Genomic DNA, 922746 nt, shown 5'->3' on the forward strand with positions numbered 1-922746 from the left:
GAAATCACATTTTGACTGCTAGCGAGTTTCACAAGTGCGGCAGGTTTATGGACATTGTCAGATTTTTTAAATTTATCACAACCTGTCAAGGTCATCGCTACCACCAAGGCGGTTGCAAATACGGCAGGTTTCATTAAGTTTGTCGATAAGGATGTCGATTTTGTTGTTGTTATGGTAGTCATTGTTTATCTCGTAACGTATGGTGAAGTTTAAAATGTTGTCAGTTAAAAGTTTTGTCAGGTTAAGATTTTGCACCTATTTTATGCTTGAGGCAACAGCAGGCGCAGATGCGGCTGCAGCGGCAGTATTTTCAGACTGGGTAGGTGCTTGGGTAGGTTTAACAAGTACGCCACCTGTTAAATCAGGTTGTTTGACGCTTAAGCCTAGGCTTTCCATTTTGATACGCAGCAATGCACGGTCTTGTGGGTTTGGGTTGTTTTGATTACGTTGTTCAATCAATTGCCAAGCCTTTTGATAATGAGTAGCCGCCGCTTTTTTATCACCTTGTTGGTTGGCAATGTCCCCCAAAATCTCAAGTTTACTGGCTTCAAAGGCAGCGGGTAAGGGGCTTTGCAAGCGTTTTTGTGCCGCATCCGCTTGATTGTCCGACAATAGCACTTGTGCTTGGCGCAAAGTGGCAATGGCTTTTAGCCCATCATCCTTCAGCGTTAACTGAGATGCTTTTTGTAGCGTCGCCGCCGCCGCTTTTAAATCATTTTTATCGGTTTGCTGTTTGGCTTGCAGCATCAAGGCTTGCCATGTATAAACCGAATTATCATGGTTAGCCACAAATTCACCCAAGTCTTTGTCCAAATTGGTTTGCGCCGTAGTCAGTTGCGCTTGTGCTTTGGTATCGCTGGCAGCTTGGGTGGTTAGGGTCTCAATGTTGTTTTGGTCGCTTTGAATTTTGGCAAAATCGTTCGCCGCTGCGGTATCTATATTGCCGCCATGCTTTTGCCAGTAAGTCCAGCCAAAATAACCCGCTAATACCAATATAATAGCGGATAAAATATAGCCACCATATTGTTTAAGCGCGCCTAAGGATTGCTGTTCATCATTTACTAGCTTAGGTTGTACGTCTTTAACCATTACATAAAGCCTTTCAAAAAATTACTGATATAAGTTACCCATCAAATTTGGCTCAATCAGATAGATTAGATAAAATCTGGATTTTTGCTAAAGAGCGTGTCACTCGCGACCGTAATTTGGTCACCGGTTGCCATTTTTTTGATGGTAATTTGCTGATTGGCGACTTCATCTTGTGCGATGATCACTGACAATTGCGCACCTGATTTGTCGGCTTTTTTCATTTGCGCTTTTAAACTCGTGGCACTCGCCATTTTCACGCGAAGATTTGAACGTCGTGTACGTAGCTCATGGGCAAATTTGATGGCATCGGTGTAAACATCAGGATGGGCGACCACAAATACATCACAGGCAGGTGTTGCCTCAAACGGCTGCACCTTTTGCATGAGTAACAGCAGACGCTCAAGCCCCATGGCAAAACCTACTGCCGGCTCGGAAGCGGCAGGTTTATCACTGCCAATGGATTTGATTTGTCCGATAAGCCCATCATAACGACCCCCAGCACATACCGTCGCTTGGCTACCTAGCTGGTCAGTCGTCCATTCAAATACGGTTTTATTGTAATAATCTAAACCCCGTACCAGTTTTGGATTAATCACAAAATTGATGCCGACTGCTTTAAGATACTGTTGCAAGGCTTCAAAATGCTGCTGGCTTGCTGCCCCCAAAAAGTCAGCAAGCTTTGGGGCATTCTCTAAAATTTGTTGGGTGTTTTTATCTTTACTATCCAAAATGCGTAGTGGGTTGGTGGTTAAGCGGCGCTGACTATCTTCATCCAATTGAGATTTTTTATCGGTTAAAAAATCCACCAAGGCTTGACGATATGCCAGTCGTTCGTCTATCTCACCCAAGCTATTAATCTCAAGTTGCACCACATCTAAAATGCCCAATTTTTGCCACATTTGGTAAGTCATGATAATGAGCTCAGCATCGGCATCCGCCAACTCACTGCCAAAACTCTCAACCCCTAATTGGTGAAACTGACGATAACGGCCTTTTTGCGGTTGTTCATAGCGAAACATAGGACCGATGTACCAAAGTTTTGGATTGTCACCCCGCAATAAGTTATGCTCCACTACGGCACGTACCGCGCCTGCAGTGCCTTCAGGGCGTAGTGTCAATGCGGTAGGTGGGTTGGATTTGTCATAAAAGCTATACATTTCCTTTTCGACAATGTCAGTGGCATCGCCAATCGCGCGGGCAAATAGCTGGGTTTCTTCAACGATGGGAATGCGAATTTGCTCAAAGCCAAATTGATTGAGCACATCGATAAGGCTGCTTTCAAGTTGGCGCCACTCACTCGATGGGCGCGTAGATTCTGTCTCAATATGTAAGATATCATTAAAACCTTTAATGGATTTTAACATGGTCAATTTCCCAAACAATGCAAACTAAAAAAATAAACGACACAAAAATTATTTAACCCGTAAAATTTCATTGGCGCGCTGCGCTTCACGTTCAGCCACTTTTTGACGGACCATGGCTTCAATCTCATCAGCAAGCTTGGTGGTATCAATCAAATGTGATTTTTCCCCATTTTTATATACTAGGCTATTTGGACTAGCACCCACCACGCCGATATCTGATTCTTTGGCTTCCCCTGGACCATTGACTTTACAGCCAATCACCGACACATCCATTGGCTCACGGATATCTTCTAGGCGTTTTTCTAAGTCCATCATCACCCGAATCACATCAAACTCTTGGCGTGAGCAGCTAGGGCAGGCGATAAAATTCACCCCATTACTACGAATACCGAGTGATTTTAAAATATCAAAACCTATTTTAATTTCTTCTTCTGGCTCAGCGGCTAGCGAAATACGCATGGTATCGCCAATACCTTCTAGTAATAGCCCGCCTAAGGCAATGGCAGACTTAACGGTACCGGTGCGGTACACTCCCGCTTCTGTCACACCTAAATGCAAGGGATTGTCAACTTGTGCAGAAATCAACCGATACGCATCCATGGTCAAAAACACATTACTGGCTTTGACTGAGATTTTGAATTGATCAAAGTTATTACGATCTAAAATATCAATATGGCGCATCGCCGACTCAAGCATGGCTTCACCCGTGGGTTCGCCATATTTTTTTTGGATGTCTTTTTCTAGTGACCCCGCGTTTACGCCAATACGCATACTAATGCCATGATGTTTGGCGGCGGCAATCACTTCACGCACTTTTTGTTCATTGCCGATATTACCTGGGTTGATACGTAAGCAGTCTGCACCCGCATCAGCCACCGCCAGTGCAATTTTATAATCAAAATGAACGTCTGCTACCAGGGGCACAGCGACTTGTCTTTTGATTTCAGCAAAGGCTTTTACACTTTCCATCGTTGGCGTGGAGACGCGCATCAGGTCAGCACCGGCATCGACACAGCGCTGAATCTGTGCCACAGTGGCATCGACATCACAGGTATCGGTATTGGTCATACTTTGCACACTAATGGGGGCGTCACCGCCTACTGCGACATTACCGACGTAGATTTTTTTGGTGAGTTTACGTTTGATGGGGTTATGCGCTGACATAGGCGTTCCTATTATTATAACTGTTATAACGAATGATTTAGCGTATTTTAAAGTGATAAGAAGTTAAGGTTTTAAAGTAAAATTGGCTTTATCGTTTTGGGCATAATTGCTTAATTTAATCGGTTGTTTGTTCAAATCCAAGCTCACATTGCTAGCTTTATCGATATTGACTTGAAACGGCGCTTGACCTGTCAATTGGTAACTACCGCGTGCTTGATCACCATCTAAAATCGTATTGCCGGTCGCATCGACAATAGTGATTTTGGTGGTATCTTTCACAAAAATGTCAATCGAAGCTTTAGCACCAGCTTGCCCAGTCGCTGCTGTACCACTGGCGTTATCAGCACTCACCGCGACACCAGTAATGGCAGATCCGGTGGCGGGTAACCCACTAGCAGTTACTGTGTTTGTCACAATCGCTGAGCCTGCATTGTTAAGCGACGCACCGCTGATTTGGTCTTGGGTTGGCATACTGGCAACAGCGCTAGCAGGCGCTTGGTCAACCGAGTCATTATGTGCTTTGCTAACTTTATTAAAAATAAAAATCGCAAGCCCCAATACCAATAAAATACCACCAATGACAAAAGGGTTAATACGCACACTGGGACGCGCTTCACGATTAAGCGTACCCATCGGCTGCATCGGGGCATTGATGACCGTGGCATATTTTTGTTTGAGGGTAGCGGGGTACTGGGCATCAAAACTTTGCGCGACCAGATTTTTATCCAAACCCAAAAAACGCCCATAGGTCGTGGCAAAACCGCGCGCAAAGGTAGGCTGTGGCAAGGCGTCAAAATCATTGGCTTCAAGCGCCCGAAGATGACTTTTTAAAATGAAAGTTTTGGCAGCGACATCGTCAATCGATAAGCCTTTTTTCTCACGGGCTTGTTTAAAACGCTGACCCAACAGTTGGGTTGTGTCATGAACAGGGGTAGAGTTTTGTTGATTGTCGGTGTTATTGCTGTTTTCCATCTTATTTCCAAGTTGACGTTGGGGTTAAAAGTCCAGAACGAATCTGCTTTGCTTCATCGCTAAGGGGATAGCGATCCAAAAGCTGCTGCGCTAATTTTTGCACTTCCATGGTATTGTTTGCAAGCTTGGCAAGCCTAATCCCTTGCGATAAAGTGCGCGGGTCAAGGTTAGATTGACCAATAATTTTAACCAAATCATTATACAGCGCCTGCGCCTCCAAAAATTTGCCATCGGCCAATAAAATATCAATCAGCTCTGTACGGGCGACGATGCTTTGGCGATTGGCATCGAGTGCTTTGATAAATGATTGTACGGCCAGTGGTTTATTTTTGACCTTTAATGCTGTACGACCTAAATTCTCTAACGCACTGGCACGACCGTCATACCCTAAGGCAGAACCCGCAATTTGAAACTGCGCAATCGCTTCTTGGTTACGACTAAGTTGGGCGAGATAGACGCCATAGTTGTTGTTTGCTTGACTAAAGTCAGGATTGAGTGCGATGGCGTTTTTAAAATAAGCTTCGGCTTTTTGCATATTGCGCGGGCTGCCTTCTTGCTGCAATAACACACCCATCATGTCATTGGCTTCTGCTGACTTTGGATAAGACTTTAATGCACTTTCTAACTGTCGTTTGGCATCGTCCAATTTTCCACCACGAATATATTCAGCGGCAATCGCGGTGCGAATCCTGGCGATTTCTTCTGGATTTTTTTCCCAACGACTGGGATCGCTTGCGGTGACTGTCTGCGTGGTGACTTGTCGGGTGGTGGTACAACCGGTTAGACAAATGGTGAGGCTTGAAAGGCCAATCATACCTGCGGCAAAAACCTTCGATAAAAAATTTGATTTGCCCGGCATTTTATCGTCGTCTATATCGTTGTCGTGTAATTGACACAAAATAGCAGGTTGACTGTGGTATAAATGAGTTTGACGTGAGTGACATGGTGGCATAACAAACTTACTCATAATCAAATGAACTAAATTGAATAATTAAAAATTTTGACAGTAGATAACCAATTTTAATCGTCGATAAAACCCAATAGCAAGACAAGCCTATCACTAAAAATGGCTATTACTATAGCAAAAAAACCGTGATAACACCAACCGATAAGGCTAACTTGCGCCTTTATCACGCCAAACTATTATAATGATAAAAGATTTAATGAGATGCTTTAGATTGTAATGTTTTGGACACTTTTTCTTGCCACTGTTTTGCTCGGCGGGTCTTATCGGTGACTTGTCCGACCAGTTGTCCACATGCCGCATCAATGTCATCGCCACGGGTTTGGCGAATGGTACAGACAAAGCCTGCTTGGTTCAAGATATTGCTAAACGCATGAATACGATTGTTACTAGAGCGTCCGTAAGGCGCATGCGGGAACGGATTAAACGGAATCAAATTAATTTTGCAAGGCAAATCTTTGAGCAGATTGACCAGCTGGCAGGCGTGTTCATCAGTATCATTGACGTCTTTTAACATCACATATTCAATGGTGACGTGCTTTTTATGACGGGGGTTTTCGTCATATACATAAGATTTAGCGGCGGCTATCAGCTCTTTGAGTGGATATTTTTTATTGATGGGTACCAGTTCGTTACGCAGTTCGTCATTGGGTGCATGTAGGCTGATGGCAAGTGCCACATCAATGTCTTTGGCGAGCTCATACATCTTTGGCACGATGCCTGACGTTGATAGGGTAACGCGGCGTTTGGACAATCCGAAACCAAAATCATCGAGCATCAATGACATACTGGCTACCACAGGCTCGTAATTTAACAGGGGTTCACCCATGCCCATCATCACCACATTGGTCACCCGATTTTCACGCTCAGTGACAGGCACATTTTCCATATAAGACTGGTTGGCCACCCACAGCTGGCCGATAATTTCGCTTGGGGATAAGTCCCGCTCAAAGCCTTGTTTGCCGGTGCTGCAAAACGAGCAGTCAAGCGCACAGCCGACTTGCGATGAAATACACAAGGTTTTACGTCCAAACTGTTTATTATCGTCAGCTGGGATAAGTACAGTTTCCACCAGCGAGCCACCTGCTACTTCAAACACCCATTTACGGGTACCATCTTCACTAAATTTTTTAAACTTGACAGTAGGTGGGGTGACAGTTGCCATTTCGTCCAATGTTTCTTGTAGTTTTTTGGACAAATTCGTCATTTGATAAAAATCGGTCACGCCAAACTGATAAATCCACTTCATGACTTGGGTGGCGCGAAACGGTTTTTCGCCCAAATCGGCAAAAAATTGTCCAAGCTCAGCCTTACTCATGCCAAGTAGATTGGTTTTGTTGGTTTGAGGTTGAAAATGTTGAACAACAGGGATTTTTTCGGTCATAGAAATAGGTTTGGTTGTAGATAATCAAACTTGCTATTATAGCAATATTTAATCAAAAAGTCATGATTAACTGGAGATGAAAATGGGTATTTACCAAGTTCGTGTTGAAGAAAATAAAGATTTTGACTTCATTCAAACATTAATTCAATTTGCGTTTGCCGATGCAGAATATAGCGACCATCAAGAGCATTTTTTAGTGCAAAAATTACGAACAGATACTGCCTTTTTGCCAAATTTAGCTTTGGTTGCGTGTGATGAGCAGGGCAATATTGTTGGACATATTATGTTTAGTGAGGCAATAGTGGATAAAACGAAAGTTTTGGCACTCGCCCCATTGTCGATAGCGCCTACCAATCAAAATCAAGGAATCGGTACAACTTTGATAAACGTTGCTCATGAGCAAATCAAAAAATTAGATTATCCGTGTGTCGTTGTGTTGGGACATCCAAATTATTATGCAAAGTTTGGTTATGAATCTGCCGAAAAATTTGGCATACAAGCTCCGTTTGAAGTGCCTGAAGGTGCGCTTCGAGTATTGCTATTAACGAATGATATACCAAAGGGTGTGATAGAATATGCTAGAGCATTTTTTTAAGATTAGTAAGTAATTGGACTATATATTTTGACACACTCACTTTTAACCGAAGCTGCTCGTTATCAAGTTGAAAATTTTGCCCAAATTGGCATGGCTAAATGGGTAAAGTATCGACGAATCAAATAGCGATAATAAGAATTATCATGATTAGGCATAAAAATGCCAATAACCACTTCCATTCAAGCGAAACAAAATCAACCGTGCGACGGACTAACCTAGCAGACCAATGGGGTAGCTGATAAACCACTTCGCCATTGACATGTTTACCGCCTCGATACCAAAGTTTAAGCTGTTTTAACATATGTTTATGCCCATTTCTAAGTCTAAATCTATGCCTAACAAATTGATGAGTATGACACTATTAAACTTCTATTGGGTTAAGTCTATATGACAAACAAATAAAAAATCGTAAAAAATTGATATAAAAAATCACCCGATTGTTTAAAAGAGGGGCAAATGCAGATTCGCACTAAATACATGATATTTTTAGCCAAAGTATGAACAATAAAAGTTATAATGTTTCCCCATTTTTGAGCCCATTATTCTTTTTTATTTATGTCCAACCATCCATTACTTACCCCTCTCAATATCGGCGACCAGACCATCGCCAACCGTATCATCGTTGCCCCGATGGCAGGCGTCACTGATAAGCCTTTTCGCATGCTGGCTAAGTCCTTTGGTGCAGGGCATGCCGTGTCAGAGATGATGACGTCTGATGCCACTTTGTTTGCCCATCACAAAACGCTGTATCGTGCCAATTTTGAGGGTGAAATCGCGCCTATTTCTGCGCAAATCGCTGGTTCAGAGCCAGAAAAAATCGCCGAAGCGGCTCGCTATCAAGTTGCCAATGGGGCGCAAATTGTAGATATCAATATGGGTTGTCCGGCAAAAAAAGTTTGCAAAAAGCTTGCCGGTTCTGCGCTACTCAAAGATGAAGACTTGGTCAAGCGACTATTAGATGCCACGGTCAATGCCGTGGATGTGCCAGTCACGCTAAAAACCCGTCTAGGCTATGCCAATGGCGAAGAAAATATTTTACGTGTCGCACAAATGGCAGAAGATGCAGGTATCGCCATGATTGTGATACATGGACGCACCCGGGAAGATAAATATCTAGGCAGCGCTCGCTATGAGTTAATTAAAGAGGTCAAAAATCTTCTCACCATTCCTGTTATCGTCAATGGCGATATAGACAGCCCGCAAAAAGCCAAACAAGTATATGAGCAAACAGGCGCTGATGGCATTATGATTGGGCGAGCAGGGCAAGGGCAGCCTTGGATTTTTCGTGATATTGCGCATTATCTAGAGACTGGTGAAATCTTGCCCAGTCCAACGATGGATGAGTTAAAAGAGATTGTATTAAGCCATTTGCAAGAGATTTATGCGTTTTATGGTGAATACTCGGGGTGTCGTATCGCTCGTAAACATATTGCTTGGTATACCTCAGGCATTGCCAATTCCAATGCGTTTCGCCAAGCCATGTATGAAGAAGATACCACCACTGGGCAGTTTAACGTGGTTGCGCGGTTTTTAAAGACCGCGAAATTTGATTAAAACCTCCACTATAAAACAGTCAATCGTAGCGCGCTTATGACTTTTTAGAAACAAAGATTCGCAAAAAGTCATTATTGATGAATTTAAAATCTGTTAAAATTTTGCTGAGTCTCTGTGATAGACCGATATCAAACAATAACCACATATTATTAATCAAATCAGATCAAATCAAATCATAAGGAGTCAGCGATGGCACAATTACGAATTGGCGACACGGCACCAAATTTTGACGCACAAACCACCGAAGGCAATATCAATTTTTACGATTGGCAAGGTGATAACTGGGTGGTTTTATTCTCACATCCGGCAGACTTTACCCCAGTTTGCACCACGGAGTTAGGACGCACGGCATCATTGGGTGATGAATTCAAAAAACGCCATGTCAAACCCATTGCTTTATCAGTCGATAGCGTAGAAGACCATAAAACTTGGGCGGGCGATATCTCAGAAACCCAAGGTTGCGAGGTGAATTTCCCCATCATTGCAGACGCGGACAAAAAAGTATCGGAAGCTTACGACATGATTCACCCAAATGCGTCAACCACGCACACGGTTCGTAGTGTATTCATTATCGATCCACAGCATAAACTGCGGTTAACTTTCACTTACCCAGCTGCCGTAGGTCGTAACTTCAATGAAATTTTACGGGTGATTGATGCCTTGCAATTGTCAGATAATTATGGCATTGCAACGCCAGTTGAGTGGCAAGATGGGGACGATGTGATTATCCCGCCGAGCGTCAAAAACGAAGAAATCGCCGCGAAATTCCCAAAAGGGCATACAGAAATTAAGCCTTATCTGCGCACCACGCCACAACCGAATAAATAACCGTGTAGTTTAAGTTTGAAATCAAAAACCTAGTCGCTTGACTGGGTTTTTTTATGCCAACTATTCCATTAAATATACTCAACTAAATTTAAAGGTACTAAACTAAATTTACAGATTAAATGCTGAATAAACAAAAATATTTGGCTAAACTTCAATTAATGGCGTAATAATGGATATAAAGAATGATAAACAATCGAGTGGTTAAATGTGGATTTAAAACCAGCGCATTGCTAATGCTTGCCCTGACTGGTTGCCAAACGGTGCATACTAAACCATCAGCACCTATTGAAAGAGTACCTGATGCCCAGCCTGCGATATTTATTGGTAAAGCACCCACTGTGGATGATTTGCAAAGTTATCATTGGCAACTGTCTGGCGTGAATGCTTATCCGAACAGTACCAATCCACCGCCATCGGAACAGTTGAAGCCGCAAATTGATAACCACAAGGTAACACTTGATTTCACCCAAAATCGAATCAGTTACAGTGTAGGCTGTAATCAATTATCGAGTGGCTATAGGTTACAAGGGGACAAGCTACAGGCAAGCACCAATGCGGTGACTACCTTGATGGGTTGCGGCTCTCTACAACAAAGTGAAACTTGGTTGGCTCAGCAAATGCAAAGTCAAAGTCAACTATCAATGATGATAATGAGCTGGCAAACACATGCAATGTTGCAACAAGATTTGGCAGACGGCACTGCGTTAATTTGGGATGGTATATTAAAGCCTGAAGTCAAATACGGTAAAGGGGAAACCATATTTTTGGAGGTCAAACCCAACTGGCAGTATTGCGATAACGTGACCGATAGAAAATGCCTACAAGTGCGTGACATCAATTATGACACTCAGGGATTAAAAACAGCGGTGGGTCAATGGTATATTCTCGATGCGCATATCATCAATTATCGTCATGATGAAAGCGCACAGCGGGTTTTGCGCTTGACTCGCTATCGCACACCGCCCACCGATACCAAAGGCTATGGTAACCTGTATAAGCTTGATAGTGTGATTGAAACCAAGACTATGGCAAAATAACCAACTCATCAAAAAAGCGATGGCTAACACGAGTCATCGCTTTTTTATTGGCAAATTATTTGTGGCGAATCGCCCACGACTGGTGAATAGGGCGTTTACTATCAAAATCAAAGCCGATGGTTTGGCTGGTCATTTCTTCAACGTGATAACGGTTGTTGATTTCGTCATCTAGCACAAACTTGGTAAAATTGTTAGAAAAATACAGCACGCCTTCAGCGGATAAGCGGTTCATGGCACGGTTGATGAGTGGTACGTGGTCGCGCTGCACATCAAAAGTACCTTGAAATTTCTTGGAATTAGAAAAAGTTGGCGGATCGATAAAAATCACATCGTACTGCTCAGTATTGCTTTTAATCCATTCAAAAATATCTTGGGCAATAAACTGGTAGCTTGGCAAATCTGGCAAACCGTTTAGGGCAAAATTTTTGCGTCCCCAATCCAGATAGTTTTGTGATAAATCCACCGATGTCACCGCTTTTGCACCGCCCAATGCCGCATGCACACTGGCAGTACAAGTATAAGCAAACAGATTAAGCACCGTTTTACCGCGTGAGTTTTCTGCAATAATTTTTCGGATGCTGCGATGGTCAAGAAATAGCCCCGTATCCAAATAATCGCTAAAGTTAACCAAAAAATACGCCCGTTGGTTGTTGGCAGTTGGCTCGCTGACCACATGAAATTTACCCGAATTGGCTTTTTTCTCATACTGCTCATTGCCTGATTGGCGGGCGCGGGTTTTGATAAACACTTGCTCGCGGTTGACTTGCAAGGCTTCACGCACGCCATGCAGCGCTAGATTAAAGCGCTTTTTGGCGGTTTCTAACGGGATTGATTTGGGCGCGGCATATTCTTGCACATGCACAAATTCGCCATACACATCCACCGCCACTTTAAAATCAGGTAAGTCGGCATCGTACACACGCAGATTGGTCACGGCTTGTTTGTGAGCAAGCTTGCGCAGATTGGCAAGATTTTTTTGTAGTCGATTGATAAAATCTTGACCTTCTTCTACGGCGATTTCACGTTTTTCAAAGCGCGTAATAAGCGGTGTGTCTTTGCTCTTTAACAGCTCACCATAACGAAAATAAACGGTGATAGCGCCATTGTGACAGCGTAGGGTTTTTGGCTCGGCAAGGGGTAGTACGTCGGCTTGTTCAACTTTGGCAGCGAGGACACCCAAAGTCACTTTGGCAGGGCTATCTACAAATAGGGCTTGTAATTTTTTACCCAGACCTTGATACAAGGGTTTAATCAATTCTTCTTCACCCAGACGCTCACCATACGGTGGGTTGGTGATAAACAAAGGATTGACCCAGCCATTGACTTGTTTTTCTAGTGCCAAATTAAGGGTCGCCAGTGAGCGCTGCTGCAAGGTAATACGGTTGATGATAGGCGTCAAACCTGCGGCGATTAAATTTTTGTGCGTGGCTCGAACCGCGCCTGAGTCCATATCAAAAGCAAATACCGCGGGCATCTCGCCATTTGCCATGGCATTTAGGCGATGATGAAAACGGGCTTGCGCGTCTTGCACCATAGCCTCCCAAAGGGCATTGTCATGATGTTGCCATGCATAAAACCCAAATTGGCTATCGGCTTTATCCAGTCCTACGGCATAATCTGCGCTCATCAGCAAGGCTTCGATAATCAGCGTGCCTGAGCCGCACATCGGGTCGACGATACTGTCAAATTGGGTGGTGTGAAAATTCACGCTATAGAGCAGGGCAGCCGCCAAGTTTTCTTTGAGGGGCGCTTCAGTCATCGCAGCACGATAACCACGGCGGTGCAAACTGGTACCTGATAAGTCTAAATACAATTCAGCTTGTTTGTCACCCACCGTAGCGACAATGCCAAAATCGGGGTTTTTATCGACATTGGGGCGACGACCGAACTGCTCGTTAAATTGGTCGGCAATCGCATCTTTAACGCGCAGCATGGTGAATTGCTGGTTGGCTTGTACGCGCTTATCTAGGGTTAAACGAATCGCAAAGGTCTGCTCCAAATCAAATAACTGGGTCCATTTGACAGTTTTGGCAAAGGTATAGAGCTGATCTGCAATATCGTACTCGGGATTGATGTTCTTTTTGCCCAGTGGTAACAATACCCGCGATGCCACACGAGACCATAGACAAACTTGATAAATCTGCGCTAACGTCAATGTCGCCATCAGCCGACCCGTGCGCTCAATTTGTGTATCTATACCAAAGCTTGCCAGCTCAGTTTGCAGGGGAATCTCTAGCCCATCGGCACAAGTGATGACAATGTGAAAAGTTTGCCCAACGGGCGTTGTATTGCTGTCTGTCATAAATACTGCCAAAAAAAGTCAAAGTTGATTAATGGCGTATTTTAGCATGATTAGCAAAGGACAAATGACAGAATGTCTGAAATTATGGAGAAGTTTTTACCGATGGGGCTGCTTCGCTTGGCATTGCGCTTGGCATTAAAAGCTGCATATGAGGGTAAGGTGTGGCAATGCCGGCATCATCGAGTGCTACTTTGATTTGTTCGCGTAGATTTTCTTTGATAAATGGCATTCGAGACACGTGTGGCGGATTGACCCAAAACCGCACGATAAAAAACACCCCAAAATCGCCAATTTTATCCACTGTCGCTGTGGGCGCAGGACGCTCTAGTACCTCTTTGGTGTTGGCTAAAATATCAAGGATAATAGCGCGAGCAGTTTCGATATCCGCTTCCAACGCGATACGCACTTCAATATCAAAACGAATCAGATTTTTGGCAGTTAAATTAATGACTTCTGCTGAAGCAACCGTTGAATTGGGGAAAATCACGGTGATATTGTCACGGGTCAAAATTTGGGTAGTGCGCAGGGCGATTTGCACCACTTTACCTTCTTTTTCATTGATGCTGACCCAATCACCGACTTGAAACGACTGCTCAATCAAAATGGTGATACCGGCAATAAAGTTGGCAAGTGTGGCTTGCGCGGCAAAACCCACTGCGATACCCGCAATCCCAAGACCTGCGACCACAGACACAATATCAAAACCAAACTGCGACATCACTGAGGCAATCCACAATACGATGATGAGCATGGACAACAAATTGTGCAGTAGTTGTTCAATCGACGCGTTTAGTCCATAATTTTTGAGCATTTTTTGCATCAAATAACCGAGGTTGTACCACGCCATATAAAAAATCACTGACCAAATACCTGCTTTGGCAGTGGCTTTGACTGTTTCAGGTTCAAAATTAAGCTGACTCATCACCGCAAGCAAACTTGAAAACAACCACATTAATCGTGCGATGAGCCTTAACGATTGGCTGTATTTACTGTCTTTGGCGATAAAACGGGCAGAATTGATGAGCAATAAACTTAACCGATAGACCACGCCCAAAATTGCCAACAGCACCATAATTTTGATGCCTGTGCTGGCAAGTTTGGAGAGATACAGCGGCCAATTAACCGCTTCGTCTTCGAGCGAACCACCGACTGCTTTATAGACGTCATAATACAAGTCGTGATAGATATTTTTAAAAAATTGGTTCACGGACATACAATGAGTGATCTCGAGTCAAAAAATCAAAATAAAATAAGGCGTTTGGGTTAATTTAGGTTAGTTTGGGTTAAAGGGTGGGCAATATCGCAAGTAATTTATCAATATGCCCCTTGGCGCGGACATTGCGCATCTCATGAACCAGTTTGCCTGCGTTGTCGAAAACTAAGGTTGAACGCACCACGCCAAGACTGACTTTGCCGTACAATTTTTTTTCAGCAATGATGCCAAAATATTGGCAAAGCTGTTCATCGGTATCACTCACCAGTGCAAAACTAATCTGTTGGTTGGTGATAAATTTTTCATGGCTTTTGACACTATCTCTTGATACGCCAATGACTTGATAGCCAAGCTGCTGCAGTTGGGTCAAATGCTGGCTAAAATCTTGCGCTTGCACACTACAGCCTGACGTGTTGTCTTTTGGATAAAAGTACAGAATCAAGCCTTTCTCTGACTGCTTGGCATACGCTGGCAGGTTGATTTGACGCTGGATAAATTGTGGCTGATTTGTAGAATGACAGCTGGTATCCGCTTCAACCGTGGTGACCAAAAAATTGGGTAGTTGAGTCATGGGCATTTCCCAAGCAAAAATTGAACTAACAATATCAGAAAGCCAGATTGAGTACAAACTTCTTCATGCGACAAAACAAAAAAAGACCAGTAAACAACTGGTCTGGTGGAGCGGCGCTATCGATTATGGCATTGATTGCAACCAATTAGGGACGGGCTTTATTAAATTTAACGCCGTTACCGCACGCTTTCATACGCGCACTGATGGTTTGGAAAGTTTTGTTTTGGCGAACATCTTTGCCACTTTTTACCCAAGTATCAAGCTCATTTTTTTGCGCTTGGGTGATTTTCGATTGTTCATCTACCACACAAGTACATACTTTTTTTGCAGAAGCGGCATCAGTGATGTGTTTTTCGGTCATTTGGGTGGCGCAAGCATTGACATATTGTGGATTGGCAGCATGTGCGGCAAACGGCAAAACCATGCTAGCAAATAGGGTCACAATGGCTGAATGTTTCATAGTTTATCCTCATAAGAGACAGCAGTATAGAACAGCAGGTGTTCAATCGTACAATGGCTAGCTTTACCGTTGACGCAATAAAGCTGGCAGGATTTGATAATGATAGATTACTGATAAATCGTCGGATCATCTATTTCAGCTTGTAAAAAACCTTGCTGACGTAGATAACAACTATCGCAGTGTCCACAGGCGCGTCCTTCGCTATCTGCGCGGTAGCATGACACGGTTAATGCATAATCAACCCCCAGCGATACCCCAAGCTTAATGATTGCTGCTTTACTTAAATGCAACAATGGCGTTGCAATGTAGAGATGATTACCCATCACACCGGCTTTGGTAGCGAGATTTGCCATGTTTTCAAAGGCTTCAATATACTCAGGACGACAATCAGGATAGCCTGAGTAATCGACTGCATTGACACCAATCACAATGGCATTGGACTGTGTCACCTCTGCCAATGCCAGCGCATACGACAAAAAGATGGTATTACGCGCGGGTACATAAGTAATTGGAATGCTGTCATTATGCTGATTATCGCTAAAATCTGTTTGTTTGGCATCGGGTACCACCAGCGAAGCATCGGTCAACGCCGAGCCACCTAGCTGTGCCAAATCAATATCGATAATACGATGGTTGACTTGGGCAGTCGCGGCAATTTTTTTGGCGGCATTAAGTTCGCTATTGTGGCGCTGACCGTAGTTAAAGCTTACCGCTGTGACGTTGGCATAATTGGCTTTTGCCCAATAAAGGCAAGTCACGGAATCTAGCCCGCCCGAGAGTAAGACGACGGCGTTTTGTGGTGTGGTTGATGTACTCATAGAGAATTTACTAACGACAAAAGGTGTATTTTATCAGAACTTAAGGAATTGTTGATGGGAAAATATTGGGAGAAAAATAGTCAACGCAATATTAGCCAAAAAACATTTCAAAAAACTGCTATCACTACCAGTAAATATTTGCGTATTTCACTAAAAAACCTTATAAAATAACCAAGAAGTTTTAAACCGGGATTTAAACTACGTTATCCGACACTTTAGCCCAGCCCCTACCACTGTAATCATTGCATCATTTTTCATTTTTTCTTTGTTTAAGGTTACTCATGATAGTTCAAACCCATTTGATTAGCCATACTGCCATCTTATCAGCCATAAGCATTGGCTTGCTGTATTTGACAGGTTGTAGTGTTGCGCCTTCAACCCCCAAGCCCCATAGCAATACTATTACTATCCCTACCACTATTCCTACCAATCAAACGAACTCAGACACACAAGCACTCACCACGCGCCCACTAGACAAGGCGCTACAACAATGCGCCAGCGAGTTTTTGGAGAAAACCCAGCCGACAATGACTGCTAAGCTGTCGCAAAAAACCTACCCACTGTGCTTTAATGGCTTTGCGGTGATGTATTCGGGGGTCACCAAAACCCCGATTTGGGTCGCTGAGCATTTGACGCGACAACGAATAACGGCTGCCAAAACCTTGGTCAGAGAGGATAATTTTCATGAAGAAACTCGCCTGCCAACCGAGGTGCGAAGCTTATTGAGCGATTATACCCGTACCGGATATGACAGAGGGCATTTAGCGCCCAATGCTGATATGGCAACCACGGACTCACAATTTGATAGTTTTAGTTTAGCCAATATCGCCCCACAAACGCCTGACAACAACCGTAAAACTTGGGTAAAGATTGAAACACAAACTCGCAACTTGACCAACCAATACGGCTCAGCTTATGTAGTGACAGGGGTGGCATTCTTAACACCGGAAGTCAAACGGCTAAAAAATCGCGTGTTGGTGCCATCGCATTTTTTTAAAGCGGTATATTTGCCATCACAACATCAAGCGATAGCATTTTTTAGCCCGAATGATGATAGCGGAACCGTTGAAAAAATTAGCCTAAGCACACTTAAAAAACGCACCGGAGTAAATGCGTTTCCCAGTCTACCGAGCAATGTAGCGACTATTTCACCATAACCAAAATCAGTAACAGCAAATCAGTAACTAAACAGGGGAAAAAGATGAGTGCTTTTAAACCATTTCAAAATGATAGCCAAAGCGTCGGATTGGGCGAATTTACCCTTGAGAATCAAGGAGAGCAAGTCAATCTCTATGGCAGTGCGACGTTTACGTTGGATAAACAAAGTTTAGCCACGGCAAAACAACTGCAAGATGTGTTGAGCCAAATCGTTGCGTATTTAGAAGCCCATCAAGCGCAAACGGTGGAAAAATCTACTATTCAACAGCAGCAAGCGTCGCACGTGGACGAAGTGAATAACCCTTTCTTATAAATAAAAAAGCGCAAATCAAACAATTTGCGCTTTTTATGGGTCAACTATTTATGGGTAAACTAGGCATCAAGCTATGCATTAAAACTGATAGTTAAAGCCAATTTTAGTTTTGCTATCGACACGGTTATCAACCAGTGGGCTGTCTTTTTGCTCATCGCTTAAATACTCTAAATGCTGACTGATAAACGCACTCCAGCGTGGTGAAATGGCGTAACTGGCGCTGACATTGACATAGGGAGTAATGCTACTATCAGCATTATAAGCTTTTATCCCGGTGCGTAGCGATTCTTGCTCAGAAACACCAAAGTAGTAGTTGTTGTACTTGTCATTGTACCACTGTAGTCCTAGCTCAGGATAAATGGTGATTTTATCATCCATTACCTTAAATCTGCTCAAGTGCGCCACTTTTGCGCTGGTACCATCACTGCGACCTAACGCATCAGTTTCCAGTTGCGCTTTAAAGCCACCATACGGGGTGATGCGCATATAGCTAGTGCCCACCATAGCAGACCATTTACGCTCATCGAGTCCTTTTAACGCCGCTGTGCTCGCATCGTCTGGATCAAATGAACGGCTATCGTAGCTTGCGGTCAATCGCCATTCATTTTGTGCATCTTTGTAGGGATAATAACCCGCTTCACTGCCTTCAATGTAGAGTCGATTGTTGTCATAAAATGCCTGTGGCATGATCGTAACATCATTGTCCTTGTCGTACGCATAATGATTGATAGACGCGTTTAACCCCAGTTTAAAGCGGGCATTGGTATCCACTGGCATGGAGGCTGCGTGGGCAAATGTTGTGCCCAGCATACTGGCAACTACCAGACAAGGCGCGAAAAATTGTTTCATAAAAACATCCTGTGAGAGTGGATCATACAAAAAGTGCTGACAGGCTAAAGCGTAGAAAATGACAACCGACTCGCCTGTGAACCATACAGCAAGGTGATAAATTTATTATGGCATAAAAAGGTCAGCGCAAATAGTTGAGTTTAAAGGTGCTATAGATGAAATCCAAGCCAGCATAAATCCTTGAGCTACCTTGAGAACACCATTAAAATGTTATAATATAACATTTTCAATACTTGATTTGACGACCCAGCATGATAAACGCATTGATTAACAAATATGCTTTTTTTAGCCGACCTTTACTATTAAGGCTACTAAAAACCCCCACGATTGCAGGGGTAACATTAACGATGAGCCTATTGGGGGGATTAACAGGCTGCCAAAAGCAAACTGATAATCAATCCCCTTCAACGCAATCAGCCTCAAATCAATCCGCATCAAATAGCTCAGCTACAACAGTCTCATCAAACCCCGTTATTGATACCCAATTACCCACCGTTTATGCCACTACCAATGTGTGGGGTTCGGTGGCTAAAGCGGTCGGGGGGGATAAAGTCAATGTGATTGTGGGGGTCGATGATTTATCACAAGATCCGCATGATTATCAAGCCACAGCGACCGACAAGCTTAATATTACTAAGTCCGCTGTCATGCTGGTCAACGGTGGCGGGTATGATAATTGGGGTATGAGCTTAGCTGAGTCGGTGAGTCATAAACCTGTAGTGATTAATGCCGTAGCACTTTCAGGACTGTCGCCTAACACGGACAATGCGGCAGATGAGTCTGCCGGTGAACAACACCAACACGACACTCAACACGAAATAAAGACCGCTTATCCGCAACCATCAGATCATCCTCACGTGCTCAGTGAGGGGCCCAGTGAAGTGCACAGCGAAGTACATAGTCACTCGCACGGTGACTTCAATGAGCACGTGTTTTTCTCCCTTGATACAGCAAAAAAAGTGGCTGAAGCGGTCAACAAGCAATTGGCTGCAACATCACCTGCCAATCAAGCAATTTATGCAAAAAATACCCAACACTTTATCCAGCAAATTGATGCGCTCAAAGTCAAAGCCCAACAAATCGGACAGCGAAAAGCCATCACTGCCTTTGCTACTGAGCCCGTCATCGGGTATTTGCTAGCAGATATGGGCATCAAGGATGTGACGCCAAAAGCCTATGCTGTGCAATCAGAGACGGATGCGGGGGTATCGGTCAAAGTACTCAATGACAGCAAAAGCCTGCTGAGCAATAAACAAGTGGGTTTGTTGGTTGTCAATGCCCAAACCGAGGATGCCACCTCAAAGCAACTAATCACATTGGCGAAGGCATCAACAGTCCCGGTTGTGGCGGTCTATGAAACCTTCCCCGATGGCGTGACAAGCTATACGCAATTTATTGAAAAAACCCTGGATGATTTTGCGGCCGCGACGCGCTAATTTTAACTAGCCTAAAAATTTTAGATTACCCATTAACGCATTTGGGTGAAAATTTGCGTTAATTGGTATAGTATTGGCTAGTTATCGCTTATAATGCTTAATTTTTAGCCTAGATTTTTTGCAATGTGATATTGCCAATCAACCATCCTTGTCGTTAATCTTGCAGTTAGGATGAAGAAGTAGCCACCATGCCCATGTCAACCACCAAAATAGCCAATAGCGAGCGGCAGTTTGCGCAGGCTATTCATTGCCAATCGTTTGTCAAACTGCCCCAATCACAGCAAGTCGTTTTGCAAGTCAAGGATGGCAGTATGCACTTTGGACAACGTCTGCTCTGGCAGGATGTCAATTTTTCGATTTTATCGGGTGAATTTGTGGCTTTGCTCGGCGCCAACGGGACAGGCAAGACGACATTGCTGCGAAGTTTACTCAAACTTGTGCCACTATCAAGCGGTTCAATCACGCTTGGCAAAGATATTCGAGTGGGCTATGTGCCTCAGCTCAAAGACTTTGCGCCAAAACTACCGATTCGGGGTAGGGACTTGGTGCAGCTAGGGCTGGATGGGGAAAATTATCTGTTTGGTCTGTTTAGCCCCAAAAAAACCTTGGGCGGTTTTTGGCAGACAGCAAAACAAAAAAAATATTTGGTGGATAAAGCCATTGCGGAAGTCGGTGGTGAGTCATTTTGTGATGCGCCACTTACCATGCTGTCGGGTGGTGAGCAGCAGCGCATGCGTATCGCCCAAGCCTTGGTCGCTGAGCCTGATGTTTTGTTGATGGATGAGCCGCTGCTGAGCCTTGATGTGGCAAGCCAGTATGTGGTCAGTGATATTTTAGCCCATCGCAAACAAGCACATCATACCGCGATTTTGATGATTAGCCATGAACTCGAGCCGATTATACCTTTGGTAGATAAAGTGCTGTGCCTTGAAAATGCGACTGCCAACCTCGGTGGTATCGACTTAATCAATCGATTTCGCTAATTTATTTGCTTCAATCAAAAACAAGCCATCACATTCGATGGTTTTTTAACTTTTGGAATTTACATGCTGCTCACGACTTGGCTACATACCATCATCAATTTTGATAACTTTGCTGAGCTGTTGCCCTTGGTATCAACGTCCATCGTGGCCGCGGTATTGTTGGGTGTGATGGCGGGATTCATTGGACCGATGGTACAGGCACGGGATATGGCGTTTGCCGTGCATGGGACAGCAGAGCTGTCGTTTGCAGGGGCGGCATGTGCTTTATGGTTAGGGTCTTCAGTGACGCTAGGCGCCGTCATTGGAGCAGTGACGGCTGGCTTGGTGCTGGGAGTCATGGGGATTGATGGCAAAAACCGCAACTCAGTAGTGGGTATTTTGTTGCCATTCGGGCTTGGGCTGGGGGTGTTGTTTTTATCCTTGTATCAAGGGCGCTCCTCCAATAAATTTGGCTTGCTTACCGGGCAAATTGTTGCAATCACGCCCGCTGAATTGCAGTCGATGTTAGTGGTTGCGGTGATTGTACTGTCAATCATTGCCATATTTGGTCAGCGCATGTTATTTGCCGCAGTTGATCCGCAAGTTGCCCAAGCGCAGCATTTGAATTTAACATTTTTATCTTTGCTATTTATGTTTGCACTGAGCCTTGTGGTGGCGGTAAGTGTGCAGTTTGTCGGTGCCTTGCTGCTATTATCGTTACTCATCACGCCTGCCGCAGCGGCGAGTCAAGTGACGGCTAGACCTATCTATGTCTATTTATTGTCCATGCTGTTTGCCATCATCGCTGGGGTCGGCGGGATATTACTGTCGTTAGGACCTGGACTGCCGATTTCACCTTATATCACTACCATTTCATTTGTGATTTATTTAAGCTGCTGGGGAATCGGCTACCTACGAAAAAAAGCAGGGTGGAACAAACGCTTAGCTACAAACTTTTCTTAATCAACAGGGTATAAAAAAAGCGCAAATGGTATCAATTTGCGCTGTTTGTATCTTACTGTGTATTAAACTTTAAACTTTAAACTTTAAACTTCAGCTAGGCTAGTAGGGGCATCGATGGTTTCAATCACGCCACCGCCTAAACAGATGTCATCTTGATAAAACACACAAGACTGACCGGGCGTCACCGCACGCTGTGGCTCGTCAAACACCACTTTTATAGTGTCGCCCGTTTCATCAAGGGCAAAAACTGTACAGGCTTGATCGGGCTGACGATAGCGCGTTTTGGCGGTACAGCGATAACCTTGGGCAGTAAACAGTTGGGCGGGCGCATCAACCACCCAGTCAAGCTTATAAGCAGTCAATTCGGTGGATTGTAGCATCGGATGGTCATGCCCTTGACCGACAATCAGGCGATTATTATCCAAGTCTTTGTGCAACACAAACCAAGGCGCCTCATCTCTATCTTTGACCCCACCAATACCAATACCGCCACGTTGACCAAGCGTGTAATACATTAAGCCATCGTGGGTGCCGATTTTTTTGCCATCATCGGTATAGATATCGCCTTTTTGAGCGGGCAAATACTGCTGTAAAAAGTCTTTAAAGCGTCGCTCGCCGATAAAACAAATGCCGGTAGAGTCTTTTTTCTTCGCTGTCGCTAAATCATATTGCTCGGCAATACGGCGTACTTCAGGTTTTTCTAACGCACCCACAGGGAACAAGGTTTTGGCGATTTTATCGCCTGCCACCGCGTGCAGAAAGTAGCTTTGGTCTTTATTGTTATCAAGTCCGCGCAGTAGTGGCGCTTTGCCAGTTTCATCGCTAAAACCGCGGCGCGCATAGTGACCGGTGGCAATATAGTCCGCCCCCAAGGTTAGCGCATAATCCAAAAAGGCTTTAAACTTGACTTCTTTGTTGCATAAAATATCAGGATTTGGGGTGCGACCAGCGCTATATTCCGCCAAAAAATGCTCAAATACGCGATCCCAATATTCCATGGCAAAGTTGGCAGTATGCAGTTTAATGCCGATTTTATCAGCGACCGCTTGCGCATCAGCAAGGTCAGTCATGGCGGTACAATATTCGGTACCGTCATCTTCTTCCCAGTTTTTCATAAACAAGCCTTCAACATCAAAGCCCGCTTGTTTGAGCAAAACGGCGGTGACAGAAGAATCAACGCCCCCTGACATCCCTACAATGACACGGGTTTGGGCAGGGCTCGCAATATCAGATAAATTAACAGCAGTTGAATAATTCATAATTTTTAAAAGTGCCAAAAGCGTTATTATAGCAAATTTATTGCTTGTTAAAAATCAATAAACCTGCCACAATACCGTTATCGGATGAGCCGATATCTAAAAAACCCAACTTATTCTCGTAAGTTGGGTTTTTTAATGCGCAAATTATATTAATTGATTTTTTCAAATTCACTGATTGGCTTTAATAGATAAAGAATATATAAAGCGACATTGTAAATTCAAAAACATTCTTTATATAACCTTTACTTATGATAAAAAATTTGGGGCTGGTATGCGTTGGATATTTCTGACCGTCATTGTATTGTTGTTTGAATTGTTTACTTATGGGGCGGGTCGAGGGCTGCAGTGGTGGGCGGGGTCTTGGTTATCCGATCGGTCTTCTCGCTATTTGATGATTAGTCTATTTGTGATGAGTAATGCGTTATTGGTATTTGGCATCGCACGATTGACAAGCTTTGGGCTCAAGCTGTCTATGACTTGGCTGACTATTTTGTGGTTTGTCATCATGTCGATGGTGGCGGTGGGCATTATCAATCTGGTGTTGATGAAAGTTGCCCCGCAATTTTTTAATTCCGTGAGTTATCAAAGTTACGGAGAACGCATTTTGTTGCCGCTGGTGTTTTTTGGCATGGTGTTGATGAGTATTTATAATGCTTATACACCCACTATTCGTCATATCAGCTTGACTGCTAATCAGCCACTTGCTAAACCTATTCGGATTGGGATGGTTTCAGACTTGCATTTGGGTCTAATGGTCGGTGAGCGGCAAATTAACCGATTAACCGATATGGTAAAAGCACAGAACGTGCAACTGCTGTTGATGCCTGGCGATATCATGGATGATAATGTTGACTATTATACCTCGCAAAATATGCAGCCCGCGCTGCAGCAACTAGCAAGTGCAGTGCCAATGGGCGCGTATGCCACGCTAGGTAATCATGATATGTATGGGCATGAAGGCGAGATTCGCGATGCGATCCAAAAAGCCGATATCACCTTATTGGCAGATGATAAAGTGTTGGTTGATAACCAGCTTTGGTTGGTAGGACGACTGGATAATCATGCCACTTATCGTAAAGCGACCAAGGATTTAATGCCGTCAAACACGGATAAGCCGATAATTTTACTTGACCATGAGCCCAATGAGATTGAACAAAACGTACAATTACCGATTGATTTGCAAGTGTCGGGACATACCCATAATGGGCAGATATTTCCTGCCAATTTTATTGTCAAATTCTTAAATCGTTTGGGTTACGGCTATGAGCGTATCAACAATACCGATGTGATTGTAAGCTCGGGGTATGGTTTTTGGGGTGTGCCGTTTCGGCTAGGCTCGCAAGCGGAGCTTTGGGTGATTGATTTAGTCGGTAAAAAATCCTAAATACGATTATTGCCATAAGAGATTACTGTATAGACACTGTCTGCATCATCAGTTGTATATTGCTACGAATATCCTCGAGTGACATTTGCTGGTCCTGCTGCAGGCAGTAACTTAAATTGTTTAATATAATCCCTGCATACGTATGCCCTTGAAAATCCAAGTCGCCTGGGCGTTCGTGGCGCTTGGCATGCTCAATATAATTTTGTTTGATTAACGCATACATGTCATCATATAAATGAATATTGGGGGTTTTGATTTGCCAAAGAGCGAGTATGCGCTGTTTTTGCGCATGTATAAACGCCCAAAATTGTTCCAAACACCTTAATAAATTCTCTTGACTGGCGACACTAAAGCGTTCGGTTAAAAACTTCTCATACACTTGGCGAAAATTACTCACCATTTTCTCTGCCAGCGCCTCTTTACTGGCGTAATGACGATAAAAGGTTGAGCGGTTGATCGATGCAGTATCTAAAATATCTTGGACAGTGATGGCGCGGTAAGGTTTCTGCTGCAGTAATGCGAGGAAAGCTTGCTCGATATGTTGTTCAGTCTTAATGACCCGTAAATCATTTTCGTTCATCGCTTTTTAGTATCCTTACGCTCTTTATCTTACGCTTTATGTCTTACCCTTTTAAATTTTAGCAATCGCACGAATCGCGCAAAATTTTTACAATAAACAACATTATCTACCTAACTGTATCCTTATGCAACATTTATGTTTTATTTGATGCTTGAAGGCTGTTTAGGATAGTTTTATATTGCCACCCATTAAGCATATTAAATTACATAATCGAGCTATTTTCTAGCATAAATCCGTCTGATAGCCGTCGGATTTTTTAGATTTTGCAACTTAAGTTTAGCGATAAGGATGAAAAAATGGCTGAAACCATGTCGACTGGGGTTGATGATAGCCCCGAACCCGCACCGACACCTACGCATAGCACAACCCAACTACCTGCCAAATCCAAACGTAAAAAAAACCTATTGGTATTTACCTTGATTGTTTTAGCCATTGCTGCGGTGACGTTATGGTTATACGTTACCCAATGGCGCTATCAAGTCAGTACTGAAGACGCCTATGTGAGCGGCAACCAAGTACAAATCAACGCGCAAATATCGGGGACGGTGACGGCGATTGGGGTCAATGACACGGATATGGTCAAAGCTGGGCAAACCTTGGTAGCGTTAGACCAAGCGGATAATGGCTTAGCCCTTGAAACCGCCAAAGCACAATTGCGCACAGCAATCAGACAGTATAAAACCCAAACCGCCAGCATTCAACAAGCTGATGTCAATATCTCGCAAGCCCAAACTGCGATGAATGAAGTGCAATCGCAAATTGAATCTGCCAAGATTGCGCTGCTTGCCGCACAATCTGACTATCAACGCCGCGCTGCCTTGATGGCAAGTCAAGCGGTATCGCAAGAAGAAGTCCAGCATGCTGCCGACACTGTCAAAAAAGCCCAAGCTCAGCTTGATGCGGCAGTTGCCAAGCAAGCCACCGCTCGCTCTGCCGTTGTGACTGCCCAAGCGCAGCGCAATGTGACAGTGGCCAATTTGGGTAAAAATGATGTACTGTCACAACCTGCGGTACAAACCGCGATGGCGAATATCCAAACCGCTTGGCTCAATCTCAACCGTACCCAAATCGTGGCACCCATCGATGGGCAAATTGCCAAACGCGGTGTGCAATTAGGTCAAAAAATCAGCGCAGGCACGCCTTTGATGGTGATTGTGCCGCTACATGATTTGTGGGTCGATGCCAATTTTAAAGAAAGCCAAATTAAAGACATTCACCTAGGTCAAGCGGTGAATTTAACATCAGATATCTATGGTAAAGAGGTTGTTTATCATGGCAAAGTGATTGGCTTATCAGCAGGAACAGGCAGTGCTTTCTCGGTTTTGCCTGCCCAAAACGCCACCGGTAACTGGATTAAAGTCACCCAGCGTCTGCCTGTACGAATTGCACTCGATAGCAAAGAATTACAACAGCATCCGCTACGCGTGGGGCTAAGTATGCATGCCGAGCTGGATAGCCGAGACCAACAAGGCAAACCGCAGGTGGCTACCGCGACCGCTAGCAACAAACCTGTTGCGCAGCTGCAGCCGCAAGTCGATATGTCAGGCGCGACCAAAATTATCCAACAAATCATCCAGCAAAACCAATCATGAGGTGAAAAATGGCGGAAGCAATTTCACCCACTATGGATACCGAGCAGCCAGCGGCTGATAATCAAGCCCGTAGTCAGCCACAAGGCGATCAGCCCGCGCCTTTATCAGGGATGCCGCTTGCGATTGTGACATTTGCGCTATCGATGGCGGTGTTTATGATGGTGCTTGATTCGACCATTGCCAATGTGGCATTACCGACCATTGCAGGGGATTTGGGTGCGGCGACCTCGCAAGGTACATGGGTGATTACCATGTTTGCTGTTTCCAACGCGATCTCTATTCCCCTCACAGGGTGGTTGGCTCGTCAGTATGGCTCTGTCAAAGTGTTTTTGGTGTCGGCAAGTTTATTTGTGTTTTGTTCATGGCTATGTGGGGTTTCACATAGTTTGACGATGCTGATTATTGCCAGGGTAGCGCAAGGCGCAGTGGCAGGCCCGATGATTCCACTGGCACAAAGCCTATTATTACAGTCTTTTGCGCTTGAAAAACGGGCGATGGCGCTTGGATTATTTGCTATGGTGGTCGTCACCGCGCCGATATTAGGTCCGATTTTGGGCGGCTATATCTGCGATAATTATCACTGGGGCTGGATATTTTTTATCAATATTCCGATTGGTATTGTCGCCATCATTTTGGCCTGGCAACAACTTAAAAACCGCGAAACGCCTGTCATCAAGACCGATATTGATAAAGTAGGCCTTGTTTTGATGATTGTCGGGATAGGTGCACTGCAGTTTTTCTTGGATCGTGGGCGTGAGCTCGATTGGTTTGCGTCCCCTGAAATCATTGCTTTAGCCGTCATTAGCGTTTTATGTTTGAGTTATTTGATAATTTGGGAGCGCGGTGAGGAACATCCGATTATTGATTTGTCGATTTTTCAAGACCGCAATTTTACCATTGGCACATTGGTGATTAGCTTGGCATTTTTGCTATATATGGGCGCCATTGTGCTACTGCCCGTCATGCTGCAGCAAACCATGGGCTATACTGCGGTTTGGGCAGGTTTGGCAGCGGCACCGATTGGTATTTTCCCGGTATTGTTGACGCCCTTAATCGGTAAATACGCGCGAAACATCGATATGCGCATCTTGGTGACGTTAAGTTTTTTAATTTATTGTGCCACCTTCGTATGGCGCAGCGATTTTAATCCGCAGATGACGTTTTGGGATGTGTTTTGGCCGCAGTTTATACAAGGACTGGGTACTGCCATGTTTTTTATGCCACTAACCACCATTGCACTCTCCAACATTTCGCATGATAAAATGGCGGCAGCGACAGGGATTTTTACCTTTGTGAGAACCTTGGCGGGCGGGATTGGCGCTTCAATGGTGATGACTGTTTGGGAAAGACGCAGCAATCATGCGCATACTTATTTGACCGAAAGTATCACCCAAAATTCCAATTTTGATGCGTGGTCAAAAAGCCTGCAAGCGTCTGGCATGAGTTATGAGCAAACGCTGGCACTCATCAACCAAAATATTAACCAACAGGCACTGATTATTGGCTCGAATGAGGTCTTTTATCTGTTTGGCTTGGTGTTCTTATTATTGATTGGTATGATTTGGCTTGCCAAACCGCCGTTTCATCATTAAAAATAAGGGTTTAAGCTACTGTGCACAAATTGACGCTGATAAAATGTTACTATCGTCAAGTACATAGATAACTTTGGTTACAAAATATAATTTAACCGCAATTTTATAATTCGACTTATAATAATCCATCTTATCAAATTGCGTCGTTAATTTATGAGTAAAGCACATGCTAAAACCTCGGTTCCTGCACTGACATTAGGGGCAATCGGGGTCGTTTATGGCGATATCGGTACCAGTGTACTGTATTCAGTAAAAGAAGTTTTTAATTCTGGTCATGTCGCCTTTAATGTTGCCAATATCTATGGGGTGCTGTCATTATTTGTATGGACTATCACCATCATCGTCAGTCTCAAGTACATCTCGTTGGTGCTACGCGCCGACAATAAAGGGGAAGGTGGTCTGATTGCGATGCTCGCTTTGGCATCAAGCGCGGTGAAACATCGCCCAAAATTGCACGCAATCATCATGACCATGGGGATATTTGGTACTTGCTTGTTTTATGGCGATGGGGTGATTACCCCATCCATCTCAGTGCTGTCGGCAGTAGAAGGTTTGACGGTGGTATCGCCACGGCTGCATAGTGTGGTAATTCCTGCCACGCTGACCATTTTGTTCCTGTTATTTTTTGTGCAAAAATTTGGTACCAAAGGTATCGGCAAGCTGTTTGGACCTGTGATGGTGCTATGGTTTTTGTTGATTGCTGGCATTGGGGTTTATCATATTCAGCACAATGTCGAAATATTACAAGCCATCAATCCCATCTATGCTTATCAGTTTGTGATGACCAATCCGACACTCGCCTTTATCATATTGGGGGCAGTTGTGTTGTGTGTGACAGGCGGTGAAGCCTTGTATGCCGATATGGGGCATTTTGGCAAAAAACCGATTCGTATCGCGTGGTTTTCCATTGTCATGCCCGCCTTGCTGCTCAATTATTTTGGTCAAGGCGCATTTTTACTCGCCAATCCCGATGGCAAATCCAATCCCTTCTTTTTGATGATTCCAGATGCCATGCGTATCCCGATGGTGGTGATGGCAACTTTAGCGACAGTGATTGCGTCACAAGCGCTGATTTCTGGGGCGTTTAGTATCACCAAACAAGCGGTGCAATTGGGCTTTTTACCGCGTATGCGTATTGTGTATACCAATGTCAAAGAAGTGGGTCAGATTTATATTCCAGCGATTAACTGGGGCTTGTTTATCGCAATTGCGTTTGCTGTGGTGATGTTCAAATCATCGGGTGCGTTAGCGGCCGCTTATGGTATTGCGGTTTGTACGGATATGCTGATTACCACGATATTGACCTTCTTTGTGATTCGCTATGCGTGGAAATATCCTTTGCTACTGTGTATTGCCGCGACCTCATTATTCTTTGTGGTGGATTTCTTGTTTTGGGCGTCGAATCTGCTGAAGCTCCTCAAAGGCGGCTGGTTCCCGTTGTTGTTAGGGGGCGTCATGTTTGTGCTCATGATGACTTGGCGAGATGGGCGTAACTTGGTGAGAATTGCCCATACCACAAGACAAATTAACTTAAAAAATTTCTTGGATGACTTGTTTGGTAGTTTTACCAATAAACGCTTACAAATAGCCCTGGAGTCGACGCAAGGCAAATTAGAAAAGCTGACCCAAGATATTGAAAACGCGCCACTTGAGAATATCCAAGAGCTGCAAAATCAGCAAGCGTTACTGCAAGAGAAAATCTTAATCAATCAGCGTTGCCAAGTGCTCTTTGAAAATATCAAAAAAATCAAAGGCATTGCTGTATTTATGGTCTCTGAAGTCGATATCGTGCCCGTGGCGTTGAAACAAAACTTAAAGCACAATAAATGCTTGCATGAGTACAATATCTTTGTCACCGTTAATACCTTAGAAACCCCTTGGGTGGGTCTTAGTAAACGTAGTGAAGTGACCTATTTGGGACACAATTGCTGGAAGGTGGTACTCAATTTTGGCTTTAAAAATGACCCTGATGTGCCAGATTCGCTCAAACACATTCAGCAATTTAACTTTGATTTCGATCCTGCCAAGGTCAGTTATTTCTTATCCCATGAGGCAGTGGTGGCATCTGAGAGCATCAAAGGTATGGCATTATGGCGTGAAAAATTGTTTGCCCATATGCACCGTAATGCCGGCACCGCGGCTGAATTTCTAAAACTTCCTAGTAACAATGTGGTAGAAATGGGCGCCAAAGTAGAAATTTAAATGCCCAACATAAAAAAGCCATTATCCTTCGATAGTGGCTTTTTTATTCTGCTTTTCTGCTTGATTGAAACTTAGTCTGTTTCAAATGCTTGATTAAGCGAGGCTTCAACGGCATCAATCCGCGCTTGGCATACTTTATAGGCGTCAATGGACTCCGCTACAATGGTCATCAGCGCGTCAATATTGGGCTCTTGGCTATTTTGCAACAGCTGTGCATTTGTTTTTAACACCTCATACGCGCTTTTAAAATCAGTTGGCTCGGTCATGGTTGTTCCTGTTGATAGATAGGTCAGTTTTTAGGGTGTTTGACATTGACAGTGGCTTGTAGATAGCCATCATGTAGCTCAATGGTTATGGTTGAATTGGGTTCAGCTTGGGCAATCGAAGTCATCACCGTATTTGATGCTGAATCTTTTGAGGCAGGATGGGAGGTTCTGATAATCGCATAGCCACGGGTTAATACGGTTGACGGGTGCTGTAACAATGTCATCTCACGCAGTCGATCGGTCGATTGACGAGCCGTGGTGATTTGCTGATAGGCAAGTTGGCGAATCTGTACAAATTGGTTGTCCATGGCAAGTTTAGCGGCAGATAATTGTCGCTGCGCTGCCGATTGTATCTTAGTAAGTTGTTGTTCGCTATCACGGCGTGCCTGCAAGATGCTGGATTTAGCAATTTGCTCGATGGTTAAAAAATGTTGTTTGGCGCTCTGGGTAATAGTGAGTAAATGATTGCGAATGCCTGCGATAACCTTGGATGGGGTATCAAAACTTTGATGTGCTACTTCATCTAGCATGACGCGGTCGCGCTCATGACCAATGCCGACCCAGACCGGTATCGGCTGCTCCGCTACCAGCGCGGCAAGTTCGTAATCATTGAGATACGCCAAATCGCCCACCGCGCCACCACCTCGGATAATCACTATTAAATCTGCGGTAATATGCTGCTTGCTCAGATTTTTCATGCCTTTAATGATGGCTTGGCGGATATCTTCAGGGGCGTGATTGCCTTGAAAGGTGGCGTGCTCATAATGAAAAATACAAGCCCCTGTGCTGGCAAGTCTATCGGCATCCGCGCGAAAATCGCCCAACCCTGCGGCTTTTTCAGGCGCGATGACGAGCACATGCTCAATATCAAACGGCATCGGGAGCGATTGATTGAGATCGAGCAGCCCTTCTTCATGCAGTCTGGTTAAAATCATTTGGTATTGCTTTGCCAAATCGCCCAGTGTGTAAGTGGGGTCGATATCGACGATGTTTAAAGAAAAGCCATATTGGGCATGGAACGTGGCTGAGACTTTGAGCAATACATTCAAGCCTCGCTCAAGGCTCATGCCAGTGTTTTTTTCAAACTTTGACAGTACTTTGGCTGCTTGACCGCGCCATAGCGTGCCGCGGCAGCTGGCAGTGACTTTGCCATCCATATCTTTATCCGCCAATTCAAAATAATAGTGACCGCCTTTGGCTGACAGACTACGAATTTCAGCTTTTACCCAAACGGTATGGGCAAACGTTTCACTAATCACCAGCTGCACAGCGGATAGATAATCGCTCAGTGACAATACAGTATCGCTTAACGCCTGTTGCAGTTGGCTATCGCGATCTTGAATGGCTAATTGTTCGCTAAAGTCATAATCGTTTAAGTTATCAACGCTTAAGTTATCAACACTGCCACGCTTTGCAGTTGCTTTATGATCAGGCTCACTATCGTCAAGCAGCGCCAAAAATACGTCATCAGCCTGGTTTAATGAGGTGGTTTGCAAATCCAGTCGTGCGAGCTGATCTTCAATTGATTTGATAACGGTTTTGGAAGCTTTTGCCATGGCGAATTCTTGTTAACTAAAAATAAAATTGTAGGCGAAAATGATAAAACTGACAACGTGACATTTGTGATTTAGGTGTGATTCAGCCTGTTAAACCGTTAATTTTAACTATTACATTATATTTTATGATGTAATATTCATAAGTGGAATATGGATAAGGAATAATATTGTTTTTGCTTGACGACGCTTTTTTTGTAAAATAGTAGGAATGAATTAAACATTTAACATTATATATTGATTTTTATACATTGAGATGAGGGGTGACCATGATGACTGTTAATTTTCAAAAAAAAACTAAGGTTCAACACAAAACCGTAGCCGTGCTATCAAGTCTAGCGTTATTAGGCGTGAGCCTAGCGGGCTGTTCACGTGCGCCCACCCAGCAAGACCAACAAGCCGCTTCAGGTCAAGCCGCCACGCAATCAAATGCAGGCGTGAGCGATAAAGGTGGTATTAAACTGCTCAATGTCTCTTATGACGTCGCGCGTGACTTTTATAAAAGCTACAATCCCCTGTTTATCAAAGACTACGAAGCCAAAAATAGCGGCAAAACCGTTGATATCCAGCAATCGCATGGCGGCTCTAGTAAACAAGCGCTCGCAGTTGCCAATGGTCTGCAAGCAGACGTGGTCAGTATGAATCAAGGCTCAGATGTAGAGCTGTTAGTGAAAAAAGGCTTGGTGGCACAAGATTGGCAAAGCCAATTCCCAAACAAAGCAGTACCCTATACCAGTGCCATCGTGTTTTTGGTGCGTAAAGACAACCCAAAACAAATCAAAGACTGGTCTGATTTGGCAAAACCAGGCGTACAAATCGTACTTGCCAATCCAAAAACCACGGGTAATGGGCGTTATGCTTTCTTAGGTGCGTATGGCTACGGCTTACATAGTTTTAATAAAGATGAAAGTAAAACCAAAAACTTTGTCAAAGCGTTGCTCAAAAACGTACCGGTGTATGAAAATGGTGGGCGTGCGGCGACTACCACGTTCTTACAACGTCAAATTGGCGATGTGTTAGTCACCTTTGAAAACGAAGCCAACCTAGCGGTTAAACAGTTTGGTAAAGGCGATGTGCAAATTGTTTATCCAAGCTACACCATATCAGCAGAAAACCCCGTGGCGATTGTCAAATCAGTGACCGATAAAAAAGGCACCAACGACGCAGCGAAAGCGTATCTTGATTATTTATGGAGCGAGCCTGCCCAGCAATTGGCGGCAGATTTATACCTGCGCCCAAGCGACACTGCGGTACTGGCTAAAAATCAAGATAAATTACCCGCGCTTACCACCTTTAGTCCTAATGCCGAATTTGGCAGCTGGACGGATATCATGACCAAATACTTCAAAGATGGGGGTGTCTTTGATCAGCTAGCCAGCCCAACGAGCACCATAGCATCGGCACCTGCGGCAAAATAGTTCGCTGTGTTAAGCTCACAAAACCAGAGTTCGGCTCTGGTTTTTTATTCTAGCTAAGAATATTTAAAGCGCATAAATATAGTTTGGAAAATCAAAGTGAGATGGTACTATAGCCGTGCTTAAGATTTTGGGTACAGAGCTTTTTGTATCTTTATTTTTGAATTTTTATTTTTGTATGTTTATTAGTTTAAATTCTGACGTTGCCTACCGATTATTAGTAAAGGAAGCCCTGCATGGCAAGCATCAATGCTAACCATCAAGCCGATTTAACATCAAACAATCAGCCTAAAACACCCAATTCACCCTTAAAACGCAATAAAAAGCGCCATATCATGCCGTTTTTTAATTTGAGCTTGGGTATTAGTGTATTGGCATTATCGATTATCGTGCTGTTGCCATTTGTGGCAATGGTAATGACGACCGCCGATATTGGCGTGGCAGGCTTTATCAAAACCATTACCGAGCCGCGCGTTAAGGCTGCGATTGAACTGTCGCTAAAAATGTCATTGCTAGCGACATTGACCAATTTGGTGTTTGGTACGCTGATTGCATGGGTGTTGGTGCGCTATGAGTTTTGGGGAAAGTCGATTTTAAATGCGCTGGTCGATTTGCCCTTTGCCTTGCCAACGGCGGTAATGGGTATTTCGCTAGCAACCTTATATGCACCCAATGGTTTAATCGGGCAGTTTTTTGCGCCATTCGGCATTAAAATTGCTTTTACCCCTATCGGTATTTGGTTGGCGCTGATTGTGGTGAGTCTGCCGTTTATTGTGCGTGCGGTGCAACCTGTGCTTGCGGAGCTGTCGCCAGAATATGAAGAGGCGGCATCGGTGCTAGGCGCTGGTAGATTGACAACTTTTAGACGGGTCATATTGCCAGAGTTGTATCCTGCTTTGCTGATGGGCTCAGGGATGATGTTTGCGCGGGCGACGGGGGAGTATGGCTCGGTGATTTTTATTGCGGGTAATTTACCGATGAAATCTGAGATTTTACCGTTAATCATTATTGGTAAGCTTGAAAGTTTTGATGTGCAAGGCGCTGCTGCGGTTGCTTTGTTTATGTTGATGATTTCGTTTGTGATTTTATTTGCCATTAATGCCTTGCAGTGGCTATTTACCAAACGTATGGGCGGGGCAAGTGTATGATAGATAGCAGCCAATATCCTTACCAAACCCAAGCCGCAACCCGTGAGCCGACATGGCTACGTTATACGTTAATTGGCATTGCGGTGGCGTTTATGACACTGATGCTAGTGATTCCGCTGATATCAGTGTTTTATGAAGCATTAAAATCTGGCTGGCAGTTGTATGTGGCTGCCTTGACCGATCACGAGGCATTATCGGCCATCAAGCTTACCTTGATTACGGCGCTGATTGTGGTACCGATTAATACGGTGATTGGGATTGCCTTAGCCTGGCTATTGACCCGATTTGATTTTAAAGGTAAACAATTTCTCACCACGCTGCTAGATTTGCCATTTTCGGTGTCGCCGGTGGTCGCAGGCTTGATGTTTGTGGCGCTACTGGGCGCCAATACGTGGCTTGGCGGCTGGCTAGAATACTTTGGTTTTCAGGTGATTTTTGCCATTCCCGGTATCGTGCTTGCCACCATGTTTGTGACTTTTCCATTCGTGGCGCGTGAAGTGATTCCGCTGATGCAGTCGCAGGGTAGCAGTGAAGAGCAAGCGGCATTAACACTCGGTGCCTCAGGCTGGCAAATGTTTTGGCGGGTGACGCTACCCAATATCAAATGGGCATTGCTATACGGTATTATTTTGACCAATGCGCGTGCGATGGGTGAGTTTGGCGCGGTGAGTGTGGTCTCAGGTCATATCCGCGGTGAAACCAATACCATGCCGCTATTGGTTGAGATTGCCTACAATGAATACAACATGACGGCGGCGTTTGCGTTGTCGAGTTTGTTGGCGTTGTTGGCGCTCGTTACCTTAATCGTGCAGCAGGCGTTGACTAAACGTCAGTCTGGCAATGATGAATAACATTGATGCAATTTAAAAAGTAAAAAAAATTAAGAGAATACCATGAGTATCGAAATCCGTGATATCACCAAACAGTTTGGTCGCTTTACTGCACTACAACCGATTAATTTAACCGTACCGACGGGCAAACTAACCTCGCTCTTGGGACCTTCAGGCTGTGGTAAGACTACCTTACTGCGCATCATTGCAGGGCTTGAGCTTGCCGATACGGGGCGTATTTTGTTTGATGGTGAAGATGTGACCGATGTGCCTGTCCAGCAGCGTCATATCGGCTTTATGTTCCAGCATTACGCGTTATTTCGCCATATGACCGTGTTTGATAACGTGGCGTTTGGCTTGACCGTCATGCCAAAAAACAAACGCCTAAGCAACGCGGAAATCAGCAAAAAGGTCAATTATCTGCTGGAGCTGGTGCAACTATCCCAAACCGCAAAAAAATACCCGCATCAACTCTCAGGCGGTCAGCGTCAGCGTATCGCATTGGCGCGTGCGCTAGCGGTAGAGCCAAAGCTGTTGTTACTCGATGAGCCATTTGGTGCACTCGATGCCAAGGTGCGTAAAGAATTACGCGCTTGGCTGCGCTCGATTCATCATGAGCTCGGTGTCACCAGTATTTTAGTGACCCATGACCAAGAAGAAGCGGCAGAATTATCCGATGAAATTGTGGTGATGAACCAAGGTCAAATCGTGCAAATTGGGGATTATGAGACGCTGGTCAATCATCCCTCGAATCATTTTGTCGCCAATTTTCTGCAAGATTCGCACGTCGAATATGTGATTTAGCTTGGTTAAATTTAGCTTAGTTTAGCAATAAAAAAAGAAGCCGCGTGCTTCTTTTTTTTGTTAAATGTTGCATAGAAAAAAGGGTATTATGTATACCCTTTTTATCGATGGATTATCTTATCGATTGATAAATGAAACCCCGCAATAATTATTTTGCAGAGTGACCTGTCAGCTCAACTTTATGTTTTTGATGATCTTCTAAGCCTTCATAGTAGTTACGAAGTACCGCTAACACTTCTGGACGGCTGAAGTTATCAGGCACGTCTTCGCCTTCAGATAAGGCTTTACGCAATTTGGTACCTGAGACTTTGACATGATGGCTGGCATCATGTGGGCAAGTTTTGGTCGATGCCATCGAGTCACAAGCGTCACACCAGAATGTCCAGTCAATTTTTAATGGTTGGGTGATTAAATCATTCGGTTTGAGCGTATCAAAAATATGCTGCGCATCAAACGCGCCATAGTAATCACCCACGCCTGCATGGTCTCGCCCGACAATCAAATGGCTACAGCCGTAGTTTTGACGGAATAAGGCATGTAATAAAGCTTCACGCGGACCGGCGTAGCGCATATCTAGTGGATAGCCTGCTTGGATGACGGTGTCTTTACGGAAATAATGGTCGATTAATGTACCAATGGCTTCTTGGCGTACCTCTGCCGGAATATCCCCAGGTTTTAATGCGCCAAGCAAGGAATGAATGAGTACGCCATCACAGATTTCAATGGCGATTTTGGCAAGGTATTCATGTGAGCGGTGCATCGGGTTGCGGGTTTGGAAGGCAGCGACGGTTTTCCAGCCATTTTGAGTAAAGATGTCACGGGTTTGTGCCGGAGTGAGGTAGATATCACCATATTTGCTCGGGAATTCGCCTTCGCTTAACACCACCACATCGCCGGCGAGATTGACATCACCTTGTGCCATTACCATGGCAACACCGGGATGCTCAAGTTCTGTGGTGCCAAAGACGGTTTGGCACTCGTGCGCTTTATCAATGCGGTATTTTTCGCTTAAGGTCAAAATTCCCATGATTTCGCCTTGGTATTCCAGCGCAATGTCATCGCCTGGGTTTAGCGTATCGGCGGTGTCAGTATCGGTCGATAGGGTAATAGGAATGGGCCAAAACACGCCCGCATTGTCGCCAGTAGTTAAATGCATATTGTCACATACGCTTTGCCAGTCTGCTTGGTTCATAAAACCATCGAGCGGGGTAAAGCCGCCAATACCGAGCATAATCAAATCACCGGCTTCACGGGAGCTGATTTGGATTTTTGGGAGATTTTTGGCTTTTTGCTGGGCGGCGGTTAGCGCATCGCCTTGGAGTAATTTTTCTTTTAATGTGTCACTACCGTGTGGTGGTACCAGTTGGCTTAGAGAATGGAGAGTTGAAGTGGCGCTTTGGCTCATCGGATTTCCTATATTAGCGGGTCAAAATTAACGTGTCAAAAAAACAGACGGTTCAAAAAAATTAAGGTAGCGTATAATAGAATATTACGGTTCGCAATAATAAATGCAGTAACTCGATATATTTATGTAAAAATGGAATTTACTAAAAACCCCTTGGGCATTTATGATAGGCAGGTTAAAATTTCACCCAGTTGAAATGGCTGCAACAGCTAAAATTTAAATTTAATTTGTAATTAGAATTTGTAATTACAATTTGTATTAGTGACATAGGAATCCGCATGTATAAATACAACGCAATTGACCAACAATTGGTAGACGATCGGGTCGAGCAGTTTCGCGACCAAACCCGACGTTATTTGGCTGGCGAGCTCAGTGAAGAAGCGTACTTGCCATTACGCCTGATGAATGGTCTATATATTCAGCGTCATGCGCCGATGCTTCGCGTGGCGATTCCTTATGGTCTGCTTGCGACGTATCAACTGCGTAAACTTGCTGACATCAGCGAAAAATACGACCGTGGCTATGGTCATATCACTACCCGTACCAATATGCAATTTAACTGGCCAAAATTAGAAGAAGTGCCCGATATTTTGGCAGAATTGGCATCGGTACAAATGCATGCGATTCAAACCTCGGGCAACTGTATCCGCAATACCACCACCGACCAGTTTGCCGGTGTGGCGGCTGATGAAATCGCCGATCCGCGCCCATATTGTGAAATCATTCGCCAATGGTCAACATTTCACCCAGAATTTACCTATTTACCGCGTAAATTTAAAATTGCGGTCATCGGTACTCGGGAAGACCGTGCCGCGACCCAGCTGCATGACATTGGACTGCATGTGGTCAAAAATGACGCAGGTGACATCGGCTTTGAAGTGATTGTGGGCGGTGGTCTAGGTCGCACCCCTGTGATTGGTAAAGTGATTCGTCCGTTTTTACCGGAACGCCATTTACTCTCTTATTTAGATGCCATCTTACGTATCTACAACCAATACGGTCGCCGTGACAACAAATACAAAGCGCGTATCAAGATTTTGGTTGAAAGTATGGGCGCCGAAGCGTTTTCACGAATCGTGGAAGAAGATTGGGAAAAATACAATAAAGACGGTGCGTTAACACTGACAGCTGAACAAATTGAACACGCCAAAACCTACTTTCCACCGCCAGCGTATCAAACATTTACCCAACAACAATTACAAGCTAGCCAAGACAAACTGTCTGCCCAGTTTGAAGATAGCGAGTTTGTGCGTTGGTTTAACCAAAATACCCGCGAGCATAAAGTCAAAGGCTATCAGGTGGTGATTATCTCACTCAAACACTTTATGCAAGACACTGGCGATATCACCGCCACCCAAATGCGCGTGGTGGCTGATTTGGCGGATAAATACAGCTTTGGTGAAGTGCGCGGCACCCATCATCAAAACTTGGTGCTCACGGACGTCAAACTTGAAGATGTATATGAGGTCTATCAGGTGCTCAAACAATACCACCTTGCCCGCCCAAATATTGGCTTATTAACAGATATTATCTCATGTCCAGGCTTTGACTATTGCTCATTGGCTAATGCCAGCACCTTAAATATCGTTAACCAAGTCAACCAATATTTCCAAGACGCAGACTTTGTCCATGATATTGGTGAAATTCGCCTAAACATGTCAGGCTGTATGAATGCCTGTGCGCATCACCACGTCGCCGACATCGGTATTTTGGGTGTGGATAAAAAAGGCGAGCATTGGTACCAAATCTCGCTGGGTGGTAGTTCGGGTCAAAACGCCAAATTAGGCGATATTTTGGGAAAATCGGTGCCTGTCGATGCGGTTGCGGCGACGGTGGATGATATCCTGCAAGTCTATCTTCAATACCGTCAAGCGGCGGATACCGACTTTGGTAGTGAAACATTTGCCGAAGTGGTCGATCGTATCGGTATTGAGCCATTTAAAGAGTATGTATATCGTGACAAATCAGAACAGCCGGTGGAGGGATAAGCCATGGCACTCATTAACCAAAGCCAAGTGATTGATAATGTCAAGTCAGTGAGCGTGAGTATTCATGAGCAAAAAATCGAGCATATCGACCCATCCCAGTATGCCTCAGATATCACTGAAATTTTGGTGGACTATCGCCCTGTCGAATTTAGCGAGAAAAATCCGCCAAAACCACAGTTAGAAGCGGATGATTTGGTAGCACTGTCTCATCGGTTGGGCGATAAAAAACTGGGTATTATTTTATCGGGCGCTAGTGATTATCAGTTTTTGCAACAGGACTTTGTCAAAGTGATGCCGCTATTGTCGGTGATAGTTATTGATTTTCATGGTTTTCGTGATGGACGCGGTTATAGTTTGGCGCAAAAAATCCAGCAACACCCCAGTTATAACTCCGCTATTGTGTTGCGCGCTAGCGGTGATATCTTGCCAGATACGTTGCAGCTACTTACTGAAGTAGGGTTTAGTGAGTTTGATATTGATGACAGTGATTTTAACCCCAGTTGGTTTGATTATTTTGTCGATATCAAACACCGTTATACAGGTCGCAGTGTGACGCAATTACCGATTTTTGCGAATTAATTGTTGAATGATGCTAAGATTGAGCGAATCTAAGGGTTCGCTTTTTTAATGTTAGCCAGTTGCTACCTTATCCTTTTTAACTTCTGGTTTCTGCATTTCAAGTTAATTTGTTAATTCTAAATTTTCATAATAATATCATTAAAAATCATTTTTTAAACATCGCATAATTGATTAGCATAGCGTATCCCAATTTTTCACCATAAAACATTAGGAAATCCAATGAGCAATAAACTAAATATCGACCTAGATAAAGCCAACGCAGAATTAAATGGCAAAACTCCAGAGGAAATCATTGCTTGGGCACTGGCACAAGGTAGTAATCCTATCATCACTACCAACTTTCGCCCTTATGAAGTGGTACTGTTAGAGATGGTTGCCAAACAACGTCCTGATATCAAAGTATTGTTCGTGGATTCTGGCTACAACACTGAAGCCACTTACCGCCATGCCCAAGATTTGATTAAACGTCTAAACTTAAACGTGATTACCTATTTGCCACAACAAACCGCAGCTTGGCGTGATGTTGAGTTCAATGGTATACCTAGTGTCAACAACCCAGCGCACGAAAAATTCACTGAGCAAGTGAAACTTGAGCCATTTGGACGTGCGTTAAAAGAAATTGCCCCTGACGTGTGGATTAATGCGATTCGTAAAGACCAAACGGAATTTCGCCAATCGCTTGACGTGTTGTCAGAAAGTAAAGACGGCGTGTTAAAAGTAGCGCCATTGTTCCATTGGTCAGAAGATGACCTAGAAGCTTACTTAAAAGAGCATGATTTGCCAAATGAACATGACTACTTCGACCCGACCAAAGTAGAAGAGAACCGTGAATGTGGTCTACACACACAATTATAATTTTTGATCGGCAGTATGTATGAAAATGTTAAGCTGAACTTCGGTTCAGCTTAATTGTTCTTGTCACTATCTAATGTTGAGAATGTCTATGAATACCTTACCGCTATTTTTTAAATTAGAAAATCGCCCCGTACTCGTGGTTGGCGGTGGGGAAGTGGCACTGCGTAAAGCGGATTTGCTCGATAAAGCTGGGGCTACAATCACCTTTGTCGCACCCAGTTATGAGCCGAGACTCACCGCGCAATTTAGTGATTCTCGTCATCAATTGATTAACGATGTTTATCAACAAAAATATTTGGATAAACAAACCATCGTCATTGCTTGTACCGATGATGAAACCGTGAATGCGCAGATTTTTCATGACTGTGAAGCCCGTTTTATCCCAGTCAATGTCGTCGATAATCCACCGCTATGTACCTTTATCTTTCCTGCCATCGTTGACCGCAATCCGATTACCATTGCGGTATCCAGTGCAGGCAAAGCCCCTGTGCTGGCAAGACTGCTGCGAGCCAAAATCGAAACAGTCGTGCCACCGCAATATGGCGAATTGGCAGGGTTGGCCGGTAGATTTCGCGATAAAGTGAAAGCTGCATTGCCCAATGTGACGGCTAGACGTAAGTTTTGGGAGCAAGCCTTTGAAGGGCAAGTGGCGGAATCGGTATTTGAGGGTAATTCAAATAGCCTAAGCAAAGCTGAAGACCAACTTGAAACTCTGCTACAACAGCACGCCAACAACCAACCGACAGATAAAGCCCAGCTTGGCAAAGTGTATATTGTGGGTGCAGGGGCAGGCGATCCTGATTTGCTAACCTTTAAAGCGCTACGATTGATGCAACAAGCGGATGTGGTATTTTATGATAATTTGGTTTCAGCGCAGATTCTTGATCTGTGCAGGCGTGATGCCACCAAAATCTACGTCGGCAAAAAAGCCAGTGATCATGCGGTAAGGCAAGAAAAAATCAATGAGCTACTCGTGGAACAGGCGCAGCAAGGAAAACGCGTGTTACGCCTCAAAGGTGGCGACCCGTATGTATTTGGGCGTGGCGGCGAAGAAGCCGAGCAATTGGTTGCAGCTGGGATTAACTTTGAAGTCGTGCCGGGGATTACCGCAGCCACCGCGGCGGCAAGCTGTGCCGGTATTCCATTGACTCACCGTGCGTATGCGCACTCTGTCAAGTTCGTTACCGCCTCTCTTAAGACGGATACCATCAATGAAGACTTTGCCAGCTGGCTCGATGATAACCAAACCGTGGTTTTTTATATGGGATTAAAACAGCTGGATAAATTGACGAGTGGCTTGATTGACGCAGGAAAAAATCCCAGTACACCGATTGCGATTGTGTCAAATGCCAGCTTGCCGCATCAGCAAGTTTTGACAGGCACGCTTGAGACCATCGTGGCAAAACAACGTGAGGCAAACTTGCCCGCCCCAGCGATTTTAATTATGGGCAATGTGGTTAAGCTACATCACAGACTTAATAAACTATCTTAATAAACTATAGCAATCTTTAATTGAAGGGCTATGGCAGTTAAAAAAGCTTGCAGATTGTGGTAAATACTTATAACTTAGATATCCGTTAGAAAAATTAACGAATTGGTCAGATAACAAAAATATTTTTGTCACAATTTAATATGACGTTTTTTGTGAAAGGATTTATGTATATTGTAGCAATACGTATTATTTTTATCTGCTACAACATCAACAAATACTTTAGAAGGATAGGGACATGCGACTAAAACCTAAACTGATTTTAACCAATCTGTCATTGGCTTTAATGTTGGTGATATCACCCATTGCCCAAAGCAAACTATTACCACAACCAGCCACCAATGCTAGCCAGTTAGCGGCAAATCGCTACGATAGCAGTAATGATATCTTTCATCCTGTCTATGGTAAAAATGGTATGGTGGCTTCCGAGCAAGGGTTAGCAACGCAAGTTGGTTTGGATATATTAAAACAAGGCGGGAATGCTATCGATGCGGCGGTCGCGGTTGGATTTGCCTTAGCAGTCGTCTTGCCAAATGCAGGCAACATTGGTGGTGGTGGTTTTATGATGTTGCATGATGATAAAACTGGCAAAGATGTTGCGATTGATTTTCGCGAAATTGCGCCAGCCAAAGCTAGCCGTGATATGTACCTTGATAATCAAGGTAATGTTATTGATGGAAAATCATTGTTCACTCATGACGCTTCAGGTGTGCCTGGTACGGTAGCTGGGATGGAATACGCGCTAAAAAAATGGGGTACCATGCCATTATCTAAAGTGCTAGAGCCTGCAATTAAGCTTGCAGACAAAGGGTTTATTGTCAGTGATGTATTGGCACAGACATTAAAAGAAGAAAAATCAACACTGGGTAAATGGGCAGCTAGCAAAGCGATTTTTTTCAAAAACGGTGAACCGCTGAAATCTGGTGATTTGTTGGTACAAAAAGACTTGGCGAAATCATTGCGTTTGATTGCTAAACAAGGGGCAAAAGCATTTTATCAAGGTGAAATCGCCACAAAAATTGCGAAAGAAATGCAATCACATGGTGGCACAATGACACTTGAAGATTTAAAAGCCTATAAAGTTGTTGAGCGTCAGCCAATTATTGGTGATTATCGAGGCTATAAAGTTGTTACCATGCCACCTCCAAGTTCGGGTGGTGTACACTTGATTGAGATATTAAATATGCTTGAGCATTACCCTATCAAAGAAGATGGGGTAAATAGTGCCAAAAATATTCACCACATGGCAGAGAGTATGAAATTAGCCTATGCTGACCGCTCAGAATATTTGGGCGACCCGGATTTTGTCAAAATCCCTGTCACAGGTTTAACCTCGAAAGCCTATGCGAATGAACTGGTCAAAACGATTGATGATAATAAAGCAAGACTTTCATCAAACATTAAACCTGGTAAACCACAACCTTATGAAAGTGACCAGACTACGCATTTTTCAGTCATGGATAAAGCGGGCAATGCCGTTGCTGTCACCTATACATTAAATCTTAACTTTGGTAGTGGCATTGTTGTAGAAGGCACAGGGATTTTACTCAATAATGAAATGGATGACTTCTCAGTGAAACCCGGTGTGCCAAATGCGTTTGGTCTAGTGGGTGGTGCTGCCAATGCGATTGAAGCAAAAAAACGTCCACTGTCTTCAATGACACCAACGATTGTCATGAAGAATAATAAACCTTGGCTTGTTACAGGTAGTCCAGGTGGGGCTCGTATCATCACGACTGTATTGCAAAGTGTGGTCAATACGATTGACCATGAAATGAATCCAGCAGAAGCGATAATTACACCACGCGTTCATCACCAATGGTTACCCGATGAGCTTAGAGTTGAAGCAGGCATTAGTCCTGATACGATAAAATTGTTGCAAGACAAAGGTCATAAAGTTGTTACTAAAGCACCAATGGGACGTATTCAAATTATTCAAGCTGATGATTCTGGGTTTTATGGCTATTCTGACCCAAGAAATCCTGATGGCAAAACATTAGGTTTCTAAACTGTTCATTAAAAAAAACGTGAGTGATGGGACTCACGTTTTTTTTACTAACAAAATATATCAAAATTATTTTTTGCAATTAGTAGCCCAGTAAATCTTGAATAATTTTATCCACTGTACCACTTTTCGCCAATCTCGCATTTTGCCCTGCCCACAGTGAGCTAAATTCATCACTACCCATGCTTTCGGCTTTGGCTTTAATGGGGTTGCTGACAAACGAGGCATGGGGAAATGGCGGTGCAGACTCGCTAATATACCCCGTTTCTTGCATAAAGCGATTGACAATCCCGCGTGCTAAGCCACCACTAAATACATTGGTTAAAGCGGTGTGTTCGGCTCGCTCACTTTGCAGCGCTTTGCGGTGAAAGTCTTTGGTATCACACTCATCTGCCAGCAAAAATGCAGTACCCACCTGTACTGCGCTGGCGCCCATAGCAAACGCTGCTTGTGCGGTAGCGTTGTCGCTGATACCGCCTGCCGCAATCACCGGTAAACTGACAGAGCGGATGATATTGGGCAATAGGCTAAAAGTGCCCGCTTGCAGCGTTACATCTTGGCTTAAAAACATACCCCGATGCCCACCTGCTTCCAACCCCTGTGCGATAATCATATCCGCCCCATTGGCTTGCAACCAGCGTGCTTCTGCAGGCGTGGTGGCGGAGGATACCACAATCGCCCCAGATTTTTTGACGACATTTAACAAAGCTTTTTCAGGTAAGCCAAAATGAAAACTCACCACAGGGACTTTTAAATCCGCCACTAGCGCTGCTTGTTCATGGGTAAATGGCTGACGTCCACCGGTCGTGGCTATCTCATCTTGCGTCAAACCAAATTCTTGATAATAAGGTTGTAGGGTATTAAACCATTTTTCTTGCATTGCTTGGGTATAGTCAGGTTGTTGATGGGCAAAAAAATTGACATTAAAGGGGCCATCAGTCGCTTGACGGATACTCGCAATTTCACTTTCGATTTTTTGTAGGCTGAGCAGGGCGCCGGGGAGTGAGCCAAGCCCGCCTGCTTGGCACACTGCGATAGCAAGTTTGCTGTCTTGGACACCTGCCATCGGCGCTTGGATGATGGGCAATTGAACTTTAACGTAGTCAAGAAAGCTATTAATCGCCTTGGTATGATGGAGCATTTTATATTCCTTGTTATTGTTTTAATGTGTTTATCTTAATGTTATGGACTCATAGGGCAAAAATCGAAAACCATTTTAGTGTATCGCCAATAGATGATATTGAAAAGTAGTATATGGAAAAGCACTTTATGGAGTAGTGCTATATGCCCGTTATAAATCGGCTGAATATAAAAAAGCCCCAGTAACGTCACTGGGGCTTTTTTAACTAGTTAATTTAGGTTGACTATTTAGGCGCTAAGCTTAGGTATTAAGCATTTGGAATCGCCATTAATAGCGCTTGTCTTGCCTCGGTATTGTGTTTGAATTCGCCCAGTAGTGACATACTGCGGGTATCGGATTTTTGTTTCATCACCCCGCGCATCATCATGCACATATGCGCGGCATCCATCACCACCGCCGCGCCTTTTGCCCCTGTCATATCCATCACCGCTTGGGCGATTTGGCGGGTTAAGTTTTCTTGAATTTGCAAACGTCGAGCGTACATATCCACGATACGTGCCATTTTTGACAGTCCAATCACTTTGCCATCGGGCAGATACGCCACATGGGCAACACCATAAAAAGGCAACATGTGATGCTCACACATCGAATAAAATTCGATATTTTTTACCATGACCAATTCATTATTGTCAGTTGGAAAAATCGCATTGTTGGTAATTTCGACCAAATCTTGATGGTAGCCTTGGGTCAAAAAACTAAAGGCTTTAGCGGCACGTTCAGGGGTGTTAAGTAGTCCTTCACGTGTTAAGTCTTCCCCTGTTGATGCAATTAGGGTACGGTAGGCATCACTGTTTTGTTGGATAATCTCGTCAAAATTTGCAGGCATAGTCATGATAACATTTAAGTTTAAAAAAATAGGCATAGCTTAACGCTTTACCACTATTTGTAAAGCGATTTTTGTCACAAACGCCATGAAAATCACTAAATTTGCTTTGTTTGGGTTTTTTGCTAGAATTAACCCCTAATTTTGAGCTATTATAGTGCATATTCGTTCACTGAAAAATAAGGAAAAACCATGCTATTAACAGGGAAGCGTTTCGTTGTTACCGGTATCGCCAGTAAATTATCGATTGCTTGGGGTATCGCAGAAGCGTTACATCGTGAAGGCGCGAGTTTAATTTTGACCTATCCGAATGAAAAAATGAAAAAACGCGTGGATATGGCAGCCGAAACTTTTGGTGCAGAGAAGGTATTGGCGTGTGATGTGGCGTTAGATAGCGAAATCGAAGCGTGTTTTGCCCAAGTTGCTGCACACTGGCCAGAGGGCATTGATGGGGTCGTACATGCCATTGGTTTTGCCCCTGCCGATCAGCTAGATGGTGATTTTACTCAAGTGACCACCCGTGAGGGCTTTGCTATTGCCCATGATATTAGTAGCTACAGTTTTGTGGCGCTTGCTAAAGCCAGCCGTGAGTTACTGGCAAAACGCCAAGGCTCGCTGTTAACCTTGACGTATGAAGGCAGTATCCATGTGTTGCCAAACTACAATGTCATGGGTCTAGCCAAAGCCAGTCTGGAAGCGAGCATTCGCTACCTTGCCAGCTCAATGGGTAGCGAAGGTATCCGTGTCAATGGGATTTCTGCCGGTCCAATTCGTACCTTGGCGGCAAGCGGTATCAAATCATTTCGTAAAATGCTCGACACCAACGCCAAAATGTCACCGCTACAGCGCAATGTCAATATTGAAGAGGTCGGCAATGCCGCGATGTTCTTGTTATCGCCTTGGGCGTCTGGTATTACCGGGGAGGTTTTATTTGTCGATGCAGGTTTTAATACCGTGGCACTCTCTGAACAAGTGATGATGCAGGTAGAAGACTAATTTTTAGGCGAGTAGTGGATAAGAGAGCGACCATGGTTGCTCTTTTTTTTGCTTGCTGTTTTTTGCTTACTTTTTTTGATTGATGTTTGGATAGGGATTGCAAAGCCGTCTGGTTAAGCTTACCATTTTTTGTCAGGCTTAACATGTTTGGCAAGTCAGCTAAAGACTGATAGATGGCGGTAGCTAATGATTAATAAATTACCTAAGTGGATTTTATGGGGTGGCTGCGTGCTGGCGTTTAATGCAGGGTGTATCAATAGCACCGCGTTAGTCGGCTTCACGCATTTATCTGCTTCGCATGTAACGGGCAATGTGACGCTATTTGCCACAGCATTGGCGGAACAGCACTACCAGCAGATGGCGATGGTTTGTATCGTGCTGTTATCGTTTTTATCTGGGGCAGTTATCAGTGGCTTTGTGGTGGGTAGTACGGCATTAAAAGAAGGTAAACGCTATGGCAAAGCTCTGTTAATTGAAGCAAGTTTATTAATCATCAGTCTAATTTTATTTAGCTATCAGTCGTTTTGGGGGCAGGTGTTTGCCGCGATGGCTTGCGGACTGCAAAATTCGATGGTCGCGACCTATAGCGGTGCAGTGATTCGCACCACCCATTTGACAGGGTTGACCTCAGATATGGGCTCAGCTTTGGGTAATTGGCTGGCAGGCAGATCGATTAATAAGAAGATGTTCGTGTTTCAAGCGATGATATGGTATAGCTTTTGCGGGGGCGGGGTATTGGGTGCTTTGGGCTATATCCACTACAAATACATGACGCTGATGCTACCCATTGTGATTGTGTTATCATCAGCGCTGGCTTATCAAACATATTTATTAACCCGTAAAAAAACGGCTAAGTAGCGACCTTAACCGTTTGATTTTATCTTATTCTTCATCTTCATCTTCGAATTTTTTCGCCTCATGTAGCATATCAAGTAGCGATTCATCAGAGCCCTTAGAGGTAGGAGTGCTCGCATTATCTTGGTTGATGTCGGTACGATTGATGCCTTCCATCGCTTCATTGGCAACATCAGATTGGGCGTTGTCTAATTGAGATTTGTCGATAGGGTTAGCGTTATTGTTGTCTGTCATGGTCATCTCCTTGTTTTTTTCTTTTATACGGTTGTTTTCTTTTATACGTTAGACCTAGTAAGCTTAATATTATAAGTAAACCAAATGGCTTACAATACTTAAAAATGAAACGTAACCAAAAATATACTCATGAGTGACGTAGGGATAAGTTTATCACTTTGTTGCGGTGTATTGCATGCTTTGGATTGTATAACTGTTAAGTAAGTTAGGGGGATTGACAAAATGCTAGCGACACTGGCTGTCGCGAATGTTGCAATTCAGGCGGTTTTTTCATTGAGCGGTGATGGTGGTGCATTTTTTTGCTGTATAATTTTTTGAGCGACCCACTCACTATCTATAAAAATTCTTGAGTATTTACTGCATGCTAACGATTGTACAAAGTAATAAAATCGATACGCTATTTGACCATTTGTTAAAGGCCTACAAAAATCCCAGTTATCAAAGCTCAATTTTTGAGCCATTTCAGGTGATTGTGCCATCTAAAGTCATGGGGGAGTGGTTAAAAAAACAAGTCGCAGATAAGGCAGGCATCAGCACCTTAGTAACCACCGAATTTTGGGGTCGCTATTTTTTGGGACTGATGCAGCGGGTGTTAAGAACCTATGCGCGCATCTCGGACGACGACGATATATTAGACGTGCCAGAAGTGGCAATGCTATCCAAAAACGTCATGCAGTGGCAAATCTTTGGCTATTTAACCCAGTACCGACAAGCTATTGTGGAGCAGCCGCAACATCCGCTTTATCCATTTTTATCCCCGTTGGTTGAAGACAAAGAAGCGGATAGCCCAAATACGACTGGTTTTGCACCTGATACACCCGCTACCATTGACAGTTTAAGTTGGGCGAATAACCAATCGCTACTGTCTAATGACGTGATTAGCCAATCTGCTGAATTGCAAACCCAAGATCAACGCATCTGGCAGCTAGCCAGTGATATGGCAAATATGCTCAATCGCTACATGACTTATCGCCCCCAGTGGCTTACTCATTGGGGGCAGGACAAGCCTGTGGCGGTGAGTGACATGATTGCCAAAAAAGATGCGCTGCATAACCGCTTAAACGGGCGGGATGCGTCCAACGCCATCGAGACGCCTGACTGGCTCGTTGAGCACTACGAACAGTTAGAAGCCGCGCAGCGATTTTTATGGCGGCAGCTGTTTGATGATGACTACCAGTTTCGCGAGCAGCTCCATCAGCAGTTTTGGCAGGCATTAAACCATTCAGAGACCCGTATCCGCAACATCAGTCGTAGCAAGTTACCAAAGCACGTGTTTTTATTTACTTTGCAGCAGTTACCGCCGACAGAGTTACTGGACTTACAACGCTTAGGGGTGCTAACCGACGTCACGATTTTACACTTTAACCCGTCAGAGCAATTTTGGGCAGATATCGTCGATAAAAACTGGCTCATGCAGATGCAAATGGAAGACGATGCTAGCAAGCATGACGCTTGGTATCTAAAAGATTATGGTCATACTTTGTTGTCACGGTTTGGCAAACAATCGCGTGAAGTGTTTGCCATGCTGGCAAGCTTATCGGGTAATGAATATGAACATGTGCTATGGCAAGATGATTTTGATAACACGCCGCCCAATACGTTACTCGAATTTATCCAACATGACATCTTGATGCTAGAAGAAGTCGCAACCACCGCCAAAATCAATGACATGCTTAAACTGGTGAAAGGCGAGGAAGCAAAGGCAGCAAAAGCAGCGAGTGAAGATGGTCGCCAAAACCTCGTGCAGCAAACCCAGCTTTTGCAGCAGCAGCTTGCCAATATTCAAAGTAATGGACTTAAAGATATTGAATCCACACTTGGTCTATACAAAGCCATCAAAGACAGACTCAAGCAAGAATCCAACAAGCAACTTGATAACGTGGAAAAATGGCGACCCAAACCACTTGATACCAGTATTGCCATTCATGTCTGTCATAGCATGGTGCGCCAGCTTGAAGTGCTACGCAGTATGATTATCGGGTGGCTAAATTATAGCGACATGCAAGCCACGCCAGCGCAGATTCCCACCGATCCTTGGGATAGACGGGCGTTATCAGATATTTTGGTATTATTGCCCGATATCGAAACGCACCAAAACATCATCGAAGCCACGTTCCCCAAACATGTGGGCGGCGATGGCTATCAGTTGCCCGCCAAAGTGACAGGCGTGGTGGCAAAAGATATCAACCTGCTTTGGCAAGCGATTACAGGGTACTACACGCTGCTCAATCGGGCAGGCGCTCGGTTTCAGCGTAGCGAAGTATTTGATTGGTTGATGCTAGCGCCACTATATGAAAGCTTTGGGCTTAATTTGGAGCAGATGACCCGTGCTTGTGATTTGCTGACTCAGGCAGGATTTATTCGCGGGTTTGATGAGCGGCATTTGCAGCAAACCTTAAGTGCTGCCGATGATGACTATCGATACACCTTTGCTTACGCGCTTGAGCGCTTGGTCGCTGGCGTGATGATGCCCAAAGCCACGGTGGTCAGTTTTGGCGAGTATACCAATAGCTTTGGCGTGGTAGAGAAGTTTGTACCACTGACTAACTTGACCATGGCGGATGCCGACATCGTCGCTGTGCTGTGTGATATTTATGAAACGTTGGATGACAATCGTCACCTAGGTAATGACGTTAAAACCTTGCCTGACTGGCTAACCCAAATAGAAAAACTCATTCAACAAAAATTTAGCCTATTTAATCAAACCAATGCGTGGCGCGCGATTTTTGCCGCACAAAATGACCTAAAAGAAAATATCGAAGCCAATAGCAAATACCTCGCTACGGTGAAAATCAAAACCGCAAAAAACCCCAACCCAGCTACCGAGCCAGTGCAGCAAATTGACACCGAGAATTTGCCACTTAAACTCACTTTTGTACTCGAAAACATCGCCCAATCGATTATCAATCAGCAAGTAAGTGCCGAGCCCTCTGGCGTAATTACCTTTGCCCGTATCGGTTCAGTGCGCAGCCTGCCGTATAAGTTGGTGGTGATGCTCAATTTGAATTTATCTGAGTTTCCAAAGCAAGAGCAGCAAAACCGTTATAACTTGATGCAGGCAGGGTTGCCGATTCGCGGTGACAGATTTCGAGAAGATGACGATTTAGGTGCGTTTTTGGATGCGCTGCTGTGCGCCAAGCAAGCGTGCTGGATATTTTATAATGGTAAAAGTACCACAGATACCCACGAGCATTTACCTGCCAGTCCCGTACAGGAATTACTCGACTTTTTGCAAAACCGAATGGCAAGTGATGACGTAATCATTGACCCCAATAACGACCAAAATAGCCTAAGCAACAATTCTCAAAATCCCCCAAATCCCCAGTCAACCAACTTTGAACAATGGGTAAAAGCGTATTTGGTCACCCATCATGCCGCCTTGCCATTTGATAAAAGTTATTTTGAATTGCCGCAAGCTGAGCAAAAAAACGAGCAAAAAAGCGAGCATAAAGGTAAAAGCATTCAAAGTCCTGAGCAAATTAATGACGATAGGGTATCCGCTGATTTACAACAAACCACAGCCACTCTAAACCAGCAAATCAAGCTGTCAAAAACTGCCCTGTACCCACCTGCCAAAATTTGGCACAATCTTTATACGGCGCTGCAAGATAAAAACGCTACGTCCACTCAGCCAATCGTGCAAGTTTGGGATACAAAGCAACTAACTGACTGGCTATCACAGTGGCAACAACTGAAAAAGCGTTTGTCCGACCTGCCTGAACAGTCGCAGCAGCATTATGTCAACTTGAGTAAAATCGTTGGCAACCTAGCCGATCCTGCCAAAGCCTTTGTGAAAGCACAAAACATTGCTATTCCTGCCCAAGGTGACAACGATAGTGGTGGCAATGATAGAAATGACAATGATAACGAGTTTGAATCGTTAACCTTGGATGCGTTAGATGGCTGGTTGTTGCGTAAATCTTTGTTAGATGCTTTTTTTGCACAAGCCTTGTCCGATAAGGGCGATAATAACCATAATATTCATAAAAATGAGATGAAACTGGCAGTAAACGCTCAACAATCAATCAACGTTGCTATTAATGAGTTATTACCAGCCGGGGTGAACCGCTACCAATCGTTGCAGCAAAATCAGCAACAACTCAAAAAAGATTTACAGGATTTTGTTCATCACTTAAAAACCATCAGTCAACAGCTTGATGCTACTGAGGCAAAGTTGTTAGGAAATTTTTATTCAGAAAAATTTGGGGCGTTAGATATACAAAACACCGATGAAGTCATCCAATGGGTGGCAACGGCGTTAACCCCCTGTGAAGAGCAGCGAATCGCTATTAGCGCCTTAGCGCTGGATAAACAAGCGGGACTGATGAGCAGTAAAGAAAGCTGGGTCATCACTGCCAACTTGCCATTATATAAACCGTATCAATCAATTGAAGATAAGGTTGCCGCAGCTGACAATCCCAGCTATTGGTTAAATTACTTGCCAACCTCTGGCAAAGAAAAATACCTGTTGCAGTTTTGGTTGCATCATTTATGTTGGCAAGTGCTTCGCCGCACCACGACTCAACAAGCACAGATGAATGATGGCTTTTCACTGTGGCAGTTTAGCAATAAAAAAACCGTGTATCTACCTGCCATCCCTTGTGAGCAAGCCTGTGGTTATTTGCAGGATATTGTGATGGTGTATCAACTCATTGGTAGCGTTGTAACCATTTTACCGCCCGCTTTTTGCCTGTCATTTTTACAAAAACAACAAAAACAGCCAGAGACACCAGCCAGCCAGCATCTAGGTGATTGGCTAAAAGACAGTAATTTTAATTTTGTGGATGTGAACCAGTTTGACTATCCGATTTGGCAGCATTTAATCGGCGATTATAAACCATCGGTGATTATTGGGTTTGCCCAGACGTTGGGTACGCTGATTTATGAACCCATGTTATCTATGGTCAAAGAATTGCACCAACTCATTGAAGCATGACACGCATTTTTATCAAAGAAATCTTATGAAACACGATCTTCATACCCTAAGCATAAAAGTAAGTAGTGAAACAAATATCGAGGCAGACATCGAAACAAACACTCAAACAAACATCGACGAAGCACGCATTAAAGAAGACGCTGAATCTTTACTACCTCCTGCAGTCACTTTGCCATTGACGGGGCGTCATTTGATTGAAGCCTCAGCAGGCACAGGCAAAACATGGACGCTGACGGGCGTGATGTTGCGACTAATCGTGCAAGCGGGGCAGCCGTGTGAAAAAATTATCGCCACGACCTTTACGCGAAGTGCCGCTGCCGAAATGCGCCAGCGGATTCGTGAGCGCTTGCAAGATTTTTATCAATTGCTGCAAATGATTAATCATTCTACATTTACACCGTTAAGTGACAGCGATTTGGATAGCAGCAAAGCTATCGCTGTGCAAAAATATGCACATTTTATTGCGCAGGTGCAAGCGCTTGCGGCACAAAAAAATTTACTGGGTAAGTACCAAGACCCTATCAATAAACACTTAATCGAGTGGATCGCCAAACAAGTCTTTGGTTTGCCAGTAGATGTAACCCCAGCAGCAAGCACAAAAGTAAGCCCGAAAGAAAGCCTAAGCACCCCAAAGCCAACCGCTGAGGATAGTGAAAACAGCACCCATAAACCTGCCAAAAATACCGTCAATTTTCGTATCGCACTGCAGCGCACCACATTGGCGCTCAACCAGCTTGATCGCTTATTTGTCAGCACTCTCGATAGTTTGTGTCAAAAGTGGCTAAGAGAATACAGTAGCGAAACTGGGTTTTCTGCAGAGGTACAAATCAGTAATGATGTCAGCGGCATCATCAAGGGTATGATTCACGACCAACTTAGGGCATTTATGGCGCAGGTCAATGCCAATATGCCTGAATTGTACCCGATGATGTTTGACAATAACGTGTTTTTACCGGTTGATGATTACTACGAGGCGGTCAATCGCGCGCTGAATTTTTATACCGCTGATATCGATACGGTAACATTGACAACGTTTGATACTACTGCTATCAAGGCGCTGATACAGTCGATTGCAGATGATAATGATAGTGGGTTTGAGGCATATTTTGATAGTGACTTTCGTAAAGCGCAAGGGTTTAGTGCTGGCAATAAACTTCATAAACACTTTAACGAAATTAAAAATCTGCAAAATTTACTCAGCACGGGTGACATTACCAATGTTTTTGCTATGTACAAAGTTGGCAATATAGCTAAGGTACTAGATGGCATTGAAGATTTATACGCCAACGATAAAGGCTTTAATAGCAAAAAAGAACAGCAAAGCGCTACATTCAAATCCTTTGATATCGTGGACAACATTTGGCAGCTTATCCAACAAACGCAAGCCTTGCAAGACTACTTTAAACAAGTAAATTTTTACTTTATCCAGTTTATCAGCCGTTATGTGCGTACCCACCTACCAAAACGACTAGAATCACAGCGGCTAACTACTTTTGCCTTACAATTGGCGCGGTTAAACGATGCGTTATCCGGCAAAAAAGGTCAGTCGTTAGCGCGTTATATTCGCCATCAGTACCCTATCGCCTTAATTGATGAATCGCAAGATATCAACACCGAACAAGCGTTACTGATTCAAAGGGTTTATTTACAAGATTTTGAGCCAGAGACAGCAGATAAAGCAGAAAAATCAAATGGAAAAAAATATCACACTCCCTCGCAATTTTTGCTGTTGGTAGGGGATCCGAAACAGGCAATTTATGGATTTCGCGGCGGGGACGTACAAAACTACACCACACTAAAAAAATTATTTCCAGAACAACCCAAGTCACTCAACCAAAACCATCGCTCATCAGCCGCGCTGATTGATAGCCTCAATCACTGGTATGGCGTTGGCGAGCAAGATATTGACCCAAATCAAGCCGACCAGTTGCCCAATATCAACCAACAGCCGTATTTTATGGGGCGTGAAATTTACTATCGTAAAATCTCTGCCACGCGCCAAACCGCTGAGCTAGTTATCGGCAATGCGCTAGACAATGAAGCTGCTAGCTTACCTGCGTTCAATCATATTGCTATCGAATATAAAGCGCCCTATAGTCAGCAAGTGATTGCAGTAGGAGAGAATGACGCTACCTCGAATGACACCGCATGCCCGAATAACACTGACTCCTCGAATGAAACCACCTTATCAAGTGATGAAAAAACGGTGGATTATGCCGATGCGATTGCCGCGCAAATTTTTGATTTATTTGATGATGGCAAGCCATTAAGCTACCAGAATCGTGGCTTGACGCTGAGCGATATTTGTGTGTTGGCAGTCAAAAACAGTGAGCTTCATACTATCGAGAAACGCTTACATCATCACGGGATTGCGACGGTCAGAGGCGGTAGTCAAAGTGTCTTTGGCGATAGCATGAGTGTAGATTTGATGACCTTGCAAAGCGTGCTGTTGACGCCATTTAGCGAATCAAAATTAAAAGCCTTGATGTTGTCTAGTTTTTTTCAGCTGACCCTTGAACAAATCAACCAGTTGTATGATGTGCTTAATCAAACTAACACCCAAGAGGCGCAAGGACAAGCTCATCCTCATCAAGCCCATCAAACCTCAACAAACACTAGTTTGGCTGAGATTCAGCAGTTGGTATTGACCGCCAGCGAGTTGTGGCAAAAACACAGTTTTTTAGTCGCGATACAGTGGCTACTCAATCAACCCCTTACTTTACCCAACCAAATCACCCTCAATTTTTGGCAGCGCCTCGCCAAACATCCAAATGGCGAGCGATTGCTCATCGATTTGCGCCAGTTGTTAGATATTATCAGCGACCAGTTCAATGGACAGGTAGGCGAGCATCAACTGTTTGAGTGGTTCTGTGCCCAAGTGCAGCAGCAGCCTAAAGAAGATTGGTCAACGCAGCAGCGCTTGCCATCCGATGAAGGCGTGCAACTGATGACGGTTCACGCGTCTAAAGGCTTGGAGTTTCCGATAGTATTTGTGGTTGGGTTTACAGGGGAGAGTAAAGCCAAGTTTCATGGTGCGCCGTTATATCTGTATGGTATACAAACCACCCATCAAGCAGCGCCCCAATTGACTCAAAAAAATGATAACCCGCTGTTAAGCCGCCGATTAACCGCGTTGCCCAGCCAAATAACCGATAACAACCCAATCAATTATGTTGCCATTGAAGACCAATCTGCCTATGAGGAACGACTGCGATTATTGTACGTTGCCCTTACCCGCGCAAAAGAGCAAGTGTATCTTGTGACTGTCGCCAAAAAATCTGCGGTAAAAAATTCTGCTTTGGCACCTTTTATGGACGATTTAGCAAAATTTGCTGTCAAAGAAACATTGACTAAAACGACAAATATCATAAATTCAAATAGCCTAAGCAAATACTATGATTCAAAGCTAAAGTTCACACCCAAAACAAATAGGCAAAATGAGCAAAACGCTGCTATCACTAAGATTGATTACGATGAAATCATCAAAGTCATCACCATCGATACTTTTAAAGGATGGGCGAATACCAGTTTTACCGCATTGTCTCGTTATATCGACCATACTAGCGTTGATACAGTGGTTAATGCCGAAGATAGGCAAGATGATGATATTTTGTCAGCGGCGCAAACTCGCTTATTGCCTACCCCCAATAGTAGGCTAGCGGGGGAGCCAAGTAACGAGGTTAATTCCATTAGATTTAACTTTGAAAAAGGCACAAACCCGGGTACTTTTTTACATAGTGTTTTAGAAGACATCGCCAATAACTACAATGAAACCCCTGAGTTGGCTATACCACAGCAAGATGCGAGAGCAGACAAGTTAAAACGCTGGTCAGTCATGGTGGATCGCACGTTAAGACGCTACCAAATGCCGAGCAATTATTTTTCTACAAAAGAGAGTAGTGCAGGGCAGTATGGCAACTGGCATGATATCAACATTGATGATTTACAGCCGGATTATATCGCGTTGGTGGATTGGCTAGATGACATCATCCATACGCCGTTAGCCGCTTCGGCAGTGCCGCTGGTCAATATAAAATATAACCAAAAAGTTGCTGAATTAGGGTTTAATTTACGCTTAAATCAGCATTTGTCATTTAGCGACTTAAACACGTTGTTCCACCAATTTGATATTCCACTGCAATTGCAGAGCCAAGAAGTCAATACCATGGTTTGGCAGTATCTTAAAGGAGAGATTGACTTGGTGTATCAGCACGGCACACAGTTTTTTATCGTCGATTATAAAAGCAATTATCTTGGCAGTGATTTCGACAGTTATAACCCAGCAGCATTATATGACGCGATGACCACGCATAGTTATTGGTTGCAAGCAAGCATTTACCAAGTAGCGCTGCATCGCTATTTAAAGTTACGACTACCCAATTATGATATCAATACCCATTTGGGTGCGGTCGAGTATGCTTTTTTACGCGGTATGTCACCCAAGCATGACACCCGTGGGAGGCTAGTTAAGCAGTTTGATAGTGCTTTTATCTTGGCACTCGATGATATGTTCGGCTATCCCAATGACAATTAAAATTTAACCATTACGCATAAAGAATTTATAATGAAAACAAACACGACTGATCCAACCGCTATAATAGAAGAAACTGCTAAATTAACCCAATTAGCCAGTTTTATTCAATACCGCAAGCAGCAAAAATCACAGCTAACTAATACAGAAACTAATAAAAATAGCCTAAGCAAAAATAATCAAAAAAACTACAAAACACTAAAGGAAAAACCGAAAATCTTGCAAATTTTTGATGGGCTCAATAACCAACTATCAGAAGGTCATACCGTGTATGAGATGACGGTCAACAATGAAGATGAAAAATCACTCATTGCAGAGTTGACGGACAATAACTGGGCAAGCGTAATAGGGGCGGGTGATGAATTACGCAACCATGATACCAATGCGCCTATTATTGTTCAAAAGCTCGTCCAAACAGTTGATGGAGTTGGTGAAACGCAAGTTAGCTACATTGTTTGGCTACATCGGCAATGGTATGCAGAACGATCGTTAGCCAAGCAGTTGATGAAAATTGCCCATAGAAAAGTTGCGGCATTTAATGGTATATCTTCATCAAGAGAAGTCGATAACGGTTTGGCGCCCAAACCCAATACGATGCAGCAACTCGCCATCGAAAAATCAAGCCAACACGCACTGAGTATTATTATCGGTGGGCCTGGTACCGGCAAAACTTTTACCGTGGCGAAGCTAGTAACCACGCTGCAAAAGGGGCACGAGCACAAAAGAAAACAGGACCCTAATTTACCGCCTTTATCTATCACCTTGACTGCACCGACAGGGAAGGCGGCGCAGCGTATGCAAGAGTCATTACGAATAAGCTTGCAAAAAAGTTTGCAAGATGAAGAAATCACTTTGGACAATGCAAAAACATTACATCGGCTGTTGGGTATTGGTAGTGATGGCATACCACGCTATCACGCCAAAAATCCATTACCCGATGATTTGATTATCGTAGATGAAGCGTCCATGTTAGGGCTTGAGCTCGCCAGTCAGTTGGTTGATGCTATCAAACCCACGGGTCGGCTTATTTTGTTGGGTGATGCAAACCAGCTGGCTGCGGTAGACGCGGGGTCGGTTCTATCAGATTTGTGCGCGGTGAAGCGTTTGCAGCCTTATATCACTGAGTTGACGGAGTCAAAACGCTTTGATTCAAATTCAGTTGTCGGTCAGTTTGCTCTCGCCATTCAGCAAAATTTGCCTGCACCTAAAAAAATTAAGCTAATCCATCAATTATTACAACCCATTGATTTACAAGCAATTAAGCCATTTCAAAGTGAAAATCCATCAGACTTGGCTGGTAAAACGCAGCAAACAGCCAATATTCCTTTTTACCCAATTGATGCGTCTTCGAGTTTGCCTGCTGTTTTCAGCCAATTAGCGAAACCTTACCTTCCATTTTTTGCGCTTATGCAGCAATGGTACAGCCAGCCCGTTAATATTTTTGAAGCGGATAATCGAAAAGGGTTGTTTGAGGTGTTTGATAGTTATCGCATTCTGTGTGCAGGTCATCAAGGACAATTGGGTACCCAATCAATCAACCAACAGATGAGCCTAGCTTTTACCGAGTTTTCCAAAATCACTCGAACCAAAGCTTACTTTTATCACGGTTTGCCTATTATTATCCAAAACAATGACTATCAGTTGGGGTTATTCAATGGCGATATTGCGATTTGTCTGTTGTACCAAGGGCAGTTATACGCGTGTTTTGCAGAAAAAGTGATACCCATCCAGCGATTAAGCCGTGAAAGTTGTGACTATGCGTATGCGATGACCATCCATAAATCACAAGGCTCAGAATTTCACACGGTCGCCATTTGTATTGATAAAGCGCATACAAGGCTACTAAGCCAAGCGCTGATTTATACAGCGGTGACGCGCAGTAAATCCGCTTTATCCATATATAGCGCTAAAGAAAATTTTGAGTTAGCTGTGACACAAAAAGCCGTGCGACAAACTGGTTTGCAATTACAATTTGATCATCTCAACAACACGCCATAAAAGATAGGTCATAGAAAGAGACATCATAAAAAGATATATTCTAAAAAAATACGCCATAAAAAAAGGTATCCAACGATACCTTTTTATTTATGACAAGCAGTTTTACACATTTTTTAACGCATAAATTCCTGGCATATGGCGTAGATACCCGTGATAGTCCATACCGCAGCCATATACATAGCGATCTGCCACATCGAGACCCACAAAATCGACTTTAAACTCTTGCACTTTTCGGTCATGGAGTTTATTGAGTAGCACACAGGTGCGGATAGATTTTGGATTTTCTTTTGCCAGCTCATCGACCACTGCTTTTAGGGTAATGCCTTCATCAAAAATATCATCAATCAATAAAATATCTTCACCTGCCAAATCAATTTCAGGTTTGAATTTCCATTCAAGTTCATTGGTGCCTTGGTTGTTGCGATAGCGGGTAGCATGAATATAGTACATACGATGGTAGAAGGTAAACTGGGTAAGCAGTTGACCTGCTGGAATCAACCCGCCATTCATCACCACCATCACAATGGGATTTTGACCTGCATAGTGCAGGTTGACACTGGCTGCCAAACGCTCATAAGCACTACTCACTTCAAAACTACTGATAAGACATTCAGAATTGCGTAGCGCTTCTTCGATTTGCTGATTGCTAAGTTGATTCATGGTGGACCTATTAATTTAAAAAAATAAGTGGGCTATTGTAACGCAGTTTTATCCAATTGAATAATAACGGTTAGCAATACCTAATCGTTAAATATTAACGCTTGGTAATGTTTGGTAAAACGCTCAAGCGATTCTTGCGGCATTTGTGGGATTAAACGGCGTAGGGCGATATCAATTACTTTGACGATGATACCATCGGTCACTGGAATTGCCGCGCGTTTGAGCATATTTAAATTGAGCGTTTTGGTAAAATCGACCAAAAAATGCTGCAAACAGGCTTTGGTTAGCTCGCCAAATAACCGAATCAAATTTTGCTGCTCTTCAAGCCCTTTACCTGCTTGGACATTTTCTATGGTAGCCAGTAAATTCTTTGCTAGCTCGTCACTCAGCGGCACCGAGATACGACGTTCACCCGATTGGGTGTGTTTTAATATCTTTTGGTCAAAAAAATCAAAGCTAGGTAACACATCTTCATTTTTTGTAGGGCTTAACAGTGTGTTAATCAGTTTGTCGCTGGTCGCTTCAATGGTTTCTGCGGTTTTAATCAAATGCGCTTTTCGTTCTGAATCATCCGGTAGCGATTCGATTAATTTAATCAGTAGCGCATCCATCAGCTCTTTACTGGTCAACTGGGTGATTTTATCGCGATAACCATCATAGCGTTCGCTACTTTTGCTAGCAATCAGCTCATACGCCTTATCAATGGTGGCGCTCAATTCTACGGAAGGGGTAAACCCAAAATAATAGCTCATAATATTTTTTCGTTATCCAATGATTTCTTCAGGGTAATCAATCACTACCCAGCCATTTTCTATCCAATCACAAATTATATCAGTTTCGACATCGGCTGCTTGCAAAATTTGCTCATCGATTGATTCACCATTGGCAAGCCGAATGAGGAGTGATTGCGCGTTAGCGGGTATATCGTCCGCGTCAATAGCACAGCCATTGACATAAATTTTTGCTTGAGTTTTTGAATCCGCTTGGGTTTGGGTAAAGATAATACGGCTAGACATGTCTTGCATGATGACTGCACCCGCTGCCAAGGCGCTTTGTATCTCATCAATATCGGCATACGTGTCAGGGAGCATCAGCTCATATTGACGCTTGCTTACCGTTTCGCTAATCGCTTCAGCCACTATTGTATCGCCAAGTTCAGAGTTTAGCAGCGCAATCAGCTGCGCTTTAATATCTTCAACACTGGCTATCGACAGCTCGCCTGCAACTGCCGGAGGTTGGTTGATTTTGAGGGGGATGGCTAAATCATCAAAATGGGTAGCGATATCTGCCAAACTATCGAGCAGCTGTAATGGGGTAGGTCGCCTAAAGCCAAAGGAAAAAGTCAAACAATCGTCAACAGCCACCCCGTAATGGGAGAGATTGGTCGGCACATACAGCACATCGCCTGGCTCAAGTACCTCATCAAATATCAGCTCGCCCATCTCATTCATCAAACGAATCGGTTGACCTGCTTCGAATTGGGTTGTTTGATCGCAATACTTGCCCAATTGCCAACGACGTTTGCCGTACCCTTGTGCCAAAAAGACATCGTAATTGTCATAATGCTTGCCAACGCTGCCACCTGAGGGCGCATACGACACCATAATGTCATCACGTTGCCACTGCGGAATAAAATCAAACGCATGCCATAGGTTGCCAAGCGCTGGCGACCATTGTTCCATATTTTGCACCAGCACCGTCCAATGTTTTGGCAGTTTTTGAAAGTCTTTGGCGGTAAGAGGGCTGGTTTTAAGTGACCATTGCTGGTTATTTTCGCTGATGAGTCGGGCAGTGGCGTCTTCATCTTGGGCAAGCCCGATGATATCGTCTGGCTCAAACATACCAACCAATTGCGGCAAGCCCTGCTTGATTAGCAGTGGTTTTTTTTGCCAGTACTCGATCAAAAATTGTTCGGGGCTGATATCGCTAGGCAAACAAAAGTGCTGGGTCATATTTTTTCGTTCAGTGGGATAGGTAACGCGCATTATAGCAAAGGCAGTATACCAAAATCCTATAATAAAATTTTTTTCATCAAAGTGTAAAACAAGCGTAAAAATATGAAACATATTGAACTGGAAAGTTTCATATTTTTTGTTGTATTGGTTATAACGCTCGTATATAGTCAATACTCACAAGGAAGTACTCACAGGAAAGTTAGACGAGCAATATTTGATTGACTCGTTGTTTATACAACAACAGTTATACCACAACAAAGGAATGTTCTATGACAGCTATTTTAAATCAGCACGAAAACTACCTACAAGCCGACCAAGCTTATGGTTTTCCCTTGCTTATCAAAAATTTATTGTCTCGCGCCAAAGTGGTCTCTGGCGACAAAAAAATCCATTACGCTGACAAAACCAGTTACACCTATCAAGAGTTTTTCAAACGTGTCAATCGCTTAGCCAATGTCTTAAAAGGCTTAAATCTACAAAAAGGCGATGTGGTTGCGGTCATGGATTGGGATACACACCGTTATTTGGAATGTTATTTTGCCATCCCGATGTGTGGCTATATCTTGCAAACCGTCAATGTGCGTTTGTCAGAAGACAAAGTGCTATATACCATCAATCATGCCAAACCAAAAGCGCTACTGTTAAATTCAGAATTTTCACCGATGATTAAAAGCCACACCCAAGATGCGCCATCGGTCGAGCATGTGATTTGGTTGGATGATAACAACACGCCAATGCCCCCATACGCCCAAGGCGAATATGAAGCCATGCTAGCACAAGCCAGCGATGAGTACGAGTTTGAAGATTTTGATGAAAACACCATTGCCACAACCTTCTATACCAGCGGTACAACCGGCAATCCCAAAGGCGTATTTTTTAGCCATCGTCAAATCGTCCTGCATACGCTCGTCGTCGCAATTGGCTGTGCGCTGAATGTCGAAGGTCAAGGGGTGCGCTATTCAGATGTCTATATGCCAATGACGCCTATGTTCCATGTCCATGCTTGGGGGTTTCCATTTGTCGCAACCATGCTAGGGCTGGAGCAAATCTATCCAGGTCGCTATGTGCCTTCCACCATGGTTGATTTGGTACAACAACACAAAGTCACCATCACCCATGGGGTGCCAACGATTTTGCAAATGCTACTGGGTGAAATCAACAAACGCCAAGAAAAATTCAACGGCTTAAAAATGGTCGTCGGTGGCTCTAAACTCAATCAAGGGCTTGCCAAAATGGCTGTAGCCAGCGGCATCGAAGTGTCTACGGGTTATGGCATGTCAGAGACTTGTCCTATTATCAGCATTGTCAAATTTGATGAAACATTCCAACACATGAGTGAAGAACAACAAATTGAGCATCGCTGCTTGTCTGGCTCACCAGTGCCATTGGTCGATTTGCAAATCTGGCATAATGGCAAACGTATGCCAAACGATGGCACATCCACAGGCGAAATCGTGGTGCGTTCACCTTGGTTGACGCAGAGTTATTACAAAAACCAAGACGCAGGCAACGAGCTGTGGGAAGGTGGTTATCTGCATACCCAAGATATCGGTTGGATGGACGCAAAAGGCAACGTCAAAATCACCGACCGTCTAAAAGATGTCATCAAATCGGGGGGCGAATGGATCTCTTCGCTTGAAGTAGAAACCATTATGTCATTACACCCAAGCGTTGCCGACATTGCTGTGATTGCGATTCCTGATGCGCGCTGGGGTGAGCGTCCGATGGCGTTGATTGTGCTCAAACCCGATTATCAAGACACCAAAGCTGAAGACATCATCGCGATTGCGCAGCAAGCGTATGAGCGCGGTCATTTGCCAAAATACGGTATTCCGCAGGATGTGAAATTTATTACGGAATTACCAAAAACCAGCGTGGGTAAAATTGACAAAAAAGTCATCCGCGATCAATATGCCCAAGGGTTATTTGCTTAGACTGTTACTTAATCATGACAAAGTAAAAAAGAAAGTAAAAAAGGTAGAATTTTTTCTACCTTTTTTATTGTTTTAGACTATTTATCGGGGTTTGTTAAGCCATTCATTAAATCATCAAACCATTAACCGTTGATTGACCTTTGCCATTGATAACGGGTAATGTCGGGCTTTGGCAATATCGTTTGCCACTATATTGACCTCATTGACATCAATTTTGTGCCAGTTAGGACGTTTGCAAGCAGATTTCTCTATCAAATTAGCGTCAACTAGCGCATCCATGACTTTATCCGCCACATCTAGGGTAGAATTGGCTTTCACATTTTCTGCCACCGCATAACGCAGCTTGGCAAACACCTGCAAATCCGCGACGCGAACGGTAATATCATCACTTGGTACTTGCTGTCCACCATATAACGCATTATCACCCGCTTGTGCAGTTCGAAAACTTGGCACAAATTCACTGACATAATCTATGGCGTTTTGGGTGCGTTGTTTTAGTGCGTTTGGCTCCCAGCCGTTTTCAATATAATTTAGATATTGTGGATTAATGGGCGGTTGGCTGCTTTCTTGTGTGGCTTTGGTCAACCCATCATTAAATAAGGTGATGTTTTCAGTCATCCCATGTAGCTGAAAAAACCCGTCAGGATAAGGGGTAAACTGCGCCATGCCGTTGGGCGTACCACGCTCACCATGAAAAATAATCTCAGGCAAACGCCCCTTATAATCACGCCATTCACTGATATAGGAAGCTTTAAATTCTACCATGCGTTTGATATGCACACCTGCTTTGTCATCAATAATACCGGTTCTAAACCCGCAAGCATTGACCACAAAATCAGCATAGATACGCTGAAGCTCGCCATGCTCATCAGTAAAAGACACTTGCCAGCCATCCATATGACGTTTTAAATCATCAACTTGGGCATTTAGATGTACCTGAGCGTGCTGTAGGCGCTGCAATTGTAAAAAAGCACTGGCAGAGAGTCTAAAGATATTCCAGCCAAATTCTTGCACCGCGATGATGGGATATTGCAGTTTTTCCAAATCCATTACTTTAAGAGCCGCTACAACCCATTCATCCGTGGTGGTCGGAATGTCTTTAGCTTCTAATTGAATTAGCTGTTGAATTTGCTGCTTGTCATACACTCGGTAATAATCTTCGACATTGCCCAACACTTGGTTGCTAGGGTCAGCATCAACCAATGATTGATAGTAAGCCGTTAACATATCAAGCCGTGGCAGTAAGTCAGTGGCGGTGCTGTTATCGCGTTTTGGCACCGTGATGAGGGTGGGGCGCACATCAATACTCTCTGGATACAACTTGGCAATATCAATACATTGGCGCATCAACATGCGGCAATCTTCATCACTGATTTCGCGGTACAAATTGCCACCTGCATGCAGATGACACATGGGCGGGGCGTTGATAAGGCTGGCATTTTTTTCAATCAAATGCACATGGATGCCCGCCATCGCCAGCCGTATAGCAATCGTAGAACCTGCTGAACCACCACCAATCACTGCTACAGTCGGTGATTGCGTACTTGAATTAACGTACATAATTTTGCCCTTATGCGTTGCCCAAAGTTAAGAAATAAATTGTAGCGGAAAATAATCTAGTTACTGTGACATTTATGCAGCAATTGTCGCTTTTGTTGTTAATAAATTTTACCTAATAGTATATATTAAAATAAGTAGTATTTTTTATACTTTTTAGTATAAAAATATATTGAAAATTCTAATATTATCAGTTAAAGTTAATTTAGCTTAAAAAGCTGAGCTGTATTTTATCCAACAATCATAATTAAATAAGGAAAATAAGTATGTTAAAACAAGCCTTCCTAGCAGCGGCGATTTCTACCACGTTATTAGCCGGTTGTGCCACGACGCCAACCCATACCGCTCATGCACCGATGCACGCAGCTAACATTGTTGATGTGGCAAAATCAAATCCAGATTTTTCAATATTGGTTGAAGCGGTGGTAGCCGCAGGTTTAGCCGACACCGTCGCGACCACTAAAAACATCACCGTATTTGCGCCGACCAATGCTGCGTTTGCCAATCTACTGGCTGAGCTCGGTATGACCAAAGCGCAATTGTTTGCAAACAAACCGTTACTGCAATCTGTGTTAACTTATCATGTGCTGCCAGCCACAGTGATGGCAAAAGATGTCAAGCCAGGTATGGTTAAAACCTTACAAGGTCAAAACGTCATGGTGACTTCAAATGGTAAATTACAAGACGCCAATGGACGTGTTGCCAACATTGTCACCACAGATATCAAAGCGAGCAATGGTGTGGTACATGTGATTGACCGTGTCATTTTGCCAAAAAGATAAGTTATCATAGATAAAGTTATCGCCGATAAATTGTTGTCTTGATCTATAGTTATCTTCAGTTATAGTAGCCAACAATTTATTGGTCTGATGGCATAGCGGTGATACGAGTCATCGCTATTTTTTTAACTTTCAAAAATCGTATAGAGCGGGTAAAACTATGAAACGGATTGCCATTATCGGTGCAGGATTGGCAGGGTTAACTTGTGGTAAAGCGTTGCAACAAGCAGGGCACGACGTAGTGATTTTTGAAAAATCCCGTGGCATCGGTGGGCGACTGGCAACGCGTCGTGCCGAACCATTTTATTTTGATCATGGTGTTGCCGCGTTTACTGCCAGTGACGACGATTTTCAAGGTTTTGTCAATCAATTACTCGCTGAAGGGGTGGTTGCAGTATGGGCAGTTGACCAAGCTACCCCCGATAACCCCCTTGTATCTACCAAACCACATTCCATGCCCAGAGTGTCTGGCTGTTATTCTGAGTACTATGTCGGCATACCCGCCATGAATGCCATTGGTAAACATCTCGCCCGTGGCTTAACTGTGCGGCGCAATACTAGGGTAGGGGCTATCATTGACCATCATCCCATTTTTAATAGTTGGGAGTTGTTAAGTGACAAGGGTGAAACGTTGGGTCAGTTTGATTGGATTATTTCGGCGATGCCGGTAGAACAAGCAAAAAGCTTTGCTCAAACATCGCTACATACCAAAGTGTTGAATAAATATGCCCTCATGCCCTGTAGTGTGCTGATGCTGGGATTTGATACACCGCTGGCTTTAGACTATGAGTATGCCAAAATCGAGAGTGAGGATATCGGTAAAATTATCGTCAATAGTGCAAAACCCCATCGCGAAGGCGGTTATAGCCTTGTGATTCATAGTACCCCAGCATGGACGAATAGACATATTGAGGAAGATAAAACTGCCTGTATCAACCATTTGACACGAGCGGCGAGTCAAGTATTGGGTATTGATTTATCGACTGCAGCACACAAAGACATACACCACTGGCGCTATGCCACAGGCGAAGCGGTTAACCTCCAATCAGGTGACCACCAGTTAGGCTATCTACTAGATAGCGACCAAAACATCGCTGTCTGTGGGGACTGGCTACTTAAGGGTGATGTCGAGTCTGCCTACTTAAGCGGTCAAAAACTGGCAAAAGCGATGATTGAACTACTAAAAAGCGAGTAGCGTATGCAACATATCGCCATATTTGGTGCTTCTGGCGCGATTGGAAAGGCATTTTGTGATTGTTTGGCTATCGCCTATCCAAATGCCACCATTCATGCCATTGCCAGAAAAACCCCGGCATTTAGCCACCCTCATATCGTCCCTCATCAGCTTGATTTTGATGATGAACTGGCTATCGCCGCGCTTATCAAAGCTATTAGTAGCACTCAAGCCTTGGACAGTGTTATTGTGACGATTGGGCTATTACATGAGTCTAAAATCGACGCTCAACCCATCGCGCCTGAAAAATCGCTGCGAGATATCACAGCCGATCAGCTGCATCAATATTTCCATGTCAATGCAGTATTACCGATGATGATTGCCAAATACGCCTTGCCCGCCTTAAACAAATCCTCGCAATCCCTATTTGCCGTATTGTCGGCACGGGTAGGGAGTATTTCGGATAATCGCTTGGGCGGGTGGTATGGTTATCGGATGGCAAAAGCAAGTTTACATATGGGCATTAAAAACTTAAGCATCGAGCTGCAACGAAAAAACCCCAACGCGATTATTGTTGCTTTGCACCCCGGCACGGTAGACAGTAATTTATCCAAACCATTTCAAAAAAATGTGGCAGAAGGTAAATTATTTACCCCAGCGTTTTCCGCGCAAAGTTTACTTAAAGTTTTGCATCAGCTTACCCCCAAAGATTCGGGCAAAATTTGGGCTTGGGACGGCAAAGAAATTTTGCCTTAAATCTGCCTTAAAATTGTACTTTAGCCTTGTATTAGGGCTGTAGTTGCGTACCTAGCTTAAGGCTAATCCATCAACCAGTTTTTGTAGATGACGCCCACAATCACGCAAGTTAATCCTGTGACCAAGCCGCCCCAAATGAAATCAACCAGTGCCGCAGTTTTATCATAACCTTTAAGTAATGCTAAGCTTGTAAAATCATACGTTCCATATGCCATTAGCCCAATGACCACCCCATATCCTGCCAGTACTGCCAATGACGCGTGAGCTTTTAGCTGCGGGTAGATGACCACCACACAAAGCGCAAAAACATAAAATAGATAAAACACGCCTGCTGCCGTCATATTGGGTGATTCACTGAGTAGATGTCCAATGCGCGGTGCATAAAAGCGTTGGGTCATGGTTTTAAGCCATACGGCATCAATACCTAAAAATACCATGACGGCGATCAGATATACCCACAGATAGTTTAATGGTGCCATTGCTAAATCCTTGTGTCCTGTAATTAATTGTCCTGAACCCGTTACCGCGCAAATTGGGTTAACGGTACTGGGCTTTTTCAAGGCGTACTTGCACCACGCCAATGGTTTTTTCCAAAAATCCTGCTTCACAGTACGCAAAATAAAAATGCCACAAACGCATAAACGCATCGTCATAGCCAAGTGCCTTGAGCTGCGGTAGCGCCTGCATAAAATTATAACGCCAATCAATCAAGGTACGCGCATAATCATAGCCATAATCAACCAATGACGTTACTTGCATATCGGTATGGTCACGCGCTTGGCTGAGAATTTCACTGTTAGACAATAAACATCCGCCTGGGAAAACATGGGTTTGGATAAAATCCACAGCGTGCAAATATTTTTGATACCCCCGATCATTAAAGGTAATCGCTTGTAATACCATCAGCGCATTATCTTTGAGCAGTCGATTACACTGGGCAAAAAAATCTGGCAGATATTCATGACCCACCGCTTCAATCATCTCAATACTGACCAGCTTGTCATACTTGCCGGTAAGCTCACGATAGTCTTGTTTTAGCAGGGTGATTTTGTCGGTTAGATTGGCAGCGGCAATGCGCCGTTTGGCTTCTTCATACTGCGCGTCTGAGATAGTTGTGGTGGTGACGCGGCAGCCATATTTGGTCGCGGCATAAATAGCAAACCCACCCCAGCCCGTACCGATTTCAATGACATGATCGTCAGCTGTTAACTCAGCTAATTCACAAATTTTTGCCAACTTGTGGGTTTGTGCGGCCGCCAAACTTGATGAGGGTGTCGGATAAATTGCCGATGAATACATCATGCGCTCATCCAAAAATAATGCATACATCGCATTACCAATATCATAATGGGCTAAAATATTGGATTTTGCGTTGCGTTTATCATTATGCCGATTGCGGTGTTGGCGGTGTTCCCAGCGTTTGGTCAAATTGGCAAATTTGGCTTCGATGGTATTGATGAGGGTCAAATTGCGGGCAATCAAGCGTAAAAATGCTGTTAAATCATCGGCTTGCCATAAGCCATCAATATAATCATCAGCAAACGCAATTGAACCGCCTGTTAATAGGTGTTGATACACCTGCGGTGAATGGATGGTGAGTGTCACTGCTAGAGGATGATTGCCAATTTGTTCTCCTAGCGTTCGTTGCGTATCGGTCACTGGTGACTGTGTTAGAGGCTCAGTATCCATCACCCTAACACCAAAGGTTTTATGAGTCGCTGCCTTAGTCGCTACATTGTTAGACTGATGAAAGGTTTCAATCACGGTTAGATGACCCTGTTTGAGCTTTGATAGCAATAAAAATATTATTTGCCGCGCTGCTTTTGCCGCACTTTGTTGAACAGGCGTGAGCAGATGGTCAACAATTGGGTAGGGTAGATAGTCCGTAAACGAGCGCCGCTTGGCTAAATCGGATTGACGGCGTTTCACCAAGGTCTCCTTACCATTTGATGGGTAATTTGACGGGTGAGAGGTTGCAGTGTTTTTATCCTCTAAAGAAGATGGTGTCATAGTCAATTCCCATAAAAAATTTCAGTTAACTATTGGGGTAAACGTTGGTTATAAGCTTGATAAGGGACACGTTTTAGCACGTATAATTTAAAAGCCTGCCAGTAAATTTGCAGTAATGATGTGGCACTCATCCATGGTCGGCGCTTAATTGCCGTTATCACCGAAGCCTCGTCCAATTGAACGCCTTTTAGACTCACGCCTGCATTAAACACTTTGCCGCGGCTATCTGTCAGTCCAATATCAATCACAACATCAAAGCCATTTTGCTCGGGATTGTCATTTGCCGATGCATAGCGTTTAGGGTGAATCTCAACACGCCAATGATATTGCTGATTGATGGGATTAAAAGGCGATACATGAAAACCTTTGTCATGTTGGTACAAGGTCTTTTCACCTGCGAGTAAAAAACCATAGTAATGGCGTTTGTTCCAAGGGGTGTTAGAGACTTCTGCCAAAAAATGGCTTGGCTGGTGGTTCTCATCAAAGCCAATATAAAAATTGACAGGGCTAAAATACCAACCCATATTACGTAACACGACCAAAGCCACCACCTCGCCAGTCGGCTGACTGCCAGTCAATTGCTGCCAAGTTTGTTGGGCTTTGACCAATAAACTAGCCGATGGCGCAGGTTGTCCTAACGAAGCGGTTAGGCGGTTATCTAAAGAGGGGTCTAATCGATTGATAGCAAAATAATCTTCTTGATGGAATTGATAAAGCGCCCAATGGTGCTGCGATAGCAGAGGGAGAGTCAATGATTGTTGCAGCGATTTTTTCAGCCATTTTTTTTTCAGCCATTGGGGCAACCATGTTGGCACATGACTGGCGCTCATATTTACATTAGGTAATGGATTGTCCGCTAGCTGGGTTAAATTGACCGCCCAAAACCGATAGGGGTAATGAAATTCATGAGGGGTAGGGAGTTGTCTGGCATGCCAAGTCATACCTTGCAGGATTTGATGGGCAAATGTCATGATGATTTACCTTTGAGGGGTGTTGCACAAACCATCATGCGCTAGGTTTTGGCAAAACGCATGGTTGGTCGTGGCGGTTACTTGCCGTCGTTGCACCACCAAGAGTTTTTTGTCAGCGTGGCTTGGTAACTTTGATACGGTAAATTTTGCCGACGGTTTGCTGGGCTTATTGCTTAGCTTAGACAGCCGTTTGATTTGTGCAGCGGTTGAGGCAGCTGTGATATTGGTAGTGACTAAAATGTCGATATCCACCCCCAAACTTTGGCATACCCGCAAGCCACTTTTTACCCCATCTTCATGAAACCCATTAAACCAATAAGCACCACAAAAATGGGTATGCCGCTTCGCTGAAATTTCATGCCAGCGTTTTTGGGCATCGGTCATTTTGTTGTCATATACAGGGTGGCGATAATCCACACGTTTGATAACATGCGCCTCATTAATCGGCGTATTAAGCGTCACCAAATAGTTATGTTTTGCCGTCAATCGTTCAAGGATATTCATGTGATACGTCAATATAGGTTTTTGGTCAGCCACGCGCGCGGTGGGTTTATCTATCGCGTAATTCCAACTTGCCCAAGCCAGCGGTTTTTTGGGTAGAACTTGGGTGTCAGTATGCAAAACCGCTTCGTTATCTGTATACTCAAAAGCCGCTAAAATAGCCGATTCTGTCTCAGTGATATCAGCTAGTAGACGTCTTGCGACATCGGCATGGCAAGCAAATACAACGTCATCAAACACTTGGGTCTGACACTTACCTTGATGAATAAATTCAATGCTAACGCCATCCTTGCCACGCGTGACCGATTGCACGGGGGTATTGATATACAGGGTTGTACCTGCTGCTGCAAGCCGAGTGATTAAGGCATTGACGTATTGCTTTGAGCCGCCCACCAAGGTAAACCACTGTGGACGATTGACCACATCTAGCAGACCATGATTATCAAAAAACTGGGCAAAAAAGAGTAGGGGAAAACGCTTGGCGTCATCCATTCCCATCGACCATATCGCAGATACCATCGGCACCAAGTAGTTGGTTTTAAACAACTCGCCATAGTCATGACTGTCTAAATAATCCCCGAGTGTTTGCTCGCTTAAAGCTGCTTGCTGCATTTTATCGGCTTGGCGAAAATTTGCTAATAGTGATTTGATCTCGCGATTAAAGCGTAAAATCTGCTGAACAAATTGCCAAAATCGGGGGCTTAGCACATGGCGACGCTGAGAAAATAGACTGTTTAAAGTGTGACCATTGTATTCAAAATTAATATAAGTATTTTTAACTGAAAAACTCATCTCAGCTTTTTGAAATGGCACGTTGAGTTCATCAAGCAGGCGAATAAAATTGGGGTAAGTACGCTCATTAAATACAATAAACCCTGTATCGATAGCGACTTTTTCGGTTGATGGTTTAAAAGGATTTTTAAAAGGTGAGCGCTCGGTAACAGTGACATCCAGCGTATTGACATGCCCACCTAGATAATCATTGCTTTCAAACATCGTCACTGCATGACTGTCTTTGAGATAATACGCACACGTTAGCCCTGATACACCACTGCCAATAATGGCAATCTTTGGTGTGGTAATATTTGGCTTAGTAGGCTTGGCTGCTATAGGATTAGCCACCACAGTCTTGGGGACTGTGTGATTAGAGCGCGGGGATTTTTTTGTAAACACTGCCATGTGCGGATATACCTTTAAAGCCAAGTCAAATGATTAACAAGTCAAATGATTAAGTCGTATGAGAAAGTTTTGAACCCACAAAATGCCATACTGTATCAGGTAACTTTGCCAATAGCTTTAAGGGCTGTACCAATGTCTGCGGAAATTCAATGATATTATCATCATTGGCAATCCCGTGTTGAATGGCTTGGCTGGCTTGCTGTACAGTTTGCAAAAAAGGCATTGGAAAGTCGTTCTGCAGCGTCATCGGCGTTTTGACAAAGCCCGGCACTACCAAAGCCACTTTGACCCCATAAGGTTGCAGGCTCATTTGCAAGGTTTTGCTCAGATAATGGATTGCCGCTTTTGAGCTACCATACCCCTCTGCACGCACAAAGGGCACCAAAGCAGAAGCCGAGCCGACGGTGACAATTTTACCTTTAGTTGCCTTGAGGGCAGGTAGTAGCGCTTCGATTGCATGGACTAACGAGCCGTAATTTGCGTTCATCACCCTCATGATAGACCGCGAATCAAAGTTTGGCATGTCAATATATTCGCAAACACCTGCTGCCGCGATGAATAAATCCAGCGTTTTAATGTCGCTAAAAGCTTGCATCACGGCATCATACTCGGTTAAGTCAAGCTGAATCGTTTTTGCTCCCATCGTTGCCAATGTGTGCAAAACATCGCTGTTTCGACCCACCGTATACACCTCATGACCTTGACTTAGATAATCCATTGCCAACTGTAAACCGATGCCTGAGGTTGCACCTGTAATGACGATGGATAAAGGCTTTGAGGGATTGGAGGTTGGCATCATAGCGACTCAATATAACAACTCAATACAAAATTTTGAAAACGACTTACCGCATACTATAAAAGAGTAGCGGATGGTTGGCAATAGGTTTTATACTATTTAGTATAAAAATATAATTATTAGTATATAATCAAATAATAAGTATCATAAAAACATTTGTAGTATAATATTAGCTAATTTTTAACCTCATAAATATTAGAAACCTGAAAAACATTAGAAACTTGTGATGAAAAAGTTAACGTTTAAACAGCGAATGATGCTAGAGCGTGAGTCGCTGATTATTGAAACGGTCAACCATTTGTTAGCCACCAAAGGCTATGACGCGATGACCGTCGATGAGATTGCTGATACGGTGGGCATTGCCAAGGCGTCATTGTATCGACATTTTCCCAGTAAAGAAGCGCTAGGCATGGCGGCGCTGGTTGATATCATGCATAAAGCGCTTGAGATCATCAATCAGCTAAACGCGACCGACCAAACCGCCATCGATAAGCTTAAAGCGCTGACACAGTGGGCGATGCGACTAAAACTGGCGCAAAAAATGCCGAATCTACCGAGTGAGAACTCCCAGCTGCGCGAGCTGCTAATTGCCAATGATGATTACACCAACAACTTGGTGATGTTGTCAGATAGCATCGGTGAATGGATTGAGCAAGCGCAAGCAGAGGGGAAGTTGCAAAGCAATATACCAGGACTGGCAATTTTATACACCTTGTATGCCAGAGCTTGTGACCCTGTACTGGGGTTTTTACGCTCATCTCAGCTGTATGACGATGATGAGATTATCACTATCGTGACCCGCACGTGTTTTGAAGGGTTAACCTAGATTAAGCTAACGCAGACCACTAACAATAAATAGCCAAAAATCCAAGACAGCGTAGAAAAAAAGTAGAAAAGTATGAGTAATTTTGTGATTCATCGTGAGCATGGCATCAGTAAAGCCCAAGCCTTTGGAATAACCGAAGACTGGATTGTCTCAGCAGAAAAAGACTATAAAATGCATTGCGATGTAGTGCGCAGTGATGAGCAAATACGCGTCAACTTTTCTCGTGCCGGTGTGACAGGTACGTTAACAGTAGATGATAAGGTATTTGATATGCAAGCAAAGCTTGGGTTTTTATTCAAAAGTTTTTTGCCGCTGATAGAAAAGACAGTGAACCAAAATCTTGATAACGCATTGCAAGCTGTGAAAGACCGTTAGCATATACAGTGAGCTGAGTGGCAGTTAGCGTTTAGTTTAAATTATTTTATTTAACATAATATACATTATGCGAAATAAAAGCTATCGGCGTCAAAAATGGTATATATGGCATAGTGATTAATTTAATGATGAAATGACAATTAGCAGCAAAACCATTTGCATTTATCAATCAATAATGAGTAGTATGCTCACTCAATTATTTATTTATTGTTTATCATTAAAATCGCCAAGGATTTATCATGATTGGATTTATTGCCCGTCACAGTACGATTTTTATGCCATTGTTTGGCGTGATTGGATTTATATTTCCTGACTTGTCGCATTTTGTCCTTGGGCTTCTGCCGCAGATTTTATTTTTCTTGATGTTCTTTACTTTATTGGGCATTGACCAAACCCAGCTGATTAGACGCATGACGACCCAATATGTTTGGGGATTTGCCATCTTCCAAAGTGCGCTGATGAGCTTGGCGATTACCTTGATTGCTTATTTACTGGGTGTCCGTGGTGATTTGTTGTTGGCTATCGCTGGGCTGTCAGCCACCGCACCGCTATTTGGTACGGGCGCCATTGTGAATGCAGTGGGTTTTGATGCACTATTAGCCATGGCAAAAACCATCACAGCCACGTTGGTCATGCCTATTAGCTTACTGGTCATATTGTGGTTACTTGGCAGCAAGGACGCCCATTTAGACTTTGTCCTGTATATTAAGCGGTTGTTGATTTACATTATCGCCCCCATGATTTTGGCGGTTGCGGCACGGCAATATATTCCCCGTGATAAGCTCAATACTTATTATCCAAAAATTGCCAAGTTTAACATTATTCTACTGATGATGTTTCCGCTTGGATTGATGTCGGGCTTTAGACATACCTTTGACACCAACCCCATGCAGGCGTTAAGCTTGTTTGGTTTGGGCACTGCCTTGTCGTTAGTATTTTACTTTTCTGCTTATTTTTTATACCGCCGCTTTGGCTATGAAAACGCCATTATCTCTGCGCTGGCTTGCGGTGGTCGCAATGTGTTATTGGCGTATACCATCACCACGCCGTTTATGGGTGCGATGTTTTTACCGCTGATTGGCGCGTACCAATTGCCTTCATTTTGCTTGCCGTTATTGGGTAAAAAAATGGTCAAATGGCATACTATCGACAGCCAAGCCAGCCTAAAATAATGCAGATGTTCAATCCGTTTGATTTATTCGTATGCTAACGTTTCAACTCAATCTTCTGCCACAGTTATCATCACAAGCCTTGCATGGCATTTTTAAGGCGCGCTGTGATGTTTTTGTTGTAGAGCAACATTGCGCTTATCCAGACATTGATGACACAGATTTGCTGTGTTGGCATTTACAGGGTTTTATTGATAATAGTCTGGCGTGTTATGCGCGGATTATCCCACCTGATTATCATTATTTGGGTTATGTCGCGATTGGTCGCGTGTTAACGGTTGGCGATTTTCGCGGTCACCATTATGGGCGTGATTTGATGCAAAAAGCCATTGAAATTTGCCAGCAATACTACCCTAGCCAGCCGATTTTTATCGCCGCTCAAACTTATCTGATACACTTTTATCAATCTCTCGGCTTTTGTATACAAGGTGACTGTTACCTTGAAGACGGCATTGAGCATGTCAATATGATATGGGAAGGCAAACATGATGCATAACCGTGCTGATTATCGGCTATATTTGGTCACAGATCGCAATTGCCTGCAACAGCAAACGCTTGAACAAGCCGTTGAACAAGCGATATTGGGCGGCGTGACATTGGTGCAGCTTCGAGAAAAAGCGATTGCTAGCAAAGAGTTCTATGAGCGCGCGCTGCGTATCAAAGCGATTTGCCACCGCTATAACGTACCATTACTCATAAACGATCGTGTCGATATTGCCCTAGCAGTCGAGGCAGATGGGGTGCATATCGGTCAAAGTGATTTGCCTTGTGGCGTGGTTCGGCAAATTTTAGGCAAGGATAAAATCATTGGGGTTTCCGCGCGCACCGCCCAGCAAGCCATCCAAGCGCAAGCAGACGGCGCAGATTATTTGGGCGTTGGCGCGATGTTTGCCACATCCACCAAACAAGATGCCCAAACAGTTACCATAGCGAGCTTAACGCAAATACGACAAGCGGTAACCCTTCCGATTGTCGCCATTGGTGGTATCAATCACACCACCCTGCCCGCCTTACAACAAGCACTGAAAGCTGCCGAAACGTCCACTGATGGTGTGATTGACGGCGTGGCAGTCGTTTCTGCAATTTTGGGGCAAAAAGATATCAAACTCGCCAGTGAACAGCTTAAAAAAATGATAAAAATCAAATAAATCAATCACTTAGATTTTTATCAGCCGTAGCTGACTATCAAAACGCCTTGCTTGCTGGGTAATAGGGTCAATAAACGCGATGGATTTTGCCAACAGTTGCAAAGGCTTCGTAAAATCGCTACTGCCTTGGGTCTTGACAGTCTTGACAGTGGGATAAAAATTGTCATTTAACAGCGGCATACCTAAACTTGCCATATGCACCCGCAACTGGTGTTTTTTGCCTGTCACCGGGGTTAATCGGTATAAGCTAAACGCCCCGTTATTTTCAATCAATTCAATCATAGTGTGCGCATTGGGCTCACCTTGGGCGGTCTTGGTCAAAAAAAACGGCTCGCCACGCTCAAGTCTGGAATGGATGTGAAAAGGATAACTTAAATCGCTGCGAGTCGGTGCTATGGCATGGTAAGTTTTGTGTATGTGTCTATCGGCAAACAGCGCATGATAGCAAGCTCGGCTACTTGGATTAACCGATAATAACATCACGCCTGCCGTATCCTTATCCAACCGATGCAAAGGTGAAATATCATTCACGGCTAACTGCTGTAAGTCTGGATGATTTCTTAATTTGGCTAGCAGGGTTTGGCTGACATAGCGACCTGACGGTGTAACGGGTAAAAAATGCGGTTTATCGACCACCAGCAAATGTCCATCCAAATGAAGAATATTGGGCTCAAATGGAATGATAGGCTCATTCTCAACCTGCCTATAGTACAAGATGGTTTGCCCTGCCAAATAGGGCGAATCTTGTTTAAGTGGCTCACCACGCTCAAGGCTAATTAAACCGCTGTCAAATCGTCGTTGCCAGCTTGCTAAACTAATATGAGAAAAATGCGCTGCCAAATAATCGATAAGCCGCCCACCCATATACGACTTATCATGGGGTAAATATAACTTACTGTGTTTTATGCCGCGCTCTATCATGTTAAATCTATCATCTTAAAAAATCACTTTATCGATATTGTTTTAGTTTACGCCCATTTAATGGGCTAACAACAACTGCACAGTTATCGCATGATTAATGCTTAGCACATCATTGGGCAGCAAAACATCATGTTGTTTGATAGGTTGACCGTTTCGGCTAATGCTGATATTGGGGTCAATCTCATCAATCAGCAGCTGTCCTTGAGATTCGACAATTGCAAAATACACGCCACTGGCAAGCTTTAGGTCATTGGCGGCAAATAGACGTAAGGCATGCGCGATTTGTGCCTCGCGACTGGCAAACACAATCGGAAACTCGCGTACTTTTTGTTGGTGCTCCCCTAGCCCATCCACAGATTTTATGGTCAAAACAATCTGCTGTGGATTTTGGTTCAACTGCGGCAGTTTGCTTTGCGCTTGGCGTGGCGCAGTACTAGCAGCACTAAAAGCCGGCGGGTTTGCTGCGATATGATGATTTGAGTTTGGCTGTGCCTGAGTCTGAGTCATGAATTTAACACCCAGTTTAATCTCATTGCTAAACACCTCACCTTTTTGCAAGCGTGCGTTGTCAGTTGGCGTGGCTGGCACTTTGGCTTTTAACCCAAATTGCGCTTCGTCGGACAAGCTTACCCCAATTGTGGCAAGCTTGGGTTTTAATACCTCATAGCCGTAGGATACCAAATCAATGGCATCATGCGGGGTATGGGTGGATTCGTGGGCATGATTAAAACTGTTAAATAACTGCTCTACCATCGCGGTTGTCAGTCCATCATTGGATTTTAAGGTGATTTGAGTAATGACTTGGGATTTATCCACCCATTGTTTTGCCGCTGCCATAATCGCATCGGTCAATAAATCTTGGTACGGCTTGGCTGATTTTTGGATGTTTGGCAACACAGTTATCATCGGTTTGGGCGCAGCTTTTGTCGTTTGCACTGGTGGTTGCACCCTCGTAGGTTGTTGTGGCTTAGAGGATACAGATGGCATAGGCTCGGTATTCACCAGTGGCGGCTGTATCGGCGCAACCATAGGCACTGGATTGGGGGTTGAAGGCGGTATTGTTGGCTGCACAGGCGTTTGATAAGCTTGAGCAGGCTGTGATTGTGGCGAAACAGGTATTGCGGCTGAAGGCACGGGTGGCTGAATGGGTTCTGGCAAAGTTAATTGTGTGCGCTCAGGGTAGAATCCCGCCTCGGATTTTTCTTCAACAAAACGTGGAATCAGTCGCCCTAACAGGCTTTGATATAGACTGGGTTTTTCGTCTTCATCATCTAGGGCATAGCCGTCAAGCCGTTGAATCAACAAAACGACCGAATTATCTGCTTCGCTCGCTGTGTCGTCGTCATCCGCTGTTTGGGCGGCATGGGTTTTAATCGGCAAAATATGAATATCAGGCATGGTGTATTTGAGCGATTGGGTAAATTGTCGGTAGCTTTCCGCCATTTTCTTATTGGCAGTGATATCAAAACTCGTCGGCACGGAGAGCTGAACACTCACACGTTGTAAGTCATCAATGGCGGTGGTGTATAGGCTAAAGAAATTTTCCATTTCATCAAACACATCGCTTGGGTGTTTGTCGTCAATGATAAAACGGTGATTGGTGGTGATGTAAGCCATAATTTACTCTTAATGGTGAAATTTTTTATTGATGGGTTTGTGTTTTTTTAACAGCTTGCGTAGCATCAGTCACTGGACTAGCCACTGAATCAACCAGTGGGTTGGCGTTTGCAGGACGGCTAATCGCTGAGATTTGATACATCTGTTTGGCCAATATCATGCCGGCTTGTACCGCTCGATTAATGCCATCGCGGGGGTCATCGACCAAGCCATTTTTAGTCCAGTTACGCTCAACCAATACTGCTACCGCTTTATCCCATTTGCCATTTTTATCTTTTAACCCATAGACAAACCATTTATACGGACGAGCATAACACGCCACCGATGGCTGAGTTTTGCCTGCGCGAATGTCCGCATTGTTACACAGATTTGCCACCATACTGGCGGTGACATTGGGGGTATAAAAGCTGCGACCGTTTTGGCGGGTTGGATAGTTAAAGCCGGGCGTGCCTGTTTTGCCCACTATCACGCCCTGTGTCCATGCACAGCTACCAATCGCTTGGTTACAGGCAGCAAAAGCTGTGCCGTTGCCGCCGCCCAAGCCTGTGCCTGCTAGCAGCGTACCTGATAATAAATTGAGCGCACCACGGGCGTCCGATTGGTTGATACCCAGTGGCATGGCGCCGAGTTGGCTGGTAGCTGTGGTCAATGTCTCTTGACTTTGGGCATCGCCTCGCCAGGCTTTAGGACGCAGCGGAATTTGATTGACGCCCCACAAATCCTCAATCAAATGCACGCCGCGACGCTGGGTCGCGCCATTATCGGCAATCAGCAGATTGGCAAACATATCCGACACACCCAGTACCGAGGTTTTGGCATTACCTGCGCCAAACACTTGGTTCATGCTGGCATTGAGCATATCGCCCCCTTGACGACATGCCCCATTCATACGTCCGCCATTGGCTTTGACACAGCTTGCCACTTGGCTTTCGGTAAATTGTAATTGCTTGGTGGTGTAATCTTGCTTGCCATCGGTGAGCAGTACGCCTGAAAAATAGCGGCTTTGTAGCATCGGGTCACTATTGTAGGCTTTACCAAACAATAAATCTTTAAATCCGCAATTCACTCCCCCTTTATCGGCACAATTTACACTCCAGCCCATGTCATCACTGGCTTTTTTAAAGGCGGGCATACCTGGGCAAACGCCTTGTCGGTCACGTTGCAATGACATCGCACTGGTCGTGCGGTAACAATATAAAAAATTCGCCACTTTTTCGGTGGATGAGCTTGCCATCACTTGTTTGAGATATTGCGCTTCAGGGGTTTGCATATTTTTAAACCGTGGATTAGCGCGTACCAGTGCCAATGCTTGTACGGTTTTAACGGTCGAACCTGGGTACACGGTTTGGTATAACGCATGGTTCATGAGGTTTTGCTTGCTCCAGTCTTTTTTCCACAGTATCGGGCAACCTGTGGGCTTAATCGTGGTATCGCCATTATCGGCACGGTAGCAGTTGGAGTCAGCGCTAGCAAGGGCAAGCACGCCTTGGGTTTTGACGTCAATCACCGCGATACCGATACTGCGTACCAAGGCGTTCTCATACATGCCACCCGCGACGTTTTGCAACGCAGGCGACAGCACGCTATCACAGTCCGTGCCATTGGGGTTATTGGTGACACAATCCGCTACTTGCTGGGCGGTGGTCTGTACAGCGGGATCCAGGGTTAACGCCATGTTGTAGCCGATTTTGATATCCGAGCCATCGATATTGATACTATTGATTGGCGGTGCCGTGAGTTTTTGCCACCAGCTGCGTTGATCATTTTTTTGTTGGTAGCTTTGATAAGCGTCCAATAACTGACGGTCAAAATGGCTGGCGTGAATGTTGGACAATTCGCTATACATCAACCCTAGATTGGTCGGTAAAGCAACCTCGGTTTTGCTGGTGGAGGCAATCCGTTTTTTCGGGTCTTGCGTGGGTTTGTCTTGGAGGGTTTGCAGCACGCCATTGGCTTGGTTTTGAATATCGTTTTTGGCTTTATTAAAAGCATTGTTGGGGTCAGATGATGGTGCATTTGGTAAAGTCGCCGCCCCTGTCAATGATTTAGCCAACAAGGATTTGACCGACATCGGAATCAATCTAGGGTTGTTACAAAGCTGGGTTAATGGGTCAACGTCACCTGTGTCAGTCATGGTATTGCCACGACTATCGACGTACAGGTAGCCTGTTTGATTGTCCGCCGTTTTGGCAGTTTTGATGTACACACAGCCCGGTAGCCCATACCAAGGGTTGGTTTGGGTGAGCCAATTGGTTGGCATATGGGCGACATTGGGGTCGTTTTGGTTGCGGCGATTGGGCTGTTGTTCTCGCCATTGTAGTTGCAACAATCGCTCAGGGCTGGCAAGCGTTTTTAGCGCAAAGGCTAACGCGTCTTCGTTGATATGTTGCTCACAGGCTTGTTGCCAAAGGCTGGCAGTTTGCAGTTGGTATTGGTTGGCTAGACGTTTTTGCTGATACAAGCTGAGCAGACTTTGATTAACTCGGTTGATACTGTCGGTAAAACGGGCTTGGTTTTTGGGCTGCATTAAGTCGCACGTTTTGGCAGGCGTGGCGTTGACCGAAGTTGATAGATTAGCGTTTGCACTTTGGGTATTAGTATTTTGGCTGTTGGCTTGGTTGACCACATCCGCCATACCCAGATTATCGACGACAAGTGACACGGCGTTTTCATTCGCCTCTGCATTGTACGTGGTATTTGAGGCGGTTAAGGGCGAGAGATACCACGCCAGCCAGCCGATAAGGCCGACAACAAACACCACCAAAATTACTTGTAAGTTGGTCAAAATGGTTTTGTAAAGCGCTTGAGAAACCCGAAAACTGGCAACTTTACCGTCGTTTTTGATTTTTTTGTTACTATTTTTTGTTTCAGTTGCTTGCGTATTGTCGGAGGTATTGGCAGGCGTGGCTGTTTCTTCAATCTCTGTGGTTGAATCAGTGACATTATTATCTTGTGGTAAGATGTTAGAATCTATGTTTTGAACAGTTTCTAACTTGCCACTGTTCATAGTTTCTTGACTGTTTTCGTCTTTCGGGGTTTGGTTTTCGGTCATTTTGAACCTTTAATTTTTGCAAGCCTTACTAAAATTTGACGTTTCTACAATTGGATAAGTTATTGAGCATACGGTTTATGGTTTATTGCCGTCCAACATCAGCTTTGGCTGAAACAGCGCCAAACTGAGCATAATACTATTGAGCCATAAATTACTGGTGCCATAACTTAAAAACGGCAAGGTCACCCCCGTGAGCGGTAAAATTCCTAAATTCCCTGAAATGGTGACAAGTGCCTGAAACACCGTAATCACCACCCACAGCAAAATCACCCACGCCAGCAAAAAATAACCACCCGATAACAGCCGTGATTTCATCTGCTCACTGGCGAACGCCATCTGCTGACGGGCAATCAGTACCAGCCACGCAAAATACACCATCATCAGCACCACACTTGCCCCGATACCCACCACTGCCATCACCGAGGTAATCGTATAGTCACTTTGCATTTGTAGCGGCACGCCCTGACAGCCCGACAAATGGCTGTTTGTTAAGTGATAACCACACCACGGAATATCGCCAAACCCATAGCCTATCATCGGCACACTATCGCGAAACCAATGCAAAATCGCCATCTGATCGTTGCTCGCCACAAACGGATTGACCCACGCATTGACCCGCTCGGCAGTACGCGCATCAAACCCGCTTAAATTCACCAACACCATCATCAGCAAAAGCAAAATCGCGGTACTCGACAACACGCCCAAAATGTAACCCCGTCCGCCCATTTGGAAAATTTTGTTGGATAGCGCCACGCCCACCAAAAAGGTAAACAAAAACAAAAATACCAGCATGGTGCCTTTTTCATTGGCAATACCCAGTGCGATAAATGGCAACACCACCGCAAAAGCAAGCAGCAGGGTCATTTTTTTGGAGCGGAAAAACAGATGATTAATCAAGCCGCGTTGGTTAATCGCCAAAAACACGCCCAAAAACACCATCAGCCAAATTTTTGACAGTTCAGCGACTTTCGCACTGTCACTGTGAATCAACACTGCCAAGCCCAAATAGCCCACCGCAAAGGCAAGTAGCCACACACGCGCTTTAGTCATCGCCGATTTAACATTGCCCCAACTGCTGTGTAGTAAGTTATTGGCAACGAGGATTTTAAGCCCCCAACTCAGCAAACTGCTAATCGGGCGAGCCAGGCTAATAAACACAAAACACCAAAACAAATCTTTGAAATGATTGAGGAAAATATAACGTAGTGACAAATAACTACGGGTGCTTAAATCAAATAAAATCATCAAGCCAAAGGTGGCAAAGCCTACAAACAACGGATAAATCCACATAGATGACAGCATGGCACGGTTGTCGGGGAATTTTTCCATCAACCGACGTATGGGCGAAAAAATCGTCAATACACTCAGTAGCACGCCGACGCAAAACAGCACGCCCCCCACCATCATCGGCAATATCACCGTATGGCTAACACCCGCAATGACCAATCCCCACACAGTGATGGCTATTGGCAACACTTCTAGCCAGTGCTTACGCCGCGACAGCCATAGCAAGCCCCATGTCACCCATGACCAAATAAACACTTGAGCGAGCATTCCCCAATGGGTGGGCGTGCCAATTAACGGCAGTAAATTGTTCGCTTGCAGGGCTTTTTGTTGGTTGTTATTAGCGTCATAGATACTGGCAACATCATTTGCTGATTGATTTAACAGTTTGGCAATAGCAGGCTGATTGCTAAACAAGCGATTGTAGGCAAAACGTCGATTGCCATCGGCGACCGCAAGCATTGACACGGCAAAATTAGCTTGGTCGGCAGGGGATAATTTATCGGTTTTTACCGCCATTAGGTTGTTTAAACTATCGAGTTGCCCACTAGCGTTAAGGTGTAGCCAATCTTGGCGATTGCTGAGTTTATCGCCACCCAAATTCACTTCGGTTTCATTTTCAACCAGCTCGGTTTGGCGTTGCTGTTTGCCTTGGGCTTGCCATGCGGCCGCTAAGGCTTGTTGGGTTTTGGTAAAATGTTGCTTTGCCTCACTCATTAATTGTGCGGGCTGACTGGCTTGGGCACAGGCTTGAGTCATGCCATAATTGGGGTCATTACGGTTGTCATACAGATTAGTAATGACATTGTCGCCACAATATTTGCTGAGCAGTTGCGGTTTGGCGATGCCTTCAGTATAGCTGGTGAGTTCGAGTTGATAACGCTGCAGTTTGGGTGAATGGGCGTAATCTGCCAGTAAAAATGCGCCAATTAACAGGAGCCATACCACCGCTAAAATTATGATTTCGCTCAACGTTTGCGCTTTGGCGTTAGGTTTTTTGCTGGCTTTTGTACGACTCACTATGTTTAGCATGGGGTTTTCCAAATTGATTAACTTTTTTTATTGCTATCCCTGTTTAAAAATTAATTGGGGTCATACAACACCACCGTACGCGCGATTAAATCATGCAGCGTTTGTTTACGGGCGGTAAACCACATCAAAAAACCAAATGGCAATAAGATAAGCTTTAAGGTTTCGCGGATTAACGCATGGAAAAAATTAACCCGTTGTCCCTGCATACCAAACACCCACATACCCATAATCACCTTGCCCACCGTTGCTTGTCGTCCCAAACAGGTCAATAACGTCATATAAAATAAATAAAATCCATACGCTATCAAGGCAAGCGTTTGATCGGTAAACCCACGAATGCCAAGCTGGGGTAAAATCTGTGGCAACAATAATTGATAAGCCAATCCCAATAATAAACTGACTAACGCTAAATCAAATAGATAAGCCAATGCGCGGCGCACAAAACCTGCATACAGCATGGTATAAGCAGGCTTGCGAGTCTGTAGCGCGGTTGAAGGCAGCTGACTGACAGCTGGCGTTGGGTATTGGCTAGGTTGCTGTGGCTGTACTGCGGGAGCGACATAATGTTCGGGCTGGGTCACCTGAGAGGGCTGAGGCGCGTTATAGGCACTGTCATAGGCATTATAGCCACTTGACTGTACAAACGAATTCGCTTGCTGCGGCTGAGTATGATTATCAGATTGTTGCGCAAACTGACGACTGCCACAATTTGGGCACATAACCGCAGTTTTTGGTAATTTTTGACCACATTGTTGGCAGACAATAATCATAGATGTTTACTACCCCATTTTCATATTTTCAATTTGATAAACTAATTTGACGATCCAACGACCCAGTTATATGGCGGCAAACACTCAGCGGGCACAGGATTGGCGCCGCTGCTGTTTTGCTGGTCGATAATGGCTAACACTTTCTCGGCGATGGGTACTAGTTCTGGATAGGTTTGCGGATAATTTAACATGTTTTGGCAACGTTTTTGTTGATCGTCCGTGGTATAAAACTGTGCCAATAACGACCCCACCGCGCCTTTGTCATCACTCGCTTGCAGTGCCATTGCCGCTGCCAATTCAATCATATAAGTATTGGGGTATTTGCTGCTATCACGCGGCGTTTGTAGCGCATAAAGCAAAAAAGATTTGCTATAAGGATAGTTATTTTTAAATAAATAATAAGCGAAATTGGCGGCATATTCGCCTTGGTTGGGATTGTATTTGACTGCTTGCGCTTGAAGATAAACGGCGGCTTTTGGGTCTTTTTTGCGCCAGTAATAGCTTTTTGCCGCTTCATTGAGTTGTTTGGCGAGCGTTTTATTCGTGGGCTGCTGTTTAAAATAGCCCATATCCGCGTTGCGAAAGGCTTCAAGCGAGTATTGCTTTGTCGCATTAATATCTTGGCTGTAACCGAGCTCTTGCAGCTGTTTGAGCGATGGCTCGGCAAACTCACCCACCTTGACTACGTTATCAAAAAACTCAGGGCTAATACCGAGCGTGTCTTGATACAGCTTGGCTACGCTAGTTTGCGACGAGGAAGAAAAAAAGCCATTTTGCGCTTTAAGCGCTTGCGTCATAGTGGTTTTTGCAGTCGGCAGCGATTTGATGATGGTGCTGTAACTATTTTGGCTTTTTGGTTTTTTTTGTGAATTATCATCGGTACTTGCCGCTTTGGTATTATCGGACTGATTGGTAGTGGCGGATTGATATGTTGTGGGTGTTGAGGCGGATTTTAACCTTGATACGCCATAGCCACCGATTGCCACTAGGCCAGCAATCATCGCTATCAGCCACCCTTTAGAGGGCTTTTTGACAGATACCTCACCGGTAGAAGTTGTATACGGTGGCGTAATGGATGTCGCCTCTGTAGTATCAGTGTGATGCGCAGGTTCCGTTATCGTATCTGCCATTGTATCTGGCATCCCCATTGAATGAGTCGCCGGTGTTTGGGTCGCGTCATCGACTGCACCCCCTGCACCCCCTGCATTGACTACATTGATGGGTTGGCTCGGCGTGACCCTGTGACTGTTAGCCTGAGTATTGAGCGATTGCTCAAGGCGACGATTGTTTGCCAATGTTTCATCATCCATCAAACCGCTCAAAGGCGCGCTTGGCTGATGATTTGGGTGATTTTCGGCAGTGGACGCTACAGAAGCACGGGTGGGCGGAGTTTGCCAGACGCTGGTTGTCGCTGCAGCGCTGATGGCGGGTACAGGTGTGACGGGCGTGGTTAACGGGTTATTGGGTACGGTTAAAAACAGACAGCGATGACAGGGTTTACCGACAAAATGAATGTGGCTGGCATCATTGGGATAATTTTCACACACTTTAAACTGGCGGTGTTGAACCAATCCGCGTAGATGATTTTCCCACTCGGCGGCGCTTGGACGATCAGTTGGATGGGTGGATAAAAAAGCTTTATCAAACATCGCACGGGTTTGGTCATCCCAACACACATGAATGCTATTTTTTAGCGGAGCAATCTCTGGATTTGGCTGCAAGCCGTAGGCATACAGCCGCTCTTTGATAAATTGGTCGGTGTTGCGATGGGCGGCATTTTTTAATCGGTCTGACACCGGGATAAAATAAAAAGGATGAATACCATTGTTTAAAATTTTAAACAGCTCAATCGCCAGTACAAAACGGTCGTGTTTTTCATCCAACAAACCAATATCTTTGTGTTCATGATATTCAGGACTGGTCATTTCAGGGGAGATTACAGGACTGGGATAAACGCTGCCATCACTGCCAGTAATACGATAGCTATCACAGTCGATAAACCCAACGATAAAGCCTTTATAATCATCATCCATGCCCGTGCTTGGCTCTGGCATCAGGCGCATATTGGCTTCTTTAAAATCAATAAAGGCATGCCCATGACCATGTAAATCCGCCATCAAGGCGCTAATATTGGCACACAGCTGCACGCGATAATTGAGACTCTGCTGATACGCAGTCAGTTTTGCCGCTTCTCGTGGGTACATAAAAGGATTGAGCGATAACGACCTATCAAAGTCCAGCTCTGGCATGGCATAGCCAATGAGCTCATCATGCTCGCCGACAATCAGATGTCTCACCCAAGCAAACTGGGTATACCCTACCCCATTAATCACTTCATAAATATGCTCAGGCGGGCGCGCCATCATGGCTTGTAGTTTGGCAAGGCTGGGGTTTTTGGGATCGGTGGGATTTTTAAAGATTTTTGCCACCAAATTGCCCGTGCCAAACAGATTACCAAGACGGTAGACAATGCCCATACCGCCCGAGCCGATCTCATGAGAGATAGGCAAATCAATGGTGATACGCTGATTGTTTGCAATTAAATACGGCATGGACTATCTCTTCAGATGGGCAGATGAGGTGGGTAAAGCGGCTAACTCAGTGCTAGCAGTAGCACTCATATGATTTACTGGCTCAGTAATACCCAAATAGTATAGCTGTATTTGCTGATTGCCGCTAGAATCGCTGACCGTGCTAGCAGGCAAACCCGTAGAGGCGGTAGCTGCTGTATGGCTGGTAGAGCTAGTTAAAATTTCTGCTAACCCTTTATCGAGCGTCAGACTATCCAAGATTTCCGTATTTTTGCTTAACCCAGCTATTTGGCTTATCATCGATTTGATAGGCAAGCTAATTTGGCAGTTGTAGTAATTCATGGTGGGCTGGATGGTGACACCCAAACTTGTCAAATCATGGGTATCGGTAACTGGCAAGCAGCTTGCTTTAGCGGCAAGTTTGACAGCATGATTGTTAAATTGTGAGTCGCTCAAAGTAGCCGCCAAAGCAGCATCGGTATGTTGGTTTTGCAACGCTGTACTCGCTGCGCCACTGGCAACCGTTGCAGCCGATGGGTTTTTATTAGCGACCACCGTGGTAATAGTGGCGGATAACAATGGCTGATTCACACCATTTTTGTTTTCGTTTTTAGTGTCGTTTTTAGTTTTAGCGCTGCTTGTTCGTTTGGAGTTTTGCTCGATGACATCGATAGACTGACCTTGCGGACTGGCTACTATCACCTTTAGGATGGGATCATCGCTCGGATTGCCACTATCGGTAAGCGTTGCGGCTTTGCTCAAATCAATGACATAAGAATCATCCAGTGTGTGCGCGGTCAGTGGGGGCGTTATAGCCGAGGTGGGCGTTGTGCTCGCCACCGATGCCGCAGTATTGGCATTGTTGACAGTTTGCGTGGGCAGCAAGCGATCTTTATTTATCCAGCCCAATACACCTGTGCCAATGAGCATCGCGGCGCCAGCCATCATAGCAGTATTACGCCGCTGTTTAGTTGCGTCACTGACGGACTGCGAAGGGGGCAACACCTGTGACGTTGTGGCAGCTGGCGTTGCAGGAGCACTCTGTACAACACTGGCGTGCGGCTTTGGGTTAGGCGCTATGTTATTGATGTTATGAGAGCTTATGTCATTAAATGCTACGTCATGAGGTGTGCTAGTGGCACGGGTATTTTTATGATTGACAGCATCGGTATGCCAGACCGTGGGGTTGTTTGGTGCGGTCGCTATGATTTCAGTCACTATAGTGTCATTCTCTAGGGTTTCATTTTGCCCCTCAACCATCGGTTCAAGGTTTTGATAATGCTGTTGATTTTTTAATAACACCACCAAGGATTTATCATCACCGGTTAATCGATAGGTCGCAGGGTTGCCAAGCGCCTGTTCAATAATCGCGCTGCCCTGCTGTGAGCTTTGACTTTGGGTTAAATTAAACAGCAAGTTGCCAAAAAAAGGGCGGTAAATTTTGGGCGTAACACTTGCGCCTTCAAATACCAAGTCCGCACAGCCATCCGACATCAGTGCAAGGCAATCCACTTGCGATAAATCAATGGGCTCAACCCGTAAGAAGGATTGCCAATTGTCTTGGGTGATAAAATGCGTCTCATTGACGTATTCATTCTTGCTATCGTCCCCGTACACTTGCAAGTTGGTAAAATAATCAATGTGAGGATGGCGGACAACAAATTGGCTAGTGGTGAGAGGACTATCACCGATTTGCACCAATAGTGCTTGATGATTAGAATGGATGAGTAGCCCAGTAAAGGTGGTGTGATAATCTCTTAGGCTTGATTCAGCGGGCAGCTGCGACTGCAGGTCGAGGCGTATTTGTGATAATTGCTCGATAATTTGCTGTGTAAGTTGTCCTAAATCAAGCGTAATGCCGCTGCTACTGACACTGCGACTAACACCGAGACTGAGCAGCATTTTTCCAATCGATTGACTAAAAAACGCTGCCCCCGCTTGGCTAAATTTTGCCGAGCCCGCCCCATCACATACCACAGCGACCATACCGTGTTCGGTTTTTTGCAAATAGATACTGTCTTGATTGGGCAGGTTGCTGTCGATATGGGATTTACCAATACTGGATGCGCCATACACTTGCCAAGATGATTGGACTGATGATTGCGATGTTTGCGCGAACGAATCCGTGGTTTGGTTCATCATTATCCCCAATTTTTTTAGGTTTTTTTATTGTCATGAGCGTTAAAGGTAATTGTCTTTACTATCAACTTTGAATGGTCGCCCACGGTGAGATGCTCCCTAATTGCACGGTTTCCCCAGGCGCAGATTGTGAGACGGTCTTAAGACTCGCGGACAACCACACAAAAAATTCGACAAACTTAACGGAGTTGAGATGCACAGGGGGGGTTAAAATCGACAGTTGCTTGAGCATCTTAACTTCTTGCACGCCTGCATCAATGGCAATCGGATAAATAATACATTGATTATTTTGCTCGGCTTGGTGACATTGATTGATAGCCGCCTGCCACACATCTTGGCTATCGGTGGGCAGACCATCCGTCATGGCAATAACCCAAGGACGGGTATAATTGATACCGTTGTCGCGTAGATTGATACGCTCTTGCTCAATCAAATTGAGCGCAAGTAACATACCTTGCCCGAGCGGCGTCATGCCATTTTCACGAAATTTAATGGGGAAAAAATCAATCGCATCTGTCCAGTCCATCATCAGCTCTGCGGTATCATTGACCCCGCCCACGATGACAATGGCTAAACGCACACGGTTACGGGCTGTTTCATCTTTCATCAAATCATGATAAAACGCCTCAATCCCTTCATTGAGCATATCGATACGGCGTTTGTCGCCATTGCCTGAGCGTATCGCCATTGAGCCTGACAAATCCAACACCAAAACGCACAGGGTACGCTGGGCAACGTTATTGCCGTAGTCGATTTCTCGAAACTGGGGGGTGAGGGCTTGCGGGATGGATGGTGGCGTAGACTCAGCTGGGTTTTGAAAATTGGGTATGGGGTTGTGGGCGACCATAAAGATATCCTATTTTTATTAAAATTATTGTAATCGGTATCTCAGCAAAAGCCGATACGAAAAGCAAGGTTTTTTGTGGGGATTTAATTAACAACCCTCAAAAATATTTCTACAATCTTACCAAAACGGGCTTAAATACTTCCCCGCCCCGTTAATCATAAGTCATAACCCATCACTTATAAATCGTAAGCCATACGTCATAAAAAACCCCTAACACGCGGTTAAGGGTTTTGATTATTTAAACTATCTTAGTTTTTTAACAGGCTTATCTAATAAGCTTAGTCTTTTAACACTTCTGCCATGGCATTGGCTACATAGTCGATATTGCTAGCGTTTAGACCGGCAACCGAGATACGGCCATTAGCGACCATATAGATACCAAAATCTTTGATAATGCGCGCTACTTGCTCAGGGGTGAGACCAGTATAGCTGAACATACCGTTTTGCTTGGTGATATATTCAAAACTGCGACCGGGTAATTTGGCTTCTAAGCTGTCGCGGAGTTTTTGGCGCATGTCTTTGATGCGATCGCGCATCACATACACTTCTTGCACCCATTCATTGAATAACGCTTCGTCATTCATCACGATATCAACCACATGACCGCCATGCGAAGGTGGGCTTGAGTAAATGCGGCGGATATTGAACTGCAATTGACCTTGTACCGCTTTGGCTTGTGCTTCGTCTTTACACACCACAGATAAACCGCCAACGCGTTCACCATACAATGATAGATTTTTTGAGAATGAGTTACTGACAAAGAACAACAAGCCCATGTCCACTGCTTTGCGAATCGCATAGACATCGGCATCCATGTCTTCACCAAAGCCTTGATAGGCAATATCCATAAAGGCAAGCAAGTTTTTCGCTTTTACCACTTCAAGCACTTTATCCCATTGCGCTTGGGTCAAGTCAACGCCCGTTGGGTTATGACAACAGGGATGCAGCAACACCACATCATGGGCTTGCAAGGTATTTAAAAAGGCAATGAGCTCATCAAATTTGATGCCATTGGTCGCTGCATCATAGTAAGGATATTTGCCCACCGCAAAACCAGAACCTTCAAAGATACCAATATGGTTCGCCCACGTTGGGTCAGACACATAGCATTTGGCTTGTGGAAACCAAGCATGAATAAAATCAGCCCCGACTTTGAGCGCGCCTGAACCACCGATGGTCGCTGTGGTTGCCACACGCTTATCTTTTAATACTTGTGCATCTTTACCAAACAATAGGTTTTGGCAAGCAGCGCGATAACCTGGCAGACCGTCCATTGGCAGGTAGGGACGTGGTTTTGGTGGATTAGCGATTTGTGCTTCAGCTTTTTGCACACAGTTGAGGACGGGTAATTTACCGTCATTATCAAAATAGACACCCACACCCAAATTAACTTTGTCGGCACGTGGGTCTTGTTTATGCTTGTCCATCAACCCCAAAATCGGGTCACCTGCATACGGTTCTACATGTGAAAACATGAATAGCTCCTACATTTAATTGATAAGTTTGACTGCTAAAAAATTTACGCTAACGTGGCATTGCCCAAATATTCAATGTCAACGGATAAGGATAAACCTTGTAACCCAATAAAACAACCGTCACGCCTATTTTTTTGCTGGTCTAAGCGCTTTAATTAGCAAAAATTCAAGCCTATCAAAGTGTCCTGTTCAATGGGTTAATTGACCCATGTAGTTACATTTTTTCACAGCAGCTATCGCATAAATTGCAAATTTTGCGTGTTATTTACATTTATAACTTATATTTCTATCAACAATATGCGCATAATAATTTCATCAATTCCATGTGTATTTTTGAGGAAACACAATATGATGATGACCGCTATAAAAAAATCCCAAATCGTTGCCGCGTCAGTTGCGGTGATTGCCATGAGTGCCGTGGCAACGCCCAGTAATGCGCGCACCGTTAAAGCCGCCGCTAAGAAAACGACAACGGTAACCACGACCCGCGTGGCGCCAAAAACCACAACAATTGTCAATCAACATATAGATGGCACGAGCGATACGGTGATGGTTCGCCCTAATGGATTTACCATCGTTGACGGTATGCCATTTTACCCGACACAAATTGTCACCACGCCGACCTATCGCACCGTCTCTACGCCTGTCGTCACTACCACAGCCCCTGTGGTAACAACAGCACCTACTACAACACTGCCTAGTACAACTGTAGTATCAACATCGAATGTCAATACCACCACCCCAGTGACGGTACAAACAGGCTCAGGCGCGACAGTAACCGTGTCAAAACCTGCCACCGTTGTTTCTACTACCACGACAACCCCTGTATTGCTACCCGCATCAACGCCCGCGGTAGCGACAACGACCACCGTGCCTGTCACGACCGCACCGGCTATTATCGTTAATCCTTAATCGGTTATTCCATTAAACCGTAAAAAGGACTCGGCACTGATAACTTGGGTATTGGTCATAAGTTGACTAAAAATAGTAGTACGATAAAAAATTATGGGTTTGCTAGGGCTTTAGGGTGTCGAGTAGTTTTTGCATGTCTTCGGGCAGGCGTGCTTGCACTTTAATAGGCTCGCCTGTTTTTGGGTGGATAAAGCCAAGCTCATAAGCATGTAGTGCCTGACGCTGGAACTGTTGCACGATGTGTTTTTGGTCGTCATGCAAAGTTTTTAACAATATCGCATTTTTACGAGCAGCGCCATATAGGGGATCTCCGAGCAAGGGGAAACCTAAATTTGATAAGTGTACACGGATTTGGTGGGTGCGCCCTGTTTCAAGACGGACGCTGACCAATGAGACAGCGTCGCTTATCGCTGTGATTTTCTCAAGATGGGTGACAGCGGGTTTGCCACTACCCACCACCGCCATTTTGGTGCGCTGGGTCGGATGGCGACCAATGGGTGCATCAATGGTGCGATGGCGGGCAAGCTCAGCCGCGGACGCTAACACAATCGCTTGATAAAGCCGGTACACGGATTTGTCTTTAAGCTGATTAATTAGATGCAGCTGGCTTTGACTGTCTTTAGCAATCACCATTAAACCCGATGTTTCTTTATCGATGCGATGTACCAATCCTGCTCTAGGTAGCGTGCGGCTGTCAGGATAATGAAAAAGCAGCGCGTTGACTAGCGTACCCGACCCATTGCCTGCGCCAGGATGGACGACCAAACCTACTGGCTTATTGATGACTAGCACCGCCTCATCTTCATACAAGATATCAAGTGGGATATTCTCGGGCAAATCTTGCTGTTGAGCGGTCAAACTCGCTTTAAGCACCAACATATCATTGGGCTTAAGACGATATTTGGGTTTTTGCGCTGCGCCGTTTACGGTTAATTCGCCTGACTCAAGCCAATTTTTAATTTGCTCACGCGAATAGTCGCTAAACACCAAGGCAGCAATTTTATCAATGCGCTCCCCTATTTGCTCAGAGTTGACTGTATAATTTTGGACAATTTGATGACTGCCAGCATCGTGGGTCTGCAAGTTTTGAGTGCTTGGGTGTGGTTGTGACAGGTTTTCCCATTCTTCTTCGAGTTGATTGGTGTTGTTTTGAGTCATAGATTCAGTCGTAGATTCAATGTTTGATTCGATTGGATTTAAGTTGCTCGGATGTGAGGCGATTGGCGTGGTCATAAACATATCAGACTTAGGGTATATGGATTTGCAAAATTAATATGCGCGGATAGGTCACAAAGTATAACGTTTCGTGATAGACTTAGTGAAATTTTTAATACAATATTTTGCATTCAGTTTTGAACAATAAGTATTATGATGGGCAAATATTTTTGCAATAGATTTGAGGTTCGTATGCATCATCTTTCCAAAGTTGTGGGTGTCACCGCAATTACTCTGGCTTTGACCACTTTATCTGGCTGTCAAACGCTAAAAAATTCAAAATTGTTTGGTGGCAAAGACGAAGTCGTCGCGACCAAAGCTGAAAAAAGCGAACAAGGCTACTACCAAGCAGCGTCTGACAACATCAAAAAAGGCAACCTTGCTAAAGCGATTAGCCAGTTAAACGATTTGCGGACTTTCTATCCTGTGGGTGATTACAGCGAGCAAGCATTACTTGACTTAATGTACGCGCAGTACCAGCATGGTGACTATTTGGATGCCATTGCCAGTGCTGATCGTTTTATTCAGTCTTATCCATCCAACCCGCAAGTTGACTATGCTTACTATGTTCGCGGTATCTCAAATATGCAGGCAGCATCAGGCGGCGTGATGAAATACACCAAGCTTAATCCTGCACACCGTGATATGGGCTATTCGCGCATTGCGTTTAATAACTTTCAACAACTGATTAATCGCTTCCCAAACAGTGCCTATGCCCCAGACGCTGCGCTACGTATGCGTTATATTTATAACCAATTGTCAGAAAGTGAGATGGATGTAGCGCGCTGGTATATTAAACGCAAAGCCTATGTGGCAGCCGCCAACCGTGCTAAATGGGTGTTTCAGTACTACCCACAAAGCGAAGCGATTCCAGAGTCTATTGCAACCATCGCCTATAGCTATGACAAACTGGGAATGACCGATACCGCCAATCAATATAAACAACTACTTCGTATCAACTATCCTGGTCTGATTGATGCGCGTGGCAACGTCAAACTTGACAATACCCGTACCGGTTCAAACTGGTTAAATAAAGCCACATTGGGCGTGCTCGGTCAAAGCTCACAAAATGCTGCTGTTCAAGGGCTAGCCCAGCAGTCAGGTCAATACTCAGGCAACACCAAGCCACAAGTGATTCAGACTTCAATTCAGCAAGCTGCGGCAATGCGCCTGCCAAGTCCGGCTACTACGGCAAATGATGAAACACCGACAAGACCACGTGACACTACAATTGGTTTAGGTCTGCCACCTGACAATACCAGTCAAGTTAAATAATCTATAAACCCTGTTAACATTAGCTAGGTTTATCCTAGCTATTTTTTTTCAATCAGCTAATTTTTAACTGGAAATGCGCTTTTTACCATGAGTAACAATGCCATCATTGATCAAATCATTGCCAATGCCGATATCGTCAAGATTATTGGGAAGCATGTGGAGCTCAAACGTTCGGGCAATGAATTTAAAGGCTGTTGCCCTTTTCATGGAGAAAAAACCCCCTCATTTTTTGTCAATCCGCAAAAAGGGCTATATAACTGTTTTGGCTGTGGTGTCGCAGGCAATGCGCTCACCTTTTTAAAAGAGTACGAAAATCTCACCGCGGGCGAAGCACTCAAAGAACTGTCCCGTCAAACGGGGATTGAGCTGCCCAAAGAACCTGTCAACAAATCGCATACCTATAAAAAAACACCCATTCAGCCCAAACCTGCTGTAGCGCAAGCAAGGCCATCATCTCATCAAAATCTGGCTCAAAGTCCCGCTCAAACTCTCTCTGACTCAGATGTTGCCGAGCGTCCGTCTATTGCCAATGCAGAGGCTTTGTGGATAGACGCTTTTGATGACTTTCAAACGTCTGATAACTTAGATGCCAGCTTTATCCCTTTTGGTGAGTATGATGATGCAAGCGTTGGCGGGTTTTCACCCTTTGATGACTTGACTAATAGCAGTCCGCAGGATAGTTCATCGAGTTTATACGACTTACTGACCCAAATCTGCCAGTTTTATCAACATCAATTACAGCAAAATAGCTTTGCCCAACATTATTTGCTCAAACGTGGTCTGACGCCGCACACTATCGAAGAATTTGCCTTGGGTTTTGCCCCAAACGGTTGGCAACATCTTGAAGAAGCCTTCCCCCAAGACATCGAAGGGTTGAAAATCTTGGGATTGGTGCGCACCTCGCAAAATGGGCGTGATTTTGATTTGCTGCGCAATCGGGTGATTTTCCCCATCCGCGACCAACAAGGACGGGTGATCGGCTTTGCCGGTCGCACCCTATCTGATGATGAGCAGCCCAAGTATATCAATTCTTCAGATTCACCGGTATTTCATAAACAAGCCGTGTTGTATGGTCTTTTTGAAGGGCGCAAGGCCAAAGCCAAAGACTGGCTGGTGGTTGAAGGTTATATGGATGTCATCAGCCTTCATCAAGCAGGCGTGTATGGTGCAGTTGCCTCCATGGGAACAGCGCTGGCGCAATCACAAATCGAAAGATTACTGCAATTTAATCCCAGACTTACTTTAAGTTTTGATGGTGATAGTGCAGGACAAAAAGCCGCTTGGCGTGCCATGGAAGTTGGGTTGCCTGCGCTCACTGATGGCAAGGAATTACACTTTTTGACACTGCCAGATAATCATGACCCGGATAGTTATGTCAAAGCGCATGGTATGTTAGCGATGCAGCAACAAATCGCCCAAGCCGTTCCCCTATCAGCCTATTTGTACTCAAGTCTGACGCGTCAATATCCTACCAATACCCCTGAAAATCGCAGCAAAATTTTGCAGCAACTCTCTGCGCTGACCCAAAAACTGCCAAAAGGCAGTTATGGGTGGTTACTGCGTGAAGACATCAAGAACAAAATGGGATTGGGGCGAAAAAACCAAGCACGGCAAGCGCAAGATGCCCTGCTCAATTTTGATAGCGAATTGACGGTACAACTGCATCTGCAGCTATGTTTTTTGTTTCAACCAGAGCTATTAGGCAGTCTGGAAAATAACCGCATTAGCCAATCTGTCATCCGTGATATTTATCAGCGCAGCGAAGCGGCTAATGTTTTTAAACCGAGACCCCCATCTACCAAACCAACAGCCCCGATTCGATTGGACGAAAATTCAACTGGTGACACTGATGTTATCAATGGTGTTATCACGGATGTCCTCACGGATGTCCTCACGGATGCGATGAATGCGCCCTGCAAAAACTATGATGAAAGTTGCTGCCTAACTTGGCAAGCCATTGCCGATGAAGAACTATTGAAGTTGATTACTTGGATTCAAACCATTCAATCAAGATTGCAGGATTTTGATAACCCAAACTGGTCAACTTACGAGCGAATCAATGCCAAAGCACATTTTATACTGGCGGGCTTGACATCAGAGCAGCAAAATAAACTTATCAAACATTGGGCGCGGTTTTTTAAAGAACTTAGTCAGCGCAATATTGATGATATCTCAGACCTGGTGACAGAGTTGGTGGTTCAACTGATGTTAGAAACTCTACAGCGCGAACAAAAAACCCTAAAAGCAGACTTAAAGGCGCTGAGCCTATGTATCAAACACCACCAAGCGATTTCAACTTGGCTTAGAACATGGCTACAGCGCAAAGAGGATTAATTCATCGCGTGTTTATGCCATTTTAATCCGCGCATCATGAAACATATCCATTTCAGGGGCAAGTACTTTCATAAAACGGTCAAAATATAACAGCTGCTTGGTCAGTAGCGCAAAATCTCTTGGAAAGTGAATACCATGGCGTTTACCGACTTCCACCATTTCAAGCAACATTTGGTTGATTTCATCAGTATGATCTTTTAATCGGTTTGGCATGGTTTGGTCAATGGTTTTTCCCATAAACAAACTATCTTCCGCCAAGATTTTTTTCATCACTGACTCAAGGTCTTGGGCAAGGACATCGACATTGACTTGCTCTCGCGCATGGGTCATATCCATTTCAACCATATAATGCGCCATGCCGCGATAGTCTTCTTTAGCAAAACTATCCATCATCCCCATACTGGCTTGCCACGCTTTGGGTTCAAGTTTGCCTACAATCCCAAAATCAATAAAGCCAATACGACCATCGGTCAACAACATCAAATTACCGGCATGCAAATCGGCATGAAAACTATTGCACAGCATCAAGCTAGAAAACCACGTGTTTAAAGTATCTGTCATCACCTGTGCGGGGTATTTGCAGTATTGACGCATGGCAGCATCATCAATCATAGACACCCCAAAAAACCGGGTCATGACAAGTACTTTTTTGCTACTGATATCATGATAAACATCGGGCGCGACTACTTTATGATTGTCGGTTTTTTTCAAAAAATCTTGGAAATCATCAATGTTTTTGGCTTCTTGTAAGAAGTCCGTTTCTGCTGCCATGCGCAAACGGATTTCATCAATAATGGGTGAAATACTGGCAAATTTTAGCGATGGTGCGATACTATCAATCAGTTTAGTCAACCCAACCATCATGCCTAAATCGGTTTGAATGATGGTATCTACTTCAGGTTTTTGCACTTTTAACACCACATTATCGCCATTTTTTAAAATAGCACTGTGAACTTGGGCGATGGATGCAGATGCTAGCGGTTTGACCTCAATACTTTGAAAAATATCCTCTAAGGTCTGCCCGTCTTTTTCTAGTTCTTGTCTTAATACACCTTCGATATAACTGTAAGGCATGGGCGTGGTTTGATCTAGACAGCCTTGAAATACTTCAACATATTCTCGGGGAAAGATGGACGGGGTACTGGCAATAAACTGACCGATTTTGATATAGGTAGTACCCAACGCTTCAAAGCTTTGGCGCAGCAGCGTTGGGGTTATTTTTTCACCTTGGGCGATGCGCAGCCCTGCTTTGCCAGCTACGGTTGCCGTCTTCCCGACCCGCTGAATGACATTTAAGGATTTTTTCAAAAAGTGATTTTTTTGCATGATTGACTCTAGTTTAAATTACGTCTGTGATAGCGGATGGTTGGCTACAAATCTCGCAGTTAGCGTCTTTACGATAGTGAAGTTTTTTAAGATTCATGGTTTTGCCGTTCCATAGCAATAACGTTTGCGCTATAGGATTGATGCCCAGTCCCAAAAAACTTAAAGCCGCTTGGGCTTGAAGGTTGCCGATAATTTGGGTAGTACTGGCAAGCACGCCGCTAGTGGCACACGTTTGCTCATCATCTCCTGCCCCTTGAAATAAGCAATGATAGCAACCCTGCTGTGGCGTAAATAATGCCAGTTGCCCGGTTTGCGTAATGGCAGAGGCTGATAATAGTGACAAATTTGACTTGACAGCGATGGTATTAATGAGGTCTCGTGCTTTGAAGTTATCTGTGCAATCACAGATTAATTTGCTTAGGCTATTTATTTTCGCTTGTTCAACCATTTGTTGATAATTATCGGCTGTTAAACGTGCTTGTATGGCGATAACATCACAAAATGCATTAATTTGATTTAATTTAGCTTTGGCTACCAGCGCTTTAGATTGACTGATATCGTTAGGGGTAAACAACGACTGCCGCTGCAGATTGCTCTCATCAATCGTATCATCGTCAATAATAAGCATTTTGCCAATGCCAGCACGGCACAAGGTCTCTGCAAGTGGGCAGCCTAGCCCGCCCATCCCAATAATAATCGCACAGCTATTTTTTAGCCGCGTTTGTGCTTCTATATCCCACCCTTCTAGCAATATTTGGCGGGCATAGCGTAGCATTTCTGCATCGGTTAATTCTGTTTGTTCTGACATAGTTGTTAAATTTCACATATTTACTTAGGCTATTTTAGCCCATTAATTTAGTACACTAATTTAGTACACCTAGCGTTACTCGTTCATTGTCGCCATAGTCTTTGACGGTGATTACATCGCCAAAGCCATTTGACAGAAACACATCCCTAACCTGTTCACCCTGTTCATGCCCATGTTCAATCGCTAATAACCCATGAGGCTGTAAAAATTGTGGCGCAGTTTTGACAATATGACAGATGTCCGACATTCCCTTATTATCCGCGATTAGCGCGCTAATGGGTTCATCAGTTAAACCTGCCAAGTGGGGATCGTTGGGATCGATATAAGGTGGATTAGATACGATAATATCAAATTTATTGCTTTCATCTCCATGGGCTGTCATAAAGGGTTCATACCAACTGCCTTCAAAAAACGCGATATTACTAACCCCTATTCTTTTAGCATTTTGTGTTGCAACGCTCAGTGCCTGAGGTGATTTGTCTACTGCACTAACGGATGAATTTTTAAATTCTTCTGCCAGCGTGATGGCAATACAACCTGACCCAGTGCCTAAATCCAAGATATTCATTTGTTTGCTTAGGCTATTTTTATGATGGTTAAGCACCGCTTCTATCAACCTCTCAGTATCAGGACGCGGTATTAAAGTATGCTGATTGACTAAAAACTCATGCTGCCAAAAACTTTGTTTACCGAGCACATAAGCGAATGGTTTACCGGCTATCAACTCCTCTAGCGCAGCAAAATATTGAGTGACTATTGCTGCAGTTACCATTTCGCTATCATGGGTAATAAGATAAGTTTGCCCTACATGAAGATATTCACCCAGCAACTGTTTGCGGATGTGTTTTTCAACCGTGCTTGGTACAGCCAACAATGATTGAATAGTATAAGATGATACTGGATTATTCATGGGTGATGTTATCGCCTCTTGTCGCATCTTGGCTCATCACATGCTTATCTACCATATAAATCAACAACAGCACAGGAATGCCAATCAATGCGGTAAAGGTGAAGAAAGCAGGATATCCCATGGTTTCTACCATCGCACCTGAGTAGCCACCTAAAATCTTTGGTGTTAACGTCATCAATGAACTAAGCAGTGCATACTGTACCATGCTAAAGCGAATATTGGTCAATACCGATAAAAAGGCGACGAAGATGGCACTTGCTAGACCTGATGCGAGGTTATCAAACATCACCGCTGAGTACATATAAAAAAAATCATGTCCCTTGCCCGCCAAAATCACAAACAATAAATTACTCGCTGACGCTAAAATAGCACCAATCAACATAGCGTTCATGATTTTAAAACGCTCGGCAAGCAAGCCGCCTAGAATACCACCTACAATTGACATCCCCATACCAAAGGTTTTGACCGCCAAGGCGATATCGGTTTTGCTAAAGCCTAAATTGACATAAAACAAGTTTGACGTCGTACCTGCCACAATATCTGAAATACGATACAAGCCTATCAATAAAATCAGCCATACGGCTTTTTTCCCATACCGAATGAAAAAGTCTTGAATCGGTGCGACCCACATGTCAACCGCGACTTGCTTTTTGATGATTTTGGCTTTTAATAACACTAAAGCGGTGCTAATGGCGATAACAACAGCGCCAATAAATTTAATACTCTCATAAACAAAGCCCAAAAATTTTGACTCAGTCTCTGGAAGCACGTGACCGATGACAATAAAACTGGCAATCAACGCAATCACTGAAATTAAAAATAGTAAAAACAGTTGAAAATAATCCGACATCGGGCGTTCATGCTGCACCCGGGTGACGGTGGGTTCTTTAATCAAAAGGGTGGTGACAACCCCTATTAGCATCAAAGATGCCATAATATAATAGGTTTGCTGCCAAGCAGCGTAGTTGTAAGTGGCTTTGGTCGAGCCAAAATATTCTGCCAAGAACAGCGCCCCTGCCCCTGCAACAATCAGACCGATTCGGTAGCCTGCCATAAACATACCAGAGAGTACAGGCTGCATGGATTTTTCAGCAATTTCAATGCGATAGGCATCAATCACGATGTCTTGTGTCGCCGCTGAAAACCCTAACAACACGGCAAAAAATGCCATGTAATCAAGTACAACATCACTGGTGGGATTGAAACTACCGAGCATAAAAATTGCAAAGGCTACCACAATTTGTGCCACAATTAGCCAACTACGACGTTGTCCTAGCATTTTGGTTAACAACGGAATCGGCACGGCATTGACGAGGGGCGACCAAACAAACTTAAACGAGTACCCTAGCATCGCCCAACTAAACATGGTGATAATTTTGATATCAAATCCTGCTTCTTTGAGCCAAATTGACAAACTAGAAAATATCAATAGATAAGGCAACCCTGAAGAAAAACCCAATAGCAACATCACCCAAGCGCGCTTGTCCATATAGGCTTTGATGGCTTCGCCCCAAGACTTTTTTGTGCCTGTTGAGCTTTCGCTTGGTAGCGCTGCTTTGTCGTTTGACACAGGTTGTTTTGATATTTCCATGTTACCTCTCACTGATCACGCACGATTTACCACAAAACTTCATTAAAATCTTGCTATTGTAGCGGTTTTCTAGGTGTATACAAACTAAAATTATTATGACTGTCTGAAACGTCGATATCTGAAACAAGGCGGCAATACAACTGAATCAATAACTGAGTCAATGTCTACACACTTGTCATATTTCAATTTCTTAAATTTTAAGCCTATTAAATATGCCTGACGTAAGCAGCTAGGTTTTGAACCTGCTATTTTATGGTAATATGCTATACTTGACACCCTGCGGTGACTTTCAACCTTTTTGTCAGTTGTTAGCTGTTAACGGCTTTGGGGCAAATTATGCAATACCCGATTGCTATCTATCAGCAAAATAATGCCTATCATGTCACGGCACTTGATAAAGAAAGCATATCTGTAATTGATAGTAGCATGGCAGGCGCAGTGTCTAATACAGATATGGCGGTAATGCCTAGTTTTGTTAATTTTTAAGTTCAATCAAGCGCTTATAGCGAGCATTTTATTTTGTTTTTTATTCGTTTTTTTATTAAGGTCATTTTATGGCAATCAATGTTGTCATCAATCAACGTTATTTACAAATCCAACTTAAACAACTTGAAACCGTTTGGCAGACTGTGATTAATAATTACAATCTGAGCCAAGCCGCCAAAGTATTACACACCAGTCAATCCAGCCTTAGTAAGCATATTGCCGCGCTTGAAAGTCAGCTTCGAGCGGAAGTTTTTGTGCGTCAGGGTAAGCGATTGGTGGGTCTCTCCCCTATCGGTGAGCTGCTACTACCGCATATTGAGAAAATATTTGTAGAAGTAAGGTCGATTGAAAATTTAACTTTAGATTTTCAAAATCCCCATCAGGGTGAGTTGTCAATTGCTACGACGCATACCCAAGCACGTTATGTGTTGCCTTGGGTGGTACAGCGCTTTAAACAACAATTTCCCAATGTCCATCTAATTTTGCATCAAGCTGACCCTGAGTCGATTGCCAATATGGTGGCACAAGGTCAAGCCGACATTGGCATCGCAACTGAATCGCTGCTTGCGCACGATAATCTACACTGTATTCGCTATTATGATTGGTATCATCATGTGATTGTGCCCGTGGGACATGAGCTTGAGAATCACACTGAGATTGATATCCAAACCTTAGCAAATTATCCGATTATCACTTATCACGGCGGTTTTACGGGTCGTGGTGCGATTGATAGAGCCTTTAGTGCGGCAGAACTGACGCCTAATATCGTACTTACTGCTTTGGATGCCGATGTGATTAGTACCTATGTCGGTATTGGTATGGGCGTGGGCACGATCGCTGAAATGGCATTTGAAGGTCAGCATTATCGCAATCTTGTCAAAATTCCAACGAAAATTTTTGGAAAACATGTGACGTGGATAGCCACCCGTGTCGATGGCGATATCCGTAATTTTGGCAAAGCTTTCATTGATATTTGTCAGCAACAATTTGGGTGATTGATTTTTTTGGATTCGCCATTATAAAGGGACTACTATTCTTTTTATGATGACTACAGTGATGACAAAGATGACCAAACAAATCCCTATTTCATTTTTAGACCTTGTTCCTGTACCTGAAGGGAGTGACGCTAAAAACGCGCTTAAGCAAGCGGTGACTGTTGCTCAAACTGCCGAACAAGTAGGTTTTAACCGCTATTGGCTGGCTGAGCACCACAACATGCGCGGCATTGCCAGTACTGCAACCAGTGTGTTGCTATCTCACATTGGCGCTCACACCTCAACGATACGAATTGGCTCAGGCGGTATCATGCTGCCTAACCATGCGCCCTTAGTAGTCGCAGAACAGTTTGGTACGTTAGCCACTTTGTATGGCGAACGTATCGATCTTGGCGTCGGCCGTGCCCCTGGTACGGATGGAGCAACCTTCCGTGCCTTGCGCCGCACCATGAATGATGCTGAAAACTTCCCGCAAGATGTGCAAGAGCTGATGCATTATTTTGACCCGCTCGATGGTCAGACAGTGACTGCCATGCCGGCTAATGGCTTAAATGTGCCTGTCTGGATTTTAGGGTCGTCTTTATTTGGCGCCAGTCTCGCTGCTGCATTAGGCTTGCCTTATGTATTTGCGTCTCATTTTGCGCCGCAGATGTTATCGCAAGCGGTGACATTGTACCGTGAGAATTTCAAGCCCTCTAGCCATTTGCAACAACCTTATGTGATGGTAGCAAGTAACTTGCTATTGGCCGACACCGACGAGGAAGCCGCTTACCAATTCACCTCAGCGCAGCAAAGTTTTGTCAATTTGCGCCGTGGTAAACCCTCACAAATGCCAAAACCGATTGAGAATATTGATGCTTTTTGGACATCTGCAGAGAAATACATGGTTGAATCGTCGTTGGCAATCTCGTTTGTCGGTACACCTGATAGTGTCAAACCAAAACTTGACCATTTTCTTGAGACTATCCGCCCTGATGAATTGATTGTCACTTGTAATATTTATGACCAACAAGCCCGCCTCAACTCCTTATCTTTGGTGAAATCGCTTGATTTATTTAGCTTAAACAGCTAATCAAAACCATAAAAACGCAAACCATAAAAAAGCCCAAGATTAACTTGGGCTTTTTTATTATTTCAATAATTCTGATAACGTCAAATCATTGAGCCGATCCAAATCCTCTTGCGTGTCTACACCGGGCGGCAACAATTCTGAAGCAATATCAATGGCGATACGCATGCCTTGCTCCAAAATACGCAATTGTTCCAATGATTCAAGCTGCTCTAGCTCGCCTTGCTGCCAAACACTAAATTGTTGTAGCAAACTGACCCGATAAGCATAGATGCCTAGGTGTCGGTAAGCATTTTTTGGCGCGCTATTTTCCCCACTGGTTGGCTGATCAGTCAACAATGCTGTATGACGATCGCAAGGAATCGGTGCTCGGCTAAAATACAAGGCTTCCTGGTGGGCATTTTTGACGACTTTGACCACCGATGGCCGTAAAAACTCTTCAACGCTTTGGATGGGTTCAGCCAAAGTCGCCATCACGCAATCTTTTTTTTGTAGCAGAAGCTCAGTCACTTGTTTGATGAGTCCTGCAGGCACGAGTGGTTCATCGCCTTGCATATTAATCACGATATCTTCAGTTGACCACTGCTTAAGTCTGGCTACTTCAGCAAGCCTATCAGTGCCAGACGCATGGTTGGGGTCAGTCATGATGACATTTGCCCCATAGTCTTGACACAGTTTAGCGATGCTATCATCATCTGTTGCCACAAAAATATCATCGGCAATTCCCGCCGATTTCACCGCATTTGCACGATCAATCACCCATAAAATCATCGGTTTGCCATGAATTTCTAACAGCGGTTTGTTGGGTAGTCGGGTACTTTTTAGACGGGCTGGTATGACTAGATGTTTTAACATATTGTATTTCCTACAAGTTTTTTAATTGTCAGCATTGTCAGCATTGTCAGCAAGGGTAACCAATTTACCGATTTGTCGGTCGATTAACGCATAAAAGGCGGCTGATAATTCAGCTTCTACCGGTAACACCCATATGTTTGTTGCAATGTCATTTTTTTCATGACCTTGGGCGAACAAGACACGCAATTTGACCGCATCTTTATCGGTGACGATAATCGGTAACTTTGGCAAGTTGGCAAAATCTTGAAAACTATAAGTGTGATGGTCATTCAGTGCCATCGGTATGATGTCAAACCCTATTTGGCTTAGGCTATTAAAAAAACGCTGCGGCAATCCAATCCCTGTCATGGCAATCACTTGTTGGGCAGGTAAGCTATTTTGCAAAGGTGTTTTAAATAAAGGTGTTTTAAATAAAGGTTCTAATGGTTTTTGTAGCAAACGCATACGAACATCGGGTGATAGGCTATGTCTATTTTTGCTTAGGCTATTTGAAAAATGGGTTAAAGTCTGCGTATCCTGCCAATCACTTTGGTGAAATATGACGGTGGTATTGGGCTGATACAGCCGTTTAATCGGTTCGCGCAGAAAGCCTGTGGGCAATAGCTGGCGGTTACCAAAGCCGCGATCGGCATCGACGACAATCCAGTTTTCATCCCTATCCAAGGCAAAATGTTGCAGTCCATCATCCGCCAAAATAAGTTGAATGCTTGGGAATTGCTCAAGCAATAACTCAATTGCTTGAGCCCGGTTTGGACAGACTGCCATTGGCACGCCTGTACGCTGCACAATCAGACACGGCTCATCACCAACCTCACTGGGCTTTGAATTTGCTGTCACGATACAAGGCATCAGCTTGGCTTGTCCACCATAGCCACGACTGATGACGCCGACTGTCAGCCCTTTTTGCTGCAGGTAAGTTACCACGGCAATGATTAGCGGCGTCTTACCGCTACCGCCAACCGTGATATTGCCCACTACAATGACGGGCACGTTGGGATAATAAACTGGTTTTAGCCCTAATCGATAAATATTTTTATTGAGCCAAAAAACCAATCCATACAACCAAGACACGGGCAATAACAACCATAGCCAGAGAGATTTGTTGCGCCACGCCTGTAGTAGTGTCTGTTGCATTAGCTTGACAATATGTCCTCTTCAAAATGACGCTCATACAGCTTGGCATACGTACCTTGCGCCGCTAGCAAACTGTCGTGGGTACCGACTTCAATAATTTCACCTTTATCCATGACCACGATTTTATCGGCATTTTGGATAGTGGTTAATCGGTGCGCGATAACGATGGTGGTTCTGCCATGCATGACGCGCTCCAGCGCTTTTTGGATATAAAATTCTGATTCGTTATCTAGCGCGCTTGTGGCTTCATCCAAAATCAAGATAGGCGCATCTTTTAGCAGGGCACGTGCAATGGATAAGCGTTGGCGTTGTCCGCCAGATAACTGCAGACCCTGTGAACCAATTTCTGATTGGTAACCCTGCGGCAATTGCATGATAAAATCGTGCGCAAAGGCTGATTTTGCGGCATCAATCACTTGCTCCGAGGTTCGGTTAGATAATTCGCCATAGGCGATATTGTTGTGGATAGAGGTATCAAACAGCACCACTTGTTGGTTGACGCTCGCAATCTGACTACGCAGTGAATGTAATGTCAAATCTTCGATAGCGACATCGTCAAGATAAATATTGCCCTTTGTGGGCTCTAGCGCGCGCATCAGACAGTTGACTAGAGTAGTTTTACCGGCGCCACTTCGACCGATTAACGCCACCGTTTCGCCGGGATTGACCACCAAATTTACGTTGTTGAGCGCTTGTTTGCCATCCTCAAAAGTGACGCTTAGGTTGTTAAGTACTATTTTACCGGTCAGGGCTTTTTCAACCTTGCCTGTGTCTTTTTCTTCGGCTTCATCGAGCATCTCAAATATAGAATCCGCCGCCGCCAAACCTTTTTGTAAGCCTTGATTAATATCGGTCAACGAGCGCACGGGTTTACTCAGTAGCCCTGCCGCGCTGATATAAGCGATAAACTCGCCTGCGGTGGTATCGCCTAATACGTTTGGTCTTAATGCAATCCATACCACCACAGCCATCGCGCACGCCATCAATAATTGAATTAATGGCGTATTGATGCTATTGGTTACCACCACCTTTAGCCCTTGTTTAAGATTGGTTAAAGAGGCGTTATTAAACCTTGTCAATTCATTTTGCTGACCGCCATAATTTTTGACCACTTGGTAGCCTGTGATGACTTCATTGGTAATATGACTGACCTCGCCCATGGATTTTTGAATACCGCGCGACAGCTTGCGAAAGCGTTTACTGGCTTTACCGACTAACAATAAAATCGGCGGCAATACCACAAACAACGACAGGCTTAATTTCCAATTACTGTAAAGCAAAAACGCCAACAACCCAATCACGGTCAGACCATCGCGTAACAAGGTTTTGAGCGTATCAGTACCCGCCGCAGTCACTTGCTCGACATCAAAGATTAATTTTGCAGAAATCTGACCGGCATTGTGGCTCAAATAAAATTGGCTGGGTAATCTGAGCAATTTTGAAAACACTTGCATACGCAGCTGATAGACGACATTGCGTGAAATCACTGCGCTAAAGTAATTACCCAAAAATGAGCTAAGTCCTCGCAGTACAAACAACAATACGATTAAGGCTGGAAAAAGATTGATATGCGCTTGATCACGTTCATTAATCGCATCAATAATGAATTTGACTAGCTTGGCAATGCCTACTTCGGTGCCTGCATTTAAGGTAAAGCCAATGACGACTAGCGTCATCGCCCACCAATACGGCTTGAGATAACCTAGCAATCTTCGATAGGTCTGCCAACGTGGGTGAGCATTGGAAGGTTTTGAAACAGTCATGGCATCTCAATATATAAAAGAACGACTTAACAGCTATTGTATCAGTAAATTGAAAAATAAAAATTATTTGGTATGAGGGACTGGGGCAATATTACTATCGAGCGAAGTGGCGGGTATCACGGTACTGATATTTAAATTCATAAAGCCCATTTTACCCGCTATATCCATCACTTTAACCACCGATTGGTGACTGGTATCGGCATCAGCAGAGATAACAAATAGCTGCTTTCGGTCTTCACCTGCTTCTTGGCGGATCATCGCCGTCAATTCAGCTTCGCCATTACCAGATAAAGCAATACCATTGACCAAATAGCTACCATCTTTTTGCACCGCGATTTCAATGCGTTTGCTTTTCTCAGTAATCGGTACGCCCTCTGCTTGCGGTAAAATAATATTGAGTTTACTAAAATGGTTAAAGGTAGTCGACAGCAGTAGAAAAACAATCAAAAACAGCAAGCAATCAATCATTGGGGTCAGATTGATTTCTAAAGGTTCGACCGTGGGTTTACGAAATCGCATGGTTTGACTCTTTTACACAGCTATACGCCATTAACGAGGCGTGATTAGACCATTGTCCAGTAATTCTTGCATCATCAAACCCGCTTCTTGTTCAAACGCCGCATTAATATCAATAATACGGCGCTGAAAAATACGGTACGCCATCACCGCAGGTATGGCAACGAGCATACCCCCTGCTGTGGTAATCAGCGCTTGTGATACGCCAGCTGCCAGCATGGTCGGATCTTGCATTGCGCCTTCGGTAATGGCTAAGAAGGATGAAATAATCCCCAGTACGGTACCTAAAAGACCTAACAATGGCGCGATAGCACCGATGGTACCCAGCATATTAATATGTTTTTCTAATTGGTGAATGGCGATACTGGCGCGGTTTTCCATATGCATGGTCATTGAATCAATCCCATGCTGGCGATTCATGAGTCCTGCAGCAAGGATATCACCCAAAGGCGAATTGAGTTTGACATTCTCAAGCGATTCACGATCAATGTCGCCCTGCTCAATCAAATGCTGCATCAATTGTTCACGCAGATGAGCGGGTGTCACTGTACTGGCTTTAAGTTTTATCGCGCGCTCAATGATGATAATTAACATCAAAATCGAACATAGGACAATGGGCCACATCAACCAACCGCCTGCTTTAACTAATTCCCACATCGGTTATACTGCCTTTGCATGTCAATGACTAATAAATTGAGAAAACTAATCTAATGCGCAAGATTAATGCTCAAGTTGCGACTGAAACTGCACAATCAAAGCTTGTAATTCCTCTTCATTGTGAAAAAATATCTCAATACTCCCCTTTCCTTTTGAAGAGCCTTTGATTTTTACCACGGCACCGAGTTGTTCAGAGAGGTGTTGGTTCAGTCGCAGCCTATCATAATCAATTTCTTGGCTTTGTGTCGGCGCTTTTGGATTTAAAATGTCTTTGACTAAGGCTTCAGTCTGACGGACGGTCAGTTGACCTTGTATAATTTTTTTGGCAATAACAGGCTGCTGTTTGGGCGACAGCGCCAATAATGCCCTGGCATGCCCCATATCCATTTGCCCTTCATTTAACGCTTGTTTGACATCGTCATGTAATTGGTTCAAACGCAACAAATTAGAAACCGTTGTTCTTGCCTTACCGACCACATCCGCAATTTGCGAATGACTCATGCCAAATTCATCATGAAAACGCTGCAATGCGGCAGCCTGTTCCATGACGCTCAAATCTTCCCGTTGTATGTTTTCAATCAATGCCAAAGCGATGGCCAAGTCATCTGACATTGGGCGCATAATGGCGGGTATATGGGTTAGACCCGCAATTTGCGCCGCACGCCAGCGACGTTCACCCGCGATAATTTCATGGGTAATCGGGGAATTGGGCAATACTTTGGCTAAGGGTCGAATCACAATGGGCTGCATCACGCCATGCTGCTTGATAGACGTTGCCAGCTCTTGCAAGGCATCTTCGTCCAAATCAAGGCGCGGCTGATACTTGCCACGCTGCAAATACGCGACGTTGATATGCATCAAATTTAACCCAGCCACATTACTACTATCATTACTATTATTATTGGCATCGTTATTTATGGGTGTGTTATCGGTATTTGACGTTACTGTTTTGGCGGGTTTTGGGGTTACCGCAGCTGTAGGCGATTTTTTGGCTACAGCTATAGTGTCGCTAGCTTCGGCTGATTCATCATCCGCGACATTTTGCCCATCATCGCTCGATTTGGCATTTAGTTTTTCAGCGCTTTTCGCGTCATCGACAGCGGCTCGAACACTCGCATCGATTAGATTACCGGTAATCAATTTTTCTGTTTTGATTGAGCCGAGTAACGCATCAAGTCCTCGATTTGATGCCAATCCACGCTTTTTAACCATGTCGAAATTCCCAATGCCATTAAATAGTTAAAAATGACTGATAAAAAATTAAACCAATGCCGCCATTTTTGAACTGGCTATTTTAGCAGATTCGCTATTGCTTGAAAAATATTTTCATTGCTTTTGTCGGTGCGCACTTGCCAACAAATTAACAAAGAAAGTGCCTAAACAGTTTACTTTAGGCAAGTTGGAATTGGCGACTTTGCTTGATAATTTCATTGGCAAGGCGAATATACGCTTGTGAGCCTTTTGAATTCATCTCATAATCAAGCGCAGGGATACCGTGCGCGGGTGCTTCTGCCAAACGAATATTACGGGGAATGATGGTATTAAATAAAATCGGACCAAAATGCTCAATCAATTCCATAGAGACATCATTTGCCAAGGTATTGCGCGGATCAAACATGGTTCTTAATACACCGCGGATATGCAGTTTTGGGTTTAGCGACTTCAAACGCTCAATGGTTTGCGATAAATCCGCCAATCCTTCCAATGCAAAATATTCACATTGCATCGGGATAATCACCCCTGATGTGGCACACATTGCATTGATGGTAAGTAAACTTAAACTCGGGGCGCAGTCAATCACGATAAAATCATACGGCTTAGTCGCGCGGCCGTTTTTGGCAGGCATATCAGCGAGCTGCTGCATGGCTTTTGACAAAATTGCATGGTTTTCAGGCTTTTGACTTAAATGCAAATCACTGCCTGACAATTCATTGTTGGCACCGACAATATCAAACCCATTTGCGGTTTTGACAATCGCCTCATGGATTGGCAAATCATCTAATAGCACATCAGCAATACTGTACTCTAACTCGCGTTTATCTAGCCCTGATGCCGTGGTCGCATTGCCTTGGGCATCCAAATCAATCAGTAAAACTTTTTTGCGGCGATGTGCCAGTGCACTTGCCAAATTAACCGCGGTGGTGGTTTTGCCCACCCCACCTTTTTGATTAGCAATGGCTAAAATATCCATGAACTGTCTCGCAATGTGTTGATAAAAAGGTTGAAAATTGTAGTCAAAAACAGCCAGTTTTTCAAACCCTAATACCGGTAAAACTGGCTGAAATGGGGTGTTTATCTTTGCAAATAAATCAAGTGGCGTGATTCATAGAGCTTTGGCACGGTTAACACTTGGGTGTTAATTTGCCACTCATTTTGAAGCGCTTGAATCTCGTCAACAGGTTCAACCCCCTTCATGGCACAAATGATACCATTATCTGCCAATTTGCTTTGACTATGGGTGACAAAATCCACCAGCGACGCAAACGCCCTTGAGGTAATTACTTGATAAGTGCCTTCATGTGCTTCGATACGACTGGCAACCGGTGTCAGATTTTTTAACCCCAATTCACTGGCGACTTGTTTGATAAAGCGAATTTTCTTTTGGTTGCTATCGAGTGCTGTCACCGCACGTTGTGGCTGACAAATAGCAACTATCACCGCTGGCAAACCCGCACCCGTCCCAATATCTAGCAAATCACCGGCTGGCAAAAATGGCACAATCGACAAACTATCAAAGATATGTTTGATTAATGCCTGTTGGTCATCTTTGATAGCGGTCAAATTATACGCTTTATTCCAAAACAACAGCTGCTGTAGATAGTACAGTAGCTGTAATTGCTGCTCATCCGATAGTGGCAACTTTAACTCAGAGAGTGCTTGTTGCAACTGCGGTTGTAATTTTACGTACTGGGGTTGTAGCTTTACATTAATTTGCGCCATCAAAACACCCGATTAAGACCATTGAGCGCAGCAACGCGATAGGCTTCTGCCATCGTTGGGTAGTTAAAGGTAGTATTGACAAAGTATTCTAGCGTATTGCTGCCCTTACTTTCCATCACTGCTTGTCCGATATGAATAATCTCAGAGGCGTGATTGCCATAACAATGGATACCTAAAACCTCTAAGGTTTCACGGTGAAACAGTATTTTTAACACCCCACTACGCTCACCGATGATTTGTGCGCGGGCAAGGTGTTTGAAGAAGGCTTGACCCACTTCATACGGCACTTTTTCGGCCGTTAATTCTTGTTCGTTTTTACCAATGCTTGAAATTTCAGGAATGGTATAAATACCCGTTGGCACACTGCGAACAGGTTGTGCGTTTTCATCGCCCACCATATAAGCAGCGGCGCAGCGTCCCTGGTCGTAAGCTGCCGATGCAAGCGATGGCCAGCCAATCACATCCCCTGCTGCATAAATATTTGGGATATCGGTTTGGTAATGTTCATTGACTTTAAGTTGACCACGGCTGTTTGCGGTGAGTCCGATGGCGGCAAGGTTGAGACTGTCGGTATTACCTGAGCGACCGTTTGACCATAAAATAGCATCTGATTTGATGCGTTTACCACTTTTTAGATATAAAATCACGCAGTCATCATAAGTTTCTAGCCGTTCAATTTCTTCTTTGTTACGAATCAACACGCCAAATTGTCTAAAGTCATGCGATAATGCGTCAGAAATCTCATCATCTAGATAGCTAAGCAACTGCTCTTGGGTATTAATCAAATCTACTTTATAGCCAAGACCAGTAAAAATAGACGCATACTCACAGCCAATCACGCCTGCACCATAAATAATAATGCGCTGTACCACATAATCCATTTGTAGGATTTTATCAGAATCAAACACGCGAGGATGGCTAAAATCTAACAAATCTGGGCGATAAGGACGGCTACCCACAGTAATAATGGCTTGTTCAAAGGTAATGTCTTGCTCGGTACCATCACTCATATCAATATGAATGGTATGGGTATCTTTAAAACTTGCCCAACCATTGATTAAGTCAATTTGATTGCGCTCATAAAAACGGGTATGCGTTTCTACCTGATTACGCACCACTTCGCGCGCTTTGGTTAATACTTTATTGAGTGGAATTTGGTGATAGTCAATGCCTTGGTTTAAGATAGGATCGCGGCGATTACCGATAATATTAAACACTGACTGACGCAATGCTTTACTTGGAATCGTGCCTACGTGCGTACAGTTGCCCCCCACTTGTTTGCGTGGATCAATCACGGCAACTTTTTGCCCAGATTTGGCGATTTTCATCGCTGCTGCTTCACCCGCGGGTCCTGCGCCAATCACGACAGCATCATAATCATAGGCATGGCTAACGGCATCTTGACGTTTATAACGCTTTAAATTGATGCGGGTGTTATCTAGCGGGCTAATTAAATCAAAATGCACCGATGCATCATCAAAATGTTTTACCTTATCGTCGTCTTCACTGATACTGACGGTATTGGCTTTTTTATCAGAATCCGAAATTTCAGTTTTGGTTGGTTTTGCCAAAATTTCGGTAATATTTTCTTGGGGTTCAATAATTGACTGTGTGTTGGAATCACAGATGTTTTCGTTGTCATTGTTTGTAGGGGGAATTTGAGTAACTTTGTCATTAATCCGTTTTTTTGGCATATTAGCTCCCATATTTTAAGCCTTGATAATGAATAAAAAAGATAATGAATAAAAAATTTTTAAATGAAATATAAAATACGATAAATTAACCGTATGTTAAGAAATTACATTAACCAATTCGACGTTTTAACCCCGTCATCTGTAAAATACGCGTCGCGATTTCTTCAATCGACATCGTGGATACATCAATATTTGGAATCCCTTGAGAAATATAAATACCTTGAATGGCGCGCAACTCCTGCTGACATTGCTGATAACTTGCATAGCGACTACCTGCACGGCGCTCGTTACGAATTTTTACCAGTCGATCGGTGTCAATCACCAAACCAAACAGTTTGTCACGGTAGGGCTTTAACGCTTTGGGCAACGAATTTTCATATAAATCATCTTCAGTCAACGGATAATTCGCCGCACGAATACCGAATTGCAACGCTAGGTATAAAGAGGTGGGCGTTTTGCCCGAACGTGACACCCCAATCAAAATAATATCTGCCGCATCATAATGGGTGGTACGCGCGCCATCATCATTATCTAAAGCAAAATGCACCGCATCAATACGTGATTTATAGTTCTCAGAATCGACATCCCCATGCGCATGACCGGTATGCGGTGCAGGTTGTACTTTGATTTCATCGGCAATTTTACTAATTAAGCCTTCATAAATATCCAAGTTAAAGGCATCTGCACCGTTGATTCGCTCACGAATCACAGGGTCAACGATTGTATCAAAGACTAGCGGCTTTACCCCATCACGTTGGTGGGCAAGATTGATTTGATTGACCGCTTCATCGGCGCGATCAAGGGTATCAACATAAGGAATAACCCGAGTCTCAAATGGTACCGTGGGAAATTGGCTTAAAATAGAACGACCTAGGGTTTCAGACGTAATCGCGGTACCATCGGAGATAAAAAACACACTTCGCAACGACTGCGAATTTGCAAAATTTAAGGCGTCTTTATTTTGAATCGTGGCTTTGATTTGCTCAATGGTCATGAAAAATTATCCAAAAAAATGACAAGCAGCGTCCATACTAATTTAAATTAACACTGGTTTAAACTCATACTGATGGTCAACCTCACACATTAACTGCGTTTTTGGCAGTGAATGTCCTCTATTAATGTCGTTATCAGTGCCGACACTATCGTTTGTCTTACAGGTCGAGAGTTTGTTATTATACGTGACTTGTAGGCTTTAATCTAACAAATCGATGCTTAATTTGCCTTAATTAGCCATCAGTTATTGTCATTGAAGGCTTATCTACGTTTTTTCTCCCCTTAAACTCAAAGATATCCCAGCAAAATTTTAGTTGAATTGTTGATCGCTGACAGTTTTTTTAAAATTATAAATTTTTTGCTAGAAAATCATTTTTTAAGATGAATTTTCTACGAAATACCGTTATAATCTTTTCAAAATAATCTTTATTTCACGGAGTTATCACCTTGAACGCACAAGTTATCTCACTCGACAAGTTAGGCAAAAACGACATTGACAAAGTAGGCGGTAAAAACGCTTCATTAGGTGAAATGATTAGTCACCTAACAGATTTAGGGGTAAGCGTACCAGGTGGTTTTGCAACAACGTCTGAAGCGTTTAACAAATTCTTAATCGGTACAGGTCTTCAAGACAAAATCAAAGACGCGCTTCAAGGTCTGGATGTGGATGATGTGGCGGCTTTAACTGCCACGGGCAAAAAAATCCGCGACATGATTATTGAGCAAGAGTTGCCTAAAGATTTGGAACAAGAAATCCGTGATGCTTTTGCCGAGATGAGCCAAGGCGAGGACATCGCTGTTGCGGTTCGTTCATCAGCGACTGCTGAGGATTTACCAGACGCCTCATTTGCTGGTCAACAAGAAACTTTCCTCAATATCCGTGGTATTGACAATATCTTGATTGCTATTAAAGAAGTCTTTGCTTCTTTATACAATGACCGCGCCATCGCTTACCGCGTTCACAAAGGTTTTGAGCACGCAGGTGTTGCCTTATCAGCTGGCGTACAACGCATGGTACGTTCAGAGACAGGCACTTCAGGTGTGATGTTCACCATTGATACCGAAAGTGGTTTTAATGACGTGGTATTTATTACCGCAAGCTATGGCTTGGGTGAAATGGTCGTGCAAGGTGCGGTGAACCCTGACGAATTCTACATTTCAAAAGCCTTGTTAAATGCCGGCAAACCTGCGGTTATTCGCCGCAACCTCGGCAGCAAACAACAAAAAATGGTTTATGCGGACGAGCACTCAGCCGGCAAATCAGTCAAAATAGTCCCAGTAGACAAAGCGGAACGCAACCAATTTTCACTGAGCAATGAAGAGTTGGTTGAACTTGCCAAACAAGCATTAATCATCGAAAAACATTATGGTCATGCGATGGATATCGAATGGGCAAAAGATGGTGACAGTGGCAAATTATTCATTGTGCAAGCACGCCCAGAGACAGTAAAAAGCCGTGAAAGCCAAAATGTCATGGAGCGTTACATCCTTAAAGAAAAAGGCGATGTCATCTGTGAAGGTCGTTCAATTGGTCAACGTATCGGCGCAGGTACTGTACGCGTGGTCAACTCAATCCATGAAATGGATAAAGTACAAGAAGGTGACGTCCTTGTGTCTGATATGACTGACCCAGACTGGGAACCCGTCATGAAACGTGCCGCTGCTATCATCACTAACCGTGGTGGTCGTACCTGCCACGCGGCAATTATCGCGCGTGAATTGGGCGTCCCTGCCATCGTGGGTTGTGGTAACGCCACTGACCTATTGACCGATGGTCAAGCAGTCACTGTATCTTGTGCAGAAGGTGATACCGGTTATATCTACGAAGGTCAATTGGACTTTGAAATCCAAAACAACTCAATTGAGTCAATGCCAGACTTGGCATTTAAAATTATGATGAACGTCGGTAACCCTGACCGCGCCTTTGGATTTGCCCAAATCCCTAATGAAGGGGTGGGTCTAGCAAGGTTAGAATTCATCATCAACCGTATGATTGGCGTGCATCCAAAAGCACTACTTAACATGAACACCCTACCACGCGAAATCGTACAAGCGATTCAAGAGCGCATGGCAGGTTATGCTTCACCGGTTGACTTCTACGTTGATAAATTGGTTGAAGGTATTTCAACCCTAGCGGTCGCATTTAAAGATAAAAAAGTTATCGTACGTATGTCTGACTTTAAATCGAATGAATATGCAAACTTAATCGGCGGTAAACTATACGAGCCATCTGAAGAAAACCCAATGCTCGGTTTCCGTGGTGCCAGCCGTTATGTGTCAGAAAATTTCCGTGACTGCTTTGAATTAGAATGTCGTGCATTAAAACGTGTTCGTGATGAAATGGGCTTAACCAACGTTGAGATTATGATTCCATTCGTACGTACGACAGAAGAAGCACGTAAAGTACTAGAACTGCTTGAGAAAAATGGTCTTAAACGTGGTGAAAACGGTTTACGCGTCATCATGATGTGTGAGTTGCCAACCAATGCCTTGTTAGCAGAAGAGTTTTTACAATACTTCGATGGTTTCTCAATCGGCTCAAACGATTTAACCCAGTTAACGCTTGGTCTTGACCGTGATTCGGGTATCGTATCTCAATCATTTGATGAACGTGACCCAGCGGTTAAAAAACTACTGAAAATGGCTATCGATGCCTGTAACGCACAAGGCAAGTATATCGGTATCTGTGGACAAGGCCCTTCTGACCATCCAGACCTAGCGATGTGGTTAATGGAACAAGGTATTACTTCTGTTTCATTGAATCCGGATTCGGTGTTAGACACTTGGTTCTTCTTAGCAAAAACCGAAAAATAAGCTTGTTGGCATTCATAAAGCCCTTAGTTTTGACTAAGGGCTTTTTTTGGGCATTAAAAAACCCAGCATGCACATGACACGCTAGGTTTTTTTGCGCTGCAATTTATAACAACACGCGGCGTGGATCTGCTAGTAATTTTGCAATATATCGGGTAAATACCGCAGCGTCCGCACCATTAATCACACGGTGGTCATACGATAATGACAACGGTAGCATTAAACGTGGCTCAAACTCGCCTTTGGTCTCATTCCAACGTGGCTGAATACTAGATTCACTGATGCCTAAAATCGCAACTTGTGGCCAATTAACCAGCGGCGTAAAATAAGTACCGCCAAGATTGCCTTGACTTGAAATCGTAAATGACGCGCCGGTTAACTCTTTGGCAGATAGTTTTTTATCACGCGCTTTTTTGGCAAGCTCACCGATTTCAATCGCTAGTTGTTTGATACCTTTTTGCTCTACACGTTGAATGACAGGGACTGTCAAACCCTCCTCGGTGGCGACGGCAAAGCCTAAATTCACAGATTTACGGATGATAATTTGGGTATTGTCATCGCTTAAATGGCTGTTAAATTTTGGATGTTGCATCAGCGCGTAAGCGGTCACTTTCATGATGAAAGCCAGAATAGTTAGACTCACGCCTTCTTTTTTCATCTCATCTTTTAGGTCGCCACGCAATTTTTCAACATCGGTAATATCTGCCAAATCAAACTGGGTGACTTGTGGCAAATAGGTATTGTAATTAAGCTGCGGAATTGAGACTTTTTGTAGACGGGTCAAATCTTGGCGCTCAATTTCTCCCCAAATTTCCGTTTTACTCATATCGGGTAAATTAGGTAATCCTGAGCGAGCCGCTGATGGCGCAGATATATTATTTGCTGCTGCAGCTGTGCTAACTGCTTTTATTGTATTTTTGACATAAGCAAACACGTCTTCTTTGACAATACGCCCATTAGCGCCTGTGCCAGTCACCTCGCTGACATCAACACCCAATTGGCGCGTAAGTTTGCGCACCGCAGGCCCTGCATAAACCGCGGCGTTTTTGGCATTGATTTGCGACTCAGACAGTTTTGACTGTGAACTTGACTGGATAGCTGTTGTGGTAGCGCTATTAGTTGCAGTTGACGCGGTATTTTGCGTTTTAGCGACTTCTTGCTGAGCAGTATTGGTGGTCGCTTGTGGCTGTGATGCTGAACTTGATGCTGATTGCACTGACCCCACCGCTTCAATTACAACAAAGTCTTGACCATTGATGACGGTATCGCCAGCGTTAACCAGTAATTCAGCCACTTTACCTGCGACTGGCGAAGGGACTTCCACCGAGGCTTTATCAGATTCTACCAACAACAATGGCTGTTCTGCTGTGACCTCATCGCCTACTTTGACCATCCATTCACTAATCTGTGCCGACTCTACCCCAAGATCAGGCAAACCAAAGGTTTGTTTACCAGCGGGGGTGGATGATTGAGGCGCAGATACCGTTTGAGCGGGTGGCTCATTTTGGTTTGCGGCTGAAGTGGCTTGACTGGCGGCTTGTTCTGATGGGTCACTAGCTAATGGCTGTTGCGAAGCTGCTTGGGAGGTCATCACGATAAAATCTTGACCATTGGCGACCGTATCACCTGCATTGACTAAAAATTTGACAATTTTTCCACTGACAGGTGCCGGTACTTCGACCGATGCTTTATCGGATTCGACCAATACCAGCGGTTGTTCAGCAGTGACAGTATCACCTTCTTTGACCAACCACTCACTAATTTCTGCGCTATCTACCCCCAAATCTGGCAATGTATAAGTTGCTTCAGCCGATGTAGATGTGGGCTGTGATTGGTTTGACGCAGCCATAGACGGCGCTTGCGATGAAGTCGCATTAGCCTCTTTAGCCTCTTTAGCCTCTTTAGCCTCTTTAATTTCTCCAGCTTCGTTAGATTGGGCTGCTTGTTGGTCTGTCTGTTGCGCAGATTGCTCTACGGGTGTAGTGTTGGATTGGCTATTGCCTGCACTGTCGATGGTGAGAATCACATCACCTTCTTTGACCTTATCGCCGATTTGGATACTAATCGCTGTAATAGTCCCTGCTGATGTCGCAGGTACTTCCACAGAGGCTTTGTCAGACTCTAATAAGACAATGTTATCGTCCACATTGATGACATCGCCGACTTTGACCATAATTTCGCTGACTTCAGCGCTATCAACGCCTAAGTCGGGAACTTTGATTTCCATGGGTTTATCCTTAAATTTTTATTTTTACTAAGTGGGCAATCAGCCGCTAATACGTGGCTGATTACCTACTATTAATTTCTCTTATTCAGGTTTGTCGTTAAGAATTGGCGCATCGGCTTTATCTTCTGCTTTGCCGTCTGCTGAAATCGCTTCATCATCCTCTTCAACCAAGGTTGGTACAGGTTTTGGATTCGCGCCTAAAATCGCTGGTGCATCTGGGGATTGGTCGATTTGTACTTGAGGATACCAAGCAGGTGAAGCATCGGCATCAATACCCAAGCTACTAATCGCATCTTTGACCAAACGCGCATCAACTTCACCTTCATCTGCCAATAGTTTAAGCGTTGCTACCACAATGTGGGCGGCATCTACTTTGAAGTAACTACGTAATTGGCGACGACTATCCGAACGACCGAAACCATCGGTACCTAAGGTGGCATACGGACGACTGTCTGGTAGGTAGGCGCGGATTTGTTCAGAGAAAATGCGCATATAGTCGGTGGCAGCGACCACAATACCTTCATGCTGTGCAAGTTGTTCAGTAACCCAAGGCGTACGCTGTTCATCTAGTGGGTGCAAACGATTGTACTCATCACATGCCATGCCTTCACGGGTGAGTTCATTAAAGCTTGTGACACTCCACACGTTGGCATTGATATTGAATTCTTCAGCTAGAATTTGCGCGGCTTTTTCAACCTCACGTAAAATCACGCCTGAACCTAGCAATTGCACTTGTTTTGAACCATTATCTTTGAGCAAGTACATGCCTTTTTTGATGCCTTCTTCTACCCCTGTTGGCATGGCTGGTTGCTCGTAGTTTTCATTCATTAAGGTGATATAATAGAAAACCCGTTCGCCTTCACCATACATACGGCGCAGACCATCTTGTACGACCACCGCTAGCTCATAACCATAACATGGGTCATAAGTGACACAGTTTGGCACCGTGTTAAATAGAATCAACTGATGACCATCTTGGTGCTGTAAGCCTTCGCCATTAAGTGTGGTACGACCTGCGGTACCGCCAAGCAAGAACCCTTGCGCCTGCATATCGCCTGCCGCCCAAACTAAATCACCGACGCGTTGGAAACCAAACATCGAATAATAGATATAAAAAGGAATCATCGGCAACGCATTGGTTGAATAACTGGTCGCTAACGCAATCCACGCACTCATCGCACCCGCTTCATTAATGCCTTCTTCAAGCATGTGACCGTCTTTGGCTTCTTTATAACCCATCAAGGCTTCATGGTCTTCAGGGGTATAATTTTGACCCGATGCCGAGTAGATACCCAATTGGCGGAACATACCTTCAAGACCAAAAGTACGGGCTTCATCAGGAACAATCGGCACCACACGCTCTTGCAGCGCTTTATTTTTTAGCAGTGCGGCTAGCAAGCGTACAAATACCATGGTGGTAGATTGTTCTTTGCCTGCACTACCTTGTAGTAATTTGTCAAAAATCTCCAATCCTGGGACATCGAGTGGAATATGACCACTACGGCGATTGGGCAAATGTCCGCCCAGTGCTTGACGGCGACCTTTAAGGTATTGGATTTCAGCAGAATTTTCATCAGGACGATAAAACGGCAATTCTTCAAGCTGCGAGTCAGTAAATGGCAAATCAAAACGGTCACGGAAGTATTTTAATGAATCAATTTCGAGTTTCTTGATTTGGTGGGTTTTGTTGACCGCTTGGCTTTGGTTAGATAAGCCATAACCTTTGACGGTTTTAACCAAAATCACTGTGGGCTGACCTTTGGCTTTCATGGCTTCACTAAATGCGGCATACACCTTCATCGGGTCGTGACCACCACGGTCTAAATTTTGGATTTCTTGGTCGGTCCAATCTTTGACCATCTCAGCAAGTTCTGGGTATTTACCAAAGAAATAGTCACGGACAAATTTACCATCACGCGCTTTATAGACTTGGTATTCACCATCGAGGGTCTCAAGCATACGGTGTTTGAGCGCGCCTGTATGGTCTTTATCTAGCAGCGTATCCCATTTACCACCCCAAATGACTTTAATTACCCGCCAGCCTGCACCGCGAAACACAGATTCAAGCTCTTGGATGATTTTACCGTTACCACGTACCGGACCATCTAGACGCTGTAAGTTACAGTTAATCACCCAAATCAAATTTTCTAGGTTCTCGCGACCGGCTAGTGAGATAGCACCTAAGCTCTCAGGCTCATCGGTTTCACCATCGCCCAAGAATGCCCAAATCTTGCGACCTTCTTTTGGAATCAAGCCACGATTTTCAAGATATTGATGCACATGCGCGTGATAAATCGACATGATTGGGCCTAAACCCATTGACACGGTTGGGAACTGCCAATAGTCAGGCATCAAATAAGGGTGTGGGTAGCTAGATAACCCTTTGCCGCCTACTTCACGGCGAAAATTCGTTAGCTGCTCTTCAGTCAATCGACCTTCTAAAAATGAGCGAGCATACATCCCTGGCGAACCGTGACCTTGGTAATAAATCATATCACCGCCAAAGCTTTCACTCGCTGCGCGCCAAAAATGGTTAAAACCTGTTTCGTATAACGTCGCGCTAGAGGCAAACGTCGCTAAGTGACCGCCTAAGTCGTCGTCATTTTTGTTGGCACGCATCACCATCGCCACCGCATTGTAACGAATGATAGCGCGAATTTTACGCTCGAGAGTTAAATCACCGGGATACGAAGGTTGATCTTCTACAGGAATAGTGTTGATGTAAGCGGTGTCAAGGCGATTAACGCGTAACCCTTCTTGTACCGCCTTATCATAGATGGCTTTTAGTAAAAAAGTGGCACGTTTTTTTCCCACTGACTTGATCACCGAATCAAAGGCATCAAGCCATTCTTGGGTTTCTTGACTATCAGGGTCTTTAAAATACTGATATTGCATTTTTCGTTCCTTCTGGCAATGGCATCCATCCATGGAAATAACCTAGAATGGAGCTAGGTTGTAAACGACTCAAAGTATTCAACTATTAGACACAAAACATTGTTATAAATAGCGATAGCAATATTTTACATGAAAAAAATATTTATGTATTTTCGCTAATTTTTAATAGGTATTTAGCTATGAAATAAAGGTGAAAAAGACAACTGTTTTTTCTGACCGCGTAGTAAATTTATTGACAAGGTAAAGCAATAAAAGCATTAAGTCGCTTGACAGTCAACCATCAACACTTATCAACCGCTTTATGATAAGCTGGGCGAGCTTGGCATTTTTTTAGCCAATTGTGAATATTGGCGTATTTTGCCTCTAAACTATGGGTTTCTAGCATGGCGTTTATGCCAAATTCAAGCTGTATATCAGCGCCGCTAAATTGGTTGCCAGCAAGCCATTCATTACTACCCAAATGCTTATCTAGCATTTTGAGCTGTTCGGTTAATGAATGATTCAGGTAAGATTTGTCTATCCCTGATTTGAGTAATTTTGCCACTTGCTTGATACCTATCGGTGATTTTTCTATCATGGTAGCAAATATTAGTCGGATAATAAGCAAGGGCATCAACGAGCTTTCGGTAAAATGCAGCCAATATCGATACTGTTCATACGCCTCACTGCCATAATCCGGGCGAAATTTTTTATTCAGCACCAAGTGTGAGATTGGCTGTGCATCTTGCTGGTCGGTTGGCTGGTCATAGTTATCAATCAAATACTCAATGATATTGGCCGATTCAATCAGCGTTTTTTCATTATCTTGCAGGATAGGTGCCTTACCCATCGGATGAATTTTTTGCAAAGACTTGGGCGCCAAACCATGATGGCGTTCATACTTGGTTAACTGATAAGGCAGTTCTAATTCCTCTAATAGCCAAAGAATTCGGAATGAACGTGATTTTTCAAGGTGGTGTAGATGCAGTTTTGACATGGGTATACTCGTCTTATAATGTAATAGGATTGTTGGAACAAGGTAATTTTAAATTTTATAAGGCTTTAAACTTGCTGGCTGTTGCGAAATTGTAGAATTCAGCGAAAAAAACCAGCTTATTGATTGATAAGCTGGTTTGATAAAGCGAGGTTACAAATAGCAAGGCTACAAATTAGTCATCTAGCTGTTGTGCATCGGCTTCTAGTAAACCATCTTGCCGCAGCGCTTCAGACAACTCGATGTCTTGTAAATCAGCGCTGTGCAAATCCGCACTGTCTGGTAAATCAGCGCTGTCTTGCGCGATATTGTCAGCCAATTCTGACGCTACAATATCTTCGTCCAGCTCATCTTCACTACCGCCTTCAACCAAAGCAATAGATACCAATGATTCATCTGGTGAAATACGAATCAGGGTAACCCCTTGTGCATTCCGACCTGTTTGCGCGATTTGTCCGACAGGTGTACGCACCAGCGTGCCTGCATCAGAAATCAGCACAATATCATCAGCATCGGTTACCGCTAACGCCTGCACCAGCTCGCCATTACGCGCCGTGGTTTTGATGGCGATCATGCCTTTACCACCCCGACCTTTGACAGGGAAATCAGAGACAGGAGTACGTTTACCAAAGCCACGCTCACAAGCACATAAAATCTCGCCTTGCTGTGGGGCAACAACCAACGACACCACACGGCTAACCGCAACGACACTATCATTGTCTTGGTCATCGTGACTATCGTCTTCAAGCTCGGTGTCCTCGTCTTCTATACCTTGATTGGCCAGTAGCGTCACCCGCATACCGCGTACCCCTTTTGCGGTACGACCCATCGCACGGATTTTACTTTCATTAAAGCGAATGGCTTTACCTTCATTGGAAAATAACATGATGTCTTGCTCGCCATCGGTAATGGCAACGCCAATCAAGTTATCGCCGTCATTGAGTTCAACAGCGCGAAGTCCGTTGGCGCGAAGATTTTTAAATTGTGACAATTGGACGCGTTTTACCATACCCGATGCGGTTGCAAAGAACACATAGCTATTGTCATTTTGCTTGGCGTCTTCGGTCACAGGTAAGATGGCGGTGACTTTTTCATCGGCATCGAGCGCAATCAAATTGACCATCGGACGGCCACGCGAACCACGGCTGGCAATAGGCACTTCAAACACTTGCAACCCAAACACACGACCCCGATCGGTAAAAATCATCACATTGTTGTGTGTCGATGTGACCACCATATGGTCAATGACATCGTCTGCTTTCATGGCAGTGGCTGACTTGCCTTTACCACCGCGTTTTTGGGCGATATAGTCGCTGATAGGCTGGGTTTTGGCATAACCTGTACGTGAAACAGTCAACACAACGGTTTGTTCAGGAATCAAATCTGCACGGCTAAAGTCACTGCGGCTATCGACGATTTGGGTTTTGCGCGCATCGCCAAAATCCTCACGAATTTGGATTAATTCGTCTTTGATGACTTGCATTAATTGGTCAAAGTTATCCAAAATGCTTTGTAATTGCGCAATGAGTGCCAAGATTTCTTTGAATTCTTGCTGTAGCTTGTCTTGCTCTAGCCCTGTTAAACGGTGCAGCTGCATATCCAAAATAGCATTGACTTGGTCAGGCGATAGACGATAATGTTGGTTGTCATCAATCAGTCCATATGGGGCGTTTAGGTCTTCGCCTTCAATCACATCAGGGCGAATCGAATGGCTGCCTGCTGCCTCTAACATAGCAATTACGCCACCTGACTGCCAAACATTGCTAAGTAGGTTATCGCGGGCTTCTTGGCGGTTTGCCGATGCCTTAATAGTGTCAATAATACGGTCAATGTTGGCAAGGGCAATCGTTAGTCCTTCGAGCAAATGACCACGCGCCTGCGCTTTTTTGAGTTCAAAAATAGTACGGCGAGTGACAACCTCTTGGCGGTGACGCACAAAGGCGGCAATTAAATCACGCAACGTCATGATTTTAGGTTGACCTTCATCTAAGGCAACCATGTTAATGCTAAAACTCGATTCTAAAGGCGTTTGGATAAATAGATTGTTAACGATGACTTCCGCGTTTTCACCGCGTCTTAAATCAATGGCGATACGCATGCCGTCTTTATCTGACTCATCGCGAATCTCGCTAATGCCCTCAAGTTTTTTATCGCGTACCAATTCTGCGATTTTTTCAATCAGTTTTGCTTTATTGGTTTGATACGGAATCTCGGTAAATACAATACGTTCACGTTCTTTATTGGCGCCCGTTTCACTCATCGGTTCGATGTGATATTTGCCGCGCAAATGCAAGCGACCTTTACCGGTGCGATAAGCATCGACAATGCCTGAGCGACCATAAATAATACCGCCTGTTGGGAAATCAGGACCGGTGATATGCTGCATAAGCATTTCACCCGAGATGTGCGGATCATCGGCATAGGCCAAACAGGCATTAATCACTTCCGTCAGATTATGTGGCGCCATATTGGTCGCCATACCCACCGCAATCCCTGTGGCACCATTGACCAGCAAATTTGGAATACGGGCTGGCATGACGCTTGGCATTTGCTCCGAGCCATCATAGTTTGGTTCCCAATCCACGGTGTCTTTATCCAAATCACCCAGCATTTGGTGAGTGAGTTTTTGCATGCGCACTTCAGTATAACGCATCGCTGCGGCAGGGTCATCATCCACTGAGCCAAAATTACCTTGACCATCGATGAGCATATAGCGCATAGAGAAAGGCTGCGCCAAACGTACAATCGCGTCATAAACTGCGGTATCGCCATGTGGGTGGTATTTACCGATAACATCACCGACCACACGCGCCGATTTTTTGTAAGGTTTGTTAAAGTCGTTTGATAATTCATGCATCGCGTATAACACACGGCGATGAACAGGTTTCAGCCCATCACGCACATCAGGTAAAGCACGGGAGACAATTACGCTCATGGCATAGTCGAGATAAGATTGTTTTAATTCATCGACGATGCCAATCGGGCTAACGGAATCGGTGGACATGCACGCTCCTTTTATCAAGCTACTTAAATATATGAGTCATCTTATTTATTTTACTTTTCAAGGCGATGGCTAACTTAAAAGCACTGCGCAATGTAAAGGCAATGCGCATTTTTGACCAAAAGTTGCAAAAAACCCCAATCAAAACCTTTGGAAAAGTAACACAGATGATGTTATATTTTTAGGATAGTAAAAAGGAATAATTATAGCATAAAACGCATGATTTAGCAGTTAACTCACCGCCAAATGTCGACGGTAATATCAAAATATCATGCTTTGACGGGTGTTATTTTACCCCCATGATAAGCTACCCAAATTTAACCAGCTATCTTAATCAACTATTGTAATAATTAATAATCTATAAAATAAACTGTCTAATGACAAAGCCTGTTGATAAACAGGCTTTGTTAAATGGGTATCAGTTAAGTGCGTGTTGGTTAATTGGCTATAGCTTCAGGCTATCGCCAATTTAGAACTGGCTAAACTTAGAACTGGCTAAACAATGTCTGTGCCACACCCATACAATACGGCGTGACTAAATCATGATATTGCATAGCAACGGCTTGTGATGGATTGCCCCCGTTGGCAGCCGCATTTGCCGCAATATTTTGCACTTTACTAGCAAATCCTGCCTGCATTTTTTCTGACTGAGACTGGATGCTATTATTGTTGACGGTATCAAAACCTAACGTTTGATAAATCGGTTTTTGACGCGTGGCGCGATTGGTGATATCAATATCAATAATTCCCAACTTGGTCGTGCTAGTTTTGTTAGTATCTGTGTCCCAGAGCGTTTTCATCAAGCTACTATTGACGTCAAAGAACACCCACGGATCTTGGTTGCCACCACACATAATGACAGGCATTGTGGGCAAATAGCCGCGCAGGTCATTGGCTTTTAATGCTTTACGTAGTGGATGTTCAGGTGCTGTGGCAGGCACTGGGCTATAGTTGGTATTGCCTTGTAAATAAGGGACTGCCCAATCGATATTTTTTTGGGCATCCGCCAAGTACCCTAAACGGTAGTCATTTTTGACTAAATACTGCGTCGTGTCAAAGCCAAAGCTAAATGCTGGGTCAGACGGTGATATCGCATCGAGCGTTGGATTGCCCGTTGGGGCTTTTTGAAACATCGCTGAGGCAGGCAATTTGCCACTTGAAATTAGCTGCTCAGTCATACTGGTGCTAGGCAATAGCGAGGGGATTTCATCGGCATTGGCTGGCGCAAACATGTCACTGGGTTTGGTATAAATATTGCCATACTGCTCTTGATAGTTGCGAGCCATCAGCGGGACAAAAAAAGTCGCACCGAGCATGACTTTGCCACCAAATACCACATCACCAAAGGCTTCCATGGCATAGGGTCCAGAAATTGGCAGTGCTGCTGTCACAGGTTCTTTGAGCGTTTCAAGATAGCGCGTGGTTGCCATAGTGACATAGCCACCTTGAGAATAACCTGTGATAAACAATTTGCCATTGTCAGCGACATTGGTTGCACTGCCTGTGCGGCGTACCACTTCCCTGCCTGCTTTTAACGCATCTGCCATCTCGCGTGACTGCTGCTGGGCATTGAGGTACGGATGATAAGCTAGGCTTGATTTGTCATAACCTGCATAATTGGGTGAGACAACCACATAGCCTTGCCCTGCAAACAAAGCCGCTAACAATGTCGCCGCCGGTCCTGCTTCATTGTTGGCATTACCCACTTCTGCAAAATTATAGGCTTTGGTCGTTGCCGTACCATGGGCATTGAGTACAATGGGTCGATTGCCACTACAGCTTGCATCCGTGCCTGTCGGAATAAACACAGCACCCGTCGCATCGGTCTTATTACCTTTGACATCGACGGTATCATATTGCATGTATTCTACACGCACACCGCACTTGGGCGTGGCTGCAACTTTGCTAAAATCGGGATCTGTGGTATTAAATAACTGGGTTAAGGCGCTGGCGGTGAGATTTTTGGTCGTTAATGGATCTTTGATTAAATTACCTGTGGGCAGTGAAGCAACGCCTGTTTTGGCAGGTGGCGTTGTAGTGGAATCATTATCGCTACCACAAGCGGCTAAGGTTGATGCCAAACACACGGAGATAAAAATTTTGGTTAGGTTAAAAGCAGGGTGGATTAAATCAGACTGACGGTGCATCTCATACTCCTTATGAGGAAATTAATGGTTCATATTCTTGAACAACGCATCATATTACCCAAAAAAAACGGGCATGAAAGCGATACACTCATTATGCCAGTTTTTATACTATTTGAACATCCGTTTCTAAAAAAAATTACTACTGAAACAAAAAAACCTAAAGTAGCGCTAAACAGGTTTGCGTTTAAGCTTGCTCCAAACCGCAGTTACTGGGCCCGATAAGGCGTAAATCACGCTAATCGCCAGCAGTCCTGCAGGAATATTATACAGCACGATACCGAGCGCAAACACAATCAAAATCAATGCCACAAACGGGACACGCTTTTTATCAAACTCTTTAAAGCTATAGTATTTTAAATTACTCACCATCAAAAAGCCCGCAACCACTACCCAAATGGCTGCCAAAATTTGAAAAGCGGGACTGATCACAGGCAATTCAACTTGCCAATCCATATGCACCATCACAAACGTCGTGACTAAAATAGCGGCTAACGGACTTGCTACCCCGACAAAGTATTTTTTATCAACGACACCAATTTGTACATTAAAACGCGCCAGTCTCAGCGCCGCACAGGCAGCATACACAAAGGCGCAAGCGATACCAATACGCCCCAACGGCTCTAACGCATAATGATAAATCAATAACGCAGGCGCCAGTCCAAACGCGATGCAGTCGGCTAGCGAATCTAGCTGCTCGCCAAAGGGACTTTGTGCATTGAACAGCCTTGCCGCCCGACCATCTAACCCATCTAGCAATGCCGAGATAAAAATCGCCACACAGGCACGCATATAATGCCCTTCCCCCAACGCGCTTTGGGTAATCGAATAAAATGCCGCAAGCAGCGACAATAGCGTAAATGAATTGGGAATTAAATAAACGCCTTTTTGCGCAATCGTTTTGTCAGCGACACGCGCATTTTCAATGACTTCAAAGGTGAGCCCATCATAGTCATCGGTTTCTGCCAATTCACGGTTACGCTGATGCTCAAGCTGAATCGGATTGATATCCTTAGTGTGCTGTTGCGGCTGTTGCGGCTGTTGTAATGCGTCGATGGGCGTCTTGATAAGGGTTGGTTGGTTATTATTATCGTTATTCATTGATTATCCTTGCAGGTTGTCTCTTGCAGGTCGTCTATAATAAATCGTTTATTGCTAGGTGCATCGATCTCGGTAACAAATTGCAAAATTTGGCGGGTTTTGTGACTACTTAACCCGCCAAGTGTGACATTATTCGCCAACCAACCATTGTACTTTGGTGCGCTGTTCTACGCTCATTTGTGGGCTTTCAGGATGCTGCAAAATTGGCTGTAGATATTGCAAAATCTCTTCGGCTTTAGCATCAAATTGCCACGGTGGGTTAATCACCAACATGCCCGTCCCATTTAAACCCATCGGCAAATCGGGTGGGAAAATATTCAGCTCAAGCACCAACTGACGGCGGATTTCAGTACGTTTCATTTTTTTATAAAACAGTTCAACCGCATCGTTGTTTTTGATGGGGTACCAAAGAGCCAACACCCCGGTTGACCATTTTTTATGCGCTTTGACCAATAAATCTACCAATGCGCTAAAATCACGGTGTTCCTGTTCAAAAGGGGGATCGATTAAAATCAAACCACGTTTTTCTTGCGGTGGTAGCACCGCCAAAATCCCTTCATAGGCATTGCGATGTTGCACGCCAATGGGCAATTGGTGCAGTTGGTAGTTGAGTGCATCAAACTCGTTGGCTTGCCATTCAAACGCTTCGGCGCGATTGTTAATCTCTGGGTGAGCGTCTTGTTGTTTTTCGATGTGATGGGCAATAAACCAAGGCGAACCTGGATACACATGCTTATCGTAGAATTTTTTGGCGTAGCCAATATCTTGTAGATAAGTTTGCACCGCCTGTGGCGCTTGACTGTTATCTTGTGCTAGCAGTTTGGTAATGCCATGAATGGCTTCACCGGTTTTTTTGGCTTCATCACTGGCCAGTGAATACAAACCGCGACCACCATACGCATCCAAAATATAATAAGGTTTTGGCTTGGCGCTCATCATCTCAAGTAATTGGAGTAATAAAACGTGTTTTACCACATCAGCGAAGTTGCCCGCGTGGTAGCTGTGTTGATAATTCATAATAAATTTTTCGTAAACAAATTAGCAGGTATGGTAGCATAGCTATCAAAAATTGGCGAAGTTTTTGCTACAAGTTTTTGCTAAAAACTGCCCAGTTAAATGTTAAACAATGCTGAAGGAAACACAGTGCACATGCCAGAGTTGAATTTTATCCTGCCCAACTGGTTTGAAAAAATAAATGATGCACAGCTTGATGGTCTGGTTAATGACGGATTTATCGTGCTAGATGACTGTTTTGACGTCAATTTTTTGCAGGCGTTACAAAAAGAGAGTGGCTTGATTGATTACCAAGCCGCCAATTTGACGCAGGGTGAGCGAATCACTAGCATTCGCGGGGATAGCACCCGCTGGATTGATGAGCACTGTCCGATGGGTATGCAATATCTACAAGCGATTAACGAGCTCGCGCAATTTTTTAATCAAACCTTATACACAGGCATTCGCCGTAGTGAAGCCCATTATGCCCGCTACCCTGCAGGGTTTGGTTATCAGTGGCATTCAGACAACCCGCAAGGACGTGATGAACGTGTATTATCGGCGGTTTTTTATCTCAATGAGGGTTGGGGCGCGCACGATGGCGGTGAAATTGTCGTCATCGATCAGCATGACAGACAGCAACAATTACAGCCCCAAGGTAACAGATTGGTGATTTTTAATAGTAACTTAGTCCATCAAGTCGCAATCACCCATCGTGAACGCTTCTCCATTGCCACTTGGATGAGAAAAGATGGGTTAATTGGCCAGTAATAAACTTGCCGCAATCCCCCACATCACAATCCCGATGAGGATATCAAGAATTTTCCAAGACAGGGGTTTGGCAAATAGCGGCTGCAGCACACGCGCACCATAACCCAAACTAAAAAAGAAGATAAACGATGATAAAATTGCACCCAACGCAAACGCCAGTTTATCGGTAACCTGTGATGCAATCGTCCCAAGCAAAATCACCGTATCTAAATACACATGGGGATTGAGCCAAGTAAATGCCAAGCACATGGCAATCACCTGTTTTAAATTACCAACGTCTTCACCCTGCGCCACGAGCGATTGGTTTGATTGATAAGCGGCAATAAAACTTCGGGTACCATACACAATTAAAAACAACGCCCCTGCGTATTTTGCGATGGTGATAATCAGCGGAAATTGCGAAATCAGCTTGCCAAAACCAAACACGCCACCCGTAATCAACACCGCATCAGATAACGCGCAAATCAAACACACGATAAACACAAATTGTTGTTTTAGCCCTTGTTTAAGCACAAACGCATTCTGTGCCCCAATCGCCAAAATTAACGAAAAGCACACGCTCATGCCCATTAAAAAAGTAGAGATATTCATCGGTACCACAAGTCCCCAGTAACATTCGCAAAAAACACAAAAAAGCTCAGTAAGAAAAAAGCATAGCGAGAAAAAAAGCGTATTGTAGCCAAAATGCTAAGCGATTGCGAACAATGCGACCCGCTAAGGCGCTAATTTATGCTAATATGCAGCGCAAATAAGCGAGCTTTTTGAGAGATTTTTGAGAGATTTTAAGGAAACAACAATGACCGATTTTGCCAGTAACGCCACTGATTTAGACCACCTTCAAGCGCAAACCTTAGCACTAAGTTTACAGTTGATGCGCGAGCCATCAGTGACGCCAACTGACCTTGACTGTCAAAATATACTGGCTGAGCGGCTTAACCAGCTCGGCTTTGATTGTGAGTTTTTATACTTTGGTGAAAAAGGCGCGACAGGACGCGAAGCAGAAGTCAAAAATTTATGGGCAATCCGTCAAGGTCGTGGGCAGGCGCAGGCGCCCGTATTATGCTTTGCAGGACATACCGATGTCGTGCCCACGGGGGATGTCAGCCAATGGACCTATCCGCCATTTAAGCCTACTATCAAAGATGGCATACTGTATGGGCGTGGTGCTGCAGACATGAAAACAGCGATTGCGGCATTTACTGTCGCTGTTGAAAATTTTGTCGCCAAGCACCCCAATCATCACGGCTCAATTGCTTTCTTAATCACCGCTGATGAAGAAGGTCCTTCGGTCAACGGTACAATCAAAGTGGTGGAAACATTGCAATCGCGCAACCAACCCATAACCTATTGCTTGATTGGCGAACCCTCTAGCACTCACACATTGGGCGATATCATCAAAAATGGTCGCCGTGGCTCGCTTGGCGCCGTTGTGACAGTCACTGGCAAACAAGGTCATGTTGCCTACCCGCATTTGGCAGTGAACCCTATTCATTATGCCTTGCCAGCCCTATCCGAGCTTTGTAGCCAAACTTGGGACAATGGCAATGCGTATTTTCCCGCCACCACCCTGCAAATCTCCAACCTTAATGCAGGCACTGGGGCTAACAATGTGATTCCTGCAACTTTAAGCGCTGAGTTTAATTTTCGTTTTTCAACTGAGACCAACGATGAGAAACTTAAAGCGACCACCCATGCGATTTTTGACAAGCATTTTCAAGACGGTGCAGCCAGTTATCACATCAATTGGAAATTATCAGGCAACCCATTTTTGACGCCGCAAGGCAACCTCGTCGGCGCCTGTCAATCCGCGATTAAAGCCGTGACAGGGACAGATACAGAGCTGTCAACCACAGGCGGCACTTCAGATGGTCGTTTTATCGCAACGCTGAATGTTGACAATAGGTCGCCTGAAGTGGTTGAGCTTGGCGTGCGTAATGCAACCATCCACCAAATTGATGAGTGTGTAGCAGTTGAAGACTTGGGCAAACTTGCCGCAATTTATGAGCAAATATTACAAAACTTACTGTTAAACTAAATACTGTTAACCTACATATGGCATGCTAACAGCCCAGTGATACGGCTAATTTTGCTGGGGTTGGCAATCTTCGTGAGGTTGGCAAATGATTATTTACCCAAGCCAAATGACATCAAAGACCATTACTTTTTGGCTGACGCATTAAGCAAACGCGAGTCATTTTTCATGGGTAAATTAATTTAGCTGCTGCTCATTAACAATCTAGTATGAAGAAGAACCTAGCATTCAGCTTAATCTAGTTCGTCTAGCCAAGCCATTTGAATCGCTTCTAGTTGCTTTTCAGTCGATTTGGTTGGGTCATCGCCAAATTCTTCTAATTGCGTCACATACCGATGCAAATCGGTAAAACGAATATATTGCACGTCTTCATCAGGGTATTTTTCAGAAAGTAGAATGGCAATTTCTAATGTGTCGTTCCATTTGAGGGACATATTTTTCTCCAGTTACTTGATGGGGGTGAGTTTTTTGATTTCGTTAAGATTGTCTTGCCAAGTTTTGATGACAGGATGAGCTTGTTCATCTTGCTGTACAATGACGCTGGTCGGTTGCACTTGCCCATCTAGCATCAATACAATTTTGGTCAATGCCACCACATTTAAGTCATTTTTGACCCAAAACTCGTGGCGAAAATACAGATATTTTTTATCCCAAGCCAATAATTGACTGCGAAGCGCCAATTTATCAAACAAAAAGCTTTCTTTAATGTAAGTTAATTGTTGCGATGCAATCACCCAACCTAGCTTGTCCGTTGGGCGTTGCTGCATCAACCACTGTTGGATGTTAAGCTCAATAAAGCTTAAGTAGCGATAATTAGGCACATGGTGACGAAACCCCATATCATGTGGCAAAATCCGGTAGTGGCGGATGATCGCATCGCTATAGCTTGGTTTAGATGACTTTGCTTTATCGGATTTTAGCATCAAGCATAAGATAAGATAACGAAGTAATAAATTCATGAATTTTCCTTGTGATATCCGCCTAATTATAGCAAATAAAAAACCCTGACTAAACTGATTAGTCAGGGTTGATTGAAGTCAAAAAAACTTAGTGACCTGTACCATTGATATGGCGAATCATGTCTTCCACCACTTTTTTGGCATCGCCAAAGATCATCATGGTTTTGTCCATGTAGAACAAGCTATTATCAAGACCTGCGTAGCCGGCACTCATTGAGCGTTTGATGACCATCACTGTTTGCGCTTTGTTTGCTTCAAGAATTGGCATACCAAAAATCGGTGAGTTTGGATCGTCTTTTGCCGCTGGGTTGACCACGTCATTGGCACCGATAATCAGCACAACGTCAGTACCTGCAAAGTCGGAGTTGATTTCATCCATTTCTAAGATGTCTTCATACGGTACATCTGCTTCAGCCAATAGTACGTTCATATGACCTGGCATACGACCTGCCACGGGGTGAATCGCAAAACGCACGTCCACGCCTTCTTCTTTGAGCATTTCATAAAGCTCTTTTACCGCATTTTGCGCACGGCCTTGCGCCATACCATAACCTGGCACAATGACGACACTGCTAGAGTTTTCCATCATAAAGGCGGCATCTTCAGGTGAGCCTGTACGGTAAGTTTTGGGTCCGGTATCTTCTTCTGTCGCAGCGGCTGAGCTGCTTGACATACCGCCAAACAATACGTTCAGCAGTGAACGGTTCATGGCTTTACACATAATGTAGGACAAAATCGCCCCAGATGAACCCACCAGCGAACCTGCGATAATCAGCATTGAGTTGCCTAGGGTAAAACCGATACCGGCTGCCGCCCACCCAGAGAATGAGTTGAGTAGCGATACCACCACAGGCATATCACCGCCACCAATCGGCGCAATCCACATCCAGCCAAAAATAATAGCCAGAATGGTCATGGCATAAAACGCTGGCATGGATTGGGTGGTGAAATACATAATACCAAACGCTAACATCGCGATGAACAATAGCGCTTGGACAGGTTTTACCCAAGTGCCTTTAAGCGTCTTTGCCCAGCTTTTTGCCGCCAATTTACCAAAAGCAAACATTGATGCTGAAAAGGTAATTGCACCAATAAAACAGCCCACAAACAACTCAAACCGCGCGATGGTGCTATGCTCGACGCCGGTATGCAACACGCTCGCCAGTGCAATGGCAACTGCCGATAGACCGACTAAAGAGTGCATCAAAGCCACGGTTTCTGGCATTTGCGTCATGGCGACAGTGCGTGCTTTCCAAGTACCAACCACAGCTCCTAGCACCATCGCGCCAACAATTAATACAAATACCGGACTGGGTGCTAAAAAAAAGGTAGTGATAATAGCAATCGCCATACCTATCATACCGAATCGGTTACCACGGATGGCGGTTTTTGGGCTTGATAAACCCCGTAAGGTTAAAATAAATAGCACCGCACCAATCAAATAAAACCAATCCGCATGTTGGGCGACCCAATTCAAATTCTCATTCATCAAGCATTTCCTTCTTTGTTTGGCTCAGCTTTGGCTTTTTTATCTTTTGATTTAAACATCGCAAGCATACGTTCCGTCACCGAAAAACCACCAAAAATATTGATGCTGGCTAGAAATACCGCAAACGCCCCCAATAAGCTGGTTGGGGTAAACATATTGCCATCGATGCTGACGGTCTGCAGCATGGCACCGACGATGACAATACTGGATAATGCATTGGTCACCGCCATGAGTGGGGTATGCAGTGCAGGTGTTACCCCCCAAACCACGTAATAACCCACAAAAATAGCCAAAACAAAGATACTAAAGATTGCCACAAATGGGGTGGCAGATGTCGCAGACGCTAATAGGGTCAATAACATAAAACCTCCTAACCTCGATAGGTAAAATTAAATGAAAATTAGGTTAGCGACTGGCTAACAATACTTGACCTTGGCTAGTAACCAGCAAGGCTTTTTGGATTTCATCTTCTGGATTGAGCGCAAACACTTTATTGTCATCCATCAAGGTTGCAAAAAAGTTATATAAATTATTGGCATACAATGCCGATGACTGCGCCGCCAAGGTTGATGGAATATTGGGCACACCCATGATGGTGACACCATTTGGGGTAATGATATTTTGTCCAACCACTGAGCCTTCCACGTTACCGCCTGTTTCCACGGCCATATCAAGTAGAATTGAGCCAGATTTCATTTTATCGATGGTAGCTTGGTGGATCAAACGCGGGGCATTGCGACCCGGAATTTGAGCCGTGGTAATCACGATATCTGCTTGGCTGACTGCTTTATCGACAACCGCGGCTTGGTCTTTGATATATTGCTCAGACGGTGTCCAAGCATAGCCGCCTGTGTCTTTGGCTTTGGCTTTTTCCTCATCGCTCATGGGAACATCGAGCCATTTACCACCGACTGACTCCACTTGATCACGCACGGTGGGACGTAAGTCACTGGCTTCCACAACCGCTCCCAAACGACGCGCGGTGGCAATCGCTTGCAAACCCGCGACGCCCACGCCTAGGATGACAATACGCGCAGGTTTCACCGTACCTGCCGATGTCATAAACATGGGGAAAGGACGACCAAACTGGTTAGCAGCCAAAATCACCGCTTTATAACCTGCCAAGTTGGCTTGGGATGACAGCACATCCATGTTCTGTGCTCGCGACAAAGTTCGCGGCAATAGCTCCATGGCATACACTTTGGCATGGCGATTGGCATAGTCCTGCAAATTGGCATTGCGATACGGATTCATCATGCCGATGACAATCGCTTCTTGTTTTAGCTGGTTGATTTTTTCAATCGGCAAGCTATTGACCGTGAGCACCACATCACTTGTTGAGATCGCATCATCAACAATTTGCGCCCCTGCTTGTTCCAACGCATCATTGGTAATAAACGAACCTTTACCCGCATCACGTTCGACCACAATACTGTGACCCAACTTGATGAACTTTTTGATGGTATCGGGGGTAATCGCAATCCGATTTTCATATAATGCAGTCTCTTTTGGTACACCAATTTGCATACACTCTCCTCAAGCGGTTCGGTTGAATTCTCAATCCACAACTGACAATTAGCTAAGACAGTTATAAATTAAAAAAATGATAATTAAATTACCATAAATATAATTAATTATGCAAAACAATTCTAGACAAGATAACAAGTAAATTTGACTGACGCGTATAAAAAAAAGTTATCAATAAAAATTTTTACAAAATTTTCTTTTAACAAGATAGCTTTTTGAGGGTTAGTTTATTTGCGTATTGCGTTTTTTAACGTTGCCATTGTCGATTTCAAATTCATCAAAATCTTGCGCAAGCCAAAAGTTACCTTGATAACTGGTAGCAACTTCTGCCCGAATATCTGACATATTTAAAGTTTTGCTACCAGGTTTATCAAAAGGTTGAAAACGCGCGCTAAAATGGGTCAAAATCAGGTTTTTTAATTGTGACAGCTGCGCAAACTCAGCAACTTGCTTGGCGGTTGAATGCATGGGGTCAAAATAATGAGTGGCTAATTTTCGTTTATCAGCAATTGCTTGGGTATAGGTCGCCTCGTGTACTAGCACATCGGTATCTGATATGGCATCGGCTAATAGCTCAGGTGAGTCATTGTCGCCTGCGACTATCAGCACGGTTTTATGCAGCGTGGTGGTGACAAAATCCGCGGATTTTAGCAAGGTGTTATCATCTAGATTGACGTCAATACCGTATTTAAGTTTGCCCCATAGCCGTTTATCTACCACGTTAAGCTCGGTGAGTTTTTGGGTTAGTAAGGTTTTTTTGGACAGTCGCTGAGTGAATTTAAAGGCATGGCTAAGGATACGGTGTGATAGCGCAATCACATCAACTTGTAGCTGATGGTCGTCTGTCAAATCCAGCGTGATAGGTTGGTAACTATCGTCCTGCACTCTATCGTCAATGGCGATAAAATTAATGTCAAAACTTATCATCAGTGCTGTCGTGGCTTGCACGGCGGCAAGATAATCAGCAATGGCTTGTGGGGCGATGACGGTTAATGGGTGCTTGCGATCATTCATCGCCATACTTGCCAGTAAACCTGGCAAGCCATAACAGTGGTCGCCATGCACATGGGTGATGCAAATCAATTCTAACTGCATCACGGACAACGGGGTTTTGAGTAATTGATGCTGCGTGGCTTCCCCACAGTCCACCAATATCCAAGGAACATTTTTTGCTTTGCTATAAGGATTGATGAGTGATACAGCAAGTGCGGTAACGTTGCGGTGTTTGGTGGGTATCCCTGCAGATGTGCCCAAAAAAGTGAGTGTTAACATGATTGCCTCATGATTAAACGTGTTTTACATCGTTATAGTGAATGTTTATCAATTTAACTATAAAATAAAATGCGCTAACAAATTTCACGCATGGCTTTACCCGTTTACGTTTTAAAAATTTGGTAACAGATAGTAGCAATAATAATTTGGCAAGCGGGTTATTATTGAAGATGATTTCACTGAGTTTTGGTATACTCAGTGCGACTTGTATCACCTCTATATCACCTACTGAACACAATAAGGAAATGCTATGTTCAAGTTTTTTACCCCACTCTGTTTCTCATTAAGTTTATTTGGCTGCCAAGCTGTTAGCCCAGCTCAGCAAAACCCCAAACCTATGCCTCAGCCAATTAAGAAACCTGAGATGATGTGCACCATGCAATATGATCCTGTGTGCGTCAAAACTGTCAATAATGGCATCGTCCGCTATCAAACCTATGGCAACGCTTGTATGGCAAATAATGGCGTCAATGCTATGGACAAGACTATGAGTGTCACCAAAGGTGCTTGTGAGTCAGAGACTAGCAAGTGACTGAGTTAGTAAGTGACTGAGTTAGCAAATAGCTGGGCTATCATAAGTTAGCCCGCCATAACGTCTGCATTAGCTTGTTTTGCCATAGCTTACTGACGATAAAATGAGCGAAGTGTTATAATCCCTTCTAATTACATTGTGTTAAAGGTGTTGCATCTGTATGGCATTAGCGCTGATTATTGATGATGAAGTAGATTTGTGTCGCTTGATGCAGATGACACTCAAAAAAATGGGCATTGAAACCAAAGTCGCCTATGACTATGCCACCGGCATCAGCCATCTTCAAGCGTATAGTTTTGACTTTTGCTTAACCGATCTCAAACTTCCTGATGGCACAGGACTTGATATCGTTAAATTTATCAGTAAAAATTATGCCAAGACCCCCGTGGCAGTGATTACCGCTCACGGTAGCATGGATTTGGCGATTGAAGCGTTAAAATTGGGCGCCTTTGATTTTGTTAATAAACCGCTTGAGCTGTCGCGGCTGCGCCAGTTGGTCGAAAACGCCTTGAAGGTGGCGGAAAATGCCAATAAACTCAATTGTAAAGAAGTCTATGATCCTTTTAGCAATCGCCTAATCGGACACTCTAACGCCATTGCCCAGCTCAAAACCACCATCCAAAAATTGGCGCGTAGCCAAGCGCCCGTATTTTTGTGGGGAGAATCGGGCACCGGTAAAGAAGTCGTTGCCAAGCTTATTCATGATTTAAGCCCGCGCTGCTCTGCCAATTTTGTGCCTGTTAACTGCGGCGCCATCCCATCAGAGTTGATGGAAAGTGAGTTTTTTGGGCACAAAAAAGGCAGCTTTACTGGGGCTACCGCAGATAAAGAGGGGTTATTCCAACAAGCAAATGGCGGCACGCTATTTTTGGATGAAGTAGCGGATTTGCCGATTTCAATGCAAGTCAAATTATTACGCGCGATTCAAGAAAAGAAAATCCGACCAATTGGGAGCACCCAAGAAATTGCCGTGGATGTGCGCCTTTTATCCGCTACCCATAAAAATTTGGCTAAGCTTGTCGAAACGGGTGAATTTAGACAAGATTTATATTATCGCATCAACGTGATTGAAGTAAAATTACCAAGTCTCAATGAACGGCGCGATGATATCTTACTGTTAGCCAATCATTTTATCGCTTTGATTGCAGACGATTGGGGACTAGCGCAGCCACCGACATTATCCAATGAAGCCGCGGTTCAATTGGCAAACCATCACTTTGCAGGCAACGTGCGTGAATTAAGAAATATCTTAGAGCGCGCGATTACTCTAGCTGATGATAATGTGATTAAAGCCCATCATTTGAATTTGCCATTATCAGCCGCCAACGTACCGCCTGACACTCCTAGAATCCAAAAAACCCATGAAACCACAGAAAACCCCAATCACCCCGTCTTATCAACCCCGAGTCAACCGAGCGCGCCAAAAGTTGTGCCATTAGCCGAGCCTAAATCCGCCGTAAGCAGCCCCATCAATACTTCCTATAGCAGCAACTTGTTTGCAAGTGGTTATAAAGTCAAACCCAATATTCAACTTGCGCCTACACCCCAACCCAACCATGAAGCTTTAACCTTAAACGCGCCGATAGGGGGTATCAATGCGCATAATTTAGCCCACCCCCCCGCTGAAGAAGGTCAACTGCCTGCCGAAGGGCTTGAAGAATATTTGATAAATCAAGAACGAAAAGTCATTATCGCAGCGCTCAACCACAGTGGTTGGAATCGCACCCAAGCCGCTAAACTGTTAAATACAACGTTTCGCTCACTGCGCTACCGTATGAAAAAATTGGGCATTGATAGTGACAGTGATATTAATAGCGATAGCGATGAGGATTAAAAACTTCGGATAAAGGACAAATCAATATTTTTTGATAAATCCACTATCCCTACTTGGTCATAACAAGCTAGCGGAAACCGCCGGCGGATGCCTAACCACTGGTTTGCTGATTTAGCAAATAGCACAAATCGATTGCCTTTTTCATCGAGCTGATTGTCGATATTGTCAATTTGATGCAGGCATTTTACCGCAATGATATCAATGTCTAATGTAACAGCGGGTTTTTGGTACAGAAGTCTGTCTTGTTGCTGTTCAAACTTCTTGGTGAGTTGTAACCACTGCCAATAATCTATGGGCTGCGCAAAGTTTAAATAAGCCACTTGGTTAAAATAAACCGGTGTATTGGATGTTTGCTTGTTTAAATTGTCATCACTACAGGTATCTTCACTGGGATGAATTGCACTGAGGGTCAAAGTGCCAAAGTTTTGCAGCCAGTCTTTGGCTTTTGCTAAATAATAAGGTTGTTTGACATTACTGGCTAACGACAAAACACAGGCTTCGATGACTATGACATCACGCGGTGGTACACTCATACTCAAATGCTCAAATAAACATATTTTTTGCTTAGGCTAATTAGGGCGTGTCCCTAATTCGGAACAAAGTATTTTTAATGGCCTAAAAATGCCTAAATCTGGCAAAACTGCGTTAAATTGTTTGACAATATTCCAATATTATCTGCACAATTTGCCTTGTTTTGCTGGCGATTTAGTCTATTTTTAGCCTCATTATCCAAATAGGGACACGCCCTAATCTTGCTGAAAACGGGTAATTTTAACCCCGACACTATCGGCTTGTTTGATGGCGGTGGGTTTGTGAATCGTCACTGTGACTTTTTCTGGGGCAAATTCTGCCAAAATCATCTCAGCGACCAATTGCGCTAACCGCTCTAACAGCGCGACTTTGTTGGCAATGCTCACTTCAGCCACGCGCTCACTGACACTTTTATAATTGATGGCATCTTGAATATTATCAGTCTGCGACGCTTGGTATTGACAGCCCACCATTTCAATATCAAAAATCAACGGTTGGGTTATTTGCTGCTCCCACTCATACACGCCAATCACGGCATCGACTTTGAGACCCTTAACAAATACCATATCCGTTGAATTACCCGTCAGCTTGATTGGCTGATTGTTGGACTTTTCGTTTGCAATCGCGTGCAAGGCATCCGCCGCTGAATATAGCGATTCATGCATGGTTTTTTGTGTGGTAGCTTGCGTGGTGCTGTGGGGCGTTTCAAGCTTAGTTTGTTGGGTGGTTTCTGGTGTAGTCATTTTACTCTCGTTAGGTATTTCGTTGTTTGATTAAATCATAGCTAAAAAATACCAACCCTGTCCAAATAAAGGCAAAGGTAATCAATTTATAAATGTTAAAAGGCTCATGATACAAAAATATCGCCAATAAAAAAATCATGGACGGGGTCAAATAATTTAAAAAACTCAATAAACTAAAGTTGACCATTTTGGTAGCTTTATTAAACATTAATAGCGGTATCAAGGTCACTGGCCCTGCAAGCATCAATAAAAAAATTGATGGCGACAGCCAAAAATCTAGCTGACTACTAGCAACATCATGCATAGCAAACCAGCCAATAAATACCGGCACCAATAATGCCGTTTCGATAAACATCGCAGACAGCGCATCAACCGGCGTATGGCGATGCATCAAACCATACACAGAAAAGCTACTCGCCAACAATAACGATACCCACGGCAATTTACCCAGCACGACCAACTGAATCGCCACGCCTATCGCTGCCAAAATCACTGCCATCCATTGCAAAGGACGCAGTTTCTCTTTGATGACCACAAGGGATAGTAAAATACCCATCAACGGACCAATATAATAGCCCAAACTGGCTTCCAAAATCTGATCATGATTGACCGCCCACACATACACCAGCCAATTGACTGAGATAATCGCCCCCGAAACGGCAGTATAAAGTAGCCATTTTGGGTTGGCTTGAATCACTTTTAACCAGTGCCAGTTTTTAGTCACTGTCATGATTAATAAAATCGTGACAAACGTCCAAATAATTCGATGCCCAATGATTTCAATCGCATCATAATCTTTGAGTAGCTTAAAATACAGCGGGAAAAACCCCCAAATCAAAAAAGCAGCCAGTGCGGTCAATACCCCTTTGGGGGTGGTCACTACGGTTGGTTTTTCATGGTCAGTCATATCAACAGCACGGGTCGGAATGTCACTATTGATGATATCAATTGTTTGATTTTCGGGGATTTGATTTTTCATTAACACAACGATAAATTTTATTTTCTGTAAAAAAGTAAAAACTAAGAAAGTCATAGTCTATCTTAGTTTTCATGTCATCCATGTAAAGACTTGCGACAGTGATACAAGTTTAGCTCACCTAGGATTTAGTCAGTCACCACTGTAACTTGCAATCCTGCACTATTGACCAATTCAGCAAAGTTAGGGAAGCTGGTATTGACCGTCTCAGTACCATGAATGGTAATCGTATCACTTGCGCGCAAACTTGCCACAGTAAAACTCATGGCAATGCGATGATCATGGTGACATTCAATCTCACCACCGCCAAACACCTGTGTCACATCACCGCGACCTTCAATTTCAATGCCATCATCGAGTACAGTACATGCAATTCCTAAGGTTTTTAGCCCATCTGCCATGACTTGAATACGGTCAGATTCTTTAACGCGTAACTCAGCTGCGCCATGTAGCACGGTTTTACCCGTGGCACAACTTGCTGCCACAAACAGCACAGGGAATTCATCAATGGCGAGCGGCACCAAGTGCTCAGGAATCTCAATACCTTGCAATTTTGAAGATTTCACCACGATATCGGCAACTGGCTCACCGCCGACGGTGGTTTCATTGGTCAATGTCAAATCAGCACCCATCAGCTTTAGGATATCAATCACGCCGGTGCGCGTGGGATTGATGCCTACTTGTTTGATGGTCACATTGCCTTGTTGGGCGATGGCGCCTGCCACCATAAAAAATGCCGCGGATGAGATATCAGCAGGCACTGCGATATCACATGCCGTTAATTCGCCGCCCCCTGTCACACTAATTTGATTGCCATTGTGCACTTTTGACACTGTCACAGGATAACCAAATGCCGTCAGCATGCGCTCGGTGTGATCGCGCGTCACTTCTGGCTCAATCACTGTGGTAGTGCCTTGTGCCCATAGCCCTGCTAGCAGCAAACACGATTTCACCTGCGCTGATGCCATCGGCATTTCATAGCGGATACCTGTTAACGTTTGATTGCCGGTGATGCTAATCGGCGGCGTACCCTTTTCGCCCGTGGTTTGGATTTTGGCACCCATGTCACGCAGTGGCTTGGCGACTCGTTCCATGGGACGTTTGGATAAACTCGGGTCGCCCGTCATCACCGAATCAAATTTTTGTGCTGATAAAATACCTGATAACAAGCGCATACTGGTGCCTGAATTACCCATGTATAGCGGATCATGCGAGGGTTTTAACCCATGTAATCCAACCCCATGAATCACTACCCTGCCCTGATTGGGACCTTCAATCACTACGCCCATATCACGAAAGGCTTGCAAAGTAGCGAGTGCGTCTTCACCTTCCAAAAACCCTGTCACCGTGGTGGTACCTTTGGCTAACGAACCAAACATAATTGAACGGTGAGAGATAGACTTGTCTCCCGCGACAGTGTGACTGCCTTCAAATTGTTGCGCGGGGGCGATAACGTAAGTTTGCTTCATGGCTTGTTTTTCCAAATAAGGCGTTTTATTTAACATATGTCCAAAATGTTGTCGGGCGGCTTGGGCTTGGGTTAATATACCCAGCATCTGCTCAGAATCATTGGTCTCGATAATTGCTTTCAACTGGCTTAATTGCTCACTAAATTCATCAATGGCATCGAGGAGCGCGGTTTTATTGGCATAAAAAATATCATGCCACATGGTTGGGTCGCTGGCGGCGATACGGGTAAAATCCCGAAAGCCACCCGCCGCGAAACGAAAAATATCCATATTGTCGTTGTGATTGGCTAGTTGCGCGACTAGATTGTAGGCGAGCAAGTGGGGTAAATGACTGGTACGCGCGAGCACCTTATCATGATAATCCGCTGGCATGGTTACCACTTCTGCGCCAGTCTGCGCCCATAGTGCAATCACTTTTTTAACGGCTTGTTTGCTAGTGGTATCTAGCGGCGTTAAGATAATTTTATGGTTATCAAATAGTTTGGCATTACGCGCATCAATCCCTGATTTTTCTGCCCCTGCAATCGGATGAGCTGGCACAAAGCCTTTGGGCATATCCTCACCAAATACCGCACTGGCGTCTGCAATGATATTGCCTTTGGTACTGCCCACATCCATGATAATGGTTTTATCGGTAATGATGGGTTTGATTTGCTCAAAAATCTTTTTGACCGCCTGTACCGGCGTGGCTATCACCACCAAGTCTGCCCCTTGTACTGCAAGGGCAGCATCATCAAACCCTGCATCAAGCAGTCCGTAGCTGATACCTTTGTCAATGGTTGATTGTGAACGGCTGACCGCCACAATTGATTTGGCCAATTTTTTATCACGCATGGCTTGCGCCAAACTTGCGCCGATGAGCCCTAGCCCAATAAAACACACTTTTTCAAACATTTAACTTACCGATTTTTTATAATTTGCTAAAAAGACTGCCAATGCAATCAAAATCCCACCCAAAATAGTGCTGATGGTTATTGTTTCGCCCAATAAAACCACACCCAACAATACTGCAATGAGCGGAATAAAATAAATATACAGCGAGGTTTTTACCACGCCCAAATGCTTATTGGCATTGGTCCACAACACAAAACACAAGGCGGAAGCGATACCACCTAAAAACAGTAAATTTGCCAGATTGATGGGCGTAAACGCGTGAAGGTTGATAAAGGCTTCACCTGTCACAAGCATATACAGCGACGCGGTGATTATGCCATACGAAAACACTTTACGCATGCGTACCATCGGGTTGAGCGCATCTTTAATGGCACTGTTAGCAAACCCAAAGAACGACCACGCCAACCCACTTAATAGCGCCAAAATATTACCTAGCATGCCATTGGTTAAACTCATCGGCTGATTAGCCAGTACCAACGCCACGCCAACCAACGCCATCACACAGGCAATCAACAGCAACTTGCTAAAAGCATGCGTTTTAATGACAAAACTGGCAATCAGCACCGTAAACAAAGGTGATGCTGTGACTAGCAGCGCCGCGTTACTGCTATAGGTATATAGCAAGGCGGTATTTTCTAGCAAAAAGTACAGGGTGATACCGCACAGACCCGACAAAAAATACAACACTTCGTTTTTTACACTGCTAAAGGTTTGCAGTCTAGGTGACATGGCAAACAATAGCCCATAGGCAAATAACGACCGATACAGCAAAATTTGAATGGGCGACATATCCGCCAGCAGCACCTTAGTGCTTGCTAATGTTGTTCCCCAAACAATGACCACAAATAACGCTAAAAAATGCCAAAATACTTCACCATTTTTTTCTAACTTTTTTTCTAACCTTTTTTCTAACATTGGCTTAGCTCAATACCTGCGCCAACGTATCTAAAAAACGGTTAATTTCTTCAGGCAAACCCACACTCACGCGTATCCAGGCTGGCAGACCATACCCAACCATCGGTCGCACTACCACACCTTGCTCAATCAAGGTTTGGTAGATGTCCATGCCATCGCCGACATTAACCATCACAAAGTTGGTAGCCGATTTGACATAGACGACACCTAAGCTATCCAATCCATCATACAGGGCTTGTTTTTGCTCATGGTTAAACGCCAAATATTGGTTAATAAAATGTTGGTCTTTAATCGCGGCTGTGGCGGCGGCATGCGCCAATGTACTGGTATTTAACGACTGGCGCGTATAATTTAAAATCTCGGCAATGCTTGCGCTGCTTACTGCATAACCAATGCGCAAGGCTGCCAGTCCATAAGCTTTGGAAAAGCTACGTAGCACAATGACATTGTCATACTCTTGGGTCAAATCTACACAGCTGAGCGTTGGCACAAATTCGATGTAAGCCTCATCAATCACCACCAACACCTCCGATGGCACTTTTTTGATGAATTTAATCAGATCATCTTTGGCGAGCACGGTGCCGGTGGGGTTGTTGGGATTGGTGATAATCACCATTTTACAATTGGCGGTTTGATTGACCGTCTCAAGCATCGCAGGCAAATCATGAGCAAAATTTTTGGCAGCGACTTGTTGGGTTCGCTCACTAATACCCAAAGACGCCAATTCGTAATCCGAAAACGCGTATTGAGAATACACAATCACATCATCGCCATCGGCAAAGCTTGCGGTAATGTTATTGAGTAATTCATTAGAGCCATTACCCAACACAATTTGTTTTGTTTCGCAGCCCAAAAAATCAGCTAACGCTTGTTTAAGCCCCTGCCCTGCACCATCGGGATAACGCGATAATTCCCCCAGTTTTGACGTGATTGCCAAGGTCACGTGTGGTGAGCAGCCGGTTGGGTTTTCATTGCTCGCCAATTTGACGATGTCACCCAAGCCATACTCACGGGTCAGCTCTTCATTGGATTTGTCCATTTCATAAGCTTTTAACTGCTCAATACTGTGATTGACCGATTGGATCGTCATATCAAAACCTTTCGTTGATGATGGATACTGATAAAATTTTATTGCCAAAAACGGTTAAATTACCGCTTTTGGATAAGCGCCTAATACCCGTAAATCTTTGACTTGGGGACGAATCTCAGCGAGCGCGGCTTGCATATTGGCATCGTCAATATGACCAAGCATATCAATAAAGAACACATAAGCCCATTTGTTTGGACGCTCTGGGCGGGTTTCGATACTGGTCATCGACACCCCATGTTTTGCGAGTGGCTGCAATATTTGAATCAGCGCGCCCGCCTGATCTTTGGCTGACACTAAAATCGAGGTTTTATCTTGACCTGACGGCGCTACTGCTTCGCGGCCAATGATTAAAAAACGTGTGGTATTGGACGGCGTATCTTCGATATTTTCAAATAGTCTGTGCAAATTATATTCGCTTGCTGCCACTTCCCCTGCAATGGCGGCTGAGTGCCACTCATTTTTGATACGCCGCGCCGCTTCACCATTGCTAGAGACTGCGACACGCTCGACATTGGGATAATGGGTATCTAACCATTGGCGGCATTGGGCAAGCGCTTGGCTGTGGGCATAAATTTTTGAAATTGCGCCCACTTTGGTATGCTCACCCACCAAAAACTGATGATGCACCGGTAATTCTACCTCACCAATGATTTTTAAATCGGAGGATAAAAATCCATCAAGGGTATGGTTGACCACCCCTTCTGAGGAATTTTCCACAGGGACGACGCCATACATGGCAGAGCCGGCTTCCACTTCACGAAACACATCAGCAATGGTCGATAGCGGCACTGTGGTAGCGGCTTTACCAAAATGCTTCAGCGCTGCCATGTGGGTAAAGGTACCTGCAGGGCCCAAATACGCAATTTTTTGTGGCGCTTCTAAGTCCAAACACACCGACATAATCTCACGGAACAAACGCGCCATCTTATCCGCTGGTAGTACCCCGCCCATAGATTCGTTGCGCGCCATCACCTTTTTTAGCACCTGTGCTTCTCGCTCTGGGCGATAAAAAATCGGATTGTCTTCTTGCGTCTTTTTGGCTTTGGCTACTTGCACCGCATAGCCTGCTCGCTCGTTGATTAATCGCTGGATTTTTTCATCCACTTCATCAATTTTTTGGCGAAGTCCAATTAATTCATCATTGCTCATCGTTTGTTCATTCATAAAATTACAACTCAACAGTCAACACTGACCTGCGCGATAGGATTGAGGGTCATAAATCACAGGCAGCCTAGCTTGAAATATACTTTGAAATATACCTTGAAATATACCTTGAAATATACAAAGTTACCAAATGGCTTTATAGCAGAAATTGCCTAATACTAGCACAAATCACGCCTGTTAATCGAGTTTCGCTCTGCGCTTTTTCATCACAAATAGTGATATAGACACAATATTTTTGGCATACCCTAAAAAAAAATTGGATTATTCGGCTAGGCGCTTAACAAATACTGGCAAAATAGAAAAAAAAACTAGCGATTGTCACAATGTTTGTGATAGCTTTTGACATAGGTTAAACAACATTGAATGAAACTATACCATTTTGCCCCTCATAGGTTATCAGTGACATGCAGCAATTTGACATTTAGGAAAGTACATGACGAGCAGCTTAAACCAATTAAAAATGATGACAACCATTGTGGCAGATACTGGGGATTTGCAAGCGATTGCCCGCTTAAAACCAGTCGATGCGACCACCAACCCAAGCTTGATTACGAAAGCATTGTCAGCGCCACAAATGCAGCCTATTTTAATTGAGACCTTAAAAAAATACCCCAATGATATCGATGCGGTGATTGATGAGCTCACCATTTATATCGGCACCGAAATTTTAAAACTGATTGATGGTCGTGTTTCCACTGAAGTTGACGCAAGGTTGTCTTATGATACCGATGGCACAATTGTCAAAGCGCAGCAATTTATCAAAGCCTATGAAGCCGCCGGGATTGATAAAAAACGCGTACTCATCAAAATCGCTGGCACCTGGGAAGGCATTCAAGCCGCCAAAGCGCTAGAGCAACAAGGTATTCATTGTAATGTGACGCTGCTATTTGGCTTGCACCAAGCCAAAGCCTGTGCCGATGCCGATGTTACCTTAATCTCGCCATTTGTCGGACGGATTTTGGATTGGCAGAAAAAAGACGAAGGACTCGATAGCATCGAAATCAGCCGTGATAAAGGCGTGAGCTCAGTCAAAACTATCTATCATTACTTCAAACAGCATGGCTACACCACCCAAATCATGGGCGCGAGTTTTCGTAGCATTGAGCAAATATTAGCTTTGGCAGGTTGTGACTTATTAACGATTGCGCCTGATTTGCTAGACCAACTTGCCACGATGGACGTCAAAGTCGAGCGTCAGCTATTCCCAGACATGAAATTTATTGACCTCAAAAAGGAAACCCTCGATGAGACACAATTTGCCGAACAACATGCGCTTGATCCTATCAGCCAAGAATTATTATCTGCTGGTATTGAAGGCTTTATCCAAGCTCGAGAAGCGTTAGAGCAAACCTTGAGAGGCTTGGTTAACTAAGCGTTGTTAATTAAAGCTTAGTTCATTAAATTTTTGTTAGCGGCTAATCATGTCCTTTAATCATGATTAGCTCCATGCCACCCCATTAGCCTTTAGCTTGCAACACAGTATAAAGTGGTATAGCAAGCGGTTGATGCAAATCCACCAAATCAAGCAGTACAAGTGCGCCTAATACCTGATGCCCTGCGGCCTCACAAAGTCCCACCGCGGCGCTCAAAGTACCGCCTGTCGCCAATATATCGTCCACCAACAACACATTCGCCGGCGCAAGTCCCGCCTGCATCTCTAAAGTATCACTACCATACTCTAGGGCATAGCTTTTATTCGCCACAGGCGGTGGCAGCTTGCCTTCCTTGCGTACCAATACCATGCCTTTGCCTGTTCGACCCGCCAACAGACTAGCAAAAATAAACCCCCGCGCTTCAATGGCGCCAAAGCAATCAACCGCCTCAAATACTGGCTGTGGTATCGCTGCCAGTAACGCATCGATTACCGCATTGACGTGAGCGCGCAATAATGGCGTGATATCATAAAACGCAATGCCTGGTTTGGGAAAATCAGGTACCACTCTGATGATTTGCCAAAATGGGTGTGGTGAATCAGGGGTGATAGTTGATTGCATAGGATTGACCAAGTTCAGAAAAAATAAGTGTTAAGTAAGAATTAAGTAAAAATTGCTAAAGCGTGCCTCATTCTAGCAATTTTTTCCTGCTGAGCCAATCAAGGTTAGGGATGGCGTTAAGTATTTACTTTAACCATGATTAATAGGCTAGGCTTGGGCGAACTGATTTTAAAATTTTGATATGGGATTGAATGTTGCCTGTCATTGGCTTGCTTGTTTCAGTGCATACTTGTAAACTATCGCAAGTTAAATTTTTAGGTGATTGCGTAAGTTTTGCATGGTTAACATACTGCTCGGCATTGTAATTGCAATTTTTATCCTTATCTTCAATAGCAAAAGTTACCACTAATATAGGGAAAGTTATCAATGAAAAAATATCAATGTATCGTGTGTGGTTGGGTGTATGATGAGGCACTGGGTTGCCCAGAAGAAGGCATCCTTCCGGGTACACGCTGGGAAGATATTCCCGAAGATTGGACTTGCCCTGAATGTGGGGTTGGTAAAGTGGACTTTGAAATGATTGAACTATAATAAATATAATAAGGTTTTATCATGCAATCAACTCACAATGCCGATAATGCGAGTGTCGATAGTACCAGTGACAATAGTGTAAGCTTAAACAGTATCAGTTCAAATGACGCCCCTATTGCGCAACTGTCAAATACACAACCACAACCTGTAATCATTATTGGTTCAGGCATGGCGGGCTATACGCTAGCGCGTGAGCTCAGAAAGCTAACGGCTAGCTTGCCGATCGTCATGGTGTGTCAAGACAGTGGTGATAGCTATGCTAAGCCAACCTTGTCAAATGCCTATGCGCAAAACAAACTTGCTGATAGCATCGCCAATGCGAGCGCGGCAAAAATGGCAGAAACATTAAACCTGACCCTATTAAATTTTCATCAAGTCACTGATATTAATGCCGCTGAACAAGTCATTGTGGTTCGCTCGTTAATCAATGAAGCGTCTCAAACAACGCTTGCATATCGAGATTTGGTATTGGCGACAGGCGCGCATTCTAGACTGTTACCCAATCTAGCTGTCAATCATCAAACCATTTTTGCCGTCAATCATCTAGATGAATACAAAAGCTTTCAGCAGCGTCTAAACACCCTAAAATCTCAAAAATCAGCGCCCGTTAAGGTAGCGATTATTGGTGCAGGGTTGATTGGTTGTGAATTTGCCAATGATTTGATTGGTCAAAATACCGGTAACCAGACCGCTGACATCACAGTAGCTCTCTTTGATAAAGCGGCACGCCCACTGTCTCAGCAGCTACCTAGCCAGGCAGGTATCTTGCTACAAGACGCTTTGACTCAGTCAGGGGTAGCATTTTATTTAGGCACTGATATCACCAGTATCACGACAAACCTTAATAAAAATATTACTACAAATATTAATACAAGCGATAATGCAACCGTGACTATCTCGTTTGACAGGGATAAGCAATCACAAACCTTTGAAGCGGATATTGTTTTGATAGCGATTGGTTTGGTGGCTAATACTGACCTTGCCGCATCAGCGAACATTGCCATAGCATCGTCACAGCACATCAATCCTACAGTAACCCATTTACCAAGAACAGTGCAGCAAGGCATCAAGGTTGATGCGTACCTAGCCACATCGGCCAAGCATATTTATGCCATTGGCGATTGTGCCAACGTGATGGGTAGCTATATGCCCTATGTCATGCCATTGATGAACCAAGCCAAAGCGTTGGCAAAAACCTTAGCCGACCCTAACATGGCGCCGACCAAAGTGGTGTATCCTGCCATGCCAGTGGCTATCAAAACACCTAGTTTACCTTTGGTGGTATTACCCGTATCAGGGCAGTACAGTGACGATCAACTGTATTGGCAAACGACCCTAACCACTGATGGAATGGTCATGACCGCCCATCCAAAAGATGATACCAATAGCATTTTAGGGTTTGTATTAGCCGGTAGAGAAGCAGCAAAACAGCGCTTAACGTTAACCAAGCAAGTGGCGGATTGGCTTTCTTAGCTGCCACGCTCGTGCAACGAGTCATCTAATGCGGCAAGTTAATTCAACACCCCACTAGCAGATTGATATTTTTGGAATAAATTATGGATTTAGCCAAATTTAATTTTGAACCCTCAGTGATTACGGACTTTATGCAAAGTGCCATCATTGATATTGGTGATGAATTACAACTGTGTGTTGAAGTTGGTGGCAATCCTGATCATCCGCCCTTGCTGCTGATTATGGGCTTAGGCTCGCAGTTGGTGTTTTGGCCAGATAGTTTTGTCAAAGGCTTGATTGATGCAGGCTTTTTTGTGATTCGTTTTGACAATCGTGATATCGGGCTATCCTCAAAAATCGCCCGACCCTTCCCGCGTTTTCCCACCAACAATGTCAAAATGATGCTGCGTATGCAAGTGGGTTTGACGAACCGTCATTTTCCTGTGGCATATAACTTATTTGACATGGTGGAAGATACACGCCGCTTGCTTGATAAGTTAGCGCTAAACAATGTGTATGTGGTGGGGGCATCTATGGGCGGGATGATTGCGCAAATTTTGGCTGCCAAATACCCAAAACGCGTGTCGACACTGGGTCTCATGTTTACCAGTAACAACAAGCCATTTTTACCACCCACCAAGCCAAAGCAGCTGCAAACCCTACTGTCACATCCCAAAACCACCCAAATTGATGACGTGGTCGCATACGGCGTGTGGTGTATGCAGCGTATCGGCTCACCCAATCATGTGGATGAAGAGGAAGTAGAACGACTCATTCGTTTGCGGTTTGAACGTAGTTATCACCCACGTGGCGCGCTTCAGCAGCTGCAAGCAATATTAGCCACTGGCTCTATTGTTAAATTCGACCAAAAAATCAAACAGCCAACTATTATCATTCATGGGGAAAAAGATGGACTGGTGCCACCGGCGCATGGTCGGGCGATTGCCAAAGCGATTGCGCACAGTGAGTTTCATTTGATTAAAGACATGGGACATGATTTGGCAAAACCCTTTATCCCTACGATTGTCAAACTGCTAGCCGATCATTATATGAAGCATGTTTAAGGCGCTAATTTAACAACCGCCACAATACAAACACCACGGCAATCACATAAAAAATTGGTGCAAGCCAGCTACTCACCTGCCAAACGGCATGACTGGCAATCATTTGCGCGATGAATAACGCACCCACAAACCCAAGTACCGCAAGCCAATCCTGCTGGCGACTTTTGAGCATATCTGAGCGAATTTGCTGTATTTCACGCAGCCGCTGATCTTGATGAGCGCCTAGATTTGACAGACTTTGCAAACTGTTATCCAACAACTGTGGCATATCATTGAGACTTAGTAACAGTTCAGGTAATTGCTTGCGTAGCTCGCCAATTTTTTGCATCGGGTCAAATTGCTGCTTCACCCAGCCTGTCAAAATCGGTTTGGCGAGCGACCAGATATCAAGCTCAGGGTATAAATCCCTTCCTAAACCTTCCACATGCACTAGCGTTTTAAGCAGTAGCATTAATTGCGGCGGTATATCCAAATGATAGCGACGAGCAATATCAAGCACCGACATGAGCACACCTGCAAAATCAATGTCGTTGATTGGCTTACTAATCATCGGTGACACGGTGCGGCGCATATCGCGCATGAGGGCGTATTTATCGGTATTGGGTGGAATCCAGCCTGCCCGCGCGATAATATCCACTAGACCGGTAAAGTTATTGTTCATCACCGATAATAAAAGCCTTGCCACCATCATTTGGTCAGCTTTAGATAGCTCGCCCACGATTGAGCAATCAAGGGCGATATAGCGGGGATTGGGATTTGGGGTATCGGCTGGCAGCGTTTCAACAAACACATTGCCTGGGTGCATATCGGCATGGAAGAAATTATCTCGAAACACTTGGGTGAAAAAAATCGTTAATCCTTTTGCCGCAAGTGCCGCCCTATCATATCCAAGCGCATCAAATACTTGGGTTTGCGAAATCGGCACCCCAACAATGCGCTCCATAATCATGATGTTTTTGCTGGCTTGATACACTTCAGGCACATACATCATCGATGAACCCAAAAAGTTGTTACGCATTTGGGTGGTATTGGCAGCTTCAAGGGTTAAATCAAGCTCATTGAGCAAGACTTGCCGATAATCTTCAACGATATCGATAATATGTACGGCACGTGCCGCTTCAATCCGTGCCGATGCCCACCCTGCCAAATCGCGCAATAATTCAAAATCTTCAATAATCTGTTCACGGATGGTTGGGCGAACTACTTTGACTACCACTTCACGCCCATCATGCAGGCGTGCGGTGTGTACTTGCGCGATGGATGCCGCGGCTAACGGTGTACCATCAAATCTAGCAAATAGCTGATTGATAGTTTGCCCCAAACCGCCTTTTTTTGTCGATTGTTCAATTTGCTCGATAACCGTATCGACACTAAAGGGTTTCACCCTGTCTTGCAGGTGCACCAACTGCTCAATAATCTCAGGGGTGACCAAATCACGACGCGTGGAAAGCAGCTGCCCTAATTTTAAAAACAGCGTGCCCATCTCTTCAAGCGCCAGCCTTACCCCGTCTGGATGAGGTTTTTGAAAATAGCTGGCAGGGTGCATACGGATAAGCTTGGCAATGGGCTCAAGCTGCGGCGTCTCTTCAATAGGCAGATGGGTATCAACACGATAATGAGCGGCAATGCGCCACAGTTGTAGAAGACGTTTGCGATGATTTAGTAACACGTTGGCAACTCGTTAGAAAGCTTATCAATGGTGGGAATTCTAGCATGATATAAGCAATTTTTTAATGGTTAAAAAAAGACGGGGATATAACCCGTCATGTTGATTGTGCAAAAGCAACTTTTGCAATAAATTTACTTCTGCAATCTACTTTTCCAATCTACTTTTGCAATAAAGCCGCTTGCTGTTGCTTGATGGCATCGAGTTTGGCTTGTTCACGTTCAATATCCGCCCGCAGTTTTAGTAGCTGTTGCTTTAACTCATTGCCTGCATTGTCATCAGTATTTGCATCGTTGGTTTTCCACTCTCTGATATTGGCAATATCGGCAAACATCTCTTTGGCAGGTATAGCGATTGTGCCTTTTAGGTTGGCTAATAGATTAGACAGTTGACTTGCCATCGGTAGACCAATCAGAGGTTGCAGTTTACCAATGATATCAGGGTCAAACCCAGCGACTAATTGTTTGACTTGCATCAGCACTTTATAATCGCCCTCAATCGGCAGATTGCCTTGTGGCTCGCCCATCAAATTGAGCAAATGCACAGGGTTGTCCACTTTGACAACACAATCAGGTTTGCTTACCACGGCGCTACCTTTAGGTTCAAAAACATCAACCGTCACAGGTTCAAAGCGGATATGGTCATCATTAAAAATCGTATCAAATTCAATGGCTGGCTCTGTCATCATTAGGCGCAAAACTTTACCCGATAACGGTTGTAGCCCTGCTTGGGTGATGGAGTCAGTGGCAATCGCTAAATTAACCACTTTTTCAATGCCTGCGAGTAGTAATACAGTAAACATCTGATTCTCTTTTAGTATATAAATTTCAGTGAGCTATTATATTTTTCGCCATCCATTACTTTTTAAACCCACGATGTACCGCCACGATACCGCCTGTTAAGTTGTGATAATCACAATTGACAAAGCCTGCCTCTTCCATCATGCCTTTTAAGGTGCGTTGGTCTGGGTGCATACGGATAGACTCTGCCAAATACTGATAGCTTTCGCTGTCATTCGCCACCAATTTACCCATGAGTGGCAATGCGGTAAACGAGTACAAATCATACACTTTACCAAATGGCTCAAACACAGGTTTTGAAAATTCCAAAATCAGCAAGCGCCCGCCTTTTTTGAGCACCCGATACATCGAGCGCAGTGCCGCGTCTTTGTCGGTGACATTGCGTAGCCCAAAGCTGATGGTCACCAAATCAAAACTTTCATCTTCAAATGGTGCCAGCGTCTCAGCATTGGCGAGTACAAAGTCGACGTTACTACAGCCTGCATTGAGCAGACGCTCACGACCGACCTCTAGCATCGCTTCATTGATATCGGATAATACCACATGACCTGTGCGACCCACCTCTTTACTAAAGGCTTTTGCCAAGTCACCTGTGCCGCCTGCGATATCTAGCACCCGTTGACCGGCACGCACGCCCGTTAGGCTGATGGCATAGCGTTTCCACAGACGATGAATACCCAGTGACATTAAATCATTCATGATGTCGTATTTTTTGGCAACAGAGGTAAACACTTCTGCTACTTTTTCTTGTTTTTCAGCTTTTTTGACGGTTTTGTAGCCAAAATGGGTTTCTTCATTACCATCAGTGGCTTCGGTATGCGGATTGTAGATAGCTGATTTATCAAAACCGCTAGTTGATTGCGCTGATGAATTATTAGGAATAGCGTCATTGGGGATAGCGGGTGCAGGGCGAGTGAGCTGCTGACCTTGGGGCACGGATTCTGGCAAATCAGCTGTGCCAGTAAATTGACGGTTGATGGTGGTGTCAGCTGTCAGTGATTGTTGTACTTGGCTATTGAGTTTGTCATTGGCTTGGAGGCTGTCTTTAACCAAGCTGTCTTGGATTGAATTATGGTTATTGTCGTTCATGTGGTTTCCTAGTGAGGTCATCGCCAATCAAAAATTGGCAAAGTTAAAAGCGCAAAGGTACTGCAAAATTTTTTTCTATTTTATCACTAAACATCAAAGGGATGTTCTTTGCCAGCATGCACATTGGTAATGATTTGCAACTCTTTTTCACAAAATGGCTCGATAAAGGCACCAATACTTTTAATTGGTTTGATAGCAGCAAAACCTTCGGCGATAAAATCATATAACGGCTGAAAGCCTTTTTTGTACGCTGTGCCTTTGGCAAGTGAAAATGCTTTTTGTAAGATAAATGATTTAAGATATTTGTCTGTGCGATAGCACATTTGTTTGAGGTCAGCAATCTGCTGGCGTCTTGCCGACTCTGCATTGACGGACTGATAGGCTTTAATCATGGATGGCTCATCCACGGATAAATTATTCTCTTGTAAATATTGAGCAAGTTGTAAATCAAGCTTAATGGCGTTAATCGCTTCGATGATACCGGCTGCGCCTGTGCTCACGGCATTGGCAGGGATAAATTTTTCTAGTTTTTCAGCCTTTTGCACCATGCGCTCTAGCTGTTCAGCGAGCACATTGAATTTTTCGCCCCCATATAGTTGGTCAATTAAAAATTCCCCCATGGCTTGGTTGTTGGCGCTGGCAAATAACGCTTGGTGGGTTTTATGAATACGACCGCGTTGCCAGGCTTGTACTTCACTGAGTTTTTGCGCTAACTGGGTATCGCTGTGGTATGGAAGGGCGCGAAATTGTTTTAAATCTTGTTCTAATTGGCTTAAGCTGCTCATAGGGCCTCGATTTTTTTGCAAAATTTTTAAATTCAAAACAGAGAAACTGCAGTTTATCCATTGTATAAACCCACAGTAAAATGAAGTTCTGTGCCGCATTACCTTAATGTAAATCCACCAAAAATACAAATCGTAAATTGTTCACCGGTAGGATAACTGCTATCTTTTAAAAAAATGAAGCGGTCATTAGCAAAATTTTGGGTATTTCCCTAAGAAGGTCGTATGCCAACGCAAAATAGCAACAGTTTAAACAATAGCTCAAATAATAACTTAAATAACAACTTGAATAATAATACAGCCGCGTCTGCACCCACCAATCACGCTGCCAAATCTCCCAAAACCGATAAATTTCACAAAACGCCACCTGCAACGCTTGAGGCACAATTAAGTTTTGACTTGATTACCGAGCAAACCACCCTACGCGAGCAACGGGCTGGCAAAAACTCGCGCGGGTTACTCATCTTGGTGAATGGCATGGAAAATTCGGGCAAAGGCGAAGCGGTTAAAGCGCTAACCGAATGGATGGACGCACGCTATATCAAGGTTCATGCAACCATGGGACAGCATCCCAGCCACTACCAACCGATTTGGCAACGTCACACATGGCAACTGCCTAGAAAGGGTGAAATTGCCGTGTATTTTGGCAACTGGTACGCTGACTTGATTCGTTATGTGTTTGACTGTGGCGATGATATAGATGAACAGCGCTTACAGCAAATGATTGAAGACATTGAGGCGTTTGAACAAGATTTGGTCAATAACAACACCGATATCGTCAAGTGCTGGTTCTCAGTCGATAACAAAACCCTAAAAAAACGCTTGACCGATGAAGAGCCTGACCCTGAACAGTTGTACCATTTAGATTGGTTTCGAAAAAAAGACGTGAAACGTTTCAAACGCTTTAGCAGCAAGCTGATGGGGTTACAATCAAGCTGGCACCACATAGATGGACAGGATATTGATGCCTCAAATATCCAATTTGCCAATGTTGTATTAGCAGCGCTGCAGACCATGAACCAACTAGCTACAGCCGATGATGCCCAAGACAACCCAGCAAAAACTGATAAATCAGCTAACCCTAAAACGGACAAAAATCCTGTTAAACCCAACCCACTGCCTTTTAAACCCACCCCTCTGATTGATGAGTTGGTTAGCGTCGATAACCAAGCATTAGCAAAGGCAGACTATAAAAAACAACTGCATAGCAAACAACATATACTCGCTGAACTGATTCGTGAGCGAGGTCAGCGCCATATTATCTTTGTCTTTGAAGGCATGGATGCGGCAGGCAAAGGCGGTGCGATACGCCGCATCATTGCCCCACTCGACCCGCGTGAATTTACCATCCACGCTATCTCTGCACCGACCGAAGACGAATTAAAACACGCCTATCTGTGGCGTTTTTGGACGCGCCTGCCCCATGATGAAATGGCAGATGTGGATATAGCGTATTTATCGCAAAAATTCAAACGCAATAAATGCGTCGCCTTACTCAAACAACGCCTGCATAATAGCCGAGTGACCATTTTTGACCGTAGTTGGTATGGTCGTGTACTCGTTGAGCGTATTGAGGGCTTTGCAAAAGAGGCAGACTGGCAACGTGCTTATGACGAAATCAATCGCTTTGAAAACGACTTGGTACAGAGCAATGCCATTGTGGTCAAATTTTGGCTCGCTATCAGTGAAGAAGAAGAACTTAAACGCTTTAAAGCGCGTGAAGAGACGCCCAATAAGCAGTTTAAAATTACCGATGATGATTGGCGTAACCGCGCCAAATGGCATGAGTACGTGCAAGCCGCTTCCGACATGATTCATTTAACCCACCATAAAAAACGCCCTTGGTATGTGATTGCCACCGATGATAAATATAGCGCAAGACTCAAAATCCTTGACGCTATTATTTCCGAGCTATCTAAGAATTTATAACGCGTTATCTAAAAATTTATAAATTGCTAATAAGCTGCCTTTTTACTATTTTGCTATATCTTAAAACTGTCTACCCAACTTGATGAAAGATAATGATTTTGGTGGACAGTTCCCCTATAATATCGTGTTTGATTTGATTATTTAGCCTGATTAGTTATCCTTAATAAATCCATCTAAACTGCAAGTGAGCAATATGGAATCTTTACGCAATTTTTTGAAAGGTTGGATGGGCAAAGCCTTGCTCGTTCTTTTTTTACTTCCTTTAGCCATCACGGGTTTTGAGTCAATTGTCCGTAGCGGAGATGACCCCAATGCTGTCGCCAAAGTTGCAGAGTTAAATATCGATAATGCTACCTTGCAAACCATGATTAACAATCGCCGCGAAACTTTGCTTGAGCAAGTGAATGGCGATGCAAGCCTACTTAATAGCGATAAATTACGTGAGCAGATGCTGCACAATTTGATTGACCGTTATTTGATTATCAACCAAGCCAACCAGCTTGGTTTTACTGTGTCCGATGCCACCATTACCCAAATGTTGATGGCAGAAAAAACCTTCCAAGACGCCAGCGGAAAATTTTCTAACGAGTTGTTTGCTAGCTATTTAACCAGTCGCGGCATGACCAAAGAACAATTATTTGATTCGGTCCGTCAAGACTTGTTGGTGACTGCCTTTAGCCGCGGTATCATTAATACAGGGATTTTTGCGCAAGGGAGTATTGATAAACTTATGTCAATGCAGTCTGAGTCGCGCCCTGTGCAAGTGCTGCGTTTGGACTGGCACAGCTTTGCGCCGCAGGTGCAAGTGACGCCGCAAGAGATTGCAAGTTATTATCAAAAAAATCAAGCGACACTTAAATCTAGTGACATGGTGGATTTAACTTATTTAGAACTCAATAAAAATGCCCTGCCTGTTGCTGCCCCAACGGCTCAGGAATTGCAGCAACAGTATCAAACCTATTTGAAAAATAGCAACAACCAGACCGAATACGAATTGGCAATGATTTTGATGAATGGCGGTCAAGCACAAGCCACCTTAACCTCATTAAAAAGTAAGCTTGATGCCAATCAAGCGGATTTTGCGGCACTTGCCAAACAGTACTCGCAAGATGAAGGTAGTAAAAACGATGGCGGTAACATCGGTCCGATTACCCAATCGATGTTCCCCAATGATTATGACACCATCATGACCCAAATCAAGACCCTAAAAGTCGGTCAAGTCACGAGCCCCATCAAAACCAACTATGGCTATCATTTATTCAAATTGGTAAAAATCAATGGTCAAACCCCACCAACCATTGAAAGCTTGACGCCTGTCTTAACCGAACAAATTATGGCGCAAAAACGTGAAGCCGCCTATCAAGATTTGATTGGTAAAATCAATAATGACGCAGTTGCTGGCGCTACTATCACCGAGCTTGCCAATCGCTATAAATTAACCGCCAAATCGATTAAAAATTATCCTAAAACCAATAACTCGTCTGCACTGAGTCAACCTGCTATTGTAGCGGCAGCATTTGAGCCACTCGCGCTGCAAGAAGGCAGTGTGTCAGTCGGCATAGATGTCTCTGATAAAGTGGTATGGTTACAATCAACCAATCACCGCACTAGCAAACTCATGACACAAGCAGAAGCTGAGCCGGTTATCAAAGCCAAGCTTATTGAAGAGAAAGCAAAAAGTTTAGCCGTGGCAGAGGCCAATGCCATCGCTGCCAAAGTCAAACAAGCCAATTCAATTGCGGCGGCGGGTGCCCCATTCCAAGATTTGGGGATTGTGACTCGTCAAGACAGCAAACTGAGCGATGACGAGCGTGGTGTGGCATTTAGTCAACCTGCTGTTAACAATCAACTAGCGGTCATGACCCGCCCTACTGTATCGGGTGCAAGCGTGATTGTTGGTGGTGTTATCAGCAATGACAACGCCCAAATCACACCGCAAGTCAAACAACAAACTGCCCAAATCGTGCGCGAAAATATCGGTCAGTCTCAGTTTGAGGATTATTTAGCATACCTAAAATCCATCACTAAAGTTACGATTAAACCGCAGACTGCTGCGCCATAATATGCTGTGAATAAATATGCGCTGAATGAGTCAGCGCCTTGTTCTAGCAATAACGAGTGTTTAGCGATACGTAGCGCCATCAAAAAAGGCTTACTAAACATGATTAGTAAGCCTTTTTTTATCGGTTGGTATTAATGATTTTCAGAGGCGTGATTGATGGTATATTTTGGAATTTCAATGGTCAAATCTTGATCGTCGATGATGACTTGGCAAGATAGTCTTGAATTTGGCTCTAGCCCCCAAGCGCGATCTAACAAATCAGCTTCGATATCATCCATTTCCTCCAAGCTATTAAACCCTTTTCGCACGATAACATGGCAAGTAGTACAAGCTTTTGACATATCACAAGCATGCTCAATTTTCACGCCTTTTTCTAGCAAACCACGGCATAGATTATCGCCTTCATTGAGTTCAATCTCTGCGCCAGTGGGGCAAATTTGGTGATGCGGTAATACAGTAATTTTTGGCATAGCAATCTCTTAACGATTAATAGTCTTATGTATTCAAAATTAATTTGACCAATCCGCGGTTGAAGTGCCTTTCATGGTTTCATTGACCGCTTGGTTCATGATAAGTGCAGCAAAATCATCACTATGAACTTTTAGCTGCGCGCTCGCTGTTTCTAGCTGGGCTTGTTCAGCACCATCAATCGCCTGTTGAACATCAGCCATCGAGGTTTGCAGTGTATTTTTCTGCGCATCGGTTAATAAAAAGCCAAATTCTGCAAGCGCGGATGCTAGCGCCAACAATTCTCGTTTTGCTTCTACTCGACTTTCAATCAAGCTACGCTGCAATCGATCTTGCATGGCAAAATCAAAGCCTGCTTTGAGCAGTTTTTCCTGCTCATCTTCTGACAATCCATAAGACGGCTTGACTTGAATTTGGCTTGCTTTGCCCGTTGTCAACTCTTTAGCCCAGACGGTTAACTGACCATTGGCATCAATTTGAAAAGTAACTTCGATACGCGCCAATCCTGCTTTCATCGCTGGAATATCAGTCAGTTTAAACTGCCCTAACGAGCGGTTGTCAGCCACCGTATCGCGTTCACCTTGTACCACATGGATAATCATACCATTTTGGTTATCTTGATAGGTTGTAAACACCTGTTTACGCGTCACAGGAATGGGCGTGTTACGCGGAATAATTACTTCGGTAAGACCGCCCATAGTCTCAAGCCCCAAGGATAAAGGCGTGACATCAAGCAGCAACACCGTATTTTGCTGTTGTCCGATTAATTGGTCAGCATATTTGGCTGCGCCTAACGCGACGACTTCATCGGGATTGATGCGTGACAGTGGCGGCTGATTAAACGTTTCTGCCACGATTTGCTGAATCAATGGCATTCGTGTCGAACCCCCTACCAATACCACTTCATCAAGCTGGGACTTTTCAAGTCCAGCATCACGTAGCACTTGCTCACACACCGCTAATGTACGGTCAGTCACAGGCTGGATGATTTGACGAAGATTGCTTTGGGTTAACACAATGTCAAAAGCTTGACCGTTGATTGAAAGCTCGGCAGTCACTTGGTCTGTTTTTGACAACTGCTCTTTAAGCGTGCGAGCCTGTACGTTTAGCAGTTGTTTTTGATGGTTATCAATGGTTGATGGATTCAAGCCTGTTTGTTGAATGAGCCAATTAGCAATCAGGCGGTCAATATCATCGCCACCCAGTGCGCTATTGCCACCCGTTGCCAGCACTTCATACACACCGTGATTGAGCTTTAACACCGATACATCAAACGTGCCGCCGCCCAAATCATAAATGAGATGATACGCTTCGTCTTGTGCTTGGTTCAGCCCATACGCCATCGCGGCAGCCGTCGGCTCGTTTAATAATCGAATCACATGAATGCCTGCCAATTTAGCCGCATCTTTGGTCGCTTGGCGCTGTGCTTCATCAAAATAAGCGGGCACCGTAATCACCGCACCCACAATACTATTGTCAGGTAACGCCAATTTTGCCCGATCATACAGATGTTTTAACAAGATACTTGATACTTCAACAGGGTTTTTAGCACCTTGTGGGGTTTGGATACTTGGCATGACATCCACATCACCGACTAATTCATAGGGATGATTGAACTTAATATCCTTGATGCTTCGACCCATAAACCGTTTAACCGAGCGTACAGTATGATTTGGTGCTTGTTCTGCCATTGCTTCAGCATGACTACCTACCAAAGTTTCTGGATTACCATTGTCATCTAAGCCAAAATACACCACCGAGGGCAAAAGCTTTTGGCAATCGATACCTTTTACCTGATTAGCAATTTGACTGTCGTCATTGGCGTTATTGTCACTAGATTGACACTCACTAACTTTATCGCCAATCACTTGTGGCTCGCCTGAACGGACTACCGCTACCAGTGAGCGCGTGGTTCCTAAATCAATTCCTAAAGCAAAACGATGCGCATGGGGCTTGGCACTTTGATTGGGTTCAGCGATTTGTAATAACGACATAAATTGGACCAATTAAAAATAGAAAAAATAATTTGAAAATAAAACCAGCCTAGGTTATATCTTTAGCTTAGGTTGTATCTTTATTGAAAGTCAAAACGGATGGTATTATAAATTAAAAATATGATAAACCAAATAAATTAACCAATGCTAGGACGGCTTACCCTTTAATCATGATTTACACATACAAATCGTCATCATTATCAAAATTTTGCTTGGCTAATTCATCGGTGGTTTTTGCCACATCTGCTTGCAGTTTAACCAAAAACTGCAGTTTTTGAATGATATCTATCGCTTGCTTGGTTAAGGCATCATCATTGGCCTCAGCTGCATCTGAGTTATCAATTTTTTGATAAACTTCGTCAAAAGCAAGTTGATAATTACTTAGCCATTCGGTAAGTTTTTTGCTAAGCAAGGTAATACTTTGGCCATCAGCATCGTCTAAATCGATGCGAAATGACATGGCATCGTCTAGAAAGTCCAAATCACGAATCGGCTGATTAATAGATTGTGAAATGCCTTTGAGTGCCAATAAATGTGACGCGCGAGAATCGGGGTTTTTAAGCGTATTGTAGGCTTCATTAATAATAGCAGACGCTTGCTCAGGCTTTAGTGCGGATAATTTGGCGATTGATTCACGCAAAAAACCATCAGTGTTAGCAGATAGCGAAAGGGTTTGCTCAGCTACAGACGCATCAAGATTGTTATCAGGATGGAACTTAGATTGAAGTTGGCGAAGGGTCTGCTGAAGCTTGGCTATATCAATTTGATAGTGTTGGGGTACATTCATCAACTCAAAATAATTAACCATTTTCAACTTCCCCTACCGAGCCATCACTATACTGACAAAAAATATTAAAAACTAAACGGTGAAAGATTCACCACAGCCACACTCACCTTTTTGGTTTGGATTACTAAATTTAAAGCCTTCGTTGAGACCTTCTTTGACAAAATCCATTTTCAAACCATTAAGATAAACCAAGCTTTTTGGATCGATAAATACACTAACCCCGTTGCTTTCAAAACGTTGATCGTTAGGATCTGGCTCATCAACAAATTCCAGTACATAAGCTAAGCCGGAACAACCTGCGGTACGGATACCCACACGGATACCTTCGCCATGACCACGGTTTTGTAAAAAATCCCGTACATGTTCAGCTGCATCGTTTGATAATTCAATCACTTTACTACCCCATCTACTAATTTCAATCTTCAAGCGACTCACTTTAAGTAACTGAGCCAAAGTCTTATTGAGGATGAGTCAATAAGACTTTTAGAATCGTACAATCAATCAAGCATTGGCTTTAGATTTATAATCTTCAATCGCTGCTTTAATGGCGTCTTCTGCCAGCACTGAGCAGTGCACTTTAACCGGTGGCAATGCCAGCTCCTCTGCGATATCTTTGTTTTTAATTGCGCTAGCTTCATCCAGGGTTTTGCCTTTAAGCCACTCTGTCACCAATGAGCTTGATGCAATGGCTGAACCACAACCATAGGTTTTAAAGCGCGCATCTTCAATGATACCGTTATCACCCACTTGTATTTGTAGGCGCATCACATCACCACACGCTGGGGCACCGACCATACCGGTACCGACATTTTTGGCATCTTTATCTAAGTTTCCCACATTTCGTGGATTTTCATAATGGTCAAGCACTTTATCACTGTAGGCCATTTCATTTTCCTTTTGGCTGGTTACGTCAAACGTAACTGACTAATCTTTACTTATTAATTCGATTGAATAAATTTTTAATGGAAATTAATTTTTAATTCAAATTAATGTTCATTCCATTCCACACTATTTAAATCAACGCCTTCTTTATACATATCCCAAAGCGGTGATAAAGCGCGTAATTTTTCAACCGCGGTTCGCATCTCAGCAATCGCATGGTCAACATCTTCTTCGGTGGTATAACGTCCCAAACTAAAACGAATTGAACTGTGAGCAAGCTCATCTGACAATCCAATCGCCCGTAATACATAGGAAGGCTCAAGCGTCGCTGATGTACAAGCAGAACCCGATGAAACGGCAAAATCTTTCAATGACATCATCAACGATTCGCCTTCTACAAAGTTAAAGCTGATGTTGACGATGTTTGGAATACTGTGATTCATGTCACCATTAAGATAAATTTCATCAAGCTCTTTTAAGCCATCCCAAAGGCGTTGACGCAGTTTTGTCAATCTGGCTTCATCTTCTGCCATACGTTTGCCCGCAATGGCAAAGGCCTCACCCATCCCCACAATCTGATGCGTTGCCAAAGTACCTGAACGCATACCACGCTCATGACCACCACCTTGCATTTGAGATTTTAGACGCACACGTGGTTTGCGGCGAACATATAAAGCACCAATACCTTTAGGGCCATAAATTTTATGGGCAGAAAAACTCATCAAATCAACTTTTAATTCCTCTAAATCAATCGGAGTTTTACCAGCTGCCTGCGCCGCATCGACATGAAAAATAATACCTTTTTCACGTGTGATTTCACCAATCGCCGCAACATCTGTTAGGGTGCCAAGTTCGTTGTTAACCATCATTAGGGTCACTAAAATAGTATCTTCACGAATAGCCTCTTTCACTTGGTCAACCGTGATCAGACCTGTCTTTGGCTGTGGGTCTAAATAAGTAATTTCAAAACCTTCTGTTTCTAATTCACGGCAGACGTCTAGCACAGCTTTATGTTCAATTTTACTGGTAATGATATGTTTACCTTTACCACTATAAAATTGCGCCGCCCCTTTAATCGCCAAATTGTCTGACTCAGTAGCCCCTGAAGTAAATACAATTTCACGTGGATCGGCGTTGATTAATTCTGCGATTTGCTCACGGGCAGTTTCAACCGCTTCCTCAGCTTGCCAACCAAACCCGTGCGAACGCGAGGCAGGATTACCAAACACGCCATCAAAGGTCATGTATTTCATCATCTTTTGGGCGACTTGCTCATCAATTGGTGTGGTCGCGGCATAATCTAAATAGACTAATTTATTCATGCTAACAAATTCTCCCCAGAATTTTGTTTTAAGGTTTTGCTGTTATCAGCTAATGAATGATTATTACTAATATTACTAACTTTAGTGGTGCTATGCTTTGCCCGTTGTAATACGGGTGCTTCTGTCATTGGGTTTGCCGCAGACTGATTTTTATCCTGCATGTCTTCAACCATCAAAATTTGACGCTCAGAAATTTCACGGATAATTTGACGATTAATAAGTGTATCTAGTGTCACGGTGGACAAATAGTTTTCAATTTGCTCAGACAATCCATTCCATAAATCATGGGTTAAACACATGGCGCCGTCTTGGCAGTTGCCTTTGCCTTCGCAAGCTCTAGCATCCACCGACTCATCAACCGCTGAAATAATGGTCATAATCGAGATTTCATTGATGGGTTTGGCAATATGGTAACCGCCTGACGCACCGCGAGTGCTCACGACTAACCCTTTTTTACGCAGCTTTGAAAACAACTGCTCAAGATAAGAAATAGAAATCTCTTGACGTTTTGCGATATCAGACAATGACACAGCCAATTCATGTTTTTGCTCTTGCAATGCCAAATCTAGCAGCGCCGTCACTGCATAGCGTCCTCGGGTTGTCAATCGCATAGTAGCCCCACTTAAGTTAAAAATTTAAATCCGTTCAAGCACAGTAAGCTGTGAAAACACGTTTTATGGTTGGTATGGCTATTATATGAAAATCCGAGTCTTTTAGTCAAGATTAATTCTTACTAAAACACTCGGATTTATTTATTTCTCGGATTTATTTACTCAATGATAAGCGATTTTTTATCAAAGCAATTTTTTATCAAAGTAATATAGGAGAATGGGTGTTATTTTACTACCCAACCAATCGCACAAATGATGAATAATACAAAAAATGCAATTGCCGCGCGTTTCATCCATTTATTTTTACTGTTTAATTCTACAATTTGTGCTTCAAGCGCTGTGTTTTGTAGGGCTGCGGCATTAACTTGGCTATTGAGTGCCTCGACTTGTTGTTTATAGTCAGCATCGGTTTTGATAGGTTTTTTGACTTTTTGCTTGTCTTTATCACCTTTGACTGCTTTTGTGATGACTTGTAATAGCTGATTGATACCAATTTGATGTAAAAAAGCCTTCACCTCTGCCATCTTTTGTGCTTCGCCGCGGATTTGTAGCTGTTCAATGGCTTTGGGCTGATTGGTAAATAAATTCTGTGCAATTTGCCAAGTAAAGCCATTGATGGTCACATCGACCTGCTGAGAAGGCTGTAATTGACTGTCTAACAAAATGCCGTTAACGGTAAAAGTCACATAAAAAGTGACGCTTGGGATATAAGCGTGAATACGAACGACGGTATTGGTAGTGGCTAAAGGATAAACAGTCTTACGAAGATCTGCATCAAAACGTAGCAACAGGGTCAGCAAGGTTTCAATAATCACTAATACCACATTGAGCGCTGTCGTGGCTATATTGCTTGGGGCATTGGTCGAAGTTTGAAAATTATCGTTCATTAAATTTCCACAAAATTAATCAAATATGGGTTTTGTAATTTGTCGATAGTGTAACTTCAAAAGGGTATTAATAACATTAATTATTGTAAGTCTGGTACAAAACACTGTCAGGCGCTGAGTATTAGTCAAGAAATCATTGCGAGATTGATTTTTAGCCACTTTTATTCACTATAGCTGTATATATCAATTTTTAGCGGTTTTTGTTGAAATAAAATGTTATCGTTTGGTGTGCCAACCGCTATATTTTGCAAAAACACGTTAATCAATGCTTAATTGCACAGAAATTATGATTAAACTGCTTGTGAAGCCGTTGGAGTTTACTTATAATCGAATCATAATTACTTATGCAGCACTTGATACTCAAGGCTTTGAGCCTAATTACTTGTCAAGCGTATGCTTTGTATATATAACGTTTATTTTCATCCCTAAAAATTTGAAGGATATTCTTATGAATAAGTCAGAATTAGTTGATAGCATTGCTAAAAAAAGTGGTCTTTCTAAAGCCCAATCAACTGAAGCATTAAATGCCTTTATCGCAACGATTGGCGAAGCGATGAAAGCCAATGATACCGTGTCACTGGTTGGCTTTGGTACGTTTAGCGTAAAAGAACGCCAAGCACGTACAGGTCGTAACCCACAGACTAAAGAAGAAATCCAAATCCCAGCAAGCAAAGTCCCAAGCTTTAAAGCAGGTAAAAGTTTAAAAGATATGGTTAATTAATTAACCCTTATCTCTTTATAGCTGAAAAAGCGTATTTTTAATTAAATACGCTTTTTTATTGCCTATTATTTCCTTGCTAAGTATAAAAACTAAACTATAAAAACTGGGCAAAAACTTAAGTAAAAAACCACTATTTTTACATAGTGGTTTTTTATTTTATAAACTATAGTTAACCTATTTTGGCACTGTAATGGTTTGACCCACTTTTAGCGATGCTGTTGGTGACAAGTTATTTAAACTAGCCAACTCTTTAGGACTGACGCCAAAGCGTCCTGCCAAAGAGATTAAGCCTTCGCCTGGTTTGACTTTATAGGTTGTTGTGGTTTTTGGAATTTTGATATTTTGACCAATCAATAACGACTCATTACCTTTTAAATTATTTAAAGCGGCAAGCTCACTTTTAGAAACGCCATATTTTGCACTCAAGTTTGTCAGACTATCACCTGATTTTACTTGGTAGCCTTGTGCCTCACCACGACTATATTTACTTACTGGCTTTGACGCTGGCTTGTTATCATCCTCTGATTGGGTATCTTTGGCTGTTTTGGTCTCTTTTTTTGTTTCTTTTTTGCTCTCTGGTTTTGCAGAGTCCTGCTTGCTCATCGGTTCGCGGGTCGCTGTCACACTAGCCACCGTACCCAATCCTGCTTGAGGAATAACCAGTTTTTGCCCTTGAATTAAATTTGCCGTCGGTTTTAGATAATTGGCTTTGGCTAAAGCTGCTACCGTTAAATCAAAGTTATTGGCGACGCTACCTAAGCTATCACCTGGGCGTACCGTGTAGTTAATCGATTTGCCAGCTAGCGCATATTTGACCTTTTCAACTGTGACAGGCACGATGATGACTTGTCCTTTTTGCACACGATAATTGGTGTTAAAACCGTTGACATCGGCAATGTCTTTGGGCGATACGGACAGTCGATCAGCGATACCCGACAAGGTATCACCCGTCTGAACCGTATAACGACTGGATACCGGTTGCACTTCGGCTCTAGTAGGGGCAGGCTTTTGCGCTACTGGCTGTGCCACTGGCGGCTTTGGCATTTTGTCTGAAATTAACCACAAGTTTTGGTTGGTACGCACTTGATAAGTTACTGGTAAATTATTGAATTTTGCTAACTCACCGACATTTAGATCAAACTTGTCAGCGATGCCTGTCAAGGTATCCCCCGCTTGCACGATATAGCTATTGGCTTTACGTTTTGGCGCTTCTGCTACTTTGGGTTCGATAGGCTTGGCGTTGTATAAGTAAAGTGTTGAACCTGCTAGCAAGGCGGCATTTGGGTCAATTTGGTTCCATTCAGCGATATCTCGCCAATTCACACCCATACGACTGGCGATATTTGCCAAGGTGTCGCCAGCTTTGACTTGATAGATGCTGCGTGTGCCGCTCGGACGTTTTTTGGCAGCCGGCTTGCTAACCGTGACAGCATTGCTTTCACTGGCGGTATTGGATTTGCTCGTGGTCACTTGCGCCGTGTTTGGTGCTTTACCATTTAAGCTCGACGCTTGGGTAATTTTGACCTCTTTTGGCAACACCACTGGCGGCTCTTCGTAACTGAGTTTTTTGGTTTCGCCTTTGGCTTCTAATATAGCTTGCTGGGTCTGGATGGCATTGAGCTTGATATTACCATCGGTAGGGTTAATCGCTTGCTCTACTTGGGGTGCGGTTTTTTCGATTTCTTTAGCAATCAAGTTACGCTCTTGATTGGATAAAGGTGGTTCTTGCACCACGGTGTTGTTGGCAGTAACAACGGCTGAAGTGGTTGGTAATGTATTGGTAGACTGCATTTCAGCGGTCACTATTTTTTGCTCAGTGGCGGTAATCGGTGGTTCTTTGATTACTGTATTGCGGCTTTGGATGCTTGGTGTACTAGGAATGGGGGCGATATAAGTCGTGGTTTGGTTTTTAACCATACTAGTTGCCATCGCCGCCAAATCGCTGCTAGACGATGGCAAATTAACTGTTTCTTTTTTACTATAGGCTTGTTTGGCAGCACTCAGTGAATCACCCTGACTTGTGGTGGTAGTTCGGGTTTGATTGCCAAAATTTGTGGTCGGTGTGTTATAAGTCGGTGTAACAGTTTTAGGCGTGACATAGCTATTGTTTGCCAAATAACCTTGTTGACTCATATAACCATTACCGCGTAATTGGGTGATTTTACGGTCAATTGATTGATTGAGATCATTGGGAATCAAAATACGGCTTGGGCCCGACATATCTACCGTACCTGCAATCAACGCAGGATTTAGGGCGCGCAGTTCATCGTAGCTTACGCCTGTCAGGCTGCTAATTTCGTGCAAGCTCACGCCAACATTGGCAGGGACACTTCTAAAATGCTGACGGTTCGCAATTGCGGGTAAATACACATTGTAGGTGCTCGGATTTTTGACAATTTGCGCCACTGCCAAAAACCGAGGGACATAGTTCATCGTTTCAGTGGGTAATTTGAGCGACCAATAATCCGTTGGTAGACCACGTGCTGCATTATAATTAATCGCGGATTGGACACGGCCTGGACCGGCATTGTAGGATGCCAATGCCAACTCCCAACTACCAAACTGGTTATACAAAGCCGTCAAAAAGTCATAAGCGGCACGGGTTGACTCAATCACATCACGGCGACCATCAAAGGTGCTGGTTTGATTCAACCCATAAATACGACCTGTACTTGGAATAAACTGCCATAACCCTGCAGCAGAGGCATTACTATTGGCATTGGGGTCATAAGAGCTTTCAATCACAGGCAATAATGCCAGTTCTGTTGGGATATTGCGACGTTCAGCTTCGCGCACTGTGTAGTATAAATAGCGGCTAGCACGCGCTGTTAAGCGGTTTAGATAGTCTTGGCGGCTAATAAACCAACTTTTTTGCGCTTCAATACGCGGATCGTACACATTCGAGTTCATACGAAAATTGACGCGCAGTCTATCCCACAAATTACCATAGCGCTGAACCAACAAAGCGTTATTCTCTACCATGGTCATGTCGGTGGCTTCAAGCAGGCCTTCCAGTTCATCCAAACTATCCATATCCAGTAGCGCCGCATTTTCTTGCGCGCTACGCACCGTGCTTTTGCTGTGACTGGATGATCCAATCATGGGTTTACCCGCTGGACTGGTGGTGCTGGTGGTTGGCGCACTGCTACAGGCTGCCAAAATAATAGAGGAAATAGCTAAACTTAACGGTTTGATAGTTTTTTTTGATGAATGGCTTATCGAAAGCAACATGATGATTCCTAGCTCTTTTTTGCAATTTAGATGTAGGACATATATCCATCTCATAGCGTAACACTATGAAAGAATATAAGCTAAAATTTGACATTATAAATAAAAAAACGGCTGTGATTTCAAGCCAGTGAAATTAAATATTGGCGGAAATTATACTAGAATCCATAAAAAAAGTGGCACAAAACTTTTGCACCACCCTGTTTAACACCACTTTTAACACCACTAAATTAGTGCTTTTCAATCACAAGTTGACTAATCGCCCTAGACAATAACACCGAGTTACCGCTTTCAGCAAAGGTAATACGTGAAGTTGTTACTAAACGTGTCGTCAGGTTATTTTCGACGATGACTTCTGTGGTTATGGCATCTGCTTTGGCATGGTTACCGCTAAATACCACATTATTTAATTGTATATCATAGCCATATTGCGTTGCTTTTGACCAGTTGTTTTGCAAGAGGTTTAAATAATTGCTTTTATTTAAGGTGGTGGTTTTTCTTTTACGCGAAACAGATATCAATGCATCATCTGCTACTAGGTTTGCAACGCGCGAAATACTTTTGGCATTTGCTGCAGCCGCCATCGCAGTACCGTAATTGTCGATATCACGCTGGGTGATTTCAGCGTTTGCCAGCGTTGGGACGGTTAACGAAGTCGCGATGACTAGACCTAGCCATAGTTTTGACTTTACTTGCTTTCGGATTTTATCAATCGGTTGAAAATTTAACGTGATACTCATGAGATTTTCCTTCAATTGGTAACACCCAATTGTTTGACCCTAAAAGAAATAATTTGTTACAACTAAGCATAGCATAACCATTAATTTTATTGTTACGTCATTGTTAATTATCAAGCATAAAATAGTGAATAACCCCGATAAAAATTTTTGAACTTATTATCCAAAACCATCCAAAATCGCTGGATTGCCAAATCAATCATCGTTTTTACAGCGGTGAATTATTTCAGCAAACTAGGGTTAATCATTTATTAATTTGGCTAAATCGGTTATCATTATAGGTTGTTTTTATCACCATTTTATGACTAAATCTCAATTTAAGGGTATTTCAATTATGCTACTTACCGCTATTTTAGCATTTATCCAATCTGCCCATGCGGAAGGTGCGGCGGCAGCGCCTACTGGAACGGGTGCTTCCACCATTATGCAAATGCTATTGCCATTGGCTTTTTTTGCTATTTTTTATTTTATTATTATCCGACCACAAAGCCGTCGTAACAAAGAGCATCGTCAAATGATTGATGCCATTAAAGAAGGCAATGAAGTGGTATTTGCCGGTGGCTTGATGGGAAAAATCAAAAAACTTCAAGGTGAATATGCGGTTGTGGCATTAAATACTACCCAAGAGGTGATGGTGCAACGTGCCTCAATCATTTCGGTATTGCCTGTGGGTACCATTGATAGTCTTAAATAATTGCTGATGCAGCTCACCTGTCAGGTTGGCGACCTAGCATTCTGTTAAGTTGCCAACTGGCTATTATGATATTGTACTGCCTTGTTGATCGCGGTTAATAGCCCTACGGTTAATAAACCTAGTAGAACAACTAGTTACCTAAAAAAATCAAGTTTAAGAAGTCAAGATTATGCACTACCCTGCTTGGAAATACTTTTTAATCGGCATTGTGCTGCTACTGAGCACCCTGTATGCCCTACCAAACCTTTATCCAGACAAGCCCGCCGTTCAAATCACGGGGGCTTCCGCTAGTACCACATTGACCAATGATGTGCTAAAGCAAGCGGAAACCATCCTAAATGCCGCCAATATTCCAACCAAAAACAACAGTTTTGATGGTAAATCAGCTTTGTTAAAAATTGGTGATGAGTCGACTGAAACGCAGCTTAAAGCGCAACAAGTGCTAAAAGAAAAGCTTGGCGACAATTACGTGGTGGCACTAAACTTGGCACAAACCACGCCAGCATGGCTACGTAATATTGGCGGCAATCCTATTAAATTAGGCTTGGACTTGCGGGGTGGTGTACGGTTTGTACTAGAAGTCGATATGAGCAAAACCGTCTCTCAGCGTTTGGAAAACTTAACTCGAGATATCCGTACAGAGCTACGCAACCAAAAAATTGCCGTGACCAATTTACAAGCAGGGCAAAATAATCTGACTTTAAACTTTGTCGATAATGCCGCGCGTGATCAAGCCATTAATGTGTTACGTAGTCGCTTTGGGACAAATTACGAATTACAACCGCTCATCAATGCGGGGGGTCCAGCGATTAACATGACCTTGACCCAGTCGACGATTTCACAAATATCTCAAGATGCGGTCACCCAAAACTTGACGACTTTACGAAACCGTATTAATGAGCTAGGCGTGGCTGAAGCCGTGGTGCAATCCCAAGGTGCCAACCGTATTGTGGTGGAATTACCCGGGGTACAAGATACCGCAGAAGCCAAACGGGTCATTGGTCGTACTGCCAATCTAGAATTTCGTATGGTGTCTGACCAAAACAATACTTTCCAAGCCAATCCATCTGGGGTATTGCCTGCAGGCACTGAAGCCTATTCATTTGGTGAAGTCGATAGCCCACAAAAAACCTTATTGGAACGTCAAGCTGTGGTCACCGGTCGAAACGTACAGGATGCCCAAGCAGGGATGGATCAAAATGGTCGCCCCCAAGTGAATATCACGCTGGATAACGCAGGTGGTCGTTTGATGCAAAACACCACAGCAAAATCAGTGGGCAAACAAATGGCGGTGCTGTTTATTGAAAATAAGCAGCGTGTCACCTTCCAGCCAGACCCAGTGACGGGTCAAAATAAAGAAGTAAGAACACCTTACGCAGAAAGCCATATTATCAATCAAGCGACCATTCAAGGCGTCTTTGGCTCAACTTTCCAAATCACGGGCTTAGATAGTAATGCAGAAGCCTCAGAGCTGGCTTTGTTACTTCGTGCAGGTGCGCTAGCGGCGCCCATGTATTTTGTTGAAGAACGTACTATTGGTCCATCATTGGGGCAAGATAACATCCAAAAAGGTATGTTCTCTACCCAAGTCGGCTACTTACTCGTGTTCTTATTTATGATTATCTTTTATCGTTTATTTGGTTTGATTGCCAATATCGCGTTGATTTTTAACTTAATGATGATTTTAGCCATCATGTCATTGATTGGTTCTGCCCTGACATTGCCGGGTATCGCAGGTATTGTGTTAACCATCGGGATGGCGGTGGATGCCAACGTACTGATATTTGAACGCATCCGCGAAGAGCTTGCCAACGGCGCCAGACCTAAATCTGCGATTGTGGCGGGTTTTAACCGCGCATTTACCAGTATTTTTGATGCGCAGCTAACTACCTTGATTGTCGCATTTATTTTATTTGCGATTGGTACAGGCCCGATTAAAGGTTTTGCTGTCACCTTAGCCATTGGTATTGCCAGCTCTATCTTCACCTCAGTGACCGTCACGCGTGCACTGGTACAGTTAGCTTATGGCTACCGCAAAACTGTCAAACGCCTAAGTATTGGTTAAGGAGCGAATAATGAATGATGACAAGTTAGAGGATCTAGAGGGTTTAGACGGCTCAGAACCCATCAACGTCGAGCAAAAACTCTCAGAGCTCGGCGTACGTCGTAGTGATGAAATGACATCAAATACACAGCACCGCAAAACGCCGCGCCGTAATGGTAAAGGGGTGAATAAAAATTTGGTCAAGCAACCTGCCAACTCCTCCGATACAACAACCCAAAACGCTGGGTTAGCGGTGGCTAACGCTGCCAGCGCTGAATTTTCGGCAGAGGATTTTGGCGGTGAAAAATTCTTTGCCGGTCGGCGTATCATTAATTTTTTGAAAGTATCTAAACCTTTTGCCATATTATCTGCCATCTTAACGATTCTGGCTTTGGTCGCTATTTTAACCAAAGGTTTAAATCTAGGCTTGGACTTTACTGGCGGTGTGTCAGCCACGGTTGTTTATGAGCAACCCGTGCAACAAGCCCAAGTTCAGTCAGCCTTAACGAGCCATAAAATCAATGACAGTGTGGTGCAATATTTGGGCAGTAACAAAGAAATTCTGGTACGCCTGCCCCCGCAAAAACAAATCGAAGGGTTATCAAACTCTCTCGATGCTGCATTAGATTTACCCAATAACAATGCCACCATCAAGAATATTGACGTGGTTGGCAGTCAAGTAGGTAATGAGATTTATATCAGCTCCTTGGGGGCAACGGCACTGGCATTACTGTGTATGTTTATTTATGTGATGGTGCGCTTCCAAGCCAAATTAGCCTTAGGCGCGGTGTTGGCGTTATTTCATGATAGTATTATCACCGTGGGTATTTTCGCACTTTTCGGATGGCCGTTTGATTTGACCGTGCTTGCCGCGGTGTTATCACTGATTGGTTATTCGATTAACGATACCATCGTGGTCTTTGACCGTATCCGTGAGAATTTTCGCCGTGTCCGTGGTGCGAGCCCAACGCAAATTGTCAATCTATCGCTCACTGAAACGCTACGTCGTACTATTATGACCATTTCAACGGTGTTGCTAGTGGTGGTCGCGATGCTGCTGCTTGGCGGCGAAAGCTTACATTGGTTCTCAGTAGCATTGCTCATTGGCTTGATTTTAGGTACTTTCTCATCGGTGTATATCGCCAGTGCGATTCCACTGTGGCTAGGTATGTCGCGCAAAGACTTTATTGTGGAAGTCAAACCAGAATTTGTTGAGGACGAAGTGGTTTTTGAAGACCGCAATGCGCCTATCAATGCGCCTATGTACGACAACAAAGCGTTAGATAATCAATAAATGATTTGAGCGGTAAAATACCCTACTTGCTAGGGTATTTTTATGGCTAGAATCTAAACAAGAATAGCAATGATGACAAATGAATTAATGAAAAATGGGTTATGGCAACAGGCGTTTAAAGTAAGTTTTCCTGTGGCAATGGGTTATATCCCTGCGGGGATTGCCTTTGGCGTGTTGTTTGTGGCAGCAAAACTTCCTATATGGGCGGCGATTTTATCTAGTGTGGTGTTATATGCGGGTGCGGCGCAATATGCTTCTATTACGCTGTTAGCGGGTGGGGTTGGAATCTCAACCATCGCCAGCAATACTTTAGCGATAAATTTGCGCCATGCTTTCTATGCCATTCCTTTATTAAAACAATTACCAACCAATCCTATCAGTCGATTTTATTGCTTGTTTGCGTTAACCGATGAAACTTTTTCCGTGTTAACCACCCTTCATGAAAATGAACGCCAAAGACTCATACTACCTGTGAGTTTGCTCAATCAGTGTTATTGGGTTATCGGTACTATATTGGGCATTTTGCTGGGTGAAGGGCTCAATGATTGGGTGCCCCATTTGGATTTTGCGTTAGTGTGCTTATTTGCTATTTTAGCCTACGAGCAGTTTAAAGCAGTCAAGGCTTACTATCCCATCTTCATCGCCATCATTGCGTTCACAGCGGCGTTTTATTTTATATCCGATTGGCTTTTACTATCAGCGATTTGCGTGAGTTTGGGACTCATTATCATCCACTTTTTTATGAGCAATAAATCTGCTCATGAGCAAGCTCTCTGATAGTACAAGCTACCTGACAGCTCAACCGCCAAAAAAATTATCCATTAATCGTTAGAATATTATGAACACACCACCTGATAACGTTTATTTAGTCGCCGCTACTTTTGCCATGGCTTTGGTGACTTTTCTCACCCGCTTGACCCCGATAATTTTGCCAAAGCGTTTATTGGATGCCCCCTTGTTGCTCGCGGTGAATAAAGCATTGCCATTATCCGTGATGACGCTGTTGATTTTAACTTCTTTGCATTGGCAGCATCCTGAGCCTATAAGTATGAGTCTAAGCTTATCACCCTTACTTGTGGCAGAGATATTGGCGCTTTTAGTGGTGTTACTCAGCTATCATTGGAAAAAGCAATTACTGCTAAGTATGCTCGTGGGGATTGCTAGCCTTAATGGATTTTTATGGGGATTGAATCTGATAGGTTTTCAATAGCTATAAAAAAAAGCCCTACTTGGGCTTTTTTTTATGAAGGATAACTTATTTATACCTCGGTTTGCACCCCGACGATATCCACAGGCGTATCAGCCACGTCTTGTATCCCAGATTTTTTCTGTTTGGCTTTATCACTGCGTTTACGCTGTAATTCATCCAAATAATCTTCATCAATACCACCAGCGATGTATTTGCCATCAAATACCGAACAGTCAAATTTTTTGGCATCGCTGTGTTTGTCTTGTACCGCTTCAATCAAATCATCCAAATCTTGGAATATCAAACGATCCGCGCCGATGATTTTACACACTTCTTCCACACTATGACCTGAGGCAATCAGCTCATTGCGCGCTGGCATGTCAATACCATACACATTGGGATATTTGACCGGTGGCGCGGCACTGGCAAAATACACATTATTGGCGCCTGCATCACGTGCCATTTGGATAATCTCGTGGCAAGTCGTGCCACGTACAATTGAATCATCGACCAACAATACGTTTTTATTTCTAAATTCAAAAGGCACCGCGCTTAATTTTTGACGGACCGATTTTTTGCGCTGCTGTTGACCTGGCATAATAAAAGTGCGACCGATATAACGGTTTTTCATAAAGCCTTCACGGTATTTTACGCCTAGATGCTGGGCAAGTTCCATCGCAGAAGTACGTGAGGTATCGGGAATAGGGATAACCACATCAATCCCGTGATCTTCGCCCCATTCTTTGATGATCTTCTGCGCTAACGACTCGCCCATACGCATACGGGCTTTATAAACAGAAATATTATCAATAATCGAATCTGGGCGGGCAAAATAGACATATTCAAAAATACAAGGTCTAAACTCTTTGGCTTCGACACATTGGCGACTAAAGAAGTTATTGTTTTCATCAATAAAAATCGCTTCACCAGGCTTCACATCTCGAACGATATCAAAACCCAATGCGGTTAACGCAACTGACTCAGATGCCACCACATATTCAAAACCGCCATTTTCCGCTAATCGTTGACCAAAAATCAGCGGACGAATACCATTGGGGTCACGAAATGCCAAAATACCATAGCCTGTAATCATAGCGACTACCGCATACGCGCCTTCGATACGTTTGTAGACGGATGTCATCGCTTCAAAAATATCATCGGGGCTTGGATGCTGGATACCGAGTTTTTGCATCTCATGCGCTAGCACATTGAGCAAGACTTCTGAATCAGAATCGGTATTAATATGGCGCATATCTTCCATAAACAGTTCTTTGGCAATCTCTTCTGCGTTGGTCAAATTACCATTATGCGCCAAGGTAATACCATACGGCGAATTGACATAAAAAGGCTGAGCTTCCGCACTGCTAGACGTACCTGCCGTTGGGTAGCGTACATGCCCGATGCCTTGATGACCGACAAGACGCATCATATGACGGGTCATAAACACATCGCGCACCATGCCATTTTCTTTACGCAAAAACAGACGACCATCTTGACATGTCACAATACCCGCGGCATCTTGCCCGCGATGCTGCAGCATAGTCAGCGCATCGTATAGCATTTGATTAACTTCACTGTGAGCGGCTATACCGACAACTCCACACATATTTTACCCCTTTAATTTTTCACCGATGGCTATGAGACCTGATGAAAAGAGACCTGATGAAAATTGAATGAAACTACCTTATTTGGCGGCTTAGAAGATGTTAGCCGTCAGTTAAACTTACCAATGCTATTGGCCCATTTGCCCCACTATTGCCCCATTTTATCGGCAGCGGTTTTCCCCAGATTGGCAGCAAGCTGTTGGGTGATTTGGGTCGCAAAAGGTGCCATTGGCAGTAGCGCATTGGCAAACTTAGACTGCTGCCAAAAGTCACGTTGACCGACAAAAGGCGCCAATAAACTCAGCACCATCAACACAATGACCAAATTTTTGACCAAGCCAAACCCCGCGCCCGCCAATTTATCTAGGATGCTCAGTCTAAGCCCCTGCAAGGTTTTACTCATCACCCATAATACGATTTGCAGTCCCACGATGACAAATAAGCCAATTGCTAAAAATGCCGCAATAATACTAAGGCCAGTTGAGCCCGTCAGCGAAACAAAAAACGGCGCTAAAGGTTTTGCCAAATAACTGGCTAGCAGCAGTGCTAATAGCCAACCAAACATGCCCACCAGTGAGCGCATCAAGCCATTATTAAATCCCTGCCACAACCCGATAAACAATACAAACAACACTAGCATATCTAACAAAGTCATCGGGTCAAGCTCGTATCATGGGATTTACAAAGTAGACGGTGAATGTTGGCTTAAACGATAACCGTCAATGGCTTCCACACAGGTTTGAATAAGCTCAGGTCCTTCATAAATCAAACCACTATAGAGCTGAATCAAATCAGCACCTGCTTCAATCTTTTTAACCGCACGTTGACCATTGTCAATACCGCCTACACCAATAAGCGCAACTGAGCTCGGTAAGCGTTCGGCAAACTGCTCAAGAACTTGGGTACTACGGTGACTGAGTGGTCGACCTGATAGCCCGCCTGCTTCTTGACTGATTTTGTAGTCTTCTACCCCATTACGGCTTAAGGTGGTATTGGTGGTAATCAGCCCATCAATATCAAAACGCACCAATTCTTTGGCAATATAATCAATTTGGTCTTCTTCCAAATCTGGGGCAACTTTCAGTACCAATGGCACATAATACTGATGTTGGCTAGCGAGTTGGCTGTGGCGTGATTTGATGCCATCAAGCAGCGCCGTGAGCGCATCACCACTTTGCAAGTCACGCAGGTTTTTGGTATTGGGAGAGGAGATATTCACTGTAATATAAGACGCGTAAGGATACACTCGCTCTAGACAATAAATATAGTCATCTAGGGCATTTTCAACAGGCGTGCTGGCATTTTTGCCAATGTTAATACCCAAAATGCCTTGATATTTTGCACGCTTAACTTGCTCGATGAGATAATCGACGCCTTTATTATTAAATCCCATGCGATTGATAATGGCATGGGCTTCTTTGATACGAAATAGACGGGGTTTTTCGTTGCCAGGCTGTGGTTTTGGGGTAATCGTACCAATTTCGATGTAGCCAAAACCCAATGCCGCTAACGCATCGATATATTCGCCGTTTTTATCAAGCCCGGCTGCCAAACCAACCGGATTGGTAAAGGTTAACCCCATACATTCTGTCGTCAATTCTTGCTTACCGTACAAAAACCCGAGCATCCCAAATTTTTGCGATTTTTCGAGTAATGATAACGTGATTTCGTGGGCTTTTTCAGGATCGGTGTTAAATAAGAACGGACGAAGAAAGGCATACATAGTTGAATAAGCACTCACATTACATGGGTGAATCTAATTGACTCTGCCCTTTATACAAGCAGAACTAACCTATTTAGCTTGAGAGATAGCACCCGTTAACGCGCTGTCTAGACTATCTCGTCAAAATCAGAAAAGCTATTATATCAGTGTTGACGCTAAATAAACACCTGCAATTTTCTTTACCTTAACTGCTATATTAACTGTTATTCAACTGTTAACACGGGGTTTAAATTGCAGGAGTTAGCTTTTAACGTCCTATAATCAAAGGCTAAGGCACAGCTCGACCATTAGACAACGCAATCCAACCGCGAATAATGCGGTACAGATGCCATAAAAGGGTGGCGACGATTATCAAGCCGCCTAAAGCACCGACAATAAAACTACCACCCATCGTATGATTGCTATCAACGGCGGCGCCAAAAAATAGCCCGCCAGTCGCAAAAATCACCATGACAAAACCAATCACCCAAAAAAATATGCTGTACCAAAACGTTTTGATTTGCCAATCAAAGTGACTATAAAGCCACGTGTTTCTAGCGTCATCTCGCTTTAAGTAATTCATCACAATCGGAATAATCCAAGTCAGACCCGCAGTAAAATAACTAAACAGCGCCAACGCATAAGTAATGTGGTTATAACTGATTTGGCTTTGGGTCACCGGTAAGTTTTGACTAAGCTGCGTGTATTGCGGTAACGCTGATGGATAACCATTCGCCCCACTACCAAATTGTGGATTGGCTGGGTCAGGTGTGTGAGCATCTGTTGGTTTTTCTAGGTTCATTATAATTTTCCATTAATGATTATTACTTTTTTTATCGGGTCATACACTAGAATTTCAATTGATTGTTATGGACTTTAGGGTGTTACCCAAATCGGCTCTCGAATGGTAAATGGTTGGTGGTTGCTATCGGCAAACTCGATTGTCCAGCTAGCAGGCGACTGCTGCAATCTCAATGACTCAAAAGTCGGTACTGGGATGATTTTTATGCGGTTTTTTGCCGAATACAACAAATAGTTGCCATCGGGCGAAAAGTTGGCAGGTTCAGCCAATCCTTCATTATTGATAGCGATGCTTTTTTTAGTTGCCATATCTGCAAGCCTGCCTTGGCTATTATCGCTGACATAAGTGATCAAACGCCCCGTAGGACTAATCCGAGCTATGGCATTGGTTTTACCAGGCAAGTTTAAAGGCAAAAATTGTTGTTTTGCAAAATAGTATTGATAAAGTTGCGGTTGTAAAAATTTGGCTTTATCCGACGTAAATATAAAGGATTGACCATCTGGCAACCACACAGGGGCTAAATCAATTGCTGGTTGATGCGTCAGTTGTTGTTTTACATTGCCGCTGCTATCGGTCAAAAAAATCTCTGGATTGCCCATTTGGCTATTTGCTAGTAACAATTGGCGCCCATCAGGGGAGATTGCGCCACTAAAATTATGGGTGCGTCTGCCAGAAACTGCAGAAATCTCAGTGACTTGCAAAGTCGCTCTATCAAGGATAACGACTTGAGGATAACTGTTGCCTGCTTGAACCGTAAAAATCAGGCGGTCGCCTAAGCGACTGGCGGATAAGCTCATTATCGTCCCATTGACCTTATACAAAGTCTTTGGGTCGCTGCCATCGATTTGGGTTTCAATCAGCTGCGCTTGGCGATTTTCCCCAAATCCGGTTAAATAAATAAAAATCAACTTACCTGACAGCTGGCGAGCATCCATGTGCGGCAAATTGGTGGGTACAGCCTCTATGACTTTGGGCAGTGAGGTCGAACCTTGCAGGGTGTTGTTGCTAGATAAGGTTGTTGATGGCGAGCGCATGGTCTGACAGCCTGTCATCGCCAAGCTAATTGCCATGACAATTGCCATAACAGCGGCGCACCATAAACGGGGTAAGAGATAAACATGCTTCATGTTATTTGTAGCTTGGTTAAGGTAAAACATTATTGGCGTCTGGATTGAGCCAAAGTGGTCCATAAATCAAGCCATTGGGTACGCCATTTTGGGATGGGCTAATACTGATGGATTTGCCATTCGATACAATGGTAATGACATTTTTATTGGAATAAATATAGTGTTGTCCATTGGGTGAGACACCTGGGGCTTCACTTAACCCAACGTTATTTACAGCGGTTACCGAGCGCGAACCCAGATCCATCACCGCGCCTTGATTGGCGCCCGACAAATAGGACATTTTTTTACCATCATTGCTGATGCGCCCCATACTGCTCAGTCCGCCGCCCGTCAAGCGTTGTTCACTACCGGTTGCCAGATTGTATAGATAAATTTGACCTTTATTACCGCCTTTTTTACCACCGGCTCTATCTGAAGTGTAGACAAATGATTGGCCATCAGGCGCCCAACTAGGATAAATAGCCCCCACAGGGTCATTGGTCAAGCGACGAGAATTGCCACCTTGCGCCAAATAAATCTGCGGTATGCCGTTTTCAAAACTGCTACTAAATATCACACGGCCATCTTTACTCACGGACGCGCCATAATTCATGGCTTTAAAATTCGTCAAATTGCTGACTGCCCCGCTGACAATATTGGCAGACATGACCTGCGGATAGCCTAGCGTGTCGGGCTGAACTTGAAAAGTAAAGGTTTGATTGTCAGCAGAGGTATTTAGGGTTTTAATGGTACCGTTAAACTCATAAATCACTTTTGGGTTAAACCCATCCACGTCAGAAATGACCAAACGTGAGACACGGTTTTTGGGCTTGCCTGTTTCAACCACATACGCAATGCGCCCAGAAAAATCGCCTTTGATGCCTGTCAATATCTCATAGATACGGTCAGCAACCTTATGCCCTGCCATACGCAAACTTTGTGAGTTATTTTTGCTGGTGACGGTTTGCAGACCCTGCATCACCTCGCCTGTCGCCACATTAATCACTTCAAAATTGATTTCAACATTGCCACGGTTGCTGCGCGTATTGCCGACCACCAAATAAGGCACGGCGTTATGCTGCCAGACAGGCAAAGTGACTTCACTACTACTATGAGGTCGCTCTGGCAAATTACTATCCAAAGTAAATTGTCCCAAATTGGTCAAATCATTGGTGACAATCCCTGAGATACTCTCTGCGCCAGCAAATGGTACGATGGCGACTTGCAAGTTAGAGCGTGGTGCCTGCTTGACTAGAGTAAAGTCAACATTATCGGCAGCGTTCGCTAGAGGTGGCATCGCAGTGGTAGCCAAGGCAATGACTGCCGCTTTCAAAAAAGTCTTGTTCATAATTAGCCTGCAACATTTATAATTATTAAAAAAGTGATTTTAAAATAATAGCATTGTTTTGATCGCCAAAAAAGACTGGGCAAGACTAAGCGCTACTACACTATTTAGCTTTACTACTTAGATTTACTATTTAGCTTTAAAATTGCCCGTCATGGTTCTTGCGCCATTTGGCGGGGGCGGCAGTGGACTTGATTGGTTGATTGCTTGTTGTAAGCTTGCTTTAAAAGCGGCATCACTGCTACCGCGAATAGTGATATTACTAATTGTACCGTCCGCAGCAATGCTAAATGACGCCGTTAATGAATTGCCATTACTATTGGTTGGCACATTCCAGTTTGCATCAATCATCGCCATGACTTGGCTGACATAGCCTGCCGAACTCCCACCCGATGCACCACCACGTCTGCTAGAACCTTGACCGCCAGATAATTGCGATTGCGCTGCACCTGTAGATTGACCATCTTTACCCAAATCCAGTGACTTGATACTATTGTCACTTTGCCGCTCGCTATTGGCATTGAGATTTTTATTATAGGCGGCATTGTTCGCGCGTATTTCGTTTTTTACCTCGTCAATATTACTTTCGGCAATTTTATAATCTTGCAGATTTCGCTGCTGGGTTTCATTGCGCTGGTTTAATTCATCAATCACGCTTTGTCTTTCAGCTGCTACTTCCCGGTCTAACTTTTCAGCAAATAGCGCCTGCTCTTTTTCCCATTGCGCCTGCTTGGCGGCTAACGTATTTTTAACCGTTTCAATTTGATTGGTTGATGTCGAATGGGGCGTATTCATTGGCACAGTTGATAGGGTTTGCGAATTTAAAGACGGTGTGTGAGCGTCAGCCATCTCGCCAGCCGTGGCTTGGTTTTGCGCAAGCTCATTTTGTTGGTTGGCTTTGATTTGCTGTTGCATTGCCGACAACTGCTCAGGGGTAATCAACGAGGTTTCCATGGGCGCTGGCGGGGTGTTATGATAAAAGAAAAACAATAACCCAACCACCAACGCATGGGCAATGGCACTGAGAACAATCGCCCATACCGGGTAATCGGGTGTTTTGACGGGTACATAGACTGAGGTCACTTCAGCATACATCGTCTCAGTATTTCCTTATTCTAGCAAAAATGTTCAATCAAAAATTAAAAGGTCATCGTATTAGAAGGCTGCTTGATTAAAAAGCTACTTCATTAAAAAGCTACTTCATTAAAAAGCCACTTGATTAAAAGGCTAGTTGCTGGCTGGTTTTGGCGGTGCCGTTAACAAGCCAACCTTTTGGATGCCCGCTTGTTGCAAGTTTGCCATTAATTCGATAATATCCCCATATTGGTTATTCTGATCGGCATTAATCATCACATTGACATTGGGCTTACCATCGAACTGGTATTGAGGCTGAGATTGCAAATTATTCAAAGTCGCAATTAACGCCTCTTCGCTCATTGGCTCATCGGTTTTGTCCTGGATACTTAAATATAATTGTCCATCAGATTTTAGTGACACAATCACCGGTAACTGCGTGCCTTGCTGTAGTGATTTGGTTTGCGCTTTTGGCAAATCAATATCCACCCCCGTCGTTAGCATGGGCGCAGTCACCATAAATATAACAAGCAACACCAACATAACGTCAATATAAGGCACCACATTCATACCCGCATTGAGTTTTTGTGGACGGTTACGGCTGTAAGGGTTTGCTTTCATAGTGTCAAGTTGTTCAATAAAATTTATCTAACGTTCATTTAGCATTTAGCGTTTAGCATTTATCTAGCGAGCGAGCGGTGGCATCATGGCAGGTGAATTCAGCCCTGTCGGTAAATTGGTAGCCGTATCCACAGTTTGTCGCAACAACATGCCCGTCATCTCATCACAGAATAGGCTACGACTTTGATAAACTTTATCGTTTTTTGCGGTAAAATGGTTGAAAGCCAGTGCCGCTGGAATCGCAGCAAACAAACCTAGCGCAGTGGCAATCAAGGCTTCGGCAATACCAGGCGCAACCGCAGCCAGTGTGGCTTGCGCAGAAGTCGATAAGCCCATAAAAGCCGTCATAATCCCCCAGACCGTACCAAGCAGACCGATATATGGCGAGACCGAGGCAATACTGGCTAGCAACGGCAATCCTTGCTCAAGCTCGAGTTGCTGACGCCCCAAGCCAACGCGAAGTTTGCGCTCGACGCCTTCAATGATTTCACTACGCGCTTGGGTGTTTTTGAGCAGTTTTAAAAACTCACTAAAGCCAATAAAAAAGATTTGCTCAAGTCCACTTCTATCTGGGTTACCTTGAACGCCTTTGTATAGGGTTGGCAATTCAACCCCGGACCAAAAGGTTTGCTCAAAATAATTATCGGCGCGCGTGGCAATTGCCAAGCGACTACTTAAACGAAAAATAGTGACCCAACACAACAAAGAAGCAAATAATAAAATGCCCATGATAATTTTGACGAAAATACTGGCGTGCGTTACCAAACTAACGAGATCAATCGAGCCTTCCATAAAGTTATGCTTCCCCAACCATCCAAATTACTAAATATAAGTCACTAAATATAAATTACTAAATATTTTGATGCCAGCTTATTAACAGCCCGCCAGCCATACCCGATTAAAACCAAAAACCAAAAAACAAAAACTAGTGCAATTATAAGGTCGAGCACTAGAATTTACATAAGCATATTGTAACCAATAACATCTGCTAATCGTATAAAAACTTTTGGTAGATTTTATCAAGCAGCTTGACGGTCAAAGTATTAGAAATTCCCGCAGGTGACAAGGCTGCCATCAGTTGATTTTGGCGCGGGCTTCAGCCTTATAGGTGTCGCTGTGTTCTACTCTTTTCTTACTCATGGTAAACTCTGGTTTAGGATGCAAGTTTAGTAAATATTTTTCTTCCGTTTTTTTTAAGCATACCTCAAAAATTTTAAAATATTTTTTGTATAAAGCGTTAAGCTAAAGAATAGAGCTTTGACTTTATACAGATAATTGTTTAATTTAAGGGAGGAAAACACCCTCAGAAAAATTTTAGCTAATTCAATATTATAATATAGGAGATACAAATGGCTATTTCACTTAATAAAGGCGGTAACTTATCCCTGTCAAAAACAGATCCTACCCTAACACGGTTATTAATTGGTCTAGGTTGGGATGAGCGTGCCACATCAGGGGCAGAGTTTGACTTAGATGCCAGCGTATTTTTGCTTAATAATACAGGCAAAGTACGCGGTGACCATGACTTTATTTTTTATAACCAACTAAAATCTGACAACGGTGCAGTTGAACACACCGGGGACAACCGCTCAGGGGCAGGTGACGGTGATGACGAAGTGATCAAAGTTAACCTGTCACAAGTACCAGCCGATATTGAAAAAATTGCAGTCACTGTGACCATCCACGATGCCCAAGCTCGTAATCAAAACTTTGGTCAAGTATCCAATGCCTTCATTCGTGTGGTCAATGAAGAAACAGGGGCAGAGGTAGTACGGTTTGACTTAGCAGAAGACTATTCCATCGAAACTGCGATGGTATTTGGTGAAGTCTACAAACACAATGGCGAATGGAAATTTCGTGCGGTGGGTCAAGGCTATGCAGGTGGCTTAGCAGCTATGTGCCAACAATATGGCGTAAATATCGGCTAAATCGGATTTTAAGCAGCAATTTACCATTAAAATAACTATAACAAATCATTAAATAAAGGATATAAAGATGGCGGTTAGTCTACAAAAAGGACAAAAAATTTCACTCGATAAAGAAGCAGGCACGGCACTGACTCGTATCAAAATGGGTCTAGGGTGGGATGTTGCATCCACCCCAAAATCCGGTGGCTTTTTGGGCAGTCTATTCGGTGGCGGCGGTAGTAATGATAGTATCGATTTGGATGCATCTTGCATTATGTTTGACGCGAGCAAACAGCCCATCGATGCAATTTGGTTTGGTCAACTGCAGTCAAAGGATGGTAGTATCGTTCATACAGGCGATAACCGCACAGGCGCAGGGGATGGCGATGATGAAGTCATCAATGTCGATTTATCTCGTGTCCCTGCTCATGTACAGTCACTGGTATTTACTGTGAATAGCTTTACGGGTCAAACATTTGAGAAAGTTGCCAATGCGTTTTGTCGTATCGTTAATGCCGGCAATAATAGCGAAGTGGCTCGCTATAACTTATCAGCCCAAGGCAGTCATACCGCGCTGATTTTAGCAAAGATTTATCGCCACAATGGTGAATGGAAAATGCATGCCATTGGTGAAATTGCCAGTGGTCGTACCTTTCATGATTTGATGCCTGCCATTACACCACATGCCTAACGTCTAATTGTAGATAACAATACCCTATTTGACTCTATTTGCAGTCAATAGGGTATTTTTTTATTCGGATAATAAAAAAAATAATAAGGAAACACGATGCCAACTTTGGTACCTGGGGCAAATACGCCTATCCCCCAAACGCCTTGCCAAGTGACAGTAACTAGCCAAAATGCCAGTCGTTTTGGGGTTGAGATGGGCTGCGTTTGGATAGCGATGGATGCGAGTCGCCGAGCAACTACCAGCCCTGCTTATCTGCATGAAAGCAAAGATTGGGCAGCGCTGACAGTCGAAAGTGAGAAAGGCCATGTTTGGACATTAGACTTAGCCAATGTGTTTTCCCAAAATCAAACCCAGCATCTGCAACTGATCGTGTATGCTTACCAAGACGCTAGTGTGATTGCCCCAGCCGTGGAAGTCAATGATCTGGGTATCAAAGTCCTGGGTATCAAAGTCGCTAGCGATATTGACTATGCGTTTCATCCCCCAGAGCGCCATATCAAAGCCAGTATTGTACTGGAGATCTACCAGCGTAATGGGCAATATAAATGCCGAGCACTCGCGGAAACATCTAGTCAAAGTCTAGCCAATTTTGCCGACCGTTTACAAATCAGCCTTGACGCCCGTTACCCTAACAACATGACGACAGGCAACGTTTTGCACGCCATACCAGACAACAGACGTCCTCGCCCTCAGCCAGGTGACACTTGGACTGGGACGGCTTTTGCGATTGACCCCTATCATTTACTCACTTGTGAGCATGTGGTGGACGGGGCAAACCAAATCGCACTGCGTCAACAAGGCTATCCCGATATGGAATGCCAAGTGGTGCTGGCAGATGAAGGTAGTGATACCGCGTTACTTAAAGTCAATCAGCCTTTACCAAGTTATCTGCCCGTGCGAGAACGTGGCTATGATTTGCTGGGCGAGCAGATTACCACGCTTGGTTTTCCGCTAACAGGTCTTGGTAGTCAATTACAAGTCACCCAAGGCAATATCGCAGGGCTACAAGGCATTGGCAATGATATTCGTTTTATGCAGTTTACTGCGCCAATTCAGCCTGGCTCAAGTGGCAGTCCGCTCCTGCTTCCCACAGGCGAAGTGGTCGGTATGGTTACCCACACCATTGCCAATACCCAAAACATGAATTATGCCGTCAAATATCAATTATTATCCGCGCTTTTGACCAGCTGCGGTCTTAATGTAGGCGAGCTTACCCACAATATTAGCCAAACACCCCTATCCACGCCTCAGATTACCAAACAGAGTAAATCTGCTTTGTGGTTAGTTGGCTGTGGTGCGTGACAGCTTTTTATCAGACTGAACTTATCGAAGTCAGCAGAGAAGATATACAATCAAAAAAGTTAACACTTTAGACTCACAACGATTAAAAAATCACTCAATCAAGCGCTAATACTGCAGCAGATGGCTAAATGCGTCTAGATTTTTGGTGGCTATTCACGGGTCGGCAATAAAATGCTGTGTTTGGGCATAAGATTGCGCTTCTGATTTAATTAGCGCCAACCATTCATTGGCAATGACAGGATGCGACTGAAAATATGCCATCATCCAATTGGCTAACGGCTTAGGCACAGGCACAAATTGGGTGGAAGGCAAAATGGATTGGACGCCATTGCCATTGGTGTCATCGCTGTCATACACAAGCTCAACCTGTGGATTTTTTTGAATAATTTCTACCCCAGTAATCTGCCAATTGGTAAACGCATTATCAATCGCATAGGGCAACGATTCTGCTTGAGATAATTTTGATTGTAGATAGATGGGCTCAAATGTTTTGCTAGTATTCACCCAATGCAGACGCAAGGCAATATCAGGTTGTTGGTAAAACACCACCAATTTGCCAGCAAACTTTATTTGCCAAGGATTAACAACTTGGTGGAGATGAATGCCAAGCATTTGCGCAAATTGTTCTCGCGTCAGCAATCGATCAAAGCTTGCTAGCAATTGACCATTTAGCGGATGTTGCAGTTTGAGTAGGTCGGATAAATACTCATAATGGTAAATAAACTTCATAGGCAGGTGCTGTGAGATAACCCCGTCCGTCACTTGACACCGATGCACTTTCCACTGCGGCATGGTATCAGTGATAAGTGCAAGCAAGTCTATGATGGTATTGTTTTTAGTTTTAGTTTGATTATCGAGCGTTGAATCGATAATTGGCGTATTAGCATCCGTTTGAGTGACTAGCAAGCGATTTCCTTTTAACTGGTTGGTTTATCACAATTGCTTCATTATAAAACTTTTTTCATTTATTTGAGCCAAAAAAATCATTACATGGTGAAATGTAATGATTACTCAAAAAAACTGTGGTAGTTAAAAGTTACAGTTAATAATAAGCAGCGTTTAGCAACAAGGCGACCGCTAAAAAGAACCAAATCATAAAGACGGTACTAAGCCATTTACGATGATAGCGCCAAGACTCATCATCGATTTTATTATCGGTTGCCCAATCATCCACTAAATCATCTTTGGCTGATTTTTTTGGTAGCTTTGCAGACTTTTTAACGCTATGTTTAATCCGCAAGTCTTTGGTTAATTGATTGTCCTCATCTTGCATAGTAAAGAAATTAGACGGGCAATCTGCCAAATATGTTTGCTGACTATCGTAGCGCGGTAATAGGGATTTAATAGTTGCCTGACTATAATCACTCTCATCCACGTCACCAAAAACTAATTGAGAAGCCATACTTTGAGATGTTAGGCCCCTCCTTATATTATCATGTGTTTTGTTCATTTTCATGTAAAATACCCCTTTTTGATAGCTAACATTATAGGGATATCGTGCTTTAATTTAAGCATAGGTTTAATTGTGGTTTTGTTATACTTAGCTAACTTGTATTAGCAAATGTGCAGATTTGAAACCGTTTGTAAACCGCTAATAGTTAAACTTGCGTACACTTAATTTATAATTTTTGGCACTCATGATTTATACCAGGATAAAAAATTTTATTTAACCTATTTATTTAAAAAAAATTATCTTCTATCAATAAATATTTGTTGTTCAGAGGCTTTGACAAAGTCTTCATAAGAAACCACCCCTTGACTATTAGGGGCATTCGTTGTTGGATTACCGCCCGTCTGCGCGCGCTCATTTGAACCTTGATTTAGGTTATTGGAATTTGGGGAATTGGAATTTGAGCTATTAGGATTAGCGGGCGTCTGATTAGGCACACTTGGTGTGTTAGCGAGCGTGTCAGATACTTGATTGGTGGTTATAGTGGGATTGACATTCGCTGGCGCGGTGGGTTGTGGGTTTGACGCCACGCCGTTTCCTAATTGCTCACCGGTAATTACCACCGCTTTTGTTCTTAAATTCTCTGGTTGAGTGGTCGAGGCAGCAACCGCTGAAGCAGTTGCAGGCAATGCCTGCGCCGATTGGCTAGGGTTTGTTGCCGTCACAATGACATTGTTTTGAGCGTCTCTATTATTTTTCATCGCTTGATAACTGTGATAACTGTGATAACTCTGATAACTGGGCACGACAACTTGGGTTAACAAACCGATGAGTGACATGACTAACAGCGGAATCAATACCATCAGTACCGTTTTTAATTGGCTAGCAGGTCTAGCAGGTAAGCCATAATAATTGGCGCCTTCACTGCCTTTGACTGCTAGCAAGTAAAGGTAAACTAAGACATTTACCCCGGGCACTAGCATCAATAACGCAAGCCACCCCGTTTTGTTAAGGTCATTGAAGCGCCGTTTGCTAACAGCAAGCTGTAGATAAAACAAAACCGCCACACCAACACTACTTGCACCAAGCAAACTCATCGGCAACTGCTCAATACTGGCATTTACCATGCCTTGAAAGCCACCAATCATCACAAATAGTAAAGCGACCAGCATTAATGCTATCAACGCATTGAAGGTGGAATACGCTAAAAACTGAACACGGCTAACGCGACCATGCCAGTCAAAAAACCGACGATTATTAAAGCCTTCATGCAGCTCGGTTAACGTGACAAAAGACGTACCTGCTTCAGTTTCAATTATTTCATCAGCTTGCATTTCATTAACTTGATGCATATTATCGAAACTGGGTTCAATCGGGGGTAAAGACTGGGCTTTTTTTGGCTTGGGTAGACGGATGGCCATAATGAGCAACTTAATCTAGGGGTTTAAACTTTTTTTAGCGTAAGGTTTTTAGCGTAATATTTTTAACGTAGTATTGCCCAAATTTTATAATATATTGGTTAGAATATCTTGAAATGGGCACATAAATTTGACATTTTTTGTAACATTCATTGAATTTTTTGGCGTGATAGCAAACTTAATAAATCAATAAATAGCTTTTAACCCCGATAACACAACGCTGTAATTATCATTGAGTATTGATATGGATATTTCCCAACTTACCTATTTTGTGGTAGTGGCAAAAGCAGGTAGTTTTAGCCAAGCTGCCAAAACCTTGGCTATATCACAGCCATCGCTAAGCCGCCATGTCCAGCAACTTGAAAGCGAGCTGGGTGTCGAGCTGCTGGATCGCTATCACCGCCCAATGACTTTAACAGCGGCGGGGCATTTTTTTTTGGCACAGATTGAGCCAATATTGTTACAACTTGAGCAAGCCCGTGAGTTGACTCAGCGCTTTGCCCAGCCGCATCGAAGCAATCATCTCACGATTGGATTTGTCGCCTCGGTGCTATATGGTCTGTTGCCTGAAATTATTTCTACAGTCAAACAGCGACACCGAGATTTGGATATCAAGCTGGTCGAAATCAATTCGGAGCAGCAAATGTCAGCGCTAAAGTCGGGAGACATCGATGTGGGATTTGGAAGATTTCGGCACAGTGACAACTTTGTGCAACAGATATTTTTACGTCATGAACGCTTTGTGGTGGCACTGCCAATGGCGCACCCCTTGGCATCACGCCCGGATGATATCGGCATCGCATTTAAAGAGTTGCTAGAAGATACGCTTATTTTGTATCATCGCACGCCCTTGCCAATCCTGCAAAATCCGCTATTGAATGGCGAAACTGATCAACTCATGTATTTGTTTGCCCGCCACCAATTGTCACCTCATTTGACCACCAAAGTGCGCGATATCCAAATCGCTTTGGGCTTGGTGGCGGCAGGTGAAGGAATCACCTTAGTGCCTGATAGTTTAAAAACCGTCCGTACCGAGCAAATTCATTATCATCGTCTACGTCACGAAGATGCGACAACCCCGATTTTTATGAATGTGTTGGCACACCAATCCAATCCGTATATTGATGATTTACTGCAGGCGACTTACCAAGTGTATGAAGCTAAAGGCATTACCTACTCTAATCAATCGTTGAATTAAACACAGTTATATTAAAGGCTCTTATATTTAAGCCTCTAGCAAGGTTTTATTTGCTTAGGCTAAATTGACGTTCTTGGTTGACACGGCTGATAAATTGTTGGGTAAATGCTTGATAATCCACATCCGCAAAATCTGCTAGACGCAACATGGTCATGCCGGCATAGCCACAAGGGTTGATCATTTGAAACGGGGTCAAATCATTTTGTACATTGATGGCGATGCCATGATAACTAAAGCCGTGTTTTATCTTAAATCCCAATGACGCAATTTTACCAAGTTCTAAATCGTCTTGATTATACACATACACCCCTGGCGCATCCGCACGCGCTTTAGCATAAAAATCTGGCGGCAAATAAGGCGTGATGACATCAATGATGATGTTTTCAGCTTTGCTGACCAAATCGCGCACGCCCCACCCCAACGCATTTAAATCAAATAAAAAATACGCCACCAACTGCCCATGACCATGCCAAGTGACTTGACCGCCACGATCGGTGTGGATGATGGGGGTATTATCTCTTTGCAAAATATGTTCAGGTTTGCCCGCTTGACCCAGCGTAAACACATTATCATGATCCACAATCCATAACTCATCAGCGCTAAGCTGCGCCTGCTCGCTGCTGGCAGATTTTTTTTGCTCGATACGCGATAACACGCGCGCTAGCATCGCCGCATGGGTGGATTCATATTGAGCGTTTTGCAAATATTTAATTTCTAATGGTAACATCGCATTTCCTTGCAGTAGCTTTTTGCGTTTGTGTGACAAACCGCTTATTTATCGTTTGTAGCAGTAACATTGACTTTGCCCAGCTGTAAAAGAGATTTTTCTAGCACTGACTGATAATCAGTCATATCACGCTGCGCGACTGAGCCCAAATTTGTTAATTGAATGGTTAATTGGCTGACTGGCATCAGCATCGCAGGGTTGGCGATACCGCTTTTTGCAAAACCGATGGCTAAACTGGCGTTATCGCCCCCCAAATAAAAATCTTTGATGGTAAGTTGATCGTCAGTCGGCGTATGGGTTTTCTCATTGTTATTGGGCGAACTAGTTGCAAAATCCAGCGTTAAGTCCTGCTTTTCTTGAGTGACTAGGCTCAACTCGTCATAGCCTCTATCCGCAAGGTAAAGTGTATCTTTGCCACCGCCCACATTGATGATGGTATCATGACCAAATCCTTTGGTGAAATAATATAAATCATTGCCCGTGCCACCTACCAGCACATCATCACCGGCATTGCCGATGAGCACATCATCATCAGCACCGCCTAGCAGCCTATCTTGACCGCTATTACCCACTAGCACATCGTCCCCCTGACTACCCCATAATAAATCCCCTACGCCCTGCTGTCCAAGTACAGAACCGTCAATATGGTGATTGATAATGACGTCATTAGCTAAGGTGCCAAAATGCTGGTTGGCTTTATTGGCAAGAGATTTGGCTTCATAACTGTTCCAATCCAGTGGCTTGCCAAATGCTTGCTGATAATCTTGCGATATACGCGAAATGGCAAAACGGTTATTCAAGAACACCAAGGTATTGTATTCATCATACGTATAAAGTGGCGCATGAAGCTGCCCACTGGGCAACATGCTCTGGTTGAGCACTGCCAATTGGGTTATTTTGTCGTTGTCACTGATTGCTTGGCGCATGATTTCATCAACTTCATTAAACACATCTTTATCTTGCGGTTTTGCCGCGTTATCGAGCCACAAGGGTTTGACAAACCGTTGATACCCCAATTCTTTTGCCACCAAAAACTCATAATAAGTTGCCTCACCCTCTGCTTTGGCGCGTGCCATTCCATAGGCTTGTGGCGTATCAAATTGATACAAATTGTTTTTATCACGATTGATTTGTTGGTATTGACCGGTTGCGTGCCCTAGCTCATGGGCGATGTTCAAAAAATTTTTGTAACTTTTAGCAATATGAATGGTATTGCCGTAGGCTTTTGCGCCGACACCGAGGGTGGTATCTTGCTCATCAATGCGTAAGTTACCTTGGAAGCGATTAAGTAAATTGACCAAGGTAGCCGATTTTTCGATATCTTGGACATTAAACCCCGATTGAACCAAATAGACATTGTTGGGATTGTTAAGATCTAACGCAGGCATGACCTTCCTTTACGTAAGTGGCTTTTTAGGTAGTTTTTTTAAGTGGCTTTCTTTACCTGTTTTTTTTAAGCGGATCTTCTATCAAGTAACGCTTGATGACAGCAAAAAGTGAGTTTTATAGCGGCATTGACTCATGCACAGTTATTGCACAGATGCTATCGTCAGATAAAGGTATAGTAAGCAATATAAATTTTAAAAAACGTCAGCAAGCTTAATCAAATTTTCAGCCGGCTGTTAACGCGCTATTATAGCGCAATTAATGACTTAAAACGCCCTAAACAGGGGCATTTAACCGCCAGATTAGTAATGCCTATAAAAATGGAAAAATTATGAAAATCGAAAACTCGTATGCCTCGCTCGATCCAAGGCTTTATCATAAACAACCACCCAAACCGCTCACCAACCCGCAAGCAGGGCATTATAATCCGCAAGTCGCCCACCAAATTGGTTGGGCAGATGATGAGTTTTTAACACAGCATTGGGTCGAAATCTTGGGCGGTGACATCGTTCCCGACGGCTTTGAACCATTAGCCATGGCGTATGCTGGACACCAATTTGGGCAATGGGCAGGGCAATTAGGCGATGGTCGTGGTCTATTACTCGCGCAGGTAATCGATAAAGACGGACAATTGATCGATTTGCATCTTAAAGGGGCAGGATTAACCCCCTACTCGCGCATGGGGGATGGTCGTGCGGTGATTCGAAGCGTCGTGCGAGAGTATTTGGCGGGTCATGCGCTTAATTGCTTGGGCATTCGGTCTAGCAACGCGCTGGGCTTTGTGGTTTCAGATACCCCTGTCAACCGTGAGACACGCGAACGCGGCGCTGCACTACTACGTACCGCAGATTGTCACATTCGCTTTGGGCATTTTGAATGGGTAGCAAATTATGCGCCTGACTTACTGCTGTATTTTACCCGTTATGTCATCAAAACCTATTTTGCCGACTGTTTTGACAGTGATACGCCCATTCAAGATTTTTTGAGACAGGTGGTTGATAAGACTGCCAAAACCCTGGCGGATTGGCAGCTGATTGGCTTTGCCCATGGGGTGATGAATACCGACAATTTATCTATCACAGGTGCGACCATCGATTTTGGTCCTTACGGTTTTATGGAGCGCTTTAATCCGATTTGGATCAATAACCATTCTGATTACAACGGGCGTTATGTTTATCAAAACCAGCCATCCATTGGACTTTGGAATTTGTCACGTCTGATTACCTTATTTTTACGCCTTAATGGCGAAAAACTGACCGCCAATCATTCGCCAGAAACCTTGTCGCGCGAGCAATTAACCGACATTTTAGACAGTTTTGGTGAGATTTTTTATCAGTATTATCAGCAAGGTCTCTGCCAAAAATTTGGCTTACCCATCAATGAAGAAAACTGTGACTTTGCTTTGCAGTATTTAGAGATAATGCAGCAAAACAAACTCGACTTTACCAACAGCTTGCGAGCGCTAGTAGCAATCGTTGCTGACGCCAAGCCCAATGATAAATTAAACCTATTACATGAATTTAATTTACTTAATCAGTTGAAAATTTCAATTAGCAGCAGTAACGGTCAACCCAATGCCACCTTAGCGGATTGGATTGCTATCTACCATACCAAATTACAGCAGGATTCTTTACAGTTGGTAATGAGCCACAATCCCGTGTATGTGCTAAGAAACAGCATGGCACAGCAAGCCATTGAATTGGCTGAACAAAATGACATGAGCGAGGTGGATAGACTGTATCAGCTATTGGCTAATCCTTACCAAGTCAGTGCATTAGCCAAGCCGAGTGACACCGAGCCACCGTTGGCAGATGCGCCTGAAATATGCGTCAGCTGCTCATCTTGAGGTGATAGACAAAGTCGTTAGCGTGATTTTTTAGCTAACTAGTTTTATTTTTTGCGGGTACTCAACTAGTCATCAATCTGTCAATAGTGCTAGAATAGCGAACACTACGATTCGAAAATGACTGTCGCAACGAAGGATATTATGGATAAATTATCGCCGACCAACAATGGCTTATCAGACAAAGAATTATTTGAACAAGCCGCCTTGCATTATCATGCCAATCCACGCCCAGGTAAAATTTCTGTTACCCCCATCAAGGCACTTGCCAACCAACGTGATTTGGCACTTGCCTATTCGCCTGGCGTTGCCATACCTTGTCTAGAAATTGAAAAAGACCCCAAAAAAGCCGCGCTTTATACCGCTCGTAGCAACTTAGTCGGGGTGGTGACAAACGGTACCGCTGTTTTAGGATTGGGGAATATCGGTCCCTTGGCGTCAAAACCCGTGATGGAAGGTAAAGGCGTGCTGTTCAAAAAATTTGCCGGCATTGATGTGTTTGACATTGAAGTGGCACAAAACGATCCGGATAAATTCATCGAAGCAATTGCCTCTTTAGAGCCTACCTTCGGCGGTATCAATCTTGAAGATATCAAAGCCCCTGAGTGTTTTTATATCGAAAAAGAATTGCGTAAACGCATGAACATCCCTGTGTTCCATGATGACCAACATGGTACCGCGATTATTGCGTCTGCCGCGTTATTAAACGCGCTAGAAATTACCGGCAAAAAAATCGAAGACATCAAAATTGTGGTATCTGGTGCAGGTGCCGCAGCGATTTCTTGTTTGGATTTGATTTGTGCGTTGGGCGCAAAAAAAGAACACATCTTTGTCGCTGATTCAAAAGGCATCATCACCAGCAACCGAGCAAACCTCGATGAGTCAAAACAGCGTTATGCCCGCGATACTGAAGCCAAAACCCTATCGGATGTGATTGAAGGCGCGGACATGTTCCTAGGCCTATCTGCCGCTGGCATGCTGACCCAAGATATGGTAAAACGCATGGCGCAAGATCCCATTATCTTTGCCCTAGCCAATCCAAACCCAGAAATCCTACCTGAAGATGCCAAAGCGGTGCGTCCCGATGCGATTATCGCCACAGGTCGCTCTGACTATCCAAACCAAGTAAACAACGCACTGTGTTTCCCTTATATCTTCCGTGGGGCGCTTGACGTCGGTGCCACGACCGTCAACGAAGAAATGAAAATTGCCTGCGTGCGAGCCATTGCTGCCATGGCACATGTGGAAGCCACCCCACAAAAAGGTCAAAAAACGGTGGATGAAACCCAACGTTTTGGTCGTGAATACTTAATTCCGGGACCGCTAGAACCAAATTTGATTTTGGAGATTGCACCAGCGGTTGCCAAAGCGGCGATGGATTCTGGCGTTGCCACGCTACCCATCGAAAACATGCGTGCTTATCGCGATAAACTCTCAGAGTTTGTTTATAACTCTGCGTTCTTGATGAAACCTATTTTTACCCGTGCCAAACAAGAACCAAAACGTATCGTTTACTGTGAAGGTGAGGATGAAAACGTATTGCGGGCAGTGCAAGTGGTGGTGGATGAAGGCTTGGCAAAACCTATCTTGGTCGGTCGTCCCACCATTATTGCCAACCAAATCCAACGGTTGGGCTTACGTATGGTGGCAGGTGAAAATTATGAACTAGTCAACATCGAAAGCGACCCACGTTACAAAGACTACTGGCAGTTTTATTATGAGATGAACAAACGCAATGGTGTGACGGTTGAGTTGGCACGTCGTGATGTTCGCCGTAAAACTTCTTTGATTGGCGCGCTAATGGTTGAACGTGGCGATGCTGACGGTATGATTTGTGGTACGTTTGGTTCATACCACTTGCACCTAAACTACGTGCAAAACGTCATCAAAAAACAAGCAGATGCTAAAGATTTTTATGCGTTAAATGCCTTATTGATTCAAGGTCGTAACTTGTTCATTGCTGACACTTATGTGCATGAAGACCCAACTGCTGAACAACTAGCGGAAATGACGGTATTAGCAGCGCAAGAAGTCCGCCGTTTTGGTCTTGAACCGCGTGTGGCATTGTTATCACATTCAAACTTTGGTTCATCTGACTTTGAAAGCGCCAAAAAAATGCGTCAAGTCTATGATTTACTGACCGATATGAATGTTGATTTTGAGTTTGACGGCGAAATGCATGGTGATACCGCGCTTGATGACCGTATCCGCCATGCCTCATTCCCATTTAGCAAGTTGACGGGTTCAGCCAACCTACTCATCATGCCAGACTTAGATGCGGCTAACATCGCATTTAACTTATTAAAAACGGCGACCAATAGTGTGACTGTGGGTCCGTTGTTACTGGGAGCGCAACGACCTGTGCATATCTTGACATCTTCTGCGACAGCACGTCGTATCGTCAATATGACAGCTGTAGCGGTAACGCAAGCGCAAGAATTGGCAAAATAATTTTGTGTTGATTGATAAAACCAGTTTAGTGCTCTAAACTGGTTTTTTTTATGGGTTTAATTTAGTTAAAACATCGGGGTGGTCATGCAAGTTTATTTGGTCGGTGGTGCGGTACGCGATTATGTATTAGCGCGCGAGGTCACTGAACACGATTATGTGGTGGTCGGCGCAACGCCTGAGCAGATGCTAGAACTGGGATTTTCGCAGGTAGGTGCCGATTTTCCGGTTTTTTTACATCCAAGGACCCATGACGAATATGCACTGGCTCGCACGGAACGCAAAAGCGGTAACGGCTATCTTGGTTTTAACGTACACGCTGACGCAGCTGTCACCTTAGAAGAGGATTTAATCAGGCGCGATCTCACCATCAATGCCATGGCCATACAAGTCAATGGGTTGTTTGACAGTGGTTTTAAACAGGGCAAATTTGATGCGCGCGATATCATCGACCCGTATGGTGGCTTAGCAGATATTAAGCAAAAAAAATTACGCCATGTGTCAGCCGCTTTTACAGAAGATCCGGTACGTGTATTGCGCCTTGCCCGTTTTGCCAGTCGTTATGCCCCGCTCGGATTTACGGTCGATGAGTCAACCACGAAACTTACCAGCCAAATGAAAGCCACAGGTGAGCTGAGTCATCTTGTCGCTGAGCGAGTATGGTCAGAGACGTCAAAAGCGTTAACACAGGCTTGGTCGGATATTTATTTTGACACGCTTTATCAGCTCAATGTCCTCGATGTCATTATGCCAAAATTGTATCAAGCATCGAATGATAATCCTAAGCAATGGCAATTGATGTTATCTAGCCTGCGAATTGCGGGAGAGCAACAAGCGGACAACGTCATGAAGTTTGCTTTGGTTGCAACTTGCTTTAAGTCTGATCAGCAACATAACAGCCGAACCACTGAGTATATAGAATTTTGCCAAGGTTTAAAGGTACCAAAAAATGCTGAGCGATTGGGGTTATTTATTCTTGAGCATTTTGATGAATTAAATAATTTCGATCACTTAACTGCAGACCCATTGTTTGAGCTGTTAAGATTGAGTGGTAGCCTTAAAGATACCTCACTTTTAGAGCAAGCCTTGAAAGTCATTCATCTTTATCAACAGGTCAAACAAACCGCGCTATTAACCACCATCAAAACACAATTAACTCAAATTTCTGCCAAAGATGTGGCAAGTGAGCTGACCGGCAAACAGATCGGTGAAGCCATTGACAAGTTAAGGCTGCAAAAACTTGAGGAAATTTTAAATCACCCACGATAAAGGAAGCATCATGACGACAACAACAGCAATAGCAACAAAGACCCAACTAACTCATGTGTTAGTATTAAATGGTCCCAATCTTAATTTGCTTGGCAAGCGAGAACCAGAAATCTACGGATTTCAAACCCTACAACATATTGAAGATGATATAAGACAATTAGCCAGCAAGCATCAAGTCAAACTCACCTGTTTTCAAACAAATCAAGAATCTGCCCTCATTGATAAAATCCATCATCACGGTTTATTGACCACAAATCCTCACGAGCTGATTGACGCGATTATCATCAATCCCGCTGCCTTTACTCACACATCGGTAGCAATTCGCGATGCCCTACTCGCCGTAAATAAACCTTTTATAGAAGTTCATCTTTCCAATATTCACACCCGTGAGCCATTTCGACAGCATTCTTATTTTAGTGACAAAGCTGAAGCCGTCATCTGTGGTATGGGCGCTTTTGGCTATACTGCAGCGTTTAATTATCTGGTTCAAAAATATCAGTAGCAATACAATTTAGCCTAAAATCAATAGCAACATGGCAGCAAATTTTAAGTGTACAAACGTACACAAATATACCCTGCTATATCTATTTATTTTAGAAAAATCTTGTTACAATACGGCAATCTATGAATTAGTAGTCTATAAAGCGTATAATTTTAAGGTAGTTAGGATATGGATATAAGTAAAATCAAACAACTTATTGACTTAATGGAAGAGCGAACGTTAGCAGAATTAACCGTACAAGATGGCGATAAAAAGGTCTCTATTTCCCGCCATTTACCCCAAGCGAATGTTCAACCCGTCACAGCAACTACAACCACCACGACAACCGCTAATGCTGCCCCTGTAAAATCTGGCATGGTAGAAACATCACCGATGGTTGGGGTGTATTATGTTGCACCGAGTCCTAATGACGCTCCATTTATCAAGGTCGGTCAACAAGTACAAGCAGGCGATAGTTTAGGCATTATTGAAGCCATGAAAATCATGAACCCGCTTGAAGCCACCCAGAGCGGTATCATTGCAGAAATCTTGGTACAAAACGGCGATGTGGTGCAATTTGGTCAACCGATTGTCCGTTACGAGTCTTAATTTTTAACTTTTTTGTATATTTGAAGTTTGATTATCGATAAAAATTAGGGATAGCAATGATAAAAAAATTACTGATCGCCAATCGTGGTGAAATTGCGCTTCGCATTGTTCGCGCTTGTAAGCAGCTTGGCATCCAAACGGTGGGCGTCTACTCAACTGCAGATGACAACTTAATGCACCTTCGATTCGTTGATGAATCCATCTGTATTGGCAAGCCCAATGCCAGTCAAAGCTATCTCAATATCGATACTATCTTAACAGCCGCAGAAATCTCTGGCGCTGATGCCATTCACCCAGGTTATGGATTTTTATCTGAAAATGCCGAATTTGCCGAACGCGTGGAAGAGGCAGGGCTAACCTTTGTAGGTCCTGCGCCTGAGCACATTCGCTTAATGGGTAACAAAATATCCGCTATCAACGCCATGAAAAAAGCCGGTGTGCCTACCGTCCCTGGCTCAGTGGGTAGCGTCACTCTGGCTAACGCTGAAGAACAAGCTAAAGCCATTGGTTTTCCCCTGTTAATCAAAGCGGCAGCTGGTGGTGGTGGTCGTGGTATGCGCGTGGTTGAACGTCTTGAGCAGTTATTGTCTCAAGTGCAAGCCGCCAAACAAGAAGCCGAATTGTGGTTTGGGGATGATAGCGTCTATATGGAGCGCTTTTTAAAAAATCCACGCCACGTCGAAGTGCAAGTTTTAGGTGACGGCGAAGGCAATGCCATTCATTTATTTGATCGCGATTGCTCGCTACAACGTCGTCACCAAAAAGTGCTTGAAGAAGCCCCTGCCCCAGAGATTCCTGAGGATATCAAAGAACCCATTTTGCAAGCTTGCGTCCGTGCTTGTGAGCAAATTAACTATCGCGGTGCAGGGACGTTTGAATTTTTATATGAAGATGAGCAATTTTTCTTTATTGAGATGAATACCCGCGTACAGGTTGAACATCCTGTCACCGAGATGATTACCGGCATTGATGTGGTGGTTGAACAACTCAAAATCGCATCTGGCTATGGGTTATCGTATCGTCAAAACGAAATAGAAATTCGCGGTCATGCCATCGAGTGCCGTATCAATGCCGAAGACCCTGTGACTTTCATGCCCTCACCCGGTACGGTGACCCACTTTTTTATGCCAAATGGTAGCGGTGTACGTTTTGACTCGCACCTTTATCCCAACTATGCCATTCCTACCTTTTATGACTCATTGATTGGCAAATTAATCTGTCATGGGCAAACCCGCGAGCAAGCGATTGCCAAGCTTCGCCATGCCCTTGATGAGCTGATTATTACAGGCATCAAAACCAATATGCCATTGCATCGCGATGTGATTTTGCAAGACAAGGCATTTTGTAAACAAGCGCAAAACATTCATTATCTAGAAAAAAACTTATTATCTCAGCCAGATGCGTCAAAAACCGAAAAAGAATAAAGTTAATGGTGAAAAAAAGAGGGTCATTTGCGCCTCTTTTTTTTATGCAATTTTAATTCATCGCCAAATTCTTAAGAGACGCTTTAAGCAGATTTTGGATGGTTAACGGTGAATCAATGGCAGATTTTGCCAGTTTTATCGCAGCTTGGGCTTCTTTATCGCGATAACCTAATGCAATCAACCCCGCTTCGACTTCAGCAATAATAATGCCTTCATTGCCACTATCGGTCTCTAATGGCAATGAAGGGGCAAAACCTGACGTATCACCTAAGTGTTTGATTTTGTCTTTTAATTCAACAATCAATCGCTGTGCGGTTTTTTTGCCAACCCCTGGAATACGCGTCAATGCCAGCTCATCATTGTTCATCACAAACTGGTGCAACTCTTGCACCGTTACGGTTGACATCATCGCCAAGGCCATCTTTGCCCCGACCCCATTGACTTTAAGCAACAGCCTAAACACTTCCCGATCGCTATGGCTTAAAAACCCAAATAACAACTGAGCATCCTCGCGTACCAAAAAATGCGTCCACAAGGTGACGGACTGATTTAATTGTACTTGGCAAAATGCATTGAGCGGCATCTCAATTTCATAGCCAACGCCCGCTGTGGTCATCACCACTACCGTAGGTGCCATTAGATGATGCACTTGCCCTTGAATTAATCCTATCATTGATGACTCACTACAAATAATTTAATCCAATAAAAAAGTGGGCAACCTCAGTCAACCCACTTGAATGTCATGCTTTTTAGTCATTTGCTAAAACTTTAGTTCTAGTATTTAGTTATAGAAACTAACCATTTTTTCTAGGCTAATTGGGCGAATTTTATCCGCATTACCCGCCGTACCAAATGCGGTATAGCGATCGATACAAACTGCTTTCATCGCATCGATAGTCTTGGCAAAATATTTGCGTGGGTCAAACTCTGCTGGGTTTTCAGCGAGGAATTTGCGAATCGCACCGGTTGATGCCAGACGTAAATCGGTGTCGATATTAACTTTACGTACACCATGTTTGATGGCTTCTACAATTTGCTCAACTGGCACACCATAAGTCTCACCGATATTGCCGCCATTTTCATTAATCACTTTAAGCCATTCTTGTGGCACACTTGAAGAGCCGTGCATCACAAGGTGAGTATTAGGAATACGCGCATGAATTTCTTTGATACGTGCAATCGATAAGATATCATCGGTAGGTGGTCGGGTAAATTTATACGCCCCGTGGCTAGTGCCGACTGCAATCGCTAGTGCGTCGACATGGGTATCGTTAACAAATTGCTCAGCTTCATCAGCACTGGTTAACAGCTGTGAATGGTCAAGTTTACCTTCTGCCCCTACGCCATCTTCTTCGCCAGCCATACCTGTTTCAAGGCTACCCAAAACGCCAATTTCACCTTCTACTGATACACCACAAGCATGAGAGAGTTTTACCACTTCACGCGTCACTGCCACATTATAATCATAGTCTGCAGGGGTTTTACCATCACTCTTTAACGAGCCATCCATCATCACCGATGAAAAACCCAATTGGATTGAACGCTGGCAAACCTCTGGACTGGTACCATGGTCTTGGTGCATAACCACTGGAATATGTGGCCACTCTTCAATGGCAGACAAAATAAGATGGCGTAAAAATGGGGCACCTGCGTATTTGCGTGCGCCTGCCGATGCTTGCACAATCACAGGTGAGTTGGTTTCATCGGCTGCCATCATAATGGCACGCATTTGCTCTAAGTTATTGACGTTAAATGCAGGAACACCATAGTTGTTTTCTGCTGCATGGTCTAAAAGCTGACGCAAAGAAATCAAAGCCATATTACTTTCTCTTAGTAAAGTTAATAATCAATTGAAAATTTTAGAAAAATTGGGTTTTGCCATGTTGGACAAGGCTTGAGTATAACAGAAGTGCACTACAATTTAAATTCAAAAAAATAACTTTGAAATGATTGATATTATGAAAAAATAGTTAACTCAATAAAATAAAAAGCCCCAAAATGATTTTGGGGCTTTTTTAGGCTGAATGCTAAATTTAGTATTTTTGTTTTTCTGGCACGGTTGTTTGAATATCAGTATTGCTATTTGCTGCATCGTTTTTAACCGCTTCTGCACCTTGGGCTACATTGGCTGCACCAGTCGCTACAGCAGAGGCTACGTTTTCGGTGGCTTGCGCGGCGCCATTGGCAACAGCTTCAGTCGCGTTGATTGCTGCGCCTTGGGCAACCGCGGCACCCGTGGTAGCAGCACTGGCAACTGCGTCACCTGCATTTGCTGTTGCACTGGCGGCACTTGCAGTCGCGTCTTTAATGTCTTGACCCGCTGCGCTTGCTGCGGCTTCAGGTTGACCGTTAGCTGCAGCTTCTTCCGTTTTTTTACTACATGCCGTGATTGATAAAGTGGCTAATAAAGTTGCCAATACTAAATTACGTTTTAACATATTAATTCCTTAAACGCCAAACATATGGGTATACATACTTATATAATATCTTATCGACAATATATTTTTGGTGCAATTAATTACAATGTTTACCATACAAATATTAACTTAACATTACATTAATTCAGCGATGATAAATTTAAATCGCTGAATTAATGATAATGATTGTTAGCATTTAGGCACGTTGGCTCAGTGCGTGCACGGCAGGTAGGGTTTTACCTTCCACAAATTCTAAGAACGCCCCACCCCCTGTTGATGTGTAGCTTACTTTATCGGCGACCTTGTATTTATCAATCGCAGCGAGCGTATCACCACCGCCTGCAATGCTAAAGCCTTCACTTGCTGCGACTGCTTCACTGACGATTTTGGTACCTTCCCCAAATTTATCAACTTCAAATACGCCTACAGGACCATTCCATAAGATAGTTTTGGCATTTTTAATCGCATCGGCAAGTTTCGCCGCACTGCTTGCACTAATGTCTAGAATCATTTCATCATCAGCAATGGTATTGACCAATTTGGTTACGGCATCGGCAGATTCTAGCGAGCCCAAAAAATCATCAAAATCAATCTGTGATTTTTTGGCGACGACCACTTCGTCAGGTAGTAATACATGGGTTTCTTGCATAATACTTTTGGCCGTTTCCACCATGTCCGCTTCATATAGGGATGCACCGACATTGGCACCTTTGGCTGCCAAGAATGTATTGGCAATACCACCGCCTACAATGATTTGGTCACAGATTTTTGCCAATGATTTAAGCACATCCAATTTGGTAGAAACTTTCGAGCCACCAACAATCGCAAGCATGGGCTTGGCTGGATTGTCTAAAGCTTTGGCTAATGCATCAAGTTCTGCCGCCAATAATGGGCCTGCACAAGCAATTTTTGCTTTGGCGATAACGCCTTCCGTTGACGCTTCAGCACGGTGAGCAGTACCGAAAGCATCCATCACAAATACATCACATAAAGCGGCGTAGCGTTCAGATAAAGCGGCATCGTTTTTCTTTTCACCCGCATTAAAACGTACGTTTTCCAGTAGCACAACTTCACCTGGGGCTACTGTCACATTATTTTGGGCATAATCGGTCACCAATTTGACAGGTTTGCCAAGGGCATCGCCCAAATAATCTGCGACTGGCTGCAATGAATATTTGGCTTCAGGGTTTGAGGGGTCTGGGCGACCTAGATGCGAACACACGATAACCGCTGCGCCTTTATCTAAAGCCAACTGAATAGTAGGCAAGCTTGCTTTTAAGCGGGCATCATTGGCAATTTTGCCATCTTTTAACGGTACATTTAAATCTTCGCGAATCAAAACTGTTTTGCCAGAAACATCAATATCGTTTAAACGAGCAAATTGCATGGATTAACCTCTAAGTTAACAACAGGATGGTGACCCGTAGGGGTTGATAAAACGTCGTCACATGACAACAAAAATTGAATAAAAAAATAAGCGTAGATTAGCATATTTTGAGTATTTTTAAAATTATTGATGCTATCAACTAATGCTGGGCACGGCGATAACACGGTATTACTACTATATTACTACTTTATTAAGAAGGGTGTTGATGATAAGCTTATAAAAACAACAACATGAACGCAGCACTGCGTTCAATATTTTATTATAAAATTGGAGGCCGTATGGTTGACCTTGACAAAGCAAAACAACGATTACTTGACCTAAAACAAGAATACCAAACTCGCGTGTATAAAATCCAACATGATATGCAAAATCCTGATACGGATATGACCCAAGATTGGGATGACCAAGCGGTGATTAATGAGCAAAACGATGTACGTAAAAACTTGCTAGTCGAAGCCAAGCAAAACCTTGAATTGGTGAATAATGCCTTACTTCGTATCGAAAATGGTACTTACGGTATTTGCGCTGTGAGTGGTGAAGAAATCGAACCTGAGCGTCTAGAAGCAGTACCCTTTGCGACCACCTGTATGAAACACGCTAAATAGCTTACAAAACATACCAAATAGCTGATTTTGGTAGTCTTTCACCCATAAAAAAGCAAGGAAAGTTATCCTTGCTTTTTTTTCAAAAAATCAGTCAATTAATTGCGAATTGATTAGGTGAATCGGCGCATGCTTAAGTTAGCAATTATGTTTTCTGCATCGTTCCAACGGGTTTTTGAATCACTTGCACCGAGTAATACGACAATGGCTGGACGATTACCGACATTGGTTTCAAATAAAACACAGTTGCCTGCTTCACGAATATACCCTGTTTTTGACAAACCAATATTATATAACCCATCACGCACCATGTAATTGGTACTGCGAGCGGCTACGGTTCGAAACCCCGAATTGATATTATATACACCGAACTGACGGCTAGGCGTAGTACTAAACTGGGTGACTAAGTTCATCTTTTGTGCATAACGGGCAAGAATTGCCAAATCACGCGGTGATGCCACATTACGAGAGTCTAGACCTGATGGGTCATAAAAATGGGTTTGCGTCATCCCCAATTCACGCGCTTTTTGGTTCATACGGCTGATGAAATTGTCATAGCCCATAGGGTCAGTACGTGCTAATGCTTTAGCCGCGGGATTTTCTGATTTCATCATCATCATCAGTAGCATTTCAGCACGATTAAGCTGATCGCCAACTTTTAGACGGTCACTACCCGATTGCTTTGGGGTTTTAAAATCTAATGAACTAATCGTCAATGTTTCGCTCATGTTAGCGCCTGATTCCGCTACCACCACAGCCGTCATCAATTTACTAATTGACGCAATCGGACGGGCGATATCAGCATTTTTTTCATAAATGGTATTGCCCGTTAACGCATCCACTACCAAAGCACCTTTGGAGTTGGCAAAATAGCTACCCGAAGCCCGTGTGCTATCTTGAGACCACGCTGGATTGTAGCTATCATCCTCACTGTATGCATTATTATAGTTATTGTAATTACCACTATTAAAATTTGTCGTCTGTGGCGTGCTGTTATACATGATGGCACGGGCTTTGTCTAAACTACCCTGCCCACCCCAACTAACTTTAGCTTGGCTACCTGTCTGCATATTTAATTCAGCATTACTTTGTACGCCAACCAGTGCAATGACAGCACCTAACAACGTTTTCTTTAACAATGTTTTCATTTCAACACTCTCAATCAAATCATGGTTAACTTGCTGTTGGATAAAGCATACAGTTACCAAAACTACCAATATATTTACGAAAAACAGATGAACAACGATACCTTAAGCCTAATAGCCATTAAAATCAAGCTGTTAAAAGTTACAAAATCTAACAAGAATAACGGATTGATTACGCAAGACTGACTTAAATTTACGCTGAGTAGTTTAGCACAGTACAAATGTTACGCATGTAAAAAAGTAAAAAAAGCGTTTAGCTAATACAATAATAAAACCATAAGTAACAATAGGTTAAGATATCCTTTTACAAAAAAAGCTGACATATTACTATGCCAGCTAATTTATAATTTAACGATGATTTATGGTTTGAAACTGTCTTTTAAGGTCACAATACGGTTAAACACCAAATGCTCTGGTGAATAATCTTTACTATCTGCCACAAAAAACCCTTCGCGTTCAAATTGAAAACGCTCGCCTGCATTGACTTGTGATAAAGAAGGCTCGACAATGGCATCTACTTCACGTAGTGAATTGGGATTAATCTCTGCGGCTAAATTATTGATGTCAATTTTGGCGGGGTCTTCTTGGTTAAACAGCTGCTCATACAGACGGACTTTGGCAGGTTTGCCCAAGCTTGCCGACACCCAATGTATCACACCTTTAACCTTACGACCTTCTGGATTGTTGCCCAACGTTTTTGGGTCAATAGTCGCTGTTAACCCCACTACTTCACCTTTGTCATCGGTGATGTGTTCTTCAATCTTTAACACATAACTATTGCGTAAGCGGATTTCTGGGTTTTGCGGTGACAAGCGTTTATAGCCTTCAGGCGGCGTGATTTCAAAATCCCCTTTATCAATATAAATTTCTTTGGTAAAGGGAATGTCACGCATACCTTGGCTATCATCATGGCTATTTTTAGGCTGGGTCAACCATAAAACCCCATTGTCGAGTTTAGTTTTTACACTGTCTTTTTTGAGTGTTTCAACATTGGCAACCGCTTCATCAAAATTGGTAATCGTCACTTTTAGCGGGTTTAGCACTGCCATTGCACGATTCACATGCTCTAATGAGTTACGAATACTAAACTCGAGTAAGCCAAAATCCACCACACCGTCTGACTTGCTCACGCCTACACGGTCACAAAAATCCCGCAAGCCTTCAGGGGTATAACCACGGCGGCGCATGCCGGCAATTGTCGGCATACGCGGATCGTCCCAGCCGCTCACCAAGTCATCTTCGACCAGTTTTTTAAGTTTGCGCTTACTGGTCAAAATATGGTTTACGTTTAGGCGTGCAAATTCATATTGGTGTGGTTCTTTGTCAAAGCCCACTTTATCTACCACCCAATCATAAAACGGACGGTGGTCTTCAAATTCTAAGGTACAAATCGAATGCGTAATACCTTCGATTGCATCTGACAACGGGTGGGCATAATCGTACATGGGATAAATGCACCAATCATCGCCTGTTTGGTGATGCGCTTGGTGCATGACACGATACAAAATCGGATCGCGCATATTCATATTGGGGCTTGCCATGTCGATTTTGGCACGAAGCACCGCTTGACCGTTGCCATATTTGCCAAGTTTCATATCGTCAAAGCGTTGCAAATTCTCTTCAACACTGGCATCACGGTAAGGTGAGTTTTTACCTGCTTGACCAAAATTGCCGCGGTTTTCACGAATATCCTCAGGACTTTGCAAATCAACATAGGCATCGCCTTGTTTGATTAATTTCACCGCCCAATCATATAACTGACCAAAATAACTAGACGCATAGCGCGCCTCGCCTGCCCAATCAAACCCGAGCCATTTGACATCATCTTTGATATTATCGACAAACTCCTGATCTTCAGCATCAGGATTGGTATCGTCAAACCGTAGGTTACACAGCCCTGCAAACTCCTTAGCCAGCCCAAAGTTGAGACAAATAGATTTGACATGACCTAAATGTAAGTAGCCATTGGGCTCGGGTGGAAAACGGGTCACAATCTGGCTGTATTTTTGCGAAGCAAGGTCATCGCGTACGATCGCACGGATAAAGTCATTTTTTTCACTATTGGCTGCTGTATCGTCGGTTTTTGTATTTTTGTCGGTCGTCGCCGTCATTTGGTTGCCCCTTACCTATTACAAAAATGGTGAACTAATCTGCCATTCTAGCAGTTTTTTGACATTGAAAAAACTTAAATGAATTTAATTGAAACATTTAATTTTGCCAACTTTGCAAACTAAATACTGACTTTTTGATTGAAAATCGCTAGGATAGCCACAACAATTGCAAGATACGTTTTTTTAACCATAAAAACCATTAGGAGCACACAATGGATATGCCATACGTAGAATTAGAAACCACCATGGGTAACATCGTTATCGAACTCAATCAAGAAAAAGCCCCCAATACCGTGGCAAACTTCTTAGAATACGTCAAATCAGGTCATTATGATGGCACGATTTTTCACCGCGTCATTGACGGTTTTATGATTCAAGGTGGCGGTATGGACGCCAACATGACAGAAAAATCTACCAATGCCCCAATCCAAAATGAAGCAGATAATGGCTTAAAAAATGAAGTCGGCACGATTGCAATGGCACGTACTTCTGACCCACATTCAGCGACTGCGCAATTTTTTATCAATGTAAAAGACAATAGCTTCCTAAACTTTTCTGGCAAAAACCCACAAGGCTGGGGTTATGCGGTATTTGGTAAAGTGACTGAAGGCATGGACATTGTCAATAAAATCAAAGGTGTACCAACTGGTAAATACGGTTTCCACGCTGATGTGCCAACCACGCCTGTGGTGATTACCCATGCAAAAGTAATTGAGAAATAATTTTTTTGTATGCAAAGTTTTGCAGATTTGGTCACCGATAATCCCTCCGCCATTACGCAGGTTATTATCAGTGACTTACATTTGAGCATGAATGAGCCTGCCACTAATCCTTTAGGGCAGGCTTTTTTAGATTTTTTAGATAAACTGGCTTTATTGCCCAACCTAAAACAGTTTTTTATTCTCGGTGATTGGTTTGAAGCTTGGTTAGGAGATGATGTTGCCGATACAGATACCTTAGCAGATGCGCTTCAACCGATTATAGCAAAGCTCAAAACATTATCCGATAAAAACTGCCAGATTTTTATCATGCATGGTAATCGGGATTTTCTGCTTGGGCAACAATTTTGCGACAAGTTTGGCGGGCAATTGATTTTTGAGCCGTTTTATTTGACATTAAATGGCAAAAAAGTTCGCCTAGAACATGGCGATGCGCTGTGCACCGATGATAAAGGTTACCAACGCTTTCGCAAAATCATCCAACATCCTATCACTAAAAAAATTTTGCTCGCGCTACCCATCAAAAAACGCCAACAAATCGCGCAAGATTTACGCCAAAAAAGCAAAACTGATAATGCCAAAAAATCCCTGCAAATCATGGATGTCAATGAACAAGCCGTCAGACAAGCCTTGCAAAAAGCCGATATACTGATTCATGGGCATACTCACCGCCCTGCTCTTCATCAAATTGGCGATAAACAACGGTTAGTGCTCGGCGATTGGCGGATTAGAGATAATCAGGTACTTGCTGAAATTTGTCTTATTGATGAAACCTCGATTATCTTATTACCACTTTAGTCATCTTTAAAATTTTTTGACTATTAATAGAGGCTCTTTTGAAGTCCTGCTTCAATGAGTCTATTTCTGATTTCGTCAAGTGATTTTGGTTTTTTGAAATGCCCGAGTTCACCGCTTGTGAGGTATTCGAGAGGAAAGTGAAATTCATTTTGCCACCATTGAGCTAAATCAGGATGTTTAAGCTGAATTAATTGTATCATTTTTTGGGTTGGAACAATATCAAAAAAAGGTAATTGATAGCCAGTTAATACAACTGCTTGAATTACCTTACCGCCCATTGTTTCTATATAGCCTTTAAGTCCTGCTAATGTACCACCCATCGCCACTGTATCATCAACGATTAAGTATTCTCGACCACGTTCAACTTCGCCAGTAAAAATAGCTTGTCTGACGATTCGCTCATAAGCACTAGCCTTAGTATGGTTCGCTTTTACAGCTTGTACGATGTCAAAGGTGATGGGCAGATTTAACTCATTGGCAAGAATTTGACCAAATACCATTGGAAGTCTATTATTTCCCAAAAATTCTATCGCTAATACAGGAGCGATAATAGGAGATTTTCCTTGTAAGCAATGCTTGATACTTGCTATATCCTTTTGTGTCATCAATTGAGTTAAGAGTTTAATAGCGGATAATTCATTACCCGATTTAGCTTGTATATACAGGTCTTCATCGAGGTTTTTCAATGTATTTAAAGCATATAACACCAAAATGGGTGGAAAATCCACCCAAGTTGTTCTTTTAGCATATATACTATCCATGATATTGCTTAAACAACCGCTTTCACGGCTTGAATGACCGCATCAGTGGTGATGTTAAAGTATGGGAACAAGTCTTTAGCAGGGGCAGACTCACCAAAGGTGGTCATACCCACGACTTTACCATCAAGCCCTACAAACTTGTACCAATAATCGATATGGCTGGCTTCAACCGCCACACGCGCACGCACTTGGGGTGGTAACACGCTGTCACGGTAGTTGATTTCTTGTTTGGCAAACACTTCAGCACACGGCATTGATACAACACGCACGCCCAAACCTTCGGCAGTCAACTCAGTATAAGCATTCATTGCAAGCTCAATCTCTGAACCTGTGGCGATGATGACGGCACGTAGCTCGCCTTGTTCTTTGGCTAGTACATAGCCACCTTTGGCAATATTGGCTACTTGCTCGATATCTCGCGCTTGGTGCGGTAGGTTTTGACGGCTAAAAATCAGCGCGGATGGGGTTGATTTTGCCTTCAAGGCTTCTACCCATGCCACGGCTGACTCGACCGTATCACACGGGCGCCAAGTATGCAGGTTTGGGGTGGCACGCAGACTTGACAACTGCTCTACAGGTTGGTGAGTAGGTCCATCTTCACCCAGACCGATTGAGTCGTGAGTATAGACGTTAATAACACGTTGTTTCATTAAGGCTGACATACGCACCGCATTGCGCGCATATTCCATAAACATCAAGAACGTTGCCACATACGGAATAAACCCGCCATATAAGGCTATACCATTGGCAATCGCCGTCATACCAAATTCACGCACACCGTAGTGAATATAGTTACCTGCCGCATCATCTTCGAGCGCCTTGGCATTTTTAAACCAAGTCAGATTTGACCCTGCCAAATCAGCAGAACCGCCAAGCAGCTCTGGTAATAATGGCTGTAAGGCATTGATTGAATTTTGGCTGGCTTTACGCGTTGCAATGTTTTCTGGGTTATCTTGACAAGCCTTGATAAATTCTTGAGCTTGTGTCTCAAAATTTGCTGGCAAGTCACCATTCACACGGCGAAGTAATTCACTGGCAAGCTCTGGGTAAGCGTCTTTATAAGCATCAAATTCACTCTCCCATGATTGCTGTAACGCTTGACCTTTAACTGTACAGTCCCACCCTTCATAAATATCGTCTGGAAGTTCAAACGCTTCATGATCCCACTTGAGTGCTTGACGGGTAAGCAAGATTTCATCCGCGCCAAGGGGTGCGCCATGTGAGGCCTCCAAGCCTTGCTTGTTGGGTGAACCTGCGCCAATCACGGTTTTACAGATGATGAGTGAGGGTTTATTTTTTTCAGCTATCGCATTTTGGGTCGCTTGGGTGATGGCATCGGTATCGTGACCGTCAACTTTTTGCACTTGCCAGCCATAGGCTTCGAAACGTTTTTGGGTGTCATCTGAAAACCAGCCTTCAACGTCACCATCAATCGAAATACCATTGTCATCATAGTAGACAACCAATTTTCCCAGTTGCAGCGTACCGGCTAATGAGCAAACTTCATGGCTAATACCTTCCATCAAACAACCATCACCTAAAAAGCAATAGGTTTGGTGGTCGATGATTTGGTGACCGTCTCGGTTAAATTGCGCGGCTAGGGTTTTTTCTGCAATCGCAAAACCTACAGCGTTGGCAATCCCTTGACCCAACGGACCTGTGGTAGTTTCCACACCTGCGGTATAGCCATATTCAGGGTGACCGGGGGTTTTAGAGTGCAATTGGCGAAAATTTTTGATATCCTCAATGCTAACGTCATACCCTGTCAAGTGCAGCAAAGCGTACTGCAGCATTGAGCCATGACCATTTGATAGCACAAAACGGTCGCGATTTAGCCAATGTGGGTCGGTTGGATTGTGCTTTAAAAACTTACGCCATAACACTTCAGCGATATCTGCCATGCCCATCGGCGCGCCTGGATGTCCAGAATTGGCTTTTTGCACCGCTTCAAAAGCTAGGGTACGGATGGCGTTGGCAAGACGACGTTCAGAAATTGGGGTTGTCATTGGCTTTCCTATATTGCAGAATTAATTACAGAATTAAATTTTGTCGTATGTAACATGCTAAAAATAAAACTGTGACAAATTTTATCACAGTTTTGGGTCATTTTTTTAGCTTTAACCGCTTAGTTTGCTCGGCTTTCAAATAAAAGCAAAATGGCAAAAGATGCAATTTTCTACCAAATCACTTGTTAGCCGACAATTTTTGGTTCAAATTTTCTAAACGCTCAAGCGTCCCTACATCGACCCACGCCTCGCTCAGCAAATCCCCCATTATCAAACCGGCTTGCATGGCTTGTTTGAGTAGTGGCGCAAGCGGCGCAGTCTCCCCTGCCTTGACCGTATCCAATAATCTTGGTGACATAACACTAATCCCTGCAAAGGTATATTTTGGCTTACCTTCTACCTTGACCTTGCCATTTTCTAAGGCAAAATCGCCAGTTGGGTTGTGCGTCGCTTGGTCGGTGAGTAGCAAATAAGCCTGCGAATCGTTTAGCTTAAGCTGGCTTAGTTGAGCAAAATCAAAAGGCGTCCATACATCCCCATTGACCAAAATAAATGGCTGGTCTTTTAATTTGCCGCTAGCCAAAGCCAGCTTGATACCGCCTGCTGTCTCAAGCGGTTCTTCTGGTTCAATCGACCAATGAATGGTGACACCGAATTGACTACCATCCCCAATTGCATTTAGCAGTTTATCAGCAAGCCATGACACATTGATGGTGATATCGGTGATACCTGCTTGTTTGAGCGCTTTGATATGCCATACGATAAGCGGTTGCCCGCCGACTTCGACAAGTGGTTTTGGCGTGGTCAAGGTTAAAGGGCGCAGCCGAGTGCCTTTACCCGCGGATAAAATCATGGCTTGGGTGATGGTAGTTGACATGGGGTTTTATCCTTGGATTTTTTGATGAAAAGCAGGTTCAACAACGGCGGTCATCCAATCAGCAAATTTATCAAAAGTAGGACGCTCACCCCTTTGGGTGATAGCTTTTAGACAAGTTAATAAATCATTGAAAACTTTAGGCAAATTTGTCAAATAACGGTCTTTGCCATCTCGCTCGAACAAACGTACAAAAATTCCCAATACCTTAAGATGGCGCTGCATACTCATGATATTAAAATCCACGGTAAACTCTGCCAAGCTTTTGTCAATTTGCGCCAATTGGTGATAATAAGCCAGATGCGTGTTGACCCATGTTTCATCATAATTGATATAGGCATCTCGCAGTAAAGACGCCAAATCATAGGTATAGGCACCGATGACAGCATCTTGAAAATCAATCACGCCCAACTCATCGCTGTGACTTAATACCATCAAATTACGGCTGTGAAAATCACGGTGCACCACCACTTGAGGCTGCGCGATGACTTGCTGGATAATATCAGACTGCAAATCTTGCCACAGCGTCTCTAAGTCTGGGGTCATCGTCACGCCGATATAGGGTAAAAACCAGTCGCTAAACAAGCCCATTTCTCGGCGCAGCAAGGCATCATCGTAACTTGGGATAACGGCGTTGGCGTCATTGATATTAATCTTTTGAATCGCCAAAATTTCCTGCATGGCCTGCTGATAATAGCGCGCAGTTTTTGCCAGCTCGCCTGCATCCGTTAAATCCTTGGCAATGACATCGGCAAAATCCGTGTTTCCCAAATCCTCAAGGACGATAAAACCTTGCTGTTCATCCGTGGCAATCATTTTTGGCACATGCACATAACCTGCCATTAAGTTGCCCACGGCGATAAATTCTTTCACCGATTCTTTTTCTGGCGGCGCATCCATCACGATATAGTGTTGATTGTCGACGGTTAAGCGATGATAGCTGCGAAAGCTGGCATCACCAGGTATTTTTTCATGCTGCAATGATTGATTTTGAAAAACTTGGGTCAACCAAGTGTGCAGCTGTTGTTCCCGTGACTGTTGTTTAAGTGATTGTTGTTCACATGGCTGGGCATTTGATGGCGAAACTGGGCTATCGCAAGGGTCTTGGTTGGCAAGTTGTGCGGCAGGATGGTTCATAAGGTGGGCTTACTCAATAAAAATAAGTTATGCTACCGAAAATCTGCGTATCTCTCAAGTGGCGTCTATCATGTTTGCAATTTTAAACATCTTTTGCAATAGTATATTGATGACGCTAGTGATATGATGTGAAGGTTTTTATATTGCGTCTTTGGTAAATGTCTAATGAAAAAATCTGTGAAATTGTCGCCTATTTCGTCAACTTCTAATTGTTTAACTTCACATTCGTCTTTGCCAACCCAGCCTACATGCTTGCATCAATCACTACACCAAATTTATCGACATACCAATGTTTTAGCGATGACACTTGGGGCGATGTTTACTACTTTGTATTCAACCTCAGCGCTTGCGGCGGTGTTGCCGACAGCCGCCGTTACGGAATCGACTGATGCAGCGACAGCTCAAAACATTGACTCACAAAGTATCGAGACACAGGGCACTGAATCACAAATTATTAAAAAACAAAACCTTGATACCTCAGCTGCAACGCCCGATACCGATAGTAGTATCGCCACCACAGCAGACAGCACCACTACTGTCGATGTAACCACCAATCAAGGCATCACACCGATTAGCGCGCCTGACATCAAACCAAACTCTGCGCGTACTCGTCCCAACTTTACCCCAAATCAACAGCAGCAAGCCAGTCTAGAAAAGCTCAAAACCTTTTATCAACCCAAAACCCCGCAAACCACGGATGATACTAGCGCCACGGTTGCTAATCCAAATTCCAATCCAAATTTACTGAGCCCGCTCACGCCTAATAGTCAACCGTCAGGTGCTCAAGCAAATACGCAATCAAAAGCAGTCACCCGAAAAGACGCCATGTGTCATGGCAACTGGGTATATCCCACTTCGACCATCTATCAACAACAGGCATTAGCGGCAGCCGCTACCGACCAACCCAATAGCAGCTTCCCAATTTATGCCTCGGCTGACTATGGCTATTATGACAATGAAAATTATGCTGAATTGTCAGGTGATGTGCAAATCAACCAAGGTCGTCAGCAAATCTCTGCCGATAAAGTGGTCGTTAACGTGCAAGATGGCATGGCGGCCGCTCAAGGTAATGTTTTGTTGGTGGATGCCGCGCAAAGTACCCAATCGACAGACGGCAACCCACGTGTAAGCCTTAAAGATAGCCCAAAAGGGGGGCTGATTACCGTTGCCGACGAACTGGCGTACCAAACGGATAGCAGCAAAGCAACCGCCAAAGATGTGGCGTTTGCCAGCGTACCGCTACAAGCGTATGGTTATGCCAAACGGCTTAATAAAGTCGATGAAAGCCGCGTTGAAATTGACGATGTCATGTTTACCACCTGCGCGCCTGACAATCCAACTTGGCAGATCAATGCCAAAAACATCGATATCAATACCGACACGGGTCGCGGTGAGGCCTATAATGCCACGTTAAAAGTCAAAAACACCCCGGTATTGTACCTGCCGTATTTTAACTTTCCGATTGACGATCGCCGCACCAGTGGTTTTTTGTTACCACGCGGCGGCTTTAGTACAGAAGGGAGTTTTAATGTACAGTTACCTTATTACTTTAATCTAGCGCCAAATTACGATGCCACTGTCACGCCAACCATTTTTACTGACCGCAATCCGATGTTGACAGGTGAGTTTCGCTATCTGACAGAAAAATTTGGTTATGGTAGCTTGACAGGCTCTTATCTGCCAAACGACAAACAATATGATGATGAAGACCGTAAGCGCTTTTATTATGATCATCATTGGCAGTCAAAAGATATCCCTAACCTGTCCATTGATGCGCTATATCAGTATGTCTCAGATCCTAAATTCTTAAACGATTTTGAGACCTTGGGTGATGAAACCGTTCAATTAAATTTACCGCGCCGCATTCAAGCCAATTATTACAATGACTATTTGACTGCGCTTGCCAAGATTGAAACCTTTCAAACACTGGATCGTAATTTAACCAATTCAGAAAAAATCTTGGACAAAGACAAACCGTATGACCGTCTGCCGCAGTTATCGGTCAAATATCGTGTGCCTTGGGTGACCCAATTTGATTTGACGGGTATCAGCGATTTTGCCTATTTTAAACGCCCAATCGATGATGGCTCTGCGCCTGAGCAAAGCGGTGGTAGACTGTATAACAAACTCACTGCTGCCTACCCAATGATGCGGACTTGGGGATATGTGACCCCGTCAATAAGTTTACAGCACCTTTATACCCAATTCGACCAAGAATCAGCCGATGCCAATGGACTGGATGAAAATAGCAAAAGCCAATCTATTTTTGTACCGCAGTTTAGTATTGACAGTGGCTTAAATTTCTTTAAAGCAGGCACCCCATTTGGTAAATTTGATGAATCCTTGGGCGGCTATCAGTTATTAAGCCCGCGCCTAAAATATGTGTACTCGCCCTATAAAGACCAGACTGACGTACCCAACTTTAATACCCGTTTGGCATCGCTCAATTTTTCGCAATTGTATGAAGATTCATGGTTTTTGGGATATGATCGTCTCCCCGACAACAATCATCTAACCCCTTCATTAAATTATCGCTATATTGATGGCAATGGTTTGACTCGCTTGGATGCCAGCGTGGGCAAACAAATTTATTTTAGTGATATTCGGGTACATCTTGACAATACCGATGATGGGTTAAAAATTGACAATACCGGTACCGTCTTTCAGGTAAGCACCCAACCGCGTCAAGATTTTTGGGTGGATTTAGATGGCTCGGTTGATGACAACGCTGATTTAAACTATATCAATACCCAATTTCGTTATGCGCCAACTTTCAATAGCCTTTATAACTTAGGGTATATCAAACGCAATGAGAGTAGATTTGGACAAAAAGCCCTCTCTGCTTTCACCGGCTCTGCTGTTTTACCTATTAATGATAATTGGCAGTTTTTAGGGGCTGTGCAATACGATAATGAGAAGAGTCGTTTTAGTGATGTGTTAGCGGGCTTTACTTATGATAGCTGTTGTTATGGCTTATCGATTTATGCTCGCCGTTATTATGATGAATTAAGTGATAAAGACAGTGCTGACCACGCTATCATGGCAGAAATTAGCTTAAATGGATTATCCAACAAAGGTGACGGTCGACTGGCTAGCTTGATGCGTAATCGGGTATTGGGTTATGACCCTAAATACTAAACGCCTTTTACGCAAAAAACTGCCTAAAACTTGAGGTTTTTTAGGATTTATTATGATATAGACATACACCAGCAAATATTATTGTATAAAATGACCCAAGCTTTACAACATCACTTAGCAATATCATTTAGCAACCTCCAAGCCACTTGGTCAAAGACCCGTCATTTAAGCTAAATGGTTTTGCCACGATTTCTGAATGATCGAATTTACTTTTTTTATTTTTTGGTTTTTATTTTTTTTAAGGATACATGTCATGAACCATGCCGTCATGCATAATTTACCCAGTTTTCACCGTAACACCCTATCTGCTCTCACTAGCGCTTTGATATATGGCGCCCTATTGGTTATGCCAACATTGAGCGCGCAAGCCGTGACTGCAACAGCGGTAACCACTAAAACCAACACAACCAGCAGCAAAACGACGGTGGAATCTAGCAAAAAATCTAGCACCAAACCTGCAGCGCAAACCACAAGCAAATCAACCAAAGCTGTGACAGCAAACAAAACCACCAACGCTGCCAAATCAGTCAAAGCTGACACTAAAGCCAGCGGCTCAAAACCTACCACTCAAAAAACAGCAAAAACTGTCTCCCAACCTGCGCCCGTAGCATCAGAGGTCGCCAACTCATTGGTTGAGCCAGCGCCTGTCGTCACTAACAGCTCGCAAGATCAGGTCATTGATGGCGTGATTGCTATTGTCAACGACACCCCTATTTTACGCAGCCAGTTGGATCGCGCGGTTGCTCAAGCTTCTGCACAGCTTCAAGCGCAAAACAAACCTGTACCACCCGCACAGCAACTTTATCCGCAAGTATTGGATCAGCTAATTACTAAGCAAATCCAACTTGACATCATCAAACGCCAAGGACTGCAGGCTGAAGAGAATGCAGTGAATGCTGCGTTGACCAATTTAGCACAACAAAATGGGGTCGCAAGCCTTGCCGAATTCCAACAAAAACTTGACGCCCAGCGCGTAGGTAGTTACCAAGCATTGCGTCAAAAAGTCAGTGAAGACTTGGCGATACAAACTTTGCAGCAGCAACAACTTGCCAGCCGCATCAAAATCTCCGATCAAGATGTTAACAACTTCTTAAAATCACCAGAGAGCAACGCTTTAGAAAAATCACAATATCGCACCTTACATATTCGTGTGCCTTTTGAAGCCGATGCCGCAGGTAAAGCCAGCGACAAACAAAAAAAACAAGCGCTGACCGTAGCCACCCAAATTGCCAAAAATTTGCAAGCTGAGAATGCCAATATTGAGCAAATCATGACTGACGCGCAAGCCAACTATAACGCGCAAATTCAAGGGGGCGATATGGGCTACCACGTCGCGGCAGAGTTACCGACAGAACTGTCAAAAAACATCACCGCCCTTGAAGTCGGGCAAGTCACCAACCCGATTGCCACGGCAGAAGGGTATAACGTGATTAAATTGGTCGATAAACGCGGCGGTCAGCAAAAAATCATCGATCAATGGCATACCCGCCATATTTTAATCAGCCCGTCAACTGCCCTACCCGCTGACATGGCAAAACAGCAGATCGACACTATCTATGAAAAACTGCGTCAAGGTGAGGACTTCGCTACTTTAGCAAGCACCTACTCAAAAGACCCAGGAAGCGCCAGCAACGGCGGCGATTTGGGCTGGGTCAGTGAAGGTGATATGGTACCAAGCTTTGAAGCAATGATGAAAAAAACGTCGGTAAATGACTATTCTGTGCCCTTTCAATCACAATTTGGCTGGCATATTCTTAAAGTCGATGAAAAACGCCAGAAAGATGTGAGTGATGTCTATCGTAAAAACATGGCTCGTGAAATTCTATACCAACGTATGGCACCGCAAGCGCTAGATGATTGGATGCAGGATTTAAGAGCCCAAGCTTACGTTAAAATTATGCAATAATTTAGCTTGCACAAAAAAGGCAGTATGATTGATTAACACACTGCCTTTTTTTATGAGAATTAATCCATGAAGATCAGCGTTGCCATTCTACCTGTTGCAGGTAGTTGATGCTGGGTTTGCCGACGATACGAATAAAATCGTGCATCACCATGGCTATCTAAACCACTTTTATGCACCTGATGAATGCCACAAGCCTTGAGCTGTAATTCTGCTATTGCAGGCAAATCGGCAAAATAATGACCGACCTTATCAGCATTTGGCTGAAACAACTGAGTAGCGACAACCTCAGATACGTTTAACACTGATAACACCGCATCTTTGACACGACTATCCACTTCATAGCTTGATTGTGCGATGCTAGCGCCTATCCAAGCTTGCCACCCACGAGTGACCTTGTGCATTTCAGCAGGCGCATTGTCGCCCGCTGCAAAATCAAACTGGTGTACCATTTTTTGCACCGTTTTTGCAATGATATCCTTGCTAAGACCTTGCCAGCCAGCATGAATCGCCGCTATCAGCTTGTTATCATCTGCTGCATCGGTGGCTATCATGACAGGTACACAATCTGCTGTCATAATCGCTAAGGCAACGTTAGGCAAACGCGTGATATGCGCATCAGCAGATATCGCTGCTGTGCCAATTTTATCGGTAACCTGATAAACGTCATTACCATGGATTTGATTAAGCCAATGAATGCTGTTTAATGTGGGATGATATTGTTGCAAGGATTGCAGCAAGTGCGCACGATTTTCATGCACCTGCATGCTATCATCCCCTACATGCAAGCCTAGATTAAATTGACCATATATAGCATTCAAACTAGACTGCCCCACTGCATCATTGTTTGACTTGGTTGGCATAGACTCACAGCCAGATAGGGTTTGAACCACGGTTACCCCTTGGCTAGGTGCGTGCGTCAGTTCAATCCAGTGTGAGTGCTTATCTGTCATTATTGGGCTCTTAGGTATTGGGGACTTAGGTATTAGGCTATAAGTTGGCTTGTGAATGATTTGTCGATTAAAACGCATCGCCCGGCACATACACCTCACCCGCCATCAGACGGCGCGCTGAACGGCTCATAGACACTTTTTTGGCTTGCCATTTGCCATCCACTTGCGAGGACTCACCCCCGACCAGTAGCGTGCCTGATGGGTGACCAAAGCGTACTTCAGACAACGCTTTGCCACCGGCCGCTTGGTTGACTAGCGTACCTTTAATGGTCGCTGCGGTGCCAATCGCAACCGAGGCTGTACCCATCATGGCATGGTGCAGTTGACCCATGCTCATCGCGCGTGCAAGCAAATCAATATCGCCTGCCTTGACTGCTTTGCCACTAGAGGCGGTATAATCAGCGGGTGGCGCAACCCAAGCAATTTTTGGGGTATGCTGACGGGTTTGAGCTTCTGTTAACGCTGCAATTAGTCCCATTTTAACTGCGCCATGGGCACGGATTTTTTCAAGCTTCGCCAAAATTTCTTGGTTACTGTTGATGTCTTTTTGCAGCTCAGCGCCCGTAAAACCTAAGTCTTTGGCATTTAAAAAAATCGTTGGGATACCCGCATTGATCATTGTGACGTCAAATTCACCGATTTCAGGTACATCCAGTTTGTCAATCAAGTTGCCCGTCGGGAACATATCGCCATCGCTGTCCACAGGGTCGATAAATTCAATTTTGACTTCGGCTGCTGGGAAAGTCACACCATCTAGCTCAAAATCGCCCGTTTCTTGCACCTGACCATCAGTCATGGGTACATGCGCGATGATGGTTTTGCTAATATTCTGCTGCCAAATTCGGACTTCACAAATGCCATTTTGGGGCACTTTACTGGCATCCACCAACCCATTGGCAATCGCAAATGAACCGACCGCAGCGGTTAAGTTTCCACAGTTACCTGACCAATCAATCATCGCTTTGTCAATGGCGACCTGACCGAATAAATAATTCACATCATGATTGGCAACGTCTGTTTTTGACAAAATTACCACTTTGGAGGTTGATGATGAGCCATTTCCCAAACCGTCAATTTGCTTACCATACGGATCTGGACTACCCACCACCCGCAGTAAAAAACTATCTCGGGCTTGCCCTGGGGTTTGGCAGCGTTCAGGTAAGTCATCAAGCTTGAAAAAAGTACCTTTTGACGTACCACCGCGCATATAGGTAGCTTTAACAGCGATTTGTGGGGCAAAATGGGCCATGTTCATATCCTTATGGTGGCAGGTAGAGAATTGACGCATCAATTTGTTTTATGGTTAGTCACATTACTACATCAAAACATGCTAAAACAAATTGATGACTGGGTGGCATACGTTGAACACGTCATTTAACAGTGGTTTACGTTAGTATTGCTCGTTTTTTTCTTCGATGGTTAATTTTACATTGGTGTCGGTTGGGACTTTTTCATGCGATACTGACTTGGTCGATTTGTCTGTGCTGTTGCCAGTGCTAGCCGCTGACTTAGTAGCGGTTGATTTGCTATCAGCATTTGCGGTGGTTGGCTCAGATTTTTTATCCGATATTTTATCTGCGCTATCTGATTGCGTGTTTTTCTTGTCTGATGTGTTGGTCACGTCAGTCTTGGTTTTTTCGCTGTCGTTTTTTTCACTGTCTGTTTTTGGTTTTTCTGTCGCTTGTTTTTTGACAGGTTTGGTGGTTGAATTTTGGCTGTTGTTGGCAGCGACACTGGGTTTGCTAGTCACGGGTGGTAGAACGGGTATGGCACCTGCCGAAGAACCGGCTAACGGCGTATTAGAGGGCTGGGTCAGCGTTTGCGCTAATGCCGAATTTGCCATAATCTCACCGACTAGCCCAATCACATCGTCGCCTGTGGTGCTATTGACTTGGTAATTGGCGCCACTGGCTGATAGACCAAACCCAACATTGTTTGCCACCAATGTGCTATTTTGTAGTTGATAACCACGCGACGCGATTTGCTCGGCGGCGACTGGCATTTTTAGACGGGTATAGATTTTATCCGTGTTATCGAGCTGCGCTTGAGGCATATTAAACGACACCGTCGCTTGGCATTTACCATTGTTACCATTCACGCCTTCTAGGTTGATTGCTACTTGCGACAAGCCATTTTGCAAGATAGTCATATCAACAATCGTACCTGCTTGCTGCTGGATGATGTCAGACTGCTTTTTGGCTTGCTGGTCGATGCGATTGACCAGATAACTGTGAATGGCATCGGTTGCCTTCTCATTGTTACAGGCAATATCAGACGTTTCAATTGTCTTTTGCTCACTACTTGCAGCACTGCCAGTTTGCGCGTCTTTTTGCTCATTGCGACTACATCCCACGACGGTTAAGGCAAAACACGCCAACAATAACGGCGTACGCATTTTTTTTGACAACGTATTTTGTGGGAAAATCATAGACATAAGGCACCTTTCACGCAGTATTTATTACCATGCCATTATAAAGCAAAGTTTTGCAAATTGGCTAGTTGTTCACTATTATTTATAATAAAATTTAGTTGTAATAATTTTTAGTAGTCATAAAATTTTATTGTCTATTGCGAGCCATCGTATGCGCCATCCAAATCAAACGTATTATTTACTCGGTCATCGTGCTGCGCGGGCTGAAATGCTAGAGAACTGTCAAGACGGATTTGCCTACGTGCAGCAATTACAAAAACATGGTAAGCAGCTTGATGGGGTAGAATTTGATATCCAAATGACCGCCGATGGCAAATTTGTGGTGGTACATGACGAAACTTTAAATCGGCTGGCAGGACAACAATCGTGGATTGCTGATAAAACATGGGCGGAATTAGAATCCATTGTGCAATCGGACTATGGGCGGTTTTCCCAACGTTTTGAACCCGGGTTTTTAAAACATCATGTATTGTTGCTAGACGATTTACCACGCTATCTGCAATACTTTTGCCATATTGAACTGGAAATCAAAACCCATGCCAAAACTCATCCAGCCTTGTTGGTTAAAAATCTGCTTAGGCTATTATCTCAAGAAGTATGGCAAGCTTTACCCATCACTTTGACCAGTTTTGATACCGATATTTTGTACCAAATTCAAAACCAACAGCAATTTTTAACGTTTCACTTTCCGACAGGATTATTACTTGAGCCTAAAACACTTGAGCCTAAAACACTTGAACCCAAAATACTTGAGCCTAAAACACTTGAGCCTAAAACCACGCTGGCAGGCCAAATTGCTTTTTTACCGACGCCTGATGCAGCGGGTAAAAGTTTAATATTGCAAACCTTTAATCGCGCTTGTGCCTTAGGCTGTCGCCAAGTGGGCATTTATTATGCGCTTATCACCCCAACCCTGTTGGAAATTGCCAAAATTTATGGCTTAACAGTCAGCGCTTGGACAGTAAATGAGGTGGATGTGGCAAAGCGCTTGATTGAGATGGGCGTGGATTGTGTGATTACAGATTATCCTACCCAATTTTTAACCCAATTATATGATTTTAACGTTTAAATTGACCCACTAAATTGACCAATCAGGAGATAACCATGAAACTTGCAGAAGCTTTGTTACGACGTGCTGATATGCAAAAAAAGCTCGCCAGCTTGAAATCGCGCATTGCTGAAAACGTCAAAGTCCAAGACGGCGATACCCCAAATGAAAACCCGAATGAACTGTTGCTGCAAGCCAATCAAGTCATGAGCGAGCTGTATGCGTTAATCGACCATATCCATCGTACCAATGCCATCGCTGTCATGCCCGATGGCTCAACCATGCTGAGCACTTTAGTCAAGCGTGATGAACTTGCCGAACGCCATCGCCTGCTGCAAACCGCGATTGATAATGCTAAGACGGAAGGCGATCGTTATAGCTACCGAGAAATTAAATGGCAAAAAGTGATTGAACCGGTCAAACTGCAAAAACAAGCAGATGACATAGCGGTCAAACTTAGAAACTTAAATATCCAATTGCAAGCCGCTAATTGGCAGATTGATTTAGTATAAGCTAGTTTGAAAAAAGCCTACAATTTGCTATGATGGATTTGAACATACAGGGCGACTATCAGACCTTGTTTGGCGCGCTGTCCACCGAGAGGTTGAAAACAAATCGGGCACAGCTTGCAGGTCTGCGAGCAAGACCATCTTTTTACTCGTCATGCTCAGCACACCTTACTAATTAAACTCGCTCACAAGGCGACTTTAGACCTGCACTCATTACTACCGGATATTGACTGTATGTTCACCTTTTTGGTCTAAAATCCTCTGTTTGATGGGGGCAAAACTTTTGCGGTGCATGGGCAAAATACCGTAATGCTCTATCGCTTGGATATGGGCGGCAGTAGGATACCCTTTATGCTGCTCAATGCCATAATCAGGATATAACTTTGACAACGCCACCATGTCTCTGTCACGCGTCACTTTGGCAATTACACTGGCGCCACTGATACACGCATGTTTGCCGTCCCCTTTCACAATCGCTTGCTCATGCGTAATTTGCTGATAATTAGGCAAGTCAAACAACACGGGCAGTTTATTGCCATCCACCATGACGCTAAAAGTCGCCGTTGGATATTGCGCTAACATTTGCGCCATCACGCCTGCCACCGCTTGTTTCATCCCTAGCAATGTCGCTTGTAAGATGTTGAGCTGGTCTATTAAGCTGGCAGAAATTTTGACAACCTGATGCGCGCTTGCCGTTTGTTCAATCAAGGAAAATAACGCTTCTCGTTTTTTTTCTGACAGTTTTTTAGAGTCAGTTAGCACGCTTAGCGGATGATTGTAGCTAATACCCACACTATCAGCAATGTGTAAATCAGTGCTTAGGCTATCTTCTTTGATAGATAAAAGCGCCTTATCGAAAATGAGCGCACAAACCACCACATCGCCCAATAACGGCCCTCGCCCGACTTCATCCACGCCAATAATAAAATGCTTTGTCATTTAATTTAGTTCCCAAAATTTGTTACAATGCCTACCATACGGCTATTTTACATTTTTAAGGAACCAATATGAATATTTTAGTAATTGGCACAGGTGGACGTGAGCACGCATTGGCATGGCAATGCGCCAAAGATAGCAAAGTTAGCACGGTTTTTGTTGCCAACGGCAATGCAGGCACAGCGCTTGAACACAAACTACAAAATGTCGATTTAAACGTCAAAGACCATGCGGCGGTGATTCAATTTTGCCAAGACAATGACATTGCCTTTGTGCTGGTTGGTCCTGAAGCGCCACTTGTGGCAGGTATGGTCGATGACTTAACAACAGCAGGTATCAAAGCCTGGGGACCCACGGCGTATTGCGCGCAGCTTGAAGGGTCAAAAGCCTTTGCCAAAGATTTTATGATAAAACACCATATCCCTACTGCCAAATACCAAACTTTTAGCGATGCCGAGCAAGCGATTGCTTATGTGAAAGCCGAAGGCGCGCCGATTGTCATCAAAGCCGATGGTTTAGCCGCAGGTAAAGGCGTGATTGTGGCGATGAGTGAACAAGAAGCAGTTGACGCCATCAATGATATGTTATCGGGCAACAAATTTGGTGATGCGGGCAGCCGTGTGGTGATTGAGCAGTTCTTGCAAGGTGAAGAAGCCAGCTTCATCTGTATGATAGATGGCAACAATATCTTACCGATGGCAACCAGCCAAGATCACAAACGTATTGGCGAAGGTGATACCGGTGTTAATACAGGCGGGATGGGTGCTTACTCACCTGCCCCCGTGGTGACGCAGCAAGTACATGACAAGGTGATTGCCCGTGTGATTCAGCCAGTGGTCGATGCCATGAACGCCAATGGCACACCTTATACGGGATTTTTGTACGCAGGCTTGATGATTGATGACCACAATGACCCCTATGTGATTGAGTTTAATTGCCGTTTTGGCGACCCAGAAACACAGCCCATTATGATGCGCCTAAAAGGCTCAATGGTTGACTTGATAGCATCAGGGTTGGATGGCAATCTTCCCAAACAAACTGAGTGGGATGAGCGTCCTGCCTTGGGTGTGGTACTGGCTAGCAAAGGTTATCCAGAAAGCGCGAGCAACGGCGATGTCATCCATGGGTTACCAACGCTTGACTCACAATATGGGCAAACGGATATGGATGTCAAAGTTTTCCACGCAGGTACCAAAGCGTTTGACAATGGTGAGATTGTCACCAATGGCGGACGCGTACTTTGCGTGACGGCACTTGGTGACGATATTTTGGATGCGCAAACCAAAGCCTTAGCAGTTTGTGGCGCTATTAGCTTTGATGGTATGCAATATCGCCGTGATATCGGTTGGCGCGCTATTCAATCTAGCGCCGAATAACCAACAACCAATAAGATGGCATTTAGACATCTAGCCACTATGTTACGTCAAGTAGTTACGCCAAGCGTTAATCCGCTTTATTAAAAATCGGTAACAACAATCAAAGCAAATCATGTGTTAAAATGATTTGCTTTTTATTTGGCTTTTTCTTTCAAAAACATTAGGCACCCTGTATGGCAAATCCGCAAAATTACGATAACCAACCGCTTGAACAGCTCAAAACCTCGGCGCTTGACCGTCGGTTATCGATTGCCAAAGCATCGCTCAATATCGGCAGACGATGGGCGACCAATAGCGCCTTTGGATTATTTAAGTCAAAGGAAGAAAAAGCACTACAAAAACAAGCTTTTATGCGTGAGCAAGCCCAATATTTGGTGGATGAGCTGGGTAAACTCAAAGGCTCGGTGGTCAAAATCGGTCAAATGTTAGCCCTGTACGGGGAGCATTTTTTGCCCCCCGAAATCACAGAAGCCTTACAGACATTGAACAGCCAGACGACTGCTTTTTCATGGTCAATTATCGAATCAGCGCTGCAAAAAGAATTGGGCGATACCATCCATGAGTTTGATATCGACCATACCCCAATTGGCACCGCCTCACTTTCGCAAGTACATAGAGCAGTTCATAAAGCCACGGGCGAACAAGTGGTGTTTAAGGTGCAATATCCCAATATCGCTGATGCCGTAGACAGTGACTTGGATTTGTTTCGCCAACTGCTTAGAGTCACCAATGTTGTCCCACAAACCCGTCAACTCGATGATTGGTTTGAAGAAATCCGTGACCTGCTGCATCATGAAGTCAACTACCTCTTAGAAGCAGATACCACTGAGTTATTTTTTCAGCGTTTTGTTGGGGATCGTCGCTATGTGGTGCCGCGCATCCTCAAAGCTTATAGCACCGATAGGCTGCTATGTATGAGCTATGAAGATGGCGTGTCGATTTTGGATGAGCAAGTATTTGCGCTGCCCCAAGAAAGACGGAATGCGATTGGGCAGGCGTCGATTGAAATTATGCTGCGTGAGATTTTTGAATGGGGAGATATGCAGACCGACCCCAATTTTGGCAACTATCTGATTCGCCTTGCACAAAAGCCTGATACACAGCTTGACCAATTGGTGTTATTGGATTTTGGCGCGATTCGTCAGTTTGATGACAATCTGCTACTCATCGCCCGTAATTTGCTGTTGGCAGGGGTTTTTCACGACCGTAGCAAAATGCGCCAAGCGATTGATCAAGCAGGCAAGCATTTTGAATTCTTTGCTAATCTTAGCGATTCGGTAAAAAATGATATGGTAGAGCTATGTTTGCTTGCCAGTGAACCCTTTAGTTTGCCAAGTCGTAATCCGACGATTCCACCGAATGTACTGGATGTACATGGCAATTATATTTGGGCGGAAAGTGATTTACATAACCGCGTCATTAAGCTTGCCAGTAAATCAGCGACCTCAAAATCCTTTAGCGTGCCGCCTAAAGAGCTGATGTTTATTAGCCGTAAATTCATTGGCGCTTATACCTTTATGACGGTGCTTGATGCCAGAACCAAAGCCCATGATTTGATTGCAAAATTCACCTCAGAAGATTGGACGTAAATTTGCCGTCAATATCACCACGCCCAACTTGATAAAGCGTCAAATTTCGTATGGGATTTTTACTGTTTTTTCCACGTCAGCCAATTATCAATCACCGCATTGGCGGGGTCGATGTTGCTTTGCTCACGCAGCCATTCTGACGTTTGCCGTAAATCACGCAGCTGTTCATTATAGTTTTTAACTTTTAATGATTGCTGTACCACACGGCAAATATTGTCTGGGTTGGCGTCTTCTTGTAGCAATTCTGGTACGATTTCTCGACCTGCCAAGATATTAGGCAATGCCACATACGGCACTTTGACCAGCCGTTTTGCCAGCCAAAAGGTCATTTTATTGAGTGAATATACCACTACCATCGGTTTACCCAGTAGCATGGCTTCAAGCGTGGCGGTACCCGATGCGAGCAGCACTAAGTCTGACGCCGCCATCACCCGTTGGCTAAAATCCGCTTGTGTTTCATCACAGCTCACTGTGACATGATGGCGCACCTGCGCTGATTGGGCTTCTAGATATTGCTCTACGATAGTCAGTAGATGTTGGTTGACCGTTGGTACGATAAAGCATAGCTTATCATCCATAATCAACAGTTTGTGAATGGCTTTGAGCATTTTTGGAAAAATCGCATCGATTTCACTGCGTCTTGAGCCTGGCATCACTGCAATGAGATGGCTCATTTCCATCTCGCCCATTTTGACAAAAAACTGATGATAGGTGGGATTATCCCAAATCAACTCACGGCGCAGCTTGTCCATGGGCGTTGTAAGTAAATTGTCATCAATGGTCTTGAGAAGTGAATGCCCGACACACACGGCGGGATGATTATGTTTTTGATAGACAGACAACTCAAACGGAAACAAACACAGCACCAAATTGGTCGCGCGTTTGATTTTCTCAATTCGCCCTTCCCGCCATGCCCATATCGATGGGCTGACATATTGCACACAATAAATACCCGCTGATTTTAACCGTTCGCCCAATCGCAAATTAAAATCAGGCGCATCAATACCGACAAAAATATCGATTGAATTTTGTTTGAAAGCCGCCAAAATCTCATCGCGTGCTTTAAACAAATCTGGCAAATGCTTGACCACTTCCACCAAGCCCATCACCGACAAACGAGACATCTCAATCACTGAGTTAAGCCCCTGCGCTTGCATCTGTGCGCCACCCACGCCCACCCACACAATGTCATCACGCAAATTATTCATCTGGCGCATAAAGTCTGCACCCAACGCATCGCCTGAGACCTCGCCTGCTACGATACCAATGACAATCGGCTGAAACTTAGTTTTAGCAACGTTTTGCGGCAAATTCTCTTCACTTAAGTTAGAAAAGCTCGCTTCGCTGACGTTAGAAAAGCTCGCTTCGCTTGGGTTAGCAATATCGGTTGCGAGTGTGGCATTTGCAGCAAGGTCTGAAAGGGTTTGTGCAGGGGCATTAGCGTACATGGGATTAAACAGCCTTGTTTGGTTATAATTTTAAAAAAATATTTTAGGGGTAAACAGATGAAAAGTAAAACCATCAAAAAATTTAATGACAGTTATTTGTTATTTTGTACTAGTATGCTGATACAATAGTTGTTATACTATTGCTATAGGATATGCAGCTTACCCAAGCATCCAAAAACTTTGACCAAACAGATTTTGAACATTGACAAAAAATTTTATCAACTGCCAAACTAAAAGTAGGCTTTCCTACTGACTCAAGTAATGACATTATAAATTTTTTGGTTTATAGTGATTTTTTAAATTTTTGCCAACAGCCTGTGAGAATTATGACAACTTTTGCCAAAACTGATATCGCTGATGTAGATAATGTGAATATTGAAGCAATTTTACCGCTAGTGACGCCTGCGGAATTAAAAAACGAACTATCATTGAGCCCCAAAGCTATCGAGACGGTGACCAAAGGTCGCGAAACCGTACGTAATATTTTAGACGGTAAAGACAAACGTTTATTGATGGTGATTGGCCCCTGCTCGATTCATGACGTCAACGCTGCGCATGAATACGCCGATAAACTGTTGGCTTTATCCAAAGAAATTGAAGACAGTATTTATGTGGTGATGCGTGTGTATTTTGAAAAACCCCGTACCACAGTGGGCTGGAAAGGCTTAATCAATGACCCAGACATGAATGATAGCTTTGATATCAATAAGGGCTTGCGTGTTGCGCGCAAACTGCTGCTTGATTTGAATGAAAAAGGCTTACCTTGTGCAACCGAAGCGCTTGACCCAAATACACCGCAGTATATCCAAGATTTAATTAGTTGGTCAGCCATCGGCGCACGTACTACTGAGAGTCAGACTCACCGCGAGATGTCTTCAGGTCTGTCTTGTCCAGTCGGCTTTAAAAACGGTACAGATGGCGGTATGACAGTGGCTGTCAATGCCATGCAAGCGGTCAAATCTGGTCATAGCTTTTTAGGTCTATCTGCCGATGGTCTGGTGTCTATCATTCAATCAAAAGGTAATCCATACGGTCATGTGGTGCTTCGTGGCGGTAATGGCAAACCCAATTATGATGCCACTGCCGTTGCCCAAGCGGAAAATGAACTTGCCAAAGGTAAAGTCTCAGGCAAAATCATGATTGACTCAAGTCATGCCAATTCAAATAAAGACCCTTACCTGCAACCGATGGTCATTCAAAATATCGCTGAGCAAATCAAACACGGTAATCGCTCGATTATTGGGATGATGGTTGAAAGTCATCTTAAAGGCGGTCGTCAAGATTTGACCGCGGATTTGAGCCAGCTTGAATATGGCAAGTCTATTACCGATGGCTGTATCGATTGGGATACCACAGTCAAAGCGATGCATGATTTACGTGACGCCATTAAGGATGTATTACCCACTCGCCAGTTGAATGATTAAGCCTTTAGCATTTGAATAAATTTAATTAACCGCTATAATGAATTTGTAGCGGTTTTTTTGTTGATGAAATTAGGGTCTAAACATGAGCGAAAAATTGGAAAAATATGGCGTCAAAATCGTAGAACGTCCGGCCATTAAGCCCACTAAAAAACTTGATTTGTCAGGTATTTATGGTATGCAAATTATCAAATCGGAAACCAAACTAGTTCTACGCACTCATAACAAAACCTTTAAACGCCTAGCAGATATGTAATGGAGTTAATATTTTTCCCATTTGAGCGGGTTATTGAAATAAATGCCTATATCCTTTCAACAGAAAAAGGTATGAAGGGGCAAGCAGACATTGGCAAATTACAAGGTGCTTTAGCGAGAATTGATAATGCCATTGTATATGGTGAACTTAATGATATTTTTGAGATTGCAGCGAAGTATGCAACAAGTATCGCTGTAGCTCATGCATTATCTGACGCCAATAAACGAACAGGTCTTGCGGTTGCTTTAGAATATTTGTCATTAAATGATTTTGAAATCACGATTGACCACATTTTGTTAGCCGATGCGATGCGAGATTTAGTTATCGGGGAAGTGACTGAATCCGAGTTCGCCGATATCCTTTATTCTCAATATGCATTGACCACTAGACTAGGTTAATAATGCGGCGGTTTATCGCTCAACAAATCAAACGGCTGAATTTGTGAGCCTTGTGTTTGAGTTTCCAATTTTTGATAAAGTAGCTGTAATTGCCGTTGTTGGTCAGCAATCAGTTGGCTTTGCCCGGTGACGATATTATCAAGTTTATCCAATGTATCTTCCATAAACAGCACTTGCGTTTGTAAATCAATCAACGCTTGGGTTAATTTTTCTACCATATTAACCAACCCGTTTTCATCGCTTGCCTGTTTTTGGTGATCTTTTTCGCTCATTTAGAATGCCTCATAACTTTCCCCACAATTTTTTGCCATAAAGTCTGCTACAATAGCCGCATTTTCCTATTATACAAACATTTTTACTAAACTTTGAGAAAGTTATGGCACTGATTCATTTACGAGATATTCATTTGGCATTTGGTATTGCACCGATTTTGGACGGTATTGATTTTAATATCGAACAAGGCGAACGCGTGTGTTTGATTGGGCGCAATGGTGAAGGCAAATCAACCTTGTTTAAGGTCATTAGCGGTCAAGTCAAGGCTGACAGTGGCGAATTCCAAATCAGTGGCAATTTAAAAATTGCCATGCTCGAGCAAGACATTCCAGAAACGTCGGGCAAAGTCAGCGACATCGTTATGGCTGGTGCAGGCGATGTGGCAACATGGCTGACAGCCTACGAGCAAGCCAGTGATAAATGTGCCAGTGGTGACATGAAAGCCTGCGAATTGATGTCAGATTTGCAGCATAAAATTGATGATGCCCATGGTTGGGACTTGACCCGCGAAGTACAGACCATGCTGTCCATGATGAACTTGGACGGCGACGCTGATATTAGTGAATTATCGGGCGGTCGCAAACGCCGTGTGCTGCTTGCCCGTGCGCTGATTACCAAACCTGATGTGCTACTACTTGACGAGCCGACCAACCATTTGGATGTCGAAAGTATCGAATGGCTTGAGCAATTTTTACAAAACGCGCAAGGATTAACCCTGCTGTTTATCTCGCATGACCGCTCGTTTATTGACAAAATCGCCACCCGCATTGTCGAACTTGACCGCGGTATATTGCGCAGTTATGACGTCACTAAACAAGCAGGCAATGTCAATAAAGGCTATGCCCGCTACCAAGAACTTAAAGAACAACAACTCAGCGCCGAAGAAAAAGCCAATGCCAATTTTGATAAAAAACTGGCTGAAGAGGAAGTGTGGATTCGTCAAGGTATCAAAGCGCGCCGGACCCGCAATGAAGGTCGCGTGCGCGCGTTAAAGGCGCTGCGTGAAGAACGTAAATCCCGCCGTGAGCAAGTCGGACAAGTTAACATCAGCATGAACGATGGCGACAACAGCGGCAAATTGGTTGCCAATGTCAAACATCTCAATCTAGGTTATGGCGATAAAACCTTGGTAAAAGATTTCACCACCAGCATCATGCGTGGTGACCGTATTGGTATTATCGGTAAAAACGGTGTCGGTAAATCCACGCTCATTCATGCCCTGCTTTCAGAAACAGCGGATATTCCGCAGCCTGATATCACCAAATCTGGCTCAGTAAAATTAGGCACCAATCTACAAATTGCCTTTCTTGACCAACTGCGTGACCAACTTGATCTAGAAGCGACCGTGGTACAAAACGTCGCAGAAGGTTCTGATTTTGTAGAAGTGGCGGGTAAAAAGAAACATATCATTGGCTATTTGCAAGATTTCTTATTTGCCCCAGAACGTGCCAGAACACCGGTCAAAGCCTTGTCAGGCGGTGAGCGTAACCGCGTTTTGCTAGCCAAACAGCTACTAAAACCTGCAAATATCTTGGTACTTGATGAGCCGACCAACGACTTAGATATGGCAACCCTAGAGCTGTTAGAAGAAGCCGTCGATAGCTTTAATGGCACTATCTTACTGATTAGCCATGACCGTACCTTTATGGACAATGTCGTAACATCAACTTGGGTTTTTGATGAAGATAGCGATGGCAATGGTATTGTCAAAGAATATGTCGGCGGCTATCAAGACTATTTGACGCAAAAATCCCGTGAACAAGCGATTAAACCCAAAGCGGACAAATCAGAAAAGACAACAGCAAAGCCCAAAGAAGCCATTAACACTGATGCGCCAAAAACTGATACAGTGAAGAAAAAGCTGAGCTACAAAGAACAGCGTGAATTAGATAGTCTCCCCGATGAAATCGCGCTACTTGAGCAAGAGCAAGCTGAACTTCAAGACAAATTAGCTGATGGCAGCTGGTTTGTGAGCGATATGGCAGCCGCTACCCAAGCCAGTGAACGACTCAACGAGATTGATGATTTGCTACTTGAAAAAATGGCACGTTGGTCAGAACTTGATGATTAAAAATAAGTAAATAATTTATAAAGTCAAGGTTAACAATTAACCTTGCTTTTTTTTATATTTTATATTAGTTAATGTTTACAATAACCAATATAATGTAATTTATAATTGAAAATAGCCTTTTTGCTCCTATATTATAGCTATCAATAAGGAGAAAAATCATGGCCATGCAAAATAGCAAGCAAAATAGCAATAAGACTTACCGACAAGTCGACAAAATTCATGCCGCCCCACGCCCCCATTGGGTGGGTGATGGTTTTCATGTCAACCCGATGTTCAATCACATGGTGGGTGATAAACGCACCGACCCTTTTTTAATGCTCGACTATGCAGCAAAACAATATTTTGAACCCAATGCTCAAGCCCCTCGCGGTGTCGGACAACATCCACACAAAGGGTTTGAAACGGTAACTATCGCCTATGCAGGTGAAGTCTCTCACCGTGATTCTAGTGGCGGTGGCGGTACTATTAAGACAGGTGACGTGCAATGGATGACGGCAGGCAATGGCGTGATTCATGAGGAATTTCACTCCCCTGAATTTAGCCAAGCAGGCGGTGATTTTAGTATGGTACAGCTTTGGGTCAATCTACCTGCCAAAGATAAAGCCACGCCTGCCAAATACCAACATCTTGCCAATGATGACATGCCTGTGGTCAGTCTGCACGATGATGAAGGACTGCATGCAGGACAAATTAAGGTAATTGCTGGGGAGTTTACCCCTACTGTCAATACCCAAGCTCCTCAGCAGGGTGACAATAAGGCACGCGGCATTGGCACGACTTTTACCCCTATTAACTTGTGGGATATCAGTATTGAACCCAATCGCTCCATAGAAGTCGCGATTTCTCGCACTCACAATTTGTTGTTATTGTCGATGCAAGGCGATGTGATCATCAACGCCGATCACGACCAGCAAGCACACGCCAATCAATTAATCACTTTTGAGATTGAAAGTGGCGAGACGGGCGACGATTTTGTACGCTTAACGGCGGGCAAAGCGGGAGCGAAAATCTTGCTGATGAGTGGTGAACCGATTAATGAGCCGGTGGTGGGTTACGGACCCTTTGTGATGAATAGCCAAGCCGAAATCCGTCAAGCCATCTTAGATTTTAATGCAGGAAAATTTGGCGGTATTCAATAAATTTTTCGGCTAAAAAAAAGCGATATCATGGATTTGATATCGCTTTTTTATTACTTATTTATCTTGATTATTTATCTTGGTAGGTGCAAAGATAAGCCGTTTCTTCGTCAATTTTGACTTTGAATTTTTGGTTGGCATCGACAGTAAAGGTTTCATTGGCTTTAAAAGTTTGCCAGTCAGTTTGGTTTGGCAATAGTGCTGAGATAGCCCCGCTAATGACGGTCATGGTTTCAAATTGACTTGTGCCAAATTCGTATTCGCCTACTTTCATCACACCCACGGTCGCAGGTAGGGTGGCTGTTTGAAAACCGATTGATGCCACATTGCCATCAAAATATTGATTGACTTTTAGCATAGTTACTCCTCAAAATTAGCTACTATAAACCGATTATCATAAACTTTTTTGCCCAATTATCAATCCTATTTTCCAAAAAACGCTGGCAAAACTGCCAAAATCTGGCAAATACTTTTACCGCAATTTTTGTAGTATTTTTATATCAATTATTCCTTAACAATTAAAATTTCCTATTTTTGTGCTATATTCAATTTTTTTACCACAGTTGTTATGTTTGTACGCATTTGGCTTGTATTAATTGAGGTTATTGCTTTATGTATGTTAAATATTCGTCGTCTATCGTCGCTTTATCGCTCTGCTTGTCGCATCGTTTTGCTGGTCAAAAACTGGCATTGCCTGTCAGCTTGGCGGCATTGTTGGCAGCTTGTTCATCAGCACCTATTCAAACCCAACCCCAAAAATTACCAGGTACGTTACCGACTGCCCCTGTGGTGATTACGGCACCCCCGAAAGTCACGCCCGTGCCACCTGTGACTGTTCCAACCAATCAATACAGCAGCTTTTATCAGTGGAAATCGGATTTTATTGAACGCGCCGTGCAAAAAGGTTACCCCCGTGCTGATGTTGAACGCTTGCTGTCAAGCGCCAACTACAGCGAACAAGTGGTGTCACTGGATAAAGGACAGCCTGAATTTGCCAAAATGCCTTGGGAATATATTGATGGTGCCGCATCGAGTGGTCGTGTCAGTGGCGGTCAGCGCAATTTTGCCAGCCAAAGCGCCCTACTTGATCGCATTGAAAATCAGTATGGTGTGCCAGCCTCTATTGTGACTGCCATTTGGGGCATGGAATCTTCTTATGGTCAAGGCACAGGCAACTCTTCACTGGTCAATAGTTTGGCGACCTTGGCATATGATGGTCGCCGCCGCAGTTTTGCAGAGGATCAGCTGCTCGCGCTGTTGTCGCTGCTTGAGCGTGGTGATATTGATTGGTCGCAACTGCGCGGCTCTTGGGCAGGTGGCATGGGGCATACCCAATTTATTCCCAAAACTTGGTTAGATGAAGCAGTAGATGGCAATGGTGATGGTCATCGTAACCCTTGGCATACCGCTGATGCGTTAGCCTCTACCGCAAGCTATCTTAAAAATGCCGGCTGGCAACGTGGCATGGGCTCTTACTATGAGGTACGATTACCGAATGGTTTTGATTATCGCCAGGTCAGTACCAAAAAAACCATGGCAGACTGGCAAAATTTAGGTGTTCAATTTATTACCCCAAATGCGCCTATGGATGCGATGGCAGAATTGTGGCTCCCTGCGGGTAAAGAGGGTCCTGCGATTTTATTAACCAAAAATTTTGATGCTATTAAGGTATACAATAATTCCTCCAATTATGCCATGGGGGTGAGTTTACTTGCCAAAGCCATTATCGGGCAGCCAGGCTTACAGCAATCTTGGCCACGCTATGAGCAGCCACTTGCTACTTATGAAGTACGCCAACTGCAACAGCATTTGACGGCAATGGGTTATGATACTAAAGGCACAGATGGCGTCGTAGGCACCAATACCAAATTGGCATTTCAGCGCTGGCAAGCCGACCACAACCAAATTCCAGATGGATTCATCTCAAAACGCTCGGCAAGTGGGCTGATTAATTAGTATATTTCTTCATAAAAAAGCCACCGAATGCTTCAGGTGGCTTTTTTATTTAATTATCCATACTAAATTCTTCAGCGTAACTATTCCAACCCAGTTTGGTACGGCAAGCTTCAAAAAAATCCACCCCAGGTGGGTGTAATAGTGTAAGTTTGTTAGGATGCTTGTGAATCACTAAGCGCTGGTTTTGGTTGAGCGGCACCGACGGTTTGCCATCTGCACTCACCATCGGCTGGGTGCGGTTATCTTTATGGATACGGATTTTTATTTCGCTATTGCCGCTGACCACAATCGGGCGGCTTGATAAGGTATGTGGATGCATGGGCACCAGACAAATGGCATCCATACTAGGATGAATAATCGGGCCGCCACCTGATAGTGCATAAGCGGTGGAACCCGTCGGTGTGGAGGCAATCAGACCATCACTGTGCTGACGATAGACATTCAGCCCATCAATTTTTAAATGAAAATCTAGCATATGCACTGATTTTCCTGCATGCAGCACAATGTCATTTAGCGCCATATCTTCATAAATCACATGCGCACCTTGACGGATTTCCATCTTTAACAAGAATCGATCTTCAAGCTGATAATGACCTTGTAAAATACTGGTCAATTTTACGTTTAAATCATCAGGGTAAATGTCAGTTAAAAACCCTAAACGTCCGCGGTTTACCCCCACTACGGGCACTTTGTGTTTGACCAGTACTTGCGCGGCATGTAGCAGCGAGCCATCACCACCGACCACAATGACCAAATCACAAGCACCGCCGAGCAAACTGCGTTCAATAGTAGCAATCTCGCCCAAACGTGCAAAACTCAATGCCGGCAACCGTGCCGTCTGATGGTCAATTAATAAAGGCAACCCTTGCTCATGAAAAAAGTCACAAATTTGGTAGATACTTTGAATGACACTTGGCTTGTTGGCACGACCCATAATGCCGATACGCCCAAAGGCAGGATTGGGAATAAGTGTGGACGTCATAGCAGAAAATTAACTGATAAAGATTGAACTATTTTATCACAGCTTACTGGCTCACGTTATGCCCAATCAGTATTTTATATTACAAAATTGCTAATCTTCGTTGTGCAGTTTAGGTATACAAACTCGCTGCTATTTGCTAATTTAAGGTAATTGATATCTAGTTAACTTTTGAAATTTTTTAACTCTTGGGAGCAAATTTTTATGGCAAATCCGATTATATCCCGCGCTGAACTTGCGGTTAGCACGACACCGATGACGGTCAAAGGGGTCATCCGAAAAACCTCTTTTCTGTTAGGTTTGACGACCTTATCGGGTGTTGGATTTTTTGGCTATTGCCTAGCTAGTGGCGTCACTTCAGGTTTTGTTAGTGTAGCGGCTTTAGCCAGTATCTTGGTGGCTTTTGTATTGAGTATGGTAATTATCTCAAAACCCCACATAGCTAAAACACTGGCAATTCCTTATGCAATTTTAGAGGGCATCGTGATTGGCGCGATTTCTCTCTTTGCTAGCATCAAGTTTCCCACAGTTGCGCCGACGGCGTTGGTCGCAACTTTTGTAACCGCTGCAGTGATGCTGGCGCTTTATCGCAGTGGCGTGATTAAAGTCACCCAAAAATTTCGTTCTGTGATGATGTCTGCTGTGATTGCTATTATGCTGGTGTATCTGGTACAAATCGGGTTTAGCCTATTTGGTAGCTCACTGCCGTATTTGTTTAGCGGTGGCGTGGTGGGTATTGGTTTTAGCTTGCTGGTGATTGTGATTGCATCACTGAGCTTGTTATTAGATTTTGATAGCGTTGAGCGAGCTTATGCTGCAGGGGTGGATGAAAGCTATGAATGGGTACTAAGCGTTGGTATCTTATCAACACTGGTATGGATGTACATTGAATTTGTGCGTTTACTGCGTTCACTGCAAAACTAAGTTTTATCAAATAAAAAACACGGTTTAAAGTACCGTGTTTTTTATGGCTTGTAGTTTAAGGTAATAAGCGTTCCATCACCCATTGCTCGTCAGCTAGCGAATAAACAATGCGGTCGTGCATACGATTGGCTCTACCCTGCCAAAATTCAATTTTTTCTACCGTCAGCAGATAGCCTCCCCAAAATTCTGGTAAAGGAATTGGGTTGTCTCCATACTGCACAGTTAATTGAGCAAATTTGTCTTCCATTACCTCGCGGCTAGCAACCACGCTGCTTTGTGGCTCGCTGACCCAAGCGGCTAATTGGCTATCACGCGGGCGGCTATGAAAATACTGCGCGGATTGTTCACGGCTAACCTTTTGCACAGCGCCGGTAAGACGGATTTGTCTTTCTAGGCTTGGCCAAAAAAATAATGCTTCAGCATTGGGGTTGGTCGCCAAATCACAGCCTTTGGCACTGTCATAATTGGTATAAAACACGAGGCCAATGCCCGCGTTTTCCAATTGGATAATTTCACGCATCAGTAAAGTGCGCACACTTGGCTGCCTATCACGGCCACAAGTCGCCAGTGAAAACGCATACGCTTCCCCTTGCTTGGCATCAATTGCTTGTTGCACCCAAGTTTGTAGTAAGCTAAACGGCTGCTCTGGCAAGTGTGATTCGATAAGCTCGCCTTGCTCATACGATAATCGTTGACTGGTAAAATCAATACTCATGTTTTATCCTTATAAAATGTCAACTTTACGCCATCACTTGCCGTACTTTTTCAGCAAGTTCATTGGCTAGCATATCACACTCAATCTCATCATCGCTTTCGACCATTACCCGAATCAATGGCTCTGTACCTGATTGACGAATCAGTAAACGACCCCGTCCTGTCAATTTTTCTTCGGCATCTTTAAACGCATTTGCCAATTCTGGGAAGGTGTAGGGATCTTGTTTTTGCACCAATCTGACATTGACCAATTTTTGTGGTAGCTGCGTATAACCCTTCATCAGCTCTGATAATGATTGTTTGCTCTGTGCCATCACCGCAAGCACTTGCAAACCTGCCACAATCGCATCGCCCGTACTGGCTTTATCTAGCGTTAAAATATGACCCGATGACTCACCGCCCAGTACCCAGCCATTTTTCTCAAGTCCTTGCATGACATAGCGGTCGCCAACTTTGGCGCGCTCAAAGGCAATACCGGCTTTGTCAAACGCCAATTGCAGACCCATGTTGGTCATCAATGTGCCTACCACGCCATCGACTTGTTGCTCTGCTTGGGTGGCTAAAATATATAAAATGCCGTCACCATCAACCAACTCGCCTTTTTCATTGACCATGACGATACGGTCGCCATCGCCATCTAAGGCAATACCCACTTGGGCATCATGGTCAAGCACCGCTTGTTGCAAGTTTGCCGGATGGGTAGAGCCGACATTGTCGTTGATATTAATGCCATCGGGTTTATCGCCAATCGCAATTACGGTTGCGCCTAACTCACGTAATACACGGGGTGCGACGCTGTATCCTGCCCCATTGGCACAGTCAACGACGATTTTTAGGGCATTTAAATTTAGATTATAGGGGAAAGTGCCCTTACAAAACTCGATATAGCGACCTTTGGCATCCTCCACACGATAACTTTTGCCTAGCGCTTCTGGGGTGTCAATAACGACATTGATATCTTTGATTTCATCAATTTTTTCATTGATGGCTTGCTGAATGTCATCTGACAGTTTTTTGCCTTCATTGGAGAAAAATTTGATACCGTTGTCATAAAAAGGATTGTGGGATGCGGATATCACCACGCCCGCATCGGCGTGAAAACTTCGGGTCAAATGCGCGATGGCAGGGGTTGGAATGGTGCCTAGCATATGCACATCCACCCCTGCGGCGTTAAATCCTGCTTGCAGACAGGCTTCAATAACATAGCCAGAAAGCCGTGTATCCTTACCAATGACGACATTGGGACGATGATTTTCATTGAGGGTCGCTTGGTTGGCTAGCAGCACTTTACCCGTGGCATAGCCTAATTTGATTAAAAACTGCGGATGTATCGGAAATTCCCCAAACTTACCACGAATACCATCAGTACCAAAATAACTCATTTAATTCTCCTTTGCCGCCCGTTGTTGTTATCAAAATATAAAATTTTAGCATAGCAAAATTTCACGCATGTTGCGACATCTGTTTGTTTTTATGAGTCATGGCGCAACCTGTTACTTTAGGCGATAAAACTTTAGGCGATAAATTGGGCTATAAAAAAACTGGGTATTTAACCCAGTTTTAGCGCAATCAACGTATCACTTAGTTTACACGGTAATTGGGGGCTTCTTTGGTGATTTGTACGTCATGTACGTGAGATTCTTTCATACCTGCCGAAGTCACACGCACAAACTGTGGTTTGCTACGCATTTCTTCGATATTGGCACAGCCTGTATAACCCATTGACGAACGTAAGCCACCGGCTAATTGGTTGATGATTCCGTTCATTGGACCTTTGTAAGGGACGCGACCTTCGATACCTTCGGGTACCAATTTTTCTACCCCTTCTTTGGCGTCTTGGAAATAACGATCGGATGAGCCGTTTTGTCCTGACATCGCACCTAGCGAACCCATACCACGATAGGCTTTGTAATAGCGACCTTGGAATAGCTCAACCTCCCCTGGCGCTTCTTCGGTACCGGCAAGTAGCGAACCGACCATGATACAAGAGGCACCCGCTGCTAACGCTTTCGCCATATCGCCTGAAAAACGGATACCACCATCGGCTATCAGTGGAATGTCATTTTTTAGCGCATCAGCCACGTTGCTAATCGCTGAAATTTGCGGCACCCCGATACCTGCGATGATACGTGTGGTACAAATAGAGCCCGGACCGATACCCACTTTGACCGCATCGGCACCCGCATCACGCAACGCTAGCGCCGCATCAGCAGTGGCGATATTACCGCCAATCACTTGGATGTTTGGATAGTTCTTTTTCACCCAAGCCACGCGATCGATGACGCCTTTTGAATGACCATGTGCGGTATCTACGACAATCACATCCACATCAGCAGCGATGAGCGCTTCAACGCGGGCTTCGGTATCTGCGCCCGTACCCACTGCAGCGCCAACACGTAAGCGACCTTTGCTATCGCGGCAAGCATTTGGGTTGTTTTCAGCTTTGGTGAAATCATTGACAGTAATCAAGCCTTTTAATTGAAAATTGTCATCCACAACAATCACTTTTTCGATGCGGTGTTCGTGTAGCAAACGTTTGATATTCTCTGTCGGCTCGCCTTCTTTGACTGTCACCAATTTTTCTTTTGGGGTCATGATATTGCGAACAGGCTGGCTTAGGTTATTTTCAAAACGGATATCACGGTGGGTGACGATACCGACCACTTGATTACCTTCTACCACAGGCACACCGCTGATTTTGTTTTCTTTGGTGATGCGGAGCAGTTCGCCCACACTGGTATCAGGTGATACACTGATAGGATCCACAACGGTACCGGCTTCAAATTTCTTTACGCGTCGAACTTGCATGGCTTGTAAATCAATGTCCATGTTTTTGTGCAAAATACCCATACCGCCAAGCTGGGCAATGGTAATTGCCATTTGCGATTCAGTCACAGTATCCATCGCAGCAGATACGATGGGTAAGTTTAGCTCAATACCGCGTGTCAAACGGGTTTTTAAATCTACCATCTTAGGCAAGACTTCAGAATAAGCAGGTAGTAGCAGCACATCATCAAAGGTAAGTGCTTCATCAACGATTCGTAACATAAACACCTCGGAGCAGTTAAGCGTAGTTAAATAGTATTTAGAATTTTGTCGTGGTGAAAAATTTGACAGCCAAAAAACCGCAAAAGGCTGAACAGTTCCCTGCCCAGCCTTGTGGTTTAGTCTGTTGTCAGCTTAAATCGCAATTGACACCATCTTTTATTTAAGTTTTAAATTAACCGCCTATTTTAGATAAAAAACATGTCTATTGCAATCATTTTTCTAAATTACACCGAGATAAAGCGCATATAAGCTTACATAGCGGGCGGTCTTAGCAATCGTCACCAACAGCAAAAAGCGCCAAAACCGTTCACCGAACACACCGGCAAACAACGTAATCGGATCACCGATCATGGGTGCCCAGCTAGCAAGCAATGACCAAAACCCATATTTTTGATAGACACGCTTGGCTTTGGCAAGCTTGACAGCCGATACCGGAAACCAAGGCTTGTCATAAAAGCGGTCGATCTGACGCCCAAGCCAAAAATTGACACACGAACCCAATACATTACCAACGCTTGCCACCACCAATAGCAGCCAAGCCTTATAGTGTCCCTTGGCCAATAAGGTGACAAGCACCGCCTCTGACTGCATCGGCAACAAGGTCGCCGAGCCAAAAGCGGCAATAAACAGTAACCAATAAGCCAATTAAGCGATCACTTAAATAAAAGCTAGCGATTAAACACGGCGCCAAGTGGTACCGTTTTTACCGTCTTCGAGCTCAATCCCTTGAGACTTCAAATCATTACGAATTTGGTCAGCTTTGGCAAAGTCTTTGCCCGCTTTGGCTTGCTTGCGCGCTTCGATGAATGCTTCAATCTCGCTATCGCTTAGCCCGGTCGTTTCGCCCACTTTCGCTTGTAAAAAATCGGTTGGATTAAGCTGTAAAATATTGAGCGGTTGTGCCAAATCTTTTAGCAATGTTGCTAATGCTAGTGCTTGGGCATTGCCTTCAGCGGTTTCGAGATTGACCGCTTTGTTGATTTCACGCGCCAGACTAAATAATACGCTCACCGCCCCTGCACTGTTAAAATCATCGCACATGGCTTGATTAAAAGGGATTTCAAAGGGAGTTTTATCAATTTCGCCCGCTGGTTGGGTCAGGTTTTCTACAGATTTTAAGGCTTGATATAGACGCGTGAGGCTGGTTTGGGCTTCTTTAAGGGCGCTATCTGAGAAATTCACCGGGCTGCGATAATGACTCGATAAAATAAAGAAACGAATGGTCTCTGGGTGAAACTGCCCCATCACATCGCGAATGGTAAAGAAATTACCCAGTGATTTTGACATTTTCTCGCCGTCAACATTGATAAAGCCCACGTGCATCCAGTTGTTGGCATAGGTTTTACCGGTTGCGCCTTCAGACTGGGCAATTTCGTTCTCGTGGTGCGGAAACTGCAAATCATGTCCGCCGCCGTGGATATCGAAGGTGTCGCCCAAGCAGCAGGTACTCATTGCCGAGCATTCGATATGCCAACCTGGGCGACCCACACCCCAAGGCGACTGCCATTTGGTCTCAGATGGCTCTGTTTGTTTGGCAGATTTCCACAATACAAAGTCAAACGGATTTTTTTTGTCTGTCTCAACATTTACCCGCTCACTGGCACCCGCTTGCATATCTGCTAGGCGACGTTTTGAGAGTTTGCCATACTCAGCAAAATTTTCGACCGCATAATAGACGTCGCCCGTTGCGACTTGATAGGCTAACTTTTTGCTTTCCAGCGTTTGGATTAGATGCTGCATCTGTGGGATAAAATCCGTGGCTTTTGGCTCACTGTTAGGACGCTCACAGCCCAGATTATCAGCATCTTCGTGCATGGCTTTGATAAAGCGGTCTGTCAACTGATAGATACTTTCGCCATTGTCCTTAGCACGGTTAATAATTTTGTCATCAATATCGGTAATATTACGCACATAGTTGACATCATAGCCAATATGACGAAGCCAGCGCACGACCACATCAAAGCCGACCATAACCCGCGCATGACCGATGTGGCAATAATCATACACCGTCATCCCACAGACATACATGCCAACCTTGCCTGCTTCTAAGGGCGTGAATGGGCATTTTTGTCCACTCATCGAGTCATATATGGTAATCGGCATGGGCTGTGTCAGCTGTGTCATGGGATAGTCACCTTTGCAAGTTGGGTAAAAAAGACAATCGGTTATCATACCGAAATTTTGTTAAAAGTGCTATGATTTGGCATATTTCACACTTTAAGGTCTCTATAATGGGCAATCGATTATCAAAGATTTACACCCGAACGGGCGATGACGGCACCACTGGCATGGCGGATGGTTCACGCGTCTCCAAGGCAGACTTACGCTTTGACGCCATGGGCAAAATTGACTTATTAAACTCCCAAATCGGTTTATTGCGGGGCTATCTTAGTCAAGATAACCATACTCAAAATAGCCAAAACCAACCTAACCATGTTCAACCCAACCACGCCCAATTTGATGCTAAGCTAAGCCGCTTGCAGCACCAGCTTTTCAATCTAGGGGGTGAACTTGCTATGCCCGAATACCGCGGGATTTTGGCAGAGTATGCGACAGAGCTGGAAAATCAAATTGATGAGTGGAACACCCATTTACCACCCCTCAAAGATTTTATTTTGCCTGCAGGCACCATTGTGACTAGCCAAGTACATATCGCTCGCTGTTATTGCCGAGACGCTGAGCGCCTACTCGTGGCATTAAACTCGCGGGATGATAATGTCTCACCACTCAGTCTACAGTTTATCAATCGTCTGTCCGATTGGCTGTTTGTATTGGCGCGTGTCGTTGCTCGATTGGATGCCGGTCAAGAAGTGCTTTGGGATAAAAACACCCTGTCATAACGCTATCACTATACTTAAAACTTTGTATTTTAAAAAAACTATACTTTAAAAAGCTATGCTGCAATTTGACCAACTGTCCTACCAAATCGACCATCGAACACTTGTCAATCATGTTTCAGGTGAAATCCATGACCATGACTTTATTGTCATCACAGGACAGTCTGGCAGTGGCAAATCGTTACTGCTAAAGCTACTAGCAAGCCTATTACCTATGTCAGCAGGTCACATTACATTAAACGGCAAAAATTTGACCGACTTGACACCAGCTACTTGGCGCTCACAGGTGGCCTATATTGCGCAACTAAGTGAGATGATTGAGGGCAGCGTCTTAGATAACTTGACCCTGCCCTTTAGCTTTGCACTGTATAAAGACAAAAAACTCGATGTATCTTGGCATGAACAGCACCTAGTTAACCTTGGCAAATCACCCCAGTTTTTACAGCAAGATAGCCGCAGCTTATCGGGTGGCGAAAAACAGCTTGTCAACTTATTACGCACGCTACAGTTGCACCCGACCATTTTATTACTCGATGAGCCTACTGCTTCCCTTGATACCACTACCACCCACCAAGTCGAAACATTGATTAACCACTGGTATCAATCCACCCCCAATGCTAGCGTGGTGTGGATCAGCCATGAGCCGACCCAAATTCAGCGCTTATTGGCGATTGGCACTAGCCACTGGACGATGGCTAATGGTCAATTGAGCAATGACGAGTTAACAATCGATAGCAAAATACGCGCATCCATAGTACAAGGCAATCAGCCATGATGATATTAGCAATCACCATGCCCGCTATCTCCTACCTACAAGTGGCGCTAGCAAGTCTGGCATTATTACTGGTGATGGCAATCAGTGTTTGGTTAAAATTGGGTATCGTCAAATCCCTGCTCATTGCAAGTTTTCGCACGGTGGTTCAACTAAGCTTAATTGGACTGGTACTTGCGTGGATTTTTGCCAGAGAGCAATGGTATGAAGTGTTGGCAATTTTGACTTTTATGTCGATTATCGCTAGTATCGCTGCCAAAAATCGGGTTAAAAAGCCTTATCAAGGTTTATTTTGGGATACGGCGTTGGCGGTGTTTGTCAGTAGTTGGGTGGTAGCTATATTTGGTGGTGGGTGGGTGCTGTCAGACAACGCAGCTACATGGTTTCGTCCGCAAGTCATGATACCGTTATTGGGGCTGATTTTAGGTAATTCATTGACCGCTGTCTCACTCTCTATGAACCAACTTGTCAGCAGTTTTCATCGCGAACAAAGTATGATTAATACCTATTTGGCATTGTCCGCCACGCCTTGGGAAACCGCAAAACCCTATGTCATTGCTGCCATTCAAAATGGTATCACACCGACGATTAACAGCATGATGGTGGTGGGGTTAGTGAGCTTGCCGGGTATGATGACAGGACAAATTTTGGCAGGCGCAGACCCGCACCAAGCCGTGCTTTATCAAATTATTACCCTGTTTTTAATTGCCACCAGCAGTACATTAGGGTGTACAATAGCGACTTTGCTGATTTTTCGACGGTTTTTTAACCCGGAGTGGCAGTTTGTCATTCCACCCTCTGCCAACACTTCTCATTAACCGTTAATTGGCTATCTTTCATTTATTTACTAAAAATTCTAATGACCCTGCAAAATTTCTTATTTTTTTTAATCAGTACTTGCCTTATCTCGGCAGCGCCTGGCTCTAATATGCTATTAGCGTTCCAATTTGGTGTCAATTATGGCATCAAAAAAACCCTGTGGACGTTGGCAGGGCTGAGCATGGGTTTATTTATTTTATTGACAACGTCACTGTTAGGGCTAGGGCTTATCAGTACCAACGCGCCTGTTTTACTGACCATTATCAAAGTCGTGGGCGCGCTGTATTTAGCCTATCTTGGGATAAAATCTTGGCGCCAAGCTGACAGCGAATTGCACAGTGACCAGTTACAGGTGATACCGACCCCCGCGCAACTGTTTAAAACAGGGATTTGGGTGTCGTTGTCCAACCCCAAGGCGATTTTGTTTTTTGCCGCATTTTTCCCCAAATTTATCAACTTTTCCGCGCCTCTACTGCCGCAATACCTCATGCTCACGGTGGGTTTTTTTATGATTGAGATAACTTGGCAACTGGTTTATACCATGAGTGGCAAAAAACTGTCGGATTGGCTGCAATTTGGCAATCGCTTGATGTGGCTTAATCGCTTATGTGGCTTGATATTTATTATCATCGCCATCGCGCTTATTACTGAGATTTTTTGGCATTAGGTTCAAAAAAAATAGTGACGGGCGATATCGACAATCAATTTGAGCGCTATGAGGGTGAGTAGATACGGCAGGATTTTTTCTAGCCAGTCTAAACGGATTTTATGGCGCAGTCGGGTACCAAGCCATGAGCCTACAGTTGCCATGATGACCATCATCACTAGCAATTGCCAATAATCGGCAAACACAAATCCCATCGCCACATAAACTATCAATTTAGCGGTATGCACCACCGTCATCATCAAGGCGCCCGTAGTAACGACGACATTGTTATCATCATAGTACTTATTGAGCATGGCGATATTGAGCGGACCCGGTGTGCCAACAAACACGCCCAAGCCCGTTTGTGCAAATCCTACTAAAAAGAAACTTTCAAAACGGCGAATCACTCGGTTAAAAGTGCTTGACCAAGTTATTAGTAAGATATAAATGCCGATAAATAACGGAATAAGCTCTAAATGGATAAAGCGAACTAACACGCCAAATACCAACAGTCCCGTCAATGAGCCCGCCAAAAATTGCCAAAAATAGGTAAAGTCTAGGGCATCCCGACCAAACCAAGCGCGCGTGGCATTACTGACAAGCTGGGTCACGCCATGCACTGGCACAATCGCTGCTGCAGGCACAAAAAATGGCATCAGTCCAATGAGTATCATGCCGCCGCCCACGCCTGTGATAGCGGTTAGAGCAGAGGTTAATAAATTGGCTAAGGCGAGTAAGCTATCATTCAGCATTTTTTGCCCTAAAATAAAAAACCCGACGTCACATCGGGTTTTTTGATGAATAAGGGTTAGGCATCGTATGGGTCGCGTAGCACGATGGTTTCAGCACGGTCTGGACCTGTTGAGATAATGTCAACGGGGCACTCGATAAGCTGCTCAATGCGCTTGATATAAGCTTTGGCATTTTCAGGTAGCTTGTCATACTCTGTCACGCCCACAGTGCTCGTTTTCCAGCCTGGCAAAGTTTCATAGATAGGTTTCACGTTCTCGTAAAACTCCGCATCGCTAGAGCCGCAAACTTCACCACTTGGCAACTCATAACCCGTGCAGATATTGAGCTGATCAAGGTCATCTAACACATCAAGCTTGGTCAAGCAGATACCAGATAGTGAGTTTAGTACCACAGCACGGCGTAGAATCGCTGCATCAAACCAACCACAACGACGGGCGCGGCCCGTGGTAGCACCAAATTCTTGACCCACAGTACCGATGTGCTCACCGATATCATCAAATAGCTCAGTTGGGAAAGGACCAGCGCCCACGCGTGTGGTGTAAGCCTTGGTGATACCCAATACATAGTCAAAGTACAAGGGGCCAAGACCCGTGCCCGTCGCCACGCCGCCAGCGGTGGTATTTGAGCTGGTAACGAAGGGATAAGTGCCGTGGTCAACGTCAAGCAACGTACCTTGCGCACCTTCAAACATTAAGTTTTTGCCTTCTTTGCATAGCTTGTCAAGCTCGCCCGTCACATCAGCCACCAAGTCTTTTAGCGCATCACGCCATTCTTCTGCCAACTTTAAGGTCGCCTCAAAATCGACTGCGTCCACCCCATAATATTGGGTCAAGGCAAAGTTATGAAACTCAAGGTTGGTTTTTAGTTTATCGGCAAAGTCAGCCCGCAACAAGTCAGCAAAACGCAACGCACGGCGCGCTACTTTATCTTCGTAGGCAGGGCCGATACCACGACCGGTCGTGCCAATTTTGTTGTTGCCGCGTTTGATTTCACGGGCTTGGTCAAGCGCTACATGCTGTGGCATGATCAGGGGGCAGTTGGGCGAAATACGGAGTCGCTCACGCACAGGCACGCCTGCTTCAACCAGTGACTGCATTTCTTTTAGTAGCGCGTCTGGGGCTAGCACCACGCCATTACCGATATAGCAAGTGACGCCTTCACGTAGAATACCCGATGGAATCAAATGTAATACGGTTTTTTTACCGCCAACGACTAAAGTGTGACCGGCATTATGACCGCCTTGATAGCGCGCCACCGCACTGGCTTTTTCAGTCAATAAGTCAACGATTTTGCCTTTACCCTCATCGCCCCACTGGCTACCAAGGACAACGACGTTTTTTCCCGTATGTTTCATGATAAGTCACCTTTTATCAAAGTAATTGCTAAAAACAAGTTTACAACAGCTTAAAAATTAATTTTCTGCCAAATGCTCTAAGTACCAAACTCCATTCGCTACTTGCAAGCGATGGGTGGTTTGCTCAGGTTCATCGGTTTCATCCAGCGCAATCATCACCCGATGCCCTTCTTGGCGTAGTGAGTCAATCGCTTGTTTGAGCGCTGGCGCATCAGGATGATTGGGTACATGTAAAATAGTTTGTACATGGCTATAAGGCACCACGGTAAAAGGCTGCTCATGTACTTGGATATGATTTTGCCAACGGTTTAGCTCGCAGCTAAAGCCAACGCCCGAACGCACGGCATCAGTATTATCAACTTCATGATGAAAATGATTGCTAAAACGACCACCACGAATCAGCGGCAATGACTCATCTGCCACGTACACGTTAAAGACAACGCCTGTATGATAGTGATATCCTAATCCTGTGACATCGACACTGACATTGGTATCCCAGTGCTCTTCAAGATAGCTCACCAAATAAGTCAAATCAGACAAGGCTTTGGCAATGATAGCATCGTGTTTGGCTTGAGTTGAGAGCCGTTCGCTCAGTTTTTGCAAGTCATTACCTGCCTCGCCAAGCACATAAAAATCGTTGGCAAGTTCGCCAAACTGGCTCATTTTGCTGGTCAAAAGTTTCAGCTCGGGTAACGCTTTATTAGCATAGAGCTCAATTAGTTTTTCTTGCAGATGCGTAGGTACACCGGCAAGCTGGCAAAGCTGCTGAAAAATCGCCACATGACCAATATCAATATGCGAGCGTGCAATCATATCCGTGCTATCTAACAAGGTAAATAGCACATCTAATAGCTCCACTTCACTGGCTAGTGAATCGGTACCAAAAATCTCAGCGCCCAACTGTAGCGGGGTACGCGAACCAAATAAGCCTTTTGGCATGGTATAGATTACATGCCCTGCATAACAATAGCGGGAAATTGATTTTGATGGGTTACTAGTGTCTTGATTATTGTGTAGACGCGCATCAATCCGCGCAATTTGTGGGGTGATATCTGCGCGTACCCCCATGAGCCGACCGGTTAGCTGATCAATGATTTTAAAAGTTTGTAATTTAACATCTTCAGACGCATAGCCGAGCAAGCTTTCGGTATATTCAATCATAGGCGGGCTAATAAATTCATAGCCATGGCTGATTAAAATACGGGTCAATTGATAACGCAAGGTTTCTTGCTTTACCGCTTCGGTTGATAGTAAATCGACAACCCCGTCGGGTAATAGCCAAGTATTTTTTGTATTAAGATAAAAAGCAGACTGATTTGCCACACTTGTGGAATTTGATGCTAAATTTGACACAATAAATCCTAAGGATGATTAAATGATATATCACTAGACATGACAACAAGCGGCCATATGAAAACATAGACCATGAATTACCATGTAAAATCATAGAATAATCGATGAGAAGGGCACTTACAAAAATAAAATGCTAAGAATAAAATAAGGGCACTTTTCCTTTTCATTGTATCATAGCTTCACTGGGCTTAGGCATTTTTTTATTGCCCAATTTTTTATGCTAAACTCCTATAGAATTTTTTGAAACTTATTTACTAAAACTTACACCCATGTAACCAGTATAGGGAAATCCAATTCACCCATGAAACTCTTTGTCTCAACCACCTCCCCTTTTGCCCGTCTAGTGATGGTCGCCTGTTTACGCCAGCAAATCGATGCCGAGCTGATATTTGTCATGCCTTGGGAAAACCCACAAGAATTATTAGCGGTCAACCCTTTTAGCCAAGTCCCTGCGCTGCTCACCGATAATCAATTACTCATTACAGAAAGCAGTGTGATTTTGGCACACCTGATGCCGCAAATTTTTGCTGATGAAAAATCTGCTGCTTTAATAAGCCTGAGTTTAGGCATTATCAATCAAACTGTTCGTGCCTTTGCCACCGAGCGCTTTCAGCCATCAATTGCTACCCCACATCCATTTATTGAGCGCTCGACCAGTCTATTGTCTAATTTACTGCCCAATGCACCACAGCTCGATGCACAAAGCGATGCGCTCGGCCAAATCTTTTTTGGCATTGCCTTAGGGTATTTAAAATTACGTTTGGCTGCGGTGTTTGACAAGGCAGTAAGTGAGGCAAACAAAGATGCACTTGAGCAATTTTATCCGCGAGATTTTATGCAAAAAACTCAGAGCACTGCTTTAGAAAAACTACCAACATCTATCTCTCAACTTTAGCCAATCCTCCATCTAAACCAATTAAAACCTTAAAAGAGCTCACTATGTCCTATCATCCAAAAGCTGAATTAAATCAAACCAATGTACTGGGTACCGCATTAGCGAGTTGCTGTTTTGACCCGTTAACAGGTTATTATCGAAATGGTTTTTGTCATACCGGCGCTGGTGACGTCGGCTTACACACGGTTTGCGCCAAAATGACCCGAGAATTCTTAGAATTTTCTGTTGCCAAGGGCAATGATTTGGTGACGCCTTTACCCGAATTTGGTTTTCCAGGACTGCAGCCCAATGATTTTTGGTGCGTGTGTGCTCTGCGCTGGGTGGAAGCATTGGATGCAGGGGTTGCGCCGCCGCTAAAGCTTGCCGCATGTCATGAGAGTCTCTTAGAGTTAGTGGATATAGAGACACTGCAGCAGTACGCTATTTAACGCGATAGTGAAAAAATGACAGTTGCTAAGTCCATGGTTAACTAGATTCAACTAGGTTTTAGCGGTCTGTCACGTATAATTATCTTGAGATTGTCATTTTTCACTGTTATCATTATCAATCTAATTTTAGCGGTACGATTGCATTGTCAATGCATGACTTCTTTTTTATTCGTTTAAAAATCACTGAGAATTACAAAATAGCAAGAACAAACAGGCAAAGTGGCTTACTTTGATGTTTACTTGCTGTTTTGTGGTTGCTACCTTTTAGTACTTTGATAACGACTGGACACATTTATTCGATCTGATACAACTCTTTCAAATCGTGATAGCGAGGTTTTTGGTTATGACGCCACCCCACCAAAACAAAAATTTATCTGAACGCAGCGACGATTTATTAGAGCACCCCACTCAGACGACCCAGCACGTCACTCTGCCGTTAGCCTCAACACTTAATCCGCCACATGATATGTCGTCGGATTCTTTTACCCTTGCCAACGCTGATGTCATGTATGATGAAATCGCTGATGAAGAACTCGATTTGCACGGTGATGATAGTTATATCTATGGCGAAGATTATGACGATGACGGCACTGTCGAAGTCTATGCACCTACCGATGTACCACCCCCTGAGTACAACCCTGAAGCTGAAATCACCGAAGATCGCTTTAAAGGGAAAAATGAGATTGCCAACTGCTTTGCCTACTCTCGTAAATCTGGGGAAAAAATCGGCGAGATTGAGCTTGATGATGTGCGCCGCGAACTATCCAACAACAACGTATTTGTTTGGGTAGGACTACACGACCCAAGTATCGAAACCATTCGAGAAGTCCAAGAGGCATTTGACTTGCACGAACTTGCCATTGAAGATGCTTTCGCTGAACATCAACGCGCCAAAGTTGAAAGCTATGGTAATGATAGCGTGTTCGTGGTGGTACGAACCGCCAAATTGACCGAAAACACCATTCGTTATGGCACTACGGCTATCTTTATGGGCAAGCAATATATCATCACTATTCGTCAAGGTGCCTCTCATAGCTACCAAAGTGTGCGAGATTTTTGCCATCGCCGACCAGAAAAATTGCGCCTTGGACCCATCTTTGTGCTGCATGCCATCCTAGACTTTATCGTCGATAACTATTTACCTATCACTGAAAAATTAGGGCGTTATTTGCGTGAGCAAGAACGGGAAATTTTCTCTGAAAACTTTAACAAGCACACACTACGCAATTTGTATGAATTAAAATCACAGCTCGTACATATGCGTGCTGTCATCTTACCCGTACAAGATATCTGTAATTTTTTTATCAATCATAAAAAGACTGATTTGATTCCAAGTTTCCCTAGCCAAGCCAAACCGTATTTTCGCGACGTCAATGACCATCTACTGCGTGCGCTCGATGCGGTCAATGGACTCAACGAAATGCTCAGTGTTGCTATGGATACTTACATGGCCGTGGTGAATATGGGTCAGAATGAGGTGGTACGAAAACTTGCCGCTTGGGCAGGTATCCTCGCGGTTCCGACTGCCGTCGCAGGGATCTATGGGATGAACTTTGACAATATGCCTGAACTAAAAATGCATTATGCCTACTATATTTTGTTGGCATTTATTTTGACCATTTGTTTCACGCTTTACTATCGATTTAAAAAGGCAGGTTGGTTATAAATTTACCGATAGACTTTAATCATAGACTCTAACCATAAAAGCTTAACACGATCATCTGTTAAGCTTTTTTTATTGCGCTATTAATTTGTCAATGCAAAACAATTGTCTACACAACAATTAAATTAAATAACTCATCAATTTCTTCTTTCAAATGGTACATTTCGGTGTCATTCCATTTTTTGGATAAATGGCTGATGGGCAAAATCACACAGTGTAAATCGCGATAAGTAATGGCGTTAAATGTATTTCTCACAAGAGTTTTATTGGCTTCTCGCTCAAAATATTTAATGACATCCATATTTTGGGTAATGATTAAAACAGGTTTGAGAATACCATATAGCCAATCAAATACATGGGTGTGTTTATGCTGAGGGCTTAGTAAAGTCTTCTTAGGGGTGATGACACTATAAAGGTAGGTTTCAATCACCGGATGATTTGAGATTTCATCAATCAAATTTTGCTGAAATATATGGTTGCGATTCCACTGTAAATCATCATTGTAGCTCGCGATGTCATAATGCTCAGCAAACGATTCACGGTCAAATCCCATGTCATCATCCCAAATATCGGCATCAAACACGTCTAAATTAACTTCGCGCGCTGGATTGTAGCCGACCATCATAATCTTGCAATTAAGGGGCGACCCTGAACAGATAAAGGGACGCACTTTCACATTGTCTAGTTGCTGCTCGCTAAGCCGCTGCTGCATCTCTATACGGAATTTTTTTAAATCCATTTTCACAATTTATTCCCAAAAAATTTACTACCAATAAAATCCCATAATTTTTATTATATTACCTAGTCGCTATACAACAATCAATATACTTTTAGCGATAATTAAGTCAGTGATTAGTCAATAAATAGCAAATAAAAAAACCTCAAAAAGTATGAGGTTTTTTTATATTTATCGCCTATATATTTATCGCTTGGTAGCTTATGATAGCGGCAATTACAATTTGCTAGTTAGTTCTGGCAAGATTGTAAAAATATCACCTTCTAGGAAATAATCAGCCACTTGAGAGATAGGCGCTTCTGGGTCATTGTTGATAGCAACAATAACTTTTGAATCTTTCATACCAGCCAAATGCTGAATGGCACCTGAAATACCTGCGGCGATATATAGGTTTGGCGCGACAATTTTACCCGTTTGACCCACTTGTAGGTCGTTTGGCACATAACCTGCGTCAACTGCGGCACGTGATGCACCCATCGCAGCGCCTAGCTTATCAGCGAGTGGCTCAATATATTTGGTGAAGTTTTCACCGCTGGCTAATGCACGACCACCTGATACAACAATTTCTGCAGCCGTTAATTCTGGACGATCAGATTTTGCCAGTTCTTCACCGACAAATTTTGATTTGCCCGCATCTTCGCCTGCGCTTACTTGTTCTATGCTAGCTGCGCCACCTTCTGCTGCCGCTGCATCAAATGCGGTGGTACGAACTGTGATAACTTTTTTGCTTTCAGTATCTTTAACAGTTGCAATAGCATTGCCTGCGTAGATTGGACGCTCAAATGTCTCTGCATCAATCACAGCGGTCACATCAGTTAGCATATTGACGTCTAACAAAGCAGCAACGCGTGGTAAGAAGTTTTTACCTGTTGTTGTCGCTGGTACAACGATATGGCTATAATCACCTGCCAGCGATACGACGAGTTTAGTGACGTTTTCAGCCAGTTGATGTTCAAAAGCAGCGTTACTTGCGCAAAGCACCTTTGAAACACCCGCTACTTTAGCGGCTTGTTCTGCCACGGCTTCACAGCCAAGACCTGCAACTAACACAACGATATCGCCACCGATTTTGCTTGCTGCCGTTACGGTGTTGAGTGTTGCTTTTTTCAGCTCTTTATTATCATGTTCTGCATATACTAAAATTGCCATGAGATTTTCCTTAATATTTGATAATCGCTATCGTTAAATGACGAATTAAATTGAAGGTAGTTAAATGATTAGATAACTAATAATTAGATAACTTTAGCTTCGTTTCTTAATTTATCGACTAACTCGTCAACCGATTTAACTTTAACACCCGCTTTACGCTCTGAAGGTGGCGTCACTTTTACGATTTGAATGTTACTAGCGGTAGAAACACCATAATCTTCTGGTTTTTTCTCTTCTAATGGTTTTTTCTTCGCTTTCATGATGTTAGGCAGTTTGGCATAACGTGGTTCATTTAACCGTAAATCAGTGGTGATGACCGCGGGTAAAGATAACTGAACGGTTTGTAAGCCACCATCGATTTCACGTGTTACGTTGACACTGCCACCGTCGACTTTTACTTGTGATGCAAAGGTTGCTTGACCTACATCTAGTAATGCCGCTAGCATTTGACCTGTTTGGTTGTTGTCATCATCAATCGCTTGTTTGCCTAGTAAAATGATGTCAGCAGCTTCAGCTTGTGCAATCGCTTTTAAAATTTTTGCGACTTGTAGTGGACGCACAGTGTCAGTAGTTTCAACTAAAATACCACGATCTGCACCCAGTGCCATTGCGCCACGGATTTGTTCTTGTGCTTCTTTTGGACCGATAGATACAACAACAATTTCAGAGACCACGCCCGCTTCTTGTAGGCGTACAGCTTCTTCCACAGCAATCTCATCAAATGGGTTTACAGACATTTTAACATTGGTTAGGTCAACACCAGTGTTGTCCGCTTTTACACGAACTTTTACGTTATAGTCAACTACACGTTTAACAGCAACTAATGCTTTCATACGTTCCTCGTTTGTTATATGAATTAAAAAAGGAGGATAAATCCAAGTATCCCCAGTCATGATAAAATGAACATCCTATTCTTGTTAACTTAAACTAGCTTGGTGAGCTAACTTAGCAAGCTAAAAAGAATAGTTATACTGTGAATACTCACAATACCCATTATCTTCGTTAATAATATATGTTGCGATAACTTACCCAACAAATCAAGAAAATCCTATGAATTTTAAGTCATAAAAAAATGGTTGGAAAACATCAAAAATTCTTGAATTTTTCGAATATATCATAACTAAAATAATTAGGGAAATTTTTTAACTAAATATTCAACATACAATGTCTCGTGTTTGATATGAATATGGAACACAAAACAAACGCGCAAAAAAAAACAACCTATCGTCTGGTTGTTTTTCTTTATTGCAAGCTAATTAAGATAAGCAGTTAATAAACAAACAATTAAGCTTGTAGTTATTATTATTGTGCTTCGATTTGTTCGGCTTGTGGGCCTTTTTGACCTTGGCTCAATACGAAGCTCACACGTTGACCTTCTTTAAGTGTTTTAAAACCTGAACCTTGGATTGCACTGTAATGAGCAAAAACGTCTTGACCGCCATTGTCTTGAGCGATGAAGCCGAAACCTTTGCTCTCATTGAACCATTTTACAGTACCAGTAGCTTTATCTGACATAAAAAATCCTACATTAAAAATTAACTATGTTATCTATAACGCTTGCAATTACTTAGGTAAATACAGGGTGTTATAAATTGTCATCGCCAAAAGTTTGTTAAGTGTATTTTAGCGAATAATGACAGTATAGCCTAGTTTTAGCGTTTCACCTACTATTTTTTGATTTTTTTACCACAAAGTTACAATTAAAAAGGGATTTCAATTGACTTTATTAAGCTACATTAAAGGCGATAACACCGTTCATCAACATATTGATAAATATCGCAATGCTGGTCACCGTAATCACCAGTGAAAATGATAGGCTATAGTCCATATATTTGATGGGCATACTCATGTCATCGACATCTTTAATATCGCCCGCCTGGTCTTTGAGTAGATAAAATCCGTAAATCCAACCAAATATGCTATACAAAATATAGGCAAATGGCACGACTTTGGCAATGCTACTAAATGCGCCATAATATACGGCAACCACAGATACCATGAGCCACACAGTTTCTAATATGGAGCTCACACTAAATAACGTCGATTGCGGCAGTTTTCCTAAGTTTTTCTTCAAAACTACGGATTCATAGGCAATCAGTAGGGCGACAATTAACGTACCCACCAGATAAATTGCTTGCCAATTTATTGTATAGCTATCCCCGATGAGGTAATTCAAAGGATTTGCCAATGCAGGCAAAGCACTCATACCGCTAAAAGTGTGTAAAAAAGTTGCAGTCGACAACTGCCAAACAGACGCTATATTCAAAACAAATCTCATAAAATTTATATCGATACCCATTATTTTATACTAAAAAACCCTGTCTATGTAACTTTACACAGCGCAGGGTTATTGTCATTTTATTAGTTTTACCAATTGGGTATGATGCCATTGGTAAAACCAACTGAGTGCAAAACTAGTTTTTCTCTTTGTCGATGATCTTACTTGAGGTGATCCAAGGCATCATACCGCGAAGTTTGGCACCTGTTTTTTCGATTTCGTGCTCAGCGGTTTGACGACGGCGCGCTGTCATTGATGGGTAATTTGACATACCTTCAGCGATAAACATTTTTGCATATTCGCCTGATTGGATACGTTTTAGGGCATTACGCATTGCTTCACGTGATTGGTCATTAATAACTTCTAAACCTGTCACGTATTCACCATATTCTGCGTTGTTACTGATTGAGTAGTTCATATCAGCAATACCGCCTTGGTACATCAAGTCTACAATCAATTTTAATTCGTGTAGACATTCAAAGTACGCCATTTCTGGGGCATAACCTGCTTCAACCAAGGTTTCAAAGCCCATTTTGACCAGTTCAACCGCACCACCACACAGTACCGCTTGCTCACCAAATAGGTCCGTTTCAGTTTCGTCTTTGAACGTTGTTTCGATGATGCCTGAACGACCACCGCCGACGCCCATCGCGTAAGACAATGCGACTTGTTTGGCTTGACCAGAGGCATCTTGGTAAACGGCGATTAAGTCAGGAATACCGCCGCCTGTGGCAAATTCGTTACGCACGGTATGACCCGGTGCTTTTGGCGCAATCATGATGACGTCTAGGTCTTTGCGTGGTACCACTTGGTTGTAATGGATTGAGAAACCATGGGCAAATGCAAGCGTGGCACCTTGTTTGATGTTTGGCTCAATCACGTCATTGTATAATTGTTTTTGGAATTCGTCAGGGGTCAAAATCATGACTAGGTCGGCTTGCTTGACTGCTTCTTCTACTTCAGCCACTTTTAGACCGGCATTTTCTGCTTTTTTCCAAGATGATGAATCTTTACGAAGACCTACGGTGACATCAACACCGCTGTCTTTTAGGTTTAATGCGTGCGCGTGACCTTGTGAGCCATAGCCGATAATCGCAACTTTTTTGCCTTGGATGATTGATAGATCACAATCTTTATCATAAAAAATGTTCATAACTATTTCCTTGTGTAAAAAACAACTACTATTAAAAGGTTGGTAAATTTAGACGCTGAGGATTTTTTCACCCCGAGCGATACCAATAACACCAGAACGTACTACCTCTAAAATGCGTTCACGTCCCATCAATTCGATAAAGCCGTCCAATTTTGCGGTGTCACCGACAATTTGAATGGTATAGACATTGGGCGTGATATCAACAATACTTGCACGGAAGATATCCGCACAGCGCTTCACTTCTTCACGGTTGCTACCCGTGGCACGCACTTTGATCAGCATGAGTTCGCGCTCAATATGTACACTATCGGTCAGCGTGGTTACTTTAACGATTTCAATCAGCTTGTGCAACTGTTTGGTCACTTGCTCAATCTTATTTTGATCGGTATCTGTGGTCAAAGTCAAACGCGATAAAGTTGGGTCATCAGTTGGGGCAACGTTCAGTGTCTCGATGTTGTAGCCACGTTGTGAAAACAAGCCAACCACCCGAGACAGTGACCCTGATTCATTTTCCATTAAGACAGAAATTAAATGTTTCATTAGGTACGCTCCCCTTTGGCTAACCACATATCACGCATTGACTGACCCGCTAATTGCATTGGATAAACATGCTCATTTTTATCGACGAGTACATCGATAAATACCAATCGATCTTTGAGTGATAAAGCATAAGCAAGTTGTTCATCAAGTTTGGCTGGGTCGGTGATTTGGATACCGACATGACCGTAAGCTTCTGCAAGTTTGACAAAATCTGGCAATGAATCCATATAAGAGTGCGAATGACGACCTTCATAAATCATGTCTTGCCATTGTTTGACCATACCCAACTGGGCGTTGTTAAGATTTAAAATCTTTACGGGCAAGTTATATTGTAGGCAAGTTGATAGCTCTTGGATATTCATCTGAATTGAGCCTTCACCGGTGATACATACCACATCACGCTCTGGGTTAGCAAGTTTGGCTGCCATTGCATAAGGCAACCCTACCCCCATAGTGCCTAAACCCCCTGAGTTTAACCATTGACGGGGCTCATCGTATTTATAGTATAGGGCGGCAAACATTTGGTGCTGACCCACATCAGATGTGATGATAGCTTTACCATGGGTTAACTCATATAAGCGCTCAACAACGTGCTGTGGTTTCATGCCATTGCTGTCGTCTTTGTCATAGCGTAGACCATGACGTTTACGCCATTCATTGATTTGCGCCCACCAATCATTTAGCGCGGCTTGGTCAAGCTGTGCGTTATTTTCTGTTAATACGGCGAGCATATCACTTAGCACATTTTTTACATCACCGACGATCGGGATGTGTGCATTGATGGTTTTTGAGATTGATGCAGGGTCGATATCAATATGGATAATTTTAGCGTTTGGACAGAATTTTTGCGTATTGTTGGTCACACGGTCATCAAAACGCGCACCCACGGCCAAAATTACATCTGAATTGTGCATGGTCATATTGGCTTCATACGTCCCATGCATCCCAAGCATACCTAAAAACTGTTTATCCGATCCTGGATAAGCGCCCAAACCCATTAAAGTATTAGTCACCGGTAAATTAAGTAAACGGGCTAATGCGGTTAATTCTGCACTTGCGTTTGACGCAATCACGCCACCCCCTGAATATAATACAGGGCGTTTGGCAGCAATTAAGGTTTCGATGGCTTTACGAATTTGTCCTGAATGACCGCGAACCGATGGTTGGTAAGAACGCATACTGACCGACTCAGGGAAATGGTAAGGGAATTTTTCGTTAGGCGCGGTTTTGTCTTTGGGTACATCAATCACCACAGGACCTGGGCGACCAGAGCTTGCGATATAAAACGCTTTACGCACGATTTCTGGGATTTCGCTGGCATGACGTACTTGAAAACTGTGTTTGACGACAGGACGTGACACACCAATCATATCAGTTTCTTGGAACGCATCATCACCGATGAGGCTTGAAGGCACCTGACCTGAGATGACAACCATCGGAATGGAATCCATAAACGCGGTAGCGATGGCGGTAACCGTATTGGTGGCGCCTGGACCTGATGTCGCCAATACCACCCCAGTTTGACCTGTCACACGGGAATAAGCATCTGCCATATGACCCGCTGCTTGTTCGTGACGCACGAGGATGTGCTCAATGCTATCTTGTTTGAACAAAGCATCATAAATATGCAACACGGCGCCGCCTGGATAGCCAAAAATGTATTCAACACCTTCGTCAATTAGCGCTTGCACCAGCATTTCTGCACCAGACATCATGACAGGTTCACCTGCTGAGGCTTTGGCGGTTTTTTTGTCAAAATTGGGTGCAGCGTGAGCCGTTTGGTTTTCTCCCGTCATATTGGGAGCTTGGGTAGTTTGAGTCACTGTCATCACCTTTTATGGTCGTCTTCAAAAATGATACTGGGAAGCTGTTTTAGATAAACATTGCTAAATGATTAGCAAGAATCTTCAACACTGCCATAAGGTAACAGTGAACAAATCAGACGAGGGCAAAAAGCATGATAACCAAAAAAGAAAGCATCACGAAAATGACGTAATGTATAAATTGATGGCTACTTTTTGTCTTTGTTGACCGATAAGTCAGGGTTGTTAGATTCTTTTGTTTAGATTCATAAACAACAACAACGGTAAAAAATACTCTCATCCAATTGTAGAGCCTAATCAGCGGATAGCGCCAATTAGCTTAGATTTTACCAATTAGTAACCAACGATAATTGTTACTAACGACCAGTAGAGGACTTATGATGTGAGTTTTTTTAACACTTGTCAATAAAAAAAAGCTACTAGAATTTATAACTTTTAGTTATAGGTAAATGAATCGTTTGAGGCTTGGTTTTAAGGATTGGTTTTAAGGCTTGATAAACTTTAAAATCTCAGACTGGTTGAGCCAGTCGTTTTTAGAAAATTACCTTTAGGAAATTAAACGATTATCTTGTCGAAATTTACTGCTAAAAGCTATCAAGCTGTGATAGGCTATCGCATAACTTTCTCGTTTCTTGCACAGGAAAAACAATGTTAAAGCCACTGTTTTTGTTATCACTCATGTTATCACCATTCATTATGGCGAATTCAAATGCAGCCACTTACTACAAGTGGACTGACAAAAATGGTGTACCGCATTATAGCCAATATGCGCCGACTAATGGTGTTAATTTGCGACAAGTGCAAGTGGTTAATACCCGTGAACTTGGACCTAGTAGTCGTTCACCTGCAACCGCTGGCAATAGCACAGGTGCTGCTTCAGGTGTATCACCAACGCTGACCGCCGATCAAAAACGTGCTGCTGAACTTGAAGCACAAAATCAGCAACTCAAAAAGCAGCAAGATGCGGAGCGCTGTAAAGCCTTACAAAACACCCTTGCCAACTTAAACCAAGGCGGGCGCGTCTATGAGATGGATAATAAAGGTGAACGTAAATATTTAGATGGTCGTGAAATTGAGCTACGCCGTCAGCAAGTCGCGCAGACAGTGAGCCAATACTGTAAATAATTTTGCATGCTATATAACTTTAGCGTTCAATCAAAGGTTAAAGGCGTGTAAAGATTAAAGATATATAAAGGTTAAAGGTGAGTGAATTCTCACCTTTTTTCTATTGAACCTTCTTAGCCTGCCGTGATTTTAATCTTGCGTGATTTGATGGATGATGTCACCGATTGCCGATGCCATGTGATTGGCTTGCAACGCATATTCACCCATTTTTTCTGCTAACGTATCACCCGCTTTGGCATGTATGAGCACGGCGGTTAGCATGGGTGCGGCAATTGCTTGCCCCAATAAGCCCGCCATCAGACCTGCCAAGCAGTCGCCCATGCCAGCCGTTGCCATACCGGCATTACCCAAGCCGCAAATATCAATGCTGTCACGCTCAAGACTGTCACCTTCAAGCACAATTGTTTGCGCCCCTTTGATAAGCCAATTGCCCCCATATTGGTGAGCTAATGCCCGAATCGCGCTGATTTTGTCTCGATCGATGTCGGCATAAGGTTGATTGAGCAAACGTCCTGCTTCCGCTGAATGCGGCGTTAGATAAAACCGTTGGTTTGACTGCCCCAATCGTGGTTGAATGGGCGCAGTTAAACCGTCACTCGTGCCTACCCAATCTGCCAAATGGTATAAACCATCAGCGTCAATGACACATAGCTTCTGTGATTGTTTGATGGCGGTAAGATACTGGTTAAATAAATCAAGCGTTGCTTCATCCCTACCCAGACCCATGCCGATGGCAACCACATCTACCGCGTTAATCAGCTCGATGATGCTAGCGATATTATGTAAATCCGCGGTCATGGCATTGGGCAAAGCGGTGACAATGGCTGAATGAAAATCACCATGACAGGCAACGGTGACTTTGCCTGCACCACTGCTCAATGCTGCACTGGCGGCCAATATCGCCGCCCCTGCCATGCCATGCCCATCCTGTAACCGATTGCCACCGATGATGAGTACATGACCATACGTACCTTTATGGCTCACCTGCTGACGTTGTGGCAAGTTAGGTAGCGTGCAATGCAACAAGATGCCTGATTGCTCAATAGGGAGCAAAGGCACATCGATAACGCTGCCAACATAATCTTTACTATCCCCCATATGCAGTCCGACTTTTCGCCCAATTAAACAAAGTGTCTTGTCTGCTTTAATCGCAGTGTCATCGTATACTTCGCCCGTAGCGGCATTAAGTCCGCTGGGTACATCGATGCTGATGACTTGACAAGAGTCACTTTGCTTGCGGTATTGATTAATCCAATGGATGATTGTCTGATAATCACCACTAGGCTTGCCATCGAGCCCAATCCCCAATAACCCATCAATCACCACATCATAATGATAGCTTAAACCAAGCTCATAAAATGGCTGTAAAAATGCTGTCAACGTCAGATATTTTGCCGCATTTGCACAGTTTGACAGGTACATGTGCTTTGCTGTTTGGCTGTCGAGGGTGCTAGGCGCTGCGACTTGTACTACGGTAATTGACCAATGTGGGCAAAGCTGGTGAACATAATGCGCCACCAACCAAGCATCGCCGCCATTATTACCCGCGCCTGCCACTACCAATACCGATTTTTGAGAGTGACTGCTTTTTTGAAGGTGACTGCTTTTTTGAGGGGGACTGCCTTTTTGATTGCTACTTTCCTGCTTGATGATGTGTGCAAGTTGCCATGCCGCTTGTTGCATTAAGGCAAAACTGTCATTTTTGCTAAACCAGCTTTTTTCAAGGTCATAAATTTGTTTGGGGCTATATAAGGCAATGGCGTTTTGCATCACCGTATTTTTATCCGGCTGTGCATTACTCTGTGCATTACTTTGCATAAGATGTTCCAATGATGTGGTAGGTGTTTATTTTGCTATAATAGCATTTTAATTTTACCTGGTTGTTGGCATGTTGGACACTACAAACGAACTCAATGCACTCAAGCGCTGGATAAAGGCGCAAGCCAAGGCGTTGGGGTTTGCTGATTGTGGCTTTGTCCATCCCGCCAACCCCATCTTTAGCAAACAGCTTGGCGCGTTGCAAACTTGGTTAGCACAAGGTAAACATGGGGATATGCTGTTTTTTGAAGACAATCATGATAAACGTGCTAACCCTGCCCTGTTAGTTGACAAGACGCAAAGTATCATTAGCGTGCGTTTAGATTATCTGGTCACGCCGCCGCCCAAGCGCAGTGTACCAGACAATGAGCGCCCTAACTCAGCGATTATTGCCCGCTATGCTCGAGGACGTGATTATCATAAAACCATGCGAGGGTTACTAAAAACCCTAGCCAGACTGATTCAAGACAAACTGATCACCGATTATCCGCAATATGCCAACGACTTTGTATTTCGCCCCTTTAGCGACTCCGCGCCTATATTTGAGCGCGCGTTGGCTGAGCAAGCAGGTTTGGGCTGGACAGGCAAACACACCTTGCTGATTCACCCACAAGCGGGGTCATTTTTTGTGTTGGGGGAATTATTCACCAGCTTGCCTTTGGCAGAGGATAAAAAGCAAATCGAAACCATATCATCGCATTGTGGCAGTTGCCGTGCTTGTATTCATGTGTGCCCTACCCATGCCATCCGCAGAACACCCACCGGGCATTATGATGTCGATGCACGGCTGTGTATTTCGTACTTAACCATTGAATTAGATGGAAAAATCCCTGTAGAACTTCGCCCAAAAATTGGCAATCGCATTTTTGGCTGTGATGATTGTCAGTTGATTTGTCCTTGGAATAAATTTGCCAGATTAGCGACGATTGAGGATTTTAATCCGCGTCACCGTTTAGATGATATGTCACTACTTGAGTTATGGGCGTGGGATGCACAGGATTTTTTGACAAAAACTGAAGGCTCGCCGATTCGCCGCACGGGCTACGACAATTTTATGCGCAATGTGGCGGTAGCATTGGGTAATGCACCGTTTAGCCAAGCAATTATTGACAAACTAAAACAAAAACGCCCCATGTTAAGCGAAAACACACAAGAACATATTGATTGGGCGATCCAGCAACAACTTAGTAAAAGTTAAAATGACGAGTTGGGTTGTTGTAAAAAGGCGATTTCCTCATCACTGGATTGTCTACCCAAAATCGCATTGCGGTGCGGATAACGCCCAAATCTTTCAATAATGGCTTGATGCTTGTATTCAAACGCTAACGTATCGGCACTAGCGTATTTTTTAAACAATGGCAACGCCTGCTGATGAATGATTACCGATTCCGCATGCATAAAAGGCATTAAAGCAAAATTACGTTCATCTTGATTTAACTTGTCAAAATCTGGCTGTTTGACGATTTCTTGCGCCAATACTAACGCCATGCCATCTTGGGCAAAAGCTTGTGAAGAATCTCGAAAAATATTGCGCGAAAACTGGTCCAATACAATGATTTCTGCCAGTCGGCCTTTTGTACTGGCTCGCCAATCCCATAACTCGCCTCGTTTGGCTTGCTCAAGTGTGGCTAAAAATTTAGCCGTTACCGTTTTATCAAAATCCTCATCTTTGGCAAACCAAAATGGCTTAGTATTTTGCTGCAACCAAAAATCTAATACCTTTTTAGCCTCTGATGATATTGGTTGCGCTGCTACCTGTGATTGATTGGTCATTTGCTTTCCTTGTGTAGAGTAATTATAGTGACTTGTCGGGTAATGATAGTGACAAATTTTGCTAAACAAGCGCGATTTACCTATAATGTGGCACAAATTTAGATTGAGAACAACCATGTATCCTTTTTTACGACTGGGCACCCATGCCATTAAAAGCGCGATTAAACAAAAGCAAGGTCATTCGCTTCAATTAACCGATACCAGCGAAATCACCTTGACCGCTAATATCAACGACATTGACAATTTTTTTGAAATGAACAACGGGCGTATTTTTACGCTGTTTGATTTGGGGCGAAACGATCTTGCCATTCGCTCAGGACTTGCCAAAAAATTATTCAAGCATCGCTGGGGGCTGGTAGTCGCTGGTAGTACCATCCAATATCGTAAGCGTGTTCGTTTATTTGATAAGGTCACCATCAAAACCCGACTTATAGCCGTTGATGAGCGCTGGTTTTATATCGAGCAAAGCATGTGGGTCAAAGGTCAGCCGACTTGCTCTGCGCTGCTGCGCACTGGTATCACCAACATCGTGACAGGCAAGGTTTTGCCAACTAAGCAAGTGCTCAGCGCATTGGATTATAAAGATATCAATATGCCACCTGATGACTGGGTCAAAGCTTGGTCGGACGCCGATAAAATCCGCCCATTTCCTAAAGCCAATGTCCACCTTACCAAAGATTCTGCTATCACCGAGTAACCCATAAATGCCTTTAACTTTAGATGACTTTGATTATCAACTGCCCGATGAACTCATTGCCCGCTATCCGTTAGCGGTGCGCTCTGCCTCTCGACTGCTGTATTTGCCTGCCCATGGTCAACCCAAAGACCAACAATTTGTGGATTTGCCAGAGTTGTTAAATAGTGGTGACTTAGTGGTGTTTAATGACACCAAGGTCATGAAAGCAAGGCTGTTTGGGCAAAAAGCCAGTGGCGGCGCGGTCGAAGTATTGGTCGAGCGTATTTTGCCCGATGATGCTACTAGCCATCAAAAGCACACCGCTTTGTGTCATGTACGCGCCAGCCGCAGCCCAAAAGAGGGGCAAACGTTGAGCCTTGCCGATGGTAACATTCATGCCACGGTAATGGGGCGTGAGGACAATTTATTTTTACTAGCGTTCGACCAGCCGATATTGCCTGTGCTTGAGCACTATGGTGAATTACCGATTCCGCCCTATTTTGAGCGCCATGCCGATGACAATGACGAAACCCGCTATCAAACGGTATTTCATGACCCAACCAAACTTGCCAGCGTAGCCGCACCGACCGCAAGCCTGCATTTTGATGACAATGTATTGGCTGCACTCAAGTCCAAGGGCATCAACACCGCCTTTGTCACCTTGCATGTCGGTGCAGGCACATTTGCCCCTGTCAAGACAGAGGATATTTTGCGCCATAAAATGCACTCAGAATATGCCGAGTTGCCCCAAGCGACTGCCGATTTGATTAACCAAACCAAAGCCCGTGGCGGGCAAGTGATTGCAGTCGGTACCACGGTGACACGGGTATTAGAAACGGCGTTTCAAAAAACCGCCAATTTTGAAAACCCGATGCTATCGGCTTGGTCAGGTGACACCGATATTTTTATTTATCCGTCATTTAGGTTTGGGGTGATTGATAAGCTCATCACCAATTTTCATTTGCCGAAATCCACGCTGTTGATGCTGGTGTCAGCGTTTGCAGGCAGTGAGCCTATCAAACAGGCTTATCAGCACGCCATCGAGCAACGATATCGTTTCTTTAGTTACGGTGATGCGATGTTGTTGGAAAAAATGGTATAATTTCAACCTTTTATGATTTTAACCTTTTAAAAAACCTGTTACAGAAACTTTAGATTATGCAATTTACCTTACACAAAACTGCCACGGGCGAGAGCCGTGCTCGCCGTGGGACGGTTCATCTCGCTCATGGCGATGTGCAAACCCCTGCCTTTATGCCTGTCGGTACTTATGGCACCGTCAAAGGCATGCTGCCGCGCGATATCCACGAAATCGGTGCCGAAATCATCTTGGGCAATACCTTTCATCTTTGGCTACGACCGACTACCGATGTCATTGACAAATTTGGCGGCTTACATGACTTCATCGGTTGGAACAAGCCGATTTTAACCGATTCGGGTGGTTTTCAAGTCTTTAGTCTGGGCGCAATGCGTAAGATCAAAGAGGAAGGTGTGCATTTTCGCTCGCCGATTGATGGCGCAAAAGTATTTTTATCCCCTGAAATATCGATGCAAATTCAATACTCACTGAACTCAGACATCGTCATGCAGTTTGATGAATGCACGCCCTATCCTGCAACGCCTAGCGAAGCGGATACATCGCTTGAACTATCGCTGCGTTGGGGCGAGCGCTGTAAAAATGCGCATGAAAAACTGGGTAACAAGAATGCTTTGTTTGGTATTATTCAAGGCAGTATGTATCGCAACCTTCGCGAAAAATCCCTAGAAGGGTTGCTCGCTATTGGGTTTGATGGTTATGCCATTGGTGGGCTGTCAGTCGGTGAGCCAAAAGAAGAAATGATGGCGGTGCTTGATTACTTACCCGATGATATGCCCGCCGACAAGCCCAGATACTTGATGGGCGTGGGTAAGCCTGAAGATATCGTGGAAGCGGTACGCCGCGGTGTTGATATGTTTGATTGCGTGATGCCAACACGTAATGCACGAAATGGTCATTATTTCACCACTTTTGGCGCCGTTAAAATTAAAAATGCGGTGCACCGTTTTGACCAAAGTCCACTTGATAGTGCGTGTGATTGTTATACTTGTCAGAATTTCAGCCGCGCCTATTTGCATCATTTGTTTAAATGCAATGAAATGCTATCGGCACAGTTGGGCACCATACACAATTTACGTTACTATCAGCGCTTGATGGCAGATATTCGTCAGTCCATTGAAGATGATAAGTTTGATGCGTTTGTCGATACTTTTTATCAGCAGCAAAACTTACCAAAACCTGATTTGCATTTGACCTAAAAAACACCTAAAAAAAGAGCCAATTTGGCTCTTTTTTACTTTTTATAAGCTGCTGTTGATACGCTAAATAGCAACGCTATCCTTTCTTAATATCTTGTCTTAATACCTTATCTGACTAAGCCACGTTCACTATGAATTAGAGAATCCAATAACAATTGTACCAAAGGTTCTTGGGGTAATAGCTGCTCAGTCACTGCTACAATGGCTTCTTCCTTGGTCAGTCCTGAACGGAAAATCACCCGATAAGCTTGTCGCAGATAATCGATGGTTTGCTTTGACCAACCTTTGCGGCGCATGCCTTCGATATTAAGACCATGGCTTTTGGCAGGGTTACCCGATACCATGTTAAAAGCCGCAACATCTTTTAAAATCAAGCTTGCACCACCAATCAAACTATAATCATCAATGCTACAAAATTGGTGAATACCTGAATTACCACCAACAATCACATGGTTACCGACGCGGACATGCCCTGCAATCCCCACATTATTAGCCACAATGTTGTCGTTGCCAATTACGCAATCATGCGCAATATGGGTATTGACCATAAACAGATTACGGCTACCAACGCGTGTGATGCCTTTATCTTGTACCGTGCCGCGATGAATGCTACAGGCTTCGCGAATGCGATTGTCATCGCCGATTTCTAGCCACGTCTCCTCACCTTGGTATTTGAGATCTTGGCAGTCTTCGCCGATGCTAGCGAATTGAAAAATCTGGTTACGCTCACCGATACGGGTAAACTTGCTAATGACGACATGGGGGTGAAGCACAGTCTGTGCCCCAATTGTGACATGTTCACCAATAATGCAATACGGCCCTATCTTGACCGACGGGTGTATCGTTGCAGTGGCATCAATAATCGCCGTTGGGTGAATCGTCATGAAAAATCCTTATACCAGCCCACTATTCAACAAGAATTAAAAATACAGGTTTAGCTGAAACCATAGGCAAAGCTAACTATGAACAGCAGGTTAAAATAAAAACGACATTATAGCATTTTTACTAAAGTATGCCATTTTTATCAAGGATTTTGCTTAACTTAAACAGATTTTATCGGTATAGCTTACCCAAACGCGCCTTATTCAAGCCATGTAAAAATGATGTTAAAGTCATGACTGGTGATATTGGGTACGCTGCTCTGCAATGGTGATTTCGGCACTCGCTGCCAACTCATCACCCACGCACGCTGTACAACTAAATTTATAGATACTGTGACGCTCCATGGTCTTTTCGGCGCGTAAAATGAGCTGATCACCGGGGATGACTTGACGTTTAAAACGTACTTTATCGACCCCAGCGAACAGATAAATATAACCATCTCTAGGTTTGACATTTTTGCTGATAAAACCTAGCACACCCGCTACCTGCGCCATGGCTTCAATCATTAAGACGCCTGGCATGATAGGCTCTTCAGGAAAATGACCATTAAAAAAGGGCTCGTTAATGGTGATGTTTTTAACACCGGTAATCCATTCATTGGGTTTTACCGCAGTGACTCTGTCTAATAGCATAAAAGGATAACGGTGAGGCAGATAATCACGTAACACAGCGGCATTGAGAGGTAATGTCACCCCAATCTGTGCAAGGCCAGCGATGTCTTCATCAATCAACTTATCAAAATCCATGGATATATCCTTTATACTTTTAAATCATCTTTATCAAAAAAATAGATTTGTGAGAAATAGCTATTGTAACGGTTTTAAGACTGAGTTTACAGTTGTTTTCTCAAATTATTTGATGGATAAAGGTAACGATTAACTTTTTGGTTTGCCAAGTTGCTTAAAATTAATATAGGCTCTTTTCCATAAACTATTGGGCATCACTGGCATCCCTGAAGAATATACACCCGGTTGGTGAATCGATTTGGTCACCATCGTCATGCCGGTAATCGTGACATCATCACAAATTTTGATATGACCTGCAAAACCTGATGCCCCGCCAATCATGCAGCGTTTACCAATTTCTGTACTGCCAGCAATCCCCACACACGCTGCAATCGCCGTGCCAGCACCAATTTTTACATTGTGGGCAATTTGCACCAAATTATCGATAATGACATGATTACCGATAACCGTATCATTAATCGCGCCGCGATCGATACAGGTGTGGCTGCCTACGCTGACATAATCGCCCAGTATCACTCGCCCCAATTGGTGAATTTTTTGCCAACCTGCTTCATCTGTACTGCCTTTAGGGGCAAAGCCAAAGCCGTCATTGCCAATGCTGGCATGGCTGTGCAAGCTGACATGTTTACCCAATACACAATCATGCCCGATGTACACGTGCGGCGCGATTAAGCTACCTTCGCCAATCACGACATTGGGCTGAATATTGACTTGGGCATCAATTTTAACGCCATCACCAATGACGCAGTTATCACCAATTTGGCTATACGCCCCAATACGTACATTGTCGCCCAATTGCAGATTGTTACCCAGAATGGCAGTCGGGTGAATCAAACTGTCCGATAAATTAGGGTTGACTGTCTGATGATACGCTTGCGTCGGTTCAAACAATGCGGTCAGTTTGGCATACGCGGCATAAGGTGATTTGACCACGATGGCGACGCTATGGCTTGGGCTTTTTTCCTGTAAGGATGCAGGGACTAGCACGGCGCCCGCGCCCGTGGTTTGCAATTTTGATTCAAATAGAGGATTGGCGATAAACGTGATATCGCTGTCGGTGGCATCCTCAAGAGAGGCGATTTTGGAAATTTGTTTCTGCAAATTTTGGTCGGTTTGTACATCCCCTTGGTCAATGACGTCACTACCTAAAAAATCCAAAATTTGTGCGATGGTGAACGCCATTTGATTACTCCAATCGTTTGCTTAAAATTTGCCTTAATTTTACACACAAAATAAAAAACGCAATAGTCGAATATTGCGTTTTTGCTAAAACCTCTGAGCTTAAAAAATATTATTTTACTTGATCGTTAATCGCTTTGGTAAAATCTGCCGTTACATCCCATTCAGGTTTGACATAACTAACGGTTCTATCACGATTATCAATGAGCACATCAATATTTTTTTGACGCACAATATTTTCTTTAATGGCTTGGATTTTGGGGGCAATTCGCTGCATCACTTCTGACTCATTGGCATCAATGATGGACTGGATTTGACTGGCAACCTGTTCATAGTTTTGTAGGTTGGTTTGAATTTGCTTACGCAAATCATCCTTTTGTGCTTGGGTCATCTGAGCATTTTGCGTGGCGTATTGTTTTTGCAAACGCTCAATGGTGGCTTTATAGCTGTCAAGCTGCTGCTGCTTTGGTTTGACCGCCGCTTTCACCACGCCAATTTTGGTTTTGGCGATGTTAGTATTGTTGATGGCAACTTGGGAATTCCAAACCGCAACGGTATTGGCAAACACTGGCATTGCCAATACACTCAAAATACTCGCTGTGGCTAACTGAGTCATTATTTTCATATACATAGACCTTTTAGAATGTACGTCCAATTTCGAACTGTACATTGTCGATTTTATCTTTATCTTTATCGTTGAGCGGAACGGCATAGCTTAATGAGATTGGGCCAATTGGGGTAATCCAAGTGAAGCCAGCACCCGCGCTAAACCGCATGTCATTGTCTTTTTCATTTAATAGCGATACGGGATTGCCACCCACTGTGACTTTTTGGTCATATTTATTGGTGGTGTCAAACACTTGTGCCCCTTCAACAAATAACACGGGACGGATTTGGTCTGCCCAATCGCCTTTAAACGGCATCGGCAAGATTAATTCAGTACCCACTTGCGCGAGTGCATTACCGCCAATCTCTTCTGGGTAATTATCGACCCCATTATTATTTTTTACTGGATAATAACGATTACTGGTAGGGCCTAAAGTGGCATTCTGATAACCACGCACTGAGCCATAACCCCCTGCGAAGAAGTTTTCCCAGAAAGGTAAATCGTTACCATATCCCAACTTGGTATAACCGCGTAGTACGGTATTTTTTAGGAATGGGCGATAATAGTTGCCTTGGTAGACCAGTTTTTGGTAAGTGGCATCGCCAAAGGCCAGTTTCAAATTGACGTTATGTGACATACCGTTGGTTGGAAAACGTCCACGGTCAAGCGTGTTCATATTCCAGCCTAAATTTAGGCTCGCGGTATTAAATGGGTCTGATTCGAATGATTCATTGCCATCAGAGTCTGAACCTACTTGCAGAGTACCTTCGTCTTTTAAGTATTGATAGTTTGATACCGCTAACAAAGCACCTGCTTTGATTGTGGTACTATCAAGTGTGAGACCGGCACTTAAACTCTTATTTTCATCAATCGGGTAGCTAAAACCTAAGGTGCCACCATACGAGTCTGTTACATAGTTTGAAATGTTTTTTCTGTCATATTTGGTTTTGCGTGTATAGATACTGGCACTTTGCGATATCCCATCTGGCGTAAAGTACGGGTTGGTATAGCCCAAATTATAACTATCTAACGTCTGAGAACGCGATAACGAAATATTGACCTGATTACCTGTACCCAAAAAGTTAGATTGACTTAAACCTGCTTGGAAGGTGATACCACCACTTTGTGAATAACCAGCCGCAATGGTACTGGTACCTGATGGCTGCTCCTCTACTGCGACATTGATATCTACCTGATCGGGGGTATTAGGGACAGGTTTGACATCCATGTTGACAGTTTTGAAGAAGCCTGTACGCATCAAACGCGTGCGCGACAAATCGATTTTTTCATTGGAAGCCAATGTACCTTCCATTTGGCGCATTTCTCGGCGCAATACTTCATCTGCGGTTTTATTATTGCCGGTAAAATTGATACGGCGCACATACACAGGACGCACAGGATCAATAAAGAAATCGACATCTACCGTGCGAGTGTCCTCATTGATACGGGGCACTGGGCGGATTTGGGCAAAATAGTAGCCATCGTTACCATACAGTGTGCCAAGATTTTGTAAAGTTGTCGTCATTTGACGTTGTGAATAACGCTCACCTGGCTTAAATGCCACCTGCTTACGAAGCTTGTCGGTATCGTAGTTGGGCGTACCCATAAAGTTGACATTACCAAATTTATATTGCTCACCTTCAGTAAGATTGAGCTCAATAAACACTTTGTCTTTTTCTGGACTTAAATTAATAGTGGCATCATTGATGGTGAATTTGACGAAGCCCGCGTTTTGGTACATGGCGGTGACATTTTCTAAACTTGCCGCAAGCTTTTCTTTGGCATAGCGGTCAGATTTGCTAATCACATTGATCCATGAGCTTTCTTTGATGCTCATCGCCTGTCTGATTTCTTTGTCGCTAAAATGTTTGTTACCAATTACCTTGATATCGACAACACGCGCCGCTTTACCTTCAACAAAATTAAATTTAAGCGCGACACGGTTATTATCTAAAGGCGTTTGGGTCACTTTAACTTCGCTATTATAATAACCTTGCTGATTGTATTGCTGTTTTAACTCATTTTGCACTTGCTCAACTGTCGCCTGTTTTAACACATTGCCTTCTACGATACCAATACGTTTTAGGCCTTCGGTCAATGCTTCTTTTGGAATGAGTTTATTACCCTCATAAGTGACATTTGCGATAATTGGGCGCTCTACCACGTCAAATACCAATTTATTGCCTGATTGGGATGCTTTAACGTCTGAGAAATTGCCAGTTTCATAGAGGGCTTTGATACTAGCTGCGATATTGGCATCGTTTGCTACTTCACCGGTATTGACAGCAAGCACGGGATAGAGGTTATCAGCGGATACTCGTGTCAATCCATTAAATTGAATATCGCTCACGGTAAAATTTGCCGCTTGTGCATACGAGGTAACGAGTGCTAACGGTGCAACCAAAAATAACGCTGAATTTCGCATATAACTTGTTTCCGAATTGACGACTGCCCAAAGATAATGCATGAAACCTGTCACTTTTAGGTATCCAAAATTAGTTAGCCAAAGGTATTTATCTAGGTTTGTATCTAGGTTTGGTAATCTAAGTTTGGTAATCTAAGTTTAGTTTGCTAAAAATGACAAATGCTATCAAAAAGGGTGACTTGATTAAACTTCTAGTAATAGTTTGTCTTTGATGTGTAGCTTGTATTATCAAAGTACAAGAGATCCGTAAATAAATTTTACTGGCATAAGGTAAGCTAAATTTTGCGTAAAGTCTAGCGAAAAAACAAAACTATAAATCAATATTTTAGCCAAATTTGGGTCGATTAAAACAAGCGTGAGATATCGTTACCAATCGCCAACAGCATGAAACCTGCAAGCAAAACTAACCCAATATTCATTCCCATCATTTGTATTTTCTCCGGCATGGATTTACCAAAAATAGCCTCATAGGCATACATGACAATATGACCGCCATCAAGCACAGGTACGGGTAATAAATTGAGCACAGCAAGGCTTAAACTGATAATCGCCATAAACGACAATACCGCTTCCCAACCGATGCTAAAGCTTTGATTGGCGACTTTGGCAATGGTAATGGGACCTGATAGGTTTTCAACCCCAATGGTGCCGGTCAACATTTTACCCATTGATTTGAGGGTCATGGCACTTAAATCGGCAGTTTGATGCAAGGATTTTTCGACCGCTTGGATGGGGGTATATTGAATGGTTTTTATATACTCAGGTGGCGGCGTAATCTTAGATGTGGCTGCCGCTGCGCCAATTTGTCCAAATCGATTGCCCATGGTATCTTTTTTTGCTTGTGGCATGATTTGTAAGGTGATGATTTTGCCTTGGCGCTGCACTTCAAGGGTTAATAACTGCTCGGGGCTTGATTTGACAACCTGTGAAAACGCCAGCCAATCGCTCACCGGTTGACCGTTGACACGGGTGATGGTATCACCGACTTGCAGACCTTGACGGGCAGCAGCGCTATTTGGGACAATTTCACCGACCACCGCAGGAATTTTTGGTTGCCACGGAATCGCACCTAGACTATCAATCGGATTGGTTGCTTTACCCGCTTCTGCTTTCATAAAGCGCTGTATCGGCACGGCGACATTGGTTTGACCTTGCGCGCCATTCACCGTTAAATTAACTTGCCCCGACTCGCCCATACGATCGGCTAACGCATAGTTAATATCCTGCCAACTTTGGATGGGTTTATTATCGACCGCAACAATTTCGTCACCAACTGTGAGACTGGTTTGACTGACAGGTGAATTGGGCAAAATACTGCCGACTTTGGTCGCCAATACTTGGGTTGGTGTGATAAATAGCAGCCAATACAAAAAAATCGCAATTAGTAAGTTCATCACCGGACCTGCTGCGACGATGGCGATTTTTTTCCAAGGTTGTTGGGTATTAAAGGCTAAATGACGTTCAGCTGGATTGACTGTGCCTTCTCGCTCATCGAGCATTTTGACATAACCGCCGAGCGGAATCGCAGAGACAGCATAATTAATCCCAGTTTTTTTACTTGTCCAGCTTAGCAGCTTTGGACCAAATCCAATTGAATAGGTCAATACCTTGACACCGCATAGCCGAGCAACAATATAATGCCCCCACTCATGTAGCGCAACCAAAGGTCCTAGTACCACAATCGCAGCTAAAACGGTCAAGATGAAATTCATGGCTATCCTTTTGACAAAATCACAGGCTAAAAATAATTTAACTATCGTTATATTAATAAGTTATGTCGTCATTTTTAACGACTATCAACCAGTGTTGCCAACTATTTTTAAGCTTTTTTAAGCATTATTTAAGCGTTTAAGTCGGCAATACATTGGTGTGCTTGTTCACGGCTTAGTTTATCGACCGCCAAAATCGCTTGCAATGACCCAATCGGCTGTTTTTCGGCTTGCAATAGCACTTTTTCATTGATATCGGCAATATCAGTTAAACGGATGTCGCCATCCAAAAACGCTTGAACGGCTATCTCATTACTGGCATTCAAGGCGATACACGCATAGCTACCTTGTTGCATGGCTTGATAAGCCAGCCCTAAGCATTTAAACTTTTCTAAATCAGGTCGGACAAAATTTAAATTACTTAACTTAAAAATATCTAATCGTTCCACCCCACTGCTGATACGATTGGGGTATGCCATAGCATGGGCAATGGGGGTACGCATATCGGGACTGCCAAGCTGCGCTAAAAAACTACCATCGTTGTATTCAACCATAGAGTGCACGATGCTTTGCGGATGAATGGCCACTTCAATCTCAGAGACCGGCATATCAAATAAAAAACTTGCTTCAATCAGCTCCAAGCCTTTATTCATCATGGTAGCACTATCTACTGATATTTTTTGCCCCATGGACCAGTTCGGGTGTTTGACAGCTTCTGCCACGCTGGCGCCTTTCATATCGTCAAGTGTTTTGTGTAAAAATGGCCCACCTGAGGCGGTTAACCAAAGCTTTTTAATACCATGGTTATCATCATGAATGGCATTGCGTTGTTGTTGTACTGCAGTAGGCAAACATTGAAAAATGGCATTGTGCTCACTATCAATTGGCAGCAATTTGGCATTTGACTGCTTGACGGCTTTAATCATCAGCTCACCTGCCATCACTAATGCTTCTTTATTGGCGAGCAAAATCGTTTTGCCCGCGTTAGCCGCTGCCAGTGTTGACGGCAAGCCTGCAGCGCCGACGATGGCCGCAACCACCATGTCCACTTCTGCTAGCGTGGCAAGCTCAACCAGACCTTGCTCACCAATCAAAATCTTGCAGTTTAGATGAGCCTCGCTGAGCATCTGCGCAAATGTTGCTTCCTTTTCTTTGGCAACACAAACATAAGTTGGCTTAAATTGCTGACAAATACTCAACAGTTTATCCAGCCGCGAAAACCCTGTCACCCCGACCACGTTATACAAATCAGGATGCTGACTGACGACCGATAGTGTACTATCGCCGATAGAGCCAGTTGTGCCCATAATAGCAATGTTTTTTTGCGGTATAGTGTGAGTTGAAGATAGCATTACAATGACCTAGTAAGTTGGGGCAGACGGCGGTTAAACCTAACATTTTACGTTTACAGCGGCAAATTGCCACTGTGATAAGCATATTAACACGCGAGAAGATTTTTAAGCATCAATCAACAAGCAGTTGCGCAAAAAAGATTGGATGAAACACAAGCTTGCATTGATTAGTGAATTAAACAAATTGATATTGGCTAGATTGGAATTGAACAAATTAATATTAAGCAGATGTGAAAATTTTTGAAAAATAAACGCAATGTAGCATTAAATTAAGCCGTAAAATTTCATCGCCCAAAACCCCAACGCAAAAATTGGCACGGCTGAAAGCTGCGAATCAATACGATCAAGAATGCCCCCATGTCCTGGCAACAATGCCCCGGCATCTTTGACGCCTGCATGGCGCTTTAGCATACTTTCAAATAAATCACCGAACACGGACATGATGATAGTGATCAGCGATAAGAGCAAAAACACGCCAATGGCCAGCATCGACCAATCGTTTAACAACCCAAAAGAGACGCCAATCACCACAAGCGTGCCTGTAGCAAGTCCACCTAATAAGCCTTCCACACTTTTATTGGGTGAGACGTGTGGGGACATCTTGCGTCTACCAATTTTTCGTCCGACAAAATAAGCGCCGCTATCGGCGCACCACACCAATACAAACACATATAGCAGCCACCAAGCTGAAATTGACCACAGATAGTACATCGCAGTAATGGCGGATGACAGTATAATCATACCGATGAGGTATAAATGCTTACCATACCAAGCTTGCGTATTGTTGGGATAACGACGAATCCAGCCAATCGCTAGCAACCAAATCAGCGCGGCAACCAGCCAAAAAAACACCCAAGAGGCTATGCTGCCAGTTAGTTTAGCCATCACCAATAACACACTGACAATCCCTAACATCACAAGGCTATATATATAATCGATTGGCTTGGCAGGTTTGGTGGGAATTTGGGTGGTAGGCGGTACATAACTGCCGGGATTTTGTTCAAGTGACGGCATGAGCTTTGACCACTCAAAAGCCCCAAAGCCTGCACCGACTAACAATAGCGGCAACATCAAAATAGGCTCGCGGGTAGCAAACATTGCAACGCCAACAATCACTAACAAAATAATGGCGGTTCTAATGCGTTCCCACATGACAATTCCTATTGATTAATTAAAAGCCCAAACCTAATACTTGCTCGCTGGTCTTACCAAATCGACGCTCACGACCCATGAAAATATCAATCATTTGGTCTAATTCAGCCGCCTTGAAATCTGGCCAAAGCGTTTCGGTAAAAAATAACTCAGCATACGCACATTGCCAAAGGAGAAAATTAGAAATGCGGTAATCACCCCCTGTACGGATTAACATATCAACGGCTGGTAAATCCGATAGCGACAGGTGGCGTGCAAAATCGTCTTGGGTAATGGTATCGGCAGTAAGTGCGCCTTCTTCCACTTGTTTGGCAACTTGGCGGCAGGCATTGACGATGTCCCATTGACCGCCGTAGCTGATAGCAATCACCAAACTCATTTTAGTAAAATGGGCAGTTTGCTCTTCTGCATCTTGCATAATCGCGCGTAAATGCGGCGTCAAGGCATCCCTATCGCCGATAAAGCGCAAAGAAATTTGATGACGCAGCATCCGCGGTAATTGGTCATGGACGGTTTGCTCCAGTAGCTTCATTAATAGCGCCACTTCATTGGCTGGGCGCTGCCAATTTTCGCTAGAAAAAGCAAACACCGTCAACGCACGTATACCAATATCCATACAATGCTCAACCAAAGGGTCTAAATTATCTTTGCCGGCAATATGCCCGCCACCGGTTGGTAGCCCATGTGCTTTGGCATAGCGGTTATTGCCATCCATAATGATGGCAATATGTTGTGGCATTGCTGCCTTTGACTCAACCATGACCTACTTCTTATGAATTGGTTCTTTTATTGGATAAATAACGATTAAACGGCCATTAACTCTGCTTCTTTGCTAGAGAGCATTTTATCAATGCTATCAATGTATTTATCGGTCATTTTTTGGATGTCGTCATTGGCACGGCGTTCATCGTCTTCTGAGATTTGCTTGTCTTTTACCAAGGCTTTTAAGGCATTGTTGGCATCACGGCGAGCATTACGCACGGATATACGGCGCTCTTCGGCTTCATGACGTGCCAACTTTTGCATATCTTTACGGGTTTCTTCCGTCAATGCGGGTAATGGCACCCGAATCACTTCTGCGCTCATTGGGTTAAGACCCAAATCTGATTCACGAATTGCTTTGTCCACTGCCTGCACCATGCTACGGTCAAAAGGCTGCACTAACAGGGTACGAGAGTCTTCAACGTTGATGCTCGCCACTTGATTAAGTGGCATCTCAGAGCCATAGTAAGACACCATCACACCCTGCAAAATACCAGGATGAGCACGGCCTGTCCGTAATTTGCTAAAGGCATTTTCTAAGGCTTCAATCGCCTTTTTCATTTTGTCTTCGCCTTGTTTTTTAATATCGTTAATCATGTTGTATCCTTTTAAAACTATGTATGTCAAATGTATAAACTATTTTAGTGTATAAACTATCTTAGTGATTGATAACTTTGGTACCTTCTGACTCGCCCATCACCACATGAAGTAGCGCGTTGGGTTTTGCCATATCAAATACTTGCAGCGGTACGTTATGCTCACGCAGCAGGGCAATTGCAGTCAAATCCATCACCCCCAATTTTTGATCTAGCACTTGGTCAAAGGTGAGTTCGTCGTATTTGACGGCATCCTCATGGGTGTTTGGGTCTTTGTTATACACGCCATCGACTTTGGTGGCTTTTAGGATTAAATTGGCTTCAATCTCGATGCCACGTAAACACGCTGCGGTATCCGTGGTAAAAAATGGATTGCCGGTGCCTGCGACAAACACGCACACTTCATTGTTCTGTAAATAGCGAATAGCGTTGCGGCTACTGTAGTTTTCAGTCACTTCACCAATTGGCAAAGCTGACATCAAACGGCATTTGATATTACGGCGCTCCAAGGCGTCACGCATCGCCAAGCCATTCATCACGGTTGCAAGCATACCCATTTGGTCGCCTGTGACACGGCCCACCAAGCCTTGTTTTTGTAGCGCAGCGCCACGATACAAGTTGCCACCACCGACCACGATACCCACTTGCACACCCAATCCTACCAAGTGCGCAATCGCAAGACTCATGTTGTCTAACACGCCTGAATCAATCCCCATGTCATTTTTGCCTGCCAAGGCCTCGCCAGAGAGTTTGAGCAAAATACGTTGGTAACGGGGAGCTTTATCAGACATGGTTGACCTCTTGTTGGCTGTTGGATAGCAAATAATGCAAATGGCGAAATTTTAACAAAATTAACGGTTTTTAGATAGTGTAAAGATAATTTCAACAGTCATTTTAATTTTTACCCTGCTCTCACCTTGAAAATTCAGTCAGCTTTAGCCATTAAACTGTTAAGGTACTATATTAATGTGTGGATTATTAAAACGTGACTAATGCGTGGCTGAATGAGAAAACAGATTAATCACAATCACACCCAATACAATTAGACTCATTCCCGCGATGGCGGGTAAATCCAGTTTATTACCCAAAATAAAGTAACCAATGATAGCGGTCAACACAATACCTACCCCTGACCAAATGGCATAAGCAACCCCCAGTGGTATGGTTTTTATAACTTGTGAAAGAAGATAAAAAGCAATGCCAAAACAAATCATGGTGATAATAGTGGGCAAGGGTTTGCTAAACCCCTCTGATTTTGCCAAAAAAGTTGCACCAGTCACTTCACTGACAATCGCAATTGCTAAAAAACCATACGCTAACATTGTTTGAGACATGACAATTTTTATCCTTATAAGAGTTAAGCTGTGAAACTGGCAAAAAGGTCGTACTCGTTTGCTTCATCAATGGTGACGGTTAAAAATTCACCGACTTTAACTGATGCATCAATATTATCTACATACACGTGACCGTCAATTTCTGGCGCATCGGCATAGCTACGACAAATGGCGATATTTTCTTCTTCATCAATCTCATCCACCAGCACTTTTAAGGTTTTACCGACTTTCTCAGCCAGTTTTTCGGCACTGATTTGTTGCTGTAGCGCCATCAGTCGTTCATAGCGTTGTTGTTTGATAGCTTCTGGCACAGGGTTCGGCAAATCGTTTGCCGCCGCGCCTTCTATTTCTGAATAGGTAAACGCCCCTACCCTGTCTAATCGCGCCTCTTTGAGCCAGTCAAGCAAATATTCAAAATCTTCTTCCGTCTCGCCAGGGAAACCCACCACGAAGGTAGAGCGAATGACAATATCGGGGCAAATCGAGCGCCAAGTTTTGATACGCGCCAGTACGTTTTCGCTATGCGCGGGACGTTTCATGGCTTTGAGCACATTGGGACTGGCATGTTGGAACGGGATATCAAGGTATGGCAGTAGCTTGTCCTCACTCATCAGTTTGACCACAGCATCGACATGAGGGTAAGGATAGATATAGTGCAAACGCACCCAAATGCCCAGTCGATTCAGTGCCTCGCACATATCGTAGAATTTGGATTTGATGGGCATGCCATTCCAAAAACTGGTTTTGTATTTAAGATCTACGCCATAGGCTGAGGTATCTTGCGAGATAATCAAGAGTTCTTTAACGCCTGCGTTTTTGAGCGCAGCCGCTTCAGTCATGATACTGTCAATCGGGCGACTAACGAGGTCACCACGAAAGCTTGGGATAATACAGAATGTGCAACGGTGGTTACAGCCTTCGGATATTTTGACATAAGCATAATGTTTTGGCGTAAGCTTAATGCCCGCATCATTGATTAGGTCGATTTTTGGGTCGTAAGTTTTTGATGGTGCAGGTTTTGGCACATAATGCGACACGGCATTGACAACTTCTTCATAGGCATGTGCGCCAGTCACCGCAAGCACGGCTGGGTGCATGGTTTTGATTTTTTCGGCATCTTTACCAAGGCAACCGGTGACAATCACCTTGCCGTTTTTGGTAATTGCCTCACCAATGGCATCAAGCGACTCTTGCACCGCAGATTCGATAAAGCCACAAGTATTGACCACCACCAAATCTGCACCATCATAGTCACTGGCGACTTGGTAGCCATCACGGCTAAGCTCGGTGATAATGCGCTCGCTATCCACCAAAGCTTTGGGGCAGCCAAGCGACACAAAACCAATCTTAGGCGCTTTTGTCGTTACTATATCTTGAGCCAGTTGGTGCGCCGTTTGGCTGGCGCTTTGACCTACAGTACGGTTTTCATTGTGGTTGGCTTGGTGGTGGGTGGCGGGTTTAGTGGTAGATTGGGGATTAAAAACTTGCGGTTGGCTTGGCATGACTTTCACTTTTAAAAAATTTAATCTGACTATTTTACTAAGTTTTGCTGTTTTTACCAAATCAACTTTTTAATTTTTCATCGACTCAAATTAACTGTATAGGTAAAAATTTCAAATGCTAAAAAAATCAATCTATTGTTTATAACCTATTGTTCGTAAAATACCTATCAACTGTAGCACTCCCCATCATGACTATTCAATATGAACCATACCCTGAAAAAACACTATTGATCATGATTTTAGTTCAAGCAAACTTTATGAAAATTATTTTAAATCAAAATTTTATAAAAAATCCGCCAAATTTTGACGGATTTTTTTATTAACCATTCAATTCATCCCACAATTTTTCTAGGCGTTTATCTGAGACTGGCACACGGGTCTTCATTGGCTGGGCAAACAGCTGAATCCGAAACTCCTCAACCAACCAACGATACGGCATAATTGTCTCATCATTACCCTTAACAGATAGCCTCTCCATGTGTTTATCAAGCTGATACACGGCATCAAGATCGGCATCCAAATTGTGCTCAAGCCTATCAAGTCGCACCAACAATGCCTGCAAATAACGCGGATATTGCTGCCAATCTTGATAACTCATGCGATACACAAAATCCGACAAACTCAAATCGTCGAGCTGGTCTTCGATATCTTCGATACTTTCTTCAAAAATATCACGGTCAAGTAGTAGCAGTTTTTGGCGAACCTGCTGCCACTGCTCATACACCGATTTTAGTTGGGCTAGTACACTTTGCCCAACGCTCAAGAAATTGGCAAGCACCACGGCTTTGGCTTGGTTAAATTCATCCAACGTCAAAGGCAACTGATTGATGGCAATCACCAACTCTTTATCATGAATCCCTGCCGTGAATTTTTCATGGTCAAACTCTGCAACAAATTTTTCAAAAGTGGCATCAAGCGTGGCATGAATCAGCAAATCTTTGAGTCTATCAAGCTCGCCAAGCGGCGCAAAGGCAAGTTTAAAGTTTTTATCAATTTGGTTGGTAAGCTGTCGGGCTTTTGCTCCGAGCTCATTGCCGATTAAAGCAAGCAAGCCTTGACGGTGTTTGTTGAGTGCCACACTGACATCGGTAAATTGCTGAATAGACACAGCCTTTTTATCGGTATAGCTTGGCTGTCCATCAGCAACCAGTGCCGAAAACTGCTTGATCATCACGCCTGCACTGTGGCGATTTTGCATAAAGTTAAAATGCTCGGGAAACTCGCTATGTACACCTTTACCACTGGCGACAGCTTGACTTGTGGTGACTTGATGACGCAGTTTTAATGCGTCAATATCTCGCCCTTTTTCAATCAGGCGGTTTTTGTCATCAACCAGCGCAATTTGTGGCTGCAAATAGGTTTCAACCTCGCTTGGGTTAAAGTCTTTTGGCTCTACAAATTGATTGTTTGCTCCACGCACACCGCGCTGGTTTAAGGCTTGGCACAGTTGCCTTAGCAGTCCGCCATGGTGGTTTTTTTCAAGCGTATCAAAAATTTGTTTGGCGGTATCGGGCACGGGCACGATTTGACGGCGAATATCTTTTGGCAACGTCTTTAATAGCTGCAAAACCAGCTCATAGCGCCACCCTGCAATACCCCACAGTAATTCAACCGCATCAACCTGTGGTAAGGCAACGAGCGGGACTTTAATGGTCACGCCATCATCGTCGCTGGTCGGGTCAAAAATATACGACAGGGGTAGTTTCAAATTACCCAGTTGCCACGTTTCTGGGAAAGCTTGGGTAGCGGGTGCTTGTTCGTTCAGTACATCTTTATCACTAAAAAATAAAAACTGTGGGTCCGTTTTTTCTACCTCTTTTCGCCAATCTTCAAATACTTTGCGACTAGCGATATGCTCAGGCACTCGCTTGGCATAAAAGTCGTATAATTGCTCTTCATCAACCAGCAAGTCTCGACGTCGCAGCTTATCTTCAATCAAGGATACATCAGCGACTTTATCTATATTATGCTGCAAAAATGGCGGCAACTTGCCCTTTTTACCATCGCCTGTGGACGGGGCATTTAAATTGCCTAAGACCAAGGCATCTCGCAAAAAGATTTCTCGAGACTCGCTAAGGTTGACCCGCTCATAATTCATCAGTTGTTTGTGTACCACAATCAGACCAAATAGGCTGATTTGGGCGTATGCCTTGACATGCCCCGTTTTGGCTGACCAATGCGGCTCAAAATAATGGTATTTGAGCAAATCCCCTGCCATCGCCAAAATCCACTCTGGCTCGATTTTGGCAGCGGTACGCATAAACACCTGCGACGTCTCAACCACCTCAAATGCCATCACCCATAGCGGATTTTGTTTGAACAAAGTACTGGCAGGAAAAATCTTGGCTTTGTGCTGACGCGCGGTGACATACTCCCCGCGTTTGGCTTTGATTAGCTTGCCGCTTTTATCGACATCATTGACTTTTTGGGCAATAAACGACAGCAGACCCGTGAGCAATGCTCGGTGAATAGGCACATAACTGGCTGGCTCTTGGTTGATTGTTAATTTTAAGCCATCCACCATTTGCAATAACTGGCTATGAGTTTGTTGCCATTCACGTAAACGCGGCGAGCTCAAAAAATGTTTTTTGGCAAAGCTTTTACGTTGGCTGTTGGTTAATTTGTCGTTTTCATACGGGCTTTGCGCGATTGGCGCGGCTTCATCATCTAGCGTTCCATTTTTTTGATGGTCAAGACCACTGCTTTTAAATCCATCGCTTTTAAATCCACCGCTTTTAAATAAAGCCCCATGAATTGCCTGCCAAAGGCTGAGATAAAATAAAAAATCGCTGTCGGCTTGGCGAAATAATGCGTGTTTTTGGTCGGCTTGGGTTTGCTTATCGCTCGGGCGTTCTCGAGGGTCTTGCACTGATAAGCCCGATACAATCACCAATAGCTCTTTGAGACAACCGTATTGCTCACCTGCAATCAGCATACGTGCCAAACGAGGGTCTATGGGCATTTTTGCCATCATTTGACCGACTTTGGTGAGTTGATTTGGATGGCGTTTGGATTGACCTTTGCTATTATTAGATGTACTTAGGCTATTTTCAAGTTTTTTGGTGGCAATTGCACCCAATTCTTCTAATAGTTTACGCCCATCATTGACCAGTCGATTGTCAGGGGGCTGGATAAAGTCAAAGTTTTCTACCTCGCCCAGACCCAAGTTTGCCATTTGCAAAATCACCGACGCCAAGTTGGTACGCAGAATTTCAGGCTCGGTAAATTCAGGACGGCTGGTAAAGTCTTCTTCTGAATATAAACGGATACACACGCCCGCCGCGATACGTCCACAGCGACCTTTGCGTTGATTGGCGGCAGCTTGGCTAATCGCTTCAATCGGCAAGCGTTGTACCCGCGAGCGATAGTCATAGCGTGACATCCGAGCAAATCCCAAATCAATGACGTAGCGGATATTGGGCACGGTCAAGGCGGTTTCGGCAACATTGGTGGCAATGATAATGCGACGTCCGCCTGTCGGGTGAAAAATCTGCTGTTGCTCGGCAAAACTTTGACGGGCGAATAACGGCAAAATCTGGGTATGACGGGGGGCATATTGGTTTAAAATAGCTGCCAAATCATGAATTTGCGCTTCTGTCGCCGCAAAAATCAAAATATCCGCTTGGTCAGCATGCCCTTTGCTGGCAGCGTCTTGGTAGCACTCTTCCACCGCTGCGGTAATCGCTCGGGGCAAGTTTTCTTCGACATCATCAAAGCTGTCATCATCCGAACCTGTGACAATCTCCTCCGTCAACGGACGGTAGCGCACTTCCACGGGATAACTGCGACCTTCAACCACAAATACAGGCGCGGGCGTCGCTTTTTTGGTTTTACCATCAAAGCTAGAAAAATACTGGCTAAACCTTGCTGTGTCGAGGGTTGCCGAGGTGATAATCACCTTTAAATCGGGACGTTTTGGCAATAGACGCTTGAGATAACCCATGATAAAGTCAATGTTAAGACTGCGCTCGTGGGCTTCATCAATGATAATGGTATCATAGCGGCTCAAAAACTTGTCATGCGCCATTTCAGCAAGCAAGATACCGTCGGTCATCAGTTTGACAATAGAATCAGATGAGCCTTGCTCAGTAAAACGCACTTTAAAGCTCACTGTCTGTCCGAGCGTTTCCCCTAATTCTTCAGCAATGCGATTTGCCACACTACGCGCCGCTAATCGTCTTGGCTGTGTGTGTCCAATTTGCCCTGTTACCCCTCGCCCTGCGAGCATGGCAATCTTAGGTAATTGGGTAGTTTTGCCTGAGCCTGTCTCCCCTGCCACGATGATGACTTGGTGGTCTTGGATGGCTTTGATGAGTCTATCGGCTTGTTGGCTGACGGGCAAGTCTTCGTTTAGATGTATCGTTGGCAGACTGGCAATACGGCTTTGCACCCTGTCTTGCGAGTGTTTGAGTTGTTTTTGATAGCGGTCAAATCTTGACGTATAGTCTTCGCTTTCTTTGTCTTTGATTTGTTTTAATTGTTGGGCAAGGCGTGACAGATAATAGCTGTCTTTTGCCATGACAGGTAATTTTACACCATGGTGCTTGTCTGTTTGAGGTTTGTCTAGTTGAGGATCATTTAATGGTACAGCAGTCGATATAAGTTCTTTCATTCACTTAGGCTATTCTTATGGTAAACATTGCCTAGATAATGTGGTATGAATAAGCTAAAATCAAGCGTTATCCCTATTTTTAAGCTATCGGCTAATTATTTTTATGACAATTAATTTTTATGACATTTGTGTTTCACATGAAAGGAGAATTTATGAGTTTATTAAAAACGGTTGAAGTCATTCACAACCCTAATAACTTGCCGATTGACAGAGCGGTGATTTGGCTACATGGACTGGGCGCAAATGGTCATGACTTTGAACCGGTCGTCCCTGACTTAGGACTCGATGGCAACCATGGCATACGGTTTGTATTTCCCCATGCCCCCGCCATTCCTGTAACCATCAACCAAGGCTATGTGATGCCAGCGTGGTATGATATTTTGGAAATGTCGCTTGAGCGCAAAATCGACACCGCACAGATTGAACAATCCGCGGCTTGGATTGGAGAGTTAATCGCGCGTGAAGCCGAGCGCGGTGTATCGCCTGAGCATATTGTGATTGCAGGATTTTCGCAAGGTGGCGCCGTCGCTTATCAAACCGCGTTAACCTATGACAAACCATTAGCCGGACTGTTAGCCCTATCGACTTATTTAGCGACCAAAGACAGCCTAGTTTTAAGTGATGCCAATAAAAATCTAAACATTGCCATTCATCATGGCACACAAGACCCTGTCGTCCCAGTACAGCTTGGGCAAGAAGCCAAAGCATGGCTTGAGTCAAAAGGTTATCAGCCGCAGTTTTACAGCTATCCAATGGCGCATCAAGTGTGTATGCCGCAACTCAAAATTATCGGTAAATGGCTAAATGATGTGTTGGCCTAACGATGTTTTAGCATAATTTTTTAGCCTAAAAAGAGCGTACGTGACAGTGCGTACGAGACTTAGGTACGCTCTTTTGGCAATTAGCCATTCATTTTTGGCAGTCGTTTTAACAAAATAAATAGCCAGTAATTGACCCATCCTAGCAAAACAAAATCCACCAACCACACAGCCATCAATCCCCAATGCGTTTGATACCCGTATTTTAGTGCAACCATACCACTGCCCCCCAAATATACAAAAGTAAGCATACTTAGCAGAAGTAGCGCGTATGGGCTTTTGCCTTTCACGATATAAGGCGTTGATAATAGCGCGGGTATCAACCACAAAGCTTGCCAAGCAATCCCGCCGACCATAGCAGGCTTTGCACTTGCCAACCAATGCGTCAATAGCGGTACTGCCAGCAATCGAAACCCCAGCCAAACCCACCATACTATGGTTAAGCGTCGGTGGATGGGATAAATGGGTTTGGGGGCAGATAGTGAGTGCGAGTCTTTTTCTCTCATAATGCTTGTTTTCTCATAACGCTTGTAATGCCTTGGCAATTTTGGCTAAACGTTGACCTTGGGCGATGGCTAACGTTTTTTCATCCACGCTCATGATATGGTCATGCTTTGCGCCACTGACATGGCTTGCACCATACGGGCTTCCACCTTGGCTCGTGGTATTGAGCGCAGGCTCACTGTACGAAATTCCCACAATTACCATGCCATGATGCAGTAGCGGCGTCATCATGCTAGTTAACGTCGTCTCCTGCCCACCGTGCATGGTGCCCGTACTGGTAAATACAGATGCCGGTTTGTTTTGCAAATCCCCCGCGAGCCAAATTGTGACGCTATTATCCCAAAAATACTTCATCGATGCTGCCATATTGCCAAAATGGGTGGGACTACCCAATGCCAGTCCCACACAGTTTTTTAAGTCATCCATGGTGGCGTACAGGTCACCTTCATCAGGAATACTTGGCGCAACTTTTTCAGTCTCGCTACTGACCTTGGGCACCGTGCGAATCCGAGCGGCTATGCCTGTACTACTATCTTCGATACCTTGTGCGACCAAATACGCCAAATCTTTGGTTGAGCCATTTTGGCTGTAATACAAGACTAAAATATAAGGTTGACTCATGGTTTTTTCTCACATCAATTTTGATAATTGTTACGTCAATCTAGCCTAGGTGAATAAATTTTGATGAATGAATTTTGATGGCATGGTCAAGGCAATCTACTAGCCAGATTGCCAATTGCAAAACACCAAAACTGTTCACAGTAATTCAATAAACAATTTTTTTGAATATGATACCATACTGCCATACAATCACTGCCTTTTTCGCCGATTTGATGGTCAAACTTTGAAATTTTTTATCAATAAGAACTACTATGAATGAACTCATTGCCAAACTAAAAAAATTATCCATTTTTCAACATAAATGGGTACAGTTTTTGATGTATCTTATCAAAAATTTTATCGATGATAATTGTACCCAAAAAGCTGCATTACTGACGTATACCACGCTGCTGTCTATTGTGCCAATTTTAACCTTGTTGGTGGTGATTCTGTCCACCATCCCGCAGTTAGCAGAAGCGCGTGAGCAGATTCAAAACTTGATATTTAGCAATATTTTGCCCAGTACCGGATTACAGGTCACCAAGTATCTTAACCAATTTACCAGTAATTCCTCCAATTTAACCATCATCGGTGTGGGTATCTTATTTTTTACCACCATTTCCACTTTAATGACGATTGAAACCGCGTTTAACCAAATTTGGCGCGTTGAAAAAAAAGAGACCAGCTGGCTCAATCTTGTGCGTTATTGGGTGATTATCACCCTGTTGCCTATTGTGCTTGCCATCGTCATGATTATTTCAAGTACCGTGCAAAGTCTAAGTTTTTTAAATCAAAAAATTGGCGGTTATGGGATTGACTGGGCGATTTGGGTACAAATCGGCTCCATTGCGATTGTGCTGATGGGGTTGGTGACCATGTATTGGTTTATCCCGCGCTGCCAAGTACGTTTTAAACATGCGCTGGTTGCCGGTGTTGTGGTTGGGATTATCTTTGAAATCTTAAAACTCACCTTTGGCGCAATTGTTGACAACTTTACCAGTTATAAAGCAGTGTATGGGGCGTTTGCGATTTTGCCGTTGTTCTTACTTTGGATTTATATTTCTTGGAATATTATCCTGCTTGGGGTGCAAATCAGCTACTGTTTGACCATTTTTGAGACCAAAGAAATCTTTCCCCGTCATGCCTTGTTTAGCTTGATGGATATGTTAAACGTGTTATACCGTGAGCATAAAAAAGGCAATGTCGTCACCGAAGCTGGTCTGCGTGATGTGCTAGGTCGCCAAGAGATGCCAAATTGGTACACTTATATTAGCTTTTTACAAGATAACAATCTCATCACAACCAGCGACAAAGATGAATATGTCCTTAAACGCTCGCTCGATGATTATAGTTTTTGGGAGTTTTACCAAAATATGCCCTATCCTTTACCGCATGAAAAGGATTTGCGAAAACTTAAAAATAACGCGCCTTGGACTGTGCAATGGATTAATACCTTAGCCCGTGGTGAAGCCATGCTCAAATATAATTTTGATGTATCGATGGCAAGTATTTTTGATAGTATCGCGCCGCGTCAAACCCCAAATGCCGAAGACATCGAGCCAGATAAGGGAAAAAAAGGGAAAGGTAACAAACTAGCCGGTCAACGCGAAGGCTCAGGACTATCAGGGGGGCAAGTCAGTGACGTGGTCAATGAAGATAAACGCATCAAAGAAACCGACGCTGAGCAAGCGACTGGCTTTGATGGTACGCTTGACTTTAAAGGTCAAGGTAGCTTATCGAGTCAACCGCGTGATTTTAATGCCTTAAATAGCGATGAGTTATCGGATGAATTATCACATGAATCATCAGTTGCTAAGCAAGCTCATGATAACCAAAAACACTTGTCAAATGATAACGGGTTAGATGATAAACATCCGCTAAAGACGCTTGAAGAAAGCAACAGCGAATACGACCGTCATGGCGAAAACAAAGCCAATCCCTCATCCACACAAAGTGGCAATGCCACAGACGAGCATAAATTTGCGATTGATAATTATTTGAATGCCAATAATTTTGACAATATGCGTTGGGATATCAGTAACCTAGATGACACGAGTTTTAGCAATGAAATTACCACCACCCAAACAGTCAAGTCAAAAATCCTAGCGGATGAGGACAAAGCGAAAGGTGATAATACAGCGGTAATGGCTAAAATTCGTCAGATTGTCCCGGCTAGTGTACTTAACAGCCCATACAATCCTTTTAACTTTATCAAATCAAAAATTGCAGCCAATGCGAGCAAAAAATCCCCGCGTATCATTACCGAAAAAGATAAACCAGATAGCTAAACCAGACAGCTAGTTTGGCGAGTAAAAAAGGGCAGATTCTGCCCTTTTTTACTCGCTTTTTTTATCGATAGCTTAAGCCTGTGTCATCTTTTTACCCAATAACCCTTTGGCGCGCATATTGCGATAAACCACCACAACAATGACGATATTCACTAGCAGTATCAAAAAGTTAAGCCAATTGAACCGATGGCTAAATAACTCATAAACTTCAAGCGGTAAAAACACGCCGTAGCCCAAAACACTATACCAATACGCCCATATCTTATCTCGATAAAGACCGTAGGTTTCCACGAAACGCAGCAGCGCATAGCCCACGACTATCCAAAAGGCTTTTTGCCAATTTTGGTTAGCGACCCAAGCATAGTGATTCAGTGCCTCTATTTGGTGGTGCAGTGCCATACCCATGATACGATGCAGCGCCTGTGAAACCACCCGCGCAATCCATTGCAATTTATCATGCCCTACAAAAATAATAGCCGCCACCCCTAGCGCTACCAATCCTTTTACCAGCTCATAGATAGCGACCATGATGATGGAGTTCTTGGCATGATGCCTATTAGGCACTGGTGGGGCTATCTGCTTAAACGCCTTTGGCATAATTCATTACCGTATCCAATCTTGAAAAAAACTTAAAACAAGCTTCAAACAAGCCTAAAAATAGACTTGCTCGACTTTCCCTGTCAGCTCGCTATTGATAAATGGCGTATTTTTGCCTTGCGATATCATCGATTCTTTTGTCACGGTCCAAGTCAAACTAGGGTCAACCAGCACCGCCCCGCCCGTTTGATGATAGCTAGCTTCAATTCCAGCGATTTTAGCAGGATTGAGTGCGATTTTTTCTACTAGCTGCTGCGGGGTTAAAATACCCTCTTTGACCAATTGACAAGCGAGCCCCATAAAAGTATCAAAGTTGCTAATACCGGGTTTGCACTCCGCAAATGGCGCTTGTTTAGCGGTTTTTGCCAATGGCTCATGGTGGCTACAAATCGCATCAATCGTGCCATCTTGCAAGCCTTCTTGCAGCGCTTTTTTATCCGTATTGGAACGCAGGGGCGGCAACACATACGCCAAGGCATTAAAACCAATCAACGCATCATCGGTTAAATGTAACTGGTGCATCGCCACATCACAGGTCACGGGCAAGCCCCTTTGTTTCGCCCAGCGAATCAAATCAATCGAGGATTTGGTGGTTAGCTGACCAAAATGTGCCGATACGCCTGTTTCTTCGACAATCAACAGCTGCTTGGATAACGCCACCGTTTCAGCAATCCAAGGAATCCCTGCCAAACCGTGATAAGATGCGATGTAGCCATCATGGGCGACGCCGTTTTTGGATAAACTGGGTTCATCAGGGTAAAAAAATACTTTGATGCCATAGGTCGCTGCATAATCAAGGGCTTGCAGTAGTACGTCATCATTGGCGAATTTGCGACGAGCATTGCTGACCCCGATGATGCCACCTTGCTTCAGCCCAAGCATATTGGCGGGTTTTTCACCTTCAAGACCTGCGGTCATCGCCCCTAGCACATGCAGATAAATACCACCATCTTGATAAGCCCGCTCTCGCAAGCCTGCCAGTAACGAGCCATTCTCAAGTACTGGGTTGGTATCAGGTGGTATAACGACATGCAAAAAACCGTTTTTTCGAGCCGCGGCGCCTTCTGATTTTAATGTACCATGCGACTGGTGCCCAGGTTCACGCAAACGCGCACATAAATCCACCAGCGGCGGTAATAGCCATTTGCCACCGGTGTCGATAGGGTTAAGCTGCGTGGTATCAAATTGCCAGTTGGCAGGTAAAAGATTTTGAAGCGTCATGGTTTTGCCTACTTTGGTTTTGCTTACTTTGTCATTTTTTTCGCTAAATTTTAAGATGCGCTGCGTGCGGCACGTTGCCCTTGCATGGCCAGTGCCAACACCGCCATACGTACCGCAATGCCGTTATTGACTTGTTTTAAAATCACCGATTGCTCGCCATCGGCAACAGCTGATGAGATTTCAACGCCGCGATTCATCGGTCCTGGATGCATGACAAGCGCGTCAGGTTTGGCAAGGGCAAGGCGTTCGGTGGTAATGCCATACGCTTTAAAATACTCGGATGTCGATGGCAACAAAGGTGAGCCAATACGCTCATTTTGAATACGTAGACCAATGATGACATCACAGCCAACCACCGCCGCATCCAAATCGTTATAGACACTGACACCATAACGCTCAATGCCTTTTGGTAATAATGTCTTGGGCGCCACAACGCGAATTCCTTTAACCCCCAAGGTTTTGAGCGCTGCAATGTCCGAACGGGCAACACGGCTATGCTTGATATCGCCGATAATCGCTACCGTTAATTCCTCAAACGGTCTTGGCGCTTCCCGATAAATCGTGAGCATATCGAGCATGGCTTGGGTCGGATGCGCGTGCCAGCCGTCACCACCGTTGATGATGGCAATGTTTGGAGTGACTTCGGTTGCCATAAAATGCGCAGCCCCACTCGATGAATGACGCACCACAAAGATATCCGCTGTCATGGCTTCAAGATTCCACAGTGTATCCCGTAAGCTTTCGCCTTTTTGGGTACTGGATTTGGCAATATCGATACTGATGACACTGGCGCCAAGACGTTTGGCAGCTACATCAAAGGTAGTGCGAGTACGGGTAGAGTTTTCAAAGAACAAATTCATCACCGTACAGCCTTCAAGCTCATCACTGTTGCGGATGCTGTTGGGGCGACCGGCATTGTCTGTTAAGTAACCGTTGGCTTTTTCGATGATGGCCATCAGCTGCGCTTTGGATAATCCTTCTACGCCGATAAAATGCCGCAAATCACCTGCTGCGGTCAGTTCTGGCTTTGCCATCGCTTGATCAAGCTTGCTCTGTAGCGCTTCGTTAGATAAGGTTTGGGTGTTTAAAATATTCATCAGCCACCTAGATTTGTTGTTATTTGTATAAATTTTGCCTATTTTACCGTAAATCGGTTGGAATAAATACGCCAATATTTTGCGATTATCGCTGATAAGACGGGTCAAAAAGTGCTACAATTTGCGGCAAATTTTCTATATTTTTTTAAATTCATGCTGTGTAAATTCCTATAATAAGGTCTAGTTATGTCAAATCTTGAAACTTATCTTGCCGCACAAAACGCACAACCTGCCGTTGCCGACGTCATTACCACCATTACCAAAGTTGGGATTCAAATCAGCGATTTGCTCAAACGCGGCGCGCTCGCGGATATTTTGGGCGAAGCGGGTAACCAAAACGTGCAGGGCGAAGAGCAAAAAAAACTCGATGTCATTGCCAATGATTTGTTGCTAGACGCTTTGAGCGGCAATCCGCATTGCGCGGGCGTGGCTTCTGAAGAATTAGATAACGCCACCCCTGCCAATCAACATGGCGATGTATTGGTACTGTTTGACCCGCTTGATGGCTCATCTAATATTGATATTAATATGGCAGTCGGTACAATTTTCTCGATTTTACCCTACAACAACCAAGGTCACCCTGCGACGGATGAGGACTTTTTGCAAAAAGGGACGGCGCAGTTGGCATCGGGTTATATTTTGTATGGCACCTCCACTGTGATGTCAATCACGCTTGGCAAGGGTGTCGCCATGTTTAGTCTTGACCCAGACACCAAAGCGTTTGTGCAAATCAAAGACCAAGTGCAAATCAGCGCAGATACCAAGGAGTATGCGATTAATGCCTCCAACTATCGCTATTGGTTGCCACCCATGCAGCGTTATATTGACGAGTTTACGGCGGGAAAAACTGGCGTGCGCGGTAAAGACTTTAATATGCGCTGGGTGGCGGCGATGGTGGGCGATATTCACCGTATTTTGTGCCGTGGGGGGATTTTTAGTTATCCATTTGACACCAAACACCCTGATAAACCGGGTAAACTGCGTCTGATGTATGAAGCCAATCCGATGAGCTTGCTGATTGAGCAAGCAGGAGGTTTGAGTACCGATGCCACCAACCGTATTTTGGATATCGAGCCGACCAGTATCCACCAGCGGGTGCCTGTGGTACTGGGGGCAAAAAACGAAGTAGCATACGTCAAAAAGCTGCATGAAGAAGTCAAATAATGCTTATCACTTCAAAAGACAACCCAACGATCAAAACTGCCCATGCCCTACTCACAGGGTCTCGCCAGCGTAAAAAACTGGGCAAAACCGTGATTGAAGGCACGCATTTGCTTGAAGCGTATCTAAATGCTGGTCTCACACCCGACACCGTGATTGTCAGTGAAAGTGGTTTGCACAATGACGAAATCAATGCCTTATTAAACCGACTTGAAAATGTTAAAACGTTAACGATTAGCGATAATCTGTATAAAGAGATTCGCACGCTGGGCGAGAGCCTGCCCATCATGGCGATGATTGATATGCCGCATTTAGACTTTAATCAGCCCATCACCAGCGATTGCTTAATCATCAATGGCGTGCAGGATAATGGCAATCTAGGCACACTGTTACGCACCGCATCCGCCGTAGGAATTAAAACCATTGTCTGTACGATGGGCACAGCATCGGCGTGGTCGCCCAAAACCTTGCGAGCGGGCATGGGGGCAAATTTTAGTTTAACGATTTTTGAAGGCATCAGCGTAGATGAGGTATTGATGAAGGTCAAAGTGCCGATGTTTGCCACAAGCTCACATACCGATCATATTATTTATCAGACCGATTTGAGACAACCGCTAGCCTTGATTATGGGGCATGAAGGACAAGGCGTGGATGAGAGGTTACTTAGTCAATCTGCCCCGATAGCCCTACCCCAGCCCAATGGTCAAGAAAGCCTAAACGTGGCGATAGCAGGGTCACTTTGTCTGTATGAAATGTTACGGCAAAGACGCTACGCATGATTGCCATACATGATTGCCATCAATGAACGAGTGCGACATAAATAAATGACTAGACAGCCTGTGTTTAGTCTTTTTTGTCGTCACTATCGCTTGGTATTAGCCGCCTGGTATCACCGCTTTAGCGACGGCTACCGTGCCTTTGACCACCCCTTTGGTGGTCTTATAGGCAACTTTAACAGGGACAGTGACAACTTTATGCACACACCCTTGTAAGATAACAGCGGTGGTCAGCACAAAAAGCAGGGTGGTTAGTTTTTTCATTCGTTACCTTTAATTGACTTTAAGAACGATAATCAGCATTGATTTTGATATACTCGTATGATAAATCACAGGTATAGACGGTATCACTCGCCTGCCCACGACCCAGTTCAATATGAATGGTAATTTCAGGACGATTCATTACCTCGCTGCCACGCGCCTCGGTATAGTCGTGTGCCAAGCCGCCACGCTCGCAGATACGCACATCATCGAGTGATACCGCCACTTTTGACTGGTCAAGCATCACGCCCGCTTTGCCTACCGCTGCCAAAATACGCCCCCAATTTGGGTCGCTGGCAAAAAATGCGGTTTTTACCAGCGGTGAATGCGCGACTTCATACGCGATTTTGGCACATTCTTCAGAGGTTTCACCGCCTGTCACTTTGACCGTGATAAATTTGGTTGCCCCTTCACCATCGCGTACAATCAATTGAGCGATTCGAATCATCACATTGTTAATCGCTTGATAAATCGCTTGATAATGCGGGTGATTTTCACTGTCAATCATCTCCCCAACTTGTCCTGTGGCAATCAACGTACAGCAGTCATTGGTCGAGGTATCGCCATCCACCGTGATGCGGTTAAATGACTGATTCACCGTGTCGGTCAAGATATTTTGTAGCAATGATTTTTCAATGTTGGCATCGGTTGCCACAAAGCCAAGCATGGTCGCCATATTGGGGCGAATCATCCCCGCCCCTTTTGAGATACCTGTCACCGTGTAAGTTGTACCATCAATTTCCACGATTTCGCTGTGCCCTTTTGGGGTGGTATCGGTGGTCATGATACTGTGGGCGGCGCCAAGCCAATTATCTTCGGTTAAATTGGCTAAGGCGCTGTCTAGCCCCGCGATGATTTTATCCGCCGGCAAGGTTTCCCCAATCACCCCGGTAGAGTAAGGCAATACTTGCTCGGCCGCGACAGCGGTTTTTTCTGCCAATGCCACACAAGTTGTTTTGGCACGCTGTTTACCGTCTTCACCTGTGGCAGCGTTGGCGTTGCCTGTGTTGACAATCAAATAACGGGGACTGTCTTTGGCGATAAATTCTCGCAGCAACTGCACAGGTGCGGCACAAAATTGGTTTTGCGTGGTGACAACCGCGGTATTTGCGCCCGCTATGATGTCAAAAACCGTTAAGTCTTTGCGCCCTGCGTAGCGCACGTGGGCTTCGGTGATGCCAATTTTTATCCCTTTCACTGGGTTTAATTTTACAAGTTCGACATTGCCAACTGGCATGAGAGCGCTCCTTACTGTTGTTTAATTGATTAATCCAAAAAATCTGCCCAAATCGGGGCATGGTCGCTGGGTTTTTCCATAGCACGCAAATCATAGCTGACGCCTGCACCGTTGAGCTTATCCGCTAAATCAGGCGTCATCAAGATATGGTCAATCCGCAGTCCTCGTTTTGGCTCATCGTCAAATCCCTTGCTGCGATAATCAAACCAACTCAGCGCTTGACCGTCGGCATATAACGCCCGATAAGTATCATGCAAATCTGTCGCTAGCAAAGCTTGGTACCACTCTCGCTCCTCTGGCAAAAACGAGCACGTGCCATTTTTTAGCCAACGTTTGACACTATCCTCGCTAATGCCAATATCAAAATCAAGCGGCGCAATATTCATATCCCCCATCAAAATCATACTGCGATTTTCTGCTTTAAGCTGCAAGATATAAGCCGTTAAATCGGCATAAAATTTGCGCTTCATCGGAAATTTGGTTTCATGCTTGCGATTTTCACCTTGCGGGAAATAGCCATTAAGCACATCAATATATTTGCCATTAAAATCATAGCGCGCATGGATAAATCGTCGCTGCGCATCGTCGCTATCGGTTGGAAAGCCTTTTTGTACAAAAATAGGTTTTTTTCGCGATAATAACGCCACGCCATAGTGAGATTTTTGCCCAAAAAATTCGACATGATAGCCCAATTGCTGCACGCTCTGTAGCGGAAATGCATCATCATGTACTTTGGTTTCTTGTAGCCCAATGACATCGGGTGCGATGATATCGCGAATGGCTTCAAGCTGGTGTGGGCGCGCCCGCAATCCATTGATATTAAAACTGACAAAACGCGGCATGTGTTTTCCCCAAATTGATAAATGTGGCTTTGTTAAGCGTTAAATGCCGACTATATTAGCGGATATTGCCTGTAAGCTCAATTTGAAAGCAAATTGGGTCTGCAACACTGAGGTTATGCAGGATGAACGCGCAAATAGCAGGTGAAGTTTAAAAAAATTTTGGTATAATCAAAAAACCTTGCACTTTAATCACTGCCAACTTTGCAAAATATTTTTTTCAATTTTTTCTGGCGACGTGCTGACCCTAGACTTAAAAAGACAATATATGGCTCGAGTTTCTTCTATTACCCGTGTTTTAAAAATCATCGAAGCCGTGTCTGCGGCACAGCGTCCTTTATCCCCGCTGGATTTGTCTGAGATTTTGGATATTCCAAAACCGACCATGCACCGACTGATACAGCAGCTGCAAGAGGAAGGCTTTGTGCGGGTCGATATCAATGGTACGATTGTGCCTGCGTCGCGTACGCGGCATATGGCGATTCATCTATGGCAAAGCCAGCAAGTGGCGATTCAGCGGTTTGCGATTTTGCAAAGACTGGTTGATAAAATTGGTGAAACCTGTGGCATGGCGGTGCCCTATTACGTCAACATGGTATATACCGACCGCGTACCTTGTCCTTCTGCCTTACAAGTGTATATGCCCACTGATTCGCAAGCACCCATTTGGTGTACGGCGGCTGGTAAAATCTACTTAAGTACGCTCACAAAAGATGATAGAGTGACGCTACTAAAAAATTTATCGTTAACCGCTATCACCCCTGCCACGATTACCGATAGGGATGTACTCAATCAAAGCCTTGAGCAGGTAGCCAAGCTGGGCTATGCAATTTCTGATGAAGAGTATATTGCCCAAGCGGTTTCAATTGCTGTGGCAATCAATGACACCCAAGGTCGTTACATCGGCTCATTGTACACAACCGCACCTAAAACGCGCAAATCCGTCGAGGACTTGATTGGGTTTGTACCTGATATGCAAAAGGCTGCCGATGATATTCGTGATGCGTTTTTTGGGGAAATTTAAATGTTATCCTTGACAGTTTTGATAAGGTAACGTTAAAACGCGCAAAGCACTTTTACTCATAAATTGTATATAGCATGGTGGGGCTTAGTTATTTGATGGCTCATCCATGTGGCAACAAACCCAAATTTTGTAAGCCTTGATAGATGCCATCTTCCCACGCAGCTGGACATACATAGTCAGCCGCCGCTTTCACATCGGCATGGGCATTCCCCATCGCCACGCCAAAGCCGACGGTCTGTAACATTTCGATATCATTCACCCCATCGCCGAATGCCATGGCATCTTCAAAATCCAGCCCCAGTTTATTGAGCGCCTGCGCAATGCCGCGTGCCTTCGAGCCTGTCGCATCTAGAATATCGATACCGTTTTTGTGCCAGCGCATGATTTTTAAAGTCGAGGGAAATTCAAAAGTTACCTGCGTGTTGTCAGGATGAAATGCCACGACTTGATAAATAGGTATCGACAAATCAATGTCATCATGACGGGCAGTACGGTAAGCTATTTTAAGCGAATTCAACGCTTCTGCCAGCGCATCATCTTCCGCTAACGCGATAATTTCCGTATCGGTCATGTAGGCATAGGATAAATTATTTGATTCAACATAATCGGTAATCAGTTTAATTTGCGCAGGCGTCATCGGATAATGGGCTAACAATTCCCCTTGGTGATGACTGCATTGACCGTTGATGGTGACCAGCACATCGATACCCACGGTTTCAATTAGCTCATACACAGCTTTGGGAAAAACCGCACGCCCCCGACCCGTGGCGATAGCGACCATAATGCCTTGCTGCTTTAATTGTTTGAGTGCCTCAATCGCGGATTGCGGCACCCTTTCTTGCTGCTTGATGTACAAGGTGTCATCAATATCAAAAAAGACAATTTTTGGTTTTCTGGGGCGTGCTGTTGGCTTAGACATAATAACACTGATGCGATAAATTGGGATTGACGCTAATTCTACCCTATTTTTGGGTTAACATTTGAATTAACGAGCAGAAAAAAGCCAGAAAAAAATCCTAGCTTTTTGCTGAATGCCAAAACTTATTGCAGAACGCTTGCATCATAATGCGCCATAATGCTTGAGAAATCCTTATCGCCATGCTGCTCACTATGTTTGCTATACAGTGCCGTGGCTTGGTCTGCCATTGGTGTCACCACCTTAGTGTCATTGGCCGTTTGTTTGGCAAGGTTCATATCTTTGAGCATGAGTTTGCTCATAAATCCACCTGTATAACCACGGCTTGATGGCATGGCATCGCCAACATCGGGATGCGGATTACACACTTCTAGCGCCCAGTTACGACCGGTGCTCGCTGACAAAATACTGGCTAAGACTTTTGGGTCTAATCCGTTTTTGGCGCCCAAATTCATGGCTTCGGCTGTCCCTGTCATAATCACGCCAAGCAGCATGTTATTACAGATTTTGGCGACTTGACCTGCACCGACCTCACCAGCGTGAAAGATATTTTTTCCCATCGCTTCTAGCACGGGTTTGACCTGCTCAAATTGCTCAGCTTGCCCGCCCACGATAAAGCTGAGTGTCCCTGCTGCTGCCCCTGCGGTACCGCCTGATACGGGCGCATCCATAAACTGAATGCCTTTTTCTGCCGCGACTTGCGCAACTTCACGCGCATCACTCGCTGCGATGGTGCTACTATCGACCAGCAAGGTATCTTTACTCACCACATCGAGCAAGCCTTGATTACCGTCTTTACCCAGATACACCTCTTTGACATGTTGACCTGCAGGTAACATGGTGATGACCATATCTACCTCTTTGCTTGCGTCCACAGGTGAAGTCGCCACGTTTGCCCCTTGTTTGGCAAGGTCGTCTAGCACGGCGGTGTTTAGGTCAAATACGTTGAGGGCAAAGCCATTTTTGATGAGATTTTCTGCCATCGGTTTGCCCATGTTACCAAGCCCGATAAAGGCAATTTTTTTAATGGCTGTTTGTTGATTATTTGGCATATACAATCCTTGTATGTTGTGGTGTTTGTAAACTTTATACAGCAAGTTTGGCTAATTTTGCTGAGAGTGAATCGCTACCTAACCAAGCCTCAAATGGATGTTCGCTATTGGGAAAAGCTGACGCAAGATGTGACTGGATATAGCGGGAATCGCATTCATCAAGGGTTTTACGCCATTTTGGCGATTTGTCTTTATCAATCAGTAAAGCGCGTACACCCTCACGAAAATCGGGGTAATTGACACAATGTAGCGACGCATTCATCTCCATATATAGCACTTGCTCAAGCGATAATTTGCTGGCATGTTTAAACATCTCAACCGTCAATGCTGCGCTGACGGGGCAACCGTGCCGATAAGTCTCGACCGCTTTGGTGAGCCATTTATCCGTTTCGCCGTTGACTTTGGCAAAGTTGTCATCGCGCAAGGCTGCATCTATATCATGCACTGAGCCTTTGTTTACTAACCCTTGGATGGTATTAAAATGCTTCATCAAATGACTGTCTGCTAAATGCTCAGTATGATGAATTTTGGTTAAGGCTTGGCTTGCGATATCATGTAAACTGTTGTCAGCTTGCCAATTGGCTTGTTTTAGCGCGTCAAGCACTTTGTCGTATTCGCTGCTTGCCACGGCATACTCAGCAAGGCTAGAGAAAATCGCATCGTTGGCGTTACAGTTCGCCCCTGTCAAGCCCAAAAACAGCCCAATTTTGGCAGGCATACGCGCCAAAAACCACGAACCTGTGGCATCGGGGTATAAGCCGATGGTAATCTCTGGCATGGCAAAACGGGTGGTTTCGGTGACGATACGATGGCTACACATCGCCATCAAGCCCATACCACCGCCCATGACAATACCGTTACCCCACAAGATAATCGGTTTTGGGTAAAAGTGCATTTGCCGGTATAGGCTATATTCGTTTTCGAAGAATTCAACCCCGTACGGATTGGGCTGCTGCATAGGCACTTGGGGCGGAGTGTCAATCATACTGTCATACAGTTTGCGGATATTGCCCCCTGCACAAAAGGCTTTTTCGCCACTTCCCTTTAGCAAAATGGCGACGATGTTGTCATCGGTTGCCCATTTTGCAAGCTGATTTGCCATCAGTTTGCACATATCGACGCTTAGGGCGTTTAGGGCTTTCGGGTCGTTCAATGTCATCGTGCCGATGTGGTGACCACAGTGGGTGGCTATCGTTTCAAATATTACAGGTTGTTGATTTTCCTCGCTCATTTTTATTTTCCTATTATAGTCCGATATGTACTAAGCATTTATTTGGGTTATTTTCAACAATTTGACAAAACTCAACTAATTGATAAAGTTGCGTTAAAACAGTGGATTTATCAAAAGTTTGAGTTTGGTTAAAACGGTTTAAATCAAATGTTTGGTTTGCATTTTCAAAAAGTACAATCCAAGCCAAAATTAACTTTTTAAAACTAGTAATTTGATTTGGATAAAGCGTATTCACACCTTCAAAATCTAATCCTTGATAAACTACGTCTTTCTCATCAACACTAAAATTAACCCATTCTAAACTATCGGCTAAATATCTAAGTAATTTATCATTAATATAAGTATAATGATTTTTTATTAGTAGTTTATTTTCCCATTCTTCATTTAATGGGTGCTCATATGCAAAAACTAAATTGGTAATATCGGTTATGAAGAATAGTTGAATTTCACTCATAAATAGTTTTTGTTTATTTCCACTCTGGCGAGCGTTTTTCAAGGAACGCATTGACGCCTTCTTGTTGGTTATCGCCATCAAATAACTTGATAAATAACTCACGTTCCTTTATCCAGTTAAAACTTGGTGGCTGATAACGTGCCGACATAATCAAGGTTTTACTCGACGCAATCGCATCGGGGGATTGCTTCGCCACTTTTTGAGCCAATTCTAAAGCCGTTTCTAACCCTTTGCCACTTTCCACGACTTCTTCCACCAAACCAATTTGCAGCGCCTTATCTGCCTTGATACGCTCACCGCATAAAATCATACGTTTTGCCCAGCCTTCACCCACCAGCCACGGCAAGTTTTGCGTGCCGCCTGCACACGGCAACAAGCCAACAGATAGCTCAGGGAGTGCCATTTGGGCATGGCTCTCGGCAATGCGGATATCGCACGCCAATGCACACTCAAGCCCACCCCCCATCGCATAGCCGTTGATACAGGCAATCGACACGCCACGGAAATCCGATAACGCTTCAAACGCTTCTCCAAATGCCATCGCCATCTCCGCGGCTTGACCTTTGTCACCACTGGCAAAACTGTTTAAATCCGCCCCTGCGGAAAAAAACTTTTCGCCATCGCCATGCACCACCAAAGCGGTGACTTGTTTGTTGGCATTTAAGTCGCTAATGAGCTGCTTTAAACTGGCTAAGCTGTCCTTTGTCCAAGTGTGGGCAGGCGGATTATTGAGCGTCAAAACCGCAACGTGATTGTCGATTGTTAATTTTAAATTGGTGTAATTTGACATGGTAAATTCCTTTTAGAATGCCTTTAAATTCATTGCAATCTTGCCAACGCCCCATCTTCCATCATTTTGCGAGACACAATCATCCGCATCACTTCATTGGTGCCTTCTAGGATTTGATGCACGCGCAAATCGCGCACATGACGCTCTAGGGGATATTCTTGTAGATAACCGTAGCCCCCGTGTAGCTGTAGCGCTTGGTTGGCGATATCAAAACTCAAATCCGTGGCAAGGCGTTTTGCCATCGCACAATACGCCGTGGCATCGGGCGATTTGCTATCCAAATGATACGCCGCCAATCGCACCATCTGCCGAGCCGACACCAAATGGGTGAGCATATCGGCAAGTTTAAACTGCACGTTTTGGAATTGGTCAAGGGTTTTGCCAAACTGACTACGCTCCTGTACATACTGCACGGCACGGTCAAGGGCGGCTTGAGCCGTACCCACCGCACAAGTAGCGATATTGATACGCCCACCATCCAAGCCTTTCATGGCAAAGGTAAATCCTTGCCCTTCTTCACCCAGTAGATTTTCGGCAGGGACTTTGACATCGGTAAAATGTACCGCGGCGGTCGGTTGGTTTTTCCAGCCCATTTTATGTTCATTTTTGCCGTAGCTGATGCCATCGCTGTTGGCATCGACGATAAAGGCAGACACGCCTTTTGCCCCATTGTCCGAGGTGCGCGCCATCACCACAAGCACATCGGTCGCCCCTGCCCCAGAGATAAACATTTTTTGCCCAGTAATGTGGTAATAGTCGCCTTGTTTGACCGCTTTGGTTTTTAATGAACCGGCATCTGAGCCAGCATTGGGCTCTGTCAAACAGTAGCTACCCAATTTTTCGCCCGCTAATAATTCAGGCAAGTATTTTTCGGCAACCTCGGGTTTGGCAAACTCGCCAATCATCCAAGCGACCATGTTATGAATGGTCATGAATGCGGCAGTTGAGGTATCGCCATACGCCAGTTTTTCAAAGATAATTGCCGCATCAAGGCGCGGCAAGCCCAGTCCGCCAAAATCAGGGTTGGTGTAAAGCCCCATAAAGCCCAGTTCACCGGCGGCTTTGAACACCTCTTTGGGAAAATAGCCTGTGGCATCCCATTCGGCAGCGTTGGGGGCAAGCGATTTGGCGGCAAATTGGGCAGCCAAATCAGCAAAAGCTTGTTGGTCTTCGGTAAGAGAAAAATTCATGGTAAATTCCTTTTTGTGGCTAAATTACATCCATGCCATCAGTCGTTGCCAAGCGTCGCTTTAACTTAATGCAAAATCGCGACGCTTGGCTATATTGGCTATAACGTTTTTAACCTGATAGCTCAATTCAATCAGTCTTAATCACGAAATATTAATTGTTAACGTCTATTTATTTTAATGAAATGGTAGTGTTCACCCCTTTACTGGCTTCATCATCAAACCAACGGGCGGTGACGGTTTTGGTTTGGGTATAAAACTGTACCGCTTGCTTGCCATAAGGACCTAAGTCACCCAACTTACTGGCGCGAGAACCGGTGAATGAAAACATCGGTAGTGGCACCGGAATGGGTAAATTAATACCGACTTGACCCACATCAATATCTTGTTGGAACTTGTGGGCTGCCGCACCTGACTGGGTAAAGATAGCCGTGCCATTACCGTTTGGATTGGCATTGATGATGGCAATCGCTTCATCTAGGCTATCGGCATACATGATGTCAAGCACCGGTCCAAAGATTTCTTCTTTGTAGCACGTCATATCGGTGGTGACGTTATCTAAAATAGTCGGTCCGACAAAATTACCGTTCTCAAAGCCTTCCACCTTGATACCACGACCATCGAGCAGGACTTGTGCCCCTTCATCTGCGCCCGCTTGGATTAAGCGCTCAACACGCGCTTTGGCCGCTTTTGAAATCACAGGTCCTAAGTCTTTGTCATCTTTACCCGCTGCCACCACCAATTTTTTGGCACGTTCCACGATGTCACCCACCCAGTTTTTGGCCTCCCCGACTAGAATCACCACGGATAACGCCATACAGCGCTGACCTGCTGCCCCAAATGCGGCACCGGCTAGTTGGTTAAGACATTGTTCTTTGTTGGCATCGGGTAAGATGACTGCGTGGTTTTTTGCCCCCATCATACATTGCACGCGTTTGCCTGCTTGGCTGGCGCGGTTATAGACGTGTGTACCAACTGCGGTTGAACCCACAAACGAGATGGCTTTAATATCTGGGTGGTCACAAATGGCATCAACGGTATCTTTACCGCCATGCACCACGTTTAACACGCCTTTTGGAATGCCCGCTTCGAGCGCCAATTCTACCAATCGCATGGTGACCATCGGGTTTTGTTCAGACGGTTTTAATACGAAGGTGTTACCGGTGGCGATTGCCATTGGGAACATCCAAAGTGGAATCATGGCGGGGAAGTTAAACGGGGTGATACCCGCACAAACGCCAAGTGGTTGCTGGATATTATACATATCAACGCCAGTCGCCACGTTCTCGATAAACGCGCCTTGCTGCAGGTTGCCAATGCCTGAGGCGTGTTCGACGACTTCAAGACCACGGAACACATCGCCTTTGGCATCGGCTAGGGTTTTGCCTTGTTCTTCGGTGAGCATGGCGGCAAGCTCGTCCATGTTGTCACGAATCAGTTGTTGGTATTTTAAGAAAATGCGCGAGCGCGTGTTGATTGGGGTTTTGCGCCAGGTTTTGAACGCTTCTGCCGCCGCCGCGACAGCTTGGTTGATTTCATCGGGAGTAGTTTGGGGTACTTTGGCAATCACTTGTTGGGTGGCTGGGTTGCTCAGGTCAATCCATTGCTCGGTAGTTGATTCGACAAATTCGCCGTTGATGAGTTGTTTTACAGTTTGGGTGGTCATCGTAACAATCCTTGTTTTACCGTGTTGGGTGTATGGCGTTTGATAGCGTTAACGCGTTGCAAAACAGTGTGAATCAGTTGGGGGGTACTGTCAATAATACTTAATTACTTAAGTATTTTTTCTGGAGTGGTTTTGCTAGAGTAGTTTTGCTGCGCAGCTGTCATAGGGTTAATGACAATAATCTTTGAGGCTAGCTCACCTTTGCTGCGGGCGCCCAGTTTTTTCATTAAGTTGGCTTTATGTACCTCAATGGTTCTGGGGGATAAACCAAGTGACTTACCAATCTCTTTACAGGTATAGCCATTGACCATATACTGCGCAATTTGGGCTTCACGTGCGGTGAGCTGCGATTCGGACGATACTTGCGGTTTTTTTTCAAAATGCCAAATTGCCAGTTTGAACGGGTCATCTGGGGTTAAGGTGCGTCCGTGGGTGGTTGCCCAAAATATCTCCCCTGTTTTGTGACGCATAAAGCGCTCATCGCAGTAATACATATTGGTCTGTAATCCCAAACCTGTTAATGCTTCTTTGCCAATTTTTTCAAAATCTTCGACACTGGGAAACAATTTTTGCATCGATTGATTGAGTAGCTCATCGTGCGCATAACCGAACAAATTGGCAAAGGCATCGTTGAGCGCTTTGATACGCCGATAGCTTAATACCACTATCGGCGTGGGCGCGTGCTTAAAAGCCAGTAAGGCATAATTTTCCATCACAATCACCCCTGATTTTTAAGCCCTGACAACTTATTGGTGGATAACTTATCGATTGCCATTAATAATCCGCCATCGCTTGTCTGACCGCCTCAATCGCGGTTGGGTCATCCAGCGTACTCATGTCGCCTGTTTCTTTGCCTTCCGCCAGTGCCTTGATAGAGCGGCGTAAGATTTTGCCTGAGCGGGTTTTGGGTAAAGCCTTGGGAAAATAAATAGCCGCAGGTTTAGCAAGGGCGCCCAACTGTCTTGCGACTTCACCCACGATTTGCTGCTCAATGCGGAAACGGTTTTCGGTTTCTGCTACTAAGTCATGATTTTTTAGAATACAAAAGGCAATGGGTAGCTCACCTTTAAGCTCGTCATGGATGCCAACAACCGCCGATTCGGCGACTTCGGGGTGATGACCGATGGCCTCCTCGATTTCCTTGGTACCCAAACGGTGACCTGCCACATTGATAACATCATCGGTTCGCCCTAGAATATAGTAGTAGCCGTATTCATCCATTACGGCATAGTCTGATGTTGCGTATTGTTTGCCATCGAGTAGTGAAAAATAGCCATTGATAAAACGCTCGTCATTTCGCCAAACGGTGGCCAAACAACCGGGTGGTAAAGGTGCGGCTAACACCAGCATGCCTTTTTCATTGGCTTGGCAAGGTGCGCCTGTGGTTTCATTGATGACTTTGGCGTCATATCCAAACATCGGATAGCCGGGTGTGCCTTGTTTGTGCGGCTTGTGGTCGGGATTGTCTGCAAATTTTGGGGCATGGCTTAGGATGGGCCAGCCCGATTCAGTTTGCCAATAGTGGTCAATGATTGGCACGCCCATGTGACCTGTTAGCCACTGTGCCGTTGGCTCATCGAGTGGCTCACCTGCCAAGAAGAATGATTTTAGACTTGAGATATCGTGACGGCTCATCCACATTTCGTCTTGTTTACGTAGCATCCGCACGCCTGTCGGTGCGGTTAACAAAATATTGACTTTATTGGCTTCGACAATTCGCCACCAAATCCCCGGGTTTGGCGTGGTTGGCAAGCCTTCATATATGATACTGGTCATGCCGGTCAGTAAAGGGGCATAGATGCTAAACGAGTGCCCGACTGCCCAACCGATATCCGAAATCGCCCAAAACGTCTCGCCCGCTTTACCGTTATAGACAAAATCCATCGCGGTGGCTAGGGCTACCGCATGACCGCCTGTATCGCGCTGTACGCCTTTGGGTGTGCCTGTCGTGCCCGAGGTATATAATAGATACGATGGCGCATTGGACTCTAGCCAAACACAATCGACTTTGGCATTGTTATCGGCACTTATCGCCCGCTCGGTGGCATAGTCAATGTCCTGTGGCTCTGCTGTGTATGGCATAATGCCACGGTCAATCACCAGCACATTGGTTTTGACTTTGGCTTCTTCAACTGCTTTATTGACCAAGTTTTTATAATTAATGAGCTTGCCGCCGCGCAGCCCTGCATCGACCGTAATCACCATTTTCGCTTCGGCATCATCCATCCGTACGGCAAGGTTATGCGAGGCAAATCCGCCAAATACCACCGAATGAATCGCCCCGATACGCACACAAGCCAGCATGGCATACGCCGCTTCCAAAATCATCGGCATATAGATGACAACACGGTCACCTTTGTCGATGCCATGACGTTTTAGCACATCGGCAAAATAGTTTACTTCTTTGTATAAATCGTTGTAAGTTAAACGGCGTTTGGCATAGTCGGTATACAGTTCAACAGGGTTGCCGAGTGCCTTAAAAGCTTTCTGAATATTGGGGTAATTATCAATCATTTCAGCATTGATTTCGGTAGAGACCCACACAAAGGCATCTTGCTCTGCCCGGTTTTCAAGGTGGCGATCGACCATGTTGTAACACAAATTGGTTTCGCCACCGACAAACCATTTGGCAAAGGGCAGCTTACTATCATCTAAAATTTGGGTAGGTTGTTGATGCCAATAGATTCGCTTGGCTTGCTCGCCCCAGAAGGCTTGTTTGTCGTTGATGGATTGATTGTATAAGTCAGAGAAATTCATTGGCTGTCCTTAGCTAGAATCTTAACGGATGGTGAAAGTCGCTTGCAGGTTTGGTTTTTAGAGGTTGGCAAAATATCTTATTGCTTAGCAAAGCCTATCATTGCATTCATTCTTTGAATTCACTCCTTGAATTCATTTTATAAACTCAAATGATACGTTTTGTATCGTTTTGAATATAGCAAATAGACTTGCTAACGTCAAGCCTTGCCAAAATAATTTTAGCGCTGTTTATATTTCGGATTTTTAACGATTAGTATTTCTTATAGTGATAATAGTTTGTGCTAACATAATTGTCCTGTTACACTTTTTAGACTAAAGCAAATAAGGGAAAAGTCATGAGCCAGACCAACGCCAACCCAGCTGAAAATGAAAAAAGCCTTGCACCGCCTCACGTTTTAAGCTTAACCCCTTTAAACTCGCATCCGTCAAATACGGCACTTGTTGAGCTTATCGACAATGATAAAGACTCTCCTTTGCTAGCGGACACCCAGTTACTTAGCCGCGTGCTGATAACGGTCGTTGAGCAGCAAACCTCAGAACCGGTCAAACAAACCATTAATAAACTGTTAAATGGCGAAGACCCCCAGCAGACTATTCAAGCCATTTTGCCAACGCTCAACCATCAACAGCGCAAGAATCTCATTCGGGCTTGCGGCTTATTTGCGCAAGTGTTTAACATCGCCGAAGACATGCACCATGAGCGCCGCCGCCTTGCCCACGAACAAGACGAATCTGCCTCAAAAAGTAGTTTTGCCCATGTGATTGATGAATTAAAAGCCCAAGGGATTGACAGCGATGAGTTGCAAGCACAGCTTGATGATACCTTTATCAGTGCGGTATTGACCGCGCATCCGACCGAAGTACAGCGTCAAACGATTTTATCACTGCGCCGTCAAATCCGTGCTTTACTTGAGGAATACCACACTGCGATTGGCTACCAACGTCATCGTATCGAGCAGCAACTAGAAGCCACGTTATTGTCGCAGTGGCAAACCAATGAAACCCGCCATTTTAAAATTACTGTCAAAGATGAAATCGACAATGGCATTGCCTATTTTGATTTAAGTTTTTTTGAAGCCTTGCCAAGTCTGTATCGTAAATTAGATTATCAGTTAAAAGAGCGTTTCCCCGACACTGACATGCCAAACTTACTTAATATCGGTGGTTGGATTGGTGGCGACCGTGACGGCAATCCGTTTGTGTCAGCCGATACCCTTCGCTATGCGTTCAAACGCCAAGCGGCAACGGTGTTTTACTTTTATCGTGACCAACTGGGCAAGCTGTACCAAGAGTTGCCGCTATCTATCCGCCATGTGAAAGTGAGCGATGCGGTACTGGCACTCTCCGAGCAATCCAAAGAAGATAATATCTCTAGAGAAGAAGAGCCTTATCGCCGCGCCATCGGGTTTATCTCGTCACGTTTAGTCGCTACCTCGCATACGTTTGATTTGTCTTACGGTTGTCGCTTTGGACTTAGTGAGCCCTACGCTGATTGTGACGAGTTTTTAGATGATTTGTACGTTGTTTATCAGTCATTGGTGGATAATGGCAGTGAGTTACTGGCTAATGAACGACTCACCGATATCATCCGCGCCGTGGAAGTATTTGGGTTTTATCTGATGCCATTGGACTTGCGCCAATTCTCAGGGATTCATGCCGAAACCGTCCATGATTTGTTCAAACATGCCGATTTAGAAGATTATCTTTCTTTGTCTGAATCCGCGCGTCAACGTGTGCTGCTGCGTGAATTGGCAACTGCGCGTCCTTTATACAACCCCTATATCACTTATGAGCCACAAACCCAGCGCGAGCTAGAGATTTTTCAAGCCGCAGCCGATATCAAAAATCGCTTTGGTGACAAAGCGATTACCCAAAGTATTATCTCCAATGCTGAACAAGTGAGTGATTTGTTGGCATTGGCGTTGTTATTGAAAGAATCAGGGCTATTATTGGTCAAAGATGGCGTACCCGTGAGCCGTATCAATATCGTACCTTTGTTTGAAACCATTGAGGCGCTGCAAAACAGTACCCGCATCATGAGTGAATTGCTGGATAAACCTTGGTACAAATCGGTGCTAGCCAGTCGTGACAATCTGCAAGAGATTATGCTCGGTTATTCAGACAGTAACAAAGATGGTGGTTATGTCACCAGTCAATGGTCGCTATACCAAGCCGAAATTCAGCTAGTCGAAATGGCAGAAAAATATGCCATTCAACTGCGTTTATTCCATGGTCGTGGCGGTAGCGTGGGTCGTGGTGGTGGTCCGTCATTTGAAGCGATTTTGGCACAACCAGAAGGCTCAGTGGATGGTCAAATCCGCATTACCGAGCAAGGGGAAGTTATTACCGCAAAATATGCCGATGCGGGCAACGCGGAACGCAACCTTGAGACGCTGATTGCCGCAACGCTCAAAGCGAGCCTATTGCCAAGCCATAGCGAAAGCCCTGATAGTGACCTAATGAATCAATTATCGCATGAAGCCTTTAATTGCTACCGCGCGCTTATCACTCAGCCGTATTTTATTGACTATTTCTTGCAGACAAGTTTGGTCAAAGAAATTGCCAGTTTAAATATTGGCTCACGTCCTGCTAGCCGCAAGTCTTTGGCGCGTATTCAAGATTTGCGCGCGATTCCTTGGGTATTTTCTTGGATGCAAAATCGCTTGATGCTGCCAGCGTGGTATGGCTTTGGCACCGCAGTCGAAAAACTGATTGCAGATAACCCAGAAAACTTAGCAAAACTGCAACACAACGCCCAACATAGCGCCTTTATGCAAGCCATGTTATCAAATATGGCACAGGTGATGGCAAAAACCGATATCGAAATCGCCCAAGCCTATGTTGAGCTTGCCAACGATGCCACTGAAGCCAACGCTATTTTTGCTCTCATTACTGCAGAATATCACCGCAGCCTTAAAGCCTTGCTGACACTGACCAATAAAGAAACACTACTGGATGACAACCGTACATTGGCACGCTCACTTGCGCTACGCCTGCCGTATTTGAATGCGTTGAACTGGTTGCAAGTCGCCTTACTAAAACAACTTCGCGAAGCGACTGCTGATGAAGCGACTACTGATGAAAGGTCTACCACTGAAACCACCAATGAAGCGACGAGCGATAATGAAACGTCTTATACCGCAGCGCTTAACTTGGTTCATTTAACTATCAATGGTATTGCCCAAGGCTTAAGAAATACTGGTTAGTAAGTGTTCAAAACAGCCTTAAATTACTTATTTTAAAAAATCGCTGGTTGAGTACTGGCGATTTTTTTATTGATGACAATTAACCCAAATAAACCTTATCAAAATCCAAATGGTGTACCCATTCTCGTAATAGCAATACCTTTGCATAAAACGCTAGGTCATTGGGCATAGCAGGCAAATCTTGCAGCGAGCGATAGCCCGCCAGCACTGCAAAAGCTTTTTCTAGTATCTCAGCCCGAATATAGCCGCCATTGTCATCTTGCTCAAACGCTAGCAAGCGTAAATCCTCTGCCCCTATCACCTTTAATAATTCATCTTTGGGCAATCTGGGTTTTAGCGGTGAAAAAGCATCTTCTATGCGCATAATTGCCGTTTCCCATGCCAATTCGGTGGGTGGCAATGCGTACAATGTCTCTGCAATTACTTTTAGCGTAAGCCCAATGTCCCATAGGTTATCTTGCAACGTTACACTGATATGGTCAGGATTTACTGTTAACACTAACATAGCACGCCTTTTTGTGATTTTGATTCATTATAACTGGATTGTGATTAAATAGCTTGATTGTCATTAAAATGTGCTCGTCTAACCGGTGGATTTGATTTTATAAAAAAAACCCTTATCTAATAACCACATAAATAAGGGGATAGCCATGTCAGAAATTCAATTTAATGCCAACTTAAAAAAAGCCGAAAACGCTGAGCCACTGACTGAGCAGCAATTAGAAGCACTGGCACAAAAACGCGCCTATTTGCAGGATCAGGCTGAAGACATCATTGCGATTGCACAATTACAAAATAATTCTGCGCTTAACTGTTTACACAAAATTAATGTCCTAGGCGGTACTTCAGAAAAAGCTTACAGAGCCGTAAATACCCGTATCATAACCGACCAAGACCCACATGGCGCTTATCATGCGGTGGCAATGGCACAGTCAACCTCGGATTTGCCGTTTGATGTGCCTACCCTCGTAGATATTGTCATTGAGCAAGGTGAGCCAGCATTACAACTGCGGTTGTTAAAACTATTTGATAGTCAGCCGATTGCTGCCGAGCCGATTCCAAAAATTCGTGACAGTATCAATCAATTAGGCGACAAAGCGGTGATTGCACAGCTTAATCAGCATTTGTTAAATCGCCAGTGATACAAAAACAATAAAGGTTAGGAACGCTCCTAACCTTTTTTTATTGATAGATGATTTGACTTTAACAATTAGGGACATTTAAAGGTGATGGTATATTCGTAATCATCATCGCGGGCAAGGGTTTTTTTGCTACCAAACACGCTGCCAATCATGCCTATAGCTTGGTCAGCCGCGCGTCCCATGTTTTCATCCAATACGCCATTATACTGGTAGCTATCGGTCAACACGATGGGCGATTTTCCGCGGCACTGCTGGGTTGCGATATGTAACGCATTTACTTTGGCGATATTTTTGCTTTTGCCTAACCCAGTGGTTTCTAGGGTGTTGTTCGCGCGCTGTAGCACGGGTAAATTAGTGGGTGTGCTTTGACAAGCAGATAAGCTCACTGCTGCGACTAGCGCGATAGTTGTGATTTTTAATGGGGTGATGTTTAATAAAGACGATTTGAGCGATGATTTCATGATCTGCAGGCTGTCCCTTTTCAATAGCGGTGTTAAGTTTTTCATCATGTTAAAGTTCTCATCAATTATCAACAATACAGGCAAACTCACCATGTCAATAATAGAATTTGGTTGATTGCTTGTATTAGTGTGTGGTAAAAATTAAGCCGCCGCAAGTGGTCTTACAAATCATAAAATCCGCGCAACAATTGGCTGCTTTGTTGATTTTCAAACTAGCTATTTTGGGTGAAATTGGTTAGCATGATGGGTGGTTTTTTTAACGTTTTTTGCTTAGATTAGGACGATTATGCGCTCACCTGCCCACTCACAATCAACCCATTCGCAATTAATAGATGCCCCTTGCGGCAAGCTTGAAGTTGACGCGCTTTGGCAAGCTGACTCAACGGGCGCTGCCAACCCAAATGCCGCGTCAGTTGAGCGTGTTGCCATTCTTTGTCACCCAAACCCATTGCAAGAAGGCACGATGATGAATAAAGTGGTGACCACCATGTATCGTTTTGCCCGCGACCAAAACATGCATGTGGTACGCTTTAATTTTCGCGGTGTGGGTCAGTCAACGGGCGAATACGGCAATGTGACAGGTGAAATCGAAGACGCCTTAACCGTACTTCAATGGATTCATAGCCAAACCGAGGCGCGCAAGCTATGGATTGGCGGATTTTCGTTTGGCGGATTTGTCGCTGCCAAACTTGCTCAGCTTGTCAATGAACAAGGCGCATTTTTGGGCGTGGATGATTTTGACATCACGGATTTGGCCTTGATTGCCCCTTCTATTGAAAAAAACGACACCTCAGATTTGCTACTGCCCACCGCACAAACCTTTATGATTTATGGCGCGAATGATGAAGTGATTGCGCCAAGCTCGCTACAACAATTTGGGGAAAACTTTGGTATTCAAACGCACATCATTGACGATACAGGGCACTTTTTTCATGGTAAATTAGGGGAATTAAAACAGCTGCTTGAAGCGTTAAGTAGCAAATAACGCAGTTTTTATTTTATCCTTAGTTTCTGATTTGTGTTTTTGATGGGTGTTTTTGATTCAAATTTTTGCTGTATTTGACATCGTGCGCTATTTGGCACTTTAATGCCGTCAATTTAATACCCCTACGTCAAAGCACGTTGAAATGGAATTTTGACAACTTTTTAATTTACGCTGAGAGACAACATGCCTCACTCAAATTTACGACCCTTACAACGCTATGAGCTTGCGCTAAAATCTGGTGAGTTTAGCGAAGATGCACAGCAGCGGGCTGCGATGACTTATTTGGACAATGTCTATGAACAAATCATGGACAATCGCGCCAAACAACGTGGGCTATTTAGCTTTTTAAGACGTACTGAGCCGCCCAAAGGGCTATATATGTGGGGCGGCGTGGGTCGTGGTAAGACTTGGATGATGGATATGTTTTTTGAGTCGGTGCCCGCCGACAACAAAATGCGCCAGCACTTTCATCACTTTATGAAACGGGTGCACGCCGAGCTCAACAAGCTACAAGGTCAACCAGACCCGCTACAGAAAGTCGCCGATATCATCCATAATGAAGCGGATGTGATTTGTTTTGATGAATTTTTTGTCTCCAATGTCTCCGATGCGATGATTTTGGGTGATTTGTTTACCATGCTATTTAAAAAAGGCATCACCTTGGTTGCCACATCAAATATCGCGCCAAATGGCTTGTATAAAAATGGTATTCACCGTGACCGTTTTTTACCTGCCATTGCCGAAGTTGAAAAAAATTGTACGGTCATGAATATTGACAGTGGCATCGACTACCGTCTGCGCGTATTGCAGCAAGCCGAACTTTACGTGTCTCCGTTGACCAAAGAAAACATCCACTGGCTTGCCAACCGCTTTACCGCGCTAAGCAACAACCAACACATTATACAAGACCCCATTCATATCAATGGTCGTGATATCGCCATCAAAGGTCGCACCGAAAACACCTTGTACATTGATTTTCGGGCATTATGTATGCAGCCGCGCTCAGCCAGCGACTTTATTGAAATTGCTAATGAGTTTAGCACGGTGCTGGTGGATGATGTGCCCATACTCAACGATATTATCGCTGACCCGACAAGGCGCTTTATTTACCTCGTCGATGAGTTTTATGATCGCCGCGTCAAGCTTTTGGTACGTGCAGAACAGCCAATTTTACAACTGTATGATGGGCAAAAATTGGCGTTTGAAATTGAGCGCACACGGTCACGTTTGCTTGAGATGCAATCAGAAGAATATCTCAAAGCGGAACATCGTTTGGATGAGATAAAAAAAGAAGATATGACCATTTAAATAATCCAAAGACTTAAATTGTTATGCAGGTGAGTGGCTTTTACGATGTATATTCCCAAAGATTTTTCCCAAACCGATTTTGAAGCCAAATTTAAACTTAGCCAAAATAAAAACTTGGCTAATCAGCAAGGCGTGATTGGCGGTTTGACACAACTGCAATCAGCTTCAGCGGATAATATGGCAACGCTAATCAATCACACCTTTAAGGAATAAAAATGACAAATTCAGAAATTTTAGACTTTATCAAATCGCGCCGTTCAATCGGCAATCTTGTCGCCCCTGCGCCCAACCGCGAGCAAGTCGAACAAGCGATTGAAGTGGCGCTATCTGCCCCCGATCACAAGGATTTAAACCCGTACCGTTTTATTGTGCTTGAAAACCAAGCGCTCAACAACTTAGGCACGGCATTAAAAAATACCGCGATGGCACAAGGTGAAACTGATGAGAAAACCCTCACCAAAGCCGAAAATATGCCGCTACGTGCGCCGATGATTATCGCGTGTGTGACCAATTTTAAACCCCATGATAAAGTCCCCCATTGGGAACAAATAGCGGCAAGTAGTTGTGCGGTGCAAAATCTCCTGCTTGCCTTGTCGGCACAAGGGTTTGCCACCGTATGGCGCACCGGTCCACTTGCCAATGCGCCTGCAATCAAACAACTGTTTAATGTAACCGCTGATAACCAAGTCATTGCTTTTGTCTATGTTGGCACAGCCGTGTCGACCATCCCGCCGCGTTCTAAGATAGACGTCACACCATTTATTGTTTATGATAATGGCACAAACTAACGGCTAAACTAGCCTTTTTTATATTTTGCTCATGTAAAGGGTGCCCTGTTGTCAGTATTTGCAGGACAAGTGGATTCAAGGATTTTCAATGAAAAAACCCCAGTTAGCAACCAATCTAAGTGAAAATTTAGAAAAGCTGAATGTCAATCGTGAAAAAGCCAGCAAGCTGTTTGCCGACGTCATTGAAAAAGCGGTCAAAAAGTCCAAACCTGACACCACAGCGCTATTAGAGAAAGACTTAGACATAGAGACAGACTTAGGCAATCAGCTCGCCAACGAGCCTGCGCCCCTCAAAATTGCCGTGTTGGGCGGTGGTAGTTTTGGTACGGCAATGGCAAATTTATCGTCCAAAAATGGCTGCGACGTCACGCTTTGGGTACGCGATAAGCGCAGCGTCAAAGCGATGCAAAAAACCCATATCAACAAAAAATATTTGCCGGACCATAAGCTAGATGAGCGCCTGCAATTTACCCATGATTTGCAAGCAGCCGTCAAAGGCAAAGATTTGATTTTTGTGGCAGTGCCGAGCTCAGCGTTTCGCGAAACCTTACAAAAAATTGCGCCTTTTATTAGCGCTCAAGCCATCGTGTCTTTAACCAAAGGTATGGAAAAAGATACCTTTGCGCTAATGAGTGATGTAATCGCGGATGAATTACCCAATGTGGCTTTTGGCGTGATGAGCGGTCCCAATCTCGCCAAAGAAATCATGAATAATATGCCGTCTGCCACCGTGATTGCCAGCCAATCTGCAGCGCTACGGCTTGCCGTGCAGACAGCACTGCACAGTGCGTTTTTTCGCGTGTTTGCCAGTGATGATTTAATTGGCGTGGAGCTTGGCGGTGCGCTCAAAAATATTTATGCCATCGCCATGGGCATGGCGGCTGCCTATGACATCGGAGAAAACACCAAAGCCATGATTTTAACCCGCGCATTGGCTGAGATGAGCCGATTTGGCGTCCAAGCCGGGGCTAATCCGCTGACCTTTTTGGGGTTGTCGGGCGTGGGTGATTTGTATGCAACTTGCTCATCGACCTTAAGCCGTAACTACCAGATTGGTAATATGCTTGGGCGTGGCATGAGCCTTGACCAAGCCATCAAAAAACTGGGGCAAACCGCTGAAGGGATTAATACTATCCAGCAGGTGAATGAAAAAGCCATGAAAGAGGGTATTTATATGCCGATTACTCATGCCTTGCACGATATTATCTATGAAGACAAAGCGCCGCTTGGGGTTGCGTTAAACTTGATGGAAGCAGGATTTAGAAGTGATGTGGAATTTGTCATGCCGCATCAAATGCAGCCAAAGCATAACTGACAAACATAACTTTAAATATTTTTAGGTAAATACATGCAATTAATTTTAGTTCGTCATGGCGATGCAGGCGCTTATACCCTGCCAGACCATGAAAGAAATTTATCAGCACTGGGTCAAGCCCAAGCTTCACAGACCGCAAAGTGGCTTGCCGAAAACTTTGAGCCCGATCATTTTATCGTCAGTCCTTACAACCGCGCCCAGCAAACCCTTGCGCAAATCCAGCAATTTTTTCCCCATGTGCCTGTGACCACGTATGAGGGCATCACCCCTGATAACGATGCAGACATCGCCGTGGATGCGCTAGGCGAATTGGTTGGCGACTGCATGGTGGTGGTTTGTCATATGAATATCATTGCTAAAATCGCCCATATTCTCACGGATGAACCCCTAGAGGGTTTTGCGCTGGCTGAAGCGCGTGTATATGATATGGGTATATTGGCACCGAGTCTTGCCGCTGAGATCAAACGCTTTGTTCCCACCTGTTAGGTGATTTAATTTGTCAATTTTGTGTAGGACACTTCTGTGATTCATATTTGGTTGCCAACTCAGCATGCTGCCTTACGTTTATGGCAACAAACCACCCAGACTTGGCAAACGGCTGACAATTGGCAAACGCTTGCGACCCTTGCCAACCTACAAACCACGCAATCAGCCAAGCTGCAAGCCTGTCTCTATTTTCCTAGTGTCAATTTATTAACCATCCAGCCTACGCTTACAGCAAGCCAGCTCAACGCTCTGGGCGACACCGGCAGACGCTATTTATTTGAAGATATCAGCATTGGGTCAGTAGATGATTTACAAGTCAAAATCCAGCCGGCGGTCAGCAATAGCGAGTTACCTGCATTATTTGGGCTTCATGCTGCCGATATTCATTCATGGATCAATGCTGCCTCGTTGGCGGGTATTGAGATAATCGCTTTACTGCCAGATTTTTTATTGCTGCCGACCATAGATACTAGAATTGATACTAGCATAAATACGAGGGATACAGAGACGAGAGCCACGCCTATCACAAGCGCGGTGTATTACCAAGATGCAGATACCCAGTTATTAAAACTACATACTTATCACGGCATGGCAGTTAGTTTTTTACCGTTGGTACTCACCAAATTACCCATGCTAGAAACGCTATATTTAACGGGTTTTCACGATAAAACCGTTGCCCAGCAACTAGCCAGTATGCCTAATCTATCCATAGAATCGTCTGAGTTGCTGCCTATCCCAATCAAAGACCCGGTCAGACATTTTTTTAACTTTGCCACAATCAAAGGTAAAACCACGCTTGCGCCTTATGCCAAAGTCATCGCCTTAGTCACTGTTTGTGCGCTGCTGACAGCCTTTGTGGTCGATGCGCTTCGTTGGTATTATTATAACCAAGCACAAAAACAAGCCGCCACCTTGCTAGCTCAGCAATATGCCCAGTGGTTTCCCAATGAGCCGCTTAGTAGCAAACTTACGCTACAACGACAGTTATCTGGCAAATTAACCACCCAACAATCAGCCACGCCAAGCGTACTTCAGACATTGTCGTCGATACAGCCGGTATTGCAGCAATACCAACTGACTGCCAAGCAGCTTAATTTTCAAAATAATCACTTACAACTGCAGCTTTTATCATCAAGCGCCGACTCGTTAAACAAAGCCGTCAATGACATGGTAAACAAAGGGATTAAAGCCAAGCTAGGGTCTGTCGATGCTGCGATGCCCGCTGCGATGTCTTCCAATACTGCCAGTGCGGTTTCCAGTGCAGGGGCGCCAACTTCTGCTGGCAGTGCCCTTGCCATGATAGATATTGAATTGGCAGACTAAACCTACGACTGAGATGAATTTATGAAACCGCACGCCTCACTGAGCCAATCCCTGCAAAAACTAACCACGCCTTTGGGTCATGCCTTTCAAAATTTATCACGTCGTGATCAGATTGCGCTGCTGATATTGGCAATGTTCTTGCTTTTTTTTGTGGTCGGTGTCGGTGGTTGGACGCTACACAGCAAAGCCAACCTGGCACAAAAAAAATACGATGACACCATGGCAGATGTGTTTTGGCTACGCAGTCAAGCAGGCAACATCAATCCCAACCAAACCCAACAAGTCAATCAAGCCGATGCTATCAAACAAATACTCACCCAATCAGGTATTATCAATGCGCAAGTGGTCGAGAATGGCAGTACTATCCAAGTTGCTTTTAGTCACGCGCAGGCCAGCGTAATCACCAATATATTTAATCAGTTTCAACAACAAGGTATTCGCATCCAGCAACTACAAATCAACCAGCCAGACCTCGATAAGCTTGAAGTACAATCTGTCTTATCTATTAACTAATAGTAAAAGTAAGTAATAGTAAGACCATAAAAAACGATGCACTTGGCATCGTTGTTTTGGCGCATGGGGGCGCATTGGGTGATTATTTTTGCACCCACTGACGAATTTTATCACGCTCTGCTGGCGTGGCTCTCAACCATAACTGCATAAATTGATCGAGATTATCCGATGAACTGACTGTTGTCACAGGTTGATTGCCAGATTGATTACTAGGTTGATTGATAGCGGGAATCGCGCCCCCTGATTGTCCTAAGGCATTGATGGTTTGCTGATTGGCTTCAACCGCTTTTGAGCTACCACCAAACACACCGCCTAACGCATTACCCAACCCACTAAAAATGCTTGAACTGCTGCTGGATGTGGCTTGCTGACTTGCAATAACTTGCTTGCCTTGCAGCACCGCTAGTGTGGGTTGTTTGACATATTCTTTGGCGGCATTATAGTCCTCTGGTTGACCTAGCATATCCAAAACATACGTTTGATTGTCGGCAAGCTCTACTGGAACGCTAATATTGCTTGAACGTAACACATCGTGATTGTCACCGCGCAGCTCGTACAACCGATTGTACTTGGCAGTAATCACATGTTTGCCTGGCTCAAGTTTGTAGGTTTTTTGCGGTTTTGAAAGCAAGCCGTTTTTGACTTCTTGACCATTAATGGCAGTCACCACGGTATTATCAGCAACATTCAAGGTGACTTGGGCAAATGTTTGTGTGGTTGCGAACACGCCCGCAGTCAACACGGCAGCCGTCCATAAGTACTGTTTATTCATAGGATATCCTGTTGTTTTACATCAAACTGTTGATGGATTCTAACCCATTTATCACGCAATTCCTATGACAAACCCGGTCAAAAATCTAAAAAATTTTCATTTTCTGCAATTTCATCAAAATCCGCCAATTCAAAATTGAGCGTTAAATTATCAATGATATTCATCGCATCTTGAATTTTGGCTTTGCTCACTTTGTTTAATGGGGTGCGTTCCATGTTGGAAAATAATGGCTGCAATTCGTTTAACACTGCCAACATCGCGCCGATGCGGTGTGGACCTTCGTTGAGCAAATAGTCAATAATGCGCGGGTCAAAGTGCCAATGACGACGGCGTAATACCGATTCCAAAATCAGCTGTCTATCAAGCCTATCACTGCCCGTTGGCAACTGAAAAGTTGCGGCTCGCGCAAGCCTTGATAGCAAATCTCGCAGCTCAAAATTTAACGCCTTGACTGGCAACCGACTGGCAAAAATAATTTTATTACCGTATTCTTGCGATAAATTAATCAGATGAAAAACTGCTTCTTGCCATTCAGGATGACCTTGAATTGCATCCATATCATCAAGCGCAATCACTGTGGTATTCTCTAGCGATGACAACACCATGGCATCCATATTGGCGTTTATGAGCTCACGCAGCGACAGATAAATAACAGATTGGTCGATATCACGGAAGGATTCGCAGATAGCGTTGAGTAGATGGGTTTTACCTGTATCGCGCTCGCCGTATAGATATAGCTGCGTCAATAGCCCTACATGCATTTGGCGCACCACATCGATGATGGATACCCAGCCTGGACCACTAAAGTCACTGATACTCGCGGACTGCTTGATATTTAAGTTTAGACTTAATTGTTCCGACATTCATGCACTCGCAATCGGTAAGATATCGCTTTTTGAAAATAAATCATAAACCACTGTACATATAACACATAGTGCTGCCCAGTTCGCCGCCCTATCTTTAAAAGTTTAAAAGCAAAAAATAAAGCGTCTAACTAAATTTTGACTATTATAACCTAAATTTATGAAATAGCTACTCACGCGCCTTTTGCCCCGTGTTGGGTTATTTCAAATTTACTTACCTTTCTTATTTACCTTTTAAAACACTCAAGACAAAAACAGTCAGTAACATTATAGCGCTGAATGCGATGATATAACCAAAGATTGTACATGTCTTATCATTTTAGTAGTATATTTGATTATCTTTGTAATGGAGACCCCTATGTCTTTTGTTAACCAATGGCGTGATGCGAATTTTTTTAGACCATTACATATCACTTTGAGCACCTTGAGCGCTATGGGGCTAGGCTTGGGACTTGCCGCCTGCCAACCCACCCCTGAGACAAATACCCGAGCGAGCGACACTGCCCCTTCAACCGCTAATGTACCTGAAGTCATCATTGCACAAACCCCAGCCAGTATCCCACCTGCTACAGTCGGGTTAAAACGCATGGATTTTCCGGTGTATTTGGCAGGTGTGCCAAGCCTACTGCATCCGATTATTCCGTCAGTGCCCATCAATCGCAAAGCTGAAAGCGATGCCAGTGATGCTAAAAAATCACCCGTCAGCTACTTTCAAGAAGTTGCGCCCTATGATTTTCAAAGCAGTGTTTACAATATTGTGTTTGAAGGGTTAAAAACCGGGCAAGTACACCGGCTGTTTCCACACGATAACTTTGTGATAAGAGCGGTGCACACGCCCTTGGTAGATTTAAGCCAAGATGACAAAACTGCGCAGAAAAAAGCTGCCATCCCGCAAACTGCGCCTACCCAACCGCAAGCCGCTAAAGAAGCAACCAACCCATTGGCAGTCAAAGTCGGCAATACTTTACTGCTGGGCTATTTTATCTATGAAGTCAAAGAGATAGCTGATGATAATGACAATAAAACCAATCTTGATCAGCAGCTTACCTTGTATTTAAGTGATTTAAATGGCAAAAATTTATTGAAACTCACGCCCAATAATCAATATTTTAAACATTATAAATGGCTGCCTGAGAGCAAGCGTTTTTACTTCTCAACCCAAGCCGATACCAACGGCGATCGGGTGATTGATGAGAATGATAAATACTTCTATTATTTCATCGATTTTGCCAAAAACGCGCAAATAGTCACGGCGTATGATTTTAGTAAGCCAAAAGCATAAACCTTTGGTCAAATAATCCATTAAGCGCGTTTGAGACGTAACGCATTAAGCACTACAAATAGTGAGCTCAATGACATACCAATCGCAGCCAACCAAGGCGGCACATAACCTAACGCAGCGGGTATCAGTACGATAAAGTTATACCCGAGCGCCCATTTGAAGTTTTGGGCAATAATGCGATCGGTCTTGAACGCCACCTCACGTGCTTTTGCCACGGCTTGGATTTGACCATTGAGCACTAAAGAGTCACTGGAGACTTGCGCCAAATCTGCCGCACCCGCCATAGCAGTTGAGATATTGGCAGCGGCAAGTACCGGCGCATCGTTCACCCCATCACCGACCATTTGCACGATGTGTCCTTGCTGCTGCAGCGCTTTTAAATGTTGTACCTTATCATTTGGGGTAAGACCTTTATAAACCGTGTCAATACCAAGCTCGCGCGCTACCTCAAACGCCTGAGCACTTGGGTCACCGGTGAGCATCAACACCTGCGCGCCTTGTTCTTTGAGATGTTTAATGGTAGCTAAAGCGCCTTCACGGACTTTATCATGAAAATAAAAATGCGCCAGTGGTTGCCATTTTTTGCTTAGGCTATCTTGTCTCGATAAGGTCACACTGGTACTGGCTTGGTGTTTGCTCAAATTTGGCAGTAATCCATCGTCTAATCCTGATGAAGCCGCAAAACCGTAATGACCTAAACGGTAACTTAGCCCATCAATCGTAGCTTGCAGACCGCCCCCCGGAATATGTACCAAATCGCTGGTAGCGGGCAAATGCATTTGCCGAGTCATTGTCAATAACGCATGTGCAATAGGGTGACGACTACCCACTTCAAGGCTCGCTGCAATACTTAAAAAATGGTTTTTTATCTCGTCTTCGCTTTTGGCGTCATCTTCAGTAAAATCCACTGACGGATTTTGTTTAACACCATATGGTACATCCAGGGTTTCAATCGCCATCAAATTGGGTTGACCGTACGTCAATGTACCAGTTTTATCAAACGCTACATGGGTGACTTCAGCGAGTGTGGTAATGGTATGCCCCCGCGTCGCTAAAAACCCTAGGCTTGCTAGTCGATTGGTAGAAACGGTTAATGCAATGGGCGTGGCCAATGACAAGGCACAGGGACAAGTAGCGACCAATACGGCAACCGTTGCCCAAATGGCATGACTCGGCTCGATAAAATACCAGGCCAAAAACACCATACTGGCAATCACCAGTACCCGCGCGACAAACCAGCGTGCCAGTTTGTCTGCTTTTAAGGCGATTTGCGGCTTTTCACTGAGCGAGCGATTCACTAGCCTGTCAATCACGCCCATTTGGCTATCATTGGGTAATGTAGTGATTTGCATCACAAACGGCTGACTGTCATTTTGGCTACCGCCCACAATGCTATCGCCCAAGCGTTTGATGATTAAGTCACTCTCCCCGGTCAATAAACTTTCCGACACCGTGGCACTATCCGACAGCAAAATACCATCACTGATGATACTGCTACCGGCATCAATGCGGACAATATCACCCACTTTTAGCGACTGCGCCGAAACCATTTGCTCATTATCACCCCTATTAGCAGGGTCTAAACTAAGTGACTGATAAAAAAGGTCTTTATATTGACTGGCATAGAGCGTCACTTGTGAAGCATCCATATTCTCTAGCGCTAACGGCGATTCATGACCCAGCTTTGCGACCAACACAGGTTCGACGACCACCAAATCATTAGCTAAATTGGCAGCTTTTAGCCTGGCATTGTGCTCGACAAATTTGCCCGCCAATAAGAAAAATATCAGCATACTAACCGAGTCATAATAGGTCTCGCCCGTGTTGGTCAATGTCGCATATAAACTTGCCAAAAAGGTAATAACAATGGCGATACTAATCGGCACATCCATATTGACTTGGCGGGCTTTAATCGCTGACCACGCCGATTGAAAAAATGGCAACCCTGCAATCAAAAACACAGGAATACTAACAAACAGCGATACCCAGCGTAAAAATTGCCGATCGTTGACGCCGATACCTGAATATTCCCCAAAATATAGCGCCACTGCGAACATCATCGCTTGCATAGCACCCAATGCCGCAATGCCCAATTGAAACAACATACGGCGATTATCTCGCTTAAGCATCGCCTCATGGGTATCTTGCCGATAGGGTTTGGCATCATACCCAATGGCTTGCACATTTGCCAAAATTTGGCTAATCGGCAGTTTTTTCTCATCCCATACCACGCGCATCCGTTGATTGGTGAGGTTGACTTGGCAAGTGTCCATGCCATCAAGCCGATACAACTGGGTTTCAATCAGCCAACTACAGGCAGCACAGCGCAAATTGCTGATTGACAGCTCAGCAACGCTGTGCCCTTGCTGATGGTAAATAAATTGCGATTTGATATCATCGTGGTCATATGCTTGCAGCTGATATAACGAATCAGGGAGACTGGCGGTACGATTGATTTCACTGCGGTCAAGATAGTATTGCTCAAGCCCCGCCTCGATGATACTTTGCGAAGCAAGCTGACAGCCCATACAGCACATCGCCCGATCTTCACCCAATACATGGGTAAAAAATGGCGGGCTTGGCAGCGGGTCGCCACAATGAAAACAATGCCCTTCTGCTGGCAACACCAGCTCCACATCTTGATATGTGGTAGTAAATTTGCTATCCGCTTCAACAAGCATACGGCTAGGCACATCGGTTACAACCGACCGGTCAATATCCGATTGTTTTGCCCCAAATTGGCTATTGTTTGGCATCATCAAATCCCCTAGGGCAAAAACCCTAACTCACCCAAAAATGACTGTTATTGTACTCCAAAACGGTCTATTAAAGTTCAAAAATCCTGTATAAACGTGGCAAAATAGCACGATGTTGACATTGTATTTTGGCGTATTTTGGGTCATGATAAAGCACTTTTTTATACCCTTGATCGTGACGCATTTTTGTATGAATTCAACCGTTATCTCTGCCGCTAAAAATCGCCTAAACTCGCCTAAATTCCAGCATGGCTCAAACCAACAAGGGATGTTTATCCTGAGTTTTATCTTTGTGGTGGCAGTATTGGTCGGCTTGGTCTTGCTTGGGTTATATTTGGTGCGCCAAGATAATGTCATCACCCAAAAATTTGAGGGCAAACGCTGGAATATCCCTGCAAAAGTCTACTCGCAACCATTAACGTTAACGGTAGGTAATCCCCTTAGCGATGATGAATTGGAAAATTGGTTAAACTTACTCACCTATGCCCCTGACAAAAACTATGACAATGCCGGGACTTATACCAAAAAAAATGGCGAGTACTATATTCATACCCGCGAATTTAAATTTGCCGCCAACGATACTGAGCCATCGCAAATTATTAAGGTCACGCTCAAAGATAACCAAATTGAAAAACTACAAAGTACCCGTCCCAATCCATCGGGTGTGGCGCGGGTTGAGCCCATTTTTATTGGCGGTATCTATCCAGACAACAATGAAGATCGCATCGTTTTAACCATCAATGATTATCCGCAGCCATTAATTGATGCGCTGGTGGCAACAGAAGACCGCAGTTTTTATCAGCATCACGGCGTGTCTATCCGCGGGATAGGACGTGCGATTTATAGCAATTTTATGGGCGGTTCACGCCAAGGCGGCTCCACCATCACCCAGCAACTGGTTAAAAACTTCTATCTCAACTCAGACCGCACTATCAAACGTAAAGCCAATGAAGCGGTGATGGCGATTTTGCTGGAAATGCATTACACCAAAAGTGAGATTTTGCAAGCCTATATGAATGAGATTAACTTAGGTCAAAATGGCAATCACTCCATTAACGGGTTTGGGCTTGCCTCGCAGTTTTACTTTAACCGCCCCCTAAAAGAGCTTCGACTCGACCAAATGGCGATGCTCGTAGGGCTTGCCAAAGGTCCTACCCAGTACAATCCGCTACGCTACCCCGATGCTGCCCTAAAACGCCGTAACGTGGTGCTGAGTAATATGCTGATAACCGGTAAAATCAGCCAACAACAATATGATGAAGCGGTGCAGCAGCCACTGAGCATTTCTTACAATCCTGTGATTGGTAAAACGCGTTTTCCTGACTATCTAGACGTGGTCAAACGAGAACTTACCCGTACCTATGATGCCAACGATCTCAAAAACGAAGGCTTAAGAATATTTACCAGTTTTGACCCAAATGTTCAAAAAACCGCTACCAGCGCGGTCATTCAAAGCGTCAATCAGTTAAAAAAAAGTAATCCCAAACAGCTCACTAATTTGCAAGCTGCCCTAGTCAGCGCCAATCCCAACAACGGTGAACTGCTCGCTGTGGTGGGAAGTAGTCGTGATTTTACCGGTTTTAATCGCGCCGTCGATGCCAAGCGCCAAGTTGGCTCTTTACTCAAACCGATTATTTACTTAACCGCATTTGAGCAGGGTCGTTACAATTTATCAAGCAGTGTCGATGACAGCCCAATTGTGCTAAAAATGACCGATGGTAAGACATGGACACCCAGCAATTACGGTGGCGGCAGTCACGGTATTATCCCCCTCACCAGTGCTTTAGCCAATTCCTATAACCAAGCCGCGGTGCGTGTGGGCATGGAAGTCGGTATTCCCAATTTTTTAAATCAATTATACCGTATGGGTATCAGTAGTCCATTGCCTAATTATCCATCTACCTTGCTTGGCGCGGTGAATCTATCACCCATGGATATGTTGGGGATTTATCAAGTGCTGGCAACAGGTGGCTTGCGTCATGAAATTCATACCATTCGCACGATTATTGATGACCAAGGACGAGTGGTTCAGGGCTTGGAACAAAAAAATCAGCAAGTCATCAACCCCACGGCTGCCTATCTCACCAATTATGCGATGCAGCAGGTCATCAAGCAAGGTACCGCCAAAGCGGCGCTAGCGCTCGGTGACAATCTCAATCTTGCAGGTAAAACAGGGACTACCAATGATTATCGCGATGCGTGGTTTGCAGGCTATAGTGGCAATGTGGTCAGCGTTGTTTGGGTTGGTTTAGATGACAATAAACCCACAGGCTTAAGTGGCGGTAATGGCGCTTTGCCGATGTGGATGAATTTTATGAAGCAGCAAAAGCTTACCCCGGTTAATCTCATCGCGCCAGGCAATATCGAATGGCTATGGATGGAAAACGGCAAATCACAATTATCCAATGAAAAATGTCCAAATGCTATCTATGTACCTGTTGATACCGACAATCTACCGCAAGATAGTAGTGAATGTGCGGTGCAAATTTATCAACGTGAGCAAGAAGCTAGATTTGCGGCACAGCAACAACAGGCAATGAGTGACTTTGGACAAAGCCAACAACAGCGCTATGATAATATTGAGCGCAGACAAACCGATGAAGATGCCATTGGCAATAACCCACCTGCAGCCAATCGCTACCAAAATGAGGCGACTAATACGGGGAATATGCAGACCAACCCCAATACCCCTAATACCCCCAATAACGGCGGCGACCCGACCCATACCAACCAACCACTCAATGCGGCGCCGCGCTCGCAGTCTTGGTTAGAAAAATCGGTCAAAGAAATGTTTTAGAGACGATAACAGGCGAACCTTCTTATTTGTCCTTACCCTTACCGCTAGGTGTTTTGGCTTGGGTGCGCCAAGCAATAACATGGGCGTTTTCATTTTTGAGTCACATCGCATTTTTGGCTGAATGCGTTTATACTACCCAGCCAGCACGCTCGCCTTTTATTGTTTCATTATTTTATTTTTTCATTATTTTATTTGTTATTTTTAAGGACTGTTTATGCCTTGGCAGCAATTACATATTCAATGCGAAAAATCGCAAGCCGAACTGGCGGAAACCTTGATGCTAGAAGCCAATGCGCTCAGTATTAGTTTAGACGATGCGGGTGACCAACCGTTATTTGAACCATTGCCAGGGGAATCGCCACTGTGGGATGATGTGATTGTGACTGGTCTATTTGATGGCGACTGTAATCTGGAAACTGTGAGTCAAGATATCGCCAATGATGTGGTGGCGACGCGAGTTTGGACCAGCCGAGTGGATGACAAAGATTGGGAACGTGAGTGGATGAAGAACTACCATCCCATTGAATGTGCCAATGGACTTTGGATTGTGCCCAAATGGATGTCACCCCCTAACCCCAATGCAATTAACATCATTATGGATCCAGGCTTGGCATTTGGCACAGGTTATCATGCGACCACCCGTCTTTGTATCGATTGGCTGACAGAACAACCGCTGCAAGATAAAGTGGTGATTGACTATGGGTGCGGCTCAGGTATTTTGGGCATTGCGGCACTTTTGCTCGGGGCAAAACAGGTGTATGCGGTCGATATTGACCCCCAAGCGGTATTAGCCACCCATCAAAATGCCGAGCGCAACAAGGTAGCCGATCAGCTTCAGGCATTTTTACCCGAACAATTTAGTGACTATTGTAAAGAGCAGGCTATTTTGCCCGTGGACTTGATAACCGCAAATATTTTAGCCAAACCGCTAATGAGCCTTGCCCCTTATTTTGCCACATTATTGAAATCTCAAGGTAGCATTGTGTTGGCAGGTCTGATTGAAAACCAAGTGGAAGATGTAAAAGCTGCCTATCAGCCTTATTTTGAGATGGATGGCGAATTTACCTTTAGCGCGCAAGAAGATAGACATTGGCATCGCCTCTCGGGTTTTCGCCGTGATTAGGACAAGTCGCGATTGGTATAAAAAGCCTTACAAGGCGGTAAGGTTTTCTTTTCCCCGTCAAAGCCTAGTAATAGCCTAACAACATAGCTAGTAACTTCCCTAGCAGCCTAGTGAATATAAATTCTAGGAAATTTGTTGACTTTATTTTTTATTCGTCATTAAATGATTTAACACACGACATTATTAAAAATCAAAGACGCAAACTAAAAATGCTAAAAGGGAAGTGATGTTGCGATGAATTTGTACAATGCCAAATGCCCAAACTGCCAACATGCATTTAAAATCAACGATGAACAGTTAGCCGTTAAAAATGGGTACGTTCGTTGTTCCTATTGCAAAACCATTTTCTCCGCCGCCGACCAGCTAGAACAACAAAAAATTACTAACAACAATCCGCCGGCAAGTCCAAACCATCAGACGTCCTCGGCGCTCATCGATGATAAATCTGAGGAGATTTTATTTGACGATGAGTCAGGTATTGATGAAGCCGGCAATCTCATTGTCGATGAACCAGTTAAACCCATCTCACCCTATCCCTTGTCACAATCTCATACAAAATCAGCCTATGCTAAATCAAACAGCACCATAGATGACTTAGAAATTATAGACAATTTTGACCAACTGCCCATAGCCAAAAATACCAACCCCAAAGTATTGATTGGCGATGAGGACGCCGTTGAAGCGATAGACCTCGCCCAAGATAACGAGACGTTAGGCGATGAGCAGGCTTGGCTGCTAAGTTTAATGGCACAAGCGGATGACAACGAAGCAGCGGACGACACAGCCGGCGCCAAGCGAGGCATGGATGGGGTGTTTAACACAGATATTTTTGACCAAATTCCGATTGATACTCGTAGTGAGCAACAAGCAGATTTGTTAGCCTATCAACAAAAGATTGATGAACGCTTGTCACAACAAGTTTCCTCGCAGCAATTGGCGAATGCAAAAATTTTTAATATGCGCATTATTTGGGGATTAGGTAGCTTATTATTAGTCTTTTTGTTAGCCGCGCAATATATTATTTTTAACATCGACACCCTAATCACTTCAAAAACAAACGCGGCCGTGCTCTCAAATATTTGCCATAAAATCCCTGCCTGTCAATTGCCTATCGCTGATACGGGTCTTATTGATGTGCAGATGCTAGCGCTTGCCCATTCATCCAAACTAGCGGGGCAGACTGACTTGGTATTTACTCTGACCAATACCACGGATAATAATATTGTCTATCCGAGTGTTAAGGTTTCGCTGCGCAGTGGCAATACCATACTTGCGCAAACCCTACTCACCCCTAGCCATTATTTGGAAGCCGGTAACAACTATTTGATGCCGCATCAAATAAAACCCGTCAAATTGCGTATTGACTTTCCAAAAACCAAAGTTCAAGCCGCTAATATTGAGCTGATTTATTAAATTTTTTTGGCTTCATTCAATTGAGCTTCTTTTTAGCTTCATTCCAATATTGATACACCAAGCCTCCAGTATCTAGTATTTATCGCAGAATTTTACATATTGTAAACAACTTAAGCTTGCTATCAGTTTCATAATTGTTTTAGTATAAGTACTAATAACTTTATTATTCGTCTTGATATTTAAGTTTTATTTAATCTGTTGACTAACGAATTATTCAATAAATTTGTAATCAAATTTAGTTTGAGAATCTGTTATGCCCAATTCTGTTGCTTTACAAAATCGCGCCAAGTATTCCAATATGTCAGATAGCCCATCTAATCCCTACACTACCCATACCCCATCGCAAACTTCTCCTAGCGCAAGCCTAGCTCATCACATTGAGCTTGTAGTGCGAGAGTACTTTGATAATTTAAAAGAACAACAACCGACCCAGCTTTATGAGCTTATGTTGTCACAATTTGAAAAACCGCTGATCAGTGTCGTCCTTGAACATACCCGCGGCAATCAAACCAAAACCGCCGAGATTTTGGGAGTTAATCGCGGCACATTGCGTAAAAAACTCAAAACCCACCAATTATTATAATTGATAAAAATACCCGCTTTTTTATGATAAGATATCGCCATATTTTGGGATTAATAGAGTCGGGGTATGAAAGCCAATCAGTCAGTTCGTCATAACTGACTTTTTGTTTTTTCTGCACCCAGTATTTTTTTGTCAACGAGTCGAGTCAATTATGAATCAAGCTTATGCATTGCTCTCTGTTTCTGATAAATCGGGTATTGTGGATTTTGCCAAAGGTCTAATCACCCACGGTTTTCGTCTACTATCAACAGGCGGCACCTACAAACTACTCAAACAACATGACTTAGCAGTGACTGAAGTCGCAGAATACACAGGTTTTGCAGAGATGATGGATGGTCGGGTAAAAACCCTGCATCCAAAAATTCATGGCGGTATTTTAGGTCGCCGCGGCACTGATGATGCCATTATGCAAGAGCATGGCATCGACCGCATTGACATGGTCGTTGTCAATTTATATCCATTCGCCCAAACCGTTGCCAACCCAAATGTCACCAAAGAAGACGCCATCGAAAACATTGATATTGGTGGACCTACCATGGTGCGTGCCGCGGCAAAAAATCATGACCATGTCAGCATTGTGACAAGCCCCAACGATTATGCAGCAATCTTGGGTGAGCTAACAGCAAACGGCCGCATCAGTGATACCACCCGATTTGACTTAGCGGTAAAAGCATTTGAGCATACCGCACATTATGATGGTATGATTGCCAACTTTTTAGGCAACCGCCTGCAAAGCTTTGAATCGGCAGACCAATTCCCGCGTACTTTTAACGTACAAATGGACAAAGCGCAAGACTTACGCTATGGTGAAAACCCGCATCAACAAGCCGCTTTTTATGTCGAAAAAGCGCAGGTAAATGGTCAAAAAGAAGCCAGTATTGCCACTGCCAAGCAATTACAAGGTAAAGAACTATCTTACAATAACATCGCAGATACCGATGCGGCGTTAGAATGCGTGAAATCGTTTGATATGCCTGCGTGTGTCATCGTTAAACACGCCAATCCTTGTGGTGTGGCCGTGGATGCCGACTTAACCCATGCTTATCAAAAAGCCTTTGCCACTGACCCAGAATCTGCGTTTGGCGGTATCATTGCCTTTAACCGTGAATTAGATATCAAAACAGCAAAAGCGATTGTGGATCAGCAATTTGTTGAAGTCATCATCGCCCCAAGCGTTGCCGACGGTGTGCTCGATGTCACATCTGCCAAGAAAAATGTGCGCGTGTTAGTCTGCGGTGAATTACCAAACCCAAGTGAGCGCCAAGCCCAGTTTGATTTCAAACGCGTCACCGGTGGTTTATTGGTGCAAGCGCAAGATTTGGGCTTAGTTACTTTAGATGATTTAAAAGTGGTGACAAAAGTACAGCCGACTCAGCAACAATTCGATGATTTGCTATTTACTTGGCAAGTCGCCAAATATGTGAAATCCAATGCGATTGTGTATGCCAAAGATGGGCGTACCATTGGGGTAGGCGCAGGGCAAATGAGCCGTGTCAACTCAGCCCGTATTGCCGCGATTAAAGCTGAGCACGCTGGTCTATCGCCTGTGGGTGCGGTGATGGCATCAGATGCCTTCTTCCCATTCCGTGATGGTATTGACAATGCCGCAGCAGTGGGGATTAAGGCGATTATCCAGCCAGGTGGCTCAATGCGCGATGATGAAACCATCGCCGCAGCCGATGAGCATGGGATTGCGATGGTGTTCACCGGTATGCGTCATTTCAGACATTAATTTTTGTTAGGCATAAAAAAGGCGAAACTGATTAGGTTTCGCCTTTTTTAATTGATAATTTTTTTTATAGCTCTGCTAAGGTTTATAGTTTAGCTAAGGTTTGGCAAATATCGAGCATGCGATTGGCATAGCCCCATTCATTGTCATACCAAGCAAACACTTTAAATTGCCGCCCCACACTCATGGTCTGTAAGCTATCAATCACCAATGAATGCGCATCATGGATAAAGTCACTGGACACCAATGGCTCATCGCTGTAATCCATGATACCCAATAAATCTTGTTCACTGGCATGTTTTAACAGCTGATTGATAGCAGTAACATCCGTGGCTCTGTCAAAGGTAAATGTCACATCAATTGCCGCGACATCCATGGTCGGTACGCGGATAGAATACCCATTCACCTTGCCTGCCATATGCGGCATCACTCGATTGACCGCAGCGATACTACTTGATGTGGTTGGGATAATGTTATGCCCAGAAGCCCGTGCACGGCGCAAATCACGGTGGACTTGGTCAAGCACGGTTTGGTCAGCGGTCACCGCATGGATTTCGGTCATCATTGCTGATTCGATACCATAGGCATGATGCAATACATATAGTAAAGGTACGAGCGCTTGGGTGGTACACGACACGCTGGATAAAATTTTTTTATCACGGCTAAGCTCATGGTCATTGACGCCCACTACGATACTGGCATCTACATGATCAAACGGAGCAGCCCCAATCATCACCTGCTTGGCGCCCGCCATAATATGCTGCGACGCCTGTTCATAGCTGCGAAAATGACCCGTGCTCTCAAGCACCATGTCGATACCCAGTTTTTGCCAAGGTAATTTGCTGGCAATGGGCTGCTGTATCAATACAATTTTTTGCCGAAATTCTCCTTGGCTTAATAGCAAGAAATGCTGTTGTTTTTCCCCCAAATCTACTGTTTTTAATTCAATATGGATATCACTGACCGCAGATAATCGACCATGGGTACTGTCATATTTGAGTAGATGTAACAGGGTTGCTGGCTCAGCAATATCATTGATGGCGACGATATTTAACGGCTGTAATTGTAAAGGATTTTGACAAAACCGTTCGATATAAGCACGTAGCACGTTGCGCCCAATACGACCAAAGCCATTAATAGCAATGTTAAAAGGTTTGATGGTAGAAGCATTCAATCAGGGATATTCCTTACTAGACAAGTGCTCAATTGCCATGCGGTTTTAAAAACAACAAGGCAAGTTTCACATCATTATAAGAATAGGCGTTTCTTAATTCTTCGACAATCGCGCGAATTTTGATTTTGCCATCGTTATCTTTATCGCGTTTGTCATCACGTTTGGCTATTTTTTGATACGCCTTATTAATCGGCTGTAACCATTCGTCATGAGGTTGTAGATGCGCGATGTTGGCGCGGGGAAAATGCTCAGCAATTTTCTCGATATGTCCCATCACGGTTGATTGGGCGAGATTACGGGCTTGCGCAATTTCTGCAATGGTCAAACTTTCATCCAACAAGGCTTTAGTTTCCAGCACCGTGGGGGTGATAACGCCTGCCGCATCATCCGCCAAAGATTGCAGCTGCTGTACAGCATGGCGACGTTTTTCAATCAGTTTTTGCTGTTGTTTGGCGCGATTTTCATACGCAGCGATTTTTTCTTTATCCAGCGTACCCCGGCATTGAATGATAAATTCACGATGAAGGTCATTGAGCTGTTTTTTACTGCGCGTCAAAAATTCACATTCTTGCTCTGCACTGATCGCTTGAAATCGCTGGTCAGCCCCGCGCGCTAAGGGATCAAGCTGTAAGCTTAATTCATTGACGCCCAGTAATTGTAGTCCAGATAGCTGCTTTAACCGTGATAAAGCCACATAGCCCTGCCCTTTTTCAAAGGTTTTCGACAAATCCACTTCTGCCGCATCCAGCGTCATGCCTTGGCTTTTGTGAATGGTAATCGCCCACGCTAGCGTCAAGGGGATGTGGTAATAGGCAGCCAGTATTTCGCCCTCTTCATCATCAATACGCCATGAATCATATTCAGCGATGACTTTGCGGCCGTCATTGAGCTCAACCAAGGGGTACAGTAACTCCGATAGTTTGTCATCAGCCGTGTCTGTCGCGGCGGTATCATCCTCATCCCTATCCTCATCCCTGGGGTGAGTTTGTTGTGATTGACCGCCATTGACTTCATCGAGCAAGTCTGCCATATCGGCTTGTTGTTCTTGTTCGATGGCATCGAGCAAGGCACTTGCATCTGCTGCCAGCGCTTGTTCACCGAGCGGCTCAGATAGGTGATTGTCTGATGGGCTATTGTCTGATGGGCTGTTTTTTGATGCGCTATCGTCTGTTTGTTTATTTGGTTGTTTAAGGGTGGTGGCAACAAAATCAACTACTTTGCCCATGGTGCCATTTGAGACATTAAGCTCGGCGTTGTTTTTGATAAACATCACTTTTGCGCCAAGTTTGAGCACCAGTTCTGGGGTATTGCGTACGGATTTTTTTAGCGTTTCTACCAGCTTTTCATCGCCTTCTCCCCAAGCGCGAAAAGTATGCGCCGGTGTGGTAATTTTGCCAAGTTCCTGCTCATTGATAGCTTGTACATTAACATTGTGGGTAAACAGTCGGGTACGGTTATCGGCTAACACATGCTCAGCCGTGGCGGTCAAAGCAGGCATGATATGGGGGGTAAACTGCTGGCTACGAATTTGATTTAAAATTGCAGTCAAATCCAAACCATAATAGGTGTTACCTGCCACTGCTGTTTTGTCAGTTTTTTGGCGGTGCTGCTCAGATAAATAGCAAATTTGAAAATCTGCATCCAGCCAAGCTTGCGCCATAAAGGCAAATTTATCGCGGTTGCTCTCATGGGGCTCACCAATCGGCGGCAACTGAAAAAAATCCCCGGCGACCAATAGCTGTATCCCACCAAACGGCAGTGTGTTTTCTTTGATGGCTTGTAGCACTTGGTTAATCAGCTCAAATTGCTGTCGATGCAGCATTGAGATTTCATCAATCACCAATACCTTGGTGCGCTCAATGCGCTCCACAACCACCGTGCGTTTTTTGATGCGAGCGATGTCTTTGGCGGTTAGCTCGTTACTGATACCGATGCCCGCCCAGCTGTGAATGGTCATGCCGTTCATGTGGGTGGCAGCAATGCCTGTGCTTGCCGTCACCGCCACCGCCACATCCCTTGCGCGCAGATAATGCAAATACTGATTGATGGTATAGGTCTTGCCCGCCCCTGCTGAGCCTGTTAAAAACACATTTTTACCAGTTTTAAGGATATCAAGGGCGGTGGCTTGTTTCATTAGTTATACAAAGCTTTTGTAGATAAAAAAGAAGGGATTAAAAAAAACGAGTTAAAAATGAGCCTACTATAAAGGCAAAGCCGAGGAAAGGCAATGATTGACAGCGCCAAAATACGCCATCAAATGCTTCACCGGTTAGTCAATCATGGTTTTGATTTGCTTGAGACTTAAATAACCAATATGCAGCGCATCGTCAGGTAGCTGGTTTTTTTCATGCTCGGTTAATGGCTGAATGGTCAGTGCCACATCTTTTGGCAGTAAATCAGCCACACAGTGAATATCATCCAAGTCTAGTTGATGCTTATCATCTACATGACTGGTTGCCACGCCGCTTTTGGCGATATCGATATTATCAAATGTATAATCTTGATAAAATGCCGTTTTTTTAACTTGCGCCGTTGCTTTACCTAGCGTCTCGGCTACCACAAGTGTTTTATAATGGAACTCTTCAAATTGACCCGGTAGATAACCGCCTAAATTGACAAAATAAAGTTGTTTGCCCTGACTATCTAATTTGTTATCTACCCTATCATCTTCAAACCTGCTATCTGCAAGCGCTTTATCTTTTGACAATCCATCCTTTGAAAAGCTATCTGTCGACAACAAAATTTGATAATCACCCACCCGCTTCACTTCTCGCCATGCGTCTAAGTGCCAGTTGTTTTTGACTGCCGGCCAGTGCTGATTGACAGTCTCAATTGTTTCACTTAGGCTATTTGCAATCACAAACATCACATCATGCTGTTCAATGAGTCGTCCTTGGGGGCGCGCCCCGATTTTTAACATAAATAGTTTCATAGTTATACGCCCAAATGTGTCGCCATTAAAAATTAAAAACCCGCGAACTATCATAGATTTTTGTCACAGGTTTTTATCACCACAGGTTTTTATTATTTTATCTTACGGTTATTTTTTGACCATCGGCATTTTAGCGCTTTCTAACTTTGCCAAGGCATCTGGTAGTTTATCAATCGCGGTCGCTACCACCGCTTGTGCCGCTTGCGAGATGCCAAGCTTCTGCGCGATGGTCGGTTTTTGACGAGATTGAATGGCATACAATTCGCTATCTGTCATTTTTTCTAAGATATAACTGTCCGATGTTTGCAGGGCATCGACCAAATTGCGTGTTATCGCATCTTCACCGTACCAATGCTCACCGGTTGCCACTTGTTCAACATCCAAACTTGGACGGTATTTACGCACAAAGTCTTTAAATAGTTTGTGCGTTTCTTCCAGCTCTTGTTGGAATTTTTGTTTGTCTTCTTCGGTATTTTCACCAAAAACGGTTACCGTGCGTTTGTATTTACCTGCGGTAAATACTTCGACATCGATGTCATGTTTTTCTAATAAATCATGAAAATTGGGCACTTGTGCCACCACACCAATCGAGCCAACCACCGCAAATGGCGCCGCCAAAATTTTATCAGCCACACACGCCATCATATAGCCACCACTGGCGGCGACTTTATCAATACAGACCGTTAAATTTAGTCCTGCTTCTTTTATACGTGCCAACTGGGCAGCAGCGAGGCCATACGCGTGTACCATGCCACCTGAGGACTCAAGGCGCACAATGACTTCATCTTCAGGTTTTGCCACCGTCAATAGCGTGCTGATTTCTTCACGCAGTTGCTGTACTTCCGTGGCTTTTATATCGCCATGAAAATCCAGCACAAAACAATTTTTGTTGGCAGGTTTATTTTTGAATAGACCAAATTTTGAGGTTTTTTTGGGATTGTCTTTTTTCGTCAAGTCTGTAAATGCGCGGCTGATGAGTGATATTAACCCTTTATCATTCACCATTTGCAATTGTAATTGTTGTTTGCGCTGGGCTTTGACTTTATTTAAATGGGTGACTTTCATTTCAAGCGGATGTTTGGCATTTTGAAATAGCATAATAACTCTCTAATTAAGGAAAAAAATTCACACAATGGATTTTATATAGCGTTTATTTTGCTGTTTTCAATCGCTTATCCACACAATATTCGCGAAAAGTCTGTGACAGGCATGGCTAGTAGATATGCATGATAAACCGTGTTTCATATTGTGAAATTTGAGTAAACAAGGCATAATATTCGTTTATAAAAATTTTTGCTACTTCTTACATTACGAAAAATATTGGGATTGCTTCATTATGATGCGTACACACTATTGCGGGCTTGTCACCGAAAACTTAAACGACCAAACCATCACTATTTGCGGTTGGGTGCATCGTCGCCGTGACCACGGTGGGGTTATTTTCTTGGATATGCGTGACCGTGAAGGCCTACTGCAAGTGGTCATCGACCCAGATACCCCAGAAGCATTCGCTACAGCAGATAGCGCGCGTTCTGAATATGTGCTCAAAATTACCGGTCGTGTGCGTCAGCGTTATGCCGGTACTGAAAACAAAAACATGACCAGCGGTCAAGTGGAATTATTAGCGAAAGATATCGAAACAATCGCCACCTCTGAGACGCCGCCATTCCCCCTCAATGATGAGTTCACTAACGTTTCTGAAGAACTACGCCTAAAATATCGCTTTTTAGACATGCGCCGTCCAGAGATGCAAGAGCGTATGAAGTTTCGCGCCAAAGCTACTTCCACCATTCGCCGTTACCTAGATGACCAAGGTTTCTTGGATGTAGAAACCCCCATCTTGACCCGTGCCACCCCAGAAGGCGCGCGTGATTATTTGGTGCCTAGCCGCGTGTCAAACGGTGAATTTTATGCCCTACCACAGTCGCCTCAGCTATTTAAACAACTGCTGATGGTAGCGGGTTTCGACCGTTATTATCAAATTGCTAAATGTTTTCGTGATGAAGACTTACGTGCTGACCGCCAGCCAGAATTTACCCAAATCGATATCGAAACCTCATTCTTAAGTGATGAAGATATCATGAACATTGCCGAAGGATTAACAAAAGACTTGTTCAAAACCATGATGAACATTGAATTTGATACCTTCCCGCGTATGACATACGCTGAAGCGATGCGTGATTATGCGTCTGACAAACCAGACTTGCGTATTCCTATGAAGTTAATTGACGTGGCTGATATCATGCAGTCTGTGGAATTTAAAGTATTCTCAGCCCCTGCCCAAGACCCAAAAGGTCGTGTGGTGGCGCTTCGGGTACCACAGGGTAGCGACCTCACCCGTAAACAAATCGACGAATATACTAAATTTGTCGGCATTTATGGGGCAAAAGGTTTGGCTTATATCAAAGTCAACGATGTGAGCAACATCAACAACGGTGTCGATAAAGAATCAGGTCTACAATCGCCGATTATCAAAAACATGACCGATGAAGTATTAGTCGAGCTGATTAAACGTACTGAGGCGCAAACCGGTGATATCATCTTCTTTGGTGCGGATAAAGCCAAGGTCGTCAATGATGCCATGGGTGCGCTGCGTGTCAAATTGGGTCTAGACCTAAATATGCTAACCCAAGAATGGGCGCCGCTTTGGGTCGTGGATTTCCCGATGTTTGAAGAAACCGACAGTGGTGATGGGCTGGGGGGTAAATGGACGTCGGTGCATCACCCCTTCACCAAGCCAAAAGGCACGGTTGAAGCGATGAAAAACAACCCAGAAACCGCACTGTCTATCGCTTATGACATGGTATTAAACGGTACTGAAATCGGTGGTGGTTCATTGCGTATTAATACCTTAGATATGCAAAAAGCGGTATTTGAAGCCTTGGGTATTTCTGAAGCCGAAGCCGAAGAGAAATTCTCATTCTTACTTAACGCGCTAAAATACGGTGCGCCACCGCACGGTGGTTTGGCATTCGGTCTTGACCGTTTAATTATGCTAATGACAGGCTCACAATCGATTCGAGACGTCATTGCCTTCCCAAAAACCAAAACGGCTGAATGTCCGCTGACTGAAGCCCCGGCACCTGTGGATGGCAAACAACTGCGTGAATTGGGTATTCGTATACGCGAAAAAGACAGTAAACCGGCACAATCTTGATCAAGGTCACACCTTTAATTAGATGAATGCCTTTACTCTTCTCAAATATGTGCCAATGTGGATGCTGTATCTGTTGGCACATATCGCAAGCTTTATCATTTCACTTCGTCGTGACAAAAGTATCATGAAAACCGTTGATACTAACTTACGACTTGTCTATCCTGAACTTACTCAAACTCAGCGTGACCAGCTTGCCAAAGCCTGTATTGCCAATCAAAGTAAAAATATGGTGGAATCGGCTAAAAGCTGGGCGATGCCACCTGCGTGGTCGGTTAAACAAATCCATACCGTGCATCATCAACAAGTTTTGATGCAAGCCTTACAAAACCCCAATGGCATGCTTGCAATTGTGCCGCATTTGGGAACATGGGAAATCATGAATGCGTGGCTCAACCAGTTTGGTGCACCGACCATCATGTATAAACCCGTGAAAGGTGAACAAGCCAATCAGTTTGTGCTGCAAGGGCGTCAGCGAATAAATGCAACTTTGGTACCAACCGATGCCACTGGGGTCAAAGCGATTTTTAAAACCCTAAAAGCAGGCGGTTTTAGTATCATATTGCCTGACCATGTCCCTGACCCATCTGGCGGTGAAGTGGTGCCGTTTTTTGGCATTCCGACACTAACCAGTACCTTAGCTAGCAAATTAGCCAGTAAAACAAAGTGTAGCTTGGTAGGTTTGACCTGTGTACGCCGTGACGATGGACAAGGTTTTGATATTTATTGTGATGAGCTAACTGACCCCGCTTTGTATGACAAAAACATGGTGACAGCAACAACCGCGATGAACCACGCCATCGAGCGGATGATTGGCCGTTTCCCCAGTCAATACATGTGGGGCTATAAGCGCTTTAAACGTGTGCCAGGATTTCCGGTTATTTATAATGCCAAGCCATCTATCGCAGTAGCGGTTCGCCAGCGTTATCCAAAACTTGGCAATCATGATATTATCAATTCATTCACTTAATATGATAATCATTGACTTATGACTTTACCAAATTATACTTCAGCGCCTGCTTTGCCCGATGAAAACCGTTACATTATTTGTATGAAATGGGGCACCAAATACGGTGCTGAGTACGTTAATCGCCTGTACAATATGGTTAACAGACATTTAACATTACCGTTTCAAATGGTATGTTTGACCGATGATAGCACAGGGATAGATGCCAACGTCAAATGCTACCCAATTCCTGAGCTCAATTTACCCAGTAATATTCCTGAACGTGGCTGGAAAAAACTGACCACCTTTAGCCCTGAATTATATGATTTAAAAGGCACGGCGTTATTTTTGGATATTGATATTGTGATTGTCGATAATATTGATTGCTTTTTTACTTATCAAGCGCAACACGATGACAGTGTGGTGATTATCCGTGATTGGAAAAAACCGTGGCGCATGGTGGGTAATTCATCGGTGTATCGCTTTAAAGTCGGACAACATACTTACCCAAATCTGTTATCAAATTTTGAGCAAAATTTTGACAAGATTCGTAGCCAAGTACGCCATGAGCAAGCTTATCTATCCAATTATTTGCGTGAACATCATCACCTTGAATATTGGGATGCGTCTTGGTGCGTGAGCTTTAAATACCAATGTGTGCAGCCATTTCCCTTAAGTTTTGTCAAACCGCCGATTTTGCCTAAAGGGGCAAAAATGGTGATTTTTCATGGGGAAGTGAATCCACCTGATGCCATCATGGGTAAAAGCGGTAAATGGTATCGTAAGGTATTACCAACTAACTGGATTAGGGATTATTGGTATTGATATCAGTAAAGTAACCCTTTTAATTGCTTAAGCAACTGTTTTCTACTTTATGTGCGAACACCATGATGCGTCAAAATAATAAATTATTGGGTGCAACACAAATACTAGCTGCTTATCACGCGCAGACTTTTGACTCGCTACAATCACAGTTCATTGGCTTTGATGACTTGTCTATCATCGCAAAGATTTATCATGATAATGCACATTTATGTGATGAAAGTGATACTGCCATTTTTAATGCTGTGCAATTACAACATTATGAATCGCAATGCTTTGATAATTTATATCAACATTTACGTTATTTGCAGCTTGAGTTTATCGGTCAATCTGAGTTGCTGTTTTATCATACTTTGCTGATTGTCCTTTTGCGACGGGGTTATCAGCCTGAAAAGACATTTACACTATTTGAATTACTTTGGCAGACGCATAACGGCTTTTTTTTCGAAAAGCTGTCGTTAAGATGGCTGGTATCTGCAGCCGATACGTTTATTGATTTTAGCGAAAGTCCTTTGCGCCGAGCAATTTTGATGAATGTGGTCAGTGTTATTAATACCCTAAAAATTTATGAGACCCAACGATTTTTATTAACCGATAATCAAGTACCAATTACACCTAAAATGAATGCATTATATGCTAAGCATCAAGCGCTATATGACGGCTTGACCTTTTTTCGCTTAGGGAGTGATGATACGCTTGAGCAGATGCGTAGGCGTTTTTTAAAATTTGAAATAGTCGATGCATTTGCCACTCAATTTCTTTTAACTGTGTTATATCGATTACATGATACGCCCTCAGCCTTTTCGCTGATTAAACAGCTACATACCGAAGATTGGGGGTATAATTGGTAAGTTTTCCCGATATCAATTGGACGACGCATGAAACAACCAAAATCAAAATGGCAAAATCTTCTTTCCTTTAATCAACATAAAAAGCGTTTTGGCGCAGATAAAGTGGCTCAAGATATTGTCAATATAGAGATTAATCAGCTAAAAAGCACCATTATCTCAGGTGAGTTACCGAATTTTACCTATGGTTCGGATAAAGATATTAACAAGCACATCAGTAATCTAAGGGATGAGTTTATCGGACAGCCTGAATTAAATTATTATCACGCTAAACTTATCGTTTTGATACGCCGTGAATTTCAGACTGATAAGCATTTTGCAGAATTTGAACAGCTTTGGAATAATGAGGCTGATTTTCTATGTCAAAATCTTTCTACCAGGTGGCTTATTTCAGCCTGTGATACCTTTATTGATTATAGCGAAGATGCAACCTTAAAAGCCTTGTTAATGAATGCGGTCATATTAATCAATACCATTAAATTACAAGAAAGCGAGCGATTTTTGACTGACACACAAAATGCGCAAGTTGATGAGCGTCGTAAACAGTCATTACAAACCGAGCGGCTCGCATTATTTGATGGAGTGGCAGGATTCGCCGTGGGTACTGATGATACGCTACGTAATATGCGTTGGCGCTTGGATAGATTAACCCAAATGCATCCGCTTGGCTGCATCGTTAATGAAATTTTTGACCGTGTACAACTTCAAGATGCCAATACGGTTTATTCGCGCTTTCGGCAGTGGCATACTCGCGATAAAACCGCGTGGTGGAAATATTAGCCAAATTTAAATTTATCGCTTGTCACTTTTTTTCTTATAATCTATGCCTAAAAATCTGCCCTTGTATTACCCCTCCTTATACACAGCCGAGAAAAAATATGTCCATTGATGCACTGGTTATTAATTTAGATACCGCTGAGGCACGTTGGGATTTTCAGCAACGCCAGCTACAACATTTGGGCATTGCCTATCAGCGCTTGGTAGCTACTTCAACACAGAGTTTAGATAGTTTGACTTACGAACAATGGGCAAACGATTGGCAGCGCAAACTGCGCACGACTGAAGTTGCTTGTTTCCTGAGTCACTATCGGGCATGGCAAATCGTGAGCGACACAGGAAGACCTTGGTTGATCTTAGAAGATGATGCACTTTTATCTGAGCGGTTGCCGCAAGTTTTGGACTCAATTGATACCTATTTGCAGGCTGGATTGTCAGACTCACTTGCTTTTGACCATATCAGTTTTGAAACTCGCGGGCGTAAAAAGCTCTATAGCAGACATCCATTACCGCAAGTATTTTTGCCTAGTAGTTTTGGCATTAATCTTCATAATCTTTATTTAGATAAGTCAGGTGCCGCAGCATATTTGCTCACGCCAAAAGGCGCTAAAATACTACTAGACACTGTTTCGGTAACAGGTGCGGGTTTGGCAGACGCCCTACTTTGCCATAACGAATCCCTAGTGAGCTTGCAAACGGTGCCAGCCCTTGCCTTGCAAATGGACATGGTGACTCATTATCAGCTTGGGTTAACCACAGATTTAATCCAAAATCTTAGCCAAAGTAGTATCAGCAATTCATCAAATCATAAACCCACTGCCAATAACTTATCCGATACATTGCGTTTTAAACGTCGACGCCTGCTTGCCCAAGCACAACGCGCCCATAAACAAATCACTTTTCGGAACACAGCGATTTATCAAGAAATTGAGCCGATTCATAGGGATTTTGCGTATCTTAACACCTTAAGCTAACTGCCATGCAGACATAAAACGGTTAGTTTACTAAGTTAAGATAACGTTGAGCGACGGCTTTTGGTAACAGTCTTTCATCGAACGGATGACTAAAGGAAGCTGGATGATGCATAAGTTGGGTCATTTTTTCTGCTAGTGCATCAGCATCATTGACAGGTACAAGATTCGTTGATGGCAATATTTCCGCTGGGCCTGATGCACAATCGGTACTTATCACTGGAACGCCTAATGCCAGTGCCTCTGCGATTACGATGCCAAACCCTTCATAAATTGATGACAAGACCATACCGGTAGCAGAAGCTATCCAAGGATAGGGATTAGGGTGAAACCCCATAAACCATACTTTATCTTCAATACCTAGCCTTTTTGCCAATGTCTCGCAATCGGCCTGTAACCCACCTTGACCAACAAGGACTAATGGCAGCGACCGGTCAGTCAAAGCATACGCCTGCAAAAGTAGCTGATGGTTTTTTTGCTGTTTAAATTTACCCACATGCACCAAATAGCCTTGGTTTAAGGCAGGGTATGTCGCAATAATTGATGTCTGCTGTGCTTGTAACATAATGCTTTGCTGGTCGATGGGGTTATGAATGGCTGTGATTGACAACGTATCAGGCACGATTTTTCTAAAGTCGTCTAGTACGCCTTGACTTACTGCAGCAATATGCTGATGTTCATAAACGTTTCTTAGTTTTTTATCGGATAGATAGGTGTGTACTTGTTTTTCTTTGGATAATGTATTGTGAATGACAAACACACGATTGAGTAACTGGCTAAATTTTAAGGTTTGATCCACTTGCCAAAGGTTAGATAATACTAATGCCGGAGTATGACAAATATGTTTACGCACGTAGTTATCAAATTTTTTAGCAAACAATGGATGCCTGAGTGATTTTGGCAACCAACGTACTGACTGATAATCTAAAAAGTGTACTGGGAAAGCTACATTGTCATAATCGACTTGCTTCTTAAAACAGACAATATGAGGCTCATAGCCTAGTTGGCGAAAACCTTCAGCTAACGTTAATACAAAACGCTCAGCACCACCGCCTTGTAAGCTAAAAATTGTTAAGACTACTTTTTTTGAGAAGGCGAGCATCTTTTCTACTTCACTAGAATTTTCTGTTAGTGCCATCATTATTAACATCAGCGATGGCATGGATAATGCGTTTATTTTTAATTATAAAATACTTACCTGATTTAATAACAGCTGTAATAGGCGCTGACAAAGTTGCCAATCGTACCGACAGATTCTCTTTTTTGTCATTTTTATGCTTTGGATACCTTTTTCGCAGTTGCGCGGGTGTTTGCGGATTGAAAGAAATATCGGGAAAGTAGTTTTTTAAGTAATCACGATAACTTGCTCGGTAAGAATAAGTCAACGCATCATCTCGCACCCAAGGTTTATTCGCGCCAATAAAGTGAATGATAAAAGGTTGATGATTATCAATCAGGCGGTAAGTATTATCATGTAGTTGCCAATTAAATTCAAAAGGTAAAATTGGCATTTCTCCTGCTAAAGCAATATTAAGCGCGGATTGATCATGGCATCTTAGATTACTACTAGGATTAAAAGCCACCTCAAAAACACGTGAAGCAATCGAATTTTTGACATAGTTTTTGACATTAAACACGAGCACCCCAGAATTGCGATACAAATGACCTTTATCGTGATAAAAATCAAGATAGCTTTGAACCAGGGGTGTTAGTGCCTTTTTACGTTTAATTCTTAAATTAATTTCAGTGATATCAGGTGCAGCTGCGACACAAAAAGATGGATCAAACTTAGCAACTACCTTAGTTAGCGCTTGATAAAATGGCAGATTTATATAGATATCGGCATCAAGATAGGTAATTAAATCATATTCTTCGGAAAAAATATTTGGTAAAAATAGCCTTGCGTAAGCACTGAGTGATAAATGATCAACCGGTAGTTGCTCGCCCCCCTTAATATTCATCTCAATAAATCGAATAGCGCTGTCCAAGAATGGCTTAGGAACTCGCTGCAAATCCGGTAAACACACGCATAAGTCAAACCTTCTTTGCGTTTCAATTGATAAAATTTGATTACATACAAAAAGCGCGAAAGGTAAATACTTATTATCAACACAGAAGGCCACGCATTGGTTGAACTCAGCTGGCCTAGTGACCTGCCCAACTTCACAAACTATTTTATTTTGAAGCAATGAAACTTTTTTAATCACGCAATTTAGCCTTAATGTTTACAATATTGATAATAAGCTAGCTAAGTCGTCATGCTCAAGCACGCCAATGCTCTTTGACCCAATCAGTCGGCAAAATAAAATGTCTTAAATGGCGAAAAGGTCGTTTTCTTGCCGACTCTGAAGTCGCAATTAACTTAATATGCTCTTTGGCGTCATTGGGGTACTCTGTCCGATAACGACCTTCAATAGCTTCAGGGGGATTCAAAGCACCACCTGCAAAGATAATTACGCGCGCATCTTTTGGCAGCTTTGAGGGCAAAAAGTAATTAAGGGGAAACGGACGTTTACATTCAAAGCGAAAATGACGCACCCACTTTCTTGGAAAGAACTTAACACCACCTGGCGCATTTTTTGTCACAAATCGCTGCTCATAACGATATTTTTCTGCTATCCCTTGTGGATCGGACGCAAATAACTTCTGTAAAGGCACGAGTGCCCCTACAGGAAAGCGAAACAGTGACGTCTGACCTAGTTTTTCAAGCGGGTTTGTCATATTGCGGGTAAGCACAACTGGATGATTAGGCTCGTATTCAAAAAAAACATCAATATTACCAACTATTACCACATCTAAGTCTAAAAACAGCACATTACCCGTGACATTACCTAACTTTTCACTCCAAAGACGCGACTTTGGCCACTGTCCTGTAGTGCCGACAGGCATTGGATAATCAATAACTGGTAAATCTTGACATTCTACTTCAGGACGAATGCCATCGGTATTGTCGGTAAAGCAGACAAAGCGAAACGGCGGGGTGATATTACGGCTTACCATTCCATAGAGTTTATTAACGTAATCTGCGCCATATTTGGTGCCCCATTTGATACAAATAATTTGTTTAAGCGGGGTGGTTGCACTCGATGTTGTCATGTCACTTCCAAAGTACCGATAATTCTTCAAAAAATAAGGATAGTCATTTTAACATAACTATCCTTTTATTTTCACTTATCTACTTAGTTTCACTTAGCTAAAATTTTACCGATTATTCATCCACGTAGCTAAGCCAATGGGCGTATTTATCATTTTTGCCTTGTACTACGTCAAAAAATAGACTTTGCAGTTTTTCGGTGATTTCACCACGCGCGCCGCAGCCAATGACGTGGTCATCATATTCACGAATTGGGGTAATCTCAGCAGCAGTACCTGTCATAAAGATTTCATCCGCGATATAAAATTCATCACGGGTGATTCTACGCTCATGCACTTTGATGCCCAAGTCCTGTGCAAACTGTATCACCGTGCGACGGGTAATGCCGTCCAATGCACCCCCTGACAAATCTGGGGTATGCAGCTCACCGTCTTTGACCAAAAATAAGTTTTCCCCTGAGCCTTGACAAACATAGCCTTGGGTATCCATCAATACCGCTTCATCATAGCCATGACGGGTGACTTCTTGGTTTGACATGATAGATACTGGGTAGTTGCTGACGGCTTTGGCTTTACACATAGTGACGTTTGGATGGTGATGGGTAAAACTTGAGGTTTTTACACGGATACCTTTTGCCATGCCTTCTTCACCCAGATAAGCACCCCAAACCCAAGCGGCGACGATGGTGTGAATGCTATTGTCTTTGGCAGCGATACCCAATTTTTCAGAACCTACCCAAATCAATGGGCGTAGGTATGCCGATTCAAGGTTATTTTCACGTACCACGGCTTTTTGTGCTTGTAATACTTCTTCATACGAATAGGGTACAGCAAGTTGGAAAATTTTAGCTGAATTTAGCAGGCGCTGGGTATGATCTTCCAGACGAAAAATCGCCGTACGTCCATCATGGGTTTTGTAGGCTCGCACCCCCTCAAATACGCCCATACCATAGTGCAGTGTGTGGGTTAATACGTGGATTTTGGCATCACGCCAGTCTACCATGTTGCCATCCATCCAGATAAAACCATCACGGTCTGCCATGCTGGGAATTGTTGCCATTGATTACTCCTAGTGCTTTGTTTGAAATAAAAAGTTTTTTGTTTGAAATAAAAGTTTTTGTTTGAAATAAAAAGTGATGTTACATCTATTCTGGACGCTGCCCGATTAAACGATGCCATTGCGCATCAACAAAATTACGTAGTTCATGCCACTGGGCTTCATCTACCAGTATCGGCTGCTCTGCTAAAGCCAACCGATGCGTCATACTGCGGATGCGAAGATAAGCATGCGTTAGCTGTTGGCATATTTCTGCCTCGATGATGCCCGTTTTGGCAAGCGCTTCAAAGATACGCACATTGTCACTCCAAACTGCCAACGCAGGATAACTATTGGCATACGCCAAGACAGCAAACTGGGCAATAAATTCAATATCAACCAATCCGCCTGCATCTTGTTTCAGATGGAATAACCCTTGCTGCTTGGTATGCGGTTTGCTGCCCAAATGGTCTTGCATCTTATGCCGCATGGTGGATACTTCGATACGAACACTGTCTTTATCACGCGGCAGACACAATACTTCTTTACGAATCTGGTCAAATCGCGTCATCACGCGGCTATCGCCACAAATGGCACGAGCGCGAACCAACGCTTGGTGTTCCCACGCCCAAGCTTTGTGCATTTGGTAAAGTTCAAACGCATGGGTAGATACCACCATCATACCTGCTTGACCCGAGGGGCGCAGACGCATATCAATCTCATAGACACGGCCATCGCGCGTTTGGGTGGTCAAATAATTCATCAGTTTTTGGGCAAGGCGTGCGGCAAACTTCATACCGCTGATGGGTTTTTCACCGAGCGTCATCGCTTCTTCATCAATGTCATGAATAAACACAAGATCAAGATCTGAGCTATAACTCATCTCAAGCCCGCCAAGCTTACCATAGCCGATAATCGCAAAGCCATTATGCGCCTCACTCACAGGCTCGCCTTGGGCATTGACAGGATAGCCATGTTTTTTTACCAATTCACCAAATACCCGTTGCAACGCTTTTTCAAGTACCACTTCAGCGATAAAGGTGAGTGAATCAGAGACTTTCATCAACGGTCTATCCGCCAACACATCACTCGCTGCCACTGCCAAGACTTGGGTTTTTTTGAAAAAACGAAAGGCGTTGAGTAGCCCTTCCTCATCATTAGGCTCCACCCGTAACAACTGCTGACGCAGAATGTCACTAAGTTCTGCCTTATCAGGTAAATGACGGTATTTTTCACGGATAAATGAATCTAGCAAAACAGGATAGCTTACCAATTCGCTCGCAATCCAAGGGCTTGCTGCCAACATGGGAATCAATTTGGCGGCTGCGGTTGGGTTTTCGACAAACATGACCAAATAAATTGACCGACGACTTACCGCCTCTAGCAATGTCAACATTCTAGGTAACGCCACATTGATTGCATCTTCGCTTAAATCGGAATGTAACAACCCATTGATTAGAATCGGATAGGCGGCATTTAAGCGAGTTTTGGCTTCTTCACTAAGCCCTGTGATGAGCTTACTTTGCCAAAACTGGCTTAATTTATCTTTATTGTCAGCGCTTAATTTTTGCTCAAGCTCAGATAAATTGTGCTGATGATCCACTTGTAGCTGCTCATCAGACTGCTTACGATCACTGACCAGCTCGTCAAAAGGTATTTTTACCATTTGGCGGTATTCATTGAGTTTGGCTAACAATGCTGCCCAATCGGCAAACCCCAATACTTGGGCAAGCTGATGTCGCTGTTTGGCATCTTGGGGTAATCGCTGGGTTTGTTCATCATTGATGGCTTGGATACCATGCTCCAATCTGCGTAAAAAACGATAGGCTTGTGCCAATTGCTCATGAGTCAGAGCATCGATAAAGCCATGTTTTTCCAGTTGGCTCATCGCTTGTAGGCAGTTTTTTACTCTGATATCACTGACACGCCCGCCATAAATCAACTGAAACGACTGCACGATAAACTCAATATCACGGATACCACCCGCCCCAAGCTTGACATTGTCCGTATCTTGACGTTGTTCGACTTGGTTTTGAATCAGCGATTTCATCTCACGCAGGGCGGCAAAGGCACTATAATCGACATAATAACGAAATACAAACGGCTTGATAAGGGCTTTTAAGTTATCGCTAAAGGTGACAGGGTTGACGATTCTGGCTTTTAGCCAAGCAAATCGCTCCCACGCCCGTCCATGTTGGGCAAAATATTTTTCCAGTGCCGATAAATGAATTGCCAAATCACTGCCATCCCCCCAAGGACGAAGGCGCATATCAATGCGAAATACAAAACCATCTTGGGTGTTTTTATCAAGCAGATTGATGATGCCTTGACCCCATTTGGTAAAAAATTTCTTGTTGTCGATGGATTTAGCAGCTTTTGACCCTGGTGGTTTTAACGGGTCAACCACCGTCTCACCTTGCCCCTGATGAACAAAAATCAAATCGATATCGCTTGATAAGTTAAGCTCTTCTGCCCCCATTTTACCCATGGCGATGATGGCTAAATCATCCTTATGTGGTTTATTTTTTTCATCAAAAAAATACGGCTCACCATAGCGTTTGATTAAATCTTGATACACGTAGTCTTTGGCAAAGATGAGACAATAATCAGCAAATTTTGACAGCTCCCATGTCAGCTGCTCTAGGCTAATTAGATTTAATGCATCTTGCCAAATCCAGCGCACCATCAACAAATTGCGTAGATGACGCAGCCCTCGCATCACGCTTGCTTCATCCGCCAATTGGTAATCTTCATCCAGCGTATAATCGCGTATTAAATCTTTGATATGTTGGACATCGAGCGTTTGGGTAAGCGGATAGCTTTTTAAAAAGCTTTGTGCAACGTTTGTTTTAGTCTGCCAATACTGATAGCCAAAATTACTAGCTTGCTGTAATACAGCGATTTGTTCTATCGTCGGTAAGAGTTGCGGCATTTTAATTTCCGTGTGACAAATAAATAAACAGACTAAATAAACAGACCCACCTCATCGTGGTATATAGTGGTATATATAAGTACTAAGCATTCACGCTTGCGTATCGATACAATCAATCTTGTCCAATCAAGTTTGTACCATCAAGCGGGAGATTTTGCAATTAGGCTTGATTAAGTGCAGTTGATACAGGGTATTTTGCTCAAGCTTACATTGCTTAAAGTTATCCTTATAGCCTAGCACAAACCGCTATTGTTGCAAATTTTTTTAGCACACAAACCTATAAATACTCGTTTGCGCGTAGCAAAATGTTTGTCATAGAAATAAAAACGTAAAAAATATTGGTAGTTATCAAATTTTCATATATGATGAAAAAAAACAAGGAAGTAAAAGTCAATAAATTTATGTGAATATTCGGTCTATATTTTTTTGTGAGCCTGATTTCATTTACGTGTAACTGATTTTTTAGCTGCATGTTCAATTGTAAAAAACCCAACACATTTATCTTATAAACTACCCTAATCATTGAATTTTTTATTACAACCAACAATCACAACAAACAAGGAGCGTACTGTGATGACAACGGACAACTCAACTGCAAACAAAAAAATTGCCCTCGTAACAGGTGCGCTAGGTGGTATTGGCACTGCTATTTGTCATGCGCTAATCCAAGCTGGCTATCACATCATTGCAACCTACACCCATAAAGCGGACAGCACTGTCAACCGCGGCGAAGCTTGGTTAACAGAAGAAGGCATGAATGCCAGCGATTTCACCTTTGTTGAAACCAATCTCACTGACCATGAAGCAGCCACCAAAGCCATTGTTGATGCAATTGAAAAAGCAGGTCACATTGATGTGTTGGTAAATAACGCAGGTATCACCCGTGATACGACTTTCAAAAAAATGACTTATGAGCAATGGTCAGAGGTGATTGATACCAACTTAAAATCACTATTCACGGTCACCCAACCGGTTTTTAATAAAATGCTTGAGCAAAAATCTGGGCGTATTGTGAGTATCAGCTCAATTAATGGCTTAAAAGGTCAGTTTGGTCAAACCAACTACTCAGCCACCAAGGCGGGTATCATCGGCTTTAGTAAAGCGTTGGCACAAGAAGGCGCTAAATCTGGGGTGACCGTTAACGTGGTTGCACCGGGTTATACGGGTACTAAAATGGTGATGGCGGTGCCGGAAAAAGTGATGGAAAGCATCAAAGCAGGCATCCCAATGGGTCGTATCGCCCAACCGGAAGAGATTGCCGCTGCCGTGGTGTATTTGGTCAGCGATGGCGCTGCTTATATCACAGGTGAGACCATCAACGTAAATGGCGGTCAATACATGCACTAATGAGCTTGCCATCATCATCTATAAACTAAATCGGTTATAAACTAAATCTGTTATGAACTAAAAAAGACCAGTCATCGTGACTTGGTCTTTTTTGTTGTATGACAACATTACTAACAACCGTTAACTTACTGGTAACTTACTTGGCGGTTAATTTTTTTACGCCATCTGCCGTTGCCATCAGCAAGATATCAGCGCGCTGTGCGGTAAATAATCCATTACATACCACCCCAACGATATTGTTTAACTTTGCTTCAAACGCTGCTACCTGCTCAATGTCCAAGCCGATATCTAAGCCATAAACATCCAAAATCAAATTGCCATAATCGGTGACAAATCCTTCACGGTAGACCGGCTCACCGCCAAGCTGCACTAACTCACGCGCCACATATGAGCGCGCTTGCGGCAATACTTCAATCGGTAGTGGAAAGCCAACGCCTAATTGCTGCACCCATTTGCTTTCATCCACCATGCAAATAAACTGCTTAGATGCGGCGGCAACAATTTTTTCACGGGTTAAAGCGCCGCCACCGCCTTTGACTAGCTGTAAGTGCTCGTTCACTTCATCGGCACCATCAATATACAAATCTAACTCACCCGTGAAATTTAAATCCATCACCTCAATACCGAGGGCTTTGAGCTTATCTTCGGTGACCTTTGAGCTTGCCACAGCGCCCTTTAGGTTAACTTTTGGCAATAATTCAATGAGGCAGTTGACGGTACTGCCCGTCCCCACGCCCAAAATCATGCCTGATTCGATATATTTTAACGCGTCTGCTGCCACGGCTTGTTTTTGTTGTTGTTGCGTGCTTGCATTCATCGTACTCATAGACCCAGCCTTGTTAGGAATTTATCAAAAAAATAGATAGAAAACTTAATGCTATCAATTACCCAACTTATTTTACCGTAAAAGCACTTGCAAGCTAAACCCTAAAGTCCTAATCTAATCACTTATTTTTTACTTCTCTAACGATTTGCTGTGTTTTGGTTATGAAAGCACACAGAGGGTAAAAATAAATTTTCAAACGTATTTTTCAAACTTAGGTCATTATTATGTTATCAGATTGGGTACGCCTTATCCTTCAAGCGACCGTGTATGATGCTGCTATTCAAACGCCGCTTGAACCCGCCAAAAAACTCAGTGAACGGTTTAACAACGATATTCGTTTTAAACGTGAAGATTTTCAGCCAGTGTTTTCTTTCAAGCTGCGGGGTGCCTACAATCGAATTAGCCAGTTAAGCGAAGCAGACAAAGCCAAAGGCGTGATTTGTGCCTCTGCCGGCAACCACGCGCAAGGCGTTGCCTTCTCGGCTAGCCGCTTGGGACTCAATAACATTATCGTGATGCCGACCACCACCCCCGATATCAAAGTCAGTGCCGTCAAGTCCTTGGGCGGTAATGTGGTGCTATATGGCGATAGTTTTGATGAATCTAACCGCTATGCCATTGAACGCGCCCAGACCGATGGCTTAACCTTTATCCCGCCGTATGACGATGAACTGGTCATCGCAGGTCAAGGTACCATTGCCATGGAGCTAGTACAACAATGGCGTAAAATGGAATATGTGTTTGTTGCCGTTGGTGGCGGTGGCTTAATCTCAGGTGTGGCAGCATTTTTGGGGGAAGTTGCACCGCATGTCAAAGTCGTGGCAGTCGAGCCAGAAGAAGCAGCCTGTTTAAAAATCGCGCTTGATACCGGTGAACGCAAGCGCTTACCCCAAGTGGGGTTGTTCGTCGATGGGGTGGCAGTCGCCCAGCTGGGTGAAATACCGTTTGACGTCTGCCGTATGCCAAAAAGCGATCACTCAGGCCCCGTGGTCGAGCCTGATGTGGTCACTTGTAGCAATGACGAAGTGTGTGCGGCGATTAAAGACGTGTATGATGAAACCCGCACCATCGTTGAGCCTGCAGGCGCGTTGGCGGTCGCGGGTATGAAAAAATACATCGAAGATCATAATCTACCGGGCAAAAACTGTGTGGCGATTTTATGTGGTGCCAACATGAATTTTGACCGGTTACGCTATATCGCTGAACGTACCGAAATTGGTGAGAAAAAAGAAGCGATTTTTGGGGTGACCATTCCTGAGCGCACAGGCGCCTTTTTGGATTTTTGCCGCTCACTTAAAGGTCGCAACATCACCGAATTTAACTACCGAATCAACACCAACCCCAACTACGCCCATCACGCTGCCAATATTTTTGTCGGTATCGCCCTCAAAGAAGGCGAAAAAGAGCGCAAAGCAATCCACCAATTACTCAATGAAGCCGATGATGCCGCGATTGACTTGACCGATGATGAAGTCGCCAAGACCCATATTCGCTATTTAATCGGCGGACATGCGGGATTAAAAGACGAGCAATTATTTCGCATCGAATTTCCCGAGCGTCCTGGCGCGCTGCTCAACTTCCTTGAAAAATTGGGCTCACAGTTTAATATTTCTTTATTCCACTATCGTAATCATGGGGCGGCTGAAGGGCGTATCTTAGCGGGCATTCAAATGGGTGAGCAAACCGCCGAGCAATTACTTGCCAAACTACAAGACATTGGCTATGAGTGCGAAAACCTCACCGATAACTTAGGCTATCGCTTATTTTTACAATAATTTTTAACGGTTTGGATAAAAAGGGTGTCATCGTGGCGCCTTTTTTTGTGCCAAGTTTTTTATGCCAAGCTATGCACAAAATTCACTAAATTTCAGCACAGTACATAGCAAAAATAGCCATTTTCTGCTAATCTCAATACTTAAAACTTTATAATTTACCTGATAAATTAATTAAAAAATTCTGCTATAAGACAATTACTATGTCATCAAAAAAACGTTTTTTAAAACTTGCGGGTATGACTGCCAGTATCGCAGGGAAAGCAGCTAAAAATTCTATTAAGTCTTTTGCAGGCTCTGAAGAAGATAAACTCACAGCCCGTAGCGAAATGCTGCAAACCGTGGGGCTGCAAATCGCCGACACATTAGGCGAAATGAAAGGCGCGGTAATGAAAGTGGGTCAAATTGCCTCGCAGTATAAAGATGTGTTTCCGCCTGAAGTCTCAAAAGCGCTGGAGAAATTACAAAAAGACGCGCCGCCCATGCCGTTTGCCGTCATCAAACAGCAGGTGGAAAAAGAATTGGGGCAACCGATTGACGCGTTGTTTGCCCAGTTTGATCAATCACCTTTTGCGGCAGCCTCCATCGGTCAAGTCCATAAAGCCGTGTTGCCAACCGGTGAAGCGGTCGTAGTCAAAGTGCAATACCCCGACGTTGATACCAGTATCGATAGTGATTTAAAACACGTTCGCTTGGCGCTTAAGATAACTGGCGTACTCAATATGGATAAAACCTTGCAAGATAAAATCTTTGCAGAAATCCGTGATAGCCTGTATGACGAGCTTGACTACAGCAAAGAAGCCCATAATTTGGCAATTTTTGGCAGTTTCCACAGTGATGATGATGGGCTGATTATTCCCAAAGTTTTTCATAGCCATTCGACCAGACGGATTTTAACCCTATCACAAGAACTGGGTGAAAAGCTCGAAGTGGCTGCAACTTGGGACAATGACATCAAACAAAAAATCGCCACTCGCTTATTTGATTTTAGTGCCGGTCAATTGTTCAAACTCTATCGTCTGCATTGTGACCCCCATCCAGGTAACTTTGCGTTTCGCCCTGATGGCTCGGTCATTGCCTATGACTTTGGTGGTATCAAATCTTACAGCCATGACGAAGTTGCGTTATTCAAACGCTTTGCCATTCATTGCCTGAGCGGTGATGTGACAGCGCTTGAGCAAGATTTGGTCAGCATTGGCATCAAAAAAGACAATGATGAGCCACTGCCCACAGACTTTTATAACGATTGGTTGCAGATTGGTTTGACCCCGTATGGTTTTACCCAGTTGTTTGATTTATCCAAACACGCGCCTTACGATTTTGCCACCAGCCAGACCCATTTTCAAGCGATTGCCAAAGCAAAAGAGTCGCTTAAATACTGGCAAAGCTTTCAACCTGCCCCACTGACCATGATGCTTGATCGAACCATTTCTGGACAGTACTGGAACTTGGTGAATTTAAAGGTAAAAATTGATTTAAGTGAGTTGATACACCGCTATATTGATTTGCCGACATTGCCACGACCTGACGACTCGCCTCGCCCTTAGGTTTGATTTTAACTTTCAATAACATTTCCTGCGATGACATAGGTGCAACCCCCTATCAAAAATCCGGGTTGCTCGTTTATAATAGCGCACGCAAAATTTTGAAAATCAGATTGTTACGTTAGATAATTAGATAGTTAGATAAAGGATACACTCATGGCCGGACATTCCAAGTGGGCAAACATCAAACACCGTAAAGCCAAACAAGATGCGGCAAAAGGTAAAATCTTTACCAAAATCATTCGTGAGCTGGTCTCTGCTGCCAAACAAGGTGACCCAGACCCAGCGAGTAACCCACGTTTGCGTGCGGCGGTGGAAAAAGCCAACTCAGTTAATATGACCAAAGACACTGTAAAACGGGCGATTGAACGTGGTGCAGGCGGCGGTGATAATGACAACATGCAAGAAATCACCTATGAAGGCTATGGCTTGGGCGGTGTTGCGGTGATTGTCGAGACCATGACGGATAACCTCAACCGTACCGTTGGCGAAGTGCGTCATGCTTTTAGCAAAAATGGTGGCAACTTGGGTACATCAGGCTCAGTGGCTTATATGTTTAGCAAACGCGGTGAAATTACCTTTGATGATGTGTCGCTAGAAGACACCATCATGGAAGTCGCGCTTGAAGCAGGGGCAACCGATATTGAAAATAACGGTGATAGTATCACCGTGGTCACTGAGCCAGAGAACTTCGGTGACGTGATGGATGCCTTAGAAAAAGCCGGTTTAAAATCCGACAATGCAGAAGTGACTATGTCTCCTTCAACCATGGCGGATGTCACTGATGTCGAAGATGCTAAAAAAATCATGAAAATGATTGATATGCTAGAAGATTTGGACGATGTACAAGAAGTCTATACCAACGTCAACTTTACTGATGATGTCATGGAACAACTCGATGATTAAATGAAATTTTTAAGCATAGAAAAGGCTAAATGTAGATTTAGCCTTTTTTATTTAGCAACTTGTAACAATGTTGTGGTGGGATATAAGGTTAAAAACACGCGATTAAATTCACTACCGTGATGCAAGGCTTCATTTGTGTCAAAAATTAATAAGCCCTTTTCTTGCTGTTCATTGGTATGAATCAACAACCATACTTCATCCAATGCCCTTTTTTTGTGGTACGCTTGGACTTTATGCGCTTTTTTGCTCATCACCGCATCAATATCACTTTGATTGATGTAGGAATCAATCGGTAAATCTTCATTTTCATCTGCCATATCGGTAAAAAACGCACTGGGTAACCAACGCATGGTTTTGGCAATACCGTTTTGTAATTTACTACTGAGCGTAGGATGTGGCAAATTACTCGATGGCTCGATAAATTGCTGCGATATATTCGAAATATTGCGATTATCAATCTTTTGCCAATTGACCCAATTAGCCAAATTGGCTTTGATACCTACTATCTCGCCCTCACCATTAAACTGCGTCGGGGTAAATTTGGTGGACAGTTGTAATAGCGACTGCCAGTACCAACGTTTTAACATTAAATTGTCATTACCGAGTCTATCGCGTAGTCTTGGCAAAGTGGTCAATTCGATGCCAATGGTATATTCACCTTTGTCACAATAAAAAATACAGGTAAAATCAGGCTCATTACCGTCATCCGTACCTGAGATGGTCTTGGCAGGATGTAAATGCAGCATGGCTAAAAAATGTGCCAAATACACCCATTCACGCTGGCGTTTGAGCTGATTTTGCGACATCCGCATGATGCTTGGCGAATTTTTTTTGCTACCTGCCATTCATTAATTACCCGATTAGCTTATTCAATTGACTCAGCCTAATGTTTCATGGATTAAAATATACCAAAAAAATTTTACTTACTTCAACACTTTAGCTTATCAGCTCAATACGTCAAATGCATGACAATAATCCGGACGATATTAAGTTGCTATGTGTGTTTTTAGTAATTTATCTAACTATTATGACGTTTAGCCTTGTATTTTAAGCTACTAACCCTATATAATTCACAGTTCATTTGGGGATGTTCTGGCTTCGACGCTGGTAATGAAACTCAATGATGCATGTCGAGTGAGTATGTCCACTCGTAAATAAAATATACATTTTAAACTAGTCGCAAACGACGAAACTTACGCTCTAGCAGCCTAAGGGCTGCTTGGGACGGCACAGATTGCCATTGGTCTGGTTGCTCTCCTTGAAGCGAACGCACGATGGATAGCTTAAATTGTTGTCTCGCCAATTTGAGCAAAACTTAAGAGGCTCGTGGTTGGCATCCTGACTGTCGGTTCGCCAACCATTAAAGACATAGACAGAATCTAAACATGTAGAGTCATGGGCGTAGTGCTGGCGGACGCGGGTTCAACTCCCGCCATCTCCACCATATATAAAAAAGAGAATGCAATAACTTGCATTCTCTTTTTTTTGCATTTTTTATATCCGATTAGCTACTTAAGATATCATTTTTACACAAAATCAACAGGTTAGAAAAACTAGCTAATATAGTTACATAATTTATATGTTTAGCAAAATACATCCGATATTGAAGATTTTGTTTACAATAAAATCTTTGCAATAACATAACTTTGTAATTAGAATACACACCGCTTAAGTGATATTAAACAATATTACTTTGTTTTTACTATGTAAATCACGGGAAATGCCCCTTGATACCTTTAAGCAGTCAGATTATTGACCGCTTTAATTGATAAAAGGAACATCCGATGAAATATATCATTGCCAGTTTGATTGTTACTACTTTAGCCACCCAGCAAGCCAATGCTGATGTTGTTTCATGGTATGGTGGTAAGCATCATGGTCGCACCACGGCATCTGGCGAGAAATTCAATCAACATGCACTGACTGCCGCCAGCAACGTGCACAAATTAGGTAGCCTACTTAAAGTCACTAACAAAGCCAATGGTAAAAGTGTGGTTGTACGCGTGACTGACACAGGTGGGTTCGGCAAATATGGCCGTACGCTAGATTTGTCAAAAGGTGCTTTTAGCAGAATTGCTAATCCTTCAAATGGTCTTGCTAAAGTCGATATCGTTAGATTATAGCGTTATTTTTATTAATGTATTTTTGCTGTAAAAAAGGGCGCTATTGATTGATAGCGCCCTTAATGTTTTATCAATTAAAAAATTTAATCCTCTAAAAAACGGGTATCATTCGACCATTGCTGCATTTTGATACTTTCATCCAAATATTGCTCGATAGCCGGTAAGTTAAATCCGTCGTTTTCACTGATAAAGCTTATACTCATGCCTTTATTGCCTGCCCTACCGGTGCGACCGATACGATGAACGTAATCATCAGGACTGTCTGGCAAGGTGTAATTGACCACACAAGCCACATCATCCACATGAATACCTCGCCCTGCAACATCAGTCGCCACTAAAATATTGGCATCGCCTTGACGAAATTGTGCCAAATACTTCTCGCGTTTGGCCTGTATGACATCCCCTGACAATATCACTACTTTATATTGACGATTAAGTTTGTCATACAGGCGTTTGACTTGGTCTTTACGATTGGCAAAGACAATGATTTTATTGGGAGAAATTTTTTCAATAATTTGCTGTAACGCCGCCAGTTTATCCGATTCCATCAAGGTAAAAAATAGCTGCTCGATGTTTTGACTGGTTTTTTGTTCGGGCGCAATCTCTACAAAAATCGGTTGATATAACCAGCGATAAGCTAAATTCATCACATCTTGGTTAAAGGTAGCGGAGAAAAGCAGAGTTTGCCGATGCGTATTGGCAGGCATCATACGAATCAACCGTTTGATATCAGGTATAAACCCCATATCCAGCATTCTATCCGCTTCATCTAATACCAAAATTTCAAGACGATCAAGATACACATGGTGCTGAAAGCAAAAATCAATCAAACGACCTGGGGTGGCGATGATGATATCGACAAACTTTTGATGCAGCTGCTTTGACTGCGTGTCATAGTCTGTACCACCGAGCAAACAAACAGTATGCAGTTTGGTAAACTTGGTGAGTTCAAGGCAATCTTGATAAATTTGTTGAGCCAGTTCTCGAGTCGGCGCCAGCACCAGCGCACGGGTTTCACCCAAAAAACGATCGCCATCAACCTCAGGGTTTAGAGGATTATTCAGCAATTCATTGATGATGGTGAGTAAAAACGTTGCTGTCTTACCTGTACCTGTTTGTGCCTGCCCGATGGCATCTTGCCCAGCGAGTGTATTGGGCAATATTTGCGCTTGGATAGGGGTTAGCGTTTGATAGCCTAATTGATCAATCGCTTGTTTAAGCGCTGGATAAAGGGGTAATTGTGAGAAAGTTTGAAACACAGAGAGTTAACCTATTTTGACCAATCAATCATTGGCTATGAGAAACAACAAAAACCAAGTTAATTACCTCAACTTGGTTTGCAAAAAGGTCAAAAATAACACTTTAACCCCTTTTTGGCTTAACTTATTCGACTTTGGTAACTTCTTCAGCTTGAAGACCTTTTTGACCTTCAACCACGATGAATTCAACTTTTTGACCATCTTGAAGTGAACGGTAGCCGTCACCTTGAATCGCGCGGAAATGAACGAAAATATCTTCACCGCTGTTACGCTGAATAAATCCAAAACCTTTTGAATCATTAAACCATTTTACAATGCCTTGTTCACGAACTGACATATTATAACTTCCTTTAACACTATTAATGGTAGGTTTTTAAAGTAGTTTTTTAGCCAAGGCTAGTTAAGCCTAGTTAAGTTTAGCTACCCGCTACCTACGCCTGCTAATTAATGTACTAGTTAAGCTTTTGTAATAGTTTGTTAAAACATTTCTCTACAATGTCGCTTACATAGTAAATTGTTCTTATAGCAATCATAGCATGGGTTTTTTACAAAAAAAAGTAATTTCGTAAGAATTGGTTATTTTTTTAAACAGCGATTTTCTAGCCTTATTTAACGGTTTACAATAATAAAACTGCAAGGTTTGCTATTAAAATTGCCAATTATTTTAGCGTCAGTTTGCACACATTGTATGGGCTTATCTTTATCATTTATCTCATCGATGCCAATGAGTTGATTGATAACCTCTTCGCCCAATTCATCTAGCACATCATGTTTTAATTCTTTTATTAATTGCTTATCGGCATTCTGATGGGCTTTGATGGAACATTCTTTAAGTCGCCATAGTAGGTTTCGTAAAACTGCTTGATTGACTGCAGGCTTTTGATTCAACCATTGGTATTCATGCGGTGAAAAAAAGCGTGCAGCAACGTGATGACTAATTGCGCTGTCTTCAACATCAATGCCGATATTTGTATAGGGCGAAATCAACACTGCGGCATGTTGGCGGCTATGGCTAAAACTGACATACCAAGTGTAACCATCAGCGGTTATAAAATGATAAGGAAAGTTTGCCTCCATTAACTCGCCTGTCACATTGAGCGCTTGCTGTAGCTTTTTTAGCAATTGACGACAATACATCGACCCTGTTTTATGGGTTGATGCTGCTTTATTGGTTAACCCTACTTTATTGCTTGACCCTGCTTTATGGGTTAATAGGGTAGCCTGTTCACCCAAATTATGATGAATATCAATAGCAACCCAGCTATGGTGTTCGATTGGATAAAACTGCATCGGTGATGATAGTGCCTTGTTGTATAAATAATTGTATAAATAGATTTAACGATAGCTTAAAGTATTAAAGTATTTTTTTATACCAAGGTTGATTGGCTTTCTTCTTTTGTGCTTGCGCAATCGCTTTACGTTTTTTTTGATACAATACATTGTTACTAATGAGAGTGATAGCGCGAGTGTCTTGCGCGATGACTTCCCCTAAGACGTTTTCAACACTTACAGTAATGGTATAAGGGTTAGGATCGAGCGTGGTAGTTGCAATAGTATAGCTAGTGTCTTTTATGGTCGCTAAGGTTTGGTTATTGAGTTGATAGACGATTCTATCGCCTGTTTTTAAACTCGGCATCAAAGCAACGTTAATCTCAATTGATTGACTACCACGTCGCAGCGTTTGCCCTGCTTCAGGCGATACAATTTTTAATACATAATCCCCCTGCTGGCTTGCTGAGATGGATTGGGTGGATAAGCGCTCAGTTAAGCGAGCAGTTAAGCTATCACCTAAACTATCAGGCAAACGATTGTCAGTAGTCGTACTCACTGCGTTATCAACTTGATTGTTCAAGCTAGTGGATGTCGTTGTTGATTGATTGGTCGTCGATGATACTTGTGATTGGGTGGACAATTTATCTAATACGCTGATAGTTTTGCTGTTTTTATTGTATTGATAAGCGGTATTGATATTATCGGTATATACCACTTGACCCTCTGATGTGATCGTCTTATACACTTCAGCATGACTTAACTGTGACAGCAATAACACGACAGCCGTGAGTATAAAGCTATACCGCAAACTACTATTATTATCGGTACTGTATTTTGTCAAAATCATATAAGTCTTCCCCTCAAAACCCATTATTACCCATATTTTAGCAAGCTTGATAATCAATCCCTAAATAATTTTGTCTATTAGCTTAAAAATTTCCTATAAAAAAACCCAACTTAATGTGAAGTTGGGTTTTTTGAAAAGCGAACTTATTAGCAGCTGTAGTACATATCAAATTCGATTGGATGAACTGATACGTTGTAACGCTCTACTTCTTCTTTTTTCAAGGCAATGTAAGCGTCAAGCATTTCTTTGGTAAATACGCCACCTTTGGTTAAGAACTCATGGTCGTCTTCTAACGCTTTAAGCGCAACTTCCAAGTTCTCCGCCACCGTTGGGATCAATGCTTCTTCTTCTGGTGGCAGGTCGTATAAGTTTTTGTCCGCGGCTTCACCTGGATGGATTTTGTTTTGGATACCATCAAGCGCTGCCATCAACAATGCGGCAAAGCAAAGATAAGGGTTGGCTGCTGGGTCTGGGAAGCGCGCTTCGATACGTTTGCCTTTCGGGCTTGCCACGTATGGAATACGAATTGATGCTGAGCGGTTACGCGCAGAATAAGCCAGTTTAATAGGCGCTTCGTAATGCGGTACTAGGCGTTTATAGCTGTTGGTTGATGGGTTGGTGATGGCATTTAATGCACGAGCATGTTTGATGATACCACCGATTGCAAAAAGCGCCGTTTCTGACAGCCCTGCGTATTCATCACCGGCAAAGGTGTTTTTGCCATCTTTTTGGATTGACAAGTGAACGTGCATACCTGAACCATTATCACCAACCATCGGTTTTGGCATAAAGGTCGCGGTCTTACCATATTCGTGTGCAACGTTGTGCACCGCATATTTGAACTGTTGTACTTCATCCGCTTTACGAACTAGGGTATTAAATGATACACCGATTTCTAGTTGGCAAGAGGCAACTTCATGGTGATGCACTTCAACACGGCCTTCACCCATAATCGCTTCTACCGCGGCACACATATCAGCGCGCATATCTTGTGAGCTATCAACAGGTGGTACTGGGAAGTAACCGCCTTTGACGCGTGGACGGTGCGCATAGTTACCGCCTTCCATTTCTTTATCGGTAGACCAAGCGGCTTCATCAGCTGAGATGGTGTGACGGGCGCCGGACATGTCGATTGACCATTTTACATCATCAAATACGAAAAATTCTGGCTCTGGACCAAAGAATGCGGTATCACCGATACCCGTTGATTTTAGGTATTCTTCGGCACGTCGCGCGATTGAGCGTGGGTCACGGTCATAACCTTGCATGGTTGATGGCTCGATAACGTCACAGGTCACAACAACTGTCGTTTCACGAAAGAAAGGATCGACAAAGGCGGTATCAGCATCTGGCATCAAAATCATATCTGACGCTTCAATGCCTTTCCAACCAGCAATTGATGAACCATCAAACATTTTACCTTCTTCAAAAATGTCTTCGTCCATGCTGTCAGCTGGATAGCTTACATGTTGCTCTTTACCTTTAGTATCGGTAAAGCGAAAATCTACCCACTTTGCTTCGCTAGATTTGATTAAATCTAAAAATTTATTCGACATTGCTCGTTTCCTTTTACGCAAAAAATGATTAAAAAAACGTTACGCCACTTTATACTCTTTTTGGTGCTGTGACAAGAGATAAACAAAGAGGTGCTTGTTGAGTTTAAACTTTCAAGTTATGTGCCAACTTTTGCACTATCATGCTAAATATTAAATTTTTATATCAAATTCAATGAGTTATTTGAGAGTGGATTTAATGATAAAGTTGGCTGATATGACTATCTGCCTAGGTAGCCTTCAAATCGCCATGCAGCTGTAACACTTGCACCACTTTAATGAAAATTTTATCAATATTCACTTTTATGGTGCATAAAATATGTGTTTAACTATTTTAGTGAAAATCATTAACATTACTGCCTGCGACTCGGCTTCATTTATTCGGTTTCATTCATTTGCTGTCAGTGACTTGTAGAATGGTTGTGATAAAATAATTAACTAAAATAACGGTGAAGTTTTTTCATTGGCTAACCATCATCTGACAATTACAGCATAGGGTTTCTGGATTGCTACTTTTTATTGATAACTACGACAGTTTTACCTACAACTTGGTGCAGTATTTTGAGCAATTGGGACAACCCGTTGAAGTCTGGCGCAATGATGCTTGCAGCAGTGAAGATATCATTCGTTTAAATCCCGATTATTTGGTCATTGGCCCTGGACCTTGCACGCCAAGCGATGCAGGCAATACGTTGAGTTTTATCAAAGACTGTGCCGGCATTATTCCTATATTAGGCGTTTGCTTGGGTCATCAAGCGATTGGGCAAGCATTTGGCGCCAATATCATTCGATGCCCAACGATTATGCATGGGCGGGTGTCGCAAGTTTTTCATCACCACCAAGGGATATTTGCCGGACTTCCCTCACCTTTTAACGCCACTCGCTATCATTCTTTAGCGATTGCCACAGACAGTTTGCCTGATTGTCTAGAGATTACCGCATGGTGTGATGATATTTATCCACATAATTTGCTGCCATCCCCCACTGTGATGGGCATTAGGCATCAAACATTGCCGATTGAAGGGGTGCAGTTTCATCCAGAATCTATCTTGAGTGAGCATGGGTATGCGATTTTGAAAAATTTTTTAGCTAACTATCAAAACTATGAAAACTATCAAAACGCTCACCCTTAGACTGGGGTAATTGATTTTTGCAGGTTAAAGCTTGGCTTTAATGCTTGGCTTTAAAGTTTGGCTTTGTTATAGTATACTAGTACAATGATATATCAAGTCTAAGCCATAAAACTCATACGAGACTGACATGACCCATACTGTAACACCCTATCTTGGTGACATTACCACGACTATAGAGAACAACCAGCCATTAACCCCAGAGCAAACCCAACTACTGCTTACCACCGCGCTGGATCGTGCCATCAATACCATTGACCTAACTTATGCAGAAATGCGCGGCGTCATGCTAGCCATCATGCAAGGTCAATGCCCCGATGCCATGATGGGCGCGCTGCTCACCGCGCTGCGTATGAAAGGTGAAAGCATCGAAGAAATCACCGCCGCCGCCCAAGTAATGCGGGAGCTGGCGATTAAAGTGGATTTGTCGGATGTGCACTATGTCGTCGATATTGTGGGTACAGGGGGCGATGGCGCAAATCTATTTAATGTATCTACCGCCGCTACCATGGTCGCAGCAGTAGCTGGCTGTCATGTCGCCAAGCATGGTAATGGCGGCGTTTCGGGCAAATCTGGCAGTTCCGATTTGCTGCAGCAAGCGGGTATTAATTTGGCATTAAATACCGAGCAGATTACCCAGTCGATTAAAACGCATGGTATTGGTTTTTTGTTTGCGCCCAATCACCATGTGGCAATGAAACACGCCATGCCCATTCGCCGTACCCTAAAAACGCGCACGGTGTTTAATATTTTGGGACCTTTGACCAACCCGGCGGGCGTCAAAAATGCCATGATTGGGGTATTTAATCCTTCGCTGTGCGAACCGCTTGCCAATGTGTTCAAAAACCTTGGCGCGGAGCATGTGCTGGTCGTCGGCTCAGTGGATAACCTTGATGAAATCTCACTGGCGACTTATACCCACGTGGCTGAACTTAAAGATGGCAAAGTCAGCGTGTATGATATCGAACCTGAAGATGTTGGTATCGAATCGCAAACCCTTAAAGGCTTAATCATTGACAGTCCAGCACAAAGCCTAGCGCTCATCCGCGAAGCACTGGCTAACAATCCCAATAAAACCCCCATCGCCAAAAAAGCCGCGGATATGATTGCCTTGAACGCCGGTGCGACCATCTATGTAGCAGGTAAAGCAGATACCATAAAACAAGGCGTAGCCATGGCACAAGATATCATCAGCAGTGGCAAAGCCTTGCAAAAAATGGCAGCATTAGCAAGCTTTACTCAGCAATTCACCTCTCATTAAATTTTTGGAAAAACCATGCCTCATCAAGCAGTCCCCTCGGTATTACAAAAAATTGTCGACACCAAACGTCAAGAACTAGTCAGAGCCAAACAACAACAATCTTGGCACGACCTTGAGCAAATTGCCGCAACGAACCGCGATGACATCCGTGATTTTGCCGGCAGTTTGCGCAAAGCAGGCATACGTGTCATTGCGGAAGTCAAAAAAGCCTCGCCATCCAAAGGCATCATCGCCCCTAATTTCGATGCTGTCGCCAGCGCAGTCGGCTATGAACAAGCGGGTGCCGCTTGCCTATCGGTATTGACGGATACCGACTACTTCCAAGGCTCGGATGCGTATTTATTGCAAGTGCGCCAAGCGGTAAGCCTACCTGTGCTACGCAAAGATTTTATGATTGAGCCGTATCACATTTTGCAATCACGTGCGCTTGGGGCAGATTGTATTTTGCTGATTATGGCGTGTTTATCGGATGCGCAAGCCGCTGAGCTGCATGAATTGGCATTAAAGCTTGGTATGAGTGTACTCATTGAGTGTCATGACGAGATAGAAGTGGAGCGCGCGTTACGCTTGCCCGCCCATCGTCAAAACGTGTATGGGGTAAACAATCGCAATCTACATAACTTTGATGTGAGTTTGGACACTACCCTACGCCTAAAAACACTGTTTCCACAAGATAGCTTACTGGTGACAGAAAGCGGGATTCATTCGGCAGAGGATGTAAAATTGATGCTGGGCCATGACATCCATGCGTTTTTGATTGGTGAGCAGTTTATGAAAACAGGCGATGCAGGCGCGGCATTAGCAAAGTTATTGGCACAATCGCAACAAAATGCGTAAAATAGCCAAGTTAAATATTTGATGTTAGGGCGTTTCATCGATAAACGCCCTATTTTTTATACCGATTGATAGAGTTATTGTATGGCAAATTTATTTTCTAAAGAAATGCAAGACCAGTTAAAGCAGCTTAAAACCGAACTGGGTAAAGGTCGCAGCCAAACCAAAGAGACCGATGAAAACGGCAAACCGACTGAAACCGTGGGTTTATTGAGCAAGCAACAAGTCGCCAAACAAGTTAAAAAATATAATAGCGAACATCTTGATGATGATAAATTGCTATTTATGCAAGCCATGTCAGGCGTGCAGCCAATCAAAGATAAAAACTTGGCGGATAAAAACAACGCTGGTAATAAGCTTGATGCGACGACGCTAGCTAAACGCGCGGCGGCAGTCGGAGGTGACGATGATAGCGGGCATGTATTGTCTGATATGCAAGCGCTGCTCAACCCAGTATCTGGCGATGCTTATTTAAGTTATAAAACCGCAACGCTACAAAACAAAGTGTTTAATGACCTTAAACAAGGCAAGATTCGCTGGTATGATGCCGTAGATTTACACGGTGCTACCATTGAAGAGTCGCGTGAAGCCATGAGTCAGTTGATTTTGCAGGCTCAAAAAAACAATGAAAATTGCGTGAAAATTATTCATGGCAAAGGCATTGATAGTATCTTAAAAACTTGCGTGAATGGCTGGTTGCGTCAGATTCCTGAAGTGCTTGCTTTTTGCTCAGCACCTGCGGCACAAGGTGGCAATGGTGCAGTGTTGGTGTTACTCAAAAAACGCGAAAAAGCCAATCGCGACCAATAACCATTGTACGGCTATTTTGACTATAGGTTAAATTTTACGAAATCATGCTAAAACAATCCATGCATGATTTTTTTAACGAGATTTTTTAATTGTTAATAGTTTATTCTTAGTTTTTGTTTATAATAGGCTCTTTTTTTTCATGGATTAAATGCTCTGCATTAATCTAATCTCAACTGGCTAAAAACAGCGCCCATTTGTCTTTTGACAGCTGACTGTTTTTAACACCACTGGGTATAGGAGAAAGGTAGCTTTGAACAATACCCCCACTACGACTAATTCGCCCGCTAAATTGCAACGTCATTTAGCCCTTTGGCACATTATCATTATTGGTTTGGCGTATATTCAGCCCATGACCGTATTTGATACCTTCGGCTTGGTTTCTGAAGCCAGTCATCAGCACGTTCCAACATCTTATATTATTGCATTGATCGCTATTTTGCTTACCTCGCTAAGTTACGGTAGCATGATTCGTCGTTATCCTTCGGCAGGTTCGGCATATACCTATGCGCAAAAATCGATTCATCCCAATGTCGGGTTTATGGTGGGTTGGTCTTCTTGGTTGGATTATTTATTGTCACCTTTGGTGAATATTATCCTAGCGGTGATTTATCTTGAAGCGCTGTTCCCTGATGTCAACAAATGGATTTGGGTATTTATTCTGACGGGATTTATGACCTGGATTAACGTGCATGGCTCCAAAGTCGTGGCTTATTTTAATAGTTGGATTGTGTTTATTCAGCTATTGATTATCGGTGTATTTACGTGGTTGGTGTATAGCAAATTGATGGCGGGCACCAATGCGGACGGCACTATCAATGCTGCAGCTTACCAATTATGGAGCTTAAAGCCGTTTTGGAGTGATATTGCTAACATGACGGCACTCATCAGTGGTGCAACCATTTTATGTTTCTCTTTCACAGGCTTTGACTCACTAAGCTCATTGGCAGAAGAAACCAAAGATGTGCAAAAAACCCTACCAAAAGCAATTTTCTTGACCGCATTGATTGCAGGTATTGTGTTTATCATTAGCACTTACTTTATGCAGATTTATTTCCCACAAACCCCTGACAAATATTTCCCAGATGTGGCTGCTACCCAGCCAGATATTTTAATGTTGGTGGGTGGTTCTGCGTTTCAAGCCGCCGTATTGGGCTTTGCAATTGTCACGGTGATGGCGTCAGGTATTTCTGCACATGCGGGTGTCTCTCGTTTGATGTATGTGATGGGGCGTGATGGGGTCATTAATAAACGTATTTTTGGTCATATTCATCCAAAATACTTGACCCCAACCTACAATATCTATATCGCGGGTGTGATTGCCTTAACCGCGGGTTTTATTGAGTTTGATGTCATCGCGCATTTGATTAGTTTTGGGGCGTTGACGGCCTTTAGTTTTGTTAACTTATCCGTGATTGCGACCTACATCATCCGTGAAAAACGCTACCACAGTGCCTATGATTTGTTTATGTATTTGATTGTGCCGCTGTTGGGCTTTATCAGTGTTGCGCTGATGTGGAAAGAAAGTGAGCCCATCGCCATCAAAATGGGTTTAAGCTGGGCAGTAATCGGTCTTATCTATTTGGCGTTTAAAACCGGTGGCTTTAAGCGTCATCCACCGATGCACAATGAACATGAATAATGGTTAACGTGGTGAAAAGGTCAGATACGATTCTGACCTTTTTTATGTCTGTGGCTTTTGGGAAAACGGCATGTTAGAAATTTTATATCAAGATGAACACTGTGTGGCAGTCAATAAGCCTGCGGGTATGCTTGTCCATCGAAGCTGGCTTGACCGTCATGAAACCGAGTTTGTGATGCAGACCCTACGCGATCAATTGGGTCAATATGTTTATCCGATTCATCGCTTAGACCGACCGACGTCAGGGGTGTTACTGTTTGCTTTATCAAGCGAATCAGCGCGGCAACTGTGTGAGCAATTTGAAAACAGGCAAGTGCAAAAATCTTACTTAGCCATCGTGCGCGGATATTTGACAGTTAATGCGCAGACATCCCAGCAGACATCTGGGCTGATTGATTACCCACTCACACAAATTTTGGATAAAATTGGCGATAAACCAAGTTTGCGGGCGCTGCAACAAAGAAAGCTTAGTTCGACAGACATGTTTGATGAAGTCCTTAGCAGCCCTGCTGAATTAACCTTACTGCAACCTGCGCAAACGCACTGGCAATGCTTGGCAACAACTGAGCAGCCGTTTCAAGCGCGCGCACGCTATCCCACTTCACGCTTTAGTCTGGCTAGATTGACGCCCATTACCGGACGAAAACACCAACTACGTCGCCACATGAAGCATGTATTTCATCCGATTATTGGTGATACCAGCTATGGCGATCATCACCAAAATCGCGCCATCCGTCAACATATCGGCGTGCATCGATTGATGTTACATGCGCATACCTTGGCTTTTAATAGACTGACCGACAATCGCCGTGTTGATATCACGGCACCTGTGGATACAGATTGGTTAACGATGTGTGCGCAGTTTGGCTTTCATTTGCCTTGATAGTTAGCGATATCATTATTTGGCGACATCCTTTACGCAACCAAGTAATCACTTACTTTGTTACCGAGGGTCGCAAATGTTGCGCCAATGCCTGCCCCCACCAACACATCGGTGGGATAATGTAACCCAAGCACCAAGCGCGATAATGCCACCAGCATCGTAAATGGCAGCAACGCCCATAACATCATCGGCACTTGATGACCTATCATGGTAGTAAACAATACCGCTTGCAGCGTATGCCCTGATGGAAAACTAAATACATCTAAAGGCCGTTCACCTAAAGTAATGGTCTGGTGTACTTGGTAAGGGCGTGGACGTACTGTGTGTACTTTTAAATACTTATACAGCAAATAACCGCAAAAACTGCTGACGAGCACCGCACACACTTTCACAGCAACGATACTAGCGACCAGTCCTTGCGATAGTAACGCTACTAACATCACTACTGTCGATACCGCCCAAAACCAACCATCGCCTAAGCGGCTGATGGTTTTGAAAAACTGCGCAAAAAACTTCAATTGCGACAGCAAATTTACCCGTAAACATAAGCGAGTATCCCACTGCAGCACGCGCTTTTGCAAATGATATAGTTTAGGTTTACTGTGCAAAAACTGATAATAATTGCGCATTAAATTGGGTAAGTTTTCGACAGAGCTAACAGAGGTACAGGTGAATTCTGAATTGGCAAGTGACAGTTTGGATTGTTTTATGGGTTGATTCATGGATTGATTGATGGATTGATTCATGGCGCCATCCTTTTTTTTGCCTATTTGAACATCACGTTTTGGAGAAAAACGCGGCAGATTCAGCGGGTCTTTGGCTTGGGTGACTATTTTGGGTTGAGTGGCTATTTTGGATTGAGTGGCTATATCGTGGGTGGTTTTTTGCCCCGACAGTCGGCGGAACTGGCTGAGGTGTGGGGGCGATTGTCAAATCCGCGAGCGTATGTTGAGCTATTGATTGAGAAGGCAAAATGGTGGGTGTCACCGTGCTAGCTGTTAGGGTATTGGTCTGGATTGATAGCACCTCATAAAACATGGTCAACATTTCTTGGGCAGGTTTTTGCCAAGAAAAAGCAGCCACCTTGTGCCTTGCAGCTAGTCGCATCTGATCAAGCTGTTGTTGTTTGGGTAATTCACTAATCATTTGTACAAAGCGTTGTTCTTGCCCAAGCGGTACGGTTTTACCACAACTATCATCCACCAACAGCGCCGCAGCCGCATCATGATAGGCAAAAATTGGTAACCCCGATGCCATCGCTTCGGTGACGACATTACCGAAAGTTTCTACTTGACTAGCAAATACAAAAGCATCGGCACTGGCATAATAACTTGCCAGCGCCTCGCCTGTTTTAAAGCCTGCAAAAATAATGCTTGTATCATTGGCATGCCGTTTAACGAGCGCTTCTTTATATGGTCCATCACCGACAATCACTAATTTGACATGACGATGCAGCTGCTGTAATTGTAGCGCTTTGAAGCTTTTAATGACGGTATCCATACCTTTTTCAGGGGAAACACGGCTCACACACATTAACACTGTGGTGCCCTCGCCCACGCCCCAACTTTGCCGTAATGCTTGGCTACGTTTGCTCGGTGCATAGCGCGCTGTATCAACGCCACGACCGACTTGGTACAAATGCTTGAAACCAAATTCAGCGAGCTGATGTTGGGTGGTCTGGCTTGGAATACAGGTGGCATTGCAATGGTTGTGAAAACGCTTCATATACGCAAGCAAAGGCAATGAGACAACTTTCCAGCCAAAATATCGGCTAAAATCATGAAACGCGGTGTGATAACCTGAAGAGACTTTAATGCTTTGCTGTTTGCCAGCAATCAACGCCGCAAGCCCCAAAGGACCTTCCGTCACGATATGTACAATATCAGGACGAAGCTTGCGCAGCTGCTTCGTTAAAAATCGGTAACAAGGTAGCCCCATGCGCAGATGCGGGTAATAAGGAATGGGCAAACTTGGCACTTGCAAATCAGTGGTAACAGCCGCAGTATTAAGCCCTGTCGTTAGGGTATGTTGTTCGACTTCATCGCTTTGCTTGGGGCGAATCAACGTGATGCGATGCCCCATCGATTTGAGTTCGCGCATGATTTGATAAACGCTTGAGGCTACCCCATTGATATCAGGCAACCACGTTTCAGTCACCAAAGCGATATGCAATGATGGCCTATTGTCATGAAAAGGCGTGCCGGCAACTTGAGTTGAGGGATTCATGTGATTGGCTGACGTCGCCTTAGTATCAGTCAAAGCCTTGTATGTATTAGTGTTTACAGTGTTGTCACTCATAGTATGTTATCAACCATTACAACCGACTGCTTTATTTGACTACAAAAGCCGTTTCGGTAAATTAAATCAATCCTTTGTCTGGGTTAAGCTTATAAGTCGCCATTGACAACCTCATGTCAATTTGATAACAGTTTGATGACAATTGCATCGCAAATAGGGGTCGATTTTGCTAAAATAGCGAGCAGAATGCAGCTTTATAGATTAATGCCTTATTAATGCCTTATAGATGGTTAAATGACTGATTTGATAACTACATCGAATAATACCGCTATGCCCAATACTTCGACGTTGGATACACCGATTGTGATGCTGATGACACATGCGCCTAGTCATCCGCTCACCAAACGAGCGATTGAATACGCCCAATCGCTATGTGCGAACGATAGTAAAACAACCGATGAGCAAAACTCGTTGACTAGTACCGATTTTAAAATTTTCTTATATAGTGATGCGGTGATGTTGGCAAACCGATTAATTTGGCTGCCCGATGATATCGAAAATATGGCAAAAAATTGGCAACGCTTTGCTATGAGTCATGATTTAACCATTCAAGTGTGTGTGAGTGCCGCTTTGGCTCGCGGGGTGACAGATGCTGACAATGCGACTAGACATCAGCTACAAGGTGACAATTTGGCAGATGGCTTTGAATTAGTCGGTTTGGGTGAATTAGCCATGCATCTACACAGGGCAAAAACGGTTTATCAGTTTTAATTGGGATGGGTTTAGCGATAGCGGTTTACTATGAAAATTATCATTAACATTTACGCTGACACGTTTTTGCTTTGTCATGAAGCCTTGTCAATGGCGTTTGCGCTGGCGGCGTTTGATCACCAAATTCAGCTGACTATCGGTAATGGCATGCTAAACTTACTACTTGATGAGCCCACAGGCAAGCTTGCCCATATGCTAGCATCCCTTGACATGTATGATATGGCGCCCGCTTGGCTGGCGCTAGCGGATTTTGATAGATTAAAAGCGTGGCAAGCCAACCAATCAACAACCTTTGATTGGTGTACTCAAGTCTCGCTACAGCCAACCACACTACCTTATTTTGATACCACTTTTGACTTATAAACCCTATGACCCAACTTCCCCACCTTGACCAAGACGGTCATTTGATAGCTCATCAAACCTGGACACCAGATATCGCGCAACAATTGGCGAACACGCTGGATGTCACGTTAACCCCTGAACACTATCAAATCATAGACGCAGTGCGTCAATATTATGATTTATATAGTCATCCACCGACGACCCGTCCTTTAATCAAGTTTTTATCCAAGCAATTGCCCTCATTGGCGATTGATAACACCAAACTGCAAGCCATGTTTAACACGGGTCTTGTCGCGCGTCATGTCAACCGCATTGCAGGGTTGCCCAAACCTGCAAATTGCTTATAAATTTTGAAGTTATTTTGGGTCATAAGGGACGAGATTGTCATAACCGATACTGTGACCGTTATCACCGCCAAACCCCTGCTGACGCCAAACTTCAAATAATGTAATTGCCACGCTGTTAGATAAATTCAGACTGCGAGAGGTCGGCAACATAGGCAAACGCAACCAGTTATCTTGCCCAATTGCCGCGCGAATTGGATCGGGTAATCCGGCTGTCTCTGACCCAAATACCAAAGCGATATTTGCCACTTGCGTAAAATCTTCATCATATAAAGGCTTGCTAAGCTTGGTGGTCAAGGCAACGATTCTTTGTACGCCACTTTGACTTAGGCTGTCCTGTGCATCCTGCCAATTGGCATGTACTTTGACATTTGCCCATTCATGATAGTCTAGCCCTGCTCGGCGTAATTTTTTATCTTCTAACTCAAACCCTAGTGGCTCAACCAAATGTAGCGTTGCGCCGGTATTGGCGCATAACCGAATAACATTGCCTGTATTGCTTGGCATCTTGGGTTCAACTAATACTACGTGAATCATATCGACATCCCTAATTAGATTAAAATAAAACAGATTGAAATAAAAAAGCGCTAAATGCGAAGATTAATTTACAAAAAACCTATACTTATTGCGTAAATTTAAGTTTTTTTTACAACTTGATAGTTTTGGTTACATTAACGCTATAGCGACGTTAGACTAACCTGCATTACCATGACTCTACCAAGCATGTTTTACTTTATTTTAACTTCTATGAATCAATAAAGTCGCATGATTTAATCTGGTAGCTAAAAACTGTTAAAAAATAATGGATATATCTGAGGAAATTTAAAATGAAAAAATTAATCGCTGCATCAATCGCTGTTATGTTTGCTGTCACAGGTTGTAATACAGTCAAAGGTTTTGGTAAAGACGTATCAAAAACAGGTGACGCAGTAACCAATACCGCACAAAATACTCAAAATAAAATCAAGTCGTAGATTTTCTGTTTAAGTAAAAAAACCCATCTCGCTGATGGGTTTTTTATTGCCTATTTTATTGACTATCGGTTATAACCCTAGCAGGTTATAAAACTAGTCGTTTTTTGGCAAATTTTCAGGTAGATAACAACGTAGATAAGCAATCACCGCCGTAATCGCTTCTTGACGATAGGCATCGGTAATTTCTTTTTCTGAACGATAAGCTAAGATAAAAATTCCATTGATGATACCGTATGCGACTAACAATTGCTGATGAATGGTTTCTAAAGCCGGCATTTTATAGCGCTCAGACAATTTATTATACACCATTTGGGCAAGGCTTTTTTCGATTTCACTACCAAAGGCATTGCCCTCAAAATCTGGGGTATTGGTCTCATAAATCAAACGGGCAACCGTTAAATCAGATTGAATAATATCAACGCCTGTCTCAATAACTGTGGTGATATAAGCCTGCCAGCGACTAAATTGTTTGGCATCGACTTTTTCAAGCTTGTTAAAGATTTCTATCGCATTTAAAAAACGCAATGCCAAAAAAATCGCTTCAACGTTTGGGAAGAAGTGATAGGCTGAGGCTCTAGGAATGTCCGCTCGTTCACACACATCAGCCAAACTAATCTCACTGACAGGTCGGGTCGCGCTCAATTCTTTGGCAGCGGCTAATAATTTTTGGCGACGCAAACGACCTTGCTGGCTAGTGAACTTGAATTTGTTAGGAACTAAGCGGCGAGCGAGCTCAGAGTCCACTAACACATCCTCAATTTTTTCATCATAAGCGCTTGACATATTTCCTCTCTATCGACTGATTATGAATAAAGTTTAATTTGTGCCCGTACCAATCCATGATCGGTTGGGCGTTGTTCTACAATAAATTTGAGATGATCGTTAAAATAATCAACTTGTAATACTTCGCCGATGTTAAATTTACTATCAGCTAAAAATTGTTCAGATACCAAAATCTGGTCAAGCACTTCTGGCATACCTTGGTGGATATGGGTGTAGGCCACATCTTTAAGCCAGTGCATACGGCTTTGTATCGTAGAGGCATCATATAGCACGATATCCCGCATCGACTTATCATAAAATACTTCACCCGATTCGCTTAAAAGTTGACAAGTGACACTTTGCATCACATCATTCATATCCCCTAACAAAATCAGCGGATGGTTGTTGTGTGACAGTTTTTCGATGACCACTTGGCGAATGCCTGCCGCTTCCGCTGCCCGCATACACAGACTGCGCAGCTTGGCGCGGACTCGAATTAGCGGATCATTGCGATCTTCTAACGGCTCGCCTTGCGCGTTTTCTAAAAACTCAGGGCGTTTACTTTTTAGATGCGCCACAATCACGGTGACCACCATGCCATTTGGCAATCTGATGTCGGCAATCAGCGGGGGACGATTAAATTGTTGATAAAGCCCAACATCAGGAACGTCCAACAACGCAATCGCAGGCATCTGCGTGAGCAATTGGGTGTTAATAATCTCAAAACGCGATACCAAACCTACGCTCGGGGTACCAATCGCGCCTTGCCCTTGGGTTAATGGACTGTCTGGCTGATTACTGGCTAACGGCACAGTGACGTGATAGTCATTGAGACCGGCTGCATGACATAAGTCAATGAGTGCTTGCTCATCCCAAATTTCTTGGCAACCAATGATATCAGCTTGCAATTGCCGAAAGATGGGGGCAAGTGCATTAATCTTTTGTTGATATTGCTTTGGCGTATACCCATCTTGGTTTCGGTAAAAAACCCGATTGGGCAGTGCAAAGTTAAGTAAATTTGCCGTAGCGATAACAAATTGATTGTCCACTGTCATATCCTTAATGTTTAGTTACCAGTTATCCCTGCTTTGCGCCAACCTTGTCCAAAAAATTTCCTGACTTTCATCTTCGTAACTTTTATCACTGTCAACACAGTGTCGAATTTCGAAGCATTATACATTTTTTTAGTCAATTTCTACACAAAAAATCACTTTTTTTAGCCAAAATTTGCTGATATTTTTAAGCAGGGTTTAAAAATTGGGTATATAAAGTGCTTTTTTTTACTTAATGCACTTAATTGCTAACGAAAATCACTCTCGTGTCGAGTCTTTAAAAAATTTGTCATATAGTTAACTATTTGTTTTTAAATTATTTTTAGTTTTTTAGAGCTATATTAATGATTTTCTTGCTTTAATTTTGTTCGTTTAATAGTTGATTAATATAAAACTGCCAACGCTCCACGATGGCTTGGCGCTCAGACAATGCCATCTTAGGCTCAAAGATACGGTCTAGCTGCCAACTTTCACCAATGCTAGTGTCATCATATAGCCCCACCGCTTGCCCTGCTAATAATGCTACCCCTTTTGCGGTACTCTCAGTGGTCGTCGGTCGCAGCACAGGGACATTGAGTATATCGGCTTGAAATTGCATTAGGATATTGTTATTGGCAGCGCCCCCATCCACGCGCAGTTCGTGCAATGGCACAGGGCTATCTTTTTGCATGGCGATTAACACATCATAAGCTTGTAGCGCAATCGCTTCTAAGGCGGCTCTTGCGATATGCGCTTTGGTAGTGCCGCGTGTCAGCCCAATAAGCCTTGCGGTAGCATCTGCTCGCCAGTAAGGTGCGCCAAGCCCTGTAAAGGCAGGAATCAGGGTCACTCCTTGGCTATCTGGTACTTGCGCTGCCAAGGTTTCAACGTCCTCACTGCGCGCTATCATACCTAAGTTATCGCGTAACCACTGCACGATGGCACCCGCCATAAACACACTGCCTTCAAGCGCATATTGTGTTTGCGTGACGCTTGTTTTTTTATTTCGTTGTAAATTTTGTAAAGGTTTTAGCAAGTTGGGCAATTTACCTGAAGGTTCATGACGGTTAGGTTGACGAGTGTGATTCGCCTGTGTGGTTTGCCAAGCGACGGTAGTGAGTAATTGCTGATGACTGACACAGGGCTTATCGCCGGTATTCATTAATAAAAAACAGCCGGTGCCATAGGTGGATTTTGCCATGCCTGCTCGGTTACAGCCCTGCCCATACAAGGCGGCTTGCTGATCGCCGAGCACTGCCGTGACTGGGATTTGTTTGCCAAACATCCCTTGTTTGGTGACCCCAAAATCGCCATCCGATGGCTTGATGGTAGGTAACATGGTTTTGGGAATATCAAATAATTCCAATAACTCCTCAGACCAGTCGCCTGTTTGCAAAGACATCAGCATGGTGCGTGACGCATTGGTGATATCAATGCTATGCTCGCCTGTCATGTTAAACAATAGCCAACTATCCACAGTACCAAAAGCCAACTCACCTGCTAGCGCTTGCTGGCGAAGCTTAGGGTTTTGGTTTAACAGCCATACGATTTTGCTGGCACTAAAATACGGATCTATACGTAGTCCGGTAATTTGCTGGATTTTGGCGTCAAAGCCTTTATCACGCCAGTCTCTGCACCACTGATGGGTACGTCTATCTTGCCAGACAATGGCGGATGCAACAGGCTTACCCGTTTTTTTATGCCAAATTATGGTGGTCTCACGTTGGTTGGTGATACCGATGGCTGAGATATCTGTCGCCAATAATCCTGCTTTGGCAATCACTTCTTGGGCGGTACTAATTTGGGTTTGCCAGATGTCATTGGCATTTTGCTCGATAAACCCGGCTTTTGGGGTGATGATACCCAGCGGCTTTTGGGCGATGGCGATGGGTGTTAATTGGTTATCAAAGATGATACTGCGGCTTGAGGTAGTGCCCTGATCCAGCGCTAAAATAAATCCGTTTTCTGTTTTAGCCATGTTGTTGTCTCAAACGATTGTGTTAAGCGTCCATATGTTATCTTAGCAAATACTTGCCCATCAACTTTTATATTACTGCGGCTGAAACCTTAAGGCAACGATTCGCGAAAAAATAGCCATTGATTTTATCAACAAAAAACCACATCATACTGATACTTTATTACCACTTACCAAAACCTATCTGTTAACTATAAGTGACCCTAAACCTTAGATTTCAGACTTCAAACCTTAGACCCTAAGCACTGTCACTCTAACTGTCACTGTCATTGTTTATCTTTTCCACTACCGCTTTTTAATGCGTTGATGAAACTTGTTTTATGAAAAATACCCTTGCAAAATCTGTTCGTACTACCCCTGTGACTTCAAAATCCGCCGCTATCATTACCGATACCATCAAATCTAACAATTTACAGCCTGTTGCAATTTCGCACTTGCGCCGTTATACCGACCCAGCGACCTTGCCAACAGATAGCAACCATACCAAAACGCTTGAAATTGGCTTTGGGCAAGAGCGCGCCTGTAAAGCGATTGCCACTGCGCTTGATATCAATGCCAATGGTTATCATATCTTTGCTGCAGGTGAAAACGGACTGGGCAAACGCACCTTAATCACTCGCCTGCTACAAGCACACGCCAAACAAAAACCCACACCCAATGACTGGGTATATGTGCATAATTTTGTTGATGCGCGCACCCCGATTGCGCTTGACCTTCCTGCTGGCATGGGCAAGCAATTAGCAGAAGATGTCAAAACCTTTTGGCTAACCACCAAGCGTCAGCTCAATCAGCGTTTTCGCAGTGAGCACTATCAAAGTAAAGTAGAAGCCATAAAGAATGAAATTAGCCTTCGTGAAGAACAGGTCTATCATGCGCTGCATGAAGAAGGCAAACAATATTCACTTGCGTTAGCGCTGCGACCTTCGGACAATAAACCGATTTTTATCAAATCTGATTTTAGTGACAACCGAGCCGATGGCAATGACAATGACAATGACAGTTACAATGATATTGAGCCAAGCGATGGTTATTTACCAATCAAACCTGCTAATAAATGGGGTCGCCAAAAATCCAGTGGTAAAGCACCAGTTTTACCACTTAAAGCCAATCAAACCTCTAGCACCACTAATAATACCTCGAGCGCAACCAATCAAGCCAGCTTTGGCTTAACCCCAAAATCGCCGTATGTTGCCAATTATCAAGATAAGAACCACATGCAAAAACGCTTGAGCCAACTGACCGTTGAGCTTGAGCAAATTGAAGATGAAGCCAATCAGACCCTACAAGCGCTACACCACTCATTGACTCGGCGTACCTTAAAACCTCTGATTGAGCCGTTATTTGACAAGTATCAAGCCTTACCAAAGGTTCGTAAGTATTTGCAAGACGTGCATGACGATATCGTCAATCATGTAGAACGAATCATCAATGAAGATGATGAAGAGTTTTTGCCCAGCCATTTTTCGCCATTGCCAGCGCGCTATTTTGTCAATGTGATTGCAAGCCACGCGCCCGATCAAGGCGCACCGATTGTGTTTGAAGACTTACCCACCCATTTAAATTTACTCGGGCATGTCGAGCAAATTACCCATTTGGGTACTGTGTCAACAGATGTCAGTCTGATTCGCGCCGGTTCACTGCACCGTGCGAATGGCGGTTATTTGGTGCTTGAAGCAACTAATTTGCTTGAATATCCGTATGCGTGGCAAGGTCTCAAACGTGCGCTGCAAAGCCGCCAAATCAAGATGTCAAGCCTTGAGCAAATGCTGACACTAACAGGCAGTATTAGCCTTGAACCACAACCGATTAAGCTTGATGTCAAAGTCATTTTACTCGGTGAGCCAGACTTGTATTATGACCTGCTAGATTTTGAGCCTGAATTTAATGCCGTATTCAAAATTCGTGCAGATTTTCACGATCGCGTGGTACGCAGTCACGCCAACGAACAAGCGATGACCGCCAAAATTGCCGATATGATAAGCAAATACCAATTACTAACGTTTGATAACACCGCGTTGGCGTGTTTATTGGATTATCTTAGTGAGCAAGCGGAAGACCAGCATGAATTAAGCCTACATGGGGACAGATTGGCGCAGCTATTACTCGAAGCCAATCGTCATGCGGTCATCAATCAATCAGAGCTTAGCCCTGAAAACACAGTAACCGCTAGCCATGTCCGCCAAGCCATTGAGGATATTCGCCATCGCTCGGGTTATTTACGACAATTGTTCTGGCAAGAGCTAGAAAAAGGGCAACAGCTGATTAGCACCCAAGGCAAAGCGATTGGTCAAATCAATGCGCTGACAGTCATCAGCTACGCAGATAGTGAGTTTGGTATGCCTGCTCGATTGACAGCGTCAGTGCATCACAGTGCCGCGCATGCCGATATTGTTGATATCGAGCGCGATGTGGATTTAGGCGGCTCTATCCATGCCAAAGGCGTGCTGATTATGAGTAGTTACCTAAAAGCGCTGTTTGCAGAAGACCACACGCTTAACTTTACTGCATCGCTGGCTTTTGAACAAAGTTATGGCGGTATCGATGGCGATAGCGCGACAGTAGCCGAAACCTGCGCACTATTATCTGCCCTATCGCAAACCCCGATTAATCAAAGCTTGGCGGTGACTGGCTCGATGAACCAATTTGGTCAAGTCCAAGCGGTCGGCGGCGTCAATGCCAAAATTGCCGGGTTTTATGATGCGTGTGTCGAGCAAGGTTTGACGGGTAAACAAGGGGTGATTGTACCCAAAGCCAATTTGGCGCAATTGATGCTGCGTCAAGATATCATCGATAGCGTGACGGCAGGTAAATTTACCATCTATGCCGTAGAGCATGTCAATGAAGCCATGTATCTATTGACGGGTCTAGCGCCGGATGAGATGACCAAAAAAGGCAAATATCGTAAAAATACCGTTTATGGTCGTATTTATGAACGCTTAGAAACTTGGGAAGAAAAAGATGCAGATGACAAAGAATAACGCCTCATTGGGTTATTGTTTATCGCTGATAACTTGCTTGCTCTATATCAAGCAATGTTTGCTTAATCTCAATCCCACCGGTATAACCGCCCAATTTGCCATCGCTGGCAATCACGCGATGGCAAGGAATGATGAGACTTAGTGGGTTGCGACCATTGGCCTGCGCGACTGCGCGAAAGCCTTTGGGATTATCCACTTGTAGCGCAAGCTGTGCATAGCTGATTGTTTGACCGTAAGGGATTTGTCGTAATGCTTGCCATACTTTTTGCTGAAAGGGTGTGCCTGTGTAGAGGGCGATGGGCATATCAAACACTTGTCGCTGTCCATTAATATATTCGTCAAGTTGACTGATGGTATTTCGTAAGACTTTGGCATCGTCATCTACTGAGTCAGCCAAATCTTTGCTTTGTATATAGTGCGCTTGTGCAGTTAATTGCTGTAGGATTTTTTGCGTTTTTTGGGTTTGCCAATCAAGCGCGATAAGACAACCCTTATGTGCGACAAGGGTAATTGTTGGTAATTTGATTGATAGTTGGTAGTTTGTGGTAAGCATTTTATAAGACAAATTTATCTAGAAGTGATTTAAGAATTTTCTGCATTTTATAACTTTCTTCAATCAAAAATTCATTTGCACCCCGCCATTCAGACTTGTCTGAATATCCAACTGCTTCGTTTGTGATAATTATAAAACTATATACAGTTTCAGGACAACGCTCCCAATTAACAGGATATTGAAATTTTGATTCGATTTCTTCTTTATGCTGATATAAATAGTCGAATATTTTTAAAGTGTCTTCTTTATTATTATCTTTTATTTCAACTCTAATTTTTACAGATTCCTTTGTAATTACAACACTTATTCCGACACCATTTCCTAATTTAGTACCTAACCAATTATCTTTACTTGGTGTCCTATTAGCATATAAATTTTCAGCATTTGATAAAGTCGCATTGATAAATTGCGACCAAAAACTTATTAGTACGCTTTGTTTATTATTTTTGATTTGAATGTCTTCTTGTTTTTTCTCCGCAATATCTATCATAAAGCTTTCAACTTCGGGTACAGGAATAATTTGCTGAGTATCAAAGAAAAAGTCATTATTAAATTTAAAAAGTTGGCATTTTATACAACGGATATTAATACCAAAATTCATCAGCCATAATACAGCTGATGTTACTTCTTGACGGAATTCAGCAGCGACTAAAATGATTCGTTGCGAAGTTTCATTGGGATTTAATCCAATATCATCTTCTGTGCTATCGCTAAGAAATTCATTTATTTTTTGTTTAGCGCTTGCAATATAATCATCAGAGTTTTGGCTATCATATCTTCTAAGATAGTCAGCAAAAATATTTATGATTTTCTCATCTGTAAGTCGAGAGCAATAAGATGCATATTTCACAGACTGCCATACAACATCTTTACCAGAACTATCCGTTTTATTTTCAATAATGACTAAATTACCACTTTTATCTAACGCCAATAAATCTAATCTTTCAGACGTATTGTCAAACCCGTTAAATTCTTTTTGAATAATTAATAATGGCTCGCCAAGACATTCTGGATTGCTCACAATCCATTCTTGCAAATCTTGGCGCTCTCTAAAACCCACTTCACTAAATTGAATTTTATCAATATTAGTCATCTGCTTATTAGCAATATTTAAGTGATACATGAGTTACTCATCTTTTTCAAACAGGGCTTTGACAAAATCATCGGCTTGAAATGGGCGCAAATCATCAATTTTTTCACCCACGCCAATAAAACGAATCGGCACATTGGTGTTTTCAGCGATATTAAATACCACGCCGCCTTTTGCCGTACCATCTAATTTGGTAACGGTCACGCCTGTCAATGGCACTGCTTCATTGAAGATTTCTACTTGATTTAGGGCATTTTGTCCTGTACCCGCGTCGAGCACAATCATAGATTCATGTGGCGCTGTTGGATCGGCTTTTTGCATGACGCGAATCACTTTTTTCAGCTCTTCCATCAAATTGGTTTTATTTTGTAGACGCCCTGCAGTATCGGCAATCAGCACGTCAATGCCACGGGCTTTGGCAGATTGAATGGCATCAAAAATCACCGAGGCACTGTCTGAGCCATGACCTTGGGCGACAACAGGGATATTATTGCGCTCCCCCCATACTTGCAATTGCTCGGTGGCTGCCGCACGGAACGTATCGCCCGCTGCTAACATCACGGATTTGCCTTCACCTTGCAGACGTTTGGCAAGTTTACCGATGGTGGTGGTTTTACCCACGCCATTGACCCCAACGACCAAAATGACAAACGGTTTTGTGCTAGCATCCACCACCAGCGGCGCAACTTTGGGTGTCAAGATATCGGTGAGTTCTTTTTGTAGCGCTTTATACAGTGAATGCGAATAAATCAAATCACCGCGGGCTGTGGCTTCGGTCAAGTTTTTGATGATGCGATTGGTGGCATTCACCCCAATGTCTGCGACCAACAGCTGGTCTTCGACTTCTTCAAGTAGCTCATCATCAATTTCTTTGCCACCAATCAAAATATTGGTTAAGCCTTCGGTCAAGTTTTTACGACTTTTTGACAAGCCTTGCTTCATGCGGCTAAACCAGCCCCCTTTTTGTTCAGGTTCTGCGGTTGGCTCAGCCGTATTGGCAGATGGCTGCTGTATGGGTGCAGGTTGTCCTTGCAGCGTTGACGTTTGGGCGGCTTCAGCGATACGCGGCGTTTCAATAATTGGCACATCTTGCACAGGCAGATTGGGTATCGTAGCATCATCAAAATTAGTCGGTTGGTTATTAAAATTAATTACCACCTTATTAGAAGCATTGTTATTAAATTGGTTGCTACTCATATCATCGCCTATGGTTAAATTTGTCATTAAAATATTGAGATGTATAAAATTATAACAGTGTTTGTTCGCAGTTTGAAATAAACATGCTGTCAATCCCTTAAACCTATAGGATGTGTGGTATGGGAAAAACTGTCCGTTCACAGCTTGCTGCGCTAAAAACTTGCAGGGGGTATTTATTCAGATTTAATCGTGCAATGGGCTTTCAAATAGCAATCAATGCCAACATCCGTTATCATGGTCTATCTTTTATAATGCCTGCAAACCCCATTGCACCACAATCAGAAAAACCAGATTAAAGATTAAAAGTTAAAGAGAAAATATGTTAAACCGAAACCCTGTGTCAAAGCCTACATTTTTTAACCTTACCATCCTTGCTGCCGCCCTGACCTGTACGCTCAGTGTATCAGGTTGCAGCACTGCGCAGCCCATCGCAGCCAAAACCATGGCGACCAAAACTACCCCGACTGTAGCGAATACGCCTATTAACGCGCATCCAACTGCTAACGCGGCAACCGATGCAACCCAGCAAACGCCGAGCCCCACAGATTTTGACAGGGACAATGCAGCAACGCGCCATGAATATACGCTGGCTAATGGCTTAAAGGTGATTATCAAAGAAGATCACCGCTCCCCTGTGGTGATAAGCCAAGTATGGTATCGCGTGGGTGCCGCGGATGAACCCACTCATTTAGGCGGTATGTCGCATTTGCTTGAGCATATGATGTTTAAAGGAACAAAAAACGTGTCCTCAGCGGATTTTGAACGCCTTATCGCCAAATTTGGCGGTAGCAATAATGCTTTTACCAGCTATGACTACACCGCATATTATGAAATTTTCCCTGCCAATCGCTTAGCGCTCGCCCTAGAGCTTGAAGCCGATCGGATGACCGATTTACAGCTAAAGGACAGTGACTTTACCGCTGAGCGCCAAGTGGTGATGGAAGAGCGCCGCCAGCGGACCGATGACAACCCAAACGCCCGCGCCTATGAGCAGTTTAGCAAAATGGCTTATCCGAACAGCCCCAAAGGAGAATCGGTCATTGGTCCCATGGCAGAAATCGAATCCATTGGGTTAAACGACCTAACGGAGTGGTATAAAACATGGTATGCACCCAACAATGCGACCTTAGTAATCGTGGGCGATGTCAATCCCACACAGGCTATCAATGAAGTCAAAAAATACTTTGCCGATAAAAAACCGCAAACCCTGCCAACGCGCCCCAGTGTGATACAGCCAGGCTTTCGTGGTTATCAAGAAAAAACCACCCAATTGCCGGTACAAGTGCCTATGGTCATGATGGCGTTTAACGTGCCCACGCTTACCACAGCACAAGACCCCAAAACCGCCTATAGTCTATCGCTGCTAGCCGATGTGCTCGATGGCGGTCTATCTGCGCGCCTAGAAAAACGCCTAGTACGGGAAAAACAGCTACTAGCCTCAGTCGGCAGTGGTTACAGTGCCTTTAGTCGGGGCGATGGGCTATTTTTAATCCAAGCCACCCCGCGAGATGGCGTTACACTTGCTCAAGCCAAACAAGCAATCATTGCTGAAATTGACGCGCTCAAAACCCAACCGATTGCACAAAGTGAACTGACCCGTGCCAAAACCAACACCATGACCAGCTTGATTTATAGCCAAGATAGTATCAGCGGACAAGCGCAGATGATTGGCAGTCTAAACAGCATTGGGCTTGATGATCGAATGGTGTTTAACCTACCCAAAACCTTAGATGGCATCACAGAAAGTGACTTACACGCTGCCGCTAGCAAATATTTGGTTAACGACAATTTAACCGTGCTCAATGTGGTGAAAGCAAATAAACCCACGCAATAACTATAAAACCAGTAACTTAACTTATCCTGACTTAAATTGCCCACATTGCTGTCAGACCATCCTTAGAATTTTGAGAAAAAAAATGAAATCACGCTTAGCTAAAATCTTATTACTAATGACCACCATTGCCACGCAAGCGGGCTATGCTGAACCTGCCACCCATGGCGATGCTCACAGTAGTGGCAATGTTGACCCTACTGCTCCCATTGCCGCTTTAGACAAACTAACCAGTCTAAAAACGACGGCACCGTTAAAAGTGACATTACCCGATATCATCCACTTTACGACGGATTCGGGTACCCCAGTGGCTTTGGTACAAACCCACAATTTACCGATTGTGGATGTCAGTGTGTATTTTAATGCAGGCTCGGCTCGTGATGAAGCCATTAAAAAAGGCGGTTTTGGGATTGCCAGTCTGACCGCGAGTATGCTGGATCAGGGCACACGCCATAAAAGTGAAGATGAGATTGCCGAGACCAGTGAGCAGCTTGGTATTGATTTATCTGCCCGGGCTTATAAAGATATGTTTATTGTGAGCTTGCGCAGTCTATCCGATGAAGCGCGTTTATCCTCTGCGCTTGGTTTAATGAGCGATATGATGACCCAGCCTACGTTTCCGAACAAAAATTTTGAACGTACCAAAGCCCAGTATTTAATCAGCCTGCAACAAGCCAAAGAAGACCCCGATAGCATCGCAAGCAAAGCCTTTGCTGAGGCGCTTTATGGCAATCATCCCTACGCCCACCCTACCCAAGGCACGGAAGACAGCATCGCCAAAATTAATACCAACCATCTCAAAGCTTTTAGCCAGCAGTTTTTGGTGGCGAAGAATGCGAATATTGCCATTACAGGCGATATCAGTCTTGAGCGCGCGCGGGCGCTTGCCAATCAGCTAACCGCTCAAATGCCCGTTGGCACAGCTGCCCCAAAGCTTGCCGATGCCAAGCCTTTGAACGGCGCTAAAACGATTCATATTCCATTTGACAGCACCCAAACCACCGTATTGATGGGGCAATTGGGTCAAAAACGCGTGGCGGATACCTTAGGCTTGCAGCATCAAACCAACTTTGCCATTGCCGATGAAATCGTCGGGGGCGGCAACTTTCAAGCCAGATTGATGGAAGATATCCGTAAAAAACGCGGGCTCACCTATGGCATTTATAGCAGCACCACGCCGATGCTTGCCCAAGGTAGCTATACCGTTAGCTTTTCTACCCGTAACCAAAAGTCGCAAGAAGCAATTGAGGCGACCAAGCAAGTCATCAAAAATACGCTAGAAAAAGGGGTAACGCCAAACGAATTGTCTTTAACCAAAGACAGTCTAATCAACAGTTTCCCCACCAGCTTTGCTAGCAATGCCGCCATGAATGCCACGATTGGTATGATGGGGTTTTATCAGCTGCCAGATAGTTACTTGACTGAGTACGTGACACGCGTGCAGCGCGCCGACCTTCACGCTGTCAATCAAAGCTATAAAGAACTCATTGACCCTAACAAGTTTTTGATTGTGACGGTTGGGAACGCCACGCCAAACACAACAAAAACCGCTAAATAGCCCATGTTAAAGCTTAACGGGTTAACACTTGCGCTAGGGTTAAAAACGACAGGGTGATGAGCTTGAGCTATGGCTTGCGCCCCATTTTCGAAAGCCTTGTGTATCGAGATGCACTGAGCCTGTCGGATACAAGCCAAGTCCAAAACTATAAGCTTGCCCGTTGGACTGCCAAAACTGGCAAAGCCCATCAAAGGTGCTTTCTATCGCCCATTTATTGGCTTCGTTTTCAGGTATCCAAATATCAATCGCGCCATTGGTCATGTGCTTACTCTCGCCAGCGCCGCCCGCACAATCATTCAATGCAGGGTTTCGATACACGGAGCGTATCACGGTCGAATACGGCAGATAACCTTGTTTTTGCAGTTGCTGCAGCATTTGCAGGGTGGGCACGATATTTTGCCATAGTGACGCAGGCGGCACTTCATACGGCTCAAAACCACAGCGCCGTGCATCTCTGGCACTCGTGATTAACTGATCCATCGGCGGAATGGTGCCTAATTGGCTTTGCAAGTAATTTTGATAAGCCAACACTTCTGATTGCTGATAACTGTGGCTAGCTAACCAATCCTTAAAATCTGCATCATTGGTATAGACAACGCTACTATTGTATCGTGTGGTATTTTTGAGTGCGCCATAATCTATTGTAGGTCGGGTTGGGTTTTGACGGTTGAGAATAAGGCCGCGCATATTGTCAGTCTGCGTGACAGTGGTATTTTTAGGGTTTGGCTGGGTTTGATGAACGATTGGCGTAGTAGGTTTTCGGTTATCGACGGGTGTGACGGGATGATTACAGGCGATAAGCAATGTCATTATCACCCCGGAGCCAACACTGCCTGCAACAATTTTGGTTTTGGTATTCTTGGTCTTGTTAATGTTGGTTTTGAAATCGTTGGTTTTGCTATAGGAGGCTGTTTGCGCGTTGTCTTCGATAATAATTGGTTTATTTTTGGTCTTGTTTTGATGTGTCATGGACTGCCTATTCACGTCTCGTCAAAATGGAAAAACACCACGGACTTATGAGCAATTGTCAAAAAAGTAGGCTTGATAGGCTCAGTTAATCATACCCACTTGATAGTTATACTCACTTAATTAATAGCTCACTTAATATAGTGACTTATTTCTATGAAACAAGTGTTATAAACTATTACATTATTAAGACTACCAAAATCACATTAAGCCATATAAACTATTGAGCCTATTTTTGTGTCTTTTTACAGACTTATTGTCACCGGGTTAATTTGATGTTTGGTGTGTATGGTAGATAAGATTGGACAGTACCGTTTTTCTAGGCAAGCTCATCACTTTGGTAATGACAGTCTACCCTCCTTTTGGCAGCGCGTGCATTTAGACCCTTGGTTATTGATGCTATTGTTTGTCACAGCTTTGTTTGGTTTAGCCATTTTATACAGTGCCTCTACTCAAGACATGGGAATGGTCATCCGTCAAACCATTAGTTTTACCATCGCGTTTGTGGTAATGATTGTCATGGCGCAAATCCCGCCTAGTCTTTACCGTGATTTTACCCCGTTTTTTTATGTGGGTGGCGTGGCGTTACTGATACTGGTCAAAATTATTGGTGAGGTGCGATTGGGTGCGCAGCGCTGGATTGATATTCCTGGATTTGGTAGTGTGCAGCCGTCAGAGTTTATGAAGCTTGGCATGCCGATGCTCACTGCTTGGTTTTTATCCAAACGCGACTTGCCGCCAAGTTTATCGACAGTGCTTATCACGCTGGTGGCGATTGGTATTCCAGTGCTGCTAATTGCTGAGCAGCCCGACTTGGGTACCTCTATATTGGTGGCGTCTAGTGGCTTATTTGTGCTGTTTTTATCGGGTTTACCTTGGTGGATGATTGGCTCTGCAGTGGCGCTGTTTATTCCTTTTGTTTTTGTGGCTTGGGAATACCTGCTACACGACTACCAGCGCAGACGCGTGCTAACTTTGCTAGACCCTGAAAGCGATGCCTTGGGGGCTGGATGGAATATCATGCAGTCAAAAACCGCGATTGGCTCAGGGGGACTCACAGGTAAAGGCTACTTGCAAGGCACACAATCTCATCTACACTTTTTACCCGAAGGTCACACCGATTTTATCATTGCGGCTTTTTCTGAAGAGTTTGGCTTAATTGGTGTGATTTTACTGATGTTTTTGTATTTTTGTATTCTATGCCGCGCCTTATTTATTGCTTACTCCAATACTGCTGTCTATAGCAAATTACTCTCTGGCGCGATTGCCATGTCATTTTTTGTGTATGTGTTTGTAAATGCAGGCATGGTGGCAGGCATTTTGCCAGTTGTCGGCGTTCCTTTGCCATTTATCAGCTACGGCGGTACTGCTTTAATTACTTTGATGGCAGGATTTGGTTTAGTGATGTCAATTGCCTCGCATAATGTTAAATAACTATCAGCCTCTTTGCAAAACTATTTTATTTGTAAATAGCCTATTTATAAACAATTCATTATGTAACTATTTATGTAACTTGGTATTTTTAAATGTAAAAAACGTAAAAGAGTTAGCATAAAAGATATCCTTTTTATGAGTAGTTTTAAACAATTATGATGGTAAAACTTAATAATTTTTACCGTTTATCTATTTTTTTATACCGTTTATCTAAATAAATCGTGATTTTAATCGCGTAATTGCTTATTGTGGGTCATCAAGATTGAACAATTACATACCGAAACAAAGTAAAATTTGTAAACTAATTGTTAAATCTAATAAATTTTCTTGGTGCCCTATAAGCGATTTGTATGCATGACATATCAAGGCTTATGTGCTCCCAAATATAAGGCGCTCATTGTAAAGAGCGATTGTTCAGAGGTCATTATGTCAAAGCGTCAATCGAATTTAGCTAATGTAGCGACGTTACTTTGCTTTTGTGGCGTAACGGCGCTTAGCTCAACTTCCCAAGCAGCCACGAGCAATTTAGATCACGTACTTAATGAGTTAACCCGCCAGCACAACAATGCATCAGACTTAGTCAAATCAGCCCGCCAACCTCGTAACCTTGCCTTAGACAGCCAACTTATCAGCCAAGACACTTCACAAGCTAGCAAAGATTCAGACGTGTTAGAACGTCTTTCTGCCGTTGCATCTAATACAGTCAATCGCTTTAGCCAAACGGGTGTCGCCTCTTGGTATGGTCGTCAATTTCAAGGTCGTAAAACTGCTAGCGGTGATACTTTTGATTCCAATTCATTGACTGCGGCGCATCGCTCATTGCCAATGAACTGTTATATCAAAGTGACCAACAAATCAAACGGCAAAAGCGTTGTGGTAAAAGTCAATGACCGCGGTCCATTTTCAAGCCATCGCGTATTAGATTTATCGTATGCCGCCGCCAAACAAATTGGCTTAGCAAGCACGGGTACAGGCAACGTCGTTATTGAGCGTGTGGCAGGTCCAAACTAATGTTTAGCTAACTAGCAGCTTCTAGGTTACTAGCAGATTTTAGGTAAACTAGCAGCCTATCAGCACAAAAAAAAGCATGAAATTGATTTATGCTTTTTTAATTGCCTTAACAATACTACCGCGCCAAATACTTGGTCATATCTTCAATACCATGCAAGGTCATCGGGTACATATGCCCTTGCATGATATCTTTGATTAAGCCGATGGTCTGGGTGTATTGCCAGTAGCTTGGTGTCTCAGGGTTGAGCCATGCGACTTTATCAAAGTGGTTAGTGATACGTTTTAGCCACGCCTGCCCCGTATCTTGGCTCATATACTCAACGCTACCGCCGACAGATAGCAACTCATAAGGCGACATTGCGGCATCACCAACAAAAATCACCCGATAATCACTGCCATATTTGTGTAGCACATCCAATGTGGGCACGGCACTGGCATTACGGCGGGCATTTTCTGTCCAAACATATTCATACACACAGTTATGAAAATAAAAAAATTCAAGCGTCTTAAATTCGTTTTTAGCGGCAGCAAATAAGCGCTCACACGCTTCGATATAGCTATCCATGCTACCACCGATATCAAATAGCATGAGCACTTTGACACGATTGCGGCGTTCGGGACGCAGCTGCACATCGAGCATCCCCGTTTGCGCGGTTTTCTTGATGGTTGAGCCAATATCAAGCTCATCAGCCGCCCCATCACGGGCGAATTTACGCAGTTTTCGCAGTGCCATCTGCATGGAGCGGGTTTCTAACTGGTTATCCGTGTCCAAATCGCGGTATTTGCGCTGCTCCCACACCTTGACCGCTGAGCGTTTTCGGCTTTCACCACCCACGCGGATACCTTCAGGATGGTCGCCATACGCACCAAAAGGCGATGAGCCGCCTGTACCAACCCATTTGTTACCGCCTTGGTGTCGCTCTTTTTGTTCTTTTAGGCGTTCCTCTAGGGCTTTCATGAGTGCTTCAAGCGAACCATATTTTTTGAGTAGGCGCCGCTGGGCTTCGGTGAGATTGTTGGGGTCAAGTTTAAGTTCCAGCCATTCTTTGGGGATATTACCCAATTTTGCCATCAGCTCGTCAATATCGAGTGTATCAATACCTTCAAAATAATCCGCCATTGCCCTATCAAATTTATCAAAGTATTTTTCGTCTTTGACCATACACAGACGAATCAGCTCGTAGAATTGTTCACGGTCGGCAAACACAATGCCTGTTTCTAGTAAGGCATAAAGGTCTAGCAATTCACGAGTGGAAACTGGCACGCCATATGTGCGTAAGGTATAAAAAAGATTGATAAACACACCAATCCCCTATCGACTACGACGCAGCATAAAGCCCATACGTTCAAGTAAACTCAAGTCATTTTCATTTTTGAGCAACGCCCCCGCCATGGGCGGTAAGTTATCGCTTGGATTTTTCAACCGCTCAATCGCATTTTGACTGCCCGCTTGCAACTCATCTGCCATCAGCAAACTAATCCAATCTACCAATTCAGAGGTGGATGGCGGTTTTTTTAAGCCTTTGACTTCTCGTAGACCGTAGAACACCTTGAGTGCTTCATCCACCAAGTCTGCCTGTAGATTGGGGAAATGCACATCCACAATTTCGCGCATGGTTGCTTGGTCAGGAAAATCAATATAATGAAAAAAGCAACGACGCAAGAAGGCATCAGGCAGTTCTTTTTCATTGTTTGACGTGATAATAACGACAGGACGATGATCGGCGGTAATCGTTTCGCCAGTTTCATACACATAAAATGACATTTTATCGAGCTCATGTAGCAAGTCGTTAGGGAACTCAATATCCGCTTTATCAATCTCATCAATGAGCAGTACCACACGCTCAGGACTGGTAAATGCTTGCCATAGCTTGCCTGCCTTGATGTAGTTAGCAATATCATACACGCGGTCATCGCCCAATTGACTATCCCGCAGGCGTGATACCGCATCGTACTCATACAAGCCTTGTTCAGCTTTGGTGGTTGATTTGATGTGCCAAGTTAACAGTGGCATATCTAAACTTTTTGCCACTTCTTCAGCCAGTAGCGTTTTACCCGTGCCAGGTTCCCCTTTGATGAGTAACGGTTTTTGCAATTGAATCGCAGCGTTGACGGCAAGTTTTAGGTTGTCAGTGGCGATATAACTATCGGTGCTTGCAAAACTGCTTTGGGTTGCGCTGTTTTGGATGGCAGCATTTTGCTGATGGTCAGACATAAAAAAACCTATGATAATCGTCAAAAATGAGTTTCAGACTATCATAAGTTTTAGGGAAAGTTAAGCTATAAGTAAAAGGTTAAGCTGTAAAAGATTAAGCTATAAAAAGTTAAGCGGTTACAGCTTGCTGGCTTATCACTATCATAGCTTAGCGGCTAGGCTGGCTGATATTGGCGTTATTTAGCGCATGTTTTTTGTTGGTTTTATCGATGCCCATTCGAAGAATTTGCCAAATAAAACCCAAAATACAGCCCACTGTAATGACAACCATAATTGGTAGCAACCCATTAAAGATAATTGCTGGATCTTTGAGTAAAATCCCATACACCACGGAAATACTCGCTGGTGCGATGTCAGGCGGGGTGCCAAGGGAAGTGGTGGGCGTGAGCAAAATCGCAAATAGAATAATCCAACTCAAGCCTGCAAGCGTTTTTGGCAAAATCCGTACCACTAAAATCCAAAGCAGTAATACGACAATGGAAGATCCCACATAAGCATATAAGGGTAATTTGTCTGGCGGCACACCTTGAACCAGCTGCGCCCACCAAATGATGATTTCGCCTAGCACATTACCGATTTGGTCGAGTGATAAAAATGCAAACATAATTTTGCCTTGCCAAAAATAGATAGCTTATTTTAGCATGATTCAAATCATTTGGTTAAAGTTTTGCTATTGCCACTTGCTCTGCTGCGCTTCTGCCATATTCAATTTTGCTTGGCGTAACAACACGTCTTCAGGCGGCATCTGCACAAAATACCCTTGGCTTTGTAATTTTTCTAACACTTCTGCTTTATTGACCCGTGCAAGCTTTGGCGTATTTGCCAAATCCAAATGCATCACAAAGGTTTCGCGTCCAATCGCTTGGCGAAAATCCTTGGGTAACACCGATAGCCAATCACGAATCTCGTCAGTGTCATTGGGATAATTTGGACGAGCAATGTACACATACAGGTCATCTTTTTTGCTAAATTTATAAATATCGCAATGCATCATACAACTCTATTATTACTGTAAAATTTAAAGTGCCTCTATCATACCATAAAATAGTATGTCTGGAATTGCACCCCTTTTGCTATTAGCCCTGTTTACTATTAATCTAGGCATTTCACATGTTAGCCCATAAAAAAAAGAGCAACTAGGGCAATTGCTCTTTTGGGGATAAAAGCTACTGATAAATTTGCGCTTTATAAAAGCTAATTAATGATGCTCAGTATCGGCAATCTGCGCTTGTGCCAACGCAGACAATGCGGCTTTTAACATCGCTGATACAGTGCTGGAGCAAGTGCCGATACCTGAATAAATCTCACCTTCAATATTCAACTGTAAGTAAGCAACGGCATTGGCATCACTGTTGTTTTGGGTGAGCGGGCTTTGACTTTCAACCGTTAACGCATGCTCTGCATAGTTGATAACGTGAATATTTTTGTTCAATTTGGCAGAGATGGCATTAATAAAGGCAGACAACGGACCATTACCATTACCAACGACGTCTATGATATCATCCCCCATACGCACAGAGCCTGTAAAGCTTACTGAGCCAGCGGTGTTTTTGATTTCATAATCTTGCAACGCCAAAGTAGATTGGTTCAAATAAGTGTTTTCAAACACGCTAATGACATCATCTGATGTCAATTCTGACTGACGGCTCTCGGCCTCTTGCTGAATGACACGGCTAAAGTCAATCTGCGTCCAGCGCGGCAAATGAAAACCAAAGTCACGTTGCAAGATATAAGCAACACCACCTTTCCCTGACTGGCTATTGATACGCACGACATCCTGATAGCCGCGTCCGATATGAGCAGGATCAATTGGCAAGTACGCCACATCCCACAAGCCTTGGGTGGTTTCGGCATTTTGCTCGTTATAATCTAGCGATTTTTTAATGGCATCTTGGTGCGAGCCACTAAAAGCGGTAAATACCAATTCGCCCACATAAGGATGGCGTGGATGAATCGGTAACTGATTGCACTCACTCACCACTTGGGCGATTTCGCTCATGTTACTAAAATCAAGCTGTGGGTCTACCCCTTGGCTATACATATTCATCGCCATGACCATGATGTCCATGTTGCCTGTGCGCTCGCCATTGCCAAAAAGGGTGCCTTCAATCCGGTCAGCCCCTGCCATCAAACCTAACTCACTGGCAGCCACAGCACAGCCACGGTCATTGTGGGTGTGAAGGCTCACAATCACATGCTCTCGCATGGGTAAGTTTTGGCAAAAATATTCAATCTGATCGGCATAGATATTGGGCGTTGAGCTTTCTACGGTTGATGGCAAGTTAAAGATTACCTTCTGACCTAAGTCCGGGCGCCAAACTTTACACACCTCATCACAGATTTTGACCGAAAAATCGACCTCGGTTTGCGAGAAACTTTCAGGGGAATATTCAAAAATCCATTCGGTTTCAGGGTATTCTTTTGCCAAATCACGCAACAATGTTGCGCCTTCAACCGCAATCGCAATAATATCATCATAATCTTTTTGATACACTTTTTCGCGCTGCACTTTTGAGGTTGAGTTATACACGTGGACGATGGCACGTTTGGCACCTTTTAACGACTCAAAGGTACGGCGAATCAAATGTTCGCGTGCCTGCACCAATACTTGCAAGGTCACATCGTCGGGTACGTGTCCGCCTTCGATTAGTTTACGGGTAAAGTCATACTCCACCTGTGCTGCTGAGGGAAAACCAATCTCAATTTCTTTGAAACCCACTTGCACCAACAAGTCAAAGAAGCGCATTTTTTGTTCAATGCTCATCGGCTCAATCAAGGCTTGGTTACCATCTCGCAAATCCACCGACGTCCATATGGGCGCTTTGGTGATAGTTTTATCGGGCCAAGTACGCTGGGTCATCTTTGGTGCAAATGCAAAGGGTTGGTATTTTTTATGATTAAAAGCCGTATTCTTGGGTTGTATTGTCATGCTAATGCTCCACATTTAATTTTACTTAAAATTCTATAATGAAATTATATCTATTTTTTTGTAGTTGAAGTAACTAAATTTTGCTATAAAATACATAGAATTTGATATTTATGGCTACTATAATTATATTGTTTAGTTAAAATCACTAATATTGAGAATTTATGATGGCTTCATTAGATAAAATAGACAGACAAATATTAGCGCTATTACGAGAAAATGCGCGCATGAGTAACCTTGAATTGGCAGAAAGCGTAAACTTAAGCCCGACGCCCTGTGCGCGCAGAGTCAAACAATTAGAGGATTCAGGTGTTATCACGGGTTATAGTGTCACCACCGACCCTAGAAAATTAGGCTATCAACTGTCAGTCTATATTGCCATTAGCATGGATAAACATACGGCAGAACGCTTTAGCAATTTTGAAAAAAAACTACGAGAATTTCCTGAAGTGGTCAGCTGTAGTATTGTGACAGGGCGCAGCGAAGATTATCTTATCAAAGCTTTGGTCAAAGATATGGCGCATTATGAAGAATTTTTATTGCATCGTCTAAACCGTATTGAAGGTATCGCACAAGTACATACCAGTTTTGAATTACGGCAAGTGTTTGAAAAATCAATTATCTGATTGGGTGTTAAAGGCTGTTTTAAACCCTGTTTTAAAAACCTATAAAGAAACGCACTATTTTATGTATCGGTCTCGCTTATGATGCCCAGCCAAACAATAAAAAAGCCATTGATAACCAACGGCTTTTTTTATTGTCTAATCGTTATTTTTCCCAAATTCCCGATGTGATTTTGGCTTTCATGGCGGGGTATTTATTGATGTTAAAAACAGGATGCTTAACACCTGATTTGATTTGAGCGGAATAATCTTTTGCCAAAATAAACACATATTTTGACAACAGAACGATACTAACAAGATTAATGTACGCCATAATCGCCATCATCAAATCCCCCATATCCCACACCATAGGCACTTCAGCCACAGAACCAAAATACACAAAGGCGAGCACTAAAATACGAAAGATATTTAAAATCATTGGATGATTCTTAAGATATTGCACATTGGTTTCGGCATAGGCGTAGTTGCCAATAATACTCGAAAAAGCGAACATGAACAGCACTACCGCTAGGAAAATTTGCGCCCATGAACCCACATGACTTTCTAATGCCGCTTGGGTCAATTGAATCCCTGTCAAATCAGCGGTGGGTAGTTTTGATAATAAAATAATAAACGCGGTACAAGAACAGACAATAATGGTATCCACAAAAACGCCCAAACTTTGAATAAGCCCTTGTGTGGCGGGGTGAGGCACATCTGCAGCAGCAGCGGCATTGGGGGCAGAGCCTTGACCTGCTTCGTTAGAATACAAACCCCGCTTAATCCCAAGCATCATCGATTGCGATACCAAACCGCCTAACGTCCCACCCGCTGCCGCATTAAAAGTAAAAGCATCGGTCAAAATTAAATTAAATACCTGTGGAATCATGGTGATATTGGTCACAATAATATACAACGCCATCAGCAGATATACCCCTGCCATCACAGGTACTAGCATTTCTGAAATGGTGGCAACCCGTTTTATCCCACCAAAGATAATCGGTGCAGAAATGATAACCAACAATATCGCCACAATATGTTTACCAGTCCCCCATAAAGCACAGGTATTATCGCCCGTACAGCCGACCGCTGATTGTACGGCCTGGGCAATGGTATTGGCTTGAATGGCATTATATACCAAGCCAAAGCACAAAATCAGACTCACTGCAAATGCCACACCTAGCCAACCTTGCCCTAAACCCTGACGGATATAGTAAGCAGGTCCACCGCGAAAATGCCCATTGGCATCTCGCACTTTAAATAATTGTGCCAATGACGACTCAGCGAATGCCGATGCCATCCCAATCAAGGCAATAAACCACATCCAAAATACCGCACCCGGTCCGCCAACACTCACGGCAATAGCAACCCCTGCGATATTCCCTGTACCGACACGACTCGCCAGTCCTGTCATAAACGCTTGAAACGATGAGATACTCTCACTATGCTCGTGATGTTCGGTGCTCCGACTAGCCAGCAAATTCTTGACACTATGTCCAAATAAACGAAATTGAACAAACCCTGTCATGACGGTAAAAAACACACCAATACAAATCAAAATCCACACCAACCAATCCCACATGGGTGAACTGATAAGATTGACACTACAATGAATGCTATCCATCACACTTGCTTGCGCCAAGCAAGCTAAATCTTTGTTATACATCAACAAATCCAGCCTCAAAAATTGATAGCGGATAGTATCAATAAAGCAAACTTTTGGCAATGATTCGGCGAAAAAAAACGACACTAAAAGTGTCGTTTTTCTAAAGCTTACGCTAACAAATTAGAAACGGTAAGTTGCACCGATTTTAGCGATTGGGTACCATTTTGAATAATTTGAATCATCCAAATCTTGTTGTAAGTCAGATTTTAGACGATTATTATCAAATTTTGTAATTTCTTCACCGTTGGTATCTAGAACTCGTGTTTTAGCATCAGTCACTTTCAAGCCACCAGTATAAGCTGCACCGATTTCACCAAATACACCAAAGTTATTAGTGATATTAGGACGGAAACCAATAGTTAAGTATGGGTTCATAGTGTTTTTATTTTCAGCTGACGCTTCAATGTTACCATAGTAAGTGTTACCATTGATTTTAACTGGTTTGGTTTCAGTTGCTTGTTTTTTCAAAGTGATTTCATTGTCACCAAAAATGGTACCAACACCCACAGTAAACCAATTTCCAGCTGGACGTAAATTCACACCAATATACGGATTGCTTGAATCTGTTTCTAAGTCATATTCAACATCTTCAATTTCGATAGTGTCTTTTAAATCACCGATATCGCCACCAGCCCAACCAACTACAAGTTCAGTTTTATCGTTTAAAGCCCAACCAATATTAGCACCATAACCTAAGGTACCTACTTCGGCACTGATAGCAGCAGGATGTGTTACGGTATCAAAAAACGTTCTAGTACCAGTAACGACTTGAGTTGTTGTATTTTTTACTATACCTGCGTTTGGGTCGTAGGTGGTAGTAGATACGGCAACAGGCTGTGCAATAACTTGTTGATCAACAACTACAGTTTCAGCAAAAGCAGAAGTTGCGATTAAAGCAGCAGGAATAGCAGCTAATTTCAAAACTTTCATATAAATCTCCTAAGGACAGGATAAAGTAAATTTACCATTTCTCTTAAAAATCTAAAAGATTTTCAAGCGATGAATGACATATAAAGAAAAAGTAAATTAGTTGACATATTTTGTTACGTTTCTCTTAGGTATATTAAAACGTAATTTTTCAGCAATGTCTTTTAATTTTGTATAACTTTTCTATATGTTTATGTAATTACATTGGATGAAGTGTAATATTTTATCAAAAATGTTGCTTTTTTAAAAGACTTAAGTTGATGTTGCAATTAAGAGAATGACTTTTATGTTAATTTTTTTTACAATACGCCTATCGAGAGATGCTGCAGCTTAAGGTTCGCTTAATTTATATTTGCTTGCCTGCGCTAGGCTCGTTTTTTGTATTTTAACCAAAATAAATACAAAATAAATAACGGCATCTGCGTTTTTACTTTAACTTTTTTTACCGGTTTTAAGGAGTGGACGCAGTGTCCCTGTCTATCAATTCTACTGATTCAAATTTTTCTGATTACAAAGTTGCCGATATTAGCCTTGCCGACTATGGTCGCAAAGAAATCAAACTGGCTGAAACTGAAATGCCTGCTTTGATGGGTCTACGCCAACGCTACCAAGCCGAGCAGCCTTTAAAAGGCGCCAAGATTGTGGGCTGTATCCACATGACCATCCAAACAGCAGTATTGATTGAAACGCTCGTGGCGCTGGGTGCTGAAGTACGCTGGACTTCTTGTAATATTTTTTCAACCCAAGACCATGCCGCTGCCGCCATCGCAGCAGCCGGTATTCCTGTGTTTGCTTGGAAAGGCGAGACTGAGAAAGAATACGAATGGTGTCTTCGCCAGCAGATTTTTGAAGGCGGTGAGGCCACGGGCAAGCTGTGGGATGCCAATATTATTTTAGATGACGGCGGTGACTTGACGGCGCTGATTCATAACGACTACCCGCAAATGCTCGACAACATTCACGGTATCTCAGAAGAGACAACAACAGGGGTACATCGTCTAATTGAAATGCTCAATGCAGGCACGTTAAAAGTACCCGCCATTAATGTCAATGACGCAGTGACCAAATCAAAAAATGACAACAAATATGGCTGTCGTCATAGCCTAAACGATGCCATCAAACGTGGTACCGATATGCTTTTAGCGGGTCGTCGTGCGCTTGTTATCGGTTATGGCGATGTGGGTAAAGGTTCTGCTCAAAGCCTACGTCAAGAAGGTATGGTGGTACGAGTGACGGAAGCCGATCCAATTTGTGGTATGCAAGCTTGTATGGATGGCTATGAATTGGTTTCGCCATTTGTGGAAGGTGACCCTGCCAAAGGTGTCAACAACACCCTTATGCAAGATACTGACTTGGTGGTCACTACCACTGGTAACTACCATGTCTGTAATAGCGATATGTTAAAAGCCTTAAAAGCCACCGCAGTGGTTTGTAATATTGGTCACTTTGATACTGAGATTGATACCCAGTTTATGCGTGACAACTGGAAATGGGTGGAAGTGAAGCCTCAAGTACACCAAGTCTATCGATCAGAAGATGAAAACGATTACTTGCTTTTATTGTCGGAAGGTCGTTTGGTCAATTTGGGTAATGCCACAGGTCACCCATCACGTATTATGGATGGTTCTTTTGCTAACCAAGTATTGGCACAAATGCACTTATTCAAAGAAAAATTTGCTGATTTGCCTGCGGATAAGAAAGCGGACAATTTATATGTCAAAGTATTGCCGAAAAAACTCGATGAAGAAGTGGCAGCAGCCATGGTCGCAGGCTTTAATGGGGTACTGACTAAATTGACGCAGCAACAAGCCGATTATATCGGTGTGCCAATTGAAGGTCCGTTCAAACCTGATAGCTATAAATACTGATAGCTAGAAATACTAATAGCTAAAAATACTATTTGTTAAAGGTTTAATCAAAGTCATGCCCATGTGCATGACTTTTTTATGCAGTTTAACTCAATATTTATGCCAAAAAATTCAATTTTTTTACTGTTTTACCCGTTATAATGGTGCTATTTCTTATTATTTTGGATACTTTCATGACCACCATGACAACACCGTTTTCTTTTGAGTTTTTCCCCACCAAGACCGATGACGGTCAAACCAAATTATTGACAACCTTTGATGAATTAAATGCTTTAAAACCTCAATATTTTAGCGTGACTTATGGCGCAGGTGGGTCAACCCGTGAGCGCACCTTAGGCATTGTTAAGGCACTGAGTGAAAAAAGTGACACGCCCATTACCCCGCATTTATCCTGCATTGGCGATGATAAAGCCAAAATTGGCGAGTTATTGGATTATTATAAATCGTTAGGCATTAATCGCTTGGTGGCGCTGCGCGGTGATTTGCCATCAGGTATGGTAGGTCTTGGCGAGCTGCCGTTTGCTGTCGATTTGGTTAAATACATACGTGAGCATAGCGGTGATTATTTTCGTATCAAAGTCGCTGCATATCCAGAAATGCACCCGCAAGCCAAAAGCTTTGAGGCCGATATCCAAAACTTGCTCAATAAATACCACGCAGGCGCGACTGAAGCGATTACCCAGTTTTTCTACAACGCTGACAGCTATCTATATTTGCGTGATGCCCTTGCCAAAAAAGGGGTGACTCAAGATGAGTTCCCGATTATCGCAGGCATTATGCCCATCACCAATGCGTCAAATTTGATTCGATTTGCCGATGGCTGTGGGGCAGATATTCCACGTTTTATCCGTAAACAGCTTGCCGACTATAGCGATGACAAAAAAGCCATTCGTCAATTTGGGTTTGAAGTGGTGGTCAATCTATGTGAGCGTTTGATTGCCGAAGGCGTGCCGTCAATGCATTTTTACAGCATGAACCAAGTCAGCCCAAATAAACAACTGATTGAAGCGCTCGGTTTGGTTTAATTGAGGATAGACCTTAAGCACTATCTGATAGCAAAAAAAATGAGCATGACGATGTTAAATTGTCTGTTCAACATCGTAAAATTGGGGCATCGCAAGATAACGCTTATCTTAAACAATTTATCTGGAACAGTTTATCTTGAGCGGTTACTGTTCGGTAAAATAGTGCGATTGCCCTGATAGTCGGATGCTTACCTAATTATGCTTGCCTAGTTAAATGTCTTCATGCGTTAGGTTTGCGCCAGTATTTTAACTTTGAAGTGTGACCAATCCCCACATTAAAGCTGTTGGTAGGATCTAGCTTTCGATAAAAATTGGCTAATGCTGGCTTAGCAACATATAAATGACCCACATTGTGTTCTGCGGGATATTCTGCTCTACGCTCATCTAACAGCTGCCACATCTGATGTTCAATATCCAGTGGATTAGTGCCTTTTTTGACAATGTAATCTTGGTGAAATACGTGACAAAAAAAGTGCCCATAATATAATTTATGCAACATATGTTGTTCGAGATCGGCGGGGATTTTTTCCACCCATTCTCTATCGTTACGTCGTAACGCAATATCCAATGCCACAATATCCTCAACCTCTGCTCGATGGGTATCACGATATCGTATCGCCGCTCCGGCAACAGCAAAACGGTGTAAAAAAGCTTTGCGACCTTCTTCCTCCGTACAGGCAAAATACGAGCCAGTAGAATGAACGGCAAAATACTCATTTAAAAACTGCTCTGTCTGTTCTGCGCTTTGCTCATCTACTCGTAGAATCAAATGATGCTCAAAACGCTGATGAAACGCTAGCATGCGCCGCGGTAAATGACTGGGTAAGAAAAAAGTGATAGCTTGTAAAATTTGATCAGTCAAACCCCGTATCTTGATTTTTTCCAACCACCCATCAATGCGATCTTTGAGGGCTAATGCTCTGGGTATATTAACCGTGCCAAAACGCTCAATAAACAAGAAAGTATCTTTGCCATACTTTGCACCAATACTAAAAGCATCACGATGAATATATTCTCCAGCAATCGGCAAGCTGGGTAACGATGTCAGCAAATAACGTCGTATTGCTGTTAGGTCATCATGGTCATTTGAGCCGATATAAAAAACCTTACTCTCAACTTTTTCAAAGGTATCGAGTCGCACCGCAAACACACAGACTTTACCCGCTGACCCCGATGCTTCATATAATCGTGTCGGATCTGCATTAAATCTAGCAGGACTGTCTGCATCGACTTGCTTAACGTCATGGGCATAACGATTGTCTGATGCCAGCTGAGTAGTTTGCGTGGTTATCTGACCGGTTTCATAGTCTTGTTTTTGCAGTCTGGTGAGTATCTCTTCGGCGGTGTTGCCTAAATCAATACCTAGATGATTAATCAATTCTAACTTACCCGATTCATTGACACGGGCATACAACGCCATTTCAGTATAAGCAGGTCCACGACGTACCAGTGCGCCCCCTGAGTTGTTACACACCCCACCTAAAACTGAAGCGCCAATACATGATGACCCAATCACAGAGTGAGGTTCACGATTATAAGGCTTTAAAGTACGCTCAAGATTATCCAACGTTGCGCCAGGTAAACACACCACTTGTTTGCCATCTAAAATCACTTGGATGCCTTGTAGGCGCCGAGTGCTCATAATAATGACTGGACGATCATAGTCATCACCATAAGGTGTAGAGCCGCCTGTCAATCCTGTATTGGCAGCTTGCATAATTACCACACAATCTGCCTCAATAATTGTTTGTAGCGCCTGCCACTGCTCAAGTAAAGTACCTGGACATACCACAGCCAACACTTTTCCCTCACCAAAACGTATACCTTGTCGATAATGACGGGTATCTTGTTCATCGATGAGTACATAAGACTTCCCTACGATCTTCGTTAATTTATCGAGTGTCGGTTTATACTTTTTTAACATGATAAATATCCTTATTGATTAAATGAGTCATGAGGTTTTATTGGCGATTATATTGACTTGTTGATAGTTGAACCGGTCTGGTTTTATCAAAGATAGGATTGTGTTCGATGGTAGAGCTACGCATAGCGTTAACATGGTCAAGTGTGCGTTTACCATCGGTGGCTCGATTGTAGATGCGGTTATCGCTGATTTGTGCTATTAGATTTTTTATTAGGAGATTTTTTGCTACCAGATTTTGTGCTAGATGAGGCTTGGCATAGTGGCTAAGTGTGTAGTTTACTTGGGTTACCCGTAAGTATTGGCAGTGGTATAAGCGAGTGATGGGTTTTTGTTTCATCCCTTTATGCTACTATATTTTAATCAATTTACGCAAAAATTTATGTGCTTTGTATCAGTGCTCAATGTAAAAGGAGACTATTGAAGTCCCCTTTTTTTTACTGTTGTGAGTATGTTTTAGTTTGATGTTACATTTACATGGCAGCTGCGAAGATTGCTACGACCTGTTCATGATTTGCCTTACGTGGGTTAGTGAGCATACAAGCATCGTTTTGGGCATTGGTTGCCATGATGGCAAGGTCTTCTTGTTTGACACCAAGCTCAGTGAGTCCGGTAGGAATACCTACCGATTGAGATAGCTCACGAATTGCATTGATGCCTGCCTTACCTGCTTCTGCCCGAGTCATGCCTTTGATATCAATGCCCATAAATTGTGCAATATCTGCATAACGCTCAGGTGTTGAAATCAGGTTAAACTCACAGACGTGCGGTAACAAAATCGCATTACAGACACCGTGCGGCAGATTGTAGAATCCACCTAACTGGTGCGCCATTGCATGTACATAGCCTAGCGAGGCGTTATTAAACGCCATGCCTGCTAAGTATTGAGCATAGCTCATAGCCTCACGCGCTTCAATGTTTTCGCCATTCGCTACTGCTTGACGCAGCCATTGTTGAATCATTCGAATGGCTTTTTCAGCACAAGCATCTGTAATCGGATTTGCAGCAGTCGATACATACGCCTCTACCGCATGGGTTAACGCATCCATACCTGTTGCTGCAGTTAGAGATGCAGGTTTAGCAGTCATCAGTCGAGGGTCATCAATAGCAATAAGAGGGGTACAACGCCAATCTACAATCGCCATTTTGACGTGGGTATCGGTATTGGTGATAATACAAAAACGTGTCATCTCTGATGCCGTGCCTGCCGTGGTATTGATACCAATCAATGGCGTCATTGGCACTTTACTTTTATCAATACCTTCATAGTCACGGATATGACCACCGCCTGCCGTCACTAGACCAATCCCTTTTGCACAGTCATGTGACGAACCACCACCCAATGAGATGATAAAATCACAGCCGTTATCCTGATACGCTGTGACGCCATCGTGGACATTTTTGTCAGTTGGATTTGGCTCTGCGCCTGCAAATACGTAGCTATCGATACCTTGTTCGCTTAAATGTTTAATGATAATGTCTGGAACACCTGCTTTGTTCAGCCCTTGGTCAGTTACAATAAGCGCTTTTTTAGCACCTAGATCTTTGGCTTTTGAGCCTACTTCTTTGACACAGCCAGGTCCAAATAATGATACGCAGGGAATAAAAAAGCCACTGGTTTGATCGGAGATTTGCTTATAAGCCATGATTAAATTCCTTTTAATCTTGTATGTTAGGGGTGTATAGTAATTTTATTCATACGTCTAGTTTTTTGTCATCATTACAACTAGATAGGATGTACTAATATATTTTTATAAAATATATTCTTATAAAATCACTATGACTTGATTTTAGTTCAGTCATCCAATGCGCTCTACCTACTATTAACCTACCTTAGTCAAAAAGTTATTCTAGTTGATGTATTTTGAAAAAATAAAGCACGTTACTTGCGCTAAGTCCCTCATGGTTTATGCTGTCAACCTTACAGCAACACACTGCATAGCTTCCATCACGCAGCCTGACAGCAAAACCTTGAATCTCTACTGACTCCAATACGAAGCTTTTTTGTATCCGTTCACACAAAATTCATATTACTATTAAAATTGGTATTACCAATTTACAAAAAACCGTATAAATATCACTGTTTTTTTGAAATTTAATTGAATTAAAGCGTAATTTTCTTTATTATTTAACCAATTATTGATACTCAGACTATTTTGGTAATACCAATTATTTCATGGAGGAAATGATGCAACATTGGCAACAAATTTATGATCCCATGGGTAATATTTGGCTTTCAAGTGCCATTGCCCTTATCCCAATTATCTTCTTTTTTCTAGCCTTGGCGGTATTTCGTTTAAAAGGTAGTGTTGCAGGCACTATTACCGTTGTTTTGGCGTTGCTTGTTGCCCTATTCTTATACCAAATGCCGGTGACATTAGCGCTATCATCCGCGATTTATGGATTCTTCTACGGACTTTGGCCCATCGCCTGGATTATTATCGGGGCGGTGTTTTTATACAAAGTCACGGTAAAAACAGGGCAATTTGATATTATCCGCTCCAGTATTTTATCGCTGACCGAAGACCAACGCTTACAGATGTTATTGGTGGGGTTTGCCTTTGGTACTTTTTTGGAAGGTGCAGCAGGCTTTGGTGCACCCGTGGCTATCACGGCGGCGTTATTGGTAGGCTTAGGGTTTAAGCCTTTGTATGCGGCTGGACTTTGCCTCATCGTCAATACCGCCCCTGTTGCTTTTGGTGCGATGGGGATTCCAATCATCGTGGCAGGACAAGTATCTGGGGTAGAAACCCATGCCATCAGCCAAATGGTCGGACGCCAGTTACCTTTTATTGTGCCCATTGTGTTAGTGTGGATTATGGCGATTATGGATGGGTGGCGCGGGGTTCGTGAAACCTTCCCAGCGATTGTGGTCGGTGGTGGGTCGTTTGCCATTGCGCAGTTTTTGACCTCAAACTACATTGGACCTGAGTTGCCTGATATTACCGCTGCTATTGCCTCGTTAATTAGTTTGACGTTGCTATTTAAAGTGTGGCAGCCCAAGCATGTGTTCCGTTTTGAAAATCAAGTCGATGGCAAAAATCAGATGGGTGATACCACAAGCGTATCAGCACCGTTGCCAACCACCCATTACTCGCCCGCTCAAATCATCAAAGCTTGGATGCCGTTTGCTATTTTGACCGCGATGGTGTCGTTATGGAGTATTAAGCCGTTTAAAGATTTGTTTGTCAAAGGCAAAGATGGTCACCCTGATGGGGCATTGGTCGATATGGTGATGAGTATCAATGTGCCGTATTTGCACAATGCAGTACAAAAATTACCCCCAGTCGTCACCAAAATTACCGACTATGCCGCAATTTATAAATTTGATTGGTTCTCGGCAACAGGTACTGCCATCATGTTAGCGGCGATTATCTCTATCGTGATGCTAAAAATGCGTCCTAAAGAAGCGTTATCGACGTTTGGCGAAACCATTAAAGAGCTACGCACCCCGATTTATTCTATTGGTATGGTGTTGGCATTTGCGTTTATCGCCAATTATTCGGGATTGTCTGCTACATTAGCGTTAGCATTGGCACACACAGGCAAAGCTTTTACCTTCTTTTCACCATTTTTGGGTTGGTTAGGGGTATTTTTGACAGGCTCAGATACTTCAGCCAATGCGTTGTTTGCTGCCCTTCAAGCCACCACCGCTCAGCAAATTGGTGTGCCTGAGGTGTTGTTAGTGGCAGCCAATACCTCGGGTGGGGTGACCGGTAAAATGATTTCCCCGCAATCCATTGCCATTGCCTGTGCCGCTACAGGTTTGGTGGGTAAAGAGTCAGATTTGTTCAGATTTACCGTCAAACATAGTATTATTTTTACCATTATGATGGGCGTGCTTATCACGCTACAAGCGTATGTCGTGCCTTGGATGATTCCACACGGATAATGATGGGTAAGGTATGAAGGTTGCAACGCAGGTTATTGAACAATTAATTTCGCTAATAGACCGTGAAGGGCTAAAAAATGGCGATAGATTACCTGCCGAGCGCCATTTGTGTGAGCGACTAGGCGTATCTCGTACCGCACTGCGTGAAGCGTTACAGCAGATGAATAGTGTCGGTATTACCGAAAGTCGTATTGGGTCGGGAACGTTTGTCAAAGATGTGCAAACTATCAAACAGCGCCAGCCCCTTGAGGCGCTGTCTGATAATCTGATATTACAGACACTAACCCCCTTATTGGATGCCGATCCCCTGTATCGTCTAGATGTGCAAGAAGCAAGAATTGTACTAGAAGGCGGTACAGCCTGGTATGCTGCCCAGAGAGCTACAAAACAAGATATTGAAAAAATCCGCTTTTACTACGAGCAGTTAGCAAACAGTCAAGCGCATGGCGATACCGAACAAGCCGCTATTGCCGATGCCAATTTTCATTTAGCGATTGCTGAAGCCTCCCAAAATGCGGTATTGTTGCAGATGATGAAAAATGTTTTTCACCTAATGAGACATAACGTGGTATTAGCTCGGCGAAAGATTTACACCGAGCATTATGGCTTTGAAACTTTACACACGCAACACATGGCAATGATGAATGCGATTATCGCGCGTGATAGTGAATTAGCTCGCAAAGCCGTGGGTGAGCATATTGAGTTTGTGATAAAACAGGTTGCCAAGATTGATGAGGCAACGGCTCGCAGACAGCGAGTTTCCCGGTTGGCCACTGATGTTTTTTAATACTAGTGCCTGTTAATTCAGGCGCATTTTATAAACGCATTTTAGTGTAAACAGGTTTGAATGCACGTGGCTATTTCTACCATTAATAACATAGTTAAGATAGGGATATTATGATTATTTCTTCTGCCAATGATTACCGAGAAGCGGCGCGCCGTCGTTTACCCCCTTTTTTATTCCACTACATTGATGGTGGCGCGTATGCAGAATACACCCTAAAACGTAATGTTGAAGATTTATCGAGTATTGCCTTACGTCAGCGGGTACTAAAAGACATGACGCAGCTTGATTTATCCACTGAGATTTTTGGTGAACAGCTGTCTTTACCTGTGGCGCTCTCTCCAGTGGGTTTGACGGGTATGTATGCTCGCCGTGGTGAAGTCCAAGCAGCCATGGCTGCCGATAAAAAAGGCATTCCATTTACCATGTCAACAGTATCAGTCTGCCCTATCGAAGAAGTGACCCCAAAAATCAATCGCCCTATGTGGTTTCAGCTGTATGTGTTGCGTGACCGTAAGTTTATGCAAAATGTGCTAGAGCGCGCCAAAGCGGCAGGCTGCTCAACGCTGGTGTTTACCGTCGATATGCCTGTCCCAGGGGCGAGATATCGCGATGCACACTCTGGCATGAGCGGACCCAATGCTGCCATGCGTCGCTATCTACAAGCCTTCACCCATCCGCACTGGGCAATAGACGTGGGATTGCTAGGAAGACCGCATGACTTGGGTAATGTTTCTAAATATCTTGGTAAAGCGATTGGCTTAGAAGATTATATCGGTTGGCTTGGTAATAACTTTGATCCCTCTATTTCTTGGAAAGACTTAGAATGGATTCGTGACTTTTGGGATGGCGCTATGGTCATCAAAGGTATTCTCGACCCACAAGACGCCAAAGATGCGGTACGTTTTGGCGCTGATGGTATCGTGGTTTCCAATCATGGTGGGCGTCAGCTTGATGGGGTTATGTCAACCGCCACTGCCCTACCCAAAATTGTCGATGCTGTTAAAGGTGATATCAAAATCTTGGTCGATTCGGGTATCCGTAATGGCTTAGACGTGGTGAGAATGTTGGCATTGGGGGCAGATTTATGTATGTTAGGACGTGCATTTGTCTATGCGTTAGCCGCCGATGGTGAGGCTGGGGTGACCAATTTACTCAACTTGATAGACAAAGAAATGCGCGTGGCAATGACATTGACCAGTGCAAACCGAATTCAAGATATCAATCGAGACTGTTTAGTAGATTTTAGCAGCCTGACTTGATAGACTGATAGTGAATAGCCAACCTCAGCGTCTCTATGATATTTTCTTATTTTAGTAAATGCTAAGGTTTTATGGCTAAACTATAATTTTTTTAAACTAAGTGCGCCACTAAGTGCAATGAATTTATCAACTTTATGGCGCAATAACTGCTTATTGTGAGTGTCTGATTGAGCGATGGTGAATAAATTTAATATTGATACTTTTTATTTTCGATAAAAAAACCGCTCTATGAGAGCGGTTTTTGTTGCTTATGACCTATCAAATTCTAGAAGAAGCCCATCGGTTTTTCAGAATAGCTGACCAGTAAATTTTTGGTATTTTGGTAATGCTCTAGCATCATTTTGTGGTTTTCACGCCCGATGCCTGATTTCTTGTAACCACCAAATGCAGCATGGGCTGGATAAATGTGGTAACAGTTTGTCCATACTCGCCCAGCTTCAATGCCACGCCCTGCACGGTAGGCAGTATTGCCACTACGTGCCCACACGCCAGCACCTAGCCCAAACATGGTGTCATTGGCAATACGCATGGCATCATCAAAGTCTTTGAAGGTTGTCACAGACAATACTGGGCCAAAAATCTCTTCTTGGAAGATTTTCATATCATTATTGCCTTTAAAAATCGTCGGCTCGATATAATAACCTTCACCCACCTCATGTCTTGCATTACCACCGGTTAAAAGCTCGGCGCCTTCTTGTTTACCTGTAGCAATACAGCCTAAGATTTTGTCTTGTTGTTCCTGAGAGGCTTGCGCACCAATCATCGTTTCCGTATCCAATGGATGACCTGTTTTAATACGTTTTACCCGTTCTACGGCTTTCGCCAAAAAGGCATCGGCGATACTTTCATGCACTAAGGCTCTCGAAGGACAGGTACATATTTCACCTTGATTGAGCGCAAACATAGTAAAACCTTCAAGCGCTTTTTCTAGGTAATCATCTTCTTTATCCATGACATCGGCAAAGAAAATATTGGGTGATTTACCGCCTAATTCTAAAGTAACTGGAATAATATTCTCTGTCGCATACTTCATAATAAGCTGACCGACAGGGGTTGAGCCAGTAAAGGCAATTTTTGAGATACGTGGGCTTCTAGCTAAATGACTACCCACCTCTTCGCCATACCCATTCACGATATTTAAAATACCTGCTGGTAGCAAATCTTGAATCAATTCAACAAGCACCAATAAGCTTACAGGCGTCTGCTCGGCGGGTTTTAAAACGATGCAGTTACCCGCGGCTAGTGCAGGCGCTATTTTCCAGGTAGCCATTAAAATTGGAAAGTTCCAAGGAATGATTTGTCCAACCACCCCTAAAGGCTCATGAAAGTGATAAGCGACAGTGTCATCATCAATGGGTGAAACACCGCCTTCTTGCGCGCGGATTGCACCGGCAAAGTAGCGAAAATGGTCAATGGCAAGTGGTATATCCGCAGCCAAGGTTTCACGGATGGGTTTACCGTTTTCCCATGTTTCAGCTACCGCCAATAACTCAATATTTTGCTCAAGGCGATCTGCGATTTTTAATAATAAATTAGAGCGCTCTGTGGGTGAAGCCGCATTCCACTTAGTTTTAGCAGTATGGGCAGCATCAAGTGCAAGTTCAATGTCTTCTGGACTTGATTTGGCGACTTTGGCGAAGGGCTTGCCGTTGACAGGTGAGATGTTATCAAAGTACTCACCTTTAACAGGCGCAACCCATTGGCCGCCAATAAAGTTGTCATACTTTTCTTTAAAATTGATTTTAGCACCGTCAGTATTAGGGTCAGCATAACGCATAATGACATTTCCTTTTGTCAGTTGGTAGATAAACTGCTTCGTGCAGTTGGGGGGTTTACAAATTCATATTATTACAGAAACGGTAGGTAAAAGGTAGGTGTTTAATTATTCTTTACAATACGCTAGGCACATTATACTATTGAGGATAGCTTATTTTAAAAACCAAGGATTGGTTAGTGAATTAGGATATTTTAAAATATGAATAAAAATAGACTGTTAGAGCAAAGGCATCGGATTGATAAGAGGCGTTTTAATATTACCTTTACCGATAATAATGCAGACCTTATTCAACAAAGTATTGTTCAGTCATGGCACCGCTCAGACAGTGCTAACATTCCAACTGAGCGCCAACAAGCACCCATTAACGTCATCAAAAGCGATCAATCTTATTATCTAAAAAAAGCCTTAGACTATTGTCAAGATCAATTACAACATATCACGTTGCAATCCTCCATGGTGATGGCTGTGGCTGATATCGGTAGTACGATTATTTGGACGACTGCCAGCAAGTCTATGCAAAAAGCGGCAGAAGCGGTTAACTTCATCGAAGGCGGATGCTGGGGGGAAAGCCAAGTTGGCACAAATGCGCTGGCTTTATCGCTAAAAACGCAGCAATCAACTTGTGTTTTTGCCAATGAACATTATATGCCTTCGGTTCATGAATGGGTCTGTTATGCCACGCCTATCATTGAACCGCATACCAGGCAGGTCATTGGCGTCTTAGATTTATCGACCACTTGGCAAAATCACAATAATTTTGGCATATTTGCTGCTGAACGCTGTGCCAGTATTTTACAATCTGCTTTAAATGAGTGCCAAAGACACTATCTGTATATTCAAGGATTTAATGAACCCAGCGTGATATTCAATGGTAAAACCTTGCGGCTAACCCCTCGGCAAGTCGAGATATTGACAGTGTTATCACTTTGCCCCCAAGGTATGAGCTTAGATGCTTTACACCAAGCAATCTACGGTGAGCGTAAAGTATCACAAGGTACGCTAAAGACTGAAATGTCGCAGTTACGTGATACGCTTACTGGTTTATTGGGTTCTCGTCCGTACCGATTATTAATGCCAGTGGATGGTGATTTTTTGCGGGTTGAACAATCATTAAATGCAGGTTATTTAGAAGCCGCCCTCAAATTGTATACCGGTATATTTTTTAGCAAAACTGAAAGCCCTTTTTTATGCACTTGGCGCACTTGTTTGGAAGCTCGCTTGAGCCAAGCCATTTATCATTCAGATCAGGTTGACTTATTACTCATGCATCTGTCAAATTGCCCCGATGCTAGCGATGCCATAGAAAGGTTGATTGAATTAATGCCAGATAACCTCCCCATTCAGCAACATTTAGAGGTACTGTCAACTCGGTAACCATCAATTTTCCCCTAATCACGAATTTTTCGTTGAAAAAGCCGTTGCCAGGCTTTTTCGATAGGGGTGATACCCCCACCAAACCGTTGGTTGTGTTTTATTCTTGACTTCCCGCTTTACTACCCTGTCTAGGCGCTGTCCGTGCAAGTATTGCTGCAATACTATCGTTCTGTCAAAATAAAAATAGATGATGCCTCTATGCACTTTTGGGTGGTAATGCTTATGTATTTTTTAACACCAGTTTTGATGCGCTAAAACCTATTTGTGCAACTGAGCATTCAAGACATCGTAGTGATGTTGGCTTGTTATCTTATTATTTTTCTATATTTTTCTATAGGTTAGCTTATAACCTGCATCTAACTTGGTTGACTTCATTTTATGATAGGTGGCTGTAGAGATTGGGGCATTTTAATAGTTGCGCGTATCGGAATGTCTTGGTTTGTGTCATGAGCATAGAAATTATCGAAAAAACACAAAATATTATGCTAATATTGCCACTTTTTTAACTGACAATGTAAAGGATTACAACTATGTTAGCGCTGTTTGGATTATTAATTGTGATCGGGTTTATGATACTTATCATGACCCGCAAAGCGTCCCCTTTTACCTCTCTTATTTTAGTGCCTTTAATTATTGGTGTTATCGCTGGAGCCATAAACCAGTGGGGGTTCTCTGCACTTGATATTCCCAAATATGCTATTGCTGGGATGATTAGCGATGCCGATTTAAAAATCAAAGGCGTTGCAGGTACAGCACTTATGCTGTTATTTGCGATTTTATACTTTGGTTTAATGCTGAGTGCTGGATTGTTTCAGCCATTGGTCAATTTTATTGTCCGAGCAGTCAAGGGCGACCCTTTAAAAGTCTTGGTTGGCACAGCGATTCTTGCACTAGGCATCTCAGTTGATGGCGATGGATCGACGACCACCCTTGTGGTCTGTTCAGCCATGCTACCTGTATATCGCAAATTGAATATGAAAATGATGGATTTGGCGGTATTAATTGTTCTGGCAAACTCTATCATGAATTTGTTACCTTGGGGAGGACCCACCGCACGTATTATCACAGCGCTGCACGTTGATGAGGGGGAGTTATTACGTGCAATCATGCCGGGGATGATTATCGCCGCCATATGGGTCATTGCTGTGGCTGTCATACGGGGGTTAGCAGAGAGAAAACGATTGGGTATCACCAATCTAAACACAGATGGTATGGTGCATCTAATCGATACACCACATGAGGACGATGCTAAATTTACTAGACCCCATCTCATTTGGTTCAATTTTGGCTTGACGCTGCTAGTCATGATTGAACTTATTTTTGGTGGGATGTGGTTTCTACCAAAAGTCAATTCAGCATTGATTTTTGCGATTGCGTTAGCCGTTGCTTTAATGGCCAATTACCCGAAACAAGCCGATCAACGTGAAATTATTGAAAAATATGGCTCATCAGCCGTACAAGTAATTTTCATGGTGCTGGCAGCGGGGGTGTTTATGGGGATTTTATCGGGAACAGGTATGAGTCATGCCATGGGCGAAGCCCTAGCGACCTGGATTCCTGAGCGATTTGGTAATCATTGGCCGTTAATTGTCGCCTTGATCTCTGTACCTGGCACGTTTTTGCTAAGTAATGATGCTTTTTATTTGGGTGTGTTGCCGGTATTAAACCAAGTTGGGATAAAATATGGTTTTAGCTCAATGGATATTGCGATTGCTTCAACCGCTGGTCAAGCATTTCATTTATTAAGTCCATTGGTTGGATTTATCTATCTATTGCTGCATATTACAGGCGTTGAGATGGGTAAATGGCAGATTCAATCAGCCAAATGGGCGATTGGGATTTTTGTCGCATTTTCCTTAGGGATATTCACAATGGGTGGTGTGCCGCTTTGACACCCTATCATCAGGTATTTTAAGTATACAATTTTAGCAACCATTATAAATGTACGCTTTATACAAGCGTCTAAAAACGACATTTTTTTAGACGCTTTTTTATCGAAAATTTATAGTACGTAAATTCTGTGATAATTACCGTTCCTATTATTACCATTATCGCTCATAGCATTAGAAGGCTTGCGATTTCAAGCCTTTTTTCTTGGGTCAAAAGTGCTACAATGTGACAAAAAATTTTGAGACCCTTATGAATAACGCGTTATGGCTTCCTTGCACACAGATGCAAGCCCTTGAAAACAATCCCCCACTCCACCTCGTCAAAGCTCAAGGCAATCAATTGTATGATCAGCACGGTAACGCGTATTACGATATGATTAGCTCATGGTGGGTCAATTTACATGGACATTGCCATCCCTTTATCAACGAAAAAATAAAACAGCAGCTCGATACGCTTGAGCATACTTTAATCGCTAGTGTCACTCACCCGCCCATTCTGACGCTTGCAGAAAAATTGGTTGCCATCACGCCTAAATCATTCACCAAAGCTTTTTTTGCCGACAGTGGCTCAGGGGCGGTGGAGGTCGCGCTTAAGATGAGTTTGCAGTACTGGCAGCAATCAGGGCAAACGCAAAAAACCAAATTTATCTCATTGGAACACGGTTATCACGGTGAAACCGTTGGCAGCCTTGCGGTGACAGATATCCCGCTGTTTAGTGAGCAATACAAAGATTTGATTGTCAGTCAAATTCGTATTCCTTCCCCCGCGCATATTTTCAGCCCTGACGCCATCCCAGCGCAGCTGCATGAGCAAAAAAGCTTGGATGCACTAGAACGCATCTTGGCAGAAAAATCCCGCGATATCTGTGCGATTATCCTTGAACCTTTGGTACAAGGAGCGGCTGGCATGGCGATGTATTCTGCTAATTATTTGCTTGGCGTTGCCAAACTTGCGCACCATTATCACATCCATGTGATATATGATGAGATTGCCGTGGGTTTTGGTCGTACAGGTACTATGTTTGCGGTAGAGCAAATGCTAGCCTTGGCAGATGCGGATAAACAAGACGATTATTGCCCTGACTTTATCTGTCTGTCAAAAGGTCTAACGGCAGGCTATCTGCCAATGTCTTGCGTCATGACAACCGATGATGTTTATCAAGCGTTTTATGATGACAAAGTGGAAAAAGGTTTTCTACATTCGCATAGTTTTACCGGCAACCCACTGGCTTGTAGCGCGGCTTTGGCATCGCTTGAACTGTTTGAACGCGATAATGTCTTGCTACACAACCAATCGCTTATCCAAGCGATGGCTGATGGCTTACAGCAATTAGTTGATGCCAATTTACCCATAAAGTTTGTACGTCAAACCGGCATGATTGCAGCTTTTACCTTGGATTTTGCTCAAAATTTGGGCAAAGCTTTTGTCAATTTATGCCTTGATCAAGGCGTGATGATTCGTCCGATTGGCAACCATGTTTATCTTATTCCGCCTTATTGCACGACCCCAGCAGAGATTGGGCACATCTTTGGCAGATTAAATCATTGTTTGCAAAAGCTTTGTGACCATATCCCCCAAATACCCCAAGGCTCGTTGCAAGCCATTGATTTGCCTTAACACCTCTGCTAACGCCTCATGAAATTCACTGACTAATTAATTAATTAATTAATTAATTAATTAATTAATTATAAATAGATGTTGGTTGTTATCATCCATCCTCAAAAGCTAGGAATTGTTACAAATATTCAATTCTTACAGTATTCTAAAAAATTGTATTAAAATTCATAGCTTATGCTTACATTGCCCATATTTAACGTATAATCCATGAGATTATCGTCAAAAAATATTTAACTTTTGTAGGTATTTTAACCCACTTAACTTAACTCAATTGTGAAACTCACTTAGATGATTTATGCGTAGATTTTTTTATAACCAACCAAATTTGCTACAAGTTGGCAGCACTGTGCCTTTGACCGAAGATATTTTTCATCATTGGTGTAAAGTGTTAAGAGCAAGTATGGGCGAACAAGCGTTGTTTTTTGATGGTCAAGGTGGTGAATATACCGTTACTTTAACGGATATCACTAAAAAACAAGCGCTCGTTACCATCAACGATTTTAATCCGATCAATCGAGCTTTGCCATTTACTGTCAACATTGCCTTGGTGATGAGTCGTGGCGAGCGCATGGATTATGCCATTCAAAAAGCCACAGAGCTTGGGGTGTCATCGATTCAACTGCTCACAAGCCAACATGGCGAAGTACGCCTAAAAGCAGACCAAGCCGATAAAAAGCTCGCCCATTGGCAGCAGATTGCGGTATCGGCTTGTGAGCAGTGTGGGCTTAATATTGTGCCAACATTACTGGTACCAAAAACTTTTAGCGACTGGATTGACGAGCTAGCAGGCGTTCCCACTTCTAGCAACGTGACCAAATTAATTTTAGCCGTGCCTCCTGATGACAGTGGCGTAGCGACACCTTGCAATCAAATTCAAGCTGATGACATTGAACATAACGACATTGAGCATAACGATATTGAACCCATCACGCAATATACCTCATACACCAACCCATTACCCCATATAACAAACCAGTTTAGACAGTGTACTTTAGCCCAATTTTGGTTACTAATTGGGGCAGAAGGTGGGTTTTCAGAGCAAGAAATAACGCAAGCTATCGAGCGAGATTTTATGCCTTGGCAAATTGGCGAGCGTGTGCTACGAACTGAGACAGCCCCTGTCGTCGCATTGTCTTCATTGTTGACGCTACATCAAACTTTGACCCTTGCACAGGAATAATCATGTCATCGAATAATGATCCAGTCATGCCGATAGACCATCGTGATTGCTTTACGGGTGCTAACAAGTTTTGTCATGATGAGTTAAGTCAGTATGGATTTATTGTCGATAGCCATTTTTTTGACAAAAAAATTTCGCTTGAACATCAAAATGCGGTGTTTGCCTCGGTTTTTTCAAAAATCCATGATGGCATTTTTATGCTTGATGAACAGCTACGTTTTATCTGTGTCAATCAGCAATTTTTAAACATTACCGCCTTGCCACGCGATCAGGTGATAGGTAGCCCGTTTTATTTTTATCCGTATAAGACCTACGCTCCACACTTACAGCAAGCGATTGCCGCCATCATTACCAAACTGGATAATCGACAATCAATTTCGACCAATTTAGTGCTTTGTTATCACAATTCACCTGAAGTGGCGGTTTGGCTAGATATTTCCGTGTGTGAAGTCGATGATAACCGGGTGGTGTATGTAGGGCTACTCACCAATTTAACCAAAAAAGATGCGCAGCTTAGCCACACCTTACATCTCTACAATTATGATGAATTAACGGGCCTGCCCAATTACGATACTTTTTATCACAAATTAAAAAGCTGTATTGACTACTATCAGGCAGCCGATAATCAGCGTGAGTGTATGGGGGTATTGCTACGCATCAATATTGATAAATTGCAGTCTTTTAACATCAGCCTTGGCATTGAAAATACCAATACGCTGATTCAAGGTTTTGTTAAAGGGGTAAAATCCTTAAAAATTTCGGGTGCCAGTTTAGTCACTTTTTCGCGGTTTGGTGGTGATAGTTTTGCGGCGATGATTTCGGTACAACACCTTGATGCCGCGCATCGCTATGTGGCAGCGCTTAAACAGTTATTTGACTTACCTTTTAGCATTGATGATCAATCAATCTATCTAAGGCTGTCGATTGGCGCATCAGTTTTCCCAACCAATACCCAAGATGCTCAGACACTGCTCTTACAAGCAGACACGGCGTTGAAACATGCGCGGCTTATCAGTGATGAAGATTGTGTTTGGTATGATGCCAACCAGCAAAAAGGCAATTTTAAAGACATTCATTTGCTCAGTGCGTTTAAAAATGCGTTATTAAAACAGCAAATTTTGCCCTACTTTCAGCCTAAGTTAGAGTTTGCACAGCCTGACTTGCCGATGTTTGAAGCGTTGGTGCGCTGGGAGCATCCCACCCTTGGACTCCTCTATCCCAACGATTTTTTGGCGGAGGTGCTCGATAAGTCATCGCAGCCGCTATTTGAAAAAATCGTGTTAGCTTGTATCGAGCAGATTTTGACATGGCGTGAGATGGGCTATAACTGCCTCATCTGTATCAATATTGATACTCGCCAATTGATTAGTGACAAATTTATTGAGTTTATTGAAGGGATGATACAGCAGTATAGTTGGCTTGCCCAATTAATCAGTTTTGAAATCACGGAAGTCTGCAACATTCAAGATGAAGTAAAAGCGCAAGCGATGTTATCAAAACTGCGCCAGTATGGTTTTAGTATATCGATTGATGACTTTGGTACAGGCTTTGCCGCGCTGCAATATTTGATTAAATATCCGATTGATGTGCTCAAAATTGACCGCTTATTTATCACGGATATTTTACAAGACCCAAAAAAACAAGTGATTGTCAAATCAGTGATTGATATGGCGCATTCGCTATCCATGAAGGCCTTGGCTGAGGGCGTCTCAAACCGTGAAGAAATTGAATATTTGCGCAGTCTGGGTTGTGATTTAATTCAAGGCTTCGGTTTTGGTGTACCCATGTCTAGTAAAGATGCCAGTAAATGGCTCAAAGCCAACTATAAACCAAACTATTTGCTATAATTTTAAATTAGACTAATTAGATTTTTTTATGACCCTATAGTCATGTTAGTACCTTGTCACCTTTGTCAAATTTTCCTATCTTAGAGATATAAAACCTTAGTATTGGGGTAGGTTTTTTTCTTTTTAAAACACTAATCAAGGATATCGTATGCAATATAAAGCACCGCTTCGTGATATGAAATTTGTCATGCATGAATTATTAAAATTTGAAGATCACTACAAAACCATTCCTAGCTATGCCCATACGGATAAAGAAACGATTGATAGTTTCATAGAAGCAGGTGCAAGCTTCTCAGAAGCAGAATTGTCACCCCTTAACCGTTCAGGCGATGAAGAAGGCTGTCGTTTTGAAAATGGTAATGTATATACGCCAAAAGGCTTTAAAGAAGCTTATAAACAATACTGTGAATTAGGCTTTCCTTCTTTATGTGCCGATGAAGAATTTGGCGGTCAAGGTATGCCATTGTCATTGGGTTCAGCGGTCAGTGAAATGGTAGGTACGGCTAACTGGTCTTTCTCAATGTACCCAGGTCTATCTGAAGGTGCTATCCGTACGCTAGAACACCACGGTACCGATGAACAAAAACAAAAATATTTATTAAAACTCGTCAGCGGTGAGTGGACAGGTACCATGTGTCTGACCGAAGCACATGCAGGTTCTGATTTAGGTATTACCCGCACCAAAGCTGAACCCAATGAAGACGGTTCATACGCTATCACCGGTCAAAAAATCTTTATCTCAGCGGGCGAACACGACATGGCAGACAACATTGTCCATATCGTACTAGCGCGTTTACCGGGTGCGCCAGCAGGTACCAAAGGTATCTCATTGTTCATCGTACCAAAATTCAATGTCAACGAAGATGGCTCTATCGGTGAGCGTAACACCGTTACCTGTGGTTCGATTGAACACAAAATGGGTATTAAAGCCTCTGCAACTGCGGTACTAAACTTTGATAAAGCTAAAGGTTACTTGATTGGACCTGAAAACAAAGGTCTAAACTGTATGTTTACCTTTATGAATACCGCCCGTATTGGTACTGCGATTCAAGGTCTCACTGCGGCGGAATTGGCTTTCCAAGGTGGCTTAAGCTACGCCAAAGATCGTCTTGCGATGCGCGCATTAAGCGGTGCAAAAGCCCCAGAACAAGTGGCTGACCCAATCATCGTCCATCCAGCAGTGCGTAACATGGTATTAACTTGTAAAGCGTTTGCAGAAGGTGGCCGTGCCCTCGTCTACTATCTATCACAATTCTCTGATGTGGTAACTAAAGGTGAAGGCGAAACACAAGCTTACGCTGACCAAATGTTGTCTTTTTTAACCCCAATTGCTAAAGCCTTCTTAACTGAAACAGGTTATGAAGCAGCCAATCACGGTGTGCAAGTGTATGGTGGTCACGGCTTTATCCGTGAATGGGGCATGGAACAAAACGTACGTGATACGCGTATTGCTTGTATATACGAAGGTACCACTGAAATCCAGTCACTCGACTTGTTAGGTCGTAAAGTATTGGGTTCACAAGGTAAAATGCTAGCTAACTTTAGCAAAGTCATTTATCAATTCTGTGAAGAAAACAAAGACAACGATGCGATGGGTGAATTCATTCGTCCACTAGCACGTTTGAATAAAGAATGGGGCGATTTGACCGCTCGCATTGGTATGCAAGCCACTGAAAACCCTGATGCAGTGGGTGCAGCGGCGGTTGACTACATGTACTATAGTGGCTACATCACCCTAGCTTACCTATGGGCTCGTATGGCGTTAGTCGCTCAGCAAGCGCTCCAAGGCGACACCACTGAGACCAAATTCTATCAAGCGAAAATCAAAACCGCTCAGTTCTACTTTGCAAAACTATTGCCTCGCACCTTAACTTACGTCAAACGTATTGATACAGGTCTCGAGCCATACATGAGCATGGACGTTGACGAATTCCAATTCTAATTTTTTGCTAAGCTATCTAGTGTAGTAATAAAATTATGATAGAATCATTGATAGTTTATTTAATCCTTAGGTAGCAAAAGCTGTCTAAGGATTTGTCTCATTTCGAATTACGAGCTAACCCATAAAAGGAAATAATATGCCTATTTATAATGCGCCAATTCAAGACATGAAATTCATTTTGAATGATGTATTCAATGCAGCCGATTTTTGGCAAAAAAATGAACAGTTAGCGCATGTTGACAGTGACACGGTCAATATGATTTTAGAAGAAATGTCAAAATTTGCTAAAAACACGTTACTGCCCATCAACCGTTCAGGCGATGAAGAAGGGGCACAATATCTGGGTGAAGGCAAAGTAAAAACCCCAACTGGTTTTAAAGCAGCATTTGACGAATACGCACAAGGCGGCTGGATTGGTTTGGGCGGCGATCCAAATCATGGTGGTCAAGGCATGCCAAAAATGGTGACTATGCTCGCTGAAGAGATGGTATTTACCGCCAACCAATCATTCGCGCTCTATCCAAACCTATCGGGTGGCGCATGTATGTGTATCTATAACGCAGGCTCTGAAGAACAAAAACAAACCTACCTAGAAAAAATCTACTCAGGTGAGTGGACAGGTACGATGTGTTTGACCGAACCGCACGCAGGTACCGACTTAGGTATCATCAAAACCAAAGCCGTGCCAAACGAAGACGGTAGCTACAATATTACAGGTACCAAAATTTTTATCACCGCAGGTGAACATGACTTAGCGGACAACATCATCCATTTGGTATTGGCAAAAACCCCCGATGCCCCGGCAGGCTCAAAAGGGATTTCATTGTTTATCGTACCTAAATTCCATGTGAATGCGGATGGCTCATTGGGCGAGCGTAACGCGGTAAGCTGTGGCTCTATCGAGCACAAAATGGGTATCAAGGCCTCAGCGACTTGCGTCATGAACTTTGATGGTGCCAAAGGCTTTATGGTAGGCGCAGAAAATACCGGTCTTGCGTCCATGTTTATCATGATGAACTATGAGCGTTTGACCATGGGGTTACAAGGTATCGGTGGCGCTGAGTTAGCGTATCAAAACGCCACAGCTTATACCCTTGACCGCATCCAAGGCCGCGCCGATAGCGGTATCCAAGAACCAAACAAAGCCGCTGACCCAATCGTATTTCATGCCGACGTTCGCCGTATGCTGTTAAATGCCAAAACCATCAGTGAGGCCTCACGCTGCTTTGCGATGTATGTCGCCAAAGAACTTGATACCAACAAATATACCGATGATGCTGAAGCAAGAAAAGCTGCTGATGACCGTGTTGCCTTATTAACGCCAGTTGCTAAAGCATTCTTAACCGACCGTGGTCTTGAAGCGTCAATTGATGCACAGCAATGCTTTGGTGGTCATGGCTATATCCGTGAATGGGGTATGGAACAAATCGTACGTGACACCCGTATCTCGCAAATTTATGAAGGAACCAATGGTATCCAATCACTTGACTTATTAGGTCGTAAAGTGGTGAAAAACGGCGGTGCGTTTGTGACAACGTATGTGCAAGAAATGCGTGATTTTGCCAATAACATGAACGCAGACCATGCCATCAAACAAGCGATTTTAACATCAGCGGATAAACTTGAAGACTTAACAAAAGCGGTGGTAGCAGCGGCAGCGGTAAATAAAGACGAAATCAATGGCTGTGCGGTTGATTATTTACAAGCCTTTGGTTATGTCAGCTTTGCTTATATGTTTGGCTTGATGGTTGAAGCCGCAAATGGCAAAGAAGGCGATTTCTATGCCAATAAAGCAAAATTAGCAGACTACTATGTCGGTCGTATGTTGCCACGCTTAGATGCGCATATTGCGATGGTAAAAGCAACAAGCCAACCCATCACAGCGTTTGACCGCGATTATTTTGCGGCAACCATTGCTTAATCCCTACTTAAACATAAAAAAATCGGCACTAGTAGCCGATTTTTTTATGGATTAACATGTTAGCGAAGCATATCGTCATCGTCATCTGCTAACGATTCATCTTCATCAAAATCGAAGTCTTCATATTCATAATCCGCTGAGTCGTTTTCTTCAACGACAGCAACGCACTCTTCATATAATTCAAAAATATATTCTTTGATATCACTTTCTTGCTGGTGTTTATTTGGCGTGAGTTTGGCTTCTTCTTCATAGATAAATTTTGCCAAATTTAGCGCGACATAGTTATTACTTAGTTCAATCATGATGTTATCCTTATTATGTGCGGTATTATTATGTTAAAACGGTAGCGATAGCGCATCGTTAGTATGACATATTCAAAACCAGAAAGCTTAAAGCAGTTGTAAGCTCGTGTAAAATTCGAACTTTTAACAGTTTGTCGCCATAAAATATAAAACCCACCGAAGTGGGTCTATATGACTGCTTACTGCTTATCGTTTAAGCTTTGGGTAAAGTCACGCCCATTTGACCTTGGTACTTACCACCACGGTCTTTGTAGGAAGTTTCGCACACATCATCGGCATCACTTTGGAAAAATAGCATTTGCGCCACGCCCTCACCGGCATAGATACGCGCGGGCAAGTTGGTGGTATTACTAAATTCAAGAGTGACGTGCCCTTCCCATTCTGGCTCAAGCGGCGTGACATTGACAATAATACCGCAGCGCGCATAGGTAGATTTTCCCAAACAAATGGTCAATACATCGCGGGGAATACGAAAATACTCGACAGTACGAGCCAAGGCAAATGAGTTGGGCGGGATGATACATTCATCGCCCACGATATCAATAAAGCTACGCTCATCAAAGTTTTTTGGGTCAACGATGGCAGAATGGACATTGGTAAATACTTTAAATTCGCGCGCGCAGCGGACATCATAACCATAGCTTGAGGTGCCGTAGCTGACCAATTTTTGTCCCTGCTCGCCCACACGTACTTGACCTGCTTCAAATGGCTCAATCATGCCATGCTCTTGTGCCATTTGGCGTATCCAGCGGTCGGATTTGATCGACATTTTGTTTCCTCAAATTTTAAATTTAGGCAGAATTATACTGTAATTTGCTACACATAGGCGAAAAAAAACGGCTTTCGAGTGAAAGCCGTTTTTTTGGTCAGAAAATTAACTCATACGCAATTTATCAAAGGTTAAATTACCTTGAGCATCGACATCAACTTTTATGGTATCACCCGCCACAAACTCACCCGATAACAATTTGACTGATAGCGGATTCTCAATTTCTTGCTGGATGGCGCGTTTTAGCGGTCTTGCACCATACACAGGGTCATAACCCACAGCGACCAATTGAGTCATGGCTTCATCTGACAATACAATATCCATGTCGCGCTCTTGAAGACGTTTGCGTAAGCGTGACAGTTGAATATCTGCAATACCCGCCATTTGCTCTTGCCCAAGTGGATGGAACACCACGATTTCATCAATACGGTTGACAAACTCTGGGCGGAAATGCTGATTGACTGAATTCATCACTGCCGCTTTGATTTCTTCATAGCTATCGCCTGCCATCTCTTGGATTTTATGCGAACCAAGGTTTGAAGTCATGATAATGACAGTGTTTTTAAAATCCACAACACGACCTTGACTGTCGGTCAAGCGACCATCGTCTAGCACTTGCAGTAGGATATTAAACACATCAGGATGTGCTTTTTCTACTTCATCAAACAATACCACACTGTAAGGTCGACGGCGTACCGCTTCGGTCAATACCCCACCTTCTTCATAACCCACGTAGCCTGGGGGTGCGCCGACAAGACGGCTGACACTGTGTTTTTCCATAAATTCAGACATATCAATACGAATCATGGCATTTTCATCATCAAACAAGAAACTTGCCAACGCTTTGGTCAATTCAGTTTTACCCACCCCTGTCGGACCTAGGAACAAGAACGAACCGCTGGGACGATTGGGGTCAGACAGCCCGGCACGACTACGGCGCACCGCATTGGCGACTGCTTGTACCGCTTCATCTTGACCGACTACGCGCTCATGCAGTTTTTCTTCCATATGCAGCATTTTTTCACGTTCGCCTTGCATCATTTTTGCAACAGGGATGCCTGTTGCAGCGGCAACGACTTCAGCGATTTCGTTCTCGGTGACTTTGTTACGTAGCAGTTTGACGCTTGGCGCTTGCCCTGCTTGCTCTTTTTGCTCAGCCAAGTCAGATTCTTTAATACGTTTTTCCAGTTGTGGAATGGTTTCGTATTGCAGTTTTGACATGGTCTCGTAGTCACCTTCACGCTGGGCTTTTTCATAGGCGATACGTGCTTTATCAAGCTCGTCTTTGAGCTGTTGGCTACCTTTAACGAGGGCTTTTTCTGCTTGCCAAATTTCATTTAAATCTGCGTATTCTTTTTCAAGCTCGCTGATTTGGGTGTCGAGCAGTTTTAGCTGTGATTTTGCGCCTTCGTCATCTTCATGCTTTAACGTTTCACGTTGCATTTTGAGCTGAATCAAACGGCTGTCTAATTTGCCCAAGGCTTCTGGTTTACTATCAAGTTCCATTTTTAGACGGCTAGCCGCTTCATCTACCAAGTCAATGGCTTTGTCAGGTAGCATACGGTCGGTGATATAACGGTTACTCATCCGCGCTGCGGCAATAATCGCACTGTCTTGGATATCGACCCCATGGTGCAGTTCATAACGCTCTTTTAGACCACGCAAAATGGCAATGGTATCTTCCACCGTAGGCTCATCAACCAATACTTTTTGAAAACGACGCTCAAGGGCGGCATCTTTTTCGATATATTGGCGGTATTCATCAAGGGTAGTCGCACCCACGCAGTGCAGCTCACCACGCGCTAACGCAGGTTTGAGCATATTACCCGCATCCATCGCGCCATCGGCTTTACCCGCACCGACCATGGTATGAATTTCATCAATGAATAAAATGACTTGTCCTTCGCTTTTTGCTAGGTCGTTAAGTACCGCTTTTAGGCGTTCTTCAAACTCACCACGGAATTTTGCGCCCGCAATCAGTGCGCCCAAATCAAGCGATAATACACGTTTGTTACGCAAGCCTTCTGGCACATCACCATTTACGATTTTTTGTGCCAATCCTTCAACAATGGCAGTTTTACCCACACCCGGCTCACCAATAAGCACCGGGTTGTTTTTGGTACGGCGTGACAATACTTGAATGGTACGGCGGATTTCGTCATCACGCCCAATCACGGGGTCAAGTTTGCCCGATTCGGCGCGTGCGGTTAAATCGATGGTATATTTGTTTAAGGCATCACGTTGGTCTTCGCTATTTTGTGTATCCACTTTATCACCCCCACGAATAAAATTAATGACTTGTCTTAGTTTTGGCTCATTGACCCCTGCTTTTGTGAGCAGTTTTGCAGTGTCGCCTGTCTCTGCTAAGGCAACCAGCACCCAGTCAGTAGATAAGAACTGATCGCCCGCTTTTTGCGCATGGCGCTCGGCTAGATTTAAAATCTTAACCGTATTTGGGCTAAGATTGACATCACCTGTGGGTGTACCAATCACCGCTTGGTTGTTGAGTGATTGTTGTACGTCTGTTTTTAACTGGCTTAAGTTTGCGCCTGCTTGTTCATACACATTGGCATTACTCGGTTCATTGAGTAACACTGACAATAAATGAATCGGCTCAATCGCGGTATGATCACGAGTGACAGCGAGCGTTTGTGCCTGCTGAACCGCGTTTTGTAAGGCATTAGTAAATTTATCAAATTGCATTATTATTTTTCCTTTTAGCTTTTAACTAATTAGCTTTGAACTAAAATTGATATGGTGTTTTGATAAATCGTTTCAATATCCACCTTTAAATTTTTTTAATTGTCAATGTTTTTTTTGATGATTGATGATGGCTGTATTTTCAATTATAACTTGGGTCAATAGCTTGCAAAATTTATCGTGTTAGCTATTAAAAATTGACAATAAAAATGTAGATAAAGTCATGAACAACCAAATTTTCGCTTATCTTATAACTTCCAAAGGGATATACCGAGTCACTTTTACTGACTGAGTTTTTGTTGGTGGCTGATATGCATTTACTTTAGTAGCGAATTAGTAGCGGCTAGTAGCCTAGTAGCGTCTTGGTTTTTTATTAGCCGCATTAACCGTTATTTTTAAAGAATTACGCGAACTAAAGTTTAAGCCATAGCTAAAAATTGACACTAAAATTTTATGGACAATTAATAAAATTATATAATATTTTCAATGGTTTATTTTAAGATTACTTACATTACATTAACCTATCTACTACATCAATATACAACAACCATGCATGGCGCATGTTACTCTGCAAAACATCAAATGATAACGCCCCTTAACATATCAATTCAGTTCAGTTCAGTGGCGCTGCTTTATTTGGTCAAATAACAGTCAAAAAACAATAACAGCAAAACAATAACTAGGAGTCATACCCATGCGCGCATTAACCTACCACGGTGCCAAAGATGTTCGAGTCGACAATGTTCCCGACCCAAAATTACAAGCCAAAGATGATATTATCTTAAAAGTTACTGCTACCGCCATTTGTGGCTCGGACCTACATTTATACCGCGGCAAGATCCCTGCGACCGAAGAAGGCGATATTTTTGGTCATGAATTTATGGGGGTTGTCGAAGAAGTGGGCGCTGACGTCACGGCGGTAAAAAAAGGTGATCGCGTGGTGATACCCTTTGTAATTGCCTGTGGTAGCTGCTTTTTCTGTCAAAATGATTTGATGGCAGCCTGTGAAACCACCAATGAGGGTCCCGGCGCGGCGATGAACAAAAAGCTTATTCCGCCACCTTCGGCATTGTTCGGTTTTAGTCATTTATACGGTGGTGTGCCTGGCGGACAAGCAGAATATGTGCGTGTCCCAAAAGCCAATTTTGGTCCTTTTAAAGTACCAGGTTCATTGCCTGATGAGAAAGTTTTGTTCTTATCGGATATTTTGCCGACTGCATGGCAAGCGGTGACGAATGCCAATGTCACCAAAGGTTCGACTTTGGCTATCTATGGTGCAGGACCTGTGGGCTTGCTATCAGCTGCCTGCGCCAAAATGTTAGGCGCGGCACAAATATTTATCGTTGACCACAATGACTATCGTCTGCAATACGCACAAGATACGTATGGCGCAATTCCTGTTAATTTTGACAAAGTTGATGCCGCAGAAGCCATTATTGAGCAAACTGCGGGGCATCGTGGTGTCGATGCGGTGATTGATGCCGTTGGTTTTGAATCAAAAGGTAGCATAGTTGAAACCGTATTAACGACGCTTAAGCTTGAAGGCTCAAGTGGTGCGGCATTACGTCAGTGTATGGCAGCGGTACGCCGTGGTGGTACAGTCAGTATTCCTGGGGTGTATGCAGGTCCGATTCATGGTTTCTTGATGGGTGATGCGTTTGACAAAGGATTAACCTTTAAAATGGGTCAAACCCATGTACATAAATACTTGCCACAACTGCTTGAACATATTGAAAATGGGGATTTATCGCCTGAAGCGATTATTACTCATCGTATGAATCTATCGGATGCGGCAAAAGGCTATGAAATCTTTGAAAAACGTGAAGAAGAGTGTCGAAAAGTGATTTTGACACCGTAATTTTACCTTGTCATGGATTTAGCATGGTTAATTTAGAATGATAAAATGAGTGTCAATCAGCTTGATACCATGATTAATCATTCAGTCACTAGCCCCTCACAACTTTTGGTCGATAATGTAGCCAAAGTTGTGCAAGGGGTTTCTGATTTGCTACTACTATTAGATATTGATGGGACGCTTAGTGAATTTCACCCCGATCCCCAGCAAAGTTTTATCAGCAATGAGAATCTAGCAATTTTAGCGCAGTTACAAAATCATCTACCCGTTTGGCTAGTAACAGGGCGGTCAGTTGCTGATGCTAGACGTTTGACAGCGCCGTTAAAACTGCCGGTGATTGGTAGTCATGGTTTGCAATGCGATACTCTAATCGATGGCTATTCTTTGGTGGACATCGATTTAGCGCAGCTACAACAAATTAATCAAAGCGTCATTAACGCCACTGGTAATCATCCAAACTGGCGCATCGAGCAAAAACCTTTTGGTGTGGCACTGCATTTTCGTGAGCATCCCGAACTTGCCGATAGCGCTTTAACCATCATGCAAGCTATTGGGCATGATTTTAATGATTGGCAACTTAAAGCGGGCAAATGTGTGTATGAGCTATTGCCGCAAGGGGTCGATAAAGGCAGTGCCATTAACCATGTTTTAGACCACTATCACCCTCATTGCCGTCCGATATTTATCGGCGATGATGTGACCGATGAAGCAGGATTTATTGCTGTACAAAGTTATGGTGATACACCCAATAAGAAAGGTAGTGATATCAAAGGAATTGGTGTCAAAGTCGGTTATGAACCCACCCATGCCCATTATTATGTGAGCGACGTCTCAGCGGTTACTGCGTTACTTAAAGGATTATTGACCCTATGTCAAAGTTGATTGTGCTATCGAATCGGGTTAATTTACCTAATAAACAGTCACCTAAAGCCGTAGCAGGGGGGTTGGCAGTAGCGCTTCAAGAAGCCCTTGCCAAAGATGGCGGTATTTGGGTCGGTTGGAACGGTCAAGTAGTGACAAATATCAGCGATATGCCCGATACCGTCAACCAATTTGCGACTGAGCAACATGACAAAGTCACCTATGTCACGACGGCTTTTTCACCCATGCAATATGAAAAGTATTATTGTGGTTACGCCAATAATCGACTTTGGGCGGGGATGCATGACCGCACGGATTTGATTGTATCAAGTAGTGAAGATTTTAGCGTTTATCAAGCTGTCAATCGTATGTTTGCCAAACAACTACAGCAAATTGCGCAGCCTGACGATATGATTTGGATACAAGATTATCATTTTTTTGCGGTAGCAACGCATTGCCGTGACTTAGGAATGAAACAGCGCATTGGCTTTTTTTTACATATTCCATTTCCCCAGTTATGGGTGTGGGATTTTTTGACTTATGGTCAAACTTTAATCCATCAATTACTTGATTATGATGTGGTTGGATTACAAACCCAACAAGACGCTCAAAATTGTGTCGCGGTGATTGAGCAGCTACTCCCCCACGCCAACCAGATTACTCAAACAAATGCACGCACACTGATTAGCCATGGCAATCATACCACCTTAATAAAAGCCTATCCGATTGGTATCAATCCTATCCATATTCGCCATCTTGCCAGTCAACCGCTGTCAGACCAAACTGTGTTAAAAAATCTCAATTCAACCATCACCACGATTTTAGCGGTAGAACGTCTGGATTACACCAAAGGTATTCCCGAACGCTTACAAGCTTTTGCCGCCTTTTTGCAGCGTTATCCGCAATATCTTGAACGGATTCAGCTGTATCAAATTGCTTGCCCATCCCGTCTTGATATTGAGACTTATCAACAGTTACGACAACAAGTGCATACCCTAGTTGAGCAAATTAATAGCCAATTTGCTACTGCCCGTTGGCAACCGATTATTTATCAAGAAGACCCCGTCAGTCATGACAATTTAATGCCGTTATTTAGGCAATGCCAAATTTGTTGGGTTAACTCGCTAAAAGATGGCATGAATTTGGTGGCAAAAGAATACATTGCCGCACAGGATGAACAAAACGCAGGGATTTTGATATTGTCTAAAAATGCGGGGGCAGCGCACCAACTTCAGCAAGCTATCTTGGTCGACCCGAATAGCAACGACAGCATGATAGAGGGCTTATACCAAGCATTGACCATCACCAAACAACAACGGGAACAACGTCACCAATCGCTATTACAGGGCATTTATGAGACCGATATTGACACGTGGCGAGCGCATTTTTTGGCAGATTTGACCCACATGGATAAAATTCTATAACCCAATAAAACAGATAATAAAATAGACAACAAAACAGCCAATGAGAAATTCACAATGACACCAGTGTTGGATCATGCTTTACCTACCGACTATCACCAATCAGACTTGGGTAAATTAATTACCGCTATTTTGCAAGACTTTCGCAGAGCGGTTGATACCTCACCTAAACTAAGCGATGCCGCTTATGTGACACAATTAAAGCAAACTTTGTCACAGTTGGTGCTTTTGTCCGCTCAAATTGCTTTGCCTGCTGACGGTCATACTTTACAGCGCTGGCAAGTATTGGCACAGGTTGCCGCTTGTGATTTGAACTTGGTCAAATTTTTTGAGTCGCATCTTGATGCATTGGCGATTCTGGCAGAATTGGGCGTGGACGATATCGCTGAAGGTTTATGGGCAGTATGGGCAGCAGAAGGCGGTGATGAGCCACTGCGTTTTGATGGCGAGACATGTACGGGACAAAAACTGTGGTGTTCGGGTGCGACTTTTGTCGATCATGGTTTGGTTAGTTTCCGAGATGCCCAAAATAACGCCCAATTGCTGATGTTAGCCATGAACCAACCGCAAGTGACCATTGATGACAGCGGTTGGTATGCGGTAGGTATGCCCTTCACGGCGACAGCCACGCTCCATCTAAAAGGCGCTAACGCCACCCAAGTCATGTCAAATGCGATTGCCAAAGGTAGCAGCCCTTATCTCGACCGCCCAGGATTTTGGCAGGGTGCAGCAGGAGTAGCGGCTTGTTGGTATGGCGCGGCAGCCCAGTTGGCACAGTTTTTATTGGACAGCTATCAGCAAAAACCCCAAGCCTTTAAAGCACTTTATCTTGGCGAAGTATCGCAAGCACTCAGTGTCACCCAAGCGTACTTTTATCAAGTTGCGCAATTAATCGACAGTGAACCGCGCCAAAGTCATACACTCCCTATCCGTATCTTAAGAGCGCAAGTGGAGACTACCGCCATGCTAGTGCTTGAAAAAGTGGGTAAAGCCTTGGGTGCAACGCCTTATTGCAAAAACGCCCATTTTGCACGGCTAGCGGCAGATTTATCGGTATTTATCCGTCAAACCCATGGCGCATTTGACAGTGAAGCGATTGGCAAATTGACTGCCGAACAGCTTGGCGATGCACAAGGGGCATTATGGCAACTGTAGATTCTAAGCACGCCCCACTACATCCGATTGTGGGTGACCGTTTAATTGCAGGCGACGGCACCTCTGCACAAGACTGGCAAGCGTGGCAAGGGTTAGACAGTCTCACCAGACTGGATATATCGACCCATTTTTCCACCCATCGGCGCGTGTGTATTTTTGCGCCGCACCCAGATGATGAGATTTTGGGCTGTGGTGGCTTGCTGCAAGCGTTGGTGGCTCAAGGCAATCAAGTATTGATTGTTAGTGTTACCCAAGGCGAGAAAAGCCACCCTAACTCACCGCTGTATCCGACCGACAAACTGGCAAAAATCCGAGCACTTGAAAGCCAGCTTGCGCTTGAAACGCTGGGTAGCAGTTTGGATTTGCCCAATGTGTCGATGATAAGCTTGAATTTTCCTGATGGCGAAGTTTTTGGGCGACAAGCGGATTTTTTTGATAAGTTAACATCGCTGATTCAGCCCGCTGATATTTTAATCACCCCATTTGCGTACGATGGTCATCCCGACCATGAAGGCACTGGGCAAGTGGTACAGCGTTTTGCCCATGAGTTTAAAAGTCGCCTAAATTTGACTTGCTATCAAGTGCTGATTTGGGCATGGCATTGGGCAAAGCCTGGCGATAGCCGTATTCCCTGGCACAAAGCATGGCGATTTGATTTAAGCGAATTGCAGGCGCAGCGAAAAAGTTATGCCATGCGCTGTTTTAGCAGTCAAATCTATGCTGACCCAACAACAGGAACAGCGCCTATTTTGTCAGATACCACATTAACTAGACTTAGCCAACCGTTTGAGGTATATCTTCATGACTGATGTGTCAGCGTATTTTGCCCAAATTTATGCCGATAGTAGCGACCCTTGGCAATATGAAAAACGCTGGTATGAAGTGCGAAAACGCGCGATTTGCTTGTCATTGTTGCCCTACCCACATTTTGCCAAGGCGATTGAACTAGGCTGTAGCAATGGCGTATTTAGTGAGCAGTTAGCCCAGCGCTGCGATTATTTACGGTGTGTGGATGGGCAACTTGAGGCAGTCAAACTTGCCAGTGAGCGTCTGCACAATCAGGCGCATGTGCAAGTTGTGCAAGGTTTGATACCGCAGGATTTGCCCAGTGAGCGATTTGATTTGATTGTGGTCAGTGAGATTTTATACTACTTGGCGCCTGATGCACTGACCGAAGTCATCGCTTGGCTCAACACCGCATTAACCGACAATGGCGTGGTTTTAGCCTGTCATTGGCGCTATCCGATTGACGGGTTTCAACTGACAGGCGAAACAGTCCACGACTGTTTGCAACAACAGCTTCACTACCCTCAGCAAAGTCATGTGATTGACCAAGATTTTTTGTTGACCATTTGGCAAGCCAATCACCAAAGCCTTGCCAAGCAAGAAAATCTAGTGGAATAACTGAGAAAAACATCATGGCAAATACTCCAGTCACACAGCGGCGACCCAAAAAAATCGGCATAGTCATCCCTGCCCATAATGAAGCCGATAGCATCAGCGCGTGTTTGGATGCGATAAAACAGGCGATTGCTCAGCTATCAAGCGACATAGCGGTACAAATGGTGGTCGTGCTAGATAGCTGTGATGATGATACCTTATCAAAAGTACAAAACGCCCACGTAGACTGGATGCGCTGTGAGTTTCGCTGTGTGGGTAAAGTCAGGGATTTGGGCGTGCGCTACTTAATAGAACAAGGGGCTGATTGGATTGCTTGCACCGATGCCGATAGTATAGTGGAAGCTGATTGGTTAGTTGCACAAATCAAACACCTAAAAGCCGAACCCACAACTATGCCCACAGCTATGATATGTGGCGTAGTGAGTGTCGATTGTTGGGATGCGTTGTCAGAGAGTACCAAACAGCAATATCTCGCCCATTATCAAGATTGTATGAATCATCGCCATATTCATGGGGCAAATTTAAGCTTTGCCAGTCAAGATTATTTGGCGGTGGGTGGTTTCGATGAATTAACTTGCCATGAAGATGTGGGTTTGGTGAAAAAATTTGAGCAAGCCAATTTACCCATTATTTGGAGTAATTTGGTACGTGTGGTGACTAGCAGTCGCCTTGATGCCCGCGCTGAGGAAGGGTTTGCCCATTTTTTAAAGAGTTTAGAGAATCAGCCTTCAGCTTAAATGAAAACCAGCCTTTGAATGAAATAAAGGTATAAAAGTTGGCTTTAACACAGTTCACTTACAAAACTATTGTGATATTCCTTGCTATCTGCCGGTATTACTATATACTGGACAACAGCTAGAAAGCAGTCAGAAGTTTCAATCGCATTACATTAAGTCTATTCTAAGTTCGTTTCCATTACGCTTGTGTCCTAGATTTTAAGTGAATCGTGTATCAAAACTGCCGCAATTCTATCATATTGAATAGAATCGTGTTGTGGCTTAGTTCCAGCTTTAGGGTCAGATGACCACTTTTAAAATCTATCTAATCAAGGACAATCCTATGTCAAATACTGTAAACGGCACCGTAAAATGGTTTAACGAATCAAAAGGCTTCGGCTTTATCGAACAAGACAATGGCGGCAAAGACGTTTTCGCACATTATAGCCAAATCGCAAGCTCAGGTTTCAAAACCTTAGCGGAAGGTCAACGCGTATCTTTCGTTGTGACCCAAGGTCAAAAGGGCGACCAAGCTAGCAATATCGTTGCTATCTAAGGTTAACTAAGCCTACTATGGTAAATGGTCTGATATCGTGACTGCGTGAATAACGCTGCATTGATTGATTAGCCATTTGCATAGATATCAAAAAATAGCTATCAAAGAAGCGCTTATTTATTATAAGCGCTTTTTTTGTGTCTTTTGCTCACCCAACTTTTTGGCTGCCTCGGCCGATAATTTGTGGGCTGCTGTGTGCGGTTAAAAAAGGTTATTGCGCATCCACTTTACGTTTTTTTTGAAGTTTTCGTTGTAAAGTGCGCCGGTGCATTTTGAGTACCCTCGCCGCTTCACTGATATTGCCTTGGCATTCATCTAATACTTGGTGGATGTATTCCCATTCGTGATGTTCAAGTGACAAACGTTCATCTGTGGCACTACCGATTGACTTTGTAGGGGTTGCTACGATGTCCAATACTTTATAGATTTCATCCAGGCTACACGGCTTAGGCAAATAATGATACGCGCCCATTTTGACTGCACTGACGGCGGTCGCAATGCTGGCATAGCCAGTAAGCATTAAAATTTTGGCGGTGGGGGTAATAGCGAGCAAAGGCTCAATCAGATGAATACCATTGTCATCACCGATGTTGAGATCCAGTATAATAAACTTGGGTAACTGGTTCTTTGCCAGTTGTAGCGCGCTATCGGCATTGCTGGCCGTCAATACCTGATTGCCCTGCTTTTCCAACGACTTTTTTAAAATACGGCAAAACACCTCATCATCATCAATGATAAGCCATGTCTCTGCTAACAGGGGTGGGTGTTGCAACCTAGTCTCCTACAACAAACTGGCGGGCGCATCGATTACTGGTAACGTTATCTTCACGCACGTACCTGAATCATCTAACCTTTTTTGCAGGGGTGAATTTTGCTTATTGGTCAGCTCAAGGTGTCCGCCAACATATTCTATAACTGTTTTGGCAATCGTCAAGCCAAGCCCTAAGCCATGATCAGATTCGATGGCGATTTGGTGTTGGATACGCTGTACCATGCTACTGTCGATACCCTGTCCGTTGTCTTCAATTATAATCATCACGTTTTGAGCAAGCTGTACGCTAATACTAAGCATTGTGGCTTGTGCCTGCATGGCATTATTGAGCATATTCATCACAATAGAATACAGCTGTTCTTCACTCAAGGGCACATCGATCGGTTGTGGTGGTACATTGAGTGCTACTTCAACATGGGGGTTGATAAATTGCCAATCATTGACGACTTTGGGCAGTAGCGTTGGTAAATTTGATGACGTTACCCATGCCAATGGCTCTGATTGCGCTGGCGGGAGCGCATTGGATTGGATATGGGATTTGAGCTTGTGCAGCGATTGGCGGCAGACGTCGATTTGTGACTGTAACAGTTTTATGTCATCCAACAGTTCGTCGTCTTCCTCTAATTGCTGGGCAATATCATCGCTTAGTAATTGCATCGACGCAATCGGCGTGCTCATCTCATGGGCGATATTGGCCGCAAGACTACTGATGGCAAGCAACCGACGTTGTTGGTGAATGGCTTGCTGCGCTTGCTCAAGCGCCTGATAACTGCGGCTCATCGCCTGTTTAAAATAAACCGTTAAGGCGGTTAACATGATTGCCGCAAAAATAAAAACCCCAAACATACCCAGTAAATGGAGTTTTTGACCCACCGCATGATCATGGTGGTTAAGGGTCAGCGGCACATAACAATACCATAACAGCGTATATAGCCCAACTGACAGCATTGACAAGCCGATGATGTGCACGGTGCTCATCACCATAGACGCCACGGCAATCACCGTCAAAAACAAGGTAATCAACGGATTGGCCGCCCCACCCGAATAATAAATAAAGGCTGACCACGCCAGTAAATCCCCGATAAACCCCGCCATTGTGACCCAAGAGTGTTGGGGATTAAATTGTCGAATAACCATTAAGCGTTTAGTCAGTTCAACGCTGACCCCATAAATAATGGTAATCGTGAGCAGATGATTGATTTGCTGTTTGGCAACGCCCCATTGGTCGGCACAAATCATCGCCGCGACCATAATAGCTAACCAGGTATAGCGAGCAATCATGGGGGCTTTTGCGACGTTCTTGATGGCTTGATGCATGGGCAAACTTTTGACGAACCATAAAACAAGATTTTAGCATGAAGCAGCCGCACTTTGAGCGAACTTTGAGCGAATTAACGTGTCAAAAGTAAATCAATGGCTAGTCAATACTAGGATAACTACAAATGCACCAAAAGTTTTCTCCTTAAACCCTATGGATGATGGCATAATTTTTTTAATGTTAATTTTTAAAACTTTAAAGTGTGCTTATTTGCTGATTCAGTTACAATCAGATAAAGGCTCACTTTATGTTTGTAATCAAAAATTTATTTGAGTGCCAACTCACAGCTATCTTTGACGCTTTATAAATAGATGAGAAATGTACCATGGTCAATTTTCCTCAAAGTGCTAAGAATTTAACCGTTACCCTATTAATCAGCAGCCTGCTGTTGCTTGGCTGTCAAAAAATGAATGCCAAAGAAAACGCTGGCTCTGCGCGTGCTACTAGCAAAGCGGATTTATTGCCGACTGATACGTTAGCGACCTTACAAGGTTTGAGCCAAATTAACCCAAAATTAGGTAAAATGGGTCGTCATGTGATCGATCCCAACAAGCCAACTGTGGTGAAATTTTGGGCAAGCTGGTGCCCGCTGTGTTTGGCAACGCTCCAAGAAAGCGACGCATGGGCACGGCAGTATCCCAATATGAATGTCGTCAGCGTGGTCAGTCCAGGTCATTTGAGTGAAAAATCCCCGCAAGATTTTCAAACTTGGTACACAGTGCTTACTAAAGACTATGCTAACCTACCGGTGCTTATGGATAACTATGGCAAGCTGATTAAACAATTTGGCGTGCAAGTCTATCCCAGTTTTGCGATTTTAGATAAACAAGGCAATTTATTAAAACTGGTCAAAGGCAATCTTACCCCAGCACAAATACAAGCCTTATCAGACAATGCTAGCAACGACTTTGCAGAACTCAAAGCCCTGAATCAAGCAAAAACTCCGTATAGCCAGACTGCCCAAGCTCATGAGCAGGCTAATAACCAAGCTAGCAAACAAGCCGCTAGCATCAAAGCCTTAGCTCCGATTAACCATAACGGTGTGTATTATCAAGCAGATGGTAAAACCCCGATTCGCACGCATACTATCTATCTGGCGGGTGGCTGTTTTTGGGGGCTAGAGGCCTATATGGAGCGCGTGGATGGCGTGGTCGATGCGATATCAGGTTATGCCAATGGCAATAGCGCGAACCCGAGCTATGAGCAGGTGATAGCAGGCTCAGGGCACGCAGAAACCGTCAAAGTTATCTATGATATCGATAAAACCAATCTTGCGACCCTCTTGGCATACTACGTGCGAGTGATTGACCCGACCAGTCTCAACAAACAAGGCAATGATCGCGGGGCGCAATATCGTACCGGCATTTATTATACCGATGCCAATGATAAGCCAATCATTGATAAAACCCTTGCCGATTTGGCAAAAAAATATCCGCAAAAAATTGTGGTAGAAAATAAACCCTTGGCGAATTTTTATGACGCAGAAAATTATCACCAAGATTATCTAAGCAAAAATCCCAATGGCTACTGCCATATTGATATTAGCCTTGCCAATCAAAAAATTCCCGTTATCAAAGCCTTAGCGCCTGCCACGACGGTCACCGAGGCGCTCAATCCTACCCGCTATCAAAACTACGATAAAAATGTAAAAAGTCGGTTGACCCAAGCGCAGTATGATGTCACCCAAAACGCAGCTACTGAGCGCGCCTTTAGTCATCAATACGACCATTTATTTGCTAAAGGTTTATATGTGGATATCGTCAGTGGCGAGCCGTTGTTTTTATCTACGGATAAATATGATTCGGGGTGTGGCTGGCCGAGTTTTACCAAACCCATTAGCGCAAACGTCATTACCACCTCAACCGATAGCAGTTTTAACATGACACGAACGGAAGTGCGCTCGCGGGTCGCCAACTCACATTTGGGGCATGTGTTTGATGATGGCCCCAAGGATAAAGGCGGATTACGCTACTGCATCAATGGCGATGCGCTACAATTTATCGCTTTGGCAGACATGCAAGCGGCAGGCTATGGTGCACTTATGCCCTTGGTAAAATAGCCAGTCAATTAGGTAGCACGTTGACTGGTAACGATATCAAAAACGCTTTGACAAGCCATCAGCTGCCAATGCGTTTTTAATAAGGCGTTTTTGATTATGCCGAGACTTTAAAATTTTTTAAAAATGCGCTTATAAAAATTTGGTCATCACCCTGAGCGGCAATATTTTCATACCAATCCCAATCGGCAGCCAAGGCCATGCCGGGACAAAGGCTTCATCCACTTTGGCTTCAATCGCTTCGACAATCGCCTCGACGCCCTCTTCTTCTGTACTCTCAAACGGCAAATATTTGGCACCGATATTAAGTTCAGTACGGATATAACCGGGATAAATCGTGGTGACGGTAATCGGACGTTTTTCCTGCATCATATCAGCGCGAATGCCTTCGGCTAAATTTGCCAGTCCCGCTTTGGCAGCGGCATAGGTGGTAAGATGACGGGGCAAACCACGAACCGCTGACATACTTGAGATGACCACCAACTGACCGCTGTTTTGCTGGCGAAAAATCTTCATCGCCGCCTCACACTGGGCAATCGCTGCGATAAAATTGACTTCAGCGGTATGGCGATTGGTCTCAAAGCGTCCATGACCAATGACGCGGCTATCGCCCACCCCTGCATTGACGATAATTTTATCAATGGTTTTCCCTCGGGTTTTGCAGTCACTCACAAAGCTATCAAATACCGTAAAAATCTGCTTATAATCGGTGACATCCAAAGTTTTAACAGAGACTTTGACAGGGTACTTGCTTTCAATGTCTTGCTTTAACGCATTTAATCGCTCTTCTCGTCTGGCACAAATTGCCAAATCATAGCCTAGATAAGCAAATCGGCGTGCCATCATCGCGCCAATCCCTGAGCTGGCACCGGTAATCAATACGGTTTTGCCTTGACCGATACCTTGTAGCTCAGCCAATGAACGGCGATTGACCAGTTTTTTCATCACAAATTGACCGTATTTATCAATTTTTTGTAGCGCGTTTTCAAGTTTTTTCATCGTTTGGTTGCCTGTACCACTCAGTTATCGTAACAATAAATAAAAAATCATAAAAGAGGCGTTGATTTTATCATTTCGACCCTTGTCTAGCCTACTGCAAATATCGCTATAGGCGTTAAATACATAAGATAAACAAGGATGGCGATAGGGTTAATGATGACTGACACCCTTTAGCCCTACATACTGGTTAGCCCTTCACACTCATTGTTTTTATAACAGCCTTCTACTCGGTGATGTCAAATCTGTCGCCAAAGGCAAATATACAGGTTGGCAGTACCCTATATGAAGACAATAAAAAACCCAAATCAGCGCAAGGTCTCATTTGGGTTTTTTACGACTTTTTGGTTTATGCCAAACCATTGACCCATGTCAGTGGGGCGTTTTTCATCCAATCACTCATCAGTGTCCACGGTTGTTCAGGGACACACGCTTCATCAGGCTCGCCTTCAATCGCGATTGCCAATGCTTTGGTGCCGATTTCTTCACTCACTTCAAAGGGTAACGGTTTAGCACCTTCGTTGATCTCAGTGCGTATGTACCCTGGATATATCGTTGACACTTTAATCGGTAACTCAGATATCAGCATATCGGCGCGAATCCCTTCAGCAAGCTGTGCAATCGCTGATTTACTTGCCGCGTATACTGACATATGTTTTGGCAGACCACGGAATGCCGACATACTTGAGATAACCACCAAATGACCGCTATTTTGGGCACGAAAAATTTCCATCGCCGCTTCACACTGGGCAAGACCTGAGATAAAATTGACTTCGGCAGTTTTGCGATTAATATCAAAATTACCCTTGCCAATACGGCGACCCTCACCGACCCCTGCATTGATGATGATACGATCAAGCTTGCCAAACTCTTCGGCAAATTCATGAAACACTTTAAAAACCTGCGCATAATCAGTCACATCGAGTGCCTTGACACTGACTTTAATCGTCGAATTATCCGCTAACAGGTTGGCTTTGAGTTGTTCTAGGCGTTCGGTACGGCGCGCACAAATTGCCAAATTATAGCCCATGCGAGCAAAATGGGTCGCCATGCCTGCCCCCAGCCCCGAGCTTGCGCCAGTAATCAAAATGGTTTTGCCCTTGCCCACTTGGTTATCGATAAAAGGCGATAAGTCAGTGTTCGGGGGTGTCATTGTGGTTTGAATTTGCTGCAGTAATTCCGGTAGTGTTTGCATTGTTTTTCCTTAATTCTTCCTTAAATTTTTAAATAATAGGCTGATAAAATAAACCTTAGCGCCAAGTCACCATCTGCTCGCCTTGTTGATACAAATAGCTAAACTCATTAAAGGTCTGTAAAAAAACACCTTGGTCACTCACGCGAAATTGGTGAACACTAGCGTTGGCGATATGCCAGTTCAAATCAAAAGCTTGCACATCTGATAGTTTCATCACTTGCTGCATGATACTGGCAATCACGCCACCTGAGGTAAATACCATCGCGTGTTCATGCTCGCCAGTTTGCGCCATCAAACGCTCAAAACCGTTCCAGGTGCGCTGCAAAAAGTGTTGCCAACTTTCATCATAATCGCTGTCGTACTGACCGCTTTGCCAACGGCTCATGGCTTGGGTAAAAATCTCAGTAAAGCTAATTTCAGGGTGTGTTTGACTGGATAAATACGCCATAAAACTGGCTTTATCCGCAAATGGCAATCCCGCTTTATAAAGAATTTGCTCATGATTAAACTCATTAAAACTGCTATCTTCACCCAACAATAGCGGCATGGTCAAACTGGGATTTGCTATGTTTTGCACATGGTGAGTGATTTCGGTCAGTTCAATGCCTTCACGGGTGACATAATAATGGCTTAAAAAATGCTTGAGACTGTCTTTTTGGCGCGCCATGCTGCCTGACATCAGCGCGTGCACTTGCCGACCTGACTGGCGAAAACTATCACCAAGCCATTGGGTCTGAGCGATACCTTTTGGGGACAGTTGGTCATAATTGTCTGCGCCAAATGACGCTTGCCCATGACGGACAAGGCTGATGAGTTTCATGAAAATCCCTATGATTTATGATTATTTTTTTCGATAAGCTCGACACAGCGCTCGTATAAGGCATTGACAATCACGCCAAAATCTTTGAACGCTGGATTATCCGTCTGCTGATGATAATAACGGTAATAAATCTGCTGCGCAATCGCTGCCAAACGAAACACCCCAAACACTTCGTAAAAGCGCCAGTTGTCCACTTTCAGCCCCGTTTTTTGCAGGTAATACTCAACCACTTCGGCACGGGTCATCATGCCTGGCAGATTGGTCGGCTGACGGCGCGTAGCTTTCATCACTGCATTGTCATCGGCTTGAATCCAGTAAGCTAACGCACAGCCCAAATCCATCAAGGGGTCGCCTATCGTTGCCATTTCCCAGTCGAGCACACCAATGATGTTGGTTGGATTGTTTGGGTCTAAAATCACATTGTCAAAACGCCAGTCATTATGAATCACGCTAGTTTTAACATCTGTTGGGGTGTTGGCTGTTAACCACTGACGCACATCGGCAAAATCAGGCACATCAGGTGTGCGGGCTTGCTCATAGCGCTTATCCCAGCCCATGACTTGACGCTCGCAGTAGCCTTCGCCTTTGCCAAGAGCCACCAAATCAGGGTTTTGGGTGTAATCGACCTTGTGTAAATCAATCAGTGCATCGACCACCTGTCGGCATAGTTCGCTGACTTGCTGTTCGCTTAACATCAACGCTTTTGGCAAATTGGCGCGGGGAATAATGCCTTCGATGCGATCCATGACATAAAAATCGCAACCAATCACGCGGTCATCGGTACACAGGGCGACCATATTGGGGACGCGTGGGTATTGTGATTGTAGCGCTTTTTGAACTTTGTACTCACGCACCATATCATGGGCGGATTTGGCTTTGGTACCTTTGGGTGGGCGGCGTAAAATCAAATCACGGTTGGCATATTTTAGGCGGTATGTCCAGTTGGATGCGCCCCCTGAAAATTGGGTGACTTCTGGCTGACCTTGCAAAGCGATACCTTGGCTCATTAAATACTCGGTGACCGCATTGCTGTCAATCTCTTCGCCTTTGCGTACTGGGTTCGCAGTATCAAGCATAATTTCATCCTTGTTTTTATCTTGTTTTTTAACTTGTATTTTTAACTAGGTCAAATAGCAAAATGACGTAACCTGACATTACGTCTTTTTTGTTAGCTAGCTATCTTTTTTGTTAACTAGCTATTAGTTATTTGCTAGTTATTTGGTCGTCGCTTGTTGGCGTTTTTTCACTTCCAGTTTGGCAATCATGCCTTTATGCACTTCGTCAGGTCCATCGGCAAGGCGTAGGCTACGGGCTTGATTAAAGAACATCGGCAACAGCGTATCTTGGCTCACACCCATCCCCCCATGCAGCTGAATCGCCATATCGACGACTTCTTGTAATACCGTTGGGGCGACCACTTTAATCGCTGAGATTTCGGTCAACGCCGCTTTGGTGCCGAGTTTATCCATTTTATAGGCGGCATATAGGGTTAATAGACGCGCTTGGTCAATTTTGACACGGGCGTCAGCGATACGTTCACGGTTGCCCCCTAAATCAAGCAGCGGTTTGCCAAATGCGCTACGACTTAGCCCGCGATCGATGGCAAGCTCTAGCGATTTTTCTGCAGCACCAATACAACGCATACAGTGGTGAATCCGACCCGGTCCTAAGCGCCCTTGGGCAATCGCAAATCCCTCGCCTGCCCCGCCGATGACATTGCTAAGCGGTACACGCACGTTGTCAAAAAGCATTTCGCCATGTCCATGCGGTGCATCATAATCATTAAACACTTTGAGCATACGTTCAATCTTGACGCCTTTGGTATCTATAGGTACCAGTACCATGGTGTGCTGATGGTGGCGATCTTTGCGCTCATCTGGGGTGTGTGCCATAAAAATAATAAGTTTAGCGTTTGGATCACCCAAACCTGATGACCACCATTTGCGACCGTTGAGCACAATTTCATCGCCTTCGACAATCGCCGTGGCTTGCATATTGGTGGCATCACTACTCGCCACTGCAGGCTCTGTCATGCCAAACACAGAGCGAATCTCGCCTGCTAATAACGGCGTCAACCATTGCTGTTTTTGGGCGTCGTTACCGTAGCGCCAAATCAATTCCATATTGCCACTATCGGGCGCATTACAGTTAAACACATGGGGGGCAATAAGACTTCTGCCAGACAACTCAGCAATATGAGCATATTCTTGCACGCTTAATCCTTGACCGAGTTGCTCGTCTGGCAAAAACATATTCCATAAATTTTGCGCACGGGCTTTGGTTTTTAACTCTTCAAGTTTGGCAGGCCACTGCCAAGTCGTCCAATCGCCTGTGGGATTAAGCTTATGCGCCGCTTGCCAAAATTCTGCTTCAATCGGTTCGATTTCGGTTTGAATAAATGCTTTGGTACGGGCGATGTAGTCTTTTGCTTTATCGCTAAGTTGAAATTCCATTAGGCATTGTCCTTTTTCGGCTAAAACAATCATTGAATCAGCTTAACGGATTTATTATCATGAATAAAATGATTTTAATTAGTAGAATACTATGAATAAAATTCATACGGCTGGGATGTCTTAGCCAAACTATTGAGCAAATAACCGTCATTTACTTGTAAGGTATTATCCATATGTTGCATAAAAACCCGTTAAAGCAGCTTGATTTAAATTTGCTTAGGCTATTTATTTATATTTTTGAGCTTAAAAATCTTACCCATACCGCAGAAGCTTTGCATTTGAGCCAATCTGCCATTAGCCATGCGTTAGGTCGTCTGCGCCAATCATTGGGGGACGAACTTTTTTATCGGGAAAAAGGTGAACTGCACCCCACCCTGTATGCCAAACGGCTTTATCCCACCGTCAAACAAAGCTTTGAAAATCTTGAACAACTATTTCAAACTAACCATGTATTAAGCGACGATAAACTTGGCGAGCTGGCGCAGCAGAGCTTTGCTACGTTGACGATTGCCATGCATGATGAAATTGAATTGATTGTGTTTAACAAATTGGTCAGCCAAATTCATCAAGTCCTGCCCAATTGTCAAATCACCAGTAGCCGGCTCAATCGCTCAGCGCTTGCGCATGAACTAAAAGTTGGACAGCTAGATTTTGCCATTGATGTGGCGCGGGTGGTGGATAGTGAGATTGTGCATCAACCCTTGTTGCGAGATGAGTTTGTGCTGGTGTTGTATGCGCCAAATTTTGCGGCTGAATTGGCGAATGAACCGACTATCACCCAAGCCCAGTATTTTGCCAGTCAACATATTACGGTGTCATCACGGCGGCTAGGTCTGTCGATTGAAGATAGTTTATTGTCCAAAGCAGGTTGGCAGCGGCAGAGTAAAATCCGTTGTCAACATTATGCCACTGCTTTTCAACTGCTAAAACAAGACAAGCTATTGCTCACCTTGCCGCGCCAGTTAGCCACCACATTTTTGCCACCCGCCCAAGGCTGGCAGATTTTGGATTTGCCGATTGAGTTGACCCATATCGAGTTACACGGCTATTGGCACCAACAACAACAGGTTGACCCGTTGTATGGGTGGCTAAGACAACAGATTTTTAGTGCGTTTTATTAGCTGGTTGCGCTTATTCAATTATTTATAGGCTATTGATGATTTATTCAGACAATAGCTGCTCAATACGGCCAGCGTGACGCTCTTGCTGTTTAGCGAGAGTCAAACGATTGGCGATGATGATTGATTTTAACTCCGCTAATGCCACGTCGAAATTGTCATTAATCACCACATAATCAAAATTCACGTATTGCGACATTTCATTGACCGAACCGGCAAGACGTCTTTCAATCACTTCTTGACTGTCTTGTCCGCGATTGGAAAGCCGCTGGCGCAGCGATTGGCGGTCGGGCGGTAGGATAAAAATGGTCGTGGCATCGGGACGCAATTTTTGCACTTGCAACGCGCCCTGCCAGTCGATTTCTAAGATGACGTCTAAGCCATTGCTCAGCATAAATTCTACTGTGGACTGGGCGGTGCCATAGTAGTTTTCAAACACCTCGGCATGCTCCAAAAACTCACCTTGCTTAATCATATCAGCAAATATCTCGCGGCTGACAAAGTGATAATGCTGCCCATCAATCTCCCCAGGACGTGGCTTGCGAGTCGAATGCGAGATACTAACCGCCAAGTCATTGGTCGTTGCAATCAGCTGTTTGACCAGCGATGTTTTGCCAGTACCGCTTGCTGCGGTGATGATAAATAATGAGCCTTTGGTCATGACATATCCTTAGGGGTTTGATGAAGTAAGTAGTAGCCATTTTTGAATCGGCTATTTTAGCAATTTTTGCTAACAATTGCTGCGTAATTTAGCCATTGAATACCGATTCGCTGATTTTTTACGTTTAACATATTTTGCGTGTATGAACTCATGGTAAACTAGCCACATGAATCATCAATGACTGAAGAACTGCGTTATGAAAATTTTACTCGCCAATCCCCGTGGTTTTTGTGCTGGGGTCGATAGAGCCATCGAAATCGTCAATGTCTGCCTTGAGCGCTTTGAACCACCTATTTATGTGCGCCATGAAGTGGTACACAACAAGTTCGTGGTAGAAGACCTTGCCAATCGCGGTGCGGTATTTGTCGAAGAGTTGGATGAAGTGCCGGATGGGGCGATTGTGATTTTTTCAGCGCATGGCGTCTCCAAAGCCGTGGAAGATGAAGCCGAACGCCGTGATTTGACGGTGTTTGATGCCACTTGCCCACTGGTTACCAAAGTCCATATCGAAGTCAATAAATTTGCCAAAACAGGCGTAGACGCGGTGTTGATTGGTCATGCCGGTCATCCAGAGGTAGAAGGCACGATGGGACGCTTCGATCCACAATACGGTGGGCGTATTCACTTAATTGAAGATGTGGTGGATGTTGCCAATCTTGATTTACCGACTGATACTGATTTGGCTTTTGTCACCCAAACCACCCTATCGATGGATGACACCGCAGAAGTGATTGATGCGCTAAAAAATAAATTCCCAAAAATCCATGCGCCGCGTAAAGATGACATTTGTTATGCCACCCAAAACCGTCAAGACGCGGTCAAGGAGCTTGCGGCGCGTTGTCAAGTGGTATTAGTGGTGGGCTCACCCAATTCATCCAACTCCAACCGCTTGCGTGAACTCGCGGAGCGCTTGGGCGCCAAAGCGCATTTGATTGATAATGCCGGCGAAATGCAAAAAGACTGGTTTGCAGGCGTGGATACGGTGGGTGTGACTGCGGGTGCGTCGGCGCCTGAAGTATTGATTCAAGAAGTGTTAGATACCTTACAGTCTTGGGGCGGCGAAAAACCTGAAGAATTATCAGGTATTTTGGAAAACGTGACCTTTAGCTTGCCCAAAGCGTTACGCTCACCCCAACTGTCTAATTCTAGTGAATACAAGATTTAAAAGAGATATAGTATCGGTTAGATGGCAAGTAAAGCCGGGTATAAGTATGCTCGGCTTTTTATTGGTCATTTAATTATTGTTCATTTAAATCCTGCTTGCAGCATTTTTTTATTATTTAAAAATTAAAAAATTGTGCCGCTTGTGCTTGAAATAGTTTTGCATTCACCCTAACTATGACAACGAACCATCATAAATTGGGTTAATTATTTTTATTCTTATTTTTAGGAGTTACTTATTATGGCAGATTCAAACAAACCTGAGCCAAAAAAACATAGCTTTGAAGCGGAAGTCGCGCAATTATTACATTTAGTCACCCACTCGCTTTATTCAAATGCGGATATCTTTGTGCGTGAGCTGGTCTCAAATGCGTCTGATGCCTGTGACAAGTTGCGTTTTGAAGGCAATCAAAACGACGCGCTGTATGAAGGTGACAGTGAGCTACGCATTCGCATTGATATTGATAAAGATGCCAAAACCATCAGCTTTATTGACAATGGTATCGGTATGAATGAAGCCGATGCCGTAGAGCATTTGGGGACTATTGCCAAATCAGGCACCAAAGCTTTCTTAGAAAAATTATCCGATGCACAAAAACAAGACGGCAATTTGATTGGTCAATTTGGGGTGGGGTTTTATTCGGGTTTTATCGTAGCGGACACCATCACGGTGGAATCTCGTAAAGCAGGTGAGCCTGCCAGCCAAGGCGTACGCTGGGTTTCAGATGGTACCGGTGAATTTACCACCGAAACCATCGAAAAGCCTACCCGTGGCACGACAGTGATTTTACATATCACCGACGAACACAGCGAATACCTTGACCGCCACAAAATTAAATCTTTAGTCAATAAATACTCTGACCATATCAGCTTGCCAATCCAAATGCGCAAAGAAGTTTGGCAAGAAGAACTCACTGACGCGCAAAAAACTGCTAATGCAGAAGCAGGGGGCGAAACTGCCAAAGGTGAGATGCCCCAAGGTCAAATGATAACCACCGATGAATGGGAAACCATCAACCAAGCCAGTGCCCTATGGACGCGCTCACCTTCAGAAATTACAGACGAAGAGTATAAGGAATTTTATAAAAATCTTACCTATGACTATGATGAGCCGCTAACTTGGACGCACAACCGTGTCGAAGGACGTCTACAATATACCCAGCTGCTATATATCCCTAAAAAAGCGCCGTTTGACCTGTACCAACGTGAGCAAAAACACGGTCTAAAACTGTACGTCAAACGTGTATTTATCATGGATGATGCCGAGCAGTTGTTGCCGATGTATCTGCGTTTTGTCAAAGGGGTTATTGATACCGCGGATTTACCGCTCAATGTCAGCCGTGAAATCCTGCAAGAGTCTCGCGATGTCAAATCCATCCGCGATGGTAACGCCCGCCGTATATTGACCGTGCTAGCTAGCCTAGCCAATAGCGATGAAGCCGAAAAGCAAGAAAAATATAAACAGTTTTATGCTGAATTTGGCAACGTCTTAAAAGAAGGCTTGGGTGAAGACCAAAGCAATATGGATAAAATTGCCAAATTATTGCGCTATGCCACTACCACTGATGACAATGTGGTCACCAGCTTTGACGACTATAAAGGTCGTATGAAAGACGGTCAAAAGGCGATTTATTACCTGACGGCTGAAAACCTTGCCGCCGCCAAAGCCAGTCCGCAACTTGAAGTGTTCAAGAAAAAAGGCATTGAAGTCATCTTGATGACCAACCCCGTTGATGAATGGGCAATGAACTTTATGTTTGAGTACGATGGCACACCGCTACAAAATATCGCCAAAGGCGCGGTAGACTTAGGTGATTTGACCGATGAAGCCGAAAAAGAAGAAGCCAAAAAGGCGGAAGAAACCTTCAAGCCTGTGGTAGAAAAACTCAAAGGCGTGTTAGGTAGCCGTGCTAAAGATGTGCGCGTGTCAAATCGTTTGGTGGATAGCCCTGCTCTGCTCGTTACCGCTGATGGTGAACTATCACCACAGATGATGCAAATGCTCAAACAAATGGGTCAGCCTGTGCCGGAGAGCAAACCAATTTTGGAAGTCAACCCAAACCATCCGCTCATTCAAAAATTGGAAAGCGCGGAGCAGTTCGATGACCTTGCGCAAGTGATTTTTGACCAAGCGTTATTGGCAGAAGGCGGTCAATTAGACGACCCAGCCGCTTATCTCAAACGCGTCAATGCGTTGTTGATGAAGTAAGTTATTTTGCTGGCTTCAAAATAAAACTGATAAATAAAAACTGATAAACAAAAACCGAAGCCTAGGCTGTTATTTAGGCTTCGGTTTTTTTTGAAAACCACCGCCATCGTATCGGCTAGTGGCTGTAAACACTACTATTTCATCAGCGCTCTGCCAGCATACATTGTTTGGGGATTTGCTTGCGATTGAGTGAGGTGATACAGCCCCAACTACCATCGACTTTACTATCACCAATACGGTACATGGTCAGCGTCTGACCATTGAGCCAGCGATTGGGAAACGGCACGCCTCGTACTGTCGCTTGAATCATGCAATGACTGTCAGTTGGAATACTTTCTGCTTGGGTCAACACTTTTAACACCACTTTTTGGTTATCTGTGCTTAGCGGTGTATTGACAGGACATTGACCGGTGGCTTTGTAGATGGCATCGACTCGTCCCTGTGCGCTTTCTACGATATCAAGCACCTCAAACAGCGTGGCATTGGCTTTTTGTTTGGCATAAATCGGCAAAAACTGCACTTGAATCACAAACAAAGAAAACGCATAAAACCCAAACGCCAGCGCCAAACCTACCAAACTCACCCCGCCGTGCCTGCGGATATGAGCGAGCTGTTTTTCCTCATCCCGCGGATACATTTCAATGGCATCGGCAATTTCACGGCGCGCCATCCGATAATAATAAGCATCGCTCCAACGTGCCACCATCACTGACCAAAACAGCCAAATCGCAAGCCCAATGCCAATACGTAGCGGCATACGAATCGCTTCATCAAGATTGCGTATCAATAAATACTCTATCGCCACCAAAATGATGGTGACATTGAGCTGAATAAATGACCATCCCGCCACCGAATAGACAATGCTATCTAAGAATCGCTTACGGTATAACAGCCAAGGAAACGTCATCAAAAACCCTGCCCAATGCCACTTTGCCGTCAATCGCCCTGCCTGATCAAACTGGGCAAAACGCTTGAGATAATAGGCCTGAGAACGATTGCCGATAAAGGCTTTGTCGTACATCAGACGCTGTTTATCGGTTAGCTGTGGCTGCCAAAATGGCGGCGGTGACGTTTTTTCAAGAAATAACATGGCGATTAGGGATTATCCATTGGTTGTGTTCACTTGTTGAGGTTTTTACTTTTTGGGGTTTTCACTTATAATAGCCGAATTTTATCACAACCACCCTTTATCACACCAACTACGATTTTTGCAAATGATGACACCCCAACATACCCAAACTTCTGAGACAGTCACTTCAGCTAGCACCGATGCCCAATGCCTTTCTCCCAATCCATCCACTGCCCTACAACCGAGCGATGAAAACTCTTTATCCCCGCACTATCGCGCCATTCAAACTTTTATGAAGCGCAAAACCCATGTGGGCAAAAAGGCAGAAGCTGGGTTACAGTCAGACTTTGCCCATTTTTTTGTCCAGCCCAATTTGGATGCAATTCAAGCAATGGATATCGGTGGTATAACCAATTTGCGTGAGCTATTTTCAAACCCTGATGCGCCTTTGACACTCGAAATCGGCTTTGGTATGGGCACAAGCTTGGTGGAAATGGCAAAAAATGACCCAACACGAAACTTTGTCGGCATTGAAGTGCATGAGGCAGGACTGGGTAATTGTGCATTTTTGGCAGGGGAACTGGGTCTCAATAACCTCAAACTCATCAGTGGCGATGCCATTGCCCTGATGCAGCAATTACCAGCGGCGCATATTGACACGCTGCAGTTGTATTTTCCCGACCCTTGGCAAAAAAAGCGCCATTACAAACGCCGTTTTGTCAGTGCTGATCGCATGAGGGTGGTGGAACGGGTGCTTAAAAAAGGCGGCATGTTTCATGCTGCCACCGATTGGGAACATTATGCCCACTGGATGATTGAAGTCATGGATAGTTTAACCGCGTTTGCAAATGTCGAAGGCAAAAACAGCGAAGGTATAGGTAACTTTCTGCCACGTCCCGATTTTCGCCCACTGACTAAATTTGAAAAACGCGGTATAGAGGAAGGTCGCGCTATTTATGACATTATGTATCGCAAAGTTTAGCGCGTTGACAATTTTATGCCATAAACAGGATAATCAAAGCGATTATCCTTTTTTTATGCCTAAAATTTTTCTACAATGTGACTTTTCGTTATTAGATGGTATCTATCAGGATGTCGATTAGCGTGTGATGCCACGTAAAATCTCTATGACTGCTATCAATTTTTAGTGGTTTTATTACCTTGAATCGGGATGACCTTAGGAGTGATGGGATGACACCCGTTTATATTACATTTACGTTGTATTTGATTTTGGTATTGGGCATCGGGTTTGCGGCATATTTTGCCACCCGTAACTTTGATGACTATATTTTGGGTGGTCGTAGTCTGGGCAGTTTTGTGACCGCAATGTCGGCGGGTGCGTCAGATATGTCAGGATGGCTGCTGATGGGGTTACCTGGGGCGATTTATGTATCGGGGTTGAGTGAATCTTGGATTGCAATTGGCTTGGTGATTGGGGCGTATTTTAACTGGCTTTTGGTGGCGGGTCGACTGCGGGTGCATACTGAGTTTAATAACAATGCGCTGACTTTGCCTGAATACTTTCACCACCGCTTTGGCGCCAACAATAAATTGATTAAAATTGCTTCGGCGGCGATTATTTTGTTTTTCTTTACCATTTATTGCGCCTCAGGCATTGTCGCAGGTGCGCGACTATTTGAAAGCTTGTTTGAAATTGACTATGCCACGGCTATGTGGTTAGGGGCATTTGCCACCATTATCTATACCTTTATTGGAGGATTTTTGGCGGTAAGCTGGACGGATACTATTCAAGCAAGTTTGATGATTTTTGCACTGGTATTTGCGCCCATCATGGTTTATTTAAACTTAGGCGGTATGGATGAGATTCATGCAGCGGTCAGTATGGCGGCACAGGCAAATAACAAAAACTACGGTAACTTGCTGTTTGGTACGTCATTCGTCGGTATCATCAGTGCGGCTGCGTGGGGCTTGGGTTATTTCGGTCAGCCGCATATTTTGGCGCGTTTTATGGCGGCAAATTCGGTCAAATCACTAAATAGTGCCCGTCGTATCGGTATGACTTGGATGATTTTATGCCTAGCAGGCGCGGTGGCGGTCGGTTATTTTGGGCTTGCCTATATGACGGTGCATCCTGAACAAACTGCTATCTTAAAAGATAACAACGAGCGTATCTTTATCGGTTTGGCACAATTGTTATTTAACCCTTGGATTGTCGGTGTGGTATTGTCCGCTATTTTGGCGGCGGTCATGAGTACTCTCAGCTGTCAATTATTGGTATGCTCAAGCGCGATTACAGAAGATTTTTATAAAGGGTTTATTCGCCCTACTGCCACGCAAAAAGAGTTGGTTTGGATTGGTCGATTCATGGTGCTTTTGGTCTCAGCGATTGCCATTGTCATCGCCCAAAATCCAGACAGCAAAGTGTTGGGATTGGTCTCGTATGCATGGGCAGGTTTTGGCGCGGCGTTTGGTCCTGTGGTGTTGATGTCATTATTTTGGCGACGTATGACTGGCACAGGCGCGTTGGCAGGTATGCTTGTAGGCGCGTTGACGGTCATCGCTTGGAAACCATTAACCGGTAGTAGTCTGTATGAAATCGTACCAGGCTTTATTTTAGGCATGATTGCCATCTATGTGGTGTCGCTGTTAACGCCCGCATCTGACAAAGTTATGGCACGTTTTGATGATGCCAATAAAGCCTATAACGCAGCTCGTTAATATTGCATGACAATTTAAATAGTAATTTAAATGACAAAAGGGTGATACAGCTATCGCCCTTTTTTTGTTTTTCTTTTTCGTTATTTTTTTATCGTCAAATGACAAACAACAAAAAAGCCAAACATCAAAATGCTTGGCTTACTAAAATACTGGGCTTATAAAATAGCCCGCTTTAAGTTATTTGCAAATGGTGGCGATGAAGAGACTTGAACTCTTGACCTCACGATTATGAGTCGTGCGCTCTAACCAGCTGAGCTACATCGCCATGTTTGGCAAATTTGCAGGATTTAGGCAGAATTTTGAAAGTATTTCTTGCCTGTCATGGGGTGCATATTATGCGTATTTAACCCTATGTCGTCAAGCATTTTGTCACATTTTTTTTCATTTTCTCAAAATTTAATTTTTTGCCCGTCATGGCTGAGCATTGCCTGACTGTTGACTTCAAAATCACTTGAAATGACAAAAACCCGTGAACGTCACTTGAATTTTTGCATATATTTACCATAATAGTATCAACGTGCCAAAATATTATATTGGTTACTGTCATACTCCCCTAATCTCTCAACCTTATGATTTATCACAACTATAAAAACCCATAAAAGGAAGCACTCTTGAGCGATACCATCAGCAGAACGGTCGATTTATCATCTCTAAAAGCCCATCAACTCAAAACCCTATTGGGCGAATACAATAACCATATTAAGTACCTTGAACATCGTCTGTCAGTCCACATTCACCAACGCAAAACTGATTTTGTGATTTCAGGTGAGCTCGATTCAGTCGCGCGTGCTGAGCGTATTTTGGTACAGCTTGCCGATGAAGCACAAAGCAACGATGTTATCTCGCCAGAAGATTTGCACCTGCTCGTGCAAACGAGTTTTAGCCGTGAGCAAGATTTAGCGCTAGAGAATGATGCCGCTAGCGAAAATGGCAGCGAGCGCGCAGATAGCACTGATTTCACCCCAATTAGTTTGAGAACCCGTAAAGGAAAAATCATCCCCCGCGGTTACAACCAACAGCAATATGTCAAAAAAATCTTACTGTCTGATGTCTCGTTTGGCGTAGGGCCTGCAGGGACAGGTAAGACTTACTTGGCGGTGGCTTGTGCGGTGGATATGCTAGAGCGCAATGAGATTGAGCGTATTTTGCTTGTGCGCCCTGCGGTAGAAGCCGGGGAAAAACTGGGCTTTTTACCGGGGGATTTGACCCAAAAAATCGACCCTTATTTACGCCCACTTTATGACGCTTTATATGAAATGCTAGGGTTTGAAAAGGTGGCAAAACTGATTGAAAAACAAGTCATTGAAGTGGCACCCCTTGCCTACATGCGCGGTCGTACCTTAAACAACTCGTTTGTGATTTTGGATGAAGCACAAAACACTACCCCTGAGCAGATGAAAATGTTCTTGACCCGTTTGGGTTTTGGCTCGCGGGCGGTCATCACGGGCGATATGTCACAGGTGGACTTACCTCGCGGCACCAAGTCAGGCTTGCGGCATTCGCTAGAAATATTGGCGGATATTGAAGAAATTCATGTGACGCGGTTTGATAGCAAAGATGTGGTACGCCATCAATTGGTTCAAAAAATCGTGCAAGCCTATGATAAATACGATGAAGCGCAAGAAGCGATTAAAGAAGCCAAAAAACAATCACGCCTACTTGAACAAAGCCAAGCACAGTCCCAAGCCGCAAGCTTGGCTATCGGGGTAACGGATAACAATGCACCGGTTGATAACGCTTCGATTGATAACACACCCATTGATATAGGTATCGCGGAGTAGCTTATGTCATCAGCTTTGCCAACCCAAATTGATTTAGCAGGTGATTTAGCTGGCGCTTTGCCGCAAGCGCCGCTTGGTCAAGTGCCGATGAGTCAAGTGATAATTAGTTTTGCCGAAGGCTTAATTGAACTGCCAACTTTTGGCGAACTTGAAGCCTTCTACCAACAAGACAAGATTGCCGCTATTTTGCAGCAAGTTCTGCAGTATTTTGAAACCCATCAAGACACTACCGAGATACCTAGTCAACTGGGTGAATTTATCTTTCAAAAAACCGTTGAATTAGAAATTTATGTCACGGAGCCTGTGGAAGCTCGCGCCATCAATTTGGATGCGCGTGGCAAAGACTACGCCACCAATATTTTATCCTATGCCAGTGAGTTGCCTGAAGCTGTACTAGAATTACTGCCCGCACTGCCGCTAGGTGAACTAGTGATTTGCCATGCGGTGGTGGTCAGTCAAGCCCCTGAGCAAGGCAAGACAGTAGAGCAGCATCTGACCCATTTGCTGGTGCATGGTATGCTGCATTTGCTGGGTTTTGACCATGAACTTGGGCAAGCTGAGCAAGATGAAATGGAAGCGATTGAAATCGCTGTCCTTGATAAGTTATCCGTTGCCAACCCTTATGAGTAAAATTTCAATTGAGTAAATCTATCACCAAATCAGGTATTGGCATCATCTACGCGGGCGGCACTTTTGGCAGTTATGGCAAACCGCTTGCTAGCTTAGATGCTGATATTTTTTTACCTGTGTTATCACAGATTTTACAGACCCATTTTGCCACCTACCCAAACCATGCACACGACCCTGTGAATTGGCGGATATTGGATAATGATGTCATTAAAGACAGTAGCCAGTTAACGCCTGCTGATTTCGCGCATTTTTATCAATTGATACTACAAGCCATTGCGCAAGGGCTTCGCCAATTTGTGGTGCTAACAGGCACGGATACGCTCAGCTACCTCGCGGCTTTTTTGGCAGAGTGTTTTGCGGGTAGTCATATCAGTATTGTGTTGACAGGGGCGATGAGACCTTTGCTTGATAGCAATGTGTTAACCGATTACCTCATCGACCCGCAGAGCGATGCCACGCAGAATTTATTTGATGCCTGCAAATTAGCCCGTCATGGTGAGCCTGGGGTGCGGGTGTGTTTCTCTGGTGAAGATTGGCCTGCGCAAACTGTGCAAAAAATTCATAGCCATGATTTAATGGCGTTTGTGGGGCACCACCGTGCTGGTTATCCCGCCAATAGCTATACTTCAAAAATCACCCAGGCTCAGCATCAACTTTGGCTAGAAGATCGGCTGAGTGAATTACCGCAAGTCTTTGACAGCTTGTCCCATGCCAACATTGCCACACTTTATTTGACGCCCGTGGATACGCATTTGCTCGCCACTCGCTTGGATAAGTTATTGTCTGAAAAACCTGATGCCATCATTATTTTGGCATTTGGTGCAGGCAATGTGCCGTATGCCGAATCCATCAAAAGCCAATTATTACAGGCGAAAAAACAAGGTTGTCTGGTTGCAGTGACCACCCAATGCGCGTATGGCGGCGTCAGCCAAGCGTATGAAGCGGGGGCATGGCTGGCTCAATGTGAGGTTTTGATGACGGGACGGTTGACCTTACCTGCGATATTTGCGCGTCTGCTATGGTTGATTGGCAGTTATGACACCCCTGCTCGCCGCCGTCAGCGCTGGGCGCATTGTCTAAAAGATACCTACACCGTCGCCTAATAACTGATTAGTTGTTATACTAGGCTTTTTTATCGTAGGTTTTGGCAAAATTGGCTTTTTTATGACTGTAAATACTTATGCGATCAGCATTGAATTTATTGGTACTCGCTATCGCGGCTGGCAACGACAACAAGAAGTTGATAGTATTCAGCAGCATGTTGAAGCAGCGTTATCAAAGATAGCTAATGAACCCATAGAAGTCATCGCTGCGGGTCGTACTGATGCCGGCGTCCATGCGTCAAATATGATTGCCCATTTTCAAACCAGTGCCAAACGTCAGCCTTATAATTGGCTGCGTGCCGCAAATTCTCTGCTACCTGATGATATCGCGGTGCGCTGGATACAAGTGATGCCCGCTGAGTTTCATGCGCGCTTTTCTGCCATTGCGCGACGCTACCGCTATATTACCCTCAATCACCCCTTTCGACCTGCGATACTCAATCAGCAAATTACTCATGAATACGCCCCGCTTAATGTCCAACTGATGCAGCAGGCAGCGACCTATCTGGAAGGCACTCATGATTTTACCAGTTTTCGTGCCGCTTCCTGCCAATCTAATCAGCCTGTGCGCCATGTCCATTTTGCCAAATTGATTCAGCATGGTGAGCTATTGGTACTGGATATCCAAGCCGATGGTTTTTTACATCACATGGTGCGAAATATTATGGGTACGTTATTTGAAATTGGGCGCGGTGAAAAGCCAGTCGCATGGATTGAAGCATTGCTACTGAGCAAAAATCGGTCACTTGCGGCAGCGACGGCTTCTGCCGATGGGTTATACTTTATCAACGCGCTATATCCACCCCAATTTCAATCACTATTACCGGCAACAAGGCTATCCCCTATTTGGCTAAATTTGCCTGAATGACAGCGCAATGCGCGCAAATCTTTTAGCTGTTTTTTTCAATTGATTGATTTAGGGCTTAAAAGTTGCGATAACACACGCATCAGCGTATAATCTGCATTTATACATTTGACTCATAGATATAGGTATTATGGCAAAAAAAGACGATGTAATTGAATTTGAAGGCGAAGTGGTCGATACTTTACCTAACACATTATTTAAAGTGCGTTTAGAAAATGGGCATGAAATTATTGCGCATATTTCTGGAAAAATGCGTAAAAACTATATTCGTATCTTAACGGGCGATAAAGTTAAAGTTGAAATGACACCTTACGACTTATCGAAAGGACGTATTACTTATCGCGGTCGATAGTTGTTTAGGCACATATAGTCAGTAAAAAGAGGGTGTTAACTCATTGGGTTAACACCCTCTTTTTTTCGTGACTGCTCAGGTCAATAAATTCTTACAAAAATGTGATTCTATGGTTGTCAATTGTTAAAATTTTGATTATTCTTTGACTGACGAAAGGAAGGTATTACGTCAATTTTAATTTACCGATAAGTTTTTGTTAAATTAGCTGTTAGACGTGATGATTAAAATCAAACAGGGAGTTTCACATGTCATTTAAAATTTCTTCTCTTGCGCTAGCTGTTGCTACGCTTTCTACTGCTTCTATCGCAAACGCCGCCGGTCTAGACCGCTCTACCCAACCAAGCTGGGCTTTTACTGAGGAAGGTACTTTTGCCTATGTTGAGCACATTACTATTGATCCAACAATCGAGGGTAAAGACAACAAAAACGTTGCGACAACTGACGCAGACTTTGCCGCTGGTCGCAATGTCCCTGATATGGCGGATGATTACCAGTTTTTAAACTTTGGCGCAAAAGCCGATGTCAATGACACCATCAGCGTAGGGGCATTTTTTGACCAGCCTTGGGGCGCGGATGTTAATTACTCAGGTGACAATAATTTTGTTGGCGCACCAACTGCGGTTATTGACTCTTTAGCAACTCCTAAAGTTTATCCAGGTGCTACACAATTATTGCGTAACCTTACACAAAATCCAGATGCTAAAGTTGGCAATTTAACAGAGCTGAATGATACATTAGATCTTGCGAAGTCCACACTAGATAAACTTGAAAAAGCTGGTGCTACTGGAACCCCTGATTATAAAAATCTTTCAGCCACCTATAACGCTTTAAAAGCCCCAACTGATAGTTTTAATAATCTCTCAAAAGTTACAGGTGCAACCAACGTTTCTGTCAGCAGCCAAAATTTCACAGGACTGTTGGGGGTAAAACTGGGTGAAAAGAAAAACATTCAAATCTATGGTGGTCCTACGATTCAGCGTTTAGAAGGTGATGTCCACTTACGTGGTAACGCGTATGGTACTGCATCAGGATATGATGCTAGTATTGCTCGTAACACTGACTATGGCTGGATGGCTGGAATTGCTTATTTAAAACCTGAAATTGCCCTCAAAGCCGCGTTAACCTATCGCTCTGAAATCGACCACGACGTCACTGTAACGGAAAACCTGCCTGCACGCGGTGCATTGGGTGTCGGCACCAATGAGATTACTATCACCATGCCAAAATCTGTTAACTTAGATTTCCAAACAGGTCTCAATCCAACAACCCTTTTAACTGCAAAAGCGCGTTGGGTTCCATGGAGTGATTTTGCAATTAAACCAAAAATTTATAATGCAGCAGCAATAGCTAGTGGAAATGGTGACCTTAATTTGCTTGATTATTCTAAAGACGCTTGGACTGCTGAAGTCGGTCTAGGTAAGAAGCTATCACCACAATTGGCTATTTCGGGCGCTGTGGGTTATGACTCAGGCGCAGGCAATCCCATCACTTCTCTAGGACCTGTGGAAGGTAACTGGAATGTGGGCTTGGGCGCAAAATACAATTTGACACCTGAATGGGCTGTCTCAGGCGGCGTTAAATACTTGATGTTTGGTGATGCCAAAGCGAAACTACCCGATGGTAGCATTGTTGGCGATTTCCAAGACAATGATGGCTGGGTATACGGCGTACGTTTATCTTACCAAAAGAAATAAGCTAACTTTCAATAACATGAAAGCCAATCTGTTCATCAGATTGGCTTTTTTTATGTGTCTAGGTAATCAATTGTTACACAGTAAGCCCTTAATGATTATTACATAGGTGCCGCTTCAACCATATATTGTAGGGTTTAATTTGCAAGATTGGTCAGTGCTATCGTGAGATTACCAATGCTTGGTACCGTGACGCCATTGGCTTTTCTTGGGTAAAGTCTGGCTTTTTGCACTTGTTGGCAAATAAATTTATCCACCTCTGGATCACCCGATGTTTGCGTAATCCTGCATTTTTCCACGTCACCTTTGGCATTGACATTAAGTTTTACTTGCAGGCTTGATAGCTGCTTTAGTGTCACAATACGCGATAAATTGGGTGGTAACTGCGTGTTAGGTCGTTTCTGCCAACTTGCATCCGCATTGCCAAAGGTGATGGGTGTTGCTGGTTTTGGTGACGAATTAATAGCTGGGACAGCGGGGATAGCTGAAATAACTGGGCTAACGGGCTGATTTGGCGTTTTTTGTATTTGAGCACGCATCGAGTCTTTAGATGATTTAGCAGATGATTCAGCACGCTCATCGTGAGTTATAGGTTTTAAAGCATATTCAGTATTGGTATGGCTTTGCTTGGTAGTAGCTGATTTGATAGTAGCTGATTTGGGTTGAGCAAGAGATTGGCTAGTGTTTGAACTTATGTTGCGTTCTATTTGCATCGCTTGCTGTTGTTTATAGTGGGCGTTATTTTCACGCGCGTTCATTAATGGCTCGCTAGAAATATCTTGTGATTTTTTTTGGGGTTGAGTTTGGCTTTGACTTTGATTTGCTGTAGATAACGCAGTTTTAGGTTGACTGGCTTTTTGTTGGTTAGTCGAATTATCTATCGTTGGTCTGAGTTCGATTGGCTTGTGGTTATTATTTTTTGCTGGGTGATTCACCAGTTTAGCGGGTGTAGGGTTTGGTTTTGATAACGGTTTTTGCTTAATATCAGCCGCTTGTGTTTTATCGCTAGGATAAGGTTGTTTGACAGGGTCTACATGATGGATAACCACAGGCTGCGTTTGTGAATGGTAGGTCTGCGAAGGGTGTTGAGGCTTCAGCTGGATAAAGCTAATTTCGAGCGGCTGTGTGGTTTGCGGTTTGATCTTTAATGGCGTTTGGTACTGAAAAAATAGATATAGCAGCAGCCCATGCAACGCGGTAACGATGCCGACCACCACTACCCTAATATATAGTTTTGACGATTTGTTATCGGATGATAATGTAGATAGCATAACAGGGAAATCGCTTGATACACGCTTGAATGATGGCAGATGACATTGCCATCTTAATATAATTGTGCCATACATCAAATAGTTAGTTTGCTATTTGATTCTGGGTACACCTGGCGTTAATGAGTTTTTAGGGTTATTTTTTAATTTGCTACTACGGCTATTACCTTGACAGCGCTTTGAGCAATAAATGACATTCACCCAATCTTTTTCCCATTTTTTCCGCCAGGTAAATGGACGCTGACACACGGGGCAGATTTTGCTCGGTAAATCAGATTTTTTAACGGTTTTATTAGAATTTTTCATTATCCCTTTCTATAGATTTACTTAATCGCTGGCTATTTAAGGCGCGTACATCTATTAGCTATTATCCATTATCTAGTTTAGTTTAGTTTAGTTTAGTTTAGTTGACTTTTTATGTGGGTCATTGCACATTTTTGCAACGGGATAACTGGCTTTTACCGTTATGATAGCGCAATAAACCTAAAAAAATGTCTTGGGAAGCCAAGCCTTTTGTTGACATAATACCCTAACGATAAACTGTTGTATTGGGGTAAAGATAATGAGCAGCAAAACGAACTTGATGTGGTTTCGCCAAGATTTGCGCACCTTTGACAATACCGCTTTTGCGGCTTGCTGTGAGCATGCACGGCAAAACCATGCTGGCGTCATAGCCGTGGTTTATTTGACACCCAAGCAATGGCAATCACACCGCAAATCGCTGTGGCAAATTGACTTGATACTGCGGCAAATCCGCGCACTTGAGCAGAGTTTATCTCAGTTGAATATTGGTATCATCATCAGAGTGGTGGATGATTTTGCCTTGCAGGCGACGGATGTGCTTGAGCTTTGCCAGCAGCTTTCTATTAGCCATTTATTTGCCAATCTGGAATATCCGGTTAATGAAGTTACCCGCGATCAGTATATCGCCCAGCAGGCTCAGTCATTAGGCATAGTTACCCAATGGTTTGATGATAGTCAAGTAGTTGCCCCTCAGCGTATCGTCACCGACAAAGGTATGCCGTACAAAGTCTTTACCCCTTTTTACAAGCGTTGGCTTGCGATGATTGAAACTGGCGGCTTAACCCTATCGCCCACCCCTGCTGCAATGGCTATAAATACCATACAACTCGCCAAAGACAGCCGCAATACCAATACCAATACCAATACCAATACCAATACCAATGACTATATAACGATTGATGCATTTTATCGCGCTTATCTTATCCCTACCGCTGCGCTTGATAAACAACTCAATCACGTGGTTAAGTTAGCACAATTGTTATACCCTGCCGGTGAAGCGGCTGCCCAATCACGACTGGATGATTTTTTAAAAAAACATATCGCTGATTACAATACCGCCAGAGACGTGCCCGCTTTGAATAATCACTTGGGTGCGACCAGTCGTTTATCGCCCTATTTAGCAATCGGTATGCTATCACCCAGATTATGCTATCTCGAAGCCAGACAAAAGCTGAACAGTCAGCAAGGACTGGGAAGTGAGAAAGACATCATGCGCTGGATTAGCGAGCTGGCTTGGCGCGATTTTTATTATGACGTTATGGTTAACCGTCCAGATATCGTTAAAGGCAAGGCGTTTTTGACCCCACTCGATGAATCTGTGGCTTGGCGTTATGACCTAGCCGACTTTGAAAGCTGGTATCAAGGTAAGACAGGTGTGCCGCTTGTGGATGCAGCGATGCGCTGTCTCAACAGCACAGGTTTTATGCACAATCGGCTGCGTATGGTGGTGGCGATGTATCTGAGCAAAAACCTATTAATCGATTGGCGTTGGGGTGAGGCGTATTTTATGCAGCATTTGGTAGATGGTGATTTTGCCAGTAATAATGGTGGATGGCAATGGTCAGCTTCCGTTGGTACCGATGCCCAGCCTTATTTTCGGGTGATGAATCCATTTAGTCAGGCGGCAACGCATGACCCTGACGCCAGCTATATCCAACACTGGGTGCCCGAGCTTGGAACAGTGCCAGCTAACATCATCAACGATGAGCAAAAACTGCAAACCTACCTAACACAACATCCTCACATCGCCTATCCAACGCTTGACACCCCGACAAAAGTCTCACGGGCAATGGCGATTGAGGCATTTAAAAACCCAATATCATAAGATAGCTCAATCATCAGCTTTCTATAGTTAAAACTGTAATATAATAAGCATTTTAAACCAATACCACCATGCCCAAAATATACAACCAAGACTTACGAGACAGAGCCGTCAACCACTGGCAAAAGACAGGCAACAAAAGCCAAACAGCCAGGCTATTTGAAATCAACCGCAACACCCTTGATGACTGGATAAAGCTCTATCAAGAACAAGGGAATACCAAGCCAAAACCCTTTGCCCCTGTTGGCGTAAAACACATTATCACAGACCTAATCGCCTTTGAGAGCTACGTTAACGCTCAGGAATTTGACACCGCAAAACAGCTTAGAGAACAATACTTAAAAGACCATCCTGATATCAATATTTCTTATAATGCCTTTTTAGAAACCTTGCGTCGAATCAAATGGAGCTTTAAAAAAAGACCCCGCTCTTTAAGCAAGCCGATTTACTAAAGCAAATTGGGTTTAAACTGATGCTGGGTTTACTGCTATTAACCTTGAGCCTTACCGCTGACAACATCCTATTTATGGATGAAACAGGATTTTATCAAAGGCAATATTACACCCGCAGTTGGTCGCCTATTGGCAAGCCTTGTTATGCCAAAATCGATGCCAATAAGGGTAAACGCTTAAACTTAATGGGAGCCATGCGATTAAATGACTTTAAACTCATCGCTCCTGTTACCTTTGAAGGTGGTTGTAAACGAGTGACGGTTGAAAACTGGCTACACACGTTGGGACGAGATTTGCCAAAAGATGATAATGGCAATTATCCAAAACGTGTATTGGTGTTGGATAATGCCAGATTTCATCATGGTGGCGATTTAAAGCAAATTGCGGAACTTTATAATATTGAACTGACGTACTTACCGCCTTACTCACCTGAACTCAATCCAATTGAGCAGTTGTGGGCAGTGATTAAGCAAAAGGTTCGTTTAACGCTAAGCAATTTTGATACGCTTAAGGATTGTGTTGAAAGTTGCTTGGTATAATTCGGTTTTAACTATATGTATGAGCGTCAGTTGATACGGTTAATGAGCAAAACGGATATGCCCAGTTGCCGAGCAGTTGATTGAAAAAGTTGCTATTGCCAAGTGTGTCGCAATGATGAAATGGACTACCAAGACAGTTTATTGATTGCTAACTATTTATTAAATGGCTGACAAATTACGGCTTGGTTGATATTGCCTGACTGATAAAATCCGCTAATTGTGTACCCCACAGTGCGTAAGTTTTCGCACTGGGGTGAAAGCCATCTTTTGCAAATAAGTTTTTACTATCGTCCTGCTCAGCAAAACTCACTGCTAAATAATGGATTTGGGTATCTAATTGGTTATTGGTGTTTTGATGGTTTAAAATCAGCTGATAAAGTCGCTTGTCCAATAATGACGCTTTTTTGCCTATCAATTGATTCAGCGGGCTTGGCAAGGCAGGCATTTTTTGCATGGGTGGCAATCCAACAAAAATAATATGCTTAGCGGTAAATTTACGCCCTGCGATTTCAATAATAGCTTCTATATGTGCTTGCCAGTCTCTAGGCCTTGTATTTGTTACGACATCATTGACCCCGACATTGATGATGACTATGTCTATCTTTTCACTTGCCAATACATAAAGTTGCCGAAGCACATCAAAACTGGTAAATCCAGACACGGCTGCCATTTGCCATTGTAAGTAGTCATAACGTTTTACAATTATTTCATTAGATGATAAATTTTTGATTAGCTGCCCCATGAGTGCTGCTTCTTGGCTTTCCACCCCTACGCCTGCCGCAGCACTATCGCCCACGAGTAACAGGGTTAACGATGAATCAGATGCGGATTTATCTATCTTGTTGAAATCTACCACACCTTTTTTCTCAGACAGCGGCGTTGGTAATACGATGGTTTGGCGTTTTACCTGCTTGCCTTGGTAATAGTATATCGGGCTGATTAGCATATCCTTATAAGACAAGCCATTGATATGTTGTTGCATAACTTTCCTTTTTAACAGCGCTTTTTTGATTATTGTATAGCGATAATTACTATAAAAAAACCCCGTTGATTGTTTAACGGGTGGTTTAACAGATTGATACATTAACGATTAGTCGGGCAACGCATGCGCTTTCGCTAACTGATGATAAATTGGTACTGGTGATACTTTACCTTATGTTAAATAGCAGCTCTTTGCCAAAACATCCGCAACAATAGTCACGTTTAACAAAAAACGGTTAGATACTCTCTAGCCGTTTTTTATCCAAGGAAACACCTAAAATGAATAAAATTCATCATTTTTAAATTTTAATTCGTTTTTATTCATCTTGATTTTAGCGTATAACTGTCTTTGTACTTTTAGCCGTGACGATTTTTAGTAATCGTAGGGTGCTAAAAGAAAATTTTTTTGCGCTACTGTTACGGAGATTATAGACATGACTTTACCGATTAATTGTCATATCAAAACCATTGCATTTGATGAAAACTACCAACCTGCCAAAGATACTAGGCTGACTACCAACTTTGCCAATCTGGCACGGGGTGAACACCGCAAGCAAAACTTACGCAATACCCTGCAAATGATTAACCATCGATTTAATGATTTGGCACATTGGGACAATGTGACTGGCGACCGCTATCAGGTCGAGCTTGAGATTGTCTCTGCCAATCTTGAGATTGTTGGTACGGGAGATAGCTTTCCGGCTATTGAGATTTTAAAAACCGTTATCTTTGATACCCAGACCCAGCAGCGAATCGATGGCATCGTGGGTAACAGTTTTTCTTCCTATGTGCGCGATTATGACTTTAGTGTATGGCTGTTGGCGCATAACAAAAACCAGCCATCGTTTAGCGTGCCCGAGCGGTTTGGGGATTTGCATGGTAAGTTGTTTGATTATGTGCTGAACTCGCCTGCCTATCGTGAGCAATTTAACAAACCACCGGTGATTTGTCTCAGTGTGTCGACCACCAAGACTTATACCCAAACCGCCAATTGTCATCCGATTTTGGGCACTGAATATGTACAAGACGCATATTCGCTGACGGATGAATACTTTAGCAAAATGGGATTATCGGTGCGTTATTTTATGCCGCCAAAATCAGTGGCACCTTTTGCGTTTTATTTTAAAGGTGATCTGCTCAACGACTACACTAACCTTGAGCTTATCAGCGCGATTAGCACGATGGAAACGTTCCAAAAAATCTATCGTCCTGAGATTTATAACGCCAATAGCGTGGCAGGTCAAAGCTATCAGCCCAGTTTAAATCATGAGGATTATTCACTCACCAAAATCGAGTATGACCGTGAAGAACGTAGCCAGCTAGCGATTCAACAAGGTCAATACACAGAAACCCACTTTATCAAACCCTACCAAACCTTATTACAAGAATGGTTAAATTCCCAAGTCGCTTAAGCAGTTTTGCTGACACCCAACAATTAAAGAGAAAACAATGACTACACTTTTTCCAACATCAACGGCAGGTAGCCTGCCTAAACCAAGCTGGCTTGCCGAACCTGAACAACTTTGGTCACCTTGGAAGCTGACAGACAGCGCGCTTGTCCAAGGCAAACAAGACGCGTTATTGGTATCATTGCAGCAGCAATTAGCGGCAGGCATTGATATTGTGAGTGATGGCGAGCAGACCCGCCAACATTTTGTCACCACCTTTATTGAGCATCTAGATGGGGTTGATTTTGCCAATCGCGCTACGGTAAAAATTCGCAATCGCTATGAAGCCAGTGTGCCGACTGTGGTAGGTGCGGTGTCACGTCCTCAATCGGTATTTGCTGAGGACGCCAAGTTTTTACGTCAGCACACAGACAAACCTATCAAATGGGCGCTACCTGGACCCATGACCATGATTGATACCTTAAGTGACCAATACTACGGCAGCCGCGAAAAACTGGCTTGGGAATTTGCTACCCTACTCAACCAAGAAGCCAAAGAACTCGAGGCGGCAGGGGTTGATATTATTCAATTTGATGAGCCTGCCTTTAATGTATTTTTTGATGAAGTTAATGATTGGGGCATTGCGGCACTTGAACGTGCTATCGAAGGGTTGAAATGTGACACTGCCGTCCATATCTGTTATGGTTATGGTATCAAAGCCAATACTGATTGGAAACAAACCTTGGGCAGTGAATGGCGACAATATGAAGCCATCTTCCCCAAACTACAGCAATCGGCGATTGATATGGTGTCGCTAGAATGTCACAATTCGCGCGTACCGATGGAACTTATCGAATTGATTCGTGGCAAAAAAGTGATGGTGGGCGCGATTGATGTGGCGACGCATCAGATAGAAACACCTGAGCAAGTGGCAGCAACGCTACATAAAGCCTTGCAGTTTGTGGATGCTGAAAATTTGTACCCTTGTACCAATTGCGGGATGGCGCCGCTCCCCCGTCATGTGGCACAAGGCAAGTTGTCTGCCTTAGCACAAGGCGCCAAGCTTGTCCGAAATGACTATTTAGCCACGCATCAATTGGACGACCTCATAATTTAAAAAGTACTTTGGAAAAAATAATGGTTGACGTTACTGATTTTAGAAATGCCATGTCGATGTTATCGGCTGCGGTCAATGTGGTCACTACTGATGGCCCTGCGGGTCGTCATGGCTTTACTGCATCGGCGGTGTGCAGTGTAACCGATACCCCACCGACCTTGCTCGTATGCATGAATACCGCCTCACGCTCGTATGAATATTTCGTGCAAAACAAGGTATTGGCAGTGAATGTGCTGGCCGACCATCATGCACCATTATCTGCGGTTTTTGCATCAAAACTCGAAGCGCAAGCGCGCTTTGAGCATGGCACATGGCATACCTTGATGACCCAATCACCGATTTTGGACAATGCCTTGGCGAGCTTTGATTGCCAAATCGAGCAAATCCAAGAAGTCGGCACACACGGGATTTTTATTTGTCGTATCGAAGCCATACAACAAGGCAAAGACCAGACAGGTTTGGTGTATTTTAACCGTGAATACCATGCCGTCAATAAAATTAAAGTCGATACATACAACCAATCATAATGCTAAACGCTGGGTCAGATTTTGTACAATCCAAGCGAATTAATGCTAAAGTAGTCACTCTTATCAATATTTAGATAATTTAGGATGAGTGATGGCGATTATTAAGTCTTTGTTGGACACGGATTTATACAAATTTACCATGCTACAAGTGGTACTACACAAGTTTCCACAGACGCATAGCGTATATGCGTTTCGCTGTCGTAACCTTGAAGATACCGCCTATCCCCTATCAACGCTACTCAATGAAGTTAATAGCGAACTCGATGCGCTTTGTGAACTACGGTTTACAGCCGATGAGCTGCAATACCTTCGTGGTCTGCGCTTTATCAAAAGTGATTTTGTTGATTATCTTGAATTATTTCAACTCAAACGTCGTTTTATCAAAGTAACCATTGATGCTGAAGGTCGGTTAGACATTCGTATTGAAGGCCCGATGATTCAGGCAATGATGTTTGAAATCTTTGTGTTGGCGATTGTCAATGAACTGTATTTTAGTCACCTTGACCAGCAATCGGCTTGGCAAGTCGGTGAACAACGGCTAAATGATAAAATCATACTGTTACAAGACTATCGTCGCCAAATGGCGGCTTATGACGTCCCGTTTTTGGTATCAGATTTTGGTACGCGTCGACGTTATAGTGTTGCTTGGCAAGAGCAAGTGATTGAGCGGTTGATGGCAGTGCCTGAAATATTTCGCGGTACGAGCAATGTGTATTTTGCCAAACAGTTCGGTATCACCCCAATTGGCACAATGGCACATGAATTTCTGCAAGCCTTTCAGGCACTCGATGTGCGCTTGCGTAATTTCCAAAAAGCGGCACTCGAAGCTTGGGTTCAAGAATATCGAGGTGACTTAGGTATTGCATTAACAGACGTGGTCGGGATGGACGCTTTTTTGCGCGATTTTGACTTGTATTTTGCCAAGCTATTTGATGGGCTGCGTCATGACAGTGGCGACCCGTATGAATGGGGCGAAAAAGCCTACGCGCACTACCAACAACTCAAAATCAACCCAAAAACCAAAATGTTAAATTTTAGCGATGGGCTGACGTTGCAGAAGGCGTGGGCGCTGTACTTGCATTTTAACGACCGTTTCCAACTTGGGTTTGGTATCGGGACTCACTTGACCAATGATATGGGGCAAACACCCCTCAACATCGTCCTTAAACTGGTTGAATGTAACGGGCAATCGGTGGCTAAAATATCCGACAGCCCGGGCAAAACCATGACCGACAACGATACCTTTTTGGCATACCTGCGCCAAGTATTTGATATTGCCGAGTAAAAATCCTAAAGCGCTAATTGCAAAAACCAATAAGCTAAATCCCCACATTCAATCTTACGCCCAATCATGGCAAGGTATGCCATGAACTTGGACGATTGAACTATTATTGCACATCAATACACCAATACTTGGTAGTCACATAATCTTCAATCCCATACTTTGAGCCCTCACGCCCAAAGCCTGATTGTTTGACACCCCCAAACGGTGCAACTTCGGTTGATAACAGTCCTGTGTTTTGCGCAACCATACCATATTCGAGTCCTTCACACACTTTCCACGAACGCGCAACGCTTTGGGTATAAAAATACGCCGCTAGTCCATAAATCGTATTGTTGGCATGGGCAATCACTTCGTCATCGGTATCAAAAATAAATACCGGGGCGACGGGACCAAAAATCTCTTGGCTAGCGATGTCCATGTCATCGGTGATACCCGTGATAATGGTTGGCTCAAAACTTAAATCTGACGCGCTGTGTTTCTTTCCACCGGTGACCACGGTCGCGCCTTTGTTGACCGCATCTTCAAGTAACTGCTCGACTTTGTCCATTGCATCTTGGTTGATGAGCGGACCGACTTCCACGCCCTCTGTCATACCATTACCGACTTTTAAGGCTTCTACTTTTTGTTTGAAGATGGCTAAAAATTTATCCTTGATGCTTGCTTGCACATAGACGCGGTTTGCACACACGCAGGTTTGTCCGGCATTACGGTATTTGGAAGCGATAAGCCCGGTTGCTGCTTTTTCTAAGTCGGCATCATCAAAGACGATAAATGGGGCATTGCCACCAAGCTCCATTGAGAGTTTTTTGACGGTGGAGGCACATTGTGACATCAGCACGCGACCAACTTCGGTAGAACCAGTGAATGACAATTTATGGATACGTTCATCTTGGGTGAGCACTTCACCAATCACTGAGGATTTACCAGTGACGATTTGTAGCAAGCCTGCAGGTAAGCCTGCTCGTATGGCAAGTTCCCCTAGCGCCAGTGCGGTCAAGGGTGTTTCAGTGGCAGGTTTGACAATTATGCTGCAGCCAGCGGCTAAGGCAGGGGCAACTTTGCGGGTAATCATGGCGGCGGGGAAATTCCACGGGGTAATCGCCGCACATACGCCAATCGGTTGCTTTAACACCACGTAGCGTAGGTCTTTGTTGGTGCTAGGGATGATGTCGCCATAGATGCGTTTACCTTCTTCGGCAAACCAGCGGATAAAGCTATTGGCATAGCCGATTTCACCGCGTGATTCGGTGATTGGCTTGCCTTGCTCAGCGGTCATGATGGTTGCTAAGTCTTCTTTATTTTGGTCGATTAAATCTGCCCAGTTGTTTAAAATAGCTGCGCGCTCGTTGGCGGTTTTTTGTGCCCAGTCTATTTGCGCTTTGTGAGCAATGGCGACGGCGTCGATGACTTGGGATTTTTCTAGACTCGGTATAGTGGCAATCACTTGGTTGTCAAATGGATTGGTGACATCAATGGTGTCGCCTGTCGTGGCGTCTGTCCATTGGTTGCTAATAAGTGATTTGGTTTTGAGTAAGGTTTGGTCTTTAAGTGGTAGCATTAGGATGTCCTGTTCGTTATGTTGTTATGAGGATATTGTAAACTTTTTTATGATAAGCAGGTCAATGCCGTTTATTATAAGCGGATAGCAGCTGTCGGCAATAGCGTCATTATGTTGCAGCAGCTGTCTATGAAGTAAAAATTTCAGCAAAGATTAGATAGCAAATGGCATAAATAATTGGATAAAAATGCAAACCAAGTCGGTTACCTCAACTCGGTTATGATTCTTTCATCGCATTTGAGGCTAATGGCTCAGCAGTGGTATGCCTTTGACTGCATGATTCTGTGAAAATTGCCGCTGCTTAAAAGTTTCTCTTTATACTTTTTGTTGGAAATTCTTCTCAACGCGCTGTTAGCAAATGCCGCTGCATAAAATCATTGACCTTGTTAAAGGTGGGATAAAACGACTGTAACGGTGTTGCCAGTCCAATGACGACGCCTGCGTGAGTGGCAGGGACTTGTACCCGCTCCACGTTGCCGCCTGCTTGGGTCAGCGCTTTTTGTAGGCTATCAGCATTTTGTGGGTAGACAAGCGTGTCTTTACTACCTGTGACCAACAAATGCGGAGGTACATCTTGGCGGATATGATACACAGGCATCACTTGCTGGCGGGTGCTATCAGATGGAAAGGCAACTTTGGTAGTACCGCTACGAAAATCATAATCATACGGACCTGCTAGTCCAATCACACCTAATATTGCCTTGTTGGGAATGCGGGTTGTTGTCCAAAAACGGTTATCATCCACCGCAGATACCACATTAAACGCACCTGCCGAATGCCCCATAACAAACAGTTGATTAGGATTGCCGCCATATTGAGCGATATTACGATACACCCAACCCATGGCACTGGCTGTATCAAGCACATAATCTGGGAATACGTTTGCAGGGGCTAAGCGATAATCCACCACCACTGTGGTGTAGCCCGACTTGGCAAACTGCTTACCGACAAAGCCATAGGTTTGACGTTTGCCATGTTGCCAGCTGCCCCCATATACAAATATCAACACAGGGTGACGCTGACCATCTGCAGGGGTATAAATATCGAGTTGTTGGCGGGTATCTGTGCCATAGGCAATATTTTTGATGGTTTTAATACCATTTGACACAGTGCTAGTGCTATCAGCTTTTGCTGCGATGGGTGCGTTTTTTGTCGCCATGGCCTGACAGCCTATCAAATTTAACCCCACAAGGGCTATAGCCGTAGCAGCTCCAAGTTTGTATTTATTCAAGCGGACGGTGGCAGGTTGATAGTGTTCTTTAGCATGGATAGATGAATTTGGCATAGGTTTCTCTTTGTTAAGGGTTTCTCTTTTTTAAGGTTTTTGCTTTTTTAAATAAGTAAGTTTTCAAGTTAGGACGTTAAATTTGAAATTATTAAATATTTATGTAAGAAAATGGCTTTTTGTTAAGTATAATCGCTTATAAGCGTTAATCAAATTCCTGCTGTAGTGAATTGGTAACAGCGGTAACCTTATGTTGGATATCGTTATGTGTGATGCTATTTATTATTTAACTTACACCAGTAAAATCACCTTACTGGGCGCGATTAATCCTTTTACTTTCAAAACTATCGAGCAGATTTCTAGGCAAAACAATCATGCCCAACATATCACGGGATTTTTGCTATTCAAACATGGGCATTTTTTTCAATATTTGGAAGGGGATAAGGCATTGGTCACTCACCTGTACCAAGATTTACTTAAAGATTATCGCCATAAAAATTTAAAAATAATTACCGAGGGTCATCGGGAACAGCCGCGGTTCAAAAAATGGGATATGTACTGTATTGACATTGATAAGGATGTGAATAATTTATCCATTAGCCGACTATTTCAAGCGTTTAACCCCACCGATTGGCAGTCACCGGAGGTGAATGAGCTAATCACAGATATGCAAACACAGCATCATAAAAATAATTAAATTTTTACCCTAAAAAGATTTATAAACTTTAATTTATTTTTGTATGAATTAAGGGTTATACTTTAGTTTTAATAAAAGATGCTAAATTAATAATAACATTAAAAATTATTATGCTACACTCAAAGTAACATATAAAGAGTATGGCTGAGGAGTTCTACGATGATGTCTCCCCCTACTTATTACCTGACTTATACCAGTTCGCTTACTTGGTCAGCCGCTTTAAAGCCCAGCACATTTACCCAAATTTATCAAAGTGCGAGAGATAATAATCAAAAAACCGGCATCATGGGTTTTATCCTATTCAAAGATGGTCGCTTTCTGCATTTTATGGAAGGTAGTGAAATGTATATAGCGAATTTGTACCTCGCTATCACCCATGATAAACGCCACCATAAAATTCATCTTATCCATCAAGGTACGACCCATTCTAAACGCTTTAAGCAATGCGATATGCTATGCGTGACACCCAGCATATCCCATACCACCCCAGTGATTAGTAAGCTGTTAGCACAGTTTGAAACCTACCAATGGCAGACCGAACAAGTCGAGCAATTACTCAATGAGATGGTCGCATTCTATGAGCGCGATGCGGCTGATATTGCGCCCTACCAAGTCAAAGCGGAAAGCTACATCGGCGCCATCATCAAACACCATGTCAAAAAACACCTTTTTTTCATGCTCACCATCATCACGGTTCCATGGTTGGTGATATTTATGTTGTTAATTGACCTGTAAATTTTTGCCAATCTGATGGCGAAAAGGCTAACCATTAAACGCTTACGCAAGCGCAAGATAGCGACGCGGTTTAAACTCAATTGTTTCGACGTCTTTATTGGGTATTTGGTAGTCGTCACTGTCGGTTTATACCCTATCGCGTTAATCAATGTTTGCTATTAATAGTTGCTTTTTAGGAACAATAAACTGATGAAAAACATACCTAATATCAGCAGTTGAATGATTAAATATTTTTTATTCTGCCGCATAAAGCGGCGATAAACCACCGAGAAAAAACTGCCTGTTTGGGGTGTCATGCCAAGCAAATGGTTTTTTGCCATTAGTGACATCACTTCATGTACGTGAGCTTGGCTCCAATGATAAATATCAAAGTCGTACACCATATCTGGAAGATTAAGCAGTTCAAGGGTTTGGGTTTTTTCGTCCATGTTATAACAATTCATCAGCCATTGCTGATAATAGCGTTTTTCTAACTGTCCCTGGTCTAACACCACTATCTCTTTATGTCGTCGGTCTTGCTTTATCGTGTTAAATAATTGTTCACATACCGCTTTTTGACCTTCAATATACTGCAAAAATTTGCCATCCTTAAACAATAAAAACCCCGTAATATGATGGTGTTGATTGTTGGACTGGGCTTGCTCGCGAATATCAGTGAATAAATTGTGGTCAAAAATTTGGGTCAAATTTATTTTACTGGCGTAAACATAATACTGAATTTGATGATTCATGACATTTTCCGAAAATTTGTGAGGGAAGCCAGTTACAATAAATTTTCATCGGTTAAAAAAACTTAATCTTATGAAACCTAGAATTGGTCTCATAAAATTAAGCTACAATACAGCATCAAGCGCAGTGCTAAAATGAACTGGGAAATTGCCATTTAGCATCTTTAGGTCTGCATAAAAATTGTACTATGATACTGTCAATCCGTAGTAGTTTATATAAATGGCATTCTACATAAATTTTTCAACCAAAGATACGTCAAATTTGGCTTTGGCAATCTTGTTTGCCTGAGCCAAAGCAATATCTGCATCAGTAGGCCCCGCCCATTGACACGCTTGCTGATAAAATAATGATAAGATAGTTTTAAACCCTGCTGTATCCGCATCGGTCAACGACATTGTCAACGCACTTTGTTTGTCCCCACCAAAAAACTGATCAAAAAAGTGAATCATGGTTAAGGTTAAAGCCTGATTGGTTTCTGCCTTGCGAGCTAATAGCCCAAAACCACGGGATTTTGATGAATTATGATGCTGATGAATCGTCTGCTTGACACTGTCTAAAATTTGGCTGCCCAATAATGGTGAAAATTGCGCCATAAAACTATCAATCAGTAACTCAAAGGCGGCCATTTGGTTAGATGTTTGGCTAAATATTGGGCTAGATATTGCGTCAGGTTTTTGGTTAGAGATAGCTACTTGACTGGATGATGGGTAAGTGACTGGGCTATTTTGCCCCAAATTAGGGATATCATGGGTCATCGATTGGGGGTTGGCTGCACCCATTTGGTAATCACTCAGCGCTTTCATCAAACTTCGACGGATATTTGAGCGATATTCTTTGGTTTCGTTGTCTTGCGTAATTTCATGGACAAAACGCTGGATTTGGTAAGGCGTAATATCGGCATAATCTTTATGAAAGATGTCCATGGCTTTACGTATATCAGCATCTTTTAAAAACGGTGTTAACGCAGATTTGATAGTAGCTTCTTTGTTCATGACGGTGCCAAATATTTAAAGTTAATAAAAGTACAATTGACGCAAATGACTGTGGTGGGTCGGGTACCTGTGACGACAGAGCAGACAGGTACCGCAAAAATTTAAAACTAATGCCGCTCAGTTAGCGTTTGCTGACTAAATAAGCTATCTTGGAATTCAGGGTAAGCCCCTTCGGCATGTTCGGTAAAGTCAAGCCCGCGTTGCTCATGCTGTGCAAGTACCCGTAGACCGATGGTTTTTTCTATCACAAAATACACCACCATACCCAGTCCAAACGACCAAACAAACATTGCCCCGATGCCCATCAGCTGTACGATAATACGATGGCTGTCGAATAAATCACCTTCATAAAACAGCCCTGCTGCCAGCGTACCCCACACACCGCCGCCCACATGCACGGCAACGGCATACACCGCATCATCCATTTGAACATTATCCAATAACCGCTTCACTGCCAAATACGCCAAACATGCACCACCACCGGTAACAATCGCATACACAGGTGACATGGTTGCACAGCCTGCGGTAATGGCGACCAACCCTGCAAGGCTGATATTGACCGTATCACTCAATAAAATTGCCTTACGCATCACCCCTGAAATCAGCAGATAAGCCGTCACCGCACTCACCCCTGCTAGGTGGGTATTTAGCATGATTTTGCCCAAATTGCCTGAACTAGTCAGTGTAGAACCTGCGTTAAATCCAAACCACGCCAACCATAGAATAAAGCCGCCCAATGTGACAAGCGTGAGATTATGACCGGCAATCAAACGCGGCGTGCCATCAGGGGCAAAGCGACCAATACGCGGTCCAAGGACGATAATACCCGCCAGCGCTAGCCACCCACCGACAGAGTGCACTACCGAAGAGCCTGCAAAATCAATAAATCCAAGCTGGGCAAGCCAGCCTTGACTGCCATAATAGCCGCCCCATGCCCAACTGGCTACGACGGGATAAATCAATCCGCAAGTCATCAACGTACCAATCAGATACCCTGAAAATTTAATGCGCTCCGCCATCGCACCACTGGCAATGGTGGCGGCGGTGGAAGCAAACATCATCTGAAAAAACAAATGTGCCCATTGCATATTGCTAAGCTGCTCTGGTAAAAACTCGCTTTGACCCACGTAACCTGTCGGGTTGTTGCCTGCCATCAAACCGTAGCCCAAGATATAAAAAATTAACCCGCCAATCGCCATGTCGGTGTAGTTTTTCATCAACACATTCACGGTATTTTTACTACGCACTGAGCCTGCTTCAATGAGCGCAAAGCCCGCCTGCATAAAGAACACCAGCAAACCACCAATAACTACCCACATCACATTTTGGTAGTCATATAGCTGCTCATTGGTGGGCGTCGCAGCGTACACCGAGGAATGTTGATAAAAAACCATCACGGATAATAGCCATTTATAGGCTTTATTAAGCCGTTTACCCGTATGCCGTTGAACCGTATTGTTTAACTTTCTCATGAAGCTTTTACCCTTATGCTCTTATGCCCTCGATAAAAAACTATCGCTCAAGTATTAATCAGTTTTGCCAAGACAAGGAATGCAAATTGTGTACCAAATAAGAAAATGATTAAAAAATAGCGGGTTTTGACAACGCATAAAAAAGCGCTTTAAGCCGTGATGACTTAAAGCGCTAATAGTTGAGGTTAATGGCTATAAGGACTCGTTATCTGAAGTCTTACCTGTTTTATGGATATCTTCAGTGGGATTGCCTTCTGTCACCGTACCATCATTGGTGGGATTATCGTCCTTAGCTTTTGGATTAAAGGCTTTATTACGCGCATCGGCATTTTCAAGCCATAGCGCGTTTAAAATCGCCAATAATACCGCAAACCCCAATCCTAATATCCACGCAAAATACCACATTGTGTTCTCCTATTGAGTTGCCTTGATTTGGGTCAGTAAAGTGAATGCTCTTGCTCTCGAACATAAGCCTTGGTCACTTTACCGCGCATCACGCTATATGCCCAGCTGGTGTAGCCTACAATCATCGGTAATAACACCACCACGACAAACAACATAATCATCAAGGTAAGATGACTCGATACACTGTCCCAAATCGTCAAGCTTGAACGTGGATCGCTAGAGGATGGCATGACAAACGGAAATAATGCCACCCCTGCGGTCATAATCACACTAAGCACAGCAATACTGGAGGCAATAAATGCGGTTAAGGTTTTACGCGCTTTTAACAATATCGCCGTGACAATCGGCATGATGACACCAAGTACAGGGAATGCCCATGCCAGCGGATACTCATGATAATTTGCCATCCATGCGCCCGCTTGACGCGTCACCTCTTTATTAAGCACATTTGGTAAGGCTTGGGGGTCAATGTGGCTGGTGATACGATAGCCGTCAATCGATTGTATCCATACCCCTGCTATCACAAACAGTACTGCCATCACCATACTACTGATAGCAGCGTAGTTAAGGGTACGATTTTGTACCTCATCAAGGGTGCGATGCGCCAAATACGCCCCACCTTGCATAATCAACATAGACGCGCTGATCAAGCCGCACAGTAGGGCAAATGGATTAAGTAATGCCCAAAATGAGCCTGTATAAGTCGATACCAAATGGTTATTAAAACTAAAAGGCACGCCTAAAAACAAGTTGCCAAATGCCACGCCAAACACCACAGCCGGGATAAATGAACCGACAAACAACCCCCAGTCCCACGCTTTGCGCCAGGTTGGATTGTGTATCATACTGCGATATTTAAACCCCACCGGGCGGAAAAATAACGCCCACAATACTGCCATTAACGCCCAATAAAAACCGCTAAAAGCGGTGGCGTACACCATCGGCCATGCCGCAAAAATCGCGCCACCTGCCGTGATAAACCATACTTGGTTACCCTCCCAGTGCGGACCAATGGTATTGATAATCACCCGCCGCTCTTCATCATCTTTGCCGACAAAAGGCAGTAACGAACACACGCCCATATCATGCCCATCCATGATAGCAAACCCAATGAGCAGCGCACCGACTAATAACCACCAAATAATTTTGAGTGTTTCATAATCAAACAACATGATTCACCTCGGCTGTATCATGGGGCAAATTTAATGAAGGACTCACATGAACCTTGTGAGTATCTTCGCCGTAGTATTTGCCTGTACCTAGACTTGCGGGTCCTTTACGGGCATATTTCACCATCAAGTACATTTCAATCATCAGCAGCACCGTATAAAAACCAACAAATCCCGCCAGCGAGGCATACACATTCGCCACGCTAATGTTGGAGACTGAAAAATAGGTCGGTAACATGCCATAAATCGTCCAAGGTTGACGCCCATACTCGGCAACAAACCAACCAAATTCCGCAGCAAGCCAAGGCGCAGGCAGCATTAATAATGCCCAACGTAACAGCCAAGGTTTTTGGATAAAGTTATCTTTGACACTTGACCAAAGACTAATAGTAAACAATGCCAACAATAAAAAACCCAAGCCCACCATGGCACGGAATGACCAAAACATCGGAATAATAGGTGGAATAGTGGCATCGGTGGCCTGTTTAATCATGGCAGGCGTGGCTTTGCTGACATCTGGCGAATAGCGTTTGAGCAATAACCCAAAGCCCAAGTCTTTTTTTACCTTTTCAAATTCTGCCACTGTCACAGGATTTGGGGTTGAACCTGGGGGCGCACTGCGTAATTGATCCAGTAGTACCACCGCTTTTTGACCATTGATGATGCGTTTTTCATTGATGATTTTGATGTCATGGATGCCCAAAATCGGGGTATCTAGCGAGCGCGTCCCAATCAAGCCCATCACATACGGAATTTGCACTGCCCAGTTGTTTTTTTGCTCGGCTTGGTTGATATCGGCAATCAAATTAAAACTGGCAGGCGCAGGCTCGGTTTCCCACATCGCCTCTATCGCTGCCATTTTGGTTTGCTGTGCCAAACCAATGGAATAACCCGACTCATCACCCAGTACGATAGTGCTACAAATCGACGCAAAACCAAATGCCGCCGCGACTTGAAAGCTGCGTTTGGCAAATTCGACATCGCGTTTTTTGAGCAAATACCACGCTGAGATGGCAAGCACAAAGGTCGCCCCCACCGTATACCCGGCAGAGACGGTATGTACGAATTTGTTCTGCGCCTCAGGGTTAAATAATACTGCGGCAAAATCGGTCATTTCCATGCGCATAGTCTGGTAACTAAACTCTGCGCCAACCGGATTTTGCATCCACCCATTGGCAATCAAAATCCACAATGCGGATAGATTGGTACCCAGCGCCATCAACATAGTCACTAGCAAATGCTGTCCGCGTGACAGTCTATCCCAACCAAAGAAAAACAGTCCAACCATGGTCGATTCTAAAAAAAATGCCATCAAGCCTTCAATGGCAAGCGGCGCACCAAAAACATCGCCGACATATTGTGAGTAGTACGCCCAGTTGGTACCAAACTGGAATTCCATGGTGATTCCGGTGGTGACACCCAAGGCAAAGTTGATGCCAAACAGTTTGCCCCAAAAACGCGTCATGTCTTTCCACACTTCTTTGCCTGTCATCACGTACATGGATTCCATGATGACCAGCAGCCACACCATGCCCAGTGTGAGTGGTACAAATAAAAAATGATATAACGCCGTGACTGCAAATTGCAGACGGGAGATATCGACTAGATGTTCTGTTATCATGTTGACTCCTTGGTTTGACAACCAATTCAGATGTCAATTACCCTCATGCGTGGTTAAAAAAGGGTAATGTTTTTATTTACAAACATTATATAAATCTATAAATTATTTGTCATGCGGCATAATGTCGCACCTGACTACAAAATACTATGATGAGTATGGCGTTGCTGCTACCATCTTCTCATACCCTGTCAAAGATGGTGATAGTTGAATGAGTGATAGTTTATGGGTCTGTTGAGGGTAATATTTTAAAGTGGGGTCGTTCATCGCTTTACTTATTTAATTGTCTTTTATATGGCTTTTTATATGCCTTTATCAAGGTTTTATCAACCCTCATTGGTAGGCAGTGTGTTTACACTTTTTTATCTCATTGCCTTGATGAGCATGATTTGTCGTACCTAACCCGTGCTTGATACGCTATGATATGTCCATTGATTTTATCGTTACTGTTAACCAACCATGTCTGAAACTTCTGCTGTCAACCAAACCCTTCGTCACTATGCCGCTATGGCAAAGCGACCGATTTATATGGCATGGGGACTGTCAGTTGTGTCCACGCTAGTATTGATCGTGCAGTCTTGGCTGATTGCGGTCATCTTTGCAGATTGGTTAACACAAATCGCCCATCACCGCCCTGCCACTGACGTATTTTTTGATTATCTGCCGTGGCTGATGGGGTGTCTGTTGCTACGTCCTTTACTGCATTTTTGCAAAGACCAGCTGGCGTTAGACGCGGGGCTACAAGTAGCCGGCATCCTACGAAAAACGCTAGTTGAAAAACTGGCACAAGTAGGTGCAGCGCGGGACCAGTATGGCAGTGATGGCGGGCTTGCCAGTATGGTGATTGAGCAATGTGACGCCTTAACGGGCTATGTCAGCCGTTTTTATTTGCAGCGACTGATTGTGGTGACCACGCCTATCATGCTATTAGTTGCGGCAGCGACCCAAAGCTGGATGGCGACGCTGATTTTACTGCTGACAGCACCGCTAGTCCCTGTATTTATGGTATTAATTGGTCATGCCACCGCCCGTAAAAGTCGGCAACAATTTGCCGCGATGGCACAGCTGAGCGGGCGATTTTTGGATTGGTTACGTGGCACAGCCACACTGCAACGGCTGGATGCTGTCGGGCACGCGAGTCAAGATATAGACGCCTCAGCCGAAGCCTACCGTATGCGCACCATGTCGGTACTCAAAATTGCGTTTTTAAACACCGCAGCGCTAGAACTGTTAGCCGCGCTGTCGATTGCGCTACTTGCCGTGTATTTGGGTTTTGGTTTAATCGGTATTTTACCTTGGCAAAAAAACACGGTGCCTGTGCCTTACCAGTCGGCGCTATTTTTACTGCTGTTGGCACCTGAATTTTATGCCCCGCTACGTCAGTTGGGCGCGGATTATCATGTCAAAGCGCAAGCGGAAGGCGCGATTGCCGAATTATCACCCTTGTTAGCTTTTCAGTCAGCGGAAAACACAAAAGCTAACCCCTCTATCTTAACTGCGCCCCCTGCCATTGACGCGGATAATATTTGGGTCAATCATCAGCAACGCACACGGCTCGCGCCGTTAAGTTTTGCTATTGCCGCAGGGGAACGGTTGGCGATTGTCGGTCAAAGTGGCAGCGGCAAATCCACCCTATTGCAAATTTTTTTGGGTTTTTGTGCCTATCAAGGCGATATCTTTATTAATAACCAAAATTTTAACACCATCAATTCCACGCAATTTCGCCACCAAATCGCCTATTTGTCACAGCAAACCATGCTACTGCCGATGAGTATCGCCGATAATTTGCGCCTGCCAAACCCAACCGCCAGTGATGACAAACTATGGCAAATTCTTGCGCAAGTGGGGTTAAAACCTTTGATAAAAGCACTGCCAAATCAGCTAGATACTCAGTTAGGTGAACGTGGTAGCGGCTTGTCCGGTGGACAGCAGCGACGATTGGCAATAGCCCAGTTACTCTTGCAAGACGCACAGCTTTGGCTACTCGATGAACCCACTGAGCATTTAGATAGTGACACCGCAGCCGAGATTAATGCGCTATTACAACAAGTGACGAGGGGGAAAACCGTGTTATGGGTGACGCACGATGCCACAAAACTGCCTTGGCTGGATCGGCAAATAAGCCTTGATATTGCATCTACTTTGGCGAAGGCGTAACGGTATGACAGACTCTACTAGTGAAAAAAATAGCGAAAATAAACTTGCTAGTGAAAATAGGCTTATTAATCAAAATAGCCGTGTCAACACTCACCGGCAAAAAAAATCAAACAGTCATCAAACCTTTCGTTTAACCCAGCTGTTTAGCACGCAGCTAGATAAATGGCTCATTGCTGCCTGTTTAGCCATGATGACTGCGTTATCCGTGATTGGCCTATTGATGACGTCAGGGTGGTTTATTTCTGCGGCAGCAATGACAGGGATGGTGGCGCTGGGCTCACACAGTTTTAATTATCTGGTACCGGCAGCGATTATCCGTGTGATGGCGATGGTACGTACCGCAGGACGCTATGGTGAAATGATGGTGTCCCACCATGCGGTGTTTGGTTTGTTGCAGCGGCTGCGAGTGCGTTTTTTTAACCAGTTTTCACGCCTGCCACTGGCAAATTTATCAATTACCTTACAATCTACCCATGCCATGCACCGTTTAACCCATGATATTGAGGTACTCAATGAGTTGCCACTGCGCGTGGTATCGCCTTGGCTAGTCGCGACAACCGCGAGCTTGCTAGTAGCCACCTTACTTTATCAGTATGAGGTTAGCCCCGTCTTGATTGCCATATTTTTAATCGCCGGTTTGATGTTGCCTACCATGCTGACATGGCGCAGTATCAAGCATGCCCGCGTTCATCAAGCATTGGCAGAGTCCAGACGCGTCAGTTTGCTCAATCCGCTATCGGCACTTACCCATTTATTGATTTGGCAGCGCTGGCAATCCGAATTGACTGCTTTTAACACCCTCGACACTCAGCATACGCATCAGCAAAAGCGCATCCAGCGCGCCCAGTCATTGGTCATGCTGATCATGCAATGGCTGATTGCCGCGGTTTTGGTCGGCTTGTTAGTGGGTTTTTACCACACGCCCCTTATCATCAGTGTGCCGATGTTGCTTGCGCTATTCCTCGGTATCATGGGCATGACTGACTTGCTAGCGCCGTTAGTCACCCACTCGCTAGCCCTTGGCAATAGTTTGGCAGCAAAACATCAACTCAATGAATTACTCAATCCTTTGCTACAACCTAGCCATCATTTAACGCCTGATTTAACCAATCACTTAAACCATGATTTAGCCCCTTTACCCATCGATGTTGCGCGCCTAAGTGCACCACTCACACTCACCATCCATCAGCTAGCTGGCAAAATGCCGGAGGCGATTGTCGGTTTTAAAGCTCTCAGCTTGACTGCCACCCAAGGCACCCCTGTATTGATTACTGGGCGCTCGGGCGCGGGCAAATCAACACTGTTACAAGTGTTGGCTCATGAACTAGCACCACAACAAGGCAGCATCAAGCTCAATGGGATGGACTGGCTAGCCTTACAAAATACGCCCGCGCTCACAGGTTATCTGGGGCAACAGATTGATATTTTTGACCAGACCTTGGCGACAAATCTAAGATTGGGCAACGCCGATGCCAGTGATGAACAGCTTTGGCAAGTGCTGGGTAAGGTTGGACTCAAAGACTGGGCGCGCAATCAGCCGCTACAATTACAGACCCCGCTAGGGGAATATGGGCAAGCTATTTCCGGTGGACAAGCCAGACGCATTGCCTTGGCACGGCTATTACTTAGCCCAAAAAAAATCTTGCTGCTAGATGAGCCGTTTGCGGGACTTGATAAAAAAAGCCGTGAAGCACTGTGGCAAATGCTGGTACAGCATCAGCAGCAAGGCATTTTAATCATTGTCACCCACCATCTTTGGCAAACTGAGTGTCCAATTAATATCGTGCAATTACCTGAGCCTGGTGTTTTTATTTAACCTGTCAGGGGTCAGGTTTGATTTGACAGACAAAAAAATTGATAAAAACATTTTTGAACGTTGCTGTGGGCGTTTTGCAAAGCAAATTGTTTAATCCGATTGCCATAACCTACCTAGCCTGATTCTGCGTTATCGCTAAGTTTCTGCTGTCTTAATTTCTGTATGATAGTACTATCCAATCAAGGGTTATCAACAACTATATTAACAACCGCAGGAAAACCTATGAACTTAGCAAAATTTAACCCCTCATTTTTAGCCACTGGACTTAGTGTAGCTCTGCTTAGCATCGTTACAGGTGCGACAGTCACCGCCTGTGCGAGCACCTCAGCGGCACCACAAGCGCAAAAAATGCAAAAGCGCCATCCAGCCAATGCCAAGAACTTTGAGCAACGCTTACAAGCCATGCAAGCCAACGCCCGAGCAGCCGCCAATGCGAGCATCAGTGCCTCTCAAGCGGTCGCCTTGGTACAAAAACAAACCGCGAACACACGCATTGTTGGTGTACATTATTATGACAGTAGCAACCGACCCAACCCAAACCCTGCCCGTATCGCCAACAACGCCAATAACAACATCGTCGGCTACCGGGTCATGACCCTTAATGCGAATGGTCAGCCACAGCTATATATCGTCAATGCCTCTAATGGTCAAGTGAGCCAAGCAACTATGCCATCATGGCCATCACGGCCATCACGCCCAGCGCGTCCGCCACAACCTAATACCCCCAATAACATGGGCAACCCCAACAATCAACCGCCTGCGCCGCCTGCCATCAATATCAGCCTAGAACGCGCCATGCAATTGGCAGCGAACCAAGTCGGTGGTGAAGCCATTGGCGCCCATTTAGGTGGGAATAAAATGGGTGGTCATGGTCCTCGTGACGGTCAACGCCGCCCTAACAGAGACCCACAAATGGACAATACAGGCATGCCGCCTGCACCAAACCCTGCCCAGAATCAATCACCAAGAACCCCAAGCTATCAGATTGAAGTGGTAAAAGGTAAAGAAGTCTACCATGTTAAAGTTGATGCCCAAACAGGTGCCGTGAGCGATGTCAAATCATTGAACGACTTCAAACGTCGTGCGCCCACTCAGCCATAATTGAGCGACAAATGGCAACCTTGCCTATGAGCAACACCGTCATTCTTAGAATGGCGGTTTTTTGTGTTATAGTCTATTTATTGAACAGTATTCGTGTATAAAGGTAACCCAATGAGAGTATTACTCGTCGAAGATGACGTATTCATTGCCGACAGTCTGATTGATAGTCTAGAAGAAGAAGCCTATGCAGTAGACTGGGCAAAAGATGGGCGAGAAGCGATTTTGACCCTCAAAGTCGAATCGTATGATGTGATTTTGCTAGATTTGGGCTTGCCAGAAATTGACGGCATGAGCGTGTTAGAGACGCTTCGCAGTGCCAAAATCGATACGCCTGTACTGGTGCTGACCGCCCGAGACCAAATCAAAGACCGCGTGAAAGGACTGAGAGCAATGCCATTGAATTTTTAATCTATGGACTGCGCAAAAAAATTGGTCAAAAACGGATTAAAAACATCCGTGGTTTGGGCTGGTATATCAGCGCCGAATCCCAAGACTAACAAAAAGCGATAGAAAAAAGGCTCAAAAATATCCAGACAATGACCGCCAAGTACCCGCGAAAATGACCATGGCTAACCCTACAAAAACCGCCCTACCCTTGCAAAAATCGTTGCAAAAATCACTACAAAAACAATTGCTGGTTTGGATACTTGGCACGTTACTATCGATTGGCATTTTGGTACAGATTGCGGTATTTTGCTATACCTATCAAGAGTTTAACACCTCACAAGAAACCAATCTTAGCTATCTTGCTGAGCTGGTCGGCTCTCGCTCAACGGTGCGACCACCCCCGCATGAACTAATTCCCAATAGGCGAAACCTAGACAATAATCTTTTACCGCATGACTTACCACCGCCTAGACCACCTATACCCGCTATGATAGCTTCTGCCCCTAGCAGTAGCACGCCGACCACTGTTTTCTCACCCAATGATGAAGGCAACGTCCTACAGTATCAAGGCGTTAAAGACGGTGTGCAAGTGGATATCTTCCCTGCCCGTTTTGGCAAAATTGACACCAATTTTATTACGCCTATGGCTCATCCGCAATTAATTAACACCCCTATCGGTTTTAGTGAATTAACCCTCGATGGTGAAATTTGGAAAGTCTTTCGTAAAGACACCCCAAGGCGGGTAATTTTTGTGCGTCAACCTGTTGAATGGCAGAAAAAAATTGCCCTAAAATCGGCTTGGCAATCCATTATTCCAATTTTACTAACGACCCTGTTGCTGCTTGCACTATTGCCTTGGGTATTAAAGCGCGTATTGCGTCCGATTCAGATATTAGCTCGGCAAATGGCAAAACGTCATGGTCAAGACCTCAGCTTGATCGAGCTGCCCACTGACAGCCAACATCGCTCAATTCTGCCCAGCGAGCTCGTGCCTTTGGTCATTGAAATCAATGCGTTGTTACAACGGGTTGACACGCATATCCAAAACCAAAATCGCTTTATCGCCGATGCGGCGCATGAGCTACGCTCGCCATTGACCGCAATTTCGCTACAGGTACAACAACTGCAAAAATACAGTCAAGACGCGGCGATGTATAGCGACCCTGCAAGGCAAGCCAAATTCAAACAAAACATTCATAAGCTCGCTGTCAGAGTGAAGCACAATCAACATTTGGTGGAACAGCTACTCACCCTTGCCCGTATGGACGCCCAGCAATCACAGCTGACCGAGCGCACCCGCACGCCCACCAATTTAATTGCCGTGCTACGAGAAGCCATCAAACTGCTATTTCCGATTGCCGATAGTAAAGACCAAACCCTGTCAGTTGACAACCATCTAACCGCGCTGGGTGCGTCCGCGACGCAGGTCAGTGTAGATGAAACCGCCTTGTTTATCCTGCTCAAAAACCTACTGCAAAATGCCATTTTATACACCCAAGCCACAGGCAATATCGCTGTTGTCATTGACCAAATGACTATCGAAGATTTAACGCAGACGTCAAGCAGCACCGATTCCACTTATGCCACCCAAGACACCTATGCCACCCATGCCAACTTCGCTAACCCATTGACCCCGACCCCTGTGTTGGTGAACAACGCTAGCAACAAACCCAATCACCGCGCAAAACGACTCATCGTCCAAGTTGCCGATACGGGCATTGGCATTGATGCAGCCCATTATCAAGACGTCTTTCAACCCTTTTACCGCGTCAATCAAAATGCGTCGAGCGCATCCCTAGCACACGGACAAGGACAAACAAGCAGTACACAAACCCATAGCGATACTGCCAAAAAATCTTTTTCCACCAAAGACACAAGTACCCATTCAGGTTTCACGGTGATTGGCGGTACCGGCTTGGGTTTATCAATTGTTTATCAAATTTGTCAACAAGCCCATATCGATATTTATTTGAGTCCTACGCAAGTGGTTGAGAATAACGCCCAAACCACTGCCACCACCCAAGGCTTAACGGTAACCTTGGTGTTTCAGCCTGCCTCAAAAACAACGTAATTTTATCAAATCATCGCTGCTTTTTTTAAATCATTGCTCAATCTAGTTTTCTCAAACGTATAATTGCGGTATAAAGTACAACAACTATGCTTGGGTAAAACGGAAGTCAACTTTAAGATGTTTGATTTTATATCGAAAAAAAATAAAAAAAATGCGCTAGACTCAATGCATGACAAGCCATCGGGTGTGTTTAATAAACTGGTATTTTATAGCGGTTTATTCGCTGTATTGCTTGCGATTATTGAGACAGGGTTTGTTTTTAAAGTTTGGTTGCATGGCGTGGCTTCGACGCTTTATTTGCTAGTACTTGGGCTTAATTTTATTGAGTTATTGAGTCAATATGTGCAAAAAGGTATACGCTCAAAGCTTGTGCTCACGTTTGATTTGTCCATTGCTTTATTAGTCATTGCGTTATTGGTGACACATTTTTTTGCTGATAACAGTTCTTTTTTATACAAATTCTTGTTTGAAAAATCGCTGATAAAAATTGCGTTGTTGGTTTCTTTTATTCGTCAGTTATTGGTGATGGAGTTTAGCTTTAAGATAGTCGTTGCCCATCCTGCCCAGTTGTTTATTTTAAGTTTTTTATTGCTTATTTTGCTCGGCACGTTTTTGCTGATGATGCCAAATGCCACGTATGGTCATATTGCGTTTGTTGATGCTTTATTTACTGCCACGAGTGCAGTGTGTATTACGGGTCTCGCGGTAAAAGATACCGGCGCTTTTTTTACCCCATTGGGTCAAATCATTATCATGTGTTTGTTTCAATTGGGCGGCTTAGGGATTTTGACTTTTGCCACTTATTTTAGTTATTTTTTTCGGGGACGCATCAGTTATCAGACACAGCTACAGATTGGGCATGTGACCTCAGCCAATCGTATGAGTGATGTACTAAAGACGCTCAAAGTAATTTTTGCGGTCACCTTTGCGGTGGAGTCCGTGGCAGCCATGGCGATTTATCTCAGTATGCTTGATGTCCCTATGAGTATCCATCGCCGCATCTTTTTTTCGGTTTTTCATGCCATCTCTGCATTTTGTAATGCAGGTTTTTCAACGATGAGTGATAGCTTATATGAGTTACAACTGCGCTTTAATTATCCGTTACAAATGGTTGTGGCGGTGACGTTTTTGTTTGGGGGGTTGGGGTTTGCGATAGTTGCCAATGTCGTGGAATATTTGCGCCATCAGGTGATGCGCCTGTTGTTTCCTAACCGCTCACGATATGGCGCCAAGCCGTGGTTACTGAGTATCAATAGTCGCATTAGTCTAGTGACGACCCTGTCCTTGCTAGTGCTTGCCTTTGTCAGTGTGCTTGCCTTTGAGTGGCAAGGCACCTTAACTGAGCATACCAGTGTCATAGGCAAACTTGTGACAGGGTTTTTTGTGGCAGCTGCACCGCGCTCATCAGGAATCAACGTGGTAGACATGGCACAGCTAGCGCCGCCGACCGTGATGCTTACCATTGCACTGATGTGGGTTGGGGCATCCCCAAACTCTACAGGCGGTGGTATCAAAACCACGACTTTTGCGGTCGCTGTGCTCAATATTGTGTCACTGGCACGCGGCTATTCTCGTATCGAAATATTCCGTCGTGAAATTGCGGATATCTCAGTGAAGCGGGCATTTGCGATTATATGTTTATCAGTAATTATCATTGCGTTTGGTTGTACGTTAATACGCTGGGCAGAGCCCAATATGAGTATGACAGAAGTGTTATTTGAAAGTGTTTCTGCTTACACCACCACAGGGTTAAGCTTAGGTATCACCCCGCATTTAAGTGCGTTTAGCAAATCCGTCCTGATTGGGCTGATGTTTTGTGGACGGGTTGGGGCATTGACCATCTTAATTGCCTTGTTAAATCGCCCAAGGCATCAAAGCTATCGCTATCCCAGCGAAGAGATTATTATCACCTAAAGATAAATTGATAAGGGTTAGATATGAAATACATCATCGTCGGTCTAGGCAATTTTGGCTCATCACTCGCCACCAAACTCACCAGTCAAGGACATGAGGTCATTGGTATTGATATCGATATGGATAAAGTTGAGCGCTACAAAGAATCCATTTCGCACACGATTTGTATCGATTCTACCAGCGAAAACGCCGTCTCGGGCTTACCCATCGCCCAGACAGATGTGGTGCTCATTACCATTGGCGAAGACCAAGGGCAAAACGTGATGGTCACTGCCCTATTCAAAAATCTTAATGCCAAATATATCATTAGCCGAGCCATTAACCCACTGCATGAAAAAGTGCTACAAGCATTGGGGGTTGATGATATCATCCAACCTGAAAACGAGGCGGCAACGCACTGGGCAAAAAAGCTCTCGCTAAATGGCTTAATTGATTCGTTTGAACTCGATAACGATTATAGCATCGTTCAAATACAGACACCGCCTACATTTTACGGTAAAACAGTTCACGCGCTTGATTTAATCAATCAGTTTAATGTGATGCTGTTAACCACCATTTCATTTCACCAAAACCAATTTGGTTTTGGTCGAAATCAAACGCAATCCAAAATCGATGGCATTGTGCATCCAGATTTTGTCATTGAGCCTAATACAGTTTTAGTATTATTTGGGGAAACCAATGACTTAAGACGGCTGTTCAAGTATATGCACGCCTCCCAGAATAGTTGACAATACTCCATCAAAGCATCTAGTCGTTGTGGCTAATTTTTTGATTTTCGCTAGGCTTCTTGTGTTTGAACAACGGCTTGCGACCTTGTAGGTCGTGAGCCAAAATTTTTGGTCACAAAATGGTCACGTTTTGGTCACAAGCCTTTGGTCACGTTAGTTTTACTTAAATATTAAAAATAGATATCTTTTCAACTTAACAATAAAAATCAATTTTCCTAATCACATCAAGAGAAAAATATATAAAACAATATATTTTTTAAAATCAATAACTTGGTATAAAATCTAAGCCAAAAAAAACCTCAAATCAGGGGAGATTTGAGGCATAAAACTTTAAAAATTTCGTTTTTAGTTCCACTAAAATAAGTGGCGCAGCGGACGGGACTCGAACCCGCGACCCCCGGCGTGACAGGCCGGTATTCTAACCAACTGAACTACCACTGCACGGTAGCTGATAGCGATGATATAGGTTGGTGGGTCGTGACGGATTCGAACCGCCGACATTCTGCGTGTAAGGCAGACGCTCTACCAACTGAGCTAACGACCCTGATAGGCAATCTATAAGCCAATCAAGTTGCTTCAATATCATCGAAGTGACGCGTATTATATAGACTTGTCATGGATTGTCAACTAGTTATTTAAAGATTTTTTCGATATCTTTTTGCAAGCTTGGCATCGCTTTTTCAAATTGGCTTGTGTCACCTATCAGGGTCGGCATCATCACCTGCACAAACTCACTGGAAACTTGCGATTGTTTGCTCAAGATACGTTGTCCCATTGGGGTCTCATAAAATTGGTTGAGGGCATCGACTTCAGCTTGGGTATAGGTTTTTTTGGCAATTGCTTGATAAGCTTGTTGCAGTTGCTGTTTAGAGATAGGTTGGTCTAATTGCTGTCCCAAGACGGTGCTATATTTAACAAAGATATTTTTAAGTTGTTTTTGCGCATGACGGCTAAAAATGCCCGCGTTTTCATCCATAGGCAATTCTTGGGGTAGCCCTTTCATCATATTGGCCGCTTGCTGGCGTTGGGCAATCATTTCATCAATCATTTTATCGATATGTAGCACCTTGATAAGCTTGTCAAGCGATGCATCCGTGGGCTGGGTTTGCAATTCATTGAGAGTCGCAATTGAAGGTTGGGCATTGACTGCATTGACTGGGTTGTTTTGAATGATTAATTCGGCGTAAGCAGGATGAACCAACGTCGTAATACCAGTCGATGTCAACAAGGCTAGCAAGGCTAATTTTTTAGCATTTAATGAGCCTGATAGAATTAACGGTGTGTTGGTTTTTTTAGCGGGATATTTATGACGCATTTTTCTGTCTACTCGATATCACATTGGGGAATGTTGTTACTTTGAAAACGCAATGCTTTACGCATCTGTGCGGCTTTTTGGCGGCATTCTTGCGGGCTATCTTTGATTTCAAGGGGTGGTACACGGGTGGGCTTGCCATATTTATCCACCGCTACCATGGTAAAGTAACAACTGTTGGTATGGCGTATCGTACGGTTTTGGATATTTTCTGCTTGCACTCGAATACCCACTTCCATCGAAGTTTTGCCCACATAATTGACGCTTGCCAAAAAGGTGACTAACTCCCCTACATGAATCGGCTCACGAAAAATCACTTGATCCACCGATAGCGTCACCACGTAGCTACCGCTATAGCGACTGGCACAAGCATAAGCCACTTGGTCAAGCATTTTTAATAAATCACCGCCATGCACATTGCCGGTGAAATTTGCCAAATCAGGCGTCATCAGCACAGACATGGTAAGTTCGTTTTGTAAAGGGGCAACTTGCAAATTTTGATTTGATTCAATGGCGTTGGGCACAATGACGATCCTTCTTAATTTATATAACAACTATCATAAAAAATTATCAACCTCGGCAGCCTAGCTGTGAATCAACATAGCGAGCGGTGAGAACGTAGCTAGGAAGCAACGTAGCTGGGAGGCAACTTGGCCAATACAGCGATGCATTAACCGCTAAAGTAGCAAATTCGCCTTATCATCACAATAGCCAATCAGTAACTGACTGCTTACTAGCCACTATCTGGTCAAAAATAAAAATTTCCAAAGATTTTTTGATATAGGGCTTGACAGTCACGGTTAATTTGCTAAAATACGCACCACTTAAACGCTGCGATGATTTTTGCAGGTTTAACAAAAAATTCTACCGCTTATTCTCCAATAGCTCAGTCGGTAGAGCAATGGACTGTTAATCCATGTGTCCCTGGTTCGAGCCCAGGTTGGAGAGCCATATTAAGAAGACCTTTAACATCGCTTGTTAAAGGTCTTTTTTTTATGTAGAATTTTTCTCTATCGTTATTGCTATGAATTATTTTGATTGCTATTATTCATTTTGCATCATGAATTTTTTGCTAAAAATGCTTGACTCATTTTTTAAATCTCAGTAATATACGCACCACTTGATTATCTGTTCTCCAATAGCTCAGTCGGTAGAGCAATGGACTGTTAATCCATGTGTCCCTGGTTCGAGCCCAGGTTGGAGAGCCAATCAAGCCAGATTCTGTTGTATATTTTGAACCCGTTCCCTTGTGAATGGGTTTTTTTATGAGCAAAGTTTAGCAATTTGCTGTTTACTACGCCTTTGTTTGATACCCTATTATCTCACTTGCTAAAGTACTACTAGTACTACTATAAGATACTATTGATAAGATACTACTTATGACACTGTCGTTTTCCCCTACCCAATCTCAATTTTTAGCCCTGCAACAAGCGATTAATAAAGACCGCATCACCCAGCTAGTAAGCGATCAGCAGCAAGGTAAACTGTCGCCAGATGATAAATCTTACTATGAAAACTTAATCACCCAATTTATTGAGCTTATCAAGCTGCCTGATAGCGCGCATTTAGCCATGCAGCTTTTACCAGAATTCAAAATCACCGTGCCAGCCTTGCTTGATGGCATGGCTTATCGCGCAGTGTCCGATAAAAGCCCGAAAGCGTGTGTGTTTGCGGCATATATGATTGACCAATCGCTGTTGCAGCGCGATATGACGCCCCTGTTTAATGTGATTATTGAACTCGGTACGCCTGAGCTGTGGGTTGAATTGGTAAAAAAAGTGAATAATGCCCCTGCCGATCGCATCGTTGAGAAGGTTTATCAATGTGATAAATCGGTACAGGCCTATTGGGAACAACAAATTTTGTAAAGAAATTTCGCCTGATTGTCGCGTGCAGCGTTAAGCTAATGCAACATTTGGCTAAGATTTTTGTAGGAATTTTACGTTTGCCTTGCTTGTTTCTCGCCAATGAAATAATTACACTAGGTTAAAGATATCTAATTGTGCTAAATTTTCCGTCTAATTGATAAACTGGTTACATCTAGCTTCATTGCTAAAAATTGATCACACGCGAGGCATGCAAATGATTACTAAAATCAAAAAAAATCAACAAGTCATGGTTCCTATTCATATCAAAATCACTGAAGAAATGCGGGATTTGTTAACCCAAGTCGCCAAAAATCATGGTTTTCCACGTATTCAAGGCTTGATTCGCTTATATATTCGCCGGGGACTCGATGCCGAGAATGTCGGCTACTCACTCGCCAAAGACAGCCGTTTTATCGAAAAGCTGAAGCGTCAAGGGGTGGCTGATGAGGTGATTTTTGAAGCGATTGATGAGACAGCCAATGAGCCAGAAGCCAAAGCCAAAGCCAAAGCCAAAGCAAACGATACGGCAAAACCTTAAGCATTTTTAGCCCCATAAAAAAACCCAAAACGCAAATGTTTTGGGTTTTTTACGATTAACCAACGCTTTTATACGCTTAACTTTTCTAGGGTTATTCTTTATACAATTATACAGTGGGATGATGCTCAATAGGCGGTAATGGCTGACCATTGAGCGCTGCGTCCAAACGCTGTTTGTCTAGCGCATTTTCCCAACGTGACACGACAATCGTCGCACAGGCATTACCGGTCAAGTTGGTCAATGCACGGCACTCTGACATAAAGCGGTCAATCCCTAAGATAAGTGCCATCCCTTCGACTGCTGCCTAACACCAATAGTAATTCATCTTTGATGTACTTGATCATTTTGATGACTGAAAAGCCATTGTAACGTGCCAGAGCAGCGAGTTATTAACAATGTGATAACATATCAGCAAGGTAATTTTCAACATTATTGTTAAGCTGTAATGGGTCACATGGAGGCACTAAAACAATCCGTTGTATCAATATTTTTAGACGCAGGATTGATGGGTTTTTGAGCGTTTTTTGCCTCAATATGTTGCTTAACATTAGCGCAAGGTATGAAGCTCAAGTATTAAGCCAAAATTTTCAGCATAGTTAGCCAACTTTCTGTTTAGCTTTCTATTTAGCTTTCTTTTGCTAATATTTTTTGCATTAACGTAAAAAAATGCTTGCATTGTTATTTCACTTGTATATAATAGCCACCACAATTTGGAAGCTTGGCAGAGCGGTTGAATGCACCGGTCTTGAAAACCGGCAAGGGTGCGAGCCCTTCGAGAGTTCGAATCTCTCAGCTTCCGCCATATTAAAAAAACCCCTGACTTAATTAAGTTTTGGGGTTTTTTATTGCCTAAGATTTATCCCTATGAATATCATTCTTTTACCACAAAATACCTTATCGACCGCTATTATTGATGATAAAACGAGCGTGATGCATTTAAAACAGGTGCTTAAAGTGACATTGGGCGATACGGTGAAAGTCGGTATCAAAAATGGGCATTTAGGCACAGCGGTTGTGAGCAATATCCACGATTCAAGTATTGAATTATCGCAAATCCACTGTACGACCCCCCCACCTGCCAAACTGCCACTGACGGTTATTTTGGCAATTCCCCGCCCCAAGGTATTGCGTCGGCTATTTCTGGACATGACGGCGATGGGTGCCCAGCATATTATCTTGGTCAATAGTTACCGTAGTGAAAAGAGCTACTGGCAAACCCCATTTTTAACTCAACTTGACACCTATATTCAGGAAGGCTTACAACAAGCCTGCGATACCGTAAGCCCGACCGTGAGCCTCAAAAAACGCTTAAAACCCTTTGTTGAAGATGAACTACCTACTTTAATCGCGGGTAAACAGGCGATTTTGGCACATCCTTATGCCAATGAGCCGTTTACCCAAGTGTGGGACAATGTCTTGCCACATGTGCTAGTGATTGGGGCTGAAGGCGGCTGGATCGATTATGAAGTCGAATTGTTCAAAACCGCTGGCTGCCAAGTGGCGCATATTGGCAATCGCATCTTACGCACTGAGAATGCCGTGAGTGTGCTATGCGGTCATGCAATGTTAACCCGCCAATAAAATAGCCCATAAGAACAGCCCTACCTTGCCGTCAGATAACCTGCTATCGCCAAAGTTAAGCCGACGCGAGTCTGAAAAAATCATTACAACAACATAACAATTTTGTCTTGGGATTGATTTTGCATAAGGGTGTATGATATTTCCTGCTTCATGTCATAACGATAAAATTAAATAATATTGCATAACTAGATAAAATAACGAGATAAAAAGGAAAGCTGATGAAAGCGAGTGATATCTTAGATAACGCGACGTTTATGCCTTTTACTGATCCACCTTGTTCGAATGGTCCTTACGAATTTTTTGACCGCGAATACTTTATTATCACCTACCGCACAGATCCCGAAAAACTGCGCGCTATTGTACCTGAGCCACTCCAAATCACTGATGACGCGCTGGTGAGTTACGAGTTTATTCGCATGCCTAACAGCACAGGTTTTGGCAACTATACCGAATCGGGACAAGTGATTGAAGTGATTGATGCTGAAGGTCGTCATGCCAATTATACCCATTGTATGTTTTTAGATGACTTTGGACCCACCGCAGGCGGCCGTGAGCTGTGGGGTTTTCCAAAAAAAATGGCATCGCCTGTATTAACCGTCGACAACACCGACACCCTACTTGGCACCCTCGACTATGGTAGTGTGCGCGTAGCTACAGGCACTATGGCGTATAAATATGATGAGCTGGACAAAGCCACCGTCAAATCCAATATGGAAAAAACGCCCAATTATTTGTTAAAACTTATTCCCCATGTCGATGGCACGCCGCGGATTTGCGAGTTGGTGCGCTATTATTTGACCGATGTAGAAGTTAAAGCAGCCTATACAGGACCTGCTACCTTACAGTTATTTGACCATGTGATGGCACCCGTGTCAAAATTACCTGTGCTAGAAATCGTCAAAACCTCTCATATTATTGCTAATCTCACCCTTGCGTTGGGTGAAGTAGCGGTAGATTACATTGCTGATGCGCAAGCCCGTCCCGATAGTAACTTTCAATAATTAATTTTCAATAATTAAAACCGTCATAATAAAACCACTTTGTCATAAAAACTTAAGGAGAAAAATATGGCTACTCAACTCACTACCGATTTAACCGGTAAAGTCGCACTCGTCACTGGCTCTGCAAGTGGTATCGGCCGCGATATCGCAGAAACCTACGCCAAAGCAGGCGCTGCGGTAGGTATTGCAGATATCAACCCAGATGCGGCGCAAGCAACCGTGGATGCAATTAAATCCGCAGGCGGCAAAGCGGTTGCCATTGTAATGGATGTGACCAATGAAGATGCGGTAAATGCTGGCGTGGATAAACTGGTACAAGAATTTGGGGATATTGATATTTTAGTGTCCAATGCCGGTATCCAAATCATCAATCCAATCGACCAATTTAGCTACGCTGATTGGAAAAAAATGATTGCCATTCATCTAGACGGTGCTTTTTTGACTACCAAAGCGGCACTTAAATACATGTATCAGAATGACAAAGTAGGTACCGTTATTTATATGGGCTCAGTCCACTCGCATGAAGCATCAGCCCTAAAAGCGCCGTACGTCTCTGCCAAACACGCGCTATTAGGTCTAGCCCGTGTATTGGCTAAAGAAGGCGCCGCTCACAATGTGCGCTCATATGTGGTATGTCCGGGCTTTGTCAAAACCCCACTGGTTGAAAAACAAATCCCAGAACAAGCCAAAGAAAAAGGCATTTCTGAAGAAGAAGTGGTGAAAAACGTGATGCTGGGTCAAACCGTTGATGGTGAATTTACCACAACCGATGATATCGCTCAATTAACCTTATTTTTAACGGCTTTCCCAACCAATGCGATGACCGGTCAATCATTTATCGCAAGTCACGGCTGGTTTATGAAATAGCCGAATACTGGCTTATAAAACCAAACTACAAAAATAAACTACAAAACTGACTGATAAAAAAGGACTAGCTTGGCTAGTCCTTTTTATTTTTGCATTTGCAATCTATATAAATGGTTAATGCATAGATTACAGATCGTCAATGAACTTTCGACCATCACTCGCCACAGGTTCATGGTCAATTTTTTGAATCTCTGATTTTATAAGCTGTTCATTGTTATCAGCGATACATTGCATGATCATGGCAAGTTGTTGCTTGGTCGCATCTTGATATTTTTCTGCTAAGATTTGCCCGACGTGACCTGCAGTTTGGGCGGATTTTGGATTGGCAAGCCAGTGAGCCAGTTGCTGCGTTAATTCATCACTACCATTGGCTTGCGCCAATGCACCCGCTTGTTTTAACTGATCTACAATCAGTTGGCAAGATTGGGTATATTGCCCCATAATAATTGGCTTGCCGACAATGGCTGCTTCAATCGGATTATGCCCCCCGATATTAACCAAAGACCCACCGACAATGGCAATGTCTGAAAGAGCATACCACACGCCAAGTTCACCCATACTATCTGCCAAATAAACGCTCTCACTTTTGGCAGGTTCACCATCTTGACTACGACGAATTACCGGTAAATTTTTGGCATCAATCAATTTGGCAACATCATCAAACCGCTCGGGGTGACGTGGTACGATAATGAGTAGCGGATGACGGTTGGCATACTGGGCTTTCACGGTTAAAAAGCTGTCTAAAATTGCCAATTCTTCGCCTTCATGGGTGCTGGCTGCCAAAATCACGGCACGATCTGACAAGTGCCAACTTTGTTTTAACTTTTCGGCACGGCTTAGCATCAACGGGTTAGTTTTACTAGACCATTTAAGCGAGCTGGCAATGCGGATTTTGTCACTGGTAGCGCCCAATTGGCGAAAGCGTTTGGCAGAATCGCTGTCTTGGGCGATGATAAGGCTTAGATTCTCCATCATACTTTGGCTAAGTTTGGCAGCTTTTTGATACCCCTTAAAAGATTTTTCTGACAAGCGACCATTGACCAAAATCGTGGCAATTTGACGATTGTTCAGTTCAGCAAGCGTGGTGCCCCACAATTCAGTCTCGATAAATAACGCGGCGACGGGTTGAACATGCGCCAAAAATTTATCAATCACCGCTTTGCTATCGACAGGTACAAAACTATGGTACACCTTGCCGGCTGCTATTTCAGGCGCAAACAGCTGCTCGACGCGGTTATAGCCTGTATGGGTGGTATTGGTCACCCACAGGGCATAGCCTTGCGCGAGCAAATCTCTTAAAATCGGTTCGGCAGTATTGGTTTCACCGAGTGACACCGCATGACACCAAATTATCGGCTGGCGGGTGTGAATCTTTGGAAACACTTGACCAAAGCGTTGCTGCTTTTCATTAGGCAAGGTGGTTTTGCTCGCAAGTTTTAGTTGGTATAGTGGCTTTAACAGCGACATAGCGAGACGATAGTATAACGGTGTGGCTTGCATAACGACTCTTGAAACAACTTAATAAAAAATGCCGTCATTGTAAAAAACGAGGGCTAAAATAGCAATAAAAAAACCCTACTTTGTAAGTAGGGTTTTTGAACTTAGACGTTCGCAAAATTCAACACCAGCCATTAGGCTTGTTCTGTCCAGCGTTTTTGTGATTCTTTAATCACCGCTTTGGCTTCTTCAATGTCGCCCCAGCTTTCAACTTTGGTTGTGCCCGCTTTTTTCAAATCTTTATAGTGATTAAAATGGAACTCGATTTGCTTAATCAGTTGCTGTGGTAAATCTGCTAGGGTATTGATAGCGTTACCGTTGTTGCGGTCATCGGCAGGTACTACCACCACTTTATCATCTACTTCACCATCATCCACGAATTTCATCACGCCAATGACTTTGGCTTCGATAAAGATGCCTGTTGGTAGCGGGGTGTCAGTGATGATCAGTGCGTCTAATTCGTCGCCATCTTCATCAAGGGTTTGTGGGATAAAACCATAGTTGGTAGGTTTGGCAAATAATTGTGGCTCTACGCGGTCAAGTTGCATCACGCCAAGTTTACGGTTCCATTCGATTTTGTTGTTTGAGCCCGCTGGGATTTCGATAACCACGTTAATCACGCCGCCGTCAACGTCGCCCGCATCAAGAATTTGGTTAAAATCTGCCATGAGTTTTTCCTTTTTGTTAGTAAAGTTGTTTATAAAACTGCTTGTAAAAAAGTAGCCTAAAAGTGGGTTGATTATAGCAAAGTCTGTTGGCTTTCTCTATTTTTTCCCGCCGCAACTTCTAGGAGATTATGAATATGCATAGGCAAATTTGGAATTAAAAAATTGGTCGTTTAACATCCTGTGTCAATTTAAATCCACTTACTTTTCAATAAACTTGGCTTTGTCTTTAAACATACATTCGTCATACACTGGGCATTTGCCACATTCGGGACTTCTAGCTTTACAAGTATAGCGTCCATGCAAAATCAAATAATGGTGCGCGTCCAATATATAGTCCTGTGGTATGCGTGCGATGAGTTTATCTTCCACTTCTCGCACATTTTTACCCGTTGCCAAGCCTGTGCGATTGCCGACACGAAAAATATGGGTATCCACTGCCATGGTGGGCTGCCCAAAGGCAGTGTTAAGCACCACATTGGCAGTTTTTCGCCCTACCCCTGCTAGGCTTTCAAGCTCGTGGCGGGTTTGCGGTACTTCGCTAGCAAATTTATCCACCAAGTCTTGACAGCATTTCATCACATTTTTGGCTTTGCTATTATATAGCCCAATGGTTTTGATATAGCTTTTTAGCCCAGCTTCACCCAAATCCAACATTGCTTGCGGGGTATTGGCGACGGCATATAGTTTGCGGGTAGCCAGATTGACACTGACATCGGTGGCTTGTGCCGACAGTATGACCGCGATCAACAATTCAAAGTTGCTCTGATATTCCAGTTCCGTCTCTGGTTTTTCAATGGCTGCTGCTAATTTTTGGAAAAACGGCAACACGTTTTTATTGGGCATGCGCCGTGATGGCGGTGTCTCTGCAGTTTTGGGCACTTGGATTTTTGGCTTAATGTTGGCAACCATCATGCACTCTTTAGGTTATGGCAGTGTCGCAAGTTGCTGCTGCAAGGCTTGCACCAAGGCTTGTTTGTTGTCATCAGCGCGTACGGCAAGTTGTTTTTCTAATTTTTTGATTTGGGTGCGTAGTTTTGCCGCTTCAATGGCGTTTTTAGCCGCTGCTTCATCGATATCCACTTTGATATCATTGAGTTTGGCTTGTACCATACTGACCACAGGTTTGGCATTGGTGTTGTCATTGACTTGGCGTTCGATACGGTCAAGGTGGGCGTAATAGCGCGCGCGTAAGCCGTCTTGCTCGGTTTGCCTTGTCGCGTCATCCAGCAACCGTGTGAAGGGCACCAGCTCGATGCAGTCCACTGGACAGGGCGGCAAACACAGCTCACAACCTGTGCATAGGTCGGTAAAAATGGTGTGCATACGTTTGCCTGAGCCAATAATGGCATCGACAGGACACGCAGGGATACATTTGGTACAGCCAATGCAATCTTCTTCTCGAATGATGGCTCGCATTTCCATCGGACGATTGGTAGCGGGATCGGTTTGCCACTTTGAGGCTTCAGCCGTCAGTGGGATACGCCCAAGCAATTTGCCGATTTGGTCGGTGACTGATTGCCCACCGGGCACGCATTGGTTATGCGACTCACCCAGTGTGACAATGGCGGTGGCATACGGCAGACAGCCTTCAGGATGACCGCATAGCCCGCATTGGGTTTGTGGCAGGACTTGGTCGATTTGTTGTATTAATCGTTGATGCTCGATACTTAGGCTATTTAAGTTTAAATTATTAAATAGATTGGGTACCTTGAAAACAGGTTGGCTATCAGACATGGCTCAATTTTTATTCACTATAATCATCAGTGTATATTTTACCATAGCTCATACCTATTTCGCCTATAACCTATCAAGACAAATCATCAAGAAAAATCATCAAGAAAAACTACTGAATCAATCTATTTAAGATTGGTAATGCTGTTTGACCCATTCGATCAGTTGGTAAGCAATCGTGCCTTTTGGCGGGATGATAGGGCCGTTTTCATCTAAGCTATCTATATCAAAAAACTGGGCATCCATCAGCTCATTGTTATCTATACTGATATCGCCACTTTGGTACTCTGCAATAAACCCTACCATTAAATTGCTGGGAAAAGGCCACGGTTGGCTGCCAAAATAGCGCAAATTGCTGACAGATAACCCCACCTCTTCCATCACTTCACGATGCACGCATTGCTCTAAGCTCTCACCGACTTCCACAAAACCTGCCAGCACGGTATACATTTTGCTATCTGTCGCCCGTAGATGATGCGCCAACAAAATCTGTGGTTTGTCCATGGTGGTTTTGATGATGGCGGTGATCATACAAGGCTGCACTCGGGGATACTGGTGATAATGGCAGCTGGGGCAAACGGTGGCATTTTCAATGGGGTGTAACTCCGTGGGCGTACCACAGCGGCTACAAAATTGATGATCTTGACGAAAGCGTAACAACTGCATGGCTTTGGCTAATTGGCTGGTTTGTAGGGCGTCAAGGCTGCCAATCAGATGCCGAAAGCGCAGAAACTCAATCTGTCCTGTACTCTCTTCTGGCGATTGTGACAAGTCGATATCTTGATGGGCAATGGCATAAATACTGTTGCCTGCCTCATCGGTGTTCACTTTAACGGCCTGAGCGGGCACGTCCTCACAACAATAAAAAAAAGGAAGTCCGCCTACACAAGCGAACTTATCGTTATCACAAATAAGCAAATAATGGTGTAATGCGGTCATATTGGTTACCAAATCACCCTAAGCCACAAGCATGTGTTGTAAGCTGCGATAGCCGACATACATTGCATGGTTGCCTGCGGGTTTGTTCGTTTCAAGACTTTCTAGATAATAATCTGCTGACATCACAATATCGGCAATTTTAGCAAGCTCATGCTCTGACAACTCGCGACCCTGTTGCTCAGTTAAGTTTTGTAGCACTGTGGCACCGCGTTTGAGCAGTTGGCTTTGTCGAGGTAAGTTTAAAAATAAGCAAGCACCCGAGATAGTGCGCATGATATCAGGCACAGGCTTGATATGTAGAATATCTTTGTCGGTGTCATTTAGATAATCATTGAGCGCAGTTTCAATGGTGGCAATGGCGGTACGGCTTTCTTGGACGAGCGTGTTATGAGCCGTTTCGATTTGATGTAGCGAAATAGTCTGGTTGTACACGGGCAATGTTACCGCACCCGGGGTATGTGATTTTGCCAGGTTAATTGCCGCATTTTCCGCCATCATTAAAGTGCCAAGCAATTCATCAAAATCATCAGGCGTTGGCTGCGTCCAAGTTTTTACTTTGCCAATTTGTTGAGTCAGCGCTGCACTCACCTCATTTAAATTTAAGGTTCTAAACACGCTACTTAAATCATGCAAACGCTGCGCCATACTATCAATCTCATCTGGACTTGAATTGAGATTAACTTGGCGGGCATAACTGTCACTGGCAGATTTTATCAAATCAATTTCTTGCTGGATGAGCTGGTTAAGCGTACTGGTCACTTCACGGTCTGGTCCAAATAAGAAGCGGCGCATGGTTTTTAACTGGGTTTCATCTAAAGTATTGGCCGAGAATTTGTGCTGAACTTGCAAGGCAAGCTGGCTATCTCTTGAACTGGCAAATTGCACCAAATCAGCAAAACGAGAATCATTGACAGGTAGATAATCATTAAATTGTTGTTCAACAAAAATAAGCGCCCGCTTTTGCAGGTTACTAAGCGGTAACACCCCTGCCAAATCTGATACAGCCGCATCAGCGGCATGCCAAAACAAACTGTCGGTACGTTTTGAAACCATTTCACACGCCGCTTGCATGGCTTTGAGTTTTTCTAGCTCTTTTGGCGATAATTGATTGCTCTGTGCAGTGAGTGCCACGCTCAGACCTGCGCGATAAGCTTCCACCAGTTTTTTTGGGTTAATGCCGAGTGATTTTAACGGTTGGTAATTTTGTTCTGGATTGGCAATGACGATACTGCTGTTTTTGTTGGCAGTTAAGTCTGATAGCTGCAGCACTGGCTGATTCAAATCGCTGTGAAGTTGATTGATAATCGGCAACAACAACGAAGGTTCAATGGTCTCTTTAAGTAATACAAACTCGATATAACGCGCCAACGTCATGATACCTTCTGACACATCCATCATCATGTCATTGCCAGCTTTGTCACGGTTGGGTTGGTCGCGCTCGTCATAGAGTTTTTGCAGTCCTGCCGATAGACTATTGGCAAGTTCATAGCCTTCCTCTAATTGAATCAACCGCAATACTTTTGCCAGTTGCGCCAAGGTATCCACGGAATCAAGTAGCAAAGGCGCTTGACTACTGTCGTCATTAAACTCACTTAAATGCATCTCGGCATCGTGTAGCGTCACGGCAATCTCAGGTCTTAATAAATGCAATGAAGGCAAATCAAAATTGGTGGCCGTTAGTTTTTGTGAGTTAGGACTTGGCAGACTCATGTTTTTTTATCCAAAATGACTTTAAGTTGATAAAGGTAAAATGACAGCTACGCTTATTGCTGATTATTGTAAGACGTCCCTATGCCAGTGTCTATGTCAAAGTGTTAACACCCGCACAATAATTACACTCTATCATGAAATTTTGCCCATCAAAGAAATGCCTTTACAAAATTTAATGAGGCATTGTTTATTGTTAAACACTCGCCCAGTTTTCAGCCAGCTGCGGGTTGTTCTCTTTTAAGGCGTTAAGCCATTCAAGATGCGCCTGCTCAGCCTCGCTACTTGCCAAAAAGCGCTTGATAGTCGTGCTAAAACGCTGATGCTCAGTTGCGCCGCCGACACCGCCGCCGACCTCATCATCGATGGCTAACGCAACCTGTCCGCCAGTCATCGCCAGATACACTTCCGCTAAAATCTCGGCATCGAGTAACGCCCCGTGGAAGGTACGGTCTTGTTTACCGACATTAAGACGTTTTACCAGCGCGTCCAAGGTATTACGCTGCCCTGCGAACATGCGTTTGGCGATGGCAAGGCTGTCTGTCACAGTGACGGTTTGGTTGATATCGGGCAAGCCAAGTCGCGCAAACTCAGCTTGCAAAAAGCTCATGTCAAACCCCGCGTTATGCGCGATGAGTTCTGCGCCTTGCAAAAAATCATAAATCGCTTCACCGACTTGCTCAAACACGGGCATATCATTTAAAAACACATTGTGAATGCCATGAACGCGAATGACTTCCTCACCCATCTCAATTTTGGGGTTGATATAGACATGCAGTTTTTCACCGGTAAAACGTCGATTAATCATCTCAACGATACCGACCTCAATGATACGGTCACCATTTTGCGCTTCAAACCCTGTGGTCTCAGTATCGAGAATCAGCTGGCGATTGGCAGTCCCTTTGTGTTTGGCGATGGGCAATAAAGGTATAAAAGTCGGGTTGGGCTGACTGGTAATACCGTTAAACACGGGACGCTGGGCAATCAAGCTGTCATCTTGCGCGACAAATTGCCCTTGTGGGTTGGTGAACACCGCAAAATGTGGGTTAGCACTTGTTGGTAAGTCAGTTGCCTGCCCCCCTAACGATGACTGAGTTGATACATCGACACTTTGAGTATGGCTAGCTTGAGTATGGCGGGTTTGAGCCTTGCTTGTTTGGATAGTGCTTGTTTGAATAGTGCTTGGGGCTGGCTCACCGTCAAGTGCCTGCAAAAAGATATCACCCATCATCTCACTGTCGGCAAACGCCATATCTTGCGCGTCATCAAAAGACGTATCGCTAAAATCGCGGGTTAACGCTGAGTGAGTGGGGACTGGGTTGTTATCGGTTGACATTGGGTTCATGGGCGGGTCTTTTTTTTTATCATCAAAATCAGGGTTTTTATCACCAAAATCCGATTTTACATCGTTAAAATCAGTGGTGAGATTGGGTGGATTTTTAATTACTTTGTTAAAGCTTTTGGGCAGTTGGTCTATGCCTTGGTTTGCAAGCTTATCGGCATATTCATTGCCATCATGACCGGCGTGTCCTTTGACCCATTGCCAGTCAATTTGTCGCTGCTTACACAGCTTATCAAGTCGCTGCCATAATTCCACATTTTTGACATTTTTCCAATTTTTCTTTTTCCACCCTGCCAGCCATTCGCTGATACCTTTGATGACATAGCTAGAGTCTGACCAGATTTGAATCGGTAACGTTTTTGGGCTGTTTTCCAGTGCCGCAATCGCACCCATCAGCTCCATGCGGTTGTTGGTGGTATGGGCCTCACCCCCGCAAATATCAATTTGCTCACCCGTCGGTAAAATCACCACAGCGCCAAAGCCCCCCTTACCAGGATTGCCACGGCAGGCGCCATCAGTATAGGCAAGGGTTCGACCCACAAGGGGCGTTAAGGCATGATTTGACATAGATAACAACCCATATGAAACAGCAAAACAATCAAAAAACAGCCCTCAGTATAAGAAAAAAAAGCACAAAAAGCCATGCTAAAACGTCTATAATAACCGCTTATCGTTGCTATCTGCAGGTTTAAAGGACGTCTATGCAAAACAAATCTCGTGCACTCGTGTCACCTGTGTTGACCAAGGTGGGTATGGCTATGGTCTGTGCGCTAAGCCTAAATTTGGCGGCTTGTAACAAGCCCCAATCCCCTGCAACCACTAGCAGCGATGGCGCAAAACCGTCGCCAGCGTTATCACAACCTGCCGCTAGCGATGATGTGTTTGTGGGCTGTTACACAGTCAGCCATACGGAACCTGCGCAAATCAAAATCATCAAAAATGGTGACAACTATGCCATGCAAATGCGCGAGTTTAACGACCCCAGCAAAAACTGGGACAAGCCTGAAGCCATGCAAGTCATCGCAACAGACAGCCCAGATATACAAAAATACTTTGACATCAAAGCCGATGAACATCAATACTTAGAAAAAGTCATCGCCCGTCCCGACCGCGTGTTTGTGCTTGCCAAAATCACCGATAGTTTTGCAAGCCTAAACCCGCAATTTGACAGCCCGTATCTGGGTTATATCTACAAAGGTAGCAATACGGTCTATAAAGTGGCATGCGAGCAAACCACCAAACTTTAATTACCTAAGTTGTTGCTTGATTTGATGAGCTCGACTTGATGAGCTTGGTTTGCTGCTTGATTTGATGCTTGAATTAATACATTCCATCCAAATTTTAACCCCAAACGATTGATAGAGAATAAGCGATGAATTTTTTTGCATGGTTAGTGCTGGGCTTGGTGGCATACACTAGTGGCTTTAGTATCCGTCATTTTCGATACAAAGGCACAACCCTCCCAAATAATAAAAAATGGCAATACGTGGCTATTTTTTTTGTGCTCGCGCTCGTGGTCTTTGCGCTATTGAATGTATATGTTATGCATAAAGCTGCGCTTGATATGATGTTTGTGTTGGTATCGAGTTTGGTGGCGACAGGGGTTTTTTATTATGGTATTTCGGCAGATACCAACAACAAGATGAATATACCTGATTAAACATACCCGATTAGTTGAACCATGATTTTTGTAAGTCGATGAATTTGTTTGGATAATAAAATGTCTCAAAAAATGGCGAATACTCACGCCCACATGACTGCCACCCACTTGGCTGGCTTGACGCGGCGCCGACTGCTAAAGACAGGCATAGCGCTATCGGCAGCGACGGTAACGGGTGCAAAAGCAGATTTGACAATAGGCGGGCAAGTGATTAGCCAACCTTCACAGCGGTATGGGTCAAACAATGACCCTAATAACATGGCTTTTGGCGAGCCAAGCGCTATGCCCAATGGCAATACGCCCATGGAAACATTGCCCATCAATCCCCAATGGCCCCAATGGCCCCAATGGGACTTTGCGACCATCAAAGCCAATTGTGAAGCCCTCAAAGGTCGCGGTGTCCACCTCCATTTGGTAGCGCCATCGGGATTTGGTAGTGATGAACAGCGTAACTTACTGGCGATTCACCGACTCACCCAAGCGGGATTTTATATCGACAATCCAGAAGTGATTAGCCGACGTTATTTGCGCTTTGCAGGTTCAGACAGTGAGCGCTTGGACGATATTACCGCGTTACTCAATCAACCTTTACACCAATTGCCCAAGGTATTACTCGGCGTGCGTGGCGGCTATGGTGCAATGCGTTTGCTCAACAAACTAAGTGATCAGCAGTGGCGAATGCTGACGCAAAAACTCAAAGAGCGTGGCACACTACTGATGGGTTTTAGTGATTTTACTGCCTTGCAGCTTGCCATGTACGCCAAAGGTCATCTCCCCTATGTGGCAGGGGCAATGCTCAGTAGTGACTTTGGCAAAACAGAGGTGAATACCGATACCATCCAAAGTTTTATCAATCTTTGTACCCAAAACCAGCTACGTATCCAAGTGCCAGAAGCTCAGCTTTATCGTGACACTGCGCGTCCTTTGGCTAAGCCGATAAAAGGCACCTTATGGGGCGGTAATCTTAGCGTGTTATCTGCAATGGTGGGCACGCCGTATATGCCAACTGTTGACAATGGGATTTTATTTTTGGAAGATACCGGTGAGCAGCCTTACCGTATCGAGCGTATGTTACAAACCTTGGTGTTATCAGGTATTGTGGCAAAACAGCAGGCAATTGTGTTGGGCAAATTTAATTTTAGCGGCATCAGTGATGCTTACAATGGTGATTACACTTTTGATACCGTCATCCGTACCATCCAACAAACCACAGGGCGACCCATCTACACAGATTTCCCCTTTGGGCATGTGGCAAGACGCATTAATTTTCCGCTCGGTGTGCCTGTGACACTTGACAATGTGGGTAGTGGTTATCAAGCGACATTCAACCAGTTTTATCATCTTAAAACCGATGCAAACTTTGGCAATTTAGATTTACGCCAATTGTTGGTCTAGGGTATAGCGGTGTCTTATGTATGTTAGTTAAAACCTGTTTGTATGCTACCCAAACAGGTTTATTTAACACATATTCTTTGACTGTCCAATCGCGCTAGAAAATCCGATTGTTATCATGCGTTTTGGCAAATTTGGCGATATTGGCTTCGATATTTTTAGCGATATTGAGATAATAGTCGGCAAATTCATCGCCTGCGCCTTGATTGGCAATGACGGACGGCTCGCCCTTATCGGCTTGCTCGCGGATGCCTTTTGCCAGTGGTAATTGCCCCAGTAGTGGCACTTGATACTGTGCTGCCATTTTATCACCGCCGCCTTCGCCAAAAATCGCTTCGGTATGACCACAGCTACTACAAGTATGCAGCGCCATATTCTCTACCACGCCCAGCACAGGGATATGGGTTTTGCGGAACATCTCAATGCCTTTTTGCGCATCCAGTAAGGCAATATGTTGGGGGGTGGTCACAATCACCGCACCGGTCACAGGAATACGTTGGGCGAGCGTCAACTGAATATCCCCCGTCCCAGGTGGCATATCAATCACCAAATAATCCAGATTTGGCCAGTTGGTTTGATTGTAAAGCTGCATCAGTGCGCCTGTGGCTTTGGCACCGCGCCAAGCAATCGGGGTAGTGTCATCGCTCAACAAGCTACCGATAGATAGCATCGGCATACCTTGCGCTGCAATCGGTACAAATTGCTCATGCTCCAGCTGCGGCTGCTGACCTGCCACGCCAAGCATACTTGGAATACTGGGGCCGTAGATATCGGCATCCAGCACGCCCACGCGTTTGCCCAATTTTTGCAGCGCCAAGGCGATATTCACTGTCGTCGTCGATTTACCAACGCCGCCTTTGCCCGAAGCCACCACAATAATATGCTCGATACGTGGATGCGGTGTTAATTCAGCTTGGGTGGTGGCTTTTTTGGCAATCGCAGGTTCAGGGGTTTCTGTGACTAATTTGTCACTTTGTGGCGCGGTCTGAGTGACAGGTGGCATGGCATTGGTGGTTTTAGGTAGGGTTGAGCCACTGCCTTTGGTCGTAGGTTTTGGCGCAGTAGTGCTGTCAAACAAGGTAATATTCATATTCACTTCACTGACCCCATGGATATGCAGCTTTTGGCTCAAATCATGATGGATTTGTTCAGGATTGCAGTCATCGGGCAAGCGCAAATCCAATGTCAGACTATTACCTTGCTGTTTAGCCCCTTTGACATAGTGGCGAATTGGCTGGTTATTGACATGATATTCATCAAATAACTGATTAAGCGTGGACTCATCCACTGTAGCCACGGTTTTTGGTTTGATAAAGTTGAACATGATAGTTGCTTACCCCAATGTTGTTATTTTAACGATTTTAACCACTGTTAAGTGGGGTTTATTGCCAATTTTCACAGAGACAGATTGAACATATCTGTGTGAAAAGTAATTTTTCTTGTTTGATTGATGCCCATTGGTTGGGAAATGATGCGATTTAAGCTATCATACAGCAATAATGACATTTTTTTAAACAAATCAATAACAGGTGTATTGTGAGAAAAATTTTAGTTACTAGCGCCCTACCCTATGCCAATGGTCCGATTCATTTGGGGCATTTGGTTGAGTACATCCAGACCGATATTTGGGTACGCGCCATGAAATCACTGGGTCATCAAGCGACCTATGTGTGTGCCGATGATGCCCATGGCACAGCGATTATGCTCAAAGCAGAAGCCAACGGTGTCACCCCTGAAGAGCAAATTGCCGATGTCAAAGCCTCCCATGAAAAAGATTTTGCGGGATTTTTGGTTGATTTTGACAACTACTACTCAACCCATAGCCCAGAAAATGAGCATTACTCTCAGCTGATTTATAATCGCTTGTATGAAAACGGTCATATCTCGCACAAAGCAGTTGAACAGCTGTATGACCCAGAAAAAGGCTTGTTTTTGGCAGACCGTTTTGTCAAAGGCGAATGCCCAAAATGCGGCGCAAAAGACCAATACGGCGACAACTGCGAAGTCTGCGGCACGACCTACAATGCCACCGAACTCAAAAATCCCTACTCAACGCTTTCAGGTGCAACGCCTGTTTTGAAATCATCCATCCATTACTTCTTTAACCTGCCAAACTTTAGCGAATTTTTGCAAAATTGGACGCGTAAAGAAGGTCGCCTGCAGACCTCTATCGCCAACAAATTACAAGAATGGTTTGATGCAGGTCTTGCCAGCTGGGATATCAGCCGCGATGCGCCGTATTTTGGCTTTAAAATCCCAAACACCCCAGCCAGTGAACCAGACAAGTATTTTTATGTGTGGCTCGATGCACCCGTCGGTTATATGGCAAGTTTCAAAAACTTGTGTGACCAAGAAGGTGCGCAGTTAGGCTTAAATTTTGATGACTATTGGTCAAAAGAAAATCATAACAACACCGAAGTTTATCATTTCATCGGTAAAGATATTGTGTATTTCCACGCCCTGTTTTGGCCAGCGATGCTTGAAGGCGCAGGATTTAGAACCCCAACTGCCATCAACGCGCATGGCTTTTTGACTGTCAATGGCGAGAAAATGAGTAAATCTCGCGGCACCTTTATCAAAGCCGATACTTACTTACAAAACCTTGACCCTGAATACTTGCGTTACTACTTTGCTAGCAAATTATCAGCCAGTGTCGAAGATATCAATCTGGATCTTGAAGACTTTATGCAAAAAGTCAATTCAGACTTGGTGGGTAAAGTCGTCAATATCGCTAGCCGCTGCGCAGGATTTATCCATAAAAATCATGGTAGTAAACTGGCACTGACAATCAGCGAACCTGCTTTGGTGCAACAAATCATTGATGCGGGCGAAGATATCGCTGCCGCTTATGAAGCGCGCGAATTTAGCAAAGCCATGCGTCTGATTATGGCGTGTGCAGACAAAGCCAATGAGTACATCGATGACAAAAAACCGTGGGCTCTTAACAAAGTCGAAGGTCAACAAGCCGAAGTACAAGCGGTGTGTACCGTCGCGCTTAATATCTTCCGTCAATTGGTGGTTTATCTTGCCCCTGTATTGCCATTGATGTGTGAGAAAGCACGAATTTTTCTCAATGTTAACAGCCTAGATTTTGATAGCCGTCATGCGTTATTGGTCGGGCATACCATCAACGCCTTTACCCCATTGATGCAGCGTGTTGACAAAGATAAAGTTGCTGCGATGGTGGACGCTTCAAAAGAAGATTTAAACAAACAGCCTGCTATCGCCAATCAAGCCTCAACTGGACAATCTGCCGCTAGCGAGCAATCCACTGGCGATATAGCATTGATTGGTATCGATGACTTCGCCAAAGTCACAATGACCGTAGCAAAAGTACTAGCCTGCAATAACGTGGAAGGTGCAGATAAATTGCTGCAATTTACCCTAGATGTGGGTGAGACAGATGCGCAGGGCAATGTGAAAACGCGCAATGTGTTTAGCGGTATCGCCAAATTCTATAACCCTGAACAATTGGTGGGCAAAACCGTGGTCTGCGTCACCAACCTTGCGCCACGAAAAATGAAGTTTGGTATTTCTGAAGGTATGATTTTATCGGCTGAAAAAGCGGGTCAATTGACCGTGGTTACGCTAGATGACCATATCCCTGCGGGTGCGACCCTTGCTTAATGGGCTTAACTGGCTTAACTGTGATTGATTGCGATGAGCTGAAACATTTTGACACATTCTTAATCATTTTTTTGATCACAACAAAAAACCGCTGATAATTACCAGCGGTTTTTTTATTAAGCTATCCTAAATATCAAAAAATCGATAATGTAGCCCGATTAACGGTCGCTTTTGCTAACGCTAATGCGAACGGGTATAGATTTTCGATTGGCTCTAACCGGATTAGCTGACTTATTGTATTGGCAATAATGGGGTGCTTCAGCCGAAGGTAGAATAGCACCAACTACTAATACGCCTGCCATCAAGTTTGATGAGTTCATATAGCCTCCTTGTTGAGTTAGTGTACGATGATTCCATCTATGAATCATTTACCTTTACTAAGCACAGACATGTTTAACTTAATCAACGCTGCAACGAATCGTTTAAAAAAGATAAATAATGCTGCGAGTAGAAGTTGTATTCTAAAAGATATCGAAAGATTTTCATACCATTTTATTATGACAATTTCATGAAATATTAAATAATATTTATACTTTATGTTTCAATTAAGGACTTTATGTAATTAAACCTACTCATATAGTGGTATTCATAAAAGGTTTTGTTAATAAGCTACTGTTTATCAAAGAGCTTATAAAATCTTCTAATCCATAAAAATTTAGCCATAGTCGCAAACTTTTATTTATGTTATAGCAAACTAGTACGTTGAAATGATATACTCTGCTTACAAAACAATTTTGATGATTGGGGAATACTATGTTGTCATTCACACACGGTCAATTGTCCGCTATCTGCGCCATTATTGGATTATCTTTAGCCGCCTGCTCACCTCAGAAACCACCCGCGCAAGCTGCAGACACGTCTAGCAAACCCTCAGCCACTGCCAGCCAAAAACCCAATAAAACCATCGCCATTTCTGCGATTGTGGCACACCCATCGCTCGACGCCATTCGCCAAGGTATTATTGATGAATTGGCTGCTGAAGGGTATATCAAAGGGCAAAATCTAACCGTAAATTTTCAGTCAGCACAAGGCAATACGGCAACGGCAGGACAAATCTCCAAGCAATTTGTCGCTGATAAACCTGATGCTATCGTGGCAATCTCCACCCCTACTGCCCAGTCGTTGGCTGCCGCTAGCAAAGAGATACCGATTGTTTATACAGCTGTGTCGGATCCTGTGGCTGCCAAGCTTATTACTCAACAAAACACCCCGACTCAGCCCAACATCACAGGTTTATCCAGCCAATTACCGCTAGCACCGCAGCTCGACTTTATGCAAAAAATCATGCCGTCAGCTAAATCCATTGGCTATGTGTTTAGCGCAGGTGAAATGAATTCGGTGGCGCTGCGAGATAAACTCAGCATTGCGCTACCAAAGCGTGGCATGAACTTAGTGGATATCCCAGCCAACCGTCCCACTGATATTGCCATGGCAACTAACAGTCTTGGCGGCAAAGCCCAGTTGATTTATACCTCAATGGACAATAATGTGGCGTCGGCATTTGAATCAATGGTGCAATCAGCCAATGCGCTAAAACTTCCCATCATCGCCTCCGATGAGTTTAGCGTCCGCCGCGGCGCTACGGCAGCACTCGGTGTCAATGATTATGACTTTGGGCGTACCACAGGCAAAATGGTAGGCAAAATTTTGGATGGTACACCTGTCACTCAAGTTAAACCCGAAGTGATGAACCAATTAACTTTATACGTGAGCCCAAAACACGCCCAAGCACAAGGCGTAACACTAAATCCTGAACTACTAAAAGGTGCCATTAACGTTGATACCACACCCGAGCGAAAAATTGACAAATAATCGCTATGATTAAATAAGAAAAAACCCGCCTAATTAAATAGACGGGTTGTTCAAGCTGGGCAGTGAAATGATGCGCTACTTAAAGCACATTTAAAAATTTAAAGCACATTTAAAATAACACGTGTCGCTTCAATGACATCAATTACACGGTTGTCAACACGTAGGCGCACTTCACCTGGACGCGGGCGACTGATAACTTTTGCCTGGCGATAAGCATTGTTATTTAACACATAGACATTACGGTCATTATATCGCTTGACTGTGTAATAACGATTGTCTAGTTTTTTTGCCCAGCCTGGTGGTACCGCTTTACCATGTGCAACATTTTTTTGCAGACCTGGGGGCAATTGGCGATACTGCTCGTGGGTTAGGTAGCGACCCGTACGACTATCGTAGTATCGATTGTCGCCTCTGTCGCGGTCTCTATCATGGTTCGTGTTGTAGCGTTGGTTTTCTTTGCGGTCATCTTTATAGTGTTTTTGTTGCTGTTTCCAGTTTTTTTCTTGTTTATATTGAGCTTTACCATGACCGGGGTCTGCCAAAACAACGGGTGAAGCCACGAACGAGCCCGCTAAAAGTAAGCTAGTTAATAATGTCGATTTTTTCATTGTCATACACCTTTATCTGTACCTTGTATAAGTAATTTTGTATGAAGCTATATTATTATGAAATTAAAATGTAACTTAATATGACAATGCTGTGGTAATTTTCTTTCTACTTAAAAACAATGCGCTATGACTTATTAGTTAGCTGATGACTTAGCGAATTATTATTAAAAAATGATACATTAGCGAAATGAGGCAAATTGTTATGTTATAGCAATTTATCAGAAAACACCTTTTAACCAGTAACCTAAAGCTTTAATCATAGTTGGCAAACTTGCCTGATACATATATAACGCTATGCGACTGCAAAATTAGCTGATAAAATGTAAATAATGTTTAACAATGCTGTATGATATTGTTATTGAAGTGTAAGATTTTCCTTTTTTAAGATTTACCTTTTTAATTGTTACCCTATGGATGGATTTTTGGAGTGATATATGTTGAACGCTACATTTGGTGTTTCTCGTTTGACCAAAGCAATGATGCTAGGTGGAATTTGTATGGCAAGCCTGATGGGTTGTAGCCAATCTAACAATAAAACAGCTGATGCCAATACTGCAAGCACAGCAAGTGCAACGACAGCTGCGTCAGGCGATACCAAATCTGTTGCTATCACGGCAATCGTTGAGCACCCAGCATTAGATGCCGTTCGTCAAGGTGTGATTGAAGAGCTTGGCAACGAAGGCTTTAAAGAAGGTCAAAACCTAAAAGTAAATTTCCAATCAGCCCAAGGCAATACGGCGACTGCCGGTCAGATTGCCAAACAATTTGCCGCGGATAAACCCGATGCCATCGTTGCCATTTCCACCCCATCGGCGCAATCCGTCATTGCAGCGACCAACTCAATTCCTGTCATTTTCTCTGCAGTTACCGACCCGGTCCAAGCGAAACTGATAAAATCTTGGGAAGCCTCTGGCACCAACGTGACAGGCGCATCAGACATGTTGCCACTTGAGCCACAGATTGAGCTGATGAAAAAAGTGGTACCAAATCTCAAATCCGTCGGCTATGTATACAGCCCAGGGGAAGTCAACTCAACTGTGGTACTCAAAGCGCTTGAAGCAAAATTTAAACCGATGGGCATTAGCATCGTTGCAGCACCTGCACAGCGCACTACCGATATTCCCCAAGCGGCTCGTGGTCTACAAGGTAAAGTTCAGCTCATCTATACCTCACTTGACAACAACGTGGTATCCGCCTATGAGTCGCTTTACCAAGCAGCTAAAGAAATCAAAGTGCCCCTAGTGGCGTCTGATACTGACTCCGTTGCCCGTGGTGCAGTCGCGGCGATGGGTATCAACTACAAAGACTTGGGCATCGAAACAGGTAAAATCGTTGGACGCGTCCTAAAAGGCGAAAAACCAGGTACCATCAAGCCTATCACGATGAATAAGCTTGACTTATACCTTAGCCCAAAACACGCGCAAGAAGTTGGCATTACCCTGCCACAAGATTTAATTAGTCAGGCAGCCCAAGTAGAGCCTGCGCCAAAAGCTAAACAATAAATCATTGGTTAATGTTAGCTGTTTTAATGTGATTGCAAATTTAATTGCCCAGTGGCAACTAAAGTTTCAAAGCGCGTATTTGTACTTTAGTCGCATTACGCTTAATGCCACTTGGTTTACCTTAACACCTGACTGCTTGTTGAATTAACAAGCGGTCTTTACTTTTTTGTGTGAACAGTTATGTCGTTACTTGCTTTATTTGGTGCCCTAGAAAGTGGTCTAATCTATGCGTTAGTGGCTTTGGGCGTATACATTTCATTTCGGGTGTTAGATTTTCCAGATTTGACCGCGGATGGTAGTTTTCCCTTAGGCGGTGCTGTCGCAGGCGTGGCAATCATCGCGGATGTCAACCCTTGGCTGGCTTGTATCTTTGGTATGCTTGCTGGTGGTGTTGCAGGTTTGGTAACGGCTTGGCTACATGTCAAACTTGGTATTTTACAGCTGCTCTCAAGTATTTTGGTGATGGTCGCGCTGTATGCGGTCAATTTGCGTATTATGCAAGCGCCAAACTTGGCATTGCTCGGTGAACCAACCATATTTGGCGAACTGGTGACCGATAGTAACGGCTATTGGATGCGCTGTGTGGTGATTGGTGGTGTGGTGATTGCTGCCAAGTTTTTCTTGGATTGGTTCTTTAGCACTGAGGTGGGCTTGGCGATGCGAGCAACTGGCTCTAACCTTAGAATGTCACAAGCACAGGGGATTGCTACCTCTCGAAGTATCTTGCTTGGGATGGCGATTTCTAACGGGCTGATTGCGCTTGCTGGTGCAATTTTTGTGCAAACCCAAGGCGGTGCTGATATTTCCATTGGTGTGGGCACCATTGTGATTGGTCTTGCTGCCGTTATCATTGGTGAAACCATCATGCCTGCCAAAAAAATGCGGTGGATTACCCTATCTGCTATTGTCGGGGCGATTCTTTATAAATTCTTTATCCAAATTGCGTTGTCAAATGATACCTTACGTGCGATTGGTTTTGGTCCTCAAGATGTTAACTTAGTCACCGCACTGCTGGTGGTGATTGCTTTAATCCTACCAAAAATCAAATCAAAAATTTTAAGCAATCGCCATAAGCATGCCGCTTAACTTGGTATCAAAGAGTTGATTTTAATTTTGGCACTTAACAACTTATAAAGTAAAGTAAAAGGACAATGCCTTATGATGAACGCAGACAACCTACGATTGACCTTCAATCCTGGTACGCCGATTGAAAACCCTGCCTTACGTGGTATCAGCCTGCGTATTGAAGCAGGTGAATTTGTCACGGTCATTGGTACCAACGGCGCAGGTAAGTCGACGTTTTTAAATGCCGTCGCTGGCACGATTCGGGTCGATAGCGGCAAAATTACCTTAAACAATATTGACGTGACCAAAAAATCTGCCCACCAACGGGCACACTGGGTAGCACGCGTTTTTCAAGACCCAATGGCAGGTACTTGTGAAGCCTTAACCATTGAAGAAAACATGGCACTTGCTTACAAGCGCGGCGAATCGCGTTTTTTAAAAGGCGCATTGAATCACAAAAACCGTGAAATTTTCCGTGAAAAACTGGCGATTTTAAAATTAGGGTTAGAGAATCGGCTTACTGACCGTATGGGTTTATTATCAGGCGGGCAACGCCAAGCGGTTAGCCTATTAATGGCATCGCTGCAGCCGTCAAAAATTTTACTACTCGATGAACACACGGCCGCCCTTGACCCAAAAACCGCCGCTTTCGTCTTGGAACTGACCGATAAAATCGTCCAAGAAAACAATCTCAACACCATGATGGTCACTCACTCCATGCAGCAAGCGCTCAATCATGGCACCCGCACCGTGATGCTCCACCAAGGACAAGTGGTATTAGACGTATCAGGCGATGAACGCAAAGGCATGACTGTCCATGATTTACTCAATATGTTTGAACGCACCCGCGGCGAAGTGGTAGAAGATGACAGCTTAATTTTGAGCTAATTAGCTTTGCGCAATTAAATACGATGGGTTAAATGCGCGCTAACGCTTAACAAGATGAAGATGGATAACATAAGTTATCCATTTTTTTACACACAGTGATAGATTAATTCTTCATAATAACAGTTGATAAGTAAGCAGTGACAATACTGCTATTTTCTCTAAATGTTAATTATAAAAAACACTATACTTTGAGGTCATTATGTTTGATTTAAAATCACTTGTTACGAAAGCTGTCGAAGACAAAACGTTAAATGTCAATGAATACATCTTTATGCCAGAGCGCGTGGATATGATGGTAAAAGATGGACGGCTAAGCTGTGTACTAAACACCAATGGTAAAGTCGATTTTATTTACCATAAAAGCGGTATCACCGAAGTGCGTTCAGGTCTACGTAAAAGCCCGTTTACCTCGTTTCGCAATGAACTTCACTATGGGGTGTATGATGATGTGGTGGATGAAGTGATTGAAGCGGTTGAAAAAATCATTGGCAGTCAGTCAAAATACTTTAATTTTGCCGCAGATGCAGAATAAATAAGTGAATCATAAAAAAGCTGAAAAGTAACATTTCAGCTTTTTTTATGTCTTTTATTTATAGATGATTCCTTTATTTATAGAGAATTAAAGGCGCTATCAATCGCATCATCTAATCGCTCAACTGCAATGATTTTGAGACCTTGATATTGCTCTAATTGCGTTTTTGGGGCATTGGCTTTGGGTACAATTGCATGAGTAAAGCCATGTTTCACCGCTTCTTTTAGACGCTCTTGACCATTGGGCACAGGTCTGATTTCACCCGATAGGCCTACCTCACCAAATACCGCTAGGGTATAAGGTAAAGGCTTTTCCTTGATACTAGACGCACAGGCCAATAAAACCGCCAAATCGGAGCCGGTTTCAAGTACCTTGACCCCGCCTACCACATTGACATACACATCTTGCCCATTGGTTTGGATACCGCCATGACGGTGCATGACTGCCAGCAACATGGCTAAGCGCTGATAATCTAAACCTAATGCCATGCGCCTAGGTTGTCCTTGCGATTCATCGACCAGCGCTTGTACTTCAACCAGTAGCGGTCTGGTACCTTCACGGCTAACCATGACCACTGAGCCTGCAATCGGTTTATCATAGCGACTTAAAAATATCGCCGATGGATTTGCCACTTCTTTGAGTCCTGTATCCGTCATGGCAAAAATCCCCAGCTCGTTGACGGCACCAAAACGATTTTTCACCGCACGAATCATTCGAAAACGGCTGTCCGACTGCCCTTCAAAATACAGTACCGCATCCACCATATGTTCTAGCACGCGAGGGCCTGCCAGCGCCCCTTCTTTGGTCACATGCCCGACCAGAAATAACGCTGTACCCGTTTGCTTGGCATAGCGCGTCAAAATCGCCGCTGACTCACGGATTTGACTGACACCACCTGGCGCGGATTGGATGGCTTCGGTAAACAAAGTCTGAATTGAGTCAATGATGGCGACGGCTGGTTGCTCTTGGGTCAAGGCTTGGCAGATCATTTCGACATTGGTTTCTGCCAATACTTTTAAGTTATTATTGGGTAACCCCAAACGACTAGCCCGCATCGCCACCTGTGACAACGATTCTTCACCCGTAATGTACAGCGCACTGCCGGCTAGACTGTGATTTTCTGCCATATGAATCGCCGTCTGTAGCAAGATAGTGGATTTGCCAATACCAGGATCACCCCCAATCAGCACCACAGAACCTGCCACTAAGCCACCGCCTAACACCCGATCAAACTCACCAACACCCGTTGGTAGCCTAGTATCAAGTGACATAGGCACGGCATTAAGTGGCATGACGCTCGATTGTTCGCCCGCGTAGTTGCTGGCTTTTTTGGTGACAGGTTTATGATGTGGCATGCTGACCGTCGGCGCTTCGACAAGGCTATTCCATGCGCCACATTCGGCACACTGTCCCGACCATTTACCGAAGTTTGCGCCACATTGTTGGCACACGTAGGATGATTTTGATTTTGCCATAGAGTCCAATTTGCAATGAAAAATTTAAAAATAAAGAAAAATTTAAAATAAAAAAACTTAAAGCGTATTGGTGGTGGTGAGAGGTATAAACTATGCAATGAAATTAATACGATGACATTAATGCAATGAAATTAGGGATAGCGAGCTATGTTTGACACACAAATTTTGACCCGCAAGATTGCTGTTATTTGCGACTATATTTATGGGCGACCAAGTCATAAATCCAGTAAAAAATAAACCCATATACCAAAATAAGTAAGGTCAACGAAATATCGAGCATAAACGCCTGCCACAGTCCAATATTCATCACCCACATTACCAGTGGTAAGGTAAAGCCCAACAAGCCACTTTCAAACCCCACTATATGCAGTACCCTTAGCCATAGCGGTCGAGCCAGTTTTTCACCGGTAAAAAATTTATCAAACAATAAGTTATAAACAAATGTCCAAATCATGGCGATGAGCGAAATGCCAATCAGCAGCGCCAATATACTTGAGTTATGCTGCGATTCACTACCCGTAAAGCCAAAAAAGCTGAGTAATTTTACCCAGCCTAATGATAGCAGTATGGCGATTGTCTCAAATAAAATCGCTTGCCCGATGCGTGCTTTGGTGGTCATCACGTTTTGCTTGCAACCATCTTACTAAACCCTGCTTGCTAGACCATGAAGTTTTCACCCAAGTAGACCTTACGTACCAACTCATTGTCTAAAATATGCTCTGGCGTGCCTGCCGCAATAATTTGTCCTTCACTGACAATATAGGCATGTTCACAGATAGCCAAAGTTTCACGTACATTATGATCGGTAATGAGCACGCCGATGCCGCGCTGTTTAAGCTTGATAATCACCTCTTTGATATCGCCTACCGAAATCGGGTCAACCCCAGCAAAAGGCTCGTCAAGCAAAATAAACTTGGGATTTGAGGCAAGGCTGCGGGCAATCTCACAGCGTCTGCGCTCACCGCCTGACACGCTCATCCCTAATGAATGGCGCACATGACCCAAATTAAATTCCCCAATCAGCTGCTCAAGTTGCTGCTGCTGCCCCGCTTTATCCAAATCTGTGCGAGTCTGCAAAATCGATAAAATATTTTCTTCAACGGTTAATTTGCGAAAAATTGACGCTTCCTGCGGTAAGTAGCCAATGCCTGCTGCGGCGCGCTCGTGCATGGACAATGCCGACAAATCTTGATTGCCCAGCTGTATCTGCCCTTTGTCCATATTGACCAGACCAACGACCATATAAAAGCTGGTAGTCTTACCCGCCCCATTTGGACCGAGTAACCCAACCACTTGCCCTTGTTCTACGGAAAAAGACACATCTTTAACCACCCAACGCTTGCCATAGCGTTTGGCAAGGTGCTGCATGATTAGAGTCTGGTTGGCTTGCGGTTGCGACATAATAAATCCTAGAACTAAACAATGGCAATAAACAAAGCGAAAGCAAGTTAAAAAACACTAGCGATTACGAACGCCCACACGGTTGGTTGATTGTGGCGGAAACACCAACTCAACACGTTGGTTATTCCCTGCTTTTGCCTCAATATCACCCACTTTTAGACTGTAATGGATGACATTCCCAGAAAAACTACCGCCATTTTGGGTCAAGCGCGCATTACCCGTGAGGGTGACAAGCCCTGTTTTGACATTGTAATCAATTCGATTCGCCTGACCTTTCGCCAAGCCCTTCTCTTGTGTCACAATTTGTTGGATAGTGGCAGGACGCCCGGTTGCGACTGCACTTTCGATGGCGCGGGTTGGCGTCAAATTGACGGTTAAATTATCCGCCGCCATTTTGAGCGTGCCTTGGGTAATGGTGACGTTGCCTGTATAGCTTGTCACCCCAGAGCGCTCACTGTACGTCGCTTTGTCTGCCAACAACCGAATCGGCTCATTGGCGTCTGATGGCAAGGCGTTTGCCACGTTCGATGCCGCAAGGATGCCAGCAATTGACACACCGCCAGCCATTATTAATTGTCGAGTCTTCACCACAATCATGTTAAACCTTTTATATAAAAATTTTAAAATCAACAATATAGATTAAATTAGCACCGAAGTTAAAGATTTTTGATACTCACTTAAATCCCGTCAACATCGCAACTGAATGACTATCTTAACAGTAGCCACTCTACTCCATAGAGATAGGGTTAGGGTTAGGGTTAGCTACTGTGCAGGTTGAATCATCACACTCACTTGTCCAAAACCGTAATCACCCGTTGCCAAGTCACCACTAAATTGTTTGGCATCAAACCGATTATTCCCATGAATAAAGGTAAGCGGTTCATTAGTCATTACTGTATTATTGACCAAATCACCGACAAAGTTTTTACCTATCATTTTAACGGGCAAATTCGACATACTAGTATTTTGGGTGAGCAACGGAACGCTGGTTAAGGTCACGTTACCTATCAGTTTGGCAATCTGCTTATTTTCATCCAATTGTGCTTGGTCTGCCACCAAGGTTACTTCACGCTCATTTTTTGGACGGATAACAATCTGTGGCTTGGACATCACGGCGGTATTGGCATTTTGGTAATGGGTTACCTGCGCCGCTGTTAACTGATAGCCGACACTACCTGTTTCGGTCGTTTGTAGCGCTTTAATTTGCTCTGCTTGGTAATCAATATCGGTCGGTTTGAGTGATACTTGGGTCAAGCGAGCATCGTTTTGCGTATAAAAATAGGCCGATACGATAATAAATAATAAGCCTAAAATAAATAGCGTTTTTGTTGACACGATTGCCACCTAACATTGCCAAAAAATTTGATAAAAATGGACGTTACCACACTAAGCCGCATACGCCAAATCACTTAAAACAAATTGCTTAAACTAAATCACTTAAACTAAACCACTTTCAAAAAAAATCACTTAGAACAAATCCCTTAGCATAAATCCCTTAAACCAAGTTATATGACCTAAACCACATAACTGGCCAAAATATCATCGTAATGACCCGTTGCTTTTAAAATCAAATCACATAACTCACGAACTGCCCCTTCTCCGCCTGAGCGCGTGGTAACCATGTCGACCCGTTTGATGACTTCGCCATTAGCATTTGCCACGGCTACAGCAAATCCGACGGATTGCAAGGCTTTGATATCTGGCCAATCATCACCGATATAAGCACATTCTGCTAGCGAGATACCAATCTTAGCTAACAATTCATTGAGCGCCGTCAATTTGTCTTCCCGCCCTTGCACTAGATGGGTAATTTTTAATTCTTTGGCGCGATGCGTGACAATGGCGCTAGTGCGACCCGTTATAATGGCAGTTTGAATACCTGCTTGGTGAATACGCTGAATACCAAAGCCATCTTGAACATTAAAGCCTTTGGTTTCAACACTGTTGGCATCATAGATAATTTTTCCATCAGACAGTACACCATCCACATCCATAACCAATAGTTTAACGTTTTTTGCTTTAGTGAGCAGACTTTGCATGACCTTATCCTTATTATTGTAAGCCTAGTTACTTTAAAAGTAGTTATTTTAAGCCTATTAATTCACACCCGCATGCAGTAGCTCATGCAAGGTCAAAATACCCGCTAAAGTCTTATCATCATTAATGATTAATAGCTGATTTATCTTTTGTTCATTCATTAATGTCAGCGCATCAGACGCACGCATATCAGGATTGACGGACTTTGGATTGGTTGACATTACCTGACTAATCGGCGTATCAAGCCCCAATTGGCGCGCTAAGCCACGGCGCAAGTCGCCATCGGTGAATACGCCCACGACTTGATTGTTCGTATTGGTAATCACCGTCATCCCCAGTCTGCCACCCGTCATGCTAAACAAGGCTTCGTTAAGCGTCGAATGCTCATCAATGGTTGGCAGGTTATTTACATGCATCAAGTCTTTCACTTGGGTTAATAATTTGCGACCCAATGCCCCTGCAGGGTGTGATAAAGCAAAATCTTCTGAGGTAAAATGCTTACTATGCACTAGCGCTACCGCTAACGCATCTCCTAACGCCAAAGTAGCTGTGGTACTTGATGTCGGTGCCAAACCAAGGGGACAAGCTTCTTCAGACGCCCCTAAAGTCAAAGCTACATCGGCAGATCTTGGCAAAATACCACGTTTGTCGCGGCTGATACTAATGAGCGGAATGCCCAGTTTTTTTACCACAGGCAGTAACGTGCGGATTTCATCTGACTCACCTGAGTTCGAGATGGCGATTAACACATCGCCTTTGACCAACATGCCAAGGTCGCCATGACCCGCTTCACCAGGATGCATAAAAAAAGACGGCGTTCCCGTTGAGGCAAAAGTCGCTGCAATTTTGCGACCAATGAGCCCTGACTTACCCATGCCTGTCACCACCACACGCCCCTGACAGTTTTCGATCAAATGGCAAGCGGTCACAAATCGTTCATCTAGCTGTTCAATCAGCAAATCTAAAGCATGTTGTTCTGTTTTGATAGCGTCTCTGGCATGCTTTAAATAATCAACCGATGCATCCAAGATAATTCCTCACTAATTTTTCAAAATCACTTTTTGTGCGCTTAATCGCTCAGCCATCAGCAACCTTAAAAGCTAAAATTTAAACTTTTTCAAACTGTATCATAGCGCAATTTAAGCCAATATTCACGGGATAAGTCCGAAAATACATATTTTGACAACATTTCATCGAGTTTATATTAACAATCTAGGCATTGCTAAATCAGTTCCAAATAAACTATAAAAGACAAGTTATAAAAGCTATAAAAAATGGCGAACACTGATAGGGTTCGCCACGTAATATCATGTTTGGAATTTAAAAATTAAAACTTGTCTTCACCATTGCCGTTGGCATCATCGTCAAAATTAGTATCATCTTTGGCAGGCTCAAAATTCATAGTGTCATAGCCGCTATCAAAACCACGGTCAGTAAAACCACTGCGATCATACGGTGCTTGCGCAAACCCTGTACGCTCGTGCGAATAGCCACGTGGGTCATTGTCATAACCACCATCAAAGCCGCGGTCACCAAAGCCCCCACGATTAGCAAACCCTGTGCGATTTGCGCCATAGCCCTGTGGTTCAAAACCGCCTGTTTGACCAAAGCCCAGTTGGCTAGATTGGCCGTATCCACTTGCCCCTGGCATTGGCGTGGCTGAACGTGGATTGCGGGCTGGTACTACCGTTGAAATGGCGTGTTTGTAGACCATTTGACTGACAGTGTTTTTAAGTAACACCACATATTGATCGAAAGATTCGATTTGACCTTGAAGTTTGATGCCATTGACTAAAAAAATAGACACTGGAATACGGTCTTTGCGTAAAGAGTTTAAGAAAGGGTCTTGTAGTGTTTGACCTTTTGACATAGGTTTCTCCCAGAAATAAACAGAAAGTTGGTTAAATTATTATATTTTTAAACGAATTTTTAATTATACCTTATTAGCTTAATATGGATTGTCGAATCACCATATTAGATAAGCACTCAAATAGTATCACTCAAGCATGTCACTGCTGTTAACTTGTTTTTATTAGCAAATTTCTTGCTTGATCAATAGTTGCCAAGGGTCTGATATCAAAACGCTCAACCAATTGTTGTGTACTTACTAGCTTACGCATCCATGTATATTGGCGTTTTGCTAGCTGCCTTGTAGCATATAATGCCTCATTTTGCATAGTTTGTCTATAATCTTGAATTGGGGAGCTGTGCGTGTTTAGTAAAAAACGCGCCACATCATCATGAAAATTTTCTTCATTATTATCATATGTAAACAATGTTGTATTTTGTATTTTTTCTAAAAAATCCCAAGCTTGCCGGTAGCCAACGCAGCGCATGGATGGCAGATCAGCCGTGAGGTGATATTGTTGTCGCAGGGCAATCACTTCCTGCAAAAAGCCTTGTTGCCACATGATATCTAACCGAAGTGCGATACGCTTGTGTAACCAATCACGATCTGGCATCACGGCTAAAATTTGCCAACGCTGATGTGGATTGTCGGCTAACGCCCTAGCGGGCTGATTCTGCCAAGCGCTTAATGGCTTACCTGTTTGCAGATAAATTTCCACCGCTCTGCCAATTCTTTGTGTGTCTGTGGTTTTGAGTTGCTTAGCAAGGATGGGATCTACTTGGGTCAAATAAGCATGCAGCTGTTCAACCCCCTGCTCGGCAATCAGTTGGGTGACTTGTTGGCGAATCTCTGGCAAGGTTGCTGGGATATCATTGATACCTTGAATCAGTGCCATATAGTACATCATCGTTCCACCCACTAGCACAGGTGTTTTATTTTGCTGATGAGCAAGATTGATATGATAGTCCACATCGCTGACAAACTGGGCAACGCTGTAGCTTTGCTCAGGACTAATGATGTCAACAAGCGCATGTGGATACTTTGCCAATTCTTCACGTGTCGGTTTGGCAGTCCCGATATTCATATCCCGATAAATCAAGGCAGAATCTACCGAAATAAGACGATATTTGCCTGTTTCGTAGAGTTCGTATGCCAACGCTGTTTTACCGCTGGCAGTAGGTGCTATAAGGCAAATCACGTCTTGTTTATCGGCTGTTATCATAGCTTATTCTGGGGATTGTTAAGGTGAATAGGGAGGTAACTAGGGATTAGGTAAATGCGACTGCGACAGCAGCCATTGTAGCATGTCAGTTTCACTGACTCGAATGGCATTATCGGCAATTTGGGTAAAATCAGCTTGATTCAAATAAGATTGAACATAGGCTTTATCATCACTGTCTATATGATGATATTGTAAATCAATCAGATAAAAATATCCTTGCCAAAGAATTAAAGCAAAAGTTTGATGCTGGTTTTCACATTGATGCTGTCTTTCAAATTCATGCTTGTTTTCAAATAAGGTTACTAGCTGTATCGAGTCGCTATCCGTTACCCTATCGACAGCACCCTTTATTGCTAGCTGATTTCCCATCTGGATTCCCAGCTGATAAAGCGACTGATTTTCGGCAACGTGAGTTATGTGATTGGTGGGTTTGTCATTAGGCTTTATATACTGAATGGACGTAGCTTTACCCGCAGGCAAGTTTTGAAATTTATCGACGTTACTGTCATCAGTATTTGTCATGCAAGCTTTTCGTTGCAGGGTGTTTAGCTCCATCATTTTAGGCGGCAATTGCTCTAGCATATGCTGAGACAACCAAGCTAATATATTGGTCAATGGTTGGATTTTGACTTGTTGTTTACTCGGGTGAATATTGACATTTATCCACTCAGCAGGCAGCTCAAAAGACAACGCATAGCCCATTTGTAGCGAATTATCGATGCCAATCCCTAGCTTGCGACCCACTTTTTGTATGGCTTGGCTAATCGCCAAATCACTGACCAAACGATGATTGATATAAATCAGTTTTGGCAGATTATTTTTATGGGCGATAAAAAACCAGCCAGTGACTTGGGCCCTTAAATCCTCTGCCTGTGCTTGTAAACCTTGCAGCGATAAATAAAATGGCTGTGCAATCTCAGCCAATGGCAAATTTAACGCTTGTTCAAGCCGCGCCAAACTAAACGCGGGCAAAAAAGGCAATGCAGCACCCTCTAAATTTTGGTGAGGGGCTTGGGCTGACTGCGTTAAGCTAAAACGCAATTTGTCTTGATGATATAATTCAATCTGCACATCGGCAAAACTAATCGCTAATCGCTGCACGACTTGTTCAATATGGGCAAATTCTGTGGCGATACTTTTTAGGTGCGAGCGTCTGCCTGGCACATTGAAGTACAAATCGCGAACGCTGACACACGTGCCGCGATGTTTTACGATAGGACGAATAGTAGCTTGGCTTACCTCACTACCGCTCACGCTCAGCTGTTGCCCTATACCGCTGTCATTGTGACTACTGGTTAATGTCAGATGCGATATCGCCGCAATGCTCGCTAGTGCCTCACCGCGAAAGCCTAAACTATGAATACCAACCAACTCATTGACATTAGCAAGTTTACTGGTGGCATGGCGAGTGACTGCAAGCGTCATGTCATCAGGATGAATTCCCATGCCGTTGTCACTAATTTGAATCAACCCAAGCCCGCCTTGCTCAATATCGATTCGAATATGAGTAGCGTTGGCATCGATAGCATTTTCAATCAGTTCTTTGACCACAGAAGCAGGGCGCGTCACTACCTCGCCAGCGGCGATTTGGTTAATAAGCAGTGGGGATAATTTATGAATACGGTTTTCAGGCAAAACTTATCGTCACTTCTCGTTGTTCGTCATCTAGGCGTTTGATATCAATGCTTGCATTGGGCGGCGTCAAATAGCCTGCTGCACGACTCGCCCATTCAATAATCACCAAACTATTTGGCTCATCTTGATATTCATAAAAACCGATAAATTCCAATTCTCCAGGATCATTGAGGCGGTATAAATCGGCGTGGTAAACCGGCTTAATTGTACCATCGTCCTGCGTAATACGATAAGGTTCAACCAGGGTAAAAGTCGGACTTTTTACCGCGCCTGTATGACCCATTGCCTGTAGCCAATAGCGGGTAAGCGTGGTCTTGCCCGCACCCAAATCACCCGACAGCCAAACGCTACCGGTCACATTCATTTCGGCAAGCTCTTTAGCTAAGGCTTGGGTGTCGGTTTCGGATTTTAGGAGGATAGTTTTATTCATGTCGATTAATTTCCCAACTTGCCCAATGTTTGTCCTAAATCAAAAATCGTTACAACAACCCCGTCAGATACCAACAGCTTAGTCAACTTGTAACACCACTGTCGGATTGACAAATTTTTCGCCTTTTTTTAATTTGTCATACATGTTTGGGTCATGCCATTCGGCTTTTACTTGCTCGCTAAATTCAAAATCACCCAGCGTCAACGCGCCCATTTGGGCATTATCGACATCGTCTTCAAAGCATTGGGCATAGCCTGTCGCTGTTTCGTGGGCGATGACGGAATACACTTTGACATCGGTTTCACCGTTTTGCATTTGGGTTTGTTTTAAGATTTCTCTTGCCCAAAAAAACACCACGCGGCTAAACTGCTCTGCCGAGGGCGAAACAGGCAAACTAATCCAGCGCGCGCTAAATTTTTTGCAGGCGTCAATATAGTCAGGGTCATCTTTATCCCAAAAACAAATAGCATGATCAAAACTATCAATGATGTCTTTGATCGATGATTTTAACAGCCCAAAATCATACACCATTTGTCCGTGATCGAGTCGGTGCGCTTCTAAAATCAGTTCGATTTGGTAACTATGCCCATGAATCGAGTACTTGCAGCGATCGGAGCTACAATTGCGCACGATATGGGCATTTTCAAATTTAAACAGCTTTCTAATTCTCATAATGGGATTCGCATTTTTTTAGCAGTAATAAAGGTTTGAATGCTGACTATTATAAAGCTATTGGGCAAGTTAAGCGAATTTTCGTCATATGCGCAAATTTGTCTACCTAAATTTACCCATAACCCAAACAAAAAATCTCGTCACATTTAAGACAGTAACTCACGTCTTAAATCGCTAACTGTGCTAATATAAAAACTTGGGGATAGACAGTTATTTTTGAAAAATGAGTTTTTTTTAGCTGATTCTTTTTTATATAAATTTTTGTTGATATAAAGTCTTGTTAATATAAAGTGTTATTGATACAAAACTTTGTTGGCATAAAGATAAGCAAAGATAAGCGCGGTGGAGATAAAAAATGATGATTAGAGTATTGGTCGTTGACGATCATGATTTAGTCCGCATGGGTATCGTACGGATGTTGTCAGATAGCCCGGATATTGATGTGGTTGGTGAAGCTGCTGATGGTGAAACCGCGATTATCAAAACCAAACAATTAAAACCCGATTTGGTGTTACTTGATGTCAATATGCCTACCATTGGCGGGTTAGAAGTCACCAAGCGCTTGCTGCAAACCGATAAAAACACCAAGATTTTGGCGGTCAGCTCTCTAGTTCAGCAGCCCTACCCATCCATGCTCATCAAAGCAGGGGTGAGTGGCTATATCACCAAAGGGACACCGCTTGATGAGATGATTAAAGGCATCAAAAAAGTCCACCAAGGCGGGCGTTATTTTAGCGCCGATGTTGCCGAGCAGCTTGCTGATATTTTATTCACTGACAATTCAGAGTCGCCATTTGATGCGCTAAGTGAGCGAGAAATGCAGGTGGCGATGATGGTGGTCAATTGCAAAAGTCCACAGCAAATCGCCGATCAGTTGTTTGTGAGTGTCAAAACAGTCAATACCTACCGTTATCGTATTTTTGAAAAGCTTAATATCGACAGTGATGTCAAACTTACCCATTTGGCTATGCGTCACGGTTTGATTCAACCCTAAACCATGATTACCAATCCTGCGTTTTCATCGCTATTTGACAAGCCAAGTACCCACGATAAAACCAAAAAAATCGGTAACGTCTACAATGGTTACCGTATTATTATTGCTATCTTTTTTTCCTTTAGTTTTATGTTGGCACTAAAAAATGCCCAGCATGACTATTGGGTATTGATTAATCTTTTTCCTACCTTTTTCTATTTTTTCTTTAGTATTGCTTTATTTACTTTGTATTACTTTTATCCTAAAAATCCGCTGTTGATGGTCGGACTAACTGTTGATGCGCTAGTACTCACTACTTTGTTGTATTTTAGCGGTGGTAATGACTTACAAGTCATTTTGTTGTTTTTGGTGCAAGTCGCGGCGGCCTTTATGTTGGTGCGCTCCAACCAAGCTATTTTGCTCACTATTTTTGCCATCACGCTGGTTATTTATCAGCAGTTTTATCAAACCCTAAAAAGCGATGTGAACTACGCGCTAGTCAATAACGTGGCTTCAATGGCGATTAGCTTTATCGGGGTGGCTTATTTAAGTTATACGTTATCCAAACGGCTTAAACAAATTGAGCGGCTCTCTGAGCGCCAAGTCAATGAAGTCAATGCGCTAAATGCCATCAACAATAAAATCGTGCAAATCATTGACCAAGGGGTGGTGGTATTATCCCACGATTTAGAAATTTTTATCGCCAATGATACCGCACTCGAACAACTACATCTGCCCAAGGCCCTTGATAATTTTAATTTACTAGACATTTCCCCCCTATTAGCCGCGAGACTTGCACCCATCATCCAAGAGCCTGAAGAAACTTTAATAGTGCGGCTCGGTGCAGCGACTGCTAGCACACCTTTGGCCGTTGGCATTGAGCCCAATCACCAAAGCTTTAATGACTTGCGACTTCGTATCACCCAATTAAGACAGCAATATGCCATTATTTTTATTGAAGATTTACGTGATGAGTTTAGCCGCGCGCAGCAGTTAAAACTTGCATCACTAGGGCAATTATCCGCCAGTATTGCCCATGAGATTCGTAACCCGCTGGCAACCATTAGCCAAGCCAGTCAATTATTAATGGAGGAAGTTAATGAGGCTGACAGCGGCTTATCCGATGATAATATCCTGCTATATGAGATGATTTATCACCAAACCATTCGGGTCAATAAAATCATCGAAGATGTGCTGAAATTATCTCGTCAGCAGCGCCCTAATTTTGTTTATATTGAACCCAAAACTTGGCTAAACGATTTTATACAAGAAAATTTTAGCGGCCATGATATTTTTCTGCACTGCCATACTGATAAAGGCTTTATGTTTGATAACTATCAGCTAGCACAGATTTTGGTCAACCTCATCAATAACGGGCTGCGTTTTAGTAGCAAAACCGAGCCCCATGCTTTTGTCACCCTTCAAGTGTATGAATCTGGCAAATCTATCCATATCGATGTGATAGATACGGGTCACGGCGTTGCCAAAGAAAATATTCAGTATTTATTTAATCCGTTTTTTACCACCGATAGTCAGGGCACGGGTCTGGGGCTTTATTTGTCGCAGGCCTTCTGCCAGGCAAACTATGCCAATCTAGAATATGTACGAAGTGAGGGGCAAACTTGCTTTCGGATGATTTGTCAAACCAAAACTTTACCGTCCGTCTAAAATATCTTTGTAGCTAAAATTTTTAATTGAATTTTTTGGCTAAAGCATTCATATTACAGTAAGTTTATCGATATCAATTTAGCAAAATTGTCGGGAATTTGAGTGTATATGTGTTCACTTTTTTCCATTTTTTCAGTACAATATAGCGTCAATGATTAAAAAAATACATGTCGTATTTTGATCATCCTCAGGACATTTATCTCTATGGCACAACCTCAATCTTTTGAAAACGCGCCCATCAATTGGATCCCTGCGTTTGTCTTAATTAGCACGCCTTTGGCGGCTTTATTGATTGTACCTTATTACTTGTGGACACATAGCGTCAGTTGGCAAGTTTGGGCAATTTTCGCATTCTTTATGGCTTGGAATGGGTTAAGTATTACTGTCGGTTATCACCGTTTATGGTCACATCGTACTTACCAAGCGCATCCGATTGTCAAATGGTTCTTTCTGATTGGCGGCACGTTAGCTGTTCAGGGCTCAGTATTTGACTGGTGTGCAGGACACCGTTTGCACCACCGCCACGTCGATGATATCTATCAAGACCCCTACTCTGCCAAGCGTGGCTTTTGGTTCTCACACATCGGTTGGATGCTCAAAAACTACCCAAGCGGCAACTATGACTACAAAAATATCCCAGATTTAAAAGCTGATCCTGTGTTAGTGGCGCAAGATAAATATTATGCTCTGTGGATTTTATTGGCCAATATTGGCTTGCCAGCGCTGTTTGGTTGGATGGTGGGTGATGTTGCGGGTACCTTAGTACTTGCAGGACTACTGCGTTTGGTGTTAAGCCATCATTTTACTTTCTTTATCAACTCGCTTTGCCATATGTTTGGTACCCGTCCTTATACCGATACCAACACCGCGCGTGATAATCCGATTCTGGCGATTTTCACTTGGGGCGAAGGCTATCATAACTACCACCACTTTTTCCAATACGACTATCGCAATGGGGTAAAATGGTGGCAATATGATCCTAGTAAATGGATTATTTATGGCTTGTCAAAAATCGGTTTGACTTGGGATTTAAAACGTGTCCCAGACGTCACCATTCAGCATGCACAAACAGAAATGGCATTCAAACGTGCTGAGAAAAAAGTTGCGACTTTTTCAGGGAATTTAACCAGCGATTTCCAAGTGATAAAAGATCGTTTAAACAGTGAACAACAAGCCTTCAAACAAACGATTGCAGAATGGCAAGCGTTAAAAACGCAAGCCATTGAGATGAAAAAAAATGAGTTTGCCCAGCGTATTCATGAAGTCGATGATAAGCTAAAAGACCAGTTTAGTGGCATTGAGGATAAACTTCGCAATCATGCGCAGCAAATTGAAAATTTGGTTAATCATTTAAAAGGTAAGCATGTTTGATTAAAACATAAATATGTTTAAAGGTTGACTGTGTCAAAAAAGGTAGGATAAAGTCCTACCTTTATTTTTGTTGTTTTGTTGGGTATCGATTAGTCTTTTAACGGATAAGAGGGTGAAAATGGGTCTAACAATTCAATCAATCGGCGTTCATAGCACTGCCCGCGCCAAATAAAATGTACTTTTGCGTCGCTAAAGGGTTTATCATCAAACCACAAAAATACCCCTTCCATCATTTTTGGCCAGTCATCCCAGCTAATTTCACCCACGCCCATCATCACCGCTAAGAACGCTGATAACAGCGTATCATGACTAACCGCCAGTAATAAATGTCCGTGCTTTGGCTGGTGCTGAAATAAAAGCGCTAATAAATCCAAACCGCCTTTATGTGGCGCTTTAATCCCTGCCATGTCGCCCGCCAAAAAACGATTGATAAAATTGAGCGCACCAATTTGTTTGAATACCTTGCTCACTTCTTCATGGTCAACCACCAAACTACCTGGCTCTACCAACAGTGATTGGTGCGACACATTCCTTGAGATGCCGGCCCCTGCTTGCATTAAAATTGCGGTATCAATACAACGTTGTATCGGGCTACTGATGCTGTCTACATCCATCGAGTAATCTAAGTTGGCAGCCAACCAACGTCCCCAAGACTCCGCCAACACTCTGCCTTTTGATGTCAATGGTAATGCATAACTGGCAAAGCCATTTTTATCTGACATTTCGCGCAATGAATGACGGGTAAATAAGATTAATCGCTCATTTTTCGGCAGTAGCTTAACCGAGTCAATCATACTGGGCGGTAAATGAGCAGGCATGGTATTGATTGAGTTAGACATTTAAATACGCATTCCTTATATCTTTTTATCTTTGCACCATAAATTGATACTATAAATTGATGAGGTCAAAAATTTAAGCGATTAAATGGGATGTTACTGCGGCAAACGCGCCAATCATACCATGACTTCAATGACTTTATGCCAGTCAAAAACTATCCCGGTACTACTGATTTCATTAGGGTAGGCTCTGGGATTGACAATAACACGTGTATGACCTTGCTGATAATCAAACGCTTCATGGGTATGTCCATGCAGCCAAATATTAGGTGCAAAATCGCGCTGTAACCATTCGCTCAAATCAACCACAAATCCTGCATTACTGGGAAAATTGGCATATTTTGGCGCGATAGATAATGGGCTAATGCTGTGATGTGTCATGACCACGGTGGGCATAGCATCTTTTTCGCTTTGTTTTAAGGCATTCTGCAGCCATGCCCTCTGCCGCTGATGAATAGCTACGGTATCTTGGGGCGTTAACAGTCGGTTATCATAATAAATCTCGCGATAATCGCGCATAAACTGCTGAGCAATCTCCAACGTATTATCTTGTGGTTGATAGTGATAATCCGTCCAAAGCGTTGTACCAATAATTCTGACACCCATAAATTCAAAGCTCGTGCATTGTAAAAAATGCACTTGCGTATCTTTCGTCAATGCTTTTATCTGCTCATCGAGAGTAAGAATGTTATGACCAAAATACTCATGATTGCCCACAATCACAAAAATTGGTTTCTCAAGTCGCTTTGATTCGCCGATGAGCCATTCGATGCCCAAAAGCCCATTGGACGTGTCGCCCGCTACTAAAATAGCATCGGCGTTTGTGTAAGGGATTTTACCAATGGGCAAATCTCTTCTTGCATAGCTATCAATATGTAAATCACTTAACACTTGAAAACGTACTGGCATACATGACTCGAAATGGGTTATTTTAACGTATCCAAGATATAGTGCAGTTTGGCGGTGGGATCCGCTGCTGCCGTAATTGACCGCCCAATCACCAAATAATCAGATCCATTTGCTATGGCATCTTTGGGCGTGCAAATGCGGGTTTGGTCATTACTGGCATCTTCTGGCAGCCTGATACCTGGCGTGACTAACAGAAAATCCTTGCCGCAAAGCTGTTTAAGCATATTGGCTTCTTGCGCAGAGCAAACTACCCCATCAAGCCCTGACTGCTGCGTCAATAATGCTAGTCGCTTGACATGATTTTCTACTGAGTCGGTGATGCCCACTTCAGCCAAATCTTGCTGTGACATAGAGGTCAGCACCGTCACCGCAATCACTAAGGTTTGGTAGTGTTGCGCTGATAAACGCGCTTTCACCGTTTGCATGGCGGTACGCCCCGCACTGGCATGTACATTGACCATCCACACCCCCAAATCAGCCGCTGCTAAGACCGCCTGCGCGGTGGTGTTGGGGATATCATGAAATTTTAAATCCAAAAACACCTCAAAATCACGCTGATGTAAGGATGTCACTAAGCTATTACCATATTTGGTAAACAGCTCTTTACCAACTTTTAATCGGCACAAGGTAGGGTCTAACTTATCCGCCAAGCTTAATGCCTGACGGTCATCCATGTTATCCAATGCCACAATAATGGGTGACTTGATGGCTGATTTGATGAGTGATGTTGCTTGCGGTACTGCCACTTGATTCATAACAAACTGACTCTTTTTTTTAACATGATAGTATGGATTGCTTATCGTACGGGTGGTAAATTAGGGTTGGCTACGGTAGGTGCAATCGTTGCATTGCTAGTTTGCGCTAAATGCTGTTCATAATTATGCTGCGTTTGCATCAATTTTTCTTGGGTTTGCTTTAACTCTTTAGATAAGCGCTGATTTTCCAGTTTCATTTGTAACACACGAAATAAAATCACACCTATCAATAGCCCCGCAATGACCCCTAAAACAATGCTAATAATCAGCAGTAGCCCCAAACTCATTTGTGGTACTTGGCTAAACAGTAAATTTACTTCGACTTGGTTGTTATTCACCAATACCAGCATCAATGAATAACCAACGACCACGAACAACAAAATCGCTAACAGATAACGCATATTTTTCTCCTTGGTTATTTTAATTAATCTACATTTTTGAATGCCACTATTATTACAGATAATTCAAAAAAAAGAGTGGATTTTTTGTCCACTCTTTTTTGATCAATCATATATTAAACCATAGCGTAAGTTCAACAACGTTAAATGACTCAAAAACCGCAACTAACGATGATGATTGACTGCCTCTCGCAATGCTTTGCCAGGTTTAAAATGGGGTATCGCCGTTGCTTTCACGGTAACTTTCTCGCCTGTTTTAGGGTTGCGCGCCACACGTGGCTCACGATGATGCAAACTAAAACTACCAAAACCGCGTACTTCGACGCGTCCGTTTTGAGATAAAGTATCGACCATCAAATCAATGATTTGCTTGGTGGCTTCCTCAATGGTTTTTTCTGGTATATTCTCACATTCACTTGATAATCTAGTGATCAAGTCAGATTTGTTTAACACTTTTTCCATACTACCCCTAACACGCTAAACGTAACTGTCATAGTATAAATTACAGAATGATGGTTTTAAAAACTTCGTTACACTCCAATTTCATCCAGCAATCTATTAACAATTCTAATAATGAAAAATTACATTTCATTACTTTTCTTCGCATATTATAACAAAACCGCACTAAATTCGTCGTCTTTTTTTAGACTAAATATTCCATTTGATTACCTAAAAGGTGAAAATAAAAAAAAGCGACTAAATTAGTCGCTTTTTTTATCGCTAGCAAAACCGATTATTGGTTTTGTTGTTGCTCTTTGATTAAGTCACCAATGGTTTTTGGTTGTGTATCAGCTGCTGCATTTGAACTTAATGCTTTGATAGCATCACGTTGCTCTGCTTCGTCTTTTGCACGAACTGATAGATTGATACCGCGAGTTTTGCGGTCAACGCTGATAATTTTCGCTTCAACTTCATCACCGACATTCAGTACAGTGGTCGCATCGTCTACTTTATCTTGTTGGATTTCTGAAGCACGTAAATAGCCTTCTACATCGTCAGCTAGTTTTACTTTAGCGCCTTTGGCATCAACGTCAGTCACTACCCCTTTCACTACCGCACCACGATCATTTGATACTAGGTATTCGTTGAATGGGTCGCTGTTAAGTTGTTTGATACCTAAGCTGATACGGTTAGCTTCTGCATCTACAGACAAGATGACCGCTTCAACGGTATCACCTTTATTGTAGTTACGAATCGCTTCTTCACCACTTTCAGTCCAAGAAAGGTCTGATAAGTGAACTAGACCATCAATACCACCTTCTAGACCGATAAAAATACCGAAGTCAGTGATTGATTTGATAGTACCCGATACTTTGTCGCCTTTTTGGTGGTTCTTATCAAACTCTTCCCATGGGTTTGGCATGGTTTGTTTGATACCTAAGCTAATACGACGACGGTCTTCATCGATATCAAGGATTTGAACCATGATCTCGTCACCGATTTGTACCACTTTTGAAGGATGGATGTTTTTGTTGGTATGATCCATTTCAGAAACGTGTACCAAGCCTTCGATACCATCAGCGATTTCAGCAAAACAACCATAATCAGTAAGGTTAGTTACACGTGCTTTAACGTTAGTACCTTTTGGATAGTTGTTAAGAACGTCTTGCCATGGGTCAGTGCCTAGTTGTTTTAGACCTAAGCTAACACGGTTACGTTCACGGTCAAATTTTAATACTTTAACTTTTAATTCTTGACCCACTTCAACCACTTCTGATGGGTGCTTGATACGGCGCCATGCCATATCGGTGATGTGTAATAGACCATCGATACCACCTAGGTCTACGAATGCACCGTAATCAGTCAAGTTTTTCACTACGCCGACCACTTCTTGACCTTCTTCGAGGTTAGATAGTAGTGCCTCGCGCTCTGCTGAGTTTTCAGATTCCATCACAGCGCGGCGGCTAACAACGACGTTGTTGCGTTTTTGATCCAGTTTGATGACTTTAAATTCTAGCTCTTTGCCTTCTAAGTGCGCGGTGTCGCGTACTGGGCGAGTGTCCACCAATGAACCTGGTAAGAACGCACGTACTGAGCCGATATCAACCGTGAAACCACCTTTAACTTTACCAGAGATAAGACCGGTTACGATCTCATTGTTCTCATAAAGTTTTTCAAGTACGTTCCAAGTTTCAGCACGTTTTGCTTTTTCACGTGACAATAGGGTTTGACCCATACCATTGTCAACCGCATCTACAACGACTTGAACTTGGTCGCCAACTGCTACTTCAAGCTCGCCTTGTTCATTCAAAAATTCTGAACGCGCAACGATACCTTCTGATTTTAGACCCGTGTCTACGGTAATCCAGTCGCTATCAATCGCAACTACTTGACCAGAGATAACTGCACCGCGTTCTACGTCAAGTGCTTGGCTTGCTTCAAACAGTTCAGCAAATGATTCCATCATAAAATTTACCTTTGTATAGCCGTAGCCTGTCCAGCACAGTACGGTTCAATTAAGATTTTTTATAAACATAAGGCTGGTTTTAGTGCCTATAAAAAATCGATAAAACTTTTAAAAACAGTTAGTTAATTGTCAAACCACGCTCAACACACAGTTGCCAAACTTGGTTAAACACTTGCTCAGCATCGATCGCTGAGCTATCAATCACTATCGCATCATCGGCAGGCTTAGCCGGTGAGGCACTGCGTGTACTATCACGCTCATCACGGGCAATAATTTGTGCCAAAATTTCGTCAAAATCTGCCTGTTTGCCAGCGTTGGTTAACTGACTGACTCGGCGCTCGGCTCGTGCCTCAGAGGATGCGACCAGATAAACTTTCAGCGTTGCATCGGGAAAAACCACTGTGCCCATATCACGCCCGTCTGCAATCAAACCCTTTTTTGGGTTGCCTTGCGACGTTGCCATATTTTTTTGTAACTCTAATAGCGCTTGACGCACCTTCGGGAATACCGCGACTTTTGATGCAAAGTTACCCACTTCTTCGGTGCGAATCACTTCGCTCACATCGTTGGCATTCACGAGCACTGTCACATGCTCAGAACCCGCTTTTGCGGCTGCAAACTCAATTTTTAACGATTGGGTTAAATCAGCTAGCGCAGTTTCGTCAATGCTGTTCGTTAACAAACCCGCTTGGTGGGCTGCAAGCCCCACAATCCGATACAGCGCTCCTGAATCCAAAATTTGATAATCCAGCAGCTTTGCCAGTCTTGCCGTCAATGTACCTTTACCTGCACCACTTGAGCCATCAATGGTGATGACGGGCAGGCTCGCGGTTAGATCAAAAGACGGTTGGGTTAACAATTGTGACATGCCATTCTTAGGAACAAAGCAAAAATAGTCGTATATTTTACGCCTGAAAGCTATTTTATACAAGTAATTTGACACAAGGATTGACTACAGTGCGTATTATTTTTGCCAAGGAAAAAATAGGCAAAAAATACACAATGCATCGAACGTCAGAGGGATGATTAACAATTGACCTATAAAAGAAAAGCTAGCGACTTACCGGATTAAGCATAAGCTCACCTTTAGCAATCGCTGGCTTCTAACAATCACAGGCTAAAACTGCCAGAATTTCCAAAATTTATAGCGTAAAGGTGGGTTTATCTGAGCTGATATGACCCGCTAGAAGGCGGTCGACTTCGTTTTTGATACGTAACCCTGCTTCGTCTTTGCCAAGCTGTAACGCATAGCCTGCAGGGCGCTGTGCCTGTGCGCGATGGTTGACCCACACCACTTTGCCATGCAGCGGCATTCTCTCACTCGAATTTGGCAAAGTGATTGCCACAAAGGTTTGACTGCCTAGTTGTTGCTGCTGGTTAGTAGGAATAAATAACGCACCGTTTTCAATAAAAGGCAGATAGCTCGCATACAATTTTTCGATCGTATCATAGTTAATGGTGGTGATACCGCCACGAGATGGCATTGCCATAATCACTGTTCCTTTTACTAACGCATGGGGTTACTAACGCATGGTGAATGATAAGTAATATAGCTAATTGAATAGATTAGCAATCAAGCATGGTGCTAAAAATTTTATCATAGCATAACTTATCTTGGATATGTTGCTGTCTATCTTGCCAGATTTGATCGATAACCCGCTGCAACTGGCTAATTTGCCTTAATGTCGGTGGTGGCTGCAGCTTGCCAAAATCCAAGTCATTGGCGGACGCTGAGATACCGACGGCAAATTGCCCCAATGGTACTAACAAGGCTTGCGACAAGTATAAAAAGTCTGTCAATGTCAGTGTTTTTTGCCAATAGTTGCTGGCTTGTACAGGCGTACGTTGCCCGCTACGAACCGCTTGAAAGCTGTTTATCCAAGTCTGGCGGTGTTGATACCATTCGCTGTGTAACATTTGCAGTGCCAAAAAGGGCGCATAACCAGACAATTCACTCACTTGTTGTAGCGTTGCAGTATCGGTATTTGGCAATAACTGCTGCATCGCTTGCATTGACTGAACGGGGGTCACATGGCTTACCGAAAATGCCTGTAGCCGCGAGCGAATCGTTGGCAGTAGCTGCGAAGGACTATCGCTAATTAACAGCATCAACACATTTTCGGCAGGCTCTTCTAAGGTCTTAAGAAGCGCGTTACTGGCGGCTAGGGTCATCGCATCCGCTTGGTGAATAACCACGATTCTTAATCCGCCGCTCGACTGCGTGACAAAAGGCTGCAATTCCCGAATTTCGTCAATCTTGATGCTATAACCTGACTGATGGGTTGGGGCTTGCGCCACGAGGGCGTTGTTTGCTTTAGATTTAGGCGAGGCGTCACGCGCCACGGTGGGTGTTGGAATTTGATAAAGATCGGGGTGGGTATTGGCGATCAGCCATTGGCAACTTTGGCATTGCCCACAGGCAGTTGTAACACCTTGTGCATTGTCGCGTTGATTCTCACACAAAGCCCATGCGACAAACCGATACACAAAGGCACGTTTCCCCGTCCCTGCATTGCCTGCAAACAACATCGCGTGCGGCAAGGCATCTAGATGGGTGGTCAAATACTGCCAAGTTGGCTGTTGCCACGGCAGTAAATCCATAAACAGCCACTGCTGTATCACCTGCTGGCTGACAGGGTCTGGATAGTAATATTGGGTTACCTCATTGGGCGTTGATTCGGTATTGGGTTGTTTGGTGCTTTTTGATTGGGTGGTTATAGTCGATGGCATAGAAAAAAATCAGTCAACAGAGTAACCATAGTATAATCGCTGCGGCTAGATAATCAATTAGGATAATCAGTCAGGTTGTTTTCTCGAATACATAAATGCGGTAACGCGTCGCGTTATTTTATCCCTTACTGTCTTTAAACCTTGGCCCATAAGATTTTTGTTGCAAATAAATGATGGATTTTTTTTGATGAGTCGATTAAATTTTCATCTTAGGATATCTATTTTCGTATTTTTTCTTATAGTTGTGATTCACCCTATTTAAAAAAACGATTCAATTTTCTGTTTACTTCGAGGTTAGTTTGACGAATTTATCGCAACCTAATAATCAAGATACGTTACCCAATGCCCAACATCGTTATGATGCGGCGGATATGGCAGACCAATTAAAGGTGATGCCAACCTTAGAAGCGCGTTTAACTACTATTTTAAACGAAATTAATGCGCTGCGTGATTTTCCGCAAGTTGCGCTATTTAAACAACTGCTAGATACCTTGCGTAACCGTGCAAATGATGCTACGACCGCCAATGAACAGATGGCGCTATTTATTCGGCTACTACGCGGCAATCGTGTGTGGGCAGAAGGGTTTTGTGTGTTTATGCTTACCTTGATTAATCGTTATCGTCAGGTGTCGCTATACACGGATTTGGGTATCTTGTCAGATGCTGGCTTTACTTCGCAATTTTTTGATTTGGTCGGTGAAAAGCTATTACCCTCTGTACCCGATGACCGCGATTTGATTGCGCTATTTAATGCGTTTTTTGCCACACCAAAAACCCGCTACTGGGTGCGCTTAATCAATGAGCGTCGGTGGATTGAACTGATACTCATCCTTAAAGTACCTGCAGGCAAAGAAGCATTGGTGCAAGCGCTTGAAGCCAATGTGCTCAAAGCCATTACTATTTTAACTGCGCGTATCAACGGCATCGGGCTCAATGCCGATTTAATAAAGGCATTTCCCAATCCGATTGACAATCAAGATACTTTTATTGCGCTAAATCGCGAAGTCGCTGAATTTGTCAGTCAATACCAGCTCAGCATGCAGCCAGGGGATGAGCAAGCGATGCCACAGCCTGAGGTGGATAGCAGTCAAATTTTAGTGTTGACCGACCAAGCGCGTACTATGATGCAAAACATCCGTCGCCGTATACATCGAACCGGTATTACTGTGCGTACCACCAATATGTTGGTGCGCCTTGAGCAAAGCCTGCAGCGTCTTGAATTGTTGGTGTCACTGCTATCTGACAACGATCATATCAAGAAAAAAACCATCATAGAGCTCATTAACACGTTGTATGAAGATTCATACCACCGCAGTAGTTTTAGATATTTATTTGGCATCAATACCGCGCTCTTGTCGCGCCGTGTGACTGAGACTGCCAGTAAGGTCGGCGAGCATTATATCAGTACCGATAAAGCGGGCTATCGCCGTATGTATAAAAAAGCAGCATTGGGTGGTCTACTCATCGGCTGTATGGCGACCCTTAAAATCCTAGGGAAATCCTTACCGCTGGCACCCTTTGGCGTGGCTTTTTTAAACAGTATGATTTACGGTCTTGGCTTTGTGGCAATTCATATCATTGGCGGTACAGTGGCGACCAAACAGCCTGCCATGACGGCTGCCGCGATTGCTTCAACCATCTCAGAGGTAAAAGGACGCAAAGCGGCACGATTTACCAAATTGACAGAATTGGTCGTTGATATCATGCGCACCCAGTTTATTGCCATTATGGGTAATATTTCAATTGCAATGCCCATTGCGCTACTGATTTCATCCATGTGGCTGTATGGACTGGGTCGTCCGTTAACATCGGAAGCTAGCGCAGAGCACTTGCTGCATGATCTCAACCCGTTTACCTCGCTTGCTATCTTTCATGCCGCGATTGCTGGGGTGTATTTGTATATTTCAGGGTTGATTGCAGGCTATTATGATAATCTTGCGGTACACAACAAAATTGGTGAGCGTATCCGCAACCATCCTACCCTCAAACGGATAATGAGACCTGTGACGTTATTGCGTTTTAGCGATTTTATCGAGCGCAATCTGGGTGCGATTATGAGCAACTTTTTATTCGGCTGCTTTTTAGGTAGTACGGCGACCATCGGTTATATTTTTGGCTTACCGCTCGATATTCGCCACATTGCCTTTGCGTCTGCCAACTTTATTCACGGGATTTTTAACATTTATGCCAACACGGGCGAGTTTCCAGAAATCGGTATTATTTTGGTTAGCCTATTTGGAGTGATGGTCATCGGTATGATTAACTTGTTGGTGAGTTTTTCACTCGCCTTAATGACCGCCCTACGCGCCCGTAATGTAAAAGTCTTTGAGTGGAAATTCTTATTTGAATTGGTCACCTCGCATTTGATGACCCAACCCTCTGACTTTTTTATCCCACGTAAACAGCCGATGAACTATGCGCTCATCGATAGCGATGGTAATATTATCTATGATGATAAACCGATTGCAAACGATGGTAAAAATAGTAAAGGGCATAAAACCACCCTAACATCGCAGACAGAAGAACATCCGCATGCTACTACGCCCCATATCGACAATATCAGTCATACGGAAAAACTGACCGATGAAGAAATTGCAGAGAAAAAACAGGCAATTAAAGAAAAAGTGGTGCAAAAGGCGGTCGACAATATCACCCCAAATGACACGGCAAGCAAGCTACCCAAATAATTGATGAAACACTGAACACGATAGAAATATGATGACTTTTTCGCAAACTACAATGAATCAACCCGCGACCTCAATGAGTCCGACTCAATTGGCTCATCGGTTAAATGAGCTGTTAAAAATTAATGAATTCCAAGATTATTGTCCCAATGGTCTGCAAGTGGATGGTGGACAGCCGATACAGCACATCGTCACCGGTGTCACAGCCTCTGAGGCATTGATTGAACAAGCGATTGCGCACAACGCCCAAGCGATTTTGGTGCATCATGGCTATTTTTGGAAAGGTGAACCTGCGCCGTTAATTGGCATGAAAGGCAAGCGTATTCGTTTGTTGATGCAACATGGTATTTCCTTACTGGCTTATCATTTACCGTTAGACGCCCATCCCCAATTGGGCAATAACGCCCAATTAGCGCTAGCGCTAGGCTGGACTGATTTGTCACCGTTGTACCCTGACGAAAAACATCCGATTGGTAATATCGTGGATTTAGCAGCGCCGTTGTCGATTGCAGCTCTCACCAACAAACTATCGACTACCTTAACCCGTCCGCCCCTACATTTATCCGGGGGTAATCAAACAATTTCGCGCATTGGTCTGTGTACGGGTGGCGCACAGGATATGATTGAGCAAGCGGCACAAATGGGTTGTCAAGCCTATATCTCGGGTGAAGTATCAGAGCGAACGACTCACATAGCGCGTGAGCTGGGTATTGATTATTTTGCCTGTGGACATCATGCCACCGAGCGAGGTGGTGTGGTTGCATTGGGGAATTATGTCAAAGAAAATCTTGCTTTGACCGTTGATTTTGTCGATATCGATAATCCTGTGTAAAATCGGGCAATTTATTGACTAATTATTACCCGTTAATTGCATTTTAGCGGGTTTTTTACGCTTTTTATCATAAATTTGCCTTTCGTTACCGTCAACCAGATGACGCGTAACTTTAATTTCACTACAATACCCCCATTGTTTCATATAACTAACTGTAATGCCATGCAGTAAATATTGTTATTATTTATTTTATGCGTGCCATACGTTACCCTACGTTAAATTCTTTAGGTAAGTGCTTGGGCTTATTAAACAATTTTTAATTTGCCAGCACTTACAAAAATTTTAACCCTTTTTCGGGTTGTACTTGATTATTATTTATTTCGATAATTCTCTACAATGGATAGGGATTTATCACCGTCCTAGGTATAAGGGGAGCCAACCTGTTTGGCTCTTTTTTTAGCGTTAAGTTAATAACGACCTATTTTGGATGGAAGCTTTTTTGGTGAGATTTAGGATAGAGTTAGATAGTTGGATTAAGCCATATACTTATTTGGCTTGGCTGACTGGTGCTTAGTTAACGGGTACTAGGTTTAGCTGGTGCTTAGTTTGACGAGTACTTAGTTTAACGGTTGCTTAGTTTGACAGGTACTTGGCTTGACTATCGATTCGGTTCTTAGTTTCATAAAATGTTTTCATTTGGCATAGTTGTTTTTTATTAATTTAACGTATCTAACGTATGTGCACCGTGGAGTGACACATGCCGCTAAACTCATCATTTGAGCATTGTGATGATTTGGCTTTGACCTATCCTGCGTCGATTTCGATGTCGGTCAAAGCATTTTTAAGCCCTTTAACTTTATACCCGTTTCAACACCCTTTATTACGCTTTAGTAAATACGCGACCCAATTTAAACGCTTGCAATTCTTCCCGATTCAACTCAAACCTTGTTTGGGTGGGGTGATGTCGCCAAAAATTGCCAAGTCCCGTGTACCAGCGGTATCTAGCCATGTGCAAGATTTGGCGCAACTGGCTAATCCTTCCGCTAGTCTTATTGAGCGCTTTATCAAGCCGCTAAAATGGTTGAGTGCCAGTAAAAAGCTGGCAGCTGTGATGGGGATTGGTTTGCCCTTAGCTTATGTTGCCACCCAGGTGGGCATCACTGATAAAGTCGACAATGCTTATACCCTTGCCTCACCTACTAGCATGGTTGCGGCACCAAAAATGGCGACTTTTGATAGTATCCTATCTCAAAAGCAGCTGCGTATTGCCACTGTTAATGGTAATACCACTTATTTTGCTCAAGATGGTTTTGAGCACGGCTTTGGCTATGATGTCATGCGCCATTATGCCAAGCGATTGGATGTTACCATGAGCACACAAGTGTTTGCCACGGATGCGGACGCAATGGCGGCTGTCAAAACGGGCAAAGCCGATATCGCCTTGACCAATGGGTCAGATTATCAAAACGCGACTGCGTTATCATCGCTGAGTCTAAGCTGTGGCAAAGATTATTTATCACAGCAGGGTCTCAGCGAACATGTTGCTATACAGCTAAACCCCAATGATGTCAAACTCAACGACGATGTAAAAAACTTCCTTTGTGGCGGTCAATCGCTCACCCGTAACCAACATTTAGCCGCGTTTTATAGTCAAACACCATTGGCAGAGCCGTTTAATCAACAACATTTTGCCGATACCATGACACGCGTATTGCCCATCTATGAACCATCTTTTAAGCAGACCGCAAACAAATACCAGCTTGATTGGGAACTGCTTGTGGCAATGGGGTACCAAGAATCGCATCTAGATGCAGAAGCCATTTCGCCAACGGGTGTGCGCGGTATTATGATGCTCACCAATGCCACTGCCAATGCGATGGGCGTTGATAATCGGACTGACCCGACGCAGAGCATACAAGGCGGCGCTAAGTACCTCAGTCAGCTGCAACATGAATTTGCCCAAGTGCCAGCATCAGATCGGGTATGGTTTACCCTAGCGGCATACAATATGGGTCCACAAGCGATTAAAGATATTCAGCAGATTTTGCAAAAGCGCGGTATTGATGGCAATAATTGGGCAGCCGTGTATCAGTATTTGAAAGTTAATAGTCAAAGCAATAGCCGTTACGTGCAGTGCTTAGATTACGTCACCCATATCCGCAGTTATTTGGAAGCGTTAAAATTAGACAAAGTCAATCATCGTCAATTGACTTGATGCGTGTGGGTATAAAAACTAAACATTTTCAAAAAAGAATGGTTTAACACCATTCTTTTTTTTATGCTATCACTTTGTGGTTTTTAAAAATTACTGACTTATTGTTAACATTATTAACCTAAGGATAGCACGTGACCCAGCTCCAGAATCAGCCCCACACTCAGTCAAGCAATCAGCCTGTTTATGCCACCCAATACCGTATTTATTTAGAAGATAGCGATGCAGGCGGGATTGTGTATCACGCCAATCATTTAAAGCTGTTTGAGCGTTGTCGCCGTGATTGGTTACGTGAATTGGGGATGAGCAGTTATTTTTATCAAGCGCATTCAGCCGAGGCTGCAAGTCACGTTACTCACCATAGCGATAGTGGCAAAGCTGATATCCAATTTGTAGTGAACCAAGCCAACATCCGTTATGTGCGTCCGATTCTGCTTGATAGCGAAGTCACCGTTGTGATTGAGACGGCAGACTGCAAATCTGCGTCATTACAGCTTGAGCAGCGGATTTATGATAGCCACCAGCAGCTGTTAAGCCAAGCCGAGATAAGTATTGTATGCGTGGCTACTAGTAAAGATGAAAAAGGGCAAACCCAAGTTCGACCCACCCGTTTGCCCAAAGCGTTTGTGCAGCTGCTGCAGCTCGCTCGGTAACTCTAGGGTCATTTTGGTTTACAAAGGTTATTTTGCTTTACAAGTTTGACAGGTAACTTGCTCATCTTCTAGGCGGTATGCCATCATACTGCCGCCCCACACACACCCTGCATCCGTGGCTCTGGCATTTGCCAAATCGACTTTGGCTTTTAGCGCCGCCCAGTGACCAAATAAGATTTTACGTTCGCGCGGCACTTGCCATTCAAACCATGGACGAAACCCCTCTGGCATTTTATCATCCAAACTGGATTTAAAGCTAAACTCTAGCGTGCCGTCCATTTGACAAAGGCGCATACGGGTAAAATAATTGCAAATCGCCCGCATACGCGCGTAGCCTGTCAGCATATTTGACCAAGGAACAGCGGTATCGCTATACAGGTTTGGCAGCAGTCTATCGAGTTGCCATAAGCTACTTCGTAGCTGAGTTTGCAATTCTGACGCATGCATGGCTGCTTGGGTGATACTCCAGTTTGGCGGGATGCCTGCATGCACCATCACGGTTTTATCATTGGGATAGACAAGCAGCGGCTGGCGACGAAGCCAGTTGAGTAATTCATCACAATCTGGGGCGTCAAAAATCGCTTGTGTTCTATCCTTTTTTTTGATCTTTATGACACCACGCCATACCGCGATCAAGTTAATATCATGATTGCCCAACACCATTTCGGCAGCCCCGGCTTGGCAAAGACGTTTTACCAGACGCAGCGCGCTCAGCGAGTCTTCACCGCGTGCCACGATATCGCCGACAAACCATAATTTATCTTGCTGTTCATCAAACCCAATCTGCTTGAGCAGTGCCTGCAAATCGGCATAACAGCCTTGAATATCGCCAATGACAAATTGATGTCGAAAACCCATAACACCTCTTACATCTTCAAAGTAAAATTTTAAACAGCTATAAAAAAATTAACCATTTGCCGCGATGCTGTTTGCCGCTATACCATTAGCCGCGATGCCATTAGACAAGGTCACAAAATCTTGTACTGATAACGTTTCGGGACGCGCCAGTGGATTAAGTCCCCATGCCACAAGCTGGTGTTCTGTGACCGCAGGCAAAATCGGCGACTTTTTAAAAATCGCGCGCAGTGTTTTACGGCGATGATTAAATGCCTCACGCACCACAAGGGCAAACAGCTTTTCATCGTCAGCCACAATCGGTTTTTGTTGATAAGGTCTGAGCCGAAATACCGCACTCGTCACTTTGGGTGGGGGGTTAAATGCCCCATTTGGCACCGTCAGTAAATAATCGGCTTCACAATAATACTGCATCATGATGGATAAACGACCATATTCTCGGCTATCCACCTCTGCGGTGATGCGATCAACCACTTCTTTTTGTAGCATAAAATGCATGTCTTCAATGACATCGGCAAAACTTAATAAATGAAATAATAACGGCGTAGAAATATTGTATGGCAAGTTACCGACAATGCGCATTTTCTTGTCGGTGGTATGATTGGGGTTATCGCCAATGACTTGCTGGAATAGCGCATGGTAATCCACTTCCATGGCATTGGCTTTGACAATGGTTAAGCCCTCATTGCTATTGGCGCCAATACGAATGCGCAAGCTGTCTGCCAAATCGGTATCAAGCTCGACAACGGTCAAGCGATTGACTTCCTTGAGTAGCGGCTCAGTAATCGCGCCCATGCCTGGACCAATTTCAACCATCAAATCATCGCGACCTGCATGAATACTGTCAATAATTCTCCCAATAATCACCTGATCATGTAAGAAATTTTGCCCAAAACGTTTTCTAGGCTGATGCGATAAAAAAGCAGAGACCGTCACTCAAAACATTCCTATAAAAATGAAATAATTATCAATGTTGCGCAGTACACGATAACCTTCACCGTCATCAGACACAAATCACTATTAAACTGATAATTATAGCATAGCTTGACGCTCCATTATGACAATTTCATGACAACAATCTGCCCAATCGCTCAATTTGAATTTTTGTAGTTTATATCATGCTACAAATTTTTGATGGGTTAAATTTTTGATGGGTCAATTTTTTGATGCGTCAATCGCCTGTCGAATTCTGATGACTAAGTTGTTATAATGCAACAAATTTAACTAACCCTTTATTTAGTGAGCATTGTATGGGCTTTAATTGTGGTATCGTCGGACTGCCAAATGTTGGTAAATCAACCCTGTTTAACGCATTGACCAAAGCTGGAATTGCGGCAGAAAACTTCCCGTTTTGTACCAAAGATCCCAATACTGGGATTGTACCTGTACCCGACCCACGTCTCAAACAACTTGCCGATATCGTCAAGCCTGAGCGCGTTGTGCCCACCTCAATGGAATTTGTGGATATCGCAGGTCTAGTGGCAGGCGCCTCCAAAGGCGAAGGCATGGGTAACCAGTTCTTAGCCAATATCCGTGAAACCGATGCGATTGCCCATGTGGTGCGCTGCTTTGATGATGACAACGTGATTCACGTCGATGGACGCGTCAACCCATTATCCGATATCGAAACTATCAATACCGAACTTGCGCTAGCTGACCTTGAAGCAGTGAGCCGTGCGCTTATCAATGTCGGTAAAAAAGCCAAAGGCGGTGATAAAGACGCCAAAGCCATGCTGGATGTGTTTAACAAAATTGAGCCATTTTTAGCCGATGGTAAGCCTGCGCGCATGGCAAATCTGGACGAGGATGAGAAAAAAATCATCCGCAGTTATGGTTTAATCACCCTAAAACCGACCATGTATATTGCCAACGTGAGCGAGGATGGCTTTGACAACAATCCTTATCTTGACCAAGTACGGGAATTTGCGGCAAAAGATGATGCGTTGGTGGTCGCGCTATGCAACCAAATCGAATCTGAAATCGCCCAGCTGGATGACGATGAAAAACAAGAGTTTTTAGAAAGTATGGGTATGACTGAGGCAGGGCTTGACCGTGTGATTCGCGCAGGTTATGAGCTGCTTAATATGCAAACGTATTTTACCGCAGGGGTTAAAGAAGTACGCGCTTGGACGGTCAAAGTCGGTGCGACTGCCCCTGAAGCAGCAGGCGTGATTCATACCGACTTTGAGCGTGGTTTTATCCGTGCCGAAGTGATTGCGTTTGATGATTTTATTGAATATAACGGTGAAAAAGGCGCGGCAGCGGCGGGTAAATCTCGTCTTGAAGGTAAGACTTATATCGTGCAAGATGGCGATGTCATGCACTTTAGATTTAATGTTTAGTTCAAACATTTTTACTTGATAAATGGGTTATTATGATATAACCCATTTTTTTGGCTAAATTTTGATATGAAAAGGTTTCCAGAATTCGTCACTACATTTCTATCTTATTATTTGGCTCCGGCTGCTATCACAGCGCTTATGATGCTAACGGTTTTCTCCTTTGTTATAGAACTTTTTAATAATTTAACTAAAGACTTTTATTTTATTATTACTTCATTTTTATATTACCTATTGTTAATTGTACTTGCTTTGTTCTATTATCCCCATCGCAAAAGGCGAAATTATCGCATAATTACGATTACCACCGTTATTGTTATTCTATTACATAAATTTTTGATAGGAAATTTGATTTTAAGTATACTTCATTACTCAATTAGTAGCATTGTTTTAGCGAATGTAGTCGTAGGCTATTTACTTGATAAAGATAATCAAAAAAATGCGTTCATTAATTTAATAAAGGTTGGCAGTTTAATTTATGCTGGTGAAAGCATATGGAATAGTATCCTTTATTACCAGAATATTAATACCCATAAAACTATCTACGAATTTTTTTTAGATAAAGTTCATGATTTAGTCATATTACCATTCGCTTATTATATAAGCTATTTGCTAGCGATTTATGCGTTTTATCTTACTTACCCGCTAGTGATAAATATTCGTTTAAAAATTTCAGGTTTTGAAGTAATTTTTGATATACTAAAAATTTTATTAGCACCAATCGGTGTAATAGCTATTTTATTTGCGCTTATATTTGCTTAAATATAATAGTAGGTTTTGAAAAAATATTACTAAATATCAACCTATCATATTGCAACTTCTTGACACAATCCCTATAATATGCGTTCGTAATTTTGAGAGCCCTCGTTTCCCAGACACTCACTCTCAACTATTAACTCAAAAAGGTTTTTAAACATGAAAACTATCAGTGCTAAACCACATGAAGTGACACACGATTGGTACATCGTCGACGCTGAAGGTAAAACATTAGGTCGCTTGGCGAGCGAAATCGCATCACGCTTACGTGGCAAGCATAAGCCTTCTTACACCCCTCACGTTGACACAGGCGATTATATCGTTGTGATTAATGCTGAGAAAGTTGCTGTGACTGGTAAAAAAGCGCAAGACAAAAAATACTACCGTCACACCGGTTACCCAGGTGGTATCAGAGAGACTAACTTTACCAAACTTATCGCACACAAACCTGCTGACGTACTTAACAAAGCGGTTAAAGGTATGTTGCCAAAAGGCCCATTGGGCTATGCGATGATTAAAAAGTTAAAAGTTTACTCAGGTACTGAGCATCCTCATACTGCTCAACAACCTCAAGTATTAGATATCTAAGGAGTAACACATGGAACGCAATTACGGTACAGGTCGTCGTAAAACTTCAACAGCTCGTGTGTTCTTATCTGCGGGTACAGGTAACATCGTCGTCAATGGTAAGCCACTTGATCAATACTTTGGTCGTGAAACATCAGTAATGGTTGTTCGTCAACCTTTAGAATTACTGGATGCCGCTAGCAAATATGATATTTATGTGACTGTAAAAGGTGGCGGTATCAATGGTCAAGCGGGCGCGATTCGCCACGGTATTACCCGTGCATTGATCGAGTCAGACGAAACTTTAAAACCAGCGCTTAAAGAAGCGGGCTTTGTCACTCGTGACGCGCGTGAAGTTGAACGTAAAAAATTGGGCTTACGTAAAGCACGTAAACGTCCCCAATTCTCAAAACGTTAATATTTTTCGTGGTCGAAATTCTCGTATTGACCGCGTTTTTTGGCGTTTACAAAAAAGACTCTTGTTTACTGCAAGGGTCTTTTTTATTTACCTTAGGTAATTTATTTTATTGCAAAAATAGCATAAAATAGCAAAATTAGCGTAATTTAGGCACAGCTAAGGTGGCAATTCTGTAACAACTGATTTACAATAGCCACAAACCCAGTGTGGGAATATGGTTACCCACTTCATTAATCTGGAGGAGTTCTTAATGAGCCATGCCGAAGGCGTCGACGTTAAGCGTCGAAGAGTTTTAATCGCATCCACTGCCGCTATGGGCGCAGTCGGTGTCGCTGCTATTGCTACGCCGTTTGTGCGTTCATGGTATCCAAGTGCAAAAGCAGAAGCTGCGGGCGCACCTGTTAGCCAAGACCTAAGCAAACTCGAAGCAGGACAAATGATTGTTATCAAATATCGTGGTAAACCAATTTATCTTGTCAAACGTACCAAAGAGATGATGGATAATTTATCAAAAGTAGAATCATCACTTGCCGATCCAAAATCAGAAGGTTCATTACAACCTGACTACTGCAAAAATAATAGCCGCTCAAAAGACAATAGTGAAGTTCTAGTGTGTGAAGGGGTTTGTACTCACTTAGGTTGTGCACCAGGTTATCGTCCTGATGTCGGCGCAGCAGATTTGGGTGGCAGCAGTTGGGTTGGCGGATTTTTATGCCCCTGTCACGGCTCAAAGTATGACTTAGCTGGCCGTGTTTTTAAGGGTCAACCTGCGCCTCGTAATTTGCCAGTTCCTGAGTATAGCATCAGCGGTACTATCTTAACGGTGGGGGCATAATATGAGTGCAAAGAAATTTATGCATTGGGTGGATGCGCGCTTTCCAGCGACAGAAACTTATGAATACCATATGTCAAAGTATTACGCACCAAAGAATTTCAACTTTTGGTACTTCTTTGGCGTATTATCGATGGTGGTATTAGTCAATCAGTTAGTGACGGGTATTTGGCTCACCATGATGTTCAACCCAAGTGCAGAAGGCGCATTTGCTTCTGTAGAATACATTATGCGTGATGTACAAGGTGGTTGGTTAATCCGTTATATGCACTCAACTGGTGCTTCGGCATTCTTCGTGGTCGTCTATCTGCATATGTTCCGTGGCTTGTTGTATGGTTCATACCAAAAACCCCGTGAACTTGTTTGGCTCATCGGTATGGGTATCTATCTGTGCTTAATGGCAGAAGGTTTCTTCGGTTACTTATTACCTTGGGGTAATATGTCTTTCTGGGGTGCCCAGGTTATTTTAAACCTACCAGCAGCGATTCCATTTATTGGTGATGCATTGGGAGAATGGGTAAAAGGTGACTATATCATCTCTGGTATTACCTTAAACCGTTTCTTCGCGTTGCACGTCGTTGCGATTCCTTTGATTTTAGTGGGTCTGGTATTTGTTCATTTGGTAGCATTACACCATGTTGGGTCTAACAACCCAGATGGTATTGATATCAAAAAACTTAAAGATAAAAATGGTGTACCCCTTGATGGTGTGGCTTTCCACCCGTACTACACCGTACATGATATGATTGGTATTGTGGTATTCTTTATCATTTTCTTTACTGTGGTATTTTTCTTCCCAGAAGGCGGCGGTTTCTTCCTTGAGCCACCAAACTTTGAAGCAGCAAACCCACTTAAAACACCTGCTCACATTGCCCCTGTTTGGTACTATACGCCTTTTTATGCGATGTTACGTGCAACTCCGTCTATGTTTGGTTCAGCCCTGCCGGGTGTTATTGTGATGGCAGCATCAATCGCCATTTTATTTGTATTGCCTTGGTTAGACAAATCGCCTGTGCGTTCAATGCGTTATAAAGGTATGTTGTCAAAAATCGCACTTGCTATCTTTGTTGTTAGTTTCTTGATCTTAGGTTACTTAGGGGTAATTCCATCAAGTGATACCGCAACGCTTGTGGCACGTATTTGTACTATTTTGTATTTCTTGTTTTTCTTGCTAATGCCAATCTATACATCGATTGAAACTTGCAAACAGCCACCTGAACGTGTAACTGGAGGTCACTAATGAAAGCGGTTAAAAAATTAGTTGCTGGATTGGGTTTGACAGTTGCACTAGGTTTGGGCGCGACAGCCGCACAAGCTAGCGAAGGCGGCTGTGGCACCTACAAAACAGTTGAGGGTAAAGAAGCGCATTTGGCTTGTGAAACCGCTCCTGTGGATTTGACCAATAAAGCGTCCATTCAACGTGGTGCGTCATTATTTATGAGTTACTGTGCAGGCTGTCACTCAGCACAGTATGTTCGCTACTCAAAAATGTACAAAGACTTGGACATTCCAAAAGAGTTGGTGGAAAAATACTTGATGCTGACCACTGACCAAGTCGGTGACCATATCAATGCAGGCGTGGACCCAGAGCTTCAAAAAGCTTGGTTTGGTGCCCAGCCACCTGATTTGTCACTTGAAACCCGTCTACGTGGTAATGATTGGGTTTATACGTACTTGTTAGCCTTCTATGAAGATCCAAGTCGTCCTTGGGGTGCCAACAATATCGTACTGCCGAATGTTGCTATGCCGTTCGTCCTTCATGATATGCAAATGAACACCTCAAAAGAAGAATATCGTCGTAATATTGGTGATATCGTCAACTTTATGGCGTGGATGGCAGAGCCGCAAGCGCACCAACGTAAAGTATATGGTTTTTGGGTCATCTTATTCTTACTTGCGTTATTAATTCCAGTGTACTTACTCAATAAAGAATTTTGGAAAGACGTTAAATAAGGATTGATATAAAAAAAGGTAGCTTAGGCTACCTTTTTTTATGCGCATTTATTGCTTGATTGGTATGATAACTTTCACAGTTATTGCTAATTCAGTCATTTTAAGCTAGGCTTATCCTTTACGCTGATACAGCTTATTATTTTTAACTATGTTGACCCCTACTTCGAACACCCCGTTGATTTATGCCGATGATGGCTACCTAAGTCACCAATTAAGACTGGTTTTACTTGAGAAAAAAATAGAATTTAGCGAGACGAACATTCGTGATGATGAGGATTTTGCCGAAGATTTACCTGATATCAACCCTTACAACACGCTGCCGGTATTTATTCATCGTGAATTGATTTTATATAACAATCGCATTATTTTTGAATACCTTGAAGATCGCTATCATCAGAACAAACTGCTACCTGAAAATCCGATTGAAAAGGCACAATACCGTCAATTATGGTGGCGCATTGAGAAAGATTGGATTAAATTGGCAGATACGCTATTGACCGATAAGGATACATTAGATGTCAACCAAGCAAAGATTGCAAGAAAGCAACTGACTGAATCACTGGTTACCATAGCGCCGCTGTTTGCCCATAAAGCTTTTTTTCTTTCAGACACTATGGGTATATGTGATTGCATTTTGTCATCGATTTTATATCGCTTAAAACCCATGGGTATTGAATTGCCGCTGCACCTGTGCCGTCCGTTGTATCAATATATGGAGCGGATGTTTAATCGCCCAACCTTTAAAACTAGTTTAAAATAGTAATCATTAAAATAAGAGAATCATCATGGAAAACGACTTTCAACTCACCCCGACTCGCCCTTATATGGTACGCGCTATTTTTGAATGGCTTGAAGACAATAACCTAACTCCACATATCATGGTCGATACGACGCAGCCCAATGTTACGGTGCCTGTCGAATATGTGCAAGATGGTCGTATCGTACTTAATATCGCCAGCCGCGCTACAGGTAATTTGGTCATTAATAATGATTTTATTCATTTTCATGCTCGATTTGGCGGTGTTTCACAAGAATTATGGGTACCAATGCAAGCGGTGATGGGGATTTATGCCAGAGAAAATTCACAAGGCATGTTCTTTGACCCAACGGAATACGATAATGTGCCGCAATCTGAAATCAACGCCAGTCAACCAGCCGAGTCCACCGAAGCACAACGTCCAAAACGTGAAAACAAAGCAGGGTTAAAAATCTTGGATTAGTGCATTGTCACTGGCAATATGGGTTTAATTTTGTTAAAATAATCAATTACTTTTTTAGTTTTGAATAGGATAACCATAGTCATGGCACGTGTCACTGTAGAAGATTGTCTAGAAAATATCCACAACCGTTTTGATTTGATTCTTATTGCCAGTAAACGTGCGCGCCAAATCGCACGCGGTGTATCAGAACCTATGGTTGAGCGTGAAAATGATAAACCAACCGTACTTGCCCTTCGTGAAATCGCTGAGGGCCTTGTGACTAAAGAGATTTTAAATCAACCTGAGCGCGAATTGCCTAACAAATTTCACCATGTCGATTTGAGCATTTCAAGTGGTCATGGATTCTAACGGTAGCTTAAGCCACTGTTAATAGTTAGCGACTATTATTTTATAAAGAGTCACCTTTTTTAGGTGACTTTTTAGTTGAATTAAACGTGGAATGAAACGTGGAATTATATGTAACTTAGCTTGACAATTCACGGTAATTTTGCGAATAATTAAGATATCTTTATAATACGTTTTTACTAAGTTTAGCTGGTTTGATGCCAGCTATTTTTATCCAGCCGTTTTTTATGATAGAGTTAACTGCTGACCAGAACACTATGACTTTTTAGCAGGTTAAACCTATCGATCGTACGTTGAGGGCACATTTTTGAATATATCAACTTTACCAAAATTAAGCCATCCTGATGTGGATATTGCACAGTTTGACCTAATGCGTGTATTGGATTATTTGGATGATGACGAACAGCAAATTGTTCTCAAAGCCTGTGCCTTTGGCGACCAAGCCCATATCAAAGATAAACGCAAATCTGGCGAGCCTTATATCACCCACCCTATGGCGGTAGCGGAGATTTTGGGTAGTTTTCGCATGGATGTCGATACCATTGTGGCGGCGATTTTGCATGATACCGTTGAAGATACGCCTACCACTGAAGAAGATTTGACCCGAGAGTTTGGCAAGGCAGTTGCCCAAATCGTCAATGGTGTCACCAAATTAAAATCCTCCAATGAAAAACACATCAATAAAGCCGCGACTTTTTATCGCATTATTACTGCGACGCTAGAAGACCCGCGCGTGTTGATTGTCAAATTGGCGGACCGCCTGCACAATATGACCACCATTGAAGCTGTGCCTGAAAAAAAACAACAGGCAACCGCACAAGAAACGTTGGATTTTTATGTGCCGTTTGCTCGTACGCTTGGGCTTAATGATTTAGCCGACTATATCGAGATTTTATGTTATCGCAGCCTAAATGCGCCTATGTATAACAAGTTATCCGATAAGCTTATGCAGCATGGTTTGGGGCGCACCTTTCAACAAGAAGCTATTCATAACTATTTAAATATCGTTTTGAGCCGACTGGATGTTAAAGGTTATGTCAAAGATGTCGATAATCGCGTGACCTTGTTTCGCCAGTTTTTTAAAAATCGCGGCGAAATCACCGATTTGCTGTGGCATTATGAATTTATGCTAGTCATGGATAAAGTGGAAGACTGCGACCAAATCGCCAAGTATTTTATCAATAAATACCAAATTGCGCCTGAGTGTATCGAAGACAATATCCGCCATCCGCGTGCGGGGGGCAACCAATCACTGACCATTACCTATAAAAACGGCCATGATACCATCAAAGTGGTCATTCTGACTAAAACCATGCTCAAAACCACCCGTTTAGGGATTTTGATGGGTGAAGCAGCATCGCCGCTTAGCCAGTCGGTAATTCAGGCCTCTCTACGCAATCTGCAAAACTTGATTGCCGACAATCAAAGCGATATCGAAGAGCAGCCATCTGATGCGGTGACGGTGGTCGATAAACTGATTGATTATCTTCACGAACGTAAAATTATTTGCTATACCCCAAACGGTGATGCTTATGAGTTGCCGCGCGGCTCCACAGCGCTTGACTTCGCCTATACTATCAGTACCCATATCGGTAACCGTGCAACCGGCGCTGAAATCAATGGCGTAGAAGCCAAACTGGGTACGATTTTGAAAACCGGCAATAGGGTCAAAATTCATACCGACCCCAATGCGATTCCAAAAGCGGAGTGGCTGGGTTTTGTGGCAACCAATAAAGCGCGCCGTGCGTTGTTTGAATGGTTAAAAGGCTTAAATCCTGAGCAAAAAGAGCACGAAGGTAAAACCGCCTTTGAGCGCGCGCTTAAAACCCAAAATCTTGCACTCGCTGATGTGAGTGATGAACAATGGCAATTGCTACTTGATTGGCGTGGCTTACAGGATAAAAGTGCGTTCTTTATGGAGTTTACCACAGGTAAATTGCTACCGCAGATTGCCGTTTCGCGCTTATTGACACAAGAGCAGCTTGCCAAAAACCAAGCCAGCGCCCATGCCGCTAACCAACCACAAAGCTTGATTGCGGATGCCGCCAATATGGAAATGACGTTTTCAAGCTGTTGTCATCCTGTGTATGGCGACCCGATTGTCGGGCATATTTCAAAAAATGGCTTGGTGGTGCATCGACACAAATGTTTTTCAATTGATGAAATTCGCCGTGTCAATGAATACCAAGTGATTCCGCTACATTGGCGGGTATCTAACAGTGAGGATGAGATATCGAAGCGTATTTATTTTGATGCCGCGCTAAAAATTAATCAAAACCTGACCGATGAGCAAATCAGTGATTTAATCTTTATTGTACGTGATACTCAGGCGGGTTTTGAGTATATCGAACAGCGTAATGGCTATACCTTGATGTTTGTGGTGGTGCAAAGCCGTGACCAGATTGCAAGCTTAATTCAGCGCCTACGTACCTTTTTGGGCTACCCCAATATTGTAAGACTGTATCAATGGAATGACGAAGTGCTACTTTCTCAGAGCCAAAACACGTCTGCACCAAAAAATAAAGATATTTTATAAACTCATCATACTGTAATAGGAAATAATATGAGCCGTGACATCATTCATACTGACAATGCCCCTGCTGCGGTAGGCACTTATTCACAAGCTGTGAAAGTTGATAAGACTGTCTATATTTCAGGTCAAATCGGACTCGACCCAAACACCATGACCCTAGCCGATGGCTTTGTTAATCAGGCCAACCAAGTCATGTCAAACATCGAGGCTATCTGCCAAGCCGCAGGTGGTTCGTTTGCCAATGTGGTGAAATTTAACGTCTCCCTCACCGATTTGGCAGATTTTACTGCCTTAAATGAGATTTTTGCGGCGCGTTTGTCTGCCCCTTACCCTGCCCGTGCCGCGGTGCAAGTGGCTGCCTTGCCAAAGGGTGCGGTGGTCGAAATTGAAGCGATTTTGGTTTTAGATTGATTTTGGTTTTATAATGTTAACCCGCTCAAATGGAAGGTGAGTTACAAGACTTGCCTTTTTTTATGTCAAATTTTTGCCCATCTGACCACAATTTAATGCCTAGAATTGGGCTATAATTCAACCCTATAACAATTTTTAAAGGTGTGTTTTGCTAATCCAAGTTGCCTTACCTGTGCCCATTGATTCGGTGTTCGATTATCGCGTTGTGGGCGATGCGCTGCCCGCGATTGGCTGCCGCGTCCGAGTACCGTTTGGTGCGCGCAAATTGGTCGGCATTGTGGTGGCGCATATTGAGCACAGTCAGCTTACGCAAAATGCGATTAAACCTGTATTGGACATACTTGATGAGCTGCCAATTGTCGATGAGGCATTGCTAAAACTCGCGTATTGGCTGTCTGCTTATTACTGCTATCCGCTTGGCGATGTGTTTTCTGTCATGCTGCCGACGTTAATTCGCCAAGGGATGACGCTTGACTACCGACAATTATGTTGGCAACAACTACGCGATGCCACTGACGAGGATTTTTCCGCCAGTGCAAAAAAACAACGACAACAATTTGCTTTATGTGAATTGGTCATCAACTCGCATGGCAATTCGCATAGCAATTCACATAGCAATGCCACAAAGCTTGTAAGTGAGTTTGCGCTGATAGACCATGGTGTTGAGCCGGCTTATTTAAAAAAATTTGAGCAAAAAGGTCTAATTGCGCCTGTTTATCAAATGCCGTCTTTACCCAAGCTTGCTAAGCTTGCCACCACGCCGCTCACCTTAAATTTACAGCAACAACAAGCGGTGCAAAAAATCACCCATGCCTGCCAGCAGCCACACTATGAAGGTTTTTTGCTCAATGGGATTACCGGAAGTGGTAAGACCGAAGTGTATTTGCAAGTGATGCAAACGGTGCTAGCGCAAGGCAAACAAGTGCTGATCTTAGTGCCAGAAATTGGGCTGACCCCACAGACCACACAGCGATTTGCCGAACGATTTGAAGCCCAAGTATTGACGCTACATTCGGGACTTAATGACATCATACGGCTTGATGGCTGGCAACAATGCCGACTGGGCTATGCGCAAATTATTATCGGTACGCGTTCGTCAGTGTTATACCCATTTGCCAATTTAGGGCTGATTATTGTCGATGAATCGCATGACCAATCTTACAAACAGCAAGACTCACTGCGCTATCACGCCAGTGACGTGGCGCTCTATCGAGGGTTTCAGCTTAATTGTCCGGTGATTTTGGGCACCGCGACGCCATCGCTTGAAAGCCTGTATCTGGTCCAACAAGGTAAACTCACCGAGCTTACTTTGACCCAGCGTGCAGGCGATGCCAAACCTGCCGCTATGCAGCTGATTGATGCGCGCCAGCAGGCATGGCAAAACGGTTTGGCACAAAGCTTAATTCAAGCCATTCGGCAAACGTTGGATAAAGATGAGCAAGTATTGGTATTTTTAAACCGTCGTGGCTACGCGCCTATCTTATTGTGTGATGCCTGCGGTTGGCAAGCAGACTGCCCGCGCTGTGATGCGCATTTGACAGTGCATTTTCAGCCAGTGGCAATGCTAAAATGCCACCACTGCGATTGGCAGCAAGCCATCCCGAACCATTGCCCCAGCTGCGGTAGTAGCAATCTTGACCCTGTGGGCATGGGTACGGCGCGGATGGTTGAAGGGTTAACTGAGCTTTTCCCCGATGTACCTGTGATTCAAATTGACCGCGATACCACACGTAAAAAAAACAGTTGGGAGCAAGTGTATCAGCGTATTGCTGATAATCCCAAAGCCATTTTGGTGGGCACGCAAATGGTGGCAAAAGGGCATCATTTCCCCAATGTGACCTTGGTGGCAATTCCCAATGCTGACCGTGGTTTTTTATCGTCAGATTTTCGCTCGCCTGAGCATACCGCCCAGCTGATTATCCAAGTGGCAGGTCGTGCAGGTCGTGCCGATAAAGCAGGTCTGGTACTGATACAAACCCTGCAACCTGAAAATCCCGCGTTACTGACTTTGGTACGTGAAGGGTATCTGAGTTTTGCCCAGCAATTATTGGTTGAGCGGCGCATGTTGGGATTGCCGCCATTGACTTACGCTTGTTTGGTACGGGTGGAAAGCAAATCGTTAGAAAACAATCAGCAAATTTTGCATCAAGCGATTGCGCTGCTGCCATCACGCCAACACATGACAGCCTTGGGCATTGCCATTAATGGCCCGGTGGATGCGCCGATGGCAAAGAAAAACAGTCGATATCACTCGCATTTATTAATTTTGACCAAAACACGCCACGTTCGCCAGCAGCTATTGTCGGACTGGTGGCGACAGACAATTGCGTTGCCATCGGCAAAGTATGCCAGACTGTCGATTGACATTGATCCGATGAGCTGGTCTTAACCTGACTTGCAAAACCATTGCTTTTGCTAAAGCGCTTATTTCACGCTGATGTTTAAATGGGCTTTTTTCAAGTCGCTGATTGGGCTACAATTTAGCTAATTTTTACCATTAATTAGGGTAAGTAAATAACAATGACCCCAAAACCGCTTCAAGATTCAAAGCAGCCCACTGGCGCGCACCCTAATGAGCATAATCATGGCAACAATCACCGCCATGAGGACGCTGACCACAGCCATAGTCATAGTCACAGCCATACCGATAATCAGCGTATCATCACCATAGCTTTTGCTATCATTGCAAGCTATATGGTTGTTGAAGTCATCGGCGGTTATATTACTGGCAGTTTGGCGTTGTTATCAGATGCAGGTCATATGTTTAGTGATGCGGTGTCACTTGCCATGACTTTGTTTGCATTTATCATCGGTAAAAAATCTGCTACCTCCCATAAAACTTTTGGCTATCGCCGTTTTGAGATTTTGATTGCCCTCATCAATGGTCTGACGCTACTGATTATCAGCGCAGGTATTATCTATGAAGCCGTACTGCGTTTTCAGCAGCCGCCACAAATTGCCACCACGGGTATGCTGGTTATCAGTACTATTGGGCTTATCGTCAATTTGGTAGTCGCCAAACTGATGCACGGTGGTGATACTGATAATCTAAACATGAAAAGCGCTTATTTACATGTATTAAGTGACTTGCTAGGCTCAGTGGCTGCAATTATTGCCGCTATCGTGATTATGCTGTTTGGCTGGGTGTGGGCAGATGCGGCAGTGAGTATTTTGGTGGCGCTACTGATTGTTCGCAGTGGTTATGCTGTCGTCAAAAATGCCGCCCATATCTTGATGGAAGGCGCGCCCAATCATATTGACCAAAGCGTTATTATCCAAACCCTCTCTGCCCACCCAAATGTGTTATCGGTTCATGATTTACACGTCTGGACGATTACCAGCGGCTTACATAGTTTATCTTGTCATATCATCGTCCCAAGCTCGCTTACCCTGCAGCAAACTGATGCGCTATTATCAGACTTACAGCATGAGTTACAGCATTTAGGCATTGGGCACAGTACCATTCAATTTGAGAGTGATTTGCATGCGCACTCCGCGCAGTTTAATTGTGACATTACCAGCACACCCCCTGTCCATGCGCACGCGCACTAACCGACTTTTTGACCTAAGGTGCCAAAAAATCGGTGCTGCCGCTGAGCGTTTTTAGTTTTTGTTTTGTGGAGTTTGCTATTTGCTTGCTTAACTTTTCTTACGATTAATTGCGTAATATTGCGCATTACTTAGGCTAAATATGTTAGGATGAATCAGCACCATGCTGTGGCAAGCCTTATTTGCTAAATACTTGCTAAACGTTTGCCAAACAATTAAACATCTGTATGTAATATCTATTTAAGTTTCTATTAAATCTATATAAAAATCATTAGCTTACTGGAGGTAAACGCGTATGACACACCGTTCTGCACCTTTCGTGGCACCCAATTTGCATCTCACCCAATCTGATGGCTCAGACAATTCAGATAATAGCAATCCCTCAGCATTACTGGTTGATGAAAAGGCGCATAAAAAACAGGTCAAGTTATTGCTCTCCACCTTGCAAGCTGATATTGCCCAGTTTCGGGATAATTTTTTTCCGCCCCCCTATCTCACCCAAATTCAAGACTTGCCTATTTATGCAGGCAATTTGGCGGAGGTGCAAAGCTATGAGCAAACCTGGCAAGCTTTGATTGACCGCGCCAAAGGCTTTTATCCTTCAGCAGGATTGCCGCCTGATTATCTGCCATTACCCGCAAGCCTTGAGATACCGCAGTTTATTTATCATGTGCAAAAACTGCATTTGACCCGTACCAAAGCCAAAGAATCCAAAAATTTTGGGTCAGTGGGTGCACTGGTTGAAAAATGCGGTCCGTATGAGGATGCCCAGTTGATGGCGATGGAAAATGCCCTAGCCAAAGGCAAAGACGTGCGGCTGGTGGCGCATCGTGAATTCATTGATTTACGTGCTTATGTGTTTTGTCGCAATCCCAAAGGTGAATTGCTAGAGCCTGAACGGATTCGTTTTTATCGCACAGGTTTGGTCATTCAAACATTAGCAGACTTTAAAGTAGTGGACAGTCGGCAAACTCCCCGTAAAAAACGCAATGACGCCTATAAAAATGCGATTGCGGATAACGGGATTTGGAAAATTTTTGTTAAAAATTAAAAATAATTGAGGTTTTGTATGTTTGTGCTTGCTGCCAGTGCTGATAGTTCTATGATGCTTGATGCAACTATCTTTTTGGGTGCGGCAGTGATTTTGATACCGCTTGCGAAGCGTTTTGGTATCGCCACGGTATTGGGTTATTTGTTTACAGGCTTATTGCTGGGTCCAAGTTTTTTAAAAGTTGCGGGTAACCCCGATGATTTGCTGCATTTTTCTGAATTTGGGGTCGTGCTGCTATTATTTATTATTGGTTTGGAGCTACAGCCCTCTCGGCTTTGGGCACTTAGGCAACAGATTTTTGTGTTAGGCGGGCTGCAGGTGATTGTCACGGGCGTGGTGCTGATGCTGCTATCGTGGTATTTTTTAGATATTCGGCTATCAAATAGCTTTGTCATCGGTTTTGGCTTGGCGCTGTCATCAACGGCGTTTGTGTTGCAGTTATTGGGTGAAAAAAAGCAGCTTGCCACCACGCATGGTCAACAAGCCTTTACTATTTTATTGTTTCAAGATATCGCGGTTATTCCTTTACTTGCCGCATTGCCATTTTTGTCGGGCGCGCAAGAGCAAAATTACGATTGGATTTATTTTGCCAAAGTCATCAGTATTTTTGCTGGCATGATATTTGTCAGTCGGTTTGTGGTACGTCCTTTCTTTAAGTTCGTGGCCTCTAGTAACGCCACCGAGCTGCTCACCGCCACGGCGTTGTTTATCGTACTGGGTGTGTCGCTATTGATGAATTATATAGGCTTGTCAATGGCACTTGGGGCATTTTTAACCGGGGTGCTACTGGCTGACTCTGAATACCGCCACGAGTTAGAGGCAAGTATTGAGCCATTTAAGGGGTTGCTGCTTGGGCTGTTTTTTATGTCAGTTGGCATGCTCACCAACGTCAAATTAATTGTCGCCAAGCCCTTTCTCATCATTGGTTTGGCAGTATTGCTGATGCTCATTAAGTTTGTGGTGCTGACAATCATTGCGCGGCTCATGGGCAACAAAAACGAAAGCAGTATCCGTCTTGGGGTGACGCTAGCGCAAGGCGGGGAATTTGCGTTTGTACTGTTTAGCGTGGCGACCGCCCAGCATCTGTTAACCCGTGAACAACAAAATATCTTAAACCTTGTGGTAACTGTTTCAATGGCAATGACACCACTGGCATTTTTATTACTGGAAAAAATTGGTAATCCGATATTTGCCAAAGCTAAGCCCAGTAAAGAATACGACAAAATACCCAACCATGAGCACGCAGTGGTGATTGCAGGATTTGGACGTGTCGGGCAAATCATCGGCCGTGTGCTACGCATGCACAATATTGAATTTACCGCGATTGAAAAATCTGCCAACCAAGTCGATTTCGTCCGCAAATTTGGTAACCAAGTATACTATGGCAATCCCCAAAATCCTGAAATCCTACGCGCGGCAGGGCTTCAACGAGCCAAAGTTTTTATTATTGCCATTGGCGATATCGAGCTGTCTGCAACGGTGGCCGATTATGCCGTACGCAATTATCCGCATCTGACCATCTTGGCACGTGCCAAAAACCGTGAGCATTATTATCGTTTGCGCGATGCGGGGGTTAAGTATATTTGGCGAGAAACCTACCTATCTTCGCTGGATATGTCACGCGAAACCTTGGAAGTATTGGGCATGGAGCCAAAAACCGCACGAAAAACCGTGCAAATGTTCCGCGATTATGATGACGCATTGATTGAACGGCAGCGCGCCATCTATGAAGATGAAGCCGAGATGATTGCCTCAGCACAATCGGCGATTCAAGAACTCGAAAGCTTATTCGATAGCGATATGACCACCGCGAAACATGAACTCCATAAAGAAAAAGAACGATTTGAAAAATTAGCCGAGGAATCCTACTCGCAAACAAAAAAATAACCCAAACAAACCATCAAAAGAAACGAACATTTAAAATGTTAAAAATCATAAGGAGTACAAGCATGCAAATCCGTGTCGTACAACAAGATATTACGACCCTAGCTGTTGATGCGATTGTCAACGCTGCCAACAATTCATTGCTCGGTGGTGGTGGGGTTGATGGCGCTATTCACCGTAAAGCAGGTACGTCACTACTTGCGGCTTGTCGAGTGATTCATGATGAGCAAGGCGGTTGTCCTACTGGCAAAGCCGTGACTACCCCTGCAGGGAATTTGCCCGCCAAATATGTGATTCACACCGTCGGACCTGTTTGGCATGGCGGACAGTCAAATGAGTCAGCGCTACTAGCAAGCTGTTACACCGAATCGCTGAAACTTGCTGAGCAAAACGGCGTTAAAACCATTGCTTTTCCCAATATTTCAACCGGTGTGTATCGTTTTCCAAAACAACAAGCCGCACAAATTGCGGTAAACACCGTAAAAGATTTCGTCAAACAAAACGAAAATCATGAATTTGAAGACATTATCTTTGTCTGTTTTGATGCAGAAAATTATCAGCTTTATCTAAATTTAGTCCAACCCGAAAATTAAAATATGCAAATTTTACATGATGCCGAAGCCTTAACTATCGCAAAGCAGTATCTAAATGCAATATCCAAATCCATGGGCGACTGCCAACTTGCAATCATGAAAAATAAAACAATAAATCGCCTAAGGGGTGCATGATATCCGAGCCTGCATATACTACGACCAGACCTGCCAAAGGCGATTGTGTATAAATCTTGGGTCATTTTTGCCGACAATCATTGCCAATATTTACAAAAATTAACAATTCAATTTTTGATAAAAAAACAGCCTAATTTTAGACTGTTTTTTACCGATTTATAGCGTTAGCAAGGGCATCGCTTCATGCTACCGCCATTACTCGGGTAGCGCGCATCGACGCAGTAGCGAAAAAAGGTCTTTTCATCCATCGGCTCTAGGTCAGGATGCTGCTCCTGCATATGGCTGACGTAGGTCGCATAATCAGGGACACCGACCATCAAACGAAAGCTTTGTTGCATCCGTTTGACCAGCGTGATTAGGCGGGTCATATTTTTTGGGCTAAAAATTATCTCCTTTTGCGCCTTTAAGGTCATTTTAATCAAGTTAGCGATTAACGCATTATTACTCATGTGACTCTCCTTCTATCTGCGTAGCATGGTTTTGGTGAAATTCAAGCAATTGCACGATATAAGTGCAATTGCTGGTAATTTTTCACTAATGCGGTGCAGAAATATTCAAGGGTTTCGGATCTTCATAAATCACCTCACCTTCAACCACGGTAGGTTTATCACTTGCCAAGGCTTTTGTTAATGCGCGAATCGTACCGAAAATCATCACAATCATGACAATCATAAAGAAGCCACAAAGCACGGCATCCACATAGTTTGAGAATACGATGGTTTGCATCTCATCCAAGGTCTTGGCAGGTTTTAAAACTTCACCTTTGGCAATCGCGGCGCTGTATTTTTGTGCTTGTGCTAAGAAACCAATCGCTGGGTTTTCATGGAAGATTTTTTGCCAACCTGCCGTCAAACAGGTAATCAATAAGAAGACCGTGGGTGCCACAGTGACCCAAGCATATTTTTGTTTTTTCATTTTAAATAAAACTGCAGTGCCTAGGGTCAATGCCATCGCTGCCAAGATTTGGTTACCGATGCCAAACAGCGGCCACAATGAGTTAATGCCCCCAAGCGGATCAATCACGCCTTGGTAGACAAAGAATCCCCAAGCGGCTACTGCAATCAAAGTCGCAAGCAAATGCACGCCGAGATTGGTTGAGCCACGTACCGATGGCACCACGATGCCAATCGTGTCTTGTACCATAAAACGACAAGCACGCGTCCCTGCATCGACTGCAGTCAAAATAAACAAGGCTTCAAATAAAATCGCAAAATGATACCAAAACCCCATCATCGCGGTACTACCAAAGATAGACGATAGGATATGTGCCATCCCAATTGCAAAGGTCGGTGCACCGCCTGTCCGTGAGATAATGGAGCTCTCACCCACTTGCTGCGCTAGTGTCGTAAGCGCATCGGGGGTAATTACAAACCCCAATTTTTGGATAGCGGCTGCCGCTGTCTCTGGGGTTGTACCTAAAAGCGCTGCTGGGGCATTAATCGCAAAATACATACCAGGGTCAAGAATGGTGGCACAGATCATTGCCATGATGCCAACCATCGACTCCATGAGCATACCACCATAACCAATGGCGCGAGTATCTACTTCATTATCCACAAGTTTTGGGGTCGTACCACTCGATACCAATGCGTGAAAACCAGAGATAGCACCACAAGCAATGGTAATAAACAAGAACGGAAATAACCCGCCTTTAAATACGGGACCTGTACCATCGATAAATTTGGTAACCGCAGGCATTTTTAACTCTGGCATGGTAAAGACAATCGCCAGTGCCAAACCTACAATCACCCCTATTTTTAAAAAAGTAGATAAATAATCACGCGGCGCAAGCAGCAGCCACACAGGCAATACCGATGCTACCACACCATAAATCATCAAAGCCCAAGTCAGCTGGGTACCTGTCAAGGTAAACAATTCAGCCATCGCAGGGTCTTTGGCAATATCGCCACCAAATACAATCGCCGCCATCATCAACACAAAGCCGATGATAGACACTTCCATGATTTTACCTGGGCGTAAATAACGCATGTAGATGCCCATCAGTAGCGCGATAGGAATCGTTGCCGCGATGGTAAATAGCCCCCAAGGACTGTGTGCCAATGCTTTGACGACTACCAGTGCCAGTACTGCAAGAATGATGACCATCACGCCTAGCGCACCGAGCATCACCGTAATACCCGTAAAAGTACCCAGCTCGTCTTTTGCCATTTCACCCAGTGATTTGCCATCACGGCGGGTCGAGATAAATAGTACAGTAAAATCTTGTACCGCACCTGCAAATACCACACCAATGATGAGCCATAGCGTACCTGGCAAATAACCCATTTGTGCCGCTAAGATAGGACCGACTAATGGGCCTGCCCCAGCAATCGCAGCAAAGTGGTGACCAAATAAGACGTATTTATTGGTAGGCACATAATCTAAGCCATCTTTTAGGCGATGAGCGGGTGTCACGCGGCGAGGATTGAGCTCAAAGACTTTTTTGGCGATAAATAAGCTATAGTAGCGATAAGCAATGCTATACGAACACACGGCAGCAGCAACAAGCCACACGGCATTGATACTTTCGCCGCGGTGAAGGGCAATTGTCCCTAATGCCACTGCGCCAATAACTGCAACAAGTAACCATACTATCTTTGATAGCATGGGGGAGTTACTTGTCATTGCGGAATTTGTCTGCATGTCAACTCCTTTTTATATGAAGATCATCCTAGGATAGAGATAAACGCAAGTATGTTAAAAAGCAATTGTGTTAAATGGAACTAAATCAACATGTAATTACGTTAAATAATCATTGCTAGTTTTTTGTAATATTTTGCAAATTGTAACATGGATTAATGGTTATTCGTCATTCAATGTATGACTGTTACCCAATATATACTAAATTTACTGGCTTTAGCCTGCGTCGTTGTTTGGTATAATGACCCAATCGGCTTAAATGCCTGTACATTTTAGCTTATATTTTTTGACCAGCTTTACAAACTTAATCGACCGAGTCACTGCCACGGCATTTATTTTTGCATTTTTTATGTCTTTTCTTATATTTTTTTATGCTTTTTTTAATGAAACATACCCTATGAAACCAACCCAAAATCATAAGCCCCAAATGTTTGACCCAACAGCCAAAATGCCTCCGGTTGATACTGCCAGTAATGCCGATGCCAATCTGCTACATCAGTCAACTGTAACACTTGAAGGCATGCCAAAGGTGAGCGAGTTGCAAAAACTGCAATCAGATAACCGTACAGCGCGTAAGCCTTTTCAGTGGCAGTTTTTGTTGCCGCAATATTGGGGGATTTGGCTTGGGGTCGCGCTGATTTTGCCATTGATTTATTTGCCGTTGCGCTATCAATTTAAAATCGGTCATTTTCTGGGAAAATTGTTATTTGGACTGATTAAAAGCCGCCGAGCCGATACTTTGACCAATTTGTCATTGGCGTTTCCAGAGCTTAGCGAAGATCAGCGTTTAGAAATGGCAGAGAAGATTTTTATCAATGCCGGTGTGGGTGTGTTTGAGAGTCTGTGTGCGTGGTATCGACCTGATGTATTTACCCGCTGTGTCACCGTATCAGGGCTGCACCATGTCAAAAACGCCCAATCGCAAGGTAAAGCGGTGATTTTACTCGGCATCCATTCAACTTTGCTCGATTTGGGTGGACGGCTGACCACGATGTTTACCCCGCTGGATGTGGTGTATCGACCGCAAAACAATGCGCTGCTTGATTGGTTCATTTTTAATGCTCGCTCAAAAGTTTATAGCGACCAAATCAGTCATCGCAATATGCGCCATTTTGCCAAAAACCTTAAAGATAATCATGTGGTATGGATCACCCCCGACCAAGATTTTGGGCTTAAACAAGGCGTGATGGCAGACTTTTTTGGGGTACCCGCTGCCACTTTGACTGCACCACGTCGTATGGCAAAACTGGGCAATAAAGCCAATCTGCCTGCCGTGATGATATTGCATTTCTATCGGGAAACCCCGGATGAGATGCCAAAAGGTCGCAAACCGCATTATCACATCATCTTCTCGCCTATTATTGACAACTACCCAACCGAAGATGAATTAGCGGATGCCAATCGCATCAATCAGCTATTAGAAAATTATATCCGTATCGACCCGACCCAATACATGTGGTTTCATCGGCGCTATAAAACCCAGCCTACTGGTATCCGCTATTACCGCTAATTTTGCTCATTTGGCTCATGGAGCTCAGCCAATTTTTGGCATGAATTTGTAGTCAAAACCCGCTATACTAACGGACAATTTTTTTGCCTATTTTGTACTTTTTTTGCTTTTGTTTGGAATTTTGAATATGAATGATAAAACTGCCGCGCCGCGCCGCATTTTAACCGGTATTACCACCAGTGGAATTCCCCATCTTGGCAACTATGTCGGTGCCATTCGTCCAGCGATACAATCGGCAATACAAGGCGCCAGTACGGGAGAAAGCGATGCTTATTTTTTCTTGGCAGATTTGCATGCACTCATCAAATGCCATGACCCTGAGGCGATTCATGCCTCGACCAAGGCAATTGCCGCGACGTGGCTTGCATGTGGTCTCGACCCTGAACGCGTGGTGTTTTACCGCCAGTCGGACATTATCGAAATTCCAGAGCTAACATGGATACTCAACTGTAACTGTGCTAAAGGTTTGATGAACCGTGCGCACGCCTACAAAGCCGCCGTAGATGCTAACCGTGAAACGCCAGACACTGACCCTGATTATGGCATTTCGATGGGGTTATTTAGTTATCCTGTGCTAATGGCTGCGGATATTTTGATGTTCAATGCCACCCATGTCCCTGTGGGGAAAGACCAAATCCAACATATCGAGATGGCACGTGATATGGCAGGTACCTTTAATTTTCGCTATTGTGACCTAGAAAAACCGATTTTTGTATTGCCCGAAGCCATGGTAGATGATGACACGCCGCTACTGACGGGGCTTGATGGTCGTAAAATGTCAAAAAGCTATGGCAATACCATTCCGTTGTTTGGCGACGACCCACAAATAGATGGTGAAAAAGCGCTGCGAAAAGCCATCATGCGTATTGTTACTAATTCACAGTTGCCAGAAGAACCCAAAAACCCCGATGAATCCACGATTTTTGAGATTTACCGTGCATTCGCTAGCGTGGAAGAACAACAACTACTGCGTCAACGTTTTGAACAAGGTATCGGTTGGGGGGATGCCAAAGAAGTGTTGTTTGAAAAAATTAACAGCGAAATTGCCCCTTTCCGTGCCCGTTACAATGAATTGATGGCGAATCCAAAAGAATTGGAAGAAATCCTACAAATGGGCGCAGAAAAAGCCCGCCGTGATGCGCGCAAACGCCTTGAAAAAGTACGAAAAGCCATTGGTATCAAACCCCTTGCCAAACTCAAAAAATAACGAGTCACTCATGTCATTTGCCCACTTTAAAGCCTATACCGATAGGCTTTATCAAACCGATAAAGCCTTTGACGATGCGCAGCCCAACCGTCTCAACCGACATCGCCACCTTGAGCCTGATTCAGCCGAGTTTCTTGCCAGTCTGGTTATCAGCAAGCGGGCTAAAAATATGTTAGAAATTGGCACATCAACGGGCTATTCTACGCTATGGCTAGGCTATGCGTTAGCCCAAATCAATCGCGCCAATACCGCGAATAGTGCCACGTTGACCTCGATTGATATCGACGAGTGGCGATTACTGACTGCTCGCAACCACCTGCGTACCTTGCAGTTTGACCACAATATCACGCTACAACAAGTCGATGCGAAGGATTTTTTACGTCAGTCGACCGCTCATTTTGATGTGATTTTCTTGGATGCAGAGCGTAGGTTTTATGGCGACTATGTGGCTGACTTTAAGCGGTTACTGACCTTTGGCGATATGCTGATTGTCGATAATGTCATTTCTCATGCCGATGAAGTAGCAGCGTTTTTGTCAGCCTTTGAACAGGACAGCAACTATTTGTGTTCTACCCTATCAATTGGGGCAGGATTGTTTTTAGCAGTTAAACAATCAAAGGATTAATAACAAAATGCTATGGGAATTATTAAAACAAATTTGGTGGTTAATTCCTCTTTTCCTTATCATTAGTTTTTTAAAATCGCCTACTTTTAAAGGTTGGTTTGGCGAAAAAATGGTTGAAAAAGCTGCTAATCGCAAGCTGCCACATGATAGCTACCATGATTTTCAAAACGTCACTTTAGCAACTGATGAAGGTTCTACGCAAATTGACCATATTTATGTGTCGCGTTTTGGTATTTTCGTGGTTGAAACTAAAAACTATAAAGGGTGGATTTATGGTAAAGTCAAAGATGCCAAATGGACGCAAAACATTTATGGCAAAAAACATCTTTTCCAAAATCCGTTACGACAAAATTATAAACATATCAAAACATTAGAGAATTTATTAGATTTACCGAATGACGTTTTTTATTCAGTTATTGTATTTACAGGTGAATGTGAATTAAAAAGTAATTTTCCAGTCAATATCTGTCGCTTGGGAAACTTCACAGATTATATTTTGTCATTTGACCAACAAAAACTCAGCGACATACAAGTTCAGCAAATCTGCCAATTATTGGCTAAAAATCGTCTTGATAATACGCTTAAAACTCGCCATCAGCATATTCAAAACCTAAAAAAACAACATCACAAATGACCAATTTAGCCATTCGAATTTTTGAGACGCCTGTTCAAAGTCTGCCCGAAGACCTCTATATTCCGCCCGAAGCCTTTGCCATTTGGCTAGAGCAGTTTGAAGGTCCGCTGGATTTTTTGTTGTACTTAGTCAAAAAAAATAACTTTGATATCACCACCACAGCGATTTTGCCGATTACCGAGCAGTACCTGACTTATATTGAGGAATTGGATGACAATCATTTTGAGTTGGCAGGCGATTATTTACTGATGGCAAGTACCTTAATTGCTATCAAAAGCGAATTGCTGCTACCAAGCCCTCAACGACCAGAAGATGAAAAAAACCCCACCAAGCAGCTGATTGACAGACTTGAACAATACGCCCAAATCAAACACGCCAGTCAGCGTATCGATGCGTTAATGCGCCTTGAGCGCGATGTGTTTTTGGCATATGCCAGTTTGCCAAGCCCTGATATATTAGCCAAAGAGATGGCACCCTATCCTGCCACCATGCTTGCCGACAGCTTAATCAAAATGCAGCTAAAACCCGATTACCAAATGCACCATGTCAAAGCCGATATCGTGCCTTTGGCAGAGCGTATGGCAAGTATTAGCCGTATATTGGCAAGTCGTGGTCAAGGCACTTTCCACGACATATTAGATAAATCACAAGGCAAACTGGGTGTGGTGGTGAGTTTTGTCGCTATTTTGGAATTAGCCAAACAGCGGATGCTAAAATTTGTCGCACAAGAGGATGACAACGCTTCCGATGTAAGCGAACTAACCTTGATATGGGCATCGTCATGACCGATTTTAACCAACAACATCAGCTTGCCCAGCAGCATAGCAAATCTATTGAAGCGATTTTGCATGCTTCAGAAACCCCGATTACTGCCAAACAGCTATGTCACTGGCTATCGATTAATCCAAACCAACTGAGCATGGCGCTCACAGTCTTGCAGCAGCGTCTATCACAAGGCGCGTTAACCTTAGCCGATACCGCAAGCGGCTACCGATTGCAAATCGCCAATGACTTTAGCCCACTTATTCAGCAAGTTTTTCCCCAGCGTCAAGAAACCTTAAGCCAAGCGTTATTAGAAACGTTAAGTGTGATTGCTTACAAACAACCAGTGACGCGTGGCGATATTGAGCAAATTCGTGGTGTGACTGTATCGAGCAATATCTTACGGCAACTATTTGATAAAGGCTGGATTATTGAGCAAGGCTTTCGCGATACGCTGGGACGTCCTGCACTACTGCATACCACCGCAGCGTTTTTAGCCGCCTTTGGGCTTAAAAGCTTGCAAGATTTACCAAAGCTAGCTGATGTGCAACAGCTTGAGATATAAAAAAGCTACCGACTGGGCAGCTTCTTAAAGACCCTGCATCAACAACACCCTGCGTCAAGGCAAGCGGCGAGCAGGAGCGCCCCACTGGTTGACATTCGGTTTGGTATCTGTGCAATACCACACCAGCAGCATAATCCCGCCAACGATGGGGATAAAGGCAATGAGCATCCACCAACCTGATTTATTAACATCATGTAAACGGCGAACAGCTACTGCGATATTTGGAATCACCAATGCCAAAGAAATAAGCCCCGCCACAATACCATCAGTACCAATCATATAATCAATGATTGCCCCACCCAGATACAACATGAACCACGCCAAATAAAAATACCAATATTCTTTACGTCTAGCACGCCCTTTAAAATTGGCATAATTGCTGAGACTTTTTTTAACCCAATCAAAAAAGCCATAATTTTCTTCAATCGCCCATGCTGGATTGACGGCATTCATGCCCGCTGCGTTAGTAACTTGACCATAGTTGGCAGTTGTAGGGTTGTCTGTATAGCCGTGGGGGATGGGAGGAATCGTGCTATCTATCGGTTTGTTCAGATTGACTGCATTGCCTGCGGCAAGACCGACAACTGCCACTGCATAACCCTGCGCATCGACACTAAATTCTACTTGTTGTCCTGCCGTCGGTGCTGTGGCTTGTTGCCATTGTTGGCTAGTAAATGGGTAATTTTTTCCGTCCTCCGCCATGATGATACCTTGACCATGTTGCGGCGAAAAATTGGCTATTTGCCCTCTCATTGTTATTATTCCCTGTGCTGTTATTGATTTACTTATGTCGATGATTATAACGTAAAATAATTTTTACAATGTGACATTATTTATGTTCAATTTTTGATTAAAATACTGGTTAAAATTTAGCCACATGACTTTATACTAGCATTCAACCATCGCTTGTCCTACAATAGGCACAAGCATGAAGTTTCATGCTATCACAACATTGTGAAATGTTGCTACCTATTAAAGGATTATTGAATGAAAGACGAAAAACTGCAAAAAGCGCTCGCCCGTCTAGGCTTAGGTTCGCGCCGCCAAATGGAAGATGTGATTCGCGAAGGTCGCGTCAGTGTTAACGGGACTGTGGCTACCATTGGTGACCGTGTCGGACAGGGCGATGAAATCCGAGTCGATGGACGTTTGCTACGCTATACCGCAGAAAATGAAAAACGCCGCCGTATCTTGATGTATTACAAGCCAGAAGGCGAAATTTGCTCAGCCCATGACCCAGAAGGTCGTCCCACGGTGTTTGAGCGCCTGCCACCCCTAAATCATGACCGCTGGGTAATGGTGGGTCGGTTGGACATCAACTCAACAGGTTTATTGCTATTTACCAATGATGGCGAACTGGCTCACCGTCTGATGCACCCATCAAATGAAATAGAGCGCGAATATGCGGTGCGTGTGATGGGCGAAGTCACCCCTGAGATTATCTTAAATCTCAAACGTGGCGTCATGCTAGAAGATGGTATGGCACAGTTTGATGACATCGTTGAAAAAGGCGGTGAAGGTATCAACAAATGGTACCAAGTCAAACTCAAAGAAGGTCGCAATCGTGAAGTGCGCCGCTTATTTGAATCACAAGGCTTAAAAGTAAGCCGATTACTGCGTATCCGTTACGGCTCTGTCAGTCTCCCAAGGGAGCTTCGCACGGGTCGCTATCTTGAGCTAGATCGCCGTGAGATTGACACCTTAGCAGGGCTTGTCAACATTCGCCCGCGCCAAGGCACAGGGCTTTATGGCATTGCCAAACGCCGCCAAGAACGCTTTGAGAAAAAACCGCTAAAAGCGCGCCGCGGCGGTCATCACTTACGCCGCGATAAAGAAAAAAGAAGTAGCTAACCGCTATAAAACTTACAAAAAAGCAACTTACAAAAAAGCAACTTACAAAAAAAGCGTATCAAATTGATACGCTTTTTTCATTTTAATGTACCAATGTTAATCTACCATCAACTACGTGCGATTTTTGACATAGCGATAAGTTGACGCAAATTGCTGGCTGACTTCATGAAACATCTCATTAAGCAATTCATCTAATTGCCGATTGACCCGATCCAATACCTCAATCAGCATCTCGCCTGCGGTCATCTCCCCCTGAATTTTTTGATTGAGCTGACTGGGATGATATTTGGCAATTTGGTCATACTGGTGTACAGCTTCGGGAATCGTCTGCTCAATCAAGCGGTTGACCACAAACTTATTTTCAGTCAACCATTGGGTTTGCGGGTGGTCTAGTTGGTTGGCTGACTGGCTTTGGTCGCGTTGCCACGCCTGATAACGAATGAGTTTGTCATGGATGGTATCAAGCAGCATCACGGCAGCTGTTGGCATACGTTCAATTGACGCGCCATCAATACCCAAAATCGAAGGTGAGGATAATCGCTGTTGTTGATTTTTTGCTTTAAACCATTTTTTGTCGCGCGCATTTTTGCTAGCACGTGGCATTAAGTTAAAACGGCTATCACTACCGAAGGTATTAGGAATTGGCAGGGTTGATTGGTACGCCAAGCGCATGGTTTTCGGTTGTGCCGGCGCTGCTGTGGGCGGCACAGAGTATTGAGACATACCGACCTCAATACCTGCCATGTCATGCAGTTTATGCCAAGCCAGCCTTATCCATCGATAAACCACAAAGCTTATCAATACAGTCAACAATATACCGAGCAAAATATTCATCTATACGCCCTAACAGCTTGTCTATCAATAAAAGCCTGCCTATAAAAAGCAAATATAGCATTACTATGACTGCAACTGTTTAAAAATTCAAGCATGTTAGCGTTGGCTAAGCCTAAAAATTCATCGGTCAAAAAAAGTATTGCGCAAAACTTTTAGCTATTAAATGCTACCCTAAATCGTCATATTTACATGGTATGCCAATAGCGAAGTTTATTAATTTCAAATAAAAATGCCACAAACATGCCGAGATAATACGCCAGTTTAAGCTCAAAACTGTCATCCCGTAACTTAAAAGGTAATGCGCAAAGGGTGACGGCAAGCGGAATCCACAATAGCATAAACACCCAATTTTCGATGACATTAAGCCAGCCTTGCATTCCCTTGCTACTGCGTAAAGCCGCCAACCCTAACAACAAACAGGCAACTATCAGTGTATTGATTAAGCCTTTTGGAAGATTGCTGGGATAAATCGATAATTCTTGCTTAGTATAATGTGGCAATGCCATTCAATAAATTCCTAAATAATTATTGGGTACTAACGTTGTGTGTAGCATCAATGTCTAGCGTCAATTTATGGCGTTAATGTCAATGTCTTGGAGTGCTGACTCGCCGAACGAACCGTTACGAATATGCCGCCATCATCCATAGCATCGCCACACAGCTAAATAACAAACCCAAGGTTAACGCATTACGGTTTTGAATCGGTGCACGCCCTGAGTAGCGATTTAACACCTGTGAGCCCACGACAAAAGCCAGTGGAATACCGAGCCAAAAAATCGCAATGGTACTCACCAGTGAGGGCAGCATTGATGATAAACTATCGCCAAACATCAACCTAAAACCAAAACCTGCCAACCCTAGCAACACCGCAAATATTGCCAGTCCAATTGTCAGCCCTTTGGGTACTAAAGACGGGGATTGAACGTCCATACCAATTTCCTTGTGTATCATTGCTTGTGTAGCATTTACGCTGGCAAGCGACCGACCAAAGCCAGTTCGGCACGCATCGCGTCAATCGCTTGACGATAATCAGGTTGATTAAATATCGCTGAACCTGCGACAAACATATCAGCCCCTGCTTCGGCAACTGCACGAATATTACTGGCTTTGATACCGCCATCGACTTCAAGGCGAATATTGCGACCCGATAGCCTAATCATTTCGCGCACCGCTTCAATTTTTTTGAGGGTGCCATCAATAAATGCTTGTCCACCAAACCCTGGGTTGACACTCATCAATAAAATCTGGTCAACTTTATCCATCACATAGTCTAGATAGTGGAGCGGCGTGGCAGGATTTAGCACCAATCCACAGTCAGCGCCGCCATCTTTGATGAGTTGTAAAGAGCGATCGACATGTTGCGTGGCTTCTGGGTGAAAGGTAATAATGCTGGCGCCCGCTTTTAAGAACTGCTCAATCATACTATCAACTGGTGACACCATCAAATGCACATCTATCGGTGCAGTTACCCCATAATCACGCAGCGCCTGACAAATCATGCTACCAAAGGTTAAATTTGGGACATAATGATTGTCCATCACGTCAAAATGCACCACATCCGCACCCGCGGCGATAACCTTGTCGACCTCCTCTCCCAGACGGGCAAAATCTGCCGACAAAATCGAAGGCGCAATCAAAAATTGGCTATTATTAGTTGGATGGGCAAATTTATTAGGGGCTTGTTTAGGTGAGTCTTCAAGAATTTCAGACTGGTTCATCGTCATTGTCCGTCAGCTTTGATTAAAAATTGCGGATATTTTAGCAAAGATTATTTTAAAAAACTTAGACTATTTGGTGACAGTGACGATTAACAGCGACTATTTAACAGCGACCATTGGATGTCCGTGAAAATAAATACCGTCACAAGCCTTGCAGAATTTACATTTAAGTAGTCAAAACAAGCAAAAAACAAGGTAGCTAGACTATGCTAGATTATAATTGATAAATACCAAAAAAGATAAAACCCAAGTCTTAGGGCAATAGACTTGGGTTTTAGGGCACTTCATGTCAACTATGTTATTATTATTGGCTTTCCATGATATTACTCATCCTGAGCGTCTCAACACTACCATTCCTTGGTATCATCCTTGTGTTGATGAGTTCATTGTAGGTTGTTGCACGGTTGCTTACTAGCCGCAAAAGGCGGAATCTGTTGTAAGCAAATGCTTACATGGGGTTTTAGCTTGCTCACTACTAGCTTTCTAATGCGCCTTTCAATAATTTACTAGCATCATTAGCGCTATCAGTCTGAGCTTCCGATAGCTTTTCGCCTTCTTTGACCCCTTCTTTGATGGTCTCTTTCGCCTCTTGGTGATCGGCGATGCTTGGCAAAGGTTCAGGCTGCTCATCCATGACTTCAGGTTCATATTGTAAAGTAGTGAGCACGGGGAAATGGTCGGAGCCAATATTCGGCATACGCGCCATGGATACTAGGGTAAAGTGATTGCTGTGAAAAACATGGTCAAGCGCCCAGCGCAAAAATGGGTAACTGGCATGAAAGGTATTGATGAATTTTCGCCCAATGCGAGGGTCTAGTAGCCCTGAGATACGCTGGAACATGCGTGTGGTATGCGACCAAGCCACATCGTTGAGATCGCCTGCAACAATCACCGTTAAGTCGTTGGCATTGATGTGTTTGCCTACCATTAACAGCTCAGCATCCCGTGTTACCGATTTATCGGCTTCGGTTGGACTCGGTGGCATGGGGTGCAAGCAGTATAGCCAAACAACCTTCCCCATGGCTAGTCGAACTTGGGTATGAATCGATGGGATATCATCCACCACCAGATATTTTACTTGCGGATTGATAAGCTCAAGCTTTGAGTACAAATGCATACCATACAAGTTATCGAGTGGCACTTTGACGTTAAATGGATAGTCAGCTTCGATTGGGCTTAAAGCGTCTTGCCACGCTTGGTCAGTTTCGAGCGTCAATACAATATCGGGTTGATGGGTATGGATAAGGTCAATCAAAGCTTGTTTATTTGGATTGGTCGTCAACACATTGGCAACCAACAATTTCACTTGATAATCGCGTGATTTTGGCTTTGCCGTTTGCACTTGTTTCTTCCACAAAAACGTATATGGCAACACCATGTACGCCTGCATAGCCAGCGCAATAACCAGCAGCAAAATCAATCCCATCTGCCAACGACTGTCAAAAGCGCCCAGCCAAAGTAAGCCAATGAGCGCCACCACCCCCAAAAAAATCAATTGATTTCTGGGAAAATCAGCAATCCTAAACCACCATTCAAACCTAGGGATGGTTGCCCAAAAAGTTGCAAAAACCACAAAACCTGCTAGCAACTGTAACAACAGCGTCATTGTCTATCCTTTCATGTTATATTGCGGTTCACATTGGTCAATATTAGCTTGTTATCATTAGCTTGTTATCATTAGTATGGCGATATAGTAGCCACAAAAATACGGCTGATAAATTGCAGTTGTGTTGCCAAACGCTATTTTTCACCCTGACATCGCTATCAGCATATCATCTATAGCTAAATAGATGCCCCATGTAAAAAAAAATTCACTTGCAAAACCTTACAAATACAGGCAAGGTAGCAGGTTACTAATTGAAAAATCAATGTGGATTTTCTGCACTATTTATTTTATTTTGTTTACAGTAAGGAAGGGTTATCATGAGTCAGCTACGCGTAGGTTTGGTCGGATGGCGTGGAATGGTCGGTTCGGTATTAATGCAACGTATGATGGATGAAAACGACTTTGAAGGGATTACCCCAGTGTTTTTTTCTACCAGTAATGCCGGTGGCGATGCCCCTACCCCAAATGGCATTGCCCCTAGCAAGCTTGAAGATGCACATGACTTAGCGGCTTTATCGGCTTGTGATGCCATTATTACTTGTCAAGGCGGTGACTATACTAAAGAAGTCCATCAACCGCTACGTGCTAAAGGCTGGACCGGTTACTGGATTGATGCAGCAAGCACCCTACGTATGACTGACAATAGCATCATCGTCCTAGACCCAGTCAACCGCAATGTCATTGACGACGCTATCAAAAATGGTCAAAAAGACTTTATCGGTGGTAACTGTACGGTATCTTTGATGTTGATGGCGATTGGCGAGTTGTTCAAACGCGATTGGGTTGAATGGGTATCTGCGATGACTTACCAAGCGGCAAGTGGTGCGGGCGCCAACAACATGCGTGAGCTTATCAAGGGCATGGGCTACATCCATGATGGCGTCGCAGACGAACTCAATAATCCGGCAGGCGCAATTTTAGAGATTGACCGTAAAGTAGCCGAATTACAACGTAGCAGCGAATTCCCAAAACAATACTTTGGTGCGCCGCTTGCTGGTAGCTTAATTCCTTACATTGATGTACAACTAGAAAACGGGCAATCAAAAGAAGAGTGGAAAGGCTGTGTTGAAACCAACAAAATCTTAGGCAATGATGCAGACAAGACTAATGCCAACATTGTGCCGATTGATGGTATCTGCGTGCGTATCGGTGCCATGCGTTGTCACTCACAAGGCTTGACCATCAAACTAAAAAAAGACATCCCTCTAGAAGAAATTGAAGCTGCGCTTCGTAACAGTGGCAATGAGTGGCTAGATGTGGTAGAAAATGACAAAGCAGCAAGCGTTGAGCGTTTAACCCCAGTCGCGGTCACGGGCACCCTTAAAGTTGCCGTAGGTCGTCTTCGTAAGATGAATCTAGGTGGCGAATATTTATCCGCCTTTACTGTGGGCGATCAGTTGTTATGGGGCGCGGCAGAGCCACTACGCCGCACACTTGCGATTATCCGCAATCAATTATAAAGCCAAGGTTTTATAAAAAAACACGCTGATTAGGGCGTGTTTTTTTATGCCTGAGTAGATAAACCTGATAGTGTTAATCCGTTATTTACCCCTAAAAAACGCCATGACCAGTAGACAGGGATTGGCGTTATCAGGGTATTGTCAGGGTATTGTCAGGGTATTGATAGTACAGCGTCATTATCCAAGCATCAATCCACGCTCAAATTGCTATCAACAGCGGGCTTTATGCCAATAATAAGCGAGTCAGACTATTGAGAGTTTTGGACAAAAAGTGTAAAGTTGAGCAGATAATTTGACTGAAACTTTTGTCAAGTTGTTGGACTATCGATTAATTCGATGTTTGAATATTGCCTGTCGGTATATTGACTACCATGCGACCACACAAGTAGGCATTTTTTAACACCCCTAACTAGGCTATGATACCTTCAGCAAGGATTTTTTATGTCTTGGCAAAAATACTCTGTACACTTGGTATTGGGTTTTCCCTTATCGCTTCCCATTGTCGCATATGCTGTCAATATTGGCGATACTTATGTACAAACCCAACAAAATCAGCCACTAAACGCCAGTATCAATGTCAGTGATGTCAATCCAAGAACTTTTTCTGTCACAGTCGCCCAAGCTAATGTGTATCGCCAGCTAGGTTTGTCAAAAGATGCCGATATTCAAATCAAATTTGTCCCAACCAGTAGCAATGGCGGTCAGATTGTATTGACCACCAAACGTGCGATTAATGCCCCATTTACCGATGTGGTGCTCAATATCACGGAAAATGGCGTGACCAAAACGCTGCCAAAAACCTTGTTGATGCCCATCGACAGCGCACAAAAAATCACCACGCAAGCCAATACCACGGCTTTGCAATCACCTGGGCAAAACATCGTCATAGGTTCGGCTAATCCTGTGCAGTTGCCTGTTATGTCGCCCGACCCTATGCCCATGCAGCCGATAACGTTGCCATCAACCACCATCAACCAGCTGCCTAATTTACCTACGACTGGTATGCCCGCCGGTGCCGCCCCAATGACCCTGGCTAGCGAAAACAGTGACTACTTGCGTATTCAAGAGACGCGAACGGTTCGAGCTATTCGGCCAAATGGCACTGTCTATACCCCAGCCGTGCCACAAACGCAAAACCCCATCCCAACCAGCGCTGCAGACAATCAATTACCAAGCCCGGCAGCTAGTTATGGCAATCAACCTTCAGACAAGTCCAAATTTAAGTATAGCGCCAAGAACCCGCAAATCATTGGCGAGACAACCACTTATACACTACAGCGCAATGACAACCTTTGGACCATCGCCAGTAATATCGCAGCGGCAAACCGCAAAGATGTGGATCAAGTGATGGCAGATATCATGTCAGCCAACCCGACCACGTTCCCAGATAATGACCCAAGCAAACTTGTCGCCAATACCCAATTACAAATCCCAAAATACAAAGTAGTCCCTTCACAAATTGGGATAAAATCAGCCAATAAAGCGCGACAACAATATCGTCAAAATAAAAGACGTGTCGCAAGCAAAAAATCTGTCATCGCACCAAAATCTGCTGCCAAACAACCAGCCACCCCAAAAACGACAAAAAAGACACTTAAAGCACAAAAAGCACCGCGGCCATACGCAGCGACTAAAAAATCTGAAATGACCATCATCGCACCTAATCATACCAATGGTTCAGTACAAGGTCAGAGTACTAAGAACAAGGTAAGCAAAGGGATGTCATCCCAAGTGGCGGCTCAAGTGCAGCAAAAACGCCAAGCCACTGCCCAGCAAGCCACTAAAGTTAACAAACTCAATCAAGACTTAGTGGGCGCTGAAAATCGCTTGAAAATACAAAACACCAAGCTTGCCCAATTAGAAAAACGCTTAAAAGAGTTAAACAAAAAATAATACAGCGCGTGGATGATATTGCCTGTGTGCTGTGTCATTTCATACCGTACAACAAATTTGTGGTGATTCATTAGTCGCATAAAGCGGTAGCTTATATCTTGCTATGCCCTAATGATCACTATCTACCGTAACGATGAGGTGAAAGATGGATCCAATAATGATAGGTATCGCAGCAGTAGTGATTTTGGTAATTGTTGCTGGCGTTTTCTTGATGAAAAAAGGTAAGAGCCAGACAACGGTTGATACTCAGACCCAAGTCAAACGTCCAAAAACCTTGGCTGAACAGCAACGCGAACTAGAACTGCAACGTCAATCACAGCAACCAAGCCCCTATGCTGCGCCTAACCTGCCGCAATCGACTTTGCAGGCTGCTCAAACCCTCAATACCGCCGAGAGTGCGCAGCATGAGTTACAAGCGGCTGAGCAATTGATTCAAACCCAAGACTATGATGGCGCTATCACAACGTTACGTCGTGCGCTAAAAAATCATCCCTCACATAGTGGGTTGAATTTTACTTTACTTAATAGCTATGCCTTGGCTAAAGATTATCAGCACTTTAATAGCTTCTACTCAGAAGTATTGGCACTCAACGATGCTGATCTCACTACCCAAGCCAATAACCTAAAAATGCTGGTAGATGAAGAACAATCGATAAATGCACGCAGCACAGTGATGACCCATACCCCTGAAGCTGTTGAATCAGATGTACTTGATTTTGATTTGCCAGGCTTTAATAAACAAGAAAGTGATAAGCCAGCCATCAACAGCACTTCACAGGTTGCCATGCCCAGCGTCACTGAAATGGCACAGCCAGCAACCCTAGCTAATGGTGCTAGCAACAATGCCGATAATGAATTAGATTTTGACTTTGCACTCGATGTGCCTGAAACCAAAATCGCACCTGTTACACCTGTCCCGCCTGAAACTAAGCCTACTACTGAAACCACAGCGGCGCAACCACAATCAGATGAGTTAACTTTTGACGATTTTGATTTTGATCTACCTAGCAATGAGCCCGCGACCGCTAAGACTGTCGCTGCCCCTGCCCTAGAATCGCCTACCGAAATTTTTGCGCCGATAGATGAACCTGTTACAACCGCGTCAGCAAGTAACGTCAATAACGAGGCTATTAGCGACAGCGATTTTGATTTTGACTTTAGTTTACCAGAGACGCAATCAACACCTACCGCTACTGCTGTAGAACCAATGATAATGACCCAAACGGCTGCACCGAGCGCTGACAACATCGCAGATGATTTTGATTTCGACTTTGATTTGAACGCTGAGCCAGCGGTTACTCCAACCAATGACGCTACTACAGAAACCGCCTTAAGCTTTGGCGCGTCAGATACCAAAGCATCTAGCAATCTAACTTCCGATGCAGCAACCTCTGTACCGTTTGCAAGTGATGAAGCTACAGATATTGCATCGTTTGCTTTGGATGATGAATTAATACTTCAAGCAGAAGCAGCCACATTAGCCACAGTTGCTACCCCATCAGTCACTGAGCCTGTTGTTGATTTGGCAGAAGTCAGCGCTCCTATAGAAGTCAAAGCCCCTAGCCAGTCTGACTCGCTACTTATCTCAGATGATATGTTTGATTTTGCGCTAGACGATGACACGACCAAAGCGCAAGACGCTACGTCAAATGTCTTGGTCACTGAGCCTACCCCATCAGATGACTTGATTGATTTGTCCTTTGATGATACAGCTACTCAAGCAACTAATCAGACAACTACGACCCGAACCGCTAGTCTTGAAACAACATCGATAGCAGATAACGTAAGCCTAACAACGGCACCAGTTGTTGAGGATTTATCAGCGATACTGGATGTGATTAAGGATATCGACACGGATACGTTAAACGTAGATTTGGCAGAACAGTATGTGAATTTAGGGGAATACGACAGTGCCAAACGCTTGCTTGATGAAATCAAAGACAGCAACAACACGGCGTTGGTAGAACGTGCGGCAGCGCTGAGACAACGTATTGCTTAATCATGTATTGCATAAAAAAAGGATAGTAAACTGACTATCCTTTTTTTAGTCAAATTTTTTTTGAATTACTTTATAACAACTTAATACGCAAAAAACTTAATACTCAATCGCTATGGGTTTAAGTCCCGTTTTAAAGGCATTTGCTTTTTCAACATAATGTAATGCGGATAGCTGAAGCATCACTTCGCGCGCCTGCGGCAAGGTTTTGACAACTTTAGCTGGGCTACCCATCACGATGGAATTATCTGGGATTTTCATATTTTCGGTAACAAGCGCATTGGCACCGATGATGCAGTTTTTGCCGATTTGGGCATTATTGAGCACAATCGCACCGATACCAATCAAGCTATTATCACCAACAGTGCAGCCGTGTAGCATCGCCAAATGTCCAATCGTCACGCCTTCGCCAATGGTGACGGCGATACCTTCATCGGTGTGTATCACACTGTTTTCTTGCACATTACTATTTTTGCCCAAATAAATCGGCGCATTATCGGCGCGTATCACCGCGCCAAACCACACACTGACGTTATCAGCTAAATGCACATCGCCTATGACTTCAGCGGAGTCTGCGACCCAGCCTGTGAAGGGTGCCTGATAAGTGGGTTTTTTGTCTTGCCATTGGTACAGCATATCAAATCCTTATGAAAAAAAAAGAGTGTCAACTAAAAAATTGACCCTCTAATTTTAGCAAGTGCGGATAAATTAGCAATGGGTTATTGTAGGCAGCGCAGTTAAATCAAAGCCCTGCTTTTAGGCTCGCTTCGATAAATTTATCAAGGTCGCCATCTAGCACCGCTTGGGTATTGGAAGTTTCCACCCCTGTTCGTAAGTCCTTAATCCGCGAGTCATCGAGCACATACGAGCGAATTTGACTACCCCAACCGATATCCGATTTGGTTTCTTCTAGCGCTTGTTGCTTTTCCATACGCTGCATCATTTCACGCTCGTACAGTTTGGCGCGTAGCATTTTCATTGCCGTGTCTTTGTTGGCATGTTGGCTACGTTCATTTTGACACGCCACCACAATGCCTGTCGGTTGGTGGGTGATACGTACCGCAGAGTCGGTGGTATTAACGTGCTGACCGCCTGCACCGCTTGAGCGATAAGTATCGATGCGTAAATCGGCAGGGTTGATATCAATCTCAATATTATCATCGATTTCAGGCGATACAAACACCGCCGCAAACGACGTGTGGCGACCGTTGTTGCTATCAAACGGTGATTTTCTCACCAAACGATGCACGCCGATTTCGGTACGTAACCAACCAAACGCATAGTCACCTTTGACATGAATTGATGCGCTCTTAATCCCTGCGACACCACCTGCTGATAGTTCCATGATTTCGGCTTTAAAGCCATGTGATTCACACCAACGTAAATACATCCGCAGCAGCATCTCTGCCCAGTCTTGGGCTTCGGTACCGCCTGAGCCTGACTGGATATCAACATAGCAATTGTTGCCATCCATCTCGCCGCTAAACATACGTTTAAACTCTAAATCTGCGACTTTGGCTTCGGCCTCATCGAGTTCCGCTTGTACGTCTACCAGTAGCGTTGCATCATCGGCTTCCACCGCTAAGTCAATCATGGCTTTGGCGTCTTCCAACTTGTCATCTAAAGCGGTAATCACGCCAATGACATTATCAAGCTGCGATTTTTCTTTACTGATTTTGGTGGCACGCTCTGGGTCGTTCCACAATTCTGGGTTTTCAAGCTCTAAATTGACTTCTTCCAAACGCTCTTGCTTGGCTTCGATGTCAAAGATACCCCCGAAGCTGGTTGCCACGGTCTGTTAAGTCTTTGATATGCTCTAAATACGGGTTGATTTCCATGCGATGTTACCTTAACGTGTTACTATGAAAAATGAGCCATTATACCTGAATCTGCCACTGAATTCATCTTAGCTGTCGCCATTCATCTTAGCTGTTGCCTACTACGCCTGCGCTTTCATCGACCAATCTTCTACCGCCCAGTGGTGCGCCAGTGCATGCGCGCGCAACGTATCATCAGGGCATACCGCAATCGCCACATCCGCCCATTCTAATAGCGGCAAATCATTTTTTGAATCCGAATAGGCGTAGGTTTTGGTATAAGTAATACCTCGCGCGTTTTTTTGAGCAATCCAATTTTTTAAATGAATGATTTTACCTTCTTTAAAGTTTGGCTGCCCTGCGACTTTACCCGTGTATCCCTGCTCGGTGACTTCAAGCTCAGTGGCTAAAATATTATCTTCCGCTACCAAAAATAATTTGTTAGCAATCGCTTTGACCACAAAGGCATTGGTGGCAGAAATTACCACCACATCGTGCCCTGCTTGTAAATGTGATTGGATAGCGTTAACCGCTTTTGGACGCACTTTTGGCGCGATTTCATCTTGCAAATATTGCTCACGCCATTCGTGTAACTGGGCTAAAGTATGCTGTTTTAAAAAGCCTGCCACAAACTCATTATAGACGACCGCATCGAGCGTCCCTGCGATATAGTGCTCATAAAACTCCCGGTTTTTAGCACGATACAGCGCTTCTTCTACCAGATGATGTTTGACCAAAAACTCGCCCCACATATAATCACTGTCGGTATCAATGAGGGTGTTATCGAGGTCAAATAGCGCCAATTCTTTGTGTAGTACGGTTGACATAGGACAGCCTTTAGCATAGTTATTGAAAAGTTAAAATGCGGGGTTTTGGTCATCGACGGTTAAGGTATCACCAAATCGCCAAGTACGGATAATGCGCAGCTCCAAATAATCTTGCATTTCCTTTGAGAACTTACCAAATGGCGCGGCTTTACGCACCGAATTTTTTGCTGCTTCATCCAAGATGGTAGCGCCTGATGACTGTAACACTTTGATGGATTTGACTTGCCCGTTAGGCTCAATAATCACCATCAGCATGACATCGCCTTTGATGCCTTTGGCGCGGGCTTCTTGCGGATATTGCTGGTTGCCAATATGATAGGCTTGTTGGCGAAAATTCTCGATATAGCGCGCGGCTTCACCGGTGGTGGTGGAGTTACTACTGATAGTTTTGACCGCAGATTTTTTGGCTAGTAATTGGCGGTTACTGCTGATTTTGGTTTCAAGGGTGGCGATTTGTGCCTGTACCCGTTGTTCTTGCGCGGCTAGATTTTCGCTATCGTCTTGTTTTTTAATGTTATTTTCTCTGCGGATTTTTTCAAAGCTTAACGTGGTACGTAGATAGCTTTCTTGAAACGCTTGTTGACGCGTTTGGCGTTCTTGACTCACGATATCATCGGTGTCATTGATTGCTTCGTCTTGTAAGGGGCTTATGGTATTATTTTCAAGCCGTAGCTTTTCGTTGGACTCACCGCCACCTTGCTGGCCGGCATTGGCGATAAAATCGGCTTTCTCATTCTTTTGCAGATTTTCGGTCAACACCGTGGTGACTTCTTGCACCGCTGCGGTTCGTGAGCTTTTATCTTCAAATTGGATACCAAAAATAACAGCCGCATGAATTGCCACTGCCGTAATGGTAGCAAATAGCATGACGCTGTCTTTGCAAGCCGCAGTATGTGGCATTAACTTATGAAAAACATCACGGTGACTGTCTTTGCTATACACCAAACTATAACCCTTTGAACGATTAGGACACTATCACTAGGAAACTAGCACTAGGAAACTAGCACTACAACCTTGCTAAAAAAATACAAATCACTCATGTATTATAACGCCCAAATACTATAAATTAAAAAATTAAATTATTATAGATTAAATCAAACATTGGCTGAAGCTAAATTCATACGCCATTAGCAATGAGTGGTGAGCAAGCAATAAGTAGCAATCAATATTTAGTAATCAATGTTACAATATTTCTTGTAGACAGAACCGCAAGTTGATTAGCAGCTTTACAAAGCCTAAGAACTGACTACAATAATAGCTTTCAATATAAATATAAAAAAACTGAGAAACGATAGTGATAACGAGCAAAACGCAACTGGATGAATTTTTTGCCACCCATTCTGAAGAAATCGCACGTGAACTGATGCAAAAATCACAAACGTGGTATGAAAAAATTGAAGATTTTGCCGGTCAAGAGTTTATCGTGCCCGCCACCGAAAAGCAGCTGAACGATGCCATTCAAAAATTTGTGGTTGAAAAAGTCAAAGCGATATTGAGTATGCATCTAGAGATTCATGAAGGCTGGCTTCGACTGTATGCAACGATTAACTATAATGGCATTTTCGCTGACCTTGCTGTCAACTTGGGTGTGGTACATGCCCAATTTGACCGTTATCGCCAGCGCTTGGTATTTCAGCAATTGACTGACACCGATGTCATTAGCTTGTATTCAGATTCCTATGTTAAATCAAAAGCGATTCGTGCGGCGCTTTGGTTTTTCAAACGGGTGTTAAAAAAAGACCCGCTCGGCATGATTTTGGAGAAAATCAATTTGGTGCACCAAAAAGATGATATCTTGTATCTCGATATTGGTCGCTGGCTGAAGAAAAACGAAAAAATCATGGCAACGCTGCGCAAGGTGCAGGTGAATCATGGCTATCTTGCTGAACAGCAGCTCCTAATGAGAGCCAATGCCAACGTCGGTGAAATTCTCAATATAGGTAGTAGTGACCAATTGATTACCGAAGCGGATAACCCTGCAGTGACCAATAACGCAACAAAAGCGGCTTAGTATTTTTTCACGGGTATCAACCCTCACCCTTTACCGCTTTTGCTTTACTGATTTTTTACCGATTATGCTTTGCCAATTAACGAGATGCTTACCAATAGTTTTCAACGGCAATATTGCCTTCGCCGCGCCGATTCATGGTCAATCCAATCGATTTTAAGGCTTCTTTGGTATCTTCGACCATTTGTGGGTTACCACACAGCATCACGTGACTGCGCTCTTTATCCAGTTTTTGCCCTACCAATTGGGTTAACTTGCCCGACAATATCAAGTTAGGAATCCGCGCTTTTTCCCCGGCATAATCCGCTTCCCGCGTGACAATAGGCAAGAATACAAACGCCGCCCCATTGTCGCCATAGATTGACTTAATTGAGCCAATCTCCGCTTGATAAGCCAGCTCTTGCGAGGTGCGTGCGCTGTACACCAAAATAATGCGCTGATATTGCTGCCATACATCAATGGTCTTTAAAATCGATAAAAATGGGGCTAAACCTGTGCCTGTTGCCAGCAACCATAAATCATTGGGCAGGGGTAACTGGTAGCGGGCTAAGGTCAAATAGCCAAATGGCGTGGTATTAAGCAATAAACTATCGCCCACTTGGATATGATTAACCTTACTGGTAAATTCCCCTTCAGGAATGACCACCGAGAAGAATTCAATAAATTCATCATAGGGTGAAGATGCGACGGAATAGGCGCGAAACACATAGCCATCAAGGTCAATGGGCTGACCTTGCGCCTCATGACCTTGCTCCTCATAAACTTGCGTCTCAGAAGTTATTAGCTTGGTCTCATGGTTTTGTGCAAAATATTGCAAATCTTTGCCATGGATACCGAGCCTAACAAATTGCCCTGCGGTAAATTTAAAGCCATCGGGACGCGTGACTTTGAAACTTAGCAAAGTGGGTGCCCAACGGGTCACTTCAATCACTTTAACGCGAATACTTTTATCATCTGACATGTTATCTTGACCATTTTTTTGCATCATTATAAACAAAAAAGCGTACCTTAATGAGCTAAGATACGCTTTTTTATGTCGCAGTGTTAAAATTGGATTAATATATGCGAACTAGGGTGATAATTTTTGATAACGTTTCGGGGAAAATACCGAAGTACAATACCGCTAACGTCACCAACAATACCATGATGCCGCCTGCTTGAACACCCCAATGATTGACTGCATCGTGCGGCTGCACGGCTTGGGGACGTCTAAACAAGGTGACCATAAGATTTAGATAGTAATACAGGCTAATTGCACTACCCACGATAATCATGGCAGTGAGCCACCAACTTTGCGCTGAAACCGTAGCAAAAATCGCAAAGAATTTGCTGATAAAGCCTGCGGTCAATGGAATACCTGCCAATGATAAGAGCATCACAGTCAATATGGCGGTCAGTACAGGACGTTGCCAAAAAATCCCTTGGAAGTTGTCAACCAATTCCGCTTCACCTTGACGTTTATACGGGCTTGACATAATAGTCACGACACCGAACGCTCCAATAGTAGTAAACGCATACACTGCCATGTAAAGGCTGACAAAACCTGCTGACTCAACTTTTACGGCGCTGATGATGGCTAACACATAGCCGATATGCGCAATGGAAGAATAAGCTAACAGACGTTTTATATTTTGTTGACGAAGCGCCAGTACGTTACCGATAATCATGGATAAACTGGCAATCACTACAACCAAGGTATTGATGGCGGGCAAGGCTAAGGTTGCCGTAGACAGTAAAAAACGTAACCCTAACGCCATCATAGCCACTTTGGACACACTGCCTAAGAAAGTCGCCACAGGCGCAGGCGCACCTTGGTAAACGTCCGACGTCCAAGTGTGAAATGGTACCGCTGAGAGCTTAAAGGTGATACCAAATAGCATTAATGCCGTACCCACCACCAAAATCGGCATAATCATACCATTTTGAAACATGGGGACGATTGCCATACCAATTTGACGGAAGGATAAAGTCCCTGTGTTTGCGTAAATTAATGCCATACCCATTAACATGGTAGCAGAGGCCGTCGCCGATAAAATGAGGTATTTGAAACCCGCTTCTAACGATTTACCACGCGCATAAGTATAAGCCAACATACCATATAGCGGTACCGACAATAACTCTAAGCTGACAAAGAAAGAGGCTAAGTTATCAGCGCATACCATAAACAGCGCGCCTAATGTCGAGATAAGCATTAGCAAATACAATTCTTCTTTGTTGTCGCCATAGCCCCCAATGTAACCATACGCTAAGGTAAAACACGCAAGCGAGCTGATTAAAATAATCACCATATTGAACTGGGCAAAACTATCCACCACAAATAAGGGAGCAATCAAACCTTGCGATGGCGTAAATAATTCATACAGACCATGCAACATACTATCAGCATTGCCACCCAATAATTGTATAAGGACAACAAACAAGGCGGCATTAAGACCAATGACACTAAGGGTGCCTGCCACAAAATTTGAACGCTTCATGGCGATGGCAATCATCACCACCGCCGTGGTAATTGAAATTAAAATCATTGGAAACAATGGCATGAGCACATTGCTAGCAAATGGAATAATAGGATTCATCTATTTTACCTCCATATGAGCAAATGGCTCTTGAGAAGTAGGTACAACTTGCTGGACATGATATGCCTCACTAATCCACTGCATACTGTGATCGGAGGTATCTAAGAATGATTGCGGATATAGACCTAACCATATTAAGCCAAACGCAAGCACCAACAAGATTGCCGCTTCACGCGCATTGATATCACGCATTGGTGACATTTTTTCAATCGTTGCTGTTGGTGTACCAAATAATGCTTTATAAATCATAATTAATGCGTATAAACCTGCAACGACTAAGCTAAAGGTGGCAAACACCACTGCCACGGGATGCGAGGCAAAAGACCCTAGAAGAATTAAGAACTCACCAATAAAGTTACCGGTACCTGGAATACCTAATAACGCCGCGGCGAAGAACATAAGTAACGGTGGGAAATAACGCATTTGACCCCACATACCACCCATTTGGCTCAAATCACGGGTATGTAGACGCTCATAAAGCTGACCACTCATGATAAATAATGCCGCTGAACTAAGACCATGTGCCAACATTTGAATCATCAAGCCTTGGAAACTAATTAAGGTACCGGCATACAACGCAAGTACCACAAAACCCATGTGTGAAATACTGGTATAAGCAAGTAACCGCTTGATATCTTGCTGCATAAACGCAAGCCAAGCCCCATAAAAAATACCAATACCGCCCAAGGTAATCGCAATCGGTGCAAACTGGGCACTGGCTTCTGGGAATAGAGGTAGGACAAACCGCAATAGACCATACGCCGCGGTTTTAATCAAAATACCCGCCAAATCCACCGAACCTGCAGTCGGTGCTTGCGCGTGCGCATCGGGTAACCAACCATGCAGTGGGAAAATTGGTAATTTAACCGCAAAGCCAATAAAGAACATCAGCATGATGGGGTATTGCCATTTACCAAGATCTGTACCTAGCAAGTCCATATAGTTAAACGTTATTTGACCTGTGGTTGATGCATGAATCATCACCAAAATCAAAATACCAATCAACATAATCAGACCTGATGCTTGGGTATAAATAAAGAATTTGGTTGCGGCATATTCTTTGGTTTTACCACCAATCGCATTGTGTCCCCAAATTGCAATCAAGAAATAGATAGGAACTAACATCATCTCCCAAAAGAAGAAGAACAAGAACATATCGATTGCTAGGAAAACACCAATAACACCGCCCAGACTCCAAAGCAGATTAAGATGGAAGAAGCCCACACGGCGAGTAATCTCACCCCATGAACACGCCACCGCCATCATACCTAAGAAGGCTGTTAGGCTCACCATCAACAGCGATAAACCATCAATGGCTAAATGGAAACTGACCCCCAATGAGGGCATCCAAGGTAATTGAAACTCTGCCAACCAAGTCGGTTTAGCAGTCACCTCAGCAATGGTTTGTGCTGAACCAATAAAGTTACCGTTTTGCCAAATAGCTACCGTAATCAAAAACGTTAATAGCATGCCAAGAAACGCAATCCAACGCGGAAAACGTTCATCAACTTTTTCAACCAACCAGCACAGAAAACCTGCAATGATTGGAATAAATATCAAGGCGGGTAATAAGAGATTATTTTGCATAACTGTTACTTCCCTATCATCATCATTACCAACACCAACAACACTGCCATGCCAAGACCGAAGCTTGCAGCATACCCACGAATCGAGCCTGATTGGAACCATGTCGCCACTCGGTTACCTGCCAGCGATAGGGCTGGTAAAATATTCCAAGTGCGGTCAATCGGATCATTTTTGATTAATTTACCAATCAATAAGAATGGTTTAACAAATACAATGTCATACAAAGCATCAAAGCCTAAACCATGATAGCACCAGTAATTAAGCGCACGGCCTAAACCTGTTTGGGTAAACTTACTCACGATGCGACCTTTATCTAGGGCAAACAAGAAAGCACCAACAATCAAACCCGCCAACATCGCAGCCATCACAATCATTTCTGCCGTGTGCTTACCATGTTCTACTTCAGGATGAATCACGCTAAAACTCTGTGGCAATACACCTGCTAATGGTGGATGAATCATCGCCCCCACCGCAGTTGATAACACTAGCAATACCGCGAGCGGCAGCCAGTATGTCCAACCCTTAAGATCGTGAATAGGCGTTTTTTCTTCCCCAAAAAACACAATCCAAATCATACGAAACGTATAAATCGAGGTTAAAAACGCACCCACCACGGCCATCCAAAATAAATTCATATGACCTGATGCAAAGGTTTCCCAAATGATTTCATCTTTTGAGTAATAACCCACCGTAATCCAAGGAATCGCAGCAAGTGCACCACCACCAATCGCAAACACCGCAAATAGGAATTTATTTTTATAAAACAAGCCACCCATTTTAAAGATGTTTTGCTCATGATGGTAAGCCAAGATAACAGCGCCCGACCCTAGGAATAATAAAGCTTTAAAGAACGCATGGGTCATCAAGTGGAAAATCGCAACTTGCCAAGCGCCTACCCCTAATGCCAAGAACATATAGCCGATTTGACTCATGGTGGAATAAGCTAATATACGTTTGATATCGGTTTGTGCCAGCGCACAGAAACCAGCAACCAACAATGTTGTTGCCCCAACGATACCCACCCAACTTGCCAATACATCAGGGGTCAATAAGAACACAGGATGTAAACGAGCAATTAAATACACACCTGCGGTAACCATCGTTGCCGCATGAATCAAGGCTGAAACAGGCGTAGGACCTGCCATCGCATCGGCAAGCCAAGAATGCAGTGGAATCTGTGCAGATTTACCCATCGCACCCAGCACTAACATCACAGCCGCAACTTTGATGGTAGGATAGCTATGACCAAAAATCGTCACCGTTGACCCTGCCGACGTTAGCATTTGCGATACATTGGCATTGATATCTGAGATATTTAACGTACCCAATTCACGGAACAACAAGAATAAGCCAAACGCTAAAAACACATCACCCACACGGGTTACAGTAAAGGCTTTCATCGCGGCACGGCCATTGGCGCGCTCGTGATAATAAAAACCAATCAATAAGTAAGAACAAATACCAACGCCTTCCCAACCTAAGTACAACAGCACTAAATTGTCAGCAAGCACAAGTAACAACATACTGGCGACAAACAGGTTCATATAGCTAAAAAATCTTGCGTAGCCTGTTTCACCGCGCATATACCATGACGCAAAAATATGAATTAAAAAACCGACACCGGTAATCACGCCCATCATGGTCACGCCCAAACCATCCAACATGAGACCAAATTTTGGGGCAAAACTACCGACTTGCATCCACGTCCACAATGGCTGATTAATGACAGCGCCTTGTGGGTGGTTCATTAAAAAATCACTGCCTGCCATCAAGGCACACAAAGCAGCCAAACCCATACTACCGACACCGACCACTGCGGCTGCGTTTTCGCTTAAGCGGTCACGCATGGTCGCTAGAATCAGAAAGCCAATCAGCGGCAGCATAAAGGTTAAAGGTAACATACTCATTTTGATTTCACCCTTTCATCTCATTTGCCGTATCGACATCTAAATGACCACGCTTATGATAAAACTGTAAAAGAATAGCCAACCCAATTGCGACTTCAGCGGCTGCCAAAGTTAGCACCAAAATAAACATAATTTGTCCGTCAGGACTGACCCAGCGACTACCTGCCACTACAAATGCTAAGGCAGCAGCATTCATCATAATCTCAAGACTCATCAACATAAACAAAAAATTACGTCGTACCATCACACCACAAAAACCAATGGCAAACAAAATCGCTGACAAGATTAGACCGTGCTCTAATGGCACATGCTCTAATGGAAAGTGTCCCATTATGCCTTCTCCTCCTGAACTTCGCGTAACACAGCCGGTTGGCTGGGCTCTTGATCAATAAAATTCGTTAAGGCAGGTTGTATGGTATTACCAAGCTCACTATTATGACTTTCGTTTTCATCATCCAAGGAAGATTTTGCCAAATGATAAGCCGCCACCAAACCCGCTAGTAATAAAAACCCTGCAATTTCGACCAACAATAAATATTCGGTAAATAATTTGGCACCGATCATTTTTGGCGTAACTGGCTCCACCCCGATAAACGCAGGCATCATTCCTTCAAAACCATGTTTCATGCCAATCAAACTAAACAAGGTCAAACCCACAATAAATGCAAGTCCTGCCGGCACTGCCCAAGCTGAGGATGTCAACCAGCTTTCTTCTTCTAAGGTACTTTGGGTACCTAAGTTTAGCATCATCACCACAAACACGAACAATACCATAATCGCCCCGGCATACACGATGATTTCAAGCGCACCGGCAAATGGCGCACCTAAGGCAAAGAAAATACCTGATAATGCCAGCAGCGTGACAATCATGTTTAATAACGCATGCACAGGATTGGTGCGAGTAATCACGCGCAAACTAGCCAAAATAGCGACAATCGCTAATAAATAAAACCCTATCGTTGCTCCGGTTATCATGGCAATAAACTCCGTAAATCAATCGGCGCAGACTCATTTTGGTGTGCCCCTTTAGGTTTATCTTTGGTCGCCATCCCAGTCACACGGTAATAATTGTAGTCAGGAAATTTACCCGGGCCTGAAATTAACAAATGCTCTTTTTCATACACCAAGTTTTGACGGTTATATTCACCCATCTCAAAATCTGGCGTCATCTGAATGGCCGTTGTCGGGCACGCTTCTTCACACATACCACAAAAGATACAACGCGAAAAATTAATACGGAAAAACTCTGGATACCAGCGTCCGTCTTCACGTTCTGCTTTTTGCAGTGAAATACAACCCACCGGGCAAGCGACAGCACATAGGTTACAGGCCACACAGCGCTCATCCCCATCCGGGTCACGTGTCAGTACAATACGCCCCCGAAAACGCGGCGGTACAGGAACAGGTTGTTCTGGGTATAAAATCGTATCACGTTTACGGGTCGCATGACTTGCGACCATGATTAGGGTGCGCAGAATTGAGCCAAAACCCGTAATCGTGTTTTTTACCATAGTCAAATACATACGTTAATCTCCACCTTACCCTACACCATGTGTGCGCCATAATACATAGGCCGCCGTCGCGAGTAAATTAATCAAGGTAATGGGTAGACAAATTTTCCAGCCAAAGTTCATTACTTGGTCATAACGTGGACGCATCAACGCCCCACGCGCCAATACGAACATGGTCATGAAAAATAGCGTTTTTAACATGAACCAAATAATCGGCGGGATAAAACTCAGTCCATCAAATAATGGCAACCAACCACCAAAGAATAAAATAGTAATCAGCGATGATACCAACACGATATTCACATACTCACCGACAAAGAACATACCAAATTTCATACCTGAGTATTCAACATGGTAACCTTCTGCCAATTCTTGCTCTGCTTCTGGCTGGTCAAATGGGAAACGGTGGGTGACTGCCACACCTGCTACCATAAAGGTTAAAAACCCTAAAATTTGACCAAATACATTCCAGTGCCAAAAACCACCGGCTTGTGAGTATACGATATCGCGTAAGTTAAATGACCCTGCCAACGCCACCACACCCATTAGCGATAATCCGAGAAAGACTTCATAACTAATGGTTTGGGCAGCAGAGCGTAGACCACCAAGCAAGGCATATTTATTGGCTGATGCCCAGCCACCAAACATCACGGCATAAACCGCCAACCCTGCCATCGCAAAGAAGAACAAAATACCGATGCTCCAGTCTGCGCCACCGAGTGATGGCGTAACTGGTACAATGATATAAGCGGCTAAAGCGGTAAACAATGAAATCGCAGGCGCCAAGACAAAGATAAATTTATCGGCAAATTTGGGGGTCCAGTCTTCTTTAAAGAAGATTTTGAGCATATCCGCGGCTACTTGTAGCGAACCTTGCCAACCCACACGGTTTGGACCATAACGGTCTTGCCAAAGTGCCAACATGCGACGTTCATAAGGAATCATCAACGCGGCAAAAATCACCACCGCCAAGAAAATAACAATTGATTGCACTGCCAAAAATACAATTGACCAAGCTTCAGGGGACATTACCCCAGCCAGCCATGCAGGTAAATCGGGCATCTGTCTAACAGAATAATCCATTATACCCCCTCCCCTGGAGTTACTTGAGCTGTCACGCCACCATTATTAGCTGCTGGTGGTACGACAGTGTTGGTAGTTGCTGATTTTACGATACTGATGTCGGTATAAGGCTGCGCTAGCAAGGCTTCTAATGCACCCGCCTGACCCACAGGATAGCCCACACAGCTTTCGGCTAAGTAATCGACAAGCTGCACAGGTAATGTGGTGGCTACACCCTTCACTGTGACCGTTAACATATCACCTGAGTGCAGCTGCCATTTATCCGCATCATCCGTTGATACACTAAAAGCAGCTGGCAGCAATTGTGAGGCAACAACTTCACTACGGGCAGTGAGTTCATCACTCGCAAAAATATTATACACAGGCACTAGCTGGGTTGAACCTTGTTGGCTAGCTGCAGCAGGCGCAATATACTCACGTTTTGGCAATGCGGTTAACGCATCAAAAATACGCACCCCTGGATCGCCATGTTTTAAATGACCACCCACTTTATCTTGGTATTTATTCCAAGCTTGCGGTGAGTTCCAACCTGCTGACCAAGCAAATGGAATCATTGATGAATCCGTTTGGGTGCCCACATAACCTTCTTGTGAGAAGGTGAGGCCCGTATCGATATCTTTTGGCTGCTCTGGCTCATGCACAGAAATCGGCGCCCGCATCGCTGTACGACCGGAATAACGGCGTGGCTCACGCGCGACTTTTAGACCAGTAATACGGTAATCGGCTGATGGCGCTGCTTGTCTGATTGCGGCTAATTGTGGATTGGTGTCTGCGACTGCAGTAATCACATCATCAAGCTGCGTCCAGTCAATCGCACGGCCATTGAGCTCAGACTCTACCGCATGTAACCAACGCCAGCTTTCTTTGACCATGCTTTGCGGGCGATAGTAAACAGGATCATAAACTTGGAAGAAACGCTGTGCACGACCTTCTGCTGAGATTAGTGTACCGTCGGCTTCTGCAAAGGTTGCTACAGGTACGATCACATCAGCCTGGTTATGCCATTGATAAGCTTCATGGTCGAGTACAATCAGTGATTTGTTGGCCACCAATTGGTTCATTTGCTCAGCGGTTAGGCGGCGGCTGATGTCATTTTCCATGACAATCACCACATCGGCATCATCATCTAATTCATCAATCGCTTTACCACCGAGTAAGTTAACGCCTATGCTATTGGCAGCAGGTACTGACAAGTACAAGCCCGCTTTTTCTTGATAGCCTTTGGTTGGGTTCATACGGCTTGGGCGTTTAACTTGCTTGGCTTGTTCAGCAAATGCCGCTTCATCCATCTCTTGTTTGAGCTTAGCTTGCTCTGCATCGATTTTGGCAATCTCTGCATCCACTTGGACGTTGTGGGCATCAACCACGCCTTTTTCATAGATGACCACTTCACCGCGTTTTTGCTCAGCGATATTGGCAATTTGTGCCGCCGCTTCTATGATGGCGGTGTGGTACAGTGACGAGCCTGAGATAATAAGGGGTTTGGTTGCTTTAAGCAGCGTCTGCGCGATATGTTTAGCAAATGCTTGCATATCAGCATTATCGTCTTCATCGATGACCAAATCTTTTGGTAATTGTGAGGTAGCCAACGTTTTCATGTGCTCAGCAATGCTAAAGCCTAGTTCAGCGATATCGCTTGGGGTAGCAACGCAGCTTACTTTGGCGATATCATCAAGGCGCGTATCTTTGACATCCACAATAAAGATTGGGCTGTAGTCTTTTTGACCGATACGAGCCACAGGCTCTGCCAAGAAATCTGGCGTTTTTAGCGCATCTGCCATTTGTTTGGCACGATTTTTTGCCGCTTGACGTACTGCCAGTGCAATACGTGGACTGGTTTGGGTAATATCTTCACCCAAAATCAATACCGCATCATAATCCTCAATCTCACGCATGCTTGGATTATGGATATTTTCTGTGGTCAACACATCGATACATTTTTGTACCACGGTTTTTTCTTGACTGGTAATACCAATGCTAAAATTTTCGGCACCGACTAAGCGTTTTAGCGCATGGTTTGATTCAAGGCTGGCAACAGGTGAACCAATACCGATGGCTTTTTTACCTTGCAAACGGTTTTTGATGGCATCAATAGTATGGTCAATGCTCAAATTGGTTTGTTTACCGTTGAGTATTTCAACCGCTTGAATTGGGCGGTCTTGGCGGTTGACATAGCCATAGCCGAAACGACCACGGTCACACAGGAAGTAAGCATTGACTTCCCCATTAAAACGGTTTTCGATACGGCGCAATTCACCATAGCGCTCACCCGCTGAGATATTACAACCGGCCGAACAGCCATGACAAATGCTTGGGGCATATTGCATGTCCCATTTACGATTGTAGCGATCCGAGTGAGTTTTGTCGGTGAATACCCCAGTTGGACAAACTTCGGTAAGGTTACCTGAAAATTCACTTTCAAACTGACCGTCTTTATCACGACCAAAGTACACACGGCTTGCTGATGCGTAAACGCCCAAATCTTCACCACCCGCGTAGTCTTTGTAATAACGCACGCAGCGATAACAGGCGATACAGCGGTTCATTTCATGATTGATAAATGGACCCAAGTCTTGGTTTTGGTGGGTACGTTTAGTAAAGCGGTATTTACGATGATTGTGACCTGACATGTAGGTCATATCTTGCAAGTGACAATGACCGCCCTCTTCACAGGTTGGACAGTCATGGGGGTGGTTAGTCATTAAGAACTCAACCAAGCTTTTACGGAAGTTTTTCACTTCTGCATCCGTCACTGAGATCCACATGTCTGGTGTCGGATTGACCATACATGACATGACCAAACGACCACGACCGGCTTCATAATCTTCTTTGTTATTATATTGCTTGACGGCACATTGGCGGCAAGAACCCACCGAGCCCAATGCTGGATGATAACAAAAATAAGGGATATCGATGCCAAGCGATAAACAAGCTTGTAGCAAGTTATCGGCACCATCAACTTCGACGTCTTGACCGTCTATATGAATAATTGCCATGCTAATTCCTTACACTGATTGCCCATTGGTGGCCTTAACCGGTTGATACACTTCAACTTTTTCGCTGTTTGCGAATGAAGGCACGCCCGTTGGGGACAATTGTTCTTCAGGCACCACATTGTTACCAATTTTAGCTTCAAATTCTGGTAAAAAGTATTTTAACGCACTTTGTAATGGCTCAACCGCACCCGGTGCGTGGGCGCAAAAGGTTTTACCTAACCACAAATCTTTGGTCAATTGGCGCAATACGTCAATATCGACAGGTTGACCATTGCCTGTATCGATGGCATGCAAGGTTTTGACTCCCCATGGCAACCCGTCACGGCAAGGCGTACACCAACCGCAGGATTCACGGGCAAAGAATTTTTGCAAATTGAGCGATAGTGACACCATATCTTGCGCTTCATCTACGACCATAATCAAGCAGGTACCTAAACGGCTACCCGCTTTCATGATGGGTTCAAAGTCCATTGGCAGGTCTAAATGCTCATCACTGGCGGTTAAGAAGTCAGTTGACGCACCGCCTGGCAACCAAGCTTTTAGTTTACGGCCGTCTTTCATGCCTTTGGCATAATCAAAAATAATTTCGCGAGCGGTAGTACCAAATGGCAGTTCCCATAGACCGGGCTCATTGACTAGACCTGAACAACCCATGATTTTGGTGCCGGGGTTTTCTGATTTGCCTTGTGCAAGGCCTTTATACCATTCTACGCCATGCAGCATGATGCCCGGCATGTTGTTTAAAGACTCGACGTTATTGACCACAGTGGGACGACCCCATGCCCCTGATACTTGTGGGAAGGGTGGCTTAGTACGTGGATTGGCACGGCGACCTTCAAGCGAGTTAATAAGCGCAGTTTCTTCGCCACAGATATAACGACCTGCACCGGTATGCACATGTATATCAAAGCTATAGCCTGAACCTAAGATGTTATCACCTAAATACCCTTTGGCACGGCATTCATCCAATGCATTATTTAGACGTTTAGCGGCTTCAATGTACTCACCACGGATAAAAATATACCCTGCGGTTGCGCCAATGGCATAGCCTGAGATAATCATCCCTTCAATCAGCTGAAATGGTAGGCGCTCCATCAATAGACGGTCTTTAAACGTGCCTGGCTCCATCTCATCTGCGTTACAAATCAAGTAACGGGGTCCGCCATCGGGTGGCGTCATAAAGGTCCATTTAAGACCTGCATTAAAGCCTGCACCACCACGTCCACGCACGTTGGCATCTTTAATCATGTTGCCCACTTCTTTGGCAGATTTAGCCAAGGCATTTTTTAGACCTTCAAACCCTTTTAGGCTTTCATAGGTTGCCAAATCTAGCACTGAGTCATAATGCGCCAAACGCCAAGTCAGGGGCTTGGTTTCACTGGTGGCTGTTGCTTTATCACCATAAATAGGAATGCTTTGCTCGCCCAATTGACTGGGTGATTTGCCAATTTTTCGATTATTAATTTGACGGGTTATATTCATGCGTATTGCTCCAGCAATTCAGCAATCTCTTCAATTTGGACAGGACCGTAGGTATCTTCATCAATCAAAACCGCTGGACCTTTATCACAGTTGCCTAAACAACAAATAGGTAACAAGGTAAAACGATTGTCTGGGGTGGTTTGACCAAAACTAATACCTAAAGTGCGCTCAAAAGCTTGACCTAAACTCTCTGCACCTACCAGATAACAACCAATTGAGTCACAGACCAAAATCACATGACGACCAACCGGTGAGCGGTAGATACGGTTATAAAATGTTGCAACCCCTTCCACATCGGTGACTGGGATTTTTAAGATATTAGCAATCGCGTTGACTTGTGCATCATCCACCCAGCCGTTACGGCGTTGGACAATTTTTAGCGCATCAAGGGATGCCGCGCGGCTTTGTGGGTAATGATGCATAAATTCATGAATGTCGTGAATTTCTGCTTCGGTTAGAATGCTTGCGACATCCACCTTTGGGGTTTTATCAGTTACAATCTTCATCGGTGGTTTTCTCCTAACGGTCAACGTCTGCCATAACAACGTCAATCGACGCTAGATAAATAATTAAGTCAGAAACCAAGCTACCATTAATGACTGACGGCATTTGCTGTAAATGCGCAAAGGTCGGTGTACGAATACGGGTACGGTAACTCATGGTTGAGCGATCAGACGTAATATAATAGTTGGTAATACCTTTCACTGCTTCCACCATAAAGGAGGACTCGCCTTCTGGCATGACAGGACCCCACGATACTGAAATAAAGTGGTTAATTAAGGTCTCAATGTCATTTAAGGTGCGGTCTTTGGGGGGTGGTACAGCCAGTGGATGATCGGCTTTGTATGCCCCCATTGGCATGTTGTTGAGACATTGCTCAATGATACGCAGTGACTGACGAATCTCTTCAATTTTGACCAAACAGCGGTCATACGCATCGCCATTAAACTCAATGGGCACTTCAAAATCAAAATTTTCATAGCCAAGATAAGGACGCGCTTTACGCACATCGTAAGGGATACCGGTGGCACGTAGACCATGACCTGATACGCCCCAAGCCAGTGCAGATTTAGCATCGTATTGGGCAACGTTTTGGGTACGCAGTTGTAGCACCTTGTTTTTCATGGTGGCTTTGACGTATTCATCGATACGTTTTGGCATCCAATCTAAGAATTCACGAACCAGTTTGTGCCAGCCGTTTGGCAAGTCCATCGCGGTACCGCCAATACGAAACCACGCTGGGTGCATACGATAACCGGTTACCGCTTCAATCACATCATACGCTTTTTGACGGTCGGCGAACATATAAAACACTGGCGTCATACCGCCCGCATCCTGAATGAAGGTGCCCCAGTACAGCAAATTATTGGTGATACGGAAGAACTCACTCATCATGATACGAATGGTATTCGCGCGGTCTGGTACCGTAATACCTGCCAGTTTTTCCACTGACATGATGTAGGGTAATTCATTCATCACCCCACCAAGATAATCGATACGGTCAGTGTAAGGAATAAATGAATGCCAAGTTTGGCGTTCAGCAATTTTTTCAGCGCCGCGATGGTGATAACCAATATCTGGGATACAGTCGATGACTTCCTCACCGTCTAGCTGAAGCACAACGCGAAATGCACCGTGCGCAGAGGGATGGTTAGGACCCAAGTTTAGGAACATAAAGTCTTCATCACGGCCACTACGTTTCATGCCCCACTCTTCTGGAACAAATCGTAGATTCTCCTGCTCAAACATCTGCTTGCCTTTATCGAGATAATAAGGCGGTACTTCAGTCGCACGAGAGGCGTATTCTTTACGCAGTGGATGACCTTCCCAGTATTTTGGCAACAGAATACGGGTTAGATGGGGGTGACCATCAAAGGTAATACCAAACATATCCCACGCTTCGCGCTCATACCAGTTGGCATTCGGCCAAATACGGGTTGCCGTAGGGATGTGCAAATCAGCTTCTTTGAGCGCCACTTTGATACGGATATCCGTGTTGCGTTCTAATGACATTAGATGATAGAACACAGTGAAATCACTGTCAGGTAAGGCATTGCCATCCCTGTCTTTACGATGTTGGCGTAAGCGCTCATCAATCGCTGAAATATCCAGTAACATCACGTAGGGCTGTGGCAAGGTGCGAAGGTACAGAAGTACTTCGATGACCTGTTCACGGCTGACCCAAATAGTGGGAAAAGCGTCAAAGGTTTTTTGTACAACAAACTGCCCCTCAAACTTGCGATTTAATTCTGCAATCACTGCTGGGACATCAGTTTGTGCTTGATTATCAGTTACCGTTACCATGAGTGGCACTTTCCTCATTCACAATTATTAAGAAGGTAGTGGAATACCTTTTTTGTTTTGAACGCAATTCGCTAAGCTTTTACTTAGCGAAAATTCATCCTAAATCTATCCAGAGATTGACTCTAGCATTAATCAATCTCTAGCATTACTCAATGTTATCTGGGCTGCGTAGATTTTTGACCGCGATGCGCTCGGCTTGTTTACGGTCACGTTCTGGCTGCATGACAGGTTGGTAGATACCTTGGTCATTGACATGAATACCGAGTGGACGACGTTCTTTAGTAATCGATTCTTGCAGCAGCATGATAGCTTGAATCAAAGCTTCTGGACGTGGGGGGCAACCAGGGATATACACATCGACGGGAATGATTTTATCAACGCCTTGCACCACTGAATACACATCGTACATGCCGCCTGAGTTAGCACAGGCACCCATAGAGATGACCCATTTAGGCTCAAGCATTTGCTCATAGAGACGCTGAATAACAGGCGCCATCTTCATAAAGCAAGTACCTGCCACAATCATCACATCAGCTTGGCGCGGTGACGCACGAATAACCTCAGCGCCAAAGCGCGACAAGTCGTGCACGCCTGTCAATGTCGTTGCGTATTCTACATAGCAGCACGAGGTACCAAAGTTAAATGGCCACAATGAATGCTTACGACCCCAGTTTGCAAGGCTATGGGTCAAATCTTCTAATCGCGTCATGACGACGTTTTTATTGACTTCCTCTTCGTCAATAATTTGACGGGTTTGGGCTGGAAATCTGTCGGCATCTGGATTGGCTTTGGTTAATGTATATTTCATAATGCTCGATCACCTTGATTTTTAAAGCAGGATTTCGCTCTATGTCACTACAAATGCAAAAGACCTTGCAACATAGATTGCAAAGTCGGTTTATTATTTTATCGCGTTATTATTTGGGTTTTGGTTCATTGCGCCAGACAACTGGGCAGGAATTTTACCAGTCGGATCAACTTCTAACTCTTCAACACCATTAAAGCGGGTAATATCCGCCAGATTAAAGCCCGCAGGCGCAGCAGCCAAACGTTTTGGTTTTGGCTTTTTGTCTGCAGGTGACCAGTTAAGTGCCCCTAGTTTGAGCAGATAATATAGACCGATTAACAACTCTACCACAAATAGCACAGCGGTCCAAAATCCCAGCCAACCTGCTTCTCTGACCGATACCGCATAGGTATATAGGTATAATGCTTCTAAGTCAAAGATAACAAAGAAAATGGCGACGATATAGAATTTTGCAGATAAACGGATTCTGGCGGAACCAGCACTGACCACACCCGACTCGAAATTTTCTTGCTTTTGAAAGCCTTTAGAAGTACCACCTAACAATCTTGGTACAACAAGCATGAAAATACAAAGTCCTATGGCTGCCAAAATAAATACAATTGCAGACCAATCAATGACTGGAATCATGAGGATACTCCTGGGCAATACGACTAACCGTTACGTAGGTTAAGCACTTCAAGTTGGGACGATATTTTTGATACTTCCACCAAGCCCTTCTGGCTTAAGCGTAATATCACAAAGACGATGGCAGATAACGTCTTAAGAACTATTTTCCTTAAGATTACCTCGTACCAGCTAACAAGCTGCCCCGCTGCACATCCATTGACCATTATTGTAATCGGTGAGTGATTGGCTAGTTACTAAACAGGCTAGTCAAATATATTGCTAAAACCACGATGAAAACCTAATATAAAGTAGCATTACATCACTTTATAAAAATGCGTATTCTAACAAAAGTAACTATATATTGCTGTTAACTGGCTAAAACACAGATAGTTTACTCATTTTATGTAAAAAATGCTAGTAGCAGGCTTCAATCTTCCGGTAATTAACCGTTAATTAAATAGCAACACTTTAGCAAAAAAACCCTGCCATAAGCAGGGTTTGTCAGCCAAAAATCATTTAAACAATTCATTGAATGAAATAGTTAAATACTTATTGGTTAATCACATCAACGCCTTTAGGTGGTGTGAAGCTAAATTGATTACTGGCAATTGAAGCATTGCGTTTCACATTGGAGAATCGAATAGTGGTGGTTTGTCCCAAATTATCATTTAATACCATCATGACAGGATTACCGCTGTTAAAAGCGATACCTAAGCTTTTAAAGTTGGCATTGCCACTTTTTGGATAGAGCACATAATAATTTTTTGAGGCAATCGGCTGGGTTACATTAAAACTATTGGCGATTTTGCTGGGATCGCCTGACAAAATCAGTGCTGGGGTATCCCCTACTTGATTGCTCACGCTTTGCTTGGTCGCCTGATTTAAGTCTTTATCGTACACCCAAAGCGTATTGCCATTGGCAACAATCAGTTGCGATGCCGTACCATCGATCTGCCAACGAAACTGGTTTGGACGTTGCACAGCCATGTTACCTGAGAAATTTCTTGATGCCTTACTTAAGCCCTTACCACCCGTGCCAGAGGTGGTTTGACTAAAATTAGCGGTCATGCTTTTGACATTTTTAAGTAGGTTGTTTAAGTTTTTTGCCGCAGTTGATGAATTGGCGACAGCGGCATTGGCTGATTGCATGGCGACTGTCATCGGCATACTGGTAAGCAATAATGCTGATAATGTACCTGTGACTAACTTTGTGGCTAATTTACTGATAATTTTATTGGTAGATGTTGTCATGGTAGGTTCCTCATTCAATAAAAATTGTTAAAAGTTTAGAAAAAGTATTCAAAAATAATATTAGCCCAACTGGCTAATCAATCAATTAAAAATTAACAAGTTTAAGCTAAATTCGCTGACCGATATTGTCGCTAAATTTTTCTTACCCTACTAGACGCCCCATGCAATGATTGTTGTTGAAGTTGTAACAAATGTAACAATAGCTGAGTGATAAGAAAGTTTTGACTAGATAATGACTAACCACAGCCAAGCCATTGAAGACTATCCAAAACACGTTAACACGCTTAGCTATAAGCAATAAAAAACCCAATAAGTGAAAATTATTGGGTTAATTTGTTTAACAACAAGCTGAATGATTATTCAGCTGCGCCTTCAACAAATACGTAGCGACGATTGAATTTACCTTTAACGGCAAATTTTACCACGCCGTCAGTTAAAGCAAATAATGTATGGTCACGACCCATACCTACACCTTCACCTGCGTGAAATTCTGTACCACGTTGACGTACAATGATGTTACCAGCAACAACTTGTTGACCGCCAAAGATTTTTACGCCAAGCATTTTTGGGTTTGAATCACGACCGTTACGGGTAGAACCTGCGGCTTTTTTATGTGCCATGTCGATGTCTCCTAGAGATTAATGTGTTTGAAATAGTCAATTAAGCAGTGATTGCTTTGATTTTTAACAAAGTATACCATTGACGGTGACCTTGTTCTTTATGGTAGTGTTTACGACGTTTGTGTTTGACAATACGTACTTTTTCGCCACGACCATGTTCTACTACTTCAGCTTCGACCACTGCACCGGCAACCACAGGTTGACCAATTTTGATATCGCTGCCATCAACGACCATTAAAACGTCTTCAATTTTGATGGTATCGCCTTTTTCAGCTTTTAGCAATTCAACTTTTAAAAATTCATCTTGAACGACGCGATGTTGTTTACCACCACTTTTGATTACTGCATACATCTTGGTTGCTCCAATAAACCCGTACACCGTGGCTACCAAGGGCGATAACACTTCTACGACGGATACACAGGGAAATATAAGGTCGCGATTTTAACGTTTTTATTGTTTAAAATCAAGTAAAACTTCGCGGATGCGGGTGCGATTTTGGCTGATAAATTATTGCGCGTTTCTCAACGTAATACCTGCTCAGTAATACAAGTCGCCAATAAAAATACACAGCTATAACTTACACAAAAAACGGCAGTATGGTATGATTTTGCCGACTTTCACCACAAGCCAAATTTCACAAATTTTCACTCCAAGCTTTGAGCCAACCTATGCTAGACAATCAACAATCAAATCCTACATCCACTGCTATCAATGCAGGTGTTACCAAAGACAGTAACAGCACGCCTGTCACCTATCAGCAGATTCAATCTATTATCGCTGACGATTTCGAGATTATGGATAAGCAGGTGTATGGCAGTCTAAGCTCTAAAGTCAAACTGGTCATGTCGGTGAGTCAGCATGTCATCAATGCAGGCGGCAAGCGTATGCGCCCGCTCATTTCGCTGCTTTGCTCACGTATTTGTAACGATCAGCCCTCACAAGCTGCCATGCACTTGGGCGCAATCACTGAGATGCTGCATACCGCAACGTTAGTACATGACGATGTGATTGATGCCTCAGGTATGCGCCGCGGTAAGCCGACTGCGAATGCAACGTGGGATAATGCAACGGCTGTACTGGTCGGTGACTATCTGATTGCCCGTTCATTTAATCTTTTGGTGGGTTTTGGCTCGTTGCCGTTATTGCAGTTATTCTCAGATGGCACCTGTGATATCGCTGAAGGGGAAGTATTGCAGCTACAACATCAGCATGACCCCAAAGCTACCGAAGCCGATTATATGAAAATCATCGACGGCAAAACCTCTCGGCTATTTATGATGGCAAGTCAAGGTGTGGCTATTTTGGAAAATCGCCCTGAATATAATGACGCCTTCGCCACATTTGGTCAGCACTTTGGTAATGCCTTCCAAATCATTGATGATATCTTAGACTTTGTCGGTGATAGTGAGGTGCTCGGCAAAAACGTGGGTGATGATATCGCTGAAGGCAAGCCAACCCTACCCTTGATTAAAGCATTGGAAATGACCACGGGTGATACGCATGAAAAATTGCGGATTGCCATTCAGACAGGTCAAGTAAACGATACCCACGAAATTATTGAGATTGTCAAAACCAGTGGTGCACTGGCATATTGCCGTGACAAAGCGATGCAAGAAAGCGAGATTGCTAGACAAGCCGTACTGACCTTGCCTGATTCACGATACCGCCAAGGCCTACTCGATTTGATTACGCTTGCTAGCCAACGGCTTTATTAATTATTAATAAAGGCTGGGTGGTGATTAGTTTGATGTCCAATTCGAGGCGCGGTAAATCATACGTCATTAAATCGTCATACAAGTTTGCTAATTTTTGATAGTTTTTTGATTGATGGCTTTTTGATGGTTAGCTTTTTAATTATGGACGCTGTATGTCTAATACCACCCCCTCTTCATTACCCGATATTAAACAACAAGTTATCGAAGATAAAGCCAAAAAAATTCAAGCGCAATCGGCATTAGACACCATTCAATCACTTGCCACCATCGACCCTGCTAACCCTGCCACCATCGACATTAAATTTCGACCTTCCAAACACGCGGATTTTATGCAAGCCGCCAAGGTACACACCCCAAAGTATAAATTCTACGTGGAAGTCGGTGGCGATCCTGCTCACCCTACCATCGTACTGATTATGGGGCTAGGCGCGCAAAGCTTGGTATGGCCCAATGAATTCTGCTATGCGCTAATCACTGCTGGATTTCGGGTCGTGCGATTTGACAATCGCGACATAGGCAAATCCAGCAAACTTAAGCACAAAAAACTAACCCCCGCTCATGATTCGCCCATTTATAAAGCCAAATTACTGGGCAGATTCGGACTGGGTTTACCGCTTAAAAACCTGCAAACTCCGTATGATTTGTACGACATGGCAGAAGATGCCTATCAACTGCTCAAAATGCTAGGCATCAAAAAATACTTTGTGATTGGTCAATCGATGGGCGGTATGATTGCGCAAATCATGGCGGTGCGTTATCCCCACCAAGTAGAAAAATTGGGACTATTATCCACCAGTAACAATCGACCTTTTTCTCGTCCACCCGCCATTGAAGCCATCAAGGCCTTTACCCAGCCACTACCCAAAAGCCAAGATGCTGACGCATTGACCCAGCAGTTTGTGCAGACCATCAAGACCATCGCCAGCCCCGATTACTTTGATGAACAAGCGGCGTTCAGCAAAGCTAAAAAACTGTTTAAACGGCGTTTTTATCCAAAAGGTACGCAGCGGCAGTTACTGGCGATTTTGGCGACGGGGTCACTGGTCGATCTTGACAAACAAATCCACCAGCCCACTCTCATCATTCATGGCAAACAAGACAAACTCATTCCATTTAGTCATGCCTATTCGCTTGCCAAGCATATTGCGCACAGTCAATTGATACTCATTGATGAGCTCGGTCACGACATGCCCGTGGCACTGGTCGAGGTATTAGCAAGTTATTTTATTAATCATTTTCGTTATGATAGCCAACTGGGCTAGCTTTTTATGATGTCCAGCATTTGTTGCCAATCCATTGGCAAGTTCTTCGGTGATGGCAACTCCCTTTCATAAAAGTATTTCAAACTTGCCATAAAGATAGTTGCCATCATGGTGGCTTGGTAATCAATCGCCTCAGCCGTTAAATAATCTGTCGCCTTTTGTTTTTTAGCCAGTTCAATAAAGTTTTGTTTACCCATCAAAAACATATCATGATAAAGATTGTGGTGTTGGGTGCGGATTTTCCACAGGGCAAGCATCTGTTGGCGGCGCTCAAACAGCTTTTGTAAATGGTTTTCCATAATCATTTGCAGCATTTGACTATCGGCATTGAGCCTGTCTTGAAATAGCTGGCTGACTTCCTGCTTGAAATCATCAATCATCTGCCCAGCCAAATCACCCTTACCACTGTAATATTTATAAAAAGTAGCGCGATTGACTTTGGCGCGCTCCAAAATTGCTTGGATAGCAATATCGTTGTACTCCTGCTCGGACAACAACATAATAAAGGCTTCACGGATGGCTTTATGGGTTTTGACAACACGTAAATCAGGTGACTTGTTACGATTTAAAGTCATGCGCAAATGCTTCCTTATTAAAAAAATCTATCAATGGCTTTGACATTTTAAAATTTTTATCCATACAAATAGGTAATAATTGTTGCTTAAACACTTACTTTGTTTAATATTGTTGGTTTCGCAATCTAAGATTTTTTTTTAAAATAATGGCTGCCGATAACTGGTAGTAATGTAGCTATCATTTAGTTATCCTAAAGTTTTGTGTCTTATCGTAAATATTGCAACAACAATGTCGCATTTATTTTATAATATTTTTTTTAAAATTCCCTACTTTTTATGAGGTTGGTATGAGATACCCAGTGTTGTTCATGGTGTCATTAGCGAGTTGTAGCTTATTAATCGGGTGTAATAAGTCAGACACAGCAGCCCAGCAACAAAGTGGCGGCGGCGGTGCAGGAGCACAGGCGCAAATGCCACCCACAATAGTCAATGTACAGCCTGTAACATTCCAAACGATTCCACTTACCAAAGAGTTATCAGGTAAAGTTGTCGCCTATCAAGAAGCCACCGTTACGCCGCAAGTGTCAGGTATTATTGACCGCCAGTTGTTTCGCGAAGGCACTTTTGTCAAACAAAATCAGCCGTTATATCAAATCAATACCGATAGCTACACCAGTGTACTTGCCGGTAGTCGCGCAAGCCTTGACCAAAGCCTTGCTAGTGTCAATACCGCAAAAGCCAACTATAATAATGCCTTAGCGGTGCTAGAAACCCGCCAAGCCGAACTTGCGCTGGCTCAAACCAATTTAAACCGTCTAAAACAGCTACGTGGTACTGAGGCTATCTCAAGTCAAGAATATGACCAAGGGGCAACCGCCGTGCGTACCGCTCAAGCAGCGGTTAAAAATGCGCAGGCGCAAGTCGGGGTGGCACAAGCCAATATTGATGCCGCCCAAGCAGCGGCTCGCGGCGCACAGCAATCAGTGAATAGCAATCAGCTCACCATGAGCCGTACTGTGGTTAAAGCGCCTATTAGTGGTATCACCAGTCGCTCAAATGTCAATGTCGGTGCGCTTGCCACCGCGGGCACGACGCAGATGGTAACCGTCTCGCAACTTAATCCAATTTATGTCGATATCAGTCAATCATCTGCCGAGTTATTGGCGCTTCGTCAGCAATTTGCGGCTGGTAAACTTAGCACACCGCGTACCGCACAGGTTCAGTTAAAGCTCGCTGATGGCTCAACCTACCCGATGGTGGGGCAACTTCGCTTCGAAGAAGCTAAAGTGGATAGTACCACAGGCACGGTCAATCTACGTGCGGTATTTAGCAATGATAACTTTGTGTTGTTGCCCGGGATGATGGTGAATGCCCAGTTGATTCAAGGTATTATCAATAATGCCGTATTATTGCCACAAAGTGCCATTAATCGTACAGCCAAAGGTGAATCAACCGTGTATGTGGTTGACGCCAATAATAAAATCCAAGTACGCCCAGTTACGGTTCAAGGTACCCACCAAGGTCAATGGATTGTCACTAGCGGTCTAAAACAAGGTGAGCAAGTGGTGATGGTTGGTGGCGCCAAAGTCAAACCAGATCAGCAAGTCAAAGCCATGCCTTATGTGGCATCGCAACCAGCCTCAACCGCGGTACCGACCAATGCTTCTACCACGACGACGACCAAAACGACCGTAACAAATAGCTCAACTACCGCCAAAACTGCGCAACCATAAGCACGGGAGATATCATGTCACGCTTTTTTATTGATAGACCCATCTTTGCTTGGGTGATTGTCATGCTCATCATGCTGATGGGTATCTTAGCAATTTTTAAATTACCGATTGAGCAGTACCCACGTATTGCCCCACCTACCATTAGTATCTCAGCAACTTATCCAGGTGCCGCTGCCCAAACCATTGAAGACTCCGTCACGCAGGTGATTGAACAAAAAATGAAAGGGCTTGATGGATTGATGTATATGTCCTCAAGTTCATCATCAAGTGGCGCTGCGCAAATTACCTTGACCTTTGAGAACGGGACAGATCCCGATACGGCACAAGTCCAAGTCCAAAACAAACTGCAATCTGCCATGAGTTCGCTACCAGAGATGGTGCAGCGCATGGGGGTCAACGTCAATAAGTCCACGAGTGGCTTCTTGATGGTACTGGCGATGACATCTGAAGATGGCAGTATGGATCGTGCCGATATTGCCGATTATCTCAACTCCAACGTGGTTGACCAGCTCAGCCGTGTCGAGGGTGTGGGTAACGTCAATGTGTTTGGCTCTGCGTATGCCATGCGTATTTGGTTAGACCCTGAAAAACTTCGTACCTATGGCTTAATACCCTCGGATATCACCAGCGCAATTCAAGCGCAAAACGCGCAAGTATCAGCCGGTCAGCTAGGACAAACGCCGACTGACGAAGCCCGTCAAGCCATTAATGCCACAGTGACCGTGCAAAGTTACTTACAAACCCCAGAGCAATTTCGTAATATTTTGCTTAAAAGTAACACAAATGGCGCGCAAATTCGCTTGGGTGATGTCGCCAAAGTGGAAATTGGTAGTGAAAGCTACAGCGAAATTGCCCGCTACAATGGCAAGGATGCGGCAGGTATCGGTATCTCACTGTCATCTAGCGCCAATGCTTTAAGCACACGTGATGCCGTAGAAGCCAAACTTAAAGAGCTTGAACCTAATTTTCCTGCGGGCTTAAAAGCCTCAGTTGCCTATGACACCACGCCATTTGTACGTTTGTCGATTGAGGAAGTGGTCAGAACACTTGCTGAAGCGATTGCGCTGGTATTCTTAGTGATGTTCTTGTTTTTACAAAGCTGGCGCGCAACGATTATTCCTACGTTGGCAGTACCTGTGGTAATACTGGGTACGTTTGGTATTTTGTACGTATTTGGCTATAGCATCAATGTGTTGACGCTGTTTGCCATGGTGTTATCCATCGGTCTATTAGTCGATGACGCGATTGTCGTGGTCGAAAACGTTGAGCGTTTGCTGGAAGAAAATCCAGACATGACGCCACTGGAAGCCACCCGTGAATCGATGCGCGAAATCAGTAAAGTGGTCATTGGTATTTCCTTGGTTTTGTCGGCGGTATTTTTACCGATGGCATTCTTTGGCGGCTCAACTGGGGTGATTTATCGCCAGTTCTCCGTGACGCTTATCAGCAGCATGGTACTATCTGCCCTAGTTGCCTTGATTTTCACCCCTGCCCTATGTGTGACTATCCTCAAACGCACTAAAGCCCATGACAAACACAGCGGGCATCAGACCGGTTTCTTTGGCGCATTTAACCGTATGTTTATGCGTCTTAGTAAAGGCTATGAAAGCTTTGTGGGTCGCAGTATCAAAATGCGCTGGCTATATATGATTCCTTATGCCTTGGTGATTGTGGCATTGGTGTTCTTATTTACCCGTATTCCAAGTTCATTTATTCCCGAAGAAGACCAAGGTGTGCTGTTCACATTGGTGCAACTGCCTGCCGGTAGTACCCAAAATCAAACGCAAGCGGTTATGGAAAAGGTCAACGCCTATTATAAAACCCAAGAAAAAGACCTTGTAGAATCTGTATTTATGGTCAATGGCTTTAGTTTTGCCGGTCAAGGGCAAAACATGGGATTGGCATTTGTGCGCTTAAAAGATTGGGATGAGCGCCCGGGTAAAGAAAATACCGCGCAATCGATTGCCAAACGCGCCATGGGTTATTTTATGACCCAAGTCAATGAAGCCCAAGTATATGCCATTTCACCGCCTGCTATTCAAGGTTTGGGTACGGCAACGGGTTTTGATCTGCAGCTACAAGACTCAGGCAACTTAGGTCACGAAGGCTTGCTGCAAGCCCGTAACATGCTACTGGGCATGGCGGCGCAAAATAAACAAGTCAGTGGCGTGCGTCCAAATGGACAAGAAGATTCACCCCAATATAAAGTCAACGTCAATTATGATTCTGCTGCGGCTATGGGTGTCGCGCCGAGCCTGATTAACAGTGTTCTTAGTACCGCTTGGGGTAGTAGCTACGTCAATGACTTTATGGATCGTGGTCGTATCAAAAAAGTCTATATGCAAGGTGAAGCTGAGAGCCGTACCACCCCAGAGGATATCAACAAATGGTATGTACGTAACAGTGACAATCAGATGGTTCCGTTTAGCTCATTTGCTACCGGTGAATGGCAGTATGGCTCGCCGACCCTCACGCGTTATAACAGCTTGCCATCAATGAACTTGCAAGGTAACGCAGCGCCGGGATTTAGTACCGGTCAAGCGATGGCAGCAATGGAGCAAATGATTGCCAAACTGCCAAAAGGCATCAGTTACGAATGGACAGGTTTATCCTTAGAAGAGAAAAAATCTGGCGCCCAAGCACCTATGCTGTACGCGATTTCGATTGTCGTGGTGTTCTTATGTCTAGCCGCGCTGTATGAAAGCTGGTCAATTCCCTTTGCAGTGCTACTTGTTGTGCCACTTGGGGTATTGGGTGCTGCGCTGTTTACCGGTTTACGCGGGCTTTCAAACGATATTTATCTGCAAGTGGGTCTGCTGACCGTTGTCGGTTTATCTGCCAAAAATGCGATTTTGATTATTGAATTTGCCAAAGAACGACAAGATTTGGGACATAGTCTATATGACTCGGTTACTGTCGCTGCTCGCCAACGCTTACGTCCGATTATTATGACATCATTGGCGTTTGGTATTGGTGTGGTGCCCTTATTCTTGGCAACGGGCGCAGGCTCAGGTAGCCAAAATGCGATTGGTACAAGTGTATTAGGCGGCGTGGTCAGTGCGACTATCCTAGGGGTGTTCTTTATCCCAATGTTCTATGTGTGGATACGCTCACTGATTAAAGGTAGCAAACCGCATGACCCCAATGATGGTAATGATGGTGACTTACAACCCGTATCACCTTACTCGCCTAATCCTGCTGAACCTGTCGCTGTCACACAGCCAACACAGGTGAGTATCTATAAGCCTGATGACAGTTCACAATCAAACCATCAATAAGACATAAATGGGTAAACATTTTACCCATTTAATCTTTTACAATAACAAACACATTATGTTTATACAGGTAAGTTATATGGATTCTACCTTTCGCCTAGTGCCCCTGACCGCTATAGTAGCCACCCTACTATCGCTCACCGCTTGTCAGACCATTCCAAAAGCCAAAACTGAGCCTGTCGTGGCGCAGCCGCATATCGCAATTAATCAGCCTTATGAGACCTATGACAGTCAGACCGTCAGCGGCACCAATCAGCCGAGCATCGCGTCTCAGCGTTGGCAGGATTTTTATAGTGATGCCAAGCTAAAACAACTGATTCAATTGGGGTTAGACAATAACAAAGACATCAGTGCCACGATTTTAGCGATTCAAAAAGCCCGCGCGCAGTATCAAATCCAAGACATCGCCGATGTGCCCACTATCAATAGTTCTGGCTCATATTCTTACGGTGCAACAAATTCAAGAGATGCGAATCCTAGTAGTACTTACAATGTCGGTCTGGCAATGTCAAGCTACGAGTTTGACTTTTGGGGACGTATTGCGAGCCTCAAAGATGCCGCCTTACAAAATTATCTTGCCACCACTGCTGCCAAAGATGCCGCGCAAATTAGCTTGATTAGTAACATTGCGCAAAGCTATGTGGCGTACAGCTATAGTCTGGCACAACTGCAACTTGCCAAACAAACCTTAGCCACGCGCCAAGATTCACTTCGCATTAACCAGCTGCGTTTTAAAGCAGGTCTTGATTCGCAGCTAACTAGCGTACAAGCCCAAGCGGCGGTTGAAGCCGCCAAAGTGTCTATCGCCCAAGCACAAACCAATTTGTTGACCAACCAAAATGCCCTACGCTACCTAGTAGGCGCCCCGGTGGATAATAGCCTACTACCTGCAGCGGGCATTAGTAGCATCACCAATAATCGTATTTTTGGCACGGGCTTACCCAGTGATTTATTATTGTATCGTCCTGATTTGCGTCAAGCGGAATATAACTTAAAAGCCGCAGGGGCAAATATTAACGCCGCGCGCGCGGCGTTTTATCCAATCATTAGCCTATCGGGCAATGTGGGTGCTGCCAGTTCAAGCTTAGGCGATTTGTTTAAAACAGGCGCATTTAGCTGGGGTTTTGGACCGAGTGTGAGCTTGCCGATTTTTGATGCAGGTCTACGTAAGGCCAACTACCAAGTGAGTGAAATCGAGCAACAACAAGCGCTAAATACTTATGAAAAAGCGATTCAAACCGCTTTTAAAGAAGTCAATGACGTATTTGCCAATCGCGCAACGTTAAATCAGCAGTTGACCGCGTACAACCAGTCGCTCGCTGCCAACCAAAAATACTATCAAATTGTTCAAGCCCGTTTCAAAGCAGGTTTAGACAATTATTTGGGCGTATTAGATGCACAGCGTTCGATTTATAGCAGCCAACAAAGCATTCTAAATACCAAGCAGTCGCAATTGCTCAGTCAAATCCAGCTATACCAAGTTTTAGGTGGCGGGGTGAGTCGCGATGTGCCGCTCGAAACACCCACAGAAAAACATACGAATTACAGCACCAAGTTGTCACAGGTTGCCAATAATGCCCAGCAAAAAATTACTGATGCAGCCCATCAGCCTGCCCAAGTGACTACTAAAACGACCTCAACAACGACTACCACAACCACCGTGCAACCCTGATACATTAGACCTTGTCCATTAGACCTAGTGCATTAGATTAGCCGTAAGCTGTTATAGTAAAAAACCCACATCACTGTGGGTTTTTTATGGGTTTTTTACTATAAATGGCTGTTTTAAAATGCATAACTGGCGATGCCATGCGCGATGAGCTTTCCTTCATCATTGACCAACATCATCCGCGTGGTACAGCCTTTGCGTCCCATACGAATTACTTCGGCTGTGACCATAAACTCATGACCGCGCCCAGGGGCTAGATAATCAACACGCAAATCGACGGTTGCCATGCGTTTGATTTTTTTGGTCTGCTCTTCAAACGTGCCTTGGTCACGACGATAGATTTCCAGCATGCCCTCAAGCCCGCCTATGGTATCTAATAGCGTCGCCGTCATACCGCCATGCAAAATCTCAAAATTTGGATTGCCGATAAGGGCGGGATTAGACTTGACCTTGCCATATACTTTACCATCTTCATAATGATAGGTAGTAAAGGTATGCGCCACAAATGGGCTTTGGGACATGATGTTGGCGAGCTGCTGCCCTAGCACATCAATACTAGGTTTGCTGATAGCGTGATGCTCACTGTCTTCATTGAGCTGCAGTTGCGACTCGTTTGCCAAATCAGAATGCTCGTCATTTTCTTTAGACATCGTGTCAGCCATGTTAGTGCTATCAGTCGATGACTGAGCGGCTAATTGATTGGCATTTACAGGGTTTAAACTCACGGCGCCCTCCATGCGTAAGTAGATTGTGTTAAGATAGCTTTTTAAAAAATGATCATTCTAGCAAATTTTGCTTATTTAGCCTTATACAATTTCAACGTTAATTGATAACGTTACTTGATAATAAGTGTCACTCGATAATAAGAGGTTTTTATGAGTTATATTTTTAACCGTTCATTCCCCAATACTCGCTTACGTCGACTACGTTACAACGATAATGTCCGCGCTATGGTGCAAGAAACCAGCATTGAACCCAAGCATCTGATTGCACCCGTGTTTATCATTGAGGGTAAACAGCAGCGCCAAGCTGTGACAAGTATGCCAGGCGTTGAGCGTTTGAGCGTGGACTTGCTGATTGAGTATGCCAAGCAACTACTCAGTCTAGGCGTCACCACCATTGATTTATTCCCTGTCATTAGCCCAAACCTTAAATCGCTACAGGCTGAACACGCCTATGATGAGAACGGTCTTGCCTGCACTGCTATCAAAGCAATTAAAGATGCCTTACCTGAGATGGTGGTGATGACTGATGTGGCGCTTGACCCGTATACCACCCATGGTCAAGACGGTATTGTCGACGACAATGGCTACGTGCTTAATGACATCACCGTTGACATACTCGCCAAACAAGCCCTGAGCCACGCCCGTGCAGGGGCGGATATCATCTCACCAAGCGATATGATGGATGGTCGTATTGCCGCGCTACGCCAAGCATTGGATGGAGAAAATTTTATTAATACCGCCATTATGGCGTATTCTGCCAAATACGCGTCTGCCTATTATGGACCGTTTCGTGATGCCGTCGGCAGCGCAGGCAACCTTAAAGGCGGACACAAAAAACAATACCAAATGGATTTTGGTAATCGCGCTGAAGCCCTGCATGAAGTCGCCCTCGACATCCAAGAAGGCGCGGACATGGTAATGGTGAAGCCAGGTCAGCCTTACCTTGATTTGGTACGTGAGGTCAAAGATACGTTTGGCGTGCCGACTTATGCGTATCAAGTATCAGGTGAATATGCCATGCACATGGCAGCTATACAAAACGGCTGGTTAAGCGAGGACGTTATTTTAGAATCGCTGTTAGGGTTTCGCCGTGCAGGTGCCGACGGTATCTTAACTTATTTTGCAATGACGGCTGCCCAAAAGCTCAATCAATAATGTTCTAAGCTTGATTAAAACTTAAAGGCGACACTGGTTTATCAATCAATGTCGCCTTTTTTGTGATGTTACACTCGTTAACTTAAAGCCATCGAGCGCGCTAACAAGCGTGATAAAAAGTTACTTAATGTCATAGAGAATAACAAATCTGCTAACTTTTATTATTTTTTTACCCATTTATTTACTAAATAGAAACTTAGTTTATCCCTCAATTTCATGCACAATAAGCTAAAGTAAAGATGCTAAAGCAAAAATACACACTCTTATTTACCCCTATTGACTAAGCTTACTAATTTTGGACGAGTCATTTTTAGCGTTTTGCAATAATTGATTACTTTTTGGCATTATATTTTTGAAAAAAATAAGCAGATAATGAGGTTAATAACAAATAAAAGACGAGAGTGGTATCTGCTAGCTGATTAATCGAGGATAAGATGATGAGTAATGCACCAATTTCTAACAGTTCGATTGCTAATAGCCCAATCAAAAACGCCATGATGGCAGTGGCTATGATGTCATTTTTGGCACTCAGCTTTAAACTGTCAAGCGATTTGACAAAGGATACTCAGCCATCGATAAGTCCGACTGATGCGGTTGTTAGTACCTTAAATCAGCCGAGCCAACAGGTGGTATTGTCTACCCATAATTAATATATTGTTATCAATTTAATTAACAGAAGATGCGATGCCGCATCTTTTTTTTATGGCAGTCATTGACGACCACCGGCTTATGGATTATTGCACGGATTAATTCTTAAAATTTTACCGTCAACTATGCCCTTATCTTTTGCGCTTTAGACTATAATAGTCGATTGTCCATTTTTTACTGAGCAACTTTTATTAACGGTGGAAGCGACTATGAGCCAATTAAACCCTCGCCAACAAGAAGCCATGCAATATGTCTCTGGACCCTTGCTGGTATTGGCAGGTGCAGGTTCGGGTAAGACATCGGTGATTACTCGTAAAATCGCTTATCTGATTGAAGAATGTCAAATGCCAGCCGAGCGTATTACCGCGGTCACCTTTACCAATAAAGCGGCTCGCGAGATGAAAGCCCGTGTGCAAAAATTATTGCCAAGTGACAAAACCAAAGGCTTAACTGTCTCGACGTTTCACCAATTTGGCTTGCAGTTTTTACGTTACGAGTTATTGCATACGCCGCTTAAAGGCAATTTTTCCATCATGGATGCCGAAGATAGCAAGCGGCTGTTGATGGATTTGATGGTACGAGATAACATGAGCGGTGCCGAGAGCCGCGAATTGGTCGGTAAAGCTATCAAAATGATTTCGGATTGGAAAAATGACCTCATCCCTCCTGAAAAAGCAGCGGATACGCTGACCGACCCTGAAGATATGCTATTTGCAACGCTGTATCAACTCTACGAGCGTAACCTACGTGCGTACAATGCGGTGGATTTTGATGACTTAATTGTAATGCCAACACGGCTGTTGCAAGAAAATACCCAAGTACGTGACAAATGGCAAAATCGCATACGCTATCTATTGGTAGATGAATACCAAGACACCAATACCGCGCAGTATGAATTGATTAAACTGCTAGTTGGCGTGCAGCCGCGTTTTACGGTGGTGGGTGATGATGACCAATCCATCTATGCATGGCGTGGGGCAAAACCTGAAAACATGGCACTGCTGCAAGAGGACTTTCCCAAATTAAAAGTGGTTAAGCTTGAGCAAAACTATCGCTCGACGTCGCGTATTTTGCACGCTGCCAACTCAGTGATTACCAATAATGAGCATTTATTTGAAAAAAAATTATGGTCAGATAAAGGGCATGGCGAGCTGATTCGCATCATCAATTGTCGTAACGATGATGATGAAGCAGAGCGCGTTGCCAAAGAAATCATCACCCACAAACTTCGCAATGCCAATGAATGGCAAGATTATGCGGTACTGTATCGTAGTAACTTTCAAGCGCGTATGTTGGAAGCCCAGCTACGTCAGCTGCAAATTCCTTATAAGTTATCGGGCGGCACGTCGTTCTTTGCCCGTAGTGAAATCAAAGACATTATGAGCTATTTGCGCTTGATTCTAAATCCTGAAGACGACAGTGCTTTTTTACGCATTATCAATACCCCAAAACGTGGGCTTGGACCTGCCAGTCTTGAAAAGCTCGGACTATTTGCCCAAGAACACCAAGTCTCGCTATTGATGGCAAGTGGTCATAGTGGACTGACACATGTACTACCCAAAAAAGCCAGTGGCGAGCTTAAAGAATTTGCTGATTTTATTGAGCGTTACACCCAAGAGCTCTACCAGCATCCCGACCCTGTGCCGCTGGTCAAGCAAATGATTGATGAAACTGGCTATATCGATTTGGTACGAAGCGAAGCAAAAACCCCGCAGCAAGAAAAAATTCGTATTGATAATATCGAGACGCTTTACGCCAGTATCCAAAACCTGATTAACCGCGCCGATGATGACAATGATCGCACCATTGATGCAGTTATTCGTAAGCTTGTGTTACTTGATATGCTAGAGCAGCAGCAGGAAGAAGAAAATACCAACAAAGTCAATCTGATGACGCTACACGCCGCTAAAGGGCTTGAGTTTGATTATGTCTATATCATGGGACTTGAAGAAGAACTATTACCGCATAAAAACTCCATTATTGCTGAATCCATCGAGGAAGAACGACGTTTGATGTACGTGGGGATTACCCGTGCCCGTAAAGAGCTGACCATGACGCTGGCTGCCCAGCGCCGTGCAGGGGGTCAAATGAAAACCACCACCCCTAGCCGATTTATCGACGAATTGCCGACAGAACATATCGATGCCCCTGGCATGAAAAAATCAGCGGCAGCGCACCAACCCAAAAAAACCGCAGAGGATTATTTGGCCAATATTCAGGCGTTACTCAAAAGCAAAGCCGCCAAATAATTAATTGATAAAAAAACGGCATAAAAGAAAGGGCGTAGAGGAAAGGGCAAAAAAGGTGACTTTAAGTCCTTTTTTTATGCAAAAACAGCCCGTATGACAAATATTTGACCCAAGCATCCAAGTAAATGTAACTAAATATTTCTTAGAAATAGGATGCTTGACAGGAGATGTAACAAAAAATTTCAAATAAGTAGCTTATTTACCTTTTTGGCAAATTTCATTTCATAATTTAACGTCCGACCTGTTAAACACCGACAGTAATCTAAATTTATTTTGCTATGATGGCTTTAACAAAACAAGCAGGGCAATAACTGATCGATTAGTAACCTAGTTAAATTAGTAAGGTTAAACAGTCACTAGATATTGCCAACATCCAAATTAACTTAACTAATAATTTTACATGGCTTGTTGTGATGCTTTTCAAAAAACTTCTAAAGGAGAAGACGATGAAAACTTTAAATAAAACCCTTTTAGCCTTAATTGCAGGTACAGTTGTGACTGCAGGTGCAAACGCTGCCCTTTATCAAACCAATACTGTTGGCTACACCGGTCAACCCTATGTCGGTGTCAAAGCGGGTCAATTTAATACTGATGTTGACCGTCTTGATACTGACAACCAAACCGCTTATGGTGTGTATGCAGGTTATAACTTTACCCCTAACTTTGGTGCGGAAGTTGAATATGTAGATTCTTCAAAAGAAGATTTAAAATATCGCGGTACGAAAGTAGGTGAAATTAGCACTAACACTGCAGGTTTATATGGCACTTATAAATACCAATTCCCAGCATCGAATGTTTATGCCAAAGGTAAACTAGGTATTGCGCAAACCCAAGTTGATTTTGGTGATGATAAATATGACAAGTCGGGTGTAGCAGGTGGTGTCGGCTTAGGTTATAACCTTTCACCAAATGCATCTGTAGAAGCTGAATATACGCGTCTGCCTTCAGTTGACGTAACAAATAATGTTTCAGTTGATACAGACTTAGTCACTGTCGGTGCTCACTATAAATTCTAATTGAATTGCTAATTGAATTAATAGATGAATACTGGATATCAATACAAAAGAGTAGCTTATCGCTACTCTTTTTTTGGTTTCTCTTTTGGTTTTTTCTTTCTGGTTAAGAAAACTTACTTTGGTATTCGCTCAATATGGTGCCAATTAGGTTTATAATAGAGTGGTTTTTATACATCTTTTTATAAATTTAAGATAAGTTGGTGAGCATGAAGCAAGTACAAGTCAAGATTTTAAACCCCAAAATTGGTAATGATGATAAATTTCCCCTACCTCATCGCGCAACAGACGGCTCGGCGGGTATAGATTTGCGCGCTTGTATCGATGAGCCTATCACCATAAAAGCTGGTGAAAGCCAGTTGATTGGTACAGGACTCGCCATCTACATCCAAGACCCGGATTATGTCGGTTTTATCATGCCGCGCTCAGGGCTGGGACATAAGCATGGCATTGTACTGGGTAATCTGACGGGTGTGATTGATGCGGATTACCAAGGCGAATTAATGGTCTCTATCTGGAACCGTAGTCAAACCGATTATGTGTTACAACCTAGCGAGAAAATGGCGCAGTACTTGGTCGTGCCGATTGCGCGTCCGACTTTTGAGATTGTAGCGGAGTTTTCTGATATCAGTGTACGCGGTGAAGGCGGCTTTGGCTCAACGGGAACCCATTAATTGTTACCGTTTTCTCATTTTTTTTTAACAATTTATAACAGAGTATTTAATTATTTTGCCAAATTTCAATGCTATGATTTTGGTAGTATAAAATCAGTTAGATGTTTTTTTTATGAATACTCTGTTTATTCATCCTTTTTTTCCGCAAAAATCCCTTTTTAAAGCTTACGATATTCGTGGTGATGTCACCTTATTTACTGATGATTTTGTCTGGTCATTGGCAAGGGTATTTGCTGAGCTTTTTGTCTATGCTCACCAAACGACAGCAACAACGCCAACTTTAGCGGCGCCCAAACCGACGGTTATCATCGGTTATGATGCTCGCCAGCAAAGCCAAGAAATTGCCAAATATATGGCGTATGCTTGCCAGCAAGCCGGTCTAGTAGTGCAGTGGTTGGGATTGACAACCACGCCGATGATGGCATTTATGGCACAGCAATTTTCCGGTAATGGGCTGATGGTCACCGCCAGTCATTCGCAAAAACATATCAATGGCATTAAATGGCTTATCAATCATGAGTCGCCAAGCGGTGATGATGTGCAGCAGCTTTATGAGGCTTTAATTGGCTACAAAGCCATCGTGCCTGATGACAGGCTTATTGATGCCATCAGGCAAACTACTTATTCAACGCCCAAAGATTTTTTTGCAGCTTATATCCAAGCTATCGAGCAGGCTTTTACTCACATCAATCAAGCCAAACTCACTCAGACCACCTATTTTCATGCCCCACAGCAAATTGTCATCGACTGTATGCATGGTGCGACCAGTGATTTTGCAGAGGCTCTATTTAGCCAGCTTGGCTATTATTGCATCATGCTAAACGCCTCCCCCGATGGCAATTTCCCCCAAGGTAACCCAGACCCAACGCAATCCAATCGCTTGACACAATTAGCTCACACAGTCAAAGCTACAGGCTCAGATATCGGCTTGGCGTTTGATGGCGATGGCGATCGGGTGATGGTAATTGATGCACAGGGTCAGATGATTAGCCCTGACAATTTGCTTTACCTACTCTCTCGCATTGCCATTGAAGAATTGCCCAGTACGTATACATCAACTGATAAAAAAGTCATTTTTGATGTCAAATGCTCGCATCACGTACCCAATCTCATCGCTTCGCATGGCGCCGCCCCGATAATGACCAAAACTGGCAGTAGCTTGATGCGAAAGTCGTTACAAAACAAATCAGACAACGCGATTTTTGCAGGTGAGTTATCAGGGCATTTTATTTTTAACGATGGCTATTTTGTGCTACATGACGACGCCATGTATGCGGCTGCCCGCTTGCTCAATTGGTTAAGCCATCAACCTATCAGCCTCACTGATATCCTAGCGAGTTTGCCCACTTGCATTAGTACGGCGGATATGTATTTACCTATTGCGGATAACCATTATGGTCAAACCGTGATTGCTCGTATCACGGCACTGGGGAAAAAGCCGTTTAAACGGTTAAAATCCTCATTTGCGGTCAAAAATGTCAATACGATTGATGGGTTACGCTTGGATTTTGCGGAGGGATTTGGTATTTTACGCAAGTCAAATACGGGCAGTTTTTTGACCGTGCGTTTTTCTGCCAATGACGTCGCCGAGCTGCGGCATATTCAATCTATTTTTGTTGACTTATGTCGTACGATTGATGACAACCTTGCCGAACAAGTCGCACAAATTCAGCCTGTATAAACCCCGCTGTTAAAATCGCATTTTAAAAAACGTCTCTAGCAAAATTATATAAGGATTTGAAATGGCATTAGATCTTGAGCAAGCCATGCATACCGCTGACGTATTGACCGAAGCACTACCCTACATCCAACGTTTTGAAGGTAAAGTAATGGTAGTCAAATACGGCGGCAATGCCATGACTGATCCGATATTAGAGAGTTCTTTTGCCAGAGATATCGTCATGTTAAAAACCGTAGGCATTCATCCTGTGGTCGTCCATGGCGGCGGTCCACAAGTCGATAACTTGCTTAAAGAATTGGGGCGCAGCTCTGACCGTATTGATGGCATGCGAGTGACCGACAAAGCCACCATGGATGTGGTGGAAATGGTACTTGGTGGTAGCGTCAACAAATCTATCGTCAATCTCATCAACAAACACGGTGGTCGTGCTATTGGCTTAACCGGTAAAGATGCCAGTCTCATTCGCGCTAAAAAATTACCCATGACCAAAACAGATGAGCAAGGCAACCAACAACAAATTGACTTGGGATTTGTGGGTGATGTGGTCAGCATCAATCGCGATGTAATTGGTTTGATGATTGCCTCTAACTTTATTCCTGTCATTGCACCGCTTGGCGTGGATGATGAAGGCAATACTTACAATATCAATGCTGATGTAGTGGCGGGGAAAGTCGCTGAGTTCATGCTCGCGGAAAAACTGATTTTGCTCACCAACATCAAAGGGGTGCTTGATAAAGAAGGCAATGTTGCCACTGGGCTTACCCCTAGCAAGGTGGATGAGATGATTGCCGATGGTACTATCTCTGGCGGCATGATTCCAAAAATCAGCTATGCGCTAGAAGCGGTAAAAAACGGGGTAAAAAGTGCGGTGATTGTCGATGGTCGTGTCCCGCATGCGACATTGCTAGAGGTCTTTACTGATAAAGGCGTTGGCACCCTCATCAGCCGCCATCCTTGAAGTAACTTTTGCGTTACTTTTGGATTATTTCTGAGTTGTTTTTGGGTTGCTTTTGGGTTAATAAGCCGCTGATTCAAGCGGTTTTTTTTCGCTCATGATATGGGTCAAATATAGGATAGATTTTAGAATTACAACACAAATGTAATTGGTATTTTTTCTAATTTTGACTATCATGACTATTTTAATTTGCAAATTTATATAATGTTGCAAGCGGCTCTAGCGGATAGTAGCAATTATTTGGAATTCATATTCACGTACCACTTACCAAGGACTATTGGGATGTCACAAAAATACTTTATGGCTTATTGTAGTGAGATAACGCTGACTGCGGCGTTAAATCAACATACATTTACCCACATTCTGAACCAATCTATCAAAAACAATACCAACTCTGGTATCACTGGTTTTTTGCTGTACGATGCGGGTAAGTTTTTTCAGTATTATGAAGGCGATGAGTTAGCGTGTGCAAACTTGCTGCATGCTTTAAAACAAGATAATCGCCACACCCATCTCAAACTCATTGGTCAAGGCTATATTTCAAGCGCCGTATTTAACAACTGGTTTATGGGCTGTTTTGATTTATCCAAGCATTCCTATCTCTTTAAACACCATGCTTTTATAGAATCATTTGATGTCTATAGTTGGGACATGCAAGAAGTCGTTAAGCTGATTAATATCATGTCAGAGCAAAGAATCACTTACATCACGCCGCAAAAACCTATCAAGTCACTGTTTAGTAAACGCTTTATGCGTATTCGAAATTTCACCCTGCCGTTTCAAGGTTAGTGGCTAATGTCAAATCTACTAATTCGGAAAGTTAAAACGGTATTATTGTCATCCACAAAAATAAAAAACCTATTGATAACAATAGGCTGATTAAAATAAGCATGGCAAACCGATAAGCCGGGTTCTGTCTAGGACGAACATTCATCTAGGCGTATCGTTACCAATACGCTCAAGCAACCTACCCGTGTCCAACGCGGGCAACGCCATACGGACACCTATTTGGTCTTGCTACGAGTGGAGTTTACCTTGCCATGAACTGTTACCAGTCATGCGGTGGGCTCTTACCCCACCCTTTCACCCTTACCTTATTGCTAAGGCGGTCTACTCTCTGCTGCACTTGTCGTAGGCTTACGCCCCCCAGCCGTTAGCTGGCACTCTGCCCTGTGTAGCCCGGACTTTCCTCCCTACCGCTTGATAAAATCTTGCGGTACAGCGTTCGTCTGGTCTGCCAAGGCAAGCATTATAACAGGCTTTATCTATTTAGTCACGGTCAGCAGGCAACGCATACGTACCGACTGCATGCGCCACAGGTCTGTCATCACCTTCTGAATAAATCAATACATCGCCTACCGCAAGCGTGCGCCCCACTTTGATAAGCTGGCATTTGGCGATAAGGTTGGCTTGTGCAGAGGGTTTTCGCAGAAAAGACACGTTAAGATTGGTAGTCACTGCCAATGGTACGATACCGATTTCGCCCAAAATAGCCACATATAGCGCAACATCAGCCACTTTCATCATCACAGGCCCTGATACCGTGCCACCGGGTCGTAACTCATCGTCACCAATAGGATGCGACACAATGGCTTGACCGTTACCAACCGATTCGATATGGCAGTTGGCTTGGGGGAAAGATTGCTTCAGAAAAGCACTCAATTCTGCTTTATTGGCGGGCATAGACATTCCTTATCTACAATAGCTTTGTTAAAAATCGACGTTATTAAAAATAGCGGTTATAAAAATTTATTGACTGGTTTTAGTTTGAGTAATGCGCTCAAATTTGAGCATTAACTGCGCTGGCGTCTCCAGATAGTTCGGATCTTTGGGGATACAATTAGGTACGGGACAAAACAGCGAACACTGCGGCTCATCAAAATGACCGACACACTCGGTACACAGCGCAGGGTCAATTTCATAAATCAGCTCGCCCACATAAATCGCATCGTTGGGGCAAAGTGGCTCGCAGACATCGCAGTTGATACATTCATCAGTGATTATTAATGCCATAGCTTTTAAAACGTTTACCAAGAAACCTTTATTTTACCACGACTTACCAACCCTGTTGTTTTTTTCGTTCAAATGCTTCTTCAACACACGGCGGTACAAATTTACTCACATCACCGTCTAATTTGCCAATTTCGCGCACCAGCGTTGAAGATATAAAAGAATATTGCTGCGATGGGGTCAAAAACACCGCTTCAAAGTTTGGGTCTAGTTCACGATTGAGATTGGCAAGCTGAAATTCATACTCAAAATCTGACATCGCCCGCAATCCACGCAGCACACCTGTGGCTTGTTGATTCTTTGCCAAATCCACCAACAACCCATCAAAGCCAATCACCGACATATTGCTCAAGCCTTTATCATGACAGGCTTTTTCTACCAATCCAATCCGTTCCTCTAAAGTAAATAACGGTTTTTTATGATGCCCAATCGCCACCGCGACAATCACCTCATCAAACAGGCGGCAAGCGCGCTTAATCAAATCAAGGTGCCCTTTGGTAATCGGGTCAAACGTGCCGGGATAAATAATTTTGGTATAGTGATTGGCAAATGGCTGGCTGGCTGCTGACATGGCTGTCTCTTTATGATAAATAATGCGCTATTTGGCGCTAACAATATGATTAAAACAAAGATTGCTAGTTTGTTGCTAATCCTAGCAAAATTTGACCCCAATTAACAATCAAATCTCACTATCAATTTGTGTTTAGCGTGTTATCATGACAGCTTTGCAGCATTTTACCCAAAGCTTAATTAAAATTTAGGGTAAAGGATAATAATCAAAAACCTAGCAATTAAAAACTTAGTAATCCAAAGCCCAATAATCAACAACTTAAACTTAGTAATCAAAATCTATGAATTGATTTATTGGGATTTATCGCCATATTAAACGGCTTGTCATACTGATTTATAGCAACATGATTGTTGTAATAAGATTATGGCAATAACATGATTAAAACACGCTGTGCAGCATTGGGTACGTCCGCGATGCTGCAGCAAGGAAACCTAAATGACTAAAAAACCAAAAATGCCTAGCCTGATTGCTAGCAACAAAAAAGCGCGTCACGAATACTTTATTGAAGAAAGCTTTGAAGCAGGGCTTGAGCTACTCGGCTGGGAAGTCAAATCCATCCGTGCCGGTAAAATGCGTATCACCGAAAGCTATGTGATTTTTAGAGATGGTGAAGCCTTTTTGTTTGGCGCGCACATTCAGCCGCTACTATCGGCATCGACTCACATTGTCGCTGACCCCCTTCGCACCCGTAAGCTGCTGCTGCACCGCCGCGAGATTGATAAGCTCTTTGGCATGGTCAACCAAAAAGGTCATACCTGTGTGGCCCTCAAAGTGTACTGGAGTCATGGACGCGTCAAATGCGAAATAGCCCTTGCTAAGGGTAAAAAACTGCACGATAAACGCGCTACCTTAAAAGAGCGTGACTATCAACGCGAAAAACAGCGCGGACTGAAAAATCTTGTATGATGAACCAAAACCGCAATTTTGATGATATCAGCGCGCATTTTGAAAAAAAAATTTACGGCGGTTTAAAAGGTGAAATTCGCCTTGCGGTGCTGCGCCATGATATTTTTGGCTGGGTAAAGTCATGGCAACAGACACACACCCGACCGCTTCGCGTATTGGATGTAGGTGCAGGCTTGGCGCAAATCAGTATTGAGCTTGCCAAAGACGGGCATGACGTCACCATCAATGACATCTCTGCCAATATGCTTGAGATTGCCAAACAAAACGCAGGCGAGGCGGCACAAAATATCACTTGGCATACCTGCCCTTATCAGCAATTGGATGATAAATTAACGGGCAAATACGATTTGATTCTGTGCCATGCGGTGCTTGAGTGGTTGGCTGAGCCCAAACTGATTATGGATTTTTTTGATCGGTGGCTTGTCGATGATGGCGCTGAAAAAGGAGTGCTATCGCTGTGTTTTTATAACCCTGCCAGCTTTGTGTATCGCAACTTGGTGATGGGCAATTTTAATCTACTACATAACAAAGATTTTAAAGCTGATAATGGCAGTTTGACGCCCAATCACCCGGTGGCAAAAGATGAGGTGATTGCGTGGATTGGTGACCATCACTACCAAATCTTGCATACCTCAGGGTTACGGGTGTTTCATGATTACTCACCGCTCAAGCGTGGTGGGCATACCAATCCACAAGCGGTGATTGATATGGAAGTCGCCTATAGCGGACAAGACCCTTACAAATGGCTAGGGCGTTATTTGCATTTTTTGGTGGGCAAAGCTAATTAGTAATAACCTGCTTGCTGCATGGAATCGACTGCCATCGCTTGTCTTTCGCCATACAGTCTGACAGGTATCGGGCTAACTTCGATATCCCCCCAAGACTTGAGTAATACTGAGGCTTCGGCATTGGGGTCAATCGGAAAGGTGTTACTTAAACTGGCATACAGTGATTGCTGATCTTTGGCAGCCAGCCATTCAATCAGCCCCAGCGCCAACTCGGTATGCTTGGCGGCATGGGGAATGGCAACCCCTGTAATGTTGGTACTGACGCCGCCGTAGCCCTTATTGATCCATTTGATTTTAATCGGGGTATCGGGATGCGCTTGCAGATAGCGTCCGTAGTGGTTGCTGTTGACCAGACCGATTTGGCATTTACCGCTTTCTATGGCCTTTAGCACTTCACTGTCATCAAGCAGCACGGGCATGCTTAGATTGGCAAGCCAGCCTTGCATCACTTCTTGGGTGCGTTTATCGCCCAGATTGTTGATGAGATTGACCACCAATGATTGATTAGGGATGTATTTGCCTTGGCTTAGGCACAGTTTTTGTGACCATTTTAATTTAGACAAATCAGCATAGCTTGAGATATCATTGGTATGGAGTACACGACTATCATACACTGCGGTACGTGCGTAGCTAGATAACGCAATCCAATTGCCATCAGGATCACGGTAACGCTCTGGGACATGCGCCACTGCTTTTTCGGCATTAAAGGGTTGTAACAAGCCTTCTTCGGCTGCGGTACTAAAAATACCCGCATCCTCAGTCAAAATCACATCCGCAGGGCTATTGGCACCTTCTGCTTTCAACCGTGCCAAAATTGACATTGGTTCATCTTGCACGATATGAATCGGCACATTGATTTGCCTAGCATAACTAGTTAATAACGGCTCAAGCGCTGCTTTGTCAATGGAGGTGTAAATCGTGAGTTGATTGGGCACTGCAGCAGCCGCACTCGCAATACTTGCATTTGGTGTCGCATTGGTATTACTGGCATTATTACCATTAGCAGTCGAAGCCGATTGTGACGTTGTGGATGGCGGCGTCGAGGAAGGACTACAGGCAGTTAACGCACCCGATATACTCACCAAGGCAATTAACAAAGCGCTGATGGCTGATGATTGCGCATTGACATTGGTACGCACCTTATGACCCATCATACAATCCATCACATCACTTGCTTTCAACACAGCTTAACCTTCTTCAACAGCTTTGCCTGACCATCGCTCAATGGATGATGGCTAAATACATCATCGCTCAATAGAGCGCCTAAAAAACTTTGGATGATTATAGCATTTTGCCCCAAGATAATTCTTAAAAAAACTTTGAATTGACGGGTTTTTAACCCTAGTTTGTCTCAACAATTTTTTGTATGCAAAAAATGCCCTTGTTGCAAAAAGTGATGGATTTGCATCGCTACTTCATCATTTATCAGTAATCCCGTATGAGACGCATTGACGGTGATATGGTCTTTGGCAGCAGCAAGCTGGGTTTCATGCACAAATACCGTGCCGTCATTGGGCTGCAGATGCGGCTCAAGCTTGGTAAGCTCACGGTTACGGGGTAATACCACTTTGCCAAGCCCCACCGAACGAACCCCCGCAATACTACCTAGCTGTACTTCATCGTTGAGTGCCGGCACATTGCCATCTAGCCCCTGCAGATACGAGCGACCGACGAATTTTGGCAGGATTTTGACGATGTTATTGGCACTGATGCTGCCATTATGCGGCGTCCCAAGTGTCACACAGCGAGTAATCTGCCACTGTGGATAGCGCTGCAAAAAGTCTCGAATGACCAACCCACCCAGACTATGACCGACCAAATAAATTGGCACATCCGCTTTTTCATGTTTGGTCAGCCAGCGGTGCAAACGGCGGCTATGGTTGGCAAGATTATGCGCGACGCTAAAATACCCAAACCTATGACACTCGTAGCCGAGTTTGGTGAGTTTTTTGGCAAGCGGTCGCATCGCCCAGGCATGCATGTGTAAACCATGAATGAGGATGACAAGCGGTTTGGGTTGGCGTTTTATCATAAAGCCTTTTGTATCTATAATTTTTATCTATGATGCTAAAAATTTGGCGAAAATACCTCTCGCTTAGCTTATCATTTTCTGGATTACCCCGACGGATTTGCAAAACATTGTTACCATTTCACACTATAATTGCGATTTGTGAATTGATGATAATGATTTTATACAGGCTTTTTTCTTTTGAAATTTTGGCTTAAATTGGCTTACACTTAAATTGGTTTACATAAGGCGCGCTATGGCATTTGAATCCCCAATCCAACAAGCTTTACAACACTACCCTATCACGTTGGCGTTGGTGGTAATTTGTGTTGGAGTGTTTGCCTTACAGCTATTGTTTGGCGTCAATCCGACCAACCCCACTAACCAATCGTTGATTGCTTGGGGTGCCAATTTTTTACCCTTTTCACTGGGTGAAGCGCCGTGGCGATTGGTGACCAGCCTGTTTTTGCATATTGGTTTTATGCATTTGCTGTTTAATATGTTTGCTTTATATTATTTTGGACAAGTGGCTGAGCGGATGTTTGGCGCTGTCAATTTTTTAGCGTTATTTTTGTTATCAGGGGTTGGCGGCAATTTGCTCAATAACTTTTTGGGCTTGCATAGCGTGATGGCAGGTGAGCCGCCGATTATTAGTGCCGGTGCGTCAGGTGGTATCATGGGTATTGGGATGGCGCTATTGGTGACAGCGCTAACCAAAACATCATTCAATAATTTTGCGTTAAATTTTCGCTCGTTACTGATAGTCATGGCGATTAATTTAGGCTATGGTTTTTTGGTGGGCGGTATCGATAATGCCAGTCATGTGGGCGGTGCAATTATAGGTGGCTTGCTGGGTATGGTGTATGTCATGCAGTATCGCGTTATCCGCCAGCAGCAGCTATTCGCCCATAAAGCTAGTAGCACACCTTGGCCACCCAATCATCTTGGCGATGGACCAATCTCTGGCAGCACTGCCCCATTCATCCCGCCTTCTTTAGTGGTGTTAAAGGGTAAAATCATCACCGCAAGCTATGTAGTGTTGATAGCGGGATTTATGGCGATGTATGGCTGGCTACATACCAGTTTTATGCAATTACTCAATCATGCATTGCCAAGTATTATCCACTAACTGTTAATAATTCTTTAACGGGATAAAAATTTTAGCGGTTGACCGTTTAAAACGCTTATTCCTGCGCCCTTTTGCCAATCTTGTTTGCCAATCTAGCAAGTGACAATGCTATAATAGCGCCACTATTTAGCCAGTGAAAAGGACTAGCCAATGACCGTCATCAAGAAAGACGACTTTATCAATTCTATCGCCAACGCCTTTCAATACATCAGTTATTATCACCCAAAAGACTTCGTTGATGCTGTATATGAAGCATGGCAAAAAGAAACCAACCAATCTGCCAAAAACGCCATGGGGCAAATCCTCACCAATAGCCGTATGTCAGCGATGGGTCATCGTCCGATTTGCCAAGATACCGGTAGTGCGGTGGTGTTCCTTGATATCGGTATGAATGTGCAATGGGACTTAGGGGATGACGCGAATATGAGCGTTGAAGATATGGTTAACGAAGGGGTACGCCGTGCTTACAACAATCCAGACAACCCATTACGGGCATCCATCCTAGTAGACCCAATTAGTAAACGTCAAAACACCAAAGACAACACGCCAGCAGTGGTTCACATGAGCGTGGTACCGGGTGACAAAGTTGATGTGATTTGTGCCGCAAAAGGTGGCGGTTCAGAAAACAAAGCAAAATTTGCGATGCTAAACCCATCAGACTCGATTGAAGAATGGGTGTTAAAAACCGTCCCACAAATGGGGGCAGGTTGGTGTCCACCCGGTATTTTAGGTATCGGTGTCGGCGGCACGCCAGAAAAAGCCATGATGCTTGCCAAACGCTCACTCATGGAACACATCGATATTCATGATTTACAGGCCAAAGCCCAAAGCGGTGCCGAGCTTGATAGCGTTGAACGCTTACGTCTCAATATGTACGACAAAGTGAACGAGCTTGGCGTTGGCGCTCAAGGTCTTGGCGGCTTGACTACGGTACTCGATGTAAAAGTACTAGATTTTCCTACCCATGCCGCAAGCAAAGCGGTTGCCATGATTCCAAACTGTGCGGCGACTCGTCATATTCACTTTACCCTAGACGGTCAAGGTGAAGCAGCCTTGCCGGTACCTTCACTATCAGATTGGCCAGAAGTGTCATTTGGCTCCGATGATGTGATTAAAGTCAATGTTAACGACTTAACCAAAGAAACCTTAGGTCAGTTTAACATCGGTGATACCTTACTACTTAGTGGTAAAATCTTAACGGGTCGTGATGCCGCCCATAAACGCATGGTAGATATGCTTGCCAAAGGTGAAGCGCTACCCGTTGATTTACAAAATCGCTTTATTTATTATGTCGGTCCTGTCGATGCCGTGGGCGATGAGGTGGTCGGTCCGGCGGGTCCCACCACCTCAACGCGTATGGATAAATTCACCGACACAATCTTGGATCAAGGCTTGATTGGGATGATTGGTAAATCCGAGCGTAGCCCTGCGACCTGTGAAGTCATTGCCAAACATGGCGCAATTTACCTCATTGCCGTGGGCGGTGCCGCTTATCTGGTATCAAAAGCTATCAAAGGCGCTAAAGTGCTTGCCTTCCCAGAGCTAGGTATGGAAGCGATTTATGAGTTTGAAGTAGAAGATATGCCGGTGACGGTCGCTGTTGACAACCAAGGTAACAGTATCCACCGCTTTGATAAAGTCGCAGAACGCGCCCAGCAAGTGATTGCCGAGCCTGTGCGTTTTGTGCCTTAGTCAATTTTTTCAAGATTTTTAATATAAACAAAAGCCTTAAGCATTCCCTTAAGGCTTTTTTTAGGTTAAAAAAATACCCAGATAATGTAATATCTGGGCAGGAGGAAAAGTGGAGAAGTTTATAGTTATTGTTATAGCTAATTGTTATTATTTATAATATTTCTTTTTTTAACTGTTTAGCTTTGCTACAAATAAACCAATACACCCATCAAACCGTACGATAGGAGCTTTGGGTAGCATTTGGCATGACAATCCATAACACGATATATATCAAAATGCCTGGTACTGCGACACTTGCAGTTGAGATAATCACAAACAACAAACGCACTAATGTTGCATTCCAGCCTAAATACTCTGCAATACCCCCCATCACACCTGCAATCATACGATGATTCTGAGAGCGATGAAGTTTTACCAGTTTATCTGCCATTCAATTTTTTACCTGTTAAAAATAAAGAAAACCACTTACAACTTAGTTAAAACCTAACATCTTTAAAATTTAACGCGTTTAAAACTTAATAAAATTATTGGTTAAAGATGCTATGTTTTGGTTACGATTTATTATAAGCAAATGCAGGGTTTAGTTGGGTGACAAAACGTAGAATGATGTTTCTTTTGGTAACTTTTTCTACAGCATTATTATCATGAGCGATTATGAGGAGCGCTGTTATCGTGGCTATATAGCGTGTGTGGTAGCGTTTGTGCACCGATTCTTACAAATTGTGATACTAGCGTTACAAACGATTGTAACTTCATCCGGGCTAATCGATTATCATAGCGTTACTTTATATCCTCACTAGGGGATATCTATCCAAGTAATAAAAAAATCAAGTCGATAAAAAATAGTTAAAAAAACCATGATGAAGTATTGAGGAAAGCATGATGCAAGATGTGGGTATCATTATTGGACATTTTGAGCCGCTGCATTTGGGGCATGTAAGAACGATTTTACATGCGTCTGGGCAAGTCAAAGATTTATATATTTTTATTACCGCTCACTCTACGCCAAATCCGAATTTTTCCATTGATTTAAAAGATAAAGCGCGCTGGATGACCATGGCATTTGCTGATTTGCCATTTGTGCATATAGAGATTTTACCTGATTTGGTAACCCCCTCGTATGAAGACAATTATCAAGATTTAAGCGTTGATCAGGTCAATGCGGTATTAGCGGATTTGCAACAACGCTACCCTAAGTTGAGCGCGTCTAGCGATGCGGCAGGGACAGTAACGCCTGTGGTGTTTATGGATGAAACCCATCCGTTTGTCGATTATGATTTACCTTTACCTGTGGTGATGACGCCACGCCAACATGGTTTTGATAGCCGCAAGATTCACAATAACCCCGCGCTGTATTGGTCAGCCATTCACCCGCAAGCGCGAGGTGACTACACCAAAACTGTGGCATTGGTGGGTGGTGAAAGCTCAGGTAAAACCACACTACTGCATAAGTTAGCCAACTATTATGGTGCAAGCTATGGCTTAGAAATGGGACGTTTGTTTGTACAAACTGATTTGGGCGGTACTGAGCTTGGTATGCAATACGATGACTATCCGCTCATGGCAACTGACCATGAACAAGCGATACGCGCCGCCAAACGCTTTGCCCCTGCCCCAATCACTTTGGTGGATACGGATTTTGTCACCACGCAAGCATTCTGTGAAGAATATGAAGGGCGTACCCACCCGTTTTTGACCGCTTGTATCGATGAGTTTCGCTTAGATTACACCCTGATGCTTGCCAATAACACCCCTTGGGTCGCCGATGGGATGCGCTCTCTAGGCAGCGAGTCCCAGCGTGAGCGTTTTGAAAATCGTTTAAAACAAATCTTTGCCCGCCATCATATTGCCCCGCTGTTTATTGATAGTCCAGACTATCACCAGCGGTTCTTGGATGCGATTGCGCTCATTGATGCACACGTTTTTCACCACTACCAAGATATCGAGGCATAAAATAATTTTCTAGACATACTTGGTAGACATGCTTGGTAGACATGCTTGGTAAATATGCTAAAAATTTTTGGTTTTATTTTTTGAAACTTAATTAAAAAATGTTGTTATGGTTGTAATGACTGTTGGAGGCAAAATGCGAATTGTAATTTTGGATAAAATTACCGGTGAATGGGCACAAGAATGGACGGTGGCATGGTTCTTTTTTGGGGTAATTGCACTGGGTACCGGTTTTTGGTTTACCACAGAACATCGAGCGTTAGACTGGTTTTATTTGGGGGTGTCTTTTATCGGGCTATTGTGTGTGGTATCGCTGAGCTTTCGCCGCAATATCGCGGGTAATGGCTTTGGTATGTTGGCAACGGCGGGTGAAACCATTGTACAGGGAACCGCGGGTGCGGTGGGTTTGATGCTTGCGCCGCTGTTTAACTTTTTTACCCATTTGTATGGCATTTTTTATTGGTCAAAAAATACCGATGGCGATGGCAATATGATTCCCAAATCAGCCAATAAAATTGTGTGGTTGGTAACCATTGCCTTTATCGCGATTGGCTTGGCATTATTTCCAACTGTCAATAATTGGCTAGCGTCGATGGGTTATGGTGTGGTCGCCAACGATGGCAGTAAATTTTTGGGCGTGATTGATTTTTTTTGGATTAATGTGTTGGCATTTGTGCTATCCATCACAGCGCAAGCCACGATGATTTTACGCTATTCATTTAACTGGTGGTTATGGATTGTGGTGAATTTTGTCTGGCTGATTGTCAACTTGATGTCGCAAAATTATATTTTTGCCATTCAAACCATGGTGTACCAAATCAATGCGTTTGTGGGTCTGTATGAGTGGTATCGCAGTGAGCAAAAAGCCAAAGGCTTGGCGTAATAGTCACTGCTATTAAAAGCCACTGGTATAAAAAGCCATTGATATCAAAACCTATCAGGGTAAATTCGCTGATTTGACAAACGACTAGGGTGTGATACGATTCAGTGGTAACTGATGGGATTCACACCCATTTTTTATCAGCAATTTTTTTCATTGTCTTTATTATCTTTAAGGAAGAAGATTATGGCAAGCGTGACCCTGCTTCATTCAAAAAAATCCCTACAAAGCTGGCTGGCTGACTACGCCGTGAGCCACCAACATCCTATCAATAAAAAAATTCATTGGCTGTGCGTGCCCACGATTTTTGCCAGTATCTTAGGCATGGGAATGTCATGGCAGGCGGCGTTTACGTTGGTATTGATTGCTTTGGTAATGCTGTTTTATTTACGTCTGTCTACGCAATTATTTATTGCCATGGGCATGTTTGTGCTGTTTTGCTTGGCAGCGATTGCTATCTTGCCAGTTGGGTTTAAGTTTTGGTTTGGCGTATTTGTGGTAGCGTGGATTGGGCAATTTGTCGGTCACAAAATTGAAGGCAAAAAACCGTCATTTTTTGAAGACTTACAATTTTTGTTGATTGGTCCTGCCTGGGTTGCGAATTCGTTGAGTGAAAAATTGGCAAAACCTAAAACGTCATAAAAAACTTCATATTCACTAAGAAAACTCAACATATTACAGCGGCTATTTCCTAGATAATTGCAATGGCTTTGACTATCGCTAGGCTTTTTGGCGATGTTTGGTCGACCTACTCATTTTGAGTACCATATCACTTGTTAGCTTGCTGTTATTATGATTAGAAAAGTATCCAACCGTTGGCAACGTATTGACGTGCCGCAAACATTACCGACTATTCACGCGGCTTTGGCTTATTGTAAAAGCCAATTAAATAATTTGGGGGATAAAGGCTTTATCCAAATCAAAATTGCCGATGGCGAGTATTATCTAGACCAAGTTGAAATTGATTTTTTTAGTGATCGGGTAGAGATTGTTGGCAATTTGGACAATCCTGATAAGGTGCAGTTACATTTTGATGATACCTATAACCGCTGCGGCTTTTTGATGCAGCGGGGCAATGGTATTTTTAAAATCGATGGCATGACTATCAATGGCACTAAGGCGTTTTTGGGCTATGGACAGTGGCAAGATGAAGGCTATGGTGCCGGTATCATGTGCAATTACAATAGCCAAGTGCTCGTGGGTTCAAAGGTCCGTATCAATAAGTTTTATTATGGGGTTGCTGCCCGCTTTGGCTCAAGTATCCGCTGTGAACCTGGGGTGATTGTACAGTTTGCGGGGGATGTCGGTTTTTTTGCGTATGGGGGCTCGATAGATGCCCAGCAATGCGAGGCGTATCACTGTGCGCATTTGGATGAAGAGTTGGGTTTTGGATTTTGCGCGGAATCCAGCGGCTTTGTCAATGCCGATAACAGCGTGTCTGCACACAACCATATCGCAGGGTTTTATGCACTCACCAATGGCTCGATGTGGTGTCATGATACCAGTGCCAGCGAAAACAAACATGGCTTTTTGGCGCTGCACAATGGTATGCTAAGCTGCAACAGCATCAACCGACGTACCAATGCCTTTCGCAATTATGGCTATGGCTATTTTGCTGACAATGGCGGGCGTATTTTGGCCAATCGCAGTCTTGGCAATGAAAACGTGGTCGGTGGCTATTTTGCGCGTCATCACGCCAGTATCGATATCACCCACGCCAATGCCAACCACAATCAGGGTCACGGCTATACCGCAATCAATGCTACCTTGCTCGGTAACGGTGCTGAAGCGCGATTTAATCAAGGTAATGGCTTTGTCATAGGGCAGTCAGGTTTTTTGGATGGCAGTTTTTTGATGGCGTATGGCAATGCAGGCTATGGCTATCACTTAGATCATTGCCAAGCCTTTATGCCCTATGCCCGTGGCTGGAAAAACGCGCTGGGTCGTATGTACAAAGTCCATAGTTACGTCGCTATCAAATAAATTTTAGAATCTTTGCTACTGGTTTTTGCTTACTGTTGTTTCGCCTTTTAATCTTTTAGCCTGTAGCCTATCAATCCATCATTAATAAAAGCCAATTTTTTATCAAATCACAACCTATTTCATTTAGATTCGTCAGGCTCTCACCCGTTTTCCTGCTCTGGCTTATTCTCAAAAATTGTCAACATCGATTGATTGATTGGTTAAAAACGGTTTAACCAATATTAAGCATTGTGATTAAGCACTATAATCGATTTTTTTCTCGCATTCTTACCTAAAATTACAATAAGTAATGAATAAGTAATATCATTTGGTAGGGATTCGTTTTAAGGTATTGAAGTTAAAATAACAATCAACTACTTGATTTTATTAAAAATACAAAAATTTTTAGTTTAAGTCTATCACTACCATATTAGGAATATAATAACAATGAAGCGGCTAATCTTTGACCTAGATGACACCCTATGCACCACACAAAACGGCGACTATGCCAATGCCCAACCCATCACCGAAGTTGTCGAAAAACTTAAAGAATACCATCGACAAGGGTTTACGATTATCATCAATACCAGTCGCAATATGCGCACCTATCAAGGCAATATTGGCGCTATTAATAAAAACACCTTGCCAATTATCATCGATTGGCTGGCACGACATGATATCCCGTATGATGAATTATATGTGGGTAAGCCTTGGTGCGGCTTTGAAGGGTTTTATGTGGATGACAAAGCTATTCGACCCGATGAATTGGTCAAGTTAAGCTATGCAGAGATTTGCCAGCTGCTTGATTTAACACCTTAATAAAAAATAAAAATAATAACAACGTTTAAGGTAATTTAACGCCATGATACTCATTAACGCCTCTTCCTATGTCAATGCCGAATTTGAGGCAGAAATTGGGCGCATTCCGCCTTGCATGCTGCCCATCGGTAATAAAAAACTATTACAGCTGCAAGTCGATGTGGTACGCCAACAATTCCCCCATGAAAAAATTCTCTTGTCACTACCCGAAGCTTATACCTTGACCCTCAATGAAAAAGCAGTGATTAAGTCACTGCCCATTGAAGTGGTGACAATCGCTGAAAATTTGGCATTGGCTGAGACGATTCTATATGTGCTTAATCTAGCCATTGATAAATCTTACCAGCATATTCGTATTATCCAAGGGGATGTATTTTTACCCCAGTTACTTGATTGCTCAGATTGTATTGGCGTGTCGGATAAAACGCGCCAATATGACTGGCAGCAAACCAAAAAAGTGAAGGAAAGTCCCACTGATTGGATTGGGTATTTTGCCTTTTCCTCACGGCTGGAGTTGATTAAAGCCCTAGCAATTAGTAAGAAAAATTTTGTGCGGGCGATTTATTTGTACCAACAGACTATGCCAATGAAATCGGTCAACATTGAGTCGTATTATGATTGCAGTAATTTTGTGCATTATATTCATGCCCGCGCCAATATGACCACCGAACGCGCCTTTAATTCACTGCAGATTCGGGAAGGCATTGTCACCAAAAGCAGTGACGACAACAACAAAATTGAAGCGGAAATTTATTGGTACACCCATATTCCTGCGCCACTTAGACGTTTTACCCCGCAGTTGATTGATTATCAGCAAGTGGACGGACAGTTTAGTTATAGCTTAGAGTTCTTGCCGTTATTACCGCTCAATGAGTTGTATGTGCATGGGTTAAATACCACTGAATTTTGGCAACATATTTTTCAGTTATTAAAAGAATTTTTTAGTATGGCCAATCAGTCCGACGTGCATCGGCATATCGAAACCGGGTTTGCCAAATCGTATGCCGAAGATTTGTACCATAAAAAAACCTTAAAGCGGCTGTATGCGTATGCCGATGACGCCGATGTCGATTTGAATAAACCTGTAATATATGATGAAACGATGCTTGGCAGTACGCTAGAAATTGCGCAGGACTGTATCGACAAAGCCTTGGCACTGCCAAACACCGTGAGTGTCATGCATGGCGACTTATGTTTTAGCAACATCATGTATGACATGCGCGGTCGCCGGGTAAAAGTTTTTGACCCACGCGGCACGGATTCTAATGGCAATTTTAGTATTTTTGGTAACGCAAGCTATGATTTAGCAAAGCTCACCCATTCTGTGATTGGTATGTATGATTTTATCATCGCAGGGCGTTATGAAATTATCGACAGCCCTAGCGGTAGCGATATACGATTTGACATTGATAAGCGTTTGGAGCAAATCCAACAAGAATTTTTTGCAGGCACCTGGGTCAATGACATGACCACAGAATCTATCATGCCAGCGGTGGTGTTATTGTTTTTATCCATGCTACCCTTACACGCAGATAGACCCGATCGCCAGCGCGCCATGCTGCTCAATGCGTATCGTTTATACAAAATGTATGTGATGGAGGCGGTGACATGTTCGTAATTCCAATGGCAGGGCTAAGCAGTCGTTTTTTTAAGGCGGGCTTTGAGGTGCCTAAGTATCAATTGTCGATTGCCGATACCATTGTATTTGATTTGGCAATCAAGTCGTTTGAGCGCTATTTTAGTACCGATTTATTTTTGCTTATCGTGCGCGATGTGTATGATACCCCGCGATTTGTTGCTGAGCGATTAACGCGCTTGGGTGTGCGCAATTTTATGATTCATACCCTTGATGGCGAGACAGCGGGACAAGCTGAAACAGTAGCGCTTGGACTGGGACTTGAACAGGGACTCGGTAATCCTAGCATTGATGACGATGAGCCGATTTATATTTTTAACATCGATACCTTTCGCTATGGGTTTGAAAAACCTGACTGGGTAGAGTCTGTTGATGGCTATTTAGAAGTATTTGAAGGCGAAGGCGATCATTGGTCATTTATCGCCGTCGATGACCATGACAGGGTGATTAAAACCACCGAAAAACAGCGTATCTCCAATCTTTGCAGTGATGGCTTATATTATTTTAAATCCAAGCAGCAGTATCTATCGTTGTTTCAACAAGCGGTTGCCCAACAGTTGACGGTTAACAACGAATATTATATCGCCCCGATGTATAATTTATTAATCGCACAAGGCGGCCGGGTTGGCTATGTCAAAATCACGGATGACGACATTGATTTTTGCGGTACGCCGGATGAATACCAAGCGCTTAAAGCCCACGGTTTAAAGATTGATGTTTAAAGGCTCATGGTTAAAGGTTGATGTTTAAAAATTGGCGTTTAATTGTTTAACTGTTGAAAAAAAGCTTACCATCTGTTGGGTAAGCTTTTTTATTTAGCATATTTAGGGATAAAGACGCGAGAAAATCTGCTGTTGATCGACTGGGCTGTTTTGATAAAACTCTGCCGCGGCAATACTTTTCATCACCGCTCGTTCATCCGCATGCGCCAAGCGGGTTTCGTCGACTTGGTTGGGATACCAATATTGATAAAACAACTGATACCAGTCATCATGGCTGATGCAGTTCATCGCCATAAAAGCATCGGTCAATGTCCACTCGTATTTGGGTAACCGCAGCCCGTAGTCTGTCATATCAAGCACAATCACGTCACTCGCCAAAAATGCCTTGTGCGCGTCTAGAATCTGCTCATTAAGTTCATTGTAATAGCTTGGCGTGGCAGCGTAGCCGATTTTATTGGCATAATGACTGGCAATATGCTGCTCAACAGCCAGCCGCGTGCGAAAAGTATTGTCCGCAAATTTGGCATCGATATCTTGTGCATGCGACTCAAAATAAGTAGCATTGTCTCTACTCATAAGAGGTGCCGACCAAAAAGCCTGCAGTCGATCGGTCTTGCCAAACTGCGCCCAATCGCTGATATGAAACGCCATATGCTCAAACATGCTGGGGTCAATGGTAAAAAACGACGGCACTACAATCGGCGAATAGTCGGTTCCTTTACTTTTTGAGGATAAATGGCGCTGGGAATGTAACGTTACTTGCTGGGTATAATAGCGATAAAATTGTAGTAGATTGTCATTGAGCAAGTAGCTATCGGTGCGCAGTTTGAGCGCATATTCGGTGCTGACTTGGCTTAACCCCGCTTGTGTAGAGATGATTTGTCGATTGACGTTGTTAGGGGCGTCGTAGCCAAATTTGATATTGGGCAGACCCCCAGGATCTGGGTTTAAAATCAGCTGATCGATACCCAATTTGTCGGCGGTGTCAAACTCGGGCGGCAACGCAAGCGTATCCCAAGTCGATAATACAATGGTCGCATGGGGCAAGGCTGCTCGGGTTTTAGCGACGTTAGCCAAAAAATCACTGCCGTCATCGCCGCCCTGCCCTAGCTGATGAACGTTGATACTACCTTGAAAAATAACCGTCACTGACTGACTGGGGAGAGTATTTGCTTGCATAGGTTTCCATGATGCTGGTTATCAGTTAAATTGTTATCATAAATTATTGTTATCTGCTAACCCGTCATCATACCGCAATTTTGTTCAATTATCGGTCAGTGATTTGTTATCTGACTTTGATGTGACAAACTGTTAGACAGTGGCTTTTAGACCTTGGCTGTTAAACCTTAGCTTTTAGACATTGGCACGCAGCATCACACTGGTCGCCCACGCGCGATGCGTGGCTGGCTCAAGCATACTGTTATCTTGCTTAAACACCGCCTTGGCATCAACAGCAAGAATCGCGGTGGCTTGACTGCGCTCTATGTCGTTGACATAAAAAGCTTGCTTGACTGCAGCAATTTGCTCAGGGTGAATGATGGTTTTTCCCACCAGCCCCAAGGCGACATCTTGACGCAATTCTTCAGCAAACAAGGCAGGTTTATCCAAATACTCAAACACAGGCGCGGTCAAATAAAAACCTTGCGGCACAAAACACGCAATTAACTGATAGATGAGTATGCCGACTGGGGTTTGATAGATCGTCACATCAGACGGACGACGCAAGCGCAGCGAGGCAAATAAATCATTGCCACCAATACGCAGTGCCAAAATCGACTGGCTAAACCCTTCGCTAAAAGCTAGCGCCAATTCTTGGTTGTGTATCGGGTTAAAGATGAGCCGAGTCTCAAGGGTCGGCATCAATAGCTGTGTCGATGGCAATGCCTGACAAGCCAATCGCCAATCGGCAAGGCTTTGCATATCGATTTTTGGTAAAACAAAGCCATCCACCAAAGCAATCGTCTGCCAACTGGCAAGCTCGGTGAGCATCAAGGCGTTGCGCGGTCGGATAAATACCATCGGCCGTGAAATTGGACGTGATTCATCGCCAAAACCATCCGTCTGGGCGTGCTGAGTCCATGTCGCAAGCAGCTGCTTTAAGTTTGCGAGCGCGGCAGGAATTTCACTTTCACTTACCGCATCTTCCAAACAAATCACGATACTATCAATCTCAGCCAATTTTTGCTGGCTAATAATTTGCCAAATATCTTGGCGCGTGGCTGGCATATAAAGCGTCGCACCCAGTTGGTAGGGATTGATAGTCGGTGCAACAGACGCAGGTAAAAAATGATTTACAGGGTGTAATAGTGTCATAAAAAGTACAATGTGCGTAAAAGAGCGGTTAGGATAAATGGGCGGTTAACAAGGTCGATGAGCGCAAAGATGCGGTTATCATTGGCTTCTGTCCTTAATAATGGTGACAGCTTGGTAAGGTGCAATACTGGTATCTGCAATTAATTGAATATTTTTTTCCTCACAAAGATGACGCAGTAATGCTGTATCTTGTCCGTCTGCCATCTCATTGACCAATACACACTCAGGGTCGCGCCGTAATATCGCGCGGGTCGCCTCGGCGATGGTGGGTTTAATACGGTTGCGATTGCTGATGGCAAAGCGCGCCGCTAAGTCATCTATCACAGACTGGGTGGCAAAAATCGGCAATAACTTGCCCGTTAGCGGTGTTGATAAGGGCGTTTGCTGACGCAGCGCATCAATGGTTTGGATAAACTCGCCACTGCGATCCCAAGGCTGTAACTTGTCATAATACACTGCTTGGTGCAGTCCATCACTGGGCTCACGATACAGGGTACGCGATATCAGCCCAGAGACAGTGCTATTGAGCAAACTTGCGGGCATTAGCCAATCATCATTACTCGCCGATAGCCAAGCCACCCCAGCAGGATCGGCCAACGTCACCAGTGGAATCACCCCGTCACCTTGGTGAAACAGTTGCGCTTGTTGCCGCTTATCAGTGATTTTGGCTAAACTTCGTTGCAACTCACCATAGATAGCTCCTTTCCCCGTCCAACCATCGACAAACACAATCGGGCTACGCGGATGCTGCTGCAAAATATATTGCAAGGCAACAGGGTCAAGTCCGCGGTCACGGATGATACTCACCCCGTAATGCTGACTGGCTAACGCATAGCTGGCAGATGCATCACTAAGCGCTTTTTGTAGCAAGACCCCAATCGGCAATCCTGCCCGCACGAGACTGACCAATATCAGCGGCTGCGAGGCACTCACGCGAGCATGAAATAGCTGATGTAAGCTAAAGGCAAGGCTTGTGACATCATTTGCCATGCGTTGTTTGCCTGCCATCAATGCTTGATTGTACAAGGCTTCATGCATGGCGCTGGGCGGTTTTTCAAGCGTCAGCATATCTGAATAATGGCGCTGACCTGATTGGATTAACGCTTCTTTTTGCGTTGGGCTGATATCATTGACGCTATCAGCATTGACGATATCGAGCAGCAACGTAACCTCAGAAGGTAAATAACTACCCGAAAAATTTGCCTGAATTGTCATGATTATAAACACCCTTGACTGATAGCATCATGCAGTTGTCCTCGATTGGGCGTACCATACCAGTCCAATAATTGTAAAAACGGCAAATCCGCCAAACTATCACCAAAACCAAAACAAGGGCGGTGCTTATCCAAATGATAATCGAGCAAAAAACGCATCGCGTGATGCTTGTTGACGACGTGCGGCAACAGTGCCAAGTTATTGGCATTGACATGGATATAAAACTCATCGCCCAAATCAGGCGCCTCATTTAGCACATTCGGCAGCTGTGCCGCAAACTGCAGCAGAGCATCGTGGTCTTTATGCCGATGTTTGATGGCGACATACACCATCAAATCCGTCGCGTTATTGTCTACTATAAAGTGTTCATAATGTGGGGTTATGCGTAGTGCTTCAAACCTTGCCAATCGCGCCATAAGCTGGCTTAGTTTGGGTTGTAGCGCCACCAATTGCCCTGCCATTAGCCGCTGCCAACGCGCACAAAGCTGCCCCGACGGCGCTACAATCACCGCACCATGGGTCAAAACTTGCCAACTATCAAACGGCAGTTTAACGCGCACAATCTCAGTGGTATCTCTTGCGGTGACGGGGATGAGCTCAGTTGATTGGGATAACCAATTAAAAAAATGGCGCTGCTTTGGGGTCAAAAAGCTCAATGGTGCATTCTGCTTATCGACGGTCGCCGCCACCAACCCATCCATTGGCAATTGCCAAGCTGCAATTTTTCGCTGGGTTTGAAACAAGGTATCATCCAAATCCATCAAAGCATAAGGCTTGACTAGCGCGACTTTTGATTCAAAAAAACGGGCTTCGGGTTTAAAAAAATCGGTCATTCACACTCACTTTTATCAAACTTAATTTTTATCGATTATCGATTTTGTGGCTGATTAGCTTTCGGACTTCAGATATAGGACTTTGGTTGTCAGTTTTAGAATGTCAGATTTCAGGTCTCGGTGAAATTACCATAACATTATCAAAACGCTGCCAAATCTCATCCACGCTATCTTGGGGGGTTTCCACGCACAACAGCACCCAATCCCACGCCTCAGGCGTCACGTTGTAAACAAAATTGGTCATGCCCAAGCCATAATGGTCAAAGAACTTGATGACGCTAGTCACGGCGCTATCAGCATGGATGGCGATAGGTGACCGCGTTAAGGCAGAAAATTTGACATCCGCTTGATACTGCGCCAAGCGTTCGGCAAGCAACAACGGCAACCAAACAAACTCATTACTGCCCAGCACCAAGATTTTTTGATGGGCGAATGACGCTAGGGTCAATTGTCTTTGGCTCAGCGTATGATGCAAACCTTGCAGCAAAAAATCCAATCCCGATGTACTATCGCGTGTCGGTTGTCTACCCCAATCGCCGGTAGGCAGCAGTGGCTGACTGCCTGCCTCTGTGGTTGACACATTTGGCATGGTAACCGCGGGCGCATTCACCTTATCTGTCCACGTCCAATCTCCTGCCAGCAGATGATGGCGAAAAAAGGCGATGTCATTAAAAATATTACTATCCGTTTCCCCCAGTTTTTTGCCCAGTTTTTTGCCCAGTGACCAATCAACCAGCGTCGCCAAATGCACTTGCTCAAGCTTACTCATTCCTGCTTGACGCAGGGCGTTGACCACATTTTGACAGGTATTACCTGTGGAGGCTTCGTCATCGACCATAATCAAGGTTTTGGCGTTTTCAACGTTCGCTTGTAGCGTGCTGTCATCACTTTGGTAAATCAAATGCACACTGGCATGACTATGATCTTCGCTAAACGTGGTGAAAAGCTCTCCTGCCTGTGCATGCCGCGTCGAGTTGAGCAAAATAGCCTGCGGATAACGCGCCTGCAGCACTTGATGCACCCCTGCCGACAGTCCGACTGCGGTCTCAGCCATGCCAATTACCACAATTGGCTCGGGCAAATCATCGGGTATGAGAGTTGCCAACTGGGTGAAGGCTTGTCGCATATTATCGGGGGATACCGGAATATGTCGCCCCAATACTTTGGATACAAACAAAAATGCGCGCTTGGGATTGATACGCTCAGCAAACCCCAACAACTCATCGAGTTGATAATCCGCGGTGGTTTGATAACGTAAAGTAAGCTCGCCACGCGATAACGAAATGGCTTTTTGCTCAGTCATGGCGTCTGTTGTCCTGTTATTTTTGCGTTAGCCGATTTTGACGCTGGTCATCAGCGGACGCACGATGCAAGGGGTGATGGTATCACGTACCGCTGCCAGATGTGGTTTGGCAATACAGCCTGACCAATAGGCAAAAGCTAATTGGGTTAAATTCATCGTGCCGTTGTCAAAGGCGTGATCGGTGTAACCAATCCCACCTGACGCACGGCTATTGATTTCCAGTACCTTGTGCATCCCATTTTCATCAGCCTTGGTTTGGATGCTCACAATACCATCGGCTTTTAGGGCTGCCACTAGGCGCTTGACAAGTGCCATCACTGCCTCGTCATAGCCCACATGCTGTTCACTGCCGTCTTTATAGCGCGTCACTGCGGCTAACACTTCCCCTGTCTCACATACCACATCAATCGAATATTCTTTGCCTGCTAGATATGGCATCAGCAGCATGGCAATGGGTTTGTCAGTTACCATTTGGCTATGGTTATAGGCGTGTAAAAATTGTGCAAGATGAATTTTTTTAGCATCGGTGAAGTATAAATGCTCAAAACTATCCCACGCATCGACCGCTCCCGTATCGAGTCGCCAAAACCCTTGCGCAAATATGCCTTTAACGGGTTTTACACATAACGGCTGCTCACCATGCAAGGCTAGCAGTGCCATTAATTCATCTGCATTATCGAACTGCCAGCCACTGGCCACAGGGATGTCATGTTGCTGGCAAAAAGCTGTAAAAGCGGCTTTATCGTCCATTAATTCAAGCGTGGCTGTGTCAGTTGCGCCTGTCAACAACCGAATACCGGCTGCTTTGAAGTCTTGACGTCTGGCTTCGTAATCTTGGCTATTGCGCCCTGTCAATATCACTTTGCTATTATGCTTTTTGGCCTGTTCAAGTACAAATTCAACCCGCTCACTTGGCTCGGATGGCTCTTGGCACGCTATATCGGCACAGTTTAAGATTTCTGGTCGTGGTTGTCGATGGGATGCCACGATGGTCATCGGTAAGTTATATCGGCATTTCATGGCTTGCATGGCAAGTAGCATCTCACGCTGGCTTGACTGCCCTTCTGCCAACCAAATTGAAAACGGGGTATTACTGGGGTTTAAAATCATTCAATTTCCATTAGCAAATCTTCATACAACTGTAATCGATTGTCATTGAGATATAACATGCTGAGTGTGTAGCAAGAATTATATAGCAGGTGGTGCAAAATTTTAATGTATCTTGCTAAATAAATCGTGGCTGCCACTGCAGGATATGCTTGACTACTTGTCTTTGCTTAACTTTTCTTTGCTTAGTAGGTAAGACTTATTATTTTACCAATCACATAGGTATCTTATATCTATACGCATGAGGGGCAACTCTTATTGGCGTGCTTTGCCAAACAATATTTGCCAAACAACGTTTGCTACACAATGATAGCTATATTGAGACCCGTAGTGTTTCGATGTTTCGAGGGTGAGGGTGCTCGATAAAAGTTATTGTTTTAGCCATAAAACGCAGTATAATCCATAATATTTTTTTTACTCACCATCAACTTTTGCTTTTACATGGAGATTTGCCCATGCAAGTTCAGCCTATCGGTGATATGTATGCCAATCACAAAGAATTGACGCTAAGGGGCATTATTCTTGGGGCATTAATCACTGTCATCTTTACCGCGTCCAATGTATATCTTGGACTTAAGGTCGGGTTAACGTTTGCCTCGTCCATTCCGGCGGCGGTGATATCAATGGCGGTTTTAAAATTTGCCAAAGATAGCAATATTCTTGAAAATAATATTGTACAAACCCAAGCTTCGGCGGCAGGTACTTTATCGTCCATTATCTTTGTGTTGCCAGCGTTATTAATGCTTGGTTATTGGACAGGGTTTCCGTTTTGGCAAACCACTATTTTATGTATCGCTGGCGGTATCTTAGGGGTGATTTTTACTATTCCGCTTCGCTATGCGATGGTCGTTAACAGTGATTTGCCCTACCCTGAAGGCGTTGCCGCTGCTGAAATTTTGCGGGCAGGCGAACAGGAAACAGCAGATGATACCCCCGCTCAGTCAGATGCCTCAACAGGCGCCAAGGATATTGTGATTGGTGGCGCGTTATCAGGCATTGTAGCGTTTTTGACCGGTGGACTTAGGGTATTGGCAGATTCGGCAGGCTACTGGTTTAAAGCAGGCTCGGCGATTACCCAATTACCCATGGGGTTTTCCTTGGCGCTACTTGGCGCAGGCTATCTAGTTGGAGTAGCAGGCGGTATTGCTATTTTGCTGGGTATCGTTATTGCTTGGGGTGCAGCGGTGCCGATATTGACGAGCATGACGCCTCAGCCCAGTGACATGGAAATGTCGGCATTTGCCATGAAAATCTGGAAGGAAAATGTCCGTTTTATTGGTGCAGGTACCATTGGTGTTGCCGCGATTTGGACGCTACTCACGCTTATGAAGCCAATGATTGAGGGATTAAAAATTTCCATGCAGGCGCTCAAAGGTGGCAATTCATCAAACCTCAGTCGTATGGAGCAGGATTTATCGCCCAAGGTTATGATCGGCTGGACGGTGGTAATGACGTTGTTATTGGCGGTTAGTTTCTATCAGTTTGTGGCAGATGCAAGCTTGCCAGCGGGTTTGGCATGGCTCCTAGTATTGGTTTGTACCGCGGTCACCTTTATCATTGGTTTCTTGGTAGCGGCAGCGTGTGGTTATATGGCGGGTTTGGTTGGATCGTCGTCTAGCCCAATTTCAGGTATTGGTATTATCTCGATTGTGGTGATTTCGCTCATTTTATTGCTTGTTGGCAATGCCTATCCACAATTGTTAACCACGGGTGATGGCAAATTTGTCACCGCGTTGGCGTTGTTCTGTGGTTCGGCGGTATTATGTGTGGCGACAATTTCAAATGACAATTTGCAAGACTTAAAAACGGGTTACTTGGTAAAAGCCACACCTTGGCGTCAGCAAATTGCCTTAATGATTGGTGTCGTGGTAGGTGCCTTGGTAATCTCCCCTATTTTAGAACTACTGTACAAAGCTTATGGTTTTACTGGGGCATTACCTCGCCCTGATATGGATGCCTCGCAAGCCTTGGGCGCACCGCAAGCAACCTTGATGACTACGATTGCCAAAGGGATTTTTGCGCATAATTTAAACTGGGACTTTATCCTTATCGGTGTGCTGATTGGTGCTGTACTGATTGTCGCTGATACTTTATTACGCAAAACTTCAGCGGGTAAATACAGCTTGCCAGTATTGGCAGTGGGTATGGGCATTTATTTGCCACCTACCATTAATATGCCGATTTTTATAGGCTCAGTATTGGCATGGTGGATTAAAAACCATATCACCAAAAACAGTGCGGCGGCGCAACGTGAGCGCAACTTAAAGCTTGCAGAGCGCAAAGGTACGTTATTTGCTGCAGGTTTAATTGTGGGCGAAAGCTTGATTGGCGTTATTATGGCGTTTATTATTGCCGCATCAGTCACGACGGGCGGATCAGATGCACCGCTCGCGCTTAAACTTGCCAATTGGGATAACATTGCCCAATGGTTAGGATTATTGGCATTTGTATTGGCTATCGTGATACTAGCAAGACGCGTGTTGAGCAGTGCCAAAACATCGGCATAACAAGCATTAAAATCTAATATCCCCATAAACTAAACCCTTGAAAATCAGTGTTTTCAAGGGTTTTTTATGTATCGCGGCTTGAGAAAATAGGCTCAAAACCATAGATTTAAAACTTTAGCCTCAAAAATATAAACTCAAGACCTTAAATTCAAAACCTTAGCGACGACATTTTTTCACAACTGTGATAGCAGCATGAGCAATCATTAGCAATTACAAAACTTTTAATAAGTCTAATAACACCTGCCAAGTTTTTGCCACGCTGGCGATTTCTACGCGCTCTTTGGGTGAGTGCGCCGCACGGATATTTGGACCAAAAGAAATCATGTCCATGTTTGGTGCTTTACCTTTAAATATGCCGCATTCAAGACCGGCATGAATCACCTGCAGCTTTGGCTCGCCTGAAAAATGACTCGCCATCACAGATTTTGCCACTGCCAATAGCTTGGAATCTGGGTCAGGTTGCCAGCCTGGATAATCATCGCTTAACTCTAGCGCTGCACCTGCCAAATCTGCTAAAGCTTGTAGCCGCTGGGCGATGTCATCTTTCGGGGTTTCACCCAAAGATCGCATCAGACAACGTATCTCAAGGGTGGCGGTGTGATTATTGTCATGAGTTTGGCTAAGCTTTACCACGCCCGTGCTAATTGATGTATCTACCACGCCGGCAAAACTATCGCTCATGCGTATGACGCCATTGGGGAGGCTACGCAGCAAGTTAAGCACACGCTGACTGTCGGCTATACTAAGAGCGGACAGGTTGCTAGATGCAGGTGACAGCGCGTCCGTGGCTACTAATTTTTCAACAGTGACGGTGAGGTTGGGTTCCGTGATTTTATATTCAGCTTGTAGCGTTTGCAAGATAGTGGGAAGCAACTGGCTGATACGGTCAAAATCACCCAACACCGCCGCAGAGGCTTCGCGCGTAATCACATTTCGCAGTACCCCACCTGTCCAGTGTTGTAGATAAAAAGGCGATGATCCAAACAGGCTTGCCAGCACGCGCGCCAGTAATAAGTTAGCATTGGCTAAGCCTTTATGAATATCAATGCCAGAGTGCCCACCTTGTAAACCGCTTACCTTAATCACCATCGGCGTGACATCCTCGGTTACGGTAATAAGCGGACAAGTTAACTGGAATGTTGCATCACGCCCGCCAGCACAGCCAATAAACAGTTCACCTTCATCTTCTGAGTCAAGGTTAATCATCGCAGGTGCGGTCAGCCACTCTGGGTGAATGGCTTGGACGCCGCCCATGCCGATTTCTTCTTCACAAGTCAAAATCAACTCAAGCGGTGGATGGACAATATCATCACTAAACGCCACCGCCAATGCCATAGCAAGCCCAATACCATTATCTGCCCCAAGCGTCGTATCGCTTGCCCAGACCCAATCGTCTTTAATAACAGGCTTGATAGGATCAGTGATAAAATCATGGTTGGTGGTTTCCCCTTTTTGTGCCACCATGTCAAAATGCGCTTGGATAGCCACCGCAGGACGGTTTGCCATATTGCTATCAAGCTGTACGCTTGCTGGTTTATAGATAAAAATATTGCCTTTTTCATCTTTTTTGACCGTTAACCCGTATGGTTGTCCGCGGGTTTGGACTGCTTGAACAATAAAGTCACCCAAAGCGTGTTCATGAAAAGTAGGATGTGGAATAGCACAAATTTGATCAAACCATTGCCAAACAGCAGTGGGTGACAGTTGAGAAAGATTGGTTGTCATGGTATTGCCTGATTTTTAGTGTATTAACTATCAAAGGCAATATTGTAGCGAATTTTACATACGAATGGTCAGCTTATTTCTGGTTAGCTTAGTTATAGCGCGATTGGCAAATGCACAGTAATATTCCATTTTAGAAAATGAAATATTGTTAATATTATTTTACAGAATATAAAGGTTTTTACATAATAATTCACCTACAGAATATCTATGATGAATTAAAATGTAAAAATGACTAAGAAAAACAAATTATTCGCCGAAGGATTGACGGCAACGCACAATATTATTCAATCCTTTGCGCAACAGCGATTTGGCAATATCACCGAGGGCTTTGCCCAGTGGCAACAAGCCCAAATTGACAACCCGCCTGTGAATACCGTGTTTATTTATAACCCGCTTTTTTCATTAGCATAATCGCATGGCGTTGGTTTTTACCAGCCACGGATACATTGATAATGTCCTGCTTAAAGCTGCCCCATCTGGCGACTTTTGGATCTGGTGCGATGCGTGGGTTGGCTGGGTATTCACTGTTCAAGTCAGCAAATAAATTCTGTGCCTCTGCGCCACTGAGCCATTCCATAAATTTTTGTGCTTGTGCGGCGTTTTTGCTGTGTTTAACTATGCCAATACCCGATACATTGACATGGGTGCCTTGCCATTTTTGGTTAGCAAAATAGGGTTTGACCTTAATGTTTGGCTTGGTATCAAGCAGCCGACCATAGTAGTAAGTATTGGCGATACCGACATCACAGCGACCTGCGTCAATTGCTTCAAGCAGCGCTGTGTCATTGGCAAATGGCGCGGTGGCTAGATTACTGACCCAACCTTTTAAAATACGCTCCGTTTGTGGTAAGCCGTTGTGATGAATCATGGTGGCAACCAAAGATTGGTTATAGACATTGTCCGATGTTCTTAAACACAGCTTGCCTTTCCACTTGGGGGTAGATAAATCTGCGTAAGTTGATAGCTGGCTTGGATTGATTTTGGTTGGGTTGTAAAAAATGGTACGGGCGCGCACTGACATACCAAACCAACGATTTTGTGGGTCTTGGAATTGCGGCGGGATATTGGTTTCAAGTACTTTTGAATTGACAGGTCTTAAGATGTTTTCTTGCGCCGCTTGCCATAAGTTACCGCCATCGACTGTGATGAGTAAGTCAGCTGGGGTATTAGCACCTTCTGCTTTAATTTTTTCGATCAGTACGCCTGCTTTATCGTTGACCAGCTTGATTTTTACGCCTGTTTGCTGCTCGTATTTTGCCACAATCGGCTTCAACAAATTATCAGCGCGCGCTGAATAAATCACCAAATCACTTGCTAGCGCAGGTGTTACCGCACCCATCAACATACCAAAAGTCATCAAGCGTTTCATAACTTACCCTTTTATTCGTCCTAAAAAATTATACCGAACACCCTACTAAAAAGCAGACCTTAACGATGCGACGGTGCAAGTTAAAATCGCCGCCAAACGTATTGGTTTCGTAGTATAATATAGAATATTTATTTAAACAATAATAATTATTATTTACATTAAGGTTAACGATTTGGGTGCACATGAATAAGGGTATTGGTTTGGCTCGGTTTTGGCTGGTGCTATGTTCGACTCTAGTATTGCTGCCGCTTTTGGTGGTACTTACTAGCTTTGGTGAGATTGACCAAGAGATTTGGCAGTTTTTGCTTGATTATCAGTTGGGGTTACTATTTAAAAACACCCTGATATTGCTAATCACGACGTCCGTTGGAATTTTGCTGCTTGGCGTGACCACTGCATGGCTGACGGCGATGTACCAGTTTCCAGGACGTAAGCTATTTTTTTGGGCGATGATGCTGCCACTTACTGTACCTGCCTATGTATTGGCGTTTGTGCAATTGGGTATGTTTGACTATACAAGTGCGATGAGTACCTATTTGCGAGAGCAGCAGGGGTTTGCACAAGGTCTGCCCGATATCCGCAATATTTGGGGATTATCGATTGTGCTGATACTAGCTTTTTATCCCTATGTGTATCTTCTCGCTCGCAACGCCTTTACCAGTATGGGGCAACAGGCGCTGGAGATGGGCGCATCGCTTGGCTTGACGCCGCGCGAATCGTTGCTCAAAATTGCCCTACCGATGGCGCGTCCATGGCTCATGGGTGGCTTGTTGCTGGCGATGATGGAAGTCCTCGCAGATTTTGGTGCGGTATCTGTCTTTGGGGTAGAAACCTTTACTACTGCTATTTATCAAGCTTGGTTTGGCTTTTTTTCCATTGATACTGCCAAACAACTGGCTTCTTTACTGGTGCTATTTGTATTTGTCATGATTGTGCTAGAGCAGCTGAGTCGCGGCCGCCGTCAATTTGCCACCAAAAAATCAACGGCAATTCAGCCAAAGCCGCTACCTAGTGGTTTGGGTTGGCTGACAACGATGTATTGCGGTGTGATTTTGCTGGTCAGCTTTGTGCTACCTGTCATCCAGTTGATTGTTTGGGTGGTCGCGCATTGGCAGCAGGGCGATGTGAGCGCGTTGCTCCAGCCGATGGGCAATTCATTAGTGATTGGGCTTGTTGGTGCGGTATTGGTCATGGTTGTGGCATTGCTACTTGTGATTGCCAAGCGCAGTGATAAGTCATTGTTTGCCACGATTTTGATGCGTATTACCACGCTCGGCTATGCCATCCCTGGTTCGGTATTGGCGATTGGTATTTTTATCCCAATTGCAGCGATGGACAATCTGTTATTACAATTTTTGCCCGTCAGTGATGGTACGACCGCTGTCATCAAAGGCACGTTAATTGTGATGCTTTTAGCCTATATTATTCGCTTTTTAGCGCTGGCAGTGTCGAGCATTGAGGCAGGTTTTGAGCGTGTCCGCCCAAGTCTTGTGGAGTCGGCAGTCATCCTCAATGTGCGCGGTGTTGCGTTGATTCGCCGTTTGTATATCCCTTTGGTCAAAAGCTCGCTAGGCGTTGCCGTACTTATGGTGTTTGTCGATTTGATGAAAGAAATGCCCATCACGCTGATGACCCGACCTAGTGATTGGGACACACTTGCGGTGCGAATTTATGCCTTTACCATGGAAGGGCAGTTTCAGCAAGCCGCATTGCCTGCACTGGTCATTATACTAGCGGGACTGCTGCCCGTGATTTTGTTTTCCAAGGAAAGTAACGTAACATGAACTTCAATGATTTATCGCAGAACGCGGTATCGGATGCGCATTTGACTGTGAATGAGTTATCGCTCAGTTATCACCCGTCTAGCAAAACCGTCCTCGATCAGATTAGTTTTGAGTTGCCGCAAGGGCAAATTGCGTGTTTGGTCGGTCAATCTGGCTGTGGTAAAACCAGCCTGCTACGCTGCATTGCAGGTTTTGAAACCCCGACAGCAGGCTCAATTCAATTTGGTAAGCGGACGCTATTTGATAGCCGCACCCATATCAATATCCCTGCTTATCAGCGCCAGATTGGCATTGTGTTTCAGGATTATGCGCTGTTTCCGCATTTGACGGTGGCAGACAACATTGGTTTTGGGCTTCAACACTTGTCAAAAACTGACAGACAGGGCAACATTGATGCTTTACTTACCTTGATAGGACTGGAACATTTAGCATGTCGCTACCCGCATGAATTATCTGGCGGGCAGCAGCAGCGGGTGGCATTGGCACGGGCGATTGCCCCCAATCCGCAGCTGATTTTGTTTGATGAGCCATTCTCAAGTCTCGATGCCGATATGCGAGAAGCGTTGGCGATGAGCATTCAGCAGCTACTTAAAGCCAAACAAATCAGCGCCATTGTGGTGACCCATGACCAGCAAGAAGCCTTTATGATAGCCGATAAAATCGGTATGTTGGCAGATGGTCGATTGCAGCAATGGGACACGCCAATTCAATTGTATCAAGCCCCCAGCACCGCCACGGTGGCAAAATTTGTCGGCAAAGGCAGCTTTCTACAGGCGCGGCAACATGGCAATGAGTTGCTGACCGCAATCGGTGCGTTGCCAATGAGCAATTATCCTTATTTTGCAGACAGTCACCAAGTGCTGATTCGACCAGAATGGCTATCGGTGGTACCCCAAACAAACAGCGCGGTTAATGGGTTGATTACCGCCAAGCAGTTTAAAGGCAGTCATGTGGTTTATGAAGTGCAGCTTGCTAGTCAAGAGCGTGTGTTGGTCTACTCACCCACAGATGTTGCCATATTGGGCGAAACCGTGGGGCTGCTGATCACTCACCTGCCTACAAGCCGTCAATAAAGGTGAACCGCCCCGGAATTGTCGGAGACCTAAAACCTTGAGACAATACCCTTATGAAAACCAAAAAACACCCAACAGAAGTTAAAAATAGAGCCGCCGAGTTGCTGATCGAATTGCAAAAGATTATCGTTCACTATGGGCAGTCATACAAGCAATTACATTCTACCAATGGATATGTATCGCCTATTATGTATCCATAAAAACATGAATAAATTAAAATCCTCATGAAATCAATAATTTAGGCATTAAGAATGGTGCGCTCGGCGGGTGTCCAACGCTCCAATCATGATATCCCATAGTGTATCAGATACTCTTTAAATTCAATAATTTAACAGATAGCTCTGTACATTTTATCTCATGCTATCTTACCTAAGCTCTGCATTTCATGTACCCTAGTATGTACCCAAAAAATTGGGTCAGTTTTAACACAGGTATCGAATATGCGTAAGCCAATTACCACCGATAGAAGTATTATCGCACTCCAGCCAGAAGAGAAAGAATATTTAGTCAGTGTAAAAGGACATCAACGGCTTTACCTTCGTGTGCGTGAAAATGGCACAAAGTCTTGGAGCTATCGTTACCTATGCCCTATTACCAATAAGGCTCAAAAAATTTCTATTGGCACTTACCCCAATATCTCATTGGCTAGAGCAAGGGAAATTTGGTCAGAGTATGAAGACAGCTTATCCAGAAATGTGAATCCCAAAACAGCGAGAGAGAAACAAAAACAACAAGCGATGGCAGTTCAGCAGAACACCTTTGATTACTTTGCCGAACAATACTTTAACAGCTTAAAAGGCACATTGAAAGCCAATACCTTGAATCGCAAGTATAATTGTGTCAAATTGCTCAATAGCTATATAGGCAGTTTACCGATTAACGAGATTACCTCACCGCAAATGCTTGAGTTGCTACTCGATATCCAAGCTAAGTTTCCCCAAGTCAAATCCAATAAACCCTCGGAAAAGGCAGAACGCTGTGCCAGTATTGCCAGTGACATTTTTAATTATGCTATTGCTCGGGGGCATTGCCAAATCAATCCTGCTTTGTCTATTAAAAGCCAACTGATCAAACCCCAATACGGTCATCGTCCAGCTATCGTTAAGCCTGATGCGTTTGCAAAATTGCTTAAAGACATTGAATCATTAGCCAAAAATGTTGATTCTAATACCATTAGCTCACTAAAACTTTTGCCGATGCTGTTTGTGCGAAATGGCGATTTGAGACAGATGCGTTGGGTAGATGTTGATCTAAAGGAAGCCAAATGGCGTTTTCAACCGTTAAAAGGTGAAGGCAAAGACCATATGGTGCAAGATATGATTGTGCCACTACCCTCACAAGCGATTGAAATTTTGCAAAATCAATTCAAGCTAAATGGTCATAGCGAGTTTGTGTTCTACAGCCCTTCCGCTAAAAAGCACGGTATTATTTCTGATAACACCGCTAACAAGCATTTAAAAGAATTAGGCTATCAGGACATCCACTGCGTACACGGTTTTCGTGCGAGTGCCAAAACTATGTTGCAAGAGCAATTAAAATACCCTGCGGTATTGGTTGAAATGGCATTGGGTCATGTCACCAAAGACCAAAACGGTTCAGCTTATGGACGTTTTGAGTTTTTGGATGATAGAACGGAGATGATGCAAACGTGGGCAGATTACCTTGATGCATTACGCAATGGTGCCGATGTGACACGTTTTAAAAATCGCTCATTAGCGAATTTCAATACAAGCAGTCCTGAAGAGCTGATGAAACTAATGATTAAGCAGCTTGGTAAAGATAAAATATTAGAATTAATAAAATGATATTTTATTATTAATAAAATATATATTATTTATAAAAAACCTTTTTTTGAGAAAATCATACACAATAAACTACCTATTAACATCTATGACTTGCTTTTACAACGTACCATTGAAAGCGAACGTATTGAATATAAAGCCGACTGGAATCCAGAGAGCGTGATGCACACGTTGTGCGCCTTTGCCAATGACTTTCACAACCTTGGTAGTGGCTATATTGTCATCGGTGTGGTAGAAGACAATGGAAGACCCATGTTACCGCCTGTGGGCTTGTCGCTAGAGAGAATTGATAAAATTTTAAAAGAATTGGTGCAACTTGAGAAAAATACCATTATGCCAACATACAACACGCTTACCGCCACCTATGACATTGAAGGTAAAACAATTTTGGTGATATGGGCGATTGCAGAGGAAATCCGACCTTACGAGACCAAAGTTTACCAAAGCAAAGAGTTTATTCACTTTAATACAATTTTCAAATAGGTTAAATTTAGCCCAGCCATAATTTAACGAACTTTGCTTGGGCTAAGGTGATGGGTTGGAAGTTGGCACACATGTAATTATTTATCCGATTACCTTGTTTTATAAGGAGTAAGGTTATCCTCTAAATAACCTTCGTGTCCTAAAAAGAATCCTTTTAATGTCACCCTATCAAAACTATAAACATGAGCATGAGGGGCTTCACGACAACGACCCACTAATGGAGCTTTCTGATCTGGTTTGCCGTCTGATAACTCAATCGGAGCTGAACAGATTGGACAAGTAGCAATAAATTCGGTGACTCTCGCAACTTTATACCCATCCTTTCCTTTATACATTTCAATATCAGCATTATCTATATTAGCATTTAAAAATAACTCAGGAGCTTTAATAATTCGATGAGTTAATAGATTATGCAATGGACGAAAGAGCCCGACCCAGCTTAAATAAGCCATCGGTATAAAGCTACAAAAAACTAAAAGCTCCCATAACTTTAAAGTTTTTAAATCTCTGATTAGTAAAAACATAATGAATGCAAAAACTAATAACAAGAACTCTACAAGCAAGCCAGACATAAAAAAAAGCATAACAGCAATACCTTTAATACTCCGCATTTTTAACTCATTATTTGTGAAGATAAGTTTAGTGAACAGAGAAGGCTTTATTTCATCGATATTCTTCCTTGAATAATTAATTTTAAAAATATCATTAGCAATTTCAGTAGCTGAATCAATTTCGTCTGATTGTTCTTCAAAGTGATACTCAGCTATATTTAACCAGAGTAAGCTGTCTTTTCCTCTCCCCCCTACAGACTTTTCGAATTCTAATATTGGTCGAAAGCCAATAGTCCTAAAATTTGATTTCGAATCTATCTGCCTTTTTACAAATTCATCAAGTAATTGTCGTAATTTATCGACTTTTACTTCTTTATTGGCATCTCTACTGTCAACCGCATCTAAAGATTTTTTATGGAAAATTGCATAAATAGTTTTTCGTGAAATCCTATCTGGAACAAAACCATCGCCATTATTTTCATCTAAATTTTTAAGTCTTCTTTCAAGTATTATCTTTAGAAAATCATAATCATCTGATTCTGAAGGAAAATAGTCAAGCAATCTCTCCAATTCCTTGAATACTTCTAAGTATTTGTTTTTCATAATATTTAAACTATCCAAAACCGTTTCACCCTAGTTTAAGGGGTGTTTTTCAATATTTCTGCTAGTCATAATTCCCTCACAACCTTAACTAACCAAAAGGATCGTAACTATGACGATGTCAGTCGCTTTAGACAAAACCAATAAATTAATCAGTATAGAACACGCTGAACGAGGTCTCGCTTGTGACTGCTTTTGCTTTGAATGTGGTGAACCAGTTCTTGCTAAAAAAGGAGAAAAGAACGAACATCATTTTGCTCATATCAGCAATAAAGAAAGCTGTTTTATCAACCCTGAAAGTATACTACATAAGTTTGCTAAGCAAGTGATTATTGAAGCGAATGGACTCTTACTGCCTGCTTTGCCAAATAGCCAAGAGACTGAAGCAAAATTGTGGCAATTTAGCCAAATTACACCCGAGGTCAGACTTGGCAATATACAGCCTGATTTAATGGTGATGGTCGATAAAGATACTTACTTTATTGAGATAGCCGTTACCTCATTTGTGGATGAATTCAAGCTTGAACGGATCAAAACTTTTGGTACACCAACAATTGAACTTGACTTAAGGGAGTTATTAAAGAGTGAAACTGCCATTCCTAGCGATGAAGCAAAAAACTTTATATTAAATCAGTTAGAGCATAAACGGTGGCTTTACCCTATCGCCCAAGTTCAAGAAGAAGCAGTAAATATTGTCTCGACTACCTCAGCATCTACGATTTGCCCAAATCAATCTATCAATGAGCAGGCAGCGACTATGCCAAGTGAAAGCTCTGGTAAGTCGTACCAATCCTACCTATTTACCATTCATGGCATGTGGATAGACGTCAAAGCCTTTGAGTCAGGCATGCTGGCGGTTAAATCGGTGTCATATAACCATGAAATAAAGGAAATGCTAAAGGCATGGAGCCGTGAAGGACGAGGTAGATTTAGTGACCAGTATAAAACTTGGAATTATTTTAAGCCCTTTTCAGCAACTGTATTAGAACGCTTAATCGCCCTTGATGAAACTCCAAAACAATGAGGATGCACCATGACAATTAATCTATTAATTCTGCTAGTAATTATTTTGGCTATCGCTTTATTTCTCGTAATTAAGCAATTACTGGCTCTGAAGCAAGTCATTAGCCAACAGGCTATCACTGTTGCCACTGCAGAACAGCGAATGGCTGAGCAACAACTAAAGCATGTAGAAGAGCTTGATTCAGCGGTTGCTAAGGCTAGAAAAAAATCCTTAGATGCTCAACGGAATTTTGTCAGAGGGCAAGTGGGTGAGCATTTCACCCCTTTTATGCCCGATTTCCCGTACAACCCGACGGCTTGCCAGTTTTTAGGTAAACCAATCGATTATGTCATTTTCCAAAATGTGAGTGAATGTGTGGAGGGGCTAGTGGGTATTAGTGAAGTGCAAATCATCTTGGCAGATGTCAAAACAGGCAATTCTCGACTTACCAAAAGCCAAGAAGTTATCAAAAAGGCTATTGCCAATGGGCAGGTCTATTTCAGGGAATTTAGATTAAAAGAAGCGGATAATAATTTCAGAATAATTGTAAATTCTTAAGCTTTATATTGATTAGTCAATCTGATTTACTAAAATCTCAATTCGTACCAGTCAAATTAAACTCATAAACTAAGACTCATGATTTAATAAAACACTGGTACGTTTTACTAAATACAATTTCGAATTATATCTCTAAAACTTTCAAGGAACAAAGTTGTAGGAATGTTTTTGACATTTAGAGAAGAATTTGACTTTAGCTCAATCCATCCTCCAGAAAGTTCTTTACTAATAAAAGTACCTTGGAAAGATTTAAACTTATAAAATTTTTGATTGAGTATTTCATTTTCTAATAAAGTTCTTGAATCTACTTGACTTTTAATAGTTAAAATTCCTAAGCCCTTATTCTTTATGTTAATATCTGTAACTTCAATTTTACTGATATTCAACTTTCCAAGTTTAGATTCAATCTCATCTATAACCAATCTAAGATTAATATTTAATTCCTCAATATAAAAATTGAATCCAAAAATCTTAATTAGCATATTTAAAAAGGGTTTGATTGACCTGCCAGGATTTTCTATTTCAATTAACCATTGCTCATCTTCAAATATAGTGAATACTGTAGTCTCGTAACTTACAAACTTAATAACATTTTCATTTCCAAAAGGGTCTTTAATTTTGCTTTCATTATTCTTCTTTGTTACAAATTTGCCACTAACACTATTTTCCCTAATTTGAGCTAAAATAAAACCATTGCCATCATTTTCATCATAGATATGCATTGAAAGTTTTTCAACAATTCCCCTTATAGGCATGGGAAAAGAACAAATAAGCCACTTATAAGTTTTCATGACTTTACTCACTATTTGTAATAGGTGTAGTTGAATTTTCACCATTAGAGTATTTAGCAGTAATTTTTTTATGTGAACTTATTGCTCCCTTCTCTAAAATACTTAGTAAATCAGCTTGTACAGAAGGTAACATATCTGAAGGAGTCAAATTATAATCACCATTATCTTTAGCCTTGAAGATTCTCAGGGGTGCATAAAGAAAATTATTACAATTTTTATGGTCTTTAAATTCGGCAAGAAACTCAACTTTTTCACCCTTATACATAGCCTTATTTGAACTCCACTCAATTTTGGTTATATAGTAACCTTCTGATTTTAAGTCCTGAAACCTTTTAGAATTAGTGACCGCATTCCCATTTAAGTCCAGACGATTAACATGAGGTAATAGTTCACCCTCTTCAGAGATGTTGGCTTCGTTGATATTAGCAGTATAAATTGACTTTACATTGATATTTTCAAACCCTTCTAACGATTCTAATAAGGTAAAGAAAAACTCGTTTCTTATTGAAGAATCAGGAAATGCAGATAATTCTATTAAATATTTATCTGCACTTTTATCAATTTTTCTTACTTCATCAGTAATTTCATTTAGTAATTGAGCTGTTTTATTTGAATTTGAAGCTCTTACACTTATTAACCCTTCATCATCTTCCCAAATTTTGAACTCAACTGTTTGGGTCAAATTTTGTGACATAACGCTTTTTGAGTAATCAGCCTCAGTATAGCTTGATTTTACGACATACGAGCCATCTTGATTTCGATGTATATCGATAATTTCAGAATGATTTGTCTCTCTATTTTTTTTTATATCTTGTACCAAATTGGCAATAAATTCTTTAGTATCAATCTTTTCATTTCCGTTCAGCAAATTGGCTGATATTTTTGTTGTTGTAAAAGTTTTTCTATTACTTTGTTTATTAAGTGTGTCGATAATAAATCTCTGGTCATGATAATTTAAAAATAAAGGACTGACGTACTCAATTAAATCATCTTTTTCATCTTCAGAGGAAACTAATATACCTCTATCTTTAAGTTGCTGAATGATTTTGGCTTTACTAAACTTTTGACTATGCAAGGCATCAAATACATCCTTATCAGTCTTATAATAGAGGTATCCGTTACTCATTGCTTATTCCTCTTATATCCATACCAATTTCAAATTCATTATATTGAACTTTAAGAATAGAAGTAATACTAGAAGGTTTTAAATTTTCTAAATCTTTTTTTCTAGATTTATCAAGATTCCAACTCTGCAAATATAAATCTTTAGCTTTTTCAAAAAAGCTCACCACATTTTTATGAGAATTATAAAACCTAACTTGCACTTCTTTGTCACTTGAAACTAGCTGATAAGCAGACAACGTATCTATTAAGTAAATGAATTCATCAACTGAATCTCCCCTTCCATTATAATAAACGATATAGCTTTCTTTGAATTTACTTGAAGGATTATTATATTTTACAATTAGCCAAGGTGCTGTTAATAATTCATAGGTTGCTGGATTTTGCCATTCATCATCATTAGTATTATGCCTTCTACTTTTCTTCAAATCTGGATAAAAAAAAGTATAGTCATCAAATGACTTAAACTTTTCCTGAGCTTTAAAATTTTTGATATCATTAACTATTGTGTAGAAGTAATCAATCTCTCTTGGGCTAAAAATGATAAGTCTTTGCCCTTTCTTTATATTAATTTTATCAATTTTTAATTGGTTTAAAATATCATCTAGTTCCTTACCACTTGAATTGTCATGATTAAATATAAATAACAAACCGTCTATTATATAGGGCTTATCAATAGCAACTACGAAGTTATCTTTCCATTCAGAGCTTATTTCAGCACATTCAATGGATTTACCTAAGCTATTAAGTTCATCTGTGAAATTTTTTCCACTTAATGTAGATTTTGCATAACTTTTTAAATCAGTATTCAAATAAACTTGCTTGCCACTGTATGGATTAAAATAAGTAAAAACTGCATCGATCGGATGAGTTTTATTATTATGCTTCTCCTTCAATACACAATTGAAATCCACATTTGTTGTTCCAACTCGTTTCCATTTAAACCATTTAAAAATTTCATCAGCTAGGAACTCCGCCATCCTAGCTGTATTTTGAGTCTCACCCATTTTTTCTCCTATTGTACGTTATTTATAAAAAAAGACTATGCAAACAAATTCCTAAACGTCAGGTTTTGTCGCATTGTTTTTACCCAATCACCGCATTAATCTGCTCTTCAAGCGACCGCCCAGCTTCATCCTGCTTTTTCGCCATCAAGAATTTACGCTTTCCGTTGCTGTCCTTCGCCCACTGCTTGCCGATGTCATTTTTGATGCGAGCATCATCCGCCGTGTCCAAATGCCCACCCTTATACTCTAACACAAAGATTGAACCATCTTCGAGTTCTGCGACGAAGTCAGGATAAAAATAATCTTTTTCGGTGGGTAGCCAAAATGACGAATGTGGCTGTTTAGGGATATTACGAACCCAATATTTTACTTTTGGGTGCATATCAAGTAGCCTTGCACAGATAAATTCTTCAGAAAATGTGCCTGTCGAAGTCTTCTCAATCAAATCATCCACTTGGGCATAAAAGTGTTTTTTAAACTTCCAACTGCCACGGTACGGTTTTTTGGTCGGATAAACCCCTGCCTTAAACTCAAAAGTGTTATAAACTGTCATATCTTCACTCACCTTTAGATGCTCAAATAAATCTCCCTGAAAAGCCTGCTTGCGAGCTAGGCTAAATAAACGGTCTATTTCTTGATTGACGGCTTGTACAAGCTGAAACTGGGCACGATGCAGACTGGTTAAAGTAAACTTTCTATCATGGATAAGATATCGGATTAATTTGAGCAAATAGGCTCTTAGCTGAACTTGGGTAACACCATTGCGACGAGTTTTTTTATCGAGCCAATTAACCAAATCATCTTCGCTGATCGTGGTCGGCATGGCTTCAAAATGCAGTTGTTTGGTATCGACATAGCTATAGGTAACTTGCTCACTATCGATATCCATATCAATCTCAAAGCTATTCGCTGTTTCACGGATATTAAATTGCTCTAGGCTAATCGGGAAATCTAACAAATTCCATTCAATGCTATCTTCAATGGCTTCTTTATCTGCCAGTTGCCAAAAGCCATCGACAAACAAACCTAATTGTGGAATAGGGGCAAAGGTTTTATTCCAGTTTTCAGGGGCTATCGCTGCTTGCCGTGTTGCTCGCCCTTCTTGGAAAGACGTTTGAACATGGTTTTGCTGTTTTGATGTGGTTGCTAAGTTTGTGACAGCTTGCTCGATTTTATCAAAATTATCGTCTGATAAACCCTGTGCAATCACAACTGCTGTGCCTTGACTGGTTTCGTAAGTTTTGACGTGTGGTTTTAGTTCTACTGGCAGTTGCTCAACTTCCACCTTAAATGGCACAGAAATCAGTACTTGTGGCTCGATTGGTTTAGTTGTCGTAGAGTTAGTATCGGTTAAAGGTAAATTATGTTGTGGATTGGCGACAATCGCAGATTCTGCTTCCCAACGGTTAAAACCCATATTCTCGACCATGCGGTCTTTCAGATTATCAGTCGCTTTAGCGGTTGAGTCAGAAATAACATGGGCATAGGCTTTGTTTAGTTCGTTCTGCTTTCTGAGTTTGGCGTACGGCATTCGTAGCACACGCCCCAATAACTGCTCAACATCAATCGCTGATTGGATATTTTGTAGACTTGCTAATACATAGGCAAATGAACAATCCCAACCTTCTTTTAAGGCAGCAACGGTAATGACAATCCGAATCGGACAATTAGGGGAGAATAAATCAATATTATCAAGTTCTTTGGTATCCCCTGTTGATATCGCTATCCATGATTCTTCAATATGACTTTCTTCTGTCAAAAACTGTTTTACCGCAGGGATATTCGCTTCGCCGTTTTTATCTTGGGCTTGAATCAGCAAAATCGGACGCACATAGTCGATTTCTTTTTGGGCGATGAGTTCTAACTCTTGACGTTGAATGAGAGCGTCTCGTACACAGGCTTGCCAGTCGTTCGGATGTTCGGTCAAGACAACAGGCAGTTTAATCATTTCAGACGCTTTGAGTTCAGCGGCGGATACCGAATAAATCACGTTATTGTCTTTTGGTGTGGCGGTGAGTTCAATAAGGCATTTTGGATTGAGACGTTGCAAGGTCGCAAAAACACTTTTACTGCGGTTTTTGTGGGCTTCATCGACAATCACAACGGGTCTATGTAGGTGAAAAAAATTGACCAAAGAATGTTTGACTCGCCCAATATCTTGTTGGGTCAAAAATGGCTGATAATGCAAGGTGTCTTCGGTGACTTTATCCAAGTTTACGGTTTGGCTAGGGGTTAATCCTGTAAAGTATTCGCTCAAATTTTCATCAAAGGCATAAGCATTACGTTGGTGCGTTTTGTCTTTGTCAATATTAAAGGCTTGAATGGTGGTGACAATCACCACGCACGATTTGCCGATGTCATGTTTGCTTAGGGTTTGCAAGGTTTCTAAATCGCATACCTTGACACGATCGCCATAGTAGCTATGCAGAGCTTGGCGGTATGGGTGATGTAAGTCGTTTAACGCCCCGAGCGTTTGTACTCGAATCATATCCGTCGGCACAATCCAAAGCACAATCGGCGAGTCGGTATTAGCATATTGCCCAGCGGCAACGGGTATGCTGTGGCAACCGAGCAAGGTTTTACCACCACCTGTGGGAATACGGATACAGACACTTGGAATACCGCCTAATCTGTCGTTGTATGGGACAGGTGTCATGGCTTGCTGTTGCAGGGTACGCTCAAAGGCTCGCTCTGCTCCGATAGCCGATGCGACACTAAAGAATTGTTCTAAGGCTTCAAGTGATTGTTTTTGATATTGTTTTAGTTGCATAGGTTTTATCTCACTTGCGTTATTTGGATTGCGTGCCGTAGAGTGCGTAAGGAATTTGCTTAAACTCGATATTAAGCGTGTCTAGTCGGTTTTGGTTGATACGGCTGGCTTCACCAAAAATCACTCGTTTACCATCGTTGCCAAGTGGGTGTGGGAAACTTTCTTCCAGATAACGCAAGATGGGCATGGTTAGGACATTGCCACCGTTGGGTCGACGGTCGCCTAAGATACCGTTATACAGTAGATAGTAAGCAACGCCGTCATGTACGCCAAATAATGGCGTAGTCGGTGCTTGACTGGTAGGGTAAGCGGTTTTGGTGTCGAGCCACCATACATAGCTGGCTAGGTCGGCAAATTTGACATTGGGGTTTAAAAATCCGTGTTCGTCAAAGACAGGTGAGCCTAGGGTATAAAAGCTAAATCCGCCACCGCCTTGCCAATTAACGGCTTTTGAGATACCGCCTTGTTCGCCATTGATGACTTGCTGAAGGCGAGGGATAACGTGGGTTTTGGCATGTTCGCCCATTTCGATGCCGATGTAACGGCGGTTCATTTTGTGGGCGACAGCACAGGTTGTGCCACTGCCAAGAAAACTGTCCAAAATTAAATCATCTTCATGCGTTGCGATATGCAAAATTCTTTGAATTAAACGTTCTGGTTTTGGCGTTGAAAATGTATCATCACTATTGAATGCTTTTGCTTCATTTTTGGCTTCATGATTATTTCCAACTTCTTCATTTAACCAAACTGTCGAAGGTGGACGACTAGGATTTTCTTCAGCAAATTGTTTTACAAAAATATCCCATTGACCATTTTTGTTTGAGAACTCAACTAAACCCAGTTTTAAATTTTCTTGATATGTATCTCTTGACCAACGCCAATTACCTTCAGTATTGGTTGAAGGTCTTATGGGATAAACTAAAGAGCCATCAGGTGCTTCAATTCCGTACCAAAGATTGGGGCGGTCTTCACGTCTCGAGTTAGAACCTTCTTTCCTTAATGAACGTTTACGATAATATTTGCCAGTAGCTTCATCAAAGCTATTAAACTGCTTTAGATTTTGCTCAATAAAAACTTTATTTACATTGAAAGCTTCTGATTTTCGATAAACCAAAATATTATCGTGGTCAGTGCTGAACATTTTAGCGTCCATTCGCTGGCTATAAACCTTTTGCCAAATAACATTAGAGACAAAATTAGCCCGACCGAAAATTTCATCACACATTACTTTTAGATAGTGCGACTCATTATCATCCAACGTAATCCAAATTGAACCTGTGTCGTGAAGCAAGTCTTTTAGTAATTGTAAACGTGGATACATCATCGACAACCACTGAGCATGTTCCAACTTGTCATCATAATGCTCAAACGCTGACTGCGTATTGTACGGTGGGTCAATAAAGATACATTTCACCTGTCCGCCGTACAAAGGTAGCAACGCCTTTAACGCCTGCAAATTGTCGCCTTGGATAATCAAATTATCCCTTGCCATCGTCTCATCGCCATACGCTTGCTCAAACTTTAGCAGATGATAAGGCACAGACTCCGCCGTCTGCTCCGCTTGATTTCGATTAACCCAATTCAACTCCGGCATGGCAACAACCTCAAAAAAATAATAGATAAATCATAAACGATTTTTGAAAAAAATTGGGAGAAAAATGAAGCGAGTTAATGTGTCGCTTTGAATCAATATTGCTTTGAAACTCAAATAGAAAAATGTAGGCTAATAGATAATTTTTTTTCTGATTTGAAGATTAACATGCAACTTTTAGAAGATTACAAATATATTTGGTCAAGTGGAAATAGTGGCTTTGATATATTTAGAATGATTTGTTTTGGTTTAGTTTTATTAAGTATTCCAACGGTTTATATCACTATTACTTTATCTGAATATCTACAGTTATACTTTTCTCTTTTTCCTCACATCATCTTTTAGGCAAAAATAATGATTCATTTAAAGTAGGAATTCTTTTAGGAATTATTCTGTTTGTAAGATTCGGTTTTGCTATATTTGCCAATTATTTACTAACACTTTATTGCGTAACAACATTAGCATGGCTATTTATACAGGATTGGATTGTTAGAAGTTCTTATAAGTTAAAATATGGCTATGGTCATCAGCTTGAGGACAGCTTTGGTATCAATGATTTTAGTCAAATAATAGCTACTATTTGTTATGTATCTATGTTTATTATTAGCGGATATATTGCTTGGAAAAATTTCGATATGGAAAGTTATTATCATTTGAAAGAAGTAAATTTTAATTTCAATGAAGACTTTATAACTCAATTATCGAAAAATGACTATACACAATTAATTGCGAGCGCTCAATGGTTTAATGGCAAGAAGCAAGCATTAACAGCCTTGTATGAAATGATGGGGAATTATGGACTTGCATTAAGTATTATTACTGGAATTTTTACCACAATCATAAATTTTTTTAGTTCCGATTCGTAATTAATTCATGACATTGCTCTATGCATGACTGGTTCTACTTTTATAATGCAATAGCATAACGCAAAACTTCGTCTTTAAATTTTGGCGGTAAGCTATTGTCGGTGACAACATCAACTTTGAGATTGAGTAGCTCCTCTAATTCAATTTGTAGTCCAAAAATATCAAAAAGTGTGGTTGTAGGGCTTGCCTCAACAAGTAGGTCAAGGTCGCTGTTTTCAGTGTCTTCTCCTTTAGCGACAGAGCCAAATATACGAAGATTTTTTATCCCAAATTGTTGAGCAAGTTCTTGAATTTTTTGTTGATGTTGTCGGATTTTCTGTGATGGTTTCACTAGGCTTCCCTATTTAGTAAAGTTAAGTTTTTTTGTTATTGTTGTGCCTACAGTTTAAACAAAAAAAATAAGCCTGTATATCACAGGCTTATTTATGCCATCAGTCATGCAGACCGACTAGCAATTTTGTGATGAATCCATTCCGCTACTTCACTAGCCACCCACGCGACCCGCACTTGAGAAAGCTGTACCTTTTTTGGGAAAGTTGGGTCGTAGTGATCAGACTTTTCATCAATCATGCGATAAATCGTGGCACGGCTTAGACCAGTGCATTTAATAACATCTTGGATTGAGATAAGCTGTGGCATCACGATTGTTGTTAGCTGAAGGTTGGTTGGATTGATGGTTTTCATGATTAACTCCTACATTGATACAAAGGGAAGTTCCTTTCATATCAATGCGCTGTCTCATATTTTTTTACGTCATCTCATCTTAGCTAACCTTCCTCACACTCCGCCGAAGCTCATCCTCAAGCGACTGCCACTGTCCATCGGATGAATGACTATCACTCCCCACTGACCGAACAATCGCATCGCTATCGGCATCCGCATTGTAAAACTCCTCCACGATTGCCAAGCCCTCATCTGAATCCACCTCAAACGCTGAATTGGCATAGCCAAGCTTAGCCACCTCCTCTAACGCCTGCTGATTGAAGCCAGACTGCAATTGCTGGGCATGAATCGCCTGAGCATTTTCCACCGCATCCTTTAAGCTCACATTATCCTGTAAGGTCAAATCCACGTAGTAGATGGGCGTCCGATAGCTTTGTGTGGTGCTCTTACCACGAATGGTTAGCTGTAACGGTAAGCAAGACAACAACCCACCTGATACCGCATTAAAGTAGCTGAGCCGCGCCATCAGCGTTCTGATTGAATTGTAGCCCGTGGTACGAAAGATAAATGAGCCTAACTCATCGACATCATCCAAGTTGGCATACAACCGACCAAATACCTTACAGTTACCGTTTTGCCCGATTGGGCATAATTCTGGACTCGGGCAAGGCAATTGCTCAACGCCGTTTTGGGTACGTCGTTGGCACAGCTCACCATTACCCACACAGATAGGTCTGCCTGTTTGTCGGTCAAATAGCGTGTACTCAGCACGTAGGTTTAACTCAGGCGTGTTAAACAGCATCCGTACAGGAATATGGCGTAATTTACCATTACTGGTTAATTTGGCATTATCCCTAAGTTTGTCATCAAGTGGATGCTTAATCCAACCGTCTTTACTCTGTACTTGGCTGGTAATGGTGAATTGGTCATCTTTCTCCGGTAAGCGTTTACCATTTTTCTCAACGACTTTACCAATGGTGATTCTGCCTAAAATAGGCGGTGTGATGGTTAACCCTTTAATCATGGGTGTTCTCCTTGGTTTAATTTAATAGATTGGTTTAAAAGGCTTGCTTAATTGGCTGATTGAATAAAATAAAAAGCCCATGCTTGACCGGCAAACATGGGCGATATAGTGATTGGGATAATGGGATGCTTGTTAGCTTGAATTACGCCTTGGTATTCACCAGAAAACGACGACTGCCTTGCCTTACCTGTGGATATTGATTAAGTAGCTCGGGTTGGTCTTTGAGCAGTGCCTTCGTATCTAAGCTCACGCTATCTTTAGCTTTCTTCCAACTCACTGAGCCATTGGCAAAGGTCGCAAGCTCTGCTGTTTTCATGACCTGCTGAATTTGCTGTTTGAGAAAATCAAAGCGGTGTTGATGGTGATCAATCAGCTTTTTCTGCTCGGTCAATTGATTAAACCAAGTGTTTAAGATGTCATTGTCCCGATAGTCGATGACTTCACCCTGACTATTAGGGTAAAGCTGACTTAAGGCTTTTGCGGCTGATTCACTGCCATCGGCAGGCGGTGGTACATCCTTTTGCACGTACTCCCAAAACCGCCGCTGTTGGTTAATCAATTGGTTAATGATTAACTCATCGCGTTTGATTTCATACACCCGAGCTTCATGCCCACAGATGAGTACACAGACATGCGCTAAGCTTTTACCGGTTACCGCTAACTGGTGCTGTACTTGGCAAGTGACATACAGCGGTACGCCATGTTTCCATAGCTTTGCGCCATGCTCCCCTGTGGTTTTAATCTCAAGAACGCCCACTTCTGATTTATTGACGGCATAATCAAGATTGGCAAGCATAAAGGATTTATCGGGGTCAGGATGTTGCAGGACTGCGTTAACACGGCGAACTTTATTGCCTGTCTTAGCGGTGTAGTACTTGGCAATGAGTGGCTCAAGCTCTTTACCCCAATATAGCGGTGAATAAGCATTTTCTATTAGTCCTTCGGATAGATCAGGATTTTGTCGTCCTGTCTTGATGAGCCACAGCTCAAGCATAGACATATAAGGATTAAGTCCACAGGCTGCGGCGGCATCACTGCCACCAATGCCTGTGTTGCGAACGGCTAACCACTCTTGATGGCTTAGGTTTTTAGTATCAGCGAGGCGTCTAGCCGACTTGGGTTCATGTCCCGCTGGGCGTACCTTTACTAATTGGCTATCATTTGCGGGGGTGGCTTGAATAGGTAGGGTTAAATCATTCATGCGGTTATCTCCTTTGGTTAAATGTTTGTAAAAAAAGGGCATAAAAAAACCACGCTTTATTGCTAAAGCGTGGTTGTTAGAGTGGATAAGTTACTGTTAGGCGATCAGTCGCATCGCTTCTTCAAGTCCCTTTTGCTTTAAGTTAGCGCCTGTGCCAAACCAAGCTGAGTCTAACCGATGGTCGGTAGACATAGCCCTGCGTTCATGGTCAACAAATTCAGTCACGGCACACAATAAGCCATAAGCGGTATCCCGTGCTGAATCAAGATCAGCACCCCGACCTTGACCGTTAAACATGGTCATAATTTGGTTCATGGCTTTGGCATTGGGGACTGCCTTTTGGGTTTTGTTATTGGTTGGGAACATAATCAGCGTATCGTCAACGTCATTGAACAATCGGTTGAGATAGTTGGTGGCTTGTGCTTGAGTTATCCGCCGTTCAGTGAGCTGCTTCATTTGGTACATATGTTCATTCCACTGATTGATGGAAATCCCGAGTTGGTTTTTCACCTTACTGGCATCAAATACGGTTGAGTGTGGCACTTTGACCACGCCACCAGACTTATCGGCTAATGAAATAGCTAGGGTGTTATTACACACCACCCGAATACTGGTAAATTGGGCAGTCGTAGCCAGTGTCCCATCACAAGCGGTTGCCAGTAAGATATAGCCATTACTAACATCTTTGCCTTTTAATGCTGTGGATTGTCCTGTTTTCGCCAGCGCCCAGAACTTACGACCGCCTTTGAGTACACCTGCGGTTTCAAGCTCAAAGTCGGCTTGCTCAGTCAAATCCCGATAAAACTCCAAGATTTCACGTGGCTGCACTTCTTGATAGCGCTGACTCACCACGGATAACGGCTCTAGGGTGTCTGAGCGATACAATACTTTGTTGTCAGGGAAAGGCATAATGAGCTTACCACCTGCGGCATGATTGGCGTAGTAGCTGACATCGGATGATTCGATTGTCCAGTCCATGCCTGCTTGTTCTGCCCAAACTTCGATGGGTTGATTTGGGGTAAGCTCGTTACCTAAACCGTGCCAAGGGGTTTCGCCAACATATGCCATTGTTTGTACTTCGTGTGCCATGGTAATTACTCCTTTGATGAATGGGTTTAATAAATGGGTTAGTTGGATGATACCAGCTGAGTTGGACAGGCAGTGTCCGTCACAGGTTGAGATAAGGTGCGATTGTCAGTATCAAAGACTTGGTTGCAGTTGCGGCAGTAGTAACTACTACAAGCAGTTTGGCGATTGCCTAGATTACTTAAGGCAATGCCGATAATTGTGCCTAGGATTGTGCCAACCATTGATGGTACTGTGGTTTGCTTACAAAGGCTTGCTCCCACACTGGCTAACACGGCAGGTGATAGCAGGGCTGGGTCTAGTGATTGGGGGAAGTTTGGATTGGCAGTTGTCACAGGGACAACCTGACTGCTAAAGCAGTTGGGACAGAGGGTTTTCATGTATATTGCTCCATATGAATTTTAGGGCATAAAAAAGGTCTGCTTTTGATGGCAGACCTCGGATTTAACGCTGTTTACATAAGCCATTGTTAAAGCTAAATGCTTATGTCATGTGGGTAATATATATCTAAAAAAATCTAAGGATTGGCTACATGTCATTAATCCCACATCGTAAATTGATTTAAATTTGTCCCTTCCCAAAGGTACGCATGCCTTTGGGACTAACAACAAGATATTGGTCAATTTTGGTAGGCTTGGTTAAATACAAAGCAGTATTCACGGCATTCTCAATTTCCTGCTGAGAATTGCGATGGATTCTGCCAATGCCTAATTGCCCTATGCTCTCATACAAAGCTTTAATTTCGCTCGTATTTGAATTGTGGTATTCACCTAAGCCATTGGTAATTTTAAGCCATTTCTCGCCCACTGCTTTGCCAATATGAAAATCCGCTTGACGCTTTGAGCCATCATAGACAAGCCATAAATGACAATGAATCCCTTTATCAATGCCTTGTTCAACTGCCCAAGCAAAACCAGTCAAATCCTCGAAGCACGTCTGCTTATTTGATATATGCTGTCGTAGACGCTCCATATGATTAGCAAAATCATCTAGAAGTACTTTATCCCGAGAGTCGAATGCATAGGATAAATCAATGCGGATAACAAGCGACTTTGTGTATTTGTCCAATACTCGACGAACATAGCTTTGCAACTCTACTTTGTTATTATTTTCTTGCACCATTTGAGAATAACTTTGTTGCTTTATGCTTAGTGCATAAAATCGCAAGTAAGTTAGAAAATCATAAGTGAATGATGCTTCCCATATTGCTTGCTCATAGGGTACAGGTGCCATGCTAGAACGAGTAGCATCAACAAATGCATGGATGGATTGAGCATACCAATAGGTTGGATCATAGGTTTTTAGAAAAGGGACGTATAAGCGATTTAGTTCATCTGTTGCCCAAGACAGCATGTATTCTGTAAAGGTCTCACGACCTTTGATTCTATCTAGGCAGTTTTTAACAAAGCTATCTACTTCATGAAAAATATACATTGATTGTACGGTGATTGGTGTCATGTCTTACTCCAGTTGATTGTTCTCATAATCAAATGGGTAATCAGTATTTTTATATTCTAATATTGGACTATCAAAATACTAAGGTTGCCTAGATTCACATAGTCTGCTTAGCAATCAGCTAAATCCTATCAGTGATTAATAAATATATACCTGCTTCATAACCCTATTAAATCCTCTCAGTGATATTCATATTAATAAATAAATGTACACCTAATTCACAATATTACCCATAAACTCAGTAATTTCCCGCAAAACTTTAATCATAGCCCTTAGTTTCACAAGAGAATGTGCAAGTTGCGAAATAATGGAGTTAGCCAATTTTTAAATGTCAAATTTATGACATTTGTCTTTCGGATTCAAAAAAATTACCACTCCAAATAGCACCAAAGCTCCTTATGCTTTCTTTACATGGGTTGAATTATTGGCGCTATAAACACTTGAGATTTTAAATAGTGTCAAAAGAATATGCCTTTGCTACTTACTACTCTTTAACATAAACTTCCAAAATTTGAAGCAGGCTGAAATTTATATTGCGTTTTCCAGCCCTTATGAACTACTATTAAGCGAATATCAATCAAAATCACCCTAATGTTTTATGAATAAATTTTAGGAGCTAAAAGGTGGAACAAGACGGAACAAGAAGAGAAAAACTCATGTTAAACAGAGAAAGGCGACTTGCTGAGCTTGATAGGTTAAAGGTAATTTTGAGCAAATTACCTGAAAGGGAGTTAAATTGGATACATAGAAAGTTTTACGGAATGAACAAAAATACATATTCGTTATCTACGCCATTAAATCATAGGAAACTTTTCGAACAGGCAATTTACAGAAATTTTGAAAAAAATGTTACAAATGGTATTTTGTTCGCATGGCAAGAATTATATAAGGCTTGGATGGAACACTTCATACCGAGTGAAAATTTCAAGTGGTTTTCCAGCAATATTCAGATACAGCTTTTTATACTCTATCATTTGAAAAAATTAGGGATAGAGCTTAAGATTCTTGAAACTCATGAGCTTAAAAATACAATTATAGAAATTATTGAAACCCATTATTTTGAAATAGAGGAGGGTATTTTTAAAATAGATGAATTACCAGTTTTACAACTTTATCCTGTAGATGTAGTGGACTATAAAAAAAATTGGCTAAAATTTTTTGATATCGCTAAATCAGAATGGAATGATTTCCAAAAGAGATATATAAAATTTCGTTGGATTAATAGAAAAAATACTGCTCTGCTAAATTGGATCTATACTTATAAAAGAAGGGATGGAGAAAAATTTTTATTAAATTTTTACAAGCCTACAGACAGTGATTATGATGGTAAATATGCACATATATTATTATCACTTAATCTCCTAGATAACACACCAAGAGAGAGAATGTATCTCAATAGCGCTAAAGTTGGCAAAAAATATCAAGAAAGCTTCCAGCAAAATGTTTTAGAAAAACTGCATGCTTCATGGGAGAAACATAAGGAAGCTAAACGAAAAAAAGAGAATAAAACACCTATCAAGTTCAATAAAAAAACGTTAAAACAACTGGATGAAATTATTGAAAAAGAAAGGACTACGATAAAGAAAGCGATTCAAAAGGCTGTTGATAATTATTATAAAAATTTGAAAGCTAATGAACCTAAGCCTAGAATGAGAAATAGCAAAAAGAAAAAACTGAGAGCTTTTCTGTCAAAGCAAATTTTTGGGTATTATATTTATAATTATAATCTTCCTAATGATAAACTAAGCAATTACCATTATGTGCCATGTACCCTACTAAGTACCCATAAAAACATGAATAAATCAGAATCCTCATGAAATCAATAATTTAGGCATTAAGAATGGTGCGCTCGGCGGGACTCGAACCCACGCCACAGGCTTCGGAGACCTGTACTCTATCCAGTTGAGCTACGAACGCTTTGATTGGGATTGAAAAAAAGCAGTGGGCTATTTTAGCAAACTTTTCGTACAATAAGCAAATCATCAAAATTACTGCTAAAAACTGCTCGGCAAAGTTGATAGCACACATCAAATAAGCATAGCTTTTTCAGATAATTTTCCCTTATAATAGTATGGAAAATAAATCTGTGTAACATTTATCGCATCAACGGATACAATCGAGCAATCTAATGGCTCATATTGTCCGTTTTAAAAGTATTACGATAATTTAATTCACCTGTTTGAGAGAACGTGACGAATGAAAAAAGTAGTGATGTTATCAGCGGTTACTATGCTAAGTCTTGCGGGTATCGCTGTCAGCCAAGCTGAGGATAAAGCCAGTGCCCCTGCAGCGGCATCAGCTACCGCTAGCGCTTCAAGTACCGCGACAGCCTCAAGTACTGCAACTGCTTCAGCCCCTGCATCCTCTGCCGCTCCCGCAAAAAAGGAAGCAGAAAAAGCACCTGAAGACCCACCTCAAGTTGCAAAATTGGTTGCATTATACCCAAATCTAATCGCACGTATTGCCCCACAAGGTAAAGTTTGTTTTGAAGGTAAAGAGTGTGATATCACTATTGCCGCTGCATTGGGTGCCGCTGATCCAGATAAACCACGTGAAGGCAAAGTAATTTATGAAGGTGTTTGCCATACTTGTCATACTGCAGGTCTGTTAGGTGCACCAAAATTTGGTGATAAAGGCGCTTGGGGTCCCCGTATCGCTAAAGGTACCGCTACCCTTCACCAACACGCGCTACAAGGCTTTAATGCCATGCCAGCCAAAGGCGGTAACGCTGATTTGCTAGATGTGGAAGTGACCAATGCGGTTGATTATATGGTGTCTCAATCCAAATAGTCATTTTTAGTCCAGATGAAGCCTATCAACTGATAGGCTTTTTTAATTGTATCATTGATATAATTTAACTTAACTTAGTGCATTCAAATCTTTAAACTGTCCAACCCATCCCCATTAAGGTCTCACCTTTAACCAGAACCTGCATTGCTATGGCAAATTTTGACACTACCATCCCTGCTCTAAAAATCTCCCAGCTTACCAAAACCTACCCAAATGGTTTTGCTGCACTCAAAGGCATTGATTTGACCGTACCCCAAGGTGGATTTTTTGCCCTACTTGGTCCCAATGGTGCGGGTAAATCCACCACCATTGGTATTATCAGCTCGCTATTTAAACCCAGCTCAGGCTCGGTAGAAATTTTTGGGGTAGATTTGCTTAAACAGCCTGCCAAAGCCAAGCAGTTCTTAGGCGTGGTGCCGCAAGAATTTAACTTTATGCAGTTTGAAAAAATCGAAGATATTTTGATTGCCCAAGCAGGTTATTTTGGTATACCTACCAAGGAATCTCGCCCGCGTGCCGAAAAACTGCTTAAAGCATTGGGTCTTTGGGAAAAACGCGATGACAAAGCGCGTATGCTCTCTGGCGGCATGAAACGCCGTTTGATGATTGCGCGTGCTTTAATGCACCGTCCCAAACTGCTGATTTTGGATGAGCCGACTGCAGGGGTGGATATTGAACTGCGCCGCTCGATGTGGGATTTTATGCAGCAAATTAACACGGAAGAAGGTACGACCATTATTTTAACCACCCATTACCTAGAAGAAGCTGAGCAGCTGTGTAAAAACATTGCTATCCTTGACCAGGGTGAAATTCGTATCAATACCGATATGAAAAGTTTGCTTACCAGCCTTGATGTGGAAAGCTTTGTGTTTGATTTGGCGCAACCTTATCCCGCACGCATTGCGTTAACCAATGTGGTAAAAACCAAGCAGCCAGACCCGTTGACCCTTGAAGTCACACTCAAAAAAGGCGACAGTCTAAATGACGTCTTTGCCCAGTTAACTGCTCAAAATATTCAGGTAGCCAGTATGCGTAACAAAGCCAATCGCCTTGAAGAGCTGTTTTTGGGGATTGTTGAAAATAATTTGACTGAAAAATTGGAGAATTAACATGGATTTTCAGCACCAGTTGGTCGCATTTAACACCTTGTTAGTCAAGGAAATCCGCCGAATTCTTCGCATTTGGCCGCAAACGCTGTTGCCCCCTGCCATCACCATGAGTTTGTATTTTATCATCTTTGGTAAAATGATTGGCTCTCGGGTTGGCGATATGGGCGGTGTCTCCTACATGCAGTTTATCGTGCCTGGCTTGATTATGATGTCGGTGATTACCAATAGCTACTCCAATGTGGTATCGAGTTTTTTTGCCACCAAGTTTCATGGTAATATCGAAGAAATGCTGGTCAGTCCGATTTCTAAACATACCATTTTACTGGGCTTTATCGCAGGCGGTTTGTTTCGGGGATTGACCATTGGCGCGATTGTGACGGTGCTCGCGTTGTTTTTTACTCAGTTATCACTGGTGCATGCATTTGTCACGATTTTTACTGTGGTGATGACCTCAGCATTATTTTCGCTGGGCGGTATGATTAATGCGGTATTTGCGCGCTCGTTTGATGATATTTCCATCGTACCCAGTTTTGTGTTGACACCTTTGACATATTTGGGCGGTGTGTTTTATTCACTTAAAGATTTATCAGGATTTTGGCAAAACATATCGCTACTCAACCCCATTGTTTATATGGTCAATGCTTTTCGCTATGGTATTTTGGGTCATTCAGATGTCAATGTATGGTCATCTTTGGTGGCGATTGGGATTTTTACCGCGATATTTTATGGCATTGCGTATTATCTTTTAGCAGATGGCTCACGCGTTCGTTTATAACTTAGATAACTTAGTTAAATTAAAAAAATATGAAACCACTTGAAACTCACGGTATTTTGGGTCAATCCACCAGCTATCCAAAAACCTACGCCCCCGATATGCTCTACCCCATTCCCCGCGCATTAGGACGAGCAAACCTAGCGCTGCCTGCTGACGCCTTAAGTATTGGCATGGACTGGTGGCAGGTTTTTGAGATGTCTTGGCTGAATTCGCAAGGCATTTCACAGGTGGCAATGGCGCGCCTTGCCATCCCTGCCACATCGGACTATATTGTCGAATCAAAATCGCTCAAACTGTATTTTAATAGCCTAAATTTCACTGAATTTGACAATCAACAAGCTGTTAAAGCAACGGTGGAAAAAGACTTATCGGCTTGTCTAAAAACCGATGTGACGCTTGAGATTTTTGAAGTAAACATCGCAAATAGCTTACCCATCAGCGCGCCACAGGGTGACTGCATTGATAACGCGTTGGATAGTAGCGATAAAAAAATCGCCATTGTCAGTGATGTCGATCCTTCAAGTTTGACCGTTGCCCATCAAGGCGCCTCTGATAGCCAGTTACAAATCTTGCATTCGCATCTGCTGCGTTCAAACTGCCCTGTCACCAATCAGCCAGATTGGGGAACACTGGAGATTCAGATAGATAGCCAACAAATTGACTGCGCAGGACTGCTTGAGTATATTTTGAGCTTTCGTCAGCATAATGGCTTTCATGAACAATGCGTGGAGCAGATTTTTAGTGATTTAACCCAAGCCTTTGCGCCAAAAACGCTCATGGTACGCGCATGGTACACACGCCGTGGCGGGATTGATATCAATCCTTGTCGGGTGAGTGATGTCAGTTTGTTGCCGTCACCATCACGGCTCAACCGTCAGTAATATTCGCTAATAATAATCGCCAGTAAGCTAGTCGCATTTTTATCAAAAAAAGCGTATGCTATGTTTTTCAAAATTTTCCTGCCTAAAACTAAGTTTACCTAGTAGTTGGCGGCAAGCAATACCCAGAAGGATTACCGCATGCAAGCAGTCGGTCAACTCATGCTCGATATTGAAGGCACAGCGCTTAGCCTAGCAGATGAAGCACTGCTACGCCAACCGGAAGTTGGCGGCGTGATTTTGTTTGGACGCAATGTAGAAAGCCCTGAGCAAGTACGCGAACTGACCGATAGTATGCGTGCCATCAAGCCCAATATTCTAATTGCCGTTGACCAAGAAGGTGGACGTGTCGCTCGCTTGCGCGCGGGTTTTTCGCCGCTACCTGCGATGGGTAAACTTGGTGAAAGGTTTGAGCATGACCCGATCACTGCGCTTGATCTGGCTTATTGCGCGGGCTATTTGATGGCAAGCGAAGTACTAGCAGTTGGGATTGATTTTAGTTTTGCGCCTGTACTTGATATCAATGGGGTGAGCCGCGTGATTGGGGATCGCGCGTTTCACGCCCATCCGATTGCAATCACTGCCTTATCTGCTGAATTTATGCGAGGCATGAAGCTTGCTGGAATGGCAACCACGGGCAAGCATTTTCCCGGTCACGGCTCAGTTGCACCGGATTCTCATGTGGATGATGCCACCGATGAGCGCAGTTATGATGAGATTCGCCAATACGATATGCAGCCATTTATTCGCAACAAGCCGCTACTGGATGCACTCATGCCCGCTCATGTGGTATTTAGCACAGTTGATAACAAACCTGCAGGGTTTTCATCGATTTGGCTGCAGCAAATTATCCGTGGCAAACTAGGGTTTAATGGGGTATTGTTCTCCGATGACCTGTCGATGAAAGCGGCACATGTTGCAGGCGATGCAGGTGACCGTATTGCGGCTGCTTTAATAGCAGGTTGCGATATGGGACTATTGTGTAATGACCGCCCTGCTGCCTTGGTCGCGCTTGAGCGTTTGCAAAAACAGCCGACACTGCTCAATACCACCAGCCAACATCGGTTATCTACCATGAAAGGCAATATCAAAGGCTGGCGGGGCTCACTGGCTGACTCAGCCAAAGACTGGTCACATTGGCAAAGCAGTCAGCGTAAGGTGCTAGAAAATTTCTTTGCATGACTTTTGTTAAAACAAGCCACTTTGAAAAAATCGAATTCAAAAAAAACAAATTCGAAAAAAAGCACCTTTCAAAAAAGGCAACGCGGCAACGTTGCTTTTTTTATGGCTACTTTTTCATAGCTATTTTTTTAGCTACTTTTTGATTCATCAATTGACATAGCGTAATTGGCCAATCAGTTTTTGCAAATGCTCACTACTTAACTGACTCCAAATGTTATAAAAACAGCCATTGTTTAGCACTAGGTAAGCCAGCATTTTACCCTGTGGGTTATTGCCCTCTCGCCCAAGCGTCACATAACTGCCATCGGCATAGTTTTTATGATAGGCCCAGCCCCCATACAAGTCACGCTTAGACGTCGTACCGGCATTGGCTACGCCGTAAGCACTGCGCAAAGGCCTGCCTTTATAGTTCTTCAAATCATACGCCACTGCAAAGCCACCTGAAAAATTGGCAGCGCGTGATTGTGCAGTTTTAACATTCACTGATGAATGATTAGCAATGGCTAAAATTGGGCAATATTTATAATCAGATTGTCGCCATTGTTGTTGATAAATTGGGCTAACTTGGCTACTTTTGAGTGACGCATGCGATTGCCAAGGTGATTTTGGCGGCCTAGTAGTCGCTTGGGCTGTATTGACAACTATGCAGCCACTTATCGCAACACTGGTCATAGCAAGTTGATAAAACATCGTTGTACTTCGTATCATATTCAGGGTCTCACGCGATTTTATTTTAGGTTTGTTATCAGGTAAAGTTACGCTATTGGCAATTTATCTTTACGAGCTTATCTTCTAGTACACTATATGACCCTAGTATATAGAGTAGATAATTGTTCATCCTAAAAAAGTGTAGCCCAAACGTTGTTTTTTATAACAAATTTGCAAACGCGATAAATAGATAAGGCATAAAAAAAGCCTTTAATTCATTGAATTAAGGGCTTTTTTAGAATATGGGGCGAATGATGGGACTCGAACCCACGACAACCGAGATCACAACCCGGGGCTCTACCAACTGAGCTACATCCGCCATAAGGTAGGTTTTACAGACTAGCAAAATGCGCGCCTGACAGGATTCGAACCTGTGACCACCCACTTAGAAGGCGGGTGCTCTATCCAACTGAGCTACAGGCGCATAAAAAAAGCCTGCTCGGCTCTTGATTCATCTTTTTAACTTGGGTAAGTGTAAAAGATAAATGGTCGGAGTGAAAGGATTCGAACCTTCGACCCCCTGGTCCCAAACCAGGTGCACTACCAAGCTGTGCTACACTCCGATTGCCTAACTAGGCTTAATTGTTACTTCAACACCTTAGCAATGGTGAGCTTAAAGGCTATCATCGCTAAGTGGTGCGTATATTAAAGCAAGTTAGTTAGGCTGTCAACGACTTTTTTCAATATTTTAAAAACAGGTTATGGTTATTAACGCCTATCTTTTGAGCGTGGCGCCAAACGCGAGCATACGATCTAGGGGTTTTTTAGCTTGTTCGATTAGCTGCGCATCAACAAAAATCTCGTGCGGTACGGCGTCAGGCGTGCCTACTTTCTCCAGTGCATGGATGATTTGGTCTAAATCATTCATCGCCATCCACGGGCAGTGCGCACATGAACGACAGGTTGCACCTTCCCCACGCGTCGGCGCTTCGATAAACACCTTATCTGGCGCGGCTTGCTGCATTTTATAAAAAATACCGCGATCGGTCGCGACGATGAACATCTTGTGCGGTAGGGTTTGCGCCGCTTTAATCAGCTGACTGGTGCTACCCACGGCATCTGCCATTTGGGTCATCTCAATCGGTGATTCAGGGTGCACTAGCACCGCCGCATCGGGGTACATCTCTTTCATAGTTTTTAGGCTACGGCTACGGAACTCTTCATGCACAATACAAGCGCCATCCCACAGTAGCATATCTGCGCCCACTTTTTGCTGGATATAACGCCCCAAATGCTGGTCAGGTGCCCAAATGATTTTTTCACCTTGGCTGTCTAGATGGTCAATGAGCTCAACCGCGATACTCGATGTCACCACCCAATCTGCCCGCGCTTTAACAGCCGCTGAGGTGTTGGCATACACCACCACAGTACGGTCAGGATGCTGGTCACAAAACGCGCTAAAGTCTTCAATCGGACAACCCAAATCTAGTGAGCAAGTAGCTTCTAGGGTTGGCATTAATACCGTTTTTGCAGGACTTAGGATTTTAGCGGTCTCGCCCATGAATTTGACGCCTGCAACAATCAGCACATCAGCATCACTATCACGCCCAAACCTTGCCATCTCTAAACTATCCGACACGATACCGCCAGTGGCTTCGGCAATTGCTTGGATTTTTGGGTCGGTGTAGTAGTGAGCAATCAACGTGGCATTATGCTGTTTTAACAAATCGGCAATGCGCTGTTTTTTTTCTGCAAATTCGGCATCGTCAATCTCAATATCTTGGGGTATACCGAGTTTATCGAGATGTTGTTTGACAATGTCTTTGGCGGACACTGCTACTAGTTGCTCATTATTCGCTAATAGAGGATTGGCTAGCTGTGTAGTTGCTTGTGGCGTACTTGATTGTTGCATGAAAAACTCCTTCTCATGAGATGACTTACCCATGTCTATCACAGGTAAGTAGCAATTCATTGATTCTCCTGCTGTTACTATAGCAAACTTTTTTGCACAAGGTGAATCAATGGCGACTAGTAACTGATATAAGGGTAATTTGGCTAAATTAAATACTGTGACCCATTAAAATCTTATTAAGGTTCATTCATGACGCTTTTGCTTTTACCAAACGTTTTAACAGCGCGCGCTCGCTATAGCCGATTAAGCCAATATAGACCAGTAATAAGGTATTGGATAACCAAAAATTCATTTGAAAAGCACTGACGATTATCACGCTAAACAGCATCAGCGTGCCCAAAAAGAAAACGATTTTTTTGGTTCGGTAAGGTATCGGATAAAAATGCTGTCCAAGCGCGTACGATACTACCATCATGAGGAAATAAACAAAAAGCGTCACCCATGCCGACACCATAAAGCCGTATTGTTTTAAAAACAGCATATGGAGCAAAATAGTCAGCCCCGCCCCAAGCCACGAGATGGCTGAGCCAATCCCAGTACGGTCAGTTACCTTATACCAAGTTGATAAGTTGTAATAAATCCCAAAACATAGGTTCGCAATGACGATAATGGGCACGATATTAATCGCTGTCCAATAGCTGGGATCGGTGATAAATAACCGTTTGAGCCATGAAATATTAGCAATAATCCCAAGCGCCACCACCGATGCAAATAAAGCAAAGTACTCTGTCATCATCGCATAAGTATGTTTGGCATTGGCGTGGTGCATTTGTTTGAATAAAAAAGGCTCAATCCCCATCCGATACGCCGTTACAAACAAAGTCATTAATACCGCCAATTTATAGCAGCCACCGTATGCCCCCGCATCGCCTTTATCAATCATATAATATTGAATGATTTTATCGAAGTTTTCATTCACCATAAACGCCAACCCTGCCAGCATGACCGGATAAGAATAGCGAATCATACGTTTGAACAAGGCTTTATCAAAATGCCAGCGTACTTTTTTGATAATTGGAAACAGCATCATAAAAGTGGCGAGACTGGCAACTAAATTGGCAAAGAACGGATACGCCACTTGCTCGGTCAAACCGAAACTTTTGGCAGCCTCAATAGGCACAAAGCGAAATAGGGCAATAACCACCACAGTCTGTATCAAAATCGACACCACACGCACCACCGAATATTTCACAGGCTGGTTGTGATAACGTAGCCAAGCAAACGGAATGGTACAAATCGCATCAAAAAACGCAATCCAAGCAAACCAGCGCAAAAATTCAGGATGATTGCCATAATCCATCAGGATTGATAGCGGATTGCTAAAGAGCAACACCATGACCAAAAAACTGCCTGCCAACATGGCAATAAACCAAAACGCCGTGCTAAACACATTTTTTTCGGCGGCGCCTGTTTTATCTTCTCCTGAAAAGCGAAAATAAGATGTTTCAAAACCAAAAGTGAGCACAATATTGATAAAAGCAATCCAAGCATATAGGCTGGTAAAGATAGCAAAGGCTTCTTTATCAATGTAATTGATATACAACGGATTGAGTAAAAAGGTAATGACACGGGGTAAAATCGCACCGATACCATAGATAATGGTTTCACCTAACAGTCGTTTGATATTCACAGGCTATCCAAAGTTAATGTCGCTTGATGGGTTTTAAGGTTGGCTAATAATAAGGCTTTTGGCGTTGTAGCGCTAACAAAGCGTGTTGCACTTCTTGCACTTTTTTCTCGGTCAATAAATTGCTGATATTAATCCAAATCCAGTGAAAGCCATACCCGCCGTCCTGCATTTCAATTTTGGCATGCTCAATCGTCCAGTTTTGTACCAAAATGCGATACATAGCAACGGTAATACCCGTGCGATCTGAGCCGTGATAACAATGCACGAGCACCTTGTCGCCACGCGCTTGGTGCCACAAAATATCATACAAAATTTCAGCAAGTTGCTGCGGCTTAATCGCCCAAGTCATCAATGGGTGATTGATAAAGGTCAGCGGTAAGTTGGCTAAATTTTCTTCGTTATCATCGCGATCAAAAAATCGTAAATTGATAAGCGTATTGATGCCGTATTGCTGGATAATACCAATATCATCGGGCGTCAGCTGCTCACTACGAAACAGCTGCTCATCGATTTGATAAAGATTGGCATGTTGACACCGTAATTTTGCCCAAGTAGCGGGACGAAAATGCTGCGCAAATGGCATGTCATTGACCTAGTAGTATGATGAATTTATGCGACATAATAGCCCAAAGTGGACAAAAACGCACCGAAATTTACCTGTAAAAAAACCCAATCGATATTGGGTTTTTTGACGTAATTAACAGCAATTGTTAGCTAAAGAAGTTTCACGCTTAAACATCCAAGTAATCTAGGATACCTTTAGCGGCCTCACGACCTTCCCAAATCGCGGTTACCACCAAGTCTGAACCCCGCACCATATCGCCACCTGCGAAGATTTTTGGATTCTTAGTTTGGTACTTATAGGTTTGTAATTCAGGTGCAATCACCCGTCCGCTATTATCCATCTCAATGCCTTGGGTGGTAAACCAATCAGCAGGGCTAGTACGGAAACCAAATGCCATAATCACCGCATCGGCTGGCAAGATTTCTTCTGAATTGGGAATAGGCTCTGGGCTACGACGACCACGGTTATCAGGTTCGCCAAGTTTAGTGGTTACTACTTTAACACCGGTTACTTTACCGTTTAAACCGATAATTTCAATCGGCTGACGGTTAAATAAAAACTGTACGCCTTCTTCACGCGCGTTACGCACTTCACGGCGTGAGCCTGGCATATTCTCTTCATCACGGCGGTAGGCACAAGTCACAGAAGTTGCACCTTGGCGGATACTGGTACGGTTACAGTCCATCGCAGTATCACCACCGCCAAGGACGACCACTTTTTTACCTTGTAAGTCGATGTACTCTTGTGGGTTCGTTTCCCAACCTTGGCAGCGGTTGACGTTTGCGATTAAAAAATCTAACGCATCATACACGCCAGATAACTCTTCACCGGCATAACCGCCACGCATATAGGTATAGGTACCCATACCCATAAACACCGCGTCATACTCAGAGAGTAACTCATCAATAGTGACATCTTTACCGATCTCGGTATTTAAACGAAATTCAATGCCCATGCTCTCGAAGACTTCGCGGCGGCGACGCATGACATTTTTTTCCATTTTAAATTCTGGAATACCAAAGGTCAGTAGTCCGCCAATTTCAGGGCGTTTGTCAAATACCACAGGTTTGACGCCATTACGGACCAATATGTCAGCACAGCCGAGACCGGCAGGACCTGCGCCAATCACCGCAACTTTTTTATCCGTCCAAGTCACACCGCTCATATCTGGACGCCAGCCTAGCGCAAATGCAGTATCGGTGATGTATTTTTCCACGTTCCCAATGGTGACTGCCCCAAATCCGTCATTGAGAGTACAAGCCCCTTCACACAGACGGTCTTGAGGACATACTCGCCCACAGACTTCTGGCAACGTGTTGGTTTGGTGGCATAAATCTGCCGCTTGGAAAATATGACCTTCGGTAGCCAGTTTTAACCAGTTTGGAATGTAGTTGTGAACGGGACATTTCCATTCACAATAAGGGTTACCACATTCAAGACAGCGGTGCGCTTGGTCAGTTACCTTGTCTTGCTCAAAGGGATAGTAAATCTCAACAAACTCGTGAGTACGGGTATTAATGTCTTTTTTTGAAGGGTCGACACGTGCGACGTCTAAAAACTGAAAATCGTTGTGTAATCGTTTTGCCATGCCCCAATGCTCCTAAAGCAATGCTCCTAAGTGAGTGGTATCCAGCGATTCACTGTATACCGACCTGCTTGACAGCGAACTTTTAAAATTTAAGTTAAAGGTAGAGCGCTGGTCACGCGCTACCTTTAGCAATCCAATATCATCAAATTATGCTACACAATCGCTTATTGTGGGTCTGCCATGGTCGTTTTTAGTAGCGAAGTAATGTTCGCGGCTTTTGGTTTGACCAAATAGAACTTACGAACATAATGCTCAAAGTCGTCAAGGATGGTTTGACCCCATTGGCTACCTGTTTTTGCCACGTGAGTTTTGATAATCGACATCAAGTTGATACGGTGATTTTCTGTTTGCTCACTTGAAATACGATGCATATCGATAAGCTCATGGTTACAACGGTCAAAGAAATCGCCATCTAAATCAAGTACGTAAGCAAAACCGCCTGTCATACCAGCACCGAAGTTTAGCCCTGTTTTACCCAACACCGTCACCACACCGCCCGTCATGTATTCACAGCAGTGGTCACCGGTACCTTCAACCACCGCAAAACAACCTGAATTACGCACCGCAAAACGTTCACCTGCAGTACCTGCTGCATATAGATGACCACTTGTGGCACCATACAAACAGGTGTTACCGATGATAGCGGTTTGCTGGCTAGCAAACGTCGAGCCTTTTGGTGGGTAAATCACGATTTCACCCCCTGCCATGCCTTTACCGACGTAGTCGTTGGCATCCCCCTCAAGCTTAATGTTTAAACCGCCTGCATTCCACACACCTAAACTTTGACCCGCGGTGCCGGTTAAGTGCAAGTTGATTGGCGCGCTTGCCATACCATTGTTGCCATGCAGCGCAGCAATCTCCCCTGAGATACGCGCACCGATAGAACGGTCACAGTTGCCGATACGATAGCTAAAGTCACCGCCTTTGGCTGATTTGATGGTATCCATCATATCCATAACCATTTGTTCAGCGAGCAAGCCTTTGTCAAATGGCTCATTGCGCTCAACTTGGCAGGTTTGTGGTTTGCCATCGCCTTTGCTATGGGTAAATAATAGCGGCGCTAGGTTTAGGTGTTGTTGCTTGTTGGTAGTGCCTGACATGACTGATAGCAAGTCGGTGCGACCCACAAGCTCTTCCATTGAGCGTGCGCCCAATGCCGCCAACCACTCGCGGGTTTCTTGTGCCACAAATCTAAAGAAATTAATCAGCATGTCGGCTTCACCGATGAAATGCTCATCGCGCAGTTCTGATTTTTGCGTTGCCACACCCGTTGGACAGTTGTTTAAGTGACAGATACGCAAGTATTTACAGCCCACGGCAATCATTGGCGTGGTACCAAAACCGAAGCTTTCCGCCCCCAGTATTGCTGCTTTTACTACGTCTAAACCCGTTTTTAAACCACCATCTGTCTGCACGCGCACTTTATGACGTAACCCATTAACACGAAGCGATTGATGCGCTTCAGATAAACCTAGTTCCCAAGGCGAGCCTGCATAGTGAATTGATGATAAAGGAGACGCTGCGGTACCACCATCATACCCTGAAATGGTAATCAAATCGGCATACGCTTTTGCCACACCCGTTGCAATAGTGCCTACACCTGGGCGCGACACCAGTTTGACTGACACAAGCGCGTTTGGATTGACTTGTTTTAAGTCAAAAATTAGCTGCGCCAAGTCTTCAATCGAATAAATATCATGATGCGGTGGCGGTGAAATTAAGGTCACACCTGGCACTGAGTAACGCAAACGCGCAATTAAGCTATTTACTTTACCACCGGGTAACTGACCGCCTTCACCGGGTTTTGCGCCCTGCGCGATTTTAATCTGCATCACTTCTGCCGAACGCAAGTAAGCCGGCGTAACCCCGAAACGACCTGAGGCAACTTGTTTGATTTTTGAGTTACGAATCGTGCCATAACGCGTGGGATCTTCACCGCCCTCACCCGAGTTTGAACGTCCGCCAATCGTGTTCATCGCGGTTGCAATCGCCTCGTGTGCCTCTGGTGACAAGGCGCCTAATGACATACCTGCTGAGTCAAAGCGTTTTAGGATTTGTTCAATAGGCTCAACGTCATCAACACTGATGGATTTACTGGTATCTAACTGCAACAAATCACGTAACGTCGCTACGGGTCGGCTGTTGACAATCGACGCATATTCTTTGTAGTTTTCGTAGTCGCCCGTGCGTACCGCTTTATGTAGCGCTTGAATTACATCTGGGTTAAAGGCGTGGTATTCTTTGTTAAAGACGAATTTTAACAAGCCGCCTTGGTCAAGCGGTACACGTTTGGTAAAGGCGTTTTTTGCCAAGATTTGTTGGTCAATCGCCAAATCGTCAAACGTGGCACCTGAGATACGGCTTTCAACCCCAGTAAAACAAAGCTCAACCACTTCTTCTGATAAACCCACCGCTTCAAACAATTGCGCGCCGCGGTAAGAAGAGACGGTCGAAATACCCATTTTTGATAGGATTTTTAACAAGCCTTTATCCAAGCTTTTGCGGAAATTATTTTTGGCGTACAACGGGTCACCGAGCAAGTCGCCTTTATCGACCAAGTCTGCAATCACATTGTAAGCCAAGTAGGGATAAACCGCGGTAGCCCCAAACCCTAACAAGACCGCTAATTGGTGCGAATCACGTACCAAACCTGTTTCGATGATTAAGTTGGCATCGGCGCGTAAACCCACATTAATCAAGTGATGATGCACTGCACCTGTCACCATAATGGCATTGGCAGGTACTTTACCTTTTTCGATATTGCGGTCAGATAATACAATCAATACTTTACCTGCACGTACCGCTTGTGCAGCTTGCTCACAGATGTGTTTGATGGCATCGTCTAAGGCCATTGATTCATCATAATTTAAATCAATGGTTTCAATTTCAAAACCTGGTTTTGTGACGCTGCGTAGTTGCATCATTTTGCTCGATGACAACACAGGCGATGACAACACGATACGGTTAGCGTGGTCTGGGGTGGGTTCAAAAATATTTTTTTCGCTACCCAAACAAGTTTCCAGTGACATGACAATCGCTTCGCGCAGAGGATCGATTGGTGGGTTGGTAACCTGAGCAAATTGTTGACGGAAGAAATCAGCCACGTGACGAACTTGTTTTGACAGTACCGCCATCGGGGTATCATCCCCCATTGAACCAACGGCTTCTTGACCGTTTTCGGCTGAAGGACGGATGATTTCTGTGCGTTCTTCATTGGTGATATGAAACATTTTTTGCAGCGCTAACAGGTTCTCGCCTGTTTCACGTTGCTCATAAGCTTTTTCTTCTAGCTGTTCATCATCCCGTAGACGTACCGCATTTTCCCGTAACCATAGGCGATATGGGTGGGCTTTTTTCAGCTGACGACCCACTGCTTTGGTGTCCATGATGTTACCAGTTTCAGTGTCAATCACTAGCATTTGACCGGGTCCGACGCGACCTTTGGCAATCACGTCTTCGGGCTGATAATCCCAAGTACCGATTTCTGAAGCGACGGTGATATAGCCATTTTTGGTAGTCACCCACCGTGAGGGACGTAAACCATTGCGGTCAAGCATACAAACCGCATAGCGACCATCTTGGATAACTAAACCGGCTGGACCATCCCACGCTTCCATATGCTGTGAGTAAAACTCATAAAACGCGCGTAAATCCATGTCCATGGTGTCAACATTTTGCCATGCTGGCGGCACGAGGATAGACAGCGCACGGAATAAATCCATGCCCCCTGACACCAGTACCTCAAGCATATTGTCTAAGCTTGATGAGTCAGAGCCCACACGGTTGACTAGTGGTTGTAATTCTTGCAGCTCTGGAATCAAATCAGTGACAAATTTTGGTGTACGCGCGACTGCCCAGTCACGGTTACCATCAATCGTGTTTAATTCACCATTGTGGGCAAGATAGCGAAAAGGCTGTGCGAGTGGCCATCTTGGCAGGGTATTGGTTGAGAAACGTTGGTGGAATACCACAATGTGTGACGCCAAACGTTCGTCTTGCAAATCCAAGAAGAATGCGGGCAAATCGGCAGGCATGACTAAGCCTTTATAGATAACCACTTGTGAGGTCAATGACGTCACATAAAATAACGGGTCATCTTTCAGTGCGATTTCTGCTTTGCGGCGTGCAACGAATAATTTACGGTTAAAGGTCGCCTCGTCCATATTGATTGGGCAATTAACTAAAATTTGTTTAAAACCTGGGAGTGATTCACGGGCAATGTCACCGACGATACTTAAATCAACCGGCACATCACGCCAGCCAGCGACTAGCAAACCTTGTGCTTCAATCGCTTGGCTTAGGGTATCTTGGCTATGCTGTGCTAATGCTTTATCAAGGTTAACAAATACCGTGCCGACGGCAAAAATTTCGTTTAGGGTAAAGCCATTGTCTGAAGCAATTTTTTTAAAAAACACTTTGGGCGTCGCAATCAATAGACCACAGCCATCGCCTGTCTTACCATCGGCTGCTACGCCACCGCGGTGGGTCATACAGCTTAAACTATGAATCGCTGTTTGCACTAAGTCATGACTAGCTTCACCATGGGTATGCGCAATCAAACCAAACCCACAGTTGTCTTTGAACACATCGGGTTGGTAAAGATTATGCTGATCTGAATACTGATTTAAAGACATAAGCGTGTTCCCTTAACAAGCTGGTAGCAAAGAAATGGGCATACTATAAATATGTGCAATGTTTGCTATTGAATCATAAAAGATTGGAATAGATAACCGCCATGTTTGTTATCTATATATACCATAAGAAATAAAAATGATACCCTTCGTTATATTAACGAAAAAGGGTGGAAAAATCCACTGTTATTTGAATCCCAAAACTCACCAACTCATCTAAAGTCACTAGTTGTCTTGGGACTTCTGCTTGATTAACTCGCCCATACTATCCTTTGAGGCTTCTTTGGCTTTTGGCTTGTCTTCAGCCGGCTTGCTATGGGTTTGTTTGGGTTTGACATCAGCATTATCATTCTTGCTATTGATAACTTTTGGTTCTGAGCGGGTGACATTTGAGTCGTTACTGTTGCTTTCAGCAATCACTTTACCTTCTTGGATAGAAAGGGTCTCTTGCGGATTGGCTGACTTTTCAATGCTAGTTTTTGGTGCTACGCGTTTTGGTTCTGCTGCTGTGGAAGTCGCAGCTTGTGGTTGCCGTTCAACTTTGGCTTTTGGCGCAGGCAATAATTTTGGTGTGGAGGTTAGTTTGACTTCTCGCGCGGCTGTCTTACCGACATCACGAAGGGGCGGCGCGACTTCATACTCATCCATTTGTGGGGCATACATTTTAAATTCTTCAGGAAATGCTTTGACCCCTTTTGGTAAATTAAAATTCACTACTTTAGCCGCGCCAACCGCTTCTTGTACTGAGCCAAATACGCCATAGGTGACAACAAAGCGTTTTTGGTTATGGGCATCGACGATACGAAAATAATTAAATTTATCACGATCGTCACGGCTATTTAGGTAATCGGTGACCACTTCGTGCTCCACCACGTTCATGACTTGAACTGTCCATTTACCGTTATTGGCCTTGATAAAGCGACTGTCCTTAAATTCTTTGGGATAGTTACGCATATCACGAATCACCGCATCAAATTTGATGGGTCTAACTTCAGTATTAAGCTCTTCAGGTGTTTTGGCCAATAGTAGCGCGGTGGGATCTTGATTTTGATTGGCATTACTCGCCGCTTTCACCGCACTTTTGGCAGGCTTTACCGCAGAGGCAATCCACACCACGACCGTCAAGCCCCCTGCAATCGCCGCTAAAATCAGCCAAGTGGTCACTTTAAATGCCCATGAACGATACAGCGTAGATAAAGAATGCACCATAAAACAACCTTCTGTCTGAAGTAAGGTTAACGCCCGATAGGACGCTTTAACCCATCTATAAAATTTATATCAATTAGGTTTGTCACTCAAAGCCAGCACGTCTGTTAGTAACGCTGGATCATACGCTGACGTTAATACCGCTTGTCCCAATTTTTCTAGTAATACTAGACGAATTTTGCCGGATTTGACTTTTTTATCATGACCCATCAAATCCAGTGCCGTATTCACCTCGATGGCTGGCGGATGGGTGGGTAAATCAGCACGGGCTATTAAAGAACTGGCTCTGTCAACATCATCCGCGCTAAGCCACCCTTGTTTTTGTGACAACTGCATCGCTTGAATCATGCCTACCGCGACTGCTTCACCGTGCAGCCAATTGCCATAACCTTCATGCGTTTCAATCACATGACCAAAGGTATGACCAAAATTAAGCAGCGCACGCGTATTAGCTTCAAACTCATCTTGCGCCACAATATCCGCTTTATGCTGGCAAGAAATCAGTACAGCTTGGGCTAACAAATTCAAATCGAGCGTGCGTAAGGACGTCATATGGGTTTCAAGCCAAGCCAAAAACGCCACATCGCCGATTAACGCGTATTTAATGACTTCTGCTAACCCTGCTGATAATTCACGCGGTGGCAAGGTTTTTAAGGTGGTCATATCTGCCAAAACAAGACGTGGCTGCCAAAACGCGCCAATCATATTCTTGCCCAAGCGATGATTGATGCCTGTTTTGCCGCCGACACTAGAATCCACTTGCGATAACAACGTTGTGGGAATTTGGATAAAATCGACACCGCGCATAAAACTTGCTGCCGCAAAACCCACCATATCACCAATGACGCCACCACCAAGGGCAATCAGCGTACAGTCACGGTTAAAGTGATTTTCCATCAACTGATCATAAATACGGTCAATGCTTTGCTGGTTTTTATACTGCTCACCATCAGGTAAAATACAAGTTTTAATGAGTTTATCGGCAGGCAGACGTGCGACGAGTTTATCAAGATATAAGGGTGCAACTGTCTCATTGGTGACCACCAATACTTGTTTGCCACCAATATAGTCAGCAAACTCAAAGGTTTCGATGAGATTTTCCCCAATAAAAATGGGATAGTCGTGTGAACGTGTATGGACAATTAACTCACGGCGCATGGCGATACTCATATCAATGTTATCTTTTTGTCATCTAGCAGGTTGTCATCAATTAGCTTGTCATATCGAGAGTGCTACATTTAGACGGTTATATTGGCGTCTTGCAATTGCAGCAAAATGTCATGCACCATTTTTTTTGGGGAACTGTGACCCGTAACAATGGTGATGTCGGCAAGCTGCTGATAAATTGGGTCACGTTTACAAAACAGTTCGGTTAACTTTTGCTTAGGATTGTCTATTTGTAATAACGGACGGTTGCGGTCACGACAAGTGCGTTCATACTGAATATCAACTTCTGCGCGCAAATAGATGATAATCCCACGTTTTAAAAAATGGTGATTTTCAGCGATCGTTACTGCCCCACCGCCTGTGGCTAGTACGACATGATCCAGCTGGGTTAGTTTATCAAGTACACGTGTTTCGCGTTGACGAAATCCTACTTCACCCTCTTTTTCAAAAATCCAGCTAATACTCGCGCCCGAGACGCGTTCTATTTCCTGATCACTGTCATAAAACGTAAATCCAAGTTGCTGCGCCAACAGTTTACCAATTGTGGTCTTACCCGCACCCATCGGACCAATCAAAATAATTAACGGCTTAGGTTGATTACACTCCATAAAAAAACCACAAATCACTCTATAATATATTGAAAACATTATACTGTGATTTGTGGCAATGTGCTATAAGACTATTTTGTTATACAACAGCTCTATTAGGGAGTAAATTAATTAACACGGCCCGTGTCATTCACCAATTTTGGGGTCACAAAAATCAATAATTCTTGCTTGTTGTTGGTTTTTGAGGTGCGTTTAAAGAAGCGATCAACATAAGGTAAATCGCCTAAGAAAGGGATTTTAGTCACATCGTTACCTAAGGTATTTTTAAACACGCCACCGAGCACAACCGTTTGACCATCATCGACGACCACGTTGGTTTTAATCGAATCTTTAGAAACCGCTGTCGCACCATTGACGATAGTTGGTGAACCATTTTCAATACTCAAATCCATGCCAATACGACCTTCAGGGGTGATATTAGGGGTTACTTCAAGACTCAATGCCGCTTCGACAAAGCTCGTTGAGGTCGCCCCACTGGCAGAGGCTTCTTGATAAGGGATTTGCGTGCCTGACATGATTCTGGCGGTTTGTTTGTCGGCGGTTAGCACTTTTGGACTGGAGATGACTTCACCTTTGTTATCCGCTTGCATGGCTGACAACTCTAAATCTAATAGTAAATCTGAAATGCTCAACAAGCCAAAAGCAATCGAGCCTGCAGGGTTAGCTGCACCTAGATTGACACTGAGGTTATTAGCGGCAGTGAGACCGCTATAGACTGGATAGGTAGTACCATCGGCATTTGTAGCCGTGGTATAAGTCTTAAGGCTATCAATGGTACTTAAATTACCGCCCACCAGCAGGTTACGATTACTTGCCGCGCCTTGTGATAAAATGCCCCATTTTACCCCAAGTTCTTTACTAAAGGTGTCTGTCGCACTCACAATACGGGCTTCAATCATCACTTGTTTGACAGCGATATCGATTTTACTAATCAAATCACGGATGTTGCTGATGGTTTCAGCGGTATCTTTAACAATCAAGGTATTGGTTCTGGCATCGATTGTAACTGTACCTCTGTCTGTTAACAGTGAGGTATTGCTGCTCGAACGATCGGATGTTGCTCTGCCTGCTTCAATCAATGTTCGTACATTTTCTGCTTTCGCGTAGTTAAGTCGGATATATTCGGTACGCAGTGGGTCTAATACTTTTTTCTCTTGTTGCGCTTTTAACTCATCGGCTTCTTGTTTGGCAAGTTCTGCCGCGGGTGCCACCCAAATTACATTACCATTAACCCGTTTATCCAAATTTTTACTTTTTAGGATAATATCTAGGGCTTGATCCCAAGGCACGTTAATCAGACGCAAGGTAATATTACCACTGACGCTGTCACTGGCAACAATATTGGTATTGGTATGTTGTGCCAACACTTCTAAAATCGTACGCACGCTGACATCTTGAAACTCTAGTGATAAAGGCGCCCCGCTATAGGTACGCTCCTCAAGGGTCGGCTCGCGCAGACGTTTGGGGGGATCGATATTGATATTTAGCTGATTACCTGTTTGAAAGGCTCTATAGTCATAATCGCCTGTCATGGTAATACGAATCACGCCATTGCGTCCTTGGTTGGTTGCGATAACATCACGCACCAAGCCGTTACCTACGGTCATTTGTTTTTGCAGGCGACTGGGAATGGTAGCGCCTGTCAGACGAATGACTAACTCATCACCCATGCGCTGTACATCCACAGGGATGCTGTCATTCACCAAATTAATGCTAACATTACCGCCGCCGTTCGAGGTGCCATTAAAATTAATCGCCGCTAGGCCATCATAGTTGTATTGTTGAACAACGGCGGCAGCAGGATTTAATAAAGGATTGACTTTGACTACCATCGTATTGGCGGGTGGGGCGACTTTTGGTGTTTGGGTCACGACGGCAACAGGTGGCGGCGTTTGCACGACCACAGGTGGCGGTGTAGCAATCACAGGCGCAGCTTCAGTCACTACGGCAGCAGGCGTTACCACCGCGGGCTGACTCACAACGGCCGCTGTAGTCACCACAGGTTTAACGATAGCTGGATTGGTAGCTGCTGTGGTTTTCGGCTGCATTGATACTACCAGGCGATTATTAATCACACGTGTACTAAAGGTCGCTTGATTTGACAACTCAATAATCATACGTGTCATACTGTCATTGGTCAGCGTGGTGATATTTTTGACATAGCCTTGGTTATAAGTTTGCATCCGTGATGCAATTTGATTATTCACATTGGGGAAATCCAACACCAATCGTGTGGGTGAGGCAAGTTCATAAGCCGTCGGCGTCACAGCACTGTTAGCGAAGTCGATATTGAGTTCTGTTAGCACAGCGCTCGGCGTGGTAACCGAGATATTTCTAATGGTATCAGCTGCAAACACACTGCTAGATACTAACATCGCACTCATCGCTACCGCAAGCTTAGACGTTGAAGTTCGAAATGGATAGGCATTAAAATTCATTGAATTATCCCTTTGTTTTATTGACTAACTGCGGCAACAATTGAGTTTGCTTTTTCGACATAGCCGACACGACTGTCTGGTATGATTTCAATTAAGTTAATTTGGGTTGGGGTAATCTCTGCAATACGCCCCTCATTTTTACCCATATAATTACCCACTTTGACACTGGCAATCCCCCCATCTGGGCGTTGCACAAGACCATACACCTCGCCAGATGATGACACCATCGTACCTTTATAGGTAAGCTCATTCAACTCAAATTGTTCAAGTGGCTCTTTGAGTCGGGACACATCCGGTCTCACCCCTTTCATTTGCTGTACTTGATTGGCTTGCAGCATTAAACTGGGCGGCATAAATGGACTACGCAGCGGTGAAGCGCTATAATTAAACTCCTGTACCACTTCGGGTGTCGGTGGTGGCTTTACCGGTTGCGCAGGCTGGTTACGGATGTCCTGCATTTTTTGCTCTGCCAAACCGACACGGTCGGTACAGCCAGATAACAGGGCTAATAGGGCTAAGCAAATAGTGAGCGGTTTTTTATTAATTGCCATTATTCGCTTCCTTATTGTCAGACCCAGCTGGATTTTTTTGATTATCTTTTTGTGCCTTCTTTAATTCTTCTTCAGTTAACTCTTTTGAACGATAAGTTTTAACGTTCAAAACAAGATTGGTTTCTGGTAGCTTGTCTAGGCTAGGACTAGGGTTGGTGACCTCAAAGTCATGCAGGGTAATAATCCGAGGTAGTTTAGCAAGCCCACTAATGAATGAGCCAAATTGGTGATAATCTCCTAACGCGGCAATACGAATTGGCTGCTCAATAAAGAATTCTTGGGAGACTTCGGGTTCAACTTTAATATCCTGAAATTTAATGTTACTGCCCACACCAACCATATTAATGCCATCCACCAAGTCAGAAATACGGGTGTCTTTGGGTAATTGATTGAGCAGTTCTTTAAAATCAGACTGCATTTTTGATACTTGCGCCTGATATTCTTTTAGATGACGTGCTTTGGATTCTTTTTGGCGATATTCATCTAACAAGGTTTGCTGCTCGGCTTCGGCAGCGGCAATCTCATCACGTTTGGTACTAATCGGCAAAAACCAAGTTAAAAAGGCGATAACAGCGACCATAAATAGCAAGACGGTAACCTTAACAGGCACAGGCCAGCTACCATAATTATTTTGGTCTAGTGATTTAAAGCTTTCGGTAAAGGCTTTAACATCAAACGATTTTTTTGCGGTAATGTGAACGGGTTTTTTGACGAGTTTCGGTCTTTTTAGCGGATTGGTTAATTTCACCGTTATTTCTCCTTACTCGCACTTGCTGCAACGCCACTTGCAGCGGTGGCACTGGCGATGTCGGTTTGCTTAACCATGGTTGTTACCACAAAAGTCACGTAATTGGCTTCTGGTAATGTTGCGCTGGTACTGCTAGCACTGATGTTACCAGCAGCAGGTGCGGGTGTGGGTGCTTGATAAGCCACCGCATTGGGCCGCTGTATACTGACCACAGCCGATTTTTCTAACCACTGCGTCCCATCAAGACTGCGCATAAATGTTGAAATCACATTCGGGTTGTCGGCTTGACCGGTAAAGGTGATGGTATCAGCTTCACGCTTCATACTGGTTAAATACATTTGTGCGGGGATAATTCTGGCAATATCTTCCCAAATACGGACAGGGACAGGGCGACGGCCTTGCAAGTCTTGAATCACTTTCATACGCGCGATGATATCATCACGCTGCTGCTCAAGGGTTTGGATTTCTTTTAACGCCTTATCTAAATTAGCGTTTTCTTGTTTGATGCGCTCATTAGCAAGCTGCTGGTTTTCTAGGGTATTTTTATAGTAACTCCATGCCGCAAAGGCACCGAGTAGTGATAATAATAATACCGCAACCACTAAAGTCATAAACTCACGGTTTCTTTGTTCACGAAGTTCTTGACGCCAAGGAAGTAAATTAATCTTTGCCATTAATCAAAACTCCGTAACGCCAAGCCACAAGCCGCCATCAGGCTTGGCGCGTCCATAATCAGTAATTCAGTGTTGATATGGTTATTAATCGTCATATTTGAAAATGCATTGGCGATACCTGTGCGGGTACCAAGTTTTTGTTCAACCATGCTCGCTAGACCCGCAATGCTGGCACTACCACCGCCCAACAAAATATAGTCTACTTGGCTATTTTGGCTGGATGAAAAATAAAACTGCAGCGAACGGGTGATTTGCTGCACAATAGCATCTAAAAATGGCAGTAACACATCCGTATAGTAATCATCCGGCAATGACAGGGTGCGCTTATTAATCATCGCCTCCTCGAACGTCAAACCATAACGATTTTGAATACTTTCAGTTAACTGGGCGCCGCCAAAAAGCTGTTCACGGCTGTACACAAACTCCCCGTCCTTTGCAATATAAAGCGTGGTTTGGCTGTGCCCGATATCAATAAGGGCTATATGCTGAGGTTGACCTGGCAAGCTATCGACCATCAATTGAAAGGCGCGTTCAACTGCGTAAGACTCCACATCCACAATTTTAGTATCCAGCCCCGCCAAAGCACCCGCGTCGACACGTTGGTCAACGTTTTCAGTGCGAGAGGCAACTAACAATACCTTACACATATCAGGCGTAGCTGAAGGGCCAATCACTTCAAAATCTAAATTAACTTCTGATAAAGGATAGGGAATATATTGGTCAGCATCTAGACGTATAAGGGATTCTCGTTCAAGCTCTGTGAGATCCGCTTCCATCTCAATGATTTTGCTAATAACCGAAGAGCCTGCTACGGCTGTCGCAATATTTTTGCTGGAAAAACCTCTGCTACGAGATAATCTTGCGAGGGCGTCACTGACCGCTTCAATATCTACAATATTTTTATCAACAACAGCACCGCGGGGTAACGGTTCAATGCCGTAATTTCTTAAATGAAATAGACCTTGCTGCCGTGTTATTTCAACCATTTTGATCGCAGTGGTGGTGATATCTACCCCAACGACTAGCTTGTTGTTTTTTGTAAATAACCTCACAAGTATGTTCCTTGTATACTAAGTTCAGTAACGTGATTTTTACTACGCTACAATACTTTAGAAATTTATTTGATTCAACCATTAGTTGTCACTAATTTATTGGGTGGTTTAAAAACAAGCGAAAAGCAAAATAGATTTTTCACAGAACTCAAATTTTTTTAGGTATAATAAAGCTTTATTTTGCTTTGAGCTAATGACTTTATGACCCAGTCGACTGCTGCTACCTTTACTTGGATGAAATTTTTACTCAATCTCTTGGTTGCAATTTTAGCGTTTCTTTTTATTTTGGTATTAGCTTTCCCCATCGGTTTTTATGGTATGGCGATGTATATATCACCTAGCCTACCAAGCTTAGATGATCTTAAAAAAGCCAAGCTGTCAATGCCACTACAAATCTATACCGAGGACAACCAATTAATTGGTCAATACGGTAATGATATGTCTTTGCCAGTGAGTTATGAGCAAATTCCCAAAAATATGGTGAATGCTTTTTTAGCAGCCGAAGATTCGTCATTTTTTCAGCACAGTGGTATCAGTATTAAGGGCATTGGGCGCGCACTGACCGAAGCGGTTAGCGACGACGATAGCCAAACAGGTGGGTCGACGATTACCCAACAGGTTGCCAAAAATTATTTTTTATCCTCCGAACGTACCCTTAATCGTAAATTAACGGAGTTATTTTTAGCCCGCAAAATTGAAGAAAAGCTGTCTAAACAAGACATCATGACCTTATATGTTAATAAAATTTATTTGGGTCAAGGTGCCTATGGGATTAAAGCTGCCGCTAAGCAATACTATAGTAAATCATTAAATAACCTAACCATTGCAGAAATGGCAATGATTGCCGGTCTGCCAAAAGCGCCCTCAAAATACAATCCTGTTGCCAACCCTGAGCGCGCGTTAGAGCGGCGCAACTGGATTTTGGGTCAGATGCTTAAAAATGGCGCAATTAGCCAAGCGCAACACGACGAAGCGGTTGCCGCACCCATTGGACTGCGCCTATACCAAGCAAAGCTTGATAAAAACTTACCGTATTTGGCGGAAATGACCCGTGCCTCATTGGTGGAACAATATGGCGAAGCTGTCATCAATTCGGGCTGGCGCGTGAAGCTTACCATTAATAGTGAAGCACAAGAAATTGCAGAAAACGCCATTAAACGCGGTTTATTTGCGTATGATCGCCGCCACGGTTGGCGTGGCGCCCCTGCTAATACAAAAGATAAAGAAAAACTTGGTAAGCTTGCCAATTTCCCGGTTATCCATTCTTTTTATCCGGTTGAAGTCACCAAAGTTTATCCTGGCAATGGCTTTGATGCGGTCATGAAAGACGGCACTCAGATTAAAGTGCCTTGGTCAAACATGCGCTGGGCGACGCTGCACTACCGTAATCCAAACTCAGCATTTATCTCCAACAACATCGTCAATCTGCATGATATTGTGTATGTCACATCAAATGCTGACAACAGCAGTTGGAGTTTGGTGCAAATTCCAGCCGTTGAAGGCAGCCTGGTATCTGTCAATCCAGAAACTGGCGCGTTACTTGCTGTCGTTGGTGGATTTGATTTTAATAAAAGTAAATTTAACCGTGCCATTCAAGGCTATCGTCAGCCTGGCTCAACCATCAAACCATTAGTTTACGCCACCGCCTTAGAAAAAGGCTTTAGCCCAGATACCATGATATCTGATGATCCATTAACCGTCGGTTCTTGGAAACCCAAGAACTCAGATGGGCGCAATTTGGGGATGATTCCACTGCGTAAAGGTTTATACCTATCACGTAACCTAGTATCAATTCGGGTACTACGTTCAGCGGGTATCTCTGATACGCGTGAGCTACTCAATGAATTTGGGTTGGAAAAAGAACGCATGCCAAACACGTTGTCATTGGCACTCGGTTCTGGTGAAGCGACCCCATTACAGATGGCTACGGGCTATGCGACCTTTGCCAACGGCGGTCACCGTATTCAACCTTATTTTATTCAGCAAATTTTTGACTACAACGGTAAGCTGCAATACCAAGCCAATCCAAAACAAGCCTGTGCAGTATGTTTTAACAATGATTTACAGCAAACCAATGAAGATAACTTAACCGCCTTCCAAGAACAACAAACTGCTTTGTTAAGTGGCCAAAGTAAAGACACGCAAGCAGGCGATAAAGCGACTGAAAAATCTGATTTATTCAACGCAAACCCACTGGCTAAAACCAACGAAAAAGACAGTTTAAACAAACAAGATAAGAAAAAACTTAGCAAAGAAGAAGCGGCATTAGAAGCCAGCACTCAGCAAATGCTAGCACGCCAAGCGTCGCTTGAAGCGCAATTATATGATGCAGGTCCCGACACTGATAAGCTAAAACCCATGCCTATCCAGTATATTCCAGCACAGCAAGCGCCGCGTATTATTTCTTCTAACGTGGCATTCCAAATGGCCAATATCTTACGTGATGTCATCCAGCGCGGTACCGCGGTTAAGGCGCGGGCGTTAGGTCGCTCAGATTTGGGTGGCAAGACAGGTACTACCAATGATGCCAAAGATGCGTGGTTTGCCGGTATCAACCCCAGAATGGTGACGACAGTTTGGGTCGGTTTTGACCAACCTATCGGTATGGGTAAAAAAGAATTTGGTGGCGTGGCGGCGCTACCCATTTGGATGGATTTCACCTCTAAAATGCTCAAAGGTCAACCTGTGGAATGGGTGTCAGTCAATAATCGCGCAAAATCCAAAAAACAAGAGCAGGAAACCATTGAGCTGACTGACAATGGTACTAGGCGTGTCGATAGCAAGGGCAATGAAATCACCAGTGACGACAGTAAACCCCCGCAAGCGGTCACCCAAAAACGCCCTGAGGAACAAGCATCCGTGCCGATGCCAACAACGGGTAACAATATTAACTACGCTCAGTTAAATAACAATAAACCACTGAACCAATGAGTCGTTAATAAACCTTAGTTTATAAACCTTAATAGAAAAGCTCGATTAATTATCGAGCTTTTTTATGATCTTTGATAAGTATTAAAGTCGTAAGCACCAAGTTAATAAATACCAAAATTGATTAAACGATTAAAACTCAACCATCCCTTCTCGCAAACTATCAATGGTATCAACCAAATCACCACGCCACTGACGAATCATATCGACTGAAATATGGGTACTTGAGGGACTTGCCATAACATCAATCACTGGCAGTTTGGCATTTTTATTGCTTTCATCACTCTCATTGCCGAGGTTTTGGGGCACAGGTTTATAGATGATTTGCTGCCAGGCTTTTTCGATATCGCCCAAATAATCATTAGCTAATAGTTGCTTTAACCGCATGACTTCAGGTGACACTTGGGTTTTGGTTTCCAAGGCATCACTAATTGATTGCAGACTCGGGTTTGGCATAGTTAAATTATAATAGCGCGCCACTTCTTGTAAAAATGCCAAATACCCGCCGTACAAATGCATGAGCGCGCTTTCAATATGCGCCTCTTGTAACTGACCCTTCTGAGTCTGCTCAGCTTGCTGACAATAAATTCGGCAAAAATACATTTTTTGATTGGTTCTATCTGCTTGATAACGTGCAACACGACCTGCCATAGTTTTTCCTTAGACATTTGATACGGATATTTTGATGAAAAAAAAGGCCAGTTGCAAGCACCGACCTTTTTATGACTAATTAATAATTATTTTGCATCTTGGCTATTAAACTCTTCGGCAAATTGGTCTTCAAATGACATTGACGCAGGTTCCATGGTTTCGGCAAACAAGGTGTCTAATGCTTCTAACTGGTTTTCACCAGCCTCTGCCGCGGTTGTTTTACCACCCTCTAGACGCTGTGCATGGTAAGCTAAACCAGTACCTGCTGGTACCAAACGACCGACTACCACGTTTTCTTTTAGACCACGTAAGTCATCAATCTTGCCAGTAACCGCTGCCGCCGTCAATACACGGGTTGTCTCTTGGAATGACGCCGCGGAAATAAAGCTTTCAGTTGCCAATGACGCTTTGGTGATACCGAGCAATAAACGTTCAAACTTGACTGGGAATTTGTTTTCTTCTTCGAGTTTTTTGTTCGTGGCTACGATATCAGCGTATTCAGCTTGGTCACCTTTAAAGTAACTTGAGTCGCCGCCATCGGTAATTTCAACTTTACGCAGCATCTGACGAATAATCACTTCAATATGCTTGTCGTTGATTTTTACCCCTTGTAAGCGGTAAACGTCTTGTACTTCATTGACGATGTAGTTGGCAAGCTCAGTTTCACCTTTTAAGCGTAAAATATCGTGTGGGTTTTGTGGACCATCGGCAATTACCTCACCACGCTCAACACGTTCACCCTCAAACACGTTGATTTGACGCCATTTTGGAATCAACTCTTCATGCACTTCGCCGTCATCATTGGTAATGATAAAGCGGTTTTTACCTTTGGTGTCTTTACCAAAGCTTACTGTACCACTCATTTCCGCCATAATCGCATGATCTTTTGGACGACGCGCTTCAAATAAGTCAGCAACACGTGGTAGACCACCGGTAATATCTTTGGTACCTGATGATTCTTGTGGTACACGACCTAAAATAGAACCTGTTGTTACTTCATCGCCTTCACGCACACGAATGATGGTTTGCTGTGGTAAGAAATACACCACTTCTTTACCCTCTTTGGTATCAAGGATAATCGCAGGACGTAAATCTTTACCCGAGCTTGGGCGGTCTTTGGTTGCCAAGATTTCGTATGAGCTCATACCTGTTGCTTCATCGATTTTCATGGTAGCGGTTAAGCCATCGGTGATTTCGCTAAAGCGTGCGGTACCTGATACCTCGGTAATGATTGGATGGGTATGCGGATCCCATTTACCAATAGTTTGACCTGGGGTAACCTCAGTGCCATCAGCCACTAGAATTGACGAACCATACGGTGCTTTATAGCGCTCACGCTCACGGCCCAATTCATCGGTAATACTAATTTCTGCAGAGCGAGAGACCACTACCAAATGACCATCGGCATGGCTTACAGATTTCAAGTTTTGGAAGCGAACAGTACCGCCTTTATTAACCTGAATACTGTTTTCCACGGCTGCGGCGCTCGCGGCACCCCCCACGTGGAAGGTACGCATGGTTAGCTGGGTACCCGGCTCACCGATTGATTGCGCCGCCATAACACCCACAGACTCACCAATATTGACGCGGTGACCACGTGCTAAGTCACGACCATAACATTGTGAACAGACACCATGTGGCACTTCACAAGTAATCACAGAACGTACCCAAACTTCGTCAATACCATGTTCATCAAGTACTTTTACCCAATGCTCATCCAGCAAGGTACCTGATGGGATGGCTAGTTCGCCTGTTTTATTTGACATCACATCTTTGGCGGTGACCCGGCCCAGCACGCGGTCAGCCAATTGTTCAATGATTTCACCACCCTCAATGTGTGGCTTCATCAAGATACCTTTATCGGTACCACAATCAGGCTGGGTGATAACCAAATCTTGCGCAACGTCAACCAAGCGACGGGTTAAGTAACCTGAGTTTGCTGTTTTGAGTGCCGTATCCGCTAGACCTTTACGGGCACCGTGCGTCGAGATAAAGTACTGTAAAACGCTTAAGCCTTCACGGAAGTTAGCTTTAATTGGGGTTTCAATAATCGAGCCGTCTGGTTTTGCCATCAGACCACGCATACCTGCCAACTGACGAATCTGCGCCGCACTACCACGCGCACCTGAATCCGACATGATATAAATCGAGTTAAACGATTTTTCTTTTTCCGCTTCACCTTGGCTATTGATAACGGTATCTTGTGATAGGTTATCCATCATCGCTTTGGCGATTTGGTCATTGGTACGTGACCAAATATCAATGACTTTGTTATAACGTTCACCCGCGGTCACGAAACCTTGTTCAAACTGGCTTTCAATCTCACGAACTTCCGCATCCGCCGCTTCGATGATTTTGTTTTTGGTAGGTGGAATGAGCATATCTTCCATACCAATGGATACGCCTGACAACGTTGCTTGGGCAAAACCCAAATACATCAATTGGTCAGCAAACATGACGCTGTCTTTCACGCCCATTTTGCGGTAGCAAGAATTGATAAGGCGAGCGATGTTTTTCTTGGTCATCTCTTTGTTGACTTCGTCAAAGCTCATACCTTTTGGGGTGATATTCCAAATCAAACAGCGGCCGGCAACGGTGTCAACCATTTTAGTAACGCTATTGGCATTACCTTCATCGTCATACGTGATTTCTTCAATGCGTACTTTAATTTTGGCATTGACGCTTAAATCACCAGTACCTAGCGCACGATACACTTCTTTCACGTTGGAGAAAGTCATGTTTTCGCCTTTGGCATTGATATGCGAACGGCTGATGTAATATAACCCCAATACAACGTCTTGTGATGGTGTGATGATTGGCTCACCATTGGCAGGTGACAAGATGTTGTTGGTTGACATCATCAAGGCACGGGCTTCAAGTTGGGCCTCCAAAGTTAACGGTACGTGTACCGCCATTTGGTCACCATCAAAGTCGGCGTTGAACGCGCTACAAACTAGCGGATGTAGCTGAATCGCTTTACCTTCAATCAGTACAGGCTCAAATGCTTGTAAACCCAAACGATGGAGGGTCGGTGCACGGTTTAGTAGCACTGGGTGTTCACGAATCACGCTGGCAAGCATATCCCACACGGCCGGTTCTTCACGCTCAACCATTTTCTTAGCAGCTTTGATAGTGGTCGCAATGCCATTTTGTAAAAGTTTGGCATAAGTAAAGGGCTTGAACAGTTCAAGTGCCATTTTTTTAGGCAAGCCACATTGGTGTAGACGCAGGTATGGACCCACGGTAATGACCGAACGACCTGAATAGTCAACACGTTTACCAAGAAGGTTTTGACGGAAACGACCTTGTTTACCTTTAATCATGTCAGCTAAAGATTTTAATGGACGTTTGTTGCTACCTGTAATCGCACGACCGCGGCGACCGTTGTCAAGCAGCGCATCCACTGACTCTTGTAACATACGTTTTTCATTACGCACGATGATGTCAGGCGCATTGAGCTCTAACAAGCGTTTTAAACGGTTGTTACGGTTAATGACGCGGCGGTATAAGTCATTTAGGTCTGAAGTGGCAAAACGACCCCCTTCAAGCGGTACCAATGGACGCAAATCAGGTGGCAATACAGGCAATACGGTCATTACCATCCACTCAGGCTTGTTGTTTGAATCACGGAATGACTCAAGCAATTTTAGGCGTTTTGACATTTTTTTAAGTTTGGTTTCTGAACCTGTGTTAGGAATTTCTTCACGTAACTGGTCGATTTCCAAATCCACATCAATATCGCGCAGCAAGTCTTGAACGGCTTCAGCACCCATTTTTGCAGTGAATTCATCACCAAACTCTTCAAGTGCTTTGAAGTAATCTTCATCATCGAGCAACTGATATTTTTCAAGGGTAGTTAAACCTGCGTCAGTGACGACATAGCTTTCAAAATACAATACGCGCTCGATATCACGCAAAGTCATATCAAGTAATAGACCAATACGGCTTGGTAATGATTTTAAGAACCAAATATGGGCAACTGGGCTTGCCAGCTCAATGTGACCCATACGCTCGCGGCGTACTTTAGCGGCGGTCACTTCAACACCACATTTTTCACAGATCACGCCTTGGAATTTACGGCGTTTGTATTTACCACACAAGCATTCGTAGTCTTTAACAGGTCCAAAAATTTTGGCACAAAAAAGACCATCACGTTCTGGTTTGAAAGTACGATAGTTGATGGTTTCAGGCTTTTTAACTTCCCCATGCGACCAAGATTTGATGGTGTCAGGTGAGGCAAGAGAAATTTGAATGCTGTCGAACTCTTGGTTACCAGAGTCGGCAGGGCTTTTCATGATGTCTAATAAGTCTTTCAAACTGCTTCTCCATCGATTAAATTGAAGGTCGCTACAGATTGACTTTCAATTTAAGGTTAATTTTTATTCGTTTGTCATTAAAAAGGTAAACTATTGAGTTTGAGTATGACGACGTTATTAAAGCCGCCATACTCACAATCATGACTTAGTTTTTACTTTTGCTATGATCTTTTAACTCAATATTGATACCCAATGACTTAATCTCTTTGGTCAATACGTTGAACGATTCTGGCATACCGGCTGACATGTTCTGTTCACCATCAACGATGTTTTTATACATACGGGTACGACCTTCGACGTCATCGGATTTCACCGTCAACATCTCTTGCAATGTATAAGCAGCACCGTAAGCTTCAAGTGCCCAAACTTCCATCTCACCGAAGCGCTGACCACCAAACTGGGCTTTACCACCCAATGGCTGCTGGGTAACCAGTGAGTAAGAACCCGTTGAACGTGCGTGCATTTTGTCATCAACCAAGTGGTTGAGTTTGAGCATGTACATATAACCCACGGTCACAGGACGATCAAACTGTTGACCGGTACGACCATCAAACAATACTTGCTGACCTGAGGTTGGCATACCCGCTAATTCTAGCAAGCCTTTGATTTGCTGTTCTTTAGCGCCATCAAATACTGCGGTACCCATTGGTACGCCTGCACGTAGATTTTTTGACATGGCAATGATTTCTTCATCACTGATGCTGCCTAAATCCACTTGCTCGCCGCCAATTTGGTTATAAATTTTGTCTAAGAAATCACGTAACTCAGCAACTGCCGCTTGTTGTTTGATCATCTCATCAATCTTGATGCCCAAACCACGTGCTGCACCGCCTAAGTGAGTTTCTAGAATCTGACCGACGTTCATCCGCGATGGTACACCGAGTGGGTTTAGTACCACATCCACTGGGTTGCCGTTTTCATCATATGGCATGTCTTCAATCGGCATGATACGTGATACCACCCCTTTGTTACCATGACGACCCGCCATTTTGTCACCTGGCTGAATACGACGTTTTACTGCCAAATACACTTTGACGATTTTTTGCACACCATGCGTTAAGTCATCACCTGCCGTTAATTTGCGTTTTTTCTCAGTGAATTTTTCATCGATTTCTTTTTGTTTATCGGTTAAAAAGTCACCAATTTGTGATAAACGCTCTGCGGTATCTTCTTGGGTTGGCTGAATATCCAGCAATGTTTCAAGTGACATGTCTTGCATTGAGTCTTCACTCAATACCGTACCTGATTTTAAGCCCGCGCCACCACTGACAGTCTGACCGTCAAGCAATGAAATAATGCGACCGCGTGCGGCGTTTTCAAAGATACGCAATTCTTCTTTTAAGTCTTTACGATAGCTATCAAGCTGGGCTTTTTCGATAGCTTGCGCACGGCTGTCTTTTTCTACACCATCACGGGTAAAGACTTGGACGTCAATCACCGTACCTTTGGTAGAAGAAGGCACTCGCAACGACGTATCTTTAACGTCCGCGGCTTTTTCACCAAAAATTGCACGAAGTAGTTTTTCTTCAGGGGTGAGCTGCGTTTCACCTTTTGGTGTCACTTTACCTACTAAGATATCGCCACCTTGTACTTCTGCACCAATATAGACGATACCTGCTTCATCCAAATTAGCTAGGGCTGCCTCGCCCACGTTTGGAATATCGCCAGTGATTTCTTCCGTACCCAATTTGGTATCACGCGCCACACAGGTCAATTCTTGGATGTGGATGGTGGTAAAACGATCTTCTTTAACCACACGCTCAGATAACAAAATCGAGTCTTCGAAGTTGTAACCGTTCCAAGGCATGAACGCCACACGCATGTTTTGACCCAATGCCAACTCACCCAAATCGGTTGATGGACCATCTGCCAAGATATCCCCACGCGCAATGACATCACCTTGGTTGACGATAATGCGTTGGTTAATACAGGTATTTTGGTTTGAACGGGTGTATTTGATTAAGTTGTAGATATCAATACCTGCTTCGCCCGCTTGCATTTCATCTTCATTCACTTTTACAACGACACGGCTCGCATCCACGTCCATAATGACGCCGCCACGTTTGGCAGTCACACACACACCTGAATCACGGGCAACGTGACGCTCCATACCAGTACCAACCAGTGGTTTGTCAGAACGTAAAGTGGGTACCGCTTGGCGCTGCATGTTTGAACCCATCAAGGCACGGTTGGCATCGTCATGTTCCAAGAATGGAATCAAACTGGCTGCCACAGACACAACCTGACGTGGTGATACGTCCATATGGGTCACTTTCTCTGGTGCCATCCGTACAAATTCGCCATAGTTACGCACAGAGACATAATCCTCTGTCAACTGACCGCTTTGGTCAATCGGCGAATCCGCTTGTGCAATCACAGTGCCTACTTCTTCAATCGCTGATAGATATTCGATTTCATCCGTCACTTTACCGTCAACTACTTTACGATACGGAGTCTCTAAAAAACCAAATTCATTGGTTTTAGCGTAGACGGCTAGAGAATTAATCAGACCGATGTTTGGACCCTCAGGGGTTTCAATCGGACACACACGACCGTAATGGGTTTGGTGTACGTCACGGACTTCAAAGCCTGCACGTTCACGTGTTAAACCACCTGGACCTAAGGCAGAAACACGACGCTTATGGGTGATCTCTGACAATGGGTTGTTTTGGTCCATGAACTGTGACAATTGTGATGAACCAAAGAACTCTTTAATGGCGGCTGCCACAGGTTTTGAGTTGATTAAATCTTGTGGCGATAAGTTATCTGTTTCAGCTGAGCTTAGACGCTCTTTGACAGCACGCTCAACACGGACTAAACCCACGCGAAATTGATTTTCTGTCATCTCACCGACTGAACGGACACGGCGGTTACCTAAATGGTCAATATCGTCCACTACCCCACGACCATCACGAATTTCAATCAACATTTTTAATACGTCGATAATGTCTTCGTTGGTCAATACACTGCGTTCACGCTGCACATCAGGGTCATTGGTTGGCTCATAGACCCGGCCCAAACGACGGTTGAACTTCATGCGACCGACATTTGATAAATCATAGCGATCCGCGTTAAAAAACATCGATTCAAACAGTTTTTCAGCTGTATCAAGTGTTGGTGGCTCACCTGGACGCATCACTTTGTAGATTTCAATCAACGCTTCTTCACGGCTCATCGCCGTATCCGCGCGCAGTGTATCGGCGATATATGAACCATGATCGATATCGTTAGTGAATAAAATATCAAATTCTTTAATACCGTTATTGCTGATTTTGACCAAAGTCTCGTGATCGAGCAATTGGTTAGCGCGTGCAATAACTTCATCATCCACCACGATATCGTGCGCCAAAATACGCTCATACAAGTATTCATCAGGCACAGGTAATTTAGTCATACCGGCTTGTTCGATTTTACGAATCGCGCGCGCGTTGATACGTTTGCCCTGTTCGACAATCACTTCGCCATCCGGTGAAACGATTTCAAACTGCGCCATTTCACCGCGTAAACGGTCAGTGACAAGATCGATTTCAAATTGCTCATCACCCTTATACACGTGGGTTTTTTCATAAAACGCATCTAAAATTTGCTGTGTATTCATTCCAATGGCATGCAAAATCACCGTTGCCAATAATTTACGGCGGCGGTCAATACGAGCAAATACCAAGTCTTTGGCATCAAATTCAAAGTCTAACCATGAACCACGGTAAGGAATAATACGGGCGTTATACAGCACTTTACCACTTGAATGTGATTTGCCTTTGTCATGGTCAAAGAATACGCCTGGTGAACGGTGTAATTGCGATACGATGACGCGCTCAGTACCATTAATCACAAAGGTACCGTTTTCCGTCATCAATGGGATTTCGCCCATATAGACGCTTTGTTCACGGATATCTTTAATTGCCGCTTTAGCATCTTTGTCTTTAACATCTTTGTCTTTGATGACCAAACGGATTTTGACACGTAATGGCGCTGCATAGGTTGAACCACGTAAAATACATTCGCGCACATCAAACTCTGGTGTACCTAGATAGTATTCAACAAATTGTAGCTCGGCATTGCCAGTATGGCTTTCAATAGGGAAAATAGAATTAAAAGCGGCTTGTAAACCAATGTTTTCCCGACCTTTTGGCTTTTTATTTTCTTGCAAAAATTGCTCATACGAGTCAACTTGGATGGCCAATAAGTATGGCACATCCATGACGGTGGGCAACTTTGCAAAACTTTTACGAATGCGTTTTTTTTCAGTATACGAGTATGCCATTAAAAGTCCTTAAACATTCAAAGCGTTAATGCCTACCCATCTATCAATACTTCAGTGCACTGATACCGCTATGCACTGATAAAGCCGCAAATCACCACATTTCCTGTTGGGAAATTAAGTTTTTTGCGCATTTATTAACGATGGAATCTATTTTTAAAAGATTTGATGACCCAATCCCTACAGTCTTAAGTCACCAACTTAAATCCAATTTCCTAACGGAAATCTTAAAACATTGCTCAATCAGCGGATAAGTTAATCATCACACGATGTATTACCCAATCAGCGCTATAATATAAAATCGATACAAACAAAAACTGTAGAGACGACAAAAAGCCAAACACCTTTGGGGTATTTAGCTAAAGTTTTTTACGCATTACCAGACTTTCTAACTTGCATGGAACAATTCTGTCCTTGGTGCGTGTGCCATCTTATATTCAATCAGACACGAAAGGTCAAGAGAATGATTATAATAAAAAAAAGCTATTATTGCAAGTGCAATAATAGCTTTTTGAAGGTTAGAAAACTTAAGTGCGAGAATTATTTCAATTCTACTGATGCGCCTGCTTCTTCTAATTTTTTCTTCAATTCTTCAGCTTCAGCTTTCGCTACGCCTTCTTTAACAGTTTGTGGTGCGCCTTCAACTAGGTCTTTAGCTTCTTTTAAGCCCAAGCCAGTGATTTCGCGAACTGCTTTAATAACAGCTACTTTCTTGTCGCCAGCGCCAGTTAATACAACGGTGAAGTCGTCTTTTTCTTCTGCTGCAGGTGCATCACCGGCTGCTGCAGGTGCTGCTGCTAGTGCAGCGGCTGATACGCCAAATTTTTCTTCCATTGCAGAGATAAGATCTACAATTTCCATTACTGATTTTTCAGCGATTGCATCAAGAATTTCTTGGTTAGTTAATGCCATGATGTGTATTCCTAAATAAGTGAATTTGGTTTAAAAAATCCTAAGCGTAGCTAAGTTTGCTTAAATAAATTAAGCGGCTTCGCCTTGCATTTTGTCGCGTAATGCTGCCAAAGTACGAACAAATTTGCCTGCAGCGGCTTCTTTCATCGTACCCATTAAGCGCGCAATCGCTTCGTCGTAAGTTGGTAAGCTTGCTAAACGATCGATATCTTTAGCAGCGATAAACTCGCCTTCAAAAGCTGCGCCTTTAATTTCAAACTTATCGTTTGTTTTAGCAAATTCTTTGAACAAACGTGCCGCAGCACCTGGATGTTCAGTTGAGAATGCGATAAGTGTTGGACCTACAAATACGTCATTTAACACAGAGTAGTTAGTGTCTTCTAACGCACGACGTAATAAAGTATTACGCACGATACGCATATCAACACCCGCTGCACGAGCTTCTTTACGCAGTTGGGTCATTTTACCTACTGTTACACCACGAGCATCGGCAACAACAGCAGAAAGGGCACCTTTGGCAGATTCACTTACTTCAGCAACAATCGCTTGTTTGTCTTGAAGATTTAATGCCATGGGTTGTCTCCATATTATCAGTTTCCTAGTTATGATTAACTTAGGGCACCAATAAACCTAGTTAATATAATAAGTTAAAGTACAACTTATTATCACTCCGATACGGTGGCAGTCAATGGTAAATTAAACTGCCATCCCGTCTGCGTAGGCTGTGAAAAACTTTCACAATTAAACTATTTACGATTAAACCAATAGAATTATGATTAAACCAATAGAACCTACGGTCTTAGACAGCACAACCCGTTTGTGCTGAACTAAATTTAAAATATATTAAAAATCTACCATCAAGCGTGATAGCTTAAGCATTACGATAAGGTACTGGATCTAAGTTGATACCAGGGCCCATCGTGCTTGATAGAGTGATTTTCTTGATATAGATACCTTTTGAGGTCGCAGGTTTTGCTTTTTTCAAATCAGCGATTAATGCAGACGCATTTTGCTCGATTTGTTCAGCACTAAAACCTACTTGACCAATCGTGGTATGGATAATACCTGCTTTATCAACACGGTAAGTTGCCTGACCCGCTTTGGTATTTTTAACCGCTTCAGCAACGTTAGGGGTAACTGTACCTACTTTAGGGTTTGGCATTAAGCCACGTGGACCTAAAATTGTACCTAATTGACCGACAACGCGCATTGCATCAGGCGACGCAATCACAACATCAAAGTCCATGTTACCCGCTTTGATGCTGTCTGCTAGGTCTTCAAAACCTACGATATCAGCACCTGCTTCTTTTGCTGCATCCGCTGCTGCACCTTGTGCAAACACGGCAACGCGTTTGGTTTTACCGGTACCTGCAGGCAGGTTAGTAGCACCACGAACCACTTGGTCAGATTTACGTGGGTCAACACCTAGATTGATAGCAATATCGATTGACTCTTTGAATTTTGCTGGTGGCAATTTGTTTAGGATTTCCACCGCTTCAGCCAATGTGTATTGTTTGTTCGCATCATAGCTTTCAGCGATTGCTTTTTGACGTTTAGTTAATTTAGCCATTTACACACCCTCCACGTCAATACCCATTGAGCGAGCAGTACCCGCCAATGTGCGAACCGCAGATTCTAAGTCAGCAGCAGTTAAGTCAGCGTTTTTGGTGTTAGCAATTTCTTCTAACTGTGCGCGGTTGACTTTACCCACTTTAGTTTTGTTCGGTACGCCTGAACCTTTGGCAGCACCTGCAGCTTTGCGAATTAAGAACGCCGCTGGTGGTGACTTCATGATGAAGGTGAACGATTTGTCGTTGTAAACAGTGATTTCAACAGGAACAGGTAGACCTGGTTCCATGCTAGAAGTAGCTGCGTTGAACTCTTTACAGAATGCCATGATGTTCACACCTTTTTGACCCAATGCTGGACCAATAGGTGGTGATGGATTAGCTTTACCAGCTGGCACTTGTAGTTTGATGTAACCATCAATCTTTTTAGCCATGATAGACTCCTGTTATGGGTAATAGCGCTAGACTCCCACTCATCGAATGGCTATCTGGCTCCCCGGGTGATATTGTCAATCTTGCAGACAACAGAAAAAATAAAGTGCCATATTATAAGCGAATTTTTACTTAGGTAAAGCAAAAATTGCTAAATTTGGCACTTAGTTACAATTTTAGGGCCAAAAACCCCTGAAAAAGAAAACCTATCAGAAATTAGTTAATTTTTTCTACTTGTTTAAACTCTAGCTCAACCGGGGTTGGACGGTTAAAGACATTGACGGTCAACTGTAAGCGTGATTTTTCGTAATCTACTTTTTCCACCAAGCCTCTAAACTCGGTAAACGGACCATCGATGACCAACACCTCTTCACCTGGTTCAAATAAGGTTTTTGGACGTGGTTTGTTTTCGTTGGTATTTAAACGATTTAAAATGGTATCGGCTTCTTTTGGGGTAATCGGCGCAGGATTTTCTGGCGTACCGCCAATAAAGCCCATCACACGTGGACAGTCTTTAACTAAGTGCCATGTATTGTCGTTCATATCCATTTCAATCAATACGTAACCTGGGAAGAATTTACGCTCAGATTTGCGTTTTTTGCCATCCCGCATTTCGATAACTTCTTCGGTTGGGACAAGTACTTGACCAAACGATTCTTTGTATTCGCTGCGATTGATACGTTCAATCAATGAACGCTGCACTTGTTTTTCAAAGCCTGAAAATGCTTGTACGATATACCAACGCATGGATAATCTTCCTCTAATTCATTGCTAAACACATCGCCTACTATACCAAATATGAGCAATGCAGGTAAAATATTGATATTGCTAGATAGATAAAAACCCACAGATGTGGGTCAAATAAAAGGGTTTGGCCAAATTTTTGCTATTGACCAATGACGTATTGAATCAACTGGCTAAATACGGTATCTAATAACCACACAATAAAGGCTAATATCCCAGCCACTACTGCAACTTGCCAAGTGTATTCAAGGGTTTCTTGTTTGCTCGGCCAAGTCACACGGCGTAATTCAACGAGAGAATCTTGCAACAGTGTCTTAAAAGCACTGCCTTGGTTGGTCAATGCCAGTGCCAATAATGCAGCAATGATTAGTCCAGCAATAACAGCCACGCGCGTCCATAAACTGCTAGCGGGTTGCCAATATGCGGGTAAATATTGATTAACTAAAGTTGCGCTGATTAATGCGACAAAAGCAAAAATCCACAGGGCAAAATCTTTAGGGGAGTGTCGTTTGGCAATCTCAATAGCAGCAGGTTCGTGGACAACCACTTTTTCACCAGACATCCTTTTGCCATTGAGCTCTGCTAGTTTGTTCTCTAGCATTTGTTTCATAAGGCTGCCCTGTCTATCATTAAAACGTATTTTATTATTAGAATACAGCGTATACGCTAACCTAACTAAAATGTGGCAGGCGATGAGGGACTCGAACCCCCAACATTCGGTTTTGGAGACCGACGCTCTACCAATTGAACTAATCGCCTATGTTGAGTTTGAGTATTATAGCGAGTTTTTTTTTGAATGCAACACTTTCTATAGTTTTTTGCGATTTTAATCTTACCCTATCACTGCTAAGATTTTACGGCGTAAAAGCGCAGCGTCCGGCATGGCTTCCCCATTGATTCGTAGTATCGGAATACCTGCACTCAACAGCGCTTTGTCTTTTTTTTCATCTTGCTGCTGACGGCGGCGAGTGTTGTGCGTCCAGTCGTCTAATTCAATTGCCAATAGTACGGTTTGCTTGTCTTGATCGACCAGCACATAGTCAACACTCATACGGCAAATACGATTAAACCAAAAGCCTTGGTCAGTATCGTCATCGTCATTTGGCATGATAATACGTGATAGCTGTACTTGCCCAAAAATAATCAGCTCAGGCACGGCTTGCTGCAAGCGATTAAAAAATATCACTTCGGTGGGCGTCATGATTGGCATCGGCTCAAACGGCCATACCGCTAATTCATCTCCCCGAACTGGCTTAATAACCTCTTCACGGCTACTACCACTACTACGAAATGCAAATACTAACAGGATAAACACCACAAACGCTAACACTAAAAAAATTGTCACACTAACCACACACTCATATCTATAGGATAATTACCACAAGGGAGCATTATTCCTCTATTGGGTGATTTTCACAAGCACATAGACAAACAATGCGACACAAAATGTCGCATTGTTTGGGTTGTTTGGCCTTGTTTGCATAGTTTGGCTTCAAAAGGTTAAATAGGCTTACCAGTAAAGCACCCAGCCACTATTGACATCCACGCGGCTATCGTTATTGAGCTTGTCTTTGAGCGCCAAGGCAGCGACTTTGCCTTTTTCTGGACCTACGACAATACGTACCCCTTTGCTCGTTTGGGTGGTTTTGACTTTGTAGCCTGCCGCTTGTAATTTTTGGGTGATTTCATTGGCTTTTTTCTCGTCGGTTGCCAATGCGACTTGTACCCCAAACGTACCTTTGGCATCCGTTTCTTTTACCGTCTGACGCGCCTGCCTTAAATTGTCTTGTGCCGCTTGGAATGCTTGTTTTTTCTGGGCTTGTTGCTGAGCTTCTAATTTTTTCTGGGCGATTTCTTGTTGACGTTTTTGCTCTTTTAACTGGGCTTCTTGCTTTTTACGGGCGATTTCTTGCTGTTTTTGCGCGGCTTCTTGTTTTTTACGGGCGACTTCTTGCTGCTGCTGCAGTAGCGCCTGTTGCTTTTTTTGTTCAGCTTCTTGTTTTTTGCGGGCAATGTCATTTTGACGTTGTTGCTCTCGCGCTTGGGCTTGCTGGGTGATACGGTTGACTTGTGCCGCAGTCGGGATGGTGATAGTTTGCCCGACACGTAAGCTGCTGGTGGTGTTGAGATTATTGACGCTTGCCAATACGTCGACTGGCACATTGTAGCGACGTGATAACCCTATCAACCCATCGCCTGCCTTGACTTGATAGGTGCCAGGATTGCTAGGGGTGGCTTTTGCCGCGGGCTGCGGCTGTGCGACGGCGGGTGCTGTCACTGTGGGCTTTGGCGTAGCTGCTTGTTCTTTAGTTTGCGTAGCGCTTCGAGTTTGCGCAGCACTTTGGCTCTGTGCGCTATTTTGTACGCTATTGGGTACTGCAGCTTGCGTTTGTGGCGGCGCGGCGACCGTGTCAACGGGTCGGGGCTTTACCACAGGTTGGGTAATCGCGGTCACTGAGCTGGCAACCACCGAATTGGTATTGGCGGCATTTTTGTTGGCATACAGTTGATTTTCAGCACGGCTACGCGCCAAAGCTTCCGCTTCAATCCGCTGTTGCTCGGTCATGTATTGCTGGGCTTGTTGTTCTTGCGCAGCGACCCGTTGCTCACGTTCTTTTTGTTTTTGCGCCAGTAAATTTTTTTCGGTTGCGATATCGGCGGTGAGTGGCTCGTTGCTGATTGTTGATTGTTTCTCTGTCGTGGGTTTAGCGATAACTTGTTGGCTATTGACTGCAGGTTTGGCAGGCGCGTTCAAGACTTGGTGCATAGTGGCATATAACAACACGCTACCGCCTAACAATACCGTTGTACCCAATAATGCTTGCTTAGAAAATTTCATGCCAATTACCCTAATTTATGTGTCTTGATAAATGATTTTTTCAACCTATAAAAATCAACGAATTTTGACTAATCATAGCAAAATTCGCGTTAGCAGTTTTTACCATTGTTGAGATATTAACTGAAAATTTTGAAAAGTAAAATCATTTGACGCACAAATTCGTTATTCACTGAGTGATTGGCTGGTCAATACACCGCTGATGGTATAAAAAGAACCACACACCAAAATCAGGTCATTATCTTGGCTTTGGTCAATCACAGATTGAGTCGCCAAATTCAAATCCTCAAAAATAGACACAGAATTAAAGTAGCGTGGTAGCAGCTCAGTTAAGCGTTCTTGACTACTGGCTCTAGGGTGAGATATAACGCCGCTGTGAACACTGTCAATCGGCATTACCGTCTGAGAGAATTGTTGTAGCTGCGCAAGCACTGGCTCAATGTCTTTATCAGCGAGCATGGATATCACCAAATGCAATTTGGCGGTTGGATGCTGGCGTTGGTAGGCATGTACATACGGCGTCAACTGCTTGAGCAAAAACTGCATCCCATGCTCATTGTGGGCAACATCAAACACCCATTGGCGAGCTGACATGCGTCTGCTGTCAAAACGCCCAGCCAATTTTACCTTCGGTAACGCAGCTTGGATGTGGTCTTGGGTTATGGTCAATGGGCTGGCTAAGAGGGCGGTGATAGCCGTTGCGGTATTGTGCAAAGACAAATTGGGCATAGGCAATGATAAAGTCACCGCGTTATTGCTATATTGCCATGTCGCTGCACCGTCAATATGGCGGTAGCCATAATCTTTGCCATACTGTAGCAAATGGGCATGGTGCTGTGCCATCAAAGGCGGGATGGTCGAGGGCATATCGGCTTCGCCATACACCAATGTTAGATTATTACGCAAAATACCGGCTTTTTCTACAGCGATTTTTTCACGGGTGTCGCCGAGCCATTCGACATGGTCGATACCCACATTGGTAATGACCGCAAGGTTTGGCTCGATGACATTGACGACATCGAGGCGGCCGCCTAACCCCACCTCCAATACCCAGACATCACAATGGTTTTGGGCAAAAATTAAAAAAGCGGCAAGCGTCGTCATTTCAAAAAATGACAGTGTCAACCCACAATCCAATCTCGCCTGCTCGATTTTGGCAAACGCATCAATCAGGGTTTGGTCATCGACCATTTTTCCATTGATTCTGACACGTTCGTTAAACACCAGTAGATGCGGTGATTGATATAAAGCGGTTTTATAGCCCGCTTGTTGACAAATCTCAGCAATAGTGGCGGTGGTTGAACCTTTGCCATTGGTGCCTGCCACGGTAAACACAAAGGCATCGGTTTGCTTTATACCCAATGCTTGAAATACGGGCATCACCCGCTCAAGCCCCATATCAATCGCGGACACATGGATGCCTTGCATGTAGTTTAGCCACTCGGTTAACGAGCTTGAAACGCTAGGCGGCAATGGGGATGGTGAGGGTGCGGCGGGTAAGCTTGACTGTTGCATGGATAAAACCGTGATAATAATGAATTAGTGAGCCTGACGAAAATAGGTCATTTTTTTGAGTAAGCGATGAATCGTTTCTTTCATTTGTAGACGATGGACGACCTGATCGACCACACCATGCTCTACCAAAAACTCAGCGCGCTGGAAGGGCTCGCCCAGCACTTCGCGAACGGTTTGTTCAATCACCCGTTTGCCCGCAAAACCAATCATGGCTTTGGGCTCCGCCAAATGGATATCGCCTAACATCGCAAGCGACGCCGTCACGCCGCCATACACAGGATTGGTCAGTACCACAATATAAGGAATATTGGCGTGTTTGAGTTTCTCAATCGCTGCGGCAGTACGCGCCATCTGCATGAGTGATAACAAGCCCTCTTGCATACGGGCGCCACCCGATGCGGCAAAACACACCAGCGGGATTTGTTCTTTAAGTGCCGTCTCGGCAGCGAGCACAAATCGATCACCTACCACAGAGCCCATGGAGCCACCCATAAAAGCAAAATCAAACGCACAAGCCACCACGGGTAGCCGCTGGAGTTTACCTTTCATGACGATAAGTGCTTCGGTTTCTCCCGTCTTGGCTTGCGCTTCGCTCATCCGTGTTGGGTAAGGTTTGCTATCGACAAAGTGTAATGGATTGCCTGCTTGGTACTGCTGACCCAGCTCGTCATCGACTTGGTCAAAAAACCAGTTCAGACGCGTGCGGGCGGTCATGCTAAGATGTTCATCACACGATGGGCACACGTAATTATTAAAAATCAGCGCTGTATTGGTGATGATTGAATTACAGTTGGGACATTGAGTCGATGGTTCGGTCTCAACCGCCGTCAGTATTTGCTTGGCACGCGGCTTGATGGTGGGTAATGGGCGTTTTAACCAAGTTTCTTCCAGTGTCTGTCCCATCGGTTGAGGCTTCATATCAGTGCTCATAATAAGTCCCTATTAACAGTGCAATTTAAGAGTGCCAATGAATAGTAGTTTTTTGAGTGTACAAGTACAAACTCATTTTATAATGCGTATGCTAACTGATTTTAGCAATAAATGAAATGATTAACCTCAAGTACCTCAAACCATTCTATCACTCAAGACTATCAATCGCTTCTCTTAGCTCATCCATTTTATCTAAGATGGCTTTTTTAGCATGGGCGATTTTCTGTTCATCATTGCCCACATCCGCAAAGTTTTTCACTAGCTCACTACCGACAATCACACCATCCGCATATTGTCCGACTGCTTTTGCCGATGCACCATCACGAATACCAAAACCAACACACACAGGCAAAGCAGTTTGTGCTTTAATCGCTTGGACGTGCTCGCCCACATCTTGGGCATCCAATGCTTTTGAGCCTGTCACGCCTTTGACCGATACATAATAGATAAAACCACCGCCATGTTTTAGCACTTGTTCACGGCGTTCTGGCAAGGTGGTTGGCGCAAGTAAAAAGATTTCGTTCATACTCGATGCGGCAAGTTTTTGGGTAAAATCGCCTGCTTCTTGCGGCGGTAAATCAACCATTAAAACACCGTCAATCCCTGCATCTTGACAAAGGCTGATAAACTTGTCATAACCGATGATTTCAATCGGATTCAGATAGCCCATGACTAGCACTGGCGTGGTGGTGTTGGTTTTACGAAACGCTTTTACCATCTCAATCGCTTGGCGGGTACTGGTGCCACCTGCCATTGCGCGCTCGCCTGCGAGTGCGATAGTTTCACCGTCTGCCATCGGGTCGGAAAATGGCAAGCCAACTTCGATGACGTCTGCGCCGTGGTCAACGAGTTCATGCAGTAAGCTGACGGTAACACTTGGGTTTGGGTCGCCTGCCATCACATAAGGAATTAAAGCTTTTTTGTTTTGCTCTCGTAACGTGTTAAATGTGGTTTCAATTCGGGTTGTCATAAATATACTCTCAACAAATTTTATTTAGTGATGGCTAATTATTTTTGTACCAAGATATAGTTTGCATGCGGTCATCACACTGGCATATACAGCCACGCACGTCAAAACCAGTCCAGATAATTTATTGATAACATTTGCCAATTTATTACTTTTGATTTTGGAAAACATTACGGCATATATACTTAAAATCCCATAGTCAAGCAGCATCCAAATCCCAACCAGTAACGCTATACTTAAGACTTTATCATTGCTAATCGCAAAAAATAGCGGAAAAAATGCGATAAAAAACAAAATATCTTTGGGGTTTGAAATGCCAACAATAAACCCATCTTTAAAATGGTGTTTACTCTCCTGCCTTGGCAAGGCAGCCACTTGTTCTAAATTAACGCGGTCTTTTAAAATATTGATAGCAAAATATAGCACATACAAAGAACCAAACAACGTCAGCCACAGTAGCGCTTGTTCGCTGATGGCAAATATGCCTTGAATCACCGCAAACGATGCGCCAATCAAAATGAGTGATGCGCTATTGGTACCAGCAATGGTGGCAATACCTGCTTTGATACCATGTTTGACGCTGGTGTTAGCGACCATCACCGTGACAGGTCCAGGCGTTCCTAAAAATAAAATGATGGCTGAAACATAGGCAATAACTATCGTAAAATTAATCTGCATCAATCAAATCTCAATCCCATCATGTTTCATGACCGTGTGCAAATCCTTATCCCCACGCCCCGACAGATTGACAATAATCGACTGGTCTTTGCTCATGGTTTTGGCAAGTTTCAACGCATACGCAATGGCATGCGAGCTTTCTAGTGCAGGAATAATGCCTTCTTTTTGGGTACATTCACGAAATCCCACCATCGCTTCTTCATCGGTACAAGGTACATACTGCACACGGTCGATATCTTTTAAGAAACTATGCTCAGGACCCACGCCAGGGTAATCAAGCCCTGCTGAAATCGAATGGGTGCCCAAAATCTGCCCATCATCATCCGCCATCAAATACGTGCGGTTGCCGTGTAATACGCCCACTCGACCGACGGTAAGCGGTGCAGCATGGTTGCCTGTCTCGACCCCATCACCGCCGGCTTCGATACCATACATTTTGACGTCTGTATCATTTAAAAAGTCATAAAACAGTCCGATGGCATTACTACCGCCACCGACACAAGCGACCAACGCATCGGGGAGTTTGCCTGTTTTTTGGTAGTGTTGTAGTTTGGCTTCTTTGCCGATAATGGCTTGAAAGTCACGCACCAGCATGGGGTATGGGTGCGGACCTGCGACGGTACCAATGACATAATAAGTGCTATCGACATTGGTGACCCAGTCACGCATGGCTTCATTCATGGCGTCTTTGAGCGTGCGAGTACCCGAGGTGACAGGTACGACTGTCGCCCCAAGCAAGCGCATACGATACACGTTCATGGCTTGGCGCTCGACATCATCCGCGCCCATATACACCACGCACTCTAAGCCTAGACGCGCTGCGATGGTGGCAGTTGCTACGCCATGTTGCCCTGCACCTGTCTCGGCAATGATGCGTTTTTTGCCGACCATTTTGGCAAGCAAGGCTTGACCGATGGTGTTGTTGACTTTGTGAGCGCCTGTGTGGTTTAAGTCTTCACGTTTAAGATAAATCTGCGCGCCACCGATATCATCGCTTAGGCGCTTGGCATGATAAAGTGGCGTTGGTCTGCCAACATAATTGACCAAGTCATCTTGAAAGGCTTTCCAAAATTCGGGGTCAGCTTTGGCAGTGTTATAGATATGCTCAAGTTGTTCCAGTGCCGCCATCAGGGTTTCAGAGACAAAGCGTCCCCCATGAATGCCAAAATGTCCGCTGGCATCTGGGTATTGATTGAAGTCTTTTACTTCAGTTGGGTTTTGAATGTTCATTATTTTCTCTCTAATTTTATAAATCTTTAACGACTTTTAAGCCTGCAAAGGTTTGTGCGGTTGGCATGACTTCGATACGGTTGATATTGACGTGTTTGGGCTGTTCAATCAGCCATGCCACCATATTGGCGATATCTTGAGGGGTGACATACTGCACGCTGTCATAAACTTGGGCAGCTTTGGCGTCATCGCCATGAAAGCGAATATTGCTAAACTCTGTGCCACCACATAGTCCTGGCTCGATATTACTGACACGGATATTTTTACCGACCAAATCGGCACGTAAGTTTAGGCTAAACTGGGTCACAAAAGCTTTGGTCGCGCCATACACATTACCACCAAAATACGGATAACTGCCGGCAGTTGAGCTTAAATTAATAATGTAGCCGTCGTTATTGGCGACCATACTAGGCAGGATTTCATGGGTTAAATGAATCAAGCCTAGAATATTGGTATTGACCATTTGTTGCCAATCGGCAAAGTCTGTTTTATCCGCGGGTTCAAGCCCGAGTGCCAATCCTGCGTTATTGACTAGCACATCTAGGTTGTTAAGTACATCGCTTGGCAAAGTTTGTATCGCGGTTTTGGTGGCGGGCAAGTCCGATACGTCAAAGGTTAGCGGGATAAAGTTGTCGCCCAGTTGGCTCTTTAGTTCATCCAGTTTTTCTTGGCGTCTGCCAGTGCCGATGACGGTATGACCTTTTGAGATAAGTAATTCGGCAATTGCTTTGCCAAACCCTGCGGTTACGCCTGTGACCAAGATATTCATAGTGATTCGTCCATCATATAGTCTTACGTTCTATTATACTAGTACGTTAGTATATACCAATTTATTTGAAAAGCAATCTTTAATCCTTGCACGATTTATTTGCGAGTTTGTTCAATAAATTTTTGCATTTTCGCCAAACTTTTCACCCCTTTTGCTGACTCAATCCCGCCACTGACATCCACGCCATACACGCCTGTTTGTGTAATTGCGTCACCCACATTGTCTGCGGTCAATCCCCCCGCCAAAATAATCGGTAAAGGTGAATTTTTGGGGATTTTATCCCAATCAAAGCTATCACCTGTACCGCCAAATTTATCGGGATGATAGGCATCTAGCAGCACGCTACACGCCCCAAAGTCTTTAAGCTCTTGGATTTGGGTAACAATCGTCTCCGGGGTGTCATCATGGCTGATGCGTAATGCCTTTATCCAACGTTTATTGATTCTATCCGCCATCAGCTTGCATTCTCGCGGCGATTCATCCCCGTGAAACTGCACGATATCAAATGGCACGTGATGCGATAGATAAACCAATTCTTGCTCGGGGATATTGACCACCAATGCCACCACCGTGGTAAACGCAGGCACCGCTTTGGCAAGCTCACAGGCTTGCTCGGGGGTCACTGCTCGCGGGCTTGGCTCATAAAACACAAAACCCACCGCATCCACGCCAAGATTGACCGCATTTGTAATATCTTCAAGTTGGGTAAAGCCGCAAAATTTGACCGCTGTATTTTTCATTGAGTTGTGTTTGTCTTGAAAATAATAAAAGCTAGTATAACGAAAAAAGACACCCAAACGGATGCCTTTTCTCAGTCTTTTATTAGGCTATAACGAATGTCACATTCGCTTAAATTAAAACCGCCTAGATTAAGCCTCTTTTTTTTCTGATTGTTCTGACTTTTCCGCCTTGTCTGCATCGTCAGCTTTCTTGGCGTCTGCAAGTTCTTCTATTTTTTCCTGAGCAGTCTCTTTAAGCGTGGCTGCTTTTTCTTGAACTGTTTCTTTTAAGGTTTCAGCTGTTTGCATGACACTGTCAATCACGGTGCTTTTGTCATCAGCGCTATCTTTTGCATGGTCTTTGGATTGCGCTTTAGAGTGTTTTTTGCTATCTGCTGCTGATTTGGCGGTGTTGATACCTAGCATGCTATAACAAGGACAATGACCCGTCGCCCCTGAAATTAAGGGCGCTAGGGCTAATAATTTCATTTTTTTTGATTTTGACGATTTTAAGATTGCAAGACCCGCAATCACGCGCGCGATACGCTCTTTGTTGCCCACATTGGTTTTCATTTATTATTTTCCTTATTTTATGATAATTGATTTAAGGGAATTTTAAGGTAGCGAACGCCATTGTCTTCTGGTTTTGGCAATTCACCTGCATTGATGTTAACTTGTACCGATGGCAAAATCAAACGTGGCATTGCAAGTGTTTTGTCACGTTGGTTACGCATTCGTACAAATTCTGCTTTAGGCGTGCCTTGTTTGACATGAATGTTGCGTAATTTTTGCTCACCGACACAAACCGTTGCAATATGCTCACGCCCGCCCTTGGGTGGGTAATCATGGCAAAGATACAGCAAAGTATCATCGGGCAAGGCTAATAAACGCTGCATCGAGTCATACAAATCCTCGGCACTACCATGGGGAAAGTCACAGCGTGCAGAGCCGACATCAGGGGCAAAAATAGTATCACCGACGAATACAGCGATTTTCTTTTTGTCCCCGCTTTTATCCGTCACTTTATATGCCATATCGGCTGGGGTATGACCCGGTACATGCATGGCCGTAATGCTCAAATCACCCAGTGTTAGCTCGCTGCCTTCCTCAGTCAAAATATCAAATTGACTGGCATCGGTGGCTAGGTCGTCAAAGTTAAAAATGGTTTTAAAGGTTTTTTGCACCTTATCGATATATTTACCCATCACTATTTTACCGCCTAATTGCGCCTTGATATAAGGCGCCGACGATAAATGATCGGCATGGGCGTGGGTTTCGATGATATAGTCTAAGGTCAACCCTTGTGATTTGACAAACCCAATGACGTTATTGGCATTGTCATAGCTAATTTTGCCGGCGGCTAGGTCAAAATCCAATACTGGGTCGATGATGGCACAGTGTTTGCTAGCTTCATCAACTAGAACGTGGGTAAAAGTTTCAGTGTCTTTGTCTAAAAAAGAATGAATGTTCATAAGTCTTCCTGTTATCTAAAAACGCTTTTGGCATATCTTTATGGCAATTTCAACTGAAAAAACACTTTATACTTTTGTATAATAGCCGTATTGTAAGGCGTTGCTTAATTCATTATATTATTTTATAATATGTTTTTCAATATATTGTATTGGCGCAAACGTTTATTGATTTTAAAATTATGTGATAAGTTTGATGGTAGCACCAGTTAGTATCAGCGATTGCGTATCAGCCATCAAAACACCTTGGGGAAAAGTCATGTCTGAAATTGCCGAACCGCAGTCCGATGCGCCTGTGTCGATGGATGCTACCATGCTCGATCAAATGCACGCTGCCGCAGGAAAAGCCAGCCAGTTGTTAAAGTCGTTATCTCATCCTGACCGCTTGATGCTGCTGTGTCAATTGACGCAAGGTGAGCATTGTGTGAGCCAGCTTGAAGAGAAAGTGGGACTGGGTCAGCCAAGTCTGTCTCAGCAATTGGGGATTTTGCGTAAAGATGGGTTGGTCAACACCCGCCGCGAGGGCAAACAAATCTATTATTCAGTCGCCAGTGAGGATGCTTTGGCAATCCTCAATGTACTGTATGATCGCTTTTGTCAGACAAAATAATTAAGTCTAAAGTTAACCAGTCTGCCAATTTATTGGACGCTAATTTATTGGAATAACCACTGTATCGGGATAACCACCTTGCCATTACATTTAGCCAACTTGCGACGCTTACCCCACTGGGTAACGCACTATAACAAGGCAAATCTCAGTCAAGATTTGTTGGCGGGTGTTATCGTGGGTATTTTGGTGATTCCGCAAAGTTTGGGCTATGCCATGCTGTCGGGTTTGCCCCCTGTATATGGGTTATATTCAGCGATTGTGCCGGTACTGGTGTATGCGTGGATTGGCGCAAGCTCGGTCAACGCCGTCGGTCCTGTGGCGATTACGGCGATTATGACCGCACAAGCGCTGCAGCCCTATAACGAATTACCGCCCATGCATTATGCCATTATGGCGTCGTTTTTGGCGCTGATAACAGGGGCACTATTATGGCTAGCAAGCGTGTTTCGGCTCGGCTGGATTACCCAGTTTATTAGCCGTGGCGTGACGGCAGGGTTTATTAGTGGTGCGGCAATTTTGATTTTGGTCGGGCAAATCAAATATGTGACGGGTATCGCGATCAGTGGCAATTCACTGCTAGAGAATGTTGAAACCTTTTTGTTTCATCGCCGTGAGTTGCAGGTGCCCACCTTTATGGTCGGCGTTGCGGCATTCACCGTACTAATTATCAACCGCTATTATCTTAAAACTTGGCTCAAGCCTTTATTGGCTGCCAAAGTCATTGAGGTCATCACGCGCATGTTACCTCTTGGGGTACTGGCAATCGGTATTATCGCCAGTCAAGTTGGCAATTTTGCCGATATCGGTATTCGCACGGTGGCGGATGTACCCAGTGGCTTGCCGCATTTTGTGCTGCCGTTTTATCAGATTTCGCCCGTTGAACTCATTAATTTATTACCTGCAGCCGGGTTGATGGCGCTGATTGCGTTTGTCTCTAGCAACTCGGTTGCCAGCTCATTTGCGCGACAACGCCATGAAGCTTACGATGCTAATCTGGAACTTAAAGGCTTGGGCGTTGCCAATATCGCAGGTGCGTTTTTTCAGTCGTTTACCATTGTTGGTGGCTTCTCACGCACCGCGGTAAATGTCGATGCGGGTGCGCAAAGTCCGCTTGCCAGTATGTTATCGGTACTGGTGATGGCATTGGTATTGCTGTTTTTTAGCCAGACTTTAGAGCCACTCCCCTATGCTATATTGGGCGCTACGATCATGTCAGTGATTATCAGCCTGATTGATGTACAAACACTCAAGCAAGCGCTGCGCTATGACAAACTCGATGCGCTGGCATTTGGCGTGGCACTCGCGGGTGTGTTATTGTTTGGGCTAAATGTTGGCTTGGTGGCGGGGCTGTTTGCCTCCTTTGCAGGCCTGATTTGGCAAACCAGCCATCCGCATATCGCGATTGTGGGTCAAATTGGTGATACCGGGCATTTTCGTAATGTTGCACGCCATGCAGTGACCCAGTTTGATGATTTGTTGATCATTCGCATTGATGAAAGCCTGTTTTATGGTAATGCCCAGTCCGTACTACAGTTTATTGAGCAAGCGATTGCCAGTCATTCACAGACTAAAAATCTGGTGCTGATGTTATCGGCAGTCAATCACATCGATTTGACGGCACAAGATATGCTCATCAATTTAAACCAAAATTTGGCGGCTCAAGCTATCGCCCTACATTTTTCGGAAGTCAAAGGGCCTGTGATGGATGTGATTGAAAAAACCGATGTAATTCAAAAATTAACAGGCAAGGTATTTTTAAGTACGCAACAAGCGGTTAAACAATTAACCCAATAAATATACTTGTCGTAGTCAGTAAAAACATGAATAATCAACGCTAACTTTATAAGGAAACACAACATGCCAAACAATACTGTTTTTTATGGTCAAATTGAGCCACAGCAAGTTGACAAAATCGGCGCGCAGGGCTTTAAAACCATCATCAACAACCGCCCCGATGGCGAAGAACCCAACCAACCGCTGCAAACGGATATCGCTACTGAAGCACAGCAAGCAGGGCTCGCCTATCATTATCTACCGGTCGTTGGTGGTCAATTAACCCGTGAGCAAGTTGAGCAGTTTGCCGAGATTTTTAATCAAGCAGAAAAACCCGTGTTTATGTTCTGTCGTTCAGGCAACCGCTCAAACGTGTTATTCCAGTCTGCCAAACAGCTTGATTTACTAGATGATTAATCCTTTTTAGTGAAAGCCATGACAGCAAAAATTACCCTGTGGATAGACGCTGACGCAATTCCCAATATTGCCAAGCAAATCATCATCAAAACCGCGGAGCGCACGCAGACGACGACAATTTTTGTCGCCAATCGTGCCATTGCTTTGCCGCGTTTGCCAGTTTTGCAGATGACAGTGGTCGAAGGCGGTTTTGACAAAGCGGATGACTATATCGCAGCGCACTGTGTAGAAGGTGATGTGGTCATCACAAGCGACATTCCACTTGCGAATGACTGCATTGAAAAAGGTGCCAAGGTAGTCACGTCTCGCGGTTTTGTGTATGACAAAGACAACATCAAGCAAAAGCTCAATATGCGCGATTTTATGGATTCCATGCGAAGTACGGGCGTGTTAGAACCTTCACAGCAAGGTGGACAAGCGCCCTATAGCGATAAAGACAAACAAGCCTTCGCCAATATTTTAAATGCTTGGATTCGCTAGTTGATTATGCTAAACCCTATTAGTGCTATTAAGTTATTGTATCAACTGGAAAATCACCCCGAACCGCTAGGTGTCAGTCAGGCGATGATTGAGCAAAATGAGCAGGCCTTGGGCGTTCAATTACCTGCAGGTTTGTATCATTATTTATTGGCTTTAGGCAATATTGCTAGTCTCAATAGTGGCTTTAATCACCTTGGCTTATTGCCGTTAGAACGCTTGGGCGACCATCTCGTCATTGGCAAAACCTGCGATAATGACGGCGTTTGGGGCATTCATGTAGATGACCTAAGCCCAAAAAAGCAGCATAATCCGATGGTGCAAATGAGCCGCAACTTTGATGCGATTGAACAAAGCGAAATTCATTGGTTTGATGAATTGCCGTTAGCGGAGTTCTTACTGGCGCAAGCGATTATTAATGGCGTCAATGGTGGATTGAAACACCATGCCCAAATCTATGATTTTGATGGGCGGTCAATTCTAGCCGATTTGAGTGAAAAATTACAGCATCTCGCCAGTGAAATCACCGAACTGCGGCAGCCGCATGAGCGCTATTTTCAAGCCGAAGATTTTGGTGTGGTGATGTTATTGAGTATAGATGAGTCTATTCCCAATGCCTTGATGATTGGTTCGCAAGATGAACACAAATTCAATGATTATATCCAGCAATTAGCGATTAGATTTGCAAATTAACCCGGCCGTAGCATTATGACGACTTAGCAAACCATTTTTGTCCAAACATAAAAAACGATACGCCCACCAGCATCAATACAATCCCCAAAAATTTACTCCAATGCAGCGTTTTAACAGGCATACCAAATAAACCCAAGCTATCCACCACCATGCCCATGACCAGCTGACCTAAAATAAATAAAAACACCGTATTGGCAACACCGATTTTTGGCGCTAAAAAAATCGACGCAAAAACAAAAAACGCGCCCAGCGCACCGCCAAGCCATTTCCACCAATCACTGATTTGCATGTCTGATAGACCCGATTGTACCGCTTGCCAATCGACAAATAGCAAAGACACCAAGTACAATAATAGCGCGCCAACCGTAAACGATACAAATGCTGCCATTAACGGTTGACCACCAAACATTGCGCCCAATCGGGTATTAATCGCCGCTTGAATCGGGATGCCCAAGCCTGCCATCAGCCCCAAAAATAAATGCCAAATTTTCATATTAATTCCTATTTTTTTGAGTTCACTGCTGTTAGGCGTGAGGGGTGGGTAAAGCGATGACATCGCGGATATGGGTTTTGCCCGTTTTAATCATCAGCAGTCGATCGATGCCAAGCGCAATGCCACTACAAGCTGGCAGGGCATCACAAGCTGCCAGCAGGTTCTCGTCAATTGGCATCACAGGTAGCCCGCGTTTTTTACGCGCCACATTGTCTTCATCAAAGCGCAGACGCAGCGCTTGTCCATCAGCCAGCTCATCATACGCGTTGGCGATTTCAAGACCATTGATATACAGCTCAAAGCGTCTAGCTACCCGATTGCCATCTTTGTCTGTGACCGTCTTGGCAAGCGCGGCAGTGGCGACAGGATAATCGTAGATGAGTGTCGGTAGCGCTTTTCCCAAATTAGGCTCCACCAAATGACTAAATAACAAATCTAACCAGCCTTGGTGATCCTCCCCCAAATCAATGTTAAGACCATTATCTTTGGCGATGGCTTTGAGGGTATCGCAACTGGCGTTGAAGGGATGAATTTTAACAAAATCCATAAAGGCATCCACATAGCGATAATGGTCAAAAATCACCGGATAGCCGAGTACCGCGGACACCAAATCGTTGGTCTCTTTTGCCAGTTCATCCAAGCTAAAATTGGGACGATACCATTCAAGCATGGTAAATTCAATGTTGTGGCGGCTGCCAATTTCGTTGTCGCGAAACACGGGGCAAATCTGGTACATCGGCACTTGCCAATCTGCCAATAGACGCTTCATGGCAAATTCGGGTGAGGTGTGCAGATAATAGGTTGTTGGATGGTCACTCACAGTGACATTGCTAGAGACGGATTGCAAAAATATATCGGTATTGCCCGCCTGTGACATCACTGGGGTTTGCACTTCTAGCACCTGTCGCTCGGCAAAAAACTGGCGAATGGTGGCGTACATCGCAGCACGGGCTTGGGCGGTTTGTAGGGTGCAAGTAGGTTGATAAGTGGTTGACATAGCAGTTTGGATAGGTGGATTTGCGACAATATTAGCAGACCCAAAAAAAATAGCTAGTATTTTCCCATACTGGCTATTTTTGCTTTATGTCATGGTGAACATTTTTATCAAATTTTGAACACGTATGATTGCCATTCACGGCGCAGCGGGTAATTCTTACGCAGGTTATCAAAGTCTTTGCCTTCAATATCACCGTTTGCATTTGCCACACTACGTAAACGCTTGTCATCAGCTTTGATGTCATACATCACAGGAATTTTATTGAGCAGTTGGTGGCGCTCGTGGTCTTTGAGTGGGTTATGCACTTCTTGAAACAGCGGCACTTCGGCTGGCATCAAGGTATGAAAATCAACCGTTGGGGCAACCTGTAAATAGTTGCATAAGGCATTATAGACAAACTGTGTGCCCCTAAGTTTGCCTTCTAGGGTATAACCTGCGATATGCGGGGTAACGATACTACAGGCTTTGAGCAGCTCTGCATCGATATTGGGCTCGTGCTCAAACACATCGAGTACACACACATTCGGGCTTGCGACAATATCGTCACGACCGAGCACTTCACCGCGTGAGGTATTGATGATGATGGCAGTGTCGGATACGGTTTGCCAGCGCGCTTGGGTCATCAGATAGTCGTGATGGGTGGGATATGAGCTGTTGTGCGCATGCGTCAGTGGCACGTGAAAGCTAATCACATTGCTTTCTTGCAGCACAGTTTCAAGTTTGGCGTTGTTGACCACCGACGGTGGTTTGAGTGGGTCATAGCCCAGCACATTCCAGCCATAGGAAATCGCATATTGCGCGAGGGTATTACCGATATTACCCACCCCAATAATGCCAAGGTTGATGGGTTTGAAAAAATAGTCAGGGCGCAAATTGGCAATCGCTGCCACCACATATTGTGCAACCGAGTGTTTACTACAGCCAGCGGCATAGGCAAAAATGATACCGCGCTTGGCGAGGTACTCCACATCGACATGGTCGATGCCGATGGTGGTACTACCGACAAATTTGACGCTTTTATTGTTGTCTAATAACAGCTTGTTGACAGGCGTGACGGAACGTACTAACAAAATATCAGGCTGATGCTCATCTATCACAGCCGCGTCAATCTCACGCCCTGCCATCGCAATCAATTCGATGGGTAGCCCTAAAGTGTGTTCATTAAAAAAATCGCTTAAATGAGCAATATTGCCATCAGCAATAATTTTCATATTGTATCCCTATCTTTCTTTTTGTTGTCATAATCCAACTTACAGACCGTTAGCATAACAAATTTTTATGACCTTTTGATGCGTATGCTGACTTTTTTCAAATAAAAATTGGGGAAATTTATCGCATCAATTTAACCAGTATCACCATGATAATCAACACAAGCACCCCACCGATAGCCATCACTAGGAGTTTCTTATCTTTGGCTGTATCTTTGGTGGATAATTGGGTTTGTAAGCGCAGCTTGTCATTCATAAGTTGCTGCGTCAGCTCATTGGACAGCGAGGATGGCGACGCTTTTGGTGTCTGTGATGTCTGTGATGTCTGTGATGTTTGGGCTGCCCGTGCTGTCTGGGGTGTTGACTCTGTTGAGGGCTGTAAAGTTGGCTTTACATCAGCAAGTTTTTGCCCAGTCGTTTGTTGAATAGTCACTTGTTGCAAACTGCCCTGTTGCTTAGCAGTAGCTGACATTGGATTTTCTAGCTTGTCTGACATCAATCCGATAGCTGAACTTTGTGCTCGGTTGGGTGTTCGGCTAGGTGCTCGGTTGGGTTTAAATTTTGGCCATAGCCGCTTTTGGGTTGCGGCATCGGTGCTATCCTGTGCGTATTTGTGCTGCCAGTGGATATAGGGAAGTAAATCATAATCTTGCCCAAACTGCTCATAAGCCAAGCTTAGCCAATAGTGATAATAGGCTTTATCCCATAATTGGCTAGGTAATACCATGATTTCGCCCTGCTCGGCTTTATTTTGGTAAGCATTAGTATGAATGATAATGGGCACTACGCTATTTGATAACATGCCATTGGGCAAATGACGCCGCCAAATCCAACTGGTAGTTATCCGATAGTTTGTCGCTGCGATACTGGCTGGATAAGCCAAATTGAACACCCTAGATGTGTCGTCTTGGTAATGTAATTGATAAAACGCCAAATCGGGCGTAGTGTTTGCCGGCTGATTGACTGTGCCAACTGCATCCATTAATTGCCTTGCCTTGGCTTGCAAGTCTTCTACCCTTGCTTGCCCGCTTGGATCAAACAAAATGTCGGCACAACTTACCCGATAGTTGGCAAAAGGCGTGTCTCGTTCTTCTTCTGACATAGGCTGGGTTAACGCCACATCAGATTTTATCACAACACCCCACACCACTTTGCCATAGCGATATAAATTCTCAGTCGCTTCTACTTGCCGATACAGTTCATCTTTAATCAATTTATCACTAACGTATACCTGCAAATAGCTTTGTTCGTGGTGGCTGGCTTGCAAAATATGTTTGGCCAAATCAAACCTGAGCCAATCAATGCTGGTATAGTCAAAAGCTGCCATATTCACATTGGTTTGATTATCGAGTATCGGCAATAGCGCAAAATCAAATCGTGTCACCAGCTGCGCGTTTTGTTGCTGGATACGCTGGTCTTTGGGCGGCAATACCCAACTATCAAGTTGATTGACATAGGCGTCTTGCCACAGCGTTTTGACCGCGGTATTTTGTGTTGAAGGTGTGCTTAGCAGTGCTTGGTAAAAGTGCGTGGTTAACGCGGTTATTTGTTCGGAGGTAAGCGCTGTTTGTGCGCCGTTTTGATGACTGACTAACGGATAAATTTTTAGACTGTGCCAATCATTGGCAGACTGATACGGCAATACAAGCTGCAACTGTAAGCGAGGATTTTCATACACCCATATCTCAATCACGATCCCTTCAGTACGCCCCATCGGCAAATTGGTATAGCTATCAAAACAGCCAACGATTACGGGGGCTAATTGTGGGTTTTGATGCAGCGTTTGGTAGAAGCTATCAATCAGCGCGTCTGTATCTGTGGCTGTAGCTGTGTCTAAATCCGTATCACTAGGAGATAACAGCGCAATATTGGATGGATTAAATGCGGTTAATTCACCCCCTGTATTGTCGCTGGTATGGGCTTGATACACAGAAGGTAAAATCGGCTCACCTTGTGATAGCCTTGATAGCACAGACGCCACTAACGCACCCGCCGCCTGCATGGCTGACGTCCAAGGCGCTGGCAAGTCAGCGGTAGCGCTCACAGCGTCTTGATAAGGATAAACTGCTATGTGACCTGCATTTTGCCGTTGTAAAATATCCGCAAACTCAGCAGCGGTAGTCGGAAAACTGCTAGCAAGTCCAAATAACCGATTGGTCACTACCAGCATCGGCGTGCGATAGTAGTCCTCAAACAGCAGCACAAAACTATGCTCAAGGCATTCAGCAAACGCCTCGCCCAAGCTATCATACATCTGCGCAAAAGATACCCAGCGCACGGGCGCATTGGCCAAGCGACTGCTGGTCACGCCAATATAAAACCCCAGCAAATAGCAAAATGCTTGACGTGAGGTGTCTTGCAAAAAGTCCAGATAATCTGCTTGCGTAAACCCAAACGCCTGCTGAATAGCCGATAACGCCTCATCAATTTGCACCAAACTATCACGACTATTATCAAAATTCACCGCTGCCAGATAGGTAGAAAATGCGATAGCGGCATCCTGTAGTTTGCCTGTTTTCACTTTTGCCAAATAGCCCTGACACACCGCCTCAGGCGATTGCAATAAGTTGACTTGCGATTGCTGATAGAGGGTCTGCGTCATCTGGGCAATAAACTGTGGCAACACATCCTTACCCTGCAGCAAATCTGGTAATAACTTAAGCGGTTGGCAATATACCTTATGCCCGATACGCGCGGTGAGTGACGCGTAAAAATCGGCAGGTAACTGTGACTGGGTGGGGTACTTATTTTGCCGTGCCAGTTGCGCTGACATCCTGTCATAGTCATACCAAGCAATCGGTTGCCCGGTGGTTTTGGCTAAATAGTCTGCAATATAAGCGGCGAGCGCTACTATAAGTGCTTGCCCGCTTTGGTTTGCCAATAATTGTGGCAATTGAATGTGGCGTTTTGCCATTGCTGCAAAAAACTGACTCAGCCGCTGTAGGCTGTTGGCTGAATAATCAAAGTCAATCTTTTGCAAGTTTTCCCAAAACAGTATCTTAAACGGCGGTGTCTGTTTAGTCTGCAAATAATATAATAAGGTGTTGACTTGTTGGGCGGTGGTCGGCTTCATCGGGGATTTTTGGCAACAATTTTTTATCATTTTGGGGTAAATTGTTGGCTTTGGCAAGTGCTAGCCGTGGGTGCTGCCGCAATAAAAAAACCCAGCCCATTTTGGGTGAATGGGCTTTTGTCATCTACTGACTTTTAGATTCTGACTTATAAACTTTTTTGACGCTTATTTTAAAAAATCAGGGTCTTTATAAGCCGGGTTTGGATAATCATAAAAACCCTTCCCCACTTCAAACCCTGTGCGACCTTTATCAATCAGTTCGGTTTGCAGTTTTTGGATAAATCGCTCGGCAGTTTTTGAGCCTGTTTTGGCTTTTTGCTGGCTGATATTAACAATGGTATTAACCCCTACGATATCCATCATGGCAAACGGTCCCATCGGTGCACCTGTGCCAATCATCCAAGTTTTGTCAACGGTCTGGGGATCGGCAATGTCATTGGCATACAAGTGCATACCGGCATTTAAGAAAGGCACCAATAGGGTATTTAAGATATAGCCAGGCTGTTCTTTATTGAGTGGTAACACCACCATGCCGATGGCTTTGGCATAAGCAACAATGCTGTCAAATACTGCCGGGTCAGTATGCGCTGAGCCCATGACTTCTGCGGTGTTGTTCACCCAGATACGGTTGGCAAAGTGTAACGCCAAAAATTTATCAGGACGACCTGTGGCTTCGACCATTTGGCTAGGAATCAACGTTGAGCTGTTACTGGCAAAAATCGTGTCACTTGGGGCTACACTTGCCAGGGCCTTATAAAATTCATTTTTGATATCAAGGATTTCTGGTAAGGCTTCGATGACCAAATCAGCCTGTGCCACCGCTTCGCCTAAGTCAGTCACATAGCGAATCGCATCGGTGATTACTTGGGCTTGTGCTGGGCTTTTGTCATAGAATTTGGCATAGATGGGCATGAGTTTTACGATGCGCTCTTTGACCTTTTCGGGTTCTTTATCAAAGATTGTGACGTTAAAGCCAAAAAAGGCATTTTGCATGGCGATTTGAGAACCCAGTACGCCGCCGCCGGCTACCGTCACCTGCTTGATGGATGAAGTATTTGCTGTTGTCATGATTTATTCCTTTAAATCGCTATGATAGTTTGCAAGTTATTGTAGCGGATTTTGGCTGGTATGCCTACCTCACCAATATAGACTGACAAGGCAACACCATATTGCCCGCCAAAAAAAGTTACTCGCCAAAAAAAATTAGCCGCCAAAAAAAAAGCCAAACTATGACGTTTGGCTTTTTTTGAAAAATAATTAAAAAATTATTGCAACATGAGGTATTCAAACGCACTGAGTGCCGCTTTACTACCTTCGCCCATCGCAATATTAATTTGCTTAAATGGCACGGTAGTGACATCACCACAGGCAAAAATTCCGGGTTTGTTGGTTTGGCATTTCTCATTGATTTCAATTTCACCAAATTTGGTCACCTGTACCAAATCTTTGACCACTTCCGAGTTTGGCACCAGTCCGATTTGCACAAAGATAGCAGATAATGGCAATTCTTTGTTTTCACCGGTGGTACGGTCTTGGTAAATTAGCGAACTGACTTTACCATCAGTTGCTTTAACCTCTTGGCTCGCTACACTTGTCATGATATCGATATTATCGCGCTCTTTGGCTTTATTAATCAATACTTGGTCTGCTTTGAGCGTGTCAGCAAATTCTAACACGGTCACGTGTTTGACAATGCCTGCTAGGTCAATTGCCGCTTCAATCCCTGAGTTACCGCCGCCCACAACAGCCACGTCCTTACCTTTAAAGAACGGACCATCACAGTGCGGACAATACGCGACGCCACTACCGATATTTTCGTCTTCACCTTTGATATTAAGCTTACGCCATTTTGCCCCCGTCGCTACGATAATCGCACGAGTGCTAAAACTTTCACCGGTATTGAGCGTAATTTGGTAGGTTAGCTTATCCTCGCCTTGCTCATTCATTTGTGCAGAATTTTCGGTGATGGATGTCACGCTTACCATTTCTTTGACCGTGATACTATAAGCGGTGATATGTTTGACAAAATTGGCAGATAATTCATTACCATTGGTCAATGGGATTGAAATCAAGTTTTCGATATCTTGGGTATCTTTCACTTGCCCACCGATACGATCAGCCACCATGGCCACTTTTAAGCCTTTACGTGCCACATAAATGGCTGCCGCCACGCCCGCAGGTCCGCCACCGATGATGGTCACATCTTGCTGCTCAAGCTGTTCGGCTGCTGCTGCAACACTCATCAAATCTGGATATTGCTGTTGCAGTTTCTCGATGAGTTTGGCAGTGTCAATTTTACCATTGGCAAAAGGTTTACCATTTAAATATACCGCAGGTACGCCTTGGATATTGCGCTCGTTAATCATGTCTTGGAACACACCACCATCAATCATTTCATTGCTGATGTTGTCATTGAGTAACGCAAATTGGTTTAGCGCTTGCACCACGTCAGGACAGTTGTGGCAAGACAACGAGACGAAAGTTTCAAATTTTAGCGGTTGTTTAATCGCCTTAATGATATTTTGAATACCTGGGTCAAGTTTGAGCTCACTGCCACCTGATTGTAAAATAGCCAAAATCAATGAGGTAAACTCGTGACCACCTGGAATACCACTAAAAATGATACCCGTATCTTTGTCTTGGCTACGGATTTTAAAACTCATCGGTGATAGATTGGCATCGAATTGTTGACTCAAACTAATCTTATCAGTAGTGCCTGCAATTTGGGTCAAAAAATCCACCAGTTCAGCGCGCTGTTCATGTTCACCCTCACCCAACACAAACTCAATCGGGCGAGTCATACGTTCGCTATAACTTTTTACTGCATCTAATAAACCTTGATCTAACATAGTATTTTCCTTCTAGTCATTGGGTAAGTCATTGTGTTAACCTTATTATTGTGATTTTTGTGGGCTTTGACAATCTAAGAAAGTTGATAGCTATGTTTTAAAAAACAAAACGTTTATTATTTTATATAACAAAATATTAATAGATAAATTACTTAAGTGCATTGATAATGTGGCTTTTCCCCCTCACCAATTGTTACCGATTAGCGTATAGTCAACCCTACAATTTTTCGTTACAATGCTAATAAGACAAATGCAATATACCAACTCAATCAAATTTGTCTTATGTATTGACCCCCTTGCATTATTTTTCACATCCAACCAAAAAAGGAAAGGACTATGTTTCCAGAACATCGCGAACTTATTAGCAAACTAAAAACTTCTGATAAACACTTTGAAAAATTATTTGATAAACACAACGAATTAGATGCTCAAATCATTAACCTAGAAAAAGATCCTGTTGCAGCAGGCAGCCGTGACGACGAAATTGAAGTATTAAAAAAACAAAAACTGCAATTAAAAGATGAAATCTACAAAATCTTAGAAGACAATAAAAATAAATAAGTTCTAAGCTAAGTTCGATTTTATTGACTAAGCCCTGTTCGTTGTGACAGGGCTTTTGCTATTGATAGCGAGTGTAAGGCTTAAATCAACCAATTAACCCTACTATGAAAAAAATTGGACTGTAAAAAAATTGGTTTAAGCGTGGCTGACGGCACTATTTTTTTGTAGATATATTAACCAAGAAGCATAATAGCATCGTCACCATAATCACCGGCAAGGTATTCCCGATATCGAGTGGATGGGCAAGCCAATAACGATACAAGCAAAAACCAATCGCCCAGACAATCAAATTTTTGACATTAAAACGCTGTTTGATACCACTATTTTTTAAAATAAAAAAGTCCACAATTTGAATGGCTGCCATTGGCGCAAACACCGAGCCTAAAAAGTATAAAAATTCAGTGATATCATCCATGGGAAACAGCATCGCTGCGATGGCACAGATGAGGGTAATGCCAATTGCCAAGCCTTTTTCTGGAAGTTTTTGCCACAGCGAGACACCCGACACGCCTGCCGAGTACGCATCCAAAAACGTGGTTGTCACCGTCGCAAGTACAATCAACAATAACCCAGTCACGCCCAATCCAAGCTGTAACAGCATTTGGGCAAAATCCGACGTTTGGGTATACAACGCCATGCCCAGTCCAATCGCATACATCCACGCACTCATCACCCCATAGCTCACGGTGCTCACGAGCGTCGCTTGCAAAGGTTTTTGCGCATGGCGAGTATAATCACTCACCAGTGGCAACCATGATAATGGCATAATGACCGCGAGCTCCACCGCTGCCCCAAAGCTCATCGCTGCTGCCACGTCTTTTGTCGCTGCCACATCCCCAGCGCCTAACTTAAATAATTTAAACGACAAAATAAGCGTTAACATAAATAACCCAGCTACCGCCAACGCATTGATTTTGCCAAAGAAGCGATTGCCCATCCACAGCCACAACACAATCAGCGCACCAATCACGCCACACCAGGCCGCTTGTCCGATAGCCCAAATCCCATTGACCGCCAATGCCCCATCATAAATCATGATGGCTGTCCAGCCGACCAACTGCACAACATTTAGCAAAGCAAAAAGCATCCCACCTTGAAAACCAAAACTACCCTTCACCGTTTCCATGGCACTTTTGCGTTGGGTTGCCCCAATATAGCCGACTAGAAAAAATAGCACCCCGCCTATCATATGCCCAATGACGATGGCTAACAAACCACGCTCCCACCCCAACGGAGCAAGGTAGGTGCCCGTCAAAATCTCAGCGATTGACACGGCTGCCCCTGCCCACAGCAAGGCGTAATGGCTACTTGTCGTCTGACTGCCAGTTTGGTGGGTGGTTTGTGCGCTATCCATGGTTATTCTCTCAAACTTCAAAGAAGCTGATTTTATCATTGTTAACAACAGTAGTTGAATAAAAAAAACCCCAAATCTTTCAATTTGAGGTTTTTAATTTTATCTAATTGTCAGTCAATGAAACATTGGACCATCAATATTAGATTTTACCTACTAAATCTAGGCTTGGTTTTAAGGTTTCTTTACCTTTTTCCCATGCCGCTGGACATACTTCACCGTCGTTGTCACGCACGTATTGAGCCGCTTGGATTTTACGGATTAAGTCTTTGGCAGAACGACCGATACCTAAGTCATGAATTTCTGCCACTTTGATTTTACCGTCTGGGTCTACCAAGAAAGTACCACGAAGGGCAGCGTTGTCTTCTTCAATCATCACGTTAAAGCCGCGGGTGATTTTACCAGTACCGTCGCCAAGCATTGGGTATTTTACTTTAGCGATTGCAGGTGACGCATCTGCCCATGCTTTGTGTACAAAATGGGTGTCTGTCGATACCGCATACACTTCCGCGCCTAATGCTTTGATTTCTTCGTAATGGTCTGCCATGTCTTCAAGTTCAGTTGGGCAAACAAAAGTAAAGTCATGTGGGTAGAAGAAAAACACTGCCCATTTGCCTTTAACGTCATCTGATGATATTTCTTTGAATTCACCATTCACATATGCTTGAGTTTTGAATTCTGGAATGGTTTGGTTAATAATTGCAGCCATGGATTTTTCCTTATATAAGCTATTGTTGTGGTTAAAAATTTAGCAACATCACCATTTGACAAAGCCAAATCAGTGAGTGCTATATTGATAACACAAATTTGATGTCATTGGCAACCTAGCTTTTTAGGCTTCTAGCTTTTTAGGCTATAGTCGGTTGTTATTTTTTACACACCAAACGTTGTTATCGATGGGTCTATCTTAGTACAATTTAAGATTCAGTCTAGTTTAAAGTTTTTAATTTATTGATTAATTTTTTAAATTAACCTTGCTAGTTATGTCTTATAGTTTCAATCTTTAGGCTATCTTGTAATTATTTTGAAAGGCTCGATAATGAGTTTACTGTCAAGACCAAATTAATGATAGATTAAAAAAGATTCCCCTCGTAAAAGCACACAAAAATGGTAAACTAAATTTGAAATGATTCGGTTAATTGAAGCTTTTAGCATGCATCTTTTGCGTGTTGTTTGCTAGGGTAGCCGTCAGTTTTTTTACCTTTTCATCTTTTTATTTATCTTTAACTAAAACGCGTTAGCGAAGATTTTACGCTATTTTAAAGGTTAAAATTCAAACCATGATTACATTACGACAATTAGAATTTGCATTGGCAGTTGCCAAATACAAGCATTTTAAACGGGCAGCAGAAGAGTGTAATATCTCACAATCTGCTTTAAGCTTGGGGATTGCAGAGCTGGAAAAGCAGCTTGACACCCAAATTTTTGAGCGTAACAACAAACAAGTGCTAATCACCCCGATTGGGGAAGAAATTCTTGAGCGAGCTACGCGGATATTTGCCGAAGTCAATGATTTGGTGACCCGCGCCCAGACGCACCAAACCCCACTCGCCTACCCGATGACGATTGGTATCATCCCAACCATTGCGCCGTTTTTGCTGCCCAAGGTATTGCCGCTACTGCGCCAACAATTCCCACAGTTTCAGCTCAATGTGGTAGAAGAACAAACTGAGCGATTGCTTGAAAAAGTCCGTTATGGCGCGATTGATACCGCCATTATTGCGCTGCCTTACAATACTGACGGCTTGTTATCATTTGAGTTTTGGTCAGAGACGTTTTTGGCGGTATTTGCTAAAGAAAGTAAACATGCCAACTTACCTAGCATCAATGCCGATGAGTTAGCCAACAGTAACTTGATGCTGCTAGGCGAAGGACATTGTTTGACCGATCATGCGCTATCGGTATGTCATTTGGATAAAAGCCGCGTCAAACACGCCTTTAGTGAAGCAAGCCTGCATACGTTAATTCAAATGGCTATCAGCGGTATGGGCACCACGCTAGTGCCGCAAATGGCAGCTGGGCAAGTGCGCCAGCAAACTGCCAATGTGTCGTTAGTGCCGCTCAATGAAGCCGGTCCGCATCGCCGCTTGGCGTTTGTCACCCGTCTCAACTATGCGCGGGTCGATGATGTTAATCTATTGGGTCGCTTGTTTGCCCAAGGATTACACGATAGCGAATTGGCGTCTGCCTCGCTAGCCACCGCAGATTCTGAGTCCATGACTTCAGCGAAGCCCGCCACAGAGGCATAATTTTTTATGCTCACTTTATTACATACATCAGATTGGCATTTGGGTCGTAGGCTTTATGGTAAGCCACGCTACGATGAATTTAAGCAGTTTTTAGACTGGCAGTTACAGACGCTGCGTGAGCAAAAAGTCGATGTGCTACTGATTGCAGGGGATATTTTTGATACCACCGCACCCAGCAACCAAGCGCAAAATTTATATTATGATTTTTTAAGTCAAGTCTGCCATACCGATTGCCGCCATGTGATTATCGTAGCAGGCAACCATGATTCAGCCAGTTTTTTGGAGGCACCCAAACAGCTACTCAAAGCCTTTAACATCCATATCATCGGTAGTATGACAGACACGCCGACTGATGAAGTGATTACGTTATCAGATAAAGCAGGGCAACCTGAGCTCATTGTCATGGCAGTTCCCTACTTGCGTGACCGTGATGTGCGAACCGTCGGGCATGGCGAACGCCTTGATGATAAAGAACGCAAACTTGCCCAAGGCATCAAAGCCCATTATGCACAGATTGCCGATATTGCGATTGCGCAACAAGCGCAGCTGCAATCCACATATAAGCGTAGCATTCCGATTGTGGCAACAGGACATTTATTTACTGTGGGCGGGCAAACGATGGAAGGCGATGGGGTGCGTGATTTGTATGTCGGCTCACTGGGTAGTATCGGTGCTGAGATTTTTCACCCGCACATTGACTATGTAGCGCTTGGGCATTTGCATATTCCGCAAGCGGTTGGCGGACAACCACACATCCGTTATGCTGGCTCACCGATTGCCATGGGCTTTGGTGAAAGTCGCCAGCAAAAACAAGTGCATTTGCTACGATTTGATGCCAACCCTGACCTACTATCTCAGCCATTACAGACTTTAACCATTCAAAAAAAACCGCTTGTCTCTGCGCCAACCCCTGTCAAAAAACGCAAAAGGGTGAGCCATACGTCGATGGATTTATTTGCGGATGAAGAGTTGACTGAATCATCCATGCTTGAAGCGCTAAATACAGAGGCTGATATTAACGCAGAGGTTGATGCACAAGCGAGCCATAAAGCAGGATATGATACACCCAGTTATTATCTAAGTGGGCAACTTAGTGGACAGCCTTACAATATAGCCAAGCTTAGCGATACTACCCTCCTGCAATCACTGCCTGTTCCTGTGTTCCAACCCATACAAACGCTCAAGGGCGATTGGCAAACCATCAAAACTAGCTTACACAGCCTAAAAAACGCCCAACAATCGGTTTGGCTGGAAGTGGTGTATGACGGGGAAGAAGTCGTGGGTGATTTATCAGAAAAAATTGCAGAACTGGTTAAAGACTCTAGGCTTGAAGTACTACGCATCAAAAATCAGCAAAAACGCGATCAGGTGATGCAAAGCCAGCGCGTGGATGAATCACTTGAAGAATTAAACCCAACACAAGTATTTGAACGCTGCCTCATTGCCCATCAAGTGCTAGAAGAGCAAAAACCCATGCTATGGTCGAGATATACTGAAGTGCTTGAAAGCTTGCAAGGGGGGCAGCAATGAGAATCTTAAAGCTACGCTTTCAAAACCTTAATTCATTGCAAGGCGAATGGGAAATTGACTTTCGCCATGCCGCGTATGCCGATGAAGGTATTTTTGCCATCACAGGCTCGACAGGGGCGGGTAAAAGCACCATTTTAGATGCCATTTGTCTTGCCTTATACGGTGCAACGCCACGCTTGGGCGAGATTACCCAAAGCAAAAATGACCTCATGTCACGCCATACCGGTGAATGTTTGAGTGAAGTGATTTTTGCCACCAAAAGTGGCAGTTATCGCTGTACCTGGCTACAAAAGCGCGCCAGAAAAAACCCCGAAGGCAACTTGCAATCGCCGATGCACGAAATCGCCCCTTTTACCGATGACGCTGCAGATTTACCACCGCTTGAAACCCAAACCAGAAAAACTAGAAAACTGGTCGCTGAATTCACCGGCATGGATTTTGACCGTTTTACCCGTGCCATGCTACTGGCGCAAGGCAGTTTTGCCGCTTTTTTGCAAGCCAATAGCGATGAGCGCTCCAATCTGCTCGAAGAAATCACCGGCACTGAAATCTATGGCGATATCTCAAAAAAAGTACACGAGTTTAAAACCCAATCAGATGCTGAACTTAAGACGCTTACCGATCGCTTATCAGGCATGACGGTGTTATCTGATGAAGAAGTACAAAGCCTAACCTCACAAAAAAATGCTCTGGTTGACATCGTCAATGAAACCAAAACCGCCATGACTAAAATCGAGTCTGATAAGCTATGGCGACAAAACCTTGACGCATACACGCACCAAATCCATAAGCTTGAGCATGAAGCACGCGACCTTGCCGAGCAAGAAAGCCAATTCGCCCCACAAAAAACCCGACTACAGCGCGCACTAAAAGCCCTTGAAGTGTCGGGTGATATTAAAAAACTTGATTATCAGCGCGATTTATTGACTGCACAGCTGAGTGATTTTGCCAGTTACCAACACCAACTACCCACCGCCGAACGCAATTACCAGCTTGCTCAAAAAAACCAAGATGAGCGTCAAGCACAAGCCCAGCAAACCGAAAACGACTGGCAACAGGCCCAAATGTTATTAAACCAAGTGCGCAAGCTTGACACTACCCTTGGGCAAAAAAATCAGTACGCTCAAGAGATTGCGCAGCAGTTGTCACAGCTTAGTGAGCAATTGGCGCATAATGCCCAAAGCATTGATAGTCAGCAGCAGCAGCTTGTTAGCCAGCAAACACAGCGTGAGCAGTTCATCCAAGCGCAGCAGCAAATCCCCCAGGCAACAACCTTGCCTCAAACATTGGCCTCCCTTACCCAACTACAGGAATCTAGCCAAGCACTCAGTGAACAAGCGCAGGCTTTAGTCAACGAACAGCAGCAGTTACAAGGTGATTTTCAGCACAATGAGCAGCAAGCCAGCGCTCTGCAATCACAGCTCACGCAGTTGCAATCACAAATTTCTGAGCATCGACAAAACTTAGAGAGCCAAACCAGTCACTTACATCATCTGACACAAGGGCAGTCGGCAGCAGCATTGCGACAGCAGGTTGAAATTTATTGGCAAACCGACCAGCAGCTTGCCGCCATGCAAAGCGATGTGCAGACTTGGCAAACCAACCTACAACACTATCAACAATTTGCGCAGCAATTAGCCGATGGTCAAACTCAATTGGCTCAGATTGCTAGCCAACGACTAACTAGCGAGCAGCAGCAACAAGCCGCCGAGCAGACTGTCGAATTGTTAAACCGCAACTTGATTTTATTGGCAAAAATTCAAAATTTAACCGAGGAGCGCGATAGATTACGCCATGGCGAACCTTGCCCGCTGTGTGGCTCAACCGCACATCCTTTCGCCACCCATCAGCCCTACACGCCCGATGATACAGAGCAACAATTAGCGATTGCCAAACAACGGCTTGATGACATCAATTGCCGATTACAGCAGTTATTGCTTGAAGAGCATGCACTCACAAATAACCAGCAACAGCGCAATGAACATTTGCAGCATTTACAGTCACACAATCAACGTTTATTAAATCAATTACAGCTTGCCAGCCAACACCTTATACATGCTCAGCCTGTACAACAGGCAATTGAAGCATTAGCGTCCGTTATAACCCCTAACGCTGATAATGATATAGCCCACCAAGCCCTTCAAACATTGGCGACGATAATCCAGACTCAACAAACCAACAATCAGCAGGCTTTGGCAGCACTGCAAGATTCACTGATGCAAATCGAAGCCGTACAATCCGAGCAGCAGCAAACCCAGCAGCAATTAGCAAAACTGAGCGAGCAATACCATGAGGTTTTGCAGCAACAAACCGTGCTACAAAATCAGCAGCAACATCGCCAAGACAGAATCCGCGATATTGATGCCCAGCAATTGGTTATCGCCGATAAACAACATCAAATAATGCAGCGCATCGACAAGTTGCTGATGCCGTTTGCAACGCGCGACCGCACTTTTAGTTTTGCTACCACACAGGATGTGAATGCCCAATTAAATCAGCATATCGATACCCTTGCGCAACTTTTACAGCGCTATCAGGGATTAGAAACTAAGCTTAGCCATATCAATGAAACCATCACAGGGATTGAGCAAGCGCTCACCCGATTGGTGGCAGATCAGCAACATCTAACCCAAAATCAACACCAAGTCCGTCAGCGACAGCAAGCGCTGTCGCAAGAAATTAGTGACCTACAGGTGCAGCGATACGCCTTGTTTGGCGAACAAGCGGTAGACATCGTCTCTCACGCGTTAATCCAAGCAAAAAATCAGGCTTTGCAGGATTATCAAACCAGCCAAACAGCCTTTCATGAGCAGCTAAGTCAGCTGCAGATTTTGCAACAACAAATCGCATCTTTGACCACTAGCACCACCCAACTAAAAACCGCCCAGCAAAGCCTACAAGCCGACATCCAGCAGCGTTTTGCGACATTGGGTTTTGTGGATGACGCCGATTATCGCACTGCGGTGTTGGTTGATACCGAGCGGGAACGCTTACAACAGCTTGCTAATCAACTCCATGATAGCCAACAGCGCAATCATAACCTACTGTCTGAAGCCAAACGCATACAGCAGCAGTTACTTGATAACCCCCAGACTGCGCTGTCACTTGAGCAATTGCTTGATGCGCTTGGGCAATTGCAACAGCAATTTAGCGAGCAGCAAAAACAATTGGGCGCCGTTGAACAGCAGCTAGTAGCCAATGAAGCCCTTAAACAAAACCAACAGCAACTATTAGATGCCATCAACCAACAACGCAACCATACCGAAGAATGGAAAGTATTGCATCAGTTGATTGGTTCAAGCGATGGCAAAAAATTCCGTAACTTTGCCCAAGGCTTGACCTTTAATATCATGGTTGCCCATGCCAATGAGCAGCTCAAAAAAATGAGCGACCGCTATTTGCTGATAGCTGATAGCGAGCAGCCCTTGATGCTTAATGTGATGGACAATTACCAAGGCGGGCAAATCCGCACTAGTAAAAATCTATCAGGCGGTGAAAGTTTTATTATCAGCTTGTCGCTTGCATTGGGACTGTCAAATATGGCCAGTCACCGCATGCAAGTAGATTCGCTGTTTTTGGATGAAGGTTTTGGTACGCTCGATGAAGAAGCACTCGATGTAGCGCTCGACACCCTAACCAACCTACAGCAATCGGGCAAGCTCATTGGCGTGATTTCCCATATTCAGGCGCTGAAAGATAGAATCAGCAGTCAAATCCAAGTAGTGCCGCAAACAGGGGGCATCAGTAAAATTATCGGTGCCGGTATTACCAAGATTAGTTGACGCAGTCTAGTCTTGGTTAAGCCAAGTAAAGCCAAATCAAGTTAAGATAAGTTAAGATAAGTTAAGATAAGTTAAGATAAGCTAAGCTAATAAGCTAAGCGGTGCGGCAAACCCATCGTAACAATCGATTTATAAACCGATTCATCTTGCTGTCATGTCATTGGGTAATACTACTTCAATGTTTACCGCTCGCTTAATCAAAACCTGAGTGCTCAGTGTTATTTACGTCAACTCATAAGGGCAACACGATGTTAACCAAACTTTCGCAGCTTTTAGCACAAGGGCGTTTTGTCTCCCCTGTCCCTGCCGTAGTGGTGCACCCTACTACCGATATCATCTTGCAATCTTGTATCCAAGCACATCAGCACCACATCATCACCCCGATTTTGGTCGGTCCAAAATACAAAATCGAAAAAGCCGCTACTGACGCCAATTTAGATATTTCAGGCTTTACGTTAGTGGATGCTGAGCATAGCCATGACGCGGTTGAAATCGCCGCAAAAATGGTTCGTGAACAGCAAGCCGACTTTATCATCAAAGGTTCGGTGCATACCGATGAGTTAATGGGTGTCTTGGTCGATAAAACCCAAAATCTACGCACCGAGCGTCGTATGAGCCACGTGTGGTTAATGGAAAGTCCCACGTATCACAAACTTTTGACCTTGACCGATTGTGCACTCAACGTGGTGCCAGATTTGCTGACCAAAAAAGACATTTTGCAAAATGCGATTGATTTTGCGCACGCGCTGGACATTGAGCAGCCTAAAGTAGCCATCTTGGCAGCGGTTGAAGAAGTTAAACCGCAAATGCAATCGACCATTGATGCCGCGGCGTTATGCAAAATGGCAGACCGTGGTCAAATCACCGGTGCATTGCTTGATGGGCCACTAGCGTTTGACAATGCGATTAGCCAACAGTCTGCGGATATCAAACATATCCACTCCCCTGTCACCGGCGATGTCGATATTTTACTGGTACCTGACTTAGAAGCGGGCAATATGCTAGGTAAACAGTTAATTTATTTGGGCGAAGCCAAAGCCGCTGGTATTGTCATGGGTTCAAAAGTGCCGATTGTGTTGACCAGCCGTTCGGATGACGAACTCGACCGCCTGTATTCTATTGCCCTTGGTGCCTACGTTGCGCAAAAGCGTAAACAAGCTTGATGTGAATTAAGGTGACTAGCATGAACGATTCTGTCATGAGGCATACTGACTCGACTCACCCGATTGTGGTAACCTTTAACGTGGGTTCAGCGACTATCAAAATGGCGGCGTATGACACCGCTAAGGCAGTCGATTCATCCCCGCTCGCGTGGTCACCCTTGTTTGATGTCAATATCAATCTAAAAACCAAAAACAAAGTCTGGCACGCCATGCCACAATCTTTGTCTGACTGGGAACCCCAAGATAGCCTTACAGACACCGCGGTAAGCTTGTTTACTCGTGTTAGACAGGCCTTTCCCGCGCGTGACATTGTCTGTATCCACCGAGTGGTTCATGGTGGCAAACGCTATCATGTTCCTGTGGTGATCAACGAGACAGTGATGGCGCATTTGGTGGAGTTATCACCGATTTGTCCGCTACATCAGCCTCCTGCCCTATCTGTGGTCAACGCGCTGCAAGCCATGGATAAAAACCTGGTGCACATCGCTGCCTTTGATACCGCCTTTCACTACCATCGCCCAGAGATTTGGTCTAGCTATGCGCTGCCAAAAACGCTGCGCGATCAAGGCGTGCGCTGTTATGGCTTTCATGGTTTATCGTATCAGGCGATTATGCGTAAACTTGAAACTTATCTCCCAAAGATTGCCAAAAAACGCTTAATCATCGCGCATTTGGGTAGTGGCTGTAGTATCACCGCGGTCGACAATGGCGAGTCGAAAGACAGTACCTTTGGCTTTAGTGGATTAGATGGCGTACCAATGGGTACCCGTCCGGGTCATTTGGATTCTGGGGTGATTTTATATATGGTCGAGCAAGGTTGGACGCTCGAGCAAATGAACCAATGCCTATATAAAGAGTCGGGTTTGCTTGGTTTATCTGAAATTAGCAATGACGTGCGTGATTTGCTCGCTAGCGATGACCCACGCGCCAAATTTGCATTGGCGTATTTTGCCACGCATGCCGCCAAAGAAATCGCAAGCCTGATGGTTAGTATGAAAGGCTGTGATGCGCTTATCTTTACCGCAGGTATAGGTGAACAGTCGGCAATTATCCGTCAGATGATTGTCGAACAACTCGATTTTTTAGGTTTTAGTCTGGATGCGGATAAAAATATCGATGGCCGTATTGATGTGCCGATTTTACGAATCAACTCAGATGATGACAAACAAATTTATGTCATATTGACCGATGAGCAACTTGAATTGGCCTTATCACTTGAGCATGCAATCACGATCGAAACTGATGCGTAAAAGCTACTAACTCTTTACTTATGTCCACAATAGCGCATCAGATATAACCGATTTTTATCTATTCCCTACTTTCATTGTAGGTTTGATTATGTTATTACAAATATTAACATAAATTATGATTGTTTTTTACTTTTAAGCGAGTAATAAGGTTTAATTTAGCATTTTTTCATGATATTGTAATATCAAGCAAACATACTATGCTTAAAGCTTATCACATTCATTTTAGTGATATTTTTGATTAAAAGATGGATTGTAATTTGGTGGTGTTTAAACCTTTCTTGTTTTTTCTGATAGCCTAATGAGGTCAATTATGAACAACGATTTTATGGATAAAATGAAAGATAGTTCACGTCAACTGTATGCACCATGGTCACGCTTCAACCAAGCGATGTTACGAAATGCAGAAAAAATGACAGACTTTTCTTTAGAAACAATGCGTCATTACTCAGAAATGGGTCTTGAGCAACTTCGCAATGTTTCTTCTGTTGACTCTCCAGAAGCGGCTTCAAGCTTCAACCAAAAACAAACTGAGCTGCTCAACCAATTGGGTCAAAAAATGTTGTCAGATGCACAGCGTTTGACTGAGCTTGGCAACGAAATCCGTAATGAAGTCATGTCAGCGATGAATGAAATCTACAGCCAAAATGCATCAAGCATGCAAGATGCCATGCAAAGCGCCGCTAGCAACGCATCAAAAACGGCAGAAGACTTTAACCGCAAAGTAAACGAAAACATGCACAAAGCGGCAAACCAAATGTCAGAAGCGGTTAAACAAACCACCCAAAACATGAACAAAGCTGCGACTAACGTGACTGCTGCGGCAACCCGCACCGCTAATGATGCAGCACAAACACAAAATAGCGAAGCGGTAAAACCTGCAGCAAAAACAACCCCTGCAGCAAAATAATCAGTTTGATGCATCGTAGTCATTCTTAAGACTGTATCATTTATAAACAGCTATTTATGTTTTACCTGATAGATGAATGGCGGCTTATGAATTTATAAAAGTGGTGGATTAGACAGATGCCTAATCCACCATATTTTTAAGTAAGCGTGTATATTCACAACGAATTCTTATCAAGCACATTATAATAACGGGATTTATCATGGCAGACAATAAAGACACCCAATATCAAGGAGCGAATGCCCATTCCTCAAGCGACAATGCTTCAAATAGCGCTTCAAATAGCAATACTTCCAATACCCAAGGCGCAGAGAATACCAATACCACCAATGCTTTTGGCTACACGCCATTTGCCAATTTTCCGTTTGGCAATAATGCATTTGGTTTTGGTAGCAATCCTTTTAACAACTTTGCAACCAACGCCTTTGATCTGCCGCAAAATCCGCTGGATTTTTTGAGTAAAACCAATCCGTTTGTTCACATGGCCTCTAGTATTCCGCCTTACAATCCTGCGGTTGGTGAATTCTATAGCGAATTTTTTGGTAATATGACCAAACTGAGCCAACAAATTGCACAGCAGTCGATGCGTGCCAACCAAGCGCCGCAGTACACCAATACCTCCATCATGATGGACTTAATGGATGGCTGGCGTAAAATGGGTCAAATGGTGACCAATCACCCAGGCACGATGGTTGAAGACCAATTGCAGTTGTTCAAAGACCAAATGCACTTGTGGCAAAACACGCTACAGCAATTTGCCGGTAAAAAAATCGACCCAGTGGCAAGCCCTGAAAAAGGCGATAAACGGTTTAATGATGAAGAATGGGAAGACAATCCTATTTTTAACTTCCTCAAACAGTATTATTTATTAACCACCCAAGCGATGATGGATGCGATTGATGGCGTTGAAGGCATTGATGAAAAAACCCGTCAACGTTTGGCTTTTTTTACCCGCCAATGGATCAATGCAGTAGCCCCAACCAACTTCTTAATGACCAACCCAGAAGTACTACGTTTGACCATCGAAAGTCGGGGTCAAAATTTGGTTCAAGGTATGAAGCAGTTGGCTGAGGACATGGGTAACAGCGCTGATACACTCAATATCCGTATGACTGACCAGAGTGCGTTCCGAGTGGGTGATAATATCGCCACTTCAAAAGGAAAAGTGGTATTTGAAAACCACATGATGCAGCTTATCCAGTATGACCCTTTAACCGAAAAAGTAAAACAACGTCCGTTGCTTATGGTGCCACCTTGGATCAACAAATTCTACATCATGGACTTACGTGAGAACAACTCGTTTGTACATTGGGCTGTCAACGAAGGTCATACGGTTTATGTGATCTCTTGGGCGAACCCGACGCCTGAGTACAAAAATGTTGGCATGAGCACTTACATGAAAGACGGTGTGCTTGCAGCGATGGATCAAATTGAAGCCATCACAGGTGAAAAAACCATCAATATTACAGGTTATTGTATTGGGGGTATGTTGACCGCATTGACACTAGGCTATCTTGCCGCGACCAAGCAAGAAAGCCGCATTGCCAGTGCGACACTTTGGGCGACTATTATTGACTTCTCAGATCCAGGTGATATCGGTGTCTTTATCGATGACAAAATCGTTGCGGCGATTGACAAGCAAAACGCTGACAAAGGCGTGTTTGATGGTCGCATGATGGGCGTGTCATTTAGCCTACTCCGTGAGAACAGCCTATACTGGAACTACTACGTACAAAACTACCTAAAAGGTGAGCGTCCTGTACCTTTTGACTTGTTATACTGGAACTCAGACTGTACCAACGTGACCGCTGCGCTGCACCATTTTCTACTGCGTGAGTTCTATATCAACAACTTGCTGCGTAAACCGGGTGGGGTTGAAATTGACGGCGTGAAAATTGACTTATCAAAAGTTAAAATTCCCGTGTTTATGGTCGCAACCTTGCAAGACCACATCGCAAAATGGAAAAGCTGTTACCCAGGCACGCAAGTATTCGGTGGTGAAAAAGTCTTTGTATTGGGGGAATCAGGTCATATTGCAGGTATCATGAACCCCCCAGGTAGCAAATATGGTTACTACACCAATGATAACTACACTGCGGACGCTGACCAATGGTACAAAGACGCCACCTATGTTAAAGACACATGGTGGACAAGATGGCATGACTGGATCAAACCATTTGAGGGCAACGAAATCAATGCCCGTGTTGTCGGTCAAAATAGCCAAGGTAAAGAAATCCCAACCTATGGCGATGCCCCAGGTAGCTATGTCACGGTCAAAGCGACTGAAGCCTTAACGGGTCATAACTTTGCAGAAGCTTACCGTTCACAATTACCACCAGTATAATATATCGTTACCACACAACATCCCGTGATTGCCTAGCCTATCACGGGCTTTTTATGAAATAGCCAAATCGCCCATCAGCTACATAGATTTGCTAGTCAAAAGTTGTGATATTGAGTAGAATTAACGCCATATTCTGCGCATAATAGCGATTAGAAACACTTTGAATAGAGCGCCTATGTCGATTGAACCAGCACAAAACAACCTATCCCTCAGTAAATTAGACCGCAATATTGTCTTCTTTGATCGGGCGATTCGCTCGTTTATTCCAAACAGCAATCTTAGCACCCGTCCTTTGCCTGTCTCTAGCCCCGATGTGCCAAAACTCTCCGTGGAAGAAGCGCGTCATGTCGCGGGTCTCATGCGTATCAATCATACTGGCGAAGTGTGCGCGCAAGGACTGTATCACGGTCAAGCATTTACCGCCAAACAAGCAACGGTCAAAAAAGCCATGCACCAATCTGCGCTAGAGGAGATTGACCACTTGGTGTGGTGTGAGACGCGGTTAAATGAATTGGGTAGCCATCCCAGTATTTTTAGTCCGCTTTGGTATGGGCTATCGTTTGGCATGGGTGCGGTAGCAGGATTGATTTCTGATGAGTTTAGTCTGGGGTTTGTCGCAGAGACAGAAACCCAAGTCAGCGAGCATTTGCACAGCCATCTTGGTAAGCTGCCTGCACAAGATAAACGCAGTGCTGAGATTTTAAGCCAAATGGATAAAGAAGAATTACATCACCGTGATAAAGCAGTCGAATCAGGCGCCAGCCCATTGCCACTACCCATCAAAACTACGATGCGTTTTTTGGCTAACTGCATGAAAACGGTGGCGTATCATATTTAACTGAGAATCTTTAACTAAGCGTGCTTAACCGAGCGTGTTTAAATGAGCGCGACTGACAGCCTCAATCGTTGGCTGGCGTGTTTATTGCTATAACCTTGCTTAATCGCGCTTTTTTCGCGTAAAAATATAACAATAACTTTATTTTTTTTTGATAGTATTTTTACATTATTGCTTTACATTGTTGCTATGGGATAAGCTGACTGATTTTTGCAATCCATCCCACCCAATTTTTTAAGGAAATTTCAATGACTCACATGGTAAAACCCCTAACATATACCTTAGCTATTTTGATGGCAACCAATGCCACTGTAGCGATGGCTGCAACGGCAACCGCAAAAACAACAACCAAGACGACCACCACCAAAACCACCACGGCAAAACCCGCTACCCAGACAACAGCCATTAAAAAAACCACGGTGACCAAAGCCAAAACTACCAACAAATCAACCGAAAAATCGGCTGATACGGTCAGTAATAGCGTGAAGAATACTACCCCGCAAACGACACCCCCGTCAGCCACCTCAAATACAGGTTCAGTGATAGTGCCTGTTTTGACCGCCCCAACGGTTGCCAACGTGATGTATCCATCTACCAACAGCGTACAATTGGTAGGCACGGATATTTCAGCGCAAAACTTTGCCAATATCCCGCTACCGGCTTTAACGCTTAGTAATATCTCAACAGTAAAAACCGTTTTGATTCCACGAACCACGGATAACAGTACACAGTTAGATGTCAGCGTGTTAGACGATTTTATTACTTATGTTACCCCAATGGCGCGTCATTACCCACCTGTTTTTTCAAGCCGTACTGAGCGCTACAATGCCACTGAGCGACTCAAATCTTTGACCGCATGGATTGAAAGCTATGCACAAAACCCAAATGCCTCCTATGAGGTGCTACTGCGGGCAGCAAAACTCAATGCCATGGGTCGCAACCTGGATTTGGGTTCGGATTATGCCGTGCGTGCAGGCAATTATATCGCCCGTGCTTTGAGGCTCAATGACACAGCAGAAGCCAACTTTTTATATGGCGCAATGCTCGCTGAGGGTGGCGGCTTTAAAGAAGGTACCAAGTACTTAGAAAAAGCCGAAAAAATGGGCTATTTAGAAGCTACGCAAAGTTTGGCACAAGCAGATTTGCTGGATGACAAAAAAGACCGCGCCATTCAACGGTTAACGGAATTTAAAGCCAGAAACCCAGACAATCCGTATATCGATGAACAATTACGCATCATTGATAGCGGTAAATACTATATTTGGGATATCCCTGCAAAAGTCGTTCAATAATTTTTTGCGTTCATACCCTAGCCGTGGTTTAATATCACTGCTAAGTCACCATGCTAATTCACCATCATAGTTGAATTTTAGCATGGTGATTTTTTTCACCCTATCATTCAGTGATAGGCAGATTTTTTGCGCTGCATTTTTTTTGCGATATCCATTGTTGCTCTATTCTTTTTTGCTCTATTTTAGCCGAGTAAATCACCATGCCGCTAACAAACCAATCTACTAGATTTTGTCAAAAGTCTCTCATCACAGCGACGACATTGGTTACTATCATCACCCTTAGTGGCTGCGCCACCACCAAAATCGGTAGCCGCGATACTGCAAGAGCCATCATAGATCAGCGCGTCAGCGTGTTATCGGGCAACCGCTTGAGTTCTGACACCAAAAGCCGTTTAGTGCAGGCAGGTTTAGATGAAGAGAAATGCTTGGCAAATATGCCTGCCTGTGTAGTGACGCTCAAGCAAGCAGATCTTAATACCGATAAAGGGATTTATGGCGCAATTAGTGAGCTGTTTTACGCCTCTGCCCAGCAGCGCCAGCAAGCCAAAACTTGTACCAATCCGCCAAAAGATTTGGCTACAGACTATGCCAAAGATTTGGTTGGCAAGACCGACGTTGTAGCGCCCAAACCCGATGAAATCTCTTGTAGCACTGCCTTTCAAGACGATATGCTGCAATCGATTCGGTTTTCTTACATTTATTTGATGTACGATATCCTCAATCCAACCGTCGTCAATCAACAACCGTCACAATTGTATTATCTGCCAAAACAACGCGATACCCAAATTCAGGATTTGTATTACGCTGCCATCGATGCGTTAGGTGATCGCCTGTATCATCAAAAAATGGCAGAAAATTATCAAATCACTCGCAACAACCTGCGTGTCAGTATCAATGGACAACCGTTTACTGATAAATCGGCATCGATGAAGTTGATCTCAAGCTACCAGATTGATTTATCAAAATTTAACACCATCAGTCGCCGCGATGGCTTTGGCATCAATTATGTGGCGCTGCTCAATAGGCGCATCAATACGGCGGTGATTATTGACTTGTTGCAACACTATGCCAATGATACACCGTTAGAAGAACGTATCCACCAAACAGGGCATTTGCCTATGACCGCGGTGTTGATGCCCAAAGGCAATACCATTGATGAGTTGCAAAAAACCACCGATTTTTCGCTCAATATTTATGATCCCTATCACTTTAAAAGTGTCTCTATACTCAACAAAGATTTTGCACTATCGGCGAATTTTTCGGCAGCCTATGGCTTATGGTCACAGGACAATCGCCTAGGCAATATCAGTTATTTTAGTATGTTTTCCTCGCCCTATCAGCAGACCCAGCCGCATTTATTTATGCTTGAGCCTTACAATCCTAATAAGCGCGTGATTATCATGATGCATGGGTTGGCATCGAGTCCTGAAACTTGGATTGGACTGACGAATGACATTTTTAATGACCCAAAACTTCGCGAAAATTTCCAAGTTTGGCAGATTTTTTATCCAACCAATATCCCGATGCTAGAAAACCGACACCAAATTTATGACTTGATTGAACGCACTTTTAAAACCGTCGATCCTGAGCAGCAGGACGTTGCCAGTCAACATTCGGTGCTGATTGGTCATAGTATGGGTGGGGTGATTGGGCGTTTGTTGGTATCAAATGATGACTTAACGCCCAAAGTCGAATCGCTGGTTGCCAATTACTCACAGATGAATAATTTTTCAGCGGACTACGCCGCATTTGTCCGTCATGCGCAAAACAAAACGCTCAGTGACCGCTTCAAACTGCAAGCGCTGCCGCAAGTCGACCGCGCGATTTTTATCTCTTCACCATTTCGCGGTACCGATTATGCCGATCGCTGGTTTACTCGCAGTTTGCGCCGTATCATCTCGCTACCGGCAGGGTTTATCCGCACCGTGTATAGCAATTTAAATTCGTTATTTACTGAAGGGGTGGTTTCAAGCAATCCGCTGGCACAGCTATTTTTGGAAAATGGCGCCAGCCAGTTGAGCAGCCACTCTTACTTTAACCAATTAACGGCAGATGTCAAAATCGCGCCCAATGTTACCGTCAATAACATCATCGCCACTGATGATAAGGATTTGTCCAATGCGCTCAATCAGTTTACCGCTAAGGCAGCCAATAGCACTACTGATGATGTATCCGCATCCATAACATCTTTGAAAAATGACAATACAACCGCGACCGTGAAACCCGCCACAGAGACCAATCTGTATAACACCACGAGTCTGGCGCAAGCCAAACAAAGTCTGGATGAGAAAAAGCAACTCTTAGAATCGGTGAAATATGGCGCAACCGACCGTGTCTCCGATGGTATTGTGCCGTACAACAGCTCGCATTTAGAAGGCGTGGAATCTGAAAAAGTGCTTACCGGGCGCCACAATGTCCATACTAGCCCGCAGGCGATTTTGGAGTTGCGTCGCATCCTACATCAACAACTCGCTCGCTATGGCGTCACCCAAGCGCCGCCTGACAGACAGCCTTGAATGTCACTATCAGCATCAATAAAAAAGCGAATAGCCTTCACTATTCGCTTTCTATTAAACTGTTTATTGCTACTAATTATTGATACTACTAACAGTCCAACCGCTAAACTTTAGCAAAATACTTGGTCAACACTTCAAGACAGCGCGTCACCTTCGCAGGTTGTTGTTCATGTCTAGGTGTTACCGCATACAGCATATAACTTGGTAATTGGTAACCTGGCAATACTTCCACCAAATCGCCATTTGCCAATTCTTTTTGGATATCTAGTGACATGATACGGGCAACGCCATGCCCTTCTTTAGCAAGGGTCGTGGCAAGCATAATGTTGTTGGTTTGAATACGCGTTGGCATACGCACGCGTGATTTTTTACCTGTTTCCACATTGATCATATCAACTTGATTGGGATCTTTGATAAGACTAATGCCAATCATATTGAGTTTGGCCAAATCTTTTGGCTCGGTCAATTTTTCATTTTGACGTAAAAAATGCGGTGAAGCCACCAGCAGCTGACGTACCTCGGTCAAAGGAAACGCCGATAAACTACTGTCATTAAGGTTTGGTGACATCCGAAGGGCGATATCGATACGCTCTTCAATTAAGTCAACATACTGATTGTCCGCTTCAAAATGGATGGTTAAATCATCATGCGCCGAAATCCAAGTCGACAGCGCCGGTAAAATATGATTCACACCCAATTCTGGCGTGGTCGCAATGCGTAAGTTCCCTGCTAACTCATCGCGTAATTGATTGACACGGATACGACCTTGTTCGGCTGCCGCAACCACATCTTTGGCACTCTCATAAAAACTAGTACCTGCTTCCGTTAAGCTTAACTTACGAGTTGAGCGATGCAATAACACCACACCCATATCGTTTTCTAACGAGCGGATTTGTTGACTAACCGCACTTGTTGTTATGCCCAGTTCTTTTGCAGCACCACTAAATGAACCATGACGTACAACACTTGCAAAAACCGCCATGCCTCTTAAATTATCAAGCATATTTCACCCAATTTTATCACTTAATCAAAGTCGCTTTTAAAAGCTGATGTATTATACGTTATTAGCAAGATAAATTAAACGACATCGGGATTTATTAACTAAAATTATTAATATTTTTTTCAATTATTTAATATTGTATTTTATTGATTTTCTTAACAAATATTGGTTTCCCTCAATTATTCATCCGTTAAAAAAGTAAAAATTAGAATTTATATAAATTAAATTGACTTATTGAATTAACTTAACAGAGCTAATCGAGGCGTGTTGCTGCAACAGTGCCTGCGTAACTGCTTGTTGTTCAAGCTGATGGGTAGCTTGTTGTAACGCTAGTTTTTCGCGGGCTTCTTGTAGCGCTTCTGGTTTTAATTTCTCTAGCGCTTGAAAATTACTTGCCGACTCCGCCAAACGAATATCAATACCCTTAAAAAGCTGTCGAAGTTTTTGGCAAAAATTATCAAAAGTTGCGGTATGGGTCAAAAAGCTTTGTTCAGTGACAAATTGGCTGACCCCATGAATGTCGCCCGTCATCACCCCGCGCTTGGCAAGCACTAATTCATCCTCATCGAGCCAGCCTTGCTCACGGGCATTAAACACCCAATAATCCCATTTGGCAGGTGTCCACTCGCCTTCAAGGGTTACATGAGTGGGTTTGAGTAATGCCAGGGGCGATACATTAGCAATATCACTCCCCTCTGCCGCCATAGTGTGGTGGGAATGGTCAACATTAACATTGACATTGGTAGCTATGGCGACTGGCGCTGGCGCATTGTTTTTTATCAATGCGCTATCTTCTGTGACAATGCTAGGCGTGTTGCCAGACTCTGCAACGATGTCTGGCGCAGTAATTTCATGATGACTATCGCTTGATTGCAAATCAGATAAGCGATTGGCATCGTCTAGTCTGGTTGGAGTTTGCCCTGCGGTGGTACTTGCCGCGGTTGTATCGTTAGATATTAAATGGGTATCATCAAATGTCTGTTGTTCAATGCCTTGTTCAATGATTTGTTGAAGGCTATCAACGCTCGCAACGTTTGGCGCAGATTTGAGCAGATTGTTATCCGATAAGTTATTATCACTCTGCTCGGAGGTTACTTGTAAGCTATCTTCAGCCACCACTGAAGACTTTGCAGCTTGCATTAATTCGCTAGGCGTTGTGTCAACAAGTTGAGAATCAGGACTTTGAGAATCGGGACTTTGAGAATCAGGGTTACTAGCGATTGGATGACGAAGCGGGATTTGATTACGATGCAGCGGCTTGAACGCCATCAAGCGGAGCAAACACATCTCTAGCGCTTGCATCGGCGTATTGGCTAATGCCAAGTTTTCACGGCTTTTTACCACAATGTCATAATATAGTTGTAATAGCTCTGCGGGTAACTGCTGAGCCAGTTGTTGCAATTGCTCGCTTTGCTGGCGATTGATTTGCAAATCAAAATTTGGCAAGGCCTGCAAAATAGCCAATTGATGCAGCGTCTCAGCCAACCTGTCAAATACGGCTTTGGCATCCACCACCTGCTCACGCAGAAGCTGAATGGCCTGCGTCAACTGTTGGGTATTTTGCTGATAAATATTGGCAAGGATAGCGATGACATCGGCTTGGTCAATTAAACCAAGCATCTGGCGAATCACTTCATCTGTGACATTGCCATTGCCAAACGCAATAGCTTGATCTGTCAGTGACAATGCATCGCGCACGGAGCCTTTGGCACTGCTCGATAGCTGCCATAAGGCATCAGGCTCGTAGCTGATTTGTTCTTTGTTCAGAATCGTGCCAAGATATTCAGCGAGCGCGACTTGCGGCAAAGGTCTGAGTACAAATTGCAGACAACGCGAGATGATGGTAATGGGCAGTTTTTGTGGGTCTGTGGTCGCAAGCAGAAACTTCACATGCGCTGGCGGCTCTTCGAGGGTTTTGAGTAGCGCATTAAAACTATGCGTCGATAGCATATGCACTTCATCAATTAGATAGACTTTATAGCGACCTTGCGTCGGGGCATAGGGTACGTTGTCGAGTAATTCACGGGTATCTTCAACTTTGGTACGTGATGCCGCATCAATCTCAATCAAATCAATAAAGCGACCACTATCGATGGATTGGCATACCCCACATACGCCACAAGGCTCGCTTGTCACCCCTGTTTCGCAGTTGAGACATTTTGCCAAAATACGCGCAATGGTAGTTTTGCCGACGCCGCGCGTACCCGTAAATAGATACGCATGATGCAACCGCTGGTTATGGATGGCATTGATTAATGCTTTGGACACATGTTCTTGTCCCAGCAGCTCATGGAAGTTTTTTGGACGATATTTGCGTGCTAGGACTTGATACATGGTTATGGATACATGACAACAAAAACGTTAAAAAGAAATAACCTTAACCCACTCGTAGTAAAACTAAACCGCTGGGCTATTGGCTTCAATTAGGGGTTGTAATTCACCGTCTTGGAACATTTGATAGATAATATCACTGCCGCCAATCAGCTCACCTGCCACCCATAATTGTGGAAAAGTTGGCCAGTTAGCAATCTGTGGCAAAGTTGCACGGATTTCTGGGTTTTCAAGAATATTGACAAACGCAAATGGGCGACCAATTTGGGTTAGCACATCCACCGCACGCGCAGAAAAACCGCATTGTGGGAACTGTGGCGTGCCTTTCATATAAAGCAATACACTGTGTTGAGCGATTTGGTCACGGATGGTTTGTTCGATGTCAGTTTGGTTCATATCAGTCATATGAAATTCCTTTGTCAGGCCCTTTAAAGTAGAGCGCTATCTTCACAGCTAGAATTTGACTCACTAATAATGAGTGCAGGGTTGCTATTATACGCTATAATGGTTATCGAAAGTAAGCATTCAAGATGCCCACCCCAAAAAAGTCAGCAGCAATATCACCCGCAAATTCTATTAATTTGATGAAGTCACTTGTTCAAGCAACACCACGCAGCTCACCATAATCCCTTCTTGACGACCGGTAAACCCAAGCTTTTCAGTCGTGGTGGCTTTGACGCTGATTTGGTCAACCGCGCAGCCCATGACACCGGCAATACGCGATTGAATCTCGGTACGATAAGGCAATAGTTTTGGACGCTCCGCCATGATAGTGATATCGGCATTGATAAGCGCAAAGCCTTTTGATTGGATAAATTGGTACACTTGGTTTAGCAAAATGGTCGAATCTATATTGCGAAAACGCTCATCGGTATCCGGGAAAAACTGCCCAATATCGCCCAGTGCCAATGCACCAAGCAACGCATCACACAACGCATGTAACACCACATCGCCATCAGAATGGGCAAGCAAACTGTGGGTATGAGGAATTTGCACCCCGCCTAATGTTATAAATTGGTTTTCTGTGCCGTCGTTGACAAAGGCATGGACGTCAATGCCCTGACCGATTCTTATCATGGTTAATCCTATTTTTTATCTTGCTGTCGTGATTTTGGGGAGCTATTGTGTGTGGTTTAGCGGTGTCTATTCTAACAGTTTCAACAGTGACTGTTTTAGTGGACTCTATTTTAACGGTTAAAGTATGATTTACAAGTAGTTAGGCTACCTTAAATCAAAGCTTTGAATAACAGCTTAGATTAAAAATTTTTGATAACGACTTTGGATAGCATTCGAATAAAGACTTTGACTAAAAACTTGGCATAACCAGCTACTATCACTGCTTGAATTAAAAATTGGGTGTCAAACGAGATTTTCCGTATAACGTCTAAAAAAATTGATAAATCCTAGTAAATTACTATAGTATTTTATTATATAACGTTATATAATATAAAAATAAACCCATCAAGTGGGGAGCTTGATGGGGGTGGGTAATGCACTATTTGTTGTTATTTTTATTGTTTCTTTCTTCTTCTTTGTCCTGCTTAGGTGAGCCATAATACTACATTATGGCTTTTTTTCTTTTTATCCTAATCAAAAAAATTTGTGTTTTTTATATCCTTCTGAATTTATTTTAGCGTATTTGCCCCGGTGCTCTATGTGCTCTTTGTTATGAATTGTTAAATTAAGTTTCTTTAGTTTCCTTAATAAAACTATTAATATTAATTTTGCATCCTTATTTTTGCATTGCTGCTTTTTAATGATAAATCATCTGAGTGATAGGCAATAAAAAAACGGCTTAAAATTTAAGCCGTTTTTTGTTATGTTAAGATTAACGCGTACGTGGGCAAACTTCATTGTCATTGAAAAAGTAGCTGATTTCACGGGCTGCAGATGTGGTTGAGTCTGAACCGTGAACCGCGTTTTCATCAATGCTGTTAGCAAAGTCACGACGAATCGTGCCTTCAGCGGCGTCTTTTGGGTTGGTAGCGCCCATGATTTCACGGTGGTGAGCCACTGCGTTTTCCCCTTCAAGTACTGATACGACCACTGGACCTGAAGTCATGAAAGAGACTAAATCATTGTAAAACGGACGCTCTTTGTGCTCAGCATAGAAACCGCCCGCCTTTTCGTTGTCTAAATGCAACATTTTTGCTGCCACAATTTTTAAGCCTGCTTTTTCAAAACGGCTGTAGATTTCGCCAATGTGGTTGCCGGCAACTGCGTCAGGTTTGATAATTGATAACGTACGTTCAATGGCCATGTTAATTTCCTTTAAAATTGAAGGGAAGTAGATTTTAAGTGTGAGAAACTGTAAAAACAGTCCTTACCCTGCCCGATGGCTCTGTCAAATCGCGATTTGAATAAGCACGGGGTGCTGTTCTTAGTTGCCTATTATAATGATATTGCGGGCAAAAACTAGTTTAATTCATCACTGTTAAGTCGAAATTGCGAGAATATCAAGTTAAACAAGTTTTTTGTAATAAATGGCGGATATATTCTGTGATACGCAAATGATATAATAGCCAATAGCTTAAATTTTCTCTCAATGGTATGACGCTCTTAAATATCACAAAAACACAAGCGGCTGTTGTCAGCCTATGCTTGGCGCTATTATTGGTGGCAAGTATCGGTTTGGCACGTCAGTTTACTGTCAAAACCATGCCAGATTGTCAGCGAAAAAGCCAGCCGTTCGACTATAGTATCTGCGAGCTTGATGCTAAAAACGCGGCGAATTTTTCACTACATTGGCAAAATCCCTCGTCCGCGAGCCACCCATTATTACTCACCTTTACTACCCTTCGCGATTATTTGGCAAGCCAGCAACCTACCAAAACCTTGTTGTTTGCGATGAATGCAGGGATGTACGATGGCAATTTTGCGCCGATTGGGTATACGGTCATCAATGGCAAACAAATCCGAGCCCTAAATCTCAAGCAGGGCGGCGGCAACTTTCACCTAATGCCTAACGGGGTATTTTGGCAAGACCATCAAGGTTTTTATATCACTGAAAGTCAAAGCATGGCAAAAAAACTGGCAAGCGGAGCAAAACCGACCTTCGCCACCCAATCTGGACCCATGCTGGTCATCGATGGTAACATCCATCCGGCATTTGATGCCAATAGTACCTCGAGAAAATACCGCAATGGTGTTGGCGTGTGTGGTCGCAATCCTAGCCGCGTCAAATTTGTGATAAGCGATACCCCTGTCAGCTTTTATGAGTTTGCCGATTTTTTCAAATCGCAATTGGGTTGTGACAATGCGTTGTTTTTGGATGGCGGTAGTGCCTCGGCATTGTATAGTCAGACGCTGTCACGCAATGACAATAAATATATGGGTGTAATGATTGCGGTGACACAAGACAAATAATGCGTATTCGGTGAGACAAGTTTATGCTGATTTAATCAGCGTTTTGCATAAAATTATCCATTTCCACATTGCAAAAATAATTTTTTAAGGTATTATAATCAGCCTAGTTTTGACAAATTTGCTTAGCAATATTTGCGACACTACCCTTTCGGGCCTATAGCTCAGTTGGTTAGAGCAGAGGACTCATAATCCTTTGGTCCACAGTTCAAGTCTGTGTGGGCCCACCATATAAACAACCACTTAGGTGCATTAATCCTCAGTGGTTTTTTATTTTTTAAATTTTAGTGATTAAATAGCAAGCAGATTACGTCGATATGAATCACTATTTTAAATCCGTACTGATGTTAGTTATTTTTGATTATTACTTATTTTTGACTGCTATTCGGTTTTGATAGTCTGAATGAATCCCCCAACGATTATTCCCATCAACTAACTCGTAGTTTAGCATTTGACAGTGGTGCTTTTTATAGTGTTTCTTCGGCACCTTCAATGATAAAGGCACGATAATTTGCCCCTTTTAGGCGATGTTGTAATGCTTCTTGATAGATGGGACTGTGATACCAGTCTCGCGCGGCTGCCATATCAGGAAAGCGTAGAATAACAGCGCCTTCAATTTCATTGCCTTCAAGCACTTCTAATTGACCATAAAAAGCCAAGGGTGTTAGCTCACGACCTTCACGAGCAAGCGGCGCTTTTTGTGCATATTGCGCCAGTTCCTCAGCGTCTGTAGTTTGCTCACGGGTAAATACCACATACGCAGACATGGGCTACTCCTTATTTAACAATTCAAGCAGTGCGCTGGCGGTTGCAGCAGAAGAAGCAGGATTTTGTCCAGTAATTAGTAAACCATCTACTTGGACATACACTTGCCAGTCACCCGCTTTAGAATAATGACCACCTTTTTCTTTGAGCATATCTTCGACTAAAAACGGTACAATTTCGGTCAATCCTACTGCTTCTTCTTCAGTATTGGTAAAACCCGTCACAGATTTACCGCTAACCAAAGGCTTGCCATCACTGGTTTTTACATGACGAAGAACACCTGGGGCGTGACAAACTGTCGCAACGGGTTTTCCTGACTCAATCGCTTGTTCAATCAGAGCAATTGAAATCGGGTCTTCTGCCAAATCCCACAATGGACCATGCCCGCCTGGGTAAAACACGGCATCATAATCAGCGATAGAAATTTCGCTAAGTTTATGGGTCTGTGCCAACGCTTGCATTGCCACGGGATCTGCTTCAAAGCGATGCGTGGTTTCAGTTTGTGCATCGGCTAAGTTACTTTTTGGGTCTAGCGGTGGCTGCCCCCCTTGAGGTGACGCTAGGGTAACTTCAGCACCCGCATCAATAAAGGTGTAATACGGTGCTGCAAGTTCTTCTAGCCAAAAACCTGTTTTCTTACCAGTATTGCCGAGTTTGTCATGTGAGGTCAGAACAAGTAAAATTTTCATGTTATTTTCTCTGATAGTTTTTAGAATTTGGGTTATTGCTACATGAGCACAGCGATAGTTCGTATGTGCAAAATGCAAAATACCGAGCAAATTAACCCGTTATTTGATAGCTGTTATCTGGTAGCCATTATTGAGTAGCTGTTATTTAATAGCCTTGCATTCTTGATAGCATTGACAAAACGTGTGAAATTAAGCCTACAGGCTGCTTGATATTGGCTAGTTTAGAAAATAGCGTTCTGACGTATATTTAGTCAGCGAGGCGTGATGATAAAAAATAGGTAAAAAACGGCATCAACGACTAGCTAGTTGACTGATTTAACTAGACTGATGCAATAAAACGCTACGTAGCGTATCATCTAGAATATCAAATGACAGGCAGCGCTTTAGAGAATTTAAGCATCAGTCTAACCTGGTAGTTTACTCGCCAACACATCTACTTTTTCAATAGAAGGCGGTTCTGAAAATAGTTCATCTGCTTGAGCCATCAAAGCGGCGGCAACCTTGCCCGATAAATGAGCCTCGCGACCTGCTTCATCAGGGAATGCATCAAAAATACCAAAGGTTGAAGGGCCAAGGCGTAGACCAAACCATGCAACTGTGGCAGGTTCTTCATTGACGATAGGCAGACCAGCTTTTAGGAAATCTTCTACTTGTTGTTCTTTACCTGGTTTAGCTTCAAGACGGACATATAAAGCGGTTTTAACCATCACTAATACTCCAATATTGACTAGCCGACATTGACTAGCATCAAAATTGAGTCTAAACCACTGTTATATTCATGTCAAACGGCTTTAGCGCATAGCTTTGTTGTATAAAGGTTACATAAACATTTATGCTTTAGGTCGTGGGGAATGTCTGTATCAGCTTAAATTTGATACTGATATTACTTCCTTTATGCTTGTGCTTTAACTATAACCTTGCTTTAACCATAACAAAGAAACAAGCATAAGTGATAAGGTGTAAATGATGTTGCACTCGCCACCTTTGATTGGGTACACTGGTACAACAATAAATGACGGCATTTTACCAACGGCTATTTTTGGCGAAAACACAGGCGCAAAAGCTATGACCTTAACTAGCGCCCTTGACCTTGCACCTTTAGCATAGACTCAGAATATCGACTATCTTTCATTAATTCTACCAGATTAGGCTGCCTGACCTAAGCAAGCCTGCCTGCAATACACTAAAAAAACTGCATTTAATTTAATTTGATTAAACTAACCCGCTATTAAATCCACTATTACAAAAGGACAAATCCATGAAAGCCGTATCGTATGTTATAAATAACCATGATGATTTTAAAAATTCATTGGTAGATATTGAAAAAGCGAAGCCTACGCTTAAGGAACGTGATGTACTGGTAAAAGTTCAGGCAATCTCTGTGAATCCAGTTGATACCAAAGTGAGAAAAAATTCGTCTGAAGCAAATAATCGTATTTTAGGTTGGGATGCCGTTGGGGAAATTATCGAAGTTGGCCCAAAAGTTACCTCGTTTAAAGTAGGAGATTCTGTTTGGTATGCTGGCGATTTAACCCGAGATGGTAGTAATGCTGAGTTTCAAGCAGTCGATGAACGAATTATCAGTCTTAAACCAATTACAGTATCTAATGCAGAAGCCGCAGCATTGCCATTAACTGCTATCACCGCATGGGAAATGCTGTTCGATCGTTTTCAAATTTCAGAAACCGACGTTGGCAGTATTTTAATTATTGGTGGTGCAGGTGGTGTAGGCTCAATCGCTATCCAACTCCTAAAAGCAAGAACCAATCTGACCGTGATAACCACAGCGTCACGAGAAGAAACGAAATCTTGGGTAAAATCATTGGGTGCCGACCATGTCATCGACCATAGCAAAGATTTAAACGAACAAATCGAAGCACTAGGCATTGAAAAACCAAAATACGTCTTCTCTACCAATCATACAGACACCTATATCAAGCAAATAGTTTCTCTGATTGCACCACAAGGCAAGCTTGGATTGATCGATGATCCACAAACCTTTGATATTATGCCGTTTAAGACTAAATCCATTTCTATCCATTGGGAGTTGATGTTCACCCGCTCAATGTTTGAAACCGATGATATTGAAAAGCAAGGTGAACTGTTGCAACAGGTTGCCCAATTAGTTGACCAGCAAAAAATTAGAAGTACGCTTAACCAAAATCTAGGCAATATTAACGCTGCAAACTTGGAAAAAGCACATAAGCTGCTTGAATCAGGTAAGTCAAAAGGCAAAATTGTACTAGAAAACTTCTAAAACACACCTTGTAAAACTCATATTTTAAAACATATCTTGGGTAAAAAGCCCCTTAAAGTAACTCACCAAACGGCTGGCGGAACGAAAACTGCCAGCCGAAATCACTCATCATCTTGGCTGTGCCAATATGCCAAACTCAATAACTAAAACGATAATCAATAAAGTACTGCCACTAAGATGATGACAAGCCATGCCATCAATATAGAAATGACAGAAATCAACGCAGCTTGGGTATATTGATGATTCATACAGTTATTCCAACACGCTAATACGCTTTATGAATCTAATAAACTTTGCGTATAATTTTCGATACCCATCGAGGTCATTAGTTCCATCTGCGTTTCTAGCCAATCAATGTGTTCTTCACTCCCGTCTTTGAGTTTGACCAATAATTTGCGAGAGACAAAATCACGCTGCTGCTCACATAAAGCAATCGCATTTTTGATGATGTCAGTTTTTTGATACTCTAATTGCAAATCACAACGCAAAATTTCAGCGACATTTTCACCAATTAAAATTTTGCCAAGTTCTTGCAAGTTTGGTAGACCAGCTAGCATTAAGATACGCTCAATGAGGTCATCTGCCCATTTCATCTCATGAATCGACTGATGATACAATTTTTCATTGAGTTCACTGAGTCCCCAGTTTTTGGCGATACGCGCGTGTAAGAAGTACTGGTTGATAGCAATCAGTGCTTGACCCAAAACTTGGTTTAACGCTCTTAGAATTTCTTTATCGACTTGCATAATGTTTACCTTAGTTGCCTTATTGCTTGGTCGCCTTATTCAGAGATGTCACCGAGCTGAGATTGCAGATAATTGGCTAGTCCCATCATATCAATCAGTCTTAACTGCTGCTCTAACCAATGCGCATGGTCTTCTTCGGTATCGACCAATTGTGCGACCAAAATCTCACGGGTTACATAGTCTTGCTCTTGCTCACAAAGCGCAATGCCGTCTTTGAGATGTTGACGAACCGCATATTCAAGCTGAAGATCGGCTTTTAGCATACTTGGCACATCGTGACCGATGTTGATATCGGCAACTTTCATGTTGGGTGTGCCTTCTAGCATCAATACACGATTGATTAGGGCACGCGCATGATCGCTTTCTTCTTCCATTTCATGATGCATACGCGTATGAAGTTTTAGATAATGCCATTCATGATACATTTGCGCATGAATAAAGTACTGGTCACGAGCCCCCAGTTCACCACTAATTAAGAAATTTAGATAATCAATAACAGCTTGGCTGCCTTTCATGGGTATATCCTTGAAAAATGAACAGAAACAAAGGTTGGGTATTATCTGAAATACTAAATTAAAGTGACGTTAAAAACAATTCACCGCAACAAATAATTTACAATATTTTTCAATCGCTCATTCATTGAGATTAATGAATAAGTTTGGGTGTGTGCGCTAACAGCTCATTAGGCAACTTAATAAACTAGGCAACATTAATACACTAAGCAACTTCAATAAATAGGTGTGTATAGTTATTGATGCTTTGGGCGTACTCTTCGAGATAACCTTCAATCATTGGCTGACAGCCACCACAGCAAGTAGCTACATCAAGCTCAGCTTGTAACGCCTCTAAGCTGTCATGACCTTGTTCAATGGCTGTTTTGATTTGACTTTCTTTGACCGCATTACAGATACACACAAACATACGCACCTCGTTGATAAATTTTCTTATATAATAATGATAACTATTCTTGTTATCAATAAAAATTTTCTCAATCAGGCTATTCACTGACAAACGCAATTTTGGTTAGCTTGTTTTCGCTCGCTATTGCTAGGATTTGCGCGACGGTATCATATCGGCTGTCTTTATCAACGCGTAGCTGAATGCTTGGGGTCTCGCTTAATTTGCCTTGTTCGGCAAAGCGCGTGTTTAACTGCGCCAAACTGATACTGGCATCATCCCAAAAAATCTTGCCATCTTTATCAATACTTACTTGTATCACTTTGGGCGGGGCTTCATTGACTTGTGCCGAGGTTTTGGGCAAATTTAGCGGCACACTGGGATTGATTACCGTTGCCGTCACCAAAAAAATAATCATCAATACCAGCATGATATCAATCAGTGGAATCAGATTGATTTCATTCATGCCCGTCGAAGCGTCATCACCGAGTTGAAATGCCATAAGTTATTCCCTGTTTATTTATTTATCTGTTTAGCGTTGGGTCAAGGTTAGGTGTTTTTCAGCATTAAGTCAGCGGCGTTAGTTTGTTGCTTGGGCTGCGAGCTGGTTTGCAAATGGGGTTGAGCGGCTAAACTAGTTTGCGTAACTTGGCTGGAAGAATTCATCAACACGTTGGCAAGTAAGGTATGCGCCGTGTCATTCGCTTGGTGCATGGCTTTGCGATTGATTCGTACTACGACATTGTACATAATGACCGCAGGAATCGCTACCGCAAGCCCAAGCCCAGTCATAATCAAAGCCTCCCCAACCGGTCCTGCGACTTGACCAAGTCCGGCTTGACCTGATTTAGCAATGCTATCTAAGGCATGAAAAATCCCCCACACGGTACCAAATAGCCCAATAAAAGGGGCAATGGCAGCGGTCGTACCAAGGATATTTAAGCCCTGCTCACTGGCAAAACGGTAGCGATTAAGCTGTTGCAGTAACTGCTGCTCAGTGACCAATTTTTGATTGTCTAGAGATAAGGTAGTAAGTTGAGATTGCTGTTGGTAAATTTGCTGGGTCAAATCTTGCGACACTGTTTTGGCAATTTTTTGGCTATTTAAGATACGTAAAATGCCTGTAATCCAAGACAACATCGATAAAGCAATTAACACAAAAAATAACGTCTTGGTCACTACATCTGTATATTGCCAGTAATTTGCAAAATCCATAATCATTCCTATAACACGATAAATATAAAGACTAACTTTAAATGTTAGTATAAATGATAATCATTATCAACAAAAATATTAAGAATTAGGTTCAATTTAACAAGCGACTTTAAAATCCAGCAATTTTAAAATCAAATGACTTTAAGATGAAGTAACTTTAAAATTAATTAACTTTAAAACCTCATACTTTTTTATCTTCACTTTGTGTTAGCTTTATCTTGGGCAAAATCACCACAAGATTATTGATAGCCTACGGTATCGAGTAGGATGACTACCTTGCGCAAAATGCCGTTTTCGGTTACACCGATCAATACCTTAGGCAATTGTCTTGATACCCCGCCAAACCTTGTGGTAGTAGGACGGGTAAAAAATTGGATTTTGGACATAAGCAAAATTTTTCTGCAATATTTTATGAAAATGCTAAACCGCAATGGGCAATCCATCATGCTGATGGGTATCACCCATTGATTTTAAAACTGATAACTTAGCGCTACTTTGACATTGCGTCCCATGGCTTTATCACCGGTATTGGATACGTGCTCATAGTAGTAGGCATCCGTAAGGTTATACACACCAGCATCTACGGTTAATTGCGGTAAAGCGCTTGGACGATAGCTACCAAATACATCATAGGTGGTAAAACTTGGCAAATCAGCGACGGCAGTAGCGCTGGTGCGACGCGTTAAACCTTTGACATGGCGGATGGCACTTCCAACGCTAAATCGGTCATTGATGTCATAATTAAAGCCAAGGTTTAACTGATCGCCTGAGTCTTTGTTGAGTTGGTAACCTTGCTCGGTTTCGCTTTTGGCATGGGCGTAGCCTGCATTCAAGCGCATATTGTTTAGCCGATATTTTGCGCTCAGTTCATAGCCTTTAACGGTAGTCTCGCCGGCATTGATGTAGCTGGCACATTGCCCGTCTGTCACTGAGTTGCCTGTGCTACAGTCAATGCCTGTTATGCGGTCGATTTTATTGTCATACTGGGTATCAAAGACTTTGGCTGTCAGCGACATATTGTCTTGACTGTCAAACACCCCTTGAAAACGGCTACTGATACCGAGCTCTGCGTTTGCGCCTGTTTCTGCTTCGATGTCTTTATTGACGAAGGTTTGCCCAGATTGGTGAATGGTTTCTGGCAAGGGTGGCCCATTAAACAATTGGGTATAACTGGCAAATAAGCTGTGATTTGGCGTTAGTTTAAATTCCCCTGCCAATGCGCCCGACAGTTGATTATAGTCGTCACTGCTTAAGCGCTCTGATGGCTTATAATGGTCAAAGCGCACGCCAGGCGTCAGCGCAAATCGTCCCAATTCGATTCGGTCTTGTAAGTACACCCCTACGCTGGTAGCGTCTTCTGTGATATCACTACTCTCTAACGTCGCTGATTTTTTATAGCCTTCTACCCCATAGTTGAGCGTATGGGTCAAAGCATGGTCACCATGATGCTGCGTCAGTTGCTGTTTGATACTTGCCGTCATGCCATCGGTTTTGCCTGATGTGGCTATACGCATGGGGGTCGTTCCGCGCAGTCCTTGCGACAGCGATTCATTGGTCAAATGATAAATTTTGCTGTTTAGCTCAAAATTGCTATGCGGTTTATACTCATAGCCGAGTGCATAGGTTTCATTATTGGTGTAGCCAGGATGAATATTAGCGGGTAAATTGGCTTGGTAGCCGATATTGGGGCGAAACGGATAGTTGCCGTCATTGTCATAGCTTTGGTAACTGGCAGTAATCTTGTGACCTTCTGCCGGCATCACATTGACTTTGGCTAGTATATTTTTGATAGTAATATCATCACCTTGGATGTGGTTGCCTTTGCCATCTTCACCGCCATCGCTGTCACGCTCACTATAAGACACAATCATGTCCAACTGGTCATTGGGTTTGGCATAGGTCGTTAGACTTCGTTGAAATTGCTGATCGTTACTGGCATAGCCCAGTTTAACCTTTGCCCCCATTTTTTGATCAGGTAGTAGCAAGTCTTGTGCATCCACCGTGGTAAACGCCACACCGCCACCGATGGCATTATTGCCCAAAGTTACCGAGTTATTACCCACTGACACTTCAGTTGTTTTATACAAATCTGGGTCAAGTCCACTAATCCCGGCATGGTGAAAGCCGCGCGTTTCCGGTTGGCGCACCCCATCCACGGTGATTTTTAAGGCACTGCCTGCATTGTCTGAGCCCAAACCGCGAATATAGATATGCTGATCCATCCCCGACGTGCCACCGACATTCACCCCAGCAACCGTCGGTAAATATTGATTGAGTAAATCAGCTTGCTGTACCTTGACTGAGGTCTCATGGCGGACATTCTCAGTTTGTTTTGCTGGGGTATATTGACGGGCATTAAAAGTAATGGTCTGCAAGGTAGTGACGGGTTCTGGCTCACCCGCTGTTGCCAACGGTGAATAAAGGGTGGTTAATACACACAGACTTAAATAGCGCAAAGCACCACGCGGCGGTAAACTAGCATTGGCAGTATTCATAAAATCACTCAGATATATAAAAAAAGAGAAGCGTTACAAAGCGGTAAGAATAATATAAATGATAATCATTATCAATTAATTTTTCCAATTATTTCCCTTTTTTCGAATATCTAACGCTAGTTATCAATAAGTAATCAAGTAAAATCAGGCAACATCAAGCGAAATTATAAAGTGGCTTAAAGTTCTCGCAATCATCCTTTCAACAAGTTATAACAATTTCACCCCGCTAAAATTTTGCTAATCTCTCCTAGACAGGAGCCACAATTGGTGCCTGCTTTGCAATGTTTACCAACCTCAACGACGGTTTTACAGTGATATTTTTTTATTGTCTCAACAATGGTGTTTTCACCCACTGACATACAAGAGCAAACAATTCGCCCTGTATCAATAAAACCCGTGGCAGGTTTGCCCATTAGTAGCCATTTACGCGTATGGCTATCAAGACTTCTGCCAAATTGGCTATCTAGCCAGTTATGGGTGGGTAGTTTATGCTCGTGGGTGCTCAAAAATACTAGCGCATGGACTTGCCCATTTTGCAATATCGCAAGGCGTAAATCTTGGCTGGTGTTATCGGTATCAATATGTTGATAATGGATAATATCAAAGTTGTAGGCTTGCGCTGGTTGATTGAGCCATACACTTAACTGCTGTTGCCAATATTGCTTATCAAACCAAGTTGTCATGAACGCAGACTGATTATCAATGGCAAAAAAATACTGGCTACTGTTTGACTGGCGATTACGCACCCAATAAGTCATATCTGGCGATTCGAGCCAAGTTAGCAGGTTTTCATCACAATGTTTATCAATCAATAACCATCCAAATGCTTGCATGGTCAGCTTTTGCAGCCTGACAGGTTGGTGCTTGAGCTGCGGTTGCTGTGAAAAGGGGTCATGATGATTGCTGATAAGCTTACCGACACGCGCATTGGCGGCAAAGTGTTGATTCCAGTGCATAGGTATAAACACATCGCCTTGGCGTTGTTTTTCAGTCACATCTGCCCGCACTAAGATAGTACCATTGGGACTGTTAATTTGCACAAAATCGTTATTTTGTACACCCAAAGGTTTGGCGTCACTCGGGTGAATCGCAACCAGTGGGTGCGGTAAATGCTGATTGAGCTGTGGGGCAATCCCTGTACGGGTCATGGTATGCCATTGGTCACGCGAGCGACCTGTGTTAAGCACTAGTGGATATTGCTCATCAGGCAATGACTTGGGTACCGCAGGATTAACGGTGACAAAATGCAGTTTTTGGGTATCGGTATAAGTGGTGCCGATAGTGGTGTGTGCGTCTTGTTTTTGTAGTCCAAAATAATGCGGTTGACCCCATTGAAACGGTGCCAAATTATCATACTCGTTTTGGCTAATATTGGCTAAATGACTGATATTAAAACTTCGACTATCTGTATTTTTTTCACCGCCATTCTTCTCGCCACTAAGCCGAGCGTGTTCGGCAAACACTTGGTAGTCGTGGGTGTAATCAAAACCCACAAAACCCATTTTCTGTGCTACTTGGCTGACTATCCACCAGTCGGGCTTGGCATCAGCAAATGGGGTGACTAAGCGGCGCTGGCGAGAGATACGGCGTTCGCTGTTGGTGACCGTGCCTGATTTTTCACTCCAGCCTTGCGCGGGCAAAACCACATGAGCAAAGTCGAGCGTGTCGCTGTCTTTTGAGCAGTCAGACACGATGACCAGTGGGCATTGCTGTAACGCCATGGCAAATTTGTCTGCTTCTGGTAGACTGACTACAGGATTGGTCGCCATAATCCAAATCGCTTTAATTTGCCCCTCCAAAATAGCATCGGCACATTGGGTTGCCTTGATACCATCTTTACCACTAATACTAGTCGGTGCTTGCCAAAAGTTGGCTACTGTTTGACGATGGTCGCTGTTTTTGAGCTCAAAATGACTGGCAAGCAGATTGGCTAACGCCCCGACCTCTCGCCCACCCATGGCATTGGGCTGTCCTGTAATTGAGAATGCCCCTGCCCCTTCATAACCCAGTTTGCCTGTATAAAGGTGGCAATTGATAATGCTATTCACCTTATCGGTGCCATTACTGGCTTGATTGACACCCATGGAGTAAAAACTCACGGTTTTCGTGGTAGTGGCAAACAATTGGTAAAACTCGGTTAAATCACTTTCGTTGACACCGCAGATTTTGGCAACTTTTTTAATCGTCCAACTGTCACTGGCTGCAAGCGCATCAGCAAGATTGTCACAATGCCTGAGATAATCGTGATTGGCATAGCCGTTTTGGTGCAAGTAATTGAGTAGTCCGACAAATAAATGGGTATCTGTGCCGGAGCGAATCGGCAAATGCAAGTCAGCAATCGCGGTGCTGTCAGTGGCTCGCGGGTCAATTACCACGATTTTTTTGTTGGCATTGGCTTGTTTGCTGGATTTTAACCGACCAAATAAAATCGGATGACACCACGCCATATTCGAACCGATAATGATAAATAGGTCGCTGTTTTCGATGTCTTCATAATTACAAGGCACAGTGTCCGAGCCAAATGCTCGCTTGTAGCCAGCCACCGCTGATGACATACACAGTCGAGAATTGGAGTCCAAATTATTGGTACCCAAAAAACCTTTGGTAAATTTGTTTGCCACGTAATAATCTTCGGTGAGCAGTTGTCCCGATACATATAGCATAACGCTGTCGGCGCCGTATTCATCAATGGTCTGTTGCAATGATTTAGCAACAAAATCGGTGGCGGTATCCCAATCGACTGGCTCGCCATGAATCATCGGATGTGCCAAACGGCGGTCACGATCGAGCGTATCGCCCAACGCTTTGCCTTTGGAGCATAATTTGCCAAAGTTGGCAGGATGGTTTGGATCACCGTCAATGCTGACGTGTTGGGTATTCTCATCAATCGTCGCTAACACGCCACAGCCAACACCGCAATAGGCACAGGTAGTCTTGACTTGTGTCAGGGGAGATTTTTGTGGTGCTAAATGTTGTATAGTTGTTGTCACACGTTAACCTTTTACTATTTTTGATTTCTACCAGTCAGATCAGCCCGCCAGCAACTCTTCACAAAACGCTTTGCCAAACAGTAATTTATCTTTGATGGCTGAAATATCTTGTTGATTTTGAATCAGTTCAAAAAACCAACCGCCCTCTTGTACATCACCATATAGTACTGCAGATAAAATACGGTCGTCTTTTACGGTGATTTTTTGGTAGATGCTATGGCTAGGGTCTTGATAAATCAATTGCTCGCAGTCGTGACTTACATCGATATCACCTGCCGAAAATAGTGCCACGCCCGAGACCTTTAGTTTGGTTGCTGTTGGTTGTATGCTAAACACGGGCGAGATGCTGCCTGGCTGCTCGTTTAAGGTATGTAGCAGAATATTGGCTTGCTCATACACAGGTGCGACTAGCCCAAATAGTTGGTTGTCAAACTGTACACACTCACCAATCGCATACACGTCTGGGGTATGGGTTCGCATTTGGTTATCAACCAAAATCCCCCGCTCGCAACTGATACCGACCTGTTGCGCAAGGGCAATATTGGGTCGCACGCCGACGGTCATGATAATACAATCGCTGTCAATGGTTTTGGCAGGGATGGATGTGTCGACATTATCCGTGTAAGTCAGTCCAGTAACCTGGTTATCCTTGTCCACGCAAATCGCTTGGGAGTTGGCGTTGAGCACAAACTCAATACCTTTGTTTTCAAAGTAAGTTTGCAGTAAATCGGCAGCGGTTTTATCCAGTTGGCGATTGAGTAAATAGCCTGCCCCATGCACCACAGTGACTTTCGCTCCCTGTTGTACCAAAGCATTAGCAGCCTCAAGACCGAGTAATCCACCGCCGATAACCAGACATTTTGGAGATTTTTTGCCATTATGATTGTTTTTTGCGATATCTAGCATAGCATCCACATCGGCTTTGGTACGAAAACCCATGACGCCTTTTGCGGTATGGTTGGGCAATGGCAAAATAAATGGCGTTGAACCTGTGGCAAACACCAATTTGTCATAGCCGATAGTTTCGCCACTGTCGGTGATGACCTGATGAGCAGCAAGATTGATATCGCTAACAGTGCAACCTGTCTTTACAGTGATGTTATGGTTGGCGTACTCCTCTTGAGAAAATAGATAAATCTCAGCGAAGCGTTTTTCCCCTGCCAATACAGGCGATAGCATAATACGGTTATAGCCTGCATATGGCTCGCTGTTGATAAGCGTGATGGCAAACTCATCTTGACTTTGTTCGCCTTGGCTATCAATCCCCAGTCCGCTGTGGGCACTCAGTCTGCTTTTGGCATACTGCATGGCAAAGCGTGTCCCTGCCATCCCTGCCCCTATGATAAGAATGTGTGTGTGTTGCATTATTTGGCTGACCTTGCTTATCCGACCCGATATTTAATACTTTAGAATCTAGCACTTTAAAATTTAATAATTCAAAATTTATGCCAACCGTTTTAAACCGTTGTTTTTTACTGTTTTTTATGGTGTTTTAAATTTTGGCTATTATTTGTCGGACAGTGTGGTGGATGTTGACCACTCTTTGAATTTAACCTCTTTAACTGTAGATAACTGTTTGACGGTTTTTAGCCAATTGTTTCGCTATTCATTTGCATTATTTTTTCACCTTCTCGATTACTTACCAAAATAGTGCAGTACAGCATCAAATTTTTATCATTTATGCTAATCGGTAAAAGTTTTATCACAGCAAAATAGCTAATTGATGGGTCATTCAAAAAAAATATTGCAAAAACAAAAGTTTATGATGATGGCATAAATATTGCTTTTACCTTATTACCGTGAACCATACAGGCTCACTTAAAGGAGAAGCAGATGCCCCAACGTTTACCGCTGTTTGCTATGAAATTACCCCGTATCAAGGTGTTACATTACACCTGGTTTGCTTTTTTCGTCACCTTTTTAATTTGGTTTGCTCATGTGGCATTGATGCCCACCATCAAACAATATTTTCATTTGAGCGATGGACAAGTCAAAGCGATCTTGATGCTCAATGTGGCTTTGACCATTCCTGCTCGTTTGCTAATCGGCGCGATGGTCGATAGATACGGCCCCAAGCGTTCATATAGTGCTGTGTTGTTGATTAGCGGTTTTTTGTGTTTTGTGTTTGCTTTTGCTCAAAGTTTCCAAATGCTGGCGATTGGGCGGTTTTTGCTAGGCTTTGTCGGTGCAGGATTTGTGGTTGGGATTCGTTTGATTTCAGAATGGTTTCCTGTCAATGAAGTCGGCTCGGCAGAAGGGGTGTACGGCGGTTGGGGCAATTTTGGGGCGGCAGTAGCGTCGATGTCGATGCCGATTCTTGCCTTAATGTATGGCGGTGCAGACGGTTGGCGGTATGCGATTGCTACCACAGGCGTGATTGCGATTGTTTATTCGGTCATTTTTTATCGTGGCGTCACTGATACACCCAAAGGCGCGACTTATTTTAAACCAAAAAAATCAGGCGGCTTGGAAGTATCAAACAAGGCAGACTTTTACTTTTATGCGGTGATGATTTTACCGGTTTATGCGATTTTGTTTTTGTTGGCGTGGCGTTTGTCACCTAGCGGATTAAAATTATTAACCGCTAATCAAACCATGCTGGCATATGCGGTGGTGGCGGTGCTTGTAGTCTATCAATATATCAAAATCTGGTCAGTCAATAAGCATTTATTTGATACATCTCGCCCTGCGGTAAATCCAGAATATGGTTATCAGTTCAAACAAGTGGCGATTTTAGACATGGCGTATTTGGCATGTTTTGGCTCTGAGTTGGCAGTGGTGTCGATGTTGCCGCAATTTTTTATTACCAACTATGGTGTATCGCATACTTTAGCAGGGTTGACTGCAGGCTGTTTTGCGGTGATGAATTTATTTGCTCGTCCTGGCGGTGGTTTTATGTCCGATGCGGTCGGTCGTCGTAAAGTATTGATGATTGCATTGGCAGGGCAAACGGTGGGTTATCTGCTAATGACGCAAATGACCAAGTTACCATTGGCGGGTGCAGTGGCAATCGTGCTGCTTACTTCTGTATTTGTGCAAGCAGCATGCGGTGCAGTGTATTCAGTGGTTCCGCTCATTCAACGCCGTATGACAGGGCAAATTGCTGGTATGGCGGGTGCCTATGGTAACGTAGGTGGGGTGTTGTTTTTGACTATTTTCTCTATGGTATCGCCAACAGGATTCTTTATTACCCTCGCGATTTTTGCAGGGATTGCCTTTATTGGCGCGACCTTCCTGAGCGAGCCACAAGGACATATGGTCGAAGTGCACGAAGATGGCACGATTGAGCGAATTGCGATAGCGTAATCGCTCTTTAAATCCAAATAAAAAAATAGTCAACCAACGGACAAGGAAGTCTAGTTAGTAAGGCAAAAAAGGGTGTATGCCCTTTTTTCATTTTTGCACAATGCGTAGCAACCGTGCTAGTAAGGAAAAACCCATGTCAAAAGCCATTCAGCAAAATCCCCCCACTTCTCAATCTTTACCACAATCCTTGCCGCAACTGCTGACCCGTGCTGCTAGTCATGCAGGGCGCAAAGCGGAAAACCAAGACACCTTGACAATGCAAACGCTGGTGCCAACAGGGGATAGCAGCGCCACTCAGCTTGCATGGCAAGTCACCGCTTTAGCTGACGGCGTCAGCAGCTGCGGACAGCCAAAGCTCGCCAGTCAATGGGTGATTGATACGCTGATCGACCAATTAACCATGCACCAAGCTGACATGGTAACAACCCCAGTTACTAGCCCAGTTACTAGCGATTCATTGAATAACAACAGTGCCGAAACGCTTGCCCAAATGCTCACCAAAAGCGTGCATATTATCAATGATTTTTTGTATTTTAGTGATCACCATGACAGCTTTGATTCAGCCTCGCAGCGGTATTTGCCCAAATTACTCTCAACCTTATCTGGTCTGCTGTTTACCGAGCCTTTATTATCCGAGCATGCGGCAGTGTTATTTCACACGGGTGACAGCCGTATCTATCGGCTACGACACAACAAACTGCGCGTACTCACCCAAGACCACAGACACAAACGAGGGCGAGACAAAGGCGCCTTAGCCGCTGCACTTGGCGCAGATGCCCAAGTAGAATTACAACTTGCCCAAATTGATGTGTTGCCCGAAGATGTGTTTTTGATAATGACCGATGGCGTGTATGAATTTATCGGTGATGATGAATTATTGTTACTCACCCAATCGGCATTGGGCAAATTGTTGGCGCTGGATAATTCCACCACCTTCGACTTAGAAAATTTGCCAGAAACCTTGTGCCAAGTGGCATTGGAAAATGGCAGTAATGATAATGTCAGTTGCGTGATGATAGCCGTCTTGCCAAAAGTTGCGAGAATTTTGGCGAATGCAGATTTTGACAAAGCTGACCTTGCCGAACATACAGACAATCGTCATGCGGTTACCCGTTTACGCATTCCGCCTGTGCTGACTGTCGGCGACAAGCTTGATCATTTTACCATTGACAAAGTGGTGCAAAACACGCCACGCAGTAGCGTGTATTTGGCAACCGATAACACCGCCGACACAGGCGATAATCAGCGTATTATCAAAGTGCCATCTGCCTATTATGAAGACGATAGCGGATTTTTACGGCTGTTTTTAAAAGAAGAAAAAATAGGGTTAAGCCTCAATCACCCAAGCTTACTAAAATTTTACCCCAAGCCGATGAATAGCCAATATCTGTACCATGTCACCGAATTTTTGCAAGGCATGAGCTTGCGTGAATTTATCGACACCCAGCCGCCCTTATCGGTTGCCCAAACCTTTGCTATTGTCAATCAAATCGGTATGGCGCTGCGAGCCATGCACCGTAATTATCTACTCCATCAAGATATCAAGCCCGAAAATATCATGCTGCTGCCATCGGGTCATATCAAGCTCATTGACTTTGGTTCGGTTGGCTCGTTGCTCTTAAGAACAGCACATACACCGCCTGTGGGCGATTTGCATTATATTGCCCCCGAATATTTTAGCGATGCACCAAAAGGGGTGTATTCCGATATTTTCTCGCTGGGTGTGGTGACTTATGAGATGCTGACGGGGCTACAGCCGTTTGATGTCGATACCTTGACCACTGCGATGACCGCCCAAACTACCCAAAAACTGGCGTTCAAAAACGTGCGGCAATTGCGCACGGATTTACCATTTTGGGTCAATGACGTGCTGATTCGTGCGCTGCAAGCAGATAGCAACCGCCGCTATCAGAGCATTGGCGATTTTCTCACCGACCTTGACCCCAAAAGCCATGCCGACGATAAAGCCAAGCAGCCGCTGATTGACAAACATCCTGTACTATTTTGGCAACTGGTCAGTGGCATATTAACGGTGCTGTTGCTCATCACTTGGCTAATGGTTGCGTTAAATCACTAACAATGTAATTTAGGTTATGCTTGATAGACAATTAACCTATATTTTTTAACCCATTGAAATTTATAGTTAATTTAAATATTGGCATAAAGTTTGCTTATATAACAGTATAGAAAAACTTGGGATAATACACGCCAAAAGCCAGTCATTATCCTAGTCAAAAAGCCAATGTTTCGTTAGAAGGGATAAATACATGAAAAATCTCATTGTCATCGGTAACGGTATGGTCGGTCATCACTTTATCGAAAAAGCGATTGAAAAAAACTTGCACCAAATTTATCAGATTCATGTATTTAGTGCAGAAAAACGCCCAGCATATGACCGTGTCTATTTATCCAGTTACTTTGAACATAGAGATGCCAGTCAATTAAACTTGGTGGATTTGGCGCACTATAAGCAAGCTGGGATTACCTTACATTTAGGCGAAGCGGTTAACCACATTGATGCGCAAAGTAAAATCGTAACAACGGCCAAAGGCAATACGCTTGAGTTTGATAAATTGGTACTCGCCACTGGTTCTTATCCTTTTGTCCCGCCTGTCAAAGGCAACCAACATGCACACTGTCATGTCTATCGAACTATTGAAGACTTAGATGCGATTTTAGCAACTGCGGACAATCCACGTGTCCAACGTGGTGTGGTGGTTGGCGGTGGTTTATTGGGATTAGAAGCCGCCAAAGCCTTAGTGACACTGGGTTTAACCACCTATGTAGTCGAGTTTGCCCCCCAACTTATGGGCGTACAGCTAGATGCCGCAGGCGGAGAGTTGTTAAAGAAAAAAATCGAAGACTTAGGTGTGACGGTACTAACAGGTAAAAACACCCAACAAATCATCGACAATCATGACGATGACGCCAGTTTTTTAACCATGCAATTTGCCGATGGTAGCTTGCTTGATACCGATTTGATTCTATTTAGTGCTGGGATTCGCCCTGAAGATACTATGGCACGAGATTCTGGGCTAAAACTTGGCGAACGTGGCGGTATCGTCATTGATGACACATGTCAAACAAGCGAGCCAGATATTTATGCCATTGGTGAATGTGCGTTGTGGGATAACAAAATTTATGGGCTGGTCGCCCCAGGCTACACCATGGCAAGCGTGTGTGCCTCGCAACTGGCAGGCGAGCATGACAGCCTATTTGACGGTGCGGACATGAGCACTAAACTCAAACTGATGGGCGTGGATGTTGGTAGTATCGGCGATGCGCATGGCAAAATCAAAGGCAGTTTAAGCTTTGTGTATCAAAATCCCAAAACAGGCGTGTATAAAAAGTTAGTTACCTCGGACGATGGCAAACGCTTGCTCGGTGCGGTACTTGTGGGTGATACGGAAGATTACAGCAACTTGCTCCAGTTATTTTTAAATGGTATTGATTTACCCCTACAACCTGAAAGCTTGATTTTACCGAATGTCGAAAAGCCTGTTATGGGCGTAGAGAATCTGCCCGATACCGCTACCCTATGCTCATGTTATAACGTCAGCAAAGGTCAAATCTGCGCAGCCGTGGACAATGGGGCCATGACTTATGAAGACATCAAGATCTGCACTAAGGCCAGTACAGGCTGTGGCGGCTGCGCCCAAATTGTCAAAGATACCTTAGTGTCAGAACTCAAAAAGCGCGGTATCGAAGTTAAAAACCATATCTGTGAGCATTTTGCTTACTCGCGCCAAGAACTATATCACTTAGTGCGTGTCGGCAATATCCGTACCTTTGAAGAGATGATTGAAAGACACGGACACGGTGATGGCTGTGAAATCTGTAAACCAACGATTGGCTCGATTTTGGCGTCTTGCTGGAATGACTATATTCTTGATAAACCCTTGGTTGCGCTGCAAGACACCAATGACGCTTTCTTGGGGAATATCCAAAAAGATGGTACTTACTCAGTCGTACCGCGTATTGCGGGCGGTGAAATTACCGCCGAAAAACTCATCGTACTGGGCGAAGTGGCTCGGGATTTTGGACTTTACACCAAAATCACTGGTGGGCAACGTGTGGATTTATTTGGTGCACGTAGTGACCAATTGCCCGATATTTGGGAACGCTTAATCAACGCAGGTTTTGAAACAGGGCATGCCTATGGCAAGTCTTTGCGTACCGTCAAATCTTGCGTCGGTAGCACATGGTGTCGCTATGGCGTGGATGATAGCGTTGGCTTGGCGATCGAACTGGAAAACCGTTATAAAGGCTTACGTGCCCCGCATAAAATAAAATTCGGTGTATCAGGCTGTACCAGAGAGTGCGCCGAAGCCCAAGGCAAAGATGTTGGTATTATTGCCACTGAAAATGGCTGGAACCTTTATGTCTGTGGCAACGGCGGCATGCGTCCTAGACATGCTGAACTATTTGCCAGTGACTTGGACACAGCCACGCTGATTAAATATATCGATCGTTTCTTAATGTTCTACATAAAAACAGGCGACCGCTTACAACGCACGTCAGTCTGGCGTGAGAAAATGGAAGGCGGACTTGAGTACATTCAACAGGTAGTCATCAATGATAGCTTGGGTATTGCCGAAGAACTCGAAGCACAAATGCAAGCGGATATTGACGCGTATCAATGCGAATGGAAAACCACCCTTTCTGACCCAGAGCGCCTTAAACGCTTTAAGCACTTTATCAACAGTGACAAAGTCGATGACAACGTGGTATTTGTCGAAGAACGGAGCCAAATTCGTCCTGCAACTGCCGATGAGAAGTCAGTGATTGGCCAAGACGCAACCGAATTCTCAGACCAGACTGCATCACCTGCCTAACGTTAATAACATTCACCAAACTGGGATGTCCCATGGGCATCTCATCGGGTAAAAAATACGGAATCAAATCATGAATGAAATCTGTAAACTAGACGATATCATCCCTGAAACTGGCGTTTGTGCGCTAGTCAACGGCGAACAAGTTGCCATCTTTCGGACCCATCATGACGAAGTATATGCCATGCATAACTTTGACCCATTTAGCAAGGCTAACGTCATTTCTAGGGGGCTACTTGGTAGCTGTGAAATTGACGGGCAAAAAGTGCGTTATGTCGCGTCACCTATGTATAAACAACGTTTTGACTTGGCGACAGGTAAATGTATTGATGATGAGCAAGTGGCATTAAAATCCTACCCTGTGAGCGTGACCAATGGCGTGGTAATGATTTAGTCTTTATTAACTGTAAGGACAGATTGAATTTGCCCAAACCCCGCACAACATTCTCACAAACATAAAAAAGGCATCAAAACCGCATGCCTTTTTTATGTTTTAGGTGTTGACAAAAATAGAGGGTAAGCATTCAGCTCCCCTCTGTCATCATAGTTTTCACTCTGACTAATTACTGATTAACCGATTAATTATGGCTAAAATATGTACAGTCTTATCATCTCTACAATGCTACAATGCGGCATACGTTAAAGTAGGCGCATTTAATTGATGATACAGCGATACCACATCGCCCATAATCATCACCGCAGGCGATGGCAGTTTAGCGTCATTTTGCAATGCTTGAATAGTGCCTAGCGTACCCACCAAAACTTGCTCGTTAGGACGACTAACATTGGCAATAATCGCAAATGGTGTATCGGCTGATTTACCCGCTTGCAACAGACCTTGGGTTAAATTTGGCAAAGTATTTAACCCCATATAAAAAATCACCGTTTGATTATCGGCAAGCAGCTCTGCATATTGCTCATTTGGCGTGTCTGCCTTCAAGAATCCTGTCACAAATTTGACGGATTGCGCATAGTCACGATGGGTGAGCGGAATATTGACGCTATTGGCGACTGCTAGCGCGGTGGTAATGCCAGCAATCGATTCACACGCCACCCCTGCACCAATCACGGTTTGCATTTCTTCACCGCCCCGCCCAAAGATAAACGGGTCGCCCGACTTTAAGCGTACAATAGTTTTGCCTTGTTGCGCTAGGGTGACCAATAAGCCATTGATGTTTTGCTGGGACATGCTGTGCTTGTGGCATTTTTTACCGACATAGATTTTTTCTGCCGTTGTGTTAAGTGCCAAAATCTCATCACTCACCAGATTGTCATAACAAATCACATCCGCTTGCAAGATAGTTTTATAGGCTTTGATGGTCAAGAGTTCGGGGTCGCCTGTACCTGCACCAACCAGATACACTTTGCCCTGATTTTGTACAGCTTTTGCATGTTTGGTGGTTATAGGAAGGTCAAAACGATTTTCTTTCACGGTGTCATGGGGAAAAAATTCAACACTCACAGGGCTACTGATTGAAGGCATAGCAGTTTTCCAACATAATCAAACAAGGTAATTTAAAAATGCAATTACCATGCCTAAATTTTAACTCATACCCTTAATCCTACCCTTAACTGATGAAATTATTTTATATCCTGTTAATGTGAATAATTTCCCAAAATTTGACCTATTTATCCTATGTCATTGAGTGAGTTCAACGCCAAATCAAATTCATTTTTGGTATTAAAATTTGCTAAAGTTATCCATTCATTCGGCAATGCAGCGGTTTGTATTTTTTTATCCGCCAAAAACTTCATCACTGCGCGCTGACCCTTATCCAAATAATCGTTTAATTTTATTAATAAATCCGTACGATACAAACCCAACAATGGATAATCCTTTTCAGCCTTTAAATAAATCACCGCCTCATTATCGGTTACTGCATAACGCAACTTATCAAAAACTTGATGGGCATGAACCAAACTATCACAGCTTATCACCAGTAAATAATGGTAAGGAGACATGACTTGATTCATGGCACTTGCCATGGCTGATAACGCCCCTGCTCCTTTGCCATTTTGTTGATTTGGCAGATAATCATCAATGATTTTGACGGTTGTATCATGACATAAGCGCTTACCACTATCTGCCACCATGACAGGGACATTTAAGCGTTTGGCATGACGAATATGAAAATCAAGCAAAGTTTCGCCATTTGGCAAGCTTAATAGCGCCTTGGGTGAACCCATCCGAGATGATTGACCCCCCGCCAAAATCACCACCCCTGCCAATTTAATGGTCATGTTTTGGATTTTCACGCATCAGATGCGGCACAAAGTTACACGGACGGGTACGGTTGTCGAGTTGTTCTTTGATAATGCCTTCCCAGCCCGTGCGACAGGCACCCGAGGAGCCAGGTAAACAAAAAATCACCGTATTATTCGCCATGCCGGCCAGGGCACGAGATTGCAAGGTTGACATGCCGATTTCATCACGAGATAGCGCGCGGAACATCTCGCCAAAACCTTGTACTTCTTTATCAAACAGCGGGCTTAGGGCTTCAGGGATTTGGTCACGGATATAAAAACCTGTCCCGCCAGTGGTAATGATAGCGTGAATCGCAGGGTCGGCAATCCATTGACTCACGATCGCACGGATTTGATAAATATCATCGGTGCGTATGGCTCGCTCCGCCAGGGTATGCCCTGATTCGACAAGGCTATCGGCTAGGTATTGACCAGAGGTATCTTCTTCTAAACTGCGGGTGTCTGATACAGTTAGGATTGCGATATTAAGCGCAATAAAAGGTTTTTCAGGCTTGCTCATTGGGGTTTCCTCATTATTTTATGGGCATACAATTTTACCGGCATATCAGATATTGCCATACATTAGGCATTGGTTATAGCGTTTTTGTTTGTAACGCATGTCTAGGCTATGAATCTGTCAATTAACGCCCATTGGTTGACTGCCTAGACAGGCATCAGCTTTGCACGCTTGCACCCGTCCATTTATGTTAATCAACAAAAACAATATTACTCATCCTTAACCACGACAGGCGGACCCAGCAATAAATGCTCATCAATAAACTCATTTGCTGAATTATGCTCAGCAGACTCTGCCGTGATATACCATTGTTGATTACGGTACAAGGTCAATCTATCGCGTGTCAGCCCTCGCCATAGACAATACATCATCACAAACACCACGATGGCAAACGGAAAGCCTGCAATAATCGCGACCGCTTGCAACGCAGATAACCCCCCTGCCACCAATAATACCGCAGCAATCACCCCTTGGCTCAATGCCCAAAATAACCGCTGAATTTTTGGCGGATTGGTATCGCCGCCTGCGGTGAGCATATCAATCACAAGGCTTGCCGAATCTGACGAAGTGACAAACCACAACATAATCATCACCACAATCACCAGCGTCAAAGGCTTGGTTAAAGGATAATATTCAATCAGTTTAAAAATCGCACTACCATAATCGGCTTTGACTGCTTCAATAAGCCCATAATTGCCCATCAATTCCATATGTACCGCGCTGCCGCCAAAGGTGGTAAACCAAAAGAACAACAACAGCATCGGGATAAATAACACCCCAAAAATAAACTCTCTGATAGTACGACCCCGAGAAATACGCGCCACAAAAATTCCCACAAATGGCGACCAACTCACCCACCATGCCCAATAAAAAATCGTCCAATTTGCCTGCCAATCCGTATTGCTATACGCCTCACTCCAAAATCCTAGTGGAATAAGTTGACTGACATAATTGCCGATATTTTCAATAAAACTATCGATGATAAACTGGGTCGGACCAAACAATAACATAAAACCAAGCAGCAACACAGTCAGCACAATATTGATATCGCTTAAGCGTTTAATCCCTTTATCCAGCCCCATCATCACTGATAGCGTCGCCATTGCGGTGATAATTGCAATCAAACAAAGCTGTACTGGGACATTATTGGGAATACCAAACACATTGCTAAAGCCTGCGTTGATTTGCATCGCCCCTAGCCCCAAGGATGTCACTACCCCAAACATCGTGCCAAACACCGCAAGGGTATCGACCACATGCCCCCATTTGCCATAGATTTTTTGACCAATCAACGGGTACAGTACCGAGCGAATCGACAACGGCAAGCCACGGCGATAATGAAAATACGCCAATGACAATGCTACGACACAATACAACGCCCACGCATGAATTCCCCAATGCAAAAACGAAATACTCATCGCTTGTTTAGCCGTTTCTACGGTTTCGGCTTGCCCCATGGGAGGCGACATAAAATGATACAAGGGCTCTGCCGTCCCCCAATACAACAGACCAATCCCAATCCCCGCACTAAACAGCATGCCAAACCATGATAGTAAGCTATACTCAGGATGCTCTGTCTGATGGCCAAGCCGAATATCGCCATAACGACTCAAGGCAATATATAAGCTAAACACCACCGCGACATTCATCAAAATGATAAAAAGCCAACGAAAACGGTGGGTAATAAAAGACTGCAGTTGGTTAAAAACTTCACCTGCCAACTCACCAAATAACGAACCAAAAATAATAAATCCGACAATCAGCAATGCGGAGGCAATAAAAACAGGACGATTAACCCGAGGGAAAGGGCCGAATTTTTCGACTTTCACAGAACTCATAAAGATATCTTTTCATTAGATTAACTGGAAAGCAACCTTAACAAATTATTTACAATAATTCAAATTACAGCAAGATTTAACAGGGCTTATATATTACAAAAACAAAACTAAGTTTCTGATTATGAAGAATATATATCTTAACATACTGTAACATTTCAGTAGAGCCGAGAAAATAGGATTAATTAATTTTATTTAATAACCCAATATCATTACGCAGGGGTTGATTCAACATACATCATCGGTTTATCTACTTTAATTTGGTTAACTGACGCCTCGTCTGGGCTATGACCCCGTTGGATAATCGGATGCTTTCAATGACTGGGTTAGGGGAAAACGCATTGACAATTTGGTAGTGGGCGATGGGGATATTGCGGTATAGATCATGCCATAAAATGCGAGACTTTGTTGTTCGATTGCATGAATTTTGGTTGCCTGACAGCTTGTAATGAAATCTGCCTTTGAATTTTTACTGTACTTTTTATATTTTAACAATTGGTTTTAATAGTTGGCGGGTGACCCTACAGACCGTAAGCCAAAATTTTTGGTCACAAAATGGTCAGTTTTAGTTACAAGCGTTTGGTCACGTTAGTTTTATTTAAATATTAAAAATAGATATCTTTTCAACTTAACAATCAAAATCAATTTTCCTAATCACATCAAGATAAAAATTTATAAAACAATATATTTTTTAAAATCAATAGCTTGGTGTAAAATTTAAGCCAAAAAAAACCTCAAATCAGGGGAGATTTGAGGCATAAAACTTTAAAAATTTCGTTTTTTAACACTTATAAAATAAGTGGCGCAGCGGACGGGACTCGAACCCGCGACCCCCGGCGTGACAGGCCGGTATTCTAACCAACTGAACTACCACTGCACGGTAGCTGATGACGACGACCCAAACTTGTCAAATTGGTGGGTCGTGACGGATTCGAACCGCCGACATTCTGCGTGTAAGGCAGACGCTCTACCAACTGAGCTAACGACCCATCGTCTGTGGTGGGTATTATAGAGAATTTATTTTTGCTGTCAATGATTTTTTTTGGCAAATATTAAAATTTTTAAAAAATTTTGCTGAGCATGTCATGTGGTTGTCACATAAAAACCCTATCATACCTACATGGCCAGCAAGGTCATAGCTAACAATAAAAATAATAAGATAACAATAATAACAATGTCTCTATCGCTTGTCACCCAAAGGATTTAATTCCCCCAATTAAATCCTTTTTATTTTTTTCTCTCCCGCCTTTTCTCACTGTTGTGCCAGTAGTGTTTTGATATCCGTCTCAAGGTCTTGGGGGGCTTTGGTCGGTGCAAAACGATCTACGACTCTGCCGTGTGCATCAACTAAAAACTTGGTAAAGTTCCATTTGATGGCGTCACCCAACATACCCTTGCCCTGTGGCTGTGATTTTAAAAACTGATAAACAGGATGGGTATCTTTACCATTGACGTCAACTTTTGCCATCATCGGAAAGGTCACGCCATAATTGATTTGGCAAAACTCACTAATTTGCGCTTCACTGCCAGGATCTTGCTGACCAAATTGGTTGCAGGGAAACCCCAACACCACCAACCCTTGGTCTTTGTAAGCTTGGTATAGCTTTTCTAAGCCCTGAAACTGTGGGGTAAAGCCGCATTTGCTTGCGGTATTCACAATCAATACGACTTTACCTCTAAGGGTGTCAAAATCAAATAGCTGACCTCGAATATCGGTCGCGGACAATTGGTAAAAATCTTCCATAGCAAATCTCCTTATTGTTAGTTAAAAAGTTGTTAGTTAAAAAATTGTAAGTTTTTCTTGCATTATTATGCTGACAAGCGTAGTTTATCTATTGGCAGTTATTCAGCCTCACTTACGCCTAAAAATGTCAGTATTTCTGACAAAAGTCTGATATGATTTATTAATACTCAAACGGAACTCCCCCGCTATGCTCACTGACGCTAAACTATCGGCTGGACAACGCTTGACGCAGCTGCGTAAAAGCAAAGGTTTGACCACTGCCGAACTTGCCGATTTAATGACCCAAGCTGGTGCTAAAGTTAGCCGTGCCGCGATTTCTAATTGGGAGCGCGGTTCCAATGGCATCGTGTCCAATAAACTGCCTGTGCTTGCCAGTCTGTTAGGGTGCAGCGAAAGCTATTTGCTATCAGGTACTGGGGTGGAAAGTCATAACGTCAATACCCAAGCGTTAGCAGCGCATACTGTCAATGACACTACTGTAGCACAAGCATCAAGCGATGCCAATCAAGCGAATCCGTGGCAGGGTCAAACGGCTCAAGCGACGACGCCCGCTGCTACCAATTTTCAACCCAACCATTCTAAACCTAATCCCAAACCCAATCCCAAACCTAGTAGTGATGTATCTACCATGAAAACTTTGAACAAATCCAATAAACTGCAAAACGTGTGCTATGACATTCGCGGTCCTTTGCTACAAACTGCTAACCGCATGGAGACACAAGGTCATAAAATCATCAAACTCAATGTCGGCAACCCTGCCCCATTTGGGTTTGAAGCGCCGCAAGAGATTTTATCAGATGTGGCGATGAATTTGTCCAATGCGATTGGCTATTCAGACTCTCAAGGGATTTTTGCCGCGCGTAAAGCGATTTTGCAGTATTACCAAGCCAAAGGATTGTTAGAAGCGGTAGACGTTGCCGATGTGTATTTGGGCAATGGTGTCTCTGAACTGATTGTGATGACCATGCAAGCGTTACTGGATGACGGCGATGAAGTGCTGATTCCTATGCCTGACTACCCGCTTTGGACAGCGGCGACGAATTTGGCAGGGGGTAAAGCGGTTCATTATCTGTGTAATGAAGCCGACAACTGGCAGCCAGATATTGCTGATATCGAAAGCAAAATCAATGAGCGCACCAAAGGCATTGTGGTCATCAACCCAAACAACCCAACAGGCGCGCTTTATTCTACCGAAAATTTAAAAAAAATCGTGGCACTGGCAGAAAAACACGGGCTTGTGCTGATGGCAGATGAGATTTATGACCGCGTACTGTATGATGATGCCGTGCATGTACCGATGTGCACCCTTGCCAAAAACTGCTTGGTTATCTCCTATAATGGCTTGTCAAAGTCGCACCGTATCGCAGGTTTTCGCTCAGGCTGGATGATGTTATCGGGTAAAAAACACCATGCGGCTGATTTTATTGAAGGGTTAACCATGCTATCATCGATGCGGCTGTGTGCCAACGTGCCCTCACAATACGCGATTCAAACGGCGATGGGTGGCTATCAAAGTATGCAAGCCTTGACCGCACCAACCGGTCGCCTGTACCAGCAGCGCAACATCGCTATCGAGCGCCTAAACGCCATTAAAGGTATCTCATGCACCATGCCGCAAGGGGCATTTTATTGTTTCCCAAAAATTGACCGTGACATTTATCCAATCGAAGATGACATGCAGTTTATGATGGAATTATTACTACAAGAAAAAGTCTTGATGGTACAAGGTACAGGCTTTAACTGGCATGCGCCTGACCACTTTCGCGTGGTATTTTTGCCCAATGCATCAGATTTGCATGAAGCGATGGATCGACTTGAGCGCTTTTTTGCCACAAAACGCCAAGAATATGGCACCGATTAATATTTCATTGAAACAAAAGACCCCGAATCGTCGGGGTTTTTTATTGTGAGCAATTAATTACATACAGCTATTGAGATAAAGCCCTTGGGATTAACCCAGTAACTCCGTTAAAAATACGGCGATGATACCAATCGGTGCGACAAATTTTACCACAATTTGCCAAATAGTCCATTTCATGCCATCTAGCCCCAATTCACGTTTTACCGATTCTTGGTTGATAAACCAGCCGATGAGGATAATGGTACCCAAACCAATCAAAGGTAGCATGATTTTACTAGACGTATAATCTAGCGCGTCAAAGATACCTTGTGGGATGTCTTTACCGTTTTTGTGGATAGTAAATACCGCAAAATCAGACAATTTATTAAATGACAATAACGCAAGTACACCCACTGCCCACGTTGCCACTGCCCCTACTAGCGTGCAGATTTTACGGCTCATTGGGGTTTTTTCTTCCAAGAATTCGACAATAGGTTCAAGAATTGAAATCGACGACGTCAATGCCGCAAAAGTCAATAACAAGAAGAATAAAGTACCCACCACCACACCTAGGCTCATTTGACCAAAGGCGATTGGCAAGGTCACAAACACCAAACCGGGACCTGCCGCTGGATCCAGATGATTGCTAAATAAAATCGGGAAAATCGCAAGACCTGCCGCCAATGAGAAGATAATATCCCAAATAATCACCGTGCGCGCGGTTGCCAATAAATCCACATCTTGTTTTAGGTATGAACCATAACTCACCATGATCGCCATACCCAGTGACAGACAGAAGAACGCATGTCCTAGCGCCGCCATCAGCACTTTACCCACGCCAACTTCCTGCATACGCTGCAAGTCAAACTTAAACAAAAACTCTGCGCCTTTGGCAAAATCCATATTAATCGCATTATATCCCACGATAAATAAGAGGATAAAAGCTAACGCAGGCATCATGATTTTTGATGCTTTCTCAATACCTGCTGATACACCGCCTGCCACAATTAGCGCCGTCAAGCCCATAAACGCCGTGTGCCACAACGTCATTTCGGTTGGATTGGCTAACATCGTCTCAAAAATTTTGCCAGTGGCGTCGGCATTGAGACCACCAAATGCATTGATACCGGCTTTTAAGGTGTAATTAAGCGACCAGCCGCCAATCACACTATAAAATGACAAAATCATAAAAGCAGCTAAAATACCAAAGTAGCCAAGCAGACTCCAAGCCGGCGAGGTGTTGTTAGCAACTGCCGCTTTGCGAAAACTTGCCGCTGGGTTACTTTGTCCACGGCGACCAATCAGCCATTCAGTGACCAACACTGGAAAACCAATAAGCGCGATACTGATGATAAACACGATAACAAATGCCGAGCCACCGCTATCGCCTGTCATGTAAGGAAACTTCCAAATACTACCGAGACCGACCGCAGAACCCACGGCCGCCATCAAGAACCCAATCTTTGAGCTCCACTGGGAATGAGACGACTTGTGATTAGTGCTCATAATCCCTCCCTAATCGAATGTAAATAAATGAAAAAATTGCAACGAGAATCTTGCAGTATGTAGATTTTTCATGAATCAATAGTTAATGTCAAACTTTCTTTTCACAAAACCCAACCAAAAGTTATACAAGTATGTCATTATTTTTTTGCAGTTAAATAAAATATAATAAAATCAAATATTTATAATGTTTATTTTTAAAATTCATTAAACGCAAATTATTTTTATACTAAATATTACTTTTTGGAATCAATAATTTTTTCACCTATTTGATGGCGAATGACCGGCAAAACTTAGCGGTTAATGTCAATGGTTTAAACTTGCACAATTGTAGGGATTTTGATAGCAATTTTTTGCTATTGAAGGTAAAATTTCATTTTCAAAAATTGCACGCCCAAACGTGCTGACCGTTCGCAGAATGATGACAAGGGACTTATTGATGACGCAGCCTTATAACGTGTTGTTCTTGTGCAAGCACAATGCTAGCCGTAGCCTAATGGCAGAAGCCATTTTGAATAAAATTGGCGGTGACCGTTTTGTAGCCTATAGCGCAGGCGTTGAGCCATCCCCTAGCGCGCATCCATTCACGCTTGAAGTATTAAAACAAGAAGGTTATGATGTGGCAAGCTTAGCGCCCAAATCCGTCAATCAGTTTTTACAAGAAAACGCGCCAAAGATTGATTTGGTGATTGGGCTGTGCAATTCTTTACAGCAACATGCCGACATTGATGGTAAATTCCTACTAACCGCACATTGGCATATCAATGATACGGACAGTGTATCAGCCGATAGTGATATGGAAAGAGCCGCATTTAGCCAAGTATTACGCCAACTCTCTCAGCGCATTCATTTATTGACAAACTTGCCCGAAGATAAAATCGAGCATTTGGCACATCCATCAGCGGATGCCTAACATCCCGGTAAACGATTGACCCTAAAAAAGCCCAACTGTCTTGGGCTTTTCTTTTTTCTATTTTTTTCTTTGCCTCTATATGTAGATGTGCCTCTATCAATCTATCTATGAATCAACTTTTTGCTGCATTAATGATTCAATCGCGTCCGTTGTTTTTGGCACATCACGGGTAAGAACCAGCGGCTCACCGTCGGTAATAACCACATCATCCTCAATCCGAATGCCAATACCCCGATATTTCTTGGGTACCAATGCATTGTCATGCGCAAAATACAAGCCTGGCTCAACGGTAATCACCATGCCTTTTTCAAGCTTTCTGGGTTTACCATCGTCGCCAGTGTAGCGCCCTGCATCGTGCACATCTAAGCCAAGCCAATGCCCTGTGCCATGCATATAAAACGGTAAGTAGGCTTTATCAGCAATCAACTCCTCGACATCGCCTGTCAAAATTCCCAACTCAATCAAGCCTTGGGTCAGTACTTTAAGCGCAGTTTCATGATGGATTTTGCCATGTTCGCCTGCTTTTAGGCTATTGATGGCGGCGATATTGGCATTTAGCACAATGTCATACACCTGTTTTTGCACGTCGCTGAACTTGCCACTCACGGGAAAAGTACGGCTGATATCGCCTGCATAGTGTTGATATTCAGCGCCCGCATCTATCATCACCAAGTCGCCATCGTGCAGCGGTTGGTCGTTTTCGACATAATGCAAAATATTGGCATTGTCGCCGCCCGCCACGATACTATTGTAAGAGGGTACGCAGCCATATTGGGCAAAAGCATAGTTGACTTCAGCTTCCAGTCTGCTTTCATTGCCTTGATTTTTTTGCATCATGGATGCCACGCTTTGCATGGCGCGAATATGCCCGTAAGCACTGATTTGGGCGGCGACTTTCATGCGTGCAATTTCAGACTCATCTTTTATCAGCCGCATTTCATTGATAAGGCTGTCAATATTGGTGATGGTATCGATCACACCTTCGCCGCGCTGCAGCTGCTTGGCTTGATTAAGCCAGCCAATCAGCTCATTATTAAAGCGGGCAAACACGTGTTTTTTACCAAAAATCAGATTTGGCATCACCTCATCAATTCTGCCAATGGCAGTCGCTTTATCCGCGCCAAAATCTGCGGTTGCACCCTCAAGCCCTACGCGTTTGCCATCCCAAATCTCACGTAGTTTGTCTTTCTCACGTAAAAATAAAGTGTAGTTGACGGTATGGTCAGTTTTTTCCAAAACCATGACGGATTCTGGCTCGGCAAAGCCAGTTAAGTAGAAAAAACTGCTGTCGGCGCGGTATTTATACTCAGCATCGTTGTTGCGGATATGCGCGGGAGCCGTCTGCAAAATCGCAATGCTATTGTTTGGCAAGGCTTCAGCAAGTTTGGCACGCCGTTTGGCAAATTGGCTTTGGGGAAGCTTTGGCAACAACTGTATGGTTAATTGATTTGACATGATATTTCCAAAAAAATTAATGGCTGTCACAGCATTGTTGAAGAATTTGCTGTAGGAAGCTTTCGCATTTTGCTAGTTGGTTTAGACTGACAAACTCATTGGCTTTATGGGCATTGCCAATATCGCCGGGTCCGCAAATCACCGTCGGAATGCCTGCATTGGTAAACTGCCCACCTTCGGTGGCATACGCCACTTTGTGACGTTGCTGTTCATCCACCAAATTTTCAATGAGCTGTTGCAAGGCCTGGCTATCTTTGTCGGTCATTGCAGGGACATTTTCGTTGCGAGTTAGCTCAATGCCCGTGTCGCTGTCAATGGCGTGCATCTTAGGCTCAAGGGTTTTGATAAAGGCGCGAATTGGCTCAATCACTTGGCTTTCATTCATGTGCGGCAAATTGCGATAATCAAAGGTGAATTCGCACAGGTTGGGCACGATATTGGTTGCCGTGCCGCCGGTAATAGTGCCCACTGACAAGGTCGAAAATGGTACGTCAAACGCCATGTCTTGGTCGTTACGTTGTTGCAATTGTTCGGCAAGTTTATCAATAAAATTGATAATTTTACTAGCATAGCTGATAGCATTGACGCCTTGCGGGGTCAGCGATGAATGTACTGATTTGCCATGCACGCGGCAGCGATACACTTGGATGCCTTTATGCGCGGTGACCATTTTCATCATGGTCGGCTCACCGACGATACAGTAGTCGGGCTTGATCCCTTGCGCTTTTAAATCTGCAAGCAGTAATGGCGCACCCAAACAACCCACTTCTTCATCATACGACAATGCCAGATGAATCGGTTTGCCTAGCCTCTTATCGCGGCTTGCTTGCACCACAGTAGGCAACAGGGTTAAGGCGCAAGCAATAAAGCCTTTCATATCACAAGCCCCACGCCCGTATAGCTTATCTTCCACAATGGTCGCCACAAACGGATCGGTATCCCATGCCTGCCCATCAACGGGCACCACATCGGTATGCCCGGAAAACACAAAACCTCCTGTCGTTACGGTATCACCCTCACCCATCGCAGGTACGGTCACAAAGAGGTTGGCTTTGGTATTATCGGCATTAAAGGTCAAACGTGGCGACAACCCCAACTGCTCACAATAGCCCGCCACATACTCAATCAATTGCAAATTGGAGTAGCGACTGACAGTGTTAAAACCAATCAGCTTTGTTAACCAGTCTACTGCGTTGGATGGATAGCCCATAGTCGTTCCATTTTTCTCAAATTTTAAACCATTAAAACACCCTATCAGGGGTAAATCTAGTCGAAATAGGGTATTAACATCAACTCGGCTTTTTACCTGTCATGGCATCTATAACCATATGGGTAACAAAATCATCATTGGTATCTTTTTCTGCTTCCCAATCGAGTTCATCATCGCGTAGCTGCTCAATAAAATCCAAATGCTCCTCATCAATCTCTTGGGCTTTGCCCACAGGGCGATTCATGGCAAATCCTGCGATGAGCGGCAACTTGGCGACTGATTTACGCACTCGCCCTTGTGACACACTCACAGGAATCATGCGCACAAACTCAAGTAGCTCCATATATTCAACTTCGCCTTCAGCATTGTCTGTGCCTTGCAGCGCGTCATCATACGCATCAATCCGCAGCGCGCCGATTTTTGCCAAGTCATTAAATAGGCTATTTTCTTCCGGACGTAGCGCACTATCGGTGACACCAAAGCCTGTCAAAAAGCCATTTGCCCAGTTCTTAAGTGCCATCAAACGCTCATAGAGTGGATGGTCGTCATCAGGCAACAACGGCATAAACTGGTAGCTATCAGCATCATCGGTTAACACCGCCACCATATCCTCGCCTTCTTCGGTCACTATCTCTAACGCTTTTGGCTCAAGCTCGGTAAAGCTCAGCTCAGTCAGTAGCAGTTGCCACTCTTGCTCGGTTGGCGCATCACACACACTGAGCACCCCTGAGATTAGCCCATGTAACTCACTAATTGTAACGTCATGCCAATCCTCAAATGCTTGTGTCCAATCCTGCCAACCCGAAATATAATCATCCATCGCTTTACCCTTTTTTCACAAAAAATTATATCAACACTGAGATAATACTAGCCTTAATGCGGTCAACTATGGCATTATTAAAGTGGTAAAATAATATAAGTATCACTCAAATTTTAAGCCTTCACGCTATAGTTATACCAAAAAAACCTTTTGCTATTCATGTCAACGAGCGCCCATCACGTCGCTCTTGATGATTTACTTGATTATTCACTCGATTACTGACTAGACATCATATCATGAGCACCCTAATTGACCAACTGACCCAGCTACAAACCGCATTGACTAAGCTTCGCGACAAATATCAATTCGCCAGTAGCGAGTTAACCCGTATTAAAGCACAGCCAACTATTACCGCAGACCAACTGCAGGCGGTACAAGCTGAGCTCGATGCCAGCAAACAACTGCAGCAAAATTTAGAACAACAACTTGCCAGACAAGCCGAAGAGTATCAAGCACTCGAGCAACGCTATCAGTCACTTGCCGAATCTCACAACATGCTAAGTACCGAATACGAACAAACCCAAAACCAATTACAGATTTTTACCGCACAAAATCAAAAACTGATTGAAAAAAATCGTGTTGCGGCAGAGCATACCAAGCTTGTGTTAGAGCGCTTGGCAAAAATTGACAGCGAAAATTGACCCGCCCTTATTTAAGCCAGCCTTACTCATGTTTAAAACATTTGAATACGTTAGGAAAATCTTATGGCATCTGCCCAAAGCATTAAAAAAGTTGATATCCTGATCAATGGTCGTAGCTATACCATCAACTGCCCAGAATCTGAAGAGCCTGCGTTGCAGCGTGCGGCAAGCTATATTAACCAGTTTATGCAAGAGGTACGCCGCCAAGCGCCTCAGCTACCCCAAGAAGAATTATTGGTACTATGCGCGTTGACCTTGTTTGAAAAATCAGAAAACTTACAACGCTATCAAGAAAACGAAAGCCAAGCGCAAGACCTGGTGGGGAAAATGTTAGAAGACGTTGCGCGTTTTGCCTAACGTCTTTAGTGTAAAATAAGTGTAAAATAAAATTCGACTAATTTTGAGCGCGCTGGTAGTGTTTGCCAGCATGAAAATCCGCTTGGTGTTCTTGATTACAAAAGAACTTATCCCCTTCTATAATCCCTCGCCACTCTGCTAACGTATGATGGCAAAAATCACACGCTCGCAGCTCGGTACTCTCGCCTGGCTGCGGCTGTAAATAGCCTTGTGGTGGTCGCGGATACATCCATTTCATCCCAACCCAGCTAAGCCCCATAATCACCAAAACCACAAAAATTGCGCTAAACATCGCTTCACCTCATTGTCTAATGAAAGTCTAATGAACGAATCATCGTTGCCAATTAACAATTATGACTGCCTGTTAATTAGCATTCTAAGGTTTGATTATACGGCAAAAAATCGCGCATTGATGGGTTATTCATGCTATGTTTAGGCTAATTTTACCAGTTGCAGCGTTTTTCGGTGGTAGCGTCTAAAGATTGCAATTGTAAACACATCATAAAGCGATATAATGTAGAATAATTTTATCTTGTAATGCCATCGCTGTTGCCACCCATAATTATAATAGCAGCATGATGCTTGCATACCGTTTTAGACGGATATGACTAAGGGACGACCCCATAACAAATTTTTACTGAAGGATTTTTCATGTCACACCTTGATTTAACCCCAGATAATAGCGTACCAACGCAGCTGCCGAGTGAGTCAATGACCGCCGAAGCTACTACGCCAAGCCAAGCAACAAACCCACAGCCAGTTTCTCAGTCAACCTCTCAGTCATCAAGCCAACCGACTAGCCAACCAATTAACCAAGCAGATTCTATGGTGGGGCTAAAAATTGCGGTGGCACAGCAGCAATTTATTGTTGGTGATGTCATCAATAATGCCAAAAAAATGGTAGAGCTGGCTAAAGATGCCCGTGACAAGGGGGCTAATATCATTGTCTTTCCTGAGTTATCACTGCTGGGTTATCCGCCGGAAGATTTGTTATTACGTCCAAGTCTTGCCTCACGTGTGAAACTTGCTTTTGAAGTGCTCTACACAGTAAAAGATATCGTCATGCTAGTGGGTTATCCGCACATTGACCCCAATGGCACGTTTAACTCAGTGGCTATTATTCACAATGGTCAGCAAAAAGGCTTTTATCACAAACAATGCCTGCCAAACTATGGCGTGTTTGATGAACGCCGCTATTTTAATACCGGTCACAACCAAGTGTTGTTTGACTATCAAGGGCTGACCATTGGACTACTTATCTGTGAAGACTTATGGCAAGACGCTCCCATTCGCGCACTCAAAGAAAAAGGTGCAGAAATCATCATCAGCCTCAATGCCTCGCCCTTTGAGCAAAACAAGCAAGAACAACGTAAGGCTTTATTAAAAAGCCGTGCCACTGAGCACAATATCCCGATTGTGTATGCCAATAGCGTGGGCGGTCAGGATGACTTGGTGTTTGATGGCGGCTCGATGGTGGTCAACGCTCAAGGTAAAATCGTGCAAGAAGCGCCAAGATTTTTGCAGCATACCCTGTATGTGGTTGCTCGTCACGATGCCCAAAGCGGTCAAGTGATATTATCAGAACAGCGCAAATCACCGCTTGCGCTCAGCCAAATCGCTGAAACTTATCAAGCGCTGGTTGTCGGCTTGCGTGATTATGTCAATCATTCTGGCTTTAAAGGCGTATTGGTTGGATTGTCAGGCGGTATAGACTCCGCACTCACGCTATGTATCGCCGTTGATGCGCTCGGTGCAGATAAAGTTTATGCGGTCATGATGCCCTATGAGTACACCTCGCAAATCAGCCTGCAAGATGCGCAGGCGCAGGCACACCGACTCAACGTGTCTTATACCGTGTGCCCGATTCATGCCGCTGTTGAAGGCATGCGTCATACGCTAGAGCCGATGTTTAGCAACACCACCGCCGACACCACGGAAGAAAATATCCAAGCCCGTGCGCGTGGCATGATTTTGATGGCATTGTCCAACAAATTTGGTCATCTAGTCATCACCACAGGCAACAAGTCAGAGATGGCCGTGGGCTATGCGACATTGTATGGGGATATGGCAGGCGGATTTGATGTCTTAAAAGATGTGTATAAAACCCAAGTATACGCCCTCGCCAACTATCGCAACCGCCTAGAAGAAACACCGGTGATTCCTGAGCGTGTGATTACGCGTCCGCCTTCTGCCGAGCTTCGCCCTGATCAAAAAGACCAAGACAGTCTGCCTGATTATGATACCCTCGATAAAATGCTGGAACTGTATATCGATCGCGACTTTGGGTATGATGCGATTGTAGAAGCCGGTTATGATAAAGACGTGGTGAAAAAAGTACTCAGTATGGTAGACCGCAATGAATACAAACGTCGTCAAGCGGCGATTGGCACCAAGATTACCCACCGCGCCTTTGGGCGTGAGCGTCGTTACCCACTCGTCAATCACTGGTCGCTAGAGTTTCCAAAACTCTAATTTCCAAAGATCTAAGGCGAGACAACATAAAAAGACTGCAATTTGGCAGTCTTTTTTTTCATCTGTCGCAAAGCATTTATCACAAAGCATATATCGTAAAGCTTGCGCGACAGTTAGGTCATTGTCACATCCAAATGCAAGCTTTCTTTAATCTCTTCCATCACAATCAAACTGTGGGTTTCCACCGCCGCTGGCAATTGCTTTAAGATATTGCCCAGTAACTTGCGGTAAGAACTCATCTCTTTTAGCCGCGCTTTGACCAAAAAATCAAACTCACCCGAAATCAAATGACATTCCAGTATCTCGGGAATTTCTGACAGTTTTTTGCTCACTTGCTCAAAGACATCGCCTGACTTGGTGGATAACTTTATCTCTAAAAACACCAACAAGCTTTTATTGATTAAATTGGGATTTAACCGCGCATGATAACCTGTAATAATACCTTCACGCTCCAAGCGCTTAACCCTGTCTGAGCAAGGCGTGGTTGATAGGTTAACTTTGGCGGCCAATTCGCTGATAGAAATTCTGGCTTGCTGTTGCAAGATTTCAAGGATTAAACGGTCGGTACGGTCTAAAGTACGCATAGCAAAATGAAAACCCTGTTTTTTGATGATTGACATGATAAAACCGATAATATCAGCAAAATTCTAGCATAAAAACAGCAAAATTCACTGCAAAACTTTACTTATACTAGCAAAATTAACTGATAACTAAGCAGATATTTGGGGGTGGGTATGCGCGTATTGGTACTGGGTAGTGGCGTGATTGGGGTTACAAGTGCCTATTATTTAGCCAAGCAAGGCGTAGAAGTCACGGTGATTGACCGCCAAGCAGGTGCCGCACAAGAAACCAGTTTTGGCAATGCTGGGCAAATCTCCCCAGGCTACTCTACCCCTTGGGCAGCCCCTGGTATTCCATTAAAGGCGGTTAAATGGTTATTCCAACAACACGCCCCTTTAGCCATCAAATTAGATGGCAGTCTATGGCAGTTGCAATGGATGCTACAAATGCTCAAAAACTGCAATGCCAAGCGCTATGCCATCAACAAAGAGCGTATGGTACGAGTGGCAGAATACAGCCGCGACTGTCTGCAGCAGTTGCGTCAAGACACCGGCATTCACTACGAAAACCGCTCGCAAGGCACCTTACAAGTTTTTCGTAAACCCGCCCAACTAGAGGCTGTACAGCAAGATATTAAGGTGTTGCAAGATTCAGGCGTGCCTTTTAAGCTGATTGACAACAGCAAGGCGTTGGCTGATATTGAGCCCGCGTTGGCAAATGCTACTGATAAGCTGGTTGGCGGGTTGCATTTGCCGCATGATGAAACAGGCGATTGCTTTTTGTTTTGCCAAGCATTAGCGCAACAAGCCAAAGCGCTAGGGGTGAATTTTTTATACAATCAAACCATCGAAAAACTGGTAGTCGACGCTGGGGCGATTAAAGGGGTGATAGTAAATGGTGAGTTATTAACGGCAGACCAGTATGTATTGGCGTTGGGCAGTTATTCGCGGGCGCTTTTGCAACCGCTACAGCTTAATCTGCCTGTATACCCTGTCAAAGGCTATTCACTGACTGTACCGATTATCAATGCTGATTTAGCGCCCCAATCAACGGTGCTTGATGAAACCTATAAAATCGCCATTACTCGCTTTGACAACCGCATTCGCGTGGGCGGTATGGCAGAATTAAGTGGTTTTGATGTAACGCTAAACCCCCAGCGCCGTGCTACACTCGAAATGGTCACGCAGGACTTATTCGCAGGCGGTGATTTGCCAAACGCAAGTTTTTGGACAGGGCTACGTCCGATGACCCCCGATAGCACGCCCATCATTGGCGCGACTCGGTATCGCAATTTATTTTTGAACACAGGACATGGCACATTGGGTTGGACAATGGCGTGTGGCTCTGGCAAATTAATTAGCGATTTGGTGCTCGGCAGAACGCCTGATATTCGCATTGATGGCTTATCATTACAGCGTTATGCCTAGTATCTATTCTCTTTCAGAAATACCTGTAAATAGCATTTGAAAAGACTATGCATAAATAACATTTATCCATTTACAAGTACAAGGAAAACACCATGACCGCACACATTCAACGATTCGATAGCAATGACTATCTAAGTGAAATTACCATTTTTAACCACGTGGTGTACCTCGCAGGACAAGTGCCAAATACCGACACTGCCGATATCCACACACAAACCAAAGAAGTGCTAGACAATATCGACGCCATGCTCGCCAAAGCCAATAGCGACAAATCACGTCTGCTAACTGCTCAGATTTTTATCAAGGATTTGGCGGATTTTGAGGTGGTGAATAGCATGTGGGGCGACTGGCTAACCGATTGCCCAAAGCCTACCCGTGCGACAGTCAAAGCTGAGTTGGTTAATCCTTTGTGGAAATTAGAAATTGTCGTAGTCGCAGCGCAAAATACCATAGACTAAATAAACCCATAACCGCTCAAAAGGTTAAATAAAAAAGGTGCATAAATCGCACCTTTTTTATTTTGTCTAACCTCTACATTAATAGCTCACGTTTACCACTTTTGGTCATGCCGCTCACCAAGCCCGCCTCTTCCATGGCATCAACAATACGTGCTGCGCGGTTATAGCCGATACTAAATTTGCGCTGAATGCTTGATGCAGAGACTTTACGGGTTTCGAGCAAAAACGCCACCACGTCATCATACAGCGGGTCTTCTTCGCCATTGCTAGATCCGCTAGCATCGCCACCACTTGGCGCAGAGCTTAGCTCAAAATTATCAAACATATTATCAATATAGTTAGGTGCGCCACGCTCGCGCCATGCATCACATACACGGTTGACTTCCGCATCGCTGATAAAAGCACCATGTACACGGTTAGGCTCGATTTGACCAGGTCCTAAAAACAGCATATCCCCATGCCCAAGCATATCCTCTGCGCCACCGGCATCCAAAATGGTACGCGAGTCGACTTTTGAGTTGACACGAAGTGCGGCACGGACGGGAATATTGGCTTTAATCAAACCAGTAATCACATCCACCGATGGGCGCTGGGTCGCCAAAATCAAATGAATCCCTGCGGCACGCGATTTTTGCGCCAAACGGGTAATCAACTCCTCGGCTTGTTTGCCCACCTGCATAATCATGTCGGCAAACTCATCCGCCACAATCACAATTTGTGGTAACGGTTTTAATTTTGGCGCTCTATCTTGGCTGACACTGTCATTGGGTCGCCAAAGCGGATCTAGTAACGGCTCACCACTTTGTTCGGCTGCCATGACTTTTTTGTTGAATTCATCAAGCTTACGCACTTTAAATAATGACATCAGCTGATAACGACGCTCCATCTCCGCCACGCTCCATGCCAAAGCACTGGCTGCTTCGGTCATATCGGTGACTACGGGGGTGAGCAGATGCGGAATATCGCCATAGTTGGCAAGCTCGAGCTGTTTGGGGTCAATCAAAATCAATCGCAGCTGCTCTGGTGTATATTTGAGCAGCATTGACAATAACAGCGAATTCACCAATACTGACTTACCCGAGCCTGTGGTACCTGCTACTAGCATGTGTGGCGCTTTCGCCAAATCTGCAATAATCGGTCTACCTGCAATATCTTTGCCCATTGCCATACTGATTAAGCCATCGGGGTCTTGATAAGCTTCTGTTTTTAGCAGTTCGATGAGTCGTACCATTTGGCGCTGCGGATTGGGCACTTCGATACCGATATAAGGTTTACCTGGAATGACTTCTACCACACGCACCGATGCCATGGATAGCGACCGAGCCAAGTCTTTGGCAATGCCCGTCACCTTGCTTGCTTTAAGCCCTGGCGCCAGCGACACTTCAAAGCGTGTCACCACTGGACCCATTTGCGCATTGACCACTTCTGCTTTGATATTAAATTCTTGTAGCTTAATTTCTAACAGCGCTGATAGCTGCTGCAACTGTTCGCGGCTGTAGCTTGGCTTGCGGTCAGGGTCTGGCAAATCAAGCAGCGATAACTCAGGTAACGGGCTTAAATTGGCACGATAAGCTGCGGTTTGCATGGCACGCGATTTATGACTAAACAGGCTATCATCATTGATATCGAGCGGCTGGTCGACCTGAGTCGCTGCGGGCTGTTCGATTTGGTCGAGTAGCTCAGATTCCACCGAACGACTATGGGTCGGTATTGAAGACGTTATCTGGTTGGTATCAATCTCGGCTGCAGCAATCTCGTTGCCAGTAATCTGTGTGACGGCTTGCGCTGGACGTGCTATTTGGGTGGGCATCATCGGACTTGCTGCAGGGGTTAAAAATTCCGCTACAACCGGTGCGGTGGCACTGTCATCTGATGGATTAGCCCTAGCTTGCGCTGGGACTTGTCGCATACCCAATAACGACGCGACTGAGGGGGTTGGTGTTTCAATACCTTCTGCACCTTCTGCTTCAATACTTTCTGCTTCAATGTCCTCTGTCTGAATGCCCTCGAATGATGGCTCTAGCACAGGATTTTGTGATAAGTCATATCTAGCATCTACGCTATTCGCTAAATGATCCAAATCTGACGACCCAATAGCCGCGTCCTGTTCAGCCATCTCTACACCCGTCATCGACTCAGAGGTTTGTTTATCCGCTAGCTCCCCTGTGCCTGCGGCAGACATAGCAGATATCATAGATGCGTCATCGATAGTTGGCATAGCTGGTGATACGTCTACACTATCTACACTATCTACACTAGGCTGCTTTGTGTGAGTTGGTTGAGTGATTTGCGAATCTACCTGTATCAAATGGGGTCTGTTCAAGGTAGGCATTTTAAACGGTTTTTTTATTATTTCACTTTGCAGTTTTTCATCGAGTTTTTTGGTCAGCTTGGTGTTTGCTACATAGGTTGAGCTGACGGGTTTAAATGGATTGGTGGCATCGTTTTCTTCGAGCCATTCATAATCTTTAATTTCACTAAAACCCGTTTCATCCAAAAACGCATCGAGTGGACTACCGACAAACGCCTCATCATCCGCTAGATGACTACTGTCATAAGCCGCTTGTTCTGTGTCATGAGAGGCTAAAGGCAAAGGCAGTTGTGCGGTGTCGTTTGGTTTTGCTTGGCTTGCTTCTTGAGCAGTCGCCTTCAGCTCAGTATTGGTTTCTTCATCTGCGGCTTCAGCGTGTAGGCGGCTGCGAATAGCTTGACCTGATAAAATCTCATGCCAATGTAAATCAAAGGTAAACGTCACGGTGATGGCAATAAACACCAATAAAAACAGCAAAGTCCCCCAGTAGGTTAATAAACTACTAAGCCCGTTGCCAACGATTTGCCCGATCATGCCTTGCGCTAACCAGCCAAACGATAACACCCCTGTCAGACCTGCGGTGGCAATTATTAAAAAGATATAACCCAAAAAACGTAACAAGCCATTAGGCTCTACATCATGGCGCCATACATTCCAAGCTTCATAACAGGCAATAACAATAAACCACCAGCTCGCCGCGCCCAAAAACGCATACAAAATATCAGCCAGCCACGCACCACCCGTGCCTGCCAAGTTACTGACTTCATTTACCGCACTATTGATATGCGACCAACTGGGATCATTGGCAGAATAACTGATGAGGGACATGACTAACAACAATGCCACGATTAGCCAGATAATCGTAAGCACACTTTGACGAATATAATAAGACAACGCAATTTACCTTTGAATTTGAACCTGCTTTGGATAAGCCGTAAGCCAACGCTTTGTTCAGCCATGACTGACTGATAATGATTGTGAAAAACAATGATTTTGGAAAAACGTTGATTAAAATCACCCTTTTAATCGACTATCATATCAAATCTCAGTGGTGCGTTGCTGAGCTTTTTTTGCGAAAAATTGCTTTGTTAAATCAGTCAATTCAAGCGCTATGATAAATGCAGTTTGAGCCAACAAAGCCGGATAGTAGGGTATTTTTTGATAACAAGCTTACGCCATTTTTGAGCGTTGATTGCCCGATGAATCTGTTATAAAAATAACATTTACTTGCTATTTTCGATGTTAGCCCCTATCTTACTTATGAATCAAAAATTAACATGTTTTATTTAGTTTATTATTCAGCGATTGTTAGGAAAGACGTATGTCAGAAATTATCCATCACCAGCTTATTATTTTGGGTTCAGGTCCAGCGGGTTATTCTGCCGCCGTGTATGCAGCGCGCGCCAATTTAAAACCGGTCATTATCACAGGTATGCAGACTGGCGGGCAGTTGACTACCACCACGGAAGTTGATAACTGGCCAGGTGATCCACAAGGCTTGACGGGACCTGACTTGATGGTACGCATGCAAGCCCATGCCGAGCGTTTTGGTACCCAATTGGTGTATGACCATATCAACCAAGTGAACCTAACTCAGCGACCCTTCACCTTAGTCGGCAATAGTGCCACTTACACGTGTGATGCACTCATTGTAGCGACAGGGGCTTCAGCCCAATACTTGGGTCTCGCCTCTGAACAAAAATTTATGGGGCTTGGTGTCTCTGCCTGTGCGACCTGTGATGGGTTCTTCTATCGCGGCAAACCTGTGGTGGTGATTGGCGGTGGCAACACGGCGGTTGAAGAAGCCTTATATCTATCAAACATCGCAAGCCACGTCACCCTAGTGCATCGACGTGATAAATTAAAATCAGAAAAAATTCTGCAAGACCAATTATTTGAAAAACAAAAAAATGGCAATGTGACCATCGAATGGAACAGCCAAGTCAAAGAAGTGGTGGGTGATGACGCAGGCGTGACGGGTGTGGTGATTGAAAATCTCCAAGACCAGTCTACCAAAACCATCAACGCGCCTGGTATGTTCGTGGCGATTGGGCACAAACCCAATACCGATATTTTCCAAGATCAGCTTGAGATGAATAATGGCTATATCGTGGTCAAAAGCGGTCTGGATGGTAATGCGACAGCGACAAGTGTCGAAGGCGTGTTTGCCTGTGGGGATGTGGCAGACCATATTTATCGCCAAGCGATTACCTCAGCAGGCACGGGTTGTATGGCGGCGTTGGATGCAGAAAAATATTTAGATATTGTCAATCTAGCGAATGCCAATACCACGGTATCAGCCAACACCTCTGCTATTTAGCTAATACTTTCAACGATGCCATTGCCAAATCACCATCCATTACAAAGCCCTTTCGTTTGCCGTTATCAATTTCCCGACCCGATGGCGGCAGACCCTGACGGTGAAGGGTTGATTGCGTTGGGGGGTGATTTGGCAGCTGATACCTTAGTGTGTGCTTATCGCCAAGGGATGTTCCCGTGGTTTAATGAAGGCGAGCCCATCGCTTGGTGGTCGCCTGACCCGCGCTGTATTATTTATCCTAGCGATTTTCGCGCCAGTAAAACCCTAAAACGGCGTATCAAAAATGCAGGTTGGACGTTTTCCATTAATCTTGCCTTTGCTGAGGTCATTGCCGCCTGTGCTGATACCCGCACCTATGCCCAAGCTTCTGCATCAGCCACTTGGATCAGCCCCGCTATGATTGAAGCGTATACAGCGCTCCATGCCGAGCAAGTCGCTTACAGTGTCGAGATTTGGGATGATGATGAGCTGATTGGTGGTCTCTATGGGCTAAAGCTAGGACAAGCTTTTTTTGGTGAAAGTATGTTTCACCGAGTGACAGATGCGTCTAAAGCGGCTTTTTTTGTGTTAATGCAGCTGTGTGCACATTCCCAATTTGCTTGGGTGGATTGTCAGTTGCCTAACCCACATTTGATGCGTTTAGGTGCCACCATTCTGCCCAGAGCGGAATTTTTAGATAAGCTCGCGCAACAATTATCGCTACCGAGCATTGATTGGTCATCGATTTGCGGTCAAAAATTGCCACTTAATCAACTGTTAAATGAGGATTTGATGACTTATTACCTACCTCCAACTATGCAAGCTTAGGTAAGTTAAGGGTATTTAAAAGCACCAATGACGTTAAAACCACCCCACCCCCCGACCAGTCTAGCATTGACCAGCCAATTGACGCCGCTGCATCAATGTAGTTATTTGCCGGATCGTGCAGCACGTTTAGAGCTGATTGAATTAGCAAAGGATGAACGTTTAGATACGCCTATTTTTTCTCAGTTTTCACGGCTTGGGTATCGGCGTAGTGGACAACATCTATACCGCCCTGTATGCTTTCATTGTCAACGCTGTATCTCTACACGTTTAGTAGTTAACGAGTTTGAACCCAATCGTACCCAGCGCAAACTGTGGCAAAAATCGCACGAGATGGATGTGGTAATTACGGCTTGTGATGATGCCGATGAATCGCATTTTACGCTATATGCTCGCTATATCTGCGCTCGCCATAGTGATGGCGATATGTATCCACCCAATTTACAAGGGTTTAAACAGTTTTTACAATATAGCTTTACCCAGTCATTTTTTATGGAGTTTTGGCTTCATGATGAATTAGTCATGGTGGCAGTTTGCGACCAATTAGATGACGGCATATCAGCGGTCTACACTTTCTATGATCCCGATGCAACCATAAATAGTTTGGGCACCCTTGCGATACTTACCCAAATTGACTATGTTAAACGTCTTGGATTACCTTATTTATATTTAGGTTTTTGGGTACCAGATTCGGATAAGATGGCGTATAAATCGCGTTTTTATCCCACTGAATTATTAATCAATCAACAGTGGCATCGTTTCGATGAGGCTGTCACAGCCGCGCAAGTTGAGCCACTGCTTCAACAGGCGATAAAAGCACATTATCTAAACATGTGGAATACTACTTAGCATTTAATTTAGCATTGAATTTGCGCTGCATAATTAACGCATGGGTTTTAGTCATGTCATGATTATCGTAGTAATTTTTGCGAACGGCAATCTGTTCAAACCCATGTTTTTGATAAAATGCAAGGGCAGTATGATTATCTTCTCTTACCTCTAATAGCATCCGCTCAGCACCCGCTACTTGGCACATTTGCGCCATAGCTGTTAACAATTGGCTTGCAATACCTTGCTGTTGATAATCAAGACAAGTTCCAATTTTTAAAATCTCTGCATCTTCAAATATGTGGCTATAAAAACAATAGCCGACCAACCGCTGATTCAGCTCGTCTGTCGCATAAATTATATGGTTAAATGGCTGCGCGAGCAGGGAATTGATTTGCGCAGCCGACCAAGCATCGTGGACAAATAGCTCGGATTCAATTTGTGCCAGCTGCGCCAGTACTTGCTGCAAAGCATTATCTTGTGTACTCGTTTTATCTAACTTATATATCTGTATGGCAGTCATAATTTATTTCCATAAAAAAAGAGCCACCGAAGTGACTCTTTTGTATGCTTACTAACGATTAGTCGTTAACTTTAGCAACAACACCCGCACCTACAGTACGGCCACCTTCACGGATTGCAAAGCGTAAGCCTTGGTCCATTGCGATAGGGTGGATTAGCTCTACGTTCATTTCAACGTTATCGCCAGGCATTACCATCTCTGTACCTTCTGGTAATTGGATTGCGCCAGTTACGTCAGTGGTACGGAAGTAGAATTGTGGACGGTAACCATTTAGGAATGGGGTGTGACGACCACCTTCTTCTTTTGATAGTACGTATACTTCTGCGTCAAATTTGGTGTGTGGTTTGATTGAACCTGGTTTAGCCAATACTTGACCACGTTGTACGTCTTCACGTTTGGTACCACGTAGTAGTACACCACAGTTCTCGCCTGCACGACCTTCGTCTAGTAGTTTACGGAACATTTCAACGCCAGTACAGGTGGTTTTTGCGGTTGGTTTGATACCAACGATTTCAATTTCTTCACCAACTTTGATAACGCCTGATTCTACACGACCGGTTACAACTGTACCACGACCAGAGATTGAGAATACGTCTTCGATTGGCATCAAGAATGGTTTGTCAATCGCACGTTCTGGTTCTGGGATGTAACTGTCTAGGGTGTCAAGTAGTTCTAGTACGGCTGGTTCACCGTATTTGCCTTCGCCGCCGTTTAGGGCTTCTAGAGCAGAACCTTTGATGATTGGGGTGTCATCGCCAGGGAAGTCGTAGCTTGATAGTAGTTCACGTACTTCCATTTCGACGAGTTCTAGTAGTTCTTCGTCATCAACCATGTCACATTTGTTCATGAATACCATGATGTATGGTACACCTACTTGGCGTGATAGTAGGATGTGTTCACGGGTTTGTGGCATTGGGCCGTCAGTGGCTGATACAACTAGGATAGCGCCGTCCATCTGTGCTGCACCGGTGATCATGTTTTTAACATAGTCAGCATGGCCAGGACAGTCTACGTGTGCGTAGTGACGTGCTTGGGTGTCATATTCAATGTGTGAGGTGTTGATGGTGATACCACGGGCTTTTTCTTCAGGGGCTGAGTCAATTGACGCGTAGTCTTTGGCTTCACCACCGTTGTGTTTTGCTGCTACAGTTGCAATCGCAGCTGTTAGGGTTGTTTTACCATGGTCAACGTGTCCAATGGTGCCTACGTTAACGTGTGGTTTAGTACGTTCAAACTTGGCCTTTGCCATAATTTAATCCTCTGATCATTGTTAAACTGTTAGCAATACCCTAGCTCAAAGCTATAAACCAACTGGTGTATCTGTATTGCCAGTGCTGGTGTTGCCAATTTGAGTGTTGCTAGGTCACTAAAATAGCAAATTTAACATAAATTTCAAGTTTTTTCCATAGCCTTCATCTTTATGGTCAAACTTTTTTGTTATTGCTAAAACAAAAGGCAACACCTCTGTGCTGCCTCAACTATTTTTTGGTTTCTATCAATGTATTTTCTATAAAACTGGAGCTCATACCGAGAGTTGAACTCGGGACCTCTCCCTTACCAAGGGAGTGCTCTACCTCTGAGCTATATGAGCAAAACTTTGGTTTAGAATAATGGAGCGGGTGGCGGGAATCGAACCCGCACCATCAGCTTGGAAGGCTGAGGTTCTACCACTAAACTACACCCGCAATGCGACCCGCCCAAGCATACTGGACTTACTGTTAACGTGATTAGGGAATATTCAGATAACAATAGCAGGCAAATGGTGGTGGGGGAAGGATTCGAACCTTCGAAGCTCTCGCAACGGATTTACAGTCCGTCCCCTTTGACCGCTCGGGAACCCCACCATAGTTGTCTTTCAAGGTACGCTTAACACGATGTGTTAAAGGATGGTGCCGGCTGCCGGAGTCGAACTGGCGACCTACTGATTACAAGTCAGTTGCTCTACCAACTGAGCTAAGCCGGCGTATCGCTTGAAAGTGGTGAGCATTTTAGCAAATATTTTTAATCTTGCAAGCGTTTTTTTAGTTTTTTTTCATTTTTTTTGCTAAAACGAAAATTTAATGATTCAAATTTGCATTTTAGGCGCCTTGCGCCGTTTATTTGCTACCTAAACCCTAATACATCAACAACACGGATGCAATAATCAGCGCAATAATTACCACGATTATTATTGCGACTGTGGCGTTTTTCTTTGCCGCAGGTTTGATTGCATCAGCTTCTACCGTGCTAACTGGCGATGGTTGCGCTGGCTGAACGGGTGAGACAACGGGCTGTGATGATACTGCTACTGCCTCAGTGACAACAGGCGGCTGAGCCGGTGTATTAAGTAGCGGCGATGTGGGATTATCAATGCTTGCTACATCCACTGTTGTCGTCGATGCAGAAGGTACGGATTGTTCGACGTGAGTGTTGGTCAGCTGCTCGCTAGGTAAAAAATCTTGCGTGGTAACGACATCAATCACAGGCGCGGCGTTGGCTGCAGCGTTCAGTGATGATGGCTCAACCGATGCAGTCGATTCAGTTTGGGTATGAATGTCAGTGGTGGGTGTGAAATTCTCAATGTCTTGTAAACCATCGAGAAAACTATCATCATCCAGTGCATCGACTGGGGCATTTACCACCAAAAATGCCAAGTCAGCAAAGGCGAGTTCATCGGTAGCTTGCAAAGCATGCGCGTCTGTACCGATACGCTCACCATTGATAAAGGTACCGTTGCTTGAGCCTAAGTCTTGCACATACAGCTGCTCACCAATACGGTTAATTTTGGCGTGTTGGCGAGAAATTTGTGAGGTTGCTAATACCAAATCATTGCTATCGCTACGTCCGATGCTTAAGCTTTTATCAATATCAATGGTTAAATCCGCCAACGCTGGTGACAGTCCAATGAGTTGCCATGAAGTGCCTTGCGAGTTGTCGGTGAAGTTCATCGTATCCACTGCATTAGTTTGATGATTATCCATGCAAGTCTCCTACTCCTAAGGGGTATTTAATAGTATCATTATGCTTGGCATTATGGGACATTTTTAGGGATTTGTCACGGTGATGGTCTGCACCGCAGGCGGGGTCGCAATCACCACAGGCGTTTGAGCCATCTTTGCGCCCTGTCCTGTCTGACCTTTAGATTGGGTAATGGGCGCTTGGGTGATGGCGTTGCTCGCTGGGCGAGTGACAGTTGTGGTCGATGAACTGCCTGTGCGAGACGCATTTGATGACACGGGCGTGACGATATCGACACCATTGGCATACACTCTTGGCGTGTTTGATAAACTTTGCTCGGCTGGGGTAACCAAGTCGTCTGTTGGCAATTTGACGCCATTTTGTAACGTACTGGTATTGGGGAACATGGCATTTATATTAAGTGGGATTTGTTTGAGCGTACCGTTTTTATCAATGACCAGTTGCATGGTACGAATACCGTCTAAGCTTTTTTCGGTCACGCTTGCCACCGCGCTACCATTTCGCAAAATGGTCGGCTGTAAAAATACAATAAGATTGGTTTTGTCCGAGTTTTTGCTTTTTGAGCGAAATAAATTACCAATAATCGGCGCATCACCCAATCCTGGGACTTTTTGCTGACCATAGGTGCTGTTATCACGCATCAACCCACCCAATGCCACGGTTTGTTGGTTATCCGCTAAAATGGTGGTTTTGATTAAATTCTTGTTGGTGACGACACCACTCACGTTATTGAGGGTACCGTCGACAATGGAGGACACTTCCTGCGAAATCTCAAGTCGCACTGAGCCATTATCGCCAATATGCGGAATGACATTAAGATTGATACCGACATCTTGACGGCTCACGGTTTGAAACGGCGTGGTTGATGAGTTACTTGCCGTGGTATAAGAGCCGGTGACAAATGGGACGTTCTGCCCTACCAAAATATTGGCTTTTTCGTTATCCAACGTCAAAATAGAGGGCATGGATAACAGATTGGCATTGTTGGTTTTATTGATGGCTTGCAAAATCGCACCATAAAACTCACGATTACCGCTACTATCGGTTTTACTAGTACCAATCCCCAATAGCGCGCCTGCCACGGAGGCTGCCGCCGTACCTGGGGTTTTGCTTAATATCTCAGATGCTAGCCCTACTGCGGATGCACCGATGTTATTAAAGTTAATCACCCCTACGCCGCTATTGGCATTGCCCATTGCCCATTGTACGCCAAGTTGCTGGGTATCATTGCCTGAGATTTCCATAATCGCTGCTTGAATCAATACTTGGTCACGGCGGGTATCTAGCTCATTAATAGCGTTTTCGATTTCTACCATTAACTCTGGGTTGGCATTGACGATGACGGAATTTTGGGTTTGGTCAGCGATAATGCTAAAAGGTCTACCTTGATAGCCGTTGTTTTGCGCAGTCGTTGTGTTGCTGGTGGAGGACGTATTAAGCGGTGAACCTGTCGGTGACGCTGCAGTATTGGTGGTGGTCGCTGCGCTATTATTACTGGTATCGCTACTAGATTGAAACATTGAGCTTGCTTGCAAGGTGGTTTGGTCACCTGAGCTATTGATGGATTGATAGGCAAGCAGTCCGCGTAGCATTTCTGCAATATGGGTGGCACTGGCATATTTTAGACGAAACACGCGAAGCCCACTGAGACGTTGCGTCGGTACGGTGTCTAACTGCTCTACCATTCGCTGTACTTTGGCTGTCATCTCGGCACTACCTTTGACTAGCAGCCTATCAGAAATCGGGTCGGCAATGATATTGATCAGGCTACCACCGGTTGATGCCACAGTAGGCTGCCCTGATTGACCCGCAGCAGCTGGCGCTGTACCACCGCCCGTACCTGTCAGTGAGCTTAATAAATCCATCATGCGCTTGGCATCGACATGACGCAGCGGAATAATGGTCAGCTTGTCATTCATATTGCTATCAAGATCGCTAATCAATTTTGCGTATTGATTGAGGCTGTCGGCGCGGTCAGAGAGGATAATGGCATTGACATTTGGCACCACAGCGGCATTGGCATACGGCGGCATCATCGGACGGATGACGTTTAAGATGTCATTGGCATTGGTGTTGGTGAGATAATAGATGCGGGTCGCCATTTGGCTACCTGCGGTATTACCGCGCAAGTCCACATCTACCCCTGCTTGCTTGGCAACGGTATCAGGGACCAGCTCTGTGGTCAGCCCGCGATCAATCGCTACAATGCCATTGACTTTCATCACGGCTAAAAACAAGTCATACACTTCTTGACGGGATAAGGGTTTGTTTGAAATTACCGTCACATTGCCATTAATGCGTGGGTCTAGCACAAAGTTCTTTTGCGTAATGGTGGCAATTTGGTCGATAAACGCCTTGATATCAGCGTCTTGCAAATGCACTTTATAGCCAGTGGCTGCATGGGCAGCTGACAGACCACTGCTAAGCAAACTGATACTCATAGCCAGTGTCGTGCTCAAAAATAGTGGCTTTAGCATGGTTGGGTATTTCATAATTTACCTTATCAATTTTTAACGCATATCACCGACTGTGTCTCACGTAGCGATGACGTCTGTAGCTTTTTACTATCTTTTATCAAAATGACTGGCGTACTGTCACGACTTGGTCGCCGCGCTGAACTTGGATTTGCGCTTGTCCTGCTTGTTGCACTTGACGTAGTAGCTGGGCATCTTGTGTTGGGTTTTGACCCACGTTTTGTCCATTGACGGAGAGGACTTTATCCCCTGTTTGTAGCCCCAGACGGTTTTTTAGTCCGGCGGACATCGCATCGGTCACCAAATAGCCTTGCCCTGTCGCTGCCACACCCATTTGGCTTAGGTACCCTGAGGCATTTTGCTGAAGCCCTTGAATCGCCCCACCAATGGCTGACGATGCACCGCTTGGCGGGGTATTGGCACCATTTGACGTCGCCATAGTGGGCGTAGAATCCTCTCGATCATGCGGATCGCCTGTCGCCACTGGCGCGCCGCCAATCGCTTGTGGCGCAGCACCGCCTAAGCTCGGTGTGGGGGTTTGTCCCATATTTGAGCCACTACCAACGCCTGCAGCACCGTTGGCTTGAGCTTTGGCTCTGATAGCATCGCTTTGGTCAAGAAAAAACGGTTGCCCAAATGGCACTTTACTGGTTTGACCACTGGCATCTGCCACTATTACAAAATCGGCTGCGACTTTGACCAATTTATAACCACTGCCATCAATCATGTCGTTGATACGATAGCTTAAGGTTTTACCATTGGCGGTCAAAATTGCATACGATTGACTCTCAGGGGTGGCAATGGTCACGCCCACCACTTTAATATCTGGGGGTGTCGCTGCCGGCGCTTGCGGGGCAGTTGGCTGCGCAAAAAAATCTAATGCATTGCTATTGGCAGATTGCGCGACCAAGTTCGTCTGCAGGGGCACTGGGGTGAGTGCGGGGGCTTTGGGCGGTGCAACCACCAGCCAAATTGCTTGGCTTACTTGCCACACCAACCAAAAAATAGCTGCCAGTAGCAACCAAGGATACAGTTTTTCTACCACCGCCATCGGCACAAATTTACCAGTCGTTGTTTTACGGCTCAACGAGGGGCGCTGGGTGGCTTTTATCATATCTGCTATCATCGCTGAGTCTCTAATTACCCATACTGGTCAAAGGTTGGCGAATGGACACCACCACACTGTCATCAGCCCCTTTGCCTTGGTACGCTGGCATATTTTTGAGCAGCCGCTGGGTCAATGACACATCTATCATATTATCTTGGTCAAGATAAAAATCCCCCAATCGCTCGGCTTGCGGTGTAGTAAGGGCTAAATGCAAGCTTTTACCTTGCGCTGCCTTGTTGCTACTATTGGCACCATTGTTGTCTGCTGGCTGCACACTGGCTTTATCTGCGCTTAAGTTGCCTTGCATGGTGGGGAGTTTGATGAGGTAGGTTTTGCCGCCTGTGGGATACCCCAAATCACCGCCTGCCCAATTCATGCTGCCTTTGGCGGTTTGATAACCTTGCTTATTTTTTTCAATTGACACTTCTTTGATGGTAATCGGTGTGTCGGGTAATTGCCAACTGACCAACTGCGCCAATGTGTCATGGCTGATTTTGCCGTTGAAATCATTGGCTTGCCAGCTAGTTTTGTTGAATTTGACCACCCCTTGCAAGTCGGTTTTGCCAGAGCGGATATCGACTGCCATACCCAGTTTGCCCATCAATAAATGCCACGGTTGCCAGCGCCAATCGACACTACCCGCCAGCGGCGTATTGGGGCGCGCATTGATTTGCCAATTGGCTTGACCTTGCCAAAGGTTGCCGGATATTTGCTGCAAGTAAGGGTTGTTTGGGGCAAATTTTTGCAGCAACCACGCTGCAGGTAGCTGAATCAACAAGCTTAAGCAAAGCAAAACCAGACCTACCAGCCACCATAGTTTTGTCGGACGTAATGAATTGACACTTGCCAAACTTGAATACCTTTTTACAATGATTTTTGACACCGATAAAGTGACGCAATCCATAAGCAGATTAATCAACAATCAAATAATTCATGCAGGATAAAAATTGCCATTAGCGCAAAATTTTGAACCCACTATGCGCCAACACTCGAATATTTTTCTAACTAAAATGAAACGCTTTATCATAACTGATTTTTATTGCGTTGTAATGTCAATCCATAAAAAATCAAAATTTTGTCAGGCTTGTTTTGGGCGGACTGTTTATTGCGGCTACCTGCCGCACTTACTACAATTTGCAACCGACTTTATCACCATGAGTTTGCTACAATCACCTCACCAAGCCGGTTAAAACTATAATGCAAAACACAAGGAAAATAGCATGCAATTTGATACATTGCCACAACTGGGCGATAGCGTCTCCAAAATTTGCTTAGGCACCATGACCTGGGGACAGCAAAACAGCGAGCAGGATGCCCATGAACAAATGGATTATGCCCTTGCCCAAGGTGTGAACTTTTGGGATACCGCTGAGATGTATCCGTCACCCCCTGATAAAGACAAACAGGGTGATACCGAGCGCTTTATGGGTAGCTGGTTTGCCAAGACAGGCAAAAGAAATGGTGTCGTATTGGCGAGTAAAATCTCTCGCAATGACTTTTTGCGCGATGGCAATACCAAGTTTGATAAAAAAACCATTCGTGCGGCATTAGATAGCAATCTACAGCGTTTGCAAACCGACCATATCGATATTTATCAGCTACACTGGCCAGAGCGTCAGACCAACTTTTTTGGTCAACGCGGCTATACAGAAAGTATGGCGCAGCAAGACACCAAAGAATTGACGCCATTTTTGGAAACCATCGAAGCCCTCAATGATGAAATCAGCAAAGGTCGAATACGCGCTTATGGGCTATCCAATGATACCCCTTGGGGCGTCATGCGCTACTTAGCAGAAGCCGATAAACATGGGCTTGCTAGACCTATCACCATACAAAATCCATATAGTCTACTCAATCGCTTGTATGAAGTGGGACTGGCAGAAATCAGTCACCGCGAGCAAATTGGGCTACTTGCCTACTCACCGCTAGCGTTTGGGGTGTTATCAGGCAAATATTTGGGCGGTAACAAGCCTGCCAATAGTCGCCTGAGCCTTTATAGCCATTTTACCCGTTATTTGAATGAGCAAGCGCAACAAGCCACCCAAGCCTATGCCGAAGTCGCTAAAAAACATAATCTAGATATGGCACAAATGGCACTGGCGTTTGTCAATAGCCGCTCGTTTGTGACTGCCAACATCATTGGGGCAACCACCATTGAGCAGCTAGCCAGCAATATCGCGTCCGTAGACTTGGTATTGTCCCAAGAGGTATTGGCTGATATCGAAGCGGTGCAGACCTTACACCCGAACCCTGCGCCTTAAACCCTGTAACTTAAATCTGCATCTTAGACGCTGCAACTTACTAGCAGGCTACGATCAGAAAAAACGGCATAAAAAATCCCTGCGACAGTGTGACTGTGCAAGGATTTTTTTAAACCTAATAAAACGTAAAGTCTAGAACGGGATATCATCATCAACTGCGCCTGGTTTTGGCATTGCCATGGCTGGGTTTTGTTGGGGATTTTGGGCAGGCGGATTATTTGCTGTATTTGCCCCTTGTGGCGCTTGGTTGCCATTCATAAACGGGTTATTGCCAAATCCCGCATTTTGACCCGCTTGGGGCGCAACTTGGTTATTAGTTTGGGCATTATTTTGATTTGGATAGCCGCCAAAATGATTGGGCGCTTGGTTGCCACCTTGGTTGTAGCCAACTTGATTATAACCACCTTGGGGCTGGTTTGGGTAGGTTGTGCCGGCATTGTTGTTATTAGCAATACCGCCTTGAGCGCCGCCTGCTGTGCCAAGCATTTGCATTTGGTCGGCACGAATCTCTGTGGCATAACGCTCTACGCCATTTTGGTCGGTGTATTTACTGGTGCGAAGGCTACCTTCGATATAGACTTGGCTACCTTTACGCAGGTATTGCGCTGCAATTTCACCGAGTTTATTAAACAATGAAATACGGTGCCATTCGGTTTGCTCACGGCGCTCACCTGTTTGTTTGTCGTTCCACTGCTCACTTGTTGCCACGGCGATACGCGTCACGCTACCGCCATTGGCAAATTGTTTGACTTCAGGATCTGAACCAAGGTTGCCTACAATGATTACTTTATTTACGCCGCGCATAGAATTTCCTTGATAACTTTTTTGATGAATTTTTTGATAACTTTCTTGATGCCTTTCTTAATAGTTTTCTAGTGTTTTTAGCCAAATCTTTGCAGATTTAGCGCAAGTACAATGCCATTACTTTACTAAACTTTGCATCAAATTGCTAGCGTCTGACCGGTAAGATGTGACAAATGCTGTCGCGTGTCATCGGTCAATTTTTCTTTATCCAGTTTGAGATAAGCAATGTTTTCTTTTGGCATCATCACTATCTCATCCACGCCGTCAATCGCCAAAATTTGCTGTGACCATGCAGTCGTGTCAATACCTGTTGGCAGGGTAATCGTTAGGCTGGTCAAATACGGTGGGGATGCAATCGGCAGGATAAACAATAACGCAATAACGGTCACGATGGCGAGCACCGTCCACGACAACCACATCGGTTTGGTCAGCAAAATACCGCCCATGGCACCGCCCACAAAAGCACCCAAAAACTGTGCAGATGAGTTAATACCCATCGCCGTCGCTTTGTTGGCAACGGGCGCGCGTTTGGAAATCCAAGACGGAATGGTCGCCTCAAGGCTATTAAAGCCGATGTAATAAACTGCAAGCCCAATAATTAAACCCACGATGGTCTGACTAGCCACCGCCAAAACTACCAATCCCGCCACCAAGGTCGCTAACGACGCCAAAAACACGGCGCGCATTTGCCGTTTTTTTTCTGCGATGATAATTAATGGAACCGCAATGATAAAGCCCAATAACAGTAGCGGCAAATACACAAAACCTTGCTGCGCCACCGTCAAGCCAAGCACATCATGAAACTGGTGCGGCAATAAGGTAAACATCGCTGTCATTGACAGATGCAGCGCAAAAATCGCCAAATGCAAACGGTTGATATCGACAATTTTTAATACTTCAGCAAACTGTGCTTTAACTGAGTGATTATTGAGATTGTGCTTTAGTACCCGATTTGGGGTGGGCACAATCCACAGTAAGCCAATGGCGAAAATAGCGGACGCCACTGTCACCCAAAACAAGCCTGAAATATCGAGCACATGCGTCAAAATCGGACCGAGCCCAAATGCGACCATTACCGACATGGCAATGGTTAGCCCCATAGTTGCCATCGCTTTGGTGCGATGCTCTTCACGGGTCACATCCGCGAGTAGTGCCATCACCACCGCTGAAACCGCGCCACTGCCTGCAATCAAACGCCCCAATATCACCATATAGATGTCTGTTGATAAGGCGCAAATCGCTCCCCCAAGCGCAAACACCAATAACCCTGCAATGATAATCGGCTTACGCGGATATTTGTCCGCCAAAAAACTCATGGGAATCTGAAAAATCGCCTGCCCTAAACCATAGATACCAATCGCCAATCCAATCAAAAACGGCGTGGCGTGTGCATATTGTGTCCCATACACGGCAAACACAGGCACAATCATAAATAGTCCGAGCATGCGCAAAGCAAAGATACCGCCCAACCCGGCAATCGCTTTCTTTTCGGATGCATTCATGGAGGAGTTGTGACTTATATTTCTCGACGTTGGTTTTACTGACGTGGATTTTACTGACATGGTGGCTCACAAAATTTTGCCAAAAACGGCTTATTATATGCCTAATTTTTATCACAGAGAATTTATTGGCAATAAAAATTATTTTAGCCTTATTATTTTGGCTTTATTGTTTCAGCCCCATTATTTTAGCATTGCGTAAGCGGTTACCATGATGGCTAAAATCACCGCGATAGCAATCATCAGCCACATCACATTTTTTTGGTTGTCAAAAAATCCTTGCGGTGACTGTCTGATAGATGATGATTTTGGGGTAGCCACTAGTACGCCATCTAACGGGCTATGCTTCACCTGAGTGGCGATTTTTTGCTGTTTTTGCGCTTTTTTGGCTTCAAGCTGCTGTTGGCGTTGTTGTTTTTGTGCCAATTTTTGCTCTTTGGCTTGTTGTTGTAGTTGGCGCTGTTCTTCAAGCTTAGCCTGTTTTTGTCGCGCTTGTTCGGCAAGTTCTGCTTGTTTACGCGCTGCCTCTTCGATGGCTAACTGCTCAGTTTGCTGCTGCTCGCGAAGCTGTTTATCGCTATAGCGCGCGTGAAAATCATCCATCACGGCGTTATCAATTTCGCTTAAGGTAAAAGGCATTTCATTTATCACCTCAAGCGCATCATGCACATCGACGTCGTACACGCCCGAGGCTTTGGTGGTTTTGCCATCGGCAGTGAGTTTTCTGGGTACTTGGTAATCGGCAAGACGCTGCTGCAAGTGGTTTTCCATTTGTCCGATGGAGTCGGTGCGACCTGTCATCGCTAATGCCCAATCGTTGATTTCGGCATGATTTTCACTATTTAATTGCTGGATGATATCGCTTGCGTCTTCAATGAGGCTGATTTTGGCAAGTAGCTGACTGGGTGAAACGGCGATATAGACCTCACCTGGGGTGGCTTGGCGTTTGAGCGATGCGATGGCTTGGGGGTTGCATTGTAGGCAGTTGGCTTGTTTGTTTTTGAGGGTGTGACCTTTTGGGCAGGGCGGCACACCGTAAGCAACGAGCGCGCCATTTTCTTTCATTTTGGCTTTGTATTCTTTGCTCGATAGTCCGCTGGCGTCAAAGGTTTTGTCCATTGGGATATGGTGGCTTTTTAAGAAGTCGGTTTGTTCTTGGGTTAGCGTTGCCATGTTATTGTCTCAAATTTTGTAGTCACAAATTTTCTAGTTCCTTGATTTAATCAAGTATAGCAAGGTTTAAGGGTTTTATAAAAAAGAAAAAATCGCGTAATTAATAGTTGCCACAAACTATCAAATTCACAATTTTCCTAATACACTGCAAATAAGATATATTTATTGAACAGTCCATTTATAAAACAATAAGCTTGAATTTTATGTTTGAAGAATTTTCAGAATACCTTACCGTTAATATCAAAAACGAAGATTTTTGGTATGATTATGCCTGTTGCGAAGCCAATAACATGTTGCTAAGTTTTAATAAGCAAGATTGGGATAAATTAACTGAGTTTCTTCCCAGTCAAAATGTAGATTGGCAAAAAATTTGCTTTGAATTAGTCGCCAATGAGGCAGCTTGGTTTGCCAAAAAATTTGTTATCCATTTTTTGTGTTGCGATAACTTTCTTCTGCAATGCTTTGCACTTGACACATTAAATGAACATTTATTTAGCAACTTTTTGAGCAATAATGAAAAATATTTATTTAGAAATATTTTAAGCGACATTAACTTTCCGCAAAATGAATTAGGCGTTCAGTATCTTTTAGCGTCCGTTTTAAACAAACTAAACAAGTAAAAGCTTATAGACAAACTTACCTATTAGTCTTGAAACCCCCACCCAATTCCCCCATTAAAACCCCATCTTTTTACCCAAATTTCCCACTCAAAAACACACAATAAGAAGCTCAATATGGCACAGCACGACGCAATCAAAATCCGTGGCGCACGCACCCACAATCTCAAAAACATCGACATCGACATCCCACGAGACAAACTCGTCGTCATCACAGGTTTATCAGGCTCGGGCAAGTCTAGCCTAGCCTTTGACACCCTATACGCCGAAGGACAACGCCGCTACGTCGAGAGCTTATCGGCTTACGCTCGCCAGTTTTTATCACAAATGGAAAAGCCCGAAGTCGATAGCATCGAAGGGCTGTCACCTGCCATCGCCATCGAGCAAAAGTCCACCAACCATAACCCCCGCTCCACGGTGGGTACCATTACCGAGATTTATGACTATTTGCGGCTGTTGTACGCCCGTGTCGGCACGCCCATGTGCCCAGAACACCACCTGCCGATGGTCGCGCAAACCGTCACCGAAATGGTCGATACCGTCATGGCATTGCCCGAAGACACCAAGTTAATGATTCTCGCGCGCGTCGTCGATGACCGCAAAGGCGAGCATATCCAGCTCATGGAACAGCTAAAAGGGCAAGGCTTTGTGCGGCTGCGGGTCGATGGCGAGATTTATGACATTGACGATGTGCCGCCGCTTGCCAAAACTTTTAAACACACCATTGATGTGGTGGTTGACCGCTTCAAAGTGCGAGGTGATTTGGGTAATCGGGTTGCCGAAAGTTTGGAGACCGCCTTACGACTCGGTAGCGACATTGCTATCTTGCATGACATGGATGCTGAGTTTGAGGATAAAATTTTGTCCGCCAAACATAGCTGCCCTGTCTGCGATCGCTCGGTTGCTGAGCTTGAGCCAAAATTGTTTAGTTTTAACAACCCCTATGGCGCGTGTCCCGTGTGTGATGGCTTGGGCAAACGCCAATATTTTGCTGCCGAAAAAATCATCGGACATCCTGAAAAATCGCTTAACCAAGGGGCGATTCAAGGCTGGGATAAACGCCACGCCTACTATTTTGGCTTGCTGACCACCGTTGCCGAGCATTATGGCATTGATATGGAAGCGCCTTGGCAACAACTGGATAAGAAGCACAAAGATGTCATTTTACATGGCTCTGGTAAAGACAAAATGACTTTTAACTTTGTCGATGAACGCGGGCGCAAATCTACCAAAACCGTGCCATTTGAAGGGGTGTTGCCATATATGGAACGGCGTTATCGCACCACGCAAAGTAGCCTAGTACGGGATGAACTTGCCAAATACCTAGCCGATGCCACCTGTGATGCCTGTCACGGCTCACGGCTGAATGAAATCGCTCGCCATGTCGAAGTTGATGGCACGACGATTTTTGATATCGTCAAACAGTCGATTGGCGAGGCAATGGCTTATTACGAACACCTTAAACTTGACGGAGCAAAAGGCGAAATCGCCGACAAAATCATCAAAGAAATCCGTGAGCGTTTGGAATTTTTGGTCAGTGTCGGCTTGGATTATCTCACCCTTGCCCGCTCTGCCGAAACCCTATCTGGCGGTGAAGCCCAGCGGATTCGCCTAGCCAGCCAAATTGGCGCGGGACTGATGGGCGTGATGTATGTGCTTGATGAACCATCCATCGGCTTGCACCAACGGGACAATGACCGCTTGCTGCAAACGTTGACCCGGCTCAGAGATTTGGGCAATACCGTGATTGTCGTCGAGCATGACGAAGATGCCATTCGCCTAGCCGACCATATCATCGATGTGGGCGTGGGTGCTGGTGTGCATGGTGGCAGTATTATTGCAGAAGGGACGGCAGAAGACATTGCCAAAAATCCCGAATCATTGACGGGGCAATATTTATCAGGCAAAAAGAAAATCGCAGTGCCAACCGTGCGTCACCGAGCCAAAGTCGCCAATGGCGATAAATATGAAAAAATGCAAGACTCCGCCATTCCCTTAACCAAAAACCAAGCGAAAAAAGCGGAAAGCGAGAAAAAAGAAAAAGCCAAAAAAGGTAAAGTCGAAGCCAAGCCTTTGATGCTGACCTTGACAGGGGCAAAAGGTAACAACCTTAAAAACGTGACCTTAAACTTACCAATTGGTGTATTTACCGCCATCACAGGCGTGTCGGGTTCGGGTAAATCGACCTTAATCAACCGCACCTTATTGCCACTAGCAACCACGCAGCTCAATAATGCCACCACCCATGTTGCCGAAGAGTTTGACAGTATCACTGGGCTAGAACATTTAGATAAAGTCGTCGATATCGACCAAAGCCCGATTGGGCGTACCCCACGCTCCAATCCTGCGACCTATACGGGGGTATTTAGTCCGATTCGCGACCTATTTGCCCAAGTGCCGGAGTCCAAAGCTCGTGGCTATCAAGCAGGACGCTTTAGCTTCAACGTGAAAGGCGGTCGCTGTGAAACCTGCCAAGGCGATGGCTTGATTAAGGTTGAGATGCACTTTTTGCCTGATATGTATGTGCCTTGCGATGCCTGTCAAGGCAAACGCTACAACCGTGAAACCCTTGAAATCACCTATAAGGGCAAAAATATCAATGACGTGCTCAATATGACGGTGGAGGATGCGGCAGAATTTTTTGAGGCGATTCCGGCAATTTACCGCCGTTTGCAAGCCTTACAAGAAGTCGGCTTAGGTTATATTCGTTTGGGTCAGTCTGCGCCAACCTTATCGGGCGGTGAGGCGCAACGGGTGAAACTTGCCAAAGAGCTGTCCAAACGTGATACCGGTCAGACCTTGTATGTGCTCGATGAGCCGACGACAGGTTTGCATTTCCATGATATCGCCAAGCTCCTAGACATCTTGCATACGCTACGTGACCGAGGCAATACCGTGGTGGTGATTGAGCATAATCTCGATGTGATTAAGACAGCCGACTGGATTGTGGATTTAGGCCCTGAGGGCGGTTCGGGCGGTGGTGAGATTATCGCTGAGGGCACGCCAGAGGACGTGGCGGAAAACGCGCGCTCACACACAGGGCGGTTTTTGAAGCCGATGTTGCAAGCCTAAGTTTGTTACAAGTATAAGTCTGTTACAGGTATAAGTTTAGCGGTGAGGGTTAGTACGTGGTCGTCTAACCCTTTTTTTAACCGCTCATCACTCTGTGACTTGATATTCATTGATAATACTTTACATGTTGGCCTAATATTTACACAATGAAACGAGATAAGGATATTGCGACATTATCCAGGGACAAAAAAACGTCAAGGAACGATAAGGATGCTAGGATGATTTTATTTAAAGGAAAAACCAACGATCTTGAAACCCTATTTCCCCCTACCCTAAAACTAGATGGTCAAATCTGTGTGCGAAATGGTATTAGCGCTCGCAGTAAATTTATGATTGGTATCTATGATATTGCCTTATACTTGGGTGAAATGACTGAAGATGCCGAAACAGCCATTACTTCACGCTATGCCAAGCAATTGCGCATGGTATCTCGCCGCAATATCAAAGGCTCATTACTGGAAAATGCCTTCAAAGACGGCATCAGAGCGAATAGTAGCGAAGAAGAATATCAAAAAATCGCCTCAGTGATTGATGACGTCTTTGGTGAGTTGTTCAAAACCAACACCATCAAAGAAGGGGCAATGTTTACGATTGAGTTTTCGCCAGAGCATGGCGTTCGCTTAAATTATGATGAGGTTGGCGATCTTCCTTATATCAAAGAAGAAGGCTTTGACCAAGCTATTCTTCGGGCTTGGCTAGGCGATAATCCCATATCACTTGAGATGAAAAAGGATTTGCTGGGTCAACACTAATATTAGACTGCCTATTTTTACACTTCCCATATTTTTAGACTTCCCATCAAGCATGGGAAGTTAATCTAGCTAGTTGATAGTGCCAGTAACTTTTTTGCTAGGTTTAATAGGGTTATATTTATTGCAACCCTATTTTAAAGATGAATAGCGGCATTATTGATATGTTTGGCATCATTCAACCCCATAAATGGGCATTCACCCCTTACCTGCCTAGTTTTGTTTTATCCGATAACAAGCAAGTTGGTGTTTTTCATTTTTATCCCAATTTTTTATCCCAATAGCGGCAATTTTTTTGCTTTTATTTTTTTACCCTATCGTCCATCAGGGGTTACTACAATACTATGTTTCTTTTTGGATGGCTATGCTAGTCTAAAGCAAAAAAAATCAGGCAGCTTATGAAACCACTTGCACAAAAGCCCCCTAAACCAATCATATCAGCCCGTAACACGCCGCAAACCTTTACCCTCAATAAGCTTGCTAAACCTATCGTGCGCGATGATATTTTTTCGTTGCCGCCTGCTGTGTATGGCACTATCTATTTGACGCTGATTCCGCTATTTGGCTTTTTGTACAGTACCTTGCCAAATATGCAGTTTAACCATGAAAACGTGGGCTTTTTGGAAGCCATGTATTTTAGTACTATCACGGTCACTACCACAGGGTTTGGCGATATTACCCCAACCAATACCTTTACGCGGGCGTTTGTGATGATTGAAGCGACCATTGGGGTGGTGTCTGCAGGTTTGTTTTTAAATGCGATTACCTATCAGCGTGAAGAAAACATGAGCAACCTGATGGACGCCTATGAAGCAAGAAAAGAAATCTCTTATGCCTTCGCGCGCCTGCACAGTCATGATAGTTTGATTACGCTTAACATGAATACTTATCTAAACCGGGTTAATCAACTGCTGGGCATAGAATCAGAGCAAACCCCAGTGGCGCAATCTGACCGTGAGGGTCGCGCTAATTTAAACCGCTCACCTGATTTGCCCGCGGCGCCTGACGCCAAAGTCCCTCAGCAGCTCATCGGTATTCATGAGCCTATTCCCGAAACGCTAGCATTTACTAATTTACAGCACTTATTTAATGCCTCAGCGCGCTTGACCGATGACCCGCGTAAGCCGTTGATTTGGTACTATTATCAAGCCTTGGATGAATTGGTCAATAGTATTGAAAATTTGGTACGTGAAACCGAAACTTATCGCTGGGCAGATTTGGAGTCGATTTGTATTCAATATTTAAGTGATATCAAATCCTATGACTCCAGTAGTTATGTACTGGCGGAGCCAAACTTTGAACAACAACTTGCGGATATCCAAGCCCAGCGCCAGCAAGACATGTTACTTATCAGTGAATATCCAAGTGATAAAGCGGTTGAGCTGTCGAACGAAAATAGTTTAAACCCGTATATTATTTTGTTTATGGGTATTCAGACCACCATTGATTTTATCAAAAAATTCCAACTTCGCTACCAAGAAATTATGCAAACCATTTAATTTTATCCGCTCATAAAAAAACACCCCACATGCCGTGAGGTGTTTTTGCTAATTAATTAATTAATCAATCAGTCAATGAAGCATTAGTGACCAAATTGGTTGGCAGTGTTTTTGGCGCCGCCCGCTTTCAAGGCGTTCTCACCCGAGAAGATTTCTTTGTGGTCATCACCGATGTCAGAACCTGCCATGGCTTGGTGTTTAACTGCCGCAACGCCTTCGCGAAGTTCTTTACGTTGTACTTCTTCAACGTAAGCTAGCATACCTTTATCACCGAAGTAACCTTTTGCCAACTGGTGCGTACTTAATGCCGCAGTGTGGAAAGTAGGTAGGGTGATCAAGTGGTGGAATACACAGGCTTCACGTGATGCATCAGCTTGGAAGGTGCGCGCTAGTTCATCTGCAGCGGTATTCAACTCAGTGTTGTCGTAGTCAGCAGACATTAAGTTCGCTTTGTCGTAAGCTGAGATGTCTTTGCCTTCTTTTTCCCATTTTGCGATGACTTGTTTACGGAAGTTGAGTGTCCAGTTGAATGATGGGCTGTTGTTGTAAACAAGCTTAGCATCTGGCACTTGCGCAACGATACGGTCAGTCATTGATTTGATGTGCGCAACGTCTGGTGTTGGCGTTTCAATCCATAGTAGATCAGCACCGTTTTCAAGTGCAGTCACACAGTCAAGTACTACGCGGTCAATGTTGGTGCCTTCGCGGAATGAATACAAGCCGTTTGGCATACGAGTTGGGCGAACCAATTTGCCATCACGTTTTAATAGCACATCGTACTCGCTTGCATTTTCTAACGTCACTTCTTCAACTTCTAAGAAGTCTAAGTATTGTGAAGCAAGGTCGCCTGGCTCACGTGACACAGGAAGTTTTTGCGTTAATGATGCACCTTCAGAGTCAGTACGAGCAACGATTACACCATTGTCAATGCCAAGCTCTAAAAACGCATAACGAATCGCGTTGAGTTTTGAGATGAAGTCTTCGTGTGGTACGGTGACTTTACCATCTTGGTGACCACATTGTTTAGCATCTGATACTTGGTTTTCAACTTGGATAGCACAAGCACCGGCTTGGATCATTTGTTTGGTGAGCAAGTAAGTCGCTTCTTCGTTACCAAAACCTGCATCGATGTCAGCGATGATTGGCACGATGTGTGATTCAAAGTTGTTAATTTTGTCTAAGATAGCTTTAGTGTCTTGACCTGCTTCTTGCGCCGCATTTAATTCACGGAAGTAATCGTTTAATACTTTTTCGTCCGCTTGACGTAAGAAAGTGTAGATTTCTTCGATTAATTTTGGCACAGCGGTTTTTTCGTGCATAGATTGGTCAGGTAGTGGACCAAATTCTGAGCGAAGCGCAGCAACCATCCAACCTGAAAGGTAGATATATTTACGTTCAGTAGTACCGAAGTATTTTTTTACCGCATACATGGTTTGTTGACCGATAAAGCCATGCCATGCACCAAGAGACTGGGTGTATTTTGATTTGTCAGCATCATAAGCTGCCATATCACGACGCATGATGTCGGCAGTGTATTGAGCGATTTCTAAACCTGTTTTGAAACGGTTTTGGATAACCAAACGCGCAGCATCATTTTCGCTGATGTTTTTCCAGTTACCATATTTGGCTTTTAGTTCGCGGATATGGTCAATCGCTGAAACGTAAGTTGACATAGCAGTCTCCTGTTGAGGACGGTGGGATAAAAAAACTTAGGATGATTGTTGTGTTGTAATAAAAGTAAAAGTCTTAAATAAGCCAATATTTAGTGAGCGTTAAACACCGAAAATATAAATAATGTTTAAGACACAAACTAAATATCCAAAATAGTCTAACAATTTTTTTAACAAAATACGTGATATTTCTTACAGTGATATTAAATAGTCTGTTAAAATTAAGAATTCTATTTTGGCACTAATAAAGCTTTAAGTTGGCTTAAATAATGGAATGAATGCACTATACCCTTTAATTCATAATTTAGCTATTTAATGATTCGTATCTTTAGTATTTATTTAAAATATAGTATAATACAATCAATAACTTAAGTTTTATTGCTAGGTTTTACCCCTATTAAAACTAGCTGTTTTAGCCTTTTTTTCTTAACTTTTAACTAGACAAACAGTAATTTATGGATTTACAACGTGTGGATTTGAACCTTTTGGTGCATCTTGATGTGTTACTTCGAGAAAAAAACGTCACCAGAGCCTCTGAGCAACTCGGCATTACCCAGCCCGCCATGAGTAATATCTTACGTCGTTTGCGTAAGTTGTTTAATGATCCCTTGTTGATTCGCTCATCTGAAGGCATGACGCCGACGGAGCGAGCGCTTGAATTACAGCCGCGCGTTCGCGAATTGTTAGCAGATTTAACCCAGTTATTAGAGCCGCGTACTGAGTTTCGTCCTTATACCTCAAGTCGTGTGTTTCGGATTATGACGTCAGATTATGCCGAAGCGACGCTGGTGCCTAGATTGGTCAAAGCGCTGCGCAGTGAAGCCCCAAACGTGATTTTGGACTTTTTGACGCCTTCAGATGTGTCGTATCGAGATATGGAACAAGGGCGTGTTGATTTGGCGATTAATCGTTTTAACGAGGTACCGCAAAGCTTTCACCAAGTGCTGATTTGGCGTGATACTTTTAGTTGTTTGTTGTCGGCTGATAGTCCGTATGTCAATCGCTTTAACCTCAAAAATTATCTTAAAGCTCAGCACGTTTGGGTTTCTAAAACAGGCATGGGTGTGGGTTTTGGGGTGAATCCCGAAAAATCTGGTGGACTTGGCTCAATTGATGCGGCGTTACAACGTCTCGGTCAGAAACGTCAAATCAGTGTCTTTACCCGTCATTATCAGATGCCTGCGATGCTCACCGCCAATAAAGACTTAATTGCTACACTACCGACTCGGGTGGCGCGCATGCAAGCAAATAATGATGATATCGTGATTAAAGAGCCGCCATTTTTTATTCCAGAGTTTGAATTGACGATGGCGTGGTCGCCGCTATTACAGCATCACCCTGCGCATCGTTGGTTACGTCAGTTGATTCAGCATGTGTCGCGACAAATCATCGCCGAAGAGCGCATCAAGTATCCGCTACAAACTGCGATTCAAGACGGTTCGCTGCATACCCAGCCCATTGATTTGGTTGAAATTGACCCTGATCGTCAATGAAGGATGGTCAGACAAGCTGCTTATCTAGGACTGGTCTAGGACTGGCAAATTTTATCAACCCACAGCTCATACGGATATTTTCCTAAATGTCCGTAACGTCCTTTTTCAGTCACCCGCCCTTCAATACAGACAGGTAAACTAATTGACACGCCCGTTTGACCTTGCGCTTTGGCATAGTCGGCTAACAGGTTGTTTGGGTCAAATACATGGTATTTGGTGGTACCGTCATTAAATTCAGATTGCTCTAAGCTTTGGGTAAATGTGCCTTTTAACGTCAGCGTTTTTTTGGGTACACTATCAATGCTTTCTTTGATATCGCTTAATTTACCATTTTGCAGCGATTGGTACGCCACGCTGGCGCAACTTGCCAATAGACCAATTATTGCCACACCACCGCCCAACCATGCAGCCTTTTTACCCTTTATCTTGTTAGTTAGCATGGTGTTTTCCTTATTATTGATCACAAAATTATTGGTATAAAAAATGATAGCAGTATTCGTTGCTATCATTTGTAGAGTTTATTTATCGTTACACTACCCTTGGGTAAATAGCTTAGCGAATATAGGTATGGTCATCAGGGTTACTCACCTGCTGTGTCAGAGCTTGGGTTGGTAAGACTTTCTTAAGATAAAAATACCCTAGCATACCTGCCAATAATGACCCTAGAATAATGCCGAGTCGTTCGTCAAACGGTTTGACTTCAAGCCCCGCAAAGGCAAGCCCACCAATAAACAAACTCATAGTAAAGCCAATACCACATAAAATCGCCACACCAAATACTTGTCGCCAATCAACATTGGTAGGCAAGCTGGCTAACCCAAGCTTGACGCCAAGCCAACTAAATAACATCACCCCAATCGGTTTGCCTAGCAGCAGCCCTAGGGCAATGCCGAGCGGTACCGTATGAAACAGTGAGGACAGCCCCGTACCACCGAGATAAATGCCCGCATTGGCAAACGCAAAAATCGGTAAAATAATAAAACTGACTGTGTCTTGCAAGTCATGTTCAACCGATTCGAGCGGTGAATGCTCAGGGTGCTTGTTGTCTGTCATTGGGATAAACAGCGCAAGTAGCACACCGGCAAGCGTCGCATGTATGCCCGACTTGAGCATCGCTGCCCATAGCAAAACGCCAATCATCATATAAGCGGTGGTACGTGTGACGTTAAAGCGATTCATCAGCCACAATATCACCAAACATACCCCAACCCAAGCCAGTGCCGCCATGGACAGCCCCGATGAGTAAAATAACGCAATAATGATAATCGCGCCAATATCATCAAAAATAGCAATCGATGCCAAGAATACTTTGAGTGCGGCAGGCACACGATTGCCCAGTAAAGTCAGCACACCTAAGGCAAACGCAATATCTGTCGCCGCCGGAATCGCCCAACCTTTCATCAAATCTGCGTGCTGATAATTGAATGCGGCATAAAAAATCGCCGGTACCATCATGCCACCGACTGCAGCAATCGCAGGTAGGACGACTTTTTTGACCTCTGATAGTTCGCCCACTAGCATTTCGCGCTTGAGCTCAAGCCCCACTAAAAAGAAAAACACCACCATCAAGCCATCGTTGATCCAATGTAGTAAATGATGATCGATACTAAAAGAGCCGATTTTTATCGAAATAGGCAGATGCAAAAAGTGCTCGTATATGTCACTCATCGGAGAGTTTGCTACTACCATCGCCAACACAGCGGAAAACGCTAACACTATACCCGCCGCCATATCGTGTGCCAAAAATTTTTTAAATTGGTTAAATACTATCATCTGTCTAAAACTCTTTTTAATACCATCTTTTATTTATGAAACATACCACACTTAAACCAAGCAAAATAGCCTACAATACCATCATACCATATATTTTATTATATCATATAATCTATTATTATGATAAATAATTTCATAATTTTAATTTAATAGAAAATTTTATTCATTTAATCGCTATTTTAGATAAATTAATTTTTAGGCGTATGATTTACTAGGGTTGATAGTTAACATTCTAAACACGAATGATTGAGAAAGTTGTTAACACCCCATCGCTATTTTGTATTATTATTTTATCGCTACTTGCCTACCGATTTAGAATCAGCCTTTCAATAGTGTGGATATTTTGCCAACTTCTCTTACCGATCTTGATTTAACCCCGCTCAAACGTTTTTCTCATAACGTTATCGCCAATATCCGTGCCACGGGTCACATGCTAATAGGTTCAAAACGCGCGTTTTATTGGGTCAAGCCCACTGTATGGCAGTTTTTGTTGTTTGGATTGACGGCACTGGCGAGTAATTTGCTGTTTTCGTGGCTCGTTGCTGAAGATGCCACCCATTTTAATCCACAAGGGCTGATTAGTTATTTGGTTTGGCCGATGGTGATGTTGGTGGCAGGATTGATTCTTGCCAAACGGCATTTTAATGCCATGCTAATTTTTGTGCCGGCGATTTTATGGCTGTGTGCTGATACTTTCATGATGCTGGTGCAAAGCTTGATTCAGTTTATATCAGACCTAGGCTGGCTACCTGAATGGACGTTTGATACGATTGGTATTGTGTTCGTATTGGCGTTTGTCTGGCAGTCATTATCGCTGCTATGGATTTTTGGCAATCAATTACGCTGGTCATGGATTGAGCGTGTCCTGATTATGCTGGGTGCGTTTGCCGTACTCAGTGTGTGGCAAAAAAACGTGCAATCTGAGCCGATTTTTCAATCTGACCCTGTCGAACCCGTGGTCACTGAAGCGGCATTTTATGCGCAGCCTGAGCTTCTGGCTGATATGCTAAATAATGTGCAGCCGCAACGCCCGACCATACATGATTGGTACTTTATGGGTGTCGCAGGTCATGGCGAGCAAGATGTGTTCCGGTCAGAAATTGAGCTGACCAAAGATTACTTTGACCATCAATTTGGCACAGCAGGACGCTCGGTGGAACTCATTAACAACGCCAATACCCTGTCTGCGCTGCCGATTGCCAGTAAAACCAGTATTGAACGCACTTTGCAAAGTATCGCCAAAAAAATGGATGTCAATGAAGACGTGCTATTTTTGACCTTGACCTCGCATGGGGGTGACAAGGTGATTGAGATGTCGAACCCACCGCTAGCGCTCGATAATGTCGATGCCAAATGGCTACGCCAATCATTGGATAAATCTGGCATTAAATGGCGCGTTATTGTGGTATCCGCCTGTTATTCTGGCTCATTTATCAATGAGTTAAAATCACCATACACCCTAGTCATTACTGCCTCAGCGGCGAACAAATCATCGTTTGGCTGTTCTAATGAAGCCGAATATACATACTTTGGACAAGCATTTTTTGCTGAAAGCTTACCCAAGCTTCGCCGTTTTCAACCTGCGTTTGAAGCCGCCAGTAAACGCATTGCTGAACGGGAAAAAATGATGGGGTTTGAACCGTCTGAGCCACAATTGGTGATGGGTGATGCTATTAAAGCGATATTGCCAGAATTTGAAAACAGTCTTAAACCCTTACCTGCGGTTGTGATAGCGCCATCGACTGCCGCCAGTGCTACTAGCGATGCCCATACCTTAAGTAGCCACCAACTGCACAAATAACGTAGACCGTTTCGGCTGTTTTAGCTGCCAAGATGCCTTGCCACTCGTCTTACCATCCATCGCGGTAGCGATTAGGAACAATTGATATTTTCTGCCAATTTTTTAGCGATTTTATAATTTTTGCACATAAAAAAAGTGGGTTAACCTGAGTTACCCACTTTTTTATCAAATAGCGCGTCAAATAGACTGTGTCAGTCAATTATTTGATTTTAGCTTCTTTGAATACAACATGTTGACGTACCACTGGATCAAATTTTTTGATTTCCATTTTGTTTGGCATGGTACGTTTATTTTTGGTCGTGGTGTAAAAATAACCCGTACCTGCAGTTGAAACTAATTTGATTTTATCACGCATCGCAATTGCTCCCTAAGAATATGAAAAGGCAAAAATTAGATTTTTTCGCCACGAGCACGCATATCAGTTAAAACTTGGTCAATACCAACTTTATCAATGATACGCATACCTTTGGTAGTCAAGCGAAGCTTAACAAAGCGGTTTTCGCTCTCTACCCAAAAACGATGGGTGTGTAGATTTGGTAGAAAACGACGGCGGGTTTTGTTGTTTGCGTGAGAAACATTGTTACCTACCGCTGGGCGTTTTCCAGTCACTTGGCATACTCGAGACATGGCTTACTCCTAATCGGTGTGCATGAGGGCTGCTCATGCCTGTCACAACTGATACTCGCACATCTCGCATATCATTGAAGCTAAAAAAGCTAGGGTTTCAACGATTCTAGTGTTGAGTATCTCAGTTTGAATCAATAATTAATCTTTTGGCGGCGTACTTAAAATTAGCTACTCACGGGTAGTCACTTGACTTGCGTCAATCAAAACCATTTTAAGCAAGCGTCAAAAAATCGCTAGTAAATTTAAAGCCGCTATTTATACCATAACTTATGCCAAAAAGCAATGTGATTGGATAAAAATTTAATGGGTTAAAACGCCTTGTTTGACCATCAAGGGTGGTAGGTTTTGATACCCAGTAGACTGGCGTAAAATTTGCTGACTTAACCAGTCAATTTGCGCATCGACAAACGGCGTGTCGGTCTGTAATTGGTTAAAAATAACCAAAGCGACTTTTAGCCCTGCTTGCCAAATTGCTTGTAGGGTTAGCATGGCATGATTAAGGCTACCAAGCTTGATACCGACGACCAGGATGACAGGGTATTTGAGCGCGGCTGCCACATCAGCAAGCGTTTCTTGCTCGTTAATAGGGGTAAACCAGCCGCCTGCCCCTTCAACCAAAATCACATCGGCAGGATAGGCTGCGATGGACTTATGGATGGTATCGACTAATTGGGTGTTGGTGAGTGTCATGTTATCAAGCTGCGCGGCGATATGCGGTGAGCAAGGAGTCGCTAGCTGGATAGGCGCAATGACAGACAGCGGTGGTTTGACATTGGCAAATTGATTGATGCGCCTTGCATCATCGCTATATGTTTGCCCGTTGTCATCGGTTTCTAGACCTGCGGTGACTGGCTTGATGGCATAGACACTTTTGCCTTGTTCAGCCATGCTTTTGACCAGTTGCGCAGTAGTGGTGGTTTTACCGATTTCGGTGTCGGTACCTGTGACAAAATATGCGCCGTTTAGGGAAGATGAAGCATCGTTAACATTGGATAGATTCATTATTTCTTACTTGCTTTATGGTTAATGGTTTGGGTGGTTTTTTGAGCTGATTGGGTGATTTTTTCAATTCTTTGCTCAAACGCTGGCATGAGTTCTTGCAAAGTTTGTTGCTGATTTTTCATAAGCAGGTCATAAACAACCCATAAGCCCAGCCATTTTTAATAATTTCATTGTGATTCCTTTTTTAAAATACGTGCAAAAATCTGCTAAACTTTATCACAACTCTAATCAATGTCGCAAAATAACAGGAAAAAAGATGAACGATTCACCGATTATTGCCATTGTTGGATTTGGCGCATTAGGGGCGTTATTTGCAAGTTTATTAGCCCCAAATATGCCTTTTGAAAACTTGCGTATCGTCGCCGATAGAGACCGTGTCAACCGCTACCAACAGCAAGGTTTATTGGTGAATGGCGAGCCATTACAACTCAACTATGTCACACCCAACGCCATCACAACGCCCGCCGACTTGGTCATCGTCTGTACCAAATTTTATCAGTTAAACGAGGTGTTACCGCTCATCAAAAGTCAACTTGGCGACAATACGCTAATTGTTTCTGCCCTAAACGGTATCGCCAGCGAAAAAGTGTTGGCAAACGCCTGTGGTGACGAGCGCATTGTGTATTGTGTGGCGCAGCAAATGGACGCCATGAAAAATGAGCCGCATGAAAAAAATGGGGAAAATGGTAGCCAACTGATTTATCGCGATCATGGACAATTGGTGATTGGCGCGATGACAACTGATAGCGCTGAACGCGCACGCGTGCAACAAGTCGATGCCCTCTTTAATCAAGTCAATTTCCCGCATTCAGTAAGCGATGACATGCCGCGCCAGCTGTGGGGCAAATTGATGCTAAATACCGGCGTCAATCAAACCGTGGCATTGTATCAAGGTACCTTTGATACTGTGCAACAAGCGGGTGAGGCGCGCGAAATGTTCAAAGCCGCCATGCGTGAAGTGATGGCAGTGGCACACGCTGAAGGCGTAACTTTGACCGAGGAAGATTTCAAAAAATGGTTGGGAATCATGGATGCGCTGGATCCTAAAGGCATGCCCTCGATGCGGCAGGATTTAAAAGCAGGGCGACGCTGTGAGCTTGATTTGTTTGCAGGGACAATTCGTGAATTGGGTGATAAGCATGGCATTGACACGCCGGTCAATGATACCCTATATGATGGTATCAGTGCATTAATGGCTAACAATCAGTCGTGATGACAACCCTAGCGCTATTGAAAAAAGCGCTGCAAAAAACGCTGCATAGAAGTGATGAATAACCACTACAAATAAAAAAAGGGCAGCTACCTTGCCCTTTTTATGTCAACAACCGTTATTTTTTACCAAAACGCTCACTCATTTGTGCATAAAAACGTGCCACATGGTCACCCACCACACTGGCATCTTTTGGATTAAACTTCATCACTCGCCCAAAATCCAAGCCAACATACAACACGATATCAGCGAAGGTGAGTCGATCACCGAGCAAGTATTTATGACTCGATAATAGCTTGTCAAAGTACGGCAATGCTTTTTTGACGCGGTTGATGCTCTCTTCTGCCATACCAGGCACTTGGTTCCCCACCGACGCGCGAGATGGATGCCCATGCTGGAAAGCCAGCATCATGTTATATAGCACATGAAACTCCGCATTGCGTGACATTGCGGTGATTTTGGCGCGTTGTATAGGGTCTGAGCCCATCACTTGCTTACCATTGCCTGCGAGTCGAATATCCAGATACTCACAAATGGCGTGTGAATCATTGAGCACAGTGCCATCATCAAGCACTAATACAGGCAACAGCCCCAGTGGATTGACCGCCAAAAACTCCGGCGAGTTTTGCTCATTTTTGCCAATATCTACGTTGATGACTTGTAAATTATGAATATCATTGATATCAAGTTCTTTGACTTTTAACAATAAGTCGACCTTGCGCGGGTTTGGCGGGGCATTCATGGTATATAGTTTCATCACTTGTTCCTTATGATGTGTGATTTTAGCTTTAATATACTTGAAACCACCGTTTTACGAAATAGGGTTTTTAGGCGCAAAGGAAATTTTGCTGATAAAAAATCCCCCTGACAGCAGGAGGATTTTTAGGTTTGATGACAAAAGTTTATCAAAGCTTATTTTTTATCCTGCGCTTTTTGCTCATCTTTATGGCCTTCTTTATGCCAAAAGGCTTTGACTACTTCAAATTGCTCGGCAAGCGTCTGCATCAACGAGCTGTCTTTGGGCGCTTTTTTGGCGACGGGTGGCAAGATGTGCTCATAATAGGTATTGGCGAGCACTCGGCGCAGTATGCCTTCGCCGATGAAGCCTTGGTCATCGTTGAGTGTACTGGCAGAGCGGAGCATGTTGCGAATGTCGTATTGGGTTGGCACGATATCAGGCACCTGCTTATTACAATCTGTTAGGGTGTACACCGCGACCCGCGCCGAGCGTACCGAAGTTTCAACGGTGAACACTACATCGTTGTTGGTTTCAACAAATTGACCAATGAGACCTAAATTGGTGCAGCCTTCGGGTACAATTTGTGGACGGTCACCTTTGGCACGTGGCATAAACATCGAAGTGATATAGGGCATATAGGCGGTGTTGGCGATGGTATTGGCTAAAATATCATCTTTTTGTTCGAGCAAATCTAGGTGGTATAGTAGCTCCGTCACAATTTCATGCCCCGTACATTCTGGCATGGTTTTTGGCACGTAGTTGCCTTTTTTATCCATCAATAGCCCATACACCCATATCACCACCACGTCTTTGGGTTGGTCAGGAAATTGCGGTTGGCGGTTAATAGTAAAACTCATAAGCCAGTTGGAATCGGTGATGGTAACAATACCGCCTGTGACTGTTTTGCCTGATAGCGGTGGATTGACACAGTATTTTTCGCTGATTTTGCGTAAAAGCGCCGAGTCTTTGCAGGTTAAGGTTGCTGACATCCAGGCAGATTTGGGTACATGGCGGTTAAATTTTTCTGGACGACCAAACACAGCAGATTGTTTGGCAAGGTCATTCCACAGCACCCAGCCTTTCGTTTTTCCCATTTTATCATCAGCGAGACGGATATCAGGCGCAGTGTCACTGGTGCCATAGCGCGTATCTTCCGTCATTGACCCTGTGGTAATAATCACAAAATCATTGTCCCGTACAGGGATATGGACTTGTTGACCTTGTTGGGTAGTTGTCAGCCCTTTAACGATTCTTTTGTCGCCTTGCTGCTCAAAATCAACCGCGGTCACTAACGTGTCACTTTGTAGTTTGACGCCTTTATTGATTAAAAATTTTTGCGCAGGTACCACAAAGCTGTCATATTGGTTGTATTTGGCAAATAACAGGGTCGACATATCTTTGATACCATCTAAGGCTTCCAAAAACCGATGCATATAAAGTTTGCACTCAAGTAAGCTGTGCCAGTTTTCAAAAGCAAACATACTACGCCATAGCGTCCAAAAATTACTGTCCAAAAAACTTTGGCTAAAGTAATCTTCAATGGTGAGATTATCGAGTTCATCTTGATTTTTTAGTAATAAACGGACAATGGCAAGTTGGTCGGCTTTATTGAGATTAAACTTATGAAAATCTTTGATTTCGCCTTTGTTATGAATCAACCGTGCTTTAGAATAGTTGGGGTCATTGTCATTGATCAGGCGGTATTCATCAAGCACTGAATAAGGCTCTGGTAGCTCTAGCGCGGGTATATCTTGGAACATATCCCAAAAATTCTCATAGGTGGTAATCATCTCACGACCGCCCCGCATGATATAACCGTCTTTGGCATTACCAGCGCCATCGAGCGAGCCGCCTTGCACCGCTAATTCTTCTAAAAAGGTAATGTTCTCGCCTGGGATATGGGCATCTCGGATAAAATAATACGCCGCTGCCAACCCGCCAATACCGCCGCCGACGATATAGACTTTACTGTCTTTAAAACGTCCGGTATCAAAGCCAATATTACGCTGATAGTTACCACGGGCATCACCAAAGGGCATCGAATTGCCAGGTTGATTGGATTGATAATCCGCGCGCTGTGGTTGATGATCGACCTCTTTTAAAGCCATATTTTTCAAAAATTCACTGTTGTTTTTAGCGTTGGTTGTCATAATGAAGTGCCCTATTTTGAATAAGATTAGTATTGAATAAAATTAGCGTTAACTAACTTTTAAACCGCGCTGCTACCTTTTGACATTGACCTTAACTGCCCATTCTTAATTGCCCATTAAGACTGCTACACAATAACCAAAGACAACAGCCAAAGACAACGGCGCGATTATAATAATTATGATTGATAGTCATTATTTATAATTAATAAACTCACTTAGATTTCTAACTAAGCAATTTTATTATAACCACATTGTATAACCTCGCTAAAGCGACTTTGTGTCGACTAAGCTTTGATTAAATATTCAGTTATTTGCACTTTTGTAATCAAACGTAACCAGTCGTCGCACCTATTCAGTTTTCTAAAAGGATAAAAATAGATTGAGTTCACTGGCTAAACTTCGTAAAATGTATCACTATACTAGAACACTGAAATGCTTTACTTGTTATCTTCTACTCAAAAAAACTACTATGCCGCACACTTCGCCATCATTCCTACCCGCCTATGATTATTTGGTTGAGCTACTGAGCCAAACCGATGATAGTGACTTTATCCGCGAAATTTTGGCAGCGCTACTGACTGAAAAAGAACAAAAAGAAATCGCCAATCGCATTCAGATTTTTGCCTTGTTTCAGCAAGCGCTACCACAACGCGAAATCGCTGAGCGCTTGGGGGTGGGCATTGCGACCGTATCACGGGGCGCCAAAGCGTATGGTCAACACGATATCAACCAATTACTGCCAAATTTGACTCATTTAACCCAATAACTCTCTGATAATGGGTTAAAGCGTGAATATGCCCATCACAGTAGCATACATACTTTAGGGTGATTAGAAGGACGATGAAAATCCGTGAGAAAATAACTGGCATGCCATAAAAGAGTTGCAAGCAGGGGTTAATCTGATTACAATGTATCATCATACTAGAACACTGAAACATTGATTAAAATTTAAGATAGGGTAAATTTAAGCCGCTATAAATTTAAGATAATGTAAATTTAGGACACTATAAATTTAAGACACCATGATGACTACACACGCCAAACCGCCCAAAATCGCCCTTGCCAGCAAACCAAGCCTGATTAAACTTGCACAAGACATTGATTTTTTTGAACTCTTTAAACGCATCGAAGCCAAATACGCTACTTGTTTTTTACTGGAATCGTTGGGCGAAGAAAGCTATATTTCACGTCATCATGCCATCGGCTTTGACCCTGCGATGACAGTGTTGGCAAAAGACCGCCATACTTTGACTATCACCAACAATCGCACGGGGGAAAGCACGGATTATACCTGTGACAATCCTTACCAACTACTGCGCGAAATCACCCCACAGCATGTGATTTCACGTAGCCATACCGGCGGATTGGTCGGTTTTTTGGGATTTGATAGTGTCAATTTTTTTGAGCCGACCCTGAATATTCAAACCAGTGATGATTTCGAGCCGTTCAAATTCGGGGTGTACTTAGATGGGTTAAGCCTTGATAAGATGACCGGTGAAATTTTTTATTATTATTACGATACCGACCACCAAAGCAATCGTATTGACGAAATCAAGTCATTATTGAATGCTATTTCGCCTGACTATACGCAGCCGACTGCTGAGCATTTGGGCGATGGCATGAACCGCGAGCAACATGCGGCAGCGGTGATGAAAGTCAAAGAAGACATTAAAGCTGGGCTGATTTTTCAGTGTGAAGTGGGTTTCAAGTCGCATTATCGCATCCAAGGCGATACTATGCCAATTTATAGTAAACTGCGCGAAGTCAACCCGTCACCGCATATGTACTATGTCAAATTTGGCGCCCAAAAAATCATCGGCGCATCGCCTGAGTTGTTGTTCCGATTGCGCAATGGTGAGATGGAGACCTTCCCACTGGCGGGCACCACCAAGCGCGGCAAGGATGAGACCGAAGATCGCCAATTAGCGCGCGCCTTGCTCAATGACCCCAAAGAAATCGCCGAACATAATATGTTGGTGGACTTACATCGTAATGATATCGGGCGGGTGGCACGCTTTGGGACGGTAAAAGTGCGTAACTTAATGGATATCAAGCGCTTTTCACATGTCCAGCACATCTCCAGTGAAATCGTCGGTATTCTTGACCCTAATCATGATATGTTCACCGCGCTTGCCAGTAATTTTCCCGCAGGTACGCTATCAGGCGCACCCAAAATTGAAGCAATGAAAATTATAAATACGCTAGAGCCCGATGGTCGCGGCGCTTACGGTGGCGCACTCGGTCAGTTTTGTTTTAATGGGGATTGTATTTTTGCTATTCCGATTCGCTCGCTGTTTATCAATGGCGAAAAAGCGTATGCGCAAACTTGCGGCGGCAATGTGTATGACTCCAATCCTGAAGATGAATATGAAGAAATCGTGCGAAAACTGTCTGCGATGAAAGTTGTACTGTCCAATTTTGCGCCAGTGCAGTAAAGTCTGCTCCATCATGACGATACGGCAACTAGATACGTATGATAGCGATGTATATCAGCAGTATTTTGGACGTTTAGAACAACAGCCATAACCTATTTTTAGAGTTGACTATGCAAGTGTTAATTATTGATAACTACGATTCTTTTACCTTTAACCTATACCAATATATTGGTGAGATTTTAGCCGCAGACAATCAGCCTTTCAACGTGGTTGTCAAACGCAATAATGAGATTAGCTTAGCGGATATCCAAGCCATGAATCCTGACCGCATTATCATCTCCCCCGGTCCAGGTTCGCCCGATGACCCTGCGTATTTTGGTGTGTGTGGTGAGGTCATTACTGAGCTTGGCAAAACCATACCGCTGCTAGGCGTGTGTCTTGGCATGCAAGGGATTGCACATTTTTTTGGTGGTCAAGTGGTGCGAGCCAATGTGCCAATGCATGGCAAGACATCACCGATTCGTCACGATGGTCAAGGCGTGTATCAAGGTTTGCCACAGCAGCTTGACATCATGCGTTATCATTCACTGATGGTCGACGCCGCTTCACTCCCCGATTGTTTGGTAGTGACCAGCGTGGTATCTAGTGAGCAACATAGTGATAAAAACCTCAAAGATGCCAGTCTAGCAGGCGATGAAATCATGGGCATTCGCCACCGTGACTATCCGATTCAAGGGGTGCAATATCACCCAGAATCCTTCGCCACCGAAGGCGCCAAAATGCTGCTGAAAAACTTTTTGTTAGGGTAATTTACAACATCAACAAAATCACCGACAACACCACCCCACCGCCACAAATGCCAAGCCACGCTTAAAAATTTTGGAACTTGGCGTGAATAAAAACAAACTCGACACCACAAAAAACAATAAACTCAAGCCAAACAATACATTGAGCCCACCCATGCTACCTTTAGAGGGCGCTTTATGAAAATTCACCATTTTATCTAATACCACAGGCAGCTTTTTGCTGGTATAAGTCACCTCACCGGTTTTAACATTGTACTGTCCGTCTTTAAAAAGCTGTATATCACCCTGCTGCTCCCTAAAATCGATGTTTTTCATTTTTAGGGTTTTGGCTAAATTTTTCTCATCAAGATTGCTTGCCACGACTTGCTTGACAGTTTTTGAAGATTTTAAAAAATCAGTGTCGCGAAATACCAGCAACATGCCACTTAGCGAATAGACCAGCATAATGCCAACCATAAAGAATCCAACATAGCGGTGCCCAAGCCTCATGTAGATACGAAAATCTTTCATTGTCATTGTTTGACTGCCTCTTAAAAATTGAGCCGCCATTATCCAATAATAGATTGAGAATGTAAATAATAATGATTATCATTTAATTAAATAACATCGTACCTAGCTACATAGACCAATTTTTGCGCCATTGGTTACTGCTGTAAACGCGCCAAATATAGACCTCAAAGAGAAAGCCTATGAATCAAAAACCGTCAATCAAATTTAGTGAGACTGTTTTAACACATAGGCGTAGGCAATCTTTTTACCTTGGTCGTCATACTCCCAGTACACGCCCTGCACTTCTGGTTCAAAGCCTGGCAAGCGATTAACCCCTTCTTGCAATGCCAAGAAGTAGTCCAGCACAGCCCCATCCCACACTTCCCCAGGTACAATACAGTACACCCCTGGTGGATATGGTAGCGCCCCTTCCATGGCGATTCTGCCTTTGATATCATGCAGCGATACCAGCTCGACATCATTACGGATAAAGGCGTTATGCGCATCAAACGCGCTTATAGCAACCTTGGGACGATGTTCGCGCTCAAACATTTGTTTTTGTCGTTTATTCAGCTGATGCTTGGCATAGAAGTTATGCATCAGTTGGCAAAGCTCATTAATAGTGAGTTTGCGGTACTGCGGATATGCCTTAGCCAGTGTCGGTAACACCTGGGTGACGGGGCTGTTTTCGCGGATATGTTTTTCAAAACTGACGATTCGGGCGACCAAGTGCTGGAATTTTGCCAAGGTTTCGGCAGGCGTCAGTAAGAATAAAATCGAGTTTAAATCGGCTTTTTCTGGAATGACCGAGCTTTCACGCAGATAATGTGCCAAAATCGCAGCAGGAATCCCTGTCGCTTCATACTCACCGGTTTGCATATCAATGCCGGGTGTTGTCAGTAGCAATTTACAGGGGTCAATAAAGTATTGGTCATCGGCATAATGCTGAAAATCATGCCAACGCGCCCCTGCCTCAAAGCGGAAAAAGCGAATATCATGGGCAATGGTTTCGGTATCGTAGTCTTGCCAAGCTTGCCCATCTACTGTAGGCGGGACAAATGGCAAAATCATGGTACAAGTGTCTAGCAGCATTTTACGTGCTTCGATACCACCGATGACACACTCATGCCACATGCGCTGACCGGCTTTACCTTCATGCATTTTGGCATTGACATCAAGTGAGGCAAACAACGGGTAAAACGGCGAGGTCGACACGTGCATCATAAACGAGTTGTTAAAGCGTTTATGATTGACATAACGGGCTTGCCCGCTGATATGGTTATCTTTTTTATGGATTTGTGAGGCTTGAGAAAAGCCAGCTTGTTGCTTGTGTACCGATTGGGTGACCAAAATCCCAGGATCATTTTCACCCAGCTCAAGCAGCAGTGGCGAGCAATCACGCATCATCGGGATAAACTGCTCATAACCCACCCAAGCACTGTCAAACAAAATATAGTCACACAGATGCCCGATGCGATCCACCACTTGGCGGGCGTTATAAATAGTGCCATCATACGTGCCCAGCTGAATTACCGCCAAGCGAAATGGGCGGGCATCATCGGCTTTATCGGGCGCAACTTCACGAATACGCTCACGGATTTCGGCTTCCTCAAAACAATGGGCAGGAATGCCGCCAATCAAACCATAAGCATTGCGGTCGGTCTCTAAATACACAGGCGTACCACCTGCCATGGTTAAGGCGCCTTGGTACACGGATTTGTGATTGTTACGGTCAAACAGCACCAAATCACCATGCGCCACTAAGGCACCAATCGCAATTTTATTGGAAGAGGAGGTACCGTTGAGCACAAAGTAGGTTTTATCCGCATTAAACACTTTCGCCGCATGCGCTTGTGCCTCAAAAGCTGGGCCTTCATGAATTAGCAAATCGCCAAGACGGACATCGGCATTACAAGAGTCGGCACGAAACAGCGTTTCCCCAAAGTATAAATAAAAGCGTCTGCCAGAAGGATGCTTACGAAAAAACTGTCCGCCTTGGTGTCCAGGACAGTCAAACGCTGCATTGCCATAGTCGGTATAGTCCATCAAGGCTTGGAAAAAAGGCGGATCGAGCGTGGCGATATAGTCCGCCGCTGCCGCATTGACCAATTGTCCGTTATAAAATTTTTGATCATCTGCCAGTTCTAGCACACCATACACATTGGGTAGCCATTCATCAGGCACTACATCACCATATTCAATCGCCACAAATATCGGAATGGCAAAACCCAAATCTTCAATATCTTGATACACACGCGGCAAGTCTGTCATCGTGACTACAATTGCTGCAATATTGGTATAGTCGGTCGATTCAATATCGATGGTACGATAATTAAGATTTAGGGCGTATTCGATGCCATCACTGATGACTACTTTCATAATTATTTTCCTTGCTGCAACCGTGTCAGTTGCCAAAGCGTTTTTTAGACAATTATCTTAACGTAAAAATATGAAAAAGTGAAAAAAAGTGCTTTTGTAGACGCTTATTACAGTGTTTGAAAATAGCCAGTAACATCGCTACCACACATCATTACGTGAATGACGTAAAATAGCTGTTAAGACCTGTTACACTAATGCTAACAATAATAAAAAGGACTCTTTCATGGGCGTAGATAACAGTATTTGGACTACTATTATTATGTATATGATTGCTGCCGTAATCTTAGGCATATTAACATATTTATGGCTAACGTTCCGACTCAAGAAAAAACAGCGCGATGATGCGATTCGTAATCAAACAATGGGAGCTAATCAAAGTATTGATAGCCAGCGCATCGATAATCAGCGTTAACTTAGATTGTCTCACAAGGATCAAGTATGCAAGTAGATAGTCAAATTTGGATGACCATTTTAGGTTTTATCAGTTTATCGATTGTGATTAGCATCGTAACCCATTTTTGGATTCGCTATCACTTAAAAAATAAAGCCGCTAAGCTGCCGCCGCAATCTCATACGACGCGTGCTCATACAACATCTGAGTCGCATGAGAAAAATCACTCATAAGCACGGTGTGAAATTTTTAGACAACACTTTTTAGAAAACACTGTAATTAAGCGCATTAGCCAACTAATGCGCTTGTCATGCCGCTCTACCAAGTATCATGGGTCATCGTATGATGGGCTAATTGTTAAAAATATAAAAAACACATAAAAAACAGTTGACGGCAAAAATAAAAATATATATTATACGCTCCACTTCGACATTAACGGTGAAAGCGGTCGAGGTCACGCTATAAACTAAGCGTGCTAGTGTCCCCATCGTCTAGAGGCCTAGGACATCGCCCTTTCACGGCGGTAACCGGGGTTCGAATCCCCGTGGGGACGCCAATTTTTTTAGTGTTAACGCTAAAAAATACAGTTAAAAAGCCATGCTAATCTAGTATGGCTTTTTTGTTTTTGTGGCTTTAGAAATTCTCATTGCCTTTTTTTGCTCATGCGCTTTTTTTGTTATACACTTCTTTTCTTATGCACTTTTTAGCGGTAATCTCAATTTGTTGCCAAGCCATTTTTGCTAAAATTGTGCCAGATACACCTGCGCAAACTGCAAATCCTCTGAAAACGTCAGTTTGATATTGCTATGACTGCCTTCCACCAATAACGGCTGCTTGCCAAAATGCTCAAATAAACTGGCTTCATCAGTAAACGCAATCGTTTGCTCAATGGCTTGGGTTAGATAATCATACAGTGTTGCCAATGGAAAAATCTGCGGGGTTTGTGCTAGCCACAACTGACTGCGATCAAGCGTTTTTTGTGCCAATACTTTGTCTTGTGCATGGATGATTTGTTTGACCGTATCGCGCACCGGTACTGCTAATAAGCCACCCGCCGACTCCTGCCCTTGCTTTTGCTGTGACTGTCGATGCGACTGTTGCGAAAATTGCTGCATAGTCTGCGTGATCAATTTTTCTATATCGCTCGGATTGACACAAGGACGCGCAGCATCATGAATCAGCACCCAATGATTATCATACGCATGATGACTGTCCTTATCACTGAAGGCCTTGTCACTGAGGGGATTTTGATATTGTTGCCAAATCGTTTGCACGGCGTTAAACACCGAATTCATCCGCTCCTTGCCACCTATCACCCACTCGATTGGCATGCTAAAGCCCAGTGTTTTGGCAATCGTATCTTCTTCAGAAATCACCAAATAGCAACTGCTTAGCTGGTGAACTTTGCTTAGCGCCGCTATGCTGTGTTGTAGCACCGTCTGACTGCCAATATGGGTGTACTGTTTTGGCATCTGACTACCAAAGCGTTTGCCAACGCCTGCAGCGACGACCACGACGTCAATCGTAAGGTTGTTAGATAAATTGGCGGCTATCGCGTTAAATTCTGACATGGCGTCTTTTCAACAATAAAGTAAACAGTTGACAGTAAAAATTGAGACAAATATAACTTTGGCAGTTTTTATGCGTTTTTATGGTTGAGGCGTGGCGGTATTGTGGGCGGTCGGTGTGACCACATCGGTACTGTACACACTGCTAGCGGTCGACATTTGCACAAAAGTTTCGCCTTGTTTGATTAAACCTAAATCGGAGCGAGCGTGTTCTTCCACCGCTTCAAGTCCGTTTTTTAAGTCTTTGACATCGGCAAGCAATACCTCATTGGCTTTTTGCTGATCGGTATTGATGGATTGCTGTTCGCTGATTTGTTTATTTAACGCTGCCAAATCGCCACGACCATTGGTGCCAAACCAATACTGGTATTGTAGACATAACAACACAATCACCGCAAAAATAATCATAAACAGTTGACGCAAATAAGTCATGACAGCACTCAATAATAAAAACTTTTGGCATAAAAAAACCTTAACCCACGCATTGTAGCAAATTCAATGTCATGGGTTAAGGTTTTTATCACTTCAATGCTTTATCAAGCTCTAATATTTAAGCTTTTGGATTTAAGCTTTTGGCGCTAAGCTTTTAAAGTTAGGCTTTTAAAGTTAGGCTTTTGGGTTACGTAAACCGATAAACTCGTCAGCACCGTGGTAGCTTGCAGTGACCATCTGCTCGATACGAAGCAGTTGGTTGTATTTGGCAACACGGTCAGAACGGCACAGTGAGCCTGTTTTGATTTGACCTGCAGCTGTCCCCACGGCTAAGTCAGCGATGGTGCTGTCTTCAGTCTCACCTGAGCGGTGTGAGATGACGGTGGCATAGCCATTTTTCTTCGCTAGATAAATGGCATCTAAAGTTTCTGATAAAGTACCAATTTGGTTGAATTTAATCAAAATCGCATTGGCAATGTGTTTATCGATACCTTCTTGTAGGATTTTTGGATTGGTCACAAACAAATCGTCACCCACGAGCTGTACTTTGTCGCCCAATTTTTGCGTTAAGTACGCCCATCCATCCCAATCGCTTTCATCTAGACCATCTTCAATCGAGATAATTGGGTATTGGCTCACAAGACCTGCTAAATAATCCGCAAAACCTTCTGAACTAAAGGCTTTATTGCCTTCGCCTTCAAGTACGTATTGACCGTTCCCTTGCTCATTTTTATGGTAGAACTCTGATGAGGCACAATCAAGCGCTAAGTAAATGTCTTTACCTGCGGTATAACCTGCCTGCTCAATCGCTTGCATGATGACAGTAATCGCCTCTTCGTTTGAGCGTAAGTTTGGTGCAAAGCCACCTTCATCACCGACGGCGGTGTTTAAGCCTTGTTTTTTTAGCACAGATTTTAGGCTATGGAACACTTCTGTACCTGCACGCAAGGCTTCACCGAAGCTGGTAAAATTAACAGGCTCAATCATAAACTCTTGGATATCAACGGTGTTGTCCGCGTGGGCACCGCCGTTTAGGATGTTCATCATCGGTACAGGCATCGATAGTGACGTTTGCCCACGTAGGTTGGCAATGTACTGGTGAAGTGGCAGTTTTTGTGATTGTGCGGCGGCACGGGCTGCTGCTAAAGATACTGCTAAAGTCGCATTGGCGCCCAATTTTTCTTTGTTTTCTGTGCCATCAAGCGCTAATAATTTGTTGTCAATGTCTTGTTGTTTTGATACGTCCATATCAACCAGTGATGAACGAATTTCACGATTGACGTTGGCAACGGCTTTTTTGACCCCTTTACCCAGATAGCGTGATGCGTCACCATCACGCAACTCAAGCGCTTCACGTGAACCTGTCGATGCCCCCGATGGCGCTGCTGCACGACCGATAGTACCATCCGCTAAAATCACATCGGCTTCAATGGTTGGGTTGCCGCGTGAGTCCAAAATTTCGCGCGCAATGATATCTTTGATTTGGTTATTGGTGGTGGTTTCTTCAGCGTACATGATATTTTCCTTGGCTGTCGCAATCAACAATGGGATTGTTAAAATACAAATGGGATGGGTTTATCATAGCATATTTTAACAGGTTTTAGCAGCTTATCACTATCGCCCGTACGTCATGCATAGTTATGCCTAGCCAAGTAAAATCAGCCCAAACAGGTTGTCAAAACAACCATAAGCCGTTAGGAAATGACCTTCATGCGGGTGAGTCGCAGCGCATTAAGTAGTACAGAAATCGAACTCAGTGCCATCGCCGCTGCCGCAATCATCGGATTGAGTAGACCAAACGCCGCTAACGGTATACCAAGACAATTATAAAGAAAAGCAAAAAATAGGTTTTGCTTGATATTACGCAGCGTTGCGCGAGCAATTGTGACCGCATAATCGACATGTTTGAGCGACTCGCCCATCAGCCTTGCCGTGGCGCTATGCTTGGCAATATCGGTTGCGCCTTCTACCGCAAAACTTGCAGTCGCCGTTGCCATTGCAGGCGCATCATTCACCCCATCCCCGACCATTGCTACTTTTTTGCCTTGTTGTTGCCATTCATCAATGCGCTGTGCTTTGTCACGTGGTGACAGCTCGCCAAGTGCCTTGCTGGCGTTAATCTGCTGCCCCACATAATCCACCACCGATTGCTTGTCACCACTCATCACTACCACATCTAGATGATGGGCTTGCAGCGACGCAATCACCTTAACACTGTCTGGTTTGAGCTCATCGGCTAGCGCAAAGGCTGCCACAGGGGTGTCATTGATACTGACCGCCACTTGACTGGCAATTTGCCAAACGGGATTGGCTTGGGTAGTCGCTGCAGGCAATTGAAGATTGGCAAAACTTGGCGTACCGATTTTCACCCGCCCAATAGTGGCTACCTGTGCCTGTATCCCCTGCCCGAGCACTGTTTCCACATGGCTGATGGTAAATGCCGCTGGACTTTGAGGCGTATCAGTCTGTTTATTGTAAAATTCAGCATAGTTCACTAGGGTGGTAGCAAGCGGATGGTTCGCATGACGCTCGACACTGGCAACGAGCTGCAGCAGTGCCACTTTATCTAAGTTAAACAGCTTTAAATTGTCATCTATCAGGTACGCTGCAGATAATTGGGGTTTACCTTGGGTGATGGTGCCTGTTTTATCGAGTACTACCGTATCAATTGCACCTGCCGCTTCTAAGGCTTGCGCATCTTTAAACCAAACCCCTGAGCGTGCTGCCACACCCATGCCCGCCATGATGGCTGCCGGCGTCGCAAGTCCCAATGCACAGGGGCAAGCAATCACTAACACCGATACCGCGCGCATGAGTGCCGTGTCAAACGCGCCTAAGAACCAATAATTGGCAAAAAAAGTCAACAAAGCGATGGCAACCACCACCGGCACAAAGATACCCGCGACTTTATCGGCGATACGGGCGATATGGGCTTTACTGCCTTGGGCGTCATTGAGCGCTTGTATCATATCGCCAAGCCGTGTTTGGCTACCTTTGGCGGTGACTTGGTATTCAAAGCTGCCGTTTTCTACCATGGCACCTGCCAGCACCGTACTGCCAATATGTTTAGACAGGGGCGCTGATTCACCCGTCAAATGGCTTTCATCACACCAACCTTCGCCAGCGGTGACAATGCCATCAGTGGCAATGCGAGTACCTGCTTTAGCACGTAAAATTTGACCAGCCGTGACTTGCTCAAGGGGCATAGTTTGCCACTGCGCATCTTGGCTTTGGGGATTGGGGTTTTTAACTTCCACATGCTCAGGGGTGAGCGCTAATAGCAAATTGATGCTATTTAGGCTGTGTTTTTTGGTACGGGCTTCTAGGTATTTCCCCATTTTGACAAAGGCAATCACCATCACGCTGGCTTCAAAATACACATGGGGCATGCTATGCGCCATCCCATCATGCCCCATTTGGGCTGTGGTTTGCAGATAGCTTAACCAACTATAGGTCGAATACGCCCAAATTGTCAGTGTGCCGAGCACCACCAGCACGTCCATATTGGCAAGACCGCCTTTGATACTCGCCCACGCACTTTTATAAAACGGTATCGCCAAGCCAAACTGTACGATAGTTGCCAACACAAATTGTAGCCACAGTGGCGGCATCAGTGCGTGACTGCCCATCATCATGCCCGCCATACCAATCAAAAAAGGCAGCAAGCAAATCCAGACCGCAATCAAGGCGTAGGGCACTTTCTGCTCATGGGTTTCATGCTCAAATAGCGCGTTCTGCGACTGTACTTTTGCCTCATAGCCTGTCTTTTTCACCCATGCTACAATCTGCTCGGCGTTGGTTTGTGATGCATCAAACTGCACCTGCGCCACTTCATTGGCATAATTGACATCGGCTTGCACTATCGCAGGCTTTTTATTGAGCACTTTTTCGATGCGGCTGGCACAGGCTTGACAAGTCATGCCATCGATATCAAGAATGACTTGCTCGGTATGGGCGTTGTCTGACGCGTGGATCGATTGGGTAGTCATGATAGTGTCTGTCTTGTATGGTGTCTTTGTGTGGCGTCGTTATACTACGTCAAAGCCAGCGTCTTCAATCGCTTCTTTAAGCGTGCTTTGTTGTGCTTGACTGTCATCAAAGCTGATGGTTGCGTTGTTATGGTCAAGACTGACATCGACAGATTGCACCCCTGCCACTTGATTGAGGGCATTGGTTACGCTTTTGACGCAGCCGCCACAAGTCATGCCTTCGATATTTAATGTGATGGTTTGGGTTGTCATACTACGCTCCTTTTTTAGGCGGTTATTCTTTCTATGGGTACTTTTGTCTGGTTACTTTGTATAATTACTTTTGTTTGGTTAATGGGCTTGTTTGCTAAGCCAATCTTGCATTTGTTTGATTTCTGGCGTTTGCGCTTGTTTAATCTGCTTGGCGAGTGTTAGCATCGCTGGATTTTTACCATAGGTTTGCTCTATCGTTGCCATATCAATCGCGCCTTGGTGATGCGGTATCATACCCTTAGCAAAGGCGATATCGGGATTGGCGTCCATAGTTCCTTGCATCATGGCATCGTGGTTATCCATGTCTTTTTGCTGATAGGCTTGTGTTATTTCTTTGGCATTGCTCGCCGCTATCTGACTTGATTCGTTTTTATCCAACCAGTTTTGCATCACGCTGATTTCACTTTGCTGGGCATCGACGATTTTTTGCGCAAGGGCTTTCATCTCGGCATCTTTGCCATATTGCAGCTCCACTTTTGCCATCGCAATTGCGCCTTCATGATGCGGTATCATGCCTTTAGCAAATCCCACATCGGCATTCTTAGCTTGCACCCCTGCTGACATGGCTTGGTGCATTTTATTCATGATATCCATATAAGCCATGATATGCGGCGGCTGTGATTGTGACTGCGTATCTGCTGCCGAAGCCATATGATGCATTGACTGCGCTTGGGTCATACTCGCATGGGTACTCATTGAATCGGTACTTGATGCTGTCGTTGCAGTTTGGGTAGTGTCATTTTTTGTACAAGCCGTCATACCTAGCGCCAATGCCACCACCCATGACAAACCCATGATGTTATTCATATTAATATCCTTCAGGTTGATTTTTTACTTTCTTTGAAAAAAATATTGATTTATCACACTGTGGTATTACTATAAACCTTAACATTAGGTCAAGGTCAAGCAAAAAATGAATATTAATGAAGTCGCTAAATTGACTGAGTTATCACCTAGACAAATTCGTGATTACGAAAAACTCGGTTTATTACAGACCATCCAGCGCACGGACAGTGGTTACCGTGTCTTTAGCGATACCCAATTACAGCGTCTAAAATTTATCAAACATGCCCGTGATGTGGGATTTTCGTTAGCGCAAATTGAAGCGTTATTGGCTCTACAAGACAACAAGCAGCGTAGCAATGCCCAAGTCAAAGCATTAACCCGCAATCACATCGATGAACTAAGCGATAAAATACAGCGGTTACAATCAATGAAAACCACCCTGCAAGGATGGCATGATAGTTGTTTGGGAGATGGCTCGCCTACCTGTAGTATTCTAGAGGGCTTACAAGATGGCGTACAAGATGGCGTACAAGATGGTTCAGTGACCAAGCACGCTTGCCACATCGAGCGTAGCCACTGAACAAGCGATTTAGGAAAGTCTACCATCTTTTGCCAAATCACCCGCTAAAGTGCGATTGTTGGCAGGGTTGGCAGGTGCTTCAATCGGGAACGGCTCGGTGATATAGTCCACATTGGTCAGCGCAGCTTTGAAGGCAAAAACTGACGTCTGTGTATCATCAAAGCTGACAATCACGCGATGATTTTCAGGCTCAAGATGTACTGCCTGCACCCCGCCGATGGTGGTTAAAGCTTTCATGACTTCCTCATAGCCTGCAGGGTCATGAATGCCTTTTAAATCGTACGCGACTGTTTGAATTGCCATGGTTATTCCTGTATTTATGCTGTGGGTTATAAAATATTGTTCTAGTTCTATAACCTAGCACTATAACGTAGCCAAAAAAAGCCTCGTTATCGATTGATAACATTTTAATAACGAGGCGTTGCAAATTTGTGTTAAAAGGTCGAGTAAAAATTAGTGGGTATCTAACACCTCAAACCCTTTGACTAAGGTATCAAGCTGTTTTAACTGGGCTAAGAACGGCTCAAGCTGGCTCAGCCGCAGCGCACAAGGACCATCGCATTTGGCAACATCAGGATTTGGATGCGCTTCCAAAAATAACCCTGCCAATCCTGTTGCCATGCCAGCGCGTGCTAACGTGGTAATCTGTTCTCGGCGACCGCCTGCACTGTCTGCTCTTGCACCCGGCTGCTGCAAGCTATGGGTCACATCAAAAAACACGGGAACCTGCATTTTTTTCATAGTGTCAAAGCCAAGCATATCGACAACGAGATTGTTATAACCAAACGCACTGCCACGCTCGCACAAGATGATTTTATCATTACCAGCTTCAAGGCATTTATTGATGATATGCTTCATCTCATGAGGTGCCAAAAACTGTGCTTTTTTGACATTAATAATCGCACCGGTTTTTGCCATCGCTGCTACCAAGTCGGTTTGTCGGCTCAAAAACGCGGGCAACTGGATAATATCCGCCACTGCTGCCACAGGCTCAGCTTGGTACGGCTCGTGTACGTCAGTGATAATGGGCACATTGAACGCTTTTTTGATATCGCTTAGCCAGTCGATACCTTTTTCCAGACCTGGACCACGAAATGAATACAAGCTTGAGCGATTGGCTTTATCAAAACTTGCCTTAAACACATAGCCGATATTTAAACGCTTACAGATTTCAATATAGCTTTCAGCAATTTCAAATGCCAAATCTTTGCTTTCTAGTACATTCATGCCGCCAAACAGCACAAACGGTTGATCATTGCCGATGGTGATATCATTAAGCTGAATGTGAGATTGCGGTGTCGGTAAGTTAGTGGTCATAGGGCTCTCAGTATGTTGTCAAAGTTTTTATTGATTATCACTATAGCATAATTGGCTAGATACACAGCCGGCTAAAAACAAAAAACCACCTGTAACAGATGGTTTTTTGTGCATCATAAGTACTATTTTTTGGTTTGTTTCGCCGCCGCAACAAAGCTATTGAACAATGGATGACCACCGCGTGGCTGGCTGGTAAATTCTGGATGGAATTGTACCGCGACATACCAAGGATGATTGGCAATTTCTACTGATTCGACCAAATGCTGTTTGGCTGAATAACCAGAAATTTTCATACCAGCATTTTCCAGCTGTTCGATATAGCGACCATTCATTTCATAGCGGTGACGATGGCGCTCAGTAATCACAGGGCTGCCATAGATTTGGCGCAGTTTGCTGTCTTCCACAAGCTCTGCTTTTTGGGCGCCCAAACGCATGGTACCGCCCAAGTCCGAGGCGTCACTACGTACTTGCAGTTCACCCTTTTCATCAAACCATTCTGTAATCAAACCAATCAATGGCGCTTTGGTTTTTTTATCAAACTCTGTTGAGTTGGCATCTAAACCCAATACATTGCGCGCAAACTCAATGACGGCTAATTGCATTCCCAAACAAATCCCCAAATAAGGCACATTGTTTTCGCGGGCATAGCGAATTGCTTTCATTTTACCCAAGGTGCCGCGCTCACCGAATCCACCAGGCACAAGCACGGCATCAGCAGATTTAATATGCTCAAACAGGCTATCATCGTTTTCAAGTTTTTCGGCATCGACATAGTCAATATTGACTTTGACATTGTTTGCCACACCCGCATGTAGCAAGGCTTCATTGATTGACTTATAAGCATCAGGCAGTTCGACGTATTTACCCACCATCGCCACAGTTACGGTTTCTTGGGTATTTAACAACGCTTGGGTAAACTGGTGCCAATCACTCAAGTCCGCCTCTGGGGTATCTAACCCAAAGCGTTCACAAATCAAATCATCTAAATGCTGGGCATGCAGGATACTTGGAATTTGATAAATGGATTTGGCATCTGGGCAAAGGATAACGGCACGTTGCTCAACATTGGTAAACGATGCAATTTTTAGGCGATTATCATCGCTAATCGCGTGTTCACTACGGCAAATTAGCACATCAGGCTGCAAGCCAATGCTGCGTAATTCTTTGACTGAATGCTGGGTTGGTTTGGTTTTGCTCTCGCCTGCACTCGCGATATAAGGCACGAGGGTTAAATGCATCAGCATCGCATTATTGCGACCGAGTTCAACTTGCATTTGACGCACCGCTTCCATGAATGGCAAGCTTTCAATATCACCGACAGTACCACCAATTTCAATCATCGCAATATCGTAGCCTTCGCCGCTGGCACGAATACGCGCTTTGATTTCATCGGTAATATGCGGAATGACCTGTACCGTACCGCCCAAATAATCACCGCGACGTTCTTTCTCAATCACTGCCGAATAAATACGCCCACTGGTAAAATTGTTGCGTTGCGTCATTTTTGAGTGGCGCAAAAAACGCTCGTAATAGCCCAAATCAAGGTCAGTCTCTGCGCCATCTTCGGTAACAAATACTTCACCATGCTGAAACGGGCTCATTGTACCTGGATCAATATTGATATAAGGGTCCATTTTGGTCATGGTGACTTTCAGACCACGTGCCTCAAGAATCGCGGCTACCGATGCAGCGGTGATACCTTTGCCAAGTGAAGAAACGACACCGCCAGTTACAAAGATGAATTTTGTCATGTTATCTATTTCGCTCGTTGGTAAAAAAGAATTTTACTCGAAAATGCCTAGGTTTAGCAAAAAATTATTTTTATCAATAAATCGCGCACTCATAAAAAAATCCACTCATCGCTGAGTGGATTTTTTGATAGCAAATTCTAGTAAATATTAGAATTTGTATTCTAAACCTGCACCTAGACCAAAACCACTTGCATCTAGATCAAAACCATCTTCGCTAGCTTCAATTTTGCTGTAACCAGTATATAGGTGACCAGTTGTTGCAGCATTAAAACCATATTTACCACCAACTACAAAACGTGAACCATCTAAGCCATCAAGACCACTAATGTTTTTTACTATATCGCCTTGTGCGTAAGCTTTCCATTTTGTAGCAGGAATTGCGTATGAGCCGCTTAGAGTAAATAAGTTCTCATTTTTATCTTCATCTAAATCTGTAACTTGATATAGTGCGCCTAATGTAGTAGCAGCATTTACATCAAATGCTCCACTTACGCGCGCAGTGCTGAAGTCGCTAGATTTGATATAAGTAGCACCTGCACGGAAAGGTTGGTTAGTTGGCTCATATTTTAAGCCTGCACCGAATGCTTCTGATTCAGTCCATAAATCAGTTGAATTTTTTTCTTCCATAACATACATGCCCATGAACTGAAGACCATTGTATGATGGAGAGAAGTAAGCAAGGGAATTGTTAGCGCGATTACCGTCCCAAAATGCCAAGCCTAATTTTACTGTCTCGCCTTTTTTAACACCTAAAATATCTGCTGTTTCTTCATCAGCAGCTTCGACGCTGAAACCTGTGCTATAGGTGTCATATAGACTTACAGTTTGACCTGCGTAATTGATATTATCATCGATTGCAGACAAACGACCAGCAACTAAAGTACCATATTGTTTGTTTGATAGACCAATATAAGTATCGCGTGAACGGAAGTTTCGACCTTGGTCCGCATCAACATCAATACCATATTCTAATTGATACACTAGGTCAGTATTGGCTGTTAATGCTTCCGCACCTTTAAAACCGATACGTGAACCTGTAAGATTACTTGAACCTGTAGAATTTAGTTGGGTGGTACTATAATCTTCATCGATTAATTTATCACCATCTTTTTTTACTGTTAAGTTACCATCAACATAGTCAGTAGTTAACAGAACGTTACCGTAAACTGTTGGAGCAGCATTGGCAGCAGAAACTGAAAGTGCAGCGACGGCTGTGGCTAAAAGTAATTTTTTCATAGGTCATCTCTATCAGTAAAAACAAATTTTAGATAACTGGTGACTTGTCAGCACCACTACCTCTCCGAACGACCAAAGCAAGAAAATTATTACTTCGGTTCATATTAATAGCGTCAACTATTAATTGTATAAATCTAGCAACAATCCTAGCAATAAATTACACTACCATCATTTTTGTTACTAAATTCATACTTCTCCCTTATAGAATATCAATTCTGAAATATTTTGCAATAGTTTTTTTAATTTTTACGTGATTGTAAGTTTATTTTTAATCTTAGTGACATAATATTCTTTCTAATATTAAATCATATTTTTTTTAATTAATTTTTTAGCGTTAATGAAAATAAAAAAGCTAACTAAATAATTAGTTAGCTTTTACGATAAACTAAGAGCTAGATATATTAGAATTTGTATTCGATACCCGTACCTACGATAGTGTCATCTTTATAGTTGTCACGGTTGATTTGACCAGCGTAAATGTGACCCGTGGTCGCTTTATTGAATGCGTATTCGCCGCCTACCGCAACTTCTGAGATATCATTATTACCGAAATCAGTGTTGATATATTGCGCTTTCGCAGTCCATGGTGTATTAGCAATAGCATATTTACCAGAGATTAACCAAGTTTTAGCATCATCATTCTCGTTGAATAAATCAGCATTTTGGTATAACGCACCCAAGGTCAGACCCTGCACCATGTTCATTTTGCCCATGTCTACGGTGCCCGCTAAACGCCATGCTGTATCTTCAACACCCATGTTATTGTCATAACCTGCGGCTAAATAAACACCATTTTGATCATAAACCAATGAAGCAGAATAACCGTTCGCACCTTCATCTTTTTCGGTAGCAGGACTGTCAGTATCTTTATCAACTTCAGACAAGCTAACAGCCGCTGTAAAAGTCACTGGCATACCAACAATGGTCGGTGATTTATAAGCCACCATATTGTTAGCACGGTATTCACCTAGGTTGGTATACCCACGTGGACCGGTATTATCAATACTCAAAGTAGCAGCATTAGCATTGAATACGTCAGCATTGCCTTTAGCCAATTTAAATGGGGTGTCATGACGACCCGCAATTAAAGTACCTAAAGTGTTGTGGGCTAAGCCGATATAAGTGTTACGTGAAGTAAACTGGGTAAGGTCATTATCTGGACTTACAGTGTAGTCTAACTGATAAACCAAGTTGACAGTGTCAGTTAACTCCTCGCTACCTTTAAACCCAATACGTGATGCGTTTGAGTTTAGTTTCACTGTACTTTCGTCATTAGGTGCTGAAGTTGCAGTAGCATTGGCACGGTAGTTATCATCGTAATTCGTATCAGTGTAGTCAGCTGTCAAAAATACTTTACCATAAACAGTTGGAGCAGCATGGGCAGCAGAAACTGAAAGTGCAGCGACGGCTGGGGCTAAAAGTAATTTTTTCATAGGTCATCTCTATCAGGAAAAACAAATTTTAGATAACTGGTGGCTTTTCAGCACCACTACCTCTCAAAAATGACAACTAAGGCAATTAATTGTCTTATTTGAGTTAATAGCTTGCACTATTAATTGTATAAATCTAGCAACAATCCTAGCAATAAATTACATTACCATCATTTTTGTTACTAAATTCATACTTCTCCCTTATAGAATATCAATTCTGAAATATTTTGCAATAGTTTTTTTAATTTTTACGTGACTGTAAGTTTATTTTTAATCTTAGTGACATAATGTTCTTTCTAGTATTAAATCATATTTTTTTTAATTAATTTTTTAGCGTTAATGAAAATAAAAAAGCTAACTAAAGAATTAGTTAGCTTTTACAGCAACCTAAAAGTTAGATATATTAGAACTTGTATTCAATACCTGTACCGACAATCAAGTCATCTTTGTTATTGTCACGGCTGATTTGCCCTGCATAGATATGACCGATTGTGGCTTTGTTGAATGCATATTCGCCACCGACTGCGATTTCATCGGCATCGGCATCTTTTACGCCTTTTTCGTCAGTGGTATTAACATACTGCGCTTTAACTGCCCAAGGTGTGTTAGCGATTTTATATTTACCACTAATAAGCCATGATTTTTCATCTTCACTAGCTTTGTTAACACGGTTGTTATTAACGATACTATAGTTATCATAGTATTGACTTTGTTGGTACAGGGCGCCTAGAGTTAGACCCTGAACCATATTCATTTTACCCATATCTAAACCAGCAACTAAACGCCAAGTGTTATCAATAGTACCTGTGTTAACATTATTAGCACCCATATCTTTATCATAGGCACCGGCTAAATAAATACCATTTTGGTCATAGGCTAATGATGCAGAATAACCATTGTCTTTAGTTTTTCTATCGCGATATACAGCAGGTTTTGCAGGCGTTTTAACAGTACCGTCAGCATTTTTGACAACATCAGTCGCAGCTGTCACTAAAACGTCGCCATCTGTATCATTTTCAGATAATGCAGTGGCTACCATAAAAGTAACTGGCATACCGACAAGTGCAGGTGATTGATAAGCTAATACGTTGTTAGCGCGATTTTCACCTGAAACGCCCGCATTCGCCATATCAAATAAGGTGTCATTAAATACGTCAACTTTGTTTTGTACAAGTTTTAATGGGGTATCATGACGACCCGCTAGTACAGTACCGAGCGTGTTGTGGGCTAAACCTACATAAGTATTACGTGATTTAAACTGTTGGCTATCGTCATCAGGGTTGATTTGATATTCTAATTGATAAATAAGTTTAGTGGTGTCAGTTAAATCGTCGTCACCTTTAAAACCGATACGTGATTGATTAGAGGTAAGTTTAAATGTATCTTCATCTTTTTTATTAGATGCGTCGTAGTCTGTACTAACATAATCTAAAGTTAAAAATGCTTTACCATATACAGTTGGTGCAGCATGGGCAGCAGTGATTGAAGCTAAAGCGATAGCAGAAGCTAGAGCGATTTTTTTCATAAGGATTTCTCCACAATATCCTAGGTGAAACTACACAGATGCGTAGCAATTCTTTTGTATAGATAGATTTTGCCAACAATTTGTTACAAAACAATGAAAAAGTTAACAGAATCTAAATTTAATTGTGAAATTAGAGTAATTCACTCTGAAACATTTTGCAATATTTTTATGCCATAAAAAAACCACCAGTTACGAATCTGATGGTTTTTTGAATGATTGATAGGTTTGATTTGCTAAAATCTAGTTAGCTTTGAGATTAAGACGGGCTTGATGTAACAATGGCTCAGTATATCCGCTAGGTTGTACGGTACCTTTAAAGATAAGATCACGAGCCGCATTGTATGCCCAAGTGTTATAGTCATTTGCCATTGGGATATAGGCTGGATCGTCTTTGCTTTGCTCATCGACCATTTTTGCCATACGTTTGAGTACGTCATCCACTTGTTGTGGTGTCACAACCCCATGCGCTAGCCAGTTGGCGACGTGCTGGCTAGAAATACGCAAGGTAGCGCGGTCTTCCATCAAGGCAACGTCGTCAATATCTAGTACCTTAGAACAGCCAACGCCTTGGTCAACCCAGCGCGCTACATATCCTAAGATACCTTGAATGTTGTTTTCAAGCTCGGCAGTTTTTTGCTCATCTGTCCAGTTGGTATCCGTAGCAAGTGGCACGGTCAAAATGTCATCTAGCTTGGCAGGCTCGCGGTCTTTGATATTATCTAACACGTCCATGACGTTGGTTTCATGGTAGTGCATGGCGTGAAGCGTTGCGCCTGTTGGTGATGGTACCCAAGCACAAGTCGCGCCTGATTTTGGATGATTGGACTTGGTGGCAACCATTTCTTTCATGTTGTCAGGTTTTGCCCACATACCTTTACCGATTTGCGCTTTACCAGGTAAGCCCAATTTGACACCCATGTCTACGTTCCAACGCTCATAGGCATTGAGCCAATCGGTATTTTTCATGTCGTTTTTACGGACAAAGGCACCCGCTTTCATACTGGTGTGCATCTCATCGCCGGTACGATCCATAAAACCTGTGTTAATAAAGATAACGCGGTTTTTAGCAACGCGGATACATTCTTTTAAGTTAACGGTAGTACGGCGCTCTTCATCCATGATACCGACTTTTAAAGTATTCTCGGGTAGGTCTAACGCTTTTTCTACCGCTGAGAATAAATCTACCGTAAATTGCACTTCTTCTGGACCGTGCATTTTTGGTTTTACAATATACATCGAACCTGTGCGTGAATTGCTTAAGCTGTTTTTACCCAAAATATCTGGCAGGCTACACAGTGGTGTGATTAGCGCATCCATGATACCTTCATAAATTTCTTCTTGCTGACCTTCAAAATCGACTAAAATCGCGGGGTTGGTCATCAAGTGACCGACGTTACGAATCAGCATCACTGAACGACCGTGCAAGGTGATTTTACCACCATCTGGCGCGGTGTATTCACGGTCAGGGTTCATGGTACGGGTGGTTTGTTTGCCATTTTTTTCAAAGCTGTCTTTCAGGTCGCCTTTCATCAAGCCAAACCAGTTGCGATATACTTCTACTTTCTCTTCGGCGTCAACGGCAGCGACTGAGTCTTCACAGTCTTGAATGGTGGTAACCGCGGCTTCCATCAAGACATCTTTGATGCCTGCAGGGTCATCTTTACCCACATGGCTTGATGGGTCGATTTGGATTTCGGCATGTAGGCCGTTGTTTTTCAGTAAAATACCCGTTGGATTTGCCGCATCGCCTAGGAAACCTGCGAATTTTTCTGGCTGGGCTAATGAGGTAGTTTTGTCACCTTGGACTATCACTAATTTACCGTCTTCAACTTTAAAACCGGTGACGTCAGCATATTTGCCCTCCGCTAAGGCAAAGTTGCTATCCAAGAAGTTTTTGGCGTATTTTACGACTTCGCCGCCACGAACAGGGTTGTAGCCTTTGCCTTTTTCTGCACCATTGGTTTCATCGATGACATCAGTACCGTAGAGCGCATCATACAAGCTGCCCCAACGCGCATTCGCTGCGTTTAGCGCATAACGGGCATTGCGTACAGGTACCACCAACTGTGGGCCTGCGATATGGGCGATTTCGTCATCCACGTTTTGGGTCTCAACCAAAAAGTCATCGCCTTCTGGGACGATGTAGTTGATGTCTTTTAAAAATTGGGTATAGGCGGCTTTGTCGATTTGACCGTTGCTAGCGGGGTTTTTGGCATGCCAGTCATCGATTTGGGTTTGAATCTCGTCACGTTTTGCCAACAATGCTTTATTACGGGGTTGGAATGCTTTGACAATTTTTTCAAATTCTTGCCAATATTTTTCGTTATCGATGCCCACGACTGGCGTAACTTCATTGGCAATGAAGTTATAAAGCTGTGTATCAATCGCTAGACTACCCTTCTGAACGCGTTCTGACATGGCATTTTTCCTTATGTTTTGGTCTAAAATAGCAAAAAATTCACATTTGATTATACGAACATCATTTATAAAAATAAAGAAATAAAAACTATTTATTTTTTAAATAATCGTTATATATAAATTTTTGTGCCAAGGGTTTTATTACTGATTTTTGGTAAAATATCACTTTATTAACATGCCAATAAGTGAGTAATTCTTTGTCAAATTCCGCTCTTATCAATACCCCACTACAAACGGACGGCAGTTTTGATGAATTAGCCGTCATCGACTTGGATAACGATAACTCTGTCTATCAGCCAAAGCCCATTGATATCACCCCTGTTTTGGCGTTTTTGGGTAGTACGACGTCGGATAAATGGCTAAAAGCTGCGATGGCAGATTTGCCGACTATCATCCAAGATCATGCCAATTGTGAAAAAAAAGCCGCAGGCACTGCGATGAATTTGATTTTTCGCTATATGTCGCATACTGAGCTGCAATTAAAGCTTGCTCAGCTGATTCGAGAAGAAATGCTCCATTATGAGCAAGTGACGGGATTGATGGCAGAGCGTGGACAAGCATGGCAACATATTGCTGCAGGTCGCTATGCTGCAGGTATGCTCAAACATAAACGCACTTATGAGCCGCAAGCGATGATAGACACGTTAATTATTGGTGCTTTCATCGAAGCCCGATCGTGTGAACGTTTTTGGGCACTGTCACAAGTGATTGAGGATGAGCGTTTGGCAAAATATTATCGCTATTTGCTAAAATCAGAAAGTCGTCATTTTGAAGATTATCTGGCATTGGCACAAAGTATCAGTGACGAGCCGATTGATGCGCGGGTGGCGTTTTTTCGTCAAGTAGAGGCGCAGCTTATCGATGAACCAGATGATGAATTACGCTTTCATAGTGGCGTACCTAGTTGGATTGCGTAAGGTTGGATTGCGTGAGGTTTTTGTAGACTGTAACGATAAAAAAAGCTAACCGTCAAATGGGGTGGATGGTTAGCTGTTATGGTTAGCTATTAGAATTTAATCCTTAAACTGACTCACTGCAACTTACTGTCATTCACTACCAACGCTTGGAATAGAACCATCAGGATTAATAGTGCGTTTTTGGGCATTTTCTGGGGTAGTATAAAGATTATGCTCATTAATAGTGTCGCTTTTTAGCTGGTCATTACCAACCGCGTCCCCGCCAATGGTATGTTCATTGACATTATCATCGAACGCTTGTCCCGGTTGGTTACGACGATCGACAAACTCGGCAGACTTATCGCCTAAATTGACGTGTTTGGTTTGTGCTTCTGGTGAATTCATGGTCATTCCTTTTCTGGTATCAATTTTGCTATCCACCCAACAACATGCTTAAACTCAACTTAGTGATATCGAAAATTAGTGATCTCGGTCGATATCAACGCTACCGTCTGATAACGTATGCAGTGAATTTTCTGCATTGAGATTGGCTTGGGCAGTTTGCTGTAATTTCTGCGCCTCTTCCTCAGAAATACGTGCCACATTTTCATCCGATAATTCGCCATTCGCCACGTCTTCTGCGGATTGGACTTTCACCGCCGCTTGTGGGGTATTATCAAAAATATCGGGCGTTTCCATTGAGGGTGACATGCCTGTGGTCAATCCATCACCCGATTGGTGGGTGACACTGTCTTCTACTACAACGGCTTGTGGGGTCACGGCGACACCTGTTTTTGCATCTACAATTTCTACATTATTTTGATTTTGCATTTTTTATTCCTTTAATTAATTGTTATCGCTCAATTAGTTATTATTTTTGTAAGTTGAGCTGTATAAATTAGTCAATCAAAATTTAATGATTAAAAGCTTAGTATTTAAAAGTTTAACAATTAAAATTCTAGTGGTTGTCAGTACGCAATGACTCGTCAATAAACGGGGTGTTTTCATTTTGATCTAAGTCTTGTGGTTCACCTTTCACGCTATTTTGCTTGTCCAAATTTTCTGATAATTGACTTGGATCTACATTTTCTGTCGCTTTTTGAATTTCGGTTTGGTTGATTGATTGATTCTGTGATTGATTTTGTGTTTGATTCTGTGACATGGTAATTTTCCTTATGTTTTTTATTAGTATCAATTCAAGTCAAAGATTTTAATCAAAGACTTTTAAATAGAACGCGATTAAATTTATGTAAAAAAAATAGCCAATTCAATCGCTTTCATACTTTTGCTTTTATAAGTTCGATAGTAGCAAATAAAACCAGTTTATGATAAGTGTTCGCGTAACAAGCTGTTATCACTATGTGATAAGTGTTTAGCTGTGTGAAATTTTAGCAGATTTATTACTATTCGGTAAATTTTGAACGCTAGGTGTAAGTCAGCGCATTCATCAACAAAAAACCGCCATCTTCTGTAGATAGCGGTGTAATTGACTCAAAACCTATGACTAGCAAAATTAGCTTTTTCTGGTGATTTTGGTCAATAAATAATCTTGTGCCGAAAACGCTGCTTCACCTTCACCAGGGGTAATCGCTCGCCATGTGCCTTTGGCATCAAGTTCCCATGCATTGACATTGTCTTTGAGGTAATTGTGCAAATCTTCCATAATGCGTTTAAAGACGATGGGGTCTTCAATGGGGAAAGCCACTTCAACACGGCTAAACAAATTGCGTTCCATCCAGTCTGCACTGGCGCAATATAAACGGTAGGTGCGTTTGCCATTAGCATTGGGATTTTGATGCCCATTGGCAAAATAATACACGCGGGTATGCTCTAAAAAACGCCCAACGATAGAGCGCACGGTGATGTTGTCGGATACGCCGGGTAATTGCGGACGAATACAACACATCGAACGAATAATCAGATTGACTTTAACGCCTGCTTGCGATGCTTCATATAGCTTGTCAATCAATAGTTTTTCGGTCATCGCATTGACCTTGATAATGATATGCGCCTCTTTGCCTGCTTTGGCATGGGCAATTTCGTTGTCGATAAAGCCCATGAGTCTGTCATGCAAGGTGAAGGGTGCATGCAGTAGTTTTTGCACTTTGGCTGGTTTGCCCATGCCCGTGAGTTCGTTAAAGATTTTATGCACATCTTCGGTGATAGCTTCATTGGCGGTAAATAGACCGTAGTCGGTATAAGCTTTGGCATTGCCCGCATGGTAGTTGCCTGTACCCAAATGCACATAGCGGCGGATTTTATCTTCCTCACGGCGTACAATCATCATCAGCTTGGCGTGGGTCTTGTAGCCTACGATGCCATACACCACCACTGCCCCAGCCTGCTGCAGAAAGTTTGCTACTTCAATGTTGGATTTTTCATCAAAGCGCGCACGCAGCTCAATCACCGCGGTGACTTCTTTGCCTTTACGCGCAGCTTCCGCCAGCGCTTGGACAATTTCAGAATTTGTCCCTGAGCGATAAAGGGTCTGTTTGATGGCTAATACATGGGGGTCATTGGCGGCTTGGCGCAAAATGTTGACCACAGGTGAAAACGAATGAAACGGGTGATGCACCAATACATCTTGCTTACGAATGGCATGAAATACGTTTTCATTTTTATCCAAGCTATCACGGCGAAACGCTTTGGGAATGGCATGATTAAACGACTGATAACGCAAATTTGGGATTTTAAAATCAAACAACAAACGCGTCAGATTGACAGGACCATTGACACGGTATAGCTGCTCTTGGCTTAAACCAAACTCATCAAGTAGATAATCCACCATCGGTTGTGGGCAATAGGTCGTCACTTCTAAGCGCACTTTGGCACCAAATCGCCGGTTCTCTAACTCACCTTCCAACGCTTTCGCCAAGTCTTCGACATCATCGGATAAATCTAAATCGGCGTTACGGGTCAAACGAAATTGGTGGCAGCCAGTGACCGTCATGCCAGGGAACAAGTCTTCGATATGCCCGTGAATCACTGCGGTGAGCATGATATGATGTTCTTTACCGCCTGTCAGTTCATTGGGTAAGCGAATAACCCGCGGTAAGCTTCGGGGTGCAGGGACAATTGCCATGTTAATATCGCGACCAAAGCCATCTTTGCCCTCTAAGCCCACCATAAAATTCAAGCTTTTATTGACCAATCTAGGAAAAGGATGCGCAGGGTCAATACTAATCGGCGTCAGCACCGGCGCGACTTGTTCGGCAAAGTATTTTTTTACCCATGCGGCTTGCTCTTGGGTCAATTCATCACGTTTTAAGTAGCGAATGTCTTGCTCCGCCAGTGCAGGCAAAATTTCATCGTTCAAAATACGGTATTGCTTATCCACGGCATGATGGGCGATTTCAGAGATATATGACAAAACCTTACTGGGGCGTATACCATCGATACTGCTCACCACATCGCCCATTTGTACTTTTTGCATCAAGCCTGCGACACGGATTTCAAAAAATTCATCTAAATTGGATGAAAAAATGATCAAGAAAAATAGTCTTTCAAGCAGTGGGTGGCGGGGATTGGTGGCTTGGGCGAGTACCCGCTGATGGAACTGTAACAGTGACAATTCACGATTAAAATACAGCTCGCTATCGTTTTGTTGGTATTCAAACACGTTTGGGTAGCAAATACTGTTAAAGCCTAGTATCGGATTAATTTCTGATACATACTCTTCGCTGGGTCTATCTTGTTTGGCAGTGTTTGGCATAGCACAGTCCTTTTATGGTCAAGCATTTTTAACAGTGTAAAGTTAACAATGTAATGATAAGCGTGTAATGATACATGAGTTTCTTGACTATTCCGTGTCGGGCAAATCTGCCGCCCCCATGCGCCGTAGAATAATTTGGGTTTTGTTAAGCAGGCGGCGGTCGTTACGGTTGCCTTCAAAATATTTGGGATTAGGTAGCATAGCAATCAAAGATGCGGCTTGTCGCTTTGTCAAATGCGCTGCCGACTTATGATAGTAGTGCTGAGCGGCTGCTTCAATGCCATAGACGCCTTTGCCAAACTCTGCGACATTGAGATAAGCAAGCAAAATCCGCTCTTTGGTCCACATGTTTTCAATCATCAAGGTAATTAACGCTTCTTCGCCTTTGCGAAAATACGAGCGATTGGGGTATAAAAATAAATTTTTGGCAAGCTGTTGGCTAATGGTTGAGCCGCCCGCGCTGATAGCCCCCGCTTTTTCATTTTTCTTAATCGCATTCTCAATACCTTGCACATCAAAGCCAGCGTGATTGACAAAGTTGGCATCTTCGCTGGCAATCGCCGCCCGTTTTACATTCACCGAAATTTGATTATCATCCACCCAGGTCTGACTGACAGGGGCAAAATTGCCCAAGCGATACAGTATCATGAACATACTGTTGTTGATAGGCTGGGTTTTCCAGACAACCAATAAGGCTGCAACTATTACATGAAACGCAACAAAACAGGCAATGACTATGAGCAAAATGCGCTTGACCCAGCCACCAAACCCGATACCGCGGTTGGTGGGTGGTAAAGCTGTGTTGACGACTTTGGGCTTTAACGACATTTTGGTAGCAGTTTTTTTGGTAGTTGGTTTGGATTTAGGCACGATGTATTCCTAGCGGCGGGGGCAAAAGCAGCGATGGCTTAAGCTAAAAATATAACGTATTATGGCATTTTTGGCTACATGCTAAGGCAGAATATGTCCGACTTCGACGCGCAACACATGACAAATCCGCACGATCACATGATGGCTGACCCAACTACTTGGCGATTATATGGCACAGTCGGGTGTCATCTGTGTGAAATCGCTGAAAGCTTATTGCTGCAAGCACAAGCCGTTGCCGATATACGCTGGCAGCCGATTGATATTGCCGAGCTGCCAGAACAAGAGATGCTGGAATTTGCTGATAAAATACCTGTGCTAGTTACCGCTACCAAGACGTTATATTATCCTTTTTCCATCATGGATATTATGGCGTTAAGCTGAAAAGCCAATATAGATTATTGGCATACTATTAAAAATTTAATTCATTATGTCTTGGCAGATTTTTTTATCATCAACGCCATGCCACTAGCTGCGAGATTTTCTTGGGCAGTGGCGTACGCTCAGGTCAAGAGGTGCTCAAAGCCATTGCCCTTGGTGCAAAAGCCGCCATGATTGGTCGGTCGTTTTTGTATGGCTTGGGGGCATATGGCGAGGACGGTGTGCGCCGCGCGCTTGAAATTATCTACAACGAGATGGACATCAGTATGGCATTTGGTGGCTATACCAATATCCAACAGGTGAGCAAAGATATCCTCATCAAAGGCACGTATGAAGACTTGCTGACTCGTCCCTTCATTGTGCGAGAGCGTACTTAGTTGACCGTAGCAAACGAAAGGACGGATGTGAAGTGTTTTGGCACTTTGCCCGTCCTTTTGCTAATCTCTTGTTAACAGCTTTTTTTAAAGCTGATTTTAAAGCTTAGGTAATTGTTTTTTCAGTAAGCTTGCATCCATTTCCCGCGCTTCAAAACCCTGCGCTTCTTTCCAGCCTGCTTCATCAGCAAAGTACAAGCGATTAAATTGTTCATCACGATAAAACCGCATGGGCTGACCACTGTCGCCTTGAATCACAAAATTTTGCACAACTTCGTGAAATTTGGCACGGATATTGGCTTCATTGTGGTCGCTTGCGAGCGTCGGGGTGATGATATAAGCCAAATCATTGTAAAGTTGTGGACTTAACTGTCTAAACACCGCCTTGTTCTCAAGTAACTTGTGGACGATACGCTTTATATCGTCCAAACCAATCGTGCCTTCATGAAGTTCAAGAAACATCATTTTGATTGCCTCAATGTGTACCAGTGTGTATCGCCAAAAAAATGCTAGTATAACGATTAGCAGTTGAAAAATTAGTGGTTTAACGATTAGTAGTATAAACCCTTAGAAGCTGTATTCACAAGCACATATTTCTCAACAATTGAGTGATATGAGCAATTTTAATAAAAGATTCAGCAGATAAAACCGTAATTTCAAAATCTTTAGCGAGACGACGAGCATTATTTAACCAAGCGAAATTACGCTCGACCACCCAACGTTTAGCAATGATTCTCCACTCACCATTGATTTTTGTAGAAATATCAACAGGGATATTATGATTGTTCATAACATCTTGCTCAAAGGTTTTGCGATAACCTGCATCTGCTGAAATAGCTTCAATGGTTGGATAGGTTTTTAATGCCTTATCAACAACCATAATACCCGCTCTAGTGTCATGAATGTTAGCCGCATGAACAACAACGCCTAGTAGATTACCGATAGTATCAACAAGGATATGTCGTTTTCGACCTTTAACCTTTTTACCACCGTCAAAGCCCTTTTGCTCTGATTTACTGGTGGTTTTAACACTTTGAGAGTCAATGATGGCATACGTGGGTGTTGCTTCTTTACCAACGCTCAATCGTTTTTTTTAACCAATGTTTGTAGTATTTCATCCCAAAGCCCTGCTTGATTGGCTCTGCGATAGAAACTCCAGACTGTCGCGTATGGTGGAAAATCATTGGGTAACATTCGCCATTGACAGCCTGTTTTGGTAATATAAAGCACGGCATTGATAAGCTCTCGTTTTTCCCATTTGTAGCGTCTTTGGTTGCTAAAATGTGGTGCGATGAGTTGCCATTGTTCGTCTGTTAGGTCGGTTGGATAGCTCTTATTTGTCATCCGTAGATTTTAACATAACAAGTTAATATATTTAATGAAATATATTATTTTTATTTATGAATACAGGTTCTTAGAGGACACCTGCGTTCTCTACCTTCTTTTGGCTTAGGATAAAAAACAATTCGCTACCCTGTCTGGGCTTAATTGAATTATAGCAAGGCGCCAGTTTATCAATGGTGAAAAACTGCTGAAATAATGTTTCATATTCTTGCTTATCCCCACCAAACGGTGGACTGCTTTCAAAATGCTTATCTAGCAACACGCCCACCAATTTACCCGTGGGTTTGAGGAGCTTTTGCATTTGCTTGGCATAATCGCTGCGTCTACTAGGGTCAATCGCGCAAAAAAACGTCTGCTCAATAATATAATCAAACTGATACTGCACAGGGTCTAAGCCAAAAAAATCCGCTTGTAGCAGGTGCGTTTTGGGAAAACTGGGATAGCGCTTGGCAAAATTATCCAAAGGCAGCTTGGCAAAATCCACCACATAAACATGGCTAAAACCTTGTTCATGAAGATAGCCTGCTTCGTAGGCGTTGCCCGCCCCAGGGATTAAAATATGTACCGATTTACTCACGCCGTTGTCGAGTAAATGCTCGATATAGGCTTGCAGGGGTGGCGAAATTTTACCGATGTCCCACCCAGTATAGCCATCATCATAGCGTTTTTGCCAAAATTCGGCGTCGTTGACCGAGTGTTCAGTTAGTATGTTGTTATCTTCCATGATTGCTGCTCCTGATAGTTTTTTAGGCTTTTCGAATGGTTAAAATTTGCTCGCTACGACCAAATGCGCCGTGTGCGTCATGCAGCACGCTACTGGTCAGACCCACGCCATCGCCCCCAAATTGTTGCACGGTCTCAAGTCCTAGCCAACGCCCAACAGGCATACGATGCAGATGGATTTGCAAATCTAAATTGGGAAAAAACCATTCAATGGTATTGGGTTGGTGAATGCGCGGTACCACGCCATTGGCGGTATCGACCATGCCCATCAAATGCACAAAGTCGGATGTGGGCTTTGCTTCGCCGTTTTCTTCGACCATGTCGATATCGGTATTGATCCACACGATGCCATCGCCTTGGCGGTTGTCGGGGTCGGCTTTGAGATAAATACTGTCAATATAGCCGCCGCCCCAATGCTTCATGCCGTCCCAATTCGGGTAGCTTTCTGGATGACCAATTCGCTCATCTTCCAGCCCTGCAATCTCTGATGTATCGCTGGTTTGCATACGCCACGCGCGGGCAACGATACAGGTTTTGCCATTGGCTGCCATTGTGGTTTCCACCAGTTCGATAGTGCGACCCGGGCGGATAATGTGGGTGGTCACGCTAAAATCGCCAAAATGAATCAGCCCAAAAATATCCAGACTGATGCGCCCGATACGCATATCACTGCGCGGTTTGAATTGTTCAAGCTCGTAAGCCAACAGTCCGGTCGCTGCCGCCATGTGTTGTTCGTTGTCATTCCATGCGCCTTGGCAATGGATATTGCAGCGGTAGTTTGATGTGGTGATATCATCGGTCATGGTGCGGTCAAGCAGTGTGTAATAGGTATTGCCCATAAAGTTCCCTTTTGTGCCTAGAAATTGGTTATACATAGAAATTGGTTGTGCCTAAAAATTGGTAAAACGCCTAAAATTGCTAAAAAATTGTAGCACATTGGCTATCGGCTATTGGTAGAATTTTTGCAAAGTTGCCGCTATGACAAGCCGCCAAACTTCGCACTTACTTAGCATACACCCGATTTGCATCGGCCAAAATCTAGCCGCCTTCTGCCAATGAATGAGTTTGAAATGCTTAACGATTAGCCGCAAAAAGCCAGTATAATACGCGGATAATATAAAATTTTTCCCTATATTTTGACACCACATTTTAACAACATAAAGATAAGTAATCCTATGACTGCAACTGCCCTACTTGATACCGATCACATCAACACCGACAAGCCGCCGTTTATCTTGGTGGACGGCTCGTATTATATGTTCCGCAATTTTCACGCCTTGCCTGTCACCATGCAAACCACCCAAGGCTTGCACACCAATTCCATCCGCGGCACGCTCAACGCCCTCAAAAAACTGATGGAAAAATACCGCCCGACGCACATGGCGGTGGCATTTGATACCAAAGCGCCCACCTTTCGCCACAAGCTTTCCCCCATTTATAAAGGCGACCGCCCAGACATGCCCGCCGAACTTGCCGAGCAAATCCCTTACATTCACAAGATGATACAAGCGATGGGCATACCGCTACTCGCTATTGAAGGTGTAGAAGCTGACGACATCATCGGCACACTCGCCCACCGTGCTTGCCTAGAAGGTCATCATGTCATCATCTCCACAGGCGACAAAGATATGTGCCAACTGGTCAATCCCTGCGTCATCGTGGAAAACAGCTTTGATGACAAACGCTATGACATCGCAGGGGTGAAAGAAAAATTTGGCGTCGAGCCGCGTCAAATCATCGACTATCTCACCCTCATGGGAGACGCATCGGATGGAATCAAGGGTGTCGCAGGCATCGGCGCAAAAACCGCGCAAAAACTGCTTGAGCAATACGACAGCATTGACAATATCCTTGCCAATGTCGACCAGTTAAAAGGCAAGCAACAACAAACCTTTTTGCAAAGCACCGACAGCATTGCGCTGGATAAACGCTTGGCGACCATCATCACCGACCTTGATATCGTGCCTGACTGGGAGACGTTGCGACTACCGACTGACCCAAGTTTTAACATAGAAGAAAAACGCGCAATTTTTACCGAACTGGAGTTTAAAAGTGAAATAGCATCGCTCAATCATCCGTTTCACCCGTCCAATAACGGCAATTTTAAAGCCGCTGAGCCTGCTCAGAATGCTATCCACAACCCAATGGTCGAAGCGATTAAAACTAGCCAAGATAGCAAGAATACTGCCAACAAGCAGTGGCACACTGTCACCAGCCAAGCCGATTTTGATACGTTAATCCAACGCCTTGGCGCATCAAAGCATTTTGTCATTGATACCGAAACCACCGATGTAAATTGGCAACATGCCGAGCTTGTCGGCTTGTCGTTTGCGCTGCAGTCTCATGAAGCCTATTATGTGCCTGTTGCCCACGTTGATGAGATGGGCAATCGGATTGAACAACTTGCCCGCGACGATGTTTTAGCCCAGTTAAAACCGATTTTGCAAAATCCACAAATCGGCAAAATCGGTCAGCACTTAAAATACGACGCGCATATTTTGGCAAATTATGATATCGACTTAATCAACGAGCCGAGCAACTGGGCAATGGATACCATGCTTGCCAGCTATGTGATTAACGCCGTTGCTACCCGTCACGGTATGGACGACTTGGCACGTCACTATCTACATACCCAAACCATCACCTTTGAAGATGTGGCAGGCAAAGGCGCCAAGCAAATCACCTTTGACAAAGTCCCTTTAAACGTGGCAAGTGACTACGCCTGTGAAGACGCTGATATCACCTATCAGTTATTTGAACTGTTTAGCGAAAAACTCAAAGCCGAACCGAACAACGCCAAGCTGCTCCATGAACTAGAAATCCCTGTTGCCCAAATCCTGTGCCAAATGGAGCATGATGGGATTTTGCTCAATAAAGCGTTTTTGGGAGAACTATCCGCGCGCTTTGATGAAAAAATCCAAGCACTTGAAACAGTCGCCTTTACGCAAGCGGGCGAAACCTTTAACCTTGCCAGTCCAAAGCAGTTGGGTGAAGTGCTGTTTGACCGCTTAGGCATTGCAGGCGGTAAAAAAACCAAAACCGGGCAATACTCCACCAGTGAAGCAGTGCTTGCCACCATCGACCATCCGCTAATTGAAACTGTGCTTGAGCATCGCAGTCTGTCCAAGCTTAAAAGCACCTACACAGACGCGTTGGCAAATGTGGCAGACAGCAATGACCGTGTGCATACCAGTTATCATCAAGCGTTGACGACCACAGGACGGTTGTCATCGACTGAGCCGAATTTGCAAAACATCCCGATTCGCACCGATACTGGGCGGCTCATTCGTGGCGCGTTTATTGCCCCCAAAGGTCGCAAAGTGCTATCAGCCGACTATTCGCAAATCGAGCTTCGGCTGATGGCACACTTTGCCAATGATCCTGTGCTAATCCGCGCGTTTCAGGAAGGGCATGACATTCACCGCGCCACCGCCGCTGAGATTTTGGGCAAGGCGTTTGATGATGTGACGAGCGAAGAACGCCGCCAAGCCAAAGCGGTCAACTTTGGGCTACTCTACGGCATGAGTGAATTTGGGCTTGCCAAGCAGTTGGGCTTTACTCGCCAGCAAGCGCAAGACTATATCAAGCTGTACTTTGCCCGCTACCCTACGGTACGTGCCTATATGCAAGCCACCCGCACGGCTGCCCAAAATCAAGGCTATATCACCACGATTTTGGGGCGTAAGCTATTTACCCCCGATATGCAGCACCCCAACCGCGGCGTGCGCCAAGCGGCAGAACGCGCGGCGATTAATGCGCCACTACAAGGCTCAGCGGCGGATATTATCAAGCTTGCCATGATTGCGGTGAATGAGGTATTGCCCCAAGACCATGCCAAAATGCTATTACAGGTGCATGATGAGCTGGTGTTTGAAGCGGATGAAGACAAAGTCGATGAAATCGCTAAACTTATCAAGAATGCCATGCAAGATGTGCTGTCAAAAACGGCAAAAGCCAAAGGCTGGGATGTCAATTTTGCGGTGCCGCTCGTGGTAGAAGTGGGTATTGGTGATAACTGGGATGAGGCGCATTAATTTTTAAAGGTAAAAGAAAACCCACAGATTTTGCGGGTTTTTTTACTTTAAGTTAGTACTATATTTTGCCTTTAGTGTCTTTGTAACAGCTTGGTGTTCAAGTGGGATTAAGTCTGGATTGGCGTATTGGGCAAGTCCGCCTGCACGAGCGAGTTTTTTGGCTCGGATTTGCTCGGTGGTAGGCTCGGTTGTGACTGGCTTTTGCTCGGCGTTGGCGGATAGTTGGGCGACAAAGTGTTGAAAGGCTTGGGCAGGTTGTATGCCAAGCTGTTGGCAGGCTTGAATGAGTCGAGTTGCGTCATTGCCTGTGATTTCAAAATGTAAGGATTGATTTATCATTTTTCACCTTTTTTTACCTAGATATCCTATGGAAAAGTGATTTTTTAATAATTGATTTTAACGTAATTTTTTAAATTTAGGTAGGTAAAAGAAAACCCACAGATTTTGTGGGTTTTTTATTAGGTTACAAATTATCTACTAAAACTTAAACGGTGCTTTACTCTATTTCGACGATTTAACGCTTCTGCTCGATATACCGAAAAGGTACGCAAAGCTAAACGTTTTGGCTTTTTGGCGGTTGGAGTTGAGCTTGAAAATGCCGAAAGTTCATTAATTGATTGAGCAAAAGCAGATTGTTCTGACTGTTGAAGTCGTCTTTCTAACTCATCTGCTGGTGTCGATTTAATCTCTTGAACAACGGCATTTAAGATTTCTTGATTAATCATCATGATATCCTGTAATTTATGCCAATTGATTTAACTATTAAGACATTCTTTGATAAAAATATCAATAGGCTTTTTGATAATGAACGCAGGAAAGGCATTTGCAAACGGTACTTTTCTTAAATTTGGTACTGATAAATTCATGCGACAAACAGTGAATTGTTGATTCGATACTCGTTCTAATATGTTAATAAAATCGTCCAACTTTGCACCATAAGTGGCTTCATCATATAAACCGATTGGATAAGCGTCTAAAAACGCTTCATATAACGCGATATCTCCCACAAAATCTAGTAATTCTTCTTCAGGAATATGTATTTCGCAATCAAATTGTACTAATGAACAATCTTGCTTTCTGTCGTATATATTGGCTTTATTTAAAGCAAAATCCCACCATTGTTTTGATAATTCTAAAGCGTTTTTTCGATTACTTTCATAGTTCCAAAAATATAATCCACTGCCCGCTTTACCAGAATTTTCTTGTGGCACAATAAATCCATTTTTATTGATATTTTTCGCATGGTATGCGGTTGTAGCGTGAATGCCTTTTAGTATGAGCAATTTTTATATCTCTTTCATAAAATACTATGTTTAAATAAATCGAATTAAATTCTCGCTTCTAATTTCAAAGGTAAAGATTTATTTATCCTACTTTGCGTTTTAAGAAATATTAACTTCCAAAACATAAATTGGTACTAACTTTTCTAACAGTTGCTGGCTGTTATTATCAGATTTGTAAGCTGTTCTATGGGTAATGTAATGCTCCTTTACTTTGGTCAATTTGGCACCAGAAGCAAAAACTACTTCTTTTTCATGTCCTTTATCAGTTCCTTTCTGTTTAAATACATAAACATTCGTTCTTGGGCTTAAAACTCTTAAAACCATTATATCTATTCTTTCATTATCATAAGCTTTACCACACCACTCAGCATTACGTAAGGCTACTTGCGGACAAAAAGTTGTAGATAAAGGTCTATCAGTAATTATTGTGTCAGTTGAATGATTATACCAATAACCACCATGAATTAGAGTCTGCCCTACACTTAATTTAATACCAATGTTATTAATTTCTTTATCAACATTAAAAACATTACAACGAGCATACCGATTTTGATAATTCCATAAAAATTGGGGTATTTTAGATGGCATATAACTTCGCCATACCTTGAAAACTTTACTTTTTTCAATTATGTCATCAATGGCAAATTCCAATTGATTATCTTCACCTTTATTCGCCATATACATAGCAGATTGCAAATGGTTTTCTAAAATAATTTGATAAATTGGAATACCACGAGTAACTAAGTTTAAATCGTAATTTGATTGCCTTATTTCATCTTGTGTGGCATTCCTATATTTTTGTAAAACAAGGTTTTCTTCAAAAATATTAAATAGTGGTAGATAGACATTCATAACTTTACCTTAATTGCAAAAAAAGGCATAACAAGACTCAATTATGCCTAATTTTTTCAAATAGACTTAAATTACAAACTTCTTAACTGCTCAATTTGTTTATGCATTTCGGCAAGTTGGCTATCCATCTCAGCTAGTTTCGCTTTCTCGCTTTCCACCACATTGGCAGGGGCTTTACTCACAAAACTCTCATTTGACAATTTACTACGCAGACTTTCAGCTTGTTTGGTAAGTTTTTCTTGCGCTTTGGCAAGGCGATTAAGCTCCGCCGTTGGGTCAATCAAGCCTTTCATCGGCACGAGCACTTTTAACTGCCCGACCATACTTGATGACGACAACGGTAACTCTTTATCAGCGCCGTCACCCGCATTCACAATAGTCAGCGTATCGACTTTGGCAAGCGATTTGAACTGATTTTCAATACGGCTTAGGCGCGCGGTTTCCTCATCGCTGATGTTGTCAAGTAGCACAGGCAGACGCACCGCATTGCCAAGCTTCATTTCACCGCGGATGTTACGAATCGCCCCAATCAGCGCTTGTAGCCACGTCATGTCATGCTCGGTCTGTAGGCTGATTAGGCTATCATCCGCTATTGGGAAAGCAGCAGTCATGATACTGTCAGTCGCTTTTTTATCGATGATAGGGGCAATGGTCTGCCAAATGCTCTCGGTGATATACGGCATAATCGGGTGGGTAAAGCGCATGGCGACTTCAAGACAGTTGAGCAACACATAGCGGATTTGGGCTTTACGCTCGGCACTCACCGACTCATCGTTTAGGCTCGATTTGGCAAGCTCGACATACCAGTCGCAGTATTCATTCCAGATAAACTCATAGATATCTTGGCTCACCAAGTCAAAACGGTACTGGCTCATGTGCTCATGGATGGCTTTTACTGTGGAGTTTAGACGGCTTATAATCCATTGCTCTGGCAATTCCCACAGTGCGGTATTGGCGGTTTTGTCGATGTTGAGGGCGTTTCCTTCCTTATCGACACAGTTCATCAGCACAAAACGGGTGGCGTTCCAAATTTTATTACAAAAATTGCGATTGCCTTCAATGCGTTTGAGGTCAAAATTGATATCACGTCCCGTACTTGCCAAGGAGGTAAAAGTAAAGCGCAGCGCGTCCGTGCCAAACGCAGGGATACCGTCGGCAAATTCTTTGCGCGTGGCTTTTTCGATTTTTTGCGCGTCTTTGGGGTTCATAAGACCTGTGGTGCGTTTGGCGACTAGGGTTTCTAAATCAATGCCGTCAATCAAATCAATCGGGTCAAGTACGTTGCCTTTGGATTTGGACATTTTTTGCCCTTGTCCATCACGCACCAAGCCATGCACATACACAGTTTTAAACGGCACTTGCGGGTTGCCGTCTTTGTCTTTGATAAAGTATAGGGTCATCATCATCATACGGGCGACCCAGAAGAAAATGATGTCAAAACCTGTGACCAATACGCTAGTTGGGTGGAAGGTTTTGAGCGCTTGGCTGTAATCGTCAAAGTTTAGCTCACCTGTCCAATCCAGGGTGCTAAACGTCCACAATGCCGAGCTAAACCAAGTGTCTAGTACATCACTATCTTGGCGCAGCGCTAGGCTATCAGCAAGGTGGTATTTTTGGCGGACTTCCGCTTCATCACGCCCGACGTAGATATTGCCCTCGTCATCGTACCACGCAGGGATACGGTGTCCCCACCAAAGCTGACGGCTGATACACCAGTCTTGGATATCGCGCATCCACGCCATATACATATTTTTATATTGGGCAGGGACAAACTCGGTGCGCCCGTCTTCCACCGCCTCGATGGCAGGTTTTGCCAGTTTTTCGATGGACACATACCATTGGTCAGTGAGCCACGGCTCAACGATTTCACCACTGCGGTCACCTCTATGAGCTTTGATAGTATAATCTTCAACTTTATCAAGCCACCCTTCTTTTTCAGCTTGCTCAACTAATTTTTTTCTTGCATCGAACCGATATAATCCCCTGTATTCTTCTGCAATACAGTCATAACCATTATATCCATGTTGAGTAAAATTAGTTTTTACCCCATTTATTTCTTTGGATTCAAATTCATCAGGTCTATGCGATTGACTATTTCTTTGACTTGATTGTTCTAAATCAAACATCGGATTAGACAATAAGTTTGCATAACTATCAAAGATATTAATCAAGCCATCATCTGCAAGTTCATTTTCTCTAATAATAAATACGCCAGAATCTTTATGACGTTTCCAAACCTCATAATCATTAAAATCATGAGCAGGAGTAATTTTTACACAACCTGTTCCAAAGTCTGATTCCACATAGTCATCGGCAATAACTGGAATTAATCTTCCTGTAATTGGTAACTTTAATGTTTGCCCAATTAAATCACTATATCTTTCATCTTTAGGATTAACAGCAACTGCAATGTCACCAAACATTGTTTCTGGTCTTGTAGTTGCTACAACAAGATAGTTTTTCCCATCTTTAGTTTTAGCATTTTCATTAGAAAAATAATATCTAAAATGCCATAAAAATCCTTTCTCATCAGTTTTTTCAACTTCCAAATCTGATAAAGCTGTTTGTAATTTAACATCCCAGTTGACTAGACGTTTACCGCGATAAATCAGTCCATCTTCGTACAGACGCACGAACACTTCTTTGACGGCATTGGACAAGCCATCATCCATGGTAAAACGCTCACGGCTCCAGTCCACCGAGCTACCTAGACGGCGGATTTGGCGGGTGATGTTGCCACCGCTCTCGGCTTTCCACTCCCAAATCTTTTCAAGGAACTTTTCGCGCCCCAAATCATGGCGTTTGATGCCTTGGGCGTTCAATTGACGCTCAACGACCATTTGCGTGGCAATCCCTGCGTGGTCAGTGCCTGGTTGCCAGAGGGTATTTTCGCCCAGCATTCGGTGATAGCGGGTGAGCGTGTCCATGATGGCATTGTTAAAGCCGTGCCCCATGTGCAGTGAGCCTGTGACATTCGGCGGTGGCAGGGCAATAGAAAACGATTGTTGTTTATCATAGCTTGGCTGAAAGTAGCCTTTGTCTTCCCACACTTGGTACATGCCGTTTTCGACGTCGCTTGGGTTGTAAGCGTTTTCTAAAGACGTTAAGGCTTGGGCGATTTGATGTTGCGTGCTCATAGATGGTCAACTTTTGCAATAAAAAAGAAAGGAATGTCAAAAAGGTAATTAACGGATTTTACCGTAAATTGCCTAGATTGTAGAGTATTTTGTGGGTAAGATAGCGGTTGATAAAATAATAAATGGGTTAATAACTCGTAAGGTTTGTGTTATGCACTTAGACTCTCTAAAGATTAAGAATTTTCGGATTTTGGAAGATGTGACGATTGAGAAATTGGGTCATGTAAATTTAATTGTGGGGAAAAATAATTCGGGAAAAAGTACCGTTCTTGAAGCTTTAGCTTTGTTAGCGAGTGGGTTTAAGTCTAATATTTTATATCAAATCGCTTCTAATCGAAGTAGCCTAATCCTAAATCCCAATCAAGAAACCAGCGTAAAAGAACCAAATATTCTCATAAAAGATTTTTTTACGGATAATAACTACAACCAAGAAGTACCTACAATTTTTATTGGAGATACAAAAAATTCGATACAAATTCGAGTTTTAGAATCTGATAAATTTGATAAGCATACTTATTATGATGAAATAAAACACTCACTTATTACTACTTATAGTGAGAGACATACTTTCAGCAAGACTACTAAAGGTTTATTGTCTTTTAATACCATAGAAAACGGCTTAGAAATTAAGTTACCTAATAAGGATACTTTTTATACTGAATTAAATTTGGACGATAGTTTGAATCTTTTGCAATTCTTAAAACTAGAGCAGAGTTCCCCTTTAGCTTATATAGATACAAGAGTAGTGAATTTACCAAAACTAGCTAGTGACTGGGATAAATTAGTTTTTACAGAAGCAGAAACTGAAGTTATTCAAGCGTTAAAAATTATTGTGCCAAATATACAAAATCTAGCTTTTATAACTGATAAAAAATTTCACCAGAAATATGCTAATTCTGAAGATGTTCGTATCCCTTATATAAAACTACTAGATAGTGATGGTGGTTATCCTTTAACCGCTATGGGGGACGGAATTATGCGATTATTGCAAATCATTTTGAAAATATTTTCTGCAAAAAATGGTTTTTTATTAATAGATGAATTTGAAAACGGTTTACACTACAGCGTACAACCTAAAGTTTGGGAACTCATCTTTGAACTGGCTTATCGCTTCAACATTCAAGTATTTGCCACTACACACAGCTGGGACTGCATTGAAAGTTTTTCCCAAGTCGCCAAAGACCGCACCGACATGGAAGGCGTACTATTTCGCATGGGTCACAGCGTCCGCAAATCTGATAAAGGCAAACTTATCGCCACCGTATTTGATGAAGATGACTTATACAATCTAACCAAAATGAATATTGAGGTTAGATAATGATAAAGCACCTTATTGTTGAAGCAGAATCAGATAAATTATTTATCCAAACTTTTTTGCGTCATGAAAATCTAAACCTTCAATTAAACATTGACGTAGCAACACCCCAAGACCTTGAGCCAACCGCCTACACGACAAAACAAGCAGTATTGCAACAGCTGCCAAGGTTAGTAAAACTTTTAGAAACAGGACAAGTAAGCCATATTGGTATTTTGGTTGACATGGATTTTACTGATAAAACCGATATTAAAACCCAAAATCTACGGCAAATTAGCGAGCGATTAAACCCATTAGGATTTTATCAATTCCCACAACAAAATGATGAATTAGGTATTTATTTTGAAAATTTAGATTACGATAACCCAATTGGCGTTTGGCTAATGCCAAATAATCAAGATGAAGGCTATCTCGAAACTTGGATAAAAATGACGATGCCAACGAATGAACAAAATCATTTTGGACAAATCGAAAACTTTATCCATAGCCTTGGAACAAGCCATTTTAAAAATCCTACCACATCACTGGATAAAGCACGGATTTATACATGGCTTGCCACCCAATCAAAACCCACCCAAGATTTATCAAAAGCCTTGGCACTAGCTGACCCAAACACCGCTACCTACCAAAATTTTAAAAACTGGCTTATTACCACATTTGGATAAAGCAAAAAACCGCCATTTTAAAGGGCGGTTTTTATTAAAATCAATCCATTTTACCAGGCACAGGATTATCCAAAATTGTTTGGGTTTGTTTGGCGCGAAAATCACTGATTTTTTGCGCAAGCGTGCTATCACCAATCGCCAAAATTTGCGCTGCCAGTAGCCCTGCATTTGCCGCACCCGCTGCCCCGATGGCAAGCGTACCCACCGCCACCCCTTTGGGCATTTGCACGATGGATAGCAAACTGTCCCAACCGCTTAGGATGGAGGACTTGACAGGCACACCAAGTACAGGCAAATCCGTCTGAGACGCACACATCCCGGGCAGATGCGCCGCGCCGCCTGCCCCTGCGATAATCACAGACAGGCCGCGAGCTTTGGCAGTTTTGGCATAGTCAAACAATCTATCAGGGGTGCGATGTGCCGATACCACTTCACACTCAAAGGGCACCCCAAAATCCGCTAACATTTGCGCGGCGTTTTGCATGGTTTCCCAGTCAGATTGACTACCCATGATGATACCGACTTTGGCTTGACCTTGTGGCGATGGGATGGGTGGTGGTAGCTGGTGTGTCTGGGCGTTTGGCTGACTTGCTGACATGGAAAATTCCTTTTGCCAAAAAATTGACGGACTAAAAATAAAAAAACGTGCATGAAATGCACGGTTAAAACTTAATATAGCATGATTTTTTACCCTTGAAAATCAAAATCTATGAGGCAACTATATCACCACATTGGCGGGTACTCGCGGCTTTTGTTCAGGGGCAAATTTTTGATGACTAAGCATGGCCAGCTGCGTCTCAATCGTATCGCACATCATCCCTAAGGGCAATTCGTTTTCCCCCGTACCAAACGGCTCGCTGATTTCATCGACGATTTCATTGAGCGCCATAAAGGTGTAGCCGACAAAACTGACTACAAATGGCGTTACCCAGCCAATCGCATTGCCCAGTCCAAATGGCAGCATAAAGCAATACAGATACACAGTGCGATGCAGCAGCACAAAATAGGCATACGGAATCGGTGTGTTATTAATGCGTTCACAGCCCGCTTGGATATGGGCAATTTCACCCAAGGTGTTATCTAAGCTTTGCCACTGCCAAACATCGATTTTTTGCTCGGCTTGCCAGTTGGCGAGCATCTGCCCCATGATTTGGGTCAAGCGTAAGGCAATAAAGTTTTGCCCAACCACGGCTTGCTGTTCTTCAACCGTTAATAGCCGCTGCAGGTTTGCTGTATTATCCTCACTCCGCAGCTGTTGGCGTAGACTGTGGACAAAAGCGATTTGATGACGGATAAAGGCTTGTTTTTCCGCCATACTGACATTCGGCAGTGTCATCACTTGACGGGCGATGTTGCGACTTAGCCAAACCAGCGTGCCCCACAGCTTGCGCCCTTCCCAAAATCGATCATACGCTGCGTTATTACAAAACCCGTGGAAAATCGCAAGTGAGATACCGAGTATCGCAAACACCGAAGGATTGAGCGGTACAGGCTCGGTGGCGATATGGGTTTGATAAAAATAGATGAAAAAGGAGAAAATAAACAACAAAACTTGTGGCACAATCAGCCGTTTAAAGTACGAGCCTTGCAGCACAAATAGCATCTTTAGCGGCTCAATCGGACGTCGAATCATACCTAACCCATCTTAATTTTTTGCTCACTGGCTATCATTTTTAGCCGTAAGCTTTAAACAAATATTTTAAATTATGTTACACCCAGTTTACCGTTTAGCTTTGGGTCAATGCTGATATTGAATAAAATTCGCTGAGGTCAAAGCCGGATGATCGGTATCAAATTGATAAGCCGTCAAAAACCCATCTTTGGCAGCAGAATAATCCACACAGACCACTTGATGACTAAGTAGCTCAGGCGTGCCATTGAGCCAATAATGACCGACAAAAATAGGTTTATCATGGTCAAGCCCAAACAAAATCTCAGCGGTCAGCGTGTCTTTAGGAATATGAATCAAATCTTCTTGACTGGCGCGCGCAATCTGGTGAATCGGCTGAAACGACAAACTCGGTTGCCACCATTGTACCCGTACATTTTTACGTTGATGACCTTCTTTATCGACTAGATGAATGCCTTCAGGTAGCGGCGCTTCCACACCTTTAAGCACTCTTTCCAGTGCCTCAAAAGGTGGCGTGCCTTCCTCACTAGTTTTTTGTAGCGCAACGGGCGTCAAGCGATTGTCGGTTGTTAACAGCGGTTTTAAAATCGCCATCGCATCACTGTCCCAACAAGCATGCACAAAACACGCATCATCCAATGCTAGCCACAGCGGTAATTCATAAAACCGCTTGAGCCAAAACTGGTGCAACTCACTACCAAACCCTACTTCATCAAGAAACGCTTGATGCTGCGAGGTATTTTTATCATTATGTTGTCGTAAATATTGGCTTGCATCGCGGGCATCGGGTGTTGCGTAAGCTAACGCATTATACTCGTGATTACCCATGACCGCGAGCGCTTGCCCGTGGTCAATCATCGCAAATACGATAGATAAGGTTTGCAGCTGTTGACTGCCCCTATCAATCAAGTCGCCTATAAAAATCGCTTGGTGATTAGGAGGCGCTTGAAAACACTGACCATCATGTTGATAGCCCAACTGCGTCAGTAACCCAATGAGTTTATCTGCCTGACCATGCACATCACCAATCACATCATAAATCATATTTTTTACCTTTTACTGCTTTTTACGACTTTACCGTTAACCAGCCAAGCGACTGTTAACTAGGCAACCTGTGGCTGTACAACCTATGAATGGGCAAGCTGTAATCAGGCAAGCGGCGCCACGCAATTTTTTGCCCCCAAATGTTAGCCACCAAAGCCTAAAAATCTTGGGTGCATTAATTGGTTAAAAAAATGCGCCACAATACCGGGCTCAATGGCAATCGTGGCTAACATACCAAAAATACCACCCACCAAATGTGCCGAATGATTGATACTACCGCGACCTTGCCCATCCGCCCACACACTATACGCCACATACGCCACCGCGAACACAATCGCAGGTACAGGAATCACAAACAGCAACAATGTCGACCAAGGATTCATTAAAATATAGCTAAAAATTACTGCTGAAACAGCCCCCGATGCCCCTAGGCTGCTATAGCGAGGATTGTCCTTTTGTTTAAGATAGGTTGGCATAATCGCCACCACCAAAGCAGCAAGATAAAACAGCACAAACCCTAGACTGCCGAGTTTGGACATGAACAATCCCTGCACCGCTTGTCCAAACGAATACAAAGTAAACATATTAAAAAACAAATGCATCCCATCGGCATGGATAAAACCATGAGTAACAAAGCGATCGACTTGTCCACGCTGCACCGCAGGCGGATAAAAAATTAACCTTTGCATCAGTTGGGGTGATTGCCAAGCTAATAAACTGACAACTACCGTAATAATAATGATAAATAAAGTATGGTTAGAAAAAAGTGACATAACACCTCAAAATAGCAATAAATAATGATAAGTAGGATTATGATAAAGATAGCGTATTATCTCAATAAGCCAAATGTGAATTTATTGATGTAGATGATACCTAAAGCTGTCTTGCAGTATAACGCTAACTTTGTAGTATGAAACTAATGACAAAGCCTTCAAATTTGAGCAACACACTTTTACCCAAGTTTACCCAAAATGGGGACGATTTGAATTTTTAACACAATATTTACGCAATAGTTACCTTAACATAACTGAAGGCGTGCCGATTTTGCTTTAATTTATTAGCTATATTTGAGTAATACTGCAAAAGACTTAACAAAACCCCCTGTTTTGCGGCAGTTTTTCTCAGTATTGTTAAGCGTAAATTAAATAGCAATGCAATAATAAACCCAACAACCATAAATAATAATTTTTGAAAATATATAATAGAATTATTGGCTAGTGTGCTGGATATAAAAATAATACATTGGTTTTATGGTGGTTGATAACCCTTCATTTTCTTGAGGCTTAAATTATGAATATCATTGAACATTTAACCCGTACAGTAACACCCGTTCTTTTAAATAATGCAACGGATGCCAACCGCTCATCTTTATTAGAAAAATTATACGCTATTTTAGTTGCACGTCTGGCTGACGGTAACATCTCTAATAGCTTTGCTAACGCTACTATCGCTGATGATGACAACAGCTTTTTTGACCGTGTCCTGCCAGATACCACCCATCGTACAGATCTAGTGCAACAGCTCTCACGTCATTACAGTGTACCAGAGCAAGAAACCAGTTCTTTAGTAAGCCGCGCTGCCCCGCTGGTACTGCGTGAATTACGCTCACTAGCCGGTACGACACCGCTAAATACTTTCTTGTCAAACAATATTGCGTCTGTGGCTTCTGTGATTCCTGCTTGGGCATATACATTTATCCCAGCAGGGATTTTGACTATGTTGAATTTGTCGCCTGCGCATGCAGCCACCACGCCTACTGTCAAAACGACCACTCGTACAGAGGAGCATCTGGTGGCTACGCCAAAAGCTGAAGAAGGCGGCTTGATGAAAATGTTACTACCAATTATTGGTCTGTTGATTTTAGGTGCACTCGCTTGGGCTTTATTAAAATCATGTAACAAAACTGAGCCAGTCGCGACGCCAGTTGTGGCTTCTACCACTGCTTCAACAACGACAACCACTACCACAACTGAAGTCTCTGCGGCAAGTGCAACAGATACCTCAGCCCTAGCTGTAGCGTCCGCTACTGATACGGCTGTTGCAAGTATGCCAATGGCTTCTGGCACAACGATGACGACTACTGAAACCACTGCGACAACTATCTCTAGTACTGAGCCTTCAGTGGTATTTGAAAACGGTCGCCTAAGCTTCTACTTTGCTACCGGTAAAGCACAGGTTGCTGGTAATGCCAAAGAAAAAGCCAATGATATCCTTGAAGCCGCTAAACAAGGCAAAAAAATCGGTATCAGTGGTTATACCGACAGCACAGGTAATGCTGCTGCCAATGAAAAATTAGCAAAAGAGCGTGCCCAAGCAGTTAGATCATTCTTGGTAGCCAATGGTGTGCCGCAATCACAACTTGAATTAATCAAACCACAAGACACGACAGGTGCTGCGGGTAAAGACCAAGAAGGTCGCCGTGTCGATGCATACATTATTGATGACAACGCAATTCCTGCCACTGCTACCACAACTGTTACCACGGTTGCAAGCCCAGCGAAATAAATCACCTTTCACGGTTGATTCATCGTTAAAAATCCTCGATAGCTTATCGAGGATTTTTTTTGCTGTTAAAAATTTTTAGATGCCACTGGCTTTTTGGGTAAAAAATTTCATCAAGGGTGTGATTTTGCTAACCATGCTCACGCCTTCACTGCGTAGCTGCTGAATCGGACGCAACTGTGTGCCAAAAATCCAATTAATCCCTGAAAAACTGTGCATCATCATCGCGTTATTAGCGTAGCGTTGACGCTCATAACGCTGTAAGGTGGCAAAACTTGCCCATAGCTTGTTGCCTGAACGCTGATAATCTTTTTGCAAAATATCGCTCAAGGCAATGATATCGAGCATACCCAAGTTTAAGCCTTGTCCCGCCAAAGGATGCACCCCATGCGCGGCATCGCCAATCAACGCCAAGTTAGCTTTGACATAATTTTTGGCATGTTGGGCACTCAGTGGGAAACTGGCGATTGACTCAATCTCAGTGATATCCCCTAAGGCATAGCCACTGGCAAAGGCGAGTTCTTTGGCAAGCTCTTTTGGCGTGAGTGTGAGTAAATCAAGTGCCGCATTGGTCGGCAATGTCCATACCACCGATTGCCAATGTTGCGGGTTCGCCTGATCGTCAGCCGTCACATCTGCCAACGGTAATAGTGCCAAAGGCCCTGTCGGTAAAAACACTTGTCTGGCTGTCGCCTTGTGTGGCTGCTCGGTTTTGATGGCGCAGCAGATTGCCGTCTGCTGATACGCCAAAGTATCTAACCCAATCCCTGCCGCTTGGCGTACCATAGAGCCGCGCCCGTCAGCCCCGATTAATAGCTTACCTTGATACGTGGTGCCATTATCTAAGCTAACTTGATACCCCAAATCTTCACCTTGCCACGCAATATCAGTGACCTTATGCCCTGCAATATGGCGCAAATAAGATTGACCCTGATGGACAAGACGCTCATCGTCAAAACCGTCATACAGCGCTTTTTCGATGATAAAGGGCTCAACCATACTACCCAATAATTGCGGTGTTTGAGCATCACCAAAATTTAGCTCACCCACGCCATTGGTTTGCCATACCTGCATTTGGGTATAGTCGGCTTTGCGTTTGCTTTGTTCGATACGCTGCCATGCACCGACCTCTTTGAGTAGGTTGATACTGGCAACACTTAGCGCATAGACACGAGCATCACGCTCGGTGAGTTTGTCGCGCCAATCGGCTTGAGTGAGGTGTGGGCGAGCATCGATTAAGGTGACAGGATGGCGCGCTTGGGCAAGCTTTAACGCCAATGTCGCGCCAACAACACCACCGCCGATGATTAATGTAGTGTTTTTCATGACTTCAGCCCCATCGCAAAGGTAGCCACAGCTGGCTTCACAAATGGCACTTTATCAAAGGCAATAAGTCCGACGTTACGCGCGATTTTGAGCAAGGGATTTTGGTGCATAAAACCATACACCACCGTATCGCAGAAAATTTCTACCCGTTTTTGGTCGGCTTTACGGCGTTTGGCATAAGTTTGTAGCATACTATTATCGCCAATATCTTCGCCGCGCATCACTTGCTGTGCCAGCATCTTGGCGAGCGTATCAGCATCGCGCATACATAGGTTAAAGCCTTGTCCTGCCACAGGGTGCAAGGTGTGGGCGGCATTGCCCATGATGACGCAGCGACCTTTGATTTGGCTATCTGCCAATATTTTCACCAGTGGATACGCGCCGCGTTTACCCGCTTTGACAAACTTGCCTGCTAGGCTGCCAAAGGCTTGTTGAATGGTCTTAAGAAAGTATTGGTCATCATCCAGATAGCGCTGTTCTTCGCCTTTTGGGCACACCCATACCACAGAGCGGCGGTAGCCTTGCTGGGCTTGTCGTCCATCCCCTTGACCGATATCAAACGCATCAACCAAAGGCAACACGGCAACTGCGCCCATTTTATTAAAGCGTTCAATCGCTTGATGATGGTGCGGTTTGTCAGTCATCACCACGCCCACGACACCGACTTGGTGATAATCGTGTGAAGTTGCGCCAATGCCCAGTAGTTGACGGCTTGGCGAGTTTTGACCATCACAAGCCACCAATAAATCAGCCGTTAAGGTTTGGCAAGCTTGGTGGGCTTGGTCAAAGCGAATGGTGACATCGGTTGCCGTCTGTTGTATATCGGTCAAGGTGGCACCATCTAGCAAAGTTATCAGCGGATTGTTTTGCACGGCGAGCAGTAATTTTTTGCCAAGCCATGCGTTTTCCATCACTTGTCCAAAACTTTCCACCCCTTCGGCTTCTTTGTTGAGCGTCGCTTTACCAAAACTACCTTCTTCACTGATACTAACTTCATCGATTCGGCAGGCATGGCTTTGCAAGTCATCCCATAGCGCTTTGCCATTAAAGGTGATACCACGATAAATTTGTACCGTACGGCGTGACAGCGCGATGTTACGGCTGTCAAATTGCTCGCGGTGTAAGTCATCATCAGGACTGATGGTCGGACACTTGGCTTTTTCTAGTAACGTACTTGAGATGCCTTTGTCGGCAAGCAGTAAAGCAAAGGATAAACCCACATTGCCGCCGCCGATAATCACCACAGTTTGGGGGGTAAGAATATTCATGATTGTTCTCTTTTTTAAAGGGCGGTTAAAGCGCACCTTATCAGAATTTTTTACCAGTTTAGCACAAATCCTTACGCGCTTTGTGGCGGCAATTGGGTAAAATCCATAAAGCAAATGTTAAAGGAATAAGCAAAATGCCAGTGCTGCAATGGTTGTTGCTGTTTTTGCTTAGCAGTATATTTTATGGTTGGGTGCTGCTGGGAAATGGCGCAAAATGGTTAGAAGGTTGGCAATCGTGGTGGCTAATTGGCTGGTTTTCGCTAGATTGGACAGCCGAGCAAATCCGCTTGTATGTACTGATCATTTGGATTGTTGAAACGATTTGGTTTGTGGTCGGTTTGTTTCAACCAAGTTTACGTACTTTTTAGACTGATTTCGACAAAAATTTTGGCTACCTTTTTTTGTGATGTTCTGTTAAAATAGGCAAAATCAAACCTTAGCGAGTTGGCATGATAAAGTTAATGGCACAGACTGGTAACGCATTAAAACCAGTTAGCTATTTTCTTTAAAATCAATGTCTTCTCGCTTTTTTGTGGGCGATACTTTTTACAGTATATGCATTGACTGGGCATAATTTACCGTCGCACACATAGGTAGAACACAGGATACGAGCGGAGGCACTAGGTGAACACGAATTACGCAAAAGCAATTTTAGCATTGGCAGATGGTACGGTTTTTTATGGTCGCAGCATCGGTGCTAGCGGACATACCGTTGGTGAAGTCGTGTTTAATACAGCCATGACAGGTTACCAAGAAATCTTAACCGACCCAAGCTACGCCCAGCAAATCGTCACCTTAACCTACCCGCATATCGGTAACACTGGCACCAACGATGAAGACACAGAGTCAGGTCGCATCCATAAAGTGTGGGCAAACGGATTGATTATCCGTGATTTGACCATGGTAACCAGTAACTTTCGCTCAAGCCAATCACTAAGCGAATATCTGATTAACCATAACACCGTTGCCATCGCTGATATCGACACCCGTAAACTTACTCGCCTACTACGTGAAAAAGGCGCACAAAACGGTTGTATCATGACTGCCGATAGCGACGGTCAGCTCGATGAAGCCAAAGCAATCGAACTTGCCAAAAGCTTTGCCGGTATCAAAGGCATGGATTTGGCGAAAGTCTGCTGTGACCAAGCGGGTTTTACCTGGACGCAAGGCTCATGGCAACTGGTGAGTCCAGAAGTGAGCCCAACTTGTGGTCGCTTTAAAGAATTGGGCACTGACATTGAGCAAAAATTTAACATCGTGGCGTATGACTTTGGCGTCAAAACCAACATTTTGCGCATGCTCGTTGACCGCGGCTGTCATGTCACCGTTGTGCCTGCCCAAACGCCTATCAATGAAGTGCTCAAACATAACCCAGACGGTATTTTCTTATCCAATGGTCCTGGCGACCCTGCCCCATGTGATTACGCCATTGATGCCATCAAACACATCATCACCGAGACTGATATTCCGCTGTTTGGGATTTGTCTAGGTCATCAGCTATTGGCACTGGCTAGCGGCGCGCAAACCTTGAAGATGAAATTTGGTCACCATGGTGCCAACCACCCTGTACAAGATATTGAGCAAGGTACGGTGATGATTACCTCACAAAACCACGGTTTTGCGGTGGATGAAAGTACGCTTCCTAGCAATATTAAAGTGACGCATCGTTCATTATTTGATGGCTCAAATCAAGGCATCGAGCTGACCGATAAGCCTGCGTTTAGTTTTCAAGGACATCCAGAGGCAAGCCCAGGACCCCATGACTGTGCGCCACTATTTGATAAATTCGCAGCTATGATGGCAAAGGCGAAAGCGTAAATGCAACAATACCCTTTTCACCTGGTTAATGTCTTTGCCGAAACCCATTTTGGTGGTAATCCGCTTGCCGTATTTCCCCATGCCGATGGGCTAAATGATGAGCAAATGCAGTCGATTGCTCAGCAGTTTAACTTGAGTGAAACGGTGTTTATCTTTGCGCCAACTGATTTACATGGTACAAAAGCCGTCGCCAATTTACGTATTTTTACCCCAAATTATGAAATGCCACTGGCAGGACATCCAACGCTTGGCTCGGGATTTATTTTAAAAAGTCTTAATGACTTGCCCAGTCAATTTGTGGTTAATACACAAGCCAAGGCAGTAGAAATTTTTACCAGTAATAGCCGTATACAAATCAAAATTCAGGGTTATCAGGCTAAGCAAATTAATGCTGATAAGGCTAGTTTGGCAGCGTTAAGCGGTATAAATACGGACGATTTTGTAGGTCATGCTTATTTTATCAATAGCGGCACACAGCAAATCTTGGTTGAATTAACCAATCGCCAAGCGCTAGCTAATGTGCAAATTGACATGGCAAAACTTCGTGAGTTGAACATTGATAATCCCTTTAAAACCACCGAAGAGCCGTCTATTTATTATTGGTTTGATGATGGTGAGATTATCCATTCGCGGATGTTTTCTGAGCAAAATAATAGCTTTGTAGAAGATAGCGGCACAGGTTCGGCATGTGCCAATTTGGGGGCGTATTTTATTAGCCAAAATCACTATCCGATAAGCAAAGCCATTCACCAAGGCGATGACATGGGCAGACCCAACCGCTTGACGCTCAACGTCGATAATGAGCAAAACATTTTTGTGGGTGGCAATGTCATCGAAGTGGGCAAAGGTGAGTTTTATTTATAATAAAAAGTGCGTTAATCGCGCTTTTTTTAAAATTAGGATTTTAAAACATCAGTTAGTACTCAGTTTTTTATTTTAAATTTTAAGTAATGCAGTTAAAAAGGGTGTAAAGCAATGCCAAAACGTACCGACATCAAATCCATTCTTATCATTGGCGCAGGTCCTATCGTCATCGGACAAGCCTGTGAATTTGACTATTCAGGCGCACAAGCCTGTAAAGCCTTACGTGAAGAAGGCTACCGCGTCATTCTGGTTAACTCAAATCCCGCCACCATCATGACTGACCCCGTCATGGCAGATGCCACCTATATCGAGCCTATCACCTGGCAAACGGTAGAGCGTATCATCGACAAAGAACGCCCCGATGCCATCTTGCCAACCATGGGCGGACAAACCGCGCTCAACTGTGCGTTAGACTTGGACAAGCATGGCGTACTCGCCAAATATGGCTGTGAGCTAATTGGCGCGACCAAAGACGCCATCGAAAAAGCCGAAGACCGCAATTTATTTGATAAAGCGATGAAAAAAATCGGCTTAGAGTGCCCACGCGCCGAAGTGGCCGAAACCATGGAACAAGCCTTCGCCATTCAAGCCAAAGTCGGCTTTCCCTGCATCATTCGCCCGTCGTTTACCATGGGGGGTTCGGGTGGCGGTATCGCTTACAACCGTGACGAATTTGTCGAGATTTGTGAGCGTGGTTTTGACTTATCGCCCACTCACCAACTATTGATTGATGAAAGCCTAATCGGTTGGAAAGAGTACGAGATGGAAGTTGTCCGTGACAAAAAAGACAACTGCATCATCGTCTGTTCGATTGAAAACTTTGACCCTATGGGTGTCCACACTGGCGACTCTATCACTGTGGCACCTGCTCAGACTTTGACGGATAAAGAATACCAAATCATGCGTAATGCGTCATTGGCGGTGCTGCGTGAGATTGGCGTGGAGACCGGTGGTTCAAACGTACAATTTGGTATTGACCCAAAAACCGGTCGTATGGTGGTCATCGAGATGAACCCACGTGTCAGCCGTTCATCTGCCTTGGCATCTAAAGCCACGGGTTTCCCGATTGCCAAAATCGCAGCAAAACTTGCGGTCGGCTACACCCTCGATGAACTCAGCAATGACATTACAGGCGGCTTGACCCCAGCCAGCTTTGAGCCTGCCATTGATTATGTGGTGACCAAAGTACCGCGCTTTAACTTTGAAAAATTTCCCCAAGCTGACAGCACCTTATCTACCCAAATGAAATCGGTGGGTGAAGTGATGGCGATTGGTCGTAACTTCCAAGAGTCGATGCAAAAAGCGTTACGCGGTCTTGAGATTGGCGTAAATGGTTTTGATGAGTATCTTGATTTCAATCAAGACGACGATACCATTCGCAGTACCTTAAAAGTTAAGTTAAAAACCCCCACTCCTGACCGTATTTTCTACATTGCTGATGCCTTCCGTTTTGGTATGAGCATGGATGAGGTGTTTGAGTTTACTCGCATTGACCCTTGGTTTTTAGTGCAAATTGAAGACATCGTCAAAACGGAAAAATCGGTGAAAGAAACTGGCTTTGGCGGTTTGAACAGCGACAACTTGCGTCAATTCAAACGTAAAGGGTTATCAGATTTACGCTTGGCAACGCTGCTTGGTATTTCACAAAAACAACTGCGTAAAAAACGTTGGGATTTGGGCGTGTATCCTGTGTACAAACGCGTGGATACTTGTGCCGCGGAGTTTTCGACGTCAACCGCTTACATGTATTCAAGCTATGATGACGAATGTGAAGCCAATCCAACCAACAACAAAAAAATCATGGTCATCGGCGGTGGTCCTAACCGCATTGGTCAAGGTATTGAATTTGACTATTGCTGCGTGCACGCTGCCTTGGCAATGCGTGAAGATGGTTATGAGACCATCATGGTCAACTGTAACCCTGAAACAGTTTCCACTGACTATGACACCTCTGACCGTCTATATTTTGAGCCTATTACGTTAGAAGATGTGCTTGAAATCGTGCGCATCGAAAAACCCGAAGGCGTGATTGTGCAGTACGGTGGACAAACGCCATTAAAATTAGCGCGCGCACTGGAAGCCGCTGGCGTGCATATTATCGGTACCAGCCCAGATGCGATTGACCGTGCAGAAGACCGTGAACGTTTCCAACACATGATTCAGCAATTGGGCTTCACTCAGCCACCTAATGCCTTGGCGACCAGCACTGAAGACGGTATCGTCAAAGCGACGCAAGTGGGCTATCCCCTAGTTGTCCGTCCCTCTTACGTGTTGGGCGGTCGCGCGATGGAAATCGTCTACAACGAAAACGAACTGCGTCGTTATTTGCGTGAAGCCGTACAAGCGTCCAATGAAGCCCCTGTGTTACTTGACCGCTTCTTGGATGATGCGATTGAAGTGGACGTGGATTGTATCTCTGACGGCACCAACGTGGTGATTGGCGGTATCATGCAGCACATCGAACAAGCGGGCGTGCATTCAGGTGATTCAGCGTGTTCAATCCCCCCGTATTCACTTAGCCAAGAAATTTGCGATGTGATGCGCGAACAAACCGTGGCGATGGCAAAAGAGCTGGGTGTGGTGGGCTTGATGAACGTCCAATACGCGGTCAAAGATGGTGTGGTTTATATTCTTGAAGTCAATCCGCGTGCCTCACGTACGGTGCCTTTCGTATCAAAATGCATCGGCACTTCACTTGCGCAAGTCGCTGCGCGTTGTATGGCGGGCACAACGCTTGTGGAACAAAACTTTACCACTGAGGTGATTCCAACATTTTTTGCGGTCAAAGAAGCGGTCTTCCCTTTTGCCAAATTTCCAGGCGTTGACCCCATCTTAAGCCCTGAGATGAAATCGACGGGTGAAGTCATGGGCGTGGGTCAAACCTTTGGTGAAGCTTACTACAAAGCCATCATCGGCAGTAATGATAGATTGCCCGGTTTGCCAGTGGAACATGAAGTTAAAAAAGTGTTCTTATCAGTGCGTGAAAGCGACAAAGCCAATCTGGTACCAGTGGCAAAACAATTTGCCGAGTATGGCTTTAAACTCGTGGCAACCTCAGGTACACAAAAAATCTTGACCGAAGCAGGTATCGCCTGTGAGCGCATCAATAAAGTTACCGAGGGTCGCCCACATATCGTCGATGCCATCAAAAACGGTGAGATTGCGATTGTGGTCAATACCACTGAAGGCAAACAAGCGCATGAAGACTCATTCTCGATTCGCCGCTCAGCTTTACAGCATAAAGTATTTAATGTGACTACCTTAAATGCCGCGGCAGCAGTTACCCAAGCGTATAAAGTGCAGCTACCATTTGATGTGTATAAGCTCCAAGCGCTACATACACAGACACAGGAATAACCACCGCTAGTCTAAAATACTGATAGCCACCGCTGTCAGTATTTTTTTATGGGCTAAGATAATCCTAAGCTTTAGGGTGTAGACTGGGTTTGCCCTAAGTATAGCCATGTTTATCAATGTTTTGACCACTAACCACAATCAGGGTATGAATGCCATGAGACAACCTTCTAAGACCTTTAACGTCATACTGCTCGCCGCTGTATTAGCGCCGACGACAACGGTATATGCCAAAAGCGATAGCGAAAAAGCGGGCGATATATTGCATATTGCTATCCCGGTAGCAGGCTTAGGTATGGCACTTGCCAAACATGACCAAGAAGGCGTGTATCAATTAGGCAAAACCATGGCAACCAATTTGGCGGCTACCTACGCGCTCAAATACGCCACCAATGACACCGCGTGGGGCGAACGTCCCAATGGCGAGGATTACTCGTTTCCATCAGGGCACGCTAGTGATTCTTGCGCGGGCGCAACTTTCATCGGTCAACGCTATGGCTGGCGCTATGGCTCGATGGCAATGATTCCTGCCGCCTATGTGGGCTGGTCACGTGTGGATGCCGACAAGCACCATACCCGTGATGTGGTTGCTGGCTGCGCGCTTGGTGTGGTCAGTGGTTTGGTGATGACGCAACCGTTTGACAATGCCACTATTTTACCTTGGTATGAAAATAAAGCCGTGGGCGTTACCATCAGTTCGGCTTGGTAATGTCAGGCTCATACAGTCAATTGAGTGAATGCTTTGCATCCCAAGCCGTTATCAAGTAAAATACCGTTATTGTGGTGATTGACACAGCACAGCAGATTTTTTACTAGAACCTTGTTAGGCAGTAGCCCTGTCTAGCATGGTTTTTTTCATCTATACAAAATAGATAGTGGTCAATCACGAGATTTTATGACCATTTTTTGTGACTTGTTACTTTGGCAATCTTGCCGTTTGAATCCCTATTTGTGACAAAAGGAATCCCCTATGCAACGTTATCCAATGACGCCTCAAGGTCACGCGGCTTTAGAAGAAGAGCTCAAACAGCTCAAAACCGTTGACCGTCCACGTATTACCGCGGCGATTGCCGAAGCGCGCGAACATGGCGATTTAAAAGAAAATGCCGAGTACCATGCTGCCCGTGAGCAGCAAGGATTTTGTGAAGCCCGTATTCGCGATATTGAAGCCAAATTGGGCGGCGCTGAAGTCATCGATCCGCTCAAACTACCGCAAGAAGGTCGCGTGGTGTTTGGCGTTACGGTAGTGATTGAAAATCTCGATACGGAAGAGCAAAAACGCTATAAAATTGTGGGTGATGACGAAGCGGATTTTAAAGCCAATAAAATCTCGATTAACTCGCCCATCGCGCGCGGTCTGATTGGCAAATCAGAAGGCGATGAAGCCAAAATCCAAACCCCAAGCGGTGAAGTCGAATACGAAATCGTAGAAGTCTTGTACCAATAACCGCTATTTAGCCGATAAAGCCAATCAAATGATTGGCTTTTTTATTGTGACAAATTATGGGTAATTGTCAAAAAATGGCGAAAAACACGTTGACAAAAATGTTACAATAATTCGATAGGTTGATTTTACAGATTATTTTTTGAGAATTGGATAGGAAAGCTTATGAGCATGAATGCGAACAACAGCGCAACTAACAACGCCACCATTTTACAATCTGTCCCCGTCGGACAAAAAGTCGGTATCGCGTTTTCTGGCGGACTTGACACCTCAGCTGCGCTACTTTGGATGAAGCAAAAAGGCGCGCTGCCATACGCTTATACCGCGAACTTAGGTCAACCTGACGAAGAAGATTACAACGCCATTCCCAAAAAAGCCGACCAATACGGTGCGGTCAAAGCGCGTTTGATTGATTGCCGTTTGCAATTGGCGCTTGAAGGTATTGCTGCAATTCAATGCGGTGCGTTTCATGTCAGCACCGGTGGTATGCCCTACTTTAACACCACGCCACTGGGTCGTGCGGTCACAGGCACCATGCTAGTCACCGCCATGAAAGAAGATGATGTCAACGTTTGGGGCGATGGCTCAACTTATAAAGGCAATGATATTGAGCGTTTTTACCGTTATGGGCTACTCACCAATCCTGCCCTTAAAATCTATAAACCGTGGCTTGATCAAACCTTCATTGATGAATTGGGCGGTCGTAGCGAGATGTCACAGTTCTTAATCGACAATGGCTTTGACTACAAAATGTCCAAAGAAAAAGCCTACTCAACCGACTCAAATATGCTAGGCGCGACGCATGAAGCCAAAGACTTGGAGTTTTTGGATGCCAGCATGCACATCGTTGAGCCGATTATGGGTGTGGCATTTTGGGATGAAAATGTCAAAATCGACAAAGAAACGGTAACAGTACGCTTTGAACAAGGCATGCCCGTAGCAATCAATGACGAAACCTTTGATAGCCCAGTGGATTTGATTTTAAAAGCCAACGAAATCGGCGGTCGTCATGGTCTTGGGATGAGTGACCAAATTGAGAACCGTATCATCGAAGCCAAATCACGGGGTATCTATGAAGCCCCTGCCATGGCGCTATTGCACATTGCCTATGAGCGTTTGGTCACTGGGATTCATAACGAAGACACCATCGAGCAGTACCGTATCAATGGTTTACGCCTAGGTCGCTTGTTGTACCAAGGTCGCTGGTTTGACTCACAAGCCTTGATGCTTCGTGAAACCGCCCAGCGCTGGGTCGCTAAAGCTATCACGGGTGAAGTCACCATCGAGCTACGCCGCGGTAATGACTATACCATCTTAAATACTAAATCTGACAACTTGACCTACCAACCAGAACGCCTATCAATGGAAAAAGTGGAAGATGCGGCGTTTACGCCAATGGATCGTATCGGTCAGCTTACCATGCGCAATCTAGATATTTCAGATACCCGTGCTAAATTGGCGTTATATAGCCAATCGGGTTTGTTATCCAATGCCCACGGCTCAGACGTACCACAACTAGAGCAAAAATAATGCGGTAAATAAAAAGGGCGTATTTAATACGCCCT

Annotated in this window: 796 protein-coding genes, 19 tRNA genes, 2 other RNA genes and 4 pseudogenes (1 of these 821 running past the window's edge); 350 read left to right on the forward strand and 471 right to left on the reverse strand. The window is 43.8% G+C overall.

What is annotated here, in order from left to right; translation table 11 throughout:
• From bamB to rlmN, 7 genes are all read right to left on the reverse strand, one after another.
• On the reverse strand, positions 1-182 hold the beginning of the coding sequence (bamB, locus tag RNZ41_RS04890) for an outer membrane protein assembly factor BamB (protein WP_314027743.1). Its footprint begins 1060 nt before the window's first position; the window shows 182 of its 1242 coding nt (coding positions 1-182); its start codon is at positions 180-182; its stop codon lies off the left edge, out of view.
• A 73-nt stretch (positions 183-255) separates the two neighbouring features.
• A complete protein-coding gene (locus RNZ41_RS04895; RefSeq protein WP_314027744.1) occupies positions 256-1089 on the reverse strand; it encodes a YfgM family protein in 834 nt (277 codons plus the stop codon).
• Positions 1090-1154: 65 nt separating this feature from the next.
• The gene (gene hisS / locus RNZ41_RS04900) at positions 1155-2453 is read right to left on the reverse strand and encodes a histidine--tRNA ligase (RefSeq protein ID WP_314027745.1); all 1299 of its coding nucleotides are present in this window, start codon (positions 2451-2453) and stop codon (positions 1155-1157) included.
• Between the two features lie 48 nt (positions 2454-2501).
• Positions 2502-3617: a flavodoxin-dependent (E)-4-hydroxy-3-methylbut-2-enyl-diphosphate synthase gene (gene ispG, locus RNZ41_RS04905; protein ID WP_219331326.1), complete on the reverse strand. Its 1116-nt coding sequence runs from the start codon at positions 3615-3617 to the stop codon at positions 2502-2504.
• A gap of 63 nt (positions 3618-3680) precedes the next feature.
• Positions 3681-4589, reverse strand: coding sequence for a RodZ domain-containing protein (locus RNZ41_RS04910; protein WP_314027746.1), 909 nt, complete (start codon positions 4587-4589; stop codon positions 3681-3683).
• 1 nt (position 4590) lies between these two features.
• The gene (gene pilW, locus RNZ41_RS04915) at positions 4591-5448 is read right to left on the reverse strand and encodes a type IV pilus biogenesis/stability protein PilW (RefSeq protein WP_314027747.1); all 858 of its coding nucleotides are present in this window, start codon (positions 5446-5448) and stop codon (positions 4591-4593) included.
• Between the two features lie 301 nt (positions 5449-5749).
• The gene (gene rlmN, locus RNZ41_RS04920) at positions 5750-6937 is read right to left on the reverse strand and encodes a dual-specificity RNA methyltransferase RlmN (protein WP_314027748.1); all 1188 of its coding nucleotides are present in this window, start codon (positions 6935-6937) and stop codon (positions 5750-5752) included.
• Positions 6938-7019: 82 nt separating this feature from the next.
• Between rlmN and RNZ41_RS04925 the strand changes: the two genes are divergently transcribed.
• The 4 genes from RNZ41_RS04925 to RNZ41_RS04940 all read left to right on the forward strand — a co-directional run bounded on the left by RNZ41_RS04925 (position 7020) and on the right by RNZ41_RS04940 (position 10951).
• The gene (locus RNZ41_RS04925) at positions 7020-7532 is read left to right on the forward strand and encodes a GNAT family N-acetyltransferase (protein ID WP_312175919.1); all 513 of its coding nucleotides are present in this window, start codon (positions 7020-7022) and stop codon (positions 7530-7532) included.
• A gap of 555 nt (positions 7533-8087) precedes the next feature.
• Complete coding sequence (gene dusB, locus RNZ41_RS04930; protein ID WP_314027749.1) at positions 8088-9086, forward strand: tRNA dihydrouridine synthase DusB; 999 nt, start codon at positions 8088-8090, stop codon at positions 9084-9086.
• A 189-nt stretch (positions 9087-9275) separates the two neighbouring features.
• Positions 9276-9914, forward strand: a complete 639-nt coding sequence (locus RNZ41_RS04935) for a peroxiredoxin (RefSeq protein ID WP_239742446.1) — start codon at positions 9276-9278, stop codon at positions 9912-9914.
• Between the two features lie 182 nt (positions 9915-10096).
• Positions 10097-10951, forward strand: coding sequence for an META domain-containing protein (locus RNZ41_RS04940; protein ID WP_314027750.1), 855 nt, complete (start codon positions 10097-10099; stop codon positions 10949-10951).
• Positions 10952-11006: 55 nt separating this feature from the next.
• Here the strand turns inward: RNZ41_RS04940 and rlmKL are convergent, their stop codons facing one another.
• The 5 genes from rlmKL to queC form a co-directional block, all read right to left on the reverse strand.
• Positions 11007-13253 (reverse strand): bifunctional 23S rRNA (guanine(2069)-N(7))-methyltransferase RlmK/23S rRNA (guanine(2445)-N(2))-methyltransferase RlmL, encoded by a 2247-nt coding sequence (gene rlmKL, locus RNZ41_RS04945; RefSeq protein WP_314027751.1) that lies wholly within the window; start codon positions 13251-13253, stop codon positions 11007-11009.
• 82 nt (positions 13254-13335) lie between these two features.
• Positions 13336-14466: a mechanosensitive ion channel family protein gene (locus tag RNZ41_RS04950; RefSeq protein WP_076776581.1), complete on the reverse strand. Its 1131-nt coding sequence runs from the start codon at positions 14464-14466 to the stop codon at positions 13336-13338.
• A 70-nt stretch (positions 14467-14536) separates the two neighbouring features.
• Positions 14537-15037, reverse strand: a complete 501-nt coding sequence (locus tag RNZ41_RS04955; RefSeq protein WP_007115361.1) for a peroxiredoxin — start codon at positions 15035-15037, stop codon at positions 14537-14539.
• 145 nt (positions 15038-15182) lie between these two features.
• Positions 15183-15497 (reverse strand): hypothetical protein, encoded by a 315-nt coding sequence (locus RNZ41_RS04960; RefSeq protein WP_065252727.1) that lies wholly within the window; start codon positions 15495-15497, stop codon positions 15183-15185.
• Positions 15498-15604: 107 nt separating this feature from the next.
• Positions 15605-16315, reverse strand: coding sequence for a 7-cyano-7-deazaguanine synthase QueC (gene queC / locus RNZ41_RS04965; RefSeq protein WP_314027752.1), 711 nt, complete (start codon positions 16313-16315; stop codon positions 15605-15607).
• Positions 16316-16596: 281 nt separating this feature from the next.
• Here queC and RNZ41_RS04970 point away from each other — a divergent pair, with 281 nt between their 5' ends.
• Positions 16597-17472, forward strand: a complete 876-nt coding sequence (locus RNZ41_RS04970) for a DNA/RNA non-specific endonuclease (RefSeq protein ID WP_314027753.1) — start codon at positions 16597-16599, stop codon at positions 17470-17472.
• 44 nt (positions 17473-17516) lie between these two features.
• Positions 17517-17786 (forward strand): hypothetical protein, encoded by a 270-nt coding sequence (locus RNZ41_RS04975; protein WP_313378484.1) that lies wholly within the window; start codon positions 17517-17519, stop codon positions 17784-17786.
• A 78-nt stretch (positions 17787-17864) separates the two neighbouring features.
• Here the strand turns inward: RNZ41_RS04975 and RNZ41_RS04980 are convergent, their stop codons facing one another.
• The gene (locus RNZ41_RS04980) at positions 17865-18635 is read right to left on the reverse strand and encodes a MipA/OmpV family protein (protein ID WP_314027754.1); all 771 of its coding nucleotides are present in this window, start codon (positions 18633-18635) and stop codon (positions 17865-17867) included.
• Between the two features lie 251 nt (positions 18636-18886).
• Here RNZ41_RS04980 and RNZ41_RS04985 point away from each other — a divergent pair, with 251 nt between their 5' ends.
• The 3 genes from RNZ41_RS04985 (at position 18887) to RNZ41_RS04995 (ending at position 21996) form a co-directional block, all read left to right on the forward strand.
• A complete protein-coding gene (locus RNZ41_RS04985) occupies positions 18887-20071 on the forward strand; it encodes a metal ABC transporter solute-binding protein, Zn/Mn family (RefSeq protein ID WP_314027755.1) in 1185 nt (394 codons plus the stop codon).
• Between the two features lie 188 nt (positions 20072-20259).
• Entirely contained in the window at positions 20260-21054 is a 795-nt protein-coding gene (locus RNZ41_RS04990) for a metal ABC transporter ATP-binding protein (protein WP_314027756.1), read from the forward strand.
• 63 nt (positions 21055-21117) lie between these two features.
• Positions 21118-21996, forward strand: coding sequence for a metal ABC transporter permease (locus tag RNZ41_RS04995; protein WP_314027757.1), 879 nt, complete (start codon positions 21118-21120; stop codon positions 21994-21996).
• 83 nt (positions 21997-22079) lie between these two features.
• On the opposite strand, the gene mnmA is transcribed toward RNZ41_RS04995, so the two are convergent.
• A complete protein-coding gene (gene mnmA / locus RNZ41_RS05000) occupies positions 22080-23255 on the reverse strand; it encodes a tRNA 2-thiouridine(34) synthase MnmA (protein WP_007115350.1) in 1176 nt (391 codons plus the stop codon).
• A gap of 271 nt (positions 23256-23526) precedes the next feature.
• Between mnmA and RNZ41_RS05005 the strand changes: the two genes are divergently transcribed.
• Positions 23527-24639, forward strand: coding sequence for a metallophosphoesterase (locus tag RNZ41_RS05005; protein ID WP_007115349.1), 1113 nt, complete (start codon positions 23527-23529; stop codon positions 24637-24639).
• 22 nt (positions 24640-24661) lie between these two features.
• Here the strand turns inward: RNZ41_RS05005 and RNZ41_RS05010 are convergent, their stop codons facing one another.
• Entirely contained in the window at positions 24662-25219 is a 558-nt protein-coding gene (locus tag RNZ41_RS05010; protein WP_007115348.1) for a TetR/AcrR family transcriptional regulator, read from the reverse strand.
• A 296-nt stretch (positions 25220-25515) separates the two neighbouring features.
• On the opposite strand from RNZ41_RS05010, the gene RNZ41_RS05015 reads away from it, so the two are divergent.
• From RNZ41_RS05015 to RNZ41_RS05025, 3 genes are all read left to right on the forward strand, one after another.
• The gene (locus tag RNZ41_RS05015; protein WP_007115347.1) at positions 25516-26811 is read left to right on the forward strand and encodes an HlyD/EmrA/EmrK family protein; all 1296 of its coding nucleotides are present in this window, start codon (positions 25516-25518) and stop codon (positions 26809-26811) included.
• A gap of 8 nt (positions 26812-26819) precedes the next feature.
• On the forward strand, positions 26820-28403 hold the full coding sequence (locus RNZ41_RS05020) for a DHA2 family efflux MFS transporter permease subunit (protein WP_314027758.1): 1584 nt from the start codon (positions 26820-26822) through the stop codon (positions 28401-28403).
• 153 nt (positions 28404-28556) lie between these two features.
• On the forward strand, positions 28557-30605 hold the full coding sequence (locus RNZ41_RS05025; RefSeq protein ID WP_313421275.1) for a potassium transporter Kup: 2049 nt from the start codon (positions 28557-28559) through the stop codon (positions 30603-30605).
• Positions 30606-30676: 71 nt separating this feature from the next.
• On the opposite strand, the gene xseB is transcribed toward RNZ41_RS05025, so the two are convergent.
• Positions 30677-30871: an exodeoxyribonuclease VII small subunit gene (gene xseB / locus RNZ41_RS05030; protein WP_312275573.1), complete on the reverse strand. Its 195-nt coding sequence runs from the start codon at positions 30869-30871 to the stop codon at positions 30677-30679.
• Positions 30872-30894: 23 nt separating this feature from the next.
• On the reverse strand, positions 30895-32427 hold the full coding sequence (xseA, locus tag RNZ41_RS05035; protein WP_314027759.1) for an exodeoxyribonuclease VII large subunit: 1533 nt from the start codon (positions 32425-32427) through the stop codon (positions 30895-30897).
• A 266-nt stretch (positions 32428-32693) separates the two neighbouring features.
• On the opposite strand from xseA, the gene RNZ41_RS05040 reads away from it, so the two are divergent.
• The 4 genes and pseudogenes from RNZ41_RS05040 to RNZ41_RS05055 form a co-directional block, all read left to right on the forward strand.
• Positions 32694-33842, forward strand: a complete 1149-nt coding sequence (locus tag RNZ41_RS05040) for a sulfate ABC transporter substrate-binding protein (protein WP_409950708.1) — start codon at positions 32694-32696, stop codon at positions 33840-33842.
• A 233-nt stretch (positions 33843-34075) separates the two neighbouring features.
• Positions 34076-34987: a sulfate ABC transporter permease subunit CysT gene (cysT, locus tag RNZ41_RS05045; protein ID WP_409950710.1), complete on the forward strand. Its 912-nt coding sequence runs from the start codon at positions 34076-34078 to the stop codon at positions 34985-34987.
• Positions 34984-35838, forward strand: a complete 855-nt coding sequence (gene cysW, locus RNZ41_RS05050) for a sulfate ABC transporter permease subunit CysW (RefSeq protein ID WP_065263715.1) — start codon at positions 34984-34986, stop codon at positions 35836-35838. Before cysT ends, cysW begins: the two co-directional genes overlap by 4 nt.
• A gap of 42 nt (positions 35839-35880) precedes the next feature.
• Positions 35881-36591: pseudogene (locus RNZ41_RS05055) on the forward strand (sulfate/molybdate ABC transporter ATP-binding protein); the annotation flags it as partial.
• 178 nt (positions 36592-36769) lie between these two features.
• On the opposite strand, the gene sat reads toward RNZ41_RS05055, so the two are convergent.
• The gene (gene sat, locus RNZ41_RS05060) at positions 36770-38026 is read right to left on the reverse strand and encodes a sulfate adenylyltransferase (RefSeq protein ID WP_314027760.1); all 1257 of its coding nucleotides are present in this window, start codon (positions 38024-38026) and stop codon (positions 36770-36772) included.
• A 278-nt stretch (positions 38027-38304) separates the two neighbouring features.
• Here sat and RNZ41_RS05065 point away from each other — a divergent pair, with 278 nt between their 5' ends.
• The 5 genes from RNZ41_RS05065 to ggt all read left to right on the forward strand — a co-directional run bounded on the left by RNZ41_RS05065 (position 38305) and on the right by ggt (position 44945).
• Positions 38305-40014, forward strand: a complete 1710-nt coding sequence (locus tag RNZ41_RS05065; protein ID WP_314027761.1) for a nitrite/sulfite reductase — start codon at positions 38305-38307, stop codon at positions 40012-40014.
• 3 nt (positions 40015-40017) lie between these two features.
• Positions 40018-40593: a DUF934 domain-containing protein gene (locus RNZ41_RS05070; protein WP_314027762.1), complete on the forward strand. Its 576-nt coding sequence runs from the start codon at positions 40018-40020 to the stop codon at positions 40591-40593.
• A 219-nt stretch (positions 40594-40812) separates the two neighbouring features.
• Positions 40813-41448: a phosphoadenosine phosphosulfate reductase domain-containing protein gene (locus RNZ41_RS05075; protein WP_314027763.1), complete on the forward strand. Its 636-nt coding sequence runs from the start codon at positions 40813-40815 to the stop codon at positions 41446-41448.
• An 88-nt stretch (positions 41449-41536) separates the two neighbouring features.
• Entirely contained in the window at positions 41537-42940 is a 1404-nt protein-coding gene (cysG, locus tag RNZ41_RS05080; protein WP_314027764.1) for a siroheme synthase CysG, read from the forward strand.
• 235 nt (positions 42941-43175) lie between these two features.
• The gene (gene ggt, locus RNZ41_RS05085; protein WP_314027765.1) at positions 43176-44945 is read left to right on the forward strand and encodes a gamma-glutamyltransferase; all 1770 of its coding nucleotides are present in this window, start codon (positions 43176-43178) and stop codon (positions 44943-44945) included.
• A 79-nt stretch (positions 44946-45024) separates the two neighbouring features.
• On the opposite strand, the gene RNZ41_RS05090 is transcribed toward ggt, so the two are convergent.
• Together RNZ41_RS05090 and folE are read right to left on the reverse strand one after the other, a co-directional pair.
• Positions 45025-46083 carry an NAD(P)H-dependent flavin oxidoreductase gene (locus RNZ41_RS05090; RefSeq protein ID WP_314027766.1) on the reverse strand — a complete coding sequence of 353 codons (1059 nt, stop codon included), beginning with the start codon at positions 46081-46083 and terminating at the stop codon, positions 45025-45027.
• A gap of 247 nt (positions 46084-46330) precedes the next feature.
• The gene (gene folE, locus RNZ41_RS05095; protein WP_313062354.1) at positions 46331-46909 is read right to left on the reverse strand and encodes a GTP cyclohydrolase I FolE; all 579 of its coding nucleotides are present in this window, start codon (positions 46907-46909) and stop codon (positions 46331-46333) included.
• Between the two features lie 189 nt (positions 46910-47098).
• Between folE and RNZ41_RS05100 the strand changes: the two genes are divergently transcribed.
• Both RNZ41_RS05100 and RNZ41_RS05105 read left to right on the forward strand, forming a co-directional pair.
• Positions 47099-47902: an enoyl-ACP reductase FabI gene (locus RNZ41_RS05100; RefSeq protein WP_065252708.1), complete on the forward strand. Its 804-nt coding sequence runs from the start codon at positions 47099-47101 to the stop codon at positions 47900-47902.
• Between the two features lie 186 nt (positions 47903-48088).
• A complete protein-coding gene (locus RNZ41_RS05105; RefSeq protein ID WP_050325384.1) occupies positions 48089-48760 on the forward strand; it encodes a YoaK family protein in 672 nt (223 codons plus the stop codon).
• Positions 48761-48784: 24 nt separating this feature from the next.
• Here the strand turns inward: RNZ41_RS05105 and RNZ41_RS05110 are convergent, their stop codons facing one another.
• Complete coding sequence (locus RNZ41_RS05110; protein ID WP_050325383.1) at positions 48785-48991, reverse strand: hypothetical protein; 207 nt, start codon at positions 48989-48991, stop codon at positions 48785-48787.
• 361 nt (positions 48992-49352) lie between these two features.
• Between RNZ41_RS05110 and RNZ41_RS05115 the strand changes: the two genes are divergently transcribed.
• Genes RNZ41_RS05115 through recD form a run of 3 tightly spaced genes read left to right on the forward strand, consistent with a single transcriptional unit; the run spans position 49353 to position 60456 of the window.
• Positions 49353-53927 carry an exodeoxyribonuclease V subunit gamma gene (locus RNZ41_RS05115; protein ID WP_314027767.1) on the forward strand — a complete coding sequence of 1525 codons (4575 nt, stop codon included), beginning with the start codon at positions 49353-49355 and terminating at the stop codon, positions 53925-53927.
• Positions 53928-53952: 25 nt separating this feature from the next.
• A complete protein-coding gene (locus RNZ41_RS05120) occupies positions 53953-58461 on the forward strand; it encodes a UvrD-helicase domain-containing protein (RefSeq protein WP_314027768.1) in 4509 nt (1502 codons plus the stop codon).
• Positions 58462-58491: 30 nt separating this feature from the next.
• On the forward strand, positions 58492-60456 hold the full coding sequence (gene recD, locus RNZ41_RS05125; protein ID WP_314027769.1) for an exodeoxyribonuclease V subunit alpha: 1965 nt from the start codon (positions 58492-58494) through the stop codon (positions 60454-60456).
• 102 nt (positions 60457-60558) lie between these two features.
• Here recD and RNZ41_RS05130 read toward each other — a convergent pair whose 3' ends face one another.
• The 3 genes from RNZ41_RS05130 to RNZ41_RS05140 all read right to left on the reverse strand — a co-directional run bounded on the left by RNZ41_RS05130 (position 60559) and on the right by RNZ41_RS05140 (position 63068).
• Positions 60559-61116: a hypoxanthine-guanine phosphoribosyltransferase gene (locus RNZ41_RS05130; RefSeq protein WP_007115322.1), complete on the reverse strand. Its 558-nt coding sequence runs from the start codon at positions 61114-61116 to the stop codon at positions 60559-60561.
• A gap of 80 nt (positions 61117-61196) precedes the next feature.
• Positions 61197-61868 carry a hypothetical protein gene (locus RNZ41_RS05135; RefSeq protein WP_314027770.1) on the reverse strand — a complete coding sequence of 224 codons (672 nt, stop codon included), beginning with the start codon at positions 61866-61868 and terminating at the stop codon, positions 61197-61199.
• A gap of 12 nt (positions 61869-61880) precedes the next feature.
• Positions 61881-63068, reverse strand: coding sequence for a JmjC domain-containing protein (locus RNZ41_RS05140; protein ID WP_314027771.1), 1188 nt, complete (start codon positions 63066-63068; stop codon positions 61881-61883).
• Positions 63069-63340: 272 nt separating this feature from the next.
• Between RNZ41_RS05140 and RNZ41_RS05145 the strand changes: the two genes are divergently transcribed.
• Entirely contained in the window at positions 63341-65005 is a 1665-nt protein-coding gene (locus tag RNZ41_RS05145) for a fatty acid--CoA ligase (RefSeq protein ID WP_314027772.1), read from the forward strand.
• 114 nt (positions 65006-65119) lie between these two features.
• On the opposite strand, the gene RNZ41_RS05150 is transcribed toward RNZ41_RS05145, so the two are convergent.
• Positions 65120-66565, reverse strand: coding sequence for an FAD-dependent monooxygenase (locus RNZ41_RS05150; protein WP_314027773.1), 1446 nt, complete (start codon positions 66563-66565; stop codon positions 65120-65122).
• Positions 66566-66828: 263 nt separating this feature from the next.
• Between RNZ41_RS05150 and RNZ41_RS05155 the strand changes: the two genes are divergently transcribed.
• The 3 genes from RNZ41_RS05155 to RNZ41_RS05165 all read left to right on the forward strand — a co-directional run bounded on the left by RNZ41_RS05155 (position 66829) and on the right by RNZ41_RS05165 (position 69271).
• Entirely contained in the window at positions 66829-67344 is a 516-nt protein-coding gene (locus tag RNZ41_RS05155) for a fasciclin domain-containing protein (protein WP_083710815.1), read from the forward strand.
• Positions 67345-67501: 157 nt separating this feature from the next.
• Positions 67502-68536 carry an NAD(P)/FAD-dependent oxidoreductase gene (locus RNZ41_RS05160; protein WP_096488945.1) on the forward strand — a complete coding sequence of 345 codons (1035 nt, stop codon included), beginning with the start codon at positions 67502-67504 and terminating at the stop codon, positions 68534-68536.
• Between the two features lie 3 nt (positions 68537-68539).
• A complete protein-coding gene (locus RNZ41_RS05165; RefSeq protein ID WP_314027774.1) occupies positions 68540-69271 on the forward strand; it encodes an SDR family NAD(P)-dependent oxidoreductase in 732 nt (243 codons plus the stop codon).
• A 62-nt stretch (positions 69272-69333) separates the two neighbouring features.
• On the opposite strand, the gene RNZ41_RS05170 is transcribed toward RNZ41_RS05165, so the two are convergent.
• From RNZ41_RS05170 to RNZ41_RS05190, 5 genes are read right to left on the reverse strand one after another with little or no spacing between them, the layout of a single operon-like run.
• A complete protein-coding gene (locus RNZ41_RS05170; protein WP_060995743.1) occupies positions 69334-69750 on the reverse strand; it encodes a DUF2177 family protein in 417 nt (138 codons plus the stop codon).
• A gap of 58 nt (positions 69751-69808) precedes the next feature.
• The gene (locus tag RNZ41_RS05175; RefSeq protein ID WP_314027775.1) at positions 69809-71281 is read right to left on the reverse strand and encodes a class I SAM-dependent methyltransferase; all 1473 of its coding nucleotides are present in this window, start codon (positions 71279-71281) and stop codon (positions 69809-69811) included.
• A 29-nt stretch (positions 71282-71310) separates the two neighbouring features.
• Positions 71311-72252, reverse strand: coding sequence for a DUF1365 domain-containing protein (locus RNZ41_RS05180; RefSeq protein ID WP_314027776.1), 942 nt, complete (start codon positions 72250-72252; stop codon positions 71311-71313).
• 6 nt (positions 72253-72258) lie between these two features.
• Positions 72259-73932, reverse strand: coding sequence for an NAD(P)/FAD-dependent oxidoreductase (locus RNZ41_RS05185; protein WP_314027777.1), 1674 nt, complete (start codon positions 73930-73932; stop codon positions 72259-72261).
• Positions 73933-73981: 49 nt separating this feature from the next.
• Positions 73982-74731, reverse strand: coding sequence for an SDR family NAD(P)-dependent oxidoreductase (locus RNZ41_RS05190; RefSeq protein WP_282849522.1), 750 nt, complete (start codon positions 74729-74731; stop codon positions 73982-73984).
• A gap of 223 nt (positions 74732-74954) precedes the next feature.
• On the opposite strand from RNZ41_RS05190, the gene RNZ41_RS05195 reads away from it, so the two are divergent.
• The 5 genes from RNZ41_RS05195 to thiE all read left to right on the forward strand — a co-directional run bounded on the left by RNZ41_RS05195 (position 74955) and on the right by thiE (position 78246).
• Positions 74955-75554 carry a TetR/AcrR family transcriptional regulator gene (locus RNZ41_RS05195; RefSeq protein ID WP_099808070.1) on the forward strand — a complete coding sequence of 200 codons (600 nt, stop codon included), beginning with the start codon at positions 74955-74957 and terminating at the stop codon, positions 75552-75554.
• Between the two features lie 72 nt (positions 75555-75626).
• Positions 75627-75929, forward strand: coding sequence for a polyhydroxyalkanoic acid system family protein (locus tag RNZ41_RS05200; RefSeq protein WP_313421247.1), 303 nt, complete (start codon positions 75627-75629; stop codon positions 75927-75929).
• 239 nt (positions 75930-76168) lie between these two features.
• Positions 76169-77101: a hypothetical protein gene (locus tag RNZ41_RS05205; protein ID WP_007115306.1), complete on the forward strand. Its 933-nt coding sequence runs from the start codon at positions 76169-76171 to the stop codon at positions 77099-77101.
• 31 nt (positions 77102-77132) lie between these two features.
• Positions 77133-77594, forward strand: coding sequence for a GNAT family N-acetyltransferase (locus tag RNZ41_RS05210; protein ID WP_314027778.1), 462 nt, complete (start codon positions 77133-77135; stop codon positions 77592-77594).
• The gene (gene thiE, locus RNZ41_RS05215) at positions 77584-78246 is read left to right on the forward strand and encodes a thiamine phosphate synthase (protein ID WP_314027779.1); all 663 of its coding nucleotides are present in this window, start codon (positions 77584-77586) and stop codon (positions 78244-78246) included. The genes RNZ41_RS05210 and thiE overlap by 11 nt, the downstream gene beginning before the upstream one ends.
• 9 nt (positions 78247-78255) lie before the next feature.
• On the opposite strand, the gene RNZ41_RS05220 is transcribed toward thiE, so the two are convergent.
• The 9 genes from RNZ41_RS05220 to RNZ41_RS05260 all read right to left on the reverse strand — a co-directional run bounded on the left by RNZ41_RS05220 (position 78256) and on the right by RNZ41_RS05260 (position 93914).
• Positions 78256-79167 (reverse strand): pseudouridine synthase, encoded by a 912-nt coding sequence (locus tag RNZ41_RS05220; protein WP_314027780.1) that lies wholly within the window; start codon positions 79165-79167, stop codon positions 78256-78258.
• A gap of 57 nt (positions 79168-79224) precedes the next feature.
• Positions 79225-80784 carry a hypothetical protein gene (locus RNZ41_RS05225; protein WP_314027781.1) on the reverse strand — a complete coding sequence of 520 codons (1560 nt, stop codon included), beginning with the start codon at positions 80782-80784 and terminating at the stop codon, positions 79225-79227.
• A gap of 25 nt (positions 80785-80809) precedes the next feature.
• Positions 80810-83836: a penicillin-binding transpeptidase domain-containing protein gene (locus tag RNZ41_RS05230; protein WP_314027782.1), complete on the reverse strand. Its 3027-nt coding sequence runs from the start codon at positions 83834-83836 to the stop codon at positions 80810-80812.
• A 75-nt stretch (positions 83837-83911) separates the two neighbouring features.
• Positions 83912-86152 carry an FtsW/RodA/SpoVE family cell cycle protein gene (locus RNZ41_RS05235; RefSeq protein WP_314027783.1) on the reverse strand — a complete coding sequence of 747 codons (2241 nt, stop codon included), beginning with the start codon at positions 86150-86152 and terminating at the stop codon, positions 83912-83914.
• Between the two features lie 50 nt (positions 86153-86202).
• Entirely contained in the window at positions 86203-86922 is a 720-nt protein-coding gene (locus RNZ41_RS05240; RefSeq protein ID WP_007115300.1) for an RDD family protein, read from the reverse strand.
• A gap of 41 nt (positions 86923-86963) precedes the next feature.
• Positions 86964-89474 carry a hypothetical protein gene (locus tag RNZ41_RS05245; RefSeq protein WP_314027784.1) on the reverse strand — a complete coding sequence of 837 codons (2511 nt, stop codon included), beginning with the start codon at positions 89472-89474 and terminating at the stop codon, positions 86964-86966.
• A 3-nt stretch (positions 89475-89477) separates the two neighbouring features.
• Positions 89478-91592 carry a protein phosphatase 2C domain-containing protein gene (locus tag RNZ41_RS05250; RefSeq protein WP_314027785.1) on the reverse strand — a complete coding sequence of 705 codons (2115 nt, stop codon included), beginning with the start codon at positions 91590-91592 and terminating at the stop codon, positions 89478-89480.
• A gap of 64 nt (positions 91593-91656) precedes the next feature.
• Entirely contained in the window at positions 91657-92439 is a 783-nt protein-coding gene (locus RNZ41_RS05255; protein ID WP_007115297.1) for a vWA domain-containing protein, read from the reverse strand.
• A 278-nt stretch (positions 92440-92717) separates the two neighbouring features.
• Positions 92718-93914 (reverse strand): amino acid aminotransferase, encoded by a 1197-nt coding sequence (locus tag RNZ41_RS05260; protein ID WP_076776244.1) that lies wholly within the window; start codon positions 93912-93914, stop codon positions 92718-92720.
• 348 nt (positions 93915-94262) lie between these two features.
• Between RNZ41_RS05260 and RNZ41_RS05265 the strand changes: the two genes are divergently transcribed.
• Complete coding sequence (locus RNZ41_RS05265) at positions 94263-94826, forward strand: hypothetical protein (protein WP_314027786.1); 564 nt, start codon at positions 94263-94265, stop codon at positions 94824-94826.
• Positions 94827-94928: 102 nt separating this feature from the next.
• On the opposite strand, the gene RNZ41_RS05270 is transcribed toward RNZ41_RS05265, so the two are convergent.
• Positions 94929-96059, reverse strand: coding sequence for an RluA family pseudouridine synthase (locus RNZ41_RS05270; protein ID WP_314027787.1), 1131 nt, complete (start codon positions 96057-96059; stop codon positions 94929-94931).
• A gap of 174 nt (positions 96060-96233) precedes the next feature.
• On the opposite strand from RNZ41_RS05270, the gene RNZ41_RS05275 reads away from it, so the two are divergent.
• Positions 96234-97316: an outer membrane protein assembly factor BamD gene (locus tag RNZ41_RS05275; RefSeq protein WP_314027788.1), complete on the forward strand. Its 1083-nt coding sequence runs from the start codon at positions 96234-96236 to the stop codon at positions 97314-97316.
• A gap of 87 nt (positions 97317-97403) precedes the next feature.
• Positions 97404-99650, forward strand: a complete 2247-nt coding sequence (locus RNZ41_RS05280; RefSeq protein ID WP_314027789.1) for a DNA primase — start codon at positions 97404-97406, stop codon at positions 99648-99650.
• 12 nt (positions 99651-99662) lie between these two features.
• Here RNZ41_RS05280 and RNZ41_RS05285 read toward each other — a convergent pair whose 3' ends face one another.
• The 4 genes from RNZ41_RS05285 to RNZ41_RS05300 are packed head-to-tail and all read right to left on the reverse strand — an operon-like array spanning position 99663 to position 104285.
• Entirely contained in the window at positions 99663-100976 is a 1314-nt protein-coding gene (locus RNZ41_RS05285) for an ABC1 kinase family protein (protein WP_314027790.1), read from the reverse strand.
• Between the two features lie 13 nt (positions 100977-100989).
• On the reverse strand, positions 100990-101784 hold the full coding sequence (locus RNZ41_RS05290) for a HesA/MoeB/ThiF family protein (RefSeq protein ID WP_314027791.1): 795 nt from the start codon (positions 101782-101784) through the stop codon (positions 100990-100992).
• Between the two features lie 55 nt (positions 101785-101839).
• Positions 101840-102694, reverse strand: coding sequence for a peptide chain release factor N(5)-glutamine methyltransferase (prmC, locus tag RNZ41_RS05295; RefSeq protein WP_314027792.1), 855 nt, complete (start codon positions 102692-102694; stop codon positions 101840-101842).
• Positions 102687-104285 (reverse strand): AmpG family muropeptide MFS transporter, encoded by a 1599-nt coding sequence (locus RNZ41_RS05300; protein ID WP_314027793.1) that lies wholly within the window; start codon positions 104283-104285, stop codon positions 102687-102689. The genes prmC and RNZ41_RS05300 overlap by 8 nt, the downstream gene beginning before the upstream one ends.
• Positions 104286-104621: 336 nt before the next feature.
• Between RNZ41_RS05300 and RNZ41_RS05305 the strand changes: the two genes are divergently transcribed.
• From RNZ41_RS05305 to RNZ41_RS05315, 3 genes are all read left to right on the forward strand, one after another.
• Positions 104622-104771: a hypothetical protein gene (locus RNZ41_RS05305; RefSeq protein ID WP_156652075.1), complete on the forward strand. Its 150-nt coding sequence runs from the start codon at positions 104622-104624 to the stop codon at positions 104769-104771.
• A 68-nt stretch (positions 104772-104839) separates the two neighbouring features.
• Positions 104840-105766, forward strand: coding sequence for a LysR substrate-binding domain-containing protein (locus tag RNZ41_RS05310; RefSeq protein WP_314027794.1), 927 nt, complete (start codon positions 104840-104842; stop codon positions 105764-105766).
• A gap of 70 nt (positions 105767-105836) precedes the next feature.
• Positions 105837-106838, forward strand: coding sequence for an LLM class flavin-dependent oxidoreductase (locus RNZ41_RS05315; protein ID WP_314027795.1), 1002 nt, complete (start codon positions 105837-105839; stop codon positions 106836-106838).
• Positions 106839-106895: 57 nt separating this feature from the next.
• On the opposite strand, the gene kdsB is transcribed toward RNZ41_RS05315, so the two are convergent.
• The 10 genes from kdsB to ppsR all read right to left on the reverse strand — a co-directional run bounded on the left by kdsB (position 106896) and on the right by ppsR (position 117388).
• Positions 106896-107690 (reverse strand): 3-deoxy-manno-octulosonate cytidylyltransferase, encoded by a 795-nt coding sequence (kdsB, locus tag RNZ41_RS05320; protein WP_314026741.1) that lies wholly within the window; start codon positions 107688-107690, stop codon positions 106896-106898.
• Positions 107691-107711: 21 nt separating this feature from the next.
• Positions 107712-108824, reverse strand: a complete 1113-nt coding sequence (gene lpxK / locus RNZ41_RS05325) for a tetraacyldisaccharide 4'-kinase (RefSeq protein ID WP_314026742.1) — start codon at positions 108822-108824, stop codon at positions 107712-107714.
• Complete coding sequence (gene msbA / locus RNZ41_RS05330; RefSeq protein WP_314026743.1) at positions 108824-110587, reverse strand: lipid A export permease/ATP-binding protein MsbA; 1764 nt, start codon at positions 110585-110587, stop codon at positions 108824-108826. The genes lpxK and msbA overlap by 1 nt, the downstream gene beginning before the upstream one ends.
• 63 nt (positions 110588-110650) lie before the next feature.
• On the reverse strand, positions 110651-111106 hold the full coding sequence (locus RNZ41_RS05335) for an ExbD/TolR family protein (protein WP_050325338.1): 456 nt from the start codon (positions 111104-111106) through the stop codon (positions 110651-110653).
• Between the two features lie 30 nt (positions 111107-111136).
• Positions 111137-111760 (reverse strand): MotA/TolQ/ExbB proton channel family protein, encoded by a 624-nt coding sequence (locus tag RNZ41_RS05340; RefSeq protein WP_096488916.1) that lies wholly within the window; start codon positions 111758-111760, stop codon positions 111137-111139.
• Positions 111761-111823: 63 nt separating this feature from the next.
• Positions 111824-112972, reverse strand: a complete 1149-nt coding sequence (locus RNZ41_RS05345) for a ParB/RepB/Spo0J family partition protein (RefSeq protein ID WP_314026744.1) — start codon at positions 112970-112972, stop codon at positions 111824-111826.
• Positions 112973-113150: 178 nt separating this feature from the next.
• The gene (locus tag RNZ41_RS05350; protein WP_314026745.1) at positions 113151-113951 is read right to left on the reverse strand and encodes a ParA family protein; all 801 of its coding nucleotides are present in this window, start codon (positions 113949-113951) and stop codon (positions 113151-113153) included.
• 101 nt (positions 113952-114052) lie between these two features.
• Positions 114053-114700, reverse strand: coding sequence for a 16S rRNA (guanine(527)-N(7))-methyltransferase RsmG (gene rsmG / locus RNZ41_RS05355; protein WP_314026746.1), 648 nt, complete (start codon positions 114698-114700; stop codon positions 114053-114055).
• Positions 114700-116394, reverse strand: coding sequence for a Si-specific NAD(P)(+) transhydrogenase (gene sthA, locus RNZ41_RS05360; RefSeq protein ID WP_239742307.1), 1695 nt, complete (start codon positions 116392-116394; stop codon positions 114700-114702). The genes rsmG and sthA overlap by 1 nt, the downstream gene beginning before the upstream one ends.
• A 109-nt stretch (positions 116395-116503) precedes the next feature.
• The gene (gene ppsR / locus RNZ41_RS05365) at positions 116504-117388 is read right to left on the reverse strand and encodes a posphoenolpyruvate synthetase regulatory kinase/phosphorylase PpsR (RefSeq protein ID WP_007116642.1); all 885 of its coding nucleotides are present in this window, start codon (positions 117386-117388) and stop codon (positions 116504-116506) included.
• Between the two features lie 446 nt (positions 117389-117834).
• On the opposite strand from ppsR, the gene ppsA reads away from it, so the two are divergent.
• On the forward strand, positions 117835-120201 hold the full coding sequence (ppsA, locus tag RNZ41_RS05370) for a phosphoenolpyruvate synthase (protein ID WP_007116643.1): 2367 nt from the start codon (positions 117835-117837) through the stop codon (positions 120199-120201).
• Between the two features lie 103 nt (positions 120202-120304).
• On the opposite strand, the gene RNZ41_RS05375 is transcribed toward ppsA, so the two are convergent.
• The 7 genes from RNZ41_RS05375 to RNZ41_RS05405 all read right to left on the reverse strand — a co-directional run bounded on the left by RNZ41_RS05375 (position 120305) and on the right by RNZ41_RS05405 (position 133556).
• A complete protein-coding gene (locus RNZ41_RS05375) occupies positions 120305-122425 on the reverse strand; it encodes a 2-oxo acid dehydrogenase subunit E2 (RefSeq protein ID WP_314026747.1) in 2121 nt (706 codons plus the stop codon).
• Between the two features lie 81 nt (positions 122426-122506).
• Positions 122507-125320 carry a pyruvate dehydrogenase (acetyl-transferring), homodimeric type gene (gene aceE / locus RNZ41_RS05380; protein WP_007116645.1) on the reverse strand — a complete coding sequence of 938 codons (2814 nt, stop codon included), beginning with the start codon at positions 125318-125320 and terminating at the stop codon, positions 122507-122509.
• Positions 125321-125600: 280 nt separating this feature from the next.
• Complete coding sequence (locus tag RNZ41_RS05385) at positions 125601-126296, reverse strand: glutathione S-transferase (RefSeq protein WP_314026748.1); 696 nt, start codon at positions 126294-126296, stop codon at positions 125601-125603.
• A 172-nt stretch (positions 126297-126468) separates the two neighbouring features.
• Positions 126469-129297 carry a DNA gyrase subunit A gene (gene gyrA / locus RNZ41_RS05390; RefSeq protein ID WP_314026749.1) on the reverse strand — a complete coding sequence of 943 codons (2829 nt, stop codon included), beginning with the start codon at positions 129295-129297 and terminating at the stop codon, positions 126469-126471.
• Positions 129298-129779: 482 nt separating this feature from the next.
• Positions 129780-131441, reverse strand: a complete 1662-nt coding sequence (locus tag RNZ41_RS05395) for an alpha/beta hydrolase family protein (protein WP_314026750.1) — start codon at positions 131439-131441, stop codon at positions 129780-129782.
• Positions 131442-131609: 168 nt separating this feature from the next.
• Positions 131610-132539: a CDP-diacylglycerol--serine O-phosphatidyltransferase gene (pssA, locus tag RNZ41_RS05400; RefSeq protein ID WP_314026751.1), complete on the reverse strand. Its 930-nt coding sequence runs from the start codon at positions 132537-132539 to the stop codon at positions 131610-131612.
• A 129-nt stretch (positions 132540-132668) separates the two neighbouring features.
• Positions 132669-133556, reverse strand: coding sequence for a 23S rRNA (adenine(2030)-N(6))-methyltransferase RlmJ (locus tag RNZ41_RS05405; protein WP_314026752.1), 888 nt, complete (start codon positions 133554-133556; stop codon positions 132669-132671).
• A 132-nt stretch (positions 133557-133688) separates the two neighbouring features.
• Here RNZ41_RS05405 and RNZ41_RS05410 point away from each other — a divergent pair, with 132 nt between their 5' ends.
• Positions 133689-134303, forward strand: a complete 615-nt coding sequence (locus tag RNZ41_RS05410; RefSeq protein ID WP_314026753.1) for a 2OG-Fe(II) oxygenase — start codon at positions 133689-133691, stop codon at positions 134301-134303.
• Here RNZ41_RS05410 and RNZ41_RS05415 read toward each other — a convergent pair.
• The gene (locus tag RNZ41_RS05415) at positions 134289-134903 is read right to left on the reverse strand and encodes a LysE/ArgO family amino acid transporter (RefSeq protein WP_175405725.1); all 615 of its coding nucleotides are present in this window, start codon (positions 134901-134903) and stop codon (positions 134289-134291) included. The two genes, RNZ41_RS05410 and RNZ41_RS05415, sit on opposite strands and share 15 nt — an antisense overlap.
• Before the next feature lie 196 nt (positions 134904-135099).
• Between RNZ41_RS05415 and dapE the strand changes: the two genes are divergently transcribed.
• On the forward strand, positions 135100-136338 hold the full coding sequence (gene dapE, locus RNZ41_RS05420; RefSeq protein ID WP_314026754.1) for a succinyl-diaminopimelate desuccinylase: 1239 nt from the start codon (positions 135100-135102) through the stop codon (positions 136336-136338).
• Positions 136339-136568: 230 nt separating this feature from the next.
• Here dapE and iscX read toward each other — a convergent pair whose 3' ends face one another.
• The 6 genes from iscX to RNZ41_RS05450 form a co-directional block, all read right to left on the reverse strand.
• The gene (iscX, locus tag RNZ41_RS05425; RefSeq protein WP_314026755.1) at positions 136569-136769 is read right to left on the reverse strand and encodes a Fe-S cluster assembly protein IscX; all 201 of its coding nucleotides are present in this window, start codon (positions 136767-136769) and stop codon (positions 136569-136571) included.
• 12 nt (positions 136770-136781) lie between these two features.
• Entirely contained in the window at positions 136782-137294 is a 513-nt protein-coding gene (locus tag RNZ41_RS05430) for an acyl-CoA thioesterase (RefSeq protein WP_065252659.1), read from the reverse strand.
• Positions 137295-137382: 88 nt separating this feature from the next.
• Positions 137383-138771 (reverse strand): NAD(P)(+) transhydrogenase (Re/Si-specific) subunit beta, encoded by a 1389-nt coding sequence (locus tag RNZ41_RS05435; RefSeq protein ID WP_095355761.1) that lies wholly within the window; start codon positions 138769-138771, stop codon positions 137383-137385.
• 11 nt (positions 138772-138782) lie between these two features.
• Positions 138783-139145 (reverse strand): proton-translocating transhydrogenase family protein, encoded by a 363-nt coding sequence (locus RNZ41_RS05440; protein WP_050324454.1) that lies wholly within the window; start codon positions 139143-139145, stop codon positions 138783-138785.
• A gap of 43 nt (positions 139146-139188) precedes the next feature.
• The gene (locus RNZ41_RS05445; protein ID WP_099833975.1) at positions 139189-140310 is read right to left on the reverse strand and encodes a Re/Si-specific NAD(P)(+) transhydrogenase subunit alpha; all 1122 of its coding nucleotides are present in this window, start codon (positions 140308-140310) and stop codon (positions 139189-139191) included.
• A gap of 222 nt (positions 140311-140532) precedes the next feature.
• Positions 140533-141582 (reverse strand): ribonuclease Z, encoded by a 1050-nt coding sequence (locus RNZ41_RS05450; protein ID WP_314026756.1) that lies wholly within the window; start codon positions 141580-141582, stop codon positions 140533-140535.
• 250 nt (positions 141583-141832) lie between these two features.
• On the opposite strand from RNZ41_RS05450, the gene RNZ41_RS05455 reads away from it, so the two are divergent.
• Both RNZ41_RS05455 and RNZ41_RS05460 read left to right on the forward strand, forming a co-directional pair.
• Positions 141833-142114, forward strand: a complete 282-nt coding sequence (locus tag RNZ41_RS05455) for a subtilase-type protease inhibitor (RefSeq protein WP_314026757.1) — start codon at positions 141833-141835, stop codon at positions 142112-142114.
• Positions 142115-142274: 160 nt separating this feature from the next.
• Complete coding sequence (locus tag RNZ41_RS05460) at positions 142275-143948, forward strand: sigma-54-dependent transcriptional regulator (RefSeq protein ID WP_314026758.1); 1674 nt, start codon at positions 142275-142277, stop codon at positions 143946-143948.
• On the opposite strand, the gene RNZ41_RS05465 is transcribed toward RNZ41_RS05460, so the two are convergent.
• From RNZ41_RS05465 to pheA, 7 genes are all read right to left on the reverse strand, one after another.
• Positions 143945-144481 (reverse strand): 2-amino-4-hydroxy-6-hydroxymethyldihydropteridine diphosphokinase, encoded by a 537-nt coding sequence (locus tag RNZ41_RS05465; RefSeq protein ID WP_314026759.1) that lies wholly within the window; start codon positions 144479-144481, stop codon positions 143945-143947. The two genes, RNZ41_RS05460 and RNZ41_RS05465, sit on opposite strands and share 4 nt — an antisense overlap.
• A 213-nt stretch (positions 144482-144694) precedes the next feature.
• Positions 144695-145222 carry a dihydroneopterin aldolase gene (folB, locus tag RNZ41_RS05470; protein WP_314026760.1) on the reverse strand — a complete coding sequence of 176 codons (528 nt, stop codon included), beginning with the start codon at positions 145220-145222 and terminating at the stop codon, positions 144695-144697.
• 10 nt (positions 145223-145232) lie between these two features.
• The gene (gene rarD, locus RNZ41_RS05475) at positions 145233-146129 is read right to left on the reverse strand and encodes an EamA family transporter RarD (RefSeq protein WP_314027819.1); all 897 of its coding nucleotides are present in this window, start codon (positions 146127-146129) and stop codon (positions 145233-145235) included.
• A gap of 197 nt (positions 146130-146326) precedes the next feature.
• Positions 146327-148561 carry a bifunctional prephenate dehydrogenase/3-phosphoshikimate 1-carboxyvinyltransferase gene (locus tag RNZ41_RS05480; protein ID WP_314026761.1) on the reverse strand — a complete coding sequence of 745 codons (2235 nt, stop codon included), beginning with the start codon at positions 148559-148561 and terminating at the stop codon, positions 146327-146329.
• Positions 148562-149476, reverse strand: a complete 915-nt coding sequence (locus RNZ41_RS05485; RefSeq protein WP_314026762.1) for a DMT family transporter — start codon at positions 149474-149476, stop codon at positions 148562-148564.
• A gap of 4 nt (positions 149477-149480) precedes the next feature.
• Positions 149481-150566 carry a histidinol-phosphate transaminase gene (gene hisC / locus RNZ41_RS05490; RefSeq protein ID WP_314026763.1) on the reverse strand — a complete coding sequence of 362 codons (1086 nt, stop codon included), beginning with the start codon at positions 150564-150566 and terminating at the stop codon, positions 149481-149483.
• A gap of 54 nt (positions 150567-150620) precedes the next feature.
• Positions 150621-151730: a prephenate dehydratase gene (gene pheA / locus RNZ41_RS05495; RefSeq protein ID WP_314026764.1), complete on the reverse strand. Its 1110-nt coding sequence runs from the start codon at positions 151728-151730 to the stop codon at positions 150621-150623.
• 433 nt (positions 151731-152163) lie between these two features.
• Here pheA and RNZ41_RS05500 point away from each other — a divergent pair, with 433 nt between their 5' ends.
• Positions 152164-153102, forward strand: a complete 939-nt coding sequence (locus tag RNZ41_RS05500) for a transaldolase (protein ID WP_050324444.1) — start codon at positions 152164-152166, stop codon at positions 153100-153102.
• A gap of 85 nt (positions 153103-153187) precedes the next feature.
• Here the strand turns inward: RNZ41_RS05500 and RNZ41_RS05505 are convergent, their stop codons facing one another.
• On the reverse strand, positions 153188-153724 hold the full coding sequence (locus RNZ41_RS05505) for an adenine phosphoribosyltransferase (RefSeq protein ID WP_314026765.1): 537 nt from the start codon (positions 153722-153724) through the stop codon (positions 153188-153190).
• A gap of 366 nt (positions 153725-154090) precedes the next feature.
• Between RNZ41_RS05505 and RNZ41_RS05510 the strand changes: the two genes are divergently transcribed.
• From RNZ41_RS05510 to RNZ41_RS05520, 3 genes are all read left to right on the forward strand, one after another.
• Positions 154091-154255 carry a rubredoxin gene (locus tag RNZ41_RS05510; RefSeq protein ID WP_007116674.1) on the forward strand — a complete coding sequence of 55 codons (165 nt, stop codon included), beginning with the start codon at positions 154091-154093 and terminating at the stop codon, positions 154253-154255.
• A gap of 21 nt (positions 154256-154276) precedes the next feature.
• A complete protein-coding gene (locus RNZ41_RS05515; protein ID WP_314026766.1) occupies positions 154277-155728 on the forward strand; it encodes an FAD-dependent oxidoreductase in 1452 nt (483 codons plus the stop codon).
• Positions 155729-155811: 83 nt separating this feature from the next.
• Complete coding sequence (locus tag RNZ41_RS05520; RefSeq protein ID WP_314026767.1) at positions 155812-156771, forward strand: alpha/beta fold hydrolase; 960 nt, start codon at positions 155812-155814, stop codon at positions 156769-156771.
• A 4-nt stretch (positions 156772-156775) separates the two neighbouring features.
• On the opposite strand, the gene RNZ41_RS05525 is transcribed toward RNZ41_RS05520, so the two are convergent.
• The 4 genes from RNZ41_RS05525 to RNZ41_RS05540 form a co-directional block, all read right to left on the reverse strand.
• Positions 156776-158440, reverse strand: a complete 1665-nt coding sequence (locus tag RNZ41_RS05525) for an ABC1 kinase family protein (protein ID WP_314026768.1) — start codon at positions 158438-158440, stop codon at positions 156776-156778.
• Positions 158441-158597: 157 nt separating this feature from the next.
• Positions 158598-159239: a hypothetical protein gene (locus tag RNZ41_RS05530; RefSeq protein WP_314026769.1), complete on the reverse strand. Its 642-nt coding sequence runs from the start codon at positions 159237-159239 to the stop codon at positions 158598-158600.
• A 55-nt stretch (positions 159240-159294) separates the two neighbouring features.
• Complete coding sequence (gene ubiE, locus RNZ41_RS05535; RefSeq protein ID WP_314026770.1) at positions 159295-160326, reverse strand: bifunctional demethylmenaquinone methyltransferase/2-methoxy-6-polyprenyl-1,4-benzoquinol methylase UbiE; 1032 nt, start codon at positions 160324-160326, stop codon at positions 159295-159297.
• A gap of 86 nt (positions 160327-160412) precedes the next feature.
• Entirely contained in the window at positions 160413-161111 is a 699-nt protein-coding gene (locus RNZ41_RS05540) for a DUF8198 family protein (protein WP_312383568.1), read from the reverse strand.
• A 222-nt stretch (positions 161112-161333) separates the two neighbouring features.
• On the opposite strand from RNZ41_RS05540, the gene RNZ41_RS05545 reads away from it, so the two are divergent.
• Both RNZ41_RS05545 and RNZ41_RS05550 read left to right on the forward strand, forming a co-directional pair.
• The gene (locus tag RNZ41_RS05545; RefSeq protein WP_312383566.1) at positions 161334-163037 is read left to right on the forward strand and encodes an ATPase; all 1704 of its coding nucleotides are present in this window, start codon (positions 161334-161336) and stop codon (positions 163035-163037) included.
• A gap of 193 nt (positions 163038-163230) precedes the next feature.
• The gene (locus RNZ41_RS05550; protein WP_314026771.1) at positions 163231-165099 is read left to right on the forward strand and encodes a SurA N-terminal domain-containing protein; all 1869 of its coding nucleotides are present in this window, start codon (positions 163231-163233) and stop codon (positions 165097-165099) included.
• A 131-nt stretch (positions 165100-165230) separates the two neighbouring features.
• Here RNZ41_RS05550 and fdx read toward each other — a convergent pair whose 3' ends face one another.
• The 8 genes and pseudogenes from fdx to RNZ41_RS05590 form a co-directional block, all read right to left on the reverse strand.
• The gene (gene fdx / locus RNZ41_RS05555) at positions 165231-165569 is read right to left on the reverse strand and encodes an ISC system 2Fe-2S type ferredoxin (protein ID WP_160001864.1); all 339 of its coding nucleotides are present in this window, start codon (positions 165567-165569) and stop codon (positions 165231-165233) included.
• Between the two features lie 39 nt (positions 165570-165608).
• Positions 165609-167561: a Fe-S protein assembly chaperone HscA gene (gene hscA / locus RNZ41_RS05560; RefSeq protein WP_314026772.1), complete on the reverse strand. Its 1953-nt coding sequence runs from the start codon at positions 167559-167561 to the stop codon at positions 165609-165611.
• Positions 167562-167736: 175 nt separating this feature from the next.
• Positions 167737-168369 (reverse strand): Fe-S protein assembly co-chaperone HscB, encoded by a 633-nt coding sequence (locus RNZ41_RS05565; protein WP_314026773.1) that lies wholly within the window; start codon positions 168367-168369, stop codon positions 167737-167739.
• A 51-nt stretch (positions 168370-168420) separates the two neighbouring features.
• The gene (gene iscA, locus RNZ41_RS05570) at positions 168421-168741 is read right to left on the reverse strand and encodes an iron-sulfur cluster assembly protein IscA (protein WP_083102176.1); all 321 of its coding nucleotides are present in this window, start codon (positions 168739-168741) and stop codon (positions 168421-168423) included.
• A gap of 108 nt (positions 168742-168849) precedes the next feature.
• A complete protein-coding gene (iscU, locus tag RNZ41_RS05575) occupies positions 168850-169233 on the reverse strand; it encodes a Fe-S cluster assembly scaffold IscU (protein WP_050324430.1) in 384 nt (127 codons plus the stop codon).
• Between the two features lie 101 nt (positions 169234-169334).
• Positions 169335-170552, reverse strand: coding sequence for an IscS subfamily cysteine desulfurase (locus RNZ41_RS05580; protein WP_314026774.1), 1218 nt, complete (start codon positions 170550-170552; stop codon positions 169335-169337).
• A gap of 179 nt (positions 170553-170731) precedes the next feature.
• Positions 170732-171163, reverse strand: a pseudogene (locus tag RNZ41_RS05585) (Rrf2 family transcriptional regulator); the annotation flags it as partial.
• A 224-nt stretch (positions 171164-171387) separates the two neighbouring features.
• The gene (locus RNZ41_RS05590) at positions 171388-172050 is read right to left on the reverse strand and encodes a hypothetical protein (protein ID WP_314026775.1); all 663 of its coding nucleotides are present in this window, start codon (positions 172048-172050) and stop codon (positions 171388-171390) included.
• A gap of 448 nt (positions 172051-172498) precedes the next feature.
• On the opposite strand from RNZ41_RS05590, the gene RNZ41_RS05595 reads away from it, so the two are divergent.
• The gene (locus RNZ41_RS05595) at positions 172499-172771 is read left to right on the forward strand and encodes an HU family DNA-binding protein (protein WP_007116691.1); all 273 of its coding nucleotides are present in this window, start codon (positions 172499-172501) and stop codon (positions 172769-172771) included.
• 174 nt (positions 172772-172945) lie between these two features.
• Here the strand turns inward: RNZ41_RS05595 and RNZ41_RS05600 are convergent, their stop codons facing one another.
• Positions 172946-176002 (reverse strand): lytic transglycosylase, encoded by a 3057-nt coding sequence (locus RNZ41_RS05600; RefSeq protein ID WP_314026776.1) that lies wholly within the window; start codon positions 176000-176002, stop codon positions 172946-172948.
• 227 nt (positions 176003-176229) lie between these two features.
• Positions 176230-176739 carry a hypothetical protein gene (locus RNZ41_RS05605; protein WP_007116693.1) on the reverse strand — a complete coding sequence of 170 codons (510 nt, stop codon included), beginning with the start codon at positions 176737-176739 and terminating at the stop codon, positions 176230-176232.
• Positions 176740-177085: 346 nt separating this feature from the next.
• Here RNZ41_RS05605 and yajC point away from each other — a divergent pair, with 346 nt between their 5' ends.
• The 5 genes from yajC to RNZ41_RS05630 all read left to right on the forward strand — a co-directional run bounded on the left by yajC (position 177086) and on the right by RNZ41_RS05630 (position 181978).
• Positions 177086-177430: a preprotein translocase subunit YajC gene (gene yajC / locus RNZ41_RS05610; protein ID WP_081454568.1), complete on the forward strand. Its 345-nt coding sequence runs from the start codon at positions 177086-177088 to the stop codon at positions 177428-177430.
• A gap of 169 nt (positions 177431-177599) precedes the next feature.
• The gene (gene secD / locus RNZ41_RS05615; protein ID WP_060995021.1) at positions 177600-179495 is read left to right on the forward strand and encodes a protein translocase subunit SecD; all 1896 of its coding nucleotides are present in this window, start codon (positions 177600-177602) and stop codon (positions 179493-179495) included.
• Positions 179496-179505: 10 nt separating this feature from the next.
• Positions 179506-180768, forward strand: a complete 1263-nt coding sequence (gene secF / locus RNZ41_RS05620; RefSeq protein ID WP_409950566.1) for a protein translocase subunit SecF — start codon at positions 179506-179508, stop codon at positions 180766-180768.
• Positions 180769-180837: 69 nt separating this feature from the next.
• Positions 180838-181545: an AzlC family ABC transporter permease gene (locus tag RNZ41_RS05625; RefSeq protein ID WP_062330425.1), complete on the forward strand. Its 708-nt coding sequence runs from the start codon at positions 180838-180840 to the stop codon at positions 181543-181545.
• 61 nt (positions 181546-181606) lie between these two features.
• Positions 181607-181978 (forward strand): AzlD domain-containing protein, encoded by a 372-nt coding sequence (locus tag RNZ41_RS05630; RefSeq protein ID WP_062330423.1) that lies wholly within the window; start codon positions 181607-181609, stop codon positions 181976-181978.
• A 49-nt stretch (positions 181979-182027) separates the two neighbouring features.
• Here the strand turns inward: RNZ41_RS05630 and purF are convergent, their stop codons facing one another.
• The 9 genes from purF to tolQ form a co-directional block, all read right to left on the reverse strand.
• Positions 182028-183563, reverse strand: a complete 1536-nt coding sequence (gene purF, locus RNZ41_RS05635; RefSeq protein WP_060995018.1) for an amidophosphoribosyltransferase — start codon at positions 183561-183563, stop codon at positions 182028-182030.
• A 146-nt stretch (positions 183564-183709) separates the two neighbouring features.
• A complete protein-coding gene (locus tag RNZ41_RS05640) occupies positions 183710-184216 on the reverse strand; it encodes a CvpA family protein (protein WP_314026777.1) in 507 nt (168 codons plus the stop codon).
• A gap of 24 nt (positions 184217-184240) precedes the next feature.
• Positions 184241-185284, reverse strand: coding sequence for a quinone-dependent dihydroorotate dehydrogenase (locus tag RNZ41_RS05645; RefSeq protein ID WP_219299492.1), 1044 nt, complete (start codon positions 185282-185284; stop codon positions 184241-184243).
• A 268-nt stretch (positions 185285-185552) separates the two neighbouring features.
• Entirely contained in the window at positions 185553-186065 is a 513-nt protein-coding gene (locus RNZ41_RS05650) for a DUF4870 family protein (RefSeq protein ID WP_314026778.1), read from the reverse strand.
• Positions 186066-186139: 74 nt separating this feature from the next.
• Entirely contained in the window at positions 186140-187147 is a 1008-nt protein-coding gene (locus RNZ41_RS05655) for a PD40 domain-containing protein (RefSeq protein ID WP_007116704.1), read from the reverse strand.
• Positions 187148-187208: 61 nt separating this feature from the next.
• Entirely contained in the window at positions 187209-188519 is a 1311-nt protein-coding gene (locus RNZ41_RS05660; RefSeq protein ID WP_313421188.1) for a TolB periplasmic receptor, read from the reverse strand.
• Positions 188520-188645: 126 nt separating this feature from the next.
• Positions 188646-189611 (reverse strand): cell envelope integrity protein TolA, encoded by a 966-nt coding sequence (gene tolA, locus RNZ41_RS05665; protein ID WP_314026779.1) that lies wholly within the window; start codon positions 189609-189611, stop codon positions 188646-188648.
• A gap of 132 nt (positions 189612-189743) precedes the next feature.
• Positions 189744-190211 (reverse strand): protein TolR, encoded by a 468-nt coding sequence (tolR, locus tag RNZ41_RS05670; protein ID WP_314026780.1) that lies wholly within the window; start codon positions 190209-190211, stop codon positions 189744-189746.
• Positions 190212-190274: 63 nt separating this feature from the next.
• Positions 190275-191003, reverse strand: a complete 729-nt coding sequence (gene tolQ / locus RNZ41_RS05675) for a protein TolQ (protein WP_314026781.1) — start codon at positions 191001-191003, stop codon at positions 190275-190277.
• Positions 191004-191560: 557 nt separating this feature from the next.
• Here tolQ and RNZ41_RS05680 point away from each other — a divergent pair.
• The 3 genes from RNZ41_RS05680 (at position 191561) to RNZ41_RS05690 (ending at position 194111) form a co-directional block, all read left to right on the forward strand.
• Positions 191561-192139: a TerD family protein gene (locus RNZ41_RS05680; protein ID WP_007116710.1), complete on the forward strand. Its 579-nt coding sequence runs from the start codon at positions 191561-191563 to the stop codon at positions 192137-192139.
• Positions 192140-192206: 67 nt separating this feature from the next.
• Positions 192207-192809, forward strand: a complete 603-nt coding sequence (locus RNZ41_RS05685; RefSeq protein WP_007116711.1) for a TerD family protein — start codon at positions 192207-192209, stop codon at positions 192807-192809.
• A gap of 96 nt (positions 192810-192905) precedes the next feature.
• Positions 192906-194111 carry a S1 family peptidase gene (locus RNZ41_RS05690; protein ID WP_314026782.1) on the forward strand — a complete coding sequence of 402 codons (1206 nt, stop codon included), beginning with the start codon at positions 192906-192908 and terminating at the stop codon, positions 194109-194111.
• A gap of 153 nt (positions 194112-194264) precedes the next feature.
• Here RNZ41_RS05690 and RNZ41_RS05695 read toward each other — a convergent pair whose 3' ends face one another.
• From RNZ41_RS05695 to RNZ41_RS05705, 3 genes are all read right to left on the reverse strand, one after another.
• Positions 194265-195017 carry a hypothetical protein gene (locus tag RNZ41_RS05695; protein WP_314026784.1) on the reverse strand — a complete coding sequence of 251 codons (753 nt, stop codon included), beginning with the start codon at positions 195015-195017 and terminating at the stop codon, positions 194265-194267.
• Positions 195018-195153: 136 nt separating this feature from the next.
• Positions 195154-195567, reverse strand: coding sequence for a hypothetical protein (locus tag RNZ41_RS05700; protein WP_314026785.1), 414 nt, complete (start codon positions 195565-195567; stop codon positions 195154-195156).
• Positions 195568-195800: 233 nt separating this feature from the next.
• Positions 195801-196922, reverse strand: coding sequence for a DUF805 domain-containing protein (locus RNZ41_RS05705; RefSeq protein ID WP_314026786.1), 1122 nt, complete (start codon positions 196920-196922; stop codon positions 195801-195803).
• A 241-nt stretch (positions 196923-197163) separates the two neighbouring features.
• On the opposite strand from RNZ41_RS05705, the gene RNZ41_RS05710 reads away from it, so the two are divergent.
• Positions 197164-198117 (forward strand): LysR family transcriptional regulator, encoded by a 954-nt coding sequence (locus RNZ41_RS05710; RefSeq protein WP_314026788.1) that lies wholly within the window; start codon positions 197164-197166, stop codon positions 198115-198117.
• A 46-nt stretch (positions 198118-198163) separates the two neighbouring features.
• On the opposite strand, the gene lipB is transcribed toward RNZ41_RS05710, so the two are convergent.
• Both lipB and RNZ41_RS05720 read right to left on the reverse strand, forming a co-directional pair.
• Complete coding sequence (gene lipB / locus RNZ41_RS05715; protein ID WP_314026789.1) at positions 198164-198844, reverse strand: lipoyl(octanoyl) transferase LipB; 681 nt, start codon at positions 198842-198844, stop codon at positions 198164-198166.
• Between the two features lie 44 nt (positions 198845-198888).
• Entirely contained in the window at positions 198889-200232 is a 1344-nt protein-coding gene (locus RNZ41_RS05720) for a calcium-binding protein (RefSeq protein ID WP_314026790.1), read from the reverse strand.
• A gap of 329 nt (positions 200233-200561) precedes the next feature.
• Between RNZ41_RS05720 and RNZ41_RS05725 the strand changes: the two genes are divergently transcribed.
• The 6 genes from RNZ41_RS05725 (at position 200562) to accC (ending at position 208304) form a co-directional block, all read left to right on the forward strand.
• Positions 200562-202076: a protein adenylyltransferase SelO gene (locus tag RNZ41_RS05725; RefSeq protein ID WP_314026791.1), complete on the forward strand. Its 1515-nt coding sequence runs from the start codon at positions 200562-200564 to the stop codon at positions 202074-202076.
• 117 nt (positions 202077-202193) lie between these two features.
• A complete protein-coding gene (locus RNZ41_RS05730; RefSeq protein WP_314026792.1) occupies positions 202194-204524 on the forward strand; it encodes an NADP-dependent malic enzyme in 2331 nt (776 codons plus the stop codon).
• Between the two features lie 84 nt (positions 204525-204608).
• Positions 204609-205790 carry a tRNA nucleotidyltransferase/poly(A) polymerase-related protein gene (locus tag RNZ41_RS05735; RefSeq protein WP_314026793.1) on the forward strand — a complete coding sequence of 394 codons (1182 nt, stop codon included), beginning with the start codon at positions 204609-204611 and terminating at the stop codon, positions 205788-205790.
• Between the two features lie 10 nt (positions 205791-205800).
• Positions 205801-206292: a type II 3-dehydroquinate dehydratase gene (gene aroQ, locus RNZ41_RS05740; protein WP_096488860.1), complete on the forward strand. Its 492-nt coding sequence runs from the start codon at positions 205801-205803 to the stop codon at positions 206290-206292.
• Positions 206293-206460: 168 nt separating this feature from the next.
• Positions 206461-206880: an acetyl-CoA carboxylase biotin carboxyl carrier protein gene (gene accB / locus RNZ41_RS05745; protein WP_007116723.1), complete on the forward strand. Its 420-nt coding sequence runs from the start codon at positions 206461-206463 to the stop codon at positions 206878-206880.
• Between the two features lie 56 nt (positions 206881-206936).
• Positions 206937-208304 carry an acetyl-CoA carboxylase biotin carboxylase subunit gene (gene accC, locus RNZ41_RS05750; RefSeq protein WP_096488859.1) on the forward strand — a complete coding sequence of 456 codons (1368 nt, stop codon included), beginning with the start codon at positions 206937-206939 and terminating at the stop codon, positions 208302-208304.
• A gap of 52 nt (positions 208305-208356) precedes the next feature.
• Here accC and ruvA read toward each other — a convergent pair whose 3' ends face one another.
• The 4 genes from ruvA to RNZ41_RS05770 all read right to left on the reverse strand — a co-directional run bounded on the left by ruvA (position 208357) and on the right by RNZ41_RS05770 (position 212108).
• Positions 208357-208977, reverse strand: a complete 621-nt coding sequence (gene ruvA, locus RNZ41_RS05755; protein ID WP_007116725.1) for a Holliday junction branch migration protein RuvA — start codon at positions 208975-208977, stop codon at positions 208357-208359.
• A gap of 108 nt (positions 208978-209085) precedes the next feature.
• Complete coding sequence (gene fba, locus RNZ41_RS05760; RefSeq protein ID WP_007116726.1) at positions 209086-210123, reverse strand: class II fructose-bisphosphate aldolase; 1038 nt, start codon at positions 210121-210123, stop codon at positions 209086-209088.
• 214 nt (positions 210124-210337) lie between these two features.
• Positions 210338-210742: a hypothetical protein gene (locus RNZ41_RS05765; protein WP_007116727.1), complete on the reverse strand. Its 405-nt coding sequence runs from the start codon at positions 210740-210742 to the stop codon at positions 210338-210340.
• 175 nt (positions 210743-210917) lie between these two features.
• Positions 210918-212108 carry a phosphoglycerate kinase gene (locus RNZ41_RS05770; RefSeq protein ID WP_050324399.1) on the reverse strand — a complete coding sequence of 397 codons (1191 nt, stop codon included), beginning with the start codon at positions 212106-212108 and terminating at the stop codon, positions 210918-210920.
• Between the two features lie 278 nt (positions 212109-212386).
• Between RNZ41_RS05770 and RNZ41_RS05775 the strand changes: the two genes are divergently transcribed.
• On the forward strand, positions 212387-212713 hold the full coding sequence (locus tag RNZ41_RS05775) for a TraR/DksA family transcriptional regulator (RefSeq protein ID WP_312114493.1): 327 nt from the start codon (positions 212387-212389) through the stop codon (positions 212711-212713).
• Between the two features lie 110 nt (positions 212714-212823).
• Here RNZ41_RS05775 and RNZ41_RS05780 read toward each other — a convergent pair whose 3' ends face one another.
• Positions 212824-213858, reverse strand: a complete 1035-nt coding sequence (locus tag RNZ41_RS05780) for a D-alanyl-D-alanine carboxypeptidase family protein (protein WP_060994996.1) — start codon at positions 213856-213858, stop codon at positions 212824-212826.
• Positions 213859-214214: 356 nt separating this feature from the next.
• Complete coding sequence (locus RNZ41_RS05785; protein WP_314026794.1) at positions 214215-215966, reverse strand: glutamine--tRNA ligase/YqeY domain fusion protein; 1752 nt, start codon at positions 215964-215966, stop codon at positions 214215-214217.
• A gap of 212 nt (positions 215967-216178) precedes the next feature.
• On the opposite strand from RNZ41_RS05785, the gene RNZ41_RS05790 reads away from it, so the two are divergent.
• Together RNZ41_RS05790 and RNZ41_RS05795 are read left to right on the forward strand one after the other, a co-directional pair.
• On the forward strand, positions 216179-216688 hold the full coding sequence (locus RNZ41_RS05790) for a peptidylprolyl isomerase (protein ID WP_060994994.1): 510 nt from the start codon (positions 216179-216181) through the stop codon (positions 216686-216688).
• Positions 216689-216697: 9 nt separating this feature from the next.
• Complete coding sequence (locus tag RNZ41_RS05795) at positions 216698-217483, forward strand: UDP-2,3-diacylglucosamine diphosphatase (RefSeq protein ID WP_099833938.1); 786 nt, start codon at positions 216698-216700, stop codon at positions 217481-217483.
• A 23-nt stretch (positions 217484-217506) separates the two neighbouring features.
• Here the strand turns inward: RNZ41_RS05795 and RNZ41_RS05800 are convergent, their stop codons facing one another.
• From RNZ41_RS05800 to RNZ41_RS05815, 4 genes are all read right to left on the reverse strand, one after another.
• Entirely contained in the window at positions 217507-218244 is a 738-nt protein-coding gene (locus RNZ41_RS05800; protein WP_083106203.1) for a phosphoribosyltransferase, read from the reverse strand.
• 8 nt (positions 218245-218252) lie between these two features.
• Positions 218253-220250 carry a transketolase gene (gene tkt, locus RNZ41_RS05805; protein WP_314026795.1) on the reverse strand — a complete coding sequence of 666 codons (1998 nt, stop codon included), beginning with the start codon at positions 220248-220250 and terminating at the stop codon, positions 218253-218255.
• A 178-nt stretch (positions 220251-220428) separates the two neighbouring features.
• Complete coding sequence (murU, locus tag RNZ41_RS05810) at positions 220429-221127, reverse strand: N-acetylmuramate alpha-1-phosphate uridylyltransferase MurU (protein WP_314026796.1); 699 nt, start codon at positions 221125-221127, stop codon at positions 220429-220431.
• A 6-nt stretch (positions 221128-221133) separates the two neighbouring features.
• The gene (locus RNZ41_RS05815) at positions 221134-222261 is read right to left on the reverse strand and encodes an aminoglycoside phosphotransferase family protein (protein ID WP_314026797.1); all 1128 of its coding nucleotides are present in this window, start codon (positions 222259-222261) and stop codon (positions 221134-221136) included.
• A gap of 300 nt (positions 222262-222561) precedes the next feature.
• Between RNZ41_RS05815 and RNZ41_RS05820 the strand changes: the two genes are divergently transcribed.
• Both RNZ41_RS05820 and RNZ41_RS05825 read left to right on the forward strand, forming a co-directional pair.
• A complete protein-coding gene (locus tag RNZ41_RS05820; protein ID WP_314026798.1) occupies positions 222562-225399 on the forward strand; it encodes an LPS-assembly protein LptD in 2838 nt (945 codons plus the stop codon).
• 253 nt (positions 225400-225652) lie between these two features.
• Positions 225653-227305 (forward strand): peptidylprolyl isomerase, encoded by a 1653-nt coding sequence (locus tag RNZ41_RS05825; protein WP_314026799.1) that lies wholly within the window; start codon positions 225653-225655, stop codon positions 227303-227305.
• Positions 227306-227364: 59 nt separating this feature from the next.
• Here the strand turns inward: RNZ41_RS05825 and pgeF are convergent, their stop codons facing one another.
• The 3 genes from pgeF to RNZ41_RS05840 form a co-directional block, all read right to left on the reverse strand.
• Positions 227365-228255, reverse strand: a complete 891-nt coding sequence (gene pgeF / locus RNZ41_RS05830; protein WP_314026800.1) for a peptidoglycan editing factor PgeF — start codon at positions 228253-228255, stop codon at positions 227365-227367.
• 67 nt (positions 228256-228322) lie between these two features.
• Positions 228323-229504, reverse strand: a complete 1182-nt coding sequence (gene prpF / locus RNZ41_RS05835; protein ID WP_312114510.1) for a 2-methylaconitate cis-trans isomerase PrpF — start codon at positions 229502-229504, stop codon at positions 228323-228325.
• A gap of 141 nt (positions 229505-229645) precedes the next feature.
• The gene (locus RNZ41_RS05840) at positions 229646-230689 is read right to left on the reverse strand and encodes a hypothetical protein (RefSeq protein WP_314026801.1); all 1044 of its coding nucleotides are present in this window, start codon (positions 230687-230689) and stop codon (positions 229646-229648) included.
• Between the two features lie 148 nt (positions 230690-230837).
• Between RNZ41_RS05840 and RNZ41_RS05845 the strand changes: the two genes are divergently transcribed.
• Together RNZ41_RS05845 and RNZ41_RS05850 are read left to right on the forward strand one after the other, a co-directional pair.
• Complete coding sequence (locus RNZ41_RS05845) at positions 230838-231755, forward strand: glycerophosphodiester phosphodiesterase (protein ID WP_314026802.1); 918 nt, start codon at positions 230838-230840, stop codon at positions 231753-231755.
• A gap of 35 nt (positions 231756-231790) precedes the next feature.
• Positions 231791-232246 (forward strand): DIP1984 family protein, encoded by a 456-nt coding sequence (locus tag RNZ41_RS05850; RefSeq protein ID WP_095355497.1) that lies wholly within the window; start codon positions 231791-231793, stop codon positions 232244-232246.
• 213 nt (positions 232247-232459) lie between these two features.
• On the opposite strand, the gene RNZ41_RS05855 is transcribed toward RNZ41_RS05850, so the two are convergent.
• Complete coding sequence (locus RNZ41_RS05855; RefSeq protein WP_314026803.1) at positions 232460-233182, reverse strand: ribonuclease HII; 723 nt, start codon at positions 233180-233182, stop codon at positions 232460-232462.
• Positions 233183-233250: 68 nt separating this feature from the next.
• On the opposite strand from RNZ41_RS05855, the gene purD reads away from it, so the two are divergent.
• Both purD and RNZ41_RS05865 read left to right on the forward strand, forming a co-directional pair.
• Positions 233251-234555, forward strand: coding sequence for a phosphoribosylamine--glycine ligase (gene purD, locus RNZ41_RS05860; protein WP_314026804.1), 1305 nt, complete (start codon positions 233251-233253; stop codon positions 234553-234555).
• Positions 234556-234728: 173 nt separating this feature from the next.
• A complete protein-coding gene (locus RNZ41_RS05865; protein ID WP_314026805.1) occupies positions 234729-236144 on the forward strand; it encodes an ABC1 kinase family protein in 1416 nt (471 codons plus the stop codon).
• A 59-nt stretch (positions 236145-236203) separates the two neighbouring features.
• Here RNZ41_RS05865 and lpxB read toward each other — a convergent pair whose 3' ends face one another.
• Complete coding sequence (lpxB, locus tag RNZ41_RS05870) at positions 236204-237592, reverse strand: lipid-A-disaccharide synthase (protein WP_314026806.1); 1389 nt, start codon at positions 237590-237592, stop codon at positions 236204-236206.
• Between the two features lie 326 nt (positions 237593-237918).
• Here lpxB and RNZ41_RS05875 point away from each other — a divergent pair, with 326 nt between their 5' ends.
• From RNZ41_RS05875 to RNZ41_RS05885, 3 genes are all read left to right on the forward strand, one after another.
• The gene (locus RNZ41_RS05875; RefSeq protein WP_314026807.1) at positions 237919-239016 is read left to right on the forward strand and encodes a 3-deoxy-7-phosphoheptulonate synthase; all 1098 of its coding nucleotides are present in this window, start codon (positions 237919-237921) and stop codon (positions 239014-239016) included.
• A gap of 82 nt (positions 239017-239098) precedes the next feature.
• Entirely contained in the window at positions 239099-239269 is a 171-nt protein-coding gene (locus RNZ41_RS05880) for a hypothetical protein (protein WP_007116753.1), read from the forward strand.
• On the forward strand, positions 239269-239667 hold the full coding sequence (locus RNZ41_RS05885; RefSeq protein ID WP_050324379.1) for a type II toxin-antitoxin system death-on-curing family toxin: 399 nt from the start codon (positions 239269-239271) through the stop codon (positions 239665-239667). Before RNZ41_RS05880 ends, RNZ41_RS05885 begins: the two co-directional genes overlap by 1 nt.
• Here the strand turns inward: RNZ41_RS05885 and RNZ41_RS05890 are convergent.
• The gene (locus tag RNZ41_RS05890; protein WP_282841006.1) at positions 239664-239939 is read right to left on the reverse strand and encodes a SlyX family protein; all 276 of its coding nucleotides are present in this window, start codon (positions 239937-239939) and stop codon (positions 239664-239666) included. The genes RNZ41_RS05885 and RNZ41_RS05890 overlap by 4 nt on opposite strands.
• A gap of 104 nt (positions 239940-240043) precedes the next feature.
• Between RNZ41_RS05890 and RNZ41_RS05895 the strand changes: the two genes are divergently transcribed.
• Together RNZ41_RS05895 and RNZ41_RS05900 are read left to right on the forward strand one after the other, a co-directional pair.
• Complete coding sequence (locus RNZ41_RS05895; RefSeq protein ID WP_314026808.1) at positions 240044-242011, forward strand: ATP-binding cassette domain-containing protein; 1968 nt, start codon at positions 240044-240046, stop codon at positions 242009-242011.
• Between the two features lie 158 nt (positions 242012-242169).
• On the forward strand, positions 242170-243150 hold the full coding sequence (locus RNZ41_RS05900) for a pirin family protein (RefSeq protein WP_096488839.1): 981 nt from the start codon (positions 242170-242172) through the stop codon (positions 243148-243150).
• Between the two features lie 67 nt (positions 243151-243217).
• Here the strand turns inward: RNZ41_RS05900 and ppnP are convergent, their stop codons facing one another.
• The gene (gene ppnP / locus RNZ41_RS05905; protein WP_036597446.1) at positions 243218-243505 is read right to left on the reverse strand and encodes a pyrimidine/purine nucleoside phosphorylase; all 288 of its coding nucleotides are present in this window, start codon (positions 243503-243505) and stop codon (positions 243218-243220) included.
• 254 nt (positions 243506-243759) lie between these two features.
• On the opposite strand from ppnP, the gene RNZ41_RS05910 reads away from it, so the two are divergent.
• Positions 243760-245103, forward strand: coding sequence for a lytic murein transglycosylase (locus RNZ41_RS05910; RefSeq protein WP_314026809.1), 1344 nt, complete (start codon positions 243760-243762; stop codon positions 245101-245103).
• 49 nt (positions 245104-245152) lie between these two features.
• Here RNZ41_RS05910 and RNZ41_RS05915 read toward each other — a convergent pair whose 3' ends face one another.
• The gene (locus tag RNZ41_RS05915; RefSeq protein WP_099807974.1) at positions 245153-246085 is read right to left on the reverse strand and encodes an NAD(+) kinase; all 933 of its coding nucleotides are present in this window, start codon (positions 246083-246085) and stop codon (positions 245153-245155) included.
• A 201-nt stretch (positions 246086-246286) separates the two neighbouring features.
• Between RNZ41_RS05915 and RNZ41_RS05920 the strand changes: the two genes are divergently transcribed.
• Positions 246287-247006, forward strand: a complete 720-nt coding sequence (locus RNZ41_RS05920) for a Bax inhibitor-1/YccA family protein (RefSeq protein WP_007116760.1) — start codon at positions 246287-246289, stop codon at positions 247004-247006.
• Positions 247007-247061: 55 nt separating this feature from the next.
• Here the strand turns inward: RNZ41_RS05920 and pdxH are convergent, their stop codons facing one another.
• The 5 genes from pdxH to cysS all read right to left on the reverse strand — a co-directional run bounded on the left by pdxH (position 247062) and on the right by cysS (position 252892).
• The gene (pdxH, locus tag RNZ41_RS05925; protein ID WP_313060398.1) at positions 247062-247721 is read right to left on the reverse strand and encodes a pyridoxamine 5'-phosphate oxidase; all 660 of its coding nucleotides are present in this window, start codon (positions 247719-247721) and stop codon (positions 247062-247064) included.
• Positions 247722-247746: 25 nt separating this feature from the next.
• On the reverse strand, positions 247747-249102 hold the full coding sequence (gene glmM / locus RNZ41_RS05930) for a phosphoglucosamine mutase (protein ID WP_314026810.1): 1356 nt from the start codon (positions 249100-249102) through the stop codon (positions 247747-247749).
• Positions 249103-249301: 199 nt separating this feature from the next.
• A complete protein-coding gene (guaB, locus tag RNZ41_RS05935; protein WP_036597454.1) occupies positions 249302-250768 on the reverse strand; it encodes an IMP dehydrogenase in 1467 nt (488 codons plus the stop codon).
• Between the two features lie 219 nt (positions 250769-250987).
• A complete protein-coding gene (locus RNZ41_RS05940) occupies positions 250988-251413 on the reverse strand; it encodes a YqaA family protein (RefSeq protein WP_065263589.1) in 426 nt (141 codons plus the stop codon).
• A 30-nt stretch (positions 251414-251443) separates the two neighbouring features.
• Entirely contained in the window at positions 251444-252892 is a 1449-nt protein-coding gene (cysS, locus tag RNZ41_RS05945) for a cysteine--tRNA ligase (RefSeq protein WP_314026811.1), read from the reverse strand.
• 107 nt (positions 252893-252999) lie between these two features.
• Between cysS and RNZ41_RS05950 the strand changes: the two genes are divergently transcribed.
• From RNZ41_RS05950 to RNZ41_RS05965, 4 genes are read left to right on the forward strand one after another with little or no spacing between them, the layout of a single operon-like run.
• On the forward strand, positions 253000-253608 hold the full coding sequence (locus RNZ41_RS05950; protein WP_314026812.1) for a cob(I)yrinic acid a,c-diamide adenosyltransferase: 609 nt from the start codon (positions 253000-253002) through the stop codon (positions 253606-253608).
• A 55-nt stretch (positions 253609-253663) separates the two neighbouring features.
• On the forward strand, positions 253664-254380 hold the full coding sequence (locus RNZ41_RS05955) for an ABC transporter ATP-binding protein (RefSeq protein WP_314026813.1): 717 nt from the start codon (positions 253664-253666) through the stop codon (positions 254378-254380).
• Positions 254377-255195 carry an ABC transporter permease gene (locus RNZ41_RS05960; RefSeq protein WP_314026814.1) on the forward strand — a complete coding sequence of 273 codons (819 nt, stop codon included), beginning with the start codon at positions 254377-254379 and terminating at the stop codon, positions 255193-255195. The genes RNZ41_RS05955 and RNZ41_RS05960 overlap by 4 nt, the downstream gene beginning before the upstream one ends.
• Positions 255196-255236: 41 nt before the next feature.
• Entirely contained in the window at positions 255237-255863 is a 627-nt protein-coding gene (locus RNZ41_RS05965) for a LysE family translocator (protein WP_007116770.1), read from the forward strand.
• A gap of 2 nt (positions 255864-255865) precedes the next feature.
• On the opposite strand, the gene RNZ41_RS05970 is transcribed toward RNZ41_RS05965, so the two are convergent.
• From RNZ41_RS05970 to RNZ41_RS05980, 3 genes are read right to left on the reverse strand one after another with little or no spacing between them, the layout of a single operon-like run.
• Positions 255866-256594 carry a sulfite exporter TauE/SafE family protein gene (locus RNZ41_RS05970; RefSeq protein WP_007116771.1) on the reverse strand — a complete coding sequence of 243 codons (729 nt, stop codon included), beginning with the start codon at positions 256592-256594 and terminating at the stop codon, positions 255866-255868.
• A gap of 56 nt (positions 256595-256650) precedes the next feature.
• Entirely contained in the window at positions 256651-257949 is a 1299-nt protein-coding gene (locus tag RNZ41_RS05975; protein WP_219333226.1) for an adenylosuccinate synthase, read from the reverse strand.
• Positions 257950-258006: 57 nt separating this feature from the next.
• The gene (locus tag RNZ41_RS05980; RefSeq protein WP_314026815.1) at positions 258007-259302 is read right to left on the reverse strand and encodes an ATP phosphoribosyltransferase regulatory subunit; all 1296 of its coding nucleotides are present in this window, start codon (positions 259300-259302) and stop codon (positions 258007-258009) included.
• A 301-nt stretch (positions 259303-259603) separates the two neighbouring features.
• On the opposite strand from RNZ41_RS05980, the gene RNZ41_RS05985 reads away from it, so the two are divergent.
• From RNZ41_RS05985 to corA, 3 genes are all read left to right on the forward strand, one after another.
• Positions 259604-260197 carry a glutathione S-transferase N-terminal domain-containing protein gene (locus RNZ41_RS05985; RefSeq protein ID WP_314026816.1) on the forward strand — a complete coding sequence of 198 codons (594 nt, stop codon included), beginning with the start codon at positions 259604-259606 and terminating at the stop codon, positions 260195-260197.
• A gap of 44 nt (positions 260198-260241) precedes the next feature.
• Positions 260242-260625, forward strand: coding sequence for a DUF2237 family protein (locus RNZ41_RS05990; RefSeq protein ID WP_065252584.1), 384 nt, complete (start codon positions 260242-260244; stop codon positions 260623-260625).
• A gap of 505 nt (positions 260626-261130) precedes the next feature.
• Positions 261131-262291: a magnesium/cobalt transporter CorA gene (corA, locus tag RNZ41_RS05995; protein ID WP_314027821.1), complete on the forward strand. Its 1161-nt coding sequence runs from the start codon at positions 261131-261133 to the stop codon at positions 262289-262291.
• A gap of 106 nt (positions 262292-262397) precedes the next feature.
• Here corA and RNZ41_RS06000 read toward each other — a convergent pair whose 3' ends face one another.
• From RNZ41_RS06000 to RNZ41_RS06035, 8 genes are all read right to left on the reverse strand, one after another.
• Positions 262398-263033, reverse strand: coding sequence for a hypothetical protein (locus tag RNZ41_RS06000; RefSeq protein WP_314026817.1), 636 nt, complete (start codon positions 263031-263033; stop codon positions 262398-262400).
• 207 nt (positions 263034-263240) lie between these two features.
• Positions 263241-264173, reverse strand: coding sequence for an electron transfer flavoprotein subunit alpha/FixB family protein (locus tag RNZ41_RS06005; protein WP_314026818.1), 933 nt, complete (start codon positions 264171-264173; stop codon positions 263241-263243).
• 83 nt (positions 264174-264256) lie between these two features.
• Positions 264257-265006, reverse strand: a complete 750-nt coding sequence (locus RNZ41_RS06010; RefSeq protein WP_314026819.1) for an electron transfer flavoprotein subunit beta/FixA family protein — start codon at positions 265004-265006, stop codon at positions 264257-264259.
• A 469-nt stretch (positions 265007-265475) separates the two neighbouring features.
• Complete coding sequence (locus RNZ41_RS06015) at positions 265476-265688, reverse strand: cold-shock protein (RefSeq protein WP_007116781.1); 213 nt, start codon at positions 265686-265688, stop codon at positions 265476-265478.
• A gap of 211 nt (positions 265689-265899) precedes the next feature.
• Positions 265900-266439, reverse strand: coding sequence for a hypothetical protein (locus RNZ41_RS06020; RefSeq protein WP_314026820.1), 540 nt, complete (start codon positions 266437-266439; stop codon positions 265900-265902).
• 148 nt (positions 266440-266587) lie between these two features.
• A complete protein-coding gene (ilvC, locus tag RNZ41_RS06025; RefSeq protein WP_065252581.1) occupies positions 266588-267604 on the reverse strand; it encodes a ketol-acid reductoisomerase in 1017 nt (338 codons plus the stop codon).
• 48 nt (positions 267605-267652) lie between these two features.
• Positions 267653-268144 carry an acetolactate synthase small subunit gene (gene ilvN / locus RNZ41_RS06030; RefSeq protein WP_007116784.1) on the reverse strand — a complete coding sequence of 164 codons (492 nt, stop codon included), beginning with the start codon at positions 268142-268144 and terminating at the stop codon, positions 267653-267655.
• Positions 268144-269859: an acetolactate synthase 3 large subunit gene (locus tag RNZ41_RS06035; protein ID WP_264755048.1), complete on the reverse strand. Its 1716-nt coding sequence runs from the start codon at positions 269857-269859 to the stop codon at positions 268144-268146. The genes ilvN and RNZ41_RS06035 overlap by 1 nt, the downstream gene beginning before the upstream one ends.
• Before the next feature lie 756 nt (positions 269860-270615).
• On the opposite strand from RNZ41_RS06035, the gene RNZ41_RS06040 reads away from it, so the two are divergent.
• On the forward strand, positions 270616-271092 hold the full coding sequence (locus RNZ41_RS06040) for a DUF4124 domain-containing protein (RefSeq protein WP_314026821.1): 477 nt from the start codon (positions 270616-270618) through the stop codon (positions 271090-271092).
• 129 nt (positions 271093-271221) lie between these two features.
• Here the strand turns inward: RNZ41_RS06040 and RNZ41_RS06045 are convergent, their stop codons facing one another.
• Positions 271222-272910, reverse strand: coding sequence for an NAD(P)H-hydrate dehydratase (locus tag RNZ41_RS06045; protein WP_314026822.1), 1689 nt, complete (start codon positions 272908-272910; stop codon positions 271222-271224).
• 70 nt (positions 272911-272980) lie between these two features.
• On the opposite strand from RNZ41_RS06045, the gene queG reads away from it, so the two are divergent.
• Complete coding sequence (queG, locus tag RNZ41_RS06050; RefSeq protein WP_314026823.1) at positions 272981-274108, forward strand: tRNA epoxyqueuosine(34) reductase QueG; 1128 nt, start codon at positions 272981-272983, stop codon at positions 274106-274108.
• Here the strand turns inward: queG and RNZ41_RS06055 are convergent.
• Positions 274105-274683, reverse strand: coding sequence for a DUF924 family protein (locus RNZ41_RS06055; protein ID WP_144917569.1), 579 nt, complete (start codon positions 274681-274683; stop codon positions 274105-274107). The two genes, queG and RNZ41_RS06055, sit on opposite strands and share 4 nt — an antisense overlap.
• A gap of 115 nt (positions 274684-274798) precedes the next feature.
• Here RNZ41_RS06055 and RNZ41_RS06060 point away from each other — a divergent pair, with 115 nt between their 5' ends.
• Genes RNZ41_RS06060 through tgt form a run of 3 tightly spaced genes read left to right on the forward strand, consistent with a single transcriptional unit; the run spans position 274799 to position 277654 of the window.
• Entirely contained in the window at positions 274799-275380 is a 582-nt protein-coding gene (locus RNZ41_RS06060) for an acyl-CoA thioesterase (RefSeq protein ID WP_201664270.1), read from the forward strand.
• A gap of 7 nt (positions 275381-275387) precedes the next feature.
• Entirely contained in the window at positions 275388-276461 is a 1074-nt protein-coding gene (gene queA / locus RNZ41_RS06065; protein ID WP_314026824.1) for a tRNA preQ1(34) S-adenosylmethionine ribosyltransferase-isomerase QueA, read from the forward strand.
• A gap of 56 nt (positions 276462-276517) precedes the next feature.
• The gene (gene tgt / locus RNZ41_RS06070; RefSeq protein WP_314026825.1) at positions 276518-277654 is read left to right on the forward strand and encodes a tRNA guanosine(34) transglycosylase Tgt; all 1137 of its coding nucleotides are present in this window, start codon (positions 276518-276520) and stop codon (positions 277652-277654) included.
• Positions 277655-277761: 107 nt separating this feature from the next.
• Here the strand turns inward: tgt and lpxA are convergent, their stop codons facing one another.
• The 14 genes from lpxA to hrpA all read right to left on the reverse strand — a co-directional run bounded on the left by lpxA (position 277762) and on the right by hrpA (position 296419).
• Positions 277762-278538 carry an acyl-ACP--UDP-N-acetylglucosamine O-acyltransferase gene (gene lpxA, locus RNZ41_RS06075; protein WP_095355529.1) on the reverse strand — a complete coding sequence of 259 codons (777 nt, stop codon included), beginning with the start codon at positions 278536-278538 and terminating at the stop codon, positions 277762-277764.
• A gap of 228 nt (positions 278539-278766) precedes the next feature.
• Complete coding sequence (gene fabZ, locus RNZ41_RS06080; RefSeq protein ID WP_050324347.1) at positions 278767-279282, reverse strand: 3-hydroxyacyl-ACP dehydratase FabZ; 516 nt, start codon at positions 279280-279282, stop codon at positions 278767-278769.
• A 129-nt stretch (positions 279283-279411) separates the two neighbouring features.
• Complete coding sequence (gene lpxD / locus RNZ41_RS06085) at positions 279412-280464, reverse strand: UDP-3-O-(3-hydroxymyristoyl)glucosamine N-acyltransferase (protein ID WP_314026826.1); 1053 nt, start codon at positions 280462-280464, stop codon at positions 279412-279414.
• Between the two features lie 109 nt (positions 280465-280573).
• Positions 280574-281086, reverse strand: a complete 513-nt coding sequence (locus RNZ41_RS06090; protein ID WP_314026827.1) for an OmpH/Skp family outer membrane protein — start codon at positions 281084-281086, stop codon at positions 280574-280576.
• 13 nt (positions 281087-281099) lie between these two features.
• Positions 281100-283493 carry an outer membrane protein assembly factor BamA gene (gene bamA / locus RNZ41_RS06095; protein ID WP_314027822.1) on the reverse strand — a complete coding sequence of 798 codons (2394 nt, stop codon included), beginning with the start codon at positions 283491-283493 and terminating at the stop codon, positions 281100-281102.
• A gap of 344 nt (positions 283494-283837) precedes the next feature.
• Positions 283838-285205 carry an RIP metalloprotease RseP gene (rseP, locus tag RNZ41_RS06100; protein WP_314026828.1) on the reverse strand — a complete coding sequence of 456 codons (1368 nt, stop codon included), beginning with the start codon at positions 285203-285205 and terminating at the stop codon, positions 283838-283840.
• Positions 285206-285333: 128 nt separating this feature from the next.
• A complete protein-coding gene (gene ispC, locus RNZ41_RS06105; protein ID WP_314026829.1) occupies positions 285334-286554 on the reverse strand; it encodes a 1-deoxy-D-xylulose-5-phosphate reductoisomerase in 1221 nt (406 codons plus the stop codon).
• Positions 286555-286818: 264 nt separating this feature from the next.
• Entirely contained in the window at positions 286819-287706 is an 888-nt protein-coding gene (locus RNZ41_RS06110) for a phosphatidate cytidylyltransferase (RefSeq protein ID WP_314026830.1), read from the reverse strand.
• A gap of 19 nt (positions 287707-287725) precedes the next feature.
• Positions 287726-288466, reverse strand: coding sequence for a polyprenyl diphosphate synthase (uppS, locus tag RNZ41_RS06115; protein WP_314026831.1), 741 nt, complete (start codon positions 288464-288466; stop codon positions 287726-287728).
• A 44-nt stretch (positions 288467-288510) separates the two neighbouring features.
• Positions 288511-289065, reverse strand: coding sequence for a ribosome recycling factor (frr, locus tag RNZ41_RS06120; RefSeq protein WP_100269869.1), 555 nt, complete (start codon positions 289063-289065; stop codon positions 288511-288513).
• A gap of 61 nt (positions 289066-289126) precedes the next feature.
• Positions 289127-289855, reverse strand: coding sequence for a UMP kinase (gene pyrH / locus RNZ41_RS06125; RefSeq protein WP_062330269.1), 729 nt, complete (start codon positions 289853-289855; stop codon positions 289127-289129).
• A gap of 198 nt (positions 289856-290053) precedes the next feature.
• Positions 290054-290398 carry a DMT family transporter gene (locus tag RNZ41_RS06130; RefSeq protein WP_314026832.1) on the reverse strand — a complete coding sequence of 115 codons (345 nt, stop codon included), beginning with the start codon at positions 290396-290398 and terminating at the stop codon, positions 290054-290056.
• A gap of 23 nt (positions 290399-290421) precedes the next feature.
• Positions 290422-291900, reverse strand: a complete 1479-nt coding sequence (gene rimO / locus RNZ41_RS06135; protein ID WP_314026833.1) for a 30S ribosomal protein S12 methylthiotransferase RimO — start codon at positions 291898-291900, stop codon at positions 290422-290424.
• A 319-nt stretch (positions 291901-292219) separates the two neighbouring features.
• Positions 292220-296419 (reverse strand): ATP-dependent RNA helicase HrpA, encoded by a 4200-nt coding sequence (hrpA, locus tag RNZ41_RS06140; protein ID WP_314027823.1) that lies wholly within the window; start codon positions 296417-296419, stop codon positions 292220-292222.
• Positions 296420-296664: 245 nt separating this feature from the next.
• Here hrpA and RNZ41_RS06145 point away from each other — a divergent pair, with 245 nt between their 5' ends.
• Positions 296665-297333, forward strand: coding sequence for an alpha/beta hydrolase (locus RNZ41_RS06145; RefSeq protein WP_314026834.1), 669 nt, complete (start codon positions 296665-296667; stop codon positions 297331-297333).
• An 80-nt stretch (positions 297334-297413) separates the two neighbouring features.
• On the opposite strand, the gene RNZ41_RS06150 is transcribed toward RNZ41_RS06145, so the two are convergent.
• Complete coding sequence (locus RNZ41_RS06150; protein ID WP_007116810.1) at positions 297414-297836, reverse strand: hypothetical protein; 423 nt, start codon at positions 297834-297836, stop codon at positions 297414-297416.
• Positions 297837-297849: 13 nt separating this feature from the next.
• Positions 297850-298455: an NAD(P)H:quinone oxidoreductase gene (wrbA, locus tag RNZ41_RS06155; protein WP_314026835.1), complete on the reverse strand. Its 606-nt coding sequence runs from the start codon at positions 298453-298455 to the stop codon at positions 297850-297852.
• Between the two features lie 251 nt (positions 298456-298706).
• Here wrbA and RNZ41_RS06160 point away from each other — a divergent pair, with 251 nt between their 5' ends.
• Entirely contained in the window at positions 298707-300722 is a 2016-nt protein-coding gene (locus tag RNZ41_RS06160) for a YihY/virulence factor BrkB family protein (RefSeq protein WP_314026836.1), read from the forward strand.
• Positions 300723-300794: 72 nt separating this feature from the next.
• Here RNZ41_RS06160 and RNZ41_RS06165 read toward each other — a convergent pair whose 3' ends face one another.
• The 3 genes from RNZ41_RS06165 to RNZ41_RS06175 are packed head-to-tail and all read right to left on the reverse strand — an operon-like array spanning position 300795 to position 303574.
• The gene (locus RNZ41_RS06165) at positions 300795-301319 is read right to left on the reverse strand and encodes a DUF2127 domain-containing protein (RefSeq protein ID WP_065252560.1); all 525 of its coding nucleotides are present in this window, start codon (positions 301317-301319) and stop codon (positions 300795-300797) included.
• Between the two features lie 54 nt (positions 301320-301373).
• Positions 301374-302540, reverse strand: a complete 1167-nt coding sequence (locus RNZ41_RS06170) for a dihydroorotase (RefSeq protein WP_172823559.1) — start codon at positions 302538-302540, stop codon at positions 301374-301376.
• Between the two features lie 50 nt (positions 302541-302590).
• Positions 302591-303574, reverse strand: coding sequence for an aspartate carbamoyltransferase catalytic subunit (locus tag RNZ41_RS06175; protein WP_404932308.1), 984 nt, complete (start codon positions 303572-303574; stop codon positions 302591-302593).
• 249 nt (positions 303575-303823) lie between these two features.
• Here RNZ41_RS06175 and RNZ41_RS06180 point away from each other — a divergent pair, with 249 nt between their 5' ends.
• Both RNZ41_RS06180 and RNZ41_RS06185 read left to right on the forward strand, forming a co-directional pair.
• Entirely contained in the window at positions 303824-304801 is a 978-nt protein-coding gene (locus tag RNZ41_RS06180; RefSeq protein WP_314026837.1) for a class 1 fructose-bisphosphatase, read from the forward strand.
• Positions 304801-305577: a TrmH family RNA methyltransferase gene (locus RNZ41_RS06185; RefSeq protein ID WP_314026838.1), complete on the forward strand. Its 777-nt coding sequence runs from the start codon at positions 304801-304803 to the stop codon at positions 305575-305577. The genes RNZ41_RS06180 and RNZ41_RS06185 overlap by 1 nt, the downstream gene beginning before the upstream one ends.
• Before the next feature lie 96 nt (positions 305578-305673).
• Here the strand turns inward: RNZ41_RS06185 and RNZ41_RS06190 are convergent, their stop codons facing one another.
• Genes RNZ41_RS06190 through xthA form a run of 3 tightly spaced genes read right to left on the reverse strand, consistent with a single transcriptional unit; the run spans position 305674 to position 307914 of the window.
• Positions 305674-305838, reverse strand: coding sequence for an NF038104 family lipoprotein (locus RNZ41_RS06190; RefSeq protein ID WP_188874378.1), 165 nt, complete (start codon positions 305836-305838; stop codon positions 305674-305676).
• Positions 305839-305857: 19 nt separating this feature from the next.
• Positions 305858-307072 (reverse strand): bifunctional glutamate N-acetyltransferase/amino-acid acetyltransferase ArgJ, encoded by a 1215-nt coding sequence (gene argJ, locus RNZ41_RS06195; RefSeq protein WP_314026839.1) that lies wholly within the window; start codon positions 307070-307072, stop codon positions 305858-305860.
• A gap of 29 nt (positions 307073-307101) precedes the next feature.
• Positions 307102-307914: an exodeoxyribonuclease III gene (gene xthA / locus RNZ41_RS06200; protein WP_284033928.1), complete on the reverse strand. Its 813-nt coding sequence runs from the start codon at positions 307912-307914 to the stop codon at positions 307102-307104.
• 265 nt (positions 307915-308179) lie between these two features.
• Here xthA and RNZ41_RS06205 point away from each other — a divergent pair, with 265 nt between their 5' ends.
• Positions 308180-308935, forward strand: coding sequence for an IclR family transcriptional regulator (locus RNZ41_RS06205; RefSeq protein WP_099833850.1), 756 nt, complete (start codon positions 308180-308182; stop codon positions 308933-308935).
• Between the two features lie 100 nt (positions 308936-309035).
• Here RNZ41_RS06205 and RNZ41_RS06210 read toward each other — a convergent pair whose 3' ends face one another.
• The 9 genes from RNZ41_RS06210 to RNZ41_RS06250 form a co-directional block, all read right to left on the reverse strand.
• Positions 309036-309854: a Cof-type HAD-IIB family hydrolase gene (locus RNZ41_RS06210; RefSeq protein ID WP_314026840.1), complete on the reverse strand. Its 819-nt coding sequence runs from the start codon at positions 309852-309854 to the stop codon at positions 309036-309038.
• Positions 309855-309976: 122 nt separating this feature from the next.
• Positions 309977-310903 carry a 3-hydroxyisobutyrate dehydrogenase gene (gene mmsB / locus RNZ41_RS06215; protein ID WP_314026841.1) on the reverse strand — a complete coding sequence of 309 codons (927 nt, stop codon included), beginning with the start codon at positions 310901-310903 and terminating at the stop codon, positions 309977-309979.
• 34 nt (positions 310904-310937) lie between these two features.
• The gene (locus RNZ41_RS06220; RefSeq protein ID WP_314026842.1) at positions 310938-312134 is read right to left on the reverse strand and encodes an enoyl-CoA hydratase/isomerase family protein; all 1197 of its coding nucleotides are present in this window, start codon (positions 312132-312134) and stop codon (positions 310938-310940) included.
• 13 nt (positions 312135-312147) lie between these two features.
• Entirely contained in the window at positions 312148-312639 is a 492-nt protein-coding gene (locus tag RNZ41_RS06225) for a hypothetical protein (RefSeq protein WP_314026843.1), read from the reverse strand.
• Positions 312602-313378, reverse strand: coding sequence for an enoyl-CoA hydratase (locus tag RNZ41_RS06230; protein WP_314026844.1), 777 nt, complete (start codon positions 313376-313378; stop codon positions 312602-312604). Before RNZ41_RS06230 ends, RNZ41_RS06225 begins: the two co-directional genes overlap by 38 nt.
• Positions 313379-313407: 29 nt before the next feature.
• A complete protein-coding gene (locus tag RNZ41_RS06235) occupies positions 313408-314568 on the reverse strand; it encodes an acyl-CoA dehydrogenase family protein (RefSeq protein ID WP_007116828.1) in 1161 nt (386 codons plus the stop codon).
• A gap of 169 nt (positions 314569-314737) precedes the next feature.
• A complete protein-coding gene (locus RNZ41_RS06240; protein WP_248105843.1) occupies positions 314738-316231 on the reverse strand; it encodes a CoA-acylating methylmalonate-semialdehyde dehydrogenase in 1494 nt (497 codons plus the stop codon).
• Positions 316232-316335: 104 nt separating this feature from the next.
• On the reverse strand, positions 316336-316944 hold the full coding sequence (locus RNZ41_RS06245; RefSeq protein WP_314026845.1) for a LuxR C-terminal-related transcriptional regulator: 609 nt from the start codon (positions 316942-316944) through the stop codon (positions 316336-316338).
• A gap of 61 nt (positions 316945-317005) precedes the next feature.
• Complete coding sequence (locus RNZ41_RS06250) at positions 317006-318988, reverse strand: propionate--CoA ligase (RefSeq protein WP_314026846.1); 1983 nt, start codon at positions 318986-318988, stop codon at positions 317006-317008.
• Between the two features lie 335 nt (positions 318989-319323).
• Between RNZ41_RS06250 and ppc the strand changes: the two genes are divergently transcribed.
• Positions 319324-322194 carry a phosphoenolpyruvate carboxylase gene (gene ppc, locus RNZ41_RS06255; RefSeq protein WP_314026847.1) on the forward strand — a complete coding sequence of 957 codons (2871 nt, stop codon included), beginning with the start codon at positions 319324-319326 and terminating at the stop codon, positions 322192-322194.
• A gap of 79 nt (positions 322195-322273) precedes the next feature.
• Here the strand turns inward: ppc and RNZ41_RS06260 are convergent, their stop codons facing one another.
• Positions 322274-322699 (reverse strand): hypothetical protein, encoded by a 426-nt coding sequence (locus tag RNZ41_RS06260; protein ID WP_314026848.1) that lies wholly within the window; start codon positions 322697-322699, stop codon positions 322274-322276.
• A 145-nt stretch (positions 322700-322844) separates the two neighbouring features.
• Here RNZ41_RS06260 and RNZ41_RS06265 point away from each other — a divergent pair, with 145 nt between their 5' ends.
• On the forward strand, positions 322845-323336 hold the full coding sequence (locus RNZ41_RS06265; RefSeq protein WP_314026849.1) for a hypothetical protein: 492 nt from the start codon (positions 322845-322847) through the stop codon (positions 323334-323336).
• Positions 323337-323404: 68 nt separating this feature from the next.
• On the opposite strand, the gene RNZ41_RS06270 is transcribed toward RNZ41_RS06265, so the two are convergent.
• The gene (locus RNZ41_RS06270; protein ID WP_314026850.1) at positions 323405-323797 is read right to left on the reverse strand and encodes a hypothetical protein; all 393 of its coding nucleotides are present in this window, start codon (positions 323795-323797) and stop codon (positions 323405-323407) included.
• Positions 323798-324083: 286 nt separating this feature from the next.
• On the opposite strand from RNZ41_RS06270, the gene RNZ41_RS06275 reads away from it, so the two are divergent.
• The 8 genes from RNZ41_RS06275 (at position 324084) to gspM (ending at position 330515) form a co-directional block, all read left to right on the forward strand.
• A complete protein-coding gene (locus RNZ41_RS06275; RefSeq protein WP_314026851.1) occupies positions 324084-324782 on the forward strand; it encodes an alpha/beta hydrolase in 699 nt (232 codons plus the stop codon).
• A gap of 183 nt (positions 324783-324965) precedes the next feature.
• On the forward strand, positions 324966-326090 hold the full coding sequence (gene zapE, locus RNZ41_RS06280; protein ID WP_314026852.1) for a cell division protein ZapE: 1125 nt from the start codon (positions 324966-324968) through the stop codon (positions 326088-326090).
• Positions 326091-326135: 45 nt separating this feature from the next.
• Positions 326136-326303 carry a hypothetical protein gene (locus tag RNZ41_RS06285; protein ID WP_314026853.1) on the forward strand — a complete coding sequence of 56 codons (168 nt, stop codon included), beginning with the start codon at positions 326136-326138 and terminating at the stop codon, positions 326301-326303.
• A 2-nt stretch (positions 326304-326305) separates the two neighbouring features.
• Positions 326306-326878, forward strand: a complete 573-nt coding sequence (locus RNZ41_RS06290; RefSeq protein WP_314026854.1) for a nitroreductase family protein — start codon at positions 326306-326308, stop codon at positions 326876-326878.
• 88 nt (positions 326879-326966) lie between these two features.
• Positions 326967-328193, forward strand: a complete 1227-nt coding sequence (locus RNZ41_RS06295) for an NAD(P)H-dependent glycerol-3-phosphate dehydrogenase (protein ID WP_314026856.1) — start codon at positions 326967-326969, stop codon at positions 328191-328193.
• 33 nt (positions 328194-328226) lie between these two features.
• A complete protein-coding gene (sixA, locus tag RNZ41_RS06300) occupies positions 328227-328679 on the forward strand; it encodes a phosphohistidine phosphatase SixA (RefSeq protein WP_095355569.1) in 453 nt (150 codons plus the stop codon).
• A gap of 36 nt (positions 328680-328715) precedes the next feature.
• Positions 328716-330002 (forward strand): type II secretion system protein GspL, encoded by a 1287-nt coding sequence (gene gspL, locus RNZ41_RS06305; RefSeq protein WP_314026857.1) that lies wholly within the window; start codon positions 328716-328718, stop codon positions 330000-330002.
• Between the two features lie 21 nt (positions 330003-330023).
• A complete protein-coding gene (gene gspM, locus RNZ41_RS06310) occupies positions 330024-330515 on the forward strand; it encodes a type II secretion system protein GspM (protein WP_314026858.1) in 492 nt (163 codons plus the stop codon).
• A gap of 82 nt (positions 330516-330597) precedes the next feature.
• On the opposite strand, the gene RNZ41_RS06315 is transcribed toward gspM, so the two are convergent.
• Together RNZ41_RS06315 and RNZ41_RS06320 are read right to left on the reverse strand one after the other, a co-directional pair.
• A complete protein-coding gene (locus tag RNZ41_RS06315) occupies positions 330598-331287 on the reverse strand; it encodes a DUF2057 family protein (protein ID WP_314026859.1) in 690 nt (229 codons plus the stop codon).
• A 77-nt stretch (positions 331288-331364) separates the two neighbouring features.
• Entirely contained in the window at positions 331365-332150 is a 786-nt protein-coding gene (locus RNZ41_RS06320; RefSeq protein WP_065252535.1) for a DnaA ATPase domain-containing protein, read from the reverse strand.
• A gap of 358 nt (positions 332151-332508) precedes the next feature.
• On the opposite strand from RNZ41_RS06320, the gene RNZ41_RS06325 reads away from it, so the two are divergent.
• A complete protein-coding gene (locus RNZ41_RS06325) occupies positions 332509-333432 on the forward strand; it encodes a hypothetical protein (protein WP_314026860.1) in 924 nt (307 codons plus the stop codon).
• Between the two features lie 20 nt (positions 333433-333452).
• Here the strand turns inward: RNZ41_RS06325 and RNZ41_RS06330 are convergent, their stop codons facing one another.
• The gene (locus RNZ41_RS06330) at positions 333453-336113 is read right to left on the reverse strand and encodes a heavy metal translocating P-type ATPase (RefSeq protein ID WP_314027824.1); all 2661 of its coding nucleotides are present in this window, start codon (positions 336111-336113) and stop codon (positions 333453-333455) included.
• Positions 336114-336378: 265 nt separating this feature from the next.
• On the opposite strand from RNZ41_RS06330, the gene mrcB reads away from it, so the two are divergent.
• The 5 genes from mrcB (at position 336379) to purH (ending at position 343836) form a co-directional block, all read left to right on the forward strand.
• Positions 336379-338985 (forward strand): penicillin-binding protein 1B, encoded by a 2607-nt coding sequence (gene mrcB, locus RNZ41_RS06335; RefSeq protein WP_314026861.1) that lies wholly within the window; start codon positions 336379-336381, stop codon positions 338983-338985.
• Positions 338986-339199: 214 nt separating this feature from the next.
• Positions 339200-340108, forward strand: a complete 909-nt coding sequence (prmA, locus tag RNZ41_RS06340; RefSeq protein WP_312113678.1) for a 50S ribosomal protein L11 methyltransferase — start codon at positions 339200-339202, stop codon at positions 340106-340108.
• Positions 340109-340342: 234 nt separating this feature from the next.
• Positions 340343-341521, forward strand: coding sequence for a DUF3426 domain-containing protein (locus RNZ41_RS06345; protein ID WP_314026862.1), 1179 nt, complete (start codon positions 340343-340345; stop codon positions 341519-341521).
• Positions 341522-341774: 253 nt separating this feature from the next.
• A complete protein-coding gene (locus RNZ41_RS06350) occupies positions 341775-342104 on the forward strand; it encodes a helix-turn-helix domain-containing protein (protein WP_409950567.1) in 330 nt (109 codons plus the stop codon).
• A gap of 151 nt (positions 342105-342255) precedes the next feature.
• Entirely contained in the window at positions 342256-343836 is a 1581-nt protein-coding gene (purH, locus tag RNZ41_RS06355) for a bifunctional phosphoribosylaminoimidazolecarboxamide formyltransferase/IMP cyclohydrolase (protein ID WP_314026863.1), read from the forward strand.
• A gap of 82 nt (positions 343837-343918) precedes the next feature.
• Here purH and RNZ41_RS06360 read toward each other — a convergent pair whose 3' ends face one another.
• The 4 genes from RNZ41_RS06360 to sohB all read right to left on the reverse strand — a co-directional run bounded on the left by RNZ41_RS06360 (position 343919) and on the right by sohB (position 349037).
• Positions 343919-345007 carry a type I glyceraldehyde-3-phosphate dehydrogenase gene (locus RNZ41_RS06360; RefSeq protein WP_314026864.1) on the reverse strand — a complete coding sequence of 363 codons (1089 nt, stop codon included), beginning with the start codon at positions 345005-345007 and terminating at the stop codon, positions 343919-343921.
• Positions 345008-345035: 28 nt separating this feature from the next.
• Positions 345036-347141 carry an AAA family ATPase gene (locus RNZ41_RS06365; RefSeq protein WP_314026865.1) on the reverse strand — a complete coding sequence of 702 codons (2106 nt, stop codon included), beginning with the start codon at positions 347139-347141 and terminating at the stop codon, positions 345036-345038.
• A 135-nt stretch (positions 347142-347276) separates the two neighbouring features.
• The gene (locus RNZ41_RS06370) at positions 347277-347939 is read right to left on the reverse strand and encodes a DUF1543 domain-containing protein (protein WP_007116856.1); all 663 of its coding nucleotides are present in this window, start codon (positions 347937-347939) and stop codon (positions 347277-347279) included.
• A 108-nt stretch (positions 347940-348047) separates the two neighbouring features.
• Complete coding sequence (gene sohB / locus RNZ41_RS06375; RefSeq protein ID WP_314026866.1) at positions 348048-349037, reverse strand: protease SohB; 990 nt, start codon at positions 349035-349037, stop codon at positions 348048-348050.
• 238 nt (positions 349038-349275) lie between these two features.
• Here sohB and aspS point away from each other — a divergent pair, with 238 nt between their 5' ends.
• The 6 genes from aspS to RNZ41_RS06405 all read left to right on the forward strand — a co-directional run bounded on the left by aspS (position 349276) and on the right by RNZ41_RS06405 (position 355460).
• Positions 349276-351096 carry an aspartate--tRNA ligase gene (gene aspS, locus RNZ41_RS06380; RefSeq protein WP_314026867.1) on the forward strand — a complete coding sequence of 607 codons (1821 nt, stop codon included), beginning with the start codon at positions 349276-349278 and terminating at the stop codon, positions 351094-351096.
• 22 nt (positions 351097-351118) lie between these two features.
• The gene (locus RNZ41_RS06385) at positions 351119-352063 is read left to right on the forward strand and encodes a lysophospholipid acyltransferase family protein (protein ID WP_314026868.1); all 945 of its coding nucleotides are present in this window, start codon (positions 351119-351121) and stop codon (positions 352061-352063) included.
• An 18-nt stretch (positions 352064-352081) separates the two neighbouring features.
• Positions 352082-352864: a glycosyltransferase gene (locus RNZ41_RS06390; RefSeq protein ID WP_409950568.1), complete on the forward strand. Its 783-nt coding sequence runs from the start codon at positions 352082-352084 to the stop codon at positions 352862-352864.
• Between the two features lie 62 nt (positions 352865-352926).
• Entirely contained in the window at positions 352927-353712 is a 786-nt protein-coding gene (locus RNZ41_RS06395; protein WP_314026869.1) for a hypothetical protein, read from the forward strand.
• Between the two features lie 27 nt (positions 353713-353739).
• Positions 353740-354489, forward strand: a complete 750-nt coding sequence (locus RNZ41_RS06400; RefSeq protein ID WP_314026870.1) for a hypothetical protein — start codon at positions 353740-353742, stop codon at positions 354487-354489.
• Positions 354490-354587: 98 nt separating this feature from the next.
• Positions 354588-355460, forward strand: a complete 873-nt coding sequence (locus RNZ41_RS06405) for a glycosyltransferase family 25 protein (protein WP_314026871.1) — start codon at positions 354588-354590, stop codon at positions 355458-355460.
• Between the two features lie 22 nt (positions 355461-355482).
• On the opposite strand, the gene RNZ41_RS06410 is transcribed toward RNZ41_RS06405, so the two are convergent.
• The 5 genes from RNZ41_RS06410 to glnE form a co-directional block, all read right to left on the reverse strand.
• The gene (locus RNZ41_RS06410; RefSeq protein WP_314026872.1) at positions 355483-356595 is read right to left on the reverse strand and encodes a glycosyltransferase; all 1113 of its coding nucleotides are present in this window, start codon (positions 356593-356595) and stop codon (positions 355483-355485) included.
• Positions 356573-357664, reverse strand: a complete 1092-nt coding sequence (locus tag RNZ41_RS06415) for a glycosyltransferase family 8 protein (RefSeq protein ID WP_314026873.1) — start codon at positions 357662-357664, stop codon at positions 356573-356575. Before RNZ41_RS06415 ends, RNZ41_RS06410 begins: the two co-directional genes overlap by 23 nt.
• Before the next feature lie 55 nt (positions 357665-357719).
• Positions 357720-358553, reverse strand: coding sequence for a glycosyl transferase (locus RNZ41_RS06420; RefSeq protein WP_314026874.1), 834 nt, complete (start codon positions 358551-358553; stop codon positions 357720-357722).
• 112 nt (positions 358554-358665) lie between these two features.
• Positions 358666-359610: a branched-chain amino acid transaminase gene (locus tag RNZ41_RS06425; RefSeq protein WP_007116868.1), complete on the reverse strand. Its 945-nt coding sequence runs from the start codon at positions 359608-359610 to the stop codon at positions 358666-358668.
• A gap of 85 nt (positions 359611-359695) precedes the next feature.
• The gene (glnE, locus tag RNZ41_RS06430) at positions 359696-362518 is read right to left on the reverse strand and encodes a bifunctional [glutamate--ammonia ligase]-adenylyl-L-tyrosine phosphorylase/[glutamate--ammonia-ligase] adenylyltransferase (protein ID WP_314026875.1); all 2823 of its coding nucleotides are present in this window, start codon (positions 362516-362518) and stop codon (positions 359696-359698) included.
• A gap of 573 nt (positions 362519-363091) precedes the next feature.
• On the opposite strand from glnE, the gene phbB reads away from it, so the two are divergent.
• On the forward strand, positions 363092-363865 hold the full coding sequence (gene phbB, locus RNZ41_RS06435) for an acetoacetyl-CoA reductase (protein WP_201664327.1): 774 nt from the start codon (positions 363092-363094) through the stop codon (positions 363863-363865).
• A 136-nt stretch (positions 363866-364001) separates the two neighbouring features.
• Here phbB and rpiA read toward each other — a convergent pair whose 3' ends face one another.
• A complete protein-coding gene (gene rpiA / locus RNZ41_RS06440) occupies positions 364002-364691 on the reverse strand; it encodes a ribose-5-phosphate isomerase RpiA (protein WP_314026876.1) in 690 nt (229 codons plus the stop codon).
• A gap of 224 nt (positions 364692-364915) precedes the next feature.
• On the opposite strand from rpiA, the gene ilvA reads away from it, so the two are divergent.
• The 3 genes from ilvA to RNZ41_RS06455 all read left to right on the forward strand — a co-directional run bounded on the left by ilvA (position 364916) and on the right by RNZ41_RS06455 (position 368913).
• Complete coding sequence (gene ilvA / locus RNZ41_RS06445) at positions 364916-366466, forward strand: threonine ammonia-lyase, biosynthetic (protein WP_314026877.1); 1551 nt, start codon at positions 364916-364918, stop codon at positions 366464-366466.
• 200 nt (positions 366467-366666) lie between these two features.
• A complete protein-coding gene (locus tag RNZ41_RS06450; RefSeq protein ID WP_314026878.1) occupies positions 366667-368010 on the forward strand; it encodes an ABC1 kinase family protein in 1344 nt (447 codons plus the stop codon).
• Positions 368011-368163: 153 nt separating this feature from the next.
• Positions 368164-368913: a YebC/PmpR family DNA-binding transcriptional regulator gene (locus RNZ41_RS06455; protein WP_007116874.1), complete on the forward strand. Its 750-nt coding sequence runs from the start codon at positions 368164-368166 to the stop codon at positions 368911-368913.
• Between the two features lie 47 nt (positions 368914-368960).
• On the opposite strand, the gene RNZ41_RS06460 is transcribed toward RNZ41_RS06455, so the two are convergent.
• A complete protein-coding gene (locus RNZ41_RS06460) occupies positions 368961-369758 on the reverse strand; it encodes a hypothetical protein (RefSeq protein WP_314026879.1) in 798 nt (265 codons plus the stop codon).
• 238 nt (positions 369759-369996) lie between these two features.
• Between RNZ41_RS06460 and ssrA the strand changes: the two genes are divergently transcribed.
• Together ssrA and RNZ41_RS06470 are read left to right on the forward strand one after the other, a co-directional pair.
• Positions 369997-370357, forward strand: a transfer-messenger RNA (tmRNA) gene (gene ssrA, locus RNZ41_RS06465).
• Positions 370358-370697: 340 nt separating this feature from the next.
• On the forward strand, positions 370698-371036 hold the full coding sequence (locus RNZ41_RS06470) for a septal ring lytic transglycosylase RlpA family protein (RefSeq protein WP_314026880.1): 339 nt from the start codon (positions 370698-370700) through the stop codon (positions 371034-371036).
• Positions 371037-371119: 83 nt separating this feature from the next.
• On the opposite strand, the gene RNZ41_RS06475 is transcribed toward RNZ41_RS06470, so the two are convergent.
• From RNZ41_RS06475 to glnA, 5 genes are all read right to left on the reverse strand, one after another.
• On the reverse strand, positions 371120-372295 hold the full coding sequence (locus tag RNZ41_RS06475; RefSeq protein ID WP_314026881.1) for a DEAD/DEAH box helicase: 1176 nt from the start codon (positions 372293-372295) through the stop codon (positions 371120-371122).
• A gap of 124 nt (positions 372296-372419) precedes the next feature.
• Positions 372420-372632 carry a cold shock domain-containing protein gene (locus tag RNZ41_RS06480; RefSeq protein ID WP_007116878.1) on the reverse strand — a complete coding sequence of 71 codons (213 nt, stop codon included), beginning with the start codon at positions 372630-372632 and terminating at the stop codon, positions 372420-372422.
• Positions 372633-372904: 272 nt separating this feature from the next.
• Complete coding sequence (locus RNZ41_RS06485; RefSeq protein WP_314026882.1) at positions 372905-373585, reverse strand: 4'-phosphopantetheinyl transferase superfamily protein; 681 nt, start codon at positions 373583-373585, stop codon at positions 372905-372907.
• A 64-nt stretch (positions 373586-373649) separates the two neighbouring features.
• The gene (locus RNZ41_RS06490; RefSeq protein WP_314026883.1) at positions 373650-374414 is read right to left on the reverse strand and encodes a DUF4124 domain-containing protein; all 765 of its coding nucleotides are present in this window, start codon (positions 374412-374414) and stop codon (positions 373650-373652) included.
• A gap of 146 nt (positions 374415-374560) precedes the next feature.
• Positions 374561-375970 (reverse strand): type I glutamate--ammonia ligase, encoded by a 1410-nt coding sequence (gene glnA, locus RNZ41_RS06495; protein ID WP_062330134.1) that lies wholly within the window; start codon positions 375968-375970, stop codon positions 374561-374563.
• A 503-nt stretch (positions 375971-376473) separates the two neighbouring features.
• Here glnA and RNZ41_RS06500 point away from each other — a divergent pair.
• The 6 genes from RNZ41_RS06500 to truC all read left to right on the forward strand — a co-directional run bounded on the left by RNZ41_RS06500 (position 376474) and on the right by truC (position 382524).
• Positions 376474-377100: an anthranilate synthase component II gene (locus RNZ41_RS06500; protein ID WP_314026884.1), complete on the forward strand. Its 627-nt coding sequence runs from the start codon at positions 376474-376476 to the stop codon at positions 377098-377100.
• 127 nt (positions 377101-377227) lie between these two features.
• A complete protein-coding gene (gene trpD / locus RNZ41_RS06505; protein ID WP_314026885.1) occupies positions 377228-378358 on the forward strand; it encodes an anthranilate phosphoribosyltransferase in 1131 nt (376 codons plus the stop codon).
• Positions 378359-378373: 15 nt separating this feature from the next.
• A complete protein-coding gene (gene trpC / locus RNZ41_RS06510) occupies positions 378374-379195 on the forward strand; it encodes an indole-3-glycerol phosphate synthase TrpC (RefSeq protein WP_314026886.1) in 822 nt (273 codons plus the stop codon).
• 81 nt (positions 379196-379276) lie between these two features.
• On the forward strand, positions 379277-380002 hold the full coding sequence (locus tag RNZ41_RS06515) for a Smr/MutS family protein (RefSeq protein ID WP_144917500.1): 726 nt from the start codon (positions 379277-379279) through the stop codon (positions 380000-380002).
• A gap of 250 nt (positions 380003-380252) precedes the next feature.
• The gene (locus RNZ41_RS06520; protein WP_060994907.1) at positions 380253-381641 is read left to right on the forward strand and encodes an APC family permease; all 1389 of its coding nucleotides are present in this window, start codon (positions 380253-380255) and stop codon (positions 381639-381641) included.
• 70 nt (positions 381642-381711) lie between these two features.
• On the forward strand, positions 381712-382524 hold the full coding sequence (truC, locus tag RNZ41_RS06525) for a tRNA pseudouridine(65) synthase TruC (RefSeq protein WP_314026887.1): 813 nt from the start codon (positions 381712-381714) through the stop codon (positions 382522-382524).
• Between the two features lie 32 nt (positions 382525-382556).
• Here the strand turns inward: truC and RNZ41_RS06530 are convergent, their stop codons facing one another.
• A complete protein-coding gene (locus RNZ41_RS06530) occupies positions 382557-383153 on the reverse strand; it encodes a phosphatase PAP2 family protein (RefSeq protein WP_314027827.1) in 597 nt (198 codons plus the stop codon).
• A 148-nt stretch (positions 383154-383301) separates the two neighbouring features.
• Positions 383302-384750 (reverse strand): glycosyltransferase family 4 protein, encoded by a 1449-nt coding sequence (locus tag RNZ41_RS06535; protein WP_314026888.1) that lies wholly within the window; start codon positions 384748-384750, stop codon positions 383302-383304.
• Between the two features lie 306 nt (positions 384751-385056).
• On the opposite strand from RNZ41_RS06535, the gene tusD reads away from it, so the two are divergent.
• Genes tusD through RNZ41_RS06550 form a run of 3 tightly spaced genes read left to right on the forward strand, consistent with a single transcriptional unit; the run spans position 385057 to position 386222 of the window.
• A complete protein-coding gene (gene tusD / locus RNZ41_RS06540; protein ID WP_314026889.1) occupies positions 385057-385533 on the forward strand; it encodes a sulfurtransferase complex subunit TusD in 477 nt (158 codons plus the stop codon).
• 30 nt (positions 385534-385563) lie between these two features.
• The gene (locus tag RNZ41_RS06545; RefSeq protein ID WP_096488750.1) at positions 385564-385896 is read left to right on the forward strand and encodes a hypothetical protein; all 333 of its coding nucleotides are present in this window, start codon (positions 385564-385566) and stop codon (positions 385894-385896) included.
• Positions 385897-385901: 5 nt separating this feature from the next.
• Complete coding sequence (locus RNZ41_RS06550) at positions 385902-386222, forward strand: TusE/DsrC/DsvC family sulfur relay protein (protein ID WP_314026890.1); 321 nt, start codon at positions 385902-385904, stop codon at positions 386220-386222.
• 9 nt (positions 386223-386231) lie between these two features.
• Here RNZ41_RS06550 and RNZ41_RS06555 read toward each other — a convergent pair whose 3' ends face one another.
• Positions 386232-386756, reverse strand: a complete 525-nt coding sequence (locus tag RNZ41_RS06555) for a tRNA (cytidine(34)-2'-O)-methyltransferase (protein ID WP_201664343.1) — start codon at positions 386754-386756, stop codon at positions 386232-386234.
• A gap of 290 nt (positions 386757-387046) precedes the next feature.
• Here RNZ41_RS06555 and RNZ41_RS06560 point away from each other — a divergent pair, with 290 nt between their 5' ends.
• Entirely contained in the window at positions 387047-387193 is a 147-nt protein-coding gene (locus RNZ41_RS06560; protein ID WP_060994912.1) for an entericidin A/B family lipoprotein, read from the forward strand.
• 93 nt (positions 387194-387286) lie between these two features.
• Here RNZ41_RS06560 and RNZ41_RS06565 read toward each other — a convergent pair whose 3' ends face one another.
• The 3 genes from RNZ41_RS06565 to glpK form a co-directional block, all read right to left on the reverse strand.
• The gene (locus RNZ41_RS06565; protein WP_060994913.1) at positions 387287-387976 is read right to left on the reverse strand and encodes a TetR/AcrR family transcriptional regulator; all 690 of its coding nucleotides are present in this window, start codon (positions 387974-387976) and stop codon (positions 387287-387289) included.
• Positions 387977-387996: 20 nt separating this feature from the next.
• Complete coding sequence (locus RNZ41_RS06570; RefSeq protein WP_409950569.1) at positions 387997-389004, reverse strand: endonuclease/exonuclease/phosphatase family protein; 1008 nt, start codon at positions 389002-389004, stop codon at positions 387997-387999.
• Between the two features lie 361 nt (positions 389005-389365).
• Positions 389366-390964 carry a glycerol kinase GlpK gene (gene glpK / locus RNZ41_RS06575; protein WP_219331100.1) on the reverse strand — a complete coding sequence of 533 codons (1599 nt, stop codon included), beginning with the start codon at positions 390962-390964 and terminating at the stop codon, positions 389366-389368.
• 317 nt (positions 390965-391281) lie between these two features.
• Here glpK and RNZ41_RS06580 point away from each other — a divergent pair, with 317 nt between their 5' ends.
• On the forward strand, positions 391282-393939 hold the full coding sequence (locus RNZ41_RS06580) for an AAA family ATPase (RefSeq protein ID WP_314026892.1): 2658 nt from the start codon (positions 391282-391284) through the stop codon (positions 393937-393939).
• A gap of 19 nt (positions 393940-393958) precedes the next feature.
• Here RNZ41_RS06580 and RNZ41_RS06585 read toward each other — a convergent pair whose 3' ends face one another.
• Genes RNZ41_RS06585 through ftsY form a run of 3 tightly spaced genes read right to left on the reverse strand, consistent with a single transcriptional unit; the run spans position 393959 to position 396779 of the window.
• Complete coding sequence (locus tag RNZ41_RS06585; RefSeq protein WP_065252492.1) at positions 393959-394492, reverse strand: methylated-DNA--[protein]-cysteine S-methyltransferase; 534 nt, start codon at positions 394490-394492, stop codon at positions 393959-393961.
• Between the two features lies 1 nt (position 394493).
• Positions 394494-395615: a DUF4268 domain-containing protein gene (locus tag RNZ41_RS06590; RefSeq protein WP_314026893.1), complete on the reverse strand. Its 1122-nt coding sequence runs from the start codon at positions 395613-395615 to the stop codon at positions 394494-394496.
• A gap of 3 nt (positions 395616-395618) precedes the next feature.
• The gene (gene ftsY, locus RNZ41_RS06595; protein ID WP_314026894.1) at positions 395619-396779 is read right to left on the reverse strand and encodes a signal recognition particle-docking protein FtsY; all 1161 of its coding nucleotides are present in this window, start codon (positions 396777-396779) and stop codon (positions 395619-395621) included.
• Positions 396780-396898: 119 nt separating this feature from the next.
• Here ftsY and RNZ41_RS06600 point away from each other — a divergent pair, with 119 nt between their 5' ends.
• The 3 genes from RNZ41_RS06600 (at position 396899) to RNZ41_RS06610 (ending at position 400168) form a co-directional block, all read left to right on the forward strand.
• Positions 396899-397075, forward strand: coding sequence for a hypothetical protein (locus RNZ41_RS06600; protein WP_314026895.1), 177 nt, complete (start codon positions 396899-396901; stop codon positions 397073-397075).
• Positions 397076-397098: 23 nt separating this feature from the next.
• Positions 397099-398613 (forward strand): M16 family metallopeptidase, encoded by a 1515-nt coding sequence (locus RNZ41_RS06605; RefSeq protein WP_314026896.1) that lies wholly within the window; start codon positions 397099-397101, stop codon positions 398611-398613.
• Positions 398614-398695: 82 nt separating this feature from the next.
• On the forward strand, positions 398696-400168 hold the full coding sequence (locus RNZ41_RS06610) for a M16 family metallopeptidase (protein WP_314026897.1): 1473 nt from the start codon (positions 398696-398698) through the stop codon (positions 400166-400168).
• 39 nt (positions 400169-400207) lie between these two features.
• On the opposite strand, the gene RNZ41_RS06615 is transcribed toward RNZ41_RS06610, so the two are convergent.
• Complete coding sequence (locus tag RNZ41_RS06615; protein ID WP_314026898.1) at positions 400208-401137, reverse strand: D-Ala-D-Ala carboxypeptidase family metallohydrolase; 930 nt, start codon at positions 401135-401137, stop codon at positions 400208-400210.
• 285 nt (positions 401138-401422) lie between these two features.
• Here RNZ41_RS06615 and rodA point away from each other — a divergent pair, with 285 nt between their 5' ends.
• On the forward strand, positions 401423-402568 hold the full coding sequence (gene rodA, locus RNZ41_RS06620; RefSeq protein WP_314026899.1) for a rod shape-determining protein RodA: 1146 nt from the start codon (positions 401423-401425) through the stop codon (positions 402566-402568).
• Positions 402569-402994: 426 nt separating this feature from the next.
• Positions 402995-403579: a septal ring lytic transglycosylase RlpA family protein gene (locus RNZ41_RS06625; RefSeq protein WP_060995287.1), complete on the forward strand. Its 585-nt coding sequence runs from the start codon at positions 402995-402997 to the stop codon at positions 403577-403579.
• A gap of 115 nt (positions 403580-403694) precedes the next feature.
• Here RNZ41_RS06625 and RNZ41_RS06630 read toward each other — a convergent pair whose 3' ends face one another.
• The 5 genes from RNZ41_RS06630 to leuA all read right to left on the reverse strand — a co-directional run bounded on the left by RNZ41_RS06630 (position 403695) and on the right by leuA (position 408723).
• Positions 403695-404882 (reverse strand): vWA domain-containing protein, encoded by a 1188-nt coding sequence (locus tag RNZ41_RS06630; RefSeq protein WP_050324244.1) that lies wholly within the window; start codon positions 404880-404882, stop codon positions 403695-403697.
• A gap of 9 nt (positions 404883-404891) precedes the next feature.
• Positions 404892-405794 carry an AAA family ATPase gene (locus RNZ41_RS06635; RefSeq protein WP_198001307.1) on the reverse strand — a complete coding sequence of 301 codons (903 nt, stop codon included), beginning with the start codon at positions 405792-405794 and terminating at the stop codon, positions 404892-404894.
• 148 nt (positions 405795-405942) lie between these two features.
• Positions 405943-406398, reverse strand: a complete 456-nt coding sequence (locus tag RNZ41_RS06640) for a hypothetical protein (protein ID WP_007116910.1) — start codon at positions 406396-406398, stop codon at positions 405943-405945.
• Between the two features lie 66 nt (positions 406399-406464).
• Positions 406465-406785 (reverse strand): YcgL domain-containing protein, encoded by a 321-nt coding sequence (locus RNZ41_RS06645; protein ID WP_095355610.1) that lies wholly within the window; start codon positions 406783-406785, stop codon positions 406465-406467.
• A 207-nt stretch (positions 406786-406992) separates the two neighbouring features.
• A complete protein-coding gene (gene leuA / locus RNZ41_RS06650; protein WP_314026900.1) occupies positions 406993-408723 on the reverse strand; it encodes a 2-isopropylmalate synthase in 1731 nt (576 codons plus the stop codon).
• Positions 408724-408887: 164 nt separating this feature from the next.
• Here leuA and RNZ41_RS06655 point away from each other — a divergent pair, with 164 nt between their 5' ends.
• Complete coding sequence (locus RNZ41_RS06655; RefSeq protein ID WP_099808595.1) at positions 408888-409346, forward strand: Lrp/AsnC family transcriptional regulator; 459 nt, start codon at positions 408888-408890, stop codon at positions 409344-409346.
• A 142-nt stretch (positions 409347-409488) separates the two neighbouring features.
• Here RNZ41_RS06655 and RNZ41_RS06660 read toward each other — a convergent pair whose 3' ends face one another.
• Both RNZ41_RS06660 and RNZ41_RS06665 read right to left on the reverse strand, forming a co-directional pair.
• Positions 409489-410946, reverse strand: coding sequence for an alanine/glycine:cation symporter family protein (locus RNZ41_RS06660; RefSeq protein WP_312175416.1), 1458 nt, complete (start codon positions 410944-410946; stop codon positions 409489-409491).
• 162 nt (positions 410947-411108) lie between these two features.
• Entirely contained in the window at positions 411109-411918 is an 810-nt protein-coding gene (locus tag RNZ41_RS06665; RefSeq protein ID WP_007116915.1) for a hypothetical protein, read from the reverse strand.
• 476 nt (positions 411919-412394) lie between these two features.
• Between RNZ41_RS06665 and ahcY the strand changes: the two genes are divergently transcribed.
• Positions 412395-413783, forward strand: a complete 1389-nt coding sequence (gene ahcY / locus RNZ41_RS06670; protein WP_314027828.1) for an adenosylhomocysteinase — start codon at positions 412395-412397, stop codon at positions 413781-413783.
• A gap of 182 nt (positions 413784-413965) precedes the next feature.
• On the forward strand, positions 413966-414808 hold the full coding sequence (gene metF, locus RNZ41_RS06675) for a methylenetetrahydrofolate reductase [NAD(P)H] (protein WP_096489623.1): 843 nt from the start codon (positions 413966-413968) through the stop codon (positions 414806-414808).
• A gap of 220 nt (positions 414809-415028) precedes the next feature.
• On the opposite strand, the gene dld is transcribed toward metF, so the two are convergent.
• From dld to mdh, 3 genes are all read right to left on the reverse strand, one after another.
• Entirely contained in the window at positions 415029-416732 is a 1704-nt protein-coding gene (gene dld, locus RNZ41_RS06680) for a D-lactate dehydrogenase (RefSeq protein ID WP_314026901.1), read from the reverse strand.
• Between the two features lie 37 nt (positions 416733-416769).
• Complete coding sequence (locus RNZ41_RS06685) at positions 416770-417069, reverse strand: hypothetical protein (RefSeq protein ID WP_076774258.1); 300 nt, start codon at positions 417067-417069, stop codon at positions 416770-416772.
• Positions 417070-417202: 133 nt separating this feature from the next.
• The gene (gene mdh / locus RNZ41_RS06690; protein WP_314026902.1) at positions 417203-418375 is read right to left on the reverse strand and encodes an iron-dependent methanol dehydrogenase; all 1173 of its coding nucleotides are present in this window, start codon (positions 418373-418375) and stop codon (positions 417203-417205) included.
• Between the two features lie 572 nt (positions 418376-418947).
• Between mdh and lldP the strand changes: the two genes are divergently transcribed.
• The 3 genes from lldP to lldD all read left to right on the forward strand — a co-directional run bounded on the left by lldP (position 418948) and on the right by lldD (position 422667).
• Complete coding sequence (gene lldP / locus RNZ41_RS06695; RefSeq protein WP_409950728.1) at positions 418948-420621, forward strand: L-lactate permease; 1674 nt, start codon at positions 418948-418950, stop codon at positions 420619-420621.
• A 13-nt stretch (positions 420622-420634) separates the two neighbouring features.
• Positions 420635-421408 (forward strand): FCD domain-containing protein, encoded by a 774-nt coding sequence (locus RNZ41_RS06700; RefSeq protein WP_007116527.1) that lies wholly within the window; start codon positions 420635-420637, stop codon positions 421406-421408.
• A 110-nt stretch (positions 421409-421518) separates the two neighbouring features.
• The gene (gene lldD / locus RNZ41_RS06705) at positions 421519-422667 is read left to right on the forward strand and encodes an FMN-dependent L-lactate dehydrogenase LldD (protein WP_314026904.1); all 1149 of its coding nucleotides are present in this window, start codon (positions 421519-421521) and stop codon (positions 422665-422667) included.
• A gap of 265 nt (positions 422668-422932) precedes the next feature.
• Here the strand turns inward: lldD and exaC are convergent, their stop codons facing one another.
• Entirely contained in the window at positions 422933-424444 is a 1512-nt protein-coding gene (exaC, locus tag RNZ41_RS06710; protein WP_314026905.1) for an acetaldehyde dehydrogenase ExaC, read from the reverse strand.
• Between the two features lie 198 nt (positions 424445-424642).
• Between exaC and RNZ41_RS06715 the strand changes: the two genes are divergently transcribed.
• From RNZ41_RS06715 to RNZ41_RS06745, 7 genes are all read left to right on the forward strand, one after another.
• Complete coding sequence (locus RNZ41_RS06715; RefSeq protein WP_314026906.1) at positions 424643-425818, forward strand: transcriptional regulator; 1176 nt, start codon at positions 424643-424645, stop codon at positions 425816-425818.
• A 581-nt stretch (positions 425819-426399) separates the two neighbouring features.
• Positions 426400-427710 (forward strand): CitMHS family transporter, encoded by a 1311-nt coding sequence (locus RNZ41_RS06720; protein WP_409950570.1) that lies wholly within the window; start codon positions 426400-426402, stop codon positions 427708-427710.
• A gap of 247 nt (positions 427711-427957) precedes the next feature.
• On the forward strand, positions 427958-429325 hold the full coding sequence (gene bioA, locus RNZ41_RS06725; RefSeq protein ID WP_219333115.1) for an adenosylmethionine--8-amino-7-oxononanoate transaminase: 1368 nt from the start codon (positions 427958-427960) through the stop codon (positions 429323-429325).
• Positions 429326-429620: 295 nt separating this feature from the next.
• Entirely contained in the window at positions 429621-430505 is an 885-nt protein-coding gene (locus RNZ41_RS06730) for a 16S rRNA (uracil(1498)-N(3))-methyltransferase (protein WP_219333114.1), read from the forward strand.
• A gap of 2 nt (positions 430506-430507) precedes the next feature.
• Positions 430508-432352 carry a putative bifunctional diguanylate cyclase/phosphodiesterase gene (locus tag RNZ41_RS06735; protein WP_314026907.1) on the forward strand — a complete coding sequence of 615 codons (1845 nt, stop codon included), beginning with the start codon at positions 430508-430510 and terminating at the stop codon, positions 432350-432352.
• 148 nt (positions 432353-432500) lie between these two features.
• Positions 432501-434294, forward strand: coding sequence for an acyl-CoA dehydrogenase C-terminal domain-containing protein (locus RNZ41_RS06740; RefSeq protein ID WP_065252469.1), 1794 nt, complete (start codon positions 432501-432503; stop codon positions 434292-434294).
• A gap of 136 nt (positions 434295-434430) precedes the next feature.
• Positions 434431-436215, forward strand: coding sequence for an acyl-CoA dehydrogenase C-terminal domain-containing protein (locus tag RNZ41_RS06745; protein WP_135889334.1), 1785 nt, complete (start codon positions 434431-434433; stop codon positions 436213-436215).
• Positions 436216-436274: 59 nt separating this feature from the next.
• On the opposite strand, the gene RNZ41_RS06750 is transcribed toward RNZ41_RS06745, so the two are convergent.
• The 3 genes from RNZ41_RS06750 to clpB all read right to left on the reverse strand — a co-directional run bounded on the left by RNZ41_RS06750 (position 436275) and on the right by clpB (position 439989).
• A complete protein-coding gene (locus RNZ41_RS06750; RefSeq protein WP_007116248.1) occupies positions 436275-436517 on the reverse strand; it encodes a hypothetical protein in 243 nt (80 codons plus the stop codon).
• A 193-nt stretch (positions 436518-436710) separates the two neighbouring features.
• The gene (gene dcd / locus RNZ41_RS06755) at positions 436711-437286 is read right to left on the reverse strand and encodes a dCTP deaminase (RefSeq protein ID WP_007116249.1); all 576 of its coding nucleotides are present in this window, start codon (positions 437284-437286) and stop codon (positions 436711-436713) included.
• A gap of 105 nt (positions 437287-437391) precedes the next feature.
• The gene (gene clpB, locus RNZ41_RS06760) at positions 437392-439989 is read right to left on the reverse strand and encodes an ATP-dependent chaperone ClpB (protein WP_314026908.1); all 2598 of its coding nucleotides are present in this window, start codon (positions 439987-439989) and stop codon (positions 437392-437394) included.
• A gap of 691 nt (positions 439990-440680) precedes the next feature.
• Between clpB and RNZ41_RS06765 the strand changes: the two genes are divergently transcribed.
• The 8 genes from RNZ41_RS06765 (at position 440681) to RNZ41_RS06800 (ending at position 447951) form a co-directional block, all read left to right on the forward strand.
• Positions 440681-441844, forward strand: coding sequence for a zinc-dependent alcohol dehydrogenase (locus RNZ41_RS06765; RefSeq protein ID WP_060994696.1), 1164 nt, complete (start codon positions 440681-440683; stop codon positions 441842-441844).
• Between the two features lie 45 nt (positions 441845-441889).
• A complete protein-coding gene (gene otsB, locus RNZ41_RS06770; RefSeq protein ID WP_314026909.1) occupies positions 441890-442723 on the forward strand; it encodes a trehalose-phosphatase in 834 nt (277 codons plus the stop codon).
• Positions 442711-444126 carry an alpha,alpha-trehalose-phosphate synthase (UDP-forming) gene (locus tag RNZ41_RS06775; protein WP_314026910.1) on the forward strand — a complete coding sequence of 472 codons (1416 nt, stop codon included), beginning with the start codon at positions 442711-442713 and terminating at the stop codon, positions 444124-444126. Before otsB ends, RNZ41_RS06775 begins: the two co-directional genes overlap by 13 nt.
• Before the next feature lie 54 nt (positions 444127-444180).
• Entirely contained in the window at positions 444181-445278 is a 1098-nt protein-coding gene (locus tag RNZ41_RS06780) for an acyl-CoA dehydrogenase middle domain-containing protein (RefSeq protein WP_314026911.1), read from the forward strand.
• The gene (locus RNZ41_RS06785) at positions 445266-446087 is read left to right on the forward strand and encodes a PIG-L deacetylase family protein (protein ID WP_314026912.1); all 822 of its coding nucleotides are present in this window, start codon (positions 445266-445268) and stop codon (positions 446085-446087) included. Before RNZ41_RS06780 ends, RNZ41_RS06785 begins: the two co-directional genes overlap by 13 nt.
• Positions 446080-446682, forward strand: a complete 603-nt coding sequence (locus tag RNZ41_RS06790) for a class I SAM-dependent DNA methyltransferase (RefSeq protein WP_314026913.1) — start codon at positions 446080-446082, stop codon at positions 446680-446682. Before RNZ41_RS06785 ends, RNZ41_RS06790 begins: the two co-directional genes overlap by 8 nt.
• Before the next feature lie 14 nt (positions 446683-446696).
• On the forward strand, positions 446697-447416 hold the full coding sequence (locus tag RNZ41_RS06795) for a glycosyltransferase family 2 protein (protein ID WP_314026914.1): 720 nt from the start codon (positions 446697-446699) through the stop codon (positions 447414-447416).
• Between the two features lie 322 nt (positions 447417-447738).
• Complete coding sequence (locus tag RNZ41_RS06800; RefSeq protein ID WP_050324216.1) at positions 447739-447951, forward strand: cold-shock protein; 213 nt, start codon at positions 447739-447741, stop codon at positions 447949-447951.
• A gap of 211 nt (positions 447952-448162) precedes the next feature.
• Here the strand turns inward: RNZ41_RS06800 and RNZ41_RS06805 are convergent, their stop codons facing one another.
• Both RNZ41_RS06805 and RNZ41_RS06810 read right to left on the reverse strand, forming a co-directional pair.
• Complete coding sequence (locus tag RNZ41_RS06805; protein ID WP_314026915.1) at positions 448163-448723, reverse strand: response regulator transcription factor; 561 nt, start codon at positions 448721-448723, stop codon at positions 448163-448165.
• 9 nt (positions 448724-448732) lie between these two features.
• On the reverse strand, positions 448733-450040 hold the full coding sequence (locus RNZ41_RS06810) for a sensor histidine kinase (RefSeq protein WP_099833765.1): 1308 nt from the start codon (positions 450038-450040) through the stop codon (positions 448733-448735).
• Between the two features lie 326 nt (positions 450041-450366).
• Here RNZ41_RS06810 and msrAB point away from each other — a divergent pair, with 326 nt between their 5' ends.
• Positions 450367-452100, forward strand: coding sequence for a bifunctional peptide-methionine (S)-S-oxide reductase MsrA/peptide-methionine (R)-S-oxide reductase MsrB (msrAB, locus tag RNZ41_RS06815; RefSeq protein WP_076774278.1), 1734 nt, complete (start codon positions 450367-450369; stop codon positions 452098-452100).
• A 129-nt stretch (positions 452101-452229) separates the two neighbouring features.
• On the opposite strand, the gene RNZ41_RS06820 is transcribed toward msrAB, so the two are convergent.
• The 5 genes from RNZ41_RS06820 to RNZ41_RS06840 form a co-directional block, all read right to left on the reverse strand.
• A complete protein-coding gene (locus tag RNZ41_RS06820) occupies positions 452230-453042 on the reverse strand; it encodes an SDR family oxidoreductase (protein ID WP_227522695.1) in 813 nt (270 codons plus the stop codon).
• A gap of 400 nt (positions 453043-453442) precedes the next feature.
• The gene (locus tag RNZ41_RS06825) at positions 453443-454246 is read right to left on the reverse strand and encodes an SDR family oxidoreductase (protein ID WP_099834483.1); all 804 of its coding nucleotides are present in this window, start codon (positions 454244-454246) and stop codon (positions 453443-453445) included.
• A gap of 97 nt (positions 454247-454343) precedes the next feature.
• Complete coding sequence (locus RNZ41_RS06830) at positions 454344-455108, reverse strand: histidine phosphatase family protein (RefSeq protein WP_314026916.1); 765 nt, start codon at positions 455106-455108, stop codon at positions 454344-454346.
• Between the two features lie 8 nt (positions 455109-455116).
• The gene (locus RNZ41_RS06835) at positions 455117-456184 is read right to left on the reverse strand and encodes a phosphotransferase family protein (protein WP_314026917.1); all 1068 of its coding nucleotides are present in this window, start codon (positions 456182-456184) and stop codon (positions 455117-455119) included.
• Positions 456185-456322: 138 nt separating this feature from the next.
• Complete coding sequence (locus tag RNZ41_RS06840) at positions 456323-457561, reverse strand: acyl-CoA dehydrogenase family protein (RefSeq protein WP_314026918.1); 1239 nt, start codon at positions 457559-457561, stop codon at positions 456323-456325.
• Positions 457562-457734: 173 nt separating this feature from the next.
• Between RNZ41_RS06840 and RNZ41_RS06845 the strand changes: the two genes are divergently transcribed.
• Complete coding sequence (locus RNZ41_RS06845; protein ID WP_314026919.1) at positions 457735-458682, forward strand: LysR family transcriptional regulator; 948 nt, start codon at positions 457735-457737, stop codon at positions 458680-458682.
• Positions 458683-458722: 40 nt separating this feature from the next.
• On the opposite strand, the gene gmk is transcribed toward RNZ41_RS06845, so the two are convergent.
• Positions 458723-459340: a guanylate kinase gene (gene gmk, locus RNZ41_RS06850; protein WP_007116269.1), complete on the reverse strand. Its 618-nt coding sequence runs from the start codon at positions 459338-459340 to the stop codon at positions 458723-458725.
• A gap of 196 nt (positions 459341-459536) precedes the next feature.
• On the opposite strand from gmk, the gene ispH reads away from it, so the two are divergent.
• Both ispH and htpG read left to right on the forward strand, forming a co-directional pair.
• Complete coding sequence (gene ispH / locus RNZ41_RS06855; RefSeq protein ID WP_284034467.1) at positions 459537-460505, forward strand: 4-hydroxy-3-methylbut-2-enyl diphosphate reductase; 969 nt, start codon at positions 459537-459539, stop codon at positions 460503-460505.
• Between the two features lie 237 nt (positions 460506-460742).
• Complete coding sequence (gene htpG / locus RNZ41_RS06860; protein WP_314026920.1) at positions 460743-462710, forward strand: molecular chaperone HtpG; 1968 nt, start codon at positions 460743-460745, stop codon at positions 462708-462710.
• Positions 462711-462852: 142 nt separating this feature from the next.
• On the opposite strand, the gene RNZ41_RS06865 is transcribed toward htpG, so the two are convergent.
• Entirely contained in the window at positions 462853-463800 is a 948-nt protein-coding gene (locus RNZ41_RS06865) for a pilin (RefSeq protein WP_050324205.1), read from the reverse strand.
• A 127-nt stretch (positions 463801-463927) separates the two neighbouring features.
• Between RNZ41_RS06865 and trmB the strand changes: the two genes are divergently transcribed.
• Both trmB and putP read left to right on the forward strand, forming a co-directional pair.
• Complete coding sequence (gene trmB, locus RNZ41_RS06870; RefSeq protein ID WP_314027829.1) at positions 463928-464761, forward strand: tRNA (guanosine(46)-N7)-methyltransferase TrmB; 834 nt, start codon at positions 463928-463930, stop codon at positions 464759-464761.
• 209 nt (positions 464762-464970) lie between these two features.
• Positions 464971-466458, forward strand: a complete 1488-nt coding sequence (putP, locus tag RNZ41_RS06875) for a sodium/proline symporter PutP (protein WP_076774286.1) — start codon at positions 464971-464973, stop codon at positions 466456-466458.
• A 188-nt stretch (positions 466459-466646) separates the two neighbouring features.
• Here the strand turns inward: putP and RNZ41_RS06880 are convergent.
• Positions 466647-466723: transfer RNA gene (locus tag RNZ41_RS06880), tRNA-Met, on the reverse strand.
• Positions 466724-467069: 346 nt separating this feature from the next.
• Here RNZ41_RS06880 and RNZ41_RS06885 point away from each other — a divergent pair.
• From RNZ41_RS06885 to RNZ41_RS06910, 6 genes are all read left to right on the forward strand, one after another.
• A complete protein-coding gene (locus RNZ41_RS06885) occupies positions 467070-468239 on the forward strand; it encodes a PhoH family protein (protein ID WP_314026921.1) in 1170 nt (389 codons plus the stop codon).
• A gap of 3 nt (positions 468240-468242) precedes the next feature.
• Positions 468243-468869 carry an rRNA maturation RNase YbeY gene (gene ybeY, locus RNZ41_RS06890; protein WP_314026922.1) on the forward strand — a complete coding sequence of 209 codons (627 nt, stop codon included), beginning with the start codon at positions 468243-468245 and terminating at the stop codon, positions 468867-468869.
• A gap of 8 nt (positions 468870-468877) precedes the next feature.
• Positions 468878-469972 (forward strand): asparaginase, encoded by a 1095-nt coding sequence (locus tag RNZ41_RS06895; protein WP_314026923.1) that lies wholly within the window; start codon positions 468878-468880, stop codon positions 469970-469972.
• Between the two features lie 61 nt (positions 469973-470033).
• Positions 470034-470840 (forward strand): tRNA pseudouridine(38-40) synthase TruA, encoded by an 807-nt coding sequence (gene truA, locus RNZ41_RS06900; RefSeq protein ID WP_239741884.1) that lies wholly within the window; start codon positions 470034-470036, stop codon positions 470838-470840.
• Between the two features lie 127 nt (positions 470841-470967).
• Positions 470968-471189 carry a translation initiation factor IF-1 gene (gene infA, locus RNZ41_RS06905; protein ID WP_007116282.1) on the forward strand — a complete coding sequence of 74 codons (222 nt, stop codon included), beginning with the start codon at positions 470968-470970 and terminating at the stop codon, positions 471187-471189.
• Positions 471190-471434: 245 nt separating this feature from the next.
• On the forward strand, positions 471435-472883 hold the full coding sequence (locus RNZ41_RS06910) for an outer membrane protein transport protein (RefSeq protein WP_314026924.1): 1449 nt from the start codon (positions 471435-471437) through the stop codon (positions 472881-472883).
• 134 nt (positions 472884-473017) lie between these two features.
• On the opposite strand, the gene RNZ41_RS06915 is transcribed toward RNZ41_RS06910, so the two are convergent.
• Entirely contained in the window at positions 473018-474151 is a 1134-nt protein-coding gene (locus RNZ41_RS06915; protein ID WP_314026925.1) for an energy transducer TonB, read from the reverse strand.
• Positions 474152-474241: 90 nt separating this feature from the next.
• Positions 474242-474454 carry a DUF2256 domain-containing protein gene (locus RNZ41_RS11850; RefSeq protein ID WP_135889276.1) on the reverse strand — a complete coding sequence of 71 codons (213 nt, stop codon included), beginning with the start codon at positions 474452-474454 and terminating at the stop codon, positions 474242-474244.
• 256 nt (positions 474455-474710) lie between these two features.
• Between RNZ41_RS11850 and RNZ41_RS06925 the strand changes: the two genes are divergently transcribed.
• The 3 genes from RNZ41_RS06925 to RNZ41_RS06935 all read left to right on the forward strand — a co-directional run bounded on the left by RNZ41_RS06925 (position 474711) and on the right by RNZ41_RS06935 (position 477264).
• A complete protein-coding gene (locus tag RNZ41_RS06925; RefSeq protein ID WP_314026926.1) occupies positions 474711-476276 on the forward strand; it encodes a cryptochrome/photolyase family protein in 1566 nt (521 codons plus the stop codon).
• A 68-nt stretch (positions 476277-476344) separates the two neighbouring features.
• Positions 476345-476725 (forward strand): helix-turn-helix domain-containing protein, encoded by a 381-nt coding sequence (locus RNZ41_RS06930; RefSeq protein WP_050323873.1) that lies wholly within the window; start codon positions 476345-476347, stop codon positions 476723-476725.
• Between the two features lie 20 nt (positions 476726-476745).
• Complete coding sequence (locus tag RNZ41_RS06935; RefSeq protein ID WP_201664439.1) at positions 476746-477264, forward strand: IS630 family transposase; 519 nt, start codon at positions 476746-476748, stop codon at positions 477262-477264.
• Positions 477265-477439: 175 nt separating this feature from the next.
• Here RNZ41_RS06935 and RNZ41_RS06940 read toward each other — a convergent pair whose 3' ends face one another.
• Complete coding sequence (locus RNZ41_RS06940) at positions 477440-478246, reverse strand: SGNH/GDSL hydrolase family protein (RefSeq protein ID WP_314026927.1); 807 nt, start codon at positions 478244-478246, stop codon at positions 477440-477442.
• Between the two features lie 433 nt (positions 478247-478679).
• Here RNZ41_RS06940 and RNZ41_RS06945 point away from each other — a divergent pair, with 433 nt between their 5' ends.
• From RNZ41_RS06945 to pncB, 4 genes are all read left to right on the forward strand, one after another.
• Complete coding sequence (locus RNZ41_RS06945) at positions 478680-479657, forward strand: DUF1852 domain-containing protein (protein ID WP_314026928.1); 978 nt, start codon at positions 478680-478682, stop codon at positions 479655-479657.
• A 37-nt stretch (positions 479658-479694) separates the two neighbouring features.
• On the forward strand, positions 479695-480750 hold the full coding sequence (locus RNZ41_RS06950; protein ID WP_096488700.1) for a methionine synthase: 1056 nt from the start codon (positions 479695-479697) through the stop codon (positions 480748-480750).
• A gap of 20 nt (positions 480751-480770) precedes the next feature.
• Positions 480771-481277: a flavin reductase gene (locus RNZ41_RS06955; protein ID WP_314026929.1), complete on the forward strand. Its 507-nt coding sequence runs from the start codon at positions 480771-480773 to the stop codon at positions 481275-481277.
• Between the two features lie 88 nt (positions 481278-481365).
• Positions 481366-482562: a nicotinate phosphoribosyltransferase gene (gene pncB / locus RNZ41_RS06960; RefSeq protein ID WP_409950571.1), complete on the forward strand. Its 1197-nt coding sequence runs from the start codon at positions 481366-481368 to the stop codon at positions 482560-482562.
• A 103-nt stretch (positions 482563-482665) separates the two neighbouring features.
• Here the strand turns inward: pncB and RNZ41_RS06965 are convergent, their stop codons facing one another.
• Entirely contained in the window at positions 482666-484120 is a 1455-nt protein-coding gene (locus RNZ41_RS06965) for an NAD-dependent succinate-semialdehyde dehydrogenase (protein ID WP_314026930.1), read from the reverse strand.
• Positions 484121-484460: 340 nt separating this feature from the next.
• Positions 484461-485405, reverse strand: coding sequence for an alpha/beta hydrolase (locus RNZ41_RS06970; protein WP_314026931.1), 945 nt, complete (start codon positions 485403-485405; stop codon positions 484461-484463).
• 205 nt (positions 485406-485610) lie between these two features.
• Between RNZ41_RS06970 and RNZ41_RS06975 the strand changes: the two genes are divergently transcribed.
• A complete protein-coding gene (locus tag RNZ41_RS06975) occupies positions 485611-486042 on the forward strand; it encodes a BLUF domain-containing protein (protein ID WP_062334532.1) in 432 nt (143 codons plus the stop codon).
• 159 nt (positions 486043-486201) lie between these two features.
• Positions 486202-486777: a BLUF domain-containing protein gene (locus tag RNZ41_RS06980; RefSeq protein WP_314026932.1), complete on the forward strand. Its 576-nt coding sequence runs from the start codon at positions 486202-486204 to the stop codon at positions 486775-486777.
• 158 nt (positions 486778-486935) lie between these two features.
• Here RNZ41_RS06980 and RNZ41_RS06985 read toward each other — a convergent pair whose 3' ends face one another.
• From RNZ41_RS06985 to RNZ41_RS07010, 6 genes are all read right to left on the reverse strand, one after another.
• Positions 486936-487508, reverse strand: a complete 573-nt coding sequence (locus RNZ41_RS06985; protein ID WP_314026933.1) for a BLUF domain-containing protein — start codon at positions 487506-487508, stop codon at positions 486936-486938.
• A 225-nt stretch (positions 487509-487733) separates the two neighbouring features.
• On the reverse strand, positions 487734-488498 hold the full coding sequence (locus RNZ41_RS06990) for a hypothetical protein (RefSeq protein ID WP_314026934.1): 765 nt from the start codon (positions 488496-488498) through the stop codon (positions 487734-487736).
• A 107-nt stretch (positions 488499-488605) separates the two neighbouring features.
• A complete protein-coding gene (locus RNZ41_RS06995; protein ID WP_409950730.1) occupies positions 488606-489892 on the reverse strand; it encodes an ammonium transporter in 1287 nt (428 codons plus the stop codon).
• Positions 489893-490162: 270 nt separating this feature from the next.
• Positions 490163-490375: a cytochrome bd-I oxidase subunit CydX gene (cydX, locus tag RNZ41_RS11805; protein ID WP_007116301.1), complete on the reverse strand. Its 213-nt coding sequence runs from the start codon at positions 490373-490375 to the stop codon at positions 490163-490165.
• Positions 490376-490407: 32 nt separating this feature from the next.
• Positions 490408-491544, reverse strand: a complete 1137-nt coding sequence (gene cydB, locus RNZ41_RS07005) for a cytochrome d ubiquinol oxidase subunit II (RefSeq protein ID WP_203172548.1) — start codon at positions 491542-491544, stop codon at positions 490408-490410.
• Positions 491537-493165 carry a cytochrome ubiquinol oxidase subunit I gene (locus tag RNZ41_RS07010; protein ID WP_314026936.1) on the reverse strand — a complete coding sequence of 543 codons (1629 nt, stop codon included), beginning with the start codon at positions 493163-493165 and terminating at the stop codon, positions 491537-491539. Before RNZ41_RS07010 ends, cydB begins: the two co-directional genes overlap by 8 nt.
• A 456-nt stretch (positions 493166-493621) precedes the next feature.
• Here RNZ41_RS07010 and cydD point away from each other — a divergent pair, with 456 nt between their 5' ends.
• The 7 genes from cydD (at position 493622) to RNZ41_RS07045 (ending at position 503336) form a co-directional block, all read left to right on the forward strand.
• Complete coding sequence (cydD, locus tag RNZ41_RS07015) at positions 493622-495319, forward strand: thiol reductant ABC exporter subunit CydD (protein ID WP_314026937.1); 1698 nt, start codon at positions 493622-493624, stop codon at positions 495317-495319.
• A gap of 4 nt (positions 495320-495323) precedes the next feature.
• Complete coding sequence (locus tag RNZ41_RS07020) at positions 495324-497135, forward strand: amino acid ABC transporter ATP-binding/permease protein (RefSeq protein ID WP_314026938.1); 1812 nt, start codon at positions 495324-495326, stop codon at positions 497133-497135.
• A gap of 222 nt (positions 497136-497357) precedes the next feature.
• A complete protein-coding gene (locus tag RNZ41_RS07025; RefSeq protein ID WP_314026939.1) occupies positions 497358-498236 on the forward strand; it encodes a PepSY domain-containing protein in 879 nt (292 codons plus the stop codon).
• 111 nt (positions 498237-498347) lie between these two features.
• Positions 498348-498644: a response regulator gene (locus RNZ41_RS07030; protein WP_409950572.1), complete on the forward strand. Its 297-nt coding sequence runs from the start codon at positions 498348-498350 to the stop codon at positions 498642-498644.
• A 157-nt stretch (positions 498645-498801) separates the two neighbouring features.
• Entirely contained in the window at positions 498802-500694 is a 1893-nt protein-coding gene (locus RNZ41_RS07035) for a sensor histidine kinase (protein WP_314026940.1), read from the forward strand.
• A gap of 165 nt (positions 500695-500859) precedes the next feature.
• Entirely contained in the window at positions 500860-502608 is a 1749-nt protein-coding gene (locus RNZ41_RS07040; protein WP_076774644.1) for a TrkH family potassium uptake protein, read from the forward strand.
• A 23-nt stretch (positions 502609-502631) separates the two neighbouring features.
• A complete protein-coding gene (locus tag RNZ41_RS07045) occupies positions 502632-503336 on the forward strand; it encodes a potassium channel family protein (protein ID WP_065252425.1) in 705 nt (234 codons plus the stop codon).
• Positions 503337-503700: 364 nt separating this feature from the next.
• Here the strand turns inward: RNZ41_RS07045 and RNZ41_RS07050 are convergent.
• The 4 genes from RNZ41_RS07050 to RNZ41_RS07065 form a co-directional block, all read right to left on the reverse strand.
• Positions 503701-503777 (reverse strand) — tRNA-Asp (locus RNZ41_RS07050).
• 27 nt (positions 503778-503804) lie between these two features.
• Positions 503805-503880 (reverse strand) — tRNA-Val (locus RNZ41_RS07055).
• An 87-nt stretch (positions 503881-503967) separates the two neighbouring features.
• Positions 503968-504651 (reverse strand): DUF2059 domain-containing protein, encoded by a 684-nt coding sequence (locus tag RNZ41_RS07060; protein ID WP_314026941.1) that lies wholly within the window; start codon positions 504649-504651, stop codon positions 503968-503970.
• Positions 504652-504659: 8 nt separating this feature from the next.
• Positions 504660-505109 carry an acyl-CoA thioesterase gene (locus tag RNZ41_RS07065; RefSeq protein WP_050772869.1) on the reverse strand — a complete coding sequence of 150 codons (450 nt, stop codon included), beginning with the start codon at positions 505107-505109 and terminating at the stop codon, positions 504660-504662.
• Positions 505110-505523: 414 nt separating this feature from the next.
• Here RNZ41_RS07065 and RNZ41_RS07070 point away from each other — a divergent pair.
• From RNZ41_RS07070 to RNZ41_RS07085, 4 genes are all read left to right on the forward strand, one after another.
• Positions 505524-505599: transfer RNA gene (locus RNZ41_RS07070), tRNA-Asn, on the forward strand.
• A 181-nt stretch (positions 505600-505780) separates the two neighbouring features.
• Positions 505781-505856 (forward strand) — tRNA-Asn (locus RNZ41_RS07075).
• Between the two features lie 171 nt (positions 505857-506027).
• Entirely contained in the window at positions 506028-506516 is a 489-nt protein-coding gene (locus RNZ41_RS07080) for a hypothetical protein (RefSeq protein ID WP_309596726.1), read from the forward strand.
• A gap of 214 nt (positions 506517-506730) precedes the next feature.
• Positions 506731-507054, forward strand: coding sequence for a CopG family transcriptional regulator (locus tag RNZ41_RS07085; protein WP_314026942.1), 324 nt, complete (start codon positions 506731-506733; stop codon positions 507052-507054).
• A gap of 106 nt (positions 507055-507160) precedes the next feature.
• Here the strand turns inward: RNZ41_RS07085 and RNZ41_RS07090 are convergent.
• Positions 507161-507352: pseudogene (locus RNZ41_RS07090) on the reverse strand (cation:dicarboxylate symporter family transporter); the annotation flags it as partial.
• Positions 507353-507766: 414 nt separating this feature from the next.
• On the opposite strand from RNZ41_RS07090, the gene RNZ41_RS07095 reads away from it, so the two are divergent.
• The 4 genes from RNZ41_RS07095 to RNZ41_RS07110 all read left to right on the forward strand — a co-directional run bounded on the left by RNZ41_RS07095 (position 507767) and on the right by RNZ41_RS07110 (position 510503).
• Positions 507767-507856: transfer RNA gene (locus tag RNZ41_RS07095), tRNA-Ser, on the forward strand.
• Positions 507857-507918: 62 nt separating this feature from the next.
• On the forward strand, positions 507919-508635 hold the full coding sequence (locus RNZ41_RS07100; protein WP_314026943.1) for a 16S rRNA (uracil(1498)-N(3))-methyltransferase: 717 nt from the start codon (positions 507919-507921) through the stop codon (positions 508633-508635).
• A 218-nt stretch (positions 508636-508853) separates the two neighbouring features.
• Positions 508854-509636 carry an acetoacetate decarboxylase gene (locus tag RNZ41_RS07105; RefSeq protein ID WP_314026944.1) on the forward strand — a complete coding sequence of 261 codons (783 nt, stop codon included), beginning with the start codon at positions 508854-508856 and terminating at the stop codon, positions 509634-509636.
• Between the two features lie 66 nt (positions 509637-509702).
• Positions 509703-510503, forward strand: a complete 801-nt coding sequence (locus RNZ41_RS07110; RefSeq protein WP_159676084.1) for a 3-hydroxybutyrate dehydrogenase — start codon at positions 509703-509705, stop codon at positions 510501-510503.
• A gap of 126 nt (positions 510504-510629) precedes the next feature.
• On the opposite strand, the gene RNZ41_RS07115 is transcribed toward RNZ41_RS07110, so the two are convergent.
• From RNZ41_RS07115 to dnaQ, 7 genes are all read right to left on the reverse strand, one after another.
• The gene (locus RNZ41_RS07115) at positions 510630-512003 is read right to left on the reverse strand and encodes a 3-deoxy-D-manno-octulosonic acid transferase (protein ID WP_314026945.1); all 1374 of its coding nucleotides are present in this window, start codon (positions 512001-512003) and stop codon (positions 510630-510632) included.
• 131 nt (positions 512004-512134) lie between these two features.
• Positions 512135-512668 carry an inorganic diphosphatase gene (locus RNZ41_RS07120; protein WP_060994803.1) on the reverse strand — a complete coding sequence of 178 codons (534 nt, stop codon included), beginning with the start codon at positions 512666-512668 and terminating at the stop codon, positions 512135-512137.
• A 198-nt stretch (positions 512669-512866) separates the two neighbouring features.
• The gene (gene nth, locus RNZ41_RS07125; protein ID WP_314027830.1) at positions 512867-513511 is read right to left on the reverse strand and encodes an endonuclease III; all 645 of its coding nucleotides are present in this window, start codon (positions 513509-513511) and stop codon (positions 512867-512869) included.
• A gap of 81 nt (positions 513512-513592) precedes the next feature.
• Positions 513593-514402, reverse strand: coding sequence for an RnfABCDGE type electron transport complex subunit B (locus tag RNZ41_RS07130; protein WP_314026946.1), 810 nt, complete (start codon positions 514400-514402; stop codon positions 513593-513595).
• Positions 514403-514528: 126 nt separating this feature from the next.
• A complete protein-coding gene (gene nudC, locus RNZ41_RS07135) occupies positions 514529-515338 on the reverse strand; it encodes an NAD(+) diphosphatase (RefSeq protein WP_101964085.1) in 810 nt (269 codons plus the stop codon).
• 18 nt (positions 515339-515356) lie between these two features.
• Positions 515357-517048, reverse strand: a complete 1692-nt coding sequence (locus RNZ41_RS07140) for a hypothetical protein (protein ID WP_314026947.1) — start codon at positions 517046-517048, stop codon at positions 515357-515359.
• A 193-nt stretch (positions 517049-517241) separates the two neighbouring features.
• The gene (gene dnaQ, locus RNZ41_RS07145) at positions 517242-518954 is read right to left on the reverse strand and encodes a DNA polymerase III subunit epsilon (protein ID WP_314026948.1); all 1713 of its coding nucleotides are present in this window, start codon (positions 518952-518954) and stop codon (positions 517242-517244) included.
• Between the two features lie 134 nt (positions 518955-519088).
• Here dnaQ and RNZ41_RS07150 point away from each other — a divergent pair, with 134 nt between their 5' ends.
• From RNZ41_RS07150 to RNZ41_RS07160, 3 genes are all read left to right on the forward strand, one after another.
• Positions 519089-519634 carry a hypothetical protein gene (locus RNZ41_RS07150; protein WP_314026949.1) on the forward strand — a complete coding sequence of 182 codons (546 nt, stop codon included), beginning with the start codon at positions 519089-519091 and terminating at the stop codon, positions 519632-519634.
• Positions 519635-519759: 125 nt separating this feature from the next.
• The gene (locus RNZ41_RS07155; protein WP_144917386.1) at positions 519760-520047 is read left to right on the forward strand and encodes a hypothetical protein; all 288 of its coding nucleotides are present in this window, start codon (positions 519760-519762) and stop codon (positions 520045-520047) included.
• 60 nt (positions 520048-520107) lie between these two features.
• Entirely contained in the window at positions 520108-521442 is a 1335-nt protein-coding gene (locus tag RNZ41_RS07160; RefSeq protein WP_314026950.1) for an LD-carboxypeptidase, read from the forward strand.
• A gap of 94 nt (positions 521443-521536) precedes the next feature.
• Here RNZ41_RS07160 and apbC read toward each other — a convergent pair whose 3' ends face one another.
• On the reverse strand, positions 521537-522763 hold the full coding sequence (gene apbC / locus RNZ41_RS07165) for an iron-sulfur cluster carrier protein ApbC (protein WP_314026951.1): 1227 nt from the start codon (positions 522761-522763) through the stop codon (positions 521537-521539).
• Between the two features lie 212 nt (positions 522764-522975).
• Here apbC and metG point away from each other — a divergent pair, with 212 nt between their 5' ends.
• The gene (gene metG / locus RNZ41_RS07170) at positions 522976-525066 is read left to right on the forward strand and encodes a methionine--tRNA ligase (RefSeq protein WP_314026952.1); all 2091 of its coding nucleotides are present in this window, start codon (positions 522976-522978) and stop codon (positions 525064-525066) included.
• Between the two features lie 158 nt (positions 525067-525224).
• On the opposite strand, the gene RNZ41_RS07175 is transcribed toward metG, so the two are convergent.
• Positions 525225-525386 carry a hypothetical protein gene (locus RNZ41_RS07175; protein ID WP_007116336.1) on the reverse strand — a complete coding sequence of 54 codons (162 nt, stop codon included), beginning with the start codon at positions 525384-525386 and terminating at the stop codon, positions 525225-525227.
• A 433-nt stretch (positions 525387-525819) separates the two neighbouring features.
• Between RNZ41_RS07175 and RNZ41_RS07180 the strand changes: the two genes are divergently transcribed.
• Positions 525820-526878 (forward strand): ABC transporter substrate-binding protein, encoded by a 1059-nt coding sequence (locus tag RNZ41_RS07180; RefSeq protein ID WP_314026953.1) that lies wholly within the window; start codon positions 525820-525822, stop codon positions 526876-526878.
• Between the two features lie 98 nt (positions 526879-526976).
• Here the strand turns inward: RNZ41_RS07180 and RNZ41_RS07185 are convergent, their stop codons facing one another.
• Positions 526977-527486 carry a hypothetical protein gene (locus RNZ41_RS07185; RefSeq protein ID WP_314026954.1) on the reverse strand — a complete coding sequence of 170 codons (510 nt, stop codon included), beginning with the start codon at positions 527484-527486 and terminating at the stop codon, positions 526977-526979.
• A gap of 509 nt (positions 527487-527995) precedes the next feature.
• On the opposite strand from RNZ41_RS07185, the gene RNZ41_RS07190 reads away from it, so the two are divergent.
• The 4 genes from RNZ41_RS07190 to RNZ41_RS07205 all read left to right on the forward strand — a co-directional run bounded on the left by RNZ41_RS07190 (position 527996) and on the right by RNZ41_RS07205 (position 531473).
• Positions 527996-528988, forward strand: a complete 993-nt coding sequence (locus RNZ41_RS07190; RefSeq protein WP_409950733.1) for an ABC transporter substrate-binding protein — start codon at positions 527996-527998, stop codon at positions 528986-528988.
• A 180-nt stretch (positions 528989-529168) separates the two neighbouring features.
• The gene (locus RNZ41_RS07195; RefSeq protein WP_314026956.1) at positions 529169-530074 is read left to right on the forward strand and encodes an ABC transporter permease; all 906 of its coding nucleotides are present in this window, start codon (positions 529169-529171) and stop codon (positions 530072-530074) included.
• 72 nt (positions 530075-530146) lie between these two features.
• Positions 530147-530941 (forward strand): ABC transporter ATP-binding protein, encoded by a 795-nt coding sequence (locus RNZ41_RS07200; RefSeq protein WP_314026957.1) that lies wholly within the window; start codon positions 530147-530149, stop codon positions 530939-530941.
• Between the two features lie 199 nt (positions 530942-531140).
• Positions 531141-531473 (forward strand): hypothetical protein, encoded by a 333-nt coding sequence (locus RNZ41_RS07205; protein WP_007116343.1) that lies wholly within the window; start codon positions 531141-531143, stop codon positions 531471-531473.
• A gap of 77 nt (positions 531474-531550) precedes the next feature.
• Here RNZ41_RS07205 and radA read toward each other — a convergent pair whose 3' ends face one another.
• The 12 genes from radA to RNZ41_RS07265 all read right to left on the reverse strand — a co-directional run bounded on the left by radA (position 531551) and on the right by RNZ41_RS07265 (position 542194).
• Positions 531551-532948 (reverse strand): DNA repair protein RadA, encoded by a 1398-nt coding sequence (gene radA, locus RNZ41_RS07210; RefSeq protein WP_314026958.1) that lies wholly within the window; start codon positions 532946-532948, stop codon positions 531551-531553.
• A gap of 184 nt (positions 532949-533132) precedes the next feature.
• On the reverse strand, positions 533133-533567 hold the full coding sequence (locus RNZ41_RS07215) for a PACE efflux transporter (protein ID WP_065252406.1): 435 nt from the start codon (positions 533565-533567) through the stop codon (positions 533133-533135).
• 38 nt (positions 533568-533605) lie between these two features.
• Positions 533606-534349, reverse strand: a complete 744-nt coding sequence (lptB, locus tag RNZ41_RS07220; RefSeq protein WP_007116346.1) for an LPS export ABC transporter ATP-binding protein — start codon at positions 534347-534349, stop codon at positions 533606-533608.
• Between the two features lie 57 nt (positions 534350-534406).
• Entirely contained in the window at positions 534407-534916 is a 510-nt protein-coding gene (gene lptA, locus RNZ41_RS07225) for a lipopolysaccharide transport periplasmic protein LptA (RefSeq protein WP_172823567.1), read from the reverse strand.
• A 195-nt stretch (positions 534917-535111) separates the two neighbouring features.
• Entirely contained in the window at positions 535112-535684 is a 573-nt protein-coding gene (gene lptC / locus RNZ41_RS07230) for an LPS export ABC transporter periplasmic protein LptC (protein ID WP_007116348.1), read from the reverse strand.
• A 179-nt stretch (positions 535685-535863) separates the two neighbouring features.
• Positions 535864-536388 (reverse strand): KdsC family phosphatase, encoded by a 525-nt coding sequence (locus RNZ41_RS07235; protein WP_062334430.1) that lies wholly within the window; start codon positions 536386-536388, stop codon positions 535864-535866.
• 57 nt (positions 536389-536445) lie between these two features.
• Positions 536446-537414, reverse strand: coding sequence for a KpsF/GutQ family sugar-phosphate isomerase (locus RNZ41_RS07240; protein WP_314026960.1), 969 nt, complete (start codon positions 537412-537414; stop codon positions 536446-536448).
• Between the two features lie 299 nt (positions 537415-537713).
• The gene (gene hfq / locus RNZ41_RS07245; RefSeq protein WP_050324114.1) at positions 537714-538256 is read right to left on the reverse strand and encodes an RNA chaperone Hfq; all 543 of its coding nucleotides are present in this window, start codon (positions 538254-538256) and stop codon (positions 537714-537716) included.
• A gap of 148 nt (positions 538257-538404) precedes the next feature.
• A complete protein-coding gene (gene miaA, locus RNZ41_RS07250; RefSeq protein WP_314026961.1) occupies positions 538405-539457 on the reverse strand; it encodes a tRNA (adenosine(37)-N6)-dimethylallyltransferase MiaA in 1053 nt (350 codons plus the stop codon).
• A gap of 39 nt (positions 539458-539496) precedes the next feature.
• Complete coding sequence (gene mutL, locus RNZ41_RS07255) at positions 539497-541092, reverse strand: DNA mismatch repair endonuclease MutL (RefSeq protein ID WP_314026962.1); 1596 nt, start codon at positions 541090-541092, stop codon at positions 539497-539499.
• Positions 541085-541522 (reverse strand): tRNA (adenosine(37)-N6)-threonylcarbamoyltransferase complex ATPase subunit type 1 TsaE, encoded by a 438-nt coding sequence (gene tsaE, locus RNZ41_RS07260; protein ID WP_314026963.1) that lies wholly within the window; start codon positions 541520-541522, stop codon positions 541085-541087. Before tsaE ends, mutL begins: the two co-directional genes overlap by 8 nt.
• A gap of 78 nt (positions 541523-541600) precedes the next feature.
• Positions 541601-542194: a 6-pyruvoyl trahydropterin synthase family protein gene (locus RNZ41_RS07265; protein WP_007116356.1), complete on the reverse strand. Its 594-nt coding sequence runs from the start codon at positions 542192-542194 to the stop codon at positions 541601-541603.
• Positions 542195-542552: 358 nt separating this feature from the next.
• Between RNZ41_RS07265 and RNZ41_RS07270 the strand changes: the two genes are divergently transcribed.
• The 3 genes from RNZ41_RS07270 (at position 542553) to RNZ41_RS07280 (ending at position 546206) form a co-directional block, all read left to right on the forward strand.
• Positions 542553-543188 (forward strand): response regulator, encoded by a 636-nt coding sequence (locus RNZ41_RS07270; RefSeq protein ID WP_314027831.1) that lies wholly within the window; start codon positions 542553-542555, stop codon positions 543186-543188.
• Positions 543189-543191: 3 nt separating this feature from the next.
• Positions 543192-544835, forward strand: coding sequence for a sensor histidine kinase (locus RNZ41_RS07275; RefSeq protein ID WP_314026964.1), 1644 nt, complete (start codon positions 543192-543194; stop codon positions 544833-544835).
• Positions 544836-545039: 204 nt separating this feature from the next.
• Positions 545040-546206, forward strand: coding sequence for an acyl-CoA desaturase (locus RNZ41_RS07280; protein WP_076774433.1), 1167 nt, complete (start codon positions 545040-545042; stop codon positions 546204-546206).
• 89 nt (positions 546207-546295) lie between these two features.
• Here the strand turns inward: RNZ41_RS07280 and RNZ41_RS07285 are convergent, their stop codons facing one another.
• The 9 genes from RNZ41_RS07285 to RNZ41_RS07325 form a co-directional block, all read right to left on the reverse strand.
• Positions 546296-547045, reverse strand: coding sequence for a histidine phosphatase family protein (locus RNZ41_RS07285; RefSeq protein WP_083710728.1), 750 nt, complete (start codon positions 547043-547045; stop codon positions 546296-546298).
• Positions 547046-547159: 114 nt separating this feature from the next.
• Entirely contained in the window at positions 547160-547951 is a 792-nt protein-coding gene (locus RNZ41_RS07290) for a metallophosphoesterase (protein ID WP_076774435.1), read from the reverse strand.
• A 17-nt stretch (positions 547952-547968) separates the two neighbouring features.
• Positions 547969-548670 (reverse strand): orotidine-5'-phosphate decarboxylase, encoded by a 702-nt coding sequence (pyrF, locus tag RNZ41_RS07295; RefSeq protein ID WP_314027832.1) that lies wholly within the window; start codon positions 548668-548670, stop codon positions 547969-547971.
• Between the two features lie 77 nt (positions 548671-548747).
• Positions 548748-549107 (reverse strand): lipopolysaccharide assembly protein LapA domain-containing protein, encoded by a 360-nt coding sequence (locus RNZ41_RS07300; RefSeq protein ID WP_050324106.1) that lies wholly within the window; start codon positions 549105-549107, stop codon positions 548748-548750.
• Between the two features lie 162 nt (positions 549108-549269).
• On the reverse strand, positions 549270-549566 hold the full coding sequence (locus RNZ41_RS07305) for an integration host factor subunit beta (protein ID WP_007116365.1): 297 nt from the start codon (positions 549564-549566) through the stop codon (positions 549270-549272).
• A gap of 271 nt (positions 549567-549837) precedes the next feature.
• Positions 549838-551508 (reverse strand): 30S ribosomal protein S1, encoded by a 1671-nt coding sequence (rpsA, locus tag RNZ41_RS07310; RefSeq protein WP_314027833.1) that lies wholly within the window; start codon positions 551506-551508, stop codon positions 549838-549840.
• A gap of 121 nt (positions 551509-551629) precedes the next feature.
• Positions 551630-552379: a (d)CMP kinase gene (gene cmk, locus RNZ41_RS07315; RefSeq protein ID WP_314026965.1), complete on the reverse strand. Its 750-nt coding sequence runs from the start codon at positions 552377-552379 to the stop codon at positions 551630-551632.
• Between the two features lie 274 nt (positions 552380-552653).
• Entirely contained in the window at positions 552654-553001 is a 348-nt protein-coding gene (locus RNZ41_RS07320; RefSeq protein ID WP_007116499.1) for a PilZ domain-containing protein, read from the reverse strand.
• Positions 553002-553077: 76 nt separating this feature from the next.
• Entirely contained in the window at positions 553078-554241 is a 1164-nt protein-coding gene (locus RNZ41_RS07325; RefSeq protein WP_314026966.1) for a DNA polymerase III subunit delta', read from the reverse strand.
• 299 nt (positions 554242-554540) lie between these two features.
• Between RNZ41_RS07325 and RNZ41_RS07330 the strand changes: the two genes are divergently transcribed.
• From RNZ41_RS07330 to RNZ41_RS07345, 4 genes are all read left to right on the forward strand, one after another.
• Complete coding sequence (locus RNZ41_RS07330) at positions 554541-556928, forward strand: site-specific recombinase (RefSeq protein WP_314026967.1); 2388 nt, start codon at positions 554541-554543, stop codon at positions 556926-556928.
• 73 nt (positions 556929-557001) lie between these two features.
• Positions 557002-557757, forward strand: coding sequence for a Nif3-like dinuclear metal center hexameric protein (locus tag RNZ41_RS07335; RefSeq protein WP_314027834.1), 756 nt, complete (start codon positions 557002-557004; stop codon positions 557755-557757).
• A gap of 697 nt (positions 557758-558454) precedes the next feature.
• Complete coding sequence (locus tag RNZ41_RS07340; protein WP_314026968.1) at positions 558455-559912, forward strand: transglycosylase SLT domain-containing protein; 1458 nt, start codon at positions 558455-558457, stop codon at positions 559910-559912.
• A 131-nt stretch (positions 559913-560043) separates the two neighbouring features.
• Positions 560044-560562 (forward strand): thioesterase family protein, encoded by a 519-nt coding sequence (locus RNZ41_RS07345; protein ID WP_314026969.1) that lies wholly within the window; start codon positions 560044-560046, stop codon positions 560560-560562.
• Between the two features lie 27 nt (positions 560563-560589).
• Here the strand turns inward: RNZ41_RS07345 and RNZ41_RS07350 are convergent, their stop codons facing one another.
• Both RNZ41_RS07350 and rsmA read right to left on the reverse strand, forming a co-directional pair.
• Positions 560590-561420 (reverse strand): symmetrical bis(5'-nucleosyl)-tetraphosphatase, encoded by an 831-nt coding sequence (locus tag RNZ41_RS07350; RefSeq protein ID WP_096488653.1) that lies wholly within the window; start codon positions 561418-561420, stop codon positions 560590-560592.
• A 48-nt stretch (positions 561421-561468) separates the two neighbouring features.
• Positions 561469-562353 (reverse strand): 16S rRNA (adenine(1518)-N(6)/adenine(1519)-N(6))-dimethyltransferase RsmA, encoded by an 885-nt coding sequence (gene rsmA, locus RNZ41_RS07355; protein WP_076774447.1) that lies wholly within the window; start codon positions 562351-562353, stop codon positions 561469-561471.
• Positions 562354-562667: 314 nt separating this feature from the next.
• Between rsmA and ychF the strand changes: the two genes are divergently transcribed.
• From ychF to RNZ41_RS07440, 17 genes are all read left to right on the forward strand, one after another.
• The gene (gene ychF, locus RNZ41_RS07360; protein WP_007116508.1) at positions 562668-563759 is read left to right on the forward strand and encodes a redox-regulated ATPase YchF; all 1092 of its coding nucleotides are present in this window, start codon (positions 562668-562670) and stop codon (positions 563757-563759) included.
• 111 nt (positions 563760-563870) lie between these two features.
• Positions 563871-564518: a hypothetical protein gene (locus RNZ41_RS07365; protein ID WP_314026970.1), complete on the forward strand. Its 648-nt coding sequence runs from the start codon at positions 563871-563873 to the stop codon at positions 564516-564518.
• A 153-nt stretch (positions 564519-564671) separates the two neighbouring features.
• Positions 564672-565100: a 50S ribosomal protein L13 gene (rplM, locus tag RNZ41_RS07370; RefSeq protein ID WP_007116509.1), complete on the forward strand. Its 429-nt coding sequence runs from the start codon at positions 564672-564674 to the stop codon at positions 565098-565100.
• A gap of 10 nt (positions 565101-565110) precedes the next feature.
• A complete protein-coding gene (gene rpsI / locus RNZ41_RS07375; protein ID WP_007116510.1) occupies positions 565111-565497 on the forward strand; it encodes a 30S ribosomal protein S9 in 387 nt (128 codons plus the stop codon).
• A gap of 250 nt (positions 565498-565747) precedes the next feature.
• Complete coding sequence (gene petA, locus RNZ41_RS07380; protein WP_007116512.1) at positions 565748-566332, forward strand: ubiquinol-cytochrome c reductase iron-sulfur subunit; 585 nt, start codon at positions 565748-565750, stop codon at positions 566330-566332.
• A gap of 19 nt (positions 566333-566351) precedes the next feature.
• Complete coding sequence (locus RNZ41_RS07385; RefSeq protein ID WP_172823566.1) at positions 566352-567569, forward strand: cytochrome b; 1218 nt, start codon at positions 566352-566354, stop codon at positions 567567-567569.
• Entirely contained in the window at positions 567569-568282 is a 714-nt protein-coding gene (locus RNZ41_RS07390; protein ID WP_284034402.1) for a cytochrome c1, read from the forward strand. The genes RNZ41_RS07385 and RNZ41_RS07390 overlap by 1 nt, the downstream gene beginning before the upstream one ends.
• 148 nt (positions 568283-568430) lie before the next feature.
• Positions 568431-569042, forward strand: a complete 612-nt coding sequence (locus RNZ41_RS07395; protein WP_314026971.1) for a glutathione S-transferase N-terminal domain-containing protein — start codon at positions 568431-568433, stop codon at positions 569040-569042.
• A 22-nt stretch (positions 569043-569064) separates the two neighbouring features.
• A complete protein-coding gene (locus RNZ41_RS07400; protein WP_472776893.1) occupies positions 569065-569502 on the forward strand; it encodes a ClpXP protease specificity-enhancing factor in 438 nt (145 codons plus the stop codon).
• Between the two features lie 81 nt (positions 569503-569583).
• Entirely contained in the window at positions 569584-569850 is a 267-nt protein-coding gene (gene rpoZ, locus RNZ41_RS07405; protein WP_007116517.1) for a DNA-directed RNA polymerase subunit omega, read from the forward strand.
• A 367-nt stretch (positions 569851-570217) separates the two neighbouring features.
• Complete coding sequence (locus RNZ41_RS07410; RefSeq protein WP_314027835.1) at positions 570218-572383, forward strand: HD domain-containing protein; 2166 nt, start codon at positions 570218-570220, stop codon at positions 572381-572383.
• A 27-nt stretch (positions 572384-572410) separates the two neighbouring features.
• Positions 572411-572791 carry a Rid family detoxifying hydrolase gene (locus RNZ41_RS07415; RefSeq protein ID WP_314026972.1) on the forward strand — a complete coding sequence of 127 codons (381 nt, stop codon included), beginning with the start codon at positions 572411-572413 and terminating at the stop codon, positions 572789-572791.
• Positions 572792-572939: 148 nt separating this feature from the next.
• Entirely contained in the window at positions 572940-575180 is a 2241-nt protein-coding gene (locus tag RNZ41_RS07420; RefSeq protein ID WP_314026973.1) for a primosomal protein N', read from the forward strand.
• Positions 575181-575311: 131 nt separating this feature from the next.
• Positions 575312-576343, forward strand: coding sequence for a cation diffusion facilitator family transporter (locus tag RNZ41_RS07425; RefSeq protein WP_314026974.1), 1032 nt, complete (start codon positions 575312-575314; stop codon positions 576341-576343).
• Between the two features lie 292 nt (positions 576344-576635).
• Positions 576636-577391 carry a hypothetical protein gene (locus RNZ41_RS07430; RefSeq protein WP_314026975.1) on the forward strand — a complete coding sequence of 252 codons (756 nt, stop codon included), beginning with the start codon at positions 576636-576638 and terminating at the stop codon, positions 577389-577391.
• A gap of 18 nt (positions 577392-577409) precedes the next feature.
• Complete coding sequence (locus RNZ41_RS07435; RefSeq protein WP_314026976.1) at positions 577410-579278, forward strand: monovalent cation:proton antiporter-2 (CPA2) family protein; 1869 nt, start codon at positions 577410-577412, stop codon at positions 579276-579278.
• Positions 579279-579340: 62 nt separating this feature from the next.
• Positions 579341-579868, forward strand: a complete 528-nt coding sequence (locus RNZ41_RS07440; RefSeq protein ID WP_314026977.1) for an O-acetyl-ADP-ribose deacetylase — start codon at positions 579341-579343, stop codon at positions 579866-579868.
• Positions 579869-580167: 299 nt separating this feature from the next.
• Here the strand turns inward: RNZ41_RS07440 and RNZ41_RS07445 are convergent, their stop codons facing one another.
• Both RNZ41_RS07445 and RNZ41_RS07450 read right to left on the reverse strand, forming a co-directional pair.
• On the reverse strand, positions 580168-580452 hold the full coding sequence (locus RNZ41_RS07445) for a YbdD/YjiX family protein (RefSeq protein ID WP_314026978.1): 285 nt from the start codon (positions 580450-580452) through the stop codon (positions 580168-580170).
• Between the two features lie 85 nt (positions 580453-580537).
• The gene (locus RNZ41_RS07450; RefSeq protein WP_409950736.1) at positions 580538-582628 is read right to left on the reverse strand and encodes a carbon starvation CstA family protein; all 2091 of its coding nucleotides are present in this window, start codon (positions 582626-582628) and stop codon (positions 580538-580540) included.
• A gap of 535 nt (positions 582629-583163) precedes the next feature.
• Between RNZ41_RS07450 and RNZ41_RS07455 the strand changes: the two genes are divergently transcribed.
• The 6 genes from RNZ41_RS07455 to scpB all read left to right on the forward strand — a co-directional run bounded on the left by RNZ41_RS07455 (position 583164) and on the right by scpB (position 587946).
• Entirely contained in the window at positions 583164-584153 is a 990-nt protein-coding gene (locus RNZ41_RS07455) for an LpxL/LpxP family acyltransferase (protein ID WP_257619628.1), read from the forward strand.
• Positions 584154-584280: 127 nt separating this feature from the next.
• Positions 584281-585360, forward strand: coding sequence for a tryptophan--tRNA ligase (gene trpS / locus RNZ41_RS07460; protein ID WP_314026980.1), 1080 nt, complete (start codon positions 584281-584283; stop codon positions 585358-585360).
• 10 nt (positions 585361-585370) lie between these two features.
• A complete protein-coding gene (locus RNZ41_RS07465; RefSeq protein ID WP_314026981.1) occupies positions 585371-585985 on the forward strand; it encodes an O-methyltransferase in 615 nt (204 codons plus the stop codon).
• Positions 585986-585992: 7 nt separating this feature from the next.
• A complete protein-coding gene (locus RNZ41_RS07470; RefSeq protein ID WP_099807762.1) occupies positions 585993-586619 on the forward strand; it encodes a nuclease-related domain-containing protein in 627 nt (208 codons plus the stop codon).
• Positions 586616-587404, forward strand: a complete 789-nt coding sequence (locus RNZ41_RS07475; protein WP_314026982.1) for a segregation and condensation protein A — start codon at positions 586616-586618, stop codon at positions 587402-587404. Before RNZ41_RS07470 ends, RNZ41_RS07475 begins: the two co-directional genes overlap by 4 nt.
• On the forward strand, positions 587401-587946 hold the full coding sequence (gene scpB, locus RNZ41_RS07480) for an SMC-Scp complex subunit ScpB (protein WP_065252380.1): 546 nt from the start codon (positions 587401-587403) through the stop codon (positions 587944-587946). The genes RNZ41_RS07475 and scpB overlap by 4 nt, the downstream gene beginning before the upstream one ends.
• 54 nt (positions 587947-588000) lie before the next feature.
• Here scpB and RNZ41_RS07485 read toward each other — a convergent pair whose 3' ends face one another.
• A complete protein-coding gene (locus RNZ41_RS07485; RefSeq protein ID WP_314026983.1) occupies positions 588001-588699 on the reverse strand; it encodes a DUF805 domain-containing protein in 699 nt (232 codons plus the stop codon).
• A gap of 234 nt (positions 588700-588933) precedes the next feature.
• Between RNZ41_RS07485 and rluB the strand changes: the two genes are divergently transcribed.
• Positions 588934-589797 (forward strand): 23S rRNA pseudouridine(2605) synthase RluB, encoded by an 864-nt coding sequence (gene rluB / locus RNZ41_RS07490; RefSeq protein ID WP_036591148.1) that lies wholly within the window; start codon positions 588934-588936, stop codon positions 589795-589797.
• 111 nt (positions 589798-589908) lie between these two features.
• On the opposite strand, the gene RNZ41_RS07495 is transcribed toward rluB, so the two are convergent.
• From RNZ41_RS07495 to rpe, 4 genes are all read right to left on the reverse strand, one after another.
• Positions 589909-590631 carry a hypothetical protein gene (locus RNZ41_RS07495; protein WP_314026984.1) on the reverse strand — a complete coding sequence of 241 codons (723 nt, stop codon included), beginning with the start codon at positions 590629-590631 and terminating at the stop codon, positions 589909-589911.
• 185 nt (positions 590632-590816) lie between these two features.
• Positions 590817-591137, reverse strand: coding sequence for a hypothetical protein (locus RNZ41_RS07500; protein ID WP_007115494.1), 321 nt, complete (start codon positions 591135-591137; stop codon positions 590817-590819).
• Between the two features lie 115 nt (positions 591138-591252).
• Complete coding sequence (locus RNZ41_RS07505) at positions 591253-591561, reverse strand: hypothetical protein (protein WP_099807756.1); 309 nt, start codon at positions 591559-591561, stop codon at positions 591253-591255.
• Positions 591562-591596: 35 nt separating this feature from the next.
• Positions 591597-592349, reverse strand: a complete 753-nt coding sequence (gene rpe, locus RNZ41_RS07510; protein ID WP_314026985.1) for a ribulose-phosphate 3-epimerase — start codon at positions 592347-592349, stop codon at positions 591597-591599.
• Between the two features lie 286 nt (positions 592350-592635).
• On the opposite strand from rpe, the gene RNZ41_RS07515 reads away from it, so the two are divergent.
• Positions 592636-592764: a hypothetical protein gene (locus RNZ41_RS07515; RefSeq protein WP_260856172.1), complete on the forward strand. Its 129-nt coding sequence runs from the start codon at positions 592636-592638 to the stop codon at positions 592762-592764.
• Positions 592765-592824: 60 nt separating this feature from the next.
• Here RNZ41_RS07515 and RNZ41_RS07520 read toward each other — a convergent pair whose 3' ends face one another.
• Positions 592825-593955, reverse strand: coding sequence for an endonuclease/exonuclease/phosphatase family protein (locus RNZ41_RS07520; RefSeq protein ID WP_314026986.1), 1131 nt, complete (start codon positions 593953-593955; stop codon positions 592825-592827).
• Between the two features lie 317 nt (positions 593956-594272).
• Between RNZ41_RS07520 and asd the strand changes: the two genes are divergently transcribed.
• The 3 genes from asd to RNZ41_RS07535 all read left to right on the forward strand — a co-directional run bounded on the left by asd (position 594273) and on the right by RNZ41_RS07535 (position 599307).
• Positions 594273-595415: an aspartate-semialdehyde dehydrogenase gene (gene asd, locus RNZ41_RS07525; RefSeq protein WP_314026987.1), complete on the forward strand. Its 1143-nt coding sequence runs from the start codon at positions 594273-594275 to the stop codon at positions 595413-595415.
• A 441-nt stretch (positions 595416-595856) separates the two neighbouring features.
• Complete coding sequence (locus tag RNZ41_RS07530; RefSeq protein WP_314026988.1) at positions 595857-597308, forward strand: type IV pilus assembly protein FimV; 1452 nt, start codon at positions 595857-595859, stop codon at positions 597306-597308.
• A 157-nt stretch (positions 597309-597465) separates the two neighbouring features.
• Positions 597466-599307 (forward strand): hypothetical protein, encoded by a 1842-nt coding sequence (locus RNZ41_RS07535; RefSeq protein ID WP_314026989.1) that lies wholly within the window; start codon positions 597466-597468, stop codon positions 599305-599307.
• A 96-nt stretch (positions 599308-599403) separates the two neighbouring features.
• On the opposite strand, the gene RNZ41_RS07540 is transcribed toward RNZ41_RS07535, so the two are convergent.
• The 4 genes from RNZ41_RS07540 to RNZ41_RS07555 form a co-directional block, all read right to left on the reverse strand.
• Positions 599404-599940 (reverse strand): gamma carbonic anhydrase family protein, encoded by a 537-nt coding sequence (locus RNZ41_RS07540; protein WP_065252372.1) that lies wholly within the window; start codon positions 599938-599940, stop codon positions 599404-599406.
• Positions 599941-600046: 106 nt separating this feature from the next.
• A protein-coding gene (gene prfB, locus RNZ41_RS07545) for a peptide chain release factor 2 (RefSeq protein WP_314026990.1) occupies positions 600047-601142 on the reverse strand; the annotation gives its coding sequence in 2 pieces (ribosomal slippage) (positions 600047-601069 and positions 601071-601142; 1095 coding nt in all).
• Positions 601143-601243: 101 nt separating this feature from the next.
• Entirely contained in the window at positions 601244-601948 is a 705-nt protein-coding gene (locus tag RNZ41_RS07550) for an HAD family hydrolase (RefSeq protein WP_314026991.1), read from the reverse strand.
• A gap of 30 nt (positions 601949-601978) precedes the next feature.
• Positions 601979-602890 carry an energy transducer TonB gene (locus tag RNZ41_RS07555; RefSeq protein ID WP_314027836.1) on the reverse strand — a complete coding sequence of 304 codons (912 nt, stop codon included), beginning with the start codon at positions 602888-602890 and terminating at the stop codon, positions 601979-601981.
• A 352-nt stretch (positions 602891-603242) separates the two neighbouring features.
• On the opposite strand from RNZ41_RS07555, the gene RNZ41_RS07560 reads away from it, so the two are divergent.
• Complete coding sequence (locus tag RNZ41_RS07560; protein ID WP_314026992.1) at positions 603243-603959, forward strand: hypothetical protein; 717 nt, start codon at positions 603243-603245, stop codon at positions 603957-603959.
• 88 nt (positions 603960-604047) lie between these two features.
• Here the strand turns inward: RNZ41_RS07560 and RNZ41_RS07565 are convergent, their stop codons facing one another.
• From RNZ41_RS07565 to rplU, 17 genes are all read right to left on the reverse strand, one after another.
• Entirely contained in the window at positions 604048-604917 is an 870-nt protein-coding gene (locus tag RNZ41_RS07565; RefSeq protein ID WP_314026993.1) for a ferredoxin--NADP reductase, read from the reverse strand.
• Positions 604918-605011: 94 nt separating this feature from the next.
• Positions 605012-606532: an NADH-quinone oxidoreductase subunit N gene (locus RNZ41_RS07570; protein ID WP_314026994.1), complete on the reverse strand. Its 1521-nt coding sequence runs from the start codon at positions 606530-606532 to the stop codon at positions 605012-605014.
• Complete coding sequence (gene nuoM / locus RNZ41_RS07575) at positions 606533-608119, reverse strand: NADH-quinone oxidoreductase subunit M (RefSeq protein WP_062334287.1); 1587 nt, start codon at positions 608117-608119, stop codon at positions 606533-606535.
• Between the two features lie 5 nt (positions 608120-608124).
• Positions 608125-610026: an NADH-quinone oxidoreductase subunit L gene (gene nuoL, locus RNZ41_RS07580; protein WP_100269662.1), complete on the reverse strand. Its 1902-nt coding sequence runs from the start codon at positions 610024-610026 to the stop codon at positions 608125-608127.
• A gap of 7 nt (positions 610027-610033) precedes the next feature.
• On the reverse strand, positions 610034-610357 hold the full coding sequence (gene nuoK / locus RNZ41_RS07585; RefSeq protein WP_007115476.1) for an NADH-quinone oxidoreductase subunit NuoK: 324 nt from the start codon (positions 610355-610357) through the stop codon (positions 610034-610036).
• Positions 610357-611001, reverse strand: a complete 645-nt coding sequence (nuoJ, locus tag RNZ41_RS07590; protein WP_309596306.1) for an NADH-quinone oxidoreductase subunit J — start codon at positions 610999-611001, stop codon at positions 610357-610359. Before nuoJ ends, nuoK begins: the two co-directional genes overlap by 1 nt.
• Positions 610998-611549, reverse strand: a complete 552-nt coding sequence (gene nuoI / locus RNZ41_RS07595) for an NADH-quinone oxidoreductase subunit NuoI (protein WP_100269660.1) — start codon at positions 611547-611549, stop codon at positions 610998-611000. The genes nuoJ and nuoI overlap by 4 nt, the downstream gene beginning before the upstream one ends.
• Positions 611550-611564: 15 nt before the next feature.
• Positions 611565-612620 (reverse strand): NADH-quinone oxidoreductase subunit NuoH, encoded by a 1056-nt coding sequence (nuoH, locus tag RNZ41_RS07600; RefSeq protein WP_007115473.1) that lies wholly within the window; start codon positions 612618-612620, stop codon positions 611565-611567.
• Complete coding sequence (nuoG, locus tag RNZ41_RS07605) at positions 612620-615616, reverse strand: NADH-quinone oxidoreductase subunit NuoG (RefSeq protein ID WP_314026995.1); 2997 nt, start codon at positions 615614-615616, stop codon at positions 612620-612622. Before nuoG ends, nuoH begins: the two co-directional genes overlap by 1 nt.
• A 9-nt stretch (positions 615617-615625) precedes the next feature.
• Positions 615626-617098, reverse strand: coding sequence for an NADH-quinone oxidoreductase subunit NuoF (gene nuoF / locus RNZ41_RS07610; protein WP_138019187.1), 1473 nt, complete (start codon positions 617096-617098; stop codon positions 615626-615628).
• Positions 617095-617604: an NADH-quinone oxidoreductase subunit NuoE gene (gene nuoE, locus RNZ41_RS07615; protein WP_138019186.1), complete on the reverse strand. Its 510-nt coding sequence runs from the start codon at positions 617602-617604 to the stop codon at positions 617095-617097. Before nuoE ends, nuoF begins: the two co-directional genes overlap by 4 nt.
• A gap of 13 nt (positions 617605-617617) precedes the next feature.
• On the reverse strand, positions 617618-619402 hold the full coding sequence (gene nuoC / locus RNZ41_RS07620; RefSeq protein WP_007115469.1) for an NADH-quinone oxidoreductase subunit C/D: 1785 nt from the start codon (positions 619400-619402) through the stop codon (positions 617618-617620).
• 145 nt (positions 619403-619547) lie between these two features.
• Complete coding sequence (locus RNZ41_RS07625; RefSeq protein WP_076774500.1) at positions 619548-620210, reverse strand: NuoB/complex I 20 kDa subunit family protein; 663 nt, start codon at positions 620208-620210, stop codon at positions 619548-619550.
• A gap of 93 nt (positions 620211-620303) precedes the next feature.
• Complete coding sequence (gene ndhC / locus RNZ41_RS07630) at positions 620304-620837, reverse strand: NADH-quinone oxidoreductase subunit A (RefSeq protein ID WP_409950574.1); 534 nt, start codon at positions 620835-620837, stop codon at positions 620304-620306.
• A gap of 528 nt (positions 620838-621365) precedes the next feature.
• Positions 621366-622067, reverse strand: coding sequence for an outer membrane lipoprotein periplasmic chaperone LolA (gene lolA / locus RNZ41_RS07635; protein WP_314026996.1), 702 nt, complete (start codon positions 622065-622067; stop codon positions 621366-621368).
• 356 nt (positions 622068-622423) lie between these two features.
• On the reverse strand, positions 622424-622687 hold the full coding sequence (rpmA, locus tag RNZ41_RS07640) for a 50S ribosomal protein L27 (protein WP_036591251.1): 264 nt from the start codon (positions 622685-622687) through the stop codon (positions 622424-622426).
• Between the two features lie 40 nt (positions 622688-622727).
• Complete coding sequence (gene rplU / locus RNZ41_RS07645; protein ID WP_062334263.1) at positions 622728-623039, reverse strand: 50S ribosomal protein L21; 312 nt, start codon at positions 623037-623039, stop codon at positions 622728-622730.
• Positions 623040-623482: 443 nt separating this feature from the next.
• On the opposite strand from rplU, the gene RNZ41_RS07650 reads away from it, so the two are divergent.
• Together RNZ41_RS07650 and RNZ41_RS07655 are read left to right on the forward strand one after the other, a co-directional pair.
• Positions 623483-624403 carry a polyprenyl synthetase family protein gene (locus tag RNZ41_RS07650; RefSeq protein ID WP_314027838.1) on the forward strand — a complete coding sequence of 307 codons (921 nt, stop codon included), beginning with the start codon at positions 623483-623485 and terminating at the stop codon, positions 624401-624403.
• Between the two features lie 152 nt (positions 624404-624555).
• On the forward strand, positions 624556-625665 hold the full coding sequence (locus RNZ41_RS07655) for an alpha/beta fold hydrolase (RefSeq protein WP_314026997.1): 1110 nt from the start codon (positions 624556-624558) through the stop codon (positions 625663-625665).
• Here RNZ41_RS07655 and RNZ41_RS07660 read toward each other — a convergent pair.
• Entirely contained in the window at positions 625662-626240 is a 579-nt protein-coding gene (locus tag RNZ41_RS07660; RefSeq protein WP_314026998.1) for a TetR/AcrR family transcriptional regulator, read from the reverse strand. The genes RNZ41_RS07655 and RNZ41_RS07660 overlap by 4 nt on opposite strands.
• Positions 626241-626527: 287 nt before the next feature.
• Between RNZ41_RS07660 and RNZ41_RS07665 the strand changes: the two genes are divergently transcribed.
• The 3 genes from RNZ41_RS07665 (at position 626528) to RNZ41_RS07675 (ending at position 632860) form a co-directional block, all read left to right on the forward strand.
• The gene (locus RNZ41_RS07665) at positions 626528-627913 is read left to right on the forward strand and encodes an efflux RND transporter periplasmic adaptor subunit (RefSeq protein ID WP_309576233.1); all 1386 of its coding nucleotides are present in this window, start codon (positions 626528-626530) and stop codon (positions 627911-627913) included.
• Between the two features lie 14 nt (positions 627914-627927).
• A complete protein-coding gene (locus RNZ41_RS07670) occupies positions 627928-631191 on the forward strand; it encodes an efflux RND transporter permease subunit (RefSeq protein ID WP_314026999.1) in 3264 nt (1087 codons plus the stop codon).
• 76 nt (positions 631192-631267) lie between these two features.
• Entirely contained in the window at positions 631268-632860 is a 1593-nt protein-coding gene (locus tag RNZ41_RS07675) for an efflux transporter outer membrane subunit (RefSeq protein WP_314027000.1), read from the forward strand.
• A gap of 113 nt (positions 632861-632973) precedes the next feature.
• On the opposite strand, the gene RNZ41_RS07680 is transcribed toward RNZ41_RS07675, so the two are convergent.
• On the reverse strand, positions 632974-633582 hold the full coding sequence (locus RNZ41_RS07680; protein WP_314027001.1) for a thioesterase family protein: 609 nt from the start codon (positions 633580-633582) through the stop codon (positions 632974-632976).
• Positions 633583-633732: 150 nt separating this feature from the next.
• Here RNZ41_RS07680 and hemB point away from each other — a divergent pair, with 150 nt between their 5' ends.
• The 8 genes from hemB to RNZ41_RS07720 all read left to right on the forward strand — a co-directional run bounded on the left by hemB (position 633733) and on the right by RNZ41_RS07720 (position 642746).
• Positions 633733-634737, forward strand: coding sequence for a porphobilinogen synthase (gene hemB / locus RNZ41_RS07685; RefSeq protein ID WP_314027002.1), 1005 nt, complete (start codon positions 633733-633735; stop codon positions 634735-634737).
• Between the two features lie 437 nt (positions 634738-635174).
• Complete coding sequence (locus tag RNZ41_RS07690; protein ID WP_050324060.1) at positions 635175-635387, forward strand: hypothetical protein; 213 nt, start codon at positions 635175-635177, stop codon at positions 635385-635387.
• A gap of 207 nt (positions 635388-635594) precedes the next feature.
• A complete protein-coding gene (locus tag RNZ41_RS07695) occupies positions 635595-637634 on the forward strand; it encodes a UvrD-helicase domain-containing protein (protein ID WP_314027003.1) in 2040 nt (679 codons plus the stop codon).
• Positions 637635-638080: 446 nt separating this feature from the next.
• Positions 638081-638650, forward strand: coding sequence for a porin family protein (locus tag RNZ41_RS07700; RefSeq protein WP_314027004.1), 570 nt, complete (start codon positions 638081-638083; stop codon positions 638648-638650).
• Positions 638651-638856: 206 nt separating this feature from the next.
• Positions 638857-639321 carry a dUTP diphosphatase gene (gene dut, locus RNZ41_RS07705; protein ID WP_065252349.1) on the forward strand — a complete coding sequence of 155 codons (465 nt, stop codon included), beginning with the start codon at positions 638857-638859 and terminating at the stop codon, positions 639319-639321.
• Between the two features lie 112 nt (positions 639322-639433).
• Positions 639434-641002, forward strand: coding sequence for a phosphomannomutase/phosphoglucomutase (locus tag RNZ41_RS07710; protein WP_314027005.1), 1569 nt, complete (start codon positions 639434-639436; stop codon positions 641000-641002).
• Between the two features lie 61 nt (positions 641003-641063).
• Entirely contained in the window at positions 641064-641960 is an 897-nt protein-coding gene (gene argB, locus RNZ41_RS07715; RefSeq protein ID WP_239741691.1) for an acetylglutamate kinase, read from the forward strand.
• 279 nt (positions 641961-642239) lie between these two features.
• Positions 642240-642746, forward strand: coding sequence for a BLUF domain-containing protein (locus RNZ41_RS07720; protein ID WP_224053551.1), 507 nt, complete (start codon positions 642240-642242; stop codon positions 642744-642746).
• Positions 642747-642843: 97 nt separating this feature from the next.
• Here RNZ41_RS07720 and rnpB read toward each other — a convergent pair.
• From rnpB to coaD, 4 genes are all read right to left on the reverse strand, one after another.
• Positions 642844-643198, reverse strand: an RNA gene (gene rnpB, locus RNZ41_RS07725) — RNase P RNA component class A.
• Positions 643199-643226: 28 nt separating this feature from the next.
• Entirely contained in the window at positions 643227-643640 is a 414-nt protein-coding gene (locus tag RNZ41_RS07730; RefSeq protein WP_007115445.1) for a PaaI family thioesterase, read from the reverse strand.
• Positions 643641-643706: 66 nt separating this feature from the next.
• Positions 643707-643970 carry a YfhL family 4Fe-4S dicluster ferredoxin gene (locus RNZ41_RS07735; RefSeq protein WP_314027006.1) on the reverse strand — a complete coding sequence of 88 codons (264 nt, stop codon included), beginning with the start codon at positions 643968-643970 and terminating at the stop codon, positions 643707-643709.
• Positions 643971-644013: 43 nt separating this feature from the next.
• Positions 644014-644538 (reverse strand): pantetheine-phosphate adenylyltransferase, encoded by a 525-nt coding sequence (coaD, locus tag RNZ41_RS07740; protein ID WP_100269640.1) that lies wholly within the window; start codon positions 644536-644538, stop codon positions 644014-644016.
• Positions 644539-644973: 435 nt separating this feature from the next.
• Here coaD and smpB point away from each other — a divergent pair, with 435 nt between their 5' ends.
• Together smpB and RNZ41_RS07750 are read left to right on the forward strand one after the other, a co-directional pair.
• Positions 644974-645444: an SsrA-binding protein SmpB gene (gene smpB / locus RNZ41_RS07745; RefSeq protein WP_007115442.1), complete on the forward strand. Its 471-nt coding sequence runs from the start codon at positions 644974-644976 to the stop codon at positions 645442-645444.
• Positions 645441-646232 (forward strand): methyltransferase domain-containing protein, encoded by a 792-nt coding sequence (locus RNZ41_RS07750; protein ID WP_314027007.1) that lies wholly within the window; start codon positions 645441-645443, stop codon positions 646230-646232. The genes smpB and RNZ41_RS07750 overlap by 4 nt, the downstream gene beginning before the upstream one ends.
• Here RNZ41_RS07750 and RNZ41_RS07755 read toward each other — a convergent pair.
• Together RNZ41_RS07755 and RNZ41_RS07760 are read right to left on the reverse strand one after the other, a co-directional pair.
• Entirely contained in the window at positions 646229-647416 is a 1188-nt protein-coding gene (locus RNZ41_RS07755; RefSeq protein ID WP_314027008.1) for an extracellular solute-binding protein, read from the reverse strand. The two genes, RNZ41_RS07750 and RNZ41_RS07755, sit on opposite strands and share 4 nt — an antisense overlap.
• Before the next feature lie 167 nt (positions 647417-647583).
• Positions 647584-648264: an alpha/beta fold hydrolase gene (locus tag RNZ41_RS07760; protein ID WP_314027009.1), complete on the reverse strand. Its 681-nt coding sequence runs from the start codon at positions 648262-648264 to the stop codon at positions 647584-647586.
• A 232-nt stretch (positions 648265-648496) separates the two neighbouring features.
• Here RNZ41_RS07760 and RNZ41_RS07765 point away from each other — a divergent pair, with 232 nt between their 5' ends.
• On the forward strand, positions 648497-649369 hold the full coding sequence (locus tag RNZ41_RS07765) for a rhomboid family intramembrane serine protease (protein WP_313420849.1): 873 nt from the start codon (positions 648497-648499) through the stop codon (positions 649367-649369).
• Positions 649370-649519: 150 nt separating this feature from the next.
• The gene (locus tag RNZ41_RS07770) at positions 649520-651061 is read left to right on the forward strand and encodes a fumarate hydratase (RefSeq protein WP_312522048.1); all 1542 of its coding nucleotides are present in this window, start codon (positions 649520-649522) and stop codon (positions 651059-651061) included.
• Between the two features lie 208 nt (positions 651062-651269).
• Here RNZ41_RS07770 and RNZ41_RS07775 read toward each other — a convergent pair whose 3' ends face one another.
• Positions 651270-651491 carry a PspC domain-containing protein gene (locus RNZ41_RS07775; RefSeq protein ID WP_099833653.1) on the reverse strand — a complete coding sequence of 74 codons (222 nt, stop codon included), beginning with the start codon at positions 651489-651491 and terminating at the stop codon, positions 651270-651272.
• A 449-nt stretch (positions 651492-651940) separates the two neighbouring features.
• On the opposite strand from RNZ41_RS07775, the gene nadR reads away from it, so the two are divergent.
• The 7 genes from nadR (at position 651941) to RNZ41_RS07810 (ending at position 659030) form a co-directional block, all read left to right on the forward strand.
• Positions 651941-653014, forward strand: coding sequence for a multifunctional transcriptional regulator/nicotinamide-nucleotide adenylyltransferase/ribosylnicotinamide kinase NadR (nadR, locus tag RNZ41_RS07780; protein ID WP_314027010.1), 1074 nt, complete (start codon positions 651941-651943; stop codon positions 653012-653014).
• 133 nt (positions 653015-653147) lie between these two features.
• Positions 653148-653894: a nicotinamide riboside transporter PnuC gene (gene pnuC, locus RNZ41_RS07785; RefSeq protein ID WP_314027011.1), complete on the forward strand. Its 747-nt coding sequence runs from the start codon at positions 653148-653150 to the stop codon at positions 653892-653894.
• Positions 653895-654077: 183 nt separating this feature from the next.
• Positions 654078-654533, forward strand: coding sequence for an Mpo1 family 2-hydroxy fatty acid dioxygenase (locus RNZ41_RS07790; RefSeq protein ID WP_007116952.1), 456 nt, complete (start codon positions 654078-654080; stop codon positions 654531-654533).
• A gap of 150 nt (positions 654534-654683) precedes the next feature.
• Entirely contained in the window at positions 654684-655874 is a 1191-nt protein-coding gene (locus tag RNZ41_RS07795; protein WP_314027012.1) for a hypothetical protein, read from the forward strand.
• Positions 655875-656300: 426 nt separating this feature from the next.
• On the forward strand, positions 656301-656672 hold the full coding sequence (locus RNZ41_RS07800) for an HAD-IIIC family phosphatase (protein ID WP_309596277.1): 372 nt from the start codon (positions 656301-656303) through the stop codon (positions 656670-656672).
• Positions 656673-656715: 43 nt separating this feature from the next.
• Positions 656716-658290 carry an aminoglycoside phosphotransferase family protein gene (locus RNZ41_RS07805; RefSeq protein WP_007116949.1) on the forward strand — a complete coding sequence of 525 codons (1575 nt, stop codon included), beginning with the start codon at positions 656716-656718 and terminating at the stop codon, positions 658288-658290.
• Positions 658281-659030 carry a glycosyltransferase family 2 protein gene (locus RNZ41_RS07810; RefSeq protein WP_065252332.1) on the forward strand — a complete coding sequence of 250 codons (750 nt, stop codon included), beginning with the start codon at positions 658281-658283 and terminating at the stop codon, positions 659028-659030. The genes RNZ41_RS07805 and RNZ41_RS07810 overlap by 10 nt, the downstream gene beginning before the upstream one ends.
• Before the next feature lie 102 nt (positions 659031-659132).
• Here the strand turns inward: RNZ41_RS07810 and RNZ41_RS07815 are convergent, their stop codons facing one another.
• From RNZ41_RS07815 to RNZ41_RS07840, 6 genes are all read right to left on the reverse strand, one after another.
• A complete protein-coding gene (locus RNZ41_RS07815; RefSeq protein ID WP_314027013.1) occupies positions 659133-660209 on the reverse strand; it encodes a WavE lipopolysaccharide synthesis family protein in 1077 nt (358 codons plus the stop codon).
• Between the two features lie 174 nt (positions 660210-660383).
• A complete protein-coding gene (locus RNZ41_RS07820) occupies positions 660384-661343 on the reverse strand; it encodes an HpcH/HpaI aldolase/citrate lyase family protein (protein ID WP_314027014.1) in 960 nt (319 codons plus the stop codon).
• A 78-nt stretch (positions 661344-661421) separates the two neighbouring features.
• Entirely contained in the window at positions 661422-662558 is a 1137-nt protein-coding gene (locus tag RNZ41_RS07825; RefSeq protein ID WP_065252329.1) for a cysteine protease StiP domain-containing protein, read from the reverse strand.
• A 2-nt stretch (positions 662559-662560) separates the two neighbouring features.
• On the reverse strand, positions 662561-663391 hold the full coding sequence (locus RNZ41_RS07830) for an HAD family hydrolase (RefSeq protein ID WP_065252328.1): 831 nt from the start codon (positions 663389-663391) through the stop codon (positions 662561-662563).
• 103 nt (positions 663392-663494) lie between these two features.
• Positions 663495-664694, reverse strand: coding sequence for a phosphoribosyltransferase domain-containing protein (locus tag RNZ41_RS07835; protein ID WP_314027015.1), 1200 nt, complete (start codon positions 664692-664694; stop codon positions 663495-663497).
• 27 nt (positions 664695-664721) lie between these two features.
• Positions 664722-665804, reverse strand: a complete 1083-nt coding sequence (locus tag RNZ41_RS07840) for an ATP-grasp domain-containing protein (RefSeq protein ID WP_314027016.1) — start codon at positions 665802-665804, stop codon at positions 664722-664724.
• Between the two features lie 452 nt (positions 665805-666256).
• Between RNZ41_RS07840 and RNZ41_RS07845 the strand changes: the two genes are divergently transcribed.
• Complete coding sequence (locus RNZ41_RS07845; RefSeq protein WP_314027017.1) at positions 666257-668308, forward strand: OPT family oligopeptide transporter; 2052 nt, start codon at positions 666257-666259, stop codon at positions 668306-668308.
• Between the two features lie 210 nt (positions 668309-668518).
• Here RNZ41_RS07845 and RNZ41_RS07850 read toward each other — a convergent pair whose 3' ends face one another.
• On the reverse strand, positions 668519-670033 hold the full coding sequence (locus tag RNZ41_RS07850) for an aminoacyl-histidine dipeptidase (RefSeq protein ID WP_314027018.1): 1515 nt from the start codon (positions 670031-670033) through the stop codon (positions 668519-668521).
• A gap of 228 nt (positions 670034-670261) precedes the next feature.
• On the opposite strand from RNZ41_RS07850, the gene RNZ41_RS07855 reads away from it, so the two are divergent.
• On the forward strand, positions 670262-670444 hold the full coding sequence (locus RNZ41_RS07855) for a hypothetical protein (RefSeq protein WP_007116939.1): 183 nt from the start codon (positions 670262-670264) through the stop codon (positions 670442-670444).
• On the opposite strand, the gene RNZ41_RS07860 is transcribed toward RNZ41_RS07855, so the two are convergent.
• The gene (locus RNZ41_RS07860; protein WP_007116938.1) at positions 670413-671402 is read right to left on the reverse strand and encodes a Fe(3+) ABC transporter substrate-binding protein; all 990 of its coding nucleotides are present in this window, start codon (positions 671400-671402) and stop codon (positions 670413-670415) included. The genes RNZ41_RS07855 and RNZ41_RS07860 overlap by 32 nt on opposite strands.
• 182 nt (positions 671403-671584) lie before the next feature.
• Here RNZ41_RS07860 and RNZ41_RS07865 point away from each other — a divergent pair, with 182 nt between their 5' ends.
• From RNZ41_RS07865 to RNZ41_RS07880, 4 genes are all read left to right on the forward strand, one after another.
• A complete protein-coding gene (locus RNZ41_RS07865) occupies positions 671585-673186 on the forward strand; it encodes an ABC transporter permease (protein ID WP_314027019.1) in 1602 nt (533 codons plus the stop codon).
• Positions 673183-674259, forward strand: a complete 1077-nt coding sequence (locus RNZ41_RS07870; RefSeq protein WP_219298939.1) for an ABC transporter ATP-binding protein — start codon at positions 673183-673185, stop codon at positions 674257-674259. Before RNZ41_RS07865 ends, RNZ41_RS07870 begins: the two co-directional genes overlap by 4 nt.
• Positions 674260-674699: 440 nt before the next feature.
• On the forward strand, positions 674700-676064 hold the full coding sequence (locus tag RNZ41_RS07875) for a tyrosine-type recombinase/integrase (RefSeq protein ID WP_314027020.1): 1365 nt from the start codon (positions 674700-674702) through the stop codon (positions 676062-676064).
• A gap of 90 nt (positions 676065-676154) precedes the next feature.
• A complete protein-coding gene (locus RNZ41_RS07880; RefSeq protein WP_314027021.1) occupies positions 676155-676544 on the forward strand; it encodes an AlbA family DNA-binding domain-containing protein in 390 nt (129 codons plus the stop codon).
• Between the two features lie 89 nt (positions 676545-676633).
• Here RNZ41_RS07880 and RNZ41_RS07885 read toward each other — a convergent pair whose 3' ends face one another.
• Positions 676634-677716, reverse strand: a complete 1083-nt coding sequence (locus RNZ41_RS07885) for a hypothetical protein (protein WP_314027022.1) — start codon at positions 677714-677716, stop codon at positions 676634-676636.
• Positions 677717-677807: 91 nt separating this feature from the next.
• Here RNZ41_RS07885 and RNZ41_RS07890 point away from each other — a divergent pair, with 91 nt between their 5' ends.
• Together RNZ41_RS07890 and RNZ41_RS07895 are read left to right on the forward strand one after the other, a co-directional pair.
• On the forward strand, positions 677808-678719 hold the full coding sequence (locus RNZ41_RS07890) for a competence protein CoiA family protein (RefSeq protein WP_314027023.1): 912 nt from the start codon (positions 677808-677810) through the stop codon (positions 678717-678719).
• 9 nt (positions 678720-678728) lie between these two features.
• Positions 678729-679256, forward strand: coding sequence for a Holliday junction resolvase-like protein (locus RNZ41_RS07895; RefSeq protein WP_314027024.1), 528 nt, complete (start codon positions 678729-678731; stop codon positions 679254-679256).
• 107 nt (positions 679257-679363) lie between these two features.
• Here the strand turns inward: RNZ41_RS07895 and RNZ41_RS07900 are convergent, their stop codons facing one another.
• The 5 genes from RNZ41_RS07900 to RNZ41_RS07920 form a co-directional block, all read right to left on the reverse strand.
• Positions 679364-680047, reverse strand: coding sequence for a hypothetical protein (locus RNZ41_RS07900; RefSeq protein WP_314027025.1), 684 nt, complete (start codon positions 680045-680047; stop codon positions 679364-679366).
• Between the two features lie 4 nt (positions 680048-680051).
• On the reverse strand, positions 680052-681173 hold the full coding sequence (locus RNZ41_RS07905; protein WP_314027026.1) for a hypothetical protein: 1122 nt from the start codon (positions 681171-681173) through the stop codon (positions 680052-680054).
• Positions 681166-682176 (reverse strand): PD-(D/E)XK nuclease domain-containing protein, encoded by a 1011-nt coding sequence (locus RNZ41_RS07910; RefSeq protein ID WP_314027027.1) that lies wholly within the window; start codon positions 682174-682176, stop codon positions 681166-681168. Before RNZ41_RS07910 ends, RNZ41_RS07905 begins: the two co-directional genes overlap by 8 nt.
• A 79-nt stretch (positions 682177-682255) precedes the next feature.
• Positions 682256-684946, reverse strand: coding sequence for a DEAD/DEAH box helicase (locus tag RNZ41_RS07915; RefSeq protein WP_314027028.1), 2691 nt, complete (start codon positions 684944-684946; stop codon positions 682256-682258).
• A 19-nt stretch (positions 684947-684965) separates the two neighbouring features.
• Positions 684966-686540 carry a site-specific DNA-methyltransferase gene (locus RNZ41_RS07920; protein ID WP_314027029.1) on the reverse strand — a complete coding sequence of 525 codons (1575 nt, stop codon included), beginning with the start codon at positions 686538-686540 and terminating at the stop codon, positions 684966-684968.
• Positions 686541-687172: 632 nt separating this feature from the next.
• On the opposite strand from RNZ41_RS07920, the gene RNZ41_RS07925 reads away from it, so the two are divergent.
• Positions 687173-687403, forward strand: coding sequence for a hypothetical protein (locus RNZ41_RS07925; protein ID WP_314027030.1), 231 nt, complete (start codon positions 687173-687175; stop codon positions 687401-687403).
• A gap of 40 nt (positions 687404-687443) precedes the next feature.
• Here RNZ41_RS07925 and RNZ41_RS07930 read toward each other — a convergent pair whose 3' ends face one another.
• The 7 genes from RNZ41_RS07930 to RNZ41_RS07960 form a co-directional block, all read right to left on the reverse strand.
• Complete coding sequence (locus RNZ41_RS07930) at positions 687444-687734, reverse strand: nucleotidyltransferase family protein (protein ID WP_313078759.1); 291 nt, start codon at positions 687732-687734, stop codon at positions 687444-687446.
• Between the two features lie 104 nt (positions 687735-687838).
• Positions 687839-688087 carry a helix-turn-helix transcriptional regulator gene (locus RNZ41_RS07935; protein ID WP_081454561.1) on the reverse strand — a complete coding sequence of 83 codons (249 nt, stop codon included), beginning with the start codon at positions 688085-688087 and terminating at the stop codon, positions 687839-687841.
• A 79-nt stretch (positions 688088-688166) separates the two neighbouring features.
• Positions 688167-689090 carry a recombination directionality factor gene (locus RNZ41_RS07940; RefSeq protein ID WP_314027031.1) on the reverse strand — a complete coding sequence of 308 codons (924 nt, stop codon included), beginning with the start codon at positions 689088-689090 and terminating at the stop codon, positions 688167-688169.
• Positions 689091-689232: 142 nt separating this feature from the next.
• Positions 689233-690291, reverse strand: coding sequence for a YqaJ viral recombinase family nuclease (locus tag RNZ41_RS07945; protein ID WP_314027032.1), 1059 nt, complete (start codon positions 690289-690291; stop codon positions 689233-689235).
• Between the two features lie 96 nt (positions 690292-690387).
• Positions 690388-691380 carry a DUF932 domain-containing protein gene (locus tag RNZ41_RS07950; RefSeq protein WP_314027033.1) on the reverse strand — a complete coding sequence of 331 codons (993 nt, stop codon included), beginning with the start codon at positions 691378-691380 and terminating at the stop codon, positions 690388-690390.
• A gap of 38 nt (positions 691381-691418) precedes the next feature.
• A complete protein-coding gene (locus RNZ41_RS07955) occupies positions 691419-691757 on the reverse strand; it encodes a hypothetical protein (protein ID WP_096488595.1) in 339 nt (112 codons plus the stop codon).
• A gap of 181 nt (positions 691758-691938) precedes the next feature.
• Positions 691939-692835 (reverse strand): YagK/YfjJ domain-containing protein, encoded by an 897-nt coding sequence (locus RNZ41_RS07960; protein ID WP_096488594.1) that lies wholly within the window; start codon positions 692833-692835, stop codon positions 691939-691941.
• A 620-nt stretch (positions 692836-693455) separates the two neighbouring features.
• Between RNZ41_RS07960 and RNZ41_RS07965 the strand changes: the two genes are divergently transcribed.
• Complete coding sequence (locus tag RNZ41_RS07965; protein ID WP_065253751.1) at positions 693456-694649, forward strand: hypothetical protein; 1194 nt, start codon at positions 693456-693458, stop codon at positions 694647-694649.
• Between the two features lie 24 nt (positions 694650-694673).
• Here RNZ41_RS07965 and RNZ41_RS07970 read toward each other — a convergent pair.
• Positions 694674-694749 (reverse strand) — tRNA-Arg (locus tag RNZ41_RS07970).
• 279 nt (positions 694750-695028) lie between these two features.
• On the opposite strand from RNZ41_RS07970, the gene RNZ41_RS07975 reads away from it, so the two are divergent.
• The 5 genes from RNZ41_RS07975 (at position 695029) to nagZ (ending at position 699566) form a co-directional block, all read left to right on the forward strand.
• Positions 695029-695622 (forward strand): c-type cytochrome, encoded by a 594-nt coding sequence (locus RNZ41_RS07975; protein WP_007116371.1) that lies wholly within the window; start codon positions 695029-695031, stop codon positions 695620-695622.
• A gap of 149 nt (positions 695623-695771) precedes the next feature.
• Positions 695772-696731: an ABC transporter ATP-binding protein gene (locus RNZ41_RS07980; protein WP_007116372.1), complete on the forward strand. Its 960-nt coding sequence runs from the start codon at positions 695772-695774 to the stop codon at positions 696729-696731.
• A 1-nt stretch (position 696732) separates the two neighbouring features.
• Entirely contained in the window at positions 696733-697506 is a 774-nt protein-coding gene (locus RNZ41_RS07985; RefSeq protein ID WP_007116373.1) for an ABC transporter permease, read from the forward strand.
• A gap of 29 nt (positions 697507-697535) precedes the next feature.
• The gene (gene queF / locus RNZ41_RS07990; protein WP_159675986.1) at positions 697536-698387 is read left to right on the forward strand and encodes an NADPH-dependent 7-cyano-7-deazaguanine reductase QueF; all 852 of its coding nucleotides are present in this window, start codon (positions 697536-697538) and stop codon (positions 698385-698387) included.
• 138 nt (positions 698388-698525) lie between these two features.
• Positions 698526-699566 (forward strand): beta-N-acetylhexosaminidase, encoded by a 1041-nt coding sequence (gene nagZ / locus RNZ41_RS07995; RefSeq protein ID WP_144917231.1) that lies wholly within the window; start codon positions 698526-698528, stop codon positions 699564-699566.
• A gap of 147 nt (positions 699567-699713) precedes the next feature.
• On the opposite strand, the gene RNZ41_RS08000 is transcribed toward nagZ, so the two are convergent.
• From RNZ41_RS08000 to RNZ41_RS08080, 17 genes are all read right to left on the reverse strand, one after another.
• Positions 699714-700256 (reverse strand): hypothetical protein, encoded by a 543-nt coding sequence (locus RNZ41_RS08000; RefSeq protein ID WP_314027034.1) that lies wholly within the window; start codon positions 700254-700256, stop codon positions 699714-699716.
• Between the two features lie 261 nt (positions 700257-700517).
• Positions 700518-700593: transfer RNA gene (locus RNZ41_RS08005), tRNA-His, on the reverse strand.
• Between the two features lie 31 nt (positions 700594-700624).
• Positions 700625-700698: transfer RNA gene (locus RNZ41_RS08010), tRNA-Arg, on the reverse strand.
• Between the two features lie 62 nt (positions 700699-700760).
• Positions 700761-700837: transfer RNA gene (locus RNZ41_RS08015), tRNA-Pro, on the reverse strand.
• A 152-nt stretch (positions 700838-700989) separates the two neighbouring features.
• Positions 700990-702126 carry a quinolinate synthase NadA gene (gene nadA, locus RNZ41_RS08020; protein ID WP_219330906.1) on the reverse strand — a complete coding sequence of 379 codons (1137 nt, stop codon included), beginning with the start codon at positions 702124-702126 and terminating at the stop codon, positions 700990-700992.
• A gap of 187 nt (positions 702127-702313) precedes the next feature.
• On the reverse strand, positions 702314-703756 hold the full coding sequence (locus RNZ41_RS08025) for a lipopolysaccharide biosynthesis protein (RefSeq protein WP_314027035.1): 1443 nt from the start codon (positions 703754-703756) through the stop codon (positions 702314-702316).
• A gap of 43 nt (positions 703757-703799) precedes the next feature.
• Positions 703800-704339 carry a tyrosine-protein phosphatase gene (locus RNZ41_RS08030; protein WP_282849088.1) on the reverse strand — a complete coding sequence of 180 codons (540 nt, stop codon included), beginning with the start codon at positions 704337-704339 and terminating at the stop codon, positions 703800-703802.
• A gap of 148 nt (positions 704340-704487) precedes the next feature.
• The gene (locus RNZ41_RS08035; protein ID WP_095356380.1) at positions 704488-705909 is read right to left on the reverse strand and encodes an FAD-dependent oxidoreductase; all 1422 of its coding nucleotides are present in this window, start codon (positions 705907-705909) and stop codon (positions 704488-704490) included.
• Between the two features lie 164 nt (positions 705910-706073).
• Positions 706074-710543, reverse strand: a complete 4470-nt coding sequence (gene gltB, locus RNZ41_RS08040) for a glutamate synthase large subunit (protein WP_314027036.1) — start codon at positions 710541-710543, stop codon at positions 706074-706076.
• Between the two features lie 222 nt (positions 710544-710765).
• Positions 710766-711749 (reverse strand): hypothetical protein, encoded by a 984-nt coding sequence (locus RNZ41_RS08045; RefSeq protein WP_314027037.1) that lies wholly within the window; start codon positions 711747-711749, stop codon positions 710766-710768.
• Positions 711750-711818: 69 nt separating this feature from the next.
• Positions 711819-712916 carry a 3-dehydroquinate synthase gene (aroB, locus tag RNZ41_RS08050; RefSeq protein WP_314027038.1) on the reverse strand — a complete coding sequence of 366 codons (1098 nt, stop codon included), beginning with the start codon at positions 712914-712916 and terminating at the stop codon, positions 711819-711821.
• 68 nt (positions 712917-712984) lie between these two features.
• Positions 712985-713521, reverse strand: coding sequence for a shikimate kinase (locus RNZ41_RS08055; RefSeq protein WP_062334134.1), 537 nt, complete (start codon positions 713519-713521; stop codon positions 712985-712987).
• Between the two features lie 107 nt (positions 713522-713628).
• Positions 713629-715959 carry a type IV pilus secretin PilQ gene (gene pilQ, locus RNZ41_RS08060; RefSeq protein WP_314027039.1) on the reverse strand — a complete coding sequence of 777 codons (2331 nt, stop codon included), beginning with the start codon at positions 715957-715959 and terminating at the stop codon, positions 713629-713631.
• 17 nt (positions 715960-715976) lie between these two features.
• Positions 715977-716510: a pilus assembly protein PilP gene (locus tag RNZ41_RS08065; protein WP_314027040.1), complete on the reverse strand. Its 534-nt coding sequence runs from the start codon at positions 716508-716510 to the stop codon at positions 715977-715979.
• On the reverse strand, positions 716500-717258 hold the full coding sequence (locus RNZ41_RS08070) for a type IV pilus inner membrane component PilO (RefSeq protein ID WP_409950575.1): 759 nt from the start codon (positions 717256-717258) through the stop codon (positions 716500-716502). The genes RNZ41_RS08065 and RNZ41_RS08070 overlap by 11 nt, the downstream gene beginning before the upstream one ends.
• 2 nt (positions 717259-717260) lie before the next feature.
• Positions 717261-717932 (reverse strand): PilN domain-containing protein, encoded by a 672-nt coding sequence (locus RNZ41_RS08075; RefSeq protein ID WP_314027041.1) that lies wholly within the window; start codon positions 717930-717932, stop codon positions 717261-717263.
• A complete protein-coding gene (locus RNZ41_RS08080) occupies positions 717932-718984 on the reverse strand; it encodes a pilus assembly protein PilM (protein ID WP_314027042.1) in 1053 nt (350 codons plus the stop codon). The genes RNZ41_RS08075 and RNZ41_RS08080 overlap by 1 nt, the downstream gene beginning before the upstream one ends.
• Positions 718985-719185: 201 nt before the next feature.
• On the opposite strand from RNZ41_RS08080, the gene RNZ41_RS08085 reads away from it, so the two are divergent.
• A complete protein-coding gene (locus RNZ41_RS08085) occupies positions 719186-721915 on the forward strand; it encodes a penicillin-binding protein 1A (RefSeq protein ID WP_314027043.1) in 2730 nt (909 codons plus the stop codon).
• Positions 721916-722044: 129 nt separating this feature from the next.
• On the opposite strand, the gene RNZ41_RS08090 is transcribed toward RNZ41_RS08085, so the two are convergent.
• From RNZ41_RS08090 to RNZ41_RS08190, 21 genes are all read right to left on the reverse strand, one after another.
• Positions 722045-722563: a DUF6586 family protein gene (locus RNZ41_RS08090; RefSeq protein ID WP_060996320.1), complete on the reverse strand. Its 519-nt coding sequence runs from the start codon at positions 722561-722563 to the stop codon at positions 722045-722047.
• Positions 722564-722649: 86 nt separating this feature from the next.
• On the reverse strand, positions 722650-726879 hold the full coding sequence (gene rpoC, locus RNZ41_RS08095; protein WP_314027044.1) for a DNA-directed RNA polymerase subunit beta': 4230 nt from the start codon (positions 726877-726879) through the stop codon (positions 722650-722652).
• A 145-nt stretch (positions 726880-727024) separates the two neighbouring features.
• Positions 727025-731143, reverse strand: a complete 4119-nt coding sequence (gene rpoB, locus RNZ41_RS08100) for a DNA-directed RNA polymerase subunit beta (RefSeq protein ID WP_314027045.1) — start codon at positions 731141-731143, stop codon at positions 727025-727027.
• Between the two features lie 537 nt (positions 731144-731680).
• The gene (gene rplL, locus RNZ41_RS08105) at positions 731681-732052 is read right to left on the reverse strand and encodes a 50S ribosomal protein L7/L12 (protein WP_007116395.1); all 372 of its coding nucleotides are present in this window, start codon (positions 732050-732052) and stop codon (positions 731681-731683) included.
• 69 nt (positions 732053-732121) lie between these two features.
• On the reverse strand, positions 732122-732625 hold the full coding sequence (gene rplJ / locus RNZ41_RS08110; protein WP_065253716.1) for a 50S ribosomal protein L10: 504 nt from the start codon (positions 732623-732625) through the stop codon (positions 732122-732124).
• 298 nt (positions 732626-732923) lie between these two features.
• A complete protein-coding gene (gene rplA, locus RNZ41_RS08115; RefSeq protein ID WP_065253715.1) occupies positions 732924-733622 on the reverse strand; it encodes a 50S ribosomal protein L1 in 699 nt (232 codons plus the stop codon).
• Positions 733623-734054 carry a 50S ribosomal protein L11 gene (gene rplK, locus RNZ41_RS08120; protein WP_007116398.1) on the reverse strand — a complete coding sequence of 144 codons (432 nt, stop codon included), beginning with the start codon at positions 734052-734054 and terminating at the stop codon, positions 733623-733625.
• Positions 734055-734268: 214 nt separating this feature from the next.
• Entirely contained in the window at positions 734269-734799 is a 531-nt protein-coding gene (gene nusG / locus RNZ41_RS08125) for a transcription termination/antitermination protein NusG (RefSeq protein WP_007116399.1), read from the reverse strand.
• A 139-nt stretch (positions 734800-734938) separates the two neighbouring features.
• Positions 734939-735406 carry a preprotein translocase subunit SecE gene (gene secE / locus RNZ41_RS08130; RefSeq protein ID WP_314027046.1) on the reverse strand — a complete coding sequence of 156 codons (468 nt, stop codon included), beginning with the start codon at positions 735404-735406 and terminating at the stop codon, positions 734939-734941.
• A gap of 73 nt (positions 735407-735479) precedes the next feature.
• A tRNA-Trp gene (locus tag RNZ41_RS08135) sits at positions 735480-735555 on the reverse strand.
• A gap of 73 nt (positions 735556-735628) precedes the next feature.
• On the reverse strand, positions 735629-736141 hold the full coding sequence (locus tag RNZ41_RS08140; RefSeq protein WP_239741595.1) for a DUF2726 domain-containing protein: 513 nt from the start codon (positions 736139-736141) through the stop codon (positions 735629-735631).
• Positions 736142-736306: 165 nt separating this feature from the next.
• A complete protein-coding gene (locus RNZ41_RS08145; RefSeq protein ID WP_065253713.1) occupies positions 736307-737635 on the reverse strand; it encodes an SPOR and LysM peptidoglycan-binding domain-containing protein in 1329 nt (442 codons plus the stop codon).
• Positions 737636-737797: 162 nt separating this feature from the next.
• Positions 737798-739147 carry a bifunctional tetrahydrofolate synthase/dihydrofolate synthase gene (gene folC, locus RNZ41_RS08150; protein ID WP_096488578.1) on the reverse strand — a complete coding sequence of 450 codons (1350 nt, stop codon included), beginning with the start codon at positions 739145-739147 and terminating at the stop codon, positions 737798-737800.
• Positions 739148-739171: 24 nt separating this feature from the next.
• Positions 739172-740077 (reverse strand): acetyl-CoA carboxylase, carboxyltransferase subunit beta, encoded by a 906-nt coding sequence (gene accD, locus RNZ41_RS08155; protein ID WP_065263284.1) that lies wholly within the window; start codon positions 740075-740077, stop codon positions 739172-739174.
• Between the two features lie 148 nt (positions 740078-740225).
• Positions 740226-741047: a tryptophan synthase subunit alpha gene (gene trpA / locus RNZ41_RS08160; protein WP_314027047.1), complete on the reverse strand. Its 822-nt coding sequence runs from the start codon at positions 741045-741047 to the stop codon at positions 740226-740228.
• A 24-nt stretch (positions 741048-741071) separates the two neighbouring features.
• Positions 741072-741722, reverse strand: a complete 651-nt coding sequence (locus tag RNZ41_RS08165) for a LysE family translocator (protein WP_050323989.1) — start codon at positions 741720-741722, stop codon at positions 741072-741074.
• Positions 741723-741725: 3 nt separating this feature from the next.
• Positions 741726-742952, reverse strand: coding sequence for a tryptophan synthase subunit beta (trpB, locus tag RNZ41_RS08170; RefSeq protein ID WP_314027048.1), 1227 nt, complete (start codon positions 742950-742952; stop codon positions 741726-741728).
• A gap of 16 nt (positions 742953-742968) precedes the next feature.
• Positions 742969-743721: an SDR family NAD(P)-dependent oxidoreductase gene (locus RNZ41_RS08175; protein WP_065253712.1), complete on the reverse strand. Its 753-nt coding sequence runs from the start codon at positions 743719-743721 to the stop codon at positions 742969-742971.
• A 95-nt stretch (positions 743722-743816) separates the two neighbouring features.
• On the reverse strand, positions 743817-744461 hold the full coding sequence (locus RNZ41_RS08180; protein WP_065253725.1) for a phosphoribosylanthranilate isomerase: 645 nt from the start codon (positions 744459-744461) through the stop codon (positions 743817-743819).
• 129 nt (positions 744462-744590) lie between these two features.
• On the reverse strand, positions 744591-745013 hold the full coding sequence (locus RNZ41_RS08185) for a YgaP family membrane protein (protein WP_219300110.1): 423 nt from the start codon (positions 745011-745013) through the stop codon (positions 744591-744593).
• A gap of 17 nt (positions 745014-745030) precedes the next feature.
• Complete coding sequence (locus RNZ41_RS08190) at positions 745031-745912, reverse strand: MBL fold metallo-hydrolase (RefSeq protein WP_314027049.1); 882 nt, start codon at positions 745910-745912, stop codon at positions 745031-745033.
• 256 nt (positions 745913-746168) lie between these two features.
• On the opposite strand from RNZ41_RS08190, the gene RNZ41_RS08195 reads away from it, so the two are divergent.
• The 5 genes from RNZ41_RS08195 to RNZ41_RS08215 all read left to right on the forward strand — a co-directional run bounded on the left by RNZ41_RS08195 (position 746169) and on the right by RNZ41_RS08215 (position 749879).
• Positions 746169-746519, forward strand: a complete 351-nt coding sequence (locus RNZ41_RS08195) for a metalloregulator ArsR/SmtB family transcription factor (RefSeq protein ID WP_257620010.1) — start codon at positions 746169-746171, stop codon at positions 746517-746519.
• Positions 746520-746597: 78 nt separating this feature from the next.
• Positions 746598-748313 carry a SulP family inorganic anion transporter gene (locus RNZ41_RS08200; protein ID WP_314027050.1) on the forward strand — a complete coding sequence of 572 codons (1716 nt, stop codon included), beginning with the start codon at positions 746598-746600 and terminating at the stop codon, positions 748311-748313.
• Between the two features lie 63 nt (positions 748314-748376).
• Complete coding sequence (locus RNZ41_RS08205) at positions 748377-748709, forward strand: protein tyrosine phosphatase family protein (protein WP_065253708.1); 333 nt, start codon at positions 748377-748379, stop codon at positions 748707-748709.
• 30 nt (positions 748710-748739) lie between these two features.
• Positions 748740-749189 carry a YaiI/YqxD family protein gene (locus tag RNZ41_RS08210; RefSeq protein ID WP_314027840.1) on the forward strand — a complete coding sequence of 150 codons (450 nt, stop codon included), beginning with the start codon at positions 748740-748742 and terminating at the stop codon, positions 749187-749189.
• 6 nt (positions 749190-749195) lie between these two features.
• Positions 749196-749879 (forward strand): hypothetical protein, encoded by a 684-nt coding sequence (locus tag RNZ41_RS08215; protein WP_314027051.1) that lies wholly within the window; start codon positions 749196-749198, stop codon positions 749877-749879.
• Between the two features lie 13 nt (positions 749880-749892).
• On the opposite strand, the gene RNZ41_RS08220 is transcribed toward RNZ41_RS08215, so the two are convergent.
• The 7 genes from RNZ41_RS08220 to ahpF all read right to left on the reverse strand — a co-directional run bounded on the left by RNZ41_RS08220 (position 749893) and on the right by ahpF (position 758499).
• Complete coding sequence (locus tag RNZ41_RS08220; RefSeq protein ID WP_314027052.1) at positions 749893-750372, reverse strand: DMT family transporter; 480 nt, start codon at positions 750370-750372, stop codon at positions 749893-749895.
• A gap of 31 nt (positions 750373-750403) precedes the next feature.
• Positions 750404-751369 (reverse strand): EF-P lysine aminoacylase EpmA, encoded by a 966-nt coding sequence (gene epmA, locus RNZ41_RS08225; protein WP_312535775.1) that lies wholly within the window; start codon positions 751367-751369, stop codon positions 750404-750406.
• Positions 751370-751476: 107 nt separating this feature from the next.
• Entirely contained in the window at positions 751477-752580 is a 1104-nt protein-coding gene (locus RNZ41_RS08230; protein ID WP_314027053.1) for a 4-phosphoerythronate dehydrogenase, read from the reverse strand.
• A gap of 118 nt (positions 752581-752698) precedes the next feature.
• Entirely contained in the window at positions 752699-755650 is a 2952-nt protein-coding gene (locus RNZ41_RS08235) for a hypothetical protein (RefSeq protein WP_314027054.1), read from the reverse strand.
• The gene (locus tag RNZ41_RS08240; protein WP_309596242.1) at positions 755595-755774 is read right to left on the reverse strand and encodes a hypothetical protein; all 180 of its coding nucleotides are present in this window, start codon (positions 755772-755774) and stop codon (positions 755595-755597) included. Before RNZ41_RS08240 ends, RNZ41_RS08235 begins: the two co-directional genes overlap by 56 nt.
• Before the next feature lie 41 nt (positions 755775-755815).
• Positions 755816-756718, reverse strand: a complete 903-nt coding sequence (locus RNZ41_RS08245; protein ID WP_007116422.1) for a 3-hydroxyacyl-CoA dehydrogenase — start codon at positions 756716-756718, stop codon at positions 755816-755818.
• A gap of 197 nt (positions 756719-756915) precedes the next feature.
• The gene (gene ahpF / locus RNZ41_RS08250) at positions 756916-758499 is read right to left on the reverse strand and encodes an alkyl hydroperoxide reductase subunit F (protein WP_314027055.1); all 1584 of its coding nucleotides are present in this window, start codon (positions 758497-758499) and stop codon (positions 756916-756918) included.
• Positions 758500-758835: 336 nt separating this feature from the next.
• Between ahpF and RNZ41_RS08255 the strand changes: the two genes are divergently transcribed.
• Positions 758836-759060 (forward strand): HP1242/YdcH family protein, encoded by a 225-nt coding sequence (locus RNZ41_RS08255; protein WP_314027056.1) that lies wholly within the window; start codon positions 758836-758838, stop codon positions 759058-759060.
• A gap of 154 nt (positions 759061-759214) precedes the next feature.
• Here RNZ41_RS08255 and cytX read toward each other — a convergent pair whose 3' ends face one another.
• A complete protein-coding gene (cytX, locus tag RNZ41_RS08260; protein WP_314027057.1) occupies positions 759215-760414 on the reverse strand; it encodes a putative hydroxymethylpyrimidine transporter CytX in 1200 nt (399 codons plus the stop codon).
• A gap of 139 nt (positions 760415-760553) precedes the next feature.
• Positions 760554-761120, reverse strand: a complete 567-nt coding sequence (ahpC, locus tag RNZ41_RS08265) for an alkyl hydroperoxide reductase subunit C (protein ID WP_076774574.1) — start codon at positions 761118-761120, stop codon at positions 760554-760556.
• Between the two features lie 571 nt (positions 761121-761691).
• Here ahpC and RNZ41_RS08270 point away from each other — a divergent pair.
• From RNZ41_RS08270 to RNZ41_RS08315, 10 genes are all read left to right on the forward strand, one after another.
• Positions 761692-762660, forward strand: coding sequence for a hydrogen peroxide-inducible genes activator (locus tag RNZ41_RS08270; protein ID WP_314027058.1), 969 nt, complete (start codon positions 761692-761694; stop codon positions 762658-762660).
• A 6-nt stretch (positions 762661-762666) separates the two neighbouring features.
• Entirely contained in the window at positions 762667-764190 is a 1524-nt protein-coding gene (locus RNZ41_RS08275; protein ID WP_314027059.1) for an exonuclease SbcCD subunit D C-terminal domain-containing protein, read from the forward strand.
• Positions 764187-767972, forward strand: coding sequence for an SbcC/MukB-like Walker B domain-containing protein (locus RNZ41_RS08280; RefSeq protein WP_314027060.1), 3786 nt, complete (start codon positions 764187-764189; stop codon positions 767970-767972). Before RNZ41_RS08275 ends, RNZ41_RS08280 begins: the two co-directional genes overlap by 4 nt.
• Positions 767973-768220: 248 nt before the next feature.
• Positions 768221-769135 (forward strand): bifunctional enoyl-CoA hydratase/phosphate acetyltransferase, encoded by a 915-nt coding sequence (locus RNZ41_RS08285; RefSeq protein ID WP_314027061.1) that lies wholly within the window; start codon positions 768221-768223, stop codon positions 769133-769135.
• A gap of 20 nt (positions 769136-769155) precedes the next feature.
• Positions 769156-770385: an acetate/propionate family kinase gene (locus tag RNZ41_RS08290; RefSeq protein ID WP_314027062.1), complete on the forward strand. Its 1230-nt coding sequence runs from the start codon at positions 769156-769158 to the stop codon at positions 770383-770385.
• Between the two features lie 310 nt (positions 770386-770695).
• On the forward strand, positions 770696-771292 hold the full coding sequence (locus tag RNZ41_RS08295) for a phasin family protein (protein WP_314027063.1): 597 nt from the start codon (positions 770696-770698) through the stop codon (positions 771290-771292).
• Between the two features lie 199 nt (positions 771293-771491).
• Entirely contained in the window at positions 771492-773633 is a 2142-nt protein-coding gene (gene phaC, locus RNZ41_RS08300) for a class I poly(R)-hydroxyalkanoic acid synthase (protein ID WP_314027064.1), read from the forward strand.
• 175 nt (positions 773634-773808) lie between these two features.
• A complete protein-coding gene (gene coq7 / locus RNZ41_RS08305; protein WP_060996286.1) occupies positions 773809-774471 on the forward strand; it encodes a 2-polyprenyl-3-methyl-6-methoxy-1,4-benzoquinone monooxygenase in 663 nt (220 codons plus the stop codon).
• A gap of 245 nt (positions 774472-774716) precedes the next feature.
• Complete coding sequence (locus RNZ41_RS08310) at positions 774717-775760, forward strand: tetratricopeptide repeat protein (RefSeq protein ID WP_314027065.1); 1044 nt, start codon at positions 774717-774719, stop codon at positions 775758-775760.
• A 200-nt stretch (positions 775761-775960) separates the two neighbouring features.
• A complete protein-coding gene (locus RNZ41_RS08315) occupies positions 775961-778276 on the forward strand; it encodes an esterase/lipase family protein (protein WP_314027066.1) in 2316 nt (771 codons plus the stop codon).
• A 103-nt stretch (positions 778277-778379) separates the two neighbouring features.
• Here the strand turns inward: RNZ41_RS08315 and RNZ41_RS08320 are convergent, their stop codons facing one another.
• The 5 genes from RNZ41_RS08320 to ndk all read right to left on the reverse strand — a co-directional run bounded on the left by RNZ41_RS08320 (position 778380) and on the right by ndk (position 783867).
• Entirely contained in the window at positions 778380-779279 is a 900-nt protein-coding gene (locus tag RNZ41_RS08320; protein ID WP_096488551.1) for a LysR family transcriptional regulator, read from the reverse strand.
• 228 nt (positions 779280-779507) lie between these two features.
• Positions 779508-781610: a DNA polymerase III subunit gamma/tau gene (gene dnaX, locus RNZ41_RS08325; protein WP_314027067.1), complete on the reverse strand. Its 2103-nt coding sequence runs from the start codon at positions 781608-781610 to the stop codon at positions 779508-779510.
• 63 nt (positions 781611-781673) lie between these two features.
• Entirely contained in the window at positions 781674-782012 is a 339-nt protein-coding gene (gene grxD / locus RNZ41_RS08330; protein ID WP_007116440.1) for a Grx4 family monothiol glutaredoxin, read from the reverse strand.
• A 171-nt stretch (positions 782013-782183) separates the two neighbouring features.
• Complete coding sequence (gene ispF / locus RNZ41_RS08335) at positions 782184-782684, reverse strand: 2-C-methyl-D-erythritol 2,4-cyclodiphosphate synthase (protein ID WP_050323953.1); 501 nt, start codon at positions 782682-782684, stop codon at positions 782184-782186.
• 751 nt (positions 782685-783435) lie between these two features.
• A complete protein-coding gene (gene ndk / locus RNZ41_RS08340) occupies positions 783436-783867 on the reverse strand; it encodes a nucleoside-diphosphate kinase (protein WP_007116442.1) in 432 nt (143 codons plus the stop codon).
• A 290-nt stretch (positions 783868-784157) separates the two neighbouring features.
• Between ndk and RNZ41_RS08345 the strand changes: the two genes are divergently transcribed.
• Complete coding sequence (locus tag RNZ41_RS08345; RefSeq protein WP_099807664.1) at positions 784158-784973, forward strand: phosphodiester glycosidase family protein; 816 nt, start codon at positions 784158-784160, stop codon at positions 784971-784973.
• A 150-nt stretch (positions 784974-785123) separates the two neighbouring features.
• A tRNA-Ile gene (locus RNZ41_RS08350) sits at positions 785124-785200 on the forward strand.
• Positions 785201-785437: 237 nt separating this feature from the next.
• On the opposite strand, the gene RNZ41_RS08355 is transcribed toward RNZ41_RS08350, so the two are convergent.
• The 3 genes from RNZ41_RS08355 to RNZ41_RS08365 form a co-directional block, all read right to left on the reverse strand.
• Positions 785438-785737: a DUF1330 domain-containing protein gene (locus RNZ41_RS08355; RefSeq protein WP_065253684.1), complete on the reverse strand. Its 300-nt coding sequence runs from the start codon at positions 785735-785737 to the stop codon at positions 785438-785440.
• Positions 785738-785740: 3 nt separating this feature from the next.
• A complete protein-coding gene (locus tag RNZ41_RS08360) occupies positions 785741-786424 on the reverse strand; it encodes a type 1 glutamine amidotransferase domain-containing protein (protein ID WP_313078424.1) in 684 nt (227 codons plus the stop codon).
• Positions 786425-786828: 404 nt separating this feature from the next.
• The gene (locus tag RNZ41_RS08365; RefSeq protein ID WP_065253682.1) at positions 786829-787131 is read right to left on the reverse strand and encodes a putative quinol monooxygenase; all 303 of its coding nucleotides are present in this window, start codon (positions 787129-787131) and stop codon (positions 786829-786831) included.
• Positions 787132-787682: 551 nt separating this feature from the next.
• On the opposite strand from RNZ41_RS08365, the gene RNZ41_RS08370 reads away from it, so the two are divergent.
• Complete coding sequence (locus tag RNZ41_RS08370) at positions 787683-788681, forward strand: zinc-binding alcohol dehydrogenase family protein (protein ID WP_314027068.1); 999 nt, start codon at positions 787683-787685, stop codon at positions 788679-788681.
• A 275-nt stretch (positions 788682-788956) separates the two neighbouring features.
• On the opposite strand, the gene bfr (RNZ41_RS08375) is transcribed toward RNZ41_RS08370, so the two are convergent.
• The 9 genes from bfr (RNZ41_RS08375) to RNZ41_RS08415 form a co-directional block, all read right to left on the reverse strand.
• Positions 788957-789427, reverse strand: coding sequence for a bacterioferritin (gene bfr / locus RNZ41_RS08375; protein ID WP_314027069.1), 471 nt, complete (start codon positions 789425-789427; stop codon positions 788957-788959).
• 35 nt (positions 789428-789462) lie between these two features.
• A complete protein-coding gene (gene bfr, locus RNZ41_RS08380) occupies positions 789463-789942 on the reverse strand; it encodes a bacterioferritin (RefSeq protein WP_282850562.1) in 480 nt (159 codons plus the stop codon).
• A 202-nt stretch (positions 789943-790144) separates the two neighbouring features.
• Complete coding sequence (locus tag RNZ41_RS08385) at positions 790145-790348, reverse strand: (2Fe-2S)-binding protein (RefSeq protein WP_007116452.1); 204 nt, start codon at positions 790346-790348, stop codon at positions 790145-790147.
• A gap of 76 nt (positions 790349-790424) precedes the next feature.
• The gene (locus RNZ41_RS08390) at positions 790425-790826 is read right to left on the reverse strand and encodes an ExbD/TolR family protein (RefSeq protein WP_036599719.1); all 402 of its coding nucleotides are present in this window, start codon (positions 790824-790826) and stop codon (positions 790425-790427) included.
• Between the two features lie 47 nt (positions 790827-790873).
• Positions 790874-791539, reverse strand: coding sequence for a MotA/TolQ/ExbB proton channel family protein (locus RNZ41_RS08395; RefSeq protein ID WP_314027070.1), 666 nt, complete (start codon positions 791537-791539; stop codon positions 790874-790876).
• A gap of 239 nt (positions 791540-791778) precedes the next feature.
• Positions 791779-791925, reverse strand: coding sequence for a hypothetical protein (locus RNZ41_RS08400; RefSeq protein ID WP_314027071.1), 147 nt, complete (start codon positions 791923-791925; stop codon positions 791779-791781).
• A gap of 84 nt (positions 791926-792009) precedes the next feature.
• Positions 792010-794034 (reverse strand): TonB-dependent receptor domain-containing protein, encoded by a 2025-nt coding sequence (locus RNZ41_RS08405; protein WP_314027072.1) that lies wholly within the window; start codon positions 794032-794034, stop codon positions 792010-792012.
• A gap of 218 nt (positions 794035-794252) precedes the next feature.
• Entirely contained in the window at positions 794253-797024 is a 2772-nt protein-coding gene (locus RNZ41_RS08410; RefSeq protein ID WP_314027073.1) for a molybdopterin-dependent oxidoreductase, read from the reverse strand.
• A 39-nt stretch (positions 797025-797063) separates the two neighbouring features.
• A complete protein-coding gene (locus RNZ41_RS08415; protein WP_314027074.1) occupies positions 797064-798389 on the reverse strand; it encodes an NAD(P)/FAD-dependent oxidoreductase in 1326 nt (441 codons plus the stop codon).
• 468 nt (positions 798390-798857) lie between these two features.
• On the opposite strand from RNZ41_RS08415, the gene RNZ41_RS08420 reads away from it, so the two are divergent.
• The 4 genes from RNZ41_RS08420 to nirD all read left to right on the forward strand — a co-directional run bounded on the left by RNZ41_RS08420 (position 798858) and on the right by nirD (position 805556).
• Positions 798858-800330 (forward strand): MFS transporter, encoded by a 1473-nt coding sequence (locus RNZ41_RS08420; RefSeq protein ID WP_007116460.1) that lies wholly within the window; start codon positions 798858-798860, stop codon positions 800328-800330.
• Between the two features lie 133 nt (positions 800331-800463).
• On the forward strand, positions 800464-802407 hold the full coding sequence (locus RNZ41_RS08425) for a bifunctional protein-serine/threonine kinase/phosphatase (RefSeq protein WP_314027075.1): 1944 nt from the start codon (positions 800464-800466) through the stop codon (positions 802405-802407).
• A 190-nt stretch (positions 802408-802597) separates the two neighbouring features.
• Positions 802598-805165, forward strand: a complete 2568-nt coding sequence (gene nirB, locus RNZ41_RS08430) for a nitrite reductase large subunit NirB (RefSeq protein WP_314027076.1) — start codon at positions 802598-802600, stop codon at positions 805163-805165.
• Positions 805166-805235: 70 nt separating this feature from the next.
• Entirely contained in the window at positions 805236-805556 is a 321-nt protein-coding gene (nirD, locus tag RNZ41_RS08435) for a nitrite reductase small subunit NirD (protein ID WP_314027077.1), read from the forward strand.
• A 228-nt stretch (positions 805557-805784) separates the two neighbouring features.
• On the opposite strand, the gene cobA is transcribed toward nirD, so the two are convergent.
• From cobA to RNZ41_RS08470, 7 genes are all read right to left on the reverse strand, one after another.
• Complete coding sequence (gene cobA, locus RNZ41_RS08440; protein ID WP_314027078.1) at positions 805785-806645, reverse strand: uroporphyrinogen-III C-methyltransferase; 861 nt, start codon at positions 806643-806645, stop codon at positions 805785-805787.
• A 146-nt stretch (positions 806646-806791) separates the two neighbouring features.
• On the reverse strand, positions 806792-807403 hold the full coding sequence (gene mobA / locus RNZ41_RS08445; protein ID WP_083106317.1) for a molybdenum cofactor guanylyltransferase: 612 nt from the start codon (positions 807401-807403) through the stop codon (positions 806792-806794).
• A complete protein-coding gene (moaB, locus tag RNZ41_RS08450) occupies positions 807393-807926 on the reverse strand; it encodes a molybdenum cofactor biosynthesis protein B (protein WP_065253265.1) in 534 nt (177 codons plus the stop codon). Before moaB ends, mobA begins: the two co-directional genes overlap by 11 nt.
• 206 nt (positions 807927-808132) lie before the next feature.
• Complete coding sequence (locus RNZ41_RS08455) at positions 808133-809761, reverse strand: BCCT family transporter (protein WP_313421583.1); 1629 nt, start codon at positions 809759-809761, stop codon at positions 808133-808135.
• 797 nt (positions 809762-810558) lie between these two features.
• A tRNA-Asp gene (locus RNZ41_RS08460) sits at positions 810559-810635 on the reverse strand.
• A gap of 36 nt (positions 810636-810671) precedes the next feature.
• A tRNA-Val gene (locus tag RNZ41_RS08465) sits at positions 810672-810747 on the reverse strand.
• Positions 810748-811010: 263 nt separating this feature from the next.
• Entirely contained in the window at positions 811011-811502 is a 492-nt protein-coding gene (locus RNZ41_RS08470; protein ID WP_314027079.1) for a glutathione peroxidase, read from the reverse strand.
• A 187-nt stretch (positions 811503-811689) separates the two neighbouring features.
• Here RNZ41_RS08470 and RNZ41_RS08475 point away from each other — a divergent pair, with 187 nt between their 5' ends.
• On the forward strand, positions 811690-813363 hold the full coding sequence (locus RNZ41_RS08475) for an aminotransferase class I/II-fold pyridoxal phosphate-dependent enzyme (protein ID WP_314027080.1): 1674 nt from the start codon (positions 811690-811692) through the stop codon (positions 813361-813363).
• A gap of 90 nt (positions 813364-813453) precedes the next feature.
• On the opposite strand, the gene RNZ41_RS08480 is transcribed toward RNZ41_RS08475, so the two are convergent.
• Entirely contained in the window at positions 813454-814848 is a 1395-nt protein-coding gene (locus RNZ41_RS08480; RefSeq protein ID WP_050325993.1) for a sodium-dependent transporter, read from the reverse strand.
• Positions 814849-815284: 436 nt separating this feature from the next.
• On the opposite strand from RNZ41_RS08480, the gene RNZ41_RS08485 reads away from it, so the two are divergent.
• The gene (locus RNZ41_RS08485) at positions 815285-815758 is read left to right on the forward strand and encodes an arsenate reductase ArsC (protein WP_157796999.1); all 474 of its coding nucleotides are present in this window, start codon (positions 815285-815287) and stop codon (positions 815756-815758) included.
• Positions 815759-815863: 105 nt separating this feature from the next.
• Here RNZ41_RS08485 and RNZ41_RS08490 read toward each other — a convergent pair whose 3' ends face one another.
• The 3 genes from RNZ41_RS08490 to RNZ41_RS08500 form a co-directional block, all read right to left on the reverse strand.
• The gene (locus RNZ41_RS08490; protein WP_314027081.1) at positions 815864-817213 is read right to left on the reverse strand and encodes an aminopeptidase P N-terminal domain-containing protein; all 1350 of its coding nucleotides are present in this window, start codon (positions 817211-817213) and stop codon (positions 815864-815866) included.
• A 16-nt stretch (positions 817214-817229) separates the two neighbouring features.
• A complete protein-coding gene (gene argE, locus RNZ41_RS08495) occupies positions 817230-818423 on the reverse strand; it encodes an acetylornithine deacetylase (RefSeq protein WP_314027082.1) in 1194 nt (397 codons plus the stop codon).
• Positions 818424-818502: 79 nt separating this feature from the next.
• Positions 818503-819243, reverse strand: coding sequence for a UPF0149 family protein (locus tag RNZ41_RS08500; RefSeq protein ID WP_314027083.1), 741 nt, complete (start codon positions 819241-819243; stop codon positions 818503-818505).
• A 236-nt stretch (positions 819244-819479) separates the two neighbouring features.
• Between RNZ41_RS08500 and RNZ41_RS08505 the strand changes: the two genes are divergently transcribed.
• Complete coding sequence (locus RNZ41_RS08505; protein ID WP_138018825.1) at positions 819480-819884, forward strand: hypothetical protein; 405 nt, start codon at positions 819480-819482, stop codon at positions 819882-819884.
• A gap of 63 nt (positions 819885-819947) precedes the next feature.
• Positions 819948-820241, forward strand: a complete 294-nt coding sequence (locus RNZ41_RS08510) for a cell division protein ZapA (protein WP_007115956.1) — start codon at positions 819948-819950, stop codon at positions 820239-820241.
• Between the two features lie 37 nt (positions 820242-820278).
• Here the strand turns inward: RNZ41_RS08510 and RNZ41_RS08515 are convergent, their stop codons facing one another.
• The gene (locus tag RNZ41_RS08515) at positions 820279-820533 is read right to left on the reverse strand and encodes a hypothetical protein (RefSeq protein ID WP_314027084.1); all 255 of its coding nucleotides are present in this window, start codon (positions 820531-820533) and stop codon (positions 820279-820281) included.
• A 533-nt stretch (positions 820534-821066) separates the two neighbouring features.
• Here RNZ41_RS08515 and RNZ41_RS08520 point away from each other — a divergent pair.
• Positions 821067-822713 (forward strand): NAD+ synthase, encoded by a 1647-nt coding sequence (locus RNZ41_RS08520; protein ID WP_314027841.1) that lies wholly within the window; start codon positions 821067-821069, stop codon positions 822711-822713.
• Between the two features lie 113 nt (positions 822714-822826).
• On the opposite strand, the gene RNZ41_RS08525 is transcribed toward RNZ41_RS08520, so the two are convergent.
• Positions 822827-823297, reverse strand: coding sequence for a winged helix-turn-helix transcriptional regulator (locus RNZ41_RS08525; RefSeq protein ID WP_096489605.1), 471 nt, complete (start codon positions 823295-823297; stop codon positions 822827-822829).
• Between the two features lie 150 nt (positions 823298-823447).
• Here RNZ41_RS08525 and RNZ41_RS08530 point away from each other — a divergent pair, with 150 nt between their 5' ends.
• The gene (locus RNZ41_RS08530; RefSeq protein WP_096488524.1) at positions 823448-824701 is read left to right on the forward strand and encodes a D-amino acid dehydrogenase; all 1254 of its coding nucleotides are present in this window, start codon (positions 823448-823450) and stop codon (positions 824699-824701) included.
• Positions 824702-824793: 92 nt separating this feature from the next.
• Positions 824794-825159: a RidA family protein gene (locus RNZ41_RS08535; protein ID WP_065253256.1), complete on the forward strand. Its 366-nt coding sequence runs from the start codon at positions 824794-824796 to the stop codon at positions 825157-825159.
• Positions 825160-825232: 73 nt separating this feature from the next.
• On the opposite strand, the gene RNZ41_RS08540 is transcribed toward RNZ41_RS08535, so the two are convergent.
• Positions 825233-828364, reverse strand: a complete 3132-nt coding sequence (locus RNZ41_RS08540; protein WP_314027085.1) for a DNA translocase FtsK — start codon at positions 828362-828364, stop codon at positions 825233-825235.
• A 427-nt stretch (positions 828365-828791) separates the two neighbouring features.
• Here RNZ41_RS08540 and trxB point away from each other — a divergent pair, with 427 nt between their 5' ends.
• From trxB to RNZ41_RS08555, 3 genes are read left to right on the forward strand one after another with little or no spacing between them, the layout of a single operon-like run.
• A complete protein-coding gene (gene trxB, locus RNZ41_RS08545; RefSeq protein WP_007115964.1) occupies positions 828792-829790 on the forward strand; it encodes a thioredoxin-disulfide reductase in 999 nt (332 codons plus the stop codon).
• A gap of 15 nt (positions 829791-829805) precedes the next feature.
• Entirely contained in the window at positions 829806-830597 is a 792-nt protein-coding gene (aat, locus tag RNZ41_RS08550) for a leucyl/phenylalanyl-tRNA--protein transferase (RefSeq protein ID WP_239741538.1), read from the forward strand.
• A 27-nt stretch (positions 830598-830624) separates the two neighbouring features.
• Positions 830625-831443 (forward strand): arginyltransferase, encoded by an 819-nt coding sequence (locus RNZ41_RS08555; RefSeq protein ID WP_314027086.1) that lies wholly within the window; start codon positions 830625-830627, stop codon positions 831441-831443.
• Here the strand turns inward: RNZ41_RS08555 and rimI are convergent.
• From rimI to gspN, 10 genes are all read right to left on the reverse strand, one after another.
• Positions 831436-831945: a ribosomal protein S18-alanine N-acetyltransferase gene (gene rimI / locus RNZ41_RS08560; RefSeq protein ID WP_239741536.1), complete on the reverse strand. Its 510-nt coding sequence runs from the start codon at positions 831943-831945 to the stop codon at positions 831436-831438. The genes RNZ41_RS08555 and rimI overlap by 8 nt on opposite strands.
• Before the next feature lie 58 nt (positions 831946-832003).
• On the reverse strand, positions 832004-833194 hold the full coding sequence (gene tuf / locus RNZ41_RS08565; RefSeq protein WP_007117403.1) for an elongation factor Tu: 1191 nt from the start codon (positions 833192-833194) through the stop codon (positions 832004-832006).
• Positions 833195-833461: 267 nt separating this feature from the next.
• Positions 833462-833536: transfer RNA gene (locus RNZ41_RS08570), tRNA-Thr, on the reverse strand.
• Between the two features lie 20 nt (positions 833537-833556).
• Positions 833557-833630 (reverse strand) — tRNA-Gly (locus RNZ41_RS08575).
• A 75-nt stretch (positions 833631-833705) separates the two neighbouring features.
• Positions 833706-833789, reverse strand: a tRNA-Tyr gene (locus RNZ41_RS08580).
• Positions 833790-833832: 43 nt separating this feature from the next.
• Positions 833833-833908 (reverse strand) — tRNA-Thr (locus RNZ41_RS08585).
• 151 nt (positions 833909-834059) lie between these two features.
• Positions 834060-834905, reverse strand: coding sequence for an FHA domain-containing protein (locus RNZ41_RS08590; RefSeq protein WP_096488519.1), 846 nt, complete (start codon positions 834903-834905; stop codon positions 834060-834062).
• A gap of 63 nt (positions 834906-834968) precedes the next feature.
• Positions 834969-837395 (reverse strand): type II secretion system secretin GspD, encoded by a 2427-nt coding sequence (gspD, locus tag RNZ41_RS08595; protein ID WP_314027087.1) that lies wholly within the window; start codon positions 837393-837395, stop codon positions 834969-834971.
• 82 nt (positions 837396-837477) lie between these two features.
• Positions 837478-838491, reverse strand: a complete 1014-nt coding sequence (locus tag RNZ41_RS08600; protein WP_314027088.1) for a type II secretion system protein N — start codon at positions 838489-838491, stop codon at positions 837478-837480.
• A gap of 22 nt (positions 838492-838513) precedes the next feature.
• Positions 838514-839335, reverse strand: coding sequence for a type II secretion system protein N (gene gspN, locus RNZ41_RS08605; protein ID WP_227522673.1), 822 nt, complete (start codon positions 839333-839335; stop codon positions 838514-838516).
• A 370-nt stretch (positions 839336-839705) separates the two neighbouring features.
• On the opposite strand from gspN, the gene RNZ41_RS08610 reads away from it, so the two are divergent.
• Positions 839706-840746, forward strand: coding sequence for an NADP(H)-dependent aldo-keto reductase (locus RNZ41_RS08610; protein ID WP_096488517.1), 1041 nt, complete (start codon positions 839706-839708; stop codon positions 840744-840746).
• Between the two features lie 132 nt (positions 840747-840878).
• Here the strand turns inward: RNZ41_RS08610 and ssb are convergent, their stop codons facing one another.
• From ssb to RNZ41_RS08625, 3 genes are all read right to left on the reverse strand, one after another.
• Positions 840879-841550, reverse strand: coding sequence for a single-stranded DNA-binding protein (gene ssb, locus RNZ41_RS08615; RefSeq protein ID WP_314027089.1), 672 nt, complete (start codon positions 841548-841550; stop codon positions 840879-840881).
• A gap of 137 nt (positions 841551-841687) precedes the next feature.
• On the reverse strand, positions 841688-843052 hold the full coding sequence (locus RNZ41_RS08620) for an MFS transporter (RefSeq protein WP_314027090.1): 1365 nt from the start codon (positions 843050-843052) through the stop codon (positions 841688-841690).
• Positions 843053-843232: 180 nt separating this feature from the next.
• On the reverse strand, positions 843233-844222 hold the full coding sequence (locus RNZ41_RS08625) for a hypothetical protein (protein WP_314027091.1): 990 nt from the start codon (positions 844220-844222) through the stop codon (positions 843233-843235).
• A gap of 203 nt (positions 844223-844425) precedes the next feature.
• Here RNZ41_RS08625 and RNZ41_RS08630 point away from each other — a divergent pair, with 203 nt between their 5' ends.
• The 4 genes from RNZ41_RS08630 (at position 844426) to RNZ41_RS08645 (ending at position 850159) form a co-directional block, all read left to right on the forward strand.
• Entirely contained in the window at positions 844426-844842 is a 417-nt protein-coding gene (locus RNZ41_RS08630; RefSeq protein ID WP_062333847.1) for a hypothetical protein, read from the forward strand.
• 114 nt (positions 844843-844956) lie between these two features.
• Positions 844957-847911 (forward strand): excinuclease ABC subunit UvrA, encoded by a 2955-nt coding sequence (gene uvrA, locus RNZ41_RS08635; protein WP_314027092.1) that lies wholly within the window; start codon positions 844957-844959, stop codon positions 847909-847911.
• Positions 847912-848129: 218 nt separating this feature from the next.
• Positions 848130-848663, forward strand: a complete 534-nt coding sequence (locus tag RNZ41_RS08640) for a chalcone isomerase family protein (RefSeq protein WP_135888432.1) — start codon at positions 848130-848132, stop codon at positions 848661-848663.
• Positions 848664-849058: 395 nt separating this feature from the next.
• Positions 849059-850159 carry a potassium channel family protein gene (locus tag RNZ41_RS08645; protein WP_314027093.1) on the forward strand — a complete coding sequence of 367 codons (1101 nt, stop codon included), beginning with the start codon at positions 849059-849061 and terminating at the stop codon, positions 850157-850159.
• Between the two features lie 83 nt (positions 850160-850242).
• Here RNZ41_RS08645 and RNZ41_RS08650 read toward each other — a convergent pair whose 3' ends face one another.
• Positions 850243-851832 (reverse strand): isocitrate lyase, encoded by a 1590-nt coding sequence (locus RNZ41_RS08650; protein WP_314027094.1) that lies wholly within the window; start codon positions 851830-851832, stop codon positions 850243-850245.
• Between the two features lie 452 nt (positions 851833-852284).
• Here RNZ41_RS08650 and RNZ41_RS08655 point away from each other — a divergent pair, with 452 nt between their 5' ends.
• Positions 852285-853322: a LysR family transcriptional regulator gene (locus RNZ41_RS08655; RefSeq protein WP_007116083.1), complete on the forward strand. Its 1038-nt coding sequence runs from the start codon at positions 852285-852287 to the stop codon at positions 853320-853322.
• 35 nt (positions 853323-853357) lie between these two features.
• On the opposite strand, the gene RNZ41_RS08660 is transcribed toward RNZ41_RS08655, so the two are convergent.
• Positions 853358-853762 (reverse strand): tellurite resistance TerB family protein, encoded by a 405-nt coding sequence (locus RNZ41_RS08660; RefSeq protein ID WP_007116084.1) that lies wholly within the window; start codon positions 853760-853762, stop codon positions 853358-853360.
• Positions 853763-853874: 112 nt separating this feature from the next.
• Positions 853875-855092 (reverse strand): Na+/H+ antiporter NhaA, encoded by a 1218-nt coding sequence (nhaA, locus tag RNZ41_RS08665; protein ID WP_409950739.1) that lies wholly within the window; start codon positions 855090-855092, stop codon positions 853875-853877.
• 346 nt (positions 855093-855438) lie between these two features.
• Here nhaA and RNZ41_RS08670 point away from each other — a divergent pair, with 346 nt between their 5' ends.
• Positions 855439-856896 (forward strand): C13 family peptidase, encoded by a 1458-nt coding sequence (locus RNZ41_RS08670; RefSeq protein ID WP_314027095.1) that lies wholly within the window; start codon positions 855439-855441, stop codon positions 856894-856896.
• Positions 856897-857095: 199 nt separating this feature from the next.
• On the opposite strand, the gene rpmG is transcribed toward RNZ41_RS08670, so the two are convergent.
• The 4 genes from rpmG to RNZ41_RS08690 all read right to left on the reverse strand — a co-directional run bounded on the left by rpmG (position 857096) and on the right by RNZ41_RS08690 (position 858647).
• Positions 857096-857251: a 50S ribosomal protein L33 gene (gene rpmG, locus RNZ41_RS08675; RefSeq protein WP_007116087.1), complete on the reverse strand. Its 156-nt coding sequence runs from the start codon at positions 857249-857251 to the stop codon at positions 857096-857098.
• Between the two features lie 35 nt (positions 857252-857286).
• Positions 857287-857523 (reverse strand): 50S ribosomal protein L28, encoded by a 237-nt coding sequence (gene rpmB, locus RNZ41_RS08680; RefSeq protein WP_007116088.1) that lies wholly within the window; start codon positions 857521-857523, stop codon positions 857287-857289.
• 300 nt (positions 857524-857823) lie between these two features.
• Positions 857824-858525, reverse strand: a complete 702-nt coding sequence (gene bioD / locus RNZ41_RS08685; RefSeq protein ID WP_314027096.1) for a dethiobiotin synthase — start codon at positions 858523-858525, stop codon at positions 857824-857826.
• Entirely contained in the window at positions 858525-858647 is a 123-nt protein-coding gene (locus RNZ41_RS08690) for a hypothetical protein (protein ID WP_257619540.1), read from the reverse strand. The genes bioD and RNZ41_RS08690 overlap by 1 nt, the downstream gene beginning before the upstream one ends.
• Before the next feature lie 134 nt (positions 858648-858781).
• Between RNZ41_RS08690 and RNZ41_RS08695 the strand changes: the two genes are divergently transcribed.
• On the forward strand, positions 858782-859738 hold the full coding sequence (locus RNZ41_RS08695) for a ketopantoate reductase family protein (RefSeq protein ID WP_314027097.1): 957 nt from the start codon (positions 858782-858784) through the stop codon (positions 859736-859738).
• Between the two features lie 115 nt (positions 859739-859853).
• Here RNZ41_RS08695 and RNZ41_RS08700 read toward each other — a convergent pair whose 3' ends face one another.
• A complete protein-coding gene (locus tag RNZ41_RS08700; RefSeq protein WP_314027098.1) occupies positions 859854-860492 on the reverse strand; it encodes a glutathione S-transferase family protein in 639 nt (212 codons plus the stop codon).
• A gap of 155 nt (positions 860493-860647) precedes the next feature.
• The gene (locus RNZ41_RS08705) at positions 860648-862624 is read right to left on the reverse strand and encodes an oleate hydratase (RefSeq protein ID WP_314027099.1); all 1977 of its coding nucleotides are present in this window, start codon (positions 862622-862624) and stop codon (positions 860648-860650) included.
• A gap of 469 nt (positions 862625-863093) precedes the next feature.
• On the opposite strand from RNZ41_RS08705, the gene RNZ41_RS08710 reads away from it, so the two are divergent.
• The 3 genes from RNZ41_RS08710 to RNZ41_RS08720 all read left to right on the forward strand — a co-directional run bounded on the left by RNZ41_RS08710 (position 863094) and on the right by RNZ41_RS08720 (position 865808).
• Entirely contained in the window at positions 863094-863390 is a 297-nt protein-coding gene (locus tag RNZ41_RS08710) for a Trp family transcriptional regulator (protein ID WP_314027100.1), read from the forward strand.
• 256 nt (positions 863391-863646) lie between these two features.
• A complete protein-coding gene (locus RNZ41_RS08715) occupies positions 863647-865059 on the forward strand; it encodes an anthranilate synthase component I family protein (protein WP_409950576.1) in 1413 nt (470 codons plus the stop codon).
• A gap of 110 nt (positions 865060-865169) precedes the next feature.
• Entirely contained in the window at positions 865170-865808 is a 639-nt protein-coding gene (locus RNZ41_RS08720; RefSeq protein ID WP_314027101.1) for an anthranilate synthase component II, read from the forward strand.
• Between the two features lie 18 nt (positions 865809-865826).
• Here the strand turns inward: RNZ41_RS08720 and RNZ41_RS08725 are convergent, their stop codons facing one another.
• Both RNZ41_RS08725 and speC read right to left on the reverse strand, forming a co-directional pair.
• Complete coding sequence (locus RNZ41_RS08725) at positions 865827-866321, reverse strand: hypothetical protein (RefSeq protein WP_314027102.1); 495 nt, start codon at positions 866319-866321, stop codon at positions 865827-865829.
• A gap of 198 nt (positions 866322-866519) precedes the next feature.
• A complete protein-coding gene (gene speC, locus RNZ41_RS08730) occupies positions 866520-868673 on the reverse strand; it encodes an ornithine decarboxylase (RefSeq protein ID WP_314027103.1) in 2154 nt (717 codons plus the stop codon).
• Between the two features lie 223 nt (positions 868674-868896).
• Here speC and RNZ41_RS08735 point away from each other — a divergent pair, with 223 nt between their 5' ends.
• From RNZ41_RS08735 to RNZ41_RS08745, 3 genes are all read left to right on the forward strand, one after another.
• Complete coding sequence (locus RNZ41_RS08735; protein WP_007116099.1) at positions 868897-869085, forward strand: hypothetical protein; 189 nt, start codon at positions 868897-868899, stop codon at positions 869083-869085.
• Between the two features lie 26 nt (positions 869086-869111).
• Complete coding sequence (locus tag RNZ41_RS08740) at positions 869112-869297, forward strand: hypothetical protein (RefSeq protein ID WP_313063391.1); 186 nt, start codon at positions 869112-869114, stop codon at positions 869295-869297.
• A gap of 247 nt (positions 869298-869544) precedes the next feature.
• A tRNA-Glu gene (locus tag RNZ41_RS08745) sits at positions 869545-869620 on the forward strand.
• 184 nt (positions 869621-869804) lie between these two features.
• On the opposite strand, the gene ispD is transcribed toward RNZ41_RS08745, so the two are convergent.
• From ispD to copM, 6 genes are all read right to left on the reverse strand, one after another.
• Positions 869805-870635, reverse strand: a complete 831-nt coding sequence (gene ispD, locus RNZ41_RS08750) for a 2-C-methyl-D-erythritol 4-phosphate cytidylyltransferase (RefSeq protein ID WP_314027105.1) — start codon at positions 870633-870635, stop codon at positions 869805-869807.
• A 78-nt stretch (positions 870636-870713) separates the two neighbouring features.
• Positions 870714-871064: a septum formation initiator family protein gene (locus RNZ41_RS08755; protein ID WP_282842299.1), complete on the reverse strand. Its 351-nt coding sequence runs from the start codon at positions 871062-871064 to the stop codon at positions 870714-870716.
• 174 nt (positions 871065-871238) lie between these two features.
• Positions 871239-872579, reverse strand: coding sequence for a phosphopyruvate hydratase (eno, locus tag RNZ41_RS08760; protein WP_135888449.1), 1341 nt, complete (start codon positions 872577-872579; stop codon positions 871239-871241).
• 179 nt (positions 872580-872758) lie between these two features.
• Positions 872759-875053: a heavy metal translocating P-type ATPase gene (locus RNZ41_RS08765; protein WP_314027106.1), complete on the reverse strand. Its 2295-nt coding sequence runs from the start codon at positions 875051-875053 to the stop codon at positions 872759-872761.
• Positions 875054-875092: 39 nt separating this feature from the next.
• Positions 875093-875305 (reverse strand): heavy-metal-associated domain-containing protein, encoded by a 213-nt coding sequence (locus RNZ41_RS08770; RefSeq protein WP_309577644.1) that lies wholly within the window; start codon positions 875303-875305, stop codon positions 875093-875095.
• 78 nt (positions 875306-875383) lie between these two features.
• Positions 875384-876112 (reverse strand): CopM family metallochaperone, encoded by a 729-nt coding sequence (copM, locus tag RNZ41_RS08775; RefSeq protein WP_007116107.1) that lies wholly within the window; start codon positions 876110-876112, stop codon positions 875384-875386.
• A gap of 106 nt (positions 876113-876218) precedes the next feature.
• On the opposite strand from copM, the gene RNZ41_RS08780 reads away from it, so the two are divergent.
• Entirely contained in the window at positions 876219-876671 is a 453-nt protein-coding gene (locus RNZ41_RS08780; protein WP_007116108.1) for a MerR family DNA-binding protein, read from the forward strand.
• A 9-nt stretch (positions 876672-876680) separates the two neighbouring features.
• Here the strand turns inward: RNZ41_RS08780 and RNZ41_RS08785 are convergent, their stop codons facing one another.
• The 7 genes from RNZ41_RS08785 to RNZ41_RS08815 all read right to left on the reverse strand — a co-directional run bounded on the left by RNZ41_RS08785 (position 876681) and on the right by RNZ41_RS08815 (position 886348).
• A complete protein-coding gene (locus RNZ41_RS08785; protein WP_007116109.1) occupies positions 876681-876974 on the reverse strand; it encodes a heavy-metal-associated domain-containing protein in 294 nt (97 codons plus the stop codon).
• Between the two features lie 150 nt (positions 876975-877124).
• Positions 877125-877988 carry a 3-deoxy-8-phosphooctulonate synthase gene (gene kdsA / locus RNZ41_RS08790; RefSeq protein ID WP_099807605.1) on the reverse strand — a complete coding sequence of 288 codons (864 nt, stop codon included), beginning with the start codon at positions 877986-877988 and terminating at the stop codon, positions 877125-877127.
• Positions 877989-878110: 122 nt separating this feature from the next.
• Positions 878111-879739 carry a CTP synthase gene (locus tag RNZ41_RS08795; RefSeq protein ID WP_065262630.1) on the reverse strand — a complete coding sequence of 543 codons (1629 nt, stop codon included), beginning with the start codon at positions 879737-879739 and terminating at the stop codon, positions 878111-878113.
• A 147-nt stretch (positions 879740-879886) separates the two neighbouring features.
• Positions 879887-880975, reverse strand: coding sequence for a porin (locus RNZ41_RS08800; RefSeq protein WP_065253200.1), 1089 nt, complete (start codon positions 880973-880975; stop codon positions 879887-879889).
• Between the two features lie 401 nt (positions 880976-881376).
• A complete protein-coding gene (locus RNZ41_RS08805) occupies positions 881377-882408 on the reverse strand; it encodes a porin (protein ID WP_314027107.1) in 1032 nt (343 codons plus the stop codon).
• Between the two features lie 400 nt (positions 882409-882808).
• A complete protein-coding gene (locus RNZ41_RS08810) occupies positions 882809-883930 on the reverse strand; it encodes a porin (RefSeq protein WP_314027108.1) in 1122 nt (373 codons plus the stop codon).
• 240 nt (positions 883931-884170) lie between these two features.
• A complete protein-coding gene (locus tag RNZ41_RS08815) occupies positions 884171-886348 on the reverse strand; it encodes a malate synthase G (protein ID WP_314027109.1) in 2178 nt (725 codons plus the stop codon).
• 269 nt (positions 886349-886617) lie between these two features.
• Between RNZ41_RS08815 and RNZ41_RS08820 the strand changes: the two genes are divergently transcribed.
• Complete coding sequence (locus RNZ41_RS08820) at positions 886618-887265, forward strand: MiaE family protein (RefSeq protein ID WP_409950741.1); 648 nt, start codon at positions 886618-886620, stop codon at positions 887263-887265.
• 129 nt (positions 887266-887394) lie between these two features.
• Here the strand turns inward: RNZ41_RS08820 and RNZ41_RS08825 are convergent, their stop codons facing one another.
• From RNZ41_RS08825 to mtgA, 5 genes are all read right to left on the reverse strand, one after another.
• Positions 887395-887649: a hypothetical protein gene (locus tag RNZ41_RS08825; RefSeq protein WP_159675883.1), complete on the reverse strand. Its 255-nt coding sequence runs from the start codon at positions 887647-887649 to the stop codon at positions 887395-887397.
• Positions 887650-887724: 75 nt separating this feature from the next.
• Positions 887725-888075, reverse strand: a complete 351-nt coding sequence (locus tag RNZ41_RS08830) for a hypothetical protein (RefSeq protein ID WP_314027110.1) — start codon at positions 888073-888075, stop codon at positions 887725-887727.
• 127 nt (positions 888076-888202) lie between these two features.
• The gene (locus RNZ41_RS08835) at positions 888203-888406 is read right to left on the reverse strand and encodes a hypothetical protein (protein ID WP_314027111.1); all 204 of its coding nucleotides are present in this window, start codon (positions 888404-888406) and stop codon (positions 888203-888205) included.
• Positions 888407-888757: 351 nt separating this feature from the next.
• On the reverse strand, positions 888758-890956 hold the full coding sequence (ppk1, locus tag RNZ41_RS08840; RefSeq protein WP_314027112.1) for a polyphosphate kinase 1: 2199 nt from the start codon (positions 890954-890956) through the stop codon (positions 888758-888760).
• Positions 890957-891043: 87 nt separating this feature from the next.
• Positions 891044-891784, reverse strand: coding sequence for a monofunctional biosynthetic peptidoglycan transglycosylase (gene mtgA / locus RNZ41_RS08845; RefSeq protein WP_409950743.1), 741 nt, complete (start codon positions 891782-891784; stop codon positions 891044-891046).
• 135 nt (positions 891785-891919) lie between these two features.
• Between mtgA and RNZ41_RS08850 the strand changes: the two genes are divergently transcribed.
• Complete coding sequence (locus RNZ41_RS08850; protein WP_286172938.1) at positions 891920-892207, forward strand: glutaredoxin family protein; 288 nt, start codon at positions 891920-891922, stop codon at positions 892205-892207.
• An 89-nt stretch (positions 892208-892296) separates the two neighbouring features.
• A pseudogene (locus RNZ41_RS08855) lies at positions 892297-892581 on the forward strand (alpha-hydroxy-acid oxidizing protein); the annotation flags it as partial.
• A gap of 96 nt (positions 892582-892677) precedes the next feature.
• Here RNZ41_RS08855 and RNZ41_RS08860 read toward each other — a convergent pair.
• From RNZ41_RS08860 to RNZ41_RS08880, 5 genes are all read right to left on the reverse strand, one after another.
• Positions 892678-893043, reverse strand: a complete 366-nt coding sequence (locus RNZ41_RS08860) for a hypothetical protein (protein WP_050325813.1) — start codon at positions 893041-893043, stop codon at positions 892678-892680.
• Between the two features lie 115 nt (positions 893044-893158).
• Positions 893159-893662, reverse strand: coding sequence for an IS5 family transposase (locus RNZ41_RS08865; RefSeq protein WP_050325023.1), 504 nt, complete (start codon positions 893660-893662; stop codon positions 893159-893161).
• The gene (locus RNZ41_RS08870) at positions 893659-893922 is read right to left on the reverse strand and encodes a transposase (protein WP_050325022.1); all 264 of its coding nucleotides are present in this window, start codon (positions 893920-893922) and stop codon (positions 893659-893661) included. The genes RNZ41_RS08865 and RNZ41_RS08870 overlap by 4 nt, the downstream gene beginning before the upstream one ends.
• Positions 893923-893992: 70 nt before the next feature.
• Positions 893993-894646, reverse strand: coding sequence for a methyltransferase domain-containing protein (locus RNZ41_RS08875; RefSeq protein ID WP_314027115.1), 654 nt, complete (start codon positions 894644-894646; stop codon positions 893993-893995).
• Between the two features lie 22 nt (positions 894647-894668).
• The gene (locus tag RNZ41_RS08880) at positions 894669-895484 is read right to left on the reverse strand and encodes a thioesterase family protein (protein ID WP_314027116.1); all 816 of its coding nucleotides are present in this window, start codon (positions 895482-895484) and stop codon (positions 894669-894671) included.
• A gap of 336 nt (positions 895485-895820) precedes the next feature.
• Between RNZ41_RS08880 and polA the strand changes: the two genes are divergently transcribed.
• Complete coding sequence (polA, locus tag RNZ41_RS08885; RefSeq protein ID WP_314027117.1) at positions 895821-898679, forward strand: DNA polymerase I; 2859 nt, start codon at positions 895821-895823, stop codon at positions 898677-898679.
• Between the two features lie 42 nt (positions 898680-898721).
• On the opposite strand, the gene RNZ41_RS08890 is transcribed toward polA, so the two are convergent.
• From RNZ41_RS08890 to RNZ41_RS08910, 5 genes are all read right to left on the reverse strand, one after another.
• Positions 898722-899018, reverse strand: coding sequence for a hypothetical protein (locus tag RNZ41_RS08890; RefSeq protein ID WP_007116130.1), 297 nt, complete (start codon positions 899016-899018; stop codon positions 898722-898724).
• 131 nt (positions 899019-899149) lie between these two features.
• Positions 899150-899407 carry a hypothetical protein gene (locus RNZ41_RS08895; protein WP_157819354.1) on the reverse strand — a complete coding sequence of 86 codons (258 nt, stop codon included), beginning with the start codon at positions 899405-899407 and terminating at the stop codon, positions 899150-899152.
• Positions 899408-899434: 27 nt separating this feature from the next.
• Positions 899435-899890 (reverse strand): hypothetical protein, encoded by a 456-nt coding sequence (locus RNZ41_RS08900; RefSeq protein WP_157819353.1) that lies wholly within the window; start codon positions 899888-899890, stop codon positions 899435-899437.
• 171 nt (positions 899891-900061) lie between these two features.
• Complete coding sequence (locus RNZ41_RS08905) at positions 900062-900814, reverse strand: hypothetical protein (RefSeq protein ID WP_099807589.1); 753 nt, start codon at positions 900812-900814, stop codon at positions 900062-900064.
• A gap of 71 nt (positions 900815-900885) precedes the next feature.
• Positions 900886-903951 carry a valine--tRNA ligase gene (locus RNZ41_RS08910; protein ID WP_314027118.1) on the reverse strand — a complete coding sequence of 1022 codons (3066 nt, stop codon included), beginning with the start codon at positions 903949-903951 and terminating at the stop codon, positions 900886-900888.
• 151 nt (positions 903952-904102) lie between these two features.
• On the opposite strand from RNZ41_RS08910, the gene RNZ41_RS08915 reads away from it, so the two are divergent.
• Both RNZ41_RS08915 and RNZ41_RS08920 read left to right on the forward strand, forming a co-directional pair.
• Positions 904103-905269 (forward strand): AAA family ATPase, encoded by a 1167-nt coding sequence (locus RNZ41_RS08915; RefSeq protein WP_314027119.1) that lies wholly within the window; start codon positions 904103-904105, stop codon positions 905267-905269.
• A complete protein-coding gene (locus RNZ41_RS08920) occupies positions 905269-905931 on the forward strand; it encodes a DUF3226 domain-containing protein (protein WP_060995081.1) in 663 nt (220 codons plus the stop codon). The genes RNZ41_RS08915 and RNZ41_RS08920 overlap by 1 nt, the downstream gene beginning before the upstream one ends.
• Positions 905932-905971: 40 nt before the next feature.
• Here RNZ41_RS08920 and purE read toward each other — a convergent pair whose 3' ends face one another.
• The 4 genes from purE to RNZ41_RS08940 all read right to left on the reverse strand — a co-directional run bounded on the left by purE (position 905972) and on the right by RNZ41_RS08940 (position 909378).
• Positions 905972-906529, reverse strand: a complete 558-nt coding sequence (purE, locus tag RNZ41_RS08925; RefSeq protein ID WP_095356172.1) for a 5-(carboxyamino)imidazole ribonucleotide mutase — start codon at positions 906527-906529, stop codon at positions 905972-905974.
• 120 nt (positions 906530-906649) lie between these two features.
• Positions 906650-907564: a bestrophin family protein gene (locus tag RNZ41_RS08930; protein ID WP_007116136.1), complete on the reverse strand. Its 915-nt coding sequence runs from the start codon at positions 907562-907564 to the stop codon at positions 906650-906652.
• 105 nt (positions 907565-907669) lie between these two features.
• Positions 907670-908605 carry a metallophosphoesterase gene (locus RNZ41_RS08935; RefSeq protein ID WP_314027120.1) on the reverse strand — a complete coding sequence of 312 codons (936 nt, stop codon included), beginning with the start codon at positions 908603-908605 and terminating at the stop codon, positions 907670-907672.
• A gap of 143 nt (positions 908606-908748) precedes the next feature.
• Positions 908749-909378: a rhomboid family intramembrane serine protease gene (locus RNZ41_RS08940; RefSeq protein ID WP_159675874.1), complete on the reverse strand. Its 630-nt coding sequence runs from the start codon at positions 909376-909378 to the stop codon at positions 908749-908751.
• Positions 909379-909895: 517 nt separating this feature from the next.
• On the opposite strand from RNZ41_RS08940, the gene RNZ41_RS08945 reads away from it, so the two are divergent.
• Positions 909896-911110: an OmpA family protein gene (locus RNZ41_RS08945; protein WP_065253621.1), complete on the forward strand. Its 1215-nt coding sequence runs from the start codon at positions 909896-909898 to the stop codon at positions 911108-911110.
• Positions 911111-911185: 75 nt separating this feature from the next.
• On the opposite strand, the gene RNZ41_RS08950 is transcribed toward RNZ41_RS08945, so the two are convergent.
• Both RNZ41_RS08950 and RNZ41_RS08955 read right to left on the reverse strand, forming a co-directional pair.
• Complete coding sequence (locus RNZ41_RS08950; RefSeq protein ID WP_314027121.1) at positions 911186-912433, reverse strand: FAD-dependent oxidoreductase; 1248 nt, start codon at positions 912431-912433, stop codon at positions 911186-911188.
• Positions 912430-913701 carry an FAD-dependent monooxygenase gene (locus RNZ41_RS08955; RefSeq protein ID WP_314027122.1) on the reverse strand — a complete coding sequence of 424 codons (1272 nt, stop codon included), beginning with the start codon at positions 913699-913701 and terminating at the stop codon, positions 912430-912432. Before RNZ41_RS08955 ends, RNZ41_RS08950 begins: the two co-directional genes overlap by 4 nt.
• A 134-nt stretch (positions 913702-913835) precedes the next feature.
• On the opposite strand from RNZ41_RS08955, the gene RNZ41_RS08960 reads away from it, so the two are divergent.
• The 7 genes from RNZ41_RS08960 to argG all read left to right on the forward strand — a co-directional run bounded on the left by RNZ41_RS08960 (position 913836) and on the right by argG (position 922711).
• The gene (locus tag RNZ41_RS08960; RefSeq protein ID WP_007116143.1) at positions 913836-914069 is read left to right on the forward strand and encodes a hypothetical protein; all 234 of its coding nucleotides are present in this window, start codon (positions 913836-913838) and stop codon (positions 914067-914069) included.
• Between the two features lie 256 nt (positions 914070-914325).
• Entirely contained in the window at positions 914326-915519 is a 1194-nt protein-coding gene (carA, locus tag RNZ41_RS08965; protein WP_314027123.1) for a glutamine-hydrolyzing carbamoyl-phosphate synthase small subunit, read from the forward strand.
• Positions 915520-916383, forward strand: coding sequence for a PhzF family phenazine biosynthesis protein (locus RNZ41_RS08970; protein WP_314027124.1), 864 nt, complete (start codon positions 915520-915522; stop codon positions 916381-916383).
• Positions 916384-916494: 111 nt separating this feature from the next.
• Complete coding sequence (gene carB, locus RNZ41_RS08975; protein ID WP_314027125.1) at positions 916495-919740, forward strand: carbamoyl-phosphate synthase large subunit; 3246 nt, start codon at positions 916495-916497, stop codon at positions 919738-919740.
• Positions 919741-919894: 154 nt separating this feature from the next.
• Positions 919895-920446: a phosphatase PAP2 family protein gene (locus RNZ41_RS08980; protein ID WP_203171446.1), complete on the forward strand. Its 552-nt coding sequence runs from the start codon at positions 919895-919897 to the stop codon at positions 920444-920446.
• Between the two features lie 261 nt (positions 920447-920707).
• Positions 920708-921184, forward strand: coding sequence for a transcription elongation factor GreA (gene greA / locus RNZ41_RS08985; RefSeq protein ID WP_007116148.1), 477 nt, complete (start codon positions 920708-920710; stop codon positions 921182-921184).
• Between the two features lie 168 nt (positions 921185-921352).
• Entirely contained in the window at positions 921353-922711 is a 1359-nt protein-coding gene (argG, locus tag RNZ41_RS08990) for an argininosuccinate synthase (protein ID WP_062334910.1), read from the forward strand.
• Positions 922712-922746 lie beyond the last annotated feature (35 nt).

Origin of the sequence: Moraxella sp. DOX410 (genome assembly GCF_032248735.1) — a bacterium.
GTDB lineage: Bacteria > Pseudomonadota > Gammaproteobacteria > Pseudomonadales > Moraxellaceae > Faucicola > Faucicola tetraodonis.

What these genes read in the sequence shown, in the direction of transcription:
- RNZ41_RS04895 (WP_314027744.1), bottom strand. Translation starts at nt 1,089, where the DNA reads ATGGTTAAAGACGTACAACCTAAGCTAGTAAATGATGAACAGCAATCC.
- hisS (WP_314027745.1), bottom strand. Translation starts at nt 2,453, where the DNA reads ATGTTAAAATCCATTAAAGGTTTTAATGATATCTTACATATTGAGACA.
- ispG (WP_219331326.1), bottom strand. Translation starts at nt 3,617, where the DNA reads ATGTCAGCGCATAACCCCATCAAACGTAAACTCACCAAAAAAATCTAC.
- RNZ41_RS04910 (WP_314027746.1), bottom strand. Translation starts at nt 4,589, where the DNA reads ATGGAAAACAGCAATAACACCGACAATCAACAAAACTCTACCCCTGTT.
- pilW (WP_314027747.1), bottom strand. Translation starts at nt 5,448, where the DNA reads ATGCCGGGCAAATCAAATTTTTTATCGAAGGTTTTTGCCGCAGGTATG.
- rlmN (WP_314027748.1), bottom strand. Translation starts at nt 6,937, where the DNA reads ATGACCGAAAAAATCCCTGTTGTTCAACATTTTCAACCTCAAACCAAC.
- RNZ41_RS04925 (WP_312175919.1), top strand. Translation starts at nt 7,020, where the DNA reads ATGGGTATTTACCAAGTTCGTGTTGAAGAAAATAAAGATTTTGACTTC.
- dusB (WP_314027749.1), top strand. Translation starts at nt 8,088, where the DNA reads ATGTCCAACCATCCATTACTTACCCCTCTCAATATCGGCGACCAGACC.
- RNZ41_RS04935 (WP_239742446.1), top strand. Translation starts at nt 9,276, where the DNA reads ATGGCACAATTACGAATTGGCGACACGGCACCAAATTTTGACGCACAA.
- RNZ41_RS04940 (WP_314027750.1), top strand. Translation starts at nt 10,097, where the DNA reads ATGATAAACAATCGAGTGGTTAAATGTGGATTTAAAACCAGCGCATTG.
- rlmKL (WP_314027751.1), bottom strand. Translation starts at nt 13,253, where the DNA reads ATGACAGACAGCAATACAACGCCCGTTGGGCAAACTTTTCACATTGTC.
- RNZ41_RS04950 (WP_076776581.1), bottom strand. Translation starts at nt 14,466, where the DNA reads ATGTCCGTGAACCAATTTTTTAAAAATATCTATCACGACTTGTATTAT.
- RNZ41_RS04955 (WP_007115361.1), bottom strand. Translation starts at nt 15,037, where the DNA reads ATGACTCAACTACCCAATTTTTTGGTCACCACGGTTGAAGCGGATACC.
- RNZ41_RS04960 (WP_065252727.1), bottom strand. Translation starts at nt 15,497, where the DNA reads ATGAAACATTCAGCCATTGTGACCCTATTTGCTAGCATGGTTTTGCCG.
- queC (WP_314027752.1), bottom strand. Translation starts at nt 16,315, where the DNA reads ATGAGTACATCAACCACACCACAAAACGCCGTCGTCTTACTCTCGGGC.
- RNZ41_RS04970 (WP_314027753.1), top strand. Translation starts at nt 16,597, where the DNA reads ATGATAGTTCAAACCCATTTGATTAGCCATACTGCCATCTTATCAGCC.
- RNZ41_RS04975 (WP_313378484.1), top strand. Translation starts at nt 17,517, where the DNA reads ATGAGTGCTTTTAAACCATTTCAAAATGATAGCCAAAGCGTCGGATTG.
- RNZ41_RS04980 (WP_314027754.1), bottom strand. Translation starts at nt 18,635, where the DNA reads ATGAAACAATTTTTCGCGCCTTGTCTGGTAGTTGCCAGTATGCTGGGC.
- RNZ41_RS04985 (WP_314027755.1), top strand. Translation starts at nt 18,887, where the DNA reads ATGATAAACGCATTGATTAACAAATATGCTTTTTTTAGCCGACCTTTA.
- RNZ41_RS04990 (WP_314027756.1), top strand. Translation starts at nt 20,260, where the DNA reads ATGCCCATGTCAACCACCAAAATAGCCAATAGCGAGCGGCAGTTTGCG.
- RNZ41_RS04995 (WP_314027757.1), top strand. Translation starts at nt 21,118, where the DNA reads ATGCTGCTCACGACTTGGCTACATACCATCATCAATTTTGATAACTTT.
- mnmA (WP_007115350.1), bottom strand. Translation starts at nt 23,255, where the DNA reads ATGAATTATTCAACTGCTGTTAATTTATCTGATATTGCGAGCCCTGCC.
- RNZ41_RS05005 (WP_007115349.1), top strand. Translation starts at nt 23,527, where the DNA reads ATGCGTTGGATATTTCTGACCGTCATTGTATTGTTGTTTGAATTGTTT.
- RNZ41_RS05010 (WP_007115348.1), bottom strand. Translation starts at nt 25,219, where the DNA reads ATGAACGAAAATGATTTACGGGTCATTAAGACTGAACAACATATCGAG.
- RNZ41_RS05015 (WP_007115347.1), top strand. Translation starts at nt 25,516, where the DNA reads ATGGCTGAAACCATGTCGACTGGGGTTGATGATAGCCCCGAACCCGCA.
- RNZ41_RS05020 (WP_314027758.1), top strand. Translation starts at nt 26,820, where the DNA reads ATGGCGGAAGCAATTTCACCCACTATGGATACCGAGCAGCCAGCGGCT.
- RNZ41_RS05025 (WP_313421275.1), top strand. Translation starts at nt 28,557, where the DNA reads ATGAGTAAAGCACATGCTAAAACCTCGGTTCCTGCACTGACATTAGGG.
- xseB (WP_312275573.1), bottom strand. Translation starts at nt 30,871, where the DNA reads ATGACCGAGCCAACTGATTTTAAAAGCGCGTATGAGGTGTTAAAAACA.
- xseA (WP_314027759.1), bottom strand. Translation starts at nt 32,427, where the DNA reads ATGGCAAAAGCTTCCAAAACCGTTATCAAATCAATTGAAGATCAGCTC.
- RNZ41_RS05040 (WP_409950708.1), top strand. Translation starts at nt 32,694, where the DNA reads ATGATGACTGTTAATTTTCAAAAAAAAACTAAGGTTCAACACAAAACC.
- cysT (WP_409950710.1), top strand. Translation starts at nt 34,076, where the DNA reads ATGGCAAGCATCAATGCTAACCATCAAGCCGATTTAACATCAAACAAT.
- cysW (WP_065263715.1), top strand. Translation starts at nt 34,984, where the DNA reads ATGATAGATAGCAGCCAATATCCTTACCAAACCCAAGCCGCAACCCGT.
- sat (WP_314027760.1), bottom strand. Translation starts at nt 38,026, where the DNA reads ATGAGCCAAAGCGCCACTTCAACTCTCCATTCTCTAAGCCAACTGGTA.
- RNZ41_RS05065 (WP_314027761.1), top strand. Translation starts at nt 38,305, where the DNA reads ATGTATAAATACAACGCAATTGACCAACAATTGGTAGACGATCGGGTC.
- RNZ41_RS05070 (WP_314027762.1), top strand. Translation starts at nt 40,018, where the DNA reads ATGGCACTCATTAACCAAAGCCAAGTGATTGATAATGTCAAGTCAGTG.
- RNZ41_RS05075 (WP_314027763.1), top strand. Translation starts at nt 40,813, where the DNA reads ATGAGCAATAAACTAAATATCGACCTAGATAAAGCCAACGCAGAATTA.
- cysG (WP_314027764.1), top strand. Translation starts at nt 41,537, where the DNA reads ATGAATACCTTACCGCTATTTTTTAAATTAGAAAATCGCCCCGTACTC.
- ggt (WP_314027765.1), top strand. Translation starts at nt 43,176, where the DNA reads ATGCGACTAAAACCTAAACTGATTTTAACCAATCTGTCATTGGCTTTA.
- RNZ41_RS05090 (WP_314027766.1), bottom strand. Translation starts at nt 46,083, where the DNA reads ATGCTCCATCATACCAAGGCGATTAATAGCTTTCTTGACTACGTTAAA.
- folE (WP_313062354.1), bottom strand. Translation starts at nt 46,909, where the DNA reads ATGCCTGCAAATTTTGACGAGATTATCCAACAAAACAGTGATGCCTAC.
- RNZ41_RS05100 (WP_065252708.1), top strand. Translation starts at nt 47,099, where the DNA reads ATGCTATTAACAGGGAAGCGTTTCGTTGTTACCGGTATCGCCAGTAAA.
- RNZ41_RS05105 (WP_050325384.1), top strand. Translation starts at nt 48,089, where the DNA reads ATGATTAATAAATTACCTAAGTGGATTTTATGGGGTGGCTGCGTGCTG.
- RNZ41_RS05110 (WP_050325383.1), bottom strand. Translation starts at nt 48,991, where the DNA reads ATGACAGACAACAATAACGCTAACCCTATCGACAAATCTCAATTAGAC.
- RNZ41_RS05115 (WP_314027767.1), top strand. Translation starts at nt 49,353, where the DNA reads ATGCTAACGATTGTACAAAGTAATAAAATCGATACGCTATTTGACCAT.
- RNZ41_RS05120 (WP_314027768.1), top strand. Translation starts at nt 53,953, where the DNA reads ATGAAACACGATCTTCATACCCTAAGCATAAAAGTAAGTAGTGAAACA.
- recD (WP_314027769.1), top strand. Translation starts at nt 58,492, where the DNA reads ATGAAAACAAACACGACTGATCCAACCGCTATAATAGAAGAAACTGCT.
- RNZ41_RS05130 (WP_007115322.1), bottom strand. Translation starts at nt 61,116, where the DNA reads ATGAATCAACTTAGCAATCAGCAAATCGAAGAAGCGCTACGCAATTCT.
- RNZ41_RS05135 (WP_314027770.1), bottom strand. Translation starts at nt 61,868, where the DNA reads ATGAGCTATTATTTTGGGTTTACCCCTTCCGTAGAATTGAGCGCCACC.
- RNZ41_RS05140 (WP_314027771.1), bottom strand. Translation starts at nt 63,068, where the DNA reads ATGACCCAGCACTTTTGTTTGCCTAGCGATATCAGCCCCGAACAATTT.
- RNZ41_RS05145 (WP_314027772.1), top strand. Translation starts at nt 63,341, where the DNA reads ATGACAGCTATTTTAAATCAGCACGAAAACTACCTACAAGCCGACCAA.
- RNZ41_RS05150 (WP_314027773.1), bottom strand. Translation starts at nt 66,565, where the DNA reads ATGTACGTTAATTCAAGTACGCAATCACCGACTGTAGCAGTGATTGGT.
- RNZ41_RS05155 (WP_083710815.1), top strand. Translation starts at nt 66,829, where the DNA reads ATGTTAAAACAAGCCTTCCTAGCAGCGGCGATTTCTACCACGTTATTA.
- RNZ41_RS05160 (WP_096488945.1), top strand. Translation starts at nt 67,502, where the DNA reads ATGAAACGGATTGCCATTATCGGTGCAGGATTGGCAGGGTTAACTTGT.
- RNZ41_RS05165 (WP_314027774.1), top strand. Translation starts at nt 68,540, where the DNA reads ATGCAACATATCGCCATATTTGGTGCTTCTGGCGCGATTGGAAAGGCA.
- RNZ41_RS05170 (WP_060995743.1), bottom strand. Translation starts at nt 69,750, where the DNA reads ATGGCACCATTAAACTATCTGTGGGTATATCTGATCGCCGTCATGGTA.
- RNZ41_RS05175 (WP_314027775.1), bottom strand. Translation starts at nt 71,281, where the DNA reads ATGACACCATCTTCTTTAGAGGATAAAAACACTGCAACCTCTCACCCG.
- RNZ41_RS05180 (WP_314027776.1), bottom strand. Translation starts at nt 72,252, where the DNA reads ATGACATTTGCCCATCAAATCCTGCAAGGTATGACTTGGCATGCCAGA.
- RNZ41_RS05185 (WP_314027777.1), bottom strand. Translation starts at nt 73,932, where the DNA reads ATGGCAGTGTTTACAAAAAAATCCCCGCGCTCTAATCACACAGTCCCC.
- RNZ41_RS05190 (WP_282849522.1), bottom strand. Translation starts at nt 74,731, where the DNA reads ATGATGCCAACCTCCAATCCCTCAAAGCCTTTATCCATCGTCATTACA.
- RNZ41_RS05195 (WP_099808070.1), top strand. Translation starts at nt 74,955, where the DNA reads ATGAAAAAGTTAACGTTTAAACAGCGAATGATGCTAGAGCGTGAGTCG.
- RNZ41_RS05200 (WP_313421247.1), top strand. Translation starts at nt 75,627, where the DNA reads ATGAGTAATTTTGTGATTCATCGTGAGCATGGCATCAGTAAAGCCCAA.
- RNZ41_RS05205 (WP_007115306.1), top strand. Translation starts at nt 76,169, where the DNA reads ATGATTGGATTTATTGCCCGTCACAGTACGATTTTTATGCCATTGTTT.
- RNZ41_RS05210 (WP_314027778.1), top strand. Translation starts at nt 77,133, where the DNA reads ATGCTAACGTTTCAACTCAATCTTCTGCCACAGTTATCATCACAAGCC.
- thiE (WP_314027779.1), top strand. Translation starts at nt 77,584, where the DNA reads ATGATGCATAACCGTGCTGATTATCGGCTATATTTGGTCACAGATCGC.
- RNZ41_RS05220 (WP_314027780.1), bottom strand. Translation starts at nt 79,167, where the DNA reads ATGATAGAGCGCGGCATAAAACACAGTAAGTTATATTTACCCCATGAT.
- RNZ41_RS05225 (WP_314027781.1), bottom strand. Translation starts at nt 80,784, where the DNA reads ATGGCTTACATCACCACCAATCACCGTTTTATCATTGACGACAAACAC.
- RNZ41_RS05230 (WP_314027782.1), bottom strand. Translation starts at nt 83,836, where the DNA reads ATGACCGAAAACCAAACCCCGAAAGACGAAAACAGTCAAGAAACTATG.
- RNZ41_RS05235 (WP_314027783.1), bottom strand. Translation starts at nt 86,152, where the DNA reads ATGCTAAACATAGTGAGTCGTACAAAAGCCAGCAAAAAACCTAACGCC.
- RNZ41_RS05240 (WP_007115300.1), bottom strand. Translation starts at nt 86,922, where the DNA reads ATGATTATTGTCTGCCAACAATGTGGTCAAAAATTACCAAAAACTGCG.
- RNZ41_RS05245 (WP_314027784.1), bottom strand. Translation starts at nt 89,474, where the DNA reads ATGCCGTATTTAATTGCAAACAATCAGCGTATCACCATTGATTTGCCT.
- RNZ41_RS05250 (WP_314027785.1), bottom strand. Translation starts at nt 91,592, where the DNA reads ATGAACCAAACCACGGATTCGTTCGCGCAAACATCGCAATCATCAGTC.
- RNZ41_RS05255 (WP_007115297.1), bottom strand. Translation starts at nt 92,439, where the DNA reads ATGGTCGCCCACAACCCCATACCCAATTTTCAAAACCCAGCTGAGTCT.
- RNZ41_RS05260 (WP_076776244.1), bottom strand. Translation starts at nt 93,914, where the DNA reads ATGTTTTCACATGTAGAACCGTATGCAGGTGACCCGATTTTGGGGTTG.
- RNZ41_RS05265 (WP_314027786.1), top strand. Translation starts at nt 94,263, where the DNA reads ATGATGATGACCGCTATAAAAAAATCCCAAATCGTTGCCGCGTCAGTT.
- RNZ41_RS05270 (WP_314027787.1), bottom strand. Translation starts at nt 96,059, where the DNA reads ATGACCACGCCAATCGCCTCACATCCGAGCAACTTAAATCCAATCGAA.
- RNZ41_RS05275 (WP_314027788.1), top strand. Translation starts at nt 96,234, where the DNA reads ATGCATCATCTTTCCAAAGTTGTGGGTGTCACCGCAATTACTCTGGCT.
- RNZ41_RS05280 (WP_314027789.1), top strand. Translation starts at nt 97,404, where the DNA reads ATGAGTAACAATGCCATCATTGATCAAATCATTGCCAATGCCGATATC.
- RNZ41_RS05285 (WP_314027790.1), bottom strand. Translation starts at nt 100,976, where the DNA reads ATGCAAAAAAATCACTTTTTGAAAAAATCCTTAAATGTCATTCAGCGG.
- RNZ41_RS05290 (WP_314027791.1), bottom strand. Translation starts at nt 101,784, where the DNA reads ATGTCAGAACAAACAGAATTAACCGATGCAGAAATGCTACGCTATGCC.
- prmC (WP_314027792.1), bottom strand. Translation starts at nt 102,694, where the DNA reads ATGAATAATCCAGTATCATCTTATACTATTCAATCATTGTTGGCTGTA.
- RNZ41_RS05300 (WP_314027793.1), bottom strand. Translation starts at nt 104,285, where the DNA reads ATGGAAATATCAAAACAACCTGTGTCAAACGACAAAGCAGCGCTACCA.
- RNZ41_RS05305 (WP_156652075.1), top strand. Translation starts at nt 104,622, where the DNA reads ATGCAATACCCGATTGCTATCTATCAGCAAAATAATGCCTATCATGTC.
- RNZ41_RS05310 (WP_314027794.1), top strand. Translation starts at nt 104,840, where the DNA reads ATGGCAATCAATGTTGTCATCAATCAACGTTATTTACAAATCCAACTT.
- RNZ41_RS05315 (WP_314027795.1), top strand. Translation starts at nt 105,837, where the DNA reads ATGACCAAACAAATCCCTATTTCATTTTTAGACCTTGTTCCTGTACCT.
- kdsB (WP_314026741.1), bottom strand. Translation starts at nt 107,690, where the DNA reads ATGTTAAAACATCTAGTCATACCAGCCCGTCTAAAAAGTACCCGACTA.
- lpxK (WP_314026742.1), bottom strand. Translation starts at nt 108,824, where the DNA reads ATGCAACAGACACTACTACAGGCGTGGCGCAACAAATCTCTCTGGCTA.
- msbA (WP_314026743.1), bottom strand. Translation starts at nt 110,587, where the DNA reads ATGACTGTTTCAAAACCTTCCAATGCTCACCCACGTTGGCAGACCTAT.
- RNZ41_RS05335 (WP_050325338.1), bottom strand. Translation starts at nt 111,106, where the DNA reads ATGCGATTTCGTAAACCCACGGTCGAACCTTTAGAAATCAATCTGACC.
- RNZ41_RS05340 (WP_096488916.1), bottom strand. Translation starts at nt 111,760, where the DNA reads ATGTGGGAATTAGTTAAAGCAGGCGGTTGGTTGATGTGGCCCATTGTC.
- RNZ41_RS05345 (WP_314026744.1), bottom strand. Translation starts at nt 112,972, where the DNA reads ATGGTTAAAAAGCGTGGATTGGCATCAAATCGAGGACTTGATGCGTTA.
- RNZ41_RS05350 (WP_314026745.1), bottom strand. Translation starts at nt 113,951, where the DNA reads ATGGATATTTTAGCCATTGCTAATCAAAAAGGTGGGGTGGGCAAAACC.
- rsmG (WP_314026746.1), bottom strand. Translation starts at nt 114,700, where the DNA reads ATGGCGCAAATTAATGTAAAGCTACAACCCCAGTACGTAAAATTACAA.
- sthA (WP_239742307.1), bottom strand. Translation starts at nt 116,394, where the DNA reads ATGCCAAAAAAACGGATTAATGACAAAGTTACTCAAATTCCCCCTACA.
- ppsR (WP_007116642.1), bottom strand. Translation starts at nt 117,388, where the DNA reads ATGACCATTGAGCAAATCAAAGCCACGATTCAAAATAAAGACGCCTTA.
- RNZ41_RS05375 (WP_314026747.1), bottom strand. Translation starts at nt 122,425, where the DNA reads ATGGAAATCAAAGTTCCCGACTTAGGCGTTGATAGCGCTGAAGTCAGC.
- aceE (WP_007116645.1), bottom strand. Translation starts at nt 125,320, where the DNA reads ATGCAATATCAGTATTTTAAAGACCCTGATAGTCAAGAAACCCAAGAA.
- RNZ41_RS05385 (WP_314026748.1), bottom strand. Translation starts at nt 126,296, where the DNA reads ATGTCAAAACTGCATCTACACCACCTTGAAAAATCACGTTCATTCCGA.
- gyrA (WP_314026749.1), bottom strand. Translation starts at nt 129,297, where the DNA reads ATGTCCACCGATTCCGTTAGCCCGATTGGCATCGTCGATGAATTAAAA.
- RNZ41_RS05395 (WP_314026750.1), bottom strand. Translation starts at nt 131,441, where the DNA reads ATGCACCGTCAGTCTGATTTAATCCACCCTGCTTTTAACCTAACCAAA.
- pssA (WP_314026751.1), bottom strand. Translation starts at nt 132,539, where the DNA reads ATGAATAACGATAATAATAACCAACCAACCCTTATCAAGACGCCCATC.
- RNZ41_RS05405 (WP_314026752.1), bottom strand. Translation starts at nt 133,556, where the DNA reads ATGAATTATCAACACAGCTACCACGCGGGCAACTTCGCTGATGTGGTA.
- RNZ41_RS05410 (WP_314026753.1), top strand. Translation starts at nt 133,689, where the DNA reads ATGCCAGAGTTGAATTTTATCCTGCCCAACTGGTTTGAAAAAATAAAT.
- dapE (WP_314026754.1), top strand. Translation starts at nt 135,100, where the DNA reads ATGACCGATTTTGCCAGTAACGCCACTGATTTAGACCACCTTCAAGCG.
- iscX (WP_314026755.1), bottom strand. Translation starts at nt 136,769, where the DNA reads ATGTCCCTCAAATGGAACGACACATTAGAAATTGCCATTCTACTTTCT.
- RNZ41_RS05430 (WP_065252659.1), bottom strand. Translation starts at nt 137,294, where the DNA reads ATGAATTTATTACTTCGTTATCTTATCTTATGCTTGATGCTAAAATCC.
- RNZ41_RS05440 (WP_050324454.1), bottom strand. Translation starts at nt 139,145, where the DNA reads ATGTTATTGACCCTATTAGCGTCTGCGACATCTGCCACCCCATTTGTG.
- RNZ41_RS05445 (WP_099833975.1), bottom strand. Translation starts at nt 140,310, where the DNA reads ATGCAAATTGGTGTACCAAAAGAGACTGCATTATATGAAAATCGGATT.
- RNZ41_RS05450 (WP_314026756.1), bottom strand. Translation starts at nt 141,582, where the DNA reads ATGTTAACACTCACTTTTTTGGGCACATCTGCAGGGATACCCACCAAA.
- RNZ41_RS05455 (WP_314026757.1), top strand. Translation starts at nt 141,833, where the DNA reads ATGTTCAAGTTTTTTACCCCACTCTGTTTCTCATTAAGTTTATTTGGC.
- RNZ41_RS05460 (WP_314026758.1), top strand. Translation starts at nt 142,275, where the DNA reads ATGGCATTAGCGCTGATTATTGATGATGAAGTAGATTTGTGTCGCTTG.
- RNZ41_RS05465 (WP_314026759.1), bottom strand. Translation starts at nt 144,481, where the DNA reads ATGAGTGTACCACCGCGTGATGTCATAGTCATCGAAGCCTGTGTTTTG.
- folB (WP_314026760.1), bottom strand. Translation starts at nt 145,222, where the DNA reads ATGACTACACCAGAAACCACCCAACAAACTAAGCTTGAAACGCCCCAC.
- rarD (WP_314027819.1), bottom strand. Translation starts at nt 146,129, where the DNA reads ATGACTGACCATGAAAAACCAACCGTAGTGACCACCCCCAAAGGGGTA.
- RNZ41_RS05480 (WP_314026761.1), bottom strand. Translation starts at nt 148,561, where the DNA reads ATGTTTGAAAAAGTGTGTTTTATTGGGCTAGGGCTCATCGGCGCAAGT.
- RNZ41_RS05485 (WP_314026762.1), bottom strand. Translation starts at nt 149,476, where the DNA reads ATGTTAGAAAAAAGGTTAGAAAAAAAGTTAGAAAAAAATGGTGAAGTA.
- hisC (WP_314026763.1), bottom strand. Translation starts at nt 150,566, where the DNA reads ATGACGATCCAATCGGTCAATCACAGTATTGAGCAGTTAAAAGCTTAT.
- pheA (WP_314026764.1), bottom strand. Translation starts at nt 151,730, where the DNA reads ATGAATGAACAAACGATGAGCAATGATGAATTAATTGGACTTCGCCAA.
- RNZ41_RS05500 (WP_050324444.1), top strand. Translation starts at nt 152,164, where the DNA reads ATGACGAGCAGCTTAAACCAATTAAAAATGATGACAACCATTGTGGCA.
- RNZ41_RS05505 (WP_314026765.1), bottom strand. Translation starts at nt 153,724, where the DNA reads ATGCAATCAACTATCACCCCTGATTCACCACACCCATTTTGGCAAATC.
- RNZ41_RS05510 (WP_007116674.1), top strand. Translation starts at nt 154,091, where the DNA reads ATGAAAAAATATCAATGTATCGTGTGTGGTTGGGTGTATGATGAGGCA.
- RNZ41_RS05515 (WP_314026766.1), top strand. Translation starts at nt 154,277, where the DNA reads ATGCAATCAACTCACAATGCCGATAATGCGAGTGTCGATAGTACCAGT.
- RNZ41_RS05520 (WP_314026767.1), top strand. Translation starts at nt 155,812, where the DNA reads ATGGATTTAGCCAAATTTAATTTTGAACCCTCAGTGATTACGGACTTT.
- RNZ41_RS05530 (WP_314026769.1), bottom strand. Translation starts at nt 159,239, where the DNA reads ATGTTTACTGTATTACTACTCGCAGGCATTGAAAAAGTGGTTAATTTA.
- ubiE (WP_314026770.1), bottom strand. Translation starts at nt 160,326, where the DNA reads ATGAACGACAATAACCATAATTCAATCCAAGACAGCTTGGTTAAAGAC.
- RNZ41_RS05540 (WP_312383568.1), bottom strand. Translation starts at nt 161,111, where the DNA reads ATGAGCAGCTTAAGCCAATTAGAACAAGATTTAAAACAATTTCGCGCC.
- RNZ41_RS05545 (WP_312383566.1), top strand. Translation starts at nt 161,334, where the DNA reads ATGCCAACGCAAAATAGCAACAGTTTAAACAATAGCTCAAATAATAAC.
- RNZ41_RS05550 (WP_314026771.1), top strand. Translation starts at nt 163,231, where the DNA reads ATGGAATCTTTACGCAATTTTTTGAAAGGTTGGATGGGCAAAGCCTTG.
- fdx (WP_160001864.1), bottom strand. Translation starts at nt 165,569, where the DNA reads ATGCCAAAAATTACTGTATTACCGCATCACCAAATTTGCCCCACTGGC.
- hscA (WP_314026772.1), bottom strand. Translation starts at nt 167,561, where the DNA reads ATGTCGTTATTACAAATCGCTGAACCCAATCAAAGTGCCAAGCCCCAT.
- RNZ41_RS05565 (WP_314026773.1), bottom strand. Translation starts at nt 168,369, where the DNA reads ATGGTTAATTATTTTGAGTTGATGAATGTACCCCAACACTATCAAATT.
- iscU (WP_050324430.1), bottom strand. Translation starts at nt 169,233, where the DNA reads ATGGCCTACAGTGATAAAGTGCTTGACCATTATGAAAATCCACGAAAT.
- RNZ41_RS05580 (WP_314026774.1), bottom strand. Translation starts at nt 170,552, where the DNA reads ATGAATAAATTAGTCTATTTAGATTATGCCGCGACCACACCAATTGAT.
- RNZ41_RS05590 (WP_314026775.1), bottom strand. Translation starts at nt 172,050, where the DNA reads ATGAACGATAATTTTCAAACTTCGACCAATGCCCCAAGCAATATAGCC.
- RNZ41_RS05595 (WP_007116691.1), top strand. Translation starts at nt 172,499, where the DNA reads ATGAATAAGTCAGAATTAGTTGATAGCATTGCTAAAAAAAGTGGTCTT.
- RNZ41_RS05600 (WP_314026776.1), bottom strand. Translation starts at nt 176,002, where the DNA reads ATGTTGCTTTCGATAAGCCATTCATCAAAAAAAACTATCAAACCGTTA.
- RNZ41_RS05605 (WP_007116693.1), bottom strand. Translation starts at nt 176,739, where the DNA reads ATGAGTATCACGTTAAATTTTCAACCGATTGATAAAATCCGAAAGCAA.
- secD (WP_060995021.1), top strand. Translation starts at nt 177,600, where the DNA reads ATGCACTACCCTGCTTGGAAATACTTTTTAATCGGCATTGTGCTGCTA.
- secF (WP_409950566.1), top strand. Translation starts at nt 179,506, where the DNA reads ATGAATGATGACAAGTTAGAGGATCTAGAGGGTTTAGACGGCTCAGAA.
- RNZ41_RS05625 (WP_062330425.1), top strand. Translation starts at nt 180,838, where the DNA reads ATGATGACAAATGAATTAATGAAAAATGGGTTATGGCAACAGGCGTTT.
- RNZ41_RS05630 (WP_062330423.1), top strand. Translation starts at nt 181,607, where the DNA reads ATGAACACACCACCTGATAACGTTTATTTAGTCGCCGCTACTTTTGCC.
- purF (WP_060995018.1), bottom strand. Translation starts at nt 183,563, where the DNA reads ATGTGTGGAGTTGTCGGTATAGCCGCTCACAGTGAAGTTAATCAAATG.
- RNZ41_RS05640 (WP_314026777.1), bottom strand. Translation starts at nt 184,216, where the DNA reads ATGACTTTGTTAGATATGCTAGTGTTGTTTGTATTGTTTATCGGGTTG.
- RNZ41_RS05645 (WP_219299492.1), bottom strand. Translation starts at nt 185,284, where the DNA reads ATGTATGCCTTTCTTCGTCCGTTCTTATTTAACACCGATCCTGAAAAA.
- RNZ41_RS05650 (WP_314026778.1), bottom strand. Translation starts at nt 186,065, where the DNA reads ATGAACCTAGAAAAACCAACAGATGCTCACACACCTGACCCAGCCAAT.
- RNZ41_RS05655 (WP_007116704.1), bottom strand. Translation starts at nt 187,147, where the DNA reads ATGGCAATTGTCATGGCAATTAGCTTGGCGATGACAGGCTGTCAGACC.
- RNZ41_RS05660 (WP_313421188.1), bottom strand. Translation starts at nt 188,519, where the DNA reads ATGAACAAGACTTTTTTGAAAGCGGCAGTCATTGCCTTGGCTACCACT.
- tolA (WP_314026779.1), bottom strand. Translation starts at nt 189,611, where the DNA reads ATGTATGCTGAAGTGACCTCAGTCTATGTACCCGTCAAAACACCCGAT.
- tolR (WP_314026780.1), bottom strand. Translation starts at nt 190,211, where the DNA reads ATGAAAGCAAACCCTTACAGCCGTAACCGTCCACAAAAACTCAATGCG.
- tolQ (WP_314026781.1), bottom strand. Translation starts at nt 191,003, where the DNA reads ATGGAAGGCTCGATTGATCTCGTTAGTTTGGTAACGCACGCCAGTATT.
- RNZ41_RS05680 (WP_007116710.1), top strand. Translation starts at nt 191,561, where the DNA reads ATGGCTATTTCACTTAATAAAGGCGGTAACTTATCCCTGTCAAAAACA.
- RNZ41_RS05685 (WP_007116711.1), top strand. Translation starts at nt 192,207, where the DNA reads ATGGCGGTTAGTCTACAAAAAGGACAAAAAATTTCACTCGATAAAGAA.
- RNZ41_RS05690 (WP_314026782.1), top strand. Translation starts at nt 192,906, where the DNA reads ATGCCAACTTTGGTACCTGGGGCAAATACGCCTATCCCCCAAACGCCT.
- RNZ41_RS05700 (WP_314026785.1), bottom strand. Translation starts at nt 195,567, where the DNA reads ATGAAAATGAACAAAACACATGATAATATAAGGAGGGGCCTAACATCT.
- RNZ41_RS05705 (WP_314026786.1), bottom strand. Translation starts at nt 196,922, where the DNA reads ATGGCCATCCGTCTACCCAAGCCAAAAAAAGCCCAGTCTTTACCCCCG.
- RNZ41_RS05710 (WP_314026788.1), top strand. Translation starts at nt 197,164, where the DNA reads ATGGATATTTCCCAACTTACCTATTTTGTGGTAGTGGCAAAAGCAGGT.
- lipB (WP_314026789.1), bottom strand. Translation starts at nt 198,844, where the DNA reads ATGTTACCATTAGAAATTAAATATTTGCAAAACGCTCAATATGAATCC.
- RNZ41_RS05720 (WP_314026790.1), bottom strand. Translation starts at nt 200,232, where the DNA reads ATGCCTGCGTTAGATCTTAACAATCCCAACAATGTCTATTTGGTTCAA.
- RNZ41_RS05725 (WP_314026791.1), top strand. Translation starts at nt 200,562, where the DNA reads ATGAAAATCGAAAACTCGTATGCCTCGCTCGATCCAAGGCTTTATCAT.
- RNZ41_RS05730 (WP_314026792.1), top strand. Translation starts at nt 202,194, where the DNA reads ATGACTGTCGCAACGAAGGATATTATGGATAAATTATCGCCGACCAAC.
- RNZ41_RS05735 (WP_314026793.1), top strand. Translation starts at nt 204,609, where the DNA reads ATGCAAGTTTATTTGGTCGGTGGTGCGGTACGCGATTATGTATTAGCG.
- aroQ (WP_096488860.1), top strand. Translation starts at nt 205,801, where the DNA reads ATGACGACAACAACAGCAATAGCAACAAAGACCCAACTAACTCATGTG.
- accB (WP_007116723.1), top strand. Translation starts at nt 206,461, where the DNA reads ATGGATATAAGTAAAATCAAACAACTTATTGACTTAATGGAAGAGCGA.
- accC (WP_096488859.1), top strand. Translation starts at nt 206,937, where the DNA reads ATGATAAAAAAATTACTGATCGCCAATCGTGGTGAAATTGCGCTTCGC.
- ruvA (WP_007116725.1), bottom strand. Translation starts at nt 208,977, where the DNA reads ATGATAGGATTAATTCAAGGGCAAGTGCATCATCTAATGGCACCTACG.
- fba (WP_007116726.1), bottom strand. Translation starts at nt 210,123, where the DNA reads ATGGCTTTGATTTCTTTGCGTCAGCTTTTAGACCATGCAGCAGAAAAC.
- RNZ41_RS05765 (WP_007116727.1), bottom strand. Translation starts at nt 210,742, where the DNA reads ATGTTAAAACGTAATTTAGTATTGGCAACTTTATTAGCCACTTTATCA.
- RNZ41_RS05770 (WP_050324399.1), bottom strand. Translation starts at nt 212,108, where the DNA reads ATGCAATTTGCTCGTTTAAACGATATTGATGTTTCTGGCAAAACAGTT.
- RNZ41_RS05775 (WP_312114493.1), top strand. Translation starts at nt 212,387, where the DNA reads ATGGTTGACCTTGACAAAGCAAAACAACGATTACTTGACCTAAAACAA.
- RNZ41_RS05780 (WP_060994996.1), bottom strand. Translation starts at nt 213,858, where the DNA reads ATGAAAACATTGTTAAAGAAAACGTTGTTAGGTGCTGTCATTGCACTG.
- RNZ41_RS05785 (WP_314026794.1), bottom strand. Translation starts at nt 215,966, where the DNA reads ATGACGGCGACGACCGACAAAAATACAAAAACCGACGATACAGCAGCC.
- RNZ41_RS05790 (WP_060994994.1), top strand. Translation starts at nt 216,179, where the DNA reads ATGGATATGCCATACGTAGAATTAGAAACCACCATGGGTAACATCGTT.
- RNZ41_RS05795 (WP_099833938.1), top strand. Translation starts at nt 216,698, where the DNA reads ATGCAAAGTTTTGCAGATTTGGTCACCGATAATCCCTCCGCCATTACG.
- RNZ41_RS05800 (WP_083106203.1), bottom strand. Translation starts at nt 218,244, where the DNA reads ATGGATAGTATATATGCTAAAAGAACAACTTGGGTGGATTTTCCACCC.
- tkt (WP_314026795.1), bottom strand. Translation starts at nt 220,250, where the DNA reads ATGACAACCCCAATTTCTGAACGTCGTCTTGCCAACGCCATCCGTACC.
- murU (WP_314026796.1), bottom strand. Translation starts at nt 221,127, where the DNA reads ATGTCAACTACCATCACCCAAGCCATGATTTTATCCGCGGGTAAAGGC.
- RNZ41_RS05815 (WP_314026797.1), bottom strand. Translation starts at nt 222,261, where the DNA reads ATGAACCATCCTGCCGCACAACTTGCCAACCAAGACCCTTGCGATAGC.
- RNZ41_RS05820 (WP_314026798.1), top strand. Translation starts at nt 222,562, where the DNA reads ATGACACTTGGGGCGATGTTTACTACTTTGTATTCAACCTCAGCGCTT.
- RNZ41_RS05825 (WP_314026799.1), top strand. Translation starts at nt 225,653, where the DNA reads ATGAACCATGCCGTCATGCATAATTTACCCAGTTTTCACCGTAACACC.
- pgeF (WP_314026800.1), bottom strand. Translation starts at nt 228,255, where the DNA reads ATGACAGATAAGCACTCACACTGGATTGAACTGACGCACGCACCTAGC.
- prpF (WP_312114510.1), bottom strand. Translation starts at nt 229,504, where the DNA reads ATGGCCCATTTTGCCCCACAAATCGCTGTTAAAGCTACCTATATGCGC.
- RNZ41_RS05840 (WP_314026801.1), bottom strand. Translation starts at nt 230,689, where the DNA reads ATGTCTATGATTTTCCCACAAAATACGTTGTCAAAAAAAATGCGTACG.
- RNZ41_RS05845 (WP_314026802.1), top strand. Translation starts at nt 230,838, where the DNA reads ATGCGCCATCCAAATCAAACGTATTATTTACTCGGTCATCGTGCTGCG.
- RNZ41_RS05850 (WP_095355497.1), top strand. Translation starts at nt 231,791, where the DNA reads ATGAAACTTGCAGAAGCTTTGTTACGACGTGCTGATATGCAAAAAAAG.
- RNZ41_RS05855 (WP_314026803.1), bottom strand. Translation starts at nt 233,182, where the DNA reads ATGACAAAGCATTTTATTATTGGCGTGGATGAAGTCGGGCGAGGGCCG.
- purD (WP_314026804.1), top strand. Translation starts at nt 233,251, where the DNA reads ATGAATATTTTAGTAATTGGCACAGGTGGACGTGAGCACGCATTGGCA.
- RNZ41_RS05865 (WP_314026805.1), top strand. Translation starts at nt 234,729, where the DNA reads ATGGCAAATCCGCAAAATTACGATAACCAACCGCTTGAACAGCTCAAA.
- lpxB (WP_314026806.1), bottom strand. Translation starts at nt 237,592, where the DNA reads ATGTACGCTAATGCCCCTGCACAAACCCTTTCAGACCTTGCTGCAAAT.
- RNZ41_RS05875 (WP_314026807.1), top strand. Translation starts at nt 237,919, where the DNA reads ATGACAACTTTTGCCAAAACTGATATCGCTGATGTAGATAATGTGAAT.
- RNZ41_RS05880 (WP_007116753.1), top strand. Translation starts at nt 239,099, where the DNA reads ATGAGCGAAAAATTGGAAAAATATGGCGTCAAAATCGTAGAACGTCCG.
- RNZ41_RS05885 (WP_050324379.1), top strand. Translation starts at nt 239,269, where the DNA reads ATGGAGTTAATATTTTTCCCATTTGAGCGGGTTATTGAAATAAATGCC.
- RNZ41_RS05890 (WP_282841006.1), bottom strand. Translation starts at nt 239,939, where the DNA reads ATGAGCGAAAAAGATCACCAAAAACAGGCAAGCGATGAAAACGGGTTG.
- RNZ41_RS05895 (WP_314026808.1), top strand. Translation starts at nt 240,044, where the DNA reads ATGGCACTGATTCATTTACGAGATATTCATTTGGCATTTGGTATTGCA.
- RNZ41_RS05900 (WP_096488839.1), top strand. Translation starts at nt 242,170, where the DNA reads ATGGCCATGCAAAATAGCAAGCAAAATAGCAATAAGACTTACCGACAA.
- ppnP (WP_036597446.1), bottom strand. Translation starts at nt 243,505, where the DNA reads ATGCTAAAAGTCAATCAATATTTTGATGGCAATGTGGCATCAATCGGT.
- RNZ41_RS05910 (WP_314026809.1), top strand. Translation starts at nt 243,760, where the DNA reads ATGTATGTTAAATATTCGTCGTCTATCGTCGCTTTATCGCTCTGCTTG.
- RNZ41_RS05915 (WP_099807974.1), bottom strand. Translation starts at nt 246,085, where the DNA reads ATGACGTCCACACTTATTCCCAATCCTGCCTTTGGGCGTATCGGCATT.
- RNZ41_RS05920 (WP_007116760.1), top strand. Translation starts at nt 246,287, where the DNA reads ATGGCAAATCCGATTATATCCCGCGCTGAACTTGCGGTTAGCACGACA.
- pdxH (WP_313060398.1), bottom strand. Translation starts at nt 247,721, where the DNA reads ATGAGTATTGATTTTACCAGTCAACGATTATCGTATGAGCAAGGCGAG.
- glmM (WP_314026810.1), bottom strand. Translation starts at nt 249,102, where the DNA reads ATGAGTTATTTTGGTACTGATGGTATTCGTGGTAAGTTTGGGGAATTT.
- guaB (WP_036597454.1), bottom strand. Translation starts at nt 250,768, where the DNA reads ATGTTACGAATCGTTGATGAAGCACTTACCTTTGATGATGTGCTGCTA.
- cysS (WP_314026811.1), bottom strand. Translation starts at nt 252,892, where the DNA reads ATGACACAGCTGACACAGCCCATGCCGATTACCATATATGACTCGATG.
- RNZ41_RS05950 (WP_314026812.1), top strand. Translation starts at nt 253,000, where the DNA reads ATGGGCAATCGATTATCAAAGATTTACACCCGAACGGGCGATGACGGC.
- RNZ41_RS05955 (WP_314026813.1), top strand. Translation starts at nt 253,664, where the DNA reads ATGCTGCAATTTGACCAACTGTCCTACCAAATCGACCATCGAACACTT.
- RNZ41_RS05960 (WP_314026814.1), top strand. Translation starts at nt 254,377, where the DNA reads ATGATGATATTAGCAATCACCATGCCCGCTATCTCCTACCTACAAGTG.
- RNZ41_RS05965 (WP_007116770.1), top strand. Translation starts at nt 255,237, where the DNA reads ATGACCCTGCAAAATTTCTTATTTTTTTTAATCAGTACTTGCCTTATC.
- RNZ41_RS05970 (WP_007116771.1), bottom strand. Translation starts at nt 256,594, where the DNA reads ATGCTGAATGATAGCTTACTCGCCTTAGCCAATTTATTAACCTCTGCT.
- RNZ41_RS05975 (WP_219333226.1), bottom strand. Translation starts at nt 257,949, where the DNA reads ATGAAACATACGGGAAAAAACGTCGTTGTCCTTGGTAGCCAGTGGGGC.
- RNZ41_RS05985 (WP_314026816.1), top strand. Translation starts at nt 259,604, where the DNA reads ATGAAACTCTTTGTCTCAACCACCTCCCCTTTTGCCCGTCTAGTGATG.
- RNZ41_RS05990 (WP_065252584.1), top strand. Translation starts at nt 260,242, where the DNA reads ATGTCCTATCATCCAAAAGCTGAATTAAATCAAACCAATGTACTGGGT.
- corA (WP_314027821.1), top strand. Translation starts at nt 261,131, where the DNA reads ATGTATGATGAAATCGCTGATGAAGAACTCGATTTGCACGGTGATGAT.
- RNZ41_RS06005 (WP_314026818.1), bottom strand. Translation starts at nt 264,173, where the DNA reads ATGGCAATTTTAGTATATGCAGAACATGATAATAAAGAGCTGAAAAAA.
- RNZ41_RS06010 (WP_314026819.1), bottom strand. Translation starts at nt 265,006, where the DNA reads ATGAAAGCATTAGTTGCTGTTAAACGTGTAGTTGACTATAACGTAAAA.
- RNZ41_RS06015 (WP_007116781.1), bottom strand. Translation starts at nt 265,688, where the DNA reads ATGTCAGATAAAGCTACTGGTACTGTAAAATGGTTCAATGAGAGCAAA.
- ilvC (WP_065252581.1), bottom strand. Translation starts at nt 267,604, where the DNA reads ATGAACATTTTTTATGATAAAGATTGTGATCTATCAATCATCCAAGGC.
- ilvN (WP_007116784.1), bottom strand. Translation starts at nt 268,144, where the DNA reads ATGAAACATTTAATTTCTGTCTTAATGGAAAATGAATCAGGGTCACTG.
- RNZ41_RS06035 (WP_264755048.1), bottom strand. Translation starts at nt 269,859, where the DNA reads ATGATGTCTGGTGCAGAAATGCTGGTGCAAGCGCTAATTGACGAAGGT.
- RNZ41_RS06040 (WP_314026821.1), top strand. Translation starts at nt 270,616, where the DNA reads ATGTTAAAGCCACTGTTTTTGTTATCACTCATGTTATCACCATTCATT.
- RNZ41_RS06045 (WP_314026822.1), bottom strand. Translation starts at nt 272,910, where the DNA reads ATGCAAAGTAATGCACAGAGTAATGCACAGCCGGATAAAAATACGGTG.
- queG (WP_314026823.1), top strand. Translation starts at nt 272,981, where the DNA reads ATGTTGGACACTACAAACGAACTCAATGCACTCAAGCGCTGGATAAAG.
- RNZ41_RS06055 (WP_144917569.1), bottom strand. Translation starts at nt 274,683, where the DNA reads ATGACCAATCAATCACAGGTAGCAGCGCAACCAATATCATCAGAGGCT.
- RNZ41_RS06060 (WP_201664270.1), top strand. Translation starts at nt 274,799, where the DNA reads ATGTATCCTTTTTTACGACTGGGCACCCATGCCATTAAAAGCGCGATT.
- queA (WP_314026824.1), top strand. Translation starts at nt 275,388, where the DNA reads ATGCCTTTAACTTTAGATGACTTTGATTATCAACTGCCCGATGAACTC.
- tgt (WP_314026825.1), top strand. Translation starts at nt 276,518, where the DNA reads ATGCAATTTACCTTACACAAAACTGCCACGGGCGAGAGCCGTGCTCGC.
- lpxA (WP_095355529.1), bottom strand. Translation starts at nt 278,538, where the DNA reads ATGACGATTCACCCAACGGCGATTATTGATGCCACTGCAACGATACAC.
- fabZ (WP_050324347.1), bottom strand. Translation starts at nt 279,282, where the DNA reads ATGGATTTTGATAAGTTGATTGATGAAGACATCGCTGGCCTTGCACAG.
- lpxD (WP_314026826.1), bottom strand. Translation starts at nt 280,464, where the DNA reads ATGGCGTTCACCATCGCACAAATTTTGGATTTTTTAGGTAGTGACGTC.
- RNZ41_RS06090 (WP_314026827.1), bottom strand. Translation starts at nt 281,086, where the DNA reads ATGAAAATAATGACTCAGTTAGCCACAGCGAGTATTTTGAGTGTATTG.
- bamA (WP_314027822.1), bottom strand. Translation starts at nt 283,493, where the DNA reads ATGCGAAATTCAGCGTTATTTTTGGTTGCACCGTTAGCACTCGTTACC.
- rseP (WP_314026828.1), bottom strand. Translation starts at nt 285,205, where the DNA reads ATGAATTTCATCTTGACCGTTTTAGCTGCGATTGTGGTACTAGGACCT.
- ispC (WP_314026829.1), bottom strand. Translation starts at nt 286,554, where the DNA reads ATGCTATCTTCAACTCACACTATACCGCAAAAAAACATTGCTATTATG.
- RNZ41_RS06110 (WP_314026830.1), bottom strand. Translation starts at nt 287,706, where the DNA reads ATGTGGGAACGCATTAGAACCGCCATTATTTTGTTAGTGATTGTTGGC.
- uppS (WP_314026831.1), bottom strand. Translation starts at nt 288,466, where the DNA reads ATGGTTGAGTCAAAGGCAGCAATGCCACAACATATTGCCATCATTATG.
- frr (WP_100269869.1), bottom strand. Translation starts at nt 289,065, where the DNA reads ATGATTAACGATATTAAAAAACAAGGCGAAGACAAAATGAAAAAGGCG.
- pyrH (WP_062330269.1), bottom strand. Translation starts at nt 289,855, where the DNA reads ATGTCTGATAAAGCTCCCCGTTACCAACGTATTTTGCTCAAACTCTCT.
- RNZ41_RS06130 (WP_314026832.1), bottom strand. Translation starts at nt 290,398, where the DNA reads ATGTCTCAAACAATGTTAGCGTATGGTTTTTTAGCAATTGCGATTGTC.
- rimO (WP_314026833.1), bottom strand. Translation starts at nt 291,900, where the DNA reads ATGCCAAGCCAACCGCAAGTTTTTAATCCCCAATCTACCACTAAACCC.
- hrpA (WP_314027823.1), bottom strand. Translation starts at nt 296,419, where the DNA reads ATGGCAAAAGACAGCTATTATCTGTCACGCCTTGCCCAACAATTAAAA.
- RNZ41_RS06145 (WP_314026834.1), top strand. Translation starts at nt 296,665, where the DNA reads ATGAGTTTATTAAAAACGGTTGAAGTCATTCACAACCCTAATAACTTG.
- RNZ41_RS06150 (WP_007116810.1), bottom strand. Translation starts at nt 297,836, where the DNA reads ATGAGAGAAAAAGACTCGCACTCACTATCTGCCCCCAAACCCATTTAT.
- wrbA (WP_314026835.1), bottom strand. Translation starts at nt 298,455, where the DNA reads ATGAGTCAACCTTATATTTTAGTCTTGTATTACAGCCAAAATGGCTCA.
- RNZ41_RS06160 (WP_314026836.1), top strand. Translation starts at nt 298,707, where the DNA reads ATGAATGAACTCATTGCCAAACTAAAAAAATTATCCATTTTTCAACAT.
- RNZ41_RS06165 (WP_065252560.1), bottom strand. Translation starts at nt 301,319, where the DNA reads ATGCCAAAGGCGTTTAAGCAGATAGCCCCACCAGTGCCTAATAGGCAT.
- RNZ41_RS06170 (WP_172823559.1), bottom strand. Translation starts at nt 302,540, where the DNA reads ATGACGCTTCAAAATCTTTTACCTGCCAACTGGCAATTTGATACCACG.
- RNZ41_RS06175 (WP_404932308.1), bottom strand. Translation starts at nt 303,574, where the DNA reads ATGGCAAAGCCAGAACTGACCGCAGCAGGTGATTTGCGGCATTTTATC.
- RNZ41_RS06180 (WP_314026837.1), top strand. Translation starts at nt 303,824, where the DNA reads ATGTCAAATCTTGAAACTTATCTTGCCGCACAAAACGCACAACCTGCC.
- RNZ41_RS06185 (WP_314026838.1), top strand. Translation starts at nt 304,801, where the DNA reads ATGCTTATCACTTCAAAAGACAACCCAACGATCAAAACTGCCCATGCC.
- RNZ41_RS06190 (WP_188874378.1), bottom strand. Translation starts at nt 305,838, where the DNA reads ATGAAAAAACTAACCACCCTGCTTTTTGTGCTGACCACCGCTGTTATC.
- argJ (WP_314026839.1), bottom strand. Translation starts at nt 307,072, where the DNA reads ATGCCAGTTGGCAATGTCGAACTTGTAAAATTAAACCCAGTGAAAGGG.
- xthA (WP_284033928.1), bottom strand. Translation starts at nt 307,914, where the DNA reads ATGCCGCGTTTTGTCAGTTTTAATATCAATGGATTGCGGGCGCGCCCA.
- RNZ41_RS06205 (WP_099833850.1), top strand. Translation starts at nt 308,180, where the DNA reads ATGGCTCGAGTTTCTTCTATTACCCGTGTTTTAAAAATCATCGAAGCC.
- RNZ41_RS06210 (WP_314026840.1), bottom strand. Translation starts at nt 309,854, where the DNA reads ATGTCTAAGCCAACAGCACGCCCCAGAAAACCAAAAATTGTCTTTTTT.
- mmsB (WP_314026841.1), bottom strand. Translation starts at nt 310,903, where the DNA reads ATGCCAAATAATCAACAAACAGCCATTAAAAAAATTGCCTTTATCGGG.
- RNZ41_RS06220 (WP_314026842.1), bottom strand. Translation starts at nt 312,134, where the DNA reads ATGAGCGAGGAAAATCAACAACCTGTAATATTTGAAACGATAGCCACC.
- RNZ41_RS06225 (WP_314026843.1), bottom strand. Translation starts at nt 312,639, where the DNA reads ATGCGTTCCTTGAAAAACGCTCGCCAGAGTGGAAATAAACAAAAACTA.
- RNZ41_RS06230 (WP_314026844.1), bottom strand. Translation starts at nt 313,378, where the DNA reads ATGTCAAATTACACCAATTTAAAATTAACAATCGACAATCACGTTGCG.
- RNZ41_RS06235 (WP_007116828.1), bottom strand. Translation starts at nt 314,568, where the DNA reads ATGAATTTTTCTCTTACCGAAGACCAACAAGCTTTTGCTGATTTGGCT.
- RNZ41_RS06240 (WP_248105843.1), bottom strand. Translation starts at nt 316,231, where the DNA reads ATGACCACCCAAACTGTAAAACAACTCATCAACGGCGAATTTGTCGAA.
- RNZ41_RS06245 (WP_314026845.1), bottom strand. Translation starts at nt 316,944, where the DNA reads ATGGAAAATTATGCCTTACTGGCTTTTAAGCACGCGCCCACGCCGATA.
- RNZ41_RS06250 (WP_314026846.1), bottom strand. Translation starts at nt 318,988, where the DNA reads ATGAATTTCTCTGACTTATACAATCAATCCATCAACGACAAACAAGCC.
- ppc (WP_314026847.1), top strand. Translation starts at nt 319,324, where the DNA reads ATGAGCCAGACCAACGCCAACCCAGCTGAAAATGAAAAAAGCCTTGCA.
- RNZ41_RS06260 (WP_314026848.1), bottom strand. Translation starts at nt 322,699, where the DNA reads ATGTTAGTGTTAACAGTAAATCCTGACCATATCAGTGTAACGTTGCAA.
- RNZ41_RS06265 (WP_314026849.1), top strand. Translation starts at nt 322,845, where the DNA reads ATGTCAGAAATTCAATTTAATGCCAACTTAAAAAAAGCCGAAAACGCT.
- RNZ41_RS06270 (WP_314026850.1), bottom strand. Translation starts at nt 323,797, where the DNA reads ATGAAATCATCGCTCAAATCGTCTTTATTAAACATCACCCCATTAAAA.
- RNZ41_RS06275 (WP_314026851.1), top strand. Translation starts at nt 324,084, where the DNA reads ATGCGCTCACCTGCCCACTCACAATCAACCCATTCGCAATTAATAGAT.
- zapE (WP_314026852.1), top strand. Translation starts at nt 324,966, where the DNA reads ATGCCTCACTCAAATTTACGACCCTTACAACGCTATGAGCTTGCGCTA.
- RNZ41_RS06285 (WP_314026853.1), top strand. Translation starts at nt 326,136, where the DNA reads ATGTATATTCCCAAAGATTTTTCCCAAACCGATTTTGAAGCCAAATTT.
- RNZ41_RS06290 (WP_314026854.1), top strand. Translation starts at nt 326,306, where the DNA reads ATGACAAATTCAGAAATTTTAGACTTTATCAAATCGCGCCGTTCAATC.
- RNZ41_RS06295 (WP_314026856.1), top strand. Translation starts at nt 326,967, where the DNA reads ATGAAAAAACCCCAGTTAGCAACCAATCTAAGTGAAAATTTAGAAAAG.
- sixA (WP_095355569.1), top strand. Translation starts at nt 328,227, where the DNA reads ATGCAATTAATTTTAGTTCGTCATGGCGATGCAGGCGCTTATACCCTG.
- gspM (WP_314026858.1), top strand. Translation starts at nt 330,024, where the DNA reads ATGAAACCGCACGCCTCACTGAGCCAATCCCTGCAAAAACTAACCACG.
- RNZ41_RS06315 (WP_314026859.1), bottom strand. Translation starts at nt 331,287, where the DNA reads ATGAATAAACAGTACTTATGGACGGCTGCCGTGTTGACTGCGGGCGTG.
- RNZ41_RS06320 (WP_065252535.1), bottom strand. Translation starts at nt 332,150, where the DNA reads ATGTCGGAACAATTAAGTCTAAACTTAAATATCAAGCAGTCCGCGAGT.
- RNZ41_RS06325 (WP_314026860.1), top strand. Translation starts at nt 332,509, where the DNA reads ATGTCTTTTGTTAACCAATGGCGTGATGCGAATTTTTTTAGACCATTA.
- RNZ41_RS06330 (WP_314027824.1), bottom strand. Translation starts at nt 336,113, where the DNA reads ATGCTTGTTGAAGCGGATAGCAAATTTACTACCACATATCAAGATGTG.
- mrcB (WP_314026861.1), top strand. Translation starts at nt 336,379, where the DNA reads ATGAATTCAACCGTTATCTCTGCCGCTAAAAATCGCCTAAACTCGCCT.
- prmA (WP_312113678.1), top strand. Translation starts at nt 339,200, where the DNA reads ATGCCTTGGCAGCAATTACATATTCAATGCGAAAAATCGCAAGCCGAA.
- RNZ41_RS06345 (WP_314026862.1), top strand. Translation starts at nt 340,343, where the DNA reads ATGAATTTGTACAATGCCAAATGCCCAAACTGCCAACATGCATTTAAA.
- RNZ41_RS06350 (WP_409950567.1), top strand. Translation starts at nt 341,775, where the DNA reads ATGCCCAATTCTGTTGCTTTACAAAATCGCGCCAAGTATTCCAATATG.
- purH (WP_314026863.1), top strand. Translation starts at nt 342,256, where the DNA reads ATGAATCAAGCTTATGCATTGCTCTCTGTTTCTGATAAATCGGGTATT.
- RNZ41_RS06365 (WP_314026865.1), bottom strand. Translation starts at nt 347,141, where the DNA reads ATGAAACAAGCCACCGCCCTTGATATCCTTAAAACTGGTAAAAATGTG.
- RNZ41_RS06370 (WP_007116856.1), bottom strand. Translation starts at nt 347,939, where the DNA reads ATGAAACTATTTATGTTAAAAATCGGGGCGCGCCCCCAAGGACGACTC.
- sohB (WP_314026866.1), bottom strand. Translation starts at nt 349,037, where the DNA reads ATGCTATTTCAAAATGCCAAACATCCGCTTGAAATGAAAGTCACCCAT.
- aspS (WP_314026867.1), top strand. Translation starts at nt 349,276, where the DNA reads ATGATGCGTACACACTATTGCGGGCTTGTCACCGAAAACTTAAACGAC.
- RNZ41_RS06385 (WP_314026868.1), top strand. Translation starts at nt 351,119, where the DNA reads ATGAATGCCTTTACTCTTCTCAAATATGTGCCAATGTGGATGCTGTAT.
- RNZ41_RS06390 (WP_409950568.1), top strand. Translation starts at nt 352,082, where the DNA reads ATGACTTTACCAAATTATACTTCAGCGCCTGCTTTGCCCGATGAAAAC.
- RNZ41_RS06395 (WP_314026869.1), top strand. Translation starts at nt 352,927, where the DNA reads ATGATGCGTCAAAATAATAAATTATTGGGTGCAACACAAATACTAGCT.
- RNZ41_RS06400 (WP_314026870.1), top strand. Translation starts at nt 353,740, where the DNA reads ATGAAACAACCAAAATCAAAATGGCAAAATCTTCTTTCCTTTAATCAA.
- RNZ41_RS06405 (WP_314026871.1), top strand. Translation starts at nt 354,588, where the DNA reads ATGTCCATTGATGCACTGGTTATTAATTTAGATACCGCTGAGGCACGT.
- RNZ41_RS06410 (WP_314026872.1), bottom strand. Translation starts at nt 356,595, where the DNA reads ATGGCACTAACAGAAAATTCTAGTGAAGTAGAAAAGATGCTCGCCTTC.
- RNZ41_RS06420 (WP_314026874.1), bottom strand. Translation starts at nt 358,553, where the DNA reads ATGACAACATCGAGTGCAACCACCCCGCTTAAACAAATTATTTGTATC.
- RNZ41_RS06425 (WP_007116868.1), bottom strand. Translation starts at nt 359,610, where the DNA reads ATGGCAACAATTCCCAGCATGGCAGACCGTGATGGTTTTATCTGGATG.
- glnE (WP_314026875.1), bottom strand. Translation starts at nt 362,518, where the DNA reads ATGCCGCAACTCTTACCGACGATAGAACAAATCGCTGTATTACAGCAA.
- phbB (WP_201664327.1), top strand. Translation starts at nt 363,092, where the DNA reads ATGACAACGGACAACTCAACTGCAAACAAAAAAATTGCCCTCGTAACA.
- rpiA (WP_314026876.1), bottom strand. Translation starts at nt 364,691, where the DNA reads ATGAGTACGATGAATGCAAGCACGCAACAACAACAAAAACAAGCCGTG.
- ilvA (WP_314026877.1), top strand. Translation starts at nt 364,916, where the DNA reads ATGTTATCAGATTGGGTACGCCTTATCCTTCAAGCGACCGTGTATGAT.
- RNZ41_RS06450 (WP_314026878.1), top strand. Translation starts at nt 366,667, where the DNA reads ATGTCATCAAAAAAACGTTTTTTAAAACTTGCGGGTATGACTGCCAGT.
- RNZ41_RS06455 (WP_007116874.1), top strand. Translation starts at nt 368,164, where the DNA reads ATGGCCGGACATTCCAAGTGGGCAAACATCAAACACCGTAAAGCCAAA.
- RNZ41_RS06460 (WP_314026879.1), bottom strand. Translation starts at nt 369,758, where the DNA reads ATGGCAGGTAGCAAAAAAAATTCGCCAAGCATCATGCGGATGTCGCAA.
- RNZ41_RS06470 (WP_314026880.1), top strand. Translation starts at nt 370,698, where the DNA reads ATGAAATATATCATTGCCAGTTTGATTGTTACTACTTTAGCCACCCAG.
- RNZ41_RS06480 (WP_007116878.1), bottom strand. Translation starts at nt 372,632, where the DNA reads ATGTCAGTTCGTGAACAAGGCATTGTAAAATGGTTTAATGATTCAAAA.
- RNZ41_RS06485 (WP_314026882.1), bottom strand. Translation starts at nt 373,585, where the DNA reads ATGCAGTTTTATCCAATCGAACACCATAGCTGGGTTGCTATTGATATT.
- RNZ41_RS06490 (WP_314026883.1), bottom strand. Translation starts at nt 374,414, where the DNA reads ATGATTTTGACAAAATACAGTACCGATAATAATAGTAGTTTGCGGTAT.
- glnA (WP_062330134.1), bottom strand. Translation starts at nt 375,970, where the DNA reads ATGTCGAATAAATTTTTAGATTTAATCAAATCTAGCGAAGCAAAGTGG.
- trpD (WP_314026885.1), top strand. Translation starts at nt 377,228, where the DNA reads ATGACCCATACTGTAACACCCTATCTTGGTGACATTACCACGACTATA.
- trpC (WP_314026886.1), top strand. Translation starts at nt 378,374, where the DNA reads ATGCCTCATCAAGCAGTCCCCTCGGTATTACAAAAAATTGTCGACACC.
- RNZ41_RS06515 (WP_144917500.1), top strand. Translation starts at nt 379,277, where the DNA reads ATGGCAAATTTATTTTCTAAAGAAATGCAAGACCAGTTAAAGCAGCTT.
- truC (WP_314026887.1), top strand. Translation starts at nt 381,712, where the DNA reads ATGTTAGAAATTTTATATCAAGATGAACACTGTGTGGCAGTCAATAAG.
- RNZ41_RS06530 (WP_314027827.1), bottom strand. Translation starts at nt 383,153, where the DNA reads ATGCGCAATTATTATCAGTTTTTGCACAGTAAACCTAAACTATATCAT.
- RNZ41_RS06535 (WP_314026888.1), bottom strand. Translation starts at nt 384,750, where the DNA reads ATGAATCCCTCAACTCAAGTTGCCGGCACGCCTTTTCATGACAATAGG.
- tusD (WP_314026889.1), top strand. Translation starts at nt 385,057, where the DNA reads ATGACTGATTTGATAACTACATCGAATAATACCGCTATGCCCAATACT.
- RNZ41_RS06545 (WP_096488750.1), top strand. Translation starts at nt 385,564, where the DNA reads ATGAAAATTATCATTAACATTTACGCTGACACGTTTTTGCTTTGTCAT.
- RNZ41_RS06550 (WP_314026890.1), top strand. Translation starts at nt 385,902, where the DNA reads ATGACCCAACTTCCCCACCTTGACCAAGACGGTCATTTGATAGCTCAT.
- RNZ41_RS06555 (WP_201664343.1), bottom strand. Translation starts at nt 386,756, where the DNA reads ATGATTCACGTAGTATTAGTTGAACCCAAGATGCCAAGCAATACAGGC.
- RNZ41_RS06560 (WP_060994912.1), top strand. Translation starts at nt 387,047, where the DNA reads ATGAAAAAATTAATCGCTGCATCAATCGCTGTTATGTTTGCTGTCACA.
- RNZ41_RS06565 (WP_060994913.1), bottom strand. Translation starts at nt 387,976, where the DNA reads ATGTCAAGCGCTTATGATGAAAAAATTGAGGATGTGTTAGTGGACTCT.
- glpK (WP_219331100.1), bottom strand. Translation starts at nt 390,964, where the DNA reads ATGGCTAAAACAGAAAACGGATTTATTTTAGCGCTGGATCAGGGCACT.
- RNZ41_RS06580 (WP_314026892.1), top strand. Translation starts at nt 391,282, where the DNA reads ATGAAAAATACCCTTGCAAAATCTGTTCGTACTACCCCTGTGACTTCA.
- RNZ41_RS06585 (WP_065252492.1), bottom strand. Translation starts at nt 394,492, where the DNA reads ATGCTTACCACAAACTACCAACTATCAATCAAATTACCAACAATTACC.
- RNZ41_RS06590 (WP_314026893.1), bottom strand. Translation starts at nt 395,615, where the DNA reads ATGTATCACTTAAATATTGCTAATAAGCAGATGACTAATATTGATAAA.
- ftsY (WP_314026894.1), bottom strand. Translation starts at nt 396,779, where the DNA reads ATGAGTAGCAACCAATTTAATAACAATGCTTCTAATAAGGTGGTAATT.
- RNZ41_RS06600 (WP_314026895.1), top strand. Translation starts at nt 396,899, where the DNA reads ATGGGAAAAACTGTCCGTTCACAGCTTGCTGCGCTAAAAACTTGCAGG.
- RNZ41_RS06605 (WP_314026896.1), top strand. Translation starts at nt 397,099, where the DNA reads ATGTTAAACCGAAACCCTGTGTCAAAGCCTACATTTTTTAACCTTACC.
- RNZ41_RS06610 (WP_314026897.1), top strand. Translation starts at nt 398,696, where the DNA reads ATGAAATCACGCTTAGCTAAAATCTTATTACTAATGACCACCATTGCC.
- RNZ41_RS06615 (WP_314026898.1), bottom strand. Translation starts at nt 401,137, where the DNA reads ATGACACATCAAAACAAGACCAAAAATAAACCAATTATTATCGAAGAC.
- rodA (WP_314026899.1), top strand. Translation starts at nt 401,423, where the DNA reads ATGGTAGATAAGATTGGACAGTACCGTTTTTCTAGGCAAGCTCATCAC.
- RNZ41_RS06625 (WP_060995287.1), top strand. Translation starts at nt 402,995, where the DNA reads ATGTCAAAGCGTCAATCGAATTTAGCTAATGTAGCGACGTTACTTTGC.
- RNZ41_RS06635 (WP_198001307.1), bottom strand. Translation starts at nt 405,794, where the DNA reads ATGTCTGACCATCAGCAAAATGCTGCCATCCAAAACAGCGCAACCCAA.
- RNZ41_RS06640 (WP_007116910.1), bottom strand. Translation starts at nt 406,398, where the DNA reads ATGTTTGCATTTTTATCACTCGACCAAATCGGTAATGTGCTAGGCGAA.
- RNZ41_RS06645 (WP_095355610.1), bottom strand. Translation starts at nt 406,785, where the DNA reads ATGCATTGCGATATTTATAAATTTAGCAAAAAAGATGACCTGTATGTG.
- leuA (WP_314026900.1), bottom strand. Translation starts at nt 408,723, where the DNA reads ATGACAATACAACCCAAGAATACGGCTTTTAATCATAAAAAATACCAA.
- RNZ41_RS06655 (WP_099808595.1), top strand. Translation starts at nt 408,888, where the DNA reads ATGGCTTCATTAGATAAAATAGACAGACAAATATTAGCGCTATTACGA.
- RNZ41_RS06660 (WP_312175416.1), bottom strand. Translation starts at nt 410,946, where the DNA reads ATGGATAGCATTCATTGTAGTGTCAATCTTATCAGTTCACCCATGTGG.
- RNZ41_RS06665 (WP_007116915.1), bottom strand. Translation starts at nt 411,918, where the DNA reads ATGAAAGTTTTGAAATTAGCTGCTATTCCTGCTGCTTTAATCGCAACT.
- metF (WP_096489623.1), top strand. Translation starts at nt 413,966, where the DNA reads ATGACAACACCGTTTTCTTTTGAGTTTTTCCCCACCAAGACCGATGAC.
- dld (WP_314026901.1), bottom strand. Translation starts at nt 416,732, where the DNA reads ATGTTAAAAAAGTATAAACCGACACTCGATAAATTAACGAAGATCGTA.
- RNZ41_RS06685 (WP_076774258.1), bottom strand. Translation starts at nt 417,069, where the DNA reads ATGAAACAAAAACCCATCACTCGCTTATACCACTGCCAATACTTACGG.
- mdh (WP_314026902.1), bottom strand. Translation starts at nt 418,375, where the DNA reads ATGGCTTATAAGCAAATCTCCGATCAAACCAGTGGCTTTTTTATTCCC.
- lldP (WP_409950728.1), top strand. Translation starts at nt 418,948, where the DNA reads ATGGGTAATATTTGGCTTTCAAGTGCCATTGCCCTTATCCCAATTATC.
- RNZ41_RS06700 (WP_007116527.1), top strand. Translation starts at nt 420,635, where the DNA reads ATGAAGGTTGCAACGCAGGTTATTGAACAATTAATTTCGCTAATAGAC.
- lldD (WP_314026904.1), top strand. Translation starts at nt 421,519, where the DNA reads ATGATTATTTCTTCTGCCAATGATTACCGAGAAGCGGCGCGCCGTCGT.
- exaC (WP_314026905.1), bottom strand. Translation starts at nt 424,444, where the DNA reads ATGCGTTATGCTGACCCTAATACTGACGGTGCTAAAATCAATTTTAAA.
- RNZ41_RS06715 (WP_314026906.1), top strand. Translation starts at nt 424,643, where the DNA reads ATGAATAAAAATAGACTGTTAGAGCAAAGGCATCGGATTGATAAGAGG.
- RNZ41_RS06720 (WP_409950570.1), top strand. Translation starts at nt 426,400, where the DNA reads ATGACCCGCAAAGCGTCCCCTTTTACCTCTCTTATTTTAGTGCCTTTA.
- bioA (WP_219333115.1), top strand. Translation starts at nt 427,958, where the DNA reads ATGAATAACGCGTTATGGCTTCCTTGCACACAGATGCAAGCCCTTGAA.
- RNZ41_RS06730 (WP_219333114.1), top strand. Translation starts at nt 429,621, where the DNA reads ATGCGTAGATTTTTTTATAACCAACCAAATTTGCTACAAGTTGGCAGC.
- RNZ41_RS06735 (WP_314026907.1), top strand. Translation starts at nt 430,508, where the DNA reads ATGTCATCGAATAATGATCCAGTCATGCCGATAGACCATCGTGATTGC.
- RNZ41_RS06740 (WP_065252469.1), top strand. Translation starts at nt 432,501, where the DNA reads ATGCAATATAAAGCACCGCTTCGTGATATGAAATTTGTCATGCATGAA.
- RNZ41_RS06745 (WP_135889334.1), top strand. Translation starts at nt 434,431, where the DNA reads ATGCCTATTTATAATGCGCCAATTCAAGACATGAAATTCATTTTGAAT.
- RNZ41_RS06750 (WP_007116248.1), bottom strand. Translation starts at nt 436,517, where the DNA reads ATGATTGAACTAAGTAATAACTATGTCGCGCTAAATTTGGCAAAATTT.
- dcd (WP_007116249.1), bottom strand. Translation starts at nt 437,286, where the DNA reads ATGTCGATCAAATCCGACCGCTGGATACGCCAAATGGCACAAGAGCAT.
- clpB (WP_314026908.1), bottom strand. Translation starts at nt 439,989, where the DNA reads ATGCAATTTGATAAATTTACTAATGCCTTACAAAACGCGGTTCAGCAG.
- RNZ41_RS06765 (WP_060994696.1), top strand. Translation starts at nt 440,681, where the DNA reads ATGCGCGCATTAACCTACCACGGTGCCAAAGATGTTCGAGTCGACAAT.
- otsB (WP_314026909.1), top strand. Translation starts at nt 441,890, where the DNA reads ATGAGTGTCAATCAGCTTGATACCATGATTAATCATTCAGTCACTAGC.
- RNZ41_RS06775 (WP_314026910.1), top strand. Translation starts at nt 442,711, where the DNA reads ATGTCAAAGTTGATTGTGCTATCGAATCGGGTTAATTTACCTAATAAA.
- RNZ41_RS06780 (WP_314026911.1), top strand. Translation starts at nt 444,181, where the DNA reads ATGACACCAGTGTTGGATCATGCTTTACCTACCGACTATCACCAATCA.
- RNZ41_RS06785 (WP_314026912.1), top strand. Translation starts at nt 445,266, where the DNA reads ATGGCAACTGTAGATTCTAAGCACGCCCCACTACATCCGATTGTGGGT.
- RNZ41_RS06790 (WP_314026913.1), top strand. Translation starts at nt 446,080, where the DNA reads ATGACTGATGTGTCAGCGTATTTTGCCCAAATTTATGCCGATAGTAGC.
- RNZ41_RS06795 (WP_314026914.1), top strand. Translation starts at nt 446,697, where the DNA reads ATGGCAAATACTCCAGTCACACAGCGGCGACCCAAAAAAATCGGCATA.
- RNZ41_RS06800 (WP_050324216.1), top strand. Translation starts at nt 447,739, where the DNA reads ATGTCAAATACTGTAAACGGCACCGTAAAATGGTTTAACGAATCAAAA.
- RNZ41_RS06810 (WP_099833765.1), bottom strand. Translation starts at nt 450,040, where the DNA reads ATGCATCAAGCCATCAAGAACGTCGCAAAAGCCCCCATGATTGCTCGC.
- msrAB (WP_076774278.1), top strand. Translation starts at nt 450,367, where the DNA reads ATGGTCAATTTTCCTCAAAGTGCTAAGAATTTAACCGTTACCCTATTA.
- RNZ41_RS06820 (WP_227522695.1), bottom strand. Translation starts at nt 453,042, where the DNA reads ATGAAAAAACTGGTCAATCGCCGTTCATTGGCTGAGCTACAAGGTATC.
- RNZ41_RS06825 (WP_099834483.1), bottom strand. Translation starts at nt 454,246, where the DNA reads ATGACACCCCCGAACACTGACTTATCGCCTTTTATCGATAACCAAGTG.
- RNZ41_RS06830 (WP_314026916.1), bottom strand. Translation starts at nt 455,108, where the DNA reads ATGAAACTCATCAGCCTTGTCCGTCATGGGCAAGCGTCATTTGGCGCA.
- RNZ41_RS06835 (WP_314026917.1), bottom strand. Translation starts at nt 456,184, where the DNA reads ATGCTTGATACTGCGAACCCAGTACGCAAAGGCGAAGAGATTGACAGC.
- RNZ41_RS06840 (WP_314026918.1), bottom strand. Translation starts at nt 457,561, where the DNA reads ATGGAATTTCAACTTAGCGATAAAGCAAAAGACTACATCGCCCGTACC.
- RNZ41_RS06845 (WP_314026919.1), top strand. Translation starts at nt 457,735, where the DNA reads ATGTTGCATAAAAACCCGTTAAAGCAGCTTGATTTAAATTTGCTTAGG.
- gmk (WP_007116269.1), bottom strand. Translation starts at nt 459,340, where the DNA reads ATGACCAAAGGCTCATTATTTATCATCACCGCAGCAAGCGGTACTGGC.
- ispH (WP_284034467.1), top strand. Translation starts at nt 459,537, where the DNA reads ATGAAAATTTTACTCGCCAATCCCCGTGGTTTTTGTGCTGGGGTCGAT.
- htpG (WP_314026920.1), top strand. Translation starts at nt 460,743, where the DNA reads ATGGCAGATTCAAACAAACCTGAGCCAAAAAAACATAGCTTTGAAGCG.
- RNZ41_RS06865 (WP_050324205.1), bottom strand. Translation starts at nt 463,800, where the DNA reads ATGTTATTTCTTGAAAAAACGTCACCGCCGCCATTTTGGCAGCCACAG.
- trmB (WP_314027829.1), top strand. Translation starts at nt 463,928, where the DNA reads ATGACACCCCAACATACCCAAACTTCTGAGACAGTCACTTCAGCTAGC.
- putP (WP_076774286.1), top strand. Translation starts at nt 464,971, where the DNA reads ATGACACCCGTTTATATTACATTTACGTTGTATTTGATTTTGGTATTG.
- ybeY (WP_314026922.1), top strand. Translation starts at nt 468,243, where the DNA reads ATGTCATCAGCTTTGCCAACCCAAATTGATTTAGCAGGTGATTTAGCT.
- truA (WP_239741884.1), top strand. Translation starts at nt 470,034, where the DNA reads ATGACTGTAAATACTTATGCGATCAGCATTGAATTTATTGGTACTCGC.
- infA (WP_007116282.1), top strand. Translation starts at nt 470,968, where the DNA reads ATGGCAAAAAAAGACGATGTAATTGAATTTGAAGGCGAAGTGGTCGAT.
- RNZ41_RS06910 (WP_314026924.1), top strand. Translation starts at nt 471,435, where the DNA reads ATGTCATTTAAAATTTCTTCTCTTGCGCTAGCTGTTGCTACGCTTTCT.
- RNZ41_RS06915 (WP_314026925.1), bottom strand. Translation starts at nt 474,151, where the DNA reads ATGCTATCTACATTATCATCCGATAACAAATCGTCAAAACTATATATT.
- RNZ41_RS11850 (WP_135889276.1), bottom strand. Translation starts at nt 474,454, where the DNA reads ATGAAAAATTCTAATAAAACCGTTAAAAAATCTGATTTACCGAGCAAA.
- RNZ41_RS06925 (WP_314026926.1), top strand. Translation starts at nt 474,711, where the DNA reads ATGAGCAGCAAAACGAACTTGATGTGGTTTCGCCAAGATTTGCGCACC.
- RNZ41_RS06930 (WP_050323873.1), top strand. Translation starts at nt 476,345, where the DNA reads ATGCCCAAAATATACAACCAAGACTTACGAGACAGAGCCGTCAACCAC.
- RNZ41_RS06935 (WP_201664439.1), top strand. Translation starts at nt 476,746, where the DNA reads ATGCTGGGTTTACTGCTATTAACCTTGAGCCTTACCGCTGACAACATC.
- RNZ41_RS06940 (WP_314026927.1), bottom strand. Translation starts at nt 478,246, where the DNA reads ATGCAACAACATATCAATGGCTTGTCTTATAAGGATATGCTAATCAGC.
- RNZ41_RS06945 (WP_314026928.1), top strand. Translation starts at nt 478,680, where the DNA reads ATGACTTTACCGATTAATTGTCATATCAAAACCATTGCATTTGATGAA.
- RNZ41_RS06950 (WP_096488700.1), top strand. Translation starts at nt 479,695, where the DNA reads ATGACTACACTTTTTCCAACATCAACGGCAGGTAGCCTGCCTAAACCA.
- RNZ41_RS06955 (WP_314026929.1), top strand. Translation starts at nt 480,771, where the DNA reads ATGGTTGACGTTACTGATTTTAGAAATGCCATGTCGATGTTATCGGCT.
- RNZ41_RS06965 (WP_314026930.1), bottom strand. Translation starts at nt 484,120, where the DNA reads ATGCTACCACTTAAAGACCAAACCTTACTCAAAACCAAATCACTTATT.
- RNZ41_RS06970 (WP_314026931.1), bottom strand. Translation starts at nt 485,405, where the DNA reads ATGCCAAATTCATCTATCCATGCTAAAGAACACTATCAACCTGCCACC.
- RNZ41_RS06975 (WP_062334532.1), top strand. Translation starts at nt 485,611, where the DNA reads ATGTGTGATGCTATTTATTATTTAACTTACACCAGTAAAATCACCTTA.
- RNZ41_RS06980 (WP_314026932.1), top strand. Translation starts at nt 486,202, where the DNA reads ATGATGTCTCCCCCTACTTATTACCTGACTTATACCAGTTCGCTTACT.
- RNZ41_RS06985 (WP_314026933.1), bottom strand. Translation starts at nt 487,508, where the DNA reads ATGAATCATCAAATTCAGTATTATGTTTACGCCAGTAAAATAAATTTG.
- RNZ41_RS06990 (WP_314026934.1), bottom strand. Translation starts at nt 488,498, where the DNA reads ATGAACAAAGAAGCTACTATCAAATCTGCGTTAACACCGTTTTTAAAA.
- RNZ41_RS06995 (WP_409950730.1), bottom strand. Translation starts at nt 489,892, where the DNA reads ATGGTTTTTTATCAACATTCCTCGGTGTACGCTGCGACGCCCACCAAT.
- cydX (WP_007116301.1), bottom strand. Translation starts at nt 490,375, where the DNA reads ATGTGGTATTTTGCGTGGATATTAGGATTGGGGTTTGCGGTATTATTG.
- RNZ41_RS07010 (WP_314026936.1), bottom strand. Translation starts at nt 493,165, where the DNA reads ATGATAACAGAACATCTAGTCGATATCTCCCGTCTGCAATTTGCAGTC.
- cydD (WP_314026937.1), top strand. Translation starts at nt 493,622, where the DNA reads ATGTCTGAAACTTCTGCTGTCAACCAAACCCTTCGTCACTATGCCGCT.
- RNZ41_RS07020 (WP_314026938.1), top strand. Translation starts at nt 495,324, where the DNA reads ATGACAGACTCTACTAGTGAAAAAAATAGCGAAAATAAACTTGCTAGT.
- RNZ41_RS07025 (WP_314026939.1), top strand. Translation starts at nt 497,358, where the DNA reads ATGAACTTAGCAAAATTTAACCCCTCATTTTTAGCCACTGGACTTAGT.
- RNZ41_RS07030 (WP_409950572.1), top strand. Translation starts at nt 498,348, where the DNA reads ATGAGAGTATTACTCGTCGAAGATGACGTATTCATTGCCGACAGTCTG.
- RNZ41_RS07035 (WP_314026940.1), top strand. Translation starts at nt 498,802, where the DNA reads ATGGCTAACCCTACAAAAACCGCCCTACCCTTGCAAAAATCGTTGCAA.
- RNZ41_RS07040 (WP_076774644.1), top strand. Translation starts at nt 500,860, where the DNA reads ATGCATGACAAGCCATCGGGTGTGTTTAATAAACTGGTATTTTATAGC.
- RNZ41_RS07045 (WP_065252425.1), top strand. Translation starts at nt 502,632, where the DNA reads ATGAAATACATCATCGTCGGTCTAGGCAATTTTGGCTCATCACTCGCC.
- RNZ41_RS07060 (WP_314026941.1), bottom strand. Translation starts at nt 504,651, where the DNA reads ATGCGTCATAAATATCCCGCTAAAAAAACCAACACACCGTTAATTCTA.
- RNZ41_RS07065 (WP_050772869.1), bottom strand. Translation starts at nt 505,109, where the DNA reads ATGTCTGTGCTGATGACGCCTGATTTGGCAAATTTCACCGGCAATGTG.
- RNZ41_RS07080 (WP_309596726.1), top strand. Translation starts at nt 506,028, where the DNA reads ATGACACTGTCGTTTTCCCCTACCCAATCTCAATTTTTAGCCCTGCAA.
- RNZ41_RS07085 (WP_314026942.1), top strand. Translation starts at nt 506,731, where the DNA reads ATGATTACTAAAATCAAAAAAAATCAACAAGTCATGGTTCCTATTCAT.
- RNZ41_RS07100 (WP_314026943.1), top strand. Translation starts at nt 507,919, where the DNA reads ATGAATATCATTCTTTTACCACAAAATACCTTATCGACCGCTATTATT.
- RNZ41_RS07105 (WP_314026944.1), top strand. Translation starts at nt 508,854, where the DNA reads ATGAAAGCGAGTGATATCTTAGATAACGCGACGTTTATGCCTTTTACT.
- RNZ41_RS07110 (WP_159676084.1), top strand. Translation starts at nt 509,703, where the DNA reads ATGGCTACTCAACTCACTACCGATTTAACCGGTAAAGTCGCACTCGTC.
- RNZ41_RS07115 (WP_314026945.1), bottom strand. Translation starts at nt 512,003, where the DNA reads ATGCAAGCCACACCGTTATACTATCGTCTCGCTATGTCGCTGTTAAAG.
- RNZ41_RS07120 (WP_060994803.1), bottom strand. Translation starts at nt 512,668, where the DNA reads ATGGCAGATTTTAACCAAATTCTTGATGCGGGCGACGTTGACGGCGGC.
- nth (WP_314027830.1), bottom strand. Translation starts at nt 513,511, where the DNA reads ATGCCCAATAAAAACGTGTTGCCGTTTTTCCAAAAATTAGCAGCAGCC.
- RNZ41_RS07130 (WP_314026946.1), bottom strand. Translation starts at nt 514,402, where the DNA reads ATGTCTGATAGCCAACCTGTTTTCAAGGTACCCAATCTATTTAATAAT.
- nudC (WP_101964085.1), bottom strand. Translation starts at nt 515,338, where the DNA reads ATGACCGCATTACACCATTATTTGCTTATTTGTGATAACGATAAGTTC.
- RNZ41_RS07140 (WP_314026947.1), bottom strand. Translation starts at nt 517,048, where the DNA reads ATGAGTCTGCCAAGTCCTAACTCACAAAAACTAACGGCCACCAATTTT.
- dnaQ (WP_314026948.1), bottom strand. Translation starts at nt 518,954, where the DNA reads ATGTCAAATCATGCCTTAACGCCCCTTGTGGGTCGAACCCTTGCCTAT.
- RNZ41_RS07150 (WP_314026949.1), top strand. Translation starts at nt 519,089, where the DNA reads ATGCAAAACAAATCTCGTGCACTCGTGTCACCTGTGTTGACCAAGGTG.
- RNZ41_RS07155 (WP_144917386.1), top strand. Translation starts at nt 519,760, where the DNA reads ATGAATTTTTTTGCATGGTTAGTGCTGGGCTTGGTGGCATACACTAGT.
- RNZ41_RS07160 (WP_314026950.1), top strand. Translation starts at nt 520,108, where the DNA reads ATGTCTCAAAAAATGGCGAATACTCACGCCCACATGACTGCCACCCAC.
- apbC (WP_314026951.1), bottom strand. Translation starts at nt 522,763, where the DNA reads ATGTTCAACTTTATCAAACCAAAAACCGTGGCTACAGTGGATGAGTCC.
- RNZ41_RS07175 (WP_007116336.1), bottom strand. Translation starts at nt 525,386, where the DNA reads ATGAACTCATCAAACTTGATGGCAGGCGTATTAGTAGTTGGTGCTATT.
- RNZ41_RS07180 (WP_314026953.1), top strand. Translation starts at nt 525,820, where the DNA reads ATGTTGTCATTCACACACGGTCAATTGTCCGCTATCTGCGCCATTATT.
- RNZ41_RS07185 (WP_314026954.1), bottom strand. Translation starts at nt 527,486, where the DNA reads ATGAAAAAATCGACATTATTAACTAGCTTACTTTTAGCGGGCTCGTTC.
- RNZ41_RS07190 (WP_409950733.1), top strand. Translation starts at nt 527,996, where the DNA reads ATGGGTTGTAGCCAATCTAACAATAAAACAGCTGATGCCAATACTGCA.
- RNZ41_RS07195 (WP_314026956.1), top strand. Translation starts at nt 529,169, where the DNA reads ATGTCGTTACTTGCTTTATTTGGTGCCCTAGAAAGTGGTCTAATCTAT.
- RNZ41_RS07200 (WP_314026957.1), top strand. Translation starts at nt 530,147, where the DNA reads ATGATGAACGCAGACAACCTACGATTGACCTTCAATCCTGGTACGCCG.
- RNZ41_RS07205 (WP_007116343.1), top strand. Translation starts at nt 531,141, where the DNA reads ATGTTTGATTTAAAATCACTTGTTACGAAAGCTGTCGAAGACAAAACG.
- radA (WP_314026958.1), bottom strand. Translation starts at nt 532,948, where the DNA reads ATGGCAAAATCAAAATCATCCTACGTGTGCCAACAATGTGGCGCAAAC.
- RNZ41_RS07215 (WP_065252406.1), bottom strand. Translation starts at nt 533,567, where the DNA reads ATGACCACCAAAGCACGCATCGGGCAAGCGATTTTATTTGAGACAATC.
- lptB (WP_007116346.1), bottom strand. Translation starts at nt 534,349, where the DNA reads ATGTCGCAACCGCAAGCCAACCAGACTCTAATCATGCAGCACCTTGCC.
- lptA (WP_172823567.1), bottom strand. Translation starts at nt 534,916, where the DNA reads ATGGCTGGCGGTGTGTCAATTGCTGGCATCCTTGCGGCATCGAACGTG.
- RNZ41_RS07235 (WP_062334430.1), bottom strand. Translation starts at nt 536,388, where the DNA reads ATGCAAAGTCTGCTCACTAAAGCAAAAAACGTTAAACTATTGGTTATG.
- hfq (WP_050324114.1), bottom strand. Translation starts at nt 538,256, where the DNA reads ATGTCAAAAGGTCAAACACTACAAGACCCTTTCTTAAACTCTTTACGC.
- miaA (WP_314026961.1), bottom strand. Translation starts at nt 539,457, where the DNA reads ATGATAACAGCCGATAAACAAGACGTGATTTGCCTTATAGCACCTACT.
- tsaE (WP_314026963.1), bottom strand. Translation starts at nt 541,522, where the DNA reads ATGAATAAAACTATCCTCCTAAAATCCGAAACCGACACCCAAGCCTTA.
- RNZ41_RS07265 (WP_007116356.1), bottom strand. Translation starts at nt 542,194, where the DNA reads ATGAGAATTAGAAAGCTGTTTAAATTTGAAAATGCCCATATCGTGCGC.
- RNZ41_RS07270 (WP_314027831.1), top strand. Translation starts at nt 542,553, where the DNA reads ATGATTAGAGTATTGGTCGTTGACGATCATGATTTAGTCCGCATGGGT.
- RNZ41_RS07275 (WP_314026964.1), top strand. Translation starts at nt 543,192, where the DNA reads ATGATTACCAATCCTGCGTTTTCATCGCTATTTGACAAGCCAAGTACC.
- RNZ41_RS07280 (WP_076774433.1), top strand. Translation starts at nt 545,040, where the DNA reads ATGGCACAACCTCAATCTTTTGAAAACGCGCCCATCAATTGGATCCCT.
- RNZ41_RS07285 (WP_083710728.1), bottom strand. Translation starts at nt 547,045, where the DNA reads ATGTCTAACTCAATCAATACCATGCCTGCTCATTTACCGCCCAGTATG.
- RNZ41_RS07290 (WP_076774435.1), bottom strand. Translation starts at nt 547,951, where the DNA reads ATGCCAGTACGTTTTCAAGTGTTAAGTGATTTACATATTGATAGCTAT.
- RNZ41_RS07300 (WP_050324106.1), bottom strand. Translation starts at nt 549,107, where the DNA reads ATGCGTTATCTGTTAGCGATTTTGTTGTTCGTGGTCGTTGGTTATTCA.
- RNZ41_RS07305 (WP_007116365.1), bottom strand. Translation starts at nt 549,566, where the DNA reads ATGGAAAAAGTGTTAAACAAATCTGACTTGATCACTAGATTATCAAGT.
- rpsA (WP_314027833.1), bottom strand. Translation starts at nt 551,508, where the DNA reads ATGGAATCATTTGCTGAACTGTTTGAAGCAAGCCAAGCACTTGACGTA.
- cmk (WP_314026965.1), bottom strand. Translation starts at nt 552,379, where the DNA reads ATGTCACAATTGTTAACCCAACCGTCTTTTGATCTAACCGCGAGCCTG.
- RNZ41_RS07320 (WP_007116499.1), bottom strand. Translation starts at nt 553,001, where the DNA reads ATGGCAATGCCATCTCGTGGCGGTATCACCACCATTAACTATGATACG.
- RNZ41_RS07325 (WP_314026966.1), bottom strand. Translation starts at nt 554,241, where the DNA reads ATGCCATCGACTATAACCACCCAATCAAAAAGCACCAAACAACCCAAT.
- RNZ41_RS07335 (WP_314027834.1), top strand. Translation starts at nt 557,002, where the DNA reads ATGAGTCCGACTCAATTGGCTCATCGGTTAAATGAGCTGTTAAAAATT.
- RNZ41_RS07340 (WP_314026968.1), top strand. Translation starts at nt 558,455, where the DNA reads ATGCCGCTAAACTCATCATTTGAGCATTGTGATGATTTGGCTTTGACC.
- RNZ41_RS07350 (WP_096488653.1), bottom strand. Translation starts at nt 561,420, where the DNA reads ATGGGTTTTCGACATCAATTTGTCATTGGCGATATTCAAGGCTGTTAT.
- ychF (WP_007116508.1), top strand. Translation starts at nt 562,668, where the DNA reads ATGGGCTTTAATTGTGGTATCGTCGGACTGCCAAATGTTGGTAAATCA.
- rplM (WP_007116509.1), top strand. Translation starts at nt 564,672, where the DNA reads ATGAAAACTATCAGTGCTAAACCACATGAAGTGACACACGATTGGTAC.
- rpsI (WP_007116510.1), top strand. Translation starts at nt 565,111, where the DNA reads ATGGAACGCAATTACGGTACAGGTCGTCGTAAAACTTCAACAGCTCGT.
- petA (WP_007116512.1), top strand. Translation starts at nt 565,748, where the DNA reads ATGAGCCATGCCGAAGGCGTCGACGTTAAGCGTCGAAGAGTTTTAATC.
- RNZ41_RS07385 (WP_172823566.1), top strand. Translation starts at nt 566,352, where the DNA reads ATGCATTGGGTGGATGCGCGCTTTCCAGCGACAGAAACTTATGAATAC.
- RNZ41_RS07390 (WP_284034402.1), top strand. Translation starts at nt 567,569, where the DNA reads ATGAAAGCGGTTAAAAAATTAGTTGCTGGATTGGGTTTGACAGTTGCA.
- RNZ41_RS07395 (WP_314026971.1), top strand. Translation starts at nt 568,431, where the DNA reads ATGTTGACCCCTACTTCGAACACCCCGTTGATTTATGCCGATGATGGC.
- rpoZ (WP_007116517.1), top strand. Translation starts at nt 569,584, where the DNA reads ATGGCACGTGTCACTGTAGAAGATTGTCTAGAAAATATCCACAACCGT.
- RNZ41_RS07410 (WP_314027835.1), top strand. Translation starts at nt 570,218, where the DNA reads ATGCGTGTATTGGATTATTTGGATGATGACGAACAGCAAATTGTTCTC.
- RNZ41_RS07415 (WP_314026972.1), top strand. Translation starts at nt 572,411, where the DNA reads ATGAGCCGTGACATCATTCATACTGACAATGCCCCTGCTGCGGTAGGC.
- RNZ41_RS07425 (WP_314026974.1), top strand. Translation starts at nt 575,312, where the DNA reads ATGACCCCAAAACCGCTTCAAGATTCAAAGCAGCCCACTGGCGCGCAC.
- RNZ41_RS07430 (WP_314026975.1), top strand. Translation starts at nt 576,636, where the DNA reads ATGACACACCGTTCTGCACCTTTCGTGGCACCCAATTTGCATCTCACC.
- RNZ41_RS07435 (WP_314026976.1), top strand. Translation starts at nt 577,410, where the DNA reads ATGTTTGTGCTTGCTGCCAGTGCTGATAGTTCTATGATGCTTGATGCA.
- RNZ41_RS07440 (WP_314026977.1), top strand. Translation starts at nt 579,341, where the DNA reads ATGCAAATCCGTGTCGTACAACAAGATATTACGACCCTAGCTGTTGAT.
- RNZ41_RS07445 (WP_314026978.1), bottom strand. Translation starts at nt 580,452, where the DNA reads ATGAGTAATAATGCGTTAATCGCTAACTTGATTAAAATGACCTTAAAG.
- RNZ41_RS07450 (WP_409950736.1), bottom strand. Translation starts at nt 582,628, where the DNA reads ATGACAAGTAACTCCCCCATGCTATCAAAGATAGTATGGTTACTTGTT.
- RNZ41_RS07455 (WP_257619628.1), top strand. Translation starts at nt 583,164, where the DNA reads ATGCCAAAGGTGAGCGAGTTGCAAAAACTGCAATCAGATAACCGTACA.
- trpS (WP_314026980.1), top strand. Translation starts at nt 584,281, where the DNA reads ATGAATGATAAAACTGCCGCGCCGCGCCGCATTTTAACCGGTATTACC.
- RNZ41_RS07465 (WP_314026981.1), top strand. Translation starts at nt 585,371, where the DNA reads ATGTCATTTGCCCACTTTAAAGCCTATACCGATAGGCTTTATCAAACC.
- RNZ41_RS07470 (WP_099807762.1), top strand. Translation starts at nt 585,993, where the DNA reads ATGCTATGGGAATTATTAAAACAAATTTGGTGGTTAATTCCTCTTTTC.
- RNZ41_RS07475 (WP_314026982.1), top strand. Translation starts at nt 586,616, where the DNA reads ATGACCAATTTAGCCATTCGAATTTTTGAGACGCCTGTTCAAAGTCTG.
- scpB (WP_065252380.1), top strand. Translation starts at nt 587,401, where the DNA reads ATGACCGATTTTAACCAACAACATCAGCTTGCCCAGCAGCATAGCAAA.
- RNZ41_RS07485 (WP_314026983.1), bottom strand. Translation starts at nt 588,699, where the DNA reads ATGAGAGGGCAAATAGCCAATTTTTCGCCGCAACATGGTCAAGGTATC.
- rluB (WP_036591148.1), top strand. Translation starts at nt 588,934, where the DNA reads ATGAAAGACGAAAAACTGCAAAAAGCGCTCGCCCGTCTAGGCTTAGGT.
- RNZ41_RS07495 (WP_314026984.1), bottom strand. Translation starts at nt 590,631, where the DNA reads ATGAATATTTTGCTCGGTATATTGTTGACTGTATTGATAAGCTTTGTG.
- RNZ41_RS07500 (WP_007115494.1), bottom strand. Translation starts at nt 591,137, where the DNA reads ATGGCATTGCCACATTATACTAAGCAAGAATTATCGATTTATCCCAGC.
- RNZ41_RS07505 (WP_099807756.1), bottom strand. Translation starts at nt 591,561, where the DNA reads ATGGACGTTCAATCCCCGTCTTTAGTACCCAAAGGGCTGACAATTGGA.
- rpe (WP_314026985.1), bottom strand. Translation starts at nt 592,349, where the DNA reads ATGAACCAGTCTGAAATTCTTGAAGACTCACCTAAACAAGCCCCTAAT.
- RNZ41_RS07515 (WP_260856172.1), top strand. Translation starts at nt 592,636, where the DNA reads ATGTCAACTATGTTATTATTATTGGCTTTCCATGATATTACTCATCCT.
- RNZ41_RS07520 (WP_314026986.1), bottom strand. Translation starts at nt 593,955, where the DNA reads ATGACGCTGTTGTTACAGTTGCTAGCAGGTTTTGTGGTTTTTGCAACT.
- asd (WP_314026987.1), top strand. Translation starts at nt 594,273, where the DNA reads ATGAGTCAGCTACGCGTAGGTTTGGTCGGATGGCGTGGAATGGTCGGT.
- RNZ41_RS07530 (WP_314026988.1), top strand. Translation starts at nt 595,857, where the DNA reads ATGTCTTGGCAAAAATACTCTGTACACTTGGTATTGGGTTTTCCCTTA.
- RNZ41_RS07535 (WP_314026989.1), top strand. Translation starts at nt 597,466, where the DNA reads ATGATAGGTATCGCAGCAGTAGTGATTTTGGTAATTGTTGCTGGCGTT.
- RNZ41_RS07540 (WP_065252372.1), bottom strand. Translation starts at nt 599,940, where the DNA reads ATGCTGTACCAATGGCAAGACAAAAAACCCACTTATCAGGCACCCTTC.
- RNZ41_RS07550 (WP_314026991.1), bottom strand. Translation starts at nt 601,948, where the DNA reads ATGTCAACCGTACTACACAAAGAATTGGCGCTATTTGACCTCGATAAC.
- RNZ41_RS07565 (WP_314026993.1), bottom strand. Translation starts at nt 604,917, where the DNA reads ATGTCAGATGATAAAAGTATTCGCGTTAAAGTGATTGAAGTGACCCGT.
- RNZ41_RS07570 (WP_314026994.1), bottom strand. Translation starts at nt 606,532, where the DNA reads ATGAATCCTATTATTCCATTTGCTAGCAATGTGCTCATGCCATTGTTT.
- nuoM (WP_062334287.1), bottom strand. Translation starts at nt 608,119, where the DNA reads ATGCAAAATAATCTCTTATTACCCGCCTTGATATTTATTCCAATCATT.
- nuoL (WP_100269662.1), bottom strand. Translation starts at nt 610,026, where the DNA reads ATGAGTATGTTACCTTTAACCTTTATGCTGCCGCTGATTGGCTTTCTG.
- nuoK (WP_007115476.1), bottom strand. Translation starts at nt 610,357, where the DNA reads ATGGGACACTTTCCATTAGAGCATGTGCCATTAGAGCACGGTCTAATC.
- nuoJ (WP_309596306.1), bottom strand. Translation starts at nt 611,001, where the DNA reads ATGATAACCGGAGCAACGATAGGGTTTTATTTATTAGCGATTGTCGCT.
- nuoI (WP_100269660.1), bottom strand. Translation starts at nt 611,549, where the DNA reads ATGTATTTGACTATGGTAAAAAACACGATTACGGGTTTTGGCTCAATT.
- nuoH (WP_007115473.1), bottom strand. Translation starts at nt 612,620, where the DNA reads ATGGATTATTCTGTTAGACAGATGCCCGATTTACCTGCATGGCTGGCT.
- nuoG (WP_314026995.1), bottom strand. Translation starts at nt 615,616, where the DNA reads ATGGCAATTATTCATATAGACGGTCAAGACGTCGAAGTTGATGGTGCC.
- nuoF (WP_138019187.1), bottom strand. Translation starts at nt 617,098, where the DNA reads ATGAATATAACCCGTCAAATTAATAATCGAAAAATTGGCAAATCACCC.
- nuoE (WP_138019186.1), bottom strand. Translation starts at nt 617,604, where the DNA reads ATGAAGATTGTAACTGATAAAACCCCAAAGGTGGATGTCGCAAGCATT.
- nuoC (WP_007115469.1), bottom strand. Translation starts at nt 619,402, where the DNA reads ATGGTAACGGTAACTGATAATCAAGCACAAACTGATGTCCCAGCAGTG.
- RNZ41_RS07625 (WP_076774500.1), bottom strand. Translation starts at nt 620,210, where the DNA reads ATGAAATATACATTAACCAAAGCCAATCCAGATGCCGACAGATTTCCA.
- ndhC (WP_409950574.1), bottom strand. Translation starts at nt 620,837, where the DNA reads ATGATTCCAGTCATTGATTGGTCTGCAATTGTATTTATTTTGGCAGCC.
- lolA (WP_314026996.1), bottom strand. Translation starts at nt 622,067, where the DNA reads ATGACAACATCTACCAATAAAATTATCAGTAAATTAGCCACAAAGTTA.
- rpmA (WP_036591251.1), bottom strand. Translation starts at nt 622,687, where the DNA reads ATGGCACATAAAAAAGCCGCAGGTTCTACCCGTAACGGTCGTGATTCA.
- rplU (WP_062334263.1), bottom strand. Translation starts at nt 623,039, where the DNA reads ATGTATGCAGTAATCAAAAGTGGTGGTAAACAACATCGCGTCGTTCAA.
- RNZ41_RS07650 (WP_314027838.1), top strand. Translation starts at nt 623,483, where the DNA reads ATGGATAAGCAGGTGTATGGCAGTCTAAGCTCTAAAGTCAAACTGGTC.
- RNZ41_RS07655 (WP_314026997.1), top strand. Translation starts at nt 624,556, where the DNA reads ATGTCTAATACCACCCCCTCTTCATTACCCGATATTAAACAACAAGTT.
- RNZ41_RS07660 (WP_314026998.1), bottom strand. Translation starts at nt 626,240, where the DNA reads ATGACTTTAAATCGTAACAAGTCACCTGATTTACGTGTTGTCAAAACC.
- RNZ41_RS07665 (WP_309576233.1), top strand. Translation starts at nt 626,528, where the DNA reads ATGAGATACCCAGTGTTGTTCATGGTGTCATTAGCGAGTTGTAGCTTA.
- RNZ41_RS07670 (WP_314026999.1), top strand. Translation starts at nt 627,928, where the DNA reads ATGTCACGCTTTTTTATTGATAGACCCATCTTTGCTTGGGTGATTGTC.
- RNZ41_RS07675 (WP_314027000.1), top strand. Translation starts at nt 631,268, where the DNA reads ATGGATTCTACCTTTCGCCTAGTGCCCCTGACCGCTATAGTAGCCACC.
- hemB (WP_314027002.1), top strand. Translation starts at nt 633,733, where the DNA reads ATGAGTTATATTTTTAACCGTTCATTCCCCAATACTCGCTTACGTCGA.
- RNZ41_RS07690 (WP_050324060.1), top strand. Translation starts at nt 635,175, where the DNA reads ATGAGTAATGCACCAATTTCTAACAGTTCGATTGCTAATAGCCCAATC.
- RNZ41_RS07695 (WP_314027003.1), top strand. Translation starts at nt 635,595, where the DNA reads ATGAGCCAATTAAACCCTCGCCAACAAGAAGCCATGCAATATGTCTCT.
- RNZ41_RS07700 (WP_314027004.1), top strand. Translation starts at nt 638,081, where the DNA reads ATGAAAACTTTAAATAAAACCCTTTTAGCCTTAATTGCAGGTACAGTT.
- dut (WP_065252349.1), top strand. Translation starts at nt 638,857, where the DNA reads ATGAAGCAAGTACAAGTCAAGATTTTAAACCCCAAAATTGGTAATGAT.
- RNZ41_RS07710 (WP_314027005.1), top strand. Translation starts at nt 639,434, where the DNA reads ATGAATACTCTGTTTATTCATCCTTTTTTTCCGCAAAAATCCCTTTTT.
- argB (WP_239741691.1), top strand. Translation starts at nt 641,064, where the DNA reads ATGGCATTAGATCTTGAGCAAGCCATGCATACCGCTGACGTATTGACC.
- RNZ41_RS07720 (WP_224053551.1), top strand. Translation starts at nt 642,240, where the DNA reads ATGTCACAAAAATACTTTATGGCTTATTGTAGTGAGATAACGCTGACT.
- RNZ41_RS07730 (WP_007115445.1), bottom strand. Translation starts at nt 643,640, where the DNA reads ATGCCCGCCAATAAAGCAGAATTGAGTGCTTTTCTGAAGCAATCTTTC.
- RNZ41_RS07735 (WP_314027006.1), bottom strand. Translation starts at nt 643,970, where the DNA reads ATGGCATTAATAATCACTGATGAATGTATCAACTGCGATGTCTGCGAG.
- coaD (WP_100269640.1), bottom strand. Translation starts at nt 644,538, where the DNA reads ATGTCAGCAGCCAGCCAGCCATTTGCCAATCACTATACCAAAATTATT.
- smpB (WP_007115442.1), top strand. Translation starts at nt 644,974, where the DNA reads ATGACTAAAAAACCAAAAATGCCTAGCCTGATTGCTAGCAACAAAAAA.
- RNZ41_RS07750 (WP_314027007.1), top strand. Translation starts at nt 645,441, where the DNA reads ATGATGAACCAAAACCGCAATTTTGATGATATCAGCGCGCATTTTGAA.
- RNZ41_RS07760 (WP_314027009.1), bottom strand. Translation starts at nt 648,264, where the DNA reads ATGATAAAACGCCAACCCAAACCGCTTGTCATCCTCATTCATGGTTTA.
- RNZ41_RS07765 (WP_313420849.1), top strand. Translation starts at nt 648,497, where the DNA reads ATGGCATTTGAATCCCCAATCCAACAAGCTTTACAACACTACCCTATC.
- RNZ41_RS07770 (WP_312522048.1), top strand. Translation starts at nt 649,520, where the DNA reads ATGACCGTCATCAAGAAAGACGACTTTATCAATTCTATCGCCAACGCC.
- RNZ41_RS07775 (WP_099833653.1), bottom strand. Translation starts at nt 651,491, where the DNA reads ATGGCAGATAAACTGGTAAAACTTCATCGCTCTCAGAATCATCGTATG.
- nadR (WP_314027010.1), top strand. Translation starts at nt 651,941, where the DNA reads ATGATGCAAGATGTGGGTATCATTATTGGACATTTTGAGCCGCTGCAT.
- pnuC (WP_314027011.1), top strand. Translation starts at nt 653,148, where the DNA reads ATGCGAATTGTAATTTTGGATAAAATTACCGGTGAATGGGCACAAGAA.
- RNZ41_RS07790 (WP_007116952.1), top strand. Translation starts at nt 654,078, where the DNA reads ATGGCAAGCGTGACCCTGCTTCATTCAAAAAAATCCCTACAAAGCTGG.
- RNZ41_RS07795 (WP_314027012.1), top strand. Translation starts at nt 654,684, where the DNA reads ATGATTAGAAAAGTATCCAACCGTTGGCAACGTATTGACGTGCCGCAA.
- RNZ41_RS07800 (WP_309596277.1), top strand. Translation starts at nt 656,301, where the DNA reads ATGAAGCGGCTAATCTTTGACCTAGATGACACCCTATGCACCACACAA.
- RNZ41_RS07805 (WP_007116949.1), top strand. Translation starts at nt 656,716, where the DNA reads ATGATACTCATTAACGCCTCTTCCTATGTCAATGCCGAATTTGAGGCA.
- RNZ41_RS07810 (WP_065252332.1), top strand. Translation starts at nt 658,281, where the DNA reads ATGTTCGTAATTCCAATGGCAGGGCTAAGCAGTCGTTTTTTTAAGGCG.
- RNZ41_RS07815 (WP_314027013.1), bottom strand. Translation starts at nt 660,209, where the DNA reads ATGCAAGCAAATACTCTCCCCAGTCAGTCAGTGACGGTTATTTTTCAA.
- RNZ41_RS07820 (WP_314027014.1), bottom strand. Translation starts at nt 661,343, where the DNA reads ATGACACTATTACACCCTGTAAATCATTTTTTACCTGCGTCTGTTGCA.
- RNZ41_RS07825 (WP_065252329.1), bottom strand. Translation starts at nt 662,558, where the DNA reads ATGACAATTCAGGCAAATTTTTCGGGTAGTTATTTACCTTCTGAGGTT.
- RNZ41_RS07830 (WP_065252328.1), bottom strand. Translation starts at nt 663,391, where the DNA reads ATGACCGATTTTTTTAAACCCGAAGCCCGTTTTTTTGAATCAAAAGTC.
- RNZ41_RS07835 (WP_314027015.1), bottom strand. Translation starts at nt 664,694, where the DNA reads ATGACTGAGCAAAAAGCCATTTCGTTATCGCGTGGCGAGCTTACTTTA.
- RNZ41_RS07840 (WP_314027016.1), bottom strand. Translation starts at nt 665,804, where the DNA reads ATGATTTTAAACCCCAGTAATACCCCGTTTTCAATTTGGTTGGCAGAA.
- RNZ41_RS07845 (WP_314027017.1), top strand. Translation starts at nt 666,257, where the DNA reads ATGCAAGTTCAGCCTATCGGTGATATGTATGCCAATCACAAAGAATTG.
- RNZ41_RS07850 (WP_314027018.1), bottom strand. Translation starts at nt 670,033, where the DNA reads ATGACAACCAATCTTTCTCAACTGTCACCCACTGCTGTTTGGCAATGG.
- RNZ41_RS07855 (WP_007116939.1), top strand. Translation starts at nt 670,262, where the DNA reads ATGACTAAGAAAAACAAATTATTCGCCGAAGGATTGACGGCAACGCAC.
- RNZ41_RS07860 (WP_007116938.1), bottom strand. Translation starts at nt 671,402, where the DNA reads ATGAAACGCTTGATGACTTTTGGTATGTTGATGGGTGCGGTAACACCT.
- RNZ41_RS07865 (WP_314027019.1), top strand. Translation starts at nt 671,585, where the DNA reads ATGAATAAGGGTATTGGTTTGGCTCGGTTTTGGCTGGTGCTATGTTCG.
- RNZ41_RS07870 (WP_219298939.1), top strand. Translation starts at nt 673,183, where the DNA reads ATGAACTTCAATGATTTATCGCAGAACGCGGTATCGGATGCGCATTTG.
- RNZ41_RS07875 (WP_314027020.1), top strand. Translation starts at nt 674,700, where the DNA reads ATGCGTAAGCCAATTACCACCGATAGAAGTATTATCGCACTCCAGCCA.
- RNZ41_RS07890 (WP_314027023.1), top strand. Translation starts at nt 677,808, where the DNA reads ATGACGATGTCAGTCGCTTTAGACAAAACCAATAAATTAATCAGTATA.
- RNZ41_RS07895 (WP_314027024.1), top strand. Translation starts at nt 678,729, where the DNA reads ATGACAATTAATCTATTAATTCTGCTAGTAATTATTTTGGCTATCGCT.
- RNZ41_RS07900 (WP_314027025.1), bottom strand. Translation starts at nt 680,047, where the DNA reads ATGAAAACTTATAAGTGGCTTATTTGTTCTTTTCCCATGCCTATAAGG.
- RNZ41_RS07905 (WP_314027026.1), bottom strand. Translation starts at nt 681,173, where the DNA reads ATGAGTAACGGATACCTCTATTATAAGACTGATAAGGATGTATTTGAT.
- RNZ41_RS07910 (WP_314027027.1), bottom strand. Translation starts at nt 682,176, where the DNA reads ATGGGTGAGACTCAAAATACAGCTAGGATGGCGGAGTTCCTAGCTGAT.
- RNZ41_RS07915 (WP_314027028.1), bottom strand. Translation starts at nt 684,946, where the DNA reads ATGCAACTAAAACAATATCAAAAACAATCACTTGAAGCCTTAGAACAA.
- RNZ41_RS07920 (WP_314027029.1), bottom strand. Translation starts at nt 686,540, where the DNA reads ATGCCGGAGTTGAATTGGGTTAATCGAAATCAAGCGGAGCAGACGGCG.
- RNZ41_RS07925 (WP_314027030.1), top strand. Translation starts at nt 687,173, where the DNA reads ATGGAAAGTTATTATCATTTGAAAGAAGTAAATTTTAATTTCAATGAA.
- RNZ41_RS07935 (WP_081454561.1), bottom strand. Translation starts at nt 688,087, where the DNA reads ATGAAAACCATCAATCCAACCAACCTTCAGCTAACAACAATCGTGATG.
- RNZ41_RS07940 (WP_314027031.1), bottom strand. Translation starts at nt 689,090, where the DNA reads ATGATTAAAGGGTTAACCATCACACCGCCTATTTTAGGCAGAATCACC.
- RNZ41_RS07945 (WP_314027032.1), bottom strand. Translation starts at nt 690,291, where the DNA reads ATGAATGATTTAACCCTACCTATTCAAGCCACCCCCGCAAATGATAGC.
- RNZ41_RS07950 (WP_314027033.1), bottom strand. Translation starts at nt 691,380, where the DNA reads ATGGCACACGAAGTACAAACAATGGCATATGTTGGCGAAACCCCTTGG.
- RNZ41_RS07955 (WP_096488595.1), bottom strand. Translation starts at nt 691,757, where the DNA reads ATGAAAACCCTCTGTCCCAACTGCTTTAGCAGTCAGGTTGTCCCTGTG.
- RNZ41_RS07960 (WP_096488594.1), bottom strand. Translation starts at nt 692,835, where the DNA reads ATGACACCAATCACCGTACAATCAATGTATATTTTTCATGAAGTAGAT.
- RNZ41_RS07975 (WP_007116371.1), top strand. Translation starts at nt 695,029, where the DNA reads ATGAAAAAAGTAGTGATGTTATCAGCGGTTACTATGCTAAGTCTTGCG.
- RNZ41_RS07980 (WP_007116372.1), top strand. Translation starts at nt 695,772, where the DNA reads ATGGCAAATTTTGACACTACCATCCCTGCTCTAAAAATCTCCCAGCTT.
- RNZ41_RS07985 (WP_007116373.1), top strand. Translation starts at nt 696,733, where the DNA reads ATGGATTTTCAGCACCAGTTGGTCGCATTTAACACCTTGTTAGTCAAG.
- queF (WP_159675986.1), top strand. Translation starts at nt 697,536, where the DNA reads ATGAAACCACTTGAAACTCACGGTATTTTGGGTCAATCCACCAGCTAT.
- nagZ (WP_144917231.1), top strand. Translation starts at nt 698,526, where the DNA reads ATGCAAGCAGTCGGTCAACTCATGCTCGATATTGAAGGCACAGCGCTT.
- RNZ41_RS08000 (WP_314027034.1), bottom strand. Translation starts at nt 700,256, where the DNA reads ATGTTTTATCAACTTGCTATGACCAGTGTTGCGATAAGTGGCTGCATA.
- nadA (WP_219330906.1), bottom strand. Translation starts at nt 702,126, where the DNA reads ATGCAACAATCAAGTACGCCACAAGCAACTACACAGCTAGCCAATCCT.
- RNZ41_RS08030 (WP_282849088.1), bottom strand. Translation starts at nt 704,339, where the DNA reads ATGCCATTTGCGCAGCATTTTCGTCCCGCTACTTGGGCAAAATTACGG.
- RNZ41_RS08035 (WP_095356380.1), bottom strand. Translation starts at nt 705,909, where the DNA reads ATGGCAAAACGATTACACAACGATTTTCAGTTTTTAGACGTCGCACGT.
- gltB (WP_314027036.1), bottom strand. Translation starts at nt 710,543, where the DNA reads ATGTCTTTAAATCAGTATTCAGATCAGCATAATCTTTACCAACCCGAT.
- RNZ41_RS08045 (WP_314027037.1), bottom strand. Translation starts at nt 711,749, where the DNA reads ATGGTGCATTCTTTATCTACGCTGTATCGTTCATGGGCATTTAAAGTG.
- aroB (WP_314027038.1), bottom strand. Translation starts at nt 712,916, where the DNA reads ATGAGTATCGCCATGCGCCGTGAGTTAATTGTCCATACACGTTCACAC.
- RNZ41_RS08055 (WP_062334134.1), bottom strand. Translation starts at nt 713,521, where the DNA reads ATGGAGTGTAATCAACCTAAGCCGTTAATTATTTTGATTGGTCCGATG.
- pilQ (WP_314027039.1), bottom strand. Translation starts at nt 715,959, where the DNA reads ATGAATTTTAATGCCTATCCATTTCGAACTTCAACGTCTAAGCTTGCG.
- RNZ41_RS08065 (WP_314027040.1), bottom strand. Translation starts at nt 716,510, where the DNA reads ATGGCAATTAATAAAAAACCGCTCACTATTTGCTTAGCCCTATTAGCC.
- RNZ41_RS08075 (WP_314027041.1), bottom strand. Translation starts at nt 717,932, where the DNA reads ATGGCAAAGATTAATTTACTTCCTTGGCGTCAAGAACTTCGTGAACAA.
- RNZ41_RS08085 (WP_314027043.1), top strand. Translation starts at nt 719,186, where the DNA reads ATGACCCAGTCGACTGCTGCTACCTTTACTTGGATGAAATTTTTACTC.
- RNZ41_RS08090 (WP_060996320.1), bottom strand. Translation starts at nt 722,563, where the DNA reads ATGGCAGGTCGTGTTGCACGTTATCAAGCAGATAGAACCAATCAAAAA.
- rpoB (WP_314027045.1), bottom strand. Translation starts at nt 731,143, where the DNA reads ATGGCATACTCGTATACTGAAAAAAAACGCATTCGTAAAAGTTTTGCA.
- rplL (WP_007116395.1), bottom strand. Translation starts at nt 732,052, where the DNA reads ATGGCATTAACTAACCAAGAAATTCTTGATGCAATCGCTGAAAAATCA.
- rplJ (WP_065253716.1), bottom strand. Translation starts at nt 732,625, where the DNA reads ATGGCATTAAATCTTCAAGACAAACAAGCGATTGTTGCTGAAGTAAGT.
- rplA (WP_065253715.1), bottom strand. Translation starts at nt 733,622, where the DNA reads ATGGCTAAATTAACTAAACGTCAAAAAGCAATCGCTGAAAGCTATGAT.
- rplK (WP_007116398.1), bottom strand. Translation starts at nt 734,054, where the DNA reads ATGGCTAAAAAGATTGATGGTTACATCAAACTACAAGTGCCAGCTGGT.
- nusG (WP_007116399.1), bottom strand. Translation starts at nt 734,799, where the DNA reads ATGCGTTGGTATATCGTACAAGCATTTTCAGGCTTTGAAAAACAAGTG.
- secE (WP_314027046.1), bottom strand. Translation starts at nt 735,406, where the DNA reads ATGAAACAAATGCTAGAGAACAAACTAGCAGAGCTCAATGGCAAAAGG.
- RNZ41_RS08145 (WP_065253713.1), bottom strand. Translation starts at nt 737,635, where the DNA reads ATGAAATTTTCTAAGCAAGCATTATTGGGTACAACGGTATTGTTAGGC.
- folC (WP_096488578.1), bottom strand. Translation starts at nt 739,147, where the DNA reads ATGCAACAGTCAAGCTTACCCGCCGCACCCTCACCATCCCCATTGCCG.
- accD (WP_065263284.1), bottom strand. Translation starts at nt 740,077, where the DNA reads ATGAGCACTGATATGAAGCCTCAACCGATGGGACAGACACTGGAAGAA.
- trpA (WP_314027047.1), bottom strand. Translation starts at nt 741,047, where the DNA reads ATGACAACCCGAATTGAAACCACATTTAACACGTTACGAGAGCAAAAC.
- RNZ41_RS08165 (WP_050323989.1), bottom strand. Translation starts at nt 741,722, where the DNA reads ATGCAGATTAATTTTACGATAGTTATTGCCTATGTTTCAGCCATCATT.
- trpB (WP_314027048.1), bottom strand. Translation starts at nt 742,952, where the DNA reads ATGAACATTCAAAACCCAACTGAAGTAAAAGACTTCAATCAATACCCA.
- RNZ41_RS08175 (WP_065253712.1), bottom strand. Translation starts at nt 743,721, where the DNA reads ATGAATATCTTGGTCACAGGCGTAACCGCAGGGTTTGGCAAAGCAATT.
- RNZ41_RS08180 (WP_065253725.1), bottom strand. Translation starts at nt 744,461, where the DNA reads ATGAAAAATACAGCGGTCAAATTTTGCGGCTTTACCCAACTTGAAGAT.
- RNZ41_RS08185 (WP_219300110.1), bottom strand. Translation starts at nt 745,013, where the DNA reads ATGAAAACCAATGTGGGCAACAAAGAGCGTATCGCGCGCGTGATTGCG.
- RNZ41_RS08190 (WP_314027049.1), bottom strand. Translation starts at nt 745,912, where the DNA reads ATGAACATTCATTCTTTTTTAGACAAAGACACTGAAACTTTTACCCAC.
- RNZ41_RS08195 (WP_257620010.1), top strand. Translation starts at nt 746,169, where the DNA reads ATGTCTGAAATTGCCGAACCGCAGTCCGATGCGCCTGTGTCGATGGAT.
- RNZ41_RS08205 (WP_065253708.1), top strand. Translation starts at nt 748,377, where the DNA reads ATGCCAAACAATACTGTTTTTTATGGTCAAATTGAGCCACAGCAAGTT.
- RNZ41_RS08215 (WP_314027051.1), top strand. Translation starts at nt 749,196, where the DNA reads ATGCTAAACCCTATTAGTGCTATTAAGTTATTGTATCAACTGGAAAAT.
- RNZ41_RS08220 (WP_314027052.1), bottom strand. Translation starts at nt 750,372, where the DNA reads ATGAAAATTTGGCATTTATTTTTGGGGCTGATGGCAGGCTTGGGCATC.
- epmA (WP_312535775.1), bottom strand. Translation starts at nt 751,369, where the DNA reads ATGTCAACCACTTATCAACCTACTTGCACCCTACAAACCGCCCAAGCC.
- RNZ41_RS08230 (WP_314027053.1), bottom strand. Translation starts at nt 752,580, where the DNA reads ATGAAAATTATTGCTGATGGCAATATTGCTCATTTAAGCGATTTTTTT.
- RNZ41_RS08235 (WP_314027054.1), bottom strand. Translation starts at nt 755,650, where the DNA reads ATGAAGCCGACCACCGCCCAACAAGTCAACACCTTATTATATTATTTG.
- RNZ41_RS08240 (WP_309596242.1), bottom strand. Translation starts at nt 755,774, where the DNA reads ATGACAAAAGCCCATTCACCCAAAATGGGCTGGGTTTTTTTATTGCGG.
- RNZ41_RS08245 (WP_007116422.1), bottom strand. Translation starts at nt 756,718, where the DNA reads ATGACAACAGCAAATACTTCATCCATCAAGCAGGTGACGGTAGCCGGC.
- ahpF (WP_314027055.1), bottom strand. Translation starts at nt 758,499, where the DNA reads ATGTTAGATCAAGGTTTATTAGATGCAGTAAAAAGTTATAGCGAACGT.
- RNZ41_RS08255 (WP_314027056.1), top strand. Translation starts at nt 758,836, where the DNA reads ATGTTTCCAGAACATCGCGAACTTATTAGCAAACTAAAAACTTCTGAT.
- cytX (WP_314027057.1), bottom strand. Translation starts at nt 760,414, where the DNA reads ATGGATAGCGCACAAACCACCCACCAAACTGGCAGTCAGACGACAAGT.
- ahpC (WP_076774574.1), bottom strand. Translation starts at nt 761,120, where the DNA reads ATGGCTGCAATTATTAACCAAACCATTCCAGAATTCAAAACTCAAGCA.
- RNZ41_RS08270 (WP_314027058.1), top strand. Translation starts at nt 761,692, where the DNA reads ATGATTACATTACGACAATTAGAATTTGCATTGGCAGTTGCCAAATAC.
- RNZ41_RS08275 (WP_314027059.1), top strand. Translation starts at nt 762,667, where the DNA reads ATGCTCACTTTATTACATACATCAGATTGGCATTTGGGTCGTAGGCTT.
- RNZ41_RS08280 (WP_314027060.1), top strand. Translation starts at nt 764,187, where the DNA reads ATGAGAATCTTAAAGCTACGCTTTCAAAACCTTAATTCATTGCAAGGC.
- RNZ41_RS08285 (WP_314027061.1), top strand. Translation starts at nt 768,221, where the DNA reads ATGTTAACCAAACTTTCGCAGCTTTTAGCACAAGGGCGTTTTGTCTCC.
- RNZ41_RS08290 (WP_314027062.1), top strand. Translation starts at nt 769,156, where the DNA reads ATGAACGATTCTGTCATGAGGCATACTGACTCGACTCACCCGATTGTG.
- RNZ41_RS08295 (WP_314027063.1), top strand. Translation starts at nt 770,696, where the DNA reads ATGAACAACGATTTTATGGATAAAATGAAAGATAGTTCACGTCAACTG.
- phaC (WP_314027064.1), top strand. Translation starts at nt 771,492, where the DNA reads ATGGCAGACAATAAAGACACCCAATATCAAGGAGCGAATGCCCATTCC.
- coq7 (WP_060996286.1), top strand. Translation starts at nt 773,809, where the DNA reads ATGTCGATTGAACCAGCACAAAACAACCTATCCCTCAGTAAATTAGAC.
- RNZ41_RS08310 (WP_314027065.1), top strand. Translation starts at nt 774,717, where the DNA reads ATGACTCACATGGTAAAACCCCTAACATATACCTTAGCTATTTTGATG.
- RNZ41_RS08315 (WP_314027066.1), top strand. Translation starts at nt 775,961, where the DNA reads ATGCCGCTAACAAACCAATCTACTAGATTTTGTCAAAAGTCTCTCATC.
- RNZ41_RS08320 (WP_096488551.1), bottom strand. Translation starts at nt 779,279, where the DNA reads ATGCTTGATAATTTAAGAGGCATGGCGGTTTTTGCAAGTGTTGTACGT.
- dnaX (WP_314027067.1), bottom strand. Translation starts at nt 781,610, where the DNA reads ATGTATCAAGTCCTAGCACGCAAATATCGTCCAAAAAACTTCCATGAG.
- grxD (WP_007116440.1), bottom strand. Translation starts at nt 782,012, where the DNA reads ATGACTGATATGAACCAAACTGACATCGAACAAACCATCCGTGACCAA.
- ispF (WP_050323953.1), bottom strand. Translation starts at nt 782,684, where the DNA reads ATGATAAGAATCGGTCAGGGCATTGACGTCCATGCCTTTGTCAACGAC.
- ndk (WP_007116442.1), bottom strand. Translation starts at nt 783,867, where the DNA reads ATGGCCATTGAACGTACGTTATCAATTATCAAACCTGACGCAGTTGCC.
- RNZ41_RS08345 (WP_099807664.1), top strand. Translation starts at nt 784,158, where the DNA reads ATGACGCTCTTAAATATCACAAAAACACAAGCGGCTGTTGTCAGCCTA.
- RNZ41_RS08355 (WP_065253684.1), bottom strand. Translation starts at nt 785,737, where the DNA reads ATGTCTGCGTATGTGGTATTTACCCGTGAGCAAACTACAGACGCTGAG.
- RNZ41_RS08360 (WP_313078424.1), bottom strand. Translation starts at nt 786,424, where the DNA reads ATGAAAATTTTACTTGTTCTGACCTCACATGACAAACTCGGCAATACT.
- RNZ41_RS08365 (WP_065253682.1), bottom strand. Translation starts at nt 787,131, where the DNA reads ATGGTTAAAACCGCTTTATATGTCCGTCTTGAAGCTAAACCAGGTAAA.
- RNZ41_RS08370 (WP_314027068.1), top strand. Translation starts at nt 787,683, where the DNA reads ATGAAAGCCGTATCGTATGTTATAAATAACCATGATGATTTTAAAAAT.
- bfr (WP_314027069.1), bottom strand. Translation starts at nt 789,427, where the DNA reads ATGCAAGTCGATAAAGAAATTCTAAGAGCGTTAAACCAAGTTTTGGGT.
- bfr (WP_282850562.1), bottom strand. Translation starts at nt 789,942, where the DNA reads ATGAAAGGCAGCCAAGCTGTTATTGATTATCTAAATTTCTTAATTAGT.
- RNZ41_RS08385 (WP_007116452.1), bottom strand. Translation starts at nt 790,348, where the DNA reads ATGTTTGTGTGTATCTGTAATGCGGTCAAAGAAAGTCAAATCAAAACA.
- RNZ41_RS08390 (WP_036599719.1), bottom strand. Translation starts at nt 790,826, where the DNA reads ATGGCATTTCAACTCGGTGATGACGCTTCGACGGGCATGAATGAAATC.
- RNZ41_RS08395 (WP_314027070.1), bottom strand. Translation starts at nt 791,539, where the DNA reads ATGGATTTTGCAAATTACTGGCAATATACAGATGTAGTGACCAAGACG.
- RNZ41_RS08400 (WP_314027071.1), bottom strand. Translation starts at nt 791,925, where the DNA reads ATGTCCAAAATCCAATTTTTTACCCGTCCTACTACCACAAGGTTTGGC.
- RNZ41_RS08405 (WP_314027072.1), bottom strand. Translation starts at nt 794,034, where the DNA reads ATGAATACTGCCAATGCTAGTTTACCGCCGCGTGGTGCTTTGCGCTAT.
- RNZ41_RS08415 (WP_314027074.1), bottom strand. Translation starts at nt 798,389, where the DNA reads ATGCAACACACACACATTCTTATCATAGGGGCAGGGATGGCAGGGACA.
- RNZ41_RS08420 (WP_007116460.1), top strand. Translation starts at nt 798,858, where the DNA reads ATGCCCCAACGTTTACCGCTGTTTGCTATGAAATTACCCCGTATCAAG.
- RNZ41_RS08425 (WP_314027075.1), top strand. Translation starts at nt 800,464, where the DNA reads ATGTCAAAAGCCATTCAGCAAAATCCCCCCACTTCTCAATCTTTACCA.
- nirB (WP_314027076.1), top strand. Translation starts at nt 802,598, where the DNA reads ATGAAAAATCTCATTGTCATCGGTAACGGTATGGTCGGTCATCACTTT.
- nirD (WP_314027077.1), top strand. Translation starts at nt 805,236, where the DNA reads ATGAATGAAATCTGTAAACTAGACGATATCATCCCTGAAACTGGCGTT.
- cobA (WP_314027078.1), bottom strand. Translation starts at nt 806,645, where the DNA reads ATGCCTTCAATCAGTAGCCCTGTGAGTGTTGAATTTTTTCCCCATGAC.
- mobA (WP_083106317.1), bottom strand. Translation starts at nt 807,403, where the DNA reads ATGACCATTAAATTGGCAGGGGTGGTGATTTTGGCGGGGGGTCAATCA.
- moaB (WP_065253265.1), bottom strand. Translation starts at nt 807,926, where the DNA reads ATGAGCAAGCCTGAAAAACCTTTTATTGCGCTTAATATCGCAATCCTA.
- RNZ41_RS08455 (WP_313421583.1), bottom strand. Translation starts at nt 809,761, where the DNA reads ATGAGTTCTGTGAAAGTCGAAAAATTCGGCCCTTTCCCTCGGGTTAAT.
- RNZ41_RS08470 (WP_314027079.1), bottom strand. Translation starts at nt 811,502, where the DNA reads ATGGAAGATTTTTACCAATTGTCCGCGACCGATATTCGAGGTCAGCTA.
- RNZ41_RS08475 (WP_314027080.1), top strand. Translation starts at nt 811,690, where the DNA reads ATGCTCACTGACGCTAAACTATCGGCTGGACAACGCTTGACGCAGCTG.
- RNZ41_RS08480 (WP_050325993.1), bottom strand. Translation starts at nt 814,848, where the DNA reads ATGAGCACTAATCACAAGTCGTCTCATTCCCAGTGGAGCTCAAAGATT.
- RNZ41_RS08485 (WP_157796999.1), top strand. Translation starts at nt 815,285, where the DNA reads ATGACGCAGCCTTATAACGTGTTGTTCTTGTGCAAGCACAATGCTAGC.
- RNZ41_RS08490 (WP_314027081.1), bottom strand. Translation starts at nt 817,213, where the DNA reads ATGTCAAATCAATTAACCATACAGTTGTTGCCAAAGCTTCCCCAAAGC.
- argE (WP_314027082.1), bottom strand. Translation starts at nt 818,423, where the DNA reads ATGGGCTATCCATCCAACGCAGTAGACTGGTTAACAAAGCTGATTGGT.
- RNZ41_RS08500 (WP_314027083.1), bottom strand. Translation starts at nt 819,243, where the DNA reads ATGGATGATTATATTTCGGGTTGGCAGGATTGGACACAAGCATTTGAG.
- RNZ41_RS08505 (WP_138018825.1), top strand. Translation starts at nt 819,480, where the DNA reads ATGAGCACCCTAATTGACCAACTGACCCAGCTACAAACCGCATTGACT.
- RNZ41_RS08510 (WP_007115956.1), top strand. Translation starts at nt 819,948, where the DNA reads ATGGCATCTGCCCAAAGCATTAAAAAAGTTGATATCCTGATCAATGGT.
- RNZ41_RS08515 (WP_314027084.1), bottom strand. Translation starts at nt 820,533, where the DNA reads ATGTTTAGCGCAATTTTTGTGGTTTTGGTGATTATGGGGCTTAGCTGG.
- RNZ41_RS08520 (WP_314027841.1), top strand. Translation starts at nt 821,067, where the DNA reads ATGGTGGGGCTAAAAATTGCGGTGGCACAGCAGCAATTTATTGTTGGT.
- RNZ41_RS08525 (WP_096489605.1), bottom strand. Translation starts at nt 823,297, where the DNA reads ATGCGTACTTTAGACCGTACCGACCGTTTAATCCTTGAAATCTTGCAA.
- RNZ41_RS08530 (WP_096488524.1), top strand. Translation starts at nt 823,448, where the DNA reads ATGCGCGTATTGGTACTGGGTAGTGGCGTGATTGGGGTTACAAGTGCC.
- RNZ41_RS08535 (WP_065253256.1), top strand. Translation starts at nt 824,794, where the DNA reads ATGACCGCACACATTCAACGATTCGATAGCAATGACTATCTAAGTGAA.
- trxB (WP_007115964.1), top strand. Translation starts at nt 828,792, where the DNA reads ATGTCAGAAATTATCCATCACCAGCTTATTATTTTGGGTTCAGGTCCA.
- aat (WP_239741538.1), top strand. Translation starts at nt 829,806, where the DNA reads ATGCCATTGCCAAATCACCATCCATTACAAAGCCCTTTCGTTTGCCGT.
- RNZ41_RS08555 (WP_314027086.1), top strand. Translation starts at nt 830,625, where the DNA reads ATGACGTTAAAACCACCCCACCCCCCGACCAGTCTAGCATTGACCAGC.
- rimI (WP_239741536.1), bottom strand. Translation starts at nt 831,945, where the DNA reads ATGACTGCCATACAGATATATAAGTTAGATAAAACGAGTACACAAGAT.
- tuf (WP_007117403.1), bottom strand. Translation starts at nt 833,194, where the DNA reads ATGGCAAAGGCCAAGTTTGAACGTACTAAACCACACGTTAACGTAGGC.
- RNZ41_RS08590 (WP_096488519.1), bottom strand. Translation starts at nt 834,905, where the DNA reads ATGGATAATCATCAAACTAATGCAGTGGATACGATGAACTTCACCGAC.
- gspD (WP_314027087.1), bottom strand. Translation starts at nt 837,395, where the DNA reads ATGAAATACCCAACCATGCTAAAGCCACTATTTTTGAGCACGACACTG.
- RNZ41_RS08600 (WP_314027088.1), bottom strand. Translation starts at nt 838,491, where the DNA reads ATGATAAAAGCCACCCAGCGCCCCTCGTTGAGCCGTAAAACAACGACT.
- RNZ41_RS08610 (WP_096488517.1), top strand. Translation starts at nt 839,706, where the DNA reads ATGCAATTTGATACATTGCCACAACTGGGCGATAGCGTCTCCAAAATT.
- ssb (WP_314027089.1), bottom strand. Translation starts at nt 841,550, where the DNA reads ATGCGCGGCGTAAATAAAGTAATCATTGTAGGCAACCTTGGTTCAGAT.
- RNZ41_RS08620 (WP_314027090.1), bottom strand. Translation starts at nt 843,052, where the DNA reads ATGAATGCATCCGAAAAGAAAGCGATTGCCGGGTTGGGCGGTATCTTT.
- RNZ41_RS08625 (WP_314027091.1), bottom strand. Translation starts at nt 844,222, where the DNA reads ATGGCAACGCTAACCCAAGAACAAACCGACTTCTTAAAAAGCCACCAT.
- RNZ41_RS08630 (WP_062333847.1), top strand. Translation starts at nt 844,426, where the DNA reads ATGTTTGAAGAATTTTCAGAATACCTTACCGTTAATATCAAAAACGAA.
- uvrA (WP_314027092.1), top strand. Translation starts at nt 844,957, where the DNA reads ATGGCACAGCACGACGCAATCAAAATCCGTGGCGCACGCACCCACAAT.
- RNZ41_RS08640 (WP_135888432.1), top strand. Translation starts at nt 848,130, where the DNA reads ATGATTTTATTTAAAGGAAAAACCAACGATCTTGAAACCCTATTTCCC.
- RNZ41_RS08645 (WP_314027093.1), top strand. Translation starts at nt 849,059, where the DNA reads ATGAAACCACTTGCACAAAAGCCCCCTAAACCAATCATATCAGCCCGT.
- RNZ41_RS08650 (WP_314027094.1), bottom strand. Translation starts at nt 851,832, where the DNA reads ATGTCAACTTACGTTTCAGCGATTGACCATATCCGCGAACTAAAAGCC.
- RNZ41_RS08655 (WP_007116083.1), top strand. Translation starts at nt 852,285, where the DNA reads ATGGATTTACAACGTGTGGATTTGAACCTTTTGGTGCATCTTGATGTG.
- RNZ41_RS08660 (WP_007116084.1), bottom strand. Translation starts at nt 853,762, where the DNA reads ATGCTAACTAACAAGATAAAGGGTAAAAAGGCTGCATGGTTGGGCGGT.
- rpmG (WP_007116087.1), bottom strand. Translation starts at nt 857,251, where the DNA reads ATGCGTGATAAAATCAAATTAGTTTCAACTGCAGGTACGGGTTATTTT.
- rpmB (WP_007116088.1), bottom strand. Translation starts at nt 857,523, where the DNA reads ATGTCTCGAGTATGCCAAGTGACTGGAAAACGCCCAGCGGTAGGTAAC.
- bioD (WP_314027096.1), bottom strand. Translation starts at nt 858,525, where the DNA reads ATGAATCTATCCAATGTTAACGATGCTTCATCTTCCCTAAACGGCGCA.
- RNZ41_RS08690 (WP_257619540.1), bottom strand. Translation starts at nt 858,647, where the DNA reads ATGAAAAATCAGCAACAAACTTTGCAAGAACTCATGCCAGCGTTTGAG.
- RNZ41_RS08695 (WP_314027097.1), top strand. Translation starts at nt 858,782, where the DNA reads ATGAACGATTCACCGATTATTGCCATTGTTGGATTTGGCGCATTAGGG.
- RNZ41_RS08700 (WP_314027098.1), bottom strand. Translation starts at nt 860,492, where the DNA reads ATGAAACTATATACCATGAATGCCCCGCCAAACCCGCGCAAGGTCGAC.
- RNZ41_RS08705 (WP_314027099.1), bottom strand. Translation starts at nt 862,624, where the DNA reads ATGACAACCAACGCTAAAAACAACAGTGAATTTTTGAAAAATATGGCT.
- RNZ41_RS08710 (WP_314027100.1), top strand. Translation starts at nt 863,094, where the DNA reads ATGCCGCACACTTCGCCATCATTCCTACCCGCCTATGATTATTTGGTT.
- RNZ41_RS08715 (WP_409950576.1), top strand. Translation starts at nt 863,647, where the DNA reads ATGATGACTACACACGCCAAACCGCCCAAAATCGCCCTTGCCAGCAAA.
- RNZ41_RS08720 (WP_314027101.1), top strand. Translation starts at nt 865,170, where the DNA reads ATGCAAGTGTTAATTATTGATAACTACGATTCTTTTACCTTTAACCTA.
- RNZ41_RS08725 (WP_314027102.1), bottom strand. Translation starts at nt 866,321, where the DNA reads ATGACAATGAAAGATTTTCGTATCTACATGAGGCTTGGGCACCGCTAT.
- speC (WP_314027103.1), bottom strand. Translation starts at nt 868,673, where the DNA reads ATGAAAGTAGTCATCAGTGATGGCATCGAATACGCCCTAAATCTTAAT.
- RNZ41_RS08735 (WP_007116099.1), top strand. Translation starts at nt 868,897, where the DNA reads ATGGGCGTAGATAACAGTATTTGGACTACTATTATTATGTATATGATT.
- RNZ41_RS08740 (WP_313063391.1), top strand. Translation starts at nt 869,112, where the DNA reads ATGCAAGTAGATAGTCAAATTTGGATGACCATTTTAGGTTTTATCAGT.
- ispD (WP_314027105.1), bottom strand. Translation starts at nt 870,635, where the DNA reads ATGTCAGAATTTAACGCGATAGCCGCCAATTTATCTAACAACCTTACG.
- RNZ41_RS08755 (WP_282842299.1), bottom strand. Translation starts at nt 871,064, where the DNA reads ATGACTTATTTGCGTCAACTGTTTATGATTATTTTTGCGGTGATTGTG.
- eno (WP_135888449.1), bottom strand. Translation starts at nt 872,579, where the DNA reads ATGTACGCTGAAGAAACCACCACCAATAACCAAATCAAAGATATCATT.
- RNZ41_RS08765 (WP_314027106.1), bottom strand. Translation starts at nt 875,053, where the DNA reads ATGACTACCCAATCGATCCACGCGTCAGACAACGCCCATACCGAGCAA.
- RNZ41_RS08770 (WP_309577644.1), bottom strand. Translation starts at nt 875,305, where the DNA reads ATGACAACCCAAACCATCACATTAAATATCGAAGGCATGACTTGTGGC.
- copM (WP_007116107.1), bottom strand. Translation starts at nt 876,112, where the DNA reads ATGAATAACATCATGGGTTTGTCATGGGTGGTGGCATTGGCGCTAGGT.
- RNZ41_RS08780 (WP_007116108.1), top strand. Translation starts at nt 876,219, where the DNA reads ATGAATATTAATGAAGTCGCTAAATTGACTGAGTTATCACCTAGACAA.
- RNZ41_RS08785 (WP_007116109.1), bottom strand. Translation starts at nt 876,974, where the DNA reads ATGGCAATTCAAACAGTCGCGTACGATTTAAAAGGCATTCATGACCCT.
- kdsA (WP_099807605.1), bottom strand. Translation starts at nt 877,988, where the DNA reads ATGACCACTAACTTACCGACACCGCAATCTCACATTCAGCTTAATGAT.
- RNZ41_RS08795 (WP_065262630.1), bottom strand. Translation starts at nt 879,739, where the DNA reads ATGACAAAATTCATCTTTGTAACTGGCGGTGTCGTTTCTTCACTTGGC.
- RNZ41_RS08800 (WP_065253200.1), bottom strand. Translation starts at nt 880,975, where the DNA reads ATGAAAAAATTACTTTTAGCCACAGCCGTCGCTGCACTTTCAGTTTCT.
- RNZ41_RS08805 (WP_314027107.1), bottom strand. Translation starts at nt 882,408, where the DNA reads ATGAAAAAATTACTTTTAGCCCCAGCCGTCGCTGCACTTTCAGTTTCT.
- RNZ41_RS08810 (WP_314027108.1), bottom strand. Translation starts at nt 883,930, where the DNA reads ATGAAAAAAATCGCTCTAGCTTCTGCTATCGCTTTAGCTTCAATCACT.
- RNZ41_RS08815 (WP_314027109.1), bottom strand. Translation starts at nt 886,348, where the DNA reads ATGTCAGAACGCGTTCAGAAGGGTAGTCTAGCGATTGATACACAGCTT.
- RNZ41_RS08825 (WP_159675883.1), bottom strand. Translation starts at nt 887,649, where the DNA reads ATGAATTCACCAGAAGCACAAACCAAACACGTCAATTTAGGCGATAAG.
- RNZ41_RS08830 (WP_314027110.1), bottom strand. Translation starts at nt 888,075, where the DNA reads ATGCAAAATCAAAATAATGTAGAAATTGTAGATGCAAAAACAGGTGTC.
- RNZ41_RS08835 (WP_314027111.1), bottom strand. Translation starts at nt 888,406, where the DNA reads ATGTCACAGAATCAAACACAAAATCAATCACAGAATCAATCAATCAAC.
- ppk1 (WP_314027112.1), bottom strand. Translation starts at nt 890,956, where the DNA reads ATGCCAAACACTGCCAAACAAGATAGACCCAGCGAAGAGTATGTATCA.
- mtgA (WP_409950743.1), bottom strand. Translation starts at nt 891,784, where the DNA reads ATGTCGTTAAAGCCCAAAGTCGTCAACACAGCTTTACCACCCACCAAC.
- RNZ41_RS08850 (WP_286172938.1), top strand. Translation starts at nt 891,920, where the DNA reads ATGTCCGACTTCGACGCGCAACACATGACAAATCCGCACGATCACATG.
- RNZ41_RS08860 (WP_050325813.1), bottom strand. Translation starts at nt 893,043, where the DNA reads ATGATGTTTCTTGAACTTCATGAAGGCACGATTGGTTTGGACGATATA.
- RNZ41_RS08870 (WP_050325022.1), bottom strand. Translation starts at nt 893,922, where the DNA reads ATGACAAATAAGAGCTATCCAACCGACCTAACAGACGAACAATGGCAA.
- RNZ41_RS08875 (WP_314027115.1), bottom strand. Translation starts at nt 894,646, where the DNA reads ATGGAAGATAACAACATACTAACTGAACACTCGGTCAACGACGCCGAA.
- RNZ41_RS08880 (WP_314027116.1), bottom strand. Translation starts at nt 895,484, where the DNA reads ATGGGCAATACCTATTACACACTGCTTGACCGCACCATGACCGATGAT.
- polA (WP_314027117.1), top strand. Translation starts at nt 895,821, where the DNA reads ATGACTGCAACTGCCCTACTTGATACCGATCACATCAACACCGACAAG.
- RNZ41_RS08890 (WP_007116130.1), bottom strand. Translation starts at nt 899,018, where the DNA reads ATGATAAATCAATCCTTACATTTTGAAATCACAGGCAATGACGCAACT.
- RNZ41_RS08895 (WP_157819354.1), bottom strand. Translation starts at nt 899,407, where the DNA reads ATGATGATTAATCAAGAAATCTTAAATGCCGTTGTTCAAGAGATTAAA.
- RNZ41_RS08905 (WP_099807589.1), bottom strand. Translation starts at nt 900,814, where the DNA reads ATGAATGTCTATCTACCACTATTTAATATTTTTGAAGAAAACCTTGTT.
- RNZ41_RS08910 (WP_314027118.1), bottom strand. Translation starts at nt 903,951, where the DNA reads ATGAGCACGCAACATCAAATCGCCCAAGCCTTAACGTCTTTAGAAAAC.
- RNZ41_RS08915 (WP_314027119.1), top strand. Translation starts at nt 904,103, where the DNA reads ATGCACTTAGACTCTCTAAAGATTAAGAATTTTCGGATTTTGGAAGAT.
- RNZ41_RS08920 (WP_060995081.1), top strand. Translation starts at nt 905,269, where the DNA reads ATGATAAAGCACCTTATTGTTGAAGCAGAATCAGATAAATTATTTATC.
- purE (WP_095356172.1), bottom strand. Translation starts at nt 906,529, where the DNA reads ATGTCAGCAAGTCAGCCAAACGCCCAGACACACCAGCTACCACCACCC.
- RNZ41_RS08930 (WP_007116136.1), bottom strand. Translation starts at nt 907,564, where the DNA reads ATGATTCGACGTCCGATTGAGCCGCTAAAGATGCTATTTGTGCTGCAA.
- RNZ41_RS08935 (WP_314027120.1), bottom strand. Translation starts at nt 908,605, where the DNA reads ATGATTTATGATGTGATTGGTGATGTGCATGGTCAGGCAGATAAACTC.
- RNZ41_RS08940 (WP_159675874.1), bottom strand. Translation starts at nt 909,378, where the DNA reads ATGTCACTTTTTTCTAACCATACTTTATTTATCATTATTATTACGGTA.
- RNZ41_RS08945 (WP_065253621.1), top strand. Translation starts at nt 909,896, where the DNA reads ATGAATATCATTGAACATTTAACCCGTACAGTAACACCCGTTCTTTTA.
- RNZ41_RS08950 (WP_314027121.1), bottom strand. Translation starts at nt 912,433, where the DNA reads ATGAAAAACACTACATTAATCATCGGCGGTGGTGTTGTTGGCGCGACA.
- RNZ41_RS08955 (WP_314027122.1), bottom strand. Translation starts at nt 913,701, where the DNA reads ATGAATATTCTTACCCCCCAAACTGTGGTGATTATCGGCGGCGGCAAT.
- RNZ41_RS08960 (WP_007116143.1), top strand. Translation starts at nt 913,836, where the DNA reads ATGCCAGTGCTGCAATGGTTGTTGCTGTTTTTGCTTAGCAGTATATTT.
- RNZ41_RS08970 (WP_314027124.1), top strand. Translation starts at nt 915,520, where the DNA reads ATGCAACAATACCCTTTTCACCTGGTTAATGTCTTTGCCGAAACCCAT.
- carB (WP_314027125.1), top strand. Translation starts at nt 916,495, where the DNA reads ATGCCAAAACGTACCGACATCAAATCCATTCTTATCATTGGCGCAGGT.
- RNZ41_RS08980 (WP_203171446.1), top strand. Translation starts at nt 919,895, where the DNA reads ATGAGACAACCTTCTAAGACCTTTAACGTCATACTGCTCGCCGCTGTA.
- greA (WP_007116148.1), top strand. Translation starts at nt 920,708, where the DNA reads ATGCAACGTTATCCAATGACGCCTCAAGGTCACGCGGCTTTAGAAGAA.
- argG (WP_062334910.1), top strand. Translation starts at nt 921,353, where the DNA reads ATGAATGCGAACAACAGCGCAACTAACAACGCCACCATTTTACAATCT.